The organism is Halobaculum roseum, from assembly GCF_019880245.1.
GTDB classification, from domain to species: domain Archaea; phylum Halobacteriota; class Halobacteria; order Halobacteriales; family Haloferacaceae; genus Halobaculum; species Halobaculum roseum.
The window spans coordinates 221,798-1,120,899 of record NZ_CP082286.1 but is presented as its reverse complement, the minus strand read 5'-3'; the positions used below and the strand labels follow the sequence as shown (position 1 = coordinate 1,120,899).

The window sequence follows — 899,102 nt, the reverse complement described above, 5'->3', positions numbered from 1 at the left end:
ACATCTACATCGAACGCGGGATGGGCCCGCTGCTGGGCACGATCGCCGGCGTCGGGACGTGGTTCTCGCTGTCGTTCAAGGGCGCGCTCGCGCTCGTGGGCGGGGTTCCCTACCTGCTCCTGCTGTTCGATCTCCCCCTCAAGCCCGTCGCGCTGGGACTCGCGGCGGTGTTGATCCTCGTGAACGTCGTCGGCGCCAAACAGACCGGCCGACTCCAGGTCGCCATCGTCGTCGTGATGCTGGCGGCGCTGGGCTGGTTCGCGGCCGGGAGCGCCCCGAGCGTCCAGTCGGCAAACTACGCGAACTTCCTCGGCTTCGGCGTCGAGGGCGTCCTCGCGGCGACCGGGCTCGTGTTCGTCTCGTACGCGGGCGTCACCAAGGTCGCCAGCGTCGCGGAGGAGGTCGAGGACCCCGGACGAAACATCCCGCTCGGGATCCTCGGGTCGCTGGCGTTCACCACGATCCTGTACGTCGTCGTCGTCGCCGTGCTGGTCGGCATCACCGACCCCGGCAGCGTCGCCGGCTCGCTGACGCCCGTCGCCGTCGGCGCCGAGCAGACGCTCGGCCGGGCGGGCGTCGTCGTGGTCATCGTCGCGGCGATGCTCGCGCTCGTCTCGACGGCGAACGCGGGCATCCTCTCGTCGTCGCGGTACCCGTTCGCGATGAGCCGGGACCAGCTCGCGCCGCCGTCGCTCTCGTCGGTCAGCGAGCGGTTCGGCACGCCAGTCACGTCGATCACGCTGACCGGCGCGGTGCTGCTCGCGCTCATCGCGTTCGTCCCGATCCTCGACATCGCCAAGCTCGCGAGCGCGTTCCAGATCATGGTGTTCGCGATGATCAACGTCGCGGTGATCGCCTTCCGCGAGGGGAGCACCGAGTACGAGCCGGTGTTCACCTCGCCGCTGTACCCGTGGGTACAGGTGTTCGGAACGGTCTCCGGCCTCCTGCTGTTGACACAGATGGGGACGATCGCGCTCGCGGGCGCCGCAGTCATCACCGTCGGCAGTGTCATCTGGTACTTCCTGTACGTCCGCCCGCGGGTCGACCGCGAGGGCGCCGCGACCGACGCGATCCGACGGCAGGTCAGCCGGGAGGCGCTCTCGGAGATCGAGTCCGCGCTCGCCGAACGCCCCGACACCAGGGAGGTGCTGCTCGCGCTCACGAAGGACCTCGACCCGGAGCGCGAGCGGGCGCTGGTCGCGCTGACGGCGGATCTCGTCCGCGAGGACGACGGCCGCGTCGTCGCCGTCCGGTTCGAGGAGGTGCCCGACCAGGCGCCGCTCACCGAGAGCGTGACCGCCCAGTCCGACGCCGACCGGTCCTTCGAGACGCGGATGGGCGCGCTCGCCGACGAGCTCGGCGTCGACATCGAGGCCGACGAGATCGTCAGCCACGACACGAAACACGCGGTGGTCAACTTCGCGTCCCATCGGGGCGTGGATACGATCGTCGCCGAGCACGAACCCCTCCGGGTCCGCTCGCGGCTGTTCGGCGACCCGATCGACTGGGTCGTCAGGCACGCCCCCTGCGACGTGCTGCTGGTCGACAACCTCGGCTACGACGACCCCGAGCGGGTCGTGCTCTCGGGCGACGTGGGCCCGTACCCGCCGCTTGCAGTCAACGTCGCGGAGGCGGTCGCCGCCGCCAACGGCGGCGAGCTGTCGCTGTGGCAGCCGGCGGCCGGCGACGGCTCGGACAAACAGCGACGGCTCGTCGAGGACTACCGTGCGGAGCTGGCCGAGCTGGTGTCGGTCCCCGTCGGCACCGAGTCGGTCCGAACCGACGGGGGCCGCCCGCCGATGCCGGACCTGCTCGTCCGCCGGGGCGCCGACCACCGCCTCCGCAACGCCCTGCTCGACGAGCGTCCGGAGTTCCCGAACCCGGGCTGTACGACCGTCACCGTCTACCCCCACGAGTCCAGTCGCGTCGGGCTGACTCGCCGGCTGGTCGAACGGGTCGCGTTCTGACCGGACGCGCCCCGGAACACGTTCGTATTGTTTCTATTGTACAATACTGTTGTCCGCGGTCCGAGCACGACAGCACAACGTACAAACCCCGTTCGACCCTACCGACCGGTAATGACGGACACCGACGATATCGTCGAACATCGCCCGCTGATCGTCGCCGGGACCGGCTCCGCCGGTCTGACGGCGGCGATCTACGCGGCCCGGTCGAACAACGAGCCGCTCGTGTTCGAGGGCGACGAGCCTGGCGGCCAGCTCACGCTCACCTCCGAGGTCGAGAACTTCCCGGGATTCCCCGAGGGGATCAACGGCGCGGAGTTCATCAACAACGCCAAGGAGCAGGCGAAGCGCTTCGGCGCCGACGTGAAGAACGGCATCGTCGAGCGCGTGGACGACTCCCAGCGACCTTTCAGGGTCGAACTCTCCAACGGCGACGTCTACACCGCCGACGCCGTCATCGCCGCCTCGGGCGCCTCCGCCCGGACGCTCGGGATCCCCGGCGAGGACGAGCTGATGGGCTTCGGGCTCTCGACGTGTGCGACCTGTGACGGGGCGTTCTTCCGCGGGGAGGACATGCTCGTCGTCGGCGGCGGCGACGCCGCGATGGAGGAGGCCAGCTTCCTGACGAAGTTCGCGGACACGGTGTACATCGCCCACCGCCGCGAGGAGTTCCGCGCCGAGGACTACTGGATCGACCGCGTGATGGACCACGTCGACGAGGGCAACATCGAGATCATGCGGAACACCGAGGTGACCGAACTCCACGGGAGTGCCGAGGCGGGCGTCGACTCGGTCACGCTCGTGCGCCACCCCGAGGGACACCCGACCGACAAGCTCGACGACCCCGACACCGAGGAGTGGGAGTTCGAGGTCGGCGCGGTGTTCTACGCCATCGGCCACACGCCCAACACCGACTACCTCGCGGACACGGGCGTCGAACTCGACGACGACGGCTACCTGAAGACGGTCGGCGGCACCGGCGGCGGCCAGACCGCGACGGGAGTGCCGGGGCTGTTCGGCGCCGGCGACGTGGTCGATTACCACTATCAGCAGGCCGTGACTGCCGCCGGAATGGGAAGCAAGGCGGCCATCGACGCCGACGACTATCTGGAGGACCTGAAGCGCGAGGCGGCGGCGCAGACCGAGGAGGAGCCGGCGGCCGCGGACGACTGAGAACCTCTTTTCTGACGGGGGTTTCCTCGGTCGCTCGCTTCGCTCGCTCCCTGCGGGAACCCCCGTTGAAAACCCGTTCATGCCAAAACTGCCGCTCGCTCGCCAGCCTTCGGCTGGCTCGCTCGCGGTACAATACATGGGACCAGTAGGTTGGCGCGCGCCGGCCGCGGTCCGTCGCGGCCGGTAGCGCGCGAGGGACGAGAAGCGCAGGGAGCGAACGGAGTGAGCGAGCCGAGCATCGCAGGCGGCTGGGGAGGCTCACGTGAACGGAGTGAACGTGAGTTCGTCGGAGCTTGCTCCGACGTAAGCGAGGCTGCGATGGGTGGGAATGGAAGGGGCCGCGGTTCTCGACCGTCGAGACGACGGAAGCACCGGAGCGCGAACGGAGTGAGCGCGAGGAGCGTGGTTCGAGACGGCTCCGCCGTCTCGTCATCACGAAAGACGCGAAGCGTCTTTCGAACGACAGCGAGTCGCAGACGTCGAGAACCGCGGGGGCTTCCGGAGTGCTCAGGGTCGTCTGCTCGTTACCCACTGAGAATACGTCGAGAACCGCGGGGGCTTCCGGAGTTTCCATCGCTGCGAACCTCCCCGACCCACAGCGCACACCGACGACACCCTCGCCGACCGAGTATCCATACCCACGGACCTTTACGTCAGCCACGCCTCGCCCACGCCATGGTTGGAACTGAAACCTACACAGTCACCGGACCGGACGGCGACAGCGACGAGGTCGACCTCCCCGAGGGGCTCGTCGACATGCTCGCCGAGCAGGGCGAGAACCCCAGCGAGGTCATCAGCGACGTGGTCCTCCAGGCGTTCGCCCAGCAGGCCCACGCCATCGCCCACCACAGCGAGGGCCAGCCGCCCCAGGACGTGCTCGACATCAACGAGAAGGCCGAGGAGCTGTTCGAGGAGCGCTTCGGGCAGAGCCTCTCGGACGCGATGGGCCACTCGCACTAACGCGACCGCCTCGCCACGGATCCCGTTCTCGCGCTACACCGACGTGACCGCCAGCAGCGGCACCATCGCGCCGATCCCGACGAGGACGCCGGCGACGAGCTCGCGTTTCCCGTCGCCCGCGAGCCCCTCGCCCAGCTCCAGCGCCTCCGGGATGAACTCCGTGAGCACGAGATACACCATCGCGCCCGCGGCGAAGCCGAAGCCGACCGGGAGGAACCGCTCGGCGAGCGTGACGAAGTAGAACGCGATCACCGCCCCGACCGGCTGCGGGAGGCTGGAGAACACCGCCCACCACACCATCCTCGGCGGCGACACGTCCATCGAGCGCAGCGGGATCGACACCGCCACGCCCTCGGGGACGTTGTGGATCGAGATGGCGACGGTCATGAACACCGCGAGCAGCGGCACCGCCGTGCCGAACACGAGGAGGCCGCCGGGCGTGTCGAACCCGAGTTCCGCGAAGGAGACGCCGACGGCGACGCCCTCGGGGAAGCTGTGGACCGTCAGCACGCCCAGGATGAGCAGGAGCTTCCGGTAGTCGGCCTCCTCGTACTTCCGGGGATGGACCTCCACGTCCTCGATCACCTCGTGGGCGACGACGACCAGCAGGACGCCCGCGGCGGCGCCGACGCCCAGCTCCAGCGGCCCGCCGTACGCGAGCCCCTCGCTCACCAGCCCGAACAGCGACGCGCCGAGCATGATCCCCGACGCGAGCCCCCACAGGACGACGTTCCAGCGGTCGCCGATCTCGTCGACGAGGAAGAAGGGGATCGCGCCCAGTCCGGTCGCGAGCGCGGTGATCAACCCCGCGAGGAACACGAACGCGTACGCGCCGGCGTCGACCATACGGGGGCTAGCCGGGCCGCGGACATAATTCTCACGTCGTTGACTATTTTCGGCCGACCGAAACCGACGGATCGGGCGACCCCGAACACGTGCGGGTGATCGTCGAGGCCGTCGGTCGCGGGGCCCAGTTCAGAAATCAGTCACGTTCCGGGACTACGCCGTCTTCCAGTCGCGGTCGGTCCGGTTCAGACGGACGCAGCCGTCGTCGGTGACGACGACCAGGTCCTCGACCCGGACGCCGAACTCGTCGGGGAGGTAGATCCCGGGCTCGACGCTGAACACCATTCCCGGCTCCAGTTCGCGCTCGCCGCCGGCGACGACGAACGGCTCCTCGTGTACGTCGAGGCCGACCCCGTGGCCCGTGCGGTGGACGAACTCCTCGCCGTAGCCGGCCTCCTCGATGACCTCGCGGGCGGCGGCGTCGATCTCGCCGGTCGTGACGCCCGGCTCGACCGCCTCGACGGCCGCCTCCTGTGCCTCGCGGACGACGCGGTGGACCTCGCGGAAGCCCTCGGGCGGCGACGCGTCACCGAACACGAGCGTGCGCGTCTGGTCGGACGGGTAGCCGTCGACGCGGGTGCCGAAGTCGAGGACGACGGGATCGCCCGCCCGGATCACGCGGTCGCCGTGGGTGTGGTGGGGCATCGCGCCGTTGGGCCCCGAGCCGACGATCGTCTCGAAGGAGACGTCGACCCCGCCGTTGGCGACGAGGCGGTCCTCGATGTGGCGCGCGAGCTCCGTCTCCATCATCCCGACTACGTCGTCGCCGTCGGCCCGGAGCTCGCGGATCACCGCGTCGGCGGCCTCGCCCGCGCGGCGGAGCGCGGCGACCTCCGCGTCGTCCTTGATCACCCGCAGGTCCGCGAGCACCTCGCTCGCGAGCCCGAACGTCGCCCCCGACAGTACCTCGCGGAGGTCCTGGGTGAACCGGGCGTGCATGGTGTCGTCGACGAGGACGTGCGGGGCGTCGTTCGCGAGCGCGAGGTCGGCCGCGACGGACTCGACGGCCGCGACGGGGTCCTCGTCGTCGCCCCACGTGCGCACGTCCGCCACGGCCGACTCGGCGCGCACCTGCTCGCCGGACAGTTCCGGGACGAGGAACACCGGGTCGGCGTCGGGCACGACGAACAGCAGGAAGTGGCGCTCGCTGGGATGCTCGCTGTAGCCCGTGAGGTAGCGGAGGTTCGTACTCGGGAACAGCACGAGCGCGTCGCCCTCGCTGCCACGGAGGCGGTCGCGGGCGGCGTCGAGGCGGCGGGCGTACGGCGCATCGTCGGCGGACGGGGCGTCGGGGGCGTCTGCGTCGGTCATGTGTGGCGATCCTCCCGCCGCCGAGTTGAACGCGTCGGAGCCGGCCGCTCAGTCCGCCCGCGTCGCCTCGGTGTCGTCGCCGCGGACGAACCGGTCGTACGCCGACAGGAAGTCCTCGTCGGCCTCGGCGGTGCGCGCCCAGTCGGCGAGCCCGCGCTCCTCGTCGGTGCCGGGGATCACGTTGTCGAGGGTGAACGCGACGATCCCGCCGACGCTGATGCCGGTCGAGCCGACGACGAACACGGTGTTCGCGACAACCTCGGCGCCCAGCGCCGGCCCGAGGACGGGCACTGCTGCCATGCTCTGTGCGAAGAAGGCGGCGCCCCCGACGCCGTCGGGCGCGGCGGCGGCGACGTTCGAGAAGTACTCCGGGACGAACAGCCCGGCGAACAGCGAGACGCCGAGCACGAAGAGGTTGCGCTGGGAGTCCAGGTCGACGTACTTCAGGTTCGAGAGGCCGACGCCGACGATCTGGCCGAACATCGCGACGTACAGGCCGCCGACCACGGGGTCGGGGATGCTGGCGATGAGCGCGCCGAACGGGCCGAAGAAGCCGACGACGAGCATCGCGGCCGCGCCCACCTGCACGACGTAGCGGGAGGCGACGCCCGTGAGCCCGATGGCGCCGATGTTCTCCGAGTAGGAGGTCGAGCCGCCCGCGCCCATCAGCCCCGCGAACACGTTCGCGACCCCCTCCATGCCGATGCCGTGGGTGATGCGCTTCTCGGAGGGCGCGCCCACGCCCGAGAGGCGCGCGACGGCGTGGTAGTCGCCCAGCGACTCGATGATCGACGCGATCACGCCCGCGAGCATCCCGACGACGAAGCTCGTCGTCACCTGCGGCACGCCCCACTGGAGCGGGTAGATCGCGACCGCCAGCGGCGCCTCGAACACGGGCTGGAGGTCGACGAACCCCGGCGTGTCCGGCGCGTACACGCCCGCCGCGGACAACGCCAACGCGACCGCGTAGGCGACGACGATGCCCAACAGGACGGGGAACAGCTGGAACGCTCGCGCGCGGTTGCCGAGGAACTGCGAGAAGAGGGCGATGAGCCCGAACGTGAACAGGAGCAGCGGCCAGTTCTGCGTCGCGCTCGCGACCTGCGGGGCAGTGAACAGCGTCAGCCCGATGAGGACGATCACCGGTGCGATCACGACCGGGGAGAAGTAGCGCCGCAGGCGACCCACGAGGCCCAGATAGCCGATCGCGACCTCGAACAGGGCGGCGACGACGATCGCGCCCTGCAGCTGCAACAGGGCGGCGCGCCACGCCTCGACCCCGCCGCCGGGCGGGTTCGCGACGACGACGCCGACGATCGCCAGCGCCGGCGCCAGCATCGAGAAGGGCGCCCCCTGCACGATCGGGTAGCGGTTCCCGAGCGTCGTCTGTGCGAGCGTGGCGATCCCGGAGACGACGAAGAACGTCCCGACGAACCGCGGGACGAACTGGTCGGGCATCCCCATCGCGCCCGCGAGGATCAGCGGGACGGCGATGTTGGCCCCGACCATCGTGAGGTAGTGTTGGAACCCCAGCCCCAGCGACTGCAGGAACGGCGGCCGGTCCTCGATCCCGTAGGTGATGAGCGATCCCCCGTCTCCGCCTCTGTCACCGATATCGTCGCCGACATCGCGACCCTCGGCGTCGTCGTCCCCGTGCATTTGCTCGCCCGTTCGTGTTCTCCGTCTTCACCCTGCCGTTCTCGGGAGGCTCCTGTCGGCCGGCTGACCCGGCCATCGACGATCCGGCTATCGACGATCCGGCCACCGCCGACCCGGATCCGGCGGCGTCGCCGTCCGGTGGCGGAAGGGATTTGTCGCCCCCGGAACACTCCCGCCCGTGGATCGCGCCCGCCGCTGGTTGGTCGCCTGGGGACTGGGGTACGCCGCCGTCGGCGGCGCCTCCGTGCTGGTGCCGCTGTACGCGATCGCGTTGGACGCCAGCCTGGCGTTCGTCGGCCTCATCGCCGCGACCGCGGCGCTGGTGGGCGTCCCCGGCGCGCTCGCGTGGGCCGGCCTCGCGGCCCGGACGCGCCGCCGGCGGCCGTTCGTCCTCGTCGCGCTCGGCGCGACCGCGGTGGTGCTCGCGCTCGTGCCGCTGGCGACGACGCCGGTGGCCGTGTTGGTGCTCAACGCCGCACTATGGTTCGTCGTCGCCGCCGCGGTCCCCGTCCTGAACCTGATCGTCGTCGAGGGCGCGCCCGTCGACGACTGGGACGGCCACATCGCCTCGCTGAACGCCTGGCAGGGGTACGGCTGGGTCGGCGGCCTGCTCGTCGGCACCGCGTGGACGCTCGCCGTCCCCGGGTTCGGCGTCGACCCGATCGCGGGCCAGCGCCTGCTGTTTCTCGTTCTCGCGGGCGTCGCGGCGGCGGCCTTGCTGCTCGCTCGGGCGTGGTACCCCGAACCGTCGACCGTCTCCGCCGAGCGCTTCCGCCGGGTGTACGCCCGACTCCCCCACGCGAACTGGGGCGCCGGGCGCTACCTCCGCGCGAGCCTCTACGGCCCGGCGCGGATCTTCTGGGAGCTTCGTGCGCTCCGGAAGGGGTCGGGATCGCGACGGACCGGCAGCCGGATCCCGATCCCGCTCGCCGGCTTCTCCGCGTCGCTGCGGCGGTACGTCCTCGCGGTCGTCGTCTTCTCGCTGGGGTTCGCCGTCTTCTGGGGGCCGGTGCCGGCGTTCCTCGCCGAGCGCGTCGACGACGGGGCCGTCTTCGGCGTCTACCTCGCGGGCAACCTCGGCTCGGCGGTCTGTTACGGGCCGGCGGGTCGACTCGCCGGGCGGTACGCCCCGCGGGTCGTGCAGGCGGGCGCGCTCGCCGGCCGGGGAGCCCTCTTCCCCGGCGTCGCGCTCGTGGGCGTCGTCCTCCCGGCGGCCGCGCCCCCGGCGCTGGCGGGCTATGCGCTCGCGTTCGGGCTCATCGGCGCGACGTGGGCGTTCATCGCGGTCACCACCGCCGGCATCGTCAGCCGTCTCGCCGACGAGTCGACCCGCGGCGCCGCCCTCGGCGCGCAGGCGGCGGCCGCGGGGCTCGCGACCGCCGTCGGCTCCGCCCTGGGAGGAGCGGTCGCCGGCGCCGCGGGCTACCTCGCGACGTTCGCGCTGGGTGCCGCGCTGGTGTTCGTCGGATTGGCGGGCGTCGTGCTCGACCGATGAGGGCGGCCCCGCCGGCCCCGTCGACCGCACGGGACCGTCGACCGCGCCGGCCCTGTTGACCGCGCCGGGTTACCGAACGCCCGCTATCGATCGCCCTCGCCGTCGAGGAACGCCTCCACCTCCGCGCGCGTCGGCAGTGCCGCCATCGCCCCCTGCGCGGTCGTCGCGCGCGCGCCCACGGCGTTCGCGAACCGCAGCGCGTCCGAAAGCGACGACCCCCCGTCGAGCGCCGCGATCGCGCCGGCGGTGAAGGCGTCGCCCGCGCCGGTCGTGTCGACCACGTCGGCCTCGAACCCTGGGTGCTCGGCGTGGCCGGCGCCCCACGGCGCGTCGGCGGTCGAGCGTGCGTACGCGCCCGCCGCCCCGCGGGTGATCACGGCGGTGTGTGGCCCGTCGGCGACGACGCCGGAGGCGAGCGCCTCGGCGGTCCCCTCGTAGCCGGCGGGGTCGAGGTCCTCCGCGGAGGCGACGAGCACGTCCACGTCCGGGAGCGCCCGCGCGAGCGTGTCGGCGTAGTCGAACTCACGCCACAACGACGGGCGCGCGTTCGGGTCGAACGAGACGGTAGCGGCGTCGGGGACGCGGTCGAGTAGGTCGAACACTGCCGAGCGTGACGGCTCGTGGGCCAACTCGACGCCGCCGACGTGGATCCAGTCGAGGTCCGCGAGCGTCGCGTCGTCGACGGTCGCGGGGTCGAGCGCGGCCGCGGCAGTCCCCTCCAGGTACAGCGAGAACGACCGCTCGCCGTCGGCGTCGAGCGCGACGAGCGCGAGGCCGGTCGGCGCGTCCGGGTCGCGCTCGACGAACGTCTCCGGGATCCCCTCCCCCCGGAGCGTGTCCGCGAGGAAGTCGCCGAAGCCGTCGTCGCCGAGGCGGGTCCACAGCCCCGGCGCCTCGCCGAGGCGCGCGAGCCCGACGGCGACGTTCGCCGGCGCGCCGCCCGGGTGGCGGGCGTACGCGTCGGCGTCGCCGAGGTCGCCCGCCGAGGCGGCCGCCGGGTGGAGGTCGACGATGCACTCACCGACGACGAGGCGGGTCATTCGCCGCCCTCCGTGTCGCCGTCGCGGTCGGCGTCGCCGCGGCGACCACCGTCGCGGTCGGCATCCGCGCGGCGCGCACCGTCGCCCTCGGCGTCCGTCTCCCCGTTCTCGGCGGCCGCCGAAAGCGACTCCTCGATCCGATCGAGGCTGTGGCCGAGGTACGCGGCGTCGTGGGTGAACACCTCCGCCGAGAGCGTCCCCGTCCAGTCGTCGGGGAGCGCCCGGAACAGCCGCTCGAAGTCGACGAACCCCGACCCGATCGGGAGGTGCTCGTCGTCGGCGGTGCGCACGTCGTTCAGGTGGAAATGCGAGATGCGGTCGGCGCGCTCCTCGATCAGCGCCGCGATCCCCCCGTCGTCGCGGCCGTCGACGCGGGCGTGGCCGGTGTCGAGACACATCGACACGTCGGTGCGGTCGAGCAGCTCGCCGATCCGGTTCGTGTCGAAGCGGCCCTTCGGGACGTTCTCGGCGACCAGCTCCACGTCGCGGTCGGCGGCGTATGCGTCGAGGTGGCGGACCGACTCGACGATGTGATCGCCGACCGACTCGTCGTCGTGGGCGGGCGCCCACGCGTCCGTCGTCGGGTGCATCGTCGCCTTCGTCGCGCCCAGGTCCGAGGCGAGATCGAGGTGCGCCTCAAGCTCGGCGACGGCGCCCGAGCGGACCGCGTCGAATGGGGAGCCGGGGTCGATCGACCCGAACGGGAGGTGGACCGTGCAGCCGACGCCGTGGTCCGCGAGCGCCCCGCGAAGCTCCTCGCGACGCGGGGCGAGTCGGTTCCGGGAGCCCGCGCCGTCGAGCATCACCTCGACGTAGTCGTAGCCGTGGTCGGCGGCCGTCCCGACCGCCGCACGGGGGTCTATTCCCACCTGGGTGACGAATCCGATGTCCGCGTCCATACCGACCGTAGCGGCCGTCGACACTTCGACCCACCGCATCGCTCATGCCGCCGCGGCCCCCAGCGGGGGTATGGACGAGCTCGGTCCGCTCGCGCCCCACGTCGCGGACGCGGCGGCGACCGCCGACGTCGACGAGTCCGCCGTGCGGGAGACGCTGACCGCGATGCAGGCGGACATCCGCGCGTACCCGGGGGTCGCCGACATCGTCTTCGAGTACCGGCGGGCGTTCGAGTACGACCCCCTCGTCCGTCGCGACGGACGGACGTACTTCCTCCTCGTTCCGCCGCACGTGTGGCGCGAGTTCGCGGCGACGCTCGACGCGTCCGCGGCCGTTCTCGCGGCCGCCCGGGCGGCCCACGACCGGGCGTTCACCGCGGGGACGGAGTTGGGACCGGAGGACCGCGGCGACTGGGAGCCGCTGGTTTTCGTCGCGTCGTCGTAGCCGGTCGCCGTCGCGTCGGTCGCCGCCGTGGTCTGCCGTCGCGTCGGTCGCCGCCGTGGTCTGCCGTCGCGTCGGTCGTCGGCGCCGTTCTATCCGCTGTCAGCCGTCGGTCGACGGCTGCGGCCCGGCCGATCCCCCGAACGGCCCCGCGTCATCGGGCCCCCCGTCGGTCCGCTCGGGGGCCGCCCTGGCGACGCCCCACGGGTCCATCTGCTCGATCGACGACGCCGTCTCCGACTCCGCGTCGGCCGCGCGAAGACGGATGACGACGACCGTTCCGATCTCGTCGATCGGCTCGGCGGCCGCGTCGTCGGCGGTCGCGTCGGCGCCGTCGACAAATGTGAGTTCGCCGTCGACGCCGTCGACGATCCACCTGACGAGCCAGAGGCCCAGCCCGCTGGCGTGGCGAAGCTGCGTCTCGTGACCCGACTCGACCGCCTCGCGGTCCTCCGCGGGGATCCCCGGGCCGTCGTCGGCGATCCGGAGTTCGACCGTGTCGTCGCCGTCCGACAGCGAGATCGCCACGGCCGGCCGGTCGCCGTCGTGGTGGCGAGCGGCGTTCTCCACGACGTTCCACACCGCGGTGGCGAGCAGCTCGTCGGCGTACGCGATCGTCTCGTCGGCGTCGACGGTGACCGTCATCCCCGAGAACCGCTCGCGGGCGCGGTCGGCCACCTCCCCGACGACGCGGGTCACGTCCACCGGGCGGCCGCCGTGGTCCGTCCGCCGAAGCGTCTGGTCGACGCCGCGGACGCGGGTCCCGAGCGAGGCGAGCCGTTCTGCCGACCGTTGGATGCGCTCGGCGTACTCGGCGGCGTCGCCGCCCTCGGCCGCGATCACGTCCGCGTAGCCGTGCACGACGTTGAGCTCGTTGCGGAGGTCGTGCCGGAGGACGCGCGTCAACACGCGGAGGCGCTGTTCGTAGCGGTCCCGCTGGGTCTCGTCGCGGAGGGTGAGCAGGTAGCCGCCGATGTGCGGGTCGTGAAAGCGGTTGACGCCGACGCCGTCGAGGACGCGCCAGCCGCCGTCGCGGTGTTCGACCCGGAAGGAGACGCGGACGCGCTCGCCCGGCCGGCCGAGGCTCTCCGCGAACGGCTCGGCGACCGAGCGACGGTCGTCCGGGTGGATGTAGTCGGTGAACACCCCGCCCTCGAGCCGTTCGGGATCGTACCCGAGCACGGACTCGACGGCGGGGCTGATGTACTCGAGGACGCCGTCGGCGTCCGCGACCGCGACGACGTCCTGCGAGTGCTCGACGTACGCCCGATAGCGTCGCTGCATCTCCGTGCGCTCGGTCACGTCGCGGAACACGAGCAGCCGGAGTCCCTCGCGCCCGAGCGACTCAGAGGTCGCCTCGAAGTACGTCGGATCCGCCGGCGGCCCCCGTCGGGACGCCCCCGGGTGACCGTCCGATCCGTCGGCGGCCCCGTCGAGCGCGACCTCGGCGTCGTCGCCGTCGAGCAGCCCCGACGAGACGACGGCCTCGGGCAGCACGCGCTCGGCGTCGGCGCCGACCACGTCGGGGCCGAGTTCGAACGCGTCGCGGGCGGACGGGTTCGTCTCGACGACGTGGCCGTCGTCGTCGATGACGACGACCGCGTCGTCGAGCCCGGCGAACACCGTCTCGTGTGCGACCGACGCCACGTCGAACAGGTCGTACCTCGCCATCGCGACGAGCAACAGCAGGCTCACCACGCCGAAGCCCAGCGGCGTCGCGTCGAACGGCGGCGCCCACGAGGGCCGGAGCACGAACAGCGTCGCGGTCGCCACCGGCGTCGCGGTTCCCGCACACAGCACGGCCGCCTGCGTCCGGTAGGTGCCAGACGAGCGAACCGCGACCCGCCCCAGCAGCCAGACGAACGCCGCGCCGGCGAGCATGCCGTACCCGATGTGCGCGAGCAGCGCCGGACCGGGGTCGGGAACGAGCACGGTCGCGCCGCCGACGCTCCGTGGCGCGATGGCGGCGAAGAAGACGCCGCCGGGGTTCACCACGGCGACCGCGCCGGCGACGGCGGGTTCGACGGCGAGCGCGGCGACACGCGGCGGCGTCAGCCATCCGTCGTGGCCGGCGTACGCGATCGCGAACAGAAGCGACGTGGTGACAACGGGCGTGGCGACGAGCCACTTCAGCTTGAGCAGTCCCGCCCCCGAGGACGTGGTCCCGGCCGCCAGCTGGAGGGCGAACACCGTCGCCCACACCGCGACGAGCCCGAGGGTCGCGGCGATGGCGGCGCCGGCATGATCCGTTCGCTCGCGGGTCCGCAGATACGCGAGCCCCCCCGCGCCGGTCGACACCACCGCGGAGCCGACCGCTGCGGCGACGAGGAGTTCCAGATCTGTGACCATACCGGTGAGTGTATCCGGGTGACTTGAGACTGAACATAAAGTCAGCTACTGAATTATCAGATCGGATTCCCACCGACGGGCCGCAGTCATGTTAATTTCGTGAACTGTCTTTCCGATACCGCGGGGTCAGCGAGCGGTTACAGCCCGAGCTGGCGGCCGATGATGAGGTGTTGGATCTCGCTCGTCCCTTCGCCGATCTCCATGAGCTTCGCGTCGCGGTAGAACCGCTGGGGCGGGAAGTCGGTGGTGTAGCCGTAGCCGCCGTGGACCTGTACGGAGTCCTCGGCGACCTCGCGGGCGGCCTCGCTGGCGTCGAGCTTCGCGAGCGCCGACGCGCGCGTCACGTCCTCGCCCTCGTCGTACATCGTCGCCGCCTTGTGTGTGAGCAGCCGCGCGCGCTCGGTCTTGCGGTGCATGTCGATGACCATGTCGCGGACCGCGTCGAACTTCGAGATCGGCTGCCCGAACTGCTCGCGCTCGCCGGAGTACTCCTTGGCCGCCTCGTAGGCGCCCTGCGCGAGCCCGGTGGAGAGGGCCGCGATGGAGATCCGGCCGCCGTCGAGCGTCTTCTTCGTCTGGTCCCAGCCGTCGCCCTCCTCGCCGAGCAGGCGGTCCTCCGGGAGCCGTACGTCGTTCAGCTGGATCTCGCAGGTCGGCGAGCAGTTGAGTCCCATCTTGTCCCAGACGGTCGTCACCTCGAAGCCCTCGTCGTCGGGGTCGACGATGAACGTCGAGATACCGTCGTAGCCGGCCTCGGGGTCGGTGACGGCCTTCACGAGCACCGAGTTGGCGACGCTGGCGTTCGTGATGAACTGCTTCGTGCCGTTCAGGACGTACTCGTCGCCGTCCTTCTCCGCGGCTGCGCCGCTCCGTTCCGAGGCGCTTCGCGCCTCGCTCTTCTCCGCGGTGGTGTCCATGTCGGAGGCGTCCGAGCCGGAGCCGGGCTCGGTGAGCGCCCACGCGCCCATGCCGTCGCCCTCCGCGAGCGGGCGGAGCCACTCCTCCCGCTGCTCGTCGGTGCCGAACAGCTCGATCGGCTTCGAGCCGAGGGAGGTGTGTGCCACGTACGAGAGGCCGATGCCGCCGGAAACGCGTCCGAGCTCCTCGGCGACGACCGCGTACATGAGGGTGTCGCCGCCGAGCCCGCCGTGCTCCTCGGCGATCGGGACGCCCATCATGTCGAGCTGTCCGAGCTGCTCGAAGATCTCCTCGGGGAAGCGGTGGTCGTCCTCGATGTCCTGGGCGATGGGAGCGATCTCCTCCTCGCAGAACTCCCGGACCTGGTCCCGGATCATCCGGTGTTCCGCGGGCAGCTCGAAGTTCATGACCGAAGCACGGGCGGCGTCCGGAATACCTGTTTCGATGGCTTTCGGTCGACGCAATATCCGCGCCGGAACCCTCGCAACGATTTATCCCCGTCCACGGACTACTCCGACTCCATGGACCTCCAGCGCCTCCTCCGCGGGACCGTCGAGTGGGACCGGCTGGAGGCGGTCGCGCGCGACCTCGCCGCCCGCTACGGCGACGGGAGCGCACGCGTGGAGTTCCTCGACGCCGACAACTGGCTGTCGACGCCGTTCATCCTCCGCACCGACGGCGAGGCGTACTTCGTGAAGGTGGTGAGCCGCCAGAACTCCGTCGTCCACGCGCTGTTCACCGCCGGGCGCAACCTCGGGGCGTTCTCCTCGGGCACGGAGGGCTTCTTCGAGCACTTCGGCACGCCCGCGGAGATGGCCCGCCACGAGCTGGAGGCGACCGAGCGGATGCGCGCCATCGGCGTCAACGCGCCCGAGCCGGTCGAGGCGCTGGAGATCGACGGGCTGGGCGTGCTCGTCGTCGAGTACCTCCCGGCGTTCCGTCCGCTCGACGAGCTCGACGTCGACGCCGAACGCGAACTCGCGCCGGAGCTGTTCCGCGCGCTCGGGCGGCTCCACGACAACGGTCTCGCGCACGGCGACTTGCGCGCGGAGAACGTGCTGATCCTCGACGGCGACCTCTACTTCATCGACGCGACGAGCGTCCGGGAGCCGGGGGCGCTCGACGCCCGTGAATACGACCTCGCGTGCGGGCTGGCGGCGCTGGAGCCGCTGATCGGCGCGGCCGACGCCGTCGAGGCGGCGCTGTCGACGTACCCGCCCGAGGACGTGCTCGCCGCCCGGGAGTACCTCGACTTCGTCGCGATCCGGCCGGACCACGACTTCGACGCGCCGGGGTTGAAGGGGGAGATCGAGAAACGCGCGGCCGAGCGAAGCGAGGCCGAACGCGGTGAGGCCTCGACAGCGAACGGGGAGTGTGCGCGGTCGAGCCACCGGCGAGACCGCGACGGCGAACGGCGAACGGAGTGAGCCGTGAGCGAGCGACCCGTGAGCGAAGTCGTTCGAGAGACGGCTCCGCCGTCTCTCGTGATGCTGCCGGAACGCGGAGCGTTCCGGCCGCTGACCAGACGCGGCCGGCGTCTGGTAATGACGAGGGACGCCTCCGGAGTCCCTCGAACCACGAGGCCGCGAACGGAGACGGCGAGCGTGCGCGGTCGAGCCACCGGCGAGACCGCGACGGCGAACACAGTGAGCCGTGAGCGAGTGAGCCGTGAGTCGCGCGCGGCCTCGGTCGCCCGAATTTATTCCTCGGTGATCTCGATGACGACGGGCCCGTCGTCCTCGTCGGCGGGTGCATCGACGGCCTCGCCCTCGTCGTCGCCGGCGGCGTCGGCGACGAACTCCTCGATGTAGGAGGCGTTCCACTTGTTCGCCCTGATGAACGTGTCGAACACCGGCCCGACGACGGGGATCGACCCGAGCACCGCGTCGGCGGCGACGTTCGCGAGCATGCGGACGATCGTCGACAGCGGGACGCCGAGGTAGGCGGCCTCTGCGACAATGTACAGCGAGATCCCCGCGGCGACGGCGTCGCCGGCGCCGGGTACCACGCCGAGCACGGGGTCGAGGCCGACGCGGATGCCCGTCCCCGGGATCTCGACCGCCTCGTCCATGACGCGGGCGACGGTCTTCACGCGCCGCAGCGCCGGTTCGTCGACCGATTCGGGCAGGTCCATCGTGAGCGACTCCGGGTCGGTCATGGTCGTGCGGAGGCGACCGCGAGGAAAGGGTCTTGCGGCGGCGACGGACCGACTGGAATCCGCGGCGGCGACGGAAGCGACGGGGCGTCACCCCCGCCGCGTCCCCGGAACGCTCGCTCGTGAAACCCGGTCCCGAAGGCGGGATCGCTCCGAGCGGGCGGCGAACTTCCCGCACCTATATCACGCCGGTGACGCAAGATTTGCCCATGAGCCGAGACGACGGCGTCTACCAGCACTACATCGACGGCGAGTGGACCGACGGCACCGGAGAGGAGACGTTCGTCTCCGAGAACCCCGCGAACGGCGAGGAGTTGGGCGAGTTCCGCCGCGGAACCGAGGCCGACGTCGAGCGCGCGGTCGCCGCCGCCGACGAGGCGTTCGAGGAGTGGAAGGAGCTGTCCCACATCGACCGGGCCGAGTACCTCTGGGACATCTACCACGAGCTCAAGGAACGCCACGAGGAGCTCGGCGAGATCGTCACCATGGAGTGCGGGAAAGAGATCTCCGAGGGGAAGGCCGACGTGACCGAGGCGTGGCACATGGTCGAGTGGGCCGCCGGCGACGCCCGCCACCCCAAGGGCGACGTGGTACCCTCGGAGATCCCGAGCAAGGACGCGTACATGCGGCGGAAGCCGCGGGGCGTGGTGGGGTGTATCACGCCGTGGAACTTCCCCGTCGCCATCCCGTTCTGGCACATGGCCGTCGCCCTCGTCGAGGGCAACACGGTCGTGTTCAAGCCCGCCGAGCAGACGCCCTGGTGCGCGCAGATCCTCGCGGAGATGTTCGAGGACTCGGGCGTCCCCGACGGCGTGTTCAATCTCGTCCAGGGCTTCGGCGACGCCGGCAACGCCATCGTCGAGGACGACCGTGTGGATACGGTGCTGTTCACCGGCTCGGCCGAGGTCGGCCACAAGATCGCGGGCAAGGTCGGCGGCGAACCGGGCAAGCTCGCGGCCTGCGAGATGGGCGGGAAGAACGGGATCGTGATCACCGAGAACGCCGACCTGGACGTGGCGGTTCACTCGGCGACGATGTCGAGCTTCAAGACGACCGGTCAGCGGTGCGTGTCGAGCGAGCGCCTCATCGTCCACGAGGACGTGTACGACGAGTTCAAGGAGCGCTTCGTCGAGAACGCGAGGTCGGTCGCCGTGGGTGACCCCCTGGACGAGGACACGTTCATGGGGCCGCTCATCGAGCCGGAGCACAAGGAGAAAGTCTCCAAGTACAACCAGCTCGCGAAGGACGAGGGCGTGAACGTGCTCGTCGACCGCGAGGAGCTGGACGCCGACGAGATCCCCGAGGGCCACGAGGACGGCCACTGGGTCGGCCCGTTCGTCTACGAGGCCGACGCGAAGGCGGACCTCCGATGCACCCACGAGGAGGTGTTCGGCCCGCACGTCGCCCTCCTCAAGTACAGCGGCGACATCGAGGAAGCGGTGGAGATCCACAACGACACCGACTACGGGCTCGCGGGAGCCATCATCTCCGAGGACTACCGCCAGATCAACTACTACCGCGACAACGCCGAGGTCGGCCTCGCGTACGGGAACCTCCCGTGCATCGGCGCTGAGGTCCAGCTCCCCTTCGGCGGCGTGAAGAAGTCCGGGAACGGCTACCCGTCGGCCCGGGAGGTCATCGAGGCGGTGACCGAGCGCACGGCGTGGACGCTCAACAACTCGAAGGACATCCAGATGGCCCAGGGGCTCTCGGCCGACATCAAAACCAAGGACGACTGACGGAGAACGCCGGACCGACGCGTAGATCGTCCCGACTCGGCTGATCTCGGCGCCGAAGTACGCGGGAATCTCGTTCGATGCGTCGGCTGACGAGATCGACAGCGTCGCCACCGATGGGACGTGAGTGCCGCTCCCGTATCGACGGCGGCGGGCGCGACGCGTGAGGGTATACGCTGCGTCGCGTCCGTCGCCGCGTCGAACCGCGCGTCTACGCGGTTCCGGGGCCGTGAGGCCGGGACGGGAGTGGGAGCGGGAGTTGTCCCGGCCGGGTCGCGCGGATGGGCGAAATCGCCGTCGCGCGATCGGCCCCGGTTCGCTCGGGACCCGATGTCCCAGGCCCGCGAAGCCGAACCGGACCGGCCGAAGCGGCCGGCGTGTGCGGACGCGCTGGGGGGTGCGTCCGAACGGGGTTCGGTCCCGCGGTGTCACTATCGGGGGGCGTTCGTTACTTCAACACACCGCTCGAATTATCGGATGCGATTCTCGACGGGCCGGTGCGGTTTAGCACCTCGGCGCGGACGGTGCGCGTATGTTCGAGTCGACGTTCGCGGACGCGGGGCGGCGCGACTGGGTGGACGGCGACGGGGACGAGGGAGGAGACGGGGGCGGGAGCGACGGGGCCGACGCGACGACAAGGATCGCGACGGTCGGCTGCGGCAACTACGCGCGCTCGGTGTCGATCCCGGCGATGGCGCGCGGCGACTACGCGCGGCCGACGGTCGTCGTCAGCGGCGACGCGGACAAGCGCTCGGCGTTGGCCGACGACTTCGGCGTCACCGCCCTCGATTACGACGAGTACGAGGCGGGCGCGGCGACCGACGAGTACGACGCCGTCTACGTCGCCACCCCGAACCGGCTCCACCTCCCCCACGTCGAGACGGCCGCGGGCCACGGCAAGCACGTGATCTGCGAGAAGCCGCTGGAGGCGACCGTCGAGCGCGCCGAGCGGCTCGTCGCCGCCTGTGAGGACGCGGGCGTCCGGCTGATGACCGCCTATCGGATGCAGATCGACCCCGTGGTGCGGCGCCTGCGGGAGTTCGTCGCCGCCGGCGGCATCGGCGACCTCCAGCGCGCGGTCGGCGACTTCACCTTCCCGGTGCTGGCGGGCGACGCCGGTCCGGAGCAGTGGCGCCTCGACGGCCGCCTCGCGGGCGGGGGCGCGCTGTACGACGTGGGCGTGTACCCGCTCAACACCGCGCGGTTCGTCGCCGGCGACGACCCGACGGCCGTGTCGGCGACGGTCCGCTCGCCCGACGACGCCTTCCACGAGGTCGACCAGCACGTCGACTTCCGTGTCGAATTCGGCGCCGGCGACGGGGGAACGGGTGGCGGCGACGGGGGAACGGGGTCCGGCAACGCGGACGGCTGGGTCGGGAACTTCTCGGCGTCGTTCTCCGGCCACCCGAACACGTCGCTGGAGCTGCTGGGGACGGAGGGACGGATCGCGGTCCGGTCGGCGTTTCAGCCGGGCGCCGACCGAGAGGTGACCGTTGAGACGACCGAGGGGACGATGGAGCTCGCGGGCCTCGGCGCCGACGAGACGGTCGAGGAGTTCGACTACTTCGCGCACGCGGTCGCGACCGGCGGCGACATCGAGCCGGACGGGGCCGACGGGCTCGTCGACATGCGGACGCTTGCGGCGGCGCAGGCGTCGGCCCGCGCGGGAGAGCGGATCGAACTCGAACGGTAGCCAGGGGTGAGCGGCGGCTCGTCGGCGGTGTCGTGTGAACGGCGGTCGCGAACGAAGGTGGGGGTGGGGAGGCGGTGGTGCGCGCGTCCGGCGCGGTGGACCCCTGACCGCGGAACGGGCGCGCGCGGTCGCGTCGGGTGCGGCGGCGCGGATCTCGAGTTGTGCCAGCTTACGACGAGAAAAGCGTCGGTTCGCCGGCAGGCTATCGTATCGGACTGATCGGGATAAATGCACCGGCACCGGTCGGCGAGGATCGGGGCGACGACAACGGTTATTGTCACGCGTCGGGACGTGTCGGTATGGCTCGCCTCAGGGCCGAGGCACTGCTCGGCGGTGCCGAGGACCTGCTGTCAACGCCGCGTCGCATCGTCGACCACCGCCGACTCGGGGACCCCGGCGACGCCGTCGGATCCGACGACGGCGGGACGGTGTTGCGCGTCGAGGAGGTGCCGCTCGCGCACGTCGACGTGGCGCCGGACGTCCGTGAGCGCCTCTGTCAACTGCTCGACGGGGACCACACCGTCTTCGTTCACTACGTCCGGTAGTCCGCCCGCTCGACGGCCCGCCGACCCGTTCGTGTCTCTACCGCTCCTTCGGCCGCTCAGTAGTCCCGCCTGTCGCGCAACGCCGGGAACTCCTCGCGTACGCGCTCGACGCGCTCGGGCTCGACATCGGCGGTGACGAGCGCGGACTCGTCGCCGGTGGACGCCAGCGTCGTCCCCCACGGGTCGTACACGGTCGACCGGCCGAGGAGGTCGGCGTCCTCGAAGCTCCCCGAGCCGTTCACCGTCGCGACGTACGCGAGGTTCTCGATGGCCCGCGCCCGCGGGAGCGTCCGCCAGTGCTCGACGCGCGGGTACGGCCACGCGCTGGGGACGAGCACGAGGTCGGCGCCCTCGTCCGCGAGCGCGCGGAACTGCTCGGGGAAGCGGAGATCGTAGCACGTCGTCACCGCGACCCGGAAGCCGAGGAGGTCGACGACCGGGAGCGACTCGCCGGGCGTCAGGAGTCGCGTCTCGGCCGACTCGTAGCCGAAGAGGTGGTGCTTGCGGTACACCGCGCGTCTGGTTCCGTCCGAGTCGTACAGGACGGCGGTGTTCGCGAGCCCCCCGTCGTCGGGGACGTCCTCGCCCGCCGCGGCGCTCTCGGCGAGGTCCTCGACGATCGTTCCCGCCAGCACCGCGATGTCGTGTTCGCGCGCGGCGTCGGCGAGTCGGGTCAGCGTCGGCCCTCCCAGGGGCTCGGCGCCGCGTTCGTACGCCTCGAACGCGAAGTAGCCGACGTTCCACAGCTCCGGCAGCGCGACCAGGTCGGCGTCGCGCTCGGCGGCGTCGGCGACGGCCGAGAGCGCCCGGTCGAGGTTGCCGTCGCGGTCGGCCGTCCGGACCTCGATCTGCGCGAGCGCGAGCTTCATGCCAGCCCCAACTCGCGCTCCAGGGCGTCCTGCAGGTTGTCCAGTTCCTCGCCGAACTTGCGCTCGAAGAACGACTCGACGCCCGGAACGCGCCCGTCGACGACGAACTCGTTGACGAGGCGGGCGCGCCCGTCGTCGGTCTCCGAGACGGTGTGTTCGCCGGTCACGCGGAACGCCCGCGACTTCCCGACGAACTTGACGTACTCCGGCGGCTCCTTGCGCACCTCCTCGGTGTCGACGGCGATGCTGGAGCGGATCACCGGGATCGGCAGGCGGACGTGCCACGTCGCGGTTCCGTCGTCGCCGACCTCATACTCGTCGACGACGCTGATCGCCCCGGCACGCTTGGCCGGATCGGAGATGAACGCCCAGACGTCGGCCGGGTCCGCGTCGAAGACGAACTCCCGGCGTACACGCACGGTCATCGAACCGAGGTACGGGCGCGGGGCGAAAAAACGGGCGGGTTCGTCCGACGACCGCGTCGTCGCCGCGGGACGCCCCGTGGCGCTTCGCGCTCGCCCGCCGAACGGCGGCGTACGGGCTCGGCGAGTCCGGGACACGGGCGGCGGATCCCGGTACATCGGGCGGCGGTGGCTACGGAAGCTCGACGCGCCAGGTGGTCGAGCGGGCGCGGCCCCACTTCTCGATGTCGACCTCCTCGGCCTTCTCCGCGAGCGTCGGGAGCCGGGTGCCGACCTGTTTGGCGGAGAGGCCGATGGCCTCCGCGATGTTCTTCGCCCGGAAGTACTCCTCCCCCCGGGAGACGCTGTCGCGCAGGTACGCGAGGATACGCTTCTCCTCGTCGGTGTACTCCGTCATTTGTGCTGTTTCGTCATTGGGCGCGGTCGTTCTTAACGCTTCCCTCAAGCCGACCTCCGGAATCGATCGCCGACGTGCATCCGCACGTCACGCGTCGAACGCCTGGAGCGCGACGACCGAGAGGGTCGCCGCCGCCATCGCCAGCGCGAACCCCCAGGCCATCACGATCTGGGAGGCGCCCGCCAGCATGAACCCCGCGCCGACGACGGCGAACGCACCGAACACCAGCGAAACGCCGATCGCCTTGTCGCTTTCGAGAGTCTCGGTTTCCATACGCGTCGCTCCGACGGAGCGCACCTAACGCTTGCGGAAGGCCCGCACGACGCGGGGTTCGCGGCACACGACGCGACCGCTCACGGCCGCGAGGCGCGGCCGATCGCCGGGTCGGTCTCGGCCGGATCGTATATGTTCGGGGGAGCGGTACGGCGTCGATGATGAGAGTACCGTCGGAGCTCGATCCGACACCTGGGGGAACAGACCGCGGTCTCTCGACCGTCAGAACCGTGCTCGTCGCGCTTCTCGTTCTCGGCGGGTCCGTCGGCGGGGCGTTCGCGCTCGGCGTCGTCGGGGCGCCGTCGGTCGGCGGCGTCGAGAACCGCTTCGGCGATGTGACGAACGAGACCACCGTGATCGAAAGCGATCTGACGGTGCGCAACCCGAACCCGATCGGCGTCGATCTCGGGGGCGTGACGGTCGACTACGGCGTCTCGATGAACGGCATCGCGATGGCGAACGGGACCAAGGAGGGCGTCTCGGTCGGCGCCGGCAACACCTCGGTTCCGTTCACCACCGAACTGGACAACTCGAAGATCCCCGCGTGGTGGGTGAGCCACGTCCGCAACGGGGAGCACACGGAGCTACGGGTCGACGCGAAGGCCACCTCGTCGACGCTGGGGCGGAGCTACTCGACGCAGGTGTCCCGCGACGTGAACACCTCCGTCATCGAGGCGTTCCGCACCGACGAGCCGAAGCCGCTGAACGCGAGTTCGCCGGTCGTCTCCGACCCGGTGTTGATCCTCGAGCGCACCGAGGCGGAGTGGGGGACGGTGAACGACGAGCGGACGGAGATCGGGATGACGCTGTATCTCCACAACCCCAAGCAGTACCCGATCGTCGTCTCCGAGATCGGCTACGACATCCACATGAACAACGTCACGATGGGGAGCGGCGAGGCCGCCAAGACGACCACCATCGCCCCCGGGGAGACGGTCGCCGTCGAGGCGACGACCGCGATCCGGACCCAGCGGCTCGACGAGTGGTGGGTCTCGCACCTCCGACGGAACCAGGTGACGGACCTGCGGATGCCGTTCTACCTCGTGATCGATCTCTCGAACGGCGGCGGCGGCGAGCAGCGGATCGAGCTCGATAGCTACCAGCGGACGGTCGAGACGGACGTGTTCGGCACCAAACCCGCCGGCGACGAAGCCGGCTCGAACGGGTCCGCCGACGGTGACGGCGACGAATCCGACGGCAGCGACTCCGGCGACGACACCGCGACGGACACGCCGACCGGGACCGCGACGGGGACCGACACGTCCGACGGCGGTTCGGGCGACGACTCGACAACCGGGACCGCGTCGTCGACGCCGACGGCAACGCCGACAGCGACGCCGACGAGCACGCCCGACGGGACGGAGACGGACGACGGGCTCTTCTGATCGGGGCGGGGCGCTCGCGGCGCGGAACTCGCCCGCGCCGACAAGGCTTTGTCTCCGGGGGAACACCTCCGGGTATGTTCCGGAGTCCACCCGCTCCTGATCGAGTTCTCGGACGGTAACGCAACCGCCTCCCCGGACGGCGATGGCATCGTCGTGGAGGTGGACGGGCAGCGACACGAACTGACACGCGAGGCCGCCGCCGACCTGCGGGAGTCGCTGGCGGACGCGCTGACCGAGCGGCGGGAGTTCTTCCGCACAGCAGGGGAGTTCCGCGCCGACGGGAGCTACGTGGTCTCGCGCAAGGCCGCCGAGTCCGCCGGCAACGCGAAGGTGTTCGACTCCTTCGACGCGCTCGTCCGGCTGTACGACCGGCTGCCGGACCGGTTCGACGCCGACGACGTCGGTCGAACCGGGATCACCGGATCGCGGCGACACATGCTGATCCGACATTTCGCGGAGCACCCGGCGTTCGACTGCCGCATCCGGCGTCGGAACCCGCTGAGTGCGGAGAAAACTGACGGCGACCGGGCGGCCGACGGGGTCGCCGAGCCCGGGGAGTAACCGGTCGCTCCGCTGCCCGCTCGTTTTCCGGGACCTCCCGGTGGTCGGCCTCGCTCGTTTCGGGGCGGCGCGGCACAGGACCGCGCCGTTCACGAGAGCAAAGCTCTCGTGAGCTCACGAGACGCGACGCGTCTCGTGAACGCCGTTCCCCCGAGACGCTCGGCTCCGCCTCGCGTCTCGCTTTACTCGCGGGTCGCTCCGCTCCCCGCTCGTTTCTCCGAGGCCTCCCTGCGGTCGGCCTCGCTCTACTCGATCGTCACGAACTCGTTCTCCTGGTTCAGCGCCAGGTTCGCGGAGACCTCCGCGATCCGCATCGCGTACTGGGCCGTCTCCTGGAGGCTGACGAGCACCTCGCGCACCTGTAACAGCTGCGCGTTCGACATCTCCGGCAGGTCCGTGAGGATGTCCTCCTCGCGGTCCTTCAGCTCGCGGAACAGGTATTTCACCTCGATGGTGAGCGCGTAATCGCGCTTGACGGCGGCCTCGACGGCCATCGCGGTGATCTCGTCGACTTGGTCGGTGAAGTCGCGGATGCGCCGCATCGTGGCGTCGTCCACGTCGAGGGTGTTGTCGTCGGCCTCTATCGCGATCTCGGCGATGTCCTCGGCGTTGTCCGCGATGAGTTCGAGGTTCTTCGCGATCGAGCGGTACCCGATGAGCGGGAACCCCGAGTCCAGCCCGACGGCGCGGGCGAGGTTCGGGTTCTGGTAGGCCGTGAAGATCAGTCGCAGGAGGAGGACGAAGATCTTGTTCGCCTGCCGCTCGCGGTTGAGCGCCCGCTGGGCGAGGTCGGCGTTGCCGTGGGCGAGCGCCTTCACCGCCTCCCCGCGCATCGTCGAGCCGGTGTTCTCCAGGCGCTCCAGCAGGTTGTCGAGCGTGAAGTCCTCAGGGTCGACCGAACACCGGATGGCGATGTTCTCGGGCGTCTCCTCGATGACTCCCAGCCCCATGAGCTGCGTCTCGGCCTTGTACACCGCGTTGATGTGGTCGGAGCCGAGGGCGCCGTCCTCCGTCGTGATGTTGATGACGCGCCGACCGAGCACGTACTGCGCGAGGATCGCCCGCTCCAGGGCGTCGGCGTCGAGGTTGTCCGCGTGCAGCGTCGCCTCCGCGTCCTCCGTGCTCGCGGACTCGGGCAGCACCGTCAGCGTCCCCTTGCCGCCCATCCGCAGCGACACCTCGTCTCCCTTCTCGACGTTCTGTTCTTTCGCCCACTCGGCGGGCAGCGTCATCGCCAGCGTCGAGGGTCCCAGTCGCTGAACCTTCCGCGTCTCCATACGCGGGGAGAACCTCTATACGACCTTAACCTTGACCCTATGTCCATTATATTCTTGGTCGTATCTGTAAGGATCGACCCTCCGGTTCAAGTACCCCTCCCCCCACCCGCCGGGTCCGGGCCTCACACGATCTTCATCATCCGGCGCTCGAAGCGACCGACGCGCACCTTCACCCACCCGCGGAGTGCCTCGTCCAGTTCGGGGTCGTCGGTGTCGACGCGCAGCACCCGGAGGTCGTCCAGCTTGTCGCGGGAGGCGACGATCTCCAGGTCACATTCGCGGATGACCGCCGGCGACAGCTGCGGGTTGCCGCGGCCGAAGACGAACCCTTGTCCACCGATGGGGGTGACGACGATGACGTTGTCCTCGCCGAGCGAGTCGAGGATCTCCGACTCCGCGGCGTCGAGCGCGAGCACGTCGCCGTCGCGGTACAAGTCGACGCCGATCGGCGATCCATCGAACCCCAGCTCCTCCTTCACCTCGCCGACGGTCGAGCCCGGGCCGAGCACCCACGTCGTCTCCGGGCGCGCGCGAACGTCGTCGGCGACCCCGGCGGCCAGCGACTCGACGGTGCCGCCGCCGGTCTGTTTGCCCGACTGCAACCGCTCGGCGACGGGGACGTGCGCGACGGCGCGCAGTTCCGGGTGGACCTCGCCCTCGCGATACTCGTCCTCGTCGATGTCCATCACCTCGCGGCGCTCGGTGCGCTCGAACGTCGCGGCCACGTACGCGGCGTCCTCGGGGGAGACGGCGAACACCGACGAGTACACCTTCACGCCCGCGGGGACGCCGAGCATCGGGGTGTCGCTGCCTTCCAGCGCCTCCGCCACGTCGGCGGCGGTTCCGTCGCCGCCGACGAACAGCACGAGATCGACGCCGGCGTCGAGAAACGCCGCGACGGCCGCGGCCGTGTCGTCGGCGTCCGTCTCCCCGCCGGCGGGTGCGCCGAGCAGCTCGGGGTCGAAGCCGGCCTCGCGGGCCTCGCTCGCGCCCATCGGGTCGCCCCACGCCAGCAGTTCCGCGTCGGGGGCGCGTTCGGCGAGGGCGTCGAGCGCGCGGCGGGCACGGTCGGGCGCTCGCGGTTCGGCGCCGCGGGCGCGCGCCTCCGCGACCTTCCCGTCGGTGCCCTTCAGGCCCACCCGGCCGCCCATCCCCGCGACGGGGTTGAGCAGGAACCCGATTCGCATGTCGGGAGGGGAACGCGCCGGCGACAAAAGCCCGCCGGCTCGACGGGATCGCCCCGCCGCCGGTCGTCGGTTCGGTTCCGTCGGTACGGTCGCTCTACAGGAGCGAGATCTACAGCAGCGAGAGGTTCAGCGCGTACGGCCACGGCGCCGACGCGAGCGCGAGGAACGCCAGCGACGCGCCCGCCATCACGGTGTTCTTGAGGAACGAGGTCATCTCGTCCTGCTGTTGGTCCTCGGGGACCGCCCAGAAGTCGTGGATGGTGACCGCCGACAGCAGGAGGAACACCGCGAGCCCGCCGGCCGCGAGCGTGACGAACGCGCCCGTGGCGACGCCCAGACCGCCGAATATCAGCAGCCCGCCGGAGAACAGCGTCGCGAGCCGGGGCGCGGGGATCCCCTTCGCCTCCGAGTAGCCGGCGAGCCCGTCGGTCATCATGAAGTGGTTCAGTCCCATGAACGCGAGGACGAAGCCGAACAGGAGCCGCGCGAGGAGGAATGCCTCCGCGGAGCCGGCACTGTTGAACAGATCGGATGCGCCCTGAAGCAGGATCGTATCGAGCATCACTCCTCCGTACACGCCGCCCTATGTTATAATTTCCCTGACATAGGGGTAACCGGGTTACACGGGCGTCACCGATACTCGATCTCACGAAATCGGGCCCATAGACGGGTATCTCGAACAGACAGTTCGTCCAGTGACCGAGGTGTGCAGATCGCATCAGTTTTCTGCCACTCGATCGGCGGTGCCGCGGCGGCCGGTCTCCGACGGCAGGCCCCGATGGCCGGCGCCGCCCGGCTCGTTCCCGTTCGTGTCGCCCCGGCGGTCTGTCAGCGCCGGTGCACGTCGGTGATAGGCTTTTACCGACGCCCGGTGTATGGATGTCGAATCCAGATGTCACTCCGGGCAGTCATCGATACCGTCGAGGGTCGGGAGAAGCGTCTGACGGTGTTCGACCCGCCGAACGACGGCGCCGTCGCGGAGCTGCGCGAGTACTTCGACTCGCAGGCCGTCCGCATCCGGGAGGGGACGACCGACAGCGGCCTCTCCGGGTACGTCGTGTTGTCCGACGAGCGCGACGACGAGGTGCTCGCGGCGGTCGACCTCCGACACCTCGACGGCGACATCGCCGTCGGCCCGGGCGAGCAGAGCGCGCTGGCGCCGATCCTCGAACACCTCGACGGGACGACGTTCACGTCCTACGACATCTCCCGGATGATGGCCGCAACGCGGGAGATGGAGGACCGCGCGTGGCGCGCCGGCACGGGCGAGCTGCACGCCGGCTTCCAGCGCGTCGACGCCATCCGCGCACAGAAGGGCGTCTACGAGGACCTCGCCACGAAGGACATCGACGTGCACACGTACTGTGCGCCGAGCGACGACGTGCCCGCGATCGAGGACGTGAGCGTTCATCAGGAGGACACGGCAGAGATACGGCGCTCGTGGTTCGTCGCGTTCGACGGCGGCGGCGACCCGGCCGACGCCTGTCTGCTCCTCGCCGAGGAGCGCGGCGACCCCGAGGACCGCCGGTTCTACGGCTTCTGGACGTACGATCCGGACACCGTCGCGACCGTGGTCGACCACCTCCATGAGACGTACGCGGTCCCGGCGTAGCGACCGGCGCGCCGATCACGCGCCCCGGTTTCAAACGGATTATATACGACTCTGACTGAACGTTCAGACAACACCGATGTCACGCCGCCCACAGACGCTGTTGATCGCCGCACTACTGGTCGTGTCGGCCGTCGGAACGGGCTTCGTCGGCGTCGTCGCGGCCGACGAGGACCCCCGCTTCGAGACGGACGTGGCCGAGCCGGTGATCCAGCCGGGAACGACCCAGGAGCTCACGGTGGAACTGACGAACGACGCCGCCGACCGCGACGACCGCGTCGAGCCGGCGATCGACGTGAACGCCACCGTCGGCGACATCGACGGCATCGAGGTGCTCTCGTCCACCCGGGAGCTCGGTCGGATGGGGGACGGCGCCACCCGTGCGGTGACTGTGCAGATCGACGTGGCCGCCGACATTTCCGGCGGTGAACACCGGGTCCCGATCACCGTCAAGTACCGCGACGAGGACGACGAGGACGAGGTGGTGACCGAGACCGTGTACGCGACGGTTCGGGTGCAAGAGCGCGCCCGCTTCGAGATCGAGGACGTCGAGTCGGCCGCGCCCGTCGGCGGCTCCGGGACCGTGTCGGCGACCGTGCGCAACGTCGGCGGCGAGACGGCCACCAACGCGGTGCTCGCGCTCCAGTCGGGCAACAGCGACCTCTCCTTCGGCGGCTCGGCGAACGCCCGCCGGTTCGTCGGCACGCTCGGTCCCAACGAGACACGGACCGTCGAGGTCGACGCGACGCTCGTCGACTCGGCGGAGACGCGCGAGTACGCCGTCGACGCGACCGTCGAGTACGAGACTGAAGGGGGCGAATCGGCCACCTCGCGTTCGCTCTCGTTCGGCGTGTTGCCCCTGCCCGAACAGACGTTCGGGGTCGACGACCTCGCGAGCACCCTCCGCGTCGGCGAGGAGGGACAGGTCACCGGCACCGTGACCAACACCGGCGAGGGGACCGTGACGAACGCGGTCGTCCTGTTCGAGACGTCGAACCCGAACGTCTCGCCGCTGGAGCCGGAAGTCGCCGTCGGCACGCTCGAACCCGGCGAGTCGGCCGAGTTCGCGTTCGACATCGAGGTGTCCGATGCCGCCGAGGCGGGGCCGCGGCAGTTCACGCTGCGCGTCCAGTACCGCGACGCCGAGGGGACACGGCGAACCGGCGACTCGATCGACGCGCCGGTTCCGATCGCCGAATCCCGCGACGAGTTCGCGGTGAGCGCGGTCAACGGAACGTTCGAGGTCGGGGGCGGCGGGACGCTCACCCTCGAGGTGACGAACGACCGCGACGAGACCGTCCGCGACGTGTCGGCGAAGCTGTTCCTCGACGCGCCGCTGTCGTCGTCGGACGACGAGGGGTTCATCGCCGCGCTCGCGCCCGGCGAGACCCGGGAGGTCACGTTCGACCTCTCGATGGCCGGCGGCGCCATCGACGGCAAGACGTACCCCGCGAGCGTTGACTTCCGGTACGAGACCGCCGACGGTGACACCCTGATCTCCGACACCTACGAGGTGCCGATCGAGGCGACCGCGCCCGACGGGAACGGCCTGCCGCTGGGCGCCGTCGGCGTCGCGGCGGTCGTCGTCGCCCTCGGGCTCGTCGGCGCCGTCTACCTCCGGCGCAACAGATGACCGACGAGGGGCTCGCCGCCGCGGTCGCCGCGGAGATCACGGAGCGTCCCGGGCGGATCGTCGTGGCGTTCCTGCTGCTCACGCTGGTGTTCGCCGGCGGGCTGGCGAACGTCTCGACGGCCGCCGGGACCGAGCAGTTCACCTCGGGGATCCCCGCCGAGGAGGCCCTCTCGGACATCCAGCGGGAGTTCGGCCCGTCGTTCTCCGAGGACACCGGCTCGACGCAGCTCGTCCAGCGGGACCGGAACGTCCTCTCGAAGCCGGCGATGCTTCGGATGCTCGAGGCGCAAGACCGGCTTCAGGGGACGGACGGCTTGCGCGTGGTCGGCGTCTCCTCCCCGGCGGCGACGGTCGCGCGAACGATCGACCCGGACGCGACCACGACCGAGGCGCAGATCCGCGCGCTCGAACGGGCGACGCCCACGGAGATCGACCGGGCGGTGCGTGAGAACGCCGACAACCCGGCGTTCACCGGCGGGGTGTCAGACGACTTCAACGCCGAGTCGGCGTCGGCGTCGGCCACGATCGGCGTCGTCACGCACGAGATACCGGGCGCCGGCGGCGGCGGCGCGGCGGCCGGACAGAGCGGATCCAGCCCGCTGACCGACATCCAGCTCCGGAGCCAGCGCGTCGTCGACACCGTCGGCGGCGACATCACCGTCTTCGGCTCGGGGATCATCTCCGCGGAGTTCTCGTCGGTGATCACCGACTCGCTGCTCATCGTCACGCCCGCGGCGGTCCTGTTGATCATCGGCTTCCTGATCGTCGCCTACCGCGATCTCATCGACCTCCTGCTCGGTTCGTTCTCGCTGCTACTCGCTGTCGTGTGGACGTTCGGGTTCCTCGGACTCGTCGGGATCCCGTTCAGTCAGATGATGATCTCGGTGCCGCCGCTGCTCTTGGCGGTCGGGATCGACTTCGGCATCCACGCGGTGAACCGGTACCGGGAGGACCGGGCTGAGGGACACGGCGTGGAGGAGGCGATGAACCTGGCGGTGCGCCAGCTCCTCGTGGCGTTCTTCATCGTGACGGGAACGACGGTCATCGGCTTCCTCGCGAACCTCACGTCCGACCTGGCGCCGATCCGGGAGTTCGGGCTGGTCGCGGCCGCCGGCATCCTGTTCACGTTCCTGCTGTTCGGCGTGTTCCTGCCGGCGGCGAAGGTGCTGATCGACCAGCGTCGCGATTCCATCCCGATCCCGACGTTCTCCCAGGCGCCGCTCGGCGCAGAGGGGAGCGGCCTCGCGAGCGCGCTCCGCGTCGGCGTCTCCGTCGGCGAGCGCGCCCCGCGGGTGTTCCTCGCGCTCGTGGTCGTCCTCACCGCGGTCTCGGGCGGCTACGCGGCGGGCATCTCCACGTCGTTCTCACAGGAGGACTTCCTGCCGCCAGAGGAGACGCCCGAGTACCTCGAGGAGCTTCCCGAACCGTTCGCGCCCGGCGACTACTCCGCCGTCGCGACGCTCAACTTCCTCGAGGAGAAGTTCACCGCGAGCCAGGGCGGGTCGGTCACGATCTACGTCGAGGGCGACATGGAGGACTCGACGAGGCTGGAGGAGATCCATCGCATGGGCGACGATCCGCCGAGCACGTTCGTCTCCGAGGACGGGCGCGCGGAATCTCAGAGTATCGTGACGGTCATCCAGCAGCGGGCGGACTCCGATCCCGAGTTCCGTCGACTCGTCGAGCGGAACGACCGGAACGCGAACGGCGTTCCCGACGACAACCTCGATGAGATCTACGACTACCTGCTGTCGTCGTCCTCGCGCGAGCAGGCGTTGCAGTACCTCTCCGAGGACCGCCGGAGCACGCAGGTGGTGTACTCGACCGAGGCGGACGCCGACCAGTCGGCCGTGACGGCCGACGGGCGTTCGGTCGCGGACCGCTATCGCGACACCAGCGGCGTCGCGGTCGCCACGGGCAGCACCGTGGTGTTCGCCGCCGTCTCGGACCTGATCTTCACCTCCGCCGTCCAGAGCCTCGCCGTGGCGCTCTCGCTCACCGTGGTCTTCCTGCTGGTCATCTACGGCCTCATCGAGGGGCTGCCGTCGCTCGGCCTCGTCAACACTATCCCGATCGTCGCGTCGGTGGCGCTGGTGGCGGCGACGATGCGGCTCGCGGGCATCGCGTTCAACGCGTTCACGGCGACGATCCTCTCGTTGACCATCGGCCTGGGGATCGACTACTCGGTCCACGTCGTCCACCGGTTCATCGACGAACGCGGCGAACACGACCTCGTCACCGCGCTGGAGCGGACCGTCCGCGGGACCGGCGGCGCGCTCCTCGGGAGCATGCTCACGACGACGACGGGCATCGGCGTGCTCGTGTTCTCGGTGTTGAGCATCCTCGGCCAGTTCGGCACCCTCACCGCGCTGTCGATCCTCTACTCGTTCGTCACGTCGATGCTGGTGCTCCCGTCGGCGCTGGTCATTTGGGACGGCCTCAAGGGTCACGACCCGACGAAGCCGGTCGAAGCGGAGTCCGGGCTCTCGGTGCCGTTCCTCGGCGGCGGTGACCGGACGGAAGCGACGGGCGCAGACTGACGCCGGGTGTCGCGTGACGACGCTCGCCGACGATCCGATCGCGTCCCGGTCGGTCCTCCGGTGGCTCGGCGGCCTTTGTCGCCGCCGAGCCGACTCGGCGCGGCCGCTACCGCCGGATCGTGAAGCCCCGCTCGCCCTCCGGCTCCTCGTATTCGGCGTCGACGTTCTCGACGACCGCGCTCGGGCTCCCCGTGTGACACCACTCGACCATCCCCTCGACGGCGTCGGGCGGCGCCTCGAACACCGCCTCGACGCGCCCGTCGTCGAGGTTTCGGACCCACCCGTCGACGCCGCGATCGCGTGCGGCATCGCGGGTGTTCGCGCGGTAGAAGACCCCCTGTACTCGCCCGGACACGAACACGTGTGCCCGGACGCGGTCTCCATCATCGTCGCTCATGGACGCCCGTTCGACGGCGACGGACGAAAAGCCGGCGACGGTCGGGGGCGACGGCGGGATCCGGGAAGCGTTTTCACCCGTCGCTATCTCGCTGTACCCGGGATGCCGGTTCGAACCAGAACGGCGCTCCTCGGGGGCGCCGTCGCCTCGGCGGGGCGCGGGGGGTCCGACGCGTGAGCGCGGCGTCCGTCACGCGCCGGTACGCGTTCGCGCTCGCGCCGCTGCTGGCGGCGGCCATCTGGGGCGGGATGTACGTCGTGAGCAAGTGGGGGTTCGACCTGATCCCGCCGCTGACGCTCGGGTTCCTCCGCGTCGCCGTCGGCGCCGCCGCGCTCTACGCGGTCGTCCGCACCCGCGGCGTCGCCGTCGACCGGGCGGACTACCGGGGCTTCGCCCTCCTCGGCGGATGGGTCGCCCTCACCATCGCCAGCCAGTTCCTCGGCACGGAGCTGACGAACGCCAGCCAGGGATCCCTGTTGACGGTGTTGACGCCCGTCTTCACGGTCGTCCTCGGCGCGGCGGTACTCGGGGAGGAGGTGACCCGCCGCTCGGGCGGGGGGATGGCGCTCGCGGCCGTCGGCACGCTGCTCGTGCTCGCGGGGCAGTACGACCTGACGCGCCTCGGCGGCGGAAACGTCGCCGGCGTGGGCGCGCTCGTTCTCGCGAGCATCGCGTGGGCCGGCTACACCGTCTGGGGGGTGCCCCTCGTGCGGAAGTACTCGGCGCTGACGGCGGCGACGTACTCCTGTCTCGCCTCCCTGCCGCCGCTGGCGGCGCTGTCGGCAGCGGAGCTGGCGGTGCGGGCGCCGCCGCTCGCGGCGATGGCGTCGCCGGGCGCGCTGCTGGCGGTCGCGTACCTCGGCCTCGGTTCGACGGCGGCGGCGTGGTACCTCTGGTACAAGGGGCTGGAGACGGTGTCGGCGGGCACCGTCGCGGCGTTCTTCTTCGCCCAACCGCTCGTCGGCACGGCGCTCGGGGCCGCGCTGCTCGGGGAGGCGATCGGCCCGGGCTTCGTCGTCGGGGGAGCGACGATGGCGGCGGGGATCTGGCTGGTGAGCACCGCCGCCGACGGGATCTGATCGGCGGCGCCGGCTCGGTCTGTCGACCCCGTCGCCGGCGCAGACGACCCGTCGAACCGCGGGGGCGACGCCCGTCAGATCCCGACGGCCGCGGCTCGACGAGGTGCTGACAGGCGACGGCGTCGGCCCGTGTTCCGTCTCCCGGCGCGTGCCGTCGCACACCCGCTCGCGCGCCGGGGCCGCGTTCAGCGCATCGACGGGACTGCCCCCGTCACCACGCTTGAACGTTCGCACGGTCGGCGTCCCGGACCGAGGGAGTCTTGGGGACCGCCGCGGACGGTCCGGTATGGACCTGTTCGGAACCGCCGGCATCCGCGGCAGCGCGACCGAACGCGTCACGCCGGGGCTCGTCCTCGACGTGGCGCGGGCGCTCGGCGACCACGCCCGCGAGGCCGGCGACCGGGAGTTCGTCGTCGGACGGGACGGTCGCGTCACCGGACCCGCCCTGGCGGCCGCCGCCGAGGCGGGCCTGGAGTCGGCGGGCGCGGAGGTGCGCCGGCTCGGTCAGGTGCCGACGCCGGCTCTGGCGTTCGCCTCGCGCGGGCGCCGCGGCGTGATGCTCACCGCCTCGCACAACCCGCCGACCGACAACGGCGTCAAGGCGTTCGTCGACGGCGTCGAGCACGGCGAGGCGGCCGAGACGGCCGTCGAGGAGCGCGTCGGCGCCGATGTCTCGCCGGCCGACTGGGACGAGTGGGGCGACGGCGCCGACGAGGGCGTGCTCGACGCGTACCGCTCGGCCGTCGTCGAGTACGCCCGGGCGTTCGGCGCGGACCCCGAGGGCGTCCGCGTCGCCGTCGACTGCGGCAACGGGATGTCCGCGGTCGCGACCCCCCAGGTGCTCCGGGAGCTGGGCGCCGACGTGGTGACGCTCAACGCGACTGTCGACGGCCACTTCCCCGGCCGCGAGTCGAAGCCGACGCCCGAGTCGCTGGCGGACCTCCGCGAGTTCGTTCGCGAGGGGGCCGCGGACTTCGGGATCGGCCACGACGGGGACTCCGACCGGATCGTCGTCGTCGACGGCGACGGCGAGGTCGTCCACGAGGACACGGTGCTGGCGATCCTCGCCGAGCGCTACGTCCGCGCGAGCGACGCGGCCGATCCGGTCGTCGTGACGACGCCGAACGCGTCGGGCCGGATCGACGAACGCGTCGAGGCCGCCGGCGGACGCGTCGAGCGCGTGGCGCTCGGCTACCTCCACGACGGTATCGCCGCCGCCCGCGACGCCGGCGGCGACGTGGTCTTCGCGGCCGAGCCGTGGAAGCACGTCCACACCGCCTTCGGCGACTGGATCGACGCCGTCGCCAGCGCGGCGGTGTTCACGCGGCTCGTCGCCGACGAGGGGCTCGACGGCCTGCGTGAGCCCGTCACCGAGCGCCCGTACCGGAAGGTCAGCGTCGAGTGCCCCGACGACGACAAGGCCGCCGCCATGGAGCGGCTCGCGGAGACGCTTCCGGCGGCGTTCCCCGGCGCCGAGGTGGACTCGGAGTACGGCGTCCGGCTCTCCTTCGGCGACGGCTCGTGGACGCTCGTTCGCCCCTCCGGCACCGAGCCGTACGTGCGCGTGTACGCGGAACACGACGAGGTCGACCCGTTCGTCGAGGAGGTCGCCGGCGTCGTCGAGGCGGCGGTCGAGGCGGTCGACTGACGCGATCTGTCGGAACCGATCTGTCAGGGATCCTTCCGCTCCCGGCGTGGATGCGGAGATTTTAACCATTCTACCGTCTGGTTTGCGGGTATGGACACAGACCGGTTCGACAGGCGGAAGTTCGTGAAAGGCGTCGGCGCGGCGGGGCTCGTCGGGCTCGCAGGCTGTACCGGCGGCCCGGAGTCGGGCGGTTCCGACGACGAGGAGACCGAGGCGTCGACGCCGGCGGCCGACGGCGAGGACACCGAGGCGTCCGAGACCGAGGCGTCCGGCTCGGACACGACGAACATCGGCATGGTGTACGCGACCGGCGGGCTCGGCGACGGCTCGTTCAACGACCAGGCCCAGACGGGAATCCAGCAGGCCGAGGAGGACTTCGACCTCTCGTACGACGAGTCCGAGCCCGACTCGGTGTCGCAGTTCAGCACCTACCAGAACCAGTACGCGCAGTCGACGGACCCCGACTACGACCTCGTGTCGTGTATCGGCTTCCTGCAGGCGGACGCGCTCTCGGAGACCGCGCCCGACTACCCCGACCAGAACTTCATGATCGTCGACAGCGTCGTCGACGAGGACAACGTCGGCTCCTACACGTTCAAGGAGCACGAGGGTTCGTACCTGGTCGGCCAGCTCGCCGGCCTGCTCACGTCCGAGTCGTTCTCCGCGGGAGAAAGCTCCACCGACAGCGACTCCACGAACGTCGGCTTCGTCGGCGGCGTGGAGTCCTCGCTCATCGCGAAGTTCGAGGCCGGCTTCACCGCCGGCGTGAAGGCCGCCAACGACGACATCGACGTTCAGACGACCTATACCGGGAGCTTCTCGGACCCCTCGGCCGGGCAGGAGGCGGCGCTGTCGATGTACAGCTCCGGCGCCGACATCGTCTATCACGCGGCCGGAAACACCGGGACGGGCGTCTTCCAGGCGGCCCGCGACGAGGGTCGATTCGCGATCGGCGTCGACCGCGACCAGTCGGTCACGACCGACTACGCCGACGTGATCCTCGCGTCGATGGTCAAGCGCGTCGACACCGCCGTCTACAACGCCGCCGAGGCGACCGTCGACGGGAACTTCGAGGGCGGCGCGGTGACGAGCCTCGGCCTCGCCGAGGAGGGCGTCGCCGCGGTCCTGGGCGACGAACTCGGCTCGGAGATCCCCTCGGAGATCGTCGACGCCGTCGAGACGGCCCGGCAGGAGATCATCGACGGCGAGATCTCCGTCCCCGACAGCCCGGAGTAACTCGCTTCCGCTCGGCCCCCCGCAGTTCGACGGCGGATCGGGGCGGTCGCCGACACGGACGCAGGGCCCCCGATCGTTTTCTCGAACACCCCGATACCGTGTGGTATCTCGTCTGACAGTCCGGTTTCCTGAACGGTCGTTCCGGGAAAACGCGCCGTTTATCCCGTCCCCGCCGAAACGCCCGGTGACATGACGGAGGCCGTCCGCCTCGACTCGATAACGAAGCGCTTCCCCGGCGTCGTCGCCAACGACGACGTCACGCTCTCGGTCGAGCGGGGGACGGTCCACGCCCTCCTCGGCGAGAACGGCGCGGGCAAGACCACCCTGATGAACGTCCTCTACGGGCTGTACGAGCCCACCGAGGGCGACGTGTACGTCGACGGGGACGGCCTGACGTACGAGGAGGACGGCGAGGACGGCGAGGGCCGCGGCGGCGACGACGGGCTCGCCGCGATCGCCGACGCGCCGCGGCGGTTCGACTCGCCCGGGGACGCCATCGACGCCGGCGTCGGGATGATCCACCAGCACTTCATGCTGGTCGACCCGATGACCGTCGCCGAGAACATCACGCTGGGCAACGAGCCCCGGAAGTGGGGCGGGCTCGCCGTCGACCGCGAGGCCGCACGCGAGGACGTGCTGGAGCTGTCCGACCGATACGGCTTCGACGTGGAGCCGGACGCGCGCATCGAGGACGTGGGCGTCGGCGTCCAACAGCGCGTCGAGATCCTGAAGGCGCTGTACCGCGGCGCGGAGGTGCTCATCCTCGACGAGCCGACGGCCGTGCTCACGCCCCAGGAGGTCGAGGACCTCTTCGAGGTGCTCGAGGAGCTGACCGACGCCGGCAAGACGGTCATCTTCATCACGCACAAGCTGGGCGAGGCGCTGGAGGCCGCCGACGAGGTGACCGTCCTGCGCGACGGGCGCAACGTCGGCACCGTCGGGACGGCCGACACGACCCGCGAGGAGCTGGCCGAGCTGATGGTCGGCCGCGAGGTGATGCTGGAGACGGAGACGCCGCCCGCGACCCCGGGCGCGGCGACGCTGTCGGTCGAGGGCGTCACCGCCCGCGACGACCGCGACGTGGTCGCCGTCGACGACGTGTCCTTCGCCGTCCGCGAGGGGGAGGTGTTCGGCATCGCCGGCGTCGACGGCAACGGCCAGTCGGAGCTGGTCGAGGTCGTCACCGGGCTGCACACGCCCGCCGAGGGCCGCGTCGAGCTCGACGGCCGCGACGTGACCGACGCCTCCCGACGGGAGCGCACCCGCGAGGGGATGGCGTACATCCCCGAGGACCGCCAGGAGCGCGGGCTCGTGATGGACTTCGACCTCACGGAGAACGGCGTGCTCGGCTCCCAACACGACGCGCCGTTCGCCGAGCGCGGCCGGCTGGACTGGGACCGCGCCGGGAACCACGCGACCGACATCATCGACGAGTACGACGTTCGCCCGCCCGACGCCGGCGCCGAGGCGAAGTCGCTGTCCGGCGGCAACCAGCAGAAGTTCATCGTCGGCCGGGAGTTCGCGCGCGACCCCGCCTGCATCGTCGCCTCCCACCCGACCCGCGGCGTCGACATCGGCTCGACGGAGTTCATCCACGACCGCCTGATCGACCTGCGTGACGAGGGTCGGGCGGTCCTGCTCGTCTCCTCGAAGCTCGACGAGGTTCGCGGCCTCTCCGACCGCCTGGCGGTGATGTACCGCGGGCGGATCGTCGGCGTGGTCGACCCCGACGAGGTGACCGAGGAACAGCTCGGGCTCATGATGGCCGGCGAGCGTCCCGAGGACGTCCCGCGGGCCGAACGAGTCGTCGACCGGGACGCCGGCGGCGACCGGCCCGACGCGACCGACGCCGGGACGCCTCCCGGCGACGACGCGGACGCGGAGGTGGCCGATGACTGACGCGGGCGACGACGCCGACGGCGACGCTGACAGCGACGCGGGCGCCGCCCCCGGCGATGCGGCAGACGATGGCGCCGATACCGCCGTCCGCGACGGCGCCGCTCCCGGCGAGTCGGGCGGCTCCCGCTCCCCCCGCGACCGCGCGTTCGACGCGCTCGACCGGCTCGTCGCCGCGAGCGCGACCGAGCGGCTGCTCATCTCGGGGTCGGCGCTGCTGCTGTCGGTGGCGATCGGGTTCGTGCTCATCCTCGTGGCGGGGCGGATGACCTCCTGTGAGTCGGCTGCGTACTCCCTGCTGGGCGTGGGCTTCTGTTACGACCCGTTCCTCGTGTACGACAGCCTGTTCCTCGGCGCGTTCGGGGACTTCCTCGCGAACCCGCTCAACGGCCAGTTCGCCACGACGGTGTCCGAGACCACGGTCCTCGTGTTCACGGGCATCGCGGTCGCGGTGGCGTTCAAGGCCGGCGTGTTCAACATCGGCGGGCAGGGCCAGCTCGTCTTCGGCGCGCTCGCCAGCGCGCTCGCCGTGTACGCCCTCTCGGGAGCCGTCTCGGGGGTCGTGGGCACGCTCGTGCTCGTCCCCGTCGGGCTCGCGGTCGGCGCGTTCGTCGGAGGGATCTGGGGCGCCATTCCGGGCGCGCTGAAGGCGTACGCCGACGCCAACGAGGTGATCACGACGATCATGCTCAACTTCGTGGCCACGTCGTTCGCGCTGTATCTGGCCTCGGGGCCGTTCAAGGACCCCGAGAGCTTCGCGAACCAGACGCGGACGCTCCCGGAGTTCGCACTGTTCCCGCAGGCGCTGTTCCCCGGGCGCACCGACGCGTCGCTGCTGGCGCTGGCGCTGGCGATCGTCGTCGCCGTCGGGATCGCGTACCTGCTTCGGGGCACGTCGTTCGGCTACGACGTGCGCACGAGCGGCATCCAGCCGGAGGCCGCCGAGTACGGCGGCGTCGACGCGGCTCGGACCGTCGTCGCCTCGATGGCGCTGTCGGGCGCGCTCGCGGGCATCGGCGGCGCGGTGTACGTCCTGACGATCGCGGGCAACTTCCAGACGGGGATCCCGGATTACGGCTTCGACGGCATCACCGTCTCCATCCTCGCGGGCAACAGCCCGGTCGGCGCGATCGCGGCGGCGCTGCTGTTCGGCGTCCTCAAGTCCGGCTCCATCGTCGTCGACGTGGGGACGGACGTGCCGCCCGAGCTCGTGGGCGTCCTCCGCGGGCTCATCGTCCTGTTCGTGGCGATGCCGGAGTTCTTCCGGATGATCGGCCAGCGCGTCGACGTGCGCGACCGGTTCGGGGGGAGCCGCGACGCCGTCGCGACCGACGGGGGTGAGGAGGCGTGAGCGTCGCCTCCGCCGTCGACGGGCTCGGCACGCGCGCACGGATCGCGGCGGCGACCGCGGGGGTCGCGCTGCTCGCGGTCGTCGGCCTCGCGCTCGTCGGGGCGACCGACGTGTTGCTCGCCGTCCTGGCGCTGCTGTTCCAGAAGTCGACGCTGGCGGCGGCCCTCCGGCTGTCGGTGCCCATCGCCTTCGCGGCGCTCGGCGGCATCTTCGCCGAGAAGTCCGGCGTCATCAACATCGGGCTGGAGGGGCTGCTCATCGTCTCGGCGTTCGGCGGCGTGTACGTCACCTCGATCACCGGCTCGGTGTGGGCCGGGCTCCTCGGCGGCGTGCTCGCCTCGACGCTGTTGGCGCTGCTGTTCGCGATCGTCTGCATCGAGTTCCGCGCCGACCAGATCATCGCGGGACTGGCGATCTGGCTCATCGCGCTGGGGCTCGCGCCGTTCGCCTCCACGGTCGTCTTCGGGTCGACGAACGCCAGCGCCGGCGCGACGTTCCCCGACATCGGCGGGCTGCTCGCGAGATCGGGGATCCCGGTCGTCTCGACGACGGTCGTCGCGGGGCTCGATGCGCTCGCGGGGCTCCCGTTCGTCGGTGCCCTGTTCGAGGCGTCGCCGATCGTGTACCTGATGTTCGTCGCCGTCGGCGCCTCGTGGTGGACGCTCAACCGCACCTCCTTCGGCCGGTGGGTGCGCGCCTCCGGCGAGAACCCGAAGGCGCTCGACACCGCCGGCGTCGACGTCTCCCGGGTGCGTTATGCGGCGGTGCTGCTGTCGGGCGTGCTCGCGGGCGTCGGCGGCGCGGCGCTGTCGCTGTCGCTGGGGCAGTTCGTCGGCAACGGGCCGACGATGGTCAACGGGAAGGGATTCATCGCCATCGTGACCTACCTGCTGGGCAACTACAACCCGATCGGCGCGATGCTGTCGACGCTGCTGTTCGCGGGGCTCGACGCGCTCCAGCTGTCGCTGCAGGGGCAGAACGTCCTCGCGATCCCGCGGCCGCTCGTGCGGACCATCCCGTACGTGTCGGTCATCGTCGTGCTCGCGCTGTTCGGTCGGACGCGGCTGCCGGAGGCGGCAGGGGAGCACTACGAGTCCGGCGAGGAGTAACGTCCCCGCGAGCGATCGCCGTCGGGCACACCGGGACGAGTATTTTTGCGATCTCGCGTTCACACCGAAGCGTGACCGTCCCCCAGTTCCCGACCAAACACGACCACGACCCGATCACCGGGCCGGACGACGACCTCACGTACTATCGCGATCTCAACGGGGAGTTCGATCCGTTGCCCGAATCGGTCGTCCTCACGTGCTCCGCGTCGACGTTCGAGCGCGCCGTCTCTGAGCTGGGTGCCGAGGACGGGGCGATCGACGCGCCGGGGCTGGCGAGTCTCCACGAGCTCGCGGGCACCGACGGCAACGTCGCGGTCGCCGGCGAGTTCGGGATCGGCGCCCCGGCGACCGCGATGGTCGTCGACGTGCTGGCCGCCGCCGGCGTGGAGACGGTCTGCATCGTCGGCTACGCCGGGGCGTTGACCACCGAACTGGACACCGAGACGGCCGTCGTCGCCGACGGAGCGCTCCGTGACGAGGGGACCTCGTATCACTACCTTCCCGACGGTGTGTCCGCGGAGGCGAGCCCGGCGGTGGCTCGGACACTCGAAACGGAGTTGCGGGCCAGCGATCGTCCGGTTGCGGTGGGGCCGACGTGGTCGACCGACGCGGCGTTCCGGGAGACCGCGTTCGAGGCACGCCGGCTCGCCGAACGTGGGTATCTGACCGTCGAGATGGAGGCGGCGGCCCTCTTCGCGGTCGCGGAGGTCCGCGGGATCGACGCGGGCGCCGCGTTCGCGATCAGCGACTACGTCACGCCGGAGGGATGGGAGCGGCTGTTTCACGAGGCCCGCGACCGACTGTATGACCTGATCCCGGTGGTCAGGGACGCGCTTCGGTGAGGGTCCGGACTCCGCACGGCTCTCGGGTCGTTCCGCGTCCGACTCACTTCGTTCGCCGTTCACCGTCGCGGTCTCACGCCCGTTCGACCGCGCACTCCCCGCTCGCACCGCGGTCTCACGTCCGTTCGACCGCGCATTCCTCACGGCTCGCTACGCTCGCCGTTCGCTTCGGGACGGTCGGTCGTGGTTCGAGACGGCGGAGCCGTCTCGTCCATCACGAGAGAGCTTCGCTCTCTCGAACGACTTCACTCCCTCCCGTCCCGCACGGCTCGCGGGTCGTTCCGCTCACGGCTCACTTCGTTCGCCGTTCGCCGTCGCGGTCTCACGTCCGTTCGACCGCGCACTCCCCGCTCGCACCGCGGTCTCACGTTCGTTCGACCGCGCATGGAACGACTGGCTTTTTCACGACTCACGAACGAGGTGCGACAATGACCACACACGAGCCCGACATCGTCGTCGTCGGCGCGGGCACGGCGGGCTGTTACGCCGCCGCGACGGCCGCGGACGCCGGCCTCGACGTCGTCATCGTCGAGCGGAAGGACGAGGAGGAGGCGGGCCACATCGCCTGCGGCGACGCGCTGAAGGGTGCCGACAAGTTCCCCGAGTCGATCCCGAAATCCGAGATCGACTCGGCGTTCACCAACACCGACGTGGACCACGGCCGCTTCGAGATCCCGAGCCACGACACGGTGCTGGAGATCCCGATCCCCGGCGAACTCGCGGTCATCGACCGCTGGGAGTACGGCCGGAACATCATCGCGGGCGCCGAGCGCCGCGGCGTCGAGTTCCACTACGACACCGTCGTCCAGGACGTGACCCAGACCGACTCCGGCCGCGTGACGGGCGTGCGCGCGAAACGGAAGGGGGAGGTCGTCGAGTACGACGCCGACGTGACCATCGACGCCGCGGGGTCGCTGTCCATCCTCCAGGACAAGGCGGATCTGGCGGACGCGACGTTCGACACGAACGTCTCGTTCTCGCAGTTCTGCTCGGCTTACCGCGAGATCGTCGAGGTACCCGAGCCCGTCGAGTGGGACGACGCGCTCGTGTTCAAGCCGACCGAGCGCGCCGCGGGCTACCTCTGGTACTTCCCGCGCACGGACACCGAGATCAACGCCGGGCTCGGCTTCCAGATGACCGAGGAGCCGATGAAGCTCGTCGACGACCTCAAGCGCGACCTCCGGCACCGCCCCGAGTTCGAGGGCGCCGAGGTGACCGACAAGCTCGGCGCGGCACTTCCCACCCGGCGGCCGTACGACTCGGCGGTCGCTGACGGATTCATCGCCGTCGGCGACGCCGCCGGCCACGTCAACCCCACCACCGGCGGCGGCATCGCGGGCGCCGCCTACGCCGGGAAGTACGCCGCCGAGCAGGCCGTCCGGGCCATCGACGCCGGCGACGTGAGCGAGGGGGCGCTGTGGCACTACAACGAGCGCGTCATGAGCCACTTCGGCGGCCGCTACGCGGCCCTCGACGTGTACAACATCCTCTCGACGGCCGTCGACGTGGACGAGCTGATGGGCCTGCTCGCGTCGCTGCCGGGCGAGAGCCTCGCGGAGGCGCTGTACGAGGGGAGCGCGTCGGTGAAGCCGCGGCTCGTGCTCGAAGTGATCAAGGACAGCTACGGTCACTGGGGCCAGATCTGGGACTTCTACAAGACGAAACGCGTCGCCGACGACCTGATGGACCACTACGGCCGATACCCCTCCCGCCCGGGTGCCTTCGAGGCGTGGCGCGAGGAGCGCGACCGCCTGATGGAGCAGGTGTACGACGTGACCGGCGCGGACCCGAAGTACTGACGAACTGCGCTGTCGAACGGCGCTGCGCCCGGGAGGCGATTCGTGCCGATCGGAGCCGGCGGAGTCGACTTCGAGTGCACTCGGGAGACACGCCGGAGTCGGGATCGGCACCGCCTCGCTCGGATTCGACTCCAGTCAGCGACTCCATCCTGTCTCGCCAGTCACCGTCCGGGAGCGGAGGTGCTCACGGCGGCGAGGGCTCGCGCTCCTCGATCAGGAGCCGTCGAAGGTGGTCCACTCCGCTTCGGTGCCCAGAATGTCGACGAGGTCGCCGACCATCGACTGCAGTTCGTCGATCTGCTGTTGTTGGCGCTCCACGAGTTCTTCGAGCTCGGTGAGACGTTCGTCACCGGCTTCGTGCTGACGGTCGACTCGTTCGACCTTCGCGGAGAGCGATTCCATCGCGCCCGAGAGGTTCTCGATATCACCCTCGGTTGCGAGCCCGTGACGTTCCGGCTCACGCAGCATCTCCCTGTTCGTCACGATGGCGTCCGAAACGCTCGTGCTCCCCTCCGGGAGGGGGATCGTCATTCCCGGCGACCCGGCCGCGTCCGACGCGTCTTCGGCGGCGTCGGACTGCTCGGAGTCATCCTGCGTTGCGTCCGGATTCGAGTCTCTCGGCTCACTGCTCATGGAGAGAAGGGGGGATTCGGAGATAATAAATCGTTGTCAGACAATGAACACGCTTCTGACACTCTCGACGGATCCGCACCGAGTACGTCGACCGGCGGTAGCGGAGTGGAGACTGCACGGTTCGTTCCACCCACGCGTCGCCGACCCGAGGGCGACAGCCGAGCGCGGGAGACGCTCGGCATTCGACAGGAGACCCGCCGAACCGCTCGTCCGGACTTACACCGCCACGTCGGCGGTCATCTCGTCGGTCGGCTCGTCGCCCTCGGCGTCACGCGACTCGAAGTACACGTGCGCGATGGCGGCGGCGATGATCGGGCCGGAGATCGCGTTCAGGAGCACCGCCGAGATGCCCGTCGTCGCGAGGTCCGTGCTGATCACCGCGAGGATCCCGGCCGCGATCGCCTGGAGGACGAACACGACGAGGAACACGCCGAACAGGCGGAGGACGTTCCCCCGACCCATCGCCCAGCCCTCGCGCAGCGAGTCGGCGGCGCCGTGCTCGCCGAGCGTCGCGACCGGGAGCGAGGGCGCCAGCCGGGCGGCGATGTACAGCCCGGGGACCACGAGTGCGATCAGCCCGAGGGCGACCGCGACGGCGTAGGCGACGCTCACGACGAGTATCGTACCGTACCGCTCGCGCACGTCCGCGGCGATGGCGTTCAGGCCGCGGGCGTGAAGCCGGACGTCGTCGGCGACGACGACGTACGCCATCCCGAGGACGAAGGTGGTCACGAGGAACGCGAGCAGCCCCCCGACGAACGGGACGTAGCCGACGAGCCCGGCGAGGAGGAACAGCCCGACGAGTACGGGGTTCTCGCGGACCCTGACGGCCGCCCAGGTGACGAGGCGGCGGACGCCGAGTCGCTCGATCCGGTCGACGGGGTCTGTTGAGACGGTTGTAGACATTGGTGAACTCCGATATCCCGACCGCGGAATACCTTCGTTCCTAATGGCACCGTGAGCTAATAAACTAGTACTGAGCCGAGCTATCCCGCGACGGTGGCGACGTGGGCGGTGACGCGAGCCGTGGCGGGGACATCGACGCCCCGGCCGTTCAGGGCCGCTCGTCGGCGACGGCGAGCACCGCCGCGGTGAGGAAGTCGACGCCGATGTCCAGCGACTCCTCCTCCACGTCGAAGGTGCTCGTGTGGTGGCCGCCGGGGTGGCTGGTGCCGACGCCGACGTAGGTGGCGTAGCCGCCGTTGTCCTGGACCGCCTGCATCATGTAGGTCGCGTCTTCACTGCCGCCCAGCTCGTCGCGCTCGATCACGTTCGTCACGCCCTCCACGTCGCCGGCGACCTCGGCGATCGGGCCGGCGAGCTCCTGGTCGCTGGTCGCCGAGGGAGCGCGCCCGAGCTGCTCGATGTCCACGTCGACCTCGTGCATGTCGGCGGCCGACTCGATCACGGTCTCGGCCTTCCCGTCCATGTACTCCATGAGTTCGGTCGTGCCGCCCCGGACCTCGCCCTCGACGAAGCACTCCTCCGGGATGATGTTCGTCGCCGTCCCGCCGCCGACGATCCCGGCGTTCACGCGGGTCGGCCCGTCGGCGTGCCGGGGGATGCCGTAGAGGTTCTGGATGGCGGCGGCCGCGGCCTGCACCGTGTTCTTGCCCTGCTCGGGGTGGCCCCCCGCGTGGGACGGTTCGCCCTCGAACTCCGCGAGGAAGTGCGAGACGGCGAGGAAGCCGTCGATGCCGCAGATCACCTCGCCCGTCGGGTGGTCGAGCCCGACGTGCGCGGCGAGGAAGTACTCCACGTCGTCGATGAGGTCGGACTCGGCCATCGGCTCGCCGCCGACGATCTGCTCCTCGCCGGGCTGGAAGAACACCTTCAGCGTGCCCTCGAACTCCGAGTCGAGGATCTCGTCGATGAGGCCGAGGCCGAACGTCGCGTGCGCGTCGTGGCCGCAGGCGTGCATGTAGCCCTCGTGCTCCGAGCGGAACCCCTCGCCGGCGGGCGCGTGCTCGCCGTCGTCCGATTCGAGGATCGGGAGGGCGTCGATGTCGACGCGGACCCCGATCACCGGTCCCTCGCCGCGTTCGAGCACCGCGACTGCGCCGGTGTAGCCCCCCTCGATCTCGGCGAGCACGTCCTCGCGCGCGCCGGCGTCGCGGGCGCGCTCGAACCACTCGGCGAGCTCGTCGTCGTCGGGGACGTTCATCCGTTCGGCGCCGAGGATCTCGGGGCCGTAGTGAACCGCGGTGAGGTCGCGGGATTCGAGTTCGTCGACGATCCGGGCGGTGGTGTAGAACTCGCACCACGCCGGTTCCGGGTGGCGATGGAGGTCGCGGCGGAAGGCCGACAGCTCGTCGTGAGCGACAGTCTGGCTCATACTCGGGTGTCCGCGCCGTCCGGCTTAAACCCGAGTCTTGCGGAATCGTCGAGGGCGCCCGGACGTGTCGACCGTCCCCGTCGAGTCGTCACTCGCCGTCCGCGTCGTCCCCCTCGTGTCGGACCGTGAGCACGGGCTGGTTCGCCGAGCGAACGACGCGCTCGGTGACCGACCCCAGGAGGTAGCGGTCGAGCCCGCGGCGCCCGTGGGTACCCATCACGATCATGTCGATACCGTGCTCGTCGGCGTAGTCGAGGATCGAGCGGTAGGCCGTGCCGGAGATCACCGACTCGATGACGGGCAGGTCGGCGTCGTCGGCCGCCGCGGCGATCCGGCCGACGGCGTCCTCGCCCTCGGTTTCGAGCGCCTCGGCGACCACGTCGGTTCCGGCCTCGATGGCCGAGTAGGCGGTCGCGTCGACGACGTACAGCGCGTGTACAGTCGCGTCGAAGCGGTCCGCCAACGTCACCGCGTGCTCCACGGCCGCGTCGGCCGCCGGGCTTCCGTCCGTCGGCACCAGGATGTCGTCGTACATCGAGCGCACCTACGAGCGCCAGTCGAAAAAGTCGGCGGCCGGTTTCGGTCGGTCCTCACCGATCGGCGTCCGGCAGACGGACACGACCTGAACGACTCGTGTCGCCGGTTTCACTCCGCGCGGTTCGCGCGAACGGCGTCCTCACACGCCCGCAGCGCCTCGTACCGGTCGGCTTCGTCCTCGATGTCGACCGATTCGACGACCTCCCAGGCGCCCCCGAGGAAGTCGATCCCCTTCACCCACGCGTCGGTCGCGAGGAGCAGTCCCTCGGCGCCGTCGGCCGCCGCGTCGGCGTCGGCGGCCTCGGAGTCGGTGTCGCTCTCGACGGCGACCGCGAGCTCGACCGAGTCGGCGCGGTTCAGCGAGGCGACCTCGCCGTCCGTGAGCGGACGGCCCGGAAGGGATGCGACAAGCGACATGCCCGTCCGTCGGCGACCGTGCGGAATGAGCGTGTCGCCTCGTGGCGACCGCCGCTCCGCCCCGACCGTGGGTTCGTGGCGACCGCCGGTTCACGACACCCGTCGCCCGCGCGTCGGCCGGCCGCTCCGGATCGGGAGAAACCCGAAGACCTACTACCGCGGCGGGGACACGGCCGGGTATGTCCGACGGCGACGGTACCGGTGCGACGCGACCCGCGGGACTCGACCGAACCGTCCTCGCGGTCGCGGCCGTCGTCGCGCTCGCGCTCGTCGCCCGCTTCGCGTTCCTCGGCGCCCGCCCGTTCCACTGGGGGGAGGGACGGGTCGGCTACTGGACGCTCCGCTATCTCGACACCGGCGTCTACTCGTACCGCCCGGCGACGGGCGGCCCGGTCGTCTACCTCGCGACGCGGTGGGCGATCGACCTCCTCGGCACCTCCGACGGGGCCGCCCGCTCGGCGGTCGCGCTCGTCGGGGGGCTGCTCCCCGCGGCCGCGCTGCTGTTTCGGGGCCCGCTGCGCGACGACGAGACGGTCGCGCTGTCGGCGTTGCTGGCGGGGTCGCCGCTGCTCGTCTACTACTCCCGGTTCCTCCGCGGCGACGTGCTCGCGGCCGCGTTCGGCCTGCTCGTCGTCGGCGGCGTCGTCCGCCACCGAACCACGGGCGCCCGCTGGCCGATCTACCTGTCGGCGGCGGCGCTCGCGCTCACGCTCGGCTCCTCGGGGTTCGCCGCCGTGTACCTCCCGCTGTGGCTCGTCGCCGGCGCGTTCGTGCTCGACGAGGCGCGTGTCGCGGGGGTTCCGGCGGCGGCCCACGCACGCCTCGCGACCGGCGTCGCGTGGCTCCGGGCGGAGTCGACGACGCTCGCCCGGGCGCTGTTCGTGTTTCTCGGGGCGGCGCTGTTGGTGTTCGCCCCGCGAGGGGGCGGCATCGAGCCCGGACTGTGGAACCCCGCGACGCTACCGGCGGCGGTGTCGTTCGCCTTCGTCGACGCGCCCGAGCGGTTCGTCGCGCTGCGGTTCACCGCACGCTTGACGCCGCCCGCGGACGGCAACTCCTTCCTCCCGGCCGTCGCCGGCTACGCCCGGACGCTCGTCGTCACCGCGTGGCCGGCGCTGGCGTTCGGCCTCGTCGGGTTCCTCCGGGACCGTTACAGTTCGGGCACCCGGGGCGTCGTCGCCTTCGGCGCGTACGCCGCCGGGTTCGGGTTGCTCGCGTTCCCGATCGCCTCGATGGGCGTCGAGCCGTGGACGGCGGTTCACGTCGTCCCGCTGCTCGCGCTTCCCGGCGCCGTCGGCCTCGCGTGGGTCGCCCGCGGCCTCCGCTCGCGGGCGACGGCGAGCGACCCCGCGTGGCTCGTCGCCGTGCTCCTCGTCGTCTCGGCGGGGCTCGTCGGCTACGGCGCGACGACCGCCGGCGTCTACGCCGACCCCGAGCCGGGGTCCGAGTTCGCGCAGTTCGCCCAGCCGTCGGACGACCTCGACCCGATGCTCGCGGCCGCAGAGGCCGCTATCGACGACAGCGGCGGCTCGGCGGGCGCGGACGTGGCGTACGTCGGCGACCGACTGGACACCGAGCGGGAGTACGCGCTCCCGCCCGTCGCCTCCGTCGACCGCGACGCGTGGGGAGCGCGGCTCCCGCTCCAGTGGTACTTCGAGCGCATGGACGCCGAGACGACGAGCGTCCGGACGGCCGCCGAGTTCGGGTCCGACGCGCCGCCGGTCGTGGTCACTACGCCCGACCGCCGCGTCACGGTGAACACGAACATCGGCGACGGCTATCGCCAGTACGACCTCCGGCTGGGGCTGTGGGACCGGCAGGTCGTCGTGTTCGTCGAACAGTGAGCGGGACGCTCGGTAGTGGCTGACGGGCGGTCGCCGCCGAACGGGGATCCGGTTCGGCGTTCAGTACACGCGACGGCTGACCGCACTCGCTCACGGCTGCGCCGTTCGCATCGAGGCCTCCGGTTCGTCGACCTCGCACCCGATTTTTGACCGTCGCGCGACGGCGGTCAGGTCATGCGAGGCGTGGTTCCGGTATCCGATAAAAACGTTCGCGGGGCGTTGTCCGGTCGGTCTCCTCGGGTCGGTCTCGTCGGTTCTCGCTCCCCGTCAGCGGAAGCCCATCGCCTCGATCTGCTCTTGATACCGGTTGCGGATGGTAACTTCGGTGACCTGCGCCACGTCGGCGACCTCGCGTTGAGTCTTCTTCTCGTTACACAGGAGGGAGGCCGCGTAGATGGCGGCGGCGGCGAATCCCGTCGGCGACTTCCCCGAGAGCAGTCCCTGCTCGGCGGACACGTCGATGATCTCGGTCGCCTTCGCCTGCGTCTCCTCGCTGAGGCCGAGCGCGGAGGCGAACCGCGGGACGAACTGTTTGGGGTCGACCGGCTTCAGTTCGAGGCCGAGCTCCTGGGAGATGTAGCGATAGGTCCGGCCGATCTCCTTCTGTTCGACCCGCGACACCTCCGCGACCTCGTCGAGCGACCGCGGGATGCCCTCCTGCCGGCAGGCGGCGTACAGCGCCGCCGTGGCGACGCCCTCGATGGAGCGGCCGCGGATGAGGTCCTCCTTGAGCGCGCGGCGATAGATGACGGAGGCGACCTCGCGTACCGACCGCGGAACCCCGAGCGCGCTGGCCATCCGGTCGATCTCCGAGAGGGCGAACTGGAGGTTGCGCTCGCCGGCGTCCTTGGTACGGATGCGCTCCTGCCACTTGCGCAGGCGGTGCATCTGCGAGCGCTTCTCGGAGCTCAACGAGCGACCGTAGGCGTCCTTGTCCTTCCAGTCGATGGTCGTCGTCAGCCCCTTGTCGTGCATCGTCTCCGTCACGGGCGCGCCAACCCGCGATTTCGACTGCCGCTCGGAGTGGTTGAACGCCCGCCACTCCGGCCCGCGGTCGATCTGGCGCTCGTCGAGAACGAGCCCGCAGTCGTCACAGACCAACTCGCCCTGGTCCGCGTCCATCACGACGTTGTCGCTGGAGCACTCGGGACACGTGAGCTCCTCGTCCGACTGTTTCTCCGACTCGCCCGCCTCTCGCTGTCGCTGTCGGCTCGGACCTTCCATTAATAAGTCTTCTGACGCGGCTCGTATTTAAACTTTTGGGGCATGGCGATCGGGAGATTCGTCCCGAAGACGCCCCGTAAACGGGCGGATCGGACGTTTCAGCGGTGTCTGACGAACCGATAGGTATGTCACCCCCGGATCGGCGGCGTCTGACGGCGCCGCAGGGAACGGTGTTCGCGGGGTATCTCCCTCGACGCCTCCCGGAAATAACTACTGAACATTTACAAACTCTTTTGTATTACTAGATATACGGATCGGGTATGAGCACCCAGTCGTCCACCCACGTCCGGCGGGCCGTCGCGACCGCCGAGCCGGTCGACGCCGAGCCGGTCACCATCGACGCCGACGCCCTGCCGTCGACCGCCCCCGGCGACCTGCGCGACCTCCGCGCGGCGCTGGCCGACGAGGGGTACGTCCCCGCGGGCCTCCGCGTGCAAGCGGAGTTCGGAACCGACTGCTCCATCGAGACGCAGCGGGAGGCCGACCGGCTTCGTTCGCTGTTGCGCGCCGCGAGCCACCTCGGCGCGGGGGAACTGGTCATCGACCCCGGCGCGGTCGCGGACCCCGCGAAGGTTCGCCCGGCGCTCGACGCGCTGACCGAGCGCGCCGACCGCGAGGGCGTCTCGCTGACTGTCGACGGCTCCCTCGGCGTCGACGCGGACGTCGATCGAACCGACGGCGACGCCGGCGCCTGAGGCGTGTCGAGCCGCCGCGCGCTGGAGGGCGAGCTGGCGGTCGTCGCCGGCTTCGCAGACCCGACCGCCAGCCTCGAACAGTACCCGACGCCCGCCGACGTCGCGGCCCACGTCGTCCACCTCGCGGACCTCCGGGGCGACGTGGCCGGGCGGACCGTCGTCGATCTCGGCGCGGGAACTGGGATGTTCGCGCTCGGCGCCGCCCTCCGCGGGGCCGCCCGCGTCGTCGGCGTCGAGCTCGACGGCGGCGCTCTCGGGGTCGCCCGCGAGAACGAACGACGCGTCGGCGCCCGAACCGAGGTTCACTGGGTGTGTGCGGACGCGACGCGGCCGCCGCTCGTGCGCGACCGCCTGACTGCCGATGGTCCCGTCACCGTGATCATGAACCCCCCGTTCGGCGCGCAGACCGGCAACGAACACGCCGACCGCGCGTTCCTGGAGACGGTCGCCGACCTCGCGGACGTCTCCTACTCGGTCCACAACGCCGGCAGCCGCGAGTTCGTCGAGTCGTTCGCCGGCGACGCCGGCGGCGAGGTGACCGACGCCTTCGCCGCGACGCTCACGCTCGACCGGACGTACGACCACCAGACGAGCGAGTCTGCCGACGTGGAGGCGGAGGTGTTCCGGATCGAGTGGAACCGCGCAAGCGACGACGATCCCGCCGGCGACAACGACCACGCCGGAGACGACTGACGCCCGGCCGTCCCCTTGGGCGTACGGATCAGCCGTTACGTCCGTTGTACTCCTCTCTCGTCGCCACCCGTACCCGGGTCGGCGCGGTCGTGTTGCCCGCGGAGGCGTTGCCGGTCACCTCGCCGGCCAGCGCGAACACGGCCCGTCCGTCCCGGACGAACGACAGCCCGTTCGCCGTCACGGTCTCGTTTTCGTCGGGGACGGGCGCGGCGACGCTCCGGTTGCCGCCCTCGACGAGCAGCTCGAAGCCGGAGTCGGTCGGGACGACCGAGACGTTGCGGCCCTCGATCCGCGGCTCGGCGGTCGACGCGTTCGACAGGAACGCGAGCGTCGTCTCGTTGTCGTGGGCCAGCGTCACCCGGTAGGCCGGGGCGTCGCCGCCGACGGTCGTCCATCCGCGGCGGGTGACGGTGACGACCTCTCGCCAGCCGACGCCGCCGAGGACGACCCGCTGGCGCCCCGAGAAGGCGAGCCGTCCCTTCGAGACCGCGGTCGTCCAGACGCCGCGGTCGGGGTTGCGGACGACGACGCCGGAGGTCGTGACGCCGGTCGTTTCGCCGAACGCCTCCACGTCGATCACCGACACCATCCCGTTCTCGACGCCCTCGGCGTAGGTCACGTCGTAGCCGCGCACCTCGACCGGGTCGCCGGGGAGGGGCTCGTCGCCGACGGCGACGAGGTTGACCGCCACGGCCGGGCCCGACAGCGCCGCGAGCACGACCAGCAGGACCGCGACCGAGCCGCGCCGGGGGGTGAGGTTCCGAAGCGCCTCGCGGACGCTGTCGGCCGCCGGGGCGTCGCGGTCGGCCGCCAGCGCCGCCACGAACACCGCGAGCAGCGCCACCGCGGCGAGTCCGACCCCCCGGAAGAGGACGAACGTCTCGCCGCCGCGGAACCAGTACACCGCCCACAGCGACTGCTCGACGCCGACGAGCAGCGCCCCGAGCGCGAGCCGCCGGGGGCGCGGGAGGTCGTCGCCGCGGGCGGCCGCGAGCCACGCCGCCGCGAGGACGCCGACGAGCAGCCCCAGCGCGTGGCCCTGGATCGCGATGTCGGCCCACCACGGCGTGATGTACGCCGGGCGGCCGCTGGCCTCGACGACCGGCGAGTTGAGCGCGCGGTAGGTCGTCGAGAGCAGTCCCGACGCCGACAGCGCGACGACGGTCCCCAGCGGGTAGTACACCAGCGCGGCGCCGACGAACGCGAAGACGACCCCCGAGAAGCCGATCACGGGGCCGAGCGCGAACGCGCCCGAGACGAGCCCGACTGCGATCGTCGCGGCGGGGAACAGGAGGAACGCCCGGGCGTAGGGGTTGTCGCGAACGGAGCCGAACGAGGAGCTCCCGCGCCGGCGCGGGAAGTGTCCGACGGCGTACTCGACCAGCGGCGCGACCGCGAGCGTCCCGAAGAGGTTGCCCAGCAGGTGGCCGGGGCCGGCGTGAGCGAACCCCGCGACTGCGACGCCAACCGGCGCGAGATACGACCACGCCCGGAACGGGATCACGACGGGGTTGTACCAGTGACCCCAGCCGCCCTGGACGAACAGGTACACCGCGAGTACGACCGCCGTCACGGCGAGCGTCCCCCACGGGACGCCGAGGATCAGTCGACGCCGGAGGGTGGGACCGCGGTCCGTCCGCGCGAGGCGGTCCAGCGCGACGGTCGCGAGGACCGCGATGACCGCAGCGGCGACGACCGCCGCGCGGGAGCCGAGCGCGAGGTCGAAATTCACACCGGCCCTCCGGACCCGCCGCACTTCACCGTGCCGCTCCACGCGACAGGGGACGACCTTCGAGTTCCGCCACCGGGCTCACAGCGTCCGCAACTCGGTCTGCGGGGGTACGACCCACTCGGTGCCCGTTTCGGTGATCCGAACCATCTCCTCCTGGCCGACGTACCCCCACTCGGTCGCGACGCCCAGCTCCATCGTGTACACCTCCCCCGGGCGGACCTCGTGGCGCGGCGCCTCGCCGTAGCGCTCCCACTCCGGACCGAGCAGGGTCCCCCCGTCGTGGGCCGCCCGGCCGACCTGGTGCCCGAAGGCGTGCTCGAAGGCCGGCCACCCCCGCGAGGTGAGCTCCTCGCGCGCGGCGGCGTCGACCTCGTGGCCGACGGCGCCCGGCCCGAGCGCGTCGTGGCCGGCGTCGATCGCGGCGCGCACGTCGCGGAACGCCCCCCGGAGCCCGTCGCTCGCCTCCCCACGAACCCAGAGGCGCTGGATGTCCGAGGCGTAGCCGTCGCGCCTGATCCCGAAGTCGACGTGCAGCAGCTCGCCCTCGTCGACGGTGTGGTCGGCGGGAAGCGTGTGCCCCACCTCGCGGTCGCCCATGTGGACGGTCGGGCAGTAGTCCCACGCCCACGCGGAGTCCAGCCCGCGCTCGGTCATTCGCTCGTGGAGGAAGTCGGCGAACGCCCGCTCGGTCGTCCCCGGCGTCCACGTCGCCGTCGCGGTCTGAAGCAGCTCCTCGGTTTCCATGGCGGCCGCCCGGACGCGCTGGTACTCGGTTTCGGACTTCACGCCCCTGAGCCTGCGGATCAGGTCGCTCGCGCTCGTGAACTCGCGATCGGGGAGGTACTCCCGAAGCTGGAGGAACAGCCCGTGGGAGAGCCCGTCGGCGACCACGTCGTCGCGGTCGTAGTTGAGCGCGACGCGCTCGGCGCTCATCTCATCGAGCACCTCCCGAAGCGGCTCGGCGATCGACTCGTCGTACGCGCGCACGTCGTGCACGTCCAGATCCCGGGCGGTAGGGGCGTCGTGGCGGCCGAGCACGACCGCCGACGAGTCGGGGCCGACGACGACCGCCGTCGGCCACACCACGTCGAACCCGAGCAGGTACGGGAAACACGGCTCCGGGCTCACGTCCGTCTCGCGGCCGACCGACAGCCACGCGTCCGCGTCGCCGGCGGCGACCGCCTCCCGCGCGGCCGCGACCTTCTCCTCGACCACCGCGGCGTCTACCCCCTCGACCTCGCCTGCGTCGCTCATGCCGGCGGCTCGCGGCGGCGGCTGTTAGTCGTTTGGCAGGCGGCCGTCGGGGCCGGAAGCGGTCACTCGGGTCGTTCGCTCACCGTCGCGTCGCTCACTCCGTCCGGGCCTCCCGCTCCAGTTCGTCCATGATCGGCCGCACCTTCGGCTGGAGTTCGTCCCACTCGTCGGCGGGGTCGGAGTCGCCGACGATGCCGTTGCCGGCGAACAGCGTCGCCTCCCGGCCGCCGGCGACGCCCGAGCGGATGCCGACGGCGAACTCGCCGTCGCCGGCGGCGTCGAACCAGCCGACCGGCGAGGCGTACCACCCGCGGTCCCACGTCTCCGTCTCGCGGATGGTCGACAGGGCCAGATCGAGCGGCAGCCCGCCGACCGCGGGCGTCGGGTGTAGCGCCTCGACCAGCGTCAGGACGTGGGTGTCGCCGTCGAGGACGGCGTTGATCGGCGTCTGGAGGTGCTGGATGTTGGTGAGCTTGCGCACGTCCTGCTGGCCCTCCCCGACGGTGCCGAAGGCGTCCAGCTGCTCGCAGATCGTGTCGACGACGAGGCGCTGTTCGTGCTGGAGCTTGTCGGATTCGAGGAGCGAGCGGGCGTACTCCGCGTCCGCCTCGGGTGTGTCGCCGCGGGGCATCGACCCGGCCAGCGCCTCCGTCTCGACGACCTCGCCCTCGCGGCGGACGAGGCGCTCGGGCGGCGGGCCGAAGAAGCCCTTCCCGTCGGTCGGCTGAACGAGGAAGCGGTAGCACTCGGGGTAGGTTCGCCGCAGGCGACCGAGCGTGTCGGGGATGTCGATCTCCCCCGCGAGGTCGACGCGCAGCGCCGTCGCGAGCACCACCTTCCGGAGGTCGCCGCCCCGGATGCGGTCGATCACGCTCGCCACCTGAGCCGTCCACTCCTCGCGGTCGACGAGCCACTCCGTGTCGACGACGCCGGGCTTCTCGCCGCGGGCCCGCATCATCGGGAGGTCGTCGAGGCGGTCGCGGGCGGCCGCAAGCGCCTCCTCGGCGCCGTCGGCGTCCGCGTCCGGGCCGTACCGCGTCACGGTGAGGTAGGTCCCGTCGTCGACGCGGGTGAGCTGGACGGCAGGGAGGGTGAACGCGGCCGCGGGAAAGCCCTCCCAGACGCCCGCGGCGTCGTGGTCCGCGCCGAACGCGAGGCCGCCGAACACGCGGGGGCGCGTCGCCGCGGGGCCGTCGTGGTCGACCGACGAGAACAGGGTCTCGGCGTCGCGCCGCAGCGTCTCGAAGCGGTCCGGGCCGTCGGCCGTGAGGCGCGCGGCCGCGCCGCCGCCGACCACTTCGAGGCCGTCGGGGGCGGCCCAGTGGACCCGGTGGCGGTCCCCGGCCGCGAGGAACGACCCGAAGGAGACGTCCGACACCTCGCAGCTCCGGCTCACCAGCGCCGCGTCCGCGTCGGGAACGAGCGCGGCACCGGCCTCGCCGTCCGGCGGGTTCATTACCCGCGATTGGGGTGGCCCGCTCTTTACGCCGTTGATTCTGGAGGCGCCCGCGGGCGTCTCTCCCGTCCTAGTCGCTGCCGAGTTGGCGGGCAGGCGAGTACGGTGCCGAGACGTTCGCTTCGCTCGGCCCGCTCTTCTTGTGGGCGGCTCGCCCACAATCTCGCCGCCGTTGTCCGAGGCCTCGTTCGCTTCGCTCACTCGGCCTCGCTCTTCTTGTGGGCGGAGCGGCACGAGGACCGCTCCGCCGTTGTCCGAGGCCTCGTTCGCTTCGCTCACTCGGCCTCGCTCTAGCTGTACCGCTCTTCCTCCCACGGGTTCGCGGTGTCGGAGTACCCCCGCTTCTCCCAGTACCCGCGCTCGGGCTCGGTGAGGAACTCCACGCCGGTCACCCACTTGGCGCCCTTGTACGCGTACTTGTGGGGCGTGACGACCCGAAGCGGACCGCCGTGGTCGTCGGGCAGCCGCTCGCCGTCGTAGTCGTAGACGAACAGCACCTCCTCGCGGTCGCACTCCGCGAGAGGAAGGTCCGTCGTGTAGCCGTCGAGGGCGTGGAACATCACCCACTCGGCGTCGTCGCGGACGCCGGCGAGTTCGGCCAACTGCGGGAAGGTGACGCCCGTGAACTCGCAGTCGAACTTCGACCAGCCGGTGACGCAGTGGAAGTCCTGCCGCTGCGTCTCCGCGGCGAGATCGCGGAACTCGTCGTACGTGAACGTCAGGTCCTCGTCGACGGCGCCCCACACCTCGAAGCGCCAGTCGTCGCGGTGCCAATCGGGAGTCCCCGACTTCGACAGGACGGGGAACCGGTCGGTCTTCCGCTGGCCGGGCGGGAGCCGCTCGTCGGAGAACTCCTCGTAGAGGTCCGTGTGGTCGGTGACCTCGCTGCTCATACGTCGAAACACCCGCCGCGCTCACGTGAGGCTGTCGGCTCCGGTCGGCCGCCCATGCATCCGTGTGCTCGGCGCCCGGATCCGGGCCGGAATACCGCGTTCGACCAAGATCGCTTTTGTAAACTGGAACTATACCGCGCCAGTTTCAAATATCACTTTCTACAGAGGCAAGCATCCCCCGCTGGTTTTAAATACTACGTCCGTCAAGCCCCGCGTAGATGCCGAAAGTCGAGATAACGGTCCCGGAGCACCTCGAGATGCAGATCGCCCAGATGGTCGAGCAGGGTGAGTTCGTCACGCGGGAGGAGGCGATCGAGGAGCTGATCTCAACCGGGATGAAGGCGTACAAGACGAGCGGTCCGCAGGACAACGAGACGGATCCCGAGTTCGAGGACGACGGGATGATGGGACACGAAGACGAGTACGTCTTCTGAGGCGGCACGCTCCCCGCGCCGTCGGTCCCCGCCCCGTCCTCCCGTTTCCCTCCGATCCGTCGATGTCCGTCGCGACGGTCGTGCGGGTCTGTCGCGTCGCGAGTCGGGAGCGCCGCCGTCGCGGGAGCGGGGACGGGGGCAGGGGAGTTCTCCGGGCGCGCACGGCCCGGCGCGTGCGACTACCCCACGAACAACGCTTAACTCACAGAGTAGCCAATCGACGCGCATGCACAAGGACGAACTCCTCGAACTCCACGAGCAGATGGTCACGATCATGGAGCACTTCTCCGAGCGTGAGGAGGTCGACGAGTCACTGTTCGAGCCGTATCACGAACTGAGCGTCGACCCCTCGCACGTCCACAAGTCAAAGAGCGAGCACAAACACGCCGTCTTCGTGCTCGGGAACGCCCTCGCGTCGGCGATGTCCGAGGACGAGTTCTCCAACGCCGGCCGCGTCGGCAAGCGCATGGAGGAGCTCGCCGACGACGCCGAGTCCAAGCTCTGATGGCTCCCGAGGCAGCCGACGGGGACGCGGGCGCCGCGCTCGCGGATCGCCCCGCGGAGTCGCTGGCGTCGTCCCCCGCCGACGTTCGCCGACTCCGGCGCGCCAGACGCGTGGCGCATCTCCTCGACGACGCGATCCGACTGCCCGTCGTCGGCTACCGCGTCGGCGTCGACGCGCTCGCGGGCGTGATCCCCGTCGTCGGCGACCTCCTGGCGACGCTGCTCGCGCTGCTTGTCGTCTGGGACGCGTTCCGGCTCGGCGCCCGCAAGCGACTCCTCGTGCGGATGCTGCTGTACGTCGGGATCGACCTGCTCGTCGGCTCCGTCCCGATCGTCGGCGACGCGCTCGATGCGGTCGTGAAGCTCAACCGCCGCAACGTCCGGCTGCTCGAACGCGACCTGGCGCGGCGCGACTGATCGCCTCGTTCACCCGGTCAGCCGGTCCACTCCTCGAACTCGCGGTAGACGCCCTTCGAGAGGTACCGCTCGCTGGAGTCGGCGAACACCGTGACGACCGTGTCGTGGGGCGCGTCCACGTCGCCGTCGCGGATCTCCTCGGCGACCTCGATCGCCGCCAGCGAGTTCGCGGCCGCGCTGGAGGCGACCAACTGGCCCTCCTCGCGGGCCAGCCGGGCCATCTCCTCGTGGACCGCGCGGTCGGAGATCGTCTTCAGGTCGTCCAGCTTCTCCGGGTCGACGAGCTCGTTGGTGCTCACGTCGTGGGTGCCGATCCCCTCGGTCTTGTACTCGCCCTCCTCGGCGTCCTCGCCGAACAGGTCGCCGTAGGTCGACCCCTCGGGCTGGACGCCGACGATCCGTGCGTCCGAGCCCCGGTCGCGGGCGTAGTCGGCCATCCCCATCAGCGTCCCGCCGGTGCCCATGCCCGCGACGATCGCGCCGACCTCGCCGTCGAGCGCGTCGAACACCTCGGGCGCGGTCGTCGCGTAGTGGGCCTCGGCGTTCAGCGGGTTCGAGAACTGCTGGGGAACGACCGCGTCGTCGAGCTCCTCGGCGAGCTCGTGGGCGCGCTCGATGGCGCGTCCCATGCCGTCCTCGCTGGGCGTGTTGACCACCTCCGCGCCGAGCGCGCGCATGAGCTGCTGCTTCTCGACGCTGAATCGCTCGGGGACGACGAACACCGCATTCACGTCGAGCTGCCCGGCCGCGACGGCGAAACCGATGCCCGTGTTGCCCGCGGTCGGCTCGATGACGGTCCCGCCCGGGGAGATCGTCCCCTCCTCCAGCATCCGTTCGAGCATGTACGCCCCGATGCGGTCCTTCACCGACGCGCCGGGGTTGAACGACTCGAGCTTCGCGTACACCGGCACCGCCTCGGGCGCGGCGTGCACCCGGACGAGCGGCGTCTCCCCGACCGTCTCCAACACGGAGTCGAGGGGGTCGCGATGGGTGGTCATGCGTCGCAATTCTTGCCGACGGTCACGTATCTTTCTATCCGCTCGTCGCCAGGGTCGGTCGGTCGGTCGGTCGCGACGGAGCGACGGACCGGGCTATCGGTCGTCGTCAGTTGTGGTGAGTTGTGGTCAGGTATCGTCGGTTCCGTCGCCGTCGGTCCCGTCGTCGGCGGAGGCTCCGTCGCCGGCGCTGTCGGCCGAGTCGCCCTCGCTTCCGTCCCCGGCCGAGTCGCCGTCGCCCTCGCTCTCGGCTTCGACCGCCTCGAGCACCGCGTCCACGTCGACGCCCTGCTCCTCCGCGAGCGCCTCGACGAGCGCGCGCTGCTCGGCGAGTTCGTGTTCGAGCGCGCCCACTCGCGACTCCGTCTCCTCGACCGAGCCCCGCACGGACTCGACCTGCTGGCGGATCTCGTTCACCTTCGCGTACAGCTTCTCGGCCATGTCGGCGACTTTCTGGAGTTTCTTGGCCGTGCTTCCGAGTCCCATACCGGCGACTGTCGCGCGGGGCCCCTGTGCGTTGCGGTCCGCGTCGGCGTCGCGGTCGCCGTTGCGGTCGCCGGCGACTCGCCGGCTCGCGGTGCCGTCGTCGGTGTCGCCACGGAGTCGGCGACACGTCGCGGTCGCCGAGGGATCTACGCCCCCGAATTCGTACCCGACCCCGTGTACCGACGAACGGTCCTCGCGGCCGCCCCGACGGCGACGCGGAGGACCCGTCGCCCCAGCCGTATCTGAGAAGACGTTAAGTGACAGGCTGCGAAGGTCGGACCGTCATGCCATCCGACACCACGCCCGTGACGGACCTCGCGAGCAAGGAGGTGTTCACGGCGGACGGCGCGCGCGTCGGCCGAGTGATCGACGTGCTCGTCGACCTGGAGGCGGACGCCCCCGTCGCGCTCGCGCTGTCGGACGTCGACGAGGGAACCGTGGGCGGCCTGCCGAGCGGCGCCGCGGGCGTGCGCGTCCCGTTCCGGCTCGTCCGGGGCGTCGGCGACGTGATCGTCCTCACCAGCGCCGCCCACGAGGCCGCCCTCCCGCTGCCCGGCGGCCGCGGCGGCGGATCCGGGTTCGGCGCCGACGACGGGGACGGATCGCCCGACTGGGACGCACCGACCGATGGCGGGGACGCGTCGACGGGCGACGACCCGATCGTCTGAGGCGGCGTGCTTTTGTCGGCCCCGACCGACCCGCGGACAATGAGCGCCAGCGACGCCCCGACGTTCCTCCTGACGAACGACGACGGCATCGAGAGCCCCGGGTTCCGCGCCCTCCATGACGCCCTCTCGGCGGTCGGCGAGGTCGTCGCGGTCGCGCCCGCGGACGACCAGTCGGCCGTCGGGCGGAAGCTCTCCAGGCGCGTCGCGGTCCGCGAACACGAGCTCGGCTACGCCATCGAGGGCACCCCGGCCGACTGCGCCGTCGCCGGGCTGGAGTCGCTGTGTCCCGACGCCGACATGGTCGTCGCCGGCTGCAACAAGGGCGCCAACATCGGCGCGTACGTGCTCGGGCGCTCGGGCACCGTCTCGGCGGCCGTCGAGGCGGCGTTCTTCGGCGTGCCCGCGATGGCCGTCTCGCTGTACGTCCCCGGCGGCAGCGGCGACGAGTGGCGACGGAAGGCATCCGACGTCGAGGACTACGAGGAGGCGGCGGCCGTCACGCGCTATCTCGCCGAGGTCGCCCCGGACGCCGGCGTCTTCGACGAGGCGGACTACCTGAACGTGAACGCGCCGTGGACCCCCGAGGGCCGCGCGACCGGGATGGAGGTCACGCGGCCGTCGACGCTGTACGACATGACCGCCGAGCGCGACGGCGACCACGTGGACCTGGTCGACCGTACCTGGGACCGCATGCAGTCGGGCGACATCCCCGATCCCGTCGGCACCGACCGGCGCGCGGTCGTCGAGGGCCGGATCTCCGTGTCGCCGCTGACGGCGCCACACACGACCAGGCACCACGGGGCGCTCGACGGGATCGCCGATAGCTACGACCCCGCGACGACCCCGCCGGCGACCGAGGACTGACCTCTGTCTCGGTCCGTTCGGTCCCGTCCGGCCCCGGCTCGTCTCGCGGCCGGCGCTCGATATCCCGACGCCGTCGCCCGGGATATACACGTTTATACGCCGTTCGGTCCCACTCCCGCGCATGAATCCGCTTCCGCTCGTCGCCGAGTCCGGCTCGGAGGTCGCGCTGCCGACGACGCCCACCGCGGCGGTCGTGCTGATCGCGAGCGTGCTGGCCGTCGTCGTCTGGCTCGCGTACCTCTACCGCTGAGTCGGGGACTGCGATCCCGTCGCGTTTGTTCCGCCGAGCGACCGCGCCGTCGTTCGGGTCAGTCCTCGGCCGCCGGCGTCGACTCCGCGGTCTCCACACGCTCGCGGAACCAGTCGGCGGCGTCGGCGACGTGCGCCTCGTCGGTGCCCGTGAACTTCACGCGCACCGTCTCGCCGGGGTAGGAGCCGACCGCCACGTCGTATCGCTCGCGGACCGCCGAGAGCCGGTCGAGCAGGCGCGACTCGGGCTCGGGCGTCTCGACGGTCGCGGTGTGTGGCTCGTCGCCGGCGAACTCCTCGGCGACCGACTCGAACATCGCCTTCATCTCGGTGGGGACGCCCGGGAGCACGTAGACCGAGTCGATCACACAGCCGGGCGCGACGCCCTCCTCGTTGTGGATGACGCGCGCCCCCGCCGGGAGGTGGGTAGTCCCCTCGGTGAGGTCGTCGGCCGCGTAGCCGCCGTGCTCGGTGAGGTACGCGAGCGCCTCGTCGCTGGGGGCGAGGTCGACGCCGACGGCGGCGGCGACGCCGTCCATCGTCACGTCGTCGTGGGTCGGGCCGACGCCGCCGGTGACCACCACCGCGTCGTAGGCGTCGCGATACTCGCGAACAACGCCCGCGATGTCGTCGACGCGGTCGGGGACGGTCGTCACGCGCTCGACGGCGACGCCGCGGCCCGTCAGCCGCTCGCCGAGCCACGAGGCGTTGGTGTTCACCGTGTCGCCCGCGAGCAGTTCGTCGCCGACGGTGACGAGTGCGACCTTCATCGACGGAGGGGTAGTCGCTCGCGGGGATAAGTTCGGCGGCGGTACGACCGCCGCGACTCGACCGCGCGCCGGTCCGACCGGCGTCGGCCCGAACGGTCCCGACCGGCGTCGACCGGGAGCCGTCGCGCCGGCTCAGAGGTAGCCGGCGTTGGGAAGCACGCCGAGGAACGCCAGCACCGCGACGACGAGCATCGCCACGGCGATCGCCATCGCGGGCGGGTCGACGTGGGTACCCGAGTGGGCGTACATGACCCGCTGGGTCACCTCGCCGAGCAGCCCGCTGAAGACGCCGAAGGCGCCCGCCGCGAGCAGTGCGACGACGCTCCCGGCGACGGGGGCGACGACGACCGCGCCGACGGCGCCGATGAGCGTGATGTGGTGGGTGACGGGGATCTTCTCGACGCCGAGGTTGAGGAACAGCAGGCTCATCGCCGAGATGGCGTACCCGAGGAAGATGCTCCCCGTTCGGATCCAGATATAGCCGCCGAGGATCCCGCCGACCAGGCCGATCGTCGCGACGCCGGCCCACTTGTACTGATGGGGGAGCCACGGCTCGGTCGCGAGGCGACCGGCGTGTTCCTCCGGAACCTCCCCGCCGTCGGCGACGGTCCTCGGCTCCTCGCGCTCGAACGGCGACATGTCGAGCAGGCTCCCGCCGGCCGCCTTCCCGACGAGCGGGTAGCCGAACGCGACGCGGGCGATCAGCGCCGTGAGGACGACCGACAACGCGATCGTGTCCGTCGGCGTGCCGATCGCTGCGCCGACCTGGTTGATCAGCATCCCCAGGAGGCCGAAGACGGCGCCGACGGCGAGGATGTCGGGTTTCGTGCCGAAGGCGTACAGGATGTTCTTCCCGAAGTGGTAGTCCCAGCCGTCGGGCTCCATCTCGGGGTACTTCTTGCCCGCGTACGCGGAGGCGGCGACGCCGCCCGCGAAGGCGATGTGCGGCCCCGTCACCGCGCCGAAGCCGATCACGCCCGTCACGCCGGCGGCGAGTTCGCCGCCGTTGATCCCCGGCAGCGTCCCGATCTCGCGCTGGAGGATCGCCAGTCCCTCGCCGAGGAAGACGACGAACCCGGTGAAGACGAACGCCGGCAGCGCGCCCAGCGCGGCGCCGAAGGCGCCGCCCGCGAGGGCGGTGATGAACAGGAGCAGGAACGTCTCCCACTCCGTTCCGATCAGCGGCACCTGAAGCAGCAGGTCGTACATCCGCGATCAGTCCTCCGTGGCCCAGTTCAGCGACCGTTCGACGGCGTCCCCCCACCGGTCGTACATCGCGTCGGCGTCGGCGTCGTCCATCTCGGGGGTGAACTCCCGGTCGACCTGCCAGTTCTGCCGCAGATCGTCGACCGAGTCCCAGTAGCCGACCGCGAGTCCGGCGGCGTACGCCGACCCCAGCGCGGTGGTCTCGTCGACCTCGGGGCGGGCGATCTCCGTCTGGATGATGTCCGACTGGAGCTGACACAGGAAGTCGTTCTTGACGGCGCCGCCGTCGACGCGCAGCGAGGTGGTCTCGACGCCGGAGTCGGCCTCCATCGCCTCGGCCACGTCGCGCGTCTGGTAGGCGATCGCCTCCAGGGTCGCCCGGACGATGTGCTCCTTTCGTGTCCCGCGGGTCATCCCGACGATGGTGCCCCGGGCCCGGCCGTCCCAGTGGGGGGCGCCGAGTCCCGTGAACGCGGGGACCATGTAGACGCCGTCGGTGGAGTCGACCGACCGGGCGAGCTCCGCGGTCTGTGCGGCGTTGTTGATGAGGTCCACGTCCTCCAGCCACTCGATGGCGGCGCCGGTGACGAAGATCGACCCCTCCAGCGCGTACCGGACGGGCTCGTCCGACAGCTGGAACCCGATCGTCGTGAGCAGGCCGTGGTCGGACTCGACGGCCTCGGTGCCGGTGTTCATCAGGTAGAACGACCCGGTGCCGTAGGTGTTCTTCGCGTCGCCCTCGTCGAAGCACGTCTGGCCGAACATCGCGGCCTGCTGGTCGCCGAGCGCCCCCGCCACGGGGACCTCGGCGCCGAGGAAGCCGTCGGGGTCGGTGTACCCGTAGTACTCCTCGTCGGAGGACGGACGAACCTCAGGCACCATCGACTCGGGAACGTCGAACTCCGCGAGCAGCTCGTCGTCCCACTCCAGCTCGCGGATGTCGTACAGCATCGTCCGCGAGGCGTTCGTCACGTCCGTGATGTGGTTGCCCGTCAGGTTGTAGATGAGCCAGCTGTCGATCGTTCCCATCAGCAGCTCCCCCGCCTCGGCGCGCTCGCGGAGCCCGCCGCCGCGGGAGGACTGGAGCTTCAGCGGCTCGGCGTTGTCGAGGATCCACTCGGTCTTCGTCGCCGAGAAGTACGCGTCGGCCTCGAGGCCGGTCTTGCCGCGGATCCACTCGACCTTGTCCTCCGCCTGTAACTCCTCGACGCGGTCGGTGGTGCGGCGGTCCTGCCACACGAGCGCGTTGTGGACGGGACGGCCGCTGTCGGCGTCCCACACGACGGTCGTCTCGCGCTGGTTCGTGATGCCGATCGCCTCCAGTTGGCTCGCCTCCAGCCCGGCGTCGGCGAGCCCCCTCGTGACGACCGTCGTCGTGTTCTCCCAGATCTCCGTCGGGTCGTGTTCGACCCACCCCGGCTCCGGATAGATCTGCTCGTGTTTCTCGTACGCGTTGGCGACCACCTGCCCGGCGTGGTCGAACACCATGAATCGCGTCCCTGTCGTTCCCTGATCGATCGCGCCGACGTACGTGTCTGGCATGTGTGCGTGTCCTCCGTCCGGAGTCCCGCTCGGACGAGACGCCGATACCGATAGATGTATAGTGAACGATTATAAACGTTACTGACGCACGGGTAGCAGTAGTAAACAAACGGGGGAGCCGCCGACCGAGAACCGGTCGCATTAGAACCCCGCCCCGCATACCGCCACTACCTACCGCATCGACCGACCATGGACATCGAGGATCGGATCGCACGGCGTCAACGCACCGGCGACCGCCGCCGGCTCGTGCTCGACGAGCAGCAACTGAGCCCGGTCTGGCACCGCGAGGAGCCGATCGGCCGGGGGCCGCTCATCGAGCGGTTGCTCGATCACTTCGATCCTGTTTTCGACGGCCGGGCGCCGCCCGACGGGTACCTCCACGGGCCGGGCGGGGCCGGGAAATCCGCCGTGGCGACCGCGCTCGCCGATCGGCTGTCGGCGTCGCTGTCGCCGCCGAGCGACGCCGTCTTCACCACGACCCGCGGGGGGAGCGCGCCCGGCGTCTCGTTCGTCTACGTCGACCTGCGGACGGCGGACTCGGCGTTCGAGTTCTCCCACGCCGTGCTCGACGCGCTCGTCGCGGAGTCGGTCCCGCGCCGCGGCGTCGGCACCGACGAGCTCCACGAGCGACTGGAGCGTCGCGTCCGCGGCGCCGGCCCGGTGGTGGTCGTCGCCGACCACGTCGGCGAACCCGAGACGGTCGACGTGGCGACGGTCGCCGAGCGGCTCGACGGCGTCGCCGGCGCGTTCGCGTGGCTCGCGGTCGGCCGGGCCGACCCCGACGCGGTCGGCGTCCCCGACGACGCCGTCGTCGTCGACGTGGAGGCGTACTCCCGCGCGACGCTCACGGACGTGCTCGCGGCGCGGGCCGACGCCGGGCTCGGACAGGGCGCGCTCGCACACTCGGCGATCCGGCGGCTCGCGGAGTGGGCCGAGGGCGACGCCGGCGTCGCGCTCTCGGCGCTGTTGGGCGCCGTCGAGGCCGCCTCCGGGGACGGCGATCCCGTCGTCGACGACGCCGACGTGGAGGCGGGGATGGCGGCCGTGCCGTGGCCGTGCGTTCCGCTTGGACGGGTGCTCGCGCTCCCGGAGAACCGGGTTCGGACGCTCGCGTGTCTCGTCGACCTCCCGCCGGAGGAACGCGCTCCCGTGGGCGAGTGCGCCGCGCGGATCGCCGACCGCATCGACCTGACGGCGGCCACCGTCGAGCGGTTCCTCTACGAGCTCGCCGAGACCGGCGTCGTCGAGCGCGTCAGGGTCGACGACTCCGGCGGCCCGGGGAGGCCCCCGAGCCGGGTCGACCCGCGGTTCCCGACGCTGGCGTTCCGGCGGCTCGCGCGTCGCTGGAACGAGGACTCGTCCGCCTGACCTCCCGTTCGACGTATTCTACGATCACTGCCGGGTAACCGATAACGTAATACCCGGCGCCGCCGTGACACGTGATAACGAGGATATCCGATGAGCGAACGAACCGAGGTGCTCGTGATCGGCGGCGGGTCGACCGGCTGCGGGGTGGCCCGCGATCTCGCCACCCGCGGGGTCGACGTGACGCTCGTCGAGCAGGGCAACCTCACGCACGGAACGACGGGGCGGATGCACGGCCTGCTCCACAGCGGCGGCCGGTACGCCGTTTCCGACCAGGCCAGCGCGCGCGAGTGTATCGAGGAGAACCGGGTGCTGCGCGACATCGCGAGCCACTGTGTGGAGATGACTGGGGGACTGTTCGTCAAGCGCCCGGAGGACACCGAGGAGTACTTCGAGGAGAAGCTGGCGGGGTGTCGCGACTGCGGCATCCCCGCGGAGGTGCTCACCGCCGAGGAGGCTCGGGAGGTCGAGCCGTTCCTCGCGGGCGACATCGACAGAGCGATCCGGGTGCCCGACGGCGCGGTCGACCCGTTCCGCCTGTGTGTCGCGAACGCCGCCGACGCCGAGGCCCACGGCGCGCGCATCGAGACGCACTCGCCGGTCACCGACGTGCTCGTCGAGGACGGCGAGGTCGTCGGGTGCGAGGTGACCCACGAATCGGGGTCGGGGAACCGGATCCACGGTCGCGAGGGTGGCACCGAGGAGATCTACGCCGACCACGTGGTCAACGCGACGGGCGCGTGGGCGGGCCGCGTCGGCGACATGGCCGGCGTCGACGTGGAGGTGCGCCCGAGTAAGGGCGTGATGACGGTGATGAACGTCCGCGAGGTCGACACGGTGATAAACCGCTGCAAGCCCAAGGGCGACGCCGACATCGTCGTCCCCCACGAGACGACCTGCATCCTCGGGACGACCGACGAGGAGGTCGACGACCCCGAGGACTACCCGGAGGAGGCGTGGGAGGTCGACCTCATGATCGAGGAGCTGTCGAAGCTCGTCCCGATGCTCGCCGACGCGCGGACCATCCGCTCGTACTGGGGCGTGCGCCCGCTGTACGAGCCGCCGGGCACCGGCACCGAGGATCCGACCGACATCACGCGCGACTTCTTCCTGCTGGATCACGACGAGCGCGACGACCTGCCGGGGATGACCTCCATCGTCGGCGGGAAGTTCACCACCTACCGGCTGATGGCCGAGCAGATCTCCGACCACGTCTGTGACCTCCTCGGCGTCGACGCCGAGTGCACCACGGCGGACCGACCCCTGCCCGGCAGCGAGGACTTCTCCGTACTGCGCGACTACATGGACGAGTTCGGCCTGCGCTCGCCGATCGGCCGCCGGAGCGTCCAGCGGCTCGGATCACGCGCCGACGAGGTGCTCGACACCGACGAGCCGAACCCGGTCGTCTGCCAGTGCGAGGCCGTCACCCGCGCGGAACTCCGGGACGCCATCGACGGCTCGGGGTCGGACCTGAACGCGGTCCGCCTGCGGACCCGCGCGTCGATGGGCAACTGTCAGGGCGGCTTCTGCGCCCACCGGATGGCGAACGAGCTCCACGATGCCGACGAGGCGTTCGACCGACCGACCGTCGACGCCGCCCTCGACGAACTGTGGCAGGAGCGCTGGAAGGGGCAGCGCCACGCGCTGTGGGGCGAACAGCTCTCGCAGGCGATGCTCAACCATCTGCTGCACGCGACGACGTTCAACCGCGACGGCGCAGCGCCCGAGGACTTCTCGGCGTTCGACGCCGGCGCGGACGAATCGGCGGACGGGACGGGCGACTCCGGCGGCGCCGACGACGCGAACGACGCCGGCGGCACTGACGACGAACCCGGGCCGGCTGCCGCCGACGGCGGCGTGTCCACCCGCGACCGCGGGGGTGACGCGGGTGGCGATTGAGTCGGACGTGGTCGTCGTCGGCGGCGGTCTCGCCGGCGCGACGGCGGCGCTGTCGGCGGCCCGCGGGGGCGCGCACGTCCACCTGATCTCCGCCAACGAGAGCACGCTCCGGCAGGCGAGCGGGCTGATCGACGCGCTCGGCTACCCCGTCGCCGACGCGGATCGGGGGGCCGAGGGCGGCGGTGCTGGCGCCGACGCGGCAGCCGGCCCGCTCGCGGACCCCTTCGCGGGGGTCGACGACCTCCCCGCCGACCACCCGTACCGACTGGTCGGCGCCGACGCGCTCCGAAAGGGGCTCGGCCTGTTCGACGACGCCGTCGGCGACCTGTACCGCGGGGGCCACACCGACCGCAACGCGCTCGTGGCGACCACCTCGGGGCGCGCCAAGCCGACGGCCCGGTACCCGCGGAGCATGGCGCCGGGGCTCGTCAGCGACGAGCGCTCGACGCTCCTCGTGGGCTTCGAGGCCGCGACGGACTTCGACGCGCCGCTCGCGGCCGAGCGCCTCTCGGCGGCGGGCGTCCCGTTCGACGTGGACGGCGTCACGGTCGCGTTCCCCGGCGAGTATCGCGCCGATGCTGCGGTGACGCGGTTGGCGCACGCGCTGGAGAGAGACGAGGACGCCGGAGGAGATCGAACGACCCGCCAGCGCCTCGCCGACCGCGTGCGCCCCCACCTGGACGACGATGAGCGCGTCGGATTTCCGGCGATCCTGGGCGATTCGCACGTCGAGGAGGTTCGCGCGGACCTCTCCGAGCGCCTCGGCGTCGAGGTGTTCGAGGTCCCGACGGGACCGCCGAGCCTCCCGGGGATCAGACTGTCGGACCGGCTGTTCGAGGCGCTCGACGACGCCGGCGTCTCGATGACGACGGGGACGCCGGTCGTCGACTTCGAAACCGAGGAGGACGGCGCCGGCGACGACCGGATCGACCGCGTGTTCATCGACCGGAACGGCGCGAGGATACCCTACGCGGCCGAGCAGTTCGTCCTCGCGACGGGCGGGCTCGTCGGGAAGGGGCTGGGCTCGGATCGCGAACGCGCGACCGAGGCGGTGTTCGGCTGCCACGTCCCGCAGCCGGACGACCGCATGGAGTGGTCCGAGGGGGGCGCGTTCGCGGACCACGCGTTCGCGCGCTTCGGCGTCCGGATCGACGGTCGCGGGCGACCCCTCGACGCGGACCGGGCGCCCGAGTTCGGGAACCTGACGGCCGCCGGCGGGGTCGTCGGCGGGGCGGACGTGGCCCGCGAGAAGTCGGCGAGCGGCGTTTCGCTCGCCACGGGACTCGTCGCGGGCCGAACCGCGGCGGAGGAGGTGTAACCCACATGCACGACACGAACGACACACACGACGACTGCGGCTGCGGCGGCGGCGACGCGACGGAATCACCCACAGCGGCCGGCGGGGAGGAGCCGGCGACCGACGGCGGAACCGCGGGCGCCCCGGACGGCGCGGTCGCGGACGGCACAGCCACGGACGGCGGCACCGCGACCGAGTCCGGCGACGACTTCGAGCCGGTGGACGTGTTCGCGGGGACCGAGATGGACCTGCGGCCGGGCGCCGACTCCTGTTACAAGTGCACCTCCTGTGACACCTCCTGTCCGGTCGCGGAGGTCGACGATTCCTTCCCGGGGCCGAAGTTCCAGGGCCCCGAGCAGTGGCGGCTCAAGCGCAAGGAGGACACCGAAATCGACGACTCGATCACCGGCTGTTCCAACTGCATGCGCTGTGACGGGGCGTGTCCCTCCGACGTGCCGCTGTCGCAGATGCACAACACCGCCCGCGGGGAGTACGTCGACAACCAGATGACGAAGCTCTCGCGGGAGTACCTCCGCAACCGCATCCTCGCCAACTACGGCACCCTCGCCGGCATCGGCTCGAAGGTGCCCCGGCTGACGAACGCGATCATGGGCAACTCGCTGGTCCAGAAACTCAACGAGAGGGTGCTGGGGATCACCGCCGAGCGCGACTTCCCGGAGTTCGCCGACCAGACGTTCCGGAGCTGGTGGAAGCAGCGCGGCGGCCCGAACGTCGAGAGCGACGAGAAGCGGATCGCGTACTTCCACGGCGACTACGCCAACTACAACACCGTCGAGGTGGCGAAGGCGCTCGTCCGCGTCTACGAGGCGTTCGGCTACGAGATCCTCGTGCCGGACCAGCGCTGCTCGGGCACGCCGATGTTCGCCAACGGGATGCTCGACGACGCGCGCCGCTCGGCCGCCGTCAACGTCGAGAGCCTCGGCGACGCCATCGAGCAGGGGTACGACGTGGTCGCCTCCTGCACCTCCTGCTCGATGGCGCTGCGGCAGGAGTACCCCGAGCTGTTCGACTTCGAGGGCACCGAGACGGTCGCGGCCAACACCTACGACGCGCTGGAGTACCTCCTCATCAACGAGAACGTCATCGACCCCCTGAGCGAGGTCGACGCCGCCGACCACGACATCCCCGACTTCGCGTACCACGCACCGTGTCACTCCCGCAACCAGGGGCTCGACCGGCAGGCGGTGGAGCTGTTCCGCCACCTCGACGGCGTCGACGTGGCGGACGTGGGCGACTCCTGCTCGGGGATCTCGGGGACCTACGGCTGGAAGGAGGAGAAGTACGAGTACTCGATGGAGATCGGCGAGGAGATGTTCGAGCACATGGAGCACGCCGCGGGCGAGACCGGGATGACCGAGTGCCCCACCTGCTCGATGCAGATGGAGCACGGCACCGGCTACGAGATCGATCACCCGTTGCAGGTGCTGGAGGCGGCCTTGGTCGACACCGACGTGGAGATCTGAGTACGGTCCGGCGAGGGGGTGGCGGGTCTGCGAGGGTCGACGCCCCGGGATCCGGGGGCGCTCGCCCCGTCAGTCGTCGCCCGGCGACTCGGCGGGGGTCGTCGTCCCGCGGCCGTCGTCGCGGCCCGTCCAATCGAAGCGCCGCTGGAAGTACAGCGCGACGCTGACCAGCGCGAGCAGCACCGGGACCTCGATGAGCGGCCCCACGACGGTCGCGAACGCGACGCCGGAGCCGACGCCGAACACCGCCACGGCGACGGCGATCGCGAGTTCGAAGTTGTTCGAGGCGGCGGTGAAGCCGATCGCGGTCGTCGTCGAGTAGTCCGCGCCGACGCCGCGCCCCATCCCGAAGCTGACGAGGAACATCACGACGAAGTAGATCGTGAGCGGCACCGCGATCAACAGCACGTCGCCGGGCGCCGCGACGATGTTGCCGCCCTGCGTCGCGAACATCACGACCACCGTGAACAGCAGCGCGACGAGCGTCAGCGGGTCCACGCGCGGCACGAACTCGTCCTCGTACCACGCCTCGCTCTTCACTTGGGTGCCGACGTATCGACTCAGGAAGCCCGCGGCGAACGGGATCCCGAGGAACACGACGATCGCCTCGAACACCTGCATGGGCGCGATGTCGAACGTCGTGATCCCGGCGACGAGCGACTCCATCCCGAGCAGTGGCGGGAGTACGAGCGCGAAGAACCAGACGTACACCCCGTAGGTGAGGATCTGGAACAGGCTGTTGAACGCGACCAGTCCGGTGACGTACTCGGTCGAGCCGTCCGCGAGCTCGTTCCACACGAGCACCATCGCGATACACCGGGCCATCCCGATGAACACCAGCCCGAGGAAGTACTCCGGGCGGGCGGGCAGCCCCGGAACGACGCCGCCGAAGAACACGACCGCGAGCCCGAACATCAGCGTCGGCCCGATGAGCCAGTTCTGCACGAGGCTCAGGCCGAGCACGCGCCAGTTGCCGAAGACGGTCCGCAGCCGCGAGTAGTCCGCCTTCGCCAGCGGCGGGTACATCATCGCGATCAAGCCGATCTCGACGAGGTGGAGGTCACGAATCGGCCGTGTCACCGACGGCGCGACGTACCCGAGGCCGACACCGACCGCCATCGCCCCGACGATCCAGACGGTGAGGTACTTGTCGAGGAAGTCCATCGAGCGCGGGTCGCCGCAGGCGTCACAGCCGCAGTTCGGCCCGTGCTCGTGGGCCCCGGCCGGCTCGCCGCTCACCGACCGACACCGCCGTCGTCCTCGTCGCCCTCGCGGGTTCCGAACGCCTCGTCGAACAGCGCGACGACCAGCGATTCGATCTCGTCGCGGATCGCCGCCACCTCCTCGGGCGACTTGCCGTCGGGGTCAGCGAGCGCCCAGTCGCGCGCCTCGACACCCTCTGCCAGCGACAGCGTCGAGCAGCCCATCGTCGCGACGTAGTCGCAGTCGTTCAGCTCGTCGTCGGTCACCGCCCGCGGGGTCCGGTCGGACACGTCGCTCCCGACCTCGGCCATCGCGTCGACGACCTCCTCGTGGACGTGATCGGCGGGGTGGGTCCCGCCGGTCAGCAGTTCCACGCGGTGGCCGAGCCCGCGGCGCTCGACCTCGCGCTCGGCGAAGGCGTACGACATCTGCGAGCGCCCGGCGTTCTGCACGCAGACGAACGCGAGGCGGACGGGGTCGTCGCCCGCACCGTCGGCGTCGCCGGCGTCCTCCGCACCCCCGGGACCGACCTCGTCGCTCATTCGTCCACCCCGCGGGTCGCGTCGAGCGCGTCCAACAGCGCCTCCGCGCGTTCGGTGGTGTCGTAGTAGCGCCACTTGCCCTCCTTGCGTCGGACGAGCAGGCCGGCGTCGGTCAGCGTCGATAGCGCGTGACTGACCGCCGAGGAGCTCACCTCGACCAGCGGCTCAAGCTCGCAGACGCACAACTCGCCGTCGGCCGCGGCGAGCAGGCGCGCCAGCCGGTAGCGCGTGTCGCTGCCGAGCGCCGACAGCGCGTCGAGCTCGGCCGCCTCCCCGCCGTCGGCGACGCGGGCGCGCTCGGCCAGCGCGTGCAGGTCGTCGAGCCGGTCGTCCACGTCGGCCGCGCAGCACTCGCCCACCTCGTCGGCGATGAGGCGTTCGAGCCGGTCGGTCGTAGCCATACGAACGATTGAGAAAGTGTTCAAATGAACCTATCGGTCCGGTCGTCGGGGACGGGCCGACCGGTCACGGGCGTTCCAGATCACCGGGAAGCGTCGCGGACGTTGAGGTGGCCCCACCGAGAAGTACGGGCGCCGCCGCGGCGGGTGGCTCCGCACTGGCGGCACGGGAGACGGGTTCCGTTCCAGTTCGCTCTCGACGTGCGGCCCGTCGGTCGCCGGCGCGTGGGCTCGGCGACCGGCCATGGCCGTTTTCGAAGGGATGGGTGACGCGGTCGCGGACGACACAACCGCTCGTCGGTGGGTTCGTTGTCGCGGACGGTTAGAGACGGCGATCTCGCCGCTCGGGGATCTCGCGGTGTTCGGAGGCGACGCCGTGTTTATGAGCGGCGTGTCCGTGAGCGGAGCGGCCCAGGACCGCTCCGCCGTTACCCGTCGCCTCGCCACGCTCGGCGACGCTGTGTCCGTGGGCGGAGCGGCACAGGACCGCTCCGCCGACCGCCCGAGCCGACTCCGTCGGCTCGCCTCACTCCCCGGCGGGGGTTTCCGCCCCCACCCGCGCGACGCCGATCGTCACCGGGACGCCCTCCACGGTCCACTCCTCGACGAGGTCGAAGTCGGCCTCGTCCCTGTCCACGAACGCGTCGGCGCGGGTCTCCTCGGCGACGTACTCGCGGTGCTCCTCGACGAAGCCGGCGACGCGGTCGTCGGCGACGTCCAGCGAGACGCGGATGCGCTCGTCGACGTCGAGGTCGAGTTCCTTGCGCATCTCCTGGATCCGGCGGACCACGTCGCGGGCGTACCCCTCGGACTCCACGTCCTCGGTGAGTTCGGTGTCGACGTACACCGTCCCCGAGTCGAACTCCGCGCTCACGACGCCCTCGGGCGCCTGCGAGTGGAACGTCACCATCTCCTCGTCCAGCTCGTACACCTCGCCGTCGACCTCGACCGCGAGCCGCCCGCTCGCCTCCAGGTCCGCACGCGTCGCGCCCTGAATGGCTCCCATGACCTCCTGTGCGTCGCCGCCGAAGGCGGGGCCGAGCTTCGACATCTCGGGTTCGGCGACCTCGACGAGTTCGCCGTAGGAGTCGACCACCTCGACCGACCGGCTGTTCACGCGGTCGGCGAGCAGGTCGCGGAGGTTCGACACCGACGCGCGCGTCGCCTCCTCGCCGCTCTCGACGACGACGCGGGTGACCGGCCAGCGGAGCTTGCGCTCGGCGCGCTGGCGGGCGTTCGCGGCGGCCTCCTCCACGTCGCGGAGGACGGCCATGTCGGTTTCGAGTTGCTCGTCACGCAGGTCCTCGTCGACCTCGGGATAGTCGAGCTGGTGGACAGTCGTCGCCTCGCCGTCGAGGTGCTGGTACATCCGCTCGGTGAGGTACGGGGCGTACGGGGCCAGCAGCCGGGTCACCTCGCCGAGCACGGTCGCCATCGTGTCGTAGGCGGCGCGCTTGCTGGCGGAGTCCTCGTCCTCCCACATGCGCTCGCGGATGGCCTTCACGTAGAAGCGCGACACGTCGCCCGTGACGAAGTCGAGGAGGGCGTTGAGCGCGTCGTCGACCTCGTAGTCGTCCCACGCGGCGTCCATCTCGGCTTTCACGGTCTGCAGGCGAGAGAGGACCCACTCGTCGACGACCTCGAGCTCGGCTGCGTCGAGGTCGGGGTCTGCCGGGTCGTAGCCGTCCAGCCGCATGTACGGCAGCGGGAACCGGAAGACGTTCCAGAGGATGTTCAGGGTGGACTGCATCTCGTGGAGGCCGTCCCACTCGAACGCGAGGTTCTTCTCCTGCTGCTCGTGGCTGAGGAGGTAACACCGCAGCGGGTCGCGCCCGGCCGCGTCGATGGCCTCCTCGGGCTCGACGATGTTCCCCTTCGACTTGGACATCTTCGAGCCGTCGCCCATCGTCGTGAACCCGTGCATCAGCACCTCGTCGTACGGGGACTCGCCGAGGGCGGCGGTGCCCATGCCCAGTTGCGACCAGAACCACCCGCGGGTCTGGTCGTGCGCCTCGATGATGAGGTCGGCGGGCCACAGCTCCTCGAAGTCCGCCTCGTCGCTCGGGTAGCCGATGGTGCCGAGGCTGGCGACCGAGGAGTCGAACCACACGTCGAACACGTCCGGCACGCGCTCGTAGGCGGTGCCGTCCTCGGTGATGGTCAGGTCGTCGACCGAGGGGCGGTGGAGGTCGATGGTCTCGGGGTCGACCTCCTGGTCGACGCGCTCGGCGAGCTCCTCGCGCGTGCCGATCACGATCAGCTCGTCGGCGTCGTACGTCTCGGCGTCCTCGGGCACCCAGATGGGGAGGGGGATGCCCCAGTAGCGCTGCCGGGAGACGTTCCAGTCGGGCGCCTCCTCGACGAAGTTGCGGAAGCGGCCCTCGCGGGCGGAGTGGGGGTGCCACTCGGCGTCGTCGATGTTGTCCAGCAGCTCGTCTTTGATCTCGGTGATGCGGATGAACCACTGGTCGGTCGCGAGGAAGACGATGGGCGTGTCACACCGCCAGCAGTGCCCGTAGCTGTGTTCGTGCGTCTCCGACGCCAGCAGCAGGCCCTTCTCCTCCAGGTCCGCGATGATGTCGTCGTTGGCGTCGCGGACGAACTGGCCCGCGTAGTCGCCGCCGGCGTCGGTGTAGACGCCGTCGCCGCCGACGGGGCAGAAGGCCTCCAGGCCCAGCTCCTCGCCGCGCTCGAAGTCCTCCTGGCCGTGGCCGGGGGCGGAGTGGACCAGCCCGGTGCGGTCGGCCTCGACGTAGTCGGCGGTGTACACCTCGCCGGCGCCCTCGAAGCTCGGATGCTCGGGCACCTCCTCGGCGAGCGGGTGGTCGTACGTCCAGCCCACCAGCTCCTCGCCGCCGTACTCGGCGACGACCTCGTAGTCGTCGTAGCGGCCGCGCCGGAGGGCGTCCTCGACGGTAGACTCCGCGAGGAACAGCCTCTCCGTTTCTCCTCCCTTCGTCGCCTCGACCTCCTGGTAGGTGAGGTCGCTCCCGACCGCGATGAAGGTGTTCGCGGGGATGGTCCACGGCGTCGTCGTCCAGATGACGAGGCTCCCCTCGCGGTCGCGGAGGGGGAACTTCACGTAGATCGAGGGCGACTCGATCTCCTCGTACTCGACCTCGTTGTTGGCGATGGCGGTCTCACATCGCGGGCACTGGGAGATGGAGCGTTTGCCCTGCTCGACGAGCCCGCGGTCGTGAACCCGCTGGAGCGCCCACCAGGCGGCCTCCATGTACTCCGGCTCGATGGTCTGGTAGGGGTCGTCCCAGTCCATCCAGGCGCCGATGGACTGGAAGTCCTCGTCCATGTTCTCGCGGTTGCGGACGGCGAACTCCCGGCACTCCTCGATGAAGTTCTCCATGCCGAACTCCTCGATGTCCTGTTTGGTGTCGAAGCCGAGCTCCTGCTCGACTTTCGTCTCGATGGGGAGCCCGTGCATGTCGTAGCCGGGGCGGTCGGTCACGTCGTGCCCCTGCATCCGAGTGTAGCGGATGACGGTGTCCTTGAGGGTCTTGTTCCAGGCCGTCCCCAGGTGCATCTGGCCGGTCGTGTACGGCGGGCCGTCGACGAAGAAGAACGACGGGTCGTCGGCGTGCGCCTCCTTCGCCGTCTCGTAGGCGTCCGTCTCGTCCCAGCGCTCGGAGACGGCGGCCTCCACCGCCTCCGGCGTGTACTGGTCCGAGATGTCGCTGTCGTCCATGTTCGGTGTGAACCGGCGGGAGTACATCAAGTCGGTGGTCCACCGTCGCGGGTTCACACGGGCTCGAATCGACGCGCTCGTCCCCTCCTCCGCCATGCTCGCGTCCCCCCGCCGCCGCGCTCGCGTCTCCCCCGCCACCGCGCTGGCTCCCCTCCCAGCCGCGCCGCTCTCACCCCTGAGAACCGCGGCGGTGCGTTCATACACCCCCCTCGGGAACCGAACCACGATGAGCGACGCAGATGGCTCCGACCCGGATCCGGCTGACGCCGAGGAGGAGCCGGTCCGGGACGTCGTCCGCGTCGACGACGCCGGGGACGAAGCCGGCGACGACTCGGGAGACGACGACGGCGCGGACGGCCGTCCGCCGGTCGGCCGCGACGGCGTGGTGGACCCGGACGACCTCGACATCCGCGGCCGCGACGGCGTCGACGAGACCGACGACGGGCGGTACGTCATCTCCACCGGCGGAGGGCGACACGACGACCTCCGCGACGAGGTCCCCGACGGCGAGCGACACGACAGGGAGGTCGGCGCCGACGGATGGGCCGGTGCCGACGGGCGGGCCGACGGGCAAGCGGACGTGGACGACCCCGATCCGACAGCCTCGTCGGCGCCGTCTCCGCCGGATCGGGACGCAGCCGGCGACCCGCTGGAGGCGGTGGCGGACGAACTCGGCGCGCTCTCGGCGTCACACGGCTTCGCGCTCGCGGTCGCGGCTGGCGGGGAGACCGACACTCTCCGGGTCGCGTCGGGCGATCCGACGGACACGTTGGCGACGGCCCTGCGCTGGTACGCCCGCCGCGTCAACCCGGGCGAACCGGCCGAGGAGACGATCTCGAAACTGTTGGCGGCGTCGGACTTGAACGTCGAGTAGCCCGGGGCGCCGGGGGCGTCGCCGTCGGTCCGATGACTCGTGCGGTCGGCGGACGAACGCGGAATTCAGCCGTATCGGAACACTCGTGGTTCGAGTCCGCGCTCGACCGTCCCGACGTTTATCCCCAGCGCGACAGTAGTGGACGTATGATCGAACGCGTCCTCGTCCCGATGGACGAGTCCGAGACGGCCGAGCGGGCGCTCAGACACGCGCTCGAGGCTCACCCGGAGGCGGAGATCATCGTCCTCCACGTCGTGGGCGAACCGTCCGGCATGATGGGGGCGGCCGCGAGCCTGGCCCTCGAGGAGGACGCCGAGCAGGCTGGGGAGGACGCCGCGGACGACCTCTTCTCGCGGGCAAAGGAGATCGCCGCGGAGTACGACGCGACGGTCGCGACCGAGGTGGGGTACGGGAGCCCCGCCAAGGAGATCGTCAGGCTGGCCGAGGGGGTCGACGTGGTCGTGATCGGGTCCCACACGGGGGGCGTGGCCGAGCGGCTGTTCGTCGGCAACGTCGCGAGGAGCATCGTCCAGAACTCGCCGGTCCCGGTGACGGTCGTCCACTGACGTCGCATCCGGGCGAGCGGACGGGCACACCGACGAGGGCGAGGGGGCGTCCGATCGCGACCGTCGCCGCGTCGACCGCGGCGCGCCGGCCGCTGCGACGATCGTGGACCTGGCGTGCCGTCCGGCAGTGACTCGCGACCGCTCCGTCACTCACGGTCGACCACGTCGTCCCCGGAGAACTTGAAGAAACACCGGAAGCAGCGGTAGAACCGCTTCACGCTCCCGTCGGTCCGTCTCGGATACCCGTGCGTTCGAACCCGGGTCACGAGGAACTCGCTCCCGCAGTTCGGACAGGAGGGCGCGGCGAACACGGCCGCCCGTTCCGTCGCCGGAGGCATGACCGTTCGGGTGCGGTTCTCCCCGGGCGGACCGTCGCGGTGGCGGACCGTCGACGGACCGGACGTGGAAAGCGGTAAGCCCCCGCCCTCCAAACCCGGTGACATGAGCGACGACGAGGAGGTCGCGCTGACGGTCCGCGGCGCGGCCAAGCGCGACGCCGGCCGCGGCATCGCGCGCCTGTCCGACGCGACGATGAGCCGACTCGGCGTGTTGTCCGGGGAGACGGTCGTGATCGCCGGCGAGCGCGAGACCGCGGCGAAGGTGTGGCCCGCGGGGACCGGCGCCGAGGACGGCGAGATCCTCGTCGACGGCGAGACCCGCGCCAACGCCGGCGCCAAGATCGGCGAGCGCGTGCGCGTCCACAAGGAGCGCGTCGGCGAGGCCGACGCCGTCACGCTGACGGCGCCCGCGGCGCTCGACGGCGTCGACATAGACGACGCGACGCTGGCGCGGGCGGCCAAGCGCGACCTCGACGGCCGCCCCGTCAGCGCGGGCGAGCAGGTGCGGATCCCGCATCTCGGCGGCAACGTGTTCGTCGTCCGCGCGACCCGTCCCGAGGGCCCGGTGAAGATCCACGACGGCACGAGGGTCGTCGTCGAACGGCGCGACCCCGGTGAAACGGGCGCCGGCGACGCCGCCGACGCCGACGGGGGCGAGGATGGCGACGGGGCGGACGACGGCGTGAACACTTCCACGTCCGGCACGGGCGCGTCGCTGGATCTGCCGACGCGCGACCGACGCGACAGGGCCGACGCCGGCGCGGGCGGAGGCGACGGCGCGGGGTCCCCCGCCCCCGGCGACCCGGGGTCGGCGCCGCCCGCCGGCGGCGTCACCTACGAGGACATCGGCGGGCTCGACGACGAGCTCGATCTGGTGCGCGAGACGATCGAGCTCCCGCTGTCTGAGCCGGAGGTGTTCGCCCGCCTCGGCATCGACCCCCCGAAGGGCGTTCTCCTGCACGGGCCGCCGGGGACCGGGAAGACGCTGATCGCGAAGGCCGTCGCCAACGAGGTCGACGCCACGTTCATCTCGGTGTCCGGCCCGGAGATCACCTCGAAGTACAAGGGCGAAAGCGAGGAGAAGCTCCGGGAGATCTTCGCGGAGGCCGACGAGTCGGCGCCGGCGATAATCTTCTTCGACGAGATCGACTCCATCGCCGGCCAGCGCGAGGACGGCGGCGACATGGAAAATCGGATCGTGGGCCAACTGCTCTCGCTGATGGACGGGCTCGACGCCCGCGAGGACGTGATCGTCATCGGCGCGACCAACCGCGTCGACTCGATCGACCCCGCCCTCCGGCGTGGGGGGCGCTTCGACCGCGAGATCGAGATCGGCGTGCCGGGCGAGGCCGGCCGCCGCGAGATCCTGGAGGTGCACACCCGTCGGATGCCGCTCGCCGACGACGTGGAGGTCGCCCGCCTCGCCGCGCGGACCTACGGCTTCGTCGGCGCCGACATCGACTCGCTGACGACAGAGGCGGCGCTGACCGCGCTGCGGCGCGCCCGCCACGCCGACAGCGAGGTCGACCTCGCGACCGTGGAGGTGACCCGGGCGGACTTCGAGTCGGCGCTGGCGGCGGTCGAGCCCTCCGCCATGCGCGAGTACGTCGCCGAACAGCCCGACACGACCTTCGACGACGTGGGCGGGCTGACGGAGGCGAAGAAGACGCTCGAACGCGCGGTCACCTGGCCGCTCACGTACGCGCCGCTGTTCGACGCCGCCGGCGCCGACCCCCCGACGGGGGTCCTGCTGTACGGCCCGCCCGGGACCGGGAAGACGCTGCTCGCGCGCGCCATCGCCGGCGAGTCGGAGGTGAACTTCATCGAGGTGGCCGGCCCGGAGCTGCTCGACCGCTACGTCGGCGAGTCCGAGAAGGCGGTGCGGGAGGTGTTCGAGCGCGCCAGACAGGCGGCGCCCAGTATCATCTTCTTCGACGAGATCGACGCCATCGCGACCGACCGCGACGGCATGGGCGACTCCTCGGGCGTCGGCGAGCGCGTCGTCTCGCAGCTGCTCACCGAGCTGGACCGCGCCAGCAGCAACCCGAACCTCGCGGTCATCGCGGCGACGAACCGCCGGGAGGCGCTCGACGACGCCCTCGTGCGCCCCGGCCGCCTGGAGAGCCACGTCGAGGTGCCCCTGCCGGACGTGGAGGGGCGCCGGAAGATCCTCGCGGTCCACACCGAGCGCACGCCGCTTGCCGAGGACGTGGACCTGGAGAGCGTGGCCGACCACACCGAGGGATACTCCGGCGCGGAACTCACGGCGGTCGTGCGGGAGGCGACGATGCGGGCGGTCGAGCGCGTCGCCGACGAGTTCGGCGAGGAGGCGAACGACCACGCCGACGCGCTGTCGGTGACAATGAGCGACTTCGAGGCCGCGATGGAGCGGGTTGCGCCGCCCGAGGCGCATGAGTGAGGGGGATTGGATCGGGCGTAGTTGAGTTTATTTAGCAGGGGGAAGTGTGAGGGATTTGTGCACGAGTGGGTCATTTCGTCGCGGGGACTGCTCGCTTTCGCTGGTGAGTTGGACGCTGATCACCGTCGGCCCGTTCCGGGGATTCGGCTGAGTGGGCGGATTCGTCCGGGTTGGTACGCGGGGTTCGGGTGATGGAAGACCCGAGCAAGTACCTGCCCTCGGTATCTGTCTCGAGTGGAAACGTGGTTACATCCACCAAGTTCTGAGCCTTTCTACGTTTGAGTTTCAATCCACAAACTGAAGTCATGTCACACGCCATTTAGCCATTGAATGAATGAAAGACACGAAACTGAAAATTCAATAATTGGAATTAGAAAGTCTCTATTGATTGCATCTGTGGTATGTATTCTCTGTTTGTCGACATTTTCATATTTAGAATATAGTATGATCACAAATATGATCGAAATATCATCCCCATATAATCTTCCCGAAATCGCTCAAGTGTTGGGAGCAGTCGGATCGATTATTCTATCCGCTCTTTTGGTGTTATTGTATGATAAACAGGCATCAATCCAGAACACTCAAAGAAAATTAATGGAAAATCAAAATGAACTTCAACAATTACAACATAAACCGCTACTGGAAATTGACCACATCGGGACCGGTGAACATGATGATTTTTGCATCATTCTTAGCAACGTGGGTAAAGGGGCTGCGAGAAATGTTGAGATTGAACTGGAGCCGGTATTAGACTGGAAGTCGGCACCTGAAGAAGACATCTATACCAGACCAACTAGATGGGTTCCGAGAAAGGAAGGTGCGGGAAGTGGACCCGCAGTTCGAAGTCCGAATTGTTACATAAAGCCAGAGACCTCTGAGGAGGTATTCAGCTTGACAAGCGCACTCTACATTCGTTCACGCCGAGAATATCAGGGTGATCATGATGATGTGCCCGCAGCGTTTGTTCATGCAACCGGGCAGTTGGCCGAGGCTGGGAAAGAATGGCTTCGACTCAAAATGACTATTCATTACGAAGATATTGATGAAGAGCCCTATTCTCAAGAATTTGCGGACCTCGCTTTACCCATCAAAGGAAGAACATTATTGGAGGCATCGATGGAATATGGCACTCAAATAGAGGCAGTTGATAGTCAGCGAATGGATGGCCCTCATCGAGACCGTTTAGAAGAAAACACCGATGAGAGGCATCGTGAGTTCTTATAGCCGGGATCTGATTCCGATTAATAAACCAAGTATACTTAAATCGAGCAACTCATCACAATTCCCCCGCCTTAGCGTCCAACTGCGTCCCCGCGTACTGCAGGTAGTCGTTCGCGCTCGACAAATCAGCTTGACCCAACGTCTGCCGAATGTACTGCGGTGTCGCACCGCGCGCGGCGATAAGCGTCACTTAGGTGTGCCGCAGCACGTGCGGCGTGATCTTCTAGCGGATCTCCGTCGCCGCCGCGACGCGCTTCACCCGATTCGTCACGGTCTGCAGAGTCGCGCCGTAATTGACGTGGTGCCCGAACTAGTCGCGCAGCCGCCAGAAGTTCCTCCAACTCATCCTCAGCGAGGGGTTCGCATTCCCAACTCCTGTCTCGCTAGAACCCCCCTTTGACATGGACGATATCTCGGGGGAGAGACTTTACTCTATGACGACGAACGACCGAGTGTGAGCGAGACGACTTCGTCGAACGGCGGAGACGCCCCTCGGATCGTCCGAACCGAGGACGTGCTCGGCGGCGACCCACGGATCGACGGAACGCGCATCAGCGTGCTGTTCGTGTACGAGCGCGTGGAGGGCCGCGGGCTCGAACCCCGGGCGGTCGCCGACCGCCACGATCTCGACGTGGCCGATGTCTACCGGGCGCTCGCGTACTACCACGAGCACCCCAGCGAGGTGGCGGCGATCCGCGAGGAGCGCGAGCAGAACCTCGACGCGGCTCGCTCCGACCCCGCCGTCGCGACGGGACCCGAGGACGCCCCGGAGACGACGGAGTAGTTTCTGGGTAGGCTGGCCAACTGGTTCACTCGAACCCGCCTAGTATCCGTACCGCTTGTGCGCCTCGTCGATGTCCATGATATCGACGATGCGAACCTCCTGGTCGTCCTCTAGAATATCATAGAAGGCCGTATGAGTTCGCCCGATGTGGAGTCGATAGATCTCCTCGCTGTCGACGACCAACTTTTCCGTATCTCCGAACCCTGAACCGGGCCGTGGATACGGATCGTCCGCTAACTTCCGGAGATTCTCTTTCAGAATTCGTTGGCTCTTGTCGTCCAAACTGACGAGATATTCTCGTGCATCGTCCGCCAGGAGGACCTCATAACTCATCGAGCGAGGTCAGGTCGTCGCCGTCGGCTTCACGGACTGCGCGGGTCTTCTCGGCCAGTTTGTGACGTTGGTGTTCCTGGATGAGGTCTTCGAGCAGATCGTCGTACGTCTCGCCCGCTTCCTTCAGCTCGTTGAGTTCCCGCCACCGCTCCTCGGTTACCGGGATTCGCTTGTTAGCCTTCGACATACGCTCGTGCAATCCTTACAATCCTTACAATGAAAGTGCTTCGGTTAGTTCTACGCTCCGAACTTCACTTTCACCGAACCGTGTTCTCAGGTATGTGGTGTGTCTAGTACTATATATTTCGATGGCGTCCAAACGTGAGCCCACGTTCGAGGCCGAGGTCCTCGAACGTGGGGTATCCAGCGTCGCCGACTCGCACGAGGACTTCGCCACCGAGCTGGACCCAAAACGTCAGCGACGTACTCGGCGGCGGCCTGCCCCGCCAGGGGCCGGAGGTACCCGCCGATGACTGAAGCGAACTGGTCGACGTGCGTGCCGACGAGGTGGTCGCGAGGATCGTCGCACCCGGTGACGCCGTCGTCGGCGCTCACGACTGACACCTTCCGTCGTCGAGCGCGGGACACTCCTGACCGACGTACTCGATCTCGAAGCCACAGAACTCACACAGCACCGGCTCGGCCGTCGGTTCGCGAGCGTCGGAACCGAGACTGACGCACACCACCTCCGGTCCGCGACGACGGTTCCCTCAGGTACGTAGTGGCAAGAGCCTCCGCTATTGTTTTGTATGGAATGGGGTCGGAGGGATTTGAACCCCCGATCGACTGATATCTCCGGTCGGCACCTCGGTACTCCAGAGGGTCGTCGTCGCGTCCGATGATCAGTCGGACGCTCGGTATATCAGTCTGGAGTTCGTCACCGGGCGCGTTGCCTCTGGAGTCAGTCGCCATACCGGGCTTGGCCACGACCCCGTGCACTCCTCACTATCCCGGAGCGCCGTAAAGGGATTTCGATCGGATCCGCTATTCGCGGTCGGTCTCGCCCCACGGGCACTCCTGACACTTGTACGCCGTCACGAACTCCATCACGCTCGGCATGTAGCCCACCGAGATCACGTCGCCGCCGCACTCGGGGCACTCGCGGTCGGCGTCCTCGATCGGCTCGGCGTCCATCACGGAGTCGCCCTCGACCAGCTCGGCGAGCTTCTCCGGCGTGACCATCCGTCCCTCGACGACGCGATTGCTCATGCTCCGGCGTCTGCGGCCGATCGGGTAAAAACTCGCGGTCCGAACGGGACGGCCCGCGACTGATCCCGTCCGGTCAGCCGACGCGGCGCCGGCTCACAGCCAGGGTTCGCGGGAGGGCTCGTCGTCGGAGTCGTCGTCGGAGGCGTCGTCCGCCCCGTCGGCGTCGCCCGCGGAGTCGACGGGGTCGATCCCCGCCGCCGGCGCCGTCGGCGAACTGCCGAAGGCGACGCCGGCGTCGGACTCGGACCCCTCGTCGGCCGCGTCCTCGGCCGCGTCGGCGTCGATCTCGTCGCCGCCGTCGGTGGTGACCGCGCCCCCGTGGGTCGGCTCCGGGACGGCGTCGACCGCCGCCGCGCCGGCGTCGGGACCGTCGGCATTCTCGTCGGCGACGCCCTCGTCGTCGGAGTTCGGGTCGTACGCGAACAGCCCGGTGACGACGAGCACGCCGAGCGCGACGGGCTGCTCGGTCGGGAGCAGCCCCAGCACCGACAGCGAGAGGATCCCCAGCGCGACCGACGAGCCGAAGCGGAAGCGGTCGATGTCGACGCGTCCGCGCAGGTGGTCGCCCGCCAGCGCGATCGACAGCGCGAACGCGACGCCGACGCCGGCGGCCGCGCCGGCGCGAGCGAGCAGGTCGGGGTTCAGCGAGACCATCAGCTCCGCGCCGGCCGGCTGGAACGACGCGAGCAACCCGAGCCCGATGATCGCGCCGGGGCTTGGGAGGTATTCGCCGATCTCCGCGCTGGCGGTCTTGGCGGCGATCGCGAGGATCACCAGGCCGGCGAAGCGGTGGAACACGTCGGGGTTCAGCAGGCTCTGGATCGTCTCCGCCAGCGCCGCCTCCGCCATCGCCACGGGGACGATGACGGCGCCCAGCAGGAGGATGGAGGCCGCCTTCTCGCGGGGGGTTCCGTCCATCTCGGCGAGCACGACCGCCATCGTGGCCGAGCCGCCGAAGATGAGCAGCCCGGTCTCGATGATGCCGAACGGGACGGTGAGCGCGCCCGCGATGACGAGCGCGGGGAAGATGCCGTCGATAAGCGGCAGCGCCATGACGGTCGCGAGCAGTCGGGTGGCGCCGCCGACGCGCCGCTCCAGACGGAGCGCGATCGGGTGTGCTGAGGTACTCACGGCTCAGCGATACGACCCGGCATAACCCACGACCGGATGGGAGTCTGGTGACGAACCGGAGCTGACGGACGCTCGGGCGGAGCAACGCGCGAGGCGTTCCCCTGTGCACCAGTCGAGCCCGCGTTTGAACGGGATAAATGTCGGGAGTGCAGCGTTGTCGCTCACCCGGCCGACGATACCCGTTCCAAAGCGGGACTCGAAGTCCATACTCCCACTGTATCGTAGGTGAGACTTAATCGTTGCGTGGGACGTGCCCACACGGTGCGAACGGTCTCTCACCGTTCTTTAAATACTAGTGCTACGGTTCATCGGCAACCAGCCGATATCCCCGTTACACCCTCGGGATCGGATGCTCCCTCGTGCAATTCTTGCGGACAACTTCGACCCCAGTGCGACTCCCATCGACCGGCTGGCGGGCCCCATCGACGCCGTACGACTCCTGGCGACGCCGTCCGCCTCGCGCCCGAGGTCGGTCCCCGTGGATCGACACGCGTGGATATGCATCTCAGTGCACGTCCGTCCGCCGCGACGGGGAGAATCCGGCGGGATCTGTACACGTCCGTGTGTTACTTACTGTCCAAGCCACCCGGTTCTCGCAACGTTTTTGCGGTGTCCCCGAACACCGTTGATATGGCGAACGACGGGTCCGACGGAAGTCCGTTCTCACACAAGCTGGAGGTACCGGAAGCGCTGACGTTCGACGACGTTCTCTTGCGTCCCAAGGAGAGCCGGGTCGAGCCCGACGAGGCCGACGTGTCCACGCGGGTGTCCACCAACGTCGAGCTAACTACCCCCGTCCTCTCGGCGGCGATGGACACCGTCACCGAGTCGGAGATGGCTATCGCGATGGCTCGCGAGGGCGGGCTCGGCGTGCTCCACCGCAACATGACCGTCGAGGAGACGGCCGCGGAGGTCGAGCGCGTCAAGCGCGCCGACGAACTCGTGATCCGACGCGAGAACGTCGTCACCGCCTCCCCCGACCAGACCGTCCGCGAGGTCGACGCGATGATGGAACACGAGGGCGTCTCCGGCGCCCCCGTCGTCGACGACGACGACGCCGTGCTCGGCATCATCTCGGGCACCGACATCCGGCCGTACCTGGAGGTCGGCGAGTCCGACGCCGTCCGCGAGGCGATGACCGACGAGGTCATCACCGCGCCCGAGGACGTCGACGCCCGCGAGGCGCTGGAGCTCATGTACGACCACAAGATCGAGCGCGTCCCCGTCGTCGACGACGAGGACCGCCTCGTCGGCCTGGTGACGATGCAGGGCACCCTCGCGCGCCGCGAGCACACCGACGCCGCCCGCGACGAGTCGGGCTCGCTGCTCGTCGGCGTCGCCGTCGGCCCCTTCGAGGAGGAGCGCGCCGTCGCCGCCGACGAGGCCGGCGCGGACGTGCTGTTCATCGACTGCGCGCACGCGCACAACCTGAACGTCCTCGACTCCGCCCGCGCGATCAAGGGCGAGGTCGACGCCGACGTGGTCGTCGGCAACATCGGCACCCGCGAGGCCGCCGAGGCCGCCGTCGACTTCGCCGACGGCCTGAAGGTCGGCATCGGCCCCGGCTCGATCTGCACCACGCGCGTCGTGAGCGGCGCGGGGATGCCCCAGATCACGGCCGTCGCGCAGGTGGCCGACGTGGCCCAGCGCCACGACGTGCCCGTCATCGCGGACGGCGGGATCCGCTACTCCGGCGACGCGATCAAGGCGATCGCCGCCGGCGCCGACGCCGTCATGCTCGGCTCGTACTTCGCCGGCACCGACGAGGCGCCCGGCCGCGTCATCACGATGAACGGCAAGCGGTACAAGCAGTACCGCGGCATGGGGTCGGTCGGCGCGATGTCGGAGGGCGGCGGCGACCGCTACCTCAAGGACGCCGAGGAGGACGAGGAGTTCGTCCCCGAGGGGGTCGAGGCGGCGACGCCGTACAAGGGGTCGCTCTCCTCGGAGCTGCACCAGCTCGTCGGCGGCATGCGCTCGGGCATGGGCTACGTCGGCGCCGAGACGCTCCCCGGCTTCAAGGAGCGCGCGGAGTTCGTCCGCGTCTCCCAGGCCGGCCAGACCGAGGGCCACCCCCACGACGTGACGATCACCGACGAGGCGCCGAACTACAGTCCGGAGTGACGGGCTCGCCGGATCGAGCGCGTGCTCGGGACCGGATGCGTTCCAGTAGCTGTGTTCGGCCATATCGGCTTCCTCGGCCGGTAGCCTTTCGATGGCGCCCGACGTACGACCCGTCGGTGGTTGGTGGCCACCGCGGATAGTGGGGCACAACAGCAGGCGTGACGCGAGATCGTCACCCGACCCACCCGTTTTCGGCAGGGGCCTCCCGCATCGCATACGGTTAAGTACCCGGCGGTGACAACACCAATCGATGGCCGGACGGCGTCGGTACGCTCGAACGCTCGCCCGATCGGGAGTGGCCGGGCCGGCATGCGGAACGGGGACGCTTGGTAACGGTTCGTCGGTCGCCGGCGGACGGACGGGAGAGAGGAGACAGCATGAGTGAGAACACGGACACGACGGAGCCGGGATCGGCCGAGGAGCGGCCGGTCGTCCTCGTGGTCGAGGACGAGCCCGACCTCGCGGACCTGTACGCGGCGTGGCTCGGCGGCGACTACGAGGTCCGGACCGCATACGGCGGGCAGGCGGCCCTCGACGAGCTCGACGACGCCGTCGACGTGATCCTCCTCGACCGGCGGATGCCGGGCCTGTCGGGCGACGAGGTGCTCGATGAGGCGCGCGACCGCGGCATCGACGCACGCGTCGCGATGGTCACCGCCGTCGAGCCGGACTTCGACATCATCGAGATGGGGTTCGACGACTACCTCGTCAAGCCGGTCACCCGGGAGTCGCTGCTGGAGACCGTCGAGGGACTGTACACCCGGTCGACGTACGACTCGCGGGTCCAGGAGTTCTTCTCCGTCACGTCGAAGATGGCCGTGCTCGAAGCAGAGAAGGGCCGCGCCGCGCTCGAGGAGTCCGCGGAGTACGAGACGCTCGAACGGCGGGCGGCCACCCTGCGCGAGGAGCTCGACGAGGACGTCGCCGGCTTCGGTGACGACGAGTTCGAGCGGGCCTTCCGCGACCTCGACGGCGCCGACGCCGACGCGGACGGCGACCTGTTCGACGACGACGAGTTCGAGGACATCTGAGGGAGTCCGAGCCGCCGCGACGACGCGGTTTCCCGATACCGAGAGAACAGCGACACCGAGAGACAGCGACTGCGCCGCGGTCACGAGCAGGTAGTCGGGAAACTGGTCGTCGAGGGACGGGCGCCGGGTGACGAGTCGTCAGGAGGCAAGTCGCCGCGAGACGGGTCGTCAGGAGAGGAACCGCTCCAGCCGCGCCATCGCCTCCTTGAGGTCGTCGAGTCCGGTCGCATACGAGATGCGGATGTGGCCCTCGCCGCCGGCGCCGAAGGCCGTGCCGGGGACGGCCGCGACCCCCTCCGCCTCCAGCAGCTCGGTCGCGAACGCGCGGGCGTCGCCCTCGGGTGCGACGTCGGCGACGCGGGGGAACGCGTAGAAGGCACCGCCCGGCTCCGCCACGTCGATGCCGAGCTCGCGCAGCCGCGAGACGACGTAGCGCCGGCGTCGGTCGTACTCGCGGCGCATCCGCTCGACCTCGTCGTCGCACCGTTCGATGGCCGCCAGCGCGGCGTGCTGGGCGGTCGTCGGCGCCGACAGCATCGCGTACTGGTGGACCTTCGTCATCGCGTCGATGGCCGTCTCGGGGCCCATCGCGTACCCCAGCCGGAGGCCGGTCATCGCGTACGCCTTCGAGAAGCCGTTGATGACGACCGTGCGCTCGCGCATCCCCGGTCGGGTGGCGATCGACTGGTGGTCCCCTTCGTAGGTCAGCGCGGCGTAGATCTCGTCGGCGATCACGAGCAGGTCGTGCTCGCGACAGAAGTCGGCGACGGCGTCCATCTCGTCGGCGTCCATCGTCGCGCCCGTGGGGTTGTTCGGGTAACACAGCACGAGCACGTCGGCCTCGTCGGCGCCCGCCTCTAGGAGCGCCTCGGGCGTGAGCGCCCAGTCGTCCTCGTGGTGGGTGTGCACCGGGAGCGGCTCCCCGCCCGCGAAGCGCACGCCCGGCTCGTAGGAGACGTACGTCGGCGTCGGGAGCGCGACCGTGTCGCCGGGGTTCACGAACGCCCGGAACGCCAGGTCGACAGCCTCGGAGGCGCCCGTCGTGACGAGGATCTCCGTGTCGGGGTCGTACGACTGGCCGTAGCGGGTGACGCGCCCGGCGATCGCCTCCCGGAGGTCGAGCATCCCCCGGTTGGCGGTGTAGCTGGTGCGGCCGCGCTCCAGCGAGTCGATCGCCGCCGAGCGCGCGGCCCACGGCGCGGTGAAGTCGGGCTCGCCGACGCCCAGCGAGATCACGTCGTCGCGGTTCTCCGCGACCTCGAAGAACTCGCGGATCCCCGACGGCGGCACCGACTCGACGCGGTCGGCTGGCGCGAAGCGAGAGGGTCCGCCCTCCGTCCGCGCGGAGCCCTCCGCGGTGCCGCCGTCGGTCTCGGCTCGGTCGTCGTTCCCGTTCATGGCGTCACGGAGAGCCGGTCGTCGTCGTCGTGGTCGGTGAAGCGGATCCCCCGCTCCTTGAACGTCTCCATCACGTAGTGGGTGACCGTCTTCGTCACCGCCGGCAGCGGCGCCACCTCCTCGGAGACGAACCGCGACACGTCGCCCATCGACGAGCCGGAGACGTTGACCGCGAAGTCGTAATCGCCCGACATCAGCCGCAGCGAGTCGACCGCCGGCGACTCCGCGATGCGGCGGGCCACGTCGTCGTAGTCGGTCTCGCGGTCGAGCTCGACGTTCACCTCGATGACGGCGCTGACTCGCTCCTCGTCGGTGGCCTCCCAGTCGACGACGGCGGTGTAACCGCGCAGGGCCCCCGACGCCTCCAGCTCGGCGATCTTCTCCTCGACGGCCGCCTCGTCCAGGCCGGTCTGGCGGGCCAGGTCGGCGGTGGACTCGCGGGCGTCGGCGACGAGCGCGTCTATCAGGGATCGGGTAGCCTCGTCCATACTCCCCGACTCGTTCGCCCGGCAAAAGCGGTTTCGCCCGGTGCGATATCAGCGAACACACCACACGGCCGGGTCGACGCCGAGACACACGGACGGGTCGACGCCGAGACACACGGACGGGTCGACGCCGAGGCGTCCGTTCGGATTCGGATCGCTCAAACCCCACAGCCCCCACGAACGGGTATGAACTACATCGCCTGGTCGGTGGTGGCGCTGGCGGCGTACTCGTTCGTCGCGCCGCTGATGCGACTGGCGACCGCCGGCGAGGGCGCCATCCCGAGCACGGTCGCCGCGTTCGTCGCCAACTCGGTGCTCGTGGTCGCGACGCTCGCCGTCATCGGCTTCACCGGCGACGGCGTCGTCGAGCACCTCGCGGACCCGCGGATGCGCTACGTGCTCGGAGCGGGCGCCTGTCTCGCGGTCGGCATCCTCGCGTACTACCGCGCGCTGGCGGTCGGCCGGGTGTCGATCGTCGCGCCCATTTTCGCGATGTTCTTCGTCGCCTCCTCGGCGGTCGGCGTCGTCCTCCTCGACGAGCCCGTCACCGCTCGGAAGCTCCTCGGCGTCGGGTTCGCGATGGTCGCCGTCGTCCTCGTCGCCGGCGAGTAGTCCCCGGGGTCGTCACGGGACGCGACCGCCGTCGGCGACGCGAACGTTTTTCACCGGTGAGGGGGCCAAACGCCCCGAATGTCCGGAGCGCCCCCGAACGCGGAGAACCCAACCGAGTACGACTCCCCCGCGAACCGTTCGCACGGGATCGGCGTGCGAACGCTCACGAATGCTCGTCGCGACGGCGCCGGAACCGGCGGCCGGTCGGACCGCCCCGGCGGCACGCCCCGCGCCGGCGCCGCACGTCGCCCCGTGGCCGCCGTCCGTCCCAACGTGGTCCGCGAACTGCACCGTCGACTTCCGCTCGTCGTCGCCGTCGCGGTCGCTCTCGCGCTCGCCGTGCAGGCGGTCCCCGTCGGTATCGAGGCGACCGTCGCGACCGTGGATCCGGCCGCACTCCGAGTTCTCGGGGTGGGAACCGGACTCGACCGTATCGCCGCCGCGGGCGCGACCGCGGCCCTCGTGTTCGGCTCCGTCGCCGCCGCTCTCGCCGCCTACGGTGTCGCCCTCGCGTTCGTCCGCGTCGCCGCCGCGTAGCCTTTCAGCGACCTTTTGTAGGGCCGTGCCGAACCCCGGGACATGACCGAATTCGAGAAGGACGACAGCGTCGTGCTGCACGACGAGCACAGCGAGTTCGACGGCGAGACCGGCACCGTGACGCAGGTCATGGAGACGATGTTCGGCGACGCCACCTACACGATCAGCTTCGAGGAGGGTCAAGAGCAGGGCGTCCCCGCGGACGCGCTGGAGGCCGCCGACGGCGACGCGGACGACGACGAGGAGTAACCGTTCTCGGGGGCGACCCGCCTCCGTTTCAACGCGCTTACGTGATTTCCCCCGCCAGCGACGCGTATGGTGACGGTTCCCGATCGCAGACGAACGGCGGCGCTCGCGCTCGTTTCCGTCCTCGTCGTGACCGGAGCGATGCTCGTCCCCGTGCTCTCCAGCCACATCGCGGCCGCCCGGACCGACCGCGTCGCCGTGTCCGCGACCGGGGCGTCGGTGGTCGACGACGGCGACCGCCTCGTCGTCTCGCTCCGGATCGATAACCCGACGCCGGCGCCGATAGTCGTCCGCGAGTCGTCCAGCCGGTCCGGAGTCGCGGTGTTCGCCGGCGACGAGCGCGTCGGCCTGTCCCGCGGGATCGCCGTCTCGGGCGCCCGGGTGCCCGCCGACGGCTCGGCGACGATGACGATGACGTTCGACGTGGCCGAGGAGTACCGTCCGGCGACGCGCGAGACGGTCGCCGGGGCCGAGGTCCGCGGGTCGCTACCCGTCGAGATCGCCGGCTTCGAGACGGCGCTGAACGTTCGGGCGGCCGTGGGGGACAACTGATGGGCGAGGTCAGATATCGCGCATCGCGCCCGGAGGTCCTCGCGCTCGCGCTCCCGCTGTCGGCGCTCGGGGCCGCGCTCACGTTCGTCTGGATCCAGGGCGGCGGGCGCTATCCGGCGGCGCTGCCGACGCCGGGATGGGTGCCCGCTGCGCTGACGCTCGTCGCCGGGGTCGCGCTCTCGTCGCTCCGGCTCGAACTCGCCAGCGCCGTGGCCGTCATCATCCTCGTGCTCCCGCTGTCGTACGTCGGGTACATGGGATTGGTCCTCTCGCCGCAGCTGCTCGCGGGCTGGGCGGTCAACGACCTCCTGCTGCTGTTCACCTACGGCGCGGGGGGCCAGGGCTTTCTCGCGTGGCTCGTCTCGTTCCCGATGGTGTTCGTCGCCGGCTTCGGCACCCACCTCGTCGCGGACGAACTGTACAACGGGTGAGTCCGCGGCTGTGCCGACCCGTGAGGCCGGTTCCTGCCGGCGACGGGAACCGAACACCCCCCGAGATGGGGGGATCGAACGGTGGCGTCCGGAGTCGAACCCTTTTCACGCCGACCCCCGTATCCCCGTCGATGAGCTCCGTTCCCTTCCACTACGTCGATCTGCGGGCCTTCTGCTACGCCACGGAGGACGAGAAGCGCGTCGAGGACGCGCTGCGGACGTTCCTCCCCGAGGAGTTCGAGATCGACCGGGTCGTCAACGCCGGCCACCACGGCGACCGCATCGTCGTGCTCTCGGCGCGCGTCGAGCGCGCCGACGACGTACGCCACGTGCTCTCGAAGCTCTCCGATCTGGCGGAGTGGGACCGCGTGCTCGCCGAACTGGACGAGCGCGTCGACGACAACAACTCGCTGTTCCTCCGGCTCGACAAGCAGGCCGCGTTCAAAGGCAGCGCCGAACTGGGGCCGGGGATCACCTTCCGCGCGAAGGTGGAGGCGTACCCCGCCAAACACGAGACGGCCGTGAAGAACGCCCGCGAGACGTTCGAGGAGTTGGCCGAGGAGGCGGGCGAGTCGGGCAGCGCGGGCGACGCAGGCGGCGAGGCGGCCTGAAGGGCTACGGTCCGAACCCCCGGCCGGTGCTCGCTCGCCCGCTCAGGGCCACTTGATCGAACACCCGCGGCTCGGGCCCGGGTCGAGGTCCACGTCCTCGCCCGCGAGCACGGCGTCGATGGCGTCGGTGACGTACACCTCGGTCGCCTCCTCGTCGGGGTTGAGCGCGTCGTCGAGTCGGCCGTGGTACGCGAGGGCGAACGCGCCGTCGCCCTCGTTGCGAAGCAGGAAGGGGTCGGGCGTGCAGACCGCGCCGTACGCCTCGGCCACCGCGCCGGTCTCGTCCCGGAGGTACGCGTCGTAGGCCACCTTTCCGGACTCGACGTACTCGACCATCTTCTCGACGGAGTCCTCGGGGTAGTCGTCGGCGTCGTTGGGATTGATCCCGACGACCGCGCAGTCGTCGTACTCGGCGGCGACGCGGTTCAGCAGGTCGAACTTCGCCTGCGCGTACGGACAGTGGTTGCAGGTGAACACGACCAGTACGGCCGAGTGGTCGGCGAAGTCCGCGAGGGCGTGCGTCTCGCCGTCGACGCCCGGAAGTTCGAAGTCGGGTGCGGCGTCGCCGCGGGCGAGCTCGGAGTCGGAATCGGTCCGGACCATATCGGTGGTTGGTGTGGAACGGAGAAAGTCGTTGGGCCCAGGATCGGGAGCGGAGCTCCGTGGGGCTCCGCGGCCGGCGAAACTATTTGTCTCAGAATTCACTATGAATTCACAGACATGAGCCGAACGTCCATCCCGATCGACTCGGCGACGAAGGATCGTCTCTCCGATCTGAAGCGGGAGGACGAGACGTGGGACGAGTTCCTGATCCGGATCACCAGCGACGAGCAGCCGATCGAGTTCGGTGCGTGGTCCGACGACGAGGCCGACGAGGCCATGCAGCGGCTCCGCGAGGGGCGGGAGCGCCCCGAGTAATGGTATTTCTCGACTCCTCAACGATCATCCAGTATCTCCGCGGGGACGAGACCGTCCGCGACTACATCGACGGCCGCGAGCCGTGGTGGACCTCCACGATCTGCGTGTACGAGGTGATCAACGGTCGACTCGGACGAGGGCAAACCGACGTGATGGGGGTGCGGGAGGAGTTCGGAGGCGTGCAGGCGCTCGAACTCAACGAGTCCATCGCGCTCGAAGCTGCCCGACTGCAGGACGAACTGGTCTCCGACGGGTCCCGACTCGCGACCGCCGACATCCTCGTCGCCGCGACCGCCCGGACGACCGGCGACGAACTCGTCGTCGCCGACGCCGACTTCCAGACCGCCCCGCTGCAGGACGTGATGACGGTCACGAACCTCCGGGACTGAACCACTCGAACACCGCACTATGCGGTCGAATCCGTCACTCGGGTTCATTCGCGAACCCCGATGGGGGACGGTCCGGCTGTGAGGCGGGTCTACTCGTCCGACCGCGTTTTCCAGAGTAGAGGTGTGTCAAAACAGGGAACGAATCGCGGAGCGAATCGACGAGAGGAGTCCCCCCGAACTCGACTCGACCTCGTCGGACTCGGACTGCCTTTCGGTTTTCATCGCCCCGTCCAGCGCGACGTCCGGCGAACGCGACCCGGAGAAGTCGGTGTCACCGGTACCGGCGGTCGTGCCGATCGAACCCGCGTCCATCGGTTCGGGAGACTGGACCCCTTCGCTCCGCTCGGCTACGTCTTCGTGAGAGATCGGGGAAAAGACGCTGTGTCCACAACTTCGACACTGCCCGAGGTTCGCGTTGTGGACCGTATTGCACCTGTCGCACTCCCAGGGCATGCTCGCGGCCTCACGCCGATCCCTCTTGGTACTGTTGGACGATCGGTGTTCACAAAACCGCGATCTGCGTTGAGACGCCGACACGCCGACGCTGACGATGAAATTCTTCTCAATCCGCCGCCGACGGCGCCGTGTGGAACGGCTGCGTGGCGATCGACTCCCGGAGCCGGGGCAGTGCGTCGCGGCCGTGCTCGTGGGCCGCCGTCACGACCGCGAACACTTCCTCGCGGCTCACCTTCACGCCCTCCCCGGTCACCGCGCGCTCGGGGTGCTTCGACAGCTCCCGGAGCGTCCCGACCGCCAGCAGGTACGGGATGGTCCACGCCGCGAGGGTGTTGCCCTCGACCAGCGGGACGTGTTCGAGGTACGTCTGCGCGCCGTCGAGGAAGCCGCGCGCGTACCCCGCCGTCCGGGAGACGACGCTGGCGGTGCCCTCGCGGTGCTCGGGCGCGACGACCTCCTCCTGCGGGACGCCCTCCTCGTCGAGCCACTCCGCCGGGAGGTAGACGTTGTTCTCCTCGGTGTAGTCGTCGTGCACGTCCTTCGCGACGTTGACCAGTTGGAGCAGGAGGCCGAACTCCTCGGCGACCTCGTACAGCCGCTCGGTGCGGTCGTCGTCGACGGTGCCCAGCGTCGTGACGAGGTTCGTGATGAGGGTGCCGACGGTGCCGGCGACGTAGTAACAGTACTCCTCCAGTTCCCCGCGAGTCTCGATGCGGAGGCCGCCCTCGTCGGCGTAGCGCTCGACGAAGTCGGCCATCCCGGTCGCCATCTCCCGGGCGGGCGGGACGACCGCGCGGCGGACCTCCGGCGGGAGGTCCTCGAAGGTGGCGAACACGCGCTCCACCTCGGCGACGACCTCCCAGTCGGCCGAGCGGTCGTCCGCGGGCGGGAGGTGCGGGTCGACCGACGCGCGGAACTCGCCGGCGTCCGTGTCGTCGTCGGGGTCGAGGGCGGCGTCGAACTCCCGGAGGAGGGCGGCCTGTTCGTCGGGGGTGATGTGGTCGGCGTCCTCGACGGTGTCGGCGATCCGGCAGACGAGATAGCCGAGGCAGATGTATGACGACATCGGTTCGTCGAGGGTGTCGACAGTCAGCGCGAAGGTGCGCGAGACACCCTGGACGGCCTCGTGGCACCACGCGAGGTCGGCGTCGGGGTGGGTCGCGGCGGGGCGGTCGGCGTCGGGCATTCAGTTGCACTGGCTTATGGTAGGAGGGTTAAAAAGTACTGTGTGGTGCGTGTCGCCATCCTGTCACGCGGTCGGTCGGTTCATGCGGCCGCTTCACCTCGCCGATCCCGGCGCCGCCGTCGACGGTAGTGTTCAGATAAGCTGGTTCCATGCGAAGGCGAACGCTTGAAGCCAATTTTCGACGGTGTCTGCTTCGGCGTGGCTAAAACAGTTTGAGAACTGGTTAGTTCGTCGTTTTAGTTCTCTGAAGACACGTTCAACGGCATTCCGATTACCATGTTTTTCGTATCTGTAATCGAGGCCGTGTCGGTGAAGTGCCGCTTGCAGCCACGGTGCGGAATCGACGAGAAAGAGCGCGTCATCGACGAGATGTTTGTCGCGGAGTTCCGCAAGAAACATCTCGGTAATCGCTTGATTTCTCGTCGGAGAGAGCTTCACGTGCAACAAACGATTCGTGTCGGGATCGACGGCAGCGTACAGCCAGAACCGTTGGTCGTTGAGCTGGATCACGGTCTCGTCAACCGCGACGTGATCCGGATTGGCGCCATCGAGGGGCTGTAGATCGGCCTTCTGAACCCAGTTGTGAACGGTCGTTCGACAGCGGTCGACACCCAACCTATCGAGAATTGAAACGGTATCCGAAAGTGATAGTCCAGCCAAATGGAGTCGGATACCGAGCTTCATCGCCGGCTCGGGTGTCGCCTCTCGCTCCACAAAATCTAACTCGAAGCAATCGCTACCTCCGTCGAGGCGGGCGATTTCGAGCATTGATCACTCAAAAATCGTTCCGCCTCACTCTTCATCCTTATCTGAACACCGCCGCCGTCGACACTGCAAAGATTGAAGCCGCGTAACTCACAGGAACGACCATGGACTTCGCGCTGACTACCGAGCAACGACAGATCCGCGACATGGTCGCGGAGTTCGTCGACGAGGAGATCAAACCGCGCGCCGCCGAGATCGACGAGGAGGACGAGTTCCCCCGCGATCTGGTCGATCAGATGGCCGAGTTGGGGCTGATGGGCATGCCGTTCCCCGAGGAGTACGGCGGCGCCGGCCTCGATTACCACAGCTACGCGCTCGGGCTCTCGGAGATCGCGCGCGGCTCCGGCGGCCTCGGCACCGTCGTGGCGGCGCACATCTCACTGGCGGGCAACATGCTGTACGCCTTCGGCGACGAGGACCAGAAGCAGGAGTACCTCACCCCGCTGGCGGAGGGCGAGGACATCGGCGCGTTCGCGCTCTCGGAGGCCGGCGCCGGGTCGGACGTGCCCGCGATGGAGACCACCGCCGTCCGCGACGGCGACGGGTACGTCGTCAACGGCGGGAAGCTGTGGATCTCGAACGGCTCAGTCGCCGACACGGTCACGTTGTTCGCGAAGACCGACCCCGACGCCGGCAACAAGGGCATCTCCTCGTTCGTCGTCCGGCCGGAGGAGGACGACGGGTTCATCGTCGAAGGAACCGAGCACAAGCTCGGCGACAAGGGGTGTCCCACCGCGGAACTCCGCTTCGACGACATGTACCTCCCCGAGGACCGCCTGCTGGGCGAGGAGGGCGACGGCTTCGTGCAGGCGCTCAAGACGCTCAACGGGGGCCGGATCACCATCGCCGCACGCGGCGTCGGTATCGCCCGCGCGGCGCTGGAGGAGGCCGCGGAGTACGCCACCGAGCGCGACCAGTTCGGCGGCCCGATCTCGCAGTTCCAGGCGATCCAGCACAAGATCGCCGACATGGACACGAAGCTGCAGGCCGCGGAGCTGCTGATGCACAAGGCGGCCGACCTGAAGATCAAGGGCGAGCCGTTCATCAAGGAGGCCGCGCAGGCGAAGCTGTACGCCAGCGAGATCAGCCGCGAGGTCGCCAACGAGGCGATCCAGATCCACGGCGGCTACGGCTACACGAAGGACTTCCCGGTCGAGCGCTACTACCGCGACGCGAAGCTCAACGAGATCTACGAGGGCACCAGCGAGATCCTGCGCAACACGATCGCACGGCAGGTGCTCGACGAATAACGCGCGAATCGAACGACCGAACCGGGCCTTCGCTTCCCCTCGATTCGCTTCACGCCGCCGTTACCCGTCGCCTCGCTACGCTCGGCAACGCTGTGTTCGTGGGCGGAGCGGCACGGGACCGCTCCGCCGTTACCCGTCGCCTCGCTACGCTCGGCGACGCTGTGTTCGTGGGCGGAGCGGCACGGGACCGCTCCGTCGACGCCCGAGCCGACTCCGTCTGCTCGCCTCAGTCGTCGCCGGGCACCGCGCTCCCTTCCGCGGGCGTGTTCAGTTCCACGCCGCCCGAGAGGTCCCGCTGCGGGAACGGGATCTCGATGCCCTCCTCGTCGAAGCGCCGTTTCACGTTCGTCACGTACTCGCCGCGGATCTTTACCCAGTCCGCCCGCGAGGGGTTCTCGATCCAGATGCGGCTCTTGAGCCCGACGTAGCTGTCGGCCAGCTCCGTCAGGCGCACCGACGGCGCCGGGTCGCCGAGGATCTCGGGGTGGCGCTCGGCCTCCTCGACGATGATCTCGGTCGCGTGCTCGATGTCGTCGTCGTAGCCGATACCGAAGAGGAACTGCAGGCGGAGGGTGTCCTTCGCGACGGGGTTCTTGATGACGTCGTCGGTGAGCTGCGAGTTGGGGACCGTCAGCAGCTCGTTGTCGAAGGTCCGCACCCGGGTCACCCGGAAGGAGATGTCCTCGACCACGCCGGAGTGGCCGTCCCACTCGATCCAGTCGCCGATGCGGAACGGCTTGTCGGTGAAGATGAAGATCCCGGCGACGAAGTTCTTGATCACGTCCTGCATCGCGAAGCCGATGGCGAGCGTCGCCGCGGCGGCGATCGTCGCCAGCGACTGCAGGAAGTCGCCGTAGCCGGCGAACCCGAACGCGATGGCGATGCCGACGAAGACCACGATAACGGTGGTCAGTTTCTCCAGCGGCCGCTTCGCGTGGGTTTCGAGCCCCTGGGAGTCGAGGAGTCGGCTCACCAGCGGGACGATCAGTACCCGGCCGGCCACCACGAACGCCGCCAGCACGACGAGGAACGTGATCGCCGCGCCCGCGGGATCCGCGAACGTCCCGGGGACGCCGGCCCCCTCCAACAGGTCGGCGACGAACGTCGCGGGGTTGCCCGTCTCGCCGCCGGTCTGGAGGACGGGGATCGGAACGCCGGGTGCGCTTGCGAACGTCATCGATGCAACACGGCGGTGTGACCGCGCGTCTCGATCAGGTCGGCCGACACCCGCTCGGCCAGGTCGGCGGCGAGTTCGTCCACGTCGGTGCCCGCCTGCGCCGAGCGGTGGAACTTCACCTTCACGAGGTCGCGATCTTTCAGTTGGTCGTCGAGCTCGTCGACGACCGCCGAGACGCCCTTCTTCCCGACCCAGACGGTCACGTCGAGGTCGTGAGCCTGCTTGCGTAGGTCCTGATCGGTCATGGGCTCGCTACCCGTGGAAGCCGTTTGAAGGTTCCCGTTCGCGTCGTTGCCGCCCGGATCCGGCGCCGGCGCCCGGCCCTCGCGGCGTCCCCGGGTCGGCGCCCGTCACCCCCGGTACGGGTAGCGTTCGGTCGCGCCGCAGTCACAGCGGATCACGACGTGACTTCCCTCCTGTAGCCTGACGCGCGCGTTGCGGCCGGGGAGGAGGTACGAATCGCACGCGTCGCAGGTGAACCGGTCGAACCGCCGGGGGAGCCCGCAGCGGTGCCGCTCGGCGATCCGCCTCGCGAGCCTGACGGCCTCGCGGGCGCGCCCGTCGTCGCCGGCGCGGGCCAGATCCCGGGCGAAGTCGGCGAGGCGGTCGATCCGCTCCTCGGCGATCCGTGCGTCGTTCATCGGATGCGTCGACGGATCGTCGTCGACGGCGGCGGATAGCGGTTTCGGGTGTGTCCGCCTCAGTCGTCGACTGCGGGCTCGGCGACCGCCTCCGTCGCGTCGCCGACGGCGCCGTTCTCGATCGGGGTCACGGACCGCTCCAGCCACAGCAGCGCCGCGGCGACGAGCCCGCACACCGCGACCAGCGTCGGCCACAGCAGCCCCGAGAGGCCGTAATCGAAGAACAGCCCGCCGGCGAACGATCCCAGCCCGATGCCGAGCCGCTTGGCGACCTCGAGCATCGACAGCTGCGTGCCGCGCTCGGCGGCGGTCCCGAGATCCGACATCAGCGCGGACGCCAGCGGCGAGTGGAGGATCTCCCCGACCGTCCGGAGGAGGAGGTGTCCGCCGACGAGCGCGACGCCGACCAGTACCGCCGGGACGGCGAGGCCCGTTCCCTCCGGGACGCGGGCGAGGTCGGCACCCCAGGCCGCGAGCATCGCCACCGCCCAGAAGCACGCCGAGACGGCGAGCCCCCGCGTGCGACGCCACCCGCCGACGGCGTCGACGAGCGGGATCTGCAGGAGGACGATGGTGAGCGGATTGACGACGTACAGCGTGCCGAGCTGGGCGGCCGTCAGGCCCAATCCCTCCTTGGCGACGATCGGGACGGTCGTCTGCATCTGCGCGTACATGACCGCGAAGCCGACGTTGACGCCGGCCAGCGCGAGCACCCGCGGCCGGGTCGCCGCGCGCCACCACGCCGCGAGCGTGCGGTCGTCGTCGCCGACGGCGTCACCCTCGGAGCCGTCGCCCCCGCGTTCGTCCGCGTCGCCGGGGGCGTCGCTCTCGGCGTCGTCGCCGGCGACGCGCGGGACGAACAGGAGGATGACGAGCGCGACGACCGCCGAGGTGGCGCCGTCGGCGACGAAGACGGCGACCGACGCCACCGAGTAGAGGACGCCCCCGACGACGAAGCCGGCGCCGAAGCCGACGTTGTTCGCGACCTTGAGGAGGGCGTACCCGCGGTCGCGCTCGGCGGCGTCGGTGAGGTCGGCGGTCATCGCGTGGCTCGCGGGCGTGTAGAGCCCGCGGACGAACCCGGAGGCGACGCAGACGCCGACGAACGCGACGCCGAGCGCCGAGACGCCCGTCGCGGCGGGGACCGCCCCCGGAACGGCGCCGGCGATATCGGGCACGAACGCGAACGCAGCGAGCGCGACCGCCGAGAGCGCCATCGACGCGACCATCACGGGCTTGCGACCGACCACGTCCGCGAGGAACCCGCCGACGGCCGTCCCCGCGGCGGTCGTCACGCTCTTTGCGCCGAGTCCGAGGCCGACGACCGACAGCGCGATCCCGACCTGCAGGTGGAAGTGAACCGTCGCGAACGGGTAGACGAGCCCGCCGCCGAAGACGTTGATGAGCTGTCCGAAGGCGACGACGTAGACGGCGCGGTCGAACCCGCGGACGGCGGCGAGGGACGGACGCTGCACGCGCCGCCGTTCGGGCAGCGGGGAAGTGAACGGTGCGGTTCCGATCCGGGGATACGAATGTCGTCTCTGCGTATCGAATCCAAGATTCGTGTTCGAGAGGGGCTCTCCGTGCCGTTCTCCGGATCGAGTCTGTCAGGTGACCAAAAGACTCTATATGGTTCGGTATAAGCACTTTACGAAGGAGGAACTCGGAATGGCCAAGGACACTGTTCGGTACCCAGACAAGGTCGTCGACGAGATCGACGCGCTCGTCGACGACGGCGTTTTCGAGAGCAAGTCCGAGTTCTATCGCTTCTCCGCGGAGTACGTGCTCGCGCTCGTCAGCGACGAGTGGGAGCCCGAGACGTTCAACTACGGCGAGATCCGAGACGAGTTGGACCTCCAGGAGGAGCCCGTGCTGCTGGGTGCCGACGGCGGCCGCGACTTCCTCAACGCGGTCATCACCGTCCGCCAACTCGGCCTGCGCAACGACTTCGCGGAGGCCGAGCAGTTCATCGACGAGAACTACGAGACCACCGACCGCTCGGGGATGATCCTCGAGGAGCTGCTTCGCGTCTACCGAGACCGCGCCGACAACGGGTCGAGCTCCGGCGCCTGATCCCCTCCCGGCTCACACGCGTCCGCGCGCCGTTCTCTCGTCGTCTGCTGCCGTTTCAGCAACGTTCCGTCCACACACCGTTCACGATCCACCCGCGATCCGACTCCACCCTCGATCCGCCCCGGCCGCCAGCGACGGCGCCGGGAGACATCGCCGGTTAACGCCGTCCTCGGGGGATCGAACGTGTTCGTCGCCAGGATTACCCACCCCCGGCGCGTAGCCCCCGGGGATGCGGAAGAACGAGCTGGTTCACCTCCACACGCTCCTGCGGACGGCGGCCGGCTACCTCTCCGCGCGCGACGACATTCCGGACGACGCCCTCGACGCCTACGAGTCACACGGGGTCACGCCGATGTCGATGCGGGCCGACCGGGGCGATCACGAGGCCGCGGTCACCGCGCTCGCGACCGGGCTCGCGACGACGGCCGCCGGCGACGGCGGCGGCGACGATGACACGACCGAAGGCGGCGAGGGCGACGACGGCGGGTCCGGGAACCCGTCATCCGACGAGGCGTCGCCGCGGGCGGTCGAGGGATCGCCGTCGGGTCCGTCGCCGGAGTGATCGGTTCCGGCGGTCGCGACCGGTACCGTCTACACCCCTCCGTCCACACGGACCCGTATGCGACTGGAACAGTACTGGGGCGTCGGGCCCAAGACCGCCGAGACGCTCCGCGAGTCCCTCGGCGAGTCGGCCGCGATCGACGCCATCGAGTCGGCGGACGTGCGCGCGCTCGTCGACGCGGGCGTCACCCGCGGGCGGGCGACCCGGGTGCTCCGGCGGGCGAACGGGAAGGAGGCGATGGATCTCTTCGGGACCCGCGACGCCCGCGAGGTGTACGACGACCTGCTCGACATCGCCGCCGGCTACGCGGTCACCGAGCACGCCGCCGACCGCGTGCGCGTGCTCACGCCGCTCACGAGCGACGACCGCCGCGAGGAGCGCCTCGACGACGTCCTCGAAGCCCGGGACGCGTGGGCGGACCTGAGCGAGGACGATCGGGATGCGGTCCTCGACGCGTTCGCCGACTACGACGAGGCCGGCGGCACCGACCGCGCGGCCGTCGAGTGCGCGCTCGCGCTCCGTGAGGCGGGGCTGCGCGGGGGAACCTTCGCGGCCCTCGACGGGATCGACGAGGACGCGCTCCGGGAAGCCGCGGACGCCCTCGCGGCGCTCACCGACGACGGCGTCGCCGCCGGCGCCGACGACCGGCTCGACCGCCTGCGCGAGCGCGCCGCGACCGCCCGCGACCTCGCCGACTCGGCGTTCGACGTGGTCGAGACGGTCCGCGAACGGGGCGCGCGCGACCCCGACGCGTTCCGCTCGGCGGTCGTCGAGTACGTCGCCGAGGAGACGGGGCTGACCCGCGGCCGGATCGAGTCCGCGGGTCCCGACGAGGCGGTCGACTCGGCGGACTTCGTCGGATCGACGCTCCGCACGCTCGCCGACGAGCTGGAGGCGGAGGCCGACGAGCGCGCCGCCGAGGTCCGCGCCGAGCTGGAGGCCGACGTGGCCGACGGCGCCGCCGACGTGGAGGCGGTCGTCGATGCGGTCTCCGACATCGCCTTCCTCCTCTCGCTGGCGCGCTTCGCCGTCGCACACGACCTCTCCCGGCCGGACCTCGCCGGCGACGGCGTCGCGGTCGCGAACGCCCGGAACCTCTTCCTCTCGGGGGAGGTGCAGCCGGTCACCTACGGCGTCGGCGACCACGACCTCGCGGGCGGGGCATCCGCCGCCGGGATACCCGCCGGCGACCGCGTCGCCGTGCTCACGGGGGCCAACTCCGGCGGGAAGACGACGCTGCTTGAGACGGTCTGTCAGGTCGTGGTCCTCGCGTCGATGGGGCTGCCCGTCCCCGCCGAGGCCGCCCAGGTCGGTCGCTTCGACACCGTCGTGTTCCACCGCCGGCACGCCTCGTTCAACGCCGGGGTGCTCGAATCGACGCTGAAGTCGGTCGTCCCGCCGCTGGTCGGCGAGGGGCGGACGCTCATGCTCGTCGACGAGTTCGAGGCGATCACCGAGCCCGGCCGGGCGGCCGACCTGCTCAACGGTCTCGTGGAGCTGACGGTCGACCGCGGTGCCGTCGGCGTGTACGTCACACACCTCGCGGACGACCTGTCGCCGCTGCCCGAGGCCGCCCGCGTGGACGGCATCTTCGCCGAGGGGCTGACCAACGACCTGGGCCTGCTCGTCGACTACCAGCCCCGCTTCGGCGTCGTCGGCAAGTCGACGCCGGAGTTCATCGTCTCGCGGCTCGTCGCCAACGCCTCCGACCGCGCCGTCCGCCAGGGGTTCGAGGAGCTCGCGTCCGCCGTCGGCGAGGAGGCCGTCCAGCGGACGCTCTCGGACGCGGAGTGGACTGCCGAGCAACGAGAGTGAGCGGGCGGGAGCGCGTCGGTCGCCGTCGCATCGCGGTCGCGTCGCCGTCACGTCGCCGTCGCTACCCGAACGCGCCGAGGCTCGACTGGAGGTCGCGCCCGCCGTCGCCCTCCTCGACCTCGTACCCGACGAGGTCGCGAACGTCGACGGCGTACGTGGTCCCGCCGTTCTCCAACACGAGGACCCTCCCTTTCGTCCCGACGACGGTACCCGAGGCGAGCGTCTCGGCCACGGGGCGTTCTGCCAGATCGAGCCCGTAGTCGAAGGCGAACCGTTCCTCGTAGTCGACGCCCGCCAGGAGCGCGTCCCACGCGTCCCCGTCCACCGTCTCGGCGAGACCGGCGATCTTGGTCGGGACGCGCACGCGGTCGGGGAGCCCGTCGTCCGCGTCCGCAGGGGTGGCGGATGCGGCCGAACCGTGGTCGGCGCCGAGAGGGGTGTCGTCCGCGTCGCCGCCGGCGACGCGGCTGCCGCCGTCGCCGCCGATCGTCCGTTCGAGCCCGTGGGCGGCGATCCCGGCCTCTATCTCGCGGGCGATCCGGCCGTTCTCGACGGTCCGCAGGTGGACCGCGCGGTCGGCGCCCTGCTCGCGCAGGCGGGTGTCGAGGCGCCACTCCCTCGTCACGCCCACCTTGAACGTGTCCGGGGCGAACGCGGCGACGTAGATCGCGTGGTCGTCGAAGCAGTCCATCTCGTCCTTGAGACAGGTCCCGGTACAGCGCGCGCACACCCACGTCGAACGGTGATCGTCGCAGTACGGCGCCGCCTCGTTCCCGCATGCGACGTGACCCCCGTCGTGGATCGTCCCGGCACAGCGGCGGTCGCCGAGGCGCCACGACAGCTCGGTTCCGGGGTCGAGGGCGATCCGGTCGACATCGCCGGTCGCGGTTCCCGGCGGGGCGTTCGGGTCCGGGGCGCCGTCGCTCACGAACAGCGCGCCCGCCGGCGTCTCGTAGCCCACGATCTGCACGGCCGCGGATAGGCCTCGCTGCGGTAAAGTGATGTCCCATCCGGCCGGCTCACGTCGACGGGCTGACGGCAGACCGCGGTCCGACGACAGATCGAATCGCTATCCAGACTACTAAATCGACTCGAAAAAGACTAATTTGAATACTATAACGATAGAATTATAATTGGGTGTCACACTGTCCCATCCGTCATGGCACACCGTGACGGGAAGACGCGACGCGACGTACTGCGGGCGGCCGGCGCGGCCGCCGCGACCACCGGACTCGCCGGCATGGCGTCGGGGGCGTCGGGGGCGCCGGGGACCGTCGAGGTCAACGTCGGCTACGGCGGCCCGAGCGGCAAGCGTGCGGCGCTGTCGGAGGCGAGCGAGGTCGTCAGAGAGTTCGCGTTCGACGCGGTAACGATCCGGGTCAGCGAGAACGCGATCGAGGGGCTCGGGCGGCGCCCCGACGTGCGCTACGTCGAGCAGAACGGGCGGATGCACGCGCTCGCCCAGCAGCTCACGTGGGGAGTCGACCGCACCGACTCGGAGGTCGCCCACGCGAACGGCGACACGGGCGCGGGCGCCGACGTCGCGATCCTCGACACCGGTATCGACTCGGATCACCCCGACCTTCAGGCGAATCTCGGGGCGGGCCGGGCGTTCGTGAAGGCGCGCGGGAACTACCAGTACGACTGGGACGACGACAACGACCACGGTACCCACTGCGCGGGGATCGCCGGCGCCGACGACAACGACCGCGGCGTCAGGGGGGTCGCCACCGAGGCGACGCTTCACGCGGTCAAGGTCCTCGACAAGCGCGGCTCGGGCTCGTTCTCCGACATCGCCGCCGGGATCGAGTACACCGCCGATCAGGGCTGGGACGTGGGGTCGATGAGTCTCGGGGCCTCCTCGGGCTCCCAGACGGTGAAGGACGCGTGTTCCTACGCGGTCGACCGCGGCGTCCTCCTCGTCGCCGCGGCGGGCAACTCCGGCCCCTGCTCCGACTGCGTCGGCTACCCGGCCGCCTACGGCGAGTGCATCGCGGTGTCGTCCTCGGCGAGCGACGACTCGCTGTCGAACTTCTCCTCGACGGGCCCCGAGGTCGAGATGATCGCGCCCGGAACCGACATCTACTCGACGGTCCCCGGCGGCTACGACACCTTCTCCGGCACGTCGATGGCGACGCCGCACGTCGCCGGCGCCGCGGCCCAGCTGATGGCGAACGGGTACACGAACACGGAGGCCCGTTCGCGACTCGCCGACAGCGCGGAGGACCTCGGACTCGCGGACAACGAGCAGGGTGCGGGCCTGCTCGACACGGCCGCGGCGCTCGGGTACGACTCCGGCGACGACTGAGCGTTCCGACCGTCCGACCGGAGGATTCTTTTCACGACATGGCGACCCGGTAGTATGAGCGAGCCGCTGGACCCGACGCTCACGGTTGCACCGACCGACGGGGGGCTCACGCTCACGCTCACCGTCGAGAACGGCGGCCCCGACGCGGTCGAGTTCTCCTTCAGCGACGGCCAGCGCGCGGAGTTCGTCGCCCGCGACGCCGAGGGCGACGAGGTCTGGCGCTGGAGCGACGGGCGGGCGTTCGCGATGGCGCTCGGGAGCGAGACGGTCGAACCCGGGGCGACCGTCGAGTACGAGGGCGAGTGGACATCGCCGGAACCCGGCGAGTACGAGGTCGTCGGATCGCTGGCCGCGACCGATGCCGAGGCAGCGGCGTCGATGACGGTGGTCGTACCCGGCGAGAAGTAGCGGGAGCGGACGGTCCGCGCTCGTTCAGTCGTCGCCGGCGGGCCGCCCCAGCGAGATTGCGCGGTCGTTGATCCGGCGGATCGAGTCGGCTGCGTCCCCGTAGGTTGTCTGACGGTATCGGTTCATACTACCGTCTACAACCCCGGCACGAAATAGTTTTTCACTACCGAGTAAATAGTTCCACACGCCGATCCGAACCCTCAGCGCAGCTCCGCGAGCAGGTCCCGCGTCGCGGCGCGGACGGCGTCGTCGCTGGAGGCGGGCGGCTCCCAGCCGAGGGCGGCGAGCTTCTCGACGGAGAGGCGCATCTTGGGCACGTCGCCGGTCCAGCCGCGGTCGCCGCCGGTGTAGCTGTATGCGGGGTCCAGGCCCATCTCCTCGGCCACGATGTCCGCGATGCGGTTCACCGAGGTCGTGGTCCTGGAGCCGAGGTTGTACGTGTTGAGGTCGCGCTCGCCGTGCTCGACGACGTGGCACATCGCGTCGACGCAGTCGGTGACGTGGAGGTACGACTTCTCCTGGCGGCCGTCGCCGAGGATCTCCAGTTCCTCGGGGTCGGCCTGCAGCTTCTGGATGAAGTCGGGGATCACGTTCCCGCGCTGGTAGGGGCCGACGATGTTGGCGAAGCGGTACACCCACGCCGAGAACCCGTAGCTCTTCGCGTACGTGGAGATGAGCGCCTCGTCGGCCAGCTTCGAGGAGCCGTAGATGCTGATCGGCTCCAGCGGGGCGTAGTCCTCGGGCGTCGGCCGGGGTGCCTCGCCGTAGACGGTGGAGGAGGAGGTGAACGCGAGGTTCGACACGCCCGCGTCCGCCATCGCCTCGAGGACGTTGTACGTCATCTCGGTGTTCTCCTCGAACAGCGTCCGGTCGTCGTCGAAGTTCGTGTCCGTGTACGCCGCGAGGTGGAAGACCACGTCCAGGTCCGCGGTCACCGCCTCGCGCGTCTCGGCCTCGTCGGTCAGGTCGGCCTCGATCACGTCGACGCCGTCGGGGATCCGGTCGCGCTCGCCCTTCGAGAAGTCGTCGGCGACGCGCACGTCCGCGTCGTACTCCGACTGGAGGTGTCCCGCGAGATGTGATCCGATCAGGCCGCCGCCGCCCGTGACGAGGGCGGCGGTTCCGGTCAGGTCCATGCCGTTGCGGGGGCGAGCGCGCAGAAAAGGTCTTGCGGTCGCCGCATGCGGAACGACACAGCGGGCTCAGTCGGTCGGTTCGACCTCGTCGGCCACGGGCGCCGAGAGCGGTTCATCCATCCCGAGCAGATCGGCGCTCTCCTCCCACAGCCGGCGTTGCGCGCGCGGGTCCTGCGCCTCCGTCGAGGGCTTCCTCTCGCGGCAGTCGGCGAAGTACCGCCCCGTCGCGTCGGCGACCTCGTCGGCGACGGCGAGGTACACCGCCGTGGCGGCCCCCTCGGCGGGCGTCGTCGCGAACGGGAGCCGCCCGAGCGCGCTCGCCGCGCCCGACAGCGGGCCGGGGAGGTGCCGGAAGAAGCCCGAGCCGGGGATCGCGCCCGGGTGGAAGCTGTTCGAGGTGATCCCGCGGTCGTCGCGCTCGCGCAGCCGACGGCCTAATTCCGCGGCGAACTGCACGTTCGCCAGCTTCGAGCGCTGGTACGCCCGCCACGAGGAGAAGCCGTCAACCGAGTCCACGGCGTCGAGGTCGATCTGATCGCCTCGGTGCGCCTCCGAGGCGGTGGTGACGACGCGCGCGTCGTCCGCGAGGTCGTCGAGCAACTCGGCGGTGAGCTGGTACGGCGCGAGGTGGTTCACGTGGAAGGTGTACTCGACGCCCAGATCGGTGCGTCGCGCCTCGCGGAAGTAGCCGCCCGCGTTGTTGAGAAGGAGGTCGAGCCCGTCGTCGCCGGCGGCGCGCCGCGTCGCGTCCGCGAGCGCGCGGACCTCGGCCGGATCCGCGAAGTCGGCGGCGACGAACTCGGCCGTTCCCTCTTTGACGCCGGCGTCGATCTCCTCGACCACCTCGGCGCCGGCCTCCTCGTCGCGGCCGTGGACGATCACGTGTGCGCCGAGGCGCCCGAGCGACAGCGCCGCCTCCCGGCCGATCCCGCTGGTCGAACCGGTCACGAGCGCCGTTTCGCCGACCAACCGTTCGTCGTCGACGCCCGCGATGTCCTCCGGATAGTTCCGCATGTGGGCTCGAAGGAGTTCGCCCCGGAAAGCGCCGTCGGCGGCGATGCTGTCGGCGGCCTGTCGGTGTCGACGGTGGAGACGATGTCGACGGTGGAGACGATGTCGACGGTGGAGACGATGTCGACGGTGGAGACGATGTCGACGGTGGAGACGATGTCGACGGTGGAGACGATGTCGACGGCGACGATGCACGGCGACGACGCGCGGATTCGGCGTCGCCGGTTCGCCGCGTCGCCGCCGAAAGCGAACCGCCCTTACGCGGGCGCGCCGTTGCTCGGCGTATGAACGACGAGGTCGTCGTCCTCCGGTACGGCCACCGCCCCGGGCGGGACGACCGGATGACGACCCACGTGGGGCTGACGGCGCGGGCGCTCGGCGCCGACCGGGTGATACTCCCCGACAACGCCGGGCAGTCCGCCGAGACGATCCGCGACATCACCGACCGCTTCGGCGGCCCCTTCGCCGTCGAACAGCGCGACGACCAGCGCGCGTTCACGCGCAACTGGGAGGGAACGGTCGCTCATCTCACGATGTACGGCGAGCGCGTGCAGGACGTGGAGGCGGATGTCCGCGCCGACTCCGTCGACGAGGGAACTCCCCTCCTCGTCGTCGTCGGGGGCGAGAAGGTACCGTTCGACTTCTACGAGGAGGCCGACTACAACGTGGGCGTGACGAACCAGCCGCATTCGGAGGTGGCCGGCCTCGCCGTCTTCCTCGACCGGCTGTTCGAGGGTGCGGAGTTGGAGCGCGAGTGGGAGGACGCCGACCGGCGTGTCATCCCGCAGGAGACTGGCAAGCGCGTCGTCGACCCCGACGAAGCCGAGGCCGAGCGCGCCGGTGACGGCGAGTAAGGCGGCAACAGCGGCGCCAACGGCGCCGGCCGGTCACGGGACGGGACGGGGTCGGAAGAACCGGGGCCGCGCGGACCGCAGCTTAGTGGTCGTCCTCGCGCCACTTCTGGCCGCACTCGGTGCACGTGAAGAAGCGCGTCTCGGACTCGTCGGCCGAGCGGATCTGCTTCATCTCGTAGCGCACGGTCCGCACCTCGTCGCACTCGGGGCACTTCTGCTCGACCGTCGGGCCGATCTCCGACTGGTCCATCTCGGAGACGTCGACCACGGTGCTGCCCTCCTGACCCTGCGTCGTCGTCATCGCCGCCTCGGCCGCCTCGTCGCGAAGCTCCTCGTGACCGCACGACCCGCACACCCACGTGTCGTCGTCGGCTTTCATCATCGAGCCGCACTCGTCGCAGAATTCCATACCCCCTCGGTCTGCCGTCTTCGCACTTAAGCTCGGGGGTCCGGACGCGACGCGGTGTCCGGCGCCCCGTCGCTCACCCCGCCCGGTCCACCCGCGTCGGCGACGGTCAGGCGTCGCCCTCCGACTGGCCGGGCTCGCCGACCGCCTCGATCGGGAGCGCCAGCTGGAGTTCCTCGTACAGGTCGTCCGCGCTTCCGAACTGCTCGCTGGGGCACTCCGAGACGTACCGGCCCAGGTTCCCCTCCCCGTCGGCGAACAGGACGGTCGTGTCGCCGAACTCGCCGGCGGCCTCCGCACGGCTTATCGGGTACTCCAGCTCCTCGAACAGCGATTCCACCCGGGATAGCTTGACCTCGGACATGATGCGGATCGGCGATACGCGCCGTGACCGTATCACCCTATTGTCGAGTCCGCGTCGTTCGCTGGCCGAGTGGATTCACAGGAGCGATTCACACACTGTCGGCTCGACCGGGCACGCTCCCCGCTCGTTCCGAAGCGCTCGGTCGCTCGCTTCGTTCGCTTTCTCACGCCTCGCCTTACTCGAATTCGGGGTCCCGCTTGTTCACGAACGCGTCCATCCCCTCCCGCTGGTCCGGCGTCCCGAACAGCCCCGAGAAGACGCGCTGTTCGTACTCCAGCCCGGCCCCCAGCCCCGTCTCGTACGACTGGTTGATCGCCTCCTTGGCCGCCGCGACGGCGAACTTCGGCTGGGCCGCCAGATCGGCGGTCAGCTCGTCGATCCGGGAGTCGAGCTGGTCGTGGGCGACGACCTCGCCGACCATGCCGTACTCGTGGGCGTCGGTCGCGTCGATCCGGTCGCCGAAGAGGATCAGCCGCCGGGCGACCTCGTCGTTGACGAGTCGCGGGAGCCGCTGGGTGCCGCCCCAGCCGGGAACGATCCCGAGATCGATCTCGGTCTGCCCGAAGACGGCGTTCTCGGCGGCGACGCGGAGGTCGCACGCGAGCGCGAGTTCACAGCCGCCGCCGAAGGCGTAGCCGTTGACCGCTGCGATGCTGGGCGCGGGGAACGTCTCCAGCGACCGCGCGATGTCGTGGCCCAGCTCCGCGTACGCCTGCGCCTCGGGCGTGCCGAGGTCCTTCATGTAGGAGATGTCCGCGCCGGCGATGAACGCCTTCTCACCCGCGCCGGTGAGCACGAGCGCGCGCACCTCGGCGTCCTCGGCCTCCGCGATGGCCGACCGGAGCGCCTCCAGGGTCTCGACGTTCAGGGCGTTGAGCTTGTCCGGGCGGTCGATCGTGATCGTGGCGATCTCCTCGTCGATGTCGAGGGTGACGGTGTCGGATTCGGGCACGGGCGTGGACTCGCGGCGTCGTCACCTAACCGTTTCCCCGGCGGCACTCCGCGATGTCGCGGACGCCGCAACCGGGAGGCCCAAATACCACCGCGGGGAAGCCTCCGGCGATGAGCGACCTCACCGACGAGGAACTGGAGCGGCTCGCCGACGTGGTGCGGCTCCAGCCGACGAAGAACAGCGAGCTCGGCGACCGGTGGGGGATGGACAGCGGCAGCGACGTGCACAGCTACCTCGAAAACCACCTGAAGGACTACTACTACCGCGACGACAACAGCCTCATCCGAGCCACGAGCGAGGCCGCGGAACTCACGGGCGTCGAACCGGGCGTCGTCGACGACGAGGACTACCCGAACGCGGTGCCCGAACGGATAACGGTTCCCGAACTCCACGCACAAGTGTTCCGCGTCGTCGCCGACCACGACGAGCGCTCGGAGTCCGTCGTCTCCGTGCTGAACAAGGTCCGCGACGAGTACGGCGTCGACGCCGAGGCCGGCGACGTGCGCCGCGCGCTCCAGAGCCTCCGGCGCAAGAACGTCGTCGAGGTCGAGTACCGCACGGTGCCGACGTTCAAGCTGGCGGTGCCGCGCGAGGACGTCGAGGTCGTCGTCAACGGCGACGCCTGAGGTGACTCACGAGTCGTCGACCGATCGCCCGATCACTCCTCGCCGACCGTCCGCCCGGTCGCTCCTCGCCGACAGCCATCCGGATCACTCCTCACCGACCGCCCGTCTTCGCTCCCGCGCTCGCCGCCGCTCCAGCAGCGCCCGGATCCCCTTCCCCGGACCGCCCTCGATCGGCCAGCCGTTCGACCGCCACTGCGGCGGCTCCGGCGAGAAGTCCGGGCAGCCGCCCTTGCACTCGGCGGCTGTCGGAACGCGTTCCTTCGCCGTGCAGTACGGAACGAGCGCGCGGCCCTCCCTGCGAAGCTCGAAGTGCCGGCAGTCGGGCCGCATCGTCTCGCGGAACGACCGCCAGCCCTTCCCGTAGGCGCGTTCGGCCAGCAGCAGCCGGGTTCGGGGGTCGCCGTCGGCGGCGAGCGCGGTCGGGTGCCATACCACCTCGGCGGCGTCGGCGTCGACGTCGACGCCCTCGGAGAAATCGAACTCCATGACGCCGACCTCGACGGGCATGTCCTCCAACAGCGCCGGCGACACCCGGTCCCCCGTCGCCGAGGTCGCGACCCACACCTCGTCGGCGAGGCCGGCGTCCACGTCGTGACGGAGCTGGTCAGACAGCGCCGCGGCCGCGCTGGCGTCCAGATCCGGCTTGTTCTCGATCGCGACGACGCGCTCGACCCAGTCGGGGTACTCGCGCTTTCGGCGAAACTCGATCCGGCCGTTCCGCCCGCCGCGCTTCTCGATCAGGTCGCGGCCGGCCGCGCGGTGGACGGCCTCCCGGACGTACCGCCACGGGAACCCGGGGTCCTCGAGGGCGTCGCGGTACCACGCGTACTCACGGGGCGCGCCGCGGACGACGCGAAGGAGATCCGAATCGAGTCCGCGGTCGCCGAACGCGCGCCGCACCGCCAGCGCGTCGGGGTCGACCTCGATGACGACGGTGTCCCAGCGGCGCTCGCGGGTGCCCAGCTGTCGCGCGACGACGACCGGCCGCTCGTCCGCTGCGGGGTGCCACGCGAGTTCGGCCCAGCGGCTGACGAGCAGCTCGAAGGCGAACTCGCTGTCGCCGGCGCCCCGAAACACACCCGCAGGTGGCGCGGACGCGAACTAACCGGTTTCGGTGTCGCCGGTGCGCCGCTGAGGCGCGGCCGGCGGTTCGCGTTCCACGTGCGCCGGCGCGGACGGTCCCGATCAGCTCTCGGATTCGAGGAGGTACCCCTCGGCCTCGGTCGCCTTGAGCTCGTCCAGGTAGTCGTGGGCCTGTTCGAGGATGTCGCGGGGGCCGTCCTGGGTGATGGTGTTGAGCGCCTGCTCGTAGTCGCGCCACTGCAGGTCGCGGTGTTCGGTCGACAGTTCCGCGGAGGCCTCGAACGAGTGGGCGATGAACAGGTGCACCGTCTTGTGGATGGTGTTCCCGCCCGCCTCGAACACGTAGTCGTACTCCTCGCGGAAGCCGTCGATGAGCCGGAAGTCCTCGACTCCCGCCTCCTCGGTCACTTCTCTGATCGCCGTCTGCTGGAGTTCCTCTTCCCCTTCGACCCCGCCCTTGGGGAACTCCCAGTCCCCGGGTCGGCTCTTCAGGAGCAGATACTCCCGTTTGCCGCGGGTGTCGCGGAAGAGGATGGCTCCAGCGCTAGTCGCTTCGACCGGCATTGGCGACAGGTAAGCCACCCCGGTTCAAGAGTATGTCGGAGCCGAGACCCGTCCATCGGCCCGAACGACGCCTGTGCGGCCTCCAGCGTCCGCGAGGGCGCCTCCGAGCGACGCGCCGCCGCGACCGCAACGGCGACTGCTCCGTGAACGGCACCCCGATCGTCGCGAACGCGCGCCCGCCGTGTGAGCGATCTGCCGACTGTCGTGTGAGGTCCCCACGTGGCGCCGCGCGGGTAGATGCCCTTTTGGCGCTCGGGCGTAACAGAGTGGGTAGACCCTCAGCTCATGACCTTCGTAACCAAACTTCGGTTCCAAAGCGGGGACCGGGCCGCGCTCGACGACACCGTGAACGGCATCAGGGAGATGCTCGAACGGAAAGGCGCCGAGTGCAAGGGCCCCCACACCGAACCCTCCGAGCGCGTCCGCGTCCCGCTGTACGAGGGACTCTCCTCGGGCGACGAGCTCGCCGAGTGGTCGTTCGAGGTGTTCGCGCGCCGCCTGGAGATCCACGGCAACGACCACATCGCCCGCGAGGTCGGCCACATGGACTTCCCCGACTCCGTCCACGTCGAGATCCAGGTGGAGCAGAAGAAGCCGCTCGGGCACCGGCAGAACTGAGCCGACGACGACCGACTTCAGCGCAGTGTACGTTCACGTCAACGCCGCCGTCTCCGTCGACGGGAAGCTCTCCTCGCGCCGCCGCGAGCAGGTCGAGATCAGCGGTGCCGACGACTTCGACCGGGTCGACCGGATCCGCGCGGCCGCGGACGCCGTGCTCGTCGGCGTCGGAACGGTCCTCGCGGACGACCCGCACCTCACCCTCGACGAGGAGGACCGCCGCGTCCAGCGCCTGCGCGACGGCCGTCCCGGAAATCCAGCCCGCGTCGTCGCCGACTCGCGCGCCCGTACCCCGACGGACGCCCGGATCCTCGACGACGAGGCGACCACCTACCTGCTCGTGAACGACGCGGCCGACCCCGACCGCCTGGACGCCCTCCGCGACGCCGGCGCCGAGATCGTCTCGGCCGGCGGCGATGGCAGCGATGGCGACGACACCGGAAGCGAGGACGGCGAGAACGCCCACGCCGGCCGCGTCGACCTCCGGGCCGCCTTCGACGCGCTCGAACGCGAGGGGATCGAGCGCGTCATGGTGGAGGGCGGCGGCGAGGTGATCTTCTCGCTGTTCGAGGCCGGCCTCGTCGACGAACTCACCGTCTACGTCGGCTCGCTCGTGATCGGCGGCCGCGGGGCGCCGACGCTCGCGGACGGGGAGGGGTTCGTCGACGACTTCCCCGAACTCGACCTGACGGACGTGGAACGCCTCGATGATGGCGTCCAGCTCTCGTACGAGACTTGAAGTACGGTGACGGGACCACGCCGTCGCATGCGCTGAGAACCGCCGTCCGTCGCTCCGCGGGTGTGCGACTCACCGACGGACGCCGCCGCGAGTCGCCTGTTCGCCCATCCTATCCCAACTCACTCCTCAGCGACGGCGACGGAACGGGTCGCGTTCGGACGGGTTTCGCGGTCGTGCGCGACGCCGACATTCGTGTGGAACGGTTATCACGCGCACTCGCCAACCAACTGGTATGAGTGGCCAAACCCCCGCAGAGGAACCCATCCACATCGAGAGCGAGGACCAGTTCGCGGAGCTGACGAGCGAGGGGATCGTCCTCGTCGACTACCACGCCGACTGGTGTGGCCCATGCAAGATGCTGGAGCCGACGATCGAGGAGGTCGCCGCGGAGGTCGAGAACCTCACCGTCCTCAAGGTCGACGTCGACGAGTTCCAGGGACTCGCGGGCGAGGCCGGCGTCCGAGGGATCCCCGCACTCCAGTTCTTCGCGGACGGCGAGGAGGCCGAGCGCCTCGTCGGCGTGCAGGAGAAGGAGGACATCCTTCGCGTGGTCGAGTCGCTCCGGTAGGTCGAGCGCTCCCCCTCCCCGCGACGGACCGCACCCCCGTCTCACTCCTCGGGCGCGAACGACTCGACGAGCGTGTCGTGTGCCTCGCCGTTCGAGGCGATCAACCCTCGTGAGCCCGGGCGCCAGCGATCGCCGTGCACGTCTGTCGCCGTGCCGCCCGCTCGCCGGACGAGGTGGACGCCCGCCGCGGTGTCCCAGTCGTTGAGCTCGACCGTCGAGACGGTCGCCTCCAGTTCGCCGGTCGCGACGCCCGACAGCGCCGCCTGCGCGCAGCCGAACCGCCGGAGGTCGCCGAACTCCGCGAGCACGGTGTCGACGACGGCCGACAGTTCCCGTCTGTCCGACCGCGACACTCCGAAGATCGGGTTGACGAGGAACGACTCCGGATCGGTCTCGTCGCTGACGGCGGCCGGGTCGCCGTTACGGCGGGTCCGGTCCGCGCCCGCGGCGTACAGGTCGCCGGTCGCGGGCGCGAAGTTCGCGGCGGCGACGGGGTCGCCGTCGCGGCAGACCGCGACGCTGGTCATCCAGACGCGGTTGCCGGCGACGTAGTTGTTCGTGCCGTCGATCGGGTCGACGACCCAGGCGACGCCCTCCTCCGGCACCGTCTTCAGCGCGTCGTCCTCCTCGCCGACGATCGCGTCGTCGGGGTATCGCTCGCCGATGAACTCGAACACGCGTTCCTGGACGGCCCGGTCGACCGCCGTGACGGCGTCCATCGAGCCCTCGGCTTTCGTCTCCACGTCGAGCGACGTGCGGAAGGAGTCGAGCGCGACGGTTCCCCCGTGCTCGGCCGCGGAGACCGCGGTGTCGAGTCTGTCGTCGATATCCGTCGGTGTCGACGGCTGATCGGTCATACCCGTCGATCGGCCGCCCGGTACAAGCCTCGGTCGATCCGTGCGGAGCGGCGAGGCTCGCCACCGGCCAGCCGGCCATCGCACGGGCAGCGTTCCCGCGCTCGACGGCAGCGTCGGTCGCGGTCAGTCCACGCGACCGATCGCGACGTTGTGACCGGCGGCGTTCTCGTGATCGGCGGCGAGACGTGTCGCGTCGCGCTCGGAGTCGCTCAGGAGCTCGGTGGGACAGTCGCGGCAGACGACGTGGAACCTGTGATCGCGCATCTCGGTCGCGGCGTTGGCGGGACACCTGTTTGGTATCCGTCGGCTAACGGGGTCACACGGGGTGAAAACGGGGGGAACGCTCGTGGTCGGAGGCGGCGACGACTACGGCGATTCGACCGACTCCGGTGGCGCCTGGCTGTCGAGGTCGGCCGCCCGCGAGCGCGCCTGCTCGACGACCGAGGGCGGCGCCTCGAACTCCAGGTCCACCTGCGTGGCGTCGTACTCCTCGCGTTCGACGTGGCCGTTGTCGTGGACCCACGAGACGAGGCTCATCGCGTCGTCCGACAGCGGGAGCAGCAGCCGCTCGCGCTTCCAGTCGGGGAGTTCGGCCTCGACGCGCTCGCGGAGGTCGTCGACCCGGTCGCCGGTCAGGCCGGAGACGCACACCGGATTCGGCGCCAGCGCGGACAGCGCCTCGCGTTTGCGGCGGAGCTCCTCCTCGTCGAGGCGGTCGACCTTGTTGAACACCGTGACGATGGGCGCCTCGTTTCGCTCGTATAGCGTGTCGTGGGAGGTGACGAGCTTCTCGCGCATCTCCTCGACGGGCTCGCTGGCGTCGACGACGAGGAGCACGAGGTCGGCGTGGTACACCGACTGGAGCGTCGACTTGAACGACTCCACCAGCCAGTGCGGCAGGTCGGAGATGAATCCGACCGTGTCGGTGAGCAGCACGTCCCGCTTCCCGGTGTTCGCGCGGCGGGTCGTCGTCCCGAGCGTCGTGAACAGCTGGTTCTCGGACTCGGCCGTCGAGTCCAGGTCCGGGTGTTTCTCCGCGTTCTCGTCGACGTCGAGGTCGTCCGCGAGGCGTCGCAAGAGCGTCGACTTCCCTGCGTTCGTGTACCCCGCCAGCGCGACCAGATCGAAACCGGACTCCCGGCGGCGCTCGCGGCGCTTCTCCTCGGTTTCCGCGATCGCGTCGAGCTCGTCCTTGATGCGGCTGATCTGCGCTTTGATGTCGCGCTCGCGCGACTCGTCGTACTCGCCGAGCCCCATGAACCCGGGGCGCTCGTCGCGCTTCGCGAGGCTGGCTTTCACCTCCGCGCGCGGCAGCTCGTAGCGCAGCTCCGCCAGCTCGACCTGTAGCTGCGCCTTGCGCGTCTGCGCGCGCTGGCCGAAGATATCGAGGATGAGCGTGAAGCGGTCGACGACCTCGACGCCCTCGGGGAGCTTCGACCCGATGTTGAACGTCTGGTACGGGCCGACCTCGTTGTCGACGATGAGGACGTCGGCGTCCTCGCGGGCGACGAGCCGTGCGAGTTCGTCGGCCTTCCCCTCCCCGAAGTGGTACGCCGGGTCCTGTTCCCGGGTCTGTGTCAACGACGCGGTCACCTCGTAGCCGGCGGCGCGGGCGAGCTCGGTGATCTCCGTCAGGTCGGCGCGTCCGCGGTCGACGCGCTTCGCGACGACCGCGGTCGGCGCGTCCCCGGTGCGACGGTCAGGGATGGCCGGCCCCCACCTCGCGGTTCGAAACGTCGGACGGCTGTGCGTGCATACGCGCGAGTACGCGGTCGGAGGACTTCAATTCCGCGCCAATGTCGTCGTCGATTCCGCGCCGGCGTCGTCGTGGAGTCGACGCCGCAGTCGTGCGATCGATCCGGGACGACAGCCTGACGGTGTCGTTGGTGGCGTTGGTGGCGTTGTTGCCGCCGGCGTGGGCGGATGACTGATAACGTGATCACTATCGTGTAGCCGTTCGCCCCACAAACGACTTAACCGGGGACGGCCCACACCGCGGTATGCCAGGACCGGAACTGCTCGCACAGTTGGATATCGACCCCCGGCAGCTCGGCTTCGAGCTGGGGACGGGGGCCGTCATCGGGGGGATCATCGGGTTCGCGGCCAAGAAGATCGCGAAGCTGATCGCGGTGATCGTCGGGCTGGAGCTCGCGCTGTTCAAGTTCCTCGAATCCCGTGGAGTCCTGACGGTGAACTGGGACAAGCTCGGCGGCGCGTTCGAGTCGCTCGGCAGCGCCGCGACCGCCGAGACGCCACCCACGTGGGTCGAGACGATCCTCTCGACGCTGTCGGTGTCCGCGGGCTTCACCGGCGGCTTCTTCGTCGGCTTCAAGCGGGGATGATCTCCCCACGGCGGGTTCGGTTCGGGTCGTGACGCGTCGCTAGCGGCGACTGATCTCGTCTTCCTCCTTCACGACGCGTGTGTCCGCCTCGCCGCTGGACACCTCGTTCACCAGGTCGTAGAAGTCGTTCTGCAGCCCCGCGGGGAACGTGACGACGCCGACCCACGAGCCGTCGCTTTGCCACTCCTCGCGCTCCAACTCCCCGAACTCGCGCACCTTCGCCTGCCCGGAGCCGGCGTAGTCGGCGGGCAGCTGCACCGCGATCGTCACCTCGTCGAACCGGATCGGGATGACCGGCCGGAGCGCCTCCAGCGCGTCGTCGATCTGGTTCTCGACGGGCTCCATCGGCTCGACGGTGAACCCGGCCTCCTCAAGCGCGCGCTCGATGCGCTCGGGCGGGTGAGGCGCGTCGTCCATCTGCGGGTTCACCGCGTTGCGCGTGATCCGGTTGACCAGCTGTTTGTGCTTCTGTTCGAGCATCTCCTTGCGCTGCTCGGCGGTGATCTGGATCTCCCCGCGCTTGACGACCTCCGGGATGATCTCCATCGCGTCGGTCGTGCCGAACACCTCCTCGACGTCCTCCTCGGGCGGGCGGTCGCCGCGGGAGGCGTTCTCGAAGACGTCCTCGGCGGCGATCACGTCCTCCAGGTCGCCCTCGAACTCGCCGCGCTTGATCGCCAGCGCCGCGTCCGGGTCGATGAGCACCTCGAATCGTGTGCCGTGCGACTCCAGTCTGGCGGTGACGGCCTCGTCGAGTGATATCATGGATGGTGGTTCCGCGGCCGTGACTAAAAGGTATCCGGCGGACGCAATCGGGCCGGCGCGACACCCGCGGCGCTCGGGATCACTCCAGCACGGTCTTGTCCTTCGTCACGACTTCCACGTCCGTGATCCGGGTGTTCGGGTAGCCGCCGGTCGCGTCCTTCTCGGCGGCCTTCACCATGTCCCAGACGACGTTCAGGCCGGTCGTGACTCCCTCGAGCGCCTCCATCTCGCAGCCCGTCTTCCCGGTCGTCTCGACGGCGACCTCCAGGTCGATGCGCTCCTCGTCCATCTCGAAGTCGGTGTCGACGTTCGTGATCGGGATCTGGTGGCACATCGGGATCGTCTCCCAGGTGTGTTTCACCGCCTGCACCGCGCCGATCCGCGCGGTCGCGAGCACGTCGCCCTTCTTCACCTCGTTGCCGCGGACGGCCTCGACCGTCGACTCGGTGAGGTGGATCGTGCCGCGCGCGACCGCTCGCCGGGCGGAGTCGGGCTTCTCGCCGACGTTCACCATCTGCACGTCGCCCGCGTCGTCGGTGTGTGTGAGGTCGTCGTCGCTCATGTCACACCTCTTCGTCGCGGAGGGCTTGTGGGATCCGGTCCGGGAGGTCCGAGGCCGCGAGACCGTTCCCGTACTCCGCGGCGGCGTCGTCGCCGGCGCGCCCGTTCGCCCACGCCGCGAGCGCGGCCGCCTGCAGCGTCGAGTCGATCTGTACGGCCAGCGCGCCCGTCACGCCCGCGAGCACGTCGCCGGTCCCCCCGACGGTCATCCCCGGGTTGCCGGTGCGACCGACGCGGGTCTCCTCGCCGTCGCTGACCACGTCGTACCGGCCCTTCACGAGCAGCGTGTGGCCGAGATCGCTCGCGAATTCCGTGACGAGGTCGGCTCGCTCGCGCCAGTCGGCGGCGGTCTCGCCGCCCATCTTCCGCAACTCCCCCTGGTGGGGCGTGCAGATCAACTCGGCGTCGGTGTCGACCCCGGGGGCGACCTGCAGCGCGTCGGCGTCGACGACCGCGCGGCCGTCGTAGCCGGCGAGGAATTCGGCGACGGCCTCCAGCGTCGCGTCGTCGCTGCCGAGTCCGGGACCGAAGACGACCGCGTCCTGGTCGGCCGCGCGATCGAGGAGGTCGTCGACGTGTCGCGGCGCGAGGCGGTCGCCGTCGAACCCGCGGACGATGAGGTCCGGCCCGTACCCCTGGATCTCGCGGGCGACCGGGGCGGGACAGGCGACCCGGACGAGGTCGGCGCCGGCGCGCAGCGCGGCGCGGGCGGCGAGCGCGGGCGCGCCGGTGTAGGGACCGCCGCCGACGACGAGCACCTCGCCGTTGTCGCCCTTGTGGGAGTCGGCGTCGCGGTCGAGCGCCAGCAGATCTCCCGGGCCGACGAACGTCTCGGCGGCCGACGGGATGCCGATGTCCGCGACCGTCACGTCGGCGGCGAGGTCCGCGAGCCCGGGCTTGTCGTCGTGGAAGGTGACGACCGCGTCGGCGTCGACCGCGGTGCCGGCGGCCGTCCCCGTGTCGGCGTCGACGCCGGAGGGCACGTCCACGGAGACGACGGGCACGTCGGCGGCGTTGACCCGGCGGGCGACGGTCGCCTCCGGCTCCCGGAGCGCGCCCGTCACGCCGGTGCCGAGCATCGCGTCGACCACGAGGTCGGGGTCGTGCTCGTCGAGGTCGAACTCCCGGGAGTCGGTGACCGTCCGGGTCGGGAGGTCGCTCTCTGCGATCGCGTCCCAGTTCTCACGGGCGATCTCGGTGCGGATCGTCCCCGGCCTGCCGAGAAGCAGCGTCTCGGTCTCGAACTCCTCGAGGAAGCGCGCGGCGACCATCGCGTCGCCGCCGTTGTTCCCGCGACCGCACACCACGAGAACGCCGTCGCCGGGATCCGCCCGCTCGCGGACCGCGCGGGCGACGGCGTTGCCCGACGACTCCATCAGCTGTTTCGTCGAGACGCCGAGCGCCGCGGCGTTGCGGTCGACCATCGCCATCCGCTCGGAGGAGATCATGTGTCGGATCCGCGTTCGACGGGGAAGGGGTAAAGCGCGTGGGTGGGGTCCTCGGTACGGAACGCCGGATCGGACGCGTCTGCGACTGTACTCGCGGTGGGGCGTGTCGCGAACGATCTGGCGGCGCGTGGCGGCGGGCCGGTGTCCCCGCCGGGAGCGCGCGTGCCGCCGTCAGACCGTTTCGAATCCTGTGCAGGGGTTCGTCGGCGTGTGTTCGAGAGACCCGACGCGATAGGTGGCGCGCATCGTTCAACGGAGTTCACGGTTGTTTGATGTGTATTACTCGTTCGGATAGTGGAAGCCTCTTGCTGGGAGGAGAGATCGGCTGGATCAATGAAATTTGAGATCCCGCGGATACTTCGACGGGCGGGGGTTGGGGTTGCGAGTCTGAGCCTCAGTATGACGCTACTAGGTGGTTCCGGGGCCTATCATCCATGAAATACTTCGCCTGCATCCCTCACGAAGGGAACCGACATGCTCGTGTTGGATGTCGCAACTGTCCTCGCAGGGCTGATCTTCTCGGTTGTTGGATCGTACGTCACACGGACAGCTACCGCTGGTCTAGGGAATCCTCAGCACCGATCGGTGGAACCTCCCCGATAATCACCTAGTACCCTGAACGGATCTAACAAACAATAGTCCAATATAGCTAATATGTCGCCTGCCATCAAGGGACACGGTGTTCTACGATGACAACCGAATGGCGGATCACGGGAGACTACGTCGAAGCCTGTAACTGCGAAGTCGCGTGTCAGTGCGTCTGGCTTGAGCCTCCGGACGATGATGTCTGTACGGTCTCACTCGTCTGGAACATCGAGGACGGGCAGTACGGCGATACGGATCTAACCGGACGCAAGGTAGCAATGCTCGCCTACACCGAGGAGGGCGTCATGTTCGCGCCCGACACGGAGTGGTACGTCGCGCTCCTCATCGACGACGAGGCCGACGACGATCAGCGGGCCGCGCTCGAAGAGATATACTTCGGTCGGGCCGGTGGAATCTGGGCCGCCGTTGCCGACGCTCACTTCGAAACCACCGAGGTCACGACGGCCCCGATCACCTTCTCCAAGGAGGACGACGAGATCTCCTCCACGGTCGGTGACGTGGTCACCATGGATGTGGTCGGGAAGGCCGGCTTCAACGAGGATATCGGCACCGTTTCACCGCACCCGCTCGCGAAAGGGATGGAGCCGAAGACCGGAAAGTCGAGGACGGCGACGGTGTCGTACAACGACGAATTCGCATGGGACGTCTCGGGGAACAACTCGTACTTCGCCGAGTTCGATCTGGCGAACGCCTAACGATGACACGACCGTTTTCGGACCGAGTTACGGGAGTCGGAAGGTGACGTGATGAGTATACTGAACCCGTTCAGGGGGTTCGTTGACCGTCGACGTATTCCCGTCGTTGCCCTAGTCACCTACGGGGTCGCCTTGCTCGCGTGGGTGGCGATCATCGGACGCTGGCTTCCGATGCCAGGGACGGTGTCGGGACTCCGGATGTCCGATCCCGGCGCGCCGGAGGCGATGGCACTCTCGAACGGATTCACCGGAGTTGGCCTCTATCTGGTCATGTGGGGCGTGATGATGATCGCGATGATGTACCCGTCGTCGGTCTCGCTATTCCGGCTGTACTACAAAACTCTCGACGAGACGACAACGGCGGGGAAAGCGGTGCGTGTGGGTGCGTTCATGGGGACGTACGCGCTCGTCTGGGCGATCACGGGGATCGTTCCGCTCCTCGTGAACGCCGTGGTGCCGATCGCTGCGATCGTCAACCGGAACAGCGCTATCCTGTTCGGCGGAACCCTGTTGCTGCTGTCCGTCTATCAGCTCTCTCCGTACAAAAACCGGTGTCTGAAATACTGTCGGACGCCGCTCGGGTTTCTCGTGGAGTACCACCGACCAGGGATTCGCGGAGCGGCGGAGATGAGCTTCCGATTCAGCGTCTTCTGCGTCGGATGCTGTTGGGCCCTGTTCGCCGTCATGATCGTCGTCGGTTCGATGAATATCCTGTGGATGGCCGTGATCGCGGTGGTGCTGTCGTTGGAGCGGGTCGTCGAGTGGGGCGACCGCCTGGCGAGGACGGTCGGCGTCGTCGCCGGTGTAGCCGGTGTCATTCTCGTGATCGCGGCCGTAGCCTGATCGGCCCCCTCCCACTGGACCTCTCCTCCAAACCCACCACTTGATCCCCTTCGCCTCCGGTGCCGAACGGGAACGGTTTCAACGATGAGATCCCCGAAACCCCCTGACTCCGACGGGCGATCCTACTGCGACTGCCGGTACACGAGGTTGCGCTGCACCTCGCTTGCGCCCTCGTAGATCACCGGGATGCGCACGTCGCGGTACACCCGCGCGATGCGGCGCTCGGTGAGGATCGAACGCCCGCCGTGCAGTTGCATCCCGCGCTCGGCGCAGTCGACGGCCGTCTCCGTCGACTTGAGCTTCGCCATCGCGGCCCACAGCCCGGCGTTGTCCCCCTCGTGGAGCTTCTCGGCGGCGCGCCAGTTGAGCGATCGGGCGGCCTCGAACTCGGTGCGCATGTCCGCGATGTCGTGTTGGACGGACTGGAACTCCGAGATGTTCCGGTTGAACGCCTCGCGGTCGTGAACGAAGTCCCACGCCTCCTCGATGGCTGCCGCGGCGAGGCCGATGCCGTGGCCCCCGACGACGACGCGGCCGTGGTTGAAGAAGTCCGCGAGCATGTAGAAGCCGCCGCCCTCGGCGCCGATCAGGTTCTCCTCGGGCACGAAGCAGTCCTCCATGACGATGTGGCCCTGCTTGGACGCGCGCATCCCCATCTTCTCGGGGATGTGCTCGGCCTCGTAGCCGTCGCGGTCCGTCTCGACGATGAACAGCGAGTAGTTGCCGTAGCGGTCCTCGGAGTCGCCGGTCTTCGCGTAGACGGTGAGCCAGTCGCCCTCGACGGCGTTGCCGATCCAGTACTTCTCGCCGGTGATCTCGTAGCCGCCGTCGACCTTCTCGGCCGTCGTCGTCATGCCCGCGAGGTCCGAGCCCGTCTGCGGCTCCGACACCGCGAGCCCGGAGATCTGGTCGCCCTCGGCGACGGGGCGGACGTACTCCTCGCACTGCTCTTCGGAGCCGTAGTCGTAGACGAGCTCGTTGCCGAAGGAGGCCAGCATCAGCGTCAGTCCGATGCCGGCGTCCGCGCGGTAGAACTCCTCGGCGATCGCGAGCAGTTGATAGATGTCGAGCCCGCGGCCGCCGTACTCCTCGGGGATGTCCTGGCCGACGAGGCCCGCCTCCTGGCCGGCCTCCAGCACCTCCCACGGGTAGTCGTCGGCCTCGAAGTGCTTCTGTGCGACGGGCGCGATGTGCTCCTCGGCGAACTCGCGCGCCTCCCGTTTCACGTCGCGCGCGTGCTCCGGAACCAGCGATTCGTCGAGCAGACCCAGATCCGTGTTCATGGTTCCCACTCGGGAACCCCCGACCATAACCTCCGTGAAACGGCCGACCCGAGGTTTCGCGTTTACGGAGCGATGACTACTCCTCGTCGTCGGGTTCTTCCGTTGTGCCGGTCCCCTCGGTATCGTCCCCACGGCCGTGTTCGTCGGCGCCGGCGATACCATCCGAACCGTCGTCACCGTCGGCGCCGGCGATACCATCCGAACCGTCGTCACCGTCGGCGTCGGCGGTTCCGTCCGCGTCCTCCTCGGCGGAGGCTGTCTTCCCGTCGGCGCCGGCGGCCTCGTCGACGCCGGACGCTCCATCGGCGTCGCCCAGATCGTCCGGGTCGGCCGGGCCGTCCGACTCCTCCGCCTCGGCCTCCGCGTCCCTGGCGCGTTCGAGGCGGTCTCGCACGGCCGGTCGCTCGACGGTCCCGGAGACGCTCCGGGGGAGCTCCTCGACGAAGGCGACAGTGCGTGGGATCTTGAACCCAGCCAGCCGGTCGCGGCAGAACGAATCGACCGCCGCGGCGTCCAGATCGGGATCTGGGTTCCCCGCGGGGACGACGAGCGCGGCGACGCGCTCGCCCCACTCCTCGTCCGGGATCCCGGCGACGGCAACGTCGTCGACGCCGGGATGGTCTCGGATCGCCGCGGCGACCTCGCCGGGGTCGACGTTCTCGCCGCCGGAGACGATCCGGTCGTCGAGGCGGTTGAGCACGTACACGTAGCCGTCCTCGTCGCGGTAGCCCACGTCGCCCGTGCGGAGCGCGCCGTCGTCGGTCAGGGCGTCGTCCGTCGCGGCCGCGTCGCCGTAGTACCCCGCGGCGATCGACGGCCCGGAGACCACGAGCTCACCCGTCTCGCCCGCCGGCAGCGCCGCGCCGTCCTCGTCGCGGACGGATACTTCGGTCCACAGCAGCGGCCGACCGACGGTTCCGACGCGGTCGAACGCCTCCCGTGGGCGCGCGGTCGCGATCTGGGAGGCGGCCTCGGTCATCCCCCACGTCGGGTGGACCGGCACCGAGAAGTCGCGGCACCGCTCGATCAGCGAGTCGGGCGCGGGCGCGCCGCCCAGCAGCACCGTCCGCAGGGAATCGGGCAGCGTCCCGCGGGCCTCGAGCATCCGCGAGAGCATCGTCGGCACGAGCGAGACGCCCGTCACGTCGTACCGGCGGATGTCGTCGACGGCGCCGCCGGCGTCGAACGACTCCCGGAGGACGACGCTCGTCCCGTACAGCGTCGCCCGGTACAGCGGCATGATCCCGCCGGTGTGGTGCAGCGACAGCGTCGCGAGGTAGCGGTCGTCGGGGAGGACGCCCAGCCGGAACGCCGAGGCGGTCGCCGACGCGAGCACGTTCCCCATCGACAGCGGCACGAGCTTCGGCTTCCCGGTCGACCCCGACGTGAACAGCATGACGAGCGTGTCGCCGCGACCCCAGCGAACGGCGGGTACCTCCCCGTCGGGCGCGGCGTCGATGCCGACGACGCGGTCGTCGTCCGGGTCGTCGAGCGAGACGACCGGAACGGGAGAGGCGGCCGTCGCGCCCTCCTCCCCCTCGTCGCCGCCGCGCTCGTCCACCCGCGCGGGCTCGAAGCCGTCGACCGACCGCCAGCCCGTCGCCGTCGCGTCGGCGTCACTCCCGCCGGGGGTGCCCTCGTCGGCGTCGCCCTCGCCGGGGTCCTCCCCGTCCGCGTCGCTTCCAACGAAGGGGTCGCCGAGGGCCGCCGCGACGGCGACGGCCTCGGTATCGTCGCCGCACACCAGCGCCGTCGCGTCGGCGGTCGCGAGTTTCGGTGCAAGTTCCGCGGCCGTGAGCCGATCGGAGCAGGGGACGAGCCGGACGCCCAGCCGCATCGCCGCGTGGACGAGCGCCACGTATTCCATCCGGTTGCCGAGGACGACCGCGAGGTGATCCCCCGGCTCGATGCCCAGCCCGGCGAACCGGGCCGCCAGCGCCTCGACGCGGGCGTCGAGGTCCGCGTACGTCAGCGACTCCCCCGAGGCCGCCAGGACGAGCGCTTCCGCGTCCGGCGTGGCGGCGACCCGGTGGGAGAGCCAATCGCGCATGGAACCCGGATGTACCCCATCCCACTACCCTCTTTCCATCGGTACGGGACCGCGCCGGCGACGCGAGAGGAGAAGAGAGGGAGGGGAGGACGCCTCAGTGCTCGACGAACTCGACGAGCACGCCGCCGGTGTCGCGGGGATGCAGGAAGGCGACCTCGTGACCCCACGCGCCGGGCCGCGGCTCCTCGTCGATCGACTCGATCCCGAGGTCGCGTGCGCGGTCGAGCGCGCCCCCGATGTCGTCGGTCGCGAACGCGAGGTGGTGGATCCCCGGCCCGTTGCGGTCGAGGTAGCCGGCGATCGTCCCCTCGTCGCCGAGGGGTTCCAGCAGTTCGAGATACGAGCCGCCCAGTTCGAGGAAGACGACCGCCATCCCGTCGAACTCCTCCTCGTGAACGATCTCACAGTCGAGGAGATCCGCGTACAGCGCCGCCAGATCGGCGGCGTCGTCGGTCGCTATCCCGGCGTGATCGAGGTGCATACGCGACGCGTACGGCGCGCGGAAAATAAATGGGGCCGTCTACTGCCCGGGCTTGTACTCGCCGAACTCCTCGCGCATCACGTCGGCGATCTCGCCGACCGTCGCGTACGCCTTCACCGCGTCGACGATGTGGGGCATCACGTTCGCGTCGCCGCGGCAGGCGTCCCGCAGCGACGCCAGCGCGTCCTCGACGGCCTCGTCGTCGCGGTCGTCGCGGAGCGCCTGCACGCGGTCGATCTGCGCCTGTTCCTCCTCCTCGGACACCTCCTCGAGGTCGACGTGGGCGTCCTCCTCGACCTCGTACTCGTTGACGCCGACGATGACCCGCTCGCCCTCCTCGATCTCGCGCTGGCGCTCGAAGGCGGTGTCCTGGATCTGGCGCTGGACCCACTGGCTCTTCACGGCGTCGAGCATCCCCCCGCGGCGGTCGACCTCCTCGAGTATCTCGAAGGCCTCCTCCTCGATGCCGTCGGTGAGATCCTCGACGTAGTAGCTGCCCGCCAGCGGGTCGATCGTGTCGGCGGCGCCCGACTCGTGGGCGAGGATCTGCTGGGTGCGAAGCGCCGTCCGGACGGACTGCTCGGTCGGCAGCGACAGCGCCTCGTCCTTCCCGTTTGTGTGGAGGCTCTGGGTGCCGCCGAGGACGGCCGCCAGCGCCTGGTAGCCGACGCGGACGACGTTGTTCTCGATCTGCTGTGCGGTGAGCGTCGACCCGGCGGTCTGGGTGTGGAACTTCAGCTGCTTCGATTTGGGGTTCTCCGCGCCGAAGCGCTCCTCCATGATCTTCGCCCACATCCGGCGGGCGGCGCGGAACTTCGCCACCTCCTCGAGGATGTTGTTGTGGGCGTTGAAGAAGAACGACAGCTGCGGCGCGAACTCGTCCACGTCGAGGCCGGCGTCGACGGCCGCCTGCACGTACTCGATGCCGTTGCCGAGGGTAAAGGCGATCTCCTGGGCGGCGGTGGAGCCGGCCTCGCGGATGTGGTACCCCGAGATGGAGATGGTGTTGAACTTGGGAGTCTCCTCGGCGCAGAAGGCGAAGATGTCCGTGATCAACCGCATCGACGGCTCCGGGGGATAGATGTAGAGGTTGCGCGCGATGTACTCCTTCATGATGTCGTTCTGGATGGTGCCGCGGAGCTCCGCGCGGTCGACGCCCTGACGGTCGCCGACGGCGACGTACATCGCCAGCAGGATCGAGGCGGGCGCGTTGATCGTCATCGACGTGGACACCTCGTCCAGCGGGATGTCGTCGAAGACGCGCTCGAAGTCCTCCAGGGAGTCGATAGCGACGCCGGACTTCCCGACCTCGCCGGCGGCCATCGCGGCGTCGGAGTCGTAGCCCATCTGGGTGGGCAGGTCGAACGCCATCGACAGCCCCGAGGAGCCCTGGTCGATGAGGTACTGGAAACGCTCGTTCGTCTCCGCGGCGGTGCCCATCCCGGCGTACTGGCGCATCGTCCACAGGCGCCCGCGGTGCATCGTCGGGTAGACGCCGCGCGTGTACGGCTCCTCCCCGGGGAACCCCATGTCCTCCTCGTAGTCGAGGTCGGACACGTCGTCGGGGGTGTACAGCCGCTTCACCTCCTGTCCGCCGGTGTCGGTCGTGAACTCCTCCTTTCGCTCCCCGAAGCGGTCGAGCGTCGGGGAGAGGGTCTCCTCCTCCCACTCCCGCTTGCCCTCGCGGATCGATTCGAGGTCGTCGGGGTCGAACATGCCTAACGCCTCGTCGGCCTGCGGCTTAAGCGAGGGGGAGACGGAGCTCCGATAGCCCCAAGTGGCGACGACTGAGGCGACGACTGAAGCGACGACCGCGGCCGCGACCGTCGCCGCGTCGTGTGGGATTTATGCGTCTGCCGTGGGTGGGATCGCTCGTGCAAGTCGCTCCGATGCAAGCCGCGCTCACCGCGGCGTACGTGTTCCACACCCTGTTCGCCGGCCTCTGGGTCGGCGCGGTCGTCCTCACCGCCTGGAAGGTCATCCCGCTCGCGAGGGACGGCGACGCGAGCCCGGAGCTACTCGATAGCGTCGTCTCCGGCGTCTCCACGATCACCCGCGTCGGCGCGCTCGTGTTCGTCGCGACCGGCGGGCACATGGCCGCGACGGTGTACGGCGCCGAGGGGCTGTTCGCGCCGCCGCGCGGCCACGTCGTGCTCACGATGCTGACGCTGTGGCTCGTCATGACCGGGCTCGTCGAGGTCGGAGGAAGCAAGGTCCGCTCTGCGCTCGAACAGCGCAAGGTCCGGACCGCCGCCCGCGACGCCGGCACCTTCTACAACGCCGCGGCCGTCGTCGGGTTCGTCCTGCTCGTGCTCGGTGGCTACCTGGCGGCCTGACGTCGACCCGCACCGCTCACTCCGCCGCCCGCTTCTCGAACACCAGACAGTACGAGTGATCGAACCCGTAGCCGTAGCGCCCCGTCGTGCCCTCGTACCCCTCCCCCTCCCACTCGATCACGACCTCGCCGTCGAACCGGAGCACGTCGCACACGCGGTCGGCCACGTCGAACGCCAGCGGGGTGACGTGCTCGCCCTCGCGGACGTTCACGATGTCGATCACGACGGTGCCGCCGGGGACCATCGCGGAGGCGACGCCGCGGAACGCGGCTTCGATGTCGTCGAGGTAGTCGGCGTACGTGCTCTCGCCCTCGTAGTTCTCGAAGGGATTCAGGTCGATGGTGTGGGTATCGAACGGCGGCGACGTGAAACAGCAGTCGCACGGAGGGAACCACGACCCGTCGAGATCGAGCGTGCTCCCGTGGCGCACCTCGCCGCCGTGGTCGTCGCCGAGGCGGTCGCGGATCGCGGCGACGCGGTCGGCCTCGTACTCGACGCCGACCGGAACCCGACCCAGGCGTTCGGCCACGGTCAGCGTCGTCCCGAACCCCGCGAACGGGTCGAGCACGCGGTCGCCGGGGTTTGTGTACTCCCGCAGAAACCGCTCGACGAGCACGTCGGGCGTCCGAACCTCGTCGTCGTGGCCGCCGGGGAGCGGATCGCGGTGGCCGAACTCCAGCGTGAGGTGGGTGTCCATCGCGTGCCGATCCGGCGCGAGCGAGCCGGATAAATCCACGCCGACCCACCCGGACGGGGACCTCGTTCGAGCGGGCCCCGACTCCGGCGTCGGGATACAAGTCGCCCGCCGTCGATCTTCCCGCATGGTACTCACAGACGAGGTCTCCCGGTTCGTCCGCGCGACCGGCCCCGAGCACACCGACGTACAGGCGGAGATGGCCGCGTTCGCCGACGAGCACGACTTCCCGAACATCGGCCCGGAGTCGGGCGCCGTCCTCCGCCTGCTCGCGCGGCTCACCGACGCCGAGACCGTCTTCGAGTTCGGCTCCGGGTTCGGCTACTCCGCCTCGTGGTTCCTCCGCGGCGGCGCAGAGCGCGTGATCCTCACGGAGTTCGACGCCGACGAACTCGACCAGGGCCGGAAGTTTATGGCCGACGCGGGGCTCGCGGACCGCTGCGTCTTCGAGGGGGGCGACGCGATGGAGACGATCGAACGCTACGACGGTCCCTTCGACGTGGTCCTCGTCGACCACCAGAAGGAGCGCTACGCGGACGCCTTCCGCGCCGTTCGCGACAAGCTCGCCCCAGGCGGCGTGGTCGCTGCGGATAACATCATGCGCGGCCCGATCGACTTCGACGCGTTGCTGGCGGCCGTGGAGGGTGACGACGGAAGCCACAGCGACGCCGACGCCGACGCCGACGCCGGCGCGGCCGCGCTCGACGCCGCGAACGAGCAGACCCGCGGCATCGCCGCCTACCTCGACGCCGTCCGCGCCGACGACGCCTTCGAGACGACGGTCCTCCCGGTCGGTTCCGGACTCGCCGTGAGCACGAAAGTCGATTAGCGGATCAGTCAGGCGTCGAGACGAGCGTTCAAATACCGAACCGGCACCAGCCCCCGCATGCGCTGAGAACCGCCCCGTCGCGTGAAGCGGGTGTGCGACACGCCGCGACGGGAACGAGGTCCGGATCGTCCGAGGGACGCCGGGAGGGACAGCGGGGCGGAGGGGCGCGCCCCGAGTCCCGGACCGACCGCGGGTGTCGCCTGTTCGCCTTACCGAACCCGGAGCTCGACGCTCCCGAGCGACGCGAACGTCGCGATCGCGGTCTCCCCGGCGGCGACGGGGATCGGCTCCGTCAGCGATCCGGTCGTGACGAGCGTGCCGGCCGGGAGGCCGTCGACCGCGTCCGCGAGCCACGCGAGCGCCGCAAGCGGGTGCCCGAGCGCGTCGGCGCCGACGCCCGAGTCGACCGGGTCGTCGTCGACGCGGAGCGTCACGGCTTCCTCGCTGAGCGCGAGGCCGGCGGGATCGGTTCCCTCGCCGAGAACGAGTCCCGCGTCGAGGCAGTTGTCCGCCACCGCCAGCGGCGCGTCGAACTCCCACCCGGTCCGGCTGTCGACCACCTCGATCGCGGGGACGACCGCAGCCACCGCGTCGCGAGCGCTGTCGCGCGAGGCGTCGGCCGGGAGGTCGGCACCGAGCCGGAACGCGATCTCCGGCTCGATCCGCGGATCGACGAACTCCCCGGCGCCGACGGTCGCCGGCGAGGACCGGACGGTCCCGTCGAGCACCCGGCCGTACCCGGGTTCGTCGACCGCCAGGTCCCGCCGGACGCGCTCGTTCGTGAAGCCGATCTTGTAGCCGACCGGCTCCCCTCGCCTGTCCCGCAGCCGGTCGACGAGCCGCTCCTGAACCCGGTAGGCGTCGGCCGTCGAGTCGACGCTCGGGAGCGTGCCAGGGGTGACGGACGAGGCGGTCGCGTGCGCGTCCGCGAGCGCCGCCGCCAGCTCCTCGGCCGTCGCGTCCTTCATCGGCGGCTGCCGGGCTGTGGATCCACGTGCGATTTCGGCGTGAGGTCCGCGAACGGCTGGTCGTCGATCCACTCCAGCAGGTGGACGAGCTGGTCGGTCGCGGCCTCGAACAGCTCCTCCCCCTTCTCGGGCGTCGCGTCGGTCTGGTCGCCGAAGACGCCGTTCCCGGAGTTGTCGGCGGAGTCGTAGAAGGTCCGCGCGCCGTTGGTCCGGAGGTTCGCGTCGGCGAGGTCGACGATGCCGCCGTCGCGGGCCGACTCAAGTCGATCCGTCCGGACCAACTCCTCGGCGATGTGCATGATCATCGCCGTCTCCTTCGGGCCGCCGTGGGGGCCGTTGTGTTCGAACACTTCCGAGACGAGATCCGGGATCGACTCGTTCCACATCCACTCGACCGCGTAGGCCGTCTCGTCGCGGCGGAGCCGGCGGCCGACCTCCCGGAGGTGCTGGGTGTTGCCGCCGTGGGCGTTCACGTAGACGATACGGTCGACACCGTGGTACGCGAGGTTGCGCGAGAAGCTCTCGACGTAGTCGCGGAACACGCCCGGCTCGACCCACATCGTTCCGTGGAACTGGCGGTGGTGCTCGGAGACGGCGATCCGCACCGGCGGCGTACAGAGGAACCCGGTGCGATCGGTCGCCTCGCGCGCGAGCGCCTCGGCGATGAGGTAGTCCGTCGCCAGCGGCAGGTGCGGACCGTGCTGCTCGGTGGAGCCCAGCGGGACGACCGCGACCGACTCCTCGGCGACGTAGTCGCCCAACTCCGGCCAGGTTTGATGGGAGAGGTACACGCGACGGGGGAGGGTCGCGGGGGAGATGAAACGCGGGGGTGCCGGTGGGACCGCGGAACCGGTCGATAGCCGGTACCCGCGGCGGTCGCCGCCAGCGACCGCTTCGCCACGCTTTTGCTCGCCGCGAGCGACGCCTCGGGTATGTTCGGAGGCGGCGGGATGAACCCGCGCAAGATGCAGCAGATGATGAAGCAGATGGGCATCGACGTGACCGAGATCGACGCCGAGGAGGTCGTCATCCGCACGGGCGAGGAGGAGCTTGTGTTCGACGGCGCCCAGGTCACGCGCATGGACGCCCAGGGCCAGGAGACCTACCAGATCGTCGGCGAGCCGACGACGCGCGAGCTCGGCGCCGGCGACGACGCCGCGGCCGACGACGGCGGTTCGGATGACGCCGGCGCGGCCGACGCCGGCGGCGTCCCCGACGAGGACGTGCAGCTCGTCGCGACCCGCGCGGGCGTGAGCGAGGCGGACGCCCGCGAGGCGCTCGAGGACGTCGACGGCGACCTCGCCGCGGCGATCTCCAAGCTGGAGTGAGCTCGTACCTCCTGGTTCACGCCGACTCGGACCGCGAGTACCTCCGCGGCCCCGGCGAGGAACTCCAGACCGACCTCGGCGTGCTGGAGGTCCCGGAGGACGTGGCCCACGGCGACGTACTGGAGACGCATCTCGACGAGGCGTTCCACGTCCGTCGCCTCCGCGGACCGGACCTGTTCAACCACTTCGAGCGCACCGGCGCGCCGATGATGCCCCGCGACATCGGGCTCGTCGTCGGCCACACCGGCGCGCAGTCGGGGGACCGCGTGCTCGACGCCGGCACCGGAACCGGGGTGCTGTCGGGCTACCTCGGGCGGATCGGCGCCGAGGTGACCACCTACGAGATCGACCCGGAGTTCGCGGAGAACGCCCGCGCCAATATGCAGCTGGGCGGCGTGAGCGACCGCGTCGAGGTTCGGACCGGCGATCTCACCGACGAACTCGACGAGCTCGCCGCCGGCGAACCGTTCGATCTGATAACGCTCGACACCGCCGACGCCGCCGCGGTCGTCGAGCGGGCACCGGAACTGCTCGTCCCCGGCGGCTACGTCGCCGTCTACACGCCGTTCGTCGAGGACGCGCGCGACACCGAGCTCGCCGCGCGCGAGGCCGGCCTCGGCGACGTGGAGACGCTGGAGACGATCCAGCGCGAACTCACCGTCGACGAGCGCGGCACCCGCCCGAGCACAGCGGGCGTCGGTCACACCGGCTATCTGCTGTTCGCTCGCCTGACCGCGCGATAATCCAACGGGACGAATCCTGAAAACTGAAGTCAAAGCGCCTCGCACGCTCCGCCATGACGACTGGTCCTCCGTCGGTGCTCGCCGAACGGGCGCTGGCTCCGGCTTCCGACGCCCTCGTCGTCGACTCCTCCCCGGCGTTCGTTCGGGGGGTCGTCGACGTGGTCGCCGACGACGGTCGCCCCGATGTCGACGCGTCGACCCCCACGAGCCCGGAACCGCGGGTTCGGCTGCTGTGCACCGAGGAGGCGGCGGACGCGGCGTTCGCCGACTTCCTGACAGCAACCGCCGCCGTCGACGCGCGATCGGCCGACCGATTGGCCGTCCGAACGGTCCGAACGCTCGACGCGAGCCTGACGATCGCCGACGGGACCGTCCGCGCGCACGTGTCGGTCGGCGGGGAGGCAACGGTGTGCGACGGCGACGACGAGACGCTGTGTGCGGTTGCCGAGGACGCCTACGACGAGCGGTGGCACGACGCCGAACCGTACGCGTTCGACGTTCCGGGCCGAACGACCCTCGTGGAGTCGTTCGCGGACCGGTGGCCCGACGGCGCGGAGACGCTCGCGGACCTGTTGCGCGCGGCCGATACCCTCCCACGAACCGCCGCGTTCGACCCCGTAACGGCGTGTACGCTCGTCGGCGCGCGCCACGAGCTGTTGACGATGCGCATCGGGGAGTGGGCCGAGGAGATCGGCCTTTCCAGCCGAACGGAGATCGCCAGATCGAAGGCGCGCCTCGTCGATTCGGGGCTCGTCGAGACCGAGCGCGAACCGGTCGGCGTCGGCCGTCCTCGACACCGGCTCGTGCTGGCTGGCGACGGCAACCCCGAGCCGACGGGCGCGGAGTTGCTCGCACGCGGACGGTCGGCCCTGCGCGAGTGAACGACGGCCGTGGAGAAGCAGAGCGGCACAGTGATCACGGCACCGCACCGCGGTCACGATGGGAGATCGGGGAACACCGATAAGTCGGTCGGAACCGTTAGTCAGGACAGTGATGAGTGCCGACGACACGGCCGAGCCCGGTCGAGGGGAGACGACCACGTGGCCCGACTTCGGTATCGCCCTGTACGAACGGCTGACGGGGCGCGGCGCCGAGATCAGCTACACCTTCGACGACCTGGAGGTGGACGTCCCGAGCAGCGCCGACGAGGACGCGACCCACGCACACTGGCGGTTCAACGGGACGCTTCGTATCTCATCGAGCGAACAGGGGGACCGGAAGGAGGAGGACCGCGGGGAGTGATCGATCGGTCGCCGCGCGACCGATCCCGGCCGACTGACGACGACGCCGAACCGGTCGCCGTCGGCGACCTCCGGATCGCGGTCGACGTCGAGGCGACCGTCGACGGCGACCGACTCGCCGTCCGCTCGGCCGACGGTCGGATCGACGTATCGGCCGACAGCCTCCGGACGCTCGGACGGATAGGGTCGCTTCGGGAGGCGATTCCGGAGCGGATCGGGCGGTCGGTCGACCGAGTCCCGATCGGCGTCCACGTCGGCGACGTGGAGGTCGGCCGCGTCGACCCGGGCGTCCCCGCCGGACCGCTCGCCCGCGCGCTCGGCGTCGCACCCGTCCGGCTCGACCTCGGTGGTGTCGCCGCCGCGGTGCTTCGGGGTCGGTGGTGACGCCGCCGCCGGTGCCGCCGCCGGTGACGCCGCTCACGACGCCGCCGCGGTGACGAACGCGCCGATCTTCGCGTCGCTCACTCCGTCGCGCGCATCAACGAGAACAGCTCCTCGCGGTACCCGTCCGGGTCGAACGCCTCGGCGAGCGCGTCGTCCGTCCGCTCGTCGGGCGCGCTCCGGACGGCCGTCGGGTAGGCCCCGCCGACGAGGAGGTACGCGTCCCCGACGGGCCTGACGGCGGCCCACCCCCGTGCGCGGACGGCGACGCCGTCGAGGCGACACAGCGCCTCGTAGCCGGCGACGCGCGAGCCGTCGTCGAGCGCGTCCTCGGCCGCCTCGTCGTCGCGGTCGGTCCGCCTGACGCCCTCGAATCCGCGGTCGGCGATCGTGTCGGCGAAGCCGGCGTGGGCCCGGTTGGCGACGAGCTTCGTGAGCGCGGGCGAGGGCCCGGTCGCGGGCGACACCGTGAGCCGGCTCGCGACGAAGAAGCGCCACAGCCGGTCGAGCCCCGTCTCCTCGCGGATCCGGTCGCGGAGCACGCGGTCCTCGTACACGACGGTCGCGGCCTCGACGGTGACGATCGCCGCGTCGAACTCGGTGGTCTCCCGGCGCTCGCGTTCGCGCCACCCTCCCTCGGCGAGCGCGTCGGAGGGCACCGAGGGGAACCGGCCAGGCGGGGACAGGTCCGACATGCGTCGGGATCCGGTGTCGAGTGCGACGGGGATAACTGTGCGTGACTGATTCGCCGGCCGGCGCTCGCGTCGCGGCGACCCGCCGAGTCGGTGACTTTAACCGACATCCACCCGCACATTCGACAAATGGCTTTTGAGGACCTCCTGGAAGACCCTGTTATCCAGAAGTACCTCCACGAGCTCGTCGGCCCGACGGGGATGCCCGTCGCGGCGGCCCCGCCGGACGGCGAGGTCACCGACGAGGAGCTCGCCGAGGAGATGGGACTGGAGTTGAACGACGTTCGACGCGCGCTGTTCATCCTCTACGAGAACGACCTGGCGTCGTATCGCCGCGTTCGCGACGAGGACTCGGGGTGGCTCACCTACCTGTGGACGTTCCACTACGAGAACATCCCTGAGAACCTCGAGGAGGAGATGCACCGCCTGCTCGAGGGGCTCGAGGAGCGCCGGTCCTACGAGTCGGACCACCAGTTCTACCTCTGTGAGGTCGACTCGATCCGCTTCGAGTTCGAGGAGGCGATGGAGTTCGGCTTCGAGTGCCCCGAGTGCGGGTCGCCGCTGGAGTCGATGGAGAACAGCCGCCTCGTCGAGGCGATGGAGTGGCGCATCGACCAGCTCGCCGACGAGCTCAACGTCGACCGCGAGGAAGCCGGGGCGCAAGCGTAGATGGTCGTCCTCGCGACCAAGTGCTACGTCTCGGGCGACGCCCGCGACCGCGCGCTCGACGGGATGACCTCGCTCGTCGCCAACGATCTCGGCGACCTCGACGTCGAGTTCGACGTGGGCGTGCGCCACGACGACTTCGTCTCGGTGACCGTCTCGGGCGACGACGAGACGGTCGCCCGCAACGTCCTCCGGGAGGAGTGGGGCGAGATCACCGACCACTTCACCGACGGCGAGACGTACGTCGGCACGCTCGACGGCTGGGACGACGACGGGTTCGTCCTCGACGCGGGCACGGAGATCCGGATCCCGGCCGAGGGGCTCGGGCTCGGCGCCGGGACGCCCGAACAGGTCCGCGACCGCCTCGGCATCGTCCAGCACCTCGCCCTCCGGTTCGTCTACGACGAGGACGGCGACCACGAGCTCGCCGACGAGGAGCGCGACCGCCTGTACGACTGGACGCGCGGGCAGGGCCGCGTGAACGTCAACTCCGCGACGCGGGCGGAGGTGCGCGCGACCGTCAACCGGGCGGGCCACGCCAACGACATCGTCACGGTCGAGCGGCTCGGCCTGCTCGAACAGAGCATCGTCTGCCGGGAGGAAACGGACGCGCCCGGGCTGCTCGCGGCCATCGGCGGCTACCTCCCCTCGGAACTGAAGGCCGTCATCCCGCAGTAACATGCCCCGCCGGCGACGACTCCTCGCGCTCGCGGCGCTGGTCGGCATGCTCACGCTGTCGGGCTGTCTCGGCGTCCTCGGCGGCGGCTCCGTCTCCGAGGAGCGCCTCGATCGGTCGCCCGCGGGCGGCGAGTACGACTGGAACGCGAGCGTCGAGTCCGACCTGGACGCCCACATCACGATCCACGACAACGCGACGTTCTCGGCGGTGTACGCCGTGAACGGGAGCGAGATCGAGCTGTACCGCCGCGACGGCCTCGGCGGCACGAACCCGCTGGACGTGCGGGCGGTGCGCTACCGCTACCCTAACGGGACCGTGATCACCGGGTCGGAGCTGGCCGAGCGCGGCGCCGTCGAGCAGACGCGCGACGTGGTCCGCATCGAGTTCCCCGGCGAGGGCGATGTCGAGGGCGACCGGATCGCCTTCACCGCCGGCTCGACGCCCAAGCGGTTCGCGCTCCCGACGTACGTGGAGGGTTCCTACGAGGTCGTCCTCCCGCCGAACCGCCGCACGTCGCTGCCGGTGTTCGGCGACGTGAACCCGGGCGGGGCGACCACCTCGATCGACGACGAGAACCGGCTCCACGTCCGCTGGGACGACGTGCAAACGGAGTCAGTGATCGTCCAGTTCTATCTCCCGCAGGACATCCGGATCTTCGGGGCGGTGTTCGCCCTCCTCGCGGTCGTCGGCGGGGGCGGCCTGCTGTACTACCGCCGGCAGATCGACGCCCTTCGCGAACGCCGTGAGGAGATGGGGCTCGACGTCGACACCGGCGACGACGACCTCGGCGACGACGGCCCGCCGCCGGGGATGCGCTGAGTCCCCGCCGGGATCCGTCGACTCCGACCGACGCCGACCCGGCGCGTCGCCGCCCTCGGCCCGCCGGACCGACGCCCCTTTTCTCCCGCGTCCCCTTCACCGGCCAATGACGAGTGACGCCCCCGCGAGCCTCGAGATCCCCGGGGACGCGGACCTCCCGCCGCTGGCGCTCGACATCGACGGGACGCTGACGACGCCCGAGCACACGATAGACCCCCGCGTGTTCCGGGTGCTGCCCGAGTGGCCCGCGCCGGTCGTGCTCGCGACGGGGAAGTCGTTCCCGTACCCGATCGCGTTGTGCCACTTCGCGGGGGTCCCCGAGCGGGTGATCGCCGAGAACGGCGGCGTCGTCTGCGTCGACGAACGGGTACACGTAGAGGGCGACGCCGAGCGCGTCGCCGCGGCGGTCGACGCCTTCCGCGAGCGCGGCGGGGAGTTGGGCTGGGGCGACGCCGACACCGTGAACCGCTGGCGCGAGACGGAGGTCGCCGCCCGCGTCTCCGCCGACGAGGCGCTGCTCCGGGAGGTCGCCGAGGAGTTCGACCTGACGTTTCTGGACACGGGGTACGCCTACCACCTCACCGACCCCGACGTGAGCAAGGGACGGGGGCTCCGGGAGGCGGCGTCGATCCTCGATCGCGACCCGGCGGCGTTCGTCGCCGTCGGCGACTCGATGAACGACGCCTCGACGTTCGCGGTCGCCGGCGAGAGCTACGCGCTCGCGAACGCCGACGAGGTCGCGAAGGACGCCGCGGATTCGGTGCTCGACGACGGGTTCATGGACGGCACGATGGCGGTGCTCGCGGAGGTGGTCGAGCGCGCGAGCGGCTGACCCCGTCGGCACGTCGGTTCCGATCGGCGGTCCGGCGCGTACCGACGGGGGTCCGCGGGCCTACGCCTCGCTCGCGCCGTCCTCGAACGGGACGAACGAGCCGTTGATGTCCCACTCGTGAATGCAGTACACCGCGCCGACCGCGTCGTCGTCGACGACCCAGCTCCCGGTCGCGTCGTCGAAGCGCTCCTCGCGGCCGCACCGCTCGCAGACGCGCGCCCGGGGGCGACGGATACGTTCTGCCATGCGAACACGTGGTCCGCGGATCGTCTTAACCCTCTCGGGGCGACCGACCGCGTTCCGGTCGGGCGGTTCGATCCGACCCCGTCGGTCCGCCGTCGTCAGTCCGGCTCGTTCGTCCCGTCCGTTCGCTCCGCGGTGCTCGCCTCCGCCCCCGGGGCGAGCTCCGCGAGGTCGTCGAGGTCGGCCACGACGATCCGCTCGTCGTGTTCCTCGCCGCCGAACGCGGTCGTCTGCTGTCCGATCATCTCGAACCCGTGCCGCTTGTAAAACGACAGGCCGACCTCGTTCTCGGCGAACACGACAGTCGAGAGCTGCTCGTGGTCGTCGGCGAACCGCCGCGCGACCGCGCCCAGGAGGGCGGTGCCGACCCCTCCGCCCCACGCGTCCGGGTGGACGTAGATGCGCCGGATGACGACGTTCCCGACCTCGGGGGCGTACCGGACGTGTGCGAACCCCAGAAGCCTCCCGGCGTCGTATCCGTCCGCTCCGCCCTCGCCGTCAGCTCCGTCGTCCGAGTCCGCCTCCGCGACGAGGAACGCCCCGGCGGCGGCGATGTGTCGACGGAGCGTCTCCGGAGCGTACCACTCGTCGACCGTGGCGTCGATCTCGCCCTCGGACAGGAACCCGCCGTAGGCGGCGTGCCAGGACGCCCGCGCGACCGACGCGATCGTCTCGGCGTCGTCGCGATCGGCATCGCGGACGTGCATGTCGACCCGCTGGACCCGAGGCGACAAAACCTCCGGGGGTCTTTACCCCCCGGCGCCTACGGGGAGGCGATGGGGTTCCACACGTTCGACGTCGACCGCGCGGACAAACTGGAGGACCCGGATCGGTTCCGATACTGTTCGGCGGAGGAGCTCCTCGCCGCGCTGGCGGTTCCCGCGGACGCGACGATCGCCGATCTCGGTTCCGGCACCGGATTCTACACCGACGTGGTCGCGGCGCACGTCGGCACCTGCTACGCCGTCGACGTGCAGTCGGAGATGCACGACCTGTACGCCGAGAAGGGGATCCCGGAGAACGTCGAGACCGTCACCGCGGGCGTCGACGACCTCCCGCTCTCCGAGAACGCGCTCGATGCCGCGTTCTCGACGATGACGTATCACGAGTACGCGAGCGACGAGTCGCTGGCGGAGCTCGCGCGCGTCGTCCGCCCCGGCGGCCGCGTGGTCACGGTGGACTGGACCGCCGAGGGCCCGGGCGACGCCGGGCCGCCCCGCGACGAGCGCTTCGGCGTCGGCGACGCCGCGAGCGCCTTCGAGGACGCCGGCTTCACCGTCGAGCGCGCGGAGACGCGCACCGACACGTTCGTCCTCGTCGCGCGTCGCTGAGGGCTCGTACCGATCGCGACGGCGGTTCCCGACACCCCACGACGGCACGATCGGGTGTCCACGAAGCGATAGCCGACCGAACAGTCGAGGGTGGGACTTTCGCGGCGTACTGCGGACTCGCGTTCGCGTTGCTCACAACACAGACGACCGAGTTCGCAGCTACCCGTGGTCGTCCCAGAACCGCTCCAACCCGAAGCGCAGCATGTCCGGGCTCACCGGCCGGAACTCCTCGCGCTCGTACTCGGGCAGATACTCGCGGACCGCGTTCCACGACTGGCGGGCGTAGCGTGCGTCGACCAGGCAGCGGACGCCGACCTCCTCGGGCCCCCGGATCACCCGGCCGATCGCCTGCCGGGCCTTCCGAACCGCAGGCACCGTCAGCGCGGTCTCGAACCCCTCGCCGAACTCGCGGTCGTAGGCCGTCTTCACCGCGCGCGTCCGCGGCGACGAGGTGTTGATGATCGGGACGCCGCAGATCACCGCCGCGGCGAGGCGGTCGCCCTCGTAGTCGACGCCCTCGGTGAGGGTGCCCCGGATGCTGGTGACGAGCACCTTCGCGTCGCCGTCGAAGAAGTCCGCCTTGAGCGCCTCCGTCGCGGTGTCGTCGCTCGACTCGTCGATGAGGACCTCCTTGTCGATCCGGCCGTCGGCGTCCAACTCGCCGGCCATCCACTCGGCCTCGCCGTAGCTGGGCATCCCGACGAGGACGTTCCCGGGCGTGGTCGCGGCGACCTCGGCGGCGGCGTCGGCGTGCGCGCGGCGGGTCTCGTTGCTCTCGCCGGGCACACCCCGGTTGGAGAACGTGAACTTCGGCACGTCGACCGCGAAGGACGCCCGATTCTCCTCCGGGAACCCGAGGCCGTAGGTCCGCTCCTCGACGGGGCGACCCTCCGATTCGAGGTAGTTGAGCCCCGTCACCTCCCGGAACACGTCGAGCGGTGCGAGCGTCGCCGACATGAGCACGCCCCCGCCGAAGTCGGCGAGGCGCTCGCCGATGGCGTCGGCGGGCACGCAGTTGTGTAACGCGAGCCGGGCGTTGTACGCGCGGCGCCACGAGTCGGGCGCCTCGGTCTCGTCCCACGTGCGAAGGAGCTCCAGCTCTCGGAAGTACGTCTCGTGATCGCAGCGGTACCAGGCGTTGAGCGTCCGGCCGACCCCGGGGACGGCCCGCTGGCGGTCCTCCTCCTCGGCCTCGTCGAGGATCCGCGCGGCGACGGCGCCGACCTGCTCGGCCCTGGCCCACACCTGCTCGCCGTAGCCGGCGTCGCGGGCCCACTCGGTGATCTCGTCGACGCCTGGCTCCTCCGGATCGCGCAGCGGGATCTCCTCGTCGTCGAGGTCCGTAGGGTCGTCGCGCCAGCCGCGGCGCTCGGCGTCGAGGAAGCCCTCGACGCGGCGGTCGAGCTCCTCGCGGAGGTCGCGGACGAACTCCAGCAGGAGCTTCACCTCGTCGAGGCTCACCTCGGCGTCGGCGAGTTCGCCGCGCACGAGGTCGGCGTCGGTCGTCCCCTCGACGCGCCGGCCCGAGTCCTCGAACTGCACCGGCTGGATGACGCGCGTCAGCTCGTTCTCGGCGTCGCGGAGGCTCGTGTCGGCGACGCCGTCGGAGACGAGGTCGCGGACCCGCGGTTCGAGCATGTGCGCCTCGTCGCAGACGACGAAGGTGGAGTCGTCGACGAGCGCGCCCGTGAACCCGCCGACCGTCGTCGGGTCGAACGCGTGGTAGTAGTTGCCGACGACGACCTCGACCTGCGGGAGGATCGCCCCCATCATCGAGTGCGGGCAGGTGCCGTGGCCCGCCGACAGGCGGACCAGCTCCTCGGCGTCGATGAGTCCCCGGTCGGCGAAGTCGAACGGCACCGCCTCCGCGGCGTCGCCGTCCTCCGGGAGGTCGTCGAGGTACTGCGCGTAGAAGGGGCAGTACTCGACGCCCTCGCGGGTGGCTGACCCTCCGTGCTCCGGCATCTCCGGCAGGTACGGCGTCGGCTCGCCCGCGGTTTCGAGGTATGCGGCGCCGTCCTCGCCGGTGTCGGCGAGCCCGGTCTGTGCGCGACGGGCCTGTTCGGCGAGCGCGCCGGCGGTGGTCTCGCCGCCGTCGGCGTCGCCGACGAGGTCCCGGGTGCGCTCGCGCAGCCCCTCACAGCGCTCGTACACGTTCGCCGTGTCGACGCCGCCGCGGTTCTCCCGGGCGTACGGGCACACGTCGGCCTTGCCGACGAGCGTCATCCCCGAGACGGGGCGCCAGTCGTCGGGCAGTCCCTCGTTGATCGTGCGGAGGTCCGCCTCGAACTGTCGGAGCTGCTGCTTGACGCTCGTGAGCACGAGCACGCGCTCGTAGTCGCTGTCGGGGTCGCGTACCAGGTCGATGCCGGCAGTCAGCGCCAGCATCGTCTTCCCGGTGCCACATGCGCCCTCCAGCGCGAGGTAGCCTCCGTCGTCGGCGACGGCGCGGGCGGCCTCGATCCCGTCGGCCTGCTCTGGGTACGGGTCGGGGTGCCCGAACACGGTTCGCCACGGCTCGTCCGTCGCCTCGGTCACGGTGTAGTCGGCGGTTTCCACGGGTTTCAGTCCGTCGATGGTCCCGCTTTCGTACTTGAATCTTCAGTGAGGCACGCCGAACGTACCGCCGACGCCCGCAGCACTCTCGCCGCCGCGGCGACCGTCAAATCAGGCTCTCGCCGAGCACGATCACCGAGAGGTTATTGGCGAACAGCGCGAGGCCGGCGGCGACGAGCAGCCCGAGCCACGCCTCGATGAGCAGGCCGTAGTACGGACGAACGCTCGCCGGCGTCACCCGGTAGGTCTCCATCAGTCCCCGAAAGACGACGACCGCGAGCACCGTTGCGCCGAGGTTGACGACGACGAGCACGGGGAGTGACTGCCCCAACGCCCACCGCATCAGCGGGTTGGCCTCCGCCTCGGCTCCGACGACGGCCGCGGCGTACATCGTCGTCAACAGGTCGACGGTCACGAGGAGAAACAGCGCGGCCGCCGCCCACCCCCAGTACTCCTCGACGCGCTCGGCGATCGCGACGCCGCCGGGTTCTCGCACGAGTTCCGGACGGCAGCGAGTCGTCCTAACGGTTTCGGCGCGATCCGGGGCCGCGGAGCGCGGCGCGGGTCACGGACCGCGGTACACCCACGACCCGTCGTCCGCGCTCGCGTCCTCGCCCGTCCGGTTGTCGGCGCTCGCTGCGGCGACGGCGGCTCCGGGGTCGATCCGACCGTCGACGGCGGTCTCGCGGAGCAGTCGCTCGGTCTCCGCCGGCGTGAGCCCGTCCTCGCCGGCGGCGGCGGTCATCTCGGCGACGACGCCCGCGACGGCCGGCGCGGCCGCCGAGGTCCCTCTGAGGGTCGTCCCGTCGGGGAGGCCGACCGTTCCCGCCGCGCGCACGTCGGTGTCGGCCGGGGAGTACGCCGCGAGCCGGCCGTCGGCTCCGACCGCGCCGACGGAGATGACGCCGTCGGTGCCGGCGGTGGCGGGCGCGACCGTGCTCCCGTTGGCGGCGGCGTGCGCGAGTCGGTGGCGCGCGGCGAACAGGTCCACGTGGCCGTCGCCGGGGTCGCGCGCGTGCACCGCGACGTAGTAGGAGCCGCGGGGAACCACCGCGTCGATCGCCTCCGCCCGGCCCGACCCGCGGGTCGACTTCGCTACGACCTCGTCGGGGCCGTCCGCGACGTCGCGGTACAGGTACAGGTCGTAGTCGCCCGACCCCGACCAGTACAGCCGCAGCGTCACCGCACCCGAGATCGGTCCGTCGCCGAGGCGGTTGCCCTGCGTGCCGTCGTCGTCGAACGCCAGCCACCCCGGATCGCTCGCCGCCCCGCGCCAGTGCCGCTGTGCGGCGTTTCCGCCGGAGGTGACGAAGACGGTTCCGTCGTCCGTCGCGCGCTCGGCGGCGCCGGCGATCCGGTCCATCCCGTCGGCCGTTCGCGGGTAGTAGCTCCCCGCGTCGACGATCACGTCGACCTCGTGGTCCACGAGCCAGTCCACCGCGCGCGCGTACTCGGCCGGCGTCGGCTCGTAGCCGACCGAGGCGAGATACAGCGACGATTCCGGGGCGCGCTGTGCGACGACGCTCGCGACGGCGGCGTCGTGGCCGCCGGCGTCGCGGCCGCCCGGAACCAGGCCGAACCGAGCGGTACCGGCGCGCGAGCGGGCGACCACCCGACCGTCGACGGCCGCGTCGTCGCCGAATCCGCTCCCGATGACGCCGACGCGGACGGCGTCGTCGTCGACCGCGGCGTCGACGGATCCGGAGGATCCACGTTGGAGTTCCTCGCGGTCGGACGGGGAACCGGCCGCCGGTGGCGACCCCGATCCGTCGGCGAACCGGTCGAGATCGCCGTACCCCGGGATGGCGTTCCCGCCGACGAACGCGGCGCTCTCGCGGGTCACGTCGGCGCCGACCAGGCCGGTGCCGGCGCTCGCGACGACGATAACGACCGTCAGAAGCGCCGCCGTCCGACCCACGGTCGTCACCTGTCCCGAACTCGGTCGGCGGCCACGAGCGTCGCGAGCACGAGGAGCCCGCCCGCGAGGAACGCGACGCCCGGCGAGAGCGTTCCGAGCGTCGCGCCGGCGGACCCCCCGACGGCGTCCCCGATCCGCGGCACCGTCTCCGGTCCCGACAGCGTCGCGACCGACGCGCCGAACAGCGACTGCACGAGGAGGCTCGCGCCCGCGAGCACCGCGACCGCGCCCAACAGCCCGCGAAGCGAATCCAGCAGCGAGGAGCGCTCCGACTCGCCGCCGACGGCGACGACGACGCGGTCGTCTGCCGGGCCGTACACGGTCATCTCCCGCCCCTTGACGGAGTAGCGAGTGTCGACGGACTCCACCAGCCCGGCGTCGGTGAGCTTCGAGACGTGGTGGCGGACGTTCTGGACCGAGGTGTCCGCCGCGTCGGCCAGCTCGGAGGCCGTCTTCGGTTGCTCGTGAACCGACCCGAGGATCGTCCTGGCCGTCTCCGGGGCGAGCGCGCCGATGAGATCGTCGGCGCCCTCGTCGTCGAGCCAACAGACCCGGACGCTCTCGTCGTCGGGTTCGGCGTCGTCGCCGTGTTCGGCGGCGTCGCGCTCGACGGCGTCGAGATCCGCAGCCGACGGGTCGATGTCGGTCGTCGCCGACGATCCCGTCCCCCCGGATGCGGGCGGACGCCGCGTCGACATGGCGTCGGATTCGGCGGCCCCCCCGTCGGCCCGTGCGCCGCTCGTGTTCTCCGGAGCACGGTCGGCCCCGTCCGACCCATCGGCCCCGTCGGACCCGTCCGGGTCGTCCGTGTTCGACGGGAGCGTGCCTGACATACGGGGGAGTTCTTCATAGAAGACCAAAACGTTTCGGTCCGATTTCGTCGGATCGACGGGAACCGCCGCCGCTCGGCGACCGACTGTCACTCGCCGACGGTCGATCGCCGACCGTCGGTCATCCGAGACGGCCGCCGGCCGTCGATCACCGGAGAGCATCGCCGACCTTCGCTCACCGGTGACGGTCACCGCCCCCGATCATCGACCGTCCGGTTGCCGTCGGGTGGATCCGGCCGGGGCGGGGAACCGGCCGAGGACGTACAACAGCGCCGCGAGCACGAGCACCGCCGCCACTGCGACGGCGAACAGCCGGAACACCCGGTCGAACGCGACCCCGGCGTCGGTGAGCGCGCCCACGACGCCGGAGCCGTTCGCCTCGAACAGCAGCGACGCGCCCGAGAAGACGGCGTACGCGCTGGCGCGGTCGGCCGCCGGCAGCGTCGACAGCATGTACGTGTCGACGGCGGGGAACAGCGCGTGCGCGGCGTAGCCCAGGGCCGCCGAGACGACGGCGAACGCCGCCAGCGACCCGGCGTACGTGAGCGTCACCAGCGACGCGACGAACGCGGCGTTGAGCGCGAGCAGGTACGGCACCTTCGGGAGCCGGTCGGCGAGCCGGCCGCCGAGCCAGAACGCCGGCACGCCGGCGGCGAACGCGACGGTGAGCAGCAGGTTCGCGTTCGCCGGCGTCAGTCCCTTCGAGAGCAGGTAGCTCACGTAGAAGTTGAACACGCCCTGCCAGGCGAAGCCCGCGACGGCGACCAGCGACATCCCCGCGAGCACGATCCGCCAGTGCGACAGCGCCGCGAGGAAGCTCCGCGGCTCCGCGTCGGCGACGCCGTCCCCGTCGGTCGCGGCAGCGTCGCCCTCGGGCTCGACCCCGCCGCGGGCCCGAACGACCGCGAAGAGGGCGATCGTGACGACGAGCGCCCCGCCCGCGAGCAGCCAGAACACCGCGCGCCAGTCGCCGACGCGGGCGATCGCCGCGAGCGCGAGCGCCGGGGCGACGACGCTCGCGACCTGACTGGCGGTGCCGTGGACCCCGACGGCCCTGCCGGTCCGCTCGGGGTACAGCGCGCCGATGAGCGGGATCGCGGCGACGAAGTAGCCGCCGGTGGCGAGCCCGACCGCGAACGCGCCGACCCGGAGAGCGAGCAGCGAGTCGGCCATGGCGGTGAGCGCCGCCGCAAGCGACAGCGCGATCCCGGTCGCGAGGACGACGCGCTCGCGGGCGACCCTCGTGAGCACCCACCCGATCGGGATCCTGGGGGCCGCGGTGCCGATCCACACGAGCGTCGTGACCGAGCCGACCGCGGCCGCCGAGATCCCGAGGTCCTGCTGGAACTCGGGGACCAGCGGCGCGAACGCGACCCGCCCGAAGTTGACCAGAAAGACCAACCCGCAGAGGGCGGTGAAGAGGCGCTTCGTCACGTGAACGGGTGTCGATTCGCGCGGCGGGGCTCAAGCGTTGCGGAAGCGGGAATCCGCCGGATCGAACGGCGCGAACCCGGATGACCGAACGGCACGAACGGATACGGGGCCGAGCGCGCGCGGGGACGCGCTACGTCCCCCGGCTCACTCTAGCGGCTGTGCGTAGTCGACCTGTTTCGGCCGGAAGCCCGTGTCGCGGTAGAACCGTCGGGCGCCCTCGTTCCCCCATTCGCAGGCGACTTTGAGGTGATCGCACCCGCGCTCGCGGGCGATCTCCTTCACGCGCTCGACGACCGCCGTGCCGTGGCCTTGGCCCCGGTGCTCCTCGTCGATGGCGACGTTCACGATCCGGAGATACCGCGAGTACCGCCGCGACGGGTGTCGGCCCTCCCGGAGGGTGAGAAAGCCGATCGTCTCGGAGTCGTGAACGACGAGGTAGTCCGTGACGCGGTCGTCATCGAGGTGGACCCGGAACCCGTCGTCCGGAACCTCGTCGGCGTCCGCGTAGACGAGCTCGTTCAGCTCGGAGTGTTCCTCCATCGACTTCGCGAGGTCGTGCCAGCGGTCGACGAGCGTATCGAGGTCGTCGGCGGTGGCTTCGGCGAGTTCCATATCGGGGGTGCTCGGCGCCGCCTGTTCAGGGTTCGCCCGCCGTGTCGAGGGATGTCACGGACCGGACTCGATCGATTCCCACCGACCCGGATCCAGCACGCTCAAACCCCGACCCGCCGAACCCGGAGCCACCCGACCGTGCGCGTCCTCGACTACCTCGAACTCGACTCCCAGCTCGACCGCGCGGGCATCGGCACCGCACACGACCAGCAGGTCGAGGCGCTGGAGCGCGCCCGCGCCGCCGGCGCGGACGTGGAGGTCGTCACCTCGCCGTGGGCCGCCGGCGACCCCCGCGCCGCCCTCCGCGGCGCCCTCGCCGGCCGCTCGCCGCTCTCGGACGTGGACGTGATCCACCTGAACCTCATCGGTCCTGCCAGCGTCGCGCTCGCGCGGTACGCGAAAGTGACGGACACGCCGCTGGTGCTCCACTGCCACGTCACGAGCGAGGACTTCCGCGAGAGCTTCCGCGGGTCGAACGCGATCGCGCCCGCGCTCCGGCGGTATCTCCGGTGGTTCTACTCGCAGGCGGACCTGGTGCTCACGCCCTCGGAATACACGAAGCGTCGACTGCTCGAGTACCCCGTCGACGCGCCGATCCGTGCGGTCTCCAACGGCATCGACCGCGACTCGGTCGCCGACCACGAGCGGTACCGCGAGGAGTATCGCGAGCGGTTCGACCTGGACGGCGTCGTGATGTTCGCGGTCGGGTCGGTCTTCGAGCGCAAGGGCCTGACCGCCTTCTGTGAGGTGGCGAAGCGCACCGACCACGACTTCGCGTGGTTCGGCACTGTCGACTCCGGCCCGCAGGCGTCGCCGACCGTGAAGCGGTGGACGGACGACCCGCCCGAGAACGTCACCTTCTCCGGCTGGGTCGACGACAAGCCCGGCGCGTTCGGCGCCGGCGACGTGTTCTTCTTCCCGACGAAGGAGGAGAACCAGGGCATCGTCGTGCTGGAGGCGATGGCCTGCGGGAAGCCGTGCGTCCTCCGGGACATCCCCGTCTTCCGCGAGTACTTCGAGGACGGCCACGACTGCCTGCTGTGTGACTCCCGCGCGGAGATGGTCGAGGCCCTGAACCGCCTCGCCGACGACCCCGACCTCCGGGAGCGACTCGGCGAGAACGCCCGCGAGACGGCCGCCGAGCACTCGCTGGAGCGCGTCGGCGAGGAGCTGGTCGAGACGTACGAGCAGCTCCTCGAGTCGCGGTAGGCGAGCCGACCGGAGTGTCCGAGAACCGTCGCCGTCGCCGTCGCCGGCGCTGGCACCCGCGCCGAAGACGCAAGGCATTACCCCTCGCTCCGGAAACGGCGGACGAATGCAGACCGTCGCCGCGTTCACCGACACGTACCTGCCGACGGTGAACGGCGTCACCTACACGCTGGAGTCGTGGCGCGAGGAGTGGCGCACGCGCGGCGGCCGGATGGACGTGGTGTTTCCCAGCGCGCCGGGACACGACCCCGCAGCGGGCGAGTACACCACCCGAAGCGTCGGCTTCCCCTTCTACGACGGCTTCCGGATGGGCCTGCCGGGCGTCCCCGACGCCGTCCGCGACGCGGACGTGGTCCACGCGCACACGCCCTTCGCGCTCGGTCTCTCCGGCTGGTACCTCGCGCGGCGGATCGAAGCGCCGCTGGTCGCCTCCTATCACACTCCGACCGCCGAGTACGCCGACTACCTCGCGGCCGGCCCCGCGGCCGCGGTCGTCGAGGGCGCGGCCCGCCGGTACGAACGGCGGTACATGAACGCCGCCGCCGCGGTCGTCGTTCCCAGCGAGCCCGCCGGCGAGCACCTCCGCGACATCGGCGTCCACACGCCCGTCGAGGTCGTCCCCAACGGCGTCGACACCGACTTCTTCGCCCGGCCGGACGACGACACCCTCGCCGAATTCCGCGCCGAATACGACCTCCCGGACCCGGCCGACGGCCCCGTCGTCGGCTACACCGGCCGCCACGGCTTCGAGAAGGAGCTGACCGAGATCCCGCCGGCGGTCGCGGCCGCCGACGCCGACGCGACGCTCGTGTTCGGCGGCGACGGCCCCGCCCGCGACGCCGTCGAGCGCGCCTGCGAGGAGGCCGGCGTCGACGCGCGCTTCCTCGGGTTTCTCCCGCGCGAGGAGCTCCCCGCGCTGTACGCCGGCCTCGACGCCTTCCTGTTCCCCTCGCCCGTCGAGACGCAGGGACTCGTCGCGCTGGAGGCGAACGCCTGCGGGACGCCGGTCGTCGGGGTCAACGCGGGGGCGCTCGCGGACACGGTCGTCGACGGCGAGACGGGCCATCACTACCCCCGCGGCGACACCGCCGCCTTCGCCGACGCCATCGACCGCACCCTCGCCGAGCGCGCGTCGCTGTCGGACGCGTGTCTCGACCGCCGCGAGGAGACGAGCGTCGAGCACGCGGTCGACCGACTGGCGGAGGTGTACGACGCCGTGACCGAATAGAGAGTGGGTGGTCGGCCCGCGGTCTCGCTCCGTCCGACCGCGCAGCGCTCGGCTCCCTGATTTATTTGCGGCTCGGCCCACGGACCTCGCCGTTCACGAGACCTGCGGTCTCGTGAGCGCACAAATCGTGAAGCGATCTGTGAACGCCGTTCGGCCGAGGCACTCGGTCGCTCGCTTCGCTCGCTCCCTCGTGTCTCGCTAGTCCTCCAGCGCCTGCGCGATCCGCTGGAGCTGCCGCGTCGCGTCGCGGACCTCGTCGCGGAGCTGGCGCACCTCGCGCACGAGCTCCTCGTTGCCGGCCGACTCCTCCTCGGCGCCGCGTCCGCCGGGACCGCCGCCCATCCCGCCGCCCATGCCGCCGGGACCGCCGCCGCCGCCCATCATGCCGCCCATCATCTGCGCGAAGGGGTTGCCGCCGCCCATGCCGCCGGGGCCGCCCCCGCCGCCGCCCATCATCTCCTCGGGGGAGGGCGCGCCGCCCTCGCCCTCCTCGCGCTCCTGTTCGCGTCGCTCGCGGATCTCCTCGACCCGCTCGCGGAAGGACTTCTCCTCGCCGTCGTCCCCGTCCGCGCCCTCGTTCGCGTCCGATCCCGCGTCTTCCGGGTCTTCGTCTGCCATGAATCCGGATTCGCCCCGGCGTCCGAAAAGCGTTGTTCCTCGGGGGGCGGAACCGAGCCCTCTTGTACCCCGGTCTCCGAGAGGTCCGCGTGTTCGCGGACCGGTCCGACGCCATCGCCGACGACACGCCCCACCGCGGCTACGGGGTCGCCGTCACGCCGGGCGTGAGCGGGCCGTGCGCGCTCGTGACCGGCTACGGGCCGGGAAACCGGCTACTCACGTGGCGCGACGGCGCCCTCCGCGACGTGGCCACCCCCGCCGTCGCCGACGAGGGACGCCACGCGATCGGCGCCGTCGCCGCCGACCTCGACGCCGACGGCGCCGAGGAGATCTACGTCCACAACACCGAGTCGTACGAGGGGGAAACCCGGGACACGGACCTGCTGCTCGACCCCGTCGACGTCCTCCCGGACCACGAGGACGTGCGCTGGCGCGACCTGTTCGGCCTCGCGGTCAACGCCGACCGCGGCAACTTCCGGGCCGGCCGCTCGGTCGCCGCGCTCGACCGCTACGGCACCGGCCGCTACGGCGTCTTCGTCGCCTGCTACGGCGCTCCTTCACGCTTCTACGAGCTGGGCGACGACGGCGAACTCTCGGACATGTGCGAGGCGGTCGGCCTCGAACTGGACGCCGGCGCGCGATCGCTGTACGCCGGCCCGATCGTGAGCGGCCGGATGGACCTGTTCGTCGGCGTCGAGCGCGGACCGAACCGGCTGTTCCGAAACACCTCGGGCCACTTCGAGGAGGTCGCCGGCGACGTGGGGCTCTCGGCGCCGCGGACCAACACCCGCGGGGTCACGATGGCCGACGGCGATCTCGCCGTCGGCGGCTGGGAGACGCCGAGCCGGCTGTTCGTTCCCGATTCGCCCGTCGAGGGCCCCGTCCACGCGGACGGCGGTCCGTCCCGTAGAACGTTCACCGACACAGCGCCGCCCGCGTTCGCGGCGCCGACCCGCACGCGGACGCTCGTCGCCGCCGACTTCGACAACGACGGCCGCGAGGAGCTGTTCTGCAACGCGCTGGGCGCCACGAACCGCCTGTTCCGGAAGGGACGCGCGGGCTGGACAGCGGTCGACCCCGGCGACGCCACGGAGCCGCGCGGCCTCGGCACCGGCGCCGCCGTGGCGGACTTCGACGGCGACGGCGCCCTCGAGCTGCTCGTCGTCCACGGCGAACTCGCCGCCCAGCCGCTCTCGCTGTACGGCGTCGACGGCGCCGCCGAGAACGACTGGATCCGCATCCGCCCGACGACGCAGTACGGGGCGCCCGCCCGCGGCGCCGCCGTCACCGTGGAGACGGCCTCGTGGACGCGGACGAAGGTCGTCTGTGCCGGCTCGGGCTACCTCTGTCAGATGGAGCCGGTCGCGCACTTCGGTCTGGGCGACGAGACGCCCGAGCGCGTCACCGTCCGCTGGCCCGACGGCCGCGAGGCGACGATGGAGTCGCCCGCCGCCCGGACGGAACACGAGGTCGATCACCCGATGGCCCCGCGGTTCTGACCCGGCCCTCGGACGGCTCCCGTCCCCGACCCCGTTCCCACCCTTGCGCCCGACCAGTCCCCGGCCCGTCGCGGTGACGCAACCGCTTTGGGGCGCCCCGACGCACGTCGATCCATGACCGACGACCGCGGGCCCCGGCGGGGGAAGGTCGACCGCGACGCCTTCGAGTCGGTGGTGCGGCCGAACCTCGGCGCCGACCGCGAGGACGTGCGCCTCGGGCCGACCCACGGCGTCGACTTCGGCGTCGTCGACGTGGCCGACCGCGCGGTCGTGACCGCGACCGACCCCATCTCGCTGCTGCCGGGTCTGGGCTACGAGCGCGCCGGCCGCTTCGCGCTCTCCTTCGCCCTCGGCGACGTTGCCGTCTCCGGCGTCGCGCCCACCCACTTTTGCCCCTCCTTCGCGCTCCCGAGCGACGTGACCGACGACGAGTTCGCCGCGTTCTGGGCCGCCGTCGCCGCCGAGTGCGAGGCGCTGGGCGTCGCCATCCCGACGGGCCACACCGCCCGCTACCCCGGCGCGTCGCTCCCGTGGGTCGGCGCCGCGACGGTGCTCGGCGTCGGCGACCACGACGACGTGATCCGCCCGGACGGCGCCCGCCCGGGCGACCGCCTGCTCGTGACGAAGGGTCCGGCCGTCGAGACGGCGGGGCTGTTCGCCTCGCTGTACCCCGACGCGCTCGCCGACCGGGGGCTCGACGGGGCGACGATCGACGACGCGGCCGCGCTGCTCGACGAGACGAGCGTCGTTCGCGACGCGCTCGCGGCCGCGGAAGCCGGACGGAACGGCGGGGGCTCGCCTGCGGACGCCGGCGTCACCGCGATGCACGACGCGACCGAGGGCGGCCTCCGCGGCGCGCTGTGTGAGGTGGCCGAGGCCGGCGGCGTCCGGATCGACGTGGACTCGGCGGCGGTGCCGACGAACGCTGCCGCGGTGGCGACCTGTGAGGCGCTCGACCTCGACCCCTGGGCGTGTACCACCTCCGGGACGCTCCTGCTCGCAGTCGACCCCGCGGCCGTCGACCGCGTCGTCGACGCGGTGGAATCGCGACCCACGCCCGTCGGCGTCGTCGGCGACGTGCGCGAGGGCTCCGGCGTGTTCGTCGACGGCGAGCGCGTCGAGCCGCCCGCGGAGGACGCGTCGTGGTCGGCCTACGAGCGGCTCTCAGGGACGGACTGATCTCCCGATTTCCGACCGACGGTCACTCCCCGTCGGCGGCGTCCAACCGCTCCCGGGTCGCCGCCGGGGGAAGTACCCGGTGCCGGTTCCGGCGGTGTCGGAAGTCGCGGGGGCGAGCGCGGCGGGGGACGTTTGCGTCGCCCGGGCGGACGACCACCGCCGTCGGGCGCCTCACTCGCGGGTGTACTCGGGCGCGAACATCCGCGCGGACGTCGGCGCCGGATCCCCCTCGGTGAGGTTGTACGCCGAGAGGTCGGCGTCGCTCGCGCCCGCCGCACGCAACAGGTCCTCGTCGTACGCCGAGTGGCCGGTGTACTCGGCCGGGTTGCGCGCGAGGATCGCGAGCACGGCGTCGGCGAGCACGTGCGGGGTTCGCCAGTCGTCCTCGGTGCCGAGGCCGAAGTAGCGCGTCGCCCGGGTGTCGACGGCGGTCACCGGCCAGAACGTGTTGCAGCCGACGTCGTCGGCCGCCAGCTCCTCGGCCAGCGAGAGGGTGACGAACGACATCCCGAGCTTCGACCACGCGTAGGCGGCCTTGCCGGGCGCGCGGTCCATCGCCACCGGCGGCGCGTTCGTGAGGATCCACCCGCCCTCACGCTCGCGGAGGTGCGGGAGGAACGCCCGCGAGACGAGGTAGGTGCCGCGGACGTTCACCTCCGTCAGCAGGTCGAAGCGATCGGCGGGGAGGTCCGCGACGTTCGCCAGCTGGATCGCGCTGGCGTTGTTGATCACGACGTCGATCTCGCCGAACTCGTCGATCGCCTCCTCGACGGCCGCCTCGACGGCCTCGGGGTCGCGCACGTCCAACTGGATCGCGTGGGCGTCGACGCCGCGCTCCTCGCACTGCTCGGCCGTCTTGTGGATCGTCCCGGGTAACTCGCCGCCGGGCTCGGCGGTCTTGCCGGTCGAGACGACGTTGCAGCCGTGTTCGGCCAGCGTGAGGGCGATCCGCTTGCCGATGCCGCGGGTCGTCCCGGTGACGAACGCCGTCGACCCCGAGAGGTCGGGCGCGTCGAAGGGCGGGTCGGCGCGGGCGGGTCCGGCGGGCATCGCGTCGTCGGCGTCGGGGGATGCGTCGGCCATACCGCCACCTCGGCGGGGGGATCCGAATACCTACCGCCGCGGCGGGGTCTCGTCGACGTGGCATCGCCGTCGACGTGGCATCGCCGTCGGCGTGGCGGTCGCCGTCGACGTGGCATCGCCGTCGACGTAGCATCGCCGTCGACCTCGGTCGCCGTCCGTATCCCGTCGGAGCCTCCGGACGTAGTCGGCCGCCCGTCCGGCCGTGCCCGTCTCTCGGGGGAGGGAGACCTCGTCCCCCCGGGCCCAACACCCGGCCCGGACGGGTGGTCACTCCGGGTCGGGGTCGTAGGCGTCGCCGACGCGGACCGAGAGCGCCGACGGGAGCACGCGGAAGTCCAGTCGCTCGTGGGTCGCGACCTCGCCGTCGCGGCTGAACGTGATCGGGTCGTCGCTGGCGACGTGGAGTTCGCCCGCGCGGAAGTGGGTGACGCCCTCCGTCCCCTCGCCCAGCAGGCGGTGGACCGCGGCCTCGAACGCCAGCGCCTGCGGCGGCATCCGTTCGACGACGACCACGTCGAACCGGCCGTCCTCCATGTCGGCCTGTCCGCCCTCCTCGACGAACTTCCGGGCGTTGCCGACGAGGACGCAGGTGGCCTCGCCCGTCCACGACCGCGTCGGCGACTCGACGCGCACGTCGAGCCCGTCGAACGCCATCGTCTCCCGGGCGCCCGTGAGCAGGAACGCGAGCGTGCCGAACCGCCCCTTCAACTCGTCGGGGGTCGCGGTGCTCGCGTCCGCAGGTAGCCCGGCGATACAGGAGACGAGGAACGGCTCGGCCGACTCGCCGTCGCCCCCCTCGGCGACGCCCACGTCGAGCGCGCGGGCCTCGCCGGTGTCAGACAGCTCGATCCCGTGGTCCAGCGACTCGATCCCGAGGGTCCCGGCGAGGAGGTTCGCCGTCCCCGCCGGCAACACCGACAGCGTCACGTCGCCGAGGGCGTCCGCGCGGTACAGCCCCCGGAGCGCGTCGTTGATCGTGCCGTCGCCGCCGCAGACGGCGAGCGTCGAGGCGCCGACCTCGCCGGCCTCCCGAGCCAACTCGACGGTGTGGGCGGCGCTCTCGGTCTCGGCGACGGCGAAGCCGCGCGCCTCCATCGACCGACGGACGCGGTCGGCGTGATCGCCGGTTCCGCTGTGGGGGTTGACGAGACAGCGACGCGACCCGATCTGCATACTCGTCTGGACGCCGTCGGCGCACTTCAACCCCGCGCGGCGCGTCCGGGTTCGCCGTGACCCGCGGTCAGTCCACGCGTTCGAGACTGCCGTGACCCGCGGTCAGTCGGCGCGCCTGAACACCCGGACCGTGTCGTACCCAAGGGTCTCGACGGCGACCTGGTCGAACCCCCGCGACTCGAACACCGACCCCCAGTCGTGGCGATACAGCGGGAGGCCGTCGTCCACCTCGACGATGCCGCCGTTCGCGTCGCCCTCCAGTTCCACCGTCACGAGCAGGTCGCCGGCGACGCGGGCGACCTCGTCGAAGGTCGCGGACATCTCCTCGGGGTGGACGTGCTGGAGCGTCTCCACCGAGTAGACCGCGTCGAACGCCCCGTCCCCGACCGACGGGAGCACGTCGGCGATGGCGCCGGCGTGGAACGACCCGTCGTCGGCGAGGTCGGGGTACTCCTCCCGGAGCACGTCGAAGGAGTCGGGATTGATGTCGACGCCGGCGAGGTCGGCGAACCCTTCCTCCTGGAGGTGCGCGAGGTGGCGGCCGGAGCCGCAGCCGAGTTCGAGCACCCGCGCGTCGCGGCCGACGGCGCCGCCGAGGCGGTCGGCGACGACCTCGCTCACCTCGTTGGGGCCGTAGTGCGCGTAGTACCGCGGGGAGAACTCCCCGGTGCGGTCCGCCCAGGCGTCGCGGAGGTCGTCTGCGTTCATGGGATCGAAAGGGGACGACCACGGAGAACCCTTCCGACTGCCGCCGCGCCCGACCCGACGGACGCGCGCCGAACCGACCGGCGCTGTGGCGGACAACGCCTATCCGCCTCGGGCGCCAACCTCGGACGTGTCCCGCATCGCCCGGTTCGCCGTCGCGGTCGCGGTGCTTCCCCACGAGGCGGCCCACGCCGCGGCCGCGCGGCTGTTCGGCCTCGACGCCGAGGTCGAGGTCCTGCCGGCGTGGGAGGGGGCCGGCAGGCCGCTCGGGCGGTTCGACGCCGAGGTCCCCGAGTCGACGCCGCCGACGGTCGTCCGTGTCGTCGCGCTCGCGCCGCTGGCGTACGTCGGGATCGCAGCGATCCTCGACGCCGCGTTGCCCGCCGGGTCGGACCTCCGCCTGCTCGCGATCGCGCCGCTCGCCTACTGGGCGGCGCTGTCGAACGGCGACCTCGCGGTGGCGGCCGACCCCGAGGCCGTCCGCGAGCGCGGCCGCTTCCTCGTGACAGACGAGGGGTGGAGCGGTCCGACCGCGGACGCGCTGACCGTGCTCACGACCGGCGCGGTCGCGGGGCTGCTGCTCTCGTAACCGTCCCCGACGTTCCGGCAGCCCGGGTCCCCGAACGGAACCGATTAGCCGCGCCCGCCCCTCGCCACGCACGTGTCTCAGCTTCGCCGCGTCGGCGCCGCCGTCGCCGCGGCGCTGGCGGCCGCGGGCGTCATCGACGAGTCGCGCCTGCGCGCGACGACGGACCTGGCGTGGCCGCGCATCGTCACCGGCTTCGCCATCATGTCGAAGCGGACGGTCGACCTCGCGCTCGTCGGCCTCGTTATCGGCCCGACCGCGGTCGCCGGGCTGACGCTCGCGAACGCGTTCTGGATGGCCGCGAAGTTCGTCGCCATCGGCCTCGCGGGCGGCACGGTCGCGCTCGTCTCGCAGAACTACGGCGGCGGCGACGACGAGCGGGCGTCCGCGGTCGTCCGCCTCAGCGTCCTGATCGCGCTCGCGCTCGCGGTGCCCGCGGTCGCGGCGTTCGGCCTCGCGGCCGAGCCGCTCGTCGGCCTGCTCGGCGGCGACGAAACGGCGATCGGCTACGGCGCGACGTACCTCGCGGTGGTCGCGCCCGGGCTCCTGTTCGAGTTCCTGAACCTGATCGCCAGCCGGACGTACGCGGGCGTCAGCGACACCGTCACGCCGATGGTCGTCCGCGCGGGCGGCGGGCTCGCCAACATCGCGCTGTCGGCGACGTTCGTCCTCGGGTTCGACATGGGCGTCGCCGGCGCGGCGCTGGGCACGGCGCTGGCGACGGGGCTCGTGACGGTCGTGTTCGCGTGGGGGATGACCGGCCGGAGCTACCTCCGCGGCCGCGGCGCGAGCCCGGTGCCGCTTCGCCTCCGCGGGTCCCCCCACGACCGCGAGCTCCTGGCGCAGATCGGGCGCGTGTCCGCGCCGCTGGTCGCCCGCCGCGCCGCCCAGGGGCTCGTCGTGTTCCCCCTGCTGGCGATCGCGGCGACGTTCGGCCCGGTCGCGGTCGCGGCCGTCGGCGTCGGCCGGCAGGTGCGCGCACTGCTCGGGAGCTTCTCGTGGGGCTTCTCCATCGCCGCCTCGACCCTGGTCGGGCAGGAGCTCGGCCGCGGCGACGAGAGCGAGGCCGAGGCGTACGGCCGCGGGATCACCCGGCTGTCGCTGCTCGTGTACCTCGTCGCCGCCGCGGTCGTCGTCGCCGCGGCCGAGCCGATCGCGGCCGTGTTCGTCGACGACCCCGCGAACCTGGCGCTGTCGGCCGACTTCGTCCGGGTCGCGGCGATCTCGGTCGTCGCCCTCGGCGTCGACGGGTCGATCACGGGGACGCTGCGCGGCGCCGGCGACACCCGCGTCCCGTTCGTCGCGACGCTGGCGGGCGCGTACCTCGCGGCGCTGCCGCTGGCGTGGGCCGGAACCGTGATCCCCGCGCTCGGGGTCGGCGGCCTCCTCCTCTCGCTTTTGGCGGAGACGGCGGTGCCGCTGGCGGTGAACCTCCGTCGGTTCCGCTCGAACCGCTGGAAGGCGGTGAGTCGGACGTACCGCCCGAGCGCGGGCGATTGAGTTCCCGGCCGCACCACCCTTACCCGCTCTCCGACCGCCACACCATTCACCCTCGCTCCCGTCCCGCCGCACCACCCACCCTTATGCCGACGGCCGGCACCTCCCCGCTATGCGAGTCACGGTACTGGGTGCGGGGACGATGGGCGCCGGCATCGCGCACGCGGCCGCGACCGCCGGCCACGAGGTCGCGCTCCGGGACGTCGAGGAGTCGTACGTCGAGGACGGTATCGCCGACATCGCCGACACCCTCTCGGAGGGGGTCGAGCGCGGGAAGGTGGAGCCGGCCGAGCGCGAGGCCGCCCTCGACCGGATCACCGGCACCACGGATCTGGCCGCGGCGGCCGACGGCGCCGACCTCGTGATCGAGGCGGTGCCGGAGGACATGGACCTCAAGAAGGACGTGCTCGGCGAGGCCGAGGGTCACGTCGCCGCCGACGCGGTGCTGGCGTCGAACACGTCCGCGCTGTCGGTGACAGAACTGGCGAGCGCGCTCGACCGCCCCGAGCGCCTGCTCGGCCTCCACTTCTTCAACCCGGTTCACCTGATGGGGCTGGTCGAGGTCGTCGTCGCCGAGCGGACCGACGGGGCGACCCTGGAGACGGCGCGCTCGTTCGTTGACTCCCTCGGGAAGACCGCCGTCGAGGTGCGCGACTCCCCCGGATTCGCCTCCTCGCGGCTCGGCGTCGCGCTCGGCGCCGAGGCGATCCGGATGTACGAGACGGGCGTCGCGAGCGCCGCCGACATCGACGCGGCGATGGAACTCGGGTACAATCACCCGATGGGGCCGCTGAAGCTGACGGACGTGGTCGGGCTGGACGTGCGCCTCGACGTGCTGGAGCACCTGCGCGAGGAGCTGGGCGAGCGGTTCCGCCCGCCGCAGGCGCTCAAGCGGAAGGTCCGCGCCGGCAAGCTGGGGAGGAAGACCGGCGAGGGGTTCTACGTGTGGGAGGACGGCGAGGCGGTGCGGCCGGCAGATGAGGCGGTTCGGCCGGCCGACGCGGCGAGCCCGGACGACGACGCGGGGGAGGAGCGATGACCGTCGACGCCGACGGCGACGCCGACCCCGCGGCCGTCGCCGCCGACTGCGAGTTCGTCGACTGCGCGGTCGGCGACCGCGCGGCGGGCGTCGCCACGGTCACGCTCTCGCGGCCGGACGCGCGCAACGCCCTGAACGCGGAGCTTCGCGAGGAACTGACGCGCGTCCTCGACGCCGTCGAGGTCGAGGGCAGCGACGTTCGGGTGGTCGTCCTCACCGGCAGCGACGAGGCGAAGGCGTTCGTCGCCGGCGCGGACGTGACCGAGCTGCGCGAGCGCGACATGGTCGAGCAGCGGCGCGCGAGCGAGCGGCCCCGGGTGTACGAGCGCGTCGCCGACCTCAGACAGCCGGTGATCGCGCGGATCAACGGCCACGCGCTCGGCGGCGGCTGCGAGCTCGCGCAGGCGTGCGACGTGCGGATCGCCCACGAACGCGCGACGCTCGGCCAGCCGGAGATCAACTTGGGCCTCATCCCCGGCGGGGGCGGCACCCAGCGGCTCGTCAGGCTCGTCGGCGAGGGCCAGGCGATGAAGCTGATCTGCTCGGGTGAGCTGATCGACGCCGCCGAGGCCGCCGACATCGGCCTCGTCGACGAGGTGTACGGCGACGGAGACTTCGACGACCGCGTGTACGATCTGGCGGCGTCGATGGCCGAGAAGAGTCCCGTCGCGCTGGAGCACGCGAAGAAGGCGGTACGGGCCGCATCACGGATGGGCCTCGACGAGGGGCTCGACTACGAGTCGGAGCTGTTCGTCGGGCTGTTCGCGACGCGGGACAAGGACGAGGGGATCGACGCGTTCCTCGACGATCGCGAGCCCGAGTGGGAGGGACGGTAGCGACGGAGCCTCGTTCGGGGACCGGGCGGACGCCCCCCGATCGTGAGCGGAATCAGTACCGCACCGCCGCGTCGACGATGCCGACCGTCTGCCCGACGCCGACGAGCGCGAGGCCCGCGATCCGGATCCCCGAACCGGGGACCGCGCCGGCGACGAGGCCGCCGAGGTAGACGAGCGCGCCCGCCAGCGACAGCGCGGCGGCCGTTTTGTTCACTGTCTGTGCGGTTCCCCGGGACTCGCGACCGGTGTACCACAGCGCGGGCACGGGGAGGAACGTCCAGCCGACGAGCGAGGTCGCGACCAGCGGCGACGATGCGGGGTCGGCGGCGACGAGGAGGCCGACCGTGCCCGCGAGCGTGACGGGGATCCCGGCGAGGATCACCAGTCGCCACGCCCGGAGGACCCCCGCGGCCATGTCGGACCACGAGAGGGCGACGAAGGCGACGAGCAGCACGTCCATCACGAGATGGGCGATCAGGACCGGGCGGTCGGCGACGAGTCCGAGGTGGGCGGCGATCGTGAACCCCCACGCCAGGGGGACGAGCCCGGCGGGCGCGGTCTCGCGGGTTCGCCGGAGCACGGCTACGACGCTCCGGTCGAGTCGTCCGCGTCGTCCGCGTCCTCGGCGGTGTCCGCGTCGTCCTCGCCGTCGACCCGGACCCACTCCTCCAGCGTGAACCGGTCGTACTCGGTCGACTCGATCAGCTCCCAGTCGGTCTCGTCCCACTCCGGATAGGTAGTGTCGCCCTCGTACTCGCCGTGGACGCGGCTGAGGGCCATCCGGTCGACGTGCGGCTGGAACAGCTCGTAGATCGCGCCCCCGCCGATCACGTAGGCGGTGTCGGCGTCGAGCGACTCGGCGATCGCGACCGCCTCGTCCACGTCGGCGGCGACGCGGGCCGAGTCCACCTCGACCGAGTCGACGCTGCGCGAGAGGACGATCTGTGCGGACCCCGGGAGGTCGTCGAGCATCGACTCGAACGTCGTCCGGCCGAGGATCACCGGATGGTCCGCGATCCGGTCGCGATACTGGCGTTTGTCCTCGGGGATCGAGGGCCACGGGAGTTCGCCGTCGTCGCCGATGACGCCGTTGTCGGCGACGGCGGCGACGGACACGAGTTCGACCATACGGCGACCACGGCGGCGCGCGACAAACCGCTTTTCCCCGTCCCCCGGGGTCGGGCCGTTCTGGGCGAGTCGTGTGGATCGCGCCGATCCCCTCCGAGCACTATCGCGGACCACTGGCTCCATCACGATTATGTACTCGCGGGGGCCGCGTTCACTCGATATGCAGATCGGAATCGTCGGCGTCGGCGGCGGCGGCACCGCGCTGGCGGACGCGCTGCTGACGGACGAGGGGGGACGCGCCGTCGACTACGTCGCCGACGCGGTCGCGATCGACACCGACGCGGGCGACCTCGCTGCGCTGGAACGCGTCGACGAGGACGACCGCCATCTGATCGGCGCGGTCCACACCGAGGGCGAGGGCACCGCCGGCGACGCGAACCTCGCGTCGGAGATCGCCCGCGAGGAGCGCCCGGAGCTCCAGGCGGCGGTCGACTCGCTCCCGGTCGGGCGAACGGACGCCGCGCTCGTGTGCGCCGCGCTCGGCGGCGGCACCGCCGCCGGCGTCGCCCCGGCGGTCGTCGACCTGCTCGGACAGGTGACGGGCACGCCGGTGTACGCGCTCGGGGTGCTCCCGGGCGTCGCCGAGTCCGGCGGCGACGGCGCCGCCACCGACGCGACGAGGGACGGGCCGAGGCGATCGCATGGTTCCGGCGACGGCAACGGCGACGACAACGGCAACGCCGCCGCCGCCGGCAACGGCGACGCTGACGGCCGGCCAGATCCGTCGGGCCGTTCGGGTCGGCCCGACCGCCCGCTCTCGTCCAACGCCGCGGGCGCGGTTCGCGCGCTCTCGGCCGCGAGCGACGACCTCCTGCTCGCCGATCTCGACGTGTGGCGCGCCAGCGGCGCCTCCTACGCGGCGGCGTGGCCGCGGCTGGACGACGCCGTGGCGGGGCGGCTCGGCTCGCTTCTGGCCGCCGGCGAGACGGCGGACCCGACGCCCGAGCGCGTGCTCGACGCCAGCGAGCTGACGAACACCCTCGGCGCCGGCGGCGTCACGGCGCTCGGCTCCGCGGGGGCCGAGGTGGAGAACGGCCGCCGCGAGGGGTTCGTCGGCGGCCTGATCGACCGCATCGGCGGCGCTGACGGCCCCGCGGTCGACGAGGGCGAGGCGGTGTCGGTCGCGACCAACGCCGCCCGGAAGGCGATCTCACATCAGCTCAGCCTCCCGTGCGATCTCACCAGCGCGTCGCGGGCGGCCGTCGTCTTCCACGCGCCGCCGGCGTGGCTCAGTCGCCGCGGGCTCGAACGCGCGCGCAGTCTCATCGAGGAGGGGACCGGCGTGCCCGAGATCCGCTGGGGCGACTACCCCGACCCGACCGCCGAGGAGTTCCGGGTCACGGTGTTGCTGTCCGGGATCTCGACCGCCGACCGCCTCGCCGCGCTCGGCGACGAGGTCGATCCCACGCGGCTGGAGTAACCGACGCGGCGGCCGCGTGGTCCGGAGTTCCGCCCGCGGCGACGCCGGCCGTTCCGGACGACCGAACCGACCCGTTCATGACGATCCCCGCGCGAGCGCCGTGTATGTCCACCGACGGGGACGGCGACCCCACAGTACCCATCGTCTGCGAGGAGTGCGACACCCGGACGCGCGTCCCGCTGTCGGACCTCGCCGACCAGCTGGAGCGACACAACGAGACGCGCCACGACGGCGAGGACGTCGCCGCCGTCGACCCCGCGCTCGCCGACCGGATCGCCGATCTGGTCGTCGAGGACATGGGACTGCTGGACGAGGAGTAAGGCCGGAGTCGACGAAAATCGCACTCGGCGATCAGTCGTCAGCCGCCAGGTGCGACTGGAGGTGGGCGCCGATCTGCTCGACCTCGGACTCGAACGTCTCGAGGTCGTACTCCTGTGCGTGGAGCATGCTGCTGTACCGCGGCGTGTAGCCGGCGAGGAACGACAGCTCCGTCAGCTCCTCGTCGGTCGCGCCGTGTAGTTTCGCCGCCTCGCGGTGGAAGTGAACGCAGTACGGGCACTTCAGGTTCGCCGCGACCGCGAGGTTGATCAGTTCCTTATACTTGGCCGGGATCGTCGTCTCACCCAGCGCCATCCGCTTGAACGTCGGCCACTCGTTGACCAGGTCGTCACGGTGCATGTCGCCGAAGAAGCCCGGAACCATGCCGAGCGTCTCCTCGATCTCCGTCACGGTGTCGTCGTACGAGTCCGCCGTCGATGTTGTCGCCATCTCTGTTGTCTCCGGTGACGGACTGGTCCGTCACGCGTGACCCGTGACGCGTCGCCGAGGCTTTGTTATGAGTCGAGCGGGGCTCGGTACGGTCGGTCACGGGCTGCGGTACTGTCAGCCGACCGACTCCACACGCTCGCCGATCGGGACCGCGAACCCCGATAACAGGCTCACCCTTGCGGCGGTAGGGTGTCCTTCGCCGACTCGTCGCTCGGAGGCGAACCCGTCGTCCACGAACGCGACCGTTCGCCCGGATCAGCAGCTACCGGGGCTCGGTAGGGGTCACCTGCTCCCGGAGCGCCCACGTGTCGGCCGTCGGATCCAGGTTCGAGGGCTCGGTTCCGCGGGTCGTCAGAATTCCCGCGTGATACAGCATCGCCTTGAGTTGGAACACCGTGGGCGCGTGATACACGTTCCCGTCGGTCAGTTCCGCGCGCTGTAGTTCGCCGTCAGCGTCCAACACGCGCCCCCGAACGTCGTCGTCGCCGCGGACGAACAGCTCGACCGTGAACGAGGGGTGCAGCTCGTGGAGGTACTCGACGACCTGCGGCAGCGTCGGCTCTGGGACGCCGTCCTCGTGGAGGCGCTGGAGCTCCTCGACGAGCAGTTGCGTCGCCGGATACGCGTAGACCACCCGACGGGTGAGCAGCCCCCACTTTGGCGCGATGTCGGAAAACCGCCTCCGTGACCGCTTCCACTCGTCGAAGTCGGCCAACGCGGACTCGACTGAGCCGTACTCCGCGAGCGCGAACCTCACCACTTCCCTCCCCAGCGGCGTCAACCGCACCCCGTCGGGTCGCTCCTCGACGAGGTTCAGAAACGCGGCGCCGGTGCGAGCGGCGTCGACGGCGCGAACGACGTGCTCGGAGAGCACGCGCCCCGTCTCGTCGGGGTGGTACAGCGCCAGCGGATACGCGAGGTAGTTCTTCGGGTGGTTGAGGCCGAACGACTTGTCGGCGACGCCCTGGGCGCTCGCCTGAAACCGGATCGCGGTCGTCTCGCTCGTCGTCCGGTTGCCGACGACGCGCGGCACCTCGACGGCGTCGACCGAGCCGTCGGCGTCGACGGCGAGGACGCCGACGTTGAGTTCGCGTGCGAGCGTCCGGACCGACCCGCCGATCGAGGCGACGGGCGCCGCGACGTACACGGCGTTGGCCTCGTCGAGTCGGTCGTACGCCTGGACGACGCCGCGTTCCACGTCGACGCCGCCGCGGTCGTCGTACCCCTTCGCCTCGACGGCGACGAGCGGCGGCTCCTCCCCCAGCCGGTCGACGGCTAGCAGGTCCGGATCGAGGACGCGAACGCCGACCAGGTCCGGGTAGCCCGACCCGACGCGGACGTGGTTGAACGGCGCGAGCAGTTCCGTGACGCTCGAATCGATCGCTCCGTCGGCGAGCCACCGATTCGAGGCGAACTGCGTGTCGACGACGGCGTACCCGTCGTCGGCGTCCTCCGGGAAGAGGCGGCGCTTCGTGTGCGCGAGGACCTGCGGTTCCGTCAGCGAGCGCGCCGCGCTTGCCATCGAACCCGGCTTTCGACGGCGGGGACATGAAGATTCGGCTCTCGGGAACCTCGCGAGCGGGTCGGCTCATTTCCCCCGTTCGATTTCCTCCGGCCGCTACGGGCGTGCTGAATACGGCAGCGGTTCGTCCCGGACGTACCGGGTCGGGGGGAACCGTCCATTTATCTTTCCGTCATCAGAGGTCACTACCATGTCCGACCGGCCGCCGACGAGCGTCATCCTGCCGACGACGCGGTGGACTGACGCGTGCGCGGAGTTGGCCGCCCAACTCGGGGCCGGCGACGAACTGTTGATCGTCCACGACGACGAGGACGACCCCGTCGCCGAACGGAACGACCACCCCGAGGGCGTCCGCCTCGTCGCGGCCGGTGAACCGGAGCAGTGCTCGGGAAAGGCCAACGCCATCGCTGCCGGGATGGAGGCCGCGCGCCACGACCGGCTCGTCTGGACGGACGACGACTTCCACCATCCCCCGGACTGGCTGGCGACCTTCACCGCGGACTACGAGACGTACGGGCCGGTGTCGGAGGTGCCGTACTTCGTCGGGCGAGACCCCCTTTCGGTGCTCCTCGAACCGCTGTACGCATCGGCTGGCTCGCTGGGCCTCTACCTCGGCAATCAGATCTGGGGCGGCGCGGTCGTGTTCGAGCGAACCGACATCGACGAGGCCGCGTTTCTCGACGACCTTCGGCGGACCGTCAGTGACGATGGACTCCTCATGGAGTACCTCCAGGTGACGACGGTCGGCCGGACGCGGATCGTCCCCATCGGGGGAACCATCCGCGAGGCGGTCGAGCGCCCGGTCCGGTGGACGCAGATCCTCCGGTGGCACTTCCCCGGGACCGTCGCCGGGATATGCGTCTTTTCGCTGCTCGTCCTCGTGGGTGCGGTGTCGGCTCCGTTGCCTGCGGCGGTGATTCTGACGCTGGTGCACCTCGCCGTCAACGAGGTGCTTGGCGTTCGTCGGTGGACGGCCGTGCTGGCCTATCCGTCGCTGTTCGTGTTCGTCCCCCTCCTCTTCTACGGGCTCGTCCGCCGGACGTTCGTCTGGGGCGGCCGGCGCTATCGCTGGCGCGGGAAGTTCGACGTCGAGGTCGTCGAGTAGCGATCCCACGCAGTACCCCGGCGACGACCCGCCCTGAGTCACTGGATGAGTCCCGCTTCGTGAACGAGCGCGACACGAATCTGGCGATGTGAACACGATCGTCCCGACTGATCGGGAGGGTGTTGTGTCGATCGGCGATCGATCCTCTGGAACGGGACGAGTTTGGCTGGACGCGAACACCTGAGAGATCCACTCACCCAAGCGGGCGTCGAAACGAACGCGAAATCAGGCCCGCTCGACCGGGAATCGCCCACCGTCGGGCGATTATTGTACCGAAAATCTATCGGCGCTGCAGGCTCCGGTTCGACCGTCTCACAACAGTTGCATCTACCGCTCAATACAGATATGTGCGCCTTCGATGCGATATCTCCGCTCTGTATCTTGTGAGGTAGGAATATCATCTATCAGATGTTTCAGCACACATACGCTCCTGTATCCGCTCCGGATCGTGCGTCGTCTCCTGTCTCTGTACAAATCTGTCGTGTGTCAAGAGTGAGGAGGTCTCCTGATACGACTCGAACCTCTCCTCGGCCCAATTACGAACCGTCTCGTCGTCGGTTTCGATCAGAGCGAGCGGAGCGCCCTTGTCGTCATCGATTCCAAAGTACACGACGCCATCGTTAATCCCGACAACATCTGCAATGGGTTCGTCGGCGACGAACACGGTTGCTTGGTCATCTGTGAGAATATCCGTGAACTGTGAACGGTGTGCCGGCTCGGTCATCGTTTCGACGACGTTCGGTGTGACCACTGCCTCGAACTGATGGGTACCGGTCGTGATCGCCTCCCAGTGTGCGTTCAGACACGGGACCGGGAGCGCATGTGTAAGGACCCTTGACTGCCGAGCAGTGCGCTCAAGCTCGCTCGCGCGGAGCATCGGCGCGAGCGGATTGTTCCGGCTTGGCAGCGTGACTGTTGCATCGGTGAGACAACTCAGCTCGAATGCCAGCGTGTCCGTCGAGAGCCACTGTTCGACGGTGCGCAGTTGTCGTGCGGTGTCCATCATCTCCAGTAGGTCGGTGAACTCGTCGTGAACCCACGTACCGAGTGACGTGATCCGTGCGCTCTGTCCGTGCTGGGTGATCCAGACACGCGCTTCGAAGTCGTCGAGAATCCGCGCGAGCGTCGGGCGCGAAGCATCGGTGGCATCCATCAACTCGTCACGCGTGTGCGTTCGCTCGTCGCTCAGCACCGTGAGGAGGTCGATTCGGTTCTCGGACAACGCAAGAAACGCGACGTCATCGAGTGCCGAGTTCATGTATATTGATAACACATACCACACTAAATAGCATAGGGTGACCGCCTCGCGGGGATGTCGATCGATCGGGGAAACGGCCAGATAGCTGAAACCGGGGAAGTGTACGCCACTTTCGGAATGGCCCAACAGATCGGAGCCGTCCCCGAGCAGTTCGCTGGATAGGGCCATTCTCGTCTCGAATGCTTCGTTCACACTGTGAGCAGTGTTCAGGGGATATTGCGAATAGCCTCCTCCGCCGAGATAGATGTGGAGTCCGTGACTCCGCGGAGAACCTATGGCAACAACAGTTCAAGAGAACAAAGAACTCGTTCGGCGGTTCATCAGCGAGGCGAACGCCCAGAACTACGACAAGGTGAGAGAGCTGTTCACCGCCGATTATACGCGACACGATCCGGATGCTGACGTTGCCGAACAGGGTCCGGAGCCGTTCATTACGGCACTACAGCGACTCCACGAGGCGTTCCCCGACAGCGAAGTTCTCATTGGCGAACTCATCGCCGAGGACGACCTGGTGGCGTTCGAAGGGACGATGACGGGCACGCACGAGGGCGTCTTCCGGGGTGTCGATCCGACAGACGAGAGAATGGAAATTCCCGGTACCGCCATGCACCGCATCAGGGACGGGAAGATCGCGGAAACGTGGGCCACTTGGAACTTCCTCGCCGCACTTCAGCAACTCGACGTACTCGACGAGCCGATCGCATAGCGCACGCGTGTCTCTCACCTTCTCGCTCGTGTCTTACTGGAACGCCCACGTGGTGGTGTTTCCAGGGTCCGGAACACGACAGTACTGTTCAGTGTACTTCCTCCCGGGGCACATTCTCCTGTGGATACGGGCAGTGAGCCGTCCGGCCCGTCACCCGGGCGACCGCGGCGAGAACCGGAAACAGGACACGCTGGACGGAGCGTGGCGGCCGTGCAGGAACGACCACATCCGGATACTCCCGAAGCAGCAGGAGCGTCTGAAGCAGGTTGCTGAAGCCCGAGTGATCGCCGTGGGCGTGCGCGGCGCCGAACCGCGCGGTCAGTGCCTCCCGCCACCGTCCGGGTGGAGCAACTTCGCGTCGGAAGTGAGTGGATTCTGCCTCCGTGTACGAGACGTGGGGTTCCCCCGCAGGGACGACGATCTCCTCACCCGCGTCGATGCGGTTGTCGATTCCGTTGATCTGCACGACGAGGTGTCCCTCGTGAACGACGAAACGCTCCTCCGTAGCGGGATGGTAGTGCGCTGGCGGTGGTTCTCTGTCTGCCGGCCGCCACTCGTTCCACACCAGTCTCTCATCGTTTGAGGCATCTTCGTCGAAGACGATTCGCTCGCCCGTCCCCGGATTACTGATCTCGGTTGGTAGGTGCATGACATCTGCTCGTTGTGAAGGTATGGGCTGTTGAGGAGCAGTATTCTCCAAGCGGTTCACCGACGCTCAGTCCGCCGTCTCGACGACGGCCAGTTCCACCGGCTCGTCGCCGACGACGGTCGTCGTATGCCCGCTGCCGCTCGTATCCTCCGCCAGAAGGACGCTTCCCGGCGGGAACTGCCGTCTCTCTCCGTCGCTGGCGCTGAGTTCCATCTCTCCGGCCAGTACGATCCAGTAATTACGGGCCGGGGCGACGTGTGGGTCGTTCACATCCTCGGGCCACCCAGCGGGCAACGTCACGAACGAGACGTTCTCGGCGGGTGTGGGCGAAGACATATTCACCGGCGGAGCCGGTGGAGCGATATCAGCCTTGTCGAGCGCAACCTGCTCGTCACTGAAATGCGACTCTCCATCCGCGTCGGCAGAGATCCGTGTGTAGGTCATCACTGATTCGCCTTCGTTGGGAGTGGTTGGGGACGGCATAGTCGTGGGCCGTCTCGTTCATCGGTTCGACTCACGATGATAGTATGGGGCTTACTTCGTTCACGGTAGCTTCGCTGTTCATCGTGTGAACACGCCACGAGTGAATAGAAGGCGATAGAAGTCCGCTCCTCTACAACGTGCTGAGCGGAGTTGAACGATGGTACGCTGAGATGATCACGGAGAAACTGCCCGTGTCAAGGACAACCTCGCCGCAGTCGGGCGAGTACACCCCTCGAAACTATGAGCGCCGCAGGCTCCGGTTCGACCGTCAAACGAATCGACCTTTCAGACGTGAGGCGGCCGGATTCGAGCGTTTTCGTGATCAGAATTAGACACTCGACACACTGTCCTGTGATCGGATGAGAGAGACATCGCGCAGCGTCACACGAATTGCCTGCCTCGGCAAACACAGCACGTGACTCGGCTAATCTATTATCGATCGTCGTGTAGGTGGGGTAAATCGTTTTCAGGCTCGTATCCGTACTCGATTCATGGGCCACGATAGCATACCACATCAAAATGCGGTGTCACCGATCGGTGACATCGCGTATCTCGCGCGGTCCGAACACCGGGTCCCGACACTAATCGCGCTGACGGAGCGTCCTCGGAGTCGCTCTGAACTCTGTGAGATGGGCGGCGTTTCGTCCTCCACAATGCGGCGGACGTTGGACGAGTTCGAATCCCGGGTCTGGATCCGCAAAGACGGCTACCAATACACAGCGACACGGCTCGGGGAGGTGATCGCTTCAGGAATGGAAGACCTGATCGAACAGGTCGAAACAGAGCGGAAATTGCGTGATATCTGGCACTGGCTTCCCGACGAGTTCAGCGAATTGTCCATCGAGACGTGGGAAGCGATGACGATCACTGTCGCCGAACCCGATTCACCGTACCGCCCGATCGACCGATTCGAGTCGCTTCTCACGGAGACGAACGAACTTCGCTTAATTCGTCCTGAGATTGCCTTGATGGAACCGTGCTTTGAGGTTCTCGTTCAACTGATTGACGAGGGAGTCGAGGTAGTGTTGGTGGCTAGACCAGAGAGCCATGCGTACTTTCTCTCGACGTACCCGGAGCGCAGCTCGGACATGATGCAACAGGACAATTTCACCGTTCTGGAGCACGATGCCCTCCCCCCATGTGGAACCGGTCTTCTCGATGAGTGTGTCACCATCAGCTGTTACGAACAGGACAGTGGGACGGTCCACGTATTGATCGACACCGACGTAGCGGCTGTCCGCGAGTGGGCACAGTCGGTGTGTGAAACGTACGCGTCGGAGGGTCAGCCAGTCACCCCCCCGTAAATGAAGACGACTGATGTGATCGGTTCATACCGTACCGGAATCTCGACTCGTTTTGAGGAGTTCATCTCGGCGTCGAGGCGGGGAGGTTCGATCCAAACCGTCATCGGATCGCAGGAGGTGATACTTTTCCAGTGACTGCCAGGCCAGCAGTTCCTGGCGTACTATCACAAATTAACTACAGTACCTTCCCGATCGTAGTGTCTCTGGCAGGGAGCGGAGACAAATGATTGACGACCAGCGAACATCGCACGGCATTGACCTCGAAACACTCGAAGGGTTCACCGAACACGCAGCTGCGGAGCCCGAAGCTGTCCAGCTTGGCCTCGGGGCGTCAGCAACCTACGAAGGGACGGCCGCCCATAGCTTGGCAAAGATCGAGAGCTACGAGCTCGGAGGCGAGACAATAGCCCGTGAAACGCGCGAATACACGATTCCCTACGGCGGCTGGAAGGAAGTGTTGAACGCTGGTGGGTGGATCGGCGCGACCGACCGGATGGAGCCGATTGAAGCGGCGCTGTCGGCGCTGGCCGCCTGTATCAACGTCGGCATCACGATCAACGCCGCCGCCAGCGATGTGGACATCGACCACCTCCAGACGCGCGTCCGGACCGATTTCGATCCGGCGGTTCTGTTCAGCCTCAAGGAACTCAAAGAGGCCGACTCAGCGTTCGAGAACCTAACCGCCGAAGTCGAGATAGACGGCGAGGACCTCGATCAGGACCAGATCGACGAGTGGGCACGGCGGGCACCCGTCTACACGCTCGTCTCGCTCGCTCAGGACGTCGAGATGACCGTCGCAACTCCCGCCGAGGTGGCGGGCGACGACTAACGGAGACCACCGATGAGCGAAGCACTCGACACGGACAAACTCGAACGCGAGGTCAAGTCGATGTATCGGGATGTCGCGGAGTCCTCCGACGCCGAGTTCCACTTCGAGACGGGCCACGATCTCGCGGTCCGCCTCGGGTACGACCCCGACGATCTCGACTACGTCCCGGACGCGGCCATCGACTCGTTCGCGGGCGTTGGCTACTACTTCGACTCGGCAGAGCTTGAATCAGGTGCGGACGTGCTTGACCTCGGCAGTGGCTCGGGGATGGACGCCTTCGTCGCCGGGCTACACGTAACTGAGACCGGTACGGTGACGGGCATCGATATGACTACGGAGCAAGTCGAGAAGGCCAACGACCTCGCAACGGACAACGGTTTCCACAACGTCACCTTCCGCGAAGGGTATATCGAGGATCTCCCGTTCGAGGACGCCTCGTTCGACGCGGTGATCTCGAACGGCGTACTCAACCTTTCCGCCGAGAAGAGAACGGTCTTCGAGGAGGCGAACCGGGTGCTCAAACCGGGCGGACAGCTGGCTCTCTCCGACATCGTCAGTGAACAACGGATGCCCGAGAGCATCAAGTCCGACGCGGACCTGTGGGCCGCATGTATCGGTGGTGCCGAACAGATCGGCAGCTACACGAGGCTCATCGAAGCTGCTGGTTTCTCAGTGACGGAGACCCGAGAGAACACACAGTACGAATTCCTCTCTGATCGGGCGGCCAACGCGTGCGGGAAGTACGGTGTCAAGAGCGTCACGGTCGGGGCAATAAAGTGAAGATCATGGCGACAGAACAATCAGTCACTGACGAACAGGGAGAACAGGTCCGGTTCGAGTCGCAGCTCCGAAACGGGGCGGCACTGATGGCCCTCGCCGGGATCGCGTTCGTCGGCTACGGGATCGTATTCCTCGTGCTGAATTTCGTGGGGAGTGGATTCGAACTCGGAGTCAGTACACTGGCCGGGATGACGGCCGCCGATCTCGATCCGACGGTGGCGTACTACATTAGTCACCTCCACGTCGCCACCGCTGCGTTCATCATCTCAACGGGTATCGCCGTCGCGGGCCTCTCGTGGTACGGCGTACGCCAGGGGCTCACGTGGGCGTGGGCGACGGCGATCGTCAGTGCCGTCGTCGGCTTGGCGCTCGCGTTACCGATGCATTGGACGGGAGATGCGTTCGCTCACGATTGGGTGACGCATCTCGGACCGATCTACCTGGCGACGATCGTCTTCATCGTCGGGGTCGTATTGTCGTACCGAGGAGTTCAGACTACGTAGCTGATCTCACCGAGCCCTGCCTTCATTTATGAGTTCGATATCGGGCGTCGTACTGCACACTGGTCAGGGGGTGACCCTTGGGGAGTACCTGTTTCGGGTGATCCTTCATCTACTCGTCGTCGTCGGTATCGGTGTAACCGTCCACTGGACCATCCGAGCGTTCGAAACCATTCGTTCGGGGAACGAAAGGCGGGGAAGAGTCAATGACAACGAGCCGTGACTCCCAATAGACTTCTGATGCGTCGCAGGAACCCGTGTCATCAGAACCTCGCCCCGCGGAGAAACGTGGCCACGATCTACCCGTGAACCGTCTATTACGAACGGTGAACTCCATGGGGCTGCAGGACCGTGAACCACGCCGAGACGGTCGCCTCGCTCCGCTCGGCGCTGCGACTCGTCCGGTTCAAATCCTTCCCGCGACATCGTTCGCTCCTCACTTCGTTCGTCGCAGAACGATGGGCGCTGCAGGATTTGAACCCGCGGCAACTTGGTCCGAAGCCAAGCACTCTGTCCAGACTGAGCTAAGCGCCCTCGAACGTTGCTATCCGACAGTCCCGTTTAACTCCCGCGCTTTTGTCCGCCGACCGGAGGCGAAGATATATATACAACACTCGTTAGTGACCGATCGGCGACGACGGCCACCAACGGTCGGGGCGGAGGCGGGCGGTCGGTCGGGCGTCGGTTCCATGTTGGGTTGGGTTCCGGTGTCGGGCTCTCCGCGCGGTCGCAGATCACCGCCGGAATAGTGGCACCGGATCGTTCGGGCTTCACCGCCCGAACACTCACTCACACTTCGCCGCACACGTATTCGGACGACGGACAGCGGCGACGCCGTCCCGCGTCCTTTATCCCCGACCGCCCGGTGACCGCGAACGATGAACGCGACACGGACGATCGGCGGCTACCTCGAGCTCGCCCGCGTCGGCAACGCGGTCGCCGCGGGCGTGCTCACGTTCGTCGGCTCGTTCGTCGCCGGCGGGCTCGACAGCCCGTGGGCCGTCACGCTCGCCGTGGTCGCGACCGCGGCGGCGACGGGCGCGGGCAACGCGGTCAACGACTACTTCGACCGGGACATCGACGCCGTGAATCGTCCGGACCGTCCGATCCCGAGCGGCCGCGTCTCCGCGCGTGCGGCCGCCACGTTCGCGGCCGCCCTGTTCCTGATCGCGACCGCCGCGGCGCTGTCGCTGCCGACCCTGGCGCTGGCGATCGCGGTGGTGAACCTCCTGGCGCTGCTTGCGTACACGCAGCTGTTCAAGGGGCTACCGGCGGTGGGGAACCTCGTCGTCGCGTATCTCACCGGCTCGACGTTCCTGTTCGGCGCCGCGGCGGTCGGGCCGATCGCGGCGCCGACGCCGACGCTGTTCGGGCTGGCCGCGACGGCGACGTTCGCCCGCGAGGTGGTGAAGGACGTGGAGGACGTGGCCGGCGACCGCGAGGAGGGGCTGCGGACGCTCCCCATCGTCGCCGGGGAGCGCCGGGCGCTGGCGCTCGCGACGGTCGCGATGGCGGCGGCGACGCTGGCGAGCGCGGTCCCGTACGTCGACGGCACCTTCGGCCTCGCGTATCTGGCGGTCGTCCTCCCGGCGGACGCGGCGATGCTGGGGGCGACCGCGTGGGGGTTTCGGGACCCGGGGACGGCACAGCGGTGGATCAAACGCGGCACGTTCCTGGCGGCGGCGGCGTTCGTCGCGGGCCGGGTCGCGACGGTGGTGGGATAGCCGTGGAGGCCCGTCACGTCGTCCAACCAATCATAAAGAATAATACCGGCTCACAGCAACCAAGAGGTAGTTGGATGACTCCCGGCGAGACGGAGCGAACGACGAGCCCGCGAGAGCGCGCCGTCTGCGCCGATCGGTCCGCGGGGGCACCCCATGTATGAGGTCGAGGCCCTCGGGACCGAGATCGAGCCCGGGTCGAACGTGCTTCTCACCGGGCCGCCCCTGAGCGGGAAGCGCGACCTCGCGCTCGACGTGCTCGCGGAGGGAACGCGCAACGACGAGGGGGCGATCATGGTGACGACCAAGGACTCGGCCGACCGCCTGCTCAAGCAGTTCGCCAAGCGCGAGCAGTACGAGGGCCGCCCGGTCGCCGTCGTCGACACCGTCACCCGTCAGCAGGGCGTCAACGACGTGCGCGACAGCGACCGGATCAAGTACACCTCCTCGCCGGTCGACATGACCGGCATCGGGATCAAGCTCTCGTCGTTCCTGGAGGCGTTCTACAAGGACCGTGGCATCCGGAAGAACCGCGTGATGGTTCACTCGTTGTCGACGCTGCTCATGTACTCGGACCTCCAGACCGTGTTCCGCTTCCTCCACGTGTTCACCGGTCGGGTCCAGAGCGTCGACGGGCTCGGGCTGTACTGCATCGACTCGACGGCCCACGACGACCAGACGATGAACACGCTGAAGCAGCTGTTCGACGGCATCATCGAGACCAGCGAGGACGGCGAGCCGTCGGTTCGGCTGGCGAACGCGTAGTAGTCGGGTCCGTTCGGCTTCTGTTCCGGTGGTTCTCGACCGAGGTGCTGTCGATGAGCGCCTCGCCACTACCTCGTCGAGGTCCGGTCGATATCGTCCTCGAAAGCCCCCGCGTCGCTCGCGGTCTGCGGCTCGCTGCGCGCGCTCGGTCGCTTCGCTCCCTCGCGTGCTTTCGTCGCCTCGATCCGCGAGCGACGCGGCCCCTTTCAGTCCCACCCGCCGCGACCGCACCGCAGCCACACTTACGTCGGAGCAAACTCCGACGAACTCACGTTCACTCCGTTCACGTGAGCCTCCCCAGCCGACTCGGTGCTCGCCTCCGGCTCGCACCTCGCCCCTCGCGCGCGTCCGGCGCGGACGGAGCCGCGCCGGCGCGCGCCAGAACCTGAGTTCGGCCGACGCACGAACCCTTTTGGCTCGACACGACGCAGGTATGGGTATGCCAGTCACCGACGACGACGGCCTGCGCGAACTGCTCTCGATGGATCCCGTCGCGGTCGTCGGCTGTTCGAGCACGTCCGGCAAGGCCGCCCACGACATCCCGAAGTACCTGCAGGAGCACGGCTACGAGGTGATCCCGGTGAACCCCTACGCCGACGAGATCCTCGGCCGCGAGGCGTACGACTCGCTGGCGGACGTGGAGGAGGAGATCGCGCTGGTCGACGTGTTCCGTCCGAGCGACGAGGTCGCGGGCATCGTCGACGACGTGCTCACGCGTCGCGAGGACCGCGGCGATGTCGAGGGGCTGTGGCTCCAGCTCGGCATCACCGACGACGAGGCGCTCGCGCGCGCCGACGACGCCGGTCTGCTGACGACGCAGGACCGATGCATGAAGGTCGAACACGGCCGGCTCGTCGCCTGAGAACCCGCCGCCGCCGGGCGGCCGGTCAGAACGACTCCTGATCGGTGGGGATCCCCGTCTGGTCGCCGCGGTCGTCGTAGTACTTGCGTCCGATGAACGCGTCGTCGACGAGGCCGACGAGCGTGTCGTGGAGCTCCTCGACCGACTCGTAGGTCGTCGGGTCCGACCGGTCGAGCACGGCCGCGACGGTCGTGTTCTCGCCGTTCGGCGCGTCGAGCGTCACGTCGCCGACGCGCTCGATCACGGTCTCGCGGTCTATCGGGAACGTCAGCCGGTCGGCGAACGCCTCGCGGGCCTCCGAGAGTCGCATGGACGGAGACACGCGAGTTCCGGACAAGTGTCTGGTTCCCGGGTTACTGTCGGCTAGCTACGCGGGTGACTCCGTCGTTCCCGAGACGGTCGCCGACGGCGCCTCGATCCGGACACGCCCCGTTTATCCGCGCCCCGGCCGAACCCCGGCACATGACCGGACACGCCCCGAACCGGAACGCGCTGTGGGGCCGCGCCGTCGCCGACGAGCTCGCCGCCGCCGGCGTCGACGCAGTCTGCATCACCCCCGGATCGCGCTCGACCCCCCTCACCGTCGCGTTCGCCGACCACCCCGACATCCACGTCTTCTCCCACCTCGACGAGCGCGCCTCCGCGTTCTTCGCGCTCGGCCGCGCCCGCCGAACCGGCGAGGTGACCCCGCTGGTGTGCACCTCCGGCACCGCCGCCGCGAACTTCCACCCCGCCGTGATGGAGGCCGCGAACTCCCGGGTGCCGATGCTCCTCCTGACCGCGGACCGACCCCCGGAGCTGCGCGACTCCGGTGCGAACCAGACCGTCGACCAGGAGAAGCTGTACGGCGACGCCGTCCGCTGGTACAAGGACCTCCCGGAGCCGGAGGCCGACGACCGCAAGCTCCGCTCGCTGCGCACCGATCTCGCGCGCGCCGTGTCGACCGCCGAGGGCACCCCCGCCGGGCCGGTCCACCTGAACGTCCCGTTCCGAAAGCCGCTGGAGCCGGTTGAGGTCGACGGTGACGTGCCGGCCGACCTCCCGGCGCTCGCCGCCGCGGGTCGCGACGGCGACCGCGCGTTCGTCTCGACGACCGCCGGGCACCCGATGCCCGACGACCGCGACCTTCAGCGCCTCGCGCGCGCCCTCGACGCCGAGCGCGGCCTGATCGTCGCCGGCCCCGCGGACCCGCCCGGCCCGGACCCGCAGGCGGTCACCGCGCTGGCGCACGCGACCGGCTTCCCCGTGCTCGCGGACCCGGTCTCGGGCCTTCGGTTCGGCTCGTCCGTCCGGGTCGCCCCGGTCCTCGGCGGCTACGACGGCTTCCTCGCGAACGGCGCGCCCGACGACTGGCCCGAGCCGGAGGTCGTGCTCCGGTTCGGGGCCTCCCCGACCTCGAAGCCGCTGCGCAAGTACCTCGCGAGTACCGACGCCCGGCAACTGCTCGTCGACCCCGCCGGCGCCTGGCGCGAGGCCGAGTTCACGGCGACGGACCTCGTGGTCGCCGACCCGTCGCGGCTCTGTGGCGCGCTCTCGCGGCAGGTGGGAGCCGGCGGGGCCGGGGGCGCTTCCGGCTCCGACTCCGACTCCGACTCGACGACGTGGCGCGAGCGCTGGGAGGCCGCCGAGGCCGCCCACTGGGACGCCGTCGAGTCCGTCGCCGGCGACGCCGCCGGCGAGGGTCGCTTCTTCGAGGGGCGCGTGCTCGCCCACGTGGCCGAGCTCGCCCCGGAGCCGTCGACCGTGTTCGTCTCGAACTCGATGCCCGTCCGCGACGCCGACCGCTTCGCCGCCCCCGCGGCCAAGGGGCTGACGATGCTCGGCAACCGCGGCGCCTCCGGCATCGACGGGGTCGTCTCGACGGCGCTGGGCGCCGGGTCGGCGACGACCGACGACCTGACGCTCGTGACGGGGGACCTGGCGTACTACCACGACATGAACGGCCTGCTCGCGCTGGAGCGGTGTGACGTGGACGCGACGGTGGTCCTGATCAACAACGACGGCGGCGGTATCTTCCACATGCTCCCCATCGAGGACTTCGACCCGCCGTTCACGGGGCAGTTCAAGACGCCCCACGACCTCGACTTCGAGCCGACCGAGGACCTGTACGACCTGTCGTTCGCGCGCGTCGACGGCGACGACCGCGAGGGCTTTCGCGACCTGTACTGCCAGAGCGTCGCGAGCGCGGGGACCGACGTGATCGAGGTCGTGAGCGACGCGGAGGCGAGCCACCGCGTGCGCGAGGAGATCGCCGACGAGGTGGCCGAGCGCGTCGCAGACCTCGACTGAGTCGGCGGGCCGTCGCGACCCCGGGGCTCAGAAACCGATCTTTCCGACGCCGCCCACGGTGGTCGCGACGTACGCGCCGTCGGGGCCGGCCGTCGGCGTCGGCGGGTAGCCGCCGGGGAGCGTCGCGCGCCACAGCTCGGCCCCGTCGCCGGCGTCATGGGCGAACAAGGTTCGCGCGTCGCCGTCGGCGGAGACGACCGCGTCGCCGGCGCGGACGCGAGGGATCGCGAGATCGGTCGCCTCGGCGTCCCACCGTTCGGTTCCCGAGTCCCGCGCGAGCGAGACGACCCGCGACTCGGAGACGGTGTAGAGGGCCTCCGCATCGAACGGCGCGTGATAGACGGGGCCGCCGCCGTCGTACGACCAGCGCTCGGTTCCGTCGGGGCCGAGGCGGGCGACGCGCTCGCCGCCGATGTAACAGTCGCCGCGGTAGCGCACCGATGTCACGACCTCCCCGGCGAGATTCCACCGCGCGCTCCCGTCGGCCGTCGACACCACCTCCATCGTCGCCTGATCCGGCCCGGGATCGTAGCGGTCGAGGACGACGAAGGCGCGCCCGTCGCCGACGGCCGTCGCGGTCGCGCGCGCGTCCTCGGGCGCCTCGTAGCGGAAGCGACGCTCGCCCGTTTCGAGGTCGAAACAGTCGACGGCGCGGTCCGCCTCCACGAGCGCGACGCCGTCGCCGACGGCGCCGCCCATCGCGTCGCCGCTTTCGTCCCTCCACCGCTCGTCGCCGGTGGCCGTCTCGATCGCGAAGACGGCGTGGTCCCGTTCGGCGCTGATCGCGTCGTCGTTCGTCGCCACGACGACGGCGCCGTCGCCGAAGCCGATGAACGAGTGGAAGCCGGAGACGCCGGTTCCGAAGCGCCACCGTTCGTCGCCGTCGGCCGTCAGCGCGTGCAGCACGTGGTCGTGGGCGCCGGTGCCGACGCTGATCCCGACAAGCGCGTACAGCGTGCCGTCGCGCACGCGGAGGTCTGCTGTCGGTCGACCGTACTCGTAGTCGCCGTCGAGCGTGACGGCCGTTTCGAACGTCCACGCGGTCTCGCCGGTGGCCGCGTCGATCCCGACCACGTCCGTGCCGACGGCGACCGCGACGGTCCCGTCGACGAACGCCGGCTCGGAGACGAGGTCCTCGCCGAAGGCGCGCTCCCACGCGAGCGACCCGCCCTCGACCTCGATGCCGGTTCCGGGGTCGGGGGAGTCGGTGTCCGGATCCTCGGTCGTCGGGTCCCCGTTCGGGTCGTCCGATCCGTCCGTTCGGTCGTCCGTTCGTGCGGTCCCCGTGCGTCCGCCCTCGGGGCCGATACAGCCGGAGAGCCCGAGGAGCGCGCCGCCGCAGAGACCGAGCGTGTCGCGTCTGGAGGGCATCGTACGGCCGACTGCGGCGGCGACCCATGGGCTTTGTGGGGCGACGGTTTTTGAGACGGCGGCCCGGATGGTGGGGTATGGGCTCACGCGGGACCGACGAGTCGACGGAGCGACGCAAGCTTCGGCCGCGCGAGCGGACGGACGCCCTGGGGCGGTTCCTCGAGGATACGTTCGACGCCCTGGGCGAGCACGCGCTGATCGCGGTGCCGTCGCTGCTGTGGGCCGCGCTGTCGGTCCCGCCGGGGGACTCGACCGCGATGCTCGCGGGCTACGTCGCGCTCGTCGTCGGCCTCGCGGTCGTCCGCGGGAACCGCCTCTCGGGCGGCGACGGTCGCCGCGGGATCCCCCCGTGGCCCGACGGCAGCCGTCGGCCGCTGCTCGCCCGCGTCGGCTATTACAACCTCGCGATCGTCGCGATCGCGGCGCTGGCGACCGCCGGGGCGCCCCCCGGCTGGGGAGAATCCGCGGTCTCGCTGACTGTCGCGGGGACGCTCGGCCTCGCGCTCGGACTCGGCTTCCCCGTCGTCGCGGCCGCGGTCGTGCGCCTCACCGGCGGCGGACCGCGGGCCCGCCCGCAGGACTGGAACAGCCTGCGCGCCGACAGGGAACGGAACCGGCGGAGCAGGTGACCGCGGCGTCGTCGGCGATCGACCCCGACACGCGCACCTTTTTGCGGACTCCCGCCGCGCGTTCGAGCATGAGCGACAGCGACGACGCGGACCACGCGACGGACGGCGGCGGCGACGCCGGCAGCGACGCCGTCTCGGAGATATTCGACCCCGATAGGTGGGAGCCGGTCGACGGCAGCGAGGCGTTCGACGACATCACCTACCACCGCGCGGTCGACTCGCCGACCGTCCGCATCGCGTTCGACCGCCCGGAGAAGCGCAACGCGTTCCGCCCCGGCACCGTCGACGAGCTGTACGCCGCGCTCGACGACGCCCGCAAGCGGGCGGACATCGGCTGCGTCCTGCTGACGGGGAACGGGCCCTCCCCGAAGGACGGCGGCTGGGCGTTCTGCGCGGGCGGCGACCAGTCGGTCCGCGGCGAGTCGGGCTACGAGTACCGCGACGACGACGAGGCCGACGAGTCCGACGACGAGTTGGTGCGGGAGGCGAAGGCCGGCCGCCTGCACATCCTCGAAGTCCAGCGGCTCATCCGCTTCATGCCCAAGCCGGTCGTCGCCGTGGTCCCGGGCTGGGCGGTCGGCGGCGGCCACTCCCTGCACGTGATCTGTGACCTCACGCTCGCCAGCGACGAGCACGCGAAGTTCCTCCAGACGGACCCGGACGTGGCGAGCTTCGACGGCGGCTTCGGCTCCGCCTACCTCGCCAAGCAGGTCGGCCAGAAGAAGGCCCGCGAGGTGTTCTTCCGCGGGAAGACCTACTCGGCCGAGGAGGCCGTCGATATGGGGATGGCGAACGAGGCGATCCCCCACGACGAGTTGGAGGAGGTCGCCCTGGAGTGGGCCGACGAGATGACGAGCAAGTCGCCGACGGCGATGCGGATGCTGAAGTACGCGTTCAACATGACCGACGACGGGATGGTCGGCCAGCAGGTGTTCGCCGGCGAGGCGACCCGGCTGGCGTACATGACGCCGGAGGCGCAGGAGGGGCGGGACGCGTTTTTAGAAGGCAGGGAGCAGGACTTCAGCGACTACCCCTGGCACTACTAACGAACCTCTTTTGCGGGGGCATGTCCTCGCGGGCGGCGAAGCCGCCCGCTGCGGCCAGACCCCCGCAAAACCCGTTCATGCCAAAACGCCGCTCGCTCGGCCTACGGCCTCGCTCGCGGTACGACCGCTGGTGACTCCCGCACCGCTACCGCACCGAAACCGCGACAGCAACGCCACCGCGACCGTGCCGGCTACTCCCGGGGATCCCAGCCCGCGAACTCCTCCCCTTCCTCCAACTCGACGCCGAGTGCGTCGATAACGCCCGCCAGGGAGGAGTAGCCGTTCGCCAGCGACGCGACGCCGACGGCCGTCGACTCGTCGCGGGCGGCGACGAACTCGTCGTGGAGCGCGTCGTCGACCTCGCGGCCGAGGGCGGCGTGGGCGTACCGAAGGAGCAGCGCCTCCCCGTCGTCGAAGGCGTCGAAGTCGCCGTCGGCGATGGCGGCCATCTCCTCGCGGGTGACGCCCGCGTCGCCGCCGATGCGGACGTGCTGGTGCCACTCGTAGCGACAGCCGTTCTCGGCGGACGCCAGCAGGATCACGAGCTCGCGCTCGCGGTCCGGGAGGCCGCTGGACTCCCACAGCGACGAGAGGAACGCGCGGGTGCCCGCAAGCACTTCGGGGTTGTTGCCGAGGGCGGCGTAGACGTTCACGGGCTTGCCCTGCAGCTTCGAGATGACGAGATCGCGGTACTCCTCGGGTAACTCCTCCGGGTCGACGGACGGAACGCGTGCCATACGACCCCCTCATCCGGACGACGTATAGCTCTCCCCGTCGCCGCAGTGGTCTCCGCGTCCCGCAGTCCTGCCCGCCGGCCGCGCCGTCGTCGGCCCTGCCGCCGCCCGCGAAGCCCACCCTTCATACCCCGCCCGTTCCAGTCTCCGACAATGAGCACGGAGACGAGTCAGTCGGACATCTCCAGACGGCGGGCGTGGGTGATCGCCGCGCGCCCGCAGACACTGCCGGCGGCGCTGGCGCCCGTCCTCGTCGGGACCGGCCTCGCCGTCCGCGACGGCGTGTTCGCGCCCCTGCCGGCGCTGGTCGCGTTCGTCGGCGCCGCGCTGATCCAGATCGGGACGAACTTCGCGAACGACTACTACGACGCCGAGAAGGGCGCGGACACGGCGGACCGCGAGGGATTCACTCGGGTGACGGCGGGCGGTCTCATCGACCCCGCCGAGGTGAAGCGCGCGATGTGGATCGCCTTCCTCGCGGCGATCCTCGTCGGCGCCTACCTCGTCGCGGTCGCGGGCCTGCCGATCATGATCGTCGGGCTCGTCTCGGTCGCGATGGGCGTCGCCTACACCGGCGGCCCGTACCCGCTGGCGTACCACGGCCTCGGCGACGTGTTCGTGTTCGTCTTCTTCGGCCTCGTCGCCGTCGCGGGAACCTACTACGTGCAGGCGGCCGCCGCGCTGGGAGTCGACTTCCTCACGCTCGTTCCGCGGGCCGAGCTGGTCCCCGTCGCAGCGGTCGTCGCCGCCCTCCCGATCGCCGCCATCTCGACGAACATCCTCGTCGTCAACAACCTCAGGGACCGCGAGGAGGACGCCGAGACGGGCAAGAACACCCTCACCGTCCGGTTCGGCTACGGCTTCTCGCGGGTCCAGTTCGTCCTCCTGCTCGGGATGGCCTACGCGATCCCGCCGGTGTTCTGGCGCTCGACGGGCGACCCCACCGCGCTGCTGCCGCTGGCGACGCTCCCGCTCGCCGTCCCACTCACGCGGACCGTCCTGACGGAGACCGCGGGCGACGCACTCAACCCGGCGTTGGAGCGCACCGGGAAACTGCTCGCCGCGTTCGCGGCGCTGTTCGCCGTCGGGCTGGCGCTGTGACCGTCGTCGCGCTCCGGGCGTTCGCGCTCGACCTCGCGACGCCGCTGTCGACGGCCGCCGGCGACATCGAGACGCGGGAGGGGCTGCTCGTCCGCGTCGACCTCGCCGGGACGACCGGCGTCGGCGAGGCGACGCCGCTGCCGGGGTGGACCGAGTCCCTCCCCGAGTGTCGGGCGGCGCTCGAACGCGCCCGCGACGAGGGAACCCCGCCCGGGCCGGAGACGCCCGCCGCCCGCCACGCCGTCACGTCGGCGTATCGCGACGCGTTCGCCCGCCGGTCGGGACGGTCGGTGGCCGCGACGCTCGCCCGCGACGGCGACGGAGCCGACGACGCGACCGGTCCGGCCGCGTCGTCGGTGCCGGTGAACGCGACCGTCAGCGACGGGAGCGCGGCCGACACCGTCGCCGCCGCGGAGGCGGCGGTCGAATCCGGGTACCGTACGGTGAAACTGAAGGTCGGCGCGAGACCCGTGGAAGAGGACATCGAGCGGGTCCGCGCGGTCGACGACGCCCGCAACGCATCGAGGGCAGACGGCGACGCCGTCACGCTCCGCGTCGACGCCAACGGCGCTTGGGACCGGCCGACGGCACGACGCGCGCTCGCGGCGCTCGACGGCCTCGTCGAGTACGTCGAACAGCCGTTGCCCGCGGGCGACCTCGCGGGCCACGCCGCGCTCCGCGGCGTCGGCGCGCCCGTCGCCCTCGACGAGTCGCTGACGCGGTACGGCGTTCGCGAGGTGATCGCCGCCGGCGCCGCCGACGCGGTCGTGTTGAAGCCGATGGCGCTGGGGGGTCCCTCGCGGGCGCTCGCGGCCGGTCACGCGGCCGCCCACGCCGGCCTCGACGCCGTCGTCACGACCACCATCGACGCGGCCGTCGCGCGGACCGCGGCGGTCCACGTCGCGGCCGCGCTCCCCGGGGGCGACCAGCGCGCACACGGGCTCGCGACCGGCGACCTGCTCGCTGAGGACCTCATCACAACGGATCCGGTGCCCGTCGAGAACGGTCGGATCGCGGTGCCGACCGGGCCGGGGATCGCTGGCGACGCGTTCGACGAACTGGTGAAGTGACCGGTTACGGGTGGGGCGCCGTCGACGTGGGACGGCGTCGCGCGTGCGCTCGATTCAGTCCTCGACGACCTCGACCACGCCCTTCATCCCGAGGTTCCGGTGGGGGCTACAGTAGTACTTCGTGACGCCAGGGTCCGTGAACTCCCGGGAGAACGTCTCCCCCTCGGTGGCGTAGTACTCGCTCTCGAAGGCGCCGTCCTCGTCGACGACGTTGTGTCTGCTCCCCGCTCCCGTCCACTCCCAGACGACCGTCGTGCCGGGGGAGACGCGGACGGCGGCGGGGTCGAACGCGTAGCCGCGGTCGCCGGCGCCGACCGCGACGGTCACCTCGCTGTCACCCGTCCTGTCGGCGACCGAGCCGTCGAACCCCTCCGCGTCGGAAAGGTAGCCGTCGAACCGCTCGGAGCCGCCGGAGCCGTCTTCGCCGTCGTCGCCGCCGGCGGTACAGCCCGCGAGCCCTGCTGTCGCTCCGGCCGCGACCGCCGTGAGGAGCCGTCTGCGCGTCGCAGCCGGGCGAACGCGGTCGCGTCCGCCTTTGGTCGGATCGCTCATGCCCGCCCGTCGGTCCCCCACGGCAATGGCTCCACCGACTCGCGGACGCGGTGCGGTCGCGAGAACCCAACGCGGGCGCCGACCTTCGTGAACGACCGGGAAAGACTTTAGCCGGGACCGTCCTTCCGACTCGATGGCATGACAAACCTCGTCACGCACGTCGGGTCGACCGTCGAGGAGTACCCGGGGGAGACGGCCGTCTCCTTCCGCGGGACCGACATCAGCTATCGCGAGTTCTGGGGGCAGACGGCCGCGTTCGCGTCCGGCCTCGCCGAGGCGGGCCTCGAGGAGGACGGTCGCGTCGGCATCTACCTCCCGAACCTCCCGCAGTTCGTCGTCGGCTTCCACGGCACCCTGCGTGCGGGCGGGGTCGTCGTCCCGATGAACCCCCAGTACAAGGCACGGGAGATCGAGCACATGCTCTCGGACTCCGGCGCGGAGGTGGTCGTCACGATCCCGGACCTGGCGGGGTTCGTCGAGGAGGTACGCGACGACACCGACGTACACACGGTCGTCACCGTCGGCGAGTCGGTCGAGGGAACCGTCTCCTTCGAGGAGTTCTGCGGCGCGCCCGAGTTCGACACCGTCGCCCGCGGCGACGACGAGATCGCCTGCCAGCCGTACACCTCGGGGACGACCGGGACGCCGAAGGGCGTCCTCCTCACCCACCACAACCTCGCGTCGAACGCGCAGGTGTCGGCCGACCTCCTCCCGGGCGGGCTCCAACCCGACGACAAACAGATCGGGGTCCTCCCGCTGTTCCACATCTACGGCATGACGGTCGTGATGAACGCCTCGCTGTTCGAGGGGGCGGCGTACTACCCCCTGCCCTCGTGGGACGCACAGGAGGCGCTGGACCTCGTCGAGGAGGAGGAACTCACGGTGTTCCAGGGCGTCCCGGCGATGTACAACGACGTCATCAACCAGCCGAACGCCGAGGAGCGACACCTCTCGTCGCTCCGACTCTGCGGCGTCGGCGGGTCGGGCATCCCCGTGGAGGTGCTCCGGCGTTTCGAGGAGCTGTACGACGTGAACATCTACGAGGGGTACGGCCTGACCGAGACCAGCCCCGTCACCCACTTCAACCGCCCCGAGGCGGGCCGGCGCGTCGGCTCCATCGGGAAGACGCTCCCCGGCGTCGAGTCGATGATCGTCGACCACGAGTTCGAGGAGGTCGCGCCGGTCGGGGAGGGCCCCGTCGACGAGGACGAGGTCGACCTGGACGACATCACCGGCGAGGTCGTCATCCACGGGCCGAACGTGATGCAGGGGTACCACGACCGCCCGGAGGCGAACGAGGAGGTGTTCACCGAGCACGACGGGAAGCGGTGGTTCCACACCGGCGACATCGGCTACCACGACGCCGACGGCTTCTTCTACATCGTCGACCGCGAGAAGCACATGATCAACACCGCGGGGTACAACGTCTATCCGCGGGAGGTCGAGGAGTTGCTCTTCGAGCACGAGGCCGTCGCCGACGCCGCGGTCGTCGGCATCCCGGACGACCGCCGCGGCGAGACGGTGAAGGCGTTCGTCGTCCCGGTCCCGGACGCGGACGTGACGCCCGAGGAGATCAAACAGTTCTGTCTCGACAACCTCGCGGAGTACAAACACCCGCGGGAAGTGGAGTTCGTCGAGGAGCTGCCGCGGACGACGACCGGGAAGGTCCAGAAGTTCGAGCTTCGCGGGGAGTAGGCACTCACCCGCCACTCCTCCACCACCCACGGGCTCCGCGGGCGCCAGTGGCGCCCCCGATCGACCTCCCCCGAGCGCGGGGAAACGACCAAACCCCGGGGCCCCGTCGCCCCGGTATGGCCGACACGACGAAGTTCTCCGACGGCACCGTCCGACTCGAACGCGACGACGAGGGAGTCGCGCGCGTCGTCCTGAACGACCCCGACCGACGAAACGCGCTGTCGGTCGCGATGACCGACGGGATCGAGGCGGCGATCGACGACCTGGAGGGCGGCGACACCCGCTGTGTCGTGTTCGAGGGCGAGGGACCGGCGTTCTGTGCCGGCGGCGACATCGACTCGATGCTCGACCGCCAGGAGTCACAGGAGCCGGTGGACCACGCGGTGCGCCACGTGATCCAGGAGATCGGTCGGTGCGTGAAGCGGGTGTACGAGTGCGAGTTCCCGACGGTGGCGAAGATCGACGGCGCCGCGTTCGGCGCGGGGGCGAACCTCGCCATCGCCTGCGACGTGACCGCGCTCCACGAGGACGCCCAGATCGGCTTCGGCTTCCGCGAGGTCGGCCTCGCGGTCGACTCGGGCACCTCCTATCTCCTGCCGCGCCTCGTCGGCGAGAACGTCGCGAAGGAGCTCGTCTACACCGGCGAGCTGTTGAGCGCCGAGCGCGCCGAGGAGCTCGGCGTCGTGAACCACGCCGTCGGCGACGACGAGTTCGAGGCCCGCGTCTCGATGCTGGTCGATCGGATCGCCTCGGGGCCGACGGTCGCGCTGCGAACGTCGAAGCGTCTGCTGCGCTCGGAGTTCGCGACGCTGGGGGAGGCGATCGAACACGAAGCCGGCGCGCAGGCGACCGTCTTCGACACGCACGACCACGCCGAGGGGGTCGACGCGTTCACCGAGAAGCGCCAGCCGGAGTTCGAGGGGCGGTAGGGCCCGACCGACCGCGGTGCGAGAGCTGTCCGACGGCTAGTCCGCGGAGCGAAACGTAGAAGGGAGAACCCGAGAACACTGGTTGCATGGCCGAGTACACCGTGGAGTTCGTCGGCACCGGCGAGACCATCGAGGTGTCCGACAAGCAGACGATCCTGAACGCCTGCATCGAGGAGGGCATCGCGCAGGAGTACTCCTGCCGGGTCGGGATGTGTCTGGCGTGCACCGCCGAGATCGTCGAGGGGGAGGTGGCCCAGCAGGCGGCCGTCGCCCGCGCGCTCACCGAGGAGGAAGCCGAGGACTACGCGCTCACCTGCATGGCGCGCGCGCAGTCGGACCTGAAGCTCGACCGCGGCAAGTACCCGCCGAGCATCGAGGACGACGCCGCCGCGACGGCCGGCGCCGCCGCTGACGACGACTGAGGTCCGCCACAACAGTTTCATCGCCCCGGTCGGAACCCGCAGGCAGTGATACGGGATCGAGGCGTCCGGCTGTTCCCCGCGGCGCTGGCGGCGGCGGTCCTCGGTCTCGCGATCGGACACGTTCTGCTCGACGAGGACCCGTACCCGATAGAACTCGCGGAGGCGTCGATCCTCCTGGTGTTCGCCGGCGTGCTCGCGTTCGTCGCCGTTCGCGTCCGTCGCGAGCAGCTCCCGAGCGAGCGCGTGGCCCGACTCGTCGCGACGAGCCTCGGTGCCGGCGTCGTCGTCGGCGGGCTGTCCGCGGTGTACGCCGTCTCCCGCCACGCCAGCGGCGAGCCCGTCACGGAGGGGTGGTTGGTCCTCTCGATCGGCTGGAGCCTGGGGACGAGTTCGGGCGGGCTCGTCGGCTACTACGTCGAACGGGTTCGTGCCGAGCGAGCCGCCCAAGAGCAGTTGACCGGACGGCTCACCGTCCTCCAGCGGGTCCTCCGACACAACATCCGCAACGAGGTGAGCATCATTCGGGGGGTCGCCGATTCGGCCGCGGAGTCGACGGACCAGGCCGATGTCGAGTCGGACCTTCGGACGCTGATCGACCACGTCGACCGGGTCCACGAGCTCTCCGAGAAGGCGCAGACGCTCGCGGACCTGTGGAACGCCGACGAGTCCGTCGAGACGGACCTGGCGACCGTCGCGCGCGAGGAGGTGCGCCGCTTTCACGAGACGCACCCCGAGATCGATCTCCGCGCGTCGATCCCGGAACACGCCGCCGCCGTCGTCCACCCGTCGGCGGGGACGGCGATCCGCGAGACGCTCGATAACGCCGTCCGTCACAACGACGACGCGGTCGACATCACCCTCACCGTCGCCGAGGAGGGGAAGTGGACGACCGTGACGGTCGTCGACGACGGCTCGGACATCCCGAGCGAGGAGCTCGACGCGCTCGCGAAGCTGCAGGAGTTCCCGCTCAAGCACGTCAGCGGACTGGGGCTGTGGGTCATCTACTGGGTCGTGGAGCTCTCGGACGGCCGGCTGACCATCGAGAACCGCGACCCTCGGGGGGTCCGCGTCGAGCTACGGTTCCGATCGCGGCGGCACGCTCGCCGGGACCGAAACGGCGCCCGGGAGGCCGGACCCTAGCGGTTCGCCTCCATCCACTCGGCCGCGAAGTCGACCAGCGGTCGCATCCGACAGATCGTCGCCTCCGCATCGCCGACGCGGCCCCGCCACACCTCCGACCCGTGTTCGGCCTCGAACGCCGCCTCGATCTCCCGGAAGTCGTCGCGCGACTCGGGCTCGGTGAACTCGACCCACTCGCGCTCGCCGTCGACGAGCACCGGCCCGCCGTTCGTCTCGGGGTCCCCGCCGTAGTCGGCGCGGTACTCCGCGAGATGGAGGGACGTGTTCGCGTCGACGCCGACCCTGACGATCAGCGCGTCGCGCTCGTACAGCCGCGCCAGCGGCGAGTCCTCCCCCATCGGCGAGTCGTACGCGTGATCCGCCGTCACCGCCTCGGCATGGGCTCCCCACGCGGCGAAGGACGTGGTCGGATGGCGGCTGCGGCGTGCGCCGGGGTAGTCGCGCAGGCATTCCGGGATCGCGCCCATCCCCCGCGTCGGCGTCAGTTCGGGCCGGTACGGCGCCCCCTCCGCGCGGATCGTCTCGATCCAGTCGTCGGGAACGGGCGGGTTCTCCCAGTCGGCCGGGTCCGACAGTTGCGTCGAGTGTGTCGGAACCGCGAGGGTTCCGTCCTCCGTCACCGCGCCGAGCAACGCGTCGACGACCGTCGGCACGCCGCCGGCGACCCACCCGATCGCCGACAGCGACGAGTGGACGAGGGCGGTTTCGCCGGGCCTCACGCCCAGATCACGCAGGTCCGCCCGCAGCCCGTCGGTCGTCAGCGGCGCCTCGGTGCGCTCGACGACCTCGCGTTCGCTCATGCGGGGACGGCGACGCCGGCGCGGAAAAGTGCTCGGTCGGCGTGCGATCCTGTGACTACCCGACCGCGCAGTTGTTCGGGCCCAACTCGGCCTCGAACGCCTCCCCGTCGTCCATCGACTCGACCCCGAGGTTCGTCGCGACGATCCGCTCGAAGTTGGCCGGGCGCGGCGGCAGCGACGACGCGACGCGGTCGACGAACGCCGCGCGGTCGAGGCCGAGCACGTCGAGGTCGCGCAGCGCCGAAAGCGGCGCGGCGTACGTGTCGCCGCGGGCGTCGGCGGGGTCGGCGAAGTGCCCCGGCGCGACGAGGGTGTCCTCGGGGAGCGCGAGCAGCCGGTCGTGGAGCGTGTCGTACGCCCGTTCGGCGAGGTCGCGCGCGCCGTCGTCGCCCTCCTCCAGGTCCGGCCGGCCGACGCCGTTCAGGAACAGCGCGTCGCCGGTGAACAGCACGTCAGCCGCGTCGGGGTCGTCGCGGTGGAGCCGCAGGCAGGTCAATTCGCTCGTGTGTCCCGGGGCGTGGATCGCCGACACCTCGGCGTCGCCCATCCGGAGCACGTCGCCGTCGGCCAACAGCGTCGCGTCGAACTCGAGGCCGCGAACGGTCGCGCCGGCCGGGAGCACGACCTCGGCGTCGCCGCCGGTCGCCTCCCGGACCGCGCGGACGCCGCTGACGTGATCCGCGTGGACGTGCGTGTCGACGGCGAACCGGAGCGTCGCACCCATCTCGGCGGCGTCCTCGACGTAGCGGTCGGCGAACGCGCGCAGCGGGTCGACGACGAGCGCCTCGCGGTCGTCGCCGTCGTCGCCCTCGCGGCCCTCACCGCCGCCGGCGACGATCAGGTACGCGAGACAGCCCGAGGAGGGACGCTGGTACTGGATCACGGTCAGGTCGCCTCGCCTGACGAGCGGCTCCGCGAGGTACGTCCCGGCCCACGCGTCCATGCCGCCGGCGAGGTTCACCGCGTCGACGCCGGCGTCGGCGAGGTCGCCCGCGACCTCGGCGCTCGCTTTCCCCCGGCCGCAGACGACGAGGATCGGCTCGGGGAGGTCGTCGGGGAGCGGGTCGCTCGCGTCGTCCGTCGCGGCCGCGGCGACGAACTTCACGTGCGGGACGTGTCTCGCCGTCACCGAGCGGCCGTCGACGTGCCACGCCTCGAACTCGGGGCGGTCGCGCACGTCCAGCACGGACACCGGCTCGCCGTCGCGAAGCAGGCGCGCGAGCGCCGCCGGCCCGAGTTCGCCGCCGGGGTCGCCGCCGAGCGATCCCGCGTCGGCTGCGTCGCGAGCGGCGGAATCTGAACCGTCGGTCATCGGTTCCGTCCCCCCTCACTCCCGCCGCTCGAAGGCGTGTTTCACGACCTCGCTCCCGTCGTCCCACTCGAACTCGTCGTGGACGCGGTTCAGTCGCTCCCGGTACGCCTCCAGGTCCTCCGAGCCCTCGGCGCGCGCGTCCTCGTCGGTGAGGTCGCCGAGCGTGCGGCGCTCGATCGCCGTCACCTCGAACGTCGTGCCGTCGATCTCGAAGGTGTCCCCCTCGTCGGCGTATGCGTGTCCGCGATGCAGTTGCGTGACCCTCCCCTCGGCGGCCATCCGCTGGACGTGCTCGTTCGGCAGGATATCCGAGGCGTCGATGTGTGCCATACCGGATCGGTCGTGTCGCGCGGGGGAAACGTTAACGCCGCCCTCGGCGACCGATCGGCCATGGACGGCGATCGATTCCGCGAGACCGTCGAGTCTGCGAAGTCGACCGAGCTGGAGCGACTCGGCTCGAACAAGCACCTCATCGCGCTCACCGACGCGACCCTGGAGCCCGAGGCGGTGTTGCGCGCCGCGGCCGACTCCGAGCACGCCGCCCACACCACCTTCGCCGGGTGGGCGGCGGACGCGGCGGACGACGACGCGGACGCCGACGACGAGGCCGCCGCGGAACTGTTCGCGTGGCTCGCCGAGCGCGAGCGCGACCACCGCGAGCGCGTGCTCGACTCGCTTTCGGCGATGGGCGTCGAGCACGACCCCGTCGACGGCGGCACCATGCACAAGTACCTCCGGGCGCGCGAGGACCCGATCGAGCGCGTCGCCGCCGGCACCGTCGGCCGCGGACTCGTCAGCGACCGCTCGCACCTCCAGATCGTCTCCTTTTTCGTCAACGAGGGCGACGAGGGGCGCGCCGACCTGTTTCGCGATCTGCGTGCCGAGACCGAGGAGGAACTGGAGCGCGGACTGACGCTGCTGGCGGACGCCTGCGGGACCGACGACGACTGGGAGCGCGCACGGATGGTCGCCGAGTACGTCGTGCAGATCGCCTACGACGACTACGCCGACGCGCTGACAGGGATGGGGATCGACGTGAAGCCGGTGTGTTGAGGCGCGAGCGAACGCGTCCCTTCGAGGAGTCCCCGTCTCCCGAACGCGGCGGCGAGCCGCGATAGTCGTCCGGCTGGAACCGTGAGACGACTTATTGTCGACTGTGACGACGATCACGACCGCATATGTCAAATACTGCCAAGGTGATCGAGCTGGTCGGCAACTCGAACGAATCGTGGGAGCACGCCGCACAGAGCGCCCTGAACGACGCGGACGAGACGCTGGAGGAGATCAGCGGGATCAAGATCGTCTCGCAGACGGCGACCGTCGAGGACGGGCAGATAGACCAGTACAAGACCGTTCTGCACGTGTCCTTCCAGCTCAAGCGGTGACGGCGGGGCGGAACTGATCGGCGGCCGCGACCCGTCCCCGCGGGCCGTTACGAATCTCGAAACCGTCGCGGCGCGGGGGTGCACCTCCGTGCAAAACCGCACGACAGCGGCTCGATCCCCGAGCCGAGCGATTGAAGGGACGCGGCGACGGCGTATTCGGTGATGCGACACGACCACCTCCTCTCGGCGGGCCAGCTCACCCGGGAGGACATCGAGGCCGTCCTGGACCGCGCGGCCGACTTCGCCGACGACCCCGGGCTCGTCGGCGACCGCCACGCCGACCGGCTGCTCGCGCTGTGCTTCTTCGAGCCGAGCACGCGCACGAAGATGTCGTTCGACACCGCCATGAAGCGGATCGGCGGCGACACCGTCGACATGGGCTCCGTCGAGTCGTCGTCGGTGAAGAAGGGGGAGTCGCTGGCGGACACCGTCCGCGTCATCGAGGGGTACGCCGACGGGATCGTCCTGCGCCACCCCAGCGAGGGCGCCGCGAAGCTCGCCTCCCAGTTCGTCGACGTGCCCGTCGTCAACGCCGGCGACGGCGCGGGCCAACACCCGAGCCAGACCCTGCTGGACCTGTACACGATCCGCGAGCGGGCTGGGCTCGACGACCTCACGATCGGGATCATGGGCGACCTGAAGTACGGGCGGACGGTCCACTCGCTGGCGTCGGCGCTCACGAACTTCGACGCGCGGATGCACTTCATCAGCCCCGAGTCACTGCGGCTGCCGCGCGGGGTCCAGTTCGACCTCCACGACGCCGGCGCAAGGCTCAGGGAGCACACCGACCTCGACGAGGTGCTCGGCGAGCTGGACGTGCTGTACGTCACCCGGATCCAGCGCGAACGCTTCCCCGACGAGAACGAGTACCAGCAGGTCGCCGGCGAGTACCAGATCGACGCGGAGACGCTGGAGCGCGCCCGCGACGACCTCACCGTGATGCACCCGCTGCCCCGGGTCGACGAGATCGCCCCCGACGTGGACGCGACCGACCACGCCGCCTACTTCGCGCAGGCGCACAACGGCGTCCCGGTCCGGATGGCGCTGCTGGACGAACTCCTCCGCGAGGACGGGGGTGACGACCGATGAGCGACCCCGAGCGCGAGCTACGCGTCTCGAAGATCCGCAACGGGACCGTCATCGACCACATCACCGGCGGACAGGCGCTGAACGTCCTCGCGATCCTCGGCATCGGCGGCGACGAGGGGATGGGCGTGTCGATCGGGATGAACGTCCCCTCGGACAAGCTCGGCACGAAGGACGTGGTGAAGGTGGAGGACCGGGAGCTGAGCCAGGGCGAGGTCGACGTGCTCTCGCTGCTCGCGCCGGAGGCGACCGTCAACATCGTCCGCGAGTTCGAGGTCGTCGAGAAGAAGCGCGTCGAGCGCCCCGAGCGCGTCGTCGGGCTGCTCACCTGTCCGAACCACAACTGCATCACGAACCAGGACGAGCCGGTCGAGTCGGCCTTCGAGGTCGTCGACGACGGCGTCCGCTGTGAGTTCTGCGGGGAGATCGTCCGCGAGGACATCGGCGACCACCTCGCCGTTCACTGACGCCGACGGCCGCCGTCGACACCTGCCGATCTCGTGTCTTGCTCCGATTCGATCCCGGGATCGCGACCCGTCGTCAGGTATATTAATTAGTTGTATTACTAGGTAGTCACATGCCACGAACGCAGCTCGAACGAGCGCGCGCCGGCGAGGTGACGCCGACGATGGAGCGGGTCGCCGAGCGGGAGAACCGGAAGCCGGAGACGGTTCGCGCGGCCGTCGCCGACGGCGAGGCCGTGATCCCCGCGAACCACGCGCACGACGCGCTGGATCCGATGGTGATCGGCGCCGACTTCGCGACGAAGGTGAACGCCAACATCGGCGCGAGCGAGGACGCGAGCGATCCGGGCGAAGAGCTGGAGAAGCTCCACACGGCTGTCCACCACGGCGCCGACACGGTGATGGACCTGTCCACGGGCGGCCCGCTCGCGGAGATCCGGGGGTCGATCCTCGCACACTCGCCCGTCCCGGTCGGGACGGTCCCGATCTACGAGGCGGTGAAACGCGCCGGGTCGCCGGAGGACCTCACGACGGACCTCCTGCTGGAGGTGATCCGCGAGCAGGCCGAGCAGGGGGTCGACTACATGACGATCCACGCGGGCGTGCTGATGGAACACCTCCCCCTCACCGACGGCCGGATCACGGGGATCGTCTCCCGGGGCGGATCGATCCTCGCGGAGTGGATGGAGACCCACGGCGAGCAGAACCCGCTGTACGTCGCCTTCGACGAGATATGCGCGGTCCTCGGTGAGCACGACGTGACGGTTTCCCTGGGCGACGGGCTCCGACCCGGCAGCGTCGCGGACGCCTCCGACGCCGCGCAATTCGCCGAGCTGGAGACGCTCGGGGAGCTGACGGAGCGAGCGCGGGCGGCCGGCGTGCAGGTAATGGTCGAGGGGCCGGGGCACGTACCGCTCGACGAAGTGGCGGCGAACGTCGAACGGCAGCGCGAGGTGTGCGACGGCGCCCCCTTCTACGTGCTGGGACCGCTCGTCACCGACATCGCGCCGGGATACGACCACATCACCTCGGCCATCGGTGCGACCGAGGCGGCCCGCGCGGGCGCCGCGATGCTGTGTTACGTGACGCCCAAGGAGCACCTCGGCCTCCCCGACGCCGACGACGTGCGCGACGGACTGGCCGCCTACCGCATCGCCGCCCATGCCGCGGACGTGGCGAACGGCCTGCCCGGCGCGCGCGACTGGGACGACGCGCTCTCGGCGGCCCGCTACGAGTTCGACTGGCGCCGGCAGTTCCAGCTCGCGCTGGACCCCGACCGCGCCCGCTCCTTCCACGACCAGACGCTCCCGGGGGACAACTACAAGGAAGCCCGCTTCTGCTCGATGTGCGGCGCGGAGTTCTGCTCGATGCGGATCGACCAGGACGCGCGCGACCGCGACGGCGAGATGGAGCGGACCGGCCACGAGGTCGACCTGGACGCCTCGCCGGCCGCCGCGACGAACCTCCCGCCCGCGGGCACCCACGACACGAGCCGCACGCCCGCTTGGCCGCCCGACGGCGTGGGATCCGACGACGCCGAGCGGTCGACGGGGCCGGGAGACGAGCCGACCGAGGCCGACGACTGACCGGACCCTCGACAGAGTCGGGGTCCGCGAACCGCCGCGATGACGCATCGGAAACCCCTATCCCGTTCGGGCCGTCACTGTGGTCCATGAATCCGATCGATACGCTCCGCCGACCGGAGTACACCGGCGAGAACCGGTGTGGCCCGTGCACCGCGGTCAACGTCGCCGTCGTCGTCGCCGCGGCCGCACTCGCCGGGATCCGGCGGCGGTCGCTCGCCGTCCCCGTGCTCGCGGTCGGCGCGGCGCTCGTGTACCTGCGCGGCTACGTCGTCCCCGGAACGCCCGAATTCGCCCCCGACTTCGTCCGGTCGCTGGGCCTCGAAGACCGCTTTCGCCACGTCGCCCCCGACGGCGGCGACCCCGAGCGCCGTCGCGAGTCCGACGACCTCGTCGCCGACACAGATCCGGGGGAGCTGCTCGGCGCGATGTTCCGCCACGGCGTGATCGAGGAGGGCGACGGCGACGACGACGCGCTGTACCTGACCGAGGCGTTCGAGGCCGCCTGGCGCGAGGAGTTGGAGACGCTGCGTGAGGCGAGCCCCGACGACCTCGTCGAGGCGACCGCCGAGGTCGTCCCCTTCGAGGGCGAGGGCGAGCGCAAGTACGACGGCGTCTCCGTCGAGGGCGACGAGGGCGTCGTCTGGCTTCGGCCGACGAACGCCACCGGCGACGTGGCCGCCGTGCGCGCGATGGAACGCCTCGACGTGCCCGAGTCGCTTCGCGCGCCGGCGACGACGCCGCTGCGGCTGTTCACGCCCGAGTGTCCCGCCTGCGGGGGCGACCTCGAGGAGCGTACCGTCGCCGACGGCTGCTGCGGCGGGACGATGGGGATCGAGGACACGCCCACCCGGGACGTGCTCGCGTGCGTCGACTGCGGGGCTGAGGTACACGTCTTCGCCGACGACGGGACCGACAGCGACGATGGCGCCGGCAGCGGCGACGGCGACGAGGGGGTCGACGGCAACCCGGCCGACGACGGCGACGCCCACGACGCCTGACGATCGATCCCGCCGACGGACGCGGCCCAGGGCGGAAACGATTAGTGCCCGCCGCCTGAAGTGACGCATATGTCCGGAAAGTCCAAACTCGTCGTGTTGTTCGGTGTCGTCGTGCTCCTGTACGTCCTCTTCAGTTCCGACAGCGAGCCGGTCGAGGTCGAAGTCGAGACCGAAGACTGAGCACGCAGGCGGCCGCTGCCGGCGGCTGCCGGTCAATCGGCGCCCCGGCCCCCCACGCGATCCCTTCTTTCGAAACACGTACCCTCACGAGCGGCCAAGCACCCGTATGACCCAGTACGGCGTCGTCACCCGCAACGCCGAGGAGACGGAGTGGCCCGACTTCGATCTGGCCTTCTACGAGGTGAAGGACGTGACCGGCCGCTCGGCCGAGCCCCTGGAGACGGCCGTGAACATGGTGTCGTGCTTCGGGGACAACGCCGCCGCGGAGGCGACCCCCGACCTCGTGCCGGTCGACGCCGAGGGCCGGCCGGCGACGCGCGACCGGACGTACTTCGACTGGGCGTACATCTGCCCCACCCACGAGGAGTACCGCCGCGGCCTGCTGGAGATCGTCGAGGACTGCGCGGCCGTCAACGGCGACGTGCGACTCGACGACGTCGGGTTCCCGCGTGAGGGGTACTGTCGCTGTGACAGGTGTGAGCGACTGTTCGCCGAGAGCGACCACGACGAGTGGGCCGACTGGCGCGGGGAGGTGATCACCGACTTCGTCGCCGAGGCGACCGAGCGGATCCCCGGGAAGACCTACCTCACGCTGTATCCGGACCCGTATCCGGGCCACCTGTACGACCGCGCGGGACTCGATCTGGAGGCGCTTTCCCCCCACGTCGACGAGTTCGTCGTCCCGCTGTACGACACGAACTACGGGACGACCTACTGGCTGGAGACGATCGCCAAGGGGTTCGAGAGCCGGCTGGCGGATCTGGACGTGACGTTCTCCGTCGAGCTGTACGCCGTGAACGTCGACATCGACGACCTGAACCACGCCGCGGAGGTCGCCGCCGAGTACGGCGAGGACGTGTTCTTCGGATACGACGCGAGCCAGGCCGTGGCGGCGCTGCGCCGGATGAAGGCCGACGCGCGGGAGGGACGAAGCTACGGGGGCGACGAGACCGAGTCCGGTTCCGACTCCGGGTCGGACTCCGGTTCCGAGTAGCTGGCGCGCTACGACAGCGGCCCGTACGCGAGCGCCCAGATGACGACGATCGTTAGGAGGAAGACGAACCCCGCAACGCCCGCGAGAACGAACAACAGTCCGCCGGTCTCCTTCCGCTGTGCCCGATCGGTCATACCGGACCGAGGGGCCGGTGGACCATAGACTCCCCGGCGGGACCGGGACGTTCCGTCGGAACCGAGTCCCCGGCACCGACGACCGAGTCCCGGGCACATCAGTACTTGCGATCCGAGTGAGTCTTTTGAGTGGCCCTCCCGTAGGCCGCCCATGACCCTCTACGACCGTCTCTACGAGCTGTACGCGGAGTTCGACACGGAGACGCTGCGGGCGTATCGCGAGTTCGTCGACCTGTTTCCCCCGCTCGACTCCCGGGTCGCGCTCGACAACTGGGACGAGGCGAACGCCGACCTCGCCGACCGCCGCGAGCGCATCGAGCGCGCCTTCGGCGACGAGGGTGACGCCCTCGCCGAGGTCGCCGCGATGGCCGACCGCGAGTCGGCGTTCACCGCGCTCGACCTCCACGGGAAGTACGGCCGCGCACCCAACGCGCTCGTGCTCGACGTGGACGAGACGCTGCGTTCGGCGGGCGACACGGACAACGAGATCCCCCGCGAGACGCTCCACCTGCTCACCGAGTTCGCCGAGCGCGGCACCCCGCTGGTGATCTGCACGGGCCAGACCCTGGAGAACGTGAAGGGATTCCTGATACAGGGGTTGGGCAACGAACTGGTCCACTCGGGCGACGTGTCCGTCGTCTACGAGGCGGGCGCGGGCGTGTTCACTCCCGGCAGCGGCGCCGACACCAAGCGCCTCCTGTACGACGACCTCGCGAAGGACGTGCGCGGCGTCGTCGACGACGTGCGCGACGGCGTGCTCCGCGAGGCGCCCGAACGCGTCCGGCGGGGCTGTCACCTCCAGGGCAACGAGTTCAACGTCACCCTCAAGCCCAACTACGAGACCGGCAGCGACGACGCCGAGGCCGTCATCGACGAGGCGATGGTCCACCTGCTCGACCTGGTCGGCGGGGCCGCGGGCGAGCGGCTCGACATCGACGACGGCGCCGCCGCCGCGCGGGCGTACTACGCCGCGGCCGACCCGGAGATCGCCGGCGCGATCGACCGGGCGGGCGCCGCCGCCGACGGCGACGTGCCGGACACCGCGGCGACGCTGTTCGAGCGCCTCGAGATCGCGCTCTACCGCGCGGACGCCGCCGAACTCGCCGCCGCCGAGCTGCACAAGGCCGCCGGCGTCGAGGCGTCGCTGGACGTGCTCGGCGTCGACGACCCGTTCGTCTGCGTCATGGGCGACTCGAAGTCCGACCTCCGGGTGATGGAGTGGGCCGAAGAATTCGACTCGGGCGTCGCGGCCGCGCCGGAACACTCCTCGCAGAACGTGCTGGAGCACGTGCGCTCGACCGACGACCTCGTGTTCGCGCCCGGCGCCGCCTCGGACGTGCTCCGGACGATGTACGCGTGGCGCTGTCTGGCGGATCTGAACGGCGAATAAGTAGGGTACAACTCGTGTCCGCGTGCGTCCGCTGTCGCCGTGACCGACAGGAGTGAGATGGGAATGGACGCCGCAGCTACGGCGAGTGGTACCGTAGCGCGGCCAGGGAGATACCGAACACGAGCAGGAATCCGAGCGGGTGGAACAGCGCTCCGGTCGTCTCGGTCGTCCCGTCGTCGCCTCTTTCGCTACTCTTGTCGCCGGTCTGTTCCGTCGTCGACGTGTCGTCCGCGTTGGCTGCCGTTGTAGTCGGTCCCGTCGTCGGTCCGGGGGTCGTCGTTGCGGTCGAGCCGTCGGCGGTCGCGGTGTCGGTCGGGGTCACGGTGCCGTTCGGGTCCTCGGTCTCGTTCGCGGCCGGGGTCCCTGCCGTCGTCGTTCCCGTTGCGGTCGTCGGCGTGGCGGTCTCCGTGGCCGTCGTCGATCCTGCCGACGAACCGCCGCCGGTGGAGCCGCCGCTTCCGTCTTCCGTCGCGGTCGCCGTCGCGGTTCCTGCATCGCTCGTGACCTCGACCGTCGAGGTGTCGCTGACGCCGTAGTATTCGCGTGCCGTCCCGTCGAACCCCACCTCGCCGCGCACACCGCTGACGACGGTGTACTCGCCCTCATCGAACTGGTACGCATCGAACTCGGCGTAGTACGCCGTCTCGTTGATCCGCGTCGCGTTCTGCACCACCCTCGTGGAGTCGTCGCCGACGGTCACCGTGACCGACGTGAACTCCGGCGGCGAACCCTCCGGGGCGATCGTGACGTCCACTCTGAGGGTCCCGTCCGGTTCGACCGTCGACTCCGCATCCTGAGTCACCGTGTAGCCGCGGACCACGAACGGTTCGGCCGCATTGACCTCCCGTTGGTCCCCGGATTCGTTCGTGACGGCGATGACGTACGTTCCCACCTGGTAGTTTTCTGGATACGTTTCGAACGTGTCGTCGCCTGTTCCGGCCGTCGTCTCTACGAGCGTTCCTTCGCTGTCGACGATCTTGACCGTGTAGGACTCACCTGACGGCGCCTCGACAGCGTACCTCAGGATACCCTCCTGTCCTGTGCGGGCGAACTGCGTCACCTCCACGGTTTCACCCTCCGCCGTGTACGTCGTCGCCGGCACGTCGATCAGATCGACGATGTCGTCGTCGCTGATCGCGATCGAATACGCCGGGTTCGTCCCGGCGATCGCGACTGACGCGCCGGCGACGATCACCGCGGCGACGGAGACGAGCACCAGGGCGCGCCGAGACGCGTTGCCGGAGGTCATCGATCGCCTCCTCGTGCGGATTCGTGCTCGGGCGTGACGGTAGCAACCACACACAGTCTATCCAACAGGTGGCAAAAATGGCATCGGTTGCGGGACTGGTCCGGGCTGTGAGACTCGGTTGGCTCGGCGAGTTCCTGCTCATGAGTGGTCCCTGGCTCGAGCGCGGTCTCGGGAGCGGTATTGTTACGGTGTTCGGCTGAACAGGAGCGGGTAATGACCGATGCGGTGCTCCGCGGTGCCGATCTGACGATCGACCGCGGTGGCGATCGGATCCTCGACTCGGTGTCGATCACGATCCCGGCCGACGCGCGGCTGCTGATACAGGGCCCGAGCGGCGCCGGAAAGACGACCCTGTTCAACGTCCTCGGGCTGCTGGAACCGCCGACCTCGGGGACGCTGTACGTCAACGGCGAGTCGACCAGCGGACTGGGGGAACGACGACGCGCGCGGATCCGACGCGACACGATCGGATTCGTCTTTCAGGACTTCCAGCTCATCCCCGACCTCTCCGCGTGGGAGAACGCGGCGCTCCCACAGGACCATCGCGGAACACGCGATGCGGAGTGGCTGGGGGAGCTGTTCGGGGCACTTGGGATCACGGATCTCCGCGGGCAGTACCCCGCGACGCTCAGCGGCGGCGAGAAACAGCGGGTCGCGATCGCCCGTGCGCTGGCGAACAGACCGTCGGTCGTCCTCGCGGACGAGCCGACCGGGCAGCTCGACCCGGAGACTGCCGACCGCGTGCTCGACCTCCTGTTGGATATCCGATCGGAGGCCTCGACCGCGCTCGTCGTCATCAGTCACGACCGTCGACTGACGTCCCGGTTCGACGACCGACTCCAACTGGCCGACGGCTCGCTTACGGCGGTGTAGCCGTGATAGCTGGGGAGATACGCGGCGAGCGCCCGGTGGCCGGCGATGCGTGACGCGGGATTGCTCCGGCGGTGGTCGCGGCGCGACTGGCTCAGCGTCGCGGTCGTCGCCGTGACGACCGCCTTCCTCATCGGGACGGCGTTACTGTTGCTCTCGGCCGGGTCCTACACCGCGACGCTCGAGGAGGATCTCTCGACGACGGCGACCGCGTCGTATCACGATACCGCCACCCTCGAGGAGGCGGACCGGACGGGCGATCGGATCGGCGTCGCCGTCGCGAGCGTCGAAGTGAACGGGACGCGGACGCGACTCGTCGGCGTCCCGCCGGACGCTCCCGCGATCATCCAGGGGGCGTCCGTCGACTGGAAGCCTGCCAGGCTCCCCCATACGACGGACGACGCGGGGGTCGGCCCGGTCTCGTACCGTCACACCGTGCGCATCGTCGGAGCGGACGAGACGCTCGACCGGACGGTGCGTCCCGCCGAGAACGAGTCCGTCTTCCCGGGGCGATGGTACGCGGATGACCCGGCAGTGGCCGACCGACTGGGCGACGAGGGGACGTTCGTCATCGATCCGGACGGGGGCACCAAGGGGGGACACGCAACCGGGGTCGCGCTCGTCGCCGCGCTTCCGTACCTCTATCTCGGGATCCAGGACGTCCTCCGAATCCTCTCGTTGGCTGGCGTCGCCGGCGCGGTCGTGGTCGTGGTCGTCGTCTACAACGTCACGCAGATGACGGTTCGCGACCGACGCCGGACGATCCGGGTGCTCCGGTCGACCGGTGCCGACCCGCTCCGTGTCGGCGGACTCATCGCCGGCCGTGCGACAGCGATCGCGGTCGTCGGCGTCCTCGCTGGGGTCATTCTCGGTGTCGCTGCCCCGCCGGCGCTCGTCGCCGGTGCGCGGACGATCGGGCTTCCCGTTACGCTGCCCACGGGACTGACGGTCGAGAAGGTGCAGAAGATCGTCGCCCTCGGGGGGCTGCTCGTCGCTGCGGGCGCCAGTGCCGGCGTCGCAACCGCGATCCACGCAGTTCGAGGCCCACCGGCGATGCTCGCTGGGCGGGTGCGCGGCAACCGTGGACGCCGGCTCGATCGAGAAAGCGAGGATCTCGGATCCACTGCTGGGGGCGATACCGTCGGACCGTCAGCCCCCGAAAATGGATCACCGTTGGGGGCAGTGGGGCTGGTGATCCCCGAACCGGAGATACTGGACTGGCGGACGGCTCTGCCGACGGCGGCGACGCTGTCGGTATTCGTGTTGATCGTCCTGTTAGTGGGCGGGCTGGTCGGAGTGATGGCCCCGCTGACGGCGACCTCGACCGGCACGATCGCCGAACCCGGTGCGATCCATCCGTTGAACAGCCGAATGGATGCGGACTACGCGTCCAGTCTCCGGGCACAGGGCGTGGCGGCGAGCCCGGAAATCATCGCGGCGCAAGCGTCGTACGGCCGACCGTACCTCCTACGCGGGGCGAACTATAGCGCCTTCTCGCGTGTGACCGGTGCGGAATTGACCGAGGGCCGCGAACCCCTGCGCCCGAACGAGGCCGTGATCGGCGCCGACCTCGCGCGCACGCTCGACGTCGAGCGTGGCGACACGATCACTATCGGGGGGAGCGTCTCCCCGCTCGTCGACCGCGTAACCGTCGTCGGCGTCTTCGCTGCGCCTGGGGCGATGGACGACCAGTTGATCGTCCCGCGCGCGACGATCGCACCCGGCGCGACAGGCGACGAGGACACCGTACACGTGATCCGAACGGAGGCGATCGCGGCCGATACGCTGGAAGAAGCCACCGCGAGCGGCCCGCAGATGATCGTCACGCGGGTCACCGCCCCGGATTCGGCTACCGCTGGCGAGCCAGTATCCGTCGAGGTCGAGGTACAGAACGTCGGCACCGAGGGTGGCTCGCGCACCCTCGAGATCCGAACGGGCAACCGGACTCGCACGCGTACGGTCGATCTCGCCCCGGGGGAGACCGAGACGATCACGGTCACGGAACGATGGAACCGCACCGGAGCGTACCCGGTCAGCGTCGGGCCGTTCGAACGGACCGTCCAGGTGACGAGCGAAACTGCCCTCACGCTCCCGCCGGAGTTCCCCGACTCCGCGCCGCCCGGGGAGACGCTGCTCGTCCCCGCGCGAACCGCGAACGGAACCGTCGTCCCGGAGGCGACGGTGCGGTTCGGCGAGATGACGATCCCGGTCTCGAACGACGGGATCGCGACGGTTCCGCTTCCGGACGAACCGGGCGAGTATCGGGTCCGCGTGTCGGCGCCGAACCGCTCGGCCGCCACCACGACGATCACCGTCACCCCCGACGCAGCACAGGAGATCGGCGCCCGCGTCGATATCGAACCGACCACCGGAACGCCGGTGACGCGGCCGAACGTGAGCGTCTACGTCGCCAACCCGTGGGGACGGACGCTCGAACGGAATCTGACGCTGGTCATGCCCAACGGGGCCGAGCAGCGCAGCGTCACGCTCAATCCAGGAAACGTCTCCCGGATACGGATCGACCCCGAGCGCGTCGGGTTCGAGGGACGCGTCGATCCGGGAACGTACACCTTCCGACTGTTCGCTGACGGCGAGCTCGTCGCGACAGCGAGGTACACGGTCACAGGGACGAACGACGCAACGGGATCGGCGTCGCTGCCGTCGGAGGCGGGTTCCTACGCGAGCGGAACCGGCCTCGGAACCGTCATCACCCGCGTGTTCGGGAACATCCAGGTGCTCTTCGGAGGGATGGTTGCCCTCGCGGGGGCGAGCACGATCAGCGGAACCGTCGCGACGTTCGCCCGAGCAGTCCACTCGCGTCGGCAGACGGTCGGCGTCTATCGGTCGACCGGAGCGACCCGAGGACAGTTGTTGTCGGTGCTCGTCCGCGATGCCGTCCTCGTCGCCGTTCCCGCCGCACTGCTCGCGGTGGTACTCGCTGCTGCAGTGGCGTTGGTCATCTCCGAGCTAGACCTGCTCGTCGCGTTCGGCTTCCGGATAGATCTCCCCCTTGCCAGTCCCGTCATCGCCGTCGCTGTTGTCGGGAGCGTCCTGCTGGCGGCACTCAGCGTCTGCATCGCCGCGGTTCCGTTCCTCGCGGCGGCGCCATCGCGGCTGATCGAACGCGAAACGTGATCGGGATCGCGTCGGACCACGGCTGCTCTCTGTTCCGGAGTCCGATACGTGCTGACCGAATTACAACAACATTCGTACTAGTTCTCTTGCGTGATACTGTCAGTTACTCCAGTATTTTTAAGAGCGACTACTCGTATTAGTTGTCAAATGCCTTTTTGGACAGGACTCAGACGAATCGCGGTCCTGTGCGTCGTTGCGACGCTCGCGCTCTCGCCCGTCGTCGCACCGGTGTCGATCGGTCTGTCGACCGCAGCTGACGGGGGGACGACAGGGGTCTCGACAACCGAACTCCGGAGTGGTATCGGACCGACAGACATCAACGCCTCCTCCGACGGGGTGACGGCGGGATCGGACAACGTCTCAGTCTGGCAACGGTCGCCGCTCACGCTCGACACGAACGAGAACGTTTACGCAAACGGCGAGGACGTCGATACGTCTCTCGACGTCCCCACGGTTCGGGTCACGCGTGATGACGACACGGTCGAGCACCCGAAAGACCGGCTCAGCTTCTTCGAGGCCGGAAAAGAGATCGAGACGACCCTGAAACCGGGGCACGTCGGGAAAGCGGGAGTACTCGACGGACAGACAGTTCAGTACGTAGCCGTCCGTCTCGGTGACAACGAGGCCCCTGACGTCGACTCGGTCGACGACGTCTCCTCGCTGTTGGAGGACGACTCGGACGTGAGCGGGCGTATCGTCGACGAGCGGACCGGGGCGGACACGGTCACGTTCACGCCCAAGGAGTCCGGTCAGTACGCCCTCGTCGCCGTGGCGGTGGACGACGACGGCGGCGCGGGCGTCACCGGGCCGAGCAGTTCGGTCGGTCAACTCTCGGTGGACAGCCCCGTGACGGTGGTCGGCTTCGACCTCTTCCCGGTTCGGAAGGCGAACGACGGGGCGAGCGTCCACGCGTACGGTCGGCCGGCGGGGGAGAACGTGAGCGTGAAGACGAACACCTCGGCCACCTACGCGGGCGAGACCGTCCGGCACACCGTCCTCGTCATCGATGAGGACACCTTCGGCGGTCAGACCGTCGAGGCCGTCGTCGAGAACGACTCCGTCAGCGAGGTTTCGACGAGTATCGGGTCAACGAACGGGGTTACACGTATCGAACCGGACGTCTCGACCGTCGACGTTCCGCTCGCCAACCTCAGCATGAACACGACCAAGGAGCTTATTGCGGCGCTGGAGAACGAAAGCGGGAACGTCACCGTGACGACCGGTGACTCCGTGATCAACGCCTCCGTGACGAGTGTGGAGGCCGGACCGGAGACGACGGTCGACGTCGGGACGAAGTCGGACTGGCGCGGCGGGGACTACACCTACCTCTACGTCGCCACACCTACGGACGGGTCGGAAACGATCGCACGGAGCGGAACGGTCAAGATCGAAGAGGAAACCGAGGCGTACGTCACAGGCTTCGAGCTCTCGAAGGACAAGGCCGAGCCTGGCGAGGAGATCACCGTCAACGCGACCGTCTTCAACCCCGACGATGTCGAGGACGAGACGGTCGAGCTGAAGGTGGACGGGAAGGTCGTTGACACGGAGGAAATCGAAGATATCCCCAGTGACGAATACGCCTACGCCGAGTTCTCCCTCTCGCGCGACGAGTTCGGCTTCTACGAGGTATCGGTCGATAACCTCCCGTCGAAGACGCTAAAGGTCGACGAGGAAGCGAAGGTCACCAAGTTCGAGCTATCGAGCGACAAGGTCGGGACCGACGACCCGGTGACTGTGACGGCGACCGTCTCCAACCCCGGACTCATCGAGGACGAGACGGTCGAGTTCAAGGTAGACGGAACGGTTGAGGAGACCAAAGAGATCGAGGACATCCCCGGCGGAGCGGAGGCGACGGTGGAGTTCACGACCTCCTTCAGTGACGAGGGCACCTACGAGCTCGGGATCGATAACCTGGACCCGAAAACGCTCGAGGTCGATGACGAGGCGTTCACCGAGAGCTTCAGCCTCTCCCGCAGTTCGATATTCGTCGGGCAGTCAGTGACGATCACGGCGCGAGTGAGGAACCCCGGCGACCTCGACGAGAACGAGACCCTCGAGCTGTCGGTTGACGGTGAGGTCGTCGACACGAAGGAGGTCCGCGTCGACGCCGACGATACGAAGACGGTCACGTTCACCCGTCGGTTCAACTCCGCGGGAACACGCTCCATCGCCGTGGACAACTTGGACGCGAAGCAACTCACGGTCCGGCGTCGTCCGTCGCCGGATCCCGACCCTGACCCGGACCCCGATCCGGATCCCGACCCGGGTGAGGGTGAGGGGCCGCCCGACGACGTGCCGGCGTCCGACGTGACCGACACTGACACCGGGGCGACAGTCAGCGTCGACCGGGTCCGCGAGGGCGACGTGGTCGGCGTCGAGCTCGGGAACAGGACCGCCTCGAACGGGACCGGACTGACCGGGCTCGATATGCGGGTCGGGGAGAACACCACCTCGTTCCGGGTGAACGTCACGCCCCCGCAGGCCGATCCGCCGACCGACGTGCCGCCCGTGAACGAGACGACCGACGGGGCGAGCGCGATCAGCTACTTCACCGCGACGCCCGACGGGGAGGCGACCCCCGAGTTCGACGGGGTGAACTACACGTTCAGCGTCGCCGACTCCGACCTCCCCGAGGGTGTCTCGGCGGACCAGGTCACCCTGCTTCGCTACAACGAGACGGAGGAGCGTTGGAACACCCTTCCGACCGAGGCGCTCGGCAACGGAAGCTACCGCGCACGCTCGCCGGGCTTCTCCGCGTACGCGATCGGCGTGCGGAGTGGGGGCGCACAGGAGCGACCGCGGTTCGCCATCGACGAGACCGGCATCGAGTCGCGAGAACTGACCGTCGGTGAGGAGACCACGGTCACCGCGACGATCAGCAACGACGGGAACGCCAGCGGGACGTTCACCGCGAACCTCTCGGTGGACGGGCAGGTGATCGACGCACGCGAGGTGACCGTCGGCGCCGGCGAAACGGAGTCGGTCGAGTTCACCGTCGGCTTCGACGAGCCGGGCACGTACGACGTGGCGGTCAACGACGAGCCCGTCGCCTCGGTGACGGTCGAGGACGCTCAGCAGGACACCGCGACCCCGCCGTCCGGCGACGGCCCGACGCCGGGCACGCCTGTCGACGAGCCGGCCGGCGTCCCGCTGTGGCTCTCCCTGGGGCTGCTCGCGCTGTTCGTCGTCATCGCCGGGTTCGCCGTGTACCGCGCGCGGACCGGATCCGGGTCCGACCCGCTCGACGACGAGGAGTAGTTCACTCCTCGCGGTCGGGCCGATCGCTTTTCACCCATGGTTCTGTCGGGACGGTCCGCTCCCCGTCCTCAGTACTATACATTCCGGGATTCAATTTTGATAAACTGATGGTGTCCCTTTTCAGTAGCATCGGCGTTCCGCCGGTATGGACGGAAGCGGCGCCGCCGAAACACGGGCGGACATCGCGCTGTTGGCGCTTCCGGCGGTGGCGATGCTGGCGGTGTATCCGCTTCCCGAGCCGGTGAAACGGTCGTTCGCGCTTACGTACACGGACCCGACCGTCGTGACCGCTTTCACCGCCCACTTCGTTCACCTCGGGGGCGAACACCTGATCGCGAACCTGATCGCGTACCTGCTGGTCGTGGGGGTGGCGTATCAACTCGCGAGAATTCAACGGTCGCTCCCGCAGTTCCGGGTGCTGTTCGTCGCGACGCTGGTCGGGGTCCCGTTCGCGCTGTCGGGGCTCAACGTCGCGTTGGTCCGCCCGCGCGTTGGGTTCGGTTTCTCCGGGGTCCTCGCCGGGTTCTTCGGCGTGCTCTCGCTCACGCTGTCGGGGTACGTGCGCCGGGCGCTGCGCGTCGACCTGGCGCGGGGGTGGGACTCGCTGCCGTACTTCGCCGACCTCTCGCTCATCGGGCTCGTGCTGGTGTGGCGCGCGCCCGGCACGTGGGTCGTGGCGGTGACCGCGGGGGTCGTCACCGCCGCGTACGGCGGTCGGCTGTACACGAGCCTCCGACGCACCGAGTCGCTGTGGCACGACTGGGTGTTGCGACCGGGGTACGCGGAGCTGGGCGTGTTGGGCGGGGCGCTCGTCCTCGCGTTCCCGCTGCTCGCGTTCCCGCCCTCGGCCGGCGGCGACGGATCGGTGGTGAACTTCTACGCGCACTTCCTCGGGTTCAGTCTCACGGCGATCGCGGGCTACCTTCTCCCGCCGATCGACGGGGTCGAGACGCCGGTCCCGACGGCCTGATCGGCCGCCGTCGGTTCGGCCGCACCGACACGTTAGTAAGCGCCGGGGCGGACGGTTCCTGTACAGATGACGACACGCCGGCGCGCACGGTTCGTCCGCGCACAGATGGCGTGGATGCTGGGGGCCACACTCGTGCTCGTCCTGCTTGGGTCGCTCAGCCTCGAACTCGCGTTCGTCGTGTCGTTGATCGGGTTCCTCGTCGTCACCGAGCTGACGGCTCCGTTCGCCGTCACCCCCGACTGGCGTCGGCGACTCGTGTGGATCATCGCGCTCGGCCTCGCAGTGTTCGGGTACGTGGTGATCCGTCGGATCCTCGCGATCCTGCCGCCGGGGGTGATCTGACGTGCGTCTCGGTCCGATCGAGCTGAACTACCCCCGCGCGCTTTTGGCTGGCCTCGTCGCCGTCCTCGTCGTCGCCGTGGCGTTCGCCGGGGGGACCTCCGCGGCCGCGTTCGGGTCGTACAACCCCGCGTGGGACGGCGCCTCCCAGCTCCGAGCGGTGGGCGAGAACGCCGGCGCCGAGGTAACGGTGCTCACGAACGCCTCGGAGTACGATGCCGTCGACCCCGACGGCACCGTCGCGGTCGTCCTCTCGCCGGACCGCCCCTACACCGCGGCCGAGCGCGACCGCCTGCGGCGGTTCGTCGAGCGCGGCGGCACGCTGGTCGTCGCCGAGGACTTCGGCGACCACGGGAACGCGCTGCTGGCCGGAACGGGGTCGTCGCTCCGGGTCGACGGCCGGACGCTCCGGGACGAGCGCGAGTACTACCGGTCGCCCGCGCTGCCGGTCGCGCCGACCGTCACCGACCACCCGCTGACGGCCGGCGTCGACCGACTGACGCTCAACCACGGCACGACGGTCGTGCCCGCGTCGTCGGCGAACGCCTCGACCGTCGCGGGGACGAACGCGACGGTGCTCGCGAACTCCTCGCGGTTCTCGTATCTCGACGGCGACGGCGACGCCGAACTCGACGACGACGAGCGACTGCGTGCGCGCCCCGTCGCGGCGGTCGAGCCCGTCGGCGACGGACGGGTGGTCGTCGTCTCCGACCCGAGCGCGTTCATCAACGCGATGCTGGAGCGACCGAACAATCGACGGTTCGCGGCGGCGGTGTTCGGCGCACACGACCGCGTCCTGCTCGACTACTCGCACACGGCGGGCCAGCCGCCGCTTGCCGCCCTCGCGCTCGCGCTGCGAAAGTCGTCGCTCGCGACGGCGCTCGTCGGCGCCGGACTGCTCGCGGGCGTCGGTCTCTGGACCCGGCGGCCGTGGACCGGACGCTCGTGGGCCGGACGTTCGTTGGCTCGGCTCCCGTGGGTCGGGCGTCGAGGGGACGACCGGAGCCGGAGCGGACCGGGATCGGGGCCGGCCGCCGACCACGAGGCCCCCGTCGACGAGGGGACGTACGCGGCGTCGCTCGCGACGCGACACCCTGATTGGGACGCCGCCAAGATCCGTCGCGTAATGACAGCGGTTTTACCACGCGACACCGAGGATTCCGAGGATGAGTGATGCCGCCGACGCCCCGGCCGCGGTGTACGAGGCGATCCGCGAGGAGGCCGGTCGCGTGCTTATCGGCAACGAGGAGGTGCTCGAGGGGATCACGATCTCGTTGCTGACGCGGGGACACGTGCTGCTCGAAGGGGTTCCCGGCGTCGCGAAGACGACGATCGCCAACCTCGTCGCGCGGTCGACCGGGCTGGAGTTCACCCGACTCCAGATGACGCCGGATCTGCTCCCGGCCGACATCACGGGGTCACACGTCTACCGAGAGAACACCGGCACCTTCGAGCTGAACAAGGGTCCCGTGTTCGCCAACCTCGTCGTCGCCGACGAGATCAACCGCGCGACGCCCAAGACCCAGTCGGCGCTGCTGGAGGCGATGCAGGAGCGCAGCGTCACGATCGAGGGACAGACGCTCTCGCTGCCGGACCCGTTCATCGTCATCGCGACGCAGAACCCGATCGAAATGGAGGGCGTGTTCGAGCTTCCGGAGGCCCAGCGGGACCGCTTCCAGTTCAAGCTCCGCGTCGACCTCCCCGACCGCGACGACGAGCGGGAGCTGCTCGACCGGTTCGACGAGGACCCCGACCTGGGGCCCGACCGGGTGGAGCGCGTCGTCGACGACGACGACCTGGCTGCCGCCCGGGAGGCGGTCACGGAGGTCCACGTCTCCGAGGGCGTTCGCGAGTACATACTCGACATCGTCGCGCGGACCCGCGAGGACGCGGACGTCGAGTACGGCGCCTCGCCGCGGGCGACGCTCGCGTTCCTCAACGGCGGGAAGGCGCGGGCGGCGATCCACGGCCGCGACTACGTGATCCCAGACGACGTGAAGGCGCTCGCCGAGCCGATCCTGGTCCACCGACTGTTGTTGTCGACGGAGGCCGAGATCGGCGGGGAGTCCGTCGAGGACGTGGTCGACCGGATCCTCGGCGCGGTCGAGCCGCCCACGGGGACGGCGCCGAGCGCCCAAGCGACCGAGTAGGCGGCGCCCGACGGCCCAGCTCGTCACCGTCGTGACCCCGGCTCCGAGTTCCGTGACGCGGGCCCGTGTCCACTAATTTCGTTCCGACCCCGGAGCGGCGGGACCGGCGTCCCCTACGTCTTCGTCGGTCACATCGCCATCGCTCGCGCTCTCACTGCTTCCGCCATTCTCGGGTGTGCCCTCATCGCTCCCCTCGTCGCCGCCGACGGCGTCCACATCCCAGCGGCAGGTGACCGTGTAGCTCCCCTCGCCCGGGGCGACCTCGACCGACACCGGAACCCCGAGCCCGACGGCGAGGCCGACCGCGAGCGTCGACGCGACGGGGTCGTCGAAGTCGCTTCCGTCCCCGAGCGCGCCCCCGACCACCTCGAAGGAGGCGCGCCCCTCCTCGGGGTCGACGGCCGCCGTCACCGACGAGGCGAGCTCGAACGCCTCGACGATCCCCTCGGCGAGTTCGTCGCCGAGACGGCCGGGGACCGACGCAGGCTCGCCCATCGCCGACCGCTCGAACTCGCGGTACAGCGGCGCGCCGGTCGGCGTCAGCGACAGCCCTCGCTCGGCGTCCGACCCGGTGACGACGAGGGTGTTCCCCGAGAGCGTCTCCGCGTCCGGGAGATCGTAGTCGCCTCGCTCCGGGACGAACAGGCGGGCGGTGTCGGGCCCGCCCACCGGGACGTACACGCGATCGGAGCGGAGGCCGAGTTCCGCCGCCAGGGACGCCTCGTTGCCCGCCAGCGCCTCGTACACGCGCTCGCCGACGGACGCCGAGACGAACCGTTCGGGGGTCAGATACCGGGTGAGGACGCCCCCGAAGACGCCGATCGCGGCGACGACGATCAGCACCTCCCTGACCGACGGAAACGCCGCCGCCCCGGCGAGGGCCGCCGCGCCGACGCCGACGAGCGCGGCCGCGGCACGCCGGTGTTCGGTCCGACGCTGGCGTTCGTACGCGCGACGAAGCCGCCGGTTCTCCGCTTCGAGCAGATCCACGCGGGCGCGCAGCGTCCGCCCGTCGCGGTCGTCGTCCTGCTCGCCGCCACGTTCGTCGCCGGGTGCTCCGGCGGACACCCCGTTCTCCTCCGGTACGGTCCCGTCCGCGTCGCCGCTCATCGGTCACCACCCGGCTCGGCGTCGGCGACGAGCCCCAGCGTGACGAGTTCGAAGCGGTGGAGCCCGTAGCTCCCCAGCGCGGCCGCCGCGAGCAACGTCGCTGCGACGGGCCACAGCCCGTCGGTGCTGCTCGCGGCGATCACGACGACAGCGGCGAGGCCGACGGCGACGAGCCACGCGACCGCGGCGTCAGTGAGACTCGCACGGCCCGCGATCGGCATGGCGATCAGCGGCGCGAGCGCGGTCTCGAACGCGAGGAGGGTGATCGGGTCGATCCCTGTCCCCACGCCGCCGGCGCCGAACACGACGACCGCCGCCACGTGTGCGGCGAGGATCGCGGCGCCGGGGCCGACCGACGCCGCGACGGCGGCGACGGCCAGACCCGCCGGAGCGGCGATCGGCCCCGCGATCAGGCCGAACGCCCCCGCCAGCGTCGCCGCCGCGAGTGCCGGGAGCACCAGCGAACGGTCGGGCGTCGCCTCCGAATCTACCATACCGGGGCTATCGACGGCTGGCTAATGAAGTGACTGCTTTCGAACTACTTCGACGCCGCTGTCGGTGTCCGCTCGGTTTCTCTCACCAGCGCGTCGAGCGCGGCTCACTCCCGCCGGCGACGCCCGACCGCGAGCAGTCGGTCGAGCCGGTCGCCGGGACCGACCTCGAAGGCGGTGACGCGCGTGATCCCGTCGAGGGTCCGTCTGAACCGTTCGAACTCGAGGTACCGCTCGTAGGCCGTCTCCGGGTCCGCCGGGTCGTCGGCGTCGAAGAGGACCCGCGGCGCGACGAACACGAGCGCGTGGGCGCCGCCGCGGGTCGCGAGGCGCACGGCCTCGAGCAGCCCGTCGCGGTGGGCGTCGTCGGTCACGATCACCGACAACGCCGTGCTCCCGATGTCCGCGCGGGCGCGCTCGACGGCGCCGAACAGCGCGTCGCCCCGGAGCCGGCGGACGTACGAGTCGCGGGCCTCGAGGAACGGTCGAACCCGCTCGGCGAACGGCGCGTCGTCGGTCAGCCGGACCGCGCGTGCGGCCGCCGCGGCGGGACGAACCTGCGCGTGTCCGGTCCCGGCGACGGAGTCGCCGCCGACCCCGTCGGCGACGGGCGGTCCCCCGTCGTTCTCGACCGTTCGGGTCCCCTCCGTCGGCGTCAGTTCGCGGAGGTGTGCACGGATTCTGTCGTAGCCGGCGCTCGCGCTCGTCGCGTCGAAGCGGCCGGTGATCCCGTCGTCCCCGACGGTCCGACAGCCCACGGGGTCCGACAGCGCCTCCGCCCCGTCGACGAAGCCGAGGGCGACCTCGCGGAGGTACGCGAACAGCGTCGCCCCCTCGGGCCCGAGATCGGTTCGGGCACGGTGATCGAGGATCAGCACGGTCCGACGGTCGGACTCGGGCTCGAACTCGCGGACGTAGATCTGTCCGTGACGCGCGGTCGCCTTCCAGTCGATGCGATCGGCGGCGTCGCCCGGCTGGTACTCTCTCAGCTCCTCCGGGGTGATCCCGCCGCCGCTTCGGCCGCCGGGATGGTCGCCGTACGACAGCGACTCCCCGCCGGCGCCGACGTGGAGGTCCGACGGGGTCCGGGGGTCGGCGCGGACGGTCGGCGTCGACGCTCGCGTGAGGGTCTCGTCGAACAGGTCGTCGGGCGATCGGACCGTCACCGTCGCCGGCGGGAAGTCGAACCGTCCGGCGGTCCGGAACGAACACGAGAACGCGGTCGCCGCCTCGCGCTCGCCCGCCGGGATCTCGAGGGTCCGTTCGGCCCGGCTCGCACCCGTCGCTCCCACGGGCAACGGGACGGTGACGGAAACCGGGGCCGGCGCGGGATCGGTTCCCTCGAACCGTGCCGAAGCGGTGACCCGAACGGGCTCGTCGACGGCCACCGCCGCGCGCGCCGTTGACACCGACAGCGTCAGTCGATCGTCGACGTCGCGGAACGCGCGAACCGCACTCGCCTGCCGGCCGATGAGCCACGCGGCGAGCGGGACTCCGGCGACCACGAGCAGCGGTCGGTCGGCGAACGCGCCCAAGGCGACGATCGCCACCCCCGCGATCGCCGTTCCCCACGTCCGCCGCCGGGCGTGCATACCCGGTTCGTCATGTCGGTCGACACATGAGTGTTCCCTTCCGAACGGGACGCCGTCGGCGTGTGCGGCGATCGCGACCCGCCGAATGGGTACACATAACTGTCGAGCGAGCGTCGTCTCCCGCGTGCACGGGCCCCCGACAGTGCGAGCCGTGTTCGCCTGCCTGTTGCTCATTGTCGGCGCCAGCGGTGCGGTCGCGGGGGCGCCGGTCGAGGGTTCCGCGGCCGCGGGCTCGCCGGTGTCGGGGGCCTCGGTCGACGCCGCTACCGCCGATCAGTCGGCGGCTCCCGCCGACGGGCTGTTCCAGCAGGGGACGCCGGTCGACGAACGGAACAACTCCACCGTCAGACACGAGGACCCGGACGCGGCTGACGGGCAGGGCGACACCGAGCGCGTGCGGTCGTTCCTCGCGTCGTCGCTCGGCCAGCGCCTCGAGGGGAGCGTGATCAACCTGAGCCAGGGCGAGTACGACCGCGCTCGCGAGGTGCTCGGGGACGACTACGACGAGGACCTCGACAAGTTCGTCGACGTCGCCGGCGAGACCGAGGGCGGGTCGGGCGGCGACGCGTTCGAGTCCGCCGCCGAGCGCCAGCGCGAGTACGTGAACCGGACGCAGTCGTACCGCGAGACGAGATCGGAGTACGAGGATGCGGTCGAGGCGGGCAACGAGACGCGGGCCCGGGAGCTCGCACGCGAGTTGGCTCGGACGGCCGACGCGGTGAACCGCACCGGGGAGAACCTCACCACGTCGTACGACGCCATCGAGAACGCGACGGAAGCGAACATGAGCCGGGAGGAGCGAACCGTCCGTGAGATCTCGGCGAACATCTCCGCCGACGCCGCCGAGGTGACGGAGTCGACGCTCGTCTCGACGAGGCTGTCGCTGTCTGCGGACCCGGAGTCGGCCTCGTTCCTCGACCCGCTGGAACTGACCGGCCGGCTGACGACCGAGAACGGGAGCGCGGTCTCGAACCGGTCGATCGCGCTGTCGGTCGGCGAGCGGACGGTCCAGGTTCGGACCGGGGAGAACGGCTCGTTCTCCACGACGTACCGGCCGACGACGGTGCCGCTCGACCGGGACCGACTCGCGGTCCGCTACGTTCCCGACGACGGGTCCGTGTTCCTCCCGAGCAACGCCACGGCGCCGATCGCGGTGCGACAGGTGACCGCGTCCGTCGACGTGGACGGTCCGGAGACGGCCGCGTTCGGGGACCACGTAACGGTTCGCGGCCGTGTCGCCGCCGAGGACGTTCCCGTCCCCGGAGTTCCGGTCCGAGTCACGTTGGGCGATGCGGTGCTCGGGACCGCCCGGACGAACGACGACGGCGAGTACGCCCTCCGGACGATCCTTCCCGCGGGGGTGGACGCCGGGAACCGGACGCTGTCGGCGACGGTCGCGCTCGCCGACAGGGCGGTAACGAGTGACGCCGCCTCCGACACCGTTCGGGTCGCCTCGACGGACACGCGGCTTCGACTCAATGCTACGGCGTCGGGCGACGCGGCCGAGGTGTCCGGTCAGCTGACCACCGTCGAGGGGGACGCGGTCGCGGGGCGGGCGATCGACGTCCTCCTCGACGGGACGGTCGTCGCCACCGCGGACACGAACGCCTCGGGCGCGTTCTCGACGACGGTTTCGGTCCCCGACTCGACTCAGCGGGGCGCGTCGGTGACCGTCCGCGCGACCTTCGACGGGACGGGGTCGAACCTCGACGGAACGAACGCGACGGCGACCGTCTCGCTGCCCGAGGACGACGACGGCTCCGAGGCCGCCCGGACCGGCGACGGCGCGTCGGGCGGGCTGCTGCAGGCGATCGTGGACGGCGAGACTCCCGCCGTGATCGGGGCGGCGGTGCTGGCGATCGCCGCGGCCGCGGCCGCGTTCGTCGTGATTCGCGGTCGCGACGGCGACTCCGAGGATTCGACCGAGGGGTCGGCGGCGGCGACTCCGATCGTCCCCGAGACCGACACGGACTCCGCCGCCCCGTCTCTCGTCGAACGGGCCGGTCGGCACCTCGAAGAGAACCCGTCCGCAGCCGTCGAGATCGCCTTCGGGGCGCTCCGTACGTCCGTCGAGTCCAGGTTCGACCTCGACCCGTCGCTCACGCACCGCGAGTTCGCGGCGGCCTGTCGCGAGCGCGGCCTGTTCGACGGCCGAGTCGACGACCTCGACGCCTTGACCGACAGCTACGAGCGGGCCGCGTTCGGCCCCCGCGGCGTGTCCCGGTCGACGGCGGCGGACGCCGTCGAACGCGCCCAAGCGTTGCGGCCGTAGACGGGGACTGACACGATCGGCAGGCGGGAACGAACGCGATCCGAGGGTTGGAACGAACGCGATCGCCGGACCCGCCCCGCCGCCCCCGGCCCGCCGTCGTCGACACCGATCGTATTTTGCATGACGAATGCCTCGACGGTCACATGCGCGCCGACCCGCGGTGGCGACAGATCCTCCCGGCGCCGGTCCGGCGCCTTCCCGCGGACCTCGCGGCGGTCGTCGCGGCCGTCGCGCTCACGGTCGTCGCGGTGTTCACCCCGGGCCTCGACGAGACGCCGTTGCGCGTGATCGTCGGGCTCCCGTTCGTGCTGTTCGTCCCGGGGTACGCGCTCATCGCCGCGCTGTTCCCCGAAGCCGGATCCGGACCGACGGACGATCGCGACCCCGACGGATCCGTCGACGGCGACGCGGACGCGGAAGCCGAAGCGGCCGATGCAGCCGACGTGGCCGCCGGGCCGGCCGACGAGTCCGGGATCGACGGGATCGAACGGGTCGCGCTGTCGTTCGGGACGAGCATCGCCGTCGTCCCGCTCATCGGGTTGGTGTTGAACTTCACGCCCTTCGGGATCCGGCTGGTGCCGATCGTCGCGAGCGTTGGCGGCGTCACCCTCGTCTTGACGGCCGTGGCGGCGCGACGGCGTCGGGCGCTCCCCGAGGACGAGCGGTTCCGCGTCCCCTACCGGCGGTGGGCCTCGGACGCACGCGCCGAGTTGTTCGAGCCCGACACCCGGACGGACGCGGCGTTGAACGTGCTGCTCGCGATCAGCGTGGTCATCGCCGTCTCGAGCGTCGGCTACGCCGTCGCGGTCCCGAAACAGGGCGAGTCGTTCTCCGAGTTCTACCTCCTCACCGAGGGCGAGGACGGCGAGCTCGTCGCCGACGACTACCCGACCGAGTTCACGCAGGGGGAGCCTCAGTCGCTGGTCGTCGGAGTCTCGAACCACGAACACCGGCCCGTCAACTACACCGTGGTGGCCGCGATCCAACGCGTCGAGGTGTCGAACAACTCCACGACGGTGACGGACTCCTCGCGGCTCCGGCAGTGGCGCGTCGAGTTGGCGGACAACGAGACCTGGCAGCTCCGGCATACGGTCGCCCCGGAGATGACCGGGGACCGATTACGATTGACGTACTTCCTGTACACGGGCGATCCACCGGAGACGCTTCGCGCCGACACCGCCTACCGGGAGCTCCACCTGTGGGTGAACGTCACTGCGCCGACGTGACCGCTGGTACGCCGACATCGGTGTCGGTCCGCCGGGTTGAGTAAACGCTCGGTACCGACGGACGGGATGATGACGGCGCCGCTGATTTTCAGCGGATCCGAATATTCAAGATGAAAGAAGTTATTCATCTGCTTATGGGTCGGTATCCTCGTCCGGCACGGAGTTCGCGGGTGAAGTGTATCGCATGTAACGCACCGGCGGCGCAAACGATCGACGACGCGATCGTCTGCGTCGAGTGCGGCGAAACGATCGTCGGATAATCGTCGAGACCATCGCAGGATGTCTGAACAATCACTCGAACAACGGGGGGGAGTCGACGGCGCCGCGACGGACGCGGTCGCCGAACCGGACAGATCGGACGAACGAACTGCCGAGGAGCTGATCGTCGGCGAGGACAGCGAGGTCCGGCCGACGCTCAGCGTGGTCATGCCGACGCTGAACGAGGAGGACGGGATCGGCGAGTGTATCGAGCGGATCCGAACCGCGGTCGAGGAGCTGCAGGAGCCGACCGAGATCCTGATCTCCGACAGCTCGACCGACCGAACGCCGGAGATCGCGGCGGAGATGGGCGCGATCGTGGTCGTCCCGGACGAGGCCGGTTACGGCTACGCCTACCAGTACGCGTTCGCCCGCTGTCGCGGCGACTACATCGCCATCGGCGACGCGGACACGACGTACGACTTCGAGGAGCTTCCGAAGCTGTACGACCTCGTCGAGTCCGGCGAGGCCGACATGGCGATGGGCTCGCGTCTCGACGGTGAGATCAAGCCCGGTGCCATGCCGTCGCTCCACCAGTACGTCGGGAACCCGTTGCTGACGCGGTTCCTGAACGCGTTCTACAAGGCCGGCGTCTCGGACGCCCACTCGGGAATGCGCGTGTTCTCCCGGGAGGCGTGGGACCGGATGGACTGCGAGACCGACGGGATGGAGTTCGCGAGCGAGATGATCATGGAGGCGGGCGCCCGCGATCTCGAGATCGCGGAGGAGCCCATCACCTACCACGAGCGCGAGGGCGAGGCGACCCTCGAGAGCTTCCGCGACGGGTGGCGACACGTCCGATTCATGCTCGAGAACGCGCCCGGCTACCTGTTCTCCGCGCCGGGACTGTTGTTGGCCGTCGCGGGCGCGGCGCTGATGGCGCTGGCAGTCTCCGGGCTGGAACTCGGCGGCGGCTCGTTCGGGGTCCGGACCCTCATGGCGGGGAGCCTGTTCGTGATCACCGGCGTCCAGGTCGCGAGCTTCGGGATCTACGCGACGCTCGCGAGCGATCCGATCCGCCGCCCGAAGGACGCGATCACCGAGTTCGTGACCGGGCGGTTCACGCTGGAGACCGGCGTGTTCGCCGGGTTAGTCGTGTTCACCGTCGGCGCCGGACTCGCCGGCGGTATGGTGTTACAGTGGATCGCCACCGGGTATGAGGCGATCCCGTCCGTCGGCGCCAGCCTGTTGGCGTTCACCGCGATCGTCGTGGGGGTTCAAGCGGTGTTCGGGAGCTTCTTCATCGGCATCATCCAGAACGCCTGATCCCTCCGCCGACGGCTCACCCACGTCGGCCCCCGCGAACTATCCTCCAACTAACCAAGTATCGAGGGCGTGGACCCCGTCGTATGCCGGAGTTGGCCCTCCGAGAGTGTCCGTCCTGCGGTCACCAGTCCGTCGTTCGGACGGTCCCGTGGCAGGAGGACTTCTGCAGGACCTGCGGCGAGTCGGTTCGGCGGGCGAGTTGACTGCCGGCGTCGCGTTCGATCCGCCACCGACCCGTATTCGACCCCCCGGCGTCGCCGCGGCATCGCCGGAGCGCCGCACACAATTGTAACAACAAAAGCTAACAGAGTAAGCTGTGAAGAAGTGGCTATGGGATTCGAGAAATTCGACGAATCGGGCGCGGGACGAGGGCGACCGGCGGGGACGGAGCCGATGATCTCGCTGCGGAAGTCTGCGAGCATCGGCGTGAACCGGCCGGCCCTCGAGGAGTACTTCGGCGACAGCGAGGGGGCGGTGATGTACTACGACGAGGACGAGAACCGCGTGGGGATCGAGCCCGTCGCGGACAAGGACGCCGACGAGGCCGCATACACCGTCTCGGTCACCGACTCCGGGGGTACGATCGCGCCGAAGGCGTTCCTCGAACGCTACGACCTGGTTCCAGAGGTGACGACGCAGTTCGACCCGTCGTGGGCGGACGACGACGAGCAGTCGCTGATCGTCCTCCCGCTCGACTCGCCGTCCGGCACGTACGGCTCCGCCGCCGACGACGACGGCGATGGAAACGACGCCGACGATTCAGACGATACCGATGCCGACGGCAACGACGACGGGGACGGGTCGGATGCGGATGCCGACGGGGAGTGACCGCCCGGGAACGGCCCCGGCGGTTCGGTCCGCCCGAGGGGAACCAGCCGTTTGAAGCCCCCCGCGGGCGCCCGTGCTAGCATGACCGTTCGCATCATCGGCGCGCCGACCGACTACGGCCAGGATCGCCGGGGCGTCGACATGGGTCCGTCAGCCATCCGCTACGCCGGCCTCTCGGACGCCCTGTCGTCAGCCGGCGTCGACGCCGCGGACGCCGGCGACCTCGCGGTTCCCCGCGCGGAGGAGCGCGATCCCGACGCCCGGACGCCGAGCACGGGCACCGCGAAGTTCCTCCAGGAGATCGAGGAGGTCACGACCGCGCTCGCCGACCGCGTCGCCGACAGCGTCGCCGCCGGCGAGACGCCGCTCGTGCTCGGCGGCGACCACTCGGTCGCGATCGGCTCCCTGTCGGGCAGCGCCCGCGACGCCGAGGTCGGCGCCGTCTGGTTCGACGCCCACGGCGACTACAACACGCCGTCGACCTCCCCCTCCGGCAACGTCCACGGAATGCCGCTTGCGGCGGTACTGGGCCACGGAGACTGGGAGGGCGTCGAGTGGGCGAACGCCCCCGGCCTGCGCGAGGAGAACGTCGCGTACGTCGGACTGCGCGCGCTCGACGACAGCGAGCGCGAGGCGATCCGCGGCTCGGAGATGACCGCCTACACGATGTCGGACATCGACGAGCGGGGGATCACCGACGTGGTCGGGGCCGCCCTCACGGTCGCCGCCGACGGCGTCGACGGCGTCCACGTCAGCCTCGACATGGACTGGCTCGACCCGACCATCGCCCCCGGCGTGGGCACCCCCGTCCGCGGCGGCGTCACCTACCGCGAGGCCCACCACGCGATGGAGCTCGTGGCCGAGACCGACGGCGTCCGCTCGATGGAGGTCGTGGAGGTGAACCCCGTCCTCGACGAGTCGAACGAGACGGCCGAACTCGCGACCGAACTCGTCGCCAGCGCGTTCGGCAAGCGGATCCTCTGACCGAGTAGTCGATAGATCCGGCCGGATATCCGGGACGAGCATTAACTACAAACTGCGAAGTGAATACGAGCATTCGCGCGAACGAGCGGTTCGTCAGAGCCCGGTAGTGAGCCCGATTCACCGACGGCGAGTCCGGAGGACGAGCCGTCGGCTTTTGGCATTACGGGAAATCTTCGATCTCCCGTCAGCAGTCGGACTCCGGGGGAACCCGACGACATGAACGGGATTTCGCCGAGCGGTTCCCGCAGGCCGCCGGAGGCGGCCGAGGAACCCCGAGGCGAAAAGAGGGTCGTCTGTATCTCTCACTTTGGCACCGTGGCCCCGGTGATCTCGAAGCGTGCGCCCCCGTCCTCGGATTCCGTTACGTCGATCTCCCACCCGTGGGCGACAGCGATCTCGTTGACGATCTGGAGCCCGTACCCCGCGCCCTCGTGGCCCGTCGTGTACCCGGCCTCGAATATCCGCGTCCGTGTCTCCTCGGGGATGCCCGGGCCGTCGTCCTCGATGAAGAACCCGTCGGCGAGTTCGCCGACCCGGACGGTCACGTCGCCGTCTCCGTGTTCGACCGCGTTCCGGATGAGGTTTTCGAGCAACTGCTGGAGGCGAGCGCGGTCGGCCCGGATCGTCCGTGACGCGTCGATCTGTAGCGTCGCCGCTGGGGTCTCGACGTTCTGCCAGCAGCGGGCGGTGATCTCCGCGAGCGCGACGTCCTTGGGATCCATCGTGGCGTCTCCCTCGCGCGCGAGCGCCAGCAGGTCCTCGATCAGCGTCTCCATCCGTTCGTGAGCCCGCTCGACGGCGCCGAGGTGTTCGCTGTCACACTCCTCGCGTACCAATCCGAGCCGACCCTGCGCGACGTTCAGCGGGTTCCGGAGGTCGTGACTGACGACGCTGGCGAACTCCTCGAGGCGTTCGTTCTTCCGCTCGAGTTCGCGCTCGCGTTCCTTGCGGTCGGTGATATCGCGCACCACCGCGAGAATGCGCAGGTCCCCGTCGATCGTCGTCTGCCTGAGGTGAACTTCCACCGGGAGGGGCTCGCCGGCTTTCGTTTCATCGCGCCACTCGAAGGTCTGGGGTCCGTCGGTGGCCGCCTTCCGAATGTACTCCTCGGCACGTTCGCTGGTGTAGGGGTCCTCGTCGAGGATCAGGTCGTCGAAGTTCAACTCGGAGAGTTCCTCCCGGCTGTAGCCGAGCATCTCGGAGAACTGCTCGTTGGCGTCCACGAGCGAGCCGTCCTCGGCGTCGTGAAGCGTAATCCCGTCGGGGATCTTTTCGAAAAGCTCCCGATAGTCGGCCATTGGAACGTTTTGTGAACCGAGCCAAAAATAGATTCACCCTGACAAATATACCGGAGACGCGTGTGCCGCCGGTATCGAACACCGGTTCTCGAACGCACACCGAACACCTCCTCACCGACCGACGGGGACCGGTTCGTTCGGATTCGCCGTTCGGATCCTCGGCTCGGGCTCGAACCGCGACCGCGCCGGCTACTCGGCGCCGTCGACCGAGCCCTCGGCCGCAGACTCCTCCGCGCTTCGCTCGGCCGAGACCCGCTCGGCCGGAAGCACGTCGATGGCGGCGACCGCGTCGCCCTCGTCCAGGTGCATCACGGTGACGCCCATCGTGTTGCGGCCGATGGTCGAGATGTCCTCGACGCGGGTGCGCATGATCTGTCCGCCGGCGCTCATCGCGAACAGGTGGTCGCCGAAGGTGACCGCCTCGACGGCACAGACCGGACCGTTGCGCTCGTTCGTCTTGATGTCGATGAGCCCCTTCCCGTTGCGGCTCTGGGTTCGGTACTCGTCGAGGTCGGTGCGCTTGCCGTAGCCGTTCTCGGTCACGGTGAGCACCCAGTTGTGTTCGTCCTCGTCGATGGCCGCGACGCCGGCGACGCGGTCGTCGCCGGTGAGCTTGATCCCGCGGACGCCGCGGGCGGTGCGACCCATCGCGCGCACCTCGCTCTCGTCGAATCGGATGGCCATCCCGTCACGGGTGCCGATCACGAGGTTCCGCCCCCCGTCGGTCACCTCCACGTCGACGAGCGCGTCGCCGTCCTCCAGCGTGATCGCGCGGATGCCCGTCGAGAAGATGTTGTCGAACTCGTCGCCGGCGGTCCGCTTCACGTAGCCGCCCTCGGTGACCATCGTGAGGTACTCCTCGCCCGTGAGGTCGGCGCAGTTGACGACGGCCGTCAACTCCTCGTCGCCGTCCAGGTCGAGCACGTTCACCGCCGACTTCCCGCGGGCGGTGCGGCCCATCTCGGGCACCTGGTACGTCTTCAGCTGGTAGACGCGGCCCTTGTCGGTGAAACACAGCAGGTAGTCGTGCGTCGACGCGAGGAACACCGAGGAGACCCGGTCGCCCTCCTTCAGGTCGGCGCCGATGATCCCCTTGCCGCCGCGATTTTGCGCGCGGAAGTCGGCCGCGGGCATCCGCTTGATGTAGTCGTCCTCCGAGAGCACGACCACAGACTCCTCCTCCGGGATGAGGTCCTCGTGGGTGACGGTGCCGGTGTCCTGGACGAACCCGGTCCGGCGGTCGTCGTCGTACTTGTCCTTGATCTCGCGAAGCTCCGTCTTGATCACGTCGAGCAGCTCCTGCTCGGAGTCGAGGATCTCGTTCAGGCGCTCGATGCGCGCCTGCACGTCCTCGTACTCCTCCTCGATCTCGGCGGCCTCCATCGAGGTCAGCGAGCCGAGCTGCATCCGGACGATGTGTTCGGCCTGCTCCTCGCTGAACTCGAAGGTGTTCCGCAGCGCGGTCCTCGCGGCGTCGCGGTCCTCGCTCTCGCGGATCGTCTCGACCACGTCCTCGACGTTCTCCAGCGCCTTCAGCCGTCCTTCGAGGATGTGTGCGCGGTCCTCCGCCTCGTCGAGGTCGAACTGCGAGCGCCGGGTGACGACCTCCTTGCGGTGGTCGATGTAGTGCTCCAGCGTCTCCTTCAGGGTGAGCACCTTCGGCTGGCCGTCGACCAGCGCGAGGTTGATCACGCCGAAGGTGGACTCCAGGTGGTGCTCCAGCAGCTGGTTTTTCACCACCTCGACGTTCGCGCCGCGCTTGAGCTCGATGACGACGCGTACGCCCTCGCGGTCGGACTCGTCGCGCAGGTCGGCGATGCCCTCGATGATCCCCTCGTTCACGTCCTCGGCGATGCGCTCGACGATGCGCGCCTTGTTCTCCTGGTAGGGCAACTCGGTGACGACGATGCGCTCGCGGTCGTTGTCGTACTCCTCGACTTCCATCTCCGCACGGACGCGAACGCGGCCGCGGCCCGTGGTGTACGCCTCGCGCACGGAGTTGCGGCCGACGATGTTCGCGCCCGTCGGGAAGTCCGGCCCCTTCACGTGCTCCATCAGGTCCGCGACCGTCGCGTCGGGGTCGTCGATCAGCTCGATCGTCGCGTCGATCACCTCCCCGAGGTTGTGCGGCGGCACCTTCGTCGACATCCCGACCGCGATGCCGGTCGAGCCGTTGACCAGCAGGTTCGGGTACGCCGCCGGGAGCACGTCCGGCTCGGTCAGGCGGTCGTCGTAGTTCGCGGAGAAGTCGACGGTGTCCTTCTCGATGTCCGCGAGCAGCTCCTCGGCGATGTCGGCCATGCGGGCCTCCGTGTACCGCGGCGCCGCGGCGGGGTCGCCGTCCATCGACCCGAAGTTCCCCTGGCCGTCGACCAGCGGGTAGCGCATCGAGAACTCCTGGGCCATGTTGACGAGCGTGTCGTAGATGGCCTGGTCGCCGTGGGGGTGGTAATCACCCATCGTCTCGCCGACCACGGACGAGGACTTCCGGTGGCTGGTGTTGGAGGTGACGCCCATCTCGTGCATCGCATAGAGGATGCGCCTGTGGACCGGCTTGAGGCCGTCCCGCACGTCGGGCAGCGCGCGACCCGCGATGACCGACATCGCGTAGTCGATGTACGACTGCTCCATCTCCTCTTCGATGCGGACGCGGTCGATCTGCGCCGCGCGGACGTCCTCGGGGTCGACTGGCGGCTCGGAACTCATCGACACTCCTCCGTCGTCGTGTTCGTGTGGTCGGATCGCGTCGCTCCCGTCGCTCGCGTCGTCGTGTGCTCGTGTCGCGTCATTTCCGTCACCTGCATCAGATGTCCACCCACTCCGCCTCGGGCGCGTGCTCCTTGATGAACTGCTTGCGGGGCTCGACCGAATCGCCCATCAGGACGTTGAACATGCGGTCTGCGGCCGCGGCGTCGTCGATCGTGATCTGTTTGAGCACCCGGTTCTCGGGGTTCATGGTCGTCTCCCACAGCTGTTCGGGGTTCATCTCGCCGAGCCCCTTGAACCGCTGGACCTGGTCGGGGTTCCCGTCACACTTCTCCTCGACGATGGTCTCGCGCTCGGCCTCGGTCATCGCGTCGTAGGTCGTTCCCCGATAGCGGATGCGGTACAGCGGCGGTTGGGCGGCGTACACGTACCCCGCCTCGATCAGCGGGCGCATGTGCCGGTAGAACAGCGTGAGCAACAGCGTCCGGATGTGCGCGCCGTCGACGTCGGCGTCGGTCATCATGATGATCTTGTGATAGCGCGCCTCCTCGATGTCGAACTCGTCGCCGACCCCGGTGCCGACGGCGGTGATCATGTTCCGGATCTCGTCGTTCTGGAGCACCCGGTCGAGGCGGTGCTTCTCGACGTTGAGGATCTTCCCGCCCAGCGGGAGGATCGCCTGGAACTCGGGGTTACGTCCCAGCTTCGCCGACCCGCCCGCGGAGTCGCCCTCCACGATGAACAGCTCCGAGTCCTCGGGATCGCGGGACTGGCAGTCCGAGAGCTTCCCGGGCAGCGCCGTCGACTCCAGCGCGGACTTCCGCCGGGTGAGCTCCTCGGCCTGTTTGGCCGCTTTGCGGGCGCGCGCGGCCTCGGCGGCCTTGCTCACGATCGTCTCGGCGGTGTCGGGGTTCTCCTCGAAGAACGTGCCGAGGTGCTCGTGGACCGCCGACTCGACGATCCCGCGGACCTCGCTGTTCCCGAGCTTCGTCTTCGTTTGTCCCTCGAACTGCGGGTCGGGGTGCTTCACCGAGATGACGGCCGTCAGCCCCTCGCGGACGTCCTCGCCCTTGAGGTTGCCGTCGAGGTCGCCGATGAGGCCGTTGTCGTTGGCGTAGTCGTTGACGACGCGCGTCAGCGCGGTCTTGAACCCGGTGAGGTGGGTCCCGCCCTCGCGCGTGTTGATGTTGTTGGCGAACGCGTGGACTGACCCCTGGAGCTCGTCGGTCGCCTGCATCGCGACTTCCACCTGCACGACGCCGTCCTCGGCCTCCTCGTCGGCCTCGAAGTACACCACGTCGCGGTGCAGCGGCGTGCGCGTCTCGTTGAGGTACTCGACGAACTCGCGGATGCCGCCGTCGTAGTGGAACGTCTCGGTGACGCCGTCGCGCTCGTCGGCCAGCGTGATCGTGACGCCCTCGTTCAGGAACGCCAGCTCGCGCAGGCGGTTCGCGAGCGTGTCGAACGAGAAGTCGGTCGTCTCGAAGATGTCCGTGTCGGGCCAAAACCGGATGGTCGTGCCCGTGTCCTCGTCGGACTCCATGTCGCGGACGCGCTCGAAGGCGCCCTCCTCGGGCTCGCCGTGGTCGAAGCGGTGGCGCCAGACGGCGCCGTCGCGCTTCACCTCCACTTCGAGCCGCTTCGAGAGCGCGTTGACGACGGAGACGCCGACGCCGTGGAGCCCGCCCGACACCTGGTAGGACTTGTTGTCGAACTTCCCGCCGGCGTGGAGGACCGTCATGATGACCTCCAGGGCGGGACGGTCGTACTTCTCGTGGCTGTCGACGGGGATTCCGCGCCCGTCGTCGGAGACGGAGACCGAGCCGTCGTCGTGGACGGTCACCTCGATCTCGTCGCAGTAGCCCGCGAGCGCCTCGTCGATGGAGTTGTCGACGACCTCGTAGACCAGATGATGGAGGCCGCGAGAGTCCGTAGAACCGATGTACATCGCCGGGCGCTTGCGGACGGCCTGGAGGCCCTCCAGCACCTGAATCTGCCCGGCACCGTACTCACTATCCCCTGAATCTGACATAGGAACCTTACCAGCCCCTAACGGAGCCCCGGTTATAAGTCCTCCCACGCGCGCGCGTGAGCGCCCCGTGATACCGTCCGGTGGTCACGTCCATCCCGTCCCCTTGGCGCGCTCCTCCTCGCGCTGTGTGCGGCTCGGAGGGCCTGAACGAGCGGTCAGCCGCCGAGTTCGTCTCGAACGCCCCGGTCACCGCGAGCGTCGGCGCACTTCCCTGACACCGCGTCGACGCCCCGTTCGACACCGCGTCGGCGACGGCGGCCGGCGCGGATCGTCACGACGCTCATCCGCGTTCACTTTCACCGCGGTGAGGACACGGTTATAACCCCACGTCGGATAGGGGTTGCCACGAGAATGACGTCGTTCCAGTCGCAACTCGGCGAGGACCAGGGGATCGCCGACGAGCTGGCCGAGGGCCAGCGGGAGATCTCCATCGCCGAGTTCTTCGAGAAGAACAAGCACATGCTCGGGTTCGACTCGGGCGCCCGCGGGCTGGTCACCGCCGTCAAGGAGGCCGTCGACAACGCGCTCGACGCCTGCGAGGAGGCGGGGATCCGCCCCGACATCTACGTCGAGATCAGGGAAGTAGGAGACTACTACCGGCTGATCGTCGAGGACAACGGCCCCGGGATCACCAAGGCACAGCTCCCGAAGGTGTTCGGGAAGCTCCTGTACGGCAGCCGCTTTCACGCCCGCGAGCAGTCGCGCGGCCAGCAGGGGATCGGCATCTCCGCGGCCGTCCTCTACTCCCAGCTCACCTCCGGCAAACCCGCCAAGATCACTTCCCGGCCGAAGGGACAGGCCGACGCGCAGTACTTCGAGCTGATCATCGACACGGACACGAACGAGCCGGAGATCAAAGCCGAGCGCACCACCTCCTGGGACCGCTCGCACGGCACGCGCATCGAGATAGAGATGGAGGCGAACATGCGCGCGCGCCAGCAGCTCCACGACTACATCAAACACACCGCCGTCGTCAACCCCCACGCGCGCCTCGAACTGCGCGAACCCGGGCTCGACGGGCCGATGAAGTCCGAGCGCGGCACCGACCAGCTTCCCGACGAGACCGAGGAGATCCGTCCGCACCCGCACGGGGTCGAACTCGGAACGCTGATCAAGATGCTGGAGGCGACCGAGAGCTACTCCGCGTCGGGGTTCCTCCAGGAGGAGTTCACCCGCGTCGGCAAGAAGACCGCCGACAAGGTGATCGACAACTTCCGCGACCGTCACTTCGGCCGGGAACTCGGCTGGAGCGCCGACGAGGCCGCCGTCGCCGACGCCATCGCCGACGCGGTGTCGAACAAGGGCGCCGACGCGACCGACTTCTTCGCGGGCGAGGTCGCGAGCACGCTCGCCGAGCGCGAGCGCACGAGCCATCACGAGCTCGTCGGGATCGTCGACAACGTCGCCGACGCCGCCGAGGACGAGTACGGTACGCGCTTCGGCGGGACCGTCCGCGACAACGCCGTCGAGGCCGCGTGGGCGACGATGACCGCCTACGACGAGGAGACCGACGAGGACGAGCTCACCGGCGACCTGTACGGGCTCGTCGACGACGCCACCTCGACCCGGAAGGACGACGCGGTCGTCGCCGGGATGGCCGAGCGGCTCGCCCGACGGTTCGCCGCCGGCGACGAACGGACGCGCACGACCCACGCGCAGCTGCGCGCGCTCGTCGACGAGGCGGCCGACGACACCGAGGAGTTCGACGACGCGACGTTCGGCGACACCGCCCGCGAGAACGTCGTCGAGGCGCTGTGGTCGCGGATGGTCACCGTGCCCGACGACGCGCCGAAGGTGCGCGAGGCGGCCGCCGACCGCGACACCGCCAGCGAGCTGCTGGAGGCGATGCGCGAGACGGACATCCTCGCGCCGCCGACGGACTGTCTCGCGCCCATCACCTCGGAACTCGTCGAGGCCGGCCTGCGCAAGGAGTTCGACGCGGACTTCTACGCCGCCGCGACGCGCGACGCCGAGGTCCACGGCGGCGACCCGTTCATCGTCGAGGCCGGCATCGCCTACGGCGGCGAGCTGGAGGAGGGCGGACAGGTCGACCTGCTCCGGTTCGCCAACCGAGTCCCGCTCGTCTACCAGCGGGGCGCCTGTGCGACGACCGACGTGGTGAAGGGGATCGGCTGGCGCAACTACGGGCTGGACCAGCCCGGCGGCTCCGGAATGCCCAACGGCCCCGCGGTGATCATGATCCACGTCGCCTCGACGAACGTGCCGTTCACGAGCGAGTCGAAGGACGCGCTCGCGAACATCCCCGCCATCGAGGACGAGATCGAGCTCGCGGTCCGGGAGGCCGCCCGCGAGCTGAAGAGCTACCTGAACAAGCGCCGCTCGATGCAGAAGCGCCGCGAGAAGCAGGACGTCCTCGGCCGGATCCTCCCGGAGATGGCCGAGAAGGTCGCGGAGGTGACCGGGCGCGATCACCCGAACATCGAGGGCGCGATGGCGCGCATCATGAACAATGTCGGCGTCGAGCGCGAGCGCGACGGCGACACCGTGCGCCTGATCGTCGAGAACCACTCCGACCGGACCGAGGAGCCCGACGTGACCGACATCGTCTCCGCGGAGCCGACGGACGTGCCGGATGAGGCCACCGTGGTCGACCTCGACGGCGAGTGGTTCGTGAAGTGGAACCCGAGCGTCCCCGGCGGCGAGGAGGCGACCCTGGAGTACACCGTCGCCGGCGACGCCGAGTTCGACGTGAACGTCGACGGCATCGAGAGCGAGAAGCTGACCGTCAACGCCTGATATGAGCGCAGACACACCAGAATCCGACACCAAGCTGAACGAGGCCGAGGCCCGCGAGCAGCTGATCGACCTGGCGGCCGACATCTACGATCAGTTCGAGCGCGGCGACATCCCGCAGATGAGCCTGCCGACGCGGACGAAGAGCAACATCGTCTTCGACGACGAATCCGGCGTGTGGGTGTACGGCGACCGTACGTCCACCCGCTCGGCCAACTCCGTGCGCGGCGCGCGAAAGCTCCTGAAGGCGGCCTACACCGTCGAGTTCCTCGCCCAGCAGCTCGACGAGGACCGCTCGTCCACCCTGCGTGAGCTGTACTACCTCTCGGAGTCGTGGGACTCCGAGGACGCGGGGTTCAACGACCAGGACGAGTCGAACCAACTGGTCGAGGACCTCGAGATCGTCTCGGGCGTCACCCGCGAGGACTTCCACATGCGCCCGGAGGAGTCCGGGGCGACGCTGATGGGTCCGCTGGAGCTCCGCGAGCAGACCCGCCGCGGCGAGCGCGACATCCACTGCCAGGAGGACGTCGGGGAGGGCGGCTACCAGATCCCCAACAACCCCGACACGATCGAGTTCCTCGACCACGACATCGACTTCGTGCTGGCGGTGGAGACCGGCGGCATGCGCGACCGGCTCATCGAGAACGGCTTCGACACCGACTACAACTGCCTCGTCGTCCACCTGAAGGGCCAGCCGGCGCGCGCGACCCGGCGGATCACCAAGCGCCTGCACGACGAACTCGACCTCCCGGTCGTGGTCTTCACTGACGGCGACCCGTGGTCGTACCGCATCTTCGGGTCGGTCGCCTACGGGTCGATCAAGTCCGCGCACCTCTCGGAGTACCTCGCGACGCCGGAGGCAGAGTACGTCGGCATCCGCCCGCAGGACATCGTCGACTACGACCTGCCGACGGACCCGCTGGCGGACTCGGACGTGAACGCCCTCGAATCGGAGCTGGAGGACCCGCGCTTCCAGACCGACTTCTGGGAGGAACAGATCGAACTGCAGCTCGACATCGGAAAGAAGGCCGAACAGCAGGCGCTGGCGGCCCAGGGGCTCGACTTCGTGACCGACACGTACCTCCCCGATCGCCTCGGGGAGATGGGTATCCTCTAACGGGCGTTCGAGTCGAGTTCCCGGTCGCGTTCGTCGTCGCGGTCTCCGTCCCGGCCGTCGTCGCGGCCGGCCGTCCACCGATCAGTGGCCGGGGGCTCGCGCTCGGTCGCGCTCCGCAGGCGGTCCAACTCGGCGTCGATATCGTCGTCGTCCCCGAACGGCCCGTTCGCCTCGTCGGCGCACGCCGAACAGTAGACGTTCTCCCCCGACTTCCCGGTCCACAGCGGTAGCCCCGCGAGGTAGAACCGTTCGGCGTAGCGGCGGTGTTCTCCGCGGAACACCCGCCGGCCGCAGGCCGAACACGGTTCCGGGGGGTTGCGGACGCGCTCGCGGTCGACGGCGCGTTCCGTGCCGAAGGTCCGGACCGACTTCACGCCGTCGCGGGCGACGCGCGGGAGCGTCGCCGTCGCGAGCGCGATGAGGAGGAACACGAGCGCGCCGACCGCGACCGCGACCGCCGAGACGTTCGCGATCAGGCCGGCCCCGACCCACACCGCCGCCGCGAACGCCGCGACGAGGCCGAGCCCGACGCCGGCGACGGTCGGGAGATCCATCCCCGACCCTCGGTCGCCGCCGCGGAGGCGCTCGGTGCCGTCGGCGTACACCTCCCGGCGCGGGCCCCCCGAGGTGTACTTGTAGAACGCGTACAGGACGTTCCCGAAGCCGCCGGTGAGGAGGAACAGGAGCAGGTGGATCGGCACCCGGCCCACGCCGCGCTTGCGGAGGACGACGCGGTCGCCGTCGTCGGAGAGCGTCTCCCAGCCCTCGGCGTGCAGGTCGGCGACGCGGCGGCGGAGCCACGCGCGGTCCTCCGCGCTGGGCGACCCGTGTCCACGGCCCGAGCCTCGCTCGGGTCGGTCGCGATCGGTCGAACCCACGGGGCGGCCACAGCCCGAACAGAACCGGTCCTCGGGGTCGATCCGGGTTCCGCAGGCCTCGCAGGTGTGGGAACCGCCGGCCGCAGTCGATCGGGAGGGCATCGCCGGAATGTCACTCGCCGGAGGGGAAGTAGCTTGCGTGCAGTGTCGATGCGAGGTGGCTTCACCGCGGCGTCATCGGCCGGTGCTGCGGGCTCACGCCCCCGACCCGACTCGTTCCGACTCGTTCCGACTCGGCCCGACCTGCCCCGACCCGTTACTCCGCCGACTCGTCGAGCGCGACGGGGATCGATCGCTTCGCCACGTCGCTCGCGAACGCCGCGGAGTCGGCCGCCAGGAACGCCTGCGTGTTGTAGTGGATCGGGACGACCAGGTCGGGGTCCATCCGCCCGGCGAGGTCGGCCGCCTCGGGGGCGCTCATACACACCGATCCGGAGATGTTCGCGAGAAACAGCGAGGCGTCTATCTCGGCGAACGCGTCGAGCGCGTCGGAGTCGCCGGGCCAGAACACGGAGGTGCCGTTCGCCCCGACGGTGAACCGATAGCCGACGCCGAACCCCTTCGGGTGCGTGACGGAGCCGTCGGCATCGGCGTGCGGGCCGTCGGGCTCGTTGTACGCCGGCACCGACCACACGTCGCCGACGCCGTCGACGGCGACGTGATCCTCCTCGCCGATCCGGACGACGTCGAACGGGAGGTCGTCGACGGGCTTCACGTCGCGGTCGATGTTCGCGGCGTCGACGCCCTCGTACACGACGACGGTGGCGTCGTCGGCGGCGACGCGCTCGATCCCCTCGGAGTCGTAGTGGTGGTCGTGGGTGACGACCACGAGGTCGGCGTCCATCGGTCGGTGGTCGGTCGCGCGCGGGTGCGCGGCCTCCTTCGGGTTGCCGCCGCCGGGGGGCGTCCACTCGCCCGAGAGCACGCCGTAGCGTCCGGGGTCGGTGTAGACGACCGTGCCGTCCGCGCTCTCGACGCGCGCGGTGGCGTAGCCGTACCACGTGACTCGCAGGTCGTCGTGTCTGACGGTCATGCCCGGGCGTCGGGTCGGGACGCCCCTATACGTACCGTTCCCCGAGCGGGCCCGCCGAGAAGCCGAGCGTGAACACGAACAGGACGAACGTGAGCGCGCCGAGGCGTAGCGTCGTCGTCGAGGCGGCGCCGCCGGCGGCGACGACGAGCGTGGCGAAAAGCGCCGCGACCGTGGCGGCGGCGAGCAACGCCTGCAGCGGGTACTCGCGGAGGAGACGGCGTGTGTCCATGTCCGGGCGCACGACCGCCCCCGAGTAGTGTCTTGTCACTCGGCGTCGGCGGCTCCGACGAGGCGCCGCAGGCGCGCGAGCGAGTCGGCGTCCGCGGGCGCCTTGTCCTCGCGAACCGCGACGAACCGGGGGAACCGGAGCGCGTACCCGGAGTCGTAGGTCGGGGAGGTCTGGATCTCCTCGTAGCCGACCTCGAACACGGCCTCGGGCGCGAACGCGACGCGCTGTCCGGACTCCGAGCGCACGTACGGCTCCAACAGGTCGGTGAGGTCGGCCAACTCCTCGTCCGTGATGCCGGTCGCGACCTTCCCGACGGTGGCGTACCGCCCGTCGTTGCCGTCGTCGCTGTCCGGCGGAGCGTCGCCGCCGGTGTCCCCGTCCGACGGCGCCCCGTCGCCGTCGGCGACGCGGACGCTCACCTCGAAGGTGCCGAACAGCTCCGCCCGGCGCCCCTCGCCCCACTCGGCGCCGGTGACGATGAGATCCAGCGTCTCCACGTCGGGTTTGCGCTTGAGCCACTCCTTCCCGCGGTTCCCGGGGTCGTACGTCGACTCCGGGCGCTTGAGCATCACGCCCTCGTGGCCGGCCGACAGCGCCTCGGCCTCGAACGCCTCGATCTCGTCGGCGTCGTCGGAGACCAGCAGCTCGGAGACGCCCTCGTCGAGCACCTCGTGAAGCCGGTCGTGGCGCTCGACGAGCGGCGCGTCGAGCAGGTCGTCGCCGCCGGCGTGCAGGCAGTCGAACGCGCGGAGCTCGACGCGCACCTCCTCGCGCATCCGGTCCACGTCGTGTTTGCGCCGGAAGCGCCGGAGGATCTCCTGAAACGGGAGCGGCTCGCCGCCGTCGTCGACGGCGACGGCCTCGCCGTCGAGGATCGCAGGCGCGCTCGCGTGCTCGCGGACGTGTTCGACCAGCTCCGGGAGCGCGGCGGTCACGTCCTCCATGTTGCGCGAGTAGATCGAGACGAGGTCGTCGGTATCAGCGTCCGCGCCCGTGGACCGATCGGACTCCTCCTCCTCGTAGTGGATCTGCACCCGCGCGCCGTCGTACTTCGTCTCCACGACCGCCTCCTCCCACGACTCCAGCGCGTCGGCGACGGTGCCCGACTGCGCGAGCATCGAGCGGACCGGCCGCCCGACCGACAGCGACACCTCCCGAAGCCCTTCCTCGCCCTCGTCGCGGGCGATCCGGGCGACGCGCCCGTGGTCGTTCGTCACCTGCAGCGCGCGCTCGACGAGCGCGACCAGCTCCTCGGTTCGGTCGTCCTCGTCGCGCTCCTCCGTCGGCGTCGTCACTGACGCGCCGAGGAACGCCTCGGCGGTGGCGTCCCGGAGCGTGCCCGAGCCGACGCCGATCCGCATCTCCCCGAGTACGAGCCTGGCGAGGATCTTCGCCTCGACCGGGCTCGCGCGCGTGAACAGGCCGAACAGCGTGTCCTCGCGGAACGACTCGCTGCCGTCGCCCGTCGCCTCCGCGACGGCGACCAGCTCGTCGTACACCTCCCGGACGGTCAGATCGTTGCCGTTCCCGGCGCCGTCGGCGTCGTCGCCGGTGCCGGCACCGTCGCCGCCGGCGAAGGCGGCGAGGCCGGTCTGGCCGCCCAGATCGAGGTCGGCGGCGACGGCGCCGATCTCGCCGGTCTCGGCGAGGCGCGCCTCGATGTCGTCGGCAGTGACGTTCGCGCCGGCCGCGCGCGCCAGCGCCGCGTGACACAGCGCCGGGCCGACCGAGAGCGTCCGGCCGTCCCAACCGGGGAACACGGCCCCGCGGAGGAACCGCGCGACGACCGGGAGGTCGTCGCTCCCGGACGCCGCGTCGCCCTCGGCGGCCGCCAGCGTCTCGGCGACGAGCGCGACGGTCGCGAGGTCGCCGGGCTCGGCGGCCATCGACTCGGCGCGCTCGGCGAACGTTGCGAAGTCCATGCCGGCCCGAAGTCGGGCGGCGAGAATAACTCCGACGACTCGCGCCCGCGGGTGCAGAAGCGGGTGCGGGAGGGGATGCGGGAGGGGATGCAAAAGCGGGTGCGGGAGCGGGCGACACCGGCCGCGAGGGTCGATCCGCGACGTTCCCTCAGGACAGATCGCCGGGCGCCGATTCGAGATCCGCCGCGGTCGGATCAGCGGCGTCCCGCCGGATCGAGAGCTGCTCGTCGAGCCAGCGTTCCTGTCGCTCGCGGCCGCCGATCCCGGCCAGCGGCTCGACCGTCTCCGCGCCGGCGGCGGCGATCCGGCTGAGCAACCCGCCGCGTTCCTTCAGCGCGTCGCGCATCGGCCGGTCGGCGAACACGATCACGCGCTCGTACTCGTGTTTGCGGACGTGGGAGGCGACATCGCTCACCACCTCCATCGACCACCGCGCCTGCGCGGCCGGCTCCAGCTCGGTGAACTCCCGGTCGATGCCCTCGACCTCCTCGTCGGGGTCGATCACGCCGTGGCGCTCCGAGAGGACGACCCACTCGTCGCAGACGAGCTCGGCGAGCTCGGCCTTCTTCGTGAAGAAGGCCGTCGCGTAGCGATCGACCGCGGTCCCCCGCCCCCGGAACGGACAGGCGCCGGCCTGCACGAGCCCCAACGTCTCCATATGCGACGATCCGGGGATTCATTTATAAATCTTGGTTCTCGATTACGATAGCAACGAACGGGCTCCCTCGACGGGTTGAAGGACGCCGCGAGTGCATCGGGGACCATGACCGACGCCGACGGGGATCTCGCAGCCAGGGTCCGGAGCGTGTTGGATACCGACCCCGAGGAGTTCCGAAAACGGGCGGAGGCGGACGCGGAGACGGTGAAGGCGGAGCTTCGCGACGGGACCTTCGACAACCACCAGTCGATCATCGGGCTGGAGTACGAGTTCTACGCGGTCTCGGAGGGTCGCTGGCGTGAGGGTGGCGACGGCGACGCCGACGGCGACGCGAACGCGGGCGAAGCGACCGCGGCCGACGTGAACGCGCCCCGTCTCAGCAGGGTTCCGCGGCGCCTGTTGGAGCTCATCGGCTTCGAGAAGGAGCTGGGGCTGCACAACGCCGAGATGACGACGAGCCCGCAGCCGCTCAACGCCGCCGGCGTGCGCGCGCAGTCGGCGGAGGTCCGCGCCCGCCTCGAGGCGGCCGAGGAGACGACCGGCGCCGAGGGGATGCGCCTCGTCTCGGACGCGATGTGGACGGTCCCGCCGGTCGGCGAGACCGCCCGCGAGTACCTCGCCGACTCCGTCGAGGACGACGGCGTCCGCATCGCGACCAACATGAGCGACGCCGTGCGCTATCACGCGATGGCGAACGGCCCCGGCGCGGAGTCGTTCTCGATCGACGCCCCGCACGTCGACCTGACGGCGGACACGGTGATGCCCGAGAGCCTCATCACGTCGATCCAGCCGCACTACCAGGTCGCGAGCGCGGAGGACATCCCCCGCTACCACAACCTCGCCCTCCGGGTCGCCGGGCCGCTGCTCGCCCTCGGCGTCAACGCCCCGTTCTTCCCGGCGGACCTGTACGCCGCCGACGCGACCGCCGAGGACGTCCTCGCCGACGGTTGGCACGAGAACCGGGTCGCCGTCTTCGAGTCCGTCCTCAACGAGGAGGGCGCCGAGAAGGTGACGTTCCCCGAGGACCTCGACTCCGTCGAGGAGGCGGTCGACCGCGTCGCCGCCGACCCGACGATCGTCCCGATGCCCGTCGGGGAGGGCAACCGCTTCGACGACGCGTTCGCGACGCTGCGCCGCAAACACGGGACCTACTGGCGCTGGGTGCGTCCGGTGTTCGAGGGCGCGACCCGCTCGGCCGCGAACGCGCGCATCGAGTTCCGCCCGATCCCCGCACAGCCGACCGTCGGCGACTCGATCGCCTTCCTCGCGGCGTTCGCGGGCCTGATGGAGAGCCTGCCGCGGCGGCGCCACCCCGTCTATGACCTCGACTGGGGAACCGCCCGCGACAACTTCTATGCGGCCGTCCACGACGGCATCGACGCCGATCTCTCGTGGGTCACGACCGACGGCGTCGAGACGACCGACGCCGACGCGATCTTCGACGACCTGCTGTCGCACGCCGAGGCCGGCCTGGAGGACGTCGGCCTCTCCGAGACGGAGGCGAAGTCGTACCTCGAACCGCTGCGCTGGCGTGCCGGGAGCGGCGTCACGCCTGCCGCGTGGAAGCGCAGCCGGGTCCGCGACCGGCTCGACGACGGCGCCGACCTCGGCGACGCGATCCCCGCGATGCAGCGAGCGTACGTGGAGCGACAGCGCGAGACCCTGTTCGACGGCACGTTCGCGGACTGGTTCGACGAGTAGCGTTCGGGTCGGTCAGCCCGTGACTGTCCCCGCCCGCTTCGCGAGTTAGAAGCCGATGTGTGAGGTGGAACTCGGCCCGTCGTCGTCGTCGCGCGCCCCCTCGTGGCGGTAGGTGTAGTCCTCGTCCGCGAGGTACACCGCGCCGTCGTCGACAGCAATGTCGACGGCCGTCAGCGACGTTCCCGCGGCCTCGCCGTTGTCGCAGTCGCCCGAGCACGTGTCGAACATGGAGCCGTGCTTGGGGCAGATCACCTCCCCGTCGCGCATCGCCGCGCCCCGGCCGCGGTCGAGGCGCTGGTACTCGTGGGGACAGACGTTCACCCACGCGCGGACGCCGGGGTCCTCGCGACAGCGGACCAGGATCACCTCCCGGTCGGTGCCGTGGGGGTCGCTGACGGTGAACAGGTGCGAGCCGCGCTCGGGTACCTCGTCGATCGACGTGATCCGCTCGCCGGGGGCCATCGGCGTCGCGTTCGCCGTCCGGGTGCAAAAACGTCGGTGTCCCGCGGATCCGGGACCGAAGAACCGGGCGTCGGAACCGTGAGAACGAACCGAGTCGTCAGGCGGTGAGCTCGTCGATGTCCTTGTGCTTCGTGACCTCGACGCCCTCGTCGGTCACGACGCACATGTTGATCCCGTTGCCGGAGGCGGTGTCGCGCTCGACGGCCGACTTGATCGCGCGGGCGGCGACGCGCTTCGCGTCCTCGATGGACATGCCCTCGTCGTACTCCTGTTCGAGCACGCCCAGCGCGAACTGCGAGCCGGAGCCGGTGACGGTGTACTCCTCCTCGGTCATGCCGCCGGCCGCGTCGATGGAGTAGATGTGTGTACCCTCGTCGTCGACGCCGCCGAGGATCGGCTGGACGATGAAGAACGCCCCCGAGCGGAGGAGGTTCCCGGTGAGCGTCGACAGCGCCTGCATACTCATGTCCTTGCCGCGGCGGGTCTCATAGAGGTTCGTCTCCGCCTTCAGCGTCTGGATGAGGTTCTGCGCCGCCGAGACCGATCCCGCGATCGTGAGCGCGCCCGTCGGGTGGATCTGCTCGACCTTCTGGACGTCCTTCGAGGAGACCATGCGACCCAGCGATGCGCGCATGTCGGTCGCGAGCACGACGCCGTCCTCGGTCCGCAGGCCGACGGTCGTCGTCCCGGTCTTCATCTCGCCTTCGCCGGTCGCCTGGGCGCGACGCTCGTCGGCGTTGGGGAACTCCCCGAGTTCCGGTCCGAACACGGTTTCGTCGCCGCCGATGGCGTCGAGGTCCGCGAGGTCACTAGATGGTCGCATTGACGCGTGGTTGGGCAGCGCCGCTGATAAATGCACCCTTTGAGGAACCCGGTCGGCGGCGACGCCATCGCTCGGTCCCCGGGGCCTCGTCGCCATCGCGGGTGGTGATAGCACCGCCGCTCGGAGACGAGAGAATCAGAGAATCCGTCGTCGTCGGCCGTCGGAGACGGCCGTCGGACCCGCGCCCGTTACTCGCCCCCGTTCGTCGACTCGCCGGTCGCGTCGACGACGGCCTCGTAGGTCTCGCGAATGCGGGAGACTGCGGCTCCCATGGGGAGGCGCACCCCGGCCTTGCGAGTGAGCAGTACCAGCGGGAACGCACAGATCCCCGCGAGCACGGTCAGGTGGTGGATCGCGTGAACGCCAGCGCGGCGGGCGGCTCGGACGGCGTGGGTCATACCGGTATCACCTCGTGGAGCCGTGCCCACTCATAAACGTGTCGGCTCCCCCGATGACGACGATCGCGTCGCCCTCTTGCGGTTCGACCGTTCATGCCGGGATCGGGGATCGTCGTCCGGTTCCCGCCGTTGAGAGTCGGACCTTTCGACGGATTGACGCGCGGGTTCGTCATAACTTACGGCGAACCAGCGGGTTCGGTGCGCGTTCCCATCGCGCCGGCCGCGAGCGCGCTGAGCGCGCGGGAGTGGCAACTTTGAACCCGATCCGGTGGCTACCGACAGGGTACAATGAGACAGCGTCGGTCGACGACGACACGCGCGAACGGAACCAACGGGTTATTGTCCGCAGGCCGGGGAGGTGTGCTGTGAGCAACTATCTCGTCGCGTTAGAGGCGGCCTGGTTGGTGCGGGACGTGGAGGCGATCGACGACGCGATCGGCGTGGCGGTCAGCGAGGCGGGCCGGCGTCTCAACGAGGCGAACAAGGAGTTCGTCGACGTGGAGGTCGGCGCGACGCCGTGTCCCGCCTGCGGGGAGCCGTTCGACTCGGCGTTCATCGCCGCCTCGACCGCGCTCGTCGGACTGATGCTGGAGATCGAGGTGTTCAACGCCGACAGCGAGGAGCACGCCACCCGCATCGCCAAAAGCGAGATCGGCGGCGCCCTGCGCGACGTCCCCCTCGACGTGCTCGACGTGATCGAGACGGAAGCCGACGACGAGGACGAGTAGGTCCCAACCGCCCGCGGTGCGGTCCGCGGCGACCGAACGATTTTTAATAACCTCGGGTAATCGTGCGGGTATGGAACTCCCCACGCCGCAGGACCTGCGCGAGCGGCGGACCTCGCTCGATCTGACCCAGAGCGCGCTCGCCGAGCGCGCGGACGTGTCGCAGCCGCTGATCGCCCGCATCGAGGGCGGGGACGTGGACCCTCGCCTGTCGACGCTCCGGCGCATCGTCGAGGCGCTCGACGAGGTCGAGGGCGGGGTTGTCCGCGCCCGCGACATCATGCACGAGTCGGTGATCAGCGTCGCGCCCGACCACTCCGTCCGCGAGGCCGTCGACCTGATGGAGGAGGAGGCGTACTCCCAGCTCCCGGTGATCCAGAACGGGACGCCGGTCGGGTCGATATCCTTCTCGGACGTGAACCAGGCCGGCGAGGACGCCGCGGATCTCCCGGTCAGCGAGGTGATGTCGGAGTCGTTCCCGCCGGTGAGCCCGGACGCGACCGTCGACGAGATACGGAACCTGTTGGAGCACTACAAGGCCGTCGTCGTCACCGACGGCGGCGACGCCGTCGGGATCATCACCGAGGCGGACCTGGCGGCGCAGTTGTCCTGAAGCAGCTCTGTTGGGTTCCTCCATCACTACCGGAACCAGTGCAGTAGATCGGTAGAGTCAGAGAATTAACTGATCACCGGCGGGCAGCCCCCCCGTCCACAGTATGACGGATACCCAATGATTTATGCTGAGTAACAGTCGAACCGATATCTATCGTTGAGTTTGCTTGAGCGACACATCGATACCGTCATCGCGGACGACGACCCCACTCTGACGAAACAGATCAGTCCAGGAGATTACCCACTCCCATGAGTCGACGAAACCGATCTACCTTCGCTATCATCGGAGCCTGTCTCGTGATCGGGACACTGGCGCTGGCACCTGTCGTTGCTGGTGCATCCGGGCCGACATCCTCCACCCCCGCCGAGACCACGACTTCGAACACCACTGACGACTTCGGCGCCGCAAGCGGAGATCAAATCGAGTCAGGGAACCCACAGGTGTCCGGCTCCCTCCCCGATGAACGGGTGATACCCACCAGAGTCGACATCGAACGTGTCAATGGAACGGATACCGTACAGTTCACGTACACGTTCGACCTTCCAAGCGACACCGTTCAGTTCGGAATCAGAAGTATCAAATATATTGACAGTTACTCCGTGGTCGAGACGACCGGGTTCGAGGAGGGCCAAGAATTCACGTGGGATACCACAACCTCAACGCCCTCGATCACGGTCGAACATACGCTTCCCGACGAGTCAAACGCCGGGATGCACCGTGTCACGATCCCGTCTCCCTCGGGAGTCATCCAGCGTGGAGATCCCCCAGAGGGGAGGTTCGTTGACTCGGTGTACGAGGAGCCCGTCGGGTTCTACCTGGATACGACCGCTCGGGTCCACGGCGAGGGGACTGTCGCTGGCTCGGAATTTGTCACCGGCGAATACACCGTGTACACCGAGCGCGCGGATGGCAAGGAGATCTCCCTGTTCGTGCCTGATCGGGTCGACATGGCCGTTTCGCCAGAAAAAGCAATTACAGCCCTTGCGGCAACCGAACGCGCAATTGAAGGCGACCCTCATCGGGACGTCTCCGTCTTCGTTCTCGAAGGGCAGATCGCAGCCGGAGGGGCATCGAGTGCAAGCGCAGTGGTACATGCGGGATCTCCCCTCTCGATCTATATTCACGAGACCGCACACATCAATGAGATGACATATTATAACCGAGATATGGCGTGGTTCACCGAGGGCAGCGCCACCTACTACGGGTCGTATTTCGAACCTGTTAACGGCCAGCTCGAATGGCGGCCTGCAACGTTCTTACACAAAACCGATCCCGAGACCAAGTGGCCACAGGGGGACTACCACGAAGACAGCACCCTCGGCGAAGTAGACACCTACGACCGACGGACTAGTTACGAGAAAGGTTCACGGGTGTTGTTCGCCTTGGACGTGAAGCTACGGGAGGCAACTGATGGCGAGGCGACGATACACGACGTGATGTATCGGGTTAACCAACACAGCGGGCAAGGGGGTCTCAACTACACGGAGTTCCGCGGAATCATCGTCGATCTCGCGGGCGAAGACACTGCGTCTTGGCTCGATCCCTACGTCCTGACAGCACAGAACCCACCGAAACCGAACGCCAGTGTGTTCGGCCCGACGCCGAACTTCGCCGACGGGACGACCAACACCAGCGGCGATGCTCGCGGAACGTTTGAGTTCGCCATCACGATACCGTCTGGGGAACAGCAGCGGCTTGAGTCGGCCACGCTGTCGATCGAATCACGGTCGACAACCGTTGCGGCTGTCGTCTCCGATGACAACGACGATGGTCGTGTTACTGTCCGGTTTCAGCCGTATGGGCCCGATGGTGGGACCGGACTCGAAACGGCCGATACTGCGGATGAGATAACTGTCACCGAGGGAACCTTGGAGGACCCGGTTGTATCCGAGGAGCTTCAGGTCAAACTGCTCGTTACGGATGCGAGCGAGTCCTATACGCTTGCTACGCGGTCGATCACCCTTCTGTCGATACCGACGGAGACATCACAGACGGAACCGCCTGCGGCACAGGAACCGGATATCTTCGCCGATCTCACGACCGACCGCGTACGGAACCTCTTCTACGAGTTCGCGTCGAGTCTCTCGCCGTTCGATCTGGTGATCGGTGTACCGTTGAGCCTTGCAGCTGTCCTCCTGTTTATTAAAGCACGAACTGCTGACCAGTAACCGGTGCCTGCAACCGCGGGCGAGATCGGGACCGAAGCCCCGTTGCATCGCCCTCTGTGAGATCTCCACTCGCACGGTGGTCGACCCGCTATTTTCGAGTGACAGTAGCTTCCGTGCGCAATACGAAACTCACGTACCGGCTGTTTCATCGACGGCGGTGTCGATCCAGTAGGAGATCGTTGTCTGCTCGGTTAACAGCACCTAGCTAACGGCTGTTTCAGCGGTAGATGGCTCGAATACGTGGAGATCAACGGAGCCCCTGAGCCCGGAATCAACTCGCGGCCCGCGGCCGGCCCCGTCTACAGCGAGTTCTTGATCTTCTCGAAGAAGCCCTCGCTCACGTCGATCTCCTCGCCGCCGGCCTCAGCGAACTCCTTGAGCGCCTCGCGCTGCTCGCTCGTGAGGTCGTCGGGCGTGACGACCTGCACCTGCACGTACAGGTCGCCGTTGCCGCGTCGACGCAGGCGGGGCATCCCCTTCCCCTTCAGGCGGAACGTCTCCCCGCTCTGGGTGCCGGCCGGTACCTCGAACTCGACGCTCCCGTCGAGCGTCTCCAGCTGGATCGTGTCGCCGAAGACGGCCTGCGGGAACGAGACGGGCTCGGTGAGGTGGAGGTCGGCGCCGTCGCGCTCGAAGCGGTCGTCGCCCTCGACGCGCACCTCGATGAGGAGGTCGCCGTCGCGGGCGCCGGGCTCGCCGGGGGCGCCCTCGCCGTCCATCCGGAGCGTCTGCCCGTCCTCGATGCCCGCGGGCACGTCCACCGTGAGGGTGGTCTCCTCGCGGGTGATCCCCGAGCCGTCACAGACGGCGCAGTCCTCGGAGTACAGCTCGCCCTCGCCCTCGCAGTTGGGACACGTGCCCCGCTGCTGGACGCGCCCGAGCGGCGTCTGCTGCACCTGGGTCACCTGCCCGCGGCCGTCACACTGCGGACACGTCCGCACGTCCGCGTCCTCCGGGTGACCGCTCCCGCCGCACTCCTCACAGCGCGTCGGGCGCGCGACGGAGAACTGCTTGGTGATGCCGTCGTGGGCCTCCTGCAGCGTGATGTCCAGGTTCGTCCGGAGGTCCTTCCCCGGACGCGGACCGCCGCGGCCGCCGCCCCCGCCGCCGAAGAACTCCTCGAAGATGTCGCCGAGGCCGCCCATGCCGCCGCCGCCCATGCCGCCGCCCATTCCGCCGCCGCCGAAGGGGCCGCCGCCCATGCCGCCGCCGGCGCCGCCGGGGCCGCCGTCGAAGCCGCCGCGCTTCTCGGCCTGCTCGAACTGGTCGTGGCCCATCCGGTCGTACGCCTGCCGCTTCTCCTCGTCCGTGAGGACCTCCTTGGCCTTCTTGACCTTCTTGAACTTCTCCTCGGCGTCGGGCTCGTCGCTGACGTCGGGATGGTACTCGGTGGCCTTCTGGCGGTACGCCTGCTTGATCTCCTCCTCGGAGGCGTCCCGCGAGACCCCGAGCACGTCGTAGAAGTCCTCGCTCATTGGTTGTTCGTTGGTTGGTCGCTCGTGCTATTTCAATCGCGTGGCTCGCGGAGGGACTGATCGGGGCCGTGTTCGAGACCGTCGAAACGGATCGGGACAGCTACCGGACCGGCATCGGGGTCGTCCGTCGAGCCAAGCCGCCCTCGGACGCGTACGAGTCCTCGTCGTCGTCCACTGCAGAAACCGAGCGGGGCGAGGTTACTGAAACTACGAGAGCTTCGCTCTCGTGAGCAGACGGGAACGCCGACTACTCGTCGTCGTTCTCGTCCACTACGCCAGAGCGAGCTCTGGCGAGTTGAGCACTCCTCGGACGCTTACGCGTCCTCGTCGTCCTCAACGTCCTCGAAGTCGGCGTCGACGTACTCCTCGTCGTCGCCGTCGGCGGCCGCGCCCGCGCCGGGGCCCTGACCGCCCATGCCGCCCATGCCGCCCGGACCGGCGCCCGCGGCGCCCTCGGGGCCGCCCGCGCCGCCGGGGCCGGCCTGGGCCTGCTGCTGGTACATCTGCTTGCCGATCTCCTGGAGCGCCTCCGAGAGCGACTCGGTGGCGTCCTCGATCTCGTCGGTCTCGGCGTCCTCGTCGGCGAGGACGTCCTGCAGCGCCTCGATCTCCTCGCGGATGTCGGACTCGAGGTCGTCGTCGATCTCCTCCTCGTTCTCGTCGAGGAGCGTCTCGGCGCGCTGGACCGCGCTCTCGGCCTCGTTGCGGGCCTCGATGCGACGGCGACGCTCCTCGTCCTCCTCGGCGTGCTGCTCGGCCTCCTCCTGCATCTGCTCGATCTGTTCGTCGGAGAGACCGGCGCCCCCCTCGATGGTGATCGACTCGGCGTTGCCCGAGCCCTGGTCCTCCGCCTCGACGTTCACGATGCCGTTCTCGTCGATGTTGAACGACACCTCGATCTGCGGGGTGCCCGCGGGCGCCGGCGGGATGCCGGTGAGCTGGAACTCCCCGAGCAGCTCGTTCTCCTCGGCGATCTCGCGTTCGCCCTGGAAGACACGCACCTGCACCGAGGTCTGGTTCGCCGCCGCGGTCGTGAAGATCTTCGACTCCTCGGTCGGGATGGTCGTGTTCTTCTCGATGAGACGCTCGAAGAGGCCGCCCTTCACCTCGATCCCGAGCGACAGCGGCGTCACGTCGAGCAGGACGAGGTCGTCCACGTCGCCCGAGAGCACGCCGCCCTGGATGGCCGCGCCCAGCGCGACCGCCTCGTCGGGGTTGACGTTCTTCTTCGGCTCGGTGCCGAGGATCTCCTCGACCTTGTCCTGCACCTGCGGCATCCGGGTGGAGCCGCCGACGAGGATCACCTCGTCGATGTCGTCGGCGTCGTAGCCGGCGTCCGCGAGCGCCTGCTCGGTCGGCTCGACGGTGCGCTCGATGAGGTCGGCGGTGATGCTCTCGAACGTCGCGCGGGTGATCTCCGTCTCCAGGTGGACCGGGCCGGAGTCGGTCGCCGTGATGAACGGGAGGTTGACGCTGGCCTGCTTGCGCGAGGAGAGCTCGATCTTCGCCTCCTCGGCGGCGTCCTTCAGGCGCTGGAGCGCCTGCCGGTCCTCGCGCAGGTCGATGCCGTGCTCGTTCTCGAACTCGTCGGCGAGGTGGTCGATGATCGCCTCGTCCCAGTCGTCGCCGCCGAGGTCGTTGTCCCCGTTCGTGGCGACGACCTCGTAGACGCCGCCGCCCAGGTCGAGCACGGACACGTCGAAGGTGCCGCCCCCGAGGTCGTACACCATCACCGTCTGGTCGGACTCGTCGTCGAGGCCGTACGCCATCGACGCCGCGGTCGGCTCGTTGACGATGCGCTCGACGTCGAAGCCGGCGATCTCGCCGGCGTCCTTCGTTGCCTGGCGCTGCTTGTCGTTGAAGTACGCGGGGACCGTGATGACCGCCTTCTCCACGTCGTCGCCGAGGTACTCCTCGGCGTCGCGCTTGATCTTCTGGAGGATCATCGCCGAGATCTCCTGGGGTGTGTAGTCCTCCCCGTCGATCTCGACGGAGTAGTCCTCATCGCCCATGTGCCGCTTGATCGACTGGATCGTGCGGTCGGGGTTCTGGACGGCCTGGTTCTTCGCGGGCTTGCCGACGAGCCGCTCGCCGTCGTCGGTGAACGCGACGACGGACGGCGTCGTTCGGTCGCCCTCGCCGTTCACGATGATCTCTGGGTCGTCCCCCTCCATCACCGCGAACGCCGAGTTCGTGGTCCCGAGGTCGATCCCGAGGATCTTGTTGGTCGCCATCTTGGCCCCGAATAGCGCCGCGAGTCCGTTAAACGTTACTAGACAGAGCGTACCGCGGTCTCCCCCCACACCGCCGCCGTGTTGCGATTATCCCGCCGATGGATTCCATCGAGTGGCAACGCTTATCACGAACCGCGAATCCAGCCGGATCGACCCGGTCGCTCGACCCGCCTACTCCAGTGCCTCCGGCCCGTCCCGCAGCACAGCGACCGCGTCCGCGACGATCGCTTCCCGTCCCGTCGACGCGAAGCACTCGTGACCGCCGTCGTACAGCCGGATCCTGTCGGCGGACAGCCGTTCGCCGACGGCGTCGACCCCGACGAGGCCGTCGGTCAGCGTACAGAACGCGACCTCCCCGTCGCCCGCGGCCGGCAGCGACGACTGCGCGCGGCGGACCTCCCGCACGAACGACGGCGACAGCCCGACGGGATCGCGCTCGCTCGGCTCCGCGCGCTCGCCCAGCGTCTCGCGGTCCGGCTCCACCGAGGTGAGTTCCCGGCTCGTCGGGAGGGCTCCGAGCACGCGGAACGGGATCCGCTGACTCGGGTGCAGCCCCCACCACGGGCTGAGGTGGACGGCCCGCTCGGGCAGCACGCCGGCGTCGATGGCGTGAGCGGCGATCAGTCCGCCGGTGCTGTGTGAGAGCACGCGGTCCGCGGCCGGTTCCTCGTCGACGACGGCTGCCAGCGGGTCGAGGTACTCGCGCTCGAAGCGACTGACGTTCGTCGGGATCTCGACGGCCCGGGTGCGGAACCCGGCGTCGGCGAGGGTGTCGAGCAGCCAGCCGACCGCGGGCTGTGCGGGCGTGTTTCCCCACCCCATCACGAACCACAGGGGGTCGCCGTCGACGGGACCGTGGACGGTGACGTTCACACGACTTCGTCTCGCGGCGGCGACAAAACGGTACGCCTACTCGCCGTCGCTAACCGTCACCTGGGCCGCTTCGATCACCTTGTCGGCCATCTCGTACCCCTGCTTGTACACGTCGGCGATGGTACCCTCCGGCTGCTCGGAGTCGACGCGCATCATCACCTCGTGGCGCTCGGGGTCCACCTCCTGCCCCGACTCGGGGTCGATCACCTCGACGTTCTCCTCGGCGAGGATCCGGTCGAACGTCTCCAGCGTGGACTCGACGCCGGGGCGGATGTCGACGTCCTCCTCCTGGTCGAGCGCGCGCACGAGGTTGTCCCGAACCTCGGTGAGGCGGCTCACGAGCGACTCGGTCGCGCGCGCCTTCTCCTGCTCCTGGCGCTTCTTCGCGCGCTTCTTGTAGTTCTGGAAGTCCGCCTTCGTCCGCCGCAGGCTCGACTCCAGTTCCTCCACGCGCTCTGTGGACTCGACGGCCTCGCGTTCGAGGGCGGCGACCTCCGCCGCCAGCGCGTCGTCGTACTTGGCGACCTCGTCGGCCAGCGCGGTCTCGGTCACGTCGTCGCCGTCGCGCTCGGTCGACTCCTGGCGCGCGTCGGTGCCCGCCGCGTCGCCTGCGGCGTCTGTCGCGTCCTCGGGGTCGTCGTGTCCGGCGTCGGCCTCCTCGCTCATACCCCATCGAAGCGGTCGCGCGGAAATACGGATTGCGGATCCGGGCGTGGCCGTCCCCGACGACGGACCGTCCTCCGCGTCGCCCTGCTCGTCGTCGGTGCCGTCCTACTCGTCGCCGCCGTCGCCGCCGGCGTCCGCGGCGGATTCGGCCGCGTCTCGGAGGTCGTCGATCCGGCTCGACAGTATCGACAGCGCCGCGTCGGCGTCCATGTACCCCTGGTCGTACTCCCCGTACACGTCGTCGGCGCCCGCCAGGAACGCCGCGACGGCCTCGTGCATCCCGGCGCCGGTGCTGTCTCCCTCGCCGTCACCTGCGCCGTCGCCGCCGTTCTCGTCGTTCATACGCGTCGCTTCGGCGGTCCCCCTTGTGTGGTTTGCGGGCGAGGCGGGGCGACGGTCAACGCGGTCCTCGCGAACCGGACGGGCTGACGGTCTGTCGCGCCAGTCACTCGTCCGCGTCGGCGACGCACACCACCCCGGCCCCGTCGAGCGAGAACCGATAGCCGGCGTAGGTGAACTGCGCCTTCGCTCCGGTGTCCGGGGCGCAGATCCTGTCGAGCGACGCCGGATCGACCGAGTAGTGGAGGGCCGGAAGCGTCTCCGGGGGCGCCTCGCGAAGCGCCGAGACGACCAGCGGGACGAGCAGGCTGGGGGGCGTCGCGTCCGGGTCGAACGTCCCCCGATAGGCGCCCGTCTCCGGCTCGTACCGGAGGACGGTGTCGCCGTCGACCGTCAGGTTGCCGGGGTCGGTCCGGTCAGCGTCGCGGTCCTCGTCGGTCATCCGGAGGCGCGTGTCGAGTCGCCGGAGGCGGCGAGTTCCCCGGCCACACGCTCGATCCGTTTGAGCGACTCCAGCGTCCCGGTTTCGAACCCCTCGAACCGAACCGTTCCCGCGTCGGTGTCGTAGTCGATCACGCCGGAATCGGCCATCTTCGGCAGATGGACGTGCGTCAGCGAGATCGACACCCGCTCGACGATAGCGGGGTCGACGGAGCCGTCTCCGGGTGTTGCAGCCGTGCTTCCCGGCTCCCCTTCGACGGACTCCATCGACGCGACGGCGGCGGCGAGCCGTCCGACCGTGATATCGCCGGTTCCAGTCCGGTTCCGGAGATACCGGAGGACCGTCCGCCTCCGTCGGTCTTCGATCAACGCGAACACGTCGTCGGTCGTCTCTCCGCGTGCTGTCGTCACGCTTCGACCGAGAACGTCCGATAAAAAAGTGGTTCTGACGGACCCGTCGAAAGGGTCAGTGACCACCCTTCAGCGTGGTTCGGACCGCGTCCGTCAGCGTCGTGACGACCCGTTCCCCGTCCCGGTCGCGGGTGACGAGTTCGTCCTCGGCAAGCCGGCACAGGTGGTGACAGACCGTGCTCGGCGCGCGGTCGAGCCGTTCCGCCAGCTCGCTCACGGTTGTCGGCTCGTTGTGCCACACGGAGTGCAGCACGGCCCGGCTCGCACCGTCGGCGAGCGCGGCCTCCAGCGTCCGGCTCCGTTCCCCGGACAGCGCGGGGAACAGTCGCTTCTTCCCGCGGATCTTCTCCGTCTCGACCAGTCCCTCGCGTTCGAGGACTCGGCCGTGGTACCGGACGGTCGACACCGGCTCGCCGACGGCGTCGGCGATCCCGGCGAGGTGGATGCCGGGCGTGTCGGCGACCGTGTCGTGCATCCGGCGGCGCGTCTCGTGATCGAGCGCGTCCGAGCCGTCGCCCCCGAACCGGCTGTACCCCGCGATGGGGATCAGCACGTGCGGCGAGTCGGCTACCGCCGCCGTGGTTCCCGCCGCGATCGTCCGCACGCCGGTCGTGACCGCGTCGCCGGGGGAGTCGGCGGGTCCGTCGATCGTCCTCCCGGCGTCGTTCGAGCCGCCGGCGGCGGGGACGGGTACGGCTCCCGACGGGTGGGTCGCGGGGAGCGCGCTCGCCGGCCCCGCGATCGCGACGCCGACGGCGACGAGCACGAGCACGAGCGTCGCGCGTTGCCGCGGTGTTCGGGTCATGGTTCGATACCGGGCGGAGCGCCCCGTCCGCTCGGGGCGCCGCCCCAACGGGGATATCGAACGGTCGAAGATAAACGGACCTGCCGAACGGCTTCCGAACGGATACAGGGTGGTTACCGTTGGCACGGTCGACCACCGACGGCGGACTTATGCGCAGCGGAGACCCATCCCCGGCCGTGTCGTCGGTCACGCTCACCTTCGAGGACGGGACGGTCCGGGTCGCCGGCTCGGCCGCCGCCGGCGCCGATCTCGACGGCCTTCCGGGCGTCGAGACGGACGCGCGCTCGGACGCCCGCCGCGCGCCCGCCCACCGCTACCGCGAGATCCGCGACGCCCTCGGCGACCGCGGCCGCGACGTGGACGACCGCGTGCTCGATCTCCCGCCGCTCCCGCCGCTCGACTCCGGCTACACCCTCCGCGAGTACCAGCGCGAGGCGCTCGACGCCTGGGAGGGGAACGACCGCCGGGGGGTGCTCGAACTCCCGACCGGGAGCGGGAAGACGGTGATCGCGCTGGCGGCGATCGCGGCCGCGGGGACGCCGGCGCTCGTCGTCGTCCCGACCGTCGACCTGCTGGAGCAGTGGCACCGCGAACTCTCCGCGACGTTCGACGTGCCCGTCGGCCGCCTCGGCGGCGGCGAGCAGACCGTCGAGGCGCTCACGGTCGCCACGTACGACTCGGCGTACCTCCGCGCGGACGATCTGGGTGACCGCTTCGGCCTGCTCGTCCTCGACGAGGTCCACCACCTCGGCGGCGAGGGGTACCGGGACATCGCGCGGCTGTTCGTCGCGCCCGCGCGCCTGGGCCTGACGGCGACGTTCGAGCGCCCCGACGGCGCCCACGAGGCGGTCGCCGACTTGGTCGGCCCGGTCGTGTACGATCTCGACCCCGACGACCTCGCCGGCGAGCACCTCGCCGACTACGAGGTCCGCCGGATCGAGGTGGAGCTGTCGGGGGCGGAGCGCGAGCGCTACGAGGAGGCGCAGGGTACCTTCGTCGACTACGTCCGCGACGCGGGGATCCGGTTCACGTCCGGCTCGGACTACCAGGAGCTCGTGAAGCGTTCGGGGAACGATCCGCGCGCCCGCGAGGCGCTGCTCGCCAAACAGCGCGCCCGCGAAGTGATGATGAACGCCGACGCGAAGCTCGACCGGCTCGGCCGCATCCTCGACCGCCACCGCGGCGAGCGCGTCATCGTCTTCACCGCCCACACCGCGCTCGTCTACCGCATCTCCGAGCGGTTCCTGATCCCCGCGATCACCGCCGAAACCGGGACCGAGGAGCGCCGGGAGACGCTCTCGCGGTTCCGCGAGGGTACGTACTCGCGGGTGGTCGCGGCGAACGTGCTCGACGAGGGCGTCGACGTGCCGGAGGCCAGCGTCGGCGTCATCCTCTCGGGCAGCGGCTCGGAGCGGGAGTTCACCCAGCGGCTCGGCCGGATCCTCCGCCCCGGTGACGACGGCGCGAAGACGGCGACGCTGTACGAACTCGTGACGAACGAGACGGCCGAGGAACGGGTCGCGCAGCGGCGTCGGTAGCGACGCACACGGCGGCGTCGGTGGCGACTCACGCGAACGCCGGATTCAGACGATCTCGACGCGCATCGACCCGCTGCGGTTGAACGATTCGAACGACAGCGAGGTTTCGAGCGTCGCCTCGGTTCGCTCGCCGGGAGCGACGGTCACGTCCCGAGAGACGGTTTCCTCGCGCTCCTCGCCGTCCACGGTGGCGCTCACGGTCGCGACCACGGTGCCGGTTCGCTCCTCGCCGCCGCGGTTCTCGACGGTGACGCGGACGAGTAAGTCGCCGTCGTCGCCCTCCGCGTCGGTGAAGTCGGTGATGACGAGCCCCTCGCCGGGCCCCGCCGTCGCCTCCGGCGAGCGCGGCGGCGTCAGCGGACCGGACGGGTCGGCCGAGTTCGTGCAGCCGGCGAGCGCGGCGACGCCGCTGGCGGCGGCGAGGCGAGCGCCCGTCGCGAGCAGGCGCCGGCGGTTCACGTCGACCCGGTTTCGCGGATCCGGCATGAACCTTGTCCATCGCGACGTGGGACGGCGGCGTCTCGTCGCCGTGATCCCCTGACGCCAACCCGAAGGCGGACGGGCAACACCGCCGCCGCTTTATCGCCCGGGACGGTACGTCCCGCGACGACCGTGATCACGAAGGACATCCTGCGCGTCAGTCGCCGCGGCGGCTACCGGCCGCAGTTCGTCGCCGGCGACCCGGACGGTCGCCGCCTCGCCGCGCGCGTGTTCGGCGTGTATCAGGGCCACGTCGGCGAGCGTCGGAGCGACCTCGACGAGTCGCTGGAGGCGCTCGAACGGGAGGCCGACGACTATAAGCTCGTGCGCGGGTTCGCCGCTCTCCTCGACCGCGAGGCCGTCTTCGAGACGCGCGCGCCGCTCCCGCCCCGGCGCGCGCGCCGGGTCGCCTTCGAGGCCGCGGAGGCGGTCGGGGTCGCCGACGCCGACGACCGGGCGGCGGCACTCGACCGCGCGGGCGACCGTCTCGGCGTCGACTCCGACGAGATCGAGGCGTCGCTGTACGCCGACCGCGACGCGAACCGGGTGCTCGCCGACTTCGACCCGCGCTGGGGCCCCGAGGAGCTGCTCGTCCAGTACGACCTCTCGCTGGCGCAAACGGCGCTGTTCGACGCGACGGAGGTGCGCGTGCGTTCGACGGACCCGAAGGCGCTCGTCTCGGCCGCCAAGCGCCTCGGCCTCCTGTACGAGATCCGCGTGCGCGAGGGGGAGGGTCCGACCGACCGCGAGGTAGTGATCACCGGTCCCGACGCCCTCTTTCGCCGGACGCGACGCTACGGAACCGCCTTCGCCCGGCTCCTGCGCACCGTCGCCGCGACCGCCGACGAGTGGACGCTTTCGGCCGACATCGACGACCGCGGGCGCGAGTACCTGCTGGAACTCGACGACGGGGACGTGTCCGTCCCGGGCGTCGAACCCTTGGCCGAACCGGCGTTCGACTCCGGCGTCGAGGCCGACTTCGCCGCCCGGTTCCGGGCGCTGGACCTCGACTGGGACCTCACCAGGGAGCCCGAGCCGCTCCGCGTCGGCGCGAGCGTGATGATCCCCGACTTCGCGTTCGAGTACCGCCACGCCGACTTCCGCGTGTTCTTCGAGGTGATGGGCTTCTGGACGCCGGAGTACGTCGAGAAGAAGCTCGCCCAGCTCGCTGACGTGGAGGACGTGGAGCTCGTCGTCGCCGTCGACGAGAGCCTCGGCGTGGGCGAGGAGATCGCCGCCCGCGACCACCGCGTCGTCACCTACTCGGGGACCGTCCGCGTGAAGGACGTGGTCGACGTGCTCCGGGGGTACGAGGCCGACCTCGCCGACGAGGTGACCGCCGACCTCCCCGACGAGCTGGCCCCCGAGGACGACGTGATCTCGGTCTCGGACGTGGCCACCGAGCACGGGGTTCCGGTCGACGCGCTGGAGGACGTTGCGTTCCCGGAGCACCGCCGGCTCGGCGGGACGCTCGTGCGACCCGCGGTGCTGGAGCGCGTGGGCGAGGAGATCGAGGCCGGGATGTCCCTGTCGGAGGCGGAGACCGTCCTCGCCGACGCCGGGCTCACCGACGCGAGCGCGTCGCTGTCGGCGCTGGGGTACCGCGTCGAGTGGGAGGGACTGGGTGGCGGGACGGTGCGGGAGAAGTGAGCCCCCAGGAAGCTACACGAACGGCAACAGCTCCCCGAACGGGACGGTCCAGCTCATCGCGTGTGCCGTCGCCGGCACGACGAGGTTGCGGGTCCGCTCGTAGGCGTACCCCCAGATAACGCCGGGGACGAGCGCGGACAGCCCCCAGTACAGGCTCCCGTCGAACGCCACGGCGGGCGTGAGCAGGCCGACCAGAAAGTGCAGCAGCCCGAACACGGCCGCCGACAGGAGCACGGTTTCGACGGTCCCGAACCACTCGCGGAGTCGACCCTGCACGATGCCGCGGAAGACGAGTTCCTCCGCGGGAGCGGCGAACAGGTACAGTCCGACGAACGCGACGGGCCACAGCATCGGCGATGACAGCAGATCGACGCGACCGCCGCCGCCGGGCATCGGCTCCGGAAGCCCGATCGCCGACAGGGCCGCCGCACCGGCCACGCCGACCACGGGCACGCCGAGCGCCGCGATGGCCGTCCACGCGATATCGCCCCGGGTCGGGATCCGAACCGAGACGAACCGATCCACCTCGGAGACCCACGCGAGATAGCCGATCGCGAACCCCGCGAACCCGACCTGGATCAGGTTCCCGGAGACGACCCGGAACGCGTCCGCTCCGGCCACCAGCGGCCGCACGGTCGCGCTGATCGAGAGGATGGCGACAAGCCCCGCCAGCAGCGCGCCGACGCAGACCCCGGCAACCGCCAGCACGGCGCCGACTCGTGGTCCGAACGGGAGCCGTTCGGCGATAGCGGTCACGATCCTGCCTCTCGTTGCGACGACTCGATGCACACCGAATGGAGGGCGGCAAACGACATCACCGAGTGCTGTCGAAGGGACACCAATAAACGTTCGTGATCGTTGATACCTCGTCGCGGACGGCGCTCACGTCGGCCGCCCGGGGCGAGGACGATGACGAACCCGACCGACCCGTGCAGGTGCGGCCGTTACAGCTCCGGAAGCTCCTCCTGGTACCCCTTCGGCACGACCGACCGGAGCTCGTCGTAGAGGTACAATCCCACGCCGATCGGCACCTGCCCGCCCGCGAGTTCGTGCGCCGCGATCAGGTATCCCCAGTCGCCGTCCCACTCGGTGAGGTCCTGGTCGTGGCCCGCGGCGAACGCCGTCGCCTGCCCCGGCGACAGTTCGATGACGTTCCTCGTCGCGAGGTGGCCCCACTTCCTGACCGCCGTCGTCGTCGGCTTCCAGTGCTCCTGTCGGGTGCGCAGGACCGTCATCCCGACGCCCTCGCGCTCCTGCGGGCTGGGGAGGTCGTCCGCGAAGACCCAGATCTTCCCCTTGCCCTTCTCCCAGAAAGTGTGACCCGCGAACGTCTCCGGCTCGATCCCGAAGCGTTCCTCCCACCAGTCGAGTACCTCCGCGCGGGTCGCGCGTCCCTCCACCTCGCGCTCGGCGGCGGTCGCGGGCAGCCGGTCGAACTGGCTCCCGTCGTTGCCGGGGGCGCCCTCGCCGTCGGATCCGTCCGTCACGCTCCCACCCCCTCACCCTCCCCGCCGACACGCAACTTCGCGAGGAAGAACCCGCCCGTGTCGTTGTGGTGAGGATAGATCCGCGTTGCTCGCGTCACCTGCCGGTCGTACTCCTCGCCCTTCCACTCCGTGACCCCCGAAACCGACTCCAGCGGGCAGTCCCACTCGACTACTCGGCAGTCCTCCTCGCGGAGCACGTGATCCAGCACTGCCTCGTTCTCCTCGGGCGCGAACGTGCACGTCGAGTAGACGACCGTGCCGCCCGTGCGCGTCGCCTGCACCGCCCGTCGGAGGATCCCCTTCTGGATGCCCGCGACCTCGTGGACGTGATCGAGCGTCCAGGTGTCGAACGCGTCCGGGTTCTTGCGGATCGTCCCCTCACACGAACAGGGCGCGTCGACGAGCGTCGCGTCGAACTCGTCGAAGCCGAACCCGTTGAGCGAGTAGTTGCGGGCGTCCTGCTGATCGACGACGAGGTTCGTCACGCCCAGCCGCTCTGCGTTGTGCCGCAGCGCCGAGAGGCGCCCGAGGCTGGTGTCGTTGCCGACGAGTATCCCGGTGTCGTCCATCAGCGCCGCGAGGTGGGTGGTCTTGCTCCCCGGCGCTGCGCAGGTGTCCCACACACGCGTCCCGGGATCGGGGTCGAGCGCGATGGCGGGGAGACACGACACCTCCTCCTGCCCGTGGACCCAGCCGTGGGCGTACGGCCACGTCGTCCCCGGCGAGCGGTCGGCCATCCGGAACAGGCCGTCGTGCCAGTCGACGCGCTCGTAGTCGGTTCCCTCCTCGTCGAACGCGCGGGCGACGCGGTCGGCGTCGATCGCGAGCGTGTTGACGCGCACGACCGACGGGAGCGGCCGGTCGCAGGCGGCCCGAAACGCCGCCTCGTCGTCGACGAGTGGGGCGTACCTGTCGAGCACGCCGCCGTCATCGTTCATACGCACGAGTCCGCGTCGCCGGAGTTGTCCCTTTCGGACGCCGCCGCGACCTAGGTTTATGACCGAGAGCGGTCGAGTACGGGTATGGGACACATCGACGTGGTCTCCGAGCGCGAGTTCGACGACCCGGTGCTCGTGGAGGGGTTCCCCGGCGTCGGGCTGGTCGGAAAGATCGTCGCCGACCACCTCGTCGAGACGCTCGACACGGAGCTGTACGCGACCGTCCACTGCGACGGCCTGCCCGCGGCGGCCGCCTACGCCGCCGGCGACCGCGCGGTCACGACGCCCGTGCGGCTGTACGCCGACCGGAACTCCGACCTGCTGATCCTCCAGTCGGACGTGCCCGTCTCCCCGGACGCCGCCGAGGAGTTCGCGGGCTGCATCGAGGGCTGGTTCCGCGAGGAGTCCGTGACGCCGCTGTACATCGCGGGGCTGCGCGCCGGCCGCGACGGCGAGGCCGAGGGGTCGCCGACGCTGCGTGGGATCGCCGTCGGCGGCGCTGACGGCGTCCTCGACGGGCTCGACGTGCCGGTCCCCGAAGCCGCCGGGCTCGTCTCCGGACCGACCGGCGCGTTGCTGGCACACGCGATGGAGACCGACCTCCCGGCGGTCGGGCTGGTCGTCGACGCCGACCCGCAGTTCCCGGATCCCGGCGCCGCCCGGGTCGTGCTCGAGTCGGTCGTCGAGCCCCTCGCGGGGGTGGACGCCGACGGGACGAGTCTGGAGACGCACGCGGAGCGGATCCGCCGCGCCAAGGAGCAACTGGCGGCGCAGATGCAGGGGGGCGAGGAGAACGTCTCGCAGGCCCAGCAGCTCCGGATGTACCAGTAGCCGCCCCGACGGGACCGTCCGAGGGAAACGCCTAACACCGCCGGCGCCGCCGGTTCCCTCATGACGACGTTCTCCGACCGCGTGGAGCGCATCTCCATCAGCGGCATCCGCGAGGTGTTCGAGGCCGCCGGCGCCGACGCGATCAACCTCGGGCTCGGCCAGCCGGACTTCCCGACCCCCGAGCACGCCAAGCGCGCGGCGATCGACGCCATCGAGGCCGGCGACACCGACGGGTACACCGGCAACAAGGGCACCCTCGAACTCCGGGAGGCCATCGCCGACAAGCACGCCCGCGACCAGGGGGTCCAGGTCGACCCCGGCGACGTGATCGCGACCGCCGGCGGCAGCGAGGCGTTGCACCTCGCGATGGAGGCCCACGTGGATCAGGGACAGGAGGTGCTCATCCCCGACCCGGGGTTCGTCGCCTACGACGCCCTGACGAAGCTCGCGGGCGGCGAACCCGTCCCCGTCCCGTTGCGCGAGGACCTGACGATCGACCCCGCTGCCGTCGAGGACGCGATCACCGACGACACGGCCGCGTTCGTCGTCAACTCCCCCGGCAATCCCACAGGGACCGTCTCCTCGGAGGCGGACGTGAAGGAGTTCGCGCGCATCGCCCGCGAGCACGACGTGTTGTGCATCTCCGACGAGGTGTACGAGCACTTCGTCTTCGACGGCGACCATCACTCGCCGATCGAGTACGAGCGCGACAACGTCGTCGTGGTCAACGCCGCCTCGAAGGCGTACTCGATGACCGGCTGGCGCCTCGGCTGGGTCACGGGCGCCAGCGACCGGATCGAGCGCATGCTCCGGGTCCACCAGTACGTCCAGGCGTGCGCGTCCGCCCCGGCCCAGTACGCCGCCGAGGCCGCCCTCTCCGGGCCGCAGGGCGTCGTCGACGAGATGCACGCGGCCTACGAGCGCCGCCGCGACCTCGTCGTCGAGGGTCTCGCCGACGCCGGGCTCGACTGCCCGACGCCACAGGGCGCCTTCTACGCGATGCCGCGCGTCCCCGAGGGCTTCGTCGACGAGTGCATCGAGCGCGGCGTCGTCGTCGTCCCCGGCGAGGCGTTCGGCGAGCACGGCGCCGGCCACGCGCGCATCTCCTACGCCACCGGCGAGGACGACCTGGAGGCGGCGCTGGCGATCATGGCCGAGGCCGCCGAGGCGGTGCGGTGACGATGGCCGGCGGCGAGTTCGACCCCGACCTCGACGCCGACCACGGCGCCCGTCCCGACTCGCCCGAGGCGCTGCGCGAGTCCATCCCCGCGTGCGACCGCGTCGCCTACTTCAACACGGGCGCGACCGGCCCCTCGCCGGGGCGCGTCCTCGACGCCGCGGCCGCCTGGGAGCGGTACCACAAGGTCGACGTGCTCGCCGACGCCGACCCCTACGAGGTCGCCTTCGACGAGTACGAGCGCCTGCGGGAGCGACTCGCCGCGTTCCTCGGCGCGCCGAGCGAGGCGGTCGGCCTCACCGAGAGCACCGCCGACGGCGTCAGCGCCGTCGCCGCCGCCCTCGACTGGGAGCCCGGCGACGTGGTCGTCCGCACAGACCTGGAGCACCCGGCGGGGACGCTCCCGTTCGACCGGCTCGAACGCCGCCGCGGCGTCGAGGTTCGCGTCGTCGACACCGAGGACGATCGGATCGACACGGACGCGTTCGCCGACGCCGTCGCCGACGCGGACCTCGCCTGCTTCTCGTCGCTGTCGTGGAACTACGGCACCCGGCTCCCGGTCCGGGAGCTGTGTGAGATCGCCGCCGACGCGGGCGCGTTCTCCCTCGTCGACGCGGTACAGTCGCCGGGCCAGCGCCCGCTGTCGGTGCCCGAGTGGGGCGCCGACGCCGTCGCCTGCTCGGGGCACAAGTGGTGTCTCGGGCCGTGGGGCGCCGGGCTCCTGTACGTCGACCCGGCCGTCGAGGACGACCTGCACCCGGCGCAGGTCAGCTACCGGAGCGTCGACGACGCCGGGGACGGCGAATACGACCTGAACCCGGGCGGCGCGCGCTTCGAGCGCGGCACCGCGTCGCTGGCGCCGCATGTCGGACTCCGCGAGGCCGTCGGGACGTTGGAGTCCGTCGGGCTCGACGCCGTCGGCGACCGCGTGTCGGAGCTGGCGAGCCGGCTGACCGACCGGGTCGACGACGACCGCCTGCTGTCGCCCGACGACCCGGAATCGGGCCTCGTGACCGTCGACGTGGCCGACCCCGAGGCGACCGTCGAGCGCCTCCACGGGGAGGGGATCGTGATCCGCGATCTCCCTGACCCGGTGGCGGTCCGGGCGTCCGTTCACGCGTTCAACACGGAAGCGGAGGTCGATCGGCTGGCCGAGGCGCTGAACGCGGAACCGTAGCCGGACGACGCCGGCGGCCTCGACTACGATGCCGACGGCAACTACGACGCCGTCGAGACGATCTTGATCACGTCACCCTCCTCGAGCTCGGTGTCCTCGCCGATCCGGCGGTCGGCGCGGGCGTCGACCGCGTGGAGGTAGCCGTCGCCGATGTCGGTGTGGACGGCGTACGCGAGGTCCTTGGGACCGCTGCCGCTCGGGAGCAGGAACGCGTCCGGGAGGACGTTCCCCTTCGCGTCGGTCCAGTGCGTCTCGTTCTGGACGGGGAAGGCGGTGATCAGATCGAGGAGCCCGTACACCGCCTCGTTCAGCGCCCCCTGCACGCCGGTCCCGCCGAACTCGTCCACCACCTCGCGGATCCGTTCGAGCCCCTCCTCCTGCTGGTCGCTGAGGTCGCCGACGACCTCGAAGTCCGCGTCGCCGGGGTCGTACTCGATGGCGCCGGCCTCGGCCGCGCGCCGGAGCGCCAGTTCGCCGTCGGCGGTCGCGGGGACCACGGGCTTGTCGGTCTCGCGCAGACGCTCGATGTTCTCCGGGGGCGCGATGTCGGCCTTGTTCGCCACGAGCACGATCGGCTTCGTCCGGGCGCGGATCGCCGCCGCCAGCTGCTCGCGGTCCTCGTCGCTCCACTGGATCGGGTCGTCGGGGTACTCCAGCCCCCGCAACACGATCGTCACGTCGTGTTCGGTCGCGCCGAAGCCGGTCAGCAGGTCGGTAAGGGCCTCCTCGAGATCGAAGTCGGGCGAGCGCGACTTCCGCTCGACGGACTCCCAGTTGCGGTCGAGGATACCCGCGAGCCAGGCGTCCATCTCGGCCTCGATGAAGTCGACCTCCTCGACGGGGTCGTACTCGCCGACCTCGACGGGTTCCCCCTCGGCGTTCGTCGCGCCGGCGGCGTCGACGACCTGGAGGATCACGTCGGCGTCGGTGAGCGCGTCGAGGAACTGGTTGCCCAGTCCCTTCCCCTCGTGGGCCCCCGGCACGAGCCCCGCCACGTCGAGCAGCTCGACGGGGACGTACCGCTTGCCGTCGTGGCAGTCCTCGTCGCCGCAACGCTCCTCCCGGTCGAGACACGGGCAGTCGGTGCGGACGTGGGTGACGCCCCGGTTCGGGTCGATCGTGGTGAACGGGTAGTTGCCCACGTCCACCTCGGCCATCGTCGCGGCAGTGTAGAAGGTGGACTTGCCCGCGTTGGGCTTGCCCGCGAGCGCGATGGAGATCATGGGGCAGCATCGACCGCGCCTCCGAAAGGCGCTTTCGGTCCGGCTGACCTGGCGGTTCGCACGCCGACAGTCGCCCCGGGGAGTTACGGCGACGGACGACGACGCTCGCTCCATGGTCGTTCCCTCGCCGGTCGCGGACGGCCTCCTCCTCGCCGTCGGCGTCGCGGCGCTGTGGGCCGGCGCCCGCCTGCTGGTCGGCTCCTCGGTCCGCCTGGCGCGCCGGGTCGGACTCTCCGAGCTGGTGATCGGGCTGACGGTCGTCGCCGTGGGCACCTCCAGCCCGGAGATCGTCGTCACCGTCGGCGCCGCCGTCGACGGCGCCGGCGACCTCGCCGTCGGCAACGTGATCGGCTCGAACCTCTACAACCTCGCGGTCGTCCTCGGCGCCGTCGCGGTCGTCGGCCCGTTCGCGGTCGAGCCCCGGATCGTCCGGCGCGAGGGGGTCGCGCTGGTGGCCGCGACGCTGGCGGGCGCGCTCGCGGTGTCGGACCTCCGGGTAACGCCCGCCGAGGGCGGCGCGCTCCTCGCGCTGCTGGTCGGCTACGTCGCCGTCTCGCTGCGCGCGGGCGTCGACGACGGGCGGGCCGACGCGGACGCCCGGACTGAAGACGATTCACTGCCCGACGGCGATTCTCCGAGCGATGGCGACGCCCCGGCCGGCGGCGATGCCCCGACGGACGGCGACGACGCCCCCACGGACGGCGGCATCGTCGGGAACTCCTTCGAAACCGATCCCGTCGACCTCTCCACGCCGGCGCGACGGATCGCGGACGGGCCCGCCCGGGACCTGCTTCTGGTGATCGCCGGCGTCGCCGTCGTCGTCGCCGGCGGGGACCTCCTCGTCGACGCGGCGGTCGGGCTCGCGCGGGCGGCCGGCGTCTCCGAGTGGGTGATCGGCGGCACCGTCGTCGCGGCCGGCACCTCGACGCCGGAGTTCGCCGTGTCGCTCGTGGCGGTTCGCCAGGGGAGCCTCGGCGTCTCCGTCGGCAACGTCGTCGGGTCGAGCGTGTTCAACGTCCTCGGCGTGCTCGGGCTCGCGGCCCTGTTGACGCCGCTTTCGGTCGCTCCCGAGGCGCTGGTGAGCGTGGGGTGGCTCGTCGCCGTGACCGTCGCGGTCGTCGCCGCGCTGTGGTCCGGCCGGCGGCTCACCCGTCCGGAAGGGATCGTGCTCGCGCTCTCGGAGGCTCTCCGGTGGACGCTCAGCCTGCTTCGTATCGTCGGATGAGCGATCTCTCCGGTCCGAGCCGTCCGCTTAACTACCCCCGTAGGCTATCACCGACCATGACCACGCTCTCGTTCGACGAGACCGGCGTCGACGTCGTCTATCAAGGGACCGAGTTCCGCTTGGAGAAGGACCTGATCGAGGAGGCGACCCGCAAGTCGTACATGGACGTGACCGACCACGAGGTACTGAAGATCGTCGAGGAGCGCCCCTCGCTGTCCGGCGAGCCGCGCCGCATCGGCGACATCGTCTGAGGGGAGGAAGCAGGGCCGCGGCCGAACCTGACCGTCGGTACGCCGGGGAGAGTTTACCGTCGACCCAACGTCGTTCCGATCGGGTCGTCGCCGTCGGGGACCGTCTCGCGGTGGAGCCGCCCGGCGACCTCGTCGGCGAGCGTCCGCAGGTTCACCGTGTCGTCGCGGTTGTACGAGACCAGCCGCTCCAGCGCCCGTTCGTCGCCGCGCTCGTACTCGTGCCACAGCCGAACCGCGTCGCGGCCGGTGATGTCCGGGCCGTCGCGGTCGATCCCGAGCTCGTTCTCGATCGGTTTCAGGCCCCCCGTCAGCCCGAGCGTCCGGCACGGGTACATGAGATCGAGATGGGGCGTGTCGATCTCCATCCCGAAGGAGGTCTCCAGGAACGGCACGTCGAAGCGCGTCCCGTTGAACGTCACCAGCAGGTCCGCCTCGCGGAACTGCTCGCGCAGCGTCGCCGCCGACAGGTCCCGCCCCTGCACGAGCGTCGTCGTCTCGCCGTCGCGGTGGAACGAGACGGTCGTGACCCGGTCGCGCTCGTGAGAGAGGCCGGTCGTCTCGATGTCGAAGAAGCACGCGCCGTCGCGGAAGTCCTCGTACAGCCGCCAGCGCTCGCCCGAGGGGAACGCCCGGTCGAAGAAGGGCGCGTCGCGGTCGTCGAGGCGCTCGGTCGCCTCGTCGATGAACGACTCGATGCGCGAGGCGGTCGTCGCACCCACGCCCGGCGCGCGCTCCTGCCGGAACTCGTCCCACTCGCGGATGTCGTTCTCCCACATGCGGCGCTCGGTCGTCGCGCCGACCCCCTCGACCGGAATGAAGCTGTTTTTGATGCGCATGGTTGTGCGCGACCGCGGGCGGCGGGACGAGCCGTCGCCCCGATTCCGCGGCCGTCGTGTCGGTCGATGTGGGGGCGCACCGAGGCTAAAGGGTTCTGTTGCGCCCCGTCCGACTCCCGTTCCTCGCTGGCGACGCATGCGGTACTGCCCGGTCTCGATGCGCGTGAGCTCGCCCCCCAACGACGAACCGTCGCTGATCGAGGAGCGAACCGCTCGGTGACCCTCGACTCCGAGCGGTCGCGCTCTCGGTGTCTCCCCGATGCCTACTTGCGCTCGGCCGTGTACCCGACTGTGTGGCGAACCGTCCGGAACGCTTCGATCGGGCCGACCTCATCCAACAGCTGACCGGCGCGTTGCTGATCGCGGGTGGACTGTTGATCCCCGGCGACGTCTGGGAGGTCGCCGCGGGGATGAGCCTCCGGCGAGCGGTCGCCGCGGTCGCGATCGCGCTGACGCTCACCTACCTCGCCCTCTACACCGCCGTCGAGCGCCGCGACCCCTCGGCCGGACGAACCGTGGCCGGGCTCCCCCTGCGGTTCCTCTCGACGGTCGCCATCGCGGTCGGCGTCTCCCTGCTGATCGTCCTCCTGTACGGGCTCCCGCTCGAGGGCGCGCGCTCGGCCGTCGAGACGACGAAGGCGGTGCTGGTCGCGACGTTCTTCACCGTCCTCGTGGCGGCCGTCGCGGACGTGGCCGCCGGCTGAACGCGACGCGCTCGGCCGGGCGACCGGTTCGTGAAGCGAACACCTCCCCTCTTCGCCGGATGTCGTCATCGGACAGTTCCGCCCGCAACACTCGCGAGCGCCCGCCTCAGGGTTCGTATCCGCGGCCGACCCCACGATCGCGGGTCCGGGATCGGGTGATGTATTCTATATATCGAAATACAGTTTATCAGACTGTCTCGAACCGCGGTCTCCACGGTACACGAGTGTATAGTTTGTTGTCGATGTCGCTCTCTCTCCCGAGATCAGCAGAGAGAAGCAGGACTCTTCGGCTGCGAGGACGGTCCGAGCGTGCCGTCCGGCTACTCGAACAGCGAGTAGATGTGGCGCTCGTACGTCTCTCGGACGTTGTCGCCCCAGTTGTGGGTGTAGGTGTCGATGATGTCGTCTGCCACGTCGCCGCGGAGGTGTTTTACAATGCCCCGATCACCGATCTGGTCCCGGAGGTGCGTGGTGAAGAAGTGCCGGAAGTAGTGCGGCGTGACGTTTTCGGCCATCCCGGCGCCAGGCTCGTACCATCCGGCCCGCTCGGCGTGCTCACGGACTATCCGGCCGACCTGCTCGGGGGTGAGCCGCTCTCCCCAGCCGCTGCCGGTGCCGACGAACAGGGGGTCCGCTGGTGAAACAGCATCTGGACGGATCGCAAGCCACGTGATGAGTGCTTTTCCCAGTTCTTGGTCTACAGGAATCACCGTCGCCCGCTCACGCCCGTTAGAGGCGGTACGTTTCTCGCCGTTGTAGCACTCTCCAGCAGTTGGTTCACTGGAAATATACAGTGAGTCTGGGCGACCATCGAGTTGTGAACGGTCACCGAGGTTAAACCCTGGAACGGTGCAGCTGAGTTTAAGATCCCGTAGGTCGAGATTGCAGAGTTCACCAACTCGAATCCCGGTTTTTGCCAACGTGACGACAAGCGCCCGGTCAAGTGGGTGAGTGATCTCCGCAACAAATTCACGCATACGGGAGATCGAGATCTCGCGCCGGATTGGATCGGTGTCAATCCGTTCGTCAAGTTCCTCCGTCACGAACGCCATTGGATTAGCCTCGAACGTGCCTATCTCGTTCATGTAGGCGTAGAAACGGTGGAGGTAGGCGGCGTATGTCGCCATCGTAGAATCAGCGATATCGGCGCTTTGGCGAAGTTCGGAAATGAATGCCATGGAATCGCGTTCGGACGCTTCACTAGGCCCGGTCACTTTCCCACTAGGGCCACGTCCTGGGTCATGTAGAAACGACTCGAATCGCCGGAGTACCCGGCGATACTCCTCACGAGTCCGCTCGCTCTTGCCTTGTAAATTCATATCCTCAAGGAAATAACCAATAGGGTCGTCCTGTGCGCTGTCTTCGGAACGGCCACCAGTACTCATCGCTCTACCATTGTGTAACCCCCTTCGCGACCGTTGTACCTGACACGGTCACTCGACTGGAGGTCGGCCAGGGCATCATCAACCTGCTCTTCGATGTCACCGGCGATCGTCCTAACTAAGTCCTCAAATGAGAGAATCTCTTCTCGCTCTATCTCCTCGAGGAGGTGGGCCTTGAGTCCGTCACTCCTGAGATTGAATGGCTCGGTAGAGGTATCTTGGTATTGCGAGTCGTTTATCTGTTCCTCTTGATCCGACCCAGTTGAGTCTTCTGCGTGTATCACTGGACCGATATCCTCGGCGATACCGAGGTCATGACGACCGGCCTGAACCATAGTTCGAAGGTACTCGGACTGTGACATATCGAGTTTGTCGGCTTCCTTTACCCACTCCTCTTTTTGATATGCGGGTACCCTTGCAGTAATGGCAACTCGTTCTGTGTCAACGTCTTCCTTCTCCTCACACATACACAATATGGCTCAACACAGCTACATCAATCTGATGCAATAACCAGTAGTAGTGTCCGATTCTCAATACTGCACCTCACTAAATATACAACAATTGTCATTTGTGGCATTCATCTCAAAGCGAAAGTGCGAGCGAGATTACGATTGTTCAATGCGGATTTGTAGGTGCCTGAAAACGTATTAGGCTACTAAGCCGTCCATAACAATGAAACTACCACAGGCGACGGGCGTTTTTACCACCCTTAGAAACAGATTAGGGCTATAAGCCGTCCAAAAGCATTAACACCACATCTCCCTACCTTCCGCTACTAGATGGCCTCCGACAAGTCTCTTAATGTGACAGTCCCGAAAGAAGATCTCGATCGCTTCGACAAGGAAGCCGAAAAAATGGGCTTCAACTCTCGTGCTGCCTATCTTCGTGCAATGATCAACGCTGGACGCCGAGAGTTCGGTCTCGACCCCCAGGGTGATGGCGCCGAAGACGGTACTCTCCAAGATTTCATCGACGAACGGATCTTGGATGCGGTCAACGCTGCTGACGGTGCGCGCAGTGGTGAAGTGATCGAAGAAGTCACAGGGGAGATCGAAGATCTGGTCAGAGAATCAATTGAACAGCTGAACGAAACGGGAACAATTGAATATAGTGTGAATGATGACGGACTTATTGTGGCAAAGAGGGATAATTAATGGCTAGAAGTACGCATTCAGATTCTGCTACATCCAGCGTCAATCCTGTTCGTGATTTTCTCGACGAAATGGAATTATACGGCCGGGCAGCAAGCACGGTCAGTGATTACCGGACGACGCTTCGCCAGTTTGAGAGGTTCACCGAAGAGCGAGGAGCGGCAAGTCTCGATGATGTCGACCGACGGGACTGTCTTCAGTGGATTCAGTCACTCCGTGACCGTGAGTACGCACCGGGGTCGATCCGGACGAAGGCCGTCCATGTTAATCGGTTCTATGGATATATGGCGCAACTCGGCGTATTTGAAGAGAACCCTATGGTAGTCGTAATGGAAGAAATGAGCGAGCGTGGCGACTCCACACCGACTCGCAGGAGTCTTGGCGTCACTCAAATGGGTGAATTCATCGCCGAAATTCAAAATCCGCTCCGCAAAGCGGTCGTTTTGACACTGGTTAAAACGGGAATGCGCGTAGGTGAACTCTGCAATCTTGACCTGCGGGACGTGCATCTCGATCACAATGGCGTTCAGAGTTATTATGGTATTGAACCACGCGCAGCAATCAGTGACAGGCCGAAGACCCTGTATGTGGACAGCGAAATTAGCATCGGCGACGTAGTGAACGGCGAGGAACGGAGTGAAGGGAACAAGCGACACCGCGACACGACGATTCCTATCGACCAGGAACTTCACAAAGCGCTTGTGGCGTGGCTGGCCATACGCCCTGATGTGGGGGATGCAGAGCCTCTGTTCACTAGTATCAGTCGAAGCTACGGAGAACGACTGACAAGTGACATGGTACGTGGGTATGTCCGAGAGTTAGCAGCCGAGCGAGGTTGGTATGCAGTAGGCGGTGGTGCAGAAGAGAACGTCACCCCGCATTACTTTCGACACTTCTTCACGACTGAGATGCGGAACCGTCTGGGCGACGCATACGTCGTAAAGTACATTCGCGGCGACGTTGGCGATGTGATGGATCGATATACCCACAACTGGAATGAACTAGTTCGTGGCCCGTACCTCAATCATGTATTTGTACTAAAATGACAACCGAATAACTATTATTAGTATGCTACGTTCCAAAGAAACCACCACACCACCTCCAATACACCTCATATCGCTATATTTAATCGGGGGCAACAGTTCCAAAATTCCAGAATCTGTTGGGGATGCGTGATTTAAAAATCGAGTTCTAAACTTGATCAACTCACGTATTCTGGTTCCCAGTCTGATAGTACCTCATAACGGTCAGACCAGATCTCATATACGAAGCTGACGCCGTACTCAGCGAAGAATTGAACTGAACCAACCTAACCAATAGAATAGAAAACTTAAATTGTCTATTTTCTTCTGCTTTCCTCAGTCGTCGGAGCCGTACCGACGCGCCATGACGGGACCCGGCGACTCGTACTCCGCGTCGTGGCGGACGCACGCGCTGACGCGGCCGTCGTCGTCGACGACGTGCCGTTCGGGGCGCTGCTCGTCGCAGACGGAGCCGAACGTCTCCGTGAGCAGCGTCGCCGCCGCCGCGTCGTCGCCCCGGCGGGCGGCGTCGACGGCGTCCTCGACGGCCGCGCGGGCGTCGCCCGACAGGAGCGGCTCGTCCGGGCCGACGTCCTCGGGCACGGCGCCGTCGTCGGGATGCCAGCCGAACAGGTCGGCGACCACCTCGTCGATGTCGTCGGCGGCCGCCGCGAGCCCGAGGCGCTGCTTCAGCAGTTCCGTCACTCCCGTCTCGCTGTTCGCCCGCTCGCGGAACACCGTGTGGAGCGCGTCGAGGCGCTCCCAGGCGGTCCCCGAGAGGTCGTCGAACTCCTCGGGACGGACCTTCGCCGGGCAGCGGGTGGCGAAGCGACACCCCTGCGGGGGGTCCCGCGGCGACGGGGGCGTCCCGCGCAGCGTCACGCGCCGGCGGTCGGTGCCCGTGTGGCTGCCGGGGATCGCCGACAGCAGCGACCGGGTGTACGGGTGCGCCGGGTCGGTGTACACCGCCTCGGTGTCGCCCAGCTCGACGATGTCGCCGAGGTACATCACGGCGACGCGGTCGGCGATGTGGCGGACGACCGAGAGGTCGTGCGCGATGAACAGGTACGTCAGTCCGAGGTCCTCCTGAAGGTCCTCCAGGAGGTTGATCACCCGCGCCTGGACGCTCACGTCGAGGGCGGACACCGGCTCGTCGAGCACGATGAACTCGGGTTCGAGCGCGAGCGACCGGGCGATCCCGACGCGCTGGCGCTGCCCGCCCGAGAACTGGTGGGGGTAGCGGTAATAGTGCTCCTCGTTGAGCCCGACGAGATCGAGCAGCTCGAACACGCGTCGTTTCCGCTCGTCGGGGGTCCCCCAGTCGTGGGCGTCCAGCGGCTCCCGGACGATCTCGCCGACCGTCATCCGGTCGTTCAGGCTCGCCTCGGGGTCCTGGAACACCATCTGTGCGTCCCGCTGCCACTCGCGGAGCTGCTTCCCCGAGAGGCGCGCCACGTTGCGGCCGTCCGAGACGACCTCGCCGTCGGTCGCGTCCTCGAGGCCGAGGATCGTCCGGCCGAGCGTCGTCTTCCCGCAGCCGGACTCGCCGACGAGCCCGAGCGTCTCGCCGTGGCGGATGTCGAAGGAGACGCCGTCGACGGCCTTGACCGGGTCGTCGCCGAGGAACCCGTCGTCGTCGTAGTACTTCTTCAGGTTCCGAACCTCGACGAGCGTCTCGTCGGGGTCGGCGGCGTCGGTGTCGGCGGCGTCGGCGCTTCCGGCTGCCGCCGCCGGTTCTGTCGCCCGCCCGGCAGTCGACGCGCTCGCCCGGTCCGCGTCCGAACCCGCCGGCGAGTCGCCGCGACTCATTCGCGATCACCCCCGTCGGCGACGGCGTCGCCGCCGGCGTCGTCGGCGCCGTCGACACCCCGTTCCGTCCCGGGGGCACCCGCGTTCGGATCGTGGTCGTACGCCTCCTCGTGGAGCAGACACGCGGCGGTGTGGTCGGGGCCGACCCGGACCGGTTCCGGGTGAACGCGTTCGCAGGCGTCGAACGCCTGCGGGCACCGGTCGGCGAACCGGCAGTCGGTCGGCTCCGTCGTCGGCGTGGGCACCTCCCCGCCGATCGTCGGCAGGCGGTCCCCGCTGACCGTCCGCCCCGGGATCGACGCCAGTAGCCCCCGCGTGTACGGGTGCTGCGGGGAGTCGAACAGCTCGTCGACCGGCGCGGACTCAACCATCTCGCCGGCGTACATGACGTTCACGCGGTCGGCGGTCTCCTCGATGACGCCCATGTCGTGGGTGATGAACACGATCGCGAGATCCTCCTCGTCCTGCAGTTCGTCGAGCAGCTCCAGTATCTGTGCCTGAATGGTCACGTCGAGGGCGGTCGTCGGCTCGTCACAGACGAGCAGGTCCGGGTCACACGCGAGCGCGACGGCGATGACCGCCCGCTGTTTCATTCCGCCGGAGAACTGATGCGGGTACTCCGTGACCCGCCGGCGGGCGTCGGGGATCCCCACCGACTCCAGCAGCCGGACGGCCTCCTCGCGGGCGGCCGCGCCAGTGAGCCCCTGGTGGATCCGCAGCGTCTCGCGGATCTGGTTGCCGACGGTGTACACCGGGTTGAGCGAGTTGCTCGGGTCCTGAAACACGATGGAGATGTCGCCGCGGTGGGTGTCCCAGTTCCCGTCGGTCAACTCGTCGCCGCGGAACCGGATCGAGCCGGACTCGATGGCTCCGGGCGAGTCGACCAACCCGAGGATCGAACGGGCCGTGACGGACTTCCCCGAGCCGGACTCGCCGACGATCCCGAGCGTCTCGCCCTCCTCGACGGCGAAGGAGACGTCGTCGACCGCGCGGATCGTCTCCTTGTCGGTGTGGAAGACGGTCGTCAGCCCCTCCACCTCGAGGAGCGCGTCGCCGCCGTCCGTTCTGAGGCCGTCGCCGGTCGGAGGCTCGTCGGCGCCGTCGACCGGGTTCGGTCGCATCAGGCACCACCCCCGCGGCCGCTGGCGCCGCCCTGATCCTCCGCGTCGGACTCGGGATCGATCGCGTCGCGCACGCCGTCGCCGAGGGCGTTGAACCCGGTCACGACGAGCGTGATCAGGATGCCGGGGATGAGCGAGATGTGCCAGGAGGCGGTCGTCACGTAGTCCTGGCCGGCGTTGACCGCCCGGCCCCACTCGGGCGTGGGCGGGTTGACGCCCAGCCCGAGGAACGAGAGCCCGGCGATGGCGATGATCGCCCCGCCCAGCGTCATCGAGCCGTACACGAGCACGTAGCCGGTGATGTACGGGAGCATGTGCTTTCGCATGATCGTCCCGGGGGTCTGTCCGAACGACTTCGCGGCGTCGACCCACTCGCGGTTCGACACCTGCAACGCCGGACCGCGGAACGAGCGCCACATCGCCGGCCAGCCGGTGCCCGCGAAGATCAACGCGAGCACGAACGCCCCCGAATAGATCTTCCCGACCCACGTCCCCGAGAGGATCACCGACAGCATGATGAGCAGGAGCAACTGCGGCATCCCCATCACCGCGTCCGAGACCAGCACCGCGCCGAGGTCGATCTTCCCCTTGTAGTAGGCCGTCATCAGCGCGAGGACGACCGCGATCGACACCGACAGGCCCACGGACACCAGTCCGATGATCAGCGAGATCCGCGACCCGTGCGCGATGAAGGTAAACAAGTCCTTCCCGCTGGGGAGGGTCCCGAACGGGTGGATCCGGCCGTAGTCGTCGTACTGCATCGGGCCGACGTTCTCCTGTGGCGTCCCCTGCGACTGCGATCCCAGGTTCGCCTGGCCGACGGTCACGGTCCGGGTTTCGCCGTCGGCCCAGTAGGTGACCTCGTGTTGGTAGGGGTTCTCCAGGTTCGCCGCCGTCGTCGTCGGCGACAGCGCCGGGGCGAACAGGACCATCACGAAGAACATCGCGACGACGACGACGCCGAACAGGCCCCACTTGTGGCCGCGGAACCGGTCGATCACGTCGTCGCGGGGCGTCCAGTCGGCGATCCGGTAGTGGGTCCGGTACCGCTCGTAGCCGACCCACACCCACGCCAGCGCGGCAAACGAGTACGCGTAGATGAGCGTGACCCGGAGGAGCCACGCGAGATCCGGCGACAGGCCGAGGAACGTGCCGACGTAGCCGCCGCCGTCGTAGTACCCTCGGTTCGGGATCGTCTCGCGCGACAGCAGCGTCGGGACGGCGTCGGCCGCCCGGTCGAGGGCGGCCACGCCGGCGGGAACGGTGATACCCGGCAACGCGGCGACGGCGTCCACGAGCAGCGCCGCGAGGAACTGCACGACGGCGCCGGCCTGCAGTCCGAACAACACGGCGGCGACGCCGACCCACACCGCTGCCGGGCGGGGGTTCGCCATGACTCTGTCTCGAAGCGGTGCGGCCTCGCCTTCGGTGTACGTGTTGAATTGTGTAGCCATGGAGTCAGGCCCCGTCGTAGCCGACGCGGGGGTCGATCAGGGTGTAGAGGATGTCCTGTGCGATGTTGATCACGAGCATGAGCACGATGAACACGAACATGAGCGACCCGACCAGCGGGAGGTCGCCCTGGATCGCGGCGTCGAAGAACAGCTTCCCCATCCCGTTGATCCCGAACACCGACTCGACGAGGACGCTCCCGCCGATGAGGAGGAACGCCTCCGTGGTGATCACGGGGACCAGCGGGACGAGCGCGTTCCGGAAGACGTGCTTCCAGACGATCGCGCGGCCGGAGACGCCGCGGGCGCGCGCGAAGTCGACGTACTGCTCGTTTTTCGTCTCGAGGACCGCGGTCCGGCCGATACGCATCTCGTTGCCCATCGACGCCGAGCCCAACACGAGCGCGGCCGGGAGGATCTTCTTGATCGCCGCGAGCGTCTCCCCCGGCTGTGTGAACAGCGCGAGGGGGTCGCCGGCCATGTACGACAGGCCAGGATTTCCGGTCACGCCGGAGGGAAGGTCGACCAGGAAGGTGTCCCAGTCGAAGCCGAAGAGCGGCTCCGACCCCACGAGCAGCGCCAGGAGGATCACCGCGAGCCAGAAGTTCGGCATCGCGCGCCAGACGATCCCCGAGACGGAGGCGATGTAGTCGGCGACCGTGTTCGACCGGATCCCCGCGTAAAAGCCCAGGGGAACGCCGATGCAGATGGCGATGAGCACCGACCAGAAGCCGAGCCAGACGGTGCGCGGGAGGAAATCCAGCACCAGCGCGCCGACGTTCGACCCGGTGTACACGAGCCAGGTCTGTCCGAGATCGAGGGTGAACAGGTTCCACATCCAGTCGACGTAGTGCTGTACGGGCGGTTGATCGAGGCCCAGTTCCGTCCGTGCCGCCTCGTATTTCGCCTCCGTGAGGCGCTCGTTTCCGCTCAGGAGGTTGGCGGCCGGATCCACGGGGCCCTGGTAGATGATGAACCAGGTCATGCTGGTCCCCAACCACAGGACGGGAACGGACATGAGGACGCGTTTGACGATGTATTTCAGCCGATTCATGTGTAGCGGGAGTCTCTGAGTTCGTTGGTTGGTTCGATCGGATTACAAAAACACTGTTGAAACGTGAGGCGGCCGCCCCTCGGTCGGGTCAGTTCCCGTCCTGGTCCTCGAGCGTGAGCGTGTTGAAGGTCTGATTCTCCATCGTCCCGGCCATGCGGACGTTCACCCGGTCCTGCCAGAGCCGCTGAGTGATCGAGTGCACGAGCGGGAGCTCCTGGACGGCCGCCCAGTTGACCTCCTCCTGGAAGTAGTACACCTCGTCGCGAGCGCGAACCGCCTCGTCGCTGGGCCCGCGGTTGTCGAGGTACGTGTCCCACCGGCGGTCGGACTCCGGCATGAGCGGGTCGAACGGCGCCTGGGTCGACTCGGCCCCGCCGTGACTGTACCCCGCCGCGTCGAGCGCCGACTCCAGCTCGTCGGGCTCGACGCCGTCGATGGCGACCCGGACCTGACCGTCGTCCGTGTTCACCTTCACGTGGTCCTCGGGGAAGTCGCCGTCGAGTTCCGCGTAGACGTTCTCGCGGACGGTCTCGGAGCCGTCGCCGCCGAGGTCCACTTCCTCGGCGACGACCTGGTACGTCCACCGGGTGAACATCCCGCTGGGATTGTCGTACGGCGGGATGAATCGGAGGAAGTTGTCCGACTCGGGCCACTCCATCCCGTCGCCCAGCGAGAACATGTCCATCGACCCGTCGAGCGCCTGGCCGATGATCGTCCCGAAGTCGGCCTTCACGATGTTGATGTCGATGTAGGCGGCCGTCGCCTTGTCGCGCAGCGTCTGGGCGATCGAGTCCCAGGCGCCGTCGCCGGAGAACACCGTGAACTCGACTTCCGCACGCTCGTCCTCGCCGTAGCCGGCCTCCTCCATGACGCGCTGGGCCTCGCCGATCCGCGCCTCGCCGACCCCGTAGGGATAGCCGTCGGCGTACTGCTCCATCTGGTTCCGGTGCCCGTCCTGGTAGTGCTTGTTGTAGTTCTCCCCGGGGTTCTCGCCCTCGCGGGCCATGAACGCGCCCGGCGGCGTGAGGTGGTACGCCGCGGGCTGGAGCCCCTTGTACACGTCCTGGGAGATCCGCTCCTGATTGATCAGGTACGCGATGGCCTGCCGGACCGGCTTGGGGGTCCGCGCGCAGTTGAACACGAGGTAGTCGGTGTCGAGCGCGGGGGCCTCGCCGTAGTTGACTGTCTCGCCGTTGTCGAGCTCGTACGTGCCCGTCCGGTAGGTTCCGCGGTCGCGGTCGATGCTCCGGCGGTCCGAGTTGAACGCCGCCGTCGGCATTCCGTTGAGCAGCACGTCGAGGTTCCCGTTCTTGAACCGGGAGAAGCGCGTTTGCTGGTTGCCGATGACGGTGTAGACGATCTCGTCGATGTACGGCCCCTCGCCGTAGTAGTCCTCGAACGCCGACAGGGTGATCGCGTCACCCTTGCTCCAGGAGTCGATCTGGAACGGGCCGACGCCGGCGAAGAACGGCCCGTCGCCGTCCGTCGAGAAGTACTCGTTGTACTCGTACTCCCCCTCCCACATGAGGCCGTCCACGCCCTCGTGGCTCTCGTAGTCCTTCGGGTACGCGACCGATCCCTCGGGGATCGGGGCGAACGTCCCGCTGGCGATCTGCGACATCGTTCCCGTGAACGCGGTCGCCATCGTGAACTCGAAGGTGTAGTCGTCGACCGCCTCGACGGCGAGCGTCCCCGGGATGTACGCCGAGACGCCGTCCATGTCGCTTTGCTTCTCGTGTTCGATGGCGAACGTGTCGCCGACGATGTCGTCGGCGTTGCGGGTCTCCTCGGCGCCCGCGAGCCGCTCCCACGAGTAGACGAAGTCCTGCGCCGTCAGCTCGTCGCCGTTGTGGAAGCGCACGCCCTCCCGGAGCTGGAAGGTGTACGTGCGGCCGTCCTCCGAGACCTCGTAGTCGGTCGCGAGTCCGGCGACCGGCGGCAGGTCCCCGTTCTCGAACGTCATGAGCGTCCCGTTGTACTGGTTGTATCCCGCGCCCGAGCCCTTCGCGTTTATCGGGTCGAGCGTCTGGACCGGTCCGTTGGAGGCCAACTGGAGCGTCCCGCCGGTGTACTGCCGTTCGGGTTCCGGCGTCGCGGTCGCCGTCGCCGTCGACTCCGGCGTGTCGGTGTCGGCCTCGGTCGCCTGTTCGTCCGGCTGGTTCCCGGAGCAGCCCGCGAGCGCCGCCGCCACGCCCGAGCCTGCCGCGGTGAGAAAGCGCCGCCGAGTGGTGTCCTCGGACATCAGGTACATGCGTCCGTTCAGACAGCAAATAACTTGCCATCTGCAGTCCTATGTGTATATATACGCCTCCGGATCGCTCTCTAGTTCACACATCTGCATTTCCACGTATCGTCCATGATATATCACCGTCCGGCGGTCGGACGCGATCGATCGCCCGTCAACGGTCGGCCGACCGTGCACGATCGACCGGGACCGGGACCGTTTTGAGACGGCTGGCCGAGGCCACCGTATGGTCATACCGCTCGACAGGTCCGGGTCCCCGGCGGGCTCGTTGATGGCCGCGCTCGACCGGCCGAAGGCCGACGATCGGACACGCGTCGCCGTCATCGCCGACCCACACCTCTCGACCGAGGAGGCGGGTACCTCGAAGCTGTTCGATCGCACCGAGGCGCACGTCGCGAACGCCGTCGCCGACATCGCCGAGCGCGACGTGGACGCGACGCTGTGCGTCGGCGACATCACGAAGGACGGCGAGCCGTGGAACTTCGACCGGTTCGACGAGATCGCCGCGGACCTCGAGGCGCCATTCTACTCTGTCCCGGGCAACCACGACGTGCCCAAGGAGGGGTACGACCACGAGAACCTCCCGATGGCCGAGTTCGCCGAGCGGTACACTCCCGACGGGCAAGGGTTTCCGTTTCACACCGCCGTCGGTGGGATCGACGTGATCGGCGTCAACACCGCGGGAACCGAGGAATGGCTCTACGACTCGCACGCCGGAACCGTTCCCGAGGAACAGCTCGACGAGCTGAACGGGCTGCTCACGGAGGCGGAGACGCCGCTCGTGCTCGCACACCACAACCTCCCGGCGATGTCCGAGCAGGTTCACGAGCACAGGAACCTGGCCGAGCCCGACATGTTCGTACCGCCGGAGATGGATAACCCCGAGCCGTTCGTCGGGACGCTCGAACGCCACGACGTGCCGCTGCTGCTCACCGGCCACCTTCACATGCCGTCGGCGGCGACGCAGGGGTCGGTCCGCGAGCTGATGATGCCGACGACGTGCTCGTTCCCGCAGGGGTACTGCCTCCTCGACATCGGCCCCGAGGGCACCGAGGTGCGGTTCGTCCCCGTCGCCGACTTCGACGGGATGGTCGTCGGCCACCGCGAGCGGTCGTCCGACTCCGTCACCGCGCGCGGGCTGACCGGCATGGCGGCCGCGCGGCTCGCACAGTTCCCGCTGGTCGAGGAGTGAGATGACCGGTCGCGACGCCGCGGGCGACGACACAGGCGATGACGGCGGCGCAGCGGCCGCGGACGCCGAGCCCGATGGAACGCTGGTCGGCGACTCGCCAGCACCCGAGGTCGTCACCGTCGGCGCCGCGACCGTCGACCGCACCTACCGCGTCACCAACATCCCCGAACCCGACGGCGGCGCCTACGCCGACACGGTCGCCGAGGCGTTCGGCGGCGTCGGCGCCAACGTCGCGCTCGCGAGCGCCCGCCTGGGTCGCTCGACCGGGCTGATCGCCCGGCTCGGCGATGACGACGTCGGCGCCCGGGTCGCCGCCGACCTCGACGCGAGTCCGATCAACGACGCTCACGTCCGACGGAAGTCGGGAACGAGCACGCACTGCGTAATACTCCGTGACAGCGACGGGAAACGGAGCATCGTGACCGCCGGCGACTCGGCGAAGCGCCTCCGGTTCTCGGAGGCGGATCGCGCCGCGCTCGCGGGCGCCGACGCCGCCTTCCTCACGGCCTACAACCCCGACGAGGTCCACCGCGAGGCGATCGAGATCGCCCGGCAACCCGGGGCGCCGCCGTTCGTCTTCGACCTCTCGGGACCGCTCGCGGAGTTGGCCGGGCGCGGCGCGCGCGAGGCGACGATCGACCGGTGGGTCGAGGCGGCCGACCTGTTCGTCGTCGGCGAGGTGGCCGCCGCCTCGTACCTCGGATGCACGGGTCGTGAGGCCGCCGAGGAACTCCGTTCTCGGGGCGCCGGACGCGTCGCCGTCACCGCCGGACCGGACGGTGCCGTCCTCGGCGACGGGGAGGGGCTCCACGAGCTCCCGGCGTTCGAGGTGCCGGTCGTCGACGAGACGGGCGCCGGCGACGCGTACGTGGCGGCGCTGATCGATCGGTGGGTGCTCGGCGGCGACGACGTTCGCGAGGCGGGGCGATTCGCGGCGGCGGCCGCCGCGCTGAACGTTACCGGGGACGGGGCACGCGGCGGGCTGGCGACTCGCGCGGAGGTCGAGTCGTACCTCGCCGAGCGAGGCGGTCGCGGTGATCGCGGTGATCGCGGCGATCGATAGCTCCGATCGGTAACTCCCTCGGGTGGTTTTCTACGATCGCGCGGCCTCGACGAGTTCCCGCACGCGGGCCTCCGAGACGGGGTTACCCACGTCGCCGTCCTCCTTGAGCGCGGTGCCGACGATGACGCCGTCGGCGAGCTCGAGCGTCTCCGCGACGGTGTCGGCGTCGACGCCGCTGCCGACGAGGATCGGCGTGTCGAGGTCGTTCGCGTCCCGGCGCTCGACGGCGTGTTGCAGATCCGAACGGTCGGTCTCGTGGCCGGTGCCGGTGCCGCTGACGACGACGGCGTCCGCGAGCCCGCGCTCGACGCCGTCGGCGACGGACTCGGCCGTGAACCCCGCCGCGGCGATCGGCGCGGAGTGTTTCACGTCGTGATCGGCCAGCACCGCCACGTCCGCGTCGAGGCGCTCGCGCAGCCGCATCGTCTCGTGAGCCGTCCCGTCGATGACGCCCTGATCCGTTACGCGCGCGCCGGTGTGAACGTTCACCCGAACGAAGTCGCCGCCGGCGGCCGCGGCGACCGACAGCGCCGCCTCGGCGTCGTTGCGGAGGACGTTCACCCCGACGGGCACGTCCGTGGCCTCGACGACCGCCCGCGTCGCCCGCGTCATGCTCGCGACGACGTGCTTGGGCACGTCGTCCGGGTAGAACGGCGCGTCGCCGAAGTTCTCGACCATGATCGCGTCGACGCCGCCGGCCGCGAGCCGGCGCGCGTCGCGTTCTGCGGTCTCGATGATCGCATCCCGGTCGCCGTCGTACTTCGGCGCCCCGGGGAGCGCCGGGAGGTGGACCATTCCGATCACCGGCCGTCGGCCGTCCGCGAACAGCGAGTCGAACATGACGCGAGCTACCCCCGGTTCCGGCCTTAGTCTGACGATCGGACGAACGCGGTGCCGGTCCCCACGGGACGGATCCGCCTCGTGAACGACGGATAAATCCTATTTCGCGATATAGAATTCCTCCGACGACGGTCGCCTCACGTCGGTGCTCGTCGAGTCGGCCGATCGGGTCAGGAGACGAACGAATCGAGCGTCTCCTGGCGGAGCTCGAAGCGTGCGCCCCCGGAGTCGGAGTCGGCGACATCGATCTGCCAGCCGTGGGCGTCCGCGATCCCCGAGACGATCCCGAGTCCGAGCCCCGTTCCGCCGGTCGGCGAGTAGCCGAACTCCAGGACGCGGTCCCGTTCGTCCTCGGGGATCCCGCTCCCGTCGTCGCTCACCGCGAACCCGCGGGCGTCGTCGAGCGCGTCGACCGTCACGGTCACCGACGAGCCATCGCGATCGTCGCGGGGCGTCGGGGTCGAGTCGGCGCCGCCTCCACACGGGTCTCCGCCGTCGACGCGCTCTGCGGCGGGTTCGGCCGGGGCACGTGTCGCCGACGAGCCGTGTTCGACGCTGTTTCTGAAGAGGTTCTCCAGCATCGTTCGCACCCGCGCGGGGTCGCCGAGCATCAGCGGATCGGCCCGGACCCGTAGCGTCGCGTCCGGCGCGGCGACCGTCGCCCACGCGTCCCGCGCCGCCTCGGCGATCGACACCGGCATCGGGTCGGTGACCGGGTCGTTCAACCCTCGCAGCGACTCCAGCGAGTCGACGAGATCACCGAGGCGGTCGACGCCGACGTCCAGCGCCGACAGGTGTTCCCGGGACTCCTCGGCGTCGTCGGGGAGCGATTCCTCGGCGAGGAGGGCCCGGCCCCGAATGACCTGGATGGCGTTTCGCGCGTCGTGGGCGACCGCGCTCGAGAGGGCCTCGAGTCGGTCGCGTTCCGTGCGGAGCAATCGTTCGCGATCGACCCGGTCGGTCACGTCCCGCGCGACTCGGCCGACGACCCGGCGGCCGTCGGCGTCGGGGTCCGGGAAGTGGACGATGTCGAGCACCGTCGCCTCGCCGTTCACCTCCGCATCGATACGGTGTTCGCGCCGCTCGCCGGCGGCGAGCGCGTCGTCGCTGTGTTCGCGCAGCGTTCGCGCCGTCTCGGCCGGGAACAGGTCGTCGTCGCTCGACCCGAGGATCCGTTCGCGGGGAACGCCCACGAGATCGACGCAGGCGTCGTTGACCAGCCGGTACCGGCCGTCCTCGAGCACCGCCATCGGCTGGTCCGTCCCTTCGACGAGGAGCCGGTGTCGCCCGTCGCTCGACCGCGTCCCCGCGGAGTCGTCCGGCGTGCGTCCCTCGACGACCTCGCGGACGCGACGGGCCAGCGTCCGGTACGGGTCGCGCCGATCGGACCGGACGTACTCGGAAACGCCCGCCGTGATCGCGTCGCTCGCGACCCGCTCGTCCCCCCCATCGGCGAACAGGACGAACGGAAGCCCGCCGTTCCCGTCGCGCACCTGCGCGAGCAGATCGAGGGCGTCCCCGTCCGGAAGGTCGAACGCGCTGGCGACGCAGTCGATCTCGCGAGCGTCGGCCACCGCGTCGACCGCTTCGTCCGCGGAGCGGACGGTCGTCACCGTCACGTCAGGCAGTTCCCGGCGCAGTTCGTCCGCGATCCGGTCGCGGCATCCCGCGTCCGGGTCGACGTACAGAACGTGCGGGGAACAAGCTGTCATCGAACCGTAGATATTAGCCGTCCTAAATAACGTTGACCATCGTGTCCGACTCACACGTCCGAGCCGCGTCGGAGTCTCCCAGGTCGACTCAGACGGGGCTATCGCCGCACGTGTTCCGTTTCGGGCGTGCGCTGGCCCGCCTCGCCCGCCTCGCTCGGCCTCACTCGGGGGCCAGCGCGGTGTCGATGTCGCTGGCGAGCGCGATCTCGAGCGACCGCGTCGCGCGCGTCGCCTCCGCCTCGTTCTCCATCAGGACGGTCTCGCTGGGGAACAGGTCCTCGCCGAGCACGAGCCCGTGGTCCCGGGCGGTCCCGCCGGTGACGGTGAGGTAGACGCCGAGGCCGACGTCGGCGATGGCCGCCTCCTCCTCCTGGCCGGCCTCGGGGTAGACGAACTCGACGCCGGCGAGGGCGTCGGTGCCGAGGACCGCCTCGACGAGGCGCTCGTACCGCGGGGAGATACACAGCGGTCCCTCGTAGTCGACGACGAACGAGCGGTCGAGGTCGACGCCGGCCGGGAGCGTCTCGGGCGTCGCCATCAGCGTGTGATGGACGGTGTCGCCGAGCCCGGTCGCGACGCGAACGTCGGTGTCGCGCGGGTCGATCCGGGCGTTCACGTCCGAGAGGTCCGAGACCCCCTCCGGCTCCAGGCCGACGACCTCCTCCAACACGAGGTCGGCGGAGTCGAACCCCAGCGCGAACTCGTGGGTGCGCAGCGCGCGGAACGGTTCCTCGCGACCGACGAGCCGGACCTCGTGTCCGTCGACCGCGATCACCGCCGAGTCGAAGACGACGCGGCGGGGGTTCCCATCGCGGTCGTCACGGATCAGCGTGTACTCGGGACCGGACCCTTCCGGATCGCTGTAGGCGGCGAGGCGCTCGTACACGCCGCGTTCGTCGCGGTCGCGGCCCTTGGTGATCGCCTTCTCGTACCGGAGCGTCGAGGACACGTCGTCTGCCAGCGCCGCCGCGTCGTCGCCGCCGACGGCCGCGAACCGTTCGAGGGCGGCCTCCAGCGGCCGCCCCTTTCGGGGGACGGCGACGGAGACGGGTCTGCTCATTGGCGGAACGTGGGGGCCCCGGTGCAAAAGCGGCGCGTTTCCGGCGGGCCTACTCCGCGTCGTCGGTACCGTCGTCGCCGTCGTCGCCGTCGGCTCCGTTGCCGTCGGCGCCCTCGCCTCCCTGGCCGGCGCCGCCGGCCGCGCCGCCCGGGCCGAACACCGACGAGAGCCGCGTCCGGAACTCCTCGAACTCCTCGAGGTCGTCGTGAACCTCCTCCAGCTCCGTGCGCATCTCCGAGAGCTCGTCGTCGACGAGCGCGGACACCGACTCCACCTCCTCACCGATCGAGGAGACCTCCTCGCGAACCTCCGCGACGGCCTCGTCCTCGTCGGCGACCTCCTCCGCGAGGTCGTCCAGATCCGCGCGAACCTCGTCGATCGAGGACTCGACCGAGTCGGCGGTGTCGGCGATCTCCTCGCCCAGGTCGTCCACGTCGGTCCGGAGGTCGTCCACGTCGCCGCGGAGGTCGCCCACGTCGCCACGGAGGTCGTCGACCTCCTCGTCGACGGCGGCGGCCCGCTCGCTCGCGTCGCGTGCGTCCTCGCTTGCCGTCTCGACCTCCTCGCGGAGCGATGCGCGCTCGTCGGCCGCGTCGGCGACCTCCTCGCGCGTCTCGGCGATCTCGGCGGTCAGGTCGTCCAGGTCGGCCTGCAGGCCGTCCATCCACTCGCTGGCGAGGCCGTTCTCGTCGATGAACTCCTCCAGCGCGTTCGAGTACGCCGCCATGTCCTCGACTTTCGACTGGAGCCGGGAGATGCGCGCGTCGACGCTCGTGGAGTGGTCGAGTTCGAGCTCCTCCGTGAGCACCTCCCGGTCCTCCTCGGAGACGGTCCCGGCGCGAAGCTCCTCGGCGAGCGCGGCCGCGACCCCGCCGGCGGCGACGCCCCCGGCTGCGGCAGCGCCCGCGTCCCCGTCGGTGCCGGCAACCTCGTCCTCTGGTTCGGGTTCGGGTTCTCCGAGGTCGTCGCTCACGGCGTCCGCGTCGTCGTCGGCGTCGCCGTCCAGGTCGAGCACCGCGTCGGGCTCGTCGTCGGCCGGCTCCGGTTCGTCGTCGGCTGCGTCCGCCGCCTCCGCGTCGGCGACCTCGGCCACGGCTCCGTCCACGTCCGACTCCTCGTCGCTCCCCTCGCCGGTCCCCTCGTCGTCCGAGAGGTCGTCGAGGAAGTCGGCGGCGGACTCCTCGTCCGTCCGCTCGTCCGGCGGGGCGAGGTCGTCGTCGCTCGCGTCCTCCGCGAGCGGGTCATCGGTCCCCTCAGCGAGCGGGTCGTCCGACTCCTCCGCCAGCGGATCGGCCGCCTCGTCGGCGCCAAGGTCCGCCTCCGCGCCGGCGAGGTCGAGCCCGTCGGACGCGTCGTCGACGGCCGTTCCCTCGTCGTCGGCGTCGCCGGCGCCGTCGTCCCCGGCGAGCACGTCGCGCACCGCCTGCGAGGAGTCGTCGCCGATCACGTCGGCGACGTCGCCGACGGGGTCGTCGTCCTCGGACACTTCCGTGACCGCCGGTTCCCCCAGGAACCGGCCGCCGTCGTCGGGGTCGTCGGTCCGGATGCCGTAGACGGTCGTCACCTCCTCGCCGGCGTCGAGCCGGCGTCGGTACTCGACCCGGTGGTCCTGATACGCCGTCCAGTGTTCGGACTCGTACTCCGGATGGAAGCCGATGCGGTCCATCGGGAAGTCCTCGGGGATCTCGTCGACGATGCGGAACTCCGTGGCGTCCTCGCGGTCCGAGCGGAGGGTGAACTCGATCGCGGGGACGGGGAACTCGTCGGCGGTGAAACGCTTCTCGACGGTGACGCCGTCCTCCTCGACGGTGACGGCGTCCGTGACATCGGGCCCCTGGCTCATGGATACACCGAGCCGAGTACAGTATAAAAAGTCACCGGGCCGATTATCGCATCGACAGGCCGCGAGGCCGACGCATAGCGGTTCGGTTCGGTCGCCGGGCAGGTCGCCGCGACGGTCGTCGACTACTCGGTCACGACGGTGACCGGCTTCTCCGCGTCGAGGATGATGCGCTGGGTGTCGTCGCCGAACAGCGCCTTGCCGGTCGGCGAGCGCTTTCGTCCGGCGATGAAGACGTGGTCGCAGCCGCGCTTGCGCGCCTCCGAGAGGACGGTCTCGGCGCGGTCGCCGACCGTTCCCACCGCCTCGTAGTCGATGTCCACGTCCTCCAGCACCTCGCGACCGATGTCGGCGGCGTACGCCCGCGCGCCCTCGACCGCCTGCCCGACGCTGTAGGTGGAGTCGCCGCGGGTGACCTCCGCGAGCTGCTTGCGCTGTTCGTCGTATTCGTCCTCGTCGGCGACGTGCAACAGCGTGAGGTCGGCGTCGACGCCGGCGGCTAGCTCGCCCGCCTCGCGGGTCAGCGTCTTTGCGGTCTCGGTCGGCCCGACGACTGCGAGCGCGTGATCCATACCGATGGACTGTCGCGAGGGGATAAAAAATCCTGAGGGTTCAGGAGGGATCGTCCACGCCGGAACGGACGGTGGACTCTGATCGTTGTGCGACCGTTGCGCGACCGTACCGCGACTGTTCCTCAGAGATCGATCCGGTCGCCGACCTCGACGATGTCGAGGCGCTCGGGGTGTTCGAAGCCGCGGACGTGCTCGTGGAGCGCGGTCGGGTCGGCCGTCAGCCCCTTCCACATGTCCCAGTGGCTCGGGAGCATGCGGTCGGCCCGCAGCGCCTCCGCGACCTCGACGGCCTGGTTCTCGTCGCAGTACCAGCGCGTGCGCTGGGGCTCGCGGGTCCGTTTGTCCGGGACGCGGCCAACGGATCCGAACGCGACGACCGCCAGATCGATGTCGTACTCGGCGCCGAGGTCGGCGAACCCGTCGTGGGGCTTGGTGTCCCCGCCGTGGAAGACGGTCACGTCGCCGTACCGGATCACGTAGCCGACTGGATGGGTCGCGTCGGCGTCGCTGACCCGGACGACATCGACATCGAAGCCGCCGACGGAGAACGAATCGCCCTCCTCGATCTCGACCAGTTTGTCGTCGTCGACCTCCCAGTTGTCGGTCCAGCGCTCCTCGTCAGTGACTGCGAGGGAGTCGTCGGCGGCGTAGAAGTCGGCCCCGGAGTTCGCGAGGATCGGCGCCTGCGAGGGCCCGTGCGTGTGGTCGGTGTGCTCGTGGGTCGCCAACACCGCGTCGGCGTCGTACACGTCGTGGGGGTCGAACGGGACCGGGATCATCCGGACCGTGCGCGGCGGGTCGCCGAGGCCGACGTACGGGTCGATCCAGAGGCTCGTCTCGTCAGCGCCCTTCAGGACGAAGCCGTTGCAGCCGAGGTACCAGACGGCGACGCCGTCGGGCTCGGCGGCCTCGATCGTTCGCGGGAGCCAGTCGCCCCAGTCGGACGTGATCTGCGGGTCGCTCGCGTCACTCATGGCCGTCGCTTCCGAGCATGAGCGGTAAGGTCTGTCGCCTCGGACCCGCCCGAGGGGCGGGCGGAACTCCCCCGCCGGCCCGGTTGGGACCGAGTAACCGGCGGAAGCGGCCTGATAACTATCACCCGTGGTACCATGCCCCGAAAGCATATGGCACAGAACACCGACATGGGGGACATGGAAACGAGCGTTCATCGGACGCTGGAGTTCGCGGCGATGCGCGACAACATCGCGGAGTGCGTCGACCTGGTCGACGCACAGACGTTCGAGATCCGGGCGAACTGACCGGCGGACGGTCGGATCGCCCCGTCGACCTCCCCGTCACGACGGGTGCGGTCTCAGTTTTTCCAGCCTCGATAGAGGTCGTGGCCGACCATCCCGATACCGGGTAGGCCGACCAGCCAGTTGATCAGTCCGCCGACGAACGGGATCGCGGTGAGGAGCGCGAGAACGAGCGCGCCCACCAGGACGGTCGTACCGGCGGCTCCACCCTCGGTGACGGCGTCGCCGACGACCACGACCATCACCGCCGACCCGACGATCCCGACGCCCGCGAGGATCAGGACCCCGGGGATGGTGATCACGAGTCCGATGATCGTGAACGCGAGTATCACCAGCACGATCGGGACCCCGATACCGACGATGAGGCCCCAGACGATCGTCTCACCTGGGTCCGAGGAGAACTGGTCGAGCTTGCGGTCCGCGTACCCCGGGCTCAACGCCACCAACGCGCCCCCGAGGAGGAGGTTGATCACGAACCCGACGGCGAACTGGACGCCGATCCGGGTCGTCAGATCGAGCGACGTGCGGGGGTCACTGTACTGTGCGGCGGCGACGCCGACGAACGCGAGCGCCGCCAGCGCGCCGACGGCTCTGCCTGCCGTGCGTGTGGAGGGCATCGTCGGCGAAGGTGTCGCCCGTAGTGAATAGGTTGCGGTACTCGGTCGGCGGATCTCGTCGTGTCCACCCGAAGACACTTACTGGGGAGCGGAGACCCTCCGACGTGCACCGACGTGCCCTCCTCGCGTCGCTGGGGCTGGCGACCGCCGGCTGTCTCGCACCGGCCGACGACCGGGCCGACACCGCGATGTCGCAGACGGCGGACGCGACCGATACCGCGACGGCGACCGACTCAGCCGACCACGGGACCGATACCTCGACCGACACGCCCGTCGACTACCCCGAGATCGGCGTTCCCTCCGACGAGGCCGGCGGCCCGCCGTTCGACGACGATGTCGTCCGGGTCGTCTGGTGGGGGGACGAGCGCCCGGACAGTCCCGTCAGGCTGGCGGTCGATCGCCGGTCGGGGTCGCTCCCGGAGGCGACGTTCGGGTTCTCGCTCGTGAACGACAGCGACCTCCCGTTCGCCTACAACCCGTACAACTGGGGGCTCTGGAAGCGGGTCGACGGCTCGTGGTATTACGTCGCCCCGCAGATCGTTCCTCAACCGCTGTCGATTCTCTCTCCCGGATCGGAGCACGCGTGGCGCCTCACCGTGGACGTGGATCGCTCCCTCCCGGACTCACAGTACGGTGGACCCCAGGGGAGCGAGTCAGTGACGATCGGCGGACTCGGCGGCGGGACGTACGCGTTCGAGACGGACGGATGGTTCGAGGGACAGGACTATCGGGAGTCGACCGGGCTGGCGGTCCGGTTCGTCCTCGATGGCGATCCGCTGACGGTGACACTCGCCGACTCCGTGACGGAGACGAGCCGCGGAGGGTCGACGGTCACCGTCCGGACGGACGTGCAGTCCACGGCGGAGACACGGCCGTGCGTGTTCGTCCTTGAGCGCGCCGACGACCCGGAAGCCGAGCGACGGATCCCGGAGCAGATCGTTCGGGACCCGCGGCTCCGGAAGACGCTCCCGGCGTTCGAACCGGGCGTCGACACGGTCCGGCTCGTCGAGCCGAACGGCACGGTCCCGCCGTTCGGCGTGAACGACCCGTGGACGTTCCGGTTTCGAGGGACGGCCTATCGCGTGACGGCACGAGAACTCGAGACGGAGACGGAGACGGAGACGGAAACGGAGACGGAGACAGAGACGTAGGCGAAAACGGAGACGAAACCGGACACGACGAGCGGGTGATCGACCCCCTCGCGCTTACCAGGTGCCGTGGAAGGTGTCGAACTCCAGGTCCTCGAGCGGCTTGTTCCCGACGGCGATCTCGTACTCGCCGGGGGTGAGCATCGGCTTGTGGAAGCGCGGCCCGTCGTCGGTGGTGATCCGCGGGCAGCCCGTGTTGACGAACGCGTCGAAGTCGAAGTTGCGGAGACGGTCGGGCGTCACCTCGTCCATCGTGATGAGGTGGGCGTTGTCGTTGTTCTCGACGATCTCCTCGGCCTGATCCCAGCGGCCCTGCCCGATCTTCGTGCAGAAGATGACGCCGAAGGTGTCGGCGTCCATCGCGCGGTGGACGGCGCCGTAGCGCTGTTTGAGGAACTTCTCGGTGTCGGCGACCGTCACGACGTTGTTGACGGGGTCGCCGATGACGACCGTCTTCTCGGGGTGTTCCATCGCCAGTCCGAGCGGGTGGAACTTCCCGCCGCCGACGTACAGCACCTGCTCGGCGTCGATGTCGGCGCTGGCGTAGTTGCAGCCGAGCACCTGCCCCTCGTGGGTGAGGCGGTCGTCGCCGCGGCGGGTGTGGACCTCGTAGCCGCGCTCCTCCAGCCAGTCGACCATGTCGCCGAAGAGGTTCATGTGCTGGGCGGTCGTCACCAGCCCCACGTCGGGGTCGTCCTCCGGATCCTCGAGTTTCGCCAGCGACTCCTCCATGATCGGGAAGGGGTCGACGTTGGAGAAGAGGGGGACGTAGATGATCTTGTCCGACTCCTTCATCGGCGAGTGCCCGAAGTGGACGAACACGTCGCAGCGCCGCATCAGGTAGGTGTCGAGGTCGCAGGCGCCGTAGCAGGGCTGCCCCGAGATGAGGTAGGTCACGTCCTCGGTCAGTTCCCGGAGATCGTCGGCGACCGCGGGCGCGCGGCGCTTCAGCCCCTCGGGGAACTGGAGGCCGACCTTGTCGGCGTCGCGCTCCTCGACCGCCTCGACGATTCGGTCGAGTTCGTAGTCCCACTCGCGGTCGTGTTTGAGCGACATCCCCGTCTTGGTGAGGTCGCCCTCGCTCCGCTGGCTCATTGCACCCCGATAACTACCGGAGCCGGTTAAGCGGCGCGCTCCGGGAAGCCGCGCGAGAACGGCTGTCACGCCGCCGATATGCCCTTACCGCTCCGCGCCGCAGTCGTCGACATGACCGGCCACCGGTTCCACTCGGTCGACGGCGGGACGCCGTCCTCCCGTGGAAAAACGTTCCACGTTGTGGACGTGTTCACCCGCGGCGACGAGCGATTCACCGGCAACCAGCTCGCCGTGTTCCACGACGCCGCCGACGTCGACGCCGACGAGGCGCTCGCGCTCACCCGCGAGACGAACTTCTCGGAGTGTACGTTCGTCGGCGGGACGACCGACGCCGGCCGCGACGTGCGGATCTTCGACCCGGCCGAGGAGATCCCCTTCGCCGGCCACCCGACGCTCGGCACCGCGGCAGTGTTGCGGGAACTGGTCGGCGACGGCTCGACCGACCGCCTCACCCTGGACCTCGGCGTCGGTCCGATCGACGTGTGGGTCGAGGGGGGCGAGGCTGGCGACAACGGGGACGGCGACGACCACGGCGACCACGACACCGATCCGGCCGGCGACGACGCCCCCGAGGAGTACTGGATGCGCCAGATCCCGCCGGAGTTCGGCGAAACGGTTCCCGGCGAGGTCGCCGCCGCCGTGCTCGGGCTCGACCCCGCCGATATCGACGACGAGTACCCCGTACAGGCGGTCTCGACTGGACTTCCGACGCTCGTGGTCCCGCTCGCCTCGCTCGATGCGGTCGAGCGCGCGAGCACGACCGAGCCCGCGTACGGCGAGTTCATCGACGAGTACGGCGGGCACAACGTCCTCGCGTTCGCCCGCGGCGGCGTCGACGGCGGCGACCTCCACGCGCGGGTGTTCGCCGACTGGGCCGGCGTCCCGGAGGACCCGGCGACCGGGTCGGCCGCCGGCTGTCTCGCCGGGTGGCTACTCGAACGCGGGTACCTCGGCCACGGATCGGTCGCCGCGACGGTCGAGCAGGGGTACGAGTTGGGGCGTCCCTCGCGGCTTCGCCTGCGCGCCGAGCGCGACGCGGACGGCGACCCCCGTGTCGAGGTCGGCGGGTCGGTCGTCCCGGTCGCGCAGGGACGGCTGCTGTAGGGTCACACGCCCGGAACCAGCGCCGTCACCCCGAGCGTCTCCAGCACCATCCAGATCAGGAAGACGGCGTACAGCCCGAGCAGCGACACCGCCTCGGGCCGGTCGAGTTCGAGGTCGGTCCGCGTGACGACGAGGAAGCCCAGCGTCGCGACGGTGAGAAAGCCCATCATCGGGACCGCGGTGCCGAAGTCCAACGCCACGGTTCCGCCCGGAACGAGCAGGACCCCGACGGGAACGGCCACGAGCAGGTCGAAGGTGTTGCTGCCGAGGACGTTCGCGAGGCTCGTCGGCCCGCGGCCGGCCTCCGCGGCGCGCACCGACACGACCGTGTCCGGCAGGCTCGTCCCCGCGGCGACGACCGTGAGCCCCCAGACGGTCGACGGGACGCCGAGCGCGGTCTCGAGCGAGATCGCCGCCTGCACGAGCGCCTCGACGCCGACGAGGATGGCGACGAGCGAGCCCGCAAGCAGGAGCCACTGGCGGACGGGGTTCACGTCGTTCACCTCCGGGGCCTCGAAGTCGGACACGTCCTGCGACTGGATGAAGAGGTACACCGCGTACAACGCGAGGGGGATCAACGCCAGCGGTCGCGTGAGCGTCGACGTGAGCCCGTTCGTCGTCGGCTGCGGCGCGTAGATCACGCCCAGCGAGAACGTGAGCAGCAGCACGGCGACCGCGAGCATGTAGAACTGCGTCTCCTTGTACACGACGTCGCGGTCGGCCCGCAGCCCCCGCCCGCGGAGGGCGCTCCAGCCGGGGATGACGAGGATGTTGAACACGGCCGATCCGACTATGGCGCCGACGCCGAGGTCGAAGTTCCCGTGCAGCAACACCGCGAGGACGACGCTCGTCAGCTCCGGGAACGACGATCCGACGGCGGCGATGACGGCGCCCTGCACGACGGCGGGAAGCCCGTAGTGGGCGCCGAGCCGTTCGCTCGCGGATTCGAGCCGGCCGCCGGCGACCCAGACGACGGCGGTGCCGACGACCGCGAGCGCGATCGCGGGGAGCAGCGAGACCATACCCGCGAGCGGGCGCGCCGGAATGAAAACCGAACCGGTACGCGACGCCTAGGCGATGTCGCGGGAGGTGTCGATGGCGACCTGCTCCTCCAGCTTCAGCTTCACCGTCTCGTCGAGCGCGCGGCCGCCGCGGAACTTCGGGACGGCGAGCTTGTTGACCACGTCGGAGCCGCGTACCTGGGTGTCGAGGTCCCACACCACGTCGGCGACGTGTTCGGTCATCGCACGGTTCCTCGGCTCGTCGTCGCGCTTCATCGCGTGGAGGAAGGCGACGCTCTCGGTGTTGACCATCGCCGTCTGCAGCTCCGTGAGGAAGCGCCGGTATCGCGAGCGGTCGGCCCGCTCCAGCGGGTCGGCCACGTCGACGATGAGGTTCGCGTTCTCCGGGAGCGCGCTGACGAGCCGGTTCGCCGCGTCCAGTGGCGCGTCGCCGCCGATGTCGCGGACGGTCGGCGTCCCCACCCGTGATTTCGTCCGATCGATCGCGTCCGACACCGCCTGATCCGAGCGCAGCGTCGTGAGGTACAGCGTCCCCCGCGCGGCCGTGAGCTCGTACAGCAGCAGCTCCGACTGGCTCGCCGGGTCCGCCGAGAACAGCACGATGCTCCCGGCCGGGATCCCGCCGTCGAACCGACGGTCGAGCACGTCGATCCCGGTCGGGAGGCGATCCGCCATGCGATCCGGTGACGGACCGACGCGACATAACCGTTTCTCACGCCCGTGTCGGGACGGGATCGTCCGGATCCGCCCGCGTCAGTGCGTCCGCGGCCCGCTCGTACGCCCCGGCGACCCGCTCGTCCCCGAGCACGGGTTCGGACCCGTTCGTGCTCTCGTTCCGGGCGGTCGGGGACGACGCGCTCGGCACCCGCGCGAGGAGCGGGCACCCGAGGAGGTCGCGCACGCCCGGCGGGACGACGGTCGATCGGGTCACGACGGCACCGGCGACCGGCGTTCCCAGTCGCCGGGCGACCGCGGCCATCTTCGCGGCGTCGTGCAGCGCGGGCGCACACGCTTCCGTCACGAGTATCGCTCGCTCGGCGACCCGAAGGGGCGCGACCGCGTCCGCGGCGGCGCCCGCGGGGCAGTCGACGACCGCCCGCGTCGCCTCGGGTGTCGCCGCGGCGATCCGCCGCAGCGATTCCCGAACGTCCCGCTCGCGTGGGGCCGTCGGCGCCGGGAGGACCCGAACGTTCGCTCCGTCGGCGTCGGGGACCGCGGCCGCCAGGGGCGATCGAGCGGCGTCGCCGTCGGGGTACGCGATCCTGCGTTCAACCCCGGCGATCGCGCCCAGATCCGGCAGGTCCCAGTCGGCGTCGACGACGACCGTCTCCGTTCCGTCGGCCCCGAACGCGCGAGCCAGGCCGAGCGCCGTCGTCGTCTTTCCCGTTCCGCCCTTGCCGCCGGTGACCGCGAGCATGGGGCGGCTGGGTCGCTATCGGGTTTCAATACTCGCGTTCGTGGGGCAGAGCAGGGTAGGCCGCCACGCGGTGAGAAGGTGATCTTGCCAGCAGCGTCGCCGGCTCGGTCGTGACGGCAGTCGCCTCAGTCGTGACAGCAGCCGCCGGCCTTGCCGCCGAAGTCGACGGCCAGCGGGTCGGAGATCGCCCGGTTCAGCGCTTCGAGCCGCTCCTCCAGTTCGTCCTGCGCCTCGACGTACTCCCGCATCACCGGCAGCGAGTGGAGTTCCTGTTGTGCGGCCTGCACCTTCTCCATCGTCTCCTGGTCGGCCTGGCCCGCCTGCTTGGCCATCGCGAACTCCTGGCGGAGCTGTTCGAACTCGGAGATACGCGCCTGCGCCTCCTCGTCGTTCTGGACGGCCGCCTTCGCCTCCTCGAAGCGGCGGTACGCGGGCGAGTCCGCGATGGCGTCGCCCAACTCCGTCGCGAGGGCTTCGACCGAGTCGTCGGCCGCGGCCGCCTCGGGCGCGTCGGTCTCGATGCTCATAGCCCGCCTTGGTATCGCCCGCTGTTAAGCCCCGCGGCTGGGGACGCGTGCGAGCGCTCGCGCGCCGGCGACGGGGTCACGTCGCGACCGCGTAGGCGCCGGCCGCGACGGTGACGGCGACCACCAACGCGGTCCAGTTGCGCGGGGTGTCGAACGAGGCGTACGGGCCGCCCTTGCGGGTGAACAGGTACGCGAAGTAGACGACCAGCGGGGCGACCCTCGCGGGGGTCGACACCGCGACGCCCCCGAGCAGGTCCAGTCCGACCGTCAGCACGACCGCCCCCAGGGCCGCCGCGCCGGCGACGGCGAGGTCCTCGCGCGCGTCGCTGAGATCCATCTATCGGTGGAACGGTGAACCGGAAGTAATCGGTGTCGGTTCGCGGGCGCGACCGCCGGCGAACGCGCGAGCGGGTTACTCCTCGGCGTCCTCGAGCTCCTCGACGAGCTCGTCGGCGTCGACGTCCATGTCGTCCATGTCGACGTCGTCGAGCGCCTCCTCGACGTCGCCGCCGCCCATGCCGCCCATGCCGCCCATCATGCCGCCCATGCCGCCCATCATGCCGCCGGAGCCGTCGATGACCTCCTCGACGACGACGCGGTCGAGGTCGAGGCGGCCCATGATGTCCTGGGCGATCTGCTGCTTCGAGAACATCCACTGCTGGTTCATCTGCATCATCGGCGTCGCCTCGATGTACAGCGTGCGCTTGTCGACCTCCTGGAGCTCGGTCTCGCGGTCGACCTCGCCGGTCTCCTCGTCCTCGTGGGCCTCGACGGTGACCTCCTCCTCGACGGTCTCCTCCTCGATGCGGACCTCGGGGGTCTCCTGGAGGTACATGCCGATGAGGCCGGCGGCCTTCTCCTCGTCGTCGTCGACGAGCTCGAGGATCTCGTAGTCGTACTCGAGGTCGTCGCCCGCGAGCGGGTGGTTGAAGTCGACGCGCGAGCGCCCGCCGATGACCGTCTCGACGTAGCCCTGCTCGCCGTCGATGGTGACCTGCGCGCCGGGGTAGCGGTCGTCCTCCGGGATCTTCTCGGCGCTGACGGTGCGCACGTCGTCGGGGTCGAACTCGCCGAACGCCTCCTCGGCGGGGACGGTGACGACGTTGGAGTCGCCGACCTCGCGGCCGACCAGGTCCTCGTCGACGGACGCGAACACGTGGCCCTCGCCGACGACGATGATGCGCGGGGAGAAGTCGTACTCGTCGTCGTCGATGCCGGCCTCCTCGGCGACCTCCTTGTGGGTCGTGTCGACCACGCGGCCCTCCTCCTCGTCCTCGCCGGGGACGGTCCGAACGGTGTAGTCCAGCCGGAGGAAGTCCCCGTTCTGGATCCCGTCGTCGGACTCGTCGGTGTCGACCGCGTCCTCGCTCGCCTCATCGCCGGCGTCGGCGGCGTCTGCCGCCTCGGCCTGCTCTTCTTCGCTCATGTGCGCACCGTCGCTCGTGCGCTTCTTAACAGTCACGTTTCGGTCGGACGCCCGAACTCCGAGACGACGGCGGGATCGGCCCGCGGTCGGCCGAGGGCGACGTGGCGGACGCGCCATCCTTTTGCGCGGCCGCACCCACCGCCGTCGCATGTACGAAGTGGAGGTGAAGGTGCGAGCCGACCACGACGCCGTTCGCGATCGGCTCGTCGACCTCGACGCGACCGGAACCCGGCGCGTTCGACAGGTCGACACCTACTACGACGCGCCCCATCGGGACTTCGCCGAGACGGACGAGGCGCTCCGGATCAGGCGCGAAACCGTCGCCGACGGCGCGAACGACGGCGGCGGAGGCGCCGAGACGAAGGTCACCTACAAGGGCCCGCTCGTCGAGGCCGAATCGAAGACGCGCGAGGAGTTCGAGACGGCCGTCGCCGACGGCGACGCGGCCGAGGGTATCCTCGGCGGGCTCGGCTTCTCGCCCGCGGCGACCGTCGAGAAGGACCGCGAGTTCTTCGAGTTCGACGGCTACACCGTCACGCTCGACGACGTGGCCGGCGTCGGCGAGTTCGTCGAGGTGGAGCGCGAGGCCGCCGAATCGGAGATCGAGCCGGCCCGCGAGGGCGCCTACGCGGTCCTCCGCGATCTGGGGCTCGATCCCGACGATCAGATCCGGACCTCGTACCTCGGACTGCTGCTTCGGTCGCAAGATATGCCAAACGATACCCCGGAGTAATCCCTCACACACGAACTCTTTCCGCAAGTTATACTGCGACCGGAATCCTCCGACCGACCAATGAGGAACATTCAGGTCTCCGAACTCGACCGGCGGGCGGTCGAGGACCAGGAGGTTGAGATCGTCGAGCGAAAGGGGATCGGCCATCCCGACTCGATCTGCGACGGCATCGCTGAGGCGGTCTCGCGCGGCCTCTCGCAGCTGTATCTCGACCGCGTCGGCCACGTGCTCCACTACAACACCGACGAGACGCAGTTGGTCGCCGGCAACGCGGCACCCTCCTACGGGGGCGGCGAGGTGGTCGACCCGATCTACGTGCTCATCGTCGGCCGCGCGACGAAGGAGTACGAGACCGAGGACGGGCGAGAGCTGACGCTGCCAGTCGGCCGCGTCGCGCTCGAATCCGCCCGCGCGTACCTCCGAGAGGCGCTGCCGGAGCTGGAGGTCGGAACCGACATCGTCGTCGACGTGAAGCTCGGCGAGGGGTCGGGCGACCTCCAGGACGTCTTCGGCGAGGACGGCGCGCAGGTGCCGATGGCGAACGACACCTCCTTCGGCGTCGGCCACGCGCCGCTCACCGAGACCGAGCGGATCGTCCTCGAGGCCGAGCGCGAACTGAACGGCGCGTACGGCGCCGACCACCCGGAGATCGGGCAGGACATCAAGATCATGGGCAAGCGCGAGGGCGACACGATCGACATCACCGTCGCGGTCGCGATGGTCGACGCCTACATCGACGACATCGACGAGTACCGCGAGGCGACAGAACTGGTGGAGGCGTTCGTCACCGGGCTCGCCGAGGAGCACACCGACCGCGAGGTACACGTCGAGGTGAACACCGCCGACGACCTCGAGGAGGGGTCCATCTACCTCACGACGACCGGGACCTCCGCCGAGCAGGGCGACGACGGCTCCGTCGGCCGCGGCAACCGCGCCAACGGCCTCATCACCCCGAACCGACCGATGAGCATGGAGGCGACCTCCGGCAAGAACCCCGTCAACCACATCGGGAAGATCTACAACCTCCTCTCGACGGACATCGCGGAGGCCGTCGTCGAGGAGGTCGACGGCATCCGCGACCTGCAGGTCCGCCTGCTGTCGCAGATCGGCCGTCCCATCGACCAGCCCCACGTCGCCGACGCGCAGGTCGTCACCGAGGAAGCCGTTGCTGTCGAGGACATCGAGGAGGAGGCGACCGCGATCATCGACGAGCGCCTCGCGAACGTCACCGACGTGACCCGGCGCGTCATCGACGGCGAGATCACGACGTTCTAACCGACGCCGTCGCTCACGCCCCGTCGAGTTTGGCTGACACCCGGCGACAGCCGTCGCGCGCGGCGGCGTCGCCGGGAGTTTCGCCCTCCGTCGCGCGGTCGTCGTCAGACCACGCGGTGGCTGGTGCCGTTCTCGGATAAGAAGGTTCGGCGCCGAGGGACTCCGACCGTCGTGATCTCAGTCGGCCGCGAGTTCGCGCGCGAGGAACGTCGCGATGTCCGTGTCGGCCGACTCGACGAACCGAGTGAGTTCCTCGCCCTCCTTGTCGAAAACGATCACGGTCGGGATGTACTCGACGCCGTACTCCTCCATTCCCGGGCCCTGTTTCTCGCCGTCGACCTTCTCGACGGGGTACTGCTCGATGCGGTCGGCGGAGACGCCCGCGGCGTCGAGCGCGGCAGCGAACTCCGGGAGCTGCCCCGTGCAGTCGGGACACCAGTCGCCGCCCCAGACCCTGTACGTCAGCCCGTCGGCGCCGAGCGCGGCGGCCACGTCCGGGTCGATGTCGGCGCCGGCGTCGGGATCCATCGTCGAAAGCGTCGTACTCATGGTCGCCTCTGGGTCACACGCCGGGTTAAGCGCGACGCCGCCGGCAGATCCGGCGTGCGGTCGCCGTCGGTGCACCCGGTAGTGCCGCCGCGCGTTCGTGCGCGACGACCGCCCGAGGGCTTGCCGCTGACTCGGGAGCATTTAGGCGTCACGTGAGTAGCGTGGGCATGGACGATTCGGTACTCGACACCGTCGGCTCGCCGCTGATCCGAGTGGATTCGCCGCCCGGCGCGACCGTGGCGGCCAAGCTGGAGTCGCGCAACCCCGGGGGGTCGGCGAAGGACCGCCCCGCGCTGCGAATGGTGGAGCGCGCGGAGGCCGAGGGAACCCTGGAGCCGGGCGACACGCTCGTGGAGCCCACCTCGGGCAACACCGGCATCGGCATCGCGATGGTCGGCGCCGCGAAGGGGTACGACGTGACCGTCGTGATGCCGGTCTCGAAAAGCGAGGAACGGCGGCGGATAATGGCCGCCTACGGCGCCGACCTGGAACTCGTGGACGGCGGCATCGACGCCGCGAAGGAACGGGCCGACGAGCTGGAGGCCGAGGGGATGGTCCAGCTCCGGCAGTTCGAGAACGGCGCGAACCCCGAGGCGCACTACGAGACCACCGGCGTCGAGGTCCTGGACCAACTCGACGGACGCGAGCCGGACGCGCTGGTCGCCGGCGTCGGCACCGGCGGGACGATCTCGGGGATCGGCCGCCGCCTGCGCGAGGAGTTCCCCGGAATGGACGTGGTCGCCGTCGAGCCCGAGGACTCGGCGGTGCTGTCGGGTCGCGAGCCCGAGACCGACTCGTTTCAGGGGATGGGACCGGGGTTCGTCAGCCCGAACCTCGACACGGACCTGCTCGACGGCGTCCTCACCGTCGGACTCGACGAGGCCGAGGTCGAGTGCCGACGACTCGCCCGCGAGGAGGGCATCCTGGTCGGGCAGTCCTCCGGTGGCTCGAACCTCCGCGCCCGCGACGTGGCCGAGGCGTTCGCCGCGGGCGAGGACCCCGGCTACCGCGATGTGGCGGTCGACGGGTGGGAACCGCGTTCGGACGACGGCGTCGGCGTCGCCGGCGACGACCCGCTGGTGCTCACCGTGTTCTGGGACTCCGGCGAACGGTACATGTCGGCCGGACTGTACGACTGAAGGTGCCGACGGCGAGGAGGGTACCCTCGCGATTCAGCCCTCGAACTCCTCGCGCGTCACGCGCACGCCGACCGTCTCGTCCACGTCACGCAGGTCGTACTCCGGCAGCTCGGCGTCGTCGCTGCGCGCGAGGTACATCGGCTCGACGAGTCGGCCCTCCTCGAGCCCGTACAGCTTCAGGAACCGGTCGGTCTCCTCGCGACGGACGGCGTCGTTGCGGACGGCCGTCGCCAGCGTCCGCGAGAGCCACTCCTCGTCGGTGATCGACGGCTCCTCGATGAGCACCTCGTCGACGAAGCGGACGAGATACCAGTTGAGGTCGTTGCACAGCGACACCGCGGCGCCGAGGCTGACGGTGTGGAGCGCGAGCGAGTTCTCGAACGGGGAGCGGAGGTCGTACGTCGCGAGCGCCTCCCGCGCCGTCTCCCGCGAGAGCAGCTCGTAGCGCAGGTCGGCCTCGGGGTCGCCGACGAGACAGACCGTGGTCATACCTCCGCGTCGCCGCCGCCGGGCAAAGCGGTTACGCTCCGCGCGTCCCCGGCGACACCCGTGACGGGGCCGCTCGCGGCGACCCTCGCGACTCCGAACCGACGCCGCATCACTCCCCGGCGGCCCACTCCAGCGCCGCGCGGAGGTCGTGGTTCGGCGGCGAGCAGGTGAAGTCGCGGCAGGCGTACGCCGTCGGCGTCCCGTCGCGCGCGTCGCGGTCGCGCCAGATCGGCGGGACCTCCGCGAGTCCGAGGTCGTCGGCCCAGTCGGCGACGCCCTCCGCGGTCGGCGGACGCTGGGCGACCACGGCGCCGGGGAGGTAGCGGCTCGCGAGCGTGTCGCGCCACTCCGCGGGAACTTCCTCGCACGCGAGGGTGAGCTCGAAGGGGCCGCTCTCGGCGCGCGCGGCCGCCAGCGCCAGCGTGACGTGCTCCAGCGGCGAGGCCGTCACGCCGTCCGCGTGGGTCGCGAGGGCGTCGCGGGCGACGGCGTCGAACTCCTCGTCGGGCGCGAACAGATCGAGGTCGAGCAGGAGCCGCGTCGCCACCCCGAGGCTGGAGGGCGTCGACGCGTCGGTCGGCTCCTGGGGCCGAACGACGAGATCCTCGGCGTCGCTCGGCGTCGAGTAGAGGGTGCCGTCGTCCGCCTCGTAGAACGCCTCGACGATCGTCCGGCCCAGATCCAGCGCGAACCCCAGGTGGTCCACGTCGCCCGTGACGCCGTACAGATCGAGGGCTGCCCGGCCGAGGTACGCGTAGTCCTCGAGGTAGCCGTTCCCCTTCACCTCGCCCTCGCCGACGGCGTCGCCGTCGCGTTCGATGTAGCGCCGGCTGAGCCGGTCGCCGTCCCAGAGGTGCTCGCGGACGAACCCGAGCGCCTCGGCGCCACGGTCGGCGTATCCGGCGTCGAGCGTGCGTGCGCCGGCGGCGAACGCCGAGATCGCGAGGCCGTTCCACCCCGCGAGCACTTTCTCGTCGCGCGGCGGGCGCTCGCGGGTCGACTCGCGGTGGTCGAACAGCGCCGTCCGCGCGTGCATCAGCCGCTCGCGCACCGTCTCGACGGATAGGTCGTACTCGGCCGCGAGCTCGGGGACCGGGGTTGCGCGGGTGAGCACGGTCGTCCCTCCCTCGAAGTTCCCCGCCGAGTCGACGCCGAAGCGGTCACACACCAACTCCGCGTCGTCGGCCTCGAACTCGTGGTCGGCGGCCGCGAGCGCCTCCGCGACCGAGTCCGGCGTCCAGACGTAGAACTCCCCCTCGCCCTCGCCGGAGTCCGCGTCGAGGGTTCCGTAGAAGCCGCCCTCCGGGTGGGCGAGTTCACGGTCGAGGAACGCGAGCGTCTCCTGACCGACGGTGGCGTACTTCGGGCGGCCGAGCAGGCGGTGGGCGTCCAGGAACACGCGCGCCAGCTCGGCGTTGTCGTAGAGCATCTTCTCGAAGTGGGGGACTACCCACTCGCGGTCGGTGCAGTAGCGGTGGAAGCCGCCGCCGACCTGGTCGTACAGCCCGCCGTCGGCCATCGCGTCGAGCGTCTCGACGGCGACGTTCAGCGGCTCCTCGCGGCCGCTGCGCGCGTACGCCTGCATGAGGAGGTCGATCCGGCCCACCTGCGGGAACTTCGGGCCCTGTCGGCCGAAGCCGCCGTGCTCGCGGTCCGCGCTGCGGAGCGCGGCGGTGACGGCGTCCGAGAGCACGTCCGCGTCGGGCGGACCGCCGGCGGCCGCGGCGCCGTCGTCGGCCACGCTCTCGCCGGGTGTGTCCCCGGTCGACTCCAACTCGTCGCGGGCGGCGGCCGTCCACTGCTCGGCGCGCTCCTCCATGTCCGCGCGCTGGTCGGGGTCGTTCCAGGAGTTCGCGATGTTGCGACACACCTCCAGGAACCCGGGCATCCCCTGGCGGCCGTCGCGCGGGAAGTACGTCCCGACGTAGAACGGCTTGCCCTCCGGCGTGAGCCACACCGAGAGCGGCCAGCCGCCGCGCCCGTTGACCAGTTGGTTCACGGTTTGGTACACCCGGTCCAGGTCGGGTCGCTCCTCGCGGTCGACCTTTACCGGGACGAACTCGTCGTTGAGCACGTCCGCGACGGCCTCGTCCTCGAACGATTCCTCCTCCATGACGTGACACCAGTGACACGCGGCGTAGCCCACCGACAGGAAGACCGGCACGTCGCGCTCGCGGGCCGCCGCGAGCGCGTCGTCGTCCCACGGCTGCCAGTGGACCGGATTGTCCGCGTGTTGGCGCAGGTACGGGCTGGCCTCCTCGTCCAGCCGGTTTCGCGCCGTCGGATCGCTCATTGCCGGTCGGTCGGCGGCGGGACGGATAAGCGGGGCGGCCGCGGGTCGTCGGCCGCCCGTACTGCGGGTTCGAATGCACGAACGCGCACACTCTCGCCCTCACAGAGAGTAAGGTTTACACGCCCGTGCAGTTTCGACTCGACCATGTCCGAGACAGTGCTCCTCGTCGGCGGGGGCGGGCGCGAACACGCCATCGCCCGCGCGGTCGACGGCGACGCCTCGCTGTACGCCTGCGCAAGCAATCGAAACCCCGGGATCGCGTCGGTCGCGGACGGGTTCGAACAGATCGGCGAGCGCGACGCCGACGCGATCGTCGACTACGCCGAACGGATCGACGCGGACCTGGCGGTCATCGGTCCCGAGTCGGCGCTGGAGGCGGGCGTCGCCGACGCCCTCGACGACGCCGGCGTCTACACCTTCGGTCCGCGCGCCGAGGAGGCCCGAATTGAGACGGACAAGGCGTTCCAGCGCCGGTTCATGGCGGACAACGACATCCCGGGCAACCCCGACTTCGAGACGTTCGACTCGGCGGAGGCGGCCGCCGACTACGTCGCCGAGTACGACGGCGACGTGGCGGTCAAGCCCGTCGGCCTCACCGGCGGCAAGGGCGTCCGGGTGACCGGCGACCAGCTCACGACTGACGCGGCCGTCGAGTACATCCTCGACGCCGAGTGGGACGAGTGGGTGATAGAGGAGCGCCTCGTCGGCGCGGAGTTCACCGTTCAGGCGTTCGTCGCGAACGGCGAGGTGCGAACCACGCCCGCGGTCCAGGACCACAAGCGCGCCTACGAGGGCGACGAGGGCCCCAACACCGGCGGGATGGGAAGCTACACAGACACCGACCTGACGCTCCCGTTCATGACCGACGAGGACTACGACGACGCCGTCGAGATCATCGAGGCAGTCGTCGACGCCCTTCCCGAGTACAAGGGTGTGCTGTACGGCCAGTTCATGCTCGGCGCGGATGGTCCGAAGGTGGTGGAGTTCAACGCCCGCTTCGGCGACCCCGAGGCGATGAACACGCTGCCGGTGCTGTCGACGCCGTTCCTCGACGTGCTCACCGCCGCCCGCGACGACGAGGCGCTCCCGGAGCTAGAGTTCTCCGGCGAGGCGACCGTCTGCAAGTACGCCGTGCCCGCGGGCTACCCGGTCGAGCCCGATGCCGGCGCGCGGATCGAGGTGCACGAGTCCAGCGTCGGCGACGCGCTCCTCTTCTACGCGAGCGTCGACCAGCGCGAGGACGGCCTGTTCACGACGACCTCGCGCTCGTTCGCGGTCGTCGGCCTCGGCGACTCCATCGCCGACGCGGAGGCGGACGCCGAGGCGGCGCTGTCGATGGTCGACGAGGGGTTCCACGTGCGCCACGACATCGGCACGGCGGAGCTGGTGCAGTCCCGGATCGACCACATGGCCGAGTTGCGCGGCGAGTAGCGCGGCTATCGGCGCGTCTCCGCCGCCGACTCAGTCGGGAGACTTCCCCGAGGACGCGCCGCTGACGGACGAATGATGGCGAACACGTGACGCGACCGCGATCGGCTCGGACCGCCCGCGTCACGGTTTCGCGACGCGGTCCGAGGCGTGAGTCACCGCACGGCGACGGTGGTCGCGTCATCGGTGAAGAACCCTCGTCCGGCTGTCGCTCCCGTTTCGATCGGTCACGAACACACGTCCTCGAACGCACGAGATTGATTATCGACGGTCACGACGCTCACCGTGTGAGCACCGACGACGAGGTCGATGGCGGGGGAGGCGACCCCGGCGACGACGCCGGCGACGCTGGCGGCGACATCGGCGGGGACGGGAACCAACGGCCCGCCCGCTACGACCGACTGGAGCGCCACCCGACGCCCGGCGGACGCAACTCCCTGCGCCACTGGACCGACGCGAAATCCCCGGTGACGGTGGCGATCAACTACCTCGTCGTCTGGCTGATCCGGGTCTCCCCGAGCCTCCGGCTGAAGAGTTGGCTCCTGCGTCGCCTCGGCGCGACCGTCGGCTCGGGCGTCTCGTGGGGGCTGGAGGCGACGCCGGACGTGTTCTGGCCCGAGCGGATCTCCCTCGGCGAGGACGCCATCGTCGGCTACGACTCCGTGCTGCTGTGTCACGAGTTCCTGCAGGACGAGTACCGCCTCGGCGACGTGGTCGTCGGCGACCGCGCGATGCTGGGCGCGAAGGTGACCGTGCTTCCCGGCGTCCGCATCGGCGAGGACGCGCAGGTCGCGGCGAACTCCCTCGTCGCCGACGACGTGCCGCCGGGGGCGACGGTCGCGGGCGTGCCGGCCGAGCCGGTCGAGCGTGACGAGGACGAGCGTGACGGCGACAAGCGTGACGGCGACGAGAACGAGAGCTGAGACGACGACCCGGTCGTTCTACTCGCGGATCCGGACGACGCCCTCGGTGAACGCATGTCGGTTCGGCACGACGTACTCCGCGCCGTCGCTTTCCACGTGCGTGACGAACACGTTCACCTCCTGGACGACGCCGTCGGTGTCGCCGATGCGGACGCGGTCGCCGATGCTGTACGGCTGTTCGAGCAGGAGGTAGAAGCCGGCCGCACCTGAGGCGAGCAGGTCGCGAAAGGCGAGCCCGCCGAACAGCACGAGCGCGAAGCCGTACGTGGCGAGCAGGACGACCAGCGCGGCGGTGTCGACGCCGATCTGTCCGAGCGCGACGAGCACCGCGATGAACACCACCGACCACTTGGCGACGGACGGGACGATCCCCGCCTGCGGGAGCTTTATCCCGCGGAGCCGGTCGTTGATCAGCAGTTCGACCTTGTCGCCGACGACGAGGCCGACGATGAGCACGAGGATCGCGAGAAACAGCGACGGAAGGAAGCCGGCGGTTCGGTTCCAGAAGGCGGCGATGTACTCCACCCGGGCGATGGTGAGCGCGACGATGAGCCCGAGGATGAAGATGAAGTACCCCGAGAGGTTCGCGACGAGCGAGACCGTCGAGGTGCCGAACTCGCGGGCGGTCCGTTCGAACGCCGTCCCCTCGATCGTCTCGGGGACGCCGGCGCCGACGAGGATCCGGCGATTCACGCGAACGACCAGATAGCCGAGGAACGCGGCGAGCACGACCACGCCGAGCGCCAGCCAGAGACGCGCCGGGAGACGCAGCAGTGCCGATCGAACCGCGTCGATCGAAGATTGTAACGGCGGGGCAACGGACGAGACGGTGCCAAACGCATTCGGCGCGGTCGACGGCGCAGGCTCGACGGACGGGGTGAAACGTGGGTCGATCATGCGTCAGTACTCCTCCGGATCGAGTTCGAGGACGAGCCGCCCGCCCTTGAACGCACGGACGAGCCCGTCCGACTCCGAGAGCACGATGGCGATCGCGTTCGTGTCGCGCGTGATGGCGCCGCCGGCCATGTGGCGCGCGCCCAGCCCCTTCGGGATGTCGACGCCCTCGGCTCCCGGTTCCAGGTAGCGATACGCCGAGACGATCTTCCCGGAGTCGCTGATGACGAACGCGCCGTCGAGCCGCGAGAACTCCTTTAACATTACGTTCACGATGGGGTCGCCGACGTGGACGTGGCTCTTCTCGAAGGGGTTGTAGCTGAGCGGCCGGGACTTGTTCATCACCTTGCCCGCATCGCCGACGACGAACAGCGCGCCGACGGGCTTGCCCTTCTGGCCCTTCTTCCCGAGCTCGATCGCCACGTCGAACACGTCGCGCACGACCGCCGGATCCGCGCGGGAGTTGGCGAAGAGGTCGTAGATCCCGGAGTGCATCGACTCGGTGACGGACGTACGGATCACGCCGTCGATCGGGTCGTCGAACACGCCGACGGCGCACGCGACCACGTCGCCCTCCGCGCAGTATCCCTGGTCCATCGCGCCCTCGACGCCGAAGCGGATCCGGTCGCGAACGTTGTCGAACTCCAGCGGAAGCTCCACGTAGCGCTCGGCGTCGTGGTCGTTCTCCGGCGCGACGACGACGGCCGACTCCCCGTCGACCTCGCGGTAGTCCTCGTACGTCGATCCGGTCGGTGCGAAGAGGAACACCCCGTCGACGTCCGCGACGAGGTCTGCGAGGAGGTCGGCCGAGGAAGTCATTGTGTGAACGTTTCGGGGCGCGTTCATATCGGTTTCGGCAGCGTCATGCGGCCGTCTTGCGTTCGGAGGTCGACGACTCCCAGGATTCGTATCCGTGCCTGCTCGTTCGTCGCTTCGCTCCTCACAGCTCACGGGTCACTACGTTCCCCGTTCGCCCGTCGAGGTCTCACTTCGTTCGACCTCGCACTGCGCGGGACCGGATTCGAACCGGAGGGAGACGGTTGTGCTCGCTCACTTCGTTCGCTGCGCGCACTGCGACTCCCAGGGTTCGAATCCGTGCCTGCTCGTTCGTCGCTTCGCTCCTCACTGCGCGGGACCGGATTCGAACCGGCGGACCTCTACAGGACAGCGTCCTAAGCGCAGTCGTGCGTAGGCACGCTAACGCACCAATTTCGGAGTGGTACGTCCCGTTTTCGTCTTGTCTACCAGCACAAATGGCTGCATCACATATAAAACCCAACCGGGACAGCGTTAAGCGCGAATCACATTAGAGGGTGAATTTCACCCAGTTAGTGATCTCAAGTATCGCGATTGTCTGCTGTCTCGACGGTAGTAACTTTCTCTATGGGCCTCTGAGCCGCCCTAGAGGGTGGTTGTGACATGAGCGGCGACTTGCGCGGCGACGATGAGGACCTTGCCCCGAGGAAATTGGCAGATTTTGAATATCGGAATGGGGCCGGCGCCGACGTTCCTTGCGGCCAGTAATTTCCGACAGGGATGGGAATGTTGAACCCTCTTGGAGATTCCTAGACTCAAGGAAGCTCCAGCGATTGGGGATCTAGATATAGGTGGGATGTTCCTTACGTTTAGGCATGATCTGAAGACGTCATAGAACCATTCACTCAGTAGTTATTTTCACCGTATGGATCGCCGAACTTGCTGGTAAGTATACCTGCGAACTGGCGATAGGGATGCTTTCAGTTAATCCTCGACAGTAGTAATTTCGACTGTGTTCCCGTGAATCTGAACATGGTAATGGGAAATGTTCAGGGAAATTGAAACCAGACCATTAGACTGAACAAGGGTTGTGAGGGCGTCGGTATCAACATATGTGTGAAGTGGTAAATTGAGGAAAGGTACAGTTTCTGTATTCTCCTCATGTTCGAATTTAGCAATCAATTCGAAAATGGCGACTGTCGGCTCAACTTCCTCCCAATCGTATTCTCCAGTTTTTTTTCTTTCTCCGAGCAAGTCATTGTTCATTATAGAACATTATTGAAACGGTTCCCAAGACACCTATTATGGGTACATTTTGACGATGTGGGTAACAGTCTCTCCGCTCAATAGCATCTCTGTACTTACCACTCCAACCAAGTCCGGGAACTGTTCTATGAAACCATCCTACCAATACAACAACAGCAGATATCGCGAATGCCATTTCCGATGCAGGCGCGGATTACCTCATAAAACCGGATCTGTTTTCACTCGGCGCGCCGGTTCCTTGCCTTTCAGAGAACTGCGGTGCGTGGCGAAAGCCCGCGCAGCGAGCGAAGCGAGCGAGCCCGGAACGTGGAGGGTGGCGGGGTTGAACGAGAAAAGTAGATGTATTTCCTGATGGGTGGTGTCTATTCCAAAAGTTTATTTTTTGCTTTTTCGTACTCCGACTCGTTAAGATCTCCCTCATCATGGAGTTGTTTTAATCGCTCTAATTCGTCAGTTAGACTGCTATCCTTCGGATTATCTTCACCCGATTCAATTCCTTGTTTGAAGTTTCCGCCGCCCATTTGGTTCTTTATCATATAATATGCCTCATTAATTATAGTTTCATCAAAATTTGAGGTACTTTGGAACTTACTTATTGATTCGGCAAACTTAAAGTTAAATACATGGTCATCAGTTTCAAAAATCAGGCCCGGATGATGTTTTATCATTTCTCTTTTTATTTCTGTGACATTTTCCATTCCCACCCTAATCGTGCGATTTGGGGATGACTCCGTCTTTACATTCATTCTTCCCGTGATATTCCAGTTAAAGTTATCAAATAATATGACTCCTATTTCAATATGATCTCGATGTATGATTAGATTATTCACATAGTCTATCTGGCTTTCATTTGTAACAGATCCTCCTGAAATATTTCCCATTTCTACTTGGCTAATTGATTTACCTCCAGACATAGTAGGTATGATTAATTTGGCAAATAATTTATTATCTGGGGTGATTACTTGAATATGTTCGCGACTGTTACCCATCAATGATGCAATATACTCTCCCAGCTAATAGTTATTATTGTCAAATAATCACTATGTCAGAGAAGGCCCCCGCTCTTTGAGCATACCAACGGTATCCTTGAGGTGATATCAGTTGCTTCAGAACTTTGATTTTCTAGTCTCTCACAGACCGTCATCATCATGCTGGGCTTGCATGAGGGGAAAGCATCGTTGCCTGAAGGATATTACTCTACGGTCCTCAGAATTCGGGTTTTGTTTATAATAGCCATTCAGGTTTACTTTCATCATATCAACTCGCCATTCAAAACATAGATCAGCATCACTTTGTTATGTGACCAGCCTGCTGTTAGGGCGTAAGGATTGGGTGATCATCTCTCGAATTCGGCGGAAGATCAACGACGGACTCACGACTGACGTGGAGGTACTACGAGAGAACCATTCTGAACTCTACGAAGAACTACGAGGGATGGTATATCAAGAGAAGTGTTGTGGCTCGGGATTCTTTTAAGTATTAATAGAGAGATCGGTGAACACAGACCCTTGCAGTACTGCGTTTTCGCAACATAACTTAGGGTGTGTTGTTGGTGGTGGTGTATTGGGGACTGACGAACAGGTGGTGGAACCATCTGAAGAGATGTAGACTCGGTACGTTTCCCGTGGAGTGGACGCAGTCTATGTGGGTTTCGGGGGGACGTCTACGGCGTTGTACTCCTCGAAGCCTTCGACAATTCCTTTGAGGAACTGCCACGTAACCTCCGGCTTGAACGTGGATCCGAATTGCTTCTCGAACCAATCCCATGTTGGCTGCCAGCCGTACTGGAGATGGCGGCACGCAACACGAATTCGCTCATTATGTGTGAGTGTGTCAATGCCGTTCTGTTCGGCTCTCCGCTGAAGTGCTTCTGCTTTGGTCTGTGGATTCTCTCGTGCAGGCCAGATTGTCTGTGGTTCCTCGTCGGAAGTCGCCGCCCGAGACTCAGTCGTTCCCTTCGAGCCGGATCCCGCGGAACCAGACGCACCAACATTGTATCCCTGCTCGGAGAGGTAATTAAGTACGCTATCACGTCCGCCTTCATCGTCTGTAAGCGCGTGGCCGACCACGGTAGCTTCCCACGGAGAAACGCTGAAGATTCGAGAACTCCCACTTTTCCCGCCGATGATCACTACCTTTTCGCCGGCTTGGTAGTCCCACTTGCGGTAGTCTTTTTTCGACAACTGGAGCGGCGCGTGTACGTCTTGTTTTGTGAACTCGCCGTTACACCCAATGGCACCGTAGAAGTACGCTGGTACCATTGTCGCCCCACCACGTTTGTCTCTCCGAGCGAATTCCCCGCCTTTCACGCGCACCGCTGCGACACTTCGAGAATTTCCAGACGCATGAGCATACGGAGAGAACTCTTTCGTGTTGTACATCGACCACTCCGGAACGTCAGCGGGATCTTCAGGATACGCCACCTGCTCAATGAGGGGAGTTTCGATTCCGTTTCCCTGCTCTTTCGGAGTGATCTCCAGCAAAGTCTTCTCGGGATCAAGCACTTGAAACAGATTCCCCGGCCTATCTGTTGAGGGAGAAGCTGTCTTGCGGGTGAGCGTTCCTTGGACGAACACCTCCCACAAAATATCCGCGTAAGATGCCGACATACTCGGGTTCACCTCGCTGGATTCACGGACGATGCGGGTATTATCCCATGTTGATTCAATTTCGACTTTCGAGAGGCCAGATTCCTCGTGTTCGACGCCGGGAAGGCGGAAAAGTCGCTTCCGAGAGTACAGCTCCAAATCAAGGTCGGCATCCGTCTCCTCGCAGAAGGACTTAGCCAGTTCCTTGAGCTGTTCTCTGTTGTCTTCTCCGGAGACAAACCGGGGGACATGGACGTGAATAGAACGATTTCCCGAGAAGTACAGCCGACAGGTATTGAACGGTACATCGAGGTAGTCTTCTACAAACTCGCGGAACCACTCGATAAGGGTGGCCGCCCCTTCCTCATGGTACACGTCGCTCTCGATGTGGACCGGATAGAGAACGCGGCCGTCGGCCTCACACTCGTCTTGGAGTTCCGTCGCTATCGACGTGATCCCTTTGACTTCGTAGCCGCTCTCAAACCCCTGTTGGCGTTCGTACTGGTCGTGCGTGAGAACGTACACCGGGCTGGCAGTCGCGGCGTCATCGGGGATCGGCTCGAAGATAGTGCGGAGTTTCGGAGCGCGAGCCGACCCTTTCTCGTAGCGGAATCCGTACTGAACGCAGGGTAGTTCGTCCCAATTGGGGACGGTCGTGGTTTGCGTGTTGGTCGTTGACTTATCAGCCGAAGACATGACTAATTATTATTAGAAGATCGAGATGTTGGTACGAGAGAAAAGTTACTTCACGAGGTCGGCGTGGCTGTTGCTGTTCCGAGACGTCCCGATGTTCACAGCACCAACTGGTAGCTGGCCAGTCACCCCGATGATGGTTAGCGAACGCTCTGCGGCCTCATCGAGTGAGTTCACGGCGTGATCCTGCCCGTCATCATCAATTACGTGCAGGCGCTTTACGCTGAACTCGTCCCGCTGGAGCAATTTCGCGTAAACCACCCTTTTGAACGACGTGACCGAGAACTGACTGCCATCGCCTTCCAGATGCAACGCTGTTTCTTTCTCGTGAGGTTCGCGGCGGGGATCTTCAGAAAGCTGAGTACGCAGCATTTCGATTGTGATACAACTCTCAGAATTTTGATTTTTTGAGGACATAGGTCATGAGGGAGATGCCGTTTTCAGTTTCAGATTCTACTTACGTTCGACAGAGGTATGACTCGAAAGTCAGCATATGTATCTCTATATCGAGGCGCGAAATTCTAGAATGTCGTCAGAGGGCTGGAGACGTTCGAGTATGAACTTTCTGTAGGACATCTACGTACCAAAAGCGACAATCTCCCTCAATTAGATAATAATGTACCACTCGCAAATAAAAGTTTCGATTTTGTTGATGATCAAATGGATATAGTAGAGATAATAACCATTGTCCACGAGACACACCTGCTCTTTGATTGGAGATGCCTACATTTGAGGTACGTCAGCAAAATAGTTCAATCAATTTCAACCCATGTTATCGAGTGCGTCACGCCGATCCTCAACCGGGACATTATCGTACTTGAGCGTAGTCTTCACCGACTTGTGACGTAACTGGGCCTGTGTAGCTGCAAGGTCACGTTCTTTTGTCATGTGGGTCCCAACAGAGTGGCGGATCGCGTACCAAGACATCTGCCGATTTTGGTAACTAATCTCCGCTCGCTCGCACAAGTCTTTGAGTATTCGACTCAGTTCGTTGGAACCATATCGATTCCCGTGCCGAGTGAGCCAGAGTTTGTCGGTGTCTGCGTACCTCGGATGGTCAGATCGTTCGTCTATCCATTGCTCTAACGCGGTCGCTGTGCGGTCAGTAATTCCCACCGTCCAGTTTCCCTCGTTCTTGGCTGAATCCTCTCTCGGGATGCGTAGTAGGGCGTTCTCGGGTTCACACCAGCTTACCCGAGCGTTCCCGACTTCTACTGGGCGAAGGCCGGCATCGAGACTCGTCCAGACGAGAGACGTGAATTTCCAGCTATCTGGATCGTCTTTGAGAGGGTTGCCGTCAGTCCCGTAGTTAGGAGTGCCGTCCTTCCCGAGCGCAGCTTGTCGAATCTTGCGACGTTCGGGCTTCGTCAGGAAATCGCGTGGGCCGTTGTTGCCTCCCCCAGACTGGAAGTTCCAACTGAACTCCCACTCGTCGCGGTTGTACTTGTGTTGAAGCCACTTCGAGTAGCGTCCGAGCGCACCGAGGATTTTGCCCTTTGTGGATTCAGTTACGTCACGGAACGCAACTTCCTCCATGTAGGCGCGTGCGTCCTCTTGATCGGGTGGAGCTTTGTAGCCCCCACGGTTCTCCCATACCCACAAGTCGAAGCGTGCCGTCCGGTGTCCGGTCTGGCAGACGGTGTAGGGAGAGTATCCTTTCGCTTTTTCGGGATCTTTTCCCATCCGAAGCAGGTACGTGAGGAAGGGTTTGCGATACTCGTAGTAGTCCACGGCACCCTTCTCGGTGAGGAAATCGCGTTGACCTTTGCGAACGATTGTGATTGTTCTATTCGGTTCCATCATGTCCGAATCAAAATCGGGACAGCGTTCCAGCGTATTCGGTTTATCGAGGCTCATTTGGGGTCTTGCCGTTGTTGGACAAGCCGAAAACGAGCGGTAGCGAGTGCGCGGGACCGGATTCGAACCGGCGGACCTCTACAGGACAGCGTCCTAAGCGCTGCGCCGTTGGCCTGGCTTGGCTACCCGCGCTCGCCACACAGTATCCCGAATCGCCGTAAGTAGCTGTCGGACCCGGGCGACGATTTATGTCCGCCCACCCCGAACCCGTCAACGTGTACCGCGCCAGCGACGAGGTGGAACACGAGGAGTGGCTCTCGCGGCTCCACCGGGCCGCCGAGTCGCTGGAGCTGTCCGCGGAGGCCCGTTCGAACGCGACCGACATGTTCCTCTCGGCCGTCCCCGAGGAGGACCGGTCGAAGCCCGCGATGGCCGCGGCCGCGCTGTACGCCGGCGCGCTCATCGCCGGCGACGAACGCCCGCAGACCGCGGTCGCCGACGCGATGGACGTGACCCGCCTCTCGGTTCAGCAGCACTGGAAGAACGTCCTCGAGGACGCCGGCTTCCGTCCGCCGTCGTGGTAGGAACGTAGGGTCTCTCCTTCGCGCGGGTTGCGATGCGTCTCCGCTACTCCGTGAGCAGTCGATACGCGAGCAACGCCAGCCCTGTGAAGCCGACCAGCTGCCCGAGGAGAAACAGCGCGCCGCCGACGTACGCGAGTTCGCTTCCCGGGTCCCGCCCGCCGAACCGGATCGCCTGATACCCGACCAGCAGGGCGACGACGCCGACGAGGATCAGCTGCGTCGCCCGCGAGCGCCGCGTCAGCCAGTCGACCGCGGCGTCGACATCGGCCATCGCCCCGTCACTCCGCGTCCGGCGGCTCGGTCCCGCGACCCTCGCGCTCGGGCGTGAGATTTCCGTGGCGGTCGATCTCGCCGCGGACGATCCGGGTCGAGGAGATCCGGTCGCCGTCCTCGGCGGGCACGTGGTCGACGATCTCGATCCGGAGGCTCGGCAGCCCCTTCTGCTCGCGGATCTCGTTGACGCGCTCGGCCCCCGACTGCGTCTCCGGGGAGACGATCAACGCGTCGAAGCCCGGCTCGACGGCGATCCCGGTCGGCTTCGTGAGCTCGCGGATCTCGTACTCGCGGTCGTGTTCGGCCGCGAGCGGCGCGAGTTCGTCGTCGAGGTCGCGCTTTCGCTCGGCGAACGGGCGGACGTATCGGTCCGTGTGGCGTGTCTTCGGGGCCAGCTCGTCGGAGGTGAGTCCGACGGTGAGGTCCCCCAGCTCGAACGCGCGCTCGAACAGCGCGCGGTGGCCGTCGTGGACCGGGTCGAATGTCCCGCCCAGCGCGACGTTCATACCCGGCCGTGGATGCCCCGACACCTAAAAGCGACGTTACCCGTCGTCCCGTTCTGTCTCGACCGAGATCCGAACCGGTTCGTCGGTCCCGTCCGCCGACTCCCCGTCGCCGGAGAGCCGCGAGTCGAGCGTGAACACGGCGTTCAGCTGGTCCTGCACCTGCCCGACCGCGCCCTCGACGAGCGCGGCGGGATCGATCGCCTCGTACTCGTAGGGGTTGTTCCCCGCGCCGGCGGACTCCCGCTTCGTCCGGGTAACCGTCTCCTCGTCGTGCAGCTCCGCGAGCGCCTCGCGAACGGTGCTGGGGTACAGCCCGGTGCCGTCGGCGACCTCCTCGCTCGTCGACCCGGGTTGTTCGCGGAGGAACACGTAGATCCGGGCCCGCGTCTCGGTGTCCAGCAGCCACGCCAACAGGTCGACGATGCGCTCGTCGAAGCCGTCGGCGACCTCCGCAGCGCCCGATTCGAGACGCTGTGCGGCCTCGCGAAGCTCCGTTCGCGGGGCGTCCTCGTCGTCGGCGCCGTCCGCCTCGTCGCCGTCATCGGGGGCCTCGTCGGTAGCCATGTGTCCCATTCGGGCGGTCAGAACTCCGCAGGGAAAACCCCGTCGGCGGGCGAACCGGTCGGGGACGAACGACCCCGCGTTCGCCCCGCCTACGCGTCGTGCTCGTCGATCAGCAGATCGCGACACAGTCCGTCGAGCCCCTCGCGCTCGCGGATGCGCCGCTGTCGCGACGCCCCGGACTCCCGGTCGAGGAGGTATCGAAGCCCCTCGACGCCGAGCCGGTCGCACTCGCGGTCGACGACGGTCGCCAGGTCGACCTGCGAGTCGCCGTCGCGGTCGACGAACGACGCGTCGCGGCCGTTCCGGATCGCGCGCCACTTGTTCTCGTCGAGGAGTTCGCGTCGAAGGCTCCCGTCAGACCCAGCCGCGGATCCGGGCTGGGCCTCGTCCTCGTACCGTTCCGCCAGGTGGACGACGAGCGCGTGAACGTACTCCACGAACGCGCAGACGACGTCCGGGTTCGACTGCCCGTCGGGCGTGCGCACCTCGACGGTGCCGTGGCCCGTGTGCGGGCGCACCTCGAACCAGAGCTCGCCGCGGTCCTCGATGGAGCCGTGCTCCACCATCCGCCGTTCGAACTCGTCGAAGGCGGCGAAGTTCTCGAACCGACCCGGGATCCCGGTGTTCGGGAGGTTCTCGAACACCGTCGCCCGCGCCGACGCGAGCCCGGTGTCGTAGCCGTTCCAGAACGGCGAATTCGCCGACAGCGCCAACAGCGGCGGGAGGAACCACCGGATCTCGTTGGCGATCCACGTCGCCTTGTCCGCGTCGTCGACGCCGACGTGGACGTGCAGTCCCGCCGTCGTGTTCCGGTGTTGGGGGTACTGGATCCGGTCCAGCTGGGACCGGTAGCGGGGCTTCTCCGCGTGATCGAGTTCGCGCCAGACGGCGGCCGGATGGAGTCCGGCGCCGGCGATCTGCAGGTCGTACGACTCCGCGTACTCGACGAGCGCCTCCCTGACCCCGACGACGTGATCGCGAACGGATCCGGGGTCCTCGATGAGCGGCGTCTGGGTCTCGACGACGAACTTGAACAGCTCGTGGTCGATCCGCCCCCCGAGCGGCTCGGGCGGTTCGCGGTCACCGTACACGAGCTGGTCGCTGCCCGAGGTCGGACGCCCGTCGCCGTCGACGACGAAGAACTCCTCCTCGACTCCAAGCGTGCCCATCCGCTCGAACGCCGCCGCCGAACCCGTGTCCATCGGCGACGGCTTCGGCGTGCGGTGGTATATATCTCGGGAAACCGGCCCTCGAACGCGGCACTCCGACGAACATTCAAGTCCGATGACGCGACCACCGCCCACCGGACGTGCCGGCGTCCGACCGCGCGGCCGCTCGGCGAGGTCGGACGCACAGTCCGGGTAGCCGCGGCGACGCGCGACCGAGCAATCAGCGCCAGCGAGTGCGTCCCCGCTACCGAGGCGTCGCGACGACGCCGAGATGGTCCTCGTGGAACCGGTCGAGTCGCCGAGTCTCCAGTACCTCGTACGTGGACTTCAGCTCCGCGAGCACCTCCTCGAACACGGCGTCGGGAGCGGCTGCCACGTCCTCCGAGCGAGCCTTCACCGCCAGCAGGAGTCGGCCGTCATCGGCGAGGAACTGTCGGTTGCGAACGGCCACGTCGGCCTGGCCGCGGGTCGCCACGTCCTGCACGAGCACGTCGCAGTCCGCCTCGACGACGTGGGCGTACGTCTCGGGTCGGCGGGCGTCCTTGAGCAGCGGGAAGAGGTTGGGCCGCGGCTCGCAGGCGTCGAGCAGGTCCCGCACGGGACGCGGCGAGAACTCGACAGCGTACGTCGGCCCGGCGAAGTCGGCGACGTGGCTGACGGTGGTGCCGTTGGCGGCGCCGAGATACAGCACCGTCTCGCCGCCCGAGAGCCCGGTTTCCATCCCGAGTTCGAGCATCCCGCCGAGCTTCGACCGGCCGGCATCCCACGCGCGCCACTCGTCGTCGGTGGGTTCGCCGTACACCGGCTCCCCGCGCGTCGCAAGCCGGTCGCGGCCGTCGAACTCGCGACGCCGGACGCCCGCCGGAAGCGACGCGTCGGCGTCGGTCATTCCGAATCACCGCCGTCGTCGGCGGCGCGGGCGCGGATCGTCCGCATCCGCTCGTCCAGCTCCGCCTCCAGCTCCGGGCGGTAGTCGCCCGAGTAGTGGTCGATGCGGGCGGCGATCGTCAGCTTCCCCGCGAGCGCCCGCGAGGCGGAGCCGCGGTCCTCGGGGCGGGTGCCGCGGACGTACTCGTGGGTGTAGATGACGCCGTGTTTCGGCGAGGAGCCGTGGCCGCGAAGGTGCGCGAACAGCGCGTCCTCGGCGCCGAGCACCTGCAACGTCCCGGACGGCTTCTTCGCGAGCGTCTCCAGTCCGCCGGCCAGCGAAATGAGCCGGGCGGCAAGTACCGGCCCCGCGAGCGCTGCGAGGTTCGGGGCGGCCACCGGCGCGCGCGATTCGATGAACGACTCCAGCTCGTCGGCCTCGCGGTCGAGGTCGGCGACGCGGGTCGCCAGCGAGACGACGCGCTCCTCGGCCGGCCCCTCCGGGTCGCGCTCGGCGATCTCCCGGCAGCCGTCGACGCCGGTTCCGGCGTCCGGGAACAGCGTGCCCGCCCACTCGGAGACGCGTTCGGCGAGCTCGTTCGCGACGCGGTCGGCGTCGTCCATCGCGCGAACCGCGTGGAGCAGCTGGCGATCGTCGGCGCGCTCGCGCTCGTCGACCTCTGCGCGGGCCGCCTCGACGGTCGCCTCGCGGAGCTTCGCGTAGTAGTCGTCCTCGTCGGCGGCGAAGCCGGTCTCGACGGCGAGCGCCGGCCAGTCGGCCGGCGCGTCGGCGTCGCCGTCGCGGACGCGGTCGGCCGGCGACTCGTCGTCGCCGGCGTCGAACCACGCCCTGGGGGCGGCGTCGTCGGTAGTCATGCACGTCCGTTTCCGGCGGCGGTTCATGAGCGTTGTCTCCGCGGTCGAGCTCCTCGGCCGGCGGGTTGCGGAACCGACTTCTCCCGGTTTCGGGAGATACGAACCGAGTAACCTTTGGCCGCTCCGGAGAACCACGCGGACATGCACCAGCCCGAACTCGACGAGACCGAGGCCCCCGAGGTCGGCGAACTCACGCCGCCGGACCGAACCCTCATGGGTCCCGGCCCGAGCGACGTACACCCGCGGGTCCTTCGCGCGATGAGCACGCCGCTCGTCGGACACCTCGACCCGTCGTTCATCGAGATCATGGACGAGACGCAGGAGCTGCTCCGGTACGCCTTCCGCACCGACAACCAGTGGACGATCCCCGTCTCGGGCACGGGGTCGGCGTCGATGGAGGCCGCCATCGGCAACCTCGTCGAGCCGGGCGACACGATGCTCGTCCCGACGAACGGCTACTTCGGCGGCCGGATGGCCGAGATGGCGCGCCGCGCCGGCGGCGACGTGGTCGAGGTCGACGCGCCGTGGGGCGAGCCGCTCGACCCCGTCGACGTACAGACGGCCTTCGACGAGCACCAGCCCGACGTGTTCGGCTTCGTCCACGCCGAAACGTCGACGGGCGTCCGACAGCCGGACGTGCCGGAACTGACGAGCATCGCGCACGACCACGACGCGTACGTGATCGCCGACTGCGTCACGTCGCTGGGGGGCGTTCCCCTGGAGGTCGACGAGTGGGGCGTCGACGCCGCCTACTCCGGCCCCCAGAAGTGTCTCTCGTGCCCGCCGGGGGCGTCGCCGCTGACGCTCAACGACCGCGCGATGGACAAGGTCCTCGGGCGCGAGGAGCCCGCCCGCTCGTGGTACCTCGACCTCTCGCTGCTGGAGGGGTACTGGGGCGAGGAGCGCGCGTACCACCACACGGCGCCGATCACGAACGTCTACGCGCTGCGGGAGGCGCTGCGCCTCGTCGCCGAGGAGGGGATCGAGTCGCGCTGGGCGCGCCACCGGGAGACCGCGGGCGCGCTGAAGGCGGGCGTCGAGGCGATGGGGCTGGAGATGAACGCCGCCGACGAGTACTGGCTGCCGAGCCTCAACGCGGTTCGGGTGCCCGACGGCGTCGACGACGGTGCGGTCATCTCGTACCTGCTGGAGGGGTACGACCTGGAGATCGCCTCCGGGCTCGGTGATCTGGAGGGAGAGATCTTCCGGATCGGCTGCATGGGTCACTCCGCGCGTCCGGCGAACGTGTCGCTGCTCGTGTCGGCGCTCGGGCAGACGCTCGCCGAACACGGCGCCGATGTGGATGTCGGCGCGGGCGTCGAGGCGACGGCGTCACGGCTGTAAGGCCACACCACGGGCGTCGGTCACCGTTCGGCTGCCCGTCACCGTCGCGGCTGGATTGACGAACCGCGGATTCTGTCGTCGGGAGGCCACCAAATCCAAGTGGTCGGCGGCGCCAACAGCCGGCCGCATGGACGAGGTACTCGAGGCCGCGGAGGTCGTAGCGGACTCGGAACTGGAGGGGGCAGTCGTGTGGCTGTTCAGGGTGATAGGCATCCTGCTCGCGCTCGCGGGCGTCGGGCTGTGGCTGTTCACGCAGTCCGGGTTGCTGTGGCTGCCCGCGATCCTGATCGCGGTCGGGGTGCTCCTGGCGGTGATCCCCGGCGTTCTGTTGGAACTGACCGAACTGTTCGCGTAGGGGCGACGTCAGCGTCGACTTCGGCGTTCGATCACTCCCGCGTTCGGTCGCCCCCGGCGACGGGGAACGGTCGTCCGCTTTTTCTCCTCGGCGTACCAACAGGAGCCCGTCATGTACGAGGACATCCTGCTGGCGACCAACGGCGGCGTCGCGTCGATCAACGCGACCGACCACGCGCTGGATCTCGCGGCCGACCGCGCCCGACTGCTGGACGACCTCGACATCGCGGTCGACCGCGAGGCGACGCTGCACGCGCTGTTCGTCGTCGACGAGGCCGCCATCACCACCTACCCCGGCGACGAGTACGTCGACGGGCACGAGGGGCCCGAGTACGGCTTCGAGGACCTCGGCGAGGAAACGCTCGCCGACGTTCGCGACCGGGGCACCGGCGCGGGCGTCGCCGTCGAAACCCACCTCCGTCACGGCACGCCCGACGAGACCATCCTGGAGGTCGCCGACGAGATCGACGCCGACCTGATCGTGGCGGGCAGCCAGCGACGCCCCGACGAGTACCGAACGCTCGTCGGCAGCGTCACCGAGCGCGTCGTCCGCGCGAGCGACCGGCCGGTGCTGGTCGTGAAGACGCCGGTCGACGAGGAGGGAGAGCCGATCGTCTGATCCCGAAGTCGTTCGCCGGAGTACCTGTGGACGCCAGCCCCGTACCGATCGCCCCCCGTCTACCACTCCCCGAGCGCGTTGGCGCCGTGGAACCGCCACAGCACCCCGAGGAAGGTGAGCGCGCCAAGTAGGGCGAAGCCGCCGCCGAGGTAGAACACGGAGTCCATCCCGACGTTCGCCATCAGCCAGCCGCCGACGACCGGCGCGATCACCGAGCCGGGCCGCCACACCAGCTCGCGGATGCCGAAACTGGAGGCGACCCCCTCGCCGTCGCTGCCCTCGTCGGCGAACAGCGCCATGCTCGCCGGCTCGCGGAAGCTGTCGGCGACGCCGAGCCCGCAGTTGAGGAGCACGAGCGGGACGAACGCCGCGGAGACGGCGCCGACGACCGGGAACGAACTTGGGAGCCCCAGCGCCTCGCCGACCATCGGCGTGAACGGCACCGCGAGCGCGACGAGGCCGTAGGCGCCGCCGCCGGCGAAGACGAACAGGGCGCGCCCGGCCGAGTCCGACAGCCGGCCGGTGAACGGCTGGAGGAGCATGTTGGTGAACTTCTCGGAGACGGTGATGACGGCCACGGCGAACGCCGGATACGCGAGGCCGCCGTTGACGGCGGCGTAGCCCGCGAAGAAGGGGATCCAGTTACGGACGAGCGTCACCGCGACGGCGTACTGCGCACGGAAGGAGGTGAGCGTGAGGATCCGGCGGTTCACCGCGAGATCGGAGAACGGGAACCCCGAGATCCGGGTGTCGTCCGCGGAGAGGAGGAGCGCGGTCGCGGCGAAGGTGACGACGTAGAGCCCGGCGATGAGGAGGAACACCTCGCGGGCGCCGTCGAAGTAGTCGTACAGGAACCCCGCCGAGAGGCCGCCGAGGATGGAGGCGGCGAAGGCGGCCGCGTTGGCGCGCCCGATCCGGTTGGCGCGCGTGCCGCGGGTCGCGAGCTCGCCGACGAGCCCGAGCGTCATCAGCCCCATCCCGGTGAAGACGATCCCCTGTGCGGCGCGGACGGCGAGCAGCTGGGGCTCGGTCGAGACGAACCCGAACGCGCCGTAGGTGAGGATCCCCACGAGGAGGGTGCCGACGAGGACGAGTCGCTTGTCATAGCGGTCGCCGGCCCACGCGAGCGGGACGACCATCACGGTCTGGGCGAGCGTGTAGACGGTGTAGAACAGGCCGGCACCGACGCCCTCGATGCCGAGCTCGGCCGCGAGCTTCGGAAAGAGGATCACGAGCGAGATGCTCCCGAAGCCGCCGGCGAACCGCGAGAGGTACAGCGTCCAGAACTGGAGTCGCGATACGGAGGCGTCCGTCACGTCCCCCGCTTCGCGGCGCCGGTGAAATGGCCGTCGAAGCGCGACCGTTCTGCCGGCACCCGCGAGTCGGCATCCGCGACCCGGCACTCGGCGAACCAGTGCTCGCCGGTCGAACGCCACGGCCCGGTTTCTTCCCGCGCCGTCGCGAACGGCGGGTATGGTCACCCTCCTCGACACGTACATCGAGAACCGCGAGCGCGTCCAGCCGGACGACACGAACAACTACGACACCGCCCACGGCGGCAACGTCGCGAAGTGGATGGACGAGGTCGGCGCGATGTCGGCGATGCGCCTGGCGGGTCACCCCTGCGTCACCGCAAGCATCGACCGACTCGATTTCTCGCGGCCGATCCCCCGCGGCGACACCTGCGTCATCGAGTCGTACGCGTACGAGACCGGGCGAACCTCGATCCGTGTCCGCCTCCGGGCCTTCCGCGAGACGCCGGAGACGGGCGAACGCGAGTTGACGACCGAGGCCACGTTCGTCTTCGTCGCGCTCGACGAGGACCGGAGGCCGACGCCCGTTCCGGACCTGACGGTCGAAACCGAGCGCGGCGAGTCGCTCCGCTCGGCGGCGCTGGCGGCCGACCCCGACGAGTAGCGCCCCGCTGGAACGGGAGCAACCGATACCCGCCAGCGACGCGTCCGTCGGGTATGGATTCGCTCTCTGCGCTCCGGGACCACCTCGACGGACTCGCGCTGTCGGCCCACCTCGCGACCGCCGTCGACGACCGTCCGCACGTCGCCCCCGTGTGGTTCGTCCTCGACGACGACGCGGACGCGGTGTGGCTGTTCACCGGCGGGCGGAAGCTGGAGAACATCGACCGAAACCCCCGGGTCGCGCTGTCGATCGAGTCGGCCGACCGCGCCGGCACCGTCGACTGGCAGGCGACCCTCCTCGGCACCGCGGCGCGGGTTGACGACCCCGAGCGCGCCGCGTGGGTCGAGCGCCGCCTCGCGGAGACGTACGCGATGCATGCCGACACAGAAGCGGACGAGTCGGCCGACGAGGGTGACGAGTCCGGCCACGACCGGGGCGATGATGACGACGGCGAGGTGTCGAGCGAGGGACTCGTCAGGGTCGACGTTGCGAGCGGGACGTTGACGGAGTTTTGATCGTCACAGTGCGCCTCGAAAAAGCGGGCTTGGAGGGAGTTGAACCACGGTCTGACGTACTCGGCTCGCTCCGCTCGCCCGCGTGCGACTTCCCTGCTTCAACTCCCTCGGACGCCGTTCCGCGACACGGCTCCTCACGACGTTCGCTCCGCTCACGTCTTTCGTCGCGGTGTGTCGCGTCAGAAGCGGGCTTGGAGGGAGTTGAACCACCTGCACTTCGCTCGCTGTCGCTCGCTCGTGCCGTAGTTCAACTCCCTCAGACGACCGGTACTCGGCGCGGTTCCTCGAACGGTTCGCTCCGCTCACCGTTCTCGTCACAGTGCGCCTCGAAAAAGCGGGCTTGGAGGGAGTTGAACCCCCGACCGACGGATTAAGAGTCCGTCGCTCTCCCTGACTGAGCTACAAGCCCTTGCGTTTCGAGGATGCGAGGGTACGCTAAAAGGCCTTCCGTTTCACCGACGGCGTCGCGGGGGCGAACATCACCGCTTAAGTGCCGTCCGTCCCGATTCCGCTCCACATGAGCACCGGGGTCACCGTCTCGTCGATGTCGACGTACGCCATTCTCGGGTGCGGGAGCGTCGGGCACGCGGTGGCCGACGCCTTGACCGCCGAGGAGAAGGACGTGCTGATCCTGGACAAGGACGAGTCCCGCGTTGAGGCCCTACGGGATCAGGACCTGAACGCCCAACAGCAGGACATCTCCGAGGACGGCGTGGTCGAGGCGGTCGCCGACCGCGACGTGATCCTCATCCTCTCGTCGGACGTCGACGCCAACAAGGACGCCGTCCGCGCCATCCGCGAGCGCGGCGGCGACCAGTACGTCGTCGTCCGCGCCTCCGACCCCGTCAGCGAGGACGAACTCGCCGACCTGGGCGCGGACGTGGTGATCAACCCCTCGACGGTCATCGCCGACTCCGCGATCCGCTCGCTCGAGTCCGGCGAGCTGGAGTACAAGGCCCGCCAGCTCGCGGACATCCTCCGCGACACGGACGGAACGCTCGCGGTGCTGGCCCACGACAACCCCGACCCCGACTCCATCGCCGCCGCGGTCGCGCTCGCGGCGATCGCCGCCGAGTACGACGTCGAGGCCGAGATACTCTACGACGGCGAGATCGGCCACCAGGAGAACCGGGCGTTCGTCAACACGCTCGGGATCGACCTCCACGCCCGCGACGAGACCCGGCCGCTCTCGGAGTACGGCGCGCTCGCGCTCGTCGACTACGCCGAGAGCGGCGGCAACGAGATCGACGCCGAGGTCGACATCTACATCGACCACGACGAGCCCGAGACGGCCATCGACGCGGCGTTCACCGACATCCGCAAGAACGTCTCCTCCACTTCGACGATCCTCACGAAGTACCTCCAGGAGTTCGACCTCTCGCCCAGCGAGACGGTCGCGACCGCGCTGCTGTACGGCATCCGCGCGGAGACGGTCGACTTCAAGCGCGACACGACGCCCGCGGACCTGACGGCCGCGGCGTACCTCCACCCGTTCGCCAACCACGACACGCTTGAGGACGTGGAATCGCCAAGCATGAGTCCGGAGACGCTGGACGTGCTCGCGGAGGCCATTCAGAACCGCGAGGTCCAGGGCAGCCACCTCATCTCCAACGCCGGCTTCGTCCGCGACCGCGAGGCGCTCGCTCAGGCGGCCCAACAGCTGCTCAATCTCGAGGGTATCACCACCTCGGCCGTCTTCGGCATCGTCGACGACACGATCACCCTCGCCGCGCGCTCGAAGGACATCCGCATCAACATCGGCAACGTCCTCCGCGACGGCTTCTCGGACGTTGGCGAGGCGGTCGGCCACGCGAAGCAGGGCACCGCCGAGATCCCGCTGGGTCTGTTCACCGGGATCGAGACGACCGAATCCAACCGAGACACACTGCTGTCGCTCTCGGAGGAGGCCGTTCGAAAGAAGCTGTTCGACGCGATGGGCGTCGAGAGCAGCTCCAGCGCCGGGTCCGGGTCGAGCGAATCGTCGAACGGTACGTAGCGACCCGCGCCGACCGCCGGTAGGTCGGCTCGTCGTCGATCGCGGCGTCGGTCCGCCGTTCGTTGTGTCCGTTCATCGAAAGGCCGTCCGCAGGCGATCGATCCCCGGTGTCGTCGGTGCCGCAGCAGAAAGTGATTTATACTCCATGTCACATAGTACCACACGAGAGGTGGTCGGCATCGAACGAGGACAGACGAACGGCTCGAACGTGGCAGAGGCTGCCGACCGACATCCGAGACAGCGGGTCTGACCCAACTGCACAGCGCATCCCGGCGTGAGAGGGCCGGGTCGAAACCACCGCACAGGCGTTCGAGTACAGCACGGGCAACTCATCGGTATCGCGCGCCGACCCACCGCGGCACCGCGCCGCGGTCCCCCGCGTTCCCGGCAGGCTACTCCGACAGCGACGCGGACTGTCCCGAGAAGACGCCGATAGCGCCGGGAGCGGCGCCGCCGCCGAGGCCTCGACCGAGCGGGTCGACCACGGCCGCGTGCACCTACGCGACCGCCTCCTCGTTGGTCTCGTCCTTGAGGCGCTCGATTGTGTCGTTGATGAGGATCACGTCGCCGACGGCGCGCACCCACCGGTACGGGATCATCACGCCCTTCCCGGGCTCGACCCGACTGGCGAACAGTTCGTCGCTGAGTTGCGACAGCGCGAGCCCGGTGACGGCCTCGGAATCCAGGTCGAGGCGCACGTCCTCGACTTCCCCCACGAACACGCCGTTGTTGGAGTAGACCTCCCTCCCCACGAGAGTCGTGATCTCCTGTGGCGCCGCGTCTGCGTTCATGTCCCGCAGATCGGCGGGGCGGGTCTTAAAATCGTTCCTCGCGGGCTTACACGCGTCAGACGTTGGGCGGACGCACGTTCCCGGTTCTCGCGACCACAGTCCACCGGCGGAGGATCGCGTCGCGACAGGGTGCGGGCGACGGCTACCGCTCGGGCGGCGCGATCGCCTCGATCGGATGCTCCGTCGACGGCCCGAGCAGCGCGTCCAGTTGCTCACAGCAGGAGGTGCCCGAGGCGAGCACGCGGTCGGCGTCGCCGAACTGCTCGACCAGCGGCTCGCCCACGTCCATCGACAGCTCGTAGTACGCCGACTTGTAGCCGAAGCTGCCGGCCATCCCGCAACACTCCGTCTCGGAGGTGGTCACGTCGTAGCCGAGGCGCTCCAGCACCGCGACGGTGTGAGCCTCCAGATCCAGCGTCCGTTGCTGGCAGTGGGCGTGGTACGCGACGGGGATGCCGTCGCCGTCACCGTCGCTCTCGCCGTCGTCGCCGCCATCGCCGGCGCCCCTACTGTCGCCGTAGCCGGCCGCGTGGCCGTCCCCGGCCGCGGCGAGGCCGGCCGGCTCCGCCCCGTTCTCCAGCAGGCCGTACACGTACTCCAGCACCTCATAGCAGCCGTCCGCCAGCGCCGTCGCGTCCGCCTCCGGGAGCAGCCGTTCGTACTCGCGCTCGAACGCCGCCAGGTCGCTCGGCTCGATCACTACCACGTCGCGACCGGCGTCGACCTCCGCGAGCAGCGCGTCGCGACAGCGCTCGGCCTTCCCGCGGGCCGTCTCGACCATCCCCTGCGACAGCGGCGCGCGGCCGCTCGCGACGGCGGTCGACTCCGGGACGTGCGCGCGGACGCCGAGCGCTTCGAGGGTTCGGACGGCGGCCTTCCCGCGGTCGACGGCGACGTGGTTCGTGTAGGTATCGGGGTAGACGACGGCCTCCCGACGCGCCATCCCCTCGCTCACGCGGGGGCCGCCCCGCGACTCGAACCAGTCGACGAGCGTCTCGCGCTCGAACGTCGGCAGGTCGCGCTCGGGGGCGATCCCGAGCCAGCGGTCCATCGCCGCGCGGACCGGCCCGAGGCTCGCCCCCCAGTTCGACAGCGGCGCCGTCGCGCTCCCCAGCTTCGCCAGGGTGTCGAAGTTCCCGAACAGGCGTTTCGATGGGTCTATCCCACCGGATTCGTCGTCTGGGGTGAGTCCTTCGACGAGCGGGTCGAACCTTCCTGGGTCGCCGCCGCGGTTGATCCGGTCGCGGACGACCGTGTTGATCCACGGGATGTCGATCTTCACGGGGCACGCCGGCACACAGCGCGAGCAGCCGGTACAGAGGTCGTTGAACTCGGCGGCCGTGTCGAGCCCCTCGACGCCGGCCTCCCAGCCGGTGGCGATGCCGCCGGAGTACGTCTCGCCGCCGAAGGCGTGGCCCCCGACCGACTGGAAGTTGCCACACGAGTTCGAGCAGGCGCCACAGCGGATGCAGTACAGCGTCTCCCGGAGGTCGTCGTCCTCGCGCATCGCCAGCCGGCCGTTGTCGACGAGCACGAGGTGGAACTCCCGGTCGGGGTGGGCCTCGCACGCGCCGTCGCCGGCGGCGGTTCCGGCGTCGGCCATCGGCTCGTCTGACTCGGAAAACCTGACCGGCGGCGACGCCACCGGCGGCGTGAGCAGCGAGACGTAGGACGTGATGTCCTGGCCCGTCCCCGAGCGGCCGATCAACTCGATGAACGGCGCGAGGTCCTCGACGGTCGGGATCACCTTCTCGACGCCCGCGACGGCGACGTGCGTGTCGGGGACGACGGCGCTCTTTCTGGCGTTGCCTTCGCTGGTGACCAGCGCCATCGTCCCCGAGTCCGCGGCGAGGAAGTTCGCGCCCGTGACGCCCACGTCGGCCTCGCGGATGTCCCGGAGGAGCCGCTCGCGGGCGAACCGGGTCAGCTCCTCGGCGGTCTCTGGACGGTCCTCGCCCGCGAGGTCGAACGTCTCGGCGAACAGGTCGGCGATGCCCTCGCGCGATTTGTGGATCGCGGGGCCGACGATGTGGCTCGGCGCCTCGTCGGCCAACTGGAGCACCCACTCGCCCAGGTCCGTCTCGGTGACGGCCGCGCCGTCGGCTTCGAGCGCCTCGTTCAACTCCAGCTCCTCGGTCGTCATCGACTTGCTCTTGACGACGGTGCCCCCGTCGACCACCTCGCGAACGTACGCGTTCGCGTCCGCGGCGTCGTCGGCGACGTACACGCGGCCTCCGTTCGCCTCGACCGCCTCGCGGAGGTCGTCGATCAGCTCGGGCAGCCGTTCGATCGCGTCCTCCTTGACCGTCCGCGCCTCCGATTTCAGCGCCTCGTAGCCCTCAAGCTCCCGCACCGCCTCGTGGCGACCGCGGTTGAACCCGCGCGTGTTCTCGGCGACTGCGTCGCCCTCCGTCTCCAGCAGGTGGCGGATCCGGGCGGCCGTCTCGGCGCGCGAGTCGGGCTTACTCATCGCTGTCCTCCACGAGGACGATCTCGACTTCCCTGGGTCCGTGCGCGCCGATCACGAGGTCACCCATGTCGGCGGTCGCGGAGGGGCCCGTCGCGAGCACCTCGCTCGCGCCGTCGCGGAGGCGGTCGCCGAGGCGGCCGATCGCCTCGCGCATCCCGGGGACCACGTCGCCGGCGCGCACCACCGCGACGTGACGCTCGGGGAACAGCGAGACCGCCTCGCTGCCGGCGGCGTCGGACTCCAGCACGACCGTCCCGTAGTCCGCGATCGCGAGGCGTGCGGCGGTGATCCCCGTGTTCGCGGCGTCCAGCTCCGCCGGCGTCGGATCTGTCGCGACGCCCTCGGGGAGGTCGAGCCCGTCCGGGAGCCGGACCCCGACCGCCGGCGGGTCGATCAGGTCGGCGACGGTCCCCGGGACCGCGTCGGGCGCGGACGGGTGGACGCTCGCGTGGTGGTCCTCGGCGCCGGCGACGAACGCCGAGAGGGTGTCCGAACTCATTGTGACTTCGTACCGTACCGGGTTCCCTTGGCTGTTGTTGTGTCGGGACCGCCGACGGGGTCGCATCCGCCGACTGAAACGCGCTTCAGGGACGGCTTTTGCCGCCGGGCGCCGTCGCACCGCCATGGACACCGAGCGCACGACGCGCCATCTCGCCCGTATCGGCGTCGACCCCGCGACGGTCTCGGTCGACCGCGAGGGGCTCCGCCGGCTCCAGCGAGCGCACGTCCGGTCGGTCCCGTTCGAGACGCTCTCGGTCGCGGGCCACCCGCACCGCGCCGACGACCCGGAGGGCGTGGACCGACATCCGGACGCGCTGTACGGGAAGATCGTCGACCGCGGGGACGGCCGCGGCGGCTTCTGCTACGAGCTGAACGAGCTGTTCCGGGCGCTGCTCTCCGCGGTGGGCTTCGACGTGACGCGGGTCGCCGCGCGCGTCGTCGACGGCGCCGACGACCCCGGCCACCCGCCGGCGAACCACCAGACGACGCTCGTCTCGCTCCCCGACGCGGCGACGCCGGTCGTCGCCGACGTGGGGATGGGCGTGCCGACGATGCGCCGTCCGACGCCGCTGTCGGGCGAGCCCCTGACGGACGAGGCAGGCATAACCTGGCGCGTGCGCGAGAGCGAGCGCCCGGACGCCGACTACCGGACGGAGTACCGCCGGGCCGGGGACGAGGAGTGGACCGTCCGCTATCGCTTCGGGACCGTCGCCCGCGAACGCTCCTTCTACGCGGCCGCCTGCGAGTTCCTCACGGCCGCCCCGGAGTCGCCGTTCACCGGCGATCCGGTGGTGTCGCGGTCGACCCCGGACGGCCATCTGAAGCTTCGGCCCGACGAACTCGTCCGGTTCGAGCGGGGCGAGGAGACGACGGAGCCGGTCACGCCCGAGTCCTGGCCTGTCGTCGCCCGCGATGAGTTCGGGCTCGTCTACGAGCCCGCGTGACCGACACGGCGGGGCTGGCATCGACGCCGCATTCGCCGGCTCCCCGCGGGCTTATGTGACTCCCACGTCCACCACGATCCGTTCGATGTCTTCCGATCTCCCGTCCCCGCCCGACGGCGGGCCGGACCTGACCGACGCCGACTACGACTACGTCTCCGAGGACGTGGCCCGACCGGGACTCGTGGACGACCTGGAGGAACTCGTGGAGGGCGACGTTCGCTTCGACACGTACTCCAGACAGCTGTACGCGACGGACGCCTCCGCGTACCAGCAGACGCCCATCGGCGTCGTCCTCCCGCGGTCCACCGACGACGTGGCCGCGGTGATGGCGTACTGTGCCGAGCGGGAGATCCCGGTGCTCCCCCGCGGCGGCGGCACGTCGCTGGCCGGCCAGGCGGTGAACGAGGCCGTCGTCCTCGATTTCACGAAGTACATGGACGAGATCCGCGATCTCGACCCCGACGATCGCGAGGCGACCGTCGACGCCGGCTGCATCGTCGAGGAGCTCAACGAGGCTGCCGCCCCGCACGGCCTGAAGTTCGCGCCGGATCCGGCGTGGCGCGACAAGTCCGCGATCGGCGGCGCGATCGGCAACAATTCCACCGGGTCACACTCGCTGAAGTACGGCAAGACCGACGCGTACGTCGAGTCATGCGAGGTCGTCCTCGCCGACGGCTCCGTCGAGACGTTCGGCGAGATCGAGGTGGCGACGATGCGCGAGGCGGCCGACCCCGACGGGGAACTGCTCGAACGGATCTACGCCGAACTCGTCCGGGTCATCGACGAGGAGAGCGAGGAGGTGACCGCGCGCTACCCGGACATGAAGCGCAACGTCTCCGGCTACAACCTCGACGTGCTCGTGGCGGAGGCGCGCGGGGAGTGGGAGGCGGGAACCGCCTCCGAAGAGGCGAGCGGCGGAGCCGCGAGCGGGCCGGGACAGGGGGTCGGCGCCGACGAACCCGGCGAGGCGGGAACGGTGAACCTCGCGCGGCTCATGTGCGGGAGCGAGGGGACGCTCGGGATCGTCACCGAGGCGACCGTCTCGCTGGTGGAGGTGCCCGAGACGAAGGCGGTCGCGCTGCTCACCTACGACTCGCTGCTGGACGCGATGGAGGACGTGGCCCGGATCCTCGAACACGACCCCGCCGCCGTCGAGGTAATGGACGACACGTTCCTCGATCTCGCGCGGGAGACGGCCGAGTTCGGCGATGTCGTCGGCCTGCTCCCCGAGGGCACCGACTCGACGCTGCTCGTGGAGTTCTACGCCGACAGCGACGACGACGGACGACGGAAGGTCGCCGACCTTGTCGCCGACCGCTGTCCCGGGGTCGACACCGAGGTCGAGGCGAGCGCGGACCGCGCCGACGCCGGCGACGAGGTGTTCGCCACGCACGCGCTGGAGGCGCACGACCCCGAGCGGCGCGCGACGTTCTGGAAGATGCGCAAGGCGGGGATGCCGATCCTGCTCAGCCGCACGTCAGACGCCAAGCACATGTCGTTCATCGAGGACTGCGCGGTGCCGCCGGAGCACCTCGCGGACTACGCCGCCGACTTCCAGGCGCTGCTGGAGGAGGTCGGGACGTTCGCGGCGTTCTACGCCCACGCGGGCCCCGGCGTGCTCCACATCCGGCCGCTGGTCGACACCAAGACGGTCGAGGGGCTCGACCAGTTCGAGCGCATCGCCGACGGCGCCAGCGACCTGGTCGTGAAGTACGGCGGCAGCGTCTCGGGAGAGCACGGCGACGGTCGCGCCCGAACCCAGTGGAACCGGAAGCTGTACGGCGACGACCTCTGGTCGACCTTCCGCGACCTCAAGACCGCCTTCGACCCCGATTGGCTCCTGAACCCCGGGAACGTCTGTGGCGATCACAGTCTCACCGAACACCTCCGGTTCGACCCCGAGTACGCCTTCGACGCGGGGTTCGAGCCGGAGCTGAACTGGCACAACGAGAACGGATTTCAGGGGATGACGGAGCTGTGTCACGGCTGCGGCGGCTGTCGCGGCGGGCAGTCGACGACCGGCGGCGTGATGTGCCCCACCTTCCGTGCGGCCGACGAGGAGATCCAGAGCACCCGCGGCCGCGCGAACCTCCTACGCGGGGCGATGTCGGGCGATCTGCCCGAGGACCCGTTCTCCGAGGAGTTCACGAGCGAGGTGATGGACCTGTGTGTCGGCTGCAAGGGGTGTAAGCGCAACTGCCCCAGCGGCGTCGACATGGCGAAGCTGAAGGCCGAAGTCGTCCACGAGCGCCACGAGCGCGAGGGCCCGAGCCTCCGCGACCGCCTGTTCGCGAACGTCAACCTCCTCTCGCGGGTCGGGTCGGCGCTGGCGCCGGTGTCGAACTGGGCGATGAGGCTTCCCGGCTCGGGACTCCTCGGGGAGAAGCTCCTCGGGATCGCCGCCGAGCGCGACCTCCCGGAGTTCCACCGGACGACGCTGCGCGACTGGTTCGAATCCCGGGGCGGCCCGGCAGTCGCCGAGGCGGACGCCGAGCGCGTCGCCGTGCTCGTCCCGGACACGTACACGAATTACAACCACCCAGACGCCGGGAAGGCTGCGGTCCGGGTGCTCGAAGCGGCGGGCGTCCGCGTCGAACTCGCGGACGTGGAGGACACCGGCCGGCCGGCACACAGCATGGGCTTTCTCGACGCCGCCCGCGAGCGCACCGGCGCCGCGGTCGAGGATCTGGCCCCCCGCGTCGACGCCGGCCGCGACGTGGTCGTCGTCGAACCAAGCGAGGCCGTGATGCTCCAGTCGGATCTCCTCGACCTCCACGACTCGGCGGCCGCCGCAAACGTCGCCGCCAACAGCTACGGCGTGCTGGAGTACCTCGACGCCTTCCGGCTCGACGAGTCGATGGATCTGGCGGGGGAGGGCGCGCTCACGTACCACGGGCACTGCCACCAGAAGGCGACGAAGAAGGACCACCACGCGGTCGGCGTGCTCCGGCGCGCCGGCTACGAGGTGGACCCGCTGGACTCCACGTGCTGCGGGATGGCCGGAAGCTTCGGCTACGAGGCCGAACATCACTCGATGAGTACGGCCATCGCGTCGATCCTCTTCGACCAGGTCGACGACAGCCCCGGCGAGGCGGTCACCGCGCCCGGCGCCTCCTGCCGGTCGCAGCTCGCCGAACGCGACGGCGCCGACGGCGACCCGCCGCATCCGGTCGAGAAGGTCGCCGAGGCGCTCCGGTGACCACCGTCCCGTGCGACGTCGCCGGGACTCCCCGTCGCCGCGATACTGTTAACAGGGGTCGTACCCAGCCGTCGGTATGAACCGGCTCACCGCCCTCCCGCTGTTCGGCTTTCTCACGATCCTCGCCGCGCTGTATGTCACTGGATCGCTCGACGGCGTCCCGTTCGCGGACCGTGCCGTGGGGTTCCTCCTCGGGCTGTTCGCCGTGTTCGCGATCGTCGCGGGCTACTCGTTCGGTCGCGGCTACCGCGGCGGCGACGAGGAGTAGCACGGACGGGCCGACGCCCCGGAAGGCGCGCGACGGCCGTCACGCCGGTCGTGCGCGTCGCTCCGGACTCAAAACTGGTTCGGGAAGGCGCGGTCGTCGACGACGACGGTTCCGCCACCCTCGACGACGACCTCGTGGTCGCCGAGGGGGAACTCGAGGCGCCAGTCGCTCCCCTCGTGGCGCGCGAGCGACGCGAGCGCGTCGGCGTCGACGACTTCCTGGAGGGTCGTGTTCAGTTCCACGGGGTCGATGTCCTCGACCGCCGCGAAGGAGCGGACGACCGCCGACACAGGGGATCCGTGCCGGGCCGGGTCGGCCGCGTCGCGTTCGTCGGTTTCAGTCTCTTCGAGCGTTGATCTCCGTGTCATCGTAAGGTCATGGTCCGGGCCGCCTGTGAGACGCGACATCGCTGACACGGCGGATCTCCCGCCGCGTCGCGGACTCGCACTCCGGCGACCTCCTTGCGACAGTTCGTTGACTTGTGGTCACAAAAACATCCGTCAGACGAACCCATGACGGCACGATGACGCGACGGGGCCTCAGAGTCCGTCAAGAACCCGGCCGAACGCCTCGAGCGCCGCCGCACAGTCGTCGGGCGCCCGCCCCAGCGAGACGCGGACGCCGTCGTCCAGCCCGAAGAAGCGCCCGGGGACGACGAGCACGCCGGCGTCCCACGCAGCCTCGCTCACCGCGTCGCCGTCGGCGCGCTCGTGTTCGAGGTACGCGAACGGCGACCCCGGTTCGACGGACCCGGCAAGGTCGTCGCGGCCGTCGAGGAACGCCGCGAGCAGTTCGTGGTTCCGGCGGCAGTGCTCGCGGGCGTCGGCGACGAGGTCGTCCCGGTGGGCGAAAAATCGGCGCGCGAGCGCGACGCTCGGCGCGGCGAGCGCGGGGACGTGGTGTTCCACCAGCCGCGCGCGCTCGACGAACGCCTGGGGGCCGGTGATCCAGCCGACGCGGAGCCCGCCCAGCCCATGGAACTTCGTGAGCGAGCCGACGGTGACCGTCGCCGGCAGCCCGGCGCCCGTCGGGCCGCCGAAGGCGCCGTCGCTTGTAGCTGTCTCTGCACTGCCTCCCTGGCCACCCTCGCGGACGGTGTAGGGCGCGTACACCTCGTCGACGAGCAGGTGGCCGCCGCGGTCGGCGGCGACCTCGGCGGTCGCCGCGAGCGTCGCGCGGTCGGTCAGGGCGCCCGTCGGGTTGTGCCGGTTGGTGACCGTGACGTGCGCGAGCGGGCCCGCGAGGTCGGCGGCCGCCGCCGCGACGCGGTCGGGGTCGAGATCGTACGTCGGTCCGGGGCGTCGGAAGCGTGCGGCTCGGCTGCCGATCCCGCGCGGCGTCTCGACGAGCGGTTCGTAGCCCGGCGCCTCTACGAGCGCCCATGGGCGGGGGCCGTCGTCTCCGCCGTCGCGCTCGCGGGCGAGCGCCGCCGCGGTCGCGGACGCGAGGAAGCCGCCGTGGGTCGCCCCCGCGGTGAGCAGCACGTTCGTCTCGTCGAGGTCGTACTCGGCGGCGACGCGCTCGCGCAGCGATCGGTCGTACTCGGGAGCGGAACGCCCGCGCAGTCGGGACGGAACGGGGTCGTCTGGGTCGCCGGCGGGCGGGCGTCGGAGGTCGCTGGATCCGAGGTCGTGCTCGGCGGCGGCCGGACGCCCCTCGATCCACTGCAGGTACGCGAGCGGCGGGAACATACCGCCGGGTTCGGGGCCGCACCCAAAAGCGCTCCGTCAGCGCGCGTTCGACGCGTCGGATGCACGGTTCTCATCGGCTTCCTCGACCTCCCGAAGCTCGTCGTACGCCGTCGCCACCGCTGCTTCCGCGGCCGCGACGCCGTCGAACCGCGCGAGGTGGGACGGGCAGTCGCAGTCGGAGGCGCCGAAGCCGGGGACCGGGTCGCCGTCCGCGGCCCCGGTCGCGACCGCCCGCGCGAGGCGGCACTCCTCGTCGCGGCCGTCGCCGAGGCGCTCGACCGTCGCCAACGAGACGGCGTCGTGGGCGCCGAGGTAGTCGACGTGCCAGTGGCGCACGTCGTGGTCGCCGGCGGCGACCCGGCGGTGGCGGTCGATGCGCGAGAAGCCGCCGGCGCCGAGCGCGCTCCCCGTGTAGGCGTACGCCCCAGCGGGAAGCTCCCGGCCGCCGAGCGCGCCGACCTCGACGGCGATCGCCTCGGGAACGGCGAACACCAGCGTGTAGGTACCGGCGTCGCTCACGGCTGTGCGTCCGCGTCGCCACCGCCGTCGACATCGGTGTCGGCGTCGACCCCGGTGTCGGCGTCGCCGAGGGTGACCTGCACGGAGTCGCTGCGCTCGTGATCGAGCAGGTGGCGCTTGAGTTCGGGGCCGCCGTCCGCGGAGAAGCCGCCGAGCCCGTCGGCGGCGACGACGCGGTGGCACGGGACGACGAGCGGGACCGGGTTGCGCCCGCAGGCGGCGCCGACCGGCTGGGGCGCGTTGTCGAGGTCGTCGGCGAGGTCGCCGTAGGTCCGCGTCTCGCCGTACGGGATCGCCGCCATCGCGCCCATCACCCGGCCGGTGAAGCCGTCGGGATACCGGACGTCGAGGTCGAACGCCGTCCGGGTTCCCTCGCGGTACTCGCGCGCCTGCCCCCTGATCTCCTCCGCCTCGGCGTCGACGTACGACGCGTCGAGCGTGAGCCGGCCGCCGGGGACCGCGACCGTCACCGGGTCGTCGTATTCCGCCCGCTTCGCCGTCGGGTCCATACCAGGGGTGACGACCGTGAGGTAATCAACCCGGCGGCGACACGGGGACCGACGAGCGCCGAGTCACGACGACGGCGGCCGGGAACTCGTCGTCGCTCGGGACGGCGACACGGAACCGGACGGGACGGATCGGGACGGGAGGAGACGAGCCGGGACCGATGCGGTTTTTCGCCGGGGGGACCGTACCCCGGAACGTGCGCCACCCGGCCGATCGACTCGCCGCGCTCCCGGACGGAGAGTTCGCCGCCTTCGCCGAGCGGCTGGGCGGGATCTGGCCGGCGTTCGAGGCGACGGTCGCGCCCGTAACCCCCGACGGGACCGTCGAGCTGTCGCTCGTTCGCGAGCGGTCGGACGCTCCGCCCGAGCGGGCGGTCGTCGCCCTTCGCCGCACTCCCGTGACCGAGGCCGACGTCGAGGAGTTCGCGACCCTCGCGGCCGAACGGGGCCTTTCGTTCGCCGTGCTCGCGACCGTCGACGAGGTCGAGCCGGACGCGGTCGACCGTGCCCGGTCCGCGCCGGTTGACGTGTACGACGGCGTCGGGCTCGTCGCGCTGGCCCGCGACGCGGACGTCGCGCTCCCGTCCGCGGCCGCCGGCGAGGACGGGGAGGACGGCGACGGCGAGGACGGCGACGGCGACGACCGCAACCGGTAAGCGCGCCAGCCCCTACCCGCGATCACCGTGGACGACACCGTCGAGTGGCTCCGATCGCGCCCCTACTACGAGGGACAGATCGCGGACCGGCGGACGCTTCCCGGCCGTGAGGCCGCCCTCGCCGACGTGGACTTGGAGCCGCGGCTCGCGAGCGCGCTCGCAGACGAGGGGATCGACTCGCTGTACGACCATCAGGCGCGGGCGGTCGAGGCCGTCCGCGACGGCGACGACGTGGTGCTCGCCACCCGGACCGCCAGCGGGAAGTCGCTCGCGTACACCGTGCCCGCCTTCGAGCGCGCGATGGACCACGGCGGCCGGACGCTGTATCTCGCGCCGCAGAACGCGCTCATCGCCGACCAGGAGGAGACGCTCTCGGAGCTGGCCCACGGGCTCGGGTTCGGCTCCCGCGTCTCCGTCGACCAGTACACGGGCCGCCTGTCGAAGTCTGAAAAGCGCGACGTGCGCGACCGACAGCCGACGGTTCTCCTCTCGAACCCCGACATGCTCCACTACGGGCTGCTCCCGTGGGCGTACAAGCACTGGGAGTGGTTCTTCGGCTCGCTCGAAACCGTTGTCATCGACGAGGTGCACGGCTACCGCGGCGTGTTCGGCAGCCACGTCGCGCTCGTCATGCGACGGCTCAACCGGATCTGCGAGCGCTACGGCGCCGACCCGCAGTTCGTCTGCTGCTCGGCGACCATCGGCAACCCCGTCGAGCACGCCGCGCGGGTGACCGCTCGCCCCGAGTCGGGCTTCACGCTCGTCGACGAGGACGCCTCCGCCCGCGGGCCGCGCCACTGGCTGCTGTGGAACCCGCCGGAGTACGAGGGCCGGCAGGCCGACCAGCAGTCCGGCCGGCGGCGGTCGAGCCACACCGAGACGAAGCGACTCTTCTGCGACCTGGTGCAGGAGGGCCTCCAGACGCTCGTGTTCACCCGCGCGCGTCAGACCGCCGAGCGGTACGCGAGCGACTCGGCGAAGGAGCTGCGCCAGCGCGGCGAACACGACCTCGCCGGTCGCGTCGAGGCGTATCAGGCGAGCCTGACGAACGAGCGCCGCCGGGAGATCGAGTCGGGGCTCCACTCGGGCGAGGTGGCCGGCGTGTGGTCGACGAACGCGCTCGAACTCGGCGTCGACGTGGGTGGCCTCGACGCCGTGATCCTCGACGGCTACCCCGGAACCCGGATGTCGGCGTTCCAGCAGGCGGGCCGTGCCGGCCGCGGCACCGACGACGCGCTCGTGATCATGGTCGGCGGCGAGGACCAACTCGACCAGTACCTCATGACGAACCCGGACGACCTGTTCGAGGGCGACCCCGAGCGCGCGATGGTCGACCCCGAGAACGGCGAACTCCTGCCGAGTCACGTCGCCAGCGCGGCCGACGAGAACTGGCTCCGCCCCGAGGACGCCTCGCACTTCGGCGACTCGTTCGAGTCGGTCGTCGAGTCGCTGGAGGCGGACGGAACGCTGGAGCGGATGGACACTTCCCGGGGCCCGCGCTGGACGTACGACGGCCCCGGGAGCGCCCAGCACTCGATGAGCCTCCGGACGATCGACGACCGCGAGATCGACCTCATGGACGCCCGCACCGACGACGTGATCGCGTCGCTGTCGTTCGGCGACGCCCTGCGCGACGCCCATCCGGGCGCCGTCTACCACCACCAGGGACAGACCTACGAGGTCGACGAGTTGAACCTCGATCGGGACGTGGCTCGCCTCCGGCCGACGTGGGCCGACTACTACACCCGCGTACTGACCGACAAGGACGTGGTCGTGAACGAGGACCTGCGCTCGCGCCCGCTCGCGGCGCGCGAGGACACCGAGGTCCGGTTCGCGGACGTGACCGTGACCGAGCAGATCACCGGCTTCGAGCGCAAAGACGGCTCCACGGGCGAGACGATCGGCTCGGAGGCGCTGGACCTCCCGGAGACGGAGTTGCGGACGCGGGCGCTGTACTACACGGTCCCCGCGGACGTGGAGGGGGAGATGCGAGAGGTAGCGGCCGGGGCCGGGCGGGGCGACGCGGGCTTCAACGGGGGGATCCACGCCGCCGAGCACGGCTCCATCTCGCTCATGCCGCTGGATCTCCTGTGCGACCGCGCGGACATCGGCGGCGTCTCGACGCCGTTTCACCCCCACACCGGCCAGTCGACCGTGTTCATCTACGACGGCTACCCCGGCGGCGTGGGGCTGACGCGCGCGTCGTACCGCGACGCCGATCGCCTGCTCGCGCGCACGGCTCGGCTGATCGCCGCCTGTGACTGCGCGGACGGCTGTCCCGCCTGCGTCCAGTCGCCCCACTGCGGCAACGCGAACGAGCCGCTCTCGAAGCCCGAAGCAGTCACCCTGCTGAACGCGCTCGCCGGAACCGACGAACCGGTTCCGGACGCGTCGACGGACGGGACGGACGACTGACCGCGACTGCCGACCGGGTTCGACCCGTCGGCGCCGTCGGTACATCGCCACCGTCGGCCCGACGCTCCCCCCGGGGCTCCCGAGATCGGGAGGTACAACGCCCGTTGTACCACATTTTCATTCGGACGGGAGTAAATATCGGCAAGCCTTAAGTACCCGCTCCGGATACCGTGAGATGGCTCCACGCACGGAGGAACGATAATGAAGGACACGGAACTCAACCGACGAGACGTAGTGAAAGGCGCCGGCGCCCTCGGGGCGGCCGGCATGGTCGGACTGGCCGGCTGTTCGGGTATCGGCGGCGGCGGAGGCGGCGGTCCCGTCGAGGTGCTGCACGGCTGGACCGGCGGCGACGGCGCGACGGCCGCCGATGCGTTGGAGGAGGCGTTCAACGAGGAGTATCCGGACACGGAACTCGACATGAACCCCATCGGCGGGGGCGGCAACCAGAACCTGGACGCCGTCGTCGCCAACCGGCTGCAGAACGACAACCCGCCGAGCTCCTTCGCCAACTGGCCGGGCCCCAACCTCGGCCGCTACGAGGGCGTGCTCGGCGACATCTCCGACCTCTGGGAGGAGACCGGCTTCACCGACAGCCACGTGCAGGAGGCCGTCGACCTCCACCAGTACGACGGCGCCTTCCGTGCCGTCCCGCTGGGCTCGCACCGGCTGAACTGCCTGTTCTACAACACCTCGGTCGTCGAGGAGGCCGGCGTCGACCCCGACTCGCTCACCAGCGTCTCCGCGCTCGTCGACGCGCTGGAGACGGTCGCCAGCGAGACGGACGCGACCCCGATGACCCACGGCGCCAGCGGCACGTGGACGACGACGCAGCTGTTCGCGGCCGTCCTGCTCGGACAGGCCGGCTACGACGAGTACATGAACTTCGTCGAGGGGAGTCCCTCGGAGGACGCGATCCGGAGCGCCTTCGAGTCGCTCGCGACGATCCTCGAGAACTACATCAACGAGGACGCAGCCTCGATCGGGCTGACGGAGTCGAACCAGAACATCATCGAGGGCAACGCCGCGTTCATCCACCAGGGTAACTGGGCGGCGGGAGCGTACCGCAACGCGGAGGACTTCGAGTACGAGTCCGACTGGGGCTTCAAGACGTTCCCCGGCACCGAGGGCATGTACACCCTCCACTTCGACTCGTTCCTGTACCCGTCGAACAACCCGAGCCCCGAGAGCACGCGGACGTGGCTGGAGTTCGTCGGCGGCGAGGCCGCGCAGGTCGCGTTCAACCAGTTCAAGGGATCCATCCCGACGCGGACGGACGTCGACATGTCCGAGTTCGGCCCGTACCTCCAACAGACGGCGGAGGACTTCGCCGACGCCGATCAGCGCCCGCCGAACATCCAGCACGGTCTGGGTATCACGGCCGACCAGCGGTCCTCGCTGAACGACGTGATCTCCAGCGAGTTCTCCGGACCGTACAACGTCGACGCCGCCACGCAGGGCTTCGTCGACGCAGTCTCCAACTGAGCGCAGCACATGCGCGACTTTCTTTCGAGGACTCGATCCAGGCTCCGGCGCGCCGTGTTCGGCGCCACCGGGGAGAGTGACGACACGGTCGTGACCGACGGGGGAACGGCCGCAAGCGAGGGCGGCGGGGTCGTCGATCGGCTCAACGACCGGTTCGGCGAGGACTTCACCGAGTCCGCGCCGTTCTGGCTGCCCCCGTTCCTGCTCGTCGGGCTGTTCGTCTACGGCGCCATCGCGTGGAACTTCGTCATCTCGCTGACCGACTACGAGGGGTTCGTCGGCCCGGACTACTCCGATCTCGACTTCGAGATGTACGTCCGGGCGATCAACGACTCGGCGGTCATCGACGCGACGGTCAACACGTTCCTGTTGGTCGTGGCCTTCACCGCCGTCGCCCTCGGCGTGGGGATGGTGCTCGCGATCCTCATCGACCGGAACATCCGGTTCGAGAACACGTTCCGCACCATCTACCTGCTGCCGATGAGCCTCTCGTTCGTCGTGACGGCGCAGTTCTGGCTGTGGATGTACAACTACAACAACGGCGTCGTCAACATCGCCCTCGGGGCGTTCGGGATCGGCCCGATCAACTGGATCGGGAACTCCTCGCTCGTCCTGTGGGCGGTGGTGTTCGCGCTCGTGTGGCAGTTCTCGGGGTACACGATGGTCGTGTACCTCGCGGGGCTGCGCGCGATCCCGACCGAACACTACGAGGCCGCCCGCGTCGACGGGGCGTCGACGCTGAAGATGTACTGGCGGGTCATCATCCCGCAGCTGAAGGGGTCGACGATCAGCGCCGCCATCGTCCTGATGGTGTTCGCGCTGAAGGCGTTCGACTTCCTGTACTCGCTGGTCAGCGGCTACCGGCCGCCCAACGGGGCGGACATCCTCGCGACCAAGATGGTCCGTGAGGCGTACAGCACGAACAACTGGGCGTACGCGTCGGCGATCGCGATCATCCTGTTCCTGATGGCGCTGTCGATCATCGGCCCGTACCTCTACTACGAGTACAAACAGGGGAACCTATGAGCGACGCACATCTCGACGAACCGGACTCGACGGACTCGACGGACGCGACCGACCGGACCGACGGCGTCGCCGACCGGATCCGCGACGACCTCGCGGGGGTCGACGGCTACCGCGTCGCGCTGTACGCCGCGATCGTCGGCATGACGGTGTTCTTCCTGACGCCGATCGAATCCGGGCTCGTCACCGCGTTCAAGACGAACCCCGGCGGGATCAGCTCGACGCTGCCGTTCGCGCCGCCGCCGCCGCGGTTCTTCACGCTGGAGAAGTGGCAGACCGCGCTGGCGGCGCTGGGCCGCGGCATGGTCAACAGCGCGCTGTACGCCGTGCCAGCGACGATCATCTCCGCCTTGCTCGGCAGCTTCGCCGCATACGGCCTGACGCAGGCCGACTGGCGGGCCCGCTACAAGGCGCCGGTGTTGGCGATGCTCGTCGCCGGGATCTTCATCCCGTATCAGGCGGTGCTCGTGCCCCTCTCGCAGTTCTGGGGCGCGATGCCGCTGGCGGAGCTGTTGACGCCACTGTGGCTGCTCGGGGTCCCGCAGTCGTACGTCGGGCTGGTCGAGCTGACGATCACCCACGTCGCGTACGGCATCCCGATCTGCATGGTGTTGTTCCGGTCGTACTACCGGAACGTGAGCGAGGAGATGATCGAGGCGGCGCGCCTCGACGGCGCGACGTTCCGTCGGGTGTACCGCCGGATCGTCTTCCCGATCTCGACGCCGATGTTCGCGGTCGTGCTCATCTATCAGTTCACGCAGATCTGGAACGACCTCCTGTTCGCGCTGATCCTCGTGTCCACCGAGTCGAGCCCGGCCGCCCCGGTCGTGCTCATCCTCGCCGGACTCGGGGAGTCGATGGAGGGGCAGGACTTCGCGCTCCGGATGGCCGGGGCGTTCATCGCCGCGCTGCCGACGCTCATCGTGTACATCATGTTCGGCGAGGAGTTCGCCGAGGGGGTGGCGACGTGAGGTGCGAGGCACGAGCGGAGCGAGTGCCTCGAAGCGAGCGGGGAGCACAGCGACCCGCGAGCGCGGTCGAACGCAGTGAGACCGCGGCACCGAACGCGGCGACACCGCGCGTCACCTCGCGACCGTGCACCCGGCCGGCCGGGGCGCCGGAGCGCACCGCGACCGCAACACCGACGGTGGACGCCGTCGGATCGACGGATCACGACCGACCGACCCGCGATCGCGGGTCACACGGGGGACTCTGACAATGGCTGAACTCGAACTCGACGACGTACGGAAGGTGTTCACAGACGACGACGGCTCCGACATCGTCGCCGTCGACGACGTGACGGTCGACATCGAGGACGGGGAGTTCCTCGTCCTCGTCGGGCCGTCGGGCTGCGGGAAGTCGACGACGCTGCGGATGGTCGCCGGGCTGGAAACGGTCACCAGCGGCGACATCCGCCTCGGCGGGCGATCCATCGTGGACCAGAAGCCGCAGGACCGGGACATCGCGATGGTGTTCCAGTCGTACGCGCTGTACCCGCACATGACGACCCGCGAGAACATGGCCTTCGGGCTGGAGGAGTCCACCGACATGGCCGACGCGGAGATCGACGAGCGCGTCGAGAACGCCGCGGACCTGCTCGACATCCCGGAGCTGCTCGACCGGAAGCCGTCGGAGCTGTCCGGCGGCCAACAGCAGCGCGTGGCGCTCGGACGGGCGATCGTCCGCGAGCCCGAGGTGTTCCTGATGGACGAGCCGCTGTCGAACCTCGACGCCAAGCTCCGCTCGCAGATGCGCACGGAGCTGCAGCGCATCCAGGAGGACCTGGATACCACGACCGTCTACGTCACCCACGATCAGACCGAGGCGATGACGATGGGCGACCGGATCGCGATCCTCGACGGCGGCGAGCTCCAGCAGGCCGGCACGCCCCTGGAGTGTTACCACCGCCCGGCGAACCGCTTCGTCGCCGGGTTCATCGGCGAGCCGTCGATGAACTTCTTCGATGCGACCGTCGAGGGCGACCGGCTGGTCGCCGACGCCTTCGAGTACCCGCTGACGGCCGACATGCGCGAGGCCGTCGAGGGTGCCGACGGCGTGACCCTCGGCATCCGCCCGGAGGACGTCGAGGTCGCGGCCGCGGGGTCCGCGGGCGACGACGAGTTCGACACGGTGGTCGACGTCGTCGAGCCGATGGGCAACGAGAACGCCGTCTACCTCGGCTTCGACGGTGACATGAGCGACACGTTCGTCGCGACCGTCGGCGGCATGCGCCGCATCGAGGCCGGCGAGTCGGTCGTCGCGCGGTTCCCGTCGGACGCGGTCCACCTGTTCGACACGACGAACGGCGACGCGCTGCACAACCGCTCGCTGGAGGACGCCGCCGACGCCGAACCGCGGATCTGACGGCCGGCCGTCGCCCCTTTTATGACGCCCGCGCGGGGTCGCCGACGCCGCGCGACCGGAGGTACGCCGCCGCGACGCGCAGCCCGACGCCGAGTCCCAACACCGCGACCGCGACGGTCGCGAGCGGGAGGTGGACCCCGCTCGGCGCGTACGGGTTGCCGCCGCCGGCGGCGGTCCACGCCCGCACCGCCTCGATCCCCCCGAACCCCATGAGCGCGAGCGAGTACACCGCGAGGGTCGCGACCCCGCCGGTCACCAGGCCGGTCATCGAACAGACGCGCTCGACGGAGCGCACGGCCCGCGCGGTCTCGTCGTCGAGGCTGTCGCCGCGGGCGAGCAGGAACAGCGCCACGGCGATCAGCCCGACGCCGCCGACGGCGACGACGACGGCGGCCGCGAGGGCGGCGACGCCGACCGCCGGCGCGGCGTCTGGAAGCGGTTCCCCGAGATACGCCGTACGGATCTCCCCGGGCAGCATCGCCAGCACCGGGAGCACCGCTGCGAGCAGGTGCAGGAGGTAGCTCTGGACCGTGAGTTTCCGCGTGAGCGACTGATTGAACCACCCGAACTCCCGGTATCGCGTCCGTTCGTACGCCGACTCGGACAGGATCGCGGCGGCGATCGGGTCGTCGCGACTCATTCTCGTGGGCTGAGCTACGCGTCACCGGTGATAACGGTCTCGCTCTCGGACGCGCGTAGTCCACGTACGTCCCAGGTAACCCCCCGATATCGGCAGGTTGAGGGAATCCCGACGCGTCCGACGTTCGATCGTCGACGGGCGGCGACCTTCCGGCGACGCGGGCGTTATCCCCCTCGGTCGACTCGACCTCGACATGGAGGCGACCAGTCGATGACCGATCCCGAGCGAGCCGACCGGGCCGGGCCGATCCCCGGCGGGCGGGTCCGCCACGGCACCGGCGTGAACGCGACGCGCGCGTTCCCCACGGATGCGCACCCGACCCACCGCGACCCGTTCGTCCTGTTCGAGCGGTTCTCCATCGACCCCGACGCGGGGTTCCCGATGCACCCGCACCGCGGGTTCGAGATCGTCTCGTACATGCTCGAGGGCGGGATGGAACACGAGGACTCCCTGGGCGTGTCACACACCGCCCGCGAGGGCGACGCCATGCGGATCACGGCCGGCGGCGGCATCCGTCACTCCGAGTTTCCGGCCGACGGGAGCGCCTGCACCGGGCTCCAACTGTGGGTGAATCTCCCCAGCGACAGGAAGGAGATCGATGCGGACTACGTCGACGCCGACGCCGCGGACCTCCCGACAGCGGAGGCTGACGGCGCGACCGTGACCACCGTCGTCGGCGAGGGCTCCCCGATCGAACTCCACACGCCGATGGAGTACCTCGACGCCCGCGTCGACGACGCGTGGACCTGGACGGTCCCCGACGGCTGGACGGGCTTCGCCTTCGGGGTCGCGGGCGACGGAACCGCCGACGGCGACCCGTTCGGCGTCGGCGACGTGCTTCCGGTCGAGGGCGGCCGAGCCGTGGAGTTCCTCCCCGACGATCCGGACTCCTCCCCTGCCGGCGACGACGCGGCGTTCCGCGTCGTCTGCGTCGCCGGCGAACCGCACGGCGAGTCGATCCGCCAGCGCGGTCCCTACGTGCTGTAAGCGCCCGCGAACTCATGTCGGGATAGCTACGTAAAGCGGATTCAGGGAACGCTCTTTTGACGGAGGGCCGTACGGTGGAACGCACATGAGCTACGAACTCGATCCGTTGCCGTACGACTACGACGCGCTGGAACCCCACATTTCCGAGCAGGTACTGACGTGGCATCACGACACCCATCACCAGGGCTACGTCAACGGCTGGAACTCGGCCGAGGAGACGCTCGAGGAGAACCGCGAGGCTGGCGAGTTCGGCTCGTCGCCGGGCGCGATCCGGAACGTGACGCACAACTCCTCGGGCCACATTCTGCACGACCTGTTCTGGCAGAACATGAGCCCCGAGGGCGGCGACGAGCCGTCGGGCGCGCTCGCCGACCGGATCGAGGAGGACTTCGGCTCCTACGAGGCGTGGAAGGGCGAGTTCGAGGCCGCCGCCGGCAACGCCAGCGGCTGGGCCCTGCTCGTGTACGACACGTTCTCGAACCAGCTGCGCAACGTGGTCGTGGACAAGCACGACCAGGGCGCGATCTGGGGCGGCCACCCGATCCTCGCGCTGGACGTGTGGGAGCACTCCTACTACTACGACTACGGTCCCGCCCGCGGCGACTTCATCAGCGCGTTCTTCGAGGTCGTCGACTGGGACGAACCCTCGACCCGCTACGAACAGGCCGTCCAGCTCTTCGAGTAAGTCGCGTTCGAGCGGCACGGCGCCGTCGGATCGCGACGACTCCCACCCCCGACGGGACGACCCGAATCCGGCCACGAGACGACGCGACCGTGGGCACGGCCCGTCGTCGCGGCCGCCGTCCGGCCTCATCTCTCCTCGTCTCCGCGGTTCCGTCGTTCGCCAGTGCTCGTGACCCGTTCGAGTCGTCGACTTCGCGGCCGAGAGCTACCGTTGCCGGCGGCGTTCCGCGGCGTCGGTGAGCGTTTCGAGGCTGATCGTGTCCGGCAGCAGTTCCCCGAGCGTGTACGTCGTGACGCCGTCGCCCTCGTCGCAGACGACCTCCATGTCGGCGTCGCAGAACTCCGCGAGCGTCTGGCGGCACATCCCGCAGGGGGTGACGCCGTCGGCGGCGTCGGAGGCGACCGCGAGGCGGTCGAACTCGGTGTGGCCCCCCTTCACCGCCTCCGCGATGGCGACCTCCTCGGCGTGCAGGGAGTTGGAGTAGTTGGCGTTCTCGATGTTGCAGCCCACGTACACCGTGCCGTCCGCGGTTCGAAGCGCCGCGCCGACCGGGTACTCGGAGTAGGGAACGTACGCGTCGGCGAAGGCGTCGCGGGCGGCCGCGACCAGCGGATCGTCGGCGGGGTCGCCGGAATCGTCCGTCATACCCGAGTCCAGCGACCCCGCGTACTTAACCGTGTGTCGTCGCGCGTCGCACCCGACAGCGCCTTGACGCCGGCGACCCAAGCGCGGCCGTGAGCGACCGAGCGGCCACCGACGGGGTCGAGGACGGCGGCGACGACCGAGCCGGCGACGACCGAGTCGGCGACGACCGATCCAGAGACCGGGAGAGCCTGATCGAGGGGGAACCGAGCGCCGTCGAGGCGTCGGGGCGGCCGTACCTGCTCGGGGCGGCCGCGGCCGTGACGCTGTTCGCGGCCGCCGCGGGCTACGTCGTCGCCGCGAACAACGCCGTCGGTTCGGTCGCGATGTTCGGCGTGGTCACCGTCCCGGGAACCCCGGCGGCCGTCGCGGTGTACGGCGCGGCGCTGTCGGTCGTCGTGCTCGCCGCGCTGTTCGGCCTCGTGACGGTCGCCTCGCGGTTCGACGACGACGCGGTGCGGTAGGCCGAGCGGCCGAACGCGGACCTTTTGTGATCGCGGCACCCACTCCGAGTATGGCGACGAGCGCCCGCGACGGCGGCGAGTCGAGCGAGTTCGGCCCCGACGAGCCCGACGCCGACGAGGACGACGGCCGCGGGCGGTTCTGGGCGGTCCTCGCGGTGCTGCCGTTCCTCGCGATCGGCCTGGGGGACGTGGTGCTCCTGTTGATCTGGGGGATCGACCCGCTGTGGGGCTTCGCGATCCTCCCGCCGATCCTGTTCTGTTCGGTGCTCGCGTACCTCGTGTTCTCGACGGACTTCCTCGAAGGCCGGACCTGATCGCCGGGAGCGGGTCCGATCCCCGTTGAGGCCCGCCGTTATCCTCCGGTGTCGTACTTGTAGGTCGCCTCGTCGGGGTCGATGCCGAAGTCCTCGGCGGTCTCGGTCACCTCCGGCTCCGCGGCGGCCCCGTCGGCGGAGGCGGCCTTGAACCGCTCGCGGAACCGCTCGGGCAGCACGAACTCCTCGCGGTCGAGCCGCAGCGGCGCCGCGTCCTCGCCCTCGTCGGAGCGGACCTGTTCGAGCCGGTCGGCGAGCGCGTCGGGGACCTCGTCGTCCTCGAGGGTCTCGAAGCCGAACTGTTCGAGGTAGCTCGCCGACGGGGTGAAGCAGTAGACCTCGTCGAACTCCTGGTCGCCGGCCTTCTCGATCAGCCGCTCGACGACGTGCGCGCCGATACCCTGCCCGCGCCAGGACTCGAGGACGCCGATCCCGGTCAACTCGACGAAGTCGCCGTCGTCGGTCTTGTGGACCCGCAGGCGGCCGAACCCGGCGCGGGTGTTCGACCCCTCCTCGACCGCGATCACGTAATCGCGCGACCGGAACGACCGCTCGTCGAGCCCCATCTCCTCGATGTGATCGAGCAGCCACGCCTCGTCCCGGTTCTTGGCGTCGCGGACGTACATACCGGAGGCTACGCGGTCCCGTGTGTTACCGTTTGTGGAGGATCCGACGGCGGCAGGTGCGGCGCGGCGACGGGAGTGTTGGGGGATGCTTCGGTCCCGTCACCGCGCCGTCCACCCGCCGTCGACCGCGAGGCACGCGCCCGTCACGTAGCTTGCGGCGTCGCTCGCGAGGAACACGACCGGCCCGGCTATCTCCGCGGCCTCCGCGAACCGCGAGAGGGGGGTTCGGTCGCGGATGGACGCCATCAGCTGTTCGTCCCCCTCGATCCCCGCGGTCATGTCGGTGAGGACGTAACCGGGCGCGACGGCGTTGACGCGGACCTCGGGCGCCCAGTCGAGCGCCATCGACTTCGTGATCCCGACGAGCCCGTGTTTCGAGGCGACGTAGGGGTGTTGGCGCGGGAGGCCGACCAGCCCGGCGACGGAGGCGACGTTGACCATGACGCCGCCGTCGCTCGCGCGCAGGGATTCGGCGGCCGCGCGGGCACAGCGGAACACGCCCCGGAGGTTCACGTCGAGCAGGAACTCGGTGTCGTCCTCGGTCGTCGCCTCCGGCGGGCCGAGCGCGCCGTCGACGCTGACGCCGGCGTTGTTGACGACGATGTCCGGGCCGCCGAGGTCGGCCTCGACGGCCGCCATCAGGTCCGTCACCGCCTCCGGGTCGGTCACGTCGATCGGGTGCGCCAGCGAGTCGACGCCGCGGGACTCGACCGCCGAGACGGCGTCCTCCACGTTCTCCGCCGTTCGGCTCGTCGGCACCACGTCGGCGCCGGCGTTCGCCAGGCCGAGCGCGATCGCCCGGCCGATGCCGCGGGTGCCGCCGGTGACGACGGCGACGCGGTCCGAGAGGTCGAAGGCGGTGGCGGGATCGAAGGCGGCGGCTGTGTCGTCGCTCATACCTGCGGGTCTCGCCGATGTCACTTCGCTCTTGCCGCGGGGACGGCGACGAAAAACGGACGGGAGTCGAGCGCGGGCGGTTCGCCTCAGTACGGAACGAACGTGAGCGCGAGCGCCAGGAACGGAATGAGCAACAGCAGCATCGCCATCCCGTAGCCGAAGATGTCGCGAGCGCGCATCCCGGTGATGCCCAAAAGCGGCAGCGCCCAGAACGGCTGGAACAGGTTCGTGTGCGCGTCGCCGACGGCGTACGCGACCGTCGCCTTGCCGACCGGGACGCCGAGCTCCTGTGCGGCAGCGACGACCGTCGGCCCCACGACCGTCCACTCGCCGCCGCCGGAGGGGACGAAGAGGTTGATGAATCCCGCGGTGATCCACGCGATGGCCGGGAACGTCGTCGGCGTCGCGACGCTCACCAGCGCGTTCGCGAGCGTCTCGGTGAGCCCGGAGCCGTTCATCATCCCGATGATCCCCGCGTAGAACGGGAACTGGAGGATGATGCCGCCGGTCGCGGTGACGGCGTCGTAGAACTGCTCCTGGTAGGCGCGCGGCCGCGTGAACAGCAGCAGGCCGACGAACATGAACGCGAAGTTGACGACGTTGAGGTTCAGCGCGTTCAGCCCCTCGTTCGCGAACGTCCACACCGAGAAGGCGACGCCGGCGAACGCGATCAGGCCGCCCACGAGGCGACTCTGGTCGACGGCGTCGGCGGGGGTGTCGATGTCCGGCCCCGAGGCGTCCGCCGAGTCCTCCAGCTCGGCCTCGTCGACGTACTCGTCGATCCCCTCGGCGTTCTCGGGGTCGGGCGCGAGCAGGTACAGCACGAGCGACGCGTAGACGATGGCGAGCACCGTCAGCGTGAGCGAGTACGACGAGAACACCGTCTGGGAGATGGGCACGAGCCCGTCGAGCACGCCCTGCTCGATGAACACGTTGTCGGGGGTGTTGATGAGCAGCGGCGCCGACCCGGCCAGCCCCCAGTGCCACGTCAGCCCGAGGCCCATGTAGCCCGCGATGCACAGCAGCGGGTAGTGGACCTTGACGCCGCGCTGGTACGCCTGGCGGCCGACCTCGCGGGCGAGGACGGCGCCGACGATGAGGCCCATCCCCCACTGGATCCACGAGGCGACCATCGCGACGACGCCGACGAGCACGACCGCGCCGGCGCCGGAGTCGGTCACCCCGGCGAGCCGCCCGATCAGGTTCTGCACGCGCGGGTGATACGCGATGGCGTATCCGGTCACGAGGATGAGCACCATCTGCATCCCGAAGGTGAGCAGCGCCCAGAAGCCGCCGTACCAGTGGCCGACCATCGCCGCGGGCCCCTCGCCCTCCAACAGGACGCCCCCGAGGAAGACGACGTAGCTCAACAGGATCGCGAACAGGAACGGGCTCGGCATCCACCGCTCCACGGTGCCCGCCAATCTGCGTCCGAATCGCTGTACGACCGTGCCACCGCCACGTGTTGACATACACCCGGGAGAGGTAGAGCGGGTCCGATAAAACCCCCGTCAGACGAACGAGTGACGCGTCTCCCGACTCGAGCCGACACGGGACGGCGCGAGCCACCGGCAAACATACTTACCCCACGGGAGAACCGTCCGACGACATGGCCCCGACGGAGGTCGACACGGACGAGATCGTCCACGAGCCCGAGGAGGCGTTCGCCGAGGCGACGAACGTCCGCGCGTTCATGCGCGAGTACGGCATCGACGACTACGAGGAGCTGATCGAGCGTACCACCACCGAGCTGGAGGACGAACCCGCGTCGGGCGTCGACTGGTTCTGGGACGAGCTGGTCGAGTACCTCGACATCGACTTCTACGAGGAGTACGACGAGGTGCGCGACGACACGGACGGGCCGCAGTTCTCCGACTGGTACCCCGGCGGCGAGATCAACGTCGCGCACAACGTCCTCGACCGCCACGCCGCCGGCGACGCCCGCGACGACGTGGCGTGCGTCTGGGAGGGCGAACCCGGCGACGTTCGCGAGGTCACCTTCGGCGACCTCCACGAGCAGAGCAATCGCGTCGCCAACTACCTGGAGTCGCGGGGGGTCGAAACCGGCGACACCGTCGGCCTCTACATGGCGATGGTGCCGGAGGTCATGAGCATCCTCTACGGCTGCTTCAAGGTCGGCGCCATCGCGGTGCCGATCTTCTCCGGCTTCGGCGTCGACGCGACGGCGACGCGGATCGACGACTCCGAGTGTTCGGTGCTGTTCACCGGCGACGGCTTCTACCGCCGGGGCAGCGAGGTGCTCCTGAAGGACACCGCCGACGAGGCGATCGACGAGGTCGGCCACGTCGAGAACGTGGTGGTGTACGACCGATTGGGCGCCAGCGACGAGGGGTCCGACCTCGACATCCCGTGGGACGACGGTCGCGACGAGTGGTGGGCGGACGCGGTCGCCGAGCGGTCCGCCGAGTACGAGACGAAGTCGCTCCCCAGCGACCAGGAGTCGATGCTGCTGTACTCCTCGGGGACGACGGGGACCCCGAAGGGGATCGTTCACACCCACGCGGGCGTGCAGCTGCAGTGCGCCAAGGAGATCCACTTCGGGTTCGACCAGAAGCCCGACGACGTGTTCTGGTGGGTGTCGGACATCGGCTGGATGATGGGGCCGTGGACCCTCATCGGGAACCACACCTTCGGCGGGACGATCCTGATGTACGAGGGCGCGCCCGACCACCCCGGTCCGGACCGCTTCTGGGAGACGATCGACCGCCACGACGTGACGCAGTTCGGCATCTCGCCGACGGCGATCCGCGCGCTGCGCAAGCACGGCGACGACCACGTCGAGGGCCACGATCTCTCCAGCCTCCGGATCCTCGGGTCGACGGGCGAGCCCTGGGACCCCGAGTCGTGGCTGTGGTTCTACGAGCACGTCGGGAACGGCGAGATCCCGATCGTCAACATCTCCGGCGGCACGGAGATCTGCGGCTGTTTCCTCATGCCGATGCCGGATCAGCCGCTCAAGCCGTGCACCCTCGGCGGCCCCGGGCTGGGCATGGACATCGACATCGTCGACGAGGCCGGCGAGTCGATCGCCGACACCCACGAGCGGGGGTACCTCGTCGCGCGCGACTCCTGTCCCTCGATGACGAAGAGCCTCTGGTCGGGCGACGAACGGTACCTGGAGGAGTACTGGTCCAAGTTCACGGACCCGCCGCTGTGGAACCACGGCGACTGGGCCCAGAAGGACGAGGACGGCTTCTGGTTCCTCCACGGCCGCGCCGACGACACGCTCAACGTCGCCGGCCGGAAGGTCGGCCCCGCCGAGATCGAGGGCGTGCTCATCGACCACGACGCCGTCAACCAGGCGGTCGCCGTCGGCGTCGACGACGAGACGACCGGCACCGCCGTCGTCACCTACGTCGTGCTCGAACCGGGCGTCGAGCCGGACGACGAGCTGCGCGAGGAGCTTCGCGCGCTCGTCGGCGAGGAGCACGGCAAGCCGTTCCGCCCCCGCGAGATCCTGTTCGTCGATGAGTTCCCCAAGACGCAGTCGGGGAAGATCATCCGCCGCGCGGTCGCGTCGGTGTACGAGGGCGAGGACCCCGGCGACCTCTCGTCGATGGAGAACCCCGAGGCGCTGGAGGCGCTGGAGGAGGCGAGCTAGCGGGAGGAGAGCGGGACGGTATCGAGTTCGATCACCTGTTCTTCCGGTGGGGGGCGGCCGGCGGCGACGATCGCGGCCGTCGCGTCGGCCGATCGCTCGTCGGTCGGAAGCGTGAATGCACCGCCCACCGCGGGGTGCGCGAGCATGCCGGCCGCGACCGTCCGACACGGCGTCCGTTTACACGTCAACCTCCGGTTATTCGGCCGTCGGCACCGTCGTCATCGATCGTGACAGTAAGTGCCGTCGCGACGCCGGGAAGCGGTGCGGTCGCGCGCCCGCGTCGGGCACGTCACGGGGACTTCGAAGGATGACTCAGGACACACCGACGGACGAAGACGGGGGAATGAACCGACGAACGATGCTCGCCGCGACCGGCGGAACGGCCGTCGCGGCCGCGTTGGCTGGCTGCAGCACGTTGCTGGGTGACTCAGGGACCCAGGCACAGGCCGACGACGCGGACGTCCCGGACGAGCCGATCCAGGCCGGGCTGCAGACGTTTACCGAGGGAGCCGCGGCGGTTCTCGGGCTGCAGGCGCAGTACGGCGCCGAGCTCGCCGTCCAGCGGATCAACGACGCCGGCGGTATCGCCGGGCGAGAGATGGAGCTGGAGACCGTTCACGAGGCCGACGCCCACATCGAGAACTACACGCAGTTCGTGGACGAGGGGAAGGAGGTCACCTTCGGCCCGATCTCCAGCGGCGGGCACGCGGCGTTGGCCCCGGAGGTCGAGTCGCAGGGCGTGGTGAACGTCTCCACCGACGGGACCGTCACGACGCTGTACGAGGAGACCGTCGACGACCCGACCTACTCGTTCCGCTTCCAGAACTACGACGTGATGGAGTGTGTCACGGCCGCCCGCGAGGCCGTCTCGCGGTTCGGCGCGGAGAACATCGACACCATCGCGGGCATCAACCCGAACTACGCGTTCGGACAGGACGAGTGGAAGTTCTTCGAGCTCGCGATGAACAAGCTGGTCGACGGCGGCGTCGAGACGGTGTACGAGGGGTTCCCGGACCTGGGCGCGACGGACATGTCGACCCACATCACCGAGATCAACAACGTCGAGCCGGACGTGACGTTCTCCAGCCAGTGGGGCGGCGACGTGACGACGATGATGAACCAGGCGGCGGCCAACGACATGTTCGACAACACGCAGCTGGTCGGCACCGTCCTCTACAGCGCCGTCGACGAGCTCGAGCGGGACGTCATCGAGTCCGCCGAGGCCGTCTCCGGGTCGCGCAACTGGTACTGGGACTTCCCGAACCGTTCGCGCTGGGCGCCCAACGGGGACACCTTCTCGGATGCGCGCGAGGAGTGGGACATCGTCCCGACGGCCCATTTCATGAGCGGGTACGGCGCCGTCACCGCGTGGGCGACCGCGACCGCGAAGCTGGTCGACGTCATCGGCGGCTGGCCGAGTCAGGACCAGATCGCGCGCGGACTGGAGGGGCACGGGTTCTACACGCCCGCCGGCTACCACGTCATGGGGACGGGCCACCAGGGGAAATCGAACGCGTTCTCCGGGCGCATGGAGTGGTCCGAGGACGTCGGCGCCGCGGTGCTGTCGGACGTGAACGCCTACGCCCCCCAGGAGGTGTCGCCGCCGGAGGGAACGACCGCCGAGGAGTGGGTGAACAGTTGGTGACCCGAACGACGGTCGCAGCGGGGACGCGCGTCCACGACCGCAGCACGCGACCACCACACGACAACACATGCCAGTAGACCTCTCGAACCTGCTCGTCCACACGCTCAACGGGGTCCAGTACGGATTTATCCTGTTCCTCATCGCCTCGGGGCTGACCGTCATCCTGGGGATCCTCGACGTGTTGAACCTCGCGCACGGGGAGCTGTTCGCGTTCGGCGCGTACGTCGCCTTCTCCGTGTTCGGCTACGTCACGGGCGCGATCGCGCCCCCCTCGGGGGCCGGCGGGCTCGCGCTGTTTCTCGCGGTGTCGCTGGGGGCGGCCGTGCTCGCGGCGCTCGCGGTCGTCCCGCTCGGGGCGGCGATCGAGGCGGTGTTCCTCAGGCGGCTGTACGGCCGCGACGAGGTGTATCAGCTCGTGTTCACGTTCGGGCTGCTGCTGATAATCAAGGACCTGAACAAGCTGATCTGGGGGCCGACGCCCGTCCGCGTGCAGTCCGTCTACAGCGGCATCAACCGGATCCCGGCGGCCGAGCTGGTCGGCCTCAACTTCCCGACGTACAAGCTCGTCATCATCGCCGTCGGCGCTGTCGTCGTCGCGGCGCTGTTCTGGTTCTTCGACCGGACGAAGACCGGACGGCTCATCCGTGCGACCGCGATCGACCGGGAGATGGCGACCGCCATCGGCGTCAGCACCGACCGGACGTTCACGCTGGTGTTCGCGCTCGGCGCGTTCCTCGCCGGCTTCGCCGGCGCCATCGCGCTCCCGCAGAGCACCGCCAACCTCGCCATGGGGGCGAACCCGCTGGTGCTGTCGTTCGTCGTCATCGTCATCGGCGGGCTGGGCAGCCTCCGCGGCGCGTTCGTCGCCGCGTTGCTCGTCGGCGTGCTCAGTCGATGGGCGGTCTGGCAGTACCCGCCCGCGGAGCTCGCGGCGCCGTTCGCGATCATGATCCTCGTCCTGCTCGTCAAGCCCGACGGGCTGTTCGGGACCTGGGGTGAGACGGCGTGAGCGACGACGGAACCGCTGCGGACGCCGGGTCAGCGTCCCGCGAGGGACGGCTCCCCGGGATCGTCACCCGCGACGGGGATCGGTACGTCCGCGTCACGCGCGGGCTGGAGCTGCCGCCGCGGCGGGCGGCGCTCGGACTGCTCGGTGTGATCCTGTTCGTCGCGGTGCCCGACCTCGCGACGCTGTCGCCGCTGCTGCAGCTTCAGGTCGTCCACCAGGGCGTCCTGTTCGGGCTGGCGGCGGTCGGGCTGAACCTGCTGTTGCGGCACACGCGGCTCGTCTCGTTCGGCCACGCGGCCTTCTTCGGGACCGGCGCGTACGCGGCCGCGATACTGGCGACCCACTTCGACGTGACGAGCATGCTGCTGTTGCTTGCGGGGGCGACGCTGTTCGGGACGCTGATGGCCGGCGTCGTCGGCTACCTCTCGCTTCGCCACACGGGGCTGTACTTCTCGCTGCTGACGCTCGCGTTCGGTCAGTTGCTGTACGCGGTCGTCATCGGGCAGGGGTATTTCGGCTCCAGCGACGGGCTCTCGGTGCGTCCCGGCGAGGCGAACCAGGCGCTGTTGTTCGGCGTCGAGTTCGGCTCGGAGGCGTACAGCGTCATCGTCTACTACCTGACCGTGCTGGTCGTGGTGGTCGGGCTGCTCGTGATGTGGCGGGTGATCAACTCCCCGTTCGGCAACGCGCTCGACGCCATCGGGCAGAACCGGACCCGCGCGCGGTTCATCGGGATCCCGGTCCGACGGTACGTGCTCGCCGCGTTCGTCCTCTCGGGGGTGTACGGCGGGCTCGCCGGCGGCATGTACGGGCTCGTCCAACAGCACGTCCGGCCGGAGTCGACGCTGTATTTCCTGCGCTCGGGCGACATCCTGTTCATGGCGATCCTCGGCGGGTTCCAGACGCTCGTCGGGCCGCTCGTCGGCGGCATCGTCCTCGTGTTCCTGCAGGACGTGGGCCGCGACGTGACGAGCTACTTCGACGCCCTGACCGGCGTCGTGCTCGTCGCGCTCGTGTTCGGCTTCCCGCGCGGCATCGTCGGGTCGCTGAAGCGCGGGAGCCCGTTCCGCGAGCGCCTCGGGCGGCTCGCGGCGGACCCGTCGCTGGCCGCGACGTGGCTTCGGGGGGCGAGAGACGCCGCCGTCGCCGCCGCGTATCGCGCGGGAGAGAACCTGCGGATCCTCCTGTTCGGGGTGAACTGAACGGATGCTCGAAGCACGCAACCTAACCAAACGATTCGGAAAGCTGGTCGCGACGGACGACGTCACCGTGGAGTTCGGCCGCGAGGACGGCGAGATGGTGTTCATCGTCGGCCCGAACGGCGCGGGGAAGACGACGCTGGTGAACCTCCTGACGGGGCTGCTCTCCCCGGACTCGGGCAGCGTCGTCCTCGACGGAACCGACATCGGCGGGCTCCGCCCCGACGAGCGGGTCCACGAGGGGCTCGTCCGGAGCTTCCAGGTCGTTCACGTCTTCGAGGAGATGACCGTCCGCGAGAACCTCCGGACGGCCGTGCTCTCCGAGCGGGGGAAGACCCGGAGCGCGTTCAGTTTCAGCGACGAACACGAGGAGGTCGAGTCCGCGGTCGACGACCTGGTCGACCGCTTCCGGCTCCGGGACCGGGAACACGAGATCGCCGAGACGCTCCCGCACGGGGACCGAAAGCTGCTCGACGTCGCGATGTCGTTCGGGCTCGATCCGAAGTACCTGCTCCTCGACGAGCCGACCGCGGGGGTCTCCGCCGAGGAGACCGAACACGTCATCGAGACGATTGTCGAGGTGGGCGAGGCCCAGGGGGTCACGACCGTCGCGATCGAACACGACATGGACATCGTCAGCGCGTACGCCGACCGCGTGATCGCGCTCCACCGGGGCGGCGTCCTCGGGGAGGGTGGCCCCTCGATCCTGGAGACCGATGACCGCCTCCGGCGGGTACTGTTGGGGGTGGAGGAATGAGCCACGAGGACGCCGAGCCCCTCCTCTCGGTGGAGGGGCTGGAGGCCGCAGTCGAGGGGTTCCCGGTGACCGAGGGCGTCTCTCTCGAGGTCGATCGCGGCGAGGCGATCGGGCTCGTCGGCCGCAACGGCGCCGGCAAGACGACGACCTTCCGGGGGATCATGGGACTGGCCGAGGTGCTGTCCGGTTCCGTTCGGTTCCGCGGCGAGGAGTTGACGGACGTCCGGCCGGAACTCGTCCCGAAGCGCGGGATCGGCTATCAGCCCGAGGACCGGAAGCTGTTCTCCGGGATGTCCGTCGACGAGAACTTCCGGCTCCCGATCTGGTCTGCCGGCGACGCGCGCGGCATCGACGACGAGGACGCCGTCGTCGAGGAGGTGTACGACCTGCTCGACGAACTCGACGACAGGCGCGAGGCGAAGGTCGAGAACCTCAGCGGCGGCCAGGCGAAGATGGTCGCGATCGGACGGGCGCTCGCGCTCCGCCCCGACCTGCTCATCCTCGACGAGCCGCTGGAGGGCCTGGCCCCGGTCGTCGTCGAGAAGCTGAAGGGGTACATCCGGGACATCAACGAACGCGGGATCGCGGTGCTGATCGCGGAGTCGAACGCGACGCACGTCCCCGAGATCGTCGACGAGCTCGCGGTCATCGAACGCGGCGAGATCGTCGCCCGGGGCGAGCCGGAGCCGATCGTCGGGGACGAGGAGCTGACGAAGCTGATGCAGGGCAGCGGCCGGGAGTAAGGGCAGTGGCGCCGCCGATCGCTGCCGCGACCGCGGGCGCCGGCCGACCGTGAATCAGTCTGGGGCGTCGTCGACATCGATGTCGTCCATCGCCTCCGTCACCTGCCCGAGGAGCTTCCGTTGGCCGCGACGGAGGTTCTTCGAGACGGCCATCTTCGAGACGTCGAACTCGTCCGCGAGCGTCGACAGCGTCGCGTCCCTCGGGGTCGTAAAATACCCGTCCGAGACGGCCGTCCGCAGCGTCTCCCGTTCGACGGTCGACAGGTCACGACACGCGTTCAGCAGGGTCGTCGCGGCCCCGACGTTCCGCATGAGGTCGGAGTACTCCTCCAGGTCCATCGAGTCGCGCGACTCGACGGAGAAGTCGTTGTTCCTCGACAGCGCCGAGAGCGCGCCGTCGGCCGTCGACCGTCGATCGAACCCGACGTGCCAGGTCTCGCTGCCGTCGGCGATCTCGAACGGCCCGGTGATGTAGCCGTCCCGGTCGCGGATCACCCGCATCGCGTCCGTCTGGCCGATTCTCGAACGGATCAACGCGACCTCCCCCTCCCGCTTGATCAGGTCGTAGCCGCGCATGTTGTCGTGTGCCCGGAGCGTCGAGAGCGCGTTATCGAGCGCCCCCCAGTCGGCCCCTCTCACCATGATCCTGGTTTCCAACAGCTCCCTGGCGGTGTTGAAGTCCCACTGCTTGGCGGAGAAGGACACGTCGTGGTCGACGGTCGTGTCGATGTACGGACAGTCGTACTGGACCATGTCCATCTGCAGTGATATCATTTAGCACACCTCCCGGAGTGTCTCGGGTATCGTTTCATAAAGCTACTCCTCGCGGGCGAGACCGTCGACGGGCGAAGACGGGTCTGGCGGACCGTCGGGGGACGGTCGGTATGGTCGGGGGGGACGGTCGGTATACATGTGAACCCGCCGTTATTCGGGGACGGCGGTCGACCGATCGCCAATGACGGACTCCGACACGCCGGAGCGACTCGAGGCGCGCCCGGTGAACGCCGAGACGGTGTTGACCGTCGACGACGACCACTTCACGTCGGACTCGGTGTGTCTCGTCACCGGCGGCGCCTCCGGCATCGGTCGGGCGACCGCCCTCGCGATGGCGACGAACGGCCTGACCGCCGTGGCGACCGACGTCGACGAGGACGGACTCGCGGAGACGGTGGACATGGCGGCCGACCTCGCCGCGCCGGGGGGCGTCGAGACGGTCGCCGGCGACCTGACCGACGACGGGGACATCGAGCGGATCGTCGAGACGGCCGCGGGACACGGCGACCTCCGCTACCTCGCGAACGTCGCCGGCATGCAGCACATCGACGCCATCGAGGACTTCCCGATGGAGCAGTACGACCGCATGCACGACGTGATGGTGCGCGCCCCGCTGCACCTCGCGAAGCGGACGATCCCCCACGTTCGGGCGACCGACGACGGCGTCGGCGCGGTCGGGAACATGGCGTCCGTCCACGGCCACTACGTCACCGCCGACAAGGTCGGCTACAACGTCTCGAAGTTCGGGCTCCGGGGGCTCACCCAGTCGATCGCCGCGGAGGGCGACGGCGACCTTCGGTCGTTCTCGATCAGCACGGGCTACGTGAAGACGCCGCTCGTCACCGGCCAGATCCCGGACACTGCGGAGCAACGCGGCCTGACGGTCGACGAGGTGATCGACGACGTGATGCTCGGCCAGTCGCGCGTCAAGGAGATGATGGACCCGGTCGACGTCGCCAACCTGTTCGTCTTCGGCTTCTCGACGCACGCCCGCCACCTGAACGGCGGCGACCTGCCGTTCGACGGCGGGATGACGCTCACCTACGAGTGACCCGACGGGAAGACCGACACGAGCGCGCCCGAGAACCGTCGCCGACGCCGACCCGCGGTCGCACGCGACGATCGCTCACAGTCGCACGTCCGCCACGTCGAGGACGGCGGACTCGTCGTCGCCCCCGCGGGCCGCGACGACCGTAGCCGTCGCGTCGAACGGGGCGTCCCCGTTCGGGAGGGCGATCGCCCCGCCCGCGACCAGCGGCGCGAGCACGCCCGCCGCGACCGCCCGCGGGTCCGACAGCGGGGCCCGCACGGCGACCCGGGAGTCCGCGTCGAGGTCGAGCGCGTCGACCGCCTCGCCGGCGGCGGCGAGCAGGTCGGCGTGCGAGTACGCCCGGTCGTCGTCGGTGGCCCTCTCTCCGGCCGCGTCGCCGGCGGCATCGCCGACGCGACCGCGGAGAACCGGGTCGGCCGGGTCGTGGAACGTCGGCGGGAACGCGGGGTTCTCGCTCCACACCTCCCCTTCCCAGTGGGTCGTCCCCGGGCGGTCGGGGTCGCCGCCGAACGCGACGAGCTTCGATCCCCCGGGGAGGTCGAACTCGCCCTCCCGTTCGACCGGGACGACGACCGCGCGGGCGTCGCACTCGGGGTCGATGTCGGACGCGAACTCCGTAACTGCGCCCAGCAGCGCGGCCCCGAGGAAGGTGAACACCGCCTGCGGGTGGGGGTCGGCGTCGACGACGAGTCGGTCGCCCTCGCGAACGCCCACGTGGCTGAGGACGTTGCCGGCCTTGGCGGCGGTGTTGCACAGGTCGAAGTAGCTGTACGTCCGATCGAGCGCGGCCGCGTGGAGGGCGGGACGCTCGCTGCGGCGCTCGCGGTCGACGAGGTCGCCGACGAGCGAGAACTCCTGGGTCATGCGGGGCCGTTGGAGCGGGGCGACCAAGAGGGGTCCGGCACAGTCGTGCGATCCCGGCGGTCGGAGCCGGACGACGCTACAGCTCCAGGCCGCGGATCGCGACGCCGTCGCCCTTGACGACCTCGCCGATCACGCGGCCGTCGGTGTCGGCCGCCAGCGACTCGGCCTCGGCGGGGTCGACGGCGGCGACGAACCCGGTTCCCATGTTGAACGTGCGGTGCATCTCCTCGTCCGCGACGTTCCCCTCCTCGGCCACGAACTCGAAGACGGGCTGGACCGGCCACGGGTCGGTGACCTCGTAGCGATTGTCGCCCAGTCGTTCCAGGTTGGTCCATCCGCCGCCTGTGACGTGGGCGGCGCCGCGGACGCCGTGCTCGCGCATCGGCTCCAGCAGGTCGGCGTAGATGCGCGTCGGCTCCAGCAGCGCCTCGCCGACGGTGTCGTACCCCTCGAAGGGATACGGGTCGGTGTACTCGTGGTCGCGGGTGGCGGCCTCGCGTGCGAGCGTGAGCCCGTTCGAGTGGATGCCCGACGACGCCCAGCCGACGAGGGCGTCGCCCGGCTCGGCGTGCCCGTCGAAGACGGCGTCCTTCGCGACGAGGCCCGCGCAGGTGCCCGCCAGGTCCAGCCCCTTGATCACCTCGGGCATCACCGCGGTCTCGCCGCCGACGAGGGCGATACCCGCGCGCTCGGCGCCCTCGCGGAGGCCGGCGCCGACCTGTTCGGAGAACGTCTCGTCGGGCTCGTCGACCGCGAGGTAGTCGACGAACGCGACCGGGTCGACGCCGGCGGCGACGAGGTCGTTGGCGTTCATCGCGATGCAGTCGATGCCGACCGTCGAGTAGTCGCCGAGCGCCTCGGCGACGATGAGCTTCGTGCCGACGCCGTCGGTGGCGAGCGCGAGGTAGCGGTCGCCGATGTCGAGTAACCCGGCGTAGTCGCTGCCCTCCGCGCCGGCGTCGCCGACAGCCGACACGAGCGCCGCGGTCGCGGCCTCGCTGGCGTCGATGTCGACGCCGGCGTCGGCGTAGGTGAGTTCCTCCGTCTCTTCCTCGGCGTCTGCGTCGTCCCCCGCGGCGTCGTCGGTCATGTGTGAGCGGGGTTCCGGCGGGAGCAAAAGCGCTCCGACAGCGAGGCCGAGCGAAGCGAGGCCTCGGAAGGACGGCGGAGCGGTCCTGAGTCGCTCCGCAGACAGAACCGGCGAGACCGATCAAAGGGAAGTCTCGGCCTAAAAACAGCGAGGGTCGAGCGGGGTGTTCGGGCGCCCGTACCCGGTTCACCGGGCGATCGGCACGTCGATCAGCGAGAGGTCGTCGCCGTCGACGGTCTCGGCGAACGCCGCCTCCACCTCCTCGACGGACGCGGCCCGGCGGGCGTCGACGCCGAAGCTCTCGGCGAACGCGACGAGGTCGGGGTTCCCCAACTCGGTGCCGAACGACTCCCCGCGGTGCTCGGCCTGCTTCTCGGAGATGAGGCCGTAGTCGTCGTCGCGGAACACGACGGTCGTGAACGAGCAGTCGAGCCGCTTCGCGGTCTCCAGCTCGGCGGCGTTCATCAGGAACCCGCCGTCGCCGGTCGCGACGACGACGTTCGCGTCGACCGCGAGGTCGGCCGCGACGCCCCCCGGAACCGCGATCCCCATGCTCGCGAGGCCGTTCGAGATCACACACCGGCCCGGCTCGTACACGGGGAACCGCCGGGCGATCGCCATCTTGTGGCTCCCGACATCGGAGATGAGCACGTCGGCGTCGGCCATGGCCTCACGCAGCAGGGGGAGCACGCCCCCGACCGTCACGGGGTCGCCGGGGTCGGGGCGGGCGGTCGCGTGGTCGTACACCCGCTCGTGGGCGTCGACGCACCACGCGTCCCACCGCCGGTCGACGGCCGCCGCGAGGCGGTCGAGCCCGATCGAGGGATCGGCGACCACCTCCACCGTCGGGTTGTAGTGAGCGTACACCTCCGCCGGCTCGCTGTCGAGGTGGACGACCGTCTTGTCGCGGTCCGGGTTCCAGCCCGCGGGGTCGTGCTCGGCGATGTCGTAGCCGACCGCGAGCACGCAGTCGGCGGCCGCGACCGCCCCGCCGGCCTCCCCCGCGGGTCCGGAGTCGAGGGTCATCAGCGACCGCTCGTCGCGGTCCGACAGCGCGCCCTTCCCCATGTACGTCGAGACGACGGGGATCCCGGTCGCCTCGACGAACGCGGCGAGCGCGCTCGCGGCGTCGGCCCGCACCGCGCCGTTGCCCGCGAGCACGAGCGGCCGGTCGGCGTCCGCGATCGCTCCGGCGGCGGCCGCGAGCGCGTCGTCGTTCGGGGCGGGGCGGGCGACCCGCGGACGCACCGGCAGCGGCTCGTCGTCGGTCGGCTCGCTCGCGACGTCCTCGGGGAGTTCGAGGTGGGTCGCGCCGGGCTTCTCGTACTCGGCGATCTTGAACGCCTTGCGTACCGACTCGGCGACGCCCTCCGGGTCCGACAGCTGGGCGTTCCACTTCACCACCGGCTCGAACGCGTGGACGACGTCGAGCTTCTGGTGGCTCTCCTTGTTGAGGCGCTCGCGACTCCCCTGTCCCGTGATCGCGACCAGCGGGGCCTTGTCGAGGTGGGCGTCGGCGACGCCGGTGATCAGGTTCGTCGCGCCCGGCCCGAGCGTCGCGAGACAGACGCCCGCGTCGCCGGTGAGCCGGCCGTGAACGTCGGCCATGAACGCCGCCCCCTGCTCGTGGCGCACGGGGACGAACCGCACGTCGCTGTCGCGCAGCGAGAAGAGGAGGTCCTCCAGTTCCTCGCCCGGCAGGCCGAACACGTACTCGACGCCCTCGGCGGCGAGGCTGTCGACGACGAGGTCGGAGACGCGACGGCTCACGACCCGTCCCCGCGGTCGGTCGCCGGCCCGTCATCGTCGCCGTCGGCGGCGAGCCCGTGTTGGACCCAGATCGTATTGCGGTTCACGAACTCGCGGATGCCGTGACGCGACAGCTCGCGCCCGTACCCCGAGTTCTTCACGCCGCCGAAGGGCACCCGGGGGTCGGACTTCACGTACTCGTTGACGAAACAGCAGCCGGCGTCGAATCGGCGGGCGAACCGCTCGCCCCGGTCGAGGTCGTCCGTCCAGACGCTCGCGCCGAGCCCGAAGCTCGTGTCGTTCGCGAGCGCGAGCGCCTCGGCCTCGTCGGCGACCTCGAACACGGCCGCGACCGGGCCGAACGTCTCCTCGGTGGCGGCCGGGCTGTCCACGGGCACGTCGGTGAGCAGCGTCGGCGGGTAGTACGGCCCCTCGCGGTCGAGCGGTTCGCCCCCGAGCGACAGCGTCGCTCCCGCCTCGACGGTCCGCTCGACCTGGTCGTGAAGCTCGCGCATGAGGTCCTCGCGCGCCTGCGGCCCCACGTCGGTGTCCTCGTCCGTCGGGTCGCCGACGGTCAGCGCGTCCAGCTCCGACGCGAACGCGCCGACGAACTCGTCGTAGGCGTCCGTGTGGACGACGAACCGCTTGGCGGCGATGCACGACTGGCCGTTGTTCTGGGTGCGCGCGTACGCCGCCTTCTCGGCGGTTTCGGCTATCGGCGCGTCGTCGAGGACGACGAACGGGTCCGACCCCCCGAGCTCCAGCACCGTCTTCTTCAGCTCCCGGCCCGCCGTCTCGGCGACCGCCCGGCCCGCGGGCTCGCTCCCGGTGAGCGTGACGGCGCGGACGCGGCCGTCGGCGATCACGTCGTCGACGCGGTCCGAGCCGATCAGCAGCGTGGTGAACGCGCCCTCGGGGACGCCGGCGTCGTGCAACACCTCCTCGATCGCGAGCGCGCAGCCGGGGACGTTCGACGCGTGTTTCAGCAGGCCGACGTTGCCGGCCACGAGGTTCGGCGCGGCGAAGCGGAACACCTGCCACAACGGGAAGTTCCACGGCATCACCGCCAGCACCGGCCCGAGGGGCTCGTAGCTCACCAGCGTCCGGGCGTCGGCCTCGGTGCCGATCACCTCGTCCGCGAGCTGTTCGGGCGCGCGCTCGGCGTAGTAGTCGCACACCCACGCGCACTTCTCGACCTCCGCGCGGGCCTGGTCGACCGGCTTGCCCATCTCGCGGGTCATCAGCTCGGCGTACTCGTCGACCCGCTCGCGCAGGAGGTCGGCCGTGCGTTCGAGCAGCCGACACCGTTCCTGGATCGGCCGCGCGGCCCACGACTCGAACCGTTCGGCGGCGTCCGAGAGCGCCGACTCGACCGCCGCCCTGTCGTGGCCGTCGTACGTCGCGATCACGTCTCCCGTCGCGGGGTTGACACTCTCCATGGGTGGTGTCACACGGGCCGTCGCCAAAGGCGTGTGGCCCGGACCCGCCGGCCGAGAATCGCCCGCGGGGACGGCGAGTCAGAACAGCACGAACAGCGCGAACCCGACGGCGAGGGCGGCGCTGGAAACGAACGTCGCGAGCCACACGGGCGTCGACCACGCCCGGACGGTCGCGCCGTCGAGCGGGCCGAACGGGATGAGGTTGAACGCCGCGAGCAGGAGGTTCACGGCGACGCCGTAGGTTCCGACAGTCAACGCGAGCCCGGAGAATCCCGCGACCCCGATCACCAGCAGCGGCGCGAACACGACCGCGAGCACGAGGTTGACGACCGGGCCGGCCAGCGCGATGAGCCCGTTCTGGCGCTTGGTGATCCGGCCGACGTGGTGGACCGCGCCCGGCGCGGCGAACAGGAAGCCCGCGGTCGCGGCGACGACCGCGAGGAACAGCATCCCGTAGTCCGCGCGGAAGGCCGCCTGCTGTCCGTACCGCACCGCCGTGACCTTGTGTCCCAGTTCGTGCAGCAGGAACGCGACGCCGGCGGTGACGAGGCTCACGACGAACAGACCGCCCAGCGAGCCGAGCGCGCCCGAAGCGAGCGTGTTGATCACGACGGTGCCGCCGCCGGCGAAGAACACCGCGAACGCGACCGACAGCGCGATCCACGCGAGCAGGAGGTCGCGAAGCTCGCGACCGGAGAAGGACAGTCCCGCGACCACCGCGGCGGCGTCGCCGTCGCGTCCGCCTCCGGATCCGCGCCGGCCCGAAGCGCCGCCGGGGCCGCCCGCGCGGCTCACGCGACGGCCCCCCAGAGGATCCGCGCGGACTCGCGTGCGCCCCGGATCATGAGGTCGGTGATGCTCGCGTCGAGCGACCCGGCGAACACGGGGACGACGTACGCGGCGAACAGCAGCGACGCGATGACGCTCCCGACGTTCGTCGCCGCGACGACGACGATCAGCCGGAACAGCGGCACGTCGAGCATGTCGGAGAAGACGGCGCGGATCGGCCGCGACTCGTCCGACAGCAGTTCGTTCAGCGTGCCGATGTCCGCGACGTTCACCGTGAGGTGGCGAAGCTCCATGTAGCCCGTGAACCACCCCGGCGCCAGCAGCGGGTTCACCGAGGTCATCCACGCGACGGCGCCGCCGACGCCCGCCGACCGCCAGCGCGCGCCCGCGAGCTTCGCCAGCCCGGCCGCGAAGACGCCGTTGATCAGGAACCACGCGGCAAACAGCGTGAGCAGCTGTTCGTTGCGCACGCCCGCCATCGCCAGCAGCACGAAGAAGCCGATGAACGCCGCGGAGATGGCGAACGCGGCGATCTTGCCCCACGGGATCCCGCCCGACTTCGCCGCCCCGACGAGCCCCTCCATCGGCGGGAGCGACTCGGGCTCCGCGAGGTACGACTCGATGCCCTCGCGGTGGCCCGCGCCGACGACCGCGACCACGTCGTACCCCTCGTTGCGGAGCCCGACGAGCTGGTGGGCGATGTAGGCGTCGCGCTCGTCGATGAGCGCCTCCGCGCCGCCCGGGGAGAACTCCCGGAACTCCTCCATCATCGCCGTCACGACGTCGGTGTCGGTCAGCTCGTGGGGGTCGAAGTCGTCGAGCTCGTCCGCGTCGCCGGCGGGCGCGAGTCCGAGCGCGCCGATCGCGACGGCGACCACGGCGCCGACGCCCACGCCCGCGAGGAGGCCCAGTCCGAGGCTCCCGACCGCACGCACGATGGTGCCCGAGAGCAGCCCGGCGACCGCGTCGACGCCGGCGCCGGTGACGGTCACCGCGCCGGCAACCGCGACGGCGACGACCGCGGCGAACCCGAGCGTCGTGACGCCGCCCGGGGCGTCACCATCGGCCGGGGAATCCGCGTCGGCGCCGCCGCCCAGCGACAGCGACGCGGCGCGGTAGCCGAGGTAGCCGGCGACGAGCCCCGCGAGCGCGCCGACGCCGACGCGCGTGAGGACGGCGTCGGTGATCCCGACGGCGCCGCCGAACAGCCCGATCGCCGGGCCGAGCAGGACGCCGACGAGCAGGCCGAAGGTGATCCCGGCGACGCGGGGGTCGGTGACGCCGAACGCGAGCGCGCCGACCATCCGCAGCTTCTCGATGGGCGAGAGCCGGGCCCAGAAACGCTGGATCGTCGTCTGGATGTCGCGGTCGACGAGCGCGACGGAGATCCCCAAGTCCTCGGCGGTCTCGACGGCCGCCAGCAGTTCGGCTCCGGGTTCGATGTCGAAGCGGTCGCCCAGCCGCGTCTGGACGTACGAGAGCATCCAGTACGCGAGGAACTGGAAGACGGTGTTCCCCTTGAGGAGGTCGCCCGGGTCGAGGTCGTCGGGCGTCTCCCCCTTCATCTGGCGGTACCGCCCCTCGTCCAGCTCGACGGCGACGATGTCCGGGCGCTCCTCGGCGACGGTCTCCTCGACCTCGCGGACGGACGCCTCCGAGACGTGGGCCGTGCCGACGACGCGGACGCTCCCCTCGCCGCGCTCGTTGGAGGGGTTCGGCCCGCCGGCGCGGGCGGGGGCGTCGGCGGCCTGCGGGGCGGACGCGGGGGCACCGCCCGCGTCGGACGTGCGGTCGCCGGCCGCGTCGGAGGCGGGGATGTCCGCGGCGTCGGGGTCGCGGCTCACGGCCGCCACCCCGCGTACGGTCCGGTTCCGGTGGTCATTGGCGGCGTCTTTCCGTCCGGTCCGTATACGCCTGTCGGAGTCTCATCTCCCGGGTCGCGGGTGGTCGTCGGGCTGACCGATTGCCCCGGTTCGGGACGCCGCGGTAGGTATTCAAGCCCGGGCCGCGTGGTGTGCGTATGGACCACGAGGCCGAGGTCGCCGGCATCGGCGTGGGGGCGGGGCCGGGCGGCGAGGAGGTGCCCGCGGTCGTGCTCCGGGCGCGCGGGGAGTACCTCCCGATCTTCGTGACACCGGACCAGGCGCGCTCCATCCGCGGCGCGCTCGCGGGCGACCAGTTCGACCGCCCGCTCACCCACGACCTGCTCGTCGAGATGGTGACGGAGTTCGGCGGCGCCGTCGACTCCGTCCGGATCGACGACATCGTCGAGGGAACCTTCTACGGCAAGCTCACAGCCGAACGCTACGTCGACGGCGAGCCCGACCGGTTCGTGTTCGACGCGCGTCCGAGCGACGCCATCGCCATCGCCGCGCGCCTCGAGTGCCCGATCCGCGTCAGCGACGAGGTGGTCGACGCCGCCGGACAGCCGCCGGAGTCGGTCGATGTCGACGACGACGGCGACCCCGACGACGACGACCACCGACCGCACGGTACCGACCCCGACGACCGCGATGCGGGGCGCTCGGAGTCGGACGCGGACGACGACTTCCGCTACCGCTGAGCGTCGCCGGCGGCGGCGCTCCGGTCGGTTTCGCTGCTCTCCTCGGCTCCGCCCTCGTCGACTCCGACCGCCCGCGTGCGCAGCGCCTCCGCCAGCGCCTCGTCGGGAACGTCGTTCGCGCGCGCCGACTCGACCAGCTCGTCGAGGGCCTCCTCGAACACCGCCCGCGACGATATCTCGCGGTTCGTTATCACGGGTCATTCTTCGATGGAGCGCCGCATAACGGTTCGGGCGGACCGCAGGGCTTGATACCGGCGCCGTCGGAAGGACGCGGTATGAGTGACGCCGACGAGACCGTCGACGGAACCGTCGACCGACCCGGCGACGATGACGACCACGAGGACGGCGAGGGAACGCTCGCGGCCTCCTACACCGAGATGACGGAGCTGCTGCTCCCCAACGACACCAACAACCTCGGGCGGGCGCTCGGGGGCGCGGTGCTGCACTGGATGGACATCTGCGGCGCCATCGCGGCGATGCGCTTCTCGCGGCGCCAGTGCGTGACGGCCTCGATGGACCATGTCGACTTCATCGCGCCCATCGATCTCGGCGAGGTGGCGGTGCTGGAGGCGTACGTGTTCAACACCGGCCGCACCAGCGTCGACGTGAAGGTCGACGTGCGCGCCGAGAACCCCCGAACGGGCGAGGAGCGGCGGACGACCACCTCGTTTCTGACCTTCGTCGCGCTCGACGAGGAGGGCTCGCCGACGCCCGTCCCGGACCTCGACTGCCCGACGCCCGAGGAGGCGGCGCTGCGCGCGGAGGCGACCGAGGAACGGCGGGCACAGTTGGCCGACGTGAGCGAACGGCTCGGCTGACGCCGATCCCGGCCGAACACGCCGGGCGTCCACGCCGGGCGTTCGACCCATGCCCGGCGCTAACACGCGCCGATACGGCAGTTTTCCGAACTGATAGCCGAGGGCTGAGGCGTAAATACCCCTCGCGAAAACGAGGGATATGAGCCGTATTCCAGACGTCCTCAGACGGACGTACCTCCGGAAGTTCACGGCGCTCACGCTGGCGACGCTGTTGATCGTCACGGGCGCCGGGGTCGTTCTCCAGGGACAGGTCGCCGCACAGTTGACGGATCGAACCCACGACGACCTGACCGCGAACGCCGAGACGACCGCCAGCGAGGTGTCGATCTGGATCGACAACAACGAGCGGACCGTCCGGCTCGTCTCCCAGCAGCTGAAGGCCGACGCCGGCGACGCCGACGCGGTCAAGACGACGATCGAGCTCGAACACCGGAAGCTCCCGGACTCGGTCGCCGCCCTCCACTACGTGAACAAGGACTCGATGCGCGTCGAGCGGAGCACGAGCGACGACGCCGTCGGGTCCTCGCTGGACCACATCCGGTGGGAGTCCGGCGCGAGCGACCTCGCCGCGATCCCGCCGACGGGCTCCGTGCTCTCGAAGACCTACGAGCACGAAGGGGCCCACCGGATCGCGTTCGCGAGCTGGGTTCCCGGCACCGCGAACGCGGTCGTGATGACCGTCGACGCGAGCGCGGTCGCCGGCGGGACGACGGTCGAGTCGGACGGGAGCCTCCGCGTCGTCGACAGCGAGGACGCCGCGATCCACCTCGCCTCCGATCCCGCGGCGTTGACCGGGACGTTCGCCGGCGGCGTCGACTCCCACGCGATCACCGAGGGGGCCGAGACCGCCGGCGCCCACGACATGGCCGAGTCGGGCACCGTGATGGCGTACGCGCCCGTCGAGGGGACCGACTGGGTCGTCGTCAGGTCGGTGCCGCAGTCGGTCGCCTACGGGCTCGTGACGCAGGTGCAGACGGCGCTGGGATCCGTCATCGGCCTCGCCGCGCTCGGCTTCCTGCTCATCGGCGTGACGATGGGCCGGTCGACCTCGCGGACGCTGCGCGATCTCGCGGCCCGGGCGGAGGCGCTGGCTGCCGGCGACACCGACGCGGCCGGCGGCGACGCGGATGACCGGATCGACGAGGTCGGCGCGGTCCAGGGATCCTTCGAGGAGGTCCGCCGCTACCTCGCGACCGCGACCGCGCAGGCGACCGTCGTCGCCGACGGCGAGTTCGACGCCCCGGTGCTCGACCGTGACGTGCCGGGCGACCTCGGCGACGCGCTCGCGGAGATGCGCGAGGACCTCCGGTCGCTGATCGCGGAGATGCGGGCGACGAACGAGGCGCTCGCCGACGCCGCCGAGTCGTACGGCGAGACCATGGAGCGGGCCGCCGAGGGCGACCTCACCGCCCGGATGGACGCCGATGTCGACGACGAGTCGATGGCCCGGATCGCGACGGAGTTCAACGAGATGATGGACGAGCTGTCGGCGACCGTCGGCGAGGTCGACCGCGTCGCCGCCGCGGTCGCGAGCGCGAGCGCGGAGGCCGACGCCGGCGTCGCCGAGGCCGAGCGCGCGGCCGGCGAGGTCGCCGACTCGACCGACGAGATCGCCGCGGGCGTCGACGAGCAGGTGAGCCACCTCCAGGAGGTGACCGGCGAGATGTCCGACCTCTCGGCGGCCGTCGAGGAGGTCGCAGCCACCGCCGACCAGGTCGCGGACGTGAGCGAGGAGGCCGCCGAACGCGGCGAGCGCGGCGCCGCGCTCGCGGACGACGCCGTCGCGGAGATGGAAGCCATCGAGGATCAGACCGAGACGACCGCCGAGGTCGTCCGCGGCCTCGAATCCGAGGTGACCGCGATCGGCGACATCGTGGACCTGATCGACGACATCGCCGAGCAGACGAACACGCTGGCGCTGAACGCCTCCATCGAGGCCGCCCGTGCCGGCGCGGAGGGCGACGGCTTCGCCGTCGTCGCCGAGGAGGTCAAGACGCTCGCCACCGAGACGCGAGAGGCAACCGGCCGGATCGCCGACCGGATCGAGGCGGTACAGTCGTCGACCGCGGACGCCGTGGACGACATCGAGGAGACCACCGAGCGCGTCGAGGAGGGCGCCGAGACGATCGAGGCCGGCCTTGGCGCGCTGGGCGACGTGGTCGAGGCCGTCGAGGAGGCCAACGACGGCGTCCAGTCGATCTCCACGGCCGCCGACGACCAGGCCGCCAGCGCCGAGGAGGTCGTCGCCATGGCCGACGAGGTCGCGAGCGTGAGCGAGGAGGCGGCCGCGGAGGCCGAGAGCGTGTCGGCGGCGGCCGCCGAGCAGTCCGCGTCGCTGAACCAGGTGAGCGGCGAGGTCGAGCGCCTTGCCGAGCGGGCGGCCGACCTGCGGGAGCTGGCCGGGAGCTTCGAGACCGCCGCCGAGGACACGGCCGAGGGCGGCGCGGCGCCCCCTACGGCCGAGGACGCGGTCGACGACCCCGACGGCGTCGAGTTCGACGAGGGATCGGCGGTCGCGGACGGTGGCGAGACGAACGGGAAGGAGCGCGACGCGAACGGGACGAGCGGCGAGACGAACGGAACGAGCGGCGAGACGAACGGAACGAGCGGCGACGCGAACGGGACGAGCGGCGACGCGAACGGGACGGACCCCGACGGACGATAGCGAGTCGGCCGAAATTCAGGGGAGTCGACCGGAGTTCAGACGCCGGGGTCGGGACGCTCCCCGAGTTCGAACGAGACGGTCGTTTCGGACCCGTCGCGAAGCACGGTGAACTCCACCGACTCGCCGGGGGAGGCTTCCAACGCGAGGTAGTTCGAGAGGTCCGCTTGCACCTCCACGTCGGTGCCGCCGATCCCGACGACCACGTCGCCGCCGGTGGGCACGCTGACGCCGTCGACGGAGGTCGATCCCTCCGTCCCCCGGAGGGTGCCGGCGGCGGGCCCGTCCTCGACGACCTCGACGATGAGCACGCCGCCCACGTCGTCGATATCGTACGCTTCGGCGATGACCGGACTCACCTCGATCAGGCGCACCCCCATGTAGGGGTGGTCGTACTCCCCGCTCTCGGCGAGTTCGGGGACGACGCGCTTCGACAGCTCCGCGGAGACGCCGAAGCCGATGTTGTCGCCGCCGCCGCGGGCGGCGACCGCCGCGACGTCCCCGTCGTCGGTGACCAGCGGCCCGCCGGAGTTGCCGGGATTGAGCGCCGCGTCGGTCTGCACCGAGTCGGCGACGGTGAAGTTGTTCGGCGCCGACAGCACTCGGTCGACGCCGGAGATGATCCCTGTGGAGGCGGAGCCGCTGAAGCCGTACGGCGAGCCGATCGCCATGACGGGCGTTCCGACCGGCGGCTCGGGGTCGGTGTCGACCCACGACAGCGGCGTCGCCGACTCGGGGCGGTCCTCGGCGCGCAACACCGCGAGATCCGAGTAGGCGTCGGTGCCGACGATCTCGGCGTCGCGCCACGTGTTCCCCTGGAACCGGAGCTTCACCTCGCTCGCGCCGGCGACGACGTGCTGGTTCGTGACGACGTAGCCGTCGCCCGCGACGAAGCCGGAGCCGCTCCCCTGGGGGCCGCTCGGGCCGTAGTTGAGGATCCCGACGACCGACTCGATGGTCGACCGGTACACGTCGGTCTCTGTCCCCGCCGACGCGGCGCCGTTTCCGTCGGCGTCGGCGCCCGCCGTCCCGTTCGTGTCGGTCGCCCGCGGCGCGGCGTCGGAGGAGCCCACCTGCACGCAGCCGGCGGCGCCGACGGCGCCCGCGCTCGCGAGCCCCGCCAAAACGTCGCGTCGTGTTGGCATGAACCACGCTATGGCCCTGATCCGAATAACTCCGGCGCTCTCGGCCACCGTGTCCCGTTGGGGGGTCGCGGTCCGAGGCGGTCCGAGGCTGTCCGAGGGGAACCGACCCGATCGCGGCCGATCGCTCCGGCAGGCATTTGCCCCGCGCGGGGGTACGCACGGGCATGAGCCTCGACGCCGACACCCCGCCGACGCCGACCCTGTCGACGGTCGACCCGAGCCAGTACGACGACACGGAGGTCGCCGGCGACGAGTACCACCGCGAGGAGCTGGAGACGTTTCTGGAGGAGGGCGCGTGGGAGGAGGCGTTCGACCGGTGGGCAGCGGACGCCGACATCGACGCCGACACGTGGCGGATCGCCGGCGACCTGGGGCTGTTCGAGCGGTTCGACTTCTTCTGGGACGACTTCGCCGACCGCGTCGGCTACCACGCGCCGGGCATCCCCGAGGACTGGAAGGAGCGCGACCTCCACCCGGACCTCGAAAGCTGGGGGCAGGTGTCGGCGATCAACGCCGCCCTCACCGAGTTCGGACAGGTCGTCTGCGAGGTGCTGAAGGAGGAGTACGTCGACTGGGAGAGCGAGTTCGAAGCGCCCGACGACCTCCCCGACTTCTGACCCCCGGACGGCGCCGGCGCCGGCGCCGACGGAGATGACGGCGCGCCGCCGGTAGCGATTTACCCTCGGCGAGTCGAATGCTACCTATGGTCACGGCAACGGAGCGTGACGACATGACCTGGTACCAGTGTGACGCCTGCGGCCTGCTGTTCGACGACCCCGACGACGCCGAACAGCACGAGGAACACTGCGACGCGGAGGACCCCTCGTACCTCCAGTAACGTCCGTCACCGCCGCATCGTCGCGGTTCCGACGGCGAAGAGGGGGGATCAGAACCGGTCGTCAGCGAGCCGCTCGGCGTGCTCGCGCGACTCCGCGACGAGCCAGCGCACCTTCGCGGCGTCGCCATAGCCCAGCGCCTCCTTCACTTCGTCGCGGAGGACGCCGACCCCGTACCCGACCGGCTCCCCGTCGTCGTCGCCCAGCTCGTAGACGCCGAAGCGGTCCGGCGCGGCCGCGGCCGCCGATCGGTCCAGATCCCGCCACGGTTTCCGGAGGCTCATCTCACTCGTCCCCGTCGCTTCCGGCGTCGCCGGCGCGGTCCGCGTCCGTCCTCGACTCGCCGTCCGCGTCGCGCGCGTCGGCGCCGTCGTCGCCCGCGGCGAACTCGTAGCTCTGTTCGCCCCAGTCGTCCTCGACGAAGGCGAACACGCGCCCGCCGGCGACCTCGGGGTCGGCCTCGATCTCGGTGCGCTGGCCGCCCGGACGCCGAGCGGTGACGCCCGGGAACAGCTCCTCCTCGTCGCCCTCGCCGAGGATGACGCGGCCGACGCCGGTCTGCTCGAGGATGTCGTCGTGCGTCTTCAGGTCGTTCACGTACAGCAACACGCCCTCGGTTTCGGAGGGGTCGGTGACGAGCACGTGGGTCTCCTTGCCCGGCGGGGTGGTGAGGGTGTCCTCGACGACCTTCGGGACGCCGTGGTAGAAGGTGACGCGGCCGTCGAGGTACTCGACCTCGACACCCTCCTCGCGGAGGGAGACCGAGACGCTCGCGGGTGCGATGTCGTTGCGGTGGGGGGCGCTCATACCTCCGAATGGGTGGTGGACGCGAATAAGCGCGGCGAGAGCGCGGTCGACCGAAGGGAGACCGCGACGGCGAACGGCGAACGGTCCTTCTCACCTCCGTGTGAGTCCGCCGGTACGTCCGCGTGGGACGGCGGTCGAGAGTCCGAGCCTGCTCCCGTCCCCGTTTGCAGCCCATCATTCAAGTCGCCCCTCGGAGATACGGCGGTATGCACGTCTCGGATTACGAACTGTTCGCCGTCCCGCCGCGGTGGCTGCTCCTCCGGCTGGAGACGAGTGACGGACTGGTGGGCTGGGGTGAACCCATCGTTCAGGGACGGCTGGAGACGGTCCGAGCGGCCGTCGAAGAACTCGTCGACGTCTACCTCCTCGGCGAGGACCCGTTGCGGACCGAGGAGCACTGGCGAACCATGTATCAGGGGGGATACTTCAGGGGCGGCCCGATCCTCATGAGCGCTCTCGCGGGCATCGATCAGGCGCTGTGGGACATCAAGGGGCGCCACTACGGCGCGCCGGTGCACGAACTCCTCGGCGGACACGTCCGCGACCGGGTCATGGTCCACCAGTGGATCGGCGGCGAGGACCCCGCGGAGATCGCCGAAGAGGCGATCAAGCGTCGCAATCAGGGGTATCGGGCGCTCAAGCTGAACGCGACGGCGGAGTTCGCGCCGTTGGAGCCGCCGGCCGGGGTGGAGACGGCGCGCAAACGCGTCGCGACGGTCCGTGAGGCCGTCGGGGACGACCTCCACCTCGGCATCGACTTCCACGGCCGGGTCTCGAAGCCGATGGCGATGCGACTCGTGGAGGCGCTCGAGCCGTACGAGCCGATGTTCGTCGACCAGCCGGTCCTGCCGGAACACACCGAGAAGCTCGGATCGATCGCCGACCGGACGACCGTTCCGATCGCCACGGGCGAGCGGTTCTACTCACGCTACGATTTCAAGCCGCTCCTCGTCGATGACGCGGTCTCGGTGCTGCAGCCCGATGTCTCTCACGTGGGCGGGATCACCGAACTCCGGAAGCTGATGACGATGGCCGAGGCGTTCGACGTGGCCGTGATCCCCCACTGTCCCCTGAGTCCGATCGCGTTCGCGGCGAACCTCCAGGCGGTGTTCACCTCGCACAACGCGGTCATGCAGGAACAGGATCTGAGCCTCCACGACCCGAGCGAGAGCACCGGACTGGCGTACCTCGAAGACCCCGACACCTTCACCTTCGAGGACGGGTACGTCGAGCGACCGACGGGGCCCGGGCTGGGGATCGATGTCGACGAGGAGTACGTGCGCGAACAGTCACGGTTGGACGTCAACTGGTACAACCCCCTCTGGTACCACGACGACGGCCGGGTCGCCGAGTGGTGAGGGGGGTTCGGCGCGACACCCGCTACGTCCGGAATCGGTCGTTCGACCGGCGATCGGGTCGCCTCAGCGGATCGAGATCATCCCCTTGACGGTGTCTCGCTCCATCGAGCGTCGGAACGCGGCGTCGATCTCCTCGAGGGGATCCGTGAAGTCGACGATCCCCTCCACGTCGACGGTTCCGTCGGCGAGGAGGTCGACGGCGGCGTCGTAGGTGTTCGCGTAGCGGAACGACCCGTGGACGTCGAGTTCGTTGTCGATGATCTCGAGGACGTCGAGGGGAACCTCCGCCTCGTCGGCGAGCCCGACGAGGACGATTGTCCCGCCGCGTCGCACGGCGTCGAGCGTCGACTCGATGGACGGCTCGGCGCCGGACGCCTCGACGACGACGTCCGCGCCGACGCCGTCGGTGTACTCGTCGACGGCCGCGTCGAGGTCGGTCTCCGTGACATGGATGACGCGGTCGGCTCCCCGGTCGAGCGCACGGTCCAGTTTCGACCCGACGACGTCGGAGACGAGGATATCGGTCGCCCCGGCCGCGCGTGCGGCCTCCATCGCGAGCATCCCGATCGGGCCGGCGCCCGTGACGAGCACCGTGTCGCCGACGCCGACATCGCCGCGGCGACAGGCGTGGATGCCGACGCTCAGGGGCTCACATAACGCGCCCTCCCGCATCGAGACGGCCTCCGGGAGTTCGTAGACGAAGTCCGCCGGCCAGGAGACGTACTCGGCGAAGGCCCCGTCGTGGGGCGGCGTCGCCATGAACTCGACGTCCGTGCAGAGGTGGTACTCCCCGCGCTTGCAGTGGCGGCACTGCCGACACGGGACCCCCGGTTCGAGCGTCACGCGGGCGCCCGGCGCCAGCGTTTCGACGTTCTCGCCGACGGCGACAACCTCTCCCGCGCTCTCGTGGCCCAGAATAAGCGGGTCCTCGACGACGTAGTCGCCGATCCGACCGTGCTCGTAGTAGTGAACGTCGGAGCCGCAGATGCCCACGTCCCTGACGGCGACGAGGACCTCGTCGGCGGCCGGCTCCGGTCGCTCCCGTTCCCGCATCTCGAACTGGCCGGGCTCGTGCAAAACAACGGTCCGCATTGATAACTGCTGACACACTGACCCGACGAAAAGATGCCGATCGGAGCAGTCCAAGCGGCTGCAATGCGGGCCTCATCGGCGACAGTCGTCGCGCCGGACGGGCGGGGGTCGAACTGCGTCGTGAGGGAGTACTGATATGGTGGTGTGGAGCGGGGGTTGGCACGGACAATGAGCGTACTCGACAGTTTCTCGCTCGACGGGGAGACGGCGGTCGTCACCGGTGCGGCGCAGGGGCTCGGCAGACAGATGGCGAGCGCGCTCGTCGACGTGGGGGCGGATGTCGCCATCGCGGACGTGAACGCCGAGAAGGCCGAGCGAACGGCGACGGCCCTCGGGGAGGGCGCCGAGTCGGAGGTGGTCGCCGTCGACGTCGACGTGACAGACGAGGCGTCGGTCACGTCGATGGTCGAAACCGTCACCGACCGGCTCGGCCCGATCGACGTCCTCGTGAACAACGCCGGTATCGTCGAGAACGCCCCGGCCGAGGAGACGGACATCGAGTCGTGGCGGCGCGTCGTCGCCGTCAACCTCGACGGCGTCTTCCTCTGTGCGAAACAGGTCGGCCAGCAGATGCTGGAGCGCGGCGAGGGACGCATCGTCAACATCTCCTCGATGTCCGGCTTCGACGTCAACGTCCCCCAGAAGCAGGCCAGTTACAACACGACGAAGGCCGGGGTCCGGATGTTGACCCAGTCGCTGGCCGTCGAGTGGGGCGACCGCGGCGTCCGGGTCAACGCCATCGCTCCGGGGTACATGCGGACGGACCTCGTCGACGAGGTGTTGGAGGAGAACCCCGAGATGGCGGAGGAGTGGCTGGAGAACACGCCGATGGGTCGGCTCGGTCGCCCGGAGGAGCTCGAGGAACTCGTCGTCTATCTCGCCTCCGACGCCTCATCGTACATGACGGGGTCGACGGTCGTCATCGACGGCGGGTACACCTCCCGCTGACGCGATCTCCGGTGGCGGTGGGTTGGCACGGGACGGCCGTCGTGGCTGTTACGCGAACGGCCGACGCTCGTCGGGTCGTCACTCCGCGGACAGCGCCTTCAGCCGCCGTTTCGCCGCCGCCCACTCGGCGGTCCCGGCCGGCTCGTACCGCGTGGGGGAGAACGCCGACTCGATCAACCGGCGGCCGCTCTCCAGGTCTTCGACCGTCCCCGTGGCAAGCGCCTGCGTCAGGAGGTTCCCCACCGCGGTCGCCTCGACCGGCCCGGCGACGACGGGCCGGTCGGTCGCGTCGGCGAGGAGTCGGCAGAACAGCTCGTTTCGGACCCCGCCGCCCCCGAGGCTGATGCTCTTCGGACGGTCGTCGATGACCGCCTCGATGCCGTCGAGGGCGATCGCGGTCTTCGTCACGAGACTGTCGAGGAGACACCGGACGACCTCCCCGCGACCGTCGGGCACGGGCTGGTCGGTCTCCCGGCAGTACGACCGGATCTGCTCGGGCATCGGCGCGTCGATGCCGAACGTCTCCGCGTCGGGGTCGACGAGCGCGGCACGTGCCGGGGCCTCCTCTGCGGCCGACAGGAGGCTGTCGTAGTCGACCGGCCGCCCCTCCTCCTGCCAGGCCTCGCGGCACTCCTCGAGGAGGAAGAAGCCGTTCACGTTCTTCAGGAGCCGGACGGTCCCGTCGACGCCGAGTTCGTTCGAGACGGCGTGCTCGAAGGCGGCGTCGCTCCGGACAGGGCCCGCTCGCTCGACGCCGAGAATAAACCATGACCCAGTACTGAGGAAGGCGGCGTCGTCGGCAACCGGAAGGCCGGCGACGGCCGCCGCCGTGTCGTGGCTCGCGGGGGTGACAAGTTCGGGGGTCGACCCGAGCGCCGCGGCGACGTCGTCGCCGACGGGGCCGAGGTGCTGCCCCGGCTCATCGAGCGGCGGGAGCAGGTCCGTCGGGAGCGACAGCTCCTCGAGGAGGTCCCTCGCCCAAGTGCGCTCCTCGGGATCGACCATCTGTGTCGTGGACGCGATCGTCACCTCGCCGCACTCGCGTCCACCCAGCAGCGATGTCAGTAGTTGGGGCATCATGAGGAGCCCGTCGGCGCGGTCGAGCAACGCCGGGTCGTCGCGGGCGAGCGTGTGGAGTTGCCACAGCGTGTTCGGCGTGCGCCAGTTCGTGATGCCGGTCGCCTCGAAGATCCGGCGCCGCCCCACCGTCTCGAAGAGGGCGTCGCGGGTCGCCGTCGCGTTCGGGTCGCGGTAGGAGGTGGGGTCGCGCAGCACCTCCCCGTCGGCCACGAGCCCGAAGTCGAGCCCCCACGTGTCGATCCCGACCACGTCGACGGTATCGACCCGCTCGGCGGCCGCCCGTAGTCCGTCGATCATGCGCTCGCGAAGGGCGTCGAGATCCCAGACGTAGCGGCCGTCCCGTTCGACGGGACGGTTGTCGAACCGGTGCACCTCCTCGACCGCGAACTCCGTGGGCGTGATCGTCCCGAGGTACACCGTTCCCCCGCTGGCGCCGATGTCGATAGCGACGTGCTGCATCGGTCTAGTTGCCGTAGCTGTCCAGTTTCCCCTGGATCCGGTGGAGTTCCTCGTCGGGCAGTATCTCCGGGTCGCCGATGACGCTCGCCTGGTAGTGGATGCGGGCGCAGTACTCCACCATCTGCGCGACCGAGTACGCGTCGGCCAGCGACGACTCGGTCGTCAACACGCCGTGGTTCCGCAGCAGCGTCGCGTTGGTCGAGTCGCCGAGCGCCTCGACCGCCTCCTCACCGAGTTCCTCGGTGGCGTGCGTCTCGTACTCCGTCACCGGGACCTCCGTGCCGGCGAACGCGAGCAGGTAGTGCGAGGCCGGGATCGGTTGCCCGAGCGACGCGAACGTGGTCGCGTACGGCGAGTGGGTGTGGACGACGCCGCCCACGTCCGGGCGTCGGTCGTAGACCGCGCGGTGCATCGGGAGCTCCGTCGACGGGTCCACGTCGCCCGCGACGACCGTCCCGTCGGTCCGGACGACGGGAACGTCCGAGGGCTCGATATCCCCGTAGGGGACGCCCGAGGGACTGATCGCGATGTGGTCGTCGTCGAGGCGGACGCTGAGGTTCCCGCCGGTTCCGGTGGTCAGGTCGTCGTCGAGCAAACTGCGACCGAACTCGCAGATGGATTGCCGTGCTTCGTACTGTGAGGTGTCCTGTGAATCCATGGATCGTGATGAGTGGTAGGTCGTGATGGGTGCAGATCGGTGCTGTGTGCCGACTGGTGCTGTACGGACTGGTGACGAGCGGCGACCGACGGACCCGCGTGCGGGAGGCGCGCGGCGGTCAGTCGTCGCCGACGGTCGCGTCCTGCTGGAGTCGCTGGGAGAGCGCCTCCCGGGCCTTCTCGTTCAGTTTCCGCTGGTGGATCGTCTCGCTGGTTCGCGCGTCGAACAGGTGGACGTCCGTCGCCGGCGCGTGCGCGTACAGCCGGCGACCCTCCGTGATCGGCCGCTGGCCGTCGATCTCGACGACGAACGTGTCGTCGTGCGACTGGTCGACCGGCTTGGCGTACACGTACGAGATGCTCCCCATCGGCTCGACCACGTCGACTTCCACCTCGAAACTGTTCGCCTCGACGGGGTCGTCCGTGAGGTCGATGTCCTCGGGCCGTGCACCCAGCGTCACCGCCTCCCGATCGCCCACGCTCGATCCCATCCGGTCGGAGAGTTCGTAGGTGAAGCCGTCACACGAGAGCGTGTCGCTCTCGACGGTGGCGTCGAAGAAGTTCATCGAGGGCGACCCGATGAACCCCGCGACGAAGCGGTTCGCCGGCCGATAGAAGCACTCCAGCGGCGTGCCGATCTGCTGGAGTTCGCCCTGGTCGAGCACGACGAGCCGGTCGCCCATCGTCATCGCCTCGGTCTGGTCGTGAGTGACGTAGAGGGTGGTCACGCCCAGGTCGTTCTGGAGCCGGTTGATCTCCGTCCGCATCGTCGTCCGGAGCTTGGCGTCCAGGTTCGACAGCGGCTCGTCCATCAGGAACACGTTGGGGTCGCGAACGATCGCCCGCCCCAGCGCGACGCGCTGCTGTTGCCCGCCGGAGAGTTCGCCCGGCGTGTTGTCGAGCAGCTCGCCGATGTCCATCATCTCCGCGGTGGACGTGACCTGTTCTTCGATCTCGGCCTCGGACATCGAGGTAGACATCTTCAGCCCGAAGGACATGTTCTCCTCGACGGTCATGTTCGGGTACAGCGCGTAGTTCTGGAACACCATCGCGATGTCCCGCGCCCGCGGACCGAGTTCGTTGACGAGCGAGTCGCCGATGTGCACGTCGCCCTCCGTCTGCGTCTCCAGGCCGGCCACGATCCGCATGAGCGTCGACTTCCCGCTCCCGGACGGGCCGACGAAGACGACGAACTCGCCGTCCTCGATGTCGAGGGAGACGTCGTCGACCGCGACGATCGACTCGTCGTCCCCGAACCGCTTCGTTACGCTGTCGAGTGTGATGCTTGCCATTAGTTGCCCTCCGTAGTGCGGCTGTCCGCCCCCGCCGCTGTGGGGTGATTCACGGTCGATTCGCCCCGCCTGCCCGTGTCGTGAGTCGGTCGTCGATCGCCAGTCATTCCTTGATCACCACGCCGAAGCTGAGCCCCGCGGCGAGGTACTTGTTCACCGCGATGAGGAAGATCACCACGGGGACGATCATCGCCGTGGAGGCGGCCGCGAGCATGCCCCACTCGATCGAGCGCGAGCCGATGAACGAGTAGACGTACAGCGTCACCGGAACGGCCTCGAAGCTCGTCAACACCAGCCCGAACAGCAGTTCGATCCACGCGAAGATGAAGCTGATAATCGCGACCGAGAAGATCCCGGGCTTGGCCGCCGGGAGGATCACCTTCCGGAAGCTCTGGAACCGGGTGGCGCCGTCGACGCGAGCGGCCTCCTCGAGCGTCTCCGGGATACCGTCGAAGAACGCCTTCATCACCCACACCACCAGCGAGAGGTTGATGCTGATGTACATGAGCACCATCCCGATCCGCGTATCGAACAGGTTCAGCGCCCGGAAGATGACGAAGAACGGAATGACGACGGCGATGGGCGGGAGCATGCGCGAGGAGAGGATCCACACGAGCACGTCCCGTTCTCTCGGGATGTCCCACCGCGAGAGCACGTAGGCGGCGGGCACGCCGATCAACAACACGAGCACCACCGACGCGGCGACCATGATCACGCTGTTCGCGAACGCCGCGACGAACTCGCCGCGCTGGGCCAACTGGATGTAGTTGTACACCGTCGGCAGGAACACCCAGTCCGGCGGGAGCGAGTTGGCCTGTCCCGGCGGCTTTAGCGACATGGACACCACCCAGTAGAGGGGGAACAACACGACGAACGACCACGTGAGGAGGACCCCGTGGCGGGCGACCCGGACGAGGGTCTCGCGGGTCCCCTTCTCGAGGCGTTGGGAGCCGGTCGCCGACTCGGCGGTCCCGTCCTGGGTCGCCATCAGTCCCACACCCCCTCGAAGCCGACCTTCGCGATGACGACGTTCGCGAGCGCCACCACGAGGACGAGGTAGACGACCGCCATGGCGGCCGCCACGCCCGGTTGGTTGTTGATGAACATCTGTTCGTAGATGTTGATGCTCACCAGCTGTGTGGCCGTCCCGGGGCCGCCCCCGGTCAGCCCGTAGACGACGCCGAACGTCCGGAACAGGTCGATCATCCGAATGAGCATGGCGACGAACACCACGGGCTTCATGTACGGGATGATGACGTGGAGGTACCGTCGCCACAGCGGCGCGCCGTCGACCCGTGACGCCTCGATCAGGGTCTCGGGCACCGACGAGAGGCCGGCGTAGAAGATGATGAACATGAACGGCGTCCAGTTCCACGTGTCGAGCAGGATGACGGTCAACAGCGGCACATCGGAGAGGAACGCCGGCGCAGCGAACGGGGTCGCCGTGTCGATGAGATACGGGACGACCCCGATCTCGCTGTTCAACATGATCCGGCCGATCGTCGCCAGCGACACGGGGGCGACGGCCATCGGCACGATGAACAGGACCCGATAGAACGACTTGGCGCCCGACGAGTCCACGCCCGCGACGAGCGCGGCCAGGACGAACCCCAGGACGCTCTCGAGGAGCAACGCGCTGGCGACGACGGCGATCGTGATGACGAACGAGTGTATCGCGCCGCCGCGCGTGAACGCCGTCTCGTAGTTACTCAGGCCGACGAACTCGGCGTTCAGGACGTTCAGCGTCGGCTCGGCGATCAGGCTGAGATACAGGTCGTAGGCGCCGGGGAAGAAGGTGATCATCGCCATGACGATCACCATCGGCGCCATGAACCAGTACGGGAGGTAGTCGTTCCACAGGTCCCGCACGCGGGCGAACCGCGGCTCGTTCTTCGTCGGCGCCTCCGTCTGTGTTGGGGTGCTCATGTGGGTTCGGGTGGGTCGTGTTGCGGATCCAAGGCTGGCGGTGTGGCGACGTTATTCGTCGTAGATGTCCTCGGCGATCGCCGCGGCGTCGGTCATCGCGGCCTCCGCGGATTTCTGGCCGGCGATCGCCCGCTGAAGCTCCTCCGAGTAGCGCTGGCCCCACTCGGGGTACTTCCGGTCGAACGGGTCCGGGGCGGCCTCCTGCAGCGATTCGAGCGTCACCTGGGCGAAGTTGTCGCCGACGCGCGAGCGGAACTCGTCGTTCTCCCAGACGGACTGGCGCACGGAGAACGCCGCCTCGTTCTCCAGGTGCATCCAGTCGTTGGTCGGCTGTGAGGTCGCCCACAGCATGAACAGGAAGCCCTGTTCGGAGTTCTCCGCGTTCTTCGAGGTGGATATCTGCCAGTTGTACGCGTTGGGAGCGAACTCGCCGTCGGACGGTCGCGGCACCTTCGCGATGCCGACACTGTCGGCGACCGAGGAGTCCGACCCGGTCAGGCCGGGCCAGAACAGGTTGGCGTCGGACACGATGTGGCCGGCTCGACCCTCCTGCATCGTCGAGAGGGCGTCCGACCACGTCTGCGTCGAGGCGCCGTCCGGGCCGTAGTCCTGGAGCAGGCCCGTGTACCACTCTGCCGCCTCGATGACGCCCTCCGTGTCGAGGCCGGAGTCGTCGGGGAAGTCGCTCCAGAGTTGTGCGCCGTGCTCGCGGATGAACGTGTTCAGGATGTAGATGTTCATCCCGTAGCCCTTCTCCCCGCGGCCGGCCGTGCCGACGACGTCCTCCTCGTTCTCGTGGATCGTCCGCGCGTTCGCGACGAACTCCTCGAGCGTCTCGGCGACCTCGAGGTCGTGTTCCTCGTAGAGGTCCGTCCGGTAGAACTGGGTCTGCACCTCGACGGTGATCGGGAGGCCGGTCCACGTGTCGCTGTAGCCGCCCCCGTGGGCCTGCCACCGGGACGACTCGAAGAGGTCGTCCGGCTTGTACCAGTCCTCGTCGTACATGCTGTCGTCCTCGAAGTACGGGTCGAGGGGCTGGATCCACCCTTCGCTGCGGAACTGGTTCACCACCTGGTCCATGAAGAAGACGTCGAACTGGCCCGCGCCGGTACTCACGTCCGTCTGGCGTTTGGTCCGGAACTGCTGCTCCGGGAGGACGTTCCAGACGACCTCGATCCCGGTCAGTTCCTCGAACACCGGAATCGCGGGCTCGATCGCGTCCACCCACGGATGCTGGACCGCGCCGATGTTGATCTGCGTGCCCTCGAACTGCTCCCAGTCGATGTCGGCGTCGTACTCGCTCAGCGGAATGACGAGGTCGTCCGACCCGCCGTCGGAGCCGCCGCCGGATCCGCCGTCGGAACCGTCGCCGCCGCCGTCGGTACTGCCTCCGGATTGGTCTCCGCCGCGAGTACACCCGGCGAGTGCCGTTCCGAGCGTGGTTCCCGCGGCCGTTTTCAGTAGCGTCCGTCGATCGTATGTGTCCGTCATGGTCGTGTTCTGTGGGTTGCGTTGGCTGGTTAGCGAGCTATCCGAGTCACCGATCGGGGTACACCATCTTCTTCAGTCCCTGTCGGTTCTCCATCTGGGCGAACGCCTCCTCGAGACCGTCGAGCCCGAACTCGTCGGTGATGAGCCGTTCGACGTCGATCCGGCCGTTCTCGAGCAGCGTCACCGCCCGCGCGAACGTGTCGGGCGTGAGCGAGTAGGTCCCGATGACCTCCCGTTCCTCGTAGAACAGGTCGAACGGCGAGAGTTCGATCGTCGCGTCCTCGGGGGGAACACCGAACACGAGCGTTCGGCCTCCCGGTCCCGTGAGCGCGTGGGCCTGTTCGGTCACCGTCGGGACCCCGACGGCCTCGATGGCGACGTCGACGTCGCCGACGAGGTCGGGGACGGCGCTCGTCGGGTCCTCGTCCGTCGGGTCGACCACGTGGTCGGCCCCGAGGTCGAGCGCCGCCGCACGGCGTTCCTCGATCGGTTCGGAGACGACGACGGTCCCGGCACCGCTCGTCCGAAGCAGCTGGACGAGCAACAGGCCGATGAACCCCCCGCCGACCACGGCGACCGTTTCGCCGGTCGTCAGGTCGACCTGGTCGACGCCCTGGATACAGCATCCGAGCGGCTCCGCGAGCGCCGCCGTTCGGTACTCGAGGTCCCCGATCCGTTCGACGTTCCCGGCCGGGACGGCCACGTACTCGGCGAACGCCCCGTCGATGACGTGCTCGGCCGCGCCACCGATCGACGTGAGATCCCGACAGAGGTTCTCGCGACCGGCCGTACACGCCCGACAGTCGTGACACGGAACCGAGGGGTTGATCGCGACACGGTCCCCCTCGTCGATGTCGGCGACGGCGTCGCCGGTCGCGACGACCTCGCCGGCGCTCTCGTGTCCCGGCACCAGCGGGTACTCGACCGTGAACGATCCGCTGTACATGTGCAGGTCCGTGGTACAGACCCCACACGCACCGATCGCGACGAGTACCTCGTGCGGATCGGGGTCCGGTCGCTGCCGGTCGTTCGCCTCGATCGTGCGGGCGTCGGTTAGGGTGGCGGTTTTCATTGGCTCACCGCGTCAGGGCCCCACCCAAAGATCATGATAAAGCCATCGGCGAGAGACGGATATTGGGGATAGAGGCACTCTAGTCGCCAAAAACTGGGGTGTGGAGGTGTTTTTCATAGCAAAACACGCGTTCTCGAACCGTCATAATTGTTTGTTAACCGAGAGATCCGCTCCGTGTGACTTTGTCTCACTCGGGATATCGAGCCGGGATCGGGACCGCTCGATTTTGCTGTGGAGAACAAGTTCTAAATGGGTGGTAGTCGTTCGCACGGGATAGGGATGACCGGCCGTGGTTCACAACGGGTCCAGGCGACGGTGCACTCCGTCCGAATACTGGAGCGGCTGGTCGAGGCCGGACGCCCGCTCGGGGTGACCGAACTCGCCGACACGGTCGACCTCTCGAAGGGCGTCGTCCACACCCACCTCAACACGCTCGTCGACCTCGGGTACGTCCGGAAGGAGGAACAGTCGTATCTCCCCTCCTTCGGTCTCGTCAGCCTCGGGGACGGTGCCCGACGACAGCTCCCGCAGTTCGATCGGGTGCGACGTCGCGTCGACAATCTCGCTCGCGTCACGGGGGAGGTCGCGACTCTGTTCGTCGGGGAGGACGGCGTGGGCGTCTGTGTCTACGTCGCTCCGGGCAGCGACGCGTGGACGCCGGAGTACACGAGCGGGAGTCGGATCCCCCTTCACGTTACCGCCCCGGGGAAGGCGATACTCTCGACGTTCGACGAGGCGAGGGTCGACGAGATCGTCGACGACCGCGGACTCGACCGGATGACGGACAAGACCGTCACGGAGCGGGCGGACCTCGCCGCACAGCTCGGGAGCATCCGTGAGAACGGGGTGGTGTTTTGCAGAGGCGAACAGTCGGCGGACACGATCGGCGTCGCCGCGCCGATCTCCCCCCTCGAGCGCGCGCCAGCGGCGGCGGTCGGCATCTGCGGCCCGGGGGAACGACTGCGTGGACGACAACTCGAGGAGGACATCGCCGGGCAGGTGATAAGCACGGCGCGGACGATCCGGACCGACCTGCGCGGGTGAGCCACGCCTCCGTGGTCGACTACGTTCTCGTCCGTGGGTACGTCGCGATCCTCACTGGACGATCGAGATCGACAGCGGACATCGACATCATTGAGAGACACGGAGACAGCCCTGTCTTCAATGCGGGGAGGAGGTCGAGCCCGGGACCGCCTCGAGAGCCGAGATCAACCGCGGTCCGAGACGCCGGCCTCCCGCCGGGACCCGAATCGGCGGCCGTCGAGTAGTCGCCGCTGTTCACAGTCTCGCTCCCCGTTGGGGCAGACCGAAGCTTCACGTCGCGAACGGGAGACTGTGCTCTCGTGTCAGACCCGCCCGTTGACGAACCGGTCCCACCCCGACTGAGATCCGTCGGTTCGGAGTTCCTCGAAGCGGGCCACCTCTGGCTGTATGAGTACCCCGACGGGACGCCGTTCGAGGCACGTCTCGACGCCAACAACCGACTGCAGGTCGCGTTCGCGGTCGGCGAACACTCGGGACAGCCGCATCGGTGGGTCGATGCCGACGAGGTCCCTCCGGTGTTCGGGTTTGCAGTACGAGCACTCGTTTCGCGACTCGATCGGGGCGCCGTCCGCCGTGCGGTCGATGACCCGACGACGGTCACCCTCCGCTGTCTCGCGGTCCATCGCCGCCACCGTGGATACGACTGGTCGCGGGCGCCGCCGGTCGTGGGCGTCGACGTCACGGCTCCCGGGTCGGAGTTGCTCCCCCACGAACTCGAACGCGTGTTCGCGGAGTTCGGGGTTCCAACCCTGCCGACACTCGACACGGAAGTCCACGTGCGGGATATCGACTCGCGTGGGGACACACCACCCGAGACACGGTGGGGCGAGGGGACTGCCTACGGGGTCCTGTATCGCAAGAAGGGCGGCGGCCTCGCGCGGACGGTCGCGAGCGAGTATGCGGGAGACCCACCGGAGGCGGAGCCGATCAGATCGGCTGTCGACGAATACGCCGCGACCGTCGCGTCGGCGGAGGTGCTCACGTCGTTGATCGGGGAGCGCGACTCCCCCGCGAGCGTGTCGGTCGTGACCGATGCCGTACTCGATCGAACGCTGCGGGCGGAGTTCCGGCGCCTCACTCACAGCGAGACGCCGTTCGATATCGAGGACCTCCGGAGCGCACTCGCCCGGCGCGTCGCGGCGTTCGTGCGGGGAGCCACGGGGTAACGGGTGGCCGGACCCGGCGAGTAGCATGGTCCCCCTCGGCGGATGAGTGTGATGGCTTCACGTGACCCGCTCTAGACGGCGGGGCGTTCCCCTCGCCTCTCCGGAACAGGCGCCCGGTGGGATCGGGTCCCGGCAGGCCGAACGCGACCGCCGAACAGTTCGATCCCGCGGATTCGGGTAGCCCGAGCGTACCTGCTGAATACCTCGGTCCGCAGACCGGGTAGTGTACTCTCACCAGGATCGGGCCGACCGTCTCGCTCACACACGTCGACGGCGAACTCCGTTGCGGTCGGACCGCTCGACTGTCCGTGTCCGTACACGTCACTTACCCCTCCAGAACGAGAACGCCAACCGTGCGAAGCTACACCGTCACCAGGGTCTGGGACATCCCGATCCGCGTCAACACCTCGCTGTTGATCTTCCTACCCGTGCTCGCGTGGCTCATCGGAAGCGGCCAGCAGATCGCGTTCTACGCCGGGATCATCGAGGGGTTCACCGGGGTCGGGTTCGACCTGGCCGTCCTCGGCGCCGGCGCGACGCCGTGGGTCATCGGCATCGCGGCCGCGGTCGGCCTGTTCGTGAGCGTCACCCTCCACGAACTCGGACACTCGTGGGTCGCGTTACGCTACGGCATCGGGATCGAGTCGATCACGCTGTGGATCCTCGGCGGGCTCGCCGCCTTAGAGTCGGTGCCCAGGGAGTGGAACCGCGAGTTCTGGATCGCCATCGCCGGCCCGGTCGTGAGCGTGCTCGTCGCCGGCGTGTGTTACGCGGGCGCGCTCGTCGCCCCGGGCTCGATCCCGGTCACGCGGTTCGTCCTCGGGTATCTCGCGTTCACGAACCTCCTGTTGGCCGGATTCAACCTGCTGCCCGCGTTCCCGATGGACGGCGGCCGCATCTTCCGGGCGCTCCTGGCCCGCACTCGACCGTACGGCACGGCGACGCGGATCGCCGCACGGGTCGGCGTCGTCTTCGCCTTCCTGTTCGCCATCGTCGGCGTCGTCTCGTTCAACATCGTCATGCTCCTGCTGGCGTTCTTCATCTACGGCGCCGCGACGACGGAGTCGCGGACGGTCCTGCTGGACGAACTCCTCGAGGGGATCACCGTCGGCGACATCATGACTCGCGATCCCCCGACCGTCTCGGTGGACACCACGATCGAGGAGCTGGGCTCCCGGATGCTTCGCGACCGGCAGACCGTCCACCTCGTCACGGACGACGCCGGGGCGGTCGTCGGGCTCGTCTCGCTGTCCGGGCTCCGCTCGGTTCGGGGGGACGACCGCGGGTCGACTCGGGTCGAGGCGGTGATGCAGGAAGTTCCGCGGGTCGGCGCGAGCGCGGACGCCTTCGACACGCTCGCCACGTTGAACCAGGCAGGCGGGTCGACCGCCATCGTCGAGGAGGCGGGCGAGCTCGTCGGTATCCTGACCGAATCGGACTACGCGCACGCGATGACGGTCCGTAAGGGGTTCCGAAGCGGGATCAGTGGGTAGGGACCGGTTCCCGCCGCGACAGCGCAACCCAGTCGAACGGAACCGATCCCTCAGTCATCCAGCATCTTCGGCGACCGACACAGTACGATCTCGCGACGGTGGGATCTCCGGAGGAATTTACATAATATCTTGGTGTATGTTCACATATGCCAGAATTCGGCGCGCTCTCGCTCGTCCCGCCGCTGCTGGCCATCGTGCTCGCGATCGCGACCCGGAAGGCGGTGCTGTCGCTGTTCCTGGGCATCTGGTCCGGCGGCGTCATCGTCACGGGCGGGCTCGGGCTCGGACAGACCTTCGACTGGATCGCCGCCGCGATCGGCGACAGCGTGTTCCACGCCCAGATCGTCATCTTCACCCTGCTGCTGGGGTCGGCGGTGGCGATGATCTGGCGGCTGGGCGGCTCACACGCCGTCCGGAACTGGGCGATCGACCGCATCGACACGAAACGAAAGGCGGGCGTCGCGGCGTGGCTCCTGGGCATCGTCTTGTTCTTCGACGACTACGCCAACACGGCCGTCGTCGGGAGCACGATGAAGGACGTCTCCGACCACCTGAAGGTCTCCCGGGAGAAGCTGTCCTATCTCGTCGACTCCACGGCGGCGCCGGTCGCGACGCTCGCGATCTCCTCGTGGGTCGCGTTCCAGCTGTCGATGATCGAGTCGGGCTACGAGGCGACGGGGTTGGCCGCCGACGAGATCCCGGACACCTTCGAGGTGTACCTGCAGTCGATCCCGTACAACATGTACGCGATCCTGGCGATCGTGATGGTCGGGATCGTCGTGATCAGCCAGCGCGATTACGGGGAGATGCTCACGGCCGAACACCGTGCCGCCGAGACCGGCAAGGTGACCCGCGACGACGCCCGGCCCATGCAGGACGTCGAGTCGGAGCTCGGCGAACCGAACGTCGACGACCCGAAGCTGCTGTCGTTCTTTCTGCCCATCCTGGTGCTGATCGGGGTCACCGTCGGCTCGGCGCTATGGACGGGCTACGGGCCCGGGGCGACGCTGTACGACATGGTCACCGGCGCCGACTACGCGGTCGCGCTGATCTTCGGGTCGTTCGCGATGGTGGTGACGACGTACGCGCTCGGGTACGCATACGGGCTGCTCTCGCTGGGCGAGAGCGTCGACACCACCATCGACGGCTTCGGCATCATGCTGACGGCGGTGACGATCCTCGTGCTCGCGTGGGGGATCGGCAACGTCGTCGAGACGCTCGGCACGGGCGACGTGGTCGCCGCCTGGGCCGAGTCGGCCGGCCTCTCGGCGGAACTGCTCCCGGTCGTCGTGCTGTTCACCGCCGCGTTCATCGCCTTCTCGACGGGGAGCTCCTGGGGAACGATGGGCATCGTGACCCCGATCGCCGTGCCCGTCGCGTGGAACATCGCCGGCACCCACACCATGGTCGCGGTCATGGTCGGGATGGTCTTCTCCGGGGCCATCTTCGGCGACCACTCCTCGCCGATCTCGGACACGACGGTGCTGTCCTCGACGTTCACCGGCGCGGACCTCATCGACCACGTCCGGACGCAGATCTACTACGCGGTCACCGTCGTGGTCGTGGTGGCCGGGCTGATGCTCGTGTGGGGATTCACCCGGATCTCCCCGTTCGTGCTGCTCCCGGTCGGCGTGCTGGCGCTGATCGGGCTCGTCTACGGCCTCTCGGAGTTCGACGCCCGGCGTCGCGGTCTCGACCCGAAGTCCGCGGGCTCGTCACCGGACGTGCCGACGGCGGACGATTGACCTCGGCAAGGTCTTTCGGGACGTAGTCGTACTCCCCACTGTCGATGCTGGCTGCGGGGCGACACGAACTGAGGGGACGGCCACTACCGACTGACTCGGGGGGGCTGACGGTACCTGCGCTCACCGACTGGTACGGCGGTCGGATGGACGGCACTGACTCCTGAGCTATCGGGCTCCACCGTAGCCAAAACGTTTATTCGAGAATCATGTCGTGTGTATGTCAATGTCTCCTCGCCGACATGGAAGCGACCGCGAATCCCACGGAGTAGTTCGGGCGGTGTTCCGCGATGAGTGAGTCGTCGGAATGGCTGATGCACGGGCCGGACGCCGCACAGACATCCGCGGTCAACGGAACGGGGCCGACTGAAACCGTCGTCGTCTCACCGCTCGTTGAGACGGAACAGTCGCTTACAGGGGGCCCCGTCCACATCGATGACACGCTGTATATCGGCGAGAACGGGTATCCCGATGACGACACCCACGTGTATGCGATCGACACGGCGGACGGGAGCGTCCGGTGGAACGCGGCTGTGGATTCAGTCGATGCACAATCGCTCGCGATCACTGGAGACACGCTGATCGTCGTCGAGAGTCGGACTCCATTCGACGGCGAGACCGCCGGCGCGATCACTGCACTCAATCGCCATACTGGTGCTGTGAGATGGCGAACGGAGACGGACGACTGTGTTCTCGCGGCCCCGACCGTTGTCGATGGCACCGTGTATGTCGGCTGTACCGATCAAACACTGTACGCGCTCAGTGTGGCGTCCGGCGAGATCGAGTGGACGTACGAGACGCTCGGCGACATCTTCTCGCCACCCGCAGTAGTCGACGGCACGGTGTACGTAGGCGGCGGGGAGTACATTTATGCGATCGATGCGGACGATGGCACCCGACGCTGGTGGTTCGAAACCGACGATCACGACCTGTTCGACGCGCCACCCGGCGGCGGAACGCGGAACGCGATCGCCGTCGAGAACGGAACCGCATACGTCGGATCCGGGGACGGGCTGTTGTATGCACTCGATGCGACGACCGGGGCAGTCGAGTGGCGGTTCCGGCCCACGGCGGTCAACACGACCTCCGGGGCTCCGTCGATCACGTCCTCCCCGGCAGTCGCCGACGGAGCTGTCTACTTCGCAACCGCCGGTGACGAGGTGTACTCCGTGAGTGCGGCCGACGGGGTCGAGCAGTGGTCGGTTTCGGTTCCGCGGTCCGGCGATGCACGCCCGATCGTAACCGACGAGATGCTCTATCTCGGAGCGGGTGTGCTTCGCGGGTTCGACCGGGAGACGGGTGCCGAGCGGTGGAAGGCGACGGCGATCCGGGGCGGCCAATATCCGATCTTGGTCGATGAGACGTTGTACGTTCCGGGCAACGACGGGACGTTGTATACAGTTCGTTGACATCCTCCTCGCCCTGAAGGGCGAGGATTCCCGAGCGTTGGGATGTACGGAAATACGTGGGTGAGCCACAGTCGTCATCGCGATTGCGGACGCAGTTCGGGTCGTGATCGAAGACCAGGGATCCACAGTACGCACCTGTCTCGTCCGTTTCGGGTGTTGAGACGGTCGTCGACGTCCTTGCATTGACGAGGCTCTCACTGAAAGCGGTTCCTCTGGCTGTGAAGACCTCCCTCGTATCGGCAGTAGTTCCCCCGCTGTTGCTACCGCCGCCGAAACCGGCACCTGTTCACGGCTCCTCAGGTCCCGGTTCGCGTCACCCGCCGATATCCTTCGTACAGAGCCGGTACTCCGAGCGGAAGTGCGAGGAGCCCAAACCCGAGCAGGGCATACCGGCCCGTATCCCGCTGTCGCACGACGAGGACCGTCGTGACGACGCCGAACAGCGCAATGATGTATGCCGTGTTGCTCCAGAGCACGTCGTAGGTCGAACAGTACAGCCAGCAAACGAACGTGTAGGCCGGGGCGTTCCAGGTCGGCGGATGGAGCTTCGGCCAGAAGAGCCGGCAGTACGTGGTCCAACCTAGCATCGCGACGGTCGGCAACCCGACGAGCCACACCGCCGCCCCACGCTCCATGTCGCCGTATCGCCGGTATCCAGCCAGGAAGAGGGCGGGGAAGCAGAAGACCCACAGCCAGATGCCGAGCGTGTAAGTTACCGGCCAGTGCTCGATTCGGGGCTGTGCAACCGGAACCCGTACCCGCTCGGGAAGCGTCGCCCACGGGAACGAGGGATCGGGAACCGGGTTGGTGACGAACGCGAGCAGACTGAGTCCCGTCCCGATGAGGAGTCCGTACAACCCCAGCGTCGTGTATCGGGCGAGCCACGAGGGGAGTGGTGGATGCGCCGTGCGTTGACGGTGGTCGGAGGATCCGGCCATTCTCAGTTCAGTCGGAACGTGAGGAGGTGTCTCGTTCGAGTGCCTCGCGTCGCTGTTCGTATTCCTCGTCGGTCAGCTCTCCCCGGGCGTACGCGAGCCGGAGTTCTTCGAGTGCGTGGTCAGCGTCACTCGCATCCCCCGTGATCGCGCGGTAGATGAGGTACCCGCCACCGACGAGGGCGACCAGGAACAGGAGCTGCATCACGATCCCGACGACGAACAGCCAGCCGGGCATCGTGCCGTCGCCCCACATTCCACCGCCCCACATCCCGCCCATCATCGGTCCGAATCCCATCATCCCGAAGCCCATGAAGAACAACGGGAAGATGATGAGGGCGGCGATGATTCCGAGGAGGAGCGTGACAAGACTCGTATCGTCTGTTTTTGTGGGCATATTGAGGTCCCTCCGTGAGTATGGGTCTCGAATACTACTACGCACTGACTATTCAATGCGGTTGTGGCTTTCTTTTGCGTGTTCTGGAGGCCGTTTTCATTTTGAATCCATGCTCAATGCGTCGGTTAACCGAATAGTCTGAAGGAAAACTGCAAAAGAGAATCCTCCCGATACTGTCCCTATGGTAGCGACGATGATCGAGGGCGTCCTGGAAGCGCTTCGCATCGGGGTCGGCTTCCTGTGGACGGCGGCGTGGGCGATCATTATGGGCCTCACAGTCACGAGCCTCGTCCAGGTCTACGTCTCCAAGGAGCGAATGGCACAGGTGCTCGGTGACGGTGACCTGAGCGGGCTCGCCAAGGCGACCGCGTTCGGCGCGGCGAGTAGCGGCTGCAGTTTCGGCGCCGTCGCGATCGGGAAAGGGTTGTTCAAGAAGGGGGCACACGCGGTGAACTTCCTCGCGTTCATGTTCGCGTCGACGAACCTCATCGTCGAACTCGGGTTGATGATCCTGATCCTGTTGGGCTGGGAGTTCCTCCTCGCGGAGCTGCTCGGTGGCCTCGTTCTCATCGCCGTGATGGCGATGATCGTCCACCTCACGCTCCCCGAGAACCTGTTCGACGAGGTCCGAGAGACGCTCAACGAGCGCGACCGTGAGGCTGGTGTCACCGAAGACCCGACCTGCGGGATGGAAGGCAAAGACGAATATTCCCTCACGACCGACGGCGGTGAGACGCTCACGTTCTGCTCCGAGGGGTGTATGGAGACCTACCAGCAAGAGACGTCGAGTCGTGGCGGGTGGCGCGAGGAACTACTGTCGTGGGGCGGCTGGTACAAGGTCGGGAACCAGTACCGCAAGGAGTGGTCGATGATCTGGAAGGACATCGTCGCCGGCTTTCTCATCTCGGGGTTCGTCATCGTCTTCGTCCCGCAGCGGGTGTGGAACACGCTGTTCATCCAGGGCGATGGCCTGCTCGTGACGGCTGAGAACGCGATCATGGGCGTCGCGATCGCCGTCCTCAGTTTCGTCGGCAGTATGGGCAACGTTCCGTTCGCGGTCGCGCTCTGGGGCGGCGGTGTCAGCTTCGCCGGCATCATCGCGTTCGTCTACGCCGACCTCATCACGATCCCCGTATTGAACGTCTATCGGAAGTACTACGGCTGGAACGTCATGCTGTACATCCTCGGCGTCTTCTTCGTGACGATGGCATTCACCGGCTTCCTCATGGAGTCGCTGTTCGACGCGCTCGGTATCGTTCCGGATCTGGCCGGCGGAGAGACGGCGACCGAGCGGACGTACTTCGAACTCGACTACACGTTCTACCTCAACCTCGTCGCGTTCGCGCTCTCCGGCTTCCTCCTGTACGTGTATCGCCGTGGCCTCGGTGCACCCGGCCAGTACCGTGACCCCGTCTGCGGGATGCGAACCGACGACAGTGGGCCGAGTCTGACCCACGATGGCGAGACGTACTACTTCTGTTCGAAGACCTGCAAGCGATCGTTCGAGGATCGCCCCGCTGCATTCACCCATCAACACCCGGAGGCGGGAGCGTCACAGGGTCACGACCACCAGTGAACGCCGACTCACGATATCGAATCTTGTCCGGATTCCGCCACTGAGATTGTAGTTTTTATTCAAGACCGAGGCACCGATTGTTCACGAACGCTCGGAGACGAACAGGTGTCTCTGCGGATCAATATGGGGCAGAACGAATCGTCAGCGAACCCGATTGAATCCACTGAAAGGGCGCAATCGTTGCTGTTGCCCCCGAACCATTGGACTCCCCCAACGGTCGCTGTTGAGAACCCAACAGTTAACCCGGCGGACAGGATATGGTATCCCATGGAATACACAATACAGACCGTAGTCACTGGTGACTTCGACGACGTCGTCGAGGCAACGAACGCTGCACTGAAGGACGAGGGATTCGGCGTCCTCTGTGACATCGACATTCGGGCGACGCTCAAGGAGAAGCTCGGCGAGGAGTTCCGCCAGTATCGCATTCTCGGTGCGTGCAATCCGCCGCTGGCGTACGAAGGGTTAACCGAGGAGATCGAGCTCGGCGCGCTGTTGCCCTGTAACGTCATCGTCTATGAGACCGATGACGGCGACATCGCGGTACGCGCGGTCGATCCGGAGCAGCTCGTCGGGATCGCTGATAACGACGCGCTCGATTCCATCGCGACCGAGGTCGCCGAACGATTCCATCGCGTACTGGCAGCCGTTTCGGACGAGTTCGACCCCGCGCGGGAGGCCTGATCGTCGACGGCTTCATCGGATCAACTGGACACCACGACGATACTCCTCCTGATCCTCGGGGCGTTCATGGGTCACTACGGAAGAGCCGGCGGCTGGTGGCCCGTCGTCGGAATGGCTGTCCCGCTCGTCTTCCTCCTCAGGTGGGTGAGCGGCGCAGGAACGTCCCAGATCCCGCGATGGCGGAATTGCGTCTGGCGTCCGCCCGCGGACATCTCACCGACGAGGAGTTCGAAGCCCGCCGGGACAAGCTCGAACGATCTGAGTGACCAGCCGGTGAACAACTCGGTGCTTGCCGAACGGCTGACGGATACGTGAACACGGCGGCACCCTCGACGACGCCCGTAGGCAGCTCCTCGTGGTTCACCGGCACCGGAGTCAGTACCGGCCGCCACCGGACACGAGCCGGGCGCGGCGGCGGTCGAATTCCTCGTCGTCGATCTCGCCGCGAGCGTACCGCCTTTCGAGGACAGCGAGTGCGCTATCCTCGGCTTGGCCGTCCGATCGCGACCGCGTTGCCAGCCAGTAGACGAGAGCGGTCGGGAGGGCGACGAGGAGTCCCATCCACAGGAGACCGAACAGGACCATCCCCCAGCCACTCCATCCCTCCATGTGGCCGCCGGTCCACATGCCGTCGTGCCAGTCCCACATCATTGTACTCGGGACGGCCGCCTGCGTCAGCGCCGTTCCGGCGATGACGGCCAGCGACAGTGCTCCAATGACGATGAGCCCCAGAGAACGAATCCCGCGTGCTCGAATCGGATTTCGCATCGTTGTACTCCTACAGTGCTCGGCGTGGTTAGCCGAGAACGTATTCGAGAGCGGGGTAGCGCTCGACGAGCGCCTCTCCGCCGATCTCGTACTGTTCGATGTACTGGTCGAGGCCCAGGATGCGGCCCGCGGCGAACGCGGCGACCGCGAGGAACACGAGCATGTACGCGAAGTCCCCGTTGATGAACCCGTGAGCCATGTCCCAGTTCCCGAAGTAGAACATGAGCATCATGAGCGCGCCGAAGAACGCCGCGAGGCGGACGAACGCGCCGACGAGCAGGCCGAGGCCGATGAACAGCTCGCCCCACGGGACGGCGACGTTCGCGAACTCGACGAACCACGGCGTCGACCCCATCCACGCGAACAGGCCCGCGAGGGGGTTGCCGTTCGTCGCCGCGACGTTCGCCAGGTAGCCGCCGGCGGCGAACTCGCCGGTGATCTTCGTGAATCCGGAGTACGCGAACGCGTAGCCCATCATGAGACGGAGCGCGAGCACGAACCACGCGCTCAGGCTGTGGACTTTCCCGCCGACGGTCAGGCCGCCGACTCTGCTCTCGAGTTGGTTCATGCCGGAGTCGAGTGTGGACATACTTACTTCACCTACAACTATCAGTAGGCCGGGAGAGACGATATAGCAGCGAGCCGGCGTTCCGAGTCGGAAAACCGGCGAGTTATATTACCCTCCTGTCGCGAGTTGGTGCGTGTGACCGAGGAGCCCGATCCGCCGGCGGTCTTCGCGACACTCGACGACGAGTACGCCCGCGACATCCTCGTGGCGACGAAGACCGACCGGCTGTCCGCGAAGGAACTCAGCGAGGTATGCGACATGTCGCGTCCGACCGTCTCGCGGCGTGTCTCGCGCCTCGTCGAGCAGGGCCTCCTCGAGGAATACACGCACGTCGACCCGGGAGGGCGCCACTACAGCGAGTACGAGGCGCGCCTCGAACGCATCGAGGTTCTCCTGCGGGCGGAGGGGTTCGACGTCACCATCGACGTCCGGCCGGACCCCGCCGACCGGATCGCGACCATCTTCGAGGAGATGCGGGGAGACTGACTCATGGAACACACGCTATTCGTCATCGGCAAACTGTTCACGACCGCGCTGGCGCTGGTCATCGCCTACCAGGCCTATCGCGGGTACCGACGGCATCACACGCAGTTACTCCTGTACGTCGCCGCCGGCTTCGCACTGATCGGGCTCGGCGGCCTCCTCGAAGGCGTCCTCTTCGAACTCCTCCGGGTGTCGATCTTCGAAGCGGGAACCGTCGCAGCACTCGTCACTGCGGCGGGGATGCTGTCTATCCTCTATGCCCTGTATGCCCCGAACCCCTGAGTATTCGGGACGCCCGTTCGAAACGCGGCTTCCGTGTGTCGGGTCAGGTTCGAAGCGGCTACTGTCCGGACTGCCCCGGTCTCGATAGAATGGAACGAACGATTCCGCTCGGGCATTCTGGCTATCGACGCAGTATCTGTCTTCGTAGCGGCGAAGACCTACAGAGAGCGGCACGCCGAATCATGAATCCTTTCGCCGCCGACGGCTGGAGAACCCGAGATCGGTCCGTTACGTCCGCAGGTACCGCTTCGAATCTAAAGTTTGACCCCCGCGATACCAGTATGATCGAAGGGGAAACCCGCTAAAGAGAGGGGGCCGTATGTACTCCTGTATGACGACAACCATCAACGTAGAGGGAATGTCGTGCGGTCACTGTGAGCAAACGGTCGAGGACGCGCTCCGAGAGGTCTCCGGCGTGACTGACGTGACCGTTGATAGGGAGAGCGAACAGGCGAGCGTCAATGGTGAGGCAGATGTCTCGGCGCTCGTGGAGGCCGTCGAAGACGCGGGGTATACCGCTCACGCCCGAGTATAACGATCTGTTGATGGCACAGAACGCTCCGAAGTGAACGACTCACCATTCTCTTCGGAGTACACCCACACTGACCCTGCTGCACGGTTGCGGGGGCCGAACGTTCAGGATGCCGGCGGAACTACCTCAATAGAGAACATGACCCATGGACGACCACCACGATACAGATGAAAACCCGACGGGAGACGGAACCCAGCAGGACAACGGCAGTCACCACCAACAGGGGGCCGGTCACCACGATGAGGCGGTCGACGGGGCTGATGAGCACCGGGTCGAACGGGGGCTACTAGAGGAGGAGACGCAGCCAGCCGCAGCGGATGAGACGGCGCTCCACGAGGGGCACGAGCACGACGGACACGAGGGAGGGCACGGTCACGGTTCCCACGAGGGGCACGGTGAGGGCCACGGCGGGATGCACGAAGGGCACGAACGGATGTTCCGTCGGCGTTTCTTCGTCTCGACGCTCCTGTCGATCCCCGTCCTCCTGTACAGCGACATGCTGCAGGAGTGGCTCGGGTTCTCCGTCCCCGCGTTCCCGGGCAGCGAGTGGATCAACCCCGTCTTCGCCGTGATCGTGTTCGCGTACGGCGGGATCCCGTTCCTCCGGATGGCGGTGCCGGAGCTAAAGGACCGGTCGCCGGGGATGATGACGCTCATCTCGATGGCGATCAGCGTCGCGTTCGTCTACAGCCTCGCCAGCGTGGCCTTCCCGACGCAGTCGGCGTTCTTCTGGGAGCTCGTCACGCTGATCGACATCATGCTACTGGGGCACTGGATCGAGATGCGATCGGTACGCCGGGCTTCGAGCGCGGTCGACGAGCTCGCGAAGCTGATGCCCGATACCGCCGAGCGGATCACCGACGACGGTGAGACCGAGGAGGTCCCCGTCAGCGACCTCTCCGAGGGCGACCTCGTGCTCGTCCGGCCGGGCGCGAGCGTCCCTGCCGACGGGACCGTCGAGGAGGGCGATTCCGACGTCGAGGAGTCGATGATCACCGGCGAGTCGAACCCGGTCTCGAAGGAGCCCGGCGACGAGGTCATCGGCGGGACGATCAACGGCGACGGCAGTCTCCGCGTCCGTGTCGGTGCGACGGGCGAGGAGGCGACGCTCGCGGGCATCATGCGCCTCGTCGAGGAAGCCCAGCAGAGCGAATCCGAGACGCAGGTGCTGGCCGACCGCGCGGCCGGGTGGCTGTTCTACGTCGCGCTCGGGGCGGCCGTCGTGACGGCGATCGCGTGGACGCTCGCGGTCTCGTTCGACGCGACCGTCATCGAGCGCGTCGTCACGGTGCTCGTCATCGCCTGCCCGCACGCGCTCGGGCTCGCTATCCCCCTCGTGGTCGCGATCAACACGTCGCTCGCGGCTCGCAACGGGATGCTCGTCCGCGACCGGATCGCGATGGAGGAGGCACGGAATCTGGACGCCATCGTCTTCGACAAGACGGGGACGCTCACCCGAGGCGAACACGGCGTCGTCGACATGGCGACCGTCGACGGCGTAACCGAGGCCGACGCACTCGCGCTGGCGGCGGCCGTCGAGCGCGATTCGGAGCACATGATCGCGCGAGCCATCCGCGAGGCAGCCGAGGAGCGCGATCTCAGCGCACCTGATGCGACCGACTTCGAGGCGATCAAGGGCAGGGGCGTCCGCGCGACCGTCGAAGGGAACGAGGTGTACGTCGGCGGGCCGAACCTGTTGACTCAACTCGATAGCGAGGTCCCGGACCACCTCCGGCAGTTCGCCGACGAGGCCGGCGAGAACGCACGGACCGTGGTGTATCTCGTTCGTGACGGGGAGCTGATCGCCGCGTTCGCGATGGCCGACGTGATCCGCGAGGAGAGTTTCCGCGTGGTCGAGGCCCTCCACGACCTGGGCATCGAGGTGGCGATGCTGACCGGCGATTCTCGGGATGTCGCCGACGCCGTCGCCGACGAGTTGGGCATCGAGACGGTGTTCGCGGAGGTCCTCCCCGAGGACAAAGACGAGACGGTGCAGGAACTCCAGGACCAGGGGAAGCTCGTCGGGATGGTCGGAGACGGCGTGAACGACGCGCCGGCGCTGACGCGGGCCGACGTGGGCATCGCCATCGGGAGCGGCACCGACATCGCGGTCCAGTCGGCGGACGTCATCCTCGTCCAGAACAACCCGATGGACGTGGTCCGGCTCGTGAAACTCAGCAAAGCGAGCTACCGGAAGATGCAGGAGAACATCGTCTGGGCGGCCGGGTACAACGTCCTCGCGATCCCGCTTGCGGCGGGCGTGTTGGCTCCGATCGGGATCCTGCTGTCGCCCGCCGTGGGTGCGCTCTTGATGTCGCTGAGCACGGTGATCGTCGCGATCAACGCGCAGCTGCTCCGGCGCGTCGATCTGTCTGTCCCTAGCCTTCCGGGAGTCGCAGCATCCACCGAGGCCCAGCCCGGAGACTGATCGCCACCGACCCCGACGGGATTCCGACCGCGACCACTCGGGTCGAACTCACGGTTCGAAACCGAGCTTCAACGACGGCTTCACCGACAGTTCGTCCGTATTGCCATGGAACCGAGTCCCGGCAGACAGCTCGTTCCGTTGGATAATAATACCCCTCCGGTCCATTGGCGAGTCCAGTGCGGTGCCGCCGTCTCGTGTCGCCACGCCGATCGCTTGACCCGACAGCACGCTACCTCGAAACGCGCCCCTCCCGAACCCAATGCAACACTCAGTCCCCGATTCCCCGCGTTCCTCAGGGAACAACCCCGGTGACCAGTATCGGACAGTTACGCTCGAAGACGACAACCAACTCGCCTACGCCCAGTACGGCGATGCCGACGGGACGCCGGTCCTCTTTCTCCACGGGACGCCCGGGTCGCGCCGGCTCGGGGCGCTCCTAGCGCCGGCCGCGCGTGAGCGAGGTATCCGAGTGATCGCCCCCGACCGGCCGGGGTTCGGCCGGTCGGAGCCGTGGTCGGACCGCTCGATACGCGACGCTGGAACGATCGTCAGTGCCGTCCTCGACGACGCGAACGTGGAGACCGCCGGGATCATCGCCTTCTCGGGTGGGAGTCCTCACGCGCTTGCAGCCGCCGCCACACACGGGTCCCGTGTTCGTGAGATCGACATCGTCGCCGGTGCCACCCCGCCGAGCGTCACCGAGGACCCGCCTGTCACCCAACGACTCCTCTCGGGACTGGCGACGAAGGCACCCGTCGTCCTCGATGGACTCCTTCGCGGTCAGGCATGGCTCGCCGAGCGGTCCGATCCGTCGGTCGTCGTCGACCAGTACACGGCGTCGGGAAACACGGATGCCGTCCCCGAGGACGTCGCCCGGCTTGTCAGGGCAGACTTCCTCGAAGCCTTTGCCCGCTGTCGCTCCGGCGCAATAACCGAATTCCGGGCTGCAGCGACGGACTGGGAAGTTCCACTGTCGGATCTCGATACGGAAACTCGGTTCTGGCACGGCGACACTGACACCAACGTTCCGATCGAAAGCGTTCGGCGGCTCCAGTCTCGAATTCCGACCGCGCAGCTTCGAGTGCTCGATGATGCCGACCACGTAGGGACGCTCCTCCGGAGTGTCCCCGACGTGTTAGAAAACTACCACTGAGACACGAGTTCGGCAGTTCGCCATACCTGGCAGCCCGGGACGAATCGAGTCCGGTAGCGAGACGGTGACCTCGTTCCGTGTGAGATCGTCCAACTATGATGCAGCGACACCTACGGGTCCCACAATACCAGATTCCACAGACTCATCGGTAGAATTCCACAGTCGAATATGGCCTGTGGAAGGTCTCTACCACCGGTTTACTGTCTCAACGCACCGTCAGCCAAATAGTTCCAGTCTGGTTCTGAAGTCCTTCCACAGGACGGTGAACCAATCAAAGGCTCAGTAAGTGGATGTTGAATCTAGTCGGACGGTTCACGTTTTGACACGGGGTCCGCAAGAGGAGAGAGTACCAACAACAACAAACACTAGTAAACGAGCCCACCCCCAACGGAAGCGACGCGCGGTGGGCCACACGCGACGACGCCACGGTCGCGAGACCGACCGATTCACACACAGTCCCGGTTGACGTGGCATCGGTGAAGAAGATACACCTGTTCGCTGTGTTCCGAGAGGGTGACAAGCCATCGCAGTGACCGGAGATACCACCAGAGCAGAGGATGGTGCCCTGCCAGTTTTGAGATGACGGCTGTCGGAGGCGGCGAGCAGACAGCGAAGAACTCACACCGCCGGCGATTGCACGAGTGAGCCGGTGTGTGACTCTGTGGAACCGCCTTGGCTGGCTGTATCTGGTGCAACAGTGATCCCTACTCGTGGGCGTGAGCACCCTGCTTGGACTTGGAGAACCTGTTGTACCCCGTTGCGGTGGCGTGGCTTGTTTCGACGGCGACGCATCCGACTGCATGCTTCCCTATAGAGTGGGGTTGGACGTTGTGTCACGCCGAGCGGTGGGAGCTATTGCCTCGGCTTCAGTTCGAGCGTCGGAACCACAACGGGCTGGAACCGCTGGAGACGACAACGTCCGTATCGACACACGACATCGGTTGGTGATGCACCGAACACTCAGTTGACTAGGAACGATCTAGGAGCGCTCCCTGTCCGTCACAGCAAGGCTACTGAGGAACATCAGCGAGGGAGGTGTGCGCCCGACTGTACCGCCGCCCACACTGTAGCCACGACAAACTGCAATTGCCGCACCGAACACCGGTTCACCCACGGTCGATGCGAGGTCCACGGACTGCACCGACTGTCGCCATCCACCAGCGGTAAATAGCAGATCTACCGTTCCACAGACTCTCTGTCCCAAATACACGGCTGTGGCTCTCTGTGGCGACAGTGGTCCCCACCGAATCGGGCCGACCATGTAGACCGATGTCCCATCCGGACGTGGGACGTGATCACTGCCAAGACGCGTCACATCGCTGTCCTCCGGTTCCGTCGATGCTCCGGCGGCAGCGATGTGCGGGGCCCTGGCCCCCGTGTCGCGTCTGTGGCTGTCTGTACTGTATTGCTCTCTTTTTGGATTTCCTCTTCCCTATTGCGGAGCGTCATGCAGCCTGTGGACGAGCGATCCTGGGCATAGAGCCTCTCACAATCGGCGATCGTCCCCTGACGTAGCTGTGGAGTAGAAACGAAGGGGTGGGGATCGGTGAACTATCCTTCGAGTGTCTGCCGGAGCGACCTGGACCACTTCGACGACAGTGATCTGCACGCGATGAATGCCCGACTTATCAGTTTTACAGATATTCAATATCGACAAGAAAACCGTGCGACTCCGGCACATTCTTGCGAGAAATTCACTTGCACCTATCAAATAAACAGACTAGTTTTTATATGCCATGATTCTCAACACCGAAATTGCGAGAAGAAATGAAGAAAGATCGCAACTCTAGATCTGACGTATCGGCGCGAGCGCATTCACTGATCGACAGGCTGTCGGATGAGGTGATCGCGAGCAAATTCGGCGAGGAGCTACACCACGGCGTTCCGGGCCGGTCACTGTTCACCCGGGCGCTCGAGCGGCTCACAGCAGTCTGTGGGATTGTCGCAGAACCGGTTCGAGACGAACTGCGGACGAAAAACCGGTGGGTCGGGGTGATCACCCTCCCGATTGCAATTAGCATCGTCGTCGCGGTTGTGGGCGCGGTGTGGGCGTTCGTCGACCCCACAAGCCCAATACAGTATCTGCCTGGAACACTCCACCCGCTCATCAGAACCGCACTCTGGACATTCCCGCTCTCCGGGGGGCGGGTGATCGGCGTCTTGGCGGTTGTGACAGTGCTGTTCGTGATAGGGTGCATCATGGTGCTCATCCCGTCGATGACTCGCGGGATGACGTCCGAGTCAACCGCCCGGAGCACAGTAGTCAAAACGGACTCCGGGGTCGAAGCGACCATTGGCGCTGACGGCGACATCGATGTCGATGCGGTCGTGAACAAAAGTCTGGGTCGGGATGTAGACAGTGGCCCTTCGACACATGCAACGCTGCATGCGGCCGCGACTGACGCCTGCGGGAAGGCCTCGGACACCCGGACGCTGTGTACTGGATATATTACGGTCTCAGCGGAGAGCCCGGGGGCGATCATCGTCCCTGAGGCAAACTCGCAGGATGACCTGAACCAGATCCCCGGCGAACGAGTGGTACGGACACTTCGGGACGCGGACGTCCCGTATGCCGGCGTTGAGGTCCGCCTCGTGCCTATCGACATCCCACCGCTCCGCCTCAGACAGTTGGGGAAGCGAGACAGTGCCCATCCAGAAACAGCGGACATCGTGGAGCGTGCTGAAACTACGACCGGCCAGTTTCAGGCGACGGCTGTCGGCTTCGCTGTCGGTCGCAAATCCGATGGGATCAGCGCACTCAACTCTGCCTTGGGCGACATCAAGGCCTACATCGACCGAACGCCGGGACTGAAGGCGACGATCCACATCAACAGCCAGTCTGTGCGGTCGGCTCGCCGGTCACCGCCGGCGGTGCTCAGTCCGAACTGTGTCTGGGACGGGTCCAGATCGATCGTCAAGCAGGATATCTCGCTGCCGGGCCCGTTCGGGAACCCGCTTCGCGAGAAGCGGACGCCGATCGTCCTCCCGGCGGGTGTGATCGACATCGTTGCCTCGGAGACGGACGCAAATACGGGGGCGCTCGATCAGAGCGGCTTGGACCACGACAACGACGATGACGACCTTGATGATATGTTCAAGGGTGACGATTAGTGGGGTTCACGATCGGCCAGATCGAGCAGCGACGCGGTGACGGACTGCGGCCCGTCGAGATCCCCGTGGAGTGTCTGCCGTTTCACACGCTGGTGTGTGGCAAGACCAACACCGGCAAGTCAGTCCTCGGTGAGGCGCTGTTCGCCTCGGCACACCAAGAACTGGCGGGGCCACGGATCCTCATCGATGGCAAAGGCGACGGAATGAGCGAACGGATCATTCGGTCGCTGGTTGCCCGCGGGGAGGATCTCGACTCCGTTGTGTACATCCCCGTCGCTGAGGTGTTGCCCGCGCTGTCGTTCTTCGACATTCGCGCAGATCTCGACGCGGGGATCGAGCGGTCGCGAGCCATCGAGAACCGGGCTGATCGGTATCTGGAGGTGATCCGCTATCTCGTCGGTGACGGCGAGTTCGGCAAGCGAACGGAAACGACCATTCGCGCGTTGATCCGTGCGGCCTTCGACCCGGCACACGGGAGTGAGACGTTTCGCCACAGCGCCTTGCTCGAGGAAGCGCGTGCCATCCAACACGGCGATTCGGTGCCGGCCGTCTCCAGCGACCGGGCTGCACGTGTGTTGGAGGGGCTCGCCCAAGAGCGTGAAGACCTCCGGAGTGCGACTATGGCTGGTGTCGTGACGAGCCTGGAGCGTGTCTCCGGGCAGGCTGATCTCGCGGCGATCTTCAATCACGTCGCGACTGACGAGTCCACGCCCCAGTTCACCTTCGAGGAGGTGCTGGATGAAGATGTGACCGTCCTGTTCGATCTGGGCGGGATCGCGGGCGCTGCCCAACGGGCAATCGCGATCGTCGTGTTGGCGTCGCTGTGGTTCGCGTTGCAACGCCGGAGCTCGCGACTCGCCTTCGACGTGACGCCGGGACACGTGCTCGTGCACATCGAGGAGGTGGCCAACATCGCGTTGACACCCTTGTTGTCGGAGATGCTCTCGGAGGGCCGCGGCTACGGGCTGTCGCTTATTGCCTCGATGCAGTTCCCCGGCCAGGCCAAACATGACTCGCATGCACCTGACCGGCTGTATCGCGAACTGGTGACGGAGTCACACGCGTTCATCGCCGGGCAGATTCCCGACGATCCCGTGTTGGCGAGTCAGTTGTCGGTCCGAAGCATGTCGCCCGCAGAGACACAGCAGGTGTTGAGTGCGCTGCCACAGGGGCGGTGGCTGTTTCGGCCACCGCCCGAGACGTTCGACGGGCGCTCGGCGACGACGGTGCCGATCCGGTCGCCGGAGTTGCCTGCGGGGTATCCCGACAGTGCGCGGCCCTTGTCGGCTGACGAGCGTCGGGAACTTGATGCAACATTGGAGGAACTCATCGAGCGGACGCGCCAGGAGTGCGGGATCCACCCGAACGCATACGAACACGTCACTGTCGCGGACGCCTCCGAGCCGTCGGACGCGCCGTCGGTTATCCAGACAGGGACGACACTGCCGGTGACATCGGTGTTGCCCGACTGTGTTTCGTATGCCGACTCCCACCACGCGATCGCCTGTGAGCATCCCTCGTGTTCGCGGCTGTACGACCCGTCGTATACGGGGCTGTTGGAAGCCGTGCGGTGTCACCACTCGCTGGGTGACATTGCGCCGGAGTCGATCCCGACGATCGAGGCACGGCTGAAGCTGTCGCCCGAGGAGGTCGCAGCGGCGCATGTCTCCGTCCGTGGGATGGTGTTCCTCCAGGTCGTCCTCAATGCGACCCGGGGTGTCTACTCGCCGGCGGAGTACGACCTCGTGCACGACTCGATGGTCGAGTTGCGCAAGTACTGTGGGCTCTCTCGTGACGAGCTCGATGAGTTGCTGGATGCGGGCCTGGTGAAGCGAGACGACGGCCTGCGTGCGACGCTGTACACCGTGACTCGCGAGGGTCGCGCGCTGTTGAACGAGCACAATCGCGAGGGGATCGATCATGGCGACGGCTACGGCGACCTCGAGGAGACTGCCACCCACCGGGCGTTAGTCGAGGCGCTGCGTCGCTATATTGTGACGGAGTACAAGCACAGTGAGGAGTCACCAGTCGAGCGGGTGATCCCGTATCATGAACCGCCAGAGGTGGCGTTTCGTGTCGATGTCGCCGGCGTTGATGGTGATGGAACCGTCGTCGTCGCTGGCGAAGGCGAACGCAAGAACAACGACGCTGCGGAGGCCGCTCCGCGAGACTTCGATAAGATGGCCGAGTTGGGAGCCTCGGAGGTGTTGTGGGCGGCCGTCACCCGGAAGGCTGCCCACCACGCAATTATCGGGCCGCTCTCTGACCCCGCTGATGGGGAGCCACGGATCGAGAGTTCGTATAGTCAACGAACGCCGATGCGTGACGTGAACGATGCGATCGACTGCGCCGGGCTGACCGAGGTGTTCACCATGAAGCATCTGCGGGATGCGCTTGGTGAACCAAGTCTGGCGTAGCGTCAGTCCGGGGAGAGTATTTTTTGTGGGATGTGCGGAGAATGGAGACGTTCTTGATTCTACGTAACACGCCCGAACAGCGCCGATTCGATGACTGAAACGGCTGTACTGTCCGGTTCGATCGGCTCAAATACGGCTACTCTCCCGTGACCGACTCGCACTGTCGCTGGACCACGGCGACGCGTATCTGGTCGAAGGGCTGTGCGTTGCAGGTGACCAACGTTGGAGTGAGCACCTGAGAGCCCTGAGGCAAACAGCAGATAGAAATCGAGATTTCTGAAACTATGATTTCCAAAATCGGGAGTTCTATTTGAATGGGGATAGTATCGGAGGTATGGAGCAATTCATTGATCGAGATGTCGAACTCGATCAACTCACGGACTGCTACGAGTCCGAGACTGCAGACTTCGTCGTCATCTATGGTCGTCGTCGCCTCGGCAAAAGCGAGCTCGTTCGCCAGTCTATCATTGATCGGGATGACGCTGTCTACTACCAGGCCGTCGAGTCCACGGCACAGAACCAACTCGAACAGTTTGTCGACACCGCCACTGCACAGTTCCCATCGTTGCAGAACGTCCGCCGCGACTGGGAGGTACTTCTCGACACACTCGGCGACCAAGACGCCGTCGTCGTTATCGACGAGTTTCCGTTCCTTATCGGGGAGGACGAATCGCTCCCGTCACGGATCCAGCGAGTCTGGGACTTGGAGCTACAGGAGACTGGGATGACGCTCGTGCTCGTCGGCTCATCGATCAGTGTCATGGAGGATAAGGTGCTCTCGGGAAGCGCACCGCTGTACGGCCGGCGGACCGCGACGATCGATCTCAAGCCCCTCGATGTACCCGACGCGCGCCAGTTCTTCCCAGAGTACGATCCGGAGACAGCCATCACGGCATGGTCGATCTACGGCGGCACTCCCTACTACCTCCAGACCATCGATCCTGATCAGTCGCTTGGAACGAACGTCCAGCAGGGGATCCTCTCGGAGCGCGGGCTCCTATACTCCGAACCCGAGTTCCTGCTCCGAACCGAACTCCGACAGCCGAATACGTACTTCAGCATCCTCCGAGCGCTCGCCCACGGGCGACGCACCCCGAACGAAATCGCCGGTATGGCCGGCGTGGAGTCAGGGTCGCTCAGCACGTACCTCCAGAAACTCCGCCGCCTCCGTCTCGTCGAACGCCACATCCCCGTAACGGAATCACCGACGGCGTCGAAACGCGGCCGGTATCGTATCGCTGCGCCGCTGTTTCGATTTTGGTTCCGATTCGTCTACGGGAACCAGGACCAGCTTCGGATGCTCGAGGACGATGCGTACGACGAACTCGTCGAACCTGACCTAGCGGATTACGTGAGCCCGCTGTTCGAACGGCTTTGCCAGCGAGCGCTCCCAGACCTCATCGATCGGCAATTCCGTGACCTCGGACAGTGGTGGTTCAAGGAACACGAACTGGATGTCCTCGGCCTCACCAGCGATGGCCTCGTCGCTGGCGAGTGTAAATTCACATCCCAACCCGTAAGCGAAGGCGTCCTCGCCGACCTCGAGCGAACAGTGTCGGAAGTCCGATGGTCAGAAGAGCCGGCAGACGGGGAGACGCTGTACGTCTTGTTCAGCCGCTCCGGGTACACTGACGACCTCCAACACACCGCTGACAGACGAGCTGACGTCCGGCTTTTCGAATTGTCTGACCTGCTGACTACTGAGACGAACGCATAGCAGGGGCTGTCGGTCACCATCAGGAACCCATCTACAGACGGAACAGGCCGAGTGCCTCGGGGCTTGACCCCGAGGCAGTTCACCAGGGCTTTCTGAACGGAGGACTTTCAGTGGTATCTTTTCGCCCTCGAGTGCGTCCATCGGTGTTGCAAAATACCGAAATGATTTATATATCGATTCGCTAGTATGCAATAGCATGCTCACAGCAGGTGAAGTTCGCGCCCTCAGTGCTCTCCATGGTGAGCAAACGCTCTCTGAACTCGCAACGAATCTCGATCGAAGTCTCAGCTACACCTCTGAACTGCTTCAACGGCTCGAACGGGCTGGTCTCGTCGAGACACGCCGAAAGGGGAAAACAAAGCAACTCCGGCTGTCGGACGCAAAGGCACTCGAGGTACTCACGGACCTCACGCAGCAGTATTCACACATTGACTGGCCGGAACTGTTGTCTGGTGCAACCCTCCGTGTGTGCTACTATCTCGACATCCCACGGACCGTGACCGACCTCGCATGCCATGCCGACGTCCACAGAAGCACCGTCCACCGTGCACTAGCCCCGCTTCAACATCGCGGAATCGTCTACCAAACTGACGACGGAGCGTATGTACTGAATGACGGCTTCGAACAGCTGAGCGTACTCGCTCGTGAGTTGGCCCATCACACTCACCGCAACACTGTCGAAGAACAGACCCACACGTACACCATTCTGTGGGAGTCTCTCGATGAATTCCTTGTCCAGACGACGACTGAGATCGCCCAGGAACAGTTCCTTCCGACAGGTCCAGACCAATTCCAGCGATATGGCCTCCCGCTGTTGGCACGTGAACGTCGATACTACTTCTACTCGGAGTCGACGAATGAGCTCTCGCCGGAGACATTGTGCTGTCACATGCTCGTGATCGATTCGGGTACACGGGCGCAGTCGTACTGCCTGCTCTTGCTCAGTCAGGTCGACATCGACCGCGACAAACTCCGGGCCCAAGCCGCCACGTACGGCGTCGACGACGCCGTCGAGGAACTATGCACATATCTCGACACCAGCGGTGACCAGCGGACGTCCCGGCTACCTGAGTGGGAGGACTTCCAGGAACTGGCAGACGAATACGAGGTGACCGTATGAGAGCGAGGTTCGATCGCTCATACATTCGCTCAGAACTCGAGCGTATCGGCACGCAGCTGGACAACCCACTCACCGTCTTCATGATTGGCGGAGGGTCGATGGCGTTTCGTGAACTCAAAGAAACCACAAAAGACATCGACCTCATCGTCTCCTCTGGCAATGATCTGAGTCAGCTCCAAGCGGTGCTCCTCGAACTGGGATACGATATCGTCAGGGAACCGAACGAAGAGTATGAAGAACTCGGTGCCCAACGAATCCTCGAGAACGATGATGGGTGTCGTATCGACGTATTCAACCAGCAGGTGATTGGCAAACTGATTCTTTCTCAAGGTATTCGTGAGCGGAGCGAACGGTATCTCAACCCAGGTAACCTGGTGGTCCAGCTCGTAGGTCCAGAAGACATCTTCTTGTTCAAAGCAGTCGCCGGTCGGGTGAACGACATCGAGGATATGTTTTCGTTGATGCAGACCGGGCTCGAGTTCGACGTCGTCGAAGCAGAACTCAAAACGCAGGTTGATCTATTAAATCAAGAGCTCTTCGTGACGTACGTGAACGAGGCGCTGACTGATCTTTCCGAGCAACACAATGTAACGACGCCATTGCACGAGCCCGTTGCGGAGATCACCGAGCGCGTCTATGAGGAACTCGAAATGCTGCACGCGCTTGACGAACCGAAATCAGTGGGTGACCTGCAACAAGAACTTCACTGGCCTGCAGCGGACGTACAGGAGGTTGTGAGGCGACTGAAAGAGAAAGACACAGTCACGATAACGGATGGACGGGTAGAACGGAACTCAATGACGATTTAATGGAATTAGGTGCTAAGTCCCCTTCCTCAAGCAGCAACGCAGGGAGCGAAGCGACCGAGTAGCGCAGTAGGGAGGGGATACAGCGCCGCACGATTCTCAAACACGTCCACCGCTCGACTCACAGGCCCACCGCTACCTTTATGTCTATCCATAGTATATACATCGGTGATGGATAGGTTTGAAATCGAAGGCCAAGAAGTCCTCGACGGAACCGCAAAACCGTCGGGGAACAGTGCCCACGTCATTGTCCCCAAACGCTGGCGCGGAGCCGACGTGAAAGTCGTGCGAGTCTCCGAACCCGACTCAAACGAATAGTCCATGCACTACAACTACAAGTATCGACTCGACCCGTCAGACACCCTCACCGAGACACTTCTACACCAAGTCGATACTTGTAGACAACTGTACAACCACATCCTCTACCTGCTCAACGAGGCAGACGACATTCCTGCTCGCTACGAGGTTCAGGGACGGCTTCCCGACCTCAAATCGTGGTGGGACGACCTCGGAGATGTTCACTCGAAAGTCCTCCAGATGGTCGTCAAGCGCGTTTACGACAACCTCTCCACGCTCACAGCGCAGAAGGAGAACGGACGCGCCGTGGGAATGCTCAAGTGGAAACCGCCTCGGGAGTATCGGTCGCTCACCTACAACCAGTCCGGCTTCAAACTCAAGAATACGAGTGGTCGGCCTACGTTGTGGTTGAGTAAAATCGGTGAGATTTCGATTCACCTTCACCGCGACATCCCCGAGAACGCGACCATCAAACAGGTCACGGTCAAGCAGGAACCGACAGGGGAGTGGTATGCCACGTTCGGTATCGACGTAGACGAAGCAACGCCCAGGAAACCGGAGACTCCCGAACGAGTCGTTGGAATCGACGTTGGTATCCTGAAGTACGCCCACGACACCGACGGATACGCCATCGAAAGTCCCGATTTCAGCGACGAGCGCGACCGGTTGGAACGCGCTCAACGCAACCTCTCGCGGAAGGAACACGGCTCTGCGAATTGGGAGAAACAACGGAAGGTCGTTGCCGAACGTCACGCCGACCTGAAGCACAAGCGGCGAGACTTCTTACACAAACTCTCGAACTACTACGCCACCGAGTACGACTTCGTGGCGGTCGAGGACTTGGACGCGAAGGGGCTGGTCGAACTGCCGGGCAACTCGCGGAACCGGGCAGGCGCGGCGTGGGGGACATTCCTTCGGATGCTCAAATACAAGTGTGAACGCGAAGGAACGCACTTCGCCGCAGTTGACCCGAAAGATACGACGAAAGAGTGTGCGTCCTGCGGCGTCAAGACAGACAAACCGCTGTGGGTTCGTGAACACTCGTGTCCTTCGTGTGGGTTTGAGGCGGATAGGGACGCGAATGCGGCATGGAATATTCTGTCTCGCGGTCTCGAAGAAGTAGGGGTGGTTCACTCCGAATCAATGCCTGTGGAGACTGCGCTCCCTGTGGATACGTCCGTATCTGCAAAGCGCGTCGTGGAAGCAGGAAGCCCTACCCTCAAGGAGCGAACCGCGTCAGCGGTGAGCGAGTAGGGTGGGGTAGTTCACCAATAGTTGGTATCAACAACCGCAACGGCTTTCTCCGACATCCTCAGGCGTGCGACTCATCGTCCGACGATTCAGATGACTGCGAGTCCGTCCACTCTGGGAGATCGTCATCGTAGAACGCATCGTCGCTCGGCAGGCCATCTTCAAGTTGGGGCTCAGGGGGCGCCCGGTCGATCGATTCTCGCAGGAGTTTCATTCGGAGCGCTTCCTCACGGCCCAGGACGGATTCGACGGTGTCGTAGTCGATACGGCCGTCGTAGTAGGCGTCGCTGAGCCGCCGCCGAAACTCCTCGTTGGTTGCGAGTTCTTCGAGTTCGTCCTCGAGGGCATCGATGAGGAGCCGTGTTCGAGAGATGTCGAGGATCTCAACGACGCTGTCTGCGCGTTCGACGAGGGACGTCGGAGCGTTGAAATCGACGCGGGTTCTCTCTTCTGCCATTCTTGCATGTGTGGAGTCTACACATACTTAGGTTCGACTCCATCAATCAGACACCTGTGGAGACTGCGTTCCCTGTGGATACGTCCGTACCTGCAAAGCGCGTCGTGGAAGCAGGAAGCCCCACTCTCAAGCGCGAGGCGTCGGGTGAGCGGTAGGGTGGGGTAGTTCACCAGAGCCACATCGAAGGGAACAGCGCGAGTTCACTGGTCACCGTAGCCGACCAGTTTTGGGAGGACGCCGAGATCAGGCCTTATCCCCGTAGGAATCGTCAGTCGTCGAGACAGAGCTGGCGTTCATTTGCGCCGCGTACGAGGCGAGGCGGTCATCCTCTGCGATGGCCCAGTACCGCCCGCGGTGGCGGACGAGGCCGCGGTCCTCCAAGCGCGACAGCGCAGCTCCAACGCTCCCGCGATTGATGTCTGTCGCTTCGTGAATCTCCGTCTGCGTGAACGCCTGCTCGCTGTTCTCGGCAAGGAACTGAAGAATGCGATACGGTTGCGTCCCCTCCTGGATATCGAGGACGTCCGGGGGATCGTCCTCGAAGTGGTCGATGCTGATGGGCATGTGTAATAGACTGCAATAGTACGTAATAAGCCTACGTGACCCACTCGTGAGGGGAGCTACCGAGGGGGCGCCGACCGCTGAATTGGGATATAGAGTCACTTCCAGTCGAAATCAGACACCGACGAGTTGCAGGATGCAGAGGGTGAATTCAGAAGGCCATTCCTCCCCTTCATTCCAGTGATATGCATCTGAATTGGCCGATAGGAAGGAACTGCGAATCTGGGTAGTACTTGTTCAAATGATCAATATTTTGCCCGTATTATTTCAATGATTGAAAACACCGCCATCAGATTTGGTAGGTTATACAAGAAGAGTCCCACCAGTGTCCATACAATTCGGGTTAGTAACGGCCAATCGCTCCCATCAGCACCCATCCATTGTGTGTACCCCAACTCAAATACAGGACCTAGAGCAGACGTAATGATCGAGGAAATGAGCAGAGCCAAGATCAAATCGATTATTAATATTGTTTTATTCATGCTCGTGAAATCCACCGTTTAAACTTGAACCTCAGGTCACTTGTTCAACCGAGAGTTCATATAGGGCTCTTATTTCACTCGTCAATGTTGATACCACTCTTCTGAATATATCTCTTGTACATGCCGAGGGTGAGGCACGCTTCTACCGCGGTATAAACTTCAATCAATTTGCACAACTGTACGGATTGGTACGTCTTCGCACAGGGGGAACCGTTGCTTTCGGTGATGAAATCACAAGCGCTTGAAACGGCGTCCTTTTCCGCCCATTTCTTTCTCCCAGTCGTTCAGTTCACTTTTTAGACTTTCAATCGTCTCTTCGAGTTCATCAATTCGTTCTTCAATGCTATCTCGCCCTCTGTATCTTCCACTGAGGGAAAACAGAGTATCATTCAATTCTTCTAATTCCTCCTCAACATCCTCGATCTGCTCCTCTAACTCATTTGTTCGACCCTCCAGACTGTCCCTGCCTCGGTATCTTCCGAACTTCTCATAAATAGAGTCCTGAACTCCCTCTACTTTCTCTCCTGTAGCGTTTACTTCTTCCTTGGTTTGGGCAATCTCATTCTTGGTGGCGTTCACCTCACTTTTGGTTTGGTTAATTTCCGTCTGAGTGTCCTCTATCTCGTCCTGAACCGTCTCAATCTCCCATTTATATATTAACAACACACCAAAGTCGAGAAGAATACCGGAAAAAATCAGAGTCCCTCCCAAGACAGGTTTGGTCGAAAGAAGGTTTGAACCTCCGATTATTGAAACCGCACTAAGAACCAACAAGAGGATTTTGAGAACGAAAGTGTACTCCTGTAACGTCTCGATAGTGGCATCAATTCTAGCCATTTTGACCCATTGTAAGGACATCCCATCTATACCCTTTGGGTTCGGTATTTCGACTGTATCTTGCACACCATTCTGGTCATCTTCTGAGGGTTCAACAGAGCCGGTAGACGTATCCTCGGTTCTCGCTTGCGATGAAGGAATAACCTGGAGACACGCCTGTGGAGACTGCACTCCCTATAGACACTTCCTCATCTGCAAAGCGCGCCATCGAAGCAGGAAGCCCCACTCTCAAGCGCGAGCCGTCAGCCGAGCGGCAGGGTAGGGTAGTTCATGGAATCTTGTTCGTCGCCGCCTTCAGGTCTTCAACATCTACCCATTCAACGCTCTGCTCTCCCGTCAGAAGCAATTCGACGTGTGAGGCTGCCATCCCGTTCTCGTATCGCCTGCGTTCCTCCTGTTCGCTCTCATATGCCCGTTTGAGAATCCATACCTTCTGGCGGTACTCCGGTGCAAATAGCAGGCCTAGTTCCCAGACGTAGCCGCCGTCGAAATCCTCGAGTACTCCGACAATGTGCGTCGCCTCCCCGCAGAGAATATCGAAGACGCGTCCCCACAGACGGATGTCTTCCGGGGTGAGGCCGAAGTCTTCCAAACGGGTAGCAATAGCCGGGGGATCAGTACGCTCGTCGAGCAGGTCGTAGACGATCATCCGGCGCTCGGCTGCTGCTGTATCCCCACCCGCCCCGACGACGAGGTATCGGCGGTCGAACCGTTTGATTCGATTCAGGCGTTCACCGTTGAGGAGGTCCTTGATCCGTTGGTGCTCCGTTGGCGTCAGGCTGATACTCTCAATCCCGTCCATGATCTCGTCTGCATCCGGGATCTGTGCTCTCTCCCAATCGTCTTCGTCCCCCGATCGTTCGCCACTATCCATAGGTGTCCACTGTCCGTTCACCACTTCAATTATGGTATCTCCGTCCAATTAGTTGTGATAGTATTTGTGCTACCGACCTCATTCTGATGCAAGTGTTTATGCTGGTCGGGAACATGTCTACGGATATGAGCCACGTCCCGCCCCAGGCTGATGACCCCCCTACTGAGGATACTGAGGAGTTCAATACATGGAGGGCACTGCAGAAAGCCACCGATTCGAAGCGGGCCGACATCCTTGCGGACATTGTCGGCCATCCGAACGGACTCCCCACTGTGGAGGAACTGGATTATATGAATCCTCCACTAAGTGACGACGCGATCCGTCGGCATCTGAAGACGCTGATGGATGTGGGGGTAGTTGAGGAAGTGGAACTCGAAGTAGGGAACCGTGTCAGAGGCTACCCCTTCAAGTTCTACCGACTTACTGAGCCAGCTCGCAAACTGTTCGACAAGAACGGTCTGTTCCCAGAAAACGCCTGGAAACGACAGTACCAGTCCGTCGAGAAGACAGACCGCATCCGCGACATCGAAGAGATGCCGCGCCCGGATCTGTCTTCATCCAGCGCCTGAAGACCTGTCTCGTCCGTCCCAAGACACTCGTCGTGGCATTCGTGAATTTCTCGGAGACGGCTCAGAAGTGGTTTTGGGCCGTGCTGTCTCACTCCAGTGATAGGCTCTGAATTGGCCGATAGGAAGGAACTGCGAGTCGAACACACGGACCTACAGGCGGATGCGGCGACCGGCGCGGGGATGACACGGTTCGACTTGGAGGACGTGAGCGCGCAGGAGTACAACGGAAGTGCGCGGACCGTGTAGCCCCAACCGTGGGCTCGACGGGTCGGCGTCGAGCACATATCCTCCGTGACGCCCGTGATCCACGTTCCGACGGGAGCGTTGGTGTCTCTCCCTCCGGGAGTGTCGTTGGAGGCATTCCTGGAAGCGATTAATTAGTTGTTCTTTTAGCCTACGCAAGACACTTGCCGGAACAATCAATTCTGGACGCATGGTCCGAGCACGAGCCCTCCAACTTGCGCTACTATTCGTTGTCGTAGCTTCGTCAGCATCCGGAGCAGCGGTGGTCTCACCCGATTCACCCGAGCAAGCCTTACCCCATGAAGAGGTAGAAAATTCGGACGGGAATATTACAGTCCTCCGTGGTCCGGCGCAGTTGTACGAATCGATCGACGACTCTGACGGGCTAGCTGACGCACGCGACGCTGGTCACGTTCGCTCCCCTCAATTCCTCGCTCCGGGAGATCTCCTTGCGCTCCAGTTCGAATCCGAACGTGTCGCTACTGAATACGCAGCCACGGACGGGACGAATTCAACGGACCGATTCTTCAATTTGCTCGAAGCGACTGATACCAATTTCACCATTCACGGTGTAAATCACGGCACAAGCCAACTCCCGTCGAAGCTTAATCTGAATCGGAGTAACGTGAAAGTCCTCCACGAGGACGACACAGACACGTTCTCATTGCTAATCGACACATCTACCGTCTCGGTTGTCGACCGGACAGACGGCGACTCGATCAGGCAGACACTCGAACACCGAGAAATTCAGGTCATCCTCGAGATCCCGACTGAGAACGACACACGCGTACTGACCGGTTCCTCGAGATTCGAGGGGATCGGAACCAGTCTAGAAACGCCGAGCAACGACACAACAATCGATGGGTACAGAACACCCACGGTATCTGAGTCTGCCGTCACCGATCTGCAAATTGTCGGTGCCACGCCGTTCTTGCCAAATACGAGCCTGACAGTTCGAGCCAGTATATCGGACGGTTCCACGCTCGTTACCCGAGACGTCGAAACGTACAATGCTAACAACTCGACCGCTGGCTTTGGGGAGAGCGAATTCAACACGAGGCTGTCACTCCCCGACGCAGATGCCAACGATACCGTCGATATTGTCGTTGTCAAGGACGGAACCGTCCTGACCGAACGAACAGTACTCATCGGTCAGCAGCCGAAGATGTACAATACATCTGCGCGATTGGTAACCTCAGGACCTCACGAAGGGGACATTGCGGTTACATCAACACTTCGGCTGCCCGAACCGGGACTGGTACTACTTTACATCGACGGGGAAGCGCAGACTGCCAGTGTTCCCGAACACGAGACAGTCCAACGGACAATTTACGTTAATGAAGATGCCGTCGATGATTCGGGTCAGGTGTACGTGCTAACCATGTGGGATCGAAACGAGAACGGGATCCATGACTCGGATATCGATACGCTGTACACAACTACGTCAGATACCGGTGCCTCGGCCCAAGACAGGGAGCTTGATACACAGGTCCGAGTTGAGGGCTGGCCGCCGGATACGACTACGTCGACGAGTACCACCGAAGAGCGGACGGAAACACCTCCCGAAAGCACGTCTGGAAGCCCGACGGCTACAGAATCGACTTCCACGTCGGTCCCTGGATTTGGGTCACTGACTGGGCTACTGAGTATTGGTCTGGTTGCCCTTCTCGGTTTGCGATACTCCACAGTGTAGCAGCCAGGTCACCGTCTTCCCCGCGGTGCTTGTCGTCACCGGATCTTCGAACGGCTCGCCGTTGAGAGTGTTACCGTGAGTGTATCGAGCATGCGAAAACTGGTGCCGTGGGTGTTGGGTCGTATTTTCCTGCTAACAATCCCCTGGGGGTGTGTCTGTGGGATCGGCCGCGGCGTGGGACCGGACCACTGCCCTGACATGCACCCGCCGCGGTCACAGCCGTCGTCCAGCCTCGTGTCCGGAATGTGGGACGCCTCGCCGGTCGGCTGCAGTTCTTCGAAGTCAGTATATCGGTTGTACATCGGTTGGCTCATCGTTTCCGTCGGTTTCGTATTTCAACTGAAGCGGTAGCGCGGAGTCCCCTTCCTCAAGGAGCGAGCGGAGCGAGTGAGTAGGGAGGGGAGGAGCGCGTTCGTATCGAGTACAGACACTATTCTATAAGTAGGTACGTACATACATTGAATTGTGGCAGACGACTACGTGCGTCGGACGGCAATCACCCGCCTCTCGGTAAACGGCAGGCAACGAGCGTTGCTTGAGGAAACCATCTCCGAGTGGAAGCGTGGTTGCCAACTCGCCACGGACATGGCGTGGGGCAAGTGTAACGCGAAAAGCGACGTACAGCCTCTCGCCTACGACGACGTGCGCGACCAGACCGACCTCGGGAGTCAGCACGCGATTCTTGCCACCCACCAAGCCGCCCAAGCCATCACCGGCTGTCTCGAACGCCGCTCCAACGGCAAGAACGTGAGCAAGCCGACCTTCACAGCGCCTACGGTGAAGTACGACACCCGGACAATGACACTATTTGACGACGATACGGTGTCCCTCTCCACAACGGAGAGTCGCATCCGGTGTCGGCTTGCCCTTCCCGATGCCGACGACGGCTACCAACGGCAGTATCTCGACTCCGACGAGTGGGAGCCAACAGAAAGCACGCTCACAACTCGCGACGGCGACTACTTCCTGCATATGGGGTTTCGCCGACCCAAGACCGACACCGAGCGAAACACCGCCGAGGACGGAACGGTTCTCGGGGTTGACCTCGGTATCGAAAACCTCGCCGTCACTAGCACCGCCCGATTCATCAATGGACGCGAACTCTCTCATACCCTCCGCGAGTTCGAGAACGTGCGTGCAGGACTTCAACAGACCGGCACTCGGAGCGCCCACCGAACACTCGAACAGTCGAGTGGACGTGCGCTTCGATACGTCCGCGACGTACTCCACCGAGCGTCGAACGCGATCGTGGATGAAGCACTCCGATACGAGTGTGACGTGATCGCGTTCGAGGACTTGACCGACATCCGCGACCGGACAGGCGCGTCGTGGGGGCACAAATGGGCGTTCCGAACGCTGTACGAGCAAGTAGAGTACAAAGCCGAGGCAGATGGCATCTCGGTGAAGCAAGTTGGGTCAGCGTACACGTCGAAACGGTGCGCCGAGTGTGGGTTCACAGTAGACGAGAATCGCCCGACTCGCACTGACTTCCGTTGCGTGAAGTGCGAGTCAGAGGCGAACGCGGATTACAACGCGGCAAAGAACATCGGGATGCGGTATGTCCGTCGAGGTCAACAGTCGTCTCGGCGGACGGGCGACAGTCAGCTCGCCCTGAAGTCTGGAACAGTGACGCCGAGTGGCGGATTCACCGCCCACCCGAAAGGGTTCGACGCCGAGTTCACGGACAAGCCCCACCCTCAAAACGCCGAAGGCGTTTAGGGTGGGGTAGTTGACCGAGTACCGGCTGTGCATGGACTGCACGCTCGATGAACTCGACGACTGGCGGCCGCCGGCGTAGCCTACGCCTCGACAGAGTCTTCGTTCGCTCCGTCGCCGGCGGTCAGCGGGAGTTCGACGGCGATCTCGTCGTACCACACGTGCGGCCGCTTCGGCTTCCCCGGTCCCTCGCTCTCGAAACTGATCAGGTCCAGCTCCTCCAGCTCTTCCAGGTTCCGGTGAACCTGCCGGACATCACGGTCGACGAGGCGCGCTGTCTCCCGGATGCTCTCCGGTTGTTCGCTCGCGAGGACGCGGAGGAGCTCCAGATTCTTCGGTCGCGTCACCCGGTGGAGGTTGTCGACGTCACGGTAGACGCGCTCGAGGTAGGGAACCGGCTCATCACCACGGTCGAGTGCCGCCAGCGCCTCCTCGACGCGGTCAGCATTGCCCGTGGCGAACCGGATGTGCATGATGCGGTTCTCGGTCGTCTCTTCGGGGTCAGTCCCAGGGTTCGTCATTTTCTCTCACCTCGTGTTTGAACTCGCGGTAGAGTTCGCGCAGGCCGTCGAACGCGATCGACTCGATCTCTCCGTCCTCTGTATGTTTGTGATGGACCGGTGCGCCAGGATGATCCGGAAAGTTGTCGTACCGGATGATCGTGCCATCTTCGCCGTCAGGAGCGTTCGTGTGCCCGTACTGCATCGAATACTTGACGCCGTCGGGGTAGCGGTCTGAGCGGGGGACGTGGTACGCACTGATCTGCACGTACGTCGCGTTTTCGGGAAACCGCTCGCGGACGTCGAGTACCTGCGTTGCCTCGTCATCGTCGTCCCCCGGCATCAACCGTTGTTACAGGCTCCAACACAAAAGGTGTTGCTCTCCTCCCCAATGGTGGGAACTGGTTCGCCCACCTCCCTGTACCCGCACCTGGTGTCTCAGTACAGTAATAGACTAACTTCTTCGAAACAACTTGGTGCGAACGTTACTGACGAATCGAGTGATACGTGGCTGCTTGCTCTCCCCCACTATAGACTATACACCACGTAGACTGGTTCGGGGATGCCACACGACACCTCGAGGTGCTGTACGAGCGTGAGTCGATCGACTTTCGCGAGGTAGCTGAGGGGCGTTGCGTCGAAGACCCACATTCACAGCGCCTCGAGGTCCGAGTCGAGATGCTCGTCGGCCACCCAGGTGATATCGTGTTCGTTGGCGAGCTGTGCAAAGTCCCAGACGGACATCCCCGCCAGCTCGGCCGCTTTACCGAACGAGGTGGTTCCAGCTGCAAGTTGGTCGAGTGCTCGTTGGCGCTGCCACTCAGCAAGCCCCTCCGAGAGAAGCTTTCGAACAGCCGTACTTCGGTCGAGGTTTTCGTCTTCGAGGTATGCCTCGAGTTCTGCTTCCAATTCATCGGGCACGCGTGCCGAGATCGTTCCCATACTATTCGCAATGTATGCATTGCGTACAATGATTTCGGCGACTCGTCTCGGTTTTACATCTTGACCTTCTCCCACGCCTACAGTCGTGGGAATCCCGAGCGTTAGGATTTCAGGCCGAGGGCAGCCCGACGGGTTCAAGACGCAGACGTTCCATGCGTCACTTACTGGGTGTCAGCATCGGCGGGCTGTCTTGTGGGACGAATACGGAAATATGAGGAGAAAGCCCCGCTCTTCAGGGCGGGGATGAATCCAACAATATTCTACGACTTCACCCCCCCGATAGACTGATGGATATTCCTCGTTTCGTGATCAATATCTTCAAGTAATACTGCCGACACAGGTTACGTATGGCGAAACAGGTCGTCACCCGCACCTACACTGCTTCCATACGGAACCAAGAACAGGTGTCCGACGACCTCAATTCGCTCGGAGTCGCCGCCTCGAAACTCTGGAATGTCGGACGGTGGGTTTGTGACCGCGTATGGGCTGAAATCGGCCACATCCCTGGTCACAACGAACTCACCTCGTACCTGAAGTCGCACGAACGCTATGATGACCTGCATTCTCAGTCAAGTCAGCGAGTCCTTCAGGAACTCGCTGAAGCGTTCAACGGCTGGTACGGTAAACGACGCAACGGGGACACGAGAGCGAACCCGCCGAAGTACCGCAAACACGGCGACGACCACCCGCGAAGCACGGTCACGTTCAAGACCGCTGGCTTCAAACTCGACACCGAGTATGAGAGAGTCCGACTCTCCAAAGGATCGAGTCTCAAGGAGTATTGGTCGGACTTCACTCTCTGCGAGTACCAGATCCGCCCGGACGTTGACCTCTCCGCCGTGGAGAGCGTCCAACAGGTTCGGGCAGTCTGGACTGGTGACGAGTGGGGACTACAGTTCGTCTGCAGGATCGAGATTGACGTCGCTGAAGCTCCCGGTGAAAAGACGATGGGTGTTGATCTCGGGATCAACAACTTTGCCGCGCTCGCCTACGAAAACGGTCACGGCGAACTGTACCCGTTGAACTGTCTGAAGCAGGACGACTACTACTTCAGCAAGCGTCTCGCCCAGTGTGACGACCCTGATTCCCGCCAAGCTTCGCGGTTGAACCAGAAGAAGTCGGAGCGTCGAACCCACTACTTCCACACGCTCTCCAGGCATATCGTCCAGCGGTGTGTTGAGGAAGGTGTTGGAACGGTCGTGGTGGGCGACCTTTCTGGTATCCGCGAAGACGAGGGGAACGACAAGTCGAAAGACTGGGGAACGCACGGGAATCTCGACTTGCACTCGTGGGCGTTCGACCGCTTCACCTCGATGTTTGAGTACAAAGCCGAGATGGAAGGCATCACGGTCGAACTGGTGTCCGAGCGTGATACGTCGAAGTCGTGTTCGTCCTGTGGGAAGAAGCGGGACGCGAACCGTGTGGAGCGCGGGTTGTACGTGTGCGACGAGTGCGACGCGGTGGCGAACGCGGACGTGAACGCTGCTGAGAACATCCGGCAGAAAGTATCTCCAAGTCCTCGGTCAGAGGATAGGAGTAACGGCTGGTTGGCACAGCCATCGACGTACCTGTTCGACCAAGAGAGCGGATGCTTCGCACCGCGAAAGCAGGTCACGTCGTAAACCACAATATCCCAACGTGGGAATCCTCGCGCTTCAGCGCGGGGAGGATGTCAACGGACTGCTTCGTTCGGGAGGTGAGGGACGCCGTCTTCCCACGTCACCACATCGAGAACATCCACGAGATCATCGATTCGCCGGTCAAACACGTTCAACGGATGTGCATCGAGAAACTCGGCTGTCTCCCGCTGTACGGTTTCACCCTGGTGATCGATTTGGAGGTGGCACTCACCGAGATCCATATGCGTCTCGTCTTGATGCCATCCGAGCATGAGGTCCCGATCCGATTCGATCCACTGGATCACGTAGAAGTCGTATGGGTGGGTCTTCGGAACGTCAAACGAGACCTGCAATTCCGCTTCATCCACAGGGTATGAGGTGCCGAGAAATCGGTCTGGTGTGACTGTCGCCCGGACCCCGATTTTGTTCCCAGTAGACGTATGATACCACACCTGCTCAACTGGAGAGGTATCGTTCGAAACCTGTGTCTGTAGTTGGTTGTGAATTCGATTGAGTAGTCTTCGGGCGTCGAGATTCGCGCGGTTTGCGAGAAAGATCATTAAGCGATCTTACTGCGAGACTGGGGTCGAAGCGTTCGATGAATCGTTCCGGCCCGGGTGAAGCTCCCGGGCGTCGTCGTAGAGTTCAAGCGCATGTTTGAGGAGACGCTTGTTGTCCTCGTATCGTTCCCACTGGCGTAGTATGCGGTTGCGCTCTCGAATCCCCTCACTGTCGAGGGCGTCATCAGTGAGCGTCGCTTCTAATTCATCCCAGGATTCGACATCGAATCGGCTCTTCCACTCGTCGATGTCTGCCTGAATGGAGGCGATCTCATCACGAAGTTCTGCTCGCGTGTGCGTGTTGATCAACTCGGCCACCTCGTCGAAGTAGCGACGCTGGTAGTTCGGCGCGTACTTCCTGTTTCCGTCGTCGCCTTCAACAGCCTGTACTTGCCCGAAGTCGACCAGCATCTCCAGCTCGTCTTTCGCAGTTTGCCACGACGACACCTGCGCTTCTTCACGGACCCAGTCGACAGATCGCGGTTCGGTGATCGTCGTCGCGATCTCTCGTACACGCTCTCGTGCAGTGAGGTCGTCAGTCCACGAGTCGAGTCCACGGTCAGTCATACTCACCGATACGCGGCTTCTTCTATTATTTCTTTGGATGGGTCACAGATATCCGAGATAGAGTAATAGACGAGACGGGATGAACGACACGTACGAGGCGTGTCGTTTGGCACCCGTTCTGTGGTCGGCCTGCTGTGGGAGATGATGGACGAACCGGGCAATGAACTGAAGACCGACGTCGATGAGCGTGCCAACGCACCGGATTTGAATGACGACGGTATACGTTGGACGACATCGACCGGCGCAATCGTAATCGATGCACAGGCAGTCCGCCAACTCTGCGAAGTACATTGCTTCGGGACCCTGAATTGGGAAGTGGACGAATCCGGTGAAGAACTCGACATCCAGACCGCGGGGCGTTCAAGCGGGCGAGTTGGCAATTCCACGGGTCTCTAGAGAACGCACTCGCAGACATCGTACCGGAATAACTCGATTGTCAACCTAAATCCAGAAGCCTTTATATACGAATGGGGTTTAGGGTATACACAGTGATTTCAAAGGCCGGAATCGCCGTGATTGACGCTCTGAGTACCGGCCGAGAAGCGACGCCAGTGGATCTCGCAACTGAAACCGGGTATTCACAGACACACATCTACGAGGTGCTCGATGACTTGCTGGACGCGGGGCTCTTGATCGAACGCCGTAGGCCCAACAACCAGCGGAAAGTCCGTGTCGCGGACCACCCGGTCATTGAAGCGTACCGGACGCTGCAGTCGAAGCTCAATCACGTTGAATGGGCTGACCTCCTCTCGCCCGCCGCCCTCAAAGTGTGCTGGTTTCTCGACGAACCCCGTCGAGTATCCGAGATTGCAAAGCGACTCGGGATTACTCGACAAGGCGTTCACAAGGCGCTGTCGCCGCTCAAAAACCGGGCAATGCTGTCCCCGTCCGGCCCCGATTACGCGGTAAGTGAGGACCTCGCACCGCTGCTGGCGTTCGCGCAGGCCGTCGTGACCCACGAGCACCGATCGCGAGCCCGGGATATCGCGCCGAGTGCGACTATCGAGTGGTGCGACCCGAAACGAACACTCGTCCGCGTGCAGACCACTGAAGATACAGACGCGCTACTAGACGCACCAGATTGGCAGGTGACCGGGCTTGGTCGATTCGAGGATTACGGGCTACAATTCTTCCTTGCAGGTGAGCCCGCGTTCTGGTACGCGCCCGACGAGGAACTCACACCGGGCGAAGTGGTGTGTCACACGCTTGCCCTCGATAGCGGCTCCCGCCGGGTTAGCTATGCAATGTTGTTGATCGAGGCGTTAGATATCGACCAGGAGACGCTCACAGAAACGGCAACGTGGTACGATCTGGAAACCACGGTCGCTGCGATGTACCAGGCACCACAGGAAGGGGTCGAAGACTCGGACGAGATCCCTGTCGTCCTTCCAAGTGAATCAGAATTTATGGCGCTCAAAGAGCAGTACGGTGTAGTATGACGGTATTCAAAGGTGGCGAGGCGGTCAAAGAGTTCCTCGAGGAGTTCGATACCTGGCTATCGGAGTCCGTGACGGTGTATCTCCTCGGCGGATCTGCGATGACGGTCCGGGGGTTGAAAGACCAAACCGAAGATATCGATCTTGCGGTGGGTGTTCTTTCTGAGTTCGAACACGTCTACCAGACGCTCACGTCACAGGGATTCACGGTTGTCGACGAACCAACGGAGTCGTTCGAGGGCGTCGGAAAAACCGTCGAACTGCATCACGACAAGCGCGGTTTTCGAATCGATATCTTCGAACAGCAGATCGTCGGGAAAGTCTGGATCACCGACCGGATGCGCGACCGGGCCGAAGAGTTCTGGACCGGGAGTTTGGTAACAGCGTTCATCCTCTCGGATGAGGATATGTTCCTGCTGAAAGCGGTTTCCGGCGGTGATCTAGCGAGTGGCCGTCGACGTGACATCGAAGATATGCGGAAATACGCCCAGCGTGGGCTGGACTACGAATCAATCCTCACTGAGATCGACGAACAGCGACCCTTCAATACCGGCACGACTGAAGCACGGCAGATCCGTGATCGTTCGCATCCCCTGTTCACTATCGAGATAGCGGTAAACTCACTGTCGGGGCTCCCAAACAAGTTCACCGCTCGTATCGCAGAGTTCGCGACGGAGTTCGAGGTCGAATATACCGTTCTGGGTGCTGTTGACGATGGGATCGACAACGTCGAAGTACTTCGGAATAGAGTTCTCGCGAATGTGCGAGCACTTTCGGACGACCAGAAAGACACCGTCGATGAAGCAATTGATCGACTAGTCGCAAAGCAGATTCTCGAGCGCGACGGAGATACAGTTCGACGCCGCTGAGCAGGTAATACATGTTTGAGTACAGACTTAGATGATGCCGCCACCCACGAGCAGGACAGTGAGAGCTGGTAGCTGTGTGATGTTCGATACAGCCCGTCGGATGTTAGTTGTCATATGTGTCGGTTATTCTCAATTTCAATGTCGGCGAGTTCGGACGGAGGTCCGCCGGCCTGAAGTTCTTCATAGACAGTCTCTGGAATGAGTAGTTTGTCGACGACCGAACAGAGGTCAAGAGAATCGATTTCGCCAAGGTGAATGAGTGGGCCGGTGTCAGCAACGGCGACGATCACGCGTTCAAGCCCCACCGCACATCCTCTTCGACGGCTTCGGCCTCGCGCTCTGCGCGTTTGACGCGGTCTACTCCGGCGAGTTCGACCGCTTCTTCGCGCGGGATCTCATCGTTCAGATATCGAGAGAGAACGAGGTCTTGCCACAGGGTTTCGACGCCCCGCTCGAGGGCTTGCTCAAGCACCTCCGACTCGGAGACATCACGTGCCTTCGCGATCTCCTGTACGCGTTCTGTGAGGTCGACGGCCATAGATACTCGTTTGGCACTAACTCACTTAATTCTCTCTCGGTGAACCGCTTCGGGGTCAAGCCCCGAGGCACTGGGCCTGCTCAGCCTGTAGACCACATTTCTGAACTATGAAGATATGTGGCGATAGATGTAAGAGAATGACATGGCCGACGAGTTTCCCAGCGCCGAAGACGTCCCTGAGGAACCGGTCTCTCCCGAAGATATCTCGCCGTTCGATGGGGACGGAGCAGCGTTCGACGATATCAACGAGTTCGCGAGAGCGGAGTGGAAGGAGTCAACCACGGCGGACGAGCGACTCCGAGCGGTGATCAAGCGGACGGTGACACCAAAGACGGCGAACGAGATCGCCGATATTGCAGCCGTCTCCGAGAGCAAGGCCCGAACTGCCCTCAAGGCGCTCGCGGAGGAAGGCGTCGCGAGTGCTCGACACACCGACTCCGGGACCGTCTACCAACGAGACCCCGACCGGCATCTCATCGAGCAGATTCACCAGCTTGCGACCGCCGGTGACGTCGTCGAACAGATCCAGGACCTGAAGGCCGAAATCGCCGAGTACCGGGACGCGTACGACACCGAATCCCCCGAAGAACTCCTCGTTTCCGACCGGGAACTCTCCGAACAAGAGCTGACGGACGTGTCGCACTGGCGGACAGCGATGCGGGACTTCGAGTACCTCCGTGCAGCGTACCGTATCCAACAGGCGAAGCGACGCACCCCTGCGGCGGATGAGTTCGAGGGCGCTTCCGACGAACTGCGAGTTCAGAAATGGTGATGGGAAACGGATCACCGCTCGATTCGGACGCGATCCTCACCAGCGTCAACACGATCGCGAACCAACTCGACGAAGGCTTCCGTGCGCCTCGGTTTCGCCACACGCAGCACGACGAATTCACGGAGAAACGAGGGAGGGTTCGAGAGGCGAGAGTGACAGTCGCTCCAGGAATCCACCAGGATGGTGGATACTTCGATATCCAATGGTGGGAGAACGGCGACTACACGAACCACTACCGGGAGAAGGGACTCGAGTTCCGGTTCGGGCGGGAAGCGTCCAACCAGGCCACAGACCATCCGGTTCTCCATTTCCACCCGCCTGATGAGCTGTCGCGACACGAGCAGTCGTGCATCAGTGAGACTCATCCTCCAGAGTTGGTCACGCTCGCCGTATTGACGATGTGGTGGGCCGCTGTCACCGCAACTGACGAACAGGTCCTCAACACGCAGTCTGGACTTCCGTGATGGGGAAGCTCGCCCGCTGACACCTGGTGGTACACCGAACACGTCTCCAGTTGATCCACAGACTACCGGTCTTCGAGACGCACCCACAGGTACCCGTCCAAACAAGTGTGGGTGTGCGTGGGCTCTCACCAGCCGTCAGGGCTCCGAGAGCGCGCTCGCGTCGGTTCGGGTCCTCGCCCCCCTGTGGTCGCTCGTGCAATCTCTCCGTCCCGTGTTGCCGCCGTGTGACCGCTCAGGCTTCGGCTTCCGGCTCCACCTCGTCGCTCAGGCGACGCTCTGCCTCGTCGCGGTCCTCGGGGTACCCGATGTCCAGCCGCCAGCCGTCCAGCGGGATCGCGTCGATCGTCCGGCCGCTCTCTAGGAGCAATCCGACCGCGTCGCTGATCTCGTACTCCCCGCGGTCGCTGGGCTGCACCAGGTGGCAGGCGTGGAAGATGGCGGGGGTGAAGGTGTAGAAGCCGGTCATCACGAGGTTGGAAGGCGGGTCATCGGGCTTCTCGACCACGTCGACGATCTCGCCGTACTTGTTGGTGTCACAGACGCCGTAGCGTGAGGCGTCTTCGATCGGGACCTCCTCGACGAGGAACGCGGCGTCCGCTCGGTCCTCGGCCTGTCGGCGAACCACGTCCTGGAGGTTCGCCTCGAAGACGTTGTCGCCGAGGATGAGCATGAAGTCGTCGTCGATGTGCTCCTCGACGGTGAGGAGGGCGTGTGCGAGCCCGTTCTGGTCGCGCTGGTGGGCGTAGGTGATTAGGGGCGGTGGTTACAGTCGCAGACAGTGACTGAGAACCCTACACGGACTCGTCCTCCCGTATCGGAACCGGGAACTTGTGGTCGTACTCGGGGAGCGAACTGAACCGGCGGAAGTCCTCCAGAAATGAGCGCGCGTCGTAGTCTCGGAGGCGAATGAACAGGCCGGAGCCGTCCTCGACGTGCGTCTGTTCCACGGCGTAGTTGTCGTAGCCCAGGCGATCCAGTTCGGATCGGAGGTGTTCGACGGAGGCCTCCGGGAACCCGTGTGTTGCGAAACTGACTCGGGGTGCTCCGCGGTCACGAATCGAACAACTCCCGTCGCCCCAATACCAATGGAGGAGCGCGGTCCTGTCGAGAGTGAACGCCTCCGGGACGACCTTCCGGTTGTTCTCCTCCCGAACTTCGTACCAATCCTCGTACAGCTGCTCGAAGCGCGACTGAGGACGTGACGTGACCGTCCACATCGTGTAGTCCTCCCCGTTGAAGTGATTCTCCCGGGTGAACTTGTTTGGCTGGCCGTCCGGAAAGAGGCTCTCGGGAAGGTTCTCGATAAGTCGCACCGCATGTGACTCCGTTGTCGTCGAGAGCTGGAAGAAGCACCCCTCGTCCGTTCGACGGTGGAGGCACCCATCACCGAGGAGTTCGCCCTGAATGAGCGAGACCTGATACGGGTTGAAATCGAGGTCCGCCGTCTTCGAAGCGGGTGGCGTGTAGTCGACACCCGCCTGTTCGAGGTGATACCGGATCGCCGCACGAGAGGTGTTGTAGTCGTCGGCGATCGCTTGGGCGGAGCGGTCGTGGTCGACGTATTGGGCGACGAGTTCGTCGGTTCTGTGTTCCAAGCGGACGTACTCCGGACCGCCGTTTCGCATCGACACGTCGTGGTCCTTCAACCGGTTGTGGATCGTCGGTGTCGAGACGCCGAACTCGTCTGCGATCTCTCGGAGTGACTGGCCAGCATCGTAGCGCTCGGCGAGCTCGTCTATGCTTTCATCGAGCCACTCGTAGCGCATCATGTCACCCTCCCCTGTCGCTGGTGGTAGTCGGAAATCTGTTCGATGGGTTCTTGCCGCGTTCTCTCCGTGTTCGTCATGCTTCGTCGTGGTGGCGAAGCGCGGGGATCCGGTGTCTCCAGCACCGACCCCACTTCTGAGTCGGGATCCCGCGCTTCTCGTACTGCAGTTAACCTCACCTTCGCTTAACTGTTACTTTGTAACTTCTAAAAGAACTAGCCGAGTGCTATCCCCGAATCTGTAAATGGCTCCGGGATTCTTCTCGTGGTACTATGGTCAACGAGGGGTTCAAGCCCGATAACCGCCAGGAGGCGATTCTCGATATTCTCAAAGACGGACGAGAAGAGGGACGTCCATGGGGCTATGCGAACCCGAAACGGATGGAGGAGCAATTAGACATTCGCCGACAATACATCAACCGATCGTTGCGGGGACTCGTTGATGCGGGATGGGTTGAGAAGGTGAATCGGGGACTGTACCGGTTCGTCACCGATCCCCGGGAAGAGTGAGGTGACTCTGATCGATAGGAATCCGAAGTCGAGAGCGATTCAATGATATAACTTCTGCTCATATAGGTCCCGATTGTTCGATGGTTGTCGGTCTATACCAAAGAGTCTGCCACCGGACTCCACCCTGTGTCTCAGCTCTTGGAACAAAAGCCCAAGCACGGGGGTGAGCGTGAGTGTGTCGTCTGTGATGACCCCGCCGAATACCACGATATCGACGTTCGGGGGCGTATCGTGTTCTACTGCGAAGAACACGCGCACAAGTAGTATCGAATTCCGACCGACAGCAACTTGCTTATCGGAGTATCCGCTGGTGAGCATATGGACGAACAGGCGCCGCAGTACTGCCCCGACTGTGGCGATACGTTGACTTCACGAGTGATCGAGGACCGTCCCCGAGCGTACTGCACCTCGTGTGAGAAACCAGTCTACCGGAATCCTAAGCCCTGCGCTGGCGTCCTAGTTGTGGACGACGGAAGCGTATTGCTCGTGAAGCGAACCCAGCCCCCAGGTATTGGAACGTGGAGCGTTCCGGCGGGATTTCTCGAATACGATGAACCTCCCGCAACCGGAGCTGTCCGTGAACTCGAAGAGGAAACGGGAGTGAGTGCTTCCGCTGAGGATCTCGAATTATTCGATACCGCGTTCGTGACTGCGGGACAGCGAGAGAACGTAGTAGTCATTATCTATCGAGTTGATCGAAGTGTGACGGACGGCCACCCAGAGCCGGGATCGGATGCAGGTGCTGCACGCTTCTGGGAGATGAACGCCTTCGAAACGCAAGACGAGGATATCGAACCGGGCTACGAGGAGATCATTCGGCGGGCTCGAACGCTCTGAGGGTTACTCCGCCAGCATCCGATAGTAGTGGTCGATCGACTCGTCGGCGGTGAAGTTCTCTTCGAACGCTTCCCGGGCATTGGCGCCTTGTTCCTCGACGAGTTCCGGCTTCGATCGCCAACGCTCGATGGCTTCAACGATCCCTTCCACGTCCCCCTGTGACACATGGATCCCGGCGTCGAACTGATCGACGATTCGAGACTCGTCGTCGTCCGGTTGAGCGATGGTAAGCACGGGGTCGCCTGCGGCCATCGCGGTGTAGAGTTTGCTGGAGACACAGATGCCCTCGAACCCTTCCTTGACCGTAACGACGGAGACGTCCGCTGATGTGAGGCTGTAGGGGAGGTCGTCCCACGGCTGGTATGGGAGAAACTCGACCGTCTCTCCTCTGATGCCGAGTTCTTCGGCCAGCGAGACGATGTTTGACTTGTTATCTCCCTCCCCGATGATGAGAACGCCCACGTTCTCGTTCTCGAACTCCGCCGCAGCTTCAACCAGGGTTTCGAGGTCGTGGAAGTCCCCGATGTTCCCCGAGTAGAGGATCGTAAATTGGTCGACGAGGCCATGTTCCTCGCTGAACCAGTTCTCCGCTTTCTCTTTGGGTCGAATGAAGTCCTCGTCCTCCCAGTTGTGGATGATTTCGACCTTGCTCTCGTCGAACTTCGGGCCGGCGTTCCGGCTGATGCGATTCTTCATCACCGGGCCGAGCGCGACGATGTGGTTCGCCGCGAGGAAGGAACGGCGATTGAAGAAATCCCAGATCCGGTGAGGAATACTCCCTTCGGGAATGTAGTCGAGTTCGACTGGCTGGTCGGGGTAGAGGTCATAGACGATATAGGTGTAGTCCCACCCACGAATCCGACAGACGAGCCACATCGCAACAGGGAGGAAGGGAGGGTTGGAGACGAAGATCACCTCGCGCTCCTTCTCGGTCCGGCTCAGGAGCATCACAACGAACATCCAGACGGTGAAGATCCCCCAGTTGAACAGACGCCGTGGAATCGAGGACTGTCGAACCTGGGGTGCCCGAATGCGCTTCACCCGGACCCCTCCATGCGTGGACACGCGAGGTTGCTTCTCGTTCTCGCCGCTGTGATAGTTCGGCTGGCCGGTGAGGACGGTCATATCCAGACCCCGCTCTCGGAGTCCGACAGCGAGGTCAGTCATGAGCTGGCCGGTCGAGGCCGTGTCCGGGTGGAAATACTCCGTGACGAGTACGTATTCTTTGTTTGCGTCAGCCATGAGGAAAATCCGCGTCGCGCGTTAGCGCTCGTGGAGGAGTGTTTCGAGGTTCTCCCGAACGTACTCCTTGTCGCGATTCTCGACGTACCAATCGAGTGTGTTCTTGATCCCTTCCTCGACGGTGTACACGGGTTCCCACCCGAGGAGTTCCTCAGCACGGGTGGTGTCGGCCGCACGATGGCGAACCCCGACCGGCTTGTCCGTCATGTAGTTGATCTCGTCCGGCTCCCAGTCGAGATAGTCGAAGATGATCTCGACGGCCTCGTTCATCGTCACGTACCGACTGATACCGGCGTTGACCGGGGTGCCGTCAGTGATATTCTCGGCGGCGAGGCGAAGTGCGCGCGTGATGTCCTTCACGTAGGTGAAGTTCCGCGTCTGCTCGCCGTCACCCCAGATCTGGAAAGGATCCTGTCCGGCGTAGGCTTTCGCCATGAACGCGACGATCGCGTGGGTTTCGTTTTCACGCGGGCCGTACGCCGTGAAGATCCGAACGGCGCTGGTATCGATGTCATACTGTTCGTTGTACGCCTGGAGCGAGCGTTCACCCATGAGCTTCGCCCAGCCGTACACCTCGTCAGCGTAGGCGCCTCCACGTTCCTCGAAGCTCACCATGTCCTCGCTGAGGCGCTGGCGCTCCTGCTGGATGTCAGTCGGATACGTACAGGCGCTGGAGGCGAAACTGATTCGGTCGACTCCGTTCTTCGCGGCGGCCTCGTAGACGATGTTGTCCAGCGCCATGTTCGTGGCGCAGTTCGCGGGGTACTGAGAGATGTATCCCCGCCCGCCGTGGTCGGCTGCGAGATGGAAGACCGTATCTATGTCTTCGGTCGCCTCGTCCGCGAAGTCCCAGTGTTTTAGATTTCCACGAAGGATTTCGATCTCGTCCTCGACAGCTTCGATGTTTCCAGTTTCTCCACTAGAAAAGTCATCCGCGACACGGACGTTCGCCCCTTCCGCGACGAGATCTTCAACTAAGTGCGATCCAATGAATGAGGCACCGCCTGTAACGAGAACGCGTTCACCGTCCCAGCTCATTGGTTTCCTCCGTTTGCGACTGCTTTCTGCTTAGCTCCTTCGAGCTCAGACTCTGCCCACTCATATACATTTTCGAGCCCTTCTTTGAGCGATATACTTGGTTCCCAATTGAGTTCGTTTTTCATTTTCGTATCGTCGATAGCATATTTGTCTGTCCCTGTAGGCTTCGAGAGGTCGTGTTCGATTTCGAGGTCCTTACCACTGATATCAACAATTGTTTCTGCGAGTTCATTGATAGAGACGACTTCGTCGCCATTTCCGAGATTAATGGGTTCGCCATCGGTTTTCTCTTCCATCGCTCTAATCATGCCTTCAGCCAAGTCGGTAACGTAGATGAACCCGCGTTCTTGACTGCCGTCACCGAAGAGCTCGATGCTATCCCCGTCTTCGGCCTCGATAGCCTTACGACACAGAGAGGGAATAACATGGCTACTGTCAGGGTTAAGGCTCTCGCGTGGACCGTAACAGTTGAAGATACGGACAGCGCCAGTATCGACACTTGTGTCTGTGTGATATGCATCACAAGCGACCTCACCGAGAATCTTCGCCCAACCGTATGTACTGTGAGGATTGGCTGGAATAGCTTGCTCCTCAGAAAACCGATTCAGACCGTCATGTTGTTGCCGGTAGACACAAGCAGAGGAGGCGAACATAAAGCTCTCAATATGGTTAATCCTCGCGGCTTCCAGCATGTGCTGGTTCATGAGCACCGATGGAGTAAGACCATGGACATTCTCTCGCTGAATATAGTGGATTCCACCTACTGAAGCGGCAAGATGGAAAACTTGATCAACCCCTTCGGTAGCTTCGACACAGCCTTTGTGTGTCGTCAAATCGACGGGACGAATCTCGATTTCGTCTTCGAGATGAGATATTTTGTTGAAGTCGCCACGTGAGAAGTTATCCGCTATGACTACATTAGCGTCGCGGCCGAGAAGCTTCTCCGTAAGAAAGCAACCGATAAACCCGGCTCCGCCCGTCACTAGGACAGTTTGGTCTTCCCAATCTAACATATGCAGGTGTATTACTACGTCCCTGAATAATCTTCCTATCCTGACAGAACTAGCATTACTGCCTCATATAGATGAATCCGCTATGACTACTATAAGCGGTGTATGACCGAAACATCGTATTCGAGAGACACCTGATATTGTTCAGAGAAGTGGCGATTTAGGTCTGAAACGGAACTATAGTGGTGTGTTCATAGGTAGCCTAGGTCTTCAAGGTTCTTTTCAATCTCGTCGGAGAGATCATCTTGCCCCTTAGACAATTCTAATTTGCCTTCGCCGATACTCTGCCTCTGTCGGTGGTCCTCAATAAGCTTCTGTAATTTTTCGGCGATTTCCTTATTCTCGTTGAGTACGGAGTCGGTTTCTTGTCCCGAGTGGGGAACGCGATAGAGTTCCGTTGAGCCGTTTTCCTCGATATACTTATAGATCCCTTTCCGGACGGCGATTTGATTTTTGCCCAACGAGAAGAAAATCGGGTCAGTAGAGGTACGGTTGATTGTCTGGAGGGACACGCCTTCGAAGTGATCTGGAACTGAAATCCCCGCTGCTGTTAACATTGTCGGTGGTAAATCTAAATGCTGGACGGGGGTCTCAACGATACCGGTTGGAATTGACGGGGTGCGGACGATGATTGGCACTTGCGTCATGCTGCTGTATAGCGAGGCACTGTGGAAGTCGTTGTATTGACCGAACTCCTCGCCGTGGTCACCGGTCAGTATCACTGTCGTGTTTTCGTCGATTGCAGATAGGACCCGTCCAATTTGTTCATCAACACTCCTGATACAGGCATCGTAGGTATCGATTACGTCTTTTGGGGGATTTTCGCCGACGGCAATTTTGCCTTCCTCGCCGGGTTGAATTGTGTGCTCAATAGAGCTATTTCCCCGGATTGCTTCGAGATGTTTTGGCCAGTAGCCGTACGGGGTATGGGCGTCCATAAAATGGACCCAACAGAAGAACTCATTGTCGGCAGTTTGTTGTTGTTCGATAAAATGAAGTGCCTGATCAACCGAATCTTTATCCGTATGACTCGGTTTATATTCGTTTGAATCTCCTGTTGACTGGTTTCGGAGAATATTATTGACCGGTTTAAGAACACACTCATCCAACCGCTCGTTGTCTACTTTATCACTAATTTTCTTACCGATACGCTTGATGATCGGCTTCGTGCCTGTGGCTTCTGAAACACTGTAGAAAGTATCGAATCCCCTATTGTAATTGTACTCCCGGCTCACGAAAGCGTTCACCGCGAATCCGCCAGTTGCGTATTCTGCGTTCGAAAAAAGGGCTGCTAACGGTGTATACCTATCCGGGATTCCTAGTCCATCAATTTGATGCGTATAAACACCCGTGTGGAGGGATTGGAAAGCCCATCGAGTTCCTGGACAGTTTGCATACCCATGCTTGTAGATAGTCGCGGAGTTAGCGAAATCATCTATGTTTGGTGAAGTCGGCCTCTCGTAATTATAGCAGCCGAGATGGTCAGCACGAAGACAGTCTACACTTAAAAACACAACGGAGTTCATGTTGATAGGAATATATTAGAGAGACCTATTTCTTTCTATTGAAGTTCTAAAACCTGGTATCCAACATCGGGGTATCACATGGATGTCGGAACGCTACCCTTGCAGAAGTCGATGCGAACGCTGGTACCGACCGAAACCGGTTGGTGACAGCATCGACAGATATTCTTTAGGTCGTACGTTCTAATTAAAGTCCAACCCTGGTTGTGTAGCGGTACTGAGGGTTTCCTGTAGTGTCGGCAGTTGGCTTTGGATTTCTATATCTTGATGAGGTTCTCCAACAGCGGCAGTGGCGAGTAGCCGGGGAACTCATCCAGATAGTAGGGATGAGCTTGGTCGGCGACTGGAAGGTCCTAGCGCTTTGGCCTGGTCATCGGCATATTCCGTCACTACCGCCAGCATCTAATGACTTACTAGCAGTGCCAACATCGGTGTATACAACCGAACCTTTACGATGTGATTTTTCTTTGTATCGAACCCATCCAGCTCGCACTACTTCTTTAGCTTTCGAACAACCGCACAACAACCCATCGTCACTAGTAGATGGGGTTATATTTTTGCGGAGACCCTACCACGCGGCTGATATGGGAGGTAGAGGTAATTTTGGTAGGATCTTCGACCTAGTTGACGTGTGCTAGTAGGGTTGTTTGCTCTGTAATTTCACATTCACCATCTAATTCTATAAATCCAGGAGGTAAATCTAGAATCTCTCCCGGCCTTATCACTCTCTCAGGCCGCTCTTGTGCATATATGGTCAGGGACCTTTCGGGAAAATGGCTGTTTAGTTTATTTCGAAATTTTTCATAATCAAACACGTGTACATGCGGATACTTTTTAACGTCGTGATCTCCTTTTGAATCTATATCTTCATCATTTGGAACGCTAATAAATAACTCGCCATTGGGGCGAACAATCCGATTCAACTCTGTCAAATATTTGTCTACGTTTGGAATGTGTTCCATTGTCTCAAAAGATAGGACTATGTCTGTTGAATCGCCATCAAGTGGTAAGTGATGGGCGTCTGCTTGGACGCTACTCTCCGGTGAATAATATTTTTGACCGTAGACGAGCGCATCTGCTGAGATATCGCCTGCTATATACTCAAAATCGCTATTTAATTTTGCTTTCAAAATATGAGTTCCATAGCTTACTCCAGCAGCAATGTCTAAAACTCTGTCCGGTTCTGTCCCGATGAGTAAGTTGGTAGCTAACACGTATCTATAGTAATGCAGGGCTCGAGTCCGTAATCCTGGATACGATGAATAAGAATATAATAGATTCGGACCTACTAAGGCATCATGCCGATCCCTGCTATTATCTAACAAATACTTTATGTCTTGAATCTCTCTACCATCTTTATATAATGAATAAATAATGAATGGTGACCAAATGCATCCAGGCAACTGATTAGCACCAAATATTAAGCCCCGGTTTAGTGCTTCAAAAAAACCTTCTTCTCTTGTAATTTGAATAAAACGCTCAAATTTGCTCATGGCTGTATCAAGTAAAGTTTAATATATAAATGTTGTGTTCAATAAAAGGCCTCGGGTGAAGATATCGCATACCGGTTAAAGAGTCGTAGCGACAATCACAAGCCTATCACGAATTTGGTAACCAACACAGCATATTTAAGATTTGTCGAATAAACCATCACTATAATATTTAATAGGAATAGCTAGTTAGATAGCCCTTCGTCCATTATATCATGTAAATGTATTACTCCCTCAAATCTCCCTTCGTCGGTTGTAACGAGAGCCTGTGTAATGTCATGTTTCTCGATAGTTTCTAAGGCTTTGATAGCGGAATCATCACGTGATACAGCAACTGGGTCAGTGGTCATGACTTCCTCTGCGGTCACACCGTTAAAATCAGTTCCAGACTCAACAAGACGTCGTATATCTCCATCTGTTAAAATTCCCTGGACGAGATCTTGGTCATCACGAATGACCGCGATCCCCTTCTCACCCTCACTCATGTGAACGATGGCTTTACCTAGCGTGTCAGATGGCTTTGTTCGTGGAATATCTTTATAAAGTAGGTCACTCACATTTAATAAAAGCCGCTTGCCAATCGTACCGCTAGGATGGAAGTGCCCATACTGGGTTTTGTCGAAGTCTTGCATCGTCATCAGCGCATTTGCGAGACAATCCCCAATAACCATCGTGACTGTGGCACTTGCCATCGGAACAAGGTCAACTACGGCTCCTTCGTTACTCACTTTTGTATTGATATGGAACTCTGATTGTTGTGCAAGTTCAGAATCCGGATTAGACGTGATGGAAACTGTCGTTGGCCCGAAATACTCGGAAAACTTTAATAATTCCACCATTTCTTCGGTATTGCCGCTGTTCGAGATAAGTATCATCACATCCCCCGAGGATAGCGCTCCAATATCCCCGTGAAGTGCCTCAACAGGATGGACGAAATGTGAAGTCACTCCGATACTGTTGAATGTGTCAACGATCTTCTTGCCGACATCGCCGGACTTACCGATTCCTGAGAAAGCGATTCGACCATCGGTATCGTCTATTTCAAGGGCAACACGGCAGATCTGCTCAATTGTTCCCTTATTGTTGAGGGTCTTGATAGATTTAGATTGCTCGAAAATGGCCTTGGAGATAGCATCTCTAATCTCATCGTCCCCTGCTTGTTGCTCCTTACTTGCCATTTTTAACCGTTTCATCAATCGCTTTCCACTGATTGACAAGCGATTCAAATTCATTGAGGGGAAGCTGAGTAGCGGCGTCACATTTCGCTGACGGTGGATTCGGATGTACCTCCGCGAAAATACCTGCTACTCCCGCACTGAGTGCTGCTCGAGCCAATGTCGGTGCAAACCGACGGTCGCCGCCGCTGGAGTCACCGCGTGCGCCCGGACGTTGTACCGAATGTGTCGTATCAAAAACGACCGGCTTGTCGAGTTCTTTCATGATGTCTAGATTCCGCATATCCACGACGAGATTGTTGTATCCGAACATCTCACCGCGTTCACAGAGCATGATCTGTTCATTCCCTGTGGATTCTATTTTGTTGATGACATTATCCATTCCGTCCGCTGAGAGGAACTGCCCTTTTTTTACATGGATCGGCAGACCTGTTTTTCCGGCAGCAGTAAGCATATCGGTTTGTCGTGAGAGGAACGCAGGCACTTGGAGAACGTCAACCACTTCTGCGACCCGTGCAGCTTGTTCAGGAACGTGAAAATCTGTTATTACCGGAAGATCGTACTCATCTTTAACCTGCTGAAGGATTTCCAGCCCTCGTTCCATTCCAGGGCCGCGGTAGGAACTGATTGATGACCGGTTTGCTTTATCAAACGAGCTCTTGAATATCAAGTCAATTTCGTGACGGTCCGTGATTTTGCTCAGTTTATGCGCTGTTTCCATTACCTGTTCTTCTGATTCGATTACACATGGCCCTGCGATTAGGAAGAACGAACCCTCATTCGAGGCTATGAAATTATCACTGATTTTCATTTTTATGTTCTTGCTGTAGTTGTTTCTCCACTACAGGTATATCGCTTTCAACGTTGACCTCTTTTGAGTCGTAGCCGGTCTCCACGGTCTGTATCTCGTATCCGTTTTCGAGTAGTCGAAGCTGTTCTAAGTCTTCAGCTGATTCAAGATCTGACTCCATATCGATGTAGTCAAGTAACATTCCTGTTTCGTAACCATATAATCCAATGTGCTTATATGTTGTGCCTGTTTCCCCGCCGGACGGTATTTTCGACCGTGAAAAGTAGAGTGCTTTACCATCATTATCGGTTACCACCTTAACCGTGTTCTCATCCTCAAGGAGCGATTCGTCTTTGATCGGGGAAATTGGCGTTGCGACTTTCGGAGAGTTATCTTGAAGCGCCATCACAATATCGTCGATGACAACCGGATCGATTAGTGGTTCGTCGCCTTGGATATTGATTGTGAAGTCAGCTTTGACGTTCGCTGCGACCTCTGCCACCCGATCTGTTCCAGTTAAATGATCAGGGTCTGTCATCATCACAGAGCCGCCAATAGACTCGACTGCCTCAATAATACGTTCATCATCTGTTGCGACGATGAGGTCGTCGAGCGACGCAGCGTTGTTCGCACGCTCGTAGACGTGCTGAATCATAGGTTTACCAGCGATTTCGATTAATGGTTTACCAGGGAGTCTTGTTGATCCATAACGAGCTGGAATAATGCCAACCGTCGTTTGAGACACTTCCATTATGTAATTCAAAATATTCCGAACGGCTCCGTTTCCACCATCATACCGGCTGACGTATGAACACTTCTTTTTGACTTCCTGAACTGCGTCGGCAGGACAACAACCCGTTCCGACAGTTTCTATCGCGTCTACGTCCGTCAGATCATCGCCAATATAAACTGTGCTCTCCAGACTGAACCCGAGGCGAGACGCGATTGATTTAACTTTTTCTTTTTTATCATTCACGCCTTGGTGAACTTCATCCACTCCCAATTCGGAGGCTCGATTTGTGACAGCTTGAGACTCCCTTGAAGTAATAATTACGAAGTCGCAACCGTCTTGTTCAAGCCATTGTGTGATTTTATATCCGTCTTTCACATCGAATGTTTTGAAAGCCTCACCATCGTCGCCAATATTAATTTTCGAATTTGTGAGGACTCCATCTACATCAGAAAAAACTAACTGGCCCATGTGATCTCCTCTTGAGAAAACTGGACACCAGTAATGATAAGTTTTACTCTATTAATTCAGTAGAGACATCCGGTTTCTCCGGAATTAATATAGCAATGATGTCGATTAAGCGATTCTGGGTTTCACTCTACTGTATTCCCTAAGACCGTGATATTCGTGATGCTGCACTAGCGGGACTTCCGAAGAATAGACGCTATCTGACTCTGGGTATCACAGTTTATAGTGGTATCTCCCAAATGATCCAAGAGTTAGAGCTGAATCGCATCTCTCCATTGGAAAGGACGGCAGGATCAAGCACATATTTGATCGGTTGGAAGTCATAACTTCGGGATGAGACTTCTCTTAGGTGTTCTTGACTTCTACGCGAACGGTTCTATCGACCAAGATGTCCTCGAATGTCAAGTCGAACGCTATCAGAATGCGGGGCAATATTATTCTACTATATAGAGCCTAAATCCGCGATTATCATATATTTTATCAATCTTCCTGTTATTATTAAGGTATTTGTAGTCACTCTTCGAGTACCCCGATCCTTCGTATAACTGCGTATTCTTTTTTATTTCTCTCTCTTGGATTGTTAGATATCTTTCACTATTGTAATGGGAATTCAAAGATTGGTTTGCAAAATGGAATGGTACTCTACCTCTATTATACTCGTAGTCGATAACCTGGATATTTTTAGCAACGCCCAGTCCCCGGCTACTCTTTATTGTGCCGAATATTGCATTTCGATAGCGGTCCGGAGGTGCATCCCCGACAAATTGTATGTCGTCATTGCTATTTGTGAATGAAAACTCATGTCCTGTGATCGAGGATTCTGAAACTTTTTGATTTGATTTGTATATATATGGTGATGAATGCATAATCGGAATAGATAAGAGATACATAAATATCAGTACGCCCACGACTATTATTCTCATGTTCCTTTTATCGACTTGTAGGTTAGTCCCTTCCCATATCGTATGGATCGCTAAGGTTCCAATTATTGTTACAAGTACCATAGCAAATCCTTGAATTCGAAAGTAGGCTCCCGGACTTAGCATTAAGTAGATCAAAAATAGCAAGGTTATACCACCCAATCCGGGGATAAATCCTATCACAATTATTTCTCTTGGACTTAATGTGTTGGTTTTGGATCTCATATGTTCTAGGTAAAATCTCCTAACCGTTAATAGCATCAAGGCAGTTGATGCCAAAACAAATAACAGGTCTACAAAGAACAGTTTGAGAAACAACTCAAAAATACTAGATCCGTAATTATCCAGTGATGTAGCGGCACCCGATATTTTATTAGCACCTTCCACATCGGAAATATAAACAAGCTCGATGAGCCTTGACGCCCCCTGAGTTATGAATGTACGGGTGTGAATATTCCACGACAACCAAATAATCAATATCGTTAATATATCTCCTACCATGTTATGCAGGCTCATAGACGGCAATAAGCTACTAGATTTTTGTTTGTTTATATATTGGACTGAGATTATAAACGGAATATAGAAAACTAATACGTAAAGTGCCTGTCTTGGATGAATTAAGACAAGTGCGGTATAAGCAATTATGAACATCATTTTAAATCTCACTTCCGGAGTACTGACATACTTAACCAAAGCATACAGTAAAACAGGCGAAAACCACACAGCTACACTCCCAGGTTGTGATAGAAGATGGATCCCGAAGTTATTGACTGGCAATAGTAAAGAGCTTGAGAAAACTGCTATAACTATCACTTCACGTCTATTAGTAATTGCTCTAATTAAGACAACAACATGAACTATAAAACAGACTATGAATAGGATTGGGATTAATAAAAAAGTGTGTTCCAATTGTGATCCAATAATAAAGTGTATGGTAGCTGCAAATATGTGCAACCCTGGATATAATAGATAACTCGGTATTAGATCAGGAACCCCGGCGATTATATCCCTAGTGTATCCTAGATGGGTGAGTGGATCACCCACCCCCATAAAGTTGTATCCCATTATAATTGGAAAGCTGACTATACAGATTGTTACTAAAGACAATGATGCTGCAGATAAATAACGGCTGAATTTAGATTCAGAAAGAAACATCACCGTAATAAAAATGAATGAGGCCGCCACCAACAGCCCAATTGAATGTGAAGATGCTTCTTGGTATACTGATAACATATACTCGTTGGCAATAGAATGTCTGATTGACAGAATTGATGCAATAAGGAATATTTCCCCTAGCAGTAACAGTAGACGCTCCCATGATCTCTGGACGATTGTTGCCGTTTGTAATAAGAAATTCATTTTATAAAGATGCTAGACTAACTTGTTATCTTGGTCAGAACCACACTCATATATATCTAACGTGCTATAGTAACCCGGTAGACAAAGCCAGATCTCATTGTTTTACTGCACCTCCCGATCAGTACTTCTCACTCACGGAGTGAAATTATTAATGACCGTTACGGTAGCGACGTTCGAACTGTATCGATGTGTGATCAACTGGAACATTCATCACGTGTATCCGGACAACATCTCCATGTTTCACCCCGGTTAATGGGCGGGAGGAAAAATCGCGAGTGCGAAGTCCAGTTCCCGCTCACGTTTTGTGCTTAATGTATGATGGGTGCATCAGAAGTCTGTTCTTCGTCTGCTTGCTCTTCATAACTGGGATAACAGTCGTCGGAAGAATGCATGAACGAGGAATCGTCATTTATTGTAGAATTTATGTCAAACTATATACTCCGGCATGTTTGAGGACGCTCAGCCTCCGTCCACACCCTTCTCGTCATCTTTGACGTAGGTGATATCCAGTGTATCTTGCTTCTTGGGGGAGTCAACGTACGGAGTAAACACCAGTGGCAGATTATCGGTTCGTCTTAGGGTTTCACGGTGTAGAAATCGACATTGCTTTGTTGGGGCAGTCAGGGAAGAGATTCTTGACGAAGTCCAGGTGATGCAGCGTGCAATCATGGTCCAAGTCGGACGGGAAGAATATGTTATCGTCGAGCCGTTTCTCGCGTGATTTCGAGAGGACTATCTGGTTTATCGCTTGATTTATCTGGTTTATCGCTTGGATTCCGATTATAGAGATTGACCCGAGGTAAGCGGTTTGTCACGGGAACTACCGTCGCGGTCTGGCAGAATTATTTGCTTTTATGCTGGACCACAGTCTTGTCAACCTCGATGGTCTTTCGAGCACGATTACGTCGCTGTAGATCTACCTTCTCTACTCAATTGTGAACAGTTCAGCGACAGCACTTGGCATTCGACATTCCCAGAACAGAGATAGTAGCGGGAAGCGAGAGTCTAGCAAGATGAAGTCTGAGACCCAACTTCGTCGCATAGAGGGTGTCACTTTCCGCTCCAGTAAATCAAACTCGATGCTGTCGGTGCCTCCGATGGACCGGACAATCTCTGGTATAACTCAATAGAGTATTGCTCCGTCTCGTCAACAATCCTATGCAAACATTCCCTTTAACAGGATTTATAAAAGAGTACACGAATATTCATTATATGGCTAGTGGAAGTGGAATTGGTATAGTAAGGATTCCACCTCCGGATGATGAACAAGATGCGTCAGAGAAGGCTATTAGGAACATCGCCAATCTGTCAATAGAGACCTACGATAGTGTTATTATTTTTGATGACATTTCCGTAAAACACCAGTCAATCACCGTTGATCCCGTTCAAAAATCGGATTCCGATTCGGTCTTGTTAAGTATTTTCTTCAATCTCTATTTCCAGATTAAGCTATCGAAGTCAATCATCGATCATCGAGATGATCTGGATACTACTTTCTGGCATATCGGTGGATATAGATTAATTTTTCCTATGATCGTTTCTAAATCAACTGGGCATGACATCATCATCGCCGTTACGGGTAAACCGACGAAAGGATTTAAGAATGAATCATCGTGGGGTAGGTGGGGGAAGCTACTGGCTTTTCTTTCGTACTTTTTTGAGCGAACGGCCTATCGTATTGCGGACCGTATCGTTGTTTTCTCAGAGGCAATGGTTGAATACAATTTACTAGAAGATTTTGAGTATAAGACCCACAAACTACGATTTAATTATGAATCAATTCCCGATTCCCCTTCTCCGATAACAGATCGGGATAATGTTATAGTTTTCTTAGGTAGAATTATTGAACTCAAGGGGGCAGACAAATTGGCTAAAGCAATTGAGATACTAATGAAAAAAGAAAGTTGTTCTATCGATAGAGTTCTGTTCATAGGTGACGGAAATATCCGCGCAGATTTAGAGTCAAAGCTTAATTCTAACCCACAAACAAGTGATGTTATAGAATTCACTGGCTGGGTTTCCCGAAAGCGGGCTATGGAGATTCTGGAAGATGCTAAGATATTTGCCTTACCATCAAAGTCCGAAGGGCTTCCCAAAGCACTACAAGAAGCTATGGCCCGGGGTGTTATTCCAGTCGTATCTCCAGCAGGAAGTATCCCAGATATTATCCAAGATCATGAAAACGGTGTGCTTTTGGCAGATGATAACCCTGAAACAATTGCTGCAGCTATTGAAGAAGTATTGGCTGCGGAACAGTCTCTTTATTCAAAAAAGGCCATACAAACTATAGAAAGTGAATTCTCCAAAGAGGAGATTTTGAAACGATTTAAGGCAGTAGTTCGCTTTCAGGAAGAGAATTGCTGATCAGCTCGTTATATATCTTCACACACAATCGGATATATAAATAAGTGTGTTAACATCTTCCAGTTTTCATTTCTGGCAAGTTCTCTCAATTATTGATCGCAAAGGGTTCCCTTTAACCATATGCGCTCTGGGGGAGTGTTCAGATAAGGATGAAGAGTGAGGTAGAGCGAACTTTTAGTGGTCTATGCCAGAAATCGCCCGCCTCATCGGAGGTAGCGACTGCTTCGAGTTAGATTTTCTGGAGCGAGAGGCGACACTTGAGCCCGCGATGAAGTTCGGTATCCGACTCCATCTGGCTGGACTATCACTTTCGGATACCGTTTCTATTTTCAAATTGTTGGGTGTCGAGCGGGGCCGCACGACCGTTCACAATTGGGTACAAAAAGGCAGATTTACAGCCGCGTGATGGCGCCAACCCGGATTACGTTGCGGTTGACGTAACCGTGATCCACCTGAAGGACGAACGCTTCTGGCTGTACGCTGCTGGCGATTCCGATACGAACGGCTTGCTGCACGTCAAGCTCTTTCCGACGAGAAATCGAGTGATATCCGAGATGTCCTCTCCGAACTCCGCGAGAAAAATCTCGTCGATGACGCGCTCTTTCTCGTCGATTATGCAGCGTGGCTCCAAGCAGCACTTCACCGACACGGCCTCGATTACAGATACGAAAAACACGGTAATCGGAACAGTGTCGTACGTGTCTTCCGAGAACTCAAACGCCGGACCAACTAGTTCTCAAACTGTTTCAGCCACGCCCAAGCAGACACCGTCGAAAATTAGCTTCAAGCGTTCGCCTTCGCATGGAACCGCTAATCTGAACCCTAGTGTAGCACATTGTTGATCTCAGAGGGTGGGTTTGACAGCGCGTTTGAGCGCTGCTCGTCCTGGTTTTCGGTATATTTACGTCGGATCTGAAACGCTCGGAGATACTGTGTCAACTTGTTCTTCGAGACACCACGATGGGGCGAGAGCCACGGTCGCAGCAGCGACCCGTGGCTCTCGCAGGTGTTGACGTGAACGTCCCTATCGGCGTATTCGCCATCGCCGTCGACGACGTATTCGCGGATGAATTCGTCGTCCCGTTCGAGCGGTTCGTACGCCCGAAAGCCGTCGGTATTGACGGTGAACACTCCTGTTTGCGGTCGACCAGTAGGGGTCTAATCGTCGATTCATCGGCGGCTTTCACAGGGACGACGTACCATTGTTCAGTGCCGCAATCAGCGAGAATCAACACGGGCGGTTTGTTACCGTCGTACTGTACCTCGCCCGCGCGGACAGGCTACGCGAGCGCGAGTAACTGTCGCGCTCGTGGCCTCTCTTCCCGGCAGATACGTACAGTTCGTCGATCTCGACGGGGCCAACGAGATCGAGCGCAGGCGCGTCGAGCGCTCTGGTGAAGCACTCGACGCGCCGGTGCATCGTCTTGTGGGTGATATCAATTTCGCACTGTAACTGTCTGAGACTCGTGTTGAATCGGAGGAAGGCGTAAATCGAGAACAACCACCGGCGGAGTGCAACTTTCGAGTGAGCGAAAATCGTGCCGGTCTTGTTGTTGAACGTGAGGTCGCAATCCTTACAGAGATACCGCTGAAAGTGGCTATAGCTGCCGTTTCTGACCGTGCAGTCAGAACGGCAGCGAGGACAGGCTACACCGTCACGTCAGCGAACCTGTTGGAGTAGGTCCGCTGCAACCGATTCCGGCCCAGACACACCTAGAGGAATCATCCGTATCGGCCACTGCTAACGCGGTGGCCTTGTCTTCTTCGACTTCAGAGCCCCAACTGAACAGTATCAACAATCTCCTATTGAAGAGCGATTTACTTATACCCGAGAGCCTCAAGTTGGTCTTCAACACTCTGACTTTGGTAATCTGTTGATTTGAGCGTCGAGTTGTAAGTTCCCCCATCTATCCCTTTCGTACGAACCCAAGGGACTCTACGCAAATCAGGGTGAAGGACTCCGGCAGGATGGCTGTATACCCCCCACTCTCCGAAGCATTCGCCATGGTCCGCACTTATAGCCACAGATTCTGCATCGAAATTGTTCAGTAGCACCTCGACTTCATCGAGAACTGTTTGCAACTCTGATATATAAGATTCCCAAACGACGTCGTGGTCGCCACCCTGTCGCAGAAATTCAAACGGGGTCGCCTCATAGTCATACATCTCCCTATTTTCGCGGTTAGCCCGTGTGGCATATGGATGGTGAGGCTGTGAATAGTGAACGATAACTCTATCCACGTCTTCTTGGCGCCCTACCTGAATCGCCCTATCAGTAATGTACTTTGGTCTGACATGTCCGTGACCCTCATTCGGGGCATACTTCCAGACGTTATCGAGCAACGCTAGGGAGTTATCAGAAAGAGTGTCCCAGTCTGCGAACGAAAAGTACGCGTCTTTGTCTTCGTTTGGTGTCTGTCCTGACTTTAGTACAAGTTCTGCGTGTGCGTTTCCAGAAATATATGCAGTTTTGCAAATCTCTTCCCGGTAATCAGACACAAACGTGTTCGCAATCCATTCACTAGAGGTGCTGCCAACCGACCATATACTGTTCACGTCCTTAATGAAGTCGTAATCGTCGGCGACAGCATTCATAGCGTCAACCCGGCAGGTGTCCAGCAGGATCAATAGATCCCAGTCTCTCTCAAATACGTTTGTTCCCGGTCTGAGACGAGATATTAAGGACATCGATACGCCCACGTACGTCTTGTAGAGCGATTGAATGATTTTACCACCTAGCCCAGAATACATACTAAAAGTACAATTGGTCTACAGTATAAAATGGTTGCTGAACATATATGGCCAACTGCGGTCCAGTTTGTTGGTCGGACGCTACTCAGGAGTTATTTATATTTACCCCCGTGAATATGTTATTGTTGATGGGATTTGAAAAGACACCAATACAAAACGACGATTTCAATAATGTCTTTATTTATGTTGGTGATGCGGTTCGATGGGATTACATTCCAGAGTGGATTCGCAACCGTGGAGTAGCAATCAAAACGATAGGCGCTTCAATACATTCTCCGACTTCGTTTGCATCTCTTGTAACTGGGCTTCATCCCCCTGTTCACGGGGTGGAAACGTTCAAGAACACAATCCCCTCTGATGTATTCTCGATGTTTGATCTCAAGGGCTACGACACCTGGTTTCAGAATTCCGTGTTCTATCATGGAGAAAGATTAACACCAGACAGCGTAGATCCAATTTACTCTGTACTTGGTACACAGCCCCCCCAAACGTCGGATCCGTTCGCTGAAAACGGCCAACCGTTCTTTGCGATGGAACGAGGGCCTGGAGGGCATGCACCATACGGTTCGTTTGAGGGGACTGGCCGTGAATACTTCCGCGAAAACGGTGATGCAACGCCGCAAAAAATACAAGAAGATTACGAGGAAACCGTACGGAACGATGTTGAGCTGTTTAATAAACGAATGGGCCAACTCAAAAGAGATGGATTACTTGAGGAAACGCTTGTAATATACACGTCCGATCATGGTGAGCTACTTGGTGAGGGGGGAATGTTAGGCCACAATTCGCCGATACTCCCGGAGCTAGTTTACGTCCCAACAGTATTCGTGAATCCTAAACTAAAGCCGCATGAAATAGATGATACAGGATTTGGGCACGTTGATATCCTCCCCACTGCACTTCATGCGGTTAATGAATTGTGTCAGTACGAGGATTTACTGAACGGTGTACCACTTGGTAACCGACAGGAGGACGACCTACTTCCGTGTTATTACACTAACCGTTATAACTTCGTCGGGAAACATAATATTTCGTTTTCATATAAATCTGTTTGGAACCGGGCGGGAGGATACGTATTCCCAAAAACGAATCTATTACAGCGACTGTTGGTGCTATCCGGGCAGATACTTCTTGGCCCGAAAGGTGGTTATTTGAGAAATCATCTTACGCCAGCCGTCCGATCATACTCCCAAGGCACTCAGAAATTCGGGACGCCCGAATTTAGCCAACAGGAAGGAACGGACTACCTAAGTTCAATTGAGCAGATGGTCCAGAATAGCGAAGAAAACGTGCTCTCCGATGAGTCGAAGCAGAGACTTAAAGACTTAGGCTATATTTAGTTCTCAGCTACTGTCTCGTATATATTGTCTAAACGCTTGTTAACTGTCTGCCAACTCCACTCCTCACTACTTGCTTTCGCTGTCTGTGACATCTCGTACAGCAATTCTGGAGATGCATACACATCTTTGAGGGCGTCTTTTATTTCGTCTTTTGTTTGACCAATTAGAATCCCATTCTCACCATCGTCAACAAGGTCCGGGATTGACCCTACTTCAGTCGCTATGACCGGGACTCCAACGCTAAATGACTCGATTATTACCCTTGGAAGCGCTTCGTCGTTTGACGGTAATACGAGAATATTTGATTTATCTAACTCACGGATGACCTCTCGATGCTCGATCTCACCAGTGCAAACCAATTCTTCGTCAAGGGAAGATTCCTTGATTAATGAAGATATATCCCCGATAGGGTCATCACCGATTAACGTTAAACATGAATCCGGATGACACTCGACAAAATCTTCGAAAGCCTCGATTAATAAGTGAGCTCCTTTCTCTTTGATAAGACGGCCAATGAATATTACGTTAAATATTTCATCGTCTGGCTGAGCTATTCCGGAGTATTCCTCTTTGACATAGGGGGGGTTCACCACCGGTATTCGGACGATTCGATCTTTTGGAACACCATTTTCTACCAAGATGTTGTCTACGTTTTCCGCACAGCTGAACCAGTAGGGAGTTCGACCTAGCTTCACCAATCGTGGAGAAAACATCTCGTCACGGCAGTCATACAATATTGGAGTACGAGTTAAGATTGCGGCTAATGTGATTCCGGGTGTTGCGTATGACGAAGCATGCACATGCGCCACTTGGGTTTCTTTAGACAACCATAAGAAACAGAGGAAAGAAAGAATTGATTCTATGAAGAGCCTTAGTATTCCTGGGAGAGATTTATACCGAGGAATTATCCTGTAGACAGTTACATCATCAGAAGTGGCTATTATTTTTTCATATTTATTTATGAAGGTAATAACATAAAATGTGTGGTTCCCGGATAAGTCATTTACCAAATTGGAAAAGTATACTGAACTCCCACCACTTTGTGGTGTATACCGAGGGGTGAAGATTAGTACATTACTCATCGAGTCATTCAACTGTTCCAGCCAACAATCAAAAACACCTCCGGTCACAAGTTGCTGACGTATCAACCGAATCACCCGTGGAAATACCGCACTATTGTGACTTATACTGCCAGTCGGAACGCTTGAGCCCCCCTGAGAAACGATATAGTGACGAAGGAGGGGAAAAGATCCCCGTACTCGCCAAGATAGGCGTCAAGTGGTGATTCAGTACCTTTTCTGATGATAGTGTACCGAACACTATAATTGAATCCAAATACATACTGTTGCTTGTACATGCCTCTCCAATATTTGGTCCAAATATTATGAACGAGAAAAGTGAAGATGGTATTATAAATTCCTCGCTAGGATCGATAACGCAGGGCGCATCTATTCATTTTATTGGTAAAGTGATTTCAAATATACTTGGGTTTATTCTAAATGCCTTATTGACACGTGGACTGGGAGCAACACAATACGGATTATATGCGTATGGGAATACAATAATCACAATATCTGCCGCTTTAGCGCGGATGGGGTCCGGAAAAGCTGTGCTGAGATTTTTACCCGCTTATGATGATCGTCCTCAGCGACAAAATAAGGTTATAGGATTAGCTTATCTCACAAGCTTCTTATCGGGTATATTTTTAGGAGTCATATTGTACGTTACCGCTCCTTTGATTTCAACACATACACTTAGAAACCCTTTGCTAGTTGATGTCATACGAGTGTTGGCAATTGTACTCCCATTTAACACGGCATTCAAATTAACAAATGCTATATTTAGAGCCAAAGAAAGGATGGAATATCTGGTCTTAGTCGGCCAAATATTAAGACCATTATCTTATATAACAGTTGTTACAATAGCACTTGGTGTAGGTTATTTGCTTGATGGTGTGATTTTCGGGATCGCTGTTGCGTCAGTTTTGCTCTTCGGGATATCACTACATATATTAGTAAATAGACTTGGGATGACCCCAAATATTTGGGAGAATAACGAAAAGGACATTAAAAGTTTCTATAACTATTCGTTGCCATTAGTATTGAAGGATGTAGGGCAACTATTGTATAAAAGAGTTGATATTATAATGGTTGGGATTCTATTAATAGAATCAGATGTTGGAATATATAAAGTAGGATGGTTGATTGCAGGTGTCATAACTCTGCCTCTAGGAGCATTCAATCAAATTTTCCCACCAGTCGCTTCACGACTCTATTCTAAGAATAATATGGGGGAGTTAAATTCTGTATATAAGCGCATTACTCGATGGACACTAACTATTGCTATCCCGCCTGCGCTGATTGCAGTAGTATATGGCCAAGAAATACTCGGGATATTTGGCCCTGAATTCACAAAAGGCGTGCTAGTTTTGGCTCTCTTCACTACCGCTCAACTGACCAACTGTGCCGTTGGTCCTACTGGATTCTTGCTAATGATGACGGATCATCAGTATTTAAGCATGCTAAACCAAGGGGCACTCGGTATTTTGAATATAGTATTGAATTATATATTCATTCTTAGGTTCGGGCTTATTGGGGCAGCGATCGCTACAGGTGGGGTATTAGCATTTATCAACTTATTAAGGGTTTGGGAAATTTGGCATTTGGAATCATTGTTCCCTTATAACAGTAAGATTTTGAAGCCGGTAGCTGCCGGTATCATTTCAGGTGTTATCATGTATGTAATGTCTTTATTACTTAGTGGATATATACTGCTCATCTCTGGAATAGTACTCGGCTGCTCAGCATTCGTACTCTTATTATACACATTAGGTATTGAAGAGGAAGATCTCACGTTCTTCAAGAACCAAATAATTCAATAACTTAATATCTTATAAATTAATAAATATTCATGATAGGCACTGTCTAGTTAAGCGCCGCTATAGCTGGCGTTCGCCCGTTTAGTGATTGATGCGGTCTTTGACATTGTAGTAATGTATGAACTGTTCAAGGCACTCGCGTGCACTTGCCCGACTACCGAACCACGAGTTATGGAGACGGTCCATGCGCATTTTGAGCGTGTAAAACCACTTTTCGATGAGGTTTCGGTCTGGAAAGTCTTCCCGACCGTTGAGACCTAAGCGGGAGAGGGCAGTCCGATAGCCGAACTGATCGACGAGGAACACTGCGTCAGAAAGATCATGTTTCTCAAGGAGGTCATGCAGAAACGCATCCGCTGGATCGGTGCCATGTCGTCCGAACAACTCTTCGTTGAGGATCAATTTTGTGTCGATATTTATTGCAGTATAGAGCAAAGACCATTCGCCGTTGATTTTGATAGCGATCTCGTCAACTGCGATCCGCGACGGAGAGCCGTCGGCGGGTCGCTGACGCTATCAGCGACGCGGTGAACCCACTGGCAGATCACTTTATGGAGCGTTCTATGCCGAATAGGCGAAGGATTTCTTAGTTTCGGTACTTCCCAATCGGTCTGAGAGAGGAAGCTAGAGCGTCGCTCTGATTAAGGAAGATATCTGGTTGAGAAGAGTGTACACTATCCCCCAACCAGACGGTGTTCTTTCGGCGGAAGATGTCAAAGAAGTATGGCTGACTTGATTGGAGAGTTGCCGATGGAAGGAATCGGGGGTTCGCCCCTCGATTCCGACGATATCTGGCTCGTTACCATGGCTAGCGTCAACCAGTCGTCCGTCTGGAAAGTCACATCCCAGACGGACGATATACCCTGCGATACGGTCATGGACTGGCTCCACACGCTCCAGCGTAGCCGAATCGAAATGGCGGCAAACCTGTTGTTTCGTCACCTCGCCATGACGATTCTCGGCCCTGACCGGTCGAGAATCGTCTCCATTGACTTCGTCGATAATCCTTATCACGGCAATCCCGACCAGGACGACGGAGAACTCTGTCACACGAGTCCGAAAGATGGGATAACAACCTGCCACCGCTACTGCACCGCTTATATTGTCTCGAACTGTAAGCCGGTGACACTGGCACTCACCTACGTCCGCAGTGACGAGAAAGAAGCCGACGCGGTCGAGCGTGTTCTCGACCGCATCGGTGTCTATCCCTTCGAGATTTATCTCTTACTCGCTGATTGTGGTTTCTACAATGAACGGGTGGTTCGCCGCGTACGTGACCTAGCTACGACAGTAATCGTCGTCAAGAAGAAAGGTGAGCGCATGAAGGACAAACTCACCACGCACTACTCGTACATGACGACCTATCGGATGTACAAAGACAGCGAGCGGGAACTCCGATTCCTGCTCGCGATTTCGGTCTCCTATCAGAACGGAGTTCGCGGGAAACACGGTGAGATTGTACGAGCTACGTAGCGTGTGATCTCAGAGATCCCACGGATACACAGATCGAACGGCGCTATCGCAAACGATCGGCGATTGAGACGAGTTACCGGCTGTTCCGTCAAGCGCGAGCAACAACGACGCAAGACCCAATCGTGCGGTTTGCGTTCGTGATCGTGACCTTCCTGCTGGAGAACCTCTTGTTAGTGCCGCGGTGGGCGGTCGTCGCCCGCCCACGCAGGGGCAAACGCGACCTGCCCACACAGTTCACGTTGAAGACGTTCCGTGATTGGATTCGACACGAGCTGGAAACAGAGTTAGCCCGGCAGTGGGAAATCGAGATAAACGGTGTAGGCGTACCTGAGGCGTAGGCCCCGGCGGTGGGCTGACCGGTCAGCCCGTGGCCTCGGGTCAGCTGTTCGTAGCAACAGCAATCGTCTCAAACAGCCCCAAAAGTTGTTTAATCCGCTAATTTTATCTGGGTCAGACTAACGTCTTAACTCACGTAGCTTTCGCTCCGATGTTGAGTGGCTTACACCAACTCAACTCGTCTTCCAACGTCTCGATTGGGAAGTACCGAGTTTCTCGGAGCAAACAGCCGGTCACGTGAAGTCGGACGGCGAGCGCCCTGACGATCGTCGCCGTTCGCTCTCGCTCCCAGCATTCAAAATTCGCCGTATTCAACGTCTCTTTGAGCAGTTCTTGATTGAGCATAGACACCGAAATCAACGAACTGCTCACTTTTCAAACTGGCTTAACTAGACAGTGCCCGGAGGAGGCTACCACTAATTTGGTGATGTAATTACTCTCGAAATCATACCCATCGCTCAGCTGTTCCATGCTTTCTAGAAATAGAGTATTATTCTATTGAATTATATATTGCGGATATTATCTTCTTCAATGTTAAGGCATAAAAATTATTAAAACTCCCCTCAATAAATATATTGTTTCTAAATGCGTTAATGTAGTTATCGGGAGTGAATCCGTAATTGCTAGTTATGCCATCGTACATTGCGTCTTGAACAGCTTGTAACTCATCAGGGTTTCTTGCATTTGGATGGGAGCTATACATAGCTTCACCAATTACAACTATTGGTGTCCCTTTTGCTAAAGATTGAAATCCAACGCTGCTATTAATAGTGACAACCAGATCTGCTTGTTCAATCAAAGTATTAATATCATATTCTTTCAGCCAAAGTACATTATCGCTGTGCTTTTTGATACTCGAATAGCTCTGAGGCTTTATTTCAGCCGGGTGTTCTTTTACCACCAGTTCCATATTGAATTCGGATGAATTTAATGAAGATAATACGACCGAATATAATCTTTTCATATTTTTGACATATGGGCTGTTATACAATACTTGCGTATCGCTGTTAACCTGTAAGGGCAAGAATACAAATCTTGATGGGAGATCGTGTTTTAACTCCTTCTTTATTGGCAATCCCTTGCTCAAAACATTTTTTGTCTTATTTACTATATTCTCAACTATGCTTAGTGAATTATTATGTCCTTTTAACTTTTCCACATTGGTTAGCTCCTCATATTTTTTCTTTTTAATTGGTTCATCTGTCATTGGTTTCCATAGCGGATCCCTAGATATGATCTCTTCAAAAGAACATCCAAAGACACTAGAATTACTATTAACCCCCTGCCTATCAATCTGAATGGTGTCATTTAAATACCCATTCTCAAGGAAAAGAGTAGATACGCCCTCTGCTTCACACGCAATTTTTCCAATACTCATGTCATTCCAGAAGATAACAATATCAATATCAAATTTATCAAGACAGTTGCAGTAATTGTTATATTCTACTTCTAAATCTTTGAGTGATTTCCTTTCGGTCTGAGAGTGGTTCATTTCGTGATCAATTATATCATAATTATGTACGTTAGATACGGGGATATCTCTCATAGTATTATCACTAAATTCTATAATGCTCTCTTCAAAATTATTCTTTTCTAAGAATTTTCTGAATACAGTATTGGGATTAATAAAATATATATCATTCCCGTGATCCGTGATATTGTCAGCTAAGTTCGTCCACAAATTAGCTTTTCCAAGCGAAACGTCATCAAAAGCGACTTTAGCAGCCATTATACGTAGCCATTGGATAACATTACTTAAAATTGGTTTGGCTCAGTGATACTTAATTCAGCGCCTCCTCGGAGGGGGCATGGCTATCTAACGGTTGGCTATTCTATTTCAGTTGTAATAGTGTGAGAACTGCCGAATTCAACGTTCGCGCTAAATTGACAGCACGGGTAGGACGCGTGGAAATGATGATTTGCATAGTGACTGCTTGGAAAAATTTTCGACATAGTTTTCGATCTCGTAATCAAGGTAACCACTTAAATTGCGACAAGTGAAGGCATTCAGATGCTGAAAATCACCGATCAGGTTGCCTGTCACGTTCTCATCTTGGTGCAGTCGAAAGAACACCCTCGTCAGAAGTGTGGGAGCCTTAGCGAATCAAAGTAAGACTGCACCAATAGCAGAGACTTTCGCCAACAGCTTCGGGCAGGTGAAATGGCCAGATACGAGTTTTCGGCGGAACGCTGGACGGCGACCTTTTGATCGCAGGCCCTTCCTTTCCTCCATGAACTCGCTGGGTATCCCGGCTACCCGACGCGGCCGTTGTTGGAGCGGATGTTCGAAGACAATACAGAAAATACACCATCAACTACCGATTCAATAAGAGACACTCGTTACTGCTACGCAAGCGAGGTGTGAGTTTTAGCTGAAGATGTATGGCCGATTCGGGAAGTTATAAGTAAGCTCAGTTCAACAATAACTTATAACCTCTATATGAGAACCTTCCGACATAAAGTGAGTGAAGCTATCAAAGAACCGCGTTATGCGGTCAGCCACTTATCTCAAAAATTAACCTCACCCCTCCGAGCCGTAACCACAAGCGCGAGTATCTTTGGAACCTCACGTCGAAATTTTGGTACGAATATTTTCGAAAGAGAATGGGACCTAGTACTTGTTCTTGATTCTGCGAGGTATGATATACTTAGGGAACTTGAATGTGAATATAGTTTCCTCACTAATGTTAATTCAATTTGGTCTGTTGGATCCACGTCTCCAGAATGGATGGCGAACACGTTCTCAGAAACTTACAGATCCCAAATTTCAGACACAGCCTATATCACGTCTAATCCTCATACAGAAACAGTTCTAGAAAAAAATCTTTCAGAACGATATCAAGGACATCGTAAAGAACTAACAAAGATTCAACGATTTGGAAAATTTAATATCGTCCAATCAGAAAATCTCGGACTCTATGATCCAGTTTGGAAGCAAAATTCGATAGAAGGTCGATACGAAATGTACGAAAATTATGGCGACCCGCGAAATGTGACTGACAAAGCAATCCAGACTCTCCGAGAATACGATTTTGAACGAGTCATACTACATTACATGCCACCACATATCCCATTGATAGTTGAGGCGATTCGAGAAGAACGCGATCCCTTAGAGTATGAACAAACCCCTTGGAAATATATCCAGAAGACGGGGGATCAAACATTACCTCTTGAGGCTCACAAGGAAATGCTCCGGTGGGTCCTAGATGATATTGAAGTCTTACTAGAAAATGTTGATGCCCAAAAAATTGCTATTACTGCAGATCATGGAGATGCGTTTGGCGAGTTTGGAACGTATGGACATCCTGCTGGAAGTCTAAACCCAAAAGTTCGACGTGTCCCGTGGGTAACGACCTCTGCGAAAGATACAAAAAAACACATGCCTGAATATGAAGAAAATGAACAAAAGGATGAAAAAACAACAGTTGATGAACGGTTGGAATCACTTGGGTATCTTGCTGCATCACCAGTCTTAGCAAAAGGAAATTCCCGGTGACTACCTCGACGATGTGATGTGTTGAGGAGATCATGACGGTATGAGCGTGCAGATGTCCGCGTTGAAAGCCAAGACGGTACCGACACCCATACGATGTCGTCAGCTGATTGGCCTTCTGACGGTGGAACAGGGAAACCGGAGAAGATGCCGAGCAATCTCACTCCCAACTGACACCGAACAGTCTCACCAGTTCGCGTTCGATCCTGACTACGGGTTTAGGTACGACGTCAAACAAGGGATTCTAGAACCGGGTCCGTCTACATCAGCATCCCACAGGGAGTGGATTCCAGCAATAGGTACCTAAGTGATCGTGGGAAGGCCTCGAAACAGGATTTCATCGACGATGTCAGCGAGGTTGGCCAACGAATCGCGCTTCCACTCGGTAACGAGATGGACGAGTGCGTCCAGGTTGGCGACGCGTTGCCCTGCCGCGACGCGAGGAAACGCGTCGGTTGGGTTAGCACACAGTCCGAGTGTCTCGATGATGTCGCCGATACTGCTCGCTGCCGACTGTGCGCGAAGCGTAGGACGCTTCTCACGGAGTCGGTGAAGCTTGGCAAGCACGTAGCGCTGCTCGTCGGTGATATCGTCAATCCGGTTCGACTCCTTGTGGATGGAGTCGAACGCCCAGTCGCGGGCCTCGAAGGCATCACTCAGCGTGGCAAGCCCGACCGAGGAGTCACTGACGAGTGTCCGTAGTCGGTCCGGAGCGGTCGGGTCGACCAGCCACTTGGCGATGTCGAAGACCGTCGTGACGACCGGGCACTCGAAAAGGTAATCGGAGGCGTTCGCCACCGAAAGCCCCTCCGTCTCGAAGGCGTCGGCGCACCGGGCCATCTGTGTACGCCATCGGAACAGCACCGTCACGTCGGGTTGGGTAGCGTCGCCAGCATTACTACCGCCGTCGCCATCATTATTGTCGTGCTCACCACCGGTGTCGGTATCGGCAGTCCGATCACCGCCAGCCTCGGAATCGCCAAGTGTACCGTCCACGAGGTCGTTCGCAATGTTGGTTGCCAAAACTCCGGCTTCGCCGCTCCCTGTATTGGGGGCGACGTAGTCCGTCGTCCAGGGTTGTGCGGAGGTGTCGAACGCGGCGATGTGGACGTTCGGTTCGGCGTCGAATCCCGCGCAGCGTCGAGAAGCGGGGAGGTAAGGTAGAGGTCGCCGACGTTCCCGCGAGTGGCGTCGGTGACTGCAGGCTCGGCAATGGCGTTGATGGTGGCCGTGACGTCGGGTGCGCAGCGGTACGTAATTGCGGCTGTTTCAGTGATGTGCGGGTCCCAGTCGATGCCGAATTACCGACCGTCCTCCGCGGCCCGCTCGAATATCGAGGGATATGCTTCACGGAAGCCGTAGATGGACTGTCGAATGTCGCCAGCGGTGAGCACATGACACTCGCTGGTGATCAACTTGGCGAGTGCCGCGTGTTGCATCTCGGCGACATTTTGTACTTCGTCGATAATCAAGCTATCGATGCGTCCCCGGTATCGCGCCAGGACGCGCTCTCCTTACGTCTCGGTCGTGCCACTTATTTCGAGACCGCCAGTGAGGAATTCGGCGACGAGGAACGCACAGTCGGTGTTGCAAATGACGCCGCGCTCGCGTGTGCGCGTCGCGTACTCTTCCCAGTACGCCGACAGTAGCGTATAGAACGCGTCGATCGTCTCGCACCACGCTGCGTGGAGTCGTCGATCAGCGGTAACGAGTGTTCACGGTCCGCGTCGTCGAGGTCGGAGTAAGCCTGAGGGGCCGCGTCGGCTCCGACACATCTGGCGAGCGCGTCAGCAACGTCGTCCATCGACATCGTTTCGCCCTCGACTTAGACCGCCTCAACGGTGGTGTGAAGTACCGCGCCGAACCCCTCCGTTGTGAGTCGCCGGGCCCGACACTGGTGGTGTGCCTGCCGTAGCAGCGCTGCCGGGCGTCGTCGTACTTGCCGGGCGGGTAGGCATTCTCGAAGACCTCGATGGCCGTCGCGTTCTCCGGCGACGACATAACTGCCTCGAAGCAGTCAGTGTGGAGATGATTCATGTTGTCCGTCGGTACCGGCCGTGGGTATCTTGTCGAACCCCACGTTCGTGACGAATTCCCCGAGGAGGGTTCGGAATACGCTGTCGATCGTGCCAACGTACGGCGCACACCGGGCACGCTCGCCGCGGTCGACGCGGCCGCCCGGCAGCTCCCAGCCGCCGTCGGTCGCTCGCCGGACGATCAATACCTGGTCGGTCGGCGCGAAGACGACACCCCGCTGGGTCACGGTCGCCTGCAGCGGTTCGTCCGTCATCGGTCGGGGTACGGACGAATCGCCCATCAATCTGGCGAGCGCATTGACCTCACCTTGCGCCTCCAGTCACGAGGATCGCATCCCGGGAAGCCACAAGGTCTGCCCCTGAGGCGGTTCACGACGGGGTGACTTGGAGTAACCCGATTCGATATCCCACCCAGCGATCTACCCGGAGCTCATCTCTCACTCACGTTCGGTATTTTCGTAGCTTTCACTCCTAACACTCATTACAGCGTGTGCTGTCTCTCCATTCAACGATGTCCATCGATCGAGACACCTTCGAGAACACGAGCGAGGAGGAGCTCGAGGACCTGTCGGTCCCTGACCAGGTACTCGGATTCCTTTCCGCGAACGGAGATCGGGCGTTCAAGGCGCGCGAGATCGCCTCCCAGATCGGGATTGACGAGGGCGCGGTCAGCACCGCACTCTCACGACTGAAGGACCGCGGCCTCGTTGAACACAAGGCGACATACTGGGCGATTACCGACGACACGGACCGCCTCGACGGATACAGTGGCTCCGAGCGAGCGACTGCCCTGTTCAACGACCGACTCGGCACAGAGGACACGGAGGCCTGGCGCGAACGGGCGCCCAGTGAGTAGCTCTGGTCCTCCTCTTCGCGATCACCCACCCTTATCCCCACCACTCACTACCCTGACACCGTGTTACCGCTGGGACACCTCGCGTTCGCGTACCTCTGGTATGCGGGCTATGCGGCCGTCGGGACCCATCGCCTGCCCGCACGGGCCGCGCTCGTCCCGCTGGCGATCGGCAGCCAGTTTCCCGACCTCGTCGACAAGCCCCTCGCGTACGTCGAGGTCCTCAGGTACGGCCGCTCGTTGGCCCACTCGCTGTTCACCTTCCTCATCGTCTCACTCGCGGTGTGGTGGCTCGCCCGGCGGCTCCACGGTCGCTGGAGCGACGGATCCCTCCCCGAGCGTATTCGAGTCGTCACGCCCGTCGCGTTCGCGGTCGGCTACCTGAGTCACCTCCTCGGCGACACGTACCGGTCCCTGCTCGCGGGCGACCTGTGGTCCGCGCGGTTCCTCATGTACCCGTTGTTTCCGATGCCGGTGTCGTCCGGCGACGACATCGCCCCGTGGATACGACTGTTCCGGATCTATCGAGACATGGGCACCCATCCTCAGTTGGAGCTGATCGCTATCGCGATCGTCGTGTTCGTGGGGCTGCGGGTGCGGCGCTACTGGACGCGAACCCAGGTGGACCGCGCCTGAGGCGTATCCACCACACCCTCTCACTCCCGGTCGACGACCGCAGACACCGGCTGCTTCGCGGTCACAATATCCCCACCACTCACCTACCCGGAAACCACGTACTCACGAGCGGCTTCCCGAATCACGTCCTCGGGCCCCTCGACACACTCCCGACGAAGGTCAGGGTACTGCCCCTCCAACGCACTGACCACGTACCCATCGAGCTCGGCGACCTCTTCGACCGCCATCCCTTCAAGCTTCTCCGAAAGCAGACTGGCGACGGCGCGACTCACTGCACAGCTCCGGCTCTCGAAGGCGATCTCCTCGATGCGACCCTCGGAGATCGTCACGTGGAACTCGCCGTCGTCGCCACAGGTGGTTTCCTCGGAGGACTTCACGAACGTCGGATCCACGAGCCCACCCTGGTTCCGCGGCTCGTGGTAATGCTCGCTGATGAGGTCGTGGTAGCGGTCGGAGGCGAGGTACCCGTCCAGATTCTCGCGTGCGGAATCCACCACGTCCAGAAGCCGGTCGATGTCCGCCCGGGTGTTGTACACGTAGAACGATGCCCGAGCGGAGCCGGGGATCTCCAACCGATCGTGGAGCGGCTGGGTGCAGTGGTCGCCGGCGCGGATGGCGATGCCGTTGTCGTTCAGCAGGCTGGAGAGGTCGTGGCCGTGGACCCCCTCGACGTTGAACGAGACGAGGCCGGTCCGCTCCTCCCCGACAGCGGGCCCGTACGTCCGGACGAACTCCGGGTCGGCGAGTTCCCGCAGGAGGTACTGCGCGAGGTCGTTCTCGTGGGCGCGGACGTTCTCCATCCCCAACTCCGAGAGGTAGTCGACGGCGGCGCCGAGCGCGATGCCCTCCGCGATGGGCGGGGTGCCGGCCTCGAACTTCCAGGGGAGCTCGTTCCACGTCGAATCGGTGAGCGTGACGTTGCGGATCATCTCCCCGCCGAAGAGGAACGGGTCGAGCTCCTCGAGGATCGCCCGCTTCCCGTACAGCCCGCCGATGCCGGTGGGGCCGGCGAGCTTGTGGCCCGAGAACGCGAAGAAGTCCGCGTCCATCGCCCCCACGTCGACGGGCCGCGTCGGCGCCGACTGGGCGCCGTCGACGACCGCGTACGCGTCGTGGTCGTGCGCGAGGTCCACGAGGCCGGCGATGGGGTTGATCGTGCCCAGCACGTTCGAGACGTGGGGCGCACACAGGACGGCGGTGTCGTCGGTGACGAGCTCGCGGGCGGCGTCCATGTCGAGGTGGCCGTCGGCCGTGACGGGGATGTGGCGGACGGTCGCGCCCGTGCGCTTGGCGATCTGCTGCCAGGTGACCAGCGAGGCGTGATGGTCCATCTCCGTCGTCACGATCTCGTCGCCGGCGTCGAGGTCCCGGCTGAGCCCGTACGCGACGAGGTTGATGCTCTCGGTGGTGTTCTTCGTGAAGACGATCTCCTCGCGGCACTCGGCGCCGAGGAACTCGGCGACGCGGTCGTGGGCCTCCTCGTAGGCGATCGAGGCCTCGTGGCTGAGTTCGTGGATCCCCCGGTGGATGTTCGCGTTGTAGCCCGCGTAGAACTCCTCGAAGACGTCGTACACCTGGCGCGGCGTGTGCGTGGTGGCGGCGTTGTCGAGGTACGTGAGCGGGTGGCCGTTCACGCGCCGGTCGAGCACGGGGAAGTCCGCGCGGATCTCCGCGGCGTCGAAGGTCATGTTCTCTGTCAAACAGTATCCCCCATAAATCCGACTATGACGGCGGGACTCGACACGGCGATCCGATCGCGGGCTCGGCCCATTGGGGAGTGGACAGTCACCCCGACAGCGACGTTCGATGGTCGCCGTGCTGTGGACCGACGTGCGGGCATCGACTACGACAACTGACACTCAAGCGCCCCCTCGACACACTCACTCCACCTCGATCCCCGAACGAAGACGCTCTCCTGCCCGTCCCCAAAATTCAGATGCTAATTGAACTCGATACAGTGGTGCTGCCGGAACGCTCCGCGTTCTGGCTGCTGAGCAGACGCCAGAGACGGTTCACCGAGACTGCTTGCGAGCCGCTCGGACCCGATCGGCGTGGTCGTCCGACCACCGACCGAATCCGGCGAGGAGGTCGCGGTCGTCCTCGAGCAACCGCTGCAGGACATCGTTGTAGCTTTCCCCCTCCCGGCGGCGGCGGTCGAGTTCTCGCTTCACCGAATCGCTGACGCGGATCTGTTCGTCGGCAGTCGCCATCGTCCGTTGTCGATCGCGTTGACATGGTTTAGTCGTTAGCCTCAGACGACAAGCTCTGCGTTTCTGGGGGTTCAGTCCGACCGCCATTGATCGAAGTTCCCTTGAAACGGGCCGTGTTCACGGCCCAGCGACGGGCGTGTCTCCGGCCCCTGGAACGATGATCCGTGGCTCCGCTACCGACCAACTTCGTCGCCGTCCACCATCACCCACCCCCGGACTTCCCCACGATCTACTGGATCTCCCCTCGCCGACCGCGACGACGGCCAGCCGTCAGCTATGTATTCGAGGACCACCGTCAGGATCGCGTACGCGACCGGCTCGGCGGGTGACACTGTGAGATACCACCCACGGACGCGTCGGTGGCTGCAAGCTCGGACCTACTACCAAAACCTAATGTCTCCTAAGACGAGACATGTAACGCATGACGAGACAAGAAACCGAGACCTCCGACCAAGAACAAGCCAGGGTCGAGGTACCGATCCCGGCTCCGGATCCCGATCTGTTCCGTCACACGGCTACTGACGATCTTCTACGACTCCTGATTGACAATCCCTACGAGCAGTTCACGATTCGGCAGCTGGGGCGGCTCACCGAGAACGCGGCCCAGTCGGTGAAGCGGGCCGTCGATGTCCTCGAAACCAACGGCATCGTCACCGTCTCGACGGAAGGAAACCGTCGTCTCGTCGGCATCAATCGAACCCGGGTACGGAAGTCCGACGATCCTGTCCTGCGCATCCCCCAGCCGGAGTTCCATCGACCCATCCGAGCGGCACTCGACCGAATCCGTGACGAGCTAGGCGAACTTCAGGGCGCCCTCGTGTTTGGCAGCGTCGCCCGAGGTCGGGCTGACCGCCAGAGTGACATCGACCTCTGGGTGCTCACCGACGACCGAACCGACCAGCACCGAGCCAACGAACTCGCGAAAGACCTCGGGGGGCAACGGTTCGACGGCGACCGGTACGAGTTCCAGATTCTCGTCGAGACACCTGAATCGGCACGCGGCCACGGCGATCGCCTCGAAGAGTTGTTCGCCGACGCGATCACTCTCGTCGACAGTGACGAACTTCGTGATCTCAAGCGAAAGGTGATGAGCGATGCCTGACGAGCCAGTCGCCCTGGCCGAGGCCGTCGCCCGTGCCGAAGACGCCTTCAGCGGCCAACTGGGACGGCTGGACTACGAAGAGGGACTCGACCCGGAAACTCACGAGAGTGACGTGATCCAGTTACGGAAAGCTTGTCGCCTGCTCGAAGCGTGCCACCTGCTCCGCGAAACCGATGGCTACCACACCAGTGTGATCGAGATGTCCTTTGCGGCGATCGAGCGCACCCTCGAATTCTATGCACTCACGGCGTCGAACGATACCATCGATGACTTCCGAGAGGGCCACGACCGCGCGTACGACCGTGGCGCCGACCTCCAACTCGTCAAGATGGAAACCGCCCGACGATTGAAGCAACTGTACCGGGACAACCGCGCTGCGGCGTACTACCGCGATACGGTCGCTGGCGCCCAGCAGGCCGATGCGATGTTTGACCTCGCAGTGACTATTCACGATTACGTCAAGAACTTCGCACGGCTCTCACACGAATGCCAGTGCCGGCAGTGACCAGTCGGTATCGTTTCACTGCGAGTTCGAGCGTGAGCCGTCGGCGAAACGATTATCGTAAGACGAGCGTAATATGCTGGTATGTCCAAAGCAAGCACGAACGGTGAGGGTGGTGACGATATCGTCACGGTGAATTTCAAAGCCACCGAGTCGTTCCTCGAAGAGATCGACGCCACGTGGCAGGGTCGAGGGTTCAACAGCCGCAGCGAGTTCATTCGCTATACGCTCCGGGATGCAGTCGAATTCCCGACGTTCGACCGTGACGAGCTCATCGCCCTACTCGCCGCTGAGGAGGATATCAGTGAAGACCAAACCATGAGTGCGGCGGAAGCCCGCGAACGGTTCGGAACCGCCGATGAGTGACGACGGGTGGACATGGGTACTCGCCTCGAAGGCGCAATCCGACCTCGACTCGCTGTCGCTCGGATCAACCGACGTGGCGGTGCGTACACCGCTGACGACGACTGATATTCGGGTATCCGATACACAGACGGGTTCTCTCGGTCTTTCCAGATCTTCAGTCAAGCTGAACCGGTTCCCTGTTCATGAACAGCATTCCAGTTCGATTATCGTGGAATATGAGCGGACCCACGTCCATATCCCCATCCCGGTCGGTGACCATGAGGCGTTCACACACCACGCCACGACCGATATCCTCCAGAAACTCAGCGAGTATTCTGAGAAGACGTTCTCAACCCGGGATTCCACCGCTTCACAGGGAATGGGGAACGCCAACAGAGCGACAGGATCGCTTGAAATGGATGTGTTCACGGCGCAGCGGCGGCCGTGTCGCCAGCCTCCGGATCGAACGGGAGGGTGATGACGAGTTCGTCGAACCAGACGACCGGTCGCTTACTCTGGCCGTCTTCCTCGAAGAAGATGATGCCCAACTGGGCGAGCCGGCTGAGTTCCTCGTGGACGTTCTTCACGTCCCGATCGACAACTCTGGCTGTCTCGTTGATACTAGCTGGCTCGTCCCGACGGATGGCTTCGATGAGATCGAGGACGCGCGGCGTCAGCGTCCCGATGAGGTCGTCGTAGCTGGTGAACGAGAGCGTCGGCGTGGAATCGGCCGCGTCGCCCAGTTCGAGCGCCTCGATTCCGTCGGCGACATCGTCGTGGAACTCACGGGAGGACTTCACGGTCACGACGAGGGTTGATTCGGCCCGAAGCTGTTCGCGCTCCATCGGGTGCAGCGGCGGCGTGGTATCGTTCATGGGTATCACCGTGGTGTGATGGCCTCACGCGACCTCGAACTCGGATTTCGGGATCTCGCTCCAGAACTGTTCCCAGAGTTCGACCATCCCGGGGAACGTAATACTGTCTGGGTTGGGGTCCGGTGCGACGTGCAGTTCGTGCCCTTTAGTGTCCTCGTGTGAGTTGTCGTACCGACGGATCGTCCCATCGTCAAGCGTGCGGGGCGGGTCCGGCTCGGTCGCGCCGTAGTGGAGCTTGTAGGCTCATCCGGACGGGTACGCGTCACGGTCGGTCCGCATGCAGAACACGCGGACGACCGTCGCATCCGGGTACTTCCTCCCCTCACTCACGCCATCGAGGTCGTCGTCGGTCCGTGAGGCCATCCTCGCCTATTGGTACACAAACCAATGCAATAGGTCTGTTGGTCGAGAGACCAATACTAGTGGCCGTACTCTCAATACTCAAGCGATTCTTCCTCTGCAGTTCAGATCACCACGTCGTACCCATGCGATAGAACGGGTAAGTTGACGACTCGAACAAATTGTAGAGCTCAGCAGGTTGCTTGCGTCAATCGTGAAACGTCCTACTCTAGATAATCATTACTGCGATAATGACCTGTATCCTCTCCCCGTAGCCCGGACGATTCGGCCGGAAACCAAACATGACCCGACCGTCCCGATTCACCACGAGTTGCCGGCCGCGTTCACCACACCTTCGCCGCCTCCACCCAACTCCCGGCACCCGCTGACCACCACAGTCGACCCGAGAGAAGTGTGAAGCTTTTTGCGTATTACCGCCGGCTTCCATCCCATACACCGCACGCCGGGTCGCGTGCGACCACACCCACTCCCGTCGATGTCCTACCGTCGCCTCCTCATCGGTCGCTGGTCCCGTCGCGACCGGCTGGCGATCCTCGTCGTCGCGGTCGGGGTCGCGTTCCTGTGCGGGACGGCCCTACTCGTCGTCGTGGCCGGCGACCAGACGACCGCGATCGCCGCCGGCTACGACAGCGACGGCGCCGTCACGACCCACGCCAGCGTCGAGGCGGCCGCCGCGGCGGCGCCGGCGAACGCGACGGTGATCCCCTTCGCCCTCGCCAACACCCCAAACGGCTCCGACCGTTACGTCCTCGCGAGACCCGACACTTCCACGGCGGCCCCGGACCTCCACGACGGCAGCGGAACGACGCTCGGCACGCTCGACGCCCCGGCGACCCGAACCCTCCGGGGTCCCGGCGGCTCGACCACCGTCCGAGTCGCCCCCCGCGGGGGCGGAACGCCCGTCCCCGATGGCTGGTACGTGGCGAACGCCTCGACGGTCGACCAGCTGGGCACGAGCGGCGCGTTCGTGGTCCGGCCCGTCAACTCGGGGGAGATCCCGCTATCGGGCGTCCCCCTGCGAACCGCGCTGGCCTTCTTCGTGCTCGGGACGCGCGAGGCGCTGACCGCCCTCGGCGTCGTCGTCGCCGGCGGCGCGGTCCTGATCGGCGTGGTCGTTCACAGCGTCACGCGGATGACCGTCCGCGACCGCCGGGCGACGATCCGCGTGGTCCGCGCCACCGGGGCCCGGCCGGCGACGGTCCTCGCGCTCTTCGGCGTGCGCGCGACGCTGCTGTCGGCCGCGGGCGCCGCCCTCGGCTACGCCGCCGGCGTCATCGGCGTCAACGCCGCCGTCAGCGTCGCGGTGTTCGCCGGCCTGCCGACCTCGCTGTCGCCGACGCTGACGCCCGCGGCCGCACGGGTCATCGTACCGATCCTCGCGGCCGTCGTCGCCCTCGGCGGGGTCAGCGGCGTGCTCGCGGCCGTCCCGGCGGTGCGCGGCTCGCCCCTGAAAGATGGCCGTGACGCCCGACCCCACACGATCGGCACCTCCCGCCTAGCATGGCTCCGATCGGTCGCCAGGCCCACGGTGCTCGACGTGCGGACGGCCGTGCCCACCGCCGCGACGCTCGCGGCGTTCGTCGCCTTCGTCGTCCTGGTGGGGTCGATGGCGGGCATCGTCGCCCCGCTCTCCGGGGGCGAGGGGGCGACGATCACCGAGCCCGGAGCCGTCCACCCGATCGCGAGCACCGTCCCGACGACGTACGCGGCCGCGCTGCGCGACCGCGGGATCGCCGCCAGCCCCGAGCTGCTGCTGTTCGAGGTGGACGACGGCCGGACGTACACGGTCCGCGGGGCCGAGTACGGTGCGTTCGCCTCGGTCACCGACGCGTCGCTCGTCGACGGCCGTCGCCCGGCAACCGCCGACGAGGCGGTGATCGGCGCCGACCTCGCGCGGACGATGGACGTGGGGATCGGCGACCGCCTGACGCTCGGCGGGCCGACCCGCCCCGGGCTCGCCCGCGTCGAGGTCGTCGGCGTGTTCACCGCCCCCGGTCCGCTCGACGACCAACTGATCGTGCCGTTGCCGGCCGCACGCGGCCTCGCCGGGAAGCCGCCGGGGACGGCACAGTTCGTCCGCGCCGAACGGCTCCCGGAGGACGGCGTCGACGCGCGGTCGACCCGTATCACGGCGATCCGGGCCCCCGACAGCGCGGCGCCCAACAGCACCGTCGAGGCGACCGTCGTCGTCGAGAACCGCCGCGAGGAGCGAACGACCGCGACCGTCCCGATCACGGTGGAGAACCGGACGGTCGAGCGCGAGGTCACGATCGATCCCGGCGGCGAGGCGACCGTTCCCGTCGCCGTCGAGACCGGCTCCCCCGGAACGATCGACATCTCCGCAGGCGATATCACGCGGACGATCCGCGTCGGCGACGCGACGAGCGGGGGACTCACCATCGGACCGCTCCCCGAGCGCGGCCCGCCGAACGCGACGCTCTCGGTCCGGGTTCGCGACGCCGACGGCGGCCCGGTGGCGAACGCGACGGTGACCGCCGGCGACGAGACGGCGACGACGAACGACGACGGGGTCGCCCGCATCACAACCGGCGACCCGGGCGACCTCACGATCCGCGCCCGCGCCGGCAACCGCACGGGCCGGGCTACGATGCGCGTCGCCGCGGACGCACCGCGCCGGCCGACCACGACGCTCGCGGTCCGCCCCGAGTCTCCCGACCTGCTCACCCGCGCGACGGTGACCGCGACGCTGTCGAACCCGTGGGGCGACCCGATAGAGGACGTGCCCGTCGCGGTCGCCGGCCCCGACGGCCGAACGGAGCGAACGGTCACGCTCGCCTCCGGAGAGACCCGCGAGATCGGCGTGCGTCTCCCCAGACAGCCGCCCGGGACCTACGAGGCGACACTCCGGGTCGACGGCGAGACGGTCGCCGTCGAGTCGTTCCGCGTCACCGGCGACGAGCGGGTCGCGGCGGCGCTGGCGACCGGCGGCCGCGCCGGCACGTCGGGGATCGGCCGGGCCGTCGAGACAGCGTTCGGCAACCTCCGGCTCGTGTTCGGGACCGTCCTCGCGCTGGCGGCGGGGCTCACCGTCGGCGGCACGACGGCGACGTTCTCGCGGGCGGTCCACGGCCGTCGGGAGACGATCGGGATCCACCGCGCGACGGGCGCCTCCCCGGCGAGAGTGTTCCGGATCGTCCTCGGCGACGCCCTCCGGATCGGCGTCCTCGCGGCGCTGGTCGCGATCCCGGTGGGAGTCGCCGGCCTCCGGCTCGCGGGCGCTCTGGGCTACCTGACGGTGTTCGGCGTCCGGATCCAGGCGACCGGGTCGCCGGCGCTGCTCGCGGCGGCAGCCCTGGCCGGCCTGTCGGTGACGCTGGCGGGCGCCGGGCTGGCGACCGCCTCGCTGCTGGCGCGTCCCCCCGCGCGACTCGTCCGCGACGAGCCGGCGACCGGACCGCCGGCGGAGGGCCGCAATGAGTGACGGTCCCGACCGCCGGGCGCTCGCGATCCTCGCGTGCGTCGTCGTGGGCGCGGGCGCCAGGCTCGCGCCGCTGTGGTGGAGCCCGCTTCCCGCGACGCTCGACGGGTTCAAATACGCCCACCGAGCGAACGACGTGCTCGCGGCCGGGCACATCGACCTCGTCGGCATGCGGGTGGACGCCCTCGCCTCGACGGCGCTGCTGTCGACCGGCAGCCTGGTGACGGGCGCGGCGCCGCTGGGGCTCGCGCAGCCGTTGTACGCGCTGATCGGGACGTCGGGCGTCCTGCTCGGCGCCGTGTTCGCCCGACGGCTCGGTGCGAGCCTCGGGTGGCCGGGTCGCCGGCGCGGTCGCGCGGCCGTGCTCGCGGCGCTCGCGCTCGCCGTCGACGGCGTGTTCGTCCGCCGAACCGGCGTCCCCGACGACGACGCGATCACGCTGGTGACGATCCCGCTGCTCGCGCTGGCCGTCCACCTGTACGCCCGCGGGGAGCGACCGGCGTGGCTCGCCGTCGCGGGCGTCATCCTGCTCGCGCTGCCCGTCACGCACACGTTCAGCACCCTGCTCGCGGCGCTCGTGTTGATCGGGCTGCTCGCGGGCCACCTGATCGGCCGGCCACTCACCCGCGGCCGGCTCGTCGCCGCCGGGCTCGTGCTCGCCTTCTGTGCGTACTTCGTCGCCTACTACACGCTCGCGGCGGCGACGCCGCTCACGGTCCCGTACGTCGACCGCGTGCAGTCCTCGCCGGGCCTGTTCGCCGCGTGGCTCGTCGTCCTGGTCGCCGCGGTCCCGTGGTATCAGCGCACGACCCGCCGGATGCGCCGGCTCGCCGCCGTCGTCCCCCTAGCGTTCGTCCTCGCGGCGATCGCCGTCAACGCTCGGACCGTCGTGTTCCCGGGGACCGCCGCGACGCCGCGTCTCGTCCTCCTGTTCGTGCTTCCGTTCGCCGTGCCCGCCGCGCTGGCGGCGGTTGCGGGCCACCGGTTCGGTCGGGTCGGGCCGGTCGAGCCGGCGCTGTTCGCGCTGTTTCTCGCGCCGGTCGTCCAGATCCTCTTCTCGTTCACCGCGGGGCTCACGCCGGAGTACTTCGCGACGGCGCTGCGCGCACAGACGCACGTCCACCTCCCGGTGCTCGTGCTCGCGGCCGCGGTCGTCTCGCGGCTCGAACCGCGCGAACGACTGGCCGGCGTCGCTGCCGACGGGGGATCCGCCGTCCGGCGATGGCTGGGCGTCGCCGGCCCGCTCGGGGACGCCGTTCGATCGATCGGTGCCGTCGGTCGGCCGCTGGCGGCGGCCGCCCGACCGGTGGGCGTCGCCGTGCTCGTCGTCGCGATGGCGGCGACGCTCCCGGTCGCGTACGTGAACCTCGACACCGGTTCGTACCCGAGCACGACGACCGAATCCGAGTTCGCCGCCGGCACCTTCGCAACCCAGCATATCGAGGGAACCTGGACCAGTTCCCACACCGGCGTCCGCGTCCCGGGGAACTACTACGGGGACGTGAACGCGAGCGTCGGTCCGACGGCGTCGTGGCTCCGTGGAGGGCCGTCGCCCTCGTGTGCGGTCGTCTCACAGCGCTCGTGGACGACGACGGGCGCTCACCTGTTCCCGGCCGCGCCGGCGACGATCCCGCCGGCGACGTACGACCGCTGGGTGGACCACCGATCGCTCGTGTACGATGCCGGCGGCGCCGACCCCGTCGTCGTGACGGTGCCGTCGGCGATCGGCGACCCCGAGGCTGCGGGGTTCGGCGGTAGCTGCTGACCGCAGAACGACATCGGAACTCCGGAACTCCCTGCCGCCGGCCGTCGTCCCTCTTCGCCTACTCGTCGTCGAGGTACGGCGCACACACGCGCCGGACGCCCTCCTCGAAGTCGACCTGAGGTTCCCAGCCGGTCGCCTCGCGGATCCTCGTGATGTCGGCGCAGGTGTCGTGGACGTAGTTCTCCAGCGGTATCGGCTCGTAGGCCGGCTCCACGTCGGTGCCGAGCGCGTCGTTGATCAGCTCGACCATCTCGTTGAACGAGTAGGGGTCGCCCGTCCCGAGGTTGTACACGCCGGTCAGCTCGTGGTCGGCGATCGCCTCCAGCCCGCGGACGATGTCGTCGACGTGCGTGAAGTCGCGCGTTTGGGTGCCGTCGCCCCACAGCACCGGCGACTCGCCGTTGGCGATGTCGTCGGCGAACTGCGAGACCGTGTTGGCGTATTCGCCCTTGTGCCCCTCGGCGCCGCCGTAGCCCTGGTACACCGAGAAGAAGCGCGCGCCGGCACACGTCAGGTCGTCGTAGAAGTCGTTGTAGTACTCCGCGTAGCGCTCGCGCCCGAGCATCGACGCGTCGTACCCCGTCGACGCCTCCAGGTCCATGTCCTCGGGGCTCGGTTCCGTGCGGCTTCCGTACGCCGAGGAAGTCGAGGCGTACACGACCGTGTCGCAGCCGTCAGCGCGGGCCTGCTCGACGACGTTGACGAACCCCTCGATGTTGACGCGGGCGCCCTGTCGGGGGTTTTCCTCGAGCATCTGGCGCGAGGACAGCGCCGCGAGGTGGAACACGCAATCCACGTCGGTCGGGAGATCTTCGTCGAGCACGTCCGCCTCGACGAACTCCACGTCCGCCGAGAGGTTCTCGGGCGTCCCGAGGTAGCCGTTGTCGAGCGCGATCACGTCGTTGCCGGCGGCCGCCAGCGTGTTCGCCAGGTTCGAGCCGATGAACCCCGCGCCGCCGGTGACCAGCACGCGTGCGTCGTTCATACTCGGGATGGACTCGGCCGCCGGCAAAGGGGTGTCGGTCGGCTGATGTGCTGGACACGAATCGGGCACCGTTCGGTCCGGGCGACCCCGCTCGATCGACCCCTCTCCGTCCGGCGATCACGGGCGTGCCTCCAGTGTCAACCGGCCGCCGTGTGTGGATCCTCCTCGCGGGTGGTTCGGGTCCGTGGTTTTAAGCGGGTTCCCGGACGACCATGAACAAATGTCGTCCATCGAACTCACCGACAGTCAGCGGAAGATCCTCAACGAACTGGTGAACCTCTACCGCGAGGAGGAGGACGCGGTAAAGGGGGAGACGATCGCCGACGCCGTCGGGCGAAACGCCGGCACGATCCGCAACCAGATGCAGAGCCTGAAGGCGCTGCAGTTGGTCGAGGGCGTACCGGGGCCGAAGGGCGGATACAAGCCGACCGCGACCGCCTTCGAGGCGCTGGATCTGCAGAACCTCGACGAGCCCGCGTCGACGCCGCTGTTCCACGAGGGCGAGCGCCTCGACAACGTCAACGTCCAGGAGATCAACCTCACGTCCGTCCACCACCCGGAGCTGTGCCGCGCGGAGATCCACGTCCAGGGGTCGGTACGCGACTTCCACGAGGGCGACTCCGTCAGCGTCGGACCGACGCCGCTGTCGAAGCTCGTCATCGACGGCACCCTCGACGGGAAGGACGACACCGCCTCGGTGCTCATCCTCAAGATCGACGGGATGGAGGCGCCCTCGGAGTCGCCCGAGCACTGATCCGATCGCGAACCGACGGAGACGACGCCGAACCGAGGCGATACCGATGACGGACGACCGACCGACCGAGCGGGAACCTGGGGGACTCGAACGGCTCCGCGAGCGGGTGCGAGCGGCCGCGCGGTTCACGTTCGAGGTGCTGCGCGGCCACGCTCGGAGCCGGCACCTCGACAACCGCGAGAAATGACGGAGCCCCGCGTCGACGGCGGCGTCGCTGACGGGCGAAACGGACCGCGAGAACGGACGGCGACGCGCGTCAGCAGCTACTATCCTGTGTGAGTCACATGTCGCTCCAGGCGTTGAGCGCGCGCCCGTAGCCGGACACGTCGGCGATCCAGCGGCTCGCGACGGCCTTCTTCAGCGCCTTGGCGGCCGGGCCGCCGAAGGTGTTGATCGGGGACTCGAACCCGGCGGCCTTCACGTCGTGGGCGACGGCCTCCTCGCCGACCGAGATGAGCGTCCCCTTGTCCTCGTGGCGCCACGACTTCAGGGGGGCGCCGCGGACGGCGCGGGCGAGGTTCTCGCCGGCGACCTCGGCGGCCTGCCAGGCGGCCTGCGCCGTCGGCGGGGCGAACTCCTCGTCGCCCTGCTCGACGAGGGCGGTGTCGCCGATGGCGAACACGTTGTCGTCGCTCGTCTCGAACGTCGACTCGGCGTACACGCGGTTGGAGCGGTCGTCGGCGTGGAGGTGGAAGTCCTCGACCTCCGGCTGGCCGGTGATGCCGCCGGTCCACAGCAGCACGTCGTACTCCTTCACGAGGTCCTCGGAGAAGTCGATGTCCTCCTTCGCGGGGGCGTCGCCGTTGCCGTCCTCGCCGTAGTACTCCGCCTCGGCGCCGCCGAGGTAGACGGCGTGCTCGTCGACCTTCGAGATGAACTCGCCCGTGGAGACGGCGATGTCCTTCTCGTCGAGGCGCTTGCGGATGGCGCCCTGCACCTCGGGGTCGTTGTTCGGGAACACCGAGTCGAGCCCCTCGACGAGCTCGATGTCGATGGGCGCCTTGTGGTCGTCGCGGTACTCCGCGATCTCGCCGGCCGACTGGATCCCCGAGAGGCCGGCGCCCCCGACGAGCACGTTCGCGGGCTCGGTCGTGGTCGCTTCCTGCCCGGCAGCCTTCACGGCCTGGTGGATCTCGCGGGCGTCGTCGAGCGTCTTCAGCGTGAGCGCGTGCTCGCGCAGCCCGTCGATGCCGAAGAACGCCGTCGCCGAGCCGACGGCGACGAGGAGGTAGTCGTAGTCGATCTCGTCGCCGTCGCCGGTGTGGACGACCTGCTCGTCGGCGTCGATCTCCGTGACGCGGCCCTTCACGAAGTTCGTGTCGTCGTCTTTGATCTCCTCGACCGGGATGGCGACCTTGGATTCGACCTCCGGCTTGCGGATGACGCGGTGGGCCTCGTGGAGCACGAGGTGGTAGTCGGTGTCCGACACCCACGTCAGTTCGGCCTCGCCGGGTTCGATAGCGTCCTCGAACGACTTCACCGTCCCGGCGCCGGCGTACCCGGCTCCGACAACGACGACCTGTTGGCTCATGGCCGTGCGTTTCCGGGCGGTGGATAAATGCGTGTTGAAACCGCCAGCAACGGGCGGTTCGGCGTCCGATCCGACCCCCGACCGCGCCGGCGAGGCCCGGCGACCTCGGCGGCACCGCACCGCTCCGGCGATAGCGACTAGTCGAGCGACAACCCGGCGTGCCAGCGGTCGACGCCCGCCTCGCGCTTCACCTCGTCCATCCGCGCCAGTAACGCCGCCGCGAGGCTGGCGCACTCGGCGGCCCGCGACTCGCCCTCGGTGCGGAACTCCCCGGTGACGCGGTTGGCGTACACCGTGCAGACGGCGCCGGCGCGGAGGCCGTACACGTTCGCGATCGTGGCGATCGCGGCGGCCTCCATCTCGATGTTCTTCACGTTCGCCTCGCGCAGCTCGTCGACGAGCGCGTCGCTGCCGGCGGCCTCGAACCCCTCGAACCCGGGGCGGCCCTGCCCGGCGTAGAAGGAGTCCGCCGACATGGTAATCCCGACGTGGTAGTCGTAGCCGAGGCGCTCGGCGGCCGCCACGAGCGCCGAGACGACCTCGTGGTCGGCGGCGGCGGGGTAGTCCTCGCGGACGTACTCCTTGCTCGTGCCCTCCTGGCGGACGGCGCCGGAGGTGATGACCAGGTCGCCCACGTCCATCCCCTCCTGGATGGCGCCGCAGGAGCCGACGCGGATGAACGTGTCCGCGCCGACGCGTGCCAGCTCCTCGACGGCGATGGCGGCCGAGGGGGAGCCGATCCCCGTGGAGGTGACCGACAGCGCCTCGCCGTCGTACTCGCCGGTGGCGGTTCGGTACTCGCGGTGCTGGCCCACCTCCTCGTGGTCGTCCCACAGCGCGGTCACCTTGTCGACGCGCTCGGGGTTGCCCGGCAGGAGGACGGTGTCGGCCACGTCGTCGGGGCCGACCTCGATGTGGTACTGGACCTCGGCGTTCGGGTCCTCGCTGTCGTCGCTGGGGTCGCGATCGCTCATGTCCCCGCACTTCTGCGAGGGTCCTTGTAAGTCCGCTCGTTTCCCGCGGCGGCGTGGACGCCGAGCCCAATATCGACCCCCGGGCGTTCGGTCCCCGGCGTCGCCCGCCGGCTCCCGTCTGTTTTTGTCCCGCGGGCGGAACCGCCCCGCATGGAGTTTCCCGACGCCGGCGACGAGGGGTTCGAGCCGGTCGACCCGGAGGCGGTCGGCCTCGACCCCGACGCCGTCCGCGACGCCGTCGAGTTCCACCTGACGCACGGCACGCCGCCCGAGCAGGTCGCGTACGACTTCTCGAACCAGGAACCGTGGGACGAGTCCGAGGGCGAGTTGGGCTACACGCTCGGCCCGATGCCCGACCGCCGCGGCGGCCCAGCCGGCCTGATTCTGAAGGAGGGGAAGCTCGTCGCCGAGTGGGGCGACACCCGCCGCGTCGACCACTCCTTTTCGGTCGCGAAGTCGTTCCTCTCGATCGTCGCGGGGGCCGCCTGGGACCGCGGGCTGTTCGAGCTCGACGAGCGCGTCGCCGAGAGCCGCGGGCACGCGGACGACGGCGGCTTCGACTCCGCTCAGAACGCGCCGATCACCTGGCGCCATCTCCTCCAGCAGACCAGCGAGTGGGAGGGGACGCTGTTCGACCGCCCGGACAGCATCGACCGCAACCGCGGCGTCGGCAAGACCGGGGGCCCGGGGAAGGGGGAACACCGCGACCTGGCGGACCCGGGAACCCACTGGGAGTACAACGACGTGCGGATCAACCGGCTCGCGCTGTCCCTGTTGCGCCTGTGGGCGAAGCCCCTCCCGCGCGTGCTCGCCCACGAGGTGGTGGATCCCGCGGGGGCGACCCGGACCTGGGAGTGGCACGGCTATCACAACTCCGACGTGGAGATCGAGGGGCGGACGATGAAGTCCGTCTCCGGCGGCGGCCACTGGGGCGGCGGCTTCTGGGGCTCGGCGCGTGACCTCGCGCGGGCGGGTCACCTGCTGTTGAACCGCGGACGCTGGGGAGACGACCGACTCCTCTCCGAGGAATGGGTCGAGGCCGCGACCGCGCCCTGCGAGGTGAACCCGAACTACGGGTTCTTGCTGTGGCTCAACACCGACCGGACGCTGTGGCCGTCGGCGCCCGAATCGGCGTACGCGATGCTCGGCCATGGGCAGAACGTCGTCTGGGTCGACCCCGACCACGACCTCGTGGTGGTGTTGCGGTGGCTCGCGCTGTCGGAGGACCGCGCCGAGCGCGAGGACCTCCCGAACCAGGATCGCTTCCTCCGACGGTTGCTCGCCGGTCTGTGACGCGTGGATTCGTCGCCGGGAACTAACATCACCGGCGCCGACGCACGGGTATGTCGGCGACGACGGACCCGGGGCTCGACTACGTCAACCCCGCGGCCGCCTACGGCTTCGACGCCAGTTACCGGGACGCCTCGCCCAACTGGGACATCGGTCGCCCGCAGCGCGCGTTCGTGGCGCTGGCGGAGGCCGGCCGGATCGGCCGACGGGTGATCGAGGTCGGCTGCGGCACCGGGGAGCTGTCGCTGTTTCTCGCACGGCGGGGCCACGAGGTGCTCGGCGTCGACGTGGCGCCGACGGCGATCCGGCAGGCCCGGGAGAAGGCACGCTGGCGACGCATCCGCGCCCACTTCCTCGTGTGGGACGCGCTTCGACTGGACGCGCTCGGCGTGACCGCGGATACGGTCGTCGACTCCGCGATGTTGCACTGTCTCGGGCCGGCCGAACGTCGGCTCGCGACCGAGGCGATCCGGCGGACGCTGCGCCCGGACGGGTGGTACTTCCTCGTGTGTGACGCCCGCGGCGACGACGTGGCTCCCACCTGGGCGTCGCTGTCGCGGGCGGACCTGCGCGATCTGTTCACCCCGGACCGCGGCTGGGAGTTGGCGTTCGTGGCCGACACGGTGTTCGAGCGCCGCGGTACGCGAAACCCGGCGTTCCTCGTCGGCGCCCGGCGAACCCGATGACGACGGTGGGGCTGGCGACGGACCTCCCGCCGGCAGGCAAGGTACATACCCGTCGCGCCCCTGATCGAGGGTATGACCGAGAGCGCAACGTTCGGCGGCGGCTGCTTCTGGTGTATCGAGGCGGCCTTCGAGGAGATCGACGGCGTCGACGACGTCACGTCCGGCTACGCCGGCGGTCACACCGAGGACCCAACCTATCGCGAGGTCTGCTCGGGGACGACGGGCCACGCGGAGGTCGTGCAGGTGACGTACGACCCCGATGTCATCAGCTATGAGGAGCTGTTGGAGGTGTTCTTCACCGTCCACGACCCGACCCAGTTGAACCGGCAGGGGCCGGACGTCGGGACCCAGTACCGGTCGATCGTGCTGTATCACGACGACGACCAGCGCGAGATCGCCGCGTCGTACATCGAGGCGCTCGACGAGGAGGGCGGCTACGACGACGAGGTCGTCACCGAACTCGAACCCCTGGAGACGTTCTACCGCGCCGAGGAGAAGCATCAGGACTACTTCGCGAAGAACCCGAACGACGCCTACTGCTCGATGCACGCTCAGCCCAAGATCGACAAGGTGCGCGAGAAGTTCGCCGAGAAGATCAACGTGTAGACCCGGCGGCAGGAAGCTCGGCGACCGCGGTCGCCGACGCCGAGACCCATATCATCGGCGACGATCTCGGTCCCGCCGCCTACGATCGGTTCGGTTCGGTTCGACACCCTCGAAGTAGCGGTCGTAGTGAGCCGCGCAGCCCGGGTTGAACGCGGCCTCACACTCCGGGCAGGCGAACTGGGTGTCCAGATACTCCTCGACGGATAGCGTCGCGCCACAGGCACCACACAGCACCGCGGGCTCGTCGAACCGGTCGCGGGGCCACGGCTCGGATCCGTGGTCCGCGACGGCGTCGTGGCACTCGACGCACGGGACGAACCGCTCACAACAGCCGAGCCGCAGGGCGATCACGTCCGTCGGTCCGTCGTAGTGGGCACAGCGGGTTTCCGGGCCGACAGCGACGCCGACGACGGTCGTGCCGTGAACGTCCCGTCGCACGTCGTACGGCGGGGGCGGACGCGTCAAAACCGTTCCGTCACCGAGCCGGTCCGTCGCCGTCGCGACCGCGTCCGGAACGGCGCACCCCGAAAACACGGAATATATCTCCGGTTATTCTATCGATTACAATACGGCTAGCGACACGTGAACCGTTCGCTCGCGGCGGTGTGGCCCCGCGCCGGCCGCGAGACCCCACGGCGACGTGCGGCGGTTCGGACCGGCCGAGGGTCGCCACTGGCCCAACATGGACACCACGGCAGCGGAGCCGGACCAGCCGGTCCGGTCCCCGATTTTTCACGCGACGACGGCGTGAGCGGCCGTCGCCGACGCCCGGAACGACGACGCCCGTTCCCCGGGGGGGTAGCACGTCCGTCACGCGACCAGAAAACGTCACTCAGATTGGTGGAGATATACGGGTGATAACAATAGTCGAGTCGAGCCTCGTATCGATCGCTCGCGGACGGGGTTTGTCGCCTCCCTCGACGCGAGTAGCGACCGAGACGCGCTCGATCCCGGCGACATCACGCGCCGATCGACGCCCCTCGGACGACCGCCGAACTGGCCCCCCACTCCGGCGGGTCGCCATCGCATCGCATCCACCGCGGCCGCGCCCCCCGGCGCGGCCGATCCGGGTTCGGCCCCACGGGTGACGTTCCATCCGTCACCCGTTTTCGCGACGTACCCTTGTCGGCGACCGTCCGATCCTCGACGACCCCCGTGCTCGGTCCGCCTCCCCCGACTCATACCGCTGCCGGGCGTCGATCGACTCTCGGACTCTCTCGACTCAGTCCCCGCCGTCGGTCGACGGTCAGTCGGGCGGTTCCGTTCCCTCGGGGTCGGGAGTCGGCGTCGCGGTCTCCGTCCCGTCGGATCCGGACTCGCCGTCGTCGGGCGCTAGAGTGGCCCTCGCGTCGTCCGCCTCGGGTGTTGACGTTTCGGTCCCCGAGTCGGCCGCCTCGGTCCCGTCATCGTCGCTTCCCGGCGTATCCGTTTCCGTTGCATCATCCTGGGGCGCCTCAGTTTCCGTTCCGGCGTCGCCCGTCGGCGTCTCCGTTCCCGTTTCGTCGCCCGTCGGCGTCTCCGTCCCGTCGCCCTCCGGTTCGTCCGGTGTCGTGGACTCGTCCGCGGATTCGAGCGGGACGAGGACGCCGACAGCCTCGACCGTGGCCGTGAACTGCCCGTCCGTGACGCTACCGTCGGCGACGCGGGTCCAGCCATCGCCGTCGTACCGCCAGAGGTCGACGGCCTTCGAGTCGGCCGTCCCGTCGAGTTCGAACGAGAGTTCCGTCGGGACGGTCGCCCCCGAGACCGACAGCGCCTCGTCGGCGGCGGGCGTCCCCGGCGGGTCACCGGGTAGGGAGGCGCGCTCGACCGTGTCGAACTCGTACGGGTCGTCGCCGTTCAGCCCCAGGTCGGCGATGCCGTCGGCGAAGGAGACGGTCACGCCGTCGCCGACGGCGACCGCCGTCACGCCGAACGCGCCGCGCTCGACGCTGAGTTGCCGGTCGCCGTTCCCGCGGAGGGCGACTCGCTCCAGTCGGTCGCCGCCGGGGTAGTCGCCGACGACGCCGGGAGCGGCGTTGTCCTCGATCGTCGTGTCGCGGATCACGTTGTCGCCGCTGTCGGAGAACGCGATCCCGGGGCCGTCGTTGTCCGCGACGACGCTGTCGACGATGACGTTGCCCTCCACGTCGGTGCTGAGGCGGATCGCCGCGCCGCCGTCGCCCGCGCCGTTGCCGACGGCGCGCACGTCCGAGAACGTGCTCCGGCCGACGTTCTGTGCGAGATACAGGCCCTGCGCGTCGTTGTCCTCGACGGCGAGCCCGCGCACCTCGATGTCGTACGTCTCCCACAGGAGGACGCCGTGGCGATTGTCGTTCGCGGTGATCTCGCGAAGCGTCGAGTCGTCCACCTCGTTGAAGTAGACGCCCGCACCCGCGTTGCCGGAGGCGTCGACCCCGACGAGCGTGAGGCTCGTCCCGACCGCGTCGAACGACCCGGCCTGGACGCCGGTGTCGAACCCCGTGACGCCCACGTCGCGCACCGTCACGTTCGTCAGCGGGTCGCCCACATCCCCGGTGCCGACGGTGCCGTTGAGCACGAGGAGCCCGATCGAGTCCTCGCTCCCGTCGCCGGCGATCGTGTTCCCGTTCCCGTCGAGGACCACGTCCGGGGCGCGGACGTGGAGACAGACGCCGTCGCCGTCGGCCGCGAGGTCCTCGGTCAGCTCGTATCGCCCCGGCTCGTCGACGACCGTGCAGGAGTCGATCTCGCGGTCGGGCGCGTTGTCGGGCTGGGCGGGTGTGCCGTCAGGGGTCCCGTCAGGTTGCTCCGGGTCGTCCTCGGACTCCGGCGTCTCGTCCGGTTGCTCAGGTGTTTCGGTGTCGTCCGCGGGTGGTTCCATCGTACGCTCGGGCGGTTCCGTTTCGTCCGCGGAGGGTTCAGTCGTGGTCTCGGGCGTCTCGGTTTCGTCAGCGGGCGGTTCTGTCGTACTCTCCGGCGTTTCGGTGTCGTCTTCCGGAGTCTCGGTGCGGGCGTCGTCGGGCGGATCCGCCCCGGCGTCCTCGTCCCCGTCGCCCGGGGCGGGAGTAGCCGCCTCGGGTTCGTCCTCATCGACTCCGTCACCGTCGGTCTCGCCGTCGGCGTCTCCGGCATCCCCGGCGTCACCGTCGCTTTCGGCGGTCGGGAGGCTACCGGTCACGTCCTCGTCGTTTCGCTCGATTCGGTACGGCGAGGCGTTGCCGATCACCTGTACGGAGCGGATCTCGCCGGTCACGAGGTAGGCGTCCCCGGCTCCGTCGCCGGTCTGGCCGGCGATCGTGACCGTTCCGTCGCCGTCGTAGCGGATCGTGTCGTCGCGGTCGGCGGAGTGGCCGTCGACGACGGTCGACGTGGCGTCGCCCTCGACGACGATACGGTAGCTGAACCGGTCGCCCTCGGCGGCGATCACTTCGAGCGTCGACGTGTTTTCGTTCGGAACGCCGCCGCGGTCGGGGGCCGCCCGAACGGCGTCGCGGTCGGCAAGGGAGGCTTCCTCGCCCCCGTCGAGTCCGAGCACGCCGACGTTGGCGCTCTCGACGGTGTCGATGGTCCCGACGGCGCCGGAGACGCCGACGACCCCCGCCGCGAGCACGACACAGAGCACCACCGCAGCGATGGACGGGAGCGGCGAGCGGACGGGACCGTCCTCGGTCATTCGTTCGTCCCTCGTTCGTGTTCGGGAGGGCCGGCCGTGTCAACGAGGCGTCGCGTACTCGGTCGGTGAAGCGATGGGTCCGAATGCGGCATGATGGTGTCGCACGCCCGACCGCGGACGTGTCGATTTCGGCGTTCGAACGACCGATAAAAAGTTATAACACTGATACGTCACGGTAGGGCGACCGAACCGCGGCCGCGTCGCTCGAAACGCGATCCTACCGAGGTCTGCGGGGTATCCGTGGGCGACGAGAGGATGGGTCACTTGGCCGGCCTGAATCGACTTGACGAGTATCAGGATGCGAATGACTTCGACCGGTGAGAGACGACGATTTCGACGGCGAAGGCTGACCGAACGCTTATCCGCCGGCTATGCGAATCGCAGGTATGGCAAGCGCGGCCGACAAAAACCACGAATCCGGGGTGGAGTTCTTCGTCGAGGACGACGGCTCGATCACGGCCCGCGACCTCGAAACCGGACTCGCCCGGGGCGGCGAGACGAAGGCCGAGGCGCTGTCCCAACTCGCGGAGGTGCTGGCACTCCAGGAGGGCGGCGGCGAGCCGATCGAGGACCCCGACGCCTTCCTTGCCGACGAACTCGGGATCGACCCCGACGATGTCGAGGCTGCGCGCGACGAGAACGGCGAACTTCCCGACTTCCTCCAGTAACTGCGGACGGTGTTCTCCGGGCGGGAGGTCATTTCCGTACTCACGAGCTTCGGCTGGGCGCCCGTCCACCGGAAGGGGAGTCACGTCCGACTTCGGTACGAGAACTCCGACACGGGCGAGGTCCGGTTGGTCGACGTCCCGATGCACGACGAGATCGCCATCGGAACCCTGCGATCCATCGCGGACCAATGCGGTGCGGACGACTTCCAGGCGTGGTGCGCGTGGATCGACGAGCATCGCTGACTCGGCCGCGCTCACGCCTCACCACCCCCGACGACCGCGTCTGCGAGCAGGTCGATACGGTCGCGAAGCAGCTGGTAGCCGGCGTCGGTAGCGAATCTCCTCAGGTACATCCCGAACGAGATCGTCGACGCCGTCCGCATCGACCCCGGCAGCGACGACGTGGTTCCAGAAGTAGTCCCAGTAGAGCGCGACCTCGCAGTCGTTGACGAGCCCGAGCAGCTCGAAGCGCCCTTCGTCGGCATCAGTGAGGTGCTGGGTCATCGCGACCGCGTCGCTCGGCGACCGGAATTCGGCGAGCGTCCACGCCAGTTCGCCTTTGATGTGTGTGAACGTCCCGTGGTTCTCCGTCGTCGTCTTCGACATCAACAGATCAACCGGACGGGGTGATGATAGGGCCGAGCCTTGGACGCGCGGTGGAAGTAGTTGCCGTCGAGTTCGGATATCGGCTGGCTTACCGCCTCCTACACTGCCTCCTCACCGTGTACGTCGCGATAGTGGCCGGCGGAAGTGATTAGCCGCACTTCGTCGCGACTCAGCAACTCGTGGTCTTTCGCGTCCCGAAGTTCGTGGAACACACCATCCAAGCCCTGCTGTCGAGCGCATTCCGCACACCAGAAGTGGTTGTTCGTCGGCTCCCAACTTCGGTGCCCCCGTGGGCAGGTGTAGCGCCACCGGTCGGTCTGCTCGTCGAGTTGGATCTCGCGCATTCTTCTCCTAGGCAACGCACGAGTCCCCTAAGAGGGCGAGCCATGGGCGGAGTGAAACTGAACGTGAAGCGCAGTCAGTCCGCCATATCGAACGTCGCCTGCTGCGTGAACCCGCCGATCTCGTCGGCGCGCTCCTCGTACTCCTCGATTGTCAGCGCCCCGCACCTGAGCAACTGCATCCGTGTGCGATCGCAATCGGAGAGCTCGAGCTCGTACACTGAGTCCTTCAGGAAGTAGCCGACGGCCTCAGCGAGATACGGCGGGACGGCGTTGCCGATCTGCTTCCGCTGCGCGCCGAGTGCGCCCTTGAACCGGTACGAGTCCGGGAACGTCTGAAGCCGTGCGCCTTCACGCGGTGTCAGGCCGCGGTGCTGGAACGGGTGGATACAACGAGCGCTCGACGGCTTCGACATGTTGGAGGTGATCGCGACCGCCGGCTCGTCGGACTTGAGCCGCGAGTAGGAGTTGTGATAGCCCGAGGACGGCTGCAGTTCGTCCGGGATCTCGTCGCGGTTCCCGCCGTCGGAGATATGCGAGATCATCTCGACCATGTCGCTCTGGTGGTTCGCCGCGATATGCGAACTCAGCTCGTCGGTGTCGCCGCGGAGATCCGTTTGCAGGACCGTCTCCGGCTCCTGCACGTACTCGGTCTTCTCCTCGCCCGGTCCGACCTCGGGGAGGTCGCCGATCCCGTCCATCACGCCGGGCGTCCCGATCGTGTCGATCTCGAACCCCTCGAACGGGTTGGTCATGCTCCCCTTCTCGGAGGCGATCACGATGAGGCGTCGTCGGTGCTGCGGGACACCGAAGTCCGAGGACGTGACGACGCGATGTGTGACCTCGTACCCGAGGTTGTCGAACGACCCCTCGACGGCCTCGAAGAACTCGCCGTCGGCGGTATTCCGCATCCCGCGGACGTTCTCGAACAGGGCCGCCTTCGGGCGCAGCACGTCGACCCAGTCGATGAAGTTCTCGAACAGGTGGTTCCGATCGTCGGAGCCGTCGGGGCTGATGACCTCGGAAAATCCCTGACAGGGTGGACCGCCGGCGACGAGGTCGACCGTCTCCGCGCCGACCGCGTCGACGATCTGGTCGCGAGGGATATCTCTGATATCGGTACTGATCTCCTTCGGTTCGAGGCTCGCCCTGTTGTGAGCGAACGTCGCCCGGGCGTCCTCGTCGACCTCGACCGCGTGGAGTAGTTCGAACCCAGCGTTCTCCAGCCCGACAGAGAGTCCTCCGGCGCCAGCGAAGAGGTCCACGTAGGTAAGGTCGGAATCTCCCATCTGCGCCGAAATCGGGCGACTTCGCACTTAACGATTCGCTTACGAAGAGTGTTGACTCAATGGCGGGTATCCTGTCACGGCCGCAGAGTAGACGGTACGATAATAACTGATTTTAAGTAACCTGTCTCGTTTCGCTAGGTGTGAAATCGCGATACTCCTGCGGAATTCCGTCTGCTGTTCCCGGGAGGTGTGATCGGGTGTGACCGACCGAACCGAGGGCGAAGACGAGGCGATCGCCCGGTTTCTCGCGACGTATTTCCCCGAGGGCTACGATCCGAAGACCGGTGGAGACGAAGCAGGGCCTCGCCAACTAACCGAGGGCGAAGAGAACCTCGTCGGATCGCTCCTCGACGAGGTCCGGGATGAGTTCTCCTCGTCGAAGGGATCGCTCGGGCTGGCACTCGCGTTCATGATGATCGCCGAGCAGATCTCGCAATCGGACGAACGACTCGCGGAGTTGGAACCGTCCATGAACACCGACACGATCCTCGATCGCTACGACCAGGCGGCGGTCAAATCTACGCTGACGCTGAAACACGACGGGGAGAAGTACGGTATTCGCTCGGTCCACGAGTACGTGACCGACCTGTTCAGAGAGGAGTTACTCCGCTCGAACTTCCCGAGCGCGTCGCCGCACTATACCGGGGAGTGGGAACGGTACGAGGCGATGTTGGAGCCCGCGTTCGGCCTGTCGCGACGCGGTCGGTACGAGGCGGCACAACGGATCTTCGACTTCGCCTTGGAGGAACTGGAGGCGAAAGACTTCGCGGCGCGACAGCCGCCGTTTCCCGCTCCGTTCGTGGAGGTCTTGGACGACTTCCCTCGAAGCCATCCCGAGGAAGAGGGTGGATTAGCGTTTCAGGCGCTCGCCTACGGCTACATGAAGGCGGAGTGGCCGCATCTGTCGATCCGCGTCGACAAGGTTCACACGGGATCCTCTCGCCAACACCGCTACGGGGATATCGACGGCTACGTCGGCCCCGATCTGATGGTCTCGCTCGAGGTGAAGGACCTCGATATCGACTCGTCGAACGTGGAAAGCGAGCTCGGGACTGTCATAGAACAGGCCAGCGAGACCACGGCCGTTACGATCGCACTCGTCCGCGACATCGAGAACGATGCCCGAGAGACGCTCGAAGAATCAGATGTCGAAGTGATCACCGAAGAGGGTCTGATGAACCAGCTTCGACTCTGGGACTACCACAAGCAGAACGAGGCGCTCCAGGGGATGATTCACTACATCGCGAACGTCGAGCAGGACCCTGATGCGGTCCAACGACTCCTCCGATTCGTCCACGAATTTGATCCGGAGAACCCGGCGATGGCTCACCTCAAGATAGATCGCGAAGACGATGGGTAGCTTCGATACCGAGTAAACCGCCCTTCTGACGATGGCGAGTGGTTCTACTCGTGCTGAGCGAGGGGGGCTTACTTACTCAGCCATTCAGTTTGCACGGAGCCGGGGCTTAGAAAGAGATACTGAGCAGTGATTATCGTAGTTCCATTGCGCTCACGGATATGTATCGGGTGTAATACTCCAGATAATTCTTCATCCATCGTGTTCTCGGAGGCTTCCGGAAGCCCGGATTCGAATATATTTACCATCCCGCTTCGCGAGATCCAGTTCTCGGGAGACGTGACACCAGTTATGTATAGATCATCTGATTGGTGAGTCACGCGGATCATGACGGGTTGTCCATCTCGACCTTCGTTCCATTTTAGCGCCTGATAGATTGATATGTCCTCGTCCGGTTCCGTTGAGACCTCTACAGGTACTGAAAAAGAGATCAGACTCTCCGAGACCGGTTCAGTTGTATCTTCGATCTCAGAGATATCTGGGATCTCTTCAGAATTGAATATTTCATCCAACATCGAGAGCATCTGGTCCCATTTTGTGTCCTCAAAGACCTTCGTCTGAGATTTCGAACGAGATCCCTCAACACTTCCTTGACCTTTGGCGTTCACACCCGAGACGAGTGATAAGATCTTGCTCAGGCCAGCTCGTATACTGACATTCCCACCCATCTTCGCAGATTCGGCCACCTCGATACTGTTCGGTTCCTCGAAGTTCCGTTTATAAAGTTGTAGTATGCTGTCCTCGGACATATAATAAATCGGCGCTAAGTGCACCATGGAACAGCCTTCAGTTGTTCGTGTATTAATGTTTCTCTGGGTCGAATAAGCAGGATCTGTTTTTAGCTACGCTATTTTGGAGCGGAAGCTCCCAGTATCCGAGCGAGCTCTATCAAAACCCTCTCACCACAGTTTCTCAGCTTCTGCATCGAGTTGACTCCCCGCGTACTGTAGATAATCGTTCGCGCTCGATAGATCGGCGTGTCCCAACGTATGACGGATAGATGGCATTGTTGCACCGCGAGCCGCGATCAGCGTCCCGGAGGTGTGCCCGAACAGGTTGGGCGTAATCTTCCCGCGCAGGCCGGTCTCGGCAGCGACGCGCGTCACACGGTTGTACACAGGTTGACGACTCACATCGCACGTCTCGTTAACCCGAAGTAGTCGCGAAGCCGCCGGAGCGTGGTCAGAGGAAACGGAGGTTCACATGGATCCGATCGGCCCTGAATTCCGGTTCTAGTCGCTTCCACATTCGTCCCAGACTTCTTGTTGACTGTAGATCAGTGATACAGCACTCATGAGTCCCATCACACCCGGGGCATTCGGACCACCCGATGACCGAATGTTCTGCTGGTACTGTTCGATTGCGCCGTAGCACCCGGTGTCAACATCGAATCCAGCGGCGATCGCATCGTGGATCGTCCACTGGTCATAGGTTCCGCCCCAGAAGCTCACACTGTTATCTTCGCAGATCTTGAGCTCGATACCGTAGATACCAGGGTCTAATTCGAGTGGTGGGACCCAGCGGAATCTCTCTTCAGTCTGTTCGTTCGGTGAGAGAGTGACCGCGTTTCCTCCCAGAACCCCGGGCTCCAGATACATCCGGTCATGATATTCTCCGATATCCTCCGAGAACAGGTATGGGATCACCCACGCTACCTTCTCCTCATCGTAGGTGTTCTCCAGTTCGACGACGAGATGAGTTCCATCGCCCTCGTCAGGATACACGGTGCTGTCTTCGATATCGAATCCCCGGATACTGATTGAACCGTCAGGCCAGCTGGCTTCGGTAGTTTTCACGGAACCTACCACCCCACCCCCACCGACGAGTCCGGTGGCACCCACCTTTCGCAACAGCCCGCGTCTGGTAACCTCGGGCATATATCAAACGATTACCCAAGCGTTGTTATATTTTTTCTCGGTGTAGGAACGGTTGCAACGTCAGACGGCCACACGTGGTCCGACAGAACAGCCGGGGGCGGGATTCGAACCCGCGAAGTCTCGATTACAAGTCGAGTGCATGCACCGCCCATGCTCCCCCGGCGCGTACTGGGGTCGTACTGCGTCCTCCGTTTAATCGGTATCGCTTCCGTCCCCCGGGATGGACTTCTCCAGCTCGACCCGGTGAGGCTCGTACCCGTGTCGGTCGTAGAACCGTTTCGCGTCCGCGTTGTCGGCCATCACCTCCAGCGAGATCACGTCGGCGCCGGCGTCCGCGAGCGAGGACTCCGCGGTCGCGAGCAGCCGCGACCCGACGCCGGCGCCACGGTGGCGCTCGCGAACGAACAGGTTGTAGACGACCCCGCGCGTCACGTCGAGATCGTAGCGCCCGGACTCGACGCCGAAGGTAACGAACCCGACGATCGCACCCGGTTCCGAGCGCGGCGAGCCCGTGCCGTCCGAATCCGCTCCGTCCGTCTCTGTGTCGTCGAGGTCTGCCTCGCCCGAGTCGGGCCCCCGGGCGACGACGAGCCCGTCGGTGACGACCGCGCGCGCGGCGGCGTCGGCGGCGTCCGGGCGGTTCTCCGCGCCCGCGAGGTGTGTTCCGTACGAACGCTGGCCGTCCGCGAGGGCGACCCACAGGTCCGCCACCGCGTCGACGTCGTCCATCGTCCCGGATTCGACCGTGACGCTGTCGCCGGCTGAACCGGCCTCTCCGCCGTCGAGGCGGTTCAGATCGGGTGCATCGGCGTCCGGCGGATCGAGGGGCATCCGATCGAAGGAAACGGTCGCGACCGGCTTGGCCCTTGTGCTCCCCCGCCCGTCATGTCGGTTCGGCGACGCTGTGCTGCGGGTGAGAGAACGGTTAAGTGCGTCGGGCTACCTCCGAATCGTGAGAAGGAATATCAATGGGCATTAGCGAAACGTACTCACGCGGCAGAGACCTGGCCGTCTCGCGGCCGTTCGTCCTCGTCGTGGTCGGCATCATCGGGCTTCTGGCGTTCGATCTCGTCCGTCAACTCGCCGCCCCCGGTGGCCTCACGGCCGGCCAACTCGCCTCGTTCCTGTGGGACGGGCTCGTTGTCGGGCTCTCTATCGGGCTCGCGGGCGTCGGGCTCTCGATGACGTACAGCATTCTGAACTTCGCGAACTTCGGCCACGGCGACTACGTGACCTCCGGCGCGTTCGCCGGCTGGGCGGTGACGTGGGCGTTCGCCGGCGCCGGGCAGTTTGACCTGACGACGCTGTTGTTCATCGGCTCCGTCTCGACCAGGGACTTGGGCGTGTCGGCGTTCGCGACGCCGCTGGCGATCGTCGCCGGGCTGATCGTCGCGGCGGCGGCCACGGTCGTGCTCTCGCTCGTCATCGACCGGCTGGTGTACAAGCCGATGCGCGACGAGGGCGGGATCTCCCTGCTCATCGCCTCGATCGGCGTCGCGCTGGCGCTGCGGTACACGATCTACATCGTCTTCGGACAGCGCACCCGCGGGCTCACCGACGCGCAGTCGGTGCCCGAGCTCGCGCTCGGCGGCGGGTTCGAGGTCGGCGGACACGAGGTCGCGCTCGTGCTCATCGCGGCCGGGCTGATGCTCGGCGTCCACCTCCTGTTGCAGACGACGAAGCTCGGGAAGGCGATGCGCGCGATGGCCGACAACGAGGACCTCGCGCGCGTCACCGGCATCCCGACCGAACGGGTCGTCCGCTTCACGTGGATCATCGGCGCCGGGCTCGCGGGCGCCGGCGGCTTCCTCATCGCGCTCGAACGCGGGGCGATGAACTTCCAGTTCGGCTGGGTCCTCCTGCTGTTGATCTTCGCGGCGGTGATCCTCGGCGGCATCGGCTCCATCTACGGCGCGATGTTCGGCGGCGTCACGATCGGCATCGCACAGAGCATCTCGCTCGTGTGGCTGCCCAGCGAGTTCTCGACAGTCGCCGCCTTCGGCGTCATGATCTTCGTGCTGCTGTTCAAGCCCGACGGCATCTTCTCGGGGGTGACGACGGCGTGAGTTCCCCGACGGAGTCGGTCGACACGGGCGACCGGACCGCGGACGCCGGCGACGACGACAGCCGGACGATCCCCGGCTGGACGCCGTACCGGGAGTGGTTCCGCGACCGCTGGAGCGAGGGGGGCGCCACGGCGTGGGCGACCGCGCTCGGACATCTGCTGGTCGGGGGCGTCCTGTTCGCGCTCGTGGCGGGCTTCGACCTCGGGACGCTCCCGATCGGCGGGAGCCTCATCTGGTTCGTCTATCTCTCGATCACCGTCGGGGTGCTGTACGTCGCCACGGCGCCGCCGAGCGAGCCGTACGTCGCGTGGCTCGAGGACCGATGGATGGAGTCCGACGCCGACAAGCTGCTCATCATCCTCGGCCACGTCGTCGTCGTCTTCTTCGTGTTCGCGGTCGCGCTCGGGCTCCCGTTCAACGGGCTCATGGGCGCGCTCAGTTCGGTGTTGTTCTTCACCGCGGTGTACGCGATGTTGGTGCTCGCGCTCAACCTCCACTGGGGGTACGCGGGGGTGTTCAACATCGGCATCGCGGGGTTCATGGCCGTCGGCGTGTACGTGATGGCGATCCTTTCCTCGTCCACGGAAGCGAGTGCGACGTCGGTCCCCGGGCTGGGGCTGCCCCTCCCGATCGGTATCCTCGGCGGCGTGCTCGCGGCCGCCCTCGTCGGCCTGGTCGCGGCGCTTCCGGCGCTCCGGCTGCGGGCGGACTACTTCGCCATCGTCACCGTCGCGCTCTCGGAGATCATCCGGCTCACGCTCAACTCCCGGACGCTCCAGGAGTTCACGATCGCCGGCGTCACGACCGGCACCGGCGGCGCGACCGGCATCACGATGCCCGGAAACCCGGTCAGGCTCCTGTTTTACGACGGGTTCGGCGCCGGCGCCGAGCCCGCGCTGCTGGGGGCGATCCTGTTCCCGTCGTTCCGTGACCTCCGGGTGGAGCTGATCCCGCCTGGATCGTCGTGGCTCGGGGTCGTCCCGCTGCCGGCGTTCACGCTCGATCTCGCCGTCCAGCCGTCGGTTATCAGCAACTGGGCGTACGTCGTCGTGCTCGCGGGGTTCGTCGCGCTGTTCTACGTCCTGCTGGTCCGCACGGGGAACTCCCCGTTCGGCCGCGTGCTGAAGGCGATCCGCGAGGACGAGATGGTCGCCAAGTCGCTCGGGAAGGACACGAACCGCTTCAAGATCGTCGCGTTCATGTTCGGCTGCGGGCTGATGGGGCTGGGCGGCATCCTCTGGCAGGGGAGTCAGGGGTTCACAAACCCCGGCGCATTCCGGCCGATCATCACGTTCTACATCTGGGTCGCGCTGATCATCGGCGGCGCCGGCTCCAACACCGGGAGCGTCCTCGGGGGCGCGCTGTTCGCGGGTGCCCTCTGGGAGGGCCCGGTGTACGTCCGGCGTGTCGTCACCAACTACGTCGACTTCGGGGACACGCCGAGCACGTTCCCGGCGGCGGTCGGGCCGTTCATCGAGGGCGAGGTGCTTCCGTTCCTCGCGTTCATGCTCGGCAACGTCTCGGCGCTGCGGTTCATCCTCGTCGGCGTCATCCTCGTGGTGCTGATGCAGCGGCGTCCCGAGGGGCTGCTCGGCCACCGCAAGGAGGAGGCCGCGGCGATCCCGCTGACCCGTCCCGACGGCGGCCACGACGCCGCCGACGACGGAGGTGCACAATGAGCGCGGAGGACGCGTCCGGACGGCCGGACGCCGACGCGACCGACGGCGACGCCGCCGACTCGGCCGACTCGGACCCGTCGCAGGCGACCGCACAGGGTGCGCGCGACGCCGACGACCACCCGCTGGTCGTCGAGAACCTCCGCAAGACGTTCGGCGGGATCACCGCCGTCGACGACGCGAGCTTCTCGGTCGCCGAAGGGTCGCTCACCGGGCTCATCGGGCCGAACGGCGCGGGCAAGTCGACGACGTTCAACTGTATCACCGGCGTGCACACCCCCACCGCGGGCCGGGTGACGTTCCGCGGGGACGACATCACCGGAATGGCGCCCCACGCGATCGCCCAACAGGGGCTCGTGCGGACGTTCCAGATCGCCCGCGAGCTGCCGGAGATGACCGTACTGGAGAACATGATGCTGGCGCCGAAAGGGCAGGTCGGCGAGCGGCTCACCAACGCGGTCGTCCCCGGGCTGCGCGGCCGGGTCGTCGAACAGGAGGAGGAGCTCCTCGAACGAGCGTGGCAGCAGCTGGAGTTCTTCGAGATCGACCACCTCGCCCAGGAGTACGCGGGGACGCTGTCGGGCGGTCAGCGCAAGCTGCTGGAGATGGCGCGCGCGCTGATGACCGACCCCGAGATGGTGCTGCTCGACGAGCCGCTGGCGGGGGTCAACCCGACGCTCGAGGAGAAGCTGCTCGACCGCATCCACGAGCTGCGCGACAGGGGGAACACGTTCCTCTTCGTGGAACACGACATGGACGTCATCATGAACAACTGCGAACACGTCATCGTCATGCACCAGGGGTCGGTGCTCGCGGAGGGCACCCCCGAACAGATCACGAACGACGAACGCGTCGTCGAGGCGTATCTCGGAGGCGACGTATGAGTGGCGAGAACGAGCGCAGCGAGCCCCAGACCCGCGAGGACGACCGAAGGGAGTCCTCGAACCGAACGGGGAGCAGTGCGGGGCGCGAGCGCAGCGAGCGCCCCGAGAAGTCGAGCGGGGAGCAAAGCGACCCGCGAGACAGCGAAGCGACCCGGGAGGACGCGACGGCGACCGAAGAACCGCCGGCGGATACCGATGCGACCGAGGGCCCGGCCGACGCCGACGGGTCGACGGGCGCTACCCGCGCGGACGAGGCGACGCTCCCGGACGATAGCCTGCTCCGGGTCCGGGACCTCGACGCCGGCTACGGCGACCTCCAGATCCTCACCGACGTGGACCTGGACGTGGGCGACGGCGAGTACGTCACGATCGTCGGCCCGAACGGCGCCGGCAAGTCGACGGTGATGAAGTCCGTGTTCGGGCTGACCAGCTACATGGGCGGCACCATCGAGTTCGCCGACGAGCCGATCCACGGCCTCCAGCCCGACGAGATCATCCACGAGGGGATCGGCTACGTCCCGCAGAACGACAACATCTTCGAGAGCCTCACCGTGCGCGAGAACCTCGAGATGGGCGCGTACATCCTCGACGAGGTGCCCGAGGAGCAGATCGAGGTCATCTACGACCGCTTCCCGATCCTCCGGGAGCGCTCGGACCAGCGCGCGGGCACGATGTCGGGCGGCCAGCGACAGATGCTCGCGATGGGCCGCGCGCTCATGCTCGATCCCGACCTCCTGTTGCTCGACGAGCCCAGCGCCGGGCTCGCGCCCGATCTGGTGCAGGAGATGTTCGACCGCATCGACCGCATCAACGACGACGGCACCGCGGTCCTCATGGTCGAGCAGAACGCCAAGCAGGCGCTGCGCCGCTGTGACCGCGGCTACGTGCTCGTCAACGGCGAGAACGCCTACGTCGACTCCGGCGAGGCGCTGTTGAACGACGAGCAGGTCCGCAAGGACTTCCTCGGCGGCTGAGGGGCACGGAACCCGCGCCGGGGCCGGCACGGCGCCGCGCCCGTCGCCGGCGACGCCGACAGGTTCAGCGTCCCCGGACGCGTCCGTTTCCGGATGGACCCATCGATCAGTATCGTCACGCTCGGCGTCGACGACCTCGCGGTATCGGTCGAGTTCTACGAGGACGGCCTCGGGCTCCCGAAACACGACGACGAGGGCGAGATCGCGTTCTTCGAACTGTCGGGAACGTGGCTGGCGCTGTACCCGCGCGAGGCGCTCGCGGCCGACGTGGGGGTCGACCCGGAGGGCTCGGGGTTCGCCGGCGTCACGCTCGCGCACAACGTCGACGGCGAGGCGCGCGTCGACGAGGTGCTCGCGGAGGCCGAACGTGCCGGCGCGACGGTCGTGAAGTCCGCGACACACGCCGAGTGGGGCGGCTACTCCGGCTACTTCGCCGACCCGGACGGGCACCTGTGGGAGGTCGCGCACGCGCCGGACTTCTCGCCGGGACCGTGAGGCGTCGGGGGACGCCACGCCGCTAACATCCGCGACGCGGCCGCTGGAGGACTCGGTACGGGCGTAAAAACTCGGGAATCGCCTACGCCAGCGCGTAGCGACCGTCGGCCTTCTCGACGTGGCCCGCCTCGCGCAGCGTCTTCAGAATGGAGTACAGCGAGATCCGTTTCATCGAGAGCCCGTCACAGAGGTCGTCCTCACAGACGGCGCCGTGGGTCGCCAGGTACAGATACACCAGCTTCGCCCGGGGCGAGGAGACTCCGTCCGGAAGCCGCGTCATCGGCGTCTCGGCGTTCGACTGCTTCTCGACCGCGTCCGCGTGCGTCGTAGCCATCTTGAACGCACCCAACGCTTCGACACACGTAAAACTACGGTACGACGAACGTCGAAATCGTTTCTGGCGGCCGTTCACGCCGGTTTCGGCGGGGCTCAAGGAATCACGCGGTTTCGAGTAAATCTCCCACTCCCCGGATCGGGCCGGGAGTTTCGACTGTTGACGGCGAGCGACGACGTGAGAAGGCGCGGACGTCGTGAACCGGGGTCGGTCAGTACGAGCGGATCTTCGGCTCGTACTCCTTGTCCTCGCCCTCGAGGATGACCGGCCTGTACCACAGTTCCGGCGTGCCGTCGTTCCACGACAGCATCGTGTGCTTGAGCCACTCCTCGTCCCTGCGCTCCTGGTGCTCCTTGCGCCAGTGGGCGCCGCGGAACTCGTCGCGCGCGAGCGCGCCGAGGGTGATCGCCTCCGCCAGGTCGAGGATGTTGCGCGTCTCCAGCGTCTGGATGAGGTCGGTGTTGAACGTGCGCGAGGGGTCCTTCACGAACACGTCGCGGTACCGCTCGCGCGCCTCCGCGATGTCCTCGAGCGCCCGCTTTAGACCCTCCTCCTCTCGGAAAACGTTCACGTGCTCCGTCATCGACTCCTGGACGTCCGAACGGATCTCGGCGTGTTGGACGCCGTCGTCCTTCTCCATGAGCGACTGCACGCGCTCGCGCTCGCGGGTGACCGCGCGCTCGACGATGTCGTGGCCGTCGCCGGAGCCGGTCTCGGCGGCGACGCCCCCGTCGGCGACCGCGTCGCCCTCGCCGCCCGCGGGCTCGACCTCGCCGGGCTGGACGGGCGTGTCGACCTCGCCGAGCTCGTACTCGCCGCGCTGGCCCGTCTCGATCTCGGCGGTGCCGAGGTCCTTGCCCGCGGCGTGGGCGCCCGCGCGCTTGCCGAAGACGATGAGCTCGGGCAGCGCGTTGCCGCCGAGGCGGTTCGAGCCGTGGACCGAGGCGCAGGCGCACTCGCCCGCGGCGTACAGCCCGCCGACGCACGTCTCGCCGTTCTCGTCGGTCTCGATGCCGCCCATCGCGTAGTGCTGGCCGGGCTTGACGGGCATCGGCTCCTCCAGCCCGTCGACGCCCTCGAAGTCCTTCGCGAGGTGGAGGATGTTCTCAAGCCGGTCGAGGATCCGCTCCTCGCCGAGGTGGCGCATGTCGAGGTGAACGTACTCGTCGTCGATGCCGCGACCCTCGCCGACCTCGCTCAGCTCCGCGCGGGCGACGACGTCGCGGGACGCCAGCTCCCCGTCGTTGCTCGCGTAGCCGTACTCGAACATGAACCGCTCGCCCTCCGAGTTGTAGAGGATGCCGCCCTCGCCGCGGACGCCCTCGGAGATGAGCACGCCCGTGCTGGGCAGGCTCGTCGGGTGGAACTGGATGAACTCCATGTCCTCGATGGGGACCCCCGCGCGGTAGGCCATCGCCACGCCGTCGCCGGTGTTGGAGACGGCGTTGGTGGTGTGATCGAACACCTGGCCGGGGCCGCCGGTCGCGAGGATGACGCCATCGGTGGCGCGAAAGCCCGACAGCTCGCCGCTCTGGATGTCGTAGGCGACGACGCCGTGACAGGTGCGGTCCTCGGGACGCTCCTCGTCGGTGACGGCGAGATCCGAGACGTACCACTCGTCGTAGACGGTGATGCCGCGCTTGACGAGCTGCTCGTACATCGTGTGGAGCAGCTGGTGCCCGGTCTCGGCGCCCGCGTACGTCGTCCGCGGGAACGAGAGCCCGCCAAACGGCCGCTGGGAGACGCGGCCGTCCTCCTCGCGGGAGAACGCCATCCCCCAGTGTTCCAGTTGGATGACCTCCTTCGGGGAGTCCTTGCAGAGCGTCTCGATGGCGGGGGCGTCGCCGAGGTAGTCCGACCCCTTCATCGTGTCGTAGGCGTGGTCCTCCCACGAGTCCCCCTCGCGCAGGGCCGCGTTGATGCCGCCCTCCGCGGCCCCGGTGTGACTGCGAACCGGGTGGAGCTTCGAGACGATGGCCACGTCCGCGCCTTCCTCCTGGGCGGCGATGGCAGCGCGGAGTCCCGCGCCGCCGGCGCCGACCACGATGACGTCGTGTTCGTACATGTGTCGTGTGTTGTGTGTTTCCGTGTGTCCGCGTTCGGTCGCTGTTCGCCGCGCGGGCGCCGACATCCGGGTCGTTGGTACCCGCGCTTCGGGTTCCGTCTACTTCAATCGCGTGTCGATACCGGCCGTTGAGCCGCCCGAGCCTACCAGAACTTCAGGTTGCTCTTGACGGCCTCCCGCTTGAGCTCCTGGATGTGCTCGGTCAGCGGGATGTCCTTCGGGCACACCTCGGTGCACGAGAACTGGGTCTGACACCGCCAGACGCCGTTCTCCTGCTCGAGGATGTTGAGCCGGTGCTGCTTGCGGTCCTCCCCCTCGCGCTCGTCCATGGCGAAGCGGTACGCCTTGTTGATCGCGGCGGGGCCGAGGTACTCGTTGGTGCCCGCGGCGATGTTGCACGAGGACATGCACGCACCACACCAGATACAGCGCGTGGACATCTTCACCTTCTCGCGGTTCTCCCGCGTCTGGCGCTGCTCCTCCAGCTCGCCGTCGGGGAGTTCGTCGGCGTCGAAGTACGGCTCGACCGCCTCCATCTGGTCGTAGAAGTGGTCCATGTCGACGACCAGGTCCTTCTCGACCTCCGCGTGCGGGAGCGGTTCGACGCGAACCGGCTGGTCCAGGTCCGACAGCTGCGTCTTGCAGCCGAGGCGCTGGCGGCCGTTGACGAACAGCGCGTCCGACCCGCAGATCGCCTGCCGGCAGGAGTGGCGGAACGTGAGCGAGGAGTCGAACGTGTCCCGAGCGTAGATGAGCGCGTCGAGGACGGTCATCCCCTTCTCGTAGGGGACGTGGAAGTCGTCGAAGCGGGGTTCCTGCTTCCCCTCGACCTCGGGGTCGAATCGGAACACCTTCAGGTGGTACGTGTCGTCGTCGCCTTCGGCGCGCTCGGCGGCCTCCCGTCGGGCGCGCTCCTCGCGGTCGGCGCGGGCCTCCGCCTTCTTGCGCATCCGCTCCTCCTGTGCGGGCGCCAGCGGCTCGTCGTGCTCGACCTCGGTCTCCGCCTCGGTCTCCGTTTCCGTCTCCGTCTCTGGAACTTGTGTGCTCATTGTCAGAAGGTGGGGAGCCCCGCCCAGGCGTTCGCGGTGCGGATCCCCTGCACGACGAGCACCAGGCTCGCCGCGATCAGCGTGTACTTGACGACCTGTTTCTTCGTGCCGGTCAGCCCCTGGTTCTCCAGCGCGTTGTAGACGCCGTTGACGCCGTGGAACGTCGCGGTGACGAGGAACAGCACCATCAGCGAGTAGTAGGTGAGGTCCGTCATCCGGGCGCTCGAGGCGAGGAACGTCACCTCGTCCGCGTGGTTGACGAAGTGGAGCAGGAAGAAGTGGAACGCGAGCACCACCACGAGGAACGCGGCGGTGATGCGCTGCCACAGCCACCGGCGCCCGCCCTTCTCGAACGAGGAGTAGCGCTCGGCCATCAGCCGAACACCCCCGAGAGGAACGTCGGCACCGACGCCACGACGATGGCGCCCGTCAGCACCAGCGACGCGTAGAAGCTCTTGTCCTGGCTTTCCAGCCCGATCCCCAGGTCGACCAGCAGCAGCCGGCAGCCGTTCAGGATGTGGAAGACGGCCACCGCGAGCAGCCCGACCTCGAGGATGCGGACGACCAGCAGGCTCTCGAGGTTCTGGATGACCATCGTGTACACGTCGTTCTCGGCTGCGATCCGCTGCGTCTGCCCGGCCGCGGAGATGGCGGTACTCAGCACGGCGATATGGGTGAACAGGTAGCCCACGAGCACCCAGCCCGTGAACTTGTGGAACACCCAGGCCCACATCCCCGCCGAGAACTCCCGCCACCGACCGAAGTCCTCGACGAGGCCCCTGTCATACGACTGGCTCATACGTCCGTGGCTCCGTCCTATGGGGGTATAGTAGTTACGTGACGCACTCGCACGCCCGCGGGGCCGATCGCCGCGGGGTCGGGCCCTCGACCGGCCGAACGAGACACCGAGAACGACCTCTACCGCCGGATCGCCGAGGGCTCGGCGAAGGTGTCCGACTGCGTGAACGTTATGCCGCCGTGCACCGCACTGGCGGTAGTGACCGATCGGTCGACGGAACGCGCGGTCGACGCGTTCTCCTTTCTCGGCGACGACCTCCGGCTGTCGATCCTCCGCGTGCTCGCCGAACACGAGGAGCGTGCGGGTCCCCGGACCGACCCCATGGCCTACAGCGACCTGCGCCGCGCCGTCGGGGAGCGCGACAGCGGGAAGTTCGGCTACCACCTCGGAAAGCTCGTCGGGCGGTTCGTCGAGAAGACGCCGGGCGGCTACCGGTTGCTCGAACCCGGCCGGGAGACGGTTCGACTCTTGGAACGCGGCATCGTCGACGGCGACGCCGACCTCGAGGCCGAGCCGGTCGACGCGCGGTGTCCCCGCTGCGGCGGCGACGTACACGTGATCTACGCCGACCATCACCTGTTCACCTGCTGTTCGGCCTGCGAGGGACTCTTCGGCGCCGACGAGTGCCCCTCGGGGACGCTCACGGGGATCGTCCTTCCGCCGACGGCCGTCGAACAGCTTGATCCGACCCCGCTGTTCCGGCGGGCACACCGAGTGTTCGAACGCCGGCTGCGGCCCATGGTCGACGGGATCTGTCTGGAGTGTGGGGGCGTCGTCGACGGCCGGCTCAGGCAGTGTCTCGACCACGACCGCGACGGGATCTGTCCCGACTGTCACGCCGCGTATCCCGTCCTCGCGGAGGTCGTCTGCGAGACGTGCGGCAGGGGGCGCGTGACCCATCCGCTGTTCGGGAACCCCGGGGCCGACGGGATCGACGCCCGTCCCGAGCGGCGGGGCGAACCCGCCGAACCGACCGCCGCCGGCGAGGCCGCCTGGCGGCGGTTCGGCGAGTTCATCACGTGGTCGGCGTCCCCGCGGGAGGACGGGACCGTCGTCTTCGAGCCGCCGGAGGGAGGGAGCGGTGTCGTCGTCGCTCCCGACCTGCGCGTCGTCGAGTGAACGGGTCGGCCGGCTACCCCACCGTCCCGGACGGGCTCTGGTCGAGTTCGACCACCCGCCGGGTCCGCTCGTCGAGTTCGACGAGGTGACACAGCGGGTTCCCGGGGTACACGACCGGGTTCTCGAGGATCCCGACGAGGAGTCCGGTGAAGGGGGCCTCGACGGGGGCGTTGTCGTTCTTGAACGGGTTCGTGATGGTGCAGACGGTGTCCCCCTCGTGGACCAGCGACCCCCGCTCGAAGTGCATGTCGACCATCCCGCCGGCGTCGGCTCTGAGCCACGTCTTCTCGCGCTCCTCGGTGATCACGGTCCGCCAGCCGGGCCAGCGGACCTGCTCGGCCTCGAGCATGCCGTACTCGGCGAACGTCGACCGAACCCCGGAGAGCGCCTCGTCGATGAGCGCCCGCTGGAAGCGGTGTGCCTCGCCCATCTCGACGGTGATCGCCGCGATGTCGTCGGTCACCGCCTCCGTCCGGAGCATCCCCGAGGCGCCCTCGCTGTCGATGATGACGTTCGTCCCGTACGCACGGGCGAGGCGGGCGGCGTCGGGGTCGCCCATGTCGGCGCGGACGTGGATCATGTTCGTCCGCCCTCGCGTCGACGTGTGGAAGTCGAGGCCGAAGTCGCACGGCTCGATGAAGTTCGTGTAGATGCGCGCGGCCATCCGCTTGGCGCTCGTCGAGTCGGCCGACCCGGGGAACGAGCGGTTCAGGTCCCGGTCGTACACCGGGAGGTAGCGCTGTTGGGCGAGGAACCCGGGGACGTTCAACACGGGCAGACAGATGATCGTCCCGCACAGCTCCGAGAGGTCCCACTCGTGGGCGACCTCCCTGACGACCTCGATGCCGTTGAGCTCGTCGCCGTGAGCGGCCGCCGAGAGGAACGCCGTCGGGCCCGGTCGCTCGCCGTTGATGATCGTCACCGGGATCCGGACCGGGTCGCCGAGGTACGTCTCCGACACCACGAACCGGATGTTCTGTCGCTCCCCCGGGTCCACCCGGCCCCCGTTGTACGTGAAGGCGTCGGCGTCGGTCATGATCGCCGGTGTGCGACCGAGCGTGATAAACTACCGCGTCGGCCGGTCGGTTGACGGCCCGACCGGCGGACAGACCACCAGGCTGACGGACCGCACGGCGACGGGTCGACCGGCGGCGCGTGATCCCGGTTCGCACGCCGTTCGGTCGACCGGGACACATTTGACGCCGCCGACGAGTCAGTTTGTATGAGTGGAGATCCGGTACGCGTCGGCGTACTTTCGCTGCACACGAGCAAGGAGACGAAGGCTATCTGCAACGCGATCGAGGCGCTCGGTCACGAGCCCGTGTGGCTCCGTCGCGAGAACGCGGCCGTCAGCATCGAGGACGGCGAAGTAACCATCGAGCCGGAGGTCGACGTGATCGCCAACCGGATGCTGTTGTCGAACATCGAACAGCCGGCCGAGGGGCTCGGGCTCGCCCACACGTTCGGCCGCGCGCGACCGGTCCTCAACGATCCGTCCGCGGTGCTCACGGCGATGCACAAGTTCGCCTCCGCCGTCGCGCTGGCGGAGGCCGGCATCCGCGTGCCGGACGCGCTGCTGGCGCTGTCGAACGACCGCCTCAACGAGGGCCGCGCCCGCTTCGGCGAGGAGGGCGTGTACAAGACCGCGATCGGTACCCACGGCGGCGGTACCTGGAAGATCCCCCTCGACGAGCCGGTCAACCCGATGGTCGGGAACAGACAGGCGTTCCTCCAGGACCTCATCGACCGCGACGACGAGCGCCACCACGACACCCGCGTGTACGTCGTCGGCGGCGAGGTCGTCGCCGCGATGAACCGCTACGCGCCGGAGGGCGACTGGCGCACCAACGTCGCGCTCGGCGGCGACGTGGAGGACGCGACCGGGACCCTCGACGAGGAGGTGCGGGAGATGGCGCTCGACGCGACCGAGACGATCGGCCTCGACTACGCCGGCGTCGACCTCGTGCAGGGGTACGACGGGTGGTACGTACTGGAGGTCAACCCCACCGCCGGGTTCAAGGGGCTGTTCAAGGCGAGCGGCCGCTCGCCGGCTCCCCACATCGCTCGGCTGGCGATCGAGCGCGGCGGCGGCGCCGTCGACGACGACAGCGTCGCCGAGCTGTCGGCGGTGCTCGACGATTCGACGCCGGCGTGCATGCCGCCTCAGCGCCGGATCAACGACGGCCAGACCACGCTCATCGGCTACATCGAGGAGGTCCACGTGGCCGGTACGCGGGGGTCGACCCAGGCGTTCGCCAAGTCCGACACCGGCGCGACGCGCTCGTCGATCGACACGAAGCTCGCCGCCGAGATCGGCGCCGGCCCGATCAAGAGCATGACCCGGATCAAGTCCGGCTCCGTGAAGTCGGGGAAGGCTCGACCGGTCGTCGACCTCGTCGTCGGCATCGGCGGCGAGCAACACACGGTCACCGCCAGCGTGGAGGACCGCTCGCACATGGAGTATCCCGTGCTTCTCGGACGCGACATCCTCCAGCATTACCGCGTCGACGTGCAGCGGCGTGCCGACGAGGGTCGTGACCCCGAGAGCGACGAGGAGGAGGAAGAGGGAAGCGAGGAGTAGGACGGCGCGAGGAGTAACGCGGCAGCGACTCACACTCGCCCGACAGGCCGGGTCGCTTATCCCTCTCGGCTCACCACTGTGGGGTATGGGCTTCGGGAGCTACGACGAATCCGAGCAGGAGCGTCAACAGAACGACGGCGGCGACGCGGGCGACGGCTCGACCGTCGACGCCCACGAGAACGAACACGAGGGCGAGGCGAGCTTCGAGGCGGGCGCCTCCACCGACGACCTGGTCTCGCAGCTCCAGACGATGAAGGACGACGGCGACGACGACGGCGACGACGAGTAATCCCGGTCCACGCGGTTCGCGTCTTCCTGACCGGACCGACCGATCCCGCCCGCGAGGCGCGCCCGTTCGGCATCCGGTTTTCCGTTCATTCCCGTTTTCCGTTCATTCGACGCTTCCCGACCGCAGTGGCGACGACGCTGCCCGTCCCGTTATCGACGCTGAAACTCGGCGGCGAAGGTATATCAACGCGCTCGGCGCCGATCCGGGTATACCCGATCCGCCGTCGCGGACGGGTCGGAACGAGACACAATGTTCGAATTCATCACGGACGAGGAAGAGCGCGGGCAGGTCGGGATCGGGACGCTCATCGTGTTCATCGCGATGGTGCTGGTGGCAGCGATCGCCGCCGGCGTCCTCATCAACACCGCGGGATTCCTCCAGAGCAAGTCGCAGGAAACGGGTCAACAGAGCAGTAAGCAGGTCAGCGACCGCGTGCAGGAGGTCGCCACCGTCGGCAACGTGACCAACGCCGGCGAGATCGACCTCGTGAACGTGACGGTGACGCAGGCGCCCGGCGCCGGCGAGATCGACATCCAGAACGCGACGGTGTCGTGGATCGACAACAGCGGGACCTACCAGCTCGTTTCGACCACACAGAACTACACCGCCGGTAGCGGTCCCACCGGCGACGAGTTCTCCTACGTCGCGGTGAAGGACTCCGACAACTCCGATAACGTCCTCAACGACGCCGACGACCGCCTGAACCTCGTGTTCGACGTGAGCGAGTTCACCGGGGAGGAGCTGACCGAGGGCGACGAGGTCACGATCAAGATCAACACGATGGCCGGCGCGACGACGAGCATCCGCTTCACGGTGCCCTCGTCGCTCGGACAGAAGAGCGCGGTCGAGCTGTAAGTCGGCTCGCCGCTTCTCGATCTCTCGATCTCAGCTGCCACCGAGTGGCGACGCGGCCGGTTCGGGACGCCGGTGCGGACGCTCCCCGTCCCGTCCCCTACTCGTCGCCGACGACCTCGTCTACCCCGGCGGCGATGTCCTCCTTCGCGCGCCACAGGTACAGCGACGCGTAGCTGCGGTACGGCGCCCACCGCTCGGCTTCCTCGACCATCTCCGCGCGACTCATCTCCCGGCCGTACAGCTCCTCCATCCCCTTCCGGATCCCGAGGTCGCCGACGGGGAACACGTCCGGACGACCGAGGGTGAACAGTAACTGCATGTTCGCGGTCCACTCGCCGACGCCGGTGATCGCGGTCAACTCCTGGCGGACCTCGTCGTCGCTCATCGCGGCGAACGCCTCGTGGTCCCAGTCGTTGTCGGCGAACGCCTCGGCGACGTTGCACACGTACCGCGTCTTCTGTCGGGAGAGCCCCGCGTCCTTCAGCGTCGTCTCCTCGGCCGCGAGCAGGCCCGCGGGCGTCACATCGACGGCGTCGAACAGGCGCTCGCGCGTCGCCTTCGCGGACGCCATCGACACCTGCTGACGGAGGATCGACACGACGAGTCGCTCGAAGGGATCGGCGGCGGGTTCGATCGTGAGCGGTCCGTGTCGGTCGATCACCGGACCGAGCAGGTCGTCGTCGCGCAGCGCCGAGAGCGCCTCGCGGTCGCTCGGGTCGAGCTCGTCGAACGCGTCGGCGTCCGCATCCACTGGCATACCCCGTGGTGGGGGCGCGGGCGAGAAACGGCTTTCGGGGATCGGGGGAAGATTTCGCGGGGACGAGAGGCGATTCGAGGCGGAGCGAGCAACTCCGGAAAACTGGTGTCGTGTTCCCGTCGCGGCGGAGGGAAACGTTGAATCGGGGGGACTTCGAGGCGAGTCACATGGACGTTGATGACGTAGACACGGTCGCGGTATTGGGCGCCGGAAACATGGGTCACGGTATCGCGGAGGTCGCCGCGCTCGCCGGGTACGAAGTGAACCTGCGGGACATCAACGAGGAGTTCGTCCGGAACGGCTACGACCAGATCGAGTGGTCGCTCGGCAAGCTCGCCGAGAAGGACCAGATCTCCGAGGAGGAGGCCGACGCCGCCCTCGACCGGGTGACGCCCGTCGTCCCCGTCGAGGACGCCGTCGCCGACGCGGACCTCGTGATCGAGGCGGTACCCGAGAAGATGGACATCAAGAAGGACGTGTACGCCGAGGTCGAGGAGCACGCCCCCGACCGCGCCGTCTTCGCGTCGAACACCTCCAGCCTCTCCATCACGGAGCTGTCGGAGGTGACCGGGCGCGAGGAGCGCTTCTGCGGGATGCACTTCTTCAACCCGCCGGTGCGCATGCAGCTCGTCGAGGTCATCTCCGGCGCCCACACGTCGGCCGAGACGATGGACCTGGTCGAGGACGTGGCCGAACGGATGGGCAAGACGCCCGTCCGGGTCCGCAAGGACTCGCCCGGCTTCATCGTCAACCGCGTGCTCGTCCCGCTGATGAACGAGGCGGCGTGGCTCGTCCACGAGGGCGAGGCGACGATCGAGGAAGTCGACTCCACGACGAAGTACGACATGGGGCTCCCGATGGGGAGCTTCGAGCTGGCCGACCAGGTCGGCATCGACGTGGGCGTCCACGTGCTGGAGTACATGCACGAGGTGCTCGGCGACGCCTACGAGTCGTGCCCGCTCCTCGTCGAGAAGGTCGACGACGAGAACCTCGGCAAGAAGACCGGGACGGGCTTCTACGACTACGAGGACGGCCCCGGTGCCGAGGTGCCCTCCGACGGGGCCGACGAGGGCGTCAAGCGCGCCCTGCTCGCGGTCATGGCGAACGAGGTCGCCGGCCTGATCGGCAACGACGTGGCCGACGCCGGCGACATCGACCAGGCGGTGAAGCTGGGCGCCGGCTTCCCCGACGGGCCCGCGAAGATGGCCGACTCGGTCGGCCTCGACGCACTGCTCGAGACGCTCGACGAGCGCCACGAGGAGACGGGCGCCGAGCGGTACGAGGCGGTCGACTACCTCCGGGACCTCGTGGACGAGGGTCACGGCTTCTACGGCAGTGACGACGACGACGGCGAGGGTGCGGTCGACTTCGAGACGATCCGCATCGAGCGCGAGGGGCGCGTCGGCCACATCGTCCTCGACCGCCCCCACCGGATGAACACCATCTCCGGCGAGCTGCTCGACGAGCTCGGCGTGGCAATCGACGAGCTGGAGGCCGACGACGACGTGCGCGCGGTGCTGGTGACCGGCGAGGGCGAGCGGGCCTTCTCCGCCGGCGCCGACGTGCAGAGCATGGCCGCCGGCGGCGGCGACCCCCTGCACGCGGTCGAGCTCTCCCGGAAGGGGCAGTCGACGTTCGGGAAGTTCGAGTCTTCGGACCTCCCGGTCGTCGCCGGCATCGACGGCTTCTGCCTCGGCGGCGGGATGGAGTTCGCCACCTGCGCGGACCTGCGCGTCGCCTCCGAGCGCTCGGAGCTGGGCCAACCCGAGCACAACCTCGGCCTCCTGCCGGGGTGGGGCGGCACCCAGCGCCTGCGCCACATCGTCGGCGAGGGGCGCGCCAAGGAGATCATCTTCACCGCCGAGCGCTACGACGCCGAGGAGATGGCCGACTACGGCTTCGTCAACGAGGTCGTCACCAACGACGAGCTGGAGGCGCGTGCGATGGAGCTGGCGCAGGATCTGGCCGGCGGGCCGCCCGTCGCCCAGCGCTACACGAAGCGCGCGATGCTCGCCGGGCGCGACGACACCGACGCCGGGCTGGAGATCGAGGCACAGGCGTTCGGGCAGCTGATGAACACCGACGACCTCATGGAGGGCGTGATGGCGTTCATGTCCGACGAGGAGCCGGAGTTCGAAGGGAAGTAAACGAGGTCGAGCGAGCACCGCGAGCGAGACCTCGGCGAAACGGCGGAGAGGTCCCCGTGCCGAGCCGCCCAGTAAGAGAGCGAGCGTCTCGGCGCAGCGGCGGCGAGCTCCCTGTGGCGAGCCGCCCACTATGTACGCGAGACTGTTTCCGGTCAGGCTAGCTTGAACGCCCGGACCGTATCCCGCTTCGTCGGCTCCTTCACGACCTGCACGCCGCCAAACTGGGAGAACACGTCCTTCCAGTTGCGGTGATACAGCGGGAACTCGTCGTTGACGTAGCTCACCTCGGCGCCCTCGCGGCCGCGCTGTGCTCCGTTGCCCTCGTTTTCCACGGTCACGAGCAGGTCGGAGGCGACCCGGACGACCTCCTCGAACACCCACGTGTCCTCGGGGTGGACGTGCTGGAGCGTCTCGACCGAGTAGACCGCATCGAAGGCGTCGTCCTCAAACTCGGGGAGCAGGTCCTCGATGGCGCCCGTGTGGAACTCGCCCGTCTCCGCGAGGTCGGGGAAGTACTCGGCCATCACGTCGAACGACTCGTCGTTGATGTCGACGCCGGCGAGGTCCCCGAAGCCGTTGCGGCGGAGGTGTTCGAGGTGTCGACCGGAGCCGCAGCCGAGTTCGAGCACCCGGGCGTCGGCGCCGACGTAAAAGTCGATCGCCGAGCGGAGGGCGTCGCTCGTGTCGTCGGGGCCCTTTTCGGCGTAGTAGCGCGGGGAGAACTCTCCCTCGCGCTCGGCCCAGTCGTCGCGGACCTCGTCGGGGTTCATATCCGGGGGCAGGGGACGCTGCGGTTTACCTCCGCCGGAGTCGCGGTGGAGCGCCGGCCGGAGCAGCGCTACTCCTCGCGGCGCTCGCGGTAGTCGGGGAGGAAGTCGTCCTGCAACACGGCGTCGCGGCCGCCGTCGACCGTCAGGCTCGCGCCGGTGACGAAGCCGGCCTCGTCGCTGGCGAGGAACGCGACCGCCGCGGCCACGTCGCCCGGAACCCCGATCCGGCCGGTCGGGTGGATGCTCGCGAGCTCCTCGCGGCGTTCCTCGTCCATGTCGCCGGTGGTGCGGTCGATGGCGACCCAGCCCGGGTTCACCGTGTTCACGCGAACGTCGGGGCCGAAGTCGATCGCCATCGCGCGGGTCATCCCGTTGATCCCCGCCTTGACGGCGTTGTACGGGAAGATGCTCGGCGTCGTCGCGAACGCGTGGTTGCTGGACATGTTGACGATGGCCCCCTCGTCCATGTGCTCGCGGGCGTGCTTGGCACAGAGCCAGTAGGAGCGGAAGTCGGTTTCGAGGACGAAGTTCCAGTCGTCCAGCTCGGCCTCGTCGGCGGCGGTGTACGTCTCGACGCCGGCGTTGTTCACGAGCACGTCGAGGCGGCCGAACTCGTCGGCGGTGGCCTCGAAGAGCGCCGCGATGTCGTCGGGCTCGCGCATGTCCGCGCGGACGAAGACGGCCTCGCCGCCCAGGTCCTCGATGGCGGCGACCGTCTCCGCCCCGGCGTCCTCGCTGCGGCCGGTGACGACGACCTGTGCCCCCTCGGCGGCGAGGCGCTTGGCGACGCCCGCCCCGATCCCGCGGGTCGAGCCGGTGACGACGGCGACCCTGTTCGCGTATCGCGCTCGCGGTTCGAGTTCGTCGATGGCGGAGGTGTCGTAGCTGGTCATTGTTCGTGTTACGTGTCTCGGTCGGGTGCCTTGATGCTTGGTTCGTGATCGAACCGTGTCGCCGCCGAGTTCGTCGGTGAGCTCGTCGCGGTGACTGCGGCCGCCACCCCGGTGTCTGTGGCCGCCGTCACGGTGACTGTGGCCGCGACGACCCGTCCGAAAGCCCCCGGCGGGCTACGCTCGCGCGACTCGCTGCGCGCGCTCGGTCGCTCACGGTGTTCGCTCCCTCGCGTGCTTACGTCGTCGGGCTTCGCGTAGCCCGCCGGCCCCTTTCAGTCCCGCCCTGTTCCCGGTCCGGTCATCGTCGCTGGCGGTTGTTCGGCGTCGTCGGCCCGGACTACCCCGATATCGCCGTGGGTAGTCGGAAGTCGCCGTTCGCCGTCGGTCGGGGATCGCGTCGTCGGCTCACCACTCGGCGACGCTGCCGTCGGGGCGACGCCAGACGGGGTTGTGCCAGTCGTCGTGGCCCTCGCGCTCGCGGAGCACATCCTCGTCGATGTCGACGCCGAGCCCCGGGTCGTCGGGCACGGGCACGAAGCCGTCCTCGTACTCGAACACCGAGGGGTCCGCGAGGTAATCGAGCACGTCGCTCGTCTCGTTGTAGTGGATGTCGAGGGTCTGCTCCTGGATCAGGGCGTTCGGGGCGACCGCGTCGATCTGGAGACACGAGGCGAGCGCGACCGGGCCGAGCGGGCAGTGGGGCGCGACGGAAACGTCGTAGGCGCCGGCCATCGACGCGATGCGGTGGCACTCGGTGATGCCGCCCGCGTGGCTCAGGTCCGGTTGGATCACGTCGACGGCGTTCGTCTCCAGCACCTCTTTGAAGTCGGTGCGATGGAACATCCGCTCCCCGGTCGCGATCGGGGTGCTCGTGCTCGCGGCGATATCGGCGAGGGCGTCGTTGTGCTCCGGCAGGACCGGCTCCTCAATGAAGAACGGATCGTGCGGTTCCAGCGCCGCCGCCAGTTGCTTCGCCGCGGTCTTCGTCGCGCGGCCGTGGAAGTCGACGCCGATGTCGACCTCGTCGCCGACGGCCTCCCGGACCGTCCGGAGGCGCTCGGCGGCCTGATCGATCGTGTCGGGCGATTCGACGCGCTCCAGCTCCGGCGTCGCGTTCATCTTCAGCGCGGTGAAGCCCGCGTCGACCTTCGCCTCGGCCGCCTCCGCGACGCCCGCGGGCCGGTCGCCGCCGACCCACTGGTACACGCGGACGCGCTCGCGAACCGGGCCGCCGAGGAGTTCGTGAACTGGCGCGCCGAGGTGCTTGCCCTTCAGGTCCCAGAGGGCCTGGTCGATCCCCGCGATGGCGGACATGAGCACGGGACCGCCGCGGTAGAACCCACCGCGATACAGTCGTTCCCAGTGGTCGGCGACGGGTGCGGGGTCCTCACCGAGCAGGTACTCCTCGACGAGTTCCTCGACGGCGCCGCGGACGGTCCGCGCGCGCCCCTCGACGACCGGTTCGCCCCAACCGACGGAGCCGTCAGCACACTCCAGTTTCAGGAACAGCCACCGCGGCGGCACCGCATACAGTTCGTAGTCGACGATCTCGGTCATACCTCGGGGTTCGCGTCCCGGGTGAAAACTCCACGGTGTCGTGTCCTCCTCCCGGCGTTACCGGAGTTCGACGGTCAGCGTCTCGCGAACGCCGCGATCGAGCCGGCGGTATCGCGGCGACGCGCCCGATCGGTCCACGTCGAACACGCGGACGGTGATCACGAGTCGCCCTCGGTCGGGGAGCGTCGCCCGCACCACGGGCCCGGTCGCGGTCACGACCAGGTACGGCGGGGCCGGGACGGGCGAGGCCGGCAGGTCGACGCCCAGCGCGTTCGCGCCCGTCGCGAGCATCGCGGGGAGATAGTCGAGCACGTCCGCGGCCTCGAGCGCCCCGCGCAGCGCCGGCACCACCGCGTCGCGATCGGCCGTCCGGGGAGTGTCGCCGTGGCCGGGGTCGTCCCACCGTCCGGCGACCGCGTCGGCGACGGCGTCGACGGCGTCGAACAGCGGGCCGTGCTCGGACAGCAACCGCTCGCGAACCGCGTCCGCGGGGTCGTCGCCCTCGGCGGTGCCGGCGCTCACGACCGCCCGTTTCCCGCCTCGGCTCGTAAGCCCGTCGGGACCGCGCGTCCGCCGATGTCGACGCCCGCACCGACCGCTTTTTCCCCGACGACCGCCCACTCTCGCCCATGAGCATGAGCACCGAGGAGGTCGAGGCGGCCATCGAGGCCGGCATCGAGGACTGCGAGGCGACCGTCACGACCCCGCGAGCGCCCGACCCGGACCACGAGGACGCCCACTTCGCCGCGGTCGTCGTCTCGCCCGCCTTCGAGGGGAAGTCGCTCGTTCAGCAACACGAACTCGTGTACGACGCCGTCGGCGACGCGATGACGCGGGAGGTGCACGCCCTGGAGATCAAGACGTACACGCCCGAGGAGTACGAGGAACGCGGGGAGTAGGACGGCTGCCGATTCCCGGCCGCGGCCAGACTCTCACTCCTTCTCGACGTCGAGGACGCGCATGTCGTCGCCGACGCGGAGCGTCGCCCCCACGCTCGCCTCCGGAACCTCGGTGTTCACCATCAGCCGGAAGGCGTGATCGAAGCGCCCGCCGCCGCTCCACGGGGGCATCGTCTCCTCGCGCTTTCCGATGAACCGGGTCCGGAAGCCGTCGAGTTCCTCCCCCGTGTCGGGGTTCCTGGACGGAACGACGCAGCGCTGGCAGGGGTTCACCCCGATCAGCTCGGCGTCGCTGACGCGGGCCCGGACGCGCTCGCCCGGCTCGGCAACGAGTCGGTCCTCGAAGAACGGTTCCTCGCTCGCGAGTTCGACGTTCGCGCGGAAGCGTCGTCGCATCGAGTCGACCGTCACGCCGTCGAACCACGAGGCGATCTCGCGGAGCGTCCCCGTCGAGATCACCGTCGGGCCGGGCAGCTCCGTGTCGTCCGGATACCCGCCGTCTCGCTCGCCCGTCAGCGACACCTCGTACCCGAGGAACGACCCGAGCCACGACTCGATCCCGTCGCGGTCGTCGTCGAGGTGGAAGGCGGCGGCGTCTGGCGCGTCCGCGTCGTGCGGGGCCGTGAGCCGGACGGTCCGACCGTCGAGGTCGAAGTCGGCCGAGACACGGTGGATCCGCCGTTCGTTCTTCCCGTTCACGTAGTCGCCGTCGGCGTCGAGGATCGCGAACTCGCGGTCGGGGGCGAGCCCGCCGGCCTGCGCCAGGGTTGCGGCGTCAACGTCGACTCCGTCGAGCGACTTGATCGGGAACACGCGTATCCGATCGAGCGTCGTCGCGAGCGCGTCGTCGGTCATCGTCCGTCGTACGACGCCGGCGCCGTTGAATCGACCGGTCCGATGTCGGCGTCGCCGACGCGGTCGCTATCGCCGGAGCACGGGTGGAGAAAACGGAACCCGGTTCGAACGGCGTCGCGGCCGAGCGAGCGCGTTACTCTTCGGCGTCGTCGTCCGCGTCTTCGTCCGCGTCCTCCTCGGTATTCAGATCGAGACCCTCGACGAGGTCGGCGATCTCGTCGGCCGTGAAGGAGGTGTAGCCGTCCTCGGAGACGGTCGCGAGCGAGACATCGTTCGGGGTGAGCTCGTCGTTGACCTCGAACAGCGAGCGCAGCGCGAGGCTGATCCCGTCGTCGAGCGTGAGCTCCTCGCTCCACTCCTCCTCCAGGAGTTCCTGGATCTCCTGGCGGGACCCGCCGATCGCGGTCGCCTTCCACTCGTGGGGCGTCCCGGAGGGGTCGGCGCCGAACAGGCGTGGCTTGCCGTCCTCGAAGCCGCCGACGAGGAGCGCGGCGCCGTACGGGCGCGTGCCGCCGCGCTGGGTGTTCTCCTGGATGTGGTCGGTGACGTACTTCGTCAGCGTCTCGACGCCGACCGGCTCCGTGTACCGCAGGCGGTTGCCCTGTGCCATCCGGCGGGCGTAGTCGATGAGCTGGCGGGCGTCGGCGACGTGGCCCGCGCTGGCGGTGCCGATGTGGTCGTCGAGCTTGTGGAGCTTCTCGATCGACTCCGACTCCATCAGGCTGGAGGACGCCTGTGCCTGCGCCGCGAGCACGACGCCCTCGCTCGTGCGGACGCCGACGGAGGGAGCGCCCCGGGAGACGGCCTCGCGGGCGTACTCGACCTGATAGATCCGGCCGTCCGGGGAGAACAGCGACGTGCCGCGGTCGTACGCCTGCTGGTCGTTCCCCCTCATCGGTCACCACCGACGTGAGTCGTCGTCGCGAGTGCGGTCATCGCTCCAGGGTATGGGTCGACGCCGGAAAAAGCCTCCCTAAACGGAGTTTTAGCGAACGACCGAAAACCGCGGGACGTGACCGCTGAGGGGACCGAGTCGGACGCGACCGGTGTCGGCCGTCGGCTGTCGGCGCCGGCGTCCGTCGCTCGCCGAATACACGTACTTATCCCACTCGGTCACCTACCGGCGTCCATGAGCGACGACACAGGAAATCGCAAACCCCTCAGGATGCCCGACGACAACCAGGTGTTCGCCACCGTCACCGACATGCTCGGCGGCCGGCGGGTCACGCTCCGGTGTGCCGACGGGGAAGAGCGCATGGGCCGGATCCCCGGTCGAATGCGCTTCCGGACGTGGGTCAAGGAGGGAGACATCGTCATCGCCGAGCCGTGGGACTGGCAGGACGAGAAGGCGGAGGTCGTCTGGCGCTACGAGTCCGACGACGCCCAGCAGCTCCGCGAGGAAGGCCACATCCAATAACCGCGGGATTCTCGCAGTCAACTGGCGTCCGGGACGTCCATCACTCGAACCGGCTCCAGCCCGCGCTCGGCCAACTCGGCGTCGATGCGCTCGACGCGGGGCTCGATGGCGGCCGGCCGGTGGCTGTCGGTGCCGACCGCGACGGCGACGCCGTGGTCGGCCAGCGCGTCGAGGAACCCCGGCGCGGGGTGCAACGCGCCGTAGTCGTCGAGCACGCGCCCGGCGTTGAGTTCGGGCACCGTCCGCGACTCGGCGAACGCCGCGGCCGCGCGGTCGTAGTGATCCCGGGTCGCAAGCCCGCGGAGGGCGGGGTTCCGCTCCACGAGGTCCGGGTGTGCCGCGATGGCGAACAGCTCGGACTCCGCGAGCGCGACCAGCTTCTCGAAGTACTCGTCGACGAGCGCGCGGCGCTCCCGCTCGGACTTGTCGGCGAAGTAGTCGCGGACGTGGACGTTCACGTCCTCCAGGTCGTGGACGCTCCCGATCGCGTAATCGAACTCCGCCTCCTCGAGGAACGACGCGATCGCCGCCTCGTCGCGGGGCTCGTAGTCCAACTCCACCGCGTCGAACAGGCGCACGTCGACGCGGTCGCGCAGTCGCTCGATCGCGTCGCGGCGGCGCTCGTAGGTGAGGTCGAGGTTGAACCCCATCTCGCGACGATAGCGGTCCTCGGCCGGGTCCTCCGAGACGACGCAGTGGTCCGCGATGCCGATGCCGGACAGCCCCGCCTCCGCGGCCGCCGTCGCCATGAACTCGATGAAGTACCCGTCCGAGTACGTCGAGTGGACGTGGTAGTCGTGGTGCACGGCCGATCCGATGGCGGCCCCCCTCACGAAGCTTCGGGAACGGTGACACGGGTTCCCACTGCCGTCGGTTCAGGCGTCCCTGCCGGTGTCGACCCCGGAGTCGACCCGGACCTCCCGCGCGACGAGCGCGTCGGCGAGCGCCCGGAGATCCGCCGCCCCGCCGAGTTCGTTCAACCAGCGCGCCGGGATCGCGTCCCCCTCCTCGACCGCTCCGAAGCGCGCCCCCGCGACCGCGCCGGCGACGGCGCCGAGCACGCTCGCGTGCCCCCCGCGGCTGACCGCCGAGACGATCGCCTCCTCGGCGTCCGCCGCGGCGACCGCCTCGTGGAGTGCCGTCTCGAACACCGCCGCCGGGTCGCCCGCGGGGTCGATGGTCACGGCGCCGCGGTCGCCGACGACCGACAGCGTCTCGCGCACTGGAACCGGCGCGTCCCGCGCCACGGCGACGCTCATGGCCGTCGACACCGCGTCCGCGACGGATTCGCCGTCGACGAGTTCACCCACGACCGCCGCGAGCGCCGCGGACGACTCGGCCGCGACATCGTCGCCGGCGGCCGTTCCGGTCGCGACGGCGGCCTCGGCCGCCGCGGCGGCCCGGTCGTGCGCGTCCCCCACGAGGCAGCCGTACGGGACGGCGGCGAGAAGTGAGGCGGCGCCCGTCGTCACTCCGGGGTCCGCCGAGCGATCCGACCGGTCGCCGTCGCCCCGACCGAGCAGTCGGTCCGCCGACGCGACGGCGGCGGCCGTTGGGTCGGTAGTCGTTCCGGCGGGGCGGCCGTCGGCGCCGAGCATCTCCGTCACGCGGCCGTGGCGGTCGCGGACGGCGGCCGGGGCGTCGCCGGCGACGGGGCGCCCGAGGGCGTCGCCGCAGGCCACCCCGAGGAGGCTCGCGCGGGCGCGATCGCGGCGGGACCCGGACGGATCCGTCGCGGCCGGCGGTTCGGAGTCGCGGTCGGTCATGGGGGTGCGTCGGGTCGGCGGCGACACAACCGTGTCGGTGTCGGGACGTTCGGTCGCGTTCAGGCGAACTCGACGAGCGTCCCCTCGTAGCGGCAGTCCTCGAGGGCGTGTTTCGCCGCGAAGCCGGCCTCGTGGGGCGTCGCGCCCGAGCCGACCCCGACCTTGAGCTGGACGTCGGCGTCGTCCGCCACGTGGTCGATCGCGCCCATGTACTCCTCGTGCGAGAGGTTCGGACACGCCGCGATGACGTTGTCGCCGCCGACGAAGAAGGAGAGCGCGCCGTGCTCCTCGCGCATGTACTTCATCAGCGAGGCGTACCCCTGCTCGATGTTGATGAACGAGTCGAACTCGTTGAGCCGGTCGGTGTACTTCCCCGTCGCGTCGTTCACGTCGAAGTGCGCGATGTGAACGTCGTCCGCGGCGTCGCCGCCGTGGAACTCGCCCGCGAGGACCTCGCTGCGGTCCGACGACTGGGCGGATCCGGCCGCCTGCACGCGCTCGGTGGCCGTCTCCAGCGCCTCGATCGGCACCTCGTCGACGCCGACGCCGAGGCTCACCGTGACGGGGTAGCGGTTCCCCACGGACTCCTGGAGGAGTTCGTGGTCCCGGCGGTCGAGGCCGTTCGTCACGGCGACCATGTTGTCGAAGCGGGTGAAGAAGACGTAGCCGCCCCGGTTGCCGATGTACTGTGCCATGTCCGCGAACAGGCGCGACTGGAGCGTCTGGAGGTCCATCTCCCGACGGGGCTCCGGCGTCACGGTCCACGGACCGTAGTTGTCGATCTGCACCAACGTCAACTGCGCGGCGGTCACTGTATGTCGATTCGAGGACCGACGACACATACGCGTTACCGTTCACGGATCCGTGACGGGTGGGAGTTCACACCGGCCAGCGACGGGCTGGGAGTCCCACGGCCGCGGGGAATCAACGCGCCCGCGGGTGATGATCGCCCGCGACGAGTCAACGGGCCCCGTGAAGAGTGAACGGGCCGGCGGTCTGAAATCTCGCCCGCCGGTAGTCCGGAGATCCGGCGATCCGACGGACGACGGCGCGGCCCCAAAAATCATGCCAGAGACTGTCTGACGAAGATTTATACGTGGTGATGTGGTATCCACTACCATGGAAGAGCGCGACTCACCGTACGTCTTCCGTGACGAGCCGGACGACCCCGTCGGGGGTGCGAGCGACCGCACCGACGAGGAGGTCGTGATCATCGACGGCCGCGCGATGACGTACCGATCCTACCGCGGCGACGACAGCCGTCGCTGAGTCCGCAGGCGACGCGAAGCCGTCGCTCCCGGTCGTCGTTTCCCGAAAAAATGAGTTCGTCCCGTGAGCGGCCGCGCCGGCCTTAGAAGGCGTCGGCGTGGGCCGTGATGTCGGCGCGGAGCCCCTCGCGCAGCGCCGAGTGGACGTGGCAGATGCCCTCGGCACGCTCGACGATGTCGGCGAGCGTCTCGTCGTCGACGTCCGCCTCGACGTGGATGTCGAAGCGGATCGCGGTGAGGTCGTCGTCGTCGTCGAGGTCGGCCTCGGCGTCGATCTGGACCTGCCCGAGGTCCTCGTGCCCGCGCTGCTGCCCCCCGACGCGGAAGGCGGGCAGGAAGCAGGAGGCGTAGTCGGCCACGAGGACGGAGTTCGGGTCGGGGCCGTCCTCGCCGAGCGCGTCGACGGTGAGCGAGAAGTCGCCGATCTGGCTCGTGCTGGTGAAGCCCTCTTCGCTGACGGTGGAGGTCTCGATATCGGACATGCGTCCGGCACCAAGGGCGGTTCGCGCGTAAACCTTGTTACTGCGGACGACACCGGTTCACGGGTACCGACGCCGAGTCCGGTTCCGGCGGCGACTTACTCTCCCCCGATCGTGAACGTCTCGTCGTCGCCGAGAACGATCGCCTCGGCGTCGCTGCCGGTCGCGCGGACCTCGCGGACGAAGTCGTCGGGGTCGATCTCGATCGGCGGGAACGAGTCGTAGTGCATGGGGAACGCGTAGTCCACGTCGAGCCAGTCGACGGCGATGGCCGCCTGCGCGGGCCCCATCGTGAAGTGGTCGCCGGCGGGGACCGCGGCCGCGTCGGGCTCGAGGAACGGCGCGATCACGTCGCGCATCTCCGTCATGAGCGCGGTGTCGCCGGCGTGATAGAAGGAGGTGCTATCGGGGTCGGACTCCTGGGTCGGCTTCGTCTCGGAGATGACGTACCCCCCGGGGGTGCCGCCGGAGGCGCCGTAGCCGGTGTCGAGCCCGTTCGTGTGGTCCGCGCGGACCATCGTCACGAACGCGTCGCCCAGCTCGACGGTGCCGCCGAGGTTCATTCCCGTGGTGTCATCGACGCCGTACTCGTCGGTGACGTAGCCGGTGACCTCGGGCGTGCCGACGACGTGGGCGCCGCGGAAGCGGTCCACGTCCGCGATGTGGTCGGCGTGGCCGTGCGTGAGCAGCACGTGGTCGGGGTCGACCTCCTCCGGGTCGGTGTCGGTGTGGGGGTTGTCGAAGAACGGGTCGATCAGGAAGGTGGTGTCCTCGATCTCGACGGTCCAGGTGGAATGGCCGTGCCAGGTGAGGTCCATGGGTGTCATGCACCCGTGTGTTCGGTCGAATTACACATAAATCCGTTCGCCGGCTGCGGGACCCCGGTAGTCGATTCGCAGGCTACTCGCCGGCGGCCGCGACTCAGTCGGCGGCCCCGGCGACCTCGACGGCGCTTGGGACCGCCGAGAGGCGGTGGACGTAGTCGTCGAGCGCCAGCGCGAACTCCCGGTCGCGCGCCTCGCCGATGTCGACCCAGGAGAACTCGAACTCGCTGCCGTGCTCGCCGCCGCCGTCGCGGACGACGTGGGTCCACTCGTCGCGCGGCTCGTGGACGCTCGCGTGATAGAAGTGGCGCACGTACGCCTTCGGCGGCGACTCGCGCCGGGTCCACACGTCCGTCGCCAGCTTGTCGACGCTCGCCAGCGTCGCAAGGCCGCTCTCCTCTCGTACCTCCCGAAACAGCGCGCTTCGCGGCCGTTCGCCGGGTTCGATCGTTCCCTTCGGGATCTGGAGGCCGTCGTGTCCCGGTCCCTCGAACACCAGTAGCTGCGAGCCGCCGCGAGTGATGTACGCGCACGCCTTCCCGACGTACGTCGTCTCCGGCTCGGTCATATGAGTTGATTGACTCGTCCGGTGGTAAAGGTACCCCTGATGTTGTATATACTCCTACTAGGAATTTCGGCGATGTGTGGACGAGCGATCACCGGTCACCGATCTCGGGAACCGGCGTGGAACGGACGACGCGGGCGGGGGTCGGCGCTGGCTGGCGCCAGCCCGACCGACAGTCAGACCGTGAACCGGGAGACGGTCGTCGCGGCCGTCTCCAGGTCCGCGTCGCTGGCGGCGGCGACGGTGATGTCGTTCTCGCCGTAGCCGATGTCGAGCGTCGCCTCGAACTCCCCGTCCTCGGCGTCGACGATCGCCGAGTCGACGGGCGTCGTCACGGCGACGCGCGCGCCGGTGGTCTCGCCGGAGACGACGACGCTGTTGCCCTGGAAGTTCGTGTCGACGCGGAGGGCGGGTTTCTCGTCGCTGTCGTGGAGCCGCCGGTCGAGGAAGCGGTCGCGGACGAACGCGGGCGTCTCGACGGGCTCGCCGGCGTCGACGCCGTGGGCGAGGCGGACGAACTGCGCCATCGACCACGCCAGCGGCGTCGCGCTCCCGGTCCCCTCGCCGTACTCCCAGTCGTACTCCGTGCGGTAGTCGCGGTCCCACACCTGCTCTGCGATCATCCGGCCTGAGTTGGCGAACCGCTGCATCGTCCGCAGCAGCGCCGTCGGATCCAGCTCGGGCTCGCGGTCGGTCTCGGCCGGGTCCGCCCGAAGCTCGTACTCGCCGCGCTCGCCCGTCAGGAGGGGCCACAGCCGCCCCTTCCCGTGGTTCTCGACCGACCACGGGGCGCCCACGTCCCCCTCGTCGAGCTCGCCGTAGCCGTCGCCGTTGTAGCGGTAGAAGGCGACGCCCGCGGGCAGGTCGACGCGGATGGTGTCGTCGACCTCGCGCACGGAGTTGCGGACCGTCTCGTCGTCCCACGGCTTGATCCCGAGGCGCACGAGTTCGAGGAACCCGGCGTCGATGATGTCGCGCTCGTCGAGGCGCGGGCCGTCGTTGGCGAGGGTTCGGAGGTGGCCCGCCTCCGGGTCGCCGTCGCGGGTGACGCGGACGTAGTACGGCGTGTGCGTGTGGCGGGCGGTGCCCGTCTCGGTGGCGGTCCACGTCTCCACCTCGCCCGTCCAGCGGTCGGCCAGCGCGAGCCACACCAGCGCGTTCGCCTCGTCGCCGGTCTCCAGCCCGAGCTTCCCGGCGCAGGCCAACCCGGCGATCTCGGCGGCGATCGACGACGGCGAGTAGCCCGCCTCCTCCTCCCAGCGCTCCTGCCCGCTGGCGGGGCCGTTGCGGGCGACGTAGTCGGCCGACCGGCGGACGTGTTCGTAGTCGTACAGCGTGTCCGCGAAGTCGACGCCCGCCTCCCACAGCTGGTAGGCCATCACCGCCGGGAACGAGATGTTGTCCATCTGCTCGCCGCCCCAGCGGGTGATGCCGTTGAGGTAGGTGTTCTGCGGGATGAAGCCGTCCTCGTCCTGCTGGTACTCGTAGACGTACTCCAGCTGATCGACGGCGGTGCCGATGTCGTCGGTGAGCAGCGAGGCGGTGAACACCTGATACAGGTCCCGCGCCCACACGAAGTTGTAGCCGTACCCCTTCTGCTCGTCGGCGTGGACGGCCTCCCCCCACGGCACGGACGGGGAGGCGACGCTGGCCCCGCGGTAGGTCTTGTCCTCGACGGCGCGAAGCGTCATCAGCGCCGTGCGGTACTGGTTCGCGAGCTCGTCGTCGCGGGCGACGGCGTCGGGCAGGGGTCGGTCCGCGAGGAAGTCCCGCCACGACTCGCGGTACGCCGTCGCGACCTCGTCGTAGCCGGTCGCGAGCGACCCGACCGCCTCGCCCAGCGCCGCCGAGGCGTCCGCCTGCCGCGCGAACCCGAGCGCGAGCGTCTCACTGGTGTGTCTGCCGGCGCCGAGGCGACCCACGAGAACGACGTTGTCGTTGTCGACCGACGAACGCGTCCGCGGCACCTCCCCGGTCGCGAACAGCGCCGACAGCTCGTCGCTGCCGGCGGCACAGACCGTCGCCCAGTCGAAGCGGTCGGCCGTCGCCATCGCTACCGCGACGGAGTAGCCGTTCCCGCCCTCGTCGACGAGCCGCGCGTCGCCCCGCTCGCCCGTGTAGGCGCCGGCGTCGCGGGCGACGAGGTGGTGGCTCCCCGGCTGGCCCAGGCGCAGCCCGCGGTCGCGCGTGCCGGTGTTCGTGAGCGCCGTGTCCGCGGCCGCGAACACGTGGTACTCGCCGTCGTCGCCGGCGCGGAACTCGACGTCCGCGACGAGCGCGTCGTGGTTCGGGTCGACCGCGTACTCGACGCGCAGCTCCCACTCGTGGCCGCGGCCGTCGCCCGTCTCGGTGATCACGTGCTCGTACGCCAGCGCGTCGTCGGCGATCGGGTGGACGCGTCGCTCGACGGTGTCCTCCTCGTCGCGCTGGCCCTCGACGTGGGTCCGGACCGTGTAGTCGTCGTCGGCAGCCGAGACGATGAAATCCAGCGTGCGCAGGTTCATCAGGTCCACGCGGGGGAACCGCACCTCGGTGAGCGCCCCCTCGGTCAGCGTGAACCAGACGCGGGAGGCGTCGGGCTCGCCGTGGTCGGCGACGGTGCCGACGCCGAACTTCTCGCCGGTCGTCCACCGCGGCCGGTCGGTGGGCGCCGACGGCGCCGCGGCCGCGCTCGGCAGGGCGTCGTGCTCGGCGAGCGTGGCGGTCACGCCCAGCCGGAAGCAGTGGGCGTACCCCAGCGGCGTCGCGCTGTCGGGCGTGCCGTCGTCGTACCACTGCTCCGGGAGGTAGCCCATCGGCGTCGTCAGCGGCCCGCCGTCCTCGAGCAGGCCGTACAGCTCCGCCGCGCGATCGAACAGCCACGCCGCGGTCTGCTCGCGGCCGCGGTCCTCCAACAGCGCCCCGAGCGTCGCGGCGCCGCCGGCGCCCATCGCGGTCGCGAGCGTCCACACCTTCTCGCCGTCCTGCCCCTCGGTGCGCCACTCGTCTCCCTCGTAGCGGATCAGCCCCTCGACGGCCGACTCGGCCGGGTCGCGGTACAGCCCCTCCAGCGACGCCCGCACGTGATCGGCCACGCGGTCGACGTCCTCGGGGTCGACACCGATCCCGTCGACCGCCTCCACGGCCGCGAGCGCGTCGACCAGCGCGAACGTCGAGGCGTCCAGGCGGTCGTCGCGCTCGCCGCCGACGAGCCGGACGGCGTACGTCCCGCGCTCGTCGTCCCACAGCGCGTCGAGCGCCTCGAACGTCCCCTCGGCGGCCGCCCGCCCGCGCTCGCGGAGGTCCTCGCTCACCGGCGCGCGGGCGACGGCGGCGTACGCCTCGACGAACGTCGCGGCGGTGTGGGTGAACCGCCCCGCCATGTCCTCCCAGAGGTTCTGACAGCGCCGCGGCAGGCCGTCGTCGCCGCGGGCGTCGTCGAGCGCGTCGACGCCGGCGGCGACGCTCTCGCGGATCCGCCGCTCGTCCTCGGGCGACAGCGCGTCGCGGTGCTCGCGAAGCAGCGTCGCGAGGAACGCGACGGTGATCGCGGTCTGGTCGGCCTGGTACTCGTCCGAGCCGGCGCGTCCCTCGACGTGCGCGTTGGCCCACCCGGGCGCCAGCGACCCGTCGACCGCCCACACGCGGTGGGGCCAGGAGCCGTCGGAGCCCTGGGCCTCACAGTAGAAGCGGGCGCTTCGCGCGAGCACCTCGGGGTCGAGATCCAGCCCCAGCGGCTCGCTCGCATCGAGCAGGTGGTGGGAGATCCGCGCGTCGTCCCGGAACCAGGTGTAGCCGTAGCCGCCGGAGTTACGGAAGAACGGATCGAACTCCGGGCCGGCGATCCGCGCGCCGCTGGGCGCCTCAAGCAGCGACAGCGCCCGCATGTCGGCGCGGACCGTCCCGCGCCGCGGACCGTCGTCGGCGATCGCGACGGCGGCGCGCTCGCGCGCGACGGTCCGGAGCTCGTCGGCGTCGGCGTGGTCGGTCGCGCACTCGCGGAGGTCCGCGAGGGCGCGTTCGCGGTCGGCGTCGCTGTCGGTCAACGCGCTCACGAGCGTCGTTCGGAGCCCGCGACCCGCCCGCTCCAGGGGCGCGGTGACGACCACGTCGCCGCTGAGGTGGGTGTCCTCGTAGCGGTTCAACGCGCCGTCGCGCGGGAGCGCGATCGGGTCGGGGTCGAGGAGCTCCTCGAAGCGCTCGGGGATCTGCGCGCGCACGTCCTCGAGACCGGTGGAGGCGGTGACGAAGTCGTGCTCGTCGCGGTGGAACACCTCCACCGCGTCGCCGTCGAGCGGGCCGGCGCCCTCGTGGATGAGCCGGCCGACGCGCGTCTCCTGACCCTCCGGGGCGAGCGTGAGGAACGCGACCAGGTGGGCCTCGGGCGGGATCGACCCGCGCAGCTCGACGTGGGTGACGTGCTCGCGTCCGAGCGTGAGGTCGTACTGGTGGACGGTGAACGCGCCGGCGTCGTACTCCGTCTCGACGAGCGTCGTCTCGCGGTAGTAGTGCTGGCGGACCGTCTCCAGTTCGTCGAACCAGTAGGTTCGCTCGCCGGTCTCGATACCGAACCGGGAGCGGTCGATACCCGAGAGCCCGGACAGCGCCGACGAGAAGTCGCGGATCCCGCCGGTCGGGGCGACGTGAACCAGCCGTTCGCCGCGTCCGGACAGCCCGCCGCGGACGGTGCTGGCGGTGCCGGCCGAGCCGTGCTCCCGGTCGCGCTTGTAGTCGTTGAGTGCCGTTCGCAGCCGCATTTACCCGAGCAACAACTCGGGCGGGTAAAGTCTCAGCGGTACGTGATCAGTTCACAGTCGGGGTCGACGCGGGCGGTCCGGCCCCGTCGAACCGCGGTTGCGACCCGCCCGAACCGGCGACACGCGATTGCGACCCGTCCGAACTGGCGACACGCGGGAGCGTCGCGTTCGCCTACCCGCGGACGGGCACGACGACCACGTCGTCGACGGTCACCGCCCCGTCGTCGCCCCGGACCGCCGCGCCCGTCACGAGGTCCTCGGTCCCGACGGCGGGGTCGACGGCGACCTCCGCGGGGCCGGCGGCGAAGTTGAGGGCGACGACGACCGCCTCGCCGTCGGCGGCCTCGCGGCGGTAGGCGACGACCGACTCGGCGCTGCCGGCGGCGACCTCGTAGTCGACGCGCGACAGCGTCGCGCGATGGGCCAGCGCCGGGTGGTCCCCGCGCAGCGCCAGCAGGCGCCGGTAGTGCTCGGTGAGGTCCGTGCGGGCGTTCCCGTAATCGAGCTGGTCGCGGCGGCCGAGCTGGCCGGTCTCCTGGCCGGCGTACACCATCGGCGCGCCCGGCAGCGTGGCGAGCGCTCCCGCGGAGGCGAACGCCGCATCCTCCCCGTAGGAGGCGAGGTAGCGCGACTCGTCGTGGTTCTCGTGATACAGCATGAACGAGGCGTGATCCGGGAACCCGACGCTCCGGCGCTGGTCGACGGCGTCCAGGACGGCCTCGGCGGGCCGGTTTCCGGCGCCGATCTCGCGGAGGGTGAACGCCGTCGTCGAGTCGAAGTGCATGTCGAACAGCCCCCCCTGGAAGTCGGGGATGTACGGGATGGTCTCGTCGAGCAGGAGGAACTCCGAGTCGTGGGCCTTCACGCGGTCGTGGACCTCCGTCCAGAAGCCGTCGGGGACGGCCCACGCCATGTCACAGCGGAAGCCGTCGACCAGCGGCGCCCACTCGTCGACGGCGTCGAGCAGGTGCCGGCGCACCTCCAACGAGGAGAAGTCGAAGTTGGCGATCAGCTCCCAGTCGAAGTACGTGCCCGGCTCGCCGTTCTCCTGCCACTCGTACCAGTCGTAGTACTCGCTATCCGGATTCCGGTACGCGTCCTCGAAGAACGGGTGGTCGCGCGCCGAGTGGTTGCACACCAGATCGAACAGGACGGTCATCCCGCGCTCGTGGGCGGCGTCGACCAGCGCCTCGTACTCCTCGCGGCCGCCCAGGTCCGCGGCGATCTCGAAGAAGTCCGTGATGTTGTAGCCGTGCGGCTCGCCGTCGTGTTGGAGGACGGGCGTCAGCCAGAGCGTGTCGACCCCCAGTTCGTCGAGGCGGTCGAGCCGCTCGCGGATCGCCTCGAACGGCTCGCGGCCGCGTTCGGGGTCGGCGAACGTGCGGACGTACACCTCGTAGATGGTCGAGTCGAGCGCCCACTCCGGCGGGTCGTACGGGCGGTCGACGACGACCTCGTCGCCGTCGCGGCGCAGATCGACGGCGTCCTGCACGCCGTAGGCGTCGTCGGTGAGGGGAACGGCGTACACCCGAGCTTGCTCGGGGAGGCGCTCGCGCGCGACCGTGAGCGTCCCGCCCTCGACAGTCACGTCCGACTCGTCGAGGTCGTCGCGGTCGTCCAGCAGGAACTCGACTCGCGTTCCGGCCGTCGGATCGAGGCGCGCGTCGATCCGGACCTCCTCGTCGCCGACGGCGGTCTCCAGGTGGACGCGCGGGCGCTCGGGGTCGCCCCCGCCGCCGATGGACCCGGAATGTCTCGCCGACCCGACCGCCGAGCCCGATCCTGACCGCCCGCTCTCCTGCCCCGACCGGTCGTCGCCGACGGCGTCGCCGCTGGCGGACCGGCCGTCGCCGCTGTCGGGGGCAGTTCCTTGGGCGAACGCCCGCACGGTCAGGTCGTGTGTCGTTCCCCCGGCGTCGAGCCGGAGCAGGTACCGACCGGGCACGTCGGGTTCGAACCACTGAACCGGCCCGTCGCCGGTCTCCGCCGTTGAATCCGCTGGTGCTTGCACGACGCTCCACTCGTAGTCGACGCTCGGATCGGGATCGCGCGGCGCGAGCTCGACCGCTTCGCCCGCCGCACACACGCGCGGTTGCCCCGGATGTTCCATGGCAGGCCGCTGGAGCGGTAGCGGTTTCGCTCTTTCGCCGGGAGGCCCGCGGGGCTCCGGCTCCCCTCGAGGCGGGGAATCGCTAAGTGCCCGCCGGTGAATCCTCGAGGTATGGACGGAACCGCCGAGGACGCGGAGGACGGGCGTCGAGAGACGGACGGGAACGACCGCCCGGTTTCCGTCGACGTGGAGATCGCCGACGGCCGGACCGTGATCGTCGTCACGGGCGATCGCGACGCGGCGGTCGTCGTCGAGTCGGCCTCCGGCGAGCGGATCTATCTCCCGCCGGAGGACTTCGAGCGCCCGCCCGAGTCCGAGGGCGACGCGCGCCAGGACGCCTACGGAACCGGCCCTCGGCCGTCGGACAGCCCCTACCAGTCGGCGGCGTCCGACAGTCCGTACCAGTCGGCGACAGCCGACAGTCCCTATCAGTCGCCCGGGGAATCGGACAGCCCCTACCAGCGCGGCGGCCCCGCGTCCGAGCGGGTCGGACTCGAGCCGACGGCCGACGGCTTCCGGATCGTTCACCCCGAGCCGGTCACGGACTTCCGGCTGCTCAGGTAGCGGAACCGGCGGGTCTCGTGATCCCCCGCCGGGTCACTCCCCGTCGGGCGACTCCTCCGCAAGGATCCGTTCGTAAAAGGCGACGTGTTCGTCCGCGACCTGGTCCCAGGTTCGCTCCTCGTACTCGATGGGCGTGTCCAGCGCGAGCGCGCGCTCGATGCCGGCGGCGATCGCGTCGGAGTTGGGCTCGACCTCGATGAGGCAGTCGCCGGGGAGCACCTCCGCGGCGCCGCTGGGGCCGGCGACGACGCGCGTGCCGACCGACAGCGCCTCGACGATGGTGATCCCGAACGGCTCCGCCAGCGACGGCGAGACGAAGAGATCCGCGCTCGCGTAGTAGTCGCCCAGCTCCTCCTCGGGGACGTAGCCGACGAACTCGACGCGGTCCCCGATCCCGAGCAGCTCGACGAACCGCTTCAGCTGGTCGGTGAGGTGGCCGGTGCCGCCGATGACGAGCGTCACGTCGTCGCGGCGGACCTTCGGCAGCGCGTACAGCAGGTACGCCAGGCCCTTCTGGTCGGTGTGGCGGCCGACGAAGAACAGCATCTCGCCGTCGATCCCGAGCTCCGATTTCAGGTCCCGGCCGGTCGGCTCGACCCGCGAGAAGCCGTTGTAGATGACCTCCGCGTCGCCGCCGTACTCGTGGGCGATCTTGCGGGCGGTGAACTCGCTCACCGCGAGCAGGTGATCCGAACGGTTCACCACGCGGGCCTCGGTTCGCTTCTCGCGCTCGGGCGGGTCCGCGTTGCGGTCGGAGGACAGCGAGTGGAACGTCGTCACCCACTCCACGTCGTGGCTGGCCTGCGCGCGCGAGCCGGGGTTGTAGCCGAACCAGTCGTTCGTGTGGACGATGTCGGCGTCGGCCGCGCGCTCGACGAACGTCCCAGACAGGCGGCCGATCCGGGTGATGATGTCGCCCTCGCCGGTCGGTACGCCGTAGATTCCGTCGCGTCCCTCCGGGGCGTACTCCGCCGGCAACACCAGTTCCACCTCGACGCCCTCGCGAGCGTCGAGGCGCTCGAACAGCTCGCCGACCGCCGTGTCCAGTCCTCCGGTCACGTTCGGCGGAAACCCCCACCCGAGCATTAGGACCGTGTACGGCATCGAGTCGAGTATCGCGGGTCCGGTACTTAGTCACTTGGCGTCGGCGTGGGGGATCGATCCTTCGGGACGCCCTCGTGACGCCCTCGGATGGCTCGGTCGGCGACTCGTCTTCCCGGTCACTCGACGCTCGCCGGGCGTCCCGATCCCTCCCCGACGACCCGGAACTTGATACCGCTCGCCTCCGAGCCCACACCCGATGCGATTCGACCGACGGAGCGGCGTCCTGCTCCACCCCACCGCGCTGCCCGGTCCGCACGGCATCGGCGACCTCGGCGCGGGCGCGCGCTCGTTCCTCGAGTTCCTCGACCGCGCCGACCAGTCGATCTGGCAGGTGTGCCCGCTGGGACCGACCGTCGGGATCCACGGTCACTCCCCGTACCAGACGTTCTCCGGGTTCGCCGGGAACCCCCTGTTGATCGACCTCGTCGACCTCGCCGAGCGCGGCTACCTCGAGGAGGACGAACTCGCCGCCGAGGGGGACTCGACCGGCGAACCCGATCGGGACGCCGACTTCTCGCGCCACGAGGTGCACTACCACGCCGTCGAGTCCGTCAAGCTGGACCGTCTCCGGACGGCGTTCGAACGATTCCGCGAGGTCGCGAGCGACGGCGAGCGCGAAGCGTTCGCCGCGTTCCGCGAGCGCGAGGGCGACTGGCTCGCCGACTACGCGCTGTTTCGCGCGCTCAAACGCGAGTTCGACGGGACCCTGTGGACCGAGTGGCCCGAGCCGGTTCGGACGCGCGACCCCGACGCGCTCGCCGACTACCGCGACGAGCTCGCCGACGCGGTCGACTTCCGGGCGTTCTGCCAGTGGACGTTCGACCGACAGTGGCGCGACCTGCGTGCGGACGCCGCCGACCGCGGGGTCGAGATCCTCGGCGACCTCCCGATCTACGTCGCGCTCGACTCCGCCGACGTGTGGGCCGCGCCCGAGGCGTTCGACCTCGACGACGACGGCCGCCCCGCCGCCGTCGCGGGCGTCCCGCCGAACATGGGCGACTCCGGGCAGCGCTGGGGGAACCCGGTGTACGACTGGAACCGCCTCGCCGAGACGGGGTACGAGTGGTGGCTCGACCGGCTCCGTCGGCTGTTCGACCTCGTCGACTACGCCCGCCTCGACCACTTCAAGGGGTTCGACGAGTTCTGGGCGATCCCGGCCGACAGCGACGACCCCGCCGACGGCGAGTGGCGCGAGGGTCCGGGGGAGGCGTTCTTCGAGGCCGTGCGCGGGGAGTTCGGTCGCCTTCCGTTCGTCGCGGAGGACCTGGGCTTTCTCGACGCCGAGAGCGCGGGGCTACGCGAGGCGTTCGACCTCCCGGGGATGCGCGTGCCCCAGTACGCCGACTGGTGCCAGCAGGGCCACATGTATCAGCCGATGCACTACCCGGAGGACTGCGTCGCGTACACGTCGACCCACGACACCGACACCGCCGTCGGCTACTACGAGTCGCTGGGGGACCGACAGCGCGACTGCCTCCACTACAACCTCGGCACCGACGGCGTCGAGATCGAGTGGGACCTCGTCGAGGCGGTGTGGAACTCGGATGCGACGCTCGCGGTCACGACGATGCAGGACCTGCTCGGGCTGGACAGCCACGCCCGGTTCAACACTCCCGGCACGACCGAGGGGAACTGGCGCTGGCGCGTCACCGAGGACGGCCTGAACGACGCCGTCGCCGAACGGCTCGCGCGGATCACGGACGCGACCGTCCGGTGAGACGGGACCGTTCGGTGAGCCCGTGCCCGGCCCCCCGGTCCGATATTCAGCGTTGATTCTCGGCGGCTGAGGTATTTGTAGGGGAACGGCATCGACTCGGGTAACCGACGTGCGAGAGCGCTCGGGAGCACACCACAGATGTTCGAATTCATCACGGACGAGGAAGAGCGCGGCCAGGTTGGTATCGGGACGCTCATCGTGTTCATCGCGATGGTACTCGTGGCGGCGATCGCCGCGGGTGTCCTGATCAACACCGCGGGATTCCTCCAGAGCAAGTCGCAGGAGACGGGACAGCAGTCCAGCAAACAGGTCAGTAACCGCCTGCAGGAGGTCGTGACGACCGGGACGGTCAACACGACCGACAACTCGGTCAAGTCGGTGAACGTGACCGTGACGCAGGCACCGGGTGCCGGAGAGATCGACCTCTCGAACGCGACGATCAACTGGATCGGCCCACAGGGGACCGAGACGCTGACGCACTCCAGTTCCGCCGAGACCGGGTGGGAGTTCAACACCTACCAGGTGAAGAACACCGACAGCTCGAACACGGTGCTCAACGACGCAGACGACCGGTTCAACATCGAGTTCAACCTGAACGACAACGGCTTCGGCGACACGAACGCCCCGAACAATCTCGGCGAGGGCGACGAGGTCACGATCAAGATCAACACGATGGCCGGCGCGACGACGACCATCCGCTTCACGGTGCCCGAATCGCTCGGGCAGAAGCAGGCAGTCGAGCTGTAAACGCTGCAGCCGTCGCGGTTCTCTCGTTTTCCAGGTCGCCAGCGGCGGCGCCGTGGTCTACCGGACTCACAACGCCTAAGCACCAGCCAGCCGACCCCTCGTCAATGCGCTACGCCAGGATCCGCGACCCGGCAGGCACCGTTCGCCGCGGCACGTACGACGACGGCACCGTGACCGCGGGCGGCGAGACGTACGACACCGACGCCGACGACGTGGACCTGCTCGCGCCCTGTGCGCCCACGAAGATCGTCTGTGTCGGCCGCAACTACGCCGATCACGCCGAGGAGCTCGGCAACGAGGTCCCGGACCGACCGCTGCTGTTTCTGAAGCCGCCCAACGCGGTCGCGGACCCCGGGTCCACAGTCACGCTGCCGGCCGGGAAAGAGCGCGTCGACCACGAGGCCGAGATCGCGTTCGTGATCGGCGAACAGGCGCGCAACGTCGCCGCCGCGGACGCGATGGACCACGTCGCCGGCTTCACCTGTCTCGACGACGTGTCGAACCGCGACGACCAGAACGAGGAACAGAACTGGGTGCGCGGCAAGGCGTTCGACGGCGCCGCGCCGATCGGCCCCTGCATCGCCGACCCCGAGCACGTGCCCGGGGACGCCGCGGTCGAACTCCGCGTGAACGGCGAGACGAAGCAGTCCTCCTCTCGCGACTACTTCATGTTCTCCATCCCCGAGCTCGTCGAGGAGATCACGACGTACATGACGCTGGAGCCGGGCGACGTGGTCGCGACCGGGACGCCAGCGGGCGTCGGTCCGCTCTCGGACGGCGACCGCGTCGAGGTCGAGGTCGAGGGCGTCGGCGTCCTCGAACACGACGTTAATCAGGAGTAACGGTCGAGCGGGACGGTCCCGGCGAACGCGGCGGTACTCGTTTGTACCGTCGCCTCGATCGGTTCCTGATGCGACGAGTCACCGCCGTGGTCCTCGTGTCCCTCCTGATCGGCCCGATCGTCGCCTCCGTGCTCTGGAACCTCGACGAGCGGCTGGGGATCGCGATCGCGGCCGCCACGCTCGCGCTGGTCGTACTGGTCCTCCTCGGACGCCTTCGCGCGGTCGCGAGCGGCCGGACCGACGCCGATCGCGGCGGCAGCGGCGACGACGGCGAGGGCGACGGCTGGTCGCTCGTTCCCGACTGGCAGTACGAGGGTCGGTTCGCCGAGGCCGGCGGGATCACCCGCAGCGAACAGGAGCAGGCGATCCGGGAGATCGACGAACAGGCCCGGCGCGAAAGTGACCGAGAGCAGGGGTAGTCGCTTACAGCCCCGAGACGAGATCCCGCAGCACCGCCTCGGGATCGTCGGCCTTCGCGACGCCGGAGGCGAGGAGCACGCCCGTCGCGCCGAGCTCGCCCGCGGCGGTCACGTCCTCGCCCGTCGAGACGCCGGCGCCGCAGAACAGGTCCACGTCGGCGTCGACGGCCTCCACCGCCGCGACGGAGTCCTCCACGATCGCGGGGTCGGCGGTCGCGACCGACACGTCGCCGCCGATGAGCTCCGGCGGCTCGACGGCGACGGCGTCGGGACCGAGCGCCGCGGCCGCGCCCGACTGCGCGGGGTTGTTGGCGCAGACGACCGTCTCCAGTCCGGCGCGCCCGGCGGCCGCGAGGGAGGCGTCGATGTCGGCCAGCTTCAGCCGGTTCTCGGAGTGGTTGATCAGCGTGCCCGTCGCGCCCGCGTCGGCGACGGCCTCCGCCAGCGTCGAGCCGGTGTGGCTGCCGTGCTCGACGGGTGAGACGTGCTGTGCCCACGTCTCGACGCCGGTGTCCGCGACGGCCGATAGGTGTGCCGCCTGCGGCGCGACGGCGACCCGCGCGCCGGTGTCGTCGGCGACGGTCGCGCACGCCTCGGCGATCTCGACGGGGTCACACGGGTACGCCTTCAGGTTGACGAGGATCAGGGTGTCGGAGTCGCTCACGGTCGATGGGTCCGGGGGGCGCGCGAAAAGTCGCTTCGGTCGCGACAGCGGTTGCGGACGGCGCGGGTGCCGACGGCGGGGGATGCACCCGACATCGTGCGGCGCCGGAGGGGGCGGGGACGATCGCGATGACCGCGGCGTCGCTCAGTTGTCGTTGCGCTTGACAACGTCGCCGAGGGTCATGCTCCCCGAGGAGGAGCTCTCCCAGTCGGCGTCGTCGACGGCGTCACCCTCGACAAGCGAGATGCCGAGCTTCTTCTCGATCTTCTGTTGGACCTCGTCGGAGGGGAGGATGTCCCCGCGCTCGAGCTTCCGGATGACGGATGCCTTCTCGTTGATGTCGCTCGCGAGGTCCTCCTGGCTCAGCCCGGCCGACTCGCGGGCCTGCCGGATCCGGTCGTCGTAGTCGCCCGCGACCGTCTCCATGTCGTCGAACATGTCGCGGCGGCGTCCCGACGACGACGATGACGAGGACGACGACGAGGAACTCGCGGAGTCCGACGAGGACGACGAAGACGAGGAGGTGGAGTACTTCGTGGATGTCGAGGAGGAGCTCTCGGTGCGGACCTCGGTGCCGAAGTCCGAGCAGTCCGAGCACAGCTCCAGCTCCGCGCCCTCGACTTTCGTGGTGGTGAGCGACGCCTTCTCCGCGCCGCACATCTCACACTGGGGCATACCTCGACCTAGCGCGGTGTGCGGTATAAAACGTGTGCCACCGCCGGCCCGTTCGACCGGTATTTAAATACCCTAAATATCAGTAGTTGGTTCGCGTTATTTGATATCAGAATCTTTCCGATATATTCATTCAGAAACCAACGAAGGAAGCGAGTGTCATGTCCGAAGACGACGCCACGATGACGGAATGGCTGGCTGACCACCCGCGGATGATGGGCGCGCTGTTCGCGCTCGTGCTGTTGTTGTCGAGTGCGGGGAATGCCGTCGCCGGCGCTACGGTCACGTCTGGCCCGTAGATGACAACATTTCTTCCGTAATATCCCAATTCCACAACAGATCCCCGTCAAATCGGACTGGGAATCTGCCAGAGTTCAGACACTCGAATAGGCGGTCTATCGAAGTATCGATAGCAGCTGTTACTCCGGTTGCGATCCACTGCTTCTCTACACTCATCATAATTGGCTTTGCCATCCCACCCAAGCCATGTCGCTTTGTAGGATACCAGCTCGGTGTGACTTCTACTTCCCGCTGTTCCATCTCTATGTCCGTTATTTCTAGTAAAAACCCGACGCCAGTCGAGCACTGACACAACTGCACCAGTGGATCCCCCGCGATGCTGTACGCGCTCTCGGCGAACGGGCCCGTCCCGACCACGTCGAGCGCGGCATACAGCGGGAACCCGGCGTCGAACAGCCGCGCGAGGTCCCGTCCCACGCGCGTCGCCAGCGAGTTCGGCAGGTCCGTCAGCGACACGACGCCGCCGAGCGCGCCCGCCTCGACCAGTCCCATGCCCTGCTGGTAGGACGTACAGGCGTTGAGTAGGAACGCGTCGACGCCCGTCGTCTGCAGGCTCCGGAGGTCGAGGAAGCCGTCGGAACACTCCATCCCGCGCTCGTCGACGTGGCCGACGTAGTGGAAGAAGTCGTGCTCGTCGGCGAGCAGTTCGCGCAGTTCCTCGACGGTCAGGTCGCGCTCCTCGCGAATGTCGAACGTGACGTGATCGCGGAAACCGTACGTGTCGCCGAGCTCGTCGACCATCGCCTCGTCGTTGCAGACGACCGTGACGCCGATCGTCAGGTCCTCCGCCGGCGTGCGATCCAGGCGGCGGCGGTACGTCTCGACGGTCGGCTTGGCCGCACGCATCGGGAACCCGGGGCCGATCCACGCCTGCGCGATGCTGTCGGCGGGCTCTGGGGTCACGATCGACTCGGAGTCGTCGAGGGCGTTCTGCGTCGGTCCGCGGGTCGGGTCGCGGGCGGGGCCGTCCGCCTCGCTCGCGCTCCGAGTCAGCGCCGCGTTCCTGACCGCCTCCCGCGACGTGCGAACGAAGTCGTCGAGCTCGGTCACGCCCCCGTCGCTCGTCGCGTCGGTCTCGGGCGGCGGGGAGCGCACGACCGAGAGGTCGGCCGCGAGGAACGGTAGCGCGGAGGCGTTCTCCGCGACCGGAACCACGTCCGTCGTGTGGGGCCAGTCGAGGCAGTCGAGCGTCGCCTCCGTCGGCACGTCGAGGTACGCGGCGGTACGCTCGGCGAGATCGGCCTCGTACCACTCCGCCCACGGCGGGTCGAGGCGCTCGGTGAGCACCTCGTGGACGTGCAGGTCAACGTCGTACAGGCCGACCGAGCAGGCCCGCGTCGCACAATCGAGCGTGAAGCAGTGCCGGAGGAGGTCGCCGAGCTCGGCCGCGAGCGCGTCCGGGTCCCGGGGGAGTTCGTGTCGGTACTCCCCGGCCCGTAGGTACGGCTCGGCGCTCTCCTCGATATCCGCGCTGAGGTAGAACGCCAGCGGGGTCGCCGAGTACAGGGCGTCGTACGCGAACGGCAGTCCGAGCGTGACGCCGGTGTCGACGCGCTCGACGAACCGCGGAGTCTCGAACGACTCCCCGCGTTCGACCAGCGGCGGGTGTCCCCGAAGCGTCGGGAACGACCGCTCGGGCGACGTGGTCGCGAGCGCCGACCCGAACGTCGAGACCGCCCGCGCGAGCCCCGCCGGCGAGTCCGGAACCGTCACCGTCCCCGCCGGCGACGTGCGCCGCGACCGAGCGCCGAGCAGGATCTCGCCGTCGGCGTCGTCACCTGAGCCGCGCTCCGGGGAATCCAACGAGACCCGCGGGTACCGGTCCTCGTAGGAGACGCGCGCGGGCCCGTCGACGGCGACGTAGGTCTTCACGGGGGCCGTCGACAGCTCCAGCACGTGCGGCCCGGGTGGGATCCGGGCGGGCGCCTCCGCCGTCGCGGTCGCGACGACGGTGTTGTCCGCGTCGCGGACGTACACGTCGGCCGTACAAAGGGGCGTCACCGCCGTCGCCTCGACCGCCCAGCAGCCGTCGACCGGCGCGTGAAACCGATCGGCGGTGGTCAGCCGCGTCGTCGCCGGACGGGCCCCGGCCTCGGTGCCCTCGATGGCGACCGGGAGGCGGACCTCCTCGATGGAGTCGACGAGCTCGAACGTTCCCGGGCCACGCCCCCGCGCCGGGACGAGCCGAACCGCGGTCGCGCCGGCGTCCGCGTCCGTGTCCGGATCCTCGTCCGTCGGCGTTCGGGAGGTTCGTTCCGTCATGCGGTCACCGGAGGGCGTTCCACTCGGTCGTTCCCCACCCGACGATGTGCCATCGCTCCTCGGGAACGGGGGTTGTCTCACGGCATCGTAGCTCGACGATCACGTCGAGGTCGTCGTCGAGGAGCTCGGCGAACTCGGAGACGATCGGGTCCGATCGCGGATCCTCGTCCGTGGGCCGTGGGAGGTGAAAGTGCGCCATGCCGCCGCGGTCGCGCGTCGTGCGCGACACCTCTCGCAACAGATCCCCCGTCGCCTCGCTTCCCAGCGTCGCACAGAGCATGTCGACCCGATAGATGCCGACCCGGAGCCCGAGTCGGTTCGAGCGGTCCTCGTCGACCTCGTCGATCGCTTCGAGCAGCGTCGTCCGCACGGTCGCCGCGTCCCCGTCCCCAGCCCCGTCGTTCGCGACGGTCCCATCGTCGCTGACGGTCCCGTCGAGGTCGATCCGATCCGGCCCGGTGTCGGGGTCGGTGGTCGCGTTCGGCGTGTCGGTCGCCTCCGGCTCCGATCCGAACGCCGTCGGCGCGGCCGCGTCAGGTCCCGCCGAGTCGGCGTCGGGTCCCGACCCGGCGGCGTCCGATCCCGCCGCGGCCGCCGGGTCCCGGACGGTCCCGTCGAGGCGAACGACCGCGGCGCCGTCGTCCGCCGCGTCGACGCCGTCCGGAAGCCACGCCTCCGGCGACTCCGTCCCCCCGGCCGTGAGCGCGAGCACCCGCCGTCGCCGTCGTTGCGTCGCGCCGAAGTACCGCGAGGACGCGACGCGATAGGCCTCCTCGGAGACGTCCCCGGTGACGAGCACGCAACACCCGTCGTCGAGCTCCGCCAGCGCCGCCGAGAGCGTGGAGTCCGATCCTCGGCGGATCGACTCGGCGGCGTCGGGGTCCTCCGTCGTACCGGTCATACCATCGCCATTCCACCCGGGGGACAAAAGTATTCGTCCGTACACACGTCCCGCGTCGCTCGGTTCGCGCGACACGACCGCGGTCACCGGAGGTCGGTCCACGCGCCCCAGAAGCGCTGCAAGGCGGTGAGGTGGCCGACGACCGCGAACACGACGAGCAGCAGGCCGACGACCCCGAGGCCGGCGACAAGCGACCCCGGAACCGCGGCGGCGACGACGCCGACGATGCCCACGAGCGCGAGCCGGTCGGCGCGGCCCAACAGCCCGCCGTACTCGCGGCCGATGCCGACGGCCTGGATCTGCGTGCCGAGATACGAGGTCATCAACACCCCCGTCACCGCCGCGAGCCCGAGGCCGTAGCGGCCGATCCCGGCCGAGAGGCCGACGAGCACCGCGATGTCGGCGTAGCGGTCGAGCACGTGATCCAGCAGATCGCCGCCGGAGGAGTCGGTCCCCTGTGCCCGCGCGAGCGCGCCGTCGACGAGGTCGAGCCACCCGTTGGCGAACACCAGCAGCGAGCCGGCGACGTACGACAGCGGCGCCTCCGCGGGGGGCGCGAGCCCGAACGCGACGCCGGCGGCGACGGCGCACGCGAACGCGATGATGCTCACGCCGTCGGGGGAGAGCCCGAGGCCGTCGGCGACTCGGACGAACGGGCTGAGGCCCTTCTCCGCCAAGGGCCGGAGCTGATCCAGCGTCATAGGTACTCCACGAAGTCGACCTCGCCCGCCGACGGCTCGCGGTCGCCGTCGAGCACGCGGCCCAGTTCGGTCGCGACGCGCTCCGGGTCGCGGTCGGTCGTGTCGATCTCGTACACCTGATCCTCGCCGAAGCGGTCGACGGCCTCGCCGAGGATCACGTCCAGCGCCTCGCTCTCGCGGTTCTCGCGTGCGCTCGCCTCGCTCTCCCCGCGCTCGATCAGGCGCCGTTCGAGCACGTCGGGGCGACAGCGCAACACCGCGACCCGGTCGGCGTCGAGGTAGTGCGCGAGGTGGGAGTCGACCACGCCCGACCAGTCGCCGAGGTGCTCGGCGACCGCGTCGAGGTCGGCCACGAGGGAGTCGCGCTCCTCGTCGCGCTCGACGTACAGCCCCTCCTCGCGGATCACGTCATTGAGGTGGACCACCTCGATCCCGCGTTCGGCCGCCAGAAGGTCCGTCGCGGTGGTCTTCCCGGTCCCCGGGGTGCCCGTGACCGCGAGGCGGTCGACGGGACCGCCCCCAGTCACGCTTCGACCCCGAGTTCCAGGTCCGCGAGCACCTCGTTCAGCGTCGCGACCGCCTCGCGGGTCTCCGCCTCCGTGCCGCAGGAGATCCGTACGCAGTCGGGAAGCCCGAACGAGCCGGTGTCGCGGACGATCACGCCCCGCTCCTGTGTGCGCTCCGCGACGGCGTTTCCGTCGCCGACCTCCGCGAGCACGAAGTTGCCGGCGCTGTCGAACGTCGGCGCGTCCAGTTCGTCGGCGATGTACTCCCGGGCCCACCTCGCCGACTCGACGCTCTTCTCGACGTGCTCGTCGTCGCCGAGCGCCGCGAGGGCGGCGTCGAGCGCGACGGCGTTGGCCGCGAATGGCGTGTTGACGCGGGCGTATGCGTCCGCCCACGCTCCGGGGACGAGCGCGTAGCCGATCCGCAGGCCCGCGAGCCCGTACGCCTTCGAGAAGGTGCGCGTGACCGCGAGGTTCTCGTACTCGCCGAGCAGCCCCGCCGCCGAGGGCGTCTCGGTGTACTCGCCGTACGCCTCGTCGGCGACGACGAGCGTCTCCTCGTCGACGCCCTCCAACAGCGCGAGGAGCTCGTCGCGGGGAAGTTCGCTCCCCGTCGGGTTGTGCGGCGTCGTCACGTAGACGATCCGCTCGCCGTCGTAGGCGTCGAGGATCGTGTCGGCGGTCTGGGCGAAGCCGTCGCCCTTCTCGACGGGGTACGTCGCCACCTCGCCGTGGTGATAGCGCGCGCTCATCGGGTAGTAGGCGAACCCCGGGTCGGGCGTGAGCACCCGGTCGCCGGGCGACAGCATCGCCCGCGAGAGGTAATCGAGCGCGCCGTCGGCGCCGGGGCTCACCCACACCTGTTCGGGCGCGAGGTCCCACCGCTCGGCCAGCGCCTCGGTGAGGTCCGCGTGTGCGGCCTTCGGGTAGACGTGGGCGGACTCGGCGGCTGTCTTCGCCGCCTCGACGGCCTTCGGCGACGGGCCGAAGGGGTTCTCGTTCGAGGAGAGCTTCACCAGCTCGTCGGGGTCGAGCCCGAGCTCGCGGGCCACCTCCTCGACGCCTCGGCCGGGGACGTACGGCGCGTTCGCCGAGAGGTCGCGCGTGTTCATGCGCGAGAGAAGTGGTGGACGCTTCTTAAGGATGCGTACTCCGGCCGCGCGCTCGGGTCATCGGCGACCGCGCGGCCCAGGGCGACGCGGTCGCCGCGCGCCGTCATCCCACGCCCAACGTCCGCTTCACGCGGTCGAGGAATCCCCCGTCGGTCCCGAACAGTTCCCGCTCCACGGCGTCGAGTTCGTCGTCGCCGAAGCGGTCGTCCGCCCGGGCCTCGACCAGCCAGTCGCGCCACTCCTCGTCGGTCAGGACGCCCCGCGATTCGGGGCCCCACTGCTCGCGGAGCTCCGCGCGGTCCTCGAAGGGCACGTCCATGTCGCCGCCGCCCCACACCAGCGGCGAGAGCGCGAACCCGTACTCCCCGTGGTCGAGGGGACGGAAGCGGTACGGGTAGCCGTTGAAGCTGAACACCGTCTCCGTGTCGACCGTCTCGCCCGTCGGGAGTTCGAGCGTCGCGTCCATACCGGTGAACGGCGTTCGACGCGGATGTGCCTTCGGCTACCCCACGCCGTCCGCCGGCCGGAGGTCGGCCGCGCGGCGCCGGGCCTCCTCGACGACCGACGGCCTCCCCGCGAACGCGACCTCGATCGACTCGGGGCCGTACGTCACGTCGGCGTCGCCGCGGTCGTGGAGCCACGAGACGAACGCCTGCGCCTCGCCCGAGTTCGCCACCCGGAACGTCGCCGTCGTGCCGGGGAGCGCATCGAGTACCGCCGCGCGGAGGGCGTCCACGCCCGTCCCGTCGAGCGCGCTGATCGCCACGGGCTCGCGGGTGTCCACGTCGCCGGCGGCGAGCGCGTCGTCGACGACCGCGAGCGCCGCCTCGCGCTCGGCGTCGTCCAGTCGGTCCACCTTGTTCACGACGGGGATCACCGGCCCGGTCGCGTCCGCCGCGAGCACGTCGACGGTCGTTTCGAGGCGACGCCGGAGCCGTTCCTCGTCGGCGCTCGCGTCGACGACCGCGAGCACGGCGTCGGCGGTACCGATCTCGTCGAGGGTCGCCGAGAAGGAGCGAACGAGGTCGTGCGGGAGGTCGGCCACCAGTCCGACGGTGTCGGTGAGGAGCGCCCGCCGTCCGCCGAGCGTCGCCCGGCGGGTCGTCGTCTCAAGCGTCTCGAACAGGCGGTCCTCCGTCGTCGCCGTCTCGGGCAGATCCGCGTGACCGGGGTCGTCCACGTGCCCCGGACGATCGGCGTCCTCGTCACTCTCGGCGCCTTCGCCGCCGGAGTCGACCGCGAGGTCGTCCGCCAGTCGCCGCAGCAGCGTCGACTTCCCGGCGTTCGTGTAGCCCGCGAGCGCGACGAGGTCGAACCCCTCCTCGCGGCGTCGCTCGCGGCGGTCGGCCGCCGCGTCGGCGATGTCGTGGAGGTTCGCCTCCAGCGTGTCGATCCGACGCTCCACGTCCAGCACCGGCGACCCCTTCTCGGTCGCCCGGTTCAGGACGGATTCCTCGGTCGCGCGTCGCACCCGCGGCAGTTCGTACCGGAGCGTCGCCAGCCGAACCTGCGTCCTCGCCGCGGCCGACCCCGCCCCCTCGGCGAAGATCTCCAGCACCAGCCGGTAGCGGTCCGCCAGCGTCGCCGCCGGCGGGAGCAGGTCAAGCAGGTCGGCGTACTGTCCCGGCGTGAGCCCGCCGTCGAAGACGACCGCGTCGGCGTCGACCTCGGCGACGAGGTCCGCCAACTCGCCGGCCTTCCCCTCGCCGAGGTTGTAGCGCAGGTCCTCGGTGCGTCGCTGTGTCACTTCGCCGACCACGTCGTAGCCAGCCGCCTCGGCGAGGCGCCGGATCTCCGTCGTGTCGGGCGTCGAATCCGCGTCCCGGGCGGCGACGACCGCGCGCCCGCCGGTGAGTCTGTCTCGTACGTTCACTGTGTGTCGTGGCCGCGCGCCCGCCGGAGTCGGAAGGTGAGTCCCGACCCCGCCGCGCCCGCCGCCGATCGCTCGCTGGTCGTGCGTCCCGGGGACCGCGCGGCCCCCGCCGTGTCGACCGGCGCGCCCTCGCCGACGCGTCGGTCAACGGGACGGAGAAGAGGTCTCCATTGACGACAGCGTCGACACCGAGCGTCAAGAGGCTTCCCCCGGGTCGTGAACGACTCACACTCCGACGCGGGCGTCGGCACTCGATCGCCGTCCAGCGGAGTTCAGTCGTCCCGGTCGACCGCTTCGATCAGGTAGTGGTGGTCGTCCTGCTTGACCAGGTCCGCGGCCTCCCGCATGCTGACGGCGTACCCCGTCGGGCCGCGTTCGAGCTCGTGATCGGCGTTCACGCGCACGAGGTTGCCGATCACCTGCGCCGACGGCGGCTTCTGGGCGGCGCCGCAGTCGTACACGGTGAGGAGCTCGTTGCCGTCGTCGGTCTCGTAGACGATGACCCGCGCGTGCGCCGCCAGCCGCCAGCGGTCGTCGCCGCTGGGCGGGAGTTTCAGCGTCACGGCCTCACGGCGACACGTCCGGGTCGAGCCCGGCGCGCGCCTCGATCTCGGCGATCACTTCCACGAGGTCCTGTTCGTCCGTGTGCTCGCCGTACACCCGCCGGACCAGCTCCGGCAGGGCGTAGGCGTACTCGCCCCGGCTGCGATGCTCCACGAACCCCGCCCGTCGCAACACTTTGTTTCGGGCGTACGCGTACCGTCGGTCGCCCGAACCGTCGGCGGCGCGGTGCGCCTCGACCGGCGTCGCTCGGCCGGCGCGGCGGTAGGCCGTCAGCATCCCGCGGGTCACCTCCTCCAGCGACTCGACGGCGCGAACGAACCCCGCGACGACGGCCTCGCGGCGGCGCAACTCGTCGCCGTCGATGAACGCGGCCGCGTCCTCGACGCCGTCGAACCCGGAGCGCGACCGCGCCGGCGAGATGTCCACGCCGTCGGTCGGCGGTACCGCGCTCGCGACGCGGTCGTCGCTCGCCCCCGCGGGCGAGTCCGCCGGGTCGCCGGCGGCGTCCGACCCCGTCGTCGCCTCCGCGGTTCCGTTGCCGGCGGCCGTGTCGGACGCGTCGCTCGTGCGCTCCCCCGCCTGCTCGGACGCGGGGCGGTCCCGTCTCCCGTCGTCCGCTTCGGCCGGCGCGGCGGGCGCCGCCGCGGCCTCGGGGTCCTCGTAGTCGTGCAGTTCTGCTTGGTCCTCGACGGGGGTACCACCGAACTCTGCGTCACCATCGCGGCGTTGCGGCTCCGGCGCCGAGCCGTTCCCCCCGGGTGCAGGCCCGGCGTCGCCCGCCCCCCGTCCGAAGTTCCGCCCGCTTCCGCCGCGATAGGGTGCATCGGCCTTCTGGAGCAGCGCCTGCGCGAAGGTGTCGGCCATGTCGGACATGTCCCGCGCCTCCTCCAGCTCGCGTTCGAGTTGAGTGATCTGCTGTTCCTTCTTGTCCAGCTCCTGGCGCAGATCCGCGAGTTCCGACTCCGTGCGCTCGCGTTCGTCCGTGATCGTCTGCAGCTCCGAGACGAGGTCGCCCGAGACGGACTTGAGGTCGGGGCGCTCGAAGTCGTCGAGGCCGGGCGTCGCGCCCGCGTCGAACGTCTGTTTGCGGTGGAACTGCACCCGGCGGATCGACTCGGCCCAGTCGGTCATCAGGAACGCCTCGCCGTCGTCCATGTCCTCGATGGCCTCGCCGTAGTCGCTTCCCAATATCCTGGAGACGACCTTCGTGTCGTTGTCCCAGGTGAGCCGGTGCCAGCAGAGCCAGTCGCACTGGGTGATGAAGTCCTTCTTCACGTCGGCCGGGCGCTGGGAGATGCCGACGATGCCGAGGCCGTGTTTGCGCCCGCGTTTCCCGATCTTGATCAGCGTCTTGCCCGTCTTGTCCATCCCGGCGCCCTCCGGGATGTACTCGTGACACTCCTCGACCAGCATGAGGAACGGCTTCTTGAGCTTCTTCTCCTTGGCGAACAGCTGTCTGGCCGTCTCGCGGATCAGCTCGGAGGCCTCGTCCTCGTCGAGGTACCCCGACACGTCCAGGATGATCGGGACGTTGTCCTCCAGCGCGAGCGAGGCGATCTTGCCCGCGTGCTCGCTCGACACCTGGATGTCGCACTCCTCGTCGGCGCCGACGTGGAGGATCTCGAACTCCTCCTTCAGCCCGTAGTACTCGCCGTCGGAGTCGACGATGAGGACCGGAAAGCTGTTCTCCAGCAGCTTCTCGATGACGACCGAGGCGGTGTTGGACTTCCCGGATCCCGACTTCCCCGTGATGAACCCTCGGCCCGTCAGGATCTCGACCACCGGAAGCGAGATGGGCGTACCCGCCGACAGCTCCGATTCGCCGCCGGTCCCGTCGCTCACGTCCGCGACGGTGATGGTCTCGTCGCTCATTACCGAACCCTGGCTCCCCACCGGGCTTAAACTTCGGCAGTCGCGTCCGACGCGCGTCTGACGCCGGCGACCGGCGGCGGACGCTCATTGGGCTTCGTCGTTCCGGGATGCGTCGGCAGCACAGCCGCGGCGTGGATTTAGGTGCGCACCGATCGACGCCCCGCGCATGGACACGAGCCTGGAACTCCACGCGGCCGACGCGACCGGCTGGCGCGCCGGCATGTACGACGACATCCGCGCCACCGTCCGCGCGCCGGTCGTCAACTGGATCTGGCGGACGGCGACGGCGAACCACCCCGAGTTCACCCGCTACCTGTGGGGACAGGTCAAGCCCGCCTTCGAGACGCGCGCGTTCGCGGCGGCGTCGGTCGCATACCGCGACGCCGTTCTCTCGGCCGTCGACGGCCCCCGCTACCGCCCCGGCGACCTCGACCTCGCGCCGGCCGAGGCGCGGGAACTGCGCGGGCAGATCGCCACCTTCGACGCCGTCGCGCCGCGGCTCGCCGTACTGTTCGAGCTGGTCGACCGCGCGATGAACGGCGGCGACGTTGGGACCGCGGTGCCCGACGACCCGGCCGCGACCGGGCCGTACCCCGCCGGCCTCGACGCCGACCGCGGGCTCGACCCCTCGATGGTCGCCGTCGACGCCGTCCCCGACGCCGCGGCCGACGCTGTCGACGCCATCCGCGCGTTCCACGGCTTCGACGACGACAGCCTCCCGAGTATCTACCGCTGTCTCGCGCAGTGGCCCGGCTTCCTCGATCGGCTGTGGGGCGACCTCGAACCCGAACTGCGCTCCGATGACTTCGACGCCGCTGTCGCCGATGCGTCGGCGGTCGTCGACGACTACGTCGAGGGGCTGGCCTACCGCCCGGCGCTCTCGCGGGAATCCGCGGTGGCGGCGGGCTTCGACGCCGAGGCCGTCGACGACGTGGCGGGACTGTTCGCACGGTTCAACGGCGGTCCCGTCGAGACGGTGATCCCCGCGCTGCCGCTGTTCGCCGACGCCGTCGGCGCGAGCGGACGGCGTCGACTGTAGCACGCGAACGGCTGTAGGACGCGAGGCGCGGCGGCGGCAAGCGAGGTGACGGAAGTGATCCGGTCAGGCGACTGCCCGGTCGGCCGCCCGCGCGGTCAGCCGGCCGCCCGGACCGCCTCGACCGCCTCGTGCCACTCGCGCGCCACCTCGTCGGCGCGCTCCTTCTTGTCCTCGATGTCCTGCTGGTCCCGGAGCCAGTACAGGTCCGTGTAGAAGGCGACCAGCGCCTCGACCTCGTCGTCCGTCAGGTGCCCCACGCGGTCGGCGTTGTTCTCGTACACCTGCGGCGGCTCGACGCTCGCGGCGAGCGCCTCGTAGCGACCCTCCTCGGCGAGGTCGGCCACGTACGACAGCGCCTCCAGTTCGGTTCGGAACGCGAGCCGGAGGTGATCCGTCTCGGCGCGTCGCCGGCGGCGGAACACGAAGTACGATCCGGCGGCCGTCGCCACCGCGCCGACGAGGCTCCCGAGCACGAGTCCGGTCGCGATGCCTGCCATGCTCGATCCGTGTCGTCCGCGCCCGAAAGGTTCGTCGGCGGTCGGCAACCCGCCGCGGTCGGCGACGGCCTACCCGAACTCCCCGAGGTCGACCTGTCCCCGTCGGCGTCGCCGGCGGCGCTCCCGCTCGGCGTCGGGGTCGCCCTCGTCGGCCCACTCGTCGAGCGTCGCGTCGCCGTCGGCCGACCGGCGCGTCACGTCGTCCGCGTCCGCGTCGCCGGCGGCGTCGGCGTTGGCCTCCGCATCCGAGTCTGCGTTGGCGTCCGCGTCGGCTCCGCGGTCGTCGTCGCTGTCCTCCTCGGAGTCGGCCGCCGACGCGGGCGCCGCACCCTCGTACCCGCCGAGCGTCGCCTGCTCCTCGGCGGCGAACGAGAGGTTCGACACGCGGACCCCGAGCTTGCGGACCGTCTCCCCCGCGAACTCCTCCAGCAGGTCCAGCGCCACCTCCTCGACTAGGTCGGGGTCGTCGACCGGCCCCGGCAGCGAGTCGGCGCGCGTGTTCACGTCGAACGGGGGGCACACGACCTTCACGCCGATCGTGCGGTACATCGCGCCGCGCGAGCGCGCACGCTCGGCCACGTCGGCCGCCAAGGCGCGAACCCGCTCGCGTTGCGTCTCCGCGTCGGCGGTCCGCCCGGCCGACTCCCGCGACAGCGACTTCGGGCGCCCCGTCGGCGTCACCTCGCGGTCGTCGCGCCCGTTCGCGCGCTCGTGGAACTCCCGGCCGCGCGAGCCGAACCGCGCCTCCAGCTCGGCGGGGTCCGCGTCGGCGAGGTCGCCGGCCGTCTCGATGCCCATGTCCGCGAGGTCGCCGGCCGTGACCGGACCGACGCCGTGGATGTCCGAGACGGGAAGCGGCGCGAGGAAGTCGGCCACCTCCCCCGGCTCGACGACCGTCAGACCCTCGGGCTTGTCGTAGTCGGAGGCGACCTTCGCGGTCGCCATGTTCGGCGCGACGCCGACGCTTGCGGATACGCCCGCCTCCCGTTCGATACGCTCGCGGACGTGGCGGGCGAATCCCTCCGCGAGCGGGGCGTCGCCGGCGCCCTCGCCCGTGTTCCAGGAGGTACGGTCGGTCACGTCGAGGTACGCCTCGTCGATGCTCACCTCCCGGACCGTGTCCGCGAGGTCGTGCAGCGCCGACTTCACGTCGCCGGCGACCTCCTTGTAGAACGCCATGTCGACGGGCCGGTAGTGGCCCGCCTCCGCGGGGTCGGGCGCGTCCGGGTCGTCGGGGTCCGCGTCGGCGACGCGGGGGAGCCGCTCCAGCGCCTTCGAGATAGGCTGGGCGGACTCGACGCCGAACTCGCGCGCCTCGTAGCTCGCGGTCGCGACCGCCCCGATCGTGTCGCCCGGCTCGTACCCCATCCCGACGACCACCGGCTCGCCCGCGAGGTCGGGCTCCTTCAGTCGCTCGCAGGAGGCGTAGAAACAATCCATGTCGACGTGGAGGACGACGCGCTCGCCGCGACTCTCGTCCGTCGGCGCCCCCGGAAGCGTCTCCTCCATACGAGTCGGTGAGTCCCCGAACCCTCAAAAACCGTCGCCACCCGCGGTGAAAGTGAAGCCAGACTGTCGAAGCGTCCCCGCCGACTGTCCCGCCAGCCGTCCAGTCTGCTACTTCAGCCGTTCCTGCAGCACCGACGGGTGCGCCGCGGTGACGCCCTCGACCCCGCCGATGTCCTCGGAGATCACCTCGCCGAGTTCCTCGCCGTCGGCCGCGCGGACCTCGGCCATGAACATGTGGTCGCCGGAGGAGGTGTACAGCGAGACGACCGAGTCGAGTTCCTTCAGCGCCCGCGTCGCCTCGACGTAGCGTTCGCTGTCCACGTCGATGCCGACGAGCGCGATCGTCTGCCCGGAGAGCTTCTTGGGGTCGATCTCCGCGGAGTACCCGACGATGACGCCCTCGTCTTCGAGCTTGTTGATGTACTTCCGCACCGTCGGCTTCGAGACGCCGGCGCGGTCGGCGATCTCGGCGTAGGAGGCCTGGGCATCCTCCTCGAGCGCTTCGAGGATGCGGTCGGCCGTCGAGGACGTACTCATTGCCGTATGATTTCGCCCCGCAGAAAAAATACCTTGCGAATAAGAAAACGGTAGTTGTGTCGACGATAACCCCGCGAGCCGGCCGGAAGCGGACGGCGGTCCGCGACCGCCGATTCGCGTGACGACGAGGCCGTCAGACGGGTGCGTCCGCCCGACAGCTCACTTGTGCTTGTCGATGAAGTTGTCGTACGAGCGCTCCCACTCGTAGTCACCGTCGAAGTACCGCTCCGCCAGCGGCTCCTCGGGCATCTCACCGATCTCCTGTTTCTCCTGCTGGTAGGAGGGGCGGTCGTCCTCGCGGTAGTAGACACCGGTGAGCACCTCGCCCTCGTACAGCTTGTCCTCGGTCTCCCGCATCAGCTCCTGGGCGTCCGCGCGGTTCGTCGGATCGAAGTCGTAGTCCTCGGACTCGTTGATGTCCGTGTACGGGACGTACTGCTTCGCGTCCTTGTTCCACGTCGGGCACTGGGTCAGGAAGTCGATGTGTGCGAACCCGTCGTGCTCCATCGCCTCCTTCAGGATACGCTGGGCCTGGTTCGGGTTGACCGCGGCCGTCCGGGCGACGAACGACGCGCCCGAGGTCAGCGACAGCGACAGGGGCCGGATCGGCGTCTTCGCCGAGCCGTGGGGCTGCGTCTTCGATTTGTGCCCCTTCGGGCTGGTCGGGGACGTCTGCCCCTTCGTCAGCCCGAAGATCTCGTTGTTGAACACGATATACGTCATATCGTGGTTCTCCCGGGCGGTGTGCATGAAGTGGTTCCCGCCGATCCCGTAGCCGTCGCCGTCGCCGCCGGCCGCGACGACCTCGACGCCGGGGTTGGCGAGCTTCGCCGCACGGGCGACCGGCAGCGAGCGGCCGTGGATCGTGTGGAAGCCGTAGCTGTCGAGGTAGCTGTTCAGCTTGCCCGAACAGCCGATCCCCGTGACCAGCAGCGTCTCCTCGGGCGTGCGGCCGACCTCCGGCAGCGCGCCCTTCAGCGCCTTCAGGACGCCGAAGTCGCCACAGCCCGGACACCACGTCGGCTGCGGTTCGATCTCGGGCGTGTACTCGTTACGGTCGATCTCGCGTTCCTCGCCGATTGCACTGAATGCGCTCATTGTCAGTCACCTGCCGCGGGCACGAACTTCGTCTCGTTGCCGGGAAGCTCCCCGCCGTCGACGAGTTTCGTGGTGAACCCCTCGACGATCTCCGCGGGCTCGAAGGGGTTGCCGTTGTACTTCAGCAGCGAGGAGAGCATCTCCCCGTGCGTGCCGAGCTCCTTCTGGGTCAGACCGCGGAACTGCGCCGACGCGTTCATCTCGACGACGAGCGCCTCGTCGACGGAGTCGAGGAACGACCGAACCGCGTCGACCGGATACGGCGCGAGTTCGGCGACGGTCAGCGCCTTCACCGACGTGCCGTTCTCGTTGAGCCGGTCGACGGCCTCCTCGACGGTCCCCTGCTGGGAACCGAAGGTGAGGATGCCGTACTCGGCGTCCTCGGGGCCGTGTTCGACGAGCAGTCCGTCGCCGTCGAGGTCCTCGCGGATGGCGTCGAGCTTGCGCTGACGACGGTCCATCTGCGCGACCCGGTTGTCCGGGTCCTCGCTGATGTGGCCGGCCGGGTTGTGTTCGTTGCCGGTCGCGAGGTAGCGGCCGGCCTTCTGGCCGGGCACCGAGCGCGGCGAGACGCCGTTCTCGCCCTCGTGCTGGAAGCGGTGGAACTTGCCGTCGGCCGTGTGCGGCTGCTCGGCCAGCTCGTCCTCGGTGAGCGTCATGCCGATGTCGCCGTTGGGCTCGCGGTCGAAGTGCGAGGCCGGAACGTTCGTCAGCTCGCCCGACAGCTTCTGGTCGTAGACGATCATCGTCGGGATCTGGTACTCGTAGGCGAGCTGGAACGCCCGTCGCGACGCCTCGTACGCCTCGGCGACGGTGCCGGGCGCGAGCACGACGCGCTGGGAGTCGCCCTGCGACGTGTACAGGACGTGCTCCAGGTCGGCCTGCTCCGGCTTCGTCGGCATCCCCGTCGAGGGACCGGCGCGCATGGCCTCGATGAGCACCAGCGGCGTCTCGGTCATCTCCGCGAGGCCGAGCGGCTCGCCCATCAGGGCGAAGCCGCCGCCGGAGGAGCCGGACATCGCCTTGACGCCCATGTGGGAGGCGCCGATGGCGAGCGCGGCCGCGGCGATCTCGTCCTCGACCTGCTCGGAGATCCCGCCCAGTTCGGGCAGGTTCTGGCTCATGATGGTGAACACCTCGGTCCACGGCGTCATGGGGTAACCGGCGATGAACCGGCAGCCCTCGTCGATGGCGCCGTAGGCGATGGCGTCGGAGCCGGACATGAGCACCTGCTCCTCGTCGTGGTCGCCCGAGGGGACGGACACGTCGGGGGCGTCGACATCGTACTCCTCGTGCACGAGGTCGTAGCCCGTCTGCATGATCTCGAGGTTCGGCTCGAGGATCTTCTCGGGCATCGCGTCGCGCATCAGCTCCTCGATGGCCTCGAGGGGGATCCCGGTGATGGCGCAGGTGACGCCGACGCCGGCGGTGTTGCGCATGACCTCCCGGCCCTGCTCGCGCGCGAGCGACCGGAGGTCGATGTCGTACACGTGCCAGTCGTTCTCCTCGACGCGCTCCTCGAAGTTCGGAACCTCCGAGGGGTCGAGCAGCCCGGAGTCGTAGACGATGACCCCGCCCTCGCGGAGCTCGTCGAGGTTCTCCGCGAGCGGCTTGGCCTCCTCGTTCCCGTAGTAGGCCTCGTCCTGCGGGTTGCGGGCGAACGAGTCGCCGAGCGCCAGCAGGAAGTTGTAGCCGTCGCCCCGCGACTTGACGGGATCGGCGGAGGCGCGTACCTCGACGTAGGTGTGGCCGCCCCGGATGCGCGAGGGGTAGTGACGATGCGTGAAGACGTGCAGCCCCGACCGCATCAGGGCCTTGGCGAAGTTCTGACTGGTCGAGGCGATACCGTCCCCCGACCCGCCAGCGATCCGCCAGATGAGTTCGTCGGCTGACATAGGTACTGATCGGCCCTCCGATGGGCAGTATTTGACGGTTGTCTTGCCCACGTAAAATGCCTTGCTATGGGTTCGCAAAGGGTCGATCGTGAGGGTTTCGGGGATCGACCCCGCCGACGAGTGATCGGCTGCCCAGTCCGACCGGAACCGGTGTCGGTTCACCAAATGACACGCGGCGATCACGATATCGGTGACGGTCGGCCCACAGCTCGGTAGATCGACACGCTCCGGGATCTGAGACTCTCGTTTCGGAACCATAATTTTTCGCTTGAGTTCTAAAATCTTATAACAGATAGCGCGGCATCTCGGACAGAGAGTATGAGATGCGCTTCCCTGGCCGTCGCGGCGATCCTCGTCGTGGCGGCCGTTCCCGCGTCGGTCGCCGCGCACGATGCGGCGGAAAACGATCCGCCGCTCGCCGACGCCGGTCTCGATCAACACGTCGAGCGCGGCACCGTAGTGTGGCTGGACGGCGGCGGCTCGCTCGACCCCGACGGGGAGCTCGTCGCCCACGAGTGGTCGATCCGAACTCCCGACGGCCGGGAGATCGAGCCGAGCGATCCGACGGCGGTCTCGACGACGTTCACCGCGTCGACCGTCGGCAGATACGAGGTCACGCTGACCGTGACCGACGACCACGGCGTCGAGCGGAGCGACACGCTGTACGTCGACGTGGCCGCCCCGGACGAGGAGCCGTCCGACGCCGAGTCGGGAGAATCGACCCCGCAGCCGAACGAACCGCCGACAGGGGACATCGAGGGGCCGGACAGCGTGGTCCGCGGCGAGACGGCGACGTTCACGGCCGACGTGTACGACCCCGACGGGGAGATCGCCTCCTACGCCTGGTCGGACGGGCAGTCGACCCGCGAGGTCGACCGCACCGTCGATCTTCCGGCGGGCGAGACGTTCGCGTTCAGCGTCCGCGTCACGGACGACGACGGCGCGACGGCGACGGTCCGGAAGTCGGTGCGCGTGCTCGCGCCGGACGGCGACACCGGATCCACGAGTTCCGGGTCGGACAACGAGGAACCGACCGCCCGCATTGCGGGCCCGGACCGCGTCGCGTCCGGCCACGAGGCGACGTTCGTGCTCCGGGCGAGCGACCCGGACGGAACCGTGGTTCGACGACTGTGGCCCGATCACTCCGAGAGGGGCGCGACCCTCGAGCGCACGTTCACGGATACGGGGACGTACACGCTGCGAGGCGTTGCCGTTGACGACGACGGGGCGCGAGCGACCGCGACGAAGACCGTCGAAGTGTACGACGAGGGGCCGCCGGTGGTCTCGATAGACGGCCCCGACACCGCGCCGATGGGGAGCACACAGGAGTACACGCTGGAGGCGTACGATCCGGACGGCGGGGAGCTGACGATCAGTTGGGGTCCTCCACAGACCCAGCTTGAGCGGGAGTCGGATCGGTACGTGAACCACGTCGGGATCGACGGGATGCTTGGGGACACGGTGGAAGTCTCGGCGACGGTTACGGACGACGAGGGGAACACCGTGACCGCGGTGAAGGAGACGAACGTGGAGACACAGACGAGTTTCGGGACCGGAGAGGCCGTGCCCTATATCTCGGAAATCTCGTCGAGATACGTCACTGACGACACGAAACAGACATCGGAAACGGACTCCGTAGAGCTCGGCACCTACGAATTTCTAGCGACGGTCACACATGAAGAACCGAAGATCGTTCGCGCGACATGGCGGGTGAACGACACGAATCGGGCCGTCGTCGTCGATACGCTCGGCCGATTCTCGGGCACCCGCGACACCGGGATCCGTCATATGTTCGTCTCCGAACACGGTGGCAAGGTCACGAGAGAGGTTTCACTCTCGGCGGTCGACGCGGACGGCGATAGGGACGAACAGAAGTGGATTAGCCGGGTTCACTCAGTACAGACTCACGACCACATCGTGTTCTATGCGATGAAGTCGGGCGAGTCAGCGAGAAAAAACAGCTTGGAGGTCGAACCCGGCGATCAGGTCGAGTTCATCGTCGGATCGAACCAGAACTACCGTCTAGCCTTCGGTGACGGGAGTGCTGCACGCGGGTCGGGAACCTCGTCACTGCGGAACGTCGCAATCGCTCACACCTACGACGACCCTGGAACGTACAAGGCGAGACTTATCTCGACACAAGGCCCGAACGGTGAAGCGTTGAAAACCGTCGACATCAACGTTCGACCGAAGACCTACACGGAGTACTGGTACGATATTTTGGGGAGTACAATAACTCAGGTCGTATCAGAGGATAGCCCCAAAGGAGACAGGTGGCAGAAGCGATCTGTCCATGACTCCGGAACATTTCGCACTGGACGAACGGTATCTGTGAGGGCAGACGCGGGACGACCGTCGATGCTCGGGGACAACTGGGTATCGACGGGGACGAGCGTTGAGCAGCGATCGCGCCGGATCACTCGCGTCAGGCAGTCGGACCCGGACGGGGCAGGAGACGACTGGCAGCTCGTGGAACGGAACGTTCGGACCGAGGAACGGACGTACTACGAGGACAAATACCAGTGGCTTTCGAGCAAGTTCCAGCGCCCGGGGTGGAGTTACACTGGCGAAACCAGAACTGATCGGGTCGTCGTCGGCGACGGACATAATCACGACCGCGAGCGACACACCCGGACCACGAGAACGTGTACGAACTGGGACCTCGATCCGAGCCCGTACGGCGGGTTCTCACGCGAGTGCTCCAACTGGAGATACGACACCGATGTCTGGTACACCGGCCACGACCACAGCGGCTACACGTACTACGACACCGACTACCTGTACAAGACCGAGGTCGAACGGACCCGGACAGTTCACTACCACGAGTACGCGAGCGAGCGCGAGTTCACCGTTACCACGGAGACCTTCGCGGAAACGGAATCCTGGACCGAATGGTTGTGGGAACGTGAAGGAAGTACCGTGAGACAGGAGTACTCACTCAAGAAGCCCGAGACTGGTTCGTATATTTCGGGGACTCTCCGGACTGTTGAAGTTCGGTGTGGATCTGAGGAGAGCAACCACGATTCCGTCATGTGCTGACGACTAATTACGAACATACATATACAATAAATTATCACTGATATTATGGCAATCTCGACCCTTCAAACCGGTTTGTTCCGCTCGAGGTTGGTACAATGAGTAGGAGATTCACGATTGCACTCACACTTGTCGCGATGATCTCGTTAGCTGGATGTCTCTCCTCCGTCGGTTCGAATCCCGAGCCGGTCGTCCATAGCCAAGAGCCAGTAGAAATAGAAGACTCCAATCCGGAAACAGCGAAATTTGGTCATCATCAGGCGGATGATGAAGTTGATACTCCAGTTCCGTTGGAGAATAAAACGCCGCGAGATGATGTTAATGTGTCATTAGCAGAAGAGATATTGAAGTTGAAAATAGACGATCATAGACACAACAACGATGTTAGCACATTAGTCTCTGACCCCCGACTTGCCCGTATCGCTCGCCATCACTCTTATGACATGGCCACGCGGGACTTCTTCAACCATACCAATCCCGATGGTGAGACGTTCTCCGACCGTGTCCAAGCAAGCAGTTATGCCTGTGGTGGCGGTGGCGAAAACCTCAGGGGGGTCTTCTGGAACAGAAGTTATACGCAAACCGAGGAGGAGCTTGCAGAGGTCATCCTTCGTGGATTCATTCGGTCCCCAGAACACAACACGGGGATGCTCCTCCCGAGTCACGACACCATCGGGGTCGGGATATACATCGCCGAGGACGGGCGAACGTACGCCACAGTGAATTTCTGCGACGCTAACCCGGGGGAGGAAACCGAACCATGACGGACCTCGACCCTGACCCTACGCGCAGACGCTTCCTCGCGGCCGCAGGCACCGCGACACTCGTCGGAACGTCCGGCTGCCTCGGTTGGCTGCGCGGCGACTCCGACGGCGACGAACCTAACGGCGGCTGGCACACGGAGGAGTTCACCACCGTCGAGGCGACGAAGACGTTCAGCTACCGCGAGGGAACTCGTACCCCCTACGCCGGCGTGAAGCAGATATACGCGGGCGGCGGCACACTCGTCGCCGTCTACTTCGATTACGCCCACGAGCCGTCGATCCGGTGGTGGCGTGAGGAGTTCCCAAAGCTGTCGGACCTCCTCGTCGAGGACAGGTTCCGACCGACGCTGCTCATGTTCCCGCTTCCGGTCAACGAGTGGTCGATGCTGCTGCCGAGCGCGCTGTTCGAGGTTCGCGCCCGGGGCACCCGCGCCGACGCGTGGGCGTTCCACGAGGCGCTCGTCGAGGCGGCGCCGGAGTACTCGTTCGACCTACTCCGAGACCTCGCCGGAGACGTGGGCGTCGACGGCGACGCGGTGGTCGAGGCCGCACGGACGCGACGGCGGCGGAATCAGACGTTCTCCGACCGACAACTCGGCCGCGACAGCGGCGTCGAGACGCTCCCGGCGTTCCGGTGGGGAACCGACCCGATCGAGGGATCCACCGCCGCCGATCTCAGGGAATTCGTCGAATCGAGACGATAACAGGATGTGCCTGGCGGCCGGATGCGTGCGATCCGTCCTCCGGCTTCGTTTCCGCTATTCCTCGTTCCCTGGGCTGCTCGGGTGGTAGTCGGTGTCGTACTCGCCCGGGCGGTCGTCCAGCCTGTCGGGGTTGATCCGTCCCCCGAGCAGCATGAAGTCGAGCACCGTACAGTAGAGCATCGCCTCGACCACGGGGACCGCACGCGGCGGGAGGACGGGGTCGTGCCGGCCGACGACCTGCACCTGCTTCTCCTCGCCCGTCTCCCAGTCCACGGTCGTCTGCTCCTTCGGGATCGATGTGGGCGCGTGCCAGGTCACCTCGCCGTAGATCGGTTCGCCCGTCGTGATACCACCCTGGAGACCGCCGTGATCGTTGCCGACGGGAACGGGGTCGCCCTCCTCGCTGACCGTCTCCGGGTGGTCGCCCTCGTCGAACTCCCAGTTCTCGTTGCGGTCGTGGCCCGCGACCTCGCGGGCGTCGCGGCCGAGCCCGAACTCGAAGGCCGTCGTCGCGGGGATAGACATCATCGCCTGTCCGAGGCGGGCGGGGAAGGCGTCGAACCGCGGCGCGCCGAGCCCGCGCGGGACGCCGCGCGCCTCGAACTCGATGGCGCCGCCGATGGAGTCGCCGGCCTCCTGGTACTCGTCGATCAGTTCCCGCATCTTCGCGGCCGTCTCCGGGTGGGCGCATCTGACCTCGTTCTCCTCGCTGTGCTCCAACATCTCCTCGAAGGTGACCTCCGGCGCGACGATGTCGCCGATTTGGTTGACGTGGGCCTTGATCTGTACGTCGTAGTCGCTCTGGTCGAGCACCGCCTTCGCGACGGCGCCGCCGGCGACCCAGTTCACCGTCTCCCGGGCCGAGGAGCGGCCGCCGCCGCCCCAGTTGCGCGTGCCGAACTTCGCGGAGTAGGTGTAGTCGCCGTGGCTTGGCCGGGGCGCGGTGACGAAGGGTTCGTACTTGCCCGAGCGGGCGTCCTTGTTCTGGATGACCATCCCGACCGGGGTGCCGGTGGTGTAGCCGTCCTGGATCCCGGAGTTGATCCGCACCTCGTCCGGCTCGCCGCGGCTGGTCGTGATCATCGACTGGCCGGGCTTGCGGCGGTCGAGCTCGCGTTGAATGCGCTCCTCGTCCAACTCGACGCCCGCCGGCACGCCCGAGACCGTACAGCCCATGGCCTCGCCGTGGCTCTCGCCGTAGGTGGTCAGCCGGAACAGCCGGCCGAACTCGTTGCCGTTCATGCTCGTGTTCGGGGGGTCGGCGGTATAAAATGCGGCGAACGTGCGAAGAACCGCCGGGGCGGAGGCGGCGGACGGGATCGGTCGGACGGTCCCCGTCAGCGCTCGTGAAGCCGCATCCGAACCGGTTGGGTCGGGCGCGTGGTGATACTTGCCTCCAGGTTCGATTCGAGGTCGACGGGATCGACGACCTCGAAGGCGTACCGCCGCAGCAACGTCGCGAGGATCAGCTTCGCCTCCAACAGGGCGAACCGATCGCCGACGCACCGGCGCGGGCCCGAGGAGAACGGGAAGTAGGCCAACGGGTGCAGGTCGGCCTCCATCTCGTCGGTCCAGCGGTCGGGGCGAAACTCCAGCGGGTCGTCGTAGTGGGCGGGGTCGCGGTGGACGACCCACTGGCTGATCGCAATGGGAGTTCCCTCGGGAACGCGGTACCCGCCGAGTTCCACGTCCTCCGTCGGCTCACGGAGGATGCCGTGAACCGGCGGGAGCAGCCGCATCGACTCGGTGACGACTTGATCGAGGTACTCCAGATCCCGCACGGCGTCGAACCCGGCGGGGTCGTCGCCGAGTTCGGCCTCCAGTTCGTCGAGCAGTCGTCGCTCGATGTCGGGGTGGCGCGCGAGCAGGTGGAGCGTGAACGTGAGCGACAGCGCCGTCGTCTCGTGGCCCGCCAGCAGCAGCGTCTTCACCTCGTCGCGCACCTGCTCGGCGGCCATCCGCTCGCCGTCGTCGTCCTCGGCCGTGAGGAGCGCCGAGACCACGTCGGCGTCGGGTTCGATCTCGCCCTCGCGCAGCGCGCGGCGCTTCTCGTCGACCAGCTCGTCCACGATGCGGTCGAGCGAGGCGACCGCCTCGCGGAGCCTCTCACGCCCGAGCGTCGGCACCGACGGGGGAAGGAGATCGAGCAGGCTTCCGCCCGCGGACTGCTCCATCACCGTGTCGAGCGCGCCGCCGATCGCGGGCGTGCGGTCGCGGATGTCGACGCCCATCAGCGCGCGCGCGACGATGTCGAGCGTCAGCCCCATCATGTCGCGGTGCACGTCGCGGACCTCGCCGTCGTCCCAAGGGGCGCTCGTGCGCTCGGTCACGTCGACCATCATGTCGGCGTAGCCCGCGATCCGGTCGGGCGTGAACGCCGGCTGGATCAGGTGGCGCTGTCGCCGCCAGAAGTCGCCCTCGCTGTTGAGCAGGCCGTTGCCGAGCACTGGTCGGAGCTGTTGCTGGAACAGCTCCCCCTTCACGTACTTCTCGTTCTCGGCCACGAGCACCTTCCGGATCGGGTCCGGGTCGGTCAGCAGAATCACGTCCTGTCCGAGGATCTCATAGCGCGCGACGCCGCCGTACTCGGCGGCGACGCGGTCGCGGAAGGCGAAGAAGTCGCGGCGGTTCTCGAGAAACGAGCCCAGGACGGGGAGGCCGTCCGGGCCGGGGACGGCGTCGGGCGGGCGCGGCGGGGAATCCGTGTCGCTCATGGGACCCGATCCGTGTCGAGGGGGCAAAGCGGTTGGTGAACGCCGGGTCGGTTCAGTTCGGTTGTCGCCGGTCCGTGGCGCGTCCGAATCTCCGTGGCTTCAGAACGCCGCCTCCAGCACCGCCCGCGCGTCCGCCTCCGTGAGATCGTATCCGTCGGGCGCGTACGACAACAGCGAGTCGCCGGCGGTCACGCGCGCGGCCTCTGCGAGTCCGTCCGCGTCGACGCCGTCGATCGCCGACATCGAAGCGGGCAGGCCGAGCGCGTCGCGGATCCGTTCGACCTCGGCGATCGCTTCCTCGACCGCAGGGTCTTCGACGACGCCGTCGCCACCGTCGCCGTCGCCGTCCACCTCGAAGGCCGCCGCCAGCAGCGAGAGGTCGACGCCGGCGTCGGCCATCGCCCGCAGCGCGTGGGGGGCGACCGCCGCGTGCGCGAGCCCCTGCTGGATCCCGAAGGCGTCGCGCAGGCCGTGGCCGAACGCGTGGATCACGTTGATCGTCATGTCGCCCGGGCGCGAGATACCGTACTGCGCGAGGACGACTCCCGCGACCGCGCGGTTCATCGCCGTCGGGTCGTCGGTCATCTCCGGCAGCCCGTCGGCGAGCAGCCGGACCGCCCGCGTCGCGGTCGCGTCCGTGACGGCGGTCCGGGTGCTGGCGTACAGCGACTCGATCGCCTTGTCGAACCCGTTCATCGCCGACCCAGCGAGCACGCCCTCGGGCGTCGTCTCGAAGAGGTCCGGGTCGTAGAACAGCGCCTCCGGCATGAGGTCGGCGCCGCCGACGCCCGTCGAGACGAGTTCGGTGCCGCCCGCACCGTCGTCGACCTCGGCGGCGATGCCCGCGATGACGGAGAGGTCCGCGCCCGCGAGCGTCGTCGGCACCGGAAACAGCGGCGTGAGGGAGGCCGAGTCCTCGGGCGTCGCGATCCCGCCCGTCTCGGCCACCTCCGCGCGGGCGTCGTCCAGCGAGAGCCCGCGAGCGCGAACCACAGACGCGACCGTCGCCACATCGAGGCTGGAACCACCGCCGACCGGGACGAACGCGTCGGCGTCCAGATCGTCCGCGCGTTGGACCGCGCGGGCGGCCTCGCGAAGTCGCTTGTCGGGCGTCGTTCCGGCGAACACCTCCGCGAGGCGGTCGCCGAGGCCGTCGCCGACCGCGTCCATGAGCTCCGCGTTGGCGGCGACGTTCGACCCGCAGACGACGAGCGCGGTGTCACACTCGCGCTCGTCGAGCGCGTCGCCGATGTCGGCGATACAGCCGCGCCCGTAGTGGATCGCGCCGGGGTCGTAGTCGAACGCGAACGGCGGCGTGTCGAGGTCGGTCATGGCCGGATCGTCTCTCTCCCGGGCGAAAACGGCACCGACGGCGGAAGGGGGACCGGCCGGTCAGTGGAGCCGCTGTCGGCCGCCGAGGCGCCACCGGAGTTGCCTCAGCGCGATCCGAGCCATCGTGCTCGGTCCCGTCGGGAGATTGTCGAGCTGCTCGACGATCCCGAGCGCGTCCGCGAGCACCCAGGTCTCGGCGATTCGGCCGCCTTCGACCCGGTAGATACCGAACTGCGGCACCTCGAAGCGCCGCCCCGTCGGGGCGATCTCGCGACCCTCCATCCGCATCGGCCCGACGTTGCGCCCGCTCGCGGTGGCGTACGCGGCGATGCGGTCGCCCGATCGAACGGACTGCTCGACCGTGACGGTCACGTCAGTGAAGATCCCCTCGTTGCCCTCGGTCAGTTCGACGATCGCGGCCCGACCCTCCGTATCGAGCGGCCACCGCGGCCGGTGGAGCACGCAGTCGTCCGTCACGAGGTCACTCATCCGGTCGGCGTCGCCGGCGACGAACGCCGTCAGGAATCCCTCGACGACCGCCTCCTCGGGCTCAGTTACGGTTCCGCCGACGTCCTCGGTTGCCATGAGTAGATCACCGATCTGGGAAGTATGTTGTGTAGTAGCAAAGCTGTTCGGATCGAGAGCCCGGCGGCGTCGACGGACTCGCCGCTCCTCGGATCCGGCGAGTCAGACGAGGCCGGCGGAGCGACGCGTCGTCGCCCCGCGGGAGACGGAACCGGCCTATTCCACCGACACGTCCGCGCCCAGTTCCCCCATCGTCGCGAAGAAGCCGGGGAACGACACGTCTACGTGTTCGGCGCCGGTGACGGTCGTCTCCCCGTCGGCGACGAGGCCGGCGACGGTCAGCGCCATCACGAGCCGGTGGTCCCCGCGACCGTGAACCGTCGCGCCGACGAGCTCGGAGTCGCCGCCGTGGACCGTCAGCGAGTCCTGCGTCTCGGTCACCTCGGCGCCCATCGCCTCCAGCGACTCGGCCATCGAGGCGACGCGGTCGGTTTCCTTGTACCGGACGTGCTCGGCGTTCACGATCCGCGTCTCGCCGTCGGCGACGGCACCGAGCACGGCGATGGTGGGGAGGAGGTCCGGCGTGTCGCCCACGTCCACCTCGACCCCGGAGAGGTCGCCGCCGCGGACGGTGATCTCGCCGTCGTCCTCGTTCCAGTCGATGTCGGCGCCCATGCGGTCGAGCACGTCGACGATGGCGGAGTCGCCCTGCGCGCTCGGGCGGGCGCCCTCGACGACGACCGCCTCGCCCTCGGCGGCGGCGACCGCGCCCGCCGCGAGCAGGTACGACATCGACGAGAAATCGCCGGGAACCGCGTATTCGTCGGCCTCGTAGGTCTGGCCGCCGGGGACTCGGAAGCCCGTCCCCGTGCGCTCGGTGTCGACGCCGAAGTCGGCCAGCACCTCGCGGGTGATCTCGACGTACGGGGCCGATTTGAGTTCGGTTTCCAGATCGATCTCGATCCCTTCCTCCGTCACCGCGCCGGCCATGAGCAGCGCGGTGACGAACTGCGAAGATACGTCCCCGGGGATGGCGACCGTCCCGCCGGCCATCGCGTCCCCGACGACCAGGGGCGCCTGTCCGTTGCGCCGGGTCGACTCCGCCCGGCCGCCCAGGCCCGCGACGGCGTCGAGGAGCGGCCCTTGCGGGCGCGAGCGCAGCGACTCGTCGCCGGTGAGCACGGCGAGGCCGTCGGTCAGCCCGGCGGCCGCGGTGACCAGTCGCATGGTCGTCCCCGAGTTTGCGCAGTCGATCACGTCGTCGGGCGTGTTCGGTCGGCCCGCGAACCCCTCGACCTCGACGGCGCTCGCGCCGCCCTGGGCGCCGTCGGCGTCGTCTCCGCCGACCCACGCGACCTCGCCGCCGAACGCCTCGACCGCGCGGCCGGTGGCTCGCGGGTCCGCGGAGTCGAGCGGGTCCGTGACGGTCGTCCCCGCGCCGTAGCCGGCGGCGAGGATCGCGCGGTGCGTGTAGCTCTTCGACGGCGGGGCGCGCGCGCGGCCGGCGACCCGCGAGGGGGAGACGTGTGCGTCCATGTGGCGGAGGTGCGCCCGGCCGGGCAAGTGTGTACCGACCGCGACAGCGGTTGCGGGTGCGGATGCGGCGACGACACCGAGCGACCCCGTCGACGGGGTGCACGGCCACACGTGACACACCGAAATAGTTGGGAAGAAATAATACAACAGATGTAGTAAATATGTGTTCATGGACGAATCGCACGCGGAATGCCTCATCGACGAGCTCCTCGACCGCGGGATGGTCCCCGACGATCGGGTCGCCGGCGTGGAGCGACTTCGCGACGCGGGGGAGGTCTGGCGGGCGCTCGAGTACGGGATGAACGGCGAGATCAGCGAACGGTGGCCGGCGGAAGCCGAGCGCACCTGACGGCCGGACGCGATCGCGGCGCAACCGCGAGGGTTCGCGGCCGCGTTCCCGCGACGAAAACGACTATCCCGCCGGTCGCCGCACCCACCAGTATGACACGCAGCCTCGCCGCGCTCGACGATATACTCGCGGCGACGGACGCCGACGCGTACTGTATCGACGCCGGAAGCGACGACTCGAACCAGCTGTACCTCTCGGGCTTCGACGCGCCGGACCCGTTCTTCACCGCCTACACCGGCGACGAGCTCGCCGTGCTCGTCTCCGGGCTCGAATACGGGAGGGCGAAGAAGGAATCCCACGCCGACACCGTCGGGCGGCTGTCGACGTACGACTACGCCGAGCGGGCCGCCGAGGAGGGACAGGCCGCGGCGCAGGCGGGCGTGTACGCCGACTTCCTGGCGGACCTGGAGGTCGAGTCGACGCTCGTCCCCGAGCGCTTCCCGGTCGGCGTCGCCGACGCCCTCCGCGAGGCGGGGATCGCCGTCGACGTGGACCGCGACGACGTGATCGAGACGGTCCGCGCGACGAAGACCGAGGAGGAGCTTGACGCCGTCCGACGGGCGACCGCCGCCAACGAGACCGCCATGGCGGCCGCCGAGGAGCTGATCGCCGCGGCCGACGTTGCCGACGACGGCACGCTCGTCATCGAGGAGGGTTCGGACGGTGAGGGCGGCGGGACGACCGCGCTCACCAGCGAGCGCGTGAAAGAGGAGATCGAGGTCACCCTCCTCCGGCACGGCTGCGCGCTCGACGAGACGATCGTTTCCTGCGGCGCCGACGCCGCCGACCCCCACGACCGGGGGTCGGGTCCGCTCGAACCGGGCGAGAGCATCATCATCGACATCTTCCCGCGCGAGAAGGCGAGCAAGTACCACTCGGACATGACCCGTACGTTCTCGAAGGGCGAGGCGAGCGACACGGTCGCCGAATGGTTCGAGTTGACCGAGGAGGCGCTGGAGGCGGCGCTGGACGCCGTCGAGCCGGGCGCAACCGGCGCCGACGTGCACGCCGCCGCCTGCGACGTGTACGAAGAGGCGGGCCACCCGACGCTTCGGTCGGACCCGGACACCGAGACGGGATTCATTCACTCGACGGGCCACGGCGTCGGCCTCGACGTGCACGAGCGGCCGGGGCTCAACCCCCGCGGGGAGGAGCTGGAGCCGGGACACGTGATCACCGTCGAGCCCGGCCTGTACGACCCCGAGGTGGGCGGCGTCCGCATCGAGGACATCGTGATCGTCACCGAGGACGGCTACGAGAACCTCACCGGGGACTACCCCGTGGAGCTGGTGGTGGAGTGACGTGACGAGCGATCCCGACGCGCCGGCCGACGGCGACGCTGCCGGCGTCGACGCGGACGCAGACGAACGGACCGACGCCGTCGTCGCCGTCTGTCGGCAGGCCCCCGACGGCGTCCGCACTTACACCATCGAGATCGACGCCAGCGACGCCGACGGCGCCGAGATCACGGAGGTCGCGCCCGGACTGCTGGAGGCGCATTTCGAGGTCGTCGAGGGCGGTGTCGGCGCGGACAAGGTCACGGTCCGCGCGGTCGACTTCCGCGGGGAGGCGCGAACGGTCGACTCGGAGACGCTGGTCGGCGTGCGGTTCGCCGAGCCGGTGTCGCTGTCGGACGTGCGGATGCGCCTCCTCTCGGCCGAGGATCACGGCGGCGACACGCTCCCGTCGGAGTGGTTCCGGATCGCGGCGGTGGAGTAGCTCCGGGCCCCCATAGTCGGGGTGGCGACACCGTCGCCCCGACCGATACCCTTTCGGTCGCCACACGGATACCGAACGGCATGAAGCTGCTCGTCGTCGGCGCCGGGGAGATGGGCCGGTGGGCCGCGCGGACCCTCCGCCCGGTCAGCGAGCGCGTCGCGCTCGCGGACACCAACCCCCAGACAGCGATGGACGCCGCCGAGGACGTCGTCGACGGCCGCGTCGTCCCGCTCGACACCGACGAGTCGTTCGACTGCGTCGTCCTCGCGGTGCCGATCCCCGTCGTCGCCGACGCGGTCGCGACGTACGCCGACAACGCCGCGGGCGGGGCGCTCGTCGACGTGTCGGGCGTGATGGCCGAGCCCCTCTCCGCGATGGCCGATCACGCCGCCGGCGAGTACGCCAGTTTCCATCCGCTGTTCGCGCCGCCCCGCGGCCCCGGCCGGATCGCGTACGTCCCCGGTCAGTCGGGCCGAATCGTCGAGCGGGTCCGCGAGCGGTTCGCGACTGTGGGCAACGAGGTGTTCGAGACGACCGCGACCGAGCACGACGACGCGATGGCGAAGGTCCAGACGGGCGCCCACACCGCGGTCCTCGCGTACGCACTGGCCGCCGGCGACGTGGACGAGCGATTCCACACGCCCGTCTCCGAGCCGCTCGCCGAGATCGCACGCACCGTCACGGAGGGCGAGCCACGCGTGTACGCCGACATCCGCGAGGCGTTCGACGGCGACGACGCGGTCGCGGAGGCGGCCCGGGCCGTGGCGGCCGCCGACCGCAACGAGTTCGCGGCGCTGTTCGAGCGCGCCGGCGACGCTGTCGACGCCGAGTCGCGAGTGGACGCCGGCGACGCCGACGACGCCGGCGACGACGCCGGAAACGACGAGCGATCCGACGGCCCCGCGTCGCGAGCGGACGAGTGAAGCCGGCGAGACAGAACCGTTACCCACGCCGACCGAGTAGCCGCCGGCAATGACTCACTCGCCGCAGGCTGTCCCGTGTCCGCGGCCACGACCTCAGGCGGCCGCGGGGTGGTCGCCGTGAGCGTCGACCGCGAGGCGCTGCGCGACACCGCGAAGTACCTCCGCAACGCCCGCCCCGTCGACCCCGACGAGGTGTACGAGTACCTCCCCGACCGACCGCACCCGGCGGTCGTGCGCACCGCCCTCCGCGAGGAGGCGTTCGATCTGGGGCTCTACGAGCGCGAGGACGGAACGTTCGTCCCCGCGAACGACGAGCCCGTCGACCCGCCGGGGTGGTCGCCCGGGTCGTTCCCCGACGAGCACGTCGAGACGGTCGAGGACCTGCTGTTCGAACGCTACGGCCTCGACTGGCACGAGGGCGACTCCGGGGACGCGCTCCGGGAGACGATCGACCGGCTGAAGGAGGACTACTACCGCGGCCGCCCCGTCGAGTACGACGCCGACGCCGCGCTCGCGTACGCGGTCTACCACCAGCCGGACTTCTACGCCGCCGTCGGCTACGTGCTCGACCGGCTCGCGGACCGCGGACTGCTTCCCCGGACCCTCCGCGTGCTCGACGTGGGCGCGGGAACAGGCGGCCCCGCCCTCGGGCTGTTCGACTACCTCCCGGAGGACGCGCTCGTCGACTACCACGCGATCGAGCCGAGCGCGAACGCCGACGTGCTGGAGGAAGTGCTCGCCGACACCCGGCCGAACGTCCACACGACGATCCACCGCGAGACCGCCGAGGCGTTCGACCCGGAGGCCGTCGGCGACGTGGACCTCGTCCTCTTCGGCAACGTCCTCTCGGAACTCGACGACCCGGCGGCGGTCGCCTCGCGCTATCTCGACGCGCTCGCCGCCGACGGCTCCTGTGTCATGCTGGCGCCGGCGGACCTGAACACCTCGACGGAACTTCGCCGCGTCGAGCGCGCCCTGACGCCGCCCGAGGGCGACGTGAGCGTGTACGCGCCCGACCTGCGGCTATGGCCCGGCGACGCCCCCGAGGATCGCGGGTGGTCCTTCGAGGAGCGCCCCGATCTCTCGACCCCCTCCTTCCAGCGGAAGCTCGACGACGCCGCGACGCGCGCGTACGACGAGGAGCCCGGGACGTACGTCAACACCGACGTGAGGTTCTCGTGGGCGATCCTCCGGCCCGATGGCGAGCGCCGCCATCCGGTCGTCGCCAGCGCCGAGCGCCACCACCGTCTGGCCGACTCCGAGGAGCACGTCACCGACCGGGTGAACCTCCTCGCGGTGAAGCTCTCGGGCGACCTCACCGACGACGCGGATGCGAACCCGCTGTTCAAGGTCGGCGACGGGAGCGAGGAGTTGGAACACTACCTCGTACTCACGGGCGAGTCGTCGCTCAACCGCGACCTGCGGGAGGCCCCCTACGGCGCGGTCCTCTCGGTCGAGAACGTCCTGATACTCTGGAACGACGACGAGGGCGCGTACAACCTCGTGTGCGGCAAGGAGACGGTCGTCGACATCGTCGCGGCCTGATCCGGGGAATCGTACGACGAGATCGCCGACGACTCAGGCCGGTCCGTAGCGCGCCACGCCGGCGCGGGCGACCGCGACGGCGATCCCGCCGGCGACGACGAGGGCGACGACCGCGAGAGACGACGCGGGGTCGGCGCTGCCGACGGCCAGCTTCGCTGCGACGTTCGCGGGGTTGGCCGGCGACAGCGCCGCCGCGCCGAACAGCCCGAGCACGCCCAGCGAGTACACCGTCTGTGCGGCCCGTCGATCGGGCGCCGTGAGCGCGAGCGCCGCGCCCAGCGCGGTCACCATCGCGGCCAGCCCCGCGGTGAGCGCGAGCAGCCCGACCACCCCGGTGACGGTGCCGATCGCGGTCGGCGACGGCGCGATGGCGGTCCCGTTGGCCGACAGCAGCGCGAGCCACAGCGCCGCCTGCACCGGCGCGAGGCCGGCGGCCGCGAGCAGCTTCCCCTCGACGATGTCGGTCATCGTGACGGGGGCGACCCGGAGCAGTTCGAGCGTCCCCCGTTCCAGCTCCTCGGTGAGCGAGTCGACCGTCACCGAGCCGGCGATGAACACCGGGAGGAACAGCAACAGGGGGACGAGCACCGTGTAGGTGAACCCGAAGTACGGCGACGAGCCCGCCCGCGGCGGCAACTCGAGGACCTCCGCCGAAAGCGACGCCGAGCGCTGGTCGCGCTCCAGTCGCTCGAACGCCCGCAGCGCCTCGCGGGCGCGCACGACGACCAGCGTCGTCCCGACGTTGCCGTCGGGCACGAGGACCCGTACCTCCAGGGTGCCCCGTTCGGTCGCCGTCGACAGCAGCGCCGCGTCGGCCCGGCCGTCGGCGAACGCCTCGGCGGCCGCCTGCCGGGTCGGGTACCGCTCGGCGTCCATCCCGTCGGTCTCGCCGACGGCGCGCAGCAGGTCGCCGGCGTCGTCGCCCGCGACCGCCGTGTCGACGGAGTAGTCCGCCGCGGCGCCGGGGTCGTACAGCGAGACGAGCCCGACGACGAGGAACGACGAGAACGCCGCGACGAACAGCTGGATGAGCAGCGCGAGTACGATGGTCTTCTCCGACCGTAGCGACGCCAGCTCCCGCCTCGCGATCGTCCAGCGCGGGTCCCGGCCAGCGCGGTCGCCCGCGGCGACGGTGCCCGGGATCGGGTTCGGGGCGTCGTCCGCCGGCGCGTCGGCGGGGCCGCCGTCGGCGACCGGGACGCTCCCCTCCCCGTCCCCCTCGCGATCGCTAGCCAAGGACGCTCACCACCGTGAGATCGTAGGCGAAGTGGATCGCCATCGCGACGAACAGCGTCACGGCCCAGGCGCGCCGTCCGCGCGTCGCGCCGACGGCGCCGACGGCCGCCGTGACGACGTGCAGGAGGAGCGGGAGCGCCAACAGCGCGAGGCCGAGCGCCGGCCCGAACGCCGCGCCGACACCGGCGGTGCCGAACGCGGCCTGCCCGAGCGGGAGCGATCCCAGGCCGACGACCTGAACGATCGCCGTCGCCTTTTCGGCGACGAAGAAGCCGGCGCCCGACAGCGCACCCAGCTTCAGCGCCGTGGGGAGGTCGCGCTCGAAACGCGACTGGTGGAAGCCCGCGAAGATGGCGACGCCCTTGGCGATCTCCTCGACGACCGCGACGACCACGAGCAGCCCGACGACCGCGGCCGCCTGTGGCAGCGCGAACAGCAGCGCGACCCCGAGCAGCTCGGCGACGAAGACGAACGGGACCGACAGCGCCGCGAGGAGCGCAACGTCGCGGGGGCGGTGCAGCCGCACCGCGAGCGCGTCGAGGAACTTCAGCGGTACCGCGCGCTGGGTGAACATGTCCTCCTCGCGGTAGACGCCGACGCCCATGGCGAACAGGGTAGCGGCGACGAGGTAGAACGGGCCCGTCGAGAACAGGTACTCCCCGATCGCGACCGCCTCGCCCTGGAGGTCGCGGACGACGAGCGTCAGCGGCGAGATGAGCGCGATCGGCGTCACCGTCGCGAAGATCGCGGGGACGAACGCGTACGTCGTCAGCGTCACGGAGACGGTGACGGTGACGAAAGTGAGTTCCTTGAACGAGCGCGCGAACATCGCGCCGACGAACGTCGACGCGAGGAACACGAGCGCGATCGGGAACACCGCCGCCACCGAGAGCACGCCGCCGCCGACCCCGGCTGCGATGAGCGCCGTCGCGAGGAGCGCGACCGCGGCGTACGGCAGGGTCTTGCCGGCGACGATGTCGCCCGGCGACAGCGGCGCGACGAGCAGCAGCTCCCCCCGGCGGTTGATCCGCTCGTTGAGCACCGTCGATCCGTACGCCTGGATCACGAAGTTCATCGGCACGAGGAAGGCGAACGCGAGCACGAGCGAGGAGAACGGGAACGGCGGGGAGATCTCCGCCGGCGACCCGGTCGGCTGGCCGCCGAACAGCGGCCCCGCGACGCCGCCGAAGTCGGGGACACCGAGCCCGTCCCCGGACCCGTCGCCCGCGGCGGGTCCGGAGCCGCCGGATCCGGAGGCGGATCCGTCCCCGGCGCCGCCGGCCTCGTCCTCGCCGTCGTCTCCCGAGCCCCCTACGCCTGCCGCCCCGTCGCTGGCGCCGACGCGCTCGCTCGCGCGCTCGACGTAGCTGAGGGTGACGCCGACCGGGAAGGCGGCCGACTGGTTCTCCTCCGCCAGCAGGAGCTGCGTGTTGTGTCGCTCGACTGCCGACCGGAACGCGCCGAGTGCGGCCTGTCCCTTGCGTGTGTTCGCCACCGAGACGGTCGCCTCGCGGTCGGTCGGGTCGCGGTCGTCGACGTACACGTCCGCGTTCGGCGCGCCGACGGGCACCGCCTCCAGCGGCGTGGAGTCGCTCACGGGGTCGTGGTACGGGCTGTCCGGACTGACCGCGACCGCGTAGATGTCGTCGTCGAGGGCGACGCCGCCGGCGAACAACCCGCCCGCGGCGACGCCCACCGTCAACAGGAGCGCGACGGCGCCGAGGGCTGCGGTCTTCCGGTCGACGGTGCCGGTCGTCCGCGACACCTCCCAGCGCGCGACGCGACCCGTCTTGCGGGCGTGCCGGCGGGCGGCGGCGAGGAGCGCGCGACCGACCGCGCCGGGGCGTCTCACCCCCCGACCTCCCCGGGATCGGTGCGGCGGCTTCCGGGCATCGGCTGGCCGGCCACGTCGAGGAATATCTCCTCAAGCGTCGACTCGCGCGTTCTAATGTCGACGACCTCGCCCCCCTCGTCCGCCGCCGCCCCGCGGATCGCCTCGACCGCGTCCATCGAGTCGACGGTCGACACGTGGCGGTCGCCGTCGGGCTCGCTCCCCTCGACGGGGACCGTGGTGAACACGCGGTAGGTCGTCTCGCCGTGCTCGGCGCGGATCTCCTCGACGGTGCCGCGCGCGACGATCTCGCCCTCGTTCATGATCACGACGCGGTCACAGACCGATTCGACGTGATACAGGTTGTGCGCCGAGAACAGCACGGTCTTGCCCGCGTCGGCGAGGTCGCGGACGTACTCCAGCACGTAGTTGGTCGTGAGCGGGTCGAGCCCGGACGCCGGCTCGTCGTAGATCAACACGTCGGGGTCGTTGACCAGCGAACGCGCGATCGCGACCTTGCGCTTCATCCCCTTCGACACGTCCCCCAGCCGGCGGTCGCGGTGCTCCAGCTCTAGGTCGTCGAGCGCCGTCTCGATCCGTTGGTTCGCGGTCTCGCGCGGCACGTCGTACAAGTCCGCGAAAAAGCGGAGATAGCTCCGCGCGGTCATGTCCTCGTACAGCGGCGACTCCTCCGGGAGGAACCCCAACGCGGTTCGTGTCTCCGGGTCGCCCGCCGGCTCGCCGGCGACCCGGACGGTGCCGGCGGTCGGCTCGATCAGCCCCGCGAGCGTCTTGAGCGTCGTCGTCTTGCCCGCGCCGTTCGGGCCGACGACGCCGAATATCTCCCCCGGCTCCACGTCGAAGGTACTCCCGTGCACGGCGACGAAGTCGCCGTACACCTTCCGCAGGCCGTCGACGGTTATCACACCGTCCGATTCGCCCCCCGCGATAAGAGGCCGTCGCCGCGCCTATCGGCCGTGAGAACGCCGCCCCGGCCGAGTTACTCGGGCAGTCGACTCACTTCGACTGCCGACACATCACTTCCGCAGCCGACTCACTCCCGCGGCCGGTACTCCACGCAGCCGAACGTCGTGTACTGCTCGGGGATTCCGACCGTCTCCGAGCCGTCGGCGTCCGACGGATCGTCGACGCCGTACGGGACATCGACCGATTCAGGCGTCGCCGTGCGCTCGTTCGGTGACCACGCGTCAGCGTCAGTCGCGACCGCCGCCGCGTACGAGTCGAAGGTGACCTGCTGGGGCATACTACAGTGTTCGTGCTCATCCACAATATGTCTTTCCGTCGATTACTCTATCTTGAGTAAAGATTTGTTATCAGTGGTAACACGGGTCATGGACACGGACCGACCGATCGCTGTTCGGTCGTGGGAACGAGTCCGACACGGCCGATCACCGTGGCGGTCGCTCGAGGGTCGGGAGTCTCCGAGGAGCCTATCGGTCGCAGTGAGAAGTCAGTCGTCGTCGCGGTCGCCGCCGTCCGCTCGCGGTTCGGGTTTCTCGCCGCCTCGTTCCCAGACGGGGTCCGCGGAGGCGCCGTGCGGTGCGGTGTGGCTGATGTCGCCCATCGTTCGTTCTGTCATCGTGGCTCGGAAAAACACCTCCCGGTATTTCAGCGTTGCATGGAACTACCTTAGACACACAGTACCATATTAGGACCATAATACCATACCAGGTCGCGGGTCGACGCGCGATCAGAACCCCGACGGGCGCACGGCTCGGAGCTCCTCCTTCGTCCAGTTTCGGCAGCCGTTCGCGCGGGACTCGACGGCCACCGTTCGGTCGCGAATCGACACCGGTGCCCGGTTCGACGAGCCAGACATATGTACGCGGACGCGGACCACGTGGGTATGAACCGAACGGTGGTCGACTTGTTGGCCGATAACGCCGGGCACGCCCGCGCGTTCGCCGGTCGCTTCGACGAGGTACAGGACGGACAACAGCCCGAGGCCGTGACGGTCTGTTGCTCGGACTCGCGGGTGCTTCAGGACCACGTCTTCGGCAACGACACGCCCGGACGGCTGTTCACCTGCGGCAACATCGGCAACCGGGTCGTCCAGCGCACCGACGCCGGCGAGGCCGTCTCCGGCGACGTGTTGTACCCGCTCGCACACGCCGGGACGCGGATCGCGGTCGTGGTCGGCCACACCGGCTGCGGCGCCGTGACGGCGACGTACGGCGCGCTCGCCGGCGACTTCGACGCCGCCGACGAGCCGGCGGGGATCCGCCACTGCGTCGACCTGCTCGCCCCGCATCTCGAACCCGGCGTCGACCGGCTCCCCGATGGCCTCGACGACGCCGAGGCCGTGAACCGGCTCGTCGAGTACAACGTCGACCGGCAGGTCGACCACCTGCTCGGGAGCGACGACGTGCCCGAGGACACGGACGTTATCGGAGTCGTCTACGACTTCCAGGACGTCTACGGCGGCGAGCGCGGCGAGGTCCACGTGATCAACGTCGACGGCGAGCGCGACCCCGAGACGCTGCGGGCCGAACACGGAGCCGTCGCCGACCGGATCCGCCGCCTGTGGACGTACTGACCGAACCGGGTGTGACCGCGTCGCACGCGGGCGACCGATTGAACTCGGTTCGGGCGGACCCCGCCGTATGGACGACCTCTCGCCGCCCGACGACGAGACGCTGATCGCCGGTCGCGCCGACTGGATCGACGCGGACGCGGCCGCGCGGCTCACCCGACATCCGCTCGACGGCGTCGACACCGAGTACCCCCACGCGACGGGCGCGATCGAGGGGCCCGACGACGTGACGCCGCCGCGCGAGCGTCACCCCGTCTTCTACGGCTGCTTCGACTGGCACTCGGCGGTCCACAGCCACTGGTGTCTGGTGCGGGCGCTGCGGCTGTTCCCCGACCACCCCGACCGCGAGGCGATCGCCCAGGGGATCGACGAACGGTTGACCGACGAGCACGTCGCCGGCGAGCTCGCGTGGTTCGAGGACCGCGAGACGTTCGAGCGACCCTACGGCTGGGCGTGGCTGCTCGCGCTCGCCGCGGAACTCGACCGGTGGGACGACCCGCGGGCGGCGCGGTGGGGTGACGCGCTCGCGCCGCTGGAGGAACGGATCCGCGCCCTCGTCGCCGAGCGGTTCCTCCCGATGGATCGGCCGTTCCGCGTCGGGACGCACGGCAACTCCGCGTTCGCCCTCTCGCTGGTCCTCGATTACGCCCGGTCGGTCGGCGACGACGCGCTCGAACGGAATGCAGTCGAGACGGCGCTCGCGTTCTACCGCGACGACACCGACGCCCCGATGGGGAACGAGCCGCTGGGCTGGGACTTCCTCTCGCCCGCGCTCGCGGAGGCGGACCTCATGCGGCGCGTCCTCGACGGCGACGCGTTCGCGACGTGGGTGGACGGTTTCCTCGCCGACGCGGGCACGCTTCCCGCGCCGGTCTCCGTCGCCGACGGCGAGGGCGGCGTCGCGCTCCACCTGGTCGGGCTGAACGTCTCGCGGGCGTGGGCGCTGGCGGGCGTCGCCGACGCGCTGCCGGACAGCTCGCGACGGACGGCGATCCGGGAGGCCGCCGTCGCGCACGCCCGCCGCGGCGTCGAGGAGGCGTTCACCGACGACTACGCCGGCTCCCACTGGCTGTCCTCGTTCGTCTGCTACCTCCTGACGCGCAACGAGGGCGGTATCGGAACCGTCGCGTGAGACGTTCGGGAGAAGGGGCGCAGGCTATCGGGGTCCGGTTACCGGCTCTCCCGTCGTTCGACCGAGTTCAGGTCGCTGAAATCCGTAACGGATAGCCGCGATACGACTGCTTCGTCTGTGTTTAGGTCCCCGGAACTGAGCAGAAGAGAGCGTCTATTTTGTCCGTATATAAAAGAGCCTCCGCCACCGGCGGTGACGTCTCGTCGATATCTCCGTTGGATAGGTTTAGCGAATGTGTTCCCACTTTCTCGGACCCCCACCGACAGTCTGAAAGTACACTTAATGAGTGTGCCCTGTGCATTGATAGCATGGATCAGACTCGATTCACTCCCGATCTCGAACTGGACGGACTCTCCCCGGAGGAGGCATTCGCTGTTCTGGGGAACGAAATACGGCTAGACATCATCCGGGTACTCTGGCGGGCAGGAGCCGCCTACGAATACGACGACGGCTCTGACACCGTCGAGACGCTGTCGTACTCTGAGTTACAAACCGAGATCGAGGTCGACGACAACGGGAAGTTCAACTACCACCTTTCGAAACTCTCCCCCCATTTCGTCCGACGAACTGACGACGGATATCGGTTGAGCAGTGCGGGTAAGCGGATCGCCAGAACGGTGATAGCCGTGTCTGGAGCGGGAACCCTCGAGTTCTCCCAGGAACTCGATGAGAGGTGCCCGTTATGCGGGGCAGCCGTTGCGGTCACCTACGAGGATCAGTGGCTCCGAGTCAGGTGTACTGAGTGCTATGGATTGTTCGGTGACCACGCGCCGACTGGGACGCTCTTCCTCACGAGCTATCCAGCAGGAGGTCTGACGACTCGTGACTCTGAGCAAGCACTCGCAGCCGGACTGTACCGGTGTGCCCTGGACATAACCTATCTGATGTACGGTATCTGTCGCGAGTGTGCAGGACGGATCTCGTCGTCGGTGACGGTCTGTGACGCGCACGACAGCGAGGGTCAGCCCTGCGACACCTGTGGGACACCGTTCCCGGTTTGGGCAGACATGAAGTGTGAGAACTGTAGGTTCGCCAAGCGGTTACCGGTCGAGATGTTTACCACTGGTCTCGTCTTGGCGACCGAACTGACAGGCGATCCCGAGCTAGACATAGACTCACCGACGGTCAACGGGGCTATCCAACTGCTTCAGAACAACGTCGAGACCGACGTCTCGACGAAGCCCATCCGCGTATCGGTTAGTCTCGAGGTGGAGACGACGGCGTTCACTCTCACGTTGGACGACGAGATGAATATCGTCGAGTTCGACCGGGAGCCACGGACTGACACCGTTGTTTCGTAATCCGGACAGGTCTATCGTCGGTAGAGAAATGTTTCTCTCCTAATACATAAGTCGGTCTCAGCGCTACCACTAGCTGCTCGTAGCAGAGCAGAACCCGGCACTGTGGCGTCCGTTACGCGGAGGTGCCTCGTGGCGACACAAGCGGCGGAACGGACGGCACAGGAGGTGACGAATGACGATGACAAGCAAATCGATGCCGACCAGCCTGCATATCACGGGGGTAACTCCATGGCGGCAGTAGACCGTAGCAAGCAGGATCGCGTCCTCGATTGGGGCGGTTTCCCCGGCCGCTGGGAAATCATGCGTTCGACGGCGGACACGGGCGGGGAACTGCTGGAAATGCGATTCGAGATCGAAGACGTCCCCGACGAGGGCCCGTTCGTCCACACCCATCCACACGCCGAGGAGCGCTACGAGGTGGTTTCAGGTGTGCTGGAAGTGTACGCGGAGGGGGAATGGATGGAGCTAACGGTCGGTGAGGAACACACTGTCCCTCCAGGCACAGCCCATACGTTCAGGAACACGACCCCCGTCGAGATCGTGAACGTCCACGAACCCGCCCTTCAGCACGAGGCGTTCTTCCGGCGGTTCCATCAGCTCGTCACGGAGCGGGATGTGTCACTCCCGCCGGAGGAGTTCACCGACATCCTGCAGATCGCGATGCTGACGACGGAACACGAGGAGGATATCTATGCGGTGAGCCCGCCGCATTGGGTCTTCAAAGCCCTGACTGTCCTCGGCCGTGTGTTTGGCTACCGCTTGCCCGACTCCCAGACGATACAGGTGTCACGAACGAGCGATTCGCCCGAAAGCAGAACCCAATAATGACACGATCAGCGGATTATCCAACGGAGAACCCAGACGTATCGAACAGTGAACCGATCTGGCGACGCAGAACAGTCCTCACAGCGACCGGTCTCGGCGCGGCGCTCCCGATATTCGGAGTCGTTGCTACGGCGGAGCGGAATCCTGCTGAGCCCCACGGCCAGCATGGCGGGACCGACGAAACCGACCCACCGACGATCCACACGCACTTCGGCTATTCAGGGACGAGCGACGACGAAATTCCGAACCGGTTGGAGCCGGATGAAACCGTCGAACTCCACGTCGACGAGGACAAAATCGACGATACGAACCTCCCGGCCCTGACGGTCGAGTTCGGTGCGTTCCACTTCGCCCCCGTAGGGCTTCACGTGGAGCCCGGGGCGATCGTCGAATTCGGTTTCAACACGCCGGAGCACACGGTGACGGCATACCACCCCGGTCAAGAGCGCCAGCAACGCGTCCCCGACGGCGTTCCGGCGTTCTCATGACGGTCAACGAGCACCACGGGTTCTGGCTCTATCGCTTCGAGGAAGAAGGCGTGTACGACCTGTTCTGTGCCCCCCACGAATGGGCTGGGATGGGTATGCGAATCGTCGTCGGGGACGATCCCGGCGAGGTCATACGGGCTCCTGGCCGTCCACCGCTTCCGATGAGCGGTGCACTCCTCGGAACGGGAGTAGACGGGGATATCGGCCATCCAGACATGGAACCGCAGAACATCATCGACAACGGGCCGATCTCCGGGCACGACCTGGACATCGATCTCGAGGTATCGATAACGGCCCCGAGTCCGACCTGATCTCTCGCCTATTTTGACCTCTGCGTTCCGTGAACGAGTAGAAATGAGCGAAGGATACAGTTCCCGAATCCTGGGCGCGACGCCAATCCGGTGAAAGACTTCTGTGGTATCGATCGTCGATCGACGAGCGAAAGAGGTATTATTGGAAGAAGGATCAATTGCTTGAACAACAATAGCTGCCTTGAAGCGCGCGAGTTCGGCTACCGGCTCTCCCGCTGTTCCACCTTGTTCAACTCGATCAACAGCCGGAAGATCGCCTTCACGAGGTTCGCGTCCACCTCGAAGCGCTCGGCGTTCTCGCCGGCACGGTCCATCACGGCCTGCTCCTGGGTCTCGTCGGTCGTCGGCAGGTCGCGACGCTCCTTCACCTCGGCGATGGTGTCGGCGACGTACGTCCGCCGGGCGATGAGTTCGACCAACTCGCGGTCGATGTCGGCGATCTCCTCGCGCAGTTCGTCCAGGCTCATCTCCTCGAGCTCGGCCGGTACGTCGTCTGTCTCCCGCGTCTCGTCGGTCTGGTCGGTGTCCTCGTAGCTCATGGTTTCGGTGTCGTCGTATCGCGTGTCGCTCACAGCACCCGCGTCCCGGTCTCGCGCGTCCGGGTCAGCCGCGTCTCGCCGTCCCGGTCCTCCCACCGCTCGCGCACCGCCGTCAGCGCCCCGCGGTCGCCGACGGCGACGACGCTCGGGCCGGTCCCCGACAGCGAGACGCCGGCGCAGTCGGCCATCGCCTCGACCGCGGGGTCGGTCGGGAACCCCAGCGCCGCGGAGAAGGCGAGGCCGTTCACCGTCATCGCCCGCGCGTATTCGCCGTCGAGCGCCAGTTCGGTCGCGAGCTCCGCCATCGGCGCGACGCGCTCGCACGCGGCGGTGTCCGCGTCGGCCGAGTACGCCCGTTCCGGTGGCGTCCACACCAGCGCGTGCTCGGCGAACGGGTCGTCGCGAGCGAGGAGCTCGTCCTCGCGGTTGTCGGTGACGGTGACGCCGCCGAGCATCGACGCCGAGGCGTCGTCGAACGCGCCCGTCACGGTGACGCCGGCGTCGCGCGCGGCGCGCACGCCGACGCGGCACGCCTCCGTCTTCGTCACGTCGGCGTCCGGGTCGTTCGCGACTTCCAGCCCGAGCGCCGACAGCGTCGCCACCACGGTCGCGTTCGCGGCCGCGCTCGAACTCTTCAGCCCCGCGGCGGTCGGCACCTCGCTTTCGGTCTCGACGGCGCCGCCCTCGTCGGCGCCGTAGCGGTCGACGACGCGCTCGACGCACCGCTCGATCAGCGTCGTGTCGCCGTCGGGTGCGCCGGCGATGGCGCCGGTCACGCCCTCGGCGTCGGGGTCGAGTTCGACCGTCGCGGTCGTCTCCAGATCCAGCGCGAACGCGGCGCCGCGGCCCGTCGCGAGGGCGTTGACGACGGTTCCGGCGCCCGGCGCGGCGGCGCGTCCTTCCATGAATCGACGCGCGCGTTCGTCGGGGTAAAGGATGGCGGTCGTGTCAACATCGCGGTCGCGGGTGAGAACAGGGGCGTCCGAAGCCACCCGACGGGCGGCGATCAGAATCGGCGATCCTCGGCTCACGTCGGACACACGATGATCACGGGGATCGTCGGCCACCGCGACCCGGTCCCTCCGTCGGCGTGTCTCGAAGCGTATGCGGCTCACGCTCCGCCGATCGTTGTCGAGGAGGTGAGGGAGACTCCTCCCACGACGACGATCATGAGAGCACGCGAAGCCACCCACCGCGAGCGAGCGCAGCAAAAGCTGGGTGGGTGGCAGCCATAGCACGGCCGTCGAAAACGGAAACGGATCGATCCTGAGTCAATGGGGGCGTTCTTGGCCCCCCGTCACCCCTTCATCCCGGAGAGACTCATCCCCTGGATGAAGTAGTTCTGGGCGGCCAGGAACGCGACAATCACCGGCGCGACGATGATCAGCGCGGCGGCCATCATCAGCCCCCACTCTGCGAAGTACTGGTTCCGAACCGCGAACAACGCGATCGGGAGCGTGTACATCTCCGCGTCGTTCGCGATGATGAGCGGCCACTGGAAGTTGTTCCAGGCGCCCATGAACGTGAAGATGCCCAGCGTCGCCAACGCTGGCTTCGCCAGGGGCAGGTACACCTTGTAGAAGGTTTGGAACTCGTTACAGCCGTCGATCTTCGCGGCGTCGCCCAGCGCCGACGGCAGGCTCTTGAAGTGCTGCCGGAGCAGGAAGATCCCCAACGGCTGGGCGACGAGCGGGGCGATCAGTCCCTGATAGGTGTTGACCCACCCCAGTTCGACCAGGAGGAGGTACACCGGGATCAGCGTGACCATCCCCGGGATCATCATCGTCGAGATGAACCCGAGGAAGATCTTCTCACGGCCCCAGAAGTCGACCTTCGCGAGCGCGTACCCCGCCAGCGAGTCGAAGGTGAGGTTGAACGCGGTCACCGCACCCGCGAACAGCATCGTGTTGAGGAACCACCGGACGAGCAGGATGTCCGGCCGCTCCCAGAGAGTGATGAAGTTCTGAAGCGTGAACTCCGCCGGGATGAACGAGACCGTGGCGGCCGTCGGCGACGCCGACAGCGAGGTCGTGAGCGTCCACCAGAACGGCAGCGTCATCCACAGCGCACCCGCGGTCACGAGCAGGTACAGTACCGTCGTCTTCGACCAGTAGCTGACGCCGCTGCGCTCGTAGCCGGGGTACTCGTAGTCGGACCGGGCCATCAGTAGTCCACCTCCGTTTCCTCGCGGTACCGGTACTGGTAGTAGCTGAACGCGAAGATCAGGAGGAACAGCAGGAACGCCATCGCGGCGCCCTCACCGAAGGCGCCCTCCTCGAAGGCGCGCTGGTAGATGAGCAGCACCGTCGTCGTCGTCGCGTACACCGGACCGCCCTGGGAGAAGACCAGCGCGATGCCGAACACCTGAAACGCGGAGATGATCGCCATCACGAACACGAAGAAGTTGGTGTTACCCAGGCTGGGCCACGTGACGTGGCGGAAGCGGTGCCAGCGGCTCGCGCCGTCGATCCGGGCGGCCTCGTACAGCTCCTCGGGGATGTTCTGGAGTCCCGCGAGGAAGAAGATCATGTTCGAGCCGATCCCGCCCCAGATGGCCATCAGCATGACGCCGCCGAGGGCGGTCCCCGGGTCCCCCGCCCAGTTGTGTTCGAGGAACGTGGGGAGGATCCCGTTGATCACGCCGTCGCCGGCGAGGAACCACCGCCACATGACCGCGGAGGCGGCACCCGACAACATCACCGGCATGAAGTAGGCGGCACGGTACGCCTTCCTGAGTCGGACCCGCTTGTCGAGCATGAGCGCGACCGCGAGGCCGCCGAAGATCTGCAGCGGCACGGTCCCGATCGCGTAGACGAACGTGTTCTTCAGCGAGTACCACCACAGGCTGGCCGATGGGTCGGTGAACACCTCCGGACGCCACTGGAGACTCCCGTCGGCGTAGCTTATCGGGAGCGGCTCGAGGACATCGACGTAGTTTCCGATGCCCGTCCACTCGCCTGCGCCGGCGAGGATGCTCCACTCCTGGAACGAGACGTAGAAGGCGAACAGGACCGGCCCCAACAGGAACAGCGAGAAGACGACGATGTTGGGGGCGATGAACGCGAACCCCATCAGGTTGTTCTGGTCCTCGGTGATACCGGCGTACCCCTTCAGGTCGTGCAGCGCAGTCCGGAGACGCTCGGCGGTGCGCTCCGCTGTGGACTGCAGGGGTTCCGTCGCCATACCGGTCAGAGAACCTCGGAGTTGATCTTCCCCTGGGCCGTCGAGAGCGCATCGGACGGCGATTTCTCGCCGAGCATCGCGGCCTCGAGCTGCGGGCGGATCCGGTTGGCGATCGCCTCGCTGTTCGGACCGAACGAGAAGGGGCGTGACCACTCGCCGGCCTCGAGCAGCGTCCGCCGTCGCGGGTGGTCGTCGTAGTACTCGAGCTCGCTGTGGGACTTCCGCGCGGAGAGGGCCAGCCCCTTGCGTGCCCACTGGGCCATCCCCTCGTCGCTCGTCAGACTCCGGATCAGTTCCTTCGACCCCGCGGCCGAACTCGTGTTCGCGGAGGCGCTGTAGGAAACAGTGTACGCGATCGTCGCCCGCTCGCCGTCGCTGGGAGTCGGGAGGTGTGCCACGTCAACGTTCTCGTTGATGTCGGGGTTGTTCTCGTAGCCCTCGAGGAAGGGAAGCCCCCACGGGCCGAGAACTGCAGTTGCGACCTCACCACTCGCGAGGGCGGCGCCGTGCCACCCGGATCCCAGATCGCTCGGAACCGCCAGCAGGCCGTCCTCCTTGAGCCCGACCAGGAACTCGAGCGCCTCGACGCCCGAGTCGGACGCGAAGACGGCTTCGCTGCCGTCGTCCGAGAGCACCTGCCCGCCGTTCTGATAGAGGAACGCCCACCACGCACGACCGTTCGCGTACTCGATCATCGGCGCCTTGAAGTTCTCGTCGGAGACGTTGTCGTCGAGCGCCGACAGCGCGTCGGACAGTTCGGACCACGTCTCTGGGACGCCGACGTCCGCCTCCTCGAACATCGCGGTGTTGTGGAACAACCCGAGCGTCGAGAAGTCCTTGGGGATCCCGTAGAGGCTCCCGTCGTAGCGGAACGCGTCCAGCAACGGCTGGAAGAAGTCGTCCGTGTCGAACGAGTCGGCGGCCGCGAGGTCATCGAGCGGAAGCAGCACGTCCGCGTCCGCGAACGAAGAGAAGTACCCCGAATCGACGTAGAACACGTCGGGGGCGTTCCCGGCACCGAGTTGCGTCCGCAGCTTCTGTTTGTACTTCGACTGGATCGCGTTGTACTCGACGTCGATCCCGTCGTGTTCGTCGTTGAAGTCGGTGACCAACTCGTCCAGCAACGCCGACTCCTCGTTGTTCGCGGCCCAGCCGGAAAGCGTCAGCTCCGCCGACACCGGCGTGGGCGTCCCCTCCGTCGTCGACTCGCCGCCGCCGTTCCCGTCGCCCGACCCGTCCGAGCCGCCGTTCTGGCCGCCGCCGCCACCGGAGGTGCAGCCCGCCAGGACACCTGTCGCACCGACCGCGCCGAGCCCGGCGATGACGCGTCGCCGCGTGCTCCCGTCGTTCCTGCTATCGTCTGTCATGCTCGTTCACCACGTATGAGTATTCATACTAATATCTTGTGGCTAGCGAACTACTGTAGTAGTAACAGCCGGTGCGTTTAACTACGGCCTTTCCAATAGCGAAACCGATGAAGCGCGACAGCACGGTCGTCTCCGGGTCGACGTTCCTCGTAACGGATGGCGAGGGACAGCCGACTCGAGAGCACGACGGGTTCTACCATCGCGATACTCGCCATCTCGATCGCTACGAGCTCTCGCTCGGTCCGGAACTCGAGACGCTGGACGTCACCGACCGTCGACCGGGGGAACGGTTGCTCCACCTCGGCACGCCGCTGGATACCGGGTCCCGCGAGTTCCACGTGTCTCGCAGGCAGTTCGTGACGGACGGGCTCTTCGAGCGGGTTTCGATATCGAACCTCACCGACGAGCCGGCCGAGACCGAGGTCCTGCTATCGGTTGGATCGTGTTTCGACGACCTGTTCGAGGTTCGGGGGATGGTCGCCGACGTCGACCGGACGGTTCACACGACCACGACGGACCGTGGACTCTCGTTCACGTACGCCCCGTCGGACATCGAGTTTCGCCGACGCGTCTCGGTCGAGGTGGGGGGAGACGACGCGGTTTCGGTAACGACGCGGAACGGAACGGCCCGCGGGGACGGGACGGTGGTCGTCGATCTCGAACTCGATGCGCGGGAAACCCTCTCGCTTCCGGTCGCCGTGACCGTCGACGGGCGGCCGGACGATCCGGCGGCGGCGGTCGACGCCGCAGGGGAGGACGTTCGCGAGCGAAATCGAACGTGGCAGACGGAGACGTCGCTCGCCCGTCCCGAGGAGGCGTGGGAAGACGTGTTGATCGAGAGTCGCGAAAACCTCCTCGAACTGCGCCAGGAGACGGAACACGGGTCGATCCTCTCGGCGGGCGTTCCGTGGTTCGCGACCGCGTTCGGTCGCGATTCGCTCATCGCGGCGTATCAATCCCTGTCGCTGTCGACGACCATCGCCAAGGGGACGTGTCGGTACCTCGCCGCGCAGCAAGCGACGCGAACCGACCCGGCGGTGGACGCCGAGCCCGGGAAGATCCTCCACGAGGTCCGCCACGGGGAGCTCGCCGCACGTGAGCTGGTCCCACACCGTCCGTATTACGGGACGATAGACGCGACACCGCTGTTCGTCGTGCTCGTGCACGAGGTGTGGCAACGAACGGGCGACGACGAGTTCCTGACGGAGCTGTGGCCCGCGGTGAGCCGCGCCCTCACGTGGATCACCGGGGAGGTCGCCGACGGCGGGTTCCTCTCGTACCCTGTCGACGACGACCAGGAGGACGGCCAACTCCGTCATATCTCGTGGAAGGACAGCAACGACGGCATCGTCTACCCCGACGGCACCCACCCGAGCGGGGAGCTCGCGGTCGCCGAGGTACAGGGGTACGCGTACGACGCGCTCGACCGTGGCGCCGAGATCGCTCGTCAGGCCGACGAACACGCACGTTCGCGCGATCTACGGGAGGCTGCGACCAACCTCAAGGAGCGGTTCGACGTGACGTTCTGGCTCCCGGGCGAACGGTTCTACGCGGTCGGGATCGACGGCGACGGGACTCCGATCCCCTCCGTCACGACGAACCCGGGACACTGCCTCTGGAGCGGGATCGTCCCCGAGGAGCGTGCCGACGCCGTCGTGGACCGACTGCTCGAACCCGACATGTTCACCGGGTGGGGGATCCGGACGTTCGCGTCGAGTCACGAGGCCTACAACCCCCAGAGCTACCACCTCGGGAGCGTCTGGCCACACGACAACTCGCTCGTCGCCCTCGGGATGGCCCGATACGGGCGCACGGACGGCGCCCGCCGGATCGCGGAGGGCCTCATCGCCGCCGCACGGGCACGGGGGAACGACCGGCTGCCGGAGCTGTTCGCCGGCTTCGATCGAGGGAACACCGATATCCCCGTCACGTACGGGGAAGCGTGCGAGCCACAGGCGTGGGCCGCTGGGGCCCCGCTCGCCTGCCTCCAGGCGATCTCCGGCGACGAGATCGACACCGGGCACCCCAGGAGTAAGCACTAATGTACCCGGGCGCCCGGTGACCCTACTGTGAGTTCGCGCCCGACGCTCGACCCCGCCGGCGCGCTCGCGGCGTTCGGACGGGCCGCCTACTCGGACCTGACGAGCGTCGTCGCGCTCAGTCTGCTCTTCAGTGTCGCCGCGATCCCGGTCGTGACGCTCGGGCCCGCGATCATCGCGATCGTGGCCGCGACTCACGAGGGTGTGACCGAGCGTACGGCGGGCGGTCGGACGACCGAACGGGAGCGGATCGGCGTCTTCGTTCGGACGTTTCGCTCGGCGTTTCGCCGGGGGGCACTCCTGACGGCGCTGCCGGTCGCCGTCGCCGCCGTGACCGTGTGGTACGCCGGTACCGCCATCGCGAGTCGGAGCGGACCCCTCCTGATCGGGTCACTTCTCGGCGTCTACGCGTTCGTCGCGACGTTCGCGGTGGCGTTTCGCGCGGCGACGCTGTTGACACGCGAGGGAGCGCCGAGCACGCGGCACGCGCTGTGGGATGCGGCACGGCACCTGCTCGCGGCGCCCGCGTTCTCGGCGCTGCATGTGTTGTTCGTCGGGCTGGTGATCCTGATCTGTGTCGGACTGGGAGTCGCGGTGCCGCTGTTGCTCCCCGGGTTGCTCGCCGTACTGGAGGTGGTCGCGTACGAGGAAACCGCGGGCGGGGGCGCGATCCGGGTCGTCAAGGCGTATCAGGGGGAGTTACTCGTCGAGGGAGACCCGTGACCGATCGACAGATCCATATCGCGAGCGTCGTGCCGCTCGCGTTCGTCGCCGTCGCGTTCGGCTATCACCCGCTCGTCGCGGTTCCGTTGCTCGCGGGCGTGTTGCTCCCGGACGTGGACGCGATCGCCGAGCGATTCCACCGGTCCTGGGTGTGTCACACGCTCCTGATTCCGAGCACGGCGTACGTCCTCCTCGACCGGCTCGGCGTACTGACGTCGGCGAGTACGGTCGCGATCAACTTCGTGACGCTCGGAATGGCCGCCCATCTCGTCGCCGATTTCGTCTACCCACGGGAGATGACCCACGCCGGTGCGGGATGGCCCGTCCGACCGGTCGTCGTCTCCTCGCCGTGGGGACTCCTGTGGCTCGGGATCGCATGGACGGCCCAGTGGTTCGGCTACGTCGCCCCCGTGTTCGTCCCGTGGCTCGTCGGCTACGGCGCGTGACACAGCACACTACTACAGTAGTAACGACTAAGTCGATGCGACTGAAGGAGTGTGATAGGACATGGCACGAGCGGACCACTCACAGCGTCCCGCCGTCGAGTACGACGGGGTCACGAAGACCTTCGACTCCGACGGAGGGGAAGTCGTCGCGGTCGAGGATCTCGACATCCAGGTGCGGGACGGCGAGTTCCTCGTCCTCGTTGGTCCCTCCGGGTGCGGCAAGTCGACGACGCTTCGGTTGCTGGCCGGGCTCGAGACGATCACCGACGGCGAAGTCCGGGTCGGCGGCGAGGTCGTCAACGAGGCGAAGCCGAAGGACCGGGACATCGCGATGGTGTTCCAGAACTACGCGCTGTACCCGCACAAGACGGTGGCCGAGAACATGCGGTTCGGCCTCGAGATGACGAGCGACCTCCCGGACGACGCGATCGACGCCCGCGTCAACGAGACCGCCGAGATGCTCAGTATCACGGAGCTGCTCGATCGCCGCCCAGACGCGCTCTCCGGGGGGCAGAAACAACGGGTCGCGCTCGGCCGCGCGATCGTCCGGGAACCCGAAGTGTTCCTGATGGACGAGCCGCTGTCGAACCTCGACGCGAAGCTCCGGACCGAGATGCGGACGGAACTCCAGCAACTCCACGAGCAACTCGGCGTCGCGACGGTGTACGTGACACACGACCAGACCGAGGCGATGACGATGGGCGACCGCATCGCGGTGTTGAACGACGGCGCCCTCCAGCAACTCGGGACGCCCTTGGAGTGCTATCACGAACCGGCCAATCGGTTCGTCGCCGGGTTCATCGGGTCGCCGTCGATGAACTTCGTCGAGTTGGAGTACACCCCCCGGACAGGCGTGGGCCGTCGTGGCGATATCACGTACGAAGTCACGGACGAGCAGTCGACACAGCTCGGCGATCGCGGGCACGTTACGCTCGGGATCCGTCCCGAAGACATCGAGTTGGCCACCGAGACCGGGCCCGCGACGGTCGTCGCGAGCGTCGACGTCGTCGAGCCGATGGGGCGTGAGAACCTGCTCCACGTGAGTATCGACGATCGGGAAGTAGTTGCCTCCGTGTCCGGCGAATACGACATCTCGATCGGCCAGGACATCCGGCTTCGGTTCCCGCGCGACCGAATTCACATGTTCGACAGCGGCAGCGGCGAGACGATCTTCAATCGCGCGATGGAGACCGAGCGGCTCCCCGAGGGAGCCACGCTTTAATTCGCAACTGCGAAACAGTACTCCATGAATACAGACACGCTTCGCTCGACGCTCGAAGACGTCGGGCTCACGCAGTACGAGGCGAAGGCATACGTCGCGGTGCTGGAGTTGGGAAGCGCCTCGGCGACCGAGATCGCCGACGCGAGCGATGTCCCGCAGGCGCGGATCTACGACGTCCTCCGGAATCTCGAGGGGGAGGGATACGTCGAGACGTACGAGCAGGGGAGCTTACATGCACGTGCGCGCGACCCCGAGGACGTCGTCGAACGGTTGGATGCCTACGCGGAAACGGTGAGTACCGCCGGAGAGGAACTCAAAGATCGGTGGGAGGAGCCGAAAGTAGAGAACCACCGCGTCAGCGTGATCCGGCCGGTGTCGAGCGTGTACGACCGGGCTCGCGAACACATCGCCGACGCCCGAAACGAACTGGAGATCGCGATGACTCCCGATCGGTTCGAATCGTTCCGTGCGGACCTCGCTGCCGCCCTCGACCGCGGCGTCGTCGTGAAGGTGACGCTGACCGGGGTCGAGACGCTGCCGGACATCGATCTCGAGGGGGCAGTCACCGAAGCGCGGCACAGACGGCTCCCGACACCGTTTCTCGTGTTGGCCGACCGGATGTCCGCGTGCTTCACCCCCGAGGAGACGCCGCATCCGAGCCAGGAGTACGGCCTGCTGGTGAACGATTACTCGTTGTCGCGGATGTTCGACTGGTACTTCCAGACGGCGTTCTGGGAGCCGTGGCCCCTCGTCTACAGTGTCCGTGACGAGCAGTCCCCCCGCACCTACACGAACATCAGGGAGTGCATCCGGGCGATCCTTCCGGAGTTCGAGGCCGGAAAGGGGATCTTCGTGACGATCTACGGGCAATCCCGCCAGGACGGGTCCGACCGAGAAGTGACGGGGCAGGTCGTCGACATCACCTACACTCCCGGAAAGGGGGACGGTCCGGCCCTCGCCTCGTTCACTGACGAGGCCGTGCTCACGCTCGAAACGCCGGACGGGACGGTGTCCGTCGGCGGCTGGGGTGCGATGCTCGAGGATATCGAGGCACACCGCTTCGTTATCGAGGGCATCGAGACGACGTGACGACACGGAGCGGCGGCCGATCGCTCCGACTCGCCGTCCGGAACCGAGCCGACCGCCGGGAGGTGTCGACGATCCCGTATGGCTTCGTGAGACAGCACCGACACCCACCTCGGAATACTGTCAATAAACGAAACACTCACTATCAATGGGTTGTCTTGTCAATCCGGTGGATGGAGTGGGACGGCACGTCCGCAGATCTCGGGCCGCACGTGGGTCCACGGGCGGGAGACGGAGCCAGACGTTGTTGATACCGGGAGTCACGCTGCTGGTGTTCACGAAGATCGCGGACATGTGTACGACGGCGGTCGGTCTCCTCTATATCCCGGGGATCACGGAGCTCAATCCGATCGCCTCGGCGATATTCCACGAGATGGGGACGGTTACCGGCGTCGTCGTGTTCGGAGGGGTCGTCGTGTTCGCCGTCGCGATCGTCGTCGAGCTCGGCGCGTGTGAACTGTACCGGTGGACCGGCTCGCCGACCTGGCCCGTGCTCCTCCGTGGCGGGGCGTACGGGTCGGTGTCGTTCGTGTACGCCGCCGCCGCATATCAGAACGCCGTGCTGATCGCGAACCACGTTCATCTCGGGCTCCTGTTGTGACCCCTCGAACGCACACCGTGGAGCCCTTCGGGTGATCCGTGTGGAGAACCGACGGGTACGACACCTCTCACAGGAGAAACGTTTTTAGTGGCGATTCCGGTGGGTACCATGAGTGGGTACGAGTGGACATCACGGGACCGGGACGGGAGTGATCGATGGCGTTTGAAGACCGAGCCACGTACTTCATCGCACAGCGGGCCCGCCCGCTCGCCGTCTCGCTGGTGATCGCGGGGCTGCTCTGTCTCGTCGCCGCCGGGTACGTCTTCGCCACGCCGACCGTCGAGACCGTCTCCGAGGAGCGAAACGTCCAGTCCATGGAGACCGACGTCGATACCGAGGCGGTCGTCACCGGAAACACGACGCTGTACGATCGGGGGACGACGCTCAGGAATCGGTCGGTGTACTTCACGTCCGTCTCGCCGGAGTTGACGTTCGTCACCCGGACAAGCGGGCCGGACGGCCGGTTGGAGGCTGTCGGGCACACGCTCGCCATCGAGACGGTCGGGCTCCGGGACGACCGACCGTTCTTCTCGGAACGTCGAACGCTGATCGAGGCGACGTCCACGCCGACGAACGGAACGGTGACGCATCGAGCCACGGTCAACGTCAGCCGGATCCGTGAGGCGCTGTTGGCGAGACAGGCGGTGGTCGGCGGCGCCGGGCAGTTTCGAATAACCGTCGTCGTGAACACCACGTACGAAACCGACCGGTACGACGGGACGTACTCGACGACCACGCCGTTCGTCCTGTCGGGTCAGGCCTACTACCTCGAGGAGCAGCCGAGCGCCGAGGAAACCCGGTCGAGGACGGTGACCCGTGAGGTCCGACAGCCGCCGACACCGTTCGAGTACGGCGGTATCGGCGTGCTCGGGCTGGTGTTGATCCTCCTGAGCGCGACGGTCGTTCGGATCGAACGGACCGCCGACCCGGAAACCCTCCGCGTGAACATCGTTCACGACCGCAACGAGGAGTGGATCTCCCGGGGCGAGTTCCCGACGGAGTCGGACAAACAGTACATCTCGATCCTCACCCTGGAGGACCTCGTCGACGTGGCGATCGACTCCGGCCGTCGTGTCATCTTCGACCCTGAACTCGACGCGTACGCGGTGATCGACGGCGACGAGATCTACTATTACGCGCACGACGCCGAGGAGACCGACATGTGGCTGGAGTTCTGATCTCGAACCCGACGGTCCGCGTCGGGTTCAGGGGCGCTCGAACTCCTCGAACCGGTACCGGTGGTTCAGGTAGGTGTGATAGACCGCCGAGACGGCGAAGACGACCACGACCGCCGTCGGGTACACGAGCACCGACGGCGGATCGGTCGGCAGAAAGTCCAACCACAACGCGGCCAGAACGACGATCGACAGGAGGGACAGCCCCAGATAGTACACGCCCCACGAGATCGATCCCTCGGGAACGATATCGAGGTAGATGTTCAGCTGCCGTATCTGGTCGGTCAACTCGACGGTTCCGTTCTCGAAGTCGATGACGTTCGCCCGGTCGAGCCGGGGGAGATGGGTCTGCTGGAGGGACGTGTACACCGTCTTCCGCTCGCTGGAGGTGACGTCCGCGATCTCCTTGTCGTGTTCCCACGCGGCCACCTGTTCGGCGAGGTCGGCCAGTTGGACCGGCCCGTCCTGCATCTTGCAGTACCGGATCGCGTGGCGCCGACGCGGATTGCTGATGAGCTCGAATATCTCATCGCGGGAGAGGTCCCCCTCGCTCGTCTCCGCGGCGAGCAACCCGTCATCGCCGTGCTGTGCCATCGGGCTACCCTGCTACAGAGGTAAGAGACCCATAATTCCACCTATGTATTGGGGAGGTGACTATAATTAACGACCGGACGGATCGATAGAAGGGGACACTCCTGCCGGTTGTGCCGTCCTCAGCCGTCTCGCTCGGTGATGACGCGCAGCCGCACGTCGTACTCGCCGCTCGGGAGCGACGAGATCGTACCCGGCGCCGTCTCGGGGATGAGGTTCACCTGGACGCCGAAGGGGACGGACTCGCCGGGCCCGAGGACGCCGTCGGCGACGGTCGGGTCGTCGCTCGCAGCGAGGAGGTCGTCGCCGGACTCGCCGGTCGTGGCGAGGGGCTCCGATCCCGCGGTGACCACCAGCGCGGCCTCGATATCGGCGAGCGTCCCGTCGTCGAGCGTGTCGCTGGTCGCCTCGAACTCGAAGTAGATCCCCGTGAGGTCGGCCGTGGTCGCATTCGTGATGTCGACGATGTCCTCGAACCGGGTGATCGCGTGCCCGTTGACGCCCCGTTCCCCGCCCCCGGGCGTGATCGCTGTGACGTAGCCGTCGTCGTTCGTTCGAACGTGGATCGGCGGGTCGTTTGTCGGGGTGAGGGTGATCAGTTGTGGCGCGACGATACGGAAGTCGGCGTTGGTGCTGGATGCAACCGACGAGGAGGCACTCAACCCGACGACACCACCCGTCGCGACCGCGCTCCCGACCGCGACGAGGAATTGGCGTCGTCTGTGCATCGGGGCTACCGATTACTGGGAACTTCCCTGGGCGTTCGCAGTGACTTCCTCGATCAGGCTGTAGGAGGTACTGGAGAAGTCGTTCTCGGAGACGTCCTGATCGAACGTCCCGTCGTTCCCGAGGTTGTTCGTGAGCTCGGACAGGCCTGCGTCGATCGAGAGGGCGACTTCCTTGCTATCGGAGCTGTTCGGGAGAGAGAACCTGTTCGCGGGATCCGTACCACCACCGGTAGGCGAATACGTGGACGGACTCGAGTCCGTTTCTCCGTCGATCAGCTGGAACGCACTCTGGGCGACTGATTGATCGATGGTATCGTACTCGCCGCCGGTGACTGTCTCGCCGTACCCCGTGTACGTGAAGCCGACATCGTACGCCGTCGTGCTACTGTTGTTCGTGACGGTGAACACCGTTCCGACATCGCCCGGTGTTGTCCCGAGTTCCACCGCGACCTCGATCTGAACCATCCCGTCGGCGTCCGTGACGGCGACCTTGGGGAGGTCGCCGATCTCCAGTGCCCCGAAATCGATGGACGTACCGGTTTCGACCGGACTGCTCGAACTGCTTGGGGGATCGATGGTGATGTCCGCACCCGGAGCGACGACCCGGAAGCTACTGTCACCGTTACTACTGGTTACAGCGTCGACCGCACCCGTCCCCAGCGCCATTCCCGATCCGACACCGATCGTCCCGACCGCCGTGATGAACTTTCTTCGTTGCATTAGTATAGCGTTCTGTTATGTTCGGATTACTTGAATATTCAGGCTTCCTCTGCGACGATGGTGAGTCCGCCGGTGGACGCGTCGGAATCGTCGAGTGTGTCACTCCGCGTATCGATCTTCACGTCCAGTTCGGCGGAGTTCCCGGCGTCGATACTCTGGGTGGATCCGTCGTCGATGGAGTTCGCGTCCTGTTCGCCGACGTAGAACGTCACCTCCGCGACCGCGTCGCCCCCGTCCTCGATCAGCAGCGAGGCCGACCCGGCCGCTGCCGCGGTGTCAGCTCCGTCGGTCGACACGCCGACCGTCGCCGAGCTGTCGTCGGCGGCGTTGTTGGTGATCGTCACGACGCCGTCGAGCGTCGTCACCGCCTCCTGGTTGAATCCGTTGCTGTCGGGGCCACCCAGGTCGATCGTGAGCGTTCCGTCGCCGCTGTCGTCGGTGACGTACTGGTCGTCCCCCGTGATCGTGAGGAACGCGCTCGCGTCGCCTGCCGTACTGACTTCAACCGACCGCTCCGCACTCACGGTGGTAAACGCGCCCGTACTCACGAGGGCGCCGCCGCCCCCGACCACTGCACCGAGTCCGATCAGAATGTTGCGTCTGTTGATTCCCATAGTATCCTCTTACACAGCGTGTCTGTGTCTATAGTATTCCCTTACCCCCTACCCACTTTGTATTCACGTGCTTGAACGTCTCCAAGCTCTGCTGGAAACAGCTACAAGCAATCATATACCCGTTCAAGCCGAGCTTTCCACGCTTCGACGACCGTGTTCGGGGTCGACGACGCACCTAGAACGCGGACACGCACCATCGCTTCCGACGGACTTCGGTCGCGTCGGCGATGCGCGCACTTTCTGAGCAACGATTTAACGTATCCGGCCGTCAACTGGAGTTCGTGAAGCTCTCCGACGCGCTCCAGAACCTGGTGCTGCTCCTGTTGGTTCTGGGCGCGGGTGCGCTCCTGTTCGGCCAGGCGGCCGGCCAACCCGTCCTGCTGGGCTACGTCGAGACGGGGAGCATGGAGCCGACGCTTGAGCCGGGTGACGGGTTCATCGCCGTGCCCGCGGCGCTGACGCCGCCCCCGGAGGAGGGCGACGTCGTCGTGTTCGACGCCCAGGAGCTCCAGGGGGGCGGCCTCACGACACACCGGGTCGTCGGCGAAACGGAGGAGGGGTATATCACTCGCGGGGACGCCAACCCGTTTACCGATCAGGAGAGCGTCGAGCCGCCGGTCCCGGAGTCGCGGATCGTCGCCGAGGCGCTCCAAGTGAACGGGCAGGTGGTCGTCATTCCCAACCTCGGAACGGGAGTGCTCGCGATTCAGGGCGTAGCCACGGGGGCCATCGGCGTCGTCATGTCGACGTTGAACCTCGGGGCCCTGTTGCAGGGGGCGGGGCCGGCACAGTCGCTCGTGTGGGTCGGGATCGGACTGATCGTCGTGAGTCTGGTCACGGGATCCGCAGGCAGTGACCGCCGAACCAGTCGATCGCGGTCCCGCAAGGACTACGTTCGAACGTCGACGTTCCTGCTGGTGATCGTCCTGATCGTCGTGGCACCGGCGACCGCGAGCATGGTGGTGGCGTCGGGGACGACCTCCTTCGACATCGTCAGCTCACAGTCGCCGAACGACAACCCGCTCGTCGTCGGTGCCGGTGCCGAGACGACGATCGAGTACCGCGTCATCAACGACGGGTTCGTCCCGACGCTGACCGTGGTCGAACCGCAACACCCGGATCTGAGTGTCTCTCAGTCCGTGTTCGTCGTCCCGGCGCGCTCGGAACGAACGACGACCCTGCGTATCAGGGCGCCGGAGGAGACCGGCGCGTACAGCCGGGCGATCGGCGAGTGGCGGTACATTCCGGTGTTGCCGCGGTCAGTCATCCTCTCGTTACACGCGGTGCACCCGTACGTGGCGATCGCGGCGATCGACCTGTTCCTGGCCGGCGTCGCCGTGACGCTCGGCCTCCTCTCCGTCGGCGCCGGGCCGATCCGGCTCCGGTCGACCGGACGGAACATCACCATGGTCCAGCGGTTCAAACGGCGATTCCTGTGAGGCACGGAATGGGTCGGCTCGCTGGAGGGAACCCGGAGACGGCACGAACCGTGAGTCGGCTTCGAGTTCGTCCGTCGAAGCAGTCGGTGGCCTCAGCCGTTCGACCGAACCAGCAGCCGAACGGACCGCGTGCGAACGGTCAATCCGACACGACCTGACCGGAGGCCGGCGATCCGGAGACGGTCGCTTCCGCGGGGCTGTACGTAAGCGTGTTGCCCCGGCTTTGGATCGTGAGTCCGTCGACGGTCAGCGTCGCCGCCTCTAGATCCAACTCGGCCGTCAGCTCGCCGTTCTGCGTCCGGAGGGATGCCGAGGACAGCGTCATGTCGCCGACCGAGCCGAGCGAGATGTCGCGGTTCGTCTCGACGGTCGCCCGTTGGGCATCGAGCGTCGCCGCCGAGGCGATCTCGATGGCGCCGTTCTGTGAGGTCACCGCCGCATCACGCATCGTGAGCGGGCCTTCGTCGGTCGTCAGCGAGATCTCCCTGTTCGTTCGGATGCTCGCGCCCGACGCGTCCAGCTCGCGGGCCGCAACGGCGATCTCCCCGTTCTGGGACTCGACGGTCGCATCCGTGAGCGAGACCGTCCCGTCCTCGCTGTCGATCGAGACGGCGTCGTTCGTCGTGATCGAGGCGCCGGCACCCGAGACGCCGGCGCCGGAGACACTGATCTCGCCGTTCTGTGAGGTGAGGCTCGCGTCCTCGATGTCGACCGGCCCGCCGTCCGCGGCGAGGCTCAGGTCCTCGTTCGTGGAGAACTCCGTCCCGCGTGCGGAGATGCGCTCCCCTTCGAGGGCTATCTCGCCGTTTTGCGCACGCAACGTGGAGTCGGTGACGCTGAGCTCCGTCTCCGTCTGGACGCCGATCCCCTGGTTGGTCTCGATCGTCGTTGCCTCGGCGGTGAGCGACCGCCCCTCGATCTCGACGGGGCCGTTGTTCCCCCGAACCGTCGCGTCGCGGAACGACACCGTGCCGCCGTCCGCGGCGATCGACACTCCCCGGTTACTGGAGAGCGTCGTTCCCCGGACGGTCACCGAAGCGGCCGTGATATCCATCTCCCGTCGCGTCGACACCGTTTCCCCGTCGGTGTGAACGACGAGCTCGGCGTCGTCGTTGTCGAAGGTCGCCACCTCCTCCGCGGTGAGGGTGGCCTCCCCCTCGTCGTACTCGCCGTCGCCGTCGGTGTCGATGTACGCGACACCGTTCCCCGGGCGCGGCTCGTTCCCGCCGCCGCCGCCACCCGGACAGTCGTAGGGGAACTGTGCCGTCAGCACCGCGTCGGTGACGCGGGCCCGGTCGCCGGTCGCCTCGATGACTGTGAGGGTGAGCGTTGCCGTCCCCGAGCCACCGACACTCGGCGTGCACCGCGCCGTGATCTGGTGGCCGTCACTCGGCGCGATCGTCACCGGGTCGTCGGGATCGGAGACGGTGACGGCCTCCGTATCGACCGCCACGTCGAACCGAACCGTCAGCGTCGAATCGAAGTTGTTGAACAGCCTCGCGACCGGCGTTCCGCCCCCGCCCTGCCCCGGGTTCGTCACCGACTCCCCCGTGTCGACGAGCGCGATCACCGCCGAATCGTCGTCGGCGATCGAGATGTCGACCGGCCGCGACCCCGCGATCGTACTGTAGCTCCCGGTCGGAACGGCACTGAACACGACCCCGGCGATGATAAGCAACACGCCGAGATACCACAGTGACCGGGACATGCTGGGTAGGTGCGCGTTACTACGAGTTGACGTTAGTTAACCTATATGGTCGACAGACGGATGATCGTCGGCGGTTGCAGCGAATACTATACTATCCGAGAAGGAAGACAATTATTTATCCGCATCCGTCCTAATTTATCGGCGAGACGGACAAATGCCGGAGTATTTGTCCGGTACTGTTTTCACGGTCGGAGCGTAAGGCTATCCAACTGGTTTCGATGGGAATGGCAAACGACTCCTCAGATGATAGCGCTTCCGACGGGACGGATGACTCGCTTGAGGAGTGGTTAGCCGAGCAGGCGGCCTCCGAAGGGATCTCCGAGGAAGAACTGTTCGAGCGGCTGCTCTCGTCGTATTGGACCCTGAACGAAGTCACGCAGTTACTCGAGTCGACGAGACGGGAGGACATCGACAGTCAGGATCCCTCCCGGTCGACCCCGTCACCGCGACACGAGAGCCGAGACGCCGAGCGGGAGTCGGAGAACACGACGACGGACGGGGAGAGCTCGTCGGAACCCGAACGGATCGACGAGCTCCTGAACTGGGTTGCGAACCTGCAGGCGGAGCTGGAGGCCGACATCAACCGGGGGGCGGAGCTCGAGGCGAACGTCGACGAGATCGGCGACCGCCTGGACGAGCTGGAGGACGAACTTGAGAACCACGAGTCGATAACCGTCGCACGGATCCAGGATCTACGGCAAGAGCTGGAGTCGATCCGCTCGACGCTGTCCGGGGAGCAGGAGGCGATACGTGACCGACTCGACGCCGAGTTCGAGGACCTGGAAACGATTCTCACGTATCTGGTCCGGACCACCGACGGGCTCGAGGAGCGGACCGAGTCGATCCAGGCGGACCACCGACAGACGGTCGAGCAGTTCCGCACGGAGTTGAAGGAACTCCGGCGATCGACCGATCGGCATCGACAGCTCATGCGGACGGCGATGGAACTCGGCGTCTCGGAGGCGACGTGTGAACACTGCGAGGAGTCGGTCGATCTGTCGCTGCTGACCGATCCCGAGTGCCCGGGCTGTGAGGAACCGTTCACCGGCCTCCGGGAGGAGCCGAAGTGGTTCCTGTTCTCGACTGCGATCGCCGAGACGAGAGGAACCGGCCGATCGGGCGGTCGAGCGGACCGCTCCCGTCGGGGCGGATCCCCCCCGAAACTGGACCGAGAGACGGATAGATCGAGCCAGCCGGACGTGCGCTCGCCCTCGTCAAACCCGGAGGCTGGGACCCGATCGAACCCGCCGGAGGGAGGGATGTCTTCGCCGCAGCCGGATCCACGTACGCCGTCGGAAACCGACGCGGGTTCGGAACCCACCATCGACACGCCTCCCGAACGACCCGAGAGGCCCCGCTCGGAGGACGCGGGCGGATCGGAGGGAACTCAGTCCGAGGAGGTCGATGACCCGGCGGATCTCCCGCTGGAACTCTCCACCGATATCACGGAGGAGACCGACTCCGACTCCCGCCCGGACGGGACGGACGAGTCCGATGGGGGCGCGGACGCCGCCGACCGGTTCGATTGGCAGGACGAGCGGTGATGTGAGCCTCCGGGCGTTCGAGGCCGTTGTTTTACTCGTTCGATCAGCTAATTGATCCCGGATGTGCGTTAGGGATACGCTCCACCCGCTGTACTATCGGGACAGTGTTTTATGATCGTCTTGCGTGAAGAACGTGTGAGCAGCGACGAGTCACGGGATCCCGACGCGGACGAGACCGAGTCGGATCTTGGAGCCCTCCGGGACATCGCCCAGGACGTAGACGGCGGCGAGGAGGGTCGCGACACGGACACCACACCCGATGGAGAGTCCCGGTCACGAACGCTCTCCGATCTCGCGGAATCGATCGATCGACGGACCGGCGGGGAACCGAACCGGACCGACCACGCCGACCCGGACGGATACGCGATGGACGATTGGGACGCCGTGGATTCGCCGGAGACGGGAGGAGTGTCGTCGTCAGCGGAGGACACCATCGCGACGCTGCTGGAACTGGTCGGAGACATCCCGAACGTGCTGGTCAAGGGCCCCGAGGGCGCCGTCATCGAGGACATCCTCTGTTCCCGGCTGTTGGCGGGTCGGTCCGGTGAGCCGATCGATGTCGTGCTCGTCGCGATCAACGAATCGCCCCTCCAGCGGCTGTCGATCCTTCGGAACTATCTGCCGGTCGAGATCGGGGAGCTGACCGTGATCCACGTCCCGATGTACAGCGACCGAGTCTCCGCCGGCGAGTTCGACCGGTCGGTGAACGTTCAGCGGGTGTCGGACCCGACGGACCTCCGGCGCATCGGTATCCTGATCAGTCGGACGATCGCCGACTGGATGGACTCGACGAACGAGACTGCCGTGTGCATGCACTCCCTGTCGGAACTGCTCGAAGCGAGCACCGAACACCAACGCATCTTCCGGTTTCTCCACGTCCTCACCGGTCGGATCTCGACCGCGAACGCTCGCGCCCAGTATCACCTCGATCCGTCGCGACACACGACCGAGACGATCGGAACGTTCGCCTCCCTGTTCGAGGCGACGGTCGAGTACGATGAGGACGGGGATGTCTCGTTGGAGTGACCGTCCCCCGGACGGGACACCCAACGGCCACACCGGGACCTGCCACACGAACACGGGCTGTCAACTACGATCGGTTCTCACGCCTCGCTGATCTCGTCGATGCTGACCACGGTGTCCATCACCTGGCGAAGCGCCCCGATCGTCTCCGTCTCGTGTGCGCTCGGGTCGACGTGATAATGGATGGAGCCGCCGGACCCGCCGACGATACTGTTCGTCAAACTCACGAACTGGATCGCCTCCTCCAGCGACACGTACTGTAACAGGACGGTCAGCGAATCGAAGCAGATCGCCGTCGCTCCATCGTCGGGCGCCTCGTCGATCACTTCCGTCAGTGTGATCCCGAGCTTCGTGACGTTCGACGGGTCGGTGACGGTCTGAACCGACAGCGGACCCTCGTCGGAACCGCCGGTCGTCGGATCGAACGCTCCCCCGATCCCCCCGCGAACCTGTACACACACGCCATGGTCGGGCAACTCGTCGCCGTGCCGGCAGATCTCCGTGAACTGATCGTCGACGGAGCGTCTGAACGAGAAGCGACAGTACCTGGCGATCCCGTCGGAGTTGGGTAACAACCTGCGGCATGCGACTCGCTCGCGGGGATCGAGCCCCGGAACCTCGAGAAGCATCGCCGTCCCGTCCGACCAGTTTTCGTCGATGGCGGGCCCCACCCCACCGTGTACGTCCGCTCCCATATGCCACACATGTTGTCTGAATATAATTAAGTATGTGCCACTGTGTGGAGGGGAGTCCGCTTCGAAGGTACCGGGGGCGTGAGCGTCGATCGGCAGAGTACCAGTTAACTACGGAATCCCTCTCCGTGGAGTGGTTCTGGGGACCGTCGTGGCGACGCTCGGGAACCCGTGTCCTTTAGCACACACGGGCGTGTCGGACCAACCACCGTGTCCGCCCGCCGCCCGTTCGACGAGACGAAGTCGCTGATCGCGACGATCCTCGGCGTGCCCGCGCTCGCCGGACTGGTGTACATCCTGCTCGTCGCCGTCAACGTCGCCTGGCGCGACTACGGCCTCGCGGTCGGCGCCGTCGTCTTCGCCGTCGGGTTCGTCGCGCTCTCGTACGGCGCCTACCGCGCCGTCGAGTTGGTCCGCTCGTCGGGCGGTCGCTGACTCGTTCCGCCGGGGCACCTCCGACCATCCGTCGCGACCGACCCCCGCGAGAGACTGCCAACCTTTACACTAATGCGAGTAAACAGGCGAGTATGAGCCGGAACTACGACTCGCTCCACGACCCGAACGCGGAGTACACGATGCGGGAGCTCTCCGGGGAGACGATGGGCGTGACGGCGAAGCGAGGCGGCGGTCGCGACGTGGAGATCACGGACGTGCAGTGCACGATGGTCGACGGGAACTTCCCGTGGACGCTCGTGCGCGTGTACACCGACGCGGGCATCGTCGGCACCGGGGAGGCGTACTGGGGCGCGGGCGTCCCCGAACTCATCGAGCGGATGACGCCGTTCCTCGTCGGGGAGAACCCGCTCGACATCGACCGGCTGTACGAGCACCTCATCCAGAAGATGTCCGGGGAGGGGTCGGTCGAGGGAGTGACCGTCAGCGCCATCTCGGGCATCGAGGTCGCGCTCCACGACCTCGCGGGCAAGATCCTGGAGGTCCCGGCCTACCAGCTGCTGGGCGGCAAGTACCGCGACGAGATGCGCGTCTACTGTGACTGCCACACCGAGGAGGAGGCGGACCCCGAGGCGTGCGCCGACGAGGCCGAGCGCGTCGTCGAGGATCTGGGCTACGACGCGCTGAAGTTCGACCTCGACGTGCCCTCCGGCTTCGAGAAGGACCGCGCGAACCGCCACCTCCGACCGGGCGAGATCCGCCACAAGGCCGAGATCGTCGAGAAGGTCACCGAGCGCGTGAAGGACCGCGCTGACGTCGCCTTCGACTGCCACTGGACGTTCTCGGGCGGCTCGGCCAAACGTCTCGCGGACGCCATCGAGGAGTACGACGTGTGGTGGCTGGAGGACCCCGTCCCGCCGGAGAACCTCGAGGTGCAGGAGGAGGTCACGAAGTCCACCGTCACGCCGATCACGGTCGGCGAGAACCGCTACCGCGTCACCGAGGAGCGCCGGCTCATCGAGAACCAGGCGGTCGACATCATCGCCCCCGACATGCCCAAGGTCGGCGGCATGCGCGAGACCCGCAAGATCGCGGACGTGGCGAACCAGTACTACGTCCCGGTCGCGATGCACAACGTCTCCTCGCCGGTCGCGACGATGGCGAGCGCCCACGTCGGCGCCGCCATCCCCAACTCGCTGGCCGTCGAGTACCACTCCTACGAGCTGGGCTGGTGGGAGGACCTCGTCGAGGAGGACGTGATCGAGGACGGCTACATCACCATCCCCGAGGAGCCCGGCATCGGCCTCACCCTCGACATGGACACCGTCGAGGAGCACATGGTCGACGGCGAGACCCTGTTTGACGAGGCGTAAGTCGAAGTCAAACTCGAAAATCTCCGATTTTCGTAGTTCGACGAGGCGTGAGCCTCATCGAACTCGCTGAACTCCGTTCAGCGTAGTTCGACGAAGCTACGCTTCGTCGGGCTCCCCGAGCCTGCTCGGCGTCGTTCGACGAGGCGTATGCCGAAGTCGAACTCACGGCGAGAAGAGACGGGTACTCCGAAGAGACGTGAGATACCTCGGAGCCGCGGCCAGTCGTACGGGGTCGATCCCGGAGCTGTCCCGTCGGCCGTCAGTCTGCGGCCTCCCCCGACTCTCAGTCGCCGGATCCGTTCTCCCCTCCGCCCGTGGACGCCGGTCAAGTACGTCGATGTTGCGCCGGAATGGGGGACTGACGCCATCGAGACCCCCGCCGACGCCGCCGAGCTGATTCACGCACGTTCGGTCTACTGAGCGTCGATCTGTCCGGCACGGCGGCTAACCAAACGAACGACCGCGTGATAGCGGGGATGGACCCCGAGGGTCTCACAGCGACACCGTCCTTCTGTCCACGCTAAGGTTACTCGTCGCGCCGGTCGCCGGCTGGGCCACCTTCGGGGGGCGATGACCGACGAAGACCGCGGAACACACGGCGACGGCGAGTACGACACCCGCCGAGACTGACACGGCGACGTCGTTCCTTCCTGGTCTCCAACTCCGACAGCGACACCAACAGCAACGCCGTCCACGATACCTTCAGCGATACCGTCTCCGACTCCATCAGAGACACCGTCCGCGTCATGTAGAGCGTGTGCGGGGAGACCCGGTCGCATCGGGAGCATTTCACGCCAGATGCCCGATGTTTCTGTACACCCGGCGTCGTGGAGCCGAAGGCCGCGCGAGCGTTCACAGATTATCGCTCCCGAAACGTACGATTTCCGAAAGTAGACTCGATCTACCCGCATATCGGCATTCATGTTGTCAGAGTAACAATACCGCTTGTTGATCTGTATGTGTGGTATGCGAACAAGCAGTCACGGCGGTCTGCGTGTGCTGGTACTCGTTCTGATAGTGGCTCTCGCTCCGGTCGTCGGCTGGGGGGGAGCGGCGGGCGCGCACGATACGGCCGCGGCGAACACGGCAGTGAACGTCGACACGGACCTGAACGAAGTGGACGGCGACCATCCCGAGTACGGACCGAACCGAGGTGAACGGCTGCGTGGCGAGATCGACCTCGAAGAGGCGGATTCGAAGTTTATCGGGGCGGGTCAGGGCGACAACGCCGGCTGGTCCGTCGCTGGCGTCGGCGACGTAAACGGGGACGGCCACGACGATATACTGGTCGGCGCTCCCAACAACGATACCGAGGAATCGAACGGCGGCGCGGCGTACCTGTTTTACGGTCCCGTCGAGCCCGAGGAGATCGACCTGTCGGAGGCCGACGCGACGTTCACCGGTCCCGCCGAGAACGACTCTGCGGGATGGTCCCTCGCGGGCGGCGACCTGAACGGCGACGAGTACAGCGACATCGTCGTCGGCGTCCCGGGCACCGACGCGCCGGGGACGGGCCCGGGCGGGGCGTACGTGATCTACGGCGGACCGTCGATCGAGGGGGAGTCGTCGCTCTCCTCGGCGGCTAACGTGACGCTCGAGGGTGTCGACGAGAACGACATGGCGGGCTTCTCGGTCGGCGTCGTGAGCGCCGAGGACGCGACCGACGGAACGGAAGACGCCGACGACGAGGGCGGTGCGGTCGTCGTCGGGGCGCCCAGAGTCGACACGTCCGCTGGCAACGAATCGGGGGCGCTGTACGTCGTCGACATGACTGCGGGCCCCGAAGGGACGATCTCGCTCGAGGACGCCGACAGCACCTTCCTCGGGCAGGACGACAACGACCTGGCGGGCTCCGCTGTCGCGGGCGCGGGCGACGTGGACGACGACGGCCGCGACGAGGTCGTGGCGAGCGCGCTGGGTGCGGAGGTCGACCGGACGACCAGCGACAACCAGGGCGCCGTCTACGTCCTCTCGGACGTGTTCGACGCGGGAACCGAGAGCCTCTCGTCCGCGACGGCACGCTTCGACGGCCCCGCGCCGGGCTACAGGGTCGGGTACTCCCTCGCGGGGGCGGAGGACGTGAACGGCGACGGGATCGACGACTTCGTCGTCGGAGCGCCGTTCGCCGACGAGCGGGCGAAGGACGCCGGCGCCGCGTACGTCGTTTTCGGACGTGAATCGCTGTCCGACGGCAACCTCACCGATGCGAACATCACGGCGTACGGGATGGACGAGCGCGACCTCGCCGGCAGATCGGTCGCGCTCGTCGGCGGGGACTGTAGCGAGTACGCGGACGTGTTCGTCGGCGCGCCACGAGTCGACACGAAGCGCGGCAACAACACGGGCGTCGCGTACGTGGTTTCGGGCGACGACGATGACCGGCGAACGGTCGCTCTGGATGACGCCGACGCGCAACTGCAAGGCGAAGGCGCGGGCGACCGTGCCGGCTTCGCCGTCGCGGACGCGGGCGACGTAAACGGCGATGACGCCGCGGACGTGCTCGTCGGCGCGCCGCGCAACGACTCCGGCGCTACCAACGCTGGCGCCGCGTACCTTCTCCACGGCGACTGTCCGGAGGAGAAGAAAGACAGGAAGGACGACAAGGATGAGAGAGACGACAAGGACGAGAAAGACAGGAAGGACGACAAGGATGAGAGAGACGACAAGGACGAGAAAGACAGGAAGGACGACAAGGATGAGAGAGACGACAAGGACGAGAAAGACAGGAAAGACGACAAGGATGAGAAGGATCTCAAGAAAGTCGGCACCCATATCGAGTGTCGCGATGACGGCGGCAAACTCGTCCTCGAGAACCCTAACCATCTCACGGTCAAAGTGACCATCGAGGGGCCGGACCACTTCGATAAGCACGTTGTGCTCGGTGCCGGCGAGATGTACCACCTGAAGGAACTCGAGAACGGCGAGTACCGGATAAAGACGCGTTCGAAACATTCGGCGTCGATGACCGTTGAAACGGTCACTGTCGACTGTGACCCCACCGAGACGCCAACCGACACCCCCACCGAGACGCCAACCGACACCCCCACCGAGACGCCAACCGACACCCCCACCGACACGCCAACCGACACCCCCACCGACACGCCAACCGACACCCCCACCGACACGCCAACCGACACCCCCACCGACACGCCAACCGACACCCCCACCGACACGCCAACCGACACCCCCACCGACACGCCAACAGACACCCCCACCGACACGCCAACAGACACCCCCACCGACACGCCAACAGACACCCCCACCGACACGCCAACAGACACCCCCACCGACACGCCAACAGACACCCCCACCGACACGCCAACAGACACCCCCACCGACACGCCAACAGACACCCCCACCGACACGCCAACAGACACCCCCACCGACACGCCCACCGAGACGACTACGACGACAGAGCCGAACCTCGCCGGGATCAGCTTCATCGCGTTCTGCGTCGAGGGGGGAACCCAGCAGGTGAACGACCCCTGTCCGGAGGGTGAAAGCCTCCTGGTGAAGTTCGAGTGGAACGGGAACGCGTTCGCCCCGGAAGGCGGCGACGACGAGGGCGTCGAGATCACGGACGTCGTGACGAACGACGAGGGCGAGCCGATCGAGTCGGATTGGTCGTCCGAGGAAACGGTCTCGACGGTGGTGGTCAAGTCGAGTACCGACGAGTGCACCTTCTCGGGCGGAACCAGTGGAAGCGTGACGTCGTGCGGACCGCCGAACAGTCAGCAACAGATCGGAACGGGAATCGGCCCGTTGAACTCGATCACTCCGCTTCAGGTGCTCCCGTTCGTCGGGGTCGCCCTAGCTGCCAGGCTGGCGCTCCGGCGCGAGGAGCACTGACCGGTTTCGCCCCGCCCTCGCTTCCGTCCGCATTCGAGCCGGTTCTCTCCGGTTAAACCCGGCGCGGAGCGGGTGTTCTACCGCTTCGCTGGCGGCGGCCTGATACGCGGCCACGAGCCCGAGTATCGCCGCCGTGACGACGACGCCCAGCTGTTCCGGCCCGCGACGCACAGCAGGTGTACTCGCCGGCGTAGCCCGTCCCCGCGAGCGTCCCCGGTCGCGAGCGCCGGCTTCCGGTTCGGAACGCCGGTTCGGGCGTGTTTTTGACGCCTCGGTATGAACGGTGATCACATGCCACATTACGGCCACGATGAAGAGCAGTCGTACACCGTCGACTACCGCCTCTCCGACGCCGACCGCAACATCCACTCGGCGTGGGACAACTCCCTGGAGCCGGCGCTGACCGTCGAGGACGGCGACGTGGTCCGGTTCGAGTGCCGGGACGCGGTGGATCGCCAGGTCGACGTGGAAACCACGGCCGAGGACGTGATGGACGTGAGCTTCGATCCGGTCCATCCCCTGACGGGCCCGGTGTACGTCGAGGACGCCGAGCCGGGCGACGTGCTCGAAGTGGAACTGCTCGACCTCCAGCACAAGGGCTGGGGGTACAACCTGTACTTCCCCGGCGACATGGGCCTGGGTCTGCTCCCGGAGGAGTTCGACGAGCCGGGCATCCACATCTGGGATCTCGAGGGCGACGTGGGGACGTTCGTGAACGGCATCGAGGTGCCGCTGGACCCGTTCCCGGGCGTCATCGGCAACGCGCCCGCGGAGGCGGGCGAGCACGACACGCTCCCGCCGCGGTCGGTCGGCGGCAACATGGACGTGAAACACATGACCGCCGGTTCCACGGTGTATCTCCCGGTCGAGGTGGAGGGCGCCCTGTTCTCGACGGGGGACTGTCACGCCGCCCAGGGCGACGGCGAGGTGTGTGTCACGGGCGTAGAAGCGCCGATGTTCGTCACGGCGCGGTTCCGCGTCCGGAAGGACCTGGACATCGAACAGCCCGAGCTCGCCACCTCGGGGCCGTTCACGCCGACAGGCGTCGACGAGCCGATGTACGCCACCACCGGCATCGACTCCGATCTGATGGAGGCGACGAGGAAGGCGACCCGCCACATGATCACCCACCTCTCGGAGCACCGTGGGCTCACCCGCGGCGAGGCGTACCTGCTGTGCTCGGCGGCGATGGACCTCAAGATCAGCGAGGTGGTCGACGCGCCCAACTGGACGGTGACCGCCTACATCCCCGAGAGCATCTTCCCCGACGGGGAGGAGGCCTGAACGTCGAGGCGCCATCCCGCCCACAGCAGCGAGGCGACCAGCAGGAGCACGGCGGCCGGTCGCAGCCACGCGATCGCCGTCAGCGCCGCGCTCGTCGCCTGTATCCCGAGGACGATGAACACCAGCGGGCCGCAGCAGGCCGTCCCCGACAGCAGCGCCGGCAGCCCGGCCGCCAGTCCCGAGGCCGGAGAGATATCGCAGACGGACGGCCGTCGCCACGCCAGCGCCGATAGCGCCAGGTTCGCGCCCACGAGCAGGCCGATGGCGACGGCGACCGCCAGCGTCGCTGGCACGAACAGGTACTCGACTGGACCGACCGCCACGAGGGCGACGCCTTCCCCCGAGACCGCGCGAGCGAGCGGCGCCGGGACGGCGGTCACGGAGACCGCGCCGGCGTCCGCGCCGGCGACGCCCGCCGAACGGGGTGCCGCCCCGAGATCGCCGACGGCGACGGCGTACACGAGCGAATAGACCGCGGTGGACGCGAGCAGCACCGCCACCGCGACTGGGTCGGCCAGCGCGGCGGCGAGCCCTCGGCGGGTGCGCGCCAGCGCCGTCGCCGCGACGGCGGTCGGACCCCGATCCTCCGGGGGCTCGTGTTCACGAGACATACGCGGTCTCCGGGTAGAAGCCGGCCCAGGCGTGCCACATGGCGTCGAAGGCGTAGACAGGCTCCAGCGGCAGGTCGCCCGCGCGGTGCGTCTCGCCGTCGACGACGAACTGCCCCTCATCGTCGCCGGGGGCCACGCTCCCGGCGCCCCGGCGGTACACCCACGACGAGTCGAGCGCCGGGTCGTACGCCGCGAGCAAGCCGTCGTCGCCGTCCCCGTCGCCGGCCGTTTCGAGCAGCCCGCGTTCGCGCAACGACGGCTTGTCGAACGCGACGGCACCCTCGGCGGTCCTGGCGCCGATCACGACGCGCTTCGGCTCGTCGAGCGTCTCGGCCCACCCCTCGTCGAGCGACGCGAACAGCGGCCCCCCGCCGCCGTAGTAGCCGCTGGTGGGGTTGTAGTTGCCGTACGGATCCGAGCCGTAGCGCTTGGCGTAGCCGGTCTCCTCTGTCAACACCAGCGTGTCGGGGTGGGTCTCGCGCCAGCGTCCCCACGTCGTCCAGACGAGCCGGAACTCGCGGAGCTGGTCGCCCGCGAGCGGGCCGTCGACGGCCGTCGCGAGCAGCTGCGGCCACCGGGAGTCGGTCGCGCGGTCGTACATGACGAGGTTGTTGTTCACCAGCCGTCCGGAGACGCCGAAGGTCGTCTCGCCGCGCTCGAACCCCATCGCGGTGCCGGTGAGCGGGCAGTAGGTGACCGCGACCGGCGTCCCGTCGAGGGTGTCGTTCGCGACCTCGTGCCAGACGAGCACGCGCTGGGTGTACGCCTTCACGTCCTCGGCGCCCGCGTAGCCGAACACCACCTCGTCGTCGGCGAGGTCCGACTCGCTCGCGGGCGCGAACGACGGATCGTCCACGGACGGGATACCGTCCTTCCCGGGCCCGCCGTCGACGACGGCCTCCCGCACCGTCTCGTGATCCCACGGCTGATACAGGGGGCCGTCACGTTGGGGCGGTCCCGACGCGCCGCCGGCCGTGATCGCGCCGTCTCCGCGCCCGGAGATACCGCCCACACACCCCGACAGCGCCGTGGATCCTGCGACCCCGAGCGCTCCGAGCAGGCGTCGCCTCGTGAGCGCGCGTTGCATGTGAACACGGAGGATGACCGCGACAATAGGGATAGTCCGGTCGTGCGAGGCGATCGCACGGGTTCCGATCCACGAGATCGGTTTCGATCCGCGAGACCGATTCCGTTCACGCGAGCCGGTACGAGCGTCGCGACCGACGGCCGTTCAGGGCCAGTTGCCGCTGTCGGCGAACGCGTCGGCGACCCGCTGGACGGCGACGACGTACGCCGCCGTGCGGAAGTTCGGCAGGTCGAGCGACTCGTAGCTCTCGACCAGGTCGTCGAAGGCGCTCACGATGTGGTGCTCCAGCTCCTCGTTGACTCGCTCCTCGGTCCAGTAGAACCGCTGGCGGTTCTGGACCCACTCGAAGTAGCTGACGGTGACGCCGCCGGCGTTCGCGAGAATGTCGGGGAACACGTGTACCTCGGCCTCAGTGAGCACGTCGTCGGCCTCCGGCGTGAGCGGCCCGTTCGCGGCCTCGACGATCACGTCAGCCTCCACGTCGCGGGCGAGGTCGCCGTCGATGGCGTTCTCCAGCGCGGCCGGCACGAGCAGGTCGACGTCCATCGTGAGCAGGTCCTCGTTCGAGAACTCCTCGTCGGCGCCGGCGTAGCCCGCCACCGATCCCGTCTCGTTCTTGTGAGCCTTCACGTCGCGGGTGTCGAGGCCGTCCTCGGCGTAGACGGCGCCCGAGGAGTCGGAGACGGCTACGACGTTCGCGCCCATGTCCTCGATGAGGTACGCCGCGATGTGGCCGGCGTTGCCGTACCCCTGGACGGCGACGCTGGCGCCCTCGATGTCCTTGTCGAGGTAGTCGAACGCCTCGCGGGCGGTGAGCATCGTCGACCGACCCGTCGCCTCGACGCGACCTTCGGATCCCCCCGTGTCCAGCGACTTCCCCGTGACGACTCCGGGCTCGGTCGTGTTCTCCAGCGTCTCGTAGGTGTCCTTGATCCAGTTCATCTCCCGCTGGCCCGTGTTCACGTCGGGCGCCGGGATGTCCGTGTCCTCGCCGATGAGCGGGCGCAGCTCCTCGGCGAACGAGCGGGTGAGCCGCTCGATCTCCGCGTCGGAGTAGTCCGAGGGGTCGACGACGATCCCGCCCTTGCCGCCGCCGTAGGGGATGTCGACGACGGCGCACTTGTACACCATCCACCCCGATAGGGCCTTCACCTCGTCGCGCGTGACGCCCGGGTGATAGCGGATGCCGCCCTTGTACGGGCCGCGGTCGCCGTTGAACTCCGACCGGAACCCCCGAAACCGCTCCAGCGACCCGTCGTCCAACTCGACGGAGAGGTTCAACTCAAGCACCCGCTCGGGATGTTTCAGCCGTTCGAGCACGTCGTCGGCCACGTCGAGGTGCGCCGCCGCGTCGTCGATCTGCTCCTGGAGGCTCTCGAATGGGTTCGCTTGGTCAGTCATTGGTCCACCGTTCCGTCGGTCGGGGGTTATGCTTACCGGAGAACGGAGAAGCGCCGGTTCGTCGCCGGCCGACGCCGAGCACCGTCGGGATCCTCTCGGATATTATTGAATATATATACCTTAGAAACGACCATACCATCAATACTATATTCATCTGTCTCCGACCGGCGGACATCGACGCCGCCGCGTTCGCGGCGGTCGACACCCATCATGTCCACCGGAACCGCAGGCACCGGCGAGAAGCGCGTCGCCACCGACGAACAGCACGAGCCCGAATCGGCGCTGGAGACCGCGCGACGGCAGTTGGAGCACGCCGCGGCCCACCTCGACGTCGACCCCGGCGTCATCGAGCGCCTCAAGCACCCGACGACGGTCCACCGCGTCGCGGTCCCGCTGGAGCGCGACGACGGCTCCGTCGAGGTGTTCACCGGCTACCGCGCACAGCACGACGACGTGCGCGGCCCGTACAAGGGCGGCCTGCGCTTCCACCCGGAGGTGAGCGAGGAGGAGTGCGTCGGCCTCTCGATGTGGATGACCTGGAAGTGCGCCGTGATGGACCTGCCCTTCGGCGGCGGGAAGGGCGGGGTCGTCGTCAACCCGAAGGAGCTGTCGACCGACGAGAAGGAACGGCTGACCCGCCGGTTCGCCGAGGAACTGCGCAAGTTCGTCGGGCCCAAGAAGGACATCCCGGCGCCCGACATGGGCACCGACGCCCAGACGATGGCGTGGTTCATGGACGCGTACTCGATGCAGGAGGGCGAGACGATCCCCGGCGTCGTCACGGGCAAGCCGCCCGTCGTCGGCGGCTCGGAGGGGCGCGAGGAGGCCCCCGGTCGCTCGGTCGCGATCATCACACGAGAGGCGGCGCGGTACTACGACTTCGACCTCGACGGCCTCACCGTCGCCGTGCAGGGGTACGGCTCGGTGGGCGCGAACGCCGCCCGCCTGCTCGACGACTGGGGGGCGGACGTGGTCGCCGTCTCCGACTCCGGCGGCGCCGTCCACGACCCGTCGGGACTCGACACGCACGCGATCCCGAGCTTCGCCGAGCAGCCGAACGCCGTCACCGAGTACGGCGCCGACGCCGACGGCGCCGACCTGCTCGACGAGGGGAACGACATCCTCGAACTCGACGTCGACGTGCTGATCCCGGCCGCCGTCGGCAACGTCATCACCGTCGACAACGCGAACGAGATCCGCGCCGACATCGTCGTCGAGGGCGCCAACGGCCCGACGACGTTCCCGGCCGACGAGATCCTCGCCGAACGCGGCGTCCACGTCATCCCGGACATCCTCGCGAACGCCGGCGGCGTCACCGTCAGCTACTTCGAGTGGCTCCAGGACATCAACCGGCGCACGTGGACGCTCGAACAGGTCCAGGAGGAACTGGAGTCGGAGATGCTCTCGGCGTGGGACGCCGTCCGCGGCGAGGTCGAGGACAAGGACGTCACCTGGCGCGACGCCGCCTACGTCGTGGCGCTCGACCGCATCGCGGAGGCGAAGAGCGTCCGCGGCCTGTGGCCCTGACGCGGTAACGACGCGGCGAGGGACCCGGATCGAACGGCCGACCCTTACTGTCTCTCCTGTTCCCACACGTCCGCCAGCCGCGCGTACTCGCGGACGCGCTCTGCCTGCGCGATCAGCGGCGCGTCGATCATCTCGCCGTCGACCTCGAACACCCCGCGATCGTCGGCTGCCGCCTCCTCGCGGGCGTCGAGCACGCGCCGGGCCCACGCGATATCCTCGTCGTCGGGGGTGAACGCGTCGTTGATCACCGGCACCTGCGAGGGGTGGATCGCCATCTTGCCGTCGTAGCCGAGGGTCGCCGCGAAGCGCGTCTCCTCGGCGAGCCCCGCCTCATCGCCGAAGTCGGTGTAGACGGTGTCGATCGCGTCGACGCCGGCGGCTGCGGCCGCGGTGACCGTCCTCTCGCGGGCGTAAAGCACTTCCGTCCCCTCGGCCGTCCGCGTCGCGCCTAGGTCCGCCGAGAGGTCCTCGGCGCCGAACGCGACCGCGTCGGTCGGCTTCGCGTCCGCGATCGCCTCGGCGCGGAGGACGCCGCGGGCGGTCTCGATCAGCGCGATCACGGGCACCCGGCGGCCGTGCTCGCGGAGTTGGTCGCCGAGGTGCTCGACCGCGTCGCCCGACTCCGCTTTCGGGAGCATCACGGCGTCGAAGGCGGCGTCACCGTCGTCCGTGAGGACCTCCAGATCGCGGTACGTCTCGGTTCCGGTGACGCGGACGCACACCTCCGCGTTCGGGTCGAAGTCGGGGTCCGAGAGCACATCGCGGACGGCCCTCCGCGCCTCCGCCTTGCGGCCGGGCGCGACCGCGTCCTCCAGGTCGAAGACGATCGTGTCCGCGCCGGTCGCGGGCGCCTTGCGCATCAACTCGGGGCGGTCGCCCGGCGAGAACATGACGCTGCGTCGTGGCATAGGTCGAGGTTCGTCGGACCGGCGTATCAATCCCGCCGACTGCTCCCCGGTCGGAAGGTGTCGGCGCCCGCAACGACGGCGACCGGCGTCGGGCGTCGGCGACGGTTCCCGCACGGTTTTCACCCGTCCCGCCGTCGCCCCACGCATGGCCGGCAAGTATTACGAGGAGTTCGAGGTCGGCGAGACGATCGTCCACGAGAAGCGCCGCACCGTCTCCGAGCGGGACAACCAGGTCTTCTGCGACATGACGATGAACCAGCAGCCGCTCCACCTCGATGCGGAGTTCGCCGCCGACACGCAGTTCGGCGAGCGACTGGTGAACGGCATCTACACGATGGCGCTGGCGACCGGGCTGTCCGTTCCGGACACGACCGACGGAACCATCGTCGCGAACCTCTCGTACGACGACGTGGAGCACCCGAACCCGGTGTTTCACGGCGACACGGTCCGCGCTGAGTCGACGGTTCTGGACAAGCGCGAGACCAGCGACGGCGAGCGCGGCGTCGTGACGATGCGCGTCGACGCGTACAGGCTCGATCCGGACACAGACGACGGCGAGACGCTCGTGTGCACGTTCGAGCGGACGGTGCTGTCGCTGAAGCGCGAGCACGCCGAGTAGTTCGTCGGACGGCCGGACCGGCGGCGGTTCGATCCGATGTTCTCCGATCGGCCGGGGTAGGATTTTGTCGCTGTCGGATCGAAAACTGGTAGTGTCACCGGTGGAGGGGATCCGCCGCCGAACATGACGAGAAACGAACCCACCGGCGGACACGAAACACATCGCGAGGCGGACCGGACGCTGAAGAACCCGGATCAGATCGATGCCGACGAAGCCGACGAGTCCGTCGAGCACGTTGCCCGTCACATGGCACGCGAGCTGTGTGCAGGTTTCCGGTACCACGACCGGGGCGAACGGGACGCGGCAGTCGAGTCGTTCGCCGAGGTCGACCGCCGGCAGTTCGCCCACGTCGACGAAGACACCGCGCGGCGCGCGGCTCGCGCGTACGTGGACGCGCTGTGGGCGAAAGACGAGTTGGAGACCGACCACATGGACGGCGACCGGATCGACCCCGAGTCGATCCGCGGCGGCGACTGGGGGCGCGTCTACGATGCGTTGGCCGAGCGTGCCGCCGTCGCCGACATCGACCGGGAGTACGCGACCGCGACGACCCGGGCGTGGCGCAACCACAAGGCGAACGGCGACTACTGGACCCCGATGTTGCGCGCGCAGTTGCTCGAATACCGCGCCGCGGTCGGCGACGAGAACTACCCGACCAAGCCGAGCGACGGCCGGGAGGGGTTCGGCACCGCGCCGGTCCGGTATCTCCTCGGGGTCGAACTTCACGATCGCCACACCCGCGATCACTGGGAGGAGGCGATACGGGTGATGGAGCCGTACTACCGCCGGGTCCTCCGGGCCCACCGGGCGGACTGACGCGCGGCGCGTCGGCGCGGGCATTTATCACCTCCGACGCGGGAGCAACGGCCATGGAATCTCCCTCCACCGAGGACACGCTTCCGGACGGCTTCGACTGGCTCTCGCTCGACCCCGAGGAGGAGGTCGTCTGGACGGGCAAGCCGCACTCGATGAGCCTCGTCCCCGCGCTCGTCGTCGGCGTCCCCCTGTCGCTGGTGCTCGTGGGCATCCCGATCGTCGTCTCGGCGTACCTCTCGCGCGAGAACACGGAGTACGTGATCACCACCGAGGCGCTGTACAAGAAGCGCGGCGTCGTCTCCCGGGACGTGAAGCGGGTCGGCTTCGAGAAGGTCCAGGACACCTCCTACTCGCAGGACTTCTTCGGCACGCAGTTCGGCTACGGCTCGGTCGACATCTCCACGGCCGGCGGCTCGGGCGTCGAACTCAGCTTCGACAGCGTCGCCGAGCCCAAGCGGATCCAGGAGCTGGTGAACGAGCGCATCCGCGCCCGAGACCGCCGCGGCGACGTCGGCGACGGGGAGACGAAAGCCGACGTGCTCGACGACATCCTCGGCGAACTGCGCGCGATCCGCGCGGCCGTCGAGGACGACGGCGCCGGCGCTGTGGCCGCCGGGGACGATGTCGACGCAGACGACCGCGACGGCGAGAACGGGCCCGCCGGCGGGACCGGCGAGGTGTCCGACGCCGACGGGGCGTCGACGGCCGGCGACGACGACGACCGATGACGGCCGACGCGGAACCCGACGGTGTCGTCACCGTCGGGGCCGTTCCGTCGTCGGTCACCGTCGACGACGGCGAGACGGTGCGCTGGACCGGCCGGCCGCGGCTCTCGGCGGCGGCTCCGGCCGGCCTCGTCGGGCTGCTCGTCGCCGGCGGCGGGATGGCCGTCGCCGTCGGGCCGGCGGCGACGAGTCGCTTCGGGGTCGCGATCGCGGCGCTCGCCGTCCTCGTCGGTCTCGCGATCCCCGGGCTCGCGTCGCTGTCGCTCGCGAACACCCGGTACGTCCTCACCGACCGCGCGGCGTCGGTGAAGACCGGGATCGTCGGGCGGCGCGTCGTCCGTGCGCGGCTGTCGATGGTCGAGAACACCGCATACGAGCAGTCGGTTACCGGCTCGCTGTTCGGCTACGGTACCGTGCGGCTGGAGACGGCCGGCGGCGACGTGGCCTTCCGCCGCGTCGACGACCCGCAGAGCGTGCGGTCGCTCGTCGACGAGCACGCGCGGTCCGGCGAGCGGGCCACGGCGGACTCGATCCCGGGATCGATCGACTCCTGGCGGGCGGTCCGAACGGAGGTTCGGCTGCTGCGTTCGGCGCTCGACCGGTGAACTCAGGCGTCGACGGGAGGGGACACCCGGGACGTGGGGGATGGCGAACAGGCGGTGCGGGCGCCTCGGACGACGGGGCACCGCACACCCGCTGACCGTCGTCCGGTCCGTGGTCAGGTCACGGCGGGTGTGGTCCCGCTATCGGGGATACCCTCGATCAGAGGACCGTGCCGTGCTTCTTGTCGGGGACCGACTTCTCGATGTCCTCGTAGAAGTCGAACCGCTGGACGAGCTCCTCGCGGAGGTCGGAGGGGGGGACGATCTCGTCGATGACGACCTCGCTCGCCATCCGGTGGATGTCGATGTCGCGGCGGTACTCCTCGCGGAGTTCGTCCTCGCGCTCGGCGCGCTCGTCGGGGTCGTCGATCTCGGCGAGCTTGTTGGCGTAGACGGCGTTGATCGCCGCCTCGGGGCCCATGATCCCGATCTCGCCGGAGGGGAGGCCGATGACGGACTCCGGCTCGTAGGCGGGGCCGCCCATCGCGTAGATGCCCGCGCCGTACGCCTTGCGGACGACGACGGTCTGCTTGGGGACGGTGGCCGAGGAGGTCGCGTAGATGAACTTCTTGCCCTTCTCGAGGATGGCGTCCTTCTCGACCTGCGAGCCGGCCATGAACCCCGGCGTGTCACAGAGGTACAGCAGGGGGATCTCGTAGGCGTCACAGGTCCAGATGAACTCGGCGGCCTTCTCGGCGGCGTCCGGGAAGATGGCGCCCGAGCGCTCGGTCGGCTGGTTGGCGACGACGCCGACGGGCTTGCCGTCGATGCGGGCGAACGCCGTGACGATCTCCGTGCCGTACTCCGGTTTCAGCTCGAAGACCGATTCCGCGTCGCAGATGCGGTCGAGCAGGTCGTGTACGTCGTACGGGCGGTTCGGCGCCTCCGGGATCAGCTCGTCGATACCGTCGGGCGAATACGTCGGCGGCTTCGGCTCGCTGTGGGGCGGCTTCTCGCCGGCCTTGTCGGGGAGATAGCTCATCAGGTCCGCGACGAGTTGCCGGGCGTGCTGCTCGTCCTCGGCGACGAGGTCTGCGCTGCCGGAGTACTTCGCGTGCACGTCCGGGCCACCCAGGTCGTCCATCTCTATCTCCTCGCCGGTGACCATCTTCACCATCCGCGGCGACGCGATCGCCATCGCGGACATCCCCTCCACCATGACGGTGAAATCGGCGAACACCGGCGTGTAGGCGGCGCCGGCGATGCAGGGGCCGTAGAGCACGCAGATCTGCGGGACGCGCCCCGAGAGCATCGAGTGGTTGTAGTAGTACTTCCCGATCCCCTCGCGGTTGGCGAAGAACCCGGTCTGCTGGTCGATCCGGCCCCCAGAGGAGTCCATCAGGTAGAGGACCGGCTTCCCGTTCTTGAGCGCGCGCTGTTGCATCCGGAGGAACTTCTCGACGCCGCGACCGGCCATCGACCCCGCCTTCACCGTGAAGTCGTTCGCCATGAAGTGCAGGTCCCGACCCTCGAACTCGGCGGCGCCAGTGATGAGGCCGTCGGCGGGGAGCCGGTTCCCCTCGTCGGCCTCCCCCACGTCGGGGGAGTTCCCGTGCCACGCGTCGAAGTGGGCGAACTTCCCGTCCTCGAACTTCACGCCGTCGGCGGCGTCATCGCGGTCGGCGTCGCCGGTCCCGCCGGCCCCGCCGTCGCCGAACCACAGGTCGAGACGGTCGCGAACGAACAGCTTCCCCTGCTCGGGGAGTCGCTGCTTGTACTTCTCGGGACCGCCCTCGAGGATGTCGTCGATCTCCGCGCGGAGTTCTGCCTCGCGGTCGGTCGGACCCAGGTCGTCGTCCAAGGGGTACTCGATCTCGGGCGGCTCGGCGGTCGCGATCGGCTCGTCGGCGGCGCCGTCGTCGTCATGAGCGTCGTCGCCGGCGTACACCTCGATGTCGACGCCGAAGTGCTCGGCCAGCGCCGAGGCGATGGCGCCGGCCTCCTCCTCGGTCGCACCCGCGCCCACGTGGACTTTCATACGGTGGTGTGCGCAAGAATTGCGGAAAGGGTTTTCCATGGCGGGCGGCGCTCACCGCCAAACGATTCAGATCGATTTCAGAAATTCGATTCTGGGTACACTGAAGTTTCCGGGGTCGAATCGGTGGACGTGACCGATACCCCGGACGACACCCTCCGAGCCCTCGCAGAGCTGCCGACGATGGCGCACCCCGCGTCGACCCCGGACGGGTCCGAAATCGCGCTGTACTACGACATCGACGGCCGCAACGAACTGTACCTCCTCGATCCCGACACCGGAGAACTGGACCGGTGGTCCGACGGTCAGGTTCCGAAGGACGCCCGCCACGGCTTCGCGTGGGACGCCGCCGGCCAGCGCGTCCTCTTCCACCTCGACGAGGCCGGCAACGAGCAGAACGATATCCACGCCATCGACCGCGACGGCACCGCCGAACCGGTCGTCGAGATGGACGGACAGGTGACGCTCCAGTCGGTCGGCGACGACGGCGAGACGCTGCTGGTCGGGTCGAACGCCGACGGGCAGATGAACGTCTACCGCCACGACCTCCCCTCGGGCGAGACGACGAAGGTCACCGACTACGACCGCGCCGTCTGGACGGCGGAGCTGTCGCCCGACTGCGAGCGGTTCGCGTTCACGACGAACACGTCCGAGGACTACGACAACGCGGACGTGTTCGTCGCCAGCGTGGCGCGAAGCGCCACGGAGGGCCGGCCGGCGGCCGGCGACGATCTCGACGGATCGAACGCCCGAAACCTCGATATCGGCGAGACCGGCGCTGAGTCGGCGCCGGCGGACTGGCACCCCGACGGCGACAAGCTGCTCGTCTCCGACAACACGCCCGACAAGGGTCGCTGCGGCGTGTACGACTTCGAGGCCGACGACGTGACGTGGTTCGGGACCGGCGAGTACGAGGAGACGCCCGAGTTCTTCCTCCCCGACGGCGATCGCTTCCTCGCGACGCGGACGCGCGACGCCGAGGTCGTCCCGGTCCTCTACGACACGACGACCGGTGAGGGGCGCGAACTCGACGTGCCCGGCGGCGTGTCCACCTTCGGTCGCGGCCCCTCGGACGACGGGTGGGTCCTCGACGAGAACCGCGTGCTGCTCATGCACACCACGCCGACTCGCCGGCCCGAACTGCTCGCGTACGACCTCAACGCCGACGAATACGAGACGGTGTTGGAGGCCGAGTACGGCCCCTTCTCCCCCGACGACTTCGCCGACGCGGAGTACGTCACCGTCGAGTCCGACGGCGTGCCCGAGACGCCACAGCGCGCCGTCGAGCACGACCCGTACGACGAACTGGAGATCGGCGCGATCTTCTACGACTCCGGCGAGCGGCCGTCGCCGTTGGTCGTCAACCCCCACGGCGGCCCGCGCCACCGCGACACGCTCTCGTTCGGCTACCGCACGCAGTTCCTGCTCTCGCGCGGCTTCTCCGTGCTCCAGGTGAACTATCGCGGCTCCACCGGCCGCGGCCGGGAGTTCGTCGAGGAGCTGTACGACGACTGGGGCGGCGCCGAGCAGGGGGACGTTGCCACGGCCGCCGAGCGCGTCCTAGCGGAGAACGACTGGCTCGACGACGACCGAGTCGTCGTCTTCGGCGGTTCATACGGCGGCTACTCGGCGTACTGGCAGCTGGTGCAGTTCCCCGACCTCTACGCCGCGGGGGTCGCGTGGGTCGGCGTCTCGGACCTGTTCGACATGGCCGAGAACACCATGCCCCACTTCCGCTCGGAGCTGATGGTGAAGTACCTCGGCGAGCCCGACGAGAACGAGGCGCTGTACGAGGAGCGATCGCCGGTCACCCACGTCGACAACCTCGCGGCCCCCCTCCTGATCGTCCACGGCGTCAACGACCGTCGGGTCCCGGTGTCGCAGGCGCGAATCTTCCGCGACGCCCTCCAGGACGCCGGCTACGAGGAGAGCGACGACTACGAGTACGAGGAACTCGGCGAGGAGGGCCACGGTTCCTCGGACATCGACGACAAGATCCGGAGCCTCGAACTGCTCGACGACTTCTTCGAGCGTCGCGTCGGCACCGTCGAGGCGGACGTGACCGCGAGCGACGACTGAGCGCCGGGTGTCGGTCGCGGGCGGTATCACTCGTTCGGCGACGGTGTTCTGCTGGGCGGCTCGGGCCACGCGACCTCCCTTCGGTCGGTCGCGCACACCTCGCCGTTCACGAGAGCGAAGCTCTCGTGAGCTCACGAGACGCTGTGCGTCTCGTGAACGCCGCGTGCCGAGACGCTCGGTCGCTCACTCCGTTCGCTCCCTCGCGCCTCGCTAATTTTCTGGGCGGCTCGGCCCGCAGACCTCGCCGTTCACGAGACCTTTGGTCTCGTGAGCTCACAAATCGCACCGCGATTTGTGAACGCCGTGGTACCGTCGCCTCACTCGCTCACTCCGTTCGCTCGTTCGGCGACGCTAGTCGAACATCTTGTCGTCGAACTCCGGCACGTCGAACCCGCCCTCGCCGCCCCACCCGTCCATCACCCGGCTCTGATACAGCATCATCGCGACCTGCGGCACCGCCTGCGGCGGCACCGGCGAGGAGTCGTCGAACGCCTCCTGGGCCCACCCGTTGTACTCGTCGACGATGTCCATCGCGTCCTTGAAACTGCGCAGCATGAGCGCCTTGTAGCGGTCTCTCATTGTCCGGCTTCCGCACGCCCGACGTGTGGGTCTATCGGTTCGGGAAGCGCTATCGGGCTGGAACCTCGTCGAGCGCCGCTTCGAGCCGTTCGATCAGCGCCTCGTTCCCGACGTGGACCGGCACCCGCTGGTGGATCCCGGTCGCCTCGACGTCCAACAGCGACCGGGCGCCGTCGGAGGACCGGCCCCCGGCGCCCTCCACGAGATATGCGACGGGGTTCCCCTCGAACTGGAGGCGAAGCTTCCCGTCGGGCGCGGACTCCAGCGCCGGGTACGCGAACACGCCGCCGTAGGAGAGCACCTGGCTCACGTCCGCGATCATCGCGCCGCCGTAGCGCAGCTTCAGTTCGTCCTCGACCTCGTCGACGTAGGCGGCGAAGTCGTCGGGCCAGTCGGGGACGCGTCCGCCGAAGCCGTACACCGTCGGGTCGTCGGGGAGTTCGATCCGTTCCAGCTTCTCCCGGTCGCCCTCTCCGGTGACGAGGTACTCTCGGATCGTCGCGTCCGCGGGTGCGCCGACGCCGGCGACCATCGTCGTGACCGGACCGTACAACACGAACCCGGCGCCGACGAGGTCGCGCCCGGAGGCCGGGAGGTCCCCGTCGTAGATCGCGACGACCGTGCCCATCGGGTTGTTCGACTCCAGGTTCGAGGAGCCGTCCAACGGGTCGACCGCGACCGACACCGCCCCGTCGCCCGTGTCGACCGTCGACTCGCGCTCCTCGCTGGCGTAGGTGCCGACGCCGTCGATGTCGCCCAACGTCGCCTCCAGCAGCTCGTCGGCGTACACGTCGGCCGCGAGCACGTCCTCACCGGACGGGTTCTCGTCGTCGAGGTAGCGGCGTCGCCCCGGCAGCCCCGCGCGGATCTCGGGAGCCGCCGCGGCGACGGCCTCCAGCACCGCCTCCGCGGCGGCGACCGCGTCGGGGTCGGCCGAGTCCGCGGCGCCGTCGCCGGGATCGGAGTCGGCTCCCTCCATCAGTCGTCGGCGACGGCGGAGGCGGAGGTGTGTTCGAGCGCCTCGTCGACGGACGCCTCCTCGAAGATGACCGCCTCCAGGGCGTCGAGGATCTCCTCGGGGTTCTCCCGCTGGAAGACGTTCCGGCCGACCGCGAGCCCCTTCGCGCCGCCGTCGATCGCGCCGGCGACCGTCTCCAGGAACGCGCGGTCGTCGGTCTTCGACCCGCCGGACATCACCACCTTCGTCGGGCCGGCCATGTCGGCCGCATGAGCCATCGCCTCCGGCGATCCGGGGTACTTCACCTTCGTGATGTCGGCGCCGAGTTCGAGCCCGAGCCGGGCGGCGTACGCGATCGTGTCGGGGGCGGTGTCGTTCTTCAGCCCCTGTCCGCGCGGGTACGACCACATGACGACGCCCATGTCTTGCTCGCGGGCCGCCTCCTGGGCGTCGCGGAACTCCTCGGCCATCTCCACCTCGTGGTTCGAGCCGCCGTACAGCGTGAAGCCGATCGCGTCGGCGCCGAGCTCGGCGGCGTACTCGACCGACCAGTTCACCGCGGAGTCGGGCTCGCCCATCCAGAGGTTCGACGTGCCGTTGAGCTTCGCCAACAGCGCCACGTCGTCGTCGTAGCTGGGGTAGTACGCCTCCGCGACGCCCTTCCCGACCGCGAGCGCCGTCACCGCGTCGTGGGTCGCGAGCTCGAACACCCGCTCGGGATCGGCCGTCTCCGGGTTCGGCTCGAAGTCCACCGGGCCGTGTTCGATCCCGTGGTCGTACGCGAGAATGAGCGCCTTACCGTCCCGGGTGATCGCCGCGTCCGCGTCGGGGAGCATGTATGATTCCGCCACGCCATCGATGATAAATCAAATGGTGTACGTGGATTGATATTTACTCGGCCGCGAGTATCGCCTTCCGTCGATCAGTCGACGTGTTCGGCGGCTGCGTCGCGGAGTTCTGCCACGTGCGCGGCGTCGCGATCGAGGGCCTCACCGATCTCCTCGGGGTCGGCGATGGCGAGCGCGCGTGCGGAGGTGATCCCCGCCTCCGCGAGGTCGGCTGCGTCCCGATCGTTGACCCCCGCCACGTCGACAACTGGCGTCGGTCGGGAGCGCTCGCGCCACGCGGACTCCGCGGCGACGGGGTCGCCCGAGCCGTCGGTTTTCGTGCCCGACGCGTCGCCGCGGGCGGAGGCGGCGACCCACGCCCGTTCGGCGGCCTCACCGTCGTCCGTCTCCTCGTCGTCGGTCGTGGCCGCGGTGTCGTCGGTGGCCGTGGCAGCAGCGTCGTCGTCGGTGACGACCCGAACGTCGTCGTCAGTGTCGTCGCCGCCGGCGCCGCCCTCCGCGGCGTCGGATCCCCCGGCGTCCTGACCCTGCCAGTCGCCCGACGAGGCGGCGACCCACGCCCGTTCGGCGTCGCCGAGACCGCGGACCTGGCTCGACCGGCGGGCGAGGTCCTCGCCCTCCGACTCGAACGACCACGCCAGCGAGTGCTCACGACGGATGCGCGCGGCGACGCCAGGGTTCACCCCGGCGTCGATCAGCATCCGGTAGGAGACGGCTTTCTCGCGAACGTCCGCGGCGCCGAACGGCGCGTCCGCGAGGACGGCGGCCGTCGCCGGCCCCACGAATTTCAACTCCCTGACATCCTCATCCCCCACACCTGGTCACCTGTCGGATGCCTCGGACCCGGACGGTTTAATCTTTCTGCGCACATTCTCATTCGTGGATAATTCCGTCGGCGTTCCCACGCTGCCGCTCCGCTACGCTTACGGTGGCCGCCGGGGCATCACCTCCCATGCGCGGACTCTCCGAAATTCGGACGGTTGGCGTCGTCGGCGCGGGCACGATGGGCAACGGCATCGCCCAGGTCGCCGCGACCGCCGGCTACGACGTGGTGATGCGCGACATCGAACGACGGTTCGTCGACAACGGGCTGGAGTCGATCGAGTCGTCGCTGTCGCGCCTCGACGCGAAGGACGAACTCGACGAGTCGCCCGAGACCATCCAGGACCGGATCACGGGAACGACAGCCATCGGCGATCTCGCAGACGCCGACCTCGTGGTCGAGGCGGCGCTCGAGGACATGGAGGTGAAGCAGGACATCTTCGGGGACCTCGAGGACGTGACCGACGACGATGTCGTGCTCGCCACGAACACCTCGACGCTCTCCATCACGACAATCGCCTCGGCGACCGACCGCGAGGACCTCGTCGTCGGCCTCCACTTCATGAACCCCGTCCCGATCATGGCGGGTGTCGAGGTCGTCACCGGCGAGAAGACGGCCGCCGAAGTGACCGAGTTCGCACACGCGTTCGCCGAGGACCTCGGAAAGGAGACGTGGGAGAGCGACGACAAGCCCGGGTTCGTCACCAACCGCGTCCTCATGCCGTGGATCAACGAGGGGATCCGCGCGTACGACGAGGGCGTCGCCTCGAAGGAGGACATGGACAAGGGGATGAAGCTCGGCACGAACGTCCCGATGGGCCCGCTCGAACTGGCCGACCACATCGGCCTCGACATCTGTCTCGACGCAAGCGAGACGCTCCACGAGGAGCTGGGCGACCGCTACAAGCCCGCCTACCTCCTCAAGCGGAAGGTCGCCGCCGGCGACCTCGGCAAGAAGACCGGGAAGGGGTTCTACGAGTACGAGTGACGCGGGCCGGCCGCCGTCGACGGCGACGCGATCCGGGACACCGGCACCGCTGCCGACGCCGACGGTCCGGGTACGGCCATTCGGAACGACTAACCCCCCGCCTGCCCGTTCGGCGGGTATGAAGGCCACGGCGACGGCCCACCCCATTCAGGGCCTCGTGAAGTACCACGGGATGCGCGACGCCGAGCGGCGGCTCCCGTACCACGACTCGATCAGCCTCTGTACGGCCCCCTCGCGGACGACGACGACCGTCGAGTGGGAACCCGACAGTGCGCCCGACGACGACGAGTACCGCATCGACGGCGAGGTCGTCGACGGCCGCGGCGCAGAGCGCATCGGGATGGTCGCCGACCACGTCCGCGACCTCGCGGACCTGGACGCCGCCGTCCGCGTCGAGTCGGAGAACTCCTTCCCGTCGAACGTCGGCTTCGGCTCCTCCTCCTCGGGCTTCGCCGCGCTGGCGATGTCGCTGGTCGAGGCCGCCGGCCTCGATATGACGCGCCCCGAGATCTCGACGGTCGCCCGGCGCGGCTCCTCGTCGGCCGCCCGCGCGGTCACCGGCGCGTACTCGGTGCTGTACGCCGGGATGAACGACGAGGACTGTCGCGCCGAGCGCCTCGACGTCGGCGTCGGCCCCGACGGCTTCGACCCTGAGGAGGACCTCCGCGTCGTGACGGCGCTCGTTCCGGCGTACAAGGAGACCGAGGAGGCCCACCGCGAGGCGGAGGCAAGCCACATGTTCGACGCCCGGATGGCCCACGTCCACGAGCAGCTCCAGCGGATGCGCGACCGCCTTCGCACCGGGGAGTTCTCGGGCATCTTCGAGATCGCCGAGCACGACTCGCTGTCGCTGACGGCGACGACGATGACCGGCCCCGCCGGCTGGGTGTACTGGCAGCCCGAGACCATCGCGGTGTTCAACGCCGTCCGCGAGCTCCGGCAGGAGGAGGACGTGCCGGTGTACTTCTCGACGGACACCGGCGCGAGCGTCTACGTCAACACGCCCGCCGAGCACGCCGAGCGCGTCGAGGAGCGCGTCGCCGAGGTCGGCGTCGAGACCGACATCTGGGAGGTCGGCGGTCCCGCCCGCGTCCTCGGCGAGTCGAAGGCGCTGTTCTGATCCGGGGACACCGCTCCGAACTTCGGGAACGGGTGGGGACACAGGTCCGGCGAACGCGGAGCCGTCGCTGCGCCCCGGGCTGACAGGCGGCGCGGCTGCGTCCGGGAACGCCGCGGCGGCGCCGTCACGTCCGGCCCCGCCGGTCGTCCCCGCCTCCCGCGAGCGGTGCGCCGCTCACCCGCTCGTCGCCCGCGGGTCCTCCTCAGGTCACGGGGACGCTGGTCCCGGCTCGGTACGTGAACGTTCGGACGGGCGGCCGATCGCGACGCCCGTCACGTCCTTACCCGCGGCGGCCGTACCGGAACCGAATGCACGTCGTCGTTCTCGGCGCCGGCTACGCCGGCGTCGCCCTGACCCGCAGGCTCGAATCCCGGCTCCCGTCGGAGGTCGACATCACCCTCGTCAACGACGGCGAGGAGCACGTCCTCGTCCACGAGACCCACCGCGCGATCCGCCGCCCCGCGGTCGCCGACGCGATCTCGGTTCCCCTGGAGGACCTGCTCGACCGCGCGGAATTGGTCGTCGACCGCGTCGTCGACGTGGACGCGGGGGCGAGACGCGCCGAGTTGGCCGACGGCGATGCGATCGAGTGGGACTTCGGGGCGGTGTGTCTCGGCTCGGAGACCGCCTACTACGGGATCGAGGGGCTGCACGAGCACGCGACGCCGTTGAAGTCGCTCGACGACGCCGCCGCGATCCGGGAGCGGTTCCTGGAGGTGGTCGACGACGGCGGCCGCGTCGTGGTCGGCGGCGCCGGCCTGTCGGGGGTGCAGGTCGCCGGCGAGCTCGCGGCGCTGGCCCGCGAGGAGGGCGCCGAGGTGCCCGACGACGTGGAGATCGCGCTGGTGGAACAGTTGGACGAGGTCGCCCCGAACTTCCCCGCGAGTTTCGGCCGGGCGGTCCGCGAGCAGTTGGGGACGCGCGGCGTCGACGTGGAGACAGGCACCGCCGTCGAAGCGGTGTTCGACGACCGGATCGTCACCGACGCGGGCGATCTCCGCTACGACCAACTCGTCTGGACCGGCGGCATCGCCGGCGACGACGCCCTCGACGGCGACCGACCCGTCGTCCGGGCGGACCTCCGGCTCACTGACCGCACGTTCGCGTTGGGCGACGCCGCCCGCGTCGTCGACGCCGACGGCGAGGCGGTTCCCGCCTCCGCGTCGGCGGCCGTGCGCGAGGCGAAGACGGCCGCCGAGAACGTCGGCCGACTCGTCGACCACGAGCTATCGGCCTCGCCGGACGACTTCGCGCCGCGGCTCGCCAGTTATCGCTTCGACGTGCCCGGGTGGCTCGTCTCCGTCGGCGACGGCGCCGTCGCGCAACTGGGACCGACGGTGCTCACCGGCGCGGCCGCGAGGGCGTCGAAGGCGGGCGTCGGCGCCGGCTACCTCACCTCCGTGGGCGCCGTTCGCAACGCCGTCGAGTTGGCCGAGGAGGAGCTGCTGTAGCGGATAGAACTGGACGTACGTTCACCGCTATCCCTTTTATACCTAGTACTGCCCATACTGATCCGTAGAAAACAGTTACAACCTTTGCCGTGTTACGGATTGACATGCCGACCAACGAAATAGACCCGTACAGCCCGTCGGAGGGCGTGTTCGAGTGCCTCGGGTGCGGAGCGCGGACCCGAACGAACAGCCACCCGGGCACGTGTCCGGAGTGCGACGGCGCCGTCCGAAACATCGCCGTCAGCCGGGAGTAACGCGCGGTCCGAGCGCCGGGAACGAGGCGGCCGGCAAGCGCCTGGAGCGCGACGCTTAACCGGCTCGCGACGCAATCCGCGTCGATGAGCGACACGCCGCGAGCGACCGGGATGGACGCCTTCGCGGCGCTGGGCGAGGAGGTGCGATCGGCACTGTCCGAGCGGGGGTTCGCGACGCCGACGGCGCCGCAGCGCCGGGCGATCCCGCCGCTGGCGGACGGCCGCGACGCACTCGTCATCGCCCCCACGGGAACCGGCAAGACGGAGACGGCGATGCTGCCCGTGCTGTCGGCGTTGGCGGAGACGCGACCCGAGGGGTTGGGTGCGCTGTACGTGACGCCGCTGCGGGCTCTCAACCGCGACATGCGCGAGCGCCTGGAGTGGTGGGGCGACTACCTCGACCTCGACGTGCAGGTCCGCCACGGCGACACCACCGACTACCAGCGGAGCAAGCAGGCGAACGACCCGCCGGACGTGCTCGTCACGACGCCCGAGACGCTCCAGGCGATGTTGACGGGAGAGAAGCTCCGCGCGGCCCTCGCGGACGTGGATCACGTCGTCGTCGACGAGGTTCACGAGCTGGCGGCCTCGAAGCGGGGGGCGCAGTTGACAGTCGGCCTGGAGCGGGTGCGCCGGCTCGCGGGCGACTTCCAGCGGGTCGGCCTCTCGGCGACCGTCGGCGACCCCGAGGAGGTGGGGAAGTTCCTCACCGGCGACCGCGGCTGTGAGATAATCGAGGTCGATGTGGGGAGCAAGGTCGAGTTCGACGTGGTCTCGCCGTCGACGACGCCCGAGGACGAACGCCTGGCCGGGAAGCTGGCGACGGACACCGACATCGCGAGCCACGTGCGGCTGATCCGCGACATCGTCCGCGAGCACGAGTCGGTCCTGATCTTCGTCAACACCCGACAGACCGCCGAGGCGCTCGGCTCGCGGTTCAAGACGCTGGGGGAGCCCATCGGCGTCCATCACGGGTCGCTGTCGAAGGACGCCCGCATCGAGGTCGAGGACGCGTTCAAGGCCGGCGAGATAGCGGGCCTCGTGTGCACCTCGTCGATGGAGCTGGGGATCGACGTGGGACGGGTGGACCACGTCGTGCAGTACAACTCCCCGCGAGAGGTCGCACGCCTCCTCCAGCGGGTCGGCCGCGCGGGCCACCGCCGCGACGAGACCAGCCACGGCACCGTCGTCACCGACGCCCCCGACGACACGATGGAGGCGCTGGCGATCGCCCGACGGGCCGTCGCGGGGGAGGTCGAGGAGTCCGGAATCCACCACGGCAGCCTCGACACGCTCGCGAACCAGATCGTCGGCCTCCTCATGGACATGGGTGAGGTCGACGCCCGCGAGGCGTACGAGCTGATCACCCGGGCGTACCCCTTCCGCGACCTCCCGGAGGAGACGTTCCGCGAGGTGGCGAGGGAGCTGTCGGGCAACCGCCTGCTGTGGATCGACGAGGAGCGCGACGTGCTGGAGACCTCCGGCGGCACCTGGCAGTACTACTACCGGAACCTCTCGATGATCCCTGACGAGGAGACGTACGACGTGTACGACATCTCCTCGCGCCGCCAGATCGGCACGCTCGACGAGCGGTTCGTCGTCAACTTCGCGGCGCCGGGGGAGGCGTTCATCCAGCGCGGGGAGCTGTGGCGCATCAACGACATCGACGACGAGGAGGCGGAGGTGAACGTGGCGCCCATCGAGGACCCCGCCGGCGAGGTGCCCTCCTGGACCGGCCAGGAGATCCCCGTCCCCCGCGCCGTCGCCGCGGAGGTCGGGGAGATGCGCGGCGTCGCCGAGCCGCAGTTCGCCGGCGGCGCCGACGCCGACGCGGTCGCCCGCGAGTTCGCCGGCCGCTATCCCGCCGATGCCGACACCGTCTCGGTCGGCCTCGACACGGTCGGGCGCCACGTCGACGCCGGCCACCCGATGCCGACGGACGACCGGATCGTCGTGGAGGGCCACGGGCGAAGCATCGCCGTCAACGCCGCCTTCGGCCACGAGGTGAACCGAACCCTCGGACGCCTCCTCTCGGCGCTGATCGGCCAGCGAACGGGCTCGTCGGTCGGGATGGAGGCCGACCCCTACCGCGTCGAGCTGGAGGTTCCCAACGGCGTCACCCCCGGAACCGTCATCGAGGTGCTGGAGGAGACCGACCCGAAGCACGTCGAGGCGCTCCTCGAACTCGCGTTGAAGCACTCGGACACGCTGAAGTTCACCCTCGCGCACGTCGCCGCGAAGTTCGGCGCGCTCAAGCGCTATCAGGGGAACAAACGGTTCGGCGGCGACCGCCTCATGGCCGCGCTGGAGGACACGCCGGTCTTCGACGAGGCGGTTCGGGAGGTGTTCCACACGGAACTCGCGGTCGAGGAGACCGCCGAACTGCTCGGGGACATCGACGAGGGCAGGGTCGAGGTCGTCGCAGCCCGCGAGCGCACGCCGCTGGGGACGGACGGCCGCTCCTCGGGCCGGGAGTTCCTCGTCCCCGAGAACGCCGACGCCTCCGTGATCGAGACGATCCGCGACCGCATCATGGACGACCACGTGATCCAGCTGTGCGTCCACTGCGGCGAGTGGAAGCAGCGGACGAAGGTCCGTCGCGTCCGCGACACGCCGGAGTGTCCCGAGTGCGGCTCCACCCGCATCGCCGCGCTCAACCCCTGGGCCGACGAGGTCGTGAAGGCGGTCCGCACGAGCGACAAGGACGACGAACAGGAGAAACTGACCCGGAAGGCGAACCGCGCCGCGAACCTCGTGCAGGCGCACGGCAAGCAGGCGGTGATCGCGTTGGCCGCCCGCGGCGTCGGCCCGCACAACGCCGCGCGGATCATCGGGAAGCTGCGCGAGGACGAGGACGACTTCTACCGCGACATCCTGAAACAGGAGCGCCAGTACGCGCGGACGAAGAGCTTCTGGGAGTAGTCCTCGCCCTCTGGAAGTAGTCGTCGCCCGCGACGCCTCACGTCCGTCCGCGGTCCCGCTTACAGCCGCTTGCTCCGCGACGTTACCACGTCCAACCCGGGGCTGTAGTGGTACACAGGGTCGGCGTCCGGCGTCGTGAAGCCGTGGGATCTCAGGAGTGTGTTCGCCGTCACGTCGGCCTCGGCGGGGTGCAGCGTCCACGGCTCGTGGTCCACGTCCGTGTAGCGGATCGACCCGTCCTGCGCCTCCGTGTAGAAGCGGTACCGCTCGACGAGGAACTCGGCCATCGGGTCGTCGGGGGCGCGGAACCCCTCGCCGGTCGGGCGGTACGTCGCCTCGTAGCGCGCCGGCCGGCTGCCGGGGTGGAGGCGACGGCTCCGGAAGCGGACGCCGCCGCGGCCGTCCGAGCCGAGCGAGATCCGCGCGTAGTAGTACGGGAGGCGGTGGAACACCCGGGCCCCGACGACGCTGGCGACTCCCTGCGCGTCGAGGCTGAAGAAGTAGACGCTCGGGACGCCGTCGCGGGTGACGTACGTGCGGACGTTGAGCTCCGGGAGGCGGATGCCGGCGCCCTCCGGCATCCCCTTCGGCCGAACGGCGACGTTGGTGAACGGGACGACCGAGAGCCACGCCGAGCCGTCGTAGGTGTCGGGCACCAGCCCGTCGGGCAGGTGCGCGTCCATCACGTCGGGGTCGACGGGCCAGTTCTCGAACAGGAGGTGTCGCCAGCCCATCTCCAACGGGAGGACCATACTCGAACTCGGTGGGGGGACGAGAAACGTCTTGGGGCGGTCTCCTCAGTCCTCGCCTTCCCACTCCTCCAGCGTCGCGGAGACGGCGCTGGCGAGGTGGTTGAAGTCGCGAAGCTCCATGCCGTCGCTGGTGACGAGGACGCCCTTGTCGCGTCCGTCGATACGGACGGCGTAGCCGTTCTCGAACACCCGAAGGGTGTAGCGGTACTCGCCCAACTCAGTCCCCGAGTAGCCGTCGCTGGCCATCGCGAAGTCCTGGCGCTCTGTGCCGATGAAGGCCATCAGGTCGGCGTCCTGCTCCAGGTCGTCGCGCAGGTACAGCTGCTCGTGGTCGGTCCGCGTGAAGAACGTCACCGAGCGGGCGTTGTCGCCGACCGTCGTCCGGCACGTCGACACGAGTCGGTCCGCGGCCTCGTCGGGCAGCAGTTGGGACATACCACCCGACTGCCGGCCGCGTCGGTAGTCGGTGTGGTAGCTGCCAACCTTGCCGGTTTCTGCGCCCTCGTTGTCCGTGCCCACTCACTATGTCATATGCTACCATCATTCACATATCGTTTTCCCGACCACTTCCGTCGTGGTCGGTATGTCGACCGCCGATCCCGGAGGTGACGCCGTCGAGGGCGACGGAACGGACCCGTTCGGCCGCGCGATCCGCGAGTTCGCGCGCGACGAGCAGACCGAGCCGCTGTGGTGCGTCGACGGCGCCGAGCGCGTGGAACACCCGATCGAGGGGTTCTATTTCGCCGAGCGCGACGAGTCGGCCTACGAGACGCTCGATTCCGACGGACTGGCGGCGCCGCTGCTCGATCTGGGCGCCGGCGCCGGTCGCGACGTGCTCCGGTTTCAGGAACGCTACGAGGGGGAGGTGGTGGGGCTGGAGCCGTCCGCCCACCTCGTCGCGACGATGCGCGAGCGCGGCGTCGACTCGGCGGTTCGGGGCGACATGTTCGCGCTACGGGAGTCGTTCGACCGCGACCGCTTCCGCGGGGTGTACGCCCACGGCACCCAACTCGGACTGGCGCGACCGCCGCACCGCCTCCGGGAGTTCCTCGCCGACCTCGCGTTCGTGACGACCGACGACGCAGTCGCCGTCGTCGACAACTACGACCCCGAGGCGGACGGGGCGCGCGACCTCCTCGGCTGGCGGCCGGACCCCACGCCGGGGATGGGCTACCGCGTGATGCACTTCGAGTACGAGGGGGACGTGGGCGACACCCTGCTGTTCCGGCCGTTCGCGCCCGACGTGCTCCGGGAGGCGTGCGTCGGCTCGGAGTGGTCGGTCGCGACGGTCCGGTACTCGAACGACCACCACTACGAGGCGGTGCTGCGGAAACCCTGAGTCCGGGACCCCTACGACCCGGCATCGCCGTCGCGGCCGACGCTCGAACCGTCGCGCTCGGCGGGCTCCCACGCGTCGAGCGGCTCCCCGCCGAGCACGAAGTCGGCGCCCTCATGCTCCGTGACGACGACGTACACCGTCCGCTCGGGAATCCCGAACCGGTCGCCGAGTTCCGTGGTGAGGCGGCGGGCGAGCGCGTGTCGCTGGTCGACGGTTCGGCCGACGCGCACGTCCGCGTTCACGAGCGCGACCGGGTCGTCCTCCCCGGCCCCGCCCAACTGCGGGTCGCTCTCGACGACCGCCACGCCGACGTGGTCGGTTCCGGTGTCCATGACCTCGGCGTAGGTCTCGGCGACCCACTCGGCGAACGACGCGCGCTCGTCGTCGGTGACGGCGACCGAGAGGTCGAAGCGAAGATGTGGCACATGCGAACGATCCACGTGCGACGGATAGCTGTGTCGCCGGAGGCGGGACGCCTCAGGTCGACCGCTCGGCGACGAGGTTCCCGTCCTCGTCGCGCAGGGTCACCGTCTCGCCGTCGTTGTTGAGCGTCGGTCGTTCCCGGCCCCAGTACAGGTCCGTCTCGGTGTCCTCGCCGCTGCCGACGTGGAGCGTGAGCGACGCGTCCGCGGGGAGCGTCACGCCGTCGGGGAACTCGTAGGTGAAGCCAGCCTCGTCCGACAGCGTCCACCCCGAGAGGTCGACCGGCTCGTCGCCGCGGTTCGTGAGGACGACGTACTCGTCGTTGAGGTTCTCGCCGTCCTCGCCCTCGGCGTCGGCGTGGATCCGCGAGACGACGACCCCGTCGCCGGCGGGCGTCGCCGTCGCGGACGCGGTGGCGATCGTCTCGTCCTCGCCGGCGGGGCCGGGCGTGCCGTCGCGGCAGGTCCACAGCCCGCGGTCGGCGGCCATCGCCCGCTCCTCGGCGGCGTAGAAGCGGTCGCCGCGTTCGAAGGACGAGTCGTACACGCGGGCCAGCCCGCGGTCGATCAGCGCGTAGTTGAACGACCCGCCGTCGTGGTGGACGTACACGAGCAGCCGGTCGTAGTAGCCGCGACGGGGCTCGTTCGAGTCGAAGGCGAGCGTCACCTCCTCGCCGAGCAGGCGGTTCTTCGCGTAGGCGCTGGCGCGATCGCCGTACTCGCGGAGACACGACCGGCCGGCCTCCGTGTCGGGGACGCCCTCGAACTCGTCCGGGGAGTTCTCGCCGTACACCTCCGGCGTGTCGACGCCCAGCAGCCGGGCCGTGTCGGTCGTGCCGTTCTCGTATTCGAACCGGAACGTGTCGCCGTCGACGATCTCGACGACGGTCACGCGGATGCCGTCCGCCGGCGGGGCGGCGGTGGCCGGCGTTCCGTCCGAGCCGGGCGGCGCGGTCGCGGTGTCCCCGCCGCCGACGGTCGCGTCGCTGCCCGCCGGCCCGACGACACAACCCGCGAGCACGAGCAGGAGGCAGCAGGCGAGCGCGACGAGGCGAGGGCGAGCCATGTTCGCTCGACGGATGGCGCGGCGGGCGGAAAGCCGTTCTGCATGGTGCGGCTGTCCTCGACCGCGCGCGCTATCTCCGGCGCTCGTAGACGACGAAGTCGAACGCGTCGTGTTCCTCCCGGTCGACCTCGACCCACTCACCCCGATCGAACTCGGGAAATTCGGTGTCCCCCTCGTGTGAGTCGTGGATCTCGGTGAGGACTAGCTCGTCGGCAAGCGGGAGGAACTGCCCGTAAACGGCGCCGCCGCCGGCGACGTAGACGGTGTCGACGCCCCGTTCGGCGGCGTCGGCGCGGGCGGCCGCGAGCGCCTCCTCGACGGACCCGGTGACGATCACCTCCTCCGGGAGGTCCGGGTCCGACCGCGAGAGGACGACGTTCGTCCGGTCGGGCAGCGGGCCGCCGATGTCGCTCGCGATCGACTCGTACGTCCGCCGGCCCATGATCACGGGGTGTCCCGTTGTGGTCTCCTTGAAGTGGCGCATGTCCGCGGGGAAGTGCCACGGCATCCCGCCCTCGGCGCCGATGACGCCGTTGGCGGCGACGGCGGCGATGAGCGAGACGCGAATATCGCCGCCGCCTCCGCCCTCACCGTCCGTGTCGGCGCCGGTCGAAGGGGACCCGTCGGTCGAGCCGGGACCGTCCGGCATCACTCGGCGACCGCGAACTCGATGCCCGGCCCCGGGTCGTACTCCAGCAGCTCGATGTCGTCGAACGCCAACTCGTCGAGCGGCTTGTCGGCGACGCGCAGCGTCGGCTTCTCGCGCGGCTCGCGGCCGAGCTGTCGCAGCAGGCCGGGGACGTGGTCTTTCTTCTCGTCGCCTTCGGCCTCCGCGGGCGCGGTCTCCTCGACCCAGTCGGCCAGCCGCTCGTACTCCTCGCGCGACTCGGCGTCCGCGAGGCCGTCACGGAGCATCGCGCGGGCGTCGGCGTCGCCGTACCAGTCGCCACGGTCGCCGGTGCCGCAGTAGACGTGGGCGTCGACGACGCTGTGGGCGAACGTGCCGGGCTCGAAGCCGGTGCGCTGGGCGACGGCCGTCAGCAGGATCGAGTAGGCGGCGATGTTGAACGGGATGCCGAGCGCCAGGTCGCCCGAGCGCTGGGTGAGGTGCAGGTTCAGGCGATCGCCCTGGACGTTGAACACGAAGGTGTAGTGACACGGCGGGAGCGTCGAGACGGTCGCGTTCGCGGGGTGCCAGGCGTTGACGACGATACGTCGCGATTGGGGGTTCTCCCGCAGCGTGGCGAGGACGTACGCCAGTTGGTCGAACGTGCGCTCGTCGTCGTTCATCCAGCGGTGGCTGTCGTCGGGCCACGTCTCGCCCTCCAGCCCCTCCTCGGGGACGGGGTAGCGCCGCCAGAAGCGGCCGTAGGCGGTGTCGAGGCGGCCCTCCTCGTCGGCCCACGCGTCCCAGATCCCCGTCTTCTCGCGGAGGTCGCGGATGTGCTCCTCGCCCGAGAGGTACCACAGGAGCTCGTGGATGAGCGATTTCCAACGGAAGCCCGAGAGGTCCTTCGTCGTGAGCAGGGGGAAGCCGTCGGCGAGGTCGGCCTCGTAGTGCGCCGAGAAGGACGAGAGCGTGTCGACGCCGGTCCGGTTCGGCTTGTGGGTGCCGTCCCGGATCACGTCCTCGACGGTCGAGAGGTACTGCTGCATACGCGAGAAGGGCGGGGCGTCCGTGATAGACCTACCGGACCCGGCCACCCGTCCGGAACGCCAACCCCCAAGACCCGCCGTCGCTTATCGTCGTCCATGATCCACAACCTCGCCGCCGGCGTGCAGGCGTTCACGAGCAACGCGTTCCTCGTCTCCGGCCCCGCGGGCGCCGACGCGCCCGCGACGGCCGACGACGGTGACCACGGCCGGCGCGTCCTCGTCGACACCGGGTCGAACTTCGATATCCTCCCGCTCGTCCGCGAACGCGTCGACGACCTCGACGCGATCGTCCTCACCCACACGCACCACGACCACGTCGGCAACGTCGAGGCCGTCCGCAACGCCTTCGGCGTCGAGACGTGGGGCTTCGACACGAGCCAGCCGAGCGTGGACAACGAGATCCCCGACGGCGGACGTGTCGATATGGGGCTCGGCAGCTACGAGGCGCTGCACACGCCCGGGCACAAGGACGACCACCTCTGCTTCTACGACGAGGACGCGGGCGTGCTGTTCGCGGGCGACCTGATCTTCCAGAACGGCGGCTTCGGGCGGACGGACCTGGAGGAGGGCGACCGCGACGCGCTGATCCGTAGCATCGACCGCGTGCGCGAGCGCGTCGACGGCGACGGCCTCCGGGAACTCCACGTCGGCCACGGGCCGAGCGTGCTGGATTCGCCGTTCGAGCACGTGGAACTCGCCGGGCGGGCGGCGCGAACGCGCTAGCTCCCGGATCGGTTCGGTCGGAGGGAAGTCGTGCCGGCCGGATCGAACCCGGGCTATCGGCCGGACCGGACCTGAGCTACCGGCCGCCGGCCGCCCCGAGAAGGTCATCGTACGCCGCCGAGTAGGCCGAGGCGACGGCGTCCGGGTCGGCCCGTTCCTCGTCCGTCAGCGGGCGGAGATCGTGCGTCGAGAGCGGATCGAGCATCTCGGTGACGCGCTCGACGCGGACCTCCAGCGTTCCCTCGTCGCGGCCGCCGGTCGCGGCCTCTCGGGCGAGCGCCCAACGGTCGCCGCCGTACACCCGACACCGGCCGGGGTCGACGACGGCGACGGCGTCGAAGGAGACCTCGCGCAGCGGGGTCGCCACGTCGCCGTACGACTCCACGAGCGCGACGCCCGCGTCGCCGGCGGACCGAACGTCCTCAGACAGTCGGTCGAGCGCTGGCAGGTGGAGGTCAGCCATCGCGTCGTTGACCGCCCGAACCGAGTCGACCTGGCGGGCGTCCGCGAGCGGGAGGTCCTCGCGGAGCCGAGACGGGATCTCGACGGTATCGTTCACCACCCACTCGTCGCCGTCGGCGGTCCGGACGCGGTCGACGAGGAACGTCCGGTCGGACTCGCCGAGCAGCCCGGTCTCGCCGGGCGTCGGTCGCCAGAGCCGGTGTATCGGGTTCCGGGTCTCGTGGCTCGCGTCGCTGTCGGCGGCCCGGAGCAGTCGGTCGATGTCCTTCCCGTAGAGGCGGCCGTCGCCCGCCGCCCGGCGCACGTCGTCGTGGTCGAACCAGCGGTCGTTGCCGGCGCGGGGCTTGAACACGCGCGTCCCCTCGCCGTCGGCGCGGAGGCGGGCCGCGAGCCCGACGGCGAACGTCGTCTTGCCGGCGTCCACCGGGTCCGCGCCGGCGACGAGGAGCCTCACTGCTCGTCCGGCGACGGGTCGTCCGGGTGTCCGGGGGCGTCGCCGGCGGCCGAGCCGTCGTCGTTGCCATCGGCCCCGTCGAGATCCTCGGGTCGCCGCAGGCCGTAGTACCCGGGCTCGTCGTCCCCGCGCGGCTCCGCGACGACGAGTTCCGCCGCGTTCGTCATGATCCACGGGATCGCCCAGTCGAGCAGCACCTCCTCGGTCCCCTCGTCGATCTCGGCGTCGGGCTCCAGCCCCTGCAGGAGCCGCGCGATCTCGTAGACGGTGTACATCCGGTCCGGCTCGAACAGCTCCGCGGGGGTGTAGAAGTCGCACGGGTACAGCCCGGGGAACTCGGCTTTCTCGATCGGCATACCCGACCGTAGCCCCGCCCGTCGCTAAAACGCGGCGGGTTGCTGGAGGCGTCCCCATCGTCGGCGACGCGTGACGGACCGGCCACGTCGGCCGGTCTGCCTCCGTCGGCCAGTCGGACTACGTCGGGAGGTCCGCCTCGGTGCCGCACTCGGGGCAGACGAACCCCATGCCGTCGTCGCCGGGGACCGCCGCGAGCGCCTCGTGCCCGCACTCGCGACACGTGACCGGAACGCGCACCTCCGTCGAGTCGCCCGGCGCGCCGAGCGCGAGCGCCTCGACGGCCTCGTCGCCCTCGTTGTTCCCGGTCTGGTACTCGCCGGGGGCGAACCGGACCGCCTCGCCCTCGTCGACCTCGACGGCGCCGTCCTCCGTCTCGAACGTCGCGGTTCCAGAAAGGATCACGAACACTTCCTCCTGGTCGAGGTGGGTGTGCATCCCGCCGGAGAACCCCTCGCCCGGGTCGAGCCGGTAGTGGTTGATCGCCATGTCCTCGGCGCCGAGCGCGTCGGTGAGCCGGCGCATCTCCACGTCCCTGCCGAACCCGCCCGTCTCTGCCTCGTCGATGTCGACGTGTTCCATCGGTCGCCGTCTCGGCCGGGGGCGATATGAATCGTCCGGCGGCGGCAGACCGAGTAGCCGATCGCTCCCGACCCCGCCTTCGCCTCCGCTCTCGATTCCGCCTTTGCCCACCCCCCGCCTTCGCCCTCGCGTTCTACTCCAGGTGCTCGGCCGCCAGCGACTCGTATATCGCTTCGATCTCGGGGATTCCGGCGTCGACGTCCCCGCCGTGATAGCAGTGGATCGTCCCCACGTCCGCCCCCAGTTCGGCGAGCCGACCCACCGACCGGGTCGCCTCGGCCATGTCCGGCGTGAAGTGCTCCGCGGGGCCGACCAGGTCGCCGCCCTCCCCGCGAAGCGCGTCGGCCGCGAGCACCACGCCGGACTCGGGGAAGTGAAACGCGAGGTGTCCGGGCGCGTGACCCGGCGTGAACACCGCGCGCATCGGCCCCGCGTCCGTCCGGAACGTTACGCCGTCCTGCAACGCCACGTCGACCGGAACGGGCTCGTAGCGCTCGCCCTCGGGATCGCTTTTGATCGGGAACTCCCGACCGTCGACGTACGGCGCCGCAGCCTCGTGGGCGTACACGACGGGGTCGGCGGCGCGTTCAAGCGCCGCCGCCAGGCCGCCCGCGTGATCGCCGTCGTGGTGGGTGAGGAGGACCGCGCGAACATCGGCCAGATCCAGCCCGTGGGTCGCGAGCGCGTCAGCCAGTTGGTCGGTCTGCCCCGGAAGCCCGGCGTCGATCAGCACGGGTCCCTTCGGCGTCTCCACGGCCGCCGGGTGGAAGGTGGCCGTGCCGTCATCCCGTTCCATCGTCAACTCCAGGGCGTACACGCCGTCGGCGAGTTCCATGGGCGGCGTCTCGGTCGCGAGAGCCGTAACTGTGGGTGTCGGCGTCTCGCCCCCGACGCGGGAGTACACGGCGGCGCGGAGCCGTCCCTCACGAGCGGTGCGTCAAAGAAGTCGAACGTTCGGCTCGGATCCCTCCGGATCCGTTCGTCGTCCCCGACTTACTCGAAGAGCTGGACGGCCTGTTCGTAGCGGGTCGAGGGTTCGTCCCAGTCGACGACCTCGAAGAACGCGCTGATGAAGTCGCCGCGGGCGGGGCCGTAGTCGTAGTAGTAGGAGTGCTCCCACACGTCCAGCGCGAGGATCGGGTGGCCGCCCCAGATCGCGCCCTGGTCGTGCTTGTCGACCACGACGTTGCGTAGCTGGTTCGAGAACGTGTCGTACACGAGCAGGGCCCAGCCGCTGGCGTTGCCGGCGGCGGCCTCGAACTCGCCCTTCCACGCCTCGTAGGAGCCGAAGTCCTCCTCGATCCGGTCGGCGAGCGCGCCCGACGGCTCGTCGCCGCCCTCCGGGCTCATGTTCTGCCAGAACAGGTCGTGCAGAATGTGTCCCGAGGAGTTGTGGGTCACGTTCCGAATGGCACCGGGCGAGGAGCCGAACTCGCCAGCCTCGCGGTTCTCCGCGAGCGTCTCCTCGGCCGAGTTCCAGCCGTTGACATAGCCCTGGTGATGGGTGTCGTGATGCCACGTCAGCACCTGCTCGGAAATGTGGGGTTCCAACGCGTCGTAGTCGTACGGCAACGGATCGAGTTCGTAGCTCATGATTGTATGCCTCCGGCCGTACCAACGGCGGGATAGCTGTTAAAGATTGAGAAGTTGACTGCTAGCACTTCACAAGAGCGTTTCGCTCCGAAACCGACGCAGGCTTGCGATCCGCCCTCGCCCGTTCGGTTCTCGGTCGGGCGGGCGCTTACCTCAGGTTCGCGAGAATTGTACACTGCGACACGTTTTCACGCGCGAGGGGTCGTCGGTCACGTCGTGTCCCTGATCGATCAGCTCGCTGCGGTGGGTCGGATCGCCAGCAAGTACTTCGTCGTGTGGGTCCTCGCGGCCGCCGGCGCGGCGCTCGTGCGCCCGGACCCGTTCATCCCGGTCCTCGACTACGTCACGCCGCTGCTCGGGGTGATCATGCTCGGGATGGGGCTGACGCTCCAACCCGAGGACTTCGAGCGACTGGTCGAGCGCCCCGTCGACGTCGGGATCGCCGCGGCCGCGCAGTGGCTCGTGATGCCGCTGGCGGCCTACGGGCTGTACATCCTGCTCGACCTCCCGGACGCCATCGGCGTCGGGCTGATCCTCGTCGGCGCCGCCCCCGGCGGCACCGCCTCGAACGTGATGACGTTCCTGGGCCGCGGCGACGTGGCGCTGTCGGTGGCCGTCACGACGCTCACGACGCTCGCGGCGCCGATCGTCATGCCCGCGTGGACGCTGTTCGCGCTCGGGGAGACGGTCGACGTGACGTTCGCGCAGATGTTCGGCAGCATCGTCCAGATCGTCATCGTTCCGGTCGTGCTCGGGTTCGCGATCCGGTACGTCCTCGACCGGCGAGCGCCCGAGGCCGCCGAGGCGGGCGTCGACGTGTTCCCGCTGGTCAGCGTCGTCGCCATCGTCGCCATCGTCGCCGGCGTGGTCGGCGCGAACGTCGACAACATCCTGACCGCGGGCGCCCTGGTACTGCTCGCCGTCGTGGTCCACAACGCGATCGGGCTGGGCGCCGGCTACGGCGTCGGCCGCGCGGCGGGGATGTCCGCGGACCGGCGGCGGACCTGCGCGTTCGAGGTCGGTCTCCAGAACAGCGGCCTCGCGGTGGCGCTCGCGACCTCGCTGTTCTCGCCGGCGGCGGCGCTCGTTCCCGCGCTGTTCAGCGTTTGGCACAACGTCTCCGGCCCCGCGCTCGCGAGCTTCTTCACCTGGCGCGACGACGCGGTCGACGGCTCCCCGGAGCCCGCGGCGGCGCCGGCGACCGACGACTGAGCGCCGGCGACGAAAAGAGACGTTCCGTCCGGCGCGTCACTCCGATCGCGCGATCGCGCCCGGCTCGTAGGCGTCGTGCTGGCGGGTGTACTCCATCGTCGTCGCCACCGACTCGGCGATCTCGGCGCCCGCCTCGCGTTCGACGATGTGGAGCGCCAAGTCGATCCCCGAGGTGACGCCGCCCGCCGAGAGCACGTCCCCGTCGTCGACGACGCGCTCCTCGCGGACGTCGGCGTCGGTGTCGCGGAGGTCCTCGAGGGCTGAGGCGTGAGTGACCGCGGGACGACCGTCGAACAGGCCCGCCTTCGAGAGCAACATCCCGCCGGTGCAGACGGACGCGACGGTCGCGCCGGCGTCGTGGTGGGCGGCGACGACCTCCGGGATCGCGCCGCGCTCGTACTCCGCCCACGCGCCGGCCTCGCTGCGGTCGTTCCAGCCGCCGCCGGGGACGACGAGCAGGTCGAGGTCGCCCGGATCGGGGAGGTCGCCCTCGGCCTCGACGCGCATCCCGTGGCTCGCGGTGACCGTTCCGGGACCGTCGAGCGCGACGAGTTCCGTGTGGAAGTCGGCGCCGGCGGCCTCGGCGTTGCGGAACACCTCGAACGGGCCGACCGCGTCCAACTCGTCGAATCCCTCGTACAGCAGCACGGCGATGTCCATACTCCGTGGAGGGACTCCGGCGGCATAGTCGTACCGTGAGCCGTGCCGTCACGAGGAGCGACGGCGCGGCGATCAGGTTCATGTGCGGCCGGCCGCTCGAAGGGCGCATGGGTCACTGTCCCCACTGCGACACGGACGTCCGCGAGGTCGTCGAGAGCGAGACCGACGCCCGGTTCACCGGAGACGCGACGGTCTGGGAGTGTGCCGCCTGCGGGGCGATCCTCGGCGTGAGCGAGATCGGCGTGTGATCCGACGGGCCGTCGGGGTCAGTCGGCGCTCGCCTCCTCCCCTTCCTCATCCCCCTCTTCCTCGCCGCGGGCGCGCTTGAACATCGAGAGCGCCCGCTCGCGCATCTCGGAGTGGTCGACGATCGGGTCGGGATACTCCGGGGCGAGCTGTCGGCGGCGACCCACCGACAGCTCGTGCCAGGAGTGAACGTTGTCGGGGGAGACGGACGCGAGTTCGGGGACGTACTCCGCGACGTACTCGGCGTCGGGGTCGTAGCGCTCGCCCTGCGTCATGGGGTTGAAGATGCGGAAGTACGGCTGGGCGTCGGTCCCGGTCGAGGCGGCCCACTGCCAGCCGCCGTTGTCGTTGGCGGTGTCGTGGTCAGCGAGGTGCCGCTTGAAGTGCTCGTAGCCGTGGCGCCAGTCGAGCAGCAGGTCCTTCGTGAGGAACGACGCGACGATCATCCGAACGCGGTTGTGCATGTACGCCTCCTCGGTCAGTTGGCGCATCCCCGCGTCGACGATCGGATAGCCGGTTCTCCCCTCCTTCCACGCCGCCAGGTGCTCCATCGCCGTGTCATCGTTGCGCCACTCGATCGGGCGTTCGTAGTCCTTGTAGTTCTGTGTCACCACCTCGGGGTTCGCCCACAGCACCTGCGTGTAGAACTCCCGCCACGCGAGCTGGGACTGGAACTCCTCGACGGACGCGACGGGGCCCTCCCCGTCGTCGTCCACGGTGTCGTCGGCCATCGCCGCCGCCTCGGCGTTCGCCTCCTCGGTCGCGGCGTACACCTCGCGGACGCCGATCGTGCCCCACTTGAGATCCGTCGAGAGCCGGGAGGTCGCCTCCCTCGCCGGGTAGTCGCGGTCCTCGCCGTAGCGGTAGACGGCGTCCTCGCAGAACGCGGCGAGCCGGTCGCGGGCGGCGTCGGTGCCGGCGGCCTGCACGTCGGCGTCCGGTTCCACGAACCCGAGATCCGTGATACTCGGGAGAGCGTCGCCGGCGACGGCGTCGACATTGACGAGATCGGCGGCGTCGGCGTCGACGAGGTCGTCGCCGGCGGGGACGTCGAACGGGTCTGCCTTCTCGCGGTCGCGCCACTTCTTCCAGAAATAGGTGAACACGGCGTAGGGGTCGCCCTGGTTGGTCGTGATCGTGCCCGGCTCGTGGTGCACCGCGTCGTGGTGGGTCTCGCGAGCGACGCCGGCGGCATCCAGCGCCACCCGGACGCGGGCGTCGCGCTCGCGGGCCAGCCCGGAGTAGTCCTCGTTCCAGACGACCGCCTCGGCGCCGAACTCGTCGGCCAGCTCCGGGAGCACCTCGGCCGGGTCGCCGCGGGCGACGACCAGGTCCGAGCCGCGCTCGCGGTAGTCGTCCCGAAGCGCCGCGAGCGCGTCGAGCATGAACCGGACGCGGGGCGGCGCACCGTGAGCCAGCACGTCGTCGTCGAAGACGAACACTGGCACGACCGCCCCGTCGTTCCCGGTCGCGTCGGCCGCGGCGGCGAGGCCGCGGTTGTCGGCGACGCGCAGATCCCGCCGGTGCCAGAACAGTCGCATGAGACCGGACACGGGCGCGACGGTAGTAAGCGCAGGGGGCGACGGCGAGGCGACACGCCGCCGCGCCGATGCGTCCGCGCGCCGGTCCGCCGGCCGGGACAGCTTCTTGTCCCCGCCGGTGATCCTGCGGGGTATGAACGACGGTCACGACGCGTCGCCCGGTCCCGAAGCCGACGGGGGCGTCGCCGCCAACGACGCGGACGACCCCGCGAGCGACGCGGACGCCGCGAGCCCCGACGAGGTCGACGACGCGGGGGCGTCCGCTGTCGCGCCCGACGACGCCTTCGCCGCCCTGGCCGACGAGACGCGCCTCCGGACGGTCCGGACGCTCGCGTCCGCCGACCGTCCCCTCGGGTTCACCGAGCTGTTCGAGCGCGTCGCCGACGACCCCGACGGCCCGTCGGCGGGGTTCGCCTACCACCTGCGACAGCTGACGGACCGGTACGTGAGAACCGACGACGACGGGCGCTACCGGCCGACGTTCGCCGGCCGGCAGGCCGCCCGCGCGCTCGACGCCGGCGTCTACACCGAACGCGTGGACCGCGACCCCGAGCCGGTCGCCGGCGACTGCCCGGTGTGCGGCGCGTCGGCGTTGGAGGCGCGGATCGCCGACAACCACGTCGCCGTCGCCTGCACCGACTGCGCGACCGAACTCCTCGCGCTCCCGTTCCCGCCGGGCGGCGTCCGCGACCGCGACACCGACGAGGTGCTCCCGGCGTTCGACGCCTACCACCGCGCGCGCCTCCGGCAGCTCGCCGACGGCGTCTGTCCTGACTGCGCGGGCCGCGCCGAGGGGAAGATCGCGTTCGTCGAACCGGCGGAGCTTCCGGACGCCGCCGAGGCGGGAGACGGGACCGAGGACGCGCCGGCGCGTCCGGTCGTCGCCGGCGCGTGCGCCGACTGCGACTTCCGCGTCCGGGTTCCGGTGTCGGTCGCGCTCGCGGAGCACCCGGCGGTGGTCGCCTTCTGCGACGACCACGGGATCGACGTGCGCGAGCGGCCGATCTGGAACCTCGGGTCGGAGTGGGCCGAGGGCGTGCTGTCGACCGATCCGCCGGCCGTCCGCGTCTCCGTCGCCGGCGACGGGGAGACGCTCCGGCTCCTCGTGGGCGACGGGCCGACCGTGGTCGAGACCGAACGCGTGACCGCGGCGGACGACGACCGAGGGGGAACGGGACCGACCGAGCGGTCGACGGAGGGCGGCCCGGAGGGAGACGACGCCGACGATCAGGCGGCGACCGCCGCCGGGTCGTCGTAGACGGCCTCCTCGACCCCGTCATCGGTGATCGTCACCAGGTGGAGCCCGTTTCCAGAGGCGGTGTCGCGCTCGCTGGCGGCGGCGACGGCGCGCGCGGCCAGCGTCTCCGCGTCGGCGACGCCGACCCCCTCCCGGTAGCCGTCCTCCAGAGTCCCGTAGGCGAACTGCCCCCCGGACCCGTCGGCGGCGTAGGGCTGTTCGAGGACCGACCCGCCCCCGTCGAAGGTGTAGAGGTGGGCCCCGTCGCCGTCGACGCCGCCGAGGAGGTGCTGGACGCCGTACCGCTGCTTGCGCATCGCGGTGGCGGCGTAGCCCGCGAGCGCCGTGGTCGACATCTCGGTTCCCCGGCGGAGTTCGTAGAGCCGGCGCTCGGCGTCCAGGTCGGCGACGAGCGCCTGCGCCCCCGAGACCGAGCCGGTGAACGCCAGCGCCGCCGCGTCGCCGATGGGGTGGACCTTCCGGGCGTCCTTGCTCGATACCATCCGCCCGAGGCTCGCGCGACGATCAGAGGCGAGTACAACCGCGTTGCCGCGATCACCGTGGTCGCCGCTGTCGCCGGCGTGCTCGTCGCGGTCGCCGCCGTCGGCATCGGCGGTATCGTTCGTCGGCTCTCCCTCGCGGTTCGTGTCCCCGTGCGCGACTATCCCGACGATGGTCGTCCCGAGCGACGCCGCGCCGGTGTCCGTGTCGTCCATACCGTCCCGTGTCGCCCGCGGCGAATAAGTATCAGCTAAAATATCCTTTAGCGGGCGAGCGGAACCGAGGTGGACAAGCGATGTGGAACAGTCACAGCGGATCGATCCCGTCGCGCCGGCCGTCGAGGACGGCGAAGCGCTCGCCGCGGCGGCGCTCCAGAAGGTGGAGCAGGCGTTCGGCCCAGTCCAGTTTGCGTGCCTTCATGCCGTCTACCTCGGGGTCGTCGAGATCCCAGCCGGGGAAGACGAGCCGCTCGGCGCCGCAGTGGTCGGCGAGGAACGCCGCGCGATCACCGTCGGTGAAGCCGCCGTAGTTGGCGACGGCGTCGACCGGCGCCGCCTGCGTCGTGACGAGCGTGTGCGCGGCGTCGTAGCGGGGGAGCCACTCCTCGACCAGATCGCCGTTGTCGCCGTGGGCGTGGGCGACGACGGCGGCGCCGCGCTCGGTCCGCGCGAGTCCGGTCCCGGGGTTCTTGTCCAGGTCCGTCACCATCGCGTCGACCGCGACGCCCTCGGCGACGAGGCGGTCCGTGGCGGTCGAGGCCGCGAACACCAGATCAGCGTCGCGAGCGAGGTCGGCCTCCGCCTCCAGCGACGGCCCCGCGCCGGCGACGGCGACGGTCGCGCCCGAACAGTCCAGCCGGTCGAGGTCGAACGGCTCGGCGAACGCTGCGGCGCGGTCCCTGACCGCCTCGTCGGCGGCGCGGTCGAACCCGAAGTCGGCGAGGATCGCCGCGTAGATCGGCTCCCAGTCGGTGAACTCCATGGTGGTGACTACCGGCGTGACGGCTCGCAGTAATACGGGATCGGGCCGAAAGCGCACCAGAGTACCCCTACCCGCGGTGCCCTTCCGGCTTCCATCGTCTGCTATCGACCGATCGGGTATAAGTTTTCTTACTCTGTCGGACGCGCGACGCACGACAGCGCGGCGTCCAACGCCTCCGTAGCCCCGCTCGCGGCCTGTGCGGCCGCCACAGTTTCGGCGACGGTGCCGATCAGCAGGGCCGACGATCCCGTCCCGTCGGCGACGAGAACCGCCGACGAACCGGCGGTAGCGGCGCGCAACGAGCCGATCTCTTCGGAGTCGAGCCCCTCGAACTCGTACACCCGTGCCACGGCGTCGTCGGCGACTGCGGGGTCGCCGCCGAACCGGTCCACGTGCCGGCGGGCGTCGCCGGTCGTCGCCACGTCGAGCTCCTCGACGGATACCTCGCCCCGGGTCCGGACGCGATCGCGGGCGAACTCCTTCCCGATGAGCGCGGCGTCCCGGGTCTCGGCCACGTCGTGCGTGCGGACGATGTGGGCGCCGCGCTCGACGGCCATCGAGGTCGCCGCCAGCGAGACGGGCAGCGCCTCCTCGGTGTCGCGGTCGGCGACGCTCCGGAGGAAGTTCTTCCGGTTGATCGACACCAGGATCGGGCGACCGTAGCCGCGGAACTCCCGGAGGCGGCGGAACGTCTCGCGGTCGTCCGCCAGGGTCTTCTCCTCGGACCAGCCGCCGAACGCCGGGTCGACGATGGTCTTGTCGGTGAAGCCGTTCAGCGACAGCGCCTCGTAGATGTCGTCCACCTCCTCGACGGCGCCCGGTCGCTCCAGGTCCGGCGGCGACGCCATCTTCGCCACCGCGGCGTCGTGTTCCTCGCACACGCGGGGCATCTCCGGATCGCCGAAGCCGCAGATGTCGTTCACCATGTCGAAGCCGCGCGCGAGGGCCTCGTCGGCGACCTCGTGGTATCGGGTCTCGATGGAGAAGACGGCGTCGCCGGAGACGCTCTCGATCGTCTCGATCGCGGTGTCGAGTCGCTCCAGCTCCTCCTCGGCCGACAGCACCTCGAACCGCTTGTTCGCGGATTCGAGACCCACGTCGACGATGTCGGCGCCCTCGTCGATCAGCTCCTCGTCGACGTAGCGGGCGGCCTCGCCGGCGTCGTCGTACACGCTGGGGTCGTAGGGGGACTCCTTCGAGACGTTCAACACGCCCATGATCCGCGGCGGGTGATCGTCGCCGATCGGGAGGCCGGCGGCGTCGACAGTTCGCATGAACCGTTGCAGGGGCGGGTCGCGCTTCGGTGTTGTGATCGCGGAGCCGGCGGCGTCCGATGGGACCGAGCGTCGCCGCCCGCCGGCGCCGCGAGCGCGTCGCTCGTCGCCGGCCCCGAGAGCGCGCCGCTTATCCCCTGCGCGCGGCAAGACGGGGCAAATGGGTAAGGTGAGCATCGGCCTGCGCGGCTGGCGCTTCGACGAGGACGACGTCTTCACCGACGCCGGCGGCTGGAGGCCGCTGGAGGAGATCCCGAAGGAGCCCCGCCACCGGCTCGTGCGGCTTCAGGTCGTGATGAACAAGCCCTGCGACGCCTGCTATCTGATCCACGGCGAGGAGAACAAACGGCAGTGCAGGGTCGCGAGCATCGTCTACGGCGAGCCGCTCGACGAGGTGCTGCTGTGTGACGAACACGAGGCGGACTTCCTCTACTGGTTCCGCGAGCGCGGCGGCTCCTCGATCGCCGGCGAGGAGACGTTCCGCGACGCGTTCCACGAGTGGTTCGACGACGGCGGTCGCGCCCCCGACGGCTACGGCGGCATGGAGCACGTGGAGGAGGCCCCCGAGGAGCTGCCGGACCTGCGCGACCCGGAGGACCTGTACGAGGACGACGACCTCCTCGCGGACGAGCGCCCGGATTTCGACGAGGGCGAGGAGGGGAACGAGGATGACGACGATGCCGACGCCGAGGACGATTTCGACCTCGATCTCGATCGGGAGTACCCGACATGAGCGACGACACGGGCGCCGCCGACGGCGACGACGCGACCGTGGCCACCGCCGGAGACTCGGCGCATGCCGACCGCGAGTTCGTCGTCGTCGTGGTCGAGCCGGAGACGCCGGGCAACGTCGGCACCATCGCGCGGGCGATGAAGAACTTCGGCCTCGCCGACCTGAAGCTGGTCGACCCGCCGGAGATCGATCGCGACAGCGAGGCGTACGGCTTCGCGGGCCACGCCCGCGAGGACGTGCTCCCGAACGCGGACACGGTGACCCTCGACGAGATCGTCGAGGACTATCACACCGTCGGCACCACCGCGATCACCGGCGAGGACGCCCGCAGACACGTCCGGTTCCCGTTCAAGACGCCCACCGAGCTCCGCGAGTCGCTTTCGACCGTCGACACGGACACGGCGCTGGTGTTCGGTCGCGAGGGGACCGGGCTGAACAACGAGGAGTTGGCGCGACTGGACGAGGTCATCTCCGTCCCCGCCAACCCCGACTACCCGGTGATGAACCTCGGGCAGGCGGCGACGGTGACGCTGTACGAGCTCCGTTCGCTGTTCCTCGACGAGTACCAGCTTCCGGACGTGGAACACGAGCGCGCCGCCGAGCCGGAGATCGAACGCTTCTACGAACAGTTCGGCGCGTTCCTCGACGAGGCCGAGTCGCGCGACCACAAGCGCGAGCGCAGCGAGCGGCTGATCCGCCGGCTCGTCGGCCGCGCGCACCCGACGAGCAAGGAGGTGACGACGCTGACGGGCGTGTTCCGGCGGGCGACCGACCTCATGGAGCACGCCGACCACGGCGACCGCGAGCGCGACGACGAACCGCGGGCGCGCTGAGGTCGCCCCCGACGACGACGAGTCGTCCGACCCATCGGGCCCCATCCGGCGGTAATCGCGGCCTAGTCGTCGCCTCGCCGGAGGTACATCACGTTCCCGATCATCGAGAACACGGCCTCGTCGTCCCCGTTGTACGTCCGCGTTCGCGCCCGGATCACCCCCCGTTCCGGGCGTTCTGGCACCTTCTCCAGCACCTCGTTCTCGATCCGGAGGGTGTCGCCCGGCCGCACCGGCGTCGGCCACCGGAGCTCGTCGACGCCCTTCGCGCCGACGGTCGCGGCCTCGGCGAGCGTCCCCTCCACGAGCAGGCGCATCGTCATCGCGGCGGTGTGCCACCCGGAGGCGATGAGGCCGCCGTAGGGCGACTCCTCGGCCGCCCGGTCGGGGTCGGTGTGGAACCACTGCGGGTCGTACCGCTCGGCGAACGACAGCACCTCCTCGCGGGTCACCTCGTAGTCGCCGTGCGTCTCGACATCGCCGACCTCGACGTCCTCGTAGTAGACTGGCATGGCCGGGAGTCCACTCGCGAGCACATGAAACCCGGTGTGGGCGGCGGCGGTACGCGTTGACTACCGGTCGCTCGCACGTCGACGCCGGCGTGAAACGACGTGAACGGTCGACGCCCATATATCGGCGAGTCCCCTGGCTTCGAACGCCCCTACCCGCGTGTGCCACGACGCACACCACTCGGTCGCGTCGACGGGAACGGACCCATGGTGGGGTGGCCCGCCGGCGCGACCCGTTTCTCACCGCTCCCGAGCCCGGGGCACGCGAGTCGCGGTTCGGACCCGGATCCGGGTCCGATCCGGACCGGTTTTGGGCGCGCGGGGAGAACGCCGGCGTAATGGACGACGATCTCGAGGAGCGCGTGCGCGCCGAGGCGGAGACACACGCGCTCTACAACGCCCTGAAGCACGGCTCCGACCCGGAGGTGGGCGCCATCATGGGCCCGCTGATGGGGGAGAACCCCGACTTCCGACCCCACGGCGACGAGGTGCCCGGCGTCGTCGCGCCGGTGGTCGCTGAGGTCTCGGGGATGAGCGACGACGAGCGCCGCGAGCGACTGCTCGAACTCGCGCCCGAACTGGTCGAGGAGCTGGAAGCCGAGGACGAGGAGGACGACCAGGTGCTCCCGGACCTCCCGAACGCCGACGAGTACGACGAGATCCGGATGCGCCTCGCGCCGAACCCCAACGGCCCGTGGCACCTCGGGTCCGCGCGCATGCCCGCGGTCATCGGGACGTACAAGGAGATCTACGACGGCTGGATGCTCTGCCGCTTCGACGACACCGACCCCGAGACAAAACGTCCGGATCTCGACGCCTACGACCAGATCCTCGACGCCATCGGCTACCTCGGCTTCGAGCCCGACGAGGTGCTGAAGGCGAGCGACCGCGTCGAGACGTACTACGACCACGCGCGCGAACTCATCGAGAAGGGCGGCGCATACACCTGTTCGTGCCCGGCCGAGCACTTCCGGAGCCTGAAGGCCGACGCCGAGGCCTGTGAGCACCGCGACAAGTCCGTCGAGACGGTGCGCGAGGAGTTCGAGGCGATGGTCGACGGCGAGTACTCGGACGGCGAGATGGTCCTCCGCGTGAAGACCGACATCCACCACAAGAACCCCGCGCTGCGCGACTTCGTCGCCTTCCGCATGGTCGACACGCCCCACCCGCGCGAGGAGGCGGCCGACTACCGCGCGTGGCCGATGCTCGACTTCCAGTCGGGGATCGACGACCACCTCACGGGCGTCACGCACATCATCCGCGGCATCGACCTCCAGGACTCCGCCAAGCGCCAGCGGTTCGTCTACGACTACTTCGACTGGGAGTACCCCGAGGTCGTCCACTGGGGGCACGTCCAGATCGACGCCTACGACGTGCCGATGTCCACCTCGACGATCAAGGAGAAGGTCGACGCCGGCGAGTTGACCGGCTGGGACGACCCGCGCGCGCCGACGCTGGCGTCGGTGAAGCGCCGCGGCATCCGGGGGCAGGCCATCGTCGACGCGATGGTCGAGCTGGGCGTCTCCACGAGCAACGTCGACCTGGCGATGTCGAGCATCTACGCGAACAACCGCGACCTGATCGACGACGACACCGACCGCCGGTTCCTCGTCCGCGACGGCGACGCCTCCGACGCGACCGACCGCGACCGGCTCCCCGCGGGCGCCGTCGAGGAGCTGGCGCTCGCCGGCGACGTGCCCGACGCGGGCCACCCGCCGTTGCACCCCAACCACGAGGACCGCGGCGACCGCGACGTGCCCGCGAGCGAGGGCGTGCTGCTTGAGTCCGAGGACGTGCCGGTCGACGGCGAGCGCGTCTGGCTCAAGGGGCTCGGCTGTCTGCGCCGCGACGGCGACGAACTCGCGTGGGTCGGCACCGACATCGACCTCGTGCGCGAGGAGGGCGTCCCGGTGGTCCACTGGGTCGGCGCCGGCGACGACGAGCACGTCCGCGTGCGACTCCGAACGATGGACGGCGACGTGGTCGGCTACGCCGAGCCCGGCTACGCGGACTACGACGTGGACGACCTGGTGCAGTTCGAGCGCGTGGGCTTCGCCCGGTTCGACGCCGCCCCGGGGGACGCCGAGGAGGCCGACGCCGGCGAGTACCTCGCCTTTTACGCGCACCCGTAACTGGCGAATCAGTCCCCGCCCTGTTCGGTTCCCGTCCCCCGACCGAGATCCCGCACAACACTACCGGCAACGGTAGCTCTTTCCCGCGAGGTGCGTGATCGATCGTCATGGTAGGCCCTATCGGGGACGGCGAAGTGGCTCACAACTACGTCGGCGGCGAGTGGCGCGAGGCGACCGGCGGCGAGTCGTTGGACGTTGAAAACCCCGCGACCGGCGAGCGGGTCGGATCGGTCGCGTTCTCGTCGGCCGACGACGAGGACGAGGCGGTCGCGCTGGCGAACGAGGCGTTCGAGGAGTGGTCGACGACGGCCGTCGAGGAGCGGATCCAGCCGCTGTTCCGACTGAAGGCGCTCCTCGAGGAGCACCAGGAGTCGCTCGCGGAGGTGCTCGTCACCGAGCACGGCAAGACGAAGGCGGAGGCGATGGGCGAGATACGGCGGGGGATCGAGAACGTCGAGGTCGCCTGCGGCATCCCGACCATGATGCAGGCGGGCCACCTCCCGCACGCGGCGCCGGACATCGACGAGACGGCCGTCCGACAGCCGCTCGGCACCGTGGTGGCGGTGACGCCGTTCAACTTCCCCGCGATGATCCCGCTGTGGTTCCTGCCGTACGCGGTCGCGACGGGCAACACGTTCGTCCTCAAGCCGAGCGAGCGCGACCCGTTCACGGCGAATCGGATCGCCAGCCTCGTCGACGAGGCGGGCTTCCCCGACGGCGTCGTCAACGTCGTCCACGGCGGCCCCGACACGGTGAACCGCCTCATCACCCACGACGGGATCGAGGCGGTCTCGTTCGTGGGGTCGACGCCGATCGCGAAGCACGTCTACGAGACGGCAGCCGGCGCCGGCAAGCGCGTGCAGGCGCAGGGCGGCGCGAAGAACCACGTCGTCGTGAGCGCGAACGCGGACCTGCAGTTCGCGGCCGAGCAGACCTGTTCGTCCGCGTTCGCCAACGCCGGCCAGCGCTGTCTCGCAAATCCCGTCGCTGTTGTGGAGGACGAGGTGTACGACGAGTTCGCCGAGCGACTGGTCGAGGAGGCCGAGTCGATGGAGATCGGTCCCGGCCTGGAGGAGGGGACCGACATGGGTCCGCTCGTGTCCGGCCCGCATCGCGAGTCCGTGCTGGAGTACGTCGAGACCGGCGTCGAGGAGGGCGCGGAGGTGCTGCTCGACGGTCGCGAGCAGGACGTGCCCGAGTCGGGGTATCACCTCGGGGCGACCGTCTTCGGCGACGTGGACCCCGACGCGACGATCGCCCGCGAGGAGATCTTCGGCCCGGTGCTGGCGCTGATCCGCGCGGAGGACTTCGACGACGCCCTCTCGCTGGTGAACCGCTCGCAGTTCGGCAACGCCGCGTCGCTGTTCACCAGCGACGGCGGCGAGGCGCGGCGGTTCCGCCTGGAGATCGACGCCGGCAACGTCGGCGTCAACGTCGGCACCGCCGCCGCGATGGCGTTCTTCCACTTCGGCGGCGACAAGGACTCGTTCTTCGGCGACCTCCACGCCCAGGGCGACGACGCGGTGCGCTTCTACACCGACGAGACGGTGTACATCGAGCGCTGGCCCGATAACTGACGGTGCCGTCGCGGGCGGTGGACGTTGGCGGCACCCGACAGCGAACACCTTTAGTCCGTAGACCGACGCCATACAGTGATGGGAGATTCCGGGGAGCGAACCGAACCGGATGTGACACCGGGCGGATGGGGCACGGAGGAGGTGATCGACCCCGCTCTCCTCGACCGGATGACCGACGGGTTCCACGCGTACGACGACGAGTGGAACACGACGTACCTCAACGAGCGGGCCCGTCGGATCGTCTCCGAGGCGGCGGGCGTGGATCTCTCGACGGAGGAGATCGTCGGTCGGAACGTCTGGGAGGTGGTGCCGGAGGCGGTCGGAACCGAGATCTACGACCGGTACCACGAGGCGATGGAGAGCCAGGAGCCGACGGAGTTCGAGGAGTACTACGAGCCGCTCGATACGTGGTTCGAGATCCGGGCGTACCCCTCCGAGTCCGGACTCTCGGTGTTCTTCCGCGACGTCACCGAGCAGCGGGTCAGACGCGAGGACCTGCGGGCACGGGGTGAAGTGCTGCGCGGGGTCACCGCGACCATCGCCGACGCCGACCTCTCCTTCGAGGACCGGGTGTCGCGGCTCCTGCGGATCGGCGCCGAGATGCTGGGCACCGAGTACGGGACCCTCTCGCGGATCCGCGACGACCGGTACGTCTTCGAGGTCGTCCACGCCCCCGACGACAGCGTCGTCGCCGGCGACGAGGTCGACCTGTCGACGACCAACTGTGAGCGGGTCGTCGTCACCGAGGAGTCGCTCGCGCTCAGCGACGTGGGCGAGGAGCCGGACCTGGCCGAACGCGCGGGCTACACAGACTGGGGGATCTCCTGTTACCTCGGCGTGCCGGTCCGGGTGAACGGATCGGTGTACGGGACCTTCTGCTTCTACGACCGCGACGCGCGCGAGGAGCCGTTCAGGGAGTGGGAGGTGACGACCGTCGAGCTGATGGCCGAGTGGGTGTCGGCGGCGCTGGAGCGGCAGGTCGTCGAGGAGAACCTGCGCCGGCAGAACGACCGGCTGGAGGAGTTCGCGGCGATCGTGAGCCACGACCTCCGCAACCCGCTGGCGATCGCGAAGGGCCAGACGGAGTTGGCCGCCGAGGAGTGCGACAGCGAGCACCTAGTGAAGGCGCGGAACGCCCACGAACGGATGGAACGGATCGTCTCCGACGTGCTGACGATGGCGCAGACGGGGACCGCCGTCGAGGACCCGGAACCGGTCGACCTGACGGCGGCCGCGCGGGAAGCGTGGGCCACGGTCGACACCGGCGAGGCGACCCTCGACGCGTCGGGGGCGCCCACCGTCACGGCCGACGAGAGCCGGCTGCTCCAACTCCTGGAGAACCTCTTTCGCAACGCGGTCGAACACGGCGGCGGGGACGTCCACGTCGTCGTGGAGTCGATCCCCGGAGGGTTCGCCGTCGCCGACGACGGCCCGGGGGTCCCGCCGGAGCACCGCGAGGAGGCGTTCGACCACGGGTTCTCCACACGCGATGACGGCACCGGCTTCGGGCTGAACATCGTCCGGACCATCGCCGAGGCGCACGGCTGGACGGTCTCGCTGACCGACGCCGAGTCGGGCGGGGCGCGCTTCGAGTTCGCCGAGACGAACTGACCCGTCCGGGCGTCGCCGGGGCCGACCGGACCGGCCCGTGCCGGTCGTTCACACGGTCGTGACGCCCTCGCACGGCGACCGGGGGTTTCGTGATGCTTAAGTGCGGGCTCCGAGTTACACCGAACGCAGACACTGTAGGGGCATCGGGTCCCGAGTCCGGAGCCGCGGCGGCTCGCGAGGCGACGATAACACAGCACACGGTGTTGCGGTAGCCAAGCCTGGCCCAAGGCGCTGGGTTGCTAACTCAGTGGCGCAAGCCTCCGGGGTTCGAATCCCCGCCGCAACGCTGACCACACACCCAAGACATGAGTGCAGAAGAACCAGAGAACGCGCCCGACGCGGAGGAGGACGACGAGGACCTCCAGTACTTCGTCCGGATCGGTCAGACGGACCTGGACGGGACGAAGTCCGTCGAGCGCAGCCTCAGCGACATGAAAGGCATCGGCCAGCGCACGGCGCGCCTGGTGGCCGAGGAGGCCGGCGTGGACCGAACCGCCACGTTCGGCCGACTCGATCAGGACGACATCGACGCCGTCGTCGACGTCGTCCAGAACTTCTCGGAGCACGTGCCCGAGTGGATGGTCAACCGGCAGAAGGACTTCTTCACCGGCGAGACCGACCACATCGTGGGCTCTGACCTCAACGAGAAGCGCCGCCACGACATCAACCGGATGAAGATGATCGACTCCTACAAGGGCGTCCGCCACAAGCGCGGGCAGAAGGTCCGCGGACAGCGGACCAAGTCCACGGGCCGGACCGAGGGCACCATCGGAGTCAACGTCGAGGAGATCCGCGAAGAACAGGCCGAGGAGGAAGCGGCCGCGGAGGATGAAGGCGAATGAGCACCGGGACCTCCACCAAGCGATACGAGACGCCGAACCACCCGTACCAGGGCGAGCGGATCGACGAGGAGTCGGACCTGCTCTCCCGCTACGGCCTGAAGAACAAGGAGGAGCTGTGGCGAGCGCAGTCGGAGCTGCGTCGCTACCGCCGCGAGGCGCGGAGCCTCATCGGCGAGTCGCAGGGCGACGTCGAGGCCGCCAACGAGGCCGGCGCCGACTTCGTCGCGCGACTCCAGCGCCTCGGGATCCTCGACGACACGGACGCCATCACCGACGTCCTGTCGCTCGACGTGACCGACGTGCTCGAACGCCGGCTCCAGACGGTCGCGTACCGCAACGGCGTCGGTAACTCGACGAAGCAGGCGCGGCAGTTCATCCTCCACGGCCACGTGGTCGTCGGGGACGCCCGCGTCACGCGCCCGTCGTACAAGGTCGAGACGGTCGAGGAGGACCTCGTCGACTTCGACGAGATCTCCCCGCTCGCCGACGAACTCCACCCCGAACGCGCGGAGGGTCAGTAAATGAGCGAATCCGAGAACACCGAGAGTCGCTGGGCGATCGCGAACGTGTTCGCGTCGTTCAACAACACCCTCATCACGGTGACCGACATCACCGGGGCCGAGACGCTGATCAAGTCCTCGGGCGGCGCCGTGGTGAAGCAGAACCGAGACGAGGCGTCGCCGTACGCGGCCATGCAGATGGCCGAGGGCGTCGCCGAGCAGCTCAAGGCGCAGGGTATCGAGGGCGTCCACGTCCGCATCCGCGGTCCCGGTGGAAACGCCCAGAAGTCCCCCGGGCCGGGCGCGCAGCCGACCATCCGCGCGCTCGCCCGCGCCGGGATCGAGATCGGTCGCATCGAGGACGTGACCCCGATCCCGCACGACGGCACTCGTGCGCCCAAGAAGAACCGCCTGTAACCCATGGCGGACGACTTCGACGTCGAGGTAGTTACCCGAGACGACCGATCCGCGCGGCTGCTCGTCCGCGGGCTCACCCCCGCGGTAGCGAACGGTCTGCGCCGGACGATCCTCTCGGAAGTCCCGACGTTCTCGATCGACACCGTCCGGTTCGTCGAGAACTCGTCGGTGATGTTCGACGAGATGGTCGGGCTCCGCCTGGGGCTCGTCCCGCTGACGACGCCGCTCGACGACTACGAGGTCGGCGACACCGTCACCCTCGCGCTCGACGTCGAGGGGCCGGCGACGGCGTACTCGGGCGACATCGAGACGTCCGACGACCTCGTCCAGCCCGCCGACGAGAACGTCCCTATCATCGAGCTGAAGGAGGGACAGCGCCTGGAGTTCGAGGCCGACGCGGTGCTCGACTCCGGCAAGGAACACGCGAAACACCAGGGCGGCGTGGCCGTTGGCTACCGCCACCTGCAGCGCGTGACCGTCGTCGGCGACGCCGACGAGTTCGACGAGGAGGAGCCGAACATCCTCCGCGGCGTCATCGAGACCGAGGACGGCGAGCTCGTCCACACCGAGGAGTTCGATTCCGACCTCACCAACCGATACCCCGGCAAGGAGCTGGATATCGAGGACGTTCCCGGCGCGTTCGTCTTCCACATCGAGACGGACGGGTCGATGTCCGTCGATGAACTGACTCTCCGTGCGGTCCGGTCGCTTCGCGACCGCGCGGACGAACTCGCAGACAAGGTCGCAGTCTAACCGAACACATGTCGTCTCACCACACCCACCGAACGTCCGCCCCCGCGTCGGGTTCGACCGGCCAGCGGACCCGCCGTCACCGTCTCGCACGGACGGGGTGGACCGAAGGGGTTATCCGGTGGGACGGCAAACGACGGGACGCGAGCAGGGGTAGCCCAGTCTGGCCAACGGCGCAGCGTTCAGGGCGCTGTCCTGTAGAGGTTCGCAGGTTCAAATCCTGCCCCCTGCACTCCCGTTCTCACATCGACTCGGTCGCTACCGAGTCACCGACTCCCACTCAGGAGGTTACGTTATGAGTAGTAGCAAGACTAATCCGAGACTTCAGAACCTCATCGCCGAACTGAAGTCGGTCGCGCGCTCGTCCGATGCCACCGTCTGGCAGGACGTCGCCGACCGGCTCGAAAAGCCGCGGCGCACGCACGCGGAGGTCAACCTCGGCCGCATCGAGCGGTACGCGAACGAGGACGAGACCGTCGTCGTGCCGGGCAAGGTGCTCGGCTCGGGCGTGCTCCGTAAGGACGTCACCGTCGCCGCCGTCGACTTCTCCGGCACCGCCGAGACGAAGATCGACCAGGCCGGCGAGGCCGTCCGGCTGGAGGAAGCGCTGTCGAACAACCCCGAAGGGACCGACGTCCGGGTGATCCGATGAGTCTCGCAGAGTTCGAGGCCGACGTGGTCGTCGACGGACGCGACGCCATCATGGGTCGCGTCGCGTCGCAGGTCGCACAGAAGGCGCTCGACGGCGAGCGCGTCGCGATCGTCAACGCCGAGCGCGCGGTCATCACGGGCAACACCGAGGCGACGCTCGAGAAGTACCGCACCCGCGCGAACCTCGGCTCCGACTCGGGTCCGTACTACCCGAAGCGGCCCGACCGCATCTTCAAGCGGTCGGTCCGCGGCATGCTGCCGTACAAGACCACGAAGGGTCGCGAGGCGTTCGAGAACGTCCGCGTGTACGTCGGCAACCCGTTCGACTCCGAGACGACCTCGCCCGACGAGGACGCGCCGGAACCGGAGGTGCTCGACGGCACCTCCCTCGATCGCCTGTCGAACATCAAGTTCACCACCCTCGGCGCGATCTCCGAGGACCTGGGGGCTAACGTCACATGGTAACGAACACGTCCGGTAAGAAGAAGACCGCCGTCGCCCGCGCCACCGTCACGGACGGCGAGGGGCGAGTGCGTATCGACTCCCAGCCCGTCGAGCTGGTCGAACCCGAGATGGCCCGGCTGAAGATGCTGGAGCCGTTCCGCGTCGCCGGCGAGGACCTCCGCTCGGAGGTCGACATCGAGGTGTCGGTCAACGGCGGCGGCTTCGCCGGCCAGGCGGACGCGGTCCGCACGGCCATCGCGCGCGGCCTCGTGCAGCACCGCAACGACGCGGAGCTGCGCGACGCGTTCATGGAGTTCGACCGCTCCCTGCTGGTGAACGACTCCCGGCAGAGCGAACCGAAGAAGTGGGGCGGGCCCGGCGCACGCGCCCGCTACCAGAAGTCGTACCGCTGAGGTGATCCACCCATGATGATCCCTGTCCGGTGTTTCACGTGCGGAACCGTCATCGGTGAACACTGGGAGGAGTTCAAAGCCCGTGCCAAGGAGGGCGACGAGGACCCCGCGGCGGTCCTCGACGAGCTCGGCGTGGACCGCCACTGCTGCCGGCGGATGATGGTGAGTCACACAGACCTGGTCGACGTCGTCTCCCCCTACCAATGAGCGGGAACCTCGAGTACAACCGGTACGAGAAGGCCCGCATCCTCGGCGCACGGTCGCTCCAGCTGGCGTACGGCGCGCCGGCGCTGATCGACAGCGACCAGTCCGAGCCGATCCTCATCGCGGCCGAGGAGTACGACGCCGGCGTGTTGCCGTTCACGGTCCGGCGGGAGGGGAAGTGACGTGACGCTGATCGAGTCGGTGTCGCTGCGTCGCGTGCTCGACTCGCGGGGCAACCCCACCGTCGAGGCGGACGTGCTCACCCAGTCGGGCGGCTTCGGCCGCGCGGCGGCGCCCTCCGGGGCGTCGACGGGCGAGTACGAGGCGATCGAGCTCCCGCCCAAGGAGGCGATCGCCAGGGCCCGCGAGCACGCGGTCCCGCGGCTCGTCGGCTCGGTCCACGCGGGCAACCAGCGCGACGTGGACGCGGCGCTGCACGCCGCCGACGGCACCGAGGACTTCTCGGAGATCGGCGCCAACAGCGCCGTCGCGATCAGCATGGCGGCGTCGAAGGCCGGCGCCGACGTGCTGGGCGCGCCGCTGTTCCAGCACCTCGGTGGCACCTTCCGCGACGCCGACCGGTCGTTCCCGGTTCCGCTGGGGAACGTCGTGGGTGGCGGCGAGCACGCCGCCGACGCGACGCACATCCAGGAGTTCCTCTCGGCGCCCGTCGGCGCCCCCTCCGTCGCGGAGGCGGTGTTCGCGAACGCGGACGTCCACGCCGCGGTCGCCGACATCCTCGACGACCGCGGCGTCGCCGCCGCCAAGGGCGACGAGGGCGCGTGGGCGCCCGCAGTCTCCGACGCCGAGGCGTTCGAGATCGTCGACGAGGCGACCTCCCGCGTGGAGGACGCGCTCGGCTTCGGGATCCGGTTCGGCCTCGACGTTGCCGCCTCGGAGCTGTACGACGCCGACGCCGGCGTCTACCGCTACGGCGACACCGAGCGCACCTCGGCCGAGCAGGTCGAGTACATGGCCGAGCTGGTCGACGAGTACGACCTCGCGTACGTCGAGGACCCCCTCGACGAGGACGACTACGACGGGTTCGCCGACCTGACCGACAGAGTGGGCGACCGCACGCTGATCTGCGGCGACGACCTGTTCGTGACGAACGTCGAGCGCCTCTCGCGGGGCATCGACGAGGGCGCGGCCAACAGCATCCTGATCAAGCCGAACCAGATCGGGACGCTGTCGGACGCGTTCGACGCCGTCGAGCTGGCCCAGCGAAACGGGCTGGACGCGGTCGTCTCCCACCGCTCGGGCGAGACCGAGGACACCACCATCGCACACCTCGCCGTCGCGACCGACGCCTCGTACATCAAGACGGGGACCGTCGGCGGCGAGCGCACCGCAAAGCTGAACGAACTCATCCGCATCGCGGAGGAGGCAGTATGAGCGAATCCGAGAACGACGCAGACACCGAAGAGGCGCCCGACGCCGAGGAGGAGGTCGCAGAGACCGCCGCGGCCGAGGAGTCGCCCGACGAGACAGACGCACAGCCCGAGGAGACGGAGGCGGCGGCCGAGGGGGCCGCCGACGAGGAGGCGGACGCGGGTCCGCGCTTCGACGAGGACGTCATGCCCGACGACGAGGCGGACCTCCTCATCCCCGTCGAGGACTACCTCTCCGCTGGCGTCCACATCGGGACCCAGCAGAAGACCAAGGACATGGAGCGGTTCATCCACCGCGTCCGCGACGACGGCCTGTACGTGCTCGACGTGAGCAAGACGGACGGCCGTATCCGTACCGCGGCCTCGTTCCTGGCGAACTACGACCCCGAGCAGGTGCTCGTCACCTCCTCGCGCCAGTACGGTCGCTTCCCGGCCGAGAAGTTCGCCGACGCGATCGGCGCGCGCGCCCGCACCGGGCGCTTCATCCCGGGGACGCTGACGAACCCCGAGTACGCCGGCTACATCGAGCCGGACGTCGTGGTTGTCACCGACCCGATCGGGGACGCGCAGGCGGTCAAGGAGGCCATCACGGTCGGCATCCCCGTCATCGCGATGTGCGACTCGAACAACCAGGTCTCCAACGTCGACCTCGTCATCCCGACGAACAACAAGGGTCGCCGCGCCCTGTCGGTCATCTACTGGCTGCTCGCCAACGAGACGCTCGACAACCGCGGCGCCGAGCCCGGCTACGCCCTCGAGGACTTCGAGGCCGAACTGTAAGCCGGCCGCTGGATTTCGCGATCACTCCTTTGTCCTCACGCCCGCCAGCGGCGGCGCCGTCCCGCCGGTGCGTCGACTGGCGTCGTCGCTCCCCGTCCTGGACCTGGCGTCGTGCGATGTCGACCGACGCCGTCGCTTACGGGTTGAACTCGGGATCGAAACGAGCGAGCGCGGCGCCTACTGGGAGATCATCCGTTCGGCCTCCTCGATCGAGGAGGCGCGACGGTCGGCGCCGCCGACGGCGTCGTCGTCGTCGCCGACGCGGACGACCGCTGTGGCGCCGGCCATGCGGAGGAACGTCTCCCACTCGCCGAGCGCGGCGAGGGCGGTTCCGCGGGCGGTGAACTCGCGCACGTCGACGACGACCCCGAACTCGGCGTCGCAGTCCTCGGCGACGTGGCGCGCACGCGCCATCGCGGTGACGACGTCCGCGGCCTCGAACTCCCCCGAGAGCTCGACCCGCAAGCACGTGCCGTCCCGACTTCGATCCACGTTCGGGGCGGCGTTCGGCGTCGTCGAACTCATGAGATCCGCTGGCCCTGCCGCCCACATAATTCCAGCGCCCATAGTATCGAACGAGATAATCGGGCCGACCCGCGTGCGGCCGTTCGGGTCGGAACGGCCGTCGTGGCGAAGTCGCCACCGCGGAGCCGATCGGACCGGATCCCGGTCGCGACGGCGTGCGTTCCCTCTTTCCCCGGGTCGCGTGTCCGCGGTTTCGAGCGTGGGCGGACGGGCGCCGCCGACGGGGCGGCTCCCCCGCACCACGATTCGACACGGGGCGCCGTCTCATATAATCGTACCGCAGCGCGTATCGAAGTCGAGAGGGGGGCTCGCCGGCGGGAGTCGAAACGGCTGTTAGGCGGGGGGTGTTGGTCGCGGGTATGACAACCTGCAGCGCGCCGGGGAAGGTGTACCTCTTCGGCGAGCACGCGGTCGTGTACGGCGAGCCGGCGGTGCCGTGTGCGGTCGAGCGTCGCGCGCGGGTGACCGTCGAGCCGCGCGAGGACGGCCGCGTCCGCGTCGACGCGGCGGACCTCTCGCTGGACGGCTTCACCGTCACCTGGGGCGGGAGCATCGACGACCGACCCGACATCGACGCGCCGGCCCCGCTGGTCGAGGCGGCGATGGAGTACATCGAGGCGGCGGTCCGACAGGCACGCGAGGCCGCGGACCGTCCCGACGCCGGCTTCGACATCACCGTCGAGTCGGCGATCCCGTTGGGCGCGGGACTGGGCTCCTCGGCGGCAGTCGTCGTCGCCGGCATCGACGCGGCGACGCGCGCGCTCGGGACCGAACTCGACCCCGAGGAGGTCGCCCGGCGCGCCTACGAGGCGGAGTACGAGGTGCAGGAGGGCCAGGCCTCCCGCGCGGACACGTTCTGTTCCGCCATGGGCGGGGCCGTCCGCGTCGAGGGCGACGACACGCGGACGATCGACGCCCCGCCGCTGCCGTTCGTCGTCGGCTACGACGGCGGCGCCGGCGACACCGGCGAACTCGTCGCGGGGGTTCGCGCGCTCCGGGAGGAGCACGCGTTCGCCGCCGACACCGTCGAGACGGTCGGCGACCTCACCCGGGAGGGCGAGCGGCTTCTGGCGGATGCCGACCCCGAACGCGAACCCGGCGACGAACTGCTCGCCGATCTGGGCGAGCTGATGAACTTCAACCACGGGCTGCTGGAGGCGCTTGGCGTCTCCGCCCGCTCGCTGGACGCGATGGTGTGGGCCGCCCGGGACGCGGGCGCCGCCGGCGCGAAGCTCACCGGCGCGGGCGGCGGCGGCTGCATCGTCGCGCTCGATCCGACCGACGAGACGCAGCACGCGCTCGGCTACACCGCCGAGTGCGAGCAGTCGTTCCGCGCCGAGTTGGCGACCGAGGGCGTCCGCGTGGAGGCGGCGTAGATGGTCACGGTCCTGAAGCTCGGCGGCTCGGTCATCACCGAGAAGGACCGCCCGGAGACGCTCGACGGCGAGGCGCTCGCGGCGCTGGCGGAGGCCATCGCGGCCGCCCTCGACGACGGTGCCGTCGAGGACCTCGTGATCGTCCACGGCGGCGGCTCCTTCGGCCACCACCACGCCGCCGAACACGGCGTGAGCGCGAGCGAGGGAATCCGCGACGTGGGCGGCATCATGGCCGTCCACGGCGCGATGAAGACCCTGAACCAGTTCGTCCTCTCGCGGCTACACGCCGTGGACGTGCCCGCGGTCCCGGTGCACCCGTTCTCGGCGGCCGCCCGCGACGCCGACGGCGACCTCACGCTGATGACCGAGCAGGTCGCGACGATGGTCGACGAGGGGTTCGTGCCGGTGCTCCACGGCGACGGCGTCGTCCACGCCGGCGAGGCCGTCACCGTCCTCTCGGGCGACGAACTCGTCACGGAACTGGCGGGCGCGCTCGAGGCCGACCGCGTGGGCCTCTGCTCGACGGTGCCGGGCGTCCTCGACGGCGACGACGAGGTGATCCCCCACATCGACGACTTCGACGAGGTCGCCGACGCGCTCGGGGCCAGCGATTCGACGGACGTGACCGGCGGGATGGCCGCGAAGGTGCGGGAGCTGCTCGCGCTCGGCTCGCCGGCGTACGTGTTCGGTCCCGACGCCGTCGGGACGTTCCTCGCGGGCGGGGACGCCGGGACGCGGATCGGGTGAGTCAGCGGGACGCGGATCGGGTGAGTCAGTCGTCGTCCGCGCCGTTAGACCCGACCCTCTCGGTGGCGTCGTCCGGGACGGCGTCGCGCTCCGCGTCGGGATACTGGAACGTCAGCGTGACCTCGTTGCCGCCGTCGTCGGTCCGGTCGAACGTGACCTCCCCGCCCGAGTGTTTCATCGCCCACTGAACGATCCACAGCCCCAGGCCGGCCGTGTGGTTGAGGTGGTCGATCGACCGGCGACCGGTCAGCACCTCGACCTCGAACGCCGGGATCTCCGGCGCCCCGTCGCGGACGCACAGCCGCGCTTCGTCGTCACCGGCTTCGAGCGAGACGGTCACCCGTGGGGTGCCGTCGGCGTGGTCGAACGCGTTGCCGAGGAGCTGGTCGACCGCCCGGTCGACGCTCTCGGTAGCGAGCCCGACGACACCGTCGTCGAGGGTGGCGTCGATGACGGCGTCCGGTCGCCGTGTCCGGGCCGCCTCGATGCGGTGGCGAACGAGGCAGGTGAGGTCCGTCGGCGTCGGGTCCGGGTCCCCGAGCATCATCCCGAGGATCGTCTGCTGGTTGTCGACGGTGTCGGTCAGCGCCGCCGCGGCCTCGGCGATCCGCTCGACGTTGTTCGCGACGCGGCCGCCCGACGGATGCGGTCGCACCGACCGAGTATCACGTTCAGCTTGTTTCGGAGCGTGTGCCGGACGACGTGGTGGGTGATCTCCAGTTGCCGCTCGCGGTCCTTCCGGGCGGTTATCTCCTGGGAGATGCCGATCAGGCCGGCGACCTCGCCGTCGCCGTCGGTCCACGGCACCTTCGAGGTCCGGAACCACCGGTCGGCCGACGCGTAGTGCTCCTCCTTGTTCACGATCGGCGTTCCGGTCTCGATCACGCGCAGGTCGTCCTCGTACGGCTCGCGCGCGTCCGATTCCGGGACGACGCCGTCGACGTCGCGTCGGCCGAGATACTCGTCGCCGAATCGGTGGATCCGTCTGTCGACGGGCGCCTCGCTCACCATCACGTGTCGTGCCTCGCCGTCCTTGACGTACGAGTGCATCGGGATCTCGGTGAAGAGCCGGTCGAACAGGGTCGCCTTCAGGGCGTCGAGCGAACGCCTGTCCCGCGGAAGCCCGCCGGCGACCGTCGGGCCGTCGTCGCCGGGGACGACGGAGGTGACCGCCGCCGCGACGCGCGCGGGGACGGACCGGTCCCCGTCGGCGCGGTCGTCCCCGTCGCGGTCGGCGGCGACGACATCGGCGAACGGGGTCGAGACGGCGCCCGCGGGCACCGATCCGTCGCTCGCGTCGACGACGAGCACGACGGGCGGCGGGGCCGTCAGCGTGGACAGCCGCCGATGGAGGTCGACCGCGGTGCCGTCGGCGAGCGTGAACGCGGTGACGATGCAATCGATCGCGTCGAGATCGCGATCGAGAGCGGCGGCGATCGAGTCGACGGTCGCGACCGACGACGACTCGGGGAGGGCACGTTCGAGAGCCGACGGCGGATCCGGCCGGCCTCCGTCCGCTCCGACCGCGAGGACCGCGAGCGCGCGGTCGGCGGGCGTCCCGTACATACCGAGAACTGACAGTACGGACGGATTAACCCTCCGTTTCGCATGAGTCCTCACTCAGCCAACAAGTCACAGACGGCGCCGCGTCCGGGGATCCCAGCCGGGGAACTCACCCGAACTGTCGCCGGAGCGCCCCCCGGATCGGCGCGCGCTGGACCAGGACGAACGCGGCGAAGATACAGCCGAATCCCCACGCGGTGCTCGCCGCGAGCGTCTCGCCGAGCACGAGGAACCCGAACAGCGCGGCGAAGGGCGGGATGGCGTACTCCAACAGCCCCGCCCGGATCGGGCCGAGCCGGTCGAGCAGTCGGAAGTACAGCAGGAACCCGCCGGCGCCGGGAACGACCGCGAGGTACGCGAGCCACGCCAGCCCGGTCGTCGACGGGTCGAGCGCGGCGGGCGACTGGCCGACGAGTGCGGCGGCGACGTGGAGCAACACCGCGCCGACGACGGCCATCCATGCCTGCAACGCGAGCGGCCCCAGCGTCGCGTCGTCCTCGCGGGTCGTCACCGCGCCCGCGACCCACGCGACGGCCGACCCGAACACGAACAGCGCGCCGAGGTTCGCGGCCGACCCGCCGGCGAGGGCCGCGCCCAGCCCCGTACCTGCTCTGCCTGCGAGCAGCCCGTCGCCGCGTGCGAGCACCCCATCGACCGCGAGTCGACCGGCGTCCGGGTCGGCGATCAGGAGGAGCCCGGCGAAACCGACGAGCAGGCCGACGGCGCCGACGGCGTCGATCCGCTCGTCCGGCCGGACCGCGCGGGCGGCGACGGGCGTGAGCACGGGGATCAGCCCGAGCAGCGTCGCCGCGACGGCGCTGGGGACGTACTGCTGTCCGGTGAACAACAGCGCGTGGTGGAGGCCGATGCTGAACGTCCCTCCGGCGAGGATCGGCGCGAGATCTCCCCACCCCGTCGGCCTGAACCGCCCGCCCGCGGCGACCGCGACGGCGACGAGCACCGCTGCGGCGATATCGAAGCGCAGCGCGGCGAGCAACACCGGCGGGAACTCCGCGAGGGCCGCCTTCGTCGCGACGAACGCCGTTCCCCACAACGCCGCGAGCGTGAGGAAGCCCAGCGCGTCGCGGTTCACCGCGTGCCCTCGCTCACAGCTCGAACCGGAGCCCGTCGCGTGCGACCCGCACGTCGCCGTCGAAGTGGCGGCCGATCGATTCGAGCATCTCCTCGTGGCGACCCTCGGTGTGGGGGTACAGGTGCGTGAGGTAGACGCGGTCGATGTCGCGGCCGGCGAGCGCCTCGCCCAACTGCGTCGGCGTCGGATGGTTGTCCACGTCGACCTCGTCGGGGAACGAACAGTCGTGCGCCAGCACGCGAGCGCCCTCGGCGAAGTTCGCGAGCCCCGCGAACGCCTCGGAGTCGCCCGAGAAGACGAAGTCGCCGCCGGCGGCGTCGTCTGCCCTGCCTTCCGCCGCGTCCGGGTCCGTGTCGTCGTCCGTCGCCTCGTCGTCGCCCCCGTCGTCAGCGGTGTCCGCTTCGCCGCCCCGGTCGGCGAACCGGTAGGCGAGACACTGTTTGGAGTGGCGGGTCTCGAACGCCTCGATCTCCAGGCCGGCCAGCGAGAACTCGGCGCCGGGGTGGACCTCGCGGACGCTCAGGTCGGCCCGGCCGTCGAGGTACTCGTAGGCGCCGACCGACAGCAGGTCGTCGAGCAGCGCCTTCGTGCCGGGCGGACCGACGACGTGGAGGCGCTCCTCGCCGGCGAGCCAGCGCGCCTTCAGGAGCGCGAGGAGGTCGGAGACGTGATCGAGGTGGTGATGCGTCAACAGGACCGTCGAGACGGCCTCGTAGCCGGGGTCGGTCTGGGAGAGCCGGTGGACGATCCCGGCGCCGCAGTCGACCAGCAGCGGGCGTCGGTCGCCCGGCGCGGACTCCACGAGCAGGCCGGTCTGGACGCGGTCGGCGACGGGCATCGCCGAGCCGGTCCCGAGGAACGTGACGCGCATGGTCGTGCGTCCGCGTCGGTCGGGGAAGGGGTTGCGGTTCGGGCGGACGATCCACCGTGCGATCGGAGACGATCCACCGTGCGCTCGGACGGACGACGTACCGTATCGCCCGGGTGGCGTGGCTCGCGACCCCCTGACCCCCACAACCCACTTACCGCCGCGGCACCTGGCGATCGCAATGACCGACGGTCGGGAGCTGCTCGCCGCGACCGACGCCGACTACGACTTCGATCCCGAAACCGTCGAGATCGCCGACGGCGACGTGCTCGAGCGGCTGGAACCGAGCGTCCGCGAGTGGTGGGTCGACCAGTTCGGCCCGTACGTCGGGGGCAACGGCGGGTTCTTCACGCCGCCACAGCGGGAGGCGATCCCGCTCATCGACGACCGCGAGAACTGTCTGGTCGCGTCGCCGACGGGGTCCGGAAAGACCCTCTCCGCGTTCACCGCGATCCTCAACGACCTCTTCCGCCGCGAGCGGGAGGCGGAGGGCGGCCTCGACGACGGCGTCTACTGCCTGTACGTCTCGCCGCTGAAGTCGCTCGCGAACGACATCACCCGCAACCTCGCGGAGCCGATCGAGGGGATCACGGCGAACCTCGCCGCCCGCGGCCACGACACCGAGATCCGACAGGCGATCCGCCACGGCGACACCCCCGACGGGGAGCGCCGGGCGATGCTGGAGTCGCCGCCGCACGTCCTCAACACGACGCCGGAGACGCTCGCCATCCTGCTGAACTCCCCGAAGTTCAAGGAGACGCTCCGCAGCGTCGAGTACGTCGTCGTCGACGAGATCCACTCGCTCGCGGACAACAAGCGCGGCACGCACCTCGCGGTCTCGCTGGAGCGGCTCGAACGGCTGTGTGAGGGGTCGCCGACGCGGATCGGCTGCTCGGCGACGATCGAGCCGCTGTCGACGATGGCGAAGTTCCTGGTGGGCGGGCAGGCGGGGGACGGCGAGGTCGACGCCGCCGGCGACGGCACGATCGACGCGGCAGACGGAACCGACGACGGCGTGGAGCCGTGGACGCCGCGCGACTGCGAGATCGTCGACACGCGGTTCGTCCGCGACTTCGACCTCCGGCTGGAGTGCCCGGCCGACGATCTGATCGACACTCCCCGCGACGTGGTCAACGAGCGGTTCTATGACCGCCTCCGCGAGCTGATCGACGGCCACGAGAACACGCTCGTGTTCACGAACACGCGCTCGGGGGCCGAGCGCGTGCTGACGAACCTCCGCGAGCGCTACGGCTACGACGAGGCCGACTCGGGCTGTCACCACGGGTCGATGTCGAAGGAGCACCGCGAGGCGGTCGAGGAGAAGCTGAAGTCCGGCGACGTGGACGTGGTCACCACCTCCACGTCGCTGGAGCTGGGGATCGACATGCCGCACGTCGACCTCGTGGTGCAGGTCGGATCCCCGAAATCGGTCGCCTCGCTGCTCCAGCGGGTCGGCCGCGCGGGCCACCGCCTCGGGCGGACCGTCGAGGGCCGGGTGATCGCGCTCGACCGCGACGAACTGGTCGAGTGTGCGGTGATGCTCCGGAAGGCCGAGGAGGGGTTCGTCGATCGCGTGTTCGTCCCCGAGAACGCCCAGGACGTGGCCGTCCAGCAGGTGTACGGGATGGCGATAAACGGCGTGAAGCGGGAGGCGGACGTGCGCGACACGCTCCGGTCGGCGTACCCGTACCGGAACTACTCCGACGCCGAGTGGGAGCAGCTCCTGCGGTATCTCACGGCCGACTACGAGGGGATGGAGGAACGGAACGCGTACGCGAAGGTGTGGCGCGACACCAACGACCCGCCGGACGGCGAGCACCACTACGAGGAGTTCGACGTTGGCGAGCCGCTGATCGGAAAGCGAGGCCGGCTGGCGCGCGTCATCTACATGACGAACATCGGCACGATCCCGGACTCGTTCACGATCGACGTGTTCGTGCGCGGCGGCGACGAGTGGGTCGGGCAACTCGACGAGGGCTACCTCGACACGCTGGAGCCGGGCGACGTGTTCCAGCTCGGCGGGTCGACGTACCAGTACAGCTACCGCCGGGGCTCGAAGGTGTACGTCGATCCGTCGAGCCAGCGGCCGACGGTTCCCTCGTGGTTCTCCGAGCGGCTCCCGCTCAGCTACGACCTCGGCCGGGAGATCCTGTCGTTCCAAGCGGAGGTGACGGACCGGCTCGCCGCCGGCGGGCCGGCGGACGCCCGGCGGTGGCTCAGGCGGCTCCCGCTCGACGAGAACGCCGTGCGCGCGATCACCCGGATGTTCGACGAGCAGCGCCGGTACCTCGGCCCGGAGGGGGTGTCGACGCCCGACCGGCTCGTCGTCGAGCAGGTGCTCGACCGCACCGAGTACCGCCGCCACTACCACGTCCACAGCGCCTACGGCCGCGAGTTCAACGACGGGCTCTCCCGGCTCGTCGCGTACCGCTGCTCGCGGCGGGCGAACGCGAACGTCCAGGTCGCCGTCGCCGACAACGGCTTCACCGTCACGATGCCGCTCAACCGGAAGGTGGACGTGGCGGACGTGATCGCCTCCATCGACCCCGAGGAGGCGTATCCGGACTTCCGGTCGGCGCTGCGGGGCACCGACCTGCTGAAGCGCTACTTCCGCATCAACGCGACGCGGTCGCTGATGATCCTGAAGCGGTACAAGGGGTACGAGAAGTCCGCAGCCCAACAGCAGGTGTCCGCGGAGATGCTCGTCTCCTTCGCAGAGGGCCTCGACTCGTTCGCGGTGCTGGAGGAGACGTACCGCGAGATCGTCGAGGACAAGCTGAACCTCGACGGGATCCGCGAGGTGCTCGCGGCGATCCGGGCCGGCGAGATCGATGTGGTCCGCCACGAGGTCGACGCGCCCTCGCCGCGGGCGTTCGGGCTGGCGACGCTGTCGGCCAGCGACACGGTGCTCGCCGAGGACGAGGACGCGGCGCTGGCGGAGTTCCACGCCCGCGTGATGGAGGAGTTGGACGACGGGGCGGACGAGGCCGGCGGGGTCGACGACGGGGGCGACGGGTACGACGGCGTCGACCTCGGGGGCGTGCTCGCCGACTCGGAGACGGCGACCGACCCCGATCGCGACTGATCGGCCCGCGGCCTGACCGCGGCCGCGACCACGTCCGGCGGCCAACCCCACAGCGTTTACCGGAGGCGACCGAACGCCGGGTATGGAATCGCTGGATCCGCGGGTCCGCCTCGCGTGGGTCGTCGGCGCGCTCGTCCCGGGCGGCGTGATACTCGCCGCCGGAGTGGTCGCCGAACGGATCGGCGCTCCGGTGTCGCCGGCGTGGGCCGCGGCGGTCGCGCTCGGCGTCGTCGTGCTCGGTCTCGTGGCCGCCGTCGTTCGCTATCGCGTGTGGCGGTTTGAGGTGCGCGAGGACTCGCTGTATCTCGTTCGCGGCGTCCTCACCCGGGTCGACACGTCGGTGCCGTACGTGCGCGTCCAGCACGTCGACACCCGGCGCGGACCCGTCGAGCGCGCGCTCGGGCTCGCCTCGGTCGTCGTCTACACGGCCGGCTCCCGCGGCGCCGACATCACGATCCCCGGGCTGACGCCGGCGCGGGCGAGCGAGCTCCGCGAGCGCCTGCGCGAGCTCGCGACCGAATCGGAGTTCGACGCCGTCTGATGACCCGACTGCATCCCGCCTCGGCCGCCGTCAGCGCGCTCCGCTCGGGCGGCCAACTGGCGCTGTTCGCGCTGTTCGCGAGCACCGCCTTCGCCGGGATGGGCGGCGACGGCCCCGGACCGGTGGCGTTTCTCGCGGTCCCGGGGGCGTTCCTCGTCGGCGCCGGCGCCGCGCTCGCCCGCTGGTACCGGTTCGAGTACGAGGTGCTGTCCGACCGGCTGGTCGTCAGATCCGGCGTCGTCTCCCGACAGGACCGGGAGATCCCCCTCCACCGCGTTCAGAACGTGGACGTGCGCCGCAGCATCCTCCAGCGGGCGCTCGGGCTCGCCACCGTGACCGTCGAGACGGCCGGCGGCGGCGCCACCGAGGCGACCCTCGACGCCGTCGGGAGCGACGAGGCCGACCGGCTCCGGGCGGAACTGGGTCGCCGCGGCCGGGGTGACGAGTCACGCGACGACCGCGAGTCGGCGTCCGATGACGCCTCCGAGGCGGAACGCGCCGGAACACGACAGTCGGCAACGGCCGCCGGCACGCCCGCGGCGACGGGATCCGCGGGTTCCGCTGAGTCGGGCGGGGTCGCCGCCGAGTCGGAGACGCTGTACGAACTCACGGGCCGACGATTCGCGACGCTGTGTGCGGTGTCGTTCCGCCCCGGCGCGGTGATCGCGCCGTTCGTCGGCGCGAGCCTCTTCGACGACCTGCTGTTCGACGGCGGCCGGCTGCTCGTGCGCTACGGGATCATCGACGTCGAGGTCGGCCCCGGCGACGTGCCGTCCCTCGGGACGGGCGACCTGCTGTCGCTGGGTCTGCTCGGCGCAGTCGGCTTCCTGCTGGTCGTGTGGGTCGTCAGCGCCGCGCTCACGTTCGTCCGCTACTACGGGTTCCGGCTCGAGCGCGTCGGCGACGAGCTCCGGTACGAGCGCGGCCTCCTCGGCCGCTACAGCGGGACGGTTCCCCTCTCGAAGGTCCAGACCGTCACCGTCTCAGAGAACGCCGTCATGCGCCGGCTCGGCTACGCGAGCCTCGCGATCGAGACGGCCGGGTACGCCCCGGGTTCGGGGGGTGGGGGCGGCGGCGACGGCGGCGCCGAGACGGCGGTTCCGCTGGACACCCGGTCTCGGGTCGTCGCGCTCGCCGACGACGTGCGGGCCGAACTGGGCACAGACGCCGAGGTGGAGGCGGATGATGGAGGCCCCTCGGGCGGCTCGGGCGACCCGGACGACGCCTTCGGCGTCGATGCCGTCCAACGCCCGCCGACGCGCGCCAGACGGCGGTACGTCGCCCGCTACGCGCTCGCGGCGCTCGCGGCGACGGCCGTCGCGGTCGGTATCGATCGGCTCGTGTTCGACCTCCCGGGGGCCCTCCCCCTGCTCCCGCTGGTCGGCGTCGCGCTGGCGCCGATCGCGGGACACCTGACGTGGGCGAACCGCGGACACGCGACCGTCGACGACGGGTTCGTCACCCGGACCGGGGTGCTGCGTCGACACACCCGGTTGGTGCCGTACTTCCGGCTCCAGACGGTGTTCGTCTCCCGGACCGTCTTCCAGCGCCGGCGGAACCTCGCGTCCGTCGTCGGCGACTCGGCGTCCTCCTCGGGACTGCTCGGCGGCGACGCGGTCGCCTACGACCTCGACGCCGCGGACGCCGACGCGCTCCGCGAGGAGCTGCTCGACCGGCTGGAGGACGACCTCGCCGTCCGGCGACGAGCGCGCGTAGAACGGCGGCGTCGCCTCGGAGGCGACGTGGAACCGGACGCGGGGGCGGACGCCGCCGGTCCGCGGCACAGACCCGACTCGGTCGCGACCAACGGTCGAGGGGCCGACGGCGGCGACGGAGGGGACGCCGACGACGACGAGGGGGGCGACACCGAGGACGGGGAGGACGGCGGCGATCGACGACCGGACCGCGACGGGGAACGGGACGGCTGAGTCGCCGGCGATGCGGACGCCGCCGGCGGTGTCGCCGACCGATCATCGCCGCGCCCAATCGAGCATCCGCGCGTAGAACGGCTCGGACGCGAGCGCCTCGGCGTCCCCGACGAGACACAGCGCCTTCTTCGCCCGCGTCAGCGCGACGTTGACGCGGCGGGTGTCCTCGAAGATCGGGCCGTCGAGGTCGCCCGTCGCGACGAACGAGACGACGATCACCTCCTCGCTCGACCCCTGGAAGCGGTCGACCGTGTCGACGGTCACGTCCGTCCGGCGACCGATCTCCGCGACCTGCGCGCGGAACGGCGCGATGACGCCGATGTCCTCGGGATCGACGCCGGCGGCGACGTACCCGTCGACCACCTCGGCGACGCGGTCGGCCTCCAGGGGGTTGGCGTTGCCCTCGCGGTCGCCGTCGGGGTCGACGAACGAGACGGGATCCCGCAGCTCCGCAGGGAGGTCCGCGGTGTCGACGCCGAGATCCGCGAGCGTCTGGCCCGCCACCTCGGGCGTCGCCGGTCGGAGGTCCCCGTCGTAGAACTCCCGAGAGGAGAACGCCTGAATGCGCTGGCTCATGCGGTACTGGCGGTCGAGCATGACGCCCGCGTCGGGGTGCTCCTCGATGAGGCGCTGGAACAGCGACTCGCGCAGGCGGTTCTGGGCGCGCACGACCGGCGGAAGCTGCTCGTGGTCGCCGACGAGGACGAACCGGTCGGCGAGGTTGATCGCGGCGAGGGTCCCCGGCTCGGTGAGCTGGGAGGCCTCGTCGACGAGCGCAACGTCGAACTCCTGCTCGCGCATCGTCCGCGACCCACAGGAGGAGGTGGTGGCGGCGACGACCGACGCCGAGTTCAGCTTCGCCGCGCGGTCGTTCGGATCCCCGCGCGTGACCAGGCGGATGTCCTGCATGTCGCCGCGGACGCCCGTCTCGGTGCCCACGCGGAGGACATCGGTGAATCCCTGCGCCCGCAGCGCCTCGACGGCGTTGTCGACCGCGCGGTTCGTGAACGCCGACAGGAGGACCCTGTCGCCGCGCTCGACGAGCGCGCGGACGATGCGGGCGATGGTGTACGTCTTGCCCGTCCCCGGCGGCCCGTGGACGAGCGCGAAGTCCTCGGCGGTGACCGCTCGCTCGACGGCGGCGTTCTGCGCCTCGTTGTTGTCGATGAACGGCGTCGCGTCGGCCTCGCGAGCGCCGAAGGCGGGGTCCCGGCGGCCGAACAGCACGTCCTTCCGGTCGGGGTCGCCCTTGAGCACGAAGTCGTGGACGGCGGTATGCATCCGCGAGACGGACAGTTCCGAGGGGTATACGTCGAGACGGCACAGCTTCACGGGCTCGTCCGTCTCGACGACGACCTCGTCGCCCAGTTTCTGGATCCGGCCCAACTCGGAGTGGCCCGACGCGGGATCGCCGTCCGAGGCGAGCGCCACGTCGCCCTCGCGGAGCTTCGAGACGGCGTCGGACTCCTTGCGGGCGGTGAGTCGCCACCGGCCGTCGCCGAGCGGCTCCTCCGAGACCGGCTCCAGGTCGATCAGCGCGCGGTCGTCGGCCGCGCGCTCCTCGGCAGTCTGCTCCCACAGTTTCCGGTACTCGGCGTGTGTCTCGCGGCGTTCCTCCTCCAGCGCGCGATAGGTCTCATCGAAGTACTCGCGTTCCTCCTCGGGGAGCGCCGTCCCGATCTGCCCGGCCTTCGACTCCTGGTCGAGACGGCCCGAGACGACCATGCAGGTGTCCTGCTCGAAACAGTACTCGCATTTCGCGTCGGCCTCGTAGCCCGACGGAACGCTCATGTCGAACTCCGTCGCTGCGATCTCGTTGCGCTGGCGGACGACGAACTCCAGCAGCCCCTTCCCGACGGAGAACTCCTTGGCCGGCGAGAGGTCGCCCGACTCCTCGCCGCGGTCCAGGGCGGTGTTTTTCGTGTACAGCAGGGTGCCGGTGTCGGCGTCGACGCCGCGTTCGCGCAGGAGGAGCGCGTAGCAGGCCGCCTGGATCTTGTCCTGGAACCGCGGCTCGCGGTTGGTGTTCTTGCCCGTCTTGAGCTCGACGGGCTGGCCCCGCCGCAGGGCGTCGGCGCGCCCCTTCACGCCGAAGGTCGGCGAGATGAGCGTGTACTCCGAGCGCCACTCCGACTCGTCGGGGCCGCCGTCCCACTCCGAGAGGGAGGCGTTCGAGGCGTCGTCGGCGCCTTCCGACGTGTCGCCGCCGGCGTCTTCGGACGCGTCGTCGCCGGCGCCGGTGGATCCGCTATCCGCGCCCGCGGACGCGTCGCCGTCGGTCGCGAGCGTCCCCTGGTTGAGCCACCCCTCGATCGCGGCGGCGTTGCGGCGCACCTCGTCGGCGACCTCCTCGCGTTCCATCCCGAGCAGGCCGAGCTCGAGCCCGGCCTCCGCGACGCGGTCCTCGATGGACTCCTCCAACTCGACCCCGCGAAGCAGGTCGCCGAACACCTCGTGGACGACCGTCCCCTTCACCACGGGGTAGTTCAGCGGGATGCCCGAGAGCTTGTTCAGGTAGTACATCCGCGGGCACTGCACCCACGAGCGGATGTCGGTCACGTCGACGAGGAAGTCGGGTTCGAGCACGACGTACGACTCCTTCGAGGTGGTGTACCCCTCGCGGTCGCCGTAGTCGTCGCGCTCGGCGTCGGTGACGAGCAGTTCCATGCCCGGCTCGGCGTGCTCGGCGGTGTGGGTCCACTTCCCCCAGAGGGTGACGGTGACCGGATCCGAGGCACCCCCATCCGGTCGGACCGTCAACTCGGCGAGGTCCCGCTCGCCGTAGCGCGTGCTCACCTGCCGGACCTCGCCGACTTCCGAGAGGGGACCGCGAACGTTCACTACCGGAGGGGGCGGGCGCTCGGGAAAAACGGTGTCGGTGCCGTCGGTACACCCTCGCACTCGCTCGCCGACGGCGACTGACCGAAATGGGGGGACCGGGCCGGAACAGGTCGAACTGGCTGGTCGCGGTGCGTCGTCACTCCCGCGGGGAGAACTCGACGCCGCGGACCTCGATCGTCGCTCCGCCGTCCGCCGCGTCGTCGACGGAGACGGTCCACCCGTGAGCGTCGGCGATCTCGGCGACGATCGCGAGCCCGAAGCCGGTGCCGTTCGCGGCCGTCGAGTACCCGCTTTCGAGCGCCCGATCGCGGACGGCCGCGGGCATCCCCGGCCCGTCGTCCGCGACGCGGAACCCGTCCTCGAGGTCCTCGACGGTGACGGCTACGTCGGTGCCGGCGTGGTCGACCGCGTTGCGAAACAGGTTCTCGAGCAACTGTGCGAGGCGGTCGGGGTCGGCGACGACGCGCCCCGTCGCCCCGATCGACGCGCTCGCGTTCGACCCCTCAGTCGCGGTCTCCCACGCCGACTCGGCGATCTGCGCGAGGTCGACCGGTTCGGTCTCGTCGATCACGGCGCCCTCGCGCGCGAGCATCAGCAGGTCGTCGACGAGCGTCGTCATGTCCTCAACCGCCCGCTCGGCGCGTTCGAGGTGCTCCTCGTCGCCGGTCTCTCGCGCCAGCTCGAGCGAGCCCGAGAGGACGTTCAGCGGGTTTCGCAGGTCGTGGGAGACGACGCTCGCGAACGATTCGAGCCGTTCGTTCTTCCGGCGCAGCGCGTCCTCGCGCCGCTTGCGTTCGGAGATGTCGCGGATGACGCCGACCCGACCGAGCTCGATATCGCCGCTCGTCACCCGCCTGAACCGGAGTTCCGCGGGGAACCGGTCGCCGTCGGCCGTGAGGAAGTCGTACTCGACGACCCCGACGTCGCGCTCGCCGGCGGCGATCTCCGCCAGCGCCGTCTGTGCCCGGTCGGCCGCCTCGTCGGTGGCCCAGTCGTAGATGTGGGTCCCGATCAGCGTCTCGACATCGACGCCCTTCATCTCCGCGTAGCGCCGGTTGACGTAGACGATCTGGCCGTCCGGGTCGAGGGCGTACACCCCGTCGTCGAGGTCGTCGAGGACGGTTTCATACAGCCGCAGCTCTCGGTCGCGGCAGTCGCCGTCGGTGGGCGGATCCTGGGTGTCGGTCATCGGCGCGTCTCGGCCGTCCATCGGACTATCGTGGCAAAACTGTACCGTCTACGACGATCGAGGCGCCGCGATCATCGCGCGACGGGATCACCGCGGAACGTCAGCGGACAGTCGGGCCCCGACACCGTACCCATCGGTGTTTATCCGGCGGGACCGCGGATCACGCGGTATGGACTATCTCGCGGTCGCGGTGCGCTGGCGCGAGCTCGCGGCCGACTCCGACGGCGCGCTGGCGGGCAAACACCGCGTGCTCACGCGGACGGTCGCGCCGGCGATGCGGGAGGCCGCGGCGGAGGGTGCGGTGGCGCTGTGGTTTCACTCCTTCTGGGACGCCGCCGGCCGCTATGAGGTGCCGACGCTGCGGGTCGTCTGCGGCGTCGAGGAGGGTGTCGACCCGGCGGTCGCCGGCGCGGACGCCGCCGACGCGCTGGCGGCGCGGGGGGTCCCCGACGACGCCTACGATGTCGACCTCGGGTACGACGCCGAGCGGCTGCGCGGCTACTGGGGCGGCTCTCTCGACACGTGGGTCGAGGCGAAGTCGCGGCTGTCGACGCTCGCGGTCGCGGCGATCGAGGGCGAGCTGGGCGGGTCGTACGCGTTCCACCGGACCGTGAACCGTCCGGGCCACGTCTGGGCGAACATGCTCGGCTGCTCGTATCTCGCGGAGGCGGGCGTCTACACCGCCCTCGCCAGGGGATACCTCCGGCAGCTCAACCTCGGCGAGGGGCCGCAGTCGGACGCCGTCCGCGAGGCGATGGCCGCCCTCGACGCCGCGGCCGACCACCTCCCCGACCCGATGCGTGAACTCGACAGCGAGGAGCTGGCGGCGGTCAACGCCAGCGGTACCCGAACGCCGGGGAGCGACCAGTAGCGGCGAGCGGGGGAACCCGGCGGGTTCGGGATCCGGGGGCCGGGCCTGCTGGGGATACGGCTCATCCGTCACCCGTCCTCCGCGAGCGCCTCGTCGACCCACTCCGGTCGGGGGACCTCGGTATTCGAGACGTTCGTGACGCGGAACTCGACGGTCACACGCGCCGGCCGGCCGTACTCGTCGGTCCGGTAGGTCGCCGTGATCGACCGGACGAAGCCCTCCCCGGTGACGAGCACGCGCAGGCTCACGTTCGTCCGAAGCGGTCGGTACCGTTGTTCGGCGGACGCCTCCGTCAGCACGTGGAGCGTCTCCCCGTCGCGCGTCGTCGTCCCCGCATACTGGAGTTCGTATCCGGAGAGGATGGTCTCGACGGCGGCGGCGCCCGTTCGGTCGAACAACTGCCGGGTCGGCACGTCGGTGTCGAGCGTCACCGACCGGTTCCCGTCGGGCCAGCGACGGACGGTGACGGTGTCGTTGCGCCAGTAGGAGACGTTGAACGTCCGACCGTCCGCCCGCCGGTACGGCGTCTCGGTGATCCGTCGACTGAAGAACTGCGCGAGGCCGTCCGTCCGGGAGCGCCGGAACCCGTCGAGGATCACGGTCCCGTCGTCCGCGACGACGCGGCGGCTCGTCCGAACCGTCACGGGCCGGCCGTCGAGCGCCTCCTCGTGGGCCGCCACCAGGGCACGGCGGTCGATCCCGGATGCACTGGCGTTCACGCCGGGCGGCCGGGCCGGCGTCTCCGGGGTGGCCGTGGGGGTCGGGGTCCCCGCGAGCGCGGGAGCGACGGTGCGCGCGTCGCCCCCGGGCGACCCCGTCGTGCCGCACCCGGCGAGCACGAGACACAGACACGCGAGGACCGCGGCCGGACGGCGCATCGCGACGGGACCCGGCTACCCCCCGTCGGTCGTCTCGAACGTCACCGTCGTCAGGTCGCGGTCGAGGTGACACACCTCGTGGGGCGGGTCGCCCCGAACCTCGGCGATACGATATTCCTCGTCGAAATCGGCCCCCAGCGGTTCGCACAGCTCGTGGCTCGGGCAGTCGACGTGCGGACACGGCCCCTCCAGCGACGCGCGCGATCCGGCGTACGCACCGCGCGAGGCGACGTTCGCGGTGATCTCGGCGGGCTCGACCTCCACGGCGCGGACGCTCGCGTCCGCGTGGACGGCGCAGTCCAGCGCCTGCGTCCCGTCGCGGACGCCGGTCACCCGGTAGCGCCGCCCCTCGACGAGGTTGAGACACTGCCCGCGGTAGGGACAGCCCTCGCAGGCGCTCGACTCCCCTCCGTAGACGAACTCGGTGCCCTCGGTCGCGAGTCGCGTGCCGATGAGCGTGACGGTGGACATGTCTCGATCATCCCGCGCGCCGCAGATAACGGCGTCGGCGAGGGGCTCCGGGCGTCGCCACCGGCCGTTCCGGGAAGGGGTCGCCGGCGGCGGCGACCCGGCGCCGCGTCACTCCTCGCCGAGCAGGTCGTCGAGCGCGTCGAGGTACGCCTCCCGCGGGACCTGGTAGGCGCCGCGGTGGTCGATCTCGCCGGCGACGAACCGCTCGGTCACGTCGCGAACGCCGTCGAGCGCGGCCGTCCGGTCGTCGAACGTCGTCGACTCGACCTCCACTTCCGGTTCGAGAAACAGCGTCACGTGCCACTCGTCGGTTCGCCGCTGCCCCGACCCAGGCCGCGCGCGGCGGGAGCCGTTCGTGAGGTACACCGTCGGGAGACACGGCGCGGGGAAGCGGTCGGCGTCGAACACGTCCGGCCGGAACACCACGATCGCGCGGCCGTTCGGCTCCTCGTTCCACAGCCGCCAGCCGTCGGCGAGCGTGTCGGGGTCGAGGGCGTCGAGATCGAACGCGTCGGTGTCGCGCGCGCCCGTGTCGAGCCCGTCGCTATCGAGCGCGCTGCCCTCGGTCGCCCCCCCGTTCTCGTCGTCGCTCCCGGGTTCGTCGACCGGGGGCCGCCCGTCGCCGTCGTCGGTCATGGCGGCCCTTGCCCCCCCGGCGGCTTAGGCGCCACGCTCGCGACCCCGTGACCACGCTTTCTTCCGGTAAATACGATGCACGGAGCCCCTATCGGTGGTATTCGGGACAGACATCGATCACACAACCGATCGAGGGCGCGACGGTACCGGCCCCGTTTGCCGACAGGCTTATGTGTGTTAACACCCACCACAACATATAGTCTCGGTCCGACCACGGGACGGAGGCAACGACCCCCACCGGCCGCCCTCACGACGAGTTCTGTTGGAGACGCAGCCCAGGCCGGATCCCCGCGCGGTCGTGTGGCACGAGCGGACACGACGGTCCGGCGGCGCCCGGATCGGGGTCAGCCGACGGAGCGGGCGTCGGCGTCGACACCGGGTGCCCACGAGCGGGACCGTCGCGGTCGTCCCCGCACACGTGGCTACCAATGAGTGAACAGACCGACAACGCGAACGACCGCGCGTCAGGGGAGGTATCGAGCACGCACACCCTCGAGGAGCTCAGCCGGGAATACAAGCGATCGGTCCCCGAGGACCTCAGGGAAGCGAAGCCGTTCGAGTGGTATCTCCGGGAGGTCACGACCGACCCCAAAGTCGCACGCAACGCCCACCAGCGCGTCGCCGACATGTTCGACCACTACGGCACGCGCTACGACGAGGACGCGGGCGTCGTGGAGTACCTGCTCGCCTCGGAGGACCCGCTCCACGACGGCGAGAACGCCTTCTACGGCCGGGAGGTCCACGAGTCGATCCACGAGTTCGTCAACAAGGTGAAATCGGGCGCGCGCGGGCTCGGCCCCGAGAAGCGCATCAAGCTGCTGTTGGGCCCGGTCGGCTCGGGCAAGAGCCACTTCGACTGGCTCGTCCGGCGCTACTTCGAGGACTACACCCGCAGCGACGAGGGGCGCATGTACACCTTCAGGTGGACCGACCTCTGTTCGGTCATCGAGGACCAGGACCCCGCCGACGACACCGTTCGCTCGGCGATGAACCAGGAGCCACTCGTCTTGCTTCCGCAGGACCAGCGCGACGAGGTGATCGAGGAGCTGAACGGGAACCTCGACGCCCCGTACACCGTCCGCAACGAGCAGAGCCTCGACCCCGCGTCTGGCTTCTACATGGACGAGCTGCTCGCCCACTACGAGGACGACCTGCAGGCGGTGCTGGAGAACCACGTCGAGGTGGTGCGGCTCGTCGCCGACGAGAACCAGCGCCGCTGCATCGAGACGTTCGAACCCAAGGACAAGAAGAACCAGGACGAGACGGAGCTCACCGGCGACGTGAACTACTCGAAGCTCGCGGTGTACGGCGAGAACGACCCGCGGGCGTTCGACTACGCCGGCGCGTTCTGCAACGCCAACCGCGGCATCTTCTCGGGCGAGGAGCTGTTGAAGCTCCAGCGGGAGTTCCTCTACGACTTCCTGCACGCCAGCCAGGAGCAGACGATCAAGCCGCGCAACAACCCGCGGATCGACATCGACCAGGTGATCGTCGGCCGGACGAACATGCCCGAGTACCGCGACAAGAAGGGCGACGAGAAGATGGAGGCGTTCAACGACCGGACCAAGCGGATCGACTACCCGTACGTCCTGGAGTACGACGAGGAGGCGGAGATCTACCGGAAGATGCTCCGCAACGCCGACGTGCCCGACATCCACATCGAGCCCCACGCGATGGAGATGGCGGGTCTCTTCGGCGTGCTCACCCGGATCGAGGAGCCGACCGACGAGTCCGTCTCGCTGGTCCAGAAGGCGAAGGCGTACAACGGGGAGATCGACGAGACCGACGAGATCGACGAGCGCAAGCTCAGGGAGAACGGCGACCGCGCCGCCGACATCGCCGAGGGGATGGAGGGCGTCTCCGCGCGGTTCATCGGCGACGAGATCGCCGAGGCGATCATGGACTCCCGCCACCGGGGCCGCGGCTACCTCTCGCCGCTGGCGGTGTTCAAACACTTCGAGACGAACCTCGAGAACCACGGGTCGATCCCCGAGGAGAACCTCGACACGTACCACCGCTACCTCGAGCTCGTCCGCGAGGAGTACAAAGAGCGCGCCATCGAGGACGTGCGCCACGCGCTGGCGTACGACGTCGACGAGATCCGCCGCCAGGGCGAGAAGTACATGGACCACGTGATGGCGTACATCGACGACACCACCGTCGAGGACGACCTCACCGGGCGCGAGCAGGAGCCAGACGAGACGTTCCTCCGGTCGGTCGAGGAGAAGCTGGAGGTGCCCGGCGACCGCAAGGACGACTTCCGCCAGGAGGTCGCAAACTGGGTGAGTCGCCGCGCCCGCGAGGGGTCGAGCTTCGACCCGCAGGAGAACGACCGGCTCCGGCGCGCCCTCGAGCGCAAGCTCTGGGAGGACAAGAAACACAACATCAACTTCTCCGCGCTGGTGTCGGCCGGGGAGCTCGACGACGACGAACGGGCCGCGTGGGTCGACGCCCTGACCGAGCAGGGCTACTCCGCGGAGGGCGCCCGCGAGGTGCTGGAGTTCGCCGGCGCGGAGGTCGCGAAAAGCGAACTCGAGGAGTGAGCATGACCGATTACCTCGCGCGCGCCGACGAGGCGCTGGAGGGCGCCTACGAGCCGCCGCGCTCGCTCGCGGAGTTCGTCGACCTCGCCTTCGAGCGCCCCGACGCCGTCAGCCACGCCGCCAAGTACCTCCTGTCGGCGATCGAGTCGATGGGCACCCGAACCGTCGTCGAGGAGGGCGTCGAGCGCGAGCGCTACCGCTTCTTCGACGACCCGGCGAACGACGGCGAGCACGCCGTGCTCGGCAACACGGGCGTGCTCAACGCCTTCGTCGACGACCTCCGCACGGTCGCGGCCGGCCGCGGGAAAGACGAGAAGATCCACTGGTTCGACGGGCCGACCGCGACCGGGAAATCCGAGCTGAAGCGCTGTCTGATCAACGGCCTGCGGGCGTACTCGCGGACGGAGGAGGGCCGGCGCTACACGATCGAGTGGAACATCGCCGCCCGCGAGGAAGAGCGCGGGCTGAGCTACGCCGCCGGCGACGACGCCGAGGACGACTGGTACGAATCGCCCGTGCAGGCGAACCCGCTGTCGGTGTTCCCCGAGGAGGTCCGCGACGACCTCGTGGCGGCGCTCAACGAGGCCCACGACGACCACGTCCCGATCCGGGCGGAGTCGGACCTCGACCCGTTCAGCCGGGAGGCGTTCGACATCCTCGAGGAGCGGTACCGTCGGGAGGGCCGCCGGGACCTGTTCTCGTCTGCGACGGACCGGCGCCACCTCCGGGTGAAAAACTACGTCGTCGACGTGGGTCGCGGCGTCGGCGTCCTCCACGCCGAGGACGACGGCAGCCCGAAGGAGCGACTCGTCGGCTCGTGGATGCCCGGGATGCTCCGCGAGCTGGGCGCCCGCGGCCGCAAGGACGCCCGCGCGTTCAGCTACGACGGCGTGCTCTCGCAGGGAAACGGCCTACTCACCGTCGTCGAGGACGCCAGCCAGCACGCCGACCTGCTCCGCAAGCTGCTCAACGTCCCCGACGAGAAGCGGGTGAAGCTCGACAAGAGCATCGGAATGGATCTGGACACTCAGCTGGTCGTCATCTCGAACCCCGACCTGGACGCGGAGCTGGAGCAGTTCGCCGACCGCAACGACCGCGACCCGCTGAAGGCGCTCAAGCGTCGCCTCGACCGCCACGAGTTCCGTTACCTCACCAGCGTCTCGCTGGAGACGGAGCTGATTCACCGAGAGTTGACCGACGAGACGACCGTCTGGGCGGCCGAGATCGACGCGGAGGACCCCGAGACCGAACACGAGCGGCTGCGCGAGCGGATGGCCGCGCCGCTGTCGGTACGGATGCGTGACGACCGGGGCCAGCTCCGCGAGCGCGAGCTTGCGCCCCACGCGCTGGAGGCGGCGGCGACGTACGCCGTCGTCAGTCGGCTCGACGGCGAGGACCTCCCCGCCTCGATCGGGCTGATCGACAAGGCGCAGCTGTTCGACACGGGGACGGTCGCCGACGGCGAGGAGCGGATCGACGCCGACGAGTTCGACTTCGACGGCGAGGACGGCGCCCACGGCATCCCTGTCACGTACACGCGGGACACGATCGCGGACCTGCTGCACGGCGAGACCGACCGCGCGCACCCCGACCTCCCGGTCGAGGACGTGCTCACCCCCGAGGACGTGCTCAACGCCATGGCCGATGGGCTTTCGACGGCGCCGGTGTTCTCGCGCGCGGAGATCGCCGAGTACGAGAGCCGGCTGGCGACCGTGAAGGACCACGCCTTCGAGCTCCAGGAGGCGGACGTGCTCGATGCGGTGCTGTCGGACAAGGGCGTCCCGGAGGAGACGGTCGCCGAGTACGTCGAGCACGTGTTCGCGTGGGACGCCGACGAGCAGGTGGACACCGACCGCGGACAGGCGGACCCGGACCCGCTGCTGATGAAGGTGTTCGAGACCGAGCACCTGGGCCGGTTCGACGAGGACGAGTACGCCGGCAACGAACCGAGCGACGCCGTCGAGGAGTTCCGCAGGGAGACGGTGATCACGGCGCTGAACCGCTACGCGTGGGAGCACCGCGACGACGAGTTCGCCGTCGAGGACGTGGACCTCTCGACGGTCCCGGTGATCCGCGCCGTGCTGGAGGCGCACTCGTGGGAGGACGTCCGCCGCATCTACGACGACTTCGACCCCGCCCAGTGGGAGGACCCGCCCGCGAACACCGAGACCGCCCGGGTGAAGCGGGCGGCGATCGAACACATGACGACCGAACAGGGGTACAGCGAGGCGTCCGCCGAGCTGGCCAGCAGGCGCGTGATGCGCGAGGTGAAGGGACGATGGGACTGAGGGAGGACCTCGAACGGTTCCGGGAGATCGGCGACGAGCGACGCCCGGACCTCGAGGAGTTCATCCGCGAGGGCGACCTCTCGGGCTCCTCGCGCGATCGGGTTCGGATCCCGGTGAAGCTCGTCGACCTCCCGGGATTCGAGTACGACCGCCGGGACATGGGCGGCGTCGGTCAGGGCGACGGCGACACGCCAGAGCCGGGCCAGCCCGTCGACGTGCCCGGCGACCCCGGGGACGGCGACGGCGACGGCGACGAGGAGGGCGAGCCCGGCGAGGAGGGCGGCGAGCACGGCTACTACGAGATGGACCCCGAGGAGTTCGCCCGCGAGCTCGACGAGGAGCTCGGGCTCGACCTGGAGCCGAAGGGAAAACGCGTCGTCGAGGAGGTGGAGGGCGACTTCACCGAGCTGACGCGCGCGGGACCCAACTCGACGCTCGATTTCGAGCAACTGTTCAAGCGTGGCCTCAAGCGGAAGCTCGCCACCGACTTCGACGAGTCGTACGTCCGGGAGGCGTGCCGGGTCGCCGGCGCCGACGCCCGCGACGTCTTCGAGTTCTGTCGCGAGGGGAACGTGCTCGTCTCGCTGGCGTGGATCCGCGAGGCGATGAGCGACCTCGAGGCCGAGGGCGTCCCGCTGGACGAGTACGACGACTTCGACGACTTCGCCGCGCGGGTCGAGCGCGACCCGGTCACCGAGCGCATCCGGCGCGACGGGCTGCGGGACGTGCCGTTCCGCCGCGAGGACGAGCGTTACCGCCAGCCCGAGGTGATCGAGAAGAAGCAGAAGAACGTCGTCGTCGTCAACATCCGCGACGTGAGCGGGTCGATGCGCGAGACGAAACGCGAGCTCGTCGAGCGCACGTTCACGCCGCTGGACTGGTATCTCACCGGCAAGTACGACGAGGCGGAGTTCCGCTACGTCGCCCACGACGCCGACGCCTGGGAGGTCGAGCGCGGGGAGTTCTTCGGCATCCGCTCGGGCGGTGGGACCCGCATCTCCAGCGCCTACGAGCTGGCCGCCGAGATCCTCGAGGAGTACCCCTGGAGCGAGTGGAACCGCTACGTGTTCGCCGCCGGCGACTCCGAGAACTCCAGCAACGACACCGTCGAGAACGTCGTGCCGCTGATGCGCGAGATCCCCGCGAACCTCCACGCGTACGTGGAGACCCAGCCCGGCGGAAACACGATCAACGCCACCCACGCCGAGGAGATCGAACGGGAGCTGGCCGACCGCGACAACGTCGCCGTCGCCCGCGTCGCCGGGAGCGACGACGTACCCGACGCGATCCGGACGATCCTCTCGACGGAGGACGGAACGGAGGACACCTGAGATGATCCACGACGACAGAGTCGCGACCCGACGCGTCGCCGCCGAGCTGGAGGAGCCGGCCGAGCGGGCGAGGGAACTCGCCCGGAAGCTGGGCCTCCGGCCGTACCCGGTGAACTACTGGGTCGTGACCCACGACGAGATGAACGAACTCATCGCCTACGACGGGTTCCAGACGCGGTACCCGCACTGGCGGTGGGGGATGAAGTACGACCGCCAGCGCAAGCAGGACACCTTCGGCATGGGAAAGGCGTTCGAGATCGTCAACAACGACAACCCCTGTCACGCGTTCCTGCAGGAGTCGAACGCGCCCGCCGACCAGAAGGCGGTGATCACCCACGTCGAGGCGCACGCGGACTTCTTCCGCAACAACGAGTGGTTCGGCCGCTTCGCGGGCGAGCGCGAGGACCCCGACGCCGCCGCGATGCTGGAGCGCCACGCCGAGACGATCGCGAGCCACGTCGACGACCCGGAGATCGACCGCGAGGACGTCGAGCGGCTCATCGACGCCGTGTTGTGCGTCGAGGACACCATCGATCAGCACCGCGCGCTCGCTGCCGAGCGCGGCGGCGACGAGGAGCTGGAGGAGGACCTGGCCGACATCGAGGAGCGGCTCGACCGGCTCGGCCTGTCGGCGGACGTGCGCGATCAGGTGTTCGATCAGGACTGGGTGGACGCCCAGCGCGACCGCGACCGCCTGCCCGAGCCGCGACCGGACGTGCTCGCGTACCTCCGCGAGCACGGCAAGCGGTACGACGAGGAGGAGGGGAAAGCCGTCGAACGCGAGCCGTGGATGGACGAGGTGATCGAGATCCTGCGCCGGGAGGCGTACTACTTCGCGCCACAGCGGCTCACGAAGGTCATGAACGAGGGGTGGGCCAGCTACTGGGAGTCGCTGATGATGGGCGACGAGCGCTTCGCCGGCGACGACGAGTTCGTCACCTACGCCGACCACATGGCGCGGGTGCTCGGCTCGTCCGGGCTGAACCCCTACAAGCTCGGCTTCGAGATCTGGCGGTACGTCGAGAACGGCGCGAACCGCCGCGAGGTCGTCGACAAGCTGCTGCGCGTCGAGGGGGTCACGTGGCGTACCTTCCACGACGTGATCGACTTCGAGGAGGTCGCCGACCATCTGGAGCCCGACCCCGAGATCGCGGGCGTCACGGCCGACACGCTCGACGAGCTGGACCCCGAGGATCCGCGCGTCGACGCCGACGCGCTCGCGCGGGCGAAGGCGGGCGAGCTCGACGCGGACGCGTACCCGTGGGCCGTGCTCACCTACGAGGGGCTGTGCGAGCGGCACTTCTCGCTGTCGAAGCCGGCGAACCGCGGCTTCCTCGAACGGATCGGCCGCTCGGAGCTGGAGCGGGTCGCGCGGTACATGTTCGACGACGAGGTGTACCCGGACGTGGCGTCGGCGCTGGCGGACGTGGACTACGGCGCCGGCTGGGAGCGCATGCGCGAGGTGCGCGAGAGCCACAACGACGTGACGTTCATCGACGAGTTCCTCACCGAGGAGTTCGTCGTCGAGGGGAACTACTTCACCTACGAGTACTCCGAGGCCGCCGAGGGGTACCGCGTCGCCAGCGTGGACCCCGACGACGTGAAGCGGAAGCTCCTCCTCCGGTTCACGAACTTCGGGAAGCCGACGGTCGCGGTGTACGACGGCAACTACGACAACCGCGGGGAGCTCCTCCTGGGCCACCGCTACAACGGCGTCGCGCTCGACATCGGGCAGGCGAAACAGACGCTCGAACGCGTGTTCGACCTGTGGGGGCGGCCGGTGAACCTCGCGACGATCGTCACCGAGTACGACGACCACGAGGTGGAGATCGCTCGCCGTCGCGGGCACGAGCCGGAGGGCGAGGAGGTGCCGATCCGCCTCCGCTACGACGGCGAGGCGGTCGAGCGCCACGCGCTGGAGCCGGAGCTGGCCGAGCAGATCGCGGCCGACGACGTCGACTACGACACCACGCCCGAGGAGTGGCTGGCCTGAACCGCCGGCCACACAGTCACCCTCACTACATCTCACCTCACCTCGCCCCCGCCCGGTTGGAATCCGCGGGGCGCTTTTCCGACACGCCGTCGAACCGAACGCATGACGATCTCGGAGCCCCGAAACGGCCTACGCGCCCGGATCGAGGACGGCGGCGTCGCGCTGGGCGTGCTCGACTCGACGTACGATCCCTCGATGGTCGAACTGTACGGGGAGCTCGGGCTGGACTTCGTCTGGCTCGACATGGAGCACGGCGGGCCCGACCCCTGGGACGGCGCGACCGTCGAAGGCCTCCTGCGGGCGGCCGAGCGAACCGGGATCGAGCCGCTCGTGCGCCTCCCGGACACGGAGCCGACGCTCGTGCGGAAGGCGCTGGATCTCGGCGTCCGGTCGCTGTTTCTCCCGCGGGTGGAGACGGCCGCGGAGGTGGAGGCGGCCGTCAGGTCGGCCCGGTTTCGCTACGACGGCGAGCCGGGGGACCGCGGCCTGGCCGCGCCGCGCGCGCGTCGCTGGGGGCTCAAGGAGGACTACGTCGAGGCGGAGGACCGCGAGACGCTCGTCGGCACCACCGTCGAGACGGTCGAGGCCGTCGAGAACGTCGAATCGATCCTCGATGTCCCCCATCTGGGGTTCGTGTTCATCGGCCCGCTCGACCTGTCGGTGGGCCTCGGCCACCCGGGCGAACTCGACCACCCGGAGGTTCAGGACGCCGTCGAACGCGTCCGCACCGCGGCGCTGGAGGCGGACGTTCCGGTCGGCGGGCTCGGCTTCGGCATGGACGACGTGAACGAGAAGGTCGACGACGGCTACCGGATCCTCAATCTGGGGAGCACCGCAGGGGCGGTCCAGTCGGTGGTGGGGGATTGGCTCGACGCCTACGACGGTCCGCGTGAAGGGAGGTAAGGCTGATCGGGAGCCGTTCGCGAGAAGTGCTCGGTCAGGGATTTGAACCACGCCGGGACGGTCGACCTCGCTCCGCTCGGTCGCTGCGTCCCGTCTACTTCAAATCCCGACGCTGCGCGCTTCGCTCGCGTCTTCGACGCTCGCTGTAGTGCTCGGTCAGGGATTTGAACCCTGGTCGTCGGCTCGAAAGGCCAACATGATTGGCCGGACTACACCAACCGAGCGCGTCTTCGACTATCCGGCGGGCAGTGTTAATCCCATCGGATCCGACCGAAAGCGTCGGAGCGTGGTCCGCATCGATCCCGAACAGCGGCCGTCATACGGGCCGCCTACGTCCAGTCGTCGAGCCCGGTCTGCGTGAGCGCCTCCTCGATGCGCTCGAAGCCGCGCTCGACCTCGTCGGGGTCGACCTCCCACTCGTCGACGACGTACGCGCGGGCGGCGTCCACGTCCGGCGTGATCGTCCCGTCGAGGTCGTAGTCGTCGGTCACCGGCGGCGAGCGGAAGAACTCCCGGATGCGGTCGGCGTTCGGGATCTCGGCGTCGCGTGCCTCCAGAACCGCGAACAGGTCGCCGTGTTCCTTCACCGCCTTCAGCGCCGTCTTCGGGCCGATCCCCGTGACGCCCTCGTTGAAGTCCGTCCCGCACAGCATCGCCACGTCGACGAGCTGTTCGAGGGTGATGTCGTGGTCGGCGAGCGTCGCCTCCAGGTCCATCAGCTCCGGGTCGCCCTTCGAGGTGAGCTGGCGGAGCGTCCGGGGCCCGCCGAACAGCATCGTGTCGTAGTCCTCGCTTCCCGTGTAGTCGGCGTCGCCGACGCGGTTCATGTACGCACACTGCGCCTCGCCCTCGGCGGGCGCCTCGACGACCGGCACGTCGAGCAGGCGGAGCAGCTCCCGGGAGGTCTCGTGGATCGTGTCCGTGAGTCGCTGCGTGCGCGCCTCCAGCCGGGCGGCCTCCACGGAGTCGCCGCGCTCCTCGGCCGCCTGCCTGCGCTCCTCGGCCTGCTCTCGGGCCTCGCGGCGCTTCGCCACCTCGTCGTCCTTCAGGTCCGTGACGCCGCCGTCGAAGACGAACACCGGCGTGAGGTCGTTCTCCACGAACTTCGGCAGCCCCTGCACGATGCCGATGAGGTTCGCCACCTCCTCGCCCGCGTCGGTCGTGTAGCGGTGGTCGCTGGTGAACTTCACCGTCGTCGTGAGGTAGCGGTACAGCCAGTTGTGCGCGTCCACGGCGACCACCCCGGAAAGGTCGTCGAAGGCGACCGCCTCGATGTGCGCGATGTCACGCAGGTCCGCGTTTCCCATTGTCGGCGTGTGGGGCCCGTGGCGTTTGAAGCTCCCGAGTCGCCGCCGGCGACGACCGTCCGCGACCGTCGGCAACCGTCGGCGATCGCTCAGGCGACATCGACCGCGGGCGGCCCGCGCTCTCGCTTGCGCTCGGCGAACGTCCGCTCGCCGTCGTCCACGTCGTCGCGGGCGACGATCGTCGCCAACCCCTCTCGGTAGGTATCCGAGTCGACGACGGCGGGTTCGCGGGCGGGACGTTCCAGCACGAGTTCCGCGATGCCCGTCTCGCGGCCGGTCCACGCGAACCCGACCTTGTGGAGCGCCTCGTAGCTGTAGGCGTTGTTGACGGCGATGCGGACGCGCTCGTAGCCACGCTCGGCGGCGCGGGCGACGACGAAAGCGCACAGCTGCGGGCCGATCCCTTCTCCGCGTCGCCCGCGGCGGACGGTCACGTAGCGGAGCCACAGCGCGTCGGCGTCGCTTCGGTCATCGTTGAACGCCACCGCTCCCGCGGGCGCGACGTACTCCCGTTTCGGGTCGTCCGGGAGCCGGAACACGGCGTCGTCGTCGGTCTCGCCGCCGTCGGCGGTATCGGCGACTTCGCCATCGACGGCCAAGGCCTTCCCGGTGCTCGACATGACGAACTTCCCCGCGTAGGCGTACTCGCGGTGGTCGAGTCGGAGGACGACCCCGTCTTCCGGCCAGCCGAGCAGTCGGAACTCCACGCGTCGGCTACGCGCGGCCGCGACTTCAGCGCCACGCCTAATCTCTCGCGCCCCGTCGGGTCGGGCATGTTCGGGTACGGCGACGTGGGCTTCTTCGACCGGATCGCCCCCCTGTACGACGTGTTCATGCCGCCGGCGCGCGCCGAGGACCTGCGCGCGGGACTGGCGTTCGCGCACCGCCCGCTCGAACGCGTCGTGGACCTGGGCGGCGGAACCGGCCGCGCGAGCCGAACGCTCCGGGACCTGCGGATCGACGCGACCGTGTTCGACTACTCCGCGGGGATGCTCCGGCGCGCCCGCGAGGACGGTCTTCAGGGCGTCCGCGCCGACGCCGCGACGCTGCCGGTCCGCGACGCGAGCCTCGACGCGGTCGTGATCACCGACGCGCTCCATCACTTTCCCGAGCCGGAGGCGGCGATCCGGGAGGTCGCCCGCGCGCTGGCGCCCGGCGGCGTGCTCGTGGTTCGCGAGTTCGACCCCTCGACTCGCCGCGGACGAGCGCTCGCGACGCTGGAGTCGGTCGCGGGGATGGACTCGCGGTTCTTCGCCGCGGAGGCGCTGGCCGGCATGCTCGACGACGCGGGGCTGCGCGGGCACGTCGTCGAGCCCGGCTTCGGGTACACCGTCGCCGGCGTGAAGCCGAGTCCATAACGTGTGTGGAAGCCGACCGCGGAACGCGGGCGTTAAGCCGGATCGGACGAACGGGCGGGTATGGCAACGGACACTGGCTCGGGCTCGTTCCTCGCGAACCGGGTCGACAGGGCCGCGCTCCCGCTCGCGGTCGGCGACCTGCTCGTCATCGTCGCGTTCATCTACGCCGGCACGATCCAGCACGGAAGCGTGCCGTTCCCGCTCGCGAACGCGGGCGACGCGATCGCGCTGCTCACCGTGGCGGCGCCCTTCCTCCTCGGATGGGTCGTCGCGGCGCCGCTCATCGGCGCGTACTCCGCCGGCGCCGCCGAGTCGGCGAAGGCGTCGGTGCCGCTGGCGATCCGGTCGTGGATCCCCGCGGCCGTCATCGGACTGCTCGTCCGCGCGACCCCGGTCGTCGATGGCGGCGTCGCGATCACTTTCGCGGCCGTGATGCTGATCGTCGGCTCGGTGTCGCTGGGCGTCTGGCGGTACGTCGCCGGGCAGTTCCTGTAGGGTCGGGGCGGTCGAACCGCTCACGCGTCGCTGTTTTTCGAGAAGTTCGGTGGGGCTGGGATTCGAACCCAGGAGGCTTGCGCCATCTGCTTTCAAGGCAGACGCAATAGGCCACTCTGCCACCCCACCACACTCGGTCCTTCCGCGGTCCGCGTCTAAGTCCTAACGGTCGCAGGCCGGGGTCGTTGTCCGAGCGGATCACCGGTCGGTGCCGAGTTCCGAGCGGATCGCCGGCTTCCTTCGGTCAACCGTCGAGCACGACCGCGCCGTCGCGCACGCGCAGGCCGTGCTCGTGGACGAACGTCGCGGTGTGCTCGGGGACGACCCGCTCGGATTCGATCCGGCTCCACAACACCGGCAGCAGGTCGCGCAGGTCCGCGGCGGTCTCGATGCCCACGTGCATCGGGAGGAACTCGACGCGGTGGCCGGCGTCGTTCGCGCGGTCGACGAGCGTCTCCAGCTCCGGCCCCCCGAAGGCGTCCTCGTAGTCGACGGGCGCGGTGAAGCCCGCGTAGTAGGTCCGCCCGCGCGTCGAGGGCCCGAGGACGGTCTGGTTCCCGCGGAGCTTCATCGCCGCCGAGTCGATCACGGTGCGGGTGAGCAGCGGGGCGGTCCCCCGCGTCACGGCGACGGAGTCGACGCCCTCCTCGCGCAGGAGGTGCGTCGCGGTGTTGCCCGCGCGCGCCGAGAGCGTCGAGCCGACCTGGGGCTCGAAGCGCGCCTCGGTCACGTCGTCGAGCGCCTCGCCGGCGAGCGCGCGCAGCTGTGCCTCGCTCGACGTGTCGGTCACGTGCTCGTCCGGGAGGAGGTCGTCGGGGCGGTAGTTGACGAGGAGGTCGCCGCCGGAGCGTTCGACCGCGCGGAAGACGTCCCTCAGGCACGCCGCGTACAGGTCGGCGGCGTCGGCGGCCGACAGCGGGGTCGTCTCGACGAGGTCTGGCAGGGCGAGTCCGGGACGTGGCGGGTCGGCGAGGACGGCGACGACGGTCATACGGCGTGGTGGGGCGCGAGCGGCAAAGGGGTTTATCAAACGCCGCGCCGCAGCGTCGGCATGGACCTGACCGCCGCCCTCGTCCGACTCGGTTCGCTGCTATCCGTGCTCGCCGCCGCGGCCGCGCTCTCGTTCCTGGTCGCGACTGGGCCCGCGGTGAGCGACATCCCGACGGTCGGCCTGCTCGCGACGGCGGCGTTGCTCGTCGTCGCTCTGCTCGCGGCCGTCGGGTGGGGACGCCGGGGCGCGCCCACGACTCGGGAGACGCCGTACTGGTGAGCCATCCGCGCGCCGACGACACGTGATCGCCCGCAGTCAGCGACTCCGTCGCCCCTTCGTCTGCCGGTAGTCGCGCGAGAAGACGTTCTCCTTCACGTGCGTGAGGAACCGGTCCGCGTCCGCGTCGGTGAGGTCGTCGAGGTCCTTCATCGGCAGGAGTTCGAACCCTCGGCCGCGGACGGTGGTCGCGTGTTCGGCCTCGGCGTCGAAGGAGTCGGGCGCGCGGGTGGTGTACTCGATCGCGAGCGCCTCCAGCGCGCGCTGGCCGACGGGAACGATCAGCTCGGGGTTGATCATCCGGACCTCGGCGGTGAGGAAGGCGTCGCAGTTTGCCACCTCCTCGTCGGTCGGTCCCCGGTCGGGGTGGCGACACCGCGTGAGGTAGGTCGTGTAGACGTTCTGGAGGTCGGGCTCGTCGGCGTCGGGCGGCGAGCGTGACAGGCCTAGTTCGCCGAGGACTCGCTGGATCCGCTCCCCGGCCTCGTCGCCTGTGAACGGAACGCCCGTGCGCTCGGCGCCCGCGGTGGGCGCCTCCCCGAGGACCAGCACCTCCGCCTCGGCGTCGCCGTAGCCGTGGACGACCCGCTCGCGGCAGTCGACGAGCGCGGGACAGTGTCGGCAGTCGGTGTCCATCCCGTAGGGGTTCGAGAGTTCCTCCTGATGCGGCACTGATCGTGGTTCGGTGGTTGCGGGGTTTAATCGTGTGGTTGCTCGGGTTCGGCAGTCCTCGTGGCGGTGATGGTCGGATTACTGCCCGTTCGCAACACCGTGCTGGCTTCCGCGAAAGCCCCCGCGGGGCTCGACTCGGTGCGGGCGGCGCGCTCCTCGGCTCACTCCGTTCGCCTGCGGTGCTCACCGCTCCGCTCCTTCGCCGAGCCCCGCGGCCCCTTTCAGTCCCGCCCCCGGCGACCGCACCGCCGCCTCGTCCTCCCCAACCGATTGCGCTCCTCACGCTCGCTCCGCTCGCGTTACGGTGCTCATCCCTCGCGCGCTCCCGGCGGGCACGGAGGCCCGCCGGCGCGCGCCACCACGGCTACCGGATTAACGGGAGAATCGTGTCGGAGCGGCCGAACCCGTCGGTCTTACGCCCGCTTCTGGATCTCCTCGCGGAGCACGTCGCTGACGACCTCGCCGTCGGCCTTCCCGCGCAGCGCGCCCATCGCCTCGCCCATCAGCCCCGAGAAAGCGCCCATGCCCTCGGCCTCGACCTGCTCGGCGTTGCGCTCGACGACCTCGGCGACCGCCTCGCGTACCTCGTCCTCGTCGACGCCCGACAGTCCCGCCTCCTCCACCGCCTCCTCGGCGTCGAGGTCGGGCTGCTCCGCGAGCACCGTCAGCACGTCGCCGACTCCCTCCTTCGCCAACTCGCCGTCCTCGACGAGCGCGAGCACGTCGCGGAGGTGGTCGTCGGTCAGTTCGCCGACCGGCACGTCGTGGCGGCGCAGCTCCGTCAGCGTCGACTCCAGCGTCGTCGCCGCGAAGGTGGGGTCGACGCCGTCGGCGACGACCGACTCGAACAGCGGCATCCGGCGGCCGTACGCGACCTGCTCGGCGAGCCCGGCGCCGAGGCCGTACTCCTCCTGGTAGCGGTCCACCTTCTCGGTCAGGAGTTCGGGCGTCTCGACCTCGCTGGGATCCGGCTCGACGGGCGGCACGTCGGTCTCGGGGTACAACCGAGCGGCGCCGGGCAGCGGACGCATGTAGCGGGTCGTGCCGTCGTCGTTGGCGCCGCGCGTCTCCTCGGGAACGTCGTTGATGGCCGTCTCCGCGCGCTCGGCGGCCGCCTCGATCGCCAATTTGGCGGTCTCGGGGTCGTCGGCGACGAGCGCGACCGCGTCGCCCGGCCCCGCGTCGACGGCCTCCCGCAGGGCCTCGACCTCGCCCTCGGTGACGCCGTAGGCCGGAAGCTCGTCCGTGTGGAAGATGCCGCCGGCGCCGTGGCGCTTCGCGTGATCGGAGAGTTCGGTGCCGAGCCGGCGATCGGGGGCGATCTCCGTCCCGACGAGGCCGTCGAAGCCCGCGAGGCGGACCGCGTGAACGACGCCGCCCGAGTCGAGCGCGCCCGCGATGACGCCGGAGTCGGTGTCCGCGAAGGTGTCGGTCACGTCGACCGGGTCGCCGACGGCGGCGTCGCGCTCGCGGAGCTCCGCGGCGATGTCGACGAGTTCCTTCTGGCGGCGCACCTCGGTCTCGACGATCTCGTCGATCTGGTCGAGCGCCTGGACGCCCTTGATCTCGACGCGGGCGCCCTCCGCGATGGAGACGTTCACGTCCTGACGGATCGTGCCGAGTCCGCGCTTCACCGTGCCCGTCGAACGCAGCAACATCCCGATGCGTTGGGCGGCCTCGCGGGCCTGCTCGGGCGTCGAGATGTCCGGCTTCGTGCCGATCTCGACCAGCGGGATCCCGAGCCTGTCCAGCGAGTAGCGCACGCCCTCCTCGGTCTCCGCGACGCGCTTCGCCGACTCCTCCTCCAGCATGAGGTCCTCGATGCCGACGGGGCCGTCGCTGGTCTCGATCTCGCCCTCCTGGGCGAGCAGCGTCGAACGCTGGAACCCGGAGGTGTTCGACCCGTCGATGACGATCTTGCGCATCACGTGCGCCTGGTCGACGACGTGCATGTCGAGCAGGTCGGCGATCTGCATCGCCACCTCGAGCGCCTCCTCGTCCAGCTCGTGGGGCGGCTCGTCGTCCTCCTCGACGAGACAGGTGGAGTCGTACGCGAGGTACTCGAAGGTGCGATCGACCTGCGACTCCTCGAGTGCGGCGTCGTCGATCTCGCCCAGCTCCGACTTCGTCGGGTGGAGGTAGCGCGTGATCGTGTGCTCGGCCTCCTCGGGCTCGCGGAGCGCCGTCGGCGAGTCACAGAAGAGCTTCGTCGCCGTGTCGAGCTGCTGGTGGATCTCCAGCCCCGCGACGAGGCCGAGTTCCTCGGGGTCGAACGAGCGATCGGTCATTGCGCGAACCTGCGGCTGCCGGGGAGAAAAAGGGTGTCATCAACCCACGACTGAAGTCGTGGGCCTGTCCGTGGACTTCTGGTCTGACGACGTACGGTCGTAGGCGGTGTAATCGCCATTCCCGTTCAGCGTCCCGGACTTGAGGGCGAGATGACCGTCGCCCAACCCATCGGGGCGTTTGCCCGATGGTAAAGTTAGCAACTTCTTGCCGATGTTCTTCGCCGCGTTGTAGTCGCCGTCAACCGAGTACCCACACTCGTTACACTCGAACCATCCATCCGAGTCACGGTTCGTGCTTGACTGATGCCCGCACTTCGAGCACGTCTGCGAGGTAAACGCAGGAGGAATTTGCTCGACTCGGATGCCGTACTCGCTGGCTTTGTACGCGAGCATCTCTTGAAGTTCGCGGAACGCCCAGTTGTGCATCTGGCGCTTCAGTTGGTCGTTCCTGTTGTCCATCCGCTCGCGGATATGGGTTAAGCGTTCGACGGCGATGTACGAGCAGTCATAAGCGTCGGCTTCTTCCACGATGCGTCGAGAAATCGTGTGCAGGCGGGTCAGCACGAAGCGGTTTTCTCGCCCCGACAGTCGCCGGAGTACCTGCTTGGCGGAGCGAGTGCCTTTGTGCTGAAGGCTCCGACGCACGCGGAAGTAGTGATTCTGCCCCCACAACAGTTCGCCCCCGTCGTAGAACGATCCCACGCTGGTCACGGCGACATTCTTTAGGTTCAAGTCCACGCCCAGTACTGTGTCACCGTCACGTTCTTCGACTTCTTTCTTGATGACGATGTGGAGGTAGAACGCGTCTTCGTCCTCGCGGTAGTGGAGCGTCCCCATCCGCTTCTCGTAGTCGTCATCACCGAGGTAGGATTTCTGGTAGTCTCCGAGAACGTACTCAACAGCGACTCTGCTGTTGATGGTGGAGAGGGTGGCCGACCTGTCCTTGATTGTCAATGTTCGCTTGTCGTAAACGGCGGACGGCTCGTTGAAGTAGGGGAGTGGTCGGCTGTTACCCTTCTTCCAGTCCGAGACGGTGCTTTTCATCGCTTCGACGGCCTTCGAGTATGCGCGAACGCAGAGGTTCGCGGGCAGGTCTGTCTCATTTCGTAAGTCGTGGTACACTCTGTCGTGTATCGTGGACTTGTTGAGGATGAGATAACCGTCGTCGTTCCTGCCGTTATGAACGGTGTAGTTGCAGGCGTGATTGAACTGGTCGATGGTCTGATGAAGGTCATCCTGTCGGTCGTTCGGTACCGAGAGTTTGACTGGGATCGTTCGCGTGACCTCCATCGATAACCTCACATGCGAACGTATATTCTATAACTTATTCGGATAGGGGTGGGGGATCGACCTGCTATCGCTCATGGGTTGATCCAAGTTTTGTCGGATTACTCCCACGGCAGAAGCCGTAGGCTTCCTCATTGAATCTCTGTGAGTCGGGGCGGACGGGCCGGACTCGACGGGCGATCGAGGGGTGCGGTCGGTCGTCCCGAGGGGGCGTCCGCTCGGCGAAGGTGTTCGTCGGGTCCGGCGGACGAGACGAGGCCGCCGGACGTTCGTGTGGGGCCCCCCGCGCCGCTCCCGTCACTCGACGCGCTTGAGGCCCTTCCCGAGCCCCTTCGCGTCACAGCCGTCCTCGGGACACGCGTAGTGCCAGCCGTCCTCGGTCGCACGTCCCTCGGGGAACTCCGTCCCGCATCGTCGACACCGCAGGAGATCCCGACCGGTCGCTCTCGCTGTGAGCTGAGGCATACCTGATACCTTCGAGCGGGAGGAATTGAACGTACCGGTCTGTTCCGGCCCGTAGACTGTCGGGATCGGATGTTTGACGGATCGACAGCCGGCGCGGCGATCGGGGGCCTTCAGTCGTCATGATCGGAGGCCACCCGCCGCGGCCGACCGACGCCGCGTCGCCGGGACCGGGCGGGGGAGTCGTTTTTCACCGCCCCGCGCGTCGCCCCGATCGATGCGCGACCTCGACGAGACCGACATGGAGATCCTCCGGATGCTCGCGGCCGACGGCCGGCGCTCCTACAGCGAGATCGGCGACGCGGTCGACCTCTCCGCGCCCGCGGTGTCGGACCGCGTCTCGCGGCTCCGGGAGTCGGGTGTCATCAGGCGGTTCACGATCGACGTGGACCGGTCGCTGCTGCGGGCCGGCACCCCGGTGTTGCTCAGGTTCGAACTCCCGCCGGGCGACGCCGGCACCCTCCGCGAGTCGCTTCGGACGAGCGAGGCGGTCGAACACGTGTTCACGACCGCCGGGAGCGACGTGGTGGCGTTCGCCCGGGTCGCCGACGACGCGGTCGACGAGTGGGTCGCCGCGGTCGTCGGCGCCGAAGCGATCGACGACTACGCGGTCGAACTCGTCTCCGATGTCGACTGGAGCCCGAGCGTCACGGCGACGGAGTTCGCCCTGGAGTGTGCCGAGTGCGGCAACAGCGTCACCAGCGAGGGCGTCGCGAGCCGGGTCGGCGGGACGCTGTATCACTTCTGTTGTCCCACCTGCGAGTCGACGTTCCGAGATCGGTACGAGCGGATGGAGGAGGGCGCGGCCGAATCCGACTGAGCCGCGGTCAGCTCCGTTTCAGTTACTCCTCGCCGAGGATCCCGCGGTGGGTCATCGCCTCCGGATCGAGCACCTCGTCGGCCTCCTCCTCGGTGAGGTACCCCTTCTCCAGCACGACCTCTCGGACCGTCTTGTCCTCCTTCAGCGCGGTCTTGGCGACCTCGCTGGCCTTGTCGTAGCCGATCGCGGGGTTGAGTGCCGTCGCCAGCGCCATCGACTGCTCGACGCGCTCGGCGGCGTACTCCTCGTTGGCCTCGAGCTTGGCGACGAAGCGCTCGCCGAACACCGAGCTCGCGTTCGCGAGCATCGCCGTCGACTGGAGGAAGTTGTGGGCCAGCACCGGCTTGTAGAGGTTGAGGTCGATCTGCCCCTCGGCGGCGCCCGCCGAGACCGCGGCGTCGTTGCCGACGACCTGCTTGTGGACCTGGTTCACTGCCTCGGCGACGACGGGGTTGATCTTCCCGGGCATGATCGACGAGCCGGGCTGGTTCTCCGGTTGTTCGATCTCGCCGAGGCCGTTCCGGGGACCGGAGGCGAGCAGCCGCAGGTCGTTGGCGATCTTATTGAGGCTCCCGGCGACGGTGCGGAGCGCGCCGTGCGCCTCCGACATCGCGTCGTGGGCCGCCTGCGCCTCGAAGTGGTTGTCGGCCTCGCGGAACTGCGTGTTCGTCTCCTCGGAGATGTACTCCGCGGCGAGTTCGGGGAACTCCGGGTCCGTGTTGAGCCCGGTGCCGACGGCCGTCCCGCCGAGGGCGAGCTCACGGAGGTGATAGCGCGTGTCGCCGACGCGCTTGATCCCCTTCTGTACCTGCGCGCGGTAGCCGCCGAACTCCTGACCGAGGCGGACGGGCGTCGCGTCCTGGAGGTGCGTGCGGCCGGTCTTGACGACGCCGTCGAACTCGGCTTCCTTCTCCTCCAGCGCGGCGTGAAGCTCCTCCAGTGCGGGCATGAGGTCCTTCTCGACCGCTTCCAGCGCGGCGACGTGCATCGCCGTCGGGATCACGTCGTTGCTCGACTGCCCGAAGTTGACGTGGTCGTTCGGGTGGATGACGCGGTCGCCGATCTCCGCCCCGGAGATCTCGGCGGCGCGGTTGGCGATGACCTCGTTGGCGTTCATGTTCGAGGAGGTGCCCGACCCGGTCTGGAACACGTCGACCGGGAACTGGTCGTCGTGCTCGCCGGCGATGACCTCGTCCGCTGCCTCGACGATCGCCGCGGCGGTGTCCTCGTCCAGGTGACCCAGGTCGCGGTTGGCCTGCGCGGCGGCCTTCTTCACGACACCGAGCGCGCGGACGAAGCGTCGCCCGAACGTGACGCCGCTGATGGGGAAGTTCTCGACGGCGCGCTGGGTCTGGGCGCCCCAGTAGGCGTCCGCCGGAACCTGCATCTCGCCGAGGCTGTCGGACTCGGTGCGGAACTCCTGGCTCTCGTCGGTGTCCTCGCTCATACGCGACGCCTCGGGGGGAGCGGTCGTAAAAGCCACCGATACGGCCGTGTGTCGCCGGAAGGCGCGGGGTGTGTTGACACGGCTGGCTCACGTTCAAGTGTGACTCAGCTAATGGGTGTCACGAGGGGCGACGGGCCCCGGATCGACAGCTAACCGACACCACATCCAGGACGATGTATCCCCGACAGTCGGCCCACGGCCGGCACGACGACACGTACCGCCCTCCGACGGACCTCGCGACGGCGTTCGCCGTCGCCGCCGCGTTCCCGCTGACGCTGTTCGCGCTGGCCGAACCCGCCTTCCTCGTCGGCGCGCTCGTCGGCGCCGTCGGCGTCGCCGCTACGCGGTGATGTCCGACCGCGTTCCTCCGACCCTTTCCCCACCTCCCCTTCGTCGCTCCTGTCGCAATCAGGTGCCCGACGGCTTCGTGAAGGACCGAGCGATCGCCGCCGCCGATGCGTGTTTCACCCTGCGACCCTTGTATCGACCATGGCGACGTACCGACGACGCGTGCGAGTCGCGGCGCCGTTCGACGAGGTGTGGGAGTTCCACTCCGACATCGGCGGGCTCGAAGCGCTGACGCCCGGATTCATGAACCTCCGCGTCGAGCGGGTCGTCGGCCCCGACGGCGAGGAGAGCCCGGAAGTGCTGACCGCCGGCACGGCTATCGAGATGAGCGCCCGACCGTTCGGCGTCGGCCCGCGCCAGTCGTGGACCTCGCGCATCGAGGAACGCGAGGCCGATCCCGAGGTCGGACGCGCGCGGTTCGTCGACACCATGGACGGGGGACCGTTCCCGACGTGGCGCCACACCCACCGCTTCTACGAGAGCGGCGAGGAGACCGTCGTCGACGACGAGGTCCGGTACGAACTCCCAGGCGGTTCGCTCGGCCGGACGGTGTCGCCACTCGGCTGGCCGGGGTTCGAGGCGATGTTCCGGTATCGTCACCGGAAGACGCGTGAACTCCTGGAGTGAGGTCGCGTGGAGCGTGGCCGACAGGGGGATGACCGCGACCGGGCGATCACGTCTCGCGGGCCCGTGTCGTCGTGACGACGCCCGCGAGCACCACGGCGCCCCCGACGATCGTCACCAGCGACGGATACTCCGCGAGCAGCACCATCGCGAGGATCGTGCTGCCGACGGGCTCGCCCAGCAGCGAGACCGAGACGACGCTGGACTCGACGTGCGCGAGCGCCCAGTTGATCACCGTGTGCCCGAACACGCCCGGGCCAGCGGCCATCGCGAGGAAGAGTAGCCACTCGTCGGTCCCGTACCCCACGAGCGGGTGCCCGCGGGCGATCGTCGCCGCGAGCAGTGCGAGCGCACACGTCCCGTAGACGACGATCACGTACGGCAGCAACGGCAACCGCTGGCGGAGCGACCGACCCAGAAGCACGTACGCGCCGGCGGCCGCGGCGCCGAGCACCGCGAGCGCGTTCCCGAGCAGCGGGTCCGGCCCGGTGATGGCGGGCGCGGCGCCCAGCAGCGTGTCGCCGACGCTCATCGCCGCCATGCCGACGAGTGCGACGCCGATCCCGACGACCGTCGTCCGGCCGACGCGTTCGTCGAGCAGCGCCCACGCCCCGGCGACGACGAACAGCGGCTGCGCCTGGACGAGGGTCACGCTGGCGGCGACGCTCGTCCAGCGCAGGCTCTCGAACCACGACGCGAAGTGGACCGCGAGCGCGACGCCCGAGACCGCCGCGAGCAGGAGATCTCGACCCCCGAGATCGCCGAAGGCGGCGCGATCGCTCGGTCGGGACACAGCGATCGGGAGCAGCAGCGCGGTGGTGAACACGACGCGGTACAGCGCCTTCACGAGGCTCGGGGCGCCGCTCAACTCGACGAGGATGGCGCTCGTCGAGATCGCGACGACGGCGACCGCGAGCCCGACCAGCGGCGGCACCCGGTCCTCGAGCGCGTCGACGGCGGCGACGGTCGGCACACCGGAGGCTACGCGAGTGTGCGGGAATCCCTTGCGGTTCCGGTCAGCGGGAGGGTAGCGAACTGGCGACGCGAACGCCGGCCGCGGCGCTGCGGCGCGGGCCGGCGGAACCGCGGGCGGTGCGTCGCGCGACCGCTTCACGCCCGCGGGTCAGGGTCAGGTCACGGTGTCACGGGACGTCTGGATCCGTGACCGCTGAAGAAGGTTCGCGAGCCCGCCGGGGGCGGCGTCGTTCTCTTCGGGACGGGGCGACGCTACGCCCCGGCGGTCGGGTCCTCGTCGCCGGTGTAGTCCGGGCGTTCCTCGTACTCGATCGGGTCCTCGATCCCGAGCCGCTGGAACGCCTGCAGCCGGAACGCGCAGGCGTCGCAGGTGCCACACGCGGGCGCCTCCTCGCGGTAGCAGCTCCAGGTCAGGTCGTACGGAACGCCCAGTTCGGTCCCGCGCTCGGCGATGTCGGTCTTGGAGTCCTCCACGAACGGCACGACGATGTCGATGGTCGTCCCGGGCTTCGTCCCGACGTCGACCATGCGCTCGAACGCCTCGAAGAACTCGGGACGGCAGTCGGGGTAGCCGGAGTAGTCCTCGGAGTGGGCGCCGACAAACACCGCCTCGCAGGCGTTCGCCTCGGCGTAGGAGACCGCCATCGAGAGGAGGTTCGCGTTGCGGAAGGGGACGTACGAGGAGGGGATCTCGTCGCCGTCGCCGTCCATGTCGGCGTCCTCGACGGCCATCGAGGCATCGGTGAGCGAGGAGGCGCCGATGCGTGCGAGGTGGTCCGTCTCGATTTGGAGGAACCGCCCGCTCGGGACCTGGAGTTCGTCGCGAAGCGCCTCGGCACATCGGTACTCCTTCGTCTCGGTGTTCTGGCCGTAGGAGGTGTGCAGGAAGTGGAGGTCGTAGCCGCGCTCGCGGGCCTCGTAGGCCGTCGTCGCGGAGTCCATCCCGCCGGAGACGAGGACGACCGCTCCGGGGCGGTCGGACCGGTCGGTGGTCGATGCTCCGGTGTCGCTGTGGGACGTGGGGTCGGTGAGGTCGGTAGAATCGGTGGGTTCGGTGTTGGTCATGGGGGATCAGGTTTCGGGGGCGTCGTTCCAGATGTCGACGTGAATGCGGGGAGTGTATCGGAAGCCGTACTCGGCGGCCAACTCGGCGACCGTCGTCCGTGTTTCGGCCAACTGCTCGCGGGTCTGCCCTTCGGGCATCAGCAGGACTTCGTCGTCCGGAACGGAGACGCTCGCGGCGTCGCGGACGCGGTCGACGAGATCGACGATCTCGGACATGTCCTCGCGGCCGGTGACGACGAACTTCAGTTGACTCTCGTATCGCTCGACGAGCGTCGCAAGGGCGTCTACGTTGATGCGGTTCTCCTCGTGGCGTTCGGTCCAGTCGCTCGCGAGGTCGGCGTCGTCGTCGCTGGCGTCGCCGTCGCCGATCTCGCGAGCCGCTTCGGGGGTCCGATCGGGCGTCGGTGTCGACGAGGCCAGTTTCGGGCTGATACTCGCGAGGTCGATCGGCGTTCCCTCGGGCGGGACCACGGTGCCGTTCGTCTCGACGGTGAGGTGGTGGTCGCCGGCGAGGCGATCGAGGAGGTCGAAGCTCTCCCCGTGGATCGTCGGCTCGCCGCCCGTGAGCACCACGTGGTCAGGGCCGCGTGCGCGCACCTCCTCGGCGACCTCGTCGACGGCCATCCACGCGTGCGTCGGCTCCCACGAGGTGTGATACGAGTCGCAGAACCAACACCGGAGGTTGCAGCCGCTCGTACGGACGAACGTACTCGGAACGCCGACGAGTCGTCCCTCGCCCTGGAGGGAGGCGAACAGCTCGTTGATCGGGAGCGCCGGCCCCTCGGGAGCGGTCGGCGTGGCGTCGACATCGTCGCTGACGGGCATCGTCAGATACCGCCCGCGCACAGCTCGCTCGTCTCCGACACCTCGACGGCGACCTCGGAGACGCGGTCGGGAAGGCGCTCGCGGAGCCGTTCCTCCAGCACGACCGACAGCACCTCGGCCGTCGGCGGCGCGTCGAGGACGACCAGCGCGTCGCCGTCGCCGGCGGCCTCGAACGCCTCGACGAGCGGGTCGCCCGATTCCAGGAGGAACCGGTGGTCGAACTCGTCGACCGCGTCCGTCACCTCACCCTTGTCGACCACCCAGCCTTCGGCGCCGAGGTCGCCGACGATCCTGACGGTCGCCTCGTAGTTGTGGCCGTGCGGCCGGCTGCACTTCCCGTCGTGTCGGAGCAGCCGGTGGCCCGCGGAGAACCGGATCGGTCGGTCCTCCCCGACGACGAGCACGCGCTCGCCCGCTGCGGCGAGCCGTTCGACGACCGCTCGGTCGGCGGCGTCGGACCGTCCACTGCCTTCCTCGGATATTCCCCAGGACATATTCAAAGAATATCCGGTGTCGCATAAATAGCTATCCGAACGGAGCGAGGGGTGGGCGGTCGGGAATGCAGCGGCGTCCCGCTGGCAGGACCGACTCGCCGAGCGGTTCGGCTACCTGCGGCTGTCGTGTCAGTTCGTCGTGTCCGAGCCGATGACGGTCGAACTGGTGCCGGACAAACGAGTGTGGGTCGGACGCGAGTAGCCGTCGTCCGAGATCACCTGCGACCGCCGACCGCTCGCCGCATCGCGCCCGCGAGGTCGTACGTCCCGTCGAGCATCAGCCGCGTGTACCACCCCGAGAGGCGCGCGAGCCAGTTCAGCAGTTGCAGCCCGACCAGCAGGACGAACGCGCCGACGAGCGCGACCGCCGCCGCCTCGCCGAGGGTCGTGACTCGCCAGGCGTCGAGCCGGAACACCGTCTCGTAGCCGACGAGCAGGCGGTTCCAGCCGACGTACAGCGCGGGGTGGAACTCCACCGGGCGATCGGTGACCACGCCGACGTACAGACCGGGCTGGTCGTAGTATAGGGGCACGAGCAGGAGGCTGACGCCGGTCGTCAGGGTGCTCGTGATCAGGGTGAACGACGCAACCCCGAGGAGCAGTTTGGTCGGGAGGTACACGAGCGCCGTCCACGTGGAGCGGTCGGTCGCGAGCGAGACGAGGCGCTCGCGGCGGGAGTCCCCGGGGAGTTCGGGGCCGGAGCGGTCTATCTCCACGTCGAGGAGCGCCGTCGCGAGCCACCGCTCTACCCCCGCCAGCCCGAGGGCGAACACGACGAGGAGCGCGAGCAGCGGGATCCCGACGACCACGAACGCCAGCCCGATCCCCAGCGGGACCCCGACCGCGACGAGGAGGAAGTACGCGAACCCGAGCGGGACCGCCAACGCGAGGTACGCCAGGTTGCGATACGTCTGGCGGCGGAACGGCGACAGGAGGAACGAGGCGACTCCCCGTCCGACGCCGACGCTCGCTCGGAGGGACATACACGCGAAACAGTCAGATATGAGAACATAAACGTTCGGGTCGATCCGGGCGCGCTGCAACCGTGTGCCCGTCGTTTTGCGTGTCGCCTGGGTACCCGGGGACGATGTGTCGACACCCACCGTGGATTCGGGACGCTTTTGCCGGCTGCTCGACACGACAGTGATCATGGCCGGGGACGACGGGGACGGGATCGTCGACCTCCTCGGCGACGACTACGCCCGGACCATCCTCCGTGAGACGTACGGGGACACGAAGTCCGTCGAGTCGCTCACGGAGGCGTGCGACGCGGACTCCTCGACCGTTTATCGTCGGGTCCAGCGGCTCCAAGAGGCCGGCCTGTTGGAGGACGAACAGCAGCTCGATCCGGGCGGTCACCACTACAAGACGTATCGCGCCAGCGTCAGGGCGGTCCACCTCGAACTGTCCGACGAGGGGTTCGAAGTGACGGTCGACAGACCCGAGTCCGACGCCGCCGACCGCTTCACGCGGCTGTACGAGGGATTCAAATGACGGGCACGCTCGCCACACCGGCCGCGTTCGCGGAACCGGCCACGCTCCCGACGCTCCAGACGGCGACGGGCGGGTCGCCGACGGTCGTCCTGCTGGTGTTCGCCGCGTTGTTCGTGGCCGTCGTGCTCTCGCTATACCTCGCCCGGCGCCTGTACGACGGCTACCGGGACAGCGGCGGACGACGGCGGCTCCTGCTCGGCGTCGGGCTGGTGCTCGTGACGACGGTTCCGATCCTCCTGCGCCTGCTGCTGTCGAACGTCCCCGGAACCGACCCGACCGTCCGCTCGCTCGCGGTGACAGCCAGCCAGCTCGTCGGGCTCCTCGTCGTGTTGGGGGTGATCTATGACCGCCGTTGACGCGGGTACGCTGCTGTTCCTGACTGCCGCGGCGACGGCCGTGGCCGGCACCGCCGTGGCCGTGACGGCATACCGGGGGTACCGCCGACACGACAGCGCGATGATGCGCTACCTCGCCGTCGGCATCGCCCTCGTCGCGGTCGCGCCGTTCCCGATCACCTACGGCGTCGCGCCGCTCGCCGGACTCGACGACGCGACGACGCTGCTCGCGGTGCTGTGTGCGAACGTCGCCGGCCTGCTCGCGCTGATCTACTCGCTGGACGGCACCTGATCGGGAACCCGTACTTGTATCCTTCGACGGTCCGCCGGGCGAACAGCCGGCGCTCCCGTTTTACCGGCCTTCGGACCGCAGTACCCGCCGTCGCATGACGACGACGAACTACCGGGACGCGTTCGCCTCGTTCGCGGGCGCGCCCCTCGATCCCCGCACGTACCGAAGCCTCCTGTACCTCGCGTTGGCGGTCCCGCTCGGGTTCGGCTACCTGATCGCGTTCTCGATCGCCGGGTCGCTGTCGCTGGGGCTGAGCGTCACGATCCTCGCCCCGGTTGCGGTGTTGGGAACGCTGTTGCTAGCGGTCGCAGTCGTCTGGGCCGACGCGAAGCTGACGGCCGGGCTGCTCGGCGTCGAGGTGTCGCCGTGGTTCCCGTCTCGGGACCTCGGGATCGCGGAGTTCTGCAAGCGGCTCGTGTTCGCTCGCCCGACGTGGACCGGCCTGCTGTACCTCTGCTGGCGGATGGTGCTGGCCGTGATCGCGCTCGTCGTGTTGACGACGGGCCTGTCGCTGGCGTCGGGGCTGCTGGTCGCGCCGCTGGCGTACGGCGAGTTCCTGCTGATCGACTACCGGCTCGGGGTGTACCGCGTGAACACGATGCCGCGGGCGCTCGGCGCCGCGGGCCTCGGCGTGGTCGTCGGCCTGCTCACGCTGTACGCTGCGAACCTCCTCGGGCGGGTCGCCGCGGCGGTCACGTCGACGCTCGTCGACGACAGCTCCGTCGTCGCCGCCGAGGGAAACAGGGACCTGGAGGGTGACGGAGACGCGGAGGGCGACCGGGACGCGGAAGACGACCCGGACGCCGGTTCAGACGCCGACTGACGAGCCGACGCCTGATACGCTGGCACGCGCTTTTTTGTGACTCGTCGACCCGGTGGTTCGCCGTGTCGATCGCGACGTGATGCGGCTCGCCGTCGGGGAACCGATCGAAAACGAGGGGGAGGGCCGAATCGGGGGACCGTGTTCAGCGGGGATTCAGTTCGGCGCGGGTCAGTTCAGCGGGGAGACTGACGCGTCGCCGGTACGGGTCTCGACTGCGAGGGAGGGGCCGCCCTCGCCGAGCGTGCCGGTCACGAGCTCGTCGGTCCGGGTCGCCTCCGACAGCGACACCCCGTCGACCGACACGTCGCCGGTGCTGGTAGCGACCCGCAGGTCGGCGTCGACGTTCCCGCCGACCGCGACCGCGACATCGCCGGTTCGCGACTCGACCCGGACGTCGCCGTCGAGGTCGGGGACGTCGGCGGTCACGTCGCCGGTCTGGGTCCGCGCGCCACGGATCGCGTCAGGATCGGCCACCGTCACGTCGCCGGTCGACGCCGCCGCCCGAACCGACCCCGAGACGCCGCGGAGGCGGACGTCACCGGTGTCCGTCTCGGCGTCCACGTCGCCGTCGACGCCGTCGACGGAGACGTCGCCGACGGAACTCCGGACGGCCGACACCGGGAGCGATCGGGGCAACGTCACGTCGAGCGACATCGACGGGCGACCGCCGAAGAACTCCGTGTCCCCGGTGAACTCCGAACGGAGGACGAGGTCGCCCCCCGACCGTTCGACCCGGAAGGCGAGATCCGAGAGGTCGGCCGTGACGCTGCTCGCCTGTTTCGTGATCCGCACGACGACGTCGTCGCGCGCTTCGGCACGAAGCGTCACGTCGCCCAGGTCGGTTCGGGCGACGAGCCGTTCGGCTCCGTCGACGGCGACCGTCTCGTCGCGCTCGGTTCGCTTGCCGACGAACGGCGTCGCGCCGCTGCAGCCGGCGATCGATGCCAGGAGGGCCGTTGCGCCGCCCGCGAGGACGCGGCGACGCGTGAGATCTCGGCTCACGCTCTCGCGTTCGACAGCCCACCCCTTCAAGCGGTGACGAACCATGTCGGCTCGACAACTCGTGGAAACGGTTATATATGATCGTGGTCGGCGGTCGGGAGCGACGTGCCGCGAGAAGTCCGGGTTCCCCGATTTGAATACGCCGAGACGGTTCGGGCATGCGGCCGCTCCGCTCGCCGTTCCGGACTGCGACTCGTCTCTTCAAATCGGCTCACTGATCGGCTGCGTTGCTGCCGGCTCTCTCACTTCGTTCGCTCGCGACGGCAGCAACAGAAGTCCGGGTTCCCCGATTTGAACTCCTGAAGACGTGCTCGCTCCGCTGCGCGCGTCTTCCGTGCTCAAATCGGTTCACGGATCGGCTTCGTCGCCGCCGGCTCGGTCGCTCCGCTCCCTCGCCGTGGCGGCGACAGAAAGTCCGGGTTCCCCGATTTGAACGGGGGGCAAGCCGATCTACAGTCGGCTGCTCTACCAGGCTGAGCTAAACCCGGATACATCAACAGATACCCGCCGATTCGGACTTAAGGGTTCTCATTCGACCCCACTACGTCACGCCGAGCCACGGCCCCGTCGGGGGGTTTATCGCACGCGACGTGGACAGCGCGGATGTCATGGGCGACGACGCGAGCCGACAGACGACGTTCGGCGCCGACGGGGAACTCTCCGATCGCGACCCGGACGCCGACGACACGAACGACTTCGGCGAACCGATGGATGCCGACGAGACGTTGGGCGGCTACAACCGGTATGCGGTGTCGAGCCTGCTGCAGAAGGCGGTCCGCCGCTCCGACGAGGAGGTCGCCGCGTGGGCCGCCTGGGAACTGGCCCGTTCGGGGTTCGCGTGGAACCTCTGGGAGCGCCTCCACCTGTACGTCGTCGAGGACCTCCGTGCCGGCCAGGAGGTCGCGCTGCTGGTCGAACGCTACGAGACGCTCGCGACCGACCGCTGGGACCCCGCCGAGTGGCGCGGCCGACTGTGTGCGATCCACGCCGCGCTGGCGTGCGCACGCGCGAGCTCCTCCCGGGAGGCGCCGAACGCCGACGAGTTCTTCCGCAACGCCGCCGCCGAGCGCGCCGAGGCGCGCGAAACGGGCGGCGAGCCGCAGGTTGACTTCCCGGTCGGCGAGTTCGAGCCCGGCGGCGAGTACGACGTGGTGTTCGACAAGCACACGGGGGAGGGAAGTCGACTCGGGCGCGGCGACGAGTTCTTCAAGACGCACGGCGCCCGCGTCGGCCCGAAGGGGGAGGACGAGCAAAGCGCCCGCTGGCAGCGGCTCAACATGGCTCTGCACGACGTGGACTTCTCGGGCGCGCAGGTGGCCCACGCGGTCGACCCCGTCGACGCCGATGACAAGTGGGGGGAACCGGCGTTCGACGACGGAGAGGACGAGTAGCCGTGGAGCACGCTACGTTTCGCGACGGCGGCGACGGCGAGGAGCGAGGAACGGTCCGGCTCGGCGACGCGCTCGGGACCGAACACGTCGCGATCAACCGCTACCGGATCGCTCCCGGCGACGGGTTCCCGAGCGGACTCCACGCACACGCCGATCAGGAGGAGGTGTTCGTCGTCGTCGCCGGTGTGGCGACGTTCGAGACGCTCGAGGGGGACGTTCGGGTCGAGGCCGGCGAGGCGATCCGGTTCGCACCCGGCGAGTTCCAGACCGGCCACAACGACGGCGACGGCGACGACGACCTCGTCGCGTTCGCGCTCGGCTCGCCCCGCGACAGCGACGACGTGCGCGTCCCGGCGACGTGCCCCGACTGCGGGGCGGACTCGCTCCGTCTCCACACCGACGGCGACCTGACGTTCGCGTGTCCAGCCTGCGAGGCGGAACACACGCCCGCGCCGTGTCCGGACTGCGGGAGAGACGACCTCGGGTTCACGACAGATGGGGCGAACGACCCGGTCGTCGAGTGCGGCGACTGTGGGGCGCGGTTCGACGACGCGCCGCTGGAACGATAGGACGGCGACGGCGGCGGCTACTCGACGGTCCGCTCGTGGACGCGGATCCCCTTCTCCGCGAGGTGGTTCATCTGCCGCTGTGCGAAGTCCTCCTCGCTGGTCCCCCGGGTCGCGAGCACGTACACGAGCGCCGATCCCGCGGGACGCATCGTCCGCCCTGCACGCTGTGCGCCCTGCCGGCGACTCCCCCCGAGCCCGGATGCGACGACGGCCAGCTCCGCGTTCGGGAGGTCGATCCCCTCGTCGGCGATCCGCGAGACGACGAGCGTCCGGCGCTCGCCCTGCCGGAACTCCTCGAAGAGTCGTTGTCGGACGTGGTGGCGCGTCTCCCCGGAGACGAACGGGACGCCCAACTCGGCCGCGAGCGCCTCGCCCTGGTCGAGGTAGTCGACGAACACGAGCGCCCTCGCGTCGCCGTGACGCTCGCGCAGGCGACGCACCTCGTCGGCCTTCGCCGGGTTGCGTGCGGCGGCCATGTGGCGCTGGCGGCCGTCGGCGCTGGCCCACTCGTTTTCGGCCTCGTCGTCGCGCCACGGGACGTACCGGATCTCGACTTCCGGCTCCTGGACGAACCCGGCGTCGAACAGCGCGCCCCAGTCGGTGCCGATGGGCGGGCCGATGAGCGTGAAGATCTCCTCCTCGTTGTCGTCCTCCCGTATCGGCGTCGCCGACAGGCCGAGGCGATGTTTGCTCTGGAGGTCCGCGGCCCGCCGGAACACCGGGGCGGGAATGTGGTGTGCTTCGTCCGTGATCACGAGCCCCCACTCGCGGGAGTCGAACAGCGAGCGGTGGCGGTCCATTCCAGCGGTCTGATAGGTGGCGATCGTCACCGGCGCGATCTCCTTTTCGCCGCCGTGGTACTCGCCGATATCGGCGTCGTCGAGGTCGGTGTGAGCGAGGATCTCGGAACGCCACTGTCCGGCGAGTTCCCGGGACGGGACGAGGATAAGCGTCTCGCCGCCGACCGCCTCCAGGGCGCCCAGCGCGGCGACGGTCTTGCCCGACCCCGGCGGCGCGACGAACACGCCCGCCCGCTGCTCGGTGAAGCGGTCGACCCAGTCCGTCTGGTACGCGCGGAGGTCCGCCTCTAGCGTCACGTCGAGGGGGTCGCCCGATTCGAGATCGCGCTCGTCGATGACGGGGTAGCCAGCATCGTAGAGGACGCGTTTCACGCGGCCGATCTCTTCGTCGTTCACCCACGATTCGGTGTCCGAGAGTTCCGCCTGTAACACGGACTCGTCGAGCTTCTGGCGGGCGACGTTGCCCATCAGTTCCTCGCGGTCGGCCTCCAGCACGACGTAACCGTCCTCGTGGGTGCGAAGGCGGAACTGCCGCGCGCGCTTCCACTGGTTTTCCGCCCACTCCTCCAGATGCGGCGAGCGCCGCGGCAGCACCGACCGCATCCGCGCGAGCAACTCGGCGAACTCCTCGAACGGTGCCGCCCAGATGTCCTCCTGGCGGATCTCGTAGAGGTAGCCGCGGGTGCCGGGTTCGGTCCCGGTCGAGTCGACGAGGTGGGCGAAGTCCGCGAGCATCGCACGGGTGTACTGTGTGGGCTGGTCCACCACGATCTGCCGGCGCGTCGGGAACATGACCACCCGCTCGCGCTCGGCCAGGTCGCCCCAGCTACTCGGGTAGTACACCACTGGGTCCGACTCCACGTCGACGCGCTCGACGGACCCTTCCTCGGCGAGCGCGTCGAGGTGATCGCGCGCCGCCGCCTGCGTGCGGTCGGTCTCGCGTGCGACCCCCGAAGCTGTGAGCACCGGGCGCCCCGCCGCCTCGACGGCGTCGTAGAAGCCGTCGATCGTGAGGTCGGCGGGGGCCTCGTCGGCGACACCGTCGTCGACGACGTCTTCGTTCGCGTCGACGCCGTCGTCGTCGTTCACGTTGACGCCGTCGCCGTCCTCGCCGACGCCGCCGCCCGCGGGCGGCTCGTCGCCGTCGTCAGTCATTGCTCGCGGTACGTCGCCGGCGCGTAAAGGAACCGCGCTCGGCGGCCGGGTCCGGCGAACGTTGAGAAGCGGTGTCCCCCGCGGTCAGCGCGCGCCGCAGGGAAGCTCGCACAGTTCGCGCTTCGAGCGGAAGCGCGCGCCGCAGTCGACACAGTCGACGTGTCCGTCGCCGGCGCCGGTGCGGACGCGGTGGCCCCCGACCGTGAACGGACGGGTGACGACGCGCGGCCGGATCCGCCCGGGGATCTGCCGCTCCTTGTGTTCCGAGAGGTCCGCGCGCAGCCGGATCGTGTTGACGTCGGCCTCGTCCCAGCGGTCGGACGCGACCGCGGCCTCCCAGTCGGCGATCTCCGTCCAGCCGGTGACCAGCACCGGGGAGGGCGTCTCCGTGTCGCCGACGACGATCACGAAGCGAACGCCGTCGCGGACGAGCGCGAACCGCCAGCCGTCGGAGGTGTTCCAGCGGAGCTGGCCGTTCCTGATCGCCTCGCCCGCCACTGGGAGGGTGATGTAGCGACCCTGCTGGCGCAGGCGGCGTCGGAAGTGGTCCGTCTGCGCGTACCGTCCGGGGTCGCGTTCGGGCGGCGCGGAAACGTCACGCGCCCGTTCGGGTGTGTCGGGCGAGCGGGTGCGTGCCCGGGTGTTCGTGGACGAGCCGCCGCGACCGGTGTGCGCCGACGCCGTGGGAGCGTCGGCGGCGCCCTGTCGGGAAGCCACTATGTCGGGCAATGTGCCCTCCGAGTATATACTTATTTCCCCGACAACACGGCGTTCGGACGGCGATCGGGTCGCGGACCGAACGGTAGGCGGTCGCTACCGTGGCCACGGGGAATCGTGGGAGGGAGGGCCTACCTGTGGAGGGGAGGGCCTACCCGAGGAGGCCGAGCGCCTCGATGCGGTCGACGATCTCCTCGACCGCCTCCTCGGCGTCGTCGGTGCGTTTGCCGCCAGTGATGACGATCTTCCCCGAGCCGAACAGGAGGATCACCACGTCGGGCTCGTCCATCCGGTAGACGAGGCCCGGGAACTGCTCCGGCTCGTACTCCACGTCCTCCAGCCCGAGCCCGATCGCGAGGGCGTTGAGGTTGAGCTGGTGGCCCAGGTCGGCCGACGAGACGATGTTCTGGACAGTGATGTCCGGGTCGTCCTCGACCGGGATCTTCAGCCCGCGGAGCTTCTCGAAGATGATCCCGAGGGCGTCGTGCACGTCGTCGATGCTCTTGGCGCCCGTGCAGACGATCTTCCCGGAGCGGAAGATGAGGGCGGCCGCCTTCGGCTCCTGCGTTCGGTACACCAGCCCGGGGAAGTTGTCCGGGTTGAAGTCCGCGCCCGGGAGGTCCTCGGCCAGGGCTTCGAGGTCGAGCTCCTGCCCGATCCCCGTCGATGCTACAACGTTCTGAATCTCGATGGATTCTGCCGGGTCCGTCATGCGTCGTCGTTCCTCTGCGTTCCTTTATAAACCGCGGGGTTATAAAGCCGGGTGTCTCCGCGGTCGCCGCCCCCCGGTCACCGCTCGCTCGGGGGGTCGTTCGCCGACCCGTCCGATCCCCCACGTTCGGCGAGCAGCCGCCGGACCGATGCCGTCCCGCATTCGGCGAGCGACGCGGCGGACGAGGGCGACACGTCGAACCGCTCGCAGGCGACGACGGCGCCGACCACCGCCGGCGGAGCGTCCGCGTCGCCGCCGTCGAACGGACGTGGCTCGGTCGCCGCCTCGAATGACGACGCGGCCGAGGGGCCATTCTCCGGTCCCGAACGGAGTCCGATCCACGCGCCGAGCACCACCGAGAGCGTCATCGACGGCGCGTCCGAGGATGTCCCAGCCCGGGTTCGCGACGCCGGGGCGGGTTCGCTATCGCGGCCGGAGGCGTCCCCAAGCCGACCGAGTCCCGAATCGCGGTCGGAGCGTCGCCCTCGGACCGGTTTCAAGCGCGCCGACGAGCGCCAGCGCGTCACGCGACTCGCCGACCGTCAGCGCGTGCTCGACGGCGGCGTTCTGCACGGCCTCGAACGGCCGGTTCGGGTCGCGTTCGCCCGCGGTATGCTCCTCGCTCATTGCCCGTGTACGTGGACGAGTTCGACGGTGTACGACATCACTTCCGATATCTGTCCCAGTAAATTTATGTCTGGTGCGTGTGCCGTTGATACTGTTATGTCCGGGGAGGTACTCGAGCGATCGGTCGGCGCGATCCACGCCGACGGGGCGTCGCTCGCGAGGGCAGCCGCCGCCGCCGGCGGGGTCCATCTCGCCTTGCTCGCCGACCGGTCGGTCGACGAGTGGCACCACGCCGTCGAGGCGGCTGGACCGTCCTCGCCCTCCCGTTCGTACCTCGTCGGCGTCGACGAGACGGTCCGCGGCGACGCGGTCGCCACCTCTCCGGCGTCCGGCGGTCGGCCGATCGGCGGCGGTGTCGTCGTCGATACCGTCGAGGCCCCGCTTCCCGATCCGGTCGAGTACCTTCACACCGCGTTGACCGACCTCGACGACGATCTGGACGCCGGCGGAACGGTCGTCGTCGACGACATCGGCGCACTCGTTCCGGAGGGCGCGGATGTCAACGCGACCGTCTCGGAGCTCGTCGACGTGGCCGCGTCCACCGGCGTACAGTTCCACACGACGGCGGCCGCCCACGACCGCGGTGTCGACGCCGACGACCGATCCGATGCCGTCCTCTCGGCGCTCTCGCGGCGGCTCCCGGCCGCAGCAGGCGACGCGGAGCGTGCGATCACCGAGCGCCTGATCGCCCACCTCCGCCGCAGCGACCCGACCAACTTCGGGTACCTGCGGCAGCACTGGCGCGAGGCGCGCCGGGGGCTGACCGCGGTGGAGATGAGCTATCCGCAGTCGAAGCAGATCCACGCGAGCATCCCCGACCCGGAGACGACCCCCCGAACGCTGGGCGCGGCGCTGCAGGGACTCGTCACCCTCGGCGCGCTCGACGTCTGGGGCGACACCGTCGCGGCGAACCGCTACGACCTCACCCGGTACGACCCCGCCCGTGTCGACGCGATCGGCTCGTCCCTGGACGCGCTGGACGACGGCTGAGCGCGCCCCCCGGCTGGCTCGGCCTCGCGCACCCGGAACTATTCGTCCGGCGGTGCGAGCGAGCGATCGACCACGTCGCCGCCGGGTCGCATCGTCACCGTTCCGAGCGTCGCCGTCTCCCCCTCGGCTGTCGTCCGCGCGACCGCACGCAGCGTCGCCCGCTGGTCGAGGGTGTCCCACGTCACCCGCTCGATCAGCCGCTGGAACTCGTCCGGATCGCTCCACCCCGAGTCGATGGCCGACGGGACGTGGACGACGAACTGAAACTCCTCGCTCGTCACGTGGATGCCGACGCCGAACGTGTCGCCGTCGGCGCTCCCCCCGTCGGAACCCTCACTTCCCTCGCCGTCGGACGCGGTCTCGGCGTCGGCCGCCGTCGCGTCGGGCCCGTCGTCGCTCATTGCGCCCCGATACTCGTCGAGCGCGCAAGAGTCCGTCGGGCCCTGGATGGCCGCCTCTCGCCCCACGAGTCGTTCGGCACTCAGACGTGTTCGTCCGGGTCGTGATCGGCGGCCATTCTCGTCGCCTCCGCTGCGTAGCGCTCGCGCTCCCCCTCGTCGGTCGTTCCGAGTTCGTCCGCGGGAACGAGCAGCGAGACGGGCGTCTCGCGCTCGTCGTCGAAGCTCGTCAACGCGCGCTCCTTCCGGAAGTAGTGTTCGCCGGTCTCGTCGGCGTACACGAGGATGACGATGTTCAACTCGTCGTCGCCGTAGGTTCGTTCCACGAGCCAGACGCGGACGGTATCGTCTCCGTCGACGGCTCCGTCGTCGAGGTCGGTGCTCACGTCCGAAACGTCGTCGCGGCCGGACAAAAACGGCCCGTCGACTCCCGGAGCCGGGGATCCGGCCGTCCGTTCGACTCCGGTTCGACTCCGTCGAACGGAACGGGGTCGGTGTCCGATCGGGGGGACGACGCGAACGTTCATATCCGATACCGGGACCAGGCCCGACATCACCTGAATCCGGCCGCGGGGCGCACGCGGGTGCGCGACGCCTCGTCCCGCGGATCGCGACGGCGTCGCCTGTCAGCACTACGTGAAGTCGAGTAGGTACACCCACGGACCGAACGGGAGCGGAGGCGCCGTCAGTTGTGCTCGATCAGTCGTCGGTCGGCGAGAGGGCGGCGTCGGAGGGTTCGTCGTCCTCGTCGCCGACGGGGACCTCCCCGCGTGGGTCGGCGTCGCGCCAGGTGCCGCGTCGGTACCAGAGGTACGCGATGACGGCGCCGGCGGCGTTCGAGACGGCGAAGGACATCCAGATCCCCGTCGAGTCGAACGCGGGCAGGGGCAGCCCGAGGATGTCCGGGCGTGCGAGCCCCAGCGCCACCGGGAGACGGATGAACCCGAGCATGAGGATCGAGATGGCGGCGGCGGTCATCGTCTTGCCGGCGCCCCGGAAGCTCCCGGTGTAGGCGCGCATCACGCCGATGAACCCGAACGTCGGCGCGACCCACCGCAGGAAGTCGGCGGTCACCGCGACGACGGCCGGGTCGTCGGTGAACACCGCGGCGATGGGACGCGCGCCGAGGATCACCACGATCCCGAGCGTACCGAGGATCGCGAACATCGTCTTGGCGGCGATCCCGGCGGCCGTCGCGGCGCGGTCGGGCTTGTCGGCGCCGATGTTCTGCCCCGTCATCGTCTCCACGCCGCGAGCGACGGCGATCGCGGGGAGGAAGATGACCGAGAACACCCGCACGCCGATCCCGTACCCGGCGACGACGGTCGTCGGGAACAGCCCGACGATGACGAGCATCAGGTTCACCGACAGCGACCGGCCGGTCCCCTCGATCGAGGCGGGAACGCCGATCCGGACGATCTTCCGCGCGTACGAGAGGTTGGGGACCATCTCGCGGGGGGTGATCTGCACGCCGCGCGTGCCACGGAGCATGATCGCCATGCCGACGACGAACGCCAGCGCCCGCGAGAAGATCGTCGCGTAGGCGGCGCCTTCGACGCCGAGTTCCGGGAAGATCCACCACCCGAAGATGAGGAACGGGTCGATGACGATGTTCACGACCACCGTGAGCAGCATCACCAGCATCGGCGTGATCGTGTCTCCGTAGCCGCGCATGAGCGCGGTGAACACGAAGAAGCCGAACATGAACACCAGCCCCGAGGAGATGACCCGCATGTACTCCGTCGCGAGCGGGAGCACGTCGGGGGACGCGCCGAGCAGCCCGAGCAGATCGCCGACGACGAAGTAGCCGAGGCCGCCGAGGATCAGCGAGACGATGATCGCGAACGAGACGGTCTGTGAGGCGGCGTACTTCGCCTCCGCCTCCTCGCCAGCCCCGATGTGTTGGGCCACGAGCACCGAGCCCGCGACGGTGACCCCCATCCCGAGCGAGAACAGGAGGAACACCATCGGGAACGCGAACGAGATCGCCGCCAGCGCTTCGGTGCTGTATCGGCCGAGCCACAGCGTGTCCGCGAGGTTGTACGCCGTCTGGAGGAGGTTGGTGACGACGATGGGCAACGAGAGGTAAAACAGCGGCTTCCCGATGCTGCCGTCGGTGAGATCGAACTCGTCTCGACCCTTGAACACGGACGAGAGCCGATCGCGGGCGCTCATTCGAGCGTCACCTCGTCGCCGTCGTCGCCATCGTAGCCACTGTCGGCGTCGTCCTCGGCGCCCTCGATGCCCGCGTCGCCGGCGACGGTCCCGTCGTCCGCGTCCTCGTCGGAGATGTCACCGCCGGAGGCGGCCAGCGCGGGTGCATCGGGCGGCTCCGCGCTGACGGGAACGGTCGCGTCCTCGACGAGCATGTCGAGGAGGTCGTCGATCAGGTGCTCGCGCATCGTCACCACGTCCGCGCCGATGGCGGCCGCGCGGGTCCACGTCCCGTGGATGTAGGTGAGGACGTGCTCCGCGACCTCCTCGGGGGCGGTCTCCTCGTCGTACTGTCCGGCGTCGATCGCCTCCCGGACGAGGTCGGCGATCTCTGTGCGCAGATCGGCGTCGAAGCGACGGAGTATCTCCCGATAGCCGTCGCGATACGGCGCCTGCGCCTTGATCTCCATGAACGCCGTGTTGAACTGTTGGTCGGATTCGTCGTCCACCGGGTCCAGCACGCGGCGAACCAGCGCCACCAACTTCGTCACCGGAGACCCGTCCGGATGGTCCGCGATCTTCTCCGCGAACCCCTCGTGGAGGTACGCGAGGAACTCCCGGAACAGGTCGTCCTTGCCGTCGAAGTGGTAGTGGAGGGCGGCCTTGCTCTTGTCCGTCTCGTCGGCGATGTCCTGCATGGTGAGGTCGGCGTACCCGTGCGTACACAGCGCGCGGTACGTCGCCTCCATGAACACCGTCTGCGTGTCTCGCTCCTGACTCATCGGTGGTTCGGGGTGCGGCGCACGGGTGTGCCGTGGCGGTCCGCGAGGACCGATCGCCGCGTCTATCCCAACTAACTGGCCAGTCAGTCAAAAAGTGTTCGGCTTCGGAACGGTCCGGGATGCGGTGCCGTCACAGGGGAGTGGATCGGTCGGCTCCGTTCCTCGTCGGCGGCGTTCGCGCTGGGCAGTCTCCTCGCCGGTAGCGCACCTCGGTTGGGACCGTCGACAGCGTGTCGCCGCCGCCCGGATCGTCGCCGGGTATAATTCCGTCCGTGCCGTCGTCCCCTCATGGATCGGCACAACTTCCTGTTCGTCTCCGCCGACGCCGCGCTGATCACCGACCTCGCGTGGCAAGTCCACGAGGAAGGTCACGACGTGCGGTACTACATCGAGGCGGAGCGCGACGGGGAGATCGGCGACGGGTTCGTTCCCAAGACCGACGACTGGCGCGCGGAGGTCGAGTGGGCCGACGTGATCGTCTTCGACGACATCTGGGTCGGGTCCGATATCGGAACCGGCGAACTGGCGCAGGAACTCCGTGAGCGAGGGAAGGCCGTCGTCGGGGGGACGTCCGCGACCGACCGTCTCGAGGAGGACCGCGGGTACGCGATGGAGGTCCTGGAGGAGCACGGCGTGGACACCATCGAACACCACGTGTTCCACGACTTCGACGAGGCCATCCGGCACGTCCAGTCGAACCCGGCGCCGTACGTGATCAAACCGCTCGGGGAGGTTCAGAACGTCAAACGGCTCCTCTACGTCGGCAACGAGGACGACGGCAGCGACGTCGTCGACGTGCTCCGCGCCTACAAGAAGGCCTGGGGCCACCGGATGAAGGGATTTCAGCTCCAGCGGAAGGTCGAGGGAGTCGAGGTCGCGATCTGCGGGTTCTTCGACGGCAACGGGTTCGTCGACCGCGTCAACTTCAATTTCGAGCACAAGAAGCTGTTCCCGGGGAACATCGGTCCCTCGACCGGCGAGATGGGAACGTCGATGTTCTGGGCCGGCCAGAACAGGCTGTTCGAGGAGACGCTCGGCAAGCTGGAGGACTGGCTCGCCGAGGAGGGGTACGTCGGAAGTATCGACATCAACTGCATCGTGAACGAGAACGGCATCTACCCGCTGGAGTTCACGCCCCGGTTCGGCTACCCGACGATCGCGTTGCAGGAGGAGTCGTTCGAGTCCCCGACTGGGCAGTTCTTCTTCGATCTCGCCCACGGAAACGATCCCGGACTGGACGTCCACAACGGCTACCAGATCGGCGTCCGCATCGTCCTGCCGCCGTTCCCGTTCGACGACGAGACGACCTACGACGAGAACTCCCGGAACGCGGCCGTCGTGTTCGACACGGAGAGTCGCGACGGCATCCACCTGGAGGACACGAAGCGGGTGGACGGACAGTGGCGCGTCGCGGGCGACAGCGGGATGCCCCTCGTCGTGACGGGCAAGGGCGAGACGATGGGGGCCGCTCGCGAGCAGGCGTACGGGCGCATCGACGACATCGTGATCCCGAACCTGTACTACCGCGACGACATCGGCGAGCGGTGGGTCGACGGCGACGGCGACCGACTCCAGGCGTGGGGGTACCTCGGGCCGGCGTGAGTGTCGGGCGACGCGCTCGAGGAGACCGTCGCCGCGGGGTCGCGGTCGCTGTCGGACGAGGAGGTAGCCCGACTCGCCGAGGCCGGCGAGTGACGTGGCGGTCGCGGTCGAACGGCGTCTCCGTGGCCGGTGCGTCCCGACTCAGGCCGTGCGCCACGACCGCAGATCCATGACGACGACGGCGGAGACGACCGCGAGCGCGACGAGCGCGCCGGCGGTCACCGCCACGCTCGGCGCGAACACGAGCCCGTAGATGAGCATCAACAGCGCCGTCGCGGCGACGACCATCACGACCAGGTAGCGGATCAGCCAGTCCTCAGCCTCGCGCTCACTCATTGTTGTACGGAGATTGCTTCTCGATCCGGTAAAAGCGCGTCGGCATGCTCGCGTCGGTCGGGCGGGGCGCGGCCTCCAGCTGTGACCGCGCCGCCGCGGCCGCGGGGACGCATCGGCTCCGAGACCACGGCGCGCTACCACGCCGCCGCCGCGACCGCCGGCCACGCGGCCCACGCCGCGAGCGCGAGCGCGAGCGTCAGCGCCGCCGCGTCGTCGCGGCCGAACGTCGACGCCGGCGGGGTCGGGTTCCACGAGAGACACCGCGCGCGGAGCGCGACGGCCAGCCGGTCGGTGCGTGAGAGGGCCCGGTTCAGCCCCGCGGTCGCGACGATCCGGATCCGCTCCCGGAGCGGCCGCTCGTTGCCGAGACGGGCGGCCATCGCCTCGCGCGTCCGGGCGAGGTCCGCCTGCAACACCGGGAGGAAGCGGAACACGAGTCCGACACCCAGCCCGAGGAGCCGTCCCGGCTTGCCGGGCACGAGGCGCGCGACGGCGGCCTCCGACTCGCGGACGGGCGTCGTCCGGACGTACGCCGCGACCAGCGCGAGCAGCAGCAGCGTCCGGTAGGCCGCGAGCGTCGGGCCGACCGCAGCGGCAGGATCGATCCATGGCGCCGTGAGCTGTAGCGATTCGATCGCGGGGGCGGCCGCCAGAAACGGGAGCACGCCGCGGTATTCCGTGAACACGACGCCGGGCGGCGTCGCCGAAAGCGCCAGCAACCCGAGCGCGAGCGCGGTGAGCGCCGCCAGCCCGACCGGATCGGTGTAGGCGAACGCCGCCCCCGCGAACGTCGCCTGCAGGAGCAGCTTGCTGCGCGCGTCGAGCCGGTGGCCGACCGAGTCGCCCGGCTCGTACGTCAGCATCGCTCGAGCAGACGGGCGGGGCGGTCGGGTCGACGGACCGGGAGGTCGTCGAGCGCCTCGACGGCCGTCGCCGGGGGCGCGTCCACCGCGACCGCGCCGTCGTCGAGCACGACGAGCCGGTCGGCCGGGTCGAGCACGTCGCGCAGGTCGTGGGTCACGAGGACGATCCCGGTGCCGTCGCGGTTGAGTTCGACGAGGTGCGCGAGGACGGACTCGCGGGCCGGCTCGTCGAACCCGGTGAACGGCTCGTCGAGGACGAGATGGCTCGGCTCCATCGCGAGCGCGCCGGCGACGGCGGCACGCTCCTGTTCGCCCCCCGAGAGCCGGTCGATCCGTTCGCCGCCGCGGCCGGCCATGTTCACCGCCGCCAGCGCGCGCTCGACCCGCCGGTCGATCTCCTCGCGGGGGAGGCCGAGGTTCTCAGGGCCGAACGCCACGTCGCGGGCGACCGTCGCGGCGACGAAGCAGTCGCGCGGCTCCTGGAACACCATCCCGACGCGCGTCCGGGCGGCGACGAGGTCGTCGCCGACGGGCTCGCCGTCGACGAGCACCTCGCCCTCGTCGGGGTCGAGCAGGCCGTTGAAGTGCCGTACGAGCGTCGACTTGCCGGAGCCGTTGGCGCCCGCGAGCACGAGGAACTCGCCGTCCGGAATCTGCAGCGACACGTCGCGGACGGCGGTCGCTCCGGCGCGGCCGTCGTCATCGTCGCCGTCGCGCTCGCCAACCGGGCCCCCGTCCGGGTCCTCGTCCGGGTCGCCGTTCCCGTACCGGTGCGTGAGGTCGCGAACCTCGATCACGGCTCGGCGTTACCGCGCGACGACGGCGTCGCTGCGGACGATCGCCACCGTCGCCGCCGCCTTGATCGCCTCCGCGGGGACGAACGGAACCGCCGCCGCCAGCACCGCGGTCACGAGGGTCACGTCGCCGACGAGCGCGTAGCCGAGGGTTCCGAACGCGTAGATCACGAGCGTTCCGACCGTCATCGACCCGACGAGGCGACCGAGGCTGACCGACCCCGGGTCGACCAGGTCGCCCGCGCCGTGGACGCCCGCGCCGACGACGGCGGCGGCGAACGGGTACGACCACAGGTAGCCGCCCCACTGCCCGAACAGCGACCCGAGGCCGGCGGACCCGTACGCGAACACCGGTGCGCCCACCGCCCCCGCGACGACGTAGATGACCATCGACGCGGCGCCCCAGACCGGTCCGAGGAACACCCCGGCGAGGAACACGCCCAACACCTGCAGGGTGAACGGCACCGAGGTCACCGGAAGCTGAAACGACACGTACGCGAACACGCCGGTCAGCGCCGCGAACAACGCGGCGCGTGCCACGTTGGCGGCGACCTCCTCGCCGACGAGATCGACGTCCTCCGTTGCGGTACTCATGTGGCAGCTCGTAAACCAAGGGGGCTGTTAGACTTTACGGGATGGGTCGGGTGACCCTCGGTGCTCGTCTGACTCGTCGAGCGTCGAACGGCGGTTCTCGGTCCCGTCGTCCGGCCGTCGCAGGTACCTCGAAGCCTCACGCCGGGGGCACGCTTATGGCCGCGGACCGCCGACCTCCGGGCATGTCGGACGACGCCACCCTCGGCGACGTTCCCGACTCCGCCGCCGAGGGAGAGACGTACGATGTCGTCCGGGAGGACCGGCAGTCGCCCGAGGACTCGTTCGCGGTCGTCGGCAACGAGACGCGACTGGCGATCCTTCGCGTGCTCCACGAACGAGTCGCTGTCGCCGATCGCACCGAGTACACCGTCCCGTTCACCGAGCTTCGAGAGGCGGTCGGCGAGGCCGACAGCGGGAAGTTCAGCTACCACCTCAACCAACTGCTCGGGGAGTTCGTCGAGAAGCGACCCGAGGGATACGCCATCCGGTATCCCGGCACGGAACTCGTCCGAACGGTGAAAAGCGGCGCCGTCGCCCCGACCGAGTCCGCCGTTTCCGAACCGACCACCGCGTCGTGTTACCTGTGTGGAGCGCCGGTGAGCGTGGCGTACACGAACGGGTACGTCTCGGCACAGTGCACCGAGTGTCCGGGCGCGCTCGGGTTCGATCACATGCCGGAGGGGACGCTGAGCTCGATACCCGTTCCCGGCGGCGCCGTCGGCGACGACATCGACGCGGCGCCGGAGGCGCTCCTGGACCGCGTTCACGGCCGGTTTTGCCACCGCGCTCGGACGTTCGGCGACGGGAGCTGTCCGCGCTGTGGCGGCCCGGCCGAGTCAGGCCTCCGCGAGTGCCCCGATCACGACCCGAGCGAGGGTCCGTGCGCCGAGTGCGGCACGAGCATGCCCGCGACCGTCAGAGTGACCTGCGAGGTGTGCTCGGAGGGGGGAATCTCTCCCCCTGCGTGCATGGTCACCCATCGCGCGCCGTTCCGCGAGGCGCTGGCGGGGGCCGGTATCGACGACCTCGGATACGACGCCTTCGCCCTCTCGGCTGGGTGGCCCATGCGCGTCGTCGACGGCGACGAGCCGGCCGTCGAGTACGACCTTGCCGCCGGGCGGGTTCGGGTGGTCGTGGACGGCGACATCCGGATCCTCCGGTAGCGGAACGGGACGAACGCCGACGGCGCGGCGGTCTTACACCGCGGCCGTGGTCGGTCAGTAGCGCGCCGCGAGCGTCTCGAACCTCTCGAGGTCGTGGCCGTACAGCACGTCCGCGTCGGTTCGCCGCTCCAACTCGCGGAGCGTCTCCAAGCTCTCGCGCCAGTCCCGCTCGCTCCACAGCAGGCCCGGCCCCAGCGGCGCGCCCTCTGCGTAGTTGGCGTCGACGTAACACTCGTCGCCGGCGACGAGGAGGGTCCCCTCAGGGGTCTCGATCCGGGCCCCGAGGAGCCCCGGGGTGTGTCCCGGAAGGTGGAGCAGCTCGAACCCCTCGGCGAGCGTGTGGCGGTGGCGGTGGACCACGCGCCAGTTCAGGTCGCCGTCGAAGTCGGCGGCGAGGTACGCGATCGACCCTTCGTCGGTGTGGGCCGAGTAGAAGGCGAACCCGAGTTCGTCGCGATGGACGTACACCGGGGTGCCGGTGCCCGCGAACGCGTCGAGTTCGCCCGCGTGATCGAGGTGGAGGTGGCTCATCACCACCGCGTCGATGTCGGCGAGGTCGTACCCCGAGTCGGCGAGATCTCCCTCCAGGGAGTGCTCGCTCGCGTCGTGTGCCTCGAAGGCGCCGTACAGCGGGTCGGGCCAGTACTCCGCGGCGTCGGTCGGCACGCCCGTGTCCCACAGGTACGTCCGGCCGCCGGCCTCGACGACGGCGTTCCAGACGACGAACTCGACGCGGGTGTGTTCCGGCTCCGGTTCCGCCGCGCTGGCCATCGACGCGCCGTCGACCACGTACGCCCGGTCCGCGCGGACCCGCCCGCGGTCGACGAGGGTCACCTCCGGCATGGGTGCCGAATGGGTCGCCGGGTGCTTGAACGTACGCGTCGTGCGCTCGGAGCGTCGCGTTGTGAGGCGCCGAATACCGTACGACAACGTCCGGCTACCGTGCTACCAGGTTCCGGCTACCGTGTTGCAACAGTCCGGAGCGAACCGTTTCGCTCCGTTGCATGGTTCGATCAGGCCCGGCGCTCGACCGGTCCGAGCGTCAGCGTGCAACGAAGTGAAACGGACGCGTAAGTACGGTGAAACACCCCGAAACGACCGTTGGGGGTTTTATTGTTCCCTCCCATCGGAGCGGTTGCCATGTCAGGAACGCCGTCGCGAGCGGGGCACGGTCCGACGCGCCCGGTCGAGGGCCCGTCGGACGCAGACGCGCTCGTCCTCGCCGCACCGTCCGCCATCGGGGGCCACTGCCCGTGCTCGAGAGAGGCACACGACGGGACGGCCGCGGCGACGGGGACGAGCGGGTTCCTTCGCGTGGCGTTCACCCGGGGCGGGCTGTCGCCGCCGGGGGAGTGGGTTCGCGCGGCTGGCGACGGCGCCGGCGTGCGCGTGGTCGATTCGACTCCGTGCTCTGTCGGCTCCGGCGAATCGGGCGAACGTGAGGGTGAGGAGGGGGTGGTCACCGTCACCGCGTCCGGGCCCGCGAACCTCACCGACGTGGGCGTGCGGGTCACCGACGCGCTCGACGACATGGACGCGACCGCCGGCGACACCGGCGGGGGATCGGGCGGACCGGTGTGTTGTCTCGGATCGTTGACGGCGCTGTTGCAGTACGTCGACGATCGGGAAGCGTACCGGTTCGTGAACGCCGTTACGGCCCGCGTGGCGTCGCTCGGGGGAACGACGCACGCACACATCGAACCGGCGGCACACGACCGGCGAACCATCGACACGATGGCGTCGCTGTTCGATGTCGTCGCCGAGCCGTCGTCGGCCGGAGACGGCCTGGATGTCGTCAGGAGCCGGCGACGGTAAGGAATCGAAGGTCTGATGATCGGATACTGGTAGTTTCTACGATAACCGACGTATGAGGACGTGATCGAAACGATACGATAGCGGACCGTTTCGGACTGTTTCGGATCGTTTCGGACAGTTTCATTCCGTGAGACGCGGCGAGAAAGCGTTAAGCCCCTCCCGGAGAAGCCCGCAACGAGGGGGATGTGCGCGAGACAAACTGACGGCCCCGTGACCCCGGCGCTGGCTGCGGTTGTCGTCGTGGTCGCGGTTCTGGGCGGCACACTCGTCGGCGCCACCGCGTTCGCCGGCGGGGGAGCGGCCGCGGTCACCGGCGCCGGAGCGGCGGACGCGCGTCCGGCGGGGGAGGTCGCGATCGCCGAGAGCGGCTTCGCCGACGGCGACGTGGTCCTCGAACGCGACGGAACTGCATACCTGTGGTACGACGAGCCCGCCCGGTTCACGCTGTTGCTCGAAACCGGTCAGGGAGACGACGAGGGCTACTACGAGGCGTGCCTCCGGTCCCGCGGCGACGACGGTGGCGTCCGCGAGATCGCCTGCGAGTCGCTCGTCCTCTCGGGCGGCTCCACCACGGAGGTCACCTTCCGCGTCGATTCGTGGGCGGCCGGCGGGACCGGCGGCCGAACGATCGAGGCAGTGGTCACCCCCGACACGCTCGATGCCGAAGTGGCCGCGAACGCGACCCACGACGTCTCGGTGATCCGGAAGGGAGCCGACCCGGACGGCGACGGGGCGACGACCCGTCGCGAGATCGCCGCGGGAACCGACTTCGACGACCCCGACACCGACGACGACGGCCTCGTCGACGGCTTAGAGCTCGACACCTACGACACCGACCCGCTCGTCGCGGACACCGACGGCGACGGCCTCGACGACGGGACGGAGATCCACGAGACGCGGACCGATCCGACGGCGACCGACACGGACGGCGACGGCCTCTCCGACGCCCGCGAGGTCGAGGAGACGGGGACGAACCCGACGAAGGTCGACACCGACGGCGACGGCCTTTCCGATGGCCGCGAGGTGCGCGTTCACGAGACGGATCCGACGGAGGTCGACACGGACGGCGACGGGCTCGTCGACGGCGCGGAGGTGAACGAGCACGACACGAACCCGACGGACCCCGACACCGACGACGACGGCCTCTCGGACGCCCACGAGGTCCACGGAACCGGGACGGACCCCAACTCCGCCGACACGGACGGCGACGGCCTCGACGACGGCCGCGAGGTGCACGACCTCCGAACGGACCCGACCGAGGTCGACACCGACGGCGACGGACTGCACGACGGCGCGGAGGTGTCCGAGCACGGGACCGACCCGCTCGTGGTCGACACCGACGGCGACGGCCTCTCCGACGGCGAGGAGGTGAACCGATTCGGAACCGACCCGCTCGCGGCCGACTCCGACGGCGACGGCGTTCCGGACGCCCGGGAGGTCGACGAGGGACCGATGTCGCCGTGGGTCGTCGGGGTCGGAACGTCGTTCGCGGTCCTCGTGGCGGCCCTCGGCGCGCTCGTGCTCGCGTGGACAGCGCGTGATCGCTGGCTGCCCCTCGTCCCGGCCCGCGTTCGCGAGTCCGTTCGAACGTCGGGGGCGCTCGACCGCGTCGGATCGGCTGTTCCGGCGGCCCGCGTCGACGCCGCGGTTCGAGCGATCCGGGACGCCGGCCGTCGGCTGCGCTCGGCGGCCGTGGCCGCGCGTGCGGCCGCGGCCGACCCCGATTCGTCGCCCTCGAGCGCGACGGAGGTCGACGGGGGACACGCGGTCGCCGACGGACACGACGGCGCCCACGGCGACGACGGGGAGCCCGACGACCCGGATGCTGTCGCCGGCGACGGCACCCCATCCGTGGCGGGGACGGGCTCGAACGACGCCGGCGGTGCGGATCGGCCCGCCGACGTACACGACCCTCCGGCGCTCACACCGGAGGAGGAGGTGGAGTCGGTGCTGGCGGCCAACGGCGGCCGCCTCAAGCAGTCTGAGATCGTCGAACGAACCGGATGGTCGAAATCGAAGGTGAGTCGCACGCTGTCGCGGATGGACGAGGCCGGGACCATCGAGAAGACGACGATCGGCCGCGGGAACGTCATATCCCTACCCGAGCACACCCCCGACGGGGCCCGTTCGCCGTTCGACGACGGGTGATCGGACCGGTCGCGTCAGTCGCTTCGGTACGCTTCTCCGAGAGGGAGGACCCTCGGGATCCGTTCGGACGGTCCTGATCGGCCGAACTCCGTCGTGACTCGACGGTATCGCGGTCGGTCAGTTCTCGCGGCCGATGACTCCGCCGGAAGCACTCGAAACCCGGTGTGAAGGGGTTGGACGAGACGGTGTGTGTGACCGTGGACGGACCGTCGTCGATGCGGACGGTCGGTACGCCGACGACTCGGTCGCTCGGCCCCCGCCTGTGAAGCACTTGCAAAGTGGTGTGGTCGAGTCGGCTACCCTCTGACACCAGTTTTCGTGTGCTTTTCCGACGAGGGAGCGGGGTGGGGTCGAGGCGGGACGCTCTCGCGTATAATATATCGGTATCGATCCTAGCTAGAAGAAGAAGACGGTACCGAGCGTACGCCGGAAATTCGGTGTACTCCGGCACCGACTTATGATCTCGAAGCAACAGGATCCGGCCATTTATATACAGTAGTTCAAACGGAGCGACCCTGTCGGGGTCAAGCCGACGTCCGTTCACCCAAGCACTCGAAATCCGGTGTGAGGGAGGTCGACGGGACGGACGGGCGACTGTCGCGGATCCGCCGTCGTCTCACGGCGCGTTCGATGCTCGTACTCCCACGGTTGCCGCCTGAGTCCACGATCCTGGAGGGTTCCACTGCGCCGTCGGGGCGTTCGAGTGGGAGAAGCACATGAAATCCGGTGTCGCGCCGGCCGGGTGGCGAGGGATCCGTCACGCCCCCGCGGCACCGACCCGAAAGCACTCGAAAACCGGTGTGTGTTCTCGTCGTTTGTCCTCGGCGAACCTCCGACTGCTCGGCGAATCCCTCCGACCGCCCGGTGAATGCCTCCGACTGCCCGGCTGATACCCTCGACCGATGTCCTCGTGCGTTCACACCTCATCGGATCGCACGAACTGACGCGGATCGCTCGTCACCGGGCCGGGCTGCGCGTCGCCGGAGCACTCGAACCGCCGGTGTTCTCTAACCGCCGGAGCACTCGAAAACCGGTGCTGATTCCGGTGTCCCCGGGCGCAACACTCGCAGTCACCCGCAGTCACTCGCAGAGCACTCGCAACCCCCCGGTGTAACACTCGAAAGCACGCGAAAGCACTCGAACTTCCACACCCTTATCACTCGGGTGGCCGCAGAGGCTGGTGCGACATGGGGTCGAGTTCGATATTCGAGGACGACGTGGAGATCATCCGTAACGCGGATCTCTTCACAGAGGAGCACACCCCGGCGGAGATCCTCTGCCGTGACGACGTGATGCAGGACTACGTGAACGCCCTGAAACCCGTCTACAAGGGGAGACCTCCGAGAAACGCCTTCCTCTACGGCGACACCGGCGTCGGGAAGACGGCGGCGACGAAGTACCTCCTCCAGGAACTCGACGCCGACATCGACTCGCGCAACGCCGACGCGCCCGGCGACGAGCGGGGGTTCACCTACGTTCGCGTCAACTGCCAGAACCTCGCGCCGGCCGACGGGACCGCCTCCTCGTATCAGGTCGCCATCGCGCTGGTGAACGAGCTGCGCGACGGCGAGACCGTCTCGTCGACCGGGTACGCCGCGCGTGAGGTGTACGAGATGTTGTACGACGAGCTCGACGCGATCGGCGGCACCGTCCTCATCGTCCTCGACGAGGTCGACCGCGTCGGCGAGTCCGACACGCTCCTGTACGACCTCCCGCGTGCGCGTGACATCGGGTACGTAGAGAACACACGGATCGGGCTCATCGGGATCTCCAACGACTACACGTTCCGCTCGAACCTCTCGCCGAAGGTCCGCGATACGCTGTGTGAGACGGAGATCAAGTTCCCCGCCTACACCGCCGCCGAGCTGGAGGAGATCATCGAGGCGCGCGCCGAGCGGGCGCTTCACCCCGACACCTACGGGAAGGAGGTGCTCTCGCTGTGTGCCGCCCTCGCGGTCCGGAACTCCTCGGGCAGCGCCCGCCGCGCGATGGACCTGCTCAAACAGGCCGCCGAACAGGCGGAAAACGAGGGGCACGTCCCAATCGAGCCGGACGATGTCTACGCGGCCAAGGAGGAACTCGACTACGGCGACATGGTCGAGTCCGTCGCCGACCAGGACCAACACAAGCAGCTCATCCTCTCGGCGGTCGCGCGCCTCGACGCCGACGGTCGCACGCCGGTGCGGACGAAGGCGATCCACGCCGCCTACCGCCGCCTCGCGCAGGCCGCGGGCGACGACCCGCTGAGCCAACGGGGGATGTACAACCACCTCACCCGACTCGACATGCTCGGGTTCCTCCACTCGTATCAGAACAACGAGGGCCTCCGCGGCGGCCAGTACAACACCTACGAGCTCTCGGAGGCGCTCACCGTCGAACAGGTCCGGGACGCGATCGCCGAGTCGGAACTCCCCCTCGACGGGGTCTCGCTCGACATCGAACGGATCCTCCGCGACGCCGGCCTCGTCGACACCTGAGATATTCCGCGAGCCGATCCGGTTCCCCGCCGCCGGCGACACCGGTTTTCGAGTGCTCCCCTGGACCGTCATCCCGGTCGAGCCGACCTCAAACCTTCCGGCTTGACGGCTCTGACCCCTGTATCCCGCATCTACGCCCGTCAACTGTGATCTCCGGTTCGAATCAACACGCGTGCGTTCGAACGCGCGACTCACGGATCGGCTCCGTCCCGTTCGATCGGGTCGGCTGGGACATCACGTGGACGGTGATCGCCTCGACGTGTGTCCGGTGGTTTGCGTTCCACCGCGTACACAGCGCCGACGCGAACCGTTCCCGAAGCGCGTCGTCGTCGCTCCAGCGGACGACCTCCAGGTACTTCCGCCAGCGCGCGCTGGGATAGGCGCCCTTCGGTCGTTCCGACGGCCGCAGGTTCGGATCGCCCCCGTGGATCGCGTCCACCGTCTCGCCGGATCCCGTCGTGCCGACGGCGACGTACCACACGTCCTCGATCGGTGGCGACGGCGCGAACATGTCCCACCTCGTCTCCCTGGGGGTCACCTCGACCGCGTCCGTCTCGGGTACGTCGACGTACCCCAACGCGGCGGCGTTCCAGATCACAACGACGAGCAACAGCACCGCCGCGACGCCGCGGCCCGTCCTTCGGAGGGCCGCCGTGAGCGGCTCGCGATCGACGAGCCGGGACGTGATGGCTCCACAGCGCTCACCCTCGGCCGGGTTCCGGCTCTGGAGAACCCTGCGCAACGCAGCCGGAGCGGACCCGAGATCCACGAGAGCCGTTCGAACACTTGCACCGAATCGGCGTGCTATCAGAGGCGTTCGGCCCGCCCGTGTCGCCGAGATGGTCCGAACGGTTCGGTTCCACCGCTTCTCGACCGAGTCCCACACCCCCGGAGGGAGATACGGGAGCAACGCCGCGAGGCTGACGAACGGGAACAGTCCGACACCGAGCGTGAGCGCCATCCCAGCGTGCGCGGCAGCGAACGCGCCGACGAGGGCCGTTCGCCTTCGGCCGGTGGTGACGACGAGCAGCGGGGAACAGCACAACAGTACGATCCACGTGAGTCCCAGCCCCGAAAGCAGCTCCGGGTACGCCGCGAGCCGGTCCCCGAGGAGGACGGTCAGCGAGTCGATGCTGAACACCATCGGTACGGCCCGCCCGCTCGGCCACGCATCACCCCTGAGCTTGATCACCGCGTTGATCACGTACAGGACCACGGGCTGCACCAACAGGCCGATAGCCGCCGGGTGTCGGCATCGCGTTCGATCCTCGAGTAGCAGCCCGGACCCCAGCGGGAGGAAGAGACACCATAGAAGCGTCCGTCGAAGCAGCGAGTCGCCGCCGTTCAACACGAGCGGGTTCCGCGCGTGAAGCGAGACGAGGAGGATCAGCGAACAGATCGCGGCCGCCTTGGTCCGGTAGCCGAGCGCGAGCGCCAGCGCGGCGATCCCGGCGGCGACGAACAGGAGTCCGACCCACCATTCGCCCCCAAACAGGGTGTACACCGAGAAGTTCGCCGTGATCGGGTATCGGGCGAACAGCGCCGACCGCGGGAGCGCGCCCGAATCCGCGTAGAAGAACGCCAGCGACCGCGCGCGCAACAGGAGGTCCGTGAGCAACAGCGTCCCCAACGCGACCCGGAGGGCGACAAGCGCTCGCCGGTCGACGAAGAGCCTGCGTGCGAGTGCAGCCTGGAGGTCGCGACGGAGAGACGCGAGATACGTTCGGAGGGCCACGAGTCCGTGATTCGTTCATCGAGTTGAATAGTTTGTGACGAGCGCCCCGTCGAAACCGCACACCGTCGGGGCGATAGCGTGATATCCGTACCCACGTGGTGCAGTACCTCGCCGACCGCGAGACGACGGGCTTATACGTACCACTGCCATTCGATGTGATGTGAAGCGCGCCGCGGTCGGCGCGGCGTCACGCTATGAGGATTCCGCCCCTGCGGTCCGCCGCAAGACGGTATCTGATGTGAGCCCCGATAGTTCGGTGACATCTGGTCGGTTCCACGATGTCGCCACGATATGACCCGCCACCCCCTCCCCTCGCGGGGAGGAACATTCCGGTTGATCCTGCCGGAGGTCATTGCTATCGGAGTCCGATTTAGCCATGCTAGTCGCACGGGGTTAGACCCGTGGCGGAAAGCTCAGTAACACGTGGCCAATCTGCCCTACAGATCGCGATATCCTCGGGAAACTGAGGTCAATAGCGAATACGGTCCCATGCTTTGAACAGCCGGGACCGGAAACGCTCCGGCGCTGTAGGATGAGGCTGCGGCCGATTAGGTAGACGGTGGGGTAACGGCCCACCGTGCCGATAATCGGTACGGGTTGTGAGAGCAAGAACCCGGAGACGGAATCTGAGACAAGATTCCGGGCCCTACGGGGCGCAGCAGGCGCGAAACCTTTACACTGCACGACAGTGCGATAGGGGGACTCCGAGTGCGGAGGCATAGTGCCTTCGCTTTTGTGCACCCTAAGGCGGTGCACGAATAAGAGCTGGGCAAGACCGGTGCCAGCCGCCGCGGTAACACCGGCAGCTCGAGTGATGACCGATCTTATTGGGCCTAAAGCGTTCGTAGCCGGCCGGGCAAGTTCGTCGGGAAATCTACCAGCTCAACTGGTAGGCGTCCGGCGAAAACTGCTCGGCTTGGGACAGGGAGACTCAAGGGGTACGTCCGGGGTAGGAGTGAAATCCCGTAATCCTGGACGGACCACCGATGGCGAAAGCACCTTGAGAGAACTGATCCGACGGTCAGGAACGAAAGCTGGGGTCTCGAACCGGATTAGATACCCGGGTAGTCCCAGCTGTAAACGATGTTCGCTAGGTGCGACGCAGACTACGAGTCTGTGTTGTGCCGTAGGGAAGCCGAGAAGCGAACCGCCTGGGAAGTACGTCCGCAAGGATGAAACTTAAAGGAATTGGCGGGGGAGCACTACAACCGGAGGAGCCTGCGGTTTAATTGGACTCAACGCCGGACATCTCACCAGCTCCGACTGTAGGAATGAATCTCAGTGTGATGAGCTTGGAAGACCTACAGAGAGGAGGTGCATGGCCGCCGTCAGCTCGTACCGTGAGGCGTCCTGTTAAGTCAGGCAACGAGCGAGACCCGCGCTCCTAATTGCCAGCATGGCCCTTGTGGCTGATGGGTACATTAGGAGGACTGCCGCCGCCAAGGCGGAGGAAGGAACGGGCAACGGTAGGTCAGTATGCCCCGAATGAGCTGGGCTACACGCGGGCTACAATGGTCGGGACAATGGGTTCCTACCCCGAGAGGGGACGGTAATCTCAGAAACCCGGTCGTAGTTCGGATTGTGGGCTGAAACTCGCCCACATGAAGCTGGATTCGGTAGTAATCGCGTGTCACAAGCGCGCGGTGAATACGTCCCTGCTCCTTGCACACACCGCCCGTCAAAGCACCCGAGTGAGGTCCGGATGAGGCCTGGGTTGCCAGGTCGAATCTGGGCTTCGCAAGGGGGCTTAAGTCGTAACAAGGTAGCCGTAGGGGAATCTGCGGCTGGATCACCTCCACAGAACGGGACCAGGCCGACGCGCCTGGCCCACCTTAGAGGTCTTCGTGGCGCTCGTGGATGCGACCAGACACCTTCGAACTATCGGGGCTCGCCTTCAGACCTCGTTGGTACCTCGACAGGGTTCGATTCCCTGTAGGTCACTCTCGTACCGCGATTCGAACCGTGCCCCTTAAGTGTGGCACGGGGAGATGAACTGGTACACACGATCGATGCACCATTCCGTGAGAACGGGAATGGGAAGGGTCGATGTACGCTCGCGTGCCACCCACGCGACGTGCGATGACGACCGTATGTACGTGCAATCCAGACGTCCACTGGACCCGTTCACCGGGTCACAGTGTACCATCAGTCAACTGGCTACTGTGCCAGCTGGTGAATGGCTCGGCTCGAGAGCCGACGACGGACGTGCCAAGCTGCGATAAGCCGTAGGGAGCCGCATGGAGGCGAAGAACTACGGATCTCCGAATGGGAATCCCTCTACAATTGCTTCGCGCAATGGGGAACGCTCCGAATTGAAACATCTCAGTAGGAGCAGGAAGAAAAATCAAACCGAGATGTCGTTACTAACGGCGAGTGAACGCGACACAGCTCAAACCGAAGCCCTCACGGGCAATGTGGTGTTCGGGCTGATAACAATCGGAACACTCTCACGAGAAGTCTCCTGGAACGGAGCACGATACAGGGCGACAGTCCCGTATCGTGAGTGTGTTCCGAGGATCAGTTCCCAGAGTAGCGGGGGTTGGATATCCCTCGTGAATATCTCAGGCATCGACTGAGAAAGCTAAACACTCCTCGAGACCGATAGCGAACAAGTAGCGTGAGCGAACGCTGAAAAGCACCCCGAGAAGGGCGGTGCAATAGGGCCTGAAATCAGCTGGCGATTGAGCGACGGGGCTTGAAAGGCCCCACTCAGAATGACCGAGGCGCGAGCCTCCAGTAAGACGAGTGGGGAGCCGAAGTCGCGTCGTGCGTTTTGAAAAACGAACCAGGGAGTGTACTTCTCCGGCGAGTCTAACACGCGCATCGTGGAAGGCGCAGGGAAACCGATATGGCCGCAGTCTTACGACGAGGGCCACCGTGTTCAAGCGCGGGGAGTCGAAGAGGTACGACCCGAAACCGAGTGATCTACTCCGAGGCAGGATGAAGCGTGCCGAAAGGCACGTGGAGGTCCGTTAGCGTTGGTGTCCTACAATACCCTCGCGTGATCTTGGAGTAGGGGTGAAAGGCCCATCGAACTCGGCAACAGCTGGTTCCGACCGAAACATGTCGAAGCATGACCTCTCCCGAGGTAGTTCGTGCGGTAGAGCCACCGATTGAGAGACCCGCCTCCGAGAGGAGTCGGCCTCTCTGTCGAACTCCGAACGTACGAACGCTGTCGACGGAGGGAGTCCGGTGTCCCGGGGTAAGCTTGGGCACCGTGAGGGGAACAACCCAGAGTTAGGTTAATGACCCAAAATGTGGATTAAGTGTAATCCTCTGAAGGTAGTCTTGAGCCCTAAACAGCCGGGAGGTGAGCTTAGAAGCAGCTACCCGCTAAGAAAAGCGTAACAGCTTACCGGCCGAGGTTCAAGGCGCCCAAAATGATCGGGACTCAAATCCACTTCTGATACCTAACCGTCCCTGTAAGAAGGGAACCGTGTAGGTCGGCGTACTGTCCGGATGGAAGCTCGGGTGAGAACTCGCGTGGACCGCACAGTAACGACAATCCTGGTCACAGTAGCAGCGATATTCGGGTGCGAACCCCGAAGGTCTGAAGGGTAAGAGTTCCTCGGCACTGCCAATCAGCCGAGGGTTAGCCGATCCTAAGTCCGACCGTAATTCGAATCGGACAACCGGGTAACTGGTTAATATTCCAGTGCCACCACGCACTGAAAGTCGACGCTTTGGGAACTGGTGAGCCGGGCATTCGCCCGGTCGAATCAGGGAATCCCGTGGAAGCCGTAACGGCACGAAGCGAGAGAAGCCTGAGACAGCGCAAGTCACCACTACCTAGAGCCCGTGAAAAGACGAGCGTGGTGTTCGTATCGAGATCCGACACAGGTACCCTGGCAGAGCAAGCCAAGACCGACGGGAACAACCGACGTTAGGGAATTCGGCAAGTTAGTCCCGTACGTTCGCAATAAGGGATGCCTGCCTTTCGCGAGGCAGGTCGCAGTGACTCGGTGGCTCCGACTGTCTAGTAACAACACAGGTGACCGCAAATCCGCAAGGACTCGTACGGTCACTGAATCCTGCCCAGTGCAGGTATCTGAACACCTCGTACAAGAGGACGAAGGACCTGTCAACGGCGGGGGTAACTATGACCCTCTTAAGGTAGCGTAGTACCTTGTCGCTTCAGTAGCGACTCGCATGAATGGATCAACGAGAGCCACACTGTCCCAACGTTGGGCCCGGTGAACTGTACGTTCCAGTGCGGAGTCTGGAGACCCCCAAGGGGAAGCGAAGACCCTATAGAGCTTTACTGCAGGCTGTCGCTGAGACGTGGCCGCTGACGTGCAGGATAGGTAGGAGTCATTACACAGGTACCCGCGCCAGCGGGCCACCGAGACATCACTGAAATACTACCCGTCAGTGGCTGCGACTCTCACTCCGGGAGGAGAACACCGGTAGCCGGGCAGTTTGACTGGGGCGGTACGCGCTCGAAAAGATATCGAGCGCGCCCCAAGATTTCCTCACGCGGGACAGGAACCCGCGGAAGAGCGCAAGAGCACAAGGAAGTCTGACAGTGTCATTCCAAGCGAGTGACGCTGACGCGAAAGCGTGGTCTAGCGAACGGATCACGGGCCTCAATGGCCCGGATTTACGACAGAAAAGCTACCTTAGGGATAACAGAGTCGTCACGCGCAAGAGCACATATCGACCGCGTGGCTTGCTACCTCGATGTCGGTTCCCTCCATCCTGCCCGTGCAGAAGCGGGCAAGGGTGAGGTTGTTCGCCTATTAAAGGAGGTCGTGAGCTGGGTTTAGACCGTCGTGAGACAGGTCGGCTGCTATCTATTGGGGGTGTTACGGTACTTGACGGGAACGGTCGTATAGTACGAGAGGAACTACGACTGGTTGCCACTGGTGTATCGGTTGTCCGAAAGGGCAGCTGCCGAGAAGCTACGCAACACGGGGTAAGAGCTGAACGCATCTAAGCTCGAAACCCACCTGAAAAAGAAGTACCACCGAGACCACTCGTAGAAGACGAGTTCGATAGACTCGGGATGTACGCGCCGAGGCAACGAGGCGTTCAGTCCACGAGCACTAACAGGTCAAGCCACACTCATATGCACTGGGACCCGTTCGTGAACGGGTCCAGGCGTTACCTGGATTGCACGTACATATCGGTCGAAGACCGACGTTGGCACCTCATCGGATCGTTCCCGATGGTCGGCCTTCGGGCGGCCACAGCGGCGGGGCACCACCCGTACCCATCCCGAACACGGAAGTTAAGCCCGCCAGCGTTCCGGCAAGTCCTGGAGTGCGAGAGCCTCTGGAAACACCGGTTCGCCGCCCACCACTCATACGCAACACACAACGGCCCACCAGCACCATGCTGGTGGGCCGTTCTGCATTTATAGACAGACGCACGTACACGCCGCCAGCGACGGCTTCGTCGATCGCCGTCGTCGAACCTATCCAACAGTGGCAACGCAGGTCGTTCGGAGGCTCCCGACCGGGGGTTCCCGTTCGGGTCCTCAGTTCAAAGCACCAGCGTGACGACCGTGAGAACGAGGAAGACGATCACGAGCCACTTCGCGATCGTCATGCTCACCCCGGCGACGCCCCGGGCACCGAGGACGGCCGCGACGAGCGCCAGCACGAAGAAGACGACCGCGTACTGGAGGAACTCCCCGCTGAAGAACTGCAGCGGGATGGAAGCCGACAGCGATCCGAGTCCGGCAACCGCGGCTGTGTGTGGCATGGGTGTCCTCGTTCTCGGTACACAGTCGGATTGTTACGACGTACGTACGCTCCCGTCCGGTCGAACGATGGATCCCGAACGCGATACGCACCGAGCGGGAGCTCCTCGCGATGACACGGACGGAGCCCGTCGGAAAGGAGAGGTTACTCGACGGGCGGAACGGAAGAGAAGTGCTCCGGCAGGGATTTGAACCCTGGTCATTGCCGTGAGAGGGCAATATGATTGGCCGGACTACACCACCGGAGCGCGGTGATGCACTGCGTGTGTGCATCTCAGCGTACGCCTGTGACCTGTAAAACGGTGTCGGTTCGCCCCCGCCGTGTGTGGGTTTGGCGTGCCAGCTGGCGGGCTATGCGGCGTCGTCGACGGCCTCCGCGATCCCGTCGGCCCACGACAGGAGCCGTTCGTCCTCGCCGAAGCCGGCGGCGACTTGCACGCCGACGGGGAGGCCGTCCACGTCGCCGGCGGGGAGGCCGACCGTCGGAACCCCGGCGTGCGTCCACGGGAGGTTCATCACCGGGTCCCCAGTGTCGTCGATCCCCTCGGGCGCCGGCCCGGGAGCCGCCGGCGCGACCCACGCGTCGATACCGTGCTCCGCCGCGGTCGCCGCCAGCGAGCCGCGCAGCGCGTCCCGCCCGCGTCGACCCCGGATCAGCGCCGAAACCGGCGCGGACCGCCCGTCCTCGATCAGGTCGCGGGTCGCCTCGGCGTAGCGATCGGCGTGCTCGTCGTACCACTCGCCGTGGGCGAGCGCGGCCTCGGCGGCGACGAGGGTGTCGTGTCGGTCGTTCACGTCGTCGATGTCGGGGATCGCCGTGACGCGGACGAGGTCGTACCCGGCGGTCGCGAGCGCATCGAGCGCCCGCTCGAACACCTCCCGCCCGGCGTCGGACACCTGATCGAGGTACGGACCGTCCGGGACGCCGAGCGTCGGCGGCCCGTCCGGCTCGCTCGCTCGCTCGCCGTCCCACCCGTCGAGGAGGACCGAGGCCGCGAGCGACGCGCCGGCGACGTCGCGCGTGAAGGTTCCGACGTGATCGACGGACGCCGCCAGTGGGATCACCCCGTCGGTCGGGATCCGGCCGCGGGTGGGCTTGAAGCCGACGACGCCGCAGAAGGCCGCGGGCCGGATGACCGAGCCCACCGTCTGGGTCCCGAGCGCGAGCGGCGCGGTGCCGGCGGCGACGGCGGCCGCCGACCCGCTCGAGGACCCGCCGGGCGTCCGGTCGAGGTCGTGCGGGTTGCGCGTCGGTCCCGGCGCGAAGTACGCGAACTCGGTCGTGTGCGTCTTCCCGGCGACGTATGCGCCGGCCGCGCGGAGCCGTCGGACCGCCGTCGACTCGGGGCCCGCGAGGGCGGCCGCGGGAAGCTCCGACCCGGCTCGGGTCGCCAGCCCGTCGACGTGGAAGATGTCCTTGACGCCCACGGGGACGCCGAACAGCGGCGGACGGTCGCCGCCGGCCGCGCTGTTCGTCGAGGGGTCCGCCCCGCCGTGTCGCGCCTCGAGGGCTTCGGCTTCGGCGGTCAGCCACGCGCGGGGCTTCCCGCCCTCGACCCACGCGCGAACGTCGCCGTCGCGGTCGTCGATGCGGTCCCGAACGTCGTTCGCGTACGCCCCCGGGGTTCGTTCGCCGGTTCGGAGCGCGCGTGCGAGGTCGGCGAGCGCCTCGCCGGTGAGATCTGTGCGCATGCCCACCACTTCCCTCGGTCGGGTAGTAGTTCTTCGGAGGGACTTCGGTTATTCGTCGTCGGAGGGGCGTCGGCGATCCGCTCCGTATGACGGACGGAGCGACCGAGGGGTCACGGCGATCAGATCCGATCAGCTCCGTTTCGACCGCGCGTCGCGAACGTCGGCCCCGTCGCGCAGCTTGTCCTCGCAGTTCGGGCACACCCGAACGGTCTCCAGCCCGTCGGGCGCGAACACCCGTACGTACCCTTCGGTTACGAACCCGCCACAGTTTGTACACTCGGGCATCGAGCGGACCAATTCGTTTGATCGCTAAAAAGCCACGCCCCGGATCTCGCTCGGCTGTACCGAGCGAGCGACCCCGTGGGGTCGACCGATCAGACGACGCGGTCGCCCGCGACGAACACCGCGCTCGGGTCCTGCCAGGCGTCGGCGTCCTCGGCGGGGTTCCCGTCGAGGACGACCAGGTCCGCGCGGTAGTCCTCGGCGACCCTGCCGGCGTCGTCGAGCCCGCACAGCCGTGCGGCGGTGACGGTGGCGGCCTCCAGCGCCGCCTCGGGGCTCATCCCGAACTCGACCATGTACGACAGCTCGTCGGCGATGTTGTCGAACCGGTTGAACGGCGTGCCAGCGTCGGTGCCCATCGCGATGTCGACGCCCGCGGCCTCGGCGTGGTCGAACGAGGAGGCGAACGCCTCGGCGGCCTCGGTGGCCTTCGCCATCGCCGACTGCGGGATCCCGGAGCCGGGGTTCTCGACGATGTTCTTCAGCGCCGCGGCGGTGGGCACCCAGTACGTCCCCTCGGCGGCCATCGCCTCCGCCGCCTCGCGGTCCATGAACGTGCCGTGCTCGATGCTGGTGATGCCGGCGTCGACGGCGTTGAGCAGTCCCTCCTTCCCGTGGGCGTGTGCCGCGGTCGGGACGCCCTTCGCGCTCGCGGCGTCGACGAGCGCCTCCAGCTCCTCGTAGGTGAGCTCCGGCGCGCCGGTCTGTGCGCCCTCGGTGAGCACGCCCCCGGTCGCCATGCACTTGATCACGTCGGCGCCGCGTTTGAGCTGCTCGCGGGCGGCCCTGCGGACCTCGTCGGGACCGTCGGCCTCGCGGCCGAACCAGTGGCCGTGGCCGCCGGTCATCACGACGTTCTCCCCACACGCGAGCACGCGCGGGCCGACGAGCCGCCCCTCGGCGACCGCGCGGCCGGCATCGAGCGCGAGCGTCCCGTTCGCGCCGAGGTCGCGAACCGTCGTCACACCCGCCTCCACGGCCGTTCGGAGGTTCGCGGCGGCGATGTACGCGTGGTCGAAGTCGCTCTCGTCCTGTGCGGTCGCCACGTCCGGGCGGCCGTCCATCATCAGGTGAACGTGCGAGTCGATCAGGCCGGGGGCGACGAACTGTCCGCTCACGTCGGTCTCGGTGTCGCCGCGTCCCACCTCGCCGACGGCGACGATCTCGCCGTCCGCGATCGCCACGTCCGCCTCGCGGGCGCCGTCGGCGTCGACGACGGTTCCGTTCTTGAGTACGTGCATACCCTGGCTGCGGCCGGGGAGGGCCTAAATCCGAGGGTCGCGGCGGTCGAGGGCGGTGAGACGGAGCGGGGGCCGGTCGACGGATGAACGGACGGGCGAACCGACGGGTGGGAGCGAGCCGGCGGCTGTTGACGTGTGGACGCGAAAAAATCCGAACGCGGTCGACCGCTGTCGGCCGATCAGGCCTCGAAGTCGATGGTGCTGACCGTCTCGACGTTGCCCTCCACGTCCGTGTTGTACTGGAGGAACGCGTACGTGACGGCCGTCATGTCGCCGTTCTCGTCGAAGTCGACCGACGAGGAGGCCCCCTGGTAGTACACGTCATCGCCGTTCGCGACGGCCCGCAGCCCCTCGGCGAGGTTCCCGGGCGTGACCTCCATCCCGTCGTTGGGGTTGGCCACCGCGCGCATCTCCTCTTTGATCACGTCGCCGTCGTTCTCGCCCGCCTTGACGTTCGCGAGCAGGCAGACGGCGGAGGCGTCGTACGCGTGGGCGTTGAACACGCCGGGCGAGCGGTCGTACTCGTCCTCGTACAGCGAGACGAACTCCTCCTGGCCGGGGCCGGTCGCCTGCGGCGTCGTGGCGTACACGTTCGCCATGTCGTTGCCGACCTCGTCCGGGAGCGTCGGGTCGACGAGCCCGTCGGTCACCAGCACCTCCGTCTCGTTGTCGTAGTTCGCGTAGAAGTCGCGGAAGATCTGGATCCCGGAGGCCGGGTAGCCGATGACGACGAGCATGTCCGGCGAGTCGCCCATCGCCGTCGACAGCGGCGAGGTGTAGCTGGACTGCTCCTGCTCGAACGCGACCGACTCCTGGACCGACCCGGAGTAGTTGTCCGCGAACGACTGGGAGAACGAGTCGGCCAGCGCCTGCCCGTAGTCGTTGTTGACGTACAGGATCGAGGCGCTGGAGTTGTCGAGCTCCTCGTTGGCCACCTGCGCCATGACCTGTCCCTGCAGCGCGTCCGAGGGCGCCGTCCGGAAGATCAGGTCGTCGTCGTCGAGCGTCGTCACGTTGGGCGAGGTCGAGGACGGCGAGCAGCCGATCATCCCGTTGGGGATGAACACCTCGCGGGTGACCTGAAGGTTCACACCGGAGGAAGCCGGCCCGCAGACGGTCGGGTAGCCGGCGTTCGCGAGCCCGTTGGCCGCCTGGATCCCCGCCTGCGGGTCGGTCTGGGTGTCCTCGACCGTCTGGTCGAACTCGACGGGCATGTCGCCGGCGGCGCGGAGCTGCTTCACCGGGAGCGTCCCGCCGTCGCGGATCGGACCGCCGAGCGACGCGAGGTCGCCGGTGAGCGGCATCAGCACCGAGTGCATCACGGTCCGCATCGACTCGGAGTCGTCGGGTGCCTCGGTGGTCTCCCCGTCGGCTTCGGTCTCCTCGTCGTCGCCGCCGCCGTCACCGCCACCGCCGCCGCCACCGTTTCCGCCGCCCGATTCGTTCTGGGTGATACATCCTGCGAGTCCGACAACGCCTGCCGTGCCGGCGCCCTTCAGGACGTCACGGCGATCGATCTTGCGTGCCATGTGAGAGCCAATGCCGTAGCCGTTTATAAAGTTGACCGAATGTGAACGGTACACACGGGAGCGTCGAGCACGGGACCGGCGGACCGACACGCCCAAGCCGACGCGCTGGGGATAACTCAGCGAATGACGTACCCCTCGTTCGTCGTCGGCATCGCCGGGGGGACCGGCGCCGGAAAGACGACCGTCTCCCGGATGATCACCGAGCGCGTCGCCGACTCGGTGACCCGCATCCCGCTCGACAACTACTACCGGGACCTCTCGCATCTCGACCTCGAGGAGCGCGCGGAGGTGAACTACGACCACCCCGACGCGTTCGAGTGGGAACTCCTCCGGGAACACCTGGAGACGCTGCTGTCGGGCAACAGCGTCGAGATGCCGCAGTACGACTTCGAGATCCACAACCGCAAGGAGGAGACGGAGACCGTCGAGCCGACCGACGTGATCGTCGTCGAGGGGATCCTCGCGCTGTACGACGAGGAGATCAACGACATGCTGGACCTCCGCCTGTACGTCGAGACGGACGCCGACGTGCGTATCCTCCGGCGCATCGAGCGCGACGTGGTCGACCGCGGGCGCGACCTGGAGGGCGTGATCGACCAGTACCTCTCGACGGTGAAGCCGATGCACGAGCAGTTCATCGAGCCGAGCAAGAAGCACGCGGACCTGATCATCCCCGAGGGGGCCAACCGCATGGCGATCAATCTGCTCGAGGAGAAGCTCCAAAACGAGGTCGAGGGCGAGGGGACGCGCACGTGGGAGCGCGAGGACTTCGAGCGCGAGATCGGCGGACGGACGCGGTGAACGGGGCCCCGCACCGACGCCGGGTCGGCTAGACCCCGAACACGGTTGTACGCGACCGGATGCGACTACTCGATCCGACGTTCATCGGAGACGGTCGAGGGTCGCGCGATCCGACGCGGCGAACCCGACGGCGCTATCCGCGCGTGCGGGTGAACGCGTCGGCGCCCTCGTACGTCCAGTAGTCGTTGGCGCGCATCGTCTCGCCGACGGCCTTGTGGAAGGCGACGATGTCCTCGAACTCGGCGTCGTCGTCGATGTGTTCGAAGATGTCGTCGACGGAGACGACGGTGTCCGCGTCCAGTCGGACCGGGTGGTCGCCGAACTCCTCGCGGTAGTCGCCGGCGCGAAGCGGGAAGTCCTCCTCCTCGTCGACCTTCTTCACCAGCACCGCGTGCCCGTACTTTCGGCGTCCCTCGCTGCCCTCCTCGCCGTCGGGGTCGTGGGGCCAGTCGTGCGCGCTCATTACCCCGCGGTAGTCGCGGGGGGCGATTAGTCGTTTCGTTTCCGACGGTCAGTCGTCGTCGACGGCGTACGTCGCGAGCGTCGCCTCCGACCGGAGGCGCTCGGCCTTCAGCCCGAACGCCTCGCCGGCGTGCCCGTCACACAGGCGAGGGGTCGTCGCCTCGACCGGGTAGCCCCTGGTCTCGGAGTGGTCGTCGGGGCCGTCGTCTAGATCGATGCGATGGACCGGGAGCGCGAGGGCGCCCGGCCGCGAGCAGAACAGACACGCCCCGCTCGGGTCCGCGTAGCCGCCCCGGAGGACCCGGCCGAACTGCTCGCGCTCGCACTCCGAGCACAGTCCGGCGAGCGTTCGGCCGTCGTGTTCGCGCACGAGCGCCCGGTTGTAGCGGACGGGAGCGCGGCAGTGGATACAGTACATCGGTCCTTCGAGAGAGCCTGGGCGGAGCGATTCGTGTTCGGCATATTAAGTTCTTCGAGCCACGTCGTATCGTTGATATTTCCTGGAGCTCGCCGGCCGTCGGGACTCCCCGGCCGGTCGTGCCGACACCGACGCGTACATGCCGCCGGAGTGGCCTCGTTCGCGTGTGAACCGGAACGACAGGTCCATCGTCGGGCTCACCATGCTGGCCCACGGGATGGTCCACACCTACGAGCTGTCCATTCCGATCTTCATCCCCATCTGGCTGGCGGAGTTCGACGTGGTGGCGCTGGGCCCCGTCGAGGTCGCGGTCACCTCCGCGACGCTCGGGCTGTTGGTGACGGTCGGCTACGGGCTGTTCGGCCTGGGCGCGCTCCCGGGCGGGGTGCTCGTCGACCGCGTGGGATCGAGACGGCTCATCACCGCCTGCCTCGTCGGCATGGCCGCGTCCTTCGTCCTGCTCGGGGTCGCGCCCGGGCTCGTGTCGATCACCCTCGCGATGGTGGTGTGGGGCGTCTCCGCGTCGGTGTACCACCCGGCCGGGCTCGCGCTGCTCTCGAAGGGCGTCGAGGAGCGCGGCACCGGCTTCGCGTACCACGGCATGGCGGGCAACCTCGGCATCGGGCTCGGGCCGCTGCTCACGACGCTCATGCTGTTGGCCCTCGACTGGCGGACGGCCGCAGCGATCCTCGCGGCGCCGGCGCTGCTTGCGGCGCTGTACGCCGTCCGAGCGAGCTTCGACGAGACGGCGGCCGTGGAGGCCGCCGCCGACGGCGGCACGGACGCGGGCGACTCGAAGGCCGACGCCGGGGTCGACTCGTTCTCGGAGTTCGTCGCCGAGTCGCGCGTGCTGTTCACGGGCAGCTTCGCGCTCGTGTTCCTCGTCGTGATGCTGTCGGGGCTGTACTACCGGGGCGTGCTCACGTTCATGCCCGAACTGCTCGACGACCTCCCCGGCTTCGCCCCGGTCGCCGTCGGGTCGCTGCTGCCCGGCGGGGTCGCCGACCTGCTCGGCGGGCTCGGCGGTCGGGAGGTCTCGCCCGCGAACTACGTCTACTCCGGCCTCCTGATGGTCGGCGTCGTCGGCCAGTACGTCGGCGGGAAGCTCACCGACCGGATCCCCGTCGAGCGCGGGATCGCGCTCAGTTTCGGGGTGCTCGGCGTGCTTGCGCTGTTGTTCCTCCCGGTCGCGAACCTCGGGTTCGGGCCGTTCCTCGTCTTCGGCGCGGTGCTCGGCGCCGCGCTGTTCGTCGTCCAGCCGTTCTACCAGGCGACCGTCGCCGAGTACACCCCCGCGGGCACCCGCGGGCTGTCGTACGGCTACACCTACCTCGGCGTCTTCGGCGTCGGCGCCCTCGGGGGCGCTGTCGCCGGCACCGTGTTGACGTACGCGAACCCGCCGACACTGTTCGGCGTGCTCGCGGCCATCGGGTTCGTCGCCTCGGCGACGGGTGTGGTGCTGGCGCGCAGGTAGGCTCGGTCGTCGGTCGAGTTCCGAATCCGATCTATTGCGGTGGCGCGCGCCGGCTGACCTCCGTGTCAGCCGGACGCGCGCGAGGGTCACGCGAGCGGTGCGCGGTCGAATGGAATGAGACCGCGATTGCGAACGGCGAACGTAGTGAGCCGTGAGCGGAGCGAGTGTGACCTCGTCAGAGCTTGCTCTGACGTAGGATGAGTGAGGAGTGCGAGCCCGAGCGAAGCGAGGGCTCGACGCGAACGGGGAGCGAAGCGACCCGTGAGCGACGACGAGCGAATCGGTTGGGGAGGTCGTGGTGCGGTCGCGGCAGCGGTGGGTGCGACTGAAAGGGGCCACGGCTCTGCGGGAAGGCGGACGAAGCAAGCACTGGAGCGAGGGCGAAGCCCGAGCGAAGTCGTTCGAGAGACGCGAAGCGTCTCTCGTGATGCTGCCAGAACGCGGAGCGTTCTGGCTGCTGACCGGACGCCGGAGGCGTCCGGTAATGACGAGACGGCGGAGCCGTCTCGAACCACGCGCAGCGAGTCCCCCCCCACTGCAGAGCCGTGGGGGCTTTCATGGACACCGAATATCGGACACCGATCTCCACGTGTCGCGATGGCGAACAACGATACGAGCGAATCCACATCAATCCCGCAACGCCCAAACACCCGCCCCAAGTACCCACACACAATCAGATGGACCCGAAAACCGAGATGACGAGCGTCGACCTCGCCGCCCTCGCCGGGGAGCTCTCCCGGTACGAGGGCGCGAAGGTGGACAAGGTCTACCTCTACGGCGACGACCTCGTCCGCTTCAAACTCCGCGATTACGACCGCGGGCGGGTCGAACTCCTCGTCGAGACGGGCGACGTGAAGCGGTGTCACGTCGCCGACCCCGCGCACGTGCCGGACGCGCCCGGCCGGCCACCGGAGTTCGCCAAGACGTTACGTTCGCGGCTCGCCGGCGGGGAGCTCGCCGACGTTGCTCAATACGAGTTCGACCGCATCCTCACGTTCGACTTCGAGCGCCCCGACGCGAACACGACGGTCATCGCCGAGCTGTTCGGCGAGGGCAACGTCGCCGTGCTCGACGAGACCGGCGAGGTTCAGCGCAGCCTCGAAACCGTCCGGCTCAAGTCCCGGACGGTCGCTCCCGGGAGCCGGTACGAGTACCCGCAGTCGCGGATCAACCCCTTCGACGTGCGCTACGAGGTGCTCGAAGCGAGGATGGAGGAGTCCGACACCGACGTGGTGCGCACGCTCGCGACCCAACTCAACATGGGCGGCCTCTACGCCGAGGAGTTCTGCACCCGCGCCGGCGTCGAGAAGGCGCTCGACATCGCCGACGCCGGCGAGGCGCAGTACCGCGCGATCTACGACGCGATCCGGCGGATGGGCGAGCGCCTCCGGTCCGGGGATCTGGACCCTCGCGTCTACCTGGAGGACGGAGCGGTCGTCGACGTGACGCCGTTCCCGCTGGAGGAGCGCGAGGGAATGGAGTCGGAGGCGTACGACGACTTCAACGCCGCGCTGGACGCGTACTTCCACCGGCTCGACCTCACGGAGGACGAGGAGGTCGACGACTCGCCCGACTTCGAGGCCGAGATCGCCAAGAAGCAACGGATCATCGACCAGCAGGAGGGCGCGATCGGCGACTTCGAGGAGCGCGCGGAGGCCGAGCGCGAGAAGGCGGAGGCCGTGTACGCCCACTACGACCTCGTCGCCGACGTGCTCTCGACGATCCAGGCCGCCCGCGAGGAGGGGCGAGGCTGGGAGGAGATCGACGAGACGTTCCTCGAGGGCGCCGACCGCGGCATCCCCGAGGCCGAGGCCGTCCGGGGCGTCGACGGCTCCGAGGGGACCGTCGACGTGGACCTCGACGGGACGGTCGTCACCCTCGACGCCGCCACCGGGCCCGAGAAGAACGCCGACCGGCTGTACACGGAGGCCAAGCGCATCGAGGAGAAGAAGGAGGGCGCGCTCGCGGCCATCGAGAACACCCGCGAGGAGCTGGAAGCAGTGAAACGGCGCAAGGAGGAGTGGGAGGCGGCCGACGGCGACCCCGACGCCGAAGGCGGCGACGAGGAGGACGACGCCGACGGCGACGAGGCCGACGAGCACGCGGACGTCGACTGGCTCTCGCGGCCGTCGATCCCCGTCAGGCAGCAGGACCACTGGTACGACCGCTTCCGCTGGTTCGAGACGAGCGACGGCTTCCTCGTCATCGGCGGGCGCAACGCCGACCAGAACGAGGAGCTCGTGAAGAACTACATGGAGGGGCGGGACCTGTTCTGTCACGCACAGGCCCACGGCGGCCCGGTGACGATCGTCAAGGCGACCGACCCCTCGGAGGCCGCCCGCGACGTGACCATCCCCGAGCAGTCGCGCGAGGAGGCCGCACAGTTCGCCGTCTCGTACTCCTCGGTGTGGAAGGACGGCCGCGGCGCCGGCGACGCGTACGTCGTCACCCCCGATCAGGTGTCGAAGACGCCCGAGTCGGGCGAGTACATCGAGAAGGGCGGGTTCGTCATCCGCGGCGAGCGCGACTACTACCGCGACATGCCCGCCGAGGTCGCCGTCGGCGTCCAGGTCGATCCCGAGACGCGGGTGATAGGCGGGCCGCCGAGCGCGATCGAGGAGCGCGCGGAGACGACGATCCGCCTCACGCCCGGACGCTTCGCCCAGAACGACGCGGCGATGAAGTGCTACCGCGAACTCAAATCGCGGTTCGCCGACCAGGGGTTCGTCCGCAAGGTCGCCTCCGCCGACCGGATCCAGGAGTTCCTCCCGCCCGGCGAGAGCGACATACACGAGGCGTAACCGTGCTCAGCGAGGCGCTTCGCTACCCGCTGGGGCCCGCGAACGACCGCGGCGCGGCGGCGGAGGCGCTCGCGACCGGCGGCGGGCTCCACCTCCTCGCCGCGATCGTCGCGCCGCTGTGGCCGCTCACGCTGCTCTCGCCGGTCGCGATCGTGGCGGTCGTCGGCTACCTCGTCCGCGTGCTCGGCGCCGCCGGCGACGCGGACGACCCCGTCACGCTCCCGACGTTTCGGCGTCCGCTGTCGCTGCTACGGGACGGACTCGTCGCGAGCGCGGTCTCCATCGCGGTTCTGCTCGTTCCGGTCGTCGTCCTGCTCGTCACCGTCGGCGGGGCGGTGTCGGGGGCGGCCGGCGGCGGCCCCGTCGACCCGACGACACCGCTGGGGTACGGCGTGACGCTCGTCGGCGGGACGGTGAGCCTGCTGCTCGCGGTCGGCATCGCGTATCCGCTGCCGGCGATCCTCGCGGGGTACGCTCGTGCGGACCCGGCCGGGACCGTTCGCGCACGCGTCGCCGCGGGGATCTCGTCCCGATCGCTTCGTCGGACGGTCACCTCCGGGCGGTACTTCTACGCGTGGACCGTCGGCGCGGTGCTGCTCGCGTTCGGGGCGGCGCTGGCCGGCGCCGGGAGCCGGACCGCCCGGCTCGTCGGCTTCTTCGGGCTGTTCTACCTGGAGGTCGCGGCCGCCGCGGCGTGGAGCCGCGGGATCGGTGGAAACCGTTAACCACGCCCCTGGTGACGGTCGGGTATGTTGGAGGACGCGCTCGGGTACCCCCTGCGAACGGACGACCGCGTCGCCACGCTCGTCATCGGCGGCGCGCTGATCGTCGCGAGCGTGTTCGTGCTGCCGGCGTTCGTGTTGCAGGGGTATCTCCTCCGGGTGCTGCGTTCGGCGGCGACCGACGAGCGCGCGGCCCCGTCGTTCACCGACTGGGGGGAGCTGTTCGTCGACGGGCTGAAGCTCGTCGTCGTGCAGGCGGCCTACGGCCTCGTCGTCTCGATCCCGATCGTCGCCGCGGTCGTCGCGCTCTTCATCGGCGGCGTTACGGGCAGCGTCACGGGCAGCGACGCGGGGGTCGCGGCGTTCGGCGCCGTCGGCCTCCTCCTCGTGTTGGCCGCGACGCTGCTGTCTATCCTCGTCGCGTACGTCATGCCGGCGGCGATGACTAACTTCGCGCTCGCGGGCGAGTTGGGCGCCGCCTTCGACGTCGAGGCGCTTCGCGAGGCGGCCCTCTCGGGGCGGTATCTCGTGGGCGTCCTCTTCGGGGTCGTGCTCGGAGCCGTGATCAACAGTGTCGCCGGTCCCTTCGCGCTGATCCTGATCGGGATCCCCGCGCTGTTCTACGGGCAGGTCGTCACCTACTACTGCTTCGGCCGCGGGTTCGCCGAGGCGACCGACGCCGTCGCCGCGGACGCGAACGAGCCCGCGGAGGAATCCCCGGACGCGGGCGGCGCGTCCGAACCGAGGAACCCGAGAGCGGGTCGGTGAGGTAGTCTCCGGGACCCGTCCGGGAGCTGTGCCCCCGGCGTGGGTCCACGTCTCGGAGGGCCTTTGTACGCGCCCGACGCACTCGCGGATATGCGAATCGACTCGCGCGGCCGCGGCGAGGAGGGGCGCGAGCGCCTGACGGTCACGCCCGAGACGACCGACGACCTGTGGCACCTCTCGCACGTCCTCGAACCCGGCGATCTGGTCGAGGCCGACACGACCCGCCGGGTCACCCGCGACGACGACCAGCTCCGCGACACGGGCGGCGAGCGCGAGCACATGCGCGTCACCCTCGAGGTCGAGGACGTGGAGTTCGCCCGCTTCGCCAACCGGCTGCGCGTCGGGGGCGTCATCGTCGGCTGCTCGCGCGAGGACGAGATCGGCCACCACCACACGATCAACGTCGAGGAGCGCTCGGAGATCACCGTGGAGAAGCGCTTCAAGGCCGACCAGATCGAACGCATCGAGGAGGCAGAGGAGGCCACCGGGGCGCCCGACGTCGCCATCGCGACCGTCGAGGAGGGCGCCGCGTACATCCACACCGTCCAGCAGTACGGCACCGAGGAGTACGCGAGCTTCACCAAGCCCACGGGGAAGGGTGAGTACGCCCGCCCCCGCGACGAACTGTTCGACGAGCTCGGCTCCGCGCTGTCGCACCTCGACCCCGAGGCGATCATCCTCGCGGGTCCGGGGTTCACGAAGAACGACGCCAACGAGTACATCGACGAGCACTACCGGGACCTCAGCGACCGGATCTCCGTCGTGAATACCTCCGCCGCCGGCGACCGCGGCGTCCACGAGGTGCTCAAGCGCGGCGCCGTCGACGAGGTGCAACGCGAGACGCGCATCGCCCGCGAGGCCGAGCTGATCGACGAGCTCACCGAGCGCATCGCCGAGGGCGCCAAGGCGACCTACGGCGTCAACGAGACGATGGAGGCCGCCGAGTTCGGCGCCATCGAGACGCTTCTCATCGTCGACGAGCGACTCCGCGCCGAGCGCCAGGGCGAGGGCGACTGGGAGATCGACGTGAACGACCTCGTCGAGACCGCCGAGCAGAAGGGCGGGGACGTGGTCGTCTTCTCGGAGGAGTTCGCGCCCGGGCAGCAACTGAAGAACCTCGGCGGCGTCGCCGCGCTCCTGCGGTACCGCCTCCAGTGACGATGCCCGAGGACGAGACGTCGGCGGAGGCCGACCTCGCTCCCGCGGACGCCGACTGGACGGCCACCGTCGTCGCCGCCGAGGCCGACTGGGACGCCGTGGTCGACCTTCGAATGGCCGTCTTCGTCGACGAGCAGGGCGTTCCGGAGCACCTCGAACTCGACGAGCACGACGAGAACCCGCTGGAGTCGGACGTGGACCACCTGCTCGTCCGCGACGCCGCCGGCGACGCGGTCGCGGTCGCCCGCCTCCGCGCGGTCGGGGCCCACGAGTACGGCGCGCTGGCGGAGGGCGCGGAGCGCGTCGCGAAGGTCGAGCGGATCGCGGTCGCCGGCGACCGCCGCGGCGAGGGGTGGGGCGCGCGCGTGATGACCGCCGTCGAGACCCGTGCCCGCGAGCGCGGGCTCTCGGAGGCGGTGCTCCACGCGCAGACGCGGGCGGCCGGCTTCTACGAGCGGCTGGGGTACGCCGTCGACGACGCGGTCGGCACGTTCGACGAGGACGGCATCGAGCACGTTCGGATGCGCCGCGAGCTCTGAGGCGGCGCGATCACTGGGGCGCCGCGAACTCCGAGCCGCCCCAGCCGGTTGGGTCCCGCCGTCGATCGGATCGCCGTGGCCCGAAGGTACAAGCCCCGGTGTGCAACACAGGGCACACAAATGGCCATTCCCCGCCGGTATCGACGCCACTTGATGTGGGCGACGCTCGCGTTCGGCTTCCTGTTCGTCAACTTCTTCCGCAACTCGACGGCCGTGCTCTCCGGCGATCTCGCCGCCGTCTTCGACGCGACCGCCTCGGAGTTGGGGCTGCTCCACTCGTCGTTCTTCTACGTGTACGCCGCGGCGCAGCTCCCCGCCGGGCTGGTCGTCGATCGGTACGGGCCCCGCCGCGTCGTGTCGATCGGGCTCGTCGGCATGGCCGCCGGGGTCGCGGGCTTCGCCGCGGCCGACTCCTTCGCGGTCGGCTTCACCGCGCGCTTTCTCGCCGGCCTGAGCGGCGCGGCGATCTACGTCGCGGTCCTCCGATTCTGCGCCAACTGGTACGCGCCCGAGGAGTTCGCGACGATGACGGGCTTCACCATCGCCGCCGCCGGGATCGGCGGCGTGCTGGCGACGACGCCGCTGGCGCTGGCGGCCGAGGCCGCCGGCTGGCGCTCGGTGTTGTACGCCGCCGCCGCGGGGGTGCTGCTCGCGGGCCTGGCGGTCGGCGGCTTCGTCCGCGACCGACCGGCCGACCCCGAGGACCGCCCGGAGGGGGCGGACTCGGGAACCGACACCGACTCGCTTCGGGAGGTGCTCGCGGGCGCACGCCGCGTGCTCGGCGACCTCGACACGTGGCTGATGGGGACGACGCTGTTCCTGATCTTCGGGCTCAACTTCACCGTCGTCGGCCTGTGGGGCGTCCCCTACATCGTCCATCTGTACGACGTGCCGGTGGCGACGGCCGCCTTGGCGGTGCTCGCGGCGAACATCGGCTTCGCGGTCGGCTCCCCCGCCTTCGGCGCGCTGTCGGACCGAACCGGCCGCCGAACGGAGGTGATCGTCGGCTCGTGTCTCGCGTTCGTGATCGCCTACGGCGTCGTGTTCGTCACCGTGACGCCGCCGCTGTTCGTCGTCGCGCTGGCGCTGTTCGTGGGGATGGGCATCACCGGCGGCGCGTCCGTGGCCTACACGGTCGCGAAGGAGCGCCACGCCGCCGACAGCGGCGCGGCCACGGGCACGGTCAACGGGATGGCGTACTTCGGGGCGGCCGTCTTCCCCGCGGTGCTCGGCGCGGCCCTCGACGCCTACTGGACCGGCCGCGTCGTCGACGGCGCGCGGGCGTATTCCGTGGCCGGCTACCGCGTCGCGTTCGGGATCGTCGTGCTCGGCGGCGTGATCGCGACGCTGTGTGCGATCGCGCTCCACGTTCGCGTGCGCCGTCGCGAGAGGCGGTCGCCGGACGCGCCGGGGACCGCGTCGACCTCCGGCGGCGACTGAGGGGGATCAGAAGTCGCCCGACAGCGCGACGCCCGCACGCGCCAGCGACACGGGCGCGAGACCGACCCCGATCGCGGTGACGGCGTACGCGGCGATGGCGTACACCTCCGGTTCCGGTCCCGGCCCGCCGAGCGCGACGACGACGCTCGCGACGGCCAGCATCGCCACGGCGATCGCCCCCTCGACGACCGCGAGGGCCAGCGGGATCCCCGTCGGCCGGGCCCCGGCGTCGGCGTAGGCGACGACGCCCGCGACCGCCCGCGCGACGACAGACAGCCACAGGAGGGCGACGACGACCATCGCCGCGAGGATCGCGGCCCCGAGTCTGCGCCCGCCGGGGTCCGGGATCCGGCCGGGCCCGACGAGCGTCACGAGCACGGCGACCGCGCCGACCAGAACGACGAGCGCGAGCCCGCCGCTGACCGCGATCAGCGGCGACTCGCGAACGCGGGTTCGGAGGGTAGACGGGGCCGGGGGTTCGGACACGTATCGGGGGTGGTCGTCGTCGCTATCAGTGTCGTTCTACTCCCCGGTGAGCGCCTCGCTCGCGGGCGCGAAGTCGATGGTCTCCCCGAGGCCGGCGTCGACGGCCTTCTCGTACAGCAGGTACGCCGACGCGGCCGTCTCGATCCCGGTGCCGCCGGAGTCGAAGACGGTGATCTCGTCGTCGCTCGTCCGGCCGGGCTCGACGCCGGCGACGACCTCCCCCAACTCGGCGTGGATATGGTCCTCGTCGACGACGCCGGCCTCCAGCGCCGAGAGGAACGACCCGGCGTCGTGCAGCGCCCGGGCGCGCAGGTCGGGAACGTACGTCGCGCGCTCGATCGTCTCGTGGTCGAGTTCGCGCTTGTCCGCGTTGTACTGCCCCATCGCGGTGACGTGGGTACCGGGGTCGAGGTCGGCGCCGTCGAACACGGGCTCGGCGGCGTTCGTCGCGGTGATCACCACGTCGGCGTCCTCGACGGCGGCCGCGGCGCTCGCGACGGCGGCGACCGACGCGTCGAGGCGCTTGTTCATGTCGCCCGCGAACTCCTCGCGGTGCTCCTTCGTCGGGGAGTACACCCACACCGTCTCCAGGTCGCGGACGGTCGCCGTCGCGCGCAGCTGCCCCCGCGCCTGCGCGCCCGAGCCGATCACCGCGACCGAGGTCGCGTCCTCGCGGGCGAGCGCGTCGACGCCGACGGCGCCGGCCGCGCCGGTCTTGTGGGGATTCATCGAGGCGCCGTCGAGCAGCGCGAGCGGCTCGCCCGACTCCGCGTCGAACAGCGGCGTCATGAACCACGCGTCGCGCCCGCCGAACCCGGCGGAGTAGGTGTACCCGCCCATCGCTCCCGTCTCCGGGAGCACCGCGGCGTAGGTGGTGAGGAACCCGGGCGGGTCGGCGTTCACGAGCTTCGTCCGCGGCTCCGCGGGCGCTCCTTCGCCGATCTGGCGGTAGGCGTCGCGAACAGCGTCCACGTACTCCGCGGGGTCGGCCAGTCCGGCGACCTCCTCGCTCGTCAGGAACAGCGTCTCCGTCATGTGCGGCGGTTGGGCCGCGGTGGTGAAAAGCGTGGCCGGCATCGTGCGACCCGGAGTGTCCGAAATGACTCCGGCCGAACCCAACCGGATCAGTCGGCGTTCTGCGGCGAGCCGGGGGACCCGTCGGCGCCGGGGCCGGCCGGACGCGCCGGCGCGTCCGGAACCGTCGTACCGGGGGCGGGGCCGCGAACGAACATCGCGTGGGCCACGAGCCCGGCCGCGACGGCGCCCCCGACGGGAACGGCTACCTGCATCGACCAGCCCAGCCCCTCCAGCGCGAACGTGGTTCCGAGCAACGCGGCGGGGATGAGGCCGAGGACGTAGTCGTAGTAGCCAGTCATAGACAACACATACTATGGATAGGTGTAATATAGGTGTTTCCCATAGCTGTTCAGTCGGTCTTCACGTGGCGACAGCGAACCACGGGATAACTTATGAAACGGGCCGTTGCGTCCCGATCGATGCCAACGGTTTTGCTCCCGCCGGGACAGGTCCGCCCGTGCGACGACCGATCGGCTACGTGTCCGTGGCGGCCGCCCTCGTCGCGGCGGTCGCCGCCGGCGTCGTCCGAGCGACCACGCCGCTTTCGGACCTGGCCGTGCCCGGGCTCGGCGACACGCCCCCGGACGCGGCGGCGGCGACGGCGCTGTTGGCCGCCTCGGTGGTGCTGTCGGCGAACGGGGCGTACTTCGTCGTCTACGGGGTGGCCGCTCGACGGGCGAGCAAACGTCGCGCCCACGACGTACGCAACGTCCTCCGGCTGGTGTTCGGCGGACTCGCGCTCGCGGGCGTGCTCGGCGTGCTCACCGACCAGTGGGTCGGCCTGCTCGTCTCCCTCGGCGTGGTCGGCTTCGCAATCACCTTCGCGCTCCAGCAGCCGCTGCTGTCGCTGGTCGGCTGGTTCTACCTCGTTGTGAAGCGTCCCTACGCCGTCGGCGACCGCGTCCAGCTGGGCGAGGTCACCGGCGACGTGGTCGAGGTGGACTTCCTCGTGACGACGCTGTGGGAGGTGAACGGCCCGCTCGTCTCCACGAACCAGCCCTCCGGCCGGGTGGTCACCGTCCCGAACAGCCTGGTGCTCTCCTCGGAGGCGGTGAACTTCGCCGGGGCCGGCTCCCCGTACGTCTACAACGAGCTCTCGGTGCAGGTTGCCTACGAGACGGATCTCGAGTTCGCCCGCGAGCGAATGACCGGCGTGGCCGCCGACTACCTCGGCGAGGAAATGGGCGACGCCGTCGACCGCTACCGGGATCGACTCGACGAGACCGCCGTCGACCTGGATGTCGCGGACGGCCCCTCGGTGAACGTCGTCCAGCGGGAGTCGTGGGTCGAGCTCCGCCTGCGCTACCTTGTCCACCACCGCCGCGCGACCCGCGTCCGCAACGACCTCTACGAGCGCGTGCTCGCCGAGTTCAACGAGGCGCCCGACCGCGTGGCGTTCCCGGTCAGCCGGAACCGCTGACGACGCTCGCGCGTGTCCGACGGCGCCGCCCACCCGCCCGCGGACTTTTGCTACTCCGTCCCACACTCCGGATATGGATACGGGGCGACTCCTCGGCGTCGTCCGCGGGACGGCCCGGCCGGCAGGCCTCGGGATCGCCGCCGCGCTCGGCGGCGGGCTGTTGTACGTCCCCGACGGAGTCGCTCAGGGAACCGGTCCGCCCGCGCCGGCAGCGTATTTCCTCGCCGGCTGCGGGGTCGTCTGTCTGGCGGTCGCCTTCGCGGTCGTCGCGTCGGGCCCGTTCGCCGACCGGGGGCCGGTGTACGGGTCGGTCTCGCGGGTCTGGGGGTCCCGGTTCGTCGGCGCGTTGGCGGCCTGGCCCGCGCTCGTCGGCTACGTCGCGCTCGTCGCGCTGCTGGCCGAGTGGCTCGGCCGGCTCGCCCCGCTGCCGCGCAGCACCGGTGCGTACGTCGCCGGCACGCTCGACGCGCCCACCGGGCTCGCGGCCGTCCTCGGGGTCGAGTCGGTCGCGCCGCCCGTCGGCGACGCGGTCGCAGTCGCCGCCTGCGCCCTCGCGCTCGGCGTGCACCTGCTTGGGAGACGCCGCGCCGCGGGGGCGGCGGCGCTGTTCGCCTGGTCGGTTGTCGCCGGGCTCGCTGCCATGCTGATCGCGGCGTTCGTCCCAGGGATCGGGGAGTTCGTCCCCGGGAACTTCGACCCGCTGTACCCGACCGAGGGGCTCCGGAGCGCCCCGCTCGCGAGCCTCGTCGGCGGCGTCGGCGCGGCGCTGTTCGCCTTCCTCGGCGTCGAGGCGGCGGCATACGGAGTCGGCACGAGCGGGCGTTCGGAGCGCGAGGCTTCCAAGACGGATCGTCCCACGAGCGACGCGGGGATAGGGGCGTCCGACAATGGGTACGAAGCGTACACCCCGGTCGTGGCCGCCGCCGTGCTCGCGGTGCTGGTCTCGCTTGCAGCGCTGGTGGCGCTCGGCGTCGTCAACTGGGTCAGGCTCAACCTCGCGGACGTTCCCGCGGCCGACGCGATCGCTGCGTACCTCCCCATCGACACCAACGGGCTCACGGTCGCGGTCTCGCTCGTCGCGGGGGTCGCCGCCCTGGTGGCGCTCGCCGTCCCCGCGGCGCGCACCCTCGCCGGGGTGGCCGAGCTGTTCCCGCCGCTTCGACGACGAACCGACGACCGGCCCGGCCTCGCGTTCGCGGTCGTCTACGCCGTCGCGGCGGCGCTGGCCGTCGGGGATCTCGTGGCGCCGGCGTTGTACGTCGCCGTCCCCGGACTGGCCCTGTCGTATCTCGCGGTCGCCGTGACGGTCGCGGCGATGCCCTCCCGACGCCCCGACCTGTGGGCCGCGTGTCCGGTCCGGCCCTCGGGGTCGCTCGGCCGGGGAACGATCCTCGGGGGCGTCGCCGTCGCGACCACGGTGCTAGGGGTCGCGCTCGCGAGCGATCCGGCGACGACCCTGTCGTTGACGCTCCATCGCGTCGCGCTCGCGGTGTTCGAGTTCGAGCTCGTGGCCGACCCGCTGGGCGGGCACGTCCTCGCGCTGCTCGCCGTCGAACTCGCCGGCGCCGGCCTGTACGTCGTGCTCGGCGACTACCGGGCGTCGACCGGGGCGGACCTCCCCCCGCTGGATGCCGCCGCCGAGGAGGGGGAGTGACCCCGGAGACGAGGGGTGACCCCGGACGCTCGGCCCGCCGACTCGCCCGCGGCCCGCCGGAACCGTAACCCGGAACCCGCTGGCGGTGCTGGTGATCCCCAATGGAGACCGGGGCCATTCCCCTCGAATCGGTCGGCCCGTTCGACCTGCAGGCGACCGTCGAGAGCGGTCAGACGTACCTGTGGGACCGCGCGGACGGGAACATGTACGGGACGATGTCCGCCCACGGCGGCGACCACTGGTACGAGACGGTCGTCCCCCCGATAGCGGGCGTCAGCGACGAGCGCGCCGTCGTCCGCGTCCGCCAGACCGACGGGCGGCTGGAGTGGGAGTCGACGACCGACGCGGTCCCGATCCTCACGCACCTCCTTCGCCTGGACGACGACCTCGACGGGATCCTCGATTCGACGCCGGATCTGCCCCTGTTGAACCGGGCGTACGAGCGGTACCGCGGGATGCGACTCGTCCGCGACCCGCCGTTCGCCTGTCTGATCTCGTTCATCTGCTCGGCGCAGATGCGCGTCGGCCGGATCCACGGGATGCAGATGGACATGGCCGAACAGTTCGGCGACCCGGTCGAGTTCGACGGCCGAACGCTCCACGCGTTCCCGACGCCCGAGCAGCTCGCCGCGCGCACCGAGGACGAACTGCGCGACCTCTCGTTGGGCTATCGCGCGCCGTACGTCCAGCGCACCGCCGAGATGGTCGCCGGCGACGAGAGCCGTGAACACGGCGAGGCCGACCCGGCCGCCGCCCGCGACATGGCATACGAGGACGCCCGAGAGTACCTGACGCAATTCGTCGGCGTCGGCGAGAAGGTGGCAGACTGCGTCTTGCTGTTCTCGCTGGACTTCTTGGAGGCGGTTCCCCTGGACACCTGGATCCGGACCGCGATCGCGGACTACTACCCCGAATGCGACGCCGGCGGCTACACGGAGACGAGCCGCGCGATCCGGGAGCGCTTCGGCGGCGAGTACGCCGGCTACGCGCAGACCTACGTCTTCTACTACCTGCGCGCCGGCGGGGAGTAGCTGCCGGCGGCCGACGATTCGAACTCAGTCGCCGTCGACGCCGGCGGCGACGAGCACTCGATCGACCACCGTCGCGGCCGAGTCCCCGAACACCCGCGCCATCGGTTCCTTGCCGTGGGCGCCGTCGTCGACGATCGCGACCGGCGCGCGCGCCCTGTCGGCCATCGCCGTCACGGCCGTCCAGTCCATCGTCCCGGGGGCGTCCGCCGGCTCCTCGCGTCGGTCGACGCGGACCACGTCGCCGAGTTCCGCGAGCCGGTCGACGGCCGCCTCGGTCGGCCGGACGTTCGCGACCGCGCGCGCCCCGGGGTCGACCTCGCGGACGCCACACAACAGGCGCGCGAGGTGGTCCGAGGCGCCGCGGGCGACGCCGCCGGCGGCGCGTACCCCCTCACCCGTCGCTCGGAGGCGTCCCTCGACGGCGACAACCTCGTCGGGCTGGCGCGCTCCGGCGGGCGACGCCGCGACGTTCGTCCCCACCTCGGGGACCGCGTCGGCGACCGCCGGCCCGGCGCGTTCGAGCCGGCCGACCGCCTCCCGGAGTCGGGCGGCGGCGGCGGGCGTCGCGGCGTCGGTCCGCGTCGCGCCGAGGTGGTTCACCGGGCCCCGACCGTCCCCGTAGGGGAGCCCCCGCGGGAGGGTTCGGTCGAGGTACGACTCCGCGGCGGCGACCGCCGCCCGCGGCGACGCGCTGTCGGCGAGCTCGGCCGCGATCGCCGCCGAAAGCGTGCAGCCGGTGCCGTGGGTCGCCTCCGTGTCCACGCGGTCGCGCTCGAAGCGCGCGGTCCCTTCGGGACCCGCGAACGCGTCGACGACGCCGTCACCCGGCCCCGGGTCGAGGTGGCCGCCCGTCACGAGGGCCGCCTCGGCACCGGCCGACCGAAGGTCACGGGCGGCCGCCAGCGCGTCCGGGGGCGTCGCCACCTCCCGCCCGGTCAGCAGCTCCGCCTCGGGTGCGTTCGGGGTGACGACGGTCGCGCGGTCGAGCAGGCGCTCGCGGAGGGCCTCGACGCCAGACTCGTCGAGCAGCCGGGCACCCGAGGCGGCGACGACCACGGGATCCACCACCAGCGGAAGCGATTCGGGGAGTGCCTCGGCGACCGCCTCGACGCACTCGGCGTCGCCGAGCATCCCCGTCTTGGCGGCCGCGACCGGGAGATCCGAGACGACCGCGCGGATCTGGGCGGCGACCTCCCCGGGCGGTACCGGATGCGCCGAGTCGACGCCGCCGGTGTTCTGTGCCGTGACGGCGGTGACGGCGGCCGCGCCGAACGCGCCGCGGGCGGCCATCGCCTTGAGGTCGGCGGCGACGCCGGCGCCGCCGCCGCTGTCGGTGCCGGCGACCGTCAGCGCGACCGGCGGGGTCGCCGGCGGGTCGCCGGCGCGGTTCGGGGCCGTGGGGTCGGCCACGGCTTAGTCGTCCGCCGGGGCCGGGGTCGACCCGCCGAGTTCGACCGGGGAGGCGTCCACGCCGAGTTCCTCGAGCGCGACCTCGGCCGCACGCTTGCCCGAGACGAGCATCGCGCCGAAGGTCGGCCCCATCCGGGTGAGCCCGTGGGTCGTCGCGGTCGCGAGGCCGGCGGCGATCAGGCCGTCGTGGACGACGCCGGTCTCCTCGACGACCTTGTCCTCGCTGTCGGAGACCCACATCGAGTCGTGACCCGGCGAGTCGTGGCCGGGGGCGCCGTACTCCCCGTCGGCGGTCCCGTCCATCCCGGTGTTGTGCTCGCCTGCGTGCCCGATCCCCGGGGCGTCGATGACGCCGCGCTCGTGGAGCTTCGAGACGACGACCGCCTCGTGGCCCGTCGCGTCGATGACGAGGTCGGACTCGACGGCGATCGGGTCAACGCAGGTCAACTCGCGCGGAAGCGAGTGGACCGGCGTCCAGTTCACCACGGCGCCGGCGACGCGGTGGTCCTCCCGAACCACCACGTCGGTGAACTCGGTCATGTTCTGGATCCGCGCGCCGGCGGCACACGCGGCCTCGATCAGCGCCGACGAACAGTGCGGGGCGTCCGCGACGTGGAGGCCGGACGCCTCGTCGCTCTCCTCGTACGGGACGCCGAGCTCGTCGAGGATCCGGTCGGCCGGCTCGCGCACGGTGAGCTTGTTCATCAGGAAGCCGCCGAGCCAGAAGCCGCCACCGAGGTAGTTGTTCTTCTCGACGACGGTCACGTCGACCCCGCGCTCGGCCAGCTCCTTCGCGGCGGTGAGCCCCGAGGGACCGCCGCCGATCACGATGACCTCCGTCTCCGTGCCGTCCATGAACTCCCCGTGCCATGAGTCGCCGATGGCTCGGGTGACCTGTGCCTCGCTCGCGTCGGTGAAGCCGTCGAACTGCATGCGACTACCTAGTAATATTACTGGCTATTAGTCGTTTCTCACTCCGGGCCGGCCGAACATTCATGCCCGAGCCAGTGGTACTATCTGACATGGACTGTAGGGTCGTCGTCGAGGCCGCGGTGCCGGTGTACGACGTCGAGACGACCGACGAGGCGGTCCGCATCGCGATCTCGAAGACGGGGGAGATGCTCAACCCCGACCTCAACTACGTCGAGATCTCGATGGGCACGCGCACGTCGCCCGACGGCGAACAGTTGCCGCCGGCGTTCGTCGCCGCCGACGAGGCGCTGGTGGCGCTGGAGCTGGAGATGTCCGTGTTCAACGTGGAACGGGAGGAACACGCGGCGCGGATCGCCCGCAAGGAGATCGGCCAACGACTCCACGACATCCCGCTCAAGGTCCTGCGCGTCGAGCCGCTGGAGGACGGCGAGGACCACGGCAACCACGGCAACGGGGGCGAGGGCGGGGACGGCGGCGACGGCGGCAGTAACCACGATCGGGGGGACGACCGAGACGGCGGACGCGACGGCGACGGGTCGGGCGGGTCCGACAACGGTGACCCGGACGCCGAGGGCGACGGGGAGGACGACTTGCTCCCGGAGTTCGAGGAGATGGTCGAGGACGAACGCTGAGGCGACCCTCGACGCCACGTCTCGGGCGTCGCTCGCGGTCATCGCGTGTGGTACCGGATGGAACCGACCCGGCGCCGCCGCTGTCGGACGGTCGGTCGTTGCGGGGGAGTAAGTGCCCGACTTCAGTCGGCGCGAGGCGCGACGGTCTCGGCCTCGGCCTCGGTCGTCTCCTCGGCGGAGGACGTGATTCCGGACGCCAGCTTGAACACGGCCGCCTTGTGGTCCGTCTTCGATCGGTGGATCGATGTCGGTTTGACGCCGAGTTCCTGGTACTCGGTCAGGTCGAGATCTGTGCCCCACTGCTCGTACTCGCTGCGTACCTCGCTGAGAAGGCCGTGCAGGTGAATGAGCTCCTGCTTCTTCATGGACGAATCCGGGTTGCGACCCAAGGGTTAAAGACTTATCTTGAGGCTCGTTAGCACGGTCCTCGACGGATTTAGGTGGGTCGAGCGGACGAGTCTAGAAATTGAGAATTCGGAAGGTTCGTTTCGGCCGTCTCGGCGGGAAACGGGCCCGATTCCCGGCCGATTTCGGTCTCGCGCGGACGCCGTCCTCGCGGCGAGCGGACGCTCGGCGGGCCACGAACGTTTTTTGGGCCGGCGCGCGCCTACGGGCGTGTATGGAGTACGACGACATGTTAGACCGCGCGATCGAGGAGACGCCCGACATTGACGAGCGCGGCTCGCGGTTCGAGGTTCCGGACCCGGTCGTCCGGCCGGAGGGGAACGTCACCGTCGTCGAGAACTTTCAGGAACTGGTCGACACGCTGAACCGCGAGGAGTCGGCGCTGTTGAAGTTCCTTCAGGACGAACTCGGGACGGCCGCGCGCATCGACGAGTCCGGGCGTGCGCGCCTCACGGGCGATTTCAAGCAGGGCCGTGTCGCCGACGCCGTGGAGGCGTACACCGAGGGGTACGTCATCTGCTCGGAGTGCGGACTCCCGGACACGCGTATCGTCGAGCAGGGCGGCACGGACGTGCTCAAGTGCGACGCCTGTGGCGCGATCTCCAGCCTGGGACGGTAGTCACGCCGCTGCGACGCCCGGGGCGTCTGCGACGCTCACTCGAACTGTTTAACAGCGTCGAGGTCCCGTTCGGTCCGCATGAACTCCGCGAGCCGCCGCGTCGCGTGACACGAGGGACACGAGAAGTTCTCCCTGTGGTTCGGGAGGTCGGTGGGCGCCTCTTCCCAGTCTTTCGAGCACTCGGGACACAGCAGTCGGACGAAGGCCTCCACCATACGCGGTCCCCTCGCCCGGCGGCCCAATAAATCCTTGCGGGCGGTTTCACGCGTCGGCCGTGGCTCAGGTTCGTGAAGCCGAACAGGACAACAGAACGGAATCGCAGAGATCGGGGTGTCGACCGTCGACGGGAGCGGCGGGATCAGGCGCCGGCGGGGCTACGGTCGCCCGCGCCGGGGGTTCCCTCGGCGGTCTCGGCCGCATCGAGCAGCTCCTTGTAGCGGTTCCGGATGGTCACCTCGCTGACGCCCGCGACATCGCTCACCTGGCTCTGGGTGAGCGCCTCGTTGGTGAGCAGCGAGGCGGCGTAGACGGCCGCGGCGGCGAGCCCGACCGGGGACTTCCCGCTGGTGACGCCGGCTTCCTCGGCCGTCTTCAACAGCCCGCGAGCGCGCCACTCGCCCTCGTCGGAGAGCCCGAGCTCGGAGGCGAACCGCGCGAGGTACTGGGCGGGGTCCGCGGGCGCGACCTCCAGCTTCAGCTCGCGGACGATGTAGCGGTACGTCCGGGTGAGCTCCATCCGGTCGACCCGCGACACGGCCGTCAGCTCGTCGAGCGAGCGCGGGGTGTTCGCCTGGCGGGCGGCCGCGTACAGGCTCGCCGAGGCGACCCCCTCGATGGACCGGCCCGGGAGGAGGTCCTCCGAGAGCGCGCGGCGGTAGATGACCGAGGCGGTCTCGCGGACGTTCTCGGGCAGCCCGAGGGCGCTCGCCATGCGGTCGATCTCGCCGAGCGCCTGCTTGAGGTTGCGCTCCTTCGAGTCGCGCGTGCGGAAGCGCTCGTGCCAGGTGCGCAGGCGCTGCATCTGCTGGCGTCGCTCGGCAGAGAGCGTGTTCCCGTAGGCGTCCTTGTTCTGCCAGCCGATGTTGGTCGACAGGCCGTTGTCGTGCATCATCTTCGTCGTCGGGGCGCCGACGCGCGATTTGCTCTCTCCCTCGCGGTCGAACGACCGCCACTCGGGACCGCGGTCGATGGCGTCCTCCTCGAGGACGAGCCCGCAGTCGGTACAGACGGTCTCCCCGTGCTCCTCGTCGGCGACGACGCTGCCGCCGCACTCGGGGCAGACGCGGACGGATTCGCTCTCCTCGGTTCGTTCGTCTGACTCCCTTTCGTCTCGCGTGTAACTACTGATGGTGGTTTCTGACTCGCTCATGGTGTGCTCCCGGATCGACGGCGGACCGAAGGCGAAAAAATCGACCTCCGACCGTGTCGTCCTTACTACTCGTTACGAACGAAAAGTATATAAACGTTTCGCTGATGTGCATGGGGTTCTCACGCCGCCATGAGCCCGAAAACGCCGGAAACAGGGTGTTTCGTATCGGTCATACCAGGGGGAGATCATAGTTAAAAATCGTTCGGTACTCGTTCACACTGTCCGTTCCCGTCCGGTTCGTCCTGCCGCCGGCTCCGGGTCTGCCGCCCACGGCTCGGCGTCGGTCGGCGACCGGCAACACTTACCACGACGCGGGGCCGGTCTCCGCCATGACCGACGCCTACATCGTCGGGGCGGGCCAGTCGCCGTTCGGCTCGTTCCCCGAGGAGACGTACCGGACCCTCTTTCGCGAGGCGTACGAGGCCGCGACGCCTACGGATCTGACGCCGACGGACGTGGACGAGGCGTTCGTCGGGACGCTCGGGGTCGGCGGCCGACAGATCGGCCTCGCCGGCCCCGCCGTCACCGAGCACGTCGGGCTCCACGGGGTTCCCTGCACGCGCGTAGAGAACGCCTGCGCCGCGTCGGGCTCGGCCCTTCGCCAGGCCGTGATGGCCGTCGAGTCCGGGATGGCGGACCTCGTGCTCGCCGGCGGGGTCGAGGTGATGACGGACGCCTCCGCCGAGGCGACGAAGTACTGGCTGGGCGTCTCCGGGGAGACCGAGTGGGAGCGCATGGCCGGGACGACGTTCTCGGGGGTGTACGCTCAGATGGCCGACGCGTACCTCCGCGAGTACGACGCCCCCCGCCGGGCGCTCTCGGCGGTCGCCGCCAAGAGCCACGCCAACGGCGCGCGCAACCCGAAGGCGCACCTCGGCTTCGAGTGTTCGATCGAGGACGCCGAGACGGCCGCCGTCGTCGCCGACCCGCTCACCCTGTATCACTGCTGTCCGACGAGCGACGGCGCCGCGGCGGTGCTGGTCGCCGGCGAGGAGGCGGCCCGGTCGTTCGACGACCGCGTCCGGGTCGCCGGCGTCGGCGCCGTCTCCGACCGCGTCGGCCTGTTTCAGCGCGACACCTACACCGCGATCCCCGCCACCGAGTCGGCCGCCGAGACGGCCTACGACCGCGCGAGCCTCGCCGACCCGCGGGTCGACCTCGACTTCGCCGAGGTGCACGACTGCTTCGCGATCGCCGAGCTGCTCGCCTACGAGGACCTCGGCTTCTGTGACCGGGGCGAGGCCGCCGACCTCGCGCTGGAGGGCGTCACGGCCGCCGACGGCGACCTCCCGGTCAACACCTCCGGCGGGCTGAAGGCGAAGGGCCACCCGATCGGCGCGACCGGCGCCGGCCAGGCAGTCGAGGCGTTCGACCAGTTGACCGGTCGTGCGGGCGAGCGCCAACTCGACGACCCTGAGCGGGGACTGACGCACAACGTCGGCGGCTCCGGCGGCGCGGCCGTCGTTCACGTGTTCGAGGCCGAGGGGGTGACCGGCGCGTGAGCGCGCCCGAACCGGGTCCGGGGGAACCCGCCGATCGACTCGACGCCGACGCCCGGATCCTCGGCGCGGGCGTCTACGCGCCGTCCGCCCGGCTCCCCCGCGAGGCGGTCGCCGAGGCGTGGGGTCGCTCGCGGGCCCGCGGAATCGACGCCGTCGCCGTCCCGGGACCCGACGAGGACGCGCTCACGATGAGCGTTGCGGCCGGCGAGCGCGCGCTCGCTGCCGCCGGGGTCGACGCCGGCGACCTCGCGGGGCTCGCGTTCGCGACGACCACGCCGCCCCTGGAGGAGGAGGACCTCCTCCCCCGCCTCGGTGCCGCCCTCGGCGCCCCCGGCGACGCGCGAACCCACTACGTCGGCCGGAGCACGCGCGCGGGAACGCGGGCGTTGCGGGCCGCCCGCGACGCCGGCGCGCTCCCGGCGCTCGTCGTCGCCGCCGACGCGCCGCGTGCGGCGCCGAACGCCCCCGAGGGCCACGCCGCCGGCGCGGGCGCGGCGGCGGTCGTGTTGGGTCCCGACTCGGGGTCCGGCGCGGGCCTCGTCGGCGACGCGGAGGTCGCGGCCGACTACCCCGGAACCCGCTTCCGGCGCGCGGGGGACGCCGACGACGCCGACGACGGCGTCGAGGGACTGGGTGTCACCACCTACGACCGCAAGGCGTTCACCCGCCCGATCCGCGCGGCCGTCGACCTGCTGGGGGACGACGCGGACGCGTTCGCCCCCGAGGAGGCCGCTGCGTTCGCGGTGACCGCACCCGACGGCGACCTCCCCGCGCGGGCGGCCCGGTCCGTCGGACTGGACGCCGACGCGGTCTCGACGCCCGTGGACACGCTCGGCGACACGGGCGCGGCCGGGCCGCTCCTCGGCCTGACTGCGGCGCTTCGCGCGGGCGCGACCCGGACGCTCGTCGTCGGCTGGGGCAGCGGCGCCGGCGCAGACGCGCTCCTCGTCGACGGGCTCGCGCCCGTCGAGGGCGACCTCGACGCCGACCGTGAGCTGTCGTACGCGGCGGCGCTGCGACGCCGCGGCGAGATCGCGAGCGACGAGCCGCCGGCGGGCGGCGGCGCGGCGGTGTCGGTGCCGACGTGGCGACGGTCGATCCCCGCGCGCTATCGCCTCCGGGCGGGTCGCTGTCCCGACTGCGGCGGGCTCGCGTTCCCGCCGGAGGGCGCGTGTCCGGACTGTCATGATCTGGTCGACTACGAGTCGGTGGGGCTTCCCTCGGAGGGTACCGTCGAGACCGTGACCGGCGTCTCCCCCGACGGGGCGCCCCCCGAGTTCGCCCGCCAGGCCGAGCGGGGCGGCGACTACGCGGTCGCGATCGTCCGGTTCGAGCGCGAGGGGGCGGCCGCGAGCGTGCCCATGCAGGTCGCGGACGCCGACCCCGAGTCGGTCGCGGCGGGCGACCCCGTTCGCGCCGTGTTCAGGCGGATCTACGAACGGGAGGGCGTGATCCGGTACGGACGGAAGGCGCTCCCGGCGGTCGGCGACGGGTAGCGAACGTTCCGAGCTCGAAGCTGTCGACCGTCGGCACGAACACGTCCCGAAATCGCCTCACGCTACGGCGACGGTTCGACGCTCGATCCGAACTCGGTGTGAAAAGTGCCCGCGGGGGCCACGTCGTACCTGGGGGGGATGAGAGAGGCACACGACGGGACGGCCGTCCGCAGGCAATGTTGACTAAAACCGTTGTGTGTAATCAGCGTTACGGCTGACCGCGGCCGAATCGCAACCCTCCGGAGCCGTGGTATCGGGTCGGCCGGGGGTGGTGTCGTGCCACCTCGACCCACAGATATAAATACCGAAGTCGCCTCACTGTGGGACGAGGTACACGCGAATGGCGAAAGGCACGGTCGCATTCTTCAACGACACCGGCGGTTACGGATTCATCGAAACCGAGGACGCGGACGACGACGTCTTCTTCCACATGGAGGACGTCGGCGGTCCCGATCTCGAGGAAGGACAGGAAGTCGAGTTCGACATCGAGGAGGCCGAGAAGGGCCCACGGGCCACGAACCTCCAGCGCCTGTAGGGCGCTATCCGAGGTATCGAACCCGGACCGCGATCGGTCCGTCGGAGCTACTCAGTTCGACCCGTTCTTGCAGGGAGTCACGCGCCGCCGAGCGCCAGCTGTCGGCGCCGGTTCCAGGGAACCGAGGGAAGTCGTCGGGGAGGAACGCCCGCGGCTCGACGTGGATCGGCTCGGCGTCGCCGTCGTACCCTTACTCCCCCTCCGCGCCGGCGACGTGGAGCCGTGCGCGCATCCGTCCCGAGAACGGCGGCGTGATCCGGAGCACCGCCTCGCGTCGCCCGCGGTCGCGGGCCTCGAGCGCGGCGAGCACGTCGTCGGCGGTCACCGCGAGCTGGCGGATGACTGCGGGATCGGAGTCGTCGGACTGCGGCACGCGGACCTACGTCCCCGTGAACGTTCGCTGTTCGAGCGGCCCCGAGCAGTCCGGACACGTCGCCCGGTAGGAGAGGGAGCTGACGCTCGTTTCGCACTCGCGACAGACGAAGGACCGTCCGACCATCGACCGAGCGTATGAGAGATGTGGTGTTAAATGTTACCACGGTGTGGTGGCCGTGATACTTGCATCCGATCCGGAGCCGATCCGACGCGAGGGCGTCGCCGTCGCTGTCGGCGTCGATCCGAGAACTGACCTGTGGCTGTAGTGTCGGCGGTCGCCTCTGAAGAAAACCTGTTGCCGCCGCGGCTGTGGCGCGGCCGTTACTCCTCGTGGTCGGTGACGAAGTCGGGCTTGACCGTCCGCTCGTCGACCTCGCCGCGGAGGTGTTCGACGAACGCGCTCGGGTCGACGCCGTTGCGCTCGTTCTCGAAGCGGTCCCGAACCGAGATGGTGCCGGCCTCCTCCTCGTCGCCGCCGACGACGACCATGTACGGCACGCGGTCGTCGTGGGCCGCGCGGATCTTCCGCCCGACGGTCATGTCGCGGTCCTCGACCTCGACGCGGAACTCCGAGAGCTCGTTCTTCACGCGGTGGGCGTACCCGAGGTTGTCGTCGGAGATGGGGAGGATCCGGACCTGCTCGGGCGCCAGCCAGAACGGGAAGTCGCCGCCGAAGTGCTCGATGAGCACCATGAAGAAGCGCTCGTAGCTCCCGTACAGCGCGCGGTGGATCATCACCGGGCGGTGTTCGGCGTTGTCCTCGCCCGTGTACGTCAGGTCGAACCGCTCGGGCATGTTGAAGTCGAGCTGGACCGTCGGGCCGTCCCACGAGCGACCGAGCGCGTCCTCGAACGAGAAGTCGATCTTCGGGCCGTAGAACGCGCCGTCGCCGGGCTCGATCCCCCACTCCAGCGAGGAGGACTCCAGCACCGACTCCAGTTGGGACTCCGCCTGCTCCCACACCTCGTCGCCGCCGACGGACTTCTCGGGGCGCGTCGCCAGGTCGACGGACACGTCCAGATCGAAGGTGTCGAGCACCTGCTCGATGCCGTCCATCACGTTGCGCACCTCGGCTTCGATCTGGTCGGGGCGCACGAACAGGTGGCCGTCGTCGATGGTGAACGCCCAGGTGCGCGACAGCCCGGACAGCTCCCCTCGCTGCTCCTTGCGGTACACCTTCCCGTGTTCGGCGTAGCGCACCGGGAGGTCGCGGTACGACCACGATCCTTGGTCGAAGATGGTCGCGTGCCCCGGGCAGTTCATGGGCTTGAGGCCGTACTCCTCGTCGTTCACGTCGAACAGGAACATGTCGTCCTGGTAGTTGTCGTAGTGGCCCGACCGCTCCCACAGCTCCGTCCGGAACACGTGCGGCGTCTCGACCTCGCCGTAGCCGGCCTCGTCGTTGAGGTCGTTGACGTACCCCTCCAGCTCCGAGAGGATCGTCTTGCCCGCCGGGTGGTACAGCGGCAGCCCGGGGCCGGTGACCGTCGGGATGGAGAACAGATCCATCTCGCGGGCGATCTTGCGGTGGTCGCGCTCCTTGGCCTCCTCGCGCATGTTCAGGAACTCCTCCAGCTCCGACTCCGACTCGAAGGCCGTCCCGTACACGCGCGTCAGCTGGTCGTTCTCCTCGTCGCCGCGCCAGTACACCGACGAGATGGACAGCAGCTCGAAGGCGCCGACCTCGCCCGTCGACTCGACGTGCGGGCCCTTACAGAGGTCGCGCCAGTCGTCCTGCTCGTACACCGAGACGGGGTCCTCGCCGGCGGCCTCCTCGTTCAGGATCTCCGTCTTGTACTCGTTATCGTCGTACTCGGCCAGCGCCTCCTCGCGGGGCACCTCCAGGCGTCTGATCTCGTAGTCGGCCGCGACGATGTCGGCCATTTCGGCCTCGATGGCCGCGAAGTCGTCCTCGTCGATGTCGACGCCGGCGACGTCGTAGTAGAACCCCTCCTCCGTCGGCGGGCCGATCGCGAGCTTCGCATCCGGGTACACCCGCTGAAGCGCCTGCGCGAACACGTGGGCCGCCGAGTGGCGAAGCACCTGTCGGTACTCCTCGGACTGGTCGGTGACGATCTCGATCCGTGCGCCGTCGTGGACGGGCGCGGCCTTGTCGACGAGCTCGCCGTCGACGACGCCGGCGACGGTGTCGCTCCCGAGTCCCGGCCCGATCTCGTACGCCACGTCCTCGACGGAAGCACCCTCCGGCACGGACAGCTCCGAGCCGTCCGGCAGGGTGACGACGATGTCGCTCATACGCGTTCGGTGCCGGGGGGCGCGAATAAGTCTTGTCGAACCGTGCGAGAGCGCCACGGACGCCACCGATCGCGGGCGCTAGATCCGGTCGCTCGATCTCCGCCCGCCCGGCCCACATCCCCGCTTCGGAAAGACCCAACACCGACGGCGGAGAATCGGGAGCCATGAACCTCACCGTCGACGGCGACCGCCTCCGCGACGACATCGAAGCGACCGCCGCGTTCGGGAACATCGACGCCGGCGAGGGCCGCGGGCGGACCGTCCTCGTCGGCACCGAGGCGAACCGCCGCGCCCGCGAGTACCTCGTCGACCGCATGGAGGCCGTCGGGCTCGACGTGACCGTCGACGCCGTCGGCAACGTCGCGGGCACCTGGATCCCCGACGGGGCGGACCCCGACGCCGCCCCCGTCGCCGCCGGCAGCCACCTCGACTCGGTGCCGGAGGGCGGCATCTTCGACGGCCCGCTCGGCGTGTACGCCGCCCTCGAATCGGTTCGGGCGATGCGGGAGGCGGACGCGACCCCGGACCGCCCGGTGGTCGTCGTCTGTTTCACCGAGGAGGAGGGCCAGCGCTTCGCCGACGGCCTGCTCGGCTCCTCGGTCGCCGTCGGCGAGCGCACCGTCGAGGAGGCGCTCGCGCTCACAGACGACGACGGCGTCACCCTGGAGGACGCACTGGAGGACATCGGCTTCCGCGGCGAGGGTCGCCTCGACGCGAGCGAGTGGGACGCCTTCTACGAGCTGCACATCGAGCAGGACACGACCCTGGAGGAGGCCGGCGTCCCCGTCGGCGTCGTGACGACGATCACGGGGATCACCCACCTCGACGTGGAGATCCTGGGCGAGGCGAACCACGCTGGCGCCACCCACATGCGCGACCGGACGGACGCGCTCGCGGCCGCGGCCGAACTCGTTCTCGACGTGGAGGCGGCGGCGAACGACGTGGTCGAGGCGAGCAGCGACTCGGCGGTCGGCACGGTGGGCTCGCTCGACGTGTCGCCGAACGCGACGAACGTCGTGCCCGGCCGCGTCGAGGCGGGCGTCGACATCCGCGACGTGGAGTACGACTCGATGCAGGCGGTCGTCGTCGCGGTTCGCGACACCCTCGCGCGTATCGAGGACGAGCGCGGCGTCGAGACCGAGCTCGCACGCCCGTTCGACCTCCGGCCGACGCCGATGGCCGAACGCCTCCGCGAGGCGGCCCACCGCGCCGGCGACGCCGTCGGGATCGACACCCTCGATCTCCACTCGGGCGCCGCCCACGACACGATGCACGTCGCGAACGTGACCGACGCGAGCCTCCTGTTCGCCCCCTCCCGGGAGGGAATCAGCCACAACCCTCGCGAGTGGACCGACTGGGAAGACTGCGCCGCGGCCACCCGGGTGCTGGCGGGCGCGATCGCCGACGTCGCCGGCGCGGAATAACGTCCGTCGACCCCCGGTGCGACGATTACCGACTCCCCGCCGCGGTCCGAGGGGAGCCCGAGGCAACGACCGCAGGAGAACCGCCGCGGCGACGATCGTCGGACAGCAACCGGGTGGGGCTTTCGCGGTCAGCGTCGTCTCGTTCACGGTTCTGGTCACCTTCCAGTCGGCGTCGCGAACGAGGACGACTTGCGTCGCGTTCGTTCGAACTCAAGCGGCTAGCGCCACGTCGAGATACAGCATCACCACCACACCAAGCATCGTTCCGAGCGTCGCAACACGCTCGTGGCCCCGCGAGTGCGTCTCGGGGAGGATCTCGTCGGAGATGACGAACAGCATGCCGCCGGCGGCGAAGCCCATCGCGTAGGGAAGCACCGGCGCCGCGAGCGCGACGGCGACGGCGCCCAGCACCGTGAGCGGGATCTCGACGAGCCCCGACCGGATCCCGGTGAGCACGGCGTACGTCCGGCGGTCGAAGCCGGCGTTGACCGCGGCGATGGACACCGCGAGCCCCTCGGGGACGTTCTGGAGGCCGATCGCGAGCATGAGCGAGAGGCCGTTCGCCACGTTCCCGGAGCCGAAGCCGACGCCGACGGCCAACCCCTCGGGCATGTTGTGGATCGTGATGGCGACGATGAACAGGATCACCGAGGCGACCTTCGCGTCGACGACGGTCTGGTCTGGGCGGGCCCGTCCCGTGACGAGCACGTGGACGTGCGGCACCCAGTGGTCGGCCTGATCGAGCACGAGCACGCCGAGGCCGATGCCCGCGAGCACCGGAACAGGCGAGAGCAGCCCCGTCGCGGGGACGCCGGGCACGACGATCTCCGTCAGGTCGATCCCGGGGACGATGAGGGAGGTGAACGACGCCGCGAGCATGACGCCGGCTGCGAACCCGAGCGCGCCGTCGAGCGCGCGCTTGCTCGGGTCGCGGACGACCAACACCAGCAGCGCGCCGACCATGTTCATCCCGGCGATGACGACGCCGCCGACGAGCGCCTGGATCACGGGGTCGGCGCCGACGAGCCGGACGAACTGTTCCTCGAACACGTCCCCGACACCGACCGGCGTCCATCAAAAGCTACCGGCCGTGGCGATCGTCCGATGTCGAACCGCCGAGGGGGGCGTCTCCACCGGGGCGACCTTGCCGACACCGGTCGACCGTGGACCTCAGTCGCCGCCCGACGGGTTCGGCGAGGCGACGGCCGCGGAGCCAATCTCCTCGCCGTCGGCGACGCGGAAACCCCCGGTCTCCGCGCGGCCCGACAGTTCGCGCTGCGGATACGGGATCTTGACCCCCGCCTCGTCGAGCGCCGCCTTCACCTCGCGAACGACCGCCGCCGTCGCCAGCGCGCGTTTAGGCGCGCTGGGCGTGTCGATCCAGTAGCGACACTCCAGCACGACAGCCGAGTCGCCGAACGACTTCGGAACCACCTGCGGTGGCGGGTTGTTCTCGACGTGGCTCACGGCCGCGAGCGCGTCCGCGACGACGGACTCGGCGGTCTCCAAGTCAGCCTCGTAGTCGACTCCCACGTCCACCGAGAGGCGAAGCTGGCCCAGCCGCGTCCGGTTCGAGACGGTCGCGTTCGCGACGCGGTCGTTGGGGATGACGACCACCTCGCCGCCGGCGGTGCGGATCCGGGTGTTGATGACGGTGATGTCGGCGACGATCCCCTCCTCGCCGTCGATCTCGACCCAGTCGCCCAACTCGAACGGCCGCGAGAACATGAGCACGAAGCCGGCGATGAGCGAGCCGATGGTGCTGCGGGCGGCCGTGCCGACGACGATGCCGAGGAAGCCCGCGCCGACGAGCAGGCCGCCGAGATTGACCCCCCACACCGTGAGCCCGCCGACGATGGCGGCGACCAGCACGGTCAACTGGAGCACGCGGAAGACGATCCCCTTCTGGTGTTGGTTGATCGCGTCCGACTCGGCTGCGTAGTCGTCGAGCCGGGTCTCCAGCACGTCGATGGCGATCAGCGCGCCGGCGACGAGCGCGACGCTCGTCACCGTCCTCCCGAGCGTCGGCAGCGCCGCGGCCATCGTCGTCACCGCCGCCAGCGCCACGTTCACGTACCCCCACAGGATCAGGGCCGCGAGGCCGGTAGCCAGGACCACCGCGAACTGGAGCGTGCGGACGATCCCCGTCACCGGAAGGTGCCAGTCGAACTCCGTCACCTCCACGGGAACGCGCTCGCTGCCGAGCACCCGGTCGCGGACGAGCCGGTGGAGGGCCCGCACCGCACGCGGTGTGAGCAGGAGTGCCGTCACCCCCGCGGCCGCGAGGAGCACGGCGGTCGCGGCGAGGCGGGCCTCGACCGTCACGAAGCCCTCGAGGGTCTCCCGGAGGGTCGCGAGGAAGGCGAGTTGCATACGCGCAGAAACGATACGAGCCCGAAAAGCGCGGCGGTGCGACTATCGAACGCGATTCCCCGGTCGCGCGCGGTCGCCCACGACGGCCCGACTCCGGTTACAGCCGCCTGCTCACGTACGGCCCGTCCTGGTGGTAGCCGAGCTTGTCGCGGTAGTAGCCGCGGACGCCGATCCCCGAGATGACCGACAGCTTCGGGAAGCCGGCGTCGGCGGCGATGTCCTCGGCCTCCCGGAGCAGCCGCCGGCCGTACCCGCGGTGTTGCCAGTCGCCGTCGCGGCCGTTCCCGTCGCCCTGTCCGGCTCCGTCCGGGCCGTCGAACGTCGCCGGCGACCCGTACACGTGCAGTTCCCTGACGAGCGCGGCGTCCGTCAGCTCCCGGCGAACCGCGTCGCCGCCGGCGGCCGGCCCGGCACCCGGCGCGGCGTGGGAGTAGGAGGGGAACCGCAGGCGACAGAAGCCGACCAGGAGGTCCTGCTCGGTGTCCTCGAATGAGATGAAGTGCTCCAGCCCGCCGCCGGACTCGTAGGTCACCACGTCCAGCTCGACGTCCTCGGGGCGCGGGTCGGCGTCGTTGTGCCCGACCTCCCGGGCGCGAATGTCCCGGAGCTGGTACCCCTTCTCGGCGGCGCGCTGCTCGGCGAGCTGCCGGAGGTTCGACTTCCAGACGCCGGCGTCGATGAAGTCGGCGGGGATGTCGCGCTGGACGCGCTGGAGGCGGCAGTACTTCGGGATCTCGTTCATCGCCTCGGCGACCAGATCCGCCGCCTCCTCGTTGTCCAGCGGCTCGAACTCGTCGCGGCGCCACGAGTCGTACACCCGCGTCCCGCGGACGACGAGCGTCGGATAGATCTTCAGGTAGTCCGGGCGCCAGTCGGGGTTCTCGAACAGCTGGCGGAAGTCCTCCCGGCACATCTCCCTGCTCATTCCGGGCTGGCCCGGCATCATGTGGAATCCGACCTTGAACGCCGCATCGCGCAGCCTGCGGTTCGCGTCGACCGACGCCTGGTTGCCGTGGCCGCGGTGCATCTCGCGGTTGACCCGTTCGTAGGTGGTCTGGACGCCGACCTCGACCTTGGTGCCGCCGAGCGTCAGCATCCGGTCGATCTGTTCGGGGTCGCACCAATCGGGCTTGGTCTCGAAGGTGATCCCGATGCAGCGCACGTCGGCCTCCTCGTTGCGCGATTTCACGTCCTCCAGGTACTCGAAGTCGTACTCGCCCGGGTCCTGCGCGAAGCTGCGTCCCTCGGCGGGGTTCGGCCGCGCGTCGGTGTCGTACTCGTTCATCGCCTGGAGCGCGCGCTTGACGAACCACTCCTGGTAGTCGTGCGAGCGGGCGGTCATCGTCCCGCCCATCAGGATCAGCTCCGCCTTGTCGACGGGGTGACCGATGTGGCGGAGCTGTTCCAGCCGGAGGGTGACCTGCCCGTAGGGGTCGTAGTCGTTCTGCTGGCCGCGCGCCGCGGCTGGCTCGTGCCCGGTGTAGCTCTGGGAGGAGTCGAACTCCGAGGCGGGCCCGCCGGGGCAGTAGAGGCACTTCCCGTGCGGGCACGTGTGCGGCGAGGTCATGATCGCGACCGGCGACACGCCCGAGGCGGTGCGCACGGGCTTGCGCCGGACGACCTCCCGCACTTCCTCGCGGCGGCCCTCGGGGGCGCGCTGGAGCAGGTCGGTGTTCTGCGGAACCTTCGGGGAGGAGAACGCCGAGCAGGCGTCGAGCTTGGCGGACTCGAGGTCGTCGCGGTCGATCTCGCCCTCGAGGATCCGCTCGACGAGGTGTGCGCACGCGCGCTCGAACGCCTCGGGCTCGTCGGACTCCTCGGCGTACTCGGACAGCTCCGGGTCCGGCTCCGCGGTGCCGCTCATTGGGTGTGAGTGGTCGCGTTCGGTGGGTAAGGGTTTCGTTCGTGGGGATCGACGTTCTCTGTTGCCGGAACTATTGTCACTGCTACAACCACGTGATCTTCCGGGAAAGCCCCTGCTGCTCTCGATGGCTGCGCCTCGCTGTGCTCCTCGCTCACTTCGTTCGCTGTGGTGCGTGCGTCGGCTCGCCTATCGAGAGCAGCAGCCCCTTTCAGTCCCACCCGACAGGACCGACCGCAACCACGCCCTCCCCAACCGATTCGCTCCCTCGCTGCTGCTCGGTCGCTCATCCCTCGCGCGCGTCCGGCGAGCACGGAGGCTCGCCGGCACGCGCCACAACGGACAGGAAGAAACGCGTCGCTCCCCCTCGAGAACGGTTATCGCAGAAGGCGGTCGAGTCGCGCTCAGTTCAGCTGCCCGGCGACGGCGTCGACGACGGCGTCGGTCACCTCGTCGCGGCGACCCGCGAGGTACTCGATGCGGCCCTGGCGGACGCCGACGGCGGTGACGCTCGCGTCCGGAACCGCCATCGCGGCGTCGCCGGCGGCCTCCCGCACGTCGACCTCGTCGTCGGCGCGCACGTACAGCTCGTCGGTGCCGTACAGGACCGTCGCGTCGCGGTCGCCGCGACGCTGGAGTTCGTCCGCCAGCAGGGTCGTCGACGGGAAGTCGAAGCGGTGGCTGTACGCGTCGGCGTCCAGCGTCGCGAACGTGAGCCCGTCGACCTCGCGCTCCTCGATGTTCGCCTCGGCGGTGTCCAGCTCCGTCTCCAGCTTCTCGCGGAACTGGCCCGCGATGTGGCCCGCGAGGTCGCCGCCCTCGCTGTCGAAGAGGATGTCGGTGATGAGCTCGCGCTTGTCCTGGTAGCTCTGGTAGTACGCCTCCAGCGCGATCGCCTCGCGGAGGTCGGTGACGCGGCCGGCGTCGACGCCGGCGTCCTCGGCGAGGTCGGCGTACGCCTCGGGCGTCCCCTCCCAGTAGCTCACGGCCGGGAGGTGCGCGAGGTCGTCGGCCACGTCCCCGTTCACGGTCGCCGCCAGCACCGACGCGAGCGCGCCCGTGGTCAGGTCGGCCGTCTCGGCGCCCGCGAGGCCCGGGTTGACCAGCGTCGCGACGGCGTCGGCGATCTCCGGGTCCGCGGTCGCGGCGTCGACGACGACGCGCTCGGCGTCGTACACGCCAAGCAGGTCGAGGCCGTCCTCGGACTCGACGGTCGAGCCCGTCCCCACGAGCAACACGAGCGGGAGCTGCTCGCCGTGGCGGTCCCGGTCCTGCAGCATCCGGGTGGTGTCCTTCGTCGCCGCGTCCATGTCGTACACGGGGTCGTCGAGCGGCCGGCGCGTGAAGTAGTGGTACTCGGCGTCGCTCTTGGCGTGTTCCTCGCGGATCAGCGGGAGCACGGCGCGCTCGACGGCCGCGCCGGCGACGTAGCCGTCGGCGGTGGCGGCGTGTCGAACGACGATCGGACGCGACTCGATGACCGCGCGGCGGATCGACTCGGCCGCCTCGAGCAGGTCGTCGCCGACGGCGTCGACCGCCGGGTGATCGCCCAGCGCCGCGACGCCGTCGGGGCGTGCCTCGTCGCTCAGCGCGTCGGCGAGCCGCTGTTCGACCGCCGCGGCTTCATTTCCCTCCAGCGCCGCCAGCGCCTCCGTCTCCACCTGGATCTCGTTGCGCCGGACCTCGATGTCGCCCTCGAGGCGGACGATGTCGCCGACCTCGATCTCGGGGTACGCACGGACGCCCGCCTTCACGAACGCCGCACAGTCGACGACGCCCGTCTCGTCGCGCATCTCGAACACCGTCGGGCCGCCCGTCTGGCGGGCCCCGACGACCTCGCCCTCGATCCGGACCGTCTCGCCGACGCGGTCCGAGAGCGTGCCGATCTCGACGCGCTCGACGTCGCCGTCGGGCGTCGACTGCTTCCGTTCGCGAACGGCCTCGATGTCGTCGCCGTCGGATTCGCCGGCGTCGGAGTCGCTTTCGGGGGTCGTCGCGCGGCCGGCGTCGTCCGCGCCCGCGCCGGCCTCGCCGGCGTCATCGGCGGGCTGCTCGTCGGTCGTGCCCGCGTCGTCCTCGGATTCGTCGGCATCGGACTCGCCGTCGGACTCGTCGCCCGGCTTGTCCGGAGTTGGCTTGTGGGTGACGCCGCCGTTGGTGCCACCGTCGTCGTCGTCGTCCTCGTCGGGCCCGGGTTCGACCTCCTGTGTTCCCTCCTGAACGAGCACGCCGCGGAACTCGCGCTCGGCCTGTCGGATGGACCACGCGAGGTCGACGTTGCCGTTCTCGCGGACGTTCTTTACCTGGACGAACACCTCGTCGCCGGGCTCCCAGTCGAGGGATTCGATCCGGCGGTCCAGTTCCGAGCGGTGGAGGAGGCCGGTGACGTTCGACGACAGGTCGATGAACACGCCGAAGTCGGCGTAGCCGTCGACGACGCCGCTGTAGAATCGGTTCGGCTTCAGCTGGTTCGGGTCGTTGCCGCGGAACTCGAAGACGACGTCTTCCTCGTGGGAGGAGCAGATGCGTCCGTCCACGGACGCACCACAGATGATACACTTACCCATTTGTGTGAAGCGAGTGGCCCCTGCCTAAAACGGTTGTCGAAACGCCGACGCGCGCGCTCGGCGGACGACCGCCACGTCGTTCCCGGATAGCCCCGATCGGTTCGCTCGCTCCGATCCGTTCGCCGCGGATTCCGACTCGGTTGCGGCGACGCCGTCAGATGATGTACCACCGGGTCAGCAGCGTCGCGATCGCGTCGAGGCCGCGGAAGCCGTAGCCGAACACCAGCGTCGCGGGCACGACTGTCGCGGCGACCGCCCGCCGCGTCGTCGTCCCGTGGACCTCGCGGATCCCCACCGCGAGCAAGCCGGCACCGTACAGCGCACACGCGGCCCGAAGCGCCGGAACCGGCGCGCCGGCGAGCGCACAGGGGGCGCTCGCGTACGCGATCACCTGTACGGTCTCGCTGATCCCCGCGCGGTCGCGCACGAACGCGATCAGCAACACCGTCTGGAGCGCCGCCGTCAGATGGAGGGTCGCGGGCGCGATGAACACGGCCACGAACAACAGCGAGACGACCGCCGACATCACCGGGCCGCCGAACGCCGTCGGGATCGTTGACGGGTCGAGCAGGAACCGGCCGCCGGCGAACGCGACGGCGACGCAGACGGCGAACACGAGTCCCGGCGCCTGATCGCCGGGGGCGACGCCGGTCCGGAAGAACCTGGTCGGGCGAACGAGCACCTCGGCCCACGCCCGCGCGACCGCGACCGGTCCGCGTGCCCGTCCCCCCTCGGGATTCTCGACCCACGTCGTCACACCAGACGTAGCGACGGCGCGGCCATGACGGTTGCGGTCTCTTCGGCGAGCACGGGATAACCACGAAGGCGGTCGATCCAGACCCTGCTCAGTCGTCCCGGAGCACGTGGCAGTTCCGACAGCGCGCCTCGTAGCTCTCTTCGGCGCCGACGAGGATCGTGGGGTCGTCGACGTGAGCGGGCTCCCCCTCGATCAGCCGCTGGTTGCGCGTCGCGGGCTCCCCGCACTCCGCGCAGATCGCCTGGAGCTTGTCGACGTACTCGGCGACGGCCATCAGGTCCGGCAGCGGGTCGAAGGGCTCCCCGCGGTAGGTCTGGTCGGTGCCCGAGACGATCACCCGCCGGTCGTCCTCCGCCAACGACTGACAGACCTCGACGAGCGCGTCGGAGAAGAAGTTCGCCTCGTCGACCGCGACGACCATCTCGCCGTTCAGGTCGTCCGCGATGTCCCACGGTCCCTCGCCCTCGTTGTCGACGACGCTCGCCTCCCACGAGCGGCCGTTGTGGGTTCCGATGGTCGTCTCGCCGTAGCGGTCGTCGAGCGCGGGCGTGAAGACGGCGATCTCCTGGCCCGCGATCTCCGCGCGACGAAGCCGTCGGAGGAGTTCCTCCGTCTTTCCGGAGAACATCGACCCCGAGATAACCTCTATCCACCCGGAGCCGGTGATCGCGTGCATACCAGGTGAGGGCGGTTGCTCCCCGGAAAACCGTTACTCTCTGGGATTCCGAGACGATCGACATCCGGAGAGACACCCGTCGGTGGAGGTGTAGCGTTCGGAAGGATTGTGCGTGGGTGCTGTCTGTAGGGCGCCCCGAGGGGCGCACAGCACCTGCATCCTGTGGTGCGTTCCGCACCACGTGAGATGCGTGGGACCGGATTTGAACCTCGGTCGCGCGTTCCGCGCCTCCTGCTTCAAATCCGCTCGTGTCCGCATCCGTTAGATGCGTGGGACCGGATTTGAACCGGCGGACCTCTACAGGACAGCGCCCTCAACGCTGCGCCGTTGGCCTGGCTTGGCTACCCACGCATCGTGCGTCAGTACGCATTGCGATGTATCCCGGTTACAGATAAAGGGCTTTCCATTCGGACGAGTATCCGCCAGGGGATCCCACGCGTCGAGAGTCAGCCGTCTCCGACGTGGGACGCCCTGTCTCGCCGATCGGACAACGGCTTTACTCCTCCCGTCCGTCCCCCCGACAATGAGCACGGACGCCCCGTCGTCTGGTAGTCGAGTCACCGGATTCGCGCGCGAGCACACCCTCGGCGTCGCCGGGGCGCTCTCGGCGGTCGCGCTCGGTCTCGTCTTCGCGGTCGTCGGGGGGCTCGTCCCCGGTTCGGCGCTTCCGCGGGCCCCCGCGGTGCTCGACGCGATCCCGACGCTCAACGCCGCCGTCTCGCTCGCGGCGATCGCCACGATCTCGCTCGGGGTCCGGGCGGCCCGTGCTCGCGACTTCGAGACCCACAGACGGTTCATGCTCGCCTCGACCGGGCTGTTCGGCGCGTTCCTCGCGATGTACCTCTACCGGCTCGCCGTTCTCGGGACGACCGACTTCGCGGGCCCGGCGGTCGTCGAGCGGTTCGTCTACCTCCCGCTGCTTGCCGTGCACATCCTCCTCGCTATCGTCTGCGTTCCGCTCGTCGTGTACGTGCTCACGCTCGCGGCGACGCGTCCGATCGCCGATCTGTTCGACACCGCCCACAAGCGGATCGGTCGCGTGGCGGCCGTGCTGTGGGTCGTTTCGTTCGGCCTCGGCGTCGCCGTGTACGTGCTGCTGTATCTCGTCTACTGAACCGACCCCGAGGCGTGCGGCCCCCGGGCCGTCGCTCGCGATGGGTGCCTCGCGAGGCTTGAAATACGATGACGGGGCCAGTGCCGTCGATGCGGTGATCGTCGCCGCGGACCGACAGCGGGGGTACGACACGGCGGTCCGCGGGCGGTGCGGGTGTCGCCTGTTCGCTATCGCGGTCTCACACGCGATCGATCGCGCAGCGAGCGCCTTCGGCAGGGGAGGCTCGGCACGAAGACTTCATCGCCGTCCTTCCGAGGGCTCGCTCACTCCGTTCGCTCGCTGTTCGATGGGCGGCTCGGCACGAAGACCTCACCGCCGTTCTTCCGAGGGCTCGCTCACTCCGTTCGCTCGCCCTCGCGTTAGTCGTCCGCGGGGGAGGGTTCACCAACCGTCGGCCGGCTCACGTCACGGTCGGTCGCCTCGCCGTCGATGTCGTACGGATACTCGCCGGTGACACAGCCGAGACACAGGTCCGCCGTCGTCGACGACAGCGCGCCGGCGACGGCGTCGACCGACAGGTACGACAGCGAGTCGGCGCCGATATCCTCCCGGACCTCCTCGACCGAGCGGTCCGCGGCGATGAGCTCCTCGCGCGTCGCCATGTCGATGCCCATGTAACACGGCGCGACGATCGCGGGCGCCCCGATCCGGACGTGGACCGCCTCCGCGCCGGCGTCCCGGAGCAGCTGCACGAGCTGCGTCGAGGTCGTCCCGCGAACGATCGAGTCGTCGATGAGCGTGACCGTCTTCCCCTCGACGGTCGACCGGATCGGGTTCAGCTTGAGTCGCACCGCCCGCTCGCGCTCGTCCTGCGTCGGCATGATGAACGTCCGGCCGACGTAGCGGTTCTTCATCAGCCCCTCGGCGAACTCCACGTCTGCGCCGTCCTCGGCGGCCGCGTCGGCGTACCCCGAGGCGAACGCGCGCCCGGAGTCGGGCACGGGCATCACCACGTCCGAGTCCACGCCGGCCTCGTCCCACAGCGCCCGACCGAGGTCGCGTCGGGCCTCGTACACGAGCGTGTCGTCGATGACCGAGTCGGGGCGCGCGAAGTAGACGTGCTCGAAGAAGCAGTGGGCGGAGTTCTCCTCCTCGAACAGTTGGTAGGAGTCGAAGCCGCTCCCGTCGCCGTCGAGCACGACCAGCTCGCCTGGCTTCACGTCGCGAACGAGCTCACCGTCCAGCGTGTCGATCGCCGCCGATTCGCTGGCGATGACGTAGCCGTCCTCGAGTTCGCCGATGCACAGCGGACGGTTCCCCCGCGGATCGCGAACCCCGATGACGGTGTCGTCGTGCATCACGGTGAGCGAGTACGAGCCGTGAATCCGGCTCATCGTCCGCTTGACCGCCCGGATCAGGTCCGACTCCAGGAGGTTGCGCGCGAGGTCGTGGGCGATGACCTCCGTGTCCCCCTGCGAGGTGAACGCGTGGCCCGATTCGGCGAGTTCGTCGCGTATCTCGTCGGCGTTGACGAGGTTCCCGTTGTGCGCGAGCCCGAGCGCGCCGGACTTGAACGACACCGAGAACGGCTGGGCACAGCAGGCGTTGACCCCGCCGGCGGTCGGGTAGCGGACGTGGCCGATCCCCGCCGACCCCGCGAGGCTGTCGAGGTCCGACTGCGAGAAGGCGTCGCCGACGAGCCCCATCTCGACGTGGCTGTGCTGCTGAAATCCGTCGTGGGTGGCGATCCCGGCGGAGTCCTGCCCCCGGTGCTGGAGCGCGTACAGCGAGTAGTACAGCGGCCGGGCGGCGTCTCGGTCGGCCAGCGAGACCCCGACGACGCCGCACTTCTCGGTGGGTCCGTCGACGGGGGTCGGATCGCGCGAACCGTCGCCGAGCGGCTCGGTGAGCGATGTGACCGGTGCCGCCCCGTCGTCACCGGAGTCGCCGTGTGACATAGTCGCTACTGGACGCCGATTCCACAAAAACCCTCGTTATCGTGCGTAGGTCACCGAGAGAATTCGAATTGGTGTGCAGGAATGTGGATCGATTCGGTTCCGCCGGCCGACCGTTCTCGTGTCCTCCGGTTCCGATCGGTCGCGAAGGGCTGTACGCTCGGAGTCGTCAGTTGCCGGTGAGGATCCATCACGGAACCGTCAACTATCGGCGAGGACCGGCCAGGAAGGTGACGACGCTGCCGCTGGTCGGCTCGGTCGAGACGAGAAGAGAGAAACGGCGCTCAGTTGTCGCCGGCCTTCGACTGCCACTCGTAGTCGCGGCGCTTGGCGGACTTCCCGAAGCCGCACGAGGAGCACTTCTTCTTCTTCACGTGGTAGGACTTCTCGCCGCAGCGTCGACACTTGACGTGCGTCGTCTTGTTCTTCTTCCCCTGAGACGGCGTTCCGGCTCCGGTCATACGTTGATGGAAACGACGTTGTCGCCACGGATAATCGTTGTGTCTTCGACTTCGTCGTCCGCCGAGCCCTCCAGTTCGGTGGGATCGAGCACGACGTTCATGTGCTGATCGTAGCCGGCGAGAACGCCGAAGTGAGCCGTTTCGTCTTTGAGGTGGACCGTTACCGGGGTGTCAAGGGCCTCCTCGAGCACGTCGAGCGGGCGGCCAGTCATGTTCGGGTCGTCGGCGGATTCGGGTTTAAGCGTACCGGACGGTGACGAGGCGGGACAGTCCCGCCCCGGGGGTCCGTTCGTTTCGAGGGTTCGATGAGCGACGGAGCCGTCCGGGGTCGCGACGCTCGAACCCGAGCAGTTTTAACAGATGACCGATACGGTACATCCACCATAGCCCGCGGGTAAGTACGGGGATCGACCCCGTATTGCGGGATTGCGGACCGACGCGCTGTAAGACGCCGGGGTCCACAGCGACCCGTACCGGGGCTTTCCGTACGAGCATCGGCCGCGCGCGACGCGCGGGATTCACGCTCGCAACGCAGACAACGAAACACAATGGAAGTCGAAATCGCAACAATCGGCGGCTACGAGGAAGTCGGCCGCCAGATGACGGCAGTTCGCGCAGGGGACGACATCGTCGTGTTCGACATGGGCCTCAACCTGAGTCAGGTCCTGATCCACGACAACGTCGAGACAGAGAAGATGCACAGCCTGGACCTCATCGACATGGGGGCCATCCCGGACGACCGGATCATGAGCGACATGGAGGGCGACGTGCAGGCGATCGTGCCGACGCACGGCCACCTCGACCACATCGGCGCCATCTCGAAGCTGGCCCACCGGTACGACGCACCGGTCGTCGCCGCGCCGTTCACCATCGAGCTGGTCAAACAGCAGGTGAAGGGCGAGAACAAGTTCAACGTCGACAACGACCTCGTCAAGATGGAGGCCGGCGAGACGATGTCCATCGGCGACTCCGGAAACGTCGAGATGGAGTTCGTCCACGTGACTCACTCCATCATCGACGCGGTCAACCCGGTCCTTCACACCCCCGAGGGCGCGGTCGTCTACGGGCTCGACAAGCGCATGGACCACTCGCCGGTCCTCGAGGACCCCATCGACATGGAGCGCTTCCGCGAGATCGGTCGCGAGGGCAACGGCGTCCTCTGTTACATCGAGGACTGTACGAACGCCGGCCGCAAGGGCCGCACCCCCTCCGAGTCGCACGCACGGAACCACCTCAAGGACACGCTGATGAGCATCGAGGACTACGACGGCGGCATCGTCGCCACCACGTTCTCCTCGCACGTCTCGCGCGTCTCCTCGCTCGTCGAGTTCGCACAGGACATCGGGCGCGAGCCGGTGCTCCTGGGACGCTCGATGGAGAAGTACTCCGGCACGGCAGAGCGCCTGGACTTCGTCGACTTCCCGGACGACCTCGGGATGTACGGCCACCGGAAGTCCGTCGACCGCACGTTCAAGCGGATCATGCAGGAGGGCAAGGAGAAGTACCTCCCCATCGTCACGGGTCACCAGGGCGAGCCGCGCGCGATGCTCACCCGCATGGGCCGCGGCGAGACCCCGTACGAACTGGACGACGGCGACAAGGTCGTCTTCTCGGCACGGGTCATCCCGGAGCCGACGAACGAGGGGCAGCGGTACCAGTCCGAGCGCCTCCTGAAGATGCAGGGCGCGCGGATCTACGACGACATCCACGTGTCGGGCCACCTCCGCGAGGAGGGGCACTACCAGATGCTCGACGCGCTCGAACCCCAGCACGTCATCCCCGCCCACCAGGACATGAAGGGCTTCTCGCCGTACGTCGACCTCGCCGGCAAGAAGGGCTACAAGCTGGGCCGTGACCTCCACGTCACGCAGAACGGGAACATGATCCAGCTGACCGAGTAACGATGACACAGGACGCGACGGCCGAACGGGTGCTCGCGGCGGTGAAACAGCGCCGCGACCGCGTCAACGCCGCCATCGACGAGGACCTCCCGATGGCCGAGCCGGAGCGGCTGTACGAGGCCAGTCGGTACATCCTCGAGGCGGGCGGCAAGCGCCTTCGGCCGACAGCCGCGCTCCTCGTGGGCGAGGCGCTCGCGGGCGTCGACGCCGACCCGACGACCGACTATCGGTCGTTCCCGGCGCTCGACGGCGAGCCGTTCGACCTCATGCGCACGGCTGTCAGCGTCGAGGTGATCCAGTCGTTCACCCTCATCCACGACGACATCATGGACGAGGACGACCTCCGGCGCGGCGAGCCGGCGGTCCACCGCGCGTACGACATCGAGACGGCGATCCTCGCCGGCGACACGCTGTACGCGAAGGCGTTCGAGCTGCTCTCGGACACCGGCGCCGCCCCGGCGAACACGGTCGAGGCGGTCAATCGGCTCGCGTCCGCGTGTACCCGGATCTGCGAGGGGCAGTCGCTCGACGTGGAGTTCGAGACCCGCGACGACGTGACGCCCGAGGAGTACCTGGAGATGGTCGAGCTGAAGACAGCCGTGCTGTACGGCGCGTCGGCGGCCATCCCCGCGGTCCTCATGGGCGCCGACGAGGAGACGGTGGAGGCCCTGTACCAGTACGGCGTCGACTCCGGGCGCGCGTTCCAGATCCAGGACGACGTGCTCGATCTCACGGTCCCCTCCGAGAAGCTGGGCAAACAGCGCGGCTCGGACCTCGTCGAGGACAAGGAGACGCTCATCACGCTCCACGCGCGCCAGCAGGGCGTCGACGTGGACGCGCTCGTGAGCGCGGAGACGCCGGCCGAGGTGAGCGAGGCGGAGATCGACGCGGCCGTCTCGACGCTCGAGGAGGCCGGCTCCATCGACTACGCCCGCGAGATGGCCGAGGACCTCACCGCGCGCTCGAAGGAGCGCCTGACGGTGCTCCCCGAGGGACCGGCCCGCGACCTGCTCGCGGACCTGGCGGACTACCTCATCACCCGGGGCTACTGAGGCGGCCGCACGGTGACGGATCCGTCGCGACCGCCCGTCGCGATCCGGTCGTCCCGTCCGGAACGGAAACGCCGAAGTCGGTCCCGACCGCTACTCCAGCCGTGAGTTCCCCGTGAGCACCTCCCGGAACGCGGCCCTGTTTCTCGCCCTCGGGGTCTGTTGGGGCGGGAGCTTCCCGGCGATAGAGGTCGCACTGACGGAACTGCGCCCGCTGTTGCTCGGCGCGTACCGCTTCGACGTGGGCGCGGTCGTCGCGCTCGCGTACGTGTTCTGGCGCGCCGACGAACCCATCCCGCGCTCGCGGGCGGACCTCGGCGCGGTCGCCGTCGCGGCCCTGCTGTTCGTCGTCGCCAACATCGCCTTCCTCGCGTACGGCCAGCAGTACACGACCGGCGGGATCGCCTCCATCGTCTACAGCCTCAACCCGATACTGACGACGTTCTTCACCGTGTGGCTGCTCGGCGAGGGGAGCCTCGACGTCCGCGGCTACGTCGGGGTGCTGCTGGGGATCGCGGGGGTCGGGCTGGTCGCCCAGCCGTCCCCCGCGGATCTGGCCGGCGACACGACGATCGGCGTCGCGCTGGTGTTCGTCGCCGCCGTCGCCGTCTCCTTCGGGAGCGTCGCCACCCGCTGGCTGGAGCCCGACTCCGAGGCGCTCCCCCGGACCGCGTGGGGGATGGCGATCGGCGCCGTGTTGCTCCACGGCATGAGCGTCGCCGCCGGCGAGCCCCAGCCGCTCCCGACGGCGCTGTCGCCGGCCGTGGTGTTCTCGCTGGCGTTCCTAGGGCTGTTCGCCTCGGCGATCGGCTTCGGCATCTACTTCGGCCTGCTGGACCTGCTGGGGCCCTTCGAGATCAACCTCGTGAGCTACGTCGTCCCCGTCGTCGCGACCGTCGCCGGCGCGGTCATCCTCTCGGAGCCGGTGACGCCGCTGACCGTCGCCGGCTTCGTCGTGGTCGTCGCCGGCTTCGCGCTCGTGAAACGCGAGGCGATCCGCCGTGAGTTACGCGGGCATCCGTGGTGACCGGGCGCGACAGGCCGGGCGGACGCCCCGCCCGCGCCGTCAGGACTCGGCCTCGCGCAGCTCGTCGATGTCCGCGAGCAGTTCCTCGGCGTGCTCCTCCGGGGAGACCCCCTCGTAGGTCCGTTCGATCGTCCCGTCGGGGCCGATGAGGTACGTGTTGCGGAACACGCCCTCTACGACGTTGCCGAAGACGTTCTTCTCGCCGTAGGAGTCGTACGCGTCGGCGACGGAGCCGTCCTCGTCGGACAGCAGCGGGAACGGAAGGTCGTACTCGCGGGCGAAGTCGGTGAGGTCGTCGACCGGGTCGTCGCTCACGCCGAGGATCGCCGTGTCGCGCCCCTGGAACTCGTCGTACGCGTCACGGAAGCCGCACGCCTCGGTCGTGCAGCCGGGCGTGTCCGCCCGAGGGTAAAAGTAGAGGACGAGGCGTCGCCCCTCGAACTCCGAGAGCGAGACCTCGCGGCCGACGTGGTCGGGAAGCGAGAACGCTGGCGCATCGGTGCCGGTGTCGAGCATGTGTGGCGATGCGAGGGCGGCTCGAAAAGGCGTGTCGGTGCCGGCGGTGGTTCCCCGCCGCGCTCACTCGATCGGTTCGGCGGCGTCCCGCTCGACGAGCGGGTCGGCGTTGGCCGCCGGCAGCGTCACCACGTCGTCGCTCGCGAGCTCGTACTCGCGCTCGTCGACGCCGAGGATCTGCCCCACATCGCTGGTGATCCGGACCGTGCGGCGGTCGGCGTCGCCGTTCGAGGCGACCGCCCCGTCGCCCCCGGCGGAGCCGTCGGCCGCACGGTCCGGTTCCGACCCCGGAACGAACTCCTCGGGAGGGTCGTCGGGGTCGCGTGTCGGAGCGTCCGACGGAGGGGCGTGTTCCGCCGGTGTGCCGGCGTCGGCGGGCGATTCGGCGTCCGTCGACGCCGAGGCGTCAGTCGGGTGGTCATTCTCGGTCCCCTCGACGGACTGCTCGGCGGTCTCGTCCGTGACCGCTCCGTCGTCGGCACCCATCGCGTCCGCGAGGACGCCGCCCGCATCGCCGGCGGCGGCGCCGGGAGCCTCGTCTGCGGGGGCGTTCTCGACGGTCGCGGACGCCGTCGGTTCCGCGTCGGGTGCTTCCGACCCCGCGACCTCTGAGGCGGCCGCCTCGGCGTCGATGTCAACGTCGGCGCCGTTCTCCAGCACGTCGAGGACGCGACCCTTGTTCTGCTCGATGCGGACGACCAGGTCCTCGAACAGCTCCGCCTCCTGGACGGTCATGCCCTCGGTGTCGGTCGGCGCGCCGGCGGCGGCGAACGACGAGAGCTTCACCACCTTGCCGACGCGGCGCTCGTACAGCGACTCCACGACCTCCTCGGCCGTCTCGATCTCGTCGGAGAGCTTGCGGACGTGCTCGTCGGAGAAGGGGTTGTCGACGCCCGCGGCGCGCTCGTCGCGCTGGCGCTTGCGCTCGGCGAGGTACGCGGCGACGTCCTCGTAGAAGGAATCGCGCAGGTGCTGGAGGCTGTCCTTGGTGCGCTCCTTCGACTGTACCGAGCGTAGTTCGTCTAAGTCCATCGTGTGCTACTCACTCGAATCCGCTACTCGCGTGCCTTCTCCGCGCGTCCTCTCGCCATGAGGAACACGCCGAGATACTCTTGAACCGATACGATTCCCTCCTCCACCTTATCTCTATCGTCGCCCACGTCCACGGGCCCCGGCTCGTGCACGTCGACGAGGATGTCGCGGCCGCGGAAGCGCCCGGGGACGGCGTCTATCAGCGGGTCGAACCCGTCGATCGCGTCGCGCTCCAGCGGGCACACGAGCAGGCCGCTGCCGCCGTGGATGGAGCCGGGCAGCCGAATGAGCCGGCGGATGTCGGTCGTCACCGGCTCGTCGATGGGGGCGGTCTGTTCGGCGGTCACGCGCTCGGCGATCGCCCGCACGAGCGTCGAGGCACCGGGCCCGAGCTCGACGTTGCCCGATTTCACTCCCTCGGGGTTGCGTTCGAGCACGCCGTAGATGGTTCGGGCGGTCTTCTCGCCGACGCCGTCGAGTTCCTGGAGCTCCGCGAGCGCGTCGGCCTCATCCATCGCACGCAGGCCCTCGGCGTAGGCGACGAGTTTCTCGTGGACGCGCCGCCCCCACCCGCCCTCGCGGCGGAGCTGCTTCTGGAGGGTCGTCCCGCGCTCGTTGGGCCGACGCTCGATGAGCCCGTCGTAGTTGAGGTCGACCGCGCGGATGTAATCGACGACCTCCCGGCGTGCCGTCGAGTCGAGGTCGGCGACGGCGTCGTGGCGGACGTGGACGTGGTAGCCGCGGCCGCCCGAGAAGACCACTTGCATGTCGTCGTCCGCGAAGCCGAAGTCGTCCCCGAGGATGTCCAGCAGCGCGAGCAGTTCCTCCTTGCAGGCGGCGAGCATCTCCCCGTAGCTCGTCTCCTCCGGGTCGACGCCGGGGAGGTGGTCGGCGTCGAGGTCGAACACGAGATCGGCCGAGCGCCACCCCTTGTCGCTCATCCGCTTGTTCGCCGGGTCGTCGTACCGGGCGGCCGAGAAGTAGGCGTGGCGCGGCGTCTCGCGAGCGAGGAACTCGCCCACCTCGCCGATGTCCAACAGCGACTGGTGGCGAACCATCGTGGTGCCGTCGCCCGCGGTGAACGGGATGTGTCCCCACTCGCGCTCGTTGGCCTGCGGCGGCGGGGAGACGGACGCGCTCCGGTAGTAGTCGCCGAAGCGGCCCCTCAGATACTCGCGGGTGCGGCGGTTCATCTGACGGAGGGTGGGTAGTGGCGTGTGTGGTATCAGTGTTGCCGTCCGCGTTCGACTCGTGGGGGTCGGCTGTCCGATCGGAACCCGTCTGATTCGGACCTGTCGGTTCCGAATCCGTGGCTCTGTTGAAATACTCAAATATTGGTGTGTTTTGGGGAACGTGCCGAATATAGAGCGCTAATTCAGCGAACGTGCGATTGCTCGATGGTACCGGACGTATCGAGTTACCGACCCCGGACACGCTCGGTCATGGCGACGAAGGCGACGGCCCATGCTGCGACCGAGACGCCGCCGGCCAGCCCGAGGCTCGATGTTGCATCAGGGAAGGCCGCCGAACTCACCCCGAGGTAGAGGGCGACGAACCCCGACATCCAGGCGGCGAATCGCCAGTCACGCCGTCGGAAGACTGCCAGCCCGCCCCACACTGCAATAGAGAACGCCCATATGGCGAGGTCACTGTAGTGCCCTCTGAGGACGTCTTCGCCGGTGAGCGTGAACTGCTTGACGAACTCTTGGCCGGAGTAGACGATCATGAAGATGGCACCAATGGCGTACAGGCCGACCAGCAGCCGGTTCGGCGACCCCACGCGATCGAATCGAAGCACCGACCGTCCTGCCGGATGCAGCACCAGCGGTACGAGGGTGATGGCAGCTATGAGGAGGGTTTCAACAGCGAATATGGTGCCGGTCGCAAATCCGATGACCCCGGAAAGAACCGTGACAACGGGCAGCAACAGGATGGCGTTCACCCGCTCGGTGGGGCGGTAGAACTGGACCGCCATACCGAACAAGGCAGTCCAAGAACCGGCCATGAGGACCAGACCAAAAATCGAGCGATCGCCGAGGGAGCCGGTCCACCCAGAGATGGCATTGGGTAAAAACTGGCCAAGTGAGACGCCCACCAAGGCGATGGTGACGGCGACGGCGACGTAGAATGCGTAGCGTCGAATGGGCGCGGTGGTGTCAGTCTCCGATGGCATGTCGCTTACTTCACCTGGTCGGTGGGAGGTCACATCTCGATCGTCGGACGATTAGTGCTTGTGAGCTATTCTCATGCATATCTCTCCGAATCGGAACGTCGTTACAATAAACATTACTGCAGAATGAATCCGCTGTATCTCACACGCCAATCCTGACAGTTCTTAAGGGTTTCAACAGAGCCGGATCCGTCGATTCCACCGACACCCCGACCGCGAAGCGGACCACGACGACCGCGGACGCTCGGCCCCTTTCAGTCCCACCCTGGCTCGGACGGGCCGAGCACCGACCCTGTTTGCTCGGTGTGCACGAACCGCGGTTGGCGCGCGCCGGCCGACCTGCGTGTCGGCCGGACGCGCGCGAGGGGCGAGCCGAGCGGTGCGCGGTCGAGTGAAGCGACCCGTGAGCCAGCGAGGCGAGTCGGTTGGGGAGGCTCACGCGAGCGGTGCGCGGTCGAATGGAATGAGACCGCGATTGCGAACGGCGAACGAAGTGAGCCGTGAGCGAAGCGAGTGTGAGTTCGTCGGAGCTTGCTCCGACGTAAGTGAGGCGGCGGTGCGGTCGTGGTGGGTGGGACTGAAAGGGGCCGACAGTCTCGTGAGCCGAGACGAGGCAAGCACCGAAGCACGAGGGAGCGGAGCGACCGAGTGCGAAGCGCGCAGCGAGTCGCAGGCCACGAGACTGTCGGGGGCTTTCGCGGTCGTCACCAAGATGTCGTTCTGGGTCGTCACCACCGTACTCCTCTCACCCACGATACCCGACACGCGACCACCACCGCCCACGACCGATCTCACGAATTCCCGGAACACCTAACCGCCGAAGCGACGACCACGGACGCATGATAGACGAGACGGTCGCCGAGATCCGCGAGATGCAGACGCACTCCTCGTCGGTCGTCGCGGTGAAGGCCGCCCGTGCGCTGCGGGAGCTGCTCGGCCGCGAGTACGCCACGCTCGACGAGTTCGAGCGCGACCTCGACCACAACGCGGGGGCGCTGCGGCGCGCGAACCCCTCGCACGCGAGCCTTCACCGGACGATGCGCGCGGTTACCGACGACGTGCTCGGCAACGCCGAGAACGTGGAGGGCGGGAAGGACCTCCTCGAAGCGGCGGTCGAACGGGAGGTCGAGCGGATCGAGACGGGGAAACGCGAGGCCGCAGCCAACGCCGCGGACACCTTCGAGGACGGCGAGACGTTCCTCACGCACGATTACTCCTCGACGGTGTTGGAGGCGATCGAGTCGGCGGCCGCGGGCGGCACACACCTGACGGCGTACGTCACCGAGGCGCGGCCGCGGTTCCTGGGCCGCAAGACGGCGCGGACGCTCGCGGCGATGGACCGGATCGACGCCCACCTCTCGGTCGACGCCGCCGCGGGCCACCTCCTGCGCGAGGTCGAGCCCGACCGGGTCGTCGTCGGCATGGACTGCATCGTCGAGGACACCCTCTACAACCGGATCGGGACGTTCCCGATCGCCGCCGCGGCCGCGGAGGTCGGCGTACCGGTCGTCGTTGTCGGCTCGGGAACAAAGGTCATCGACGGCGGGTTCCGCTTCGAGAACGAGTTCCGCCCGCCCAGCGAGGTGATGCTCGAACCCGCGGACGACATCACCCTGGAGAACCCCGCGTACGACGCGACGCCCATGCACCTCGTCAGCGAGGTCATCACCGACGAGGGCGTGATCGATCGCTGATCGGCGCGTCACACCACACCGACCGCCGGATCGTCCGCCCGCTCACAGCCAGTTCACGACCGTCAGCGTCGCGAACTCGCCCGACAGCAACGCCACCGTCCCGACGACGATACCGGTGAAGTCGTCGCCGGACAGCCGGGCCCGAACCGCCGCGACGGCGCTCGGGTACCGCGGATCGGTCAACTCCGCGTCGGCGGCCGCGGAGGCGACGACGACCGCGGCGACTCCGAGCGCGCCCGCCGCGGCGATGGACGGTCCGAACCCGCCACGTCCGGCGAGCGCGCTGACCGGATCGAAGAGGTCGAACCGGAGCGCGCCCGCCGCCGCTATCGGGATCACGATAGCGAGCGCCACGGCCCCCGCGATGGCGCGGGCCGGCCGAAGCCGTCGGCCGGCGGCGCCGTCGGCGACCGCCGCGGCGACGAGACACGCGAGGAGGTGGCCGCCGGCGATAACTGTTAGCGCGAGCGCGTTCGGCTCGGGAGCGCCGCCCTGGAGAGGGTTCACGGTCCGACCTGGCGGGTCTCGCGAATAGCCCTTACGGCGGCGTCAGTCGTCGCCCGCGACGCCGTCCGAATCGGTGTCGGCCGGCGGGCGGGACGACTCGGGGTCCCGCTCGTCGCCGAGGCGTCGGATCCGGACGCTCGATACCTTGTACTCGGGGATACCGCTCGTCGGATCGACGTGGTCGCCGGTGAGCCGGTTGACGGCGCCGTCGGCGAAGTGCATCGGGACGAACACGACGCCGTCGCCGGGGCGGTCGCCGATCTCGGCGCGCACCTCGATGGAACCGCGGGGGGACTCGACGCGGACGCGTTCGCCGTCGGCGATCCCGAGGCGCTCGGCCGTCTGGGGGTTCACCTCGACGAACGCTTCGCCGACGTGATCGAGCAGCCCCTCCACCTTCCGCGTCAGCGTCCCCGTGTGCCAGTGGTACAGCACGCGCCCCGTCGTCATCGTGAGCGGGAACTCCTCGCTCGGGAGATCCCCCGGCTCGCCCGTGTCGGCCGGCACGAACCGTGCCCTCCCGTCGGGGAAGTTGAACTCCTCCTCGTACAGGTACGGCGTCCCCGGGTCCGACTCGTCCTCGCAGGGCCACTGGAGCCCGCCCTCCTCGTCGAGGCGGTCGTGGGTGATCCCGCCGTAGATCGGCGCCACATCCGCGATCTCGTCCATCACGTCGGCCGGGCCGTCGTACGTCCACGCGTCGCCCGCGTGGTCGATCCGGTTCGCCAGCGCTTGGATGATCGCCCAGTCCTGGCGCGCGTCGCCCGGAGGGTCCGTCGCCTGACCGACCAACTGGACGCGCCGTTCGGTGTTCGTGAACGTGCCCTCCTTCTCGGAGAACGTCGCCGCCGGGAGCACCACGTCGGCGTACGCGGCCGTCTCGGTCGGGAACACGTCCTGCACGACGAGGAAGTCCAGCGCCTGCAACGCTTCCTCCGCGTGGGCGAGATCGGGCTCCGACAGCGCGGGGTTCTCGCCCATCACGTACAGCCCCTCCACGTTGCCCGCGAGCGCCTCGTCGAACACTTCCGGCACCGTCAACCCCTCCTCAGCTGGCGGGCGGACGCCCCACGCGTCCTCGAACTCGTCGAGCACGTCCGGGTCGCCGGGGTCGCGGTAGCCGGGCAGGAGATTCGGGAGGGTTCCCATGTCGCCGCCGCCGCCTTGGACGTTGTTGTGGCCGCGGAACGGCGAGACGCCGGCACCGGGCTCGCCGAGGTTGCCGGTGACGAGCGCGAGGTCCGCCAGCGCGAGGACGTTCTGGGTGCCGTGGCTGTGCTGGGTCATCCCCATCGCCCACCCGAAGACGACCGAGTCGGCCCCGGCGACGGTCTCCGCGGCCCGCTTCAGGTCCTCGGGGGCGACGCCCGCGAGCCGCTCCACCTCCTCGGGCGTGAACGGCTCCACCTTCTCGCGGAGGGCCTCGAAGTTGCGCGTCCGATCCTCGACGAACTCGGCGTCGTGGAGGTCGTTGGCGACGATGTATCGGATCAACCCGTTGATCCAGGCCACGTCGTACCCCGGATCGGTGCGCACGTACTGGCTCGCGTGTTCCGCGATCTCGACCTTCCGCGGATCGAAGACGACCAGGTCCGCGCCGGCGTCGACGTTGCGCTTGATCCGCGTCGCGAGCACGGGGTGGCTCTCGGTCGTGTTCGACCCCGTGATCAGGTAGGCGTCGGCATCGCCGATATCCTCGTTGATGCGGTTCGACATCGCGCCGTAGCCGAGCGTCTGCTTCAGCGCCGCGACCGTCGAGGAGTGACACAGGCGCGCGCAGTTGTCGACGTTCTTCGTCCCGAGGACAGCGCGCGCGAACTTCTGCATCAGGTAGTCCTCCTCGTTCGTGCACTTCGAGGAGGCGAACGCCGCCAGCGCGTCCGGCCCCGAGCGCTCGCGGATCGACTCGAACCCCTCGGCGACCCGGGAGAGCGCCTCCTCCCACGTCGCCTCGTGCAGCTCCCCGTCGTCACCGCGCACCAGCGGCGTCGTCAGGCGCTCGTCCGAGTTCGCGAACTCGTAGCCGAACTTCCCCTTCACGCACGTCGAGAAGTCGTTCACCGGGGCGTCCGCGGGGTCGTCGGTCGGGACCGCCCCGAGCACCTCGTCGTCCTTCGAGACCAGCTGGAAGCGACAGCCGACCGCACAGAAGCCGCAGGTGGTCTCGGTGAACTCCACGTCCTTCAGGCGGTGGTCGGCGACCCGGCTCGCGGCGTCGAAGAGCCACCCCTCCTTCATCGTCCGCGCAGCCAGCGACTCGGCGGCGTGCTCGCCGGCGAGCATCGCCGACCGGCCGGCGTCGCTCGCCGTTCGCTTCGCCCACCGTAGCGCCGAGGCGAGCCCGTCCGACTCGGCGCGCTCGCGGGTCGGCGAGGGGCCGCGAGCGTCGTCGCGTCCGACGGTTGCGGTCGCGCCCGCGTCGCCGCTGTCGGCGGCATCCTCGGTCGCACCGTTCGCGTCCCCGGGTCCGCCGCCGGCTCCGCGACGGCCGCCGGTCTCGCTCGTCGCCCGGGCGGCCTTCTCGGCCTCGGCCGTCAGCGACGTCCCGACGCTGTTGGCGTGATTGAAGCCGGGGATCGGCAGCGTCGCCAGCCCGGCGAGCCCCTGCTCCGTCAGCGAGCCCGTCGGGCACACCGTCGCGCAGTGGCCGCAGGAGACGCACGCCGAGTCGGCCATCGTCCCGGCGTCCGACTGGAAGCCGATCTCGGTGTCCTCGCCGGTCCCCTCGATCCGGAGGACGCCCGACACCTGCACGTCGTTGCAGGCGTCGACGCAGCGCGCGCAGGTGATGCACTTGTTGCGGTCGATCTGGATGAACGGCGAGGTGTCGTCCAGCGGCTCGTACTCGGCGCGCTCGTCGAAGACGCCGAACCGGGGCTCCTCGACGCCCGTCTCGATCGCGGCGTCCTGCAGCTCACAGCGGCCGTTCTGGTTGCAGGTCGTACACCGGAGGTTGTGATCCGAGAGGACGAGGTCGAGGTTCACCTCGCGGCTCTCGCGCGCGTCGGGGTCGTCGGTGCGGATCTCGGTCCCCGCCTCGGCCGGATGCGAGCACGCCGGTACCAACTCGCCGTCGGCCTCGACGGTGCAGGTCCGGCACGTCGAGCGCGGCCCGATGTCGTCCGAGCAGTCGTCGCCGTCGCGGTCGTACGCGCACAGCGCCGGGACGGTCCCCTCGTGGTCGACGCGCTCCATCGCCTCCAGCAGCGTCGCGCCCGGAGGCACCGACACTTCGGTGCCGTCGACGACGACGGTCACGGGCTCGCCCTCGTCGCCGATGGACCCGTCGCGGTTGGGTACGTTCACACCGTCGCCACAGCCGCACGACCCGCAGCCGCATCCCTCGCCGTCGCTCTCGCCGATCCCGACCGGCGGATCCGACGCCGTCCCGGGCGCGAAGGTCTCGGTTATCGGCGTCGACGTACGGGGGTCGGACACCCGCGTCGCGTCCGGGACCCGGGGGAGCGGGTCGCTCCCGTCCTGCTCGTCGGCGCTCACGGGTCACACACCCCCGCGGGACAGCGACCGTCGGCGTGCGCGCGCAGGTCCGCCGCGAACTCGTCGAGCGCGGTCGCGAGCGGCCGGGCCGCGTCGGTCCCGAAGCCGCACAGCGAGGTGCGCTCCATTGTCCGCGCCAGTTCCCGCAACCGCGACTCCGCGAACTCGCCGGCGTACACATCCCGCAGCAGCTCGTGGGCGCGGACGCTGCCCGTGCGACACGGGACACACCGGCCGCAGTTGTCCTCGCGGGCGACCCGCATCCGCCGTCCCGCGACGACGACCGGACAGCCGCCGTCGGTGCCCGCCGCGAACGGCTCGATCGAGCCGTTGGTCCCCAACCCGGCCCCGCGCAGCGCGGGCGCCGACGCCGGGGTGTCGAGGTCGCGGGTCAACCCCCCGAACTGCCCGCCGACGCAGGCGAACGCTCCGGACCCGCCGGTTCCCTCGGACTCTCCGGTCGCCCGGTCGCCGAACTCGCCAGCGGCGAGCGCGCGCGAAAGGCTCGAATCTGTGGGAAGCTCGACCGTGCGCCGTTCGGGACCGACGACGGTCACGAGCCTGGTTCCGGGATCGGCGGCGTCGGCGTCGAGGGCGTCGGGGTCGGCGATCGCCCGCTCGACGGCCGCGAGCGTCCGCGGCGTATGCACCAGCGTCGGACGCTCGAACAGTCCCCACGCCTCCGGTCCGGGCGGGCGTCGTCTGGCTTCGATCCGGTCGTTCCCCTCCAGCGACTCCAGGACCGCGGTGTGCTCGGCGGTCATGTAGTCGGCGTCGACGCTCACGAGTTCCACCGTCAGATCCGTCTCGTCGGCGACGCGGTCGGCGACGCTCCGCACGCGGTCGGCGACGATCGGGTCGTCCTCGGGGACGACGGCGACCACCTCCCCGGCGTCGACCGCGCTGGCGGCGACAACCGCGCCGGCGACGACCCGGCCGGTGAGGCTCCCGAGGAGAAGTCTGTCGCCGTCGGCCTTCGGGTCCGCGTCGAGGCCGTTGATCACGACGACCGGGTCGCCGTCGGCGTCGCGGGCCTCCCGCCAGCCCTCGGCGACCGGCTCGTCCTGTCGGGCGTCGCCCCAGCCGCGACCGCGAACGCCGAGGTCCGAGACCGTCGCGAGCGCGTCGGCGCCGAGGACCGCCGGCGACTCGAACCCGGTCGGGTCGGTCCACCCCGCCCCGCGGAGCGTCCGCCGCGTGCCCGCCGACAGCGGGCCGTCGCCGACGGGGAAGTCCTCGGGGGCAGGCTCGTGGTCGACGACGGCGGCCGCGCCGTCGACGGGGAGGTCGTCGCCGCCGTCGGCGAGCAGGCTCACCAGGCTCGCGGCCTCGTTCGGGTCGACCGACCGATGAACGACGGTCCGGCCGCCCCGGGTCACGGCGACGAGCGGCAGGTGGACCGTCCCGGGGGAGCCGACGGCCAGCGTCTCGATCGGTGGTCCGTCGGGGTCGCTCGCGGCGTCGGCGGCCCGCCGGGCCGCCTCCAGGGCCGCACGCCCCTCGGGGGCGTCGAACGCGACCCGGACCGTCGTCGCGGCCGCGTCGGTTGTAGTCATGGCTCACGCTTTCGCGGATTCGGGCAAAAACGTTCCCACGGTCGGCGAGGACCGGCTGCTCGGATGTCGCTCGCGAGATCAATCGAGAGCGACGCGGACGCCCTCGGCGTCGGAGCGCTCGACGGCGTCGAGCACGCGCTGGACCTCGTAGGCGTCCTCGAAGCTCGGGGAGAAGTCCTCGCCTCGCGCCACGCTCTTCAGGAACTCGTAGTTCTCGTGGACGAACGTGTGTTCCCAGCCGATGACGTGGCCCGGGGGCCACCAGTGGTCGATGTACGGGTCGTCCTCGTCGGTGACGAGCACGGTCTCGTACCCGCGCGCGTCGCCGGTCATCACCTCCAGCTCGTTCAGCCGCTCCAGCGAGAATTCGAGGCTCCCCTCGCTCCCGTGGACGGCGATCGTGTGGTCGTTCTTGTGGCCCTCCGTTACCCGGGAGGCCTCGAACGTCGCCATCGCGCCGGAGTCGTACTCCACCTGCGCGGAGTAAGCGTCGTCGACCGTGACGGGTCGCGTCTCGCCGTCCTCGCCCTCGACCGGGCGCTCGTCGGTGAACGTCTGCAGGTACCCGGAAACGCTCGCGGCCTCGCCGACGCGGTCGCCGACGAGGAAGCGCGCGAGGTCGATCGTGTGCGCGCCCAGATCGCCGAGCGCGCCCGAGCCGGCCATCTCCTCGTCGTTGCGCCAGCTCCACGGCGCCTCGGGGTCCGACAGCCAGTCTTGGAGGTACCGGCCGCGGACCTGCCGGATCTCGCCGAGTTCGCCGGCGTCGATGAGTCGCTTCGCGTAGCGGATCGCGGGGACGAACCGGTAGTTGAACGCGCAGGCCGCGGGCACGTCCGCGTCGGCGGCGGCGTCGCGCATCTCCTCGGCGCCCGAAAGCGTCGGCGCCAGCGGCTTCTCACAGAGGACGGGCGTGCCCGCCTCCAGCGCGGCGATCGACGGCTCGACGTGGAGGTGGTTCGGCCCGAGGTTGTAGAAGGCGTCCACCTCGTCGATCACGTCGCGCCAGTCGGTCGCGGTGTGGTCGAAGCCGAGTGTCTCTGCGGCCTCGGCTAGCGCCTCCTCGTCGCGGCCGATCACCGTGTGGCGGTTCGTCTCGGGCGCGTCCTCGAAGAACATGGGCAGGCGGTCGAGCGCGTTCGCGTGCGCCTTGCCCATGAAGCGATACCCCAGGACGCCGATGTCGATGGGTTCGTCGGTCATGTCTGTGTCTCGCGGGGTCCGCGTGATTACTCCGCCCAGTAGGCCTCGCCGGGCGTGGTCTCGAAGCGCGCGCGCTGCAGCAGGTCGACGGCCTTCTCCATGCCCTCCCGGGAGGAGGTGAGCGCGTCCTCGTGTTCGATGGAGAGCGCGCCGTCGTAGCCGACCATCCGGAGCGTGCTGACCACGTCCTTCCAGTGTTCCTCGCCGTGGCCGTAGCCGACTGAGCGGAACAGCCACGACCGGTTCTCGGTGTCGGCGTAGTCGGTCGTGTCGAGCACGCCCTTCTCGCGCGACTGCGACTCGTACACCCGCGTGTCCTTCGCGTGGACGTGGTGGATCGCGTCGTGCTCCCCGAGCAGGCGGATCGCCTCCGTCACGTCGATCCCCTGCCAGTAGAGGTGTGAGGGGTCGAAGTTGGCGCCGACGCGCTCGTTGGTCAGCTCCCGGAGCTTCAGCATGCCGTGGGGCTCGTACACGAGCATGTTGGGGTGCATCTCGATCGCCAGGTCGACGCCGTGGTGGTCGGCGTGCGCGGCGAGGTCCGACCAGTAGTCCTCGGCGACCTCCCACTGATACGCCTCGGCCTCCGCGTGGTCGGTCGGCCACGGGGCCGTGACCCAGTTGGGAACCTCGTCGTTCGGACCGCCGGCGGGCAGCCCCGAGAAGCAGGTCACGGTGTCGACGCCGAACTCGTCGGCGAGTTCGACCGCCTCGCGGAGCTCCCGGTCGGCCTCGGCGGCCGTCCCCTCGTCGGGATGGAGGGGGTTGTTGTGCGTCGCGAACGCGCTCACGCGGAGGCCGTACTCGTCAAGGTCCGCCCGCAGCGCCTCCCGCGCGTCCTCGTCGGCCAACAGCGCCTCGCGGTCGGTGTGGTCCTGCCCGGGGTAGCCGCCGACGCCGAGCTCGACGGTTTCGACGCCGATGCCCGCGAGATACTCGAACGCGTCCGATCGCGACTCGCCACCGAGTGGTACGGTCAGTACGCCGATGTCCATGGCCGCAGTTTGTACAACAGTCCGAATAAATCTGTGTGTCGACGCGATCCCGGCGACGGCCGACCCCCGGTCCTCGGTCGACCAGGCGGACGTGAAATTCCACTCGGCCGGGCTGAATCCAACTCGGTCGGGCTATGCCTCGCCGGCGGACGCCCGCTTGTCCGCCCGCCGGTCCATCGGGTCCTCCAGTTCGCCCATGACCTCCTCGAAGGCGTCCGTGGCCGTGAGCAGCCCCCGGATCTCCCCGTCGGAGACGACGAGCGCGAGCTCCTGCCCCTCGACCTGGAAGCGATCGATGGCGTCCGAGACGGTCGCGTCCGGCGACAGCGTCATCGGCGGCGCCGCCATCTCACGCAGATCGAGGTCGGGGTCGTCGAGCACGTCGACGTCCCGGATGAACGCCGGGACGTACACGATGCCGAGGAACTCCTCGCCGTCGTCGCCCAGAAGCGGAAACCGCGTGTGGGGGTGATCGCGCATCGTCGCGAGGTTCTCCGCGGTGGTGTTCCCCGTCGACAGCGACACGATATCCTCCGGCGGGACCATGATATCCGAGACCGTTCGATCGCCGACCCGGAGGGCGTTGACGATCTCCTCGCGGCGCTCCTCCGGGAGGTCGCCCTCCTCCAGCGTCGAGGACAGCTCCCTGTGGAGGTCCGCGCGCGACTCGATGACGTCCTCCTCGGTCTCCAGCCACGCGCCGGTCATCTCGATCCCGAACAGCTTCAGCGTCGCCTTCGCGACCCAGTCGCCGAAGGTGATGATCGGCGAGATCAGCTTGTGGAAGTAGTACAGGGGCGTCGCGCCGTACCGGGAAACCATCCGCGAGCGCTCGACGCCGAGGTACGTCGGCGTCTGCTCGCCGTGGGTGAGGTGCAGGAGGTTGATGATCAGGAACGCGATCAGCGCCCCGGTTCCCACCCCGGCGAGCGCGGTGTTCTCGAACAGCGGCGCGAACAGCGCCGCCAGCGCCGGCTCGGCCACGATCCCGACGGCGATGCTCGATGCGGTGATCCCGACCTGACAGGTCGTCAGGTAGATCTCGAGGCTCTGGGTCATCTCCCAGGCGCGTTCGAGCGCCGGCGTGTCGCCGACGAACTCCTCCTCCGTGAACTGGCGCGCGCGCGTCAGCGCGAACTCGATCGCGACGAAGAACCCGTTCGCGAGGATCAGGCCGATACCCGCGACGAGTCTGATCAGGACCTCCGGCGTGCTCATCGCTGTGGTAACCATCGCCTCCGGGTTGCCGAGGGGAGACCAAAAACCGGACGGCCGTCGGGGACCGAACGGCCGTCGGAGACCGGACGACCGTCGGCGGCGCGGTCGCCTACTCGTCCAGTCGGACCGCCCGACCCTCGTCGGTCGAACGGTAGATGCCGTCGATGACGCGCTGCACCGTCAGCGCCTGATCGACGGTGTTCCGGGTGGGCGCCTCGCCGGCCTCGACCGCCTCGAGGAACGCCGCCTGCTCGGCGCGGTGGGTGTCGACCTCGCGGGTGTCGACGTCCGTGTCGGTGAGGTGGTGGCCGCCGCCGATCCCGTTCTCGAACACCGTGAGGTCGCCGCTCCCGCGGTCGAAGTGTGCGCCCGCCTCCGTCCCGCGGACGAAGAAGTCGTTGTTCTCCGGCCGGTTCGTCGCCCACGCGGCCTCCAGCGAGACGGTCGCGCCGTCGGCGGTGCGGATGAACGCCGAGACGGAGTCGTCCACGTCGAAGTCCTCGGGGCCGGAGTCGTCGCCCCACATGTCGATGTAGGTGTAGTCGTCGCGGCCGCCGAACTCCGAGCGCGCGATCCCGGAGACCTCGACGACCTCCGGGAAATCCAGGAAGTACAGCGCCAGGTCGATCGCGTGGACGCCGATGTCGATGAGGCTCCCGCCGCCGGAGACCTCCTTGCTCGTGAACCACGAACCGCGACCGGGGACGCCCCGGCGCCGCACGTAGTTCGCCTCGACGTGGTTCACGTCGCCGAAGCGCCCCTCGGCCTGGTAGTGTTTCAGCACCTCGACGGGCGCCGCGAAGCGATTGTTGAACCCGACCATGCAGATCCCGTCGGCATCGCGGGCGGCCGCGGCGATCCGCTCGGCCGACTCCAGCGTGTGCGCCAGCGGCTTCTCGAGGAGCACGTCGAGCCCCCACTCCAGCGCGGAGACGGCGTACTCCTCGTGGAACCGGTTCGGCGTCGTGATCAGGACGGCGTCGACCAGATCGTACAGCTCGCTGGCGTCCTCGAACGCGTGCGCGTCGAACTCGTGAACGAAGCGCTCGCGGGCGCCGGCGTCGACGTCCATGCCGCCGACGAGATCCGCCCCGAGCGACTCCAGGCGCTCGGCGTGGTGGTGGCCGATGCCGCCGAGCCCGACGATGCCGACGCGGATCCCGGACGGGTCGAAGCCGTCGACGAGCGTCATCGTCGCACCCCGGGGATACTACTCGCGTTCGAGTAACACATCATGTTCGGACGGAGGAGAGGGGGGTCAGTATAGTTGTCGTTCCTGTTCCTCGCGCTCGGCCTCCGCTTCGGCCTCCTCCTTGAGGCGGCGACGCCCGCGAAGGTACCGGCGTACGAGCGGGAGAAGGCGGTTCTTCCCGTCGCGCGCCAGCGCGTACAGCCCGTACACCCACGGGACGAACAGCAGCGTCACCGCCGCGAGGTACAGGGCGTCGACCATCCCTACTCGGCCTCCTCCCCCTGCGGGTCGGCGTCGGCGGCGGCCGTTGCGGCCCCCGAGACGCCGTGGGTGATCGCCTCGCCCGTCCCGTCGTCGAACAGGTGGATCTTCTCGCGGTCGAGGACCACGTCGACGGCGTCGCCCTCCGTGATGTCGCTGTCGGGCGAGACGCTCATGAGCAGGCTGTCGTCGCCGGTCGCCGCGCCGCCCATTCCGCCCTCGTGGTCCTCGGCGAGCATGAGGTACACGAAGATCTCGTCGCCCATCGGCTCCAGCACGTCGACGGTGGCGTCGATCGGCTCCGTCGGGTCGGCGGCGTCGTCGCCGACCTCGACGGGGTGGACGTCCTCCGGCCGGACCCCGAGCGTCACGGGGCCTCCCGGGCTCCCGCCGACCGCTCCGACGTCGAAGCTCACGTCGTAATACTCCGAGGAGAACCCGGCGTTCGTGAACTCCCCCTCCGTGAAGTTCATCGACGGCGACCCGATGAAGCCGGCGACGAACTCGTTCGCGGGCTGGTTGTAGCACACCAGCGGCGGGTCGAACTGCTGGAGCTCGCCCTCGTTGAGCACCGCGATGCGGTCGGACATCGTCATCGCCTCCGCCTGGTCGTGGGTGACGTAGATGATCGTCGTGTCCAGTTCCTTGTGGAGCCGCTGGAGCTCGGTACGCATGTGAACGCGCAGCTTCGCGTCCAGGTTCGCCAGCGGCTCGTCCATGAGGAACACGTCGGGCTCGCGGACGATGGCGCGCGCGATGGCGACGCGCTGGCGCTGCCCGCCGGACATCTCGTCGGGCATGCGGTCGAGCATCCCCTCCATCTGGACGACGCTCGCCGCGTTCTCGACGCGGCGGTCGATCTCCTCCTTGTCGTAGTTGCGCAGCCGCAACCCGAAGGAGATGTTGTCGTACACGTCCATGTGCGGGAACAGCGCGATGTTCTGGAACACCATCGAGATGCCCCGGTCCTTCGGCGGGAGCGTCGTCACGTCGCGGTCGCCGATGGTGACCGTCCCGCCGGTGGGCGTCGTCAGCCCGGCGACCATCTCCATGGTGGTGGACTTCCCACACCCCGAGGGGCCGACGAGCGTGACGAACTCGCCGTCCTCGATGTCGAGGTTCATGCCCTCGACGGCCGTTACGTCCCCGTAGCGCTTCGTCACGTCCTGTAAGTGTACTCGTGCCATTGTTGATTACTCCTTGAGTGCGCCCGCCGTCAGTCCGCTGACGATGCGCTCCTGTGCGACCACGACGAGGATGGCGACCGGCACCACCGCGATGATGCTGCCCGCGGCCATCACGCCGTAGGTGACCTCGAACTGTCCCGCCCGCTGCAGCTGGAGCAGGCCGCCCACGATGGGCGCCCAGTTGTCCGGCTGCCCGTTGTTCATGAGCTGACTGAAGAAGAACTCGTTATACACGGAGATGAACGTCAACACCCCCGCGGTGGCGACGCCCGGCGCCGACAGCGGGATGATCACCCGGAACAGCGCTCCCAGCCGGGTGGTTCCCTCGACGCGCGCGGCGTCCTCAAGTCCGTCCGGGATCTGCCCGTAGAAGGTCGTGAGGATGAAGATCGACAGCGGCATGAACAGCGAGCTGAACGGCAGGATCATCGATCCCGGCGTGTTGTAGAGGCTCAGTCCGCTGATGACGTTCCCCGTGAACAGCCGGTACAGCGGAACGAAGAACGCCGCCGGCGGGAAGTAGCTGATCGCGAGCACCAGCAGCATGAGCGGTGCCTTCCCGGGGAACTCCAGGCGACCGAACACGTACCCCGCGAGGCTCGCCAGGACCAACACGATGACCGTGGTCGACAGCGCGAGCACGAGGCTGTTGAACATGTACCGCAGGAAGTCGATCCGCTCGAACACGTCGAGGAACACGCCGAGGTTCGTCGGCGTGTCGAAGAGCGCGAGACTCAGCGGCGCGTTGTCCGGCGTCACCGCCAGCACGAGCAGGAAGTAGAACGGGAACAGCGTCGTCGCGAGGAAGAAGATCGTCGCGACGTAGAACATCGCCCGGTAGGCGCGCTCCGGGTCCTTGATCGACTTCGCGACCCACCGCTGGAGCGGGCCGCGCTTGAGCTCCGGTTCCCCCTGAACGCCGCCGTCCGTTCGTGGTTCGTTCGTCATGCCACATCACCCCGCGCGTACCCGACGATGTACACCGAGACGACGACCCCGATGACCGCCGCCGTGATGAACGCGACCGTCGCCGAGGAACCGAGCATCCGGTTGCTGAACGTCGTCACCACCAGACACGACAGCGACGGCACCGTCGTACACCCCGCGACCGTCTCGATGAGCCCGTAGATCCGCATCGCCTGGATCGTCCGGAACAGCATCGCGACCATCACCGTCGGGAGGATGATGGGCAGGGTGATGTACTTGAAGCGCTGCCACGGCGAGGCGCCCGCGACCTTCGCCACGTCGAACAGGCTCCGGTCGATCGACTGCATCCCCGCGAGGATGAGCAGCGCCATGAACGCCGTCGTCTTCCACACGTCGGCCACGATGACGATCATCGTCGCGTCCTGCGCGTTCGCCAGTGGCGTGTACGATAACAGCCCCAGCGAGTTCAACAGCGCCGGCGCCTCCGGCGTTCCGACGAGGAAGCCGATGTTCGGCTGGAACATCAGGTAGAAGATCATCCCCTGGACGACGATCGGGATCGCCCACGGGAGGATGATCGCGACCCGGACCCACCGGCGTCCCCGGAAGTCCTTGTCGAGGATCAGCGCCTGCGCGAAGCCGATGACCGTCTCGATCGAGACGCTGATGATCGTGAACACCAGCGTGACCGCGATCGCACTGTTGAACATCGCGTTGACCGTCAGCGCCTGCGGCAGGAACGGCGACGGCAACAGTGCGGTCCGTTCGCCGGTGAGGATGGCCACGTAGTTCCCGAGGCCCACGAAGTTCCCGACGCTCGCCTGCCCGAAGCTGTCGGCGAACAGCGACAGGCGGAACGTCGACAACAGCGGCCAGAACGCGACGACGCCCAACAGCAGGAGCGCCGGGGTCAACAACAGGTACGCGTACTGTGTCTCCGACAGGTTCTCCATCCACCGGACGGCGCTCGCGTACGGCCCGCTCCGTGTCCCGCCGGGGAGGTCGCCCGTCTGTTGATCTGTGCTCATGCGTCTTGGTAACAATTGGAAATGATGGTCTTAAGTGTGGTGCGGGAGCCGGCCGGCTTACGCCTGGCTCTCGATCGACTCCAGCGACTCCTTCAGGTCGGTCATCGCCTGCTCCGGGCTCTTCTCCTGGCGCAGGCTGTCGTTCACCTCGCTGGCGATCTGGCTCGACTCCTGGGGCCAGACGGTCGTGACCGGACGCGGCAGGGCGGCCTCGCCGGCGACCTGCAGCGTGTCCACGTAACGGCCGATGAGTTCGAGCTCCCGGGTGCGCTCGGTGTTGATGAGGTCCGAGATGGGCGGCGTCCACCCGCCGATCTCGAACATGCGGAGGCGAACCTCGTCCTCCTGGAGCGCCCGGAACAGCTGGAGCGCGGCGCGCTTGCGGTCCTCGTTCGCGTTCGGGTTGAGGGTGAGGTGCCACCCGCCCAGCGCCGAGGTGGTCCCGCCGATGGAGCTGTACGGGGAGTCCTCCTCGGACACCGCGTACGGGATCGGCATCACGCCCAGGTCCTCGCCGAAGACGTCCTCGGCGCCGTTGATGTTGATCGAGTACGGCCAGTTGCGGTGCGCGACGACGTTACCGTTCGTGAAGGGTTCACGCGACGGCTCCTCGGTGTACTGGACGACCGCCTGCGGGGAGATCTGGTCGTACCCCTCCAGCGAGTGCTCGTCGTCCTGTCCGTGGATGAACGTCCGCATCATGCGGACCGCGTTGATCACGTTCTCCTCGTCGACGGTGACCGGGCGGTCGCCGACCGGGCCGAAGTAGTTCTCGAACTCGCCGAAGTACGACCCGCCGTGCGAGCCCATGAACTCGATGAAGTCACAGCACGCGAGTCCCTCGTAGGCGGATCCCTGCCAGGTGAAGCCGTCCTGGGTGTCGGTCGCCTCGAGCGTGTCGGTGACGACCGTCGAGAACTCCGACCACGTCATCGGCTCGGTCGCCCACGTGTCGAAGTCCTCGTCCGTGTAGCCGGCCTCCCGCATCAGGTCCTTGCGGTACTGGATGGTCGGGAAGTCGGCGAACAGCGGGATCCCGTAGAGGTCGCCCTCGGTGTCCTGCGCGGTGGCGACCATGTTCGACAGGTAGTCGCTTTGCACCTGGTCGACGATGGAACCGGGCAGCTCCTCGCTCAGGTTCGCGAGCTGGCCGCGCGCGATGAACGGGATCGTCCACCCGTTGTCCATCATCAGGACGGTCGGCCGCTCCTGGCCGGCCGAGAGGATCTGCTGGTACTGCGAGCGCCGGTCGCCCGTCGTGAACGACCCCGCGAGGAACTCGATGGAGATGTTGTCCGGGAGCCCGCCGTCCTCGTGGAGCGTCTCCTTGATGTCCTCGGCCGCGTTCGCGAAGTTGGAGTCGGCCGCGATCTGGATGGTCACGTCCTCCTCGGGCGGCTCCGTGTCGATCGGCTCGCCGGTGCCGTCATCGCCTCCACCGTTGCCACCGCCGTCACCGTTGCCGCCGCCCATACAGCCTGCAAGCCCGAGCGTGGCTCCGGCGCCGCCGGCCGCAGCGAGGTAGTCCCGCCGCGATACCCCGTTCCGTGTGTTGTCGTTAGACATCAGGGTGGTATAGGGAACAATCATTAATATAGGCTATGGCTTTTACAACAGTAGTTGTTAACAACAGTGCGGGGATGTGACGGCGGACGCTCGACGGGAGAACCGTCGTCACGGCCGTTCAGCGGCCCGCGGTCGCGACCACTCCGCCGACCCGGGTGCTGTCGAATCCCCTCGTCGATTCACGCTGCAGACGGGAGAAGCACGGTGGGGATCGCCGTGTGGCTCGCGTGTATTCGTTCACTCGATCGGCGCGTCGACGATCGTGAGTCTCGTTCCCTCGACGTCCTCGACGATCGCGCCCCACCCGCCGACGCTGACGTGTTCGCCGTCGACGTCGAGGTCGACCGTGACCTGTCCGGCCAGCTCGAAGCCGGTGTCGGCCTCCGAGGCGAACGGGACCCGCACGTCGACGACGGTGCCCTCGACGGTGCACTCCTCGCCCGTGTCGGTCTCGTACCCTTCGACGCGGAGGCGAATGGGGGCGTCCCGCCAGCCCAGCTCCCGGAGGTCGCGAACGAGGTGGCGAACGTCGAGATGTTCGATGGGAAGCCCCGGCTCGCTCGCGTCGTACACGGACTTCCACGGCTCCCACAGCGTCGTGAGGAAGTACCAGTAGAACACGTACGTGTGCGTCCGGTCGTTCACGAGCACGCCGTACCGGTCGTACGAATCCGGGTGGTGGGCGAACGACGCCTGTCGCCGGTCGGCCAGCGCCACGAACGGCGCGGGAAGCGGACGGTGACGCGCCTCCATGCAGATGTCCTCGAACAGGCTCGGGTCCGGCCGCTCGTTCGCGTCGTCGGTGTGGACGGACACGCGCACCGAGACGCCCCGGTCGGTCGCGTCGCGGAGCGCGGGCGCGAGCCGTCGGAGGTTCGCGGTCGTCGTCGACAGCAGGATCTGGTGGCTCGCGTCCTCGATGAACGCCTCCGCGCGCTCGATGACGGTCCGAAAGCGCGTGACGATGCTGGCGCCGCCGGCCTCCAACTCGGGCTGTTCCCACCGCTGTTCCACCTCCTCGGCGGCCGCCTCCAGCCGGTCGGCCCGGCTCCGGAGGTCCTCCAACACGACCGACGGGCTGTGTGCCCGGGCCTGCAGCGAGCCGGCCTCGTACGTCTCGATGTACTCCCGTTCCTCCAGCGTCCGTAGCACGTCGTAGATGCGAGGGGCCGGGACGCCGCTCGCCTCCGCCACGTCGGTCGCCGACGCCGTCCCCAGCTCCAGCAGCGCGACGTACGCCTCCGCCTGGTACGGCGACAGGCCCGCCGCCTCCAGCGTCTCGACGAGCGACTCGGTCTCCATGCCGGGTGGCTGTCGTGCTGGGGGAAAACCGTACCGCCTACGGACGGGACTGCTTCTCCGACCGCGCGTGCTCGCGCGATCCGAAAGCCGTCACGCCGAGGACACCGCCCGCGCGGGCTCAGTCCTTCCCGGGTGCGGGCCACCGCGGCGTCTTGGGCGCCTCGATACGCGTCATCTCCTCGTCGGTCAGATCGAGGCCGAGGGCGGCGACGTTCTCGCGGAGGTGCTCGCTCGACCCCGGACCGATGATCGGGGCGTCCACCACGTCGCGGTGGAGCGGCCACGCGAGCGACACCTGCGCCGGCGTGACGCCCCGTTCGTCGGCGATCGCGCGGATCTCGTCCAGCACGGCCCAGTTCTCCTCGGTGAATCGGTTCCGGGTGTACTCGTCCGTCTCGGCTCGGTAGCCCTCCTCGGTGTCGTCGTCGCGGTCGTACTTTCCGGTGAGGAAGCCGCCCGCCAGCGGCGACCACGGGATCACGCCCACGTCCTCGCCGGCACAGACCTCCAGCAGGTTCGCCTCCTCGTGGCGGTCCACGGCGTTGTACTCGGGCTGCATGCAGGCGAAGCGCTCGTAGTCCTCGATGTCGCTGGTGTAGAGGGCCTTCGTGAACTGGTAGGCGGTCATCGTGGAGGCGCCGATGTACCGAACCCGACCGGTCTCGACGAGGTGATCGAGGGCCGCGAGCGTCTCCTCGATCGGGGTGTCGTCGTCCCAGCGGTGGATCTGATACAGGTCGATGTAGTCGGTGTCGAGTCGGTCGAGGCTGGCTTCCACCTGATCGAGGATGTGCTTGCGCGAGAGGCCCGAGCCGTTCGGGCCGTCGAACATGTCCCAGTACACCTTTGTGGCGAGGACGAGCTCGTCGCGGTTGGCGGAGGCGACGGCGTCGCCGACGATCTCCTCGCTTTCGCCGGTGGAGTAGACGTTCGCGGTGTCGAGGAAGTTGATCCCGAGATCGAGCGCCTCGTGGATCAGGTCGACGCTCGCGTCGCGGTCGTTCATCATCCACGGTTCCCCGGATCCGAAGTTCATACAGCCGAGACACAACCGGGACACGTCGAGCCCCGTGTCGCCGAGCTTCGTGTACGTCATCCCGTCGAACTCGTGTGCGTCGCTCACGCGACACACGGACTCGGCGCAGATAGATAATCGTCCCGGCGGGAGAGGCGGATACCGCTCGGGCTACGGACCGGGGTACCGCGGCGTCTTCGGCTCGGCGATGCGCTCGACCTGCTCGGGGCTCAGGTCGACCGAGATCGCGCCGACGTTCTCGCGGAGGTGCTCGATCGATCGCGGGCCGATGATCGGCGCGGTGACGACCTCCCGTTCGAGCAGCCACGCGAGCGCCACCTGTGCGGGCGTCGCGTCGACCTCCTCGGCGACGCTCCTGACGGCGTCGAGTACGGCCCAGTTCTCCTCGGTGAAGTACCCGCGGACCGACTCGGAGGCCGCCCCGCGGGTGCCGTCGGTCGGCTCCGAATCCCGGTCGTACTTTCCGGTGAGGAAGCCGCCCGCCAGCGGCGACCACGGGATCACGCCGACGCCCTCGCCCTCGCACACGTCCAGGAGGTTCGCCTCCTCGTACCGGGCGACCGCGGAGTACTCGGGCTGCATGCAGGCGAAGCGCTCGTAGTCCTCGATGTCGCTGGTGTAGAGGGCCTTCGTGAACTGGTAGGCGGTCATCGTGGAGGCGCCGATGTAGCGTACGCGACCCGTCTCGATGAGGTGATCGAGCGCGGAGAGGGTCTCCTCGATCGGCGTTTCCTCGTCCCAGCGATGGATCTGGTAGAGGTCGATGTAGTCGGTGTCGAGGCGGTCGAGGCTCGCCTCCACCTGATCGAGAATGTGTTTGCGCGAGAGCCCCGAGCCGTTCGGCCCGTCGCGCATCTCGCCGAAGACCTTCGTGGCGAGGACGAGCTCGTCGCGGTCCGCGGAGGCGACGGCGGCGCCGACGATCTCCTCGCTTTCGCCGGTGGAGTAGACGTTCGCGGTGTCGAGGAAGTTAATGCCGAGATCGAGCGCCTCGTGGATCAGGTCGACGCTCGCGTCGCGGTCGTTCATCATCCACGGCCGCTCGCTGCCGAAGTTCATGCAGCCGAGACACAGCCGCGACACCTCTAGCCCGGTGTCGCCCAGCCTCGTGTACGCCATCGAGTCCGGCACGGACATACGTTCGACGCCGTCGCCGGCGGGTATAAGCGCCGCTGATCCGGCGCCCGAATGCGAGCGGTTCACACCCACGCGATCGCCGGAAGCGGTCGCAAAGACAATCCTTAAACGACGCGACGGGGAATCCGAACGTATGGCTGGAACCATCGAAGTGCTCGTTCCCGGCGGCCAGGCCAATCCCGGCCCGCCGCTCGGTCCCGAGCTCGGTCCGACGCCGGTGGACGTGCAGGCGGTCGTCTCGGAGATCAACGACCAGACCGCCGCGTTCGACGGCATGGAAGTGCCCGTCACCGTCGAGTACGACGACGACGGCTCCTTCAGCATCGAGGTCGGCGTCCCGCCGACGGCGGAACTGATCAAGGACGAGGTCGGCTTCGAGACGGGCTCGGGCGAGCCCCAGAAGGACTTCGTCGCCGACATGACCGTCGAACAGGTGAAGAAGGTGGCCGAGCAGAAGATGTCCGACCTGCTCGCGTACGACGTGAAGGCCGCCGCCAAGGAGGTCGGCGGCACGTGCGCCTCCCTCGGCGTCACCATCGACGGCGAGGACGCCCGCACGTTCGACGACCGCGTCGACGCCGGCGAGTACGACGACGTCCTCGCCGAGGAAGCGACGGCGTAACTCCGGTTCCACTTCTCGCCCCCGGCCGCCGGATTCGGCGGTCGGTTCGCGACCGCATCCCCGCCAGCGACGGCGCCGGCGACACGTCGGGCCCATGCGCCGCCGTGGCGGGCCGTGTGAACGGCTCTCGCGCCCCTCGCCCCTTCGACGGTCTTAAGTGTCGCGTGGGCGGATTCCACGGTGAGACAGGCGTACGCCTGTTTCACTGACCCGTAGGAGCATTCCTGCGTACTACGGAGGTGAAAAATGGCAGATTCAATCGAGGACGCAGTATCCCAAGCACTGGAGGACGCCCCCCCTCGCAACTTCCGCGAGACCGTGGATTTGGCGATCAATCTCCGGGACTTGGACCTCAACGACCCGTCGAATCGAGTTGACGACGAAGTCGTGCTTCCGGCCGGCACCGGCCAGGAGACACAGATCGTCGTCATTGCGGAGGGCGAGACCGCCCTGCGCGCGGAAGACGTAGCCGACAGAGTCCTGTCGGGCGACGACCTCTCGGAGCTCGCCTCCGAGGAGAACGACGCCAAGGATCTCGCCGATGAGACCGACTTCTTCATCGCCGAGGCCGACATGATGCAGGACGTGGCGTCCAACCTCGGGCGCATTCTGGGGCCGCGCGGCAAGATGCCGACGCCGCTCCAGCCCGACGACGACGTCGTCGAAACCGTCAACCGCATGAAAAACACCGTCCAGATCCGCTCGCGCGACCGCCGCACGTTCCACACGCGCGTCGGCGCCGAGGACATGACGGCCGACGAGATCGCCGACAACATCGACGTGATCGTCCGCCGGCTGGAGGCGGACCTCGAGAAGGGGCCGCTCAACATCGACGGCATCTACGTCAAGACGACGATGGGGCCGTCCGTGGAGGTGCCCGTATGAGCGCCGCAGAGGAGCGCAAGACCGAGACCATTCCGGAGTGGAAGCGCCAGGAGGTCGCCGAGCTGACCGACTTCGTCGACTCGTACGACGCCGTCGGCGTCGTCGACCTCACGGGCATCCCGAGCCGGCAGCTCCAGGACATGCGCCGCGACCTGCACGGGCGGGCCGAGCTGCGGATGTCCCGCAACACCCTCATCGAGCGCGCGCTCGACGAGGTGGACGAGGGCGTCGAGGACCTGGGACAGTTCGTCTCCGGTCACGTCGGCCTCATCGGCACCAACGACAACCCCTTCGGGCTGTACAAGCAGCTCGAGGCGTCGAAGACGTCCGCGCCCATCGGCGCGGGCGAGGTCGCCCCGAACGACATCGTCATCCCCGAGGGTGACACGGGGGTCGACCCCGGTCCGTTCGTCGGCGAGCTTCAGCAGGTCGGCGCGGACGCCCGGATCGACGGCGGGTCGATCAAGGTCATGTCCGACTCGCACGTGCTCGACGCCGGCGAGGCGGTGTCGGAGGAACTCGCCAACGTGCTCGGCGAGCTCGGCATCGAGCCCAAGGAGGTCGGGCTGGACCTGCGCGCCGTCTTCGCGGACGGCGTGCTGTTCGAGCCGGACGAGCTCGCCATCGACGTGGACGAGTACCGCGCGGACGTCCAGTCCGCCGCGGCGGCGGCGCGGAACCTCTCGGTCAACGCCGCCTACCCGACCGCCCGCACCGCGGGCACCCTGCTCGGCAAGGCCGCCGGCGAGGCGAAGTCCGTCGGCCTGTTCGCGGCCATCGAGGACGAGGAACTCATGCCCGACCTCGTGAGCCGCGCCGACGCGCAGCTGCGCTCGCTCGCGGCCGCCATCGACGACGACGAGGCGCTCCCCGAGGAGCTCCGCGGCGTCGAGGCGCCCGCGCCCGAGCCGGCCGCCGAGGCCGAGGAGGAAACTGACGAATCGAGCGACGACGAGGACACGGAAGCCGAGCCCGACGACGCCGACGACGATGACGACGACGGCGACGGAGCGGAGGGCCTCGGCGCGATGTTCGGATAAGACAACTACACAGGACCATGGAATACGTTTACGCTGCACTCATCCTGAACGAGACGGGCGAGGAGATCAACGAGGACAACGTCACGGCGGTGCTGGAAGCCGCCGGCGTCGACGTCGAGGAATCCCGCGTGAAGGCCCTCGTGGCCGCGCTGGAGGACGTCGACATCGAGGAGGCAATCGAGACGGCCGCCGCCGCGCCCGCCGCGGGCGCCTCGGCCGGCGCCGCCGGCGGCTCCGCCGACGAGGCGGAGGCCGACGACGGCGACGACGAGGCCGAGGAGGAGGCCGCCGACGAGGCCGCCGCTGACGACGACGACGAGGACGACGACGAGGGCTCGGGCGAGGGCCTGGGCGAGCTCTTCGGCTGACGCCGGCGACGCTCACTCGTCTCGACCGACTCGACCGCAGATCGCACTTCTTTCGAGGCCTACTCCCGAGGGACAGCGCCGCCGATATGAGCGACGGCCGCGGCGGCTCGCCCGTCGAGCTTCGAGCGTCGCTCGGGACCCGAGCGTTGAAACCGGATGACGGATCCACTCCGTCCCGGTGTTCCCGCTTCCCGCCGTCGTCCCGCCCGCCGGAGTTCTCGCCGCCGCCCCACCCGCCGGCACCGTTCTGCTCGCGTACACGCTCGCGGGCTGTGCGCTCGGCTGCTGCAGCGGACTGGTCCCCGGGCTGCACGCGAACAACTTCGCGTTCCTCCTGGCGGCCGCGGCGCCGGCGCTGGACGCCCCGCCGGTCCCGCTCGGCTGCGCGATGGTGGCCGCCGGCGTCGTCCACACGTTCCTCGACATCGTGCCGTCGCTGGCGCTCGGGGTCCCCGACGCCGCGATGGCGGCCGCGGCGCTCCCCGGCCATCGGTTGGTCGCGGAGGGGCGCGGGCGTGAGGCGATGCGTCTCTCGGCGGTCGGGTCGGGGCTGGCGCTGGCGACCGCGCTCCCCGCCGCGGCCGTCGTCACCGCGGGGATGCGCGTCGCGTATCCGTATCTACGCGCGTGGCTGCCGGTCGTGCTCGCGGGAGTGGCGCTGTTGCTCGTGCTCACCGAGTCGAACAACCGCCGTCGACTCGCCGGCGCGCTCTCGTTCGCGCTCGCGACGGCGCTTGGACTGGTCACGCTCGATGCGCCGACGGACCCGCTCGTCGCCGCCGGCGGGGTCCTCGCCCCGCTGTTCGCCGGGCTGTTCGGCGTGCCGGTGCTGGTCGACGCGCTCGGCGGCGCCGGCGTCCCGTCGCAGGCCGACGCCCGCCTGGGGCTGTCCGGTCGCGAGCTGACGGGTGCGGCCGCCGCCGGCGCGGGCGGCGGCGCCGCGGTCGGGTACCTCCCCGGCGTCTCCGCGGGCGTGGCGGCCGTGCTGGCGCTGCCGGCCACCGCCGGCCGCGACCCGGCGCGGGAGTACGTCGTCGCGACCAGCGGGGCGAACACGGCGACGGCGGTGTTCGCGCTGTTCGCGTACTGGTCGTTCGACGCGACGCGCTCGGGCGTGTTCGTCGCCCTCGACGGGGCGGGCGTCCCGGCCGCGCTCCCGCCGCTGCTCTCGGCGGTGGTTGTCGCGGGGGCGGTCGGAACCGTCGCGGTCGTGCTGGTCGGCGACGCCGCGCTCCGCGTCGTCGGCGGACTCCCGCACGCCCCGCTGGTCGGGGGAGTGATCGTCGGGCTGGCGCTGCTGTCGCTCGCGTTCGCCGGCCCGTTCGGGCTGGGCGTGCTCGTCGCCGCGGCCGCGGTCGGCTTCGTTCCCGTCCGGCTCGGCTGCCGACGGGTCCACCTGATGGGCGTGTTACTCGGGCCGCTCGTGATCGCGTGAGCGGTCGACGCGACAACGGTCCACAGCCGGCAAGTCGTACGCCAACGATTCGCACGACTAGGGCCCGAATGACGGAAGCCGGATCGGCCGTTCGCGCCGTCTGAAAGACAACCGTTAAAAGCCGCGCGCCGGTCTCTAGCCGTATGAGCCAGTCAGAGTCCGAGCAGCGTTCCGAGCGACGCTGCGTCTCCTGTGGCATCAACGTCGCGGGGACGGCCGCGGCGACGTTCAAGTGCCCCGACTGTGGCACGCAGATCAGCCGCTGCGCGAAGTGCCGCAAGCAGAGCAACCTCTTCGAGTGTCCCGACTGCGGGTTCCGGGGGCCGTAACGATGGGGAAGGTCGCCGCGAAGATGAAGGTCATGCCGCAGAGCCCCGACATCGACCTCGACGAGCTCCAGCAGAAGCTGGAGGAGTCGCTCCCGCAGGGCGCGGAGATCCGGAACGTCGAGCGCGACGACGTCGCGTTCGGCCTCGTCGCGCTCCTGCCGATGGTCGTCGTCCCCGACGACGCCGGCGGCACCGAGGCCGTCGAGGAGTCGTTCTCCGGCGTCGAGGGCGTCGAGAGCGTGAGCGTCGAGGAAGTCGGCCGCCTGTAGTCGACGGCGCTCGACCCCGGCACCGCGCCGGAACCGTTCGCGATTTTCGCGTGTGACGCAGTTCTCCGCGAGCCGTCGGCTCGACCAAGTTGAACGACAGACCCCCGCATTACGAATCGAAACACGAAACCACGAGACGCCGGTGCCGTCGTGCGAAGCCTTAATGCGACCCCGCCGTCTGGGTACGACAGACAGTCACATGGGGATGTACGACCGGATCCTCGTTCCGACCGACGGCTCCGACGGCGTCGAGCGCGCGGTCCGACACGCCGTCGATCTGGCGGTCCAGCACGGGGCGACCGTCCACGCGCTGTACGTCGTCAACTCGGCGTCGTACGCCGGGATGCCGATGGAGTCGAGCTGGGAGGGGATCGACGAGATGCTCCGGGGCGACGCCGAGGACGCGGTGTCGCTGGTCGAGGCGCTCGGCGACGACTACGAGGTCCCGGTCGAGACGGCGGTGATCGACGGCTCGCCGAGCCGCGAGATCGTCCGCTACGCCGAGGACAACGGCTGCGACCTGATCGTGATGGGGACGCACGGCCGCGGCGGCATCGACCGACTGCTGTTGGGCAGCGTCGCCGAGAAGGTCGTCCGGTCCTCGAGCGTGCCGGTGCTCACGGTGCGGGTCGCGGACGCGACGTAACGAGGTTTGCGTGGGAACGGGTCGAGCGTTCCGGAGGTGACGGTTCGGGATCCGCGGAGGCGACGACGTGACGTAGCGAACGCGACGTTCAGCGGTCGGCCGGCCGCAGGTGCTCGCAGTCGCCCGCGGTCACCCGGACGGTCCCCTCTTCGGTCTCGACGACGAGCGCGCCGGGGAACACGATCCCGACGGCCTCGCCCTCCACGACGCCGCCGGGGGTCTCGACGCGGACGCGCCGCCCCACGGTGTCGGCGTGCTCCTCCCACGCCGACACGGCCCCGCGGAGGTCGCCGCGGAGGTCGTCGAACTCCTCCAGGATCCGCTGGACGAGCACGCGCCGGTCGACCGGCTCGCCGCGCTCGGCCAGCAGGCTCGTCGCGTCGGCGGACGCCGGCAGGTCCGCGGGGTCGACGTTCGCGTTGAGGCCGACGCCGACGACGAGCCAGGAGACGCGGTCGGCCTCCCCCTCCATCTCGGTGAGGATGCCGCACAGCTTCCGGCCGCCGCGCTCGGTCGGTTCCGCCCCGGTCCCCTCGTCGTCGCCGACGAGCACGTCGTTGGGCCACTTGATCCGCGCGTCGACGCCCGTCTCGCGACAGGCGCGCGTCACCGCGACGGCCATCGCGAGCGTGTACGCCGGGGCATGAGCGGGGGGGACTTCGGGACGGCACACGACCGACAGCCAGACGCCGCCCGGCGGCGACACCCACTCGCGGTCGAGCCGGCCGCGCGAGGCGGTCTGCTCGTCGGCGACCACGGCAACGTCGTCCGCGCCCGCGGCCGCGAGTTCGCGGGCGCGGTCGTTCGTCGAGCCGACGGCGTCGTGGTACTCCACGTCGAACGGCGCGTCGAGGCCGTAGGCGATCGCCTCGCCGGAGTATCCCGACACATCGGTCACGACGTAGCCGGCGGCGGCACTCTCGACGGCGACGCCGGCATCGCGCAGCGCCTCGACGTGGTTCCAGACGGCCGCGCGCGACACGCCGAGGCGGTCGGCCAGCGCCGGCCCGGTCACCGGTCCGCCCGCGAGCGCCTCCAGGAGGGCCCGGCGGGTGGCGGGAACGCCGGCGTCAATGTCGGTGGCGTCGGTGGCGTCGGTGGCGTCGGTGGCGTCGGTGGCGTCGGTGGCGTCGGTGCCGCCGTTCCGGTCGTCGTCGCCCGTCACGGGTCGTCGCGGCCGCCGTTCGCGGGCGCAAGCTCCGTCGACTCCCCGTTCGCGCGGACGGTGATCACCGTCGCGTCGAGCTTCCCCTTCAGGAACGTCTCGATGTCGGGATCGGAGAACAGCTTCCGGATGGTCCGCCGCCACCGGCTCGCCTGCTTGGCGCCGATGACGACCACGTCGGCCTCCTCGGCGGCGACCTCGTCGAGGATCGTCTCCTCGACGAGGAACCCCCGGCGGACGACGTAGCGAACGGTGGGGAGCCGGCCGAACTCGCGCTCGACCGCGCGCTTGAGCTGCGTCCGGGTCACCTCCCGACCCTCCTGATACAGATCCACGTGGAGGATAGTCAACTCGGCGTCGCGCTCCTCGGCGATCCGGATCGCCTCCGACAACGTCGCCTTGGAGTGCTTCGAGAGCGGGTATCGAACCGGTACGACGACCAACGTCATTGTCGGTCGGACGCGCCGACGGGTGTAAACACTTCCTCTTGGTTCACCACTGACAGGGGCACGGCTCGATCCGCGGCCGGCGGTCGACCCCCACCGTCACTCGTCGTCGACCCGGCCGGACGCCGACGCGTCGCCAGGGTCGCCCGACTCGCCCGGGGTGTCGGCGGATGCGGCGTCGGCCCCGGTCCCCGTGGCGTCCGCGGCATCCCCCGCGTGCGCCGCGTCCTCGCCCGACACGCGCTCGATCCGGCCCTCGATCTCGGGGGCGATCCCGTGCTCGCGCACGTACTCGCCCAGCACCTCGTGTTGGATCCCGTGCTCGCCGGCGCGGTGGCGCTCCTCGATCGTCGGGAACTCGTGATCAGAGTGCAGGAGGTACTCCGGCGTCGCGACGCGGTACAGCCGCTCGGGGTCGATCGCCTCCCCGTCGACGCGCGCGTCGACGAGTTCCTCGCGGTCGTCGTCCCAGACGACGCGCGCGCCGCTGAGGTGGCCGTGCCACCAGTCGTCCTCGCCGAAATCGACGACGGAGGCGGACATCTCCGCGAACGCCGCCCGCAGCTCCGCGCCCGTGAGCTCGACGACGACGATCGGCTCCTCGAACGGCAGCACCGACAGCAGGTCCGCGAGCGTTACGTCGCCCGCGAGGTCGTCGCCCAGCCGGAGCCCGCCGGCGTTCTGCAGCCCCACGTCGGCGTCCGCGGCCCATCGGTAGGCGTCGGCGACGAGGTTGCCGAGGCGGCACTCGCCGCCGTGGACCGTCGCGTCGGTGCGGACGATCGGCTCGTCGACGTGGCCGACGACCTCGTCGAGGCCGGCGGCCGCGATGCGTTCGCGCAGTCCGTCGGCGAGGTGCTTGTCGACCGGCGCGTCGGCGGGGCTGTGGCGCGTCACGCTCGCGCCGTCGTCGTCCAGTGTCACCTCCAGCACCGTCTCGCCGTTGACGCCCGGCCGGGTGCACAGGACGCCGTCGACCTCCTCGGCGCGCTCGCTGTGGATGTGGCCGCCGAGCACGAGGTCGACGCCGTCGACCCGCGCGAGGTCGTCGTCGCCGCCGCCGAGATGGGAGACGGCGACGACGTAGTCGACGCCCCCGCCGTCGGGTTCGGCCACGCCCTCGTTGCCGGATTCCGCTCCGGCGTCGGCGTTCATCGCCGCGATCGCCTCCCGGGCGGCCTCGCAGGGGTCGGTGAACGTCATGTCGGCGGCCGCGGGGTTCAGCGAGTCCGTGCTCGGGTCGGTGACGCCGAGGAAGCCGACGCGGTCGCCGTCGACGACCTCGACCGTCCACGGGACGACGCCCTCGGCCGCGCCGAACGGCTCGCCGTCCTCGTCGCGGACGTTCGCCGACACCCACGTCTGGGGGGAGTCGGCGACGATCGCGCGGGTCGCGTCGGTGCCGAAGTCGAAGTCGTGGTTGCCGAACGTCTCCACGTCGGTGCCGACGGCGCGGAAGAAGTCGACCGCCTGGCGCCCCTTCGAGACCGTCGCCGCGACGCCGGGGGCGGTGTCGTCGCCGGACCCGACGACGGCGGCGTCCGGGCCGTCGAGGGCGGTGATCAGGCCGGCGAGGCGACCCGCCCGCTCGGGGTCGTCGTAGACGTTCTCGATGTCGGAGTAGTGGACGAACCGGGGCATTCGAGTGGGTGATCGGTGTGGGGTGGCGGGCAAGAACGCTCCGGGTTCGATCGATCGGTCGTCTTTCCTTCGTGAATCGTCGCGTGGGACGGTGATCGGAACAGTACGCTCGCTCTGGTGTGGTGGCTTGGAAAGCCCCTGCGCCGTTCGCGACCTGCGATTCGCTGTGCGCCTCGCTCGGCTCACGCCGTTCGCCGCGCTTCGGTGCTTGCTTCCTCTCGGTTCGCGAACGGCGCAGCCCCTTTCAGTCCCACCCGTCTGGACCGCAGCCACACTTACGTCGGAGCAAGCTCCGACGAACTCACACTCGCTCCGCTCACGGCTCACTTCGTTCGCCGTTCGCTATCGCGGTCTCATTCCATTCGACCGCGCACCGCTCGCGTGAGCCTCCCCAACCGATTCGCTCGTCACTCACTGCGTTCGCTCCTCGCTCATCCCTCGCGCGCGTCCGCCGCGAACGGAGTCGCGGCGGCACGCGCCACTGCGGGGTTCAGCACTACCGATTCACGGAAACGGATGATACGCCTTCTCGGGCTCCGGATCGAAGCCCATCGACGCCGAAACGGTCTCCAGCCGGTCGCCGAAGAAGGGCTCGGCGGTGAACAGCGGCTGCGCCTCCGGGACGAGCACGCGAACGCCCTCGAAGCCGAGGACCGCCACGTCGCGGGTGGTGAGGCGCGCGGCGTAGGCGTCGAGGTCGGCGTCGCCGAGGCGGTCGACGACGGCCTCGACCTCGGCGACGCCGTCCAGATCGGTCGCCTCGTCGTCGCTCACGTCCGCGGCCGGGACCGTCACCTCGGGCGAGACGAACTCCCGAACACGCTCCGGGAAGTCCGCGTACGAGCCGATCGCGCCCTCCTCCTGATTCGCCTGCTCGGGCCCCATCGCGCGCAGCTCCATCCAGTTCTGCAGCGCCTCCGCGAGCGCGCTCCGGGCCGCGGCCGCGGCGTCGAGGTCCGCGGCCGACCCCATCGCGAACCGCGGCCACTCCCCGGTTCCGGCGTCGCGGTGGACGGCCACCCCGACGACGGGCACGTCCACGTCCTGCGTGAGCAGCAGCGTCGTCACCGAGAGGTCCTCGGCGCGCGCCCGCTTGCGCAGCGTCTCGAACCCCTCGTCGTCGACGGCCAGCCCCATCGGCTCGAACGTCGAGTACCACGACAGCATCGAGGCGTCGCGCTCGACGGTCTCGTACAGCCCCGACAACGCCGCCTCGGCCGTCGAGTTCCCGAGCCCGAGCCCGGTCGTGATCGCCGGGGCGAACCGCTCGTCGGGCGGCGGGAACACGACGAACTCCGCCGGCAGCGACGCCGACTCGCGGGTCGACAGATCGATCCCGGAGATCCACGGGACGTGATCCTCGGGGTCGGGTGTCTCGGCGTCGGCCGGGCGCACGAACCGGCCCACCGGGACGGCGTCGACGACACCCGCCGTAGGCGCCGACCGGAACGACGACGCGCGGTAGGTCCCGGCACAGTAGCGCTCCAGCCCCTCGCCGATCGCCTTCGCGTACGCGGCGTCCCAGTCGGCGGCGACGCCGGCGGCGAACTCCGCACAGCGCGTGTCGGCGAACGCCGCGGTGTCGGTCGTCCGCGCGATGTAGTACGGCGCCGGCACCGACTCGCGCTCGCCCACGTCCGTGACGATCCCGAGGCGGTCGTCGACCGCGCGGTCCATCCGGTCGACGGCGTCGTCGAGGTCGACCGGCTCCGCGGGCGCGCGAAGCTCGAACCCCGTCGGCGCGGCGCCGCAGTCGCACCCCGGCGACGGGAGGAACGTCCGCTCGGCCCCGTCCACCTCGGTGACGGTGCCGGCGACCCCGTCCCCCGAGAGGTGCTGGATGGCGCGTCGGCCGGCGAGCGCCCCCGCGAAGCGGACGGCGCTTCGGGTGCCCCGCGGCGTCGCGTCCGTCGAGGGGACGTTGGCGCGAACCCGGTCGCGCAGGCAGTCGTAACAGCCGGTCTCGGCGGAGAAGACGGTGACCGCGGCGTCGAGCCCCTCGATCGCGCGGCCGCCGATCCCGCCGATCTCGACGGCGACCCAGTCGTCGACCAGCCGCGTCGCGGTGCGGAAGGTGTCGTCGCCGGTCGTGCCGACGACGACCGCGAAGTCGAACCCGTCCAGGAGGCCGGCCTCCACCTCCATCACGTTCGCCTCGATGTCGGCGAAGGCGCCCCGCAGCGGCTCGGCGGCGGGGTCGGGACCGACGATTGCGATGTCCATGCCCCGCCCGTGGGGTGAATCGCACAAAAAGATGGTCGGTCGGCGCGGTCGGCTGTCGGGGCCCGCGAACGGACTCGACGCTTAGTTCAGCAGTCGGTGGGCGACGCTCGCCAGCTCGTCGCTGGAGGCGTCGCGGAGCCTATCGTCGCCGAGCTTCAGGCGCAGGCGGGGGCGCCCCACGTCGATGGGGACCTTCTCGGTGTCGATGAGCCCCAGGTCCTCCAGGCGGGTCTTCGTCCGCGAGAAGGTCGCCTTCGAGGCGATGCCCACGTCCTCGCCCCACTTGCTGATGTCGTACAGCAGCACGTCGTTCTTCGCGGCCACGAGCAGGGAGATGGTTACCTCGTCGAGGCCGTCGCCGTCGCCGCGGGCGGTCTCCAGCGACGCGAGCACCGAGTCGAAGTCGGCGCGGGCCGCCTCGCCGATGTCCTCGTCCAGCGTCTCGCGGACGCGCGAGAGCGCCGGCGTTCGGAGGTTGAAGGCCTCCGCGTCCGCCCACTGGTCGCGGTACGTCTCGTACGCGTCGGCGGCGAACGACTCGTCGTCGGCCGCGAGCGCGGCGACGTGCTCGCCCGCCGAGACGACGGCGTACAGCTCGTCCTCGCCGGCGACGAGCGTGTTGTCCGCGTCCCCGTCGAGCTCGCGCAGCGTCATCGACCCGGCGTCGACCAGGTCGGCGGCGTCGCCGGCGACGAGGAAGTCGTCCATCACGTCCTTGAGCATGCGGCCGTCCGCGAGCACGTTCAGCGTCGGTAGCTCGTCGTCGTACTCGGATCCCGCGTCGACGAGCGACTCGATCACCGCGGCGTTGGGGTCGACGATCACGAGCTCGCCGGCCGATCGATCGAAGAGCGTCTCGAGGGCGGCGCCCATCGATCGCTCGAATACGTTCTCGGTCATAACTACGTAGAACATCGCCAGTTGGATATTTAATACTAACGGGAATACGGAGGAATCAAGCGCTCTACGTCGGGAATATGAGGGCCGGACGGCGGACGGGCCGGGGCCATGAGTGTTAAGGACACGCACGCCCATCGACCTCCATGCTTCGCTCACCCCGATCGCGAACGGGCGGATCGACACTGGCGGCGGTCGGTCGCCGTCATCCGAGACTCGCGGCGACGGCGGTGACGGTCCTGGCGTGTGTGCTGGTGCTGCTCCTGACCGCTGACGTGGCCGCGGCGGCCGACGTCGGGGTCGACCCGTCCGGTGTCGGCGACGTGTCCTCCGGGCCCTGAGGGATCGACCGCCCGCGGGTACGGTTCCCGGAGCGGCTACGACTCCCGGAGTTCTTCGGCGAGCACGTCCGACCAGCGGAGCGCGCCGTCGAACAGGACGGCCTTGTCCGCATACGAGAGGAACTCGACCAGCGCCGCGCGACCGACCGTGAACTCCCTCCGTTGGCCGAGGAGATGCGTCTCGTCGCCCTCCTGGAGGTACGGCCGGAAGAAGCCGCCGGCCATCCAGGGCGCGCCCATCGACACCGCCACGTCGAACCGATCCGACCCCGCTTCGGTCACCCGGACGTCCGTTCCGACGATGTCCTCCGACTGCGTCAGGACGTGCGTCCCGTCGCCGACGACGGCGTAGTCCTTCCCGGTCATGATCTGGCGCCGCGACTTGTCCAGCGCCCGCTCCATACAGTAGCCGGTGACGAGCAGCCTGGCGAACATCGTGCCGACCGTCGCCGCCTGCCCGTCGAGCACCTCGCTGAAGGTGACCGCGCCGGCGACGCTCCCCTTCCGGATCAGCTCGATCCCCTCGTGGAAGGAGCCGCAGGCGTTCAGGAAGAACGTCTGTGCGTTCGACGCCGAGAGGCTCGACGCCGAGAGGTAGCCGTCGGTACACCGGAGCCCCTCGCGCTCGCAGTGGCCGATGTAGTGAACGAGGTCGGTCCGCGACTCGAACACGGAGGCGAGTTCGTCGACGGTGAGGTGTTCCTTCAACGTGAGGTCGAGGTCGAGCGCCTCGGCGCGCTCGCGGTAGTGGGCGGCGACGCCGTCGTGCTCCTCGCGCATGTCCCCGTCGTTCAAGATCGCGACGATCGAGATCGGCTCGCCGGCCGCGTCGAGGTACCGCCCCCGGTTCTCGTACGCCTCCGGGACGGTCTTGAACGCGTCTATCGGCACGCCGTCGGCGAGCCAGCCGTGCGTCCGCGCGCGACCCAACTCGGGCTGGACCAGTTCGACCGACGCCACCTCCCCGACGTCGCGCCGGTAGAAGTCGGACAGCGAGGTGTCGAGCCACTCGGATTCCGCGAGCGTCGTCGACTCCGCGACCCGGACGTGCGGGACGTTCGCGAGGAGATGCGACAGCGTCGGGACGTGCTCGTACGTCGGGTCGATCGACATCGACAGGTGCCACTCCGGGAACCGGTCGCGGACCGACTCGAACGGCGTCGCGAGGTACGCCTCGAACCGCTCGGCAGGGGACGCGGCGTACAGCGAGTCGGCGTCGAGGCAGAGTTCCGAGACCACCTCCGCGACGGACAGCCCGGAGCCGTACGGGCCGGCGTCCCTGACGACGCAATCGAGGTAGAACGTCCGTTCGAGCAGCGAGGCGACCGCGTCCTGGAACTCGGGGAGCCGCGGGAGCGAGTGCGTCCCCCCTGGCGTCTCCACCCGCGGTCGCGCGTCGGGCTCGACGACGAGCTGGGCGCCGACGTAGTGGGCAAGCGGCGAGGCGACGAACAGGTGGTCCAGGTCCGGCGGGACGACGACGCGCACGCCGGCGTCGTCGCGTCGCTCGCGCAGCGTGTCGGGGATCGAGACGGAATCGCCGAACGTGATCTTCGGGGGCACCCCCCGCATGCTGTCGAACGACCGGTCGGCGGTCGCGGTTCGGTGCCCGGCCGGGAACGTCGACAGCGCTGTCGCGACGCCGTCGGGCGTCGCCGGCACCGTCACCGTCTCGGGCTCGTCGGTGACGCCGCCGCCGAAGCCGATCTCGACGGGCGTCTCCTCCGGAAACCGGACGTGGAGACGCTCGTAGCGCGGCTTCTCGATCGTCGCCGCGCCGTCGAACCGGACGTACACGTCGATCCGACTTTCGACGTAGAGCGCGTACCTCCCTTCGGGGATCGTCAGCGGACCGGTGCCGCTGCCGAGGTCGGACACCTCCCCGGTGTCGACGTCTCGAACCGGCGCGTACACCGGCGGGAAGCCGAGCGACTCCACGGAACCTGACACCGTCGCGTCCAGCGTCCAGGCGTCACCCAGATCGAGCGCGTCGATCGCCGCCGACAGCGACGGCGTCGACGTGTCGTCGCCGTCGCTCCACCCGTCGGCCCGAACGTCGACGGAGTGTTTGGCGGCGTCGACCGCGCGGAGCCCGTCCTCTGTTCGCTCGACCTGCATCGGACTGCACGCACGTCCGAAGTGGCCCCATTTATCGGTGTCGCCGGCCGCCCGAGTACGGATGGCTTTTTGTCGCCGCTCGCCGGAGCGTCGGTATGGAGTATCCCGCGGTACGCGAGACGGACCCGGCGGTCGCCGACGCGCTCGAGGGCGAGGTTCGCCGACAGCAGGACACGCTGGCGATGATCGCCTCCGAGAACCACGTCTCGGAGGCAGTCCTGGAGGCGCAGGGGAGCGCGCTCACGAACAAGTACGCGGAGGGCTACCCCGGCGCGCGCTACTACGCCGGCTGCGAGTACGCCGACGAGGTCGAGGAGCTCGCCATCGAGCGCGCGAAGGAGCTGTGGGGCGCCGAGCACGTCAACGTCCAGCCGCACTCCGGCACGCAGGCGAACATGGCGGTGTACCTCGCCACGCTGGACCCCGGCGACAAGATCCTCTCGCTCGAACTCGAACACGGCGGCCACCTCAGCCACGGCCACCCCGCGAACTTCACCGGTCAGCTGTTCGAGGTCGAGCAGTACGGCGTCGACCCCGAGACGGGGTACATCGACTACGAGGCGCTCGCCGAGCAGGCCGACGAGTTCGACCCCGACATCATCGTCTCGGGGTACTCCGCGTACCCGCGGGAGGTCGAGTGGGAGCGCATTCAGACGGTCGCGGACGCGGTCGACGCGTACCACCTCGCGGACATCGCCCACATCACCGGGCTCGTCGCCGCGGGCGTCCACGACTCGCCCGTCGGCGTCGCCGACTTCGTTACCGGCTCGACCCACAAGACGATCCGCGCGGGCCGCGGCGGCATCGTCATGTGCGGCGAGGAGCACGCCGACGACGTCGACGCCGCCGTCTTCCCCGGCGGGCAGGGGGGCCCCCTGATGCACAACATCGCGGGCAAGGCAGTCGGGTTCGGCGAGGCCCTCGAGCCCGAGTTCGGGGAGTACGCCCGGCAGGTCGTCGACAACGCCGAGGCGCTCGCCGACTCCTTCGAGGACAACGGGCTGGAGGTCGTCTCCGGCGGCACCGACACCCACCTCGTGCTCGTCGACCTCCGGGAGTCACACCCCGACACCTCCGGCGGCGACGCCGAGGAGGCGCTCGCCGACGCCGGCATCGTCCTCAACGCGAACACGGTGCCCGGCGAGACGCGCTCGCCGTTCGACCCCTCGGGCATCCGCGCGGGCACCCCTGCGCTCGCCACCCGCGGCTTCGACGAGGCCGACTGCCGCGAGGTCGGCGACCTCATCCACCGGGTCGTCGACAACGTCGGGGACGAGTCGGTGATCGCCGAGGTGCGCGATCGCGTCGACGAGCTGACCGACGCGCACCCGCTGTACGAGTAGGCGACCGAATCCGATCCACGTTTCTGCGTACTCATCCGGTTTTTCTTACTCTGTTGTGCACGAACCCGAGGATTCTTACGCGTCGCCGCCGCCCGATCCACCATGACCGACATCGACGGCAACGCCGTCGCCGCCGAGATCCGCGACGGCGTCGCCGAGTGCGTGGAGACGCTGCAGCGGGAGGGCGTGGAGCCGGCGCTGGCGACCGTGTTGATGAGCGATGACCCCGCGAGCGAGACGTACGTCTCGATGAAGCAGAACGACTGCGAGGAGGTCGGGATTCGGGGGATCCACGTCGACGTGGACGACGACGCGCCCGCACAGGAGCTGTACGACACCGTCGACGAGCTGAACGCCGACGACTCGGTCCACGGCATCCTCGTCCAGATGCCGGTCGTGGACCAGGTCGACACACGGCGCGTCCTCCGGTCGGTCAATCCCGCGAAGGACGTTGACGGGTTCCACCCGGAGAACGTCGGGCGACTCGTCGCCGGCAACCCGCGGTTCAAGCCCTGCACGCCCCACGGCATCCAGCGCCTGCTCGCGGCCGCGGACGTGGACTCCGAGGGGAAGGAGGCGGTCGTCGTCGGCCGCTCGGACATCGTCGGCAAGCCGATGGCGAACCTCCTGTTCGGCCGCGGCGAGGGCGGGAACGCGACCACGACGGTATGTCACTCCCGGACGGACGACCTCGCGAGCCACACCCGCCGGGCGGACATCGTCGTCGCCGCCGCGGGCATTCCCGAGTTCATCACCGCGGACATGATCTCGGAGGACGCGACCGTCATCGACGTGGGGATCAACCGCGTCGAACGCGACGGCGAGTCGACGCTCGTCGGCGACGTGGCCTACGACGAGGTCGCGGACAAGGCGGGCGCCATCACGCCCGTTCCCGGCGGCGTCGGCCCGATGACGCGCGCGATGTTGCTGTACAACACGGTGAAGGCCGCGAGCGAGCAGCACGGCGTCGAGATCGACCTCCCCTGACGACCGTTCGTCCCGCCGGGCTTTTCTCGTCGCCGGGAGTCGTGGACCCCGACTCCACCGATGACTCGCGACGCGGGCACGTTCGAGTACGACGCCGAGGAGGCACGCGCGGAGGAGGACGCCTACCGGACCGCCGGCGCGGCCGAACGGCGGCGCTTCGTTCGAGAGTCGCTCGATCCCACCGACGGCGAAACCGTCGTCTCCGTCGGATGCGGTCCCGGGTTCGAGCCGCTGGAGCTCGCCGACGCCGTCGGCGAGGACGGCGAGGTGGTCGGCGTCGACCGCTCGTCGCCGATGTGCGCGCTGGCACGCGATCGACTCGCGTCGTCACCGAACGCCCGGGTGGCCCGCGGCGACGCGACCGACCTCCCGATCGCGAGGGACGCGGCCGACGCGGCGACCGTCGTCCAGGTGCTTCAGTACGTCGAGGACCCGTCGACGGCGCTGGCGGAACTCCGGCGAGTCCTCCGCACGGGTGGCCGTGCGGCGGTGTTTCTCGCGGACTGGGACACCTTCGTCGTCCGGGGTGGGGACCCCGACCGAACCGAAACGGTGCTCGCTTCGTGGCGGGACCACTGCGCCCATCCGACGCTCGGGTCCCGTCTGCGTGGACCGGCCGAGTCGGCGGGATTCTCGGTCCGATCGATCGACCCGTACACCGTCGCGGACGCCGACCCGACGCCCGACTCGTTCGCGGGGACGCTGATCGAGTTCGTGACCGAGTTCGCCGCCGACCACGACGCCGTCACGAGAACCGTCGCGGACGCGTGGCGCGCGGAGATCCGTGACGCGATCAGCGGGGGAACGGGCTTCGTGGGGCTCACCGGCTACTGCTACCTGCTGGAGACGACAACTGGGCGGTGAGACGAGACCGTCCGAGTACTCCGCAGGAACTCCTGTGTGCCTCGCCCCGTCGTCCCGTCGTACGCGGTCCTACTCCAGTCGTTGTAACCGCTCCCGTGCGCTCGCCAGCGCCTCCTCGTCGCCGGCGATGAGATAGCGACCCAGCTCCGCGGCCGCGCCGACGAGCGCGTCGGCCTCGGCCGGCTCCACGTCGCCGCCGAGCGCGTCGATCCGCTTCGCGCGGTCGCGGATCGCGCCGAGCGTTCGGTTCGCCTCGGGGTCCGGGTGCTCGTCGAGGTACGTCGACACGTCCGTCCGGTACTCCAGCGCCGCCTCGGCGGCCGCGAGCCCGCGCGCCTCGTGCATCCGCGGGGGGACGTCGCCCGCGTCCGGGCGCTCGCCCGTGTCGGCCGCCCGCAGCAGGGTCGTGAGGTACCACTCCTCGTCGTCGGTGACGCCGGGGCTCGCGCCCTCGGGCCCCCGGTCCCCGTCGTGGATCGTCGCGTCCGCGCGTCCGCCGCCGGGGCCGGCGATCCGGCCGTACACGTCGGCCGCGTGGCGGAGTTCGGCGGCCGCGAGGTACGCATCGTCCAACGGCGCGAGCTCGCCCCCGCGGATGAACCCCCGCTTGCGGAGGTACGTCCGACACTCGGCTTTGATCTCGTCGACGAGGTCCGAAAGCGGCGTGTCGTCGAGCCGCGCCAGCACGGACGTCAGGTCTATCTCCGCCGGCGCGTCGGTGTGTTTGCGGCGCTCGCCGGTCCCGACGCTCCGGAGGCTTCCGCAGTCCGGACACGCGACGCTCCCAGTCTCGAAGTACGACCAGCGGGTCCCGCACTCCGTACACTCGCGCTCGCCCCGGACTTCCATGGTCATATGTTCCGTCGGGACGGTGAAAAACGCCTCGTCGCCGCGGCGGCCTGATGATCGGTCGCCGCCGGCAACGACTTGGTCCCGGGGTGTGTGGGGTCGAGCGTGACACCGAACTCGTTCTTTCACGTGGCGCTGAAGGCCGACGACGTGGACGCGACGGCGGCGTTCTACGAGGCGGCGTTCGACGGAACGATCATCGAGCGTGGACACGCGGAGGACGGCGAGGGCCCGACGGCCGTCGACCACGTGGCCCTGGAGGTGGCCGACAAGCGCGTGTACGTCTTCGACCGGGCGCCGTACGAGGCGACCGGCGACGTGGAGTCGATGCCGAACGGCCTGCTCCACTTCGGGTTCGTCGTCGACGACATCGCCGCCGCGCGCGAGGCGATCGACGGCGTCGGCTCCGGCGTCGACTGGGTGATGGGTCCCGACCGCTTCGGCGACCTCCGGATCGCGTTCCTCGTCGACCCGGCAGGCTCCATCGTCGAACTCATCGAACACGTGTCGTGAGACGGGTGCCGGGACGCGCGCTCCCGACTGTCCGGATCACGCGCCGAACTCGCCCGTGTCCGGTCGACACGCGCGTGTCCAGTCGCCACGTACCCCGGCACGCTTTTGTCGCCGCCGAGGGTGCACACACGGCATGACGCTCCCCATCACGGCGCGCGGCCGGGAGGCGGCCGCGGGCGACGTCGACGCCACCGGGGTCGCCGACGCCGCCGATGACGGCGAACCGCGGACGGTCGGCGCCGTCCGACACGGACTCCAGCAGTACGACCGGCTGTAACTACCGTGTCCACAGCCAGTATCGTCGCGGGGGATCTCGCCGCCGTCGCCCCGGTCGCGCAGCTTCCGGCGTTCCAGCTGCTCACGGTCGTCCTCGCGTTCGTCGGCGCGGGCGTCGCGCTGGCGGCGGGGATCGGCCTCGTCGCGGTGTACGCCCGCCTCGGCGACGGGGTTCCCGTCGCGATCACGCGACGGGCGTTCGGGGTGTGGGCCGCGGGCGCGCTCCTGCTCGCGGCAGGCACGCCCGCGGCGTTCCGCGGGTCGCTGGCGGCGGCGCCGACGCTGCGCGCGCTCGGGATCGTCGCGGTCGCCCTCGGCGTCCTCGTCGTCGCGCTCGCGCCGGCGTACCTCTGGCAGGCGACGGTCGGGGAGACGTGAGGGGATCCCGCCGTCCGGGAGGAGGGCCGGGGGAGCTACTCCGGTTCCGAGTGCGACCGTCGGTCGCGCTCGCGAAGCAACTTGTCGACGATGTCGCCCGTCGAGAGGAGTTCCCCCTCGTAGCGCGGGTCGCGGGCGGTCGCGCGCGCCACGTCGGCGTCGATGCCAGCCGCCGAGAGCGCGTCGGCGAGGGCGGCCTCGTCGTGGTGCTGGTCGAAGCCGAGCACGATCACGTCCGGGTCGATATCGCGTACGGGGACGAGGAAGTCCTCCGGATGCCCGAGGTGGGCCTCGTCGACGACCTCGAGGGCGGCGATCATGTCCCGGCGCTGCCGGTCCGGGCACACGGGCTTGGGCTTGTGCGTCACGTTGTCGCGCCGGGCGACGATGACGTGGAGTTCGTCGCCGCGGGCGGCCGCGTCCTCCAGGTAGTGGAGGTGCCCGGGGTGGAGGATGTCGAAGGTGCCCTGCGCGAGCGCGATCCGGGGGCCATCGTCGCCGTCCGCATCGCTCCCGTCCTCGCGCCCGCTCCCGTCGGGTCCCTCACTCATCGTACAGCTCCGCGTCGATGTCGGTCTGGTCGAAGTCGAAGAACGCCTCGTCCTCGGGCAGCGCCACGTCGATCACGTCCAGATCGCGGGGGTCGCCGTCGGAGTCGAACGCACGCCAGCAGTCGCGCTCGTAGGGAGCGCCCAGGATGATGTGGACCTCCCCCGCGTGGAACGTCGCCAGATCGGCGTCGGAGGGGCGGAGGACGCCGTTGGGGTGGGAGTGGATCGAGCCGACCGCCCGCGAGGAGTTGGGTTTCATATGCTCGCGGACGGTCGCCGACTCCGGCGTCGACGTGGTGCCGGGAATGACGAGCACGTCGGTGATCACCTGTCCCTTCCGGTCGAGGCCGAGATCGCGCGCGTCGGTCGCCCGGAGAAAGCCCATGTACTCGTCCGGGTGGGTGTCCCGGGACGCCTCCAGCGCGAACGTGAGGGTCTCGGCCGCGATGCCGAGCAGCTCGCTCGACCGGAACAGTCGCATTGGCGGATCTCCGACCGGGCGCCAACTAAGGGTGTCGATGGCCACGCTTCGGACCCGACGACTCCGTGGGGTGTGCCTCCAGCACACCCCTGAAGCGATACTACAACCCTTAACACCCGCCGTCACCCACCACCCGATATGAGTGATTCCGCCGCCGGGGAACCCGGCGAGAACGGGGAGGGGGATTCCCGCCCCGTGGTCTACGAACTCGATCCCGCCTGCACGCTGGCCGACGTGGACGTCGGCGCGCGCTACCGCGCGGAGGTCAACGGCGTGGTCGACTACGGCGTCTTCGTCGACATCTCCGAGGACGTATCGGGCCTGCTCCACGAGTCGAACCTCGACGGCGAGACGTTCGCCGTGGGCGACGAGCTGGTCGTCCTCCTCGAGGAGCTCAAGGAGAACGGCGACGTGTCGTTCGACCTCGCCGACGTCGACCTCGGCGAGGCGAACGTCCTGGCCGTCGAACACGAGCCGGAGATCGTCGCGATCGCCGACGCGACCGTCGGCGACGCCGTCACCGTCGAGGGGGAGATCTCCCAGATCAAACAGACCGGCGGCCCCACGATCTTCCACGTCGCCGACGAGACGGGCGTGATCGCGGCGGCCGCCTTCGAGGAGGCCGGCGTCCGCGCCTACCCCGAAGTCGAGATCGGCGACATCGTCCGCGTCTCCGGCTCCGTCGAGACGCACGAGGGAACCACCCAGCTCGAGGTCGACGACATCGACGTGCTCGACGGCGAGACGGCCGCGGCCGCCCGCGAGCGCCTCGATGAGGCGATGCGCGAGCGCGCCGAGCCGGAGGCGGTCGAGCCGCTCGTCGACTGGCCGGCGTTCGAGAAGCTCCGCCCCGAGCTGGAGGACCTCGCGCGCACGCTCCGCCGCACGGTGCTGGAGGGGCGGCCGATCCGCATCCGCCATCACGCCGACGGCGACGGCATGTGCGCGGCGATTCCGGTCCAACTCGCGCTGGAGAACTTCATCGAGGAGGTTCACGAGGGCGACGACGCCGCGCGCCACACCCTCAAGCGCCTCCCGAGCAAGGCGCCCTTCTACGAGATGGAGGACGTGACCCGCGACCTCAACTTCGCGCTGGAGGGTCGCGCCCGCCACGGACAGAAGCTCCCGTTCCTCCTGATGCTCGACAACGGGTCGACCGAGGAGGACGTGCCCGCATACAAGAACCTCGCCCACTACGACGTGCCCATCGCCGTCGTCGACCACCACCACCCGGACCCCGAGGCGGTGAACGACCTGCTCGACGCGCACGTCAACCCCTACCTCCACGACGAGGACTACCGCATCACGACGGGCATGATGTGCGTCGAGCTCGCGCGCCTCATCGACCCGAGCGTCACCGACGAGCTCCGACACGTCCCCGCGGTCGCGGGGCTGTCGGACCGCTCGAAGGCCGAGGTGATGGACGAGTTCGTCGACCTCGCGGACGCGGCCGGCTACGACCGCGAGGACATCGAGGACATCGGCGAGGCGCTCGACTACGCCGCCCACTGGCTGCGATACAGCGAGGGCAAGACGCTCGTGAGCGACGTGCTCGACGTCGGCAGCGACGACGCCGACCGCCACCGCGACCTCGTCGAGTTCCTCTCGACGCGCGCCGAGCGCGACGTGGAGGAGCAGCTCGACGCCGTCGAGCCGCACGTCGAACACGAGCGGCTCGACTCCGACGCCCACCTCTACCGCATCGACCTGGAGAACTTCGCCAAGCGGTTCACCTACCCCGCGCCCGGCAAGACCACCGGCGAACTCCACGACCGGAAGGTGCGCGCGACGGGCGAACCCGTCATCACGATCGGCTACGGGCCGGACTTCGCCGTCCTCCGCAGTGACGGCGTTCGTCTGGACATCCCGCAGATGGTCACCGAGCTCAACGAGGAGGTCGTCGGCGGGGGCGTCTCCGGCGGCGGCCACCTCGTCGTCGGGTCGATCAAGTTCGTTGAGGGTCGCCGCGAGGACGTGATCGACGCGCTCGTCGACAAGATGGCCGACGCCGAGCTGGACGAGGAGCTGTCGACGACGGTCGAGCTCGACGACTGACGGGGCCGGACCGCAGGCATCCCGACGGAGCGGCGGTCCTCTCCCGACGGAACGGGAGGCTCACCCGAACGGCCCTCTTCGTTCGATCTGCTCGGTTTCCGCCGAGTCGTCGAACGTCAACCGACGCCTGACGAACAGCGCCGCGCCGGCGACCGCCCCGACCGCGGCGACCGCGACGGCGGGGGGCAGTTCGTCCCACCTCCCGCCGCCGGCACGCCAGTCGGCCTCGAAGCTCTCGCGGTAGTAGCCCGCGACCGCCTCGCCCTCCAGCGCGACGACAACCTCGCGGTTCTCGCGGGCGCTCGTCGGGTTCCAGTTGAGCGACCCCACGAGCGCGGTGTCGTCGGCGACGACGCCCTTCGCGTGAACCTTCCCGTAGCGACCGGACGGCTCCGCGACGCGCGCCTCGAACGGAACGCCCGCCGCGTCGGCCCAACGGTTCAGGTCGGCTACCAGCGCGGCGTTCCGCTCGGCGACGTACCAGGCGTTCGACAGCAGCAGCCGCACGCACACCCCGCGCTCGGCCGCGCGGCGAAGCGACGCCAGTAGCCGCCCGCCGTCGACGGTCGGCTGCAGAACGTCGACTCGATCATCGGCGTTATCCACGATCTCGACGACCGCCGACTCCGCGTTTCCGGGCGCGGTCAGCAGTCGAACGCGCTCGACGTGCACGTCCGCCGGCGGGTGACGGGTGGGGTACGACCCGGTCGCGGCCTCGACGGGTTCGAACGACCGGCCCGCGCGGTACCGCTCCCAGGGAACGGCGTCGCGCCACCCGGCGTCGGCGCGGAACACGTCGGCGAGCGCGTCGGCCGCCCGCGGCGACCGGAGCGTGACGCCCCAGCCGCGGCTGTCGCCGCCGCCGGTGCCGCTCGGCTTCCAGTTCTCCGTGAGCACGACCGCCGCGTCGTCGGCGACGACGTACTTCGGGTGGTGGTATCGGAACCTGGCGCGCGGGCCGTCGATCACGCGCACCTCGACGCCCGCGGCGACGAGCGCGTCGAGCAGTTCCGCCTGGCGCGTGGAGGTCCCGCCGACTGGCCCGCCGTCGAGGAGCACTCGGACCGAGACACCGCGTTCGTGTGCGGCGATCAACTCGTCGGTGACACGCTCGGAGGCGAAGGTGTAGCCCGCGAGCAGGACCCGGTCATCGGCCCCCCGGATAGGTGCGACCGGCTCTCCGGGGGCGTCGGGGAGCACGAACGCCGTCGCGTTCGCGGCCCCCAGCGTGACCGGGTCCCGGCGGTCGAGCCCGACCGGTCGCCACGCCGGATCCCCGCCGCGCACCCACCGTTCGCCCTCGGGTGCGCGCCCGTACTCGACGGCGTCGATGACCGTCCCGTTCGTCCCGCCGCGCCGGAGCACGACGCGCTCGCCGGCGTTCGACAGCGCGAGCCCGCGGGCGACGACGCGCCCGTCCGGTGGATCGACCAACGCCCCGGGCTCGGCGGTCACGACGACCGTCCCCGGTTGTCGTTGTCGGATCGCGACCACGTCCTCACCGTCGTCGAGGCTCCAGTTCCCGGCCGGCAGCCGCAGGTACACGTACTCGCCGGCGTCGTCGGCGGCGACGGGGTTCGGGAGGAGGCCGACGATCCGGGGGGCTTTCGGGTCTCCGGTGTTCGTCGCCGGCGGTTCCGAGGCGGTCGCGACCGCCGCCGGTGGCGATGGAGATTGCGGCGTCGGCGTCGCTGTCGCCGTTTCCGTCCCCGTCGCCGGCGCTGCCGCTGTCGCCGTCGCTGTCGTCGGCACTGCCGCTGTCAACCCGAGGAGGAGGAGCGCGAACACGACGGCAGCGATACTGCGTGCCACTGTGACGGGGTGGTCCCCCATTCGTACTTCAACCCTCGCCGCGCCGATTCCGTGGGTCGTCCAGAACCGTCGGCGGCCGGCCCCGGCGGCCTTCGGTGCGTTTTTGCGTCGACAATGGCGGATACCTGATATGGTCACCGTCGCCGAGGGGGTCACGCTCGCCGGGGCCGCGCTGGGCGCCGTCGGGGGCGCCCTCGTCGCCCTGGAGTTCTTTCAGGTCCCCTCGTACGTCACCTACGAGGAGGAGTGGGACAGCTACGACGTCGACATCGCGCCCGCCGAAGTCACCGAACACACGAACCTCGGCCGGGTCGGCGGCCTGCTGGTCTCGCTGGGGTTCACGCTGCTATTCGTCGGAGAACTGTTGTAAGAACCGGTCGCGGCGACGGGGTTGTCGCGATTACGCGGCGACTTCCTCGCCCTCGCCGGCGGCGTCGAGGGCGTCGCGGGCCTTCTTGGCCTCCGTCTGCACGATGAACGCGCGGTCGTCGTCGAACTCGGCGGCCGCCTCCAGCGCGTCCTCGGTGCCGATCTGGCGCAGCGCCCACAGGGCGGCCGCGCGGACGTTGTCGCTCTCGTCGTCGGCCGCGGCATCGGCCAGCGGGTCGACCGCGCGGGCGTCGCCGAGGAGCCCCAGCGCGCGGGCCGCGTAGGGGCGCACCTCGTCGTTGTCCATGGCGAGCTTGTTCGCGAGCGGCTGGACGGCGTCGGCGTGGCCGATCTCGCCGAGCGCCTTGAACGTCACCTTCTGCAGGGCGGGGTTCGAGTCGGAGTCGACGTACTCGACGAGCGTCTCGACGGCGTCCTCGGCGGCCATCTTGCCGAGCGCGCGGATCGCGGGCTGGTCGCGCTTCTGTGCGCGCTGGTGCATGGCCTCGAAGGCGCCCTCGTCGTTCATCCGCGTGAGCGCGTCCAGACAGTGCTCCTCCATGAACTCCGACTGCAGGGAGTCGAGCGCGAGCAGCACCATCTCGACGTTCCCCTGCTGCTCGTGCTCCTTCAGCGCCGCAAGCTCAGGCGGGAAGTCCTTGTAGTGCCCGAGCACGTCGTAGAATCCCTGCGCCTGGAGCTGTTCGTGCGTTTCGAGGTCGTCCCACTCCTCGGCGTCGTCGACGCCCGTCTCCAGCGCGTCGGTCGCCTCGAGCAGGGCGGCGATGGTGTCGGCGTCCTCGTCGGCGTCGAGGTCCGCGTCCTCGACGGCCGCGACCGCGTCGTCGAGCGCGTCGGCCAGCGACTCGGGACCGTCGTCGCCCGTGCGGTCGAGATCCGCATCGAGCGCCTCGTTCACCGCGGCGAGGAAGTCGTCGACGACGCCCGGGAGGTCAGCCTCGCCCGCGTCGGTCCACCGGGTGTCGGCGATCGTCGCCCGCGCCGATTCGATGTCGTCGACCACGTCGGACGCGTAGGGGCCGCGTTGTTCCTCGAGGTCGTCGCGCTGGTCGGAGAGGCGCGACTCCAACTCCTCGCGCGGGTCCTCCGCGTCCTCGTCGTCCTCGTCCGGTTCCGGGAGGTCGGCGCGTTCGAGGTCCGCCTCGATGTCGTCGAGGTCGGCTTCGACATCGTCGAGATCGGCTTCGGTCTCGGCGGCCTCGAGCGCCTCGGCGGTCTCGTCCAGCCGAGCGTCGAGATCCTCCGCGGACACCTCGGGGACGAGTTCCGTCTCCTCGGCGTCCTCGGGGTCGCCTGACTCCTCGGCCGGGTCGTCGTCGCTCATGGCCGACGATGGGTGTGTCGGCTACAAGGGCGTTTCCATATTCCGGGCGGCCGACCGCCGTCGTTTTGCGCCAGGGGGACGAGCGGTTCGGCGTGCCAATCGTCGCCGTCCCCCAGCTGTCCGTCGCCGATCTGGACACCGCGGCAAACCTCGACGCCGTCGCCGAGCGCGTCGCCGCCCTGCCGGACCGCGTCGCCGTCGCGCTGTTCCCGGAGTACGCGCTGACGGGCTTCGTCGCCGACGAGCGCGCCCACGGGGTCGCGCTCGACCGCGAGGGGCCGGAACTCGACCGGCTCCGGTCGGTCGCGGCCGACAACGACCTCGCGGTCGTCGCAGGCTATCTCGAACGCGGCGCGAGCGACGATCGACTGTACAACGCCCTCGCGTACGTCGCCCCGGACGGCGACACGACCGTCTACCGCAAGCGACACCTCCGGGGGAGCGAGGCGGACGTGGTGACCGCCGGCGACGACCGGGTCGTCGTCGAGACGCCAGCGGGGTCGACGGGGCTCGTCACCTGCTACGATCTGAACTTCGTCGGCGACAGCGCCGCCTTCGCGGCCGACCGGGTCGACGCGCTGTTCGTCGCCGGCGCGTGGCCGGCGGCCCACTCGGAGAACTGGCGGCTCCTGTTGCGCGCCCGGGCGCTCGACGGCGTCCGCTGGGTCGTCGGCGCCGGACGGACCGGCGTTCGTGACGTGCCGGACGCGCCCGAAACGGCCTACGCCGGGCGGTCGGCGGTCGTCCGCCCCGACGGCGCCGTCGCCGCGGCGCTGAACCGCGACGAGCGCGACCTGATCGCCGACCTCGACTCCGAGGTGCTCGCCGAACAGCGCGAGTTCATCCCGGTTCTCGACGCGGCCGGGAACGACGACCTACGCCGCCCGAACCCGCGTTCTGGTTCCCGAAACGATAACGGTGTTTAGGTATTCCAAAAGATTTCTTGTCGTGAGGCGGGGTTTTATGTGTCCGGCGAGCGTACGGCCAGGTACAGATGAGTACTCAAAAGCGTGTGCTGAAGTCCGCGGGCGATGTCGAGGGAAGCGAAGCGCTTCGGATGGACGCCGAGAAGGCCGAGCAGATAATCGACGCGCTCAACACCGACCTCGCGGCGACGTACGTGCTGTACCACCAGCTGCGCAAGCACCACTGGAACGTGGAGGGCGCGGAGTTCCGCGACCTGCACATCTTCCTCGGCGAGGCCGCCGAGAACGCCGAGGCGTTCGCCGACGAGCTCGCCGAGCGCGTGCAGGCCCTGGGCGGCGTCCCGCACGCGTCCATGACGACGCTGCAGGAGGAGGCCCCTATCGAGCCCGAGGACGAGGACGTCTACGACATCCGCACGTCGCTGGCGAACGACATGGAGATGTACGGCGACATCATCGAGACGCTGCGCGAGCACGTCGAGCTCGCCGATGGCCTCGGCGACCCCACGACCGGCGAGATCCTCCGCGAGAACATCGTGCAGGTCGAGGAGGACGCCCACCACATCGAGCACTACCTCGAGGACGACACCCTCGTCACCGAGGGAACGATGCAGTAAGTCGGGACGCGACGCCCCTCAGAACTCGAATCGTCTCCGTTTTTTCGAACCGCCGCGAGAGTAGCCGCGGGTCCGATATGGACGATGGCGGAACGGGCGCGAGACGCCCGAGAAGATCCGCGAGAACCGTTGAATTACCGTTCCAGCTCGACCGTCAGGTCCGTCGAGATCCAGCCGTCTGCGTTGCCGTTCTCGGAGAACACCGTTCTCTCGGGACACGTCCGGAGGGCGGCTACGGGGGTCTCGGGGGCGAACTCGGGCCCGGACGACACCTCGTCGTCCCGTTCCGCGAGCAGATCGTGCGTCATTACCGGTTCCTCACGCCCCCGCGAAGATATAGGTTTTGGTATCCCTAAACGGTAGGCCGACCTAAACCGACGGCGCGGTCGGTCACTCGTCGCGGCCGATCCCGCACCCCGAGATCGTGTCGCAGTCGACGCCGCGCTCCTCCAGGGCGTCGACGACCGCGTTCATGCCGATCGCGTCGCTGGCGATGTGGCCCGTGACGACGAGGTTCTTCCCCGCCTCCCCGAACTCCTCGCGCAACTCGGCGGTGTCGCCGGCGCCGACGTGGATGTAGAGGACGGTGTCGACGCCGTGCTCCAAGTACGCGCGGGCGACGGACGCGCCGCCGTTCGTGCCCGCAGCGTGGTGGACCGCCACCTCGCCGAGGTCGTTGTCCGCGTCGCCGAGGCGGAGGCGCACGTCCGTGTCCGCCGCCGCCAGCTCCGGGATCTCCGACAGCGCGTCGACGAAGTCGCCGACCGTCGCGCCTGCGCCGAGCCCGTCGGCGACCTCGCGGAAGACGCGGCGGCCGTACTCGTCGGGCGCGAGGTGGGTGTTGAGATACGGCTGGTCGAGCAGCTCGGCGACGCTCGGGTCGTGTCGGTAGTTGCTGGAGTGGCCGCCGTGGTCCATCCGCGAACGCAGGTCCGAGACGGCCTCCTCGGCCACGTCCTCGGGAACGCCGTGGGCGGTCATGAACTCGACCTGCGTGTCGAGCACCTCCGGGAAATCGAGCCGGGCGCTCATCCCGGTCGGGTGGTGCGCGAGCGCGAGGTCGTACCCGAGGTCGTGGGCCAACCGTATCTCGGGGGATTCGAGATCGATGCCCACGAGGCGGTCTCGATATCCTCGCCGGGGACGTAGACGATGCTGTCGGCCGGCGTGTCGTCCCAGTCGACGAGATCGAGACTGATCTGCATGACCTCGTCCGTGGTGAGTCCCATGCAGGGGACAGACGGACGCCGATTGAAAAGCCGCGGGAACCGGAAACCCCGGACGGCGCCACGATCACGCGGGTCGTCGGTAGGGGCAATCCCCTCTGTCGCCGCCAGCCGTTTGTACCGGCGCGGTCGTACCGGGCGCATGGTCGATCACCTGTTCTCCCCGCTCTCGCTGCGGGATACCGAGATCCCCAACCGCGTGTTCGTCTCGCCGATGTGCCAGTACTCCGCGCCGGAGGGCGCGCCGACCGACTGGCATCTCGTCCACCTCGGATCGCGCGCGGTCGGCGGCGCCGGCCTCGTGATGGCGGAGGCGACCGCGGTCTCGCCCGAGGGCCGGATCACGCCCCACGACACCGGGATCTGGACCGACGAGCAGGCCGACGAGTGGGCCCGGATCGCGGAGTTCATCGACTCACAGGGGTCCGTGCCCGCGATACAGCTCGCGCATGCCGGGCGGAAGGCGTCAACCCACCGACCGTGGGACGGCGGCGATCCGGTCCCGATCGAGGAGGGCGGCTGGGAAGTCGACGCGCCGTCGGGGCCGTACCCCCGCGACGGCGACGAACACCCGACGAACAGCCTCTCGACGGACGGGATCGGGGGCGTGATCGAGGACTTCCGCGCGGCCGCCGAGCGCGCGCTGGCGGCCGGCTTCGAGGTCGCCGAGGTGCACGCGGCCCACGGCTACCTGCTCCACGAGTTCTGCTCGCCGGTGGCCAACGACCGCGACGACGAGTACGGCGGCTCCTTCGAGAACCGCACCCGGCTCGTGCGCGAGGTGACGGAGGCGGTGCGCGAGGTGTGGCCCGACGACAAGCCCGTGTTCGTGCGGATCTCCGCGACCGACTGGATCGACGACCGCGAGTCGTGGGACGTCGAGCAGTCGGCGCGGCTCGCCCCGCTGCTTGCCGAGGCCGGCGCCGACCTGCTGGACGTGAGCGCGGGCGGCATCTCGCCCGCACAGGAGGTGCCCTACGCGGGCCCGAGCTATCAGCTCCCGTACGCCGAGGCGATCCGCGAGCACGTCGCCGAGGTCGGCGCCGACATCGCGGTCGCCTCGGTGGGCGGCATCACCGAGCCGGAACAGGCCGAGGCGATCGTCGCGAACGACCGCGCGGACGCCGTGCTCATGGCCCGCGAGTTCCTCCGGTCGCCGTACTGGCCGCTGCACGCGGCCGACGAACTCGACGAGGAGATCGAGTGGCCCGTGCAGTACCGCCGAGCGAAGCCGCGCTGACCCGTCACCGACTCACGGTGACCGACCCGATCGCGTGTGAACCCTTTTGACGGAACGCGCCCAACAGTTCCGGTATGAGTACCCCCTCCCGCGATCCCGGCGACGACGAGGACCTCGCGGCGCTGGTCTCCGAGCTGGAGACGACGCTCGCGGACCTGCGTGACGAGCTCACGGGCCGCGAGCGCGGCGCCGGACGCGACGCCGACCGCCGCGGTGACCGCGGTGGCGGCCGCGTCGAACGGTCCACGGCAGATCGCGACCGACGAGTCCTCGACGACACCCGGGAGCGACGGGACCGTCGTCGTCCGCCCCGTCCCCCGTCTCCGGGGGAGCTGTTCCGGTTCACGAGCGACTACACCATTCCGACGGTCGTGGCGGTCCTCGAAGCGACGATCGAGGCGCTCGAACTCCTCCAGGGAGTGATCGATCTGGCCGCCCCGGGGGAGACGCCGGCTCGCAGGAACCGCGGGCGCGGCGCTCGCGGGGGCCGACGCGACCGTCGCGATTCGCGCGGGCTCGCCCGGACGATGCTGTCGGACGCGGTGGGCGAGGGCGTCACCGCCGCGACCGACCGCGCGGCCGCCGACGCGGCAGACGCGCTCGAACGGCTCCGCGAGACGCTCTCGGAGGCGGACCTACCCGAGGACGAGGAGAGCCGGGACCTGGTCGCCGACGCGCGCGATCTGAGCGCGGAGCTGGAGCGCCGGGTCCGCGAGTCCCGCGAGACGGTCGACCGGGAGCGCGACCGCGAACGGCGCGCGGACCGCGGGGGCGACGGGGGAGCCGCCGGCGACGGCGGCCCCGTCAGCATCGAGGTCGGCGAGCCTGACGGCTCCGGCGAGTCCAACGAGCCGGGCGAGGACGGGGACGAAACCGAGGATGGATCCGACGACGGACCCGACGATGTGAATCGATCGGAAGAAGCTGACGCTCCCGAGGTCGACGTGGACGCGGAACTGGAGTCGATCAAGCGGGAGGTCGGGAACGGGAACGACGACGACAGGGAGGGGGACGAGGGGAACCACGGCGACGACACCGACGGCCGCGGGGATGCCGCGGACGACATCGACGGCGACGCGGACGACCCGACAGCCTGATCCCGGCGGGGATCGCCCGATCGGCGGCAACTCAGTCGCGCGTTTTCGCGTACAGTTCGACCGCGCCGGCGGCAACGCCGACGAGGACGACCGCGGGCCATCCGAGCAGCACCCACCCCAACGGCGTCGGGTCGACGGGCGTCGGCGTCGTCTCCGGAGCGACGTACTGCGCCCACGTCGCGGTCACGGCGCCGAGGAAGACGACCGCCGGGACGGCCGTCGGGGCGACCAGTCCGCGACTCGTGCGCGCCCAGCCCGCGACCGCGCCGGCGACGACCGCGCCGACGAGGAGATACGCGGCCGTCCCCGGCGCGGGGTCGATCACGTCGAACAGCGCCAGCAAGATGCGAACGGCCACGAGCGAGCCGAGCACGCCGAGCGCGACTCCGGTCCTGACGGCGAGCCCGCCGGTTCCGTCGGTGCCGTCCGCGTCGTCGACGCTATCGGAGTCGCCGACACTATCGGCGCCGTCGTCGCTCACGGCTCGACCCCCTCCCGCTCCCCCGGCATCACTCGACGGGACGGAACCGGAAGCCGTCCCACTCCTGGCTGGCGGGCTCGCGGATGCCCGCGTCGGGGTCGCGAAGCTCCTCGCAGTACACCGGCTCGACCTCCTCGCCGATCTCGATGTCGCCGGTCGTCGCCTGTCCGATGGCGCGAACGGGCTCGCCGTCCACGTCGAACTCGACGATCGCGACGTGGTTCGGCTCTCGCACGCCCGGCGGCGTCGCCGTCGACGTGGTCCAGGTGATCACCTCGGCGGTGTACTCAGAGAGGTCGACCGTGTCGACCGGCGCCTCCCCGCCCGGACCGACCGGGTGGGCGGGGTAGGTGATCGACCCGTCAGGATAGCGTGCGGCCTCGAAGGCGGGCGCGTCGTCGCGGGTCGCTCCGCTCCCCCCTCCGTTCGCGGACTCGCTCCCCTCGTCCGCGCGTTCGTCGCTCATGCGTCCACCCCCTCGAAGATCGCGGTGGTAACACAGTTCCCGAAGCCTCCGACGTTGCAGGCGAGGCCCACGTCGGCGTCGACCTGTCGCTTCCCGGCCTCGCCGCGGAGTTGCTGGACGATCTCGTACGCCTGCGCGACGCCGGAGGCGCCCAGCGGGTGTCCCTTCGACTTCAGGCCGCCGGAGGTGTTGATCGGCAACTCGCCGTCGCGGTCGGTGCGCCCCTCCTCGACGGCCTTCCACCCCTCGCCCTTCTCGGCGAACCCGAGATCCTCGAACTGGAGGAACTCGAGGATCGTGAACATGTCGTGCAGCTCCGCCACGTCCACGTCGTCGGGCGACAGGTCGGCCATCTCGTAGGCCCGGTCGCTCGACTCGACGACCCCGCGCATCGTCGTCGGGTCCGCGCGCTCGTGGACGACGTGAGTGTCGGTCGCGCCGCCGATGCCCGCGACCGTTACGTACTCGTCGGCGTACTCCTCGGCGACGGAGACGGGACACAGGAGGAGCGCCGCCGACCCGTCGGTGATCGGACAGAAGTCGTACAGCCGGAGCGGGTCCGCGACGATCGGCGAGTCGAGGACGGTGTCGAGGTCGACCTCCTTGCGGAACTGCGCGTGCGGGTTGTCGACGCCGTTCCGGTGGTTCTTGACGGCGACCTTTCCGAGGCTCTCGCGCGGGGCGTCGTACGTTTCCAGGTACAGCCGTGCGGTGAGCCCCGCGAAGCTGGGGAGCGTGAGCCCGTGTTTGTACTCGCAGGGGTGCGTGAGCGAGGCGATCACGTCGGTGGCCTCCGCGGTCGTCCGGTGGGTCATCTTCTCGCCGCCGACGAGCAGCGTCATGTCGGAGACGCCGGAGGCGACCGACTGCCAGGCCGCGTAGATGCCCGCGCCGCCCGAGGAGGAGGTCTGGTCGATGCGGGCGGTGTAGGCCGGCACCGCCTGGAGGTCGTGTGCGAGCGCGTTCGGGACGCCGGTTTGCCCCTCGAACTCGCCGCTCGCCATGTTCGAAACGTACAGGTGGTCGACGGCGTCGGCCGACACGCCCGCGTCCTCGAGGCACGCCTGGCCGGCCTCCGCCAACAGCTCCCGGATCCACGCGTCGCGTTGCCCGAACGGGGTCATCGACGCGCCGACGATTGCGACGTCTTCCATACCTGCCCCTCCGGGTGAGACCACTTCGGCGTTCCCCTTCGGGCGATCCGGACGCGGATGTGTCCCCGACCCGATCACCCTCCGCGGGGCGAGGATCGCGGGGCGTTAAGTGCGCGCCGGACGGGTATCCGGTCGCATGAACCTCGCCGAGTCCGCACCCGCGGCGGGCGTCGCAGCCTGCCTCGCGCTGTTGGTCGTGTTGGCCGCGCCGTTCCTCCTCATCGCCGACGCCGGTACGGGGCTGGGCGTCTACTACGCCTCCGGAACCGTCGGCGCCGCCGGCGTCGCGTTCCTCGCGATCCTCCTCGTCGTCGTCTTCCTCTCGGGTCGCCAGGAGCGCCGGCCGGCCGACACCGTCGCCGGCGTCGCGGTCGTCGCCGGCGTCGGCCTGCTGGCGCTGGCGATCGCGTGGGCGCTCGCCGTCGACGTTCAGAACCTCTACTCGTTCCCGCAGTCGGCGACGTGGATCCTCTGGCACCGCTGGCTCGTCGTCGGCGTCGCGGCGCTTGTCCCCCTCAGCGCGGGCGCGTTCGCCAGCGCCGTCGTGTAGCCGCCGGCTGTCGATTCCGGCGACGGCTCGGCGGCGCGTACCGCAAGGCCCATAAGTCGGAGCGGACTACCTCGTGATGGACTAGGTCGGGCAGTTAGGCCCTGCTCGTCTCCCGCGATAGAGTCTTCAGCGGGGACCGAACGCCGGACGCGTCCGGGACGCCCATCGAGGGCCTCGGAAGCTGACGGAGAAGCCTCGTCCGCCGGGGACGACGGTCCGCCGGGACGCACCCGCAGGGGTGCTCTCCCACGGTTCGCCGGTGGCACCGGGCCAGGCGCGGAAGCGAGCAGCCCACCGCCGGACGTCCGTCGCTCGTCGGGTCGCGGGGCGGAGTCAGCGACCGGGATTCCCCCCGATGGAACTCCCGGGCAACTCCGGCCCGTCCGCCATTCATCCCGTATTCACGTCCCCGCGAGCGACGCGGCCGGCGGTCGGGTCGTCGGACGCGCTCTCTGCGTGTCGTCGGACACGCACTCGATCTGTCGCGACCGCAACCGCCGAGTACCTCCCGTCCCACGAACGCACATGAGCAGCGTCGATGCCGACGGCATCACCGCGACGTACGAGGAGACGGAGACCGAGCGCCTGCTGACGTTCGAGCGCGACGGGAGCCGCGCCGCCGTGGCGCAGAACATCGAGGGGTACGCCATGTTGAAGGTGCGCGAGGGCGGCGCCGCCGGCGACGAACTGGAGCGCTACTACGGCTTCGACATGGCGCTGGATCACGTCGCGGAGCTGCTCGACGTCGCGGTCCACGACCTCCCGGTTCCCGAGGACGCCGAGGACATGGGAATGTAGGGCGACCCGAGACGCGTACTCGTCCTCCGAGAGTCAGTACGCGTACTCGTCCTCGGTCAGCTGAACGTACCGCCCGCAACGGTTCTGCCACTTGATCCACTGGTACCGCAGGAGGAGCTTCGTCGCGCCCCAGCCGGCGCCGAACTTCCGCTCGAACATCCCGAACCCCTTCTCTTCGGCGAGCATCTCGCGTCCGATCCGGAACGTGTCGTCCCAGTCGTCCGGGCCGTACCCGCGACACAGCTCCGCGAGCGCGACGTTGCGAAGCAGCTCGTCGCCGATGGCCTCGTGCCACCGCTCGTTGTACGCGCTCACGTCGCCCTCGGCGGCCAACTCGCCGGCGATGGCGCCGGTGCGGACCGCGACGTGGTCGCCGCCCTCGTGGAAGGCGCTCGTCGCGCCCATGGCGCCGCCGGCGACGCACACGCCGGCGTCGACGGGGCTCTCGATCGGGTTCGTCGAGGAGATGGGGTACGTCTCGGTTCCCTTCGTCTTGCCCGCGTCCTCGACGAGGGGGAAGTCCTCCTCGATGTCGTACTCGTCGCCCCACTCGCGTTCGAGGATCCGCCGAACGTACTCCTTCCCCGAGGGAACTCGCTCGTCGTCCTCGCGGACGAGCGCGTACGCCTCCCGGTCGTCGGCCTCGTCCAGGTCCATCCCGATGGGCATCGTCAGCCCGACGCGACAGACGCGGTCGGCGTTCGGGAACACCCACGGGTAGGCGGTGTGGCCGGGCATGACCCCCCACCAGAACGTGATCGCGCCGTCGACCTCGTCGTACACCTCCTCCGGGAACTTTCGGTACTCCTGGTAGGCGATGTGGTTGTTCTCCGTCGAGGCGAGGCGCTCGGAGGCCTTCCGGCCGTCCGGCAGGAACCGGTCGAGCACGCGGTTCGTCACCGTGCGCTGGGGCCCGTCCGCGAGCACGAGGAAGTCCGCGCCGATCTCCTCGTCGGAGGCGAGCGAGAGCACGTGGCGCGGGTCGTCGCCGCCGACGCCCGTCGACGGGTCGGTTTCGACGTCCTTGACCGACGCCTTCACGCGGTACTCGGCGCCGGCGTCCTCCGCGCGATCGCGCATGAAGTCGTCGAAGCGCGCGCGGTGCATCGTGTAGCCGAAGCCGTCGTAGCTCGACTCGATCCCGGTCGAGCGGAGGGTGCAGGCCTCGTTGGGACCGACGAACTCCGCGCGGTCGAGCTCGTCCTGGACGACGCCCTCGGGGAACTCGTCGGGGTGGATCCCCATGATGTCAACCCAGTAGTCCAAGATCCCGGCGGCGTCCGTCGAGTCCGGACCGAGGCGGTCGCGGTCCTCCCGCGGGACGCCCTTCTCCAGGACGAGGGCGTCGGCGCCGCGGGAGGCGGCGGCGTGTGCGGCGGCCGACCCCGCCGGCCCGCCGCCGACGATGGCGACGTCGACTCGTTGCATGCTCCGATCGGACCGCGGATCGCTCTTAAAACGTCCGAAGCACACCCGGGAGACCCGGCGCGGTCCGGCGTCCGTCGGCCCGGAACGCGTCGCGTCGGGGGAAGGCCTATCCCGCCGGACGGCGGAGGTGTGGTATGGATCTCTCCCGGAGCGTCCGCGCCATCGCCGACGCGGCGGACGCGTCCGACGGCGCCATCGACTGGGACGCCGTCGCGGAGGCGGCCAAGGGCGGCTGTGAGCCGGGCGACCTGCGGATGGAGCCGGCCGAGCGCGCGGCGTTCGCCGACGACGTGCGCGCCGCCCGCGACGGCCTCCGCGCGGCCTCCGGCGTCGACTTCGACCTCCCCGGCAGCATCGAGGTGCAACACCGCCACCACTGGATCGACGCGAACGTCGACACGTTCCGACGGGTGCTTCGCCCGCTGGAGGACACCGCGACCGGCGGCATGGTCCCCGGCGTGGCCCGGTCGCTGAATTCCGGCACGATGGCGGTGACGGTCGCGTTCCTCGCGCGCAACGTCCTCGGACAGTACGACCCGCTGTTGCTCGCGGAGGCCGACCCGGACGACCACGGCCTGTACTTCGTCCGCCCGAACATCCGAGAGGCCGCGGTGGAACTGGACGTCGGCTACCCGCGGTTCCGCCGGTGGATCGCGTTCCACGAGGTCGCCCACGCCGCCGAATTCGCGGCGGCGCCGTGGCTGCCCGGGTATCTCGAGGCGCGCCTCGAATCGGGCATCTCGTCGGTAACCGACGAGTCCTCACTGCTCGAACTCGCCCGTCCCGACCGCGACGGCGGCGGCCCGGTCGACGCCTTCGCCGACCTCAACACGGCGATGACGGCCGTCGAGGGGTACGCCGAGCTCCTGATGGACCGGGCGTTCGACGACGAGTACGACGACCTGCGCGCCAAACTCGACGCGCGTCGCCGGGGCGGAGACCCGATCACGAACCTGTTCAAGCGACTGCTCGGCTTCGGGATGAAGCGCCGACAGTACGAGCGGGGCGCGGCCTTCTTCACGGCAGTCGCCGACCGGAGGGACCTCCGAACGGCGTCGCTAGTGTGGGAGCACCCCGAGAACCTCCCGACCGACGAGGAACTCGACGACCCCGACGCGTGGATCCGGCGGGTCGCCTGACCCGTCCAGCGGTCTGCGACGCCCGGTTCAGTCGTCGAACTCGTCGATCCTATCGATCTCATCGATTTCTTCGACTTCTTCGAGCACCGACTCCCCGGCGCCCACCTTCGACTCCCACTTCCACTCGTCTTCGACCCGAACGCGACCGTCCGCGAGTTCCTCGACGGTGCCCACGGAGCGTCCGGACGCGGTCTCGCCGTCGACGTTGATCTGCGTGTAGCGGATCTCCCACTTCCTCCCGTCGAACGTCCCGAGGAGGTGACCTTCAGCGATGTCGCCGCCGGCGTACGTCGCGTGGATCCGGTCGCCCGTCTGATCGAACCGGAATCGAGTTTCCGTGCCGACCTCGCCGTCCTCGTCGTTCGCGACGCCGACGAGCGTCCGCCCGTCGAGCGAGATGTCCTCGGCCATACGCCGTGGTGGACTGCGCGACGACATGGTTCTTCGCCCGCTGGCCACCCTGCTCGCGGATCCCTACCGTTTCGGCGAGAACTCCTCCAGCGTCCGCACGACGAACCACGTGAGCGCCGCGCCGATGACAAGCGAGACGGCGACGGCGGCGGCTATCTGTCCCGGCGTCGGGTCCGCCTGGAGCGACACGAGCCCGCCGGAGACGCCGATCAGGAGGACCAACCCGACCTTGAGCCGTCGGTTCGTCGCGTCGCGCTTCTCCTTGGTGATGCTCGGGCCAACCATCAGCGATCGACTCCCGAATCCAGGTCGGTCGGGGCCGAGACGTGCAGTCCCGCGAACGCCCACCCGTCGTCGGTCGGAACGAGCGTCCCGCTCCAGCGCGTCTCGAACGAGCGCTCGGCGAACGCCTCGGCGTCGTACCACGACAGCGACACCGCGTCGCTGACGGCGGCGACCGCGTCGCGCTCGACGATATCGAGGTCGTTGCTCTCGACCGTCCAGTCCTCGGTCGTCCGGGACTGCTCGCGGAGCCCCTTCGCGATCTCGGCGTAGCCCACGAGGCGTTCGCTGATCCCCACCTTCACCGTCGCCGGCGACTCGACGAAAAACGGCGCGAGTGCCTCGCCCGCGCGGAGGGCGTCGTAGTACGCCCGAACCGTCTCCTCGGGTGTCATCGTGTTCCGACTCGTGGCCGGGGGGCTTGAAATCCGCGTTCCGGGAGCCGCGGGGCGTGCCCGCCGACGAAGACAAGTCCCGCCGACCCCTCCCCTCTCCCATGAGCTATCCGGTCACCTACTACTGCCCTCACTGCGGCACGCTTGTCGAACTGGAGCGTGAGGGCTATCTGTCGGACAAGGCCGTCACGCCGTACCCGTTCGAGGGCTGGGAGTACGTCGCCCCCGACGAGGAGTTCGAGGACGGCGCCGCCGACGGCGTCGCGTTCGTCTGCGGCGAGTCCCCGCCGCAGGACGGTGGGCTCGCCACGGACGATCGGGTGGTTCGGACGCCGAGGGGTGCGGGGAACGGTTCTACCTCTCGTTCGTGAAGTTCGAGAACGGCCGAGAGATCGATCCTCGACGCGCCGACACCGACGGAGAGCGCGTCGAGCTCGCGGAAGGGAGCGGTCCGAACTCGCCGCGCGGACCGGGTGGCCCGGACGGTCCCTCCGGTCCGACCGGCGGCTTCTACTGATCTCCGCGCTCGTCCGGAGTCTGGGACACTCACGCCGCCCCCCGTCCGAACGTTCAAATACCAACCCGGGACCATCGCCGCCGTGACGTGACGGTCACCACGGCGCGAGCGCGGGTGTGCGACGCCGCGTGCCGTGGTCGCTGCGGGGCGTCGCCTGTCAGCCCACCCTCAGCGGAGCCGAGGAGCTACCCCTTGATGTTGCAGACGGGGAAGGTTCGCGCGACCTTGTCGCCGATGCCGAGCGCGTCGCTCACGCGGACGACCTCGTCGACGTCCTTGTACACGCCGGGCGCCTCCTCGGCGACGGTGGCGCCGGACTGGGCCTTCACGTAGATGTGGTCCTGGTCGCGGAGCTCGTCCTGGACGGTCTCGCCCCAGTACTCCTGCTTGGCGGCGGTTCGGCTCATCACGCGCCCGGCGCCGTGGGCCGTCGAGCCGAAGGTCTGTGCGAGCGACTCGTCGCCGCCGACGAGCACGTAGCTGCCGGCGCCCATGCTCCCGGGGATGATCACCGGCTGTCCCACGTCGCGGTAGGCGGCCGGCACCTCCTCGCGGCCGGCCGGGAACGCGCGCGTCGCGCCCTTGCGATGGACGTACAGCTCGCGCTCCTCGCGAGCGACGGCGTCCTCCGTGGGAACGGCGGTACCGTCGTCGTCGACGCTGACCTCGTGGACTTCCTTCTTCGCGATGTTGTGCGCCACGTCGTACAGCAGTTCCATCCCGAGCTCGTCGGCGTCCGCGCGGAACACGCGCTCGAAGACGCGGCGGGTCCGGTGGGTGATGAGCTGCCGGTTCACCCACGCGAAGTTGATCGCCGCGCACATCGCGCCGTAGTACTCGTCGGCCAGCTCCGAGCCGGCGGGCGCGGCCGCCAGCTCCTTGTCGGGCAGCCGGTCGAGCAGCTCGCCGTGGCGCTTCTCGATCTTCCGAAGGTAGTCCGTGCACACCTGGTGGCCGAGTCCACGCGAGCCACAGTGGATCAGGACGACGATCTGGTCCTCCGCGAGGCCGAAGGAATCGGCGACCGCCTCGTCGAACACGTCGGTCACGCGCTGGACCTCGAGGAAGTGGTTCCCCGAGCCGAGGCTGCCGAGCTGGTTGCGGCCGCGGTCCTTCGCCTTCTGGGAGACGAACTCCGGGCGCGCGTCGGGCCGGCGCCCCTCGTCCTCGCAGTGGGCGAGGTCGTCCTCGGTCGCGTACCCCTCCTCCAGTGCCCACTCCATCCCGCGTTCGAGTACCGCCTCGACGGTGTCGGCGTCGCCCTCGACGATCCCGCCGCCGCCGAGGCCCGAGGGGACGTTCGCGAAGAGGCTCTCGACGAGCTCCTCCTCCTTGCCCTGCACGTCCTCGTACGTGAGGTTCGTCCGGACCATCCGGACGCCGCAGTTGATGTCGTAGCCGACCGCACCGGGGGAAATACAGCCGTCGGTCGCGTCCGTCGCGCCGACGCCGCCGACGGGGAACCCGTACCCCTGGTGGCCGTCGGGCATGCACGCGGCGTAGGTCGTGATACCCGGCAGATGCGTCGCGTTGCGGAGCTGCTGGAGCGTCTTGTCGTCGGCGATCTGTTCGAGGAGCGGGTCGCTCGCGAGGACGCGTGCGGGGGCGTTCATTCCGCCCTCCTGCGGGATCTCCCAGACGAACTCGCGGACCTTCCGGAGTTCGACCCCGTCGTACTCGCGGGTTTCGGGCGTGTCGGTCATGTACGTCTCTCCCGCTGGCGGACGGAATAGCGTTACTACCGGTCGGCGTCACCCGGGTCGCGGTCGGCCGACCGCTCGACTGACCGTGGCGTCCCGGACGCCCCCGACCCCCCGGATGCGGCGGTGCGAACCGCGTCCGGCCCCATCTCGGGTGCTCCTCGTTCGTTCGGCGACCGGAAAACGGCCAGGTCGGCGGAGAACGGCCCGGCCCCGGTGACGAGCAGCACCGACACCAGGCCGAACAGCGAGATGTGCGCGAGTACCGGGTCGTCCGCGAGCCCGAACAGCGTGGTGGTGAACACGACGAACGCCGCGGTCGACGCGGCCCGCGTGAAGAGCCCTGCCACGAGCAGGACTCCGAGGAACAGTTCCGTGACGGCGGCACCGAGCACCCACAGCTCCGGCGGCACGGGTAACAGCGTCGAGAGCCCGTACTGCTCGACGACCGCGAGCGCCTGGTTCGGCGCGAGGAGCTTCTCGGCGAGCGCGAGGTACGCGAAGACGATACCCATCCCGATCCGGACGACCGTCGGCACGTACCGTCGGTACGGGTCGAGGGCCTCTCCCGCGGGGACAGCGATCCGGCGGTAGAACGGATCGAACCGGGAGTACACCGTCTCGTCGTTCGCGGCCAGTCGCGCGATGACGTGGTCGGCGCTCGGGCGCCCGCCGCCGACGATAACGATCGCGAGGAGGCCGGCGACGTACTCGAAGGCGAAGAACAGCGAGGGGTGCACCGGAAGCAACGCCAGATACGACGCCAACGCGACTCCCGCGACGAACCTCGTCGCGAGGCCGAACAGCAGCGCGAAGCCGACGGCGACGCCGAACAGGCGGACCGGAACCCCGGTGTCGGCCGCCGTGACCAGCGGCGTGAACAGGTAGCCCGCGAAGCCGGCGCCGACCATCGGCAGCCCGATACTGAGTCGGAGCAGCCAGGGGAGCAGGTCGGCGTAGTCGACGAGCGCGCGCCGGATCGCGGCTACGTCGGCCCGGAGGGGCTGAACGCGGAGATACCCCGCCATGGTCCCGACGACGGCGAGGCCGCCGGCGCCGAGCGCCAGCACGACGACCGGGTCGGACAACGCCGACGTGAGGAACGCGATCGGGTCGCCGTTGTCGGCGTCGGTCACGTACTCAACGTGTGCGGCGGCGACTCCCGACGCGGCCGCGACGAACGTGACGAGCGTGCCGAGCTGCACGGCGGCGGCGGCGAGGATGTGTCGAGAACGCGGGCGCATCGTTCACGATCCGGGCGCCGCGATGGTAAGTCCTGTGACCGGTTCACATGGACCTCTCCGAAGTCGGCGAGTAGCTGTCGACCACGAGGTCGGGGTTCAGACGTCGAAGACGACGTAGGCGCGCCACCCGTCGTCGGTCTCCGCCAGCTCCATCTCCGAGTACGTCACCGCCTTCACGTCCCGCGCGGTGACGGCCGAAAGCGGGACGCCCCGCGCGCTCGCTTCGACGACCCACTCGTCACCCTCGACGCGGACGGTCGCCCGGTGATCGACCGGCAAGACGCCGCGGACGTCCCGCTCGTAGATGCACTCGTCGAGGTAGTCGAACAGCGCCGCCTCCGGCGACTCCGAGCGGACGCGAAACGTGAACCGGTCGCCGGTCGCGGGGAACGAGTCGCACATCGCCGCGGTCAGCCCCTCCGCCACGGCGGCGAACACCCCGCCCAGCGAGTCCGCGGTCGCCGCGACGGCCACGTCGGCGGTGTGCTCGCGGAGTTCGAACCGACCATGCGCGTCGACGGCGCCGGCGTCGTGGTCGGCAGTGGCGGTAGTATCGTCGGCGGCGGCGGGATCGTCCGGGTCGTCCTCAGCGTCGAGGGGTCGATCGGGGTCGTCGCTCACGGGTTCGATATCGGGTTCGCGCCGCCGGCTGTTAACCTACTCGTCGCCTCGATCATGATCGCCGTCGTCGTGGGCGCGGTCGTCATCCAGTTCCTCGTCCCCGTCCGCCCGAGCAGCCGTTCCCTCGCCGCCCCGCTGTTCCGCGGCCGGCGGGGAGTCGGTGCCGTCGCGCTCCGTGGACGGCCGGTCGGCGTCGTGCTCGGGGACCTCCTCGTTCCCGTCGGACTCCACATCGTAGCGACCGGCCTCCCGTGCCGGCGTCGAGGTCGCCTCCGAGTTCCCGTACAGCGAGTACGGTTGGCGGTCGTCGAGATCCTCCTCGTCGTCCCCCTCGATCGGGTCCCGCTGTGCGCGCGTCCGTCGAGCCACGTCGGTCGGCGTCTCGGAGCGCGTCAGGTCGACCTGTCGGTCCCATTCGTCCGCTCGTTCGGCGGCCTCCGGTTCGGAGCGCCGGATATCCGGGGAGTCCGCCTCGGGATGGAGGCGCTGGTCGGCGTGTTCGACCCGGGAGAGCGTTCGGAGCTGTCGAGCCGAGAGCCCGTCGTCGCTCGCGCCCGACCCGCCCGACACCGCCACGCCGCTCGTGACGACCGCGCGGAGACCCTCCTCGACGGTCATGTCCACGTCCATCACGCGGTCGGCGGGCATGTGGACGAGGTGCCCTCCCATCACCGGATTCGGCGCCAGCGGGAGAAACAGCGTCAACATCCGGTCGTGTCCGGCGGGCTCGCGGAGGGGGTCCGGCGTTTCGGTCGTGAGAAAGCCGAGCGTGTACGCCCCCTCGTGGGGGAACTCGACGAGCTTCACGTCGCGGAAGTTCTGTGCGTCCTCGTTGATCATCACGTCGGACATCTGCCGGAACGACTCGTAGACGGCGCCGATGCCGGGGACGTGCGCGACCGCGGCGTCGAAGTAGTCGACCGCGAGGGCCCCGAACCGCGACGCGTTGATGAACAGCCCGACAGTCAGGATAAGCGACGCCAACACCAACGGCGTCAGGAGTTCGATCAGCGCCTCCTCGGTGAGCGAGAGCCTGACCCCGGACACGGAGAGGACGTACCGGGCGCTCGGACTGAGGTCGAGCACCAGCGTCGAGAACAGGTCGAGGTACTGGTAGACGTAGCGGCCGGCGACCGCGAGGACGATGAGCGAGAGCAACAGCGGCACGACCACCGCGACGCCGGTGACGAACGCGCTCCGGACCGGCCCGACGATCGACCCGCTCAGCCGGTCGGGAGACCAACTCGGCATTACCCACCTCGTCGAGCGACGGGAATAAAAACGGTACTGCTTCCGGAGCGGGTGCAGGCCTGTCGGCGACGACGAGCGCACGTCCGGCGGAGAGCGCCGCCGACGGTGGAGTTAAATGCGCTTCAGCAGTAGAACCTCTCGCGTGAGCGTCAACGTCGAAAAGCGCATGGACCCCCCGGGGGAGGCCGAGCACGCGGAGGCCGCCTGGGCGCTGAAAGAGGAGATCCGCGAGCACGAGGGTGTCCTCAAGCAGCGGCGCGGCTTCTTCATGAACGCCTACAAGCGCGCGGAGTGCCACCTGCTCGTCGAGGACGACGAACTCGTCGGGCTGGCCGCGTCGCGCCGCGACGGCTACATCCTGTTTCTGGCCGTCGCGCCGCGGGTCCGGGGACGGGGGTACGGGGAGCGCCTCGTCGCCGAGGTCGCCGAGGAGAATCGCTCGGTGTCGTGTCACGCGCGGACGACGAACGAGGCGGCGCTGAACTTCTACAAACACATCGGCTTTCAGGTCGTCCGCCGCATCGAGAACTACTACGAGGACGGCGGCGACGCGTTCTACCTGAAGCTGGGCGAGGACTCCTCGCTCAGGGACCGACTCTCGAAGTTCCTCCGGTAGCGGTTTGTACCGCCGGCCGCTATCAGTGAGTGCGCGCCTTCAGTCCCCGCCCCAGTAGACCCGCCAGGGTGCGATGACGGTGCGGAGAACCCGGGCGCGCGACACACGGCCCGCCGCGAGCCGCGATCGCGGACGCCCGGCACGAGGGTTTACCGGCCGACGCGGCACGCCGCCACGGGATGACGCCGGCTCGTTAGTGTTCCGGGCGACACTTCGTCCGCCGTGTAGCCGCTTCGAGTTAGCGGTCGGTCGAACTGTCGTACAGCTCGTCGAACTCCCGTTCGCCGCGGATCAACTCGTCGACCCCCTCCGTGAGCGTCACCTCGCCGAAGATTGTCGCCCGATAGTAGCTGTACAGGCCGTCCTGCCCACGCTCGGTCCGTTGCCGCTTTTCGATGAGCCCGACCTCGACGAGCTTGTTGAGGTGGTAGTGGAGGGTGCTGTCGTCGATGTCGAGCGCGGCTTCCAGTTCCGTCGGGCTCATCGATCCGGTGTGGACGAGGCGGTAGAGGATCTCATAGCGAGTGCGGTGTCCGACGGCAGCGTGCATCGCGAGGTATTCATCGAGCGTGAGAACGCTCTCTTCCGGGAGCAGATCCTCCGGGTCCTCCGGGACCCGACCACCGACCGCCTCGGAGTGGTTCGTCGCCATCTTACTCGGGTGTACGGGGGAGTGACTCTTAGAACTTCTCAAGCCGAATATTCTCAAAAACACCTTATTTTAAATACTGCAGACGAGCACAGTCGAGCGTGACGGTAGAGATCACACGAGACCTGATCGTCGAGCGGTTGGGCCACGTGAAATACGATCGGTTCCTCTTCTACCTGATGGGTCCGTACAAGTCCTTCAACCTCAACTACGTGTTGAGCGAGGAGGAGCAGCGCGAGATCGATGTCGACGACCTCCCGGGACCGTTGCGTCGGCTCTTCCGGAACAAGGACGACATCGACGCCGCTCAGGCACTCCTGCGACGGATACAGGGCGAGCTCCGGGTCACGCCGGGTGTGAACGCGTTTCTGGCCCTCGATGTCGATGTGGACACCGACGAGGTGGACGCGGCGACACAGAGCATCGAATACACGGGATGCAGTAACGCGACGGCGTTCGTGCTCCCGTTCCTCGGGCACAACTTCGGCGTCGGGGAGGAAGCCGGAAGCATCCTCGAGGCGCTTTCGGAGACGCACGGGGACCGGTTGGTGTTCGTCCACGAGGACGACGTGACGAGTGCGATGATCCGATCCGCACGAGTGCGATGGGACCTGCGGGTCGAAACCTACGAGACGGAGGCGGAACTCGTCGAGAAACTTCGGTTCTTCGCCGCCGGCATCATGCAGCGCGAACGCCGGGGCGAACTCGGACGATTGGAGTGAACCGGGAGCAGTCCGAGGATATCGGGACGGGAGACTGTTCAGCTTACAGTCCGGCCACGTCCTCGATGGCGTCGGTCAGTTCCTTGATCGACTCCACGTCGTGCTCGCCCATGTGGCCGATGCGGAACGTCTTCTCGCCCAACTGCGACCCGTAGCCGTTCGAGAACGCCATGTCGTACTCCTCGCTCACCCGCTCGATCGTCGCCGCCACGTCGATGCCCCGCGTGTTCTCGATGCACGCGACCGTCTGCGACTCGTACCCCTCCTCGGGGAACATGTCGAAGTGTTCGTACGCCCACTCGCGGGTGTACTCGGCCATCTCGCGGTGGCGGGCGTCGCGCCCCGTATGACCCTCCTCCAGCATGTACTTCATCTGCTTGCGGTACGCGAGCATGATCGGGATCGCTGGTGTCGAGTGGGTCTGTCCCTTCCGGTCGTAGTAGTCCAGCGCGCGCTGGAAGCCGCCGTACCACGACGCCGAGTCCTTCCCGACCTCGCGCTCGTACGCCTCGTCGCTGACGACGCAGACGGCGAGTCCCGGCGGCATCGCGAACGCCTTCTGCGTCGACGCGAAGATCACGTCGATGCCGTGGGCGTCGATGTCGACGTAGTCGCCACCGAGCGCGGAGACCGCGTCGACGACGAAGTACGTGTCCGGGTACTCGGCGATCACGTCGCCGATCTCCTCGATCGGGTTGCGGACGCCGGTCGAGCTCTCGTTCATCACGGTCGCGACCACGTCGTAGTGCGTGTCGCTCGTTTCGAGGTGCTCGCGGATGTCCTCCGGCTTGATCGCCTCGCCCCAGTCGTACTCCAGGCGGTCGACGTTCTTACCGAGGCGCTCGGCGACGTTGGCGTGGCGCTCGCTGAAGCTCCCGCAGGTCGGCACGAGGACGTTCTCGTCGACGAGGTTGAGCGTGGAGGCCTCCCAGAACTCCGTCCCTGAGGCCGTCAGGATCATCACCTCGTTATCGGTGCCGAGGAAGTCCTTGGTGTCTTCGACGATGGTGGTGTAGAGGTCCGTCATCCGGTCCATCCGGTGACCGAACATCGGCTGGGCCATCTCCTCGATCACGTCCTCGCGGACCTCCGTCGGCCCGGGGATGTACAGCGTCTTCTCGGGGTAGTCGTCCGTGTACTCGCGTTTCTCGGTCACGAAATCACCTGATACCCGTGGATCCGGGTCCGGGTGGCAAGGTGTTTGTGATTCCCCCAACGACGAAGCCTGTGTGTCGCTGAACGGGAGCGTTCGGCGACCGGGAGCGGTCTGCAGGCGCCGGGAGCAGTGGGCGGCGACCGACGTCCGCGAGGGCGACGCCCGAATGGCAAGAATCACACGGACCGGTACCGTCGCCCCGGGTATGAGCGACCACGACGACGCGGACGACGTCGACGCCGGCGGCGACGAGAGCCGGTTCCGCATCGAGACGACCGCGATCCACGCCGGTCAGAGTCCGGATCCGGAGACGGGCGCGCTGATGACGCCCATCTACGCCAACTCGACCTACAAGCAGGACGGCCCCGGCGACCACCGCGGGTACGAGTACAGCCGCACCGGCAACCCCACCAGGACCGACCTGGAGGCGAACCTCGCGGCCCTGGAGGGAGGCGAGTACGGCCGCGCGTTCTCCTCGGGGATGGGCGGGATCAACACCGTGCTCAACCTGCTGTCGGCGGGCGACCACGTCGTCACCGGCGACGACGTGTACGGCGGCACCCACCGCATCTTCACGCAGGTGTACGAGGAGTACGACCTGGAGTTCGACTTCGTCGACACGACCGACCACGACGCCGTCCGCGACGCGATGCGCGAGGAAACTGAACTTCTGTGGGTCGAGACGCCCACGAACCCCCTGATGCGCGTCAACGACATCGACGCGCTGGCGGACATCGCCCACGAGCACGACGCGCTGTGTGCCGTCGACAACACGTTCGCCACGCCGTACCTCCAGCGTCCGCTGGAGCACGGCGCCGACATCGTCTCTCACTCGCTGACGAAGTACCTCGGCGGCCACTCGGACGTGGTCGGCGGCGCGCTCGTCACGGACGACGCCGACCTCGACGAGCGCATCGGCTTCTATCAGAACTCCGTCGGCGCGACGCCGTCACCGTTCGACTGCTTCCTCGTGCTCCGCGGGACGAAGACGCTGCCCGTTCGGATGGACCGCCACTGCGACAACGCCCGCGATCTGGCGGCGTGGCTCGACGACCACGACGCCGTCTCCCGCGTCTACTACCCGGGGCTCGACTCCCACCCGCAACACGACCTCGCGAGCGAGCAGATGGACGACTTCGGGGGCATGCTCTCCTTCGAGTTCGACGGCACGCTGGAGCAGGCCAGCACCGTCGTCGAGGAGACGGAAGTGTTCACGCTCGCGGAGAGCCTCGGCGGGGTCGAGAGCCTCATCGAGCAGCCCGCGGCCATGACGCACGCGGCAATTCCGAAGGAGGAACGCGAAGCCGCCGGCCTCACTGACGGCCTCATCCGCGTTTCCGTCGGCGTCGAACACGTCGACGACATGAAGACGGACCTGCAGGCGGCGTTCGACGCGGCCGCGGAGTAGTCGACGCCGTCGCCGGCTCACGAGGATCGAGAACCGCGCGCCGATGACCGATCGCCGCCGGCTGGTTGCCGACGGTCGACGGCCGACGATCCCTCGTCGTCGCGGCCGAGCACCCGACGGAACCACGGCGGCTCGCGCCCCTGAGCGACGGACCGTGACCGCGGCAATCCTCGCCGGGCCCGCGCGTATCCGAAGGGTCTTATTCGAGTGTGACACACCGACACACAATGACTCATCGAGTCGGCATCCTCGGCGCCACCGGCGCCGTGGGCCAACGGTTCATCCAGCTGCTCGACGGCCACCCGCAGTTCGAGATCGCGTGTCTGACCGCCAGCGACGCCTCCGCGGGGAAGCCGTACCGCGAGGCGGCCAAGTGGCGTCTCGACTCCGCCATCCCGAAGCCGGTTCGGGACATCACCGTCCGCGCGACCGACCCGGCGGAGATCCCCGACGACGTGGACCTGCTGTTCTCGTCGCTCCCCTCCGGCGTCGCCGCGGAGATCGAGCCAGACCTCTGTGCGGCCGGCTACGTCGTCTCCTCGAACTCCTCGAACGACCGGATGGCCGACGACGTGCCGCTCACCATCCCCGAGATCAATCCGGGCCACCTCGATCTGATCGAGGTCCAGCGCGACGAGCGTGGCTGGGACGGGGCGCTCGTCAAGAACCCGAACTGCTCGACGATCACGATGGTGCCGACGCTGGCGGCCCTCGACGAGTTCGGCCTCGAACGCGCACAGGTGTCGACGCTGCAGGCGGTCTCCGGGGCGGGCTACTCGGGCGTCACCTCGATGGAGATCATCGACAACGCCATCCCCCACATCGGCGGCGAGGAGGAGAAGATGGAGACCGAGAGCCGCAAGCTCCTCGGCGACTTCGACGGCGCCGAACTCAGCCTCCACTCGGCGGAGGTCGCCGCCTCGTGCAACCGGATCCCGACCATCGACGGCCACCTGGAGAACGTGTTCGCCGAACTCGCCGACGACCCCGAGCCCGCTGACGTGCGCGCGGCGATGGAGTCGTACCCGAGCGCCGACCTCCCCTCGTCGCCGGATCAGCTCATCCACGTCTTCGGCGACGACCAGCCCGAGCGCCCGCAGCCCCGGATGGACCGCATGCGCGGCGACGGGATGCAGGTCGTCGCCGGCGGCGTCCGGACGACGCCCGCGGGCGTGAAGTACAACTGCCTCGCGCACAACACGATCCGCGGCGCCGCGGGCGCCTCGCTGCTCAACGGCGAACTGCTCGCGAACGAGGGCTGGATCTGAAACGCGGGAGGACCGACTCTTCGTAGCGGTTACTCCGCCAGCGCCTCGGCCACCTTCTCGATCGGGTGGGGCGGCTGCTCGTCCGTCCCCTCGCGGTCGCCCAACTGCGACCGACAGGAGGCCCCGGGGGCGGTGACGCTCTCGGCGGGGCTCTCGTCGACCGCGTCGAACAACAGCGAGCCGATCGCCTTCGACAGCTCGTAGTGTTCGGCCTCGTAGCCGAAGCTCCCGGCCATCCCGCAGCAGGTGGTGTCCAGCGGGTCGACGTCGTAGCCGGCGCGCCGGAGCACGCCGACCGCGTGGTGGTCCTTGTTCAGCGACTTCTGGTTGCAGTGGCCGTGGTACGCGATCGACTCGCCGCGCTCGGGCGCCTCGCGGAACTCGATGGCCTCGTCCAGGCGCGCGGTGTCGACGTACTCCAGCACGCCGTAGCTGGCGGCCGACACCGCCTCGACCGCGTCGCCGTCGAGGAGGTCGCGGTACTCGTCCTGGAACATCACCGCGTCCGACGGTTCGACGAACACGACCGAGTACCCCTCCTCGACGAACGGTTCGAGGGCCTCGACGTTCTCGGCTGCGCGCTCGCGGGCGGTCCCCAGGAACCCCGTCGAGAACGCCGCTCGCCCCGACGCCGCGAGGTCGTCGGGGACGCGGACGTGGACGTTCGCCGCCTCCAGCACCTCGACGGCGGCCATCCCCGCGTCGGGCATGCTGTAGTTCGTGTACGTGTCCGGGAACAGGACGACCCGCGCGTCCGCTTCGGCGGCGCTCACCGCGGCGCCGCCGCGGCGGTCCCACCGCTTCCGGAACGTGTCCCTGGTGAAGGTCGGCAGTTCACGGTCGCTGGCGACCCCGAGCGTCTTCTCCATCGCTGCTCGCGCGCCGGGGAGCTTCGTCGCCGCGTTGGCGACGGGCGCGAGCGCGCTGCCGATCCGACTGGCCGCGTCGATGTTGGCGAAGACGCGCTCGCGGAGGCTCGCGCCCGCCTCCTCGTGGTGCTCGTGTTTCACCTCCGCCTTCAGCTTCGCGAGGTCGACGCCGGTCGGGCAGTCCGACATACAGCCCTTGCAGCCGACGCAGAGCCCGAGCACCTCCTCCTGGAAGCGGTCGGAGTGGATCTCGTCCTCGGAGAGTTCCCCCGAGATGGCCGCACGGAGCATGTTCGCTCGGCCCCGCGTCGCCTGGATCTCCTCGCCCGAGGCTCGGTACGTCGGACACATAACGTCGCCCTCCGTCTCCCGGCAGGTGCCGCAGCCGTTGCACAGTTCGACGAGATGCGAGAACCCGCCCTCGTCGTCGAAATCGAGGGCCGTCTGCGGCTCGATCGATCGGTAGTCGGCGCCGTACCGGAGGTTCTCGCGCATGTCCGTGTCGGCGGCGGAGTCGGGGTAGCCGCGCTCATCGGCGGTGTCGCCGTCGACGTAGACGACCTTGCCCGGGTTCATCCGCCACTCGGGGTCGAACGCGGACTTGAGCTCCTGGAACGCGCCCCACAGCTCCTCCCCGTACATCTTGGGGTTGAACTCCGTGCGCGCGAGGCCGTCGCCGTGCTCGCCGGAGAACGCGCCGAAGTGGTCGAGCACGAGGTCGGTCACGTCGTCGGTGATCGAGTGCATCTTCTCGATCCCCTCCCCGTCCTTCAGGTTCAGGATCGGCCGGATGTGGAGGGTGCCGGAACCGGCGTGTGCGAAGTAGGCGGCGGAGGTGCCGTGGTCATCCAGTACCTCCTCGAACTCCCCCACGTACTCGGCCAACTCCTCGGGCGGCACCGTCGCGTCCTCGATGAACGGGTACGGCTTCGGGTCCCCCTCCAGGCTCATCAGCAGCGGGATCGCGGCCTTCCGGAGCTTCCAGAGCTTCTCCTGTTCGTCCTCCTCATAGGCTTCCAGCACGTCGAAGGCGGCGCCGTCGGTAACGAACTCCTCGGTGGTGTCGGCCATCGCTCCCTCGAAGTCGTCAACCAACTCCGAGTCCCACTCGAGCATCAGCGCCGCCGCCGCGCCGTCGGGGATCGGCTCCTCGTACTGGGCGTACTCGGTCGACTCGCGGGCGAGCCGGAACACCTCGTCGTCCATCAACTCGACCGCGCTCACGGGGTACTCCAGCGCGACGGGTACCGCCTCCATCGCGTCGACGAGGTCGTCGAAGCAGTAGAGCGCGAGCGCGGTCTCCTCGGGTTTCGTCACGAGCGAGACGGTCGCCTCGACGATCGTCCCGAGGGTGCCCTCCGCGCCGACGAACAGCTTCGAGAGGTTGATCACCTCCTCGCCGTCGTCGGTCTCGTAGATCACCTTGTGGAGGTTGTAGCCGGAGACCGACCGTTTCAGGTTCGGGTACTTCTCGTCGATCTCGGCCTCGTGTTCCCGGACGAGTCCCTCGACGGTGCGGTAGAGCTCGGCCTCGATCCCCCCGCCGTCGATGATCTCCTCGTGCTCGTCGGAGCCGAGGACGACCTCGCGGGTGTGGATCCGCGTGCCGTCGGCGAGCACCACATCCAGTTCCTCGGTGTAGGCGTCCGTGATCCCGTATCGCACCGAGTGGGCGCCGGTGGAGTTGTTGCCGATGCCGCCGACGACGGTCGCGCGGCCGGAGGAGGCCGGGTCGGGTGCGAACTTCAGGCCGTCCTCCGCGAGGCGGGCGTCGAGGTGGTCCTGTACGACGCCCGGCAGCACCGTCGCCTCCTGTCCCTCGGCGTCGACCTCGACGATGTCGTCCATGTGGCGCGTGGTGTCGATCACGACGCAGCCCGGGCCGACGGTCTGGCCCGCCAGCGACGACCCCGTCCCCCGCGGCAGCACCGGTACCCCGTGGTCGGCGGCGACTTCGTGGGTCGCGACCACGTCGTCGGCGTCGCGCGGGCAGACGACGCCCGCGGGCTCGGCCTGGTAAATGGAGCCGTCGGTCGCGTACAAGACCTGCGCGTACTCGTCGAACTGTACCTCGCCGGCCACGCGCTCGCGCAGATCGGACGCCAACTCGGCGTACTCCCGTACGTCGGGTCGATCGTACCCCAGCGACGCGGCGGACGTGTCCCAGCGTCCGTCGCTCCCCGGGTCGTGAGTTGCCATGGGGAATCCGAGGGAACAATCGTGTAAAAGCCCTTTGTCAACATTTGCCACCCGGCGGCCCGATCGGCGCCCCCGATCCCAGCTCCCGCGTGGGTTGCGCCGACGCGAACGATTATACTCGTGGGTGCGCGGGAGTCTCGCATGGCGTTCATCCACGTCTGTCTCAACGTCGCCGACGCCGAGCGCGCGGCCGACTGGTACGCGGACAACCTCGGCTTCGAGCGCTCGTGGGAGTTCACGACCGCCGACGGCGACACGCGAAACCTCTACGTCGCCGACGAGAACGGCGTCGAACTCCAGTTGTCCGACAGCGAGGGGGCCGACGAGTTCGAGGAGGGGACCGCCTACGACCACTTCGCGGTGAAGGTGGACGACGTCGACGCCGCCTTCGAGCGGATCGACAACCACGGCGTCGTGGAGGAGCCGGGCGACCAGCCCGAGGCGGGCGCACGGACGGCGTTCCTGAAGGATCCGGACGGCCACACCGTCGAACTGGTGCAGCCGCTGGAGTAGCTCACTCACGCCCGCGGCGACGGGGTCCACAGCGGGCAATACTGTGTTTAGAACGAACGTTTATGATAGTACCGGGGGACGGTGAAACCGGTAGACATGAGTGTACAACGGAAGTACGAACGCGAGTTCGTTCGAACGTTCTTCACGTCGCCGACGGCCGTCCAGGGGGAGGACGACTCGGCGAAGATGATCCGCAGCGCCGCGGGGCTTCGCGGCATCCAGGCGCCGGACGTGTGGGTGCCGGACAACGAGGACGCGACGGCGCCGTCGATGCGCGACGAGGGCGCGCGAAACATCATCGACGTGGTCGCCGAGCACGGCGCCGACTTCCCCGGGGAGATCCACCCGCGCGTCGTCTGGCACCGCGACGACGCCGAGAAGCGCCTCGCCGGCTTCGAGTACATGCGCGAGATCGCCGACCCCGAGAACGGCGCGGTCGACCACATCGACGGGTTCGTCATCCCCGAGGTCGGCGACATCGACGACTGGAAGAAGGCCGACGAGTGCTTCCAGATGATCGAGGCCGAGCACGGGCTGGAGGAGGGGAGCCTCTCGATGTCGGTGATCGTCGAGTCCGGCGAGGCCGAGATCGCCCTCAATCGCGTGCGCGACGAGATGGGCAAGCCATCGAACACGCTCGAACGCATGTTCCTGCTCGTCGACGGCGAGGTCGACTACACGAAGGACATGCGCGCGATGACGCCGACGGGCGAGCTGCCGGAGTGGCCCGAGCTGCGCCACAACACCTCGAAGGGCGCCAGCGCCGCCGGCCTCATCGCCGTCGACGGCCCGTTCGACAACATCCGCGACGTGGAGGGGTACAAGGAGCGAATGGAGGCGAACCGCGCGAAGGGTATGACCGGTATCTGGTCGCTCACCCCCAAGCAGGTCGAGGTCGCGAACAAGGCCCCGCTCCCCCCGAAGGACGGCACGTGGCTCCTGGAGGTCGGGGGCGGCGAGGTCGAACTCGTCAGCGAGGGCGGCCGGGAAGTCTACGACGGCGACGGCGTGTCGCTGTCGGAGTCGGGCGGCTCGTACGTGCTCGCGATCGACGGCGACGAGCACGAGCTGACCGAGGACGAGCTCCGCGAGGAGCTGCTCGATCGCACCTCCTACGTCCCGAGCATGGACGACATCGTCGAGTCGATGGAGGAGTTCGAGGCGGCCAAGGAGGCCGGCAAGGGCGCCATCGCGATGACCCAGTCCGCGACGCTGTCCATCGACGGCGTCGAGATCGACCTCAGCAAGGACCGTATGTGGGACGAGGCGACCTATCAGGCCGCCCAGACGCCGATCACGCTGTTCCAGGACGTGTACGAGCACCGCCCGGACCAGCACGACGCGCTGGCGGAGATCTACGGCTCGGACGTGGTCGAGCGCGCGACGCAGGTCGGCAACTGAGCGACCGATAGCACCGGGGGGCGTCGGCGTCCTCCCGCCCGCCGGTCGCCGTCGCCGCGACGGCAACGCTTTTTCGCCGTCCGCCGCCCACTCGACCCATGCGACTCGCACGCGCCCGCACCGACGACGGGGTCCGCGAGGGGGAGTACCGCGACGGAACGCTGGTCACCGACGACGCCGAGTACGAGGTCGAGGAGGCGGACCTGCTGGCGCCATGTGGCCCCGACGCGCTGTTCTGTGTCGGCCGGAACTTCGCGGCGACGCTCGACCAGATGGACTACGAGCGCCCCGAGGAGCCCGACTTCTTCATCAAGCCGCCGCACTCCGTCGTCGGCCACCGCGACCCGATCCCGTACCCCGAGTGGACGGGGGAACTCACCTACGCGGGCGAACTCGTCGCCGTGATCGACGAGCCGTGTTCGGATCTCGCGCCCGACGAGGTCCCCGACGCCGTCCGCGGCTACACCCTGCTGAACGACGTGGACGCGCTCGACCAGCAGGGCAGAACCGCGCGCAAGGCGTTCACCGCGTCCGGGCCGCTGGGACCGTGGATCGAGACGGATGTCGACCCCACAAACCTGGACATGTACACGGATGTCGCGGGCGAGCGCCGCCAAGAGGCGAACACCGAGCTGATGCTGTTCGACCCCCACGAGGTCGTCTCGTACCTCTCGAAGCGCTTCGAGTTCCGCGCGGGCGACTGTGTCGCGTTCGGGTCGCCGGCCAATCCCGGCCTCGTCGAGCCCGGCGACACGGTCGAGATCACCTACGAGAGCGTCGGAACGCTCGTGAACGAGGTCGTCGCCGGCGACTGATCCCCGGTCGGCGCTCGCGGCGACCCCGGCGAGCGCGGCGATCCGGAGGTCGCGGACGCGGTGTGGTCCGCCGCTGTCGGCGCGGTTAAGTCGGGGCCGGTCGTGGCGGCGCGCATGCGAATCGTCGTCACCAGACAGAAGATCCACGGCCACCCGGCCGCGGAGTACGCCGAGCTGCTGCGCGAGCGACTCCCCGATCACGAGGTCGTCCTCGCGGAAACCCCGGCGGAGGAGCGCGAGCAGATCCGGACCGCCGATATCGTCACCGGCGAGGGCGCAGCCGCCGAGGAACATCTCGACGAGGCGTCGTCGCTGCGCCTCTTCGCGGGCGTGTACGCCGGCGTGGGCCACCTCGATCTCGACGCCTTCGAGGACGCCGGCGTCGCCGTCACGAACGCCTCGGGCGTCCACGCGCCGAACATCTCCGAGTACGTGCTCGGCGCGCTCGTCTCGCTCGCGCGCGACTTCCGCCGGGCGACCCGCCAGCAGGACCGCCGCGAGTGGCGCGCGTACCGCACCCGGGAGCTGTACGACTCGACGGTGGCGGTCGTCGGGCTCGGCGCCATCGGATCGGCGGTCGCCGAGCGATTGGAGCCGTTCGGCGTCGAGACCCTCGGCGTCCGGTACACGCCCGAGAAGGGCGGCCCCGTCGACGAGGTGTACGGCTTCGACGACCTCCACGAGGTGCTGGCGCGGACGGATCACCTCGTGCTCGCGTGCCCGCTGACGGACACCACCGAGGGCCTGATCGACCGCGAGGCGTTTCGGACGCTCCCGCCGCACGCGACGCTCGTGAACATCGCCCGCGGGCCCGTCGTCGACACCGACGACCTGGTGTACGCGCTGCGGTGGAATCAGATCCGCGGGGCGTTCCTCGACGTGACCGATCCCGAGCCGCTCCCCGAGGACCACCCGCTGTGGGGGCTCGACGACGCCCGGATCACCCCGCACAACGCGGGGCACACGCCGCGGTACTTCGAGCGCGTCGCCGACATCCTCGCGGGCAACGTCGGGCGGCTGGAGGCCGCCGAAGCCGCCGGCGACGCCGGAGGCGACGACGTTACCGACCTGGAGAACCGGGTCGTCTGACCGAACGCCCGTGGCGACGGTGACGGTTGCACCACCTCCGAACACGGAACACGGTTTTATCCCCCGGCGGACGTAGCAGGGAGCATGGCGAAGTACTCCACCGGAAGCGGCGGTGGCGGCGGCGACGGCGACGCGTGCGAGCTGTGCGGACGCGAGGACACCAGCCTGTCGGAGGCGAACGTCGCCGGCGCGCGGCTGTTGGTCTGCGGCGACTGCGCGCCCCACGACGACAACGCCCGAAGCGGCGGCTCCGACCGTGGCCGCGGCGGTGGCGGCGGTGGCGGGGGCGGGGGAACCGGTCGCGACGCCGACGAGCCGAGCCGGAAGAAGCGCGCCGCGCAGAACGTCGCGAAGGCGATGGACGCCTCCACCGGCGACTCGCGCCACTGGGAGGAGGAGGGGACCGACTACGAGGAGGACCGCCTCCCGTACCTCGTGAAGGGGTACGGCGAGGTCGTCACCGAGGCGCGACAGGACGCGGGGATGACCGCCGAGGATCTCGCGGCCGAGGTCGGCGTCGACGCCGAGCAGATCCACGCCGTCGAGGACGGACGGGCGGCCCGCGCGGGCGTCGGCGGGTCGACGGTTCGGGGGATCGAGCAGGTGCTCGACGTGAAGCTCGTCGACGAGTAAGGCGAGACGCGAGCGAAGCGAGCGTCTCGGTAATCGGGGGGCGAGCTTGCGGGCGAGCCGCCCAGGAATGGAACGCGGTCAACCGAAGGGAGGTACCGGACTGTCCACGAACGAAACGCGACCGGCCGACGCTGCCGCGGGCACACGCTTTTTCGCCCCCGGCGGCGACCACCGCCCATGAGCGACTCGCTGGCGCCGGCACACCCCGAGGTCCGGGAGTTCGAGGCGACGGTCGGATCGGTCGACGGACGCGACGTGACCCTCGCGGAGACGTACTTCTACCCCGAGGGAGGCGGTCAGCCCGCCGATCGGGGGACGCTCGGCGGCGTGCCCGTCGCCGACGTACAGTCCCACGGGGACGCGGTCGTCCACACGCTCGCGGCCGAACCCGACTTCGCCGCCGGCGACACCGTCGCTGGCGTCGTCGACGACGACTTCCGGACGTACTGCATGCGCGCCCACACGGCGAGCCACGTGCTCTACGGCGCTGGACGGCGGCTCCTCGACGATCTGGGCTACGGCGGGTTCGGGATAAGCGCTGCTCCTCGGGAGCAGCGAGCGAGCGGCGACGCCGCGAGCACCGACGAGAAGGTCCGCGTCGACTTCGAGACCTCGACCGACATCACCGACGACGTGCTCGTCGACCTCGAACGGCTCGTCAACCGCGCGGTCTGGGACTCGCTGCCCGTCTCGTGGGAGACCCGCGCAGTCGAGGACGCCCGCGGCGACGACGCCGTCGCGTTCAACGACAAGACCGAGGACGACGTGATGGCCGATGCGGACTCGGTCCGCGTCGTCACCGTCGAGGGGTGGGACGAGGCAGCCTGCGGCGGCACGCACGTCTCCAACACCCGCGAGATCGGGCCCGTGACGGTGCTCGAACGTTCGAACCCCGGCGAGGGGCTCACCCGCGTCGAGTTCGCCGTCGGCCCCGCGGGGATCCGCCGCCGCGCCGAGACGCACCGCGAACTCCGCGCGGCGGCCCGCGAGGCGGGGGTCGCACTCGACGGCGTCGCCGACGCGGTGACACGGCTCGCGAGCGAGCGCGACGATCTCGCCGACGACCTCGCGTCGCTGCGGGAGGAGGTGCTCGTCGGACGCGTCCGCGACCTGCCGGCCGTCGACCGCGACGGCGACGACTGGCGGATCGGCGTCGTCGAGGGGTTCGACGCCAACGCGGTCGGCGACGCCGCGCAGTCGGTCGTCGGCGACGCGGATGAGGCGCCCGACGTGGTCGCCGCGGTCGGCGACGGGTCGGCGCCGTTCGTCGTCGTCGCGTCCGCGGGCGCCGTCGACGCCGGCGACGTGGTCGACCGCGTGACCGCCGAGTTCGGCGGGGGCGGCGGCGGGGCGCCGACGTTCGCGCAGGGCGGCGGGCTCGACGCGGACCCCGACGCTGTCATCGAGTTCCTTGAAGGGACCGACGAGTAAGCACCGGGACTCGACCCCGGGCGTCGCCGGGGTCGCCGGTACCGTTCACGTCGCCGCTACTCGTTCCGTCTACTGGCTGCGAGCCCGGCCGCACCCGCAAGCGCCAGCAGCGCGAGGACCGCCGACAGCGACGTGAAGCCGGGGAAGCTGACGAACGATTCGGACGGCGGCGTCGTGGTCGCGGTCGGCGTGGCGGTCGCCGTCGGGGCCGGCGTGTCGGTCGGGGTCGCCGTCGGCGACGCGGTCGCCGTCCGCTCGCGGACCGCCGCGATCGTCAGCGGCGCCGAAGTCAGATCGTCCGTCTCGGCGACCACCGTGCGGTTTCCGGCCGAGTCGAGCCGGACCGTCAGCGTCCCGTCGCCGCCGGTGCGGCCGACCGCCTCGCCGTCGACGAGCACCCGCGCGTCCGCGACGGGGTCCCCGTACGCGTCGGTGACCGTGACGACGTTGCGCTCGCCGACGAGTATCCGATCGTTCACAGCGGTGACGTTCAGCGTCGGCGTCCGACTGAGGTTCACCGACACCGGGCGCGCGGACTCACCGACCCGAACCGTTCGCGAGACGGTCTCGTATCCTTCCTTCGTCACCTCCAGGTCGAGATCCGCGTTGACGGGGACCTGCGCGGTCGCCTCCCCGTTCTGGAGCGTCCGGAACGTTCCGGCCGTCTCGAGCGTCAACTGCGCGTCCGGGACGGGTTCGGCCGGGTCGAACCGGTCGTCGACCACCTCGAACGAGAGGGTGACCGAGCCGCGCTCGAGCGCGACGGTCTCGCGGGAGGAGTCGCCCACCTGCACGTCGCGGACGACGCGGTAGTATCCCTCCTTGACGACGGTGAGGCTGTACTCGCGCTGCTCGATCGTTCCCGTGGTGAAGCGCCCGTCGTCGTTCGTCCGGCCGTTGACGACGATCTCGCCGTCGACGCGTGCGATGACGCGCGCATCGGCGACGGCATCTCCCCTATCGTCCTCGGCGGTGACGGTGAGGCTTCCCCGTTCGCGGACGGTGACCCGGACGGTCTCCTCGTCGGCGGAGTCGACGACGAACGGCGCGTTCCGGACGTACTCCGGGTGGTCGACGCCGATCTCGACGGTCGAGCCGGCGGGAACGTCGACGAAGGCGCGCCCGTTGCCGGCGGTCGTCGCCGTCGCGGAGCCGTTCTCCCACGTTGCGGTGAGATCCGCCTCGGAGACCGGATCGCCCTCGGGGGTCTGCACTGCGATCGTGAGGGTGACCGTCGATTCCTGTGCGGAGGGGTCGGCCGCGTCGACGCCGGCGGCGGGGCCGGGCTGTCCGGCGCCGACCGCGCCGACGGCGGGCGCGAGCCCGAGGAGCACCACCGTCGCGATGAGCAGCGGTCGCGTGTAGGGACGCATCGGGTCGGAACTCGCGGTCCTCCCGGAAAGGTAAGCGCGACTTTCGCGCCGACAAGGGGTCGATAACTGAACCCGGGTCCCCGCGGTCGCCCACGCCCCTCGGCCACCGAGGAGTCAGACACGCTTAACCTCCGCGCGCCGAAGCCACCGACATGGCACACGCGAACGCGGACGCGTACGCGAATTCCCCGTCGATGCTGGACGACGAGGAGCGCGCGATCCGCGAGGTTGTACGCGAGTTCGCCGTCGAGGAACTCCGCCCGGGCGCCCGGGAGGCCGACGAGACGGAGGAGTTTCCCGAGGAGGCGTGGGACAAGCTGGCCGACCTCGATCTCACGGGGCTGACGGTCCCGGAGCCGTACGGCGGCTTCGACGCCGACCGCTCGACGTACGCGATCGTGAACGAGGAGCTCGCGTACGGACAGCTCGCCGTCGCGACCGCCCTGTCGGTCCACTGCCTCGCGACCTCCTGTATCGCGAACTTCGGCTCGGAGGCCGTCAAGGACGAGTGGCTACCCGAGATGGTCGACGGCCGCCCGGTCGGCGCCTTCTGCCTTTCCGAACCCGGCGCGGGGTCGAACCCGGCGGAGATGACCACAACCGCCGACAAGGACGGGGATGGATACGTTCTGAACGGCGAGAAACAGTGGATCACGAACGGCGAGCGCGCCGGCGTCTACATCGTCTTCGCGAAGACCGACGCCGACGACGAGGGCTCGATCACCCAGTTCCTCGTCCCCGCCGACTTCGACGGCGTCGAGGTCGGCAAGCGGGAGGAGAAGCTCGGTCTGCGCGCTTCCGATACGGTCGGGATGCAGTTCTCGGACGTTCGCGTTCCCGAGCGGTACCGACTCACCGAGGAGGGGAAGGGCCTGTCCGCGGCGTTCGAGACGCTCACCGGCGGCCGGATCGCGATCGCCGCACAGGCGGTCGGCCTCGCGCAGGCCGCCTTCGACGAGGCCCGCGAGTACGCCCACGAGCGGGAGCAGTTCGACTCCCCGATCGCCGAGATCGAGGCGGTGCGAAACACGTTCGCGGAGATGGCGACGAAGGTGCAGGCGTCGCGGCTGCTCGTCCGGGAGGCCGCGCGTCAGTCCGACGCGGGCGAGGATCCCCGGCTCGCCGCGTCGATGGCGAAGTACTTCGCCAGCGAGTCGGCCGTCGACGTGACCAACGAGGCCGTTCAGATCCACGGCGGCTACGGCTACATGAGCGAGTTCGACGTGGAGCGGTTCTACCGCGACTCGAAGATCACGACGATCTACGAGGGGACGACGGAGATACAGAAGACGATCATCGCCCGGGAGCTGTTGTAGTCCCGTGACCGGTGCGTACGCGAACTACGAGGCCGTCGTGTTCGATCTCGACGGCACGCTGGTCGATCTGGCGGTCGACTGGGACGCGGCCGCGACCGACGCGATCGGCCTGTTCGAGCGCAACGGCCACGACGCCGCCGGCGCGGACCTGTGGGGGCTGTTGGAACGGGCGGACGACGCCGGACTCCGCCCGGAGCTTGAGGCGGTGCTCGCGGACCACGAGACGCGCGGCGCCGCGGCGTCGACGCGGTTCCCGCACGCGGATCACCTCCCGCTGTCGGTCCCTACGGGGGTGTGCTCGCTCAACTGCGAGGCCGCGTGTCGGACGGCGCTGGACCGCCACGACCTGACCCCCCACGTCGGGGCGGTCGTCGGCCGCGACTCGCTGGCGACGTACAAGCCGGACCCCGAGCCGCTGGTCGCGACGCTTCGGGATCTGGGCGCGGATACCGAGGGGGCGCTGTTCGTCGGCGACTCCGAACGTGACGCCGTGACCGCGCGGCGCGCGGGCGTCGACTTCCGGTGGGTGTAACGTCGCCGGAGGGAGCGCCGCCGCTCACTCGGCCCGGACGTTCCTCTCGTAGTAGTAGGCGGCCAGCGCGGTCACGATCCAGATCACGGCGCCGACTCGGATCGCGAAGCTCGCGCGCGCACCCCAGGTGGGGAGCGTCACGAACGCCGACAGCGCCGCGACGAGCACGGCGCCGGCGGTCACCGTGACGACGAACGTCATCTGCATCACCCACCCGTAATCGACACCATCCGGATCGGTCGACTCGACGCGCTCGGGCACGGTCCGAGGTTCGAGGCGACCGGGTAAGCCGTGTCGATCCGTCGTGGCGACCCGAGGGGTGCCGACCGACGCCCGCGGACGTCGGCGGTCGCCGGGATCGCACCGATTAATCCGGTCGGCGGTCGATACCCCGGGCATGGTAACCACGCGCGAGCTCCGAGATCGGGCGGGCGACGAGCCCATCACGATGCTGACGGCGTACGACGCGCCGACCGCGGCGGTCATCGACGACGCCGGGATCGACGTGATCCTCGTCGGGGATTCGATGGGCAACGCGGTGCTCGGTCACGACTCGACGCTCCCCGTCACGCTCGAGGAGGTGCAAAGCCGGACCGGAGCCGTCGCTCGCGCCACGGAGGACGCGCTCGTCGTCGCCGACATGCCGTTCCTCTCCTTCGGAGTCGACGACGCCGAGAGCATCGAGAACGCCGGTCGAATGCTGAAGGAGGCCGACGCGGACGCCGTGAAGATCGAGTCCGGGCCGCACACGGTCGAGTTGACCCGCAGGCTCGCACAGCTCGGGATCCCGGTGATGGCGCACCTCGGGCTAACGCCCCAACACGTGAACCAGCTCGGCGGCTACCAACGGCAGGGCACCGACCCGGACGCGGCCGAGGAGCTGCTGGAGCTGGCGCGCGAGCACGAGGAGGCCGGCGCGTTCTCGCTCGTGCTCGAACACGTCCCCGCGAACCTCGCGGCCCAGGTGACGGAGGCGCTCGACATCCCGACGATCGGGATCGGGGCGGGACCGGACACGAACGGGCAGGTGCTCGTGATCACCGACGTGCTCGGCCTCGACGAGTGGTCGCCGCCGTTCTCCAAGCAGTACGCAGACCTCCGGGGGGAGATGGCCTCGGCCGTCGAGGCGTACAAGCGCGAGGTCGAGCGCGGGGAGTTCCCGGCGGACGAACACAGCCACGTCGAGGACGACGTCGACGACGTGTACTGACGGCCCATCGGAGTGGCTCGGGCTGACAGGCGACTCGTGTCGCGCTCGGGCCGGTGAGTCGCACATCCGCTGAACGACCCGAGCGGCTCAGTTCGGCACGGGACCGTTGGAGCCGGTATCGTATTTGAACGTTCGCCGGTCGCGGGTCGGCCGATCGACCCGGCCGCGTGCGGGGTCGCTACAACCCGTCGATGAACGTCGCGACGGCGTCGTTGAACGCGTCCGGTCGCTCGATCATCGCCAGGTGGGCGGCGTCGTCGAGCACCGCGAGCTCACACTCGGGGATCTCTTCGGCGAGGTACTCGTGGTAGCGCGGCGGCGTGAGCCCGTCGTGTTCGCCGACGACCGCGAGGGCGGGAACGTCGATCTCGCCGAGTCGGTCGCGCACGTCGAACTCGTGGCAGGTGCGGAAGTCGCGCTCGACGACCGCGCGGCCCGCGTCGCGCATGGCCGCACGGGAGCGGTCGAGCGCGTCCTCGTCGGCGTCGTGGAACAGGCGGTCGGGCTCGTGAAGGAACTCGACGGCGCGGTCGAAGTCGTCGCGCAGCCACACGAGCAGGTCGTCGAGCACGGCCAGCTTCGCTCCCGTCCCCGTCAGAACGAGTCCGTCGAGCGCGAGGTCGCGTTCGAGCGCGACCCACATCGCGATCGCGCCGCCGAGGGAGTTCCCCACGAGCACCGAGGAGTCCGTGGCGTCCGCGACCGCGACCACGTCGTCGGCGTACGCCTCGAGCGCTTCCGGTCCGGGCTCGGCGTTGACATCGTCGCTGTCGCCGTGTCCGCTGAGGTCCATCGCCGTCACCGGCGTCCGATCCGCGAGCCGCGACTGTCCCGTCCACACGTCGTTCGTTCCTCCGCTACCGTGCACGCACACCAGCCCCGGCCCCTCCGCCGCCCCGCCGCGGGTCCGATACGCCGTCTCCCGGCCGTGATGGGTCACCGTGTTCATGTAGGTGTCTCGCGCGGGTGGGGGCATAAATCGGCCGGGGGAGCGCGGTGACGACGACGGCTGTATCTCGAACTGCAAATCGACCGTAAACTAGGATACGCTACGCCCTACTGCGATTCATTGGAGAAAGATTTATATATTCGAGTGTGTTACTTGTTGTTAGGACAAATGAATCAACGCACCTCCGTCGACCGGCGCGAACGGTTCCTCCGCCGGTACGACTACGACGACGGGACGGTCATCGCTGCGGACCTGAACGCCGCCGACGAGGACGTGACGGTCGACACGGTCGACGGGACCGCGATCGTCGTGATCGCCGGTGATGACGGCCACGAGGACGAGGAGTTCGAGTTCGATCTCCCCGGCCCGGCCGCAAGTGTTGACATCGAGAACGGCGTACTCACGATCGGGATCAACGCATGAAGCTCACGGTCAAACCCCTGAAACAGAAGGACGCGGGGCGTCGCCTCGCCGCGATCGACCGGGTCGCCGCCGACGAGCTCGGCCTCTCGGGCGGCGATTACATCCGCATCGAGGGAGACTCGACCGGTATCGCCCGCGTGTGGCCGGGGTACCCGGAGGACGACAACACGGGTATCGTCCGGATCGACGGCCAGCTCCGGCAGGAGGCGGGCGTCGGGATCGACGACCGCGTGACCGTCGAGCCGGCCGAGGTCGAGCCCGCTGAGCGGATCACGATCGCGCTGCCCCAGCAGTTCGGTGTCCGCGGCAATATCGGCTCGATGATCCGCGACAAGCTCTCCGGACAGCCGGTCACCCAGGGGCAGACGATCCGGTTCCCGCTCGGGCTGGGGCTGATGGGCGGCGGCTCGCAGGCGGTTCCGCTCAAGATCGCCTCGACGAACCCCTCCGGAACCGTCGTCATCACCGACTCCACGGACGTGGATATCTCCGAGAAGCCGGCCGAGCAGATCGCAGAGGGCGCGGCCGGCGGCGGCGCCGAGACACCGGACGTGACCTACGAGGACATCGGCGGGCTCGACGACGAGCTCGAACAGGTCCGCGAGATGATCGAGCTGCCGATGCGCCACCCGGAGCTGTTCAAGCGCCTCGGCATCGAGCCCCCGAAGGGCGTGCTCCTCCACGGCCCGCCGGGCACCGGGAAGACGCTCATCGCGAAGGCCGTCGCCAACGAGATCGACGCCGACTTCCAGACGCTCTCGGGCCCCGAGATCATGTCGAAGTACTACGGGGAGTCCGAGGAGCAGCTCCGCGAGGTGTTCGAGGAGGCCGCCGAGAACGCTCCCGCGATCATCTTCATGGACGAGCTGGACTCCATCGCGCCCAAGCGCGAGGAGGCCGGCGGCGACGTGGAACGCCGCGTCGTGGCCCAGCTGCTGTCGCTGATGGACGGGCTCGAGGAGCGCGGCGAGGTCGTGGTCATCGGCGCCACCAACCGCGTCGACGCCATCGACCCCGCGCTCCGGCGCGGCGGCCGCTTCGACCGCGAGATCGAGGTCGGTGTCCCGGACCGCGACGGACGCCGCGAGATCCTGCAGGTCCACACGCGGAACATGCCGTTGTCGGACGACGTCGACATCGAGGAGTACGCCGAGACGACCCACGGCTTCGTCGGCGCCGATCTCGAGAGCCTGGCGAAGGAGGCCGGGATGAACGCGCTGCGGCGGATCCGCCCGCAGCTCGATCTGGAGGAGGACGAGATAGACGCCGAGGTGTTGGAGTCGATCCAGGTCACCGGCGCCGACATGAAGGAGGCGCTCAAGGGGATCGAGCCCTCCGCGCTGCGGGAGGTGTTCGTCGAGGTCCCCGACGTGACGTGGAACGACGTGGGCGGCCTGGAGGACACGAAAGAACGCCTCCGCGAGACGATCCAGTGGCCCCTCGATTACCCGGAGGTGTTCGAGGCCATGGACATGGAGTCCGCGAAGGGCGTGCTCATGTACGGCCCGCCGGGCACCGGGAAGACGCTGCTCGCGAAGGCCGTCGCCAACGAATCCGAGTCCAACTTCATCTCCGTGAAGGGGCCCGAACTGCTCAACAAGTTCGTCGGCGAGTCCGAGAAGGGCGTCCGCGAGATCTTCAGCAAGGCCCGCGAGAACGCGCCGACCGTCATCTTCTTCGACGAGATCGACGCGATCGCGACCGAGCGCGGCCGCAACACCGGCGACTCCGGCGTCTCCGAGCGCGTCGTCTCCCAGCTGCTGACCGAGCTCGACGGCCTCGAAACGCTCGAGGACGTGGTCGTCATCGCGACGACGAACCGGCCGGACCTCATCGACAACGCCCTGCTGCGTCCGGGTCGCCTGGACCGCCACGTCCACGTGCCCGTCCCCGACGAGGAGGGGCGCCGGAAGATCTTCGGGGTCCACACCGAACACAAGCCGCTGGCCGACGACGTCGACCTCGACACGCTCGCGCGCAAGACCGACGGATACGTCGGCGCCGACATCGAAGCCGTCTGTCGCGAGGCGTCGATGAACGCCTCGCGGGAGTTCATCAACTCCGTGTCGCCCGAGGAGGTGGACGACTCCGTCGGCAACGTCCGCGTCACGATGGAGCACTTCGAGCAGGCGCTGGAGGAGGTCCACCCCTCCGTCACCGAGGAGACGAAGGAACGCTACGAGGAGATCGAACAGCGGTTCCGGAACCGCGAGGCCCGCGACAAGCAGGAGGCGGAGATGGGTCGGACGTTCCAATGAACCTCTTTTAGGGGGATCCTCCTCGCTCGGTCCGTTCGTGCCTGACGTCCCTCGATCGCGGCGGGTGCGCCGGTGACTCCGTACCGTTTCCGCGCTCCCGGCGGCACCGCCTCCGCGACGCTAGTCGAGCCGTTTTTCGAGGACGATCTCGTCGTACTCCCTGAAATCCAGCGGGTGATCTCCGGTCTTCTCGTAGCCGCGATCCCGGTAGAAGTCCGGGAGGAACGGATGCTCGGGGGGCGTCGTCAACCAGACCGTCCCGTAGCCGTGCTCTCGGATCCGGTCCTCGGCACGATCGAGCAGTTGTCCGCCGACTCCCTGGCCCTTCCACCCCTCGTGGACGCCGAGGCGACTGAGCTTCACGCGGTCCTCCCCGGTCGCTTCGAGCCTGACCCCGGCGATCACTTCGTCGACATGGTCGGCCTCGCACCCGACCGTGTCTCCGTCCTCGGCGACGAGGACCGTGTGGTCGCGGATCCACTCGCGCACTTCCGCCTCGGCCACCGACTCCGCTTTCATGGGGAACCCGAGTTCCCGGTTCTCTCGGTACGCGCTGTGATACACCCGAACGAGCGCGGCCGCGTCCGACCCTTCCGCCGGTCGTACGGTGAGACCCGTCATACGTCCACCCTGCGACTACTCCCGTCTCAGTCCGCCCCGCTCCTTGATCTGCATGATCCGTCTGACGTTCAGATAGATCTCCTCCGGGGAGGTGTCCTCGTCGGGGTCGTACAGGTCCGAGACGCGATAGAGGATCGCCGAGAGCTGTTTCGACTCGCCGGAGTCGCCCCGGACGTCCTCGGCGACCGTTCGAAGGAACTCCCGCGTCTCCGCGTCGGCGACGAACTCCTCGTCGGAGTCCGGCGCGAGCTGCCAGTCGGGGTCGTCGTCCTCCCGGAGGTCCTCGGGGAGGCGATCGTCGTCGTCGGCCATGTTCGGCCTCTGTGGTCCCGACGCTAATGACCTTCCGACTCCGTCAGACACTCATGAAAACTGGTGTGTCACGCGCCGGTACGGCCGATAGCGACCGCCCGAGCCGTTACTGCGTCGGCGAGTTGCCCTGTGCGCGTCGGCTCACCGTCCGGCGCTGGACGACGCCGACGTTGTTCGCGACGTTCTCCGTGACGATCTTGAACGCGTCGCCGACCTCGCCGGGCTGGTCGTCGAGCACGACCGGCTTGCCGCCGTCGCCGCCCGCGCGGACCTCCGGGTCCAGCGGGATCCCCCCGAGGAACGGGAGGTCGTTGTCGGCGGCGAACTGCTTGCCGCCGCCCTTCCCGAACACCTCGTGTTCGGAGCCGCAGTCCGGGCAGACGAACCCGGACATGTTCTCGACGATGCCGAGCACGTTCGTGTCGTGTTTGCCGAACATCCGCAGCCCCTTGTTCGCGTCGTCGAGGGCCACGTCCTCCGGCGTCGTGACGATGACCGCGCCCGTGAGCGGCAGCGTCTGGAGGATCGTGAGCTGCGTGTCGCCGGTCCCCGGCGGCAGGTCGAGCACGAGGTAATCGAGCGCGCCCCACTCCACGTCCTCGACGAGCTGCGTGAGCAGCTTGTGGACCATCGGGCCGCGCCAGATGACCGGGTCGTCCTCCCCGACGAGGAACGCCATGCTCATCAGCTTCATCCCGTACTTCTGGGGCGGGATGATCGTGTCCTGGTCGGTCGCGTGTGGCGCCTCGTCGGCGTCGACCATCCGCGGCACGTTCGGCCCGTAGATGTCCGCGTCGAACAAGCCGACGCGCGCGCCCAGTTGTGAGAGCCCCGCCGCGAGGTTCACCGCGACCGTCGACTTCCCGACGCCGCCCTTGCCGGAGGCGACGGCGATGACGTTCTTCACGTTCGGGAGCACCTCCTCGCCCTCCGAGAGGTCCGACTCCACGTTCGCGGAGATGTCCAGCGCGTAGTCGGCGTCCGCGAGCGCGTCGCGGACGCCCTCGGCGATGGCCGTCTCGTTCGGCGCGTACGGCGCCCCCAGCGCCAGCGACACCCGGATCACGCCGTCCTCGTCGTCGACCTGTACCGCGTTCACCAGGCCGAGCGAGACGATGTCCTCCCCGAGGTCGGGGTCCTCGACGCCCGAGAGTCGCTCGCGTACGGCGGCTTCGTCCATGGCTTGCCGTCGGCGAGCGCTCCGAATAAGGGTTTCCCACGTGGCACTCTCTCGCCGGCCCAGCGCGATCGTTGTATCTACCTAGATACGTCGAATGTAACGTTTCGAGGTTACATTCACCCCCGATCGTCCCACACGTTCAAGTACGCTCGAACGAAGGTTGGTACATAATGCCGACACCGCTGGTCGACGACTTCGGGCGGGAGGTGACCGGGGTGCGCGTCTCGCTGACCGACCGGTGCAACTTCGACTGCGTCTACTGTCACAACGAGGGGCTGGGGGACACGCGCGGGCCGATGGACCCGCAGGACGACGAGATGTCCACCGACGACGTGGTCCGCTTCCTGGAGGTCGCCGCCGAGTTCGGCGTCGACGCGGTGAAGTTCACCGGCGGGGAGCCGATGCTCCGGGACGACCTGGAGGAGATCATCCGGCGCACGCCCGACTCGATGGAGACCTCGATGACGACCAACGGGACGTTCCTGCCCGGCCGCGCGGAGGACCTCGTCGACGCCGGCCTCGACCGCGTCAACGTCTCACAGGACGCGCTCGACCCCGAGGCGTTCGCGGAGATCACCAAATCGGGGGCCTACGAGCAGGTGCTGGAGGGCGTCCGCTGTGCAGTGGACGCCGGCCTCGACCCGGTGAAGCTGAACATGGTCGTGTTCGAGCACACCGCCGGCTACGTCGAGGGGATGGTCGAGCACGTCGCCGAGAACGACGGCCTCCAGCTCCAGCTCATCGAGTACATGCCCGAGTTGACCGGGAAGCCCGAGTGGAACATCGACATCCAGCGCGTGCACGACTGGCTGTCGGACATCGCCGTCCGCGTCGAGCACCGCGAGATGCACGACCGCAAGCGCTACTACGTGGGCGACGCCGACGCGGCGTCCGCGGAATCGCCGGACGCCGCGGGGCTCGGGATGGTGGAGATCGTCGACCCCGTCGAGAACGACGACTTCTGCGCCAACTGCGGCCGCGTCCGCGTCACCCACGAGGGGTATCTCAAAGGCTGTCTCAACCGCAATGACGACCTCAAGTCGATGGGCGAGATGACGAAACCCGAGGTCCGCGAGGCGTTCCGCGAGGTGGTCGCCGACCGTGTCCCCTACTACGGCGAGTACCTCGTCGAGAACGACCGGGGCGAGTGGGAGATCAACGAGGAGTACATCGGGGCGTGAACGATCCGCGCGCGTCGGCCTCCCAGTGTGGTCCGCGCGGCCGCGACGACCGCGTGTGAACTCGACTCAACCGGCCCGCGGAACGCACCATTTATACCCGCGACAGGAGAAGACGTGCGCACGACTATGCCGAGTTCGAACGGACCCCTTCACAGCACGCGCGGAAAGCTCTCGAACGACCCCCGTGACCGCGGCACCTCGCCGCCCCAGCGCGCCATCGCCGAGTTCGACGAGGGACAGAAGGTCCACCTGAAGCTGGACCCCTCGGTCAACGACGGGCGCTTCCACGCCCGCTTCAACGGCCACACCGGCACCGTCGTCGGCAAGCAGGGCGCCGCCTTCAAGGTCGAGATCGTCGACGGCGGCAAAACGAAGACGATCCTCGCCAAGCCCGCGCACCTGAAGGCCCAGACCGAGTAGACCCGATGACGATCTTCAAGGAGAAGCTGAGCGAGGAGTACCTCACCGTCTCCGAGGCGAAGGAGCTGCTCAGCTCGGTCGAGGCCGACCGCGCGACCGACGAGGACCGGGAGATGCGCTACGAGTTGGCGCGCGCGGTCGACCACGTCAACCGGTTCGCGTTCCTCGAGGCCGACGAGTCGCTCGAACTCGTCGAGGAGCTGCTGGAACTGGAGAAGGTCGACGAGCCGCAGGCGTACAAGATCGCCGACCTGCTCCCGCGCGACCGGACGGAGGTCCGTGCGGTGTACGCCCAGGAACGGTACGCCCTCGACGGCGACGAGCTCGACGCGATCCTCGACGTCGTCGCGAAGTACGCGTAACGCGACCCTCGACTCGGCGACGCCGCCTCGCGGCCCTTCTGGTCGTCGGAACGCGACGACGGCGACGACCTTTTATCACCTCCGGCAACCTATCACGGGGCATGACCGACGAGCGCGATCCCGAGACGGCGAGCGACCCACCCGACGCGACGGACGCTGTCGACGAGAGTGCCGCCGAGCCCGAGGGCCGCGCGGACGACGCCGAGGGCATCGAGGACGACGCCGTCTACGCGTACGTCCTCGAGTACCTCCCGCACGGGCGCGCGGACGACGACCGGCCCCAGCACCGGCGCCCGGCGGTGGCGTACGGGCTCGACGAGCGCGACTTCCGGCTGTTCGAGTTCGAGCTGACCGACGACGCCGAGTTCGGCATCGACGACCGAGTGCAGATCGAGCCGGAAACCGCAGCAGGCATCAAGCGTGCGCGCCGTGTCGGCTACGACGACCTCAACCGCGGCGCGAGCCAGGAGCTGGAGTACGTGGTCGAGGATATCATCGAGGCCGACGAACGGCGCTTCGTCGACTTCTACAACGACGCCGAGCCGATCTCGTTGCGGCTCCACCAGCTCAACCTCCTCCCCGGGATCGGGAAGAAACTGCGCAACAACGTCCTCGACGCGCGCAAGCGCGGCCCCTTCGAGTCGTTCGAGGACCTGAGCGAGCGGGTGTCGGGGCTCCACAGCCCGAAGGAGAAGCTCGTCGAGCGTGTGATGGAGGAGCTGCGCGACGACGACCTGAAGTACCGCATCTTCGTCGGCGTCGACGCGCCGACGGCGAACAAGTGATCTGACCGGCGTTCGCTTCCGACCGCCGTTCTCGTCCGACCGCCGTTCTCGTCCGACCGCCGTTCCCGTCCGACCGCCGACTCCCTCCCGCGGGCCGGGTCCGCCGCTCGAACCGAATGGACGGATTTACCGCCGCCGACGGTCAACGGGGGGTAATGACCGACGCTACCCCGGAGTTCCGCGATCCGGACGACCTCCGGCGGCGCGCCGGGGTCCGGGGGGACCCCGACCGCGACCAGCACTTCCTCGTGGACGACCGCGTGCTCGACCGGCTTCCCGGGTACCTCCCCGGGGACGCCGACCGATCGCACGTCCTGGAGATCGGCGGCGGAACGGGCGCGCTCACGGACCGCCTGCTCGCGGCCGCCGACCGGGTGACGGTCGTCGAACGCGACCCCGAACTCGCGGCGTTCCTCCGCGAAGAGTTCACGGAGGCCGTCGACGCCGGCCGGCTCGACGTGCTCGAGGGTGACGCACTCGACGTCGAGCTCCCCGAGTTCACCGCGTCCGTCTCGAATCTCCCGTACGGCGTCTCCTCGGAGATCGTGTTCCGCCTGCTCCCGCTCGGGCGGCCGCTCGTGTTGATGTTTCAGGCGGAGTTCGCCGACCGCATGGTCGCCGAGCCGGGGACGTCCGAGTACGGCCGCCTCTCGGTGTCCGCACAGCACTACGCGGACGTTGAGATCGTCGAGCGGATCCCGCCGGAGGCGTTCGACCCGCAGCCGCGCGTCGAGAGCGCGGTCGTCCGCTGTGTCCCGCGCGCGCCCGACTACGAGGTCGACGACGAGGCGTTCTTCCTGCGGTTCGTGAAGGCCCTGTTCACTCAGCGGCGCAAGACTGTCCGCAACGCGATCCGGAACACGGCGCACATCTCGGGGCTGGCGGACGCCGACGCGGTCGTCGACGCCGTCGACGAGGACACCCTCTCGAAGCGGCCGGGCGAGCTCCCGCCGACGGCGTTCGCCGAGCTGGCCGAATCGGCACACGAGACGAGCGAGATCGGTCCGGGACAGTGACACAGAACGGAACGACACAGCCGGTGGGCGGCACGGCGACGCCGAGCGTCCCCGGCGGCGACGCCGCGGCGTCGACCGCGACCGACCTCGTCTCGTGGATCCAGTCGGCGGTCCCGACGACCGGCGCGCAGATCGCGGCCACGGTGTTCGCGATCCTGCTGCTGGTGGCCGTGATAACGGCCGTCCGCCGGGCGGGCCCCGCTCTCAAGGAGCGCCTCGACGACCGCGATCTGCTGGTCGAGTCGGCGCAGGCGGCGGTGGTCACGACGACGGTGGCGTCGTTGGGGCTGTTCGTCATCGTCGTGTGGCGCGGGGTGTCGCTCGTCGGCGCCGCGCTCCCGGGCGAGGTGTTCGCCGGCCGCAACGTCGCCCGGACGGTGTTGACCGTCGGGATCCTCGCCGGCGCGACCCTGATCACCCGCGTCACCAAGCGGGCCATCCGAAACATCGGACGCGAGCAGAGCGCGCTGTCGGACCACCAAAGCGAGATCGCCCACCACGTGGTGCAGGTCTCGGTGTACGTGATCTCGCTTATCGTCGTGTTCGCGGTGTGGGGGGTCAATCCGGGGAGCCTCCTCGTCGGCGCCGGGTTCGCGGGCATCGTCCTCGGGCTCGCCGCCCGCCAGACCCTCGGGGCGGTGCTCGCCGGGTTCGTCGTCCTGTTCTCCCGGCCGTTCGAGCTGGGCGACTGGGTCGTGATCGGCGACCAGGAGGGCGTCGTCACCGACATCACGATCGTCAACACCCAGATCCGGACGTTCGACGACGAGTACGTGATGATCCCCAACGACCTCGTCACCGACACCGACGTGGTCAACCGCTCCAGGAAGGGTCGCCTCCGCCTGAACGTCGATGTCGCCCTCGATTACGACACGGACCTCGAGGAGGCCATCGAGGTCGCCGAGGAGGCGATGCGGGACCACAACCTCGTGTTGTCGCCGCCGGAGCCCCACGCCGTGCTCACGGGGTTCGACGACTCCGCGATCGGCATGCGCCTGCGCTTCTACATCAGCAATCCCAGCGCCCGGAAGATGTGGAAGGCCCGCACGCGGGTGACGGTCGCGGTGAAGCGAGCGTTCGACGACGCCGGCATCAAGATCCCCTTCCCGCAGCGCGAGCTGTCCGGGCGCCCCGACTCCGACAGGCGTGGGGTCACCACCAGCGCCGTTTCCCCCGATGCCGCGGACGAGGCGTCGTCGGGTGACGTCGAGACCGACGGCGCCGCAGCGGACGAGGCGTCGTCCGGGGGCGACGATGCCTGAGGACGACGACTCGCCCGATACCACCGGGGCGGCCGATCCCGGGGACACCCGCGATGCGCTCGCCGAGCGAAGGGGGCTCGACGCGCCCGTCTACGAGCCCGCGGAGGACTCCGGGTTGCTCGCGGAGGCGGCCGTCGAGCACGCCCGCGGCGTGACGCTGGAGGTCGGAACCGGGTCGGGATGGGTGGCCGATCGGGTGCGACGCGAGGGCGACGCGACCCGAGTGCTCGGCAGCGACGTGAACCCCCACGCGTGCCGGCGAGCCCGCGACCGCGGCGTCGAAGCGGTCCGCGCTGATCTGCTCGCGGCGTTTCGAGACGGCGCGCTCGACACCGTCCTGTTCAATCCGCCGTACCTCCCGACGGACCCGGACAACGAGTGGGAGGACTGGCAGGAGGTGGCGCTGTCGGGCGGCGAGTCCGGCCGCGACCTCATCGAGCCGTTCCTCGACGACCTGCCGCGCGCGCTGGCTCCCGACGGCGTCGCGCTGCTGTTGGTCTCGTCGCTGACGGGCTTCGCGGACGTGGTCGAGTACGCCGTCGACCGCGGGTTCGACGCCGAGACCGTCGCGGAGGAGTCGTACCCCTTCGAGACGCTCTCGATCCTCGCGTTGCGACACCGGGAGCACGCGAGATAACTACTGAGCATTTATCCGAACAAGAAGTATTATGCGTCGGCATTTCGTAGCCACTGTCGATGACCGACGTAGTCGCCACCACCCCGGGGCTGTATCCGCTCCCGGACTGGGCGAAGGACGACCTCTCCGACCTGAAGGGCCACCAGAAACACGACCTCATCGACGGCGACGAGGACGCCGCCGTCGCCGACGCGTACGGCGACGTTCGCGCGGAGTTCGTCGCCGACCAGCGCGACGCCGGCCTCGACCGGATCGTCGAGGGCCAGGGTCGCTGGGACGACATGCTCGCGCACCCGCTCACGGTCCACGACAGCGTGGAAACGGGCGGGATCGTGCGGTACTACGACAACAACAACTTCTACCGCGATCCGCGCGTCGTCGGCGACCTGACCGCCTCCGGCGACGTGGCCGACGAACTCTCGGCGGCCGCCGACCTCCTGGGCGACGGCGACGCGCTCCAGGCCGTCCTCCCGGGACCGTACACCCTCGCCGACCTCGCGAGCGACGAACACTACGGGGACGAGGCCGAGTTCCTCGACGCCGTCGGCGAGTTCCTCGCGGGCGAGGTCGCGGCGTTCCCCGCCCACGAGACGCTGTTCCTGCTCGAACCCTCCTACGTGACGAACGCGCCGGGCGACGACCTGAACGAGCTCGCGAGCGAGACGATCGACCGCGTCGCCGGCGCGACCGACGCCGACGTGGTCGTCCAGACGTACTGGGAGGCCTTCGAGGAGAAGGCGTACGCCCACCTCATGGACGCCGATGTCGACGCCGTCGGCTTCGACTTCGTCGCCGCCGACCGCGACGTGAACCTGGAGTGCATCAACGAACTCGGCACGGCTGACGACATCGCGCTCGGGCTCGTCGACGGGCAGAACACCCTCGTCGAGGACCCGGAGACGGTCGCCGAGCGCGTCGACTGGGTCCACGACCAGATCCCCGCACAGACGTTCGAGACCACCTACGTTACGCCCAACACCGAGACGTTCTACCTGCCGGTGAACAAGCATCGGGCGAAGCTGTCGGTGCTCGCGGAGGCCGCAGAGATCGCCGCCGGCGACGCCGACGCCCCGGAGACGGAGGTGGAAGCATGAGCCGGAACCCCGAGAACCGCGAGCAGTTCCGTCCCGATGGGCACGACAGCGACCACTTCCTGCTGACGACCGTCGTCGGCTCGTACCCGAAACCCAAGTGGCTGAACCGCGCGCGCGACCACTTCGAGGACGACGAGCACTCCTTCGGCGAGGCGGAGTGGGCGGAGGCGACCGACGACGCCTGTCGCGTCATCACCCACGAGCACGAGCGCGCCGGCCTCGACACGGTCGTCGACGGCGAGATGCGCCGCGAGGAGATGGTCGAGTTCTTCGCCGAGCGCATCGACGGCTACGAGTTCAACGGCCCCGTGAAGGTGTGGGGCCACAACTACTTCGACAAGCCGTCGGTCGTCGAGGGTGTCGAGTACGACGAGCCGTGGCTCGTCGACGAGTTCGAGTTCGTCGACGACGTGGCCTCGCGCCCGGTGAAGGTGCCGATCACCGGCCCGTACACCCTCGCCAACTGGGCGTTCAACGAGGCGTACGACGACGACGAGGCGCTGGCGTACGACCTGGCGGACCTGGTGAACGAGGAGATCGAGAAACTCGTCGAGGCGGGCGCTCGCTACATCCAGATCGACGAGCCCGCGCTGGCGACGACGCCGGACGACCACGCCATCGTCGGCGAGTGCCTGGAGCGCATCGTCAGCGACATCGACGACGAGGTCCGAATCGGCCTCCACGTCTGTTACGGCGACTACTCGCGCGTCTACCCCGAGATCAACGACTACCCGATCGACGAGTTCGACGTGGAGCTGTGCAACGACGACTACGAGCAGATCGAGACGTTCGCGGACGGAGAGTTCGCGCCCGATCTGGCCCTCGGCGTCGTCGACGCCCACGTCGCCGAGGTGGAGTCGGTCGAGGAGATCAAGGAGAACATCCGGCAGGGCCTGAAGGTCGTGCCCCCGGAGAAGCTCACCGTCAGCCCCGACTGCGGGCTGAAACTGCTCCCCCGGGAGGCCGCCTACGGCAAGATGGAGAACCTGGTGCAGGCCGCCCGCGAGATCGAGGCCGAACTCGACGCCGGCGAGATCGACGTGCCCGCGATCGAGGACGCCGCCCCCGCCGACGATTAGAGCGAGGCGGGAGCGAGCGACGCGAGCGACCGCCTCGACAGGGCGGCGGCGAGGTCTCTATGCCGAGCCGCCCAGGAACGACGGGAGCGAGCGACGCGAGCGACCGCCTCGACAGGACGGCGGCGTGACCCACCGACCCCGTGTGACCTGATAACGAAAACGAGTTTCTTCGTCTCCGATACGATTAGTACGTCGCCGCCGCCAGCGACGGACACGGATGAGGCCCTCCACACACAGACGAGTCGCAGCTATCGCCGTACTGTTGATCGCGGTCGCCGGGCTGACCGGCGCCGCCGCCGGCGCGTCCGACGCCTCCCTCTCGACGGTGAACGAGACCGTTCGCGTTCACGCGGTCGAGGACGCGACCGTCACCGGGACGACCGACCTCGACGCCGGCGAGAACGCCTCGGTCCGGGTGCAGTCGACCGGGGACACGGCGCCGAGGTTCTTCAGGAGCCGGCAGGTCAGCACCGGCGAGAACGGGACCGTCGCCGCCACGTTCGACTTCTCAGAGCACGCCCCCGGCGACACGTTCTCCGTGACCGTCGTCCACGACGGGTCGACGATCGCCGAGGCGGAGGGGGAGGTCGTCGCCGACGACGTTGCCGTCACCCGGACTGGTACTCCCGAAACGACCACCGAGACCACCGGTCCGGGCTTCGGAATCGGAGCCGCGGCCGCCGCGGTGTGTCTCGGTGCGGCGTTCATGGCCCGGCGTCGCGGCTGACCGTCGCCCGCGCGGCACCTCGGGCGGGGCCGCCGCCGCGTTCTTCCTTCGCCCGCGACAACAACCCCGCCAGCCATGTCACTGATCGACCGCCTCGACGACATCGTCCACGAGGAAACCCAGACCGAGGGACCCGGCATCGACCTGACGCTCGCCGGCGTCCACGAGATAGCGGACCCGGGCGCCGTCGACTTCGGCGGCGGCGAACTCGCCGACGCGTCGTTCGCGACGATCGAGCCCGAGAAGCGCGACCCCGACGACGACTACGGCTGGTGGGACCTCGAACCGGGGACGTACCTCGTCACCCTGAACGAGTCGCTGTCCGGCGATGACACGGTCACGCTCCAGCCTCGGACGGAACTCGTCGCGCGCGGCGCGACCCACCCGACCCTCCGGACCGCGTCGCTCCCGCCGGTTCCCCTGACCGTGAGTCGGACGGCCTCCGGCGCCGGCGACGTCGATTTCGATAACGCCGGAGGGACCCGTGAGACCGTCGGACTCCGACTGAAGGAGAACGCCCGCGTCTCGACGCTCCTGCCGGAGTGAGCGACCGCCCTTCGCGTCCGTCGCCGCCTCGTGCGACGGCCGTCCGTTGTTCCCCACGGCCGTTCGACGCCCGCGACGCGCCCCCTCGCTTTTCGTGTCCCGCCCGGAACAGGGGCGCGTGATCCGCTACGACCTGACCGACGAGGTGGCGACGGTGACGTTCGACCGCCCGGAGAAGCGCAACGCCCTGACCCTCGACGGGCTCGCGGAGTTCCGGGAGGCGCTCGACCGCGGCGCCGAGGAGGCGCGCGTCGTCGTGCTCCGCGGCGCCGGCGACGCCTTCTGCGCCGGCGACGACATCGCCTCGGTCGCGGGACTCGGCGAGGAGGTCGCCCCGGCGACGCTGGCGACGCGGCTGTACGACGCGCTGTTCGGCCCCGAGCAGGTCGAGGTGCCCGTCATCGCCGCCGTCGACGGGCCGGCGTACGGGGGCGGCTTCGAGGTCGTCGCCGCGGCGGATCTGGCGGTCGCGACCGCCGACGCGGCGTTCGCGCTCCCGGAGGCCACGATCGGCGCGTACCCGCCCTACGCCGTCGCGCGCGTCGGCGAGGCGTGCGGCCGCAAGCGACTGCTCGAACTCGCGCTCACCGGCGAGCCCATCGACGCCGAGACGGCCCGAGAGTGGGGGCTGTGTAACCGCCTCGTCGAGGACTCCGAGCTCGACGACGCCGTCGCGGAGCTGACCGAGGCGGTGTGTTCGGTGCCCGGGCCCTCGGTGGCGCTGGTGAAGCGGTACGTGCGGGCCGCCTCAGCAGACCCCGACGAGCGCGCGCGGCTGGTCGAGGGGTTCTCCGCGGTCGCGGACGAGCCCGACTGCCTCGCAGCGGCCGAACGGTTCCTCTCCGGCGGCGAGTGAGCCGGCCCGGGGTGGAGCGCGAGCGGGAAGACCGACACCCGACAACTGATAACCCACCGCCGCCAACGGTGTGGGCATGACCAGCGACCCCCCGCTCTCGGACGCGGTCGACGACACCGCAGCCGACATCGCGACGATGGAGATCCGCGGCGCCGCGACGATCGCCGCGGCCGCCGCCGACGCCGTCGCCGCCCAGGCGCGCGAGACGGCGAGCGAGACCGACGACCCGGCCGCGTTCGAGCGCGCGATGCGCCGCGCCGGTCGCCGGCTGTACGACACCCGACCGACCGCGGTGTCGCTGCCGAACGCGCTGCGCTACACGCTCGGCCGGATGGAGGGCGACGACGTGGAGACCCTCCACGATTCGGTGCTCGCGGCCACGACCGCGTTCACCGACCGGCTCGACCGCGCCCAGAACGACCTCGGTCGCGTGGGCGCCAACCGCCTCCGCGACGGCGACACGGTGATGACCCACTGCCACTCGACGGACGCGCTCTCGTGTGTCGAACACGCCGTCGAGCAGGGCAAGGACATCTCCGCGATCGTCAAGGAGACGCGCCCGCGCAACCAGGGCCACATCACCGCGACCCAGCTTCGCGATCTGGGCGTCGACGTGACGCTGATCGTCGACTCGGCGGCCCGCCGGTACCTCGACGAGGCCGATCACGTGCTCGTGGGCGCCGACTCCATCGCCGCCGACGGCGGCGTCGTCAACAAGATCGGCACCTCCGGGCTCGCCGTCAACGCCCGCGAGCGGGGCGTCCCGATCATGGTCGCGGCCCAGACGATCAAGCTCCACCCCGACACCCTCACCGGCCACACCGTCGAGATCGAGATGCGCGACGAGGCGGAGGTCATCGAGGCGGACGCGCGCGAGGCGATCGGCGACATCACCGTCGACAACCCGGCGTTCGACGTGACGCCGCCGCGGTACGTCGACGCCATCGTCACCGAGTCGGGGCAGTTCCCGCCCGAGAGCATCGTCACGCTGATGCGGGAGCTGTTCGGCGAGAGCGCCGACCGGCCCTGGGAGGAGCCCGACGCGACGACGGCGGACGCGACGGGGCCGACCGCATGAGCGGCGAGGACGGCCGACGAAGCGGTCGCGGCGGGGGCGACCGAACCGGCGGCGACGCGCCGTCTTCCGGGGGCCCGAGCGTGCTGTGCGTCGGCCACGTCAACTGGGACGTGACGCTGATCGTCGACCGGCTCCCCGCGCCGGACGGCGAGGTGAAGATCCGGCGGCGCCACCAGGCCGGCGGCGGCAGCGCGGCCAACGTCGCGGCCGTGCTCGCGGGGCTCGACTGCGAGGCCGCGCTGTTCGGCTCCGTCGGCGACGACGAGTCGGGGTCGTTCGCCGGACGGGAGCTGTCGCGGGCGGGCGTGCGAACGCACCTCGTCGAGGCCGACGGCGAGACGGCGGTGAAGTACCTGATCGTCGACGCCGACGGCGAGGTGATGGTGCTGTCGAACGAGGGGGCCAACGAGGCGTTCGCCGCCGAGGACCTCCCGCCCGCCGCGCTGACCGCGGACACCGACCACCTGCACCTGACGAACCAGCCGCCGGCGGTCGCGGCCGCGTTGGCCGAGCGCGCGCGCGAGGTCGGCGCGACCGTGAGCGTCGCTCCCGGCCGCCAGTTCGCCGAGCGCGACTTCACGGAGGCCCTCTCGCTGGCGGATCTGGTGTTCTGCAACCGCCGGGAGGCCGCGGCCCTGCTCGACGAGGACGGGGACGGCGCGACCGGCTACGGCGCGCTCAGGGCGGACGCGACGCTTGTCGTCACCCACGGCGGCGACGGATCGGAGGTTCACGACCGCGCGGCCGAGCGAACCTACACGCACGACGGCTTCGACGCGGACGTGGTCGACACGACCGGCGCCGGCGACGCCTTCGCCGCGGGCTTTCTCGCGGCGCGGCTCGGCGGGGGGGGCTTCGAGCGGGCGCTGGCTGTCGCGAACGCCTGCGGCGCGGTCGCCGCCGGCGAGGTCGGCGCACGCGTCGAGATCACGTGGGAGCGGATCGCGGCGGTGCTCGACGGGGCCGCCGGCGCTGGCGACCCCGGGGGAACGTAGCCTGTTACGGAACCCCTAAGGGCCGCCTCGCCGCACCCACCACGCAACGAATGACCGCTGCGACCCGAGGTGACCGACCGTGACGATGGAGGACCGCATCGACGAGCTTCGCGAGAAGCGCGCGGCAGCCGAGAAGGGCGGCGGCGAGGACCGCATCGAGCGCCAACACGAGAAGGGGAAGATGACCGCGCGCGAGCGCATCGACTACTTCCTCGACGACGACACCTTCCACGAGTTCGACCAGTTCCGCACCCACGACACGCACTCGTTCGGGATGGAGGAAAAGCAGATCCCGGGCGACGGCGTCGTCACCGGCTACGGCGAGGTGAACGGACGCAAGACGTTCGTGTTCGCGCACGACTTCACCGTCTTCGGCGGCTCGCTTGGCGAGGTGTTCGCCGAGAAGGTGTGTAAGGTCATGGACAAGGCGATGGACGTGGGCGCGCCAGTCATCGGCCTCAACGACTCCGCGGGCGCGCGGATCCAGGAGGGCGTCGGCTCGCTCGCGGGCTACGCTGAGATCTTCCGGCGCAACACCGAGGCCTCGGGCGTCATCCCGCAGCTCTCGGGCATCATGGGCCCGTGCGCCGGCGGCGCGGTGTACTCCCCCGCGATCACGGACTTCACCTTCATGGTGAAGGAGTCCAGCCACATGTTCATCACCGGCCCGGAGGTCATCAAGACCGTCACGGGCGAGGAGGTGAGCTTCGAGGAGCTCGGCGGCGCACAGACCCACGCCAGCACCTCCGGAGTCGCGCACTTCGCCGAGGACTCCGAGGAGGAGGCGCTCGACGACATGCGCCGGCTGCTGTCGTACCTCCCGCAGAACAACGTCGAGGACCCCCCGCGCGTCGAGCCGTGGGACGACCCCGACCGGCGCGACGAGGAGCTGACCGAGATCGTCCCCGACCAGCCGCGCAAGCCCTACGACATCACGAACGTCGTCGACCGCGTCGTCGACGAGGGCTCGTTCTTCGAGACGCACGCCGACTTCGCGAAGAACATCCTCACCGGCTTCGCCCGGCTCGACGGCCACTCGATCGGCGTCGTCGCGAACCAGCCGCGGGTCAACGCCGGCACCCTCGACATCGAGGCCAGCGAGAAGGGCGCGCGGTTCGTCCGCTTCTGTGACGCGTTCAACGTCCCGATCCTGACGTTCGTCGACGTTCCCGGGTTCATGCCCGGCACCGACCAGGAACACAACGGGATCATCCGGCACGGCGCGAAGCTGCTGTACGCCTACTCCGAGGCGACGGTCCCGCTCCTGACGGTGATCACGCGCAAGGCCTACGGCGGCGCCTACGACGTGATGGCCTCCAAGCACATCGGCGGCGACGTGAACTACGCGTGGCCGACCGCGGAGATCGCGGTGATGGGCCCGCAGGGTGCGGTGAACATCCTCTACGACGACGAACTCGCGGACGCCGACGACCCCGAACAGAAGCGCCAGGAGCTGATCGACGAGTACCGCGAGGAGTTCGCCAACCCCTACACCGCCGCGGACAAGGGCTTCCTCGACGACGTGCTCGAACCGACGGAGACGCGTCCGCGCCTGATCGACGACCTGGAGATGCTGCTGTCGAAGCGCGAGTCGCTCCCCGACAAGAAGCACGGCAACATCCCGATCTGAGATGGCCGACGACGACCCCCCGGTCGCCGAGCGGCTGACGCTCCCGGACGACGCCGACGACGAGGAGGCCGCCGCGATCCTCGCGGCCGTCGGCGCGCACGTCCGCGACTCGGAGGCGGCCGCCGCCGCGGCCGCCGAGGACGGCGGCGAGGAGACGTGGGACGGCAAGCGCTGGGCGTTCGCGGGACGCCTCGAATCCCTGGGCGGTCGAGGCGCGCGCGTCCCTCGCGGCGCCCCCACGGACGCGTGGACCGCGAGCGGCCGGACGGATCGGTTCTGAACGGACGGGGCCCGCCGCGGAGGCGCCCCCTACCGCTTCGAGACGCGAACGCGGAGCGGCTCTCTCGGCTGGAGCGTCGCCGCCGCCTCGAAGGACGGCTCGGCGGCGTCGGCCGGCACGGGGTCGAACGCGACCTCCCGGAACACGGTCGCGAGCGTCGCTCGAAGTTCCAGCGACGCGAACCGCATCCCGATACAGTGGCGCGGCCCGGCGCCGAACGGGAGGTACGCGTGCTCCGGCCGGTCGGGGTCCTCGTCGAGCCAGCGCGAGGGGTCGAACGACTCGGGGTCGTCCCACCAGCGCGGGTCAGTGTGGAGCCGCCAGATCGGGAGCGAAATGTTCGTTCCCGCCGGTATCCGGTAGCCGCCGACGACCACGTCCTCGGTCGGCTCGCGGAACAGGACGTACGCGGGCGGGTACATCCGGAGCGTCTCCGAGACGACGCGGTCGGTCAGGTCGAGCGACCGTACCGCCGCAGCGTCGAGGTCGCCCGCGGCGGCCGCCTCGGCGCGGAGGTCGTCGACGATATCCGGACGGCGAGCGAGCGCGTGGGTGGCGTACGAGAGCGCGAGCGACGTGGTCTCGTGGCCCGCGAACAGGAACGTCATCAGTTGGTCGCGCACCGCCTCGTCCGAGAGGGCGTCGCCCTCGCCGAGGCCGACCAGCAGGGTCAACAGGTCGTCGGCGTCGGCGGGATCGCTCCCGCGACGCTCGCGGACCAGCCCGTCGACGTACTCGCGGAAGGCGTCGGTGTCGCGCGCGAACCGGCGGTTCGCCGGCGTCGGAACCCAGTCGGGGAGGAACGCCGTGACCGACCCCGCGTCCGCGCGCTCCTGTACGCTCGTCGCGGCCCTCCGGATCACCTCGTACCCGTCGCCGTCGTGGACGTCGACGCCGAACAGCGTCCGGCCGAGCACGCGCATCGCCAGCGTCGAGTAGGCGTCGACCAGGTCGACCACCTCGCCGTCGTCCCACGAGTCGACCAGTTCCCGGGCCTCCTCCACCATCGCACCCGCGAACGTCTCGATCCTCTCCCGGTAGAACAGGGGTTGGAGCTGCGTCCGCTGCTCGCGCCACTCCTCGCCCTCGGTCAACAGCAGGCCGTTCTCCAGGAAGTCGACCCCGGAGCGTCGCTGGACGTGCGACTTCCGGAAGCGGTCGGCGTCGTCGACGAGAACCCGCTGCACATCGTCCGGGTGAAACAGCGTGACGTTGTTCCACAGGCCGAAGTCGTACGACACCACGTCGCCGTACGCGAACAGGCGGTCGTAGAACGCGAACGGGTCCCGCACGAACCGCGGCAGCGTCCCGAGCACCGGGACGCCGTCGGGGCCGGGCGGCAGCGGCGCACGCTCGGGGTCCGACCCCGCCGCTGCGGGACCCTCGGTGCGACGGTCCGCGATCGCCGCGTCCGGATCGTGGCCCCGTCGCGCGTGGCCGTGCGACTGCTCGTCCGACGCGGCGCCCTCGGGGGCGGTCGAACCGTTCATACCCGTGTGTTGCCGACGTGGCGAGTTTGACGTTCGCGCGAAGCACGTCGTGTAGTTATAATTCATTGCGGACGGATCCCGACGATCGGACGGATGCGCTACCTCGACGCGACGATCGACCAGCCGGCGTCGACCCGCCACCCGATGCAGGCGTTCATCGCCGAAACGGACGCCGTCCGCCGGGAGGAACTGCTCGCGTGGCAGGCCGTCCCGAGACGGGACATCGAGTACGCGCTGTTCCTCGTCGAGGGCGACCTCGACCGCTACCGCGAGGCTATCGCCGGCGTCGACTCGGTCCCCGAGTTCCAGCTCTCGCCGGTGGACGAGGACCGGTTTCACTCGTTCGTGGTGCAGGAGACGCGCCCCGAGGACGCCGCGTGGCGCGCCGCCTTCGCCGAGCGCGGCCTCGTGGTGACGTTCCCCGTCCTGTACGACGCCGAGGGGAGGATGCGTCTACGGGTCGTCGGCGAGGCGGGGGCGCTTCGGTCGGCGTTTCGTGACCTTCCCGAGGGGCTTTCGGCGACGGTCCACCACGTCGGCGACCTCGACCATCGACTCGGCTCACCCGCGGCCCGTCTCACCGCCCGCCAGCGCGAGGCGCTCGCGGTCGCCTTCGACGCCGGCTACTACGAGGTCCCGCGCGAGACGGACCTCGATGCGGTCGCGGACGAACTCGACTGCGCCCGCGCGACCGCGTCCGCACACCTCCGGAAGGCCGAACGCGCCCTCGTCGCCGACGCGCTCGGGGCGGAGTGAATGCCCCGGAGCTCGGAGGGTTTACTCGGGTCCGCAAAACTCGTTCCTCCGGTCAACCGGTCCGGCGGCCACGGTGGACGATCCCGAACCGACGGTTTGAGTAGACGGCCTGCGGAAGCACCTCGCAAGAATGACCGAAACCCAGGCGTTCGACAAGGTGCTCGTCGCCAACCGCGGGGAGATCGCGGTTCGCGTGATGCGCGCCTGCGAGGAGCTCGGCATCGACACGGTCGCGGTGTACTCCGAGGCGGACAAACACGGCGGTCACGTCCGCTACGCCGACGAGGCGTACAACGTCGGTCCCGCCCGCGCGGCCGACTCCTACCTCGACCAGGACGCGATCGTCGAGGCCGCGCGCAAGGCAGGCGCGGACGCGATCCACCCCGGCTACGGCTTCCTCGCGGAGAACGCCGACTTCGCCGCGAAGGTCGGCGATGCCGAGGGCATCACGTGGGTCGGCCCGGACGCCGAGGCGATGGAATCGCTCGGCGAGAAGACGAAGGCCCGGACGATCATGAACGAGGCCGACGTGCCGATCGTCCCCGGGACGACCGACCCCGTCGACGACCCGCAGGAGGTCACCGACTTCGGCGACGAGCACGGCTACCCCGTCGCGATCAAGGCGGAGGGCGGGGGCGGCGGACGCGGGATGAAGGTCGTCGAGGGCGAGGACGAGGCCGCCGACCAGCTCGAATCCGCCAAGCGCGAGGGCGAGGCGTACTTCTCCAACGACTCCGTCTATCTGGAGCGCTACCTGGAGAACCCCCGCCACATCGAGGTGCAGATCGTCGCCGACCACCACGGCAACGTCCGCCACCTCGGCGAGCGCGACTGCTCGCTCCAGCGGCGCCACCAGAAGGTCATCGAGGAGGGACCGTCGCCGGCGCTGTCGGACGAGCTGCGCGAGCAGATCGGCGAGGCCGCCCGCCGCGGCGTCCGCGCGGCCGACTACACGAACGCCGGTACCGTCGAGTTCCTCGTCGAGGAGGACATCGACCGCGAGGACGGCGAGCTGCTCGGCCCCGACACGAACTTCTACTTCCTCGAGGTGAACACCCGGATCCAGGTCGAGCACACCGTCACCGAGGAGCTGACGGGCATCGACATCGTGAAAGAGCAGCTCCGGGTCGCGATGGGCGAGGAGATCGGGTTCGCGCAGGACGACGTTGAACTGGAGGGCCATGCGATCGAGTTCCGCATCAACGCGGAGAACGCCGCCAACGACTTCGCGCCGGCCAACCAGGGCAGCCTGGAGACGTACGACCCGCCGGGCGGCATCGGCGTCCGCCTCGACGACGCGCTCCGGCAGGGCGACGACCTGGTGACCGACTACGACTCGATGATCGCGAAGCTGATCGTCCACGGGAGCGACCGCGAGGAGTGCATCGCCCGGTCGCGGCGCGCGCTCGCCGAGTACGACATCGAGGGCGTCGTCACGATCGTCCCGTTCCACCGGCTGATGCTCACCGACGAGGCGTTCGTCGCCGGCAAGCACACGACGAAGTACCTCGACGAGGAGGCCGACCGCTCGAAGTTCGCCGAGGCCCAGGAGCGGTGGGGCACCGGCGACGCGGACCTGGGCGGATCTGATGCCGACGAGGAGGAGTCGACCGAACGCGAGTTCACCGTCGAGGTGAACGGCAAGCGCTTCGAGGTAAGTCTCGAGGAGCGCGGCGCACCCGCGATCCCGACGCCCAACGGCGGCAGTGCGGGCTCCGGCCGGATGGAGCGCCCCGACGTGGCCGAGGAGGACGACGGCGGCGACGAGGTCGTCGTCGAGGGCGACGGCGAGGCCATCGCCGCCGAGATGCAGGGCACCATCCTCTCGGTCGACGTGAGCGAGGGCGACGAGGTCGCCGCCGGCGACGTGGTGTGCGTGCTGGAGGCGATGAAGATGGAGAACGACGTGGTCGCCGACAAGGGCGGCGTCGTGAGCCGGGTGCTGGTCGGCGAGGGCGACTCCGTCGACATGGGCGACGTGCTCGTCGTGCTGGAGTAACCCGGCGCTGCGTCACGCGCCGACCCGCCGACCGGTGCGGCGCTCGGTTGTATTTCTGACACGCAATCGACGCTTATCTGACGATACGAAGTTCCCCGTCGCCGTCGAACCGTCGATCCGATCCCGCATGGCATCCACCGGTTCATCGGCCACGACCGAGTCAGTGCTCGACCACCATCTCGACGCGTTCGCGACCCAGGACATGGAGGAGATGCTGGCGGACTACACCGACGACTCCGTCGTCATCACGAACACGGCCGGGACGTTCCACGGCCTCGACGAGATCCGCACGCTGTTCGAGGGGCTGTTCGCGGAGTTCGAACAGGAGGGCGTCGACTTCCAACTGGACCGGAAGGTCGTCGAGGACGACATCGCCTACATCGTGTGGCACGCCGAGACGCCGGACAACAGCTACGAGTTCGCGACCGACACGTTCCACGTCCACGACGGGGTGATCTCGACGCAGACGCTCGGCGCGGTGGTGAACCCGAAGAACTGACGGCGTCCCCGCCCCGCCCGCGGCGTTCGCGCCCCCGATACGCGACCCCCGACTCAGATCCCGAACGTCGCGCGCAGCATGTCCCGCGATCCGGGGCCCATCCCGACGGCCGTCACCGCGATGAGCAGCAGCACCGCATAGCGCGGCGACTCCTCGAACAGTTCCTCCTCGAAGATGGCGAGCACGAACACGGCGGCGACGATCTTCACGACGAGGAACGGCCACGCCGCGCCGGCCACGTCGACGATGAACGCGTTCACCGGGTGCTTGGGGACGAGGTTCGGGCCGGCGCCCAGCGCGACCATGTAATCGAGGCCGACGACGTTCGCGACGCCGTCGAGGGCGTGGGCCGCGAGGACGACGACCCCGGCGGTGCCGGTTCCCGAGTGGACCCACGGGATCCACGCCTTCGTCGCGTACCACGTCGCCGCCGTCGAGACCGCGGTGCCGACGAGGATGACGGTTATCACCTGCGGGTAGAACGTCGCCGGGTTCCCCGGCGTCGCCGCGAGCGCGACGAGGAAGCCGACGGTGACGGCGCTGAGCGCGATCCCGGCGAGGAGGATCGGCCGCTCGATTCCGTCGATCGTTCCCCGGCGGTCCAGCCAGACGGCCGCGACGACGACCGCCAGCGTGATCCCGAAGACGGTGAAGTAGATGAACGGGCTGATGATCAGGGTGTCCCAGGGGTACGGGAACAGGGTGTCCGCCATCGCGTTGTCGGCGTCCTCGACGACGCGCAGGGCACCCCCGAAGAGGAAGAAGGGGACGAGCGCGAGGAAGAAGTCGGTCGTCCGCGCGATGTCCAGCCGGCGAAGCAGCAGTACGACGCCCGCGAGCGCGACCAACAGGATGAGGACGTACCCCGCCTCCGACACCAGGGTGTACCCCGGATACGCGACCGGCTCGGCCGCGGCCGAACACTCCGCGCTGGAGTAGAGGTACTCGACGGTGCTGCCCGGACGGATCGCACACACCGCGGAGTTGGCGTCGGCCTGTACGGGGCCCCAGAAGTAGTGCCAGATGAAGCCGTCGTACACCGCCTCCGGGAACGCGAGCGCGGCCGCGACGATCGCGACGACGGCCGCGGAGACGCCCCCGAGATACGCCGCCTCCGGGGACGTTCCCAGGCGGTCCGCGAACGATGAACTCGACATATCGGGGACGGGCGGCCCTCGTCGTTCAAGCTGTCGGTTGCGTGCGCCGGCGCCGCCGCTCCGCGGTGCGGTTTCCGTGAGAACTCGATGACCCGATTACGCCGAGGCCGCGCTGCCGGCCTTCTTTCGCGTGATGTAGCCCGCGATGCGGTTGCGGACGCCCTTCGACTCCACGTTGGTCAGCTTCTCGACGTTCTCCTTGTTCGTCTCGAAGTCGGTGTTGAACGACTGCGGGTACTTCTCCAGCAGCAGCGTCGCGAGCTGCTTGACGTACTTCGGTTTGATCGCCATACACGATCGTACAGGCAACGCGAACTAAAAGCGTTCGTTCCGGGCCGGCTCCGTCGCCCCGTCGCTACCGTCCGTTCGCGTCGTCGCCGTCGCGGTGCCCGTCGCCCCGGCCGCCATCGCGGTACTCGCCGTCGGCGTCGTCGCCGTGGTCTCGACTCTCCCACCCGCTCGCCTCGCGCAGTCGCTCGAACGCCTCGCGCTCGGCGGGACCGCCGCAGCGGTCGACAACGTCCGCGAAGTATCGGAGCCGCGCCAGCAGTTCCCCGGTGTCGTACGCCGGCACGTCCAGCCGGGAGGCGGCGACCGTCGCGTCGATCACCGCGCCGAACCCCCGGTTGATCGTCCGCACGGCCGTCCGTTCGACCGCGGCGTCGGTCACGCGCAGGTGCCAGTCGACCCACTCGGTGCCGCCGCGCTCGCCGGCGTCGACGCGCTCGACCTCGACCTCGACCCAGGCGTCCGCCGAGTCGAGCACCGGTTCCCGCTCCTCCCGAACCGTCGCCGCGGCGTCGACGAAGTCGCGCGGGTCGGCGACGAACTGGACGACGCCGCCGCCGCGTTCCGTGAAGTTGCGTCGCGTCCGCGTCCGCCCCCAGGTCCGCGCGCGGACCGGCGCGTCCGCGGGACGGTCGTCGTGTTCGGGCGCGTGGAGGCCGAGCGCGGCGAGGTTCCACAGCCCGTTCGGGCCGAGGGTCGCGACCACCGACTCGGTGACGCCCGCGAGGTCGACGGGCCAGCCGGGAGCCCCGTTGTCGTTTTCGTCGCCGTCGCCGCTCTCGCCTCGGTCGTCGTCCGAGTCGGGGTCGTGGTCGCTCACACCGACACCCCGCGTTCGAGCGCGACGAACAGTGCGGCGGCCGTGATGTCGGCGGTCGTCCCGGGGTTGATCCCGCGCTCGACCAACTCGTCGGCCCACTCCGCCGCCCCGTCGAGCGAGTCGATCTCTCCAGCCCGATCGCGCACCTCGCGAGCGACTCCGGACCCGTGCTGTGTCCGCACGAGGGTGTCCTCCGCCTCCGCGAGCAGGTCGAGGAACGCGCGGGCCGCACGGTCGACGATCGGACCGTTGTCGGCGGCGATCGCTTCGGCACCGCGGAACGTCCGCGGGAACCCTGCGACCCACTCCCGGGCGTTCGCGTCGCCGGGGGGTCCCCGGTCGTCGACCGGCGCGGCCGACTCGCGCATCACGTCGAACAGCGTCGTCCCGCGATCGCGCAGCGCCGGCACCGCGTCGGCGCCGCGGCGCACGTCGAGGGCATCCATCCCCTCGGGCGGGTCGGCGACGGCCACCTCGACATGCTCGAAGGCGCGGTAGAAGCCGGCGGCGTCGTCGACGGTCGTGCCCTCGCAGACCGCGGCGACGCCGTCGGGCGAGAGCGCGCGGTCCTCGGCCGCGGCCGCGCGCACGAGCGGCGTCAACAGGAGGAGACAGCCGAACTGCGTGTTGCCGCCGGACTGCTCGCTCATGCCGGCGACGGCCGTCTCGAACGCATCGCCGACCGGGTCGCCGGCGGCCGCGCGCTCCAACCCCGGCCGGGCGCCGACGGCGCCCGCGAGGAAGTGCTCGAACCGCAGGGCCGCGAGGTCGCGTGCCCGGTCGACGTTGCCCGGTTTGGGCGTCCCGGCGACCTCCAGCAGCAGCGCGAGTTCGGCGTTGGCCCCCGGGCCGCGCCGTGCTGCGTCCGTGACGGGGCCAGGGTCGGTCACCGTCCCACCTCCGGCGGCCCCGCTCCTGCGGCGACCCCCGGCTGTCCGGCCTCGTCGGCCCACTCGTCGACCGCCGTCCGAACCCGGCGGAGGACGCGCTCGTCGTCGCTCGGGCGGCCGACGCTCACCGCGTCGGCGCCGGCCGCGAGGTACTCGCGGACCGTCCGCCGGCCGCGGACGCCGTTGTTCGCGATCACGACCAGTCCGGGCGCCGCGTCCTTCACGACCCCGACGACGCCCTCGGAGTCCATCGCGTCGACGTGGATCGCGTCGGCGCCGGCGTCGGCGACCGCGCCGGCGACCTCGGCGAGATCCACGCTCTGGACCTCAGCGCGGACCTTCACGCTCACGTCGGCGCCGGTCCCGGCGGCCGCGGCGACGTACTCCGACAGGCGGTCGGTGTCGGAAAGCAGCGTCTCGCCGCAGCCGACGGCACACAGCTCCGCCTGTCGGCAATGTGCGTTCACCTCCACGATCGCGCCGTGGTCGGCGCAGACGGCGGCCGCGTCGCGGACCGCGGTCGGGGTCGTCGCGCGGACGTTCACGCCGGCTCGGAGGTCGGCCTCGGAATCGGCGAGCGCGTCGAGCTGGTCGTCGATCCACGCGAGCGGGTCCTCGGGGAGGAACTCGTCGCGGTCGCGGTCGGCGACCATCTCGCGGACGGCCGCGCGGCTCTCCGCGTCCACCGCGATCCCTCCGAGGAACGCCGCCCCGGCGTAGTCGTCGCCGGCGCGCGCCCACTCGGCGTCCGAGTCCCCGGAGAGGCTCGCGAGCGCGAGGGGCGGATCGATGTCGAGGTCGGCCGCCGTCGCCGCGGTCCCCACGGTCGCCGGCGGTTCCGCGTCGCCGTCGGTCACCCGGGCACCTCCAGCGCCTCACGGCAGGCGCGCGCGACTCGCTCGGCGTCCTCGGCGTCGTCGATCCGCGTATCGGTGCGGACGACCGGCCGGTCGAGGTCGGTTCCGTCCGCGTCGTCGAGCACGAACGCGTCGGCGAACTGGTACGCGTCGGCGACGCCGGCGGTGCTCGGCTCGCGGCCGACCCCGCGCATGAGGTCGGCCGCGGGACCGGAGAACACGCGGTCCTCGACGAACGGCGAGACGGCGACGACGGTCGTCTCCGCGAGCGCCTCGCGGACGCCGTCGAGCGCGAGCATCGGCCCGATGCTCGTGATCGGGTTCGACGGACCGATCACCACCTCGTCGCGCAGCGCCGCGCGGACCGCGTCGGTCGGGGTCGCCGCGTCGCTCCCGCGGAACTCCACGTCCTCGACGGCGGGTTCGCCGCGCTGTGCGACCCAGTACTCCTGGAAGTGCATCGACCCGTCCTCGGTGTGGACGATGGTGGCGACGGGGTCGTCGCTCATCGGGATCAGGTCGATGTCGAGGTCGAACGCCTCGGCGAGCGTTCGCGTGACCGCGGTGAGCGATCGCCCCTCGTCGAGCAGCGAGGTACGCGTGAGGTGGACCGCGCGGTCGCGGTCCCCGATCTCCATGAACTCCGCGACGCCCGAGAAGCGGCGCCAGCGCGCGATCTCTCGTCCCGTGATCTGCGCCTCGTCTGGGAGGTAGCGCGGGCCGCCGTCGAGTCCGCCGGCGTCGGCGAGACGCGCGAGTTCCTCGTGGGTCTCGGTCGTGTCGTCGGCGATCCCCCACCACCGCTCCGTGTCGAGGACGCCGCCGCCGTGGAACAGCACCGTGTCAACGTCCGGGCACACGAGGTGCCCGCCGATCTCCACGTCGTCGCCGGTGTTCCCGACGACGGTCGTCTCGGCGGGATCGAACACGCCCGCGGCGCCGTCGAGGAGCTTCGGCGTGCCGGTGCCGCCGGCGAGGAACGTGACCATGGCCGGAGTTACACGGCGGCCGGCTTGTATGCTGTCGTTGGGGACGGGGATCGCGGTCCATACTCCTCGCCTCCCTGACGACGGGGCGTGTCGGGGACGCGAAAGGACGGGGACGGACCGGCCGCTATGGACGCGATTCGCGTCGAGAAATCGGGAACCGCAAACCGCAGTCGATCGACGCGGCCGTCGCGAGCGGCGTTACTCGTCCTCGTAGACCCACGACGCGGCGTCGAGGTCCCAGTCGACGAGCTCGTCCTCGTCGAAGAAGAGGGCGATCTCGCGCTCGTTGGCGCCCTCGTCCTCGTGGTCGGAGCCGTGGATGACGTTGTGGCCGAGATCGAGGCCGAAGTCGCCGCGGATCGTGCCCGGGGCGGAGTCGGCGGGGTCGGTCTCGCCCATCATCTTGCGCACCTGCCGCGTGGCGTCGGCGCCCTCCCAGACCATCGCGAAGACGGGGCCGGAGGTGATGAACTCGACGAGCCCCTCGAAGAACGGCTTGCCCTCGTGCTCGCCGTAGTGCTCGTGGGCCAGGTCCTCGTCGATCTGCATGAACTTCGCGCCGACGAGCTTCAGGCCGCGCTGCTCGAACCGGGAGACGACGTCCCCGATGAGCCCTCGCTGGACGCCGTCGGGCTTGACCATCACGAACGTCCGCTCGTCGTTGCTCATTCGCGGCCCTCCGCCGTCCAGTCGAGGTCGCGCGCCTCGCGACCCAGGTCCGCGTTCTTCTCGCACTTGGCCGAACAGAAGTGCGTGACGCTGCCGTCGACGGCGACGAACATCGTGCCCGTGCCGGGCTCGATGTCGGCGCCGCAGTAGTCGCAGTCTCGTTGCTGGGGCATTGGCTTACTGACCTCCGATGGAGTCGGCGTCGCGCTGGGTCTCGCGCAGCTGGAGGATGTCCCCCATCCGGACGGGACCCAGGACGTTCCGCGTGATGATGCGGCCCTGGTTTTCGCCCTCCTGGATGCGGCACTTGACCTGCATGGCCTCGCCGTGCATCCCGGTCTTGCCGACGATCTCGACGACCTCGGCGGGCGTGGAGCCGCTCTCTTGCTCTTCAGCGGACATGGTG

At 68.4% G+C, this 899,102-nt stretch carries 873 protein-coding genes, 12 tRNA genes, 3 rRNA genes, 1 other RNA gene and 18 pseudogenes (1 of these 907 cut by a window edge); 435 read left to right on the top strand and 472 right to left on the bottom strand.

All coding sequences use genetic code 11. From position 1 onward, the window contains the following. From K6T36_RS05640 to K6T36_RS05630, 3 genes are all read left to right on the top strand, one after another. Positions 1–1,967: the 3' portion of a universal stress protein gene (locus K6T36_RS05640; protein WP_222922982.1), read on the top strand. Its footprint begins 217 nt before the window's first position; only the last 1,967 of its 2,184 coding nucleotides appear in the window; its start codon lies off the left edge, out of view; its stop codon occupies positions 1,965–1,967. Positions 1,968–2,078: 111 nt separating this feature from the next. Then, the gene (locus K6T36_RS05635) at positions 2,079–3,137 is read left to right on the top strand and encodes an NAD(P)/FAD-dependent oxidoreductase (protein ID WP_222922981.1); all 1,059 of its coding nucleotides are present in this window, start codon (positions 2,079–2,081) and stop codon (positions 3,135–3,137) included. Between the two features lie 675 nt (positions 3,138–3,812). Further along, a complete protein-coding gene (locus K6T36_RS05630; protein ID WP_222608468.1) occupies positions 3,813–4,097 on the top strand; it encodes a DUF7545 family protein in 285 nt (94 codons plus the stop codon). A 33-nt stretch (positions 4,098–4,130) separates the two neighbouring features. Here K6T36_RS05630 and K6T36_RS05625 read toward each other — a convergent pair whose 3' ends face one another. The 3 genes from K6T36_RS05625 to K6T36_RS05615 form a co-directional block, all read right to left on the bottom strand. After that, positions 4,131–4,943, bottom strand: coding sequence for a ZIP family metal transporter (locus K6T36_RS05625; RefSeq protein WP_222922980.1), 813 nt, complete (start codon positions 4,941–4,943; stop codon positions 4,131–4,133). A gap of 153 nt (positions 4,944–5,096) precedes the next feature. Next, the gene (locus K6T36_RS05620; protein WP_222922979.1) at positions 5,097–6,254 is read right to left on the bottom strand and encodes a M24 family metallopeptidase; all 1,158 of its coding nucleotides are present in this window, start codon (positions 6,252–6,254) and stop codon (positions 5,097–5,099) included. Positions 6,255–6,302: 48 nt separating this feature from the next. Then, positions 6,303–7,913, bottom strand: coding sequence for a uracil-xanthine permease family protein (locus K6T36_RS05615; protein ID WP_222922978.1), 1,611 nt, complete (start codon positions 7,911–7,913; stop codon positions 6,303–6,305). A gap of 178 nt (positions 7,914–8,091) precedes the next feature. On the opposite strand from K6T36_RS05615, the gene K6T36_RS05610 reads away from it, so the two are divergent. Then, positions 8,092–9,408 carry an MFS transporter gene (locus tag K6T36_RS05610; protein WP_222922977.1) on the top strand — a complete coding sequence of 439 codons (1,317 nt, stop codon included), beginning with the start codon at positions 8,092–8,094 and terminating at the stop codon, positions 9,406–9,408. An 83-nt stretch (positions 9,409–9,491) separates the two neighbouring features. Here K6T36_RS05610 and K6T36_RS05605 read toward each other — a convergent pair whose 3' ends face one another. Next, positions 9,492–10,448: a carbohydrate kinase family protein gene (locus K6T36_RS05605; RefSeq protein WP_222922976.1), complete on the bottom strand. Its 957-nt coding sequence runs from the start codon at positions 10,446–10,448 to the stop codon at positions 9,492–9,494. Further along, the gene (locus tag K6T36_RS05600) at positions 10,445–11,347 is read right to left on the bottom strand and encodes a sugar phosphate isomerase/epimerase family protein (RefSeq protein ID WP_222922975.1); all 903 of its coding nucleotides are present in this window, start codon (positions 11,345–11,347) and stop codon (positions 10,445–10,447) included. Before K6T36_RS05600 ends, K6T36_RS05605 begins: the two co-directional genes overlap by 4 nt. 70 nt (positions 11,348–11,417) lie before the next feature. Between K6T36_RS05600 and K6T36_RS05595 the strand changes: the two genes are divergently transcribed. Beyond that, positions 11,418–11,789, top strand: a complete 372-nt coding sequence (locus K6T36_RS05595) for a DUF8048 family protein (RefSeq protein ID WP_222922974.1) — start codon at positions 11,418–11,420, stop codon at positions 11,787–11,789. A gap of 99 nt (positions 11,790–11,888) precedes the next feature. Here the strand turns inward: K6T36_RS05595 and K6T36_RS05590 are convergent, their stop codons facing one another. Together K6T36_RS05590 and K6T36_RS05585 are read right to left on the bottom strand one after the other, a co-directional pair. Then, on the bottom strand, positions 11,889–14,135 hold the full coding sequence (locus K6T36_RS05590) for a histidine kinase N-terminal 7TM domain-containing protein (RefSeq protein WP_222922973.1): 2,247 nt from the start codon (positions 14,133–14,135) through the stop codon (positions 11,889–11,891). A gap of 137 nt (positions 14,136–14,272) precedes the next feature. Beyond that, positions 14,273–15,460 (bottom strand): acyl-CoA dehydrogenase family protein, encoded by a 1,188-nt coding sequence (locus K6T36_RS05585; RefSeq protein WP_222922972.1) that lies wholly within the window; start codon positions 15,458–15,460, stop codon positions 14,273–14,275. A gap of 114 nt (positions 15,461–15,574) precedes the next feature. Here K6T36_RS05585 and K6T36_RS05580 point away from each other — a divergent pair. Continuing rightward, positions 15,575–16,378, top strand: a pseudogene (locus K6T36_RS05580) (RIO1 family regulatory kinase/ATPase domain-containing protein); the annotation flags it as partial. A 374-nt stretch (positions 16,379–16,752) separates the two neighbouring features. Here the strand turns inward: K6T36_RS05580 and K6T36_RS05575 are convergent. Beyond that, the gene (locus tag K6T36_RS05575) at positions 16,753–17,211 is read right to left on the bottom strand and encodes a DUF4112 domain-containing protein (protein ID WP_222922970.1); all 459 of its coding nucleotides are present in this window, start codon (positions 17,209–17,211) and stop codon (positions 16,753–16,755) included. Between the two features lie 206 nt (positions 17,212–17,417). Between K6T36_RS05575 and K6T36_RS05570 the strand changes: the two genes are divergently transcribed. The 3 genes from K6T36_RS05570 (at position 17,418) to K6T36_RS05560 (ending at position 21,182) form a co-directional block, all read left to right on the top strand. Continuing rightward, on the top strand, positions 17,418–18,947 hold the full coding sequence (locus tag K6T36_RS05570; RefSeq protein ID WP_222922969.1) for an aldehyde dehydrogenase family protein: 1,530 nt from the start codon (positions 17,418–17,420) through the stop codon (positions 18,945–18,947). 529 nt (positions 18,948–19,476) lie between these two features. Continuing rightward, entirely contained in the window at positions 19,477–20,637 is a 1,161-nt protein-coding gene (locus K6T36_RS05565) for a Gfo/Idh/MocA family protein (RefSeq protein ID WP_222922968.1), read from the top strand. Positions 20,638–20,936: 299 nt separating this feature from the next. Further along, entirely contained in the window at positions 20,937–21,182 is a 246-nt protein-coding gene (locus K6T36_RS05560) for a hypothetical protein (protein WP_222922967.1), read from the top strand. A 56-nt stretch (positions 21,183–21,238) separates the two neighbouring features. Here the strand turns inward: K6T36_RS05560 and K6T36_RS05555 are convergent, their stop codons facing one another. The 4 genes from K6T36_RS05555 to K6T36_RS05540 all read right to left on the bottom strand — a co-directional run bounded on the left by K6T36_RS05555 (position 21,239) and on the right by K6T36_RS05540 (position 23,143). Further along, positions 21,239–22,051, bottom strand: coding sequence for a carbon-nitrogen family hydrolase (locus K6T36_RS05555; RefSeq protein WP_222922966.1), 813 nt, complete (start codon positions 22,049–22,051; stop codon positions 21,239–21,241). Next, positions 22,048–22,476, bottom strand: a complete 429-nt coding sequence (locus K6T36_RS05550; protein ID WP_222922965.1) for an SRPBCC family protein — start codon at positions 22,474–22,476, stop codon at positions 22,048–22,050. Before K6T36_RS05550 ends, K6T36_RS05555 begins: the two co-directional genes overlap by 4 nt. A gap of 169 nt (positions 22,477–22,645) precedes the next feature. Next, the gene (locus K6T36_RS05545) at positions 22,646–22,870 is read right to left on the bottom strand and encodes a DUF7123 family protein (protein ID WP_222608452.1); all 225 of its coding nucleotides are present in this window, start codon (positions 22,868–22,870) and stop codon (positions 22,646–22,648) included. Positions 22,871–22,957: 87 nt separating this feature from the next. Beyond that, positions 22,958–23,143: a DUF7525 family protein gene (locus K6T36_RS05540; protein ID WP_222922964.1), complete on the bottom strand. Its 186-nt coding sequence runs from the start codon at positions 23,141–23,143 to the stop codon at positions 22,958–22,960. Positions 23,144–23,304: 161 nt separating this feature from the next. On the opposite strand from K6T36_RS05540, the gene K6T36_RS05535 reads away from it, so the two are divergent. Together K6T36_RS05535 and K6T36_RS05530 are read left to right on the top strand one after the other, a co-directional pair. Beyond that, complete coding sequence (locus K6T36_RS05535; RefSeq protein ID WP_222923371.1) at positions 23,305–24,528, top strand: LEA/WHy family protein; 1,224 nt, start codon at positions 23,305–23,307, stop codon at positions 24,526–24,528. Between the two features lie 153 nt (positions 24,529–24,681). Beyond that, positions 24,682–25,089: a DUF7528 family protein gene (locus K6T36_RS05530; protein ID WP_345778300.1), complete on the top strand. Its 408-nt coding sequence runs from the start codon at positions 24,682–24,684 to the stop codon at positions 25,087–25,089. 245 nt (positions 25,090–25,334) lie between these two features. Here the strand turns inward: K6T36_RS05530 and K6T36_RS05525 are convergent, their stop codons facing one another. The 3 genes from K6T36_RS05525 to K6T36_RS05515 form a co-directional block, all read right to left on the bottom strand. Further along, positions 25,335–26,366: a phosphate signaling complex PhoU family protein gene (locus tag K6T36_RS05525; protein ID WP_222922963.1), complete on the bottom strand. Its 1,032-nt coding sequence runs from the start codon at positions 26,364–26,366 to the stop codon at positions 25,335–25,337. A 122-nt stretch (positions 26,367–26,488) separates the two neighbouring features. Then, the gene (locus K6T36_RS05520) at positions 26,489–27,553 is read right to left on the bottom strand and encodes an ATP-NAD kinase family protein (RefSeq protein WP_222922962.1); all 1,065 of its coding nucleotides are present in this window, start codon (positions 27,551–27,553) and stop codon (positions 26,489–26,491) included. Between the two features lie 109 nt (positions 27,554–27,662). After that, entirely contained in the window at positions 27,663–28,115 is a 453-nt protein-coding gene (locus tag K6T36_RS05515; RefSeq protein WP_222922961.1) for a DoxX family protein, read from the bottom strand. Between the two features lie 330 nt (positions 28,116–28,445). Between K6T36_RS05515 and K6T36_RS05510 the strand changes: the two genes are divergently transcribed. The 3 genes from K6T36_RS05510 (at position 28,446) to K6T36_RS05500 (ending at position 33,335) form a co-directional block, all read left to right on the top strand. Further along, positions 28,446–29,165, top strand: coding sequence for a DICT sensory domain-containing protein (locus K6T36_RS05510; RefSeq protein ID WP_222922960.1), 720 nt, complete (start codon positions 28,446–28,448; stop codon positions 29,163–29,165). A gap of 76 nt (positions 29,166–29,241) precedes the next feature. Beyond that, a complete protein-coding gene (locus K6T36_RS05505; RefSeq protein WP_222922959.1) occupies positions 29,242–30,795 on the top strand; it encodes a COG1361 S-layer family protein in 1,554 nt (517 codons plus the stop codon). Further along, positions 30,792–33,335 (top strand): efflux RND transporter permease subunit, encoded by a 2,544-nt coding sequence (locus K6T36_RS05500; protein WP_222922958.1) that lies wholly within the window; start codon positions 30,792–30,794, stop codon positions 33,333–33,335. The genes K6T36_RS05505 and K6T36_RS05500 overlap by 4 nt, the downstream gene beginning before the upstream one ends. Before the next feature lie 106 nt (positions 33,336–33,441). Here the strand turns inward: K6T36_RS05500 and K6T36_RS05495 are convergent, their stop codons facing one another. Then, on the bottom strand, positions 33,442–33,732 hold the full coding sequence (locus K6T36_RS05495; RefSeq protein WP_222922957.1) for an acylphosphatase: 291 nt from the start codon (positions 33,730–33,732) through the stop codon (positions 33,442–33,444). Positions 33,733–33,980: 248 nt separating this feature from the next. Between K6T36_RS05495 and K6T36_RS05490 the strand changes: the two genes are divergently transcribed. From K6T36_RS05490 to K6T36_RS05455, 8 genes are all read left to right on the top strand, one after another. Further along, positions 33,981–34,811: a DMT family transporter gene (locus tag K6T36_RS05490; protein ID WP_222923369.1), complete on the top strand. Its 831-nt coding sequence runs from the start codon at positions 33,981–33,983 to the stop codon at positions 34,809–34,811. Between the two features lie 286 nt (positions 34,812–35,097). Continuing rightward, on the top strand, positions 35,098–36,459 hold the full coding sequence (locus K6T36_RS05485) for a phosphohexomutase domain-containing protein (RefSeq protein ID WP_222922956.1): 1,362 nt from the start codon (positions 35,098–35,100) through the stop codon (positions 36,457–36,459). A gap of 90 nt (positions 36,460–36,549) precedes the next feature. After that, positions 36,550–37,695 carry a BMP family lipoprotein gene (locus K6T36_RS05480; RefSeq protein ID WP_222922955.1) on the top strand — a complete coding sequence of 382 codons (1,146 nt, stop codon included), beginning with the start codon at positions 36,550–36,552 and terminating at the stop codon, positions 37,693–37,695. Between the two features lie 189 nt (positions 37,696–37,884). Beyond that, positions 37,885–39,594 carry an ABC transporter ATP-binding protein gene (locus K6T36_RS05475; RefSeq protein ID WP_222922954.1) on the top strand — a complete coding sequence of 570 codons (1,710 nt, stop codon included), beginning with the start codon at positions 37,885–37,887 and terminating at the stop codon, positions 39,592–39,594. Continuing rightward, positions 39,587–40,942: an ABC transporter permease gene (locus K6T36_RS05470; RefSeq protein ID WP_222922953.1), complete on the top strand. Its 1,356-nt coding sequence runs from the start codon at positions 39,587–39,589 to the stop codon at positions 40,940–40,942. The genes K6T36_RS05475 and K6T36_RS05470 overlap by 8 nt, the downstream gene beginning before the upstream one ends. Beyond that, complete coding sequence (locus K6T36_RS05465) at positions 40,939–42,051, top strand: ABC transporter permease (protein WP_222922952.1); 1,113 nt, start codon at positions 40,939–40,941, stop codon at positions 42,049–42,051. Before K6T36_RS05470 ends, K6T36_RS05465 begins: the two co-directional genes overlap by 4 nt. Positions 42,052–42,122: 71 nt before the next feature. Next, the gene (locus K6T36_RS05460) at positions 42,123–42,893 is read left to right on the top strand and encodes a nucleoside phosphorylase (protein WP_222922951.1); all 771 of its coding nucleotides are present in this window, start codon (positions 42,123–42,125) and stop codon (positions 42,891–42,893) included. Positions 42,894–43,321: 428 nt separating this feature from the next. Next, on the top strand, positions 43,322–44,692 hold the full coding sequence (locus tag K6T36_RS05455) for a geranylgeranyl reductase family protein (protein ID WP_222922950.1): 1,371 nt from the start codon (positions 43,322–43,324) through the stop codon (positions 44,690–44,692). Positions 44,693–44,905: 213 nt separating this feature from the next. On the opposite strand, the gene K6T36_RS05450 is transcribed toward K6T36_RS05455, so the two are convergent. The 5 genes from K6T36_RS05450 to K6T36_RS05430 all read right to left on the bottom strand — a co-directional run bounded on the left by K6T36_RS05450 (position 44,906) and on the right by K6T36_RS05430 (position 48,614). Then, positions 44,906–45,325 (bottom strand): hypothetical protein, encoded by a 420-nt coding sequence (locus K6T36_RS05450; RefSeq protein ID WP_222922949.1) that lies wholly within the window; start codon positions 45,323–45,325, stop codon positions 44,906–44,908. A gap of 216 nt (positions 45,326–45,541) precedes the next feature. Then, a complete protein-coding gene (locus K6T36_RS05445; protein ID WP_222922948.1) occupies positions 45,542–46,231 on the bottom strand; it encodes a hypothetical protein in 690 nt (229 codons plus the stop codon). A gap of 148 nt (positions 46,232–46,379) precedes the next feature. After that, complete coding sequence (locus tag K6T36_RS05440; protein WP_222922947.1) at positions 46,380–47,660, bottom strand: amidohydrolase; 1,281 nt, start codon at positions 47,658–47,660, stop codon at positions 46,380–46,382. 88 nt (positions 47,661–47,748) lie between these two features. Next, positions 47,749–48,195 (bottom strand): universal stress protein, encoded by a 447-nt coding sequence (locus K6T36_RS05435; RefSeq protein ID WP_222922946.1) that lies wholly within the window; start codon positions 48,193–48,195, stop codon positions 47,749–47,751. A gap of 110 nt (positions 48,196–48,305) precedes the next feature. After that, positions 48,306–48,614, bottom strand: coding sequence for a DUF7964 domain-containing protein (locus K6T36_RS05430; protein ID WP_222922945.1), 309 nt, complete (start codon positions 48,612–48,614; stop codon positions 48,306–48,308). Positions 48,615–48,793: 179 nt separating this feature from the next. Here K6T36_RS05430 and K6T36_RS05425 point away from each other — a divergent pair, with 179 nt between their 5' ends. After that, complete coding sequence (locus K6T36_RS05425) at positions 48,794–50,458, top strand: flippase activity-associated protein Agl23 (RefSeq protein WP_222922944.1); 1,665 nt, start codon at positions 48,794–48,796, stop codon at positions 50,456–50,458. Between the two features lie 267 nt (positions 50,459–50,725). On the opposite strand, the gene K6T36_RS05420 is transcribed toward K6T36_RS05425, so the two are convergent. Next, positions 50,726–51,682 (bottom strand): transcription initiation factor IIB, encoded by a 957-nt coding sequence (locus K6T36_RS05420; protein WP_222608431.1) that lies wholly within the window; start codon positions 51,680–51,682, stop codon positions 50,726–50,728. Positions 51,683–51,942: 260 nt separating this feature from the next. Between K6T36_RS05420 and K6T36_RS05415 the strand changes: the two genes are divergently transcribed. Next, positions 51,943–52,377: a sugar phosphate isomerase/epimerase gene (locus K6T36_RS05415; protein WP_222922943.1), complete on the top strand. Its 435-nt coding sequence runs from the start codon at positions 51,943–51,945 to the stop codon at positions 52,375–52,377. Positions 52,378–52,380: 3 nt separating this feature from the next. Next, positions 52,381–53,070, top strand: a complete 690-nt coding sequence (locus tag K6T36_RS05410) for an METTL5 family protein (RefSeq protein ID WP_222922942.1) — start codon at positions 52,381–52,383, stop codon at positions 53,068–53,070. 28 nt (positions 53,071–53,098) lie between these two features. Here K6T36_RS05410 and K6T36_RS05405 read toward each other — a convergent pair whose 3' ends face one another. From K6T36_RS05405 to K6T36_RS05390, 4 genes are all read right to left on the bottom strand, one after another. Then, the gene (locus K6T36_RS05405) at positions 53,099–54,802 is read right to left on the bottom strand and encodes a rhomboid family intramembrane serine protease (RefSeq protein WP_222922941.1); all 1,704 of its coding nucleotides are present in this window, start codon (positions 54,800–54,802) and stop codon (positions 53,099–53,101) included. A gap of 78 nt (positions 54,803–54,880) precedes the next feature. Further along, the gene (locus tag K6T36_RS05400) at positions 54,881–56,056 is read right to left on the bottom strand and encodes a M24 family metallopeptidase (protein ID WP_222922940.1); all 1,176 of its coding nucleotides are present in this window, start codon (positions 56,054–56,056) and stop codon (positions 54,881–54,883) included. Between the two features lie 94 nt (positions 56,057–56,150). Next, positions 56,151–57,512 (bottom strand): isochorismate synthase, encoded by a 1,362-nt coding sequence (locus tag K6T36_RS05395; RefSeq protein WP_222922939.1) that lies wholly within the window; start codon positions 57,510–57,512, stop codon positions 56,151–56,153. Between the two features lie 290 nt (positions 57,513–57,802). Further along, complete coding sequence (locus K6T36_RS05390; protein WP_222922938.1) at positions 57,803–58,405, bottom strand: sulfite oxidase-like oxidoreductase; 603 nt, start codon at positions 58,403–58,405, stop codon at positions 57,803–57,805. 218 nt (positions 58,406–58,623) lie between these two features. On the opposite strand from K6T36_RS05390, the gene K6T36_RS05385 reads away from it, so the two are divergent. From K6T36_RS05385 to K6T36_RS05375, 3 genes are all read left to right on the top strand, one after another. Further along, the gene (locus K6T36_RS05385) at positions 58,624–58,839 is read left to right on the top strand and encodes a ribbon-helix-helix domain-containing protein (RefSeq protein ID WP_222922937.1); all 216 of its coding nucleotides are present in this window, start codon (positions 58,624–58,626) and stop codon (positions 58,837–58,839) included. Between the two features lie 226 nt (positions 58,840–59,065). Next, positions 59,066–59,344 carry a UPF0058 family protein gene (locus K6T36_RS05380; protein WP_222608423.1) on the top strand — a complete coding sequence of 93 codons (279 nt, stop codon included), beginning with the start codon at positions 59,066–59,068 and terminating at the stop codon, positions 59,342–59,344. Beyond that, positions 59,344–59,760: a DUF4112 domain-containing protein gene (locus tag K6T36_RS05375; RefSeq protein WP_222922936.1), complete on the top strand. Its 417-nt coding sequence runs from the start codon at positions 59,344–59,346 to the stop codon at positions 59,758–59,760. Before K6T36_RS05380 ends, K6T36_RS05375 begins: the two co-directional genes overlap by 1 nt. Before the next feature lie 17 nt (positions 59,761–59,777). Here the strand turns inward: K6T36_RS05375 and K6T36_RS05370 are convergent, their stop codons facing one another. Together K6T36_RS05370 and K6T36_RS05365 are read right to left on the bottom strand one after the other, a co-directional pair. Beyond that, entirely contained in the window at positions 59,778–60,758 is a 981-nt protein-coding gene (locus K6T36_RS05370) for a PLP-dependent cysteine synthase family protein (protein ID WP_222922935.1), read from the bottom strand. Positions 60,759–60,884: 126 nt separating this feature from the next. Further along, positions 60,885–61,241, bottom strand: a complete 357-nt coding sequence (locus tag K6T36_RS05365; RefSeq protein WP_222922934.1) for a DUF5798 family protein — start codon at positions 61,239–61,241, stop codon at positions 60,885–60,887. Between the two features lie 284 nt (positions 61,242–61,525). Here K6T36_RS05365 and K6T36_RS05360 point away from each other — a divergent pair, with 284 nt between their 5' ends. The 3 genes from K6T36_RS05360 to K6T36_RS19050 all read left to right on the top strand — a co-directional run bounded on the left by K6T36_RS05360 (position 61,526) and on the right by K6T36_RS19050 (position 63,023). Next, positions 61,526–61,909, top strand: coding sequence for a PRC-barrel domain-containing protein (locus K6T36_RS05360; RefSeq protein ID WP_222922933.1), 384 nt, complete (start codon positions 61,526–61,528; stop codon positions 61,907–61,909). Positions 61,910–61,948: 39 nt separating this feature from the next. Next, positions 61,949–62,773: a 5'/3'-nucleotidase SurE gene (surE, locus tag K6T36_RS05355; RefSeq protein WP_222922932.1), complete on the top strand. Its 825-nt coding sequence runs from the start codon at positions 61,949–61,951 to the stop codon at positions 62,771–62,773. A 121-nt stretch (positions 62,774–62,894) separates the two neighbouring features. Next, complete coding sequence (locus K6T36_RS19050) at positions 62,895–63,023, top strand: hypothetical protein (protein WP_264084013.1); 129 nt, start codon at positions 62,895–62,897, stop codon at positions 63,021–63,023. A gap of 58 nt (positions 63,024–63,081) precedes the next feature. Here the strand turns inward: K6T36_RS19050 and K6T36_RS05350 are convergent, their stop codons facing one another. The 3 genes from K6T36_RS05350 to glpK form a co-directional block, all read right to left on the bottom strand. Further along, positions 63,082–63,792, bottom strand: coding sequence for a competence/damage-inducible protein A (locus tag K6T36_RS05350; protein ID WP_222922931.1), 711 nt, complete (start codon positions 63,790–63,792; stop codon positions 63,082–63,084). A 132-nt stretch (positions 63,793–63,924) separates the two neighbouring features. Then, the gene (locus tag K6T36_RS05345; RefSeq protein WP_222922930.1) at positions 63,925–65,001 is read right to left on the bottom strand and encodes a DUF7973 family transport facilitator; all 1,077 of its coding nucleotides are present in this window, start codon (positions 64,999–65,001) and stop codon (positions 63,925–63,927) included. Between the two features lie 6 nt (positions 65,002–65,007). Continuing rightward, the gene (gene glpK, locus K6T36_RS05340) at positions 65,008–66,540 is read right to left on the bottom strand and encodes a glycerol kinase GlpK (RefSeq protein ID WP_222922929.1); all 1,533 of its coding nucleotides are present in this window, start codon (positions 66,538–66,540) and stop codon (positions 65,008–65,010) included. Between the two features lie 189 nt (positions 66,541–66,729). On the opposite strand from glpK, the gene K6T36_RS05335 reads away from it, so the two are divergent. From K6T36_RS05335 to K6T36_RS05320, 4 genes are all read left to right on the top strand, one after another. Next, on the top strand, positions 66,730–67,908 hold the full coding sequence (locus K6T36_RS05335; RefSeq protein ID WP_222922928.1) for a Cdc6/Cdc18 family protein: 1,179 nt from the start codon (positions 66,730–66,732) through the stop codon (positions 67,906–67,908). Positions 67,909–67,998: 90 nt separating this feature from the next. After that, a complete protein-coding gene (glpA, locus tag K6T36_RS05330) occupies positions 67,999–69,804 on the top strand; it encodes an anaerobic glycerol-3-phosphate dehydrogenase subunit GlpA (RefSeq protein WP_222922927.1) in 1,806 nt (601 codons plus the stop codon). Beyond that, a complete protein-coding gene (gene glpB, locus K6T36_RS05325) occupies positions 69,794–71,122 on the top strand; it encodes a glycerol-3-phosphate dehydrogenase subunit GlpB (RefSeq protein WP_222922926.1) in 1,329 nt (442 codons plus the stop codon). The genes glpA and glpB overlap by 11 nt, the downstream gene beginning before the upstream one ends. 221 nt (positions 71,123–71,343) lie before the next feature. After that, on the top strand, positions 71,344–72,585 hold the full coding sequence (locus tag K6T36_RS05320) for an anaerobic glycerol-3-phosphate dehydrogenase subunit C (protein WP_225935214.1): 1,242 nt from the start codon (positions 71,344–71,346) through the stop codon (positions 72,583–72,585). 69 nt (positions 72,586–72,654) lie between these two features. Here the strand turns inward: K6T36_RS05320 and arsB are convergent, their stop codons facing one another. From arsB to ileS, 4 genes are all read right to left on the bottom strand, one after another. Next, a complete protein-coding gene (arsB, locus tag K6T36_RS05315; RefSeq protein WP_303651471.1) occupies positions 72,655–73,824 on the bottom strand; it encodes an ACR3 family arsenite efflux transporter in 1,170 nt (389 codons plus the stop codon). Further along, on the bottom strand, positions 73,821–74,330 hold the full coding sequence (locus K6T36_RS05310) for a low molecular weight phosphatase family protein (protein WP_222922924.1): 510 nt from the start codon (positions 74,328–74,330) through the stop codon (positions 73,821–73,823). The genes arsB and K6T36_RS05310 overlap by 4 nt, the downstream gene beginning before the upstream one ends. After that, a complete protein-coding gene (locus K6T36_RS05305) occupies positions 74,327–74,731 on the bottom strand; it encodes an ArsR/SmtB family transcription factor (protein WP_222922923.1) in 405 nt (134 codons plus the stop codon). Before K6T36_RS05305 ends, K6T36_RS05310 begins: the two co-directional genes overlap by 4 nt. A 523-nt stretch (positions 74,732–75,254) precedes the next feature. Then, a complete protein-coding gene (gene ileS / locus K6T36_RS05300; protein ID WP_222922922.1) occupies positions 75,255–78,428 on the bottom strand; it encodes an isoleucine--tRNA ligase in 3,174 nt (1,057 codons plus the stop codon). Positions 78,429–78,654: 226 nt separating this feature from the next. Here ileS and K6T36_RS05295 point away from each other — a divergent pair, with 226 nt between their 5' ends. Both K6T36_RS05295 and K6T36_RS05290 read left to right on the top strand, forming a co-directional pair. Next, entirely contained in the window at positions 78,655–79,302 is a 648-nt protein-coding gene (locus K6T36_RS05295) for a DUF7500 family protein (RefSeq protein ID WP_222922921.1), read from the top strand. Between the two features lie 146 nt (positions 79,303–79,448). Further along, the gene (locus K6T36_RS05290; RefSeq protein WP_222922920.1) at positions 79,449–79,868 is read left to right on the top strand and encodes a universal stress protein; all 420 of its coding nucleotides are present in this window, start codon (positions 79,449–79,451) and stop codon (positions 79,866–79,868) included. 146 nt (positions 79,869–80,014) lie between these two features. On the opposite strand, the gene K6T36_RS05285 is transcribed toward K6T36_RS05290, so the two are convergent. Further along, complete coding sequence (locus K6T36_RS05285) at positions 80,015–80,179, bottom strand: hypothetical protein (RefSeq protein ID WP_222922919.1); 165 nt, start codon at positions 80,177–80,179, stop codon at positions 80,015–80,017. A 130-nt stretch (positions 80,180–80,309) separates the two neighbouring features. Between K6T36_RS05285 and K6T36_RS05280 the strand changes: the two genes are divergently transcribed. The 3 genes from K6T36_RS05280 to K6T36_RS05270 all read left to right on the top strand — a co-directional run bounded on the left by K6T36_RS05280 (position 80,310) and on the right by K6T36_RS05270 (position 84,630). Further along, positions 80,310–82,625 carry an AAA family ATPase gene (locus K6T36_RS05280; RefSeq protein WP_222922918.1) on the top strand — a complete coding sequence of 772 codons (2,316 nt, stop codon included), beginning with the start codon at positions 80,310–80,312 and terminating at the stop codon, positions 82,623–82,625. Positions 82,626–83,081: 456 nt separating this feature from the next. Next, the gene (locus tag K6T36_RS05275; RefSeq protein WP_222922917.1) at positions 83,082–83,849 is read left to right on the top strand and encodes a hypothetical protein; all 768 of its coding nucleotides are present in this window, start codon (positions 83,082–83,084) and stop codon (positions 83,847–83,849) included. A 451-nt stretch (positions 83,850–84,300) separates the two neighbouring features. Further along, positions 84,301–84,630 (top strand): DUF433 domain-containing protein, encoded by a 330-nt coding sequence (locus K6T36_RS05270; protein WP_222922916.1) that lies wholly within the window; start codon positions 84,301–84,303, stop codon positions 84,628–84,630. 39 nt (positions 84,631–84,669) lie between these two features. Here the strand turns inward: K6T36_RS05270 and K6T36_RS05265 are convergent, their stop codons facing one another. The 5 genes from K6T36_RS05265 to K6T36_RS05245 all read right to left on the bottom strand — a co-directional run bounded on the left by K6T36_RS05265 (position 84,670) and on the right by K6T36_RS05245 (position 87,303). Further along, a complete protein-coding gene (locus K6T36_RS05265) occupies positions 84,670–84,963 on the bottom strand; it encodes a type II toxin-antitoxin system RelE family toxin (RefSeq protein ID WP_222922915.1) in 294 nt (97 codons plus the stop codon). Continuing rightward, the gene (locus K6T36_RS05260) at positions 84,953–85,150 is read right to left on the bottom strand and encodes a hypothetical protein (RefSeq protein ID WP_222922914.1); all 198 of its coding nucleotides are present in this window, start codon (positions 85,148–85,150) and stop codon (positions 84,953–84,955) included. Before K6T36_RS05260 ends, K6T36_RS05265 begins: the two co-directional genes overlap by 11 nt. A gap of 568 nt (positions 85,151–85,718) precedes the next feature. Further along, positions 85,719–85,896 (bottom strand) — tRNA-Trp (locus K6T36_RS05255). A gap of 51 nt (positions 85,897–85,947) precedes the next feature. Next, the gene (locus K6T36_RS05250) at positions 85,948–86,172 is read right to left on the bottom strand and encodes a DUF5795 family protein (protein WP_222608401.1); all 225 of its coding nucleotides are present in this window, start codon (positions 86,170–86,172) and stop codon (positions 85,948–85,950) included. A 93-nt stretch (positions 86,173–86,265) separates the two neighbouring features. Then, a complete protein-coding gene (locus tag K6T36_RS05245; RefSeq protein ID WP_222922913.1) occupies positions 86,266–87,303 on the bottom strand; it encodes a DUF5794 domain-containing protein in 1,038 nt (345 codons plus the stop codon). Between the two features lie 630 nt (positions 87,304–87,933). Between K6T36_RS05245 and guaB the strand changes: the two genes are divergently transcribed. Next, positions 87,934–89,427 (top strand): IMP dehydrogenase, encoded by a 1,494-nt coding sequence (gene guaB / locus K6T36_RS05240; RefSeq protein WP_222922912.1) that lies wholly within the window; start codon positions 87,934–87,936, stop codon positions 89,425–89,427. Positions 89,428–89,804: 377 nt separating this feature from the next. Then, on the top strand, positions 89,805–90,458 hold the full coding sequence (locus K6T36_RS05235; RefSeq protein ID WP_222922911.1) for a response regulator transcription factor: 654 nt from the start codon (positions 89,805–89,807) through the stop codon (positions 90,456–90,458). A gap of 168 nt (positions 90,459–90,626) precedes the next feature. On the opposite strand, the gene K6T36_RS05230 is transcribed toward K6T36_RS05235, so the two are convergent. Beyond that, on the bottom strand, positions 90,627–91,856 hold the full coding sequence (locus K6T36_RS05230) for a pyridoxal phosphate-dependent aminotransferase (protein WP_222922910.1): 1,230 nt from the start codon (positions 91,854–91,856) through the stop codon (positions 90,627–90,629). Next, the gene (locus K6T36_RS05225) at positions 91,853–92,344 is read right to left on the bottom strand and encodes an Lrp/AsnC family transcriptional regulator (protein ID WP_222922909.1); all 492 of its coding nucleotides are present in this window, start codon (positions 92,342–92,344) and stop codon (positions 91,853–91,855) included. Before K6T36_RS05225 ends, K6T36_RS05230 begins: the two co-directional genes overlap by 4 nt. Positions 92,345–92,527: 183 nt before the next feature. Between K6T36_RS05225 and K6T36_RS05220 the strand changes: the two genes are divergently transcribed. From K6T36_RS05220 to K6T36_RS05195, 6 genes are all read left to right on the top strand, one after another. Further along, positions 92,528–92,953, top strand: a complete 426-nt coding sequence (locus K6T36_RS05220) for an EamA family transporter (protein ID WP_222608394.1) — start codon at positions 92,528–92,530, stop codon at positions 92,951–92,953. Positions 92,954–93,031: 78 nt separating this feature from the next. Further along, a complete protein-coding gene (locus K6T36_RS05215) occupies positions 93,032–93,490 on the top strand; it encodes a hypothetical protein (RefSeq protein ID WP_222922908.1) in 459 nt (152 codons plus the stop codon). Positions 93,491–93,532: 42 nt separating this feature from the next. Beyond that, complete coding sequence (locus K6T36_RS05210) at positions 93,533–93,739, top strand: DUF1918 domain-containing protein (RefSeq protein ID WP_222922907.1); 207 nt, start codon at positions 93,533–93,535, stop codon at positions 93,737–93,739. Positions 93,740–93,805: 66 nt separating this feature from the next. Then, entirely contained in the window at positions 93,806–94,288 is a 483-nt protein-coding gene (locus K6T36_RS05205) for an LEA type 2 family protein (RefSeq protein WP_222922906.1), read from the top strand. Next, positions 94,288–94,719, top strand: coding sequence for a hypothetical protein (locus K6T36_RS05200; RefSeq protein WP_222922905.1), 432 nt, complete (start codon positions 94,288–94,290; stop codon positions 94,717–94,719). Before K6T36_RS05205 ends, K6T36_RS05200 begins: the two co-directional genes overlap by 1 nt. A gap of 131 nt (positions 94,720–94,850) precedes the next feature. After that, positions 94,851–95,330, top strand: a complete 480-nt coding sequence (locus tag K6T36_RS05195) for an RNA-binding protein (protein ID WP_222922904.1) — start codon at positions 94,851–94,853, stop codon at positions 95,328–95,330. Between the two features lie 42 nt (positions 95,331–95,372). Here K6T36_RS05195 and K6T36_RS05190 read toward each other — a convergent pair whose 3' ends face one another. Beyond that, positions 95,373–95,933 (bottom strand): thioredoxin family protein, encoded by a 561-nt coding sequence (locus K6T36_RS05190; RefSeq protein WP_222922903.1) that lies wholly within the window; start codon positions 95,931–95,933, stop codon positions 95,373–95,375. Between the two features lie 117 nt (positions 95,934–96,050). On the opposite strand from K6T36_RS05190, the gene K6T36_RS05185 reads away from it, so the two are divergent. Next, complete coding sequence (locus tag K6T36_RS05185; RefSeq protein ID WP_222608387.1) at positions 96,051–96,248, top strand: antitoxin VapB family protein; 198 nt, start codon at positions 96,051–96,053, stop codon at positions 96,246–96,248. Then, positions 96,248–96,637: a PIN domain-containing protein gene (locus tag K6T36_RS05180; RefSeq protein ID WP_222922902.1), complete on the top strand. Its 390-nt coding sequence runs from the start codon at positions 96,248–96,250 to the stop codon at positions 96,635–96,637. Before K6T36_RS05185 ends, K6T36_RS05180 begins: the two co-directional genes overlap by 1 nt. 562 nt (positions 96,638–97,199) lie before the next feature. Here K6T36_RS05180 and K6T36_RS05175 read toward each other — a convergent pair. Beyond that, positions 97,200–98,279, bottom strand: a complete 1,080-nt coding sequence (locus tag K6T36_RS05175; protein WP_222922901.1) for a phytoene/squalene synthase family protein — start codon at positions 98,277–98,279, stop codon at positions 97,200–97,202. 132 nt (positions 98,280–98,411) lie between these two features. Next, positions 98,412–99,047, bottom strand: coding sequence for an IS6 family transposase (locus tag K6T36_RS05170; RefSeq protein WP_222920972.1), 636 nt, complete (start codon positions 99,045–99,047; stop codon positions 98,412–98,414). 101 nt (positions 99,048–99,148) lie between these two features. Here K6T36_RS05170 and K6T36_RS05165 point away from each other — a divergent pair, with 101 nt between their 5' ends. Continuing rightward, a complete protein-coding gene (locus K6T36_RS05165) occupies positions 99,149–100,294 on the top strand; it encodes an acyl-CoA dehydrogenase (protein WP_222922900.1) in 1,146 nt (381 codons plus the stop codon). Positions 100,295–100,520: 226 nt separating this feature from the next. Here the strand turns inward: K6T36_RS05165 and K6T36_RS05160 are convergent, their stop codons facing one another. From K6T36_RS05160 to K6T36_RS05145, 4 genes are all read right to left on the bottom strand, one after another. Continuing rightward, positions 100,521–101,471, bottom strand: coding sequence for a mechanosensitive ion channel family protein (locus K6T36_RS05160; RefSeq protein WP_222922899.1), 951 nt, complete (start codon positions 101,469–101,471; stop codon positions 100,521–100,523). After that, a complete protein-coding gene (locus tag K6T36_RS05155) occupies positions 101,468–101,716 on the bottom strand; it encodes a YhbY family RNA-binding protein (RefSeq protein WP_222922898.1) in 249 nt (82 codons plus the stop codon). Before K6T36_RS05155 ends, K6T36_RS05160 begins: the two co-directional genes overlap by 4 nt. Positions 101,717–101,821: 105 nt before the next feature. Continuing rightward, positions 101,822–102,112: a ribonuclease P protein component 4 gene (locus K6T36_RS05150; RefSeq protein ID WP_222922897.1), complete on the bottom strand. Its 291-nt coding sequence runs from the start codon at positions 102,110–102,112 to the stop codon at positions 101,822–101,824. A 59-nt stretch (positions 102,113–102,171) separates the two neighbouring features. Next, the gene (locus K6T36_RS05145) at positions 102,172–103,587 is read right to left on the bottom strand and encodes an MFS transporter (RefSeq protein WP_222922896.1); all 1,416 of its coding nucleotides are present in this window, start codon (positions 103,585–103,587) and stop codon (positions 102,172–102,174) included. 193 nt (positions 103,588–103,780) lie between these two features. On the opposite strand from K6T36_RS05145, the gene K6T36_RS05140 reads away from it, so the two are divergent. The 3 genes from K6T36_RS05140 (at position 103,781) to K6T36_RS05130 (ending at position 106,562) form a co-directional block, all read left to right on the top strand. After that, positions 103,781–104,185, top strand: a complete 405-nt coding sequence (locus tag K6T36_RS05140; protein WP_222608380.1) for a ribbon-helix-helix domain-containing protein — start codon at positions 103,781–103,783, stop codon at positions 104,183–104,185. 229 nt (positions 104,186–104,414) lie between these two features. Further along, a complete protein-coding gene (locus tag K6T36_RS05135; protein WP_222922895.1) occupies positions 104,415–104,747 on the top strand; it encodes a UPF0058 family protein in 333 nt (110 codons plus the stop codon). A 57-nt stretch (positions 104,748–104,804) separates the two neighbouring features. Then, positions 104,805–106,562 (top strand): MutS-related protein, encoded by a 1,758-nt coding sequence (locus K6T36_RS05130; RefSeq protein ID WP_222922894.1) that lies wholly within the window; start codon positions 104,805–104,807, stop codon positions 106,560–106,562. 61 nt (positions 106,563–106,623) lie between these two features. Here K6T36_RS05130 and K6T36_RS18870 read toward each other — a convergent pair whose 3' ends face one another. Beyond that, the gene (locus K6T36_RS18870) at positions 106,624–107,532 is read right to left on the bottom strand and encodes a DUF2797 domain-containing protein (protein WP_225935190.1); all 909 of its coding nucleotides are present in this window, start codon (positions 107,530–107,532) and stop codon (positions 106,624–106,626) included. 189 nt (positions 107,533–107,721) lie between these two features. Here K6T36_RS18870 and K6T36_RS05120 point away from each other — a divergent pair, with 189 nt between their 5' ends. Beyond that, positions 107,722–108,870 carry a S8 family peptidase gene (locus tag K6T36_RS05120; RefSeq protein WP_222922893.1) on the top strand — a complete coding sequence of 383 codons (1,149 nt, stop codon included), beginning with the start codon at positions 107,722–107,724 and terminating at the stop codon, positions 108,868–108,870. Between the two features lie 54 nt (positions 108,871–108,924). Continuing rightward, a complete protein-coding gene (locus K6T36_RS05115) occupies positions 108,925–109,278 on the top strand; it encodes a BsuPI-related putative proteinase inhibitor (protein WP_222922892.1) in 354 nt (117 codons plus the stop codon). Between the two features lie 200 nt (positions 109,279–109,478). Here the strand turns inward: K6T36_RS05115 and K6T36_RS05110 are convergent, their stop codons facing one another. Together K6T36_RS05110 and K6T36_RS05105 are read right to left on the bottom strand one after the other, a co-directional pair. Further along, positions 109,479–110,414 (bottom strand): NAD-dependent epimerase/dehydratase family protein, encoded by a 936-nt coding sequence (locus K6T36_RS05110; protein WP_222922891.1) that lies wholly within the window; start codon positions 110,412–110,414, stop codon positions 109,479–109,481. Between the two features lie 66 nt (positions 110,415–110,480). Further along, on the bottom strand, positions 110,481–111,428 hold the full coding sequence (locus K6T36_RS05105; protein ID WP_222922890.1) for an SDR family NAD(P)-dependent oxidoreductase: 948 nt from the start codon (positions 111,426–111,428) through the stop codon (positions 110,481–110,483). Between K6T36_RS05105 and K6T36_RS05100 the strand changes: the two genes are divergently transcribed. Together K6T36_RS05100 and K6T36_RS05095 are read left to right on the top strand one after the other, a co-directional pair. Continuing rightward, positions 111,429–111,713 (top strand): hypothetical protein, encoded by a 285-nt coding sequence (locus K6T36_RS05100; RefSeq protein ID WP_222922889.1) that lies wholly within the window; start codon positions 111,429–111,431, stop codon positions 111,711–111,713. Beyond that, a complete protein-coding gene (locus K6T36_RS05095) occupies positions 111,710–112,279 on the top strand; it encodes a tRNA (cytidine(56)-2'-O)-methyltransferase (RefSeq protein ID WP_222922888.1) in 570 nt (189 codons plus the stop codon). Before K6T36_RS05100 ends, K6T36_RS05095 begins: the two co-directional genes overlap by 4 nt. 82 nt (positions 112,280–112,361) lie before the next feature. Here the strand turns inward: K6T36_RS05095 and K6T36_RS05090 are convergent, their stop codons facing one another. From K6T36_RS05090 to K6T36_RS05080, 3 genes are all read right to left on the bottom strand, one after another. Next, positions 112,362–112,688: a transcription factor S gene (locus K6T36_RS05090; protein ID WP_222922887.1), complete on the bottom strand. Its 327-nt coding sequence runs from the start codon at positions 112,686–112,688 to the stop codon at positions 112,362–112,364. A 106-nt stretch (positions 112,689–112,794) separates the two neighbouring features. Continuing rightward, positions 112,795–113,049: a DUF5789 family protein gene (locus tag K6T36_RS05085; protein WP_390182308.1), complete on the bottom strand. Its 255-nt coding sequence runs from the start codon at positions 113,047–113,049 to the stop codon at positions 112,795–112,797. A 175-nt stretch (positions 113,050–113,224) separates the two neighbouring features. Further along, positions 113,225–114,001 (bottom strand): enoyl-CoA hydratase/isomerase family protein, encoded by a 777-nt coding sequence (locus K6T36_RS05080; protein ID WP_222922886.1) that lies wholly within the window; start codon positions 113,999–114,001, stop codon positions 113,225–113,227. A gap of 110 nt (positions 114,002–114,111) precedes the next feature. Here K6T36_RS05080 and K6T36_RS05075 point away from each other — a divergent pair, with 110 nt between their 5' ends. Further along, the gene (locus K6T36_RS05075) at positions 114,112–114,627 is read left to right on the top strand and encodes a DUF5797 family protein (RefSeq protein WP_222922885.1); all 516 of its coding nucleotides are present in this window, start codon (positions 114,112–114,114) and stop codon (positions 114,625–114,627) included. An 84-nt stretch (positions 114,628–114,711) separates the two neighbouring features. On the opposite strand, the gene K6T36_RS05070 is transcribed toward K6T36_RS05075, so the two are convergent. Further along, positions 114,712–115,704, bottom strand: coding sequence for a DUF5787 family protein (locus K6T36_RS05070; protein ID WP_222922884.1), 993 nt, complete (start codon positions 115,702–115,704; stop codon positions 114,712–114,714). 108 nt (positions 115,705–115,812) lie between these two features. Then, positions 115,813–116,274 (bottom strand): bis(5'-nucleosyl)-tetraphosphatase, encoded by a 462-nt coding sequence (locus tag K6T36_RS05065; RefSeq protein WP_222922883.1) that lies wholly within the window; start codon positions 116,272–116,274, stop codon positions 115,813–115,815. A 285-nt stretch (positions 116,275–116,559) separates the two neighbouring features. Between K6T36_RS05065 and K6T36_RS05060 the strand changes: the two genes are divergently transcribed. The 3 genes from K6T36_RS05060 (at position 116,560) to trxA (ending at position 118,199) form a co-directional block, all read left to right on the top strand. Next, positions 116,560–116,892 carry an uS10/mL48 family ribosomal protein gene (locus K6T36_RS05060; RefSeq protein ID WP_222922882.1) on the top strand — a complete coding sequence of 111 codons (333 nt, stop codon included), beginning with the start codon at positions 116,560–116,562 and terminating at the stop codon, positions 116,890–116,892. 25 nt (positions 116,893–116,917) lie between these two features. After that, a complete protein-coding gene (locus K6T36_RS05055) occupies positions 116,918–117,631 on the top strand; it encodes a 2,5-diamino-6-(ribosylamino)-4(3H)-pyrimidinone 5'-phosphate reductase (protein WP_222922881.1) in 714 nt (237 codons plus the stop codon). Positions 117,632–117,863: 232 nt separating this feature from the next. Beyond that, on the top strand, positions 117,864–118,199 hold the full coding sequence (gene trxA / locus K6T36_RS05050; RefSeq protein ID WP_222922880.1) for a thioredoxin: 336 nt from the start codon (positions 117,864–117,866) through the stop codon (positions 118,197–118,199). Positions 118,200–118,240: 41 nt separating this feature from the next. Here the strand turns inward: trxA and K6T36_RS05045 are convergent, their stop codons facing one another. From K6T36_RS05045 to hflX (K6T36_RS05035), 3 genes are all read right to left on the bottom strand, one after another. After that, a complete protein-coding gene (locus K6T36_RS05045; protein ID WP_222922879.1) occupies positions 118,241–119,056 on the bottom strand; it encodes an inositol monophosphatase family protein in 816 nt (271 codons plus the stop codon). A 123-nt stretch (positions 119,057–119,179) separates the two neighbouring features. Then, entirely contained in the window at positions 119,180–119,320 is a 141-nt protein-coding gene (locus K6T36_RS05040; RefSeq protein WP_222608362.1) for a hypothetical protein, read from the bottom strand. Between the two features lie 102 nt (positions 119,321–119,422). Continuing rightward, positions 119,423–120,763 (bottom strand): GTPase HflX, encoded by a 1,341-nt coding sequence (gene hflX / locus K6T36_RS05035; protein ID WP_222923366.1) that lies wholly within the window; start codon positions 120,761–120,763, stop codon positions 119,423–119,425. A gap of 293 nt (positions 120,764–121,056) precedes the next feature. Between hflX (K6T36_RS05035) and K6T36_RS05030 the strand changes: the two genes are divergently transcribed. Continuing rightward, complete coding sequence (locus K6T36_RS05030) at positions 121,057–121,398, top strand: FUN14 domain-containing protein (protein ID WP_222608361.1); 342 nt, start codon at positions 121,057–121,059, stop codon at positions 121,396–121,398. 39 nt (positions 121,399–121,437) lie between these two features. Here K6T36_RS05030 and K6T36_RS05025 read toward each other — a convergent pair whose 3' ends face one another. The 3 genes from K6T36_RS05025 to K6T36_RS05015 all read right to left on the bottom strand — a co-directional run bounded on the left by K6T36_RS05025 (position 121,438) and on the right by K6T36_RS05015 (position 124,172). Continuing rightward, positions 121,438–122,163, bottom strand: coding sequence for a ribosome assembly factor SBDS (locus K6T36_RS05025; protein ID WP_222608360.1), 726 nt, complete (start codon positions 122,161–122,163; stop codon positions 121,438–121,440). A gap of 79 nt (positions 122,164–122,242) precedes the next feature. Beyond that, positions 122,243–122,725, bottom strand: a complete 483-nt coding sequence (gene moaC, locus K6T36_RS05020) for a cyclic pyranopterin monophosphate synthase MoaC (RefSeq protein ID WP_222922878.1) — start codon at positions 122,723–122,725, stop codon at positions 122,243–122,245. A gap of 1 nt (position 122,726) precedes the next feature. Then, positions 122,727–124,172 (bottom strand): NAD(P)H-hydrate dehydratase, encoded by a 1,446-nt coding sequence (locus K6T36_RS05015; RefSeq protein WP_222922877.1) that lies wholly within the window; start codon positions 124,170–124,172, stop codon positions 122,727–122,729. Positions 124,173–124,861: 689 nt separating this feature from the next. On the opposite strand from K6T36_RS05015, the gene K6T36_RS05010 reads away from it, so the two are divergent. Beyond that, on the top strand, positions 124,862–125,473 hold the full coding sequence (locus tag K6T36_RS05010; protein WP_222922876.1) for a DUF1326 domain-containing protein: 612 nt from the start codon (positions 124,862–124,864) through the stop codon (positions 125,471–125,473). A 51-nt stretch (positions 125,474–125,524) separates the two neighbouring features. Further along, positions 125,525–126,316 (top strand): DUF2182 domain-containing protein, encoded by a 792-nt coding sequence (locus tag K6T36_RS05005; RefSeq protein ID WP_225935189.1) that lies wholly within the window; start codon positions 125,525–125,527, stop codon positions 126,314–126,316. A 122-nt stretch (positions 126,317–126,438) separates the two neighbouring features. Here the strand turns inward: K6T36_RS05005 and K6T36_RS05000 are convergent, their stop codons facing one another. From K6T36_RS05000 to K6T36_RS04985, 4 genes are all read right to left on the bottom strand, one after another. Then, positions 126,439–127,587: an acyl-CoA dehydrogenase family protein gene (locus K6T36_RS05000; RefSeq protein ID WP_222923364.1), complete on the bottom strand. Its 1,149-nt coding sequence runs from the start codon at positions 127,585–127,587 to the stop codon at positions 126,439–126,441. A gap of 88 nt (positions 127,588–127,675) precedes the next feature. Next, positions 127,676–129,649 carry a class I adenylate-forming enzyme family protein gene (locus K6T36_RS04995; protein WP_222922875.1) on the bottom strand — a complete coding sequence of 658 codons (1,974 nt, stop codon included), beginning with the start codon at positions 129,647–129,649 and terminating at the stop codon, positions 127,676–127,678. A gap of 94 nt (positions 129,650–129,743) precedes the next feature. Further along, on the bottom strand, positions 129,744–130,130 hold the full coding sequence (gene mce, locus K6T36_RS04990; protein ID WP_222922874.1) for a methylmalonyl-CoA epimerase: 387 nt from the start codon (positions 130,128–130,130) through the stop codon (positions 129,744–129,746). 39 nt (positions 130,131–130,169) lie between these two features. Beyond that, positions 130,170–131,846 carry an acyl-CoA mutase large subunit family protein gene (locus K6T36_RS04985; protein WP_222922873.1) on the bottom strand — a complete coding sequence of 559 codons (1,677 nt, stop codon included), beginning with the start codon at positions 131,844–131,846 and terminating at the stop codon, positions 130,170–130,172. A 158-nt stretch (positions 131,847–132,004) separates the two neighbouring features. Here K6T36_RS04985 and K6T36_RS04980 point away from each other — a divergent pair, with 158 nt between their 5' ends. Continuing rightward, a complete protein-coding gene (locus K6T36_RS04980) occupies positions 132,005–132,466 on the top strand; it encodes a CopD family protein (RefSeq protein WP_225935188.1) in 462 nt (153 codons plus the stop codon). Between the two features lie 16 nt (positions 132,467–132,482). Here the strand turns inward: K6T36_RS04980 and K6T36_RS04975 are convergent, their stop codons facing one another. Continuing rightward, positions 132,483–133,163: a DNA methyltransferase gene (locus K6T36_RS04975; protein WP_222922872.1), complete on the bottom strand. Its 681-nt coding sequence runs from the start codon at positions 133,161–133,163 to the stop codon at positions 132,483–132,485. Positions 133,164–133,287: 124 nt separating this feature from the next. Between K6T36_RS04975 and K6T36_RS04970 the strand changes: the two genes are divergently transcribed. Next, positions 133,288–133,989: an O-methyltransferase gene (locus K6T36_RS04970; protein WP_222922871.1), complete on the top strand. Its 702-nt coding sequence runs from the start codon at positions 133,288–133,290 to the stop codon at positions 133,987–133,989. A 209-nt stretch (positions 133,990–134,198) separates the two neighbouring features. Here K6T36_RS04970 and K6T36_RS04965 read toward each other — a convergent pair whose 3' ends face one another. Together K6T36_RS04965 and K6T36_RS04960 are read right to left on the bottom strand one after the other, a co-directional pair. Continuing rightward, on the bottom strand, positions 134,199–134,957 hold the full coding sequence (locus K6T36_RS04965) for a 2-keto-4-pentenoate hydratase (RefSeq protein ID WP_222922870.1): 759 nt from the start codon (positions 134,955–134,957) through the stop codon (positions 134,199–134,201). Continuing rightward, positions 134,954–135,748 carry a creatininase family protein gene (locus K6T36_RS04960; RefSeq protein WP_222922869.1) on the bottom strand — a complete coding sequence of 265 codons (795 nt, stop codon included), beginning with the start codon at positions 135,746–135,748 and terminating at the stop codon, positions 134,954–134,956. Before K6T36_RS04960 ends, K6T36_RS04965 begins: the two co-directional genes overlap by 4 nt. Positions 135,749–135,889: 141 nt before the next feature. On the opposite strand from K6T36_RS04960, the gene K6T36_RS04955 reads away from it, so the two are divergent. From K6T36_RS04955 to K6T36_RS04935, 5 genes are all read left to right on the top strand, one after another. Beyond that, complete coding sequence (locus K6T36_RS04955) at positions 135,890–136,285, top strand: nascent polypeptide-associated complex protein (protein ID WP_222922868.1); 396 nt, start codon at positions 135,890–135,892, stop codon at positions 136,283–136,285. Beyond that, entirely contained in the window at positions 136,282–137,028 is a 747-nt protein-coding gene (locus K6T36_RS04950; RefSeq protein ID WP_222922867.1) for a methyltransferase domain-containing protein, read from the top strand. The genes K6T36_RS04955 and K6T36_RS04950 overlap by 4 nt, the downstream gene beginning before the upstream one ends. Before the next feature lie 53 nt (positions 137,029–137,081). Next, complete coding sequence (locus tag K6T36_RS04945; protein ID WP_222922866.1) at positions 137,082–137,909, top strand: transcriptional regulator TbsP domain-containing protein; 828 nt, start codon at positions 137,082–137,084, stop codon at positions 137,907–137,909. A gap of 112 nt (positions 137,910–138,021) precedes the next feature. Then, positions 138,022–138,270: a hypothetical protein gene (locus K6T36_RS04940; RefSeq protein WP_222922865.1), complete on the top strand. Its 249-nt coding sequence runs from the start codon at positions 138,022–138,024 to the stop codon at positions 138,268–138,270. Next, complete coding sequence (locus tag K6T36_RS04935; RefSeq protein ID WP_222922864.1) at positions 138,267–138,653, top strand: hypothetical protein; 387 nt, start codon at positions 138,267–138,269, stop codon at positions 138,651–138,653. The genes K6T36_RS04940 and K6T36_RS04935 overlap by 4 nt, the downstream gene beginning before the upstream one ends. Positions 138,654–138,730: 77 nt before the next feature. Here the strand turns inward: K6T36_RS04935 and K6T36_RS04930 are convergent, their stop codons facing one another. Next, positions 138,731–139,345 carry a DUF6517 family protein gene (locus K6T36_RS04930; protein WP_222922863.1) on the bottom strand — a complete coding sequence of 205 codons (615 nt, stop codon included), beginning with the start codon at positions 139,343–139,345 and terminating at the stop codon, positions 138,731–138,733. Between the two features lie 126 nt (positions 139,346–139,471). Between K6T36_RS04930 and K6T36_RS04925 the strand changes: the two genes are divergently transcribed. From K6T36_RS04925 to K6T36_RS04910, 4 genes are all read left to right on the top strand, one after another. After that, positions 139,472–140,011 carry a transcription factor gene (locus K6T36_RS04925; protein ID WP_222608328.1) on the top strand — a complete coding sequence of 180 codons (540 nt, stop codon included), beginning with the start codon at positions 139,472–139,474 and terminating at the stop codon, positions 140,009–140,011. Further along, positions 140,012–140,686: a DUF2110 family protein gene (locus K6T36_RS04920; RefSeq protein ID WP_222922862.1), complete on the top strand. Its 675-nt coding sequence runs from the start codon at positions 140,012–140,014 to the stop codon at positions 140,684–140,686. A 1-nt stretch (position 140,687) separates the two neighbouring features. Continuing rightward, the gene (locus tag K6T36_RS04915) at positions 140,688–141,506 is read left to right on the top strand and encodes a DUF5803 family protein (RefSeq protein ID WP_222922861.1); all 819 of its coding nucleotides are present in this window, start codon (positions 140,688–140,690) and stop codon (positions 141,504–141,506) included. A gap of 106 nt (positions 141,507–141,612) precedes the next feature. After that, positions 141,613–142,338 (top strand): HAD-IIB family hydrolase, encoded by a 726-nt coding sequence (locus K6T36_RS04910; protein ID WP_222922860.1) that lies wholly within the window; start codon positions 141,613–141,615, stop codon positions 142,336–142,338. Positions 142,339–142,398: 60 nt separating this feature from the next. Here K6T36_RS04910 and K6T36_RS04905 read toward each other — a convergent pair whose 3' ends face one another. Both K6T36_RS04905 and K6T36_RS04900 read right to left on the bottom strand, forming a co-directional pair. Then, positions 142,399–142,584: an HEWD family protein gene (locus K6T36_RS04905; protein WP_222922859.1), complete on the bottom strand. Its 186-nt coding sequence runs from the start codon at positions 142,582–142,584 to the stop codon at positions 142,399–142,401. Between the two features lie 95 nt (positions 142,585–142,679). After that, positions 142,680–143,288 carry a GNAT family N-acetyltransferase gene (locus tag K6T36_RS04900; protein WP_222922858.1) on the bottom strand — a complete coding sequence of 203 codons (609 nt, stop codon included), beginning with the start codon at positions 143,286–143,288 and terminating at the stop codon, positions 142,680–142,682. A gap of 69 nt (positions 143,289–143,357) precedes the next feature. Here K6T36_RS04900 and K6T36_RS04895 point away from each other — a divergent pair, with 69 nt between their 5' ends. Next, the gene (locus K6T36_RS04895; RefSeq protein ID WP_222922857.1) at positions 143,358–143,912 is read left to right on the top strand and encodes a class I SAM-dependent methyltransferase; all 555 of its coding nucleotides are present in this window, start codon (positions 143,358–143,360) and stop codon (positions 143,910–143,912) included. 159 nt (positions 143,913–144,071) lie between these two features. On the opposite strand, the gene K6T36_RS04890 is transcribed toward K6T36_RS04895, so the two are convergent. The 6 genes from K6T36_RS04890 to K6T36_RS04865 all read right to left on the bottom strand — a co-directional run bounded on the left by K6T36_RS04890 (position 144,072) and on the right by K6T36_RS04865 (position 151,262). Further along, entirely contained in the window at positions 144,072–146,471 is a 2,400-nt protein-coding gene (locus K6T36_RS04890; RefSeq protein WP_225935187.1) for an ATP-dependent DNA helicase, read from the bottom strand. A 103-nt stretch (positions 146,472–146,574) separates the two neighbouring features. Next, positions 146,575–146,964 (bottom strand): hypothetical protein, encoded by a 390-nt coding sequence (locus tag K6T36_RS04885; RefSeq protein ID WP_222922856.1) that lies wholly within the window; start codon positions 146,962–146,964, stop codon positions 146,575–146,577. A 69-nt stretch (positions 146,965–147,033) separates the two neighbouring features. Beyond that, positions 147,034–148,395 carry a S8 family serine peptidase gene (locus K6T36_RS04880; protein ID WP_222922855.1) on the bottom strand — a complete coding sequence of 454 codons (1,362 nt, stop codon included), beginning with the start codon at positions 148,393–148,395 and terminating at the stop codon, positions 147,034–147,036. Further along, complete coding sequence (locus K6T36_RS04875; RefSeq protein WP_225935186.1) at positions 148,392–149,219, bottom strand: winged helix-turn-helix domain-containing protein; 828 nt, start codon at positions 149,217–149,219, stop codon at positions 148,392–148,394. The genes K6T36_RS04880 and K6T36_RS04875 overlap by 4 nt, the downstream gene beginning before the upstream one ends. A gap of 198 nt (positions 149,220–149,417) precedes the next feature. Continuing rightward, positions 149,418–150,650 (bottom strand): MFS transporter, encoded by a 1,233-nt coding sequence (locus tag K6T36_RS04870; protein ID WP_222922854.1) that lies wholly within the window; start codon positions 150,648–150,650, stop codon positions 149,418–149,420. Between the two features lie 144 nt (positions 150,651–150,794). Then, on the bottom strand, positions 150,795–151,262 hold the full coding sequence (locus tag K6T36_RS04865) for a GNAT family N-acetyltransferase (protein WP_222922853.1): 468 nt from the start codon (positions 151,260–151,262) through the stop codon (positions 150,795–150,797). A gap of 138 nt (positions 151,263–151,400) precedes the next feature. Between K6T36_RS04865 and K6T36_RS04860 the strand changes: the two genes are divergently transcribed. Then, positions 151,401–152,471, top strand: a complete 1,071-nt coding sequence (locus K6T36_RS04860; RefSeq protein ID WP_222922852.1) for a glycosyltransferase family 4 protein — start codon at positions 151,401–151,403, stop codon at positions 152,469–152,471. 106 nt (positions 152,472–152,577) lie between these two features. After that, positions 152,578–153,699 carry a glycosyltransferase gene (locus K6T36_RS04855; protein ID WP_222922851.1) on the top strand — a complete coding sequence of 374 codons (1,122 nt, stop codon included), beginning with the start codon at positions 152,578–152,580 and terminating at the stop codon, positions 153,697–153,699. 198 nt (positions 153,700–153,897) lie between these two features. On the opposite strand, the gene K6T36_RS04850 is transcribed toward K6T36_RS04855, so the two are convergent. Then, positions 153,898–154,317 carry a hypothetical protein gene (locus K6T36_RS04850; RefSeq protein WP_222922850.1) on the bottom strand — a complete coding sequence of 140 codons (420 nt, stop codon included), beginning with the start codon at positions 154,315–154,317 and terminating at the stop codon, positions 153,898–153,900. Positions 154,318–154,406: 89 nt separating this feature from the next. Here K6T36_RS04850 and K6T36_RS04845 point away from each other — a divergent pair, with 89 nt between their 5' ends. Together K6T36_RS04845 and K6T36_RS04840 are read left to right on the top strand one after the other, a co-directional pair. Next, complete coding sequence (locus tag K6T36_RS04845; RefSeq protein WP_222922849.1) at positions 154,407–155,816, top strand: CRTAC1 family protein; 1,410 nt, start codon at positions 154,407–154,409, stop codon at positions 155,814–155,816. Between the two features lie 114 nt (positions 155,817–155,930). Next, positions 155,931–156,995: an AIR synthase-related protein gene (locus tag K6T36_RS04840; protein ID WP_222922848.1), complete on the top strand. Its 1,065-nt coding sequence runs from the start codon at positions 155,931–155,933 to the stop codon at positions 156,993–156,995. 171 nt (positions 156,996–157,166) lie between these two features. Here K6T36_RS04840 and K6T36_RS04835 read toward each other — a convergent pair whose 3' ends face one another. The 3 genes from K6T36_RS04835 to K6T36_RS04825 form a co-directional block, all read right to left on the bottom strand. Further along, complete coding sequence (locus K6T36_RS04835; protein ID WP_222923360.1) at positions 157,167–158,045, bottom strand: SDR family oxidoreductase; 879 nt, start codon at positions 158,043–158,045, stop codon at positions 157,167–157,169. Between the two features lie 300 nt (positions 158,046–158,345). After that, complete coding sequence (locus K6T36_RS04830; RefSeq protein WP_222922847.1) at positions 158,346–159,251, bottom strand: diacylglycerol/lipid kinase family protein; 906 nt, start codon at positions 159,249–159,251, stop codon at positions 158,346–158,348. Positions 159,252–159,353: 102 nt separating this feature from the next. Continuing rightward, positions 159,354–159,959 carry a class I SAM-dependent methyltransferase gene (locus tag K6T36_RS04825; protein ID WP_222922846.1) on the bottom strand — a complete coding sequence of 202 codons (606 nt, stop codon included), beginning with the start codon at positions 159,957–159,959 and terminating at the stop codon, positions 159,354–159,356. 127 nt (positions 159,960–160,086) lie between these two features. On the opposite strand from K6T36_RS04825, the gene K6T36_RS04820 reads away from it, so the two are divergent. The 4 genes from K6T36_RS04820 (at position 160,087) to K6T36_RS04805 (ending at position 163,914) form a co-directional block, all read left to right on the top strand. After that, complete coding sequence (locus K6T36_RS04820) at positions 160,087–160,545, top strand: hypothetical protein (protein WP_222922845.1); 459 nt, start codon at positions 160,087–160,089, stop codon at positions 160,543–160,545. Between the two features lie 72 nt (positions 160,546–160,617). Next, the gene (locus K6T36_RS04815; RefSeq protein WP_222922844.1) at positions 160,618–162,042 is read left to right on the top strand and encodes an MATE family efflux transporter; all 1,425 of its coding nucleotides are present in this window, start codon (positions 160,618–160,620) and stop codon (positions 162,040–162,042) included. 109 nt (positions 162,043–162,151) lie between these two features. Continuing rightward, positions 162,152–163,078 (top strand): 3-hydroxyacyl-CoA dehydrogenase family protein, encoded by a 927-nt coding sequence (locus K6T36_RS04810; RefSeq protein WP_222922843.1) that lies wholly within the window; start codon positions 162,152–162,154, stop codon positions 163,076–163,078. After that, entirely contained in the window at positions 163,075–163,914 is an 840-nt protein-coding gene (locus K6T36_RS04805; protein ID WP_222922842.1) for an enoyl-CoA hydratase/isomerase family protein, read from the top strand. The genes K6T36_RS04810 and K6T36_RS04805 overlap by 4 nt, the downstream gene beginning before the upstream one ends. 52 nt (positions 163,915–163,966) lie before the next feature. Here K6T36_RS04805 and K6T36_RS04800 read toward each other — a convergent pair whose 3' ends face one another. Then, entirely contained in the window at positions 163,967–164,494 is a 528-nt protein-coding gene (locus K6T36_RS04800) for a hypothetical protein (protein WP_222922841.1), read from the bottom strand. Between the two features lie 2 nt (positions 164,495–164,496). After that, on the bottom strand, positions 164,497–165,042 hold the full coding sequence (locus K6T36_RS04795) for a dihydrofolate reductase (RefSeq protein WP_222922840.1): 546 nt from the start codon (positions 165,040–165,042) through the stop codon (positions 164,497–164,499). 160 nt (positions 165,043–165,202) lie between these two features. Between K6T36_RS04795 and K6T36_RS04790 the strand changes: the two genes are divergently transcribed. Both K6T36_RS04790 and K6T36_RS04785 read left to right on the top strand, forming a co-directional pair. Further along, positions 165,203–166,462: an FtsZ/tubulin family protein gene (locus K6T36_RS04790; protein ID WP_222922839.1), complete on the top strand. Its 1,260-nt coding sequence runs from the start codon at positions 165,203–165,205 to the stop codon at positions 166,460–166,462. Between the two features lie 104 nt (positions 166,463–166,566). Further along, a complete protein-coding gene (locus K6T36_RS04785; protein WP_222922838.1) occupies positions 166,567–166,782 on the top strand; it encodes a DUF8149 family protein in 216 nt (71 codons plus the stop codon). A 31-nt stretch (positions 166,783–166,813) separates the two neighbouring features. Here the strand turns inward: K6T36_RS04785 and K6T36_RS04780 are convergent, their stop codons facing one another. Next, a complete protein-coding gene (locus K6T36_RS04780) occupies positions 166,814–167,230 on the bottom strand; it encodes a carboxymuconolactone decarboxylase family protein (protein WP_222922837.1) in 417 nt (138 codons plus the stop codon). A 262-nt stretch (positions 167,231–167,492) separates the two neighbouring features. Continuing rightward, positions 167,493–168,752 (bottom strand): hypothetical protein, encoded by a 1,260-nt coding sequence (locus K6T36_RS04775; protein ID WP_222922836.1) that lies wholly within the window; start codon positions 168,750–168,752, stop codon positions 167,493–167,495. Between the two features lie 190 nt (positions 168,753–168,942). On the opposite strand from K6T36_RS04775, the gene K6T36_RS04770 reads away from it, so the two are divergent. Next, complete coding sequence (locus tag K6T36_RS04770; RefSeq protein WP_222922835.1) at positions 168,943–169,857, top strand: glycosyltransferase family 2 protein; 915 nt, start codon at positions 168,943–168,945, stop codon at positions 169,855–169,857. Between the two features lie 397 nt (positions 169,858–170,254). On the opposite strand, the gene K6T36_RS04765 is transcribed toward K6T36_RS04770, so the two are convergent. Beyond that, positions 170,255–171,115 (bottom strand): helix-turn-helix transcriptional regulator, encoded by an 861-nt coding sequence (locus tag K6T36_RS04765; RefSeq protein WP_222922834.1) that lies wholly within the window; start codon positions 171,113–171,115, stop codon positions 170,255–170,257. Between the two features lie 274 nt (positions 171,116–171,389). Between K6T36_RS04765 and K6T36_RS04760 the strand changes: the two genes are divergently transcribed. Next, on the top strand, positions 171,390–171,821 hold the full coding sequence (locus tag K6T36_RS04760; RefSeq protein ID WP_222922833.1) for an ester cyclase: 432 nt from the start codon (positions 171,390–171,392) through the stop codon (positions 171,819–171,821). A gap of 88 nt (positions 171,822–171,909) precedes the next feature. Here the strand turns inward: K6T36_RS04760 and K6T36_RS04755 are convergent, their stop codons facing one another. Both K6T36_RS04755 and K6T36_RS04750 read right to left on the bottom strand, forming a co-directional pair. Next, on the bottom strand, positions 171,910–172,470 hold the full coding sequence (locus tag K6T36_RS04755; RefSeq protein ID WP_222922832.1) for a cupin domain-containing protein: 561 nt from the start codon (positions 172,468–172,470) through the stop codon (positions 171,910–171,912). Between the two features lie 66 nt (positions 172,471–172,536). Beyond that, positions 172,537–172,914: a cupin domain-containing protein gene (locus K6T36_RS04750; RefSeq protein WP_222922831.1), complete on the bottom strand. Its 378-nt coding sequence runs from the start codon at positions 172,912–172,914 to the stop codon at positions 172,537–172,539. Between the two features lie 530 nt (positions 172,915–173,444). Here K6T36_RS04750 and K6T36_RS04745 point away from each other — a divergent pair. The 4 genes from K6T36_RS04745 (at position 173,445) to K6T36_RS04730 (ending at position 176,369) form a co-directional block, all read left to right on the top strand. Further along, entirely contained in the window at positions 173,445–174,257 is an 813-nt protein-coding gene (locus tag K6T36_RS04745; RefSeq protein WP_222922830.1) for a helix-turn-helix transcriptional regulator, read from the top strand. Between the two features lie 223 nt (positions 174,258–174,480). Next, entirely contained in the window at positions 174,481–175,086 is a 606-nt protein-coding gene (locus K6T36_RS04740) for an OsmC family protein (protein ID WP_222922829.1), read from the top strand. Positions 175,087–175,098: 12 nt separating this feature from the next. Beyond that, complete coding sequence (locus K6T36_RS04735) at positions 175,099–175,866, top strand: methyltransferase domain-containing protein (RefSeq protein WP_222922828.1); 768 nt, start codon at positions 175,099–175,101, stop codon at positions 175,864–175,866. Between the two features lie 5 nt (positions 175,867–175,871). Further along, the gene (locus K6T36_RS04730; protein ID WP_222922827.1) at positions 175,872–176,369 is read left to right on the top strand and encodes a hypothetical protein; all 498 of its coding nucleotides are present in this window, start codon (positions 175,872–175,874) and stop codon (positions 176,367–176,369) included. Between the two features lie 456 nt (positions 176,370–176,825). Here K6T36_RS04730 and K6T36_RS04725 read toward each other — a convergent pair. Beyond that, positions 176,826–176,900 (bottom strand) — tRNA-Arg (locus K6T36_RS04725). Between the two features lie 344 nt (positions 176,901–177,244). Between K6T36_RS04725 and K6T36_RS04720 the strand changes: the two genes are divergently transcribed. The 3 genes from K6T36_RS04720 (at position 177,245) to K6T36_RS04710 (ending at position 179,714) form a co-directional block, all read left to right on the top strand. Next, positions 177,245–178,090: a geranylgeranylglycerol-phosphate geranylgeranyltransferase gene (locus K6T36_RS04720; protein ID WP_222922826.1), complete on the top strand. Its 846-nt coding sequence runs from the start codon at positions 177,245–177,247 to the stop codon at positions 178,088–178,090. 153 nt (positions 178,091–178,243) lie between these two features. Beyond that, complete coding sequence (locus K6T36_RS04715) at positions 178,244–178,852, top strand: RAD55 family ATPase (RefSeq protein WP_222608284.1); 609 nt, start codon at positions 178,244–178,246, stop codon at positions 178,850–178,852. Positions 178,853–179,291: 439 nt separating this feature from the next. Continuing rightward, positions 179,292–179,714, top strand: a complete 423-nt coding sequence (locus K6T36_RS04710; protein ID WP_222922825.1) for a CoA-binding protein — start codon at positions 179,292–179,294, stop codon at positions 179,712–179,714. Positions 179,715–179,739: 25 nt separating this feature from the next. Here the strand turns inward: K6T36_RS04710 and K6T36_RS04705 are convergent, their stop codons facing one another. Beyond that, positions 179,740–180,024, bottom strand: a complete 285-nt coding sequence (locus tag K6T36_RS04705) for a DUF5789 family protein (protein WP_222922824.1) — start codon at positions 180,022–180,024, stop codon at positions 179,740–179,742. A 152-nt stretch (positions 180,025–180,176) separates the two neighbouring features. Here K6T36_RS04705 and menD point away from each other — a divergent pair, with 152 nt between their 5' ends. Beyond that, a complete protein-coding gene (menD, locus tag K6T36_RS04700; protein WP_222922823.1) occupies positions 180,177–182,003 on the top strand; it encodes a 2-succinyl-5-enolpyruvyl-6-hydroxy-3-cyclohexene-1-carboxylic-acid synthase in 1,827 nt (608 codons plus the stop codon). 27 nt (positions 182,004–182,030) lie between these two features. On the opposite strand, the gene K6T36_RS04695 is transcribed toward menD, so the two are convergent. Then, entirely contained in the window at positions 182,031–183,374 is a 1,344-nt protein-coding gene (locus tag K6T36_RS04695; RefSeq protein WP_222922822.1) for an outer membrane protein assembly factor BamB family protein, read from the bottom strand. Between the two features lie 77 nt (positions 183,375–183,451). Here K6T36_RS04695 and K6T36_RS04690 point away from each other — a divergent pair, with 77 nt between their 5' ends. After that, complete coding sequence (locus K6T36_RS04690) at positions 183,452–184,003, top strand: DUF8215 family protein (protein WP_222922821.1); 552 nt, start codon at positions 183,452–183,454, stop codon at positions 184,001–184,003. Between the two features lie 68 nt (positions 184,004–184,071). Further along, a complete protein-coding gene (locus K6T36_RS04685; protein ID WP_225935185.1) occupies positions 184,072–185,049 on the top strand; it encodes a 1,4-dihydroxy-2-naphthoyl-CoA synthase in 978 nt (325 codons plus the stop codon). 191 nt (positions 185,050–185,240) lie between these two features. Here K6T36_RS04685 and K6T36_RS04680 read toward each other — a convergent pair whose 3' ends face one another. Continuing rightward, positions 185,241–185,786, bottom strand: a complete 546-nt coding sequence (locus K6T36_RS04680) for a carboxymuconolactone decarboxylase family protein (protein WP_222922820.1) — start codon at positions 185,784–185,786, stop codon at positions 185,241–185,243. Positions 185,787–185,936: 150 nt separating this feature from the next. Here K6T36_RS04680 and K6T36_RS04675 point away from each other — a divergent pair, with 150 nt between their 5' ends. Beyond that, on the top strand, positions 185,937–186,884 hold the full coding sequence (locus tag K6T36_RS04675) for a 1,4-dihydroxy-2-naphthoate polyprenyltransferase (RefSeq protein ID WP_222922819.1): 948 nt from the start codon (positions 185,937–185,939) through the stop codon (positions 186,882–186,884). After that, the gene (locus K6T36_RS04670) at positions 186,881–187,954 is read left to right on the top strand and encodes a mandelate racemase/muconate lactonizing enzyme family protein (RefSeq protein WP_222922818.1); all 1,074 of its coding nucleotides are present in this window, start codon (positions 186,881–186,883) and stop codon (positions 187,952–187,954) included. Before K6T36_RS04675 ends, K6T36_RS04670 begins: the two co-directional genes overlap by 4 nt. Before the next feature lie 54 nt (positions 187,955–188,008). Here the strand turns inward: K6T36_RS04670 and K6T36_RS04665 are convergent, their stop codons facing one another. Continuing rightward, a complete protein-coding gene (locus K6T36_RS04665; protein ID WP_222922817.1) occupies positions 188,009–188,506 on the bottom strand; it encodes a halocyanin domain-containing protein in 498 nt (165 codons plus the stop codon). Positions 188,507–188,644: 138 nt separating this feature from the next. Here K6T36_RS04665 and K6T36_RS04660 point away from each other — a divergent pair, with 138 nt between their 5' ends. From K6T36_RS04660 to K6T36_RS04645, 4 genes are all read left to right on the top strand, one after another. Continuing rightward, positions 188,645–190,201 (top strand): long-chain-fatty-acid--CoA ligase, encoded by a 1,557-nt coding sequence (locus K6T36_RS04660; protein ID WP_222922816.1) that lies wholly within the window; start codon positions 188,645–188,647, stop codon positions 190,199–190,201. A 116-nt stretch (positions 190,202–190,317) separates the two neighbouring features. Further along, positions 190,318–191,130, top strand: a complete 813-nt coding sequence (locus K6T36_RS04655; RefSeq protein WP_222922815.1) for an enoyl-CoA hydratase/isomerase family protein — start codon at positions 190,318–190,320, stop codon at positions 191,128–191,130. Between the two features lie 86 nt (positions 191,131–191,216). Then, positions 191,217–191,552 carry a 2Fe-2S iron-sulfur cluster-binding protein gene (locus K6T36_RS04650; protein ID WP_222608270.1) on the top strand — a complete coding sequence of 112 codons (336 nt, stop codon included), beginning with the start codon at positions 191,217–191,219 and terminating at the stop codon, positions 191,550–191,552. A gap of 45 nt (positions 191,553–191,597) precedes the next feature. Beyond that, the gene (locus K6T36_RS04645; RefSeq protein WP_222922814.1) at positions 191,598–192,692 is read left to right on the top strand and encodes an ATP-binding protein; all 1,095 of its coding nucleotides are present in this window, start codon (positions 191,598–191,600) and stop codon (positions 192,690–192,692) included. Here K6T36_RS04645 and K6T36_RS04640 read toward each other — a convergent pair. Genes K6T36_RS04640 through K6T36_RS04630 form a run of 3 tightly spaced genes read right to left on the bottom strand, consistent with a single transcriptional unit; the run spans position 192,689 to position 195,134 of the window. Next, positions 192,689–193,492 carry an AAC(3) family N-acetyltransferase gene (locus tag K6T36_RS04640; protein WP_222922813.1) on the bottom strand — a complete coding sequence of 268 codons (804 nt, stop codon included), beginning with the start codon at positions 193,490–193,492 and terminating at the stop codon, positions 192,689–192,691. The two genes, K6T36_RS04645 and K6T36_RS04640, sit on opposite strands and share 4 nt — an antisense overlap. A 55-nt stretch (positions 193,493–193,547) precedes the next feature. Next, positions 193,548–194,804: an MBL fold metallo-hydrolase gene (locus K6T36_RS04635; RefSeq protein WP_222922812.1), complete on the bottom strand. Its 1,257-nt coding sequence runs from the start codon at positions 194,802–194,804 to the stop codon at positions 193,548–193,550. Between the two features lie 15 nt (positions 194,805–194,819). Continuing rightward, entirely contained in the window at positions 194,820–195,134 is a 315-nt protein-coding gene (locus K6T36_RS04630) for an ASCH domain-containing protein (protein ID WP_222922811.1), read from the bottom strand. Positions 195,135–195,194: 60 nt separating this feature from the next. On the opposite strand from K6T36_RS04630, the gene K6T36_RS04625 reads away from it, so the two are divergent. The 7 genes from K6T36_RS04625 (at position 195,195) to K6T36_RS04595 (ending at position 201,497) form a co-directional block, all read left to right on the top strand. Beyond that, complete coding sequence (locus K6T36_RS04625; RefSeq protein WP_222922810.1) at positions 195,195–195,857, top strand: rubrerythrin family protein; 663 nt, start codon at positions 195,195–195,197, stop codon at positions 195,855–195,857. Between the two features lie 125 nt (positions 195,858–195,982). Beyond that, entirely contained in the window at positions 195,983–196,189 is a 207-nt protein-coding gene (locus K6T36_RS04620; protein WP_222922809.1) for a dodecin family protein, read from the top strand. Between the two features lie 162 nt (positions 196,190–196,351). Then, positions 196,352–197,278: an aspartate carbamoyltransferase gene (gene pyrB / locus K6T36_RS04615; RefSeq protein ID WP_222922808.1), complete on the top strand. Its 927-nt coding sequence runs from the start codon at positions 196,352–196,354 to the stop codon at positions 197,276–197,278. After that, a complete protein-coding gene (pyrI, locus tag K6T36_RS04610) occupies positions 197,275–197,742 on the top strand; it encodes an aspartate carbamoyltransferase regulatory subunit (protein ID WP_222922807.1) in 468 nt (155 codons plus the stop codon). Before pyrB ends, pyrI begins: the two co-directional genes overlap by 4 nt. A gap of 110 nt (positions 197,743–197,852) precedes the next feature. After that, positions 197,853–199,325: a phosphomethylpyrimidine synthase ThiC gene (thiC, locus tag K6T36_RS04605; protein ID WP_222922806.1), complete on the top strand. Its 1,473-nt coding sequence runs from the start codon at positions 197,853–197,855 to the stop codon at positions 199,323–199,325. A gap of 86 nt (positions 199,326–199,411) precedes the next feature. Then, positions 199,412–200,323 carry a DUF8054 domain-containing protein gene (locus tag K6T36_RS04600; protein WP_222922805.1) on the top strand — a complete coding sequence of 304 codons (912 nt, stop codon included), beginning with the start codon at positions 199,412–199,414 and terminating at the stop codon, positions 200,321–200,323. Between the two features lie 286 nt (positions 200,324–200,609). After that, complete coding sequence (locus K6T36_RS04595; RefSeq protein WP_222922804.1) at positions 200,610–201,497, top strand: hypothetical protein; 888 nt, start codon at positions 200,610–200,612, stop codon at positions 201,495–201,497. Between the two features lie 8 nt (positions 201,498–201,505). Here K6T36_RS04595 and K6T36_RS19045 read toward each other — a convergent pair whose 3' ends face one another. After that, on the bottom strand, positions 201,506–201,631 hold the full coding sequence (locus tag K6T36_RS19045; RefSeq protein WP_264084012.1) for a hypothetical protein: 126 nt from the start codon (positions 201,629–201,631) through the stop codon (positions 201,506–201,508). A gap of 151 nt (positions 201,632–201,782) precedes the next feature. On the opposite strand from K6T36_RS19045, the gene K6T36_RS04590 reads away from it, so the two are divergent. Continuing rightward, positions 201,783–203,021: an HAD family hydrolase gene (locus tag K6T36_RS04590; protein WP_222922803.1), complete on the top strand. Its 1,239-nt coding sequence runs from the start codon at positions 201,783–201,785 to the stop codon at positions 203,019–203,021. A gap of 76 nt (positions 203,022–203,097) precedes the next feature. Here the strand turns inward: K6T36_RS04590 and K6T36_RS04585 are convergent, their stop codons facing one another. After that, positions 203,098–204,270: a hypothetical protein gene (locus K6T36_RS04585; RefSeq protein WP_222922802.1), complete on the bottom strand. Its 1,173-nt coding sequence runs from the start codon at positions 204,268–204,270 to the stop codon at positions 203,098–203,100. 213 nt (positions 204,271–204,483) lie between these two features. Here K6T36_RS04585 and K6T36_RS04580 point away from each other — a divergent pair, with 213 nt between their 5' ends. The 7 genes from K6T36_RS04580 (at position 204,484) to K6T36_RS04550 (ending at position 214,992) form a co-directional block, all read left to right on the top strand. Continuing rightward, positions 204,484–205,143, top strand: coding sequence for an ABC transporter ATP-binding protein (locus tag K6T36_RS04580; RefSeq protein ID WP_222922801.1), 660 nt, complete (start codon positions 204,484–204,486; stop codon positions 205,141–205,143). 45 nt (positions 205,144–205,188) lie between these two features. Next, positions 205,189–208,275 carry an ABC transporter permease gene (locus tag K6T36_RS04575; protein ID WP_222922800.1) on the top strand — a complete coding sequence of 1,029 codons (3,087 nt, stop codon included), beginning with the start codon at positions 205,189–205,191 and terminating at the stop codon, positions 208,273–208,275. A 147-nt stretch (positions 208,276–208,422) separates the two neighbouring features. Beyond that, the gene (locus K6T36_RS04570) at positions 208,423–211,533 is read left to right on the top strand and encodes a CARDB domain-containing protein (RefSeq protein WP_222922799.1); all 3,111 of its coding nucleotides are present in this window, start codon (positions 208,423–208,425) and stop codon (positions 211,531–211,533) included. Between the two features lie 145 nt (positions 211,534–211,678). Then, positions 211,679–212,503 carry a rhomboid family protein gene (locus tag K6T36_RS04565; protein WP_222922798.1) on the top strand — a complete coding sequence of 275 codons (825 nt, stop codon included), beginning with the start codon at positions 211,679–211,681 and terminating at the stop codon, positions 212,501–212,503. Positions 212,504–212,569: 66 nt separating this feature from the next. Continuing rightward, positions 212,570–212,845 (top strand): DUF8044 family membrane protein, encoded by a 276-nt coding sequence (locus K6T36_RS04560; protein WP_222922797.1) that lies wholly within the window; start codon positions 212,570–212,572, stop codon positions 212,843–212,845. Position 212,846: 1 nt separating this feature from the next. Further along, positions 212,847–214,016 carry a DUF4350 domain-containing protein gene (locus K6T36_RS04555; RefSeq protein WP_222922796.1) on the top strand — a complete coding sequence of 390 codons (1,170 nt, stop codon included), beginning with the start codon at positions 212,847–212,849 and terminating at the stop codon, positions 214,014–214,016. Next, positions 214,009–214,992, top strand: coding sequence for an AAA family ATPase (locus tag K6T36_RS04550; protein WP_222922795.1), 984 nt, complete (start codon positions 214,009–214,011; stop codon positions 214,990–214,992). Before K6T36_RS04555 ends, K6T36_RS04550 begins: the two co-directional genes overlap by 8 nt. 72 nt (positions 214,993–215,064) lie before the next feature. Here the strand turns inward: K6T36_RS04550 and K6T36_RS04545 are convergent, their stop codons facing one another. The 3 genes from K6T36_RS04545 to K6T36_RS04535 form a co-directional block, all read right to left on the bottom strand. Next, entirely contained in the window at positions 215,065–216,102 is a 1,038-nt protein-coding gene (locus tag K6T36_RS04545) for a DUF7982 domain-containing protein (protein WP_222922794.1), read from the bottom strand. After that, on the bottom strand, positions 216,099–216,596 hold the full coding sequence (locus K6T36_RS04540; RefSeq protein ID WP_222922793.1) for a DUF8163 family membrane protein: 498 nt from the start codon (positions 216,594–216,596) through the stop codon (positions 216,099–216,101). The genes K6T36_RS04545 and K6T36_RS04540 overlap by 4 nt, the downstream gene beginning before the upstream one ends. Before the next feature lie 104 nt (positions 216,597–216,700). Then, the gene (locus tag K6T36_RS04535) at positions 216,701–218,185 is read right to left on the bottom strand and encodes a DUF58 domain-containing protein (protein ID WP_222922792.1); all 1,485 of its coding nucleotides are present in this window, start codon (positions 218,183–218,185) and stop codon (positions 216,701–216,703) included. 142 nt (positions 218,186–218,327) lie between these two features. Between K6T36_RS04535 and K6T36_RS04530 the strand changes: the two genes are divergently transcribed. The 5 genes from K6T36_RS04530 (at position 218,328) to rocF (ending at position 225,019) form a co-directional block, all read left to right on the top strand. Then, entirely contained in the window at positions 218,328–220,457 is a 2,130-nt protein-coding gene (locus tag K6T36_RS04530) for a DUF4129 domain-containing protein (RefSeq protein WP_222922791.1), read from the top strand. Positions 220,458–220,600: 143 nt separating this feature from the next. Next, the gene (locus K6T36_RS04525; protein ID WP_222922790.1) at positions 220,601–221,683 is read left to right on the top strand and encodes a DUF1616 domain-containing protein; all 1,083 of its coding nucleotides are present in this window, start codon (positions 220,601–220,603) and stop codon (positions 221,681–221,683) included. 279 nt (positions 221,684–221,962) lie between these two features. Beyond that, positions 221,963–223,207, top strand: a complete 1,245-nt coding sequence (locus K6T36_RS04520) for a glycosyltransferase family 2 protein (RefSeq protein WP_222922789.1) — start codon at positions 221,963–221,965, stop codon at positions 223,205–223,207. Positions 223,208–223,537: 330 nt separating this feature from the next. Next, positions 223,538–224,035: a hypothetical protein gene (locus K6T36_RS04515; RefSeq protein WP_222922788.1), complete on the top strand. Its 498-nt coding sequence runs from the start codon at positions 223,538–223,540 to the stop codon at positions 224,033–224,035. Between the two features lie 81 nt (positions 224,036–224,116). Beyond that, on the top strand, positions 224,117–225,019 hold the full coding sequence (rocF, locus tag K6T36_RS04510; protein ID WP_222922787.1) for an arginase: 903 nt from the start codon (positions 224,117–224,119) through the stop codon (positions 225,017–225,019). 302 nt (positions 225,020–225,321) lie between these two features. On the opposite strand, the gene K6T36_RS04505 is transcribed toward rocF, so the two are convergent. The 3 genes from K6T36_RS04505 to gyrB all read right to left on the bottom strand — a co-directional run bounded on the left by K6T36_RS04505 (position 225,322) and on the right by gyrB (position 231,055). Next, on the bottom strand, positions 225,322–226,317 hold the full coding sequence (locus K6T36_RS04505) for a sensor histidine kinase (RefSeq protein ID WP_222922786.1): 996 nt from the start codon (positions 226,315–226,317) through the stop codon (positions 225,322–225,324). 189 nt (positions 226,318–226,506) lie between these two features. Continuing rightward, positions 226,507–229,023 (bottom strand): DNA gyrase subunit A, encoded by a 2,517-nt coding sequence (gene gyrA, locus K6T36_RS04500; protein ID WP_222922785.1) that lies wholly within the window; start codon positions 229,021–229,023, stop codon positions 226,507–226,509. A gap of 97 nt (positions 229,024–229,120) precedes the next feature. Beyond that, the gene (gyrB, locus tag K6T36_RS04495) at positions 229,121–231,055 is read right to left on the bottom strand and encodes a DNA topoisomerase (ATP-hydrolyzing) subunit B (RefSeq protein WP_222922784.1); all 1,935 of its coding nucleotides are present in this window, start codon (positions 231,053–231,055) and stop codon (positions 229,121–229,123) included. A 351-nt stretch (positions 231,056–231,406) separates the two neighbouring features. Between gyrB and K6T36_RS04490 the strand changes: the two genes are divergently transcribed. After that, positions 231,407–233,812, top strand: a complete 2,406-nt coding sequence (locus K6T36_RS04490) for a DNA topoisomerase VI subunit B (protein WP_222922783.1) — start codon at positions 231,407–231,409, stop codon at positions 233,810–233,812. A gap of 1 nt (position 233,813) precedes the next feature. Then, positions 233,814–234,929 carry a DNA topoisomerase IV subunit A gene (locus K6T36_RS04485; RefSeq protein ID WP_222922782.1) on the top strand — a complete coding sequence of 372 codons (1,116 nt, stop codon included), beginning with the start codon at positions 233,814–233,816 and terminating at the stop codon, positions 234,927–234,929. Here the strand turns inward: K6T36_RS04485 and K6T36_RS04480 are convergent. The 5 genes from K6T36_RS04480 to K6T36_RS04460 form a co-directional block, all read right to left on the bottom strand. Next, on the bottom strand, positions 234,926–235,909 hold the full coding sequence (locus K6T36_RS04480; protein ID WP_222922781.1) for a zinc ribbon domain-containing protein: 984 nt from the start codon (positions 235,907–235,909) through the stop codon (positions 234,926–234,928). The two genes, K6T36_RS04485 and K6T36_RS04480, sit on opposite strands and share 4 nt — an antisense overlap. Before the next feature lie 154 nt (positions 235,910–236,063). Continuing rightward, positions 236,064–236,840 carry an MBL fold metallo-hydrolase gene (locus K6T36_RS04475; protein ID WP_222922780.1) on the bottom strand — a complete coding sequence of 259 codons (777 nt, stop codon included), beginning with the start codon at positions 236,838–236,840 and terminating at the stop codon, positions 236,064–236,066. Positions 236,841–236,865: 25 nt separating this feature from the next. Next, positions 236,866–237,069, bottom strand: coding sequence for a hypothetical protein (locus K6T36_RS04470; protein ID WP_222922779.1), 204 nt, complete (start codon positions 237,067–237,069; stop codon positions 236,866–236,868). A gap of 35 nt (positions 237,070–237,104) precedes the next feature. After that, complete coding sequence (gene ligA / locus K6T36_RS04465) at positions 237,105–238,991, bottom strand: ATP-dependent DNA ligase LigA (protein ID WP_222922778.1); 1,887 nt, start codon at positions 238,989–238,991, stop codon at positions 237,105–237,107. A gap of 148 nt (positions 238,992–239,139) precedes the next feature. Further along, the gene (locus K6T36_RS04460; protein ID WP_222922777.1) at positions 239,140–239,649 is read right to left on the bottom strand and encodes a DUF6884 domain-containing protein; all 510 of its coding nucleotides are present in this window, start codon (positions 239,647–239,649) and stop codon (positions 239,140–239,142) included. Positions 239,650–239,754: 105 nt separating this feature from the next. On the opposite strand from K6T36_RS04460, the gene K6T36_RS04455 reads away from it, so the two are divergent. Then, the gene (locus K6T36_RS04455; protein ID WP_222922776.1) at positions 239,755–241,350 is read left to right on the top strand and encodes a glutamate-cysteine ligase family protein; all 1,596 of its coding nucleotides are present in this window, start codon (positions 239,755–239,757) and stop codon (positions 241,348–241,350) included. 45 nt (positions 241,351–241,395) lie between these two features. Here the strand turns inward: K6T36_RS04455 and K6T36_RS04450 are convergent, their stop codons facing one another. From K6T36_RS04450 to K6T36_RS04440, 3 genes are all read right to left on the bottom strand, one after another. Further along, positions 241,396–241,812: a Rieske (2Fe-2S) protein gene (locus K6T36_RS04450; RefSeq protein ID WP_222922775.1), complete on the bottom strand. Its 417-nt coding sequence runs from the start codon at positions 241,810–241,812 to the stop codon at positions 241,396–241,398. A 97-nt stretch (positions 241,813–241,909) separates the two neighbouring features. Continuing rightward, the gene (gene psmB, locus K6T36_RS04445; protein WP_222922774.1) at positions 241,910–242,635 is read right to left on the bottom strand and encodes an archaeal proteasome endopeptidase complex subunit beta; all 726 of its coding nucleotides are present in this window, start codon (positions 242,633–242,635) and stop codon (positions 241,910–241,912) included. A gap of 188 nt (positions 242,636–242,823) precedes the next feature. Continuing rightward, positions 242,824–243,033 (bottom strand): hypothetical protein, encoded by a 210-nt coding sequence (locus K6T36_RS04440; RefSeq protein WP_222608228.1) that lies wholly within the window; start codon positions 243,031–243,033, stop codon positions 242,824–242,826. A 365-nt stretch (positions 243,034–243,398) separates the two neighbouring features. On the opposite strand from K6T36_RS04440, the gene K6T36_RS04435 reads away from it, so the two are divergent. The 3 genes from K6T36_RS04435 to K6T36_RS04425 all read left to right on the top strand — a co-directional run bounded on the left by K6T36_RS04435 (position 243,399) and on the right by K6T36_RS04425 (position 246,539). Then, the gene (locus tag K6T36_RS04435) at positions 243,399–243,761 is read left to right on the top strand and encodes a DUF555 domain-containing protein (protein ID WP_222608227.1); all 363 of its coding nucleotides are present in this window, start codon (positions 243,399–243,401) and stop codon (positions 243,759–243,761) included. Positions 243,762–243,831: 70 nt separating this feature from the next. Continuing rightward, positions 243,832–244,371, top strand: coding sequence for a CBS domain-containing protein (locus K6T36_RS04430; protein ID WP_222608226.1), 540 nt, complete (start codon positions 243,832–243,834; stop codon positions 244,369–244,371). A gap of 296 nt (positions 244,372–244,667) precedes the next feature. Further along, entirely contained in the window at positions 244,668–246,539 is a 1,872-nt protein-coding gene (locus K6T36_RS04425; protein ID WP_222922773.1) for a M61 metallopeptidase family protein, read from the top strand. Positions 246,540–246,838: 299 nt separating this feature from the next. On the opposite strand, the gene dnaJ is transcribed toward K6T36_RS04425, so the two are convergent. The 8 genes from dnaJ to K6T36_RS04385 form a co-directional block, all read right to left on the bottom strand. Next, on the bottom strand, positions 246,839–248,014 hold the full coding sequence (dnaJ, locus tag K6T36_RS04420) for a molecular chaperone DnaJ (protein WP_222922772.1): 1,176 nt from the start codon (positions 248,012–248,014) through the stop codon (positions 246,839–246,841). Positions 248,015–248,328: 314 nt separating this feature from the next. Next, positions 248,329–250,248 (bottom strand): molecular chaperone DnaK, encoded by a 1,920-nt coding sequence (gene dnaK / locus K6T36_RS04415; protein ID WP_222922771.1) that lies wholly within the window; start codon positions 250,246–250,248, stop codon positions 248,329–248,331. 171 nt (positions 250,249–250,419) lie between these two features. Beyond that, positions 250,420–251,121, bottom strand: a complete 702-nt coding sequence (locus K6T36_RS04410; protein WP_222922770.1) for an alpha/beta fold hydrolase — start codon at positions 251,119–251,121, stop codon at positions 250,420–250,422. Positions 251,122–251,157: 36 nt separating this feature from the next. Continuing rightward, positions 251,158–251,787, bottom strand: coding sequence for a nucleotide exchange factor GrpE (locus K6T36_RS04405; RefSeq protein WP_222922769.1), 630 nt, complete (start codon positions 251,785–251,787; stop codon positions 251,158–251,160). 105 nt (positions 251,788–251,892) lie between these two features. Then, positions 251,893–252,129 carry a hypothetical protein gene (locus K6T36_RS04400; protein WP_222923488.1) on the bottom strand — a complete coding sequence of 79 codons (237 nt, stop codon included), beginning with the start codon at positions 252,127–252,129 and terminating at the stop codon, positions 251,893–251,895. A 103-nt stretch (positions 252,130–252,232) separates the two neighbouring features. Continuing rightward, on the bottom strand, positions 252,233–252,568 hold the full coding sequence (locus K6T36_RS04395) for a HalOD1 output domain-containing protein (protein WP_222922768.1): 336 nt from the start codon (positions 252,566–252,568) through the stop codon (positions 252,233–252,235). Next, positions 252,565–252,978 carry a DUF7344 domain-containing protein gene (locus K6T36_RS04390; protein WP_222922767.1) on the bottom strand — a complete coding sequence of 138 codons (414 nt, stop codon included), beginning with the start codon at positions 252,976–252,978 and terminating at the stop codon, positions 252,565–252,567. The genes K6T36_RS04395 and K6T36_RS04390 overlap by 4 nt, the downstream gene beginning before the upstream one ends. 55 nt (positions 252,979–253,033) lie before the next feature. Continuing rightward, positions 253,034–253,783, bottom strand: a complete 750-nt coding sequence (locus K6T36_RS04385; RefSeq protein ID WP_222922766.1) for a winged helix-turn-helix transcriptional regulator — start codon at positions 253,781–253,783, stop codon at positions 253,034–253,036. A gap of 149 nt (positions 253,784–253,932) precedes the next feature. Between K6T36_RS04385 and K6T36_RS04380 the strand changes: the two genes are divergently transcribed. Next, on the top strand, positions 253,933–255,321 hold the full coding sequence (locus tag K6T36_RS04380; protein ID WP_222922765.1) for a DEAD/DEAH box helicase: 1,389 nt from the start codon (positions 253,933–253,935) through the stop codon (positions 255,319–255,321). A 45-nt stretch (positions 255,322–255,366) separates the two neighbouring features. Here K6T36_RS04380 and K6T36_RS04375 read toward each other — a convergent pair whose 3' ends face one another. Then, positions 255,367–255,807 carry a DUF1616 domain-containing protein gene (locus tag K6T36_RS04375; protein WP_222922764.1) on the bottom strand — a complete coding sequence of 147 codons (441 nt, stop codon included), beginning with the start codon at positions 255,805–255,807 and terminating at the stop codon, positions 255,367–255,369. 126 nt (positions 255,808–255,933) lie between these two features. Between K6T36_RS04375 and K6T36_RS04370 the strand changes: the two genes are divergently transcribed. Further along, complete coding sequence (locus tag K6T36_RS04370; RefSeq protein ID WP_222922763.1) at positions 255,934–257,451, top strand: DUF790 family protein; 1,518 nt, start codon at positions 255,934–255,936, stop codon at positions 257,449–257,451. Between the two features lie 12 nt (positions 257,452–257,463). Here the strand turns inward: K6T36_RS04370 and K6T36_RS04365 are convergent, their stop codons facing one another. The 3 genes from K6T36_RS04365 to K6T36_RS04355 all read right to left on the bottom strand — a co-directional run bounded on the left by K6T36_RS04365 (position 257,464) and on the right by K6T36_RS04355 (position 259,876). Further along, positions 257,464–258,207, bottom strand: coding sequence for a CPBP family intramembrane glutamic endopeptidase (locus K6T36_RS04365; protein WP_222922762.1), 744 nt, complete (start codon positions 258,205–258,207; stop codon positions 257,464–257,466). 188 nt (positions 258,208–258,395) lie between these two features. Then, on the bottom strand, positions 258,396–258,938 hold the full coding sequence (locus K6T36_RS04360; RefSeq protein ID WP_222922761.1) for a DUF7122 family protein: 543 nt from the start codon (positions 258,936–258,938) through the stop codon (positions 258,396–258,398). Then, a complete protein-coding gene (locus tag K6T36_RS04355; protein WP_222922760.1) occupies positions 258,935–259,876 on the bottom strand; it encodes an RsmB/NOP family class I SAM-dependent RNA methyltransferase in 942 nt (313 codons plus the stop codon). Before K6T36_RS04355 ends, K6T36_RS04360 begins: the two co-directional genes overlap by 4 nt. 84 nt (positions 259,877–259,960) lie before the next feature. Between K6T36_RS04355 and K6T36_RS04350 the strand changes: the two genes are divergently transcribed. Genes K6T36_RS04350 through K6T36_RS04340 form a run of 3 tightly spaced genes read left to right on the top strand, consistent with a single transcriptional unit; the run spans position 259,961 to position 263,061 of the window. Then, the gene (locus K6T36_RS04350; RefSeq protein WP_222922759.1) at positions 259,961–260,707 is read left to right on the top strand and encodes a proteasome assembly chaperone family protein; all 747 of its coding nucleotides are present in this window, start codon (positions 259,961–259,963) and stop codon (positions 260,705–260,707) included. 60 nt (positions 260,708–260,767) lie between these two features. Then, positions 260,768–261,886, top strand: coding sequence for a pyridoxal phosphate-dependent aminotransferase (locus tag K6T36_RS04345; RefSeq protein WP_222922758.1), 1,119 nt, complete (start codon positions 260,768–260,770; stop codon positions 261,884–261,886). Between the two features lie 2 nt (positions 261,887–261,888). Further along, on the top strand, positions 261,889–263,061 hold the full coding sequence (locus K6T36_RS04340; RefSeq protein WP_222923358.1) for an aminotransferase class V-fold PLP-dependent enzyme: 1,173 nt from the start codon (positions 261,889–261,891) through the stop codon (positions 263,059–263,061). 41 nt (positions 263,062–263,102) lie between these two features. On the opposite strand, the gene K6T36_RS04335 is transcribed toward K6T36_RS04340, so the two are convergent. After that, positions 263,103–264,284 carry a redox-regulated ATPase YchF gene (locus K6T36_RS04335; protein WP_222922757.1) on the bottom strand — a complete coding sequence of 394 codons (1,182 nt, stop codon included), beginning with the start codon at positions 264,282–264,284 and terminating at the stop codon, positions 263,103–263,105. A gap of 112 nt (positions 264,285–264,396) precedes the next feature. On the opposite strand from K6T36_RS04335, the gene K6T36_RS04330 reads away from it, so the two are divergent. After that, entirely contained in the window at positions 264,397–265,509 is a 1,113-nt protein-coding gene (locus K6T36_RS04330) for a sodium:calcium antiporter (RefSeq protein ID WP_222922756.1), read from the top strand. Positions 265,510–265,565: 56 nt separating this feature from the next. Beyond that, the gene (locus K6T36_RS04325) at positions 265,566–265,760 is read left to right on the top strand and encodes a DUF5800 family protein (RefSeq protein ID WP_222922755.1); all 195 of its coding nucleotides are present in this window, start codon (positions 265,566–265,568) and stop codon (positions 265,758–265,760) included. A 53-nt stretch (positions 265,761–265,813) separates the two neighbouring features. Here K6T36_RS04325 and K6T36_RS04320 read toward each other — a convergent pair whose 3' ends face one another. Next, entirely contained in the window at positions 265,814–266,596 is a 783-nt protein-coding gene (locus K6T36_RS04320; protein ID WP_222922754.1) for a ribonuclease H-like domain-containing protein, read from the bottom strand. Between the two features lie 293 nt (positions 266,597–266,889). Here K6T36_RS04320 and K6T36_RS04315 point away from each other — a divergent pair, with 293 nt between their 5' ends. Beyond that, on the top strand, positions 266,890–267,300 hold the full coding sequence (locus K6T36_RS04315; protein WP_222922753.1) for a hypothetical protein: 411 nt from the start codon (positions 266,890–266,892) through the stop codon (positions 267,298–267,300). A gap of 320 nt (positions 267,301–267,620) precedes the next feature. Here K6T36_RS04315 and K6T36_RS04310 read toward each other — a convergent pair whose 3' ends face one another. Both K6T36_RS04310 and K6T36_RS04305 read right to left on the bottom strand, forming a co-directional pair. Further along, the gene (locus tag K6T36_RS04310; protein WP_222922752.1) at positions 267,621–268,685 is read right to left on the bottom strand and encodes a tyrosine-type recombinase/integrase; all 1,065 of its coding nucleotides are present in this window, start codon (positions 268,683–268,685) and stop codon (positions 267,621–267,623) included. Continuing rightward, positions 268,682–269,149: a DUF5805 domain-containing protein gene (locus K6T36_RS04305; RefSeq protein ID WP_222922751.1), complete on the bottom strand. Its 468-nt coding sequence runs from the start codon at positions 269,147–269,149 to the stop codon at positions 268,682–268,684. Before K6T36_RS04305 ends, K6T36_RS04310 begins: the two co-directional genes overlap by 4 nt. 312 nt (positions 269,150–269,461) lie before the next feature. On the opposite strand from K6T36_RS04305, the gene K6T36_RS04300 reads away from it, so the two are divergent. Next, positions 269,462–269,836: a DUF5805 domain-containing protein gene (locus K6T36_RS04300; RefSeq protein ID WP_222923357.1), complete on the top strand. Its 375-nt coding sequence runs from the start codon at positions 269,462–269,464 to the stop codon at positions 269,834–269,836. Beyond that, positions 269,836–270,879 (top strand): tyrosine-type recombinase/integrase, encoded by a 1,044-nt coding sequence (locus K6T36_RS04295; RefSeq protein WP_222922750.1) that lies wholly within the window; start codon positions 269,836–269,838, stop codon positions 270,877–270,879. The genes K6T36_RS04300 and K6T36_RS04295 overlap by 1 nt, the downstream gene beginning before the upstream one ends. 312 nt (positions 270,880–271,191) lie before the next feature. On the opposite strand, the gene K6T36_RS04290 is transcribed toward K6T36_RS04295, so the two are convergent. The 5 genes from K6T36_RS04290 to K6T36_RS04270 all read right to left on the bottom strand — a co-directional run bounded on the left by K6T36_RS04290 (position 271,192) and on the right by K6T36_RS04270 (position 278,532). Beyond that, positions 271,192–272,664 (bottom strand): ABC transporter ATP-binding protein, encoded by a 1,473-nt coding sequence (locus tag K6T36_RS04290; protein WP_222922749.1) that lies wholly within the window; start codon positions 272,662–272,664, stop codon positions 271,192–271,194. Then, positions 272,661–273,785, bottom strand: a complete 1,125-nt coding sequence (locus K6T36_RS04285) for an ABC transporter ATP-binding protein (protein WP_222922748.1) — start codon at positions 273,783–273,785, stop codon at positions 272,661–272,663. Before K6T36_RS04285 ends, K6T36_RS04290 begins: the two co-directional genes overlap by 4 nt. After that, positions 273,785–275,239 carry an ABC transporter permease gene (locus tag K6T36_RS04280; RefSeq protein ID WP_222922747.1) on the bottom strand — a complete coding sequence of 485 codons (1,455 nt, stop codon included), beginning with the start codon at positions 275,237–275,239 and terminating at the stop codon, positions 273,785–273,787. The genes K6T36_RS04285 and K6T36_RS04280 overlap by 1 nt, the downstream gene beginning before the upstream one ends. 4 nt (positions 275,240–275,243) lie before the next feature. Beyond that, positions 275,244–276,290, bottom strand: coding sequence for an ABC transporter permease (locus K6T36_RS04275; protein ID WP_222922746.1), 1,047 nt, complete (start codon positions 276,288–276,290; stop codon positions 275,244–275,246). Between the two features lie 88 nt (positions 276,291–276,378). Then, the gene (locus K6T36_RS04270) at positions 276,379–278,532 is read right to left on the bottom strand and encodes an ABC transporter substrate-binding protein (RefSeq protein WP_222922745.1); all 2,154 of its coding nucleotides are present in this window, start codon (positions 278,530–278,532) and stop codon (positions 276,379–276,381) included. A 229-nt stretch (positions 278,533–278,761) separates the two neighbouring features. Here K6T36_RS04270 and K6T36_RS04265 point away from each other — a divergent pair, with 229 nt between their 5' ends. Beyond that, positions 278,762–279,727: a metallophosphoesterase family protein gene (locus tag K6T36_RS04265; RefSeq protein ID WP_222922744.1), complete on the top strand. Its 966-nt coding sequence runs from the start codon at positions 278,762–278,764 to the stop codon at positions 279,725–279,727. 1 nt (position 279,728) lies between these two features. After that, a complete protein-coding gene (locus tag K6T36_RS04260; RefSeq protein WP_222922743.1) occupies positions 279,729–280,790 on the top strand; it encodes a carbohydrate kinase family protein in 1,062 nt (353 codons plus the stop codon). A gap of 30 nt (positions 280,791–280,820) precedes the next feature. Here the strand turns inward: K6T36_RS04260 and K6T36_RS04255 are convergent, their stop codons facing one another. The 6 genes from K6T36_RS04255 to K6T36_RS04230 all read right to left on the bottom strand — a co-directional run bounded on the left by K6T36_RS04255 (position 280,821) and on the right by K6T36_RS04230 (position 287,788). Continuing rightward, the gene (locus K6T36_RS04255; protein ID WP_222922742.1) at positions 280,821–281,630 is read right to left on the bottom strand and encodes a BtpA/SgcQ family protein; all 810 of its coding nucleotides are present in this window, start codon (positions 281,628–281,630) and stop codon (positions 280,821–280,823) included. A 170-nt stretch (positions 281,631–281,800) separates the two neighbouring features. After that, on the bottom strand, positions 281,801–283,342 hold the full coding sequence (locus tag K6T36_RS04250; RefSeq protein ID WP_222922741.1) for an ATP-binding protein: 1,542 nt from the start codon (positions 283,340–283,342) through the stop codon (positions 281,801–281,803). Between the two features lie 160 nt (positions 283,343–283,502). Continuing rightward, on the bottom strand, positions 283,503–284,402 hold the full coding sequence (locus K6T36_RS04245; protein ID WP_222922740.1) for a phosphoribosyltransferase HisG-related protein: 900 nt from the start codon (positions 284,400–284,402) through the stop codon (positions 283,503–283,505). Between the two features lie 49 nt (positions 284,403–284,451). Continuing rightward, a complete protein-coding gene (locus K6T36_RS04240) occupies positions 284,452–286,245 on the bottom strand; it encodes a hypothetical protein (RefSeq protein ID WP_222922739.1) in 1,794 nt (597 codons plus the stop codon). A gap of 122 nt (positions 286,246–286,367) precedes the next feature. Then, the gene (locus tag K6T36_RS04235; RefSeq protein WP_222608191.1) at positions 286,368–286,814 is read right to left on the bottom strand and encodes a universal stress protein; all 447 of its coding nucleotides are present in this window, start codon (positions 286,812–286,814) and stop codon (positions 286,368–286,370) included. Positions 286,815–286,936: 122 nt separating this feature from the next. Continuing rightward, the gene (locus K6T36_RS04230; protein WP_222922738.1) at positions 286,937–287,788 is read right to left on the bottom strand and encodes an MBL fold metallo-hydrolase; all 852 of its coding nucleotides are present in this window, start codon (positions 287,786–287,788) and stop codon (positions 286,937–286,939) included. A gap of 150 nt (positions 287,789–287,938) precedes the next feature. Between K6T36_RS04230 and K6T36_RS19040 the strand changes: the two genes are divergently transcribed. Next, positions 287,939–288,073 carry a hypothetical protein gene (locus K6T36_RS19040; RefSeq protein WP_264084007.1) on the top strand — a complete coding sequence of 45 codons (135 nt, stop codon included), beginning with the start codon at positions 287,939–287,941 and terminating at the stop codon, positions 288,071–288,073. 53 nt (positions 288,074–288,126) lie between these two features. Here K6T36_RS19040 and K6T36_RS04225 read toward each other — a convergent pair whose 3' ends face one another. Then, positions 288,127–288,687, bottom strand: a complete 561-nt coding sequence (locus tag K6T36_RS04225) for a DUF8173 domain-containing protein (RefSeq protein WP_222922737.1) — start codon at positions 288,685–288,687, stop codon at positions 288,127–288,129. A 104-nt stretch (positions 288,688–288,791) separates the two neighbouring features. On the opposite strand from K6T36_RS04225, the gene K6T36_RS04220 reads away from it, so the two are divergent. Further along, positions 288,792–289,838, top strand: a complete 1,047-nt coding sequence (locus tag K6T36_RS04220) for a hypothetical protein (protein ID WP_222922736.1) — start codon at positions 288,792–288,794, stop codon at positions 289,836–289,838. A 54-nt stretch (positions 289,839–289,892) separates the two neighbouring features. Here the strand turns inward: K6T36_RS04220 and dph2 are convergent, their stop codons facing one another. After that, positions 289,893–290,930, bottom strand: coding sequence for a diphthamide biosynthesis enzyme Dph2 (gene dph2 / locus K6T36_RS04215; protein ID WP_222922735.1), 1,038 nt, complete (start codon positions 290,928–290,930; stop codon positions 289,893–289,895). A 111-nt stretch (positions 290,931–291,041) separates the two neighbouring features. Here dph2 and K6T36_RS04210 point away from each other — a divergent pair, with 111 nt between their 5' ends. Then, positions 291,042–292,034 carry a PhzF family phenazine biosynthesis protein gene (locus tag K6T36_RS04210; RefSeq protein ID WP_222922734.1) on the top strand — a complete coding sequence of 331 codons (993 nt, stop codon included), beginning with the start codon at positions 291,042–291,044 and terminating at the stop codon, positions 292,032–292,034. Positions 292,035–292,036: 2 nt separating this feature from the next. Here K6T36_RS04210 and K6T36_RS04205 read toward each other — a convergent pair whose 3' ends face one another. From K6T36_RS04205 to K6T36_RS04180, 6 genes are all read right to left on the bottom strand, one after another. After that, on the bottom strand, positions 292,037–293,056 hold the full coding sequence (locus K6T36_RS04205; RefSeq protein ID WP_222922733.1) for a sodium:calcium antiporter: 1,020 nt from the start codon (positions 293,054–293,056) through the stop codon (positions 292,037–292,039). Between the two features lie 48 nt (positions 293,057–293,104). Further along, positions 293,105–293,731 carry an RAD55 family ATPase gene (locus tag K6T36_RS04200; RefSeq protein ID WP_222922732.1) on the bottom strand — a complete coding sequence of 209 codons (627 nt, stop codon included), beginning with the start codon at positions 293,729–293,731 and terminating at the stop codon, positions 293,105–293,107. A 37-nt stretch (positions 293,732–293,768) separates the two neighbouring features. Then, positions 293,769–294,473 (bottom strand): MinD/ParA family ATP-binding protein, encoded by a 705-nt coding sequence (locus tag K6T36_RS04195; protein ID WP_222922731.1) that lies wholly within the window; start codon positions 294,471–294,473, stop codon positions 293,769–293,771. 125 nt (positions 294,474–294,598) lie between these two features. Continuing rightward, on the bottom strand, positions 294,599–295,000 hold the full coding sequence (locus K6T36_RS04190; protein WP_222922730.1) for a YlbF/YmcA family competence regulator: 402 nt from the start codon (positions 294,998–295,000) through the stop codon (positions 294,599–294,601). Between the two features lie 76 nt (positions 295,001–295,076). After that, positions 295,077–295,337: a DUF8049 family protein gene (locus K6T36_RS04185; RefSeq protein ID WP_222922729.1), complete on the bottom strand. Its 261-nt coding sequence runs from the start codon at positions 295,335–295,337 to the stop codon at positions 295,077–295,079. Between the two features lie 75 nt (positions 295,338–295,412). Continuing rightward, the gene (locus K6T36_RS04180) at positions 295,413–296,426 is read right to left on the bottom strand and encodes an FKBP-type peptidyl-prolyl cis-trans isomerase (protein WP_222922728.1); all 1,014 of its coding nucleotides are present in this window, start codon (positions 296,424–296,426) and stop codon (positions 295,413–295,415) included. A gap of 148 nt (positions 296,427–296,574) precedes the next feature. On the opposite strand from K6T36_RS04180, the gene cyaB reads away from it, so the two are divergent. Together cyaB and K6T36_RS04170 are read left to right on the top strand one after the other, a co-directional pair. After that, the gene (gene cyaB / locus K6T36_RS04175; RefSeq protein WP_222922727.1) at positions 296,575–297,159 is read left to right on the top strand and encodes a class IV adenylate cyclase; all 585 of its coding nucleotides are present in this window, start codon (positions 296,575–296,577) and stop codon (positions 297,157–297,159) included. A gap of 60 nt (positions 297,160–297,219) precedes the next feature. Then, positions 297,220–298,434: a methionine adenosyltransferase gene (locus K6T36_RS04170; RefSeq protein ID WP_222922726.1), complete on the top strand. Its 1,215-nt coding sequence runs from the start codon at positions 297,220–297,222 to the stop codon at positions 298,432–298,434. Positions 298,435–298,611: 177 nt separating this feature from the next. Here the strand turns inward: K6T36_RS04170 and K6T36_RS04165 are convergent, their stop codons facing one another. Then, positions 298,612–298,983 carry a TlpA family protein disulfide reductase gene (locus K6T36_RS04165; protein ID WP_222922725.1) on the bottom strand — a complete coding sequence of 124 codons (372 nt, stop codon included), beginning with the start codon at positions 298,981–298,983 and terminating at the stop codon, positions 298,612–298,614. A 167-nt stretch (positions 298,984–299,150) separates the two neighbouring features. On the opposite strand from K6T36_RS04165, the gene K6T36_RS04160 reads away from it, so the two are divergent. After that, positions 299,151–300,122, top strand: a complete 972-nt coding sequence (locus K6T36_RS04160; RefSeq protein WP_222922724.1) for a PLP-dependent cysteine synthase family protein — start codon at positions 299,151–299,153, stop codon at positions 300,120–300,122. Between the two features lie 33 nt (positions 300,123–300,155). On the opposite strand, the gene K6T36_RS04155 is transcribed toward K6T36_RS04160, so the two are convergent. Both K6T36_RS04155 and K6T36_RS04150 read right to left on the bottom strand, forming a co-directional pair. Then, positions 300,156–300,611 carry a DUF5804 family protein gene (locus tag K6T36_RS04155; RefSeq protein ID WP_222922723.1) on the bottom strand — a complete coding sequence of 152 codons (456 nt, stop codon included), beginning with the start codon at positions 300,609–300,611 and terminating at the stop codon, positions 300,156–300,158. Positions 300,612–300,720: 109 nt separating this feature from the next. Beyond that, entirely contained in the window at positions 300,721–302,904 is a 2,184-nt protein-coding gene (locus K6T36_RS04150) for a thioredoxin domain-containing protein (RefSeq protein WP_222922722.1), read from the bottom strand. Positions 302,905–303,048: 144 nt separating this feature from the next. Here K6T36_RS04150 and purD point away from each other — a divergent pair, with 144 nt between their 5' ends. Both purD and K6T36_RS04140 read left to right on the top strand, forming a co-directional pair. Further along, on the top strand, positions 303,049–304,335 hold the full coding sequence (gene purD, locus K6T36_RS04145) for a phosphoribosylamine--glycine ligase (RefSeq protein WP_222922721.1): 1,287 nt from the start codon (positions 303,049–303,051) through the stop codon (positions 304,333–304,335). 284 nt (positions 304,336–304,619) lie between these two features. Further along, positions 304,620–305,255, top strand: coding sequence for an acyltransferase (locus K6T36_RS04140; protein WP_390182310.1), 636 nt, complete (start codon positions 304,620–304,622; stop codon positions 305,253–305,255). 18 nt (positions 305,256–305,273) lie between these two features. On the opposite strand, the gene K6T36_RS04135 is transcribed toward K6T36_RS04140, so the two are convergent. The 8 genes from K6T36_RS04135 to K6T36_RS04100 all read right to left on the bottom strand — a co-directional run bounded on the left by K6T36_RS04135 (position 305,274) and on the right by K6T36_RS04100 (position 313,441). Next, positions 305,274–306,152, bottom strand: coding sequence for a mechanosensitive ion channel family protein (locus K6T36_RS04135; protein ID WP_222922720.1), 879 nt, complete (start codon positions 306,150–306,152; stop codon positions 305,274–305,276). Between the two features lie 3 nt (positions 306,153–306,155). Further along, the gene (gene dacZ / locus K6T36_RS04130) at positions 306,156–306,968 is read right to left on the bottom strand and encodes a diadenylate cyclase DacZ (RefSeq protein ID WP_222922719.1); all 813 of its coding nucleotides are present in this window, start codon (positions 306,966–306,968) and stop codon (positions 306,156–306,158) included. A gap of 921 nt (positions 306,969–307,889) precedes the next feature. Further along, positions 307,890–308,171, bottom strand: a complete 282-nt coding sequence (locus tag K6T36_RS19160; protein ID WP_222922718.1) for a HalOD1 output domain-containing protein — start codon at positions 308,169–308,171, stop codon at positions 307,890–307,892. A gap of 362 nt (positions 308,172–308,533) precedes the next feature. Next, the gene (locus tag K6T36_RS04120) at positions 308,534–309,160 is read right to left on the bottom strand and encodes an SHOCT domain-containing protein (protein WP_222922717.1); all 627 of its coding nucleotides are present in this window, start codon (positions 309,158–309,160) and stop codon (positions 308,534–308,536) included. 651 nt (positions 309,161–309,811) lie between these two features. Continuing rightward, on the bottom strand, positions 309,812–311,455 hold the full coding sequence (locus tag K6T36_RS04115) for a hypothetical protein (protein WP_222922716.1): 1,644 nt from the start codon (positions 311,453–311,455) through the stop codon (positions 309,812–309,814). Between the two features lie 45 nt (positions 311,456–311,500). Continuing rightward, positions 311,501–311,824 carry a hypothetical protein gene (locus tag K6T36_RS04110; protein WP_222922715.1) on the bottom strand — a complete coding sequence of 108 codons (324 nt, stop codon included), beginning with the start codon at positions 311,822–311,824 and terminating at the stop codon, positions 311,501–311,503. A 390-nt stretch (positions 311,825–312,214) separates the two neighbouring features. Continuing rightward, the gene (locus tag K6T36_RS04105; RefSeq protein ID WP_225935183.1) at positions 312,215–313,309 is read right to left on the bottom strand and encodes a tyrosine-type recombinase/integrase; all 1,095 of its coding nucleotides are present in this window, start codon (positions 313,307–313,309) and stop codon (positions 312,215–312,217) included. 47 nt (positions 313,310–313,356) lie between these two features. After that, positions 313,357–313,441: transfer RNA gene (locus K6T36_RS04100), tRNA-Leu, on the bottom strand. An 83-nt stretch (positions 313,442–313,524) separates the two neighbouring features. Here K6T36_RS04100 and K6T36_RS04095 point away from each other — a divergent pair. Beyond that, a complete protein-coding gene (locus K6T36_RS04095; protein ID WP_222922714.1) occupies positions 313,525–313,833 on the top strand; it encodes a transcription initiation factor IIB family protein in 309 nt (102 codons plus the stop codon). 43 nt (positions 313,834–313,876) lie between these two features. Here K6T36_RS04095 and K6T36_RS04090 read toward each other — a convergent pair whose 3' ends face one another. From K6T36_RS04090 to K6T36_RS04065, 6 genes are all read right to left on the bottom strand, one after another. Further along, a complete protein-coding gene (locus tag K6T36_RS04090; protein ID WP_222922713.1) occupies positions 313,877–314,104 on the bottom strand; it encodes a hypothetical protein in 228 nt (75 codons plus the stop codon). A 7-nt stretch (positions 314,105–314,111) separates the two neighbouring features. After that, on the bottom strand, positions 314,112–314,612 hold the full coding sequence (locus tag K6T36_RS04085; RefSeq protein ID WP_222608171.1) for a phosphopantetheine adenylyltransferase: 501 nt from the start codon (positions 314,610–314,612) through the stop codon (positions 314,112–314,114). Positions 314,613–314,648: 36 nt separating this feature from the next. After that, a complete protein-coding gene (locus K6T36_RS04080) occupies positions 314,649–315,176 on the bottom strand; it encodes a winged helix-turn-helix domain-containing protein (RefSeq protein ID WP_222923354.1) in 528 nt (175 codons plus the stop codon). 89 nt (positions 315,177–315,265) lie between these two features. After that, a complete protein-coding gene (locus K6T36_RS04075) occupies positions 315,266–316,378 on the bottom strand; it encodes a glutamate--cysteine ligase (protein WP_222922712.1) in 1,113 nt (370 codons plus the stop codon). Between the two features lie 211 nt (positions 316,379–316,589). Continuing rightward, on the bottom strand, positions 316,590–317,234 hold the full coding sequence (locus K6T36_RS04070) for a fibrillarin-like rRNA/tRNA 2'-O-methyltransferase (RefSeq protein ID WP_222922711.1): 645 nt from the start codon (positions 317,232–317,234) through the stop codon (positions 316,590–316,592). Further along, complete coding sequence (locus tag K6T36_RS04065) at positions 317,231–318,088, bottom strand: NOP5/NOP56 family protein (RefSeq protein ID WP_222922710.1); 858 nt, start codon at positions 318,086–318,088, stop codon at positions 317,231–317,233. The genes K6T36_RS04070 and K6T36_RS04065 overlap by 4 nt, the downstream gene beginning before the upstream one ends. 141 nt (positions 318,089–318,229) lie before the next feature. Between K6T36_RS04065 and K6T36_RS04060 the strand changes: the two genes are divergently transcribed. From K6T36_RS04060 to K6T36_RS04050, 3 genes are all read left to right on the top strand, one after another. Then, on the top strand, positions 318,230–319,432 hold the full coding sequence (locus K6T36_RS04060; RefSeq protein ID WP_222922709.1) for a pyridoxal-phosphate-dependent aminotransferase family protein: 1,203 nt from the start codon (positions 318,230–318,232) through the stop codon (positions 319,430–319,432). Between the two features lie 127 nt (positions 319,433–319,559). Beyond that, the gene (locus tag K6T36_RS04055; protein WP_222608165.1) at positions 319,560–319,787 is read left to right on the top strand and encodes a hypothetical protein; all 228 of its coding nucleotides are present in this window, start codon (positions 319,560–319,562) and stop codon (positions 319,785–319,787) included. A 111-nt stretch (positions 319,788–319,898) separates the two neighbouring features. Further along, positions 319,899–320,405: a universal stress protein gene (locus K6T36_RS04050; RefSeq protein ID WP_222922708.1), complete on the top strand. Its 507-nt coding sequence runs from the start codon at positions 319,899–319,901 to the stop codon at positions 320,403–320,405. 59 nt (positions 320,406–320,464) lie between these two features. Here the strand turns inward: K6T36_RS04050 and K6T36_RS04045 are convergent, their stop codons facing one another. Beyond that, complete coding sequence (locus tag K6T36_RS04045) at positions 320,465–321,721, bottom strand: MFS transporter (protein WP_225935182.1); 1,257 nt, start codon at positions 321,719–321,721, stop codon at positions 320,465–320,467. Positions 321,722–321,878: 157 nt separating this feature from the next. On the opposite strand from K6T36_RS04045, the gene K6T36_RS04040 reads away from it, so the two are divergent. Next, complete coding sequence (locus K6T36_RS04040; protein ID WP_222922706.1) at positions 321,879–322,322, top strand: acyl-CoA thioesterase; 444 nt, start codon at positions 321,879–321,881, stop codon at positions 322,320–322,322. A 53-nt stretch (positions 322,323–322,375) separates the two neighbouring features. Next, a complete protein-coding gene (locus tag K6T36_RS04035) occupies positions 322,376–322,837 on the top strand; it encodes a pyridoxamine 5'-phosphate oxidase family protein (RefSeq protein ID WP_222922705.1) in 462 nt (153 codons plus the stop codon). A gap of 335 nt (positions 322,838–323,172) precedes the next feature. Here the strand turns inward: K6T36_RS04035 and K6T36_RS04030 are convergent. Beyond that, positions 323,173–323,246, bottom strand: a tRNA-Lys gene (locus tag K6T36_RS04030). Between the two features lie 108 nt (positions 323,247–323,354). Between K6T36_RS04030 and K6T36_RS04025 the strand changes: the two genes are divergently transcribed. Next, a complete protein-coding gene (locus K6T36_RS04025) occupies positions 323,355–324,833 on the top strand; it encodes a DHH family phosphoesterase (protein ID WP_222922704.1) in 1,479 nt (492 codons plus the stop codon). Positions 324,834–325,330: 497 nt separating this feature from the next. Here K6T36_RS04025 and K6T36_RS04020 read toward each other — a convergent pair whose 3' ends face one another. The 3 genes from K6T36_RS04020 to K6T36_RS04010 form a co-directional block, all read right to left on the bottom strand. Next, a complete protein-coding gene (locus K6T36_RS04020; RefSeq protein WP_222922703.1) occupies positions 325,331–325,624 on the bottom strand; it encodes a PRC-barrel domain-containing protein in 294 nt (97 codons plus the stop codon). Positions 325,625–325,766: 142 nt separating this feature from the next. Then, the gene (locus tag K6T36_RS04015; protein WP_222922702.1) at positions 325,767–328,094 is read right to left on the bottom strand and encodes an LUD domain-containing protein; all 2,328 of its coding nucleotides are present in this window, start codon (positions 328,092–328,094) and stop codon (positions 325,767–325,769) included. Beyond that, positions 328,087–328,593: a LutC/YkgG family protein gene (locus K6T36_RS04010; protein ID WP_222922701.1), complete on the bottom strand. Its 507-nt coding sequence runs from the start codon at positions 328,591–328,593 to the stop codon at positions 328,087–328,089. The genes K6T36_RS04015 and K6T36_RS04010 overlap by 8 nt, the downstream gene beginning before the upstream one ends. Positions 328,594–328,717: 124 nt before the next feature. On the opposite strand from K6T36_RS04010, the gene K6T36_RS04005 reads away from it, so the two are divergent. The 3 genes from K6T36_RS04005 (at position 328,718) to K6T36_RS03995 (ending at position 333,006) form a co-directional block, all read left to right on the top strand. Beyond that, the gene (locus tag K6T36_RS04005; protein ID WP_222922700.1) at positions 328,718–329,539 is read left to right on the top strand and encodes an arylamine N-acetyltransferase family protein; all 822 of its coding nucleotides are present in this window, start codon (positions 328,718–328,720) and stop codon (positions 329,537–329,539) included. Positions 329,540–329,624: 85 nt separating this feature from the next. After that, complete coding sequence (locus K6T36_RS04000; protein ID WP_222922699.1) at positions 329,625–332,738, top strand: FAD-binding and (Fe-S)-binding domain-containing protein; 3,114 nt, start codon at positions 329,625–329,627, stop codon at positions 332,736–332,738. Positions 332,739–332,814: 76 nt separating this feature from the next. Continuing rightward, positions 332,815–333,006 (top strand): hypothetical protein, encoded by a 192-nt coding sequence (locus tag K6T36_RS03995; RefSeq protein ID WP_222922698.1) that lies wholly within the window; start codon positions 332,815–332,817, stop codon positions 333,004–333,006. 68 nt (positions 333,007–333,074) lie between these two features. Here the strand turns inward: K6T36_RS03995 and K6T36_RS03990 are convergent, their stop codons facing one another. From K6T36_RS03990 to K6T36_RS03975, 4 genes are all read right to left on the bottom strand, one after another. Continuing rightward, positions 333,075–333,374, bottom strand: a complete 300-nt coding sequence (locus K6T36_RS03990) for a HalOD1 output domain-containing protein (protein ID WP_222922697.1) — start codon at positions 333,372–333,374, stop codon at positions 333,075–333,077. Positions 333,375–333,545: 171 nt separating this feature from the next. Then, positions 333,546–334,697 (bottom strand): pyridoxal phosphate-dependent aminotransferase, encoded by a 1,152-nt coding sequence (locus tag K6T36_RS03985; RefSeq protein WP_222922696.1) that lies wholly within the window; start codon positions 334,695–334,697, stop codon positions 333,546–333,548. Between the two features lie 36 nt (positions 334,698–334,733). Continuing rightward, entirely contained in the window at positions 334,734–335,216 is a 483-nt protein-coding gene (locus tag K6T36_RS03980) for a GIY-YIG nuclease family protein (protein WP_222922695.1), read from the bottom strand. Continuing rightward, positions 335,213–335,725 (bottom strand): methylated-DNA--[protein]-cysteine S-methyltransferase, encoded by a 513-nt coding sequence (locus K6T36_RS03975; RefSeq protein WP_222922694.1) that lies wholly within the window; start codon positions 335,723–335,725, stop codon positions 335,213–335,215. Before K6T36_RS03975 ends, K6T36_RS03980 begins: the two co-directional genes overlap by 4 nt. A gap of 194 nt (positions 335,726–335,919) precedes the next feature. Here K6T36_RS03975 and K6T36_RS03970 point away from each other — a divergent pair, with 194 nt between their 5' ends. The 6 genes from K6T36_RS03970 to K6T36_RS03945 all read left to right on the top strand — a co-directional run bounded on the left by K6T36_RS03970 (position 335,920) and on the right by K6T36_RS03945 (position 343,665). Then, positions 335,920–336,378 (top strand): restriction endonuclease, encoded by a 459-nt coding sequence (locus tag K6T36_RS03970; RefSeq protein ID WP_222922693.1) that lies wholly within the window; start codon positions 335,920–335,922, stop codon positions 336,376–336,378. Positions 336,379–336,405: 27 nt separating this feature from the next. Then, a complete protein-coding gene (locus K6T36_RS03965) occupies positions 336,406–338,793 on the top strand; it encodes a DEAD/DEAH box helicase (RefSeq protein ID WP_222922692.1) in 2,388 nt (795 codons plus the stop codon). A 201-nt stretch (positions 338,794–338,994) separates the two neighbouring features. Continuing rightward, entirely contained in the window at positions 338,995–340,278 is a 1,284-nt protein-coding gene (locus K6T36_RS03960; protein ID WP_222922691.1) for an ABC transporter substrate-binding protein, read from the top strand. A gap of 9 nt (positions 340,279–340,287) precedes the next feature. Further along, entirely contained in the window at positions 340,288–341,304 is a 1,017-nt protein-coding gene (locus tag K6T36_RS03955) for a carbohydrate ABC transporter permease (protein ID WP_222922690.1), read from the top strand. Beyond that, entirely contained in the window at positions 341,301–342,272 is a 972-nt protein-coding gene (locus K6T36_RS03950; RefSeq protein WP_222922689.1) for a carbohydrate ABC transporter permease, read from the top strand. Before K6T36_RS03955 ends, K6T36_RS03950 begins: the two co-directional genes overlap by 4 nt. Positions 342,273–342,519: 247 nt before the next feature. Then, positions 342,520–343,665 (top strand): ABC transporter ATP-binding protein, encoded by a 1,146-nt coding sequence (locus tag K6T36_RS03945; RefSeq protein ID WP_222922688.1) that lies wholly within the window; start codon positions 342,520–342,522, stop codon positions 343,663–343,665. A gap of 19 nt (positions 343,666–343,684) precedes the next feature. Here K6T36_RS03945 and K6T36_RS03940 read toward each other — a convergent pair whose 3' ends face one another. Next, entirely contained in the window at positions 343,685–344,305 is a 621-nt protein-coding gene (locus K6T36_RS03940; RefSeq protein ID WP_222922687.1) for a hypothetical protein, read from the bottom strand. 210 nt (positions 344,306–344,515) lie between these two features. Between K6T36_RS03940 and K6T36_RS03935 the strand changes: the two genes are divergently transcribed. Further along, positions 344,516–345,292: a pirin family protein gene (locus tag K6T36_RS03935; RefSeq protein ID WP_222922686.1), complete on the top strand. Its 777-nt coding sequence runs from the start codon at positions 344,516–344,518 to the stop codon at positions 345,290–345,292. An 85-nt stretch (positions 345,293–345,377) separates the two neighbouring features. Next, positions 345,378–345,977, top strand: coding sequence for a superoxide dismutase (gene sod, locus K6T36_RS03930; protein ID WP_222922685.1), 600 nt, complete (start codon positions 345,378–345,380; stop codon positions 345,975–345,977). Between the two features lie 204 nt (positions 345,978–346,181). Here sod (K6T36_RS03930) and cdd read toward each other — a convergent pair whose 3' ends face one another. Beyond that, a complete protein-coding gene (gene cdd / locus K6T36_RS03925) occupies positions 346,182–346,622 on the bottom strand; it encodes a cytidine deaminase (RefSeq protein ID WP_222922684.1) in 441 nt (146 codons plus the stop codon). An 89-nt stretch (positions 346,623–346,711) separates the two neighbouring features. Between cdd and K6T36_RS03920 the strand changes: the two genes are divergently transcribed. Both K6T36_RS03920 and K6T36_RS03915 read left to right on the top strand, forming a co-directional pair. Continuing rightward, entirely contained in the window at positions 346,712–347,083 is a 372-nt protein-coding gene (locus tag K6T36_RS03920; RefSeq protein ID WP_222922683.1) for a DUF7520 family protein, read from the top strand. 50 nt (positions 347,084–347,133) lie between these two features. After that, positions 347,134–347,397, top strand: coding sequence for a DUF8142 family protein (locus K6T36_RS03915; RefSeq protein WP_222608954.1), 264 nt, complete (start codon positions 347,134–347,136; stop codon positions 347,395–347,397). 38 nt (positions 347,398–347,435) lie between these two features. Here the strand turns inward: K6T36_RS03915 and K6T36_RS03910 are convergent, their stop codons facing one another. From K6T36_RS03910 to K6T36_RS03900, 3 genes are all read right to left on the bottom strand, one after another. After that, the gene (locus K6T36_RS03910; protein ID WP_222922682.1) at positions 347,436–348,023 is read right to left on the bottom strand and encodes a GNAT family N-acetyltransferase; all 588 of its coding nucleotides are present in this window, start codon (positions 348,021–348,023) and stop codon (positions 347,436–347,438) included. A 99-nt stretch (positions 348,024–348,122) separates the two neighbouring features. Further along, positions 348,123–348,920, bottom strand: coding sequence for an SDR family NAD(P)-dependent oxidoreductase (locus K6T36_RS03905; protein WP_222922681.1), 798 nt, complete (start codon positions 348,918–348,920; stop codon positions 348,123–348,125). An 86-nt stretch (positions 348,921–349,006) separates the two neighbouring features. Then, on the bottom strand, positions 349,007–350,392 hold the full coding sequence (locus K6T36_RS03900; RefSeq protein ID WP_222922680.1) for a short-chain fatty acid transporter: 1,386 nt from the start codon (positions 350,390–350,392) through the stop codon (positions 349,007–349,009). Positions 350,393–350,529: 137 nt separating this feature from the next. Here K6T36_RS03900 and K6T36_RS03895 point away from each other — a divergent pair, with 137 nt between their 5' ends. After that, positions 350,530–352,542: an AMP-binding protein gene (locus tag K6T36_RS03895; protein WP_222922679.1), complete on the top strand. Its 2,013-nt coding sequence runs from the start codon at positions 350,530–350,532 to the stop codon at positions 352,540–352,542. Here K6T36_RS03895 and K6T36_RS03890 read toward each other — a convergent pair. Continuing rightward, entirely contained in the window at positions 352,539–352,688 is a 150-nt protein-coding gene (locus K6T36_RS03890) for a hypothetical protein (RefSeq protein WP_222922678.1), read from the bottom strand. The two genes, K6T36_RS03895 and K6T36_RS03890, sit on opposite strands and share 4 nt — an antisense overlap. A 161-nt stretch (positions 352,689–352,849) precedes the next feature. On the opposite strand from K6T36_RS03890, the gene K6T36_RS03885 reads away from it, so the two are divergent. From K6T36_RS03885 to K6T36_RS03865, 5 genes are all read left to right on the top strand, one after another. Next, a complete protein-coding gene (locus K6T36_RS03885) occupies positions 352,850–354,187 on the top strand; it encodes an ABC transporter substrate-binding protein (protein WP_225935181.1) in 1,338 nt (445 codons plus the stop codon). Between the two features lie 67 nt (positions 354,188–354,254). After that, positions 354,255–355,196, top strand: a complete 942-nt coding sequence (locus K6T36_RS03880) for a branched-chain amino acid ABC transporter permease (RefSeq protein ID WP_222922677.1) — start codon at positions 354,255–354,257, stop codon at positions 355,194–355,196. Continuing rightward, positions 355,193–356,398 carry a branched-chain amino acid ABC transporter permease gene (locus K6T36_RS03875; protein ID WP_225935180.1) on the top strand — a complete coding sequence of 402 codons (1,206 nt, stop codon included), beginning with the start codon at positions 355,193–355,195 and terminating at the stop codon, positions 356,396–356,398. Before K6T36_RS03880 ends, K6T36_RS03875 begins: the two co-directional genes overlap by 4 nt. Positions 356,399–356,402: 4 nt before the next feature. Beyond that, positions 356,403–357,152 carry an ABC transporter ATP-binding protein gene (locus K6T36_RS03870; protein WP_222922676.1) on the top strand — a complete coding sequence of 250 codons (750 nt, stop codon included), beginning with the start codon at positions 356,403–356,405 and terminating at the stop codon, positions 357,150–357,152. Further along, positions 357,149–357,895, top strand: a complete 747-nt coding sequence (locus tag K6T36_RS03865) for a branched-chain amino acid ABC transporter ATP-binding protein (RefSeq protein WP_222922675.1) — start codon at positions 357,149–357,151, stop codon at positions 357,893–357,895. Before K6T36_RS03870 ends, K6T36_RS03865 begins: the two co-directional genes overlap by 4 nt. Positions 357,896–357,949: 54 nt before the next feature. Here K6T36_RS03865 and K6T36_RS03860 read toward each other — a convergent pair whose 3' ends face one another. Further along, positions 357,950–358,669: a helix-turn-helix domain-containing protein gene (locus K6T36_RS03860; protein ID WP_222922674.1), complete on the bottom strand. Its 720-nt coding sequence runs from the start codon at positions 358,667–358,669 to the stop codon at positions 357,950–357,952. A gap of 181 nt (positions 358,670–358,850) precedes the next feature. Here K6T36_RS03860 and K6T36_RS03855 point away from each other — a divergent pair, with 181 nt between their 5' ends. After that, complete coding sequence (locus K6T36_RS03855; protein ID WP_222922673.1) at positions 358,851–359,720, top strand: SDR family oxidoreductase; 870 nt, start codon at positions 358,851–358,853, stop codon at positions 359,718–359,720. Between the two features lie 75 nt (positions 359,721–359,795). On the opposite strand, the gene K6T36_RS03850 is transcribed toward K6T36_RS03855, so the two are convergent. The 6 genes from K6T36_RS03850 to K6T36_RS03825 form a co-directional block, all read right to left on the bottom strand. Next, positions 359,796–360,584 carry an AMP-binding protein gene (locus K6T36_RS03850; protein WP_222922672.1) on the bottom strand — a complete coding sequence of 263 codons (789 nt, stop codon included), beginning with the start codon at positions 360,582–360,584 and terminating at the stop codon, positions 359,796–359,798. Positions 360,585–360,660: 76 nt separating this feature from the next. Then, positions 360,661–361,674, bottom strand: a complete 1,014-nt coding sequence (gene purM, locus K6T36_RS03845) for a phosphoribosylformylglycinamidine cyclo-ligase (protein ID WP_222922671.1) — start codon at positions 361,672–361,674, stop codon at positions 360,661–360,663. 186 nt (positions 361,675–361,860) lie between these two features. Next, positions 361,861–363,444: an acetolactate synthase large subunit gene (locus K6T36_RS03840; RefSeq protein WP_222922670.1), complete on the bottom strand. Its 1,584-nt coding sequence runs from the start codon at positions 363,442–363,444 to the stop codon at positions 361,861–361,863. Beyond that, positions 363,441–364,862, bottom strand: coding sequence for an NAD-dependent succinate-semialdehyde dehydrogenase (locus K6T36_RS03835; RefSeq protein WP_222922669.1), 1,422 nt, complete (start codon positions 364,860–364,862; stop codon positions 363,441–363,443). Before K6T36_RS03835 ends, K6T36_RS03840 begins: the two co-directional genes overlap by 4 nt. Before the next feature lie 78 nt (positions 364,863–364,940). Continuing rightward, the gene (locus K6T36_RS03830) at positions 364,941–365,579 is read right to left on the bottom strand and encodes a zinc metalloprotease (protein ID WP_222923351.1); all 639 of its coding nucleotides are present in this window, start codon (positions 365,577–365,579) and stop codon (positions 364,941–364,943) included. A gap of 74 nt (positions 365,580–365,653) precedes the next feature. After that, the gene (locus K6T36_RS03825) at positions 365,654–367,495 is read right to left on the bottom strand and encodes a TraB/GumN family protein (RefSeq protein ID WP_225935179.1); all 1,842 of its coding nucleotides are present in this window, start codon (positions 367,493–367,495) and stop codon (positions 365,654–365,656) included. A 176-nt stretch (positions 367,496–367,671) separates the two neighbouring features. Here K6T36_RS03825 and K6T36_RS03820 point away from each other — a divergent pair, with 176 nt between their 5' ends. Further along, entirely contained in the window at positions 367,672–368,214 is a 543-nt protein-coding gene (locus K6T36_RS03820; protein WP_222922668.1) for a bifunctional nuclease family protein, read from the top strand. Here K6T36_RS03820 and K6T36_RS03815 read toward each other — a convergent pair. Next, positions 368,205–368,408, bottom strand: a complete 204-nt coding sequence (locus K6T36_RS03815; RefSeq protein ID WP_222922667.1) for a hypothetical protein — start codon at positions 368,406–368,408, stop codon at positions 368,205–368,207. The two genes, K6T36_RS03820 and K6T36_RS03815, sit on opposite strands and share 10 nt — an antisense overlap. Before the next feature lie 183 nt (positions 368,409–368,591). On the opposite strand from K6T36_RS03815, the gene K6T36_RS03810 reads away from it, so the two are divergent. Together K6T36_RS03810 and K6T36_RS03805 are read left to right on the top strand one after the other, a co-directional pair. Beyond that, positions 368,592–369,032 carry an acyl-CoA thioesterase gene (locus K6T36_RS03810; protein WP_225935211.1) on the top strand — a complete coding sequence of 147 codons (441 nt, stop codon included), beginning with the start codon at positions 368,592–368,594 and terminating at the stop codon, positions 369,030–369,032. Positions 369,033–369,171: 139 nt separating this feature from the next. After that, a complete protein-coding gene (locus K6T36_RS03805) occupies positions 369,172–371,697 on the top strand; it encodes a methyl-accepting chemotaxis protein (protein ID WP_222922665.1) in 2,526 nt (841 codons plus the stop codon). Between the two features lie 35 nt (positions 371,698–371,732). Here the strand turns inward: K6T36_RS03805 and K6T36_RS03800 are convergent, their stop codons facing one another. Then, positions 371,733–372,839 (bottom strand): S1C family serine protease, encoded by a 1,107-nt coding sequence (locus tag K6T36_RS03800; RefSeq protein WP_222922664.1) that lies wholly within the window; start codon positions 372,837–372,839, stop codon positions 371,733–371,735. A gap of 164 nt (positions 372,840–373,003) precedes the next feature. Here K6T36_RS03800 and K6T36_RS03795 point away from each other — a divergent pair, with 164 nt between their 5' ends. After that, entirely contained in the window at positions 373,004–373,456 is a 453-nt protein-coding gene (locus K6T36_RS03795; RefSeq protein WP_222922663.1) for a DUF7992 family protein, read from the top strand. Between the two features lie 86 nt (positions 373,457–373,542). Next, positions 373,543–373,677: a DUF7128 family protein gene (locus K6T36_RS19035; protein ID WP_264084001.1), complete on the top strand. Its 135-nt coding sequence runs from the start codon at positions 373,543–373,545 to the stop codon at positions 373,675–373,677. A gap of 48 nt (positions 373,678–373,725) precedes the next feature. On the opposite strand, the gene K6T36_RS03790 is transcribed toward K6T36_RS19035, so the two are convergent. Continuing rightward, the gene (locus K6T36_RS03790; protein ID WP_222922662.1) at positions 373,726–373,959 is read right to left on the bottom strand and encodes a DUF7508 domain-containing protein; all 234 of its coding nucleotides are present in this window, start codon (positions 373,957–373,959) and stop codon (positions 373,726–373,728) included. A gap of 1 nt (position 373,960) precedes the next feature. Further along, complete coding sequence (locus K6T36_RS03785; protein ID WP_222922661.1) at positions 373,961–374,482, bottom strand: DUF5796 family protein; 522 nt, start codon at positions 374,480–374,482, stop codon at positions 373,961–373,963. Positions 374,483–374,688: 206 nt separating this feature from the next. On the opposite strand from K6T36_RS03785, the gene dgoD (K6T36_RS03780) reads away from it, so the two are divergent. Further along, positions 374,689–375,840: a galactonate dehydratase gene (dgoD, locus tag K6T36_RS03780; protein ID WP_222922660.1), complete on the top strand. Its 1,152-nt coding sequence runs from the start codon at positions 374,689–374,691 to the stop codon at positions 375,838–375,840. A gap of 63 nt (positions 375,841–375,903) precedes the next feature. On the opposite strand, the gene K6T36_RS03775 is transcribed toward dgoD (K6T36_RS03780), so the two are convergent. After that, positions 375,904–376,932 carry an NAD(P)-dependent alcohol dehydrogenase gene (locus K6T36_RS03775; protein WP_222922659.1) on the bottom strand — a complete coding sequence of 343 codons (1,029 nt, stop codon included), beginning with the start codon at positions 376,930–376,932 and terminating at the stop codon, positions 375,904–375,906. Positions 376,933–377,100: 168 nt separating this feature from the next. On the opposite strand from K6T36_RS03775, the gene K6T36_RS03770 reads away from it, so the two are divergent. Continuing rightward, positions 377,101–377,880, top strand: coding sequence for an SDR family NAD(P)-dependent oxidoreductase (locus tag K6T36_RS03770; protein WP_222922658.1), 780 nt, complete (start codon positions 377,101–377,103; stop codon positions 377,878–377,880). Positions 377,881–377,958: 78 nt separating this feature from the next. On the opposite strand, the gene K6T36_RS03765 is transcribed toward K6T36_RS03770, so the two are convergent. The 7 genes from K6T36_RS03765 to K6T36_RS03735 all read right to left on the bottom strand — a co-directional run bounded on the left by K6T36_RS03765 (position 377,959) and on the right by K6T36_RS03735 (position 385,857). Beyond that, positions 377,959–379,419 (bottom strand): rhamnulokinase, encoded by a 1,461-nt coding sequence (locus K6T36_RS03765; RefSeq protein ID WP_222922657.1) that lies wholly within the window; start codon positions 379,417–379,419, stop codon positions 377,959–377,961. Positions 379,420–379,423: 4 nt separating this feature from the next. After that, the gene (locus K6T36_RS03760; RefSeq protein ID WP_222922656.1) at positions 379,424–380,077 is read right to left on the bottom strand and encodes a class II aldolase/adducin family protein; all 654 of its coding nucleotides are present in this window, start codon (positions 380,075–380,077) and stop codon (positions 379,424–379,426) included. Between the two features lie 118 nt (positions 380,078–380,195). After that, positions 380,196–381,368 carry an ABC transporter ATP-binding protein gene (locus K6T36_RS03755; RefSeq protein ID WP_222922655.1) on the bottom strand — a complete coding sequence of 391 codons (1,173 nt, stop codon included), beginning with the start codon at positions 381,366–381,368 and terminating at the stop codon, positions 380,196–380,198. Between the two features lie 103 nt (positions 381,369–381,471). Continuing rightward, positions 381,472–382,356, bottom strand: coding sequence for a carbohydrate ABC transporter permease (locus tag K6T36_RS03750; RefSeq protein WP_225935178.1), 885 nt, complete (start codon positions 382,354–382,356; stop codon positions 381,472–381,474). Next, a complete protein-coding gene (locus K6T36_RS03745; RefSeq protein ID WP_222922653.1) occupies positions 382,356–383,294 on the bottom strand; it encodes a carbohydrate ABC transporter permease in 939 nt (312 codons plus the stop codon). Before K6T36_RS03745 ends, K6T36_RS03750 begins: the two co-directional genes overlap by 1 nt. Positions 383,295–383,345: 51 nt before the next feature. Then, complete coding sequence (locus K6T36_RS03740) at positions 383,346–384,785, bottom strand: substrate-binding domain-containing protein (protein ID WP_222922652.1); 1,440 nt, start codon at positions 384,783–384,785, stop codon at positions 383,346–383,348. Between the two features lie 46 nt (positions 384,786–384,831). Continuing rightward, positions 384,832–385,857 carry a zinc-dependent alcohol dehydrogenase family protein gene (locus K6T36_RS03735; RefSeq protein ID WP_222922651.1) on the bottom strand — a complete coding sequence of 342 codons (1,026 nt, stop codon included), beginning with the start codon at positions 385,855–385,857 and terminating at the stop codon, positions 384,832–384,834. 315 nt (positions 385,858–386,172) lie between these two features. Between K6T36_RS03735 and K6T36_RS03730 the strand changes: the two genes are divergently transcribed. The 5 genes from K6T36_RS03730 (at position 386,173) to K6T36_RS03710 (ending at position 392,711) form a co-directional block, all read left to right on the top strand. After that, the gene (locus K6T36_RS03730) at positions 386,173–386,901 is read left to right on the top strand and encodes an IclR family transcriptional regulator (RefSeq protein ID WP_225935177.1); all 729 of its coding nucleotides are present in this window, start codon (positions 386,173–386,175) and stop codon (positions 386,899–386,901) included. A 299-nt stretch (positions 386,902–387,200) separates the two neighbouring features. Continuing rightward, positions 387,201–388,067, top strand: coding sequence for a hypothetical protein (locus K6T36_RS03725; RefSeq protein ID WP_222922649.1), 867 nt, complete (start codon positions 387,201–387,203; stop codon positions 388,065–388,067). Between the two features lie 353 nt (positions 388,068–388,420). Beyond that, entirely contained in the window at positions 388,421–389,560 is a 1,140-nt protein-coding gene (locus tag K6T36_RS03720) for a site-2 protease family protein (protein WP_222922648.1), read from the top strand. Positions 389,561–389,706: 146 nt separating this feature from the next. Continuing rightward, the gene (locus K6T36_RS03715) at positions 389,707–391,305 is read left to right on the top strand and encodes a Na+/H+ antiporter NhaC family protein (protein ID WP_222922647.1); all 1,599 of its coding nucleotides are present in this window, start codon (positions 389,707–389,709) and stop codon (positions 391,303–391,305) included. 287 nt (positions 391,306–391,592) lie between these two features. Continuing rightward, the gene (locus tag K6T36_RS03710) at positions 391,593–392,711 is read left to right on the top strand and encodes an outer membrane protein assembly factor BamB family protein (protein ID WP_222922646.1); all 1,119 of its coding nucleotides are present in this window, start codon (positions 391,593–391,595) and stop codon (positions 392,709–392,711) included. A gap of 296 nt (positions 392,712–393,007) precedes the next feature. Here the strand turns inward: K6T36_RS03710 and K6T36_RS03705 are convergent, their stop codons facing one another. Together K6T36_RS03705 and K6T36_RS03700 are read right to left on the bottom strand one after the other, a co-directional pair. Beyond that, positions 393,008–393,649 (bottom strand): hypothetical protein, encoded by a 642-nt coding sequence (locus tag K6T36_RS03705; RefSeq protein ID WP_222922645.1) that lies wholly within the window; start codon positions 393,647–393,649, stop codon positions 393,008–393,010. A gap of 7 nt (positions 393,650–393,656) precedes the next feature. Beyond that, a complete protein-coding gene (locus tag K6T36_RS03700; protein WP_222922644.1) occupies positions 393,657–394,043 on the bottom strand; it encodes an SHOCT domain-containing protein in 387 nt (128 codons plus the stop codon). A gap of 181 nt (positions 394,044–394,224) precedes the next feature. On the opposite strand from K6T36_RS03700, the gene K6T36_RS03695 reads away from it, so the two are divergent. Further along, entirely contained in the window at positions 394,225–395,619 is a 1,395-nt protein-coding gene (locus K6T36_RS03695) for a permease (protein ID WP_222922643.1), read from the top strand. 267 nt (positions 395,620–395,886) lie between these two features. Then, the gene (locus tag K6T36_RS03690; protein ID WP_222922642.1) at positions 395,887–396,303 is read left to right on the top strand and encodes a DUF302 domain-containing protein; all 417 of its coding nucleotides are present in this window, start codon (positions 395,887–395,889) and stop codon (positions 396,301–396,303) included. A gap of 375 nt (positions 396,304–396,678) precedes the next feature. Here the strand turns inward: K6T36_RS03690 and K6T36_RS03685 are convergent, their stop codons facing one another. Both K6T36_RS03685 and K6T36_RS03680 read right to left on the bottom strand, forming a co-directional pair. Beyond that, positions 396,679–397,071 carry an SHOCT domain-containing protein gene (locus K6T36_RS03685; protein ID WP_225935176.1) on the bottom strand — a complete coding sequence of 131 codons (393 nt, stop codon included), beginning with the start codon at positions 397,069–397,071 and terminating at the stop codon, positions 396,679–396,681. A gap of 28 nt (positions 397,072–397,099) precedes the next feature. Further along, positions 397,100–397,660 (bottom strand): DoxX family protein, encoded by a 561-nt coding sequence (locus K6T36_RS03680; RefSeq protein WP_222922641.1) that lies wholly within the window; start codon positions 397,658–397,660, stop codon positions 397,100–397,102. A gap of 114 nt (positions 397,661–397,774) precedes the next feature. Between K6T36_RS03680 and K6T36_RS03675 the strand changes: the two genes are divergently transcribed. From K6T36_RS03675 to K6T36_RS03620, 12 genes and pseudogenes are all read left to right on the top strand, one after another. After that, complete coding sequence (locus K6T36_RS03675; protein WP_222922640.1) at positions 397,775–398,125, top strand: ArsR/SmtB family transcription factor; 351 nt, start codon at positions 397,775–397,777, stop codon at positions 398,123–398,125. Positions 398,126–398,128: 3 nt separating this feature from the next. After that, positions 398,129–398,404 carry a DUF7521 family protein gene (locus tag K6T36_RS03670; RefSeq protein WP_222922639.1) on the top strand — a complete coding sequence of 92 codons (276 nt, stop codon included), beginning with the start codon at positions 398,129–398,131 and terminating at the stop codon, positions 398,402–398,404. Positions 398,405–398,735: 331 nt separating this feature from the next. Further along, positions 398,736–398,939: a CopZ family metallochaperone gene (locus tag K6T36_RS03665; protein ID WP_222922638.1), complete on the top strand. Its 204-nt coding sequence runs from the start codon at positions 398,736–398,738 to the stop codon at positions 398,937–398,939. 142 nt (positions 398,940–399,081) lie between these two features. After that, complete coding sequence (locus K6T36_RS03660) at positions 399,082–401,364, top strand: copper-translocating P-type ATPase (protein WP_222922637.1); 2,283 nt, start codon at positions 399,082–399,084, stop codon at positions 401,362–401,364. 445 nt (positions 401,365–401,809) lie between these two features. Further along, positions 401,810–402,517: pseudogene (locus tag K6T36_RS03655) on the top strand (alpha/beta fold hydrolase); the annotation flags it as partial. 1,767 nt (positions 402,518–404,284) lie between these two features. Continuing rightward, positions 404,285–405,628: a hypothetical protein gene (locus K6T36_RS03650; protein ID WP_222922635.1), complete on the top strand. Its 1,344-nt coding sequence runs from the start codon at positions 404,285–404,287 to the stop codon at positions 405,626–405,628. Further along, positions 405,628–408,045: a type IV secretory system conjugative DNA transfer family protein gene (locus K6T36_RS03645; RefSeq protein ID WP_222922634.1), complete on the top strand. Its 2,418-nt coding sequence runs from the start codon at positions 405,628–405,630 to the stop codon at positions 408,043–408,045. Before K6T36_RS03650 ends, K6T36_RS03645 begins: the two co-directional genes overlap by 1 nt. Before the next feature lie 334 nt (positions 408,046–408,379). After that, complete coding sequence (locus K6T36_RS03640) at positions 408,380–409,762, top strand: ATP-binding protein (protein ID WP_222922633.1); 1,383 nt, start codon at positions 408,380–408,382, stop codon at positions 409,760–409,762. A gap of 196 nt (positions 409,763–409,958) precedes the next feature. Then, positions 409,959–410,882, top strand: a complete 924-nt coding sequence (locus K6T36_RS03635; protein ID WP_222608082.1) for an ArsR family transcriptional regulator — start codon at positions 409,959–409,961, stop codon at positions 410,880–410,882. Next, positions 410,879–411,691 carry a DUF6036 family nucleotidyltransferase gene (locus K6T36_RS03630; protein ID WP_222608081.1) on the top strand — a complete coding sequence of 271 codons (813 nt, stop codon included), beginning with the start codon at positions 410,879–410,881 and terminating at the stop codon, positions 411,689–411,691. Before K6T36_RS03635 ends, K6T36_RS03630 begins: the two co-directional genes overlap by 4 nt. A 168-nt stretch (positions 411,692–411,859) precedes the next feature. Continuing rightward, a complete protein-coding gene (locus tag K6T36_RS03625) occupies positions 411,860–412,006 on the top strand; it encodes a DUF2080 family transposase-associated protein (RefSeq protein ID WP_390182311.1) in 147 nt (48 codons plus the stop codon). 3 nt (positions 412,007–412,009) lie between these two features. Beyond that, positions 412,010–413,239, top strand: a complete 1,230-nt coding sequence (locus tag K6T36_RS03620; RefSeq protein ID WP_222608079.1) for an RNA-guided endonuclease InsQ/TnpB family protein — start codon at positions 412,010–412,012, stop codon at positions 413,237–413,239. 58 nt (positions 413,240–413,297) lie between these two features. On the opposite strand, the gene K6T36_RS03615 is transcribed toward K6T36_RS03620, so the two are convergent. After that, entirely contained in the window at positions 413,298–413,693 is a 396-nt protein-coding gene (locus K6T36_RS03615; RefSeq protein WP_222922632.1) for a hypothetical protein, read from the bottom strand. A 50-nt stretch (positions 413,694–413,743) separates the two neighbouring features. Between K6T36_RS03615 and K6T36_RS19120 the strand changes: the two are divergent. Then, positions 413,744–413,848, top strand: a pseudogene (locus tag K6T36_RS19120) (RNA-guided endonuclease InsQ/TnpB family protein); the annotation flags it as partial. A gap of 88 nt (positions 413,849–413,936) precedes the next feature. Here K6T36_RS19120 and K6T36_RS03610 read toward each other — a convergent pair. Next, on the bottom strand, positions 413,937–414,257 hold the full coding sequence (locus K6T36_RS03610; protein WP_222922631.1) for a helix-turn-helix transcriptional regulator: 321 nt from the start codon (positions 414,255–414,257) through the stop codon (positions 413,937–413,939). 710 nt (positions 414,258–414,967) lie between these two features. Beyond that, entirely contained in the window at positions 414,968–415,639 is a 672-nt protein-coding gene (locus K6T36_RS03605; RefSeq protein WP_222608076.1) for a coiled-coil domain-containing protein, read from the bottom strand. Positions 415,640–415,725: 86 nt separating this feature from the next. On the opposite strand from K6T36_RS03605, the pseudogene K6T36_RS19105 reads away from it, so the two are divergent. Beyond that, positions 415,726–415,827, top strand: a pseudogene (locus K6T36_RS19105) (RNA-guided endonuclease InsQ/TnpB family protein); the annotation flags it as partial. Between the two features lie 14 nt (positions 415,828–415,841). Here the strand turns inward: K6T36_RS19105 and K6T36_RS18860 are convergent. Next, a complete protein-coding gene (locus K6T36_RS18860) occupies positions 415,842–416,447 on the bottom strand; it encodes a DUF8170 family protein (RefSeq protein WP_225935175.1) in 606 nt (201 codons plus the stop codon). A gap of 125 nt (positions 416,448–416,572) precedes the next feature. Here K6T36_RS18860 and K6T36_RS03595 point away from each other — a divergent pair, with 125 nt between their 5' ends. Beyond that, complete coding sequence (locus K6T36_RS03595; RefSeq protein WP_222608075.1) at positions 416,573–417,016, top strand: ArsR family transcriptional regulator; 444 nt, start codon at positions 416,573–416,575, stop codon at positions 417,014–417,016. Positions 417,017–417,449: 433 nt separating this feature from the next. Next, entirely contained in the window at positions 417,450–418,952 is a 1,503-nt protein-coding gene (locus K6T36_RS03590; protein WP_222922630.1) for a hypothetical protein, read from the top strand. 212 nt (positions 418,953–419,164) lie between these two features. Here the strand turns inward: K6T36_RS03590 and K6T36_RS19240 are convergent. Then, a pseudogene (locus K6T36_RS19240) lies at positions 419,165–419,254 on the bottom strand (biosurfactant protein 1); the annotation flags it as partial. A gap of 163 nt (positions 419,255–419,417) precedes the next feature. Between K6T36_RS19240 and K6T36_RS03585 the strand changes: the two are divergent. Continuing rightward, positions 419,418–420,671, top strand: a complete 1,254-nt coding sequence (locus K6T36_RS03585) for an RNA-guided endonuclease InsQ/TnpB family protein (RefSeq protein ID WP_222922629.1) — start codon at positions 419,418–419,420, stop codon at positions 420,669–420,671. 80 nt (positions 420,672–420,751) lie between these two features. Here K6T36_RS03585 and K6T36_RS03580 read toward each other — a convergent pair whose 3' ends face one another. The 4 genes and pseudogenes from K6T36_RS03580 to K6T36_RS03570 all read right to left on the bottom strand — a co-directional run bounded on the left by K6T36_RS03580 (position 420,752) and on the right by K6T36_RS03570 (position 422,110). Beyond that, positions 420,752–421,189, bottom strand: a complete 438-nt coding sequence (locus tag K6T36_RS03580) for an HVO_A0114 family putative DNA-binding protein (protein ID WP_222922628.1) — start codon at positions 421,187–421,189, stop codon at positions 420,752–420,754. Continuing rightward, positions 421,170–421,511 (bottom strand): toxin-antitoxin system TumE family protein, encoded by a 342-nt coding sequence (locus tag K6T36_RS03575; RefSeq protein ID WP_222922627.1) that lies wholly within the window; start codon positions 421,509–421,511, stop codon positions 421,170–421,172. The genes K6T36_RS03580 and K6T36_RS03575 overlap by 20 nt, the downstream gene beginning before the upstream one ends. Before the next feature lie 203 nt (positions 421,512–421,714). After that, positions 421,715–421,819 (bottom strand): annotated as a pseudogene (locus K6T36_RS19155) (PIN domain-containing protein); the annotation flags it as partial. Continuing rightward, entirely contained in the window at positions 421,820–422,110 is a 291-nt protein-coding gene (locus K6T36_RS03570) for a UPF0175 family protein (RefSeq protein ID WP_222922626.1), read from the bottom strand. Between the two features lie 347 nt (positions 422,111–422,457). Here K6T36_RS03570 and K6T36_RS03565 point away from each other — a divergent pair, with 347 nt between their 5' ends. Continuing rightward, positions 422,458–423,732, top strand: coding sequence for an RNA-guided endonuclease InsQ/TnpB family protein (locus tag K6T36_RS03565; RefSeq protein WP_222922625.1), 1,275 nt, complete (start codon positions 422,458–422,460; stop codon positions 423,730–423,732). 50 nt (positions 423,733–423,782) lie between these two features. Here the strand turns inward: K6T36_RS03565 and K6T36_RS18855 are convergent, their stop codons facing one another. After that, the gene (locus tag K6T36_RS18855) at positions 423,783–424,097 is read right to left on the bottom strand and encodes a hypothetical protein (RefSeq protein ID WP_225935174.1); all 315 of its coding nucleotides are present in this window, start codon (positions 424,095–424,097) and stop codon (positions 423,783–423,785) included. A gap of 201 nt (positions 424,098–424,298) precedes the next feature. Then, positions 424,299–424,856, bottom strand: a complete 558-nt coding sequence (locus tag K6T36_RS03555) for a DUF7342 family protein (protein WP_222922623.1) — start codon at positions 424,854–424,856, stop codon at positions 424,299–424,301. A gap of 120 nt (positions 424,857–424,976) precedes the next feature. Between K6T36_RS03555 and K6T36_RS03550 the strand changes: the two genes are divergently transcribed. The 3 genes from K6T36_RS03550 (at position 424,977) to K6T36_RS03540 (ending at position 427,161) form a co-directional block, all read left to right on the top strand. Beyond that, positions 424,977–425,252 (top strand): hypothetical protein, encoded by a 276-nt coding sequence (locus K6T36_RS03550; RefSeq protein WP_222608953.1) that lies wholly within the window; start codon positions 424,977–424,979, stop codon positions 425,250–425,252. Between the two features lie 92 nt (positions 425,253–425,344). After that, a complete protein-coding gene (locus K6T36_RS03545) occupies positions 425,345–426,295 on the top strand; it encodes a helix-turn-helix domain-containing protein (RefSeq protein WP_222608066.1) in 951 nt (316 codons plus the stop codon). Then, positions 426,292–427,161: a hypothetical protein gene (locus K6T36_RS03540; RefSeq protein WP_222922622.1), complete on the top strand. Its 870-nt coding sequence runs from the start codon at positions 426,292–426,294 to the stop codon at positions 427,159–427,161. The genes K6T36_RS03545 and K6T36_RS03540 overlap by 4 nt, the downstream gene beginning before the upstream one ends. Before the next feature lie 110 nt (positions 427,162–427,271). Here the strand turns inward: K6T36_RS03540 and K6T36_RS03535 are convergent, their stop codons facing one another. Beyond that, a complete protein-coding gene (locus K6T36_RS03535; RefSeq protein ID WP_225935173.1) occupies positions 427,272–427,451 on the bottom strand; it encodes a PIN domain-containing protein in 180 nt (59 codons plus the stop codon). Beyond that, positions 427,448–427,699 (bottom strand): ribbon-helix-helix protein, CopG family, encoded by a 252-nt coding sequence (locus tag K6T36_RS03530; protein WP_222922621.1) that lies wholly within the window; start codon positions 427,697–427,699, stop codon positions 427,448–427,450. The genes K6T36_RS03535 and K6T36_RS03530 overlap by 4 nt, the downstream gene beginning before the upstream one ends. 142 nt (positions 427,700–427,841) lie before the next feature. Here K6T36_RS03530 and K6T36_RS03525 point away from each other — a divergent pair, with 142 nt between their 5' ends. After that, positions 427,842–428,471, top strand: coding sequence for a winged helix-turn-helix domain-containing protein (locus tag K6T36_RS03525; protein ID WP_222922620.1), 630 nt, complete (start codon positions 427,842–427,844; stop codon positions 428,469–428,471). Continuing rightward, the gene (locus tag K6T36_RS03520; RefSeq protein WP_225935172.1) at positions 428,465–428,935 is read left to right on the top strand and encodes a toxin-antitoxin system TumE family protein; all 471 of its coding nucleotides are present in this window, start codon (positions 428,465–428,467) and stop codon (positions 428,933–428,935) included. Before K6T36_RS03525 ends, K6T36_RS03520 begins: the two co-directional genes overlap by 7 nt. Positions 428,936–429,167: 232 nt before the next feature. Here K6T36_RS03520 and K6T36_RS03515 read toward each other — a convergent pair. Together K6T36_RS03515 and K6T36_RS03510 are read right to left on the bottom strand one after the other, a co-directional pair. Next, positions 429,168–429,686 (bottom strand): annotated as a pseudogene (locus K6T36_RS03515) (sugar phosphate nucleotidyltransferase); the annotation flags it as partial. Between the two features lie 40 nt (positions 429,687–429,726). After that, positions 429,727–430,701 carry a helix-turn-helix domain-containing protein gene (locus K6T36_RS03510; RefSeq protein WP_222923346.1) on the bottom strand — a complete coding sequence of 325 codons (975 nt, stop codon included), beginning with the start codon at positions 430,699–430,701 and terminating at the stop codon, positions 429,727–429,729. A 272-nt stretch (positions 430,702–430,973) separates the two neighbouring features. Between K6T36_RS03510 and K6T36_RS03505 the strand changes: the two genes are divergently transcribed. Both K6T36_RS03505 and K6T36_RS03500 read left to right on the top strand, forming a co-directional pair. Further along, positions 430,974–431,210, top strand: a complete 237-nt coding sequence (locus tag K6T36_RS03505; RefSeq protein ID WP_222922619.1) for a MarR family transcriptional regulator — start codon at positions 430,974–430,976, stop codon at positions 431,208–431,210. 318 nt (positions 431,211–431,528) lie between these two features. Then, positions 431,529–432,047, top strand: coding sequence for an NUDIX hydrolase (locus K6T36_RS03500; RefSeq protein WP_222922618.1), 519 nt, complete (start codon positions 431,529–431,531; stop codon positions 432,045–432,047). 3 nt (positions 432,048–432,050) lie between these two features. Here K6T36_RS03500 and K6T36_RS03495 read toward each other — a convergent pair whose 3' ends face one another. The 9 genes from K6T36_RS03495 to K6T36_RS03455 all read right to left on the bottom strand — a co-directional run bounded on the left by K6T36_RS03495 (position 432,051) and on the right by K6T36_RS03455 (position 442,949). After that, positions 432,051–433,289, bottom strand: coding sequence for a glycosyltransferase family 4 protein (locus tag K6T36_RS03495; RefSeq protein ID WP_222922617.1), 1,239 nt, complete (start codon positions 433,287–433,289; stop codon positions 432,051–432,053). 21 nt (positions 433,290–433,310) lie between these two features. Continuing rightward, positions 433,311–434,327, bottom strand: a complete 1,017-nt coding sequence (locus K6T36_RS03490) for an NAD-dependent epimerase/dehydratase family protein (protein ID WP_222922616.1) — start codon at positions 434,325–434,327, stop codon at positions 433,311–433,313. Further along, entirely contained in the window at positions 434,324–435,340 is a 1,017-nt protein-coding gene (locus K6T36_RS03485) for an NAD-dependent epimerase/dehydratase family protein (protein WP_222922615.1), read from the bottom strand. The genes K6T36_RS03490 and K6T36_RS03485 overlap by 4 nt, the downstream gene beginning before the upstream one ends. A gap of 188 nt (positions 435,341–435,528) precedes the next feature. Next, complete coding sequence (locus K6T36_RS03480) at positions 435,529–436,863, bottom strand: sulfatase family protein (protein WP_222922614.1); 1,335 nt, start codon at positions 436,861–436,863, stop codon at positions 435,529–435,531. Positions 436,864–437,480: 617 nt separating this feature from the next. Continuing rightward, complete coding sequence (locus K6T36_RS03475) at positions 437,481–438,353, bottom strand: class I SAM-dependent methyltransferase (RefSeq protein WP_222922613.1); 873 nt, start codon at positions 438,351–438,353, stop codon at positions 437,481–437,483. A 182-nt stretch (positions 438,354–438,535) separates the two neighbouring features. Next, the gene (locus K6T36_RS03470) at positions 438,536–439,543 is read right to left on the bottom strand and encodes a KpsF/GutQ family sugar-phosphate isomerase (RefSeq protein WP_222922612.1); all 1,008 of its coding nucleotides are present in this window, start codon (positions 439,541–439,543) and stop codon (positions 438,536–438,538) included. Next, positions 439,518–440,336 carry a 3-deoxy-8-phosphooctulonate synthase gene (kdsA, locus tag K6T36_RS03465; RefSeq protein WP_222922611.1) on the bottom strand — a complete coding sequence of 273 codons (819 nt, stop codon included), beginning with the start codon at positions 440,334–440,336 and terminating at the stop codon, positions 439,518–439,520. Before kdsA ends, K6T36_RS03470 begins: the two co-directional genes overlap by 26 nt. Further along, the gene (kdsB, locus tag K6T36_RS03460; protein WP_222922610.1) at positions 440,323–441,516 is read right to left on the bottom strand and encodes a 3-deoxy-manno-octulosonate cytidylyltransferase; all 1,194 of its coding nucleotides are present in this window, start codon (positions 441,514–441,516) and stop codon (positions 440,323–440,325) included. The genes kdsA and kdsB overlap by 14 nt, the downstream gene beginning before the upstream one ends. A 431-nt stretch (positions 441,517–441,947) precedes the next feature. Beyond that, positions 441,948–442,949, bottom strand: coding sequence for a hypothetical protein (locus K6T36_RS03455; RefSeq protein WP_222922609.1), 1,002 nt, complete (start codon positions 442,947–442,949; stop codon positions 441,948–441,950). Positions 442,950–445,004: 2,055 nt separating this feature from the next. Here K6T36_RS03455 and K6T36_RS03450 point away from each other — a divergent pair. Both K6T36_RS03450 and K6T36_RS03445 read left to right on the top strand, forming a co-directional pair. Further along, positions 445,005–446,156 (top strand): glycosyltransferase family 4 protein, encoded by a 1,152-nt coding sequence (locus tag K6T36_RS03450; protein ID WP_222922608.1) that lies wholly within the window; start codon positions 445,005–445,007, stop codon positions 446,154–446,156. Positions 446,157–446,340: 184 nt separating this feature from the next. Next, positions 446,341–446,937, top strand: a pseudogene (locus K6T36_RS03445) (IS6 family transposase). Between the two features lie 63 nt (positions 446,938–447,000). Here K6T36_RS03445 and K6T36_RS03440 read toward each other — a convergent pair. Both K6T36_RS03440 and K6T36_RS03435 read right to left on the bottom strand, forming a co-directional pair. Further along, positions 447,001–447,882: pseudogene (locus tag K6T36_RS03440) on the bottom strand (IS1595 family transposase). Between the two features lie 92 nt (positions 447,883–447,974). Beyond that, positions 447,975–448,907, bottom strand: a complete 933-nt coding sequence (locus K6T36_RS03435) for an alkaline phosphatase family protein (RefSeq protein WP_222922607.1) — start codon at positions 448,905–448,907, stop codon at positions 447,975–447,977. Positions 448,908–449,035: 128 nt separating this feature from the next. Between K6T36_RS03435 and K6T36_RS03430 the strand changes: the two genes are divergently transcribed. Next, positions 449,036–450,247, top strand: coding sequence for a sulfatase-like hydrolase/transferase (locus tag K6T36_RS03430; protein WP_222922606.1), 1,212 nt, complete (start codon positions 449,036–449,038; stop codon positions 450,245–450,247). On the opposite strand, the gene K6T36_RS03425 is transcribed toward K6T36_RS03430, so the two are convergent. Next, positions 450,244–451,329, bottom strand: a complete 1,086-nt coding sequence (locus K6T36_RS03425; protein ID WP_222922605.1) for a glycosyltransferase family 4 protein — start codon at positions 451,327–451,329, stop codon at positions 450,244–450,246. The two genes, K6T36_RS03430 and K6T36_RS03425, sit on opposite strands and share 4 nt — an antisense overlap. Before the next feature lie 302 nt (positions 451,330–451,631). Here K6T36_RS03425 and K6T36_RS03420 point away from each other — a divergent pair, with 302 nt between their 5' ends. Next, a complete protein-coding gene (locus K6T36_RS03420; protein WP_222922604.1) occupies positions 451,632–453,128 on the top strand; it encodes a flippase in 1,497 nt (498 codons plus the stop codon). A gap of 43 nt (positions 453,129–453,171) precedes the next feature. Here the strand turns inward: K6T36_RS03420 and K6T36_RS03415 are convergent. Continuing rightward, positions 453,172–453,708, bottom strand: a pseudogene (locus K6T36_RS03415) (IS6 family transposase); the annotation flags it as partial. Between the two features lie 84 nt (positions 453,709–453,792). Between K6T36_RS03415 and K6T36_RS03410 the strand changes: the two are divergent. Further along, positions 453,793–454,936 (top strand): annotated as a pseudogene (locus K6T36_RS03410) (ISH3 family transposase). A 205-nt stretch (positions 454,937–455,141) separates the two neighbouring features. Here the strand turns inward: K6T36_RS03410 and K6T36_RS03405 are convergent. After that, positions 455,142–455,279, bottom strand: a pseudogene (locus K6T36_RS03405) (IS6 family transposase); the annotation flags it as partial. A gap of 145 nt (positions 455,280–455,424) precedes the next feature. Next, the gene (locus tag K6T36_RS03400; protein ID WP_222922603.1) at positions 455,425–456,663 is read right to left on the bottom strand and encodes a capsular polysaccharide export protein, LipB/KpsS family; all 1,239 of its coding nucleotides are present in this window, start codon (positions 456,661–456,663) and stop codon (positions 455,425–455,427) included. Positions 456,664–457,395: 732 nt separating this feature from the next. On the opposite strand from K6T36_RS03400, the gene K6T36_RS03395 reads away from it, so the two are divergent. Continuing rightward, positions 457,396–458,430 carry an alkaline phosphatase family protein gene (locus K6T36_RS03395; RefSeq protein ID WP_222922602.1) on the top strand — a complete coding sequence of 345 codons (1,035 nt, stop codon included), beginning with the start codon at positions 457,396–457,398 and terminating at the stop codon, positions 458,428–458,430. 300 nt (positions 458,431–458,730) lie between these two features. Here K6T36_RS03395 and K6T36_RS03390 read toward each other — a convergent pair whose 3' ends face one another. The 3 genes from K6T36_RS03390 to K6T36_RS03380 form a co-directional block, all read right to left on the bottom strand. Continuing rightward, the gene (locus tag K6T36_RS03390) at positions 458,731–459,423 is read right to left on the bottom strand and encodes a hypothetical protein (protein WP_222922601.1); all 693 of its coding nucleotides are present in this window, start codon (positions 459,421–459,423) and stop codon (positions 458,731–458,733) included. A gap of 305 nt (positions 459,424–459,728) precedes the next feature. Next, on the bottom strand, positions 459,729–459,929 hold the full coding sequence (locus K6T36_RS19150) for a UvrD-helicase domain-containing protein (RefSeq protein ID WP_225935210.1): 201 nt from the start codon (positions 459,927–459,929) through the stop codon (positions 459,729–459,731). 515 nt (positions 459,930–460,444) lie between these two features. Continuing rightward, positions 460,445–460,717 carry an NUDIX domain-containing protein gene (locus K6T36_RS03380; RefSeq protein WP_222922599.1) on the bottom strand — a complete coding sequence of 91 codons (273 nt, stop codon included), beginning with the start codon at positions 460,715–460,717 and terminating at the stop codon, positions 460,445–460,447. A 257-nt stretch (positions 460,718–460,974) separates the two neighbouring features. Here K6T36_RS03380 and K6T36_RS03375 point away from each other — a divergent pair, with 257 nt between their 5' ends. Both K6T36_RS03375 and K6T36_RS03370 read left to right on the top strand, forming a co-directional pair. Next, positions 460,975–461,319, top strand: a complete 345-nt coding sequence (locus K6T36_RS03375) for a MarR family transcriptional regulator (protein ID WP_222922598.1) — start codon at positions 460,975–460,977, stop codon at positions 461,317–461,319. Between the two features lie 60 nt (positions 461,320–461,379). Continuing rightward, positions 461,380–461,952, top strand: coding sequence for a metal-dependent hydrolase (locus K6T36_RS03370; protein WP_222922597.1), 573 nt, complete (start codon positions 461,380–461,382; stop codon positions 461,950–461,952). A gap of 83 nt (positions 461,953–462,035) precedes the next feature. Here the strand turns inward: K6T36_RS03370 and K6T36_RS03365 are convergent, their stop codons facing one another. The 3 genes from K6T36_RS03365 to K6T36_RS03355 all read right to left on the bottom strand — a co-directional run bounded on the left by K6T36_RS03365 (position 462,036) and on the right by K6T36_RS03355 (position 464,494). Beyond that, on the bottom strand, positions 462,036–463,640 hold the full coding sequence (locus K6T36_RS03365; RefSeq protein WP_222922596.1) for a SufS family cysteine desulfurase: 1,605 nt from the start codon (positions 463,638–463,640) through the stop codon (positions 462,036–462,038). 324 nt (positions 463,641–463,964) lie between these two features. Beyond that, positions 463,965–464,162, bottom strand: a complete 198-nt coding sequence (locus K6T36_RS03360) for an antitoxin VapB family protein (RefSeq protein WP_222922595.1) — start codon at positions 464,160–464,162, stop codon at positions 463,965–463,967. Positions 464,163–464,335: 173 nt separating this feature from the next. Further along, positions 464,336–464,494, bottom strand: coding sequence for a hypothetical protein (locus K6T36_RS03355; RefSeq protein ID WP_222922594.1), 159 nt, complete (start codon positions 464,492–464,494; stop codon positions 464,336–464,338). Positions 464,495–464,583: 89 nt separating this feature from the next. Between K6T36_RS03355 and K6T36_RS03350 the strand changes: the two genes are divergently transcribed. The 4 genes from K6T36_RS03350 to K6T36_RS03335 all read left to right on the top strand — a co-directional run bounded on the left by K6T36_RS03350 (position 464,584) and on the right by K6T36_RS03335 (position 466,589). Then, on the top strand, positions 464,584–465,264 hold the full coding sequence (locus tag K6T36_RS03350) for a nucleotidyltransferase domain-containing protein (RefSeq protein ID WP_222922593.1): 681 nt from the start codon (positions 464,584–464,586) through the stop codon (positions 465,262–465,264). After that, positions 465,257–465,769 (top strand): DUF8154 family protein, encoded by a 513-nt coding sequence (locus K6T36_RS03345; RefSeq protein WP_222922592.1) that lies wholly within the window; start codon positions 465,257–465,259, stop codon positions 465,767–465,769. Before K6T36_RS03350 ends, K6T36_RS03345 begins: the two co-directional genes overlap by 8 nt. Before the next feature lie 81 nt (positions 465,770–465,850). Next, positions 465,851–466,132: a ribbon-helix-helix domain-containing protein gene (locus K6T36_RS03340; protein WP_222608025.1), complete on the top strand. Its 282-nt coding sequence runs from the start codon at positions 465,851–465,853 to the stop codon at positions 466,130–466,132. After that, positions 466,125–466,589 (top strand): hypothetical protein, encoded by a 465-nt coding sequence (locus K6T36_RS03335; protein ID WP_222922591.1) that lies wholly within the window; start codon positions 466,125–466,127, stop codon positions 466,587–466,589. Before K6T36_RS03340 ends, K6T36_RS03335 begins: the two co-directional genes overlap by 8 nt. On the opposite strand, the gene K6T36_RS03330 is transcribed toward K6T36_RS03335, so the two are convergent. Together K6T36_RS03330 and K6T36_RS03325 are read right to left on the bottom strand one after the other, a co-directional pair. Then, complete coding sequence (locus tag K6T36_RS03330; protein WP_225935170.1) at positions 466,537–466,986, bottom strand: HVO_A0114 family putative DNA-binding protein; 450 nt, start codon at positions 466,984–466,986, stop codon at positions 466,537–466,539. The two genes, K6T36_RS03335 and K6T36_RS03330, sit on opposite strands and share 53 nt — an antisense overlap. A gap of 24 nt (positions 466,987–467,010) precedes the next feature. Next, positions 467,011–467,349, bottom strand: a pseudogene (locus K6T36_RS03325) (toxin-antitoxin system TumE family protein). Positions 467,350–467,797: 448 nt separating this feature from the next. On the opposite strand from K6T36_RS03325, the gene K6T36_RS03320 reads away from it, so the two are divergent. Next, the gene (locus K6T36_RS03320; protein WP_222922590.1) at positions 467,798–470,788 is read left to right on the top strand and encodes an FtsX-like permease family protein; all 2,991 of its coding nucleotides are present in this window, start codon (positions 467,798–467,800) and stop codon (positions 470,786–470,788) included. Continuing rightward, the gene (locus K6T36_RS03315; protein ID WP_222922589.1) at positions 470,781–472,550 is read left to right on the top strand and encodes a class-II aminoacyl-tRNA synthetase family protein; all 1,770 of its coding nucleotides are present in this window, start codon (positions 470,781–470,783) and stop codon (positions 472,548–472,550) included. The genes K6T36_RS03320 and K6T36_RS03315 overlap by 8 nt, the downstream gene beginning before the upstream one ends. Positions 472,551–472,608: 58 nt before the next feature. On the opposite strand, the gene K6T36_RS03310 is transcribed toward K6T36_RS03315, so the two are convergent. Further along, a complete protein-coding gene (locus tag K6T36_RS03310; protein ID WP_222922588.1) occupies positions 472,609–473,535 on the bottom strand; it encodes an NAD-dependent epimerase/dehydratase family protein in 927 nt (308 codons plus the stop codon). A 220-nt stretch (positions 473,536–473,755) separates the two neighbouring features. Here K6T36_RS03310 and K6T36_RS03305 point away from each other — a divergent pair, with 220 nt between their 5' ends. Both K6T36_RS03305 and K6T36_RS03300 read left to right on the top strand, forming a co-directional pair. Beyond that, positions 473,756–474,289 carry an HTH domain-containing protein gene (locus K6T36_RS03305; protein WP_222922587.1) on the top strand — a complete coding sequence of 178 codons (534 nt, stop codon included), beginning with the start codon at positions 473,756–473,758 and terminating at the stop codon, positions 474,287–474,289. Between the two features lie 46 nt (positions 474,290–474,335). Beyond that, positions 474,336–474,476: a hypothetical protein gene (locus K6T36_RS03300; protein ID WP_222922586.1), complete on the top strand. Its 141-nt coding sequence runs from the start codon at positions 474,336–474,338 to the stop codon at positions 474,474–474,476. A gap of 93 nt (positions 474,477–474,569) precedes the next feature. Here K6T36_RS03300 and K6T36_RS03295 read toward each other — a convergent pair whose 3' ends face one another. Next, on the bottom strand, positions 474,570–475,820 hold the full coding sequence (locus K6T36_RS03295) for an NAD(P)/FAD-dependent oxidoreductase (protein WP_222922585.1): 1,251 nt from the start codon (positions 475,818–475,820) through the stop codon (positions 474,570–474,572). Positions 475,821–475,957: 137 nt separating this feature from the next. Next, entirely contained in the window at positions 475,958–476,794 is an 837-nt protein-coding gene (locus K6T36_RS03290) for a nucleoside phosphorylase (protein ID WP_222922584.1), read from the bottom strand. Positions 476,795–476,944: 150 nt separating this feature from the next. Here K6T36_RS03290 and K6T36_RS03285 point away from each other — a divergent pair, with 150 nt between their 5' ends. The 3 genes from K6T36_RS03285 to msrA all read left to right on the top strand — a co-directional run bounded on the left by K6T36_RS03285 (position 476,945) and on the right by msrA (position 479,376). Beyond that, positions 476,945–478,087 (top strand): serine hydrolase domain-containing protein, encoded by a 1,143-nt coding sequence (locus K6T36_RS03285; RefSeq protein WP_222922583.1) that lies wholly within the window; start codon positions 476,945–476,947, stop codon positions 478,085–478,087. Positions 478,088–478,137: 50 nt separating this feature from the next. Then, positions 478,138–478,770 (top strand): class I SAM-dependent methyltransferase, encoded by a 633-nt coding sequence (locus K6T36_RS03280; RefSeq protein WP_222922582.1) that lies wholly within the window; start codon positions 478,138–478,140, stop codon positions 478,768–478,770. Positions 478,771–478,842: 72 nt separating this feature from the next. After that, positions 478,843–479,376, top strand: coding sequence for a peptide-methionine (S)-S-oxide reductase MsrA (gene msrA, locus K6T36_RS03275; protein ID WP_222922581.1), 534 nt, complete (start codon positions 478,843–478,845; stop codon positions 479,374–479,376). Positions 479,377–479,427: 51 nt separating this feature from the next. On the opposite strand, the gene K6T36_RS03270 is transcribed toward msrA, so the two are convergent. Then, complete coding sequence (locus K6T36_RS03270; protein WP_225935169.1) at positions 479,428–479,814, bottom strand: CHY zinc finger protein; 387 nt, start codon at positions 479,812–479,814, stop codon at positions 479,428–479,430. 808 nt (positions 479,815–480,622) lie between these two features. After that, a complete protein-coding gene (locus K6T36_RS03265) occupies positions 480,623–483,010 on the bottom strand; it encodes a right-handed parallel beta-helix repeat-containing protein (protein ID WP_222922580.1) in 2,388 nt (795 codons plus the stop codon). 386 nt (positions 483,011–483,396) lie between these two features. Between K6T36_RS03265 and K6T36_RS03260 the strand changes: the two genes are divergently transcribed. Together K6T36_RS03260 and K6T36_RS03255 are read left to right on the top strand one after the other, a co-directional pair. Beyond that, complete coding sequence (locus K6T36_RS03260; protein WP_222922579.1) at positions 483,397–483,678, top strand: type II toxin-antitoxin system HicB family antitoxin; 282 nt, start codon at positions 483,397–483,399, stop codon at positions 483,676–483,678. Beyond that, entirely contained in the window at positions 483,679–483,921 is a 243-nt protein-coding gene (locus tag K6T36_RS03255) for a type II toxin-antitoxin system HicA family toxin (RefSeq protein ID WP_222923343.1), read from the top strand. Positions 483,922–483,939: 18 nt separating this feature from the next. On the opposite strand, the gene K6T36_RS03250 is transcribed toward K6T36_RS03255, so the two are convergent. Next, positions 483,940–484,284: a hypothetical protein gene (locus tag K6T36_RS03250; protein ID WP_222922578.1), complete on the bottom strand. Its 345-nt coding sequence runs from the start codon at positions 484,282–484,284 to the stop codon at positions 483,940–483,942. A gap of 418 nt (positions 484,285–484,702) precedes the next feature. Next, positions 484,703–485,914, bottom strand: coding sequence for a DNA cytosine methyltransferase (locus tag K6T36_RS03245; RefSeq protein ID WP_222922577.1), 1,212 nt, complete (start codon positions 485,912–485,914; stop codon positions 484,703–484,705). Positions 485,915–486,113: 199 nt separating this feature from the next. Here K6T36_RS03245 and K6T36_RS03240 point away from each other — a divergent pair, with 199 nt between their 5' ends. Further along, complete coding sequence (locus K6T36_RS03240) at positions 486,114–487,274, top strand: hypothetical protein (protein WP_222922576.1); 1,161 nt, start codon at positions 486,114–486,116, stop codon at positions 487,272–487,274. A 68-nt stretch (positions 487,275–487,342) separates the two neighbouring features. On the opposite strand, the gene K6T36_RS03235 is transcribed toward K6T36_RS03240, so the two are convergent. The 5 genes from K6T36_RS03235 to K6T36_RS03220 form a co-directional block, all read right to left on the bottom strand. Further along, a complete protein-coding gene (locus tag K6T36_RS03235) occupies positions 487,343–488,020 on the bottom strand; it encodes a hypothetical protein (RefSeq protein ID WP_222922575.1) in 678 nt (225 codons plus the stop codon). Positions 488,021–488,170: 150 nt separating this feature from the next. Beyond that, positions 488,171–488,404, bottom strand: a complete 234-nt coding sequence (locus K6T36_RS19145) for a tyrosine-type recombinase/integrase (protein WP_390182312.1) — start codon at positions 488,402–488,404, stop codon at positions 488,171–488,173. Positions 488,405–488,503: 99 nt separating this feature from the next. Then, complete coding sequence (locus K6T36_RS03230; RefSeq protein ID WP_222922574.1) at positions 488,504–489,148, bottom strand: hypothetical protein; 645 nt, start codon at positions 489,146–489,148, stop codon at positions 488,504–488,506. 89 nt (positions 489,149–489,237) lie between these two features. Next, positions 489,238–489,311 (bottom strand) — tRNA-Thr (locus K6T36_RS03225). Positions 489,312–489,340: 29 nt separating this feature from the next. Then, positions 489,341–489,979 (bottom strand): GNAT family N-acetyltransferase, encoded by a 639-nt coding sequence (locus tag K6T36_RS03220; protein ID WP_321170476.1) that lies wholly within the window; start codon positions 489,977–489,979, stop codon positions 489,341–489,343. Between the two features lie 137 nt (positions 489,980–490,116). Between K6T36_RS03220 and K6T36_RS03215 the strand changes: the two genes are divergently transcribed. From K6T36_RS03215 to K6T36_RS03195, 5 genes are all read left to right on the top strand, one after another. Continuing rightward, a complete protein-coding gene (locus K6T36_RS03215; protein ID WP_222922573.1) occupies positions 490,117–491,214 on the top strand; it encodes a branched-chain amino acid ABC transporter permease in 1,098 nt (365 codons plus the stop codon). Next, positions 491,211–492,893: a branched-chain amino acid ABC transporter permease gene (locus tag K6T36_RS03210; RefSeq protein ID WP_225935168.1), complete on the top strand. Its 1,683-nt coding sequence runs from the start codon at positions 491,211–491,213 to the stop codon at positions 492,891–492,893. The genes K6T36_RS03215 and K6T36_RS03210 overlap by 4 nt, the downstream gene beginning before the upstream one ends. Then, positions 492,890–493,774, top strand: coding sequence for an ABC transporter ATP-binding protein (locus tag K6T36_RS03205; RefSeq protein ID WP_222922572.1), 885 nt, complete (start codon positions 492,890–492,892; stop codon positions 493,772–493,774). The genes K6T36_RS03210 and K6T36_RS03205 overlap by 4 nt, the downstream gene beginning before the upstream one ends. Continuing rightward, positions 493,771–494,748, top strand: a complete 978-nt coding sequence (locus K6T36_RS03200) for an ABC transporter ATP-binding protein (protein ID WP_225935167.1) — start codon at positions 493,771–493,773, stop codon at positions 494,746–494,748. The genes K6T36_RS03205 and K6T36_RS03200 overlap by 4 nt, the downstream gene beginning before the upstream one ends. 93 nt (positions 494,749–494,841) lie before the next feature. Next, a complete protein-coding gene (locus K6T36_RS03195; protein WP_222922571.1) occupies positions 494,842–495,243 on the top strand; it encodes a VOC family protein in 402 nt (133 codons plus the stop codon). An 82-nt stretch (positions 495,244–495,325) separates the two neighbouring features. On the opposite strand, the gene K6T36_RS03190 is transcribed toward K6T36_RS03195, so the two are convergent. The 5 genes from K6T36_RS03190 to sdhC form a co-directional block, all read right to left on the bottom strand. Continuing rightward, positions 495,326–495,577 carry a MarR family transcriptional regulator gene (locus tag K6T36_RS03190; RefSeq protein ID WP_390182313.1) on the bottom strand — a complete coding sequence of 84 codons (252 nt, stop codon included), beginning with the start codon at positions 495,575–495,577 and terminating at the stop codon, positions 495,326–495,328. 211 nt (positions 495,578–495,788) lie between these two features. Continuing rightward, positions 495,789–497,642 (bottom strand): FAD-binding protein, encoded by a 1,854-nt coding sequence (locus tag K6T36_RS03185; RefSeq protein ID WP_222922570.1) that lies wholly within the window; start codon positions 497,640–497,642, stop codon positions 495,789–495,791. Positions 497,643–497,785: 143 nt separating this feature from the next. Next, entirely contained in the window at positions 497,786–498,691 is a 906-nt protein-coding gene (locus tag K6T36_RS03180; protein ID WP_222608002.1) for a succinate dehydrogenase/fumarate reductase iron-sulfur subunit, read from the bottom strand. Positions 498,692–498,693: 2 nt separating this feature from the next. Continuing rightward, the gene (locus tag K6T36_RS03175) at positions 498,694–499,065 is read right to left on the bottom strand and encodes a succinate dehydrogenase hydrophobic membrane anchor subunit (RefSeq protein WP_222922569.1); all 372 of its coding nucleotides are present in this window, start codon (positions 499,063–499,065) and stop codon (positions 498,694–498,696) included. Continuing rightward, entirely contained in the window at positions 499,065–499,490 is a 426-nt protein-coding gene (sdhC, locus tag K6T36_RS03170) for a succinate dehydrogenase, cytochrome b556 subunit (protein WP_222608000.1), read from the bottom strand. Before sdhC ends, K6T36_RS03175 begins: the two co-directional genes overlap by 1 nt. Before the next feature lie 198 nt (positions 499,491–499,688). On the opposite strand from sdhC, the gene K6T36_RS03165 reads away from it, so the two are divergent. After that, the gene (locus K6T36_RS03165) at positions 499,689–500,609 is read left to right on the top strand and encodes a DUF7351 domain-containing protein (RefSeq protein ID WP_222922568.1); all 921 of its coding nucleotides are present in this window, start codon (positions 499,689–499,691) and stop codon (positions 500,607–500,609) included. Positions 500,610–500,622: 13 nt separating this feature from the next. Here the strand turns inward: K6T36_RS03165 and K6T36_RS03160 are convergent, their stop codons facing one another. Next, positions 500,623–501,645, bottom strand: a complete 1,023-nt coding sequence (locus tag K6T36_RS03160) for a succinylglutamate desuccinylase/aspartoacylase family protein (protein ID WP_222922567.1) — start codon at positions 501,643–501,645, stop codon at positions 500,623–500,625. A 186-nt stretch (positions 501,646–501,831) separates the two neighbouring features. Here K6T36_RS03160 and K6T36_RS03155 point away from each other — a divergent pair, with 186 nt between their 5' ends. The 3 genes from K6T36_RS03155 (at position 501,832) to K6T36_RS03145 (ending at position 504,334) form a co-directional block, all read left to right on the top strand. After that, positions 501,832–503,190, top strand: coding sequence for a RimK family alpha-L-glutamate ligase (locus tag K6T36_RS03155; protein WP_222922566.1), 1,359 nt, complete (start codon positions 501,832–501,834; stop codon positions 503,188–503,190). 85 nt (positions 503,191–503,275) lie between these two features. Beyond that, positions 503,276–503,479, top strand: a complete 204-nt coding sequence (locus K6T36_RS03150) for a DUF5786 family protein (protein WP_222922565.1) — start codon at positions 503,276–503,278, stop codon at positions 503,477–503,479. Between the two features lie 249 nt (positions 503,480–503,728). Beyond that, a complete protein-coding gene (locus tag K6T36_RS03145; RefSeq protein WP_222922564.1) occupies positions 503,729–504,334 on the top strand; it encodes an archaellin/type IV pilin N-terminal domain-containing protein in 606 nt (201 codons plus the stop codon). A gap of 97 nt (positions 504,335–504,431) precedes the next feature. Here K6T36_RS03145 and K6T36_RS03140 read toward each other — a convergent pair whose 3' ends face one another. Then, positions 504,432–505,091, bottom strand: coding sequence for a DNA-3-methyladenine glycosylase family protein (locus tag K6T36_RS03140; RefSeq protein WP_222922563.1), 660 nt, complete (start codon positions 505,089–505,091; stop codon positions 504,432–504,434). 167 nt (positions 505,092–505,258) lie between these two features. On the opposite strand from K6T36_RS03140, the gene K6T36_RS03135 reads away from it, so the two are divergent. After that, positions 505,259–507,238, top strand: a complete 1,980-nt coding sequence (locus K6T36_RS03135) for a 3-hydroxyacyl-CoA dehydrogenase/enoyl-CoA hydratase family protein (protein ID WP_222922562.1) — start codon at positions 505,259–505,261, stop codon at positions 507,236–507,238. 152 nt (positions 507,239–507,390) lie between these two features. Here the strand turns inward: K6T36_RS03135 and K6T36_RS03130 are convergent, their stop codons facing one another. From K6T36_RS03130 to K6T36_RS03115, 4 genes are all read right to left on the bottom strand, one after another. Beyond that, a complete protein-coding gene (locus K6T36_RS03130) occupies positions 507,391–508,008 on the bottom strand; it encodes a class I SAM-dependent methyltransferase (RefSeq protein WP_222922561.1) in 618 nt (205 codons plus the stop codon). Positions 508,009–508,076: 68 nt separating this feature from the next. Next, positions 508,077–508,901 (bottom strand): SDR family NAD(P)-dependent oxidoreductase, encoded by an 825-nt coding sequence (locus tag K6T36_RS03125; protein WP_222922560.1) that lies wholly within the window; start codon positions 508,899–508,901, stop codon positions 508,077–508,079. Positions 508,902–509,306: 405 nt separating this feature from the next. Further along, on the bottom strand, positions 509,307–510,458 hold the full coding sequence (gene dgoD / locus K6T36_RS03120; protein ID WP_222922559.1) for a galactonate dehydratase: 1,152 nt from the start codon (positions 510,456–510,458) through the stop codon (positions 509,307–509,309). Between the two features lie 57 nt (positions 510,459–510,515). Further along, entirely contained in the window at positions 510,516–510,980 is a 465-nt protein-coding gene (locus K6T36_RS03115; protein WP_222922558.1) for a DUF7988 family protein, read from the bottom strand. 113 nt (positions 510,981–511,093) lie between these two features. On the opposite strand from K6T36_RS03115, the gene K6T36_RS03110 reads away from it, so the two are divergent. Continuing rightward, on the top strand, positions 511,094–511,357 hold the full coding sequence (locus K6T36_RS03110; protein ID WP_222923339.1) for a BolA family protein: 264 nt from the start codon (positions 511,094–511,096) through the stop codon (positions 511,355–511,357). A gap of 33 nt (positions 511,358–511,390) precedes the next feature. Here K6T36_RS03110 and K6T36_RS03105 read toward each other — a convergent pair whose 3' ends face one another. Continuing rightward, the gene (locus tag K6T36_RS03105) at positions 511,391–512,212 is read right to left on the bottom strand and encodes an MOSC domain-containing protein (protein ID WP_222922557.1); all 822 of its coding nucleotides are present in this window, start codon (positions 512,210–512,212) and stop codon (positions 511,391–511,393) included. Between the two features lie 133 nt (positions 512,213–512,345). Next, entirely contained in the window at positions 512,346–513,107 is a 762-nt protein-coding gene (psmA, locus tag K6T36_RS03100; protein WP_222922556.1) for an archaeal proteasome endopeptidase complex subunit alpha, read from the bottom strand. 234 nt (positions 513,108–513,341) lie between these two features. Here psmA and eif1A point away from each other — a divergent pair, with 234 nt between their 5' ends. Continuing rightward, positions 513,342–513,629, top strand: coding sequence for a translation initiation factor eIF-1A (gene eif1A / locus K6T36_RS03095; protein ID WP_159668491.1), 288 nt, complete (start codon positions 513,342–513,344; stop codon positions 513,627–513,629). Between the two features lie 17 nt (positions 513,630–513,646). Here the strand turns inward: eif1A and K6T36_RS03090 are convergent, their stop codons facing one another. The 3 genes from K6T36_RS03090 to K6T36_RS03080 all read right to left on the bottom strand — a co-directional run bounded on the left by K6T36_RS03090 (position 513,647) and on the right by K6T36_RS03080 (position 516,207). Beyond that, on the bottom strand, positions 513,647–514,435 hold the full coding sequence (locus K6T36_RS03090) for a PHP domain-containing protein (protein ID WP_222607986.1): 789 nt from the start codon (positions 514,433–514,435) through the stop codon (positions 513,647–513,649). Positions 514,436–514,504: 69 nt separating this feature from the next. Further along, positions 514,505–515,395: an ADP-ribosylglycohydrolase family protein gene (locus tag K6T36_RS03085; RefSeq protein WP_222922555.1), complete on the bottom strand. Its 891-nt coding sequence runs from the start codon at positions 515,393–515,395 to the stop codon at positions 514,505–514,507. Positions 515,396–515,454: 59 nt separating this feature from the next. Beyond that, positions 515,455–516,207, bottom strand: coding sequence for a GTP cyclohydrolase III (locus tag K6T36_RS03080; RefSeq protein ID WP_222922554.1), 753 nt, complete (start codon positions 516,205–516,207; stop codon positions 515,455–515,457). 307 nt (positions 516,208–516,514) lie between these two features. On the opposite strand from K6T36_RS03080, the gene K6T36_RS03075 reads away from it, so the two are divergent. Beyond that, on the top strand, positions 516,515–516,664 hold the full coding sequence (locus tag K6T36_RS03075; protein ID WP_222922553.1) for a hypothetical protein: 150 nt from the start codon (positions 516,515–516,517) through the stop codon (positions 516,662–516,664). 82 nt (positions 516,665–516,746) lie between these two features. On the opposite strand, the gene K6T36_RS03070 is transcribed toward K6T36_RS03075, so the two are convergent. The 5 genes from K6T36_RS03070 to malA form a co-directional block, all read right to left on the bottom strand. Then, the gene (locus tag K6T36_RS03070) at positions 516,747–517,145 is read right to left on the bottom strand and encodes an OsmC family protein (protein WP_222922552.1); all 399 of its coding nucleotides are present in this window, start codon (positions 517,143–517,145) and stop codon (positions 516,747–516,749) included. Between the two features lie 95 nt (positions 517,146–517,240). Next, on the bottom strand, positions 517,241–517,960 hold the full coding sequence (locus tag K6T36_RS03065) for a metal-dependent hydrolase (protein ID WP_222923338.1): 720 nt from the start codon (positions 517,958–517,960) through the stop codon (positions 517,241–517,243). Positions 517,961–518,063: 103 nt separating this feature from the next. Beyond that, complete coding sequence (locus tag K6T36_RS03060) at positions 518,064–518,534, bottom strand: NUDIX hydrolase (RefSeq protein WP_222922551.1); 471 nt, start codon at positions 518,532–518,534, stop codon at positions 518,064–518,066. 173 nt (positions 518,535–518,707) lie between these two features. Further along, positions 518,708–523,267, bottom strand: coding sequence for a DUF7997 domain-containing protein (locus K6T36_RS03055; RefSeq protein WP_222922550.1), 4,560 nt, complete (start codon positions 523,265–523,267; stop codon positions 518,708–518,710). A 172-nt stretch (positions 523,268–523,439) separates the two neighbouring features. Next, positions 523,440–525,377, bottom strand: a complete 1,938-nt coding sequence (malA, locus tag K6T36_RS03050) for an alpha-amylase MalA (protein ID WP_222922549.1) — start codon at positions 525,375–525,377, stop codon at positions 523,440–523,442. Between the two features lie 111 nt (positions 525,378–525,488). Between malA and K6T36_RS03045 the strand changes: the two genes are divergently transcribed. Then, a complete protein-coding gene (locus tag K6T36_RS03045; RefSeq protein ID WP_225935166.1) occupies positions 525,489–525,941 on the top strand; it encodes a DUF7510 family protein in 453 nt (150 codons plus the stop codon). 33 nt (positions 525,942–525,974) lie between these two features. On the opposite strand, the gene K6T36_RS03040 is transcribed toward K6T36_RS03045, so the two are convergent. Next, positions 525,975–527,045, bottom strand: a complete 1,071-nt coding sequence (locus K6T36_RS03040; protein ID WP_345778299.1) for a glycosyltransferase family 4 protein — start codon at positions 527,043–527,045, stop codon at positions 525,975–525,977. 196 nt (positions 527,046–527,241) lie between these two features. Between K6T36_RS03040 and malQ the strand changes: the two genes are divergently transcribed. The 4 genes from malQ to K6T36_RS03020 all read left to right on the top strand — a co-directional run bounded on the left by malQ (position 527,242) and on the right by K6T36_RS03020 (position 530,770). Continuing rightward, positions 527,242–528,762 (top strand): 4-alpha-glucanotransferase, encoded by a 1,521-nt coding sequence (gene malQ, locus K6T36_RS03035; RefSeq protein WP_222922548.1) that lies wholly within the window; start codon positions 527,242–527,244, stop codon positions 528,760–528,762. A gap of 138 nt (positions 528,763–528,900) precedes the next feature. After that, positions 528,901–529,509 carry an archaellin/type IV pilin N-terminal domain-containing protein gene (locus K6T36_RS03030; protein WP_222922547.1) on the top strand — a complete coding sequence of 203 codons (609 nt, stop codon included), beginning with the start codon at positions 528,901–528,903 and terminating at the stop codon, positions 529,507–529,509. 104 nt (positions 529,510–529,613) lie between these two features. Then, on the top strand, positions 529,614–530,351 hold the full coding sequence (locus K6T36_RS03025; protein WP_222922546.1) for a fumarylacetoacetate hydrolase family protein: 738 nt from the start codon (positions 529,614–529,616) through the stop codon (positions 530,349–530,351). A 68-nt stretch (positions 530,352–530,419) separates the two neighbouring features. Further along, positions 530,420–530,770, top strand: coding sequence for a hypothetical protein (locus tag K6T36_RS03020; protein WP_222922545.1), 351 nt, complete (start codon positions 530,420–530,422; stop codon positions 530,768–530,770). A gap of 4 nt (positions 530,771–530,774) precedes the next feature. Here the strand turns inward: K6T36_RS03020 and tpiA are convergent, their stop codons facing one another. Next, positions 530,775–531,434 (bottom strand): triose-phosphate isomerase, encoded by a 660-nt coding sequence (gene tpiA / locus K6T36_RS03015; protein WP_225935165.1) that lies wholly within the window; start codon positions 531,432–531,434, stop codon positions 530,775–530,777. Positions 531,435–531,578: 144 nt separating this feature from the next. Further along, positions 531,579–532,109 carry a multiprotein bridging factor aMBF1 gene (locus K6T36_RS03010; protein ID WP_222922544.1) on the bottom strand — a complete coding sequence of 177 codons (531 nt, stop codon included), beginning with the start codon at positions 532,107–532,109 and terminating at the stop codon, positions 531,579–531,581. A 158-nt stretch (positions 532,110–532,267) separates the two neighbouring features. Here K6T36_RS03010 and K6T36_RS03005 point away from each other — a divergent pair, with 158 nt between their 5' ends. Beyond that, on the top strand, positions 532,268–532,405 hold the full coding sequence (locus K6T36_RS03005; protein WP_222922543.1) for a DUF7503 family protein: 138 nt from the start codon (positions 532,268–532,270) through the stop codon (positions 532,403–532,405). On the opposite strand, the gene K6T36_RS03000 is transcribed toward K6T36_RS03005, so the two are convergent. The 9 genes from K6T36_RS03000 to K6T36_RS02960 form a co-directional block, all read right to left on the bottom strand. After that, positions 532,389–534,668, bottom strand: a complete 2,280-nt coding sequence (locus tag K6T36_RS03000; protein WP_222922542.1) for a hypothetical protein — start codon at positions 534,666–534,668, stop codon at positions 532,389–532,391. The genes K6T36_RS03005 and K6T36_RS03000 overlap by 17 nt on opposite strands. Before the next feature lie 4 nt (positions 534,669–534,672). Continuing rightward, the gene (locus K6T36_RS02995; protein ID WP_222922541.1) at positions 534,673–535,569 is read right to left on the bottom strand and encodes a DUF7504 family protein; all 897 of its coding nucleotides are present in this window, start codon (positions 535,567–535,569) and stop codon (positions 534,673–534,675) included. Positions 535,570–535,652: 83 nt separating this feature from the next. Next, positions 535,653–536,270: a CDP-alcohol phosphatidyltransferase family protein gene (locus tag K6T36_RS02990; RefSeq protein WP_222922540.1), complete on the bottom strand. Its 618-nt coding sequence runs from the start codon at positions 536,268–536,270 to the stop codon at positions 535,653–535,655. Further along, on the bottom strand, positions 536,267–536,797 hold the full coding sequence (locus K6T36_RS02985) for an adenylate kinase family protein (RefSeq protein ID WP_222922539.1): 531 nt from the start codon (positions 536,795–536,797) through the stop codon (positions 536,267–536,269). Before K6T36_RS02985 ends, K6T36_RS02990 begins: the two co-directional genes overlap by 4 nt. Beyond that, entirely contained in the window at positions 536,794–537,888 is a 1,095-nt protein-coding gene (gene hisC / locus K6T36_RS02980) for a histidinol-phosphate transaminase (protein ID WP_222922538.1), read from the bottom strand. Before hisC ends, K6T36_RS02985 begins: the two co-directional genes overlap by 4 nt. Positions 537,889–537,991: 103 nt before the next feature. Beyond that, positions 537,992–538,354, bottom strand: a complete 363-nt coding sequence (locus K6T36_RS02975) for a hypothetical protein (protein ID WP_222922537.1) — start codon at positions 538,352–538,354, stop codon at positions 537,992–537,994. 36 nt (positions 538,355–538,390) lie between these two features. Continuing rightward, positions 538,391–539,761: a GTPase HflX gene (gene hflX / locus K6T36_RS02970; RefSeq protein WP_222922536.1), complete on the bottom strand. Its 1,371-nt coding sequence runs from the start codon at positions 539,759–539,761 to the stop codon at positions 538,391–538,393. Positions 539,762–540,033: 272 nt separating this feature from the next. Continuing rightward, positions 540,034–540,324: a hypothetical protein gene (locus K6T36_RS02965; protein WP_222922535.1), complete on the bottom strand. Its 291-nt coding sequence runs from the start codon at positions 540,322–540,324 to the stop codon at positions 540,034–540,036. A 4-nt stretch (positions 540,325–540,328) separates the two neighbouring features. Then, entirely contained in the window at positions 540,329–542,197 is a 1,869-nt protein-coding gene (locus tag K6T36_RS02960; RefSeq protein ID WP_222922534.1) for a helicase HerA domain-containing protein, read from the bottom strand. A gap of 166 nt (positions 542,198–542,363) precedes the next feature. On the opposite strand from K6T36_RS02960, the gene K6T36_RS02955 reads away from it, so the two are divergent. After that, positions 542,364–543,236 carry a halocarboxylic acid dehydrogenase DehI family protein gene (locus K6T36_RS02955; RefSeq protein WP_222922533.1) on the top strand — a complete coding sequence of 291 codons (873 nt, stop codon included), beginning with the start codon at positions 542,364–542,366 and terminating at the stop codon, positions 543,234–543,236. Positions 543,237–543,331: 95 nt separating this feature from the next. On the opposite strand, the gene K6T36_RS02950 is transcribed toward K6T36_RS02955, so the two are convergent. The 5 genes from K6T36_RS02950 to K6T36_RS02930 all read right to left on the bottom strand — a co-directional run bounded on the left by K6T36_RS02950 (position 543,332) and on the right by K6T36_RS02930 (position 548,772). Then, a complete protein-coding gene (locus K6T36_RS02950; RefSeq protein ID WP_222922532.1) occupies positions 543,332–543,733 on the bottom strand; it encodes a hypothetical protein in 402 nt (133 codons plus the stop codon). A 69-nt stretch (positions 543,734–543,802) separates the two neighbouring features. After that, positions 543,803–545,242 carry a DNA polymerase IV gene (gene dinB / locus K6T36_RS02945; protein WP_222922531.1) on the bottom strand — a complete coding sequence of 480 codons (1,440 nt, stop codon included), beginning with the start codon at positions 545,240–545,242 and terminating at the stop codon, positions 543,803–543,805. Positions 545,243–545,350: 108 nt separating this feature from the next. Then, on the bottom strand, positions 545,351–545,779 hold the full coding sequence (gene lrpA1 / locus K6T36_RS02940; protein WP_222607959.1) for an HTH-type transcriptional regulator LrpA1: 429 nt from the start codon (positions 545,777–545,779) through the stop codon (positions 545,351–545,353). Between the two features lie 159 nt (positions 545,780–545,938). Further along, positions 545,939–546,877 (bottom strand): thiamine pyrophosphate-dependent enzyme, encoded by a 939-nt coding sequence (locus K6T36_RS02935; protein WP_222922530.1) that lies wholly within the window; start codon positions 546,875–546,877, stop codon positions 545,939–545,941. A 2-nt stretch (positions 546,878–546,879) separates the two neighbouring features. After that, a complete protein-coding gene (locus K6T36_RS02930; RefSeq protein WP_222922529.1) occupies positions 546,880–548,772 on the bottom strand; it encodes a 2-oxoacid:acceptor oxidoreductase subunit alpha in 1,893 nt (630 codons plus the stop codon). A gap of 318 nt (positions 548,773–549,090) precedes the next feature. On the opposite strand from K6T36_RS02930, the pseudogene K6T36_RS19115 reads away from it, so the two are divergent. From K6T36_RS19115 to K6T36_RS02915, 4 genes and pseudogenes are all read left to right on the top strand, one after another. Then, positions 549,091–549,387, top strand: a pseudogene (locus K6T36_RS19115) (PKD domain-containing protein); the annotation flags it as partial. A 192-nt stretch (positions 549,388–549,579) separates the two neighbouring features. Continuing rightward, positions 549,580–551,811 carry a PKD domain-containing protein gene (locus tag K6T36_RS02925; protein ID WP_225935209.1) on the top strand — a complete coding sequence of 744 codons (2,232 nt, stop codon included), beginning with the start codon at positions 549,580–549,582 and terminating at the stop codon, positions 551,809–551,811. A gap of 95 nt (positions 551,812–551,906) precedes the next feature. Further along, positions 551,907–552,572 (top strand): CAP domain-containing protein, encoded by a 666-nt coding sequence (locus K6T36_RS02920; protein ID WP_222922527.1) that lies wholly within the window; start codon positions 551,907–551,909, stop codon positions 552,570–552,572. After that, positions 552,569–553,276 (top strand): DsbA family protein, encoded by a 708-nt coding sequence (locus K6T36_RS02915; protein WP_222922526.1) that lies wholly within the window; start codon positions 552,569–552,571, stop codon positions 553,274–553,276. The genes K6T36_RS02920 and K6T36_RS02915 overlap by 4 nt, the downstream gene beginning before the upstream one ends. A gap of 54 nt (positions 553,277–553,330) precedes the next feature. Here the strand turns inward: K6T36_RS02915 and aroC are convergent, their stop codons facing one another. The 5 genes from aroC to aroA all read right to left on the bottom strand — a co-directional run bounded on the left by aroC (position 553,331) and on the right by aroA (position 559,383). Then, entirely contained in the window at positions 553,331–554,518 is a 1,188-nt protein-coding gene (gene aroC, locus K6T36_RS02910; RefSeq protein WP_222922525.1) for a chorismate synthase, read from the bottom strand. A gap of 95 nt (positions 554,519–554,613) precedes the next feature. Next, positions 554,614–555,990, bottom strand: a complete 1,377-nt coding sequence (locus K6T36_RS02905) for a cytochrome P450 (protein ID WP_222922524.1) — start codon at positions 555,988–555,990, stop codon at positions 554,614–554,616. Positions 555,991–556,089: 99 nt separating this feature from the next. Beyond that, entirely contained in the window at positions 556,090–557,322 is a 1,233-nt protein-coding gene (locus K6T36_RS02900) for an iron-containing alcohol dehydrogenase family protein (protein ID WP_222922523.1), read from the bottom strand. Positions 557,323–557,382: 60 nt separating this feature from the next. Next, complete coding sequence (locus K6T36_RS02895) at positions 557,383–557,907, bottom strand: ester cyclase (protein WP_222922522.1); 525 nt, start codon at positions 557,905–557,907, stop codon at positions 557,383–557,385. 156 nt (positions 557,908–558,063) lie between these two features. After that, complete coding sequence (aroA, locus tag K6T36_RS02890) at positions 558,064–559,383, bottom strand: 3-phosphoshikimate 1-carboxyvinyltransferase (RefSeq protein WP_222922521.1); 1,320 nt, start codon at positions 559,381–559,383, stop codon at positions 558,064–558,066. A gap of 169 nt (positions 559,384–559,552) precedes the next feature. Here aroA and K6T36_RS02885 point away from each other — a divergent pair, with 169 nt between their 5' ends. From K6T36_RS02885 to K6T36_RS02865, 5 genes are all read left to right on the top strand, one after another. Then, entirely contained in the window at positions 559,553–559,732 is a 180-nt protein-coding gene (locus K6T36_RS02885) for a hypothetical protein (RefSeq protein ID WP_222922520.1), read from the top strand. Between the two features lie 92 nt (positions 559,733–559,824). Then, the gene (locus tag K6T36_RS02880) at positions 559,825–561,033 is read left to right on the top strand and encodes a M24 family metallopeptidase (protein ID WP_222922519.1); all 1,209 of its coding nucleotides are present in this window, start codon (positions 559,825–559,827) and stop codon (positions 561,031–561,033) included. A 1-nt stretch (position 561,034) separates the two neighbouring features. After that, a complete protein-coding gene (locus K6T36_RS02875; protein WP_222922518.1) occupies positions 561,035–561,451 on the top strand; it encodes a hypothetical protein in 417 nt (138 codons plus the stop codon). 80 nt (positions 561,452–561,531) lie between these two features. Next, positions 561,532–562,374: a prephenate dehydrogenase/arogenate dehydrogenase family protein gene (locus K6T36_RS02870; RefSeq protein WP_222922517.1), complete on the top strand. Its 843-nt coding sequence runs from the start codon at positions 561,532–561,534 to the stop codon at positions 562,372–562,374. A 117-nt stretch (positions 562,375–562,491) separates the two neighbouring features. Next, positions 562,492–563,919 carry a small ribosomal subunit Rsm22 family protein gene (locus K6T36_RS02865; RefSeq protein ID WP_222922516.1) on the top strand — a complete coding sequence of 476 codons (1,428 nt, stop codon included), beginning with the start codon at positions 562,492–562,494 and terminating at the stop codon, positions 563,917–563,919. A 33-nt stretch (positions 563,920–563,952) separates the two neighbouring features. Here the strand turns inward: K6T36_RS02865 and K6T36_RS02860 are convergent, their stop codons facing one another. From K6T36_RS02860 to K6T36_RS19025, 5 genes are all read right to left on the bottom strand, one after another. After that, a complete protein-coding gene (locus K6T36_RS02860; protein ID WP_222923335.1) occupies positions 563,953–565,062 on the bottom strand; it encodes an ABC transporter permease in 1,110 nt (369 codons plus the stop codon). Between the two features lie 85 nt (positions 565,063–565,147). After that, positions 565,148–567,007 carry an ABC transporter permease family protein gene (locus tag K6T36_RS02855; protein ID WP_222922515.1) on the bottom strand — a complete coding sequence of 620 codons (1,860 nt, stop codon included), beginning with the start codon at positions 567,005–567,007 and terminating at the stop codon, positions 565,148–565,150. Beyond that, entirely contained in the window at positions 567,004–567,912 is a 909-nt protein-coding gene (locus K6T36_RS02850; protein ID WP_222922514.1) for an ABC transporter ATP-binding protein, read from the bottom strand. Before K6T36_RS02850 ends, K6T36_RS02855 begins: the two co-directional genes overlap by 4 nt. A gap of 128 nt (positions 567,913–568,040) precedes the next feature. Continuing rightward, positions 568,041–568,250 carry a hypothetical protein gene (locus K6T36_RS02845; protein ID WP_222922513.1) on the bottom strand — a complete coding sequence of 70 codons (210 nt, stop codon included), beginning with the start codon at positions 568,248–568,250 and terminating at the stop codon, positions 568,041–568,043. A 207-nt stretch (positions 568,251–568,457) separates the two neighbouring features. Beyond that, positions 568,458–568,586 carry a DUF7989 family protein gene (locus K6T36_RS19025; RefSeq protein ID WP_264083997.1) on the bottom strand — a complete coding sequence of 43 codons (129 nt, stop codon included), beginning with the start codon at positions 568,584–568,586 and terminating at the stop codon, positions 568,458–568,460. 267 nt (positions 568,587–568,853) lie between these two features. Between K6T36_RS19025 and K6T36_RS02840 the strand changes: the two genes are divergently transcribed. The 6 genes from K6T36_RS02840 (at position 568,854) to K6T36_RS02815 (ending at position 573,597) form a co-directional block, all read left to right on the top strand. Next, on the top strand, positions 568,854–569,543 hold the full coding sequence (locus K6T36_RS02840; protein ID WP_222922512.1) for a carbonic anhydrase: 690 nt from the start codon (positions 568,854–568,856) through the stop codon (positions 569,541–569,543). Positions 569,544–569,610: 67 nt separating this feature from the next. Beyond that, a complete protein-coding gene (locus K6T36_RS02835) occupies positions 569,611–570,672 on the top strand; it encodes a DUF2891 domain-containing protein (RefSeq protein ID WP_222922511.1) in 1,062 nt (353 codons plus the stop codon). Positions 570,673–570,980: 308 nt separating this feature from the next. Beyond that, on the top strand, positions 570,981–571,973 hold the full coding sequence (locus tag K6T36_RS02830; protein WP_222922510.1) for a DUF7351 domain-containing protein: 993 nt from the start codon (positions 570,981–570,983) through the stop codon (positions 571,971–571,973). Positions 571,974–572,102: 129 nt separating this feature from the next. After that, the gene (locus K6T36_RS02825; protein WP_222922509.1) at positions 572,103–572,798 is read left to right on the top strand and encodes a cupin domain-containing protein; all 696 of its coding nucleotides are present in this window, start codon (positions 572,103–572,105) and stop codon (positions 572,796–572,798) included. Next, a complete protein-coding gene (locus tag K6T36_RS02820) occupies positions 572,798–573,286 on the top strand; it encodes a hypothetical protein (RefSeq protein ID WP_222922508.1) in 489 nt (162 codons plus the stop codon). The genes K6T36_RS02825 and K6T36_RS02820 overlap by 1 nt, the downstream gene beginning before the upstream one ends. Further along, a complete protein-coding gene (locus K6T36_RS02815) occupies positions 573,283–573,597 on the top strand; it encodes a cupredoxin domain-containing protein (protein WP_222922507.1) in 315 nt (104 codons plus the stop codon). The genes K6T36_RS02820 and K6T36_RS02815 overlap by 4 nt, the downstream gene beginning before the upstream one ends. A gap of 200 nt (positions 573,598–573,797) precedes the next feature. Here the strand turns inward: K6T36_RS02815 and K6T36_RS02810 are convergent, their stop codons facing one another. From K6T36_RS02810 to K6T36_RS02790, 5 genes are all read right to left on the bottom strand, one after another. Continuing rightward, the gene (locus K6T36_RS02810; RefSeq protein WP_222923334.1) at positions 573,798–574,136 is read right to left on the bottom strand and encodes a chorismate mutase; all 339 of its coding nucleotides are present in this window, start codon (positions 574,134–574,136) and stop codon (positions 573,798–573,800) included. A 29-nt stretch (positions 574,137–574,165) separates the two neighbouring features. After that, entirely contained in the window at positions 574,166–575,041 is an 876-nt protein-coding gene (locus K6T36_RS02805; protein ID WP_222922506.1) for a shikimate kinase, read from the bottom strand. A gap of 392 nt (positions 575,042–575,433) precedes the next feature. Beyond that, positions 575,434–576,300, bottom strand: coding sequence for a carbohydrate ABC transporter permease (locus tag K6T36_RS02800; RefSeq protein ID WP_222922505.1), 867 nt, complete (start codon positions 576,298–576,300; stop codon positions 575,434–575,436). Next, positions 576,300–577,319: a carbohydrate ABC transporter permease gene (locus tag K6T36_RS02795; protein ID WP_222922504.1), complete on the bottom strand. Its 1,020-nt coding sequence runs from the start codon at positions 577,317–577,319 to the stop codon at positions 576,300–576,302. Before K6T36_RS02795 ends, K6T36_RS02800 begins: the two co-directional genes overlap by 1 nt. A 5-nt stretch (positions 577,320–577,324) precedes the next feature. After that, entirely contained in the window at positions 577,325–578,686 is a 1,362-nt protein-coding gene (locus K6T36_RS02790) for an ABC transporter substrate-binding protein (protein WP_222922503.1), read from the bottom strand. A gap of 107 nt (positions 578,687–578,793) precedes the next feature. On the opposite strand from K6T36_RS02790, the gene K6T36_RS02785 reads away from it, so the two are divergent. From K6T36_RS02785 to K6T36_RS02755, 7 genes are all read left to right on the top strand, one after another. Further along, positions 578,794–580,728 (top strand): amylo-alpha-1,6-glucosidase, encoded by a 1,935-nt coding sequence (locus K6T36_RS02785; RefSeq protein WP_222922502.1) that lies wholly within the window; start codon positions 578,794–578,796, stop codon positions 580,726–580,728. A 27-nt stretch (positions 580,729–580,755) separates the two neighbouring features. Then, positions 580,756–581,448 carry a YesL family protein gene (locus K6T36_RS02780; protein ID WP_222922501.1) on the top strand — a complete coding sequence of 231 codons (693 nt, stop codon included), beginning with the start codon at positions 580,756–580,758 and terminating at the stop codon, positions 581,446–581,448. Further along, a complete protein-coding gene (locus K6T36_RS02775) occupies positions 581,445–581,894 on the top strand; it encodes a hypothetical protein (protein ID WP_222922500.1) in 450 nt (149 codons plus the stop codon). Before K6T36_RS02780 ends, K6T36_RS02775 begins: the two co-directional genes overlap by 4 nt. Before the next feature lie 61 nt (positions 581,895–581,955). Then, positions 581,956–583,116 carry an ABC transporter ATP-binding protein gene (locus K6T36_RS02770; RefSeq protein WP_222922499.1) on the top strand — a complete coding sequence of 387 codons (1,161 nt, stop codon included), beginning with the start codon at positions 581,956–581,958 and terminating at the stop codon, positions 583,114–583,116. A 24-nt stretch (positions 583,117–583,140) separates the two neighbouring features. Beyond that, on the top strand, positions 583,141–584,205 hold the full coding sequence (locus K6T36_RS02765) for a TrmB family transcriptional regulator (RefSeq protein WP_222922498.1): 1,065 nt from the start codon (positions 583,141–583,143) through the stop codon (positions 584,203–584,205). A 268-nt stretch (positions 584,206–584,473) separates the two neighbouring features. Beyond that, complete coding sequence (locus K6T36_RS02760; protein WP_222922497.1) at positions 584,474–584,803, top strand: hypothetical protein; 330 nt, start codon at positions 584,474–584,476, stop codon at positions 584,801–584,803. Between the two features lie 155 nt (positions 584,804–584,958). Continuing rightward, positions 584,959–585,981 (top strand): DUF5305 family protein, encoded by a 1,023-nt coding sequence (locus tag K6T36_RS02755; protein WP_222922496.1) that lies wholly within the window; start codon positions 584,959–584,961, stop codon positions 585,979–585,981. 27 nt (positions 585,982–586,008) lie between these two features. On the opposite strand, the gene K6T36_RS02750 is transcribed toward K6T36_RS02755, so the two are convergent. The 4 genes from K6T36_RS02750 to K6T36_RS02735 all read right to left on the bottom strand — a co-directional run bounded on the left by K6T36_RS02750 (position 586,009) and on the right by K6T36_RS02735 (position 588,631). Next, positions 586,009–586,572 (bottom strand): DUF7344 domain-containing protein, encoded by a 564-nt coding sequence (locus tag K6T36_RS02750; RefSeq protein ID WP_222922495.1) that lies wholly within the window; start codon positions 586,570–586,572, stop codon positions 586,009–586,011. A gap of 119 nt (positions 586,573–586,691) precedes the next feature. Then, complete coding sequence (locus K6T36_RS02745) at positions 586,692–587,297, bottom strand: hypothetical protein (RefSeq protein ID WP_222922494.1); 606 nt, start codon at positions 587,295–587,297, stop codon at positions 586,692–586,694. Positions 587,298–587,309: 12 nt separating this feature from the next. Next, positions 587,310–588,017 (bottom strand): hypothetical protein, encoded by a 708-nt coding sequence (locus K6T36_RS02740; RefSeq protein WP_222922493.1) that lies wholly within the window; start codon positions 588,015–588,017, stop codon positions 587,310–587,312. Between the two features lie 38 nt (positions 588,018–588,055). Further along, the gene (locus K6T36_RS02735; protein ID WP_222922492.1) at positions 588,056–588,631 is read right to left on the bottom strand and encodes a hypothetical protein; all 576 of its coding nucleotides are present in this window, start codon (positions 588,629–588,631) and stop codon (positions 588,056–588,058) included. A gap of 281 nt (positions 588,632–588,912) precedes the next feature. Between K6T36_RS02735 and K6T36_RS02730 the strand changes: the two genes are divergently transcribed. Beyond that, positions 588,913–590,070: a signal peptidase I gene (locus K6T36_RS02730; protein ID WP_222922491.1), complete on the top strand. Its 1,158-nt coding sequence runs from the start codon at positions 588,913–588,915 to the stop codon at positions 590,068–590,070. Between the two features lie 139 nt (positions 590,071–590,209). Here the strand turns inward: K6T36_RS02730 and K6T36_RS02725 are convergent, their stop codons facing one another. Next, positions 590,210–591,778: a hypothetical protein gene (locus tag K6T36_RS02725; protein ID WP_222922490.1), complete on the bottom strand. Its 1,569-nt coding sequence runs from the start codon at positions 591,776–591,778 to the stop codon at positions 590,210–590,212. Between the two features lie 224 nt (positions 591,779–592,002). On the opposite strand from K6T36_RS02725, the gene K6T36_RS02720 reads away from it, so the two are divergent. Continuing rightward, complete coding sequence (locus K6T36_RS02720; protein ID WP_222922489.1) at positions 592,003–593,322, top strand: hypothetical protein; 1,320 nt, start codon at positions 592,003–592,005, stop codon at positions 593,320–593,322. Between the two features lie 135 nt (positions 593,323–593,457). After that, positions 593,458–594,348 carry a DUF7504 family protein gene (locus K6T36_RS02715; RefSeq protein WP_222922488.1) on the top strand — a complete coding sequence of 297 codons (891 nt, stop codon included), beginning with the start codon at positions 593,458–593,460 and terminating at the stop codon, positions 594,346–594,348. A 77-nt stretch (positions 594,349–594,425) separates the two neighbouring features. On the opposite strand, the gene K6T36_RS02710 is transcribed toward K6T36_RS02715, so the two are convergent. Continuing rightward, positions 594,426–595,040: a DUF7504 family protein gene (locus K6T36_RS02710; protein WP_222922487.1), complete on the bottom strand. Its 615-nt coding sequence runs from the start codon at positions 595,038–595,040 to the stop codon at positions 594,426–594,428. Between the two features lie 207 nt (positions 595,041–595,247). Here K6T36_RS02710 and K6T36_RS02705 point away from each other — a divergent pair, with 207 nt between their 5' ends. The 4 genes from K6T36_RS02705 (at position 595,248) to K6T36_RS02690 (ending at position 601,936) form a co-directional block, all read left to right on the top strand. Then, a complete protein-coding gene (locus K6T36_RS02705) occupies positions 595,248–595,472 on the top strand; it encodes a hypothetical protein (RefSeq protein ID WP_222922486.1) in 225 nt (74 codons plus the stop codon). A gap of 92 nt (positions 595,473–595,564) precedes the next feature. Continuing rightward, positions 595,565–596,803, top strand: coding sequence for a mandelate racemase/muconate lactonizing enzyme family protein (locus tag K6T36_RS02700; RefSeq protein ID WP_222922485.1), 1,239 nt, complete (start codon positions 595,565–595,567; stop codon positions 596,801–596,803). Between the two features lie 1,089 nt (positions 596,804–597,892). Next, entirely contained in the window at positions 597,893–600,652 is a 2,760-nt protein-coding gene (locus K6T36_RS02695; RefSeq protein ID WP_222922484.1) for an integrin alpha, read from the top strand. Positions 600,653–600,943: 291 nt separating this feature from the next. Then, positions 600,944–601,936, top strand: a complete 993-nt coding sequence (locus tag K6T36_RS02690) for an acetamidase/formamidase family protein (protein WP_222922483.1) — start codon at positions 600,944–600,946, stop codon at positions 601,934–601,936. Here K6T36_RS02690 and K6T36_RS02685 read toward each other — a convergent pair. The 3 genes from K6T36_RS02685 to K6T36_RS02675 form a co-directional block, all read right to left on the bottom strand. Next, positions 601,894–602,547 (bottom strand): hypothetical protein, encoded by a 654-nt coding sequence (locus K6T36_RS02685; protein ID WP_222922482.1) that lies wholly within the window; start codon positions 602,545–602,547, stop codon positions 601,894–601,896. The genes K6T36_RS02690 and K6T36_RS02685 overlap by 43 nt on opposite strands. Then, positions 602,537–603,634 (bottom strand): DUF3179 domain-containing protein, encoded by a 1,098-nt coding sequence (locus tag K6T36_RS02680; RefSeq protein ID WP_222922481.1) that lies wholly within the window; start codon positions 603,632–603,634, stop codon positions 602,537–602,539. The genes K6T36_RS02685 and K6T36_RS02680 overlap by 11 nt, the downstream gene beginning before the upstream one ends. A 144-nt stretch (positions 603,635–603,778) precedes the next feature. Next, the gene (locus tag K6T36_RS02675) at positions 603,779–605,035 is read right to left on the bottom strand and encodes a Glu/Leu/Phe/Val family dehydrogenase (RefSeq protein ID WP_222922480.1); all 1,257 of its coding nucleotides are present in this window, start codon (positions 605,033–605,035) and stop codon (positions 603,779–603,781) included. Between the two features lie 210 nt (positions 605,036–605,245). On the opposite strand from K6T36_RS02675, the gene gdhB reads away from it, so the two are divergent. Beyond that, positions 605,246–606,562 carry a glutamate dehydrogenase GdhB gene (gdhB, locus tag K6T36_RS02670; RefSeq protein ID WP_222922479.1) on the top strand — a complete coding sequence of 439 codons (1,317 nt, stop codon included), beginning with the start codon at positions 605,246–605,248 and terminating at the stop codon, positions 606,560–606,562. Between the two features lie 44 nt (positions 606,563–606,606). Here the strand turns inward: gdhB and K6T36_RS02665 are convergent, their stop codons facing one another. Further along, positions 606,607–607,470 carry an HpcH/HpaI aldolase/citrate lyase family protein gene (locus tag K6T36_RS02665; protein WP_222922478.1) on the bottom strand — a complete coding sequence of 288 codons (864 nt, stop codon included), beginning with the start codon at positions 607,468–607,470 and terminating at the stop codon, positions 606,607–606,609. 145 nt (positions 607,471–607,615) lie between these two features. Between K6T36_RS02665 and K6T36_RS02660 the strand changes: the two genes are divergently transcribed. The 4 genes from K6T36_RS02660 to K6T36_RS02645 all read left to right on the top strand — a co-directional run bounded on the left by K6T36_RS02660 (position 607,616) and on the right by K6T36_RS02645 (position 610,235). Further along, positions 607,616–608,089, top strand: coding sequence for a MaoC family dehydratase (locus K6T36_RS02660; RefSeq protein ID WP_222922477.1), 474 nt, complete (start codon positions 607,616–607,618; stop codon positions 608,087–608,089). Between the two features lie 123 nt (positions 608,090–608,212). After that, positions 608,213–608,905, top strand: coding sequence for a hypothetical protein (locus K6T36_RS02655; protein ID WP_222922476.1), 693 nt, complete (start codon positions 608,213–608,215; stop codon positions 608,903–608,905). 53 nt (positions 608,906–608,958) lie between these two features. Further along, on the top strand, positions 608,959–609,633 hold the full coding sequence (locus K6T36_RS02650; RefSeq protein WP_222922475.1) for a PH domain-containing protein: 675 nt from the start codon (positions 608,959–608,961) through the stop codon (positions 609,631–609,633). Beyond that, the gene (locus tag K6T36_RS02645) at positions 609,630–610,235 is read left to right on the top strand and encodes a PH domain-containing protein (protein ID WP_222922474.1); all 606 of its coding nucleotides are present in this window, start codon (positions 609,630–609,632) and stop codon (positions 610,233–610,235) included. Before K6T36_RS02650 ends, K6T36_RS02645 begins: the two co-directional genes overlap by 4 nt. Before the next feature lie 157 nt (positions 610,236–610,392). On the opposite strand, the gene K6T36_RS02640 is transcribed toward K6T36_RS02645, so the two are convergent. Then, positions 610,393–612,210, bottom strand: a complete 1,818-nt coding sequence (locus tag K6T36_RS02640; RefSeq protein ID WP_222922473.1) for an acyl-CoA carboxylase subunit beta — start codon at positions 612,208–612,210, stop codon at positions 610,393–610,395. Between the two features lie 129 nt (positions 612,211–612,339). Between K6T36_RS02640 and K6T36_RS02635 the strand changes: the two genes are divergently transcribed. Further along, complete coding sequence (locus tag K6T36_RS02635) at positions 612,340–614,286, top strand: S9 family peptidase (protein WP_225935164.1); 1,947 nt, start codon at positions 612,340–612,342, stop codon at positions 614,284–614,286. 351 nt (positions 614,287–614,637) lie between these two features. Here K6T36_RS02635 and K6T36_RS02630 read toward each other — a convergent pair whose 3' ends face one another. From K6T36_RS02630 to K6T36_RS02615, 4 genes are all read right to left on the bottom strand, one after another. Further along, a complete protein-coding gene (locus K6T36_RS02630) occupies positions 614,638–614,865 on the bottom strand; it encodes a hypothetical protein (protein WP_222922472.1) in 228 nt (75 codons plus the stop codon). Positions 614,866–614,914: 49 nt separating this feature from the next. Continuing rightward, a complete protein-coding gene (locus K6T36_RS02625) occupies positions 614,915–615,844 on the bottom strand; it encodes a class 1 fructose-bisphosphatase (protein ID WP_222922471.1) in 930 nt (309 codons plus the stop codon). Next, the gene (locus tag K6T36_RS02620) at positions 615,844–616,659 is read right to left on the bottom strand and encodes a class I fructose-bisphosphate aldolase (protein ID WP_222922470.1); all 816 of its coding nucleotides are present in this window, start codon (positions 616,657–616,659) and stop codon (positions 615,844–615,846) included. Before K6T36_RS02620 ends, K6T36_RS02625 begins: the two co-directional genes overlap by 1 nt. An 86-nt stretch (positions 616,660–616,745) precedes the next feature. Next, positions 616,746–617,486, bottom strand: a complete 741-nt coding sequence (locus K6T36_RS02615) for a DUF7409 domain-containing protein (protein ID WP_222922469.1) — start codon at positions 617,484–617,486, stop codon at positions 616,746–616,748. A gap of 137 nt (positions 617,487–617,623) precedes the next feature. On the opposite strand from K6T36_RS02615, the gene K6T36_RS02610 reads away from it, so the two are divergent. The 5 genes from K6T36_RS02610 to K6T36_RS02590 all read left to right on the top strand — a co-directional run bounded on the left by K6T36_RS02610 (position 617,624) and on the right by K6T36_RS02590 (position 624,228). Continuing rightward, complete coding sequence (locus K6T36_RS02610) at positions 617,624–618,481, top strand: 3-hydroxyacyl-CoA dehydrogenase family protein (protein WP_222922468.1); 858 nt, start codon at positions 617,624–617,626, stop codon at positions 618,479–618,481. A 118-nt stretch (positions 618,482–618,599) separates the two neighbouring features. Further along, on the top strand, positions 618,600–619,601 hold the full coding sequence (mvaD, locus tag K6T36_RS02605) for a phosphomevalonate decarboxylase MvaD (RefSeq protein WP_222922467.1): 1,002 nt from the start codon (positions 618,600–618,602) through the stop codon (positions 619,599–619,601). Between the two features lie 308 nt (positions 619,602–619,909). Next, positions 619,910–621,052, top strand: a complete 1,143-nt coding sequence (locus K6T36_RS02600) for an NAD(P)/FAD-dependent oxidoreductase (protein ID WP_222922466.1) — start codon at positions 619,910–619,912, stop codon at positions 621,050–621,052. A gap of 104 nt (positions 621,053–621,156) precedes the next feature. Next, the gene (locus tag K6T36_RS02595; protein ID WP_222922465.1) at positions 621,157–621,306 is read left to right on the top strand and encodes a rubrerythrin-like domain-containing protein; all 150 of its coding nucleotides are present in this window, start codon (positions 621,157–621,159) and stop codon (positions 621,304–621,306) included. Between the two features lie 84 nt (positions 621,307–621,390). Next, positions 621,391–624,228: a DEAD/DEAH box helicase gene (locus K6T36_RS02590; RefSeq protein ID WP_222922464.1), complete on the top strand. Its 2,838-nt coding sequence runs from the start codon at positions 621,391–621,393 to the stop codon at positions 624,226–624,228. Between the two features lie 59 nt (positions 624,229–624,287). On the opposite strand, the gene K6T36_RS02585 is transcribed toward K6T36_RS02590, so the two are convergent. Further along, positions 624,288–624,980: a YqjF family protein gene (locus K6T36_RS02585; protein ID WP_222922463.1), complete on the bottom strand. Its 693-nt coding sequence runs from the start codon at positions 624,978–624,980 to the stop codon at positions 624,288–624,290. Positions 624,981–625,025: 45 nt separating this feature from the next. Continuing rightward, positions 625,026–625,415, bottom strand: a complete 390-nt coding sequence (locus tag K6T36_RS02580; protein ID WP_222607901.1) for a DUF7522 family protein — start codon at positions 625,413–625,415, stop codon at positions 625,026–625,028. A 148-nt stretch (positions 625,416–625,563) separates the two neighbouring features. On the opposite strand from K6T36_RS02580, the gene K6T36_RS02575 reads away from it, so the two are divergent. Continuing rightward, entirely contained in the window at positions 625,564–626,319 is a 756-nt protein-coding gene (locus K6T36_RS02575) for a class I SAM-dependent methyltransferase (protein WP_222922462.1), read from the top strand. 11 nt (positions 626,320–626,330) lie between these two features. On the opposite strand, the gene K6T36_RS02570 is transcribed toward K6T36_RS02575, so the two are convergent. The 4 genes from K6T36_RS02570 to thyA all read right to left on the bottom strand — a co-directional run bounded on the left by K6T36_RS02570 (position 626,331) and on the right by thyA (position 629,463). Next, positions 626,331–626,744, bottom strand: coding sequence for a tautomerase family protein (locus K6T36_RS02570; protein ID WP_222922461.1), 414 nt, complete (start codon positions 626,742–626,744; stop codon positions 626,331–626,333). Between the two features lie 52 nt (positions 626,745–626,796). Beyond that, positions 626,797–627,807, bottom strand: a complete 1,011-nt coding sequence (locus tag K6T36_RS02565; RefSeq protein ID WP_222922460.1) for a lamin tail domain-containing protein — start codon at positions 627,805–627,807, stop codon at positions 626,797–626,799. Positions 627,808–627,877: 70 nt separating this feature from the next. Further along, positions 627,878–628,456 carry a dihydrofolate reductase gene (locus tag K6T36_RS02560; RefSeq protein WP_222922459.1) on the bottom strand — a complete coding sequence of 193 codons (579 nt, stop codon included), beginning with the start codon at positions 628,454–628,456 and terminating at the stop codon, positions 627,878–627,880. Beyond that, positions 628,456–629,463, bottom strand: a complete 1,008-nt coding sequence (thyA, locus tag K6T36_RS02555) for a thymidylate synthase (protein WP_222922458.1) — start codon at positions 629,461–629,463, stop codon at positions 628,456–628,458. The genes K6T36_RS02560 and thyA overlap by 1 nt, the downstream gene beginning before the upstream one ends. Before the next feature lie 96 nt (positions 629,464–629,559). On the opposite strand from thyA, the gene K6T36_RS02550 reads away from it, so the two are divergent. Beyond that, positions 629,560–630,186 (top strand): MBL fold metallo-hydrolase, encoded by a 627-nt coding sequence (locus K6T36_RS02550; protein ID WP_222607895.1) that lies wholly within the window; start codon positions 629,560–629,562, stop codon positions 630,184–630,186. Between the two features lie 76 nt (positions 630,187–630,262). Here K6T36_RS02550 and K6T36_RS02545 read toward each other — a convergent pair whose 3' ends face one another. The 5 genes and pseudogenes from K6T36_RS02545 to sod (K6T36_RS02525) form a co-directional block, all read right to left on the bottom strand. Beyond that, positions 630,263–631,102, bottom strand: coding sequence for an ATPase (locus tag K6T36_RS02545; RefSeq protein ID WP_222922457.1), 840 nt, complete (start codon positions 631,100–631,102; stop codon positions 630,263–630,265). A 95-nt stretch (positions 631,103–631,197) separates the two neighbouring features. Further along, a pseudogene (locus K6T36_RS02540) lies at positions 631,198–631,458 on the bottom strand (DUF5827 family protein); the annotation flags it as partial. Positions 631,459–631,576: 118 nt separating this feature from the next. Continuing rightward, positions 631,577–632,038: a cupin domain-containing protein gene (locus tag K6T36_RS02535; protein WP_222922455.1), complete on the bottom strand. Its 462-nt coding sequence runs from the start codon at positions 632,036–632,038 to the stop codon at positions 631,577–631,579. 133 nt (positions 632,039–632,171) lie between these two features. Next, positions 632,172–632,873: an MBL fold metallo-hydrolase gene (locus tag K6T36_RS02530; RefSeq protein ID WP_222922454.1), complete on the bottom strand. Its 702-nt coding sequence runs from the start codon at positions 632,871–632,873 to the stop codon at positions 632,172–632,174. 158 nt (positions 632,874–633,031) lie between these two features. Beyond that, on the bottom strand, positions 633,032–633,631 hold the full coding sequence (gene sod, locus K6T36_RS02525; RefSeq protein ID WP_222922453.1) for a superoxide dismutase: 600 nt from the start codon (positions 633,629–633,631) through the stop codon (positions 633,032–633,034). Between the two features lie 243 nt (positions 633,632–633,874). Here sod (K6T36_RS02525) and K6T36_RS02520 point away from each other — a divergent pair, with 243 nt between their 5' ends. Further along, on the top strand, positions 633,875–634,843 hold the full coding sequence (locus tag K6T36_RS02520) for a bile acid:sodium symporter family protein (protein ID WP_390182299.1): 969 nt from the start codon (positions 633,875–633,877) through the stop codon (positions 634,841–634,843). A 36-nt stretch (positions 634,844–634,879) separates the two neighbouring features. Here the strand turns inward: K6T36_RS02520 and K6T36_RS02515 are convergent, their stop codons facing one another. Beyond that, entirely contained in the window at positions 634,880–635,503 is a 624-nt protein-coding gene (locus tag K6T36_RS02515) for a DJ-1/PfpI family protein (protein WP_222922452.1), read from the bottom strand. 107 nt (positions 635,504–635,610) lie between these two features. Between K6T36_RS02515 and K6T36_RS02510 the strand changes: the two genes are divergently transcribed. After that, a complete protein-coding gene (locus K6T36_RS02510; protein ID WP_222922451.1) occupies positions 635,611–635,751 on the top strand; it encodes a hypothetical protein in 141 nt (46 codons plus the stop codon). A gap of 18 nt (positions 635,752–635,769) precedes the next feature. On the opposite strand, the gene K6T36_RS02505 is transcribed toward K6T36_RS02510, so the two are convergent. After that, positions 635,770–637,290, bottom strand: a complete 1,521-nt coding sequence (locus K6T36_RS02505; protein ID WP_222922450.1) for a cryptochrome/photolyase family protein — start codon at positions 637,288–637,290, stop codon at positions 635,770–635,772. A gap of 133 nt (positions 637,291–637,423) precedes the next feature. Here K6T36_RS02505 and K6T36_RS02500 point away from each other — a divergent pair, with 133 nt between their 5' ends. Further along, complete coding sequence (locus K6T36_RS02500; protein WP_222922449.1) at positions 637,424–638,548, top strand: DUF7351 domain-containing protein; 1,125 nt, start codon at positions 637,424–637,426, stop codon at positions 638,546–638,548. Here K6T36_RS02500 and K6T36_RS02495 read toward each other — a convergent pair. The 3 genes from K6T36_RS02495 to folP all read right to left on the bottom strand — a co-directional run bounded on the left by K6T36_RS02495 (position 638,518) and on the right by folP (position 641,283). Further along, positions 638,518–639,243, bottom strand: a complete 726-nt coding sequence (locus K6T36_RS02495; protein WP_222922448.1) for an Ntn hydrolase family protein — start codon at positions 639,241–639,243, stop codon at positions 638,518–638,520. The two genes, K6T36_RS02500 and K6T36_RS02495, sit on opposite strands and share 31 nt — an antisense overlap. 91 nt (positions 639,244–639,334) lie before the next feature. After that, positions 639,335–640,009: a 6-hydroxymethylpterin diphosphokinase MptE-like protein gene (locus K6T36_RS02490; RefSeq protein ID WP_222922447.1), complete on the bottom strand. Its 675-nt coding sequence runs from the start codon at positions 640,007–640,009 to the stop codon at positions 639,335–639,337. A gap of 128 nt (positions 640,010–640,137) precedes the next feature. Next, positions 640,138–641,283: a dihydropteroate synthase gene (gene folP / locus K6T36_RS02485; RefSeq protein ID WP_222922446.1), complete on the bottom strand. Its 1,146-nt coding sequence runs from the start codon at positions 641,281–641,283 to the stop codon at positions 640,138–640,140. A gap of 160 nt (positions 641,284–641,443) precedes the next feature. Between folP and K6T36_RS02480 the strand changes: the two genes are divergently transcribed. Together K6T36_RS02480 and K6T36_RS02475 are read left to right on the top strand one after the other, a co-directional pair. Then, entirely contained in the window at positions 641,444–642,016 is a 573-nt protein-coding gene (locus tag K6T36_RS02480; RefSeq protein WP_222922445.1) for a DUF8114 family protein, read from the top strand. After that, positions 642,013–642,849 (top strand): RNA methyltransferase, encoded by an 837-nt coding sequence (locus K6T36_RS02475; protein ID WP_222922444.1) that lies wholly within the window; start codon positions 642,013–642,015, stop codon positions 642,847–642,849. Before K6T36_RS02480 ends, K6T36_RS02475 begins: the two co-directional genes overlap by 4 nt. 62 nt (positions 642,850–642,911) lie before the next feature. Here K6T36_RS02475 and K6T36_RS02470 read toward each other — a convergent pair whose 3' ends face one another. After that, positions 642,912–643,358 (bottom strand): MaoC family dehydratase, encoded by a 447-nt coding sequence (locus K6T36_RS02470; protein WP_222922443.1) that lies wholly within the window; start codon positions 643,356–643,358, stop codon positions 642,912–642,914. 335 nt (positions 643,359–643,693) lie between these two features. On the opposite strand from K6T36_RS02470, the gene K6T36_RS02465 reads away from it, so the two are divergent. The 16 genes from K6T36_RS02465 to rpsB all read left to right on the top strand — a co-directional run bounded on the left by K6T36_RS02465 (position 643,694) and on the right by rpsB (position 655,067). Continuing rightward, entirely contained in the window at positions 643,694–645,487 is a 1,794-nt protein-coding gene (locus K6T36_RS02465) for a glutamate--tRNA ligase (protein ID WP_222922442.1), read from the top strand. Positions 645,488–645,594: 107 nt separating this feature from the next. Further along, entirely contained in the window at positions 645,595–647,064 is a 1,470-nt protein-coding gene (locus K6T36_RS02460) for a CoA-acylating methylmalonate-semialdehyde dehydrogenase (RefSeq protein ID WP_222922441.1), read from the top strand. Between the two features lie 78 nt (positions 647,065–647,142). Beyond that, on the top strand, positions 647,143–648,675 hold the full coding sequence (locus K6T36_RS02455) for a sensor histidine kinase (protein ID WP_222922440.1): 1,533 nt from the start codon (positions 647,143–647,145) through the stop codon (positions 648,673–648,675). Between the two features lie 202 nt (positions 648,676–648,877). Next, positions 648,878–648,961: transfer RNA gene (locus tag K6T36_RS02450), tRNA-Ser, on the top strand. Positions 648,962–648,980: 19 nt separating this feature from the next. After that, complete coding sequence (locus K6T36_RS02445) at positions 648,981–649,517, top strand: 30S ribosomal protein S13 (RefSeq protein ID WP_222922439.1); 537 nt, start codon at positions 648,981–648,983, stop codon at positions 649,515–649,517. After that, positions 649,514–650,038, top strand: coding sequence for a 30S ribosomal protein S4 (locus tag K6T36_RS02440; protein ID WP_222922438.1), 525 nt, complete (start codon positions 649,514–649,516; stop codon positions 650,036–650,038). Before K6T36_RS02445 ends, K6T36_RS02440 begins: the two co-directional genes overlap by 4 nt. Continuing rightward, the gene (locus K6T36_RS02435) at positions 650,039–650,434 is read left to right on the top strand and encodes a 30S ribosomal protein S11 (RefSeq protein WP_159668264.1); all 396 of its coding nucleotides are present in this window, start codon (positions 650,039–650,041) and stop codon (positions 650,432–650,434) included. Between the two features lie 3 nt (positions 650,435–650,437). After that, the gene (locus K6T36_RS02430) at positions 650,438–651,187 is read left to right on the top strand and encodes a DNA-directed RNA polymerase subunit D (RefSeq protein ID WP_222922437.1); all 750 of its coding nucleotides are present in this window, start codon (positions 650,438–650,440) and stop codon (positions 651,185–651,187) included. Positions 651,188–651,331: 144 nt separating this feature from the next. After that, positions 651,332–651,416: transfer RNA gene (locus K6T36_RS02425), tRNA-Leu, on the top strand. Between the two features lie 63 nt (positions 651,417–651,479). After that, the gene (locus K6T36_RS02420; protein ID WP_222922436.1) at positions 651,480–651,836 is read left to right on the top strand and encodes a 50S ribosomal protein L18e; all 357 of its coding nucleotides are present in this window, start codon (positions 651,480–651,482) and stop codon (positions 651,834–651,836) included. Next, the gene (locus K6T36_RS02415; RefSeq protein WP_222922435.1) at positions 651,833–652,300 is read left to right on the top strand and encodes a 50S ribosomal protein L13; all 468 of its coding nucleotides are present in this window, start codon (positions 651,833–651,835) and stop codon (positions 652,298–652,300) included. Before K6T36_RS02420 ends, K6T36_RS02415 begins: the two co-directional genes overlap by 4 nt. Next, entirely contained in the window at positions 652,294–652,692 is a 399-nt protein-coding gene (locus tag K6T36_RS02410; protein WP_222922434.1) for a 30S ribosomal protein S9, read from the top strand. The genes K6T36_RS02415 and K6T36_RS02410 overlap by 7 nt, the downstream gene beginning before the upstream one ends. Before the next feature lie 12 nt (positions 652,693–652,704). Next, positions 652,705–652,899 (top strand): DNA-directed RNA polymerase subunit N, encoded by a 195-nt coding sequence (locus K6T36_RS02405; RefSeq protein WP_222922433.1) that lies wholly within the window; start codon positions 652,705–652,707, stop codon positions 652,897–652,899. Then, the gene (locus tag K6T36_RS02400; RefSeq protein ID WP_222607867.1) at positions 652,896–653,078 is read left to right on the top strand and encodes a DNA-directed RNA polymerase subunit K; all 183 of its coding nucleotides are present in this window, start codon (positions 652,896–652,898) and stop codon (positions 653,076–653,078) included. The genes K6T36_RS02405 and K6T36_RS02400 overlap by 4 nt, the downstream gene beginning before the upstream one ends. Position 653,079: 1 nt before the next feature. Then, positions 653,080–654,291 (top strand): phosphopyruvate hydratase, encoded by a 1,212-nt coding sequence (gene eno, locus K6T36_RS02395; RefSeq protein ID WP_222922432.1) that lies wholly within the window; start codon positions 653,080–653,082, stop codon positions 654,289–654,291. Further along, entirely contained in the window at positions 654,288–655,067 is a 780-nt protein-coding gene (rpsB, locus tag K6T36_RS02390; protein ID WP_222922431.1) for a 30S ribosomal protein S2, read from the top strand. The genes eno and rpsB overlap by 4 nt, the downstream gene beginning before the upstream one ends. Positions 655,068–655,244: 177 nt before the next feature. Here rpsB and K6T36_RS02385 read toward each other — a convergent pair whose 3' ends face one another. Next, on the bottom strand, positions 655,245–655,592 hold the full coding sequence (locus tag K6T36_RS02385; protein ID WP_222607864.1) for a hypothetical protein: 348 nt from the start codon (positions 655,590–655,592) through the stop codon (positions 655,245–655,247). Positions 655,593–655,951: 359 nt separating this feature from the next. Here K6T36_RS02385 and mvk point away from each other — a divergent pair, with 359 nt between their 5' ends. Beyond that, a complete protein-coding gene (gene mvk, locus K6T36_RS02380; RefSeq protein ID WP_222922430.1) occupies positions 655,952–656,968 on the top strand; it encodes a mevalonate kinase in 1,017 nt (338 codons plus the stop codon). Continuing rightward, positions 656,969–657,715 (top strand): isopentenyl phosphate kinase, encoded by a 747-nt coding sequence (locus K6T36_RS02375; protein WP_222922429.1) that lies wholly within the window; start codon positions 656,969–656,971, stop codon positions 657,713–657,715. It abuts the gene before it with no gap. Positions 657,716–657,740: 25 nt separating this feature from the next. Here the strand turns inward: K6T36_RS02375 and K6T36_RS02370 are convergent, their stop codons facing one another. The 4 genes from K6T36_RS02370 to K6T36_RS02355 all read right to left on the bottom strand — a co-directional run bounded on the left by K6T36_RS02370 (position 657,741) and on the right by K6T36_RS02355 (position 661,242). Further along, positions 657,741–658,370: a sensor histidine kinase gene (locus K6T36_RS02370; protein ID WP_222922428.1), complete on the bottom strand. Its 630-nt coding sequence runs from the start codon at positions 658,368–658,370 to the stop codon at positions 657,741–657,743. Further along, positions 658,298–659,281, bottom strand: coding sequence for a PAS domain-containing protein (locus tag K6T36_RS02365; protein ID WP_222922427.1), 984 nt, complete (start codon positions 659,279–659,281; stop codon positions 658,298–658,300). Before K6T36_RS02365 ends, K6T36_RS02370 begins: the two co-directional genes overlap by 73 nt. A gap of 106 nt (positions 659,282–659,387) precedes the next feature. Next, positions 659,388–660,371 carry a DMT family transporter gene (locus K6T36_RS02360; RefSeq protein WP_222922426.1) on the bottom strand — a complete coding sequence of 328 codons (984 nt, stop codon included), beginning with the start codon at positions 660,369–660,371 and terminating at the stop codon, positions 659,388–659,390. Positions 660,372–660,384: 13 nt separating this feature from the next. Continuing rightward, positions 660,385–661,242, bottom strand: a complete 858-nt coding sequence (locus K6T36_RS02355) for an MBL fold metallo-hydrolase (RefSeq protein WP_222922425.1) — start codon at positions 661,240–661,242, stop codon at positions 660,385–660,387. 178 nt (positions 661,243–661,420) lie between these two features. On the opposite strand from K6T36_RS02355, the gene K6T36_RS02350 reads away from it, so the two are divergent. The 3 genes from K6T36_RS02350 (at position 661,421) to K6T36_RS02340 (ending at position 666,793) form a co-directional block, all read left to right on the top strand. Then, entirely contained in the window at positions 661,421–664,324 is a 2,904-nt protein-coding gene (locus tag K6T36_RS02350; protein WP_222922424.1) for an ATP-dependent helicase, read from the top strand. A gap of 82 nt (positions 664,325–664,406) precedes the next feature. Next, complete coding sequence (locus tag K6T36_RS02345; RefSeq protein ID WP_222922423.1) at positions 664,407–664,865, top strand: PH domain-containing protein; 459 nt, start codon at positions 664,407–664,409, stop codon at positions 664,863–664,865. Next, on the top strand, positions 664,865–666,793 hold the full coding sequence (locus K6T36_RS02340) for a PH domain-containing protein (RefSeq protein WP_222922422.1): 1,929 nt from the start codon (positions 664,865–664,867) through the stop codon (positions 666,791–666,793). The genes K6T36_RS02345 and K6T36_RS02340 overlap by 1 nt, the downstream gene beginning before the upstream one ends. 42 nt (positions 666,794–666,835) lie before the next feature. Here the strand turns inward: K6T36_RS02340 and K6T36_RS02335 are convergent, their stop codons facing one another. Continuing rightward, positions 666,836–669,634, bottom strand: a complete 2,799-nt coding sequence (locus tag K6T36_RS02335) for an AAA domain-containing protein (RefSeq protein ID WP_222922421.1) — start codon at positions 669,632–669,634, stop codon at positions 666,836–666,838. A gap of 136 nt (positions 669,635–669,770) precedes the next feature. Further along, on the bottom strand, positions 669,771–670,823 hold the full coding sequence (locus tag K6T36_RS02330; RefSeq protein ID WP_222922420.1) for a two-component system sensor histidine kinase NtrB: 1,053 nt from the start codon (positions 670,821–670,823) through the stop codon (positions 669,771–669,773). Positions 670,824–670,992: 169 nt separating this feature from the next. Between K6T36_RS02330 and K6T36_RS02325 the strand changes: the two genes are divergently transcribed. Beyond that, entirely contained in the window at positions 670,993–671,694 is a 702-nt protein-coding gene (locus tag K6T36_RS02325) for a hypothetical protein (RefSeq protein ID WP_222922419.1), read from the top strand. A gap of 68 nt (positions 671,695–671,762) precedes the next feature. Here the strand turns inward: K6T36_RS02325 and K6T36_RS02320 are convergent, their stop codons facing one another. The 3 genes from K6T36_RS02320 to K6T36_RS02310 form a co-directional block, all read right to left on the bottom strand. After that, on the bottom strand, positions 671,763–672,572 hold the full coding sequence (locus K6T36_RS02320) for a DUF7537 family lipoprotein (protein ID WP_222922418.1): 810 nt from the start codon (positions 672,570–672,572) through the stop codon (positions 671,763–671,765). Positions 672,573–672,587: 15 nt separating this feature from the next. Next, on the bottom strand, positions 672,588–673,043 hold the full coding sequence (locus K6T36_RS02315) for a UPF0179 family protein (protein WP_222922417.1): 456 nt from the start codon (positions 673,041–673,043) through the stop codon (positions 672,588–672,590). Between the two features lie 108 nt (positions 673,044–673,151). Next, positions 673,152–673,502: a DUF5820 family protein gene (locus tag K6T36_RS02310; RefSeq protein ID WP_225935206.1), complete on the bottom strand. Its 351-nt coding sequence runs from the start codon at positions 673,500–673,502 to the stop codon at positions 673,152–673,154. A 605-nt stretch (positions 673,503–674,107) separates the two neighbouring features. On the opposite strand from K6T36_RS02310, the gene K6T36_RS02305 reads away from it, so the two are divergent. The 5 genes from K6T36_RS02305 to K6T36_RS02285 all read left to right on the top strand — a co-directional run bounded on the left by K6T36_RS02305 (position 674,108) and on the right by K6T36_RS02285 (position 682,737). Next, positions 674,108–676,222, top strand: a complete 2,115-nt coding sequence (locus tag K6T36_RS02305; protein WP_222922415.1) for a PrkA family serine protein kinase — start codon at positions 674,108–674,110, stop codon at positions 676,220–676,222. A 2-nt stretch (positions 676,223–676,224) separates the two neighbouring features. Further along, the gene (locus K6T36_RS02300) at positions 676,225–678,510 is read left to right on the top strand and encodes a PrkA family serine protein kinase (RefSeq protein ID WP_222922414.1); all 2,286 of its coding nucleotides are present in this window, start codon (positions 676,225–676,227) and stop codon (positions 678,508–678,510) included. Continuing rightward, entirely contained in the window at positions 678,501–679,841 is a 1,341-nt protein-coding gene (locus K6T36_RS02295; RefSeq protein ID WP_222922413.1) for a YeaH/YhbH family protein, read from the top strand. Before K6T36_RS02300 ends, K6T36_RS02295 begins: the two co-directional genes overlap by 10 nt. Before the next feature lies 1 nt (position 679,842). Beyond that, positions 679,843–681,834 carry a SpoVR family protein gene (locus K6T36_RS02290; RefSeq protein WP_222922412.1) on the top strand — a complete coding sequence of 664 codons (1,992 nt, stop codon included), beginning with the start codon at positions 679,843–679,845 and terminating at the stop codon, positions 681,832–681,834. A 102-nt stretch (positions 681,835–681,936) separates the two neighbouring features. Beyond that, entirely contained in the window at positions 681,937–682,737 is an 801-nt protein-coding gene (locus K6T36_RS02285) for an HpcH/HpaI aldolase family protein (RefSeq protein ID WP_222922411.1), read from the top strand. Positions 682,738–682,886: 149 nt separating this feature from the next. Here K6T36_RS02285 and K6T36_RS02280 read toward each other — a convergent pair. The 3 genes from K6T36_RS02280 to K6T36_RS02270 form a co-directional block, all read right to left on the bottom strand. Then, a tRNA-Glu gene (locus tag K6T36_RS02280) sits at positions 682,887–682,961 on the bottom strand. Between the two features lie 105 nt (positions 682,962–683,066). Then, positions 683,067–684,044, bottom strand: coding sequence for a flap endonuclease-1 (gene fen, locus K6T36_RS02275; RefSeq protein WP_222922410.1), 978 nt, complete (start codon positions 684,042–684,044; stop codon positions 683,067–683,069). 89 nt (positions 684,045–684,133) lie between these two features. After that, on the bottom strand, positions 684,134–684,751 hold the full coding sequence (locus K6T36_RS02270; RefSeq protein WP_222922409.1) for a GNAT family N-acetyltransferase: 618 nt from the start codon (positions 684,749–684,751) through the stop codon (positions 684,134–684,136). Positions 684,752–684,817: 66 nt separating this feature from the next. On the opposite strand from K6T36_RS02270, the gene K6T36_RS02265 reads away from it, so the two are divergent. Together K6T36_RS02265 and K6T36_RS02260 are read left to right on the top strand one after the other, a co-directional pair. Further along, positions 684,818–685,402, top strand: a complete 585-nt coding sequence (locus K6T36_RS02265) for a class I SAM-dependent methyltransferase (RefSeq protein WP_222922408.1) — start codon at positions 684,818–684,820, stop codon at positions 685,400–685,402. Between the two features lie 60 nt (positions 685,403–685,462). Next, positions 685,463–685,897, top strand: coding sequence for a DUF3054 domain-containing protein (locus tag K6T36_RS02260; RefSeq protein ID WP_222922407.1), 435 nt, complete (start codon positions 685,463–685,465; stop codon positions 685,895–685,897). Positions 685,898–685,944: 47 nt separating this feature from the next. Here the strand turns inward: K6T36_RS02260 and K6T36_RS02255 are convergent. Next, positions 685,945–686,026: transfer RNA gene (locus K6T36_RS02255), tRNA-Ser, on the bottom strand. A 115-nt stretch (positions 686,027–686,141) separates the two neighbouring features. Next, positions 686,142–686,888 carry a hypothetical protein gene (locus K6T36_RS02250; RefSeq protein ID WP_222922406.1) on the bottom strand — a complete coding sequence of 249 codons (747 nt, stop codon included), beginning with the start codon at positions 686,886–686,888 and terminating at the stop codon, positions 686,142–686,144. A 60-nt stretch (positions 686,889–686,948) separates the two neighbouring features. Here K6T36_RS02250 and K6T36_RS02245 point away from each other — a divergent pair, with 60 nt between their 5' ends. Further along, positions 686,949–687,167 carry a hypothetical protein gene (locus tag K6T36_RS02245; protein ID WP_222922405.1) on the top strand — a complete coding sequence of 73 codons (219 nt, stop codon included), beginning with the start codon at positions 686,949–686,951 and terminating at the stop codon, positions 687,165–687,167. 36 nt (positions 687,168–687,203) lie between these two features. Here the strand turns inward: K6T36_RS02245 and K6T36_RS02240 are convergent, their stop codons facing one another. The 4 genes from K6T36_RS02240 to K6T36_RS02225 all read right to left on the bottom strand — a co-directional run bounded on the left by K6T36_RS02240 (position 687,204) and on the right by K6T36_RS02225 (position 691,876). Next, positions 687,204–687,800: a uracil-DNA glycosylase gene (locus K6T36_RS02240; RefSeq protein WP_222923332.1), complete on the bottom strand. Its 597-nt coding sequence runs from the start codon at positions 687,798–687,800 to the stop codon at positions 687,204–687,206. A gap of 449 nt (positions 687,801–688,249) precedes the next feature. After that, positions 688,250–690,124: a Glu-tRNA(Gln) amidotransferase subunit GatE gene (gatE, locus tag K6T36_RS02235; RefSeq protein ID WP_222922404.1), complete on the bottom strand. Its 1,875-nt coding sequence runs from the start codon at positions 690,122–690,124 to the stop codon at positions 688,250–688,252. A 39-nt stretch (positions 690,125–690,163) separates the two neighbouring features. Continuing rightward, a complete protein-coding gene (locus K6T36_RS02230; RefSeq protein WP_222922403.1) occupies positions 690,164–691,414 on the bottom strand; it encodes an RNA-guided endonuclease InsQ/TnpB family protein in 1,251 nt (416 codons plus the stop codon). 294 nt (positions 691,415–691,708) lie between these two features. After that, on the bottom strand, positions 691,709–691,876 hold the full coding sequence (locus tag K6T36_RS02225) for an HVO_2901 family zinc finger protein (protein ID WP_222607838.1): 168 nt from the start codon (positions 691,874–691,876) through the stop codon (positions 691,709–691,711). A 214-nt stretch (positions 691,877–692,090) separates the two neighbouring features. Here K6T36_RS02225 and K6T36_RS02220 point away from each other — a divergent pair, with 214 nt between their 5' ends. Continuing rightward, the gene (locus tag K6T36_RS02220; RefSeq protein ID WP_222922402.1) at positions 692,091–692,693 is read left to right on the top strand and encodes a winged helix-turn-helix transcriptional regulator; all 603 of its coding nucleotides are present in this window, start codon (positions 692,091–692,093) and stop codon (positions 692,691–692,693) included. A gap of 22 nt (positions 692,694–692,715) precedes the next feature. Here the strand turns inward: K6T36_RS02220 and K6T36_RS02215 are convergent, their stop codons facing one another. Next, entirely contained in the window at positions 692,716–694,140 is a 1,425-nt protein-coding gene (locus K6T36_RS02215) for a class II fumarate hydratase (protein WP_222922401.1), read from the bottom strand. Between the two features lie 173 nt (positions 694,141–694,313). Between K6T36_RS02215 and K6T36_RS02210 the strand changes: the two genes are divergently transcribed. Both K6T36_RS02210 and K6T36_RS02205 read left to right on the top strand, forming a co-directional pair. Continuing rightward, complete coding sequence (locus K6T36_RS02210; protein WP_222607835.1) at positions 694,314–694,490, top strand: hypothetical protein; 177 nt, start codon at positions 694,314–694,316, stop codon at positions 694,488–694,490. Between the two features lie 139 nt (positions 694,491–694,629). Then, positions 694,630–695,115 carry an SRPBCC family protein gene (locus K6T36_RS02205; protein WP_222922400.1) on the top strand — a complete coding sequence of 162 codons (486 nt, stop codon included), beginning with the start codon at positions 694,630–694,632 and terminating at the stop codon, positions 695,113–695,115. Positions 695,116–695,161: 46 nt separating this feature from the next. Here the strand turns inward: K6T36_RS02205 and K6T36_RS02200 are convergent, their stop codons facing one another. The 5 genes from K6T36_RS02200 to K6T36_RS02180 form a co-directional block, all read right to left on the bottom strand. After that, positions 695,162–696,085, bottom strand: a complete 924-nt coding sequence (locus K6T36_RS02200) for a DMT family transporter (RefSeq protein ID WP_225935163.1) — start codon at positions 696,083–696,085, stop codon at positions 695,162–695,164. Positions 696,086–696,339: 254 nt separating this feature from the next. Further along, positions 696,340–697,152 carry a 7-cyano-7-deazaguanine synthase QueC gene (gene queC, locus K6T36_RS02195; protein ID WP_222922399.1) on the bottom strand — a complete coding sequence of 271 codons (813 nt, stop codon included), beginning with the start codon at positions 697,150–697,152 and terminating at the stop codon, positions 696,340–696,342. Between the two features lie 6 nt (positions 697,153–697,158). Beyond that, positions 697,159–697,977, bottom strand: a complete 819-nt coding sequence (locus K6T36_RS02190; RefSeq protein ID WP_222922398.1) for a 7-carboxy-7-deazaguanine synthase QueE — start codon at positions 697,975–697,977, stop codon at positions 697,159–697,161. Positions 697,978–697,979: 2 nt separating this feature from the next. Continuing rightward, positions 697,980–698,471 carry a 6-pyruvoyl trahydropterin synthase family protein gene (locus tag K6T36_RS02185; RefSeq protein WP_222922397.1) on the bottom strand — a complete coding sequence of 164 codons (492 nt, stop codon included), beginning with the start codon at positions 698,469–698,471 and terminating at the stop codon, positions 697,980–697,982. 215 nt (positions 698,472–698,686) lie between these two features. Next, positions 698,687–699,454, bottom strand: a complete 768-nt coding sequence (locus K6T36_RS02180) for a sensor domain-containing protein (protein WP_222922396.1) — start codon at positions 699,452–699,454, stop codon at positions 698,687–698,689. Positions 699,455–699,620: 166 nt separating this feature from the next. On the opposite strand from K6T36_RS02180, the gene K6T36_RS02175 reads away from it, so the two are divergent. The 4 genes from K6T36_RS02175 (at position 699,621) to K6T36_RS02160 (ending at position 701,415) form a co-directional block, all read left to right on the top strand. Further along, positions 699,621–699,965 carry a helix-turn-helix domain-containing protein gene (locus K6T36_RS02175; RefSeq protein ID WP_222922395.1) on the top strand — a complete coding sequence of 115 codons (345 nt, stop codon included), beginning with the start codon at positions 699,621–699,623 and terminating at the stop codon, positions 699,963–699,965. Continuing rightward, positions 699,962–700,321: a hypothetical protein gene (locus K6T36_RS02170; RefSeq protein ID WP_222922394.1), complete on the top strand. Its 360-nt coding sequence runs from the start codon at positions 699,962–699,964 to the stop codon at positions 700,319–700,321. Before K6T36_RS02175 ends, K6T36_RS02170 begins: the two co-directional genes overlap by 4 nt. Further along, positions 700,308–700,592 (top strand): DUF7521 family protein, encoded by a 285-nt coding sequence (locus tag K6T36_RS02165; RefSeq protein WP_222922393.1) that lies wholly within the window; start codon positions 700,308–700,310, stop codon positions 700,590–700,592. The genes K6T36_RS02170 and K6T36_RS02165 overlap by 14 nt, the downstream gene beginning before the upstream one ends. A gap of 94 nt (positions 700,593–700,686) precedes the next feature. Continuing rightward, positions 700,687–701,415 (top strand): sensor domain-containing protein, encoded by a 729-nt coding sequence (locus tag K6T36_RS02160; RefSeq protein ID WP_222922392.1) that lies wholly within the window; start codon positions 700,687–700,689, stop codon positions 701,413–701,415. A 168-nt stretch (positions 701,416–701,583) separates the two neighbouring features. Here the strand turns inward: K6T36_RS02160 and K6T36_RS02155 are convergent, their stop codons facing one another. Both K6T36_RS02155 and K6T36_RS02150 read right to left on the bottom strand, forming a co-directional pair. After that, on the bottom strand, positions 701,584–702,462 hold the full coding sequence (locus K6T36_RS02155) for a DUF4097 family beta strand repeat-containing protein (RefSeq protein ID WP_222922391.1): 879 nt from the start codon (positions 702,460–702,462) through the stop codon (positions 701,584–701,586). A gap of 369 nt (positions 702,463–702,831) precedes the next feature. Continuing rightward, positions 702,832–702,905, bottom strand: a tRNA-Tyr gene (locus K6T36_RS02150). 120 nt (positions 702,906–703,025) lie between these two features. On the opposite strand from K6T36_RS02150, the gene K6T36_RS02145 reads away from it, so the two are divergent. Together K6T36_RS02145 and K6T36_RS02140 are read left to right on the top strand one after the other, a co-directional pair. Next, positions 703,026–703,808, top strand: coding sequence for a hypothetical protein (locus K6T36_RS02145; RefSeq protein WP_222922390.1), 783 nt, complete (start codon positions 703,026–703,028; stop codon positions 703,806–703,808). A gap of 2 nt (positions 703,809–703,810) precedes the next feature. After that, positions 703,811–704,377 (top strand): cupin domain-containing protein, encoded by a 567-nt coding sequence (locus K6T36_RS02140; protein ID WP_222922389.1) that lies wholly within the window; start codon positions 703,811–703,813, stop codon positions 704,375–704,377. A 17-nt stretch (positions 704,378–704,394) separates the two neighbouring features. Here the strand turns inward: K6T36_RS02140 and K6T36_RS02135 are convergent, their stop codons facing one another. The 5 genes from K6T36_RS02135 to K6T36_RS02115 form a co-directional block, all read right to left on the bottom strand. Beyond that, a complete protein-coding gene (locus K6T36_RS02135; protein WP_222922388.1) occupies positions 704,395–706,332 on the bottom strand; it encodes a DEAD/DEAH box helicase in 1,938 nt (645 codons plus the stop codon). A gap of 84 nt (positions 706,333–706,416) precedes the next feature. Next, positions 706,417–707,049, bottom strand: coding sequence for a hypothetical protein (locus K6T36_RS02130; RefSeq protein ID WP_225935162.1), 633 nt, complete (start codon positions 707,047–707,049; stop codon positions 706,417–706,419). 151 nt (positions 707,050–707,200) lie between these two features. After that, positions 707,201–707,761 carry a TATA-box-binding protein gene (locus K6T36_RS02125; protein WP_222922387.1) on the bottom strand — a complete coding sequence of 187 codons (561 nt, stop codon included), beginning with the start codon at positions 707,759–707,761 and terminating at the stop codon, positions 707,201–707,203. A gap of 77 nt (positions 707,762–707,838) precedes the next feature. Next, positions 707,839–708,129 carry a hypothetical protein gene (locus tag K6T36_RS02120; RefSeq protein WP_222922386.1) on the bottom strand — a complete coding sequence of 97 codons (291 nt, stop codon included), beginning with the start codon at positions 708,127–708,129 and terminating at the stop codon, positions 707,839–707,841. A 55-nt stretch (positions 708,130–708,184) separates the two neighbouring features. Continuing rightward, positions 708,185–708,388 carry a hypothetical protein gene (locus K6T36_RS02115; protein ID WP_222922385.1) on the bottom strand — a complete coding sequence of 68 codons (204 nt, stop codon included), beginning with the start codon at positions 708,386–708,388 and terminating at the stop codon, positions 708,185–708,187. A 96-nt stretch (positions 708,389–708,484) separates the two neighbouring features. Here K6T36_RS02115 and K6T36_RS02110 point away from each other — a divergent pair, with 96 nt between their 5' ends. Beyond that, entirely contained in the window at positions 708,485–709,378 is an 894-nt protein-coding gene (locus tag K6T36_RS02110) for a hypothetical protein (protein WP_222922384.1), read from the top strand. A gap of 38 nt (positions 709,379–709,416) precedes the next feature. Here the strand turns inward: K6T36_RS02110 and K6T36_RS02105 are convergent, their stop codons facing one another. From K6T36_RS02105 to K6T36_RS02090, 4 genes are all read right to left on the bottom strand, one after another. After that, the gene (locus K6T36_RS02105; protein WP_222922383.1) at positions 709,417–709,779 is read right to left on the bottom strand and encodes a DUF8124 family protein; all 363 of its coding nucleotides are present in this window, start codon (positions 709,777–709,779) and stop codon (positions 709,417–709,419) included. 80 nt (positions 709,780–709,859) lie between these two features. Beyond that, positions 709,860–710,162: a DUF7967 family protein gene (locus tag K6T36_RS02100; RefSeq protein WP_222922382.1), complete on the bottom strand. Its 303-nt coding sequence runs from the start codon at positions 710,160–710,162 to the stop codon at positions 709,860–709,862. Between the two features lie 313 nt (positions 710,163–710,475). Continuing rightward, positions 710,476–711,951: an MATE family efflux transporter gene (locus K6T36_RS02095; RefSeq protein ID WP_222922381.1), complete on the bottom strand. Its 1,476-nt coding sequence runs from the start codon at positions 711,949–711,951 to the stop codon at positions 710,476–710,478. After that, on the bottom strand, positions 711,948–712,712 hold the full coding sequence (locus K6T36_RS02090; RefSeq protein WP_222922380.1) for a TetR/AcrR family transcriptional regulator: 765 nt from the start codon (positions 712,710–712,712) through the stop codon (positions 711,948–711,950). The genes K6T36_RS02095 and K6T36_RS02090 overlap by 4 nt, the downstream gene beginning before the upstream one ends. A 288-nt stretch (positions 712,713–713,000) precedes the next feature. Here K6T36_RS02090 and K6T36_RS02085 point away from each other — a divergent pair, with 288 nt between their 5' ends. Beyond that, positions 713,001–714,314: a phosphoribosylamine--glycine ligase gene (locus K6T36_RS02085; RefSeq protein ID WP_222922379.1), complete on the top strand. Its 1,314-nt coding sequence runs from the start codon at positions 713,001–713,003 to the stop codon at positions 714,312–714,314. A gap of 141 nt (positions 714,315–714,455) precedes the next feature. On the opposite strand, the gene K6T36_RS02080 is transcribed toward K6T36_RS02085, so the two are convergent. From K6T36_RS02080 to K6T36_RS02065, 4 genes are all read right to left on the bottom strand, one after another. After that, positions 714,456–714,650, bottom strand: a complete 195-nt coding sequence (locus K6T36_RS02080) for a hypothetical protein (RefSeq protein ID WP_222922378.1) — start codon at positions 714,648–714,650, stop codon at positions 714,456–714,458. Between the two features lie 134 nt (positions 714,651–714,784). Then, positions 714,785–715,513 (bottom strand): energy-coupling factor transporter transmembrane component T family protein, encoded by a 729-nt coding sequence (locus K6T36_RS02075; RefSeq protein WP_222922377.1) that lies wholly within the window; start codon positions 715,511–715,513, stop codon positions 714,785–714,787. Next, a complete protein-coding gene (locus K6T36_RS02070) occupies positions 715,507–716,310 on the bottom strand; it encodes an energy-coupling factor ABC transporter ATP-binding protein (RefSeq protein ID WP_222922376.1) in 804 nt (267 codons plus the stop codon). Before K6T36_RS02070 ends, K6T36_RS02075 begins: the two co-directional genes overlap by 7 nt. A 9-nt stretch (positions 716,311–716,319) precedes the next feature. Beyond that, positions 716,320–716,901 (bottom strand): biotin transporter BioY, encoded by a 582-nt coding sequence (locus K6T36_RS02065; RefSeq protein WP_222922375.1) that lies wholly within the window; start codon positions 716,899–716,901, stop codon positions 716,320–716,322. A 182-nt stretch (positions 716,902–717,083) separates the two neighbouring features. On the opposite strand from K6T36_RS02065, the gene K6T36_RS02060 reads away from it, so the two are divergent. Then, positions 717,084–718,064, top strand: a complete 981-nt coding sequence (locus K6T36_RS02060; RefSeq protein ID WP_222922374.1) for an ArsR/SmtB family transcription factor — start codon at positions 717,084–717,086, stop codon at positions 718,062–718,064. Between the two features lie 54 nt (positions 718,065–718,118). On the opposite strand, the gene K6T36_RS02055 is transcribed toward K6T36_RS02060, so the two are convergent. Next, a complete protein-coding gene (locus tag K6T36_RS02055) occupies positions 718,119–718,907 on the bottom strand; it encodes an N-acyl homoserine lactonase family protein (RefSeq protein WP_222922373.1) in 789 nt (262 codons plus the stop codon). Positions 718,908–719,204: 297 nt separating this feature from the next. Here K6T36_RS02055 and K6T36_RS02050 point away from each other — a divergent pair, with 297 nt between their 5' ends. From K6T36_RS02050 to K6T36_RS02040, 3 genes are all read left to right on the top strand, one after another. Next, on the top strand, positions 719,205–719,879 hold the full coding sequence (locus K6T36_RS02050) for a DUF7504 family protein (RefSeq protein ID WP_222922372.1): 675 nt from the start codon (positions 719,205–719,207) through the stop codon (positions 719,877–719,879). Positions 719,880–720,062: 183 nt separating this feature from the next. Continuing rightward, positions 720,063–722,027, top strand: a complete 1,965-nt coding sequence (locus K6T36_RS02045) for a helix-turn-helix transcriptional regulator (protein WP_222922371.1) — start codon at positions 720,063–720,065, stop codon at positions 722,025–722,027. A gap of 1,187 nt (positions 722,028–723,214) precedes the next feature. Then, entirely contained in the window at positions 723,215–724,504 is a 1,290-nt protein-coding gene (locus K6T36_RS02040) for a Cdc6/Cdc18 family protein (protein WP_222607808.1), read from the top strand. A 163-nt stretch (positions 724,505–724,667) separates the two neighbouring features. On the opposite strand, the gene K6T36_RS02035 is transcribed toward K6T36_RS02040, so the two are convergent. Then, positions 724,668–726,239, bottom strand: a complete 1,572-nt coding sequence (locus tag K6T36_RS02035) for an HTTM domain-containing protein (protein ID WP_222922370.1) — start codon at positions 726,237–726,239, stop codon at positions 724,668–724,670. A gap of 326 nt (positions 726,240–726,565) precedes the next feature. Here K6T36_RS02035 and K6T36_RS02030 point away from each other — a divergent pair. The 3 genes from K6T36_RS02030 (at position 726,566) to rrf (ending at position 731,539) form a co-directional block, all read left to right on the top strand. Further along, positions 726,566–728,037 (top strand): 16S ribosomal RNA (locus tag K6T36_RS02030). A gap of 350 nt (positions 728,038–728,387) precedes the next feature. Further along, positions 728,388–731,306, top strand: a 23S ribosomal RNA gene (locus K6T36_RS02025). A gap of 111 nt (positions 731,307–731,417) precedes the next feature. Further along, positions 731,418–731,539, top strand: a 5S ribosomal RNA gene (gene rrf, locus K6T36_RS02020). The 16S, 23S and 5S rRNA genes sit together here, the layout of an rRNA operon. Positions 731,540–731,723: 184 nt before the next feature. Here rrf and K6T36_RS02015 read toward each other — a convergent pair. From K6T36_RS02015 to K6T36_RS01990, 6 genes are all read right to left on the bottom strand, one after another. After that, positions 731,724–731,945, bottom strand: coding sequence for a DUF1328 domain-containing protein (locus K6T36_RS02015; RefSeq protein WP_222922369.1), 222 nt, complete (start codon positions 731,943–731,945; stop codon positions 731,724–731,726). A gap of 171 nt (positions 731,946–732,116) precedes the next feature. Further along, positions 732,117–732,191: transfer RNA gene (locus tag K6T36_RS02010), tRNA-Glu, on the bottom strand. 103 nt (positions 732,192–732,294) lie between these two features. Further along, positions 732,295–733,635, bottom strand: coding sequence for an amidase (locus tag K6T36_RS02005; protein ID WP_222922368.1), 1,341 nt, complete (start codon positions 733,633–733,635; stop codon positions 732,295–732,297). Positions 733,636–733,764: 129 nt separating this feature from the next. After that, positions 733,765–733,920, bottom strand: a complete 156-nt coding sequence (locus tag K6T36_RS02000) for a DUF7563 family protein (RefSeq protein WP_222922367.1) — start codon at positions 733,918–733,920, stop codon at positions 733,765–733,767. Positions 733,921–734,009: 89 nt separating this feature from the next. Then, entirely contained in the window at positions 734,010–735,158 is a 1,149-nt protein-coding gene (locus tag K6T36_RS01995; RefSeq protein WP_222922366.1) for a metal-dependent hydrolase family protein, read from the bottom strand. A 179-nt stretch (positions 735,159–735,337) separates the two neighbouring features. Then, on the bottom strand, positions 735,338–736,687 hold the full coding sequence (locus K6T36_RS01990; protein WP_222922365.1) for an ABC transporter substrate-binding protein: 1,350 nt from the start codon (positions 736,685–736,687) through the stop codon (positions 735,338–735,340). A gap of 123 nt (positions 736,688–736,810) precedes the next feature. On the opposite strand from K6T36_RS01990, the gene udk reads away from it, so the two are divergent. Next, positions 736,811–737,488, top strand: coding sequence for a uridine kinase (gene udk, locus K6T36_RS01985; RefSeq protein ID WP_222922364.1), 678 nt, complete (start codon positions 736,811–736,813; stop codon positions 737,486–737,488). 133 nt (positions 737,489–737,621) lie between these two features. Here udk and K6T36_RS01980 read toward each other — a convergent pair whose 3' ends face one another. Together K6T36_RS01980 and K6T36_RS01975 are read right to left on the bottom strand one after the other, a co-directional pair. Continuing rightward, entirely contained in the window at positions 737,622–737,951 is a 330-nt protein-coding gene (locus tag K6T36_RS01980) for a DUF5785 family protein (protein ID WP_222922363.1), read from the bottom strand. Between the two features lie 48 nt (positions 737,952–737,999). Beyond that, on the bottom strand, positions 738,000–738,368 hold the full coding sequence (locus tag K6T36_RS01975; protein ID WP_222922362.1) for a hypothetical protein: 369 nt from the start codon (positions 738,366–738,368) through the stop codon (positions 738,000–738,002). 139 nt (positions 738,369–738,507) lie between these two features. Between K6T36_RS01975 and K6T36_RS01970 the strand changes: the two genes are divergently transcribed. From K6T36_RS01970 to K6T36_RS01940, 7 genes are all read left to right on the top strand, one after another. Further along, positions 738,508–739,842 carry an MFS transporter gene (locus tag K6T36_RS01970; protein WP_222922361.1) on the top strand — a complete coding sequence of 445 codons (1,335 nt, stop codon included), beginning with the start codon at positions 738,508–738,510 and terminating at the stop codon, positions 739,840–739,842. Between the two features lie 677 nt (positions 739,843–740,519). Beyond that, a complete protein-coding gene (rqcH, locus tag K6T36_RS01965) occupies positions 740,520–742,643 on the top strand; it encodes a ribosome rescue protein RqcH (protein ID WP_222922360.1) in 2,124 nt (707 codons plus the stop codon). A 2-nt stretch (positions 742,644–742,645) separates the two neighbouring features. After that, positions 742,646–743,368 (top strand): DUF4013 domain-containing protein, encoded by a 723-nt coding sequence (locus K6T36_RS01960; RefSeq protein ID WP_222922359.1) that lies wholly within the window; start codon positions 742,646–742,648, stop codon positions 743,366–743,368. 24 nt (positions 743,369–743,392) lie between these two features. Next, a complete protein-coding gene (locus K6T36_RS01955) occupies positions 743,393–744,133 on the top strand; it encodes a DUF4013 domain-containing protein (protein WP_222922358.1) in 741 nt (246 codons plus the stop codon). A 90-nt stretch (positions 744,134–744,223) separates the two neighbouring features. Next, positions 744,224–745,291: an mRNA surveillance protein pelota gene (locus K6T36_RS01950; protein ID WP_222922357.1), complete on the top strand. Its 1,068-nt coding sequence runs from the start codon at positions 744,224–744,226 to the stop codon at positions 745,289–745,291. Between the two features lie 2 nt (positions 745,292–745,293). Further along, entirely contained in the window at positions 745,294–745,830 is a 537-nt protein-coding gene (locus tag K6T36_RS01945; protein WP_222922356.1) for a GNAT family N-acetyltransferase, read from the top strand. 120 nt (positions 745,831–745,950) lie between these two features. After that, positions 745,951–747,270, top strand: a complete 1,320-nt coding sequence (locus tag K6T36_RS01940) for an MFS transporter (RefSeq protein WP_222922355.1) — start codon at positions 745,951–745,953, stop codon at positions 747,268–747,270. Positions 747,271–747,276: 6 nt separating this feature from the next. Here K6T36_RS01940 and K6T36_RS01935 read toward each other — a convergent pair whose 3' ends face one another. The 3 genes from K6T36_RS01935 to K6T36_RS01925 form a co-directional block, all read right to left on the bottom strand. After that, the gene (locus K6T36_RS01935) at positions 747,277–747,756 is read right to left on the bottom strand and encodes a hypothetical protein (RefSeq protein ID WP_222922354.1); all 480 of its coding nucleotides are present in this window, start codon (positions 747,754–747,756) and stop codon (positions 747,277–747,279) included. Between the two features lie 36 nt (positions 747,757–747,792). After that, positions 747,793–748,791, bottom strand: a complete 999-nt coding sequence (locus K6T36_RS01930) for an ornithine cyclodeaminase family protein (RefSeq protein ID WP_222922353.1) — start codon at positions 748,789–748,791, stop codon at positions 747,793–747,795. Between the two features lie 89 nt (positions 748,792–748,880). Next, on the bottom strand, positions 748,881–749,132 hold the full coding sequence (locus tag K6T36_RS01925) for a DUF8015 family protein (protein WP_222922352.1): 252 nt from the start codon (positions 749,130–749,132) through the stop codon (positions 748,881–748,883). A gap of 158 nt (positions 749,133–749,290) precedes the next feature. On the opposite strand from K6T36_RS01925, the gene K6T36_RS01920 reads away from it, so the two are divergent. From K6T36_RS01920 to K6T36_RS01910, 3 genes are all read left to right on the top strand, one after another. Further along, the gene (locus K6T36_RS01920; RefSeq protein ID WP_222922351.1) at positions 749,291–750,253 is read left to right on the top strand and encodes a mechanosensitive ion channel family protein; all 963 of its coding nucleotides are present in this window, start codon (positions 749,291–749,293) and stop codon (positions 750,251–750,253) included. A 73-nt stretch (positions 750,254–750,326) separates the two neighbouring features. Continuing rightward, entirely contained in the window at positions 750,327–751,907 is a 1,581-nt protein-coding gene (locus tag K6T36_RS01915) for an APC family permease (RefSeq protein ID WP_222922350.1), read from the top strand. A gap of 101 nt (positions 751,908–752,008) precedes the next feature. Beyond that, on the top strand, positions 752,009–752,938 hold the full coding sequence (locus K6T36_RS01910) for a DNA-3-methyladenine glycosylase family protein (protein WP_222922349.1): 930 nt from the start codon (positions 752,009–752,011) through the stop codon (positions 752,936–752,938). A gap of 24 nt (positions 752,939–752,962) precedes the next feature. On the opposite strand, the gene thiD is transcribed toward K6T36_RS01910, so the two are convergent. Both thiD and K6T36_RS01900 read right to left on the bottom strand, forming a co-directional pair. Beyond that, entirely contained in the window at positions 752,963–754,348 is a 1,386-nt protein-coding gene (thiD, locus tag K6T36_RS01905) for a bifunctional hydroxymethylpyrimidine kinase/phosphomethylpyrimidine kinase (protein WP_222922348.1), read from the bottom strand. A 3-nt stretch (positions 754,349–754,351) separates the two neighbouring features. Then, entirely contained in the window at positions 754,352–755,281 is a 930-nt protein-coding gene (locus K6T36_RS01900; protein ID WP_222922347.1) for a sulfide-dependent adenosine diphosphate thiazole synthase, read from the bottom strand. 89 nt (positions 755,282–755,370) lie between these two features. On the opposite strand from K6T36_RS01900, the gene K6T36_RS19100 reads away from it, so the two are divergent. Further along, positions 755,371–755,913, top strand: a complete 543-nt coding sequence (locus K6T36_RS19100) for a DUF555 domain-containing protein (protein ID WP_222922346.1) — start codon at positions 755,371–755,373, stop codon at positions 755,911–755,913. A gap of 122 nt (positions 755,914–756,035) precedes the next feature. Here the strand turns inward: K6T36_RS19100 and K6T36_RS01890 are convergent, their stop codons facing one another. Next, positions 756,036–756,278 carry a UPF0058 family protein gene (locus K6T36_RS01890; RefSeq protein WP_222607783.1) on the bottom strand — a complete coding sequence of 81 codons (243 nt, stop codon included), beginning with the start codon at positions 756,276–756,278 and terminating at the stop codon, positions 756,036–756,038. Between the two features lie 254 nt (positions 756,279–756,532). Between K6T36_RS01890 and K6T36_RS01885 the strand changes: the two genes are divergently transcribed. Next, entirely contained in the window at positions 756,533–756,937 is a 405-nt protein-coding gene (locus tag K6T36_RS01885) for a translation initiation factor IF-2 subunit beta (protein WP_222607782.1), read from the top strand. A gap of 35 nt (positions 756,938–756,972) precedes the next feature. On the opposite strand, the gene K6T36_RS01880 is transcribed toward K6T36_RS01885, so the two are convergent. Continuing rightward, positions 756,973–757,152 (bottom strand): DUF7836 family putative zinc-binding protein, encoded by a 180-nt coding sequence (locus K6T36_RS01880; protein ID WP_222607781.1) that lies wholly within the window; start codon positions 757,150–757,152, stop codon positions 756,973–756,975. Between the two features lie 143 nt (positions 757,153–757,295). After that, positions 757,296–758,306, bottom strand: coding sequence for a transcription initiation factor IIB (locus tag K6T36_RS01875; protein ID WP_222607780.1), 1,011 nt, complete (start codon positions 758,304–758,306; stop codon positions 757,296–757,298). A 329-nt stretch (positions 758,307–758,635) separates the two neighbouring features. Here K6T36_RS01875 and K6T36_RS01870 point away from each other — a divergent pair, with 329 nt between their 5' ends. The 3 genes from K6T36_RS01870 to K6T36_RS01860 all read left to right on the top strand — a co-directional run bounded on the left by K6T36_RS01870 (position 758,636) and on the right by K6T36_RS01860 (position 761,839). Further along, positions 758,636–759,808, top strand: coding sequence for a thiolase C-terminal domain-containing protein (locus K6T36_RS01870; protein ID WP_222922345.1), 1,173 nt, complete (start codon positions 758,636–758,638; stop codon positions 759,806–759,808). Then, a complete protein-coding gene (locus tag K6T36_RS01865; RefSeq protein WP_225935161.1) occupies positions 759,805–761,304 on the top strand; it encodes a zinc ribbon domain-containing protein in 1,500 nt (499 codons plus the stop codon). The genes K6T36_RS01870 and K6T36_RS01865 overlap by 4 nt, the downstream gene beginning before the upstream one ends. A 340-nt stretch (positions 761,305–761,644) precedes the next feature. Continuing rightward, complete coding sequence (locus K6T36_RS01860) at positions 761,645–761,839, top strand: cold-shock protein (protein WP_222607778.1); 195 nt, start codon at positions 761,645–761,647, stop codon at positions 761,837–761,839. Positions 761,840–762,029: 190 nt separating this feature from the next. Here K6T36_RS01860 and K6T36_RS18840 read toward each other — a convergent pair whose 3' ends face one another. Beyond that, positions 762,030–762,212, bottom strand: coding sequence for a DUF8009 family protein (locus tag K6T36_RS18840; RefSeq protein WP_225935160.1), 183 nt, complete (start codon positions 762,210–762,212; stop codon positions 762,030–762,032). 323 nt (positions 762,213–762,535) lie between these two features. Then, positions 762,536–764,470: a threonine--tRNA ligase gene (gene thrS / locus K6T36_RS01850; protein WP_222922344.1), complete on the bottom strand. Its 1,935-nt coding sequence runs from the start codon at positions 764,468–764,470 to the stop codon at positions 762,536–762,538. 164 nt (positions 764,471–764,634) lie between these two features. Here thrS and K6T36_RS01845 point away from each other — a divergent pair, with 164 nt between their 5' ends. After that, positions 764,635–765,894, top strand: a complete 1,260-nt coding sequence (locus K6T36_RS01845) for a M20 family metallo-hydrolase (protein ID WP_222922343.1) — start codon at positions 764,635–764,637, stop codon at positions 765,892–765,894. A 210-nt stretch (positions 765,895–766,104) separates the two neighbouring features. Here K6T36_RS01845 and K6T36_RS01840 read toward each other — a convergent pair whose 3' ends face one another. From K6T36_RS01840 to K6T36_RS01810, 7 genes are all read right to left on the bottom strand, one after another. Next, the gene (locus tag K6T36_RS01840) at positions 766,105–766,944 is read right to left on the bottom strand and encodes a ZIP family metal transporter (RefSeq protein WP_225935159.1); all 840 of its coding nucleotides are present in this window, start codon (positions 766,942–766,944) and stop codon (positions 766,105–766,107) included. A 120-nt stretch (positions 766,945–767,064) separates the two neighbouring features. Continuing rightward, positions 767,065–768,267, bottom strand: coding sequence for a mechanosensitive ion channel family protein (locus K6T36_RS01835; protein ID WP_222922342.1), 1,203 nt, complete (start codon positions 768,265–768,267; stop codon positions 767,065–767,067). Positions 768,268–768,364: 97 nt separating this feature from the next. Then, positions 768,365–770,131, bottom strand: coding sequence for a tRNA uridine(34) 5-carboxymethylaminomethyl modification radical SAM/GNAT enzyme Elp3 (locus tag K6T36_RS01830; protein ID WP_222922341.1), 1,767 nt, complete (start codon positions 770,129–770,131; stop codon positions 768,365–768,367). Positions 770,132–770,532: 401 nt separating this feature from the next. Further along, complete coding sequence (locus K6T36_RS01825; RefSeq protein ID WP_222922340.1) at positions 770,533–772,695, bottom strand: DHH family phosphoesterase; 2,163 nt, start codon at positions 772,693–772,695, stop codon at positions 770,533–770,535. A gap of 154 nt (positions 772,696–772,849) precedes the next feature. After that, entirely contained in the window at positions 772,850–773,452 is a 603-nt protein-coding gene (locus tag K6T36_RS01820) for a YIP1 family protein (RefSeq protein WP_222922339.1), read from the bottom strand. A gap of 88 nt (positions 773,453–773,540) precedes the next feature. Beyond that, positions 773,541–774,128 carry a thymidine kinase gene (locus K6T36_RS01815; protein ID WP_222922338.1) on the bottom strand — a complete coding sequence of 196 codons (588 nt, stop codon included), beginning with the start codon at positions 774,126–774,128 and terminating at the stop codon, positions 773,541–773,543. A gap of 266 nt (positions 774,129–774,394) precedes the next feature. Next, positions 774,395–774,479: transfer RNA gene (locus K6T36_RS01810), tRNA-Leu, on the bottom strand. Between the two features lie 172 nt (positions 774,480–774,651). Here K6T36_RS01810 and K6T36_RS01805 point away from each other — a divergent pair. After that, positions 774,652–775,242, top strand: a complete 591-nt coding sequence (locus K6T36_RS01805) for a DUF420 domain-containing protein (RefSeq protein ID WP_222922337.1) — start codon at positions 774,652–774,654, stop codon at positions 775,240–775,242. 359 nt (positions 775,243–775,601) lie between these two features. Here K6T36_RS01805 and purF read toward each other — a convergent pair whose 3' ends face one another. From purF to K6T36_RS01790, 3 genes are all read right to left on the bottom strand, one after another. Then, entirely contained in the window at positions 775,602–777,140 is a 1,539-nt protein-coding gene (gene purF, locus K6T36_RS01800) for an amidophosphoribosyltransferase (RefSeq protein WP_222922336.1), read from the bottom strand. 281 nt (positions 777,141–777,421) lie between these two features. Then, positions 777,422–777,598, bottom strand: a complete 177-nt coding sequence (locus K6T36_RS01795; protein WP_159669710.1) for a 50S ribosomal protein L37e — start codon at positions 777,596–777,598, stop codon at positions 777,422–777,424. Beyond that, positions 777,595–777,810 carry an LSM domain-containing protein gene (locus K6T36_RS01790; RefSeq protein WP_222607767.1) on the bottom strand — a complete coding sequence of 72 codons (216 nt, stop codon included), beginning with the start codon at positions 777,808–777,810 and terminating at the stop codon, positions 777,595–777,597. The genes K6T36_RS01795 and K6T36_RS01790 overlap by 4 nt, the downstream gene beginning before the upstream one ends. A 336-nt stretch (positions 777,811–778,146) precedes the next feature. On the opposite strand from K6T36_RS01790, the gene K6T36_RS01785 reads away from it, so the two are divergent. The 3 genes from K6T36_RS01785 (at position 778,147) to K6T36_RS01775 (ending at position 781,575) form a co-directional block, all read left to right on the top strand. Next, positions 778,147–779,499 carry a ribonuclease J gene (locus K6T36_RS01785; protein ID WP_222922335.1) on the top strand — a complete coding sequence of 451 codons (1,353 nt, stop codon included), beginning with the start codon at positions 778,147–778,149 and terminating at the stop codon, positions 779,497–779,499. A gap of 2 nt (positions 779,500–779,501) precedes the next feature. After that, entirely contained in the window at positions 779,502–780,551 is a 1,050-nt protein-coding gene (gene idsA3, locus K6T36_RS01780) for a geranylfarnesyl diphosphate synthase (RefSeq protein ID WP_222922334.1), read from the top strand. 112 nt (positions 780,552–780,663) lie between these two features. Then, positions 780,664–781,575: a DMT family transporter gene (locus tag K6T36_RS01775; RefSeq protein ID WP_222922333.1), complete on the top strand. Its 912-nt coding sequence runs from the start codon at positions 780,664–780,666 to the stop codon at positions 781,573–781,575. Between the two features lie 39 nt (positions 781,576–781,614). Here the strand turns inward: K6T36_RS01775 and bcp are convergent, their stop codons facing one another. The 4 genes from bcp to K6T36_RS01755 form a co-directional block, all read right to left on the bottom strand. Further along, a complete protein-coding gene (gene bcp, locus K6T36_RS01770; RefSeq protein ID WP_222922332.1) occupies positions 781,615–782,091 on the bottom strand; it encodes a thioredoxin-dependent thiol peroxidase in 477 nt (158 codons plus the stop codon). A gap of 63 nt (positions 782,092–782,154) precedes the next feature. Then, positions 782,155–783,123: a DNA replication complex subunit Gins51 gene (locus K6T36_RS01765; protein WP_222922331.1), complete on the bottom strand. Its 969-nt coding sequence runs from the start codon at positions 783,121–783,123 to the stop codon at positions 782,155–782,157. Positions 783,124–783,146: 23 nt separating this feature from the next. Further along, on the bottom strand, positions 783,147–784,316 hold the full coding sequence (gene priS / locus K6T36_RS01760; RefSeq protein WP_222922330.1) for a DNA primase small subunit PriS: 1,170 nt from the start codon (positions 784,314–784,316) through the stop codon (positions 783,147–783,149). A gap of 224 nt (positions 784,317–784,540) precedes the next feature. Then, on the bottom strand, positions 784,541–785,296 hold the full coding sequence (locus K6T36_RS01755; protein WP_222922329.1) for a hypothetical protein: 756 nt from the start codon (positions 785,294–785,296) through the stop codon (positions 784,541–784,543). Positions 785,297–786,132: 836 nt separating this feature from the next. Here K6T36_RS01755 and K6T36_RS01750 point away from each other — a divergent pair. After that, complete coding sequence (locus K6T36_RS01750; protein ID WP_222922328.1) at positions 786,133–786,987, top strand: eIF2B alpha/beta/delta subunit family protein; 855 nt, start codon at positions 786,133–786,135, stop codon at positions 786,985–786,987. 42 nt (positions 786,988–787,029) lie between these two features. Here the strand turns inward: K6T36_RS01750 and K6T36_RS01745 are convergent, their stop codons facing one another. The 15 genes from K6T36_RS01745 to K6T36_RS01675 form a co-directional block, all read right to left on the bottom strand. Next, positions 787,030–787,494 carry a hypothetical protein gene (locus tag K6T36_RS01745; RefSeq protein ID WP_222922327.1) on the bottom strand — a complete coding sequence of 155 codons (465 nt, stop codon included), beginning with the start codon at positions 787,492–787,494 and terminating at the stop codon, positions 787,030–787,032. A 42-nt stretch (positions 787,495–787,536) separates the two neighbouring features. Next, the gene (gene fdhF, locus K6T36_RS01740; RefSeq protein ID WP_225935158.1) at positions 787,537–790,992 is read right to left on the bottom strand and encodes a formate dehydrogenase subunit alpha; all 3,456 of its coding nucleotides are present in this window, start codon (positions 790,990–790,992) and stop codon (positions 787,537–787,539) included. Further along, the gene (locus tag K6T36_RS01735) at positions 790,989–792,548 is read right to left on the bottom strand and encodes an NADH-ubiquinone oxidoreductase-F iron-sulfur binding region domain-containing protein (protein ID WP_222922326.1); all 1,560 of its coding nucleotides are present in this window, start codon (positions 792,546–792,548) and stop codon (positions 790,989–790,991) included. The genes fdhF and K6T36_RS01735 overlap by 4 nt, the downstream gene beginning before the upstream one ends. A 78-nt stretch (positions 792,549–792,626) precedes the next feature. Next, entirely contained in the window at positions 792,627–793,751 is a 1,125-nt protein-coding gene (locus tag K6T36_RS01730) for a Gfo/Idh/MocA family protein (RefSeq protein ID WP_222922325.1), read from the bottom strand. Positions 793,752–793,777: 26 nt separating this feature from the next. Further along, complete coding sequence (locus K6T36_RS01725) at positions 793,778–794,746, bottom strand: sugar phosphate isomerase/epimerase family protein (protein WP_222922324.1); 969 nt, start codon at positions 794,744–794,746, stop codon at positions 793,778–793,780. A 132-nt stretch (positions 794,747–794,878) separates the two neighbouring features. Continuing rightward, positions 794,879–795,964 carry a CNNM domain-containing protein gene (locus tag K6T36_RS01720; protein ID WP_222923326.1) on the bottom strand — a complete coding sequence of 362 codons (1,086 nt, stop codon included), beginning with the start codon at positions 795,962–795,964 and terminating at the stop codon, positions 794,879–794,881. A 109-nt stretch (positions 795,965–796,073) separates the two neighbouring features. After that, entirely contained in the window at positions 796,074–797,156 is a 1,083-nt protein-coding gene (locus tag K6T36_RS01715; RefSeq protein WP_222922323.1) for a Gfo/Idh/MocA family protein, read from the bottom strand. Between the two features lie 66 nt (positions 797,157–797,222). Further along, on the bottom strand, positions 797,223–797,417 hold the full coding sequence (locus K6T36_RS01710; protein ID WP_222922322.1) for a DUF8005 family protein: 195 nt from the start codon (positions 797,415–797,417) through the stop codon (positions 797,223–797,225). Positions 797,418–797,419: 2 nt separating this feature from the next. Continuing rightward, positions 797,420–798,604, bottom strand: coding sequence for an ABC transporter ATP-binding protein (locus tag K6T36_RS01705; protein WP_222922321.1), 1,185 nt, complete (start codon positions 798,602–798,604; stop codon positions 797,420–797,422). Positions 798,605–798,610: 6 nt separating this feature from the next. Beyond that, on the bottom strand, positions 798,611–799,552 hold the full coding sequence (locus K6T36_RS01700) for a carbohydrate ABC transporter permease (protein ID WP_222922320.1): 942 nt from the start codon (positions 799,550–799,552) through the stop codon (positions 798,611–798,613). Beyond that, positions 799,549–800,559 carry a carbohydrate ABC transporter permease gene (locus K6T36_RS01695; RefSeq protein ID WP_390182294.1) on the bottom strand — a complete coding sequence of 337 codons (1,011 nt, stop codon included), beginning with the start codon at positions 800,557–800,559 and terminating at the stop codon, positions 799,549–799,551. Before K6T36_RS01695 ends, K6T36_RS01700 begins: the two co-directional genes overlap by 4 nt. Before the next feature lie 57 nt (positions 800,560–800,616). Beyond that, positions 800,617–802,125, bottom strand: a complete 1,509-nt coding sequence (locus tag K6T36_RS01690) for an extracellular solute-binding protein (protein ID WP_222922319.1) — start codon at positions 802,123–802,125, stop codon at positions 800,617–800,619. 237 nt (positions 802,126–802,362) lie between these two features. Next, on the bottom strand, positions 802,363–803,427 hold the full coding sequence (locus K6T36_RS01685; protein ID WP_222922318.1) for a TrmB family transcriptional regulator: 1,065 nt from the start codon (positions 803,425–803,427) through the stop codon (positions 802,363–802,365). Between the two features lie 118 nt (positions 803,428–803,545). Then, on the bottom strand, positions 803,546–804,523 hold the full coding sequence (locus tag K6T36_RS01680) for an aldo/keto reductase (protein ID WP_222923324.1): 978 nt from the start codon (positions 804,521–804,523) through the stop codon (positions 803,546–803,548). 90 nt (positions 804,524–804,613) lie between these two features. Further along, entirely contained in the window at positions 804,614–805,582 is a 969-nt protein-coding gene (locus tag K6T36_RS01675; RefSeq protein WP_222923323.1) for an aldo/keto reductase, read from the bottom strand. A gap of 151 nt (positions 805,583–805,733) precedes the next feature. On the opposite strand from K6T36_RS01675, the gene K6T36_RS01670 reads away from it, so the two are divergent. The 8 genes from K6T36_RS01670 (at position 805,734) to K6T36_RS01635 (ending at position 811,194) form a co-directional block, all read left to right on the top strand. Then, positions 805,734–806,222, top strand: coding sequence for a 50S ribosomal protein L11 (locus K6T36_RS01670; RefSeq protein ID WP_222922317.1), 489 nt, complete (start codon positions 805,734–805,736; stop codon positions 806,220–806,222). 246 nt (positions 806,223–806,468) lie between these two features. Then, a complete protein-coding gene (locus K6T36_RS01665; protein ID WP_222607749.1) occupies positions 806,469–807,107 on the top strand; it encodes a 50S ribosomal protein L1 in 639 nt (212 codons plus the stop codon). Then, positions 807,104–808,147, top strand: a complete 1,044-nt coding sequence (locus K6T36_RS01660; RefSeq protein ID WP_222922316.1) for a 50S ribosomal protein L10 — start codon at positions 807,104–807,106, stop codon at positions 808,145–808,147. The genes K6T36_RS01665 and K6T36_RS01660 overlap by 4 nt, the downstream gene beginning before the upstream one ends. Positions 808,148–808,164: 17 nt before the next feature. Further along, complete coding sequence (rpl12p, locus tag K6T36_RS01655) at positions 808,165–808,515, top strand: 50S ribosomal protein P1 (RefSeq protein WP_222922315.1); 351 nt, start codon at positions 808,165–808,167, stop codon at positions 808,513–808,515. Between the two features lie 178 nt (positions 808,516–808,693). Further along, entirely contained in the window at positions 808,694–809,950 is a 1,257-nt protein-coding gene (locus K6T36_RS01650) for a tripartite tricarboxylate transporter permease (protein ID WP_390182293.1), read from the top strand. 143 nt (positions 809,951–810,093) lie between these two features. Beyond that, positions 810,094–810,279 carry an HVO_2753 family zinc finger protein gene (locus tag K6T36_RS01645; RefSeq protein WP_073309961.1) on the top strand — a complete coding sequence of 62 codons (186 nt, stop codon included), beginning with the start codon at positions 810,094–810,096 and terminating at the stop codon, positions 810,277–810,279. A 2-nt stretch (positions 810,280–810,281) separates the two neighbouring features. Continuing rightward, on the top strand, positions 810,282–810,548 hold the full coding sequence (locus K6T36_RS01640; protein ID WP_222922314.1) for an elongation factor 1-beta: 267 nt from the start codon (positions 810,282–810,284) through the stop codon (positions 810,546–810,548). A 199-nt stretch (positions 810,549–810,747) separates the two neighbouring features. Beyond that, complete coding sequence (locus K6T36_RS01635) at positions 810,748–811,194, top strand: universal stress protein (protein WP_222607745.1); 447 nt, start codon at positions 810,748–810,750, stop codon at positions 811,192–811,194. An 88-nt stretch (positions 811,195–811,282) separates the two neighbouring features. Here K6T36_RS01635 and K6T36_RS01630 read toward each other — a convergent pair whose 3' ends face one another. The 6 genes from K6T36_RS01630 to K6T36_RS01605 form a co-directional block, all read right to left on the bottom strand. Then, complete coding sequence (locus tag K6T36_RS01630; RefSeq protein ID WP_222923321.1) at positions 811,283–812,269, bottom strand: biotin--[acetyl-CoA-carboxylase] ligase; 987 nt, start codon at positions 812,267–812,269, stop codon at positions 811,283–811,285. A gap of 86 nt (positions 812,270–812,355) precedes the next feature. Further along, positions 812,356–812,808 carry a universal stress protein gene (locus K6T36_RS01625; protein WP_222922313.1) on the bottom strand — a complete coding sequence of 151 codons (453 nt, stop codon included), beginning with the start codon at positions 812,806–812,808 and terminating at the stop codon, positions 812,356–812,358. Between the two features lie 96 nt (positions 812,809–812,904). Then, positions 812,905–814,446 carry a bifunctional metallophosphatase/5'-nucleotidase gene (locus K6T36_RS01620; protein WP_222922312.1) on the bottom strand — a complete coding sequence of 514 codons (1,542 nt, stop codon included), beginning with the start codon at positions 814,444–814,446 and terminating at the stop codon, positions 812,905–812,907. A 504-nt stretch (positions 814,447–814,950) separates the two neighbouring features. After that, positions 814,951–816,669, bottom strand: coding sequence for a YcaO-like family protein (locus K6T36_RS01615; RefSeq protein ID WP_222922311.1), 1,719 nt, complete (start codon positions 816,667–816,669; stop codon positions 814,951–814,953). A gap of 81 nt (positions 816,670–816,750) precedes the next feature. After that, the gene (gene tbsP / locus K6T36_RS01610; protein WP_222922310.1) at positions 816,751–817,569 is read right to left on the bottom strand and encodes a transcriptional regulator TbsP; all 819 of its coding nucleotides are present in this window, start codon (positions 817,567–817,569) and stop codon (positions 816,751–816,753) included. Positions 817,570–817,943: 374 nt separating this feature from the next. Next, positions 817,944–820,025, bottom strand: coding sequence for a hypothetical protein (locus K6T36_RS01605; RefSeq protein ID WP_222922309.1), 2,082 nt, complete (start codon positions 820,023–820,025; stop codon positions 817,944–817,946). Between the two features lie 95 nt (positions 820,026–820,120). On the opposite strand from K6T36_RS01605, the gene glyA reads away from it, so the two are divergent. The 3 genes from glyA to K6T36_RS01590 all read left to right on the top strand — a co-directional run bounded on the left by glyA (position 820,121) and on the right by K6T36_RS01590 (position 823,219). Next, a complete protein-coding gene (gene glyA, locus K6T36_RS01600) occupies positions 820,121–821,368 on the top strand; it encodes a serine hydroxymethyltransferase (RefSeq protein ID WP_222922308.1) in 1,248 nt (415 codons plus the stop codon). A 102-nt stretch (positions 821,369–821,470) separates the two neighbouring features. Next, complete coding sequence (locus K6T36_RS01595; protein WP_222922307.1) at positions 821,471–822,355, top strand: tetrahydrofolate dehydrogenase/cyclohydrolase catalytic domain-containing protein; 885 nt, start codon at positions 821,471–821,473, stop codon at positions 822,353–822,355. Between the two features lie 60 nt (positions 822,356–822,415). Then, a complete protein-coding gene (locus K6T36_RS01590) occupies positions 822,416–823,219 on the top strand; it encodes a methyltransferase domain-containing protein (protein WP_222922306.1) in 804 nt (267 codons plus the stop codon). Between the two features lie 69 nt (positions 823,220–823,288). Here the strand turns inward: K6T36_RS01590 and K6T36_RS01585 are convergent, their stop codons facing one another. Further along, positions 823,289–824,068, bottom strand: coding sequence for a DUF7117 family protein (locus tag K6T36_RS01585; RefSeq protein WP_222922305.1), 780 nt, complete (start codon positions 824,066–824,068; stop codon positions 823,289–823,291). Between the two features lie 105 nt (positions 824,069–824,173). Here K6T36_RS01585 and K6T36_RS01580 point away from each other — a divergent pair, with 105 nt between their 5' ends. From K6T36_RS01580 to K6T36_RS01570, 3 genes are all read left to right on the top strand, one after another. Beyond that, complete coding sequence (locus tag K6T36_RS01580) at positions 824,174–824,581, top strand: VOC family protein (protein WP_222922304.1); 408 nt, start codon at positions 824,174–824,176, stop codon at positions 824,579–824,581. 133 nt (positions 824,582–824,714) lie between these two features. Further along, a complete protein-coding gene (locus K6T36_RS01575) occupies positions 824,715–824,858 on the top strand; it encodes a hypothetical protein (protein WP_222922303.1) in 144 nt (47 codons plus the stop codon). A gap of 5 nt (positions 824,859–824,863) precedes the next feature. Beyond that, positions 824,864–825,235 (top strand): hypothetical protein, encoded by a 372-nt coding sequence (locus tag K6T36_RS01570; RefSeq protein ID WP_222922302.1) that lies wholly within the window; start codon positions 824,864–824,866, stop codon positions 825,233–825,235. A 35-nt stretch (positions 825,236–825,270) separates the two neighbouring features. Here K6T36_RS01570 and K6T36_RS01565 read toward each other — a convergent pair whose 3' ends face one another. Next, positions 825,271–825,786 carry an FAD synthase family protein gene (locus tag K6T36_RS01565; RefSeq protein WP_222922301.1) on the bottom strand — a complete coding sequence of 172 codons (516 nt, stop codon included), beginning with the start codon at positions 825,784–825,786 and terminating at the stop codon, positions 825,271–825,273. Then, positions 825,779–826,267, bottom strand: a complete 489-nt coding sequence (locus tag K6T36_RS01560; RefSeq protein ID WP_222922300.1) for a Mov34/MPN/PAD-1 family protein — start codon at positions 826,265–826,267, stop codon at positions 825,779–825,781. The genes K6T36_RS01565 and K6T36_RS01560 overlap by 8 nt, the downstream gene beginning before the upstream one ends. Before the next feature lie 138 nt (positions 826,268–826,405). Between K6T36_RS01560 and han the strand changes: the two genes are divergently transcribed. After that, entirely contained in the window at positions 826,406–828,322 is a 1,917-nt protein-coding gene (gene han / locus K6T36_RS01555) for a Hef-associated nuclease (protein WP_222922299.1), read from the top strand. A 60-nt stretch (positions 828,323–828,382) separates the two neighbouring features. Here han and K6T36_RS01550 read toward each other — a convergent pair whose 3' ends face one another. Then, positions 828,383–830,134: a phospholipase D-like domain-containing protein gene (locus tag K6T36_RS01550; protein WP_225935157.1), complete on the bottom strand. Its 1,752-nt coding sequence runs from the start codon at positions 830,132–830,134 to the stop codon at positions 828,383–828,385. 130 nt (positions 830,135–830,264) lie between these two features. Here K6T36_RS01550 and K6T36_RS01545 point away from each other — a divergent pair, with 130 nt between their 5' ends. Beyond that, entirely contained in the window at positions 830,265–830,504 is a 240-nt protein-coding gene (locus K6T36_RS01545; protein WP_222607727.1) for a hypothetical protein, read from the top strand. A 30-nt stretch (positions 830,505–830,534) separates the two neighbouring features. Here K6T36_RS01545 and K6T36_RS01540 read toward each other — a convergent pair whose 3' ends face one another. Further along, on the bottom strand, positions 830,535–831,848 hold the full coding sequence (locus K6T36_RS01540) for a HEAT repeat domain-containing protein (RefSeq protein ID WP_222922297.1): 1,314 nt from the start codon (positions 831,846–831,848) through the stop codon (positions 830,535–830,537). Positions 831,849–831,940: 92 nt separating this feature from the next. Between K6T36_RS01540 and K6T36_RS01535 the strand changes: the two genes are divergently transcribed. Together K6T36_RS01535 and dpsA are read left to right on the top strand one after the other, a co-directional pair. Continuing rightward, the gene (locus tag K6T36_RS01535; protein WP_225935156.1) at positions 831,941–832,774 is read left to right on the top strand and encodes a carbon-nitrogen hydrolase family protein; all 834 of its coding nucleotides are present in this window, start codon (positions 831,941–831,943) and stop codon (positions 832,772–832,774) included. Positions 832,775–832,842: 68 nt separating this feature from the next. Continuing rightward, the gene (dpsA, locus tag K6T36_RS01530) at positions 832,843–833,391 is read left to right on the top strand and encodes a DNA starvation/stationary phase protection protein DpsA (RefSeq protein ID WP_222607725.1); all 549 of its coding nucleotides are present in this window, start codon (positions 832,843–832,845) and stop codon (positions 833,389–833,391) included. Positions 833,392–833,525: 134 nt separating this feature from the next. On the opposite strand, the gene K6T36_RS01525 is transcribed toward dpsA, so the two are convergent. Both K6T36_RS01525 and K6T36_RS01520 read right to left on the bottom strand, forming a co-directional pair. After that, positions 833,526–833,699: a hypothetical protein gene (locus K6T36_RS01525; protein WP_222922295.1), complete on the bottom strand. Its 174-nt coding sequence runs from the start codon at positions 833,697–833,699 to the stop codon at positions 833,526–833,528. Positions 833,700–833,781: 82 nt separating this feature from the next. After that, positions 833,782–834,507, bottom strand: a complete 726-nt coding sequence (locus K6T36_RS01520; RefSeq protein ID WP_222922294.1) for a hypothetical protein — start codon at positions 834,505–834,507, stop codon at positions 833,782–833,784. A gap of 252 nt (positions 834,508–834,759) precedes the next feature. On the opposite strand from K6T36_RS01520, the gene K6T36_RS01515 reads away from it, so the two are divergent. After that, on the top strand, positions 834,760–835,857 hold the full coding sequence (locus K6T36_RS01515) for an NADH:flavin oxidoreductase/NADH oxidase (RefSeq protein WP_222922293.1): 1,098 nt from the start codon (positions 834,760–834,762) through the stop codon (positions 835,855–835,857). A gap of 74 nt (positions 835,858–835,931) precedes the next feature. Next, positions 835,932–836,954, top strand: a complete 1,023-nt coding sequence (locus tag K6T36_RS01510; RefSeq protein WP_222922292.1) for a DUF7547 family protein — start codon at positions 835,932–835,934, stop codon at positions 836,952–836,954. Between the two features lie 31 nt (positions 836,955–836,985). Here K6T36_RS01510 and K6T36_RS01505 read toward each other — a convergent pair whose 3' ends face one another. Genes K6T36_RS01505 through K6T36_RS01495 form a run of 3 tightly spaced genes read right to left on the bottom strand, consistent with a single transcriptional unit; the run spans position 836,986 to position 839,055 of the window. Further along, on the bottom strand, positions 836,986–837,435 hold the full coding sequence (locus K6T36_RS01505; protein WP_222922291.1) for a hypothetical protein: 450 nt from the start codon (positions 837,433–837,435) through the stop codon (positions 836,986–836,988). Between the two features lie 28 nt (positions 837,436–837,463). Then, the gene (locus K6T36_RS01500) at positions 837,464–837,901 is read right to left on the bottom strand and encodes a PhlB family protein (protein WP_225935155.1); all 438 of its coding nucleotides are present in this window, start codon (positions 837,899–837,901) and stop codon (positions 837,464–837,466) included. After that, positions 837,898–839,055 carry a thiolase family protein gene (locus tag K6T36_RS01495; protein ID WP_222922290.1) on the bottom strand — a complete coding sequence of 386 codons (1,158 nt, stop codon included), beginning with the start codon at positions 839,053–839,055 and terminating at the stop codon, positions 837,898–837,900. Before K6T36_RS01495 ends, K6T36_RS01500 begins: the two co-directional genes overlap by 4 nt. 136 nt (positions 839,056–839,191) lie before the next feature. Between K6T36_RS01495 and K6T36_RS01490 the strand changes: the two genes are divergently transcribed. The 3 genes from K6T36_RS01490 to K6T36_RS01480 all read left to right on the top strand — a co-directional run bounded on the left by K6T36_RS01490 (position 839,192) and on the right by K6T36_RS01480 (position 840,403). Beyond that, positions 839,192–839,605, top strand: a complete 414-nt coding sequence (locus K6T36_RS01490) for a DUF7548 family protein (protein ID WP_222922289.1) — start codon at positions 839,192–839,194, stop codon at positions 839,603–839,605. 74 nt (positions 839,606–839,679) lie between these two features. Then, positions 839,680–839,994: signal recognition particle sRNA (gene ffs, locus K6T36_RS01485), an RNA gene on the top strand. 136 nt (positions 839,995–840,130) lie between these two features. Next, positions 840,131–840,403 carry a DUF7111 family protein gene (locus tag K6T36_RS01480; RefSeq protein WP_222922288.1) on the top strand — a complete coding sequence of 91 codons (273 nt, stop codon included), beginning with the start codon at positions 840,131–840,133 and terminating at the stop codon, positions 840,401–840,403. Between the two features lie 33 nt (positions 840,404–840,436). Here the strand turns inward: K6T36_RS01480 and K6T36_RS01475 are convergent, their stop codons facing one another. Beyond that, positions 840,437–841,831, bottom strand: coding sequence for an NAD(P)/FAD-dependent oxidoreductase (locus K6T36_RS01475; RefSeq protein WP_222922287.1), 1,395 nt, complete (start codon positions 841,829–841,831; stop codon positions 840,437–840,439). A 134-nt stretch (positions 841,832–841,965) separates the two neighbouring features. Between K6T36_RS01475 and K6T36_RS01470 the strand changes: the two genes are divergently transcribed. Further along, positions 841,966–842,970 (top strand): zinc-dependent metalloprotease, encoded by a 1,005-nt coding sequence (locus K6T36_RS01470; RefSeq protein WP_222922286.1) that lies wholly within the window; start codon positions 841,966–841,968, stop codon positions 842,968–842,970. Between the two features lie 27 nt (positions 842,971–842,997). On the opposite strand, the gene K6T36_RS01465 is transcribed toward K6T36_RS01470, so the two are convergent. The 3 genes from K6T36_RS01465 to K6T36_RS01455 form a co-directional block, all read right to left on the bottom strand. Continuing rightward, positions 842,998–843,381 (bottom strand): avidin-fold protein, encoded by a 384-nt coding sequence (locus K6T36_RS01465; protein ID WP_222922285.1) that lies wholly within the window; start codon positions 843,379–843,381, stop codon positions 842,998–843,000. Positions 843,382–843,444: 63 nt separating this feature from the next. Then, positions 843,445–843,666 carry a hypothetical protein gene (locus K6T36_RS01460; protein ID WP_222922284.1) on the bottom strand — a complete coding sequence of 74 codons (222 nt, stop codon included), beginning with the start codon at positions 843,664–843,666 and terminating at the stop codon, positions 843,445–843,447. Further along, on the bottom strand, positions 843,666–844,058 hold the full coding sequence (locus tag K6T36_RS01455) for a nuclear transport factor 2 family protein (RefSeq protein WP_222922283.1): 393 nt from the start codon (positions 844,056–844,058) through the stop codon (positions 843,666–843,668). The genes K6T36_RS01460 and K6T36_RS01455 overlap by 1 nt, the downstream gene beginning before the upstream one ends. Positions 844,059–844,159: 101 nt before the next feature. On the opposite strand from K6T36_RS01455, the pseudogene K6T36_RS01450 reads away from it, so the two are divergent. Continuing rightward, positions 844,160–844,575: pseudogene (locus K6T36_RS01450) on the top strand (DUF7969 family protein). 185 nt (positions 844,576–844,760) lie between these two features. Here K6T36_RS01450 and K6T36_RS01445 read toward each other — a convergent pair. From K6T36_RS01445 to K6T36_RS01430, 4 genes and pseudogenes are all read right to left on the bottom strand, one after another. Continuing rightward, positions 844,761–846,278: an RtcB family protein gene (locus K6T36_RS01445; RefSeq protein WP_222922282.1), complete on the bottom strand. Its 1,518-nt coding sequence runs from the start codon at positions 846,276–846,278 to the stop codon at positions 844,761–844,763. 35 nt (positions 846,279–846,313) lie between these two features. Continuing rightward, entirely contained in the window at positions 846,314–847,519 is a 1,206-nt protein-coding gene (locus K6T36_RS01440; RefSeq protein WP_222922281.1) for a DoxX family protein, read from the bottom strand. Between the two features lie 96 nt (positions 847,520–847,615). After that, positions 847,616–848,020, bottom strand: a pseudogene (locus K6T36_RS01435) (archease); the annotation flags it as partial. Between the two features lie 156 nt (positions 848,021–848,176). Further along, the gene (locus K6T36_RS01430; RefSeq protein ID WP_222922279.1) at positions 848,177–849,391 is read right to left on the bottom strand and encodes a DUF502 domain-containing protein; all 1,215 of its coding nucleotides are present in this window, start codon (positions 849,389–849,391) and stop codon (positions 848,177–848,179) included. Positions 849,392–849,533: 142 nt separating this feature from the next. On the opposite strand from K6T36_RS01430, the gene K6T36_RS01425 reads away from it, so the two are divergent. Beyond that, positions 849,534–850,007, top strand: coding sequence for a GNAT family N-acetyltransferase (locus K6T36_RS01425; protein ID WP_222922278.1), 474 nt, complete (start codon positions 849,534–849,536; stop codon positions 850,005–850,007). Between the two features lie 238 nt (positions 850,008–850,245). Here the strand turns inward: K6T36_RS01425 and K6T36_RS01420 are convergent, their stop codons facing one another. Beyond that, on the bottom strand, positions 850,246–850,659 hold the full coding sequence (locus K6T36_RS01420) for an ArsR/SmtB family transcription factor (protein WP_222922277.1): 414 nt from the start codon (positions 850,657–850,659) through the stop codon (positions 850,246–850,248). 98 nt (positions 850,660–850,757) lie between these two features. Between K6T36_RS01420 and K6T36_RS01415 the strand changes: the two genes are divergently transcribed. Further along, entirely contained in the window at positions 850,758–851,378 is a 621-nt protein-coding gene (locus tag K6T36_RS01415) for a DUF7509 family protein (protein ID WP_222922276.1), read from the top strand. 43 nt (positions 851,379–851,421) lie between these two features. Here K6T36_RS01415 and K6T36_RS01410 read toward each other — a convergent pair whose 3' ends face one another. After that, positions 851,422–852,534, bottom strand: a complete 1,113-nt coding sequence (locus tag K6T36_RS01410) for a pyridoxal-phosphate-dependent aminotransferase family protein (RefSeq protein WP_222922275.1) — start codon at positions 852,532–852,534, stop codon at positions 851,422–851,424. Between the two features lie 205 nt (positions 852,535–852,739). On the opposite strand from K6T36_RS01410, the gene K6T36_RS01405 reads away from it, so the two are divergent. Continuing rightward, a complete protein-coding gene (locus tag K6T36_RS01405; protein WP_222922274.1) occupies positions 852,740–853,942 on the top strand; it encodes a cystathionine gamma-synthase in 1,203 nt (400 codons plus the stop codon). 227 nt (positions 853,943–854,169) lie between these two features. Continuing rightward, positions 854,170–855,210, top strand: a complete 1,041-nt coding sequence (gene asd, locus K6T36_RS01400) for an aspartate-semialdehyde dehydrogenase (RefSeq protein WP_222922273.1) — start codon at positions 854,170–854,172, stop codon at positions 855,208–855,210. 29 nt (positions 855,211–855,239) lie between these two features. Here the strand turns inward: asd and K6T36_RS01395 are convergent, their stop codons facing one another. Continuing rightward, positions 855,240–858,278 (bottom strand): FAD-binding and (Fe-S)-binding domain-containing protein, encoded by a 3,039-nt coding sequence (locus K6T36_RS01395; RefSeq protein WP_222922272.1) that lies wholly within the window; start codon positions 858,276–858,278, stop codon positions 855,240–855,242. Positions 858,279–858,419: 141 nt separating this feature from the next. On the opposite strand from K6T36_RS01395, the gene K6T36_RS01390 reads away from it, so the two are divergent. The 6 genes from K6T36_RS01390 (at position 858,420) to K6T36_RS01365 (ending at position 864,160) form a co-directional block, all read left to right on the top strand. Beyond that, on the top strand, positions 858,420–858,791 hold the full coding sequence (locus tag K6T36_RS01390; RefSeq protein ID WP_222922271.1) for a VOC family protein: 372 nt from the start codon (positions 858,420–858,422) through the stop codon (positions 858,789–858,791). A gap of 96 nt (positions 858,792–858,887) precedes the next feature. Then, positions 858,888–860,192 (top strand): malate synthase AceB, encoded by a 1,305-nt coding sequence (gene aceB / locus K6T36_RS01385; protein WP_222922270.1) that lies wholly within the window; start codon positions 858,888–858,890, stop codon positions 860,190–860,192. 98 nt (positions 860,193–860,290) lie between these two features. Then, positions 860,291–861,007 (top strand): fumarylacetoacetate hydrolase family protein, encoded by a 717-nt coding sequence (locus K6T36_RS01380; protein ID WP_222922269.1) that lies wholly within the window; start codon positions 860,291–860,293, stop codon positions 861,005–861,007. Between the two features lie 114 nt (positions 861,008–861,121). Beyond that, positions 861,122–862,096 (top strand): D-2-hydroxyacid dehydrogenase, encoded by a 975-nt coding sequence (locus K6T36_RS01375; RefSeq protein ID WP_222922268.1) that lies wholly within the window; start codon positions 861,122–861,124, stop codon positions 862,094–862,096. A gap of 84 nt (positions 862,097–862,180) precedes the next feature. Then, a complete protein-coding gene (locus K6T36_RS01370; RefSeq protein WP_222922267.1) occupies positions 862,181–862,729 on the top strand; it encodes a helix-turn-helix domain-containing protein in 549 nt (182 codons plus the stop codon). Positions 862,730–862,906: 177 nt separating this feature from the next. Next, positions 862,907–864,160 carry an alanyl-tRNA editing protein gene (locus tag K6T36_RS01365; RefSeq protein ID WP_222922266.1) on the top strand — a complete coding sequence of 418 codons (1,254 nt, stop codon included), beginning with the start codon at positions 862,907–862,909 and terminating at the stop codon, positions 864,158–864,160. A gap of 56 nt (positions 864,161–864,216) precedes the next feature. Here K6T36_RS01365 and K6T36_RS01360 read toward each other — a convergent pair whose 3' ends face one another. Continuing rightward, positions 864,217–865,533 carry a carboxypeptidase-like regulatory domain-containing protein gene (locus K6T36_RS01360; RefSeq protein WP_222922265.1) on the bottom strand — a complete coding sequence of 439 codons (1,317 nt, stop codon included), beginning with the start codon at positions 865,531–865,533 and terminating at the stop codon, positions 864,217–864,219. Positions 865,534–865,685: 152 nt separating this feature from the next. Here K6T36_RS01360 and K6T36_RS01355 point away from each other — a divergent pair, with 152 nt between their 5' ends. Further along, entirely contained in the window at positions 865,686–866,849 is a 1,164-nt protein-coding gene (locus tag K6T36_RS01355; RefSeq protein ID WP_225935154.1) for an acyl-CoA dehydrogenase family protein, read from the top strand. A 4-nt stretch (positions 866,850–866,853) separates the two neighbouring features. After that, entirely contained in the window at positions 866,854–867,381 is a 528-nt protein-coding gene (locus K6T36_RS01350) for an HAD family hydrolase (RefSeq protein ID WP_222922264.1), read from the top strand. A 24-nt stretch (positions 867,382–867,405) separates the two neighbouring features. Here the strand turns inward: K6T36_RS01350 and K6T36_RS18835 are convergent, their stop codons facing one another. After that, positions 867,406–867,642 (bottom strand): DUF5822 domain-containing protein, encoded by a 237-nt coding sequence (locus K6T36_RS18835; protein WP_345778298.1) that lies wholly within the window; start codon positions 867,640–867,642, stop codon positions 867,406–867,408. Between the two features lie 136 nt (positions 867,643–867,778). On the opposite strand from K6T36_RS18835, the gene panB reads away from it, so the two are divergent. After that, a complete protein-coding gene (gene panB / locus K6T36_RS01340) occupies positions 867,779–868,591 on the top strand; it encodes a 3-methyl-2-oxobutanoate hydroxymethyltransferase (RefSeq protein ID WP_222922263.1) in 813 nt (270 codons plus the stop codon). Positions 868,592–868,769: 178 nt separating this feature from the next. On the opposite strand, the gene K6T36_RS01335 is transcribed toward panB, so the two are convergent. Continuing rightward, a complete protein-coding gene (locus tag K6T36_RS01335; RefSeq protein WP_222922262.1) occupies positions 868,770–869,540 on the bottom strand; it encodes an alpha/beta fold hydrolase in 771 nt (256 codons plus the stop codon). Between the two features lie 168 nt (positions 869,541–869,708). Here K6T36_RS01335 and K6T36_RS01330 point away from each other — a divergent pair, with 168 nt between their 5' ends. Both K6T36_RS01330 and K6T36_RS01325 read left to right on the top strand, forming a co-directional pair. After that, on the top strand, positions 869,709–869,963 hold the full coding sequence (locus K6T36_RS01330; protein WP_222922261.1) for a DUF7127 family protein: 255 nt from the start codon (positions 869,709–869,711) through the stop codon (positions 869,961–869,963). After that, positions 869,960–872,221: a CDC48 family AAA ATPase gene (locus K6T36_RS01325; protein ID WP_222922260.1), complete on the top strand. Its 2,262-nt coding sequence runs from the start codon at positions 869,960–869,962 to the stop codon at positions 872,219–872,221. The genes K6T36_RS01330 and K6T36_RS01325 overlap by 4 nt, the downstream gene beginning before the upstream one ends. A gap of 120 nt (positions 872,222–872,341) precedes the next feature. Here K6T36_RS01325 and K6T36_RS01320 read toward each other — a convergent pair whose 3' ends face one another. From K6T36_RS01320 to K6T36_RS01310, 3 genes are all read right to left on the bottom strand, one after another. Beyond that, complete coding sequence (locus K6T36_RS01320; RefSeq protein ID WP_222922259.1) at positions 872,342–872,842, bottom strand: GNAT family N-acetyltransferase; 501 nt, start codon at positions 872,840–872,842, stop codon at positions 872,342–872,344. Between the two features lie 15 nt (positions 872,843–872,857). Next, positions 872,858–873,154: a DUF7976 family protein gene (locus K6T36_RS01315; RefSeq protein WP_222922258.1), complete on the bottom strand. Its 297-nt coding sequence runs from the start codon at positions 873,152–873,154 to the stop codon at positions 872,858–872,860. Positions 873,155–873,260: 106 nt separating this feature from the next. Further along, positions 873,261–874,334: an Mrp/NBP35 family ATP-binding protein gene (locus K6T36_RS01310; RefSeq protein ID WP_222922257.1), complete on the bottom strand. Its 1,074-nt coding sequence runs from the start codon at positions 874,332–874,334 to the stop codon at positions 873,261–873,263. A gap of 170 nt (positions 874,335–874,504) precedes the next feature. Here K6T36_RS01310 and moaA point away from each other — a divergent pair, with 170 nt between their 5' ends. From moaA to K6T36_RS01230, 16 genes are all read left to right on the top strand, one after another. Beyond that, positions 874,505–875,515: a GTP 3',8-cyclase MoaA gene (gene moaA / locus K6T36_RS01305; RefSeq protein WP_222922256.1), complete on the top strand. Its 1,011-nt coding sequence runs from the start codon at positions 874,505–874,507 to the stop codon at positions 875,513–875,515. Between the two features lie 126 nt (positions 875,516–875,641). After that, positions 875,642–875,935: a 50S ribosomal protein L21e gene (locus K6T36_RS01300; protein ID WP_222607686.1), complete on the top strand. Its 294-nt coding sequence runs from the start codon at positions 875,642–875,644 to the stop codon at positions 875,933–875,935. A gap of 5 nt (positions 875,936–875,940) precedes the next feature. Then, the gene (locus tag K6T36_RS01295) at positions 875,941–876,297 is read left to right on the top strand and encodes an RNA polymerase Rpb4 family protein (RefSeq protein WP_222922255.1); all 357 of its coding nucleotides are present in this window, start codon (positions 875,941–875,943) and stop codon (positions 876,295–876,297) included. A gap of 101 nt (positions 876,298–876,398) precedes the next feature. Beyond that, positions 876,399–877,082: a DUF655 domain-containing protein gene (locus K6T36_RS01290; protein ID WP_222922254.1), complete on the top strand. Its 684-nt coding sequence runs from the start codon at positions 876,399–876,401 to the stop codon at positions 877,080–877,082. Positions 877,083–877,237: 155 nt separating this feature from the next. Then, positions 877,238–878,098 carry a 16S ribosomal RNA methyltransferase A gene (locus K6T36_RS01285; protein ID WP_222922253.1) on the top strand — a complete coding sequence of 287 codons (861 nt, stop codon included), beginning with the start codon at positions 877,238–877,240 and terminating at the stop codon, positions 878,096–878,098. After that, positions 878,095–879,360, top strand: a complete 1,266-nt coding sequence (locus tag K6T36_RS01280; protein WP_222922252.1) for a mechanosensitive ion channel family protein — start codon at positions 878,095–878,097, stop codon at positions 879,358–879,360. Before K6T36_RS01285 ends, K6T36_RS01280 begins: the two co-directional genes overlap by 4 nt. Continuing rightward, positions 879,353–879,997: a HemK2/MTQ2 family protein methyltransferase gene (locus K6T36_RS01275; protein ID WP_222922251.1), complete on the top strand. Its 645-nt coding sequence runs from the start codon at positions 879,353–879,355 to the stop codon at positions 879,995–879,997. Before K6T36_RS01280 ends, K6T36_RS01275 begins: the two co-directional genes overlap by 8 nt. 59 nt (positions 879,998–880,056) lie before the next feature. Then, entirely contained in the window at positions 880,057–881,091 is a 1,035-nt protein-coding gene (locus K6T36_RS01270; RefSeq protein ID WP_222922250.1) for a 5-methyltetrahydropteroyltriglutamate--homocysteine methyltransferase, read from the top strand. After that, positions 881,088–882,170: a methionine synthase gene (locus K6T36_RS01265; RefSeq protein WP_222922249.1), complete on the top strand. Its 1,083-nt coding sequence runs from the start codon at positions 881,088–881,090 to the stop codon at positions 882,168–882,170. The genes K6T36_RS01270 and K6T36_RS01265 overlap by 4 nt, the downstream gene beginning before the upstream one ends. A 217-nt stretch (positions 882,171–882,387) precedes the next feature. Beyond that, positions 882,388–882,897, top strand: coding sequence for a BGTF surface domain-containing protein (locus K6T36_RS01260; RefSeq protein ID WP_222922248.1), 510 nt, complete (start codon positions 882,388–882,390; stop codon positions 882,895–882,897). A 75-nt stretch (positions 882,898–882,972) separates the two neighbouring features. After that, entirely contained in the window at positions 882,973–883,443 is a 471-nt protein-coding gene (locus tag K6T36_RS01255) for a dCTP deaminase/dUTPase family protein (protein ID WP_222922247.1), read from the top strand. Between the two features lie 118 nt (positions 883,444–883,561). After that, positions 883,562–884,299, top strand: coding sequence for an enoyl-CoA hydratase/isomerase family protein (locus K6T36_RS01250; protein ID WP_222922246.1), 738 nt, complete (start codon positions 883,562–883,564; stop codon positions 884,297–884,299). A gap of 76 nt (positions 884,300–884,375) precedes the next feature. Then, positions 884,376–885,377 carry a ribose 1,5-bisphosphate isomerase gene (locus tag K6T36_RS01245; protein ID WP_222922245.1) on the top strand — a complete coding sequence of 334 codons (1,002 nt, stop codon included), beginning with the start codon at positions 884,376–884,378 and terminating at the stop codon, positions 885,375–885,377. Continuing rightward, positions 885,374–886,372 (top strand): ATP-dependent ribose-1-phosphate kinase, encoded by a 999-nt coding sequence (locus K6T36_RS01240; protein ID WP_222922244.1) that lies wholly within the window; start codon positions 885,374–885,376, stop codon positions 886,370–886,372. The genes K6T36_RS01245 and K6T36_RS01240 overlap by 4 nt, the downstream gene beginning before the upstream one ends. Positions 886,373–886,457: 85 nt before the next feature. After that, positions 886,458–888,002 carry an acyl-CoA carboxylase subunit beta gene (locus K6T36_RS01235; protein ID WP_222923318.1) on the top strand — a complete coding sequence of 515 codons (1,545 nt, stop codon included), beginning with the start codon at positions 886,458–886,460 and terminating at the stop codon, positions 888,000–888,002. A 1-nt stretch (position 888,003) separates the two neighbouring features. After that, positions 888,004–888,282 (top strand): DUF8022 family protein, encoded by a 279-nt coding sequence (locus K6T36_RS01230; protein ID WP_222922243.1) that lies wholly within the window; start codon positions 888,004–888,006, stop codon positions 888,280–888,282. Positions 888,283–888,311: 29 nt separating this feature from the next. On the opposite strand, the gene K6T36_RS01225 is transcribed toward K6T36_RS01230, so the two are convergent. Beyond that, entirely contained in the window at positions 888,312–889,772 is a 1,461-nt protein-coding gene (locus tag K6T36_RS01225) for a cytochrome P450 (protein WP_222922242.1), read from the bottom strand. A gap of 93 nt (positions 889,773–889,865) precedes the next feature. On the opposite strand from K6T36_RS01225, the gene K6T36_RS01220 reads away from it, so the two are divergent. The 3 genes from K6T36_RS01220 to K6T36_RS01210 all read left to right on the top strand — a co-directional run bounded on the left by K6T36_RS01220 (position 889,866) and on the right by K6T36_RS01210 (position 893,026). After that, the gene (locus tag K6T36_RS01220) at positions 889,866–890,528 is read left to right on the top strand and encodes a helix-turn-helix domain-containing protein (RefSeq protein WP_222922241.1); all 663 of its coding nucleotides are present in this window, start codon (positions 889,866–889,868) and stop codon (positions 890,526–890,528) included. Positions 890,529–890,658: 130 nt separating this feature from the next. Further along, the gene (locus K6T36_RS01215) at positions 890,659–892,527 is read left to right on the top strand and encodes an acetyl-CoA carboxylase biotin carboxylase subunit (RefSeq protein WP_222922240.1); all 1,869 of its coding nucleotides are present in this window, start codon (positions 890,659–890,661) and stop codon (positions 892,525–892,527) included. Positions 892,528–892,690: 163 nt separating this feature from the next. Then, positions 892,691–893,026: a nuclear transport factor 2 family protein gene (locus K6T36_RS01210; RefSeq protein WP_264083996.1), complete on the top strand. Its 336-nt coding sequence runs from the start codon at positions 892,691–892,693 to the stop codon at positions 893,024–893,026. Between the two features lie 53 nt (positions 893,027–893,079). On the opposite strand, the gene K6T36_RS01205 is transcribed toward K6T36_RS01210, so the two are convergent. The 9 genes and pseudogenes from K6T36_RS01205 to K6T36_RS01165 all read right to left on the bottom strand — a co-directional run bounded on the left by K6T36_RS01205 (position 893,080) and on the right by K6T36_RS01165 (position 899,098). After that, positions 893,080–894,183, bottom strand: a complete 1,104-nt coding sequence (locus K6T36_RS01205; RefSeq protein WP_222922238.1) for a DUF63 family protein — start codon at positions 894,181–894,183, stop codon at positions 893,080–893,082. 96 nt (positions 894,184–894,279) lie between these two features. Beyond that, complete coding sequence (locus K6T36_RS01200; protein WP_222607667.1) at positions 894,280–894,474, bottom strand: 30S ribosomal protein S17e; 195 nt, start codon at positions 894,472–894,474, stop codon at positions 894,280–894,282. A 64-nt stretch (positions 894,475–894,538) separates the two neighbouring features. Continuing rightward, positions 894,539–895,291 (bottom strand): DUF447 domain-containing protein, encoded by a 753-nt coding sequence (locus K6T36_RS01195; protein ID WP_222922237.1) that lies wholly within the window; start codon positions 895,289–895,291, stop codon positions 894,539–894,541. Further along, complete coding sequence (locus K6T36_RS01190) at positions 895,288–896,181, bottom strand: triphosphoribosyl-dephospho-CoA synthase (RefSeq protein ID WP_222922236.1); 894 nt, start codon at positions 896,179–896,181, stop codon at positions 895,288–895,290. Before K6T36_RS01190 ends, K6T36_RS01195 begins: the two co-directional genes overlap by 4 nt. Continuing rightward, entirely contained in the window at positions 896,178–897,005 is an 828-nt protein-coding gene (locus K6T36_RS01185) for a tRNA-dihydrouridine synthase (protein ID WP_390182297.1), read from the bottom strand. The genes K6T36_RS01190 and K6T36_RS01185 overlap by 4 nt, the downstream gene beginning before the upstream one ends. Before the next feature lie 29 nt (positions 897,006–897,034). Then, on the bottom strand, positions 897,035–898,027 hold the full coding sequence (cofD, locus tag K6T36_RS01180) for a 2-phospho-L-lactate transferase (RefSeq protein WP_222922235.1): 993 nt from the start codon (positions 898,025–898,027) through the stop codon (positions 897,035–897,037). A 198-nt stretch (positions 898,028–898,225) separates the two neighbouring features. Continuing rightward, positions 898,226–898,696, bottom strand: a complete 471-nt coding sequence (gene ndk / locus K6T36_RS01175; RefSeq protein ID WP_222922234.1) for a nucleoside-diphosphate kinase — start codon at positions 898,694–898,696, stop codon at positions 898,226–898,228. Between the two features lie 2 nt (positions 898,697–898,698). Then, positions 898,699–898,869: pseudogene (locus tag K6T36_RS01170) on the bottom strand (50S ribosomal protein L24e); the annotation flags it as partial. 4 nt (positions 898,870–898,873) lie between these two features. Continuing rightward, positions 898,874–899,098: a 30S ribosomal protein S28e gene (locus tag K6T36_RS01165; protein ID WP_222607661.1), complete on the bottom strand. Its 225-nt coding sequence runs from the start codon at positions 899,096–899,098 to the stop codon at positions 898,874–898,876. Positions 899,099–899,102: the final 4 nt, after the last annotated feature.

Bases quoted from the DNA above. Each gene is read 5' to 3' on its own strand.
- K6T36_RS05635 (WP_222922981.1), top strand. From the start codon at position 2,079: ATGACGGACACCGACGATATCGTCGAACATCGCCCGCTGATCGTCGCC.
- K6T36_RS05630 (WP_222608468.1), top strand. From the start codon at position 3,813: ATGGTTGGAACTGAAACCTACACAGTCACCGGACCGGACGGCGACAGC.
- K6T36_RS05625 (WP_222922980.1), bottom strand. From the start codon at position 4,943: ATGGTCGACGCCGGCGCGTACGCGTTCGTGTTCCTCGCGGGGTTGATC.
- K6T36_RS05620 (WP_222922979.1), bottom strand. From the start codon at position 6,254: ATGACCGACGCAGACGCCCCCGACGCCCCGTCCGCCGACGATGCGCCG.
- K6T36_RS05615 (WP_222922978.1), bottom strand. From the start codon at position 7,913: ATGCACGGGGACGACGACGCCGAGGGTCGCGATGTCGGCGACGATATC.
- K6T36_RS05605 (WP_222922976.1), bottom strand. From the start codon at position 10,448: ATGACCCGCCTCGTCGTCGGTGAGTGCATCGTCGACCTCCACCCGGCG.
- K6T36_RS05600 (WP_222922975.1), bottom strand. From the start codon at position 11,347: ATGGACGCGGACATCGGATTCGTCACCCAGGTGGGAATAGACCCCCGT.
- K6T36_RS05595 (WP_222922974.1), top strand. From the start codon at position 11,418: ATGGACGAGCTCGGTCCGCTCGCGCCCCACGTCGCGGACGCGGCGGCG.
- K6T36_RS05590 (WP_222922973.1), bottom strand. From the start codon at position 14,135: ATGGTCACAGATCTGGAACTCCTCGTCGCCGCAGCGGTCGGCTCCGCG.
- K6T36_RS05585 (WP_222922972.1), bottom strand. From the start codon at position 15,460: ATGAACTTCGAGCTGCCCGCGGAACACCGGATGATCCGGGACCAGGTC.
- K6T36_RS05575 (WP_222922970.1), bottom strand. From the start codon at position 17,211: ATGACCGACCCGGAGTCGCTCACGATGGACCTGCCCGAATCGGTCGAC.
- K6T36_RS05570 (WP_222922969.1), top strand. From the start codon at position 17,418: ATGAGCCGAGACGACGGCGTCTACCAGCACTACATCGACGGCGAGTGG.
- K6T36_RS05565 (WP_222922968.1), top strand. From the start codon at position 19,477: ATGTTCGAGTCGACGTTCGCGGACGCGGGGCGGCGCGACTGGGTGGAC.
- K6T36_RS05560 (WP_222922967.1), top strand. From the start codon at position 20,937: ATGGCTCGCCTCAGGGCCGAGGCACTGCTCGGCGGTGCCGAGGACCTG.
- K6T36_RS05555 (WP_222922966.1), bottom strand. From the start codon at position 22,051: ATGAAGCTCGCGCTCGCGCAGATCGAGGTCCGGACGGCCGACCGCGAC.
- K6T36_RS05550 (WP_222922965.1), bottom strand. From the start codon at position 22,476: ATGACCGTGCGTGTACGCCGGGAGTTCGTCTTCGACGCGGACCCGGCC.
- K6T36_RS05545 (WP_222608452.1), bottom strand. From the start codon at position 22,870: ATGACGGAGTACACCGACGAGGAGAAGCGTATCCTCGCGTACCTGCGC.
- K6T36_RS05540 (WP_222922964.1), bottom strand. From the start codon at position 23,143: ATGGAAACCGAGACTCTCGAAAGCGACAAGGCGATCGGCGTTTCGCTG.
- K6T36_RS05535 (WP_222923371.1), top strand. From the start codon at position 23,305: ATGAGAGTACCGTCGGAGCTCGATCCGACACCTGGGGGAACAGACCGC.
- K6T36_RS05525 (WP_222922963.1), bottom strand. From the start codon at position 26,366: ATGGAGACGCGGAAGGTTCAGCGACTGGGACCCTCGACGCTGGCGATG.
- K6T36_RS05520 (WP_222922962.1), bottom strand. From the start codon at position 27,553: ATGCGAATCGGGTTCCTGCTCAACCCCGTCGCGGGGATGGGCGGCCGG.
- K6T36_RS05515 (WP_222922961.1), bottom strand. From the start codon at position 28,115: ATGCTCGATACGATCCTGCTTCAGGGCGCATCCGATCTGTTCAACAGT.
- K6T36_RS05510 (WP_222922960.1), top strand. From the start codon at position 28,446: ATGTCACTCCGGGCAGTCATCGATACCGTCGAGGGTCGGGAGAAGCGT.
- K6T36_RS05505 (WP_222922959.1), top strand. From the start codon at position 29,242: ATGTCACGCCGCCCACAGACGCTGTTGATCGCCGCACTACTGGTCGTG.
- K6T36_RS05500 (WP_222922958.1), top strand. From the start codon at position 30,792: ATGACCGACGAGGGGCTCGCCGCCGCGGTCGCCGCGGAGATCACGGAG.
- K6T36_RS05495 (WP_222922957.1), bottom strand. From the start codon at position 33,732: ATGAGCGACGATGATGGAGACCGCGTCCGGGCACACGTGTTCGTGTCC.
- K6T36_RS05490 (WP_222923369.1), top strand. From the start codon at position 33,981: ATGTACGTCGTGAGCAAGTGGGGGTTCGACCTGATCCCGCCGCTGACG.
- K6T36_RS05485 (WP_222922956.1), top strand. From the start codon at position 35,098: ATGGACCTGTTCGGAACCGCCGGCATCCGCGGCAGCGCGACCGAACGC.
- K6T36_RS05480 (WP_222922955.1), top strand. From the start codon at position 36,550: ATGGACACAGACCGGTTCGACAGGCGGAAGTTCGTGAAAGGCGTCGGC.
- K6T36_RS05475 (WP_222922954.1), top strand. From the start codon at position 37,885: ATGACGGAGGCCGTCCGCCTCGACTCGATAACGAAGCGCTTCCCCGGC.
- K6T36_RS05470 (WP_222922953.1), top strand. From the start codon at position 39,587: ATGACTGACGCGGGCGACGACGCCGACGGCGACGCTGACAGCGACGCG.
- K6T36_RS05455 (WP_222922950.1), top strand. From the start codon at position 43,322: ATGACCACACACGAGCCCGACATCGTCGTCGTCGGCGCGGGCACGGCG.
- K6T36_RS05450 (WP_222922949.1), bottom strand. From the start codon at position 45,325: ATGAGCAGTGAGCCGAGAGACTCGAATCCGGACGCAACGCAGGATGAC.
- K6T36_RS05445 (WP_222922948.1), bottom strand. From the start codon at position 46,231: ATGTCTACAACCGTCTCAACAGACCCCGTCGACCGGATCGAGCGACTC.
- K6T36_RS05440 (WP_222922947.1), bottom strand. From the start codon at position 47,660: ATGAGCCAGACTGTCGCTCACGACGAGCTGTCGGCCTTCCGCCGCGAC.
- K6T36_RS05435 (WP_222922946.1), bottom strand. From the start codon at position 48,195: ATGTACGACGACATCCTGGTGCCGACGGACGGAAGCCCGGCGGCCGAC.
- K6T36_RS05430 (WP_222922945.1), bottom strand. From the start codon at position 48,614: ATGTCGCTTGTCGCATCCCTTCCGGGCCGTCCGCTCACGGACGGCGAG.
- K6T36_RS05425 (WP_222922944.1), top strand. From the start codon at position 48,794: ATGTCCGACGGCGACGGTACCGGTGCGACGCGACCCGCGGGACTCGAC.
- K6T36_RS05420 (WP_222608431.1), bottom strand. From the start codon at position 51,682: ATGGAAGGTCCGAGCCGACAGCGACAGCGAGAGGCGGGCGAGTCGGAG.
- K6T36_RS05415 (WP_222922943.1), top strand. From the start codon at position 51,943: ATGAGCACCCAGTCGTCCACCCACGTCCGGCGGGCCGTCGCGACCGCC.
- K6T36_RS05400 (WP_222922940.1), bottom strand. From the start codon at position 56,056: ATGAGCGACGCAGGCGAGGTCGAGGGGGTAGACGCCGCGGTGGTCGAG.
- K6T36_RS05395 (WP_222922939.1), bottom strand. From the start codon at position 57,512: ATGAACCCGCCGGACGGCGAGGCCGGTGCCGCGCTCGTTCCCGACGCG.
- K6T36_RS05390 (WP_222922938.1), bottom strand. From the start codon at position 58,405: ATGAGCAGCGAGGTCACCGACCACACGGACCTCTACGAGGAGTTCTCC.
- K6T36_RS05385 (WP_222922937.1), top strand. From the start codon at position 58,624: ATGCCGAAAGTCGAGATAACGGTCCCGGAGCACCTCGAGATGCAGATC.
- K6T36_RS05380 (WP_222608423.1), top strand. From the start codon at position 59,066: ATGCACAAGGACGAACTCCTCGAACTCCACGAGCAGATGGTCACGATC.
- K6T36_RS05375 (WP_222922936.1), top strand. From the start codon at position 59,344: ATGGCTCCCGAGGCAGCCGACGGGGACGCGGGCGCCGCGCTCGCGGAT.
- K6T36_RS05370 (WP_222922935.1), bottom strand. From the start codon at position 60,758: ATGACCACCCATCGCGACCCCCTCGACTCCGTGTTGGAGACGGTCGGG.
- K6T36_RS05365 (WP_222922934.1), bottom strand. From the start codon at position 61,241: ATGGGACTCGGAAGCACGGCCAAGAAACTCCAGAAAGTCGCCGACATG.
- K6T36_RS05360 (WP_222922933.1), top strand. From the start codon at position 61,526: ATGCCATCCGACACCACGCCCGTGACGGACCTCGCGAGCAAGGAGGTG.
- surE (WP_222922932.1), top strand. From the start codon at position 61,949: ATGAGCGCCAGCGACGCCCCGACGTTCCTCCTGACGAACGACGACGGC.
- K6T36_RS19050 (WP_264084013.1), top strand. From the start codon at position 62,895: ATGAATCCGCTTCCGCTCGTCGCCGAGTCCGGCTCGGAGGTCGCGCTG.
- K6T36_RS05350 (WP_222922931.1), bottom strand. From the start codon at position 63,792: ATGAAGGTCGCACTCGTCACCGTCGGCGACGAACTGCTCGCGGGCGAC.
- K6T36_RS05345 (WP_222922930.1), bottom strand. From the start codon at position 65,001: ATGTACGACCTGCTGCTTCAGGTGCCGCTGATCGGAACGGAGTGGGAG.
- glpK (WP_222922929.1), bottom strand. From the start codon at position 66,540: ATGCCAGACACGTACGTCGGCGCGATCGATCAGGGAACGACAGGGACG.
- K6T36_RS05335 (WP_222922928.1), top strand. From the start codon at position 66,730: ATGGACATCGAGGATCGGATCGCACGGCGTCAACGCACCGGCGACCGC.
- glpA (WP_222922927.1), top strand. From the start codon at position 67,999: ATGAGCGAACGAACCGAGGTGCTCGTGATCGGCGGCGGGTCGACCGGC.
- K6T36_RS05320 (WP_225935214.1), top strand. From the start codon at position 71,344: ATGGACCTGCGGCCGGGCGCCGACTCCTGTTACAAGTGCACCTCCTGT.
- K6T36_RS05310 (WP_222922924.1), bottom strand. From the start codon at position 74,330: ATGAGCGACGAGGTCGGTCCCGGGGGTGCGGAGGACGCCGGCGACGCC.
- K6T36_RS05305 (WP_222922923.1), bottom strand. From the start codon at position 74,731: ATGGCTACGACCGACCGGCTCGAACGCCTCATCGCCGACGAGGTGGGC.
- ileS (WP_222922922.1), bottom strand. From the start codon at position 78,428: ATGGACGACAGCGACATCTCGGACCAGTACACGCCGGAGGCGGTGGAG.
- K6T36_RS05295 (WP_222922921.1), top strand. From the start codon at position 78,655: ATGAGCGACGCAGATGGCTCCGACCCGGATCCGGCTGACGCCGAGGAG.
- K6T36_RS05290 (WP_222922920.1), top strand. From the start codon at position 79,449: ATGATCGAACGCGTCCTCGTCCCGATGGACGAGTCCGAGACGGCCGAG.
- K6T36_RS05280 (WP_222922918.1), top strand. From the start codon at position 80,310: ATGAGCGACGACGAGGAGGTCGCGCTGACGGTCCGCGGCGCGGCCAAG.
- K6T36_RS05275 (WP_222922917.1), top strand. From the start codon at position 83,082: ATGATCGAAATATCATCCCCATATAATCTTCCCGAAATCGCTCAAGTG.
- K6T36_RS05265 (WP_222922915.1), bottom strand. From the start codon at position 84,963: ATGAGTTATGAGGTCCTCCTGGCGGACGATGCACGAGAATATCTCGTC.
- K6T36_RS05260 (WP_222922914.1), bottom strand. From the start codon at position 85,150: ATGTCGAAGGCTAACAAGCGAATCCCGGTAACCGAGGAGCGGTGGCGG.
- K6T36_RS05250 (WP_222608401.1), bottom strand. From the start codon at position 86,172: ATGAGCAATCGCGTCGTCGAGGGACGGATGGTCACGCCGGAGAAGCTC.
- guaB (WP_222922912.1), top strand. From the start codon at position 87,934: ATGGCGAACGACGGGTCCGACGGAAGTCCGTTCTCACACAAGCTGGAG.
- K6T36_RS05235 (WP_222922911.1), top strand. From the start codon at position 89,805: ATGAGTGAGAACACGGACACGACGGAGCCGGGATCGGCCGAGGAGCGG.
- K6T36_RS05230 (WP_222922910.1), bottom strand. From the start codon at position 91,856: ATGAACGGGAACGACGACCGAGCCGAGACCGACGGCGGCACCGCGGAG.
- K6T36_RS05225 (WP_222922909.1), bottom strand. From the start codon at position 92,344: ATGGACGAGGCTACCCGATCCCTGATAGACGCGCTCGTCGCCGACGCC.
- K6T36_RS05220 (WP_222608394.1), top strand. From the start codon at position 92,528: ATGAACTACATCGCCTGGTCGGTGGTGGCGCTGGCGGCGTACTCGTTC.
- K6T36_RS05215 (WP_222922908.1), top strand. From the start codon at position 93,032: ATGTCCGGAGCGCCCCCGAACGCGGAGAACCCAACCGAGTACGACTCC.
- K6T36_RS05210 (WP_222922907.1), top strand. From the start codon at position 93,533: ATGACCGAATTCGAGAAGGACGACAGCGTCGTGCTGCACGACGAGCAC.
- K6T36_RS05205 (WP_222922906.1), top strand. From the start codon at position 93,806: ATGGTGACGGTTCCCGATCGCAGACGAACGGCGGCGCTCGCGCTCGTT.
- K6T36_RS05200 (WP_222922905.1), top strand. From the start codon at position 94,288: ATGGGCGAGGTCAGATATCGCGCATCGCGCCCGGAGGTCCTCGCGCTC.
- K6T36_RS05195 (WP_222922904.1), top strand. From the start codon at position 94,851: ATGAGCTCCGTTCCCTTCCACTACGTCGATCTGCGGGCCTTCTGCTAC.
- K6T36_RS05190 (WP_222922903.1), bottom strand. From the start codon at position 95,933: ATGGTCCGGACCGATTCCGACTCCGAGCTCGCCCGCGGCGACGCCGCA.
- K6T36_RS05185 (WP_222608387.1), top strand. From the start codon at position 96,051: ATGAGCCGAACGTCCATCCCGATCGACTCGGCGACGAAGGATCGTCTC.
- K6T36_RS05180 (WP_222922902.1), top strand. From the start codon at position 96,248: ATGGTATTTCTCGACTCCTCAACGATCATCCAGTATCTCCGCGGGGAC.
- K6T36_RS05175 (WP_222922901.1), bottom strand. From the start codon at position 98,279: ATGCCCGACGCCGACCGCCCCGCCGCGACCCACCCCGACGCCGACCTC.
- K6T36_RS05170 (WP_222920972.1), bottom strand. From the start codon at position 99,047: ATGCTCGAAATCGCCCGCCTCGACGGAGGTAGCGATTGCTTCGAGTTA.
- K6T36_RS05165 (WP_222922900.1), top strand. From the start codon at position 99,149: ATGGACTTCGCGCTGACTACCGAGCAACGACAGATCCGCGACATGGTC.
- K6T36_RS05160 (WP_222922899.1), bottom strand. From the start codon at position 101,471: ATGACGTTCGCAAGCGCACCCGGCGTTCCGATCCCCGTCCTCCAGACC.
- K6T36_RS05155 (WP_222922898.1), bottom strand. From the start codon at position 101,716: ATGACCGATCAGGACCTACGCAAGCAGGCTCACGACCTCGACGTGACC.
- K6T36_RS05150 (WP_222922897.1), bottom strand. From the start codon at position 102,112: ATGAACGACGCACGGATCGCCGAGGAGCGGATCGACCGCCTCGCCGAC.
- K6T36_RS05140 (WP_222608380.1), top strand. From the start codon at position 103,781: ATGGCCAAGGACACTGTTCGGTACCCAGACAAGGTCGTCGACGAGATC.
- K6T36_RS05135 (WP_222922895.1), top strand. From the start codon at position 104,415: ATGCGGAAGAACGAGCTGGTTCACCTCCACACGCTCCTGCGGACGGCG.
- K6T36_RS05130 (WP_222922894.1), top strand. From the start codon at position 104,805: ATGCGACTGGAACAGTACTGGGGCGTCGGGCCCAAGACCGCCGAGACG.
- K6T36_RS05120 (WP_222922893.1), top strand. From the start codon at position 107,722: ATGGCACACCGTGACGGGAAGACGCGACGCGACGTACTGCGGGCGGCC.
- K6T36_RS05115 (WP_222922892.1), top strand. From the start codon at position 108,925: ATGAGCGAGCCGCTGGACCCGACGCTCACGGTTGCACCGACCGACGGG.
- K6T36_RS05110 (WP_222922891.1), bottom strand. From the start codon at position 110,414: ATGGACCTGACCGGAACCGCCGCCCTCGTCACGGGCGGCGGCGGCCTG.
- K6T36_RS05105 (WP_222922890.1), bottom strand. From the start codon at position 111,428: ATGCGGAACTATCCGGAGGACATCGCGGGCGTCGACGACGAACGGTTG.
- K6T36_RS05095 (WP_222922888.1), top strand. From the start codon at position 111,710: ATGAACGACGAGGTCGTCGTCCTCCGGTACGGCCACCGCCCCGGGCGG.
- K6T36_RS05090 (WP_222922887.1), bottom strand. From the start codon at position 112,688: ATGGAATTCTGCGACGAGTGCGGCTCGATGATGAAAGCCGACGACGAC.
- K6T36_RS05085 (WP_390182308.1), bottom strand. From the start codon at position 113,049: ATGTCCGAGGTCAAGCTATCCCGGGTGGAATCGCTGTTCGAGGAGCTG.
- K6T36_RS05075 (WP_222922885.1), top strand. From the start codon at position 114,112: ATGAGCGACCTCACCGACGAGGAACTGGAGCGGCTCGCCGACGTGGTG.
- K6T36_RS05065 (WP_222922883.1), bottom strand. From the start codon at position 116,274: ATGCCGGTCGAAGCGACTAGCGCTGGAGCCATCCTCTTCCGCGACACC.
- K6T36_RS05060 (WP_222922882.1), top strand. From the start codon at position 116,560: ATGACCTTCGTAACCAAACTTCGGTTCCAAAGCGGGGACCGGGCCGCG.
- trxA (WP_222922880.1), top strand. From the start codon at position 117,864: ATGAGTGGCCAAACCCCCGCAGAGGAACCCATCCACATCGAGAGCGAG.
- K6T36_RS05045 (WP_222922879.1), bottom strand. From the start codon at position 119,056: ATGACCGATCAGCCGTCGACACCGACGGATATCGACGACAGACTCGAC.
- K6T36_RS05040 (WP_222608362.1), bottom strand. From the start codon at position 119,320: ATGCGCGATCACAGGTTCCACGTCGTCTGCCGCGACTGTCCCACCGAG.
- K6T36_RS05030 (WP_222608361.1), top strand. From the start codon at position 121,057: ATGCCAGGACCGGAACTGCTCGCACAGTTGGATATCGACCCCCGGCAG.
- K6T36_RS05025 (WP_222608360.1), bottom strand. From the start codon at position 122,163: ATGATATCACTCGACGAGGCCGTCACCGCCAGACTGGAGTCGCACGGC.
- moaC (WP_222922878.1), bottom strand. From the start codon at position 122,725: ATGAGCGACGACGACCTCACACACACCGACGACGCGGGCGACGTGCAG.
- K6T36_RS05015 (WP_222922877.1), bottom strand. From the start codon at position 124,172: ATGATCTCCTCCGAGCGGATGGCGATGGTCGACCGCAACGCCGCGGCG.
- K6T36_RS05010 (WP_222922876.1), top strand. From the start codon at position 124,862: ATGACAACCGAATGGCGGATCACGGGAGACTACGTCGAAGCCTGTAAC.
- K6T36_RS05005 (WP_225935189.1), top strand. From the start codon at position 125,525: ATGAGTATACTGAACCCGTTCAGGGGGTTCGTTGACCGTCGACGTATT.
- K6T36_RS04995 (WP_222922875.1), bottom strand. From the start codon at position 129,649: ATGCGCGATTGGCTCTCCCACCGGGTCGCCGCCACGCCGGACGCGGAA.
- mce (WP_222922874.1), bottom strand. From the start codon at position 130,130: ATGCACCTCGATCACGCCGGGATAGCGACCGACGACGCCGCCGATCTG.
- K6T36_RS04985 (WP_222922873.1), bottom strand. From the start codon at position 131,846: ATGTTCGACCCCGACGACCTCGAATCGATCCGCGAGGGCAAGCGGGAG.
- K6T36_RS04975 (WP_222922872.1), bottom strand. From the start codon at position 133,163: ATGGACACCCACCTCACGCTGGAGTTCGGCCACCGCGATCCGCTCCCC.
- K6T36_RS04970 (WP_222922871.1), top strand. From the start codon at position 133,288: ATGGTACTCACAGACGAGGTCTCCCGGTTCGTCCGCGCGACCGGCCCC.
- K6T36_RS04965 (WP_222922870.1), bottom strand. From the start codon at position 134,957: ATGAAGGACGCGACGGCCGAGGAGCTGGCGGCGGCGCTCGCGGACGCG.
- K6T36_RS04955 (WP_222922868.1), top strand. From the start codon at position 135,890: ATGTTCGGAGGCGGCGGGATGAACCCGCGCAAGATGCAGCAGATGATG.
- K6T36_RS04945 (WP_222922866.1), top strand. From the start codon at position 137,082: ATGACGACTGGTCCTCCGTCGGTGCTCGCCGAACGGGCGCTGGCTCCG.
- K6T36_RS04940 (WP_222922865.1), top strand. From the start codon at position 138,022: ATGAGTGCCGACGACACGGCCGAGCCCGGTCGAGGGGAGACGACCACG.
- K6T36_RS04930 (WP_222922863.1), bottom strand. From the start codon at position 139,345: ATGTCGGACCTGTCCCCGCCTGGCCGGTTCCCCTCGGTGCCCTCCGAC.
- K6T36_RS04925 (WP_222608328.1), top strand. From the start codon at position 139,472: ATGGCTTTTGAGGACCTCCTGGAAGACCCTGTTATCCAGAAGTACCTC.
- K6T36_RS04920 (WP_222922862.1), top strand. From the start codon at position 140,012: ATGGTCGTCCTCGCGACCAAGTGCTACGTCTCGGGCGACGCCCGCGAC.
- K6T36_RS04915 (WP_222922861.1), top strand. From the start codon at position 140,688: ATGCCCCGCCGGCGACGACTCCTCGCGCTCGCGGCGCTGGTCGGCATG.
- K6T36_RS04910 (WP_222922860.1), top strand. From the start codon at position 141,613: ATGACGAGTGACGCCCCCGCGAGCCTCGAGATCCCCGGGGACGCGGAC.
- K6T36_RS04905 (WP_222922859.1), bottom strand. From the start codon at position 142,584: ATGGCAGAACGTATCCGTCGCCCCCGGGCGCGCGTCTGCGAGCGGTGC.
- K6T36_RS04900 (WP_222922858.1), bottom strand. From the start codon at position 143,288: ATGCACGTCCGCGATGCCGATCGCGACGACGCCGAGACGATCGCGTCG.
- K6T36_RS04895 (WP_222922857.1), top strand. From the start codon at position 143,358: ATGGGGTTCCACACGTTCGACGTCGACCGCGCGGACAAACTGGAGGAC.
- K6T36_RS04875 (WP_225935186.1), bottom strand. From the start codon at position 149,219: ATGTCAGGCACGCTCCCGTCGAACACGGACGACCCGGACGGGTCCGAC.
- K6T36_RS04865 (WP_222922853.1), bottom strand. From the start codon at position 151,262: ATGGAACTCGCCGAAGCCACCGCCGACGACCTCGATACGCTCGTCGAC.
- K6T36_RS04855 (WP_222922851.1), top strand. From the start codon at position 152,578: ATGCAGACCGTCGCCGCGTTCACCGACACGTACCTGCCGACGGTGAAC.
- K6T36_RS04850 (WP_222922850.1), bottom strand. From the start codon at position 154,317: ATGGCAGACGAAGACCCGGAAGACGCGGGATCGGACGCGAACGAGGGC.
- K6T36_RS04840 (WP_222922848.1), top strand. From the start codon at position 155,931: ATGACCGACGACCGCGGGCCCCGGCGGGGGAAGGTCGACCGCGACGCC.
- K6T36_RS04835 (WP_222923360.1), bottom strand. From the start codon at position 158,045: ATGCCCGCCGGACCCGCCCGCGCCGACCCGCCCTTCGACGCGCCCGAC.
- K6T36_RS04830 (WP_222922847.1), bottom strand. From the start codon at position 159,251: ATGCAGATCGGGTCGCGTCGCTGTCTCGTCAACCCCCACAGCGGAACC.
- K6T36_RS04825 (WP_222922846.1), bottom strand. From the start codon at position 159,959: ATGAACGCAGACGACCTCCGCGACGCCTGGGCGGACCGCACCGGGGAG.
- K6T36_RS04810 (WP_222922843.1), top strand. From the start codon at position 162,152: ATGCGAGTCACGGTACTGGGTGCGGGGACGATGGGCGCCGGCATCGCG.
- K6T36_RS04805 (WP_222922842.1), top strand. From the start codon at position 163,075: ATGACCGTCGACGCCGACGGCGACGCCGACCCCGCGGCCGTCGCCGCC.
- K6T36_RS04795 (WP_222922840.1), bottom strand. From the start codon at position 165,042: ATGGTCGAACTCGTGTCCGTCGCCGCCGTCGCCGACAACGGCGTCATC.
- K6T36_RS04790 (WP_222922839.1), top strand. From the start codon at position 165,203: ATGCAGATCGGAATCGTCGGCGTCGGCGGCGGCGGCACCGCGCTGGCG.
- K6T36_RS04785 (WP_222922838.1), top strand. From the start codon at position 166,567: ATGTCCACCGACGGGGACGGCGACCCCACAGTACCCATCGTCTGCGAG.
- K6T36_RS04780 (WP_222922837.1), bottom strand. From the start codon at position 167,230: ATGGCGACAACATCGACGGCGGACTCGTACGACGACACCGTGACGGAG.
- K6T36_RS04775 (WP_222922836.1), bottom strand. From the start codon at position 168,752: ATGGCAAGCGCGGCGCGCTCGCTGACGGAACCGCAGGTCCTCGCGCAC.
- K6T36_RS04770 (WP_222922835.1), top strand. From the start codon at position 168,943: ATGTCCGACCGGCCGCCGACGAGCGTCATCCTGCCGACGACGCGGTGG.
- K6T36_RS04765 (WP_222922834.1), bottom strand. From the start codon at position 171,115: ATGAACTCGGCACTCGATGACGTCGCGTTTCTTGCGTTGTCCGAGAAC.
- K6T36_RS04760 (WP_222922833.1), top strand. From the start codon at position 171,390: ATGGCAACAACAGTTCAAGAGAACAAAGAACTCGTTCGGCGGTTCATC.
- K6T36_RS04755 (WP_222922832.1), bottom strand. From the start codon at position 172,470: ATGCACCTACCAACCGAGATCAGTAATCCGGGGACGGGCGAGCGAATC.
- K6T36_RS04750 (WP_222922831.1), bottom strand. From the start codon at position 172,914: ATGACCTACACACGGATCTCTGCCGACGCGGATGGAGAGTCGCATTTC.
- K6T36_RS04745 (WP_222922830.1), top strand. From the start codon at position 173,445: ATGGGCCACGATAGCATACCACATCAAAATGCGGTGTCACCGATCGGT.
- K6T36_RS04740 (WP_222922829.1), top strand. From the start codon at position 174,481: ATGATTGACGACCAGCGAACATCGCACGGCATTGACCTCGAAACACTC.
- K6T36_RS04735 (WP_222922828.1), top strand. From the start codon at position 175,099: ATGAGCGAAGCACTCGACACGGACAAACTCGAACGCGAGGTCAAGTCG.
- K6T36_RS04730 (WP_222922827.1), top strand. From the start codon at position 175,872: ATGGCGACAGAACAATCAGTCACTGACGAACAGGGAGAACAGGTCCGG.
- K6T36_RS04720 (WP_222922826.1), top strand. From the start codon at position 177,245: ATGAACGCGACACGGACGATCGGCGGCTACCTCGAGCTCGCCCGCGTC.
- K6T36_RS04715 (WP_222608284.1), top strand. From the start codon at position 178,244: ATGTATGAGGTCGAGGCCCTCGGGACCGAGATCGAGCCCGGGTCGAAC.
- K6T36_RS04710 (WP_222922825.1), top strand. From the start codon at position 179,292: ATGCCAGTCACCGACGACGACGGCCTGCGCGAACTGCTCTCGATGGAT.
- K6T36_RS04705 (WP_222922824.1), bottom strand. From the start codon at position 180,024: ATGCGACTCTCGGAGGCCCGCGAGGCGTTCGCCGACCGGCTGACGTTC.
- menD (WP_222922823.1), top strand. From the start codon at position 180,177: ATGACCGGACACGCCCCGAACCGGAACGCGCTGTGGGGCCGCGCCGTC.
- K6T36_RS04695 (WP_222922822.1), bottom strand. From the start codon at position 183,374: ATGCCCTCCAGACGCGACACGCTCGGTCTCTGCGGCGGCGCGCTCCTC.
- K6T36_RS04690 (WP_222922821.1), top strand. From the start codon at position 183,452: ATGGGCTCACGCGGGACCGACGAGTCGACGGAGCGACGCAAGCTTCGG.
- K6T36_RS04685 (WP_225935185.1), top strand. From the start codon at position 184,072: ATGAGCGACAGCGACGACGCGGACCACGCGACGGACGGCGGCGGCGAC.
- K6T36_RS04680 (WP_222922820.1), bottom strand. From the start codon at position 185,786: ATGGCACGCGTTCCGTCCGTCGACCCGGAGGAGTTACCCGAGGAGTAC.
- K6T36_RS04675 (WP_222922819.1), top strand. From the start codon at position 185,937: ATGAGCACGGAGACGAGTCAGTCGGACATCTCCAGACGGCGGGCGTGG.
- K6T36_RS04665 (WP_222922817.1), bottom strand. From the start codon at position 188,506: ATGAGCGATCCGACCAAAGGCGGACGCGACCGCGTTCGCCCGGCTGCG.
- K6T36_RS04660 (WP_222922816.1), top strand. From the start codon at position 188,645: ATGACAAACCTCGTCACGCACGTCGGGTCGACCGTCGAGGAGTACCCG.
- K6T36_RS04655 (WP_222922815.1), top strand. From the start codon at position 190,318: ATGGCCGACACGACGAAGTTCTCCGACGGCACCGTCCGACTCGAACGC.
- K6T36_RS04650 (WP_222608270.1), top strand. From the start codon at position 191,217: ATGGCCGAGTACACCGTGGAGTTCGTCGGCACCGGCGAGACCATCGAG.
- K6T36_RS04640 (WP_222922813.1), bottom strand. From the start codon at position 193,492: ATGAGCGAACGCGAGGTCGTCGAGCGCACCGAGGCGCCGCTGACGACC.
- K6T36_RS04635 (WP_222922812.1), bottom strand. From the start codon at position 194,804: ATGACCGACGGTTCAGATTCCGCCGCTCGCGACGCAGCCGACGCGGGA.
- K6T36_RS04630 (WP_222922811.1), bottom strand. From the start codon at position 195,134: ATGGCACACATCGACGCCTCGGATATCCTGCCGAACGAGCACGTCCAG.
- K6T36_RS04625 (WP_222922810.1), top strand. From the start codon at position 195,195: ATGGACGGCGATCGATTCCGCGAGACCGTCGAGTCTGCGAAGTCGACC.
- K6T36_RS04620 (WP_222922809.1), top strand. From the start codon at position 195,983: ATGTCAAATACTGCCAAGGTGATCGAGCTGGTCGGCAACTCGAACGAA.
- pyrB (WP_222922808.1), top strand. From the start codon at position 196,352: ATGCGACACGACCACCTCCTCTCGGCGGGCCAGCTCACCCGGGAGGAC.
- pyrI (WP_222922807.1), top strand. From the start codon at position 197,275: ATGAGCGACCCCGAGCGCGAGCTACGCGTCTCGAAGATCCGCAACGGG.
- thiC (WP_222922806.1), top strand. From the start codon at position 197,853: ATGCCACGAACGCAGCTCGAACGAGCGCGCGCCGGCGAGGTGACGCCG.
- K6T36_RS04600 (WP_222922805.1), top strand. From the start codon at position 199,412: ATGAATCCGATCGATACGCTCCGCCGACCGGAGTACACCGGCGAGAAC.
- K6T36_RS04595 (WP_222922804.1), top strand. From the start codon at position 200,610: ATGACCCAGTACGGCGTCGTCACCCGCAACGCCGAGGAGACGGAGTGG.
- K6T36_RS19045 (WP_264084012.1), bottom strand. From the start codon at position 201,631: ATGACCGATCGGGCACAGCGGAAGGAGACCGGCGGACTGTTGTTCGTT.
- K6T36_RS04590 (WP_222922803.1), top strand. From the start codon at position 201,783: ATGACCCTCTACGACCGTCTCTACGAGCTGTACGCGGAGTTCGACACG.
- K6T36_RS04585 (WP_222922802.1), bottom strand. From the start codon at position 204,270: ATGACCTCCGGCAACGCGTCTCGGCGCGCCCTGGTGCTCGTCTCCGTC.
- K6T36_RS04580 (WP_222922801.1), top strand. From the start codon at position 204,484: ATGACCGATGCGGTGCTCCGCGGTGCCGATCTGACGATCGACCGCGGT.
- K6T36_RS04575 (WP_222922800.1), top strand. From the start codon at position 205,189: ATGCGTGACGCGGGATTGCTCCGGCGGTGGTCGCGGCGCGACTGGCTC.
- K6T36_RS04570 (WP_222922799.1), top strand. From the start codon at position 208,423: ATGCCTTTTTGGACAGGACTCAGACGAATCGCGGTCCTGTGCGTCGTT.
- K6T36_RS04565 (WP_222922798.1), top strand. From the start codon at position 211,679: ATGGACGGAAGCGGCGCCGCCGAAACACGGGCGGACATCGCGCTGTTG.
- K6T36_RS04560 (WP_222922797.1), top strand. From the start codon at position 212,570: ATGACGACACGCCGGCGCGCACGGTTCGTCCGCGCACAGATGGCGTGG.
- K6T36_RS04550 (WP_222922795.1), top strand. From the start codon at position 214,009: ATGAGTGATGCCGCCGACGCCCCGGCCGCGGTGTACGAGGCGATCCGC.
- K6T36_RS04545 (WP_222922794.1), bottom strand. From the start codon at position 216,102: ATGAGCGGCGACGCGGACGGGACCGTACCGGAGGAGAACGGGGTGTCC.
- K6T36_RS04540 (WP_222922793.1), bottom strand. From the start codon at position 216,596: ATGGTAGATTCGGAGGCGACGCCCGACCGTTCGCTGGTGCTCCCGGCA.
- K6T36_RS04535 (WP_222922792.1), bottom strand. From the start codon at position 218,185: ATGCACGCCCGGCGGCGGACGTGGGGAACGGCGATCGCGGGGGTGGCG.
- K6T36_RS04525 (WP_222922790.1), top strand. From the start codon at position 220,601: ATGCGCGCCGACCCGCGGTGGCGACAGATCCTCCCGGCGCCGGTCCGG.
- K6T36_RS04520 (WP_222922789.1), top strand. From the start codon at position 221,963: ATGTCTGAACAATCACTCGAACAACGGGGGGGAGTCGACGGCGCCGCG.
- K6T36_RS04515 (WP_222922788.1), top strand. From the start codon at position 223,538: ATGGGATTCGAGAAATTCGACGAATCGGGCGCGGGACGAGGGCGACCG.
- rocF (WP_222922787.1), top strand. From the start codon at position 224,117: ATGACCGTTCGCATCATCGGCGCGCCGACCGACTACGGCCAGGATCGC.
- K6T36_RS04505 (WP_222922786.1), bottom strand. From the start codon at position 226,317: ATGGCCGACTATCGGGAGCTTTTCGAAAAGATCCCCGACGGGATTACG.
- gyrA (WP_222922785.1), bottom strand. From the start codon at position 229,023: ATGAGTTCCGAGCCGCCAGTCGACCCCGAGGACGTCCGCGCGGCGCAG.
- gyrB (WP_222922784.1), bottom strand. From the start codon at position 231,055: ATGTCAGATTCAGGGGATAGTGAGTACGGTGCCGGGCAGATTCAGGTG.
- K6T36_RS04490 (WP_222922783.1), top strand. From the start codon at position 231,407: ATGACGTCGTTCCAGTCGCAACTCGGCGAGGACCAGGGGATCGCCGAC.
- K6T36_RS04485 (WP_222922782.1), top strand. From the start codon at position 233,814: ATGAGCGCAGACACACCAGAATCCGACACCAAGCTGAACGAGGCCGAG.
- K6T36_RS04480 (WP_222922781.1), bottom strand. From the start codon at position 235,909: ATGCCCTCCCGATCGACTGCGGCCGGCGGTTCCCACACCTGCGAGGCC.
- K6T36_RS04475 (WP_222922780.1), bottom strand. From the start codon at position 236,840: ATGACCGTCAGACACGACGACCTGCGAGTCACGTGGTACGGCTACGCC.
- K6T36_RS04470 (WP_222922779.1), bottom strand. From the start codon at position 237,069: ATGGACACACGCCGTCTCCTCCGCGAGTACCCGCTGCAGGCGTTGCTC.
- ligA (WP_222922778.1), bottom strand. From the start codon at position 238,991: ATGGACTTCGCAACGTTCGCCGAGCGCGCCGAGTCGATGGCCGCCGAG.
- K6T36_RS04460 (WP_222922777.1), bottom strand. From the start codon at position 239,649: ATGGAGACGTTGGGGCTCGTGCAGGCCGGCGCCTGTCCGTTCCGGGGG.
- K6T36_RS04455 (WP_222922776.1), top strand. From the start codon at position 239,755: ATGACCGACGCCGACGGGGATCTCGCAGCCAGGGTCCGGAGCGTGTTG.
- K6T36_RS04450 (WP_222922775.1), bottom strand. From the start codon at position 241,812: ATGGCCCCCGGCGAGCGGATCACGTCGATCGACGAGGTACCCGAGCGC.
- psmB (WP_222922774.1), bottom strand. From the start codon at position 242,635: ATGCGACCATCTAGTGACCTCGCGGACCTCGACGCCATCGGCGGCGAC.
- K6T36_RS04440 (WP_222608228.1), bottom strand. From the start codon at position 243,033: ATGACCCACGCCGTCCGAGCCGCCCGCCGCGCTGGCGTTCACGCGATC.
- K6T36_RS04430 (WP_222608226.1), top strand. From the start codon at position 243,832: ATGGAACTCCCCACGCCGCAGGACCTGCGCGAGCGGCGGACCTCGCTC.
- dnaJ (WP_222922772.1), bottom strand. From the start codon at position 248,014: ATGAGCGAGGACTTCTACGACGTGCTCGGGGTCTCGCGGGACGCCTCC.
- dnaK (WP_222922771.1), bottom strand. From the start codon at position 250,248: ATGGCGACCAACAAGATCCTCGGGATCGACCTCGGGACCACGAACTCG.
- K6T36_RS04405 (WP_222922769.1), bottom strand. From the start codon at position 251,787: ATGAGCGAGGAGGCCGACGCCGGACACGACGACCCCGAGGACGCGACA.
- K6T36_RS04400 (WP_222923488.1), bottom strand. From the start codon at position 252,129: ATGAACGACGAGAACGGCGGCGACGGCGCAGGTGACGGCGAGGGAGAC.
- K6T36_RS04395 (WP_222922768.1), bottom strand. From the start codon at position 252,568: ATGACCGACGAGGACCGCGACGCTGACCGGACCGACCCCGGCAACCTG.
- K6T36_RS04385 (WP_222922766.1), bottom strand. From the start codon at position 253,783: ATGACCCGAACACCGCGGCAACGCGCGACGCTCGTGCTCGTGCTCGTC.
- K6T36_RS04380 (WP_222922765.1), top strand. From the start codon at position 253,933: ATGCGCAGCGGAGACCCATCCCCGGCCGTGTCGTCGGTCACGCTCACC.
- K6T36_RS04375 (WP_222922764.1), bottom strand. From the start codon at position 255,807: ATGCCGGATCCGCGAAACCGGGTCGACGTGAACCGCCGGCGCCTGCTC.
- K6T36_RS04355 (WP_222922760.1), bottom strand. From the start codon at position 259,876: ATGAACGATGACGGCGGCGTGCTCGACAGGTACGCCCCACTCGTCGAC.
- K6T36_RS04350 (WP_222922759.1), top strand. From the start codon at position 259,961: ATGGGACACATCGACGTGGTCTCCGAGCGCGAGTTCGACGACCCGGTG.
- K6T36_RS04345 (WP_222922758.1), top strand. From the start codon at position 260,768: ATGACGACGTTCTCCGACCGCGTGGAGCGCATCTCCATCAGCGGCATC.
- K6T36_RS04340 (WP_222923358.1), top strand. From the start codon at position 261,889: ATGGCCGGCGGCGAGTTCGACCCCGACCTCGACGCCGACCACGGCGCC.
- K6T36_RS04335 (WP_222922757.1), bottom strand. From the start codon at position 264,284: ATGATCTCCATCGCGCTCGCGGGCAAGCCCAACGCGGGCAAGTCCACC.
- K6T36_RS04330 (WP_222922756.1), top strand. From the start codon at position 264,397: ATGGTCGTTCCCTCGCCGGTCGCGGACGGCCTCCTCCTCGCCGTCGGC.
- K6T36_RS04325 (WP_222922755.1), top strand. From the start codon at position 265,566: ATGACCACGCTCTCGTTCGACGAGACCGGCGTCGACGTCGTCTATCAA.
- K6T36_RS04320 (WP_222922754.1), bottom strand. From the start codon at position 266,596: ATGCGCATCAAAAACAGCTTCATTCCGGTCGAGGGGGTCGGCGCGACG.
- K6T36_RS04310 (WP_222922752.1), bottom strand. From the start codon at position 268,685: ATGAGTACTGGTGGCCGTTCCGAAGACAGCGCACAGGACGACCCTATT.
- K6T36_RS04305 (WP_222922751.1), bottom strand. From the start codon at position 269,149: ATGTGTGAGGAGAAGGAAGACGTTGACACAGAACGAGTTGCCATTACT.
- K6T36_RS04300 (WP_222923357.1), top strand. From the start codon at position 269,462: ATGGCCTCCGACAAGTCTCTTAATGTGACAGTCCCGAAAGAAGATCTC.
- K6T36_RS04295 (WP_222922750.1), top strand. From the start codon at position 269,836: ATGGCTAGAAGTACGCATTCAGATTCTGCTACATCCAGCGTCAATCCT.
- K6T36_RS04290 (WP_222922749.1), bottom strand. From the start codon at position 272,664: ATGAGTCGCGGCGACTCGCCGGCGGGTTCGGACGCGGACCGGGCGAGC.
- K6T36_RS04285 (WP_222922748.1), bottom strand. From the start codon at position 273,785: ATGCGACCGAACCCGGTCGACGGCGCCGACGAGCCTCCGACCGGCGAC.
- K6T36_RS04280 (WP_222922747.1), bottom strand. From the start codon at position 275,239: ATGGCTACACAATTCAACACGTACACCGAAGGCGAGGCCGCACCGCTT.
- K6T36_RS04275 (WP_222922746.1), bottom strand. From the start codon at position 276,290: ATGAATCGGCTGAAATACATCGTCAAACGCGTCCTCATGTCCGTTCCC.
- K6T36_RS04270 (WP_222922745.1), bottom strand. From the start codon at position 278,532: ATGTCCGAGGACACCACTCGGCGGCGCTTTCTCACCGCGGCAGGCTCG.
- K6T36_RS04265 (WP_222922744.1), top strand. From the start codon at position 278,762: ATGGTCATACCGCTCGACAGGTCCGGGTCCCCGGCGGGCTCGTTGATG.
- K6T36_RS04260 (WP_222922743.1), top strand. From the start codon at position 279,729: ATGACCGGTCGCGACGCCGCGGGCGACGACACAGGCGATGACGGCGGC.
- K6T36_RS04255 (WP_222922742.1), bottom strand. From the start codon at position 281,630: ATGTTCGACTCGCTGTTCGCGGACGGCCGACGGCCGGTGATCGGAATG.
- K6T36_RS04250 (WP_222922741.1), bottom strand. From the start codon at position 283,342: ATGACAGCTTGTTCCCCGCACGTTCTGTACGTCGACCCGGACGCGGGA.
- K6T36_RS04245 (WP_222922740.1), bottom strand. From the start codon at position 284,402: ATGAGCAGACCCGTCTCCGTCGCCGTCCCCCGAAAGGGGCGGCCGCTG.
- K6T36_RS04240 (WP_222922739.1), bottom strand. From the start codon at position 286,245: ATGAGCCAGGGGCCCGATGTCACGGACGCCGTCACCGTCGAGGAGGAC.
- K6T36_RS04235 (WP_222608191.1), bottom strand. From the start codon at position 286,814: ATGGATCACGCGCTCGCAGTCGTCGGGCCGACCGAGACCGCAAAGACG.
- K6T36_RS04230 (WP_222922738.1), bottom strand. From the start codon at position 287,788: ATGAGTGACGCGAGCGACCCGCAGATCACGTCCGACTGGGGCGACTGG.
- K6T36_RS19040 (WP_264084007.1), top strand. From the start codon at position 287,939: ATGGCACAGAACACCGACATGGGGGACATGGAAACGAGCGTTCATCGG.
- K6T36_RS04225 (WP_222922737.1), bottom strand. From the start codon at position 288,687: ATGCCCTCCACACGCACGGCAGGCAGAGCCGTCGGCGCGCTGGCGGCG.
- dph2 (WP_222922735.1), bottom strand. From the start codon at position 290,930: ATGAGCCAGCGGAGCGAGGGCGACCTCACCAAGACGGGGATGTCGCTC.
- K6T36_RS04210 (WP_222922734.1), top strand. From the start codon at position 291,042: ATGACCGGCCACCGGTTCCACTCGGTCGACGGCGGGACGCCGTCCTCC.
- K6T36_RS04205 (WP_222922733.1), bottom strand. From the start codon at position 293,056: ATGGTCTCGCTGCTCCCCGCGATCGCGCTCGCGGTCGTCGGCACCGCC.
- K6T36_RS04200 (WP_222922732.1), bottom strand. From the start codon at position 293,731: ATGGCGGATCGCCTCCCGACCGGGATCGACGTGCTCGACCGTCGGTTC.
- K6T36_RS04195 (WP_222922731.1), bottom strand. From the start codon at position 294,473: ATGCTCGCGGTCACCGGCGGCAAGGGCGGAACGGGAAAGACGACGACG.
- K6T36_RS04190 (WP_222922730.1), bottom strand. From the start codon at position 295,000: ATGAGCATCGAGACCGACGCGCCCGAGGCGGCCGCGGCCGACGACTCG.
- K6T36_RS04185 (WP_222922729.1), bottom strand. From the start codon at position 295,337: ATGGATCTCAGCGACGCGCGCGAGGACCTCGCCGTCGCCGGCGCGGCG.
- K6T36_RS04180 (WP_222922728.1), bottom strand. From the start codon at position 296,426: ATGAGCGAAGAAGAGCAGGCCGAGGCGGCAGACGCCGCCGACGCCGGC.
- cyaB (WP_222922727.1), top strand. From the start codon at position 296,575: ATGTACGAAGTGGAGGTGAAGGTGCGAGCCGACCACGACGCCGTTCGC.
- K6T36_RS04170 (WP_222922726.1), top strand. From the start codon at position 297,220: ATGAGGAACATTCAGGTCTCCGAACTCGACCGGCGGGCGGTCGAGGAC.
- K6T36_RS04165 (WP_222922725.1), bottom strand. From the start codon at position 298,983: ATGAGTACGACGCTTTCGACGATGGATCCCGACGCCGGCGCCGACATC.
- K6T36_RS04160 (WP_222922724.1), top strand. From the start codon at position 299,151: ATGGACGATTCGGTACTCGACACCGTCGGCTCGCCGCTGATCCGAGTG.
- K6T36_RS04155 (WP_222922723.1), bottom strand. From the start codon at position 300,611: ATGACCACGGTCTGTCTCGTCGGCGACCCCGAGGCCGACCTGCGCTAC.
- K6T36_RS04150 (WP_222922722.1), bottom strand. From the start codon at position 302,904: ATGAGCGATCCGACGGCGCGAAACCGGCTGGACGAGGAGGCCAGCCCG.
- purD (WP_222922721.1), top strand. From the start codon at position 303,049: ATGTCCGAGACAGTGCTCCTCGTCGGCGGGGGCGGGCGCGAACACGCC.
- K6T36_RS04135 (WP_222922720.1), bottom strand. From the start codon at position 306,152: ATGATCGACCCACGTTTCACCCCGTCCGTCGAGCCTGCGCCGTCGACC.
- dacZ (WP_222922719.1), bottom strand. From the start codon at position 306,968: ATGACTTCCTCGGCCGACCTCCTCGCAGACCTCGTCGCGGACGTCGAC.
- K6T36_RS19160 (WP_222922718.1), bottom strand. From the start codon at position 308,171: ATGAACAATGACTTGCTCGGAGAAAGAAAAAAAACTGGAGAATACGAT.
- K6T36_RS04120 (WP_222922717.1), bottom strand. From the start codon at position 309,160: ATGGGTAACAGTCGCGAACATATTCAAGTAATCACCCCAGATAATAAA.
- K6T36_RS04115 (WP_222922716.1), bottom strand. From the start codon at position 311,455: ATGTCTTCGGCTGATAAGTCAACGACCAACACGCAAACCACGACCGTC.
- K6T36_RS04110 (WP_222922715.1), bottom strand. From the start codon at position 311,824: ATGCTGCGTACTCAGCTTTCTGAAGATCCCCGCCGCGAACCTCACGAG.
- K6T36_RS04105 (WP_225935183.1), bottom strand. From the start codon at position 313,309: ATGAGCCTCGATAAACCGAATACGCTGGAACGCTGTCCCGATTTTGAT.
- K6T36_RS04090 (WP_222922713.1), bottom strand. From the start codon at position 314,104: ATGGCCGATGTCGACGCCGCGGTCGACTGGCTGACGCGGCGCTCGCGG.
- K6T36_RS04085 (WP_222608171.1), bottom strand. From the start codon at position 314,612: ATGAACGTCGCGCTGGGCGGGACATTCGACCCGGTCCACGACGGCCAC.
- K6T36_RS04080 (WP_222923354.1), bottom strand. From the start codon at position 315,176: ATGGCTACCGACGAGGCCCCCGATGACGGCGACGAGGCGGACGGCGCC.
- K6T36_RS04075 (WP_222922712.1), bottom strand. From the start codon at position 316,378: ATGGACACGGGTTCGGCGGCGGCGTTCGAGCGGATGGGCACGCTTGGA.
- K6T36_RS04070 (WP_222922711.1), bottom strand. From the start codon at position 317,234: ATGACCGACGCCGACGCGTCGCTTCCGGCGGGCGTCCGGCGTCGCGAG.
- K6T36_RS04065 (WP_222922710.1), bottom strand. From the start codon at position 318,088: ATGACTACCGACGACGCCGCCCCCAGGGCGTGGTTCGACGCCGGCGAC.
- K6T36_RS04060 (WP_222922709.1), top strand. From the start codon at position 318,230: ATGCACCAGCCCGAACTCGACGAGACCGAGGCCCCCGAGGTCGGCGAA.
- K6T36_RS04055 (WP_222608165.1), top strand. From the start codon at position 319,560: ATGGACGAGGTACTCGAGGCCGCGGAGGTCGTAGCGGACTCGGAACTG.
- K6T36_RS04050 (WP_222922708.1), top strand. From the start codon at position 319,899: ATGTACGAGGACATCCTGCTGGCGACCAACGGCGGCGTCGCGTCGATC.
- K6T36_RS04040 (WP_222922706.1), top strand. From the start codon at position 321,879: ATGGTCACCCTCCTCGACACGTACATCGAGAACCGCGAGCGCGTCCAG.
- K6T36_RS04035 (WP_222922705.1), top strand. From the start codon at position 322,376: ATGGATTCGCTCTCTGCGCTCCGGGACCACCTCGACGGACTCGCGCTG.
- K6T36_RS04025 (WP_222922704.1), top strand. From the start codon at position 323,355: ATGAGCACCGGGGTCACCGTCTCGTCGATGTCGACGTACGCCATTCTC.
- K6T36_RS04020 (WP_222922703.1), bottom strand. From the start codon at position 325,624: ATGAACGCAGACGCGGCGCCACAGGAGATCACGACTCTCGTGGGGAGG.
- K6T36_RS04015 (WP_222922702.1), bottom strand. From the start codon at position 328,094: ATGAGTAAGCCCGACTCGCGCGCCGAGACGGCCGCCCGGATCCGCCAC.
- K6T36_RS04010 (WP_222922701.1), bottom strand. From the start codon at position 328,593: ATGAGTTCGGACACCCTCTCGGCGTTCGTCGCCGGCGCCGAGGACCAC.
- K6T36_RS04005 (WP_222922700.1), top strand. From the start codon at position 328,718: ATGGACACCGAGCGCACGACGCGCCATCTCGCCCGTATCGGCGTCGAC.
- K6T36_RS04000 (WP_222922699.1), top strand. From the start codon at position 329,625: ATGTCTTCCGATCTCCCGTCCCCGCCCGACGGCGGGCCGGACCTGACC.
- K6T36_RS03995 (WP_222922698.1), top strand. From the start codon at position 332,815: ATGAACCGGCTCACCGCCCTCCCGCTGTTCGGCTTTCTCACGATCCTC.
- K6T36_RS03990 (WP_222922697.1), bottom strand. From the start codon at position 333,374: ATGACACGGAGATCAACGCTCGAAGAGACTGAAACCGACGAACGCGAC.
- K6T36_RS03985 (WP_222922696.1), bottom strand. From the start codon at position 334,697: ATGTTCCCGCCGCTCGCGTACCTGCAGTGGATCGAGGGGCGTCCGGCC.
- K6T36_RS03975 (WP_222922694.1), bottom strand. From the start codon at position 335,725: ATGGACCCGACGGCGAAGCGGGCGGAATACGACGACCCGGTGACGGTC.
- K6T36_RS03960 (WP_222922691.1), top strand. From the start codon at position 338,995: ATGAAGGACACGGAACTCAACCGACGAGACGTAGTGAAAGGCGCCGGC.
- K6T36_RS03955 (WP_222922690.1), top strand. From the start codon at position 340,288: ATGCGCGACTTTCTTTCGAGGACTCGATCCAGGCTCCGGCGCGCCGTG.
- K6T36_RS03950 (WP_222922689.1), top strand. From the start codon at position 341,301: ATGAGCGACGCACATCTCGACGAACCGGACTCGACGGACTCGACGGAC.
- K6T36_RS03945 (WP_222922688.1), top strand. From the start codon at position 342,520: ATGGCTGAACTCGAACTCGACGACGTACGGAAGGTGTTCACAGACGAC.
- K6T36_RS03940 (WP_222922687.1), bottom strand. From the start codon at position 344,305: ATGAGTCGCGACGACCCGATCGCCGCCGCGATCCTGTCCGAGTCGGCG.
- K6T36_RS03935 (WP_222922686.1), top strand. From the start codon at position 344,516: ATGACCGATCCCGAGCGAGCCGACCGGGCCGGGCCGATCCCCGGCGGG.
- sod (WP_222922685.1), top strand. From the start codon at position 345,378: ATGAGCTACGAACTCGATCCGTTGCCGTACGACTACGACGCGCTGGAA.
- cdd (WP_222922684.1), bottom strand. From the start codon at position 346,622: ATGACGGACGATTCCGGCGACCCCGCCGACGATCCGCTGGTCGCGGCC.
- K6T36_RS03915 (WP_222608954.1), top strand. From the start codon at position 347,134: ATGGCGACGAGCGCCCGCGACGGCGGCGAGTCGAGCGAGTTCGGCCCC.
- K6T36_RS03910 (WP_222922682.1), bottom strand. From the start codon at position 348,023: ATGTACGTCCGCGACGCCAAGAACCGGGACGAGGCGTGGCTGCTCGAT.
- K6T36_RS03905 (WP_222922681.1), bottom strand. From the start codon at position 348,920: ATGAGCGACGACACAGCCGCCGCCTTCGATCCCGCCACCGCCTTCGAC.
- K6T36_RS03900 (WP_222922680.1), bottom strand. From the start codon at position 350,392: ATGTCAACACGTGGCGGTGGCACGGTCGTACAGCGATTCGGACGCAGA.
- K6T36_RS03895 (WP_222922679.1), top strand. From the start codon at position 350,530: ATGGCCCCGACGGAGGTCGACACGGACGAGATCGTCCACGAGCCCGAG.
- K6T36_RS03890 (WP_222922678.1), bottom strand. From the start codon at position 352,688: ATGCTCGCGCACCCCGCGGTGGGCGGTGCATTCACGCTTCCGACCGAC.
- K6T36_RS03885 (WP_225935181.1), top strand. From the start codon at position 352,850: ATGACTCAGGACACACCGACGGACGAAGACGGGGGAATGAACCGACGA.
- K6T36_RS03880 (WP_222922677.1), top strand. From the start codon at position 354,255: ATGCCAGTAGACCTCTCGAACCTGCTCGTCCACACGCTCAACGGGGTC.
- K6T36_RS03870 (WP_222922676.1), top strand. From the start codon at position 356,403: ATGCTCGAAGCACGCAACCTAACCAAACGATTCGGAAAGCTGGTCGCG.
- K6T36_RS03865 (WP_222922675.1), top strand. From the start codon at position 357,149: ATGAGCCACGAGGACGCCGAGCCCCTCCTCTCGGTGGAGGGGCTGGAG.
- K6T36_RS03860 (WP_222922674.1), bottom strand. From the start codon at position 358,669: ATGATATCACTGCAGATGGACATGGTCCAGTACGACTGTCCGTACATC.
- K6T36_RS03855 (WP_222922673.1), top strand. From the start codon at position 358,851: ATGACGGACTCCGACACGCCGGAGCGACTCGAGGCGCGCCCGGTGAAC.
- K6T36_RS03850 (WP_222922672.1), bottom strand. From the start codon at position 360,584: ATGACCCAGGAGTTCTCGCTCGTCGGCGACCTCGTCGACCGCGAGCGC.
- purM (WP_222922671.1), bottom strand. From the start codon at position 361,674: ATGACCGACGACGCCGCGGGGGACGACGCAGACGCCGAGGAAGAGACG.
- K6T36_RS03835 (WP_222922669.1), bottom strand. From the start codon at position 364,862: ATGGAGAGTGTCAACCCCGCGACGGGAGACGTGATCGCGACGTACGAC.
- K6T36_RS03820 (WP_222922668.1), top strand. From the start codon at position 367,672: ATGGACCACGAGGCCGAGGTCGCCGGCATCGGCGTGGGGGCGGGGCCG.
- K6T36_RS03810 (WP_225935211.1), top strand. From the start codon at position 368,592: ATGACGGAGCTGCTGCTCCCCAACGACACCAACAACCTCGGGCGGGCG.
- K6T36_RS03805 (WP_222922665.1), top strand. From the start codon at position 369,172: ATGAGCCGTATTCCAGACGTCCTCAGACGGACGTACCTCCGGAAGTTC.
- K6T36_RS03800 (WP_222922664.1), bottom strand. From the start codon at position 372,839: ATGCCAACACGACGCGACGTTTTGGCGGGGCTCGCGAGCGCGGGCGCC.
- K6T36_RS03795 (WP_222922663.1), top strand. From the start codon at position 373,004: ATGAGCCTCGACGCCGACACCCCGCCGACGCCGACCCTGTCGACGGTC.
- K6T36_RS19035 (WP_264084001.1), top strand. From the start codon at position 373,543: ATGGTCACGGCAACGGAGCGTGACGACATGACCTGGTACCAGTGTGAC.
- K6T36_RS03790 (WP_222922662.1), bottom strand. From the start codon at position 373,959: ATGAGCCTCCGGAAACCGTGGCGGGATCTGGACCGATCGGCGGCCGCG.
- K6T36_RS03785 (WP_222922661.1), bottom strand. From the start codon at position 374,482: ATGAGCGCCCCCCACCGCAACGACATCGCACCCGCGAGCGTCTCGGTC.
- dgoD (WP_222922660.1), top strand. From the start codon at position 374,689: ATGCACGTCTCGGATTACGAACTGTTCGCCGTCCCGCCGCGGTGGCTG.
- K6T36_RS03775 (WP_222922659.1), bottom strand. From the start codon at position 376,932: ATGCGGACCGTTGTTTTGCACGAGCCCGGCCAGTTCGAGATGCGGGAA.
- K6T36_RS03770 (WP_222922658.1), top strand. From the start codon at position 377,101: ATGAGCGTACTCGACAGTTTCTCGCTCGACGGGGAGACGGCGGTCGTC.
- K6T36_RS03765 (WP_222922657.1), bottom strand. From the start codon at position 379,419: ATGCAGCACGTCGCTATCGACATCGGCGCCAGCGGGGGAACGGTGTAC.
- K6T36_RS03760 (WP_222922656.1), bottom strand. From the start codon at position 380,077: ATGGATTCACAGGACACCTCACAGTACGAAGCACGGCAATCCATCTGC.
- K6T36_RS03755 (WP_222922655.1), bottom strand. From the start codon at position 381,368: ATGGCAAGCATCACACTCGACAGCGTAACGAAGCGGTTCGGGGACGAC.
- K6T36_RS03750 (WP_225935178.1), bottom strand. From the start codon at position 382,356: ATGGCGACCCAGGACGGGACCGCCGAGTCGGCGACCGGCTCCCAACGC.
- K6T36_RS03745 (WP_222922653.1), bottom strand. From the start codon at position 383,294: ATGAGCACCCCAACACAGACGGAGGCGCCGACGAAGAACGAGCCGCGG.
- K6T36_RS03740 (WP_222922652.1), bottom strand. From the start codon at position 384,785: ATGACGGACACATACGATCGACGGACGCTACTGAAAACGGCCGCGGGA.
- K6T36_RS03735 (WP_222922651.1), bottom strand. From the start codon at position 385,857: ATGAAAACCGCCACCCTAACCGACGCCCGCACGATCGAGGCGAACGAC.
- K6T36_RS03715 (WP_222922647.1), top strand. From the start codon at position 389,707: ATGCCAGAATTCGGCGCGCTCTCGCTCGTCCCGCCGCTGCTGGCCATC.
- K6T36_RS03710 (WP_222922646.1), top strand. From the start codon at position 391,593: ATGAGTGAGTCGTCGGAATGGCTGATGCACGGGCCGGACGCCGCACAG.
- K6T36_RS03705 (WP_222922645.1), bottom strand. From the start codon at position 393,649: ATGGCCGGATCCTCCGACCACCGTCAACGCACGGCGCATCCACCACTC.
- K6T36_RS03700 (WP_222922644.1), bottom strand. From the start codon at position 394,043: ATGCCCACAAAAACAGACGATACGAGTCTTGTCACGCTCCTCCTCGGA.
- K6T36_RS03695 (WP_222922643.1), top strand. From the start codon at position 394,225: ATGGTAGCGACGATGATCGAGGGCGTCCTGGAAGCGCTTCGCATCGGG.
- K6T36_RS03690 (WP_222922642.1), top strand. From the start codon at position 395,887: ATGGAATACACAATACAGACCGTAGTCACTGGTGACTTCGACGACGTC.
- K6T36_RS03685 (WP_225935176.1), bottom strand. From the start codon at position 397,071: ATGCGAAATCCGATTCGAGCACGCGGGATTCGTTCTCTGGGGCTCATC.
- K6T36_RS03680 (WP_222922641.1), bottom strand. From the start codon at position 397,660: ATGTCCACACTCGACTCCGGCATGAACCAACTCGAGAGCAGAGTCGGC.
- K6T36_RS03670 (WP_222922639.1), top strand. From the start codon at position 398,129: ATGGAACACACGCTATTCGTCATCGGCAAACTGTTCACGACCGCGCTG.
- K6T36_RS03665 (WP_222922638.1), top strand. From the start codon at position 398,736: ATGACGACAACCATCAACGTAGAGGGAATGTCGTGCGGTCACTGTGAG.
- K6T36_RS03660 (WP_222922637.1), top strand. From the start codon at position 399,082: ATGGACGACCACCACGATACAGATGAAAACCCGACGGGAGACGGAACC.
- K6T36_RS03650 (WP_222922635.1), top strand. From the start codon at position 404,285: ATGAAGAAAGATCGCAACTCTAGATCTGACGTATCGGCGCGAGCGCAT.
- K6T36_RS03640 (WP_222922633.1), top strand. From the start codon at position 408,380: ATGGAGCAATTCATTGATCGAGATGTCGAACTCGATCAACTCACGGAC.
- K6T36_RS03635 (WP_222608082.1), top strand. From the start codon at position 409,959: ATGCTCACAGCAGGTGAAGTTCGCGCCCTCAGTGCTCTCCATGGTGAG.
- K6T36_RS03630 (WP_222608081.1), top strand. From the start codon at position 410,879: ATGAGAGCGAGGTTCGATCGCTCATACATTCGCTCAGAACTCGAGCGT.
- K6T36_RS03625 (WP_390182311.1), top strand. From the start codon at position 411,860: ATGGATAGGTTTGAAATCGAAGGCCAAGAAGTCCTCGACGGAACCGCA.
- K6T36_RS03620 (WP_222608079.1), top strand. From the start codon at position 412,010: ATGCACTACAACTACAAGTATCGACTCGACCCGTCAGACACCCTCACC.
- K6T36_RS03615 (WP_222922632.1), bottom strand. From the start codon at position 413,693: ATGGCAGAAGAGAGAACCCGCGTCGATTTCAACGCTCCGACGTCCCTC.
- K6T36_RS03610 (WP_222922631.1), bottom strand. From the start codon at position 414,257: ATGCCCATCAGCATCGACCACTTCGAGGACGATCCCCCGGACGTCCTC.
- K6T36_RS18860 (WP_225935175.1), bottom strand. From the start codon at position 416,447: ATGGATAGTGGCGAACGATCGGGGGACGAAGACGATTGGGAGAGAGCA.
- K6T36_RS03595 (WP_222608075.1), top strand. From the start codon at position 416,573: ATGAGCCACGTCCCGCCCCAGGCTGATGACCCCCCTACTGAGGATACT.
- K6T36_RS03590 (WP_222922630.1), top strand. From the start codon at position 417,450: ATGGTCCGAGCACGAGCCCTCCAACTTGCGCTACTATTCGTTGTCGTA.
- K6T36_RS03580 (WP_222922628.1), bottom strand. From the start codon at position 421,189: ATGACGAACCCTGGGACTGACCCCGAAGAGACGACCGAGAACCGCATC.
- K6T36_RS03575 (WP_222922627.1), bottom strand. From the start codon at position 421,511: ATGCCGGGGGACGACGATGACGAGGCAACGCAGGTACTCGACGTCCGC.
- K6T36_RS03570 (WP_222922626.1), bottom strand. From the start codon at position 422,110: ATGGGAACGATCTCGGCACGCGTGCCCGATGAATTGGAAGCAGAACTC.
- K6T36_RS03565 (WP_222922625.1), top strand. From the start codon at position 422,458: ATGGCGAAACAGGTCGTCACCCGCACCTACACTGCTTCCATACGGAAC.
- K6T36_RS03555 (WP_222922623.1), bottom strand. From the start codon at position 424,856: ATGACTGACCGTGGACTCGACTCGTGGACTGACGACCTCACTGCACGA.
- K6T36_RS03540 (WP_222922622.1), top strand. From the start codon at position 426,292: ATGACGGTATTCAAAGGTGGCGAGGCGGTCAAAGAGTTCCTCGAGGAG.
- K6T36_RS03530 (WP_222922621.1), bottom strand. From the start codon at position 427,699: ATGGCCGTCGACCTCACAGAACGCGTACAGGAGATCGCGAAGGCACGT.
- K6T36_RS03525 (WP_222922620.1), top strand. From the start codon at position 427,842: ATGGCCGACGAGTTTCCCAGCGCCGAAGACGTCCCTGAGGAACCGGTC.
- K6T36_RS03520 (WP_225935172.1), top strand. From the start codon at position 428,465: ATGGTGATGGGAAACGGATCACCGCTCGATTCGGACGCGATCCTCACC.
- K6T36_RS03510 (WP_222923346.1), bottom strand. From the start codon at position 430,701: ATGCGCTACGAGTGGCTCGATGAAAGCATAGACGAGCTCGCCGAGCGC.
- K6T36_RS03505 (WP_222922619.1), top strand. From the start codon at position 430,974: ATGGTCAACGAGGGGTTCAAGCCCGATAACCGCCAGGAGGCGATTCTC.
- K6T36_RS03500 (WP_222922618.1), top strand. From the start codon at position 431,529: ATGGACGAACAGGCGCCGCAGTACTGCCCCGACTGTGGCGATACGTTG.
- K6T36_RS03495 (WP_222922617.1), bottom strand. From the start codon at position 433,289: ATGGCTGACGCAAACAAAGAATACGTACTCGTCACGGAGTATTTCCAC.
- K6T36_RS03490 (WP_222922616.1), bottom strand. From the start codon at position 434,327: ATGAGCTGGGACGGTGAACGCGTTCTCGTTACAGGCGGTGCCTCATTC.
- K6T36_RS03485 (WP_222922615.1), bottom strand. From the start codon at position 435,340: ATGTTAGATTGGGAAGACCAAACTGTCCTAGTGACGGGCGGAGCCGGG.
- K6T36_RS03480 (WP_222922614.1), bottom strand. From the start codon at position 436,863: ATGAACTCCGTTGTGTTTTTAAGTGTAGACTGTCTTCGTGCTGACCAT.
- K6T36_RS03475 (WP_222922613.1), bottom strand. From the start codon at position 438,353: ATGAGCAAATTTGAGCGTTTTATTCAAATTACAAGAGAAGAAGGTTTT.
- K6T36_RS03470 (WP_222922612.1), bottom strand. From the start codon at position 439,543: ATGAAACGGTTAAAAATGGCAAGTAAGGAGCAACAAGCAGGGGACGAT.
- kdsA (WP_222922611.1), bottom strand. From the start codon at position 440,336: ATGAAAATCAGTGATAATTTCATAGCCTCGAATGAGGGTTCGTTCTTC.
- kdsB (WP_222922610.1), bottom strand. From the start codon at position 441,516: ATGGGCCAGTTAGTTTTTTCTGATGTAGATGGAGTCCTCACAAATTCG.
- K6T36_RS03455 (WP_222922609.1), bottom strand. From the start codon at position 442,949: ATGAGCCTGCATAACATGGTAGGAGATATATTAACGATATTGATTATT.
- K6T36_RS03450 (WP_222922608.1), top strand. From the start codon at position 445,005: ATGGCTAGTGGAAGTGGAATTGGTATAGTAAGGATTCCACCTCCGGAT.
- K6T36_RS03435 (WP_222922607.1), bottom strand. From the start codon at position 448,907: ATGTATTCTGGGCTAGGTGGTAAAATCATTCAATCGCTCTACAAGACG.
- K6T36_RS03430 (WP_222922606.1), top strand. From the start codon at position 449,036: ATGGGATTTGAAAAGACACCAATACAAAACGACGATTTCAATAATGTC.
- K6T36_RS03425 (WP_222922605.1), bottom strand. From the start codon at position 451,329: ATGAGTAATGTACTAATCTTCACCCCTCGGTATACACCACAAAGTGGT.
- K6T36_RS03420 (WP_222922604.1), top strand. From the start codon at position 451,632: ATGAACGAGAAAAGTGAAGATGGTATTATAAATTCCTCGCTAGGATCG.
- K6T36_RS03400 (WP_222922603.1), bottom strand. From the start codon at position 456,663: ATGGCTGCTAAAGTCGCTTTTGATGACGTTTCGCTTGGAAAAGCTAAT.
- K6T36_RS03380 (WP_222922599.1), bottom strand. From the start codon at position 460,717: ATGACGGACGAACCGCTGCAGGCGACCGTGACCCAGCGGGGTGTCGTC.
- K6T36_RS03375 (WP_222922598.1), top strand. From the start codon at position 460,975: ATGTCCATCGATCGAGACACCTTCGAGAACACGAGCGAGGAGGAGCTC.
- K6T36_RS03365 (WP_222922596.1), bottom strand. From the start codon at position 463,640: ATGACCTTCGACGCCGCGGAGATCCGCGCGGACTTCCCCGTGCTCGAC.
- K6T36_RS03360 (WP_222922595.1), bottom strand. From the start codon at position 464,162: ATGGCGACTGCCGACGAACAGATCCGCGTCAGCGATTCGGTGAAGCGA.
- K6T36_RS03350 (WP_222922593.1), top strand. From the start codon at position 464,584: ATGACGAGACAAGAAACCGAGACCTCCGACCAAGAACAAGCCAGGGTC.
- K6T36_RS03345 (WP_222922592.1), top strand. From the start codon at position 465,257: ATGCCTGACGAGCCAGTCGCCCTGGCCGAGGCCGTCGCCCGTGCCGAA.
- K6T36_RS03340 (WP_222608025.1), top strand. From the start codon at position 465,851: ATGTCCAAAGCAAGCACGAACGGTGAGGGTGGTGACGATATCGTCACG.
- K6T36_RS03335 (WP_222922591.1), top strand. From the start codon at position 466,125: ATGAGTGACGACGGGTGGACATGGGTACTCGCCTCGAAGGCGCAATCC.
- K6T36_RS03330 (WP_225935170.1), bottom strand. From the start codon at position 466,986: ATGAACGATACCACGCCGCCGCTGCACCCGATGGAGCGCGAACAGCTT.
- K6T36_RS03315 (WP_222922589.1), top strand. From the start codon at position 470,781: ATGAGTGACGGTCCCGACCGCCGGGCGCTCGCGATCCTCGCGTGCGTC.
- K6T36_RS03310 (WP_222922588.1), bottom strand. From the start codon at position 473,535: ATGAACGACGCACGCGTGCTGGTCACCGGCGGCGCGGGGTTCATCGGC.
- K6T36_RS03305 (WP_222922587.1), top strand. From the start codon at position 473,756: ATGTCGTCCATCGAACTCACCGACAGTCAGCGGAAGATCCTCAACGAA.
- K6T36_RS03300 (WP_222922586.1), top strand. From the start codon at position 474,336: ATGACGGACGACCGACCGACCGAGCGGGAACCTGGGGGACTCGAACGG.
- K6T36_RS03295 (WP_222922585.1), bottom strand. From the start codon at position 475,820: ATGAGCCAACAGGTCGTCGTTGTCGGAGCCGGGTACGCCGGCGCCGGG.
- K6T36_RS03290 (WP_222922584.1), bottom strand. From the start codon at position 476,794: ATGAGCGATCGCGACCCCAGCGACGACAGCGAGGACCCGAACGCCGAG.
- K6T36_RS03285 (WP_222922583.1), top strand. From the start codon at position 476,945: ATGGAGTTTCCCGACGCCGGCGACGAGGGGTTCGAGCCGGTCGACCCG.
- K6T36_RS03280 (WP_222922582.1), top strand. From the start codon at position 478,138: ATGTCGGCGACGACGGACCCGGGGCTCGACTACGTCAACCCCGCGGCC.
- msrA (WP_222922581.1), top strand. From the start codon at position 478,843: ATGACCGAGAGCGCAACGTTCGGCGGCGGCTGCTTCTGGTGTATCGAG.
- K6T36_RS03265 (WP_222922580.1), bottom strand. From the start codon at position 483,010: ATGACCGAGGACGGTCCCGTCCGCTCGCCGCTCCCGTCCATCGCTGCG.
- K6T36_RS03260 (WP_222922579.1), top strand. From the start codon at position 483,397: ATGGCAAGCGCGGCCGACAAAAACCACGAATCCGGGGTGGAGTTCTTC.
- K6T36_RS03250 (WP_222922578.1), bottom strand. From the start codon at position 484,284: ATGTCGAAGACGACGACGGAGAACCACGGGACGTTCACACACATCAAA.
- K6T36_RS03245 (WP_222922577.1), bottom strand. From the start codon at position 485,914: ATGGGAGATTCCGACCTTACCTACGTGGACCTCTTCGCTGGCGCCGGA.
- K6T36_RS03235 (WP_222922575.1), bottom strand. From the start codon at position 488,020: ATGTCCGAGGACAGCATACTACAACTTTATAAACGGAACTTCGAGGAA.
- K6T36_RS03230 (WP_222922574.1), bottom strand. From the start codon at position 489,148: ATGCCCGAGGTTACCAGACGCGGGCTGTTGCGAAAGGTGGGTGCCACC.
- K6T36_RS03220 (WP_321170476.1), bottom strand. From the start codon at position 489,979: ATGCCCCTCGATCCGCCGGACGCCGATGCACCCGATCTGAACCGCCTC.
- K6T36_RS03215 (WP_222922573.1), top strand. From the start codon at position 490,117: ATGGGCATTAGCGAAACGTACTCACGCGGCAGAGACCTGGCCGTCTCG.
- K6T36_RS03205 (WP_222922572.1), top strand. From the start codon at position 492,890: ATGAGCGCGGAGGACGCGTCCGGACGGCCGGACGCCGACGCGACCGAC.
- K6T36_RS03200 (WP_225935167.1), top strand. From the start codon at position 493,771: ATGAGTGGCGAGAACGAGCGCAGCGAGCCCCAGACCCGCGAGGACGAC.
- K6T36_RS03195 (WP_222922571.1), top strand. From the start codon at position 494,842: ATGGACCCATCGATCAGTATCGTCACGCTCGGCGTCGACGACCTCGCG.
- K6T36_RS03190 (WP_390182313.1), bottom strand. From the start codon at position 495,577: ATGGCTACGACGCACGCGGACGCGGTCGAGAAGCAGTCGAACGCCGAG.
- K6T36_RS03185 (WP_222922570.1), bottom strand. From the start codon at position 497,642: ATGTACGAACACGACGTCATCGTGGTCGGCGCCGGCGGCGCGGGACTC.
- K6T36_RS03180 (WP_222608002.1), bottom strand. From the start codon at position 498,691: ATGAGCACACAAGTTCCAGAGACGGAGACGGAAACGGAGACCGAGGCG.
- K6T36_RS03175 (WP_222922569.1), bottom strand. From the start codon at position 499,065: ATGGCCGAGCGCTACTCCTCGTTCGAGAAGGGCGGGCGCCGGTGGCTG.
- sdhC (WP_222608000.1), bottom strand. From the start codon at position 499,490: ATGAGCCAGTCGTATGACAGGGGCCTCGTCGAGGACTTCGGTCGGTGG.
- K6T36_RS03160 (WP_222922567.1), bottom strand. From the start codon at position 501,645: ATGACCGACGCCGACGCCTTCACGTACAACGGGGGCCGGGTGGACCCG.
- K6T36_RS03155 (WP_222922566.1), top strand. From the start codon at position 501,832: ATGAGTGGAGATCCGGTACGCGTCGGCGTACTTTCGCTGCACACGAGC.
- K6T36_RS03150 (WP_222922565.1), top strand. From the start codon at position 503,276: ATGGGCTTCGGGAGCTACGACGAATCCGAGCAGGAGCGTCAACAGAAC.
- K6T36_RS03145 (WP_222922564.1), top strand. From the start codon at position 503,729: ATGTTCGAATTCATCACGGACGAGGAAGAGCGCGGGCAGGTCGGGATC.
- K6T36_RS03140 (WP_222922563.1), bottom strand. From the start codon at position 505,091: ATGCCAGTGGATGCGGACGCCGACGCGTTCGACGAGCTCGACCCGAGC.
- K6T36_RS03135 (WP_222922562.1), top strand. From the start codon at position 505,259: ATGGACGTTGATGACGTAGACACGGTCGCGGTATTGGGCGCCGGAAAC.
- K6T36_RS03130 (WP_222922561.1), bottom strand. From the start codon at position 508,008: ATGAACCCCGACGAGGTCCGCGACGACTGGGCCGAGCGCGAGGGAGAG.
- K6T36_RS03125 (WP_222922560.1), bottom strand. From the start codon at position 508,901: ATGACCAGCTACGACACCTCCGCCATCGACGAACTCGAACCGCGAGCG.
- dgoD (WP_222922559.1), bottom strand. From the start codon at position 510,458: ATGACCGAGATCGTCGACTACGAACTGTATGCGGTGCCGCCGCGGTGG.
- K6T36_RS03110 (WP_222923339.1), top strand. From the start codon at position 511,094: ATGAGCACCGAGGAGGTCGAGGCGGCCATCGAGGCCGGCATCGAGGAC.
- K6T36_RS03105 (WP_222922557.1), bottom strand. From the start codon at position 512,212: ATGACCGACGACGCGCTCGCGACGACGCTCGATCGGATACGCGTGTTC.
- psmA (WP_222922556.1), bottom strand. From the start codon at position 513,107: ATGAGGGGGAACGACCAGCAGGCGTACGACCGCGGCACGTCGCTGTTC.
- eif1A (WP_159668491.1), top strand. From the start codon at position 513,342: ATGAGCGACGACACAGGAAATCGCAAACCCCTCAGGATGCCCGACGAC.
- K6T36_RS03085 (WP_222922555.1), bottom strand. From the start codon at position 515,395: ATGACCGACCGCGACTCCGAACCGCCGGCCGCGACGGATCCGTCCGGG.
- K6T36_RS03075 (WP_222922553.1), top strand. From the start codon at position 516,515: ATGGAAGAGCGCGACTCACCGTACGTCTTCCGTGACGAGCCGGACGAC.
- K6T36_RS03070 (WP_222922552.1), bottom strand. From the start codon at position 517,145: ATGTCCGATATCGAGACCTCCACCGTCAGCGAAGAGGGCTTCACCAGC.
- K6T36_RS03065 (WP_222923338.1), bottom strand. From the start codon at position 517,960: ATGGACCTCACCTGGCACGGCCATTCCACCTGGACCGTCGAGATCGAG.
- K6T36_RS03060 (WP_222922551.1), bottom strand. From the start codon at position 518,534: ATGACCGAGCCGGAGACGACGTACGTCGGGAAGGCGTGCGCGTACATC.
- K6T36_RS03055 (WP_222922550.1), bottom strand. From the start codon at position 523,267: ATGCGGCTGCGAACGGCACTCAACGACTACAAGCGCGACCGGGAGCAC.
- malA (WP_222922549.1), bottom strand. From the start codon at position 525,377: ATGGAACATCCGGGGCAACCGCGCGTGTGTGCGGCGGGCGAAGCGGTC.
- K6T36_RS03045 (WP_225935166.1), top strand. From the start codon at position 525,489: ATGGACGGAACCGCCGAGGACGCGGAGGACGGGCGTCGAGAGACGGAC.
- K6T36_RS03040 (WP_345778299.1), bottom strand. From the start codon at position 527,045: ATGCCGTACACGGTCCTAATGCTCGGGTGGGGGTTTCCGCCGAACGTG.
- malQ (WP_222922548.1), top strand. From the start codon at position 527,242: ATGCGATTCGACCGACGGAGCGGCGTCCTGCTCCACCCCACCGCGCTG.
- K6T36_RS03030 (WP_222922547.1), top strand. From the start codon at position 528,901: ATGTTCGAATTCATCACGGACGAGGAAGAGCGCGGCCAGGTTGGTATC.
- K6T36_RS03025 (WP_222922546.1), top strand. From the start codon at position 529,614: ATGCGCTACGCCAGGATCCGCGACCCGGCAGGCACCGTTCGCCGCGGC.
- K6T36_RS03020 (WP_222922545.1), top strand. From the start codon at position 530,420: ATGCGACGAGTCACCGCCGTGGTCCTCGTGTCCCTCCTGATCGGCCCG.
- K6T36_RS03010 (WP_222922544.1), bottom strand. From the start codon at position 532,109: ATGCCCCAGTGTGAGATGTGCGGCGCGGAGAAGGCGTCGCTCACCACC.
- K6T36_RS03005 (WP_222922543.1), top strand. From the start codon at position 532,268: ATGTCCGAAGACGACGCCACGATGACGGAATGGCTGGCTGACCACCCG.
- K6T36_RS03000 (WP_222922542.1), bottom strand. From the start codon at position 534,668: ATGACGGAACGAACCTCCCGAACGCCGACGGACGAGGATCCGGACACG.
- K6T36_RS02995 (WP_222922541.1), bottom strand. From the start codon at position 535,569: ATGACCGGTACGACGGAGGACCCCGACGCCGCCGAGTCGATCCGCCGA.
- K6T36_RS02990 (WP_222922540.1), bottom strand. From the start codon at position 536,270: ATGACGCTGGATCAGCTCCGGCCCTTGGCGGAGAAGGGCCTCAGCCCG.
- hisC (WP_222922538.1), bottom strand. From the start codon at position 537,888: ATGAACACGCGCGACCTCTCGGCGAACGCGCCGTACGTCCCCGGCCGA.
- K6T36_RS02975 (WP_222922537.1), bottom strand. From the start codon at position 538,354: ATGGACGCGACGCTCGAACTCCCGACGGGCGAGACGGTCGACACGGAG.
- K6T36_RS02960 (WP_222922534.1), bottom strand. From the start codon at position 542,197: ATGAGCGACGAGACCATCACCGTCGCGGACGTGAGCGACGGGACCGGC.
- K6T36_RS02955 (WP_222922533.1), top strand. From the start codon at position 542,364: ATGGACACGAGCCTGGAACTCCACGCGGCCGACGCGACCGGCTGGCGC.
- K6T36_RS02950 (WP_222922532.1), bottom strand. From the start codon at position 543,733: ATGGCAGGCATCGCGACCGGACTCGTGCTCGGGAGCCTCGTCGGCGCG.
- dinB (WP_222922531.1), bottom strand. From the start codon at position 545,242: ATGGAGGAGACGCTTCCGGGGGCGCCGACGGACGAGAGTCGCGGCGAG.
- lrpA1 (WP_222607959.1), bottom strand. From the start codon at position 545,779: ATGAGTACGTCCTCGACGGCCGACCGCATCCTCGAAGCGCTCGAGGAG.
- K6T36_RS02935 (WP_222922530.1), bottom strand. From the start codon at position 546,877: ATGAGCGCATTCAGTGCAATCGGCGAGGAACGCGAGATCGACCGTAAC.
- K6T36_RS02930 (WP_222922529.1), bottom strand. From the start codon at position 548,772: ATGTCAGCCGACGAACTCATCTGGCGGATCGCTGGCGGGTCGGGGGAC.
- K6T36_RS02920 (WP_222922527.1), top strand. From the start codon at position 551,907: ATGAGTAGGAGATTCACGATTGCACTCACACTTGTCGCGATGATCTCG.
- K6T36_RS02915 (WP_222922526.1), top strand. From the start codon at position 552,569: ATGACGGACCTCGACCCTGACCCTACGCGCAGACGCTTCCTCGCGGCC.
- aroC (WP_222922525.1), bottom strand. From the start codon at position 554,518: ATGAACGGCAACGAGTTCGGCCGGCTGTTCCGGCTGACCACCTACGGC.
- K6T36_RS02905 (WP_222922524.1), bottom strand. From the start codon at position 555,990: ATGAGCGACACGGATTCCCCGCCGCGCCCGCCCGACGCCGTCCCCGGC.
- K6T36_RS02900 (WP_222922523.1), bottom strand. From the start codon at position 557,322: ATGACCGACCTCGACACGCCGCCGTTCGCGTTCGACTACGACCCCGGC.
- K6T36_RS02895 (WP_222922522.1), bottom strand. From the start codon at position 557,907: ATGGCAACCGAGGACGTCGGCGGAACCGTAACTGAGCCCGAGGAGGCG.
- aroA (WP_222922521.1), bottom strand. From the start codon at position 559,383: ATGGACGCACACGTCTCCCCCTCGCGGGTCGCCGGCCGCGCGCGCGCC.
- K6T36_RS02885 (WP_222922520.1), top strand. From the start codon at position 559,553: ATGGACGAATCGCACGCGGAATGCCTCATCGACGAGCTCCTCGACCGC.
- K6T36_RS02880 (WP_222922519.1), top strand. From the start codon at position 559,825: ATGACACGCAGCCTCGCCGCGCTCGACGATATACTCGCGGCGACGGAC.
- K6T36_RS02870 (WP_222922517.1), top strand. From the start codon at position 561,532: ATGAAGCTGCTCGTCGTCGGCGCCGGGGAGATGGGCCGGTGGGCCGCG.
- K6T36_RS02845 (WP_222922513.1), bottom strand. From the start codon at position 568,250: ATGCCCCAGCAGGTCACCTTCGACTCGTACGCGGCGGCGGTCGCGACT.
- K6T36_RS19025 (WP_264083997.1), bottom strand. From the start codon at position 568,586: ATGACAGAACGAACGATGGGCGACATCAGCCACACCGCACCGCACGGC.
- K6T36_RS02840 (WP_222922512.1), top strand. From the start codon at position 568,854: ATGAACCGAACGGTGGTCGACTTGTTGGCCGATAACGCCGGGCACGCC.
- K6T36_RS02835 (WP_222922511.1), top strand. From the start codon at position 569,611: ATGGACGACCTCTCGCCGCCCGACGACGAGACGCTGATCGCCGGTCGC.
- K6T36_RS02830 (WP_222922510.1), top strand. From the start codon at position 570,981: ATGGATCAGACTCGATTCACTCCCGATCTCGAACTGGACGGACTCTCC.
- K6T36_RS02820 (WP_222922508.1), top strand. From the start codon at position 572,798: ATGACACGATCAGCGGATTATCCAACGGAGAACCCAGACGTATCGAAC.
- K6T36_RS02815 (WP_222922507.1), top strand. From the start codon at position 573,283: ATGACGGTCAACGAGCACCACGGGTTCTGGCTCTATCGCTTCGAGGAA.
- K6T36_RS02810 (WP_222923334.1), bottom strand. From the start codon at position 574,136: ATGAGCTACGAGGACACCGACCAGACCGACGAGACGCGGGAGACAGAC.
- K6T36_RS02805 (WP_222922506.1), bottom strand. From the start codon at position 575,041: ATGGAAGGACGCGCCGCCGCGCCGGGCGCCGGAACCGTCGTCAACGCC.
- K6T36_RS02800 (WP_222922505.1), bottom strand. From the start codon at position 576,300: ATGGCCCGGTCCGACTACGAGTACCCCGGCTACGAGCGCAGCGGCGTC.
- K6T36_RS02795 (WP_222922504.1), bottom strand. From the start codon at position 577,319: ATGGCGACGGAACCCCTGCAGTCCACAGCGGAGCGCACCGCCGAGCGT.
- K6T36_RS02790 (WP_222922503.1), bottom strand. From the start codon at position 578,686: ATGACAGACGATAGCAGGAACGACGGGAGCACGCGGCGACGCGTCATC.
- K6T36_RS02785 (WP_222922502.1), top strand. From the start codon at position 578,794: ATGAAGCGCGACAGCACGGTCGTCTCCGGGTCGACGTTCCTCGTAACG.
- K6T36_RS02770 (WP_222922499.1), top strand. From the start codon at position 581,956: ATGGCACGAGCGGACCACTCACAGCGTCCCGCCGTCGAGTACGACGGG.
- K6T36_RS02765 (WP_222922498.1), top strand. From the start codon at position 583,141: ATGAATACAGACACGCTTCGCTCGACGCTCGAAGACGTCGGGCTCACG.
- K6T36_RS02755 (WP_222922496.1), top strand. From the start codon at position 584,959: ATGGCGTTTGAAGACCGAGCCACGTACTTCATCGCACAGCGGGCCCGC.
- K6T36_RS02750 (WP_222922495.1), bottom strand. From the start codon at position 586,572: ATGGCACAGCACGGCGATGACGGGTTGCTCGCCGCGGAGACGAGCGAG.
- K6T36_RS02745 (WP_222922494.1), bottom strand. From the start codon at position 587,297: ATGCACAGACGACGCCAATTCCTCGTCGCGGTCGGGAGCGCGGTCGCG.
- K6T36_RS02740 (WP_222922493.1), bottom strand. From the start codon at position 588,017: ATGCAACGAAGAAAGTTCATCACGGCGGTCGGGACGATCGGTGTCGGA.
- K6T36_RS02735 (WP_222922492.1), bottom strand. From the start codon at position 588,631: ATGGGAATCAACAGACGCAACATTCTGATCGGACTCGGTGCAGTGGTC.
- K6T36_RS02725 (WP_222922490.1), bottom strand. From the start codon at position 591,778: ATGTCCCGGTCACTGTGGTATCTCGGCGTGTTGCTTATCATCGCCGGG.
- K6T36_RS02720 (WP_222922489.1), top strand. From the start codon at position 592,003: ATGGCAAACGACTCCTCAGATGATAGCGCTTCCGACGGGACGGATGAC.
- K6T36_RS02710 (WP_222922487.1), bottom strand. From the start codon at position 595,040: ATGGGAGCGGACGTACACGGTGGGGTGGGGCCCGCCATCGACGAAAAC.
- K6T36_RS02700 (WP_222922485.1), top strand. From the start codon at position 595,565: ATGAGCCGGAACTACGACTCGCTCCACGACCCGAACGCGGAGTACACG.
- K6T36_RS02690 (WP_222922483.1), top strand. From the start codon at position 600,944: ATGCCACATTACGGCCACGATGAAGAGCAGTCGTACACCGTCGACTAC.
- K6T36_RS02685 (WP_222922482.1), bottom strand. From the start codon at position 602,547: ATGTCTCGTGAACACGAGCCCCCGGAGGATCGGGGTCCGACCGCCGTC.
- K6T36_RS02680 (WP_222922481.1), bottom strand. From the start codon at position 603,634: ATGCAACGCGCGCTCACGAGGCGACGCCTGCTCGGAGCGCTCGGGGTC.
- K6T36_RS02675 (WP_222922480.1), bottom strand. From the start codon at position 605,035: ATGACTGACCAAGCGAACCCATTCGAGAGCCTCCAGGAGCAGATCGAC.
- gdhB (WP_222922479.1), top strand. From the start codon at position 605,246: ATGTCCACCGGAACCGCAGGCACCGGCGAGAAGCGCGTCGCCACCGAC.
- K6T36_RS02665 (WP_222922478.1), bottom strand. From the start codon at position 607,470: ATGCCACGACGCAGCGTCATGTTCTCGCCGGGCGACCGCCCCGAGTTG.
- K6T36_RS02660 (WP_222922477.1), top strand. From the start codon at position 607,616: ATGGCCGGCAAGTATTACGAGGAGTTCGAGGTCGGCGAGACGATCGTC.
- K6T36_RS02655 (WP_222922476.1), top strand. From the start codon at position 608,213: ATGACGAGAAACGAACCCACCGGCGGACACGAAACACATCGCGAGGCG.
- K6T36_RS02650 (WP_222922475.1), top strand. From the start codon at position 608,959: ATGGAATCTCCCTCCACCGAGGACACGCTTCCGGACGGCTTCGACTGG.
- K6T36_RS02645 (WP_222922474.1), top strand. From the start codon at position 609,630: ATGACGGCCGACGCGGAACCCGACGGTGTCGTCACCGTCGGGGCCGTT.
- K6T36_RS02640 (WP_222922473.1), bottom strand. From the start codon at position 612,210: ATGAAAGTCCACGTGGGCGCGGGTGCGACCGAGGAGGAGGCCGGCGCC.
- K6T36_RS02630 (WP_222922472.1), bottom strand. From the start codon at position 614,865: ATGAGAGACCGCTACAAGGCGCTCATGCTGCGCAGTTTCAAGGACGCG.
- K6T36_RS02625 (WP_222922471.1), bottom strand. From the start codon at position 615,844: ATGGAGGGAGCCGACTCCGATCCCGGCGACGGCGCCGCGGACTCGGCC.
- K6T36_RS02620 (WP_222922470.1), bottom strand. From the start codon at position 616,659: ATGCTCCCCGACGCGGACGCGGCGATCACCCGGGACGGTAAGGCGCTC.
- K6T36_RS02610 (WP_222922468.1), top strand. From the start codon at position 617,624: ATGCGCGGACTCTCCGAAATTCGGACGGTTGGCGTCGTCGGCGCGGGC.
- mvaD (WP_222922467.1), top strand. From the start codon at position 618,600: ATGAAGGCCACGGCGACGGCCCACCCCATTCAGGGCCTCGTGAAGTAC.
- K6T36_RS02600 (WP_222922466.1), top strand. From the start codon at position 619,910: ATGCACGTCGTCGTTCTCGGCGCCGGCTACGCCGGCGTCGCCCTGACC.
- K6T36_RS02595 (WP_222922465.1), top strand. From the start codon at position 621,157: ATGCCGACCAACGAAATAGACCCGTACAGCCCGTCGGAGGGCGTGTTC.
- K6T36_RS02590 (WP_222922464.1), top strand. From the start codon at position 621,391: ATGAGCGACACGCCGCGAGCGACCGGGATGGACGCCTTCGCGGCGCTG.
- K6T36_RS02585 (WP_222922463.1), bottom strand. From the start codon at position 624,980: ATGGTCCTCCCGTTGGAGATGGGCTGGCGACACCTCCTGTTCGAGAAC.
- K6T36_RS02580 (WP_222607901.1), bottom strand. From the start codon at position 625,415: ATGTCCCAACTGCTGCCCGACGAGGCCGCGGACCGACTCGTGTCGACG.
- K6T36_RS02575 (WP_222922462.1), top strand. From the start codon at position 625,564: ATGTCGACCGCCGATCCCGGAGGTGACGCCGTCGAGGGCGACGGAACG.
- K6T36_RS02565 (WP_222922460.1), bottom strand. From the start codon at position 627,807: ATGGCTCGCCCTCGCCTCGTCGCGCTCGCCTGCTGCCTCCTGCTCGTG.
- K6T36_RS02560 (WP_222922459.1), bottom strand. From the start codon at position 628,456: ATGCCGGACGGTCCCGGCTCGACCGACGGGTCCCCTTCGACCGGCGCC.
- thyA (WP_222922458.1), bottom strand. From the start codon at position 629,463: ATGCAGCAGTACCTCTCGACCGTCGAGGACGTGATCCGGGACGGCACC.
- K6T36_RS02550 (WP_222607895.1), top strand. From the start codon at position 629,560: ATGATCCACAACCTCGCCGCCGGCGTGCAGGCGTTCACGAGCAACGCG.
- K6T36_RS02535 (WP_222922455.1), bottom strand. From the start codon at position 632,038: ATGGAACACGTCGACATCGACGAGGCAGAGACGGGCGGGTTCGGCAGG.
- K6T36_RS02530 (WP_222922454.1), bottom strand. From the start codon at position 632,873: ATGGAACTCGCCGACGGCGTGTACGCCCTGGAGTTGACGATGGAACGG.
- sod (WP_222922453.1), bottom strand. From the start codon at position 633,631: ATGAGCTACGAACTCGATCCGTTGCCGTACGACTACGACGCGTTGGAA.
- K6T36_RS02515 (WP_222922452.1), bottom strand. From the start codon at position 635,503: ATGGACATCGCCGTGCTGCTGTACGAGGGATTCGACGAGTTGGACGCG.
- K6T36_RS02510 (WP_222922451.1), top strand. From the start codon at position 635,611: ATGGGTCACTGTCCCCACTGCGACACGGACGTCCGCGAGGTCGTCGAG.
- K6T36_RS02505 (WP_222922450.1), bottom strand. From the start codon at position 637,290: ATGCGACTGTTCTGGCACCGGCGGGATCTGCGCGTCGCCGACAACCGC.
- K6T36_RS02500 (WP_222922449.1), top strand. From the start codon at position 637,424: ATGAACGACGGTCACGACGCGTCGCCCGGTCCCGAAGCCGACGGGGGC.
- K6T36_RS02495 (WP_222922448.1), bottom strand. From the start codon at position 639,243: ATGGACGACACGGACACCGGCGCGGCGTCGCTCGGGACGACCATCGTC.
- K6T36_RS02490 (WP_222922447.1), bottom strand. From the start codon at position 640,009: ATGGAGTTCACCGACTGGGAGCCGATCTACGCGGCGATCCTCGCCGAC.
- folP (WP_222922446.1), bottom strand. From the start codon at position 641,283: ATGCGAACTGTCGACGCCGCCGGCCTCCCGATCGGCGACGATCACCCG.
- K6T36_RS02480 (WP_222922445.1), top strand. From the start codon at position 641,444: ATGGGTAAGGTGAGCATCGGCCTGCGCGGCTGGCGCTTCGACGAGGAC.
- K6T36_RS02475 (WP_222922444.1), top strand. From the start codon at position 642,013: ATGAGCGACGACACGGGCGCCGCCGACGGCGACGACGCGACCGTGGCC.
- K6T36_RS02470 (WP_222922443.1), bottom strand. From the start codon at position 643,358: ATGCCAGTCTACTACGAGGACGTCGAGGTCGGCGATGTCGAGACGCAC.
- K6T36_RS02465 (WP_222922442.1), top strand. From the start codon at position 643,694: ATGGACGACGATCTCGAGGAGCGCGTGCGCGCCGAGGCGGAGACACAC.
- K6T36_RS02460 (WP_222922441.1), top strand. From the start codon at position 645,595: ATGGTAGGCCCTATCGGGGACGGCGAAGTGGCTCACAACTACGTCGGC.
- K6T36_RS02455 (WP_222922440.1), top strand. From the start codon at position 647,143: ATGGGAGATTCCGGGGAGCGAACCGAACCGGATGTGACACCGGGCGGA.
- K6T36_RS02445 (WP_222922439.1), top strand. From the start codon at position 648,981: ATGAGTGCAGAAGAACCAGAGAACGCGCCCGACGCGGAGGAGGACGAC.
- K6T36_RS02440 (WP_222922438.1), top strand. From the start codon at position 649,514: ATGAGCACCGGGACCTCCACCAAGCGATACGAGACGCCGAACCACCCG.
- K6T36_RS02435 (WP_159668264.1), top strand. From the start codon at position 650,039: ATGAGCGAATCCGAGAACACCGAGAGTCGCTGGGCGATCGCGAACGTG.
- K6T36_RS02430 (WP_222922437.1), top strand. From the start codon at position 650,438: ATGGCGGACGACTTCGACGTCGAGGTAGTTACCCGAGACGACCGATCC.
- K6T36_RS02420 (WP_222922436.1), top strand. From the start codon at position 651,480: ATGAGTAGTAGCAAGACTAATCCGAGACTTCAGAACCTCATCGCCGAA.
- K6T36_RS02415 (WP_222922435.1), top strand. From the start codon at position 651,833: ATGAGTCTCGCAGAGTTCGAGGCCGACGTGGTCGTCGACGGACGCGAC.
- K6T36_RS02410 (WP_222922434.1), top strand. From the start codon at position 652,294: ATGGTAACGAACACGTCCGGTAAGAAGAAGACCGCCGTCGCCCGCGCC.
- K6T36_RS02405 (WP_222922433.1), top strand. From the start codon at position 652,705: ATGATGATCCCTGTCCGGTGTTTCACGTGCGGAACCGTCATCGGTGAA.
- K6T36_RS02400 (WP_222607867.1), top strand. From the start codon at position 652,896: ATGAGCGGGAACCTCGAGTACAACCGGTACGAGAAGGCCCGCATCCTC.
- rpsB (WP_222922431.1), top strand. From the start codon at position 654,288: ATGAGCGAATCCGAGAACGACGCAGACACCGAAGAGGCGCCCGACGCC.
- K6T36_RS02385 (WP_222607864.1), bottom strand. From the start codon at position 655,592: ATGAGTTCGACGACGCCGAACGCCGCCCCGAACGTGGATCGAAGTCGG.
- mvk (WP_222922430.1), top strand. From the start codon at position 655,952: ATGACAACCTGCAGCGCGCCGGGGAAGGTGTACCTCTTCGGCGAGCAC.
- K6T36_RS02375 (WP_222922429.1), top strand. From the start codon at position 656,969: ATGGTCACGGTCCTGAAGCTCGGCGGCTCGGTCATCACCGAGAAGGAC.
- K6T36_RS02365 (WP_222922427.1), bottom strand. From the start codon at position 659,281: ATGTACGGGACGCCCGCCGACCGCGCGCTCGCGGTCCTCGCGGTCGGA.
- K6T36_RS02355 (WP_222922425.1), bottom strand. From the start codon at position 661,242: ATGCGCGTCACGTTCCTCGGGACCGGCTCGGCGATGCCCGTCGCCGAC.
- K6T36_RS02350 (WP_222922424.1), top strand. From the start codon at position 661,421: ATGACCGACGGTCGGGAGCTGCTCGCCGCGACCGACGCCGACTACGAC.
- K6T36_RS02345 (WP_222922423.1), top strand. From the start codon at position 664,407: ATGGAATCGCTGGATCCGCGGGTCCGCCTCGCGTGGGTCGTCGGCGCG.
- K6T36_RS02340 (WP_222922422.1), top strand. From the start codon at position 664,865: ATGACCCGACTGCATCCCGCCTCGGCCGCCGTCAGCGCGCTCCGCTCG.
- K6T36_RS02330 (WP_222922420.1), bottom strand. From the start codon at position 670,823: ATGACCGACACCCAGGATCCGCCCACCGACGGCGACTGCCGCGACCGA.
- K6T36_RS02325 (WP_222922419.1), top strand. From the start codon at position 670,993: ATGGACTATCTCGCGGTCGCGGTGCGCTGGCGCGAGCTCGCGGCCGAC.
- K6T36_RS02320 (WP_222922418.1), bottom strand. From the start codon at position 672,572: ATGCGCCGTCCGGCCGCGGTCCTCGCGTGTCTGTGTCTCGTGCTCGCC.
- K6T36_RS02315 (WP_222922417.1), bottom strand. From the start codon at position 673,043: ATGTCCACCGTCACGCTCATCGGCACGCGACTCGCGACCGAGGGCACC.
- K6T36_RS02305 (WP_222922415.1), top strand. From the start codon at position 674,108: ATGAGTGAACAGACCGACAACGCGAACGACCGCGCGTCAGGGGAGGTA.
- K6T36_RS02300 (WP_222922414.1), top strand. From the start codon at position 676,225: ATGACCGATTACCTCGCGCGCGCCGACGAGGCGCTGGAGGGCGCCTAC.
- K6T36_RS02295 (WP_222922413.1), top strand. From the start codon at position 678,501: ATGGGACTGAGGGAGGACCTCGAACGGTTCCGGGAGATCGGCGACGAG.
- K6T36_RS02290 (WP_222922412.1), top strand. From the start codon at position 679,843: ATGATCCACGACGACAGAGTCGCGACCCGACGCGTCGCCGCCGAGCTG.
- K6T36_RS02285 (WP_222922411.1), top strand. From the start codon at position 681,937: ATGACGATCTCGGAGCCCCGAAACGGCCTACGCGCCCGGATCGAGGAC.
- fen (WP_222922410.1), bottom strand. From the start codon at position 684,044: ATGGGAAACGCGGACCTGCGTGACATCGCGCACATCGAGGCGGTCGCC.
- K6T36_RS02265 (WP_222922408.1), top strand. From the start codon at position 684,818: ATGTTCGGGTACGGCGACGTGGGCTTCTTCGACCGGATCGCCCCCCTG.
- K6T36_RS02260 (WP_222922407.1), top strand. From the start codon at position 685,463: ATGGCAACGGACACTGGCTCGGGCTCGTTCCTCGCGAACCGGGTCGAC.
- K6T36_RS02250 (WP_222922406.1), bottom strand. From the start codon at position 686,888: ATGACCGTCGTCGCCGTCCTCGCCGACCCGCCACGTCCCGGACTCGCC.
- K6T36_RS02245 (WP_222922405.1), top strand. From the start codon at position 686,949: ATGGACCTGACCGCCGCCCTCGTCCGACTCGGTTCGCTGCTATCCGTG.
- K6T36_RS02240 (WP_222923332.1), bottom strand. From the start codon at position 687,800: ATGGACACCGACTGCCGACACTGTCCCGCGCTCGTCGACTGCCGCGAG.
- gatE (WP_222922404.1), bottom strand. From the start codon at position 690,124: ATGACCGATCGCTCGTTCGACCCCGAGGAACTCGGCCTCGTCGCGGGG.
- K6T36_RS02230 (WP_222922403.1), bottom strand. From the start codon at position 691,414: ATGGAGGTCACGCGAACGATCCCAGTCAAACTCTCGGTACCGAACGAC.
- K6T36_RS02225 (WP_222607838.1), bottom strand. From the start codon at position 691,876: ATGCCTCAGCTCACAGCGAGAGCGACCGGTCGGGATCTCCTGCGGTGT.
- K6T36_RS02220 (WP_222922402.1), top strand. From the start codon at position 692,091: ATGCGCGACCTCGACGAGACCGACATGGAGATCCTCCGGATGCTCGCG.
- K6T36_RS02215 (WP_222922401.1), bottom strand. From the start codon at position 694,140: ATGAGCGAGGACACCGACGAGAGCCAGGAGTTCCGCACCGAGTCCGAC.
- K6T36_RS02210 (WP_222607835.1), top strand. From the start codon at position 694,314: ATGTATCCCCGACAGTCGGCCCACGGCCGGCACGACGACACGTACCGC.
- K6T36_RS02205 (WP_222922400.1), top strand. From the start codon at position 694,630: ATGGCGACGTACCGACGACGCGTGCGAGTCGCGGCGCCGTTCGACGAG.
- queC (WP_222922399.1), bottom strand. From the start codon at position 697,152: ATGACCAACACCGAACCCACCGATTCTACCGACCTCACCGACCCCACG.
- K6T36_RS02190 (WP_222922398.1), bottom strand. From the start codon at position 697,977: ATGCCCGTCAGCGACGATGTCGACGCCACGCCGACCGCTCCCGAGGGG.
- K6T36_RS02185 (WP_222922397.1), bottom strand. From the start codon at position 698,471: ATGTCCTGGGGAATATCCGAGGAAGGCAGTGGACGGTCCGACGCCGCC.
- K6T36_RS02180 (WP_222922396.1), bottom strand. From the start codon at position 699,454: ATGTCCCTCCGAGCGAGCGTCGGCGTCGGACGGGGAGTCGCCTCGTTC.
- K6T36_RS02175 (WP_222922395.1), top strand. From the start codon at position 699,621: ATGGCCGGGGACGACGGGGACGGGATCGTCGACCTCCTCGGCGACGAC.
- K6T36_RS02170 (WP_222922394.1), top strand. From the start codon at position 699,962: ATGACGGGCACGCTCGCCACACCGGCCGCGTTCGCGGAACCGGCCACG.
- K6T36_RS02165 (WP_222922393.1), top strand. From the start codon at position 700,308: ATGACCGCCGTTGACGCGGGTACGCTGCTGTTCCTGACTGCCGCGGCG.
- K6T36_RS02160 (WP_222922392.1), top strand. From the start codon at position 700,687: ATGACGACGACGAACTACCGGGACGCGTTCGCCTCGTTCGCGGGCGCG.
- K6T36_RS02155 (WP_222922391.1), bottom strand. From the start codon at position 702,462: ATGGTTCGTCACCGCTTGAAGGGGTGGGCTGTCGAACGCGAGAGCGTG.
- K6T36_RS02145 (WP_222922390.1), top strand. From the start codon at position 703,026: ATGGGCGACGACGCGAGCCGACAGACGACGTTCGGCGCCGACGGGGAA.
- K6T36_RS02135 (WP_222922388.1), bottom strand. From the start codon at position 706,332: ATGACTGACGACGGCGACGAGCCGCCCGCGGGCGGCGGCGTCGGCGAG.
- K6T36_RS02125 (WP_222922387.1), bottom strand. From the start codon at position 707,761: ATGACGGACCCGGCAGAATCCATCGAGATTCAGAACGTTGTAGCATCG.
- K6T36_RS02120 (WP_222922386.1), bottom strand. From the start codon at position 708,129: ATGACGCTCTCGGTGGTGCTCGGCGCGTGGATCGGACTCCGTTCGGGA.
- K6T36_RS02115 (WP_222922385.1), bottom strand. From the start codon at position 708,388: ATGAGCGAGGAGCATACCGCGGGCGAACGCGACCCGAACCGGCCGTTC.
- K6T36_RS02110 (WP_222922384.1), top strand. From the start codon at position 708,485: ATGTCCGGGGAGGTACTCGAGCGATCGGTCGGCGCGATCCACGCCGAC.
- K6T36_RS02105 (WP_222922383.1), bottom strand. From the start codon at position 709,779: ATGAGCGACGACGGGCCCGACGCGACGGCGGCCGACGCCGAGACCGCG.
- K6T36_RS02095 (WP_222922381.1), bottom strand. From the start codon at position 711,951: ATGAGCGCCCGCGATCGGCTCTCGTCCGTGTTCAAGGGTCGAGACGAG.
- K6T36_RS02090 (WP_222922380.1), bottom strand. From the start codon at position 712,712: ATGAGTCAGGAGCGAGACACGCAGACGGTGTTCATGGAGGCGACGTAC.
- K6T36_RS02085 (WP_222922379.1), top strand. From the start codon at position 713,001: ATGGATCGGCACAACTTCCTGTTCGTCTCCGCCGACGCCGCGCTGATC.
- K6T36_RS02080 (WP_222922378.1), bottom strand. From the start codon at position 714,650: ATGAGTGAGCGCGAGGCTGAGGACTGGCTGATCCGCTACCTGGTCGTG.
- K6T36_RS02075 (WP_222922377.1), bottom strand. From the start codon at position 715,513: ATGCTGACGTACGAGCCGGGCGACTCGGTCGGCCACCGGCTCGACGCG.
- K6T36_RS02065 (WP_222922375.1), bottom strand. From the start codon at position 716,901: ATGAGTACCGCAACGGAGGACGTCGATCTCGTCGGCGAGGAGGTCGCC.
- K6T36_RS02060 (WP_222922374.1), top strand. From the start codon at position 717,084: ATGTCGGACGACGCCACCCTCGGCGACGTTCCCGACTCCGCCGCCGAG.
- K6T36_RS02055 (WP_222922373.1), bottom strand. From the start codon at position 718,907: ATGCCGGAGGTGACCCTCGTCGACCGCGGGCGGGTCCGCGCGGACCGG.
- K6T36_RS02050 (WP_222922372.1), top strand. From the start codon at position 719,205: ATGTCAGGAACGCCGTCGCGAGCGGGGCACGGTCCGACGCGCCCGGTC.
- K6T36_RS02045 (WP_222922371.1), top strand. From the start codon at position 720,063: ATGTGCGCGAGACAAACTGACGGCCCCGTGACCCCGGCGCTGGCTGCG.
- K6T36_RS02040 (WP_222607808.1), top strand. From the start codon at position 723,215: ATGGGGTCGAGTTCGATATTCGAGGACGACGTGGAGATCATCCGTAAC.
- K6T36_RS02015 (WP_222922369.1), bottom strand. From the start codon at position 731,945: ATGCCACACACAGCCGCGGTTGCCGGACTCGGATCGCTGTCGGCTTCC.
- K6T36_RS02005 (WP_222922368.1), bottom strand. From the start codon at position 733,635: ATGCGCACAGATCTCACCGGCGAGGCGCTCGCCGACCTCGCACGCGCG.
- K6T36_RS02000 (WP_222922367.1), bottom strand. From the start codon at position 733,920: ATGCCCGAGTGTACAAACTGTGGCGGGTTCGTAACCGAAGGGTACGTA.
- K6T36_RS01995 (WP_222922366.1), bottom strand. From the start codon at position 735,158: ATGCACGTACTCAAGAACGGAACCGTCGTCGACGCCGACGGCGCCCGC.
- K6T36_RS01990 (WP_222922365.1), bottom strand. From the start codon at position 736,687: ATGGCACGCAAGATCGATCGCCGTGACGTCCTGAAGGGCGCCGGCACG.
- udk (WP_222922364.1), top strand. From the start codon at position 736,811: ATGACGTACCCCTCGTTCGTCGTCGGCATCGCCGGGGGGACCGGCGCC.
- K6T36_RS01980 (WP_222922363.1), bottom strand. From the start codon at position 737,951: ATGAGCGCGCACGACTGGCCCCACGACCCCGACGGCGAGGAGGGCAGC.
- K6T36_RS01975 (WP_222922362.1), bottom strand. From the start codon at position 738,368: ATGTACTGTATCCACTGCCGCGCTCCCGTCCGCTACAACCGGGCGCTC.
- K6T36_RS01970 (WP_222922361.1), top strand. From the start codon at position 738,508: ATGCCGCCGGAGTGGCCTCGTTCGCGTGTGAACCGGAACGACAGGTCC.
- rqcH (WP_222922360.1), top strand. From the start codon at position 740,520: ATGGACCCGAAAACCGAGATGACGAGCGTCGACCTCGCCGCCCTCGCC.
- K6T36_RS01955 (WP_222922358.1), top strand. From the start codon at position 743,393: ATGTTGGAGGACGCGCTCGGGTACCCCCTGCGAACGGACGACCGCGTC.
- K6T36_RS01950 (WP_222922357.1), top strand. From the start codon at position 744,224: ATGCGAATCGACTCGCGCGGCCGCGGCGAGGAGGGGCGCGAGCGCCTG.
- K6T36_RS01945 (WP_222922356.1), top strand. From the start codon at position 745,294: ATGCCCGAGGACGAGACGTCGGCGGAGGCCGACCTCGCTCCCGCGGAC.
- K6T36_RS01940 (WP_222922355.1), top strand. From the start codon at position 745,951: ATGGCCATTCCCCGCCGGTATCGACGCCACTTGATGTGGGCGACGCTC.
- K6T36_RS01930 (WP_222922353.1), bottom strand. From the start codon at position 748,791: ATGACGGAGACGCTGTTCCTGACGAGCGAGGAGGTCGCCGGACTGGCC.
- K6T36_RS01925 (WP_222922352.1), bottom strand. From the start codon at position 749,132: ATGACTGGCTACTACGACTACGTCCTCGGCCTCATCCCCGCCGCGTTG.
- K6T36_RS01915 (WP_222922350.1), top strand. From the start codon at position 750,327: ATGGATACGGGGCGACTCCTCGGCGTCGTCCGCGGGACGGCCCGGCCG.
- K6T36_RS01910 (WP_222922349.1), top strand. From the start codon at position 752,009: ATGGAGACCGGGGCCATTCCCCTCGAATCGGTCGGCCCGTTCGACCTG.
- K6T36_RS01900 (WP_222922347.1), bottom strand. From the start codon at position 755,281: ATGCAGTTCGACGGCTTCACCGACGCGAGCGAGGCACAGGTCACCCGA.
- K6T36_RS19100 (WP_222922346.1), top strand. From the start codon at position 755,371: ATGGACTGTAGGGTCGTCGTCGAGGCCGCGGTGCCGGTGTACGACGTC.
- K6T36_RS01890 (WP_222607783.1), bottom strand. From the start codon at position 756,278: ATGAAGAAGCAGGAGCTCATTCACCTGCACGGCCTTCTCAGCGAGGTA.
- K6T36_RS01885 (WP_222607782.1), top strand. From the start codon at position 756,533: ATGGAGTACGACGACATGTTAGACCGCGCGATCGAGGAGACGCCCGAC.
- K6T36_RS01880 (WP_222607781.1), bottom strand. From the start codon at position 757,152: ATGGTGGAGGCCTTCGTCCGACTGCTGTGTCCCGAGTGCTCGAAAGAC.
- K6T36_RS01875 (WP_222607780.1), bottom strand. From the start codon at position 758,306: ATGAGCGAGTCAGAAACCACCATCAGTAGTTACACGCGAGACGAAAGG.
- K6T36_RS01870 (WP_222922345.1), top strand. From the start codon at position 758,636: ATGACCGACGCCTACATCGTCGGGGCGGGCCAGTCGCCGTTCGGCTCG.
- K6T36_RS01860 (WP_222607778.1), top strand. From the start codon at position 761,645: ATGGCGAAAGGCACGGTCGCATTCTTCAACGACACCGGCGGTTACGGA.
- thrS (WP_222922344.1), bottom strand. From the start codon at position 764,470: ATGAGCGACATCGTCGTCACCCTGCCGGACGGCTCGGAGCTGTCCGTG.
- K6T36_RS01845 (WP_222922343.1), top strand. From the start codon at position 764,635: ATGAACCTCACCGTCGACGGCGACCGCCTCCGCGACGACATCGAAGCG.
- K6T36_RS01835 (WP_222922342.1), bottom strand. From the start codon at position 768,267: ATGCAACTCGCCTTCCTCGCGACCCTCCGGGAGACCCTCGAGGGCTTC.
- K6T36_RS01830 (WP_222922341.1), bottom strand. From the start codon at position 770,131: ATGAGCGGCACCGCGGAGCCGGACCCGGAGCTGTCCGAGTACGCCGAG.
- K6T36_RS01825 (WP_222922340.1), bottom strand. From the start codon at position 772,695: ATGGGTAAGTGTATCATCTGTGGTGCGTCCGTGGACGGACGCATCTGC.
- K6T36_RS01815 (WP_222922338.1), bottom strand. From the start codon at position 774,128: ATGCACGCGATCACCGGCTCCGGGTGGATAGAGGTTATCTCGGGGTCG.
- K6T36_RS01805 (WP_222922337.1), top strand. From the start codon at position 774,652: ATGAGCACGGACGCCCCGTCGTCTGGTAGTCGAGTCACCGGATTCGCG.
- purF (WP_222922336.1), bottom strand. From the start codon at position 777,140: ATGTCACACGGCGACTCCGGTGACGACGGGGCGGCACCGGTCACATCG.
- K6T36_RS01795 (WP_159669710.1), bottom strand. From the start codon at position 777,598: ATGACCGGAGCCGGAACGCCGTCTCAGGGGAAGAAGAACAAGACGACG.
- K6T36_RS01790 (WP_222607767.1), bottom strand. From the start codon at position 777,810: ATGACTGGCCGCCCGCTCGACGTGCTCGAGGAGGCCCTTGACACCCCG.
- K6T36_RS01785 (WP_222922335.1), top strand. From the start codon at position 778,147: ATGGAAGTCGAAATCGCAACAATCGGCGGCTACGAGGAAGTCGGCCGC.
- idsA3 (WP_222922334.1), top strand. From the start codon at position 779,502: ATGACACAGGACGCGACGGCCGAACGGGTGCTCGCGGCGGTGAAACAG.
- bcp (WP_222922332.1), bottom strand. From the start codon at position 782,091: ATGCTCGACACCGGCACCGATGCGCCAGCGTTCTCGCTTCCCGACCAC.
- K6T36_RS01765 (WP_222922331.1), bottom strand. From the start codon at position 783,123: ATGGACTTAGACGAACTACGCTCGGTACAGTCGAAGGAGCGCACCAAG.
- priS (WP_222922330.1), bottom strand. From the start codon at position 784,316: ATGAACCGCCGCACCCGCGAGTATCTGAGGGGCCGCTTCGGCGACTAC.
- K6T36_RS01755 (WP_222922329.1), bottom strand. From the start codon at position 785,296: ATGCCATCGGAGACTGACACCACCGCGCCCATTCGACGCTACGCATTC.
- K6T36_RS01750 (WP_222922328.1), top strand. From the start codon at position 786,133: ATGATAGACGAGACGGTCGCCGAGATCCGCGAGATGCAGACGCACTCC.
- K6T36_RS01735 (WP_222922326.1), bottom strand. From the start codon at position 792,548: ATGACTACAACCGACGCGGCCGCGACGACGGTCCGGGTCGCGTTCGAC.
- K6T36_RS01730 (WP_222922325.1), bottom strand. From the start codon at position 793,751: ATGACCGACGAACCCATCGACATCGGCGTCCTGGGGTATCGCTTCATG.
- K6T36_RS01725 (WP_222922324.1), bottom strand. From the start codon at position 794,746: ATGGACATCGGCGTACTGACCGTACCACTCGGTGGCGAGTCGCGATCG.
- K6T36_RS01720 (WP_222923326.1), bottom strand. From the start codon at position 795,964: ATGAGCACGCCGGAGGTCCTGATCAGACTCGTCGCGGGTATCGGCCTG.
- K6T36_RS01715 (WP_222922323.1), bottom strand. From the start codon at position 797,156: ATGACGCTCGTCGACGGCTTCGACCCGTCCGGGATCCGCGTCGGCATC.
- K6T36_RS01710 (WP_222922322.1), bottom strand. From the start codon at position 797,417: ATGGTCGACGCCCTGTACCTCGCGGCGGTGACGCTGCTGTTCGTCCCG.
- K6T36_RS01705 (WP_222922321.1), bottom strand. From the start codon at position 798,604: ATGGCACGAGTACACTTACAGGACGTGACGAAGCGCTACGGGGACGTA.
- K6T36_RS01700 (WP_222922320.1), bottom strand. From the start codon at position 799,552: ATGACGAACGAACCACGAACGGACGGCGGCGTTCAGGGGGAACCGGAG.
- K6T36_RS01695 (WP_390182294.1), bottom strand. From the start codon at position 800,559: ATGAGCACAGATCAACAGACGGGCGACCTCCCCGGCGGGACACGGAGC.
- K6T36_RS01690 (WP_222922319.1), bottom strand. From the start codon at position 802,125: ATGTCTAACGACAACACACGGAACGGGGTATCGCGGCGGGACTACCTC.
- K6T36_RS01685 (WP_222922318.1), bottom strand. From the start codon at position 803,427: ATGGAGACCGAGTCGCTCGTCGAGACGCTGGAGGCGGCGGGCCTGTCG.
- K6T36_RS01680 (WP_222923324.1), bottom strand. From the start codon at position 804,523: ATGACGTACACGAAGCTCGGCGACACGGGGCTCGACGTGTCCCGGTTG.
- K6T36_RS01675 (WP_222923323.1), bottom strand. From the start codon at position 805,582: ATGGCGTACACGAGGCTGGGCGACACCGGGCTAGAGGTGTCGCGGCTG.
- K6T36_RS01670 (WP_222922317.1), top strand. From the start codon at position 805,734: ATGGCTGGAACCATCGAAGTGCTCGTTCCCGGCGGCCAGGCCAATCCC.
- K6T36_RS01665 (WP_222607749.1), top strand. From the start codon at position 806,469: ATGGCAGATTCAATCGAGGACGCAGTATCCCAAGCACTGGAGGACGCC.
- K6T36_RS01660 (WP_222922316.1), top strand. From the start codon at position 807,104: ATGAGCGCCGCAGAGGAGCGCAAGACCGAGACCATTCCGGAGTGGAAG.
- rpl12p (WP_222922315.1), top strand. From the start codon at position 808,165: ATGGAATACGTTTACGCTGCACTCATCCTGAACGAGACGGGCGAGGAG.
- K6T36_RS01645 (WP_073309961.1), top strand. From the start codon at position 810,094: ATGAGCCAGTCAGAGTCCGAGCAGCGTTCCGAGCGACGCTGCGTCTCC.
- K6T36_RS01640 (WP_222922314.1), top strand. From the start codon at position 810,282: ATGGGGAAGGTCGCCGCGAAGATGAAGGTCATGCCGCAGAGCCCCGAC.
- K6T36_RS01635 (WP_222607745.1), top strand. From the start codon at position 810,748: ATGGGGATGTACGACCGGATCCTCGTTCCGACCGACGGCTCCGACGGC.
- K6T36_RS01625 (WP_222922313.1), bottom strand. From the start codon at position 812,808: ATGACGTTGGTCGTCGTACCGGTTCGATACCCGCTCTCGAAGCACTCC.
- K6T36_RS01620 (WP_222922312.1), bottom strand. From the start codon at position 814,446: ATGCCCCGGTTCGTCCACTACTCCGACATCGAGAACGTCTACGACGAC.
- K6T36_RS01615 (WP_222922311.1), bottom strand. From the start codon at position 816,669: ATGGACATCGCAATCGTCGGTCCCGACCCCGCCGCCGAGCCGCTGCGG.
- tbsP (WP_222922310.1), bottom strand. From the start codon at position 817,569: ATGACCGAGAACGTATTCGAGCGATCGATGGGCGCCGCCCTCGAGACG.
- K6T36_RS01605 (WP_222922309.1), bottom strand. From the start codon at position 820,025: ATGCAGGTCGAGCGAACAGAGGACGGGCTCCGCGCGGTCGACGCCGCC.
- glyA (WP_222922308.1), top strand. From the start codon at position 820,121: ATGGAGTATCCCGCGGTACGCGAGACGGACCCGGCGGTCGCCGACGCG.
- K6T36_RS01595 (WP_222922307.1), top strand. From the start codon at position 821,471: ATGACCGACATCGACGGCAACGCCGTCGCCGCCGAGATCCGCGACGGC.
- K6T36_RS01590 (WP_222922306.1), top strand. From the start codon at position 822,416: ATGACTCGCGACGCGGGCACGTTCGAGTACGACGCCGAGGAGGCACGC.
- K6T36_RS01585 (WP_222922305.1), bottom strand. From the start codon at position 824,068: ATGGAAGTCCGGGGCGAGCGCGAGTGTACGGAGTGCGGGACCCGCTGG.
- K6T36_RS01575 (WP_222922303.1), top strand. From the start codon at position 824,715: ATGACGCTCCCCATCACGGCGCGCGGCCGGGAGGCGGCCGCGGGCGAC.
- K6T36_RS01565 (WP_222922301.1), bottom strand. From the start codon at position 825,786: ATGAGTGAGGGACCCGACGGGAGCGGGCGCGAGGACGGGAGCGATGCG.
- K6T36_RS01560 (WP_222922300.1), bottom strand. From the start codon at position 826,267: ATGCGACTGTTCCGGTCGAGCGAGCTGCTCGGCATCGCGGCCGAGACC.
- han (WP_222922299.1), top strand. From the start codon at position 826,406: ATGAGTGATTCCGCCGCCGGGGAACCCGGCGAGAACGGGGAGGGGGAT.
- K6T36_RS01545 (WP_222607727.1), top strand. From the start codon at position 830,265: ATGGTCACCGTCGCCGAGGGGGTCACGCTCGCCGGGGCCGCGCTGGGC.
- K6T36_RS01540 (WP_222922297.1), bottom strand. From the start codon at position 831,848: ATGAGCGACGACGACCCGGCCGAGGAGTCAGGCGACCCCGAGGACGCC.
- dpsA (WP_222607725.1), top strand. From the start codon at position 832,843: ATGAGTACTCAAAAGCGTGTGCTGAAGTCCGCGGGCGATGTCGAGGGA.
- K6T36_RS01525 (WP_222922295.1), bottom strand. From the start codon at position 833,699: ATGACGCACGATCTGCTCGCGGAACGGGACGACGAGGTGTCGTCCGGG.
- K6T36_RS01515 (WP_222922293.1), top strand. From the start codon at position 834,760: ATGGTCGATCACCTGTTCTCCCCGCTCTCGCTGCGGGATACCGAGATC.
- K6T36_RS01510 (WP_222922292.1), top strand. From the start codon at position 835,932: ATGAGTACCCCCTCCCGCGATCCCGGCGACGACGAGGACCTCGCGGCG.
- K6T36_RS01500 (WP_225935155.1), bottom strand. From the start codon at position 837,901: ATGAGCGACGAACGCGCGGACGAGGGGAGCGAGTCCGCGAACGGAGGG.
- K6T36_RS01495 (WP_222922290.1), bottom strand. From the start codon at position 839,055: ATGGAAGACGTCGCAATCGTCGGCGCGTCGATGACCCCGTTCGGGCAA.
- K6T36_RS01490 (WP_222922289.1), top strand. From the start codon at position 839,192: ATGAACCTCGCCGAGTCCGCACCCGCGGCGGGCGTCGCAGCCTGCCTC.
- K6T36_RS01480 (WP_222922288.1), top strand. From the start codon at position 840,131: ATGAGCAGCGTCGATGCCGACGGCATCACCGCGACGTACGAGGAGACG.
- K6T36_RS01475 (WP_222922287.1), bottom strand. From the start codon at position 841,831: ATGCAACGAGTCGACGTCGCCATCGTCGGCGGCGGGCCGGCGGGGTCG.
- K6T36_RS01470 (WP_222922286.1), top strand. From the start codon at position 841,966: ATGGATCTCTCCCGGAGCGTCCGCGCCATCGCCGACGCGGCGGACGCG.
- K6T36_RS01465 (WP_222922285.1), bottom strand. From the start codon at position 843,381: ATGGCCGAGGACATCTCGCTCGACGGGCGGACGCTCGTCGGCGTCGCG.
- K6T36_RS01460 (WP_222922284.1), bottom strand. From the start codon at position 843,666: ATGGTTGGCCCGAGCATCACCAAGGAGAAGCGCGACGCGACGAACCGA.
- K6T36_RS01455 (WP_222922283.1), bottom strand. From the start codon at position 844,058: ATGACACCCGAGGAGACGGTTCGGGCGTACTACGACGCCCTCCGCGCG.
- K6T36_RS01445 (WP_222922282.1), bottom strand. From the start codon at position 846,278: ATGACCGACACGCCCGAAACCCGCGAGTACGACGGGGTCGAACTCCGG.
- K6T36_RS01440 (WP_222922281.1), bottom strand. From the start codon at position 847,519: ATGCGCCCGCGTTCTCGACACATCCTCGCCGCCGCCGCCGTGCAGCTC.
- K6T36_RS01430 (WP_222922279.1), bottom strand. From the start codon at position 849,391: ATGCCGAGTTGGTCTCCCGACCGGCTGAGCGGGTCGATCGTCGGGCCG.
- K6T36_RS01420 (WP_222922277.1), bottom strand. From the start codon at position 850,659: ATGGCGACGAACCACTCCGAGGCGGTCGGTGGTCGGGTCCCGGAGGAC.
- K6T36_RS01405 (WP_222922274.1), top strand. From the start codon at position 852,740: ATGAGCGACCACGACGACGCGGACGACGTCGACGCCGGCGGCGACGAG.
- asd (WP_222922273.1), top strand. From the start codon at position 854,170: ATGACTCATCGAGTCGGCATCCTCGGCGCCACCGGCGCCGTGGGCCAA.
- K6T36_RS01395 (WP_222922272.1), bottom strand. From the start codon at position 858,278: ATGGCAACTCACGACCCGGGGAGCGACGGACGCTGGGACACGTCCGCC.
- K6T36_RS01390 (WP_222922271.1), top strand. From the start codon at position 858,420: ATGGCGTTCATCCACGTCTGTCTCAACGTCGCCGACGCCGAGCGCGCG.
- aceB (WP_222922270.1), top strand. From the start codon at position 858,888: ATGAGTGTACAACGGAAGTACGAACGCGAGTTCGTTCGAACGTTCTTC.
- K6T36_RS01380 (WP_222922269.1), top strand. From the start codon at position 860,291: ATGCGACTCGCACGCGCCCGCACCGACGACGGGGTCCGCGAGGGGGAG.
- K6T36_RS01375 (WP_222922268.1), top strand. From the start codon at position 861,122: ATGCGAATCGTCGTCACCAGACAGAAGATCCACGGCCACCCGGCCGCG.
- K6T36_RS01370 (WP_222922267.1), top strand. From the start codon at position 862,181: ATGGCGAAGTACTCCACCGGAAGCGGCGGTGGCGGCGGCGACGGCGAC.
- K6T36_RS01365 (WP_222922266.1), top strand. From the start codon at position 862,907: ATGAGCGACTCGCTGGCGCCGGCACACCCCGAGGTCCGGGAGTTCGAG.
- K6T36_RS01360 (WP_222922265.1), bottom strand. From the start codon at position 865,533: ATGCGTCCCTACACGCGACCGCTGCTCATCGCGACGGTGGTGCTCCTC.
- K6T36_RS01355 (WP_225935154.1), top strand. From the start codon at position 865,686: ATGGCACACGCGAACGCGGACGCGTACGCGAATTCCCCGTCGATGCTG.
- panB (WP_222922263.1), top strand. From the start codon at position 867,779: ATGGTAACCACGCGCGAGCTCCGAGATCGGGCGGGCGACGAGCCCATC.
- K6T36_RS01335 (WP_222922262.1), bottom strand. From the start codon at position 869,540: ATGAACACGGTGACCCATCACGGCCGGGAGACGGCGTATCGGACCCGC.
- K6T36_RS01330 (WP_222922261.1), top strand. From the start codon at position 869,709: ATGAATCAACGCACCTCCGTCGACCGGCGCGAACGGTTCCTCCGCCGG.
- K6T36_RS01325 (WP_222922260.1), top strand. From the start codon at position 869,960: ATGAAGCTCACGGTCAAACCCCTGAAACAGAAGGACGCGGGGCGTCGC.
- K6T36_RS01320 (WP_222922259.1), bottom strand. From the start codon at position 872,842: ATGACGGGTCTCACCGTACGACCGGCGGAAGGGTCGGACGCGGCCGCG.
- K6T36_RS01315 (WP_222922258.1), bottom strand. From the start codon at position 873,154: ATGGCCGACGACGACGATCGCCTCCCCGAGGACCTCCGGGAGGACGAC.
- K6T36_RS01310 (WP_222922257.1), bottom strand. From the start codon at position 874,334: ATGGACGAAGCCGCCGTACGCGAGCGACTCTCGGGCGTCGAGGACCCC.
- moaA (WP_222922256.1), top strand. From the start codon at position 874,505: ATGCCGACACCGCTGGTCGACGACTTCGGGCGGGAGGTGACCGGGGTG.
- K6T36_RS01300 (WP_222607686.1), top strand. From the start codon at position 875,642: ATGCCGAGTTCGAACGGACCCCTTCACAGCACGCGCGGAAAGCTCTCG.
- K6T36_RS01295 (WP_222922255.1), top strand. From the start codon at position 875,941: ATGACGATCTTCAAGGAGAAGCTGAGCGAGGAGTACCTCACCGTCTCC.
- K6T36_RS01290 (WP_222922254.1), top strand. From the start codon at position 876,399: ATGACCGACGAGCGCGATCCCGAGACGGCGAGCGACCCACCCGACGCG.
- K6T36_RS01285 (WP_222922253.1), top strand. From the start codon at position 877,238: ATGACCGACGCTACCCCGGAGTTCCGCGATCCGGACGACCTCCGGCGG.
- K6T36_RS01275 (WP_222922251.1), top strand. From the start codon at position 879,353: ATGCCTGAGGACGACGACTCGCCCGATACCACCGGGGCGGCCGATCCC.
- K6T36_RS01270 (WP_222922250.1), top strand. From the start codon at position 880,057: ATGACCGACGTAGTCGCCACCACCCCGGGGCTGTATCCGCTCCCGGAC.
- K6T36_RS01265 (WP_222922249.1), top strand. From the start codon at position 881,088: ATGAGCCGGAACCCCGAGAACCGCGAGCAGTTCCGTCCCGATGGGCAC.
- K6T36_RS01260 (WP_222922248.1), top strand. From the start codon at position 882,388: ATGAGGCCCTCCACACACAGACGAGTCGCAGCTATCGCCGTACTGTTG.
- K6T36_RS01255 (WP_222922247.1), top strand. From the start codon at position 882,973: ATGTCACTGATCGACCGCCTCGACGACATCGTCCACGAGGAAACCCAG.
- K6T36_RS01245 (WP_222922245.1), top strand. From the start codon at position 884,376: ATGACCAGCGACCCCCCGCTCTCGGACGCGGTCGACGACACCGCAGCC.
- K6T36_RS01240 (WP_222922244.1), top strand. From the start codon at position 885,374: ATGAGCGGCGAGGACGGCCGACGAAGCGGTCGCGGCGGGGGCGACCGA.
- K6T36_RS01235 (WP_222923318.1), top strand. From the start codon at position 886,458: ATGGAGGACCGCATCGACGAGCTTCGCGAGAAGCGCGCGGCAGCCGAG.
- K6T36_RS01230 (WP_222922243.1), top strand. From the start codon at position 888,004: ATGGCCGACGACGACCCCCCGGTCGCCGAGCGGCTGACGCTCCCGGAC.
- K6T36_RS01225 (WP_222922242.1), bottom strand. From the start codon at position 889,772: ATGAACGGTTCGACCGCCCCCGAGGGCGCCGCGTCGGACGAGCAGTCG.
- K6T36_RS01220 (WP_222922241.1), top strand. From the start codon at position 889,866: ATGCGCTACCTCGACGCGACGATCGACCAGCCGGCGTCGACCCGCCAC.
- K6T36_RS01215 (WP_222922240.1), top strand. From the start codon at position 890,659: ATGACCGAAACCCAGGCGTTCGACAAGGTGCTCGTCGCCAACCGCGGG.
- K6T36_RS01205 (WP_222922238.1), bottom strand. From the start codon at position 894,183: ATGTCGAGTTCATCGTTCGCGGACCGCCTGGGAACGTCCCCGGAGGCG.
- K6T36_RS01200 (WP_222607667.1), bottom strand. From the start codon at position 894,474: ATGGCGATCAAACCGAAGTACGTCAAGCAGCTCGCGACGCTGCTGCTG.
- cofD (WP_222922235.1), bottom strand. From the start codon at position 898,027: ATGGTCACGTTCCTCGCCGGCGGCACCGGCACGCCGAAGCTCCTCGAC.
- ndk (WP_222922234.1), bottom strand. From the start codon at position 898,696: ATGAGCAACGACGAGCGGACGTTCGTGATGGTCAAGCCCGACGGCGTC.
- K6T36_RS01165 (WP_222607661.1), bottom strand. From the start codon at position 899,098: ATGTCCGCTGAAGAGCAAGAGAGCGGCTCCACGCCCGCCGAGGTCGTC.